The following is a 714,155-nucleotide window of genomic DNA, read 5'->3' as shown; positions in this document are numbered from 1 at the left end:
AAACGGAACCCTTTAATATATTATCACTTGTTCTTTTTCATTTATAATGTTTTCGTTTGGGTGTCTTCTTCATAATGTACCGAGAATCTACTTACACTTTTGTTACATAGCGTTTTACTTCCTCCCAATAATCCGTCTCCTTTTCAGGAACTTTTGCCCAATCTTTATCTGGATAATGTGCTTGTACATCCGAAAAACGATGATTGTCAATAAAGTGAGGATCTACTGTGCAACCTTTTAACGCGCTTATTGGGGAAAAGAAAAGGTAACCATCAAAAAGATCTTTTAAACAAAAATTCATATAACCCGATGAATAATAGCTAGCATCTTTCAGATCTCCAATACAGGTACCCAATAGATCGAATCCCATTGGAGTATGATCAAATTCAGCCATCAATTCTTCAATCTGCCCATTTGCTGGAGATTGGTCTTCAGCTAGACTTTCTTTATGTGAGAAGCGCTGATGTAACAGAATAGAAAAAACATCATGCGGATAACTTTGATAAATTAAGTTACCTAAGAAGCCATCATTGAAACGAATAAAGTTAGACGCTGTTTCATCATATTGAGGGTAGTGATACCTTGTAAATGCATGAACGGTTCCAGTTAGAATTACGATACGCTCGTTCTTTTTAATGATTTCATCTTCAATAATCTGAAAACGATATTTTTCTGTATTTCCCTTGTGAAAAACCTTCGAACAACTTTCTGGTGTGCGAACTCCGGAGAAATCTTTCCAATTGTACTTATAACTTAGATTAATGATTCGAAACTTCCGATCACCTTTTTCAAGCTTAGAGTTAAGCTCCCATGCAGCACGATACAAATCCCAATATTCTTTATATGGCCATTTCACGTTATAATTGAAAATCAGCCGTCTTGCTATTTCTTCATCAAATCTTTCACCCGTTATCAGTTCATCTAAAGCATCTTGGTCTTCACTTGCACCAAATTCCATTCCTAAATGATAAACGCCACAACGGTACAATTCAGGAATCATTTTATTAACAAAATCTAGATTCTGTTTCACCGCATGCCTTTCTGCTAATAGAACGATAGGATATTCCTTACATTTACAATTTAAGTACTTTTCTGGTGCTAACATGTTTTCTTTTAAATGATGAATCCATTCCGATTTCATTTGGACACCTCTAACTTTGATCCTTTTTTTCGTATACTATTCTCATCCACTTCTCATTATATCCTGACCTGTTGCTGGATACATCCGAATCTTGGCTAATCCTTCTTCAAGAAGGAGAAATGCTATTTTTATGGAATTTGAACAGGTGAGAAAATGAGGATATAAAGATTAAAGAGAACCTTTATGAATAAACTTAGCAATACCTCTTTCTCTTAGAGTTACTTTATAACTCTCTATAGTATTTGCAAAAGGAAAGCCGCCCCTTATTTCTTGAGTAGAGTGAATTGGAGGATGTAAAAAAATTTCTGTTTGGTGGGATTAATATATATACAACAATCTGGTGCGTTGATCCAGGAAGGATTAACGCCTTTATTATGGAACTTATTGAACATTGTGGAATAAGCAAGACAAAATGTTCGTTAAGTTCAGGAGGTTGAATAATATGCGAAAGGTCACAAGGTTTAGGACCGAATATATTACTATATTGTTAATGGTATTGATAATTATTGTTTTTTTTATATCACTATTTACTGGGCTAACATCAATTAAAGAAGCAATTACATATACTTTAATAATTGTACTACTTTCTTTTTTAACGGCAGATATCAGAAATGATACAAAAAAGAAGAAATCGTCAATTATGGCTTATAAGTATGTTTTGTTGATATTTCTATTCTCTTTTTTAACTTTATTCTAAACAGCCATTATTCCACTAACGAGAGCTATAATCTAAGATCGGCTGCCAAAATTGGTGGCTTTTTGTTTTTTGAAAACGTACAACAAAAATAGGTAATAAACGTTAAAATAGGAATGAACAATTTAAGGAGATTTAAAATGAAGAATGTACTTGGAGAAATAAGAGAGTAGCAACATTTTGTGCCACTCTATTTGTCAGTATCATTTTATTGATAGTTCCTTTTTTCGAGGGGAGACACTAGGTCCAAAATTATAGTTTCTTTTATTATATTTTTATATGCCGGTATGAATATCTTAATCTTTGGTAGTTATGTATCCTATTGTTTAGAGTTTTTGTTGAAAAGTGGGGGGGATTACACGAATCTCAGTTTATTGATGTATATACTACTTCATGGTTTTTTAATAGGGATAATTTTTAAAACAGTTTATCTTGCCATCATTGGTTTAATAAATAACGATAATGTTGGGGATAAAAGATATCGATAGTACAAAGTTGCTGAAAAAACAAGATATGTTAGATAAACAATTAGGACGTAAGATGATGTTTGGAAGAAGACAGGGGATATAATGTTGTTAGTTTTCATACTTCATATTTTGATAAGTTTCATGGTGTTATGAATAGCATTGATCCCAGCTCAAATAGTAGAATTTAAAAGAAGTACTCTAAATAATATGGTTGGGATAATTGGATTATCAGGCATTTTTTTAGTGGGTAGAGGGATTTTTATTGGGATTGGAGAGTCTTTACATACTTATATTTATATAACATTGATTTTACAATTTATTATTCTATGTTCATTCTATTTACTTTACCGTATTTTTAAAAATATGGGGTATTCAAGTTTAATAAATCTCAGCTCCATTTCCTTAGTCATAATTAGTTATTTAACTTATGTTTACTATATTATAGGGAGCTTTTTGTATTAATGGGTGCATTTGAAATAGATTCAAGAGAACAAAAAGGATTTCTGATTAGGTTATAAAATGTACATATCGTCAATGGGAGAGATTATGATGACTGAAACAATTGTACCAATGACATTTGATAGAATAGAACAATGTGTTGAATTATATATTAATGTTTTTAACAAAGAACCATGGAATGAGACCTGGACAGATCGAGATGCTAAAGAAAGACTAACGGATTTAATGCATACACCTAAATGTCTTGGCTATTTGTTATATGAAAACGATGCTTTAATAGGATTCATTGCCGGAAATAGTAAACAATCGTATGCAGGATTCACTTTTTATTTAGCTGAATTTTGTATTAGTAATCAGATCCAAGGCAAAGGTTACGGTTCGAAACTTCTTCTGTATTTAGAAGATGAATTAAAGAAAAGAGACATTTCAAGCCTTTATTTATTAACAGCTAATGGAGGACTTGCAGAAGCGTTTTATCTCAAAAATAACTACACCATAAATGAGAATAGAATCGTTATAAAAAAGGATTTATAATTTGTTTACGATATCTGTTTACTTCACAAACGGGTAAGGTTTTGTGGTTTTTTAATTCATTGGACAGGTGTTAAATTTACATGATCATACCCTACTATGTGCTGAATAAGCCTATTTTGGTAAGATTAAATTTCATATAAATTTGAATAAAGAGGAGTAAGAAAAGTGAAGAAAGCTAACCTTTGTTTTATAGGTGCGGGGTTCCATGCATCTACAAATATTTATCCATCTGCTATTGAAGCTGGAGCGGAAATTCAAGCCATTTCTACAAGAAATCTTAATCGTTCGAAAGATGCACTTCGACGCTTCGGAAGCAATGGAACACCGTATGATGATTATAAAGTTATGCTCAATTCTGAAGAGTGTGATGGCGTTGTAGTAGTTGCTCAACCTGAAGATCATTTCTCTTTAGTCATGGACTGTATTAGAGCGGGAAAAAATGTTTATGTAGATAAACCTCTTGGCATGAATGCTGATGAAGCTGAGGAAATCGCGAATGCTGCTGAGGAAGCAGGGGTCATATTAATGGTAGGATTTATGAAACGCTATGCGCCCTGTTATAAGAAGTTAAAAGAATTAATCAATAGTGCTACCCTTGGACAAGCTCGCTCTTTTCAAGCGAGATTTACTGTAGACAGCACCCCTTTTTGTAAAGACGATGAGCAGTTTATGAAGCTCGCTGCTATACATATAGTTGATCTAGTCCGCTTTTTGTTTGGTGAAGTTGTTCATATATCCGGTTTTAAAAACAGTAACAGTGAATTTATCTCTCAGAGTATTTCATTAAAATTTGAAAATGGAGTCGTGGGTAGCCTTTATTTTACAGGAATGACAGCTTGGTCAAGGGAAAGCGAAAATGTGACAGTAACATTCGATAACGGATTTGCGATTGCAGATGAAGTTCATACACTTACTGTACATAAATCTCAGACCTTTGACCAACTACCTTGGAAATCACTTGCAGAGAATGATACCGTATTTGCGCCTTCTGCATCTCCTATGTCTGGAGGTTACAGGGATCTTTATTTGCGTGGTTTTGTTGGAGAAATGTCTCATTTTATAGAGAGTTGTATAAATGATAGAGAAGCATGTTCGAGTGGACGTGATAATGTTCGTACGATGCTACTCTGTGATCATATCCTAGCTGAATTGGTTTAGGTTGAAAGAAAGTCAATGAGTCAGAAGAAAGGGTTGGAGGCTTTAAAGGTCCAACATTTATCATTTAAGATTTTAAGAATTTACTATTTGTTGAAAAGGTTAATAACAAAAACTCTAATGGGTGTGGTGTTTTTATGAGCCTATACTACGGAAGTTATCCTACATAATACTAACACTACTTATTCGACGTAATCAGCAAGTAAAATGTCGTTCTTTGCTAGTTACAGAGTGACATTGGATAGGTAATGTATAAACTGTACTGCTAGTCATATCCAATAATAGTGATTGTGTAAATAGTAACAGGGAGGACCTATATGTATGACGTCTCATTCTCGAATAAAAATCCCGGCAGGATTTTGGACAGGATTTAATCAATTGGGGATTGCCTCCCACGATGTGGTTAGAAAAGCACGGCTTCCGCTCACCATTATTACTGAACCAGATGTCACCACCGCCCAATATTTGGCGATCTGGCAAGCTTATTCCGATCTCATTGATGACAATGCAAAAGGAATTATCGAGCTTACGAGCGGTTTTGAAACAGCTCATTACCCACCTAGCGTTTTAGCTACTTACCACGCTCGTGACTACCGTGACGCTCTAAAGCGAATGGCCCGGTACAAACAACTTTGCCCCCCTGAAAGTTTACGTATCATCGAGGAAGGTGAGAACTGTACAATCGAACTGGATTGGTTGGATATCGATCAACCTGGTCCGCCCCTGCTGGTTGGGATTACGCTAGCATTTCTTCTGGAGCTAGGACGCCGTGGCACTGGTAAACCATTAACGCCGAGGTTCGTCGAATTTTCACACGCTATGGGCGATGTACAGGTACTTGAAGATTACTTTGGCTGCCGTATTCAGATCGGTGCAAATTATAACAGGTTGACATTATATAGAGGAGATCTGGATCGTCCGTTTGTTTCGTACAACGCGGAGTTACTGGAGATTCTCACTCCCATACTAGACCAATCGTTAAACGAGCAGCAACGCAGTCGCTCAATCACCGAGATGGTTAAGTGGATTACGAAACGGAGCTTAACAGGGGGGCGCCCTGACATTCAGACTGTCGCTAGCGAGTTGGGGATGAGCGATCGTACCTTACAGCGTAGGCTTACTGACGAAGGGACGAACTTCAAGCATCTTTTGACACAAGTGCGACATGAGCAGGCACGAGAGTACTTGGCAGACCCCTCCCTCGATATTAAAGAAGTGGCATTCCTGATTGGATATGAAGACCAGAACTCGTTCTACCGTGCCTTTCGCCTTTGGGAAGGCGATACTCCTTCAAATTGGCGTAATGAACATCTAGGTAAACACTCGTTAAATAGGCACTATCTTTAAGAATAATATTTTTCACACTAATTAAATACAGGGGAGAAATGAATTGTGGATATGAAATTACACAATAAAACAGCATTAGTTACCGGGTCGACGAAAGGGATAGGTAAAGCAATTGCCATTGAACTTGCTAGAGAAGGTGTTCATGTACTAATTAATGGACGAAACTATGAAGAAGTAGAACGAGTTGTAAATGAAATTAAATCAGATTTCCCAGCTACATCTCCTCAAAATGCTACAGCTGATTTAGTGGATATTCAACAGAGAGAAGTTTTGTTTGAAAAATATCCCAATATTGATATTTTGGTTAATAATATGGGGATTTATGAAATCATGCAATATGAGGATGTAGACGATGAAGTATGGGAAAAATATTTCCGCACTAATTTTCTTGTTGCAAATGGATTATCTAAATTTTATTTACCTAAAATGCTGAACAATGATTATGGCCGCATTATCTTCATTGCGAGTGAAGAAGCAATGATGCCTTCAGGACAAATGCCTCAGTATTGTACAACAAAATCAATGCTATTATCATTGTCAAAAAGCTTATCTAAATTAACAAAAGGAACAGAAGTAACAGTTAATACAATCATGCCAGGACCAACGCTCTCTGAAAATGTATATCAAATCATTGAAGGGATCTACCCAAATGAAGACATGAATTTTTCAGAAAAAGAGAGAGAATTTATGACTACAAACCTACCTCAATCTGAAATTCAGCGATTTATCAGACCTTCTGAAATAGGTAGATTAACTACATTTGTATGCAGTCCTTATGCATCCGCGTTTAAAGGAGCTCCCATACGTATGGATGGGGGAATGGTACCGACTATTTTTTAATTTCTATAACTAAAAGTAATTCTGTGAGTTTGCAGACACCTATATGTCTGCAAACTCTTCTTTATTGAGCTCTGTTAAAGGTATATTGGTAATCTTAAAAATGTAGAAATCACATTAAAAAAGAACACTAAATACAGAAAATATTCTTTTGTGATGAGCTATACTAGAGATTGGATCTATAGAATATGATTTATGAAGAAGTGGAGTTTTCTTATGCCTAAAATCGACAATATGCTAGCCGTTTTATGGATGCTTCGGTCAGGTGAAAAAGTCACTGCCAAACAAATCTCAGAGAAGTTAGAGCTCAATATTAGGACGGTGTATCGATACATTGATACCCTTTCAACAAGTGGTGTACCTATCATTTCAGATTCGGGACATAACGGTGGATACTCTCTATTGAACCAATTTATAGAGGCTCCTCTTTTCTTTGATATTGAAGAGCAGACGTCACTGTTTCACGCAGCTGTTTTTGCAGGTGAAGCGGGCTATTATGGAGGTGAAGCACTAAATAGAGCCGTATCTAAACTAGGTAGACACTCAAATCAAGAACAGGAAACAAAAAGAAACCAACATTTATCGAGTCTAGAAGTAATCAGCCACTTACCTTCGTTCTTTGCAGAATCTACGTTAAAGGAGTTGGAGACTTCAGTAGCTGATGAGTACTCTGTAAAGATTACCTACCAAAACAGTAAAGAGAACCAATCAAGTGATAGATTGATCGATCCATACAGAATCATCTATTGGAATAGGAAATGGTATGTGATTGGCTTTTGTCATCGTAGGAAGGAAGTCCGTAGTTTTAGAATAGATCGAATCGAAAGGCTCATTCAAACCGAAGACAAGTTTATTCGGCCAGAAGATTTTTCAGCTTCTGACTTTTTTATGAAAAGCCTACTGCCAACTCTTAAAGATAAAGATAAGAGCACCACTTTAGTTATTAATGGGAGTACAAATGCCTTGGGAGATATTGTCCAACATTGGTTTTTGGGACATTATTTACAGAGTCAATCATCAAATCAAGCAACATTTCTTCTGGAAAAAGATATTTTACATACATATGTTCCTCACATGCTTTTACCATACGGTACTTCGATTCAAGTGATTGAGCCTATAAGTCTTAAGAAAAGGATTATTGAGGTTCTGTCTGATCTAATAAACTTTCATCAAGTATGATAACTTCCCTGACGTTAACTGTCAGGGAAGTTATTTTATAATTGTCTATATTACATGTGATGAGGAAGTGTTATGGGATGGAAACAAGAAGAGTGTATCTGTATGTATTTAATACAATGTCAGACTGGGAGTATGGTTATTTAATTGCTGAGCTACATACAGGGAGGTACTTTAAAAAAGATACAGCACCTTTAAACGTAGTAACTGTAGGGGCTGATAAAGAAATGGTCACTACGATGGGTGGACTAAGTATACAACCAGATATATCTATAGAGGAGTGTAGCCTAAAGAGTAAAGATCTTTTAATTTTACCTGGGGGTAATACATGGGGAGAAGTTATTCATCAACCCATCATGGAAAAAACAGGCGACGCTTTAAAGCAGGGTACGATTGTTGCGGCAATTTGTGGTGCAACAGTGGCACTTGCGAATAGGGGTTACCTCGATACAAGAAAGCATACGAGTAATAACTTAGACTACTTGAAAATGGTCTGTCCAAATTATGAAGGAGAAAAATTATATGAGGAGGGACCAGCAGTTGCTGATGAGAATTTAGTTACGTCATCAGGAGTAGCTTCTCTTGAATTTGCGAGGGAAGTGATTAATAGATTAGATGTATTTACACCGAATACCTTACAATCGTGGTATAAGCTCAATAAGACTCAAAAGCCTGAATACTTTTTTCAGTTAATGAACTCAATGGAATAGTTAAGTTTGAAATATTACCGTAGGATAGGACTGCTTGAAAACGTAAAAGTGTATAACTTTTATAAAGAAATACGGTAAGACCTAGAGATACGTCTTATTTAGGAGTCATTGATAAGTCTTCAAAAGAGAATTTAAACAGATAATTTCCAATAAAGGATATCTTACCATTCCTTACGCATTAAGGCAGAAGTTGATCTGTAATACCTTTCAGATCATTATTGAACAGAAAGATGAAAGAATTATATTGGCTCCAAAATAAAAAGAAAGCCTCCATAAAAAAATCTCTGCAATCAAGTGCATTTCTTTAACTAAAGGAATGCGCTCTTTTTTATTGAAATAAGAGATTAAAGGTTTTTTAAAAAATTTAACATCTTGTCGATTATACAGATTGTTGATCGTCGTATGAGTGTATACAAAATTTTGAGTAATCGAGGAGAGAGGATCATGATATTTTTATGTATGGGCTATTACAACCCTGAAAAGATGGATGCACGTCCAAGGGCAGAGATTGAAGCCATTATGAGTGAATGTCAACCACACATTGAGAATTTTTATAATAGCGGTGAGGTTTTGCTTGATGCCGGTCTTGACACAGAGTCTAAAAGCTTGCGCCGTGTAGACGGCAAGATAATCGTAACAGATGGGCCATATACAGAAACTAAAGAAATGATAGGAAGTATTTTCATTTTTGAAGCAGAAAACATGGATGAAGCAATTCAACTTGCTTCTTTACATCCAACAACTCAAGTGAGCAAAGGTGAAAAGTTTGGCTGGCGCATAGAAATTCGTCCTGTGCATTATTTTAAAAACAATAAATGAATTGGGTAGAATTTTATATTCAATGAAGACACAATAATCTTTCGTAGTTGATTTGTTTTTCCAAATAATTATAAGGTTTCTTTTAGCAAACTAAGGTATAGTATATAAGATGAATTGAAGATATAAAAGTAGGTGAACAATGTGGGGAAATATCAATTGGATGACAAAGCTCAGGTAGCTGTGACAAAGTTTCATGAGAAACAGACGCCTGCCAGGTTTGATAAAAAGAAGCATCTTGAAAAACTACGCATGGAGTTTTTGAAAAAGAAGCAAAAACAAACAGATAAATAATAGGATGAAAACATAGGAAGTGATATACTTCCTATGTTTTTTATTTTATGTACTTTTTAGTAACTTCTGTAAAATCGTGAATTCTCTAAGAAGGGTAAACTTAATAACGCTATATCACTCTTTCTACTTTAATTATACTCCGAATGCTAAAAAAATTATAGACTACTCTTTCTTGCATTTTGCTTATATACTGTTCTAAACAAATCATAAAAAAGTTAGAGGTGTCTATGGATGAATGATAAAAAAGAAGTCTTAGATAAAGGTCCTTTCTTTCATGGAACAAAAGCAGAGCTGAAGATTGGAGACTTATTAGAACCGCTATACCAATCAAATTACCAAGACAAAAAATCTAACTATATTTATTTTACCGCTACATTAGATGCTGCTAAATGGGGAGCTGAATTAGCAAAATCTCAAGCGAAAGAGAGAATCTATATCGTAGAACCACTAGGTGAATTTGAAAATGACCCGAACGTGACCGATAAAAGATTTCCCGGTAACCCAACAAGATCCTACAGATCTAAATCGCCTTTAAGAATCATAGCTGAATTAAAATCATGGGAAAGACATTCAGAGCAAGAAATCAATCATATGCTTACACACTTGAAGACTTTAACTGAACAAGGTAAGAATGTTATATATGATTAACCACTTTTCAAACTTATTAACTAAATTCAATATGTAGACAAATCCCATTATAACTAAAATTGTAAAGCGGTTTGTTCTACGTTCTGGCATCCTCACTGATAAGGTGAGGATGTTTGTGTTCAAGGGTTTAATATTCATCAAATCCGTAGGAAAGAAATATTTTTTAAGAATTTAATGTTATAGAAGACGTTCGCAGTATAGCTGGTTTCAAGGATACGTTTTATTAAATTAATTTGTTAAATTTATGAAAAATTTGACTTTTTCTTATATCGTATGTAATATATAAATTGCATATGTAAACTATATTTAACATCCAACTGGGGTGAGAAATGAAGAATAACGTTAAAATAACTAGAATGAATGCTGCCATCACTCAGGAACAATTAGCGAAAAAAGTTGGTGTGACTAGACAAACGATCGGTCTTATAGAAAAGGGCGAGTTTAATCCCAGTCTTCAGTTGTGTATTGCAATAGCTAAAGAACTGCAGAAAACGTTGGATGAATTATTTTGGGAGGTTGATGCGAAATGAAATCTTGGATGTCTTTTTTACTACCGGATGATGAATACAAAGAAAGAAAGATGTTATATTTTTTCTCTGAGGGTGCAATCCTTCTTTTTCTTTCCCTATTTGTTATGCTTATCGGCAACAAGTCTTTCCATTTAGATGCACAAACAATCTTACTGGTAGCTATGGGTATCTTTCTTTTTTATGTGTCGGGGAGATATATCTTATCTGGCATTGAATACACAGATATTTCAACAGAGAGAGCCTACAAAAAAGAGTTAAAAGCTACAATCATGAAAACGGTTGGTTTTATTGCTATCTTTTTAACAATCTATCTATTATTTATTGGTGTACCTACGAGTCTGAACAAATGGCTAGAAATATCGGGGTTGTTAGTAAGTGTTAGTGTAGTAAAGTTTTTATCTACATATATATCATTAAAGCGATCTTATCAGAAGAATAAGGAACTACTATAAATTACTTTTGAATGATTACGATTTTTTAACCTTACGAGATCATGTTTTCGTAAGGTTTTTTTGTTGTGATCCTATTTACAAGCATAAAATTTCTAATTATTTCCTTCAGTTATTATAATTTGAGTTAGAGAGATAGAAGGGGGAAATATCGTGCATAACTATATTTGTAAGACGTGTGGGGTTCAAAATGAAGCAACATTACATGAACCATCGTCATGTTCCATCTGTAAGGAAGAAAGACAGTATGTGAGCTCAAAAGGGCAATCGTGGACAACATTAGAAGCGATGATGGAAAGCGGCAACTATAAAACAGAAGTTAGTGTTGAAGAAGAGAATCTGTATCGTGTTCAGACGAGCCCGAGCTTTGGAATCGGCCAGACGGCATACCTCGTAAAGGGCAAGGGGTATAACGTGTTATGGGATTGTGTGACTTACATAGATGAAGGTACGATTGAAGCGATTCAGCAGCTCGGTGGAATTGATGCGATAGCTTTATCACATCCTCATTATTATTCCACTCAAGTGGAATGGGCTGAAACCTTTAATGCTGCACTTTATATACACGAAGATGATAAGAAGTGGGTAACGAGGTCGAGTGAAAGAATCGTGTACTGGTCAGGTGACACACTCGAACTAAGTGAAGGAATCGTTCTTCAGAGAATTGGTGGTCATTTTAAGGGGGGCACCATCCTTGAATGGAAAGAAGGGAACCAGCAACAAGGTGTTCTTCTTTGTGGTGATATTGTACGTATTGTAGCGGACCGGGATTGGGTCAGTTTTATGTATAGTTATCCTAACTTTATTCCTTTACCAGGTGCTACGGTTGAGAGGATCGCTCAGCGGATGGAAGAACTAAACTTTAATCGTATCTATGATGCTTTTAACCGAGTGATCAAAGAAGATGCTGCAGAGTCCGTTCAACGATCAGCGAAAAGGTACGTTGATGCGCTGAATGGGGTGTTGTTCCAAACTTAATTTTTTACAATACCGTTCTCAGTAAGTTGAACGATGCCTGGCTAACAAAAAGATAGGTTTCCAAATTTGTTATAAATTGAATCAAATAATTCTACTAGGCAAGTCATCCGCTAGGAAAAAAGGTGGAAAATGTTAAAATGAATAGACTTTGGAAGCTCAGGCTGATAAAAATTTTGCTTTGAATGTAATTTTTTTGCATTAAATTATTCTTTATTTCTTTCAGTTTATTAATAAATTGGTTCAAAAACGTCTAACAGGTCGTTGTACAATTTGTTAGACGTTTAAGCTTACAATATTAGTGTTTTCGTTAGGTAGCGTAACATTTTATGGTTAGGGGACATTTTATGCCGAGTTTTGCCCAGGTCTCTGTGATCTCACGGTGAAAACATTAATTGGAATCCTTTTCTATAACCACATCACCATTTTCGTCTAATAATGGTGTAAGGGAAGTTCCCTGTGTAGACCAGGTATGCAGGTAATGGACATTTGTTGCTGTATCGACGAGTACTAAGATCATTCCGTACTGATAATGTTGCACGGATTTTTCAACAAACCTTTTTTCATTGTCATTTTTTTTTCCGAACATGATTATCACTCCCTGAATTAATTATCCGATACTCACCTGTCACGTGCGTTCAGTAAACTAGCAATAGCAGTCAAATTCGTTTAGACCGTTAATACTTCATATACCCACTGTTACCTTTTACAACTCCTAATTGTTCATAAATACTTTTTTCAGAACACCTCCATTAAATTGAGTTGTACCAACCTTACAATGGATTAATCATTAATTCAGTCATAACAAGCTCTAATGTACATATTTGGAGCTGAATTGTACTGATCTGAACTTAAATGTATGAATAACGATAACCAGCCAAACTTACCCGATTAGTCATCAGTCATGACTTTTCGAAAACTAACATACGTAAACAATGCTGCTCCGATTATCCATATAGCGATTATACATAATGGTAGCCAAAAGCTTTTTTGGTACAATTCGATTGCTTGCATGATGGGAAACGTATTAGTGACTCTAACTATCATACTGTCTTCCGCAAACTGAAATGTAGCAATCATTGGCGTGAAACCAAACAGGAACATGACTGGCATCAGATAACCGGATGTGGCAGCAAGCGATTTTGAAAATAGTCCAATACCGATACCTAACAAAAGAAAGAATAGGAACAACAAGATTAGTCCAATGATCGCCCTGAAGTTCAAAAACGGTTCAATGCCCACGATTATTAGTGAAACCATTAGGGAAATAACTGTGATGATCCCTGTAACAAGACTTTTCCCAATAATGATATCTAATAGCGAAGCAGGAGATTGTATCAAACCTCTCATTGTGTTCTTCTCATTTTCTTCGGCTATCATGCTCATCATGATGCCTGAAGTAACCATTGATAAAGTTGCCCCAATAATTACATATAGAAGTTTAATCGGAAGTTCTCCGTCAAAAGTTAGGGAGTAAATTAATGCGAGTAACGCATTACTTACTGGCAACATCAACAGCGCCATATTTTTTGGGAAATCTTTTATGTCTTTTTCAAAAATTGCAAGTATTCGTTGAACACTCATTATTCTAACTCCTTTCCAGTAACTTTTAGAAAGATCTGACCAAGTGTCGGATTATCCGTATGCATGGTTTTAACTTCTCCATTTGAGATCAGTTCCCTGATTTGCTCTGCCTTATCCGGTTGATTACTGATGACCAACCGATTGCCTTTAAAGGTTTCCACATGAAATGCGTGCGTGGAATATTTATAGCGGAGTGAATTCGGGCTGTCTAATTCCTGCAGTTCTCCATTATGCAAAAACGCAACCCGGTCACATAACTCAGTCGCTTCCTCCATATTATGAGTAGTCAAGAAAATGGTTGTACCTGCTTCATTCAGCTTTTGAAGTCCACGGTGAATATGTGCCATATTTCCAGGATCCAGAGCAGATGTTGGTTCATCTAGAAATACCAGTTTAGGATTGTGAATAAGCGCTTTGGCCAGCAGTACACGCTGCTTCATTCCTTTTGACAACATCGATACTGTTTTGGATCGTTCATCATGCAAATTAACTTCTCGCAGTACCACATCGATTTGCTTCAGTGGTGCACGATATAATTTACAAAATAATTTCAGATTATCATAGATCGTCAGTCGCTCATATAACGAGCTGTTATCTGATAATATTCCGATCTGGGATTTGAACTCTGACGTTCCGAAATTTGCTGAATCAATACCAAGTACTTTAACATCACCCACAGTTTGTTTCAGCTCTCCGGTTAATACCTTAACAGTCGTTGTTTTACCGGATCCACTTGGACCAAGAAATCCGAAAATCTCCCCCTGCTTCACATTAAAACTCACATTTTTAATGGCGGTATGTGCGCCAAAAATTTTCTGCATTCCTTTTACTTCAATGACATGTTCCAACTAAAACACTCCTTTCGACGATTTCCTTTATCGTAAAGGAGTGAATTACTGAATGCAGTCATATCAGGCTGAAATGTACGAAAAGGAGATTGAACTGTACTTATATCAAGTTAAAGTATCTTTAAAAAGACCTTCTAGTTAAGGTGAACTGTGTCTATTTGAGGATTAATTTTTCCTGGATATCTTGAATTTTAGAACGAGACAGGGGAATAGTTGACTGAACCTTATTGCTAATTCTGAGTGAATACGTGTTTTTTGACCATGTAATAATCTCACGTACCTTTTGCAGGTTTACTATGTAGGACCGGTGACAACGATAAAATCCAAAAACCTCTAACTTCTTGTCTACTTCAGCCAGTGTGTATTCCATCGCAAAAGATTCCTCATTAATAATAATCATTGTCTTTCCATCCTGACTTTCGATATAATCGATCTCTGTCGGATCAAATAGAATTATTTTATCTCCTACACGTGCAGAAATTTTGAATAGATTTGCAACAAATGGTTCTGTGGAACTTTCCATTTCAGGCTGTAATGTGGCCATTTCATCAACTTCAACTTCTTGCAACCCATTTTGTTGAAGCTTGTACACACTATCTCCAAGTAAAACTGCATGTTCCATGCTGGATACTAAAATAAGCACAGGTATCTGTAGATGCTTTATTTTTTGAAGCATATTAATAAACGTATTAACTGTTATAACATCAACACCGTGTATCGGCTCCAGGAATGCCATTTTCTTGTATCCGCTTATAAAATATTTAGCAAAGTATACTCGTCGAATTTCAGATTCGGAGCATTTGTCCAAAGCTTTCTTTGCACATGTATGCAGTTCAAACTCCACCAGAATTTGAGGTAATGGCATTTTACATTCGAACCATTTTTTAAAAAAAGCGATATTGTCTTCTACTGACAGGCGCATGTATAACCCCTCCTGTAGATCAAGAACGGGGATGCTAGTATTGCTGCGTAGGATTTTCACCAACTTAGCCTGCACATCAGCATCACTGTAAACTGATGTTGCCTGCGAATCGTTGACGGTAAGGGAAAATAAGGGAAGCGACTCGCCATTAATCACTTGTTCATCGATAGTAAAACATGCCATTTTTCTCATCCTTTCTTTTCCTTTTAATTACATTTTCGTAAGCTGGTTTAAACATTATGATTCCCTCATAACATTATCATTTAGAAGTTTGATAATATAGAAGGAATTAGCACATAGATTACATTTTTTAGCTTCATAGCAGTCATGATTGCCGCATCTCTTAATTCTACTCACTGAAAATTAAATACTCAATCTATTTCATAAGGAAAGCCTTTTCTTCATATTCACTTACCGACCTTTCTGAAAAAGACACAACTCCTTGTAATCCGAAACCTAGACGAATATATTTCTGCGTGTCAATTGGGTCAGATAAGACTGTTCTTCATGGTAAGGTATTGTTCAGTGAGGTGAATGACCTTTTTGGTCTCCACCTGAGTGATGAAGATGTAGATACGATTGGTGGATGAATTCTATTAGAAAACTTGGACATTGCAAAGGGAGACGAGGCATTCGTAGAAAATTACTGCTTTAAGGTCCTCGAACTTGAAGGCTATCATGGTAAATCACTAGAGGTCATTAAAATGCTCCTTGGACAAGATAGATAAACAAGATAGTGTTAGTTAAAAGGTTGTGGTTAAATAAACCACGGCCTTTTTTCGTTGTTGTGGGTAATTAATCAACATCTATTTCAACATACGGCAAATGAAGTTAGGCGTGCTTTATATGGATACATGGAAAATCCCATAAAAATATATAACTTAATGTACTAATGTTTCTTTCAGGTTTTTTTATAATAGAGATTTTCATTAAAATCAAAGTAATTTGATTAAAAATTAAAGTAATTTAAAACAAAGTATAAGTTTACTTTACTTTTTGTAAGAAATTAGTTTATAATTAAATAGAAGAGGTGATGTCATGAAGAAAGATTTTGGTGATTCCATTTCAAATAAGGTTTATGAATATCGTGTACTTGCCAGATTGTCGCAGCAAGAATTAGCAGAAAAAGTCGGGGTCTCCAAACAAACCATCTTTGTAATGGAAAAGGGAAATTATGTACCCACTCTGTTGTTAGCTTTTCGAATTGCTGAATTCTTTAAAGTGGATGTAAACGATATTTTTACTTATAAGAAAGGAATTGATGAAAATGGAAATTAAGTCGATTTCAGATATCCCTGGTGTAGCTTTTTATCCTTTGAAGTCATGGGCTGAACAGTCTACTGGCAATTGGAACATTCTCTTAGGAATTGGTTTTTTATTGTTAATGGTTAGTATGGTTTTAGCCTATGTGTTTTATAAGAAGATGGGGAATGAAGATGAACGGACAAAAAACATTTATCTGAAGAGCAGCTACTTTATGCTGTTGACAATCATTCTTTGTGACATCGTTTTTCCTACTGAGTATATGGCGAACATCTTCTTCTTATACAAATACGCACTAGCCATTCTAGCATGTGGCATTTATTTGGCCGTTCAATATAAAAGGGATTTTTCGTAAAATATGGTTGAAGCTCGCAACGAAATTCGTTGCGTTTTTTTATGTGGCTGAATTGTAACTAGCATAACTTGACTAGATTGTTGGAAAGGAAACTATCATTAAACGTCGTATTATTAAAATTACAGAGGCATGGGAATATGGAAGGCGCTTGTGAAGAAGTGGGATTTTATGCGGGAGGAGTAAATTCTGGTGAGAAAGACAGAGATACTTCCATGGACTGAAGAATGGAAGAACGCTTATTTAAAAGAAGAAAGTAAACTTAAAAGAATTTTTAAAGATGAGCTGATTGAAATTTATCATATAGGTAGTACATCATTACCTTTAGTTGGTTATGCAAAACCAATCATTGATATCTTAATCGTTGTAAAAGATATCGAGAAAGTTCATTTATACAATGAGGAAATGTTTTCTTTAGGATATGAACCAAGGAATGAACATGGAATAACAGGAAGAAGATATTTTACAAAAGGGAAACGTAAAAGATCCCATCACATTCATATTTTTCAACTTGGAAATGAAAACATTGAAACACATTTAACATTCAAAGATTACCTAAACAACAATCCAGAAGATGCAAAAAAATACGGAGATCTTAAAAAGGTGTTGGCAAAACAGTTCCCTGATGATACGCATAAATATCAAGAAGTTAAAGAAGTATTTGTTGATGAGTTAATTAAGAAAGCGGTTATCTGGAAAGAAAACTAAGATCCTTGTTCTTCCGCTATTGGGTGCATTTTTTTAAAAGTAGAAATGATCTTACTGCTTTTCATAATTAATCTAAAATAATAAAGGCGAGGAAGATACGATGAACCCCTTGTTATTAGATATTCCTTTACAATTAGAAACGGAAAGACTAATTCTTCGAGCACCACTTCAAACTGGAGATGGAGAGACTGTGCACCAAGCCATAAAAGATTTGTTTGATGAATTAAAAGCGTGGCTTTCACTCTTTCAAGAAATCCCTAGTGTTGAAGAAACCGAAATACTATTAAGAAATGCTCATATACAATTTTTAAAAAGAGAAGATTTTCGTTTTCTTATGTTTGATAAAGATGGAGGGAAGGACTTTATTGGAACAGCTAGCCTACACAGGATTGACTGGGATATTCCAAAATGTGAGATGGGCTACTGGATTCATACAAAACATAGCGGACATGGATATATGACCGAAGCTGTAAAGGAGTTAGTTAACTTTGGGTTAAATCACCTCGCATTTAAGAGGATTGAAATAAGATGTGAATCAAGAAACGTTAAAAGTCGCTCTATACCAGAAAAACTTGGTTTTACATTTGAAGGTACTTTAAGGAATGATGACCTATCGGCAGATGGCAGCATGCTGACAGACACTTGTATTTACTCTAAAACAAATGAACCCAGCTTGAGTTAAAGGTAATTAATTCAAGTCTTCAAGAAAAGGGTGCTTAAATGAAGCACTAAATAATAAATGTTAGGTTGAAAAACAAGGAGTATACTAATGAATGATTATATTGAACGTATTCAAGCAGTCTATCCTGAACTTTTAATTGAGGATGTTTATCCTAATGATATTGGTCAAAATAACGATGTTTTAATAATTAACAATTCTCTTGTATTCAGATTTCCCAAGTACGATAAAGGAATTGTAAGTTTAATAGAAGAAACGAAAATCTTAGAACTTATTAGGGGCACAATATCCATCCCAATTCCATGTCCAAAATATCAGTCATTTGACCTATTAGAACCTGGTAAAGTATTTACTGGTTATGAACGTATTGAAGGTGATCCTTTTTGGAATGAACATTTAGTTAGAGTTGATAATGTGGATTCAATAAAATTTGCAAAACAACTCGTAACATTTTTAATTGAAATTCATTCCATATCAAAACAGAAGTTGAATAGGGATCTAGAATTAAAAGATCGTAACCCTTATGAAGAAATGAAAGAACTCTTTAAAAATATACAGGACAAGCTCTTTCCGTTTATCAATGAAAAAGCTCAAAAGGATATCTTTTATTCATTTGAGAGTTTCCTTAATAATGAAGAACATTTAAAAACGACTCTTATACATGGAGATTTTGGAGCTTCGAATATCTTATGGAACCCCAAAAATTGTGAAATTTCAGGGGTCATAGACTTTGGTGGTACCCGTATTGGTGATCCTGCCTTTGATTTTGCAGGAATACTATCAAGTTATGGTGAGGATTTCTTTAACAAGTGTATAGACCTTTATCCAAATGGTTCAGAAATAGCTCAGCGTGTTACATTTTATAAGAGCACGTTTGCTTTACAAGAAGCGTTGCATGGTTTGATAAATAACGATAATCGTGCCTTCGAAAACGGAATAAAAGAATATCTCTAAGAATACGGTGGCTTAATGAACATAGTTTTTTAGCTTAGTCATTTTTTATTTAACATTAGGGTGCGATTCTAGAGAAGTAAAATGCACCATTATAATGCTGTAGTTAATAATTAATTTGAAAGGTGGGATTATGATAAATAATAGTTTCTGGTACCCTTTTAAACGATTGATAGAAAAAAAGTTTATCATAAGAGCCTCCTTCGTTTCGAAACAGAAAATATCTTATGAACTCTTCTATTCGTACAACACAGTTTAAAAGAGCAAAGAAAAATGCAAGATAAAAGTTATCCTGCATTTTTTAAAACGCTTATTTACTTCATCCTTTGGACGTAACCTTTGTTATTTTTTTACTTTAAGAATCTTTATTACTTCTTTAGTTGCTTCAGCAATAAGCTTGTCGTTATAATCAGCATCTTTTTGATCACGACTGGAAAGTACAGCAAGAACGATAGGGTCACTTTTTGGCGGCCAAATGATCGCAATGTCATTTCGCGTACCATATGATCCTGCCCCAGTCTTATCAGCTACTTCCCACCTTTTTGGCACTCCTGCTCGAATTAAGGCATCTCCAGTAGTATTTCTCTTCATCCAATCTATTAATAGTTCGCGTTTTTCTGTTGGGAGTATATCTCCCAGAGCATATGCTTGAAGACTAGTAGCAAGTGCTCTTGGTGTACTTGTATCGTGAATTTCACCGGGATTAACTTCATTTAAATCAGGTTCATAGCGTTTAGGGTAGGTAACATAATCACCAATTTCCTCCAGTGATCTTTTAAATCCAGTTGGTCCTCCCAGTTGTTTAAGAATAAGGTTTCCAGCAGTATTGTCACTGTATCGAAGAGAAGCATCCGAAAGCTCTTTAAGAGTCATCCCGGTATCAACATGCTTTTCGGTAATCGGACTATAAGTAACAAGATCCTCGCGTGTATAGGTAATTGTATGATTAAGGTCTTCTATTGATTTCTGTTGCAATAGTGCTCCTACAGCTAGAGCCTTATGAGTAGATGTATAAGCAAAACGTTCATCTGGATGATAGTTTACGGTTTGGTTGGTACCAGTATCCAAAGCATAGATTCCAAGTTTCGCATCAAATTTTTCCTCAAGCTTGGAAAAAACATGATGATTTGCAGTTCCTTGTTCATCGGGTCTTGTTACTTTGGCATCAACATGGCTGATTGAACCTACAAGAGTTGCACTAGAAAGAAATAGAACAGGGACAATTTTTCTAAAAGTGGATGAACGAAATATGTTGCTCAACGATTTCATAAAAATTCAACCTCTTTCTATTAATTATTTTCTTTCAAATAATAAATCTATGATAACTAATATATCAACAATGAACATAAATTGTAATCAAACTTAAGTATTGAAAACTAGAACAATAAGAATGTTCGAGTTTTATATGGTTACTCTACCAGGCGGTGCTGTAGAAACAGGAGAAACTTTAGAAAAAGCAGTTATCCGTAAAGAAAGGGGGAATCTTGTCTGAGAAAAGTCATTTTTATAATTATATGTATCTTAGTCCTTGTGGCATGTAATCAAGATAGTTGGAAAGAAAGTACCTTATTTGAGTCTGGTAGTTATACGATGATTGGTGAAAAAGATAAGATAGGTTTTATTTACGATGACTCAGAAGTCACTAGATTTTTCCCTAACAAAGAGCAGAAGTATATGTGGCATTTGTGGGAATCTGAAGACTTACCTGGTAAGCCGTTTAAAGTTATTGCCACATCACAAAAAACAGATGAAGAAGTGTCTCTTGTAGATTCAGTTGTAGGCGGATCAAACAATGGAGCTGATGCACATATCCCTTCGATGATGTCACTGCCTCATTCAGGGATGTGGAAGTTGAATGCGTACGTTGATGATAAATTGTTTGGTTCAGTTTATGTTAAAGTGCATAGTAATTAACGAATTATATTCCACTGCGGGTGCATTTCTTCAAGAAGGAGAAGTGCATTTTTTATTGAATGTTGTTAAACATATGTACAGAATCATTAAAGGAAATTGACTTCGTAGTTACAAACTTTTTAATCGTTTTAAACGGTTTAGGTAAAGAAAAATACTTTCTAATAATTCATTACTGTTAAAGGTTAGTAAGGGAAGGAATATTAAATATGAATAAATCCAAAAGCGTAACCTTTCTAGCAACACTGCTTCTTACTCCTTTTTTGTTAACAGGCTGTATTGGTGAAGATTACTATGAAAGTCCTCCAGAAGCATTTCTTCAGGTGGGCGATGAGCTATATAAACTTAAAGAAGGAAATCGAAAGTGGAACTTTACGGAAGGTGAATATGATAAAGAATACATAAGTTTAAAAGAACTTGCTGCAAAAGAAAAGCAAATTTCCGTTAACCCTGGAAGTAGCGGGTTTTTAATCATTGAACAAAATGAGATCGAAGGAATGAATCCATATTCGGGAGTAAGTATTGGTGTGGTAGCTCGAAAAGGTGAGGATCTCACAATGTTAAATGATGCTGACAAGACTTTCTTTTTCCCTAAAGAAAAGGGTAATTATGTTCTAGAAATAGACTTTGATTCTGATCAAGGTGATACAGAGTTCGTTGCTAATATTAAAGTAGAATAACTAGTGCACTCAGTGAAATTTGAGAGGTGAGAATAATGGTGAAAGCAGATAAGTAAGCCTCCTGAAACTTAAAAAAATATTTCAGGAGGCGAAATACATGACATTTCATGCAATCAATAAAGAGAATTGGGATAGAACTCCATATTTTGAACACTATTTACGTCAAAAATGCACCTTTAGCTTGACCGTAAATATTAACATTACAAGCTTACTTGAACAGATTCGGAAAAAAGGCATTACGTTTTATCCGACTTTCATTCACATGGTTAGTAAAGTTGTTAATTCTCATAAAGAATTCCGCACCTGTTTTAAGGATGGAACACTAGGTTATTGGGAAGAGATGCTGCCGAGCTATACAATCTTTCATAGTGATAACAAATCGTTCTCGAGCATTTGGACAGAGTATTCCGATCATTTTCATCGTTTTTACAAAAACTATAATGGTGATATAGAGCGATATTCTAGCATAAAGGGGCTATTCACGAAACAGAATGAACCACCAAATTCATTTCCGATATCCATGATTCCTTGGGTTAGCTTTACAGGATTCAACTTGAACATAAATGAGGGGAACAGTTATTTGTTACCGATTATAACAAGTGGAAAATATTTTAAACAGGATTCGACAATATTGCTTCCATTATCTTTACAAGTGCACCATGCGGTATGTGACGGATATCACGCTAGTATTTTCATAGAAGAGTTACAGCATTTAGCTGACGATTGCTATGAATGGCTTTAAATAGAACCAGGGTAAGAGCGTTACAGAGCTACAATGTATGATACGGAGTATTTGTATCGTAACTATAAAATCTAACAGATATCCATTTATTAAATAATTTCCAAGTGGATTAAATTATAGGGTTTGTTATAATGGTCTGCATATTCTACTAAAAGCGAGTGATTGATTTGAATTCTACAGAACGTGAATTATTACAACTCATTGAAAAAAATGGACGTCTTGAAACAGCAACAATCGCAAGGTTAATGGGAATTACAGATGATGAAACAAAACAAATACTAGACAAGCTTGAAAAAGAAAAAGTGATTCTAGGCTATTCGGCCATTATCGACTGGACGAAAGGTACCGAAGACGGTGCTGTAACAGCTATGATCGATGTAAAGGTCACACCAAAACGAGGTGTTGGCTTTGATAAAGTGGCGGAGCGCATTTACCGTTTTCCTGAAGTTAAAGCGGTATATCTCATGTCCGGCGTTTACGATTTGTCAGTATCGATCGAAGGGAAAACGATGGCGGAAGTTGGACGATTTGTTTCGGAAAAACTCTCGACTATCGATTCAGTCATTTCAACAACCACTCATTTCATTTTAAAAAAATACAAACATGACGGCCTTGTATTTAGTGATAATGATGAGGATAAACGAATTGTGGTGTCACCATGATCACTGAACCTACTTCAAAATATCTATCAAATACCGTGCAATCCATTCAGCCGTCTGGTATTCGTCGTTTCTTTGACCTTGCTTCTTCTATGGAAAACGTTATTTCCCTTGGTGTCGGTGAGCCGGATTTCGTTACACCATGGAATGTGATTGAAGCAAGTTATCACTCGTTAGAACAAGGCTATACGGCTTATACAGCTAACGCTGGGTTGTTTGAGCTCCGAAAAGAGATCTCTCGATATATGAAAAGACGTTTTGGTGTTATGTATAGTGCGGAAGAAGAAATAGTCGTTACTGTCGGTGCTTCACAGGCGATTGATATAGCATTGCGAGCGGTCCTTAACCCAGGAGAGGAAGTTATTGTTGTAGAACCAAGTTTTGTCTCCTACGCACCAACGGTTACACTCGCCGGTGGTGTTCCTGTGCCCGTAAATACCTACAGTGAAGATGATTTCAAGCTTCAGCCTGAACAAATCGAAGCGGCTATCACTGACAAAACGAAAGTACTTATGTTGTGCAGTCCGAATAATCCTACAGGCACTGTTTTATCTAAAAGTGATTTGGAGAGGATTGCGGAGGTAGTGGAGAAGCATGATTTGCTCGTTATTTCAGATGAAATATATGCTGAACTTACGTACGATGAACCGTATACGAGTTTTCCTGCAGTGAACAATATGCGTGACCGCACGATTTTGATTTCTGGATTTTCAAAAGCATTTGCTATGACGGGTTGGCGTTTGGGCTTTGCCTGCGGACCTAAAGCTATCTTGCAAGCTATGCTAAAAATCCACCAGTATACGATGATGTGCGCTCCTACAATGGCTCAGCATGCTGCCCTTGAAGCACTCGTTAACGGGCAGAGAGATGTAGTGAAAATGAAAGAAAGCTACCGGCAGCGCCGTAGTTTAGTCATTCATGCTCTAGAAGAGATGGGTTTATCATGCCATGTTCCAGGTGGTGCATTTTATGTATTTCCTTCCATTGAAAAGACAGGACTGTCATCGGAAGAGTTCGCCGAACAGCTTCTGTTGAAAGAACAGGTGGCAGTTGTACCAGGCAGTGTTTTTGGAGAGAGTGGAGAGGGGCATGTTCGCTGTTCCTATGCGACCTCTGTTCAAAAGCTTGAAGAGGCAATGCGCAGAATTGACCGGTTTTTACAAACGTTATAAGCATTTCTTTATCGAAGATGCATTCCTAGCACAAGGAATGCATCTTTTTTAACGAGGTTAACGTCATATTCTTAAACCCTTTAAGAAGGAAATCTACTTAACGATAGGGAAGTATTCGTAAGTTCAAAAAGGAGAGTGAGAGTATGAATTTGTTCAGAACTCAGTATGATTGGGTACGTTCAACGAGAGAGACTCTTTTTCAATATTGCGAGACATTAGATTCAGCTGATTATGAAAAGAAACTTGAAGGATTTAGTGGTGAATCTGTTCTCAGCCTACATGCCCACGTAGCAGGTTGTTATCAAGGATGGCTCGGTGATCGTGCTCTTGGAAAGTCACTTCCAGATATTACGCCCGAGTCCATACATAACGTTCAAGAGATGCGTGAGCTTTTCAGAAAAACAGATGAGTTGGTCTATGAATTTCTCGACAAATTTGAAGACAATTGGGATCACACAATAGAAGTGACGTTTAGAAATGGCAGTCAAGCAGACTTTACAGCATTGTGGTTATTTACGCACACGATGACTCATGAATTCCATCACAAAGGACAGATTGTAAAGATTGGCAGACAACTTGGATACGCCCCGCCAGATACAGATCTCGTTGAGCCTATGATAAAAAATCCGACAAATCATTAGGAGGGTTAGTAACTTGAGCAGAGCCGAATTCTTACTAAAAGTGTTAGATTCCACGTTTGACAAAGAGAGCTGGTACGCGCCGCTCAAACCAGCTATAGAAGGCTTAACGGCGAGGCAAGCGAGCTGGAGACCACCGGGCGAAGCAACGAAATCCATCTGGGAGAACGTCAATCATCTCATTTATTACAAAGAACGACTTGTTGCCACATTGGAAGGACAAGAATGGACGCGAATTGATGGAAACGATACCTTTTTTATCACCAAACAAACAGAAGACGATGATGACTGGTATCTTACCACCAATCGCGCAGAAAGCGTACACAATAAACTAAAAAGATTGCTAAGTGAGATGTGTTCTGAAGAATTAAAAGAGAATGAATTAGAAAGTGATCTAATCGATATCTTTTTACATGATGCTTATCATACCGGTCAGATCATGCAGCTGAGGAAAATGCAGGGATCATGGCCATCACATCGTTAAATCAGAAGAATATTCCTTGAAGTAGGCACATTTATTTAACTAATAAATGTGCTTATTTTTATTGAACACATTTTACTGAAATGATTGACACAAAGGCAGAATAAACATATTATGTAATTAGATAGTTAGACATTTATCTAAATATCTAATAATGGGAAATCATCCTGAGGTGACAAGATGTCTCTTAATGAAGCATTTAAAGCATTATCCGACCCAACCCGAAGACAGATCTTAACGCTGTTAAAAGAAGATGAACTAACCGCAGGAGAGATCGCTTCACATTTTGACATGCAAAAGCCAAGTGTATCTCATCACTTGAAAATCTTAAAGCATGCTTCGTTAATCGATGATGAGAGAAGAGGACAGCATATCTATTATTCTTTAAACACAACAGTGTTTCATGAATTAATGAGCTGGTATTTTACGTTTACAACGAAGGAGGAAAAATGATGAAAAAGTATGGATGGAGTTACCTTCTTATTGCACTTAGTATACTGATCGGTGTATTCGCATATCCTTACCTGCCTGATCAAATGCCGATGCATTGGAACATTCATGGTGAGGTGGATGGATATTGGGATAAGCAATATGCTGCATTCTTTCCACCACTGTTAATGATTGTTTTGATGGCGTTGTTTATCTTCATGCCAAGAATTGATCCGAAGAAAGAAAACTACAAGAAATTTTCTAGCAGTTATACGATTTTTATTACGATTATGAACGTGTTCTTCTTACTTCTCCAATCCATGACCATAAGCTATGGTTTAGGTGTTAATATAGACATCTCATTGGTTGTGAACTTAGGTATCGGGTTACTTTTTATCGTACTCGGAAATTATTTGCCACGAATCAAACACAACTACTTTATCGGAGTACGCACACCGTGGACGCTTGCGAACGAAAAGACATGGAGAAAGACGCACCAATTGAGCGGGAAGCTCTTTGTAGTTGCAGGAATTCTGCTTGTCGCTATCTCCTTTTTGCCAGGCATTTATAAATTTACGGGCATGCTCGTTGTGGTTCTATCAACGGTTCTCATCGCAACCATTGCATCTTATGTTTTTTTCAATCGGTATAAGAATGTAGATAACAACTAGAGTTAGATATTGAAGACATCTTCAAGTGAAGGTGTCTTTTTACATGCTCTTAACGCATTTAGGGGTACATGCATAGAATAAACACATATATGTTTGTTCTAAATTGAACGGTAAAGAGGAGAAGAACATGAACGAACCGAATCATAGCATGCATTGTACGTGCGCGTTATTGAAAACACTGAAAACGGGCACTTCAATTTCCATACTATTAAAAAACACATCCCTTCCCATCGTGATAAACTTTCAAAATTATGATGATCGAACAGGATGTGTTTCAGGAATTTTAAGAGATGGCAGAGTATTTGTCACTAACTGTGATTGTATCGCAGGCATATTTCTTAGCCCGGTTCCGCCACTAGCATGCCAAGTGTTAGCCTATGTTACAAATACAGGTGATAACACAGTATCTGTTATTGATACGGAAACAAATACAACGATTAATACGATATCAGTTGGAGAGTTACCATTACTTGTGGCGCTATCACCTAATGGAAGAAGAGCTTATGTAACTAACTTTACTAGCAATACCGTTTCAGTTATTGATACGCTAACTAATACAGTAATTAAAACTATAGATGTACCTGGAGGTCCCACCGGAGTTGCTGTGACTCCAGATGGAACGACGGTTTACGTCACAAATGCAAATGATGGAACACTTACTGCAATCAGTACAGTCACAAACTCTATAATTAACGTATTTCCCGTAGGAAATGCACCTAGTAATCCAGTTAATATAGCAATTTCTCCTGATAGTCTAACAGCATATGTGACTGATCAAACACAAGGAACACTATCTATTGTTGATCTTGTTACGACCACACAGACAGTTATTACAGTTGGTGCAATTCCTCCTGCTGGTGCTTTTGGGGTTGCAGTAACTCCTAATGGTGCAGAAGTTTATGTTACGAATAGTTTTGAGGGCTCTGTGTCCGCAGTTGATACAACGACACTAGCTGAAACGCTCATACCGGTAGGAATTGTACCAGGAACAAGTGCTCCTTTAGGAATAGCCATTACTTCAGATGGTAGCACTGCTTATGTCGTGAATTTAAGTGATCCATCAATTTCTATCATAGATACAATAACGAAAAGTGAAACGACGTTACTTACGAGTCCTGATTTAGATCTTCCAGCAAATATCGCGATTACTCCAGACGATAAATTTGCCTATATAACTAACAATAATTTTGGTAGTACTACAGTAGTTGTTCTTGATCTTACAACAAATACATTCGTTGGAGAGATCACTGTAGGTCTTGAGCCTTTTGGTATCGCGATCGGTACGGTTTGTCCAAATCAGCTATAATCTGTCACTATAGAACGCTAAAGCCTACAGCACAATCGCCACAGGCTTTTACATATTTAACGGACTTTGTAGTCGTGCTGGGGGCAGGTGGTAACCCACTGGAATCTGAAGCAAACTCGTTCTTTCGTGAGCCCCTAGTTGGAACAAGCCATCATACCAAGGAACATCAAACCCTAGAACAGGATGACCGTTCATGTTTCGTGCAGAGGCAGCGAGAAGTAATTTATGAGATAGGATACCCACTTCCATGTGCTGAATCCGATGCCCTCGATAACCGTACAGTTCCTGGTAGTGGTTGTTGCTGCCGCTAAAATTAAAAGAAAGAGGGATCTGCGCCATGTTCACAAAATCGGAAAGCAGTCCATTTTGTTGAGACATCCGATAATCTCCGTGTGAGATTTGCTTTATCTCATGAGTAGAATTACAGAATTCATACATACCGTTAGAAAGTCCAACTACACCATATGAAGTAAAGCGTAAGGAAACACGGGACGTTAAGAGTGAAAGATCTTGATCAATATCGTTTCGATAGTTACTCATTAAAGTAAGTTCATTTAAAAGGTGTGTTAGAGTTTCGAATTGTAGTGGTTTTAATACAAAATCTTGTCCTGGGGAATATCGATCTTTGCATGTTTTTGAGAACGAATAAGTTAAATCGTTGGTTTGCGGTACCTTTACAAGAGAAGAATCATTATTGATTGAACGCTTTTTATCATTAGTTAAAGCATGCAACATACATGCTTGATTCATTTTGAGCAGCATTGGATAAGGGCGAACAACCTTTGACTTCATGTAATGTTGATGATGTATGGGTTCAAGCTTTTCACATAGTTTTGCTGAGGTAATCTGAACGTCTTTTATATCCTCAAACCATTTCATTTCATTGTCTATGGAGAGAGGCAGAACAGCATACACACTTTCTTCATCCTCATGAACCCCAAGTAGATGGTTGATTGCCCCATCTAAAAATTGATAATAAACGCCAGTCTCGAAATCCTTACGTTTTCCGATTTCTAACATCTGGCCGAGCAAAAAGCCTGCATCGAGTCCTTGAAGACGGTATGAAAAGTTATGATATTTAAAGAAGTTCTTCCAAAAAAAAGTCGATACAAATACAGCTGCAAAACATTTCGACATATTGCAGCGATTTCCTAAAGCATGATCCAAATACTCATCAAAGTTGCCTTCACGCAAACAAATTAACGAATGATGTGCAGCATCGTAATGATAGATGCCAGTGGGTATTTCTTGGAGCTTCAGATACAGATAAACTTCACTCGGATAGAGTGCACCCCCAGAAGGAACGTAGCGTCGATATGTCATCCACGTTTCCACTGAATCGATGGAAAGAAACGACTCGCTCACTTGTGTGATTGCATAGGAATACCAAAGAAATTGACTTAGATCAGCTAGAGTTGGATGAGTACTAGGTGAGTGCGTGTCAGAAAAATTTCTGGTTAATTCAACTTCAGGCAGATCTGTTGTGTACAGTTTATAGGGAAGCGGGGCATCTTCCCAGTTCACTTCCCAATCGGGAGGCGTGATCTTTGCGGTCTCGTAATGAAGGTTGAATAAAAACTTATCGAGGTTCATGTGTACAATGCCCCTTTCTTTCTATCGTACAGTTTTAAGGAAACGGGTGAGGGTGTGGATTCAATTCGTTCGGTGATAACGGTTGTTTCACATATCCGAGCTTCATCGGTACCGTGAGCACGCGGTCCAACCCTTGTAATCGAATAAGATGATGTCCGAACGTCATCGGCAGCATGCCAGGTATGATAACTTTTACACAATGTAGGCCGTTTCGTTTTAATTCTGGTCCAGTTTGATCCACAATGAATACTTCAAGATTTAGTTTCTTAAAGATTTTCAGCACACTATTTAGGTCCTCTAAAAGATTGTCAGTTTGACGAACCGGTTTGAACTCTTCTTCAAAGTCTCGCACCTTCCGCTTATCTAGTAAAAAATATAATCTTTTCTCTGCTTCCTTTAAGCCGTACACCATCGAGTGATCTTCCATATGACGAACTAGACTAGAGTCTTTATACATCTTTTCGTATTTCTTACGGTCTTTCAGAAAGCTTTCTTCCATATTAAGAAGCATGCCAGAAAGCTCTTGAACAGCACCTTTGGCTGCTCTAAGTGGATCAAGATGGGCACCTGCTGCACAGAGCAAATTTAAGCCATCGTTCTTCGTATTCTTTGCCATCGCCCAAATGCTTGGAATTCCGTTTTCAGTAGTAGCATTAAATAATTGAACCTCAAACCCTGTCACATGGAGGATGCGCTGAACCATGAGCTGAAGCTCCCAGTCATCAATTGATTTCATGTCAAGACGCGGAATGGGCAGTTCACCGTACCACGTCATAAGAAACGCATCGCGTTCCACGATCTCGAAGATTCCATACAGAATGGCTTCTTCAAAACTTCCACCAACTGCACAGCCATTTGAAGTCTCATAAACGAAGCCTTCTCCTCCACCCATGCTGTAATAGGCGAACGTTTCAGGTACTAAGGCAGGGCGATTTTCAGATAAGGAATATCCCCACACCCAGTGGATCGGTCGATCTGGATCAAACGGTTGAAATGGAAAATGGTGCTGACTGTATTGTTCCTGTGCATGAGTTCCGATTGATAGGGGATTCATTGCTACATTTTTCACTTTGTTGTATGGTTCGTAAACGATTGTTCGTTTTCCTCGTGGCGCATAACCACAATACCTCTCGAGTCCTTCTAAAATACCCGCTTGTTCACTATGCACATACGAATGTGTCCTGCCGGCATTCAGTTCGTTACCAGAGAGCAAAGGCAGGTTTACAACAGTGTCGGCGAAAGGTGAGATCAAGTCATATCTTTTAAAGTTGAGAAGACCCGTACGATTATCTAAATAATCTCGACTTAATACGTTTTGAAGGTCATCTATCGAACGACAACGATAAACGTCTCGAGAGATTTTCGGACTAGATTGAAGAGAAACCTTAGCATGATCATCGGTATCAAGTAGTATGTCACCACATGTTTCACAATACGGATCTGGTAAAAAGAAATGCTTCGTAAGTTTGAACGTTTGTAGGTTCATCAAGTATACGTGTTCATGGGTGAGAGGAGTACCAACATGCATGAGACGCTCGACCTCATCACAAATGAGGGCTGCTGTCTGGTTGATTGCGAGATTAGTAGCCCAAACATCTCGCGGTAATTCTTCTTTTGAACATTGATAGTCTTTCATGTGAAAATGTTCTCTACGATCTTGACCGGTCATGAAAAATCGTAGATCCGCGCATTGTGAGCAGCCTGGTTGATCTGGCTGAACGAATGGACCAACATGTGCTTCACCAAAGAATACAAATCCTCGCAACCATGGAATATTGCTGTTTCGGAACAATTCTTCTGCTTTAACATGCTGAGCCGGATTCCAGCTATCATGAAGGACTAATGCTAGTTTTTCATTATTGATTTCAACATCTTCCACTGTCTTAAAACGAGAGATGTGATAGGTTTCATATAGTTGTTGGTAGACTTCGTTTGCTAGACTACCATTTCCGATCAAAATGATTTTTTGAGTCATGATTGAACCTCCGAAGAGAGTGTGATTCCAAACATGCCAGAAGTATTTTCGTTCAGAATGGGTTCTGCATGCAGCGTGTAAAACGTTGCGTTGCAGTTGTTGCTCTTTAACGTTTGTAGAGTTGATGCTAATGTTTCTGTTAGTGGTACTTCTTTTGTTTCTGAAAGGGTAATCGTTTGAAGTGCGGTGGTTGAAATGGTATCTGATGACTTTATGCATTTCTTGCTAGATGCTTTTTCTTTATTTTGCCGATCCATTAGAGCTCCTTGAAGTGCGTTTTGTAATGCACGGTTTTCATCTAGACCGATAGAGCCGAAACATTTACCATGCTGCTGAACCCATACCACTGGAAAACCATGAACTTTCTTTCCTAAAAAGAGCTTGATTTCATCACTAAGAGTTGATAGTGCTCCAATCAAAAACGTGGAGTATGAATCTTGAATGGATCTCGGATCAATTTCTGCAGAGACTTGCATTTTTTTATGAGACTTCATAAAAATTTCTTGTAGCTTGTTTTGCAGTGCTCTACACATTCCTTCTGCTGCAGACCGGCCGGTACCAACACTCATATTATGGGGAGAATGATGAAATAACTTCTTCACATACGTTTCAAGTCCAGATAAACCTGCTTCTAGTCGGGCATCTTCGTGTGTTCTGCCTGAGGCTGTGATGAGTTCTGGCTCACTTTCACCGTATGGGTCTGCCACTTTTACTCTGCACTGTGACAGTGGAAGCTGGGATAGATCTTCTTCTTCAAACAAGCGGAATAGTCCGGTTTCCCTTGATGTAATTTGATAAAACAACGAGTGCAGATCAAGTTCTCGGTTGGGTGAATCTTTTAAAAACAAGTGAGGGTCATCGATCTGATCAGCCTTCATTTTTTTGTTTATGAAAGGGTGAGGAGAAACCGGATGCCAGTTTCCTTCTAAGGTTTCCACGTTCAGTTGATAGATAGAGTTTTCAGAATTTTCCTGAACGCCGGTTATCTTTTTGAACAGCATAAAAACAGCAACGTTCGCAAGCAGGCTTGAAGCTGTTCGCGATGATATGGATTTGTTTCCCTCGCTGCGTTTTTTGTTTAAGCGTAAAGAAGCTGTTTTCCAGCATGCTGCAGAATCTGATAAGACAAAAGGACCAACAAAAGCTTGATTATTTTGTAATGTAATAGGTAGAAAAGATATCGATTGTTCCCTGCATATATTTTGAATCATAGAGAGTATGTCTGTGTTCACATCTCCGTTTGCATAAAGAACATAATCAACGTTTGCTAAATCTTCTTTACAGTTGTTTTCATTAAACGGTAAGAGTGTAATGGCCGATTGAGGTTCATTCTTTTTTGCAGCGTTTATTTGTTCTTGCAGTATTTTAGTTTCATTTTGGTTTACCGTACTGTGAAATATTGTGAAAGCAGGAAGTCCTGATTGTAAAAGTGAAGCTGTGAGAGAAGTGAGAAGTGGACCACAGCCTATTAGAGCGACTTTCGATTCACGATAGTTTTGAAAACGATGCGCGCCAGAGTGGCTAAGGTGATCAATAAATTCAATCTGTGAAGCATATTTTTCTAAAAGAGCAGGAGGTAGCTGATGTGGAAGGTCCTGACTTGTATCGCGAACAAAACCATTTTTGTATAACACTTCAGCGATCTTAAAGACTTGCTCTTTATATGGATCAGGCAGCCCGTCCGTAATTTCCTCCATGGACCGGTTACCATCTAACATAGGAATTAATTTTTGCAGCCATTGCTCAATCGTATTTCCGTCCATTTGTATAGAAGTCACGTTATTTCGGAGATAAACGCCGCCGTTATTTTGTGGATAGACGAACGTGTCTCGGTTGATTTTCAAACACATCGAGAGAGTGACGCCTGGCATAATACCCCTCCTAACCTAATGCTCATCATCTATACCTATGGATTCTGCTTGTCCGTTATGTCATATGATTAATAAGTAATTGAGTAACGTGAATATAAAACCAATTACCGTGAATAAATTGAATTACCGTGAATATATGTATGTGTGTCATTTTGAAAAATACATTTGTAGGAATTGTCCACTTGAGGTAGACGAAACCATGATTGTAACAGCGTGAAAAATTAAATAGAGGACTGATGCTCAAAAACTTGAGCAAAGCCCCCTGAAATTCTTCGAACAATGCATCTATCTGATTATCTGCCTCCGCAACGTCCGCCACATCCGCCACAGCGTCCACCGCAACCACCACAACGTCCTGCGCAGCCTCCGCAACCGCCACAGCCTCCACAACGACCAGCACAACCGCCGCACCCAGCGCATCCGACGCAACCTGCGCAACCTCCACAAAAGTTAAAACAGATTCCGATTACACAGCCTGGAACGATAAGACGAGGGTCTTGTGCTTGCTGTTCTTGGGGATGATGTGGCTGACCGCCACTAACTTGAAAGTCTCCAGTACTTAATCCATCCAAATTCCATTGGTGTTTATTGTCCAATACAAACACCTCCTTGTTTTTTGTCAGATCTAGAACGAGTAGAGAATCTCTGCTCAAATTCCTCATAATAAAATATGGATACAGTCTGTCCACCGTTACAGGATTGGGTGCTGGAAATAGAAACAGCCTGTGTTTTTGGGAAAACACAGGCTAGGAGTAAATTAAAATGATCATAAAGTGATGGGAAAAGATTTGCTTGAAGTCACTTTTTGCTTTTTGAAGAGAACAGTAAGTTGTAACTAGAAGAAAATGTGTAATTATGCTCCATTTTAGTGGCTTGTTCTTATCAACAATACATACCATGTAGGGTATTCAACCACTTTATTCAAGAAATTTATAGCGTGAATCCATAAATTTCGTCAATAATTCCACAAGTTTGAATAATAATTCCACAAGTTTCAATCGTTTATCGACGAGTTGCTAAATCTCGACAAATTTCGCATAAATTATACCCCTTAGCTAAAGCACTTAGTCACGCTATTCCCAACCCTTGCGATTGGAGAATGTTTCATAATCACAACCCGTTTCATATTCGAAGTCTTTACCTGTGCGAAGCTCATACGCTTCAGAAGCTAGATCTAGTAGGGGCTCACACGTATCGTTTTCAGGCATATGTATAGGGTTCTGTAATACCGATTCATAAAAGTCTCTTCCTTTGGTAATGACAGCGCATCGAAAATATAAAAATAAATCGACCGAAAAATGCTCATTTTCGTCCTTATAGGAATAAACTCCAATGTTTCGTGCGTGTTCTTCTGTATCTAATTGAAAGAGTTTATAAGACAAGGTTTCTTCAAACTGCTTAATATTCCGTACACCTAGTCCTGCTAACTTCTGAATGGCTTCTTCTGTATCCTCACCATCTACTAAAGAGATGATAAACCAAAACATCTCTTCACTCATCATTTTCTTAGGTGCTTGAACTTCAGCGAGTGATTCTCTCGCCATTCGTTCTTTATCTTCCTGCATCTCTTTTTCAAAGTTTTCTCGATCATGTTTCCAGCGCCATTCATAATAAGCTTCTATTCCCGTTTCTTTATCCCAAACGCCACTATAACCGGGAAAGCGACGTTCTTCTTTCATCTGAATATGACCAATAAAAATTAACTCTTTAGGTGGTTTACAATCAACAATCGATCCCGCCTTTTGTCCATCAAAGAAAAATCGATTTTGGACTAGTGTTTGTTTTAATTTTTCATCATCAATGGTAGGAAGTCTATCACTAATATAGGGAGTGGTTACGAGAGTTGTAGATCGATTTTGTCTATCAATAATTCTGATTGCTCCATAGCGGCCATCTGGTAACTTGACGGCATAAACATTGCCCACAGAAATCGGAAAATTTTTATTAGATTTAAACATACAAACCTCCAAATGAAACACATTTTATTGTTAAGCCTATTATATATCCATTTCTTCAACTTTGTGGGGGCCCAAAATTGTAAAATCTCTCAACAACCACTCTCACACAACATTTACACCAATCAAACACTATCTAAAAATAGCCTTGCTACTCTTAATCTTGTAACAAACAATCCAACATACATATTACGGAGGGGTAGCAAAATGAGTTCTAAACAAGTGAATCGTCGTGATTTTATTAAGATAGGTGGAGCGAGCACTTTGGCATTAACACTAGGGTCGCTCGGTGATACATCCAACTTATTCACTGAAAAAGCTCATGCAGATCGAAAGGAAGAAAAAGTGTTAAAGTTTCATTCCAATGGCACTTTCAAGGTCGTTCAGTTTAACGATACACAAGACGATGAGCGGATCGACCGTCGTACGATTGAGCTGATGGAAAAAGTGCTAGATGCTGAGAAGCCTGACTTTGTGGTATTGAACGGAGACGTAATTACGGGTGGATGTGACACAGAACTAGAAATGAAACAGGCGATGAACAATGTTGCTGGGCCGATGGAGAAGAGAGGCATTAAGTGGGCCATTACATTCGGAAATCATGATGAAGATTCTACCCCAAAAAGCGGTGTGGATGAGAGTAAGATGCTTGCATTCTACCAATCTTATAAACACAATGTGAACGATAAGGGAGCGAAACACATCACAGGAACTGGGAACATGAACCTTCTTGTTTGGGACACGAAAGGAAAGAAGCCCGCTTTTAATTTCTGGTTGATGGATAGTGGAAGATACGCACCAAAAGAGATTGCGGGTCAAAATTTTGAAGGTTATCCAACATGGGACTGGGTTCGTTTTGATCAAGTCAATTGGTACAATGAAACGTCTCAAAAGATCGAAAACCGTTTTGGATTTAAGGTGCCTTCTCTCATGTTCATACACATTCCGTTATGGGAGCACCGTTATATGTGGTATTCGAGTGTAGATGGCCGAACTGAAGCTGATCATACTCGAGCTAAAAACAAACATCAGATTACAGGTGAGAGAAACGAAGATGAGTGTCCGGGTCCGATCAACTCTGGATTATTCTCAGCGATGCAGCATCGTGGTGATGTAAGAGGAGTCTTTTGTGGACATGACCACATCAACACGTATGCCGGAAACTATTATGGCATTATGTTAGGTTATGGCGGAAGCGCAGGATTTGGAGCGTATGGACTTCCTGGGGTAGAGAAGAATCGCCTCCGTGGTGCGCGTGTCTTTAACTTGGATCTGAATCACGAAAACGTTCTTAAAGAGACACACATGGTGTTTGCAAAAAATTATGGAATTGACTTATCGCCAAACGACCAAAGCATGGAACCGGCTCCTTTACCAGGAGAAAAACAGCCTGCGATGCAATAGTGGAATAACACAAAGAGATAATTATATTTTACTATAATGCTTTTCGTGAGTGGAATTGCCGTAGAAAATCCAGACTATCCACCTATATCTAAGGTCTAGATTATGTTTAATTGATTTAAAGGTAATGCCTTTTTCTTAAGAGATGTTATAAAATTATAACGATTCAAAAAACTACATATTGGAGGATTTAAGCATGTTGAAGAAATCGATGTTGTGTTCGTTTATTTTTACTCTGGTGATGTCTTTTGTCGTCGTATCATCTGATGATAATCAAAAGGCATGGGCGCTACCGCCAGGAACGCCTACTAAATCTGCTGCACAATCTCAGTTGAACGCATTAGTGGTTAAGACAGAAGGTTCAATGACTGGCTATTCTCGCGATCTATTTCCACACTGGTCGAGTCAAGGTGGAGGATGTGATACACGTCAAGTTGTTCTTAAGCGTGATGCTGACTCTTTTAGCGGAGATTGTCCAGTAACATCCGGTAGCTGGTACAGCTATTATGATGGTGTAACGATTACGAATCCATCTGACCTTGATATTGATCATGTTGTACCCCTCGCTGAGGCTTGGCGTTCTGGTGCAAGTAGCTGGACAACAGACAAACGTGAGGATTTCGCGAACGATCTTACTGGTCCGCAACTTATTGCCGTGACGGCAAGTTCTAACCGATCAAAAGGTGACCAAGATCCATCAACATGGAAGCCAACTCGGACTGCAGCTGGTTGTGGATACGCAAAATGGTGGATTCAAACAAAGTACAACTGGGGCTTAAATCTTCAATCAGCAGAAAAAACACAACTACAAAGCATGCTTAACACTTGCACGTATTAATCAATTTAGAGTATAAACAATGTACTAACTTGTTTAATGGAAAGGAGCTGCTCCAATGGAAGAGAAATCAACAGTCTTTACGGCAACTCATGGCGTAATGACTACAGAGGTGGGTGTGATCAGCGGAGAGCTCGAGCTTAAGACAAGCTGCAATGAACAAGGTATTCTGAACCTCGCTATCACATACGCGGGGGCAGCAGAGTGGTATACACTACCTGGTGAAGAGTATCAATTGCATGATCCACGAGATCACGAGGTTATTCACCGTATGCTGGCTAAAGTGCTGGAACGTGCTTAGTAAGTTTAATCAATTGATTCGTAGAACCGTCTTTAAAATGAGGCGGTTCTTTTTTATTGATAATGGAAATGGTATATTAATAATTTAAAAGTTATTGAATGTAATTTACATAAACTTTACGACGAAGTTTTGGAATAGAAGGAGATATTACATGACGAGGGAAGGTCTAGAAAATCAACGAATATGGATTTATGGTATATCTTTACTAATAGGTGGCTTTACCGGTCTTACCTTTGAAAATTTCGGAGCTGGACTTCAATGGACAATCTCTCCACTAATCGCTATCCTCATGTACGGGATGTTCGCCCAAATTCCTTTTTTAAAGATAAGAGAAGCTGTTTCAAACGTCAGATTTATGATAGCTTTGCTAATCGGAAATTTCGTAATCGTACCTACCATAGTATGGGGTCTAATTTCCATTTTCCCACAGCCTGCACCAATCGTATTGGGGATTTGCTTAGTTCTTCTTACTCCGTGTATTGATTATGTCATCGTCTTTACTCAGCTAGGTAAAGGAAACGAAAAACTGATGCTAGCGGCAACACCTATTTTGTTTGTTGTCCAGATGGTGTTGCTTCCTCTTTATCTATGGTTATTTATCGGTAAAGAGGTGATGTCAATCGTTCAGATCGGACCATTTTTAGAAGCCTTTTTCTTATTGATCGTGGTGCCTTTATTATTAGCGGTTCTAACACAACTATGGGCGAGAAAACAGACTATTGGTGATAAAGCATTAAACCTGACAGCATGGTTACCCGTCCCGTTTATGGCTCTTGTCTTATTCGTCATAGTCGCTTCACAAATAGGAAAGGTCTACAATGATTTTAATAGTATCGTTCAAGTTATACCGATCTATCTATTCTTCTTAATCATCATGCCAATTGTTTCTCGCTTTATCGCACGCGTATTCACTTTTGATATAGGTGCAGGAAGAGCACTAATCTTCAGCATGGGAACAAGAAATTCTCTTGTCGTTCTTCCGTTAGCGCTTGCGTTACCAGAGTCTTGGAGAACATTAGCGGCAGCAGTTATTGTGACGCAAACGATTGTTGAGCTGATTGGAGAATTAATCTACATTAAAATAGTGCCAAAATGGATTTTAAGAGATCCTAAATAAAAGGTGCACAGAAAAAAGGCAGGGAGCGTATCCCTGCCTTTTCCATGGTTTCATCTTGCTAACAATTAGGGGTTAAGGTCTTGCTCTATATCTTTCGTGCGTTGAACGGTAAAAGTGTATGTATGTATAAAATTATTTTTCATGCATAGAAGTATGAGATTTCAGGCAGTTGTACAAGCGTTTAGGAGAGGAACGAATAAGATATATAAGGCATGTTATGTAAATAGAAAAGGTGATCTATAAAAATGAATAAAAAAACAATAAGTCCTTTTTTCTTTAATTCGTTTCCAAAAAGTGGAACACATCTTATGTTTCAAATATTAACAGGTATTCACTCAATAACATTTGATCAAAACCTGCATCTTTACGAAGGTGTTTCTGCACAATTGGCTGAACATCAGCGTGAGTTAGAGAAACTAAGCAATAATGAGTTTTTGTCAGGGCATATCTATTATTCCGGATCATGGGCAAGTCTTCTACAAGCTCTCAATATGAAACAGATTTTTCTATATCGAGACTTGCGAGATGTTGTGGTCTCTTATAATTATTATATTGAGAAGGTGAATGCTCCACTTCATCAATATTTCAAGAGTAAGCAGCTGTCCAAAAAAGAACGAATGCTATTTATCATAAGAGGAATTCCTGAATTGGGTCATCAAGATATTCACGATTGGTTTTCTGAATTTAAAGGATGGTTATCTGCACCTAACGTGCTTTCCATTAAGTTTGAAGATCTACTAAGGAGTGAAGGATCATTAGACGAATCGGTTCAGAAGATCGTTCAGTTTGTTACAGAAGAGGATAAAGAGAGCATCGATCATACCGTAATTAAACGTGCAAAAGAAAACATATCAACTCAAGACTCCGCTACGTTTAGAAAAGGAACGATTGGCAACTGGAAAGAGGAATTTGACGAAGAGATTACCCTTGCATTTAAGGAAAATGCTGGCCAATTACTCATTGAATTAGGATATGAATCAGATTTACTTTGGTAAGTAATTACCTCAATAACAAACCAAAATTATGCAACCAGTCAGCTAGTCTATATTTGCTTAGCTGCCTGGTTTTTTGTTTATGTATTGGTTATGTAGGGCAAAACCATTTCTTTATGTAGATTAATAGTAGCAAAGTGGCATGTTCTTGTGTTTCATTGTTCCATTCACGACTTTAAAAGGAGTATAGAAAGCTAAATCGAAAAAGTAAAGTGCCAAAGAATTAAAGTTCAAGAATTAAATTGATGTAGTTATCCTTGTTTAAATAATCATTTTACTATTTCATTTTTGTTGATAGGAGTGTGAAAAGTGAGTACAAACTTGATTATTAAAGATATTGTAGACCGTGTGAAGGATGTGCCAGGAGTGGAAGCGATTGTCCTTGGCGGATCTAGAGCGAAGGACACACATACTCAAGCTTCAGATATTGATATTGGAATCTATTATCGTTCGGCTGATTCGTTTGATATTAAAAAGCTAGATGAAATTGCTTCAGAAATCGATGACTTCCATAGAGAAGGTTTAGTTACTCCAATTGGCGAATGGGGACCTTGGATCAATGGTGGTGGTTGGTTAAAGGTGAATAATATGCCAGTGGATTTTTTATATCGGGATCTAAACAAAATTTCTACCGTTGTTGAAGATTGTATGGCTGGGAATATCTCAATAGATTATCAACCTGGGCATCCACACGGCTTTCAAAATTCTATTTACTTTGGAGAGATAGCCATTTGCAAACCTTTATGGGACCCCTATGAAAAAATAGAGAAGCTAAAGTCTTATACCGTTCCTTATCCCAAAGCGTTAAAGAAAGCGATCATTAATCAGTTTTTTTTGGGAAGCAAATTTCTCATTGGAAAATGCTAAGAAGGGGGTCGTTATTAATGACCTTTCGTATATCTCAGGTTGCTTTTTTCGATGTGCCTCTTGTCTAACTCAAGTGTTATTTGCTCTAAATGAAACGTTTCTTATAAATGAAAAAGGAGCTATCAAGTTAGCAAGTCGCTTTAGATATACTCCTGAGAATTTTGAAGTTCGCATTAATGATATTTTTGAATCAATTACTAATAAACAAGATAATTTGTATGGTGAAGTGGAAAAATTCAAGAAAGTTGTGCAAGAGGTAGAGACCTTGATTCAGCACAAATTAAAATAAAGTACCCTCCAACACCTAACTGAGTAGCTAGGTGTTCTTTCTTGCTCTAGATAAGAAAACTTTTAAAAATGAGAGTATTGCTTTCTGCAATGCTTTTTTTATTTGTAGTTCATTATGTAACAAATTTGTAAAATCCTATTTCTTTTTAGTTTGTATGAGAAAAGAAATAATGCTGAATAATATGTGCAGATTGATTTTCAGTTTTTCTAAAGTATATTATAAACTTTTGTGTTGAAACTAATGGTCGAGGTGAGGTTATGTTTAGAAAAAGAGAGATCAAGAAGTTACTTCAAGAAAAACCATTTGTTGAGTCACAAGAAACGAATACTTCATCAGATATACCACTCGATTCTGTAGAGTTTCTAAAAAAAATTCAACAAAAATTACATCATTCAGCAGATTTTAAAACGCTTAAAATTTCAAACCTCACCATTATTTATATCGATACTCAAGTAAATATAAAAGAACTTAATCAGAATATAATTGGACACTTAAAAAATGTACAGGTCTACACAGAAAAGAACGTAATAACGGAAATTGCAGTTTCAGAAATACAAAAGTCTTATAGTATGAAGAACGGAATGGTGTCGATACTCAAAGGTAGTGTGGGAATACATATTGATCAAACAAGCACATTATTGTTAATTAACATTCCTACAGATAATAATCGTTCTTTAAGTAAACCTGAAAATGAGTCACAGGTAGTAGGACCACAAATTGGATTTAACGAGTCATTAGCTACTAATATATCTCTAATCAGACGTTATATTACAACAACTGATCTTCGTAATGAACGATTTGTAATAGGCGCTAGGACGAATACGGAAGTGTCGTTACTTTATATAGATGGCCTTGCTTCACAGGCTATGGTCACAAGGATTAAGGAAAAAATAAAATCTATTGATGTGGATGGTTTATTAGACAGTGCGGTATTAAACCAGTTAATTAGTGATAATGCGTTATCCATCTTCCCTCAAATGTTATTAACTGAGAGACCAGACCGTATATGTGATGGATTACTTAATGGGAAGTTAGCTATTTTGGTAGAGGGAAGTACGATGGCAATTCTTTGTCCATTATCGTTTATAGAGTTTTTTGAAAGTAGAGAAGACTATAACGTAAGATGGCCAATCGCTAGTTTTATTAGGTTATTACGTATTATTGCAATGCTTTTATCCGTATTTTTTACAGCGCTATACGTTGCAGCTCTCTCCTTTCATTATGAAGTTATTCCACAAGCCCTTTTAGTACCATTAGGAGAATCCAGATCACGAGTACCATTTCCTCCATTATTTGAAGCGTTACTTCTGGAATTTATCATTGAACTATTACGTGAAGCAGGAGCCCGTTTACCCACGAAAGTTGGACAGACAATGGGTATCGTGGGAGGTATTGTTATTGGAACAGCAGCAGTCCAGGCTGGTTTTACGAGCAACATTTTGATTATTATCGTTGCCCTTAGTGCTTTGGCGTCTTTTACTACACCAAGTTATACGATGGGAAGCTTAATTCGAATTATTCGTTTTCCACTACTATTTCTTGCTGGTTTTTGGGGTTTTTATGGAATTATGTTTGGATTCTGTATTATTCTTATACATCTTTTAAGACTAACGACATTGGAAAGTCCGTACTTAGCACCGTTTTACCCGCCAAGATTCGCTGACTGGCTAGATAGTATTGTTCGTTTGCCTATCAAATTTACCTTTCGGCGGCCACAATTAGCAAGGCCACAAAACAGAAATAAGTATAACCCGGATAAAGTTAAATAGAAAGGAGTGCCTAGCATGGAAGTTATCCTTAAGATGAAGCCAAACCAATTGGTTAACGCGTTCCTAGTCTTCTTTATCATTCATACGACTCAGGTTGGTGTTGGCCTTCAAGGATTTCAACGTATCATCTATAGAGATGCCCAACAGGATGCTTGGATTTCCGTTCTTATTTCTGGGGTTGCGACGAGCCTTCTAGTCTTCATCATCATCAAGACCTTAGAGTTGTATGGTTCCACTGATCTTTATGGAATTCAACACGATGTATTTGGAATTCTGATCGGTAAAGTTTTGAACTGTTTTTACATTTTTTACTCACTTCTTAGCTTTTTTGTGGTCTTGCGAAACTATATTGAAGTTATTCAAGCATGGATTTTCCCAGAGCTTCCATTATGGTTTCTATCTATGTCCATGCTGATTCTCGTTACATATGGCATTAATTCTGGAGTTCGAAGCATAATCGGCATTTCCTTTTTTAGCGTTATTCTATCTCTATGGTTGTTGCTCTTTATTAGTTATCCGATAAAATTTGCGCGAATTGATCATTTGCTTCCAATGTTTGAAGCCGATCTTATCAGTTTGTTAAAAGGTGCATATAACATGACTTTTACAGTCCTAGGATTTGAGATCCTTTATATAATCTATCCGTATTTAAAAGAAAAGAAGAAGGTTATGAAATTTGCACAGCTAGGCATCTTATTTACCACGTTCATCTATACAGCGTTAATGATTGTAGCCATTACTTATTTTAACGGAGTTCAGTTAGAGAAAACAGTATGGGCAACTTTGTCATTGTTTAAAATTGTGCGACTGCCTTTCATTGAACGGTTCGAATATGTAGCGATTACATTTTGGATGCTCATTATCCTGCCTAATCTAATCTTCTATATGTGGTCTGCTTGTCGTGGAATGGAGAGGGTATTCAAAGTTTCAATTAAGAGAAGCGTTTGGCTATTTTCTCTAATCGTTATTATCTCCGTACAGCTAATTATAACAAGAACACAAGTCAACCATCTAAATGATCTCTTTGCGAAGTGTGCTTTTTTCGTTGTGGCTTGCTACCCATTTATTTTGTTTTCCTTTGCTTGGCTAAAAAAGAAGGTTTTCAATAAGGGGATAGGAACATGAAGCGTCTTAAAGTTTACATAATAATATTATGGATATTCATACTCCTTACTGGATGTGCGGATCGAAAAATTTTAGAAGACATTGGATTAATAACCACAGTAGGCTATGATTTTGTAGGGAATAACAAAATACGGTCGACCATGGTTGTATTACAAATCGATCCAGAAGCTGTAAGAAATATCGATGTTGTTTCAAGTGAAGGTTTGACAAGTAAAGGGGGAAGGTTGAACGCGAACCTGAAAACCTCGAAAGAGTTGCAATCTGGGCAGCTCCGTGTGGCTCTCTATAATGAAGAGATAGCAAAAAGAGGGATTAAACCATATGTTGACACACTTGCGAGAGACCCGTCCATCAGCGACCTTACCTACCTTGCCATCGTTGAAGGTTCAACAAAGGATTTATTGGAGCATGAATACCGCAATATTCCAGACGTTGGACAGCAGTTGTTTAATCAGATTGAACAGCTGACAGATAAAGAGCAGATATCGAATTCTACTCTTCAAGAAGTTCAGCAAAGTTATTATTCAGATGGAATTGATCCAATTTTGCCTATCTTAAAAAGAGATGGAGAGTTAATTCGCGTTACCGGAAATGCAGTCATGAGGAACGACAAGATCGTCGGAAAGCTTTCTCCTGATGATAGTTTTTATGTGAAACTAATACGAGATCAGTATCATGCTGGCAGTATTGAGCTTCCGTTTGAAATGAAGGATGAAAACGGAAAAGAACAAAAAGTTACAACTGTCATTGATATGATCGTGAGCTCAAGGGATCTCAGCCTAAAAGATAAAAATATTCCGCAATTTGCTCTGCAACTGAACATAAAAGCGCGGTTGCTCGAAATTCAAGGTGATGTCGATCTGACAATACCAAGAAACGTGAAACAACTTGAAAAAGCCTTAAACAATAAGATTAAGAATGAAGCAAAAAAAGTTATTACTTATTCTCAAGAACGCAACTCAGATATTTTTGGATTTGGCGAAGTTTATAGAAGTACCGTTCGTCATTCAGACTTATCAAAAGGGAAATGGCACGAAAAATACAAGAATATGACTTATACTATGAAGGTAGATTTTAGACTAGTTCGTACAGGTATTACTGAATAAATGTTCTATTGTATGGAAAGGGAAGATGTTCACCGAAATATGAGACACACCTTCATGTTCTGCTCATTAACACGATTATCTCTTAGATGTCATAATTTGAATAAAATCTTCTAAAAATGCTTGATAATTAAATGAGATGGCGATAAAATCTGTAGCTTCAGTAGTCTCTTCTGTAGACCTTGGTCTGAAATCAGCAATACTTACTCCTTTTGTATTATCAAAATTGATTGAAACGGAAGCTTCCCGGTTAACATACCTAACTAGTTGTGGGTTAACTAAGGCAAACAAAGTAAACACATCATGCAACGGACTACCGGAAAGGCTAGGGTCTAACTTTTTATAAGCATCGTTATAATAATCAAATATAGGTTTTATTAAGTGAGAGAAAGAATTGAACGGTTGAGAGGTAATCTGATCGATATTCTCAGGTTTAATAATCGCATAGTTCGTAACATTCAAAGGTGTGATATACACATTTCTTCCTTTGTCGAGGATCAAGTTGGCTGCGATCGCATCTCCATGAAAATTTGCCTCGGCTAATGAAGTTACGTTCCCTGGAACCAAAAAGGCACCGCCCATACAATAGATGCCACGTACTTTACGTAATTGTTCTTCTCCTCCTAACAAGAAAGCAATGGCCAATGAGGTAGACCTTCCAACATCCACAATGAAAATATTATGAGCATAGTTATTTATAATCTTGAAGATTTCGTCAAAATTTACGACTTCTCTTTGAACGGTGTCTGGTGGGCGTATCGGTCCAAGACCTTCTTCACCGTGGATTTCCGGATAAAAGATTGCGATCTCACCACTAAGCGGACTTCTTGCACCAGCGATGATTGGAATATCCTCTCTACCAGCTAGCTGTAGAAGATAAGCAACATTTTGTATGGCTTGTTGTTGTGGTACATTTCCATAGCTCGAAACGATTCCTACAACATTTACTTTAGGATTTAACAGTGCGTACATAATCGCAAGAGAATCATCGATTCCTGGATCACAGAACAGTAAAACGTTATACATACTACCGCCCCTTTAAAATAATTCAGAAAGTTAATTTTACGAAAAAAACATGCTACTTTGAAAGTATTCTGGAGCATGTTCCTAAATGACTAAAAGAATCATCTTCAACTAAATTGTTGCAGGTAATAGGGGATGTAGGTAGGAATATCGTTTTAGGTATCACTTATCACCGTTACAGCTACTAGAGCTTAAGTTCCTTGCGAAAATGAATGTCTGCCGCATTTGGAGTCGGTAATCCTTCCCAACGAAACAGTTCATCATAGCCATGTCGTTCATAGAAACCAGGTGCTTGAAATGTGAAGGAAGTAGTAAATACGTGTGTACAACCTCGTTCTAGAGCTTCTTGTTCAAAATCATGTAGCAATTTTGTGCCAAGACCGTCTTTTCTCACATCTTCACGGACCCATGTCATCGCGATACCAGCAGCTACGCCCCAAGTCCATCCACTCATACCGGCTGCAAGCTGACCACAATGATCGACAATTTGTACCGTCAACTCCCGAGCAGGAGAGATGCCAGCCGTAGCTGCAGCGTTCACTTTATCTAATTCATCAGAAAGTCGTTGATCTAACTCAGCATTACCTTCACCAACAATCGCCTTAAAATTATCATTCATTTGTTCTCTCAACTCCTGTAATTGATAGAAAATTCGAATTTTATGTACGTTTACAGTATATCAAAATCAAGAATTACTTGTTTCTATAGAAAATGAATTTTTAGTGAGGTGTTTCACAGGAGAGTGTAGCATACTAATGTCTATTTTATGTGACTTGTACCATTTCAGGTGGTCAGCTCAAATGCCTAGGTGGTTAAGATTTATTTGCCGGTGAAGTTTTGTACAACGTAGGTGATGGGGACAATTTTACAGGTGGTAACAACTCATTTATCGGCCAACGTGTAAGACTTATAAAAACACGTACCGTAAAAACTTCTATCTCAAAACAAAGCAAAACCCCCGAAACATAATGTCGGGGGTTCCATTCAGAAAGAGTAATTATACTTAGAAATTACTTCTTTTTGCTTTTTTTCTTACATTTTTTGTGTTTTTTATTGCAATCGCATTTAGTTGGAGAACCAGGATCGATTACTTCGTTGATTACTTTCTCCTCATACACGTCACGGCGAACATACTTAATGTGTTCACGTTTTACACGTATGATCGGATGAACGAAAGTAACTTCTTTCTCTGTATATGAATCCTCAATGATATAAACAGGATCACAACAGATTACTTTTTTCTTCTTTTTCTTACAATGCTTGTCTTTACCCAAGATAGCACCTCCTACATTTCATACTTTAGTAGATGCAGTTGGAGGGTAAAATGATCTAGACAAGTCACTATTTTACTCAAAATGTGTTAGAAATTTATTTAAACATCCCAAAAATCACTTAATTTCGCTGTGTCCTCTTTCTTTTTTACAATACTTAGTACAATTCTCATCGTAGTACCGTCTGGTTTATAAAGGGGGTCATTTAACAGTTTCTGCACTTGATAGGAAGGAAACTTACTAGCTTCTTGCAGCCATTGTAGATCTAGATTGTGTTTTAGTATCCACGTATTTAATTTTGTAGTCATCATTGTCTCTCCTATAGAGTCTTTATGTTTATAATAATATATCATTACTTTAATTAAACTTCTACATATTTTGTACATGTGTTAAACATCGAAGCATCAACTTCAAACTAAGAGGATTTATTTAAGCTAAGTTGAACGTAAATAAGGTAACTACCAAGCATGGGGGACACATGATGAAGAACATATATATTAAGCCTCTAACAATAATTAATCTACAAGCTTTATTTGATATTGAAAGTAGGAACAAGGAATTTTTTCAACAATACGCACCAGAGCGGGATTCAGATTTTTATTCGTTAAATGGGCAAGAAAGACGCTTAAAAGAAATTGAGGAACGAAGAGAAAGCGGTCTTGGGTACTCTTTTGGAATTTTTCTTCATGAAACTCATGAACTAATCGGACAGATTGGTCTGTTCAAGATTGAAAGAGGACCTGCGCAAAAAGGAATGGTAGGTTATTCTCTTGATAAGGTTCATAACGGTAAAGGTTATATGACAGAAGCTCTTCCGCTTATTATAGACTTTGCGTTTAAAGAGCTTAAACTTCATCGGCTAGAAGCAGAAGTGATGCCTCACAATATCGGCTCAATCAAATTATTAATGAAAAACGGATTTCATAAAGAAGGAGTTTCTAAGAAAAATGTGAAGATTAATGGCAGGTGGGAAGATCATCAGGTACTTGCCATTATTAATGATGAGGATATATAAATTTAATAGGTATGAATGCAGGCTGCAATCCTTAAGGCCTGCATTCATTAAACTTTTTTCTTAATGAGATGCTTGGGAATCGGTGCGTTTATCCAATTCCATTTCACCGTTCTCAGCCATCGCCAACTGATTTACATATGCGGCAAGTGCTAATTCATACCTTACTCGCTTACTTGCATCCACAAAATAAGCTTCCTTTACGAGACCAGAAAGTGAATATCGGTGTCCTTTATAATCTACATTTAATTCGGTAATTTGGTTGAACTTAAAACCCTCAACGGGTTCACCGTTCAAATCCTTTAAGAGGTAATCACTATATTTCTCGTTGCACGTTCTTGCGACTTCTTCCATCACTTTAAAAGCCTCGTCAGGGTTTTGTCTATAGTTTAGAATAAGACTTTCGTTCACACGGCGCATGCCACGGTTTCCGTTCTGAAGTTCATTGATACTTCCGTAGGAAACGGTATAGAGATAACCGTCGTATTGACGAATCTTCAGGTGACGCATGCTGATCTCTTCTATTTTCCCTTGTCTGTTGCCGTTGATGATGACATAATCGCCAAGGTTGATCTGTCTCTCAAACAGATAAGCAAGTCCCATAATATAATCACGGATAATATGCTGGAAGATCAATGCCAGGGCACCGGCTACAACGACCGAACCAGTAACAAGTCTAGTTAGATCATAGAAATGGCTTAGGACATAAATGAAGAAGAACACCAAACCGATGACTTTCAGAACTTGATCTGTAAAATGCATTAACGTTTCTTCACGGTTTTCATCTAGAAAACTCGTCTTGTCAAAGAAAAGCTGAACAGATTTTCGGATAAAATAAGCGGTTACTACAATTAAAACGGCTACAATTAAAATTTTCACAGGTAACTTGTTAAACAATTCTAAGTTAAACATTCTTTCAACTCCCACTCTTACACTATACCAATAGAATGCGGATAATAAGCAAAATTATTTTCCGTTGGTGAACGGATTTTAAAACTTAATGAGAGAAAGGTCAATCATTGAATAGTTGATATACAAAACTTCAAAAATATACTCACGCGTTAATTAGTAAAATTTGTTTACAAAATAGTTCAAACTAAAAACGATTTCAATAATAGAAACCGTTTTGTATTTCTATGTACTTTTTACGATCCTATATTAGCGATGTAGCTTTTACTATGCTGGTATTAAAACAAACTGTTCGGTTTCTTGTATCGCGATTAATTGATATGTATGGCTTTTTAATTCTTGTCTAATTTCAATCGGAATTGTAAGTCTTCCTTTGACTCCGATTATTGGAGTAAACCGTCTTGCATCCGTTTTATCAATGATAATTCTTCCGTCTTCAACATCTACGCCTACTTTTTCTCCAATTTGAAACTGAAACTCTTCTCGCCATACAACAGGGAGGTGAAAATATCCTTTCTTGTTGTCGTAAAATTTATTTAGTACAACTGACATCGTGTCACCCCTTAAATAAATTCCAAATTATGTATACTTATACTTATTTGTTTATTTTTATAAATGTTACCATAATATCTCTATAATGTTCAATATTAATTGATTTTGAAGAAAGTGTATTGGTAATTGAAAAGAGGAGCAATGTTGCTTCTAAAACGCAAAAAAGTGGATGATTGAAAATCCATCCACTTACATATATCAAGAATCTATTTTTGTGTAGCAGAGTACCGTTGTATAGGGGTAACAAGATTTCCTTGTATCGGTTCATAATCACCATGAAACCGAATTCGAATAGACTTACCGTTGTTATGATCGCGTGAGTTCATGACCTGGAAATGGATATGAGCCTCAGAAGAGTTTCCGGAATTTCCGCATAACCCTAGCAATTGACCTTGTTTGATAACTTGATCTTCCTCAACTACGATTGAATACTGTTTAAAATGAGCAATCAGGCTATACTCATCGTTTGCATGTTGAATGATCACATAGTTCCCCTCAGGTTTAGAAGCATTCGTTTTCTCTGGAATATTATCATCGATAGAGTTTACTACTTTTACAACTCTTCCTTCAAGTGGAGCAATTACTTCTTTATTAAACGCGTAAAAATTATCATTGGATGTTGATACGTCTTTAAAAGATTGTCCATCTTTAACAATGACGAGATCGTAAGCATAGCGCTGTTCTTCAACCTCATAGTGATAATTGATAAATTGGTTAGCACCTCCCCAAAAAACAAACCATTCTTCATTTATTGGCATCATGTAAGTGTTTTTAGTTAGTTCGTCGTCCGTTTCAGGGAAGGTGATAAATGGTGCAAGTAGAATACCATGGATGATATTTTCTTCATCAAAAACAACACTGATCGCTTTTTCTCTTTCGTTGTCTACCCATAAAAAGTGCCTTAGATGATTGGTAAGAAGTGTATTGTTTTCAAGAGTGTAGTGTTGGACATCTAAATTAAACGAAGACGATAAATCAATAAATTGTTCTAACGTAACCATTTCTTTGAAGCTCTTTAAAGTTTGTTCATAGATCTCTTGGAAATCGCCTTTTAAAAAGCTAGCCCCAAATGTTTCACCCGTAATGCTTGAAGGTGTATTCTTCATATTTGCTCCTCATCCTTTTCATAATATGTGGTCAATCCTTTACTTTCCGGTACAAAAAATCCACTTTAACTGTATGAATTTATTCTAACATTATATTCCATTTAATGTTAATTTAAAGTAAATGGATTATAAAGGGGATAAAGATCGTGGCAAATATTCATAAGGGTAGACATGTGGCAGTAGTGGAAGGAGACTTTGTCGTTTTTGTAATAGGGATGCGAGTGAATAAGTTGCTTTCATTTTCTAAGTGGATACCTGTATTTAAAGCAATGGGACCGATGATAAGAGAATTGTATCAAAACCCAGAGATCGGCTTCCTACATACAGAATTTCATTTTAGTTGGAGAAGAGTAACACTCATTCAATATTGGAGAAGCTTTGATCAACTCGAAGCTTATGCTCATGGTAAAATGCACTTAGTAGCATGAAAAGAATTCAACAAGAAAATTGGTAACGATCGCAGTGTTGGCATATTCCACGAAAGCTATAAAATTGTAAATCGAGGGGCTGAAGCCATCTATAACAATATGCCAAGCATTGGACTCGGAAAAGCTTATTCATTAGCTGCTGTAACTAAAGAGAGTCAATCTGCAAGAGAGAGAATGAACGTTTAGTGTTAGTCGATCTATCCTCCGTTGATAGATCTTTTTTAATTTCTCCACTCATTATGAAATAAATGCTGATTAACACTTGAAACTGACGTAACGTCATTTTGTATACTAATAGATAACGACTTACATAAAAAGGATGATGAGATGAAACGTGAAGATGTTGTTATCTATGGATGTGTCATTATCGGAGCTGGTGTTGGTTTAATTATAGATCAAGCGTTTGCTGGTGTTCTCATTGGTTTAGGAGCAGGTTACTTGCTGAACACTTTTATAAAATAACAATAGATCTTGAGAGGTGGGTTTATCAATTGCTGCACATTCATAAGGTAAGTGAGATGACAGGGGTCACCGTCAGAACTCTGCGGCACTACGATCAGATAGGATTATTACAATCAACATCCAAAACGGAAGGCGGACATCGTCTCTATAGCAAAGGTGATTTAAAGAAGTTACAACAGATTCAATTCATGAAAAAGATTGGATTTCGTTTGAACGAGATTAAGAACATGCTAAATTCGAGTGACTGGGATTGGTCAGATAGCCTAAGAAATCAACTTTCTTATATAAAACAAGAGCAAGAAAACTTAAACAAAATGGAGAGTGCGCTACGGGAATTAATACATGGTATGGCAATTGAAGATGAGAATAATGAGATTGCCATTCAAAAGGTTATGCAATTAGCCAATAACAATAAAGAACTTCAGCAGAAATATAGAAAATCATTGTTTAAAGAAAGAGAATTAAAGCTTTGGGAGAAGGTTCCAAACATGACTAGCGACAACGCAGATTCTTTAGAATGGATTGCTCTTATTGGGCAGTTAAAACGGTTTGTACATACAGACCCAAGTTCTCCTAAGGTTCAAAACATTATTAGAAGAATGGAAGAAAAGAGACTAGAAGCATTTGATGGTGAAAAGGAATTCATAGATAAATTATGGGAAATGAGGATGTCAGAAACAGAATCAGAAAAACTGGGGTTATATCCCATTGATCAAGATGTACTTCAATTCATGAACTCCGCTTATGAAATATTTATAACGAAAAAGGCTGAGGCTCATTCTGAATAGAGGAGGAATTTGGTGACTGTAGATCTACTTCTTTTAATTGGTGGATTAGCTGTATTAGATATGCTAAGTCCTGCGACAATAGGGGTTACGGTATATCTCCTATTAAACGAGAAAGAGAAACGAACATCCCGTATTTTCATCTACCTAGTAACCGTTGCTGGTTTTTATTTTATAGTCGGTGTTTCACTCATGTTAGGAATATCAACTTTGCTTGAGAGTGTCTCTAACATTTTTCAAAATCAAACCATAAGTTGGACTATCTTTCTCATTGGAGCCATTTTGTTTATTGCGAGTTTCTATGTTCCCCAAAAGAAAAATGCGGATCTGCCTACTCCAAAGTCTAAACGTTTGATTTCTTTCATAATCCTTGGGTTGTCAACTTCGCTTATTGAAGTAGGAACCGCTTTTCCTTACTTTGCAGCGATCAGTATTTTATCTACTACTAATCTTTCAAGTATGGAATGGGTTTCTATATTAGCTGGATACAATTTAATCATGGTTTTGCCACCGCTCTTGTTGTATTTCATTTATCTTTTGTTTGGTAGATGGATGGATAAACCTTTAAAAAATCTACGTGAAAGCCTGGTTAAGAATTCTGGTTCAGCTCTTTCATGGATCATGTGTATCGTTGGAATCATACTGATTTTTAATAGTTTAGATTATTTATAAGCAATGTAAAAAAATGATACTAGGGGAGTGTGTGCTACAAATGATAAAAGCTGCTATGTTTGATTTAGATGGTACACTATTAGATCGGGATGAGTCTGTGAAACTATTTATTGAAGAACAATACAACAGATTTCCGCAGCTAAAAGGTTATGTAACAAATGACATGTATGTTAAACGATTTATAGAATTAGATAACCGAGGATTTGTTTGGAAGGATAAAGTATATCAGCAAATTACTAATGAATTTTCATTACCTGAACCTTCTTGGGAAGATCTTCTTACTGATTACATAAATGAATTTAAGAACCACTGCCTTCCTTTTCCTCATCTTATTGAAATGTTAGAGGATTTAAAACGTAATAACTTCAAGCTAGGAATCATTTCAAACGGATTCGGACAGTTTCAGATTGATAATATAAATGCGTTAGGAATCAAAGAATATTTTGATGTGATATTAATTTCTGAATGGGAAGGGATAAAGAAACCAGATCCTCGAATTTTTAATGTAGCCTTAAAGCAACTACAAGTATCTCCTAATGAGGCTATTTTTGTAGGTGATCATCCTGAGAATGATGTAAAAGCTGCGCAAGATGTTGGGATGAAAGGGATTTGGAAGAGAGATGCTCATAGGGAAGATGTTGAAGCGGATTATATAGTGGATGGTCTGTTGGAGATTCCTTTAGTTATTCAGGAATGTAATAGATTAGGTAAATACCAGATTTCATCAGGAAAATAGAACTATAGATAGAAATATTAGCCCTTCGTATACTTAAGAAAAGGAGGAGTCATCACATGTCTGATAACTGGAATTTTTATATCGATGAATTGGATGGGAATCTTGCTTCATTTGTTGTTGATTTGGATGTAACTGAAGAAATTAATATTAAGAAATACAATTGGTTGTTTACAGTAAAACTTACTATTAAGTCCCCTACTGAGTTAGGGTTCCCTGAAGAATTAGAAGATGAATTACTAGGTGAGCTTGAATACGATTTGATGGAAAACTTGTATGATAAAGATATCATTCAAGTTGGACGATTAACTACGAATGGAACACGAGAATTCTTCTATTACGCTAAAAAAGAAAAACAAATCAAAATTATAGATAAACTGACATTCACTATTTTTGATAATAATAAATACGAAACGGAAATCTCAAGTATAGAAGAAGAGGAACCGTGGTCATTTTATTACGAATTCCTTTATCCAAATGAATTTCATCTTCAACAGATGAGTAACCGTGATTTAGTGGAATTGCTTGAGCAAGAAAATGACGATCTTGAACAACTCAGAGAGATTCAGCATTGGATTGAGTTTCGTACATTAAAAGATTTAAAAGCATTTGAACAAGACATTATTAAAGAAGGATTTAAAACGGAGGATTTCGAACAGGAAAAGAATGAAGAAGGAACATTTAACATCAAAATCTCTCGAGAAGACGGTGTAGATTACGACTTGATCGATTGTGTTACAAATCTGATTATTGAAATATCTCAGAAACATAATGGTGAATATGACGGGTGGGAATCTCCTGTTGTTCTTAAAAAGTAAGTTATTTTAATTGAGGAGCAATCTGATGACAGATTTAGTTAGCGGATACCAATGCACATGTTGTGGAAAATATCATGATGAACTTCCCTTAAATTATGGAATTAAAGCACCTGTATATTATGAAGAAGCTACAATAAAAGAGAGAAAAAAGCATTTTGAACTTACTAATGATTTTTGTGTAATGGACGGTGAACATTTCTTTATAAGAGGTTGTATTGAGATTCCCATTATTGGATCTACTGAACTCTTTGTATGGGGTGTATGGGTGTCACTTAGCAAAGAAAACTTTGAACTGACTTTAGAGCAATGGGATGACCCAAATAGTGAACAACTGGATCCGATGTTTGGGTGGTTATCTACACATCTTCCCATGTATCCTGAAACGGTAAATTTAAAAACAAATGTACATACCCGCTCACAAAATTTGCGACCTTTTATTGAGCTCGAGCCTACGGATCACCCATTATCGATTGAGCAAGTACAAGGAATTACAATGGATCGGGTTAAAGAAATTGCTCAATTTCTTTGCGAACTATGAAAGTAAGTCTATAGAGAAGTTTATGTAAGAGATCTGATAAATTTATTCATTGGATCTCTTTTTTTTATTGGGTCTCGTCGATTCATTACGTTCCTTATAAAAGGGATCATTCGTGGACTTACTACAAACTTCCATTATAATAATGCTAACAAGCTTCTTTCTTAGGAGGAACAATGATGAGCGCTAAAAAAATTCTGATTGTTGAAGATGAGAAAAAGATAGCAAGAATCATTCAACTTGAACTTGAACACGAAGGATATGAAACGGAGACAGCAACAACGGGCATGGAAGGATTAGAAAAGTTTAAATCTGGTAAGTGGGATCTTATCCTACTCGACGTGATGCTGCCTGAGCTAAGTGGTTTGGAGGTTCTTAGAAGAATCAGAGCAACTGGTAGTCATATTCCAATCATTTTATTAACGGCCAGAGATGCCCTGCCAGATAAAGTGAGTGGGCTGGATCTTGGCGCAAACGATTATGTGACTAAACCGTTCGAAATTGAAGAACTGTTAGCTAGAATCCGTGCATTTCTCCGCATGAATCAACACTACACAGAAGATCAAGAAAGCGAAATGTTTGAGCTAGGTGAACTGACCGTTGATTTGAAAACAAGGGAAGTTAAGCGAGATTCTTCCTTAGTAGAGTTAACACCAAGGGAGTTTGATCTTCTTGTTTTCTTGATGAGAAATAAAAACCAGGTATTAAACCGTGACCAGATCTTATCTAAGGTATGGGGTTATGATTATTATGGCGATACCAATGTTGTAGATGTTTACATACGTTATCTGCGAAAGAAGATTGATTCTACTTTTTCACACCCCTATATTCATACGATTCGTGGAGTAGGCTACACGATGAAGGAGTAACCCATGAACATAAAAAATCGGATAACCTTGTTTTCAACGGTATGGCTTTTAATCATTCTACTTATCACGAATAGTGGCATTTATCTTTTGTTTCAAAAGAATCTATATGATAATGCTTTAGAAGGTTCAGAGACAAGAATGGAGAGCTTAACAGAAGCGGTTAAAACGTCATCTGAGACAAAAATGAACATGACACAGCTTTTGCGTGCCTACCTTCCTGCAGATTCAATGATTCGTATTATTACTAGTGATAACCGTGTAGCTGCTACTTCATCAAGAATCACTGATGACGATAAGCTTCAGGAAATCAAACATACCTATAGATCGAATCAATACAGTGATGTTAAGAAGTTAGACGGAATGATATATACGGTTTCTCAACACCCGGTCATTTGGACGGACGGAGAGGTTGTTTCTTTACAGTTGATCGAAAAAGAAGCATCCATTCCAAACACAATGCAGATCTTAAGAATCGTTTTAATCCTAGCTACATTACTCATTTTAATCCCCTCTTACTTGGGAGGGCGATTCTTGAGCCGGTTGATCTTAGTACCGATCAGCAACTTAACGCGAACGATGGAAGAAAACCAGAAGCGTGGGACGTATAAACGGATCACGATCAATAAGAAATCGAATGATGAGCTGAATAAGATGGCAAGAACGTTTAACCATATGATGGATCTTCTTGAAAACAACTACAAAAAGCAAGAACAGTTCGTATCTGATGCTTCACATGAACTGAGAACGCCGCTTACTGTAATTGAAAGCTATGCGAAAATGCTGAAGCGCTGGGGAGGAAGTCGGCCAGAAATTTTAGAAGAAGCTGTAGAAGCGATTCACTCAGAATCCATTCGGATGAAAGAGTTAACCCAGCAGATGCTAATTCTTGCAAGGGATGAATCGCAAGTGGATCTGAAACTTGAACAAACCGATTTGGTTGAAATGGCTAAAAATGCAACTAAGAATATGAACAAGGCGTACGAACGTGAAATACATGTTCAATCCAACATAAATGAAATCCATATAGAGTGTGATTCATTAAAACTTAAGCAAGTTCTTATCATCCTTTTAGATAACGCCATTAAGTATAGCTCGAAGTCAATTGAAGTGGAGTTAACCAAACAAGGAAACTCTGTCAGTATCTCCGTAACAGACTATGGAATCGGCATTCCTAAAGAAAATCTCGAAAAAGTCTATGATCGATTCTTTCGAGTAGATCAAGCTAGGAGCCGTGATACAGGTGGAGCGGGGCTAGGACTGTCCATCGCAAAACAAATCGTTTCTGCTCACCAAGGGAAGCTTCATCTGGTGAGTGAAGAAGGAAAGGGAACAACGGTTACAATGGAGATTCCTGTGAAACAGAGTTAATTCTCATCATTTTCTCATCTAATTCTTATGGAGCTTTCATTCTTACATGAGAAAATCCATGTAAAGGGGGAATACGTATGAACAAAAAAACAGCAATGATTTCTGGAATAATAGTCGTTATTCTCCTTCTTGTCTTCGGAACAAGAGAGTGGGTGAACGGAAACCAAGGTAGTACATTAGAAAAAGAGAAAATGAATCAAATCGTAAGCGCGAAATATCCAGGAGAGATTCTATCTACAGAATTAGCGAATAGAGAAGATACACGGCAATACAAAACAGTGTTGAAAAGTGAACAAGGTGTATATGTGATCTGGTCTGATGCGGTTTCTGGAGAAATTCTCGACATGAATCGAACAGAACATGAAGAAACTTCAGGAAAACGTATAACAAAGGATGAAGCAGAAAAAATAGCTGCCAAACACGGTGAAGTGATGTCTGCTGAATTTAATGAAGAAAACAAAGTCTATCTTGTTTCTGTCCAGAATGAAGGGAAAACTTATCGTTTGGAAATTAACGGGAACAATGGGGACATCAAGAGTAAAAACGAGGTTGAATCTAGAGATGAACCGGCTGAGCCAAAAACAAAAATAACAGAAGAAGAAGCTAGCCAAATCGCCCTAAAAGAAGTAAAAGGGACCATCACAGATATTGAGTTAGATGATGAAGACGGTGTGATCGTTTATGAAGTTGAGATTGAAACGAAAACGAAAGAAGCACAAGTAATCATAAATGCGTTTTCGGGTGAGGTAAACTCTGTAACGATGGAAACAAAAGATAATGACTAAGAATGCTCTAATCTAGAGCGTTCTTATTTTTTTGAGAAAAACACCAGCTTTTCTCATCGTTTTCTAATCTTCTCTTCTCTTTGTTCTCATTTTACCTGTCTATTATAAGGTTATAGTTAAAAACAAGGAGGAAACAACAAATGAAAAAACTAACAAAAATTATTGCAGGTACAGTATTAGTCGGTGGTATTGGAGTAGGAACATATACTTATGTAGAAAACACACCTAGCGCGTTTGCTGCTAAGAATGTAATTTCAGAGAAACAAGCAAAAGACATCGCTTTAGAAAAAACAAAAGGCGGAACAATTGCAGAGATGGAACTTGATCGAGATGGTCTAAAAGACAAGTATGAGATTGAGGTTCATAACGGAGACAAGGAATACGATCTTGATATTGCGGCTGAAACCGGTAAGATCTCTAAAATTGAAGAAGGTATGAAAGATCAAGATGACAACGACGATGATGGTGATGACGATAACAATAGTGGGGATGACAATGTTAGCTCGGATCGCGATGATCAGATAGATCCTGCAAAAATTAAAATCACTTCTGAACAAGCGCAGTCCATTGCACTGAAGAAAGTATCAGGAACTATAAAAGAAATGAGTCTTGATGATGATTATGTTTACGAGTTTGAGATTCAAAAAGACGGTAAGGATGTAGATGTCAACGTAGATGCTGTAACAGGTGAAGCTGTCGTTGATGAGAATGATAACAATTAATCACTTTAATCACCAGAATAAACGAGGCTGCCTAATAAAGGCGCCTCGTTTTTGAGTATGTAAGAATTTTATCAACTGTTTTTCTGTTCATTTCGTTCTCTGTGTTTTCAAGTAGAATTCACCATTTAAAACGCAAATACCCATGAGTAAAAAACAAGATAAACCCTTTAAATATCTAACTTTGTTAAGTTTTAAATTCGCTTAAATAAGGTAAAAATCTAAAAAATAATATATAATCTTGTAAGTATAGAGTTGTTCCTAGTAGTGCAAGTATATTCTCGAAGAGTATCTTGCGACTAAAATGGTCATTCTATGGATATTACATATTATTTGTATGATTTGAAAGGAGATTCATGGATGGATTCAATTTGGTTAGAGTACGGCTGGGCATTATTGATATTAATTGGACTAGAAGGTTTGTTATCTGCTGACAATGCCCTTGTACTAGCGGTTATCGCAAAACATTTACCTGAGGATGAGAAGAAACGGGCGATTAGTTATGGGATTCTTATGGCGTTCGTTTTCAGATTTGGTGCACTTTTTGCCATTTCATTCATCGCGAACGTTTGGCAGATACAGGCGATCGGAGCAGCTTATCTTTTATACCTCGGATTAAAGCATGTAATACAAGCTAAATTCGGTAAAGAGAATGAGAAGATCCAAGAAGAAGTAGAAGAAGAAGCAAAAGGTAAAGGTTTCTGGCCAACAGTTGGTAAGATCGCTATCGCTGATTTGGCGTTTGCGATCGATTCAATTCTAGCAGCCGTTGCATTGGCACTAGGACTTCCAGATTCACCTCTTGGCGACTTCGGTGGTATGGATGGTGGACAATTCATAGTTGTTGTTCTCGGAGGAATTGCGGGTCTGGTCTTAATTAAGTATGCAGCAACTTGGTTTGTTCAGTTACTAGATCAACGACCAGCTTTAGAAACAACAGCTTATGCGATTGTTGCATGGGTAGGTGTAAAACTTGCGGTCATTACACTTGCTCATAATGATATTGGAGTATTAGATCACGATTTTCCACATAGTACGGTTTGGACGATTATCTTCTATGGTGTGTTAGTGGGTATTGCGGTAATCGGATGGTTTGCACCTGCTAAAAAGTCCGGTAACGTAACTGACTCTTCAAATTAATAAGGTTCAATGTGGTGTACCATTTCATATGTGTACACCATTTTTTTATCTAAATCAAACATATTTCAGTCAAAGTGCATTCATAGAAGGAATGCACTTTTTTATATGGAAAGTATAGTGTTGTAAAAAAAGAAATGGTATTTGATTTAGGGGTGTAGAGAAAATGAGTTTAATTGCAAGTAATGTGTTCTTAATTTTTTCTATCTTTTCAATAGTGATGTGTTTTTATTTTACCTTGTCCTATTTTTATTATTTGAAATTAAATGATCATCGCACCATCAAGCAAACAAAATTTGCAGCAGTTATATCCTTGGCGCTTGGTTTTGTTTTCCCAACCGTGATTTTATGGAGTTAAAAACAACCTAAAAATTGCAGGGAGATCAAATCAGCTGATGCTAGATGTTCAATACAATGATTAACCATCAGCTACTACTAAAGAAACGATGAATAATCGAAAAAACACACATTAAAGGAAGTGGAAACTTTGGAAGCAACTGAAATTTTAAAAGTGAATAAACAAAGGTGGGAGGTATCAGCCGAACGCTTTTTTGGTAGAACGGCACTTCCGGAATATGGACCTTTTGCTTTTAATGAAAAACAACTAAAGTTATTTGGCTTAATAAAAGGTAATAAGGTGTTGGATATAGGGTGTGGCAGTGGCCATTCACTGCAATATATGGGTAGAGAAGGTGCCAAAGAATTATGGGGACTAGATTTGTGTACGAAGCAGATTGAGACAGCTAGAAACCTTTTACACGATCAACAAGTAGAGGTTACATTGATAGAATCACCTATGGAGGAGAACCCGGGATTACCAAACAATTATTTCGATATGGTTTATTCAATCTATGCTTTGGGCTGGACAACAAATTTAAGTCTTACGTTCGCAAATATTTATAGTTATCTCAAACCAGGCGGCGTTTTAATTTTCAGCTGGGAACATCCTCTTCATGATCGGTTGAAATACGAAGAGGAACAGTCTACGTTCATATTTAACAAATCTTATGTGAATGAAGGCCCGGAATATAATGAAGGTTGGCAGAATTTAGCTGTCATTCATCATAGAAAATTAAGCACTTACATAAATGCTTTAATCGAAGCAGGTTTTATGATAGAAAAAGTAATAGATGATGTTTACTTACCTGAAGAGCCCTCGGAGAATCCGTCCAGATGGTATTCCACTCAAAAAGCAAACCTTGTTCCTGCAACATTTATAATAAAAGCGTCAAAAAAGTAAAAAGCATTTCAAAGGAGTTCACCAATGACTAGATGGAAACCTCATGAATTTACTACAGAGAATAGATTACATGTTGCAAATGAGATCTTTGAAACGCTATTAAGAAAGTATGGAGAACGTTTGATTTCTGTCGCGGTTGAAGGATCAACAGCTAAGGGAACCGATCGTCCCCAGTCTGACTTGGAGTTACGAGTGGTAGTAAAGGGCAAAGAAAGTGAATGGTACCCTTTCTTTTATAAAGGAATGTTCGTAGGTATTAGTTTTAATACGGTTGAGAAAATTCATTCTAAAGCCAGAAGCATAGACTATGAATGGTGCGTTAAAGGTGATGTATTGTTCACGTGTAAAATCATTTATGATCCGACAAATCTATATGATTCGCTAAAAAAATTAGCTGTGGAAACTGAGTTGCATACAAATTTCAATGTTTTAATGAAAGATGCTCTTGCGGATATGTATGAACATGTATATAAAGTCTTTACTTTAAAGGATACAGACATTATCATTGCAGCACACGAGGCACGCCAAATCGCCTATTGGGCAACCATGTTGGTTGGATTAAAAAATAATCACAAATTCTTATCGAGCAGATCCATGTACGAAGAATCATTTAAACTGCCTAGTTTGCCGAACCATTATGAAATGAACATTAAAGAAGTATTATCCTTACATACAGATGTACAAAAACTAAAAAGCTTTGTTGGTGACTTATGGAGCTCTACAGCTGAATGGGCAGAAATGCATGGTATCAGCCTTAAAGAGGATCGTTTATCATTCTTATAAATGACGGCTTTTTTAATATGTTTAACGCAAGATTCTTATAGATAAACGGAAATTTCAATGGAGATGAGACTGTGAAACCACGAGTTACGGTCATTACTTTAGGCGTTGAAAACTTAGAGAGATCGCTACAGTTTTATCGGGATGGTTTAGGGTTCTCGACTAAAGGAATTATAGGTAAAGAGTTTGAGCATGGAGCTGTTGCTTTCTTTGACTTGCAACAGGGATTAAAGCTTGCCATTTGGAACCGCAAAGATTTGGCACATGAGGCTAAGGTTTTAGGTGGAAAACCAAACCCTACTGAATTTACTCTCGGTCATAATGTTGGAAGTATAGCAGAGGTTGATAAGGTCATGGAAGCAGCGGAACGTGCAGGAGCCATCATAACAGATCCAGCTCACGAAACGTTTTGGGGTGGATATTCTGGTCACTTTCAAGATCCAGATGGACACTTGTGGGAAGTCTTTTGGAACCCTGATTGGGAAATTTTAGATTGAAAATTTAATGTTGAATGAAGGAATAAAATGAATGTGACATCTTGGAAAGGAGAACGCATATGACCAGTTTTGTAGATAGTCCCAACGGTATTTTTCCATCGGTCTGTTCTTTAGACTGTCCCGATCAGTGTGGGTTGCTCCTCCATAAAGAAAACGGAAAAATTGTAAAAGTGGAAGGTGATCCGGATCATCCGGTCACGAAGGGCTTTATTTGTAATAAAGTTCGAAATATGACTGAACGCCTATATGATGAAAAGCGTTTAGAATATCCAATGAAGCGTGTTGGAGCGAAAGGTGAAGGACATTTTGAACAAATCAGCTGGGATGAAGCGATTAACACCATCACTGCGAGATGGAAGAACTTGCTTCAAAAAGACGGTGCAGAGAGCATTCTACCTTATAGCTTTTATGGGAATATGGGTAATCTTGCTGCTGAAGGAATGGACCGTCGTTTTTTTCATAGACTAGGAGCTTCAGAGCTTGATCGAAGCATCTGTAACTCAGCAGGGGCAGCCGGTTACAAGTATACGATGGGCGGCAGCTATGGAATTGATCCTGAAGATACGATTCATTCCAAACTGTTCATTTTCTGGGGTATTAACGCTGTTAGTACGAATATGCATCAAGTATCACTTGCACAACAAGCACGTAAACAAAATGGAGCGAAGATTGTTGTCATTGACGTCCATAAAAACCAAACTGCTAAATTTGCAGACTGGTTCATCCCTATTTTACCAGGAACCGATACTGCTCTTGCATTAGGCTTGATGCATATTCTATTTGCTGAGAACATGGTGGATCATTCATTTTTGAAACAGTACACCGTTGGATCTGAAGAGCTCCGTGAACATGTTGAACAATATGACCCTATTACAGTTTCAAGCATCACGGGAATACCAGTAGAGGATATACTGAAGCTTGCTCGGATGTATGGCCAAACGTCTCCTGCGTTTCTACGGATTGGAAACGGTTCACAGCATCACGATAATGGCGGTATGTTTGTGAGAACGGTATCTTGTTTGCCGGCTTTAACAGGTCAATGGGCTGTTAAAGGTGGAGGGGCGATCAAAGGAAATTCGGCTTATCTCGCGTTCAACACTGATACCCTGCAACGGCCGGATCTGCAACCTAACAAAAACACGCGTGTAATAAACATGAATCTGCTTGGAGAAGCATTGCTTGCTTTAGATCCTCCCATCAAATCACTTTTTGTATATGGGACGAATCCTGCTGTGGTTGCACCTGCAGGGAATAAGGTTCGTAAAGGATTAGAACGAGAAGACCTATTTACGGTGGTACATGATTTGTTTTTAACAGAGACGGCATTGTATGCAGACATTGTATTACCAGCTACGTCTTCTTTTGAGAATACAGATTTTTACACGTCGTACTGGCACCATTACATTCAGCTTCAACAGCCTGTGATTGAAGCTTACGGAGAATCGAAGTCTAATGTAGAGGTGTTTCGATTACTTGCTAAAGGCATGGATTTTACTGAGAATGCATTTGATGATACAGAAGAAGAACTAATTGACCAAGCATTAGATTCAACAGAGAATCCCTATATTCATAGAATAAACTTTGACGTATTGGATAAAAAACAATATGTAAAGGCAGAGGTGGAATTTCCAACTAAGCTTCCAACACCGAGCGGAAAAATAGAACTGTATTCTGAGAAGATGAAACAGGACGGCTATCCAGCGCTGCCGACATATATCCCTTTGATTAATGATTCTGATCATCCTCTTCAATTTATTGCAGCACCGAACCATAATTTTTTAAACTCAACGTTTGCAAATCAAGACAAACATGTGCGACTTGAAAAAGAACCTGTAATTGTTATGAATCAGTTTGACGCTGATCTGGCAGGAGTAAAAGATGGCCAAAAGGTACGAGTGTGGAATGAGCAAGGAGAATGTGTACTAAAAGCGAGCGTTGGTGATAATGTTCTACGGGGTGTAGCTGTTACTCAAGGTCTTTGGGGAGCAGATGATGATACGAAGCATCTAGTCAATTCTCTCACCCCTGATCGCATAGCAGATATGGGTGGGGGAGCAACCTTTTTTTCAGGGAGAGTTAGCGTTAATAAACTCTGATAATAAGACTGTCTAAAATTAAGAAAGCTCTTCTTCACTAATGAAGAAGAGCTTTCGACTTTATTAAAGAGTGAATTTAATCATCACAATCTTCAATCTCTGTTTCTGATGAGATACCGGATGTGAAGGTAGTACTGAAGGAATCACCAGCTTGGTTTGTAGCAAGAATGTTCCACGTTGCTGTGCTGCCAGAACGAGTAAAACCGATGAACACGTCAAAGAGCCCTTGAATGGTAGACGATCCTGTAGCAATAGCTGTTCCTTCCAATGTCGCTCCTCTTTCACCGATACAAGAGAACCTAATTCTTCTACCTTGAGCCAAGTTAAAGGTAAATGTTGCGCCCGAGAATGAGATACTAAAGTTGTCAACCGTCGGATCACATCTCTCTCTTCTGCCATAACATTGATTCGCTGTAACATTTATGTTACCGGTAACAGTTGAAGGGACGCCCTGATTCACTACATTTGCAGTAGCTGGGGCACTAGATCCTCGTACACCAAGTCTGAACTTACATGGACAATTTGTTGCACGACAACTGAAATCAATGTCAATAGATGAGGAAACAGTTTGGCCGGCAACGATTGCTGTTCCGCTAACTACAGTTGACGTTAAGGCTGTACCTGGTGGAACGGTGATATTGGTTGTGAAATTACCGGAAGCGTTTGTAGTTGCGGAAGGTATAGTGGCGACTGCTTCAGGGAATTGAGTAAAGGTAACAGTTACACCTGATTGAGGTACTCCGCCACATAATAAAGTACCAGATAATACACCGGAACAATCAATCTCTGATGCAGATGATAATGTTAGGGCACAAGTATTCGCACATTGGCCAGAAACAGATATCGTTGTACTCAATGTTTGAGTACCTATTGTAGCTGAGGCTGTAATATTTGCAACTTGGGAAGGAGTATTAGGTGCGATATTTAACCCCGCTGCAACATCACCTTGTGAATCCGTAACGTCAGATGTTGGGTTGAGAGTAAAGTTTGGATTATCACTACTAAAGTCAACCGTTACACCTTCGACAGGTACTCCTCCACACGTTACCACTGCAAAGACATTACCCGTACAATCAATGCTTTCACCGGATGCTGTTAATTCGATTGAACATTGTGAGGAAGGACACATGACCATGCAGTTGTCTATAGCTGAAACAGTCTCGCCATTTATTACAGTTGTACCAATAATATTAGCGGGAGTTTCAGGTGTACCTTCTGGAATATTTACTTCTACAAGGATTCTACCAGATGAATCAGTTATTGCTGGATTTGGCGTATATGTTAAACCGGCAGCGATATCATCTGTAAAAGTAACTGGAGCTCCGGCTACTGGGATACCATTGCATGTTACAGTCCCGCTAATAAAACCAGTACAAACAATAACGGCTTCAGATTGAAGAGTTAAGTTCCCGCCTGTACTTGGTCTTAAATCAATTCCCGCAATACACTCACAATCAATTATTTGGGATCTTCCTAAAGGATCAATTCCTCTAACGCAATGATCGATAACATCTATAAAAGTTAGATTAAAAAGACCACCACGATCTGTGACAATAATAATGCTTCTTCCACTAGGAATCTCTTTTAAACACCCACATATGCAATGTCCCTTGTTTGTCATCAGAATTTTTCTCCTTTGAACTTTTTTTAGCATTTTAGTATATGAAAGGAAATTTTTCATGTATAGGTAAATATCTCAAAAATGTTGCCATCTGAAAAACTCTTTCTAAGTTGGGAAAAACAATAAGCGACACCTGTCTTTACAAGGCCTTTTCGACTACGATTTTCCCAAGTTCATAATCAAATATTATAGGTATAATTAACCATATAGGACTGATTTTTATAGTTCTTTTTTATTATGTAATTGTATTTTATAGAGAAAGGGTTGAAGAGTTTGAAGCACTTGATATTACCGAATAAGCTATTATCACAATGGCATCCTACAAAAAATCATGGAATTGAACCGTGCCAGACTAGTTTTGGCAGTTATGAATACATATGGTGGGTTTGTTCAAAAGGGCATGAATGGGGAGCGACTATTCGGGAGCGCTATAAGAAGAATTTGGAATGTTCGGATTGTGTAAGAGAAGAAAGAGCGTTAAAACGATCGTATCAGTTTGAAGAAGTTAAAAGTGAAACGTTAGCAGCCGCAGATCCTGAGCTATGTCAGCAGTGGCATCCGACTCTGAACAAAAATCTTACCACTGCGGATGTTGACAGCAAGGAAGATTGGCCACGGAGGTGGTGGATTTGCAAAAGAGGACATGAGTGGGAAGAAACCGTGATTGATCGAGTACATAATTCTAAAAGTGTATGTGTGTATTGTTCAGACAAAAAGGCGTATGAAAAGAACTGTTTGGCGACGATCCACCCCGAACTTGTAAAAGAATGGTCTAGAGTGAACAATGGGAAAAGTCCACATGATGTCGTGTATAACTCAAACGAGGAAGTGGCATGGGTATGCGAAAAAGGGCATGTTTGGCGAGAGAGAATTCGTAAAAGAATTAAAAATAAATCGCGATGTCCAGAGTGTGTGAAAATCGAGCAATCACTTTTCAATATGTTTCCTGAGATTGCAGCAGAGTGGCATCCAGATCGTAATGGTACAATGTTCGGGGTTCATAAAACACCTAAAGATGTTTCCGTTACGTCATACAACAATGTTTGGTGGCGATGTAGGAAATGTGGTGACGAATACACAGCAAGGGTGAAGGATCGTGTGAAGGGAGTCGGGTGTAATTCTTGTTCTTCATAGCTTGTAGACACTAGTAATCGTAACGACAATTTGATTGTCTGCTTAAGCAATGATAAGTAGAAAAGAGAAGCCTCTTGATTTAGAGGCTTCTCTTTTTGTTGAGTAACTATTTTCTTTTAGTTATTGTGGACACTTGGGTAAACCCCATCAATTTCGTCTTGTCTTTCTTTCTTCATCCATTGAAAGAATACATATCCTAACGCCACTCCATAGACCACTTCTTGAATAATCTTCATGAGCACTCCACCGAGATGCTGATCTTCTACTAAAGATAAAGGCATAATCATATCATAAAAATTTTCTGGCATGTGAGTTCCTGGCATTACGCATAATCCCATAACCTTTGCCCAAAATTCCGGATTAGAATATGTAGCATAAAGGGGATGTGACGAGAAAATAATGAGTGCGCATGCAGGTGTTAATAATAAGCCGCTTCCAAAGATATAACCGGTCTTTTGAAGATTTGAAAGACGGTTTGACTGCAGCATGATATACCATGTCATCAGTGAAGTTAAAAACAAGACAATATTGTAGAGATGATGTAAGTGGTAGTTAACCATCATAAAGTCGAACACTTGTGGTAGGTGATAGATTGAGAACAAAGCATTAAAAGCAATCAATGAAAATAAAGGGTCTTTACACAACCTTACAACTCTATTAGATCTTATAACGTTTGGTATGGCTTGGAAGAGCCATCTTGGCATTCCGTAAATGATAAGTGGAGGTGCAATGATAAAGCAGATAGCCATCTGAGTCATATGAACACTAAAGAAAATATGCCCTAAAAAATATAAAGGTCCACCAAATCCTAGATATGCTAATAATAGACCAATAAAAAAAACGATCTTTTTAACAGGGTGAACTTTAGTGCTGCCTGTAAAATCTTTCTTGTACGGACCTGTTGCGATTAAATACAACACATAGATCATCAAAAAGAAAAACAGTAGTTGCAAGTCCCATAAATTTCTTAGTTCAATATTACTCCGTATCAATTCCCACATGTTGGTCCTCCAGATTAGAACACTATTTCGTATAGTAAATTAAATCATACTTCATAAAACTAATCATCACTCAATGGAGGGATTTTGATAGAAAAAGATTCGATTACTCACCCATAATGGTGATGGCATTTATTAAAGAATGTGGCAACATGATAATAAGTGTAGAAAAGGTGAGTGAAAAAATGACGTATACCCAGATAAAATGGCTGATCTTATTATTACCGACTTTCTCGATTGGATTGTGGGAATACTTTAGGCATACATTCTTACTTCCCTATTTATCTATGGAGGTGGGGAATCTATTATCTCCAGTAATAGTCTTTGCCATTACTATCGTGTTTTTATTGAAACTTTTTGACAAGCTCGAACAGATCCAACAAGAACTTAATGAGGAAAAAGCAGAGTTATCTGCACTACAAGAAAGAACTAAAATATCAAAAGAGCTTCATGACGGAATCGCACAGTCCCTTTTTTTCTTATCGGTTAAATTAAACAAGCTTGGAAAGCAGGCAGATCTAGATAACAACGTTCACTTTATTAAAATGAAGAAAACCTTACATCATATCCATCAAGATGTGAGACAGGCAATTAATAATTTACGTTTTCCCCCCGTTGAAACGAATTTCAATTGGACAAATACCCTGCTCTCGCATATTAAAGAAATGGAAAGTGAACATAGTCTAAATGTTGATTTGAACTGGCATGTCAATGAATCTCTTTTATCTACAAAAGACAAAATTGAACTGTTTGCTTGTATAAAAGAAGCTCTAATGAATGTAGTGAAGCACGCTAGCACAAAACAAGTATGGATCGATGCGCAAGAGCTTGAGGACGGATGGTTTTGCCTCATCAAGAATAAGACAAATACAACTGATTTAGTAACGAATCCAAACGGCTATGGACTCCAAATTGTTGAGGATCGAGTACAAGCTATGAATAGTAGATTAGACATTACCATTGAAAATGGAGAATTGCGTATTCTAATTACGAAGGAGAATTAACTCATGGAAAAGCGCAACAGATTATTGCTAGTGGATGATCACCAGCATGCACGAGAAGGTATTCAAGATTTACTAGAAGACTACAGTGAATTTGAAATCATCGGACAAGCTAAAAACGGAGCAGAGGCAGTGGAGCTAGCGGGAACATTAAGCCCTGACTTAATCCTCATGGATATTAGGATGCCTGTTATGGATGGGTTGGAAGCAACAAAAATAATCAAATACAAATATCCTTCCATAAAAATAGTAATGATGACCGTTTCAGATGACATTACAGATCTTTTTGAAGCTGTAAAGCGAGGAGCACAAGGGTACCTTCTTAAAAACTTGAACTCCAGTGAATGGTACAGCTACTTACGAGCATTCGCAGTTGATGAGGCTCCTATGTCACAAAAAATGGCTTTTAAAATATTGAATGAATTCACACAAGAAAAAGTAGAAGAAGAAAAGACACCATTATCTGCACGTGAAAAAGAGATTTTGCAGTTAGTTGCACAAGGTAAATCAAATCGAATGATTGCTGAAAACCTTTCAATCTCAGAGCATACCGTAAAAAGTCATCTAAAGAACATCCTTGGTAAACTTCATCTGGATAATCGAGTTCAACTTACAAGCTACGCATTCAACAAAGGATGGATTGAAAGAAATTAACACATAGGAGAGAATAGTATGTTTCTTACCAATGAAGAAGCACTGGTTAGACTGAAAAAGACAGGGAATAAACTCACAATGGCGAGGGGGAATTTTCTAAACTTCTTACAGTCGAATCAAAAAGTTACAAAAGAAGAAGTTATGTCTTATTTTGCTAGAAAGTATTCTAACATTACCCCTATTACCATCCAAAATACACTTAGGGTATTTGAGGAAGCAAATATCATTACTTTGTATGAAGCAAATGAAAATACATTTATTCAGCTTAACGATAAGAATGATAATGAAGAAAGCAGAAAACCATTCTGCTTCTGTATGGTATGTGGCAAAAAGACTGAATTAGAGCCTATGATGATTAGAGATATTAAGAAAGCTCTTAATACAAATTATTTTCTTATTCAAAATAAATGTAAGAATTGCGGTAACGTAAATTAATGTTTTTGATGTAATAGTGAAATCTTACTATGTTCAGGCATACTCCAAATAAGAGTATGCTTTACATAGATAAATATTGTGAAATTGTGAACAATCTATTTCGATATTGTTAACTCTATAGGCAGTACAAATTTTGTATTATATACTTTGCCTGAAGAACTCGTACATTCATACACTATCATGTGAAATACTTCACAAACTATAAAGTTCATTATTAACAGCTATTTTAAACTGCTTAATACAGAAGATTACTGTAAAAGTAAAAGGAGGAAGTACTTTGTTTGATTATGATCCAGTTTTATATAGTAGGATTTTGACAGGTTTGACACTTGCTTTTCACACCATATTTTCTACGCTTGGTGTTGGAATACCACTCCTCATTGCTTTAGCAGAGTGGATAGGAATACGTCGTAAAGATGAGCATTACCATCTGTTGGCAAGAAGATGGGCTAGAGGATACATTATTACAGTTGCGGTAGGAGTTGTAACAGGTACAGCAATCGCTCTTCAATTAAGTCTATTATGGCCAAAATTTATGCAAGTAGCGGGACAAACGATTAGTCTTCCGTTGTTCTTGGAGACATTTGCGTTTTTCTTTGAAGCCATTTTTTTAGGTATTTACTTGTATACTTGGGATCGTTTTAAAAATAGGTTGTATCATCTCTTATTACTGATTCCTGTAGCGCTAGGAGCAACATTATCCGGTTTCTTTATCACAACTGTAAATGCATTTATGAATGCACCTCTTGGCTTCAAGCTAGAAAATGGTGTTTTGACGGGGATTAACCCAGTGTTAGCCATGTTTAATCCGGCAACTCCGACAAAGATGGCTCATGTGCTATCATCTGCTTATTTGACATCAGCTTGTGTAATAGCAGCCATAACCGCATTTATGATTTTAAAAGGGAAACAGCATGTCTACTACAAAAAAGCATTACACCTTTCTATGACTGTAGCATTTGTTTGTGCATTAAGCACAGCAGTTATAGGAGACTTGTCAGGAAAATATTTAGCTGAATATCAGCCGGAAAAACTGGCTGCGGCCGAGTGGCACTTTGAAACAACGAAGGAAGCTTCGCTCATTTTGGGTGGCATTTTAGATGAGAACAACGATGTGAAATATGCTCTTGAGATTCCTTATGCCTTAAGTATTCTCGCTCATGCAACACCAGATGCAGAAGTAATCGGACTTGAAGAGTATCCTAAAGAAGAATGGCCGCCTTTGATTGTTCATTACTTCTTTGATCTTATGGTAGGAATCGGTATGTTTCTTGCAATCATTTCTTTTATCTACGTTTTTATGAAGTGGAGAAAGAAGGCTAATGAGCTAAATAGACCACTTTTATGGTTCATAGTTAGTAGTGGACCTCTCGCGATGCTTGCGATCGAAGCTGGATGGTTCTTTACAGAAGAAGGAAGGCAGCCTTGGATATTAAGAGGCTATATGACTACAGCAGAGGGAGCTACTTCTTCAGGTTATGTAGATATTATGTTGTATTTGTTTATTGGATTATATTTGATTTTAGCCATTTCAGCAGTAACCGTTCTACGTAGAACCTTTAAAGCAAATCCGGCTGAACGTGAACTAGATAAACGGGGAATGGAATAGGAGGAGAGTATGATGAACTTTGAAATCCTTGGAATCACGGTTCTCTGGACATTCTTATATGGATATCTTATTGTTGCATCTATTGATTTTGGTGCTGGATTCTTTAATTATTATTCAACCGTTACGGGCCGTGCCCCTATCGTGAAAAAAGTGATTAATCGTTATCTATCACCTGTTTGGGAGGTCACTAACGTTTTTTTAATCTTCTTTTACGTGGGACTGATTGGGTTTTTCCCTTCACTTGCGTTCTATTATGGAACAGCCCTTTTAGTTCCTGGTAGCATTGCAATCATATTAATTTCGCTGAGGGGAGCATATTACGCTTTTCATCACTATGGACATCGTGAAAGCAGCTGGTATCAGTTTTTATATGGAGCAACTGGACTATTAATCCCTGCTTCTCTTTCCGTTGTACTCACCATTTCAGAAGGCGGATTTATTAATGCTGAGGCTAACAATGTTCGTTTGGAGTATGCAGACTTATTTTCAAGCTCTTATGCATGGTCTGTTGTATTTTTAGCAATTGTAAGTGTTCTGTATATATCAGCTTGCTTTTTAACCTACTATTCATACAAAGCAAACGACCATGGTGCATTTCAGCTTTTGAGAAAATATGCATTGTTTTGGAGCCTACCAACTATACTTGCTAGCTTGCTCGTATTTTTATCGATGAGGGTGCACAACCCTGACCATTTTTACAAAATGCTAGACTTGTCATGGTTGTTTGCTCTATCGTTCTTATTTTTCACAGGAGCTGTGTTTTTAATTTGGAAGAAGAAAAAACTGGGTAGTGCTTTCATTTTAGTCATGCTTCAATTTGCTGCAGCGTTCTATGGATATGGAGCCGCGCATTTGCCTTATGTGTTATACCCGTATGTAACAATCTATTCCGGGTTTACGAATGAAACAATGGCTATTGCGCTAACTATCGCGTTCATCGCTGGGTTGGTACTGTTAGTGCCTTCACTATATTTATTATTACGTCTATTTTTATTCAATAATGATTATGTGAAGGGTAAAAAATAGGAGGGTCATCTATGCATACATTCTTAATAATGGTTGCACCGGTTTTAATAATTGTCTTTACTCTAGCGGGTCTGTTTGTTTGGGGAGCATTCGGAAAGTCTCCTTACGAAAAATAGTCTCTAAACTTAATCGTTACAATCAAGCATCGTAAAGGAGTTAGCGATGAAACAAATTAGGAAAATGGCATTTGAACAGAAAAAGTGGATTAGGCGAATTTCTCTTTATGCAGTGTTAACTGGTTTGGCGATGGTTTTACAAGCCTATTATTTTGTAAATGTGGTGGAATCGGTATTTTTGAAAAGTGCCTCATTTACAGATGTTATTTCTGACTTGATAATCTTGCTCACAGTATCGTTCATACGAGTACTTGTTATGTATAGGGGTAGAAAATCAGGAATCTCTTTAGCATTGGATGTTAAGAACAAACTTAGATCTGACCTTTTGAAGAAACTATCCAATAACCCTATACAGACTTCACTTAGTGGACAGACAGGCAGAAAAGTTAATATGGTTCTGGACGCAGTCGATGAAATGACTCCGTATTTTAGTGTGTATATACCGCAGATGCTACAAACGATTATCATTCCTTTGATTATTTTGATTGCTGTGTTTTCTCAACATATGATATCAGGCTTTATTCTACTAATCACGGCTCCATTTATTCCATTGGCTATGGCGCTGACAGGAATGAAAACAAAACAAAAGTCAGAAGAACAACTTGAAAAGCTATCTATGTTTTCAGGACACTTTCTAGATGTACTTCAAGGACTAGTAACACTAAAGTTATATGGGCGTTCAAAAGTACAAAAATTAGAAATCGAAAAAAGCAGCATTGAAATTCGCGATGCTTCTATGAAGGTCCTTAAGATAGCCTTTCTTTCTGCTCTTTCACTGGAGTTCATTTCCATGCTAAGTATAGGGTTGATCGCGTTTGAATTAGGACTTCAAATAGTCGTTTTTAAATCAGTATTATTTTCAGCAGCTTTCTTCATCTTGATCCTTGTTCCTGATTTTTACTTATTACTAAAAGAATACGGAAGTGCTTTTCATGCTGGTAAGGGAAGCAGTGGAGCAGCAAAGGTGATTTTTAGTGAGCTTGAGAAAGAAGAACAAGGTGTCAAATGGGGGAAGCACCCTTTCCATGGTTCGTCTCTAAACATTTCTCTTGAAAATACTACATTTTCATATGCTGAAAGTTCTTTTTCACTGAAATCTATAAATATGGAAATACATTCGCATCAAAAAATAGCAATAGTTGGTCCGAATGGGTCTGGAAAAACAACACTTCTTCATATACTCGGCGGCCTGTTAGAAGCAGATGAAGGAAAGGTGTTGATTAATGGAAAGGAACGAAATCGTTATGATGAAAAAAGTTGGTTTGAACAGATAAGTTATATTTCTCAAAGTCCCTATATATTTTCAGGTACGATAGCTGAAAACATATCGATCGGCAGCAGTAAAAAAGTAGATATGGTAGAAATTAGAGCAGCTGCAGAGAGTACAGGGTTATCTTCAATGATTGAATCATTAGAATCTGGTTACAACACGATCATAGGTGAAGGTGGTCGAGGTCTATCAGGTGGAGAGAAACAAAGACTTGCTTTGGCAAGAGCGTTTGTGAAAAGACCAAAGTTCATTCTTTTTGATGAACCTACTACAGGTCTGGATCTGATGACAGAAAGTATCCTGCAGCAATCTATAAATGAGCTTGGAGAGAACGCCACCATCGTTACTGTAGCTCATAGATTAAACACAATAATAGATGCAGACCAAATTTATTTTATACAAAACGGAAAACTTATGGCGCGAGGTACACATGATGAATTAATCATGCAGAGCGACTCTTACCGAGAAATGATTACTATAAGTAGGAAGGAGGCAGTAACATGAAAGACTTAGCTCACATAATTCAAATAATGTGGAGAGAGAAGAAAGATATCTGGTTAACAATTCTTTTTGGTTTTTTGGCGGGAATGCTTGGTTTTTCTATGTTTGCTTCTAGTGGTTATTTAATTTCTAAAGCCGCTCTGCTTCCTCCGCTGTATACATTAACAGTTATGTTAGGACTCTTAAAGTTGATAAGTATTTCAAGAGCTTTAAGTAGGTATGTTGAACGTTTAGTTTCACACCGAGGAACATTTTCTATTTTAAAAGAAATAAGATCTTCCTTTTTTGAAAAAGTCGAGCGATCAATTCCTAGTATTTTGAATAAATACAAAAGTGGAGATCTTTTGGCAAGAATTGTCGGAGATGTAGAGAGCATGCAAAATTTCTTTCTTCGAGTGGTTTACCCACCTATTGTTTTTATTCTTGTTTTTTTGAGTGCCATATTCTTTATGTCGTTTTATTCAGGGTATATGTCACTTTCCCTCTTGATAGGGATGATCGTTTCAGGAATTATTGTTCCGGGATTTTTTGCTTGGACTCAAAAAAAGAAGGAATCTAATATAAGAAATACGAGAAATGAGTTTTCAACAGAGGTTACAGAATTTCTCTACGGATTTAGAGACTTGAAAATGTACGGTATAAATGAGGAGAAAGCAGCGAATCTACAGACTCTTTCAAGGGACTTAACGAACGAACAAGCTCATATCGACAACCGATCAAATTGGACTCAATCCATTAATTATGCTGTATCAGCATTGATAAGCTGCTGTGTATTAGCAACAGGTGCATATGAGGTAGCACAAGGTAATCTTGATGGGATTTATCTAGCAATGCTTGTAATGATTTCATTGAATGTATTTGAATATGCTGTACCTATGGCGGCATTTCCTGTCTATGCAGAAGAAAGTAGAAGGGCAGCTTCGCGTCTTCATGAAACTGTTAACAAGGAACCTGAGAAGGAAGTAAGCGATATTGAAATTAGCAATTTGTCACATTCTATTGAACTAAAAAATGTGAAGCTTTATTTTGAGCCTGTAATTCCTATCTTGGATAATATATCAATTTCGTTTGCAGCAGGTTCAAAAACAGCTATTGTAGGTCCTTCTGGTTCTGGAAAATCCACTTTGCTTATGCTGCTTATGAAATTGTACAGTCCTGATAAAGGAGAAATTACTGTAAACGGAAATCCCATTCAAGAAATAGAGAGCGAAAGCTTATGGCGAAATATGAGTATTGTTTTACAGGAGAACCATTTCTTTTTTGGAACAATTCGTGAAAATTTACTAATATCTAATGAAAATGCAACAGATAATGAAATGGAATCAGCTCTCCTTGATGTTGGGTTGCAATATAAGAATCTCAATGAAAGGATACAAGAAAAAGGAAGTAATCTATCAGGCGGTGAAAAGCAAAAACTTGCGATTGCTCGAGTGCTTTTGCGTTCTAGTGGGTTATGGCTTTTAGATGAACCTATGTCTTCTATAGACATGTTAGCCGAACAAAGTATATTAAATAAAATTTTTGAGAAGGCAAGAAATGATACGGTCATACTTATAAGTCATAAGTTAAAAAATCTTGAGCAAATGGATCAGATTATTGTAATGGATAGTGGTAGGATTGTTGAGGCGGGATCATTCGAGCAACTCTTGTCAAGAAAGGGCTATTTTTATCAATTAAGAGAAATAGAGAAAAATGTTATAGTGTAAGAATTGAATTGTAAGTTCTAACAAAGATATTTTAATACATGGATTGCAATATTTAAAAAATGGGCAACCTTTTCGAAAGATTTTTCAAGAAAAGGGTTTGTCCATTTTTCTTATTTAACATTTAAATATCACCCATTGGAGGGATGGCAATAAAAAATGTGTCGCTTATACTCGTAGTTGGGCTGAATAATACAAAAATTGTAACTTTATGCAGCTTGAAACAGCGGATTTTCCGTTATATGTAAACAAATTAGAAGGAGATTGCCATGAATAATAATACTTTTAATCCATTTCGAAGACTTCATTTTTATGCTGCATGGTTCATTACACCGCTATTAATAACATTAACTCTTTCAGGGACTGGCTTTCTTTTCTATCCTGAAGTTGAGAGTTATCTGTATGAAAAAGAATTTTTTGGAATGAGTGAAACAAAAGAAACTCAAAGCATGGACGAAGCCATCAAAGAAATTAGTGCAAAATACGAAGGATATTCCATCGGCAAGATTAGCATGATGGAAGAACCTTATAACAGCCGAGTGACCATAAGTAACGAGAATGGTGATTCACGAACGATATTCCTAGATGACAGCAATCAAATTGTTTCTTCACAAGATCCGAGTAATACATACTCTTACTTTATGAGAAACTTCCACAGTTCTCTTTTAACGGAAAGTACATTCATGCGTTATTTAGTGGAATTGACAGCTTGTTGGACAGTGTTTCTTATCATATCCGGAATATATATGACATTTAAAAAGAAATTACTTGCTAACAAAAACAAATCCAAATCATTAAAATTTCAAAAAGCACACGCGATTTTGGGAATTGCACTTGCAATTCCATTAATGGTAATTGTCATAACGGGTATTCCTTGGTCTGTATTTATGGGAAGCCAAATTGCCAAGTTCGGTCAAGAACACCCTGAGATTGGAAGAACTGAATTACGCTACACTCCTCCGCAATCGGATGTAGATGAGATTCCCTGGGCTACAAGAAGCCTGAATCAACCTGCTTCAGATGATAAAACAGAGGCTAACAATAATCTAAATAATCCTGGTCAGCAGAGTTTAGAATCTGTAATTGCTAAAGCTCAGGATGAAAAGATAAGCAGACCGTTTTCAATTGTATATCCTGCTGACGAGAAGGGCGTTTTTACGGTTTCAAAAGGAAGCAATACCGGTGTTCCAGGACTCGATGTAAGTCCATACGAGGAAACAACAGCTTATTTCGATCAATATTCAGGAAACGTAATTGCTAAAATAAACTTCGAAGATTACGGCATAATCGGTAAATGGTTTACATGGGGTATTCCACTTCATGAAGGACATCTATTTGGAATGCCTAATAAAATATTGAATTTAGTTGTCTGCATAGCGTTTCTTGGTGCAATTACGATGGGCTTTTTATCGTGGATGAGAAGAATGAAACAGGGCGAATCAAAGACACCTAGACGAGTTAATAAACAATGGTCTTTAGTTGCGATTCTAGCATTGCTAATACTGGGGATAATCATGCCTCTGTTTGGTATATCTATCTTGATCATATTTGTTATAGAAACTATCGTTTACTATTCTTCTAAAAATAAAAGAATTTCTAGTGAGTTATCAAAATAATAGAATTTATTTCTCGCTAAATCTGGTCAACCAGATTTAGTGAGAATATTAACTGTTTTTTAGAATAAATGAAAACGGTTTATTACTAATCGGCGGCCATTGATAGGATGTTAACATGTTTGATATTGCTGGCTCAATCTCGTTGTTATGTACACATATCAAAGCGTAACAATAAACTTTTTATATGAATGGAGGCTAAAAATGAAATTAAAGAGATGGCAACTTTTAAGTGTAATTTTTGCAATCTTGTTAATTTTCGCAGGATGTAGTCAAGAAAAAGCTGAAAATAAGCAGTCTGATAGAAGTCAACCAAAAACAAAAGAAGAATCAACAAAGACTATAAGCTTTCAAGATTCTACAGGAGAGAAAATAGTATTAAAGGAAACACCAAAAAGAGTTGTCTTACTTAATACACAACTATATGAAATCTTCAATGATTTGGGGGGAAAGCCAGTTGGCATTTCTACAGTACCAGAACTGAAAATACCTGAAAATGCTAAGGCAGCAAAGCAGCTTGGAATGATTAACGACATCAATCTTGAAGAAACGCTGAAATTAAAACCAGACTTGGTCATTGGACAATCTGTATTTCATGGAAAATTAAAAGAAGCGATGTACTCGTCAAATATTCCTCTTGCATTAACAGCAATTAACTCAGTAAATGATGTGAGAGAAAATGCAGAAATTCTTGGTAAGATCTTAGATAAAGAAAAAGCGACTGCAGAAAAGATAAAACAAATGGATCAAAGAATCCAGCGTGTTTTAGAAAAAGCACCAGATAAACAAGTTACCTACGCTGTCATTACAATGATGATGGATACCGTGTCCCTTCAGACTGACCGATCCATTGCACTTGATATAGCAAACTCATTTAAAATGAAGAACATCGCTGAAAGCTTAAAAGAGAAAGACTCAAAAGGAATGGGCAGTGTGCCATTCAGCATGGAAACTCTTGTGAATGAAGATCCAGATTATGTCTTTTTGATTGTTCATGGCTCCAAAGAGGAAGGACAACGCATGTTAAAAGATAACTTGGAATCCAATCAAGCATGGTCTTCTCTATCTGCAATTAAGAAGAATCAGTTTCGCTTTATTCCAGGTGAACTTTTTGTAAATAATCCTGGTCTATCTATGGAAAAATCATTCGAATATATGGGGAAAGCTGTATATCCTGAAGTCTATGGAAAACTTCCTGAGTAATCAATCGCTCGGATTAAATCGATAAACTCAATTAATGAAATAGTTATCATAAAGGAGATAAAAACATGAAGAATGGGATAAAACTTATAATCATCAGTTTAATCATGCTAGCAATGGTCAGTGGTTGTCAGAATGATACTCAGAAGGAAAGAGAGGGAAAGAAAGATAGCGCTGAGGTTAACCAATCAGCTGAGCCTTATCTTTCCTTTAAAGACTTTGATGGGGAACTCGTAACTTTAAAAGAAAAACCTAAAAACATAGTAATTTTGAAGGATGAGGTCCTTTATTCATTTTATCAAGTTGGGGGTAAAGCAGCTGGTATAACAAATGCATTTACTATAGATCCACCTGAGGAAGCTAAGGATGTTCCAAAAGTAGGATTCATGCACGAGGTTAATATCGAGAAGGTGTTTGCATTGAAACCCGATTTAGTTGTTGGTCAACGTTTTACACATGGTAATCTTAGAAAAACATTTAAAGAGGCTAACATTCCTTTTGCAAACCTTAACACGCAATCAATAGAGGACATTAGAAAAAACACACTACTTATGGGAAAAATCACGGGGAATGATAAAAAAGCTGAAAAACTTATCAATGAGATGGATTCAAAAATCAATCAAGTGATTGATCAGGTTCCAGATAAGAAGGAAAAGCCTACTTATGCAATCTTGACAGTTATGGGTGATGCCTCATTTATTGAACAGGGTCCGACAATATCGGTGGACATGGCTAACCAGTTGAAGCTACGAAATGTAACAGAATCATTAGATGGAGAAGTTATGGCAGGCTATATCCCGTTCAGTATGGAAGAGATGGTGAAGATTAATCCTGATTACCTGTTTGTGCTTTCTCATACAACGAATGAGGACGCAAAAAAGATGATAGATAACAATTATAAAAAGAATCCAGCATGGAATTCCCTTTCCGCTGTTTCAAATGACCAAATTTATTTTCTCCCAAGAGAAAAATTTGTCATGGCTCCTGGTGTCGATGTTGTGGATTCTTATAAATATTTGTCGGAATTGGTTTATTCAACCCAAACAAACTAATCTTGAAACTGGCTATTATTCTGCTTAAATACACCCACGTGGGAATGGAAGGGGCCAATTCAGAAGTTTATGGCAAACTTTCTGATTAAAACTATGAAGGTGAATAAGGGTATTAATAGAAAGATAGGATGGAAGCTTTCCGTCGTGGGACTTTTCTTTATCCTAGCAATAATCAGTGTAATGGTAAGTTTAGGATTCGGAGCGGTATCCGTAGATGCAAAGTCAATTTTGAGTATTTTATTTGGTTCTACTGATTCTCCATATTACACAATTATCTGGAATATAAGGCTTCCACGCACACTTGTAGCAGTGTTTGTTGGAATAAATTTAGCTCTTTCTGGTGCCTTATTGCAAGGGGTTATGCGTAATCCAATGGCTGATCCCCATATTATTGGAATCTCCTCTGGAGCTGGTTTATTTGGAATCACATTGTTACTAGTTTTTCCCGCGTTTTCCTATTTGTTGATTCCTGCTGCATTTATTGGAGCGATGATTTCGGCATTGCTCATCTATTTGCTTGCCTGGGACAAGGGAGTCTCTCCTATGAGGATTATTCTTGCTGGTGTTGCAGCCTCTGCATTTTTAAACTCCGGAGTATCGGCACTGTATACATTTTATAGTGATCGTATTCAAGGGGCTGTTTCTTTTATGATTGGAAACTTGTCGGCCAAAAGCTGGGGGCATGTAGAGATCATCGTTCCTTATAGTCTTATTGGATTAGTATTGGCTTTGCTTAGCGCTCAGCGGATGAACGTCTTACTACTTGGTGATGCTGAATCAAGATCGCTCGGACTAAACACTGAAGGCTATCGTTTGTGGTTTATTGCCATAAGTGCGCTGCTTGCTGCAAGTGCAGTAAGTATCGTTGGTCTACTAGGTTTTGTTGGACTAATTGTGCCCCATGCTGCAAGACTCCTCGTAGGAAATGATTATAGAATATTGCTTCCAGCCTCAGCTCTGCTAGGAGTGACCGTTCTGTGTTTATCTGACACAATCGGCCGTGTTGCCTTTGCGCCGATCGAACTTCCTGTTGGTATTATTATGGGGGTTATAGGTGCTCCATTTTTCTTATATTTGTTACGAAAGAAGAGAACGATATGACACTTGAAGCAAAGAATGTTCATATTGGATATCACGATAATGAGATTATTTCGGATTTAACGCTTCAATTTGAAGCAGGAAAGATCCATAGTATACTCGGACCGAATGGTTGTGGTAAAAGTACGCTGTTAAAAGCGCTTGGAAAGCAACTTCCAGCTTCTAGTGGAAAGATTTTATTTAAAAATAGTGAAATCAATCAGTGGAATAGGAAAGCTTTTGCAAGAGAGCTTGCTTTCTTAATGCAAGTTCATGAGAGTAACCCTGAAATTACGGTTAGACAATTAATTGAATATGGTCGTTTCCCTCATAAAAGGAAATTTGAACGGCTAAATCAAGAAGATCAGGCAATTGTTGATCAAGCCATTACACTTACTCATTTAGGGGAATTGTCTGAGAGAGCTGTAGATCGCTTGTCTGGAGGAGAACGTCAGAGAGCATGGATCGCAATGGCACTTGCTCAGCAGCCAACTGTTTTGCTGCTGGATGAACCTACGTCGTATCTCGATATCCACCACCAACTTGAGATCATTGAGCTAATTAAACAGTTAAATGTAGAACAGGGAATTACGATTATCTTAGTTCTGCATGATATTAATCAAGCGGCTATGGTTTCAGATCGAATGATTGTCCTTCAATCTGGACGTATTTATGATAGTGGTATCCCACAGAATGTCATCTCCAAGAAAATGCTGGGTGATGTCTTTAAAGTTGATGCGGAAATTAAAGTATCTGAAAAAGAACCGATTTCAATCTACAATTTTCAACTTCTAAAGACATGATAACTTTTTAAAAATGGAAACCGAGTGGTGATATTGTGCCTTCGGTTTTTTATTTTTTTATGAGCTTGCATAAATATCACCCATTTGAGTGATTACTTTACACTTAGTTTCAAATATACTCAAAAATGGTGATTTAGTTTATAACGTTTAATTTACACTTACTATACATTTGGATAATTGTTGAGATTCGCTAAGTTCACCTTTATTAATTTGGAGATTTTGAAACTTATTAATATTACATCTTGAAATACAGAATCGGAGGAAACATGAATAATATTCAGCGAGAAGAAACGTATGAAGTTAGTCAACCTACTCAGAATGAAGAACGATCAAGAACAAATTTTTACCGTACTATATGGAGATGGCATTTATATGCAGGGATTATTTTTGCTCCTTTTTTAATAATCCTTGCTATTACAGGGTCAGTTTATCTATTTAAGCCGCAGATTGAAAATATCATTTATCAGGAATATTATGAAGTAACACCAGAAGCTGATCGTATATCTGCGACAGATCAAATTGATTCTGTTAAAAATAAATTTCCTGACGCAACAGTTACACAATATCGACCAGGCGAATCAAAATCACGTTCTAGTGAAGTCAAGATTTCTACTGAAGAAACAACCTCAACCATTTTTGTTAATCCTTATACGGGGAAAATCATTGGGCAGTTATCAGATGATGATCGTATTATGAATAAGATTGAGGAGATACACGGGGAGTTAATGATTGGTACGACAGGTGACCGAATCGTAGAATTAGTAGCGTGTTGGGCGGTCGTCCTCATAGTTACTGGTTTATTCCTATGGTTCCCACGTAAGAATAAACAATTATCAGGAGTTCTGGTCCCTCGTCTTAGTCAAGGACGGAAGATACTTCGAAGGGACTTGCATGCAGTACCTGCTTTTTGGATTACTGCGGGTATGTTATTTCTAATTCTAACTGGTCTTCCTTGGTCAGGCTTTTGGGGTGCAAACTTTCAATCTATTGCTACAAATAATGGAGTGGGTTATCCACCATCTATTTGGGGTGGTGAAGCACCTGTATCTGCCGTTCAAACAAAAGATGTGGCCGAGGTTCCATGGGCAGCTGAAACTCTTGAAGTTCCGGAGTCCAAGGTGGAAGGTATTATTCCAGTATCAGTTGATGATATAGTCACAATTGCTGAACAGCAAGGAATGGATCCGTCTTTCTCAGTGAGTATCCCAAATGAGCCAACCGGAGTATACACGCTGTCAGCTTATCCAGCAAAAGCTGAAGACGAAGCAACGATTCATTTAGACCAATATTCCGGAGCAGTTTTAGCGGATTATCGATTTGAACATTACGGTATAGTTGGGAAAATTGTTGCACTTGGTATTACGTTACACAAAGGAACTCAGTTTGGTTTGATCAACCAATTCGTTAGTTTACTCATCTGTCTTGGAATCATGTTGGTTGCTGTAAGTGGATTTTATCTTTGGTTGAAGCGCAAACCTAAAAAAGGCACTGGCGCACCTAAAGGACCTAGCGCAAAAACAATGAAGTTATTTTTGTTTACCTTAATATTCTTGGGGATTCTCTTTCCTTTAGTCGGGCTATCCTTACTAGTCATTTGGTTGATTGATTGGTTAATTATTCAGAGGGTTTCATCAATAAGGAGGTTTCTAAATGCCTAACCAACCAATAAAAAAGAACATACATGTCTTAAGAGATTCATATTTCCTTATTGTGTTAGTTGTTGCATTTAGTAGTATCTTATCAGGGTGTTCGGTGAAATCTGATGCTGCGATTCAATACAAGCAAGAGAGACCACTGCTGGTTAAAATTGTTATTCCGAATGAATTCCAACCAAATCAGTCAGAGAAATTGGAAGCCATATTGACACAAGAGGGAAAAAGAGTCACTAACGCGGATTCTGTATACTTTGAAATTTTGAAAGCTGATGGTTCAATACATCATGACAAAAAATTGGCAACAGAAGAAGGTAATGGTGTGTATTCGTTAAGTGAAGGATTTGATCAGAATGGTCTTTATTATGTTAAGGTCCATGCAGAAAATGACAGCTCTACAGTAATTCCTAAAAAACAATTTGTTGTGGGTGAACTTTCTAAGCAAGATTTGGAAGTACTGAAGAAGAATAACGTAAAACTGAGTGAAGAAATGGAACACCATCACTAAGAATTATTAATACGAAAATGGGGACCGATGAATTCTATAAAATCATCGGTTCTTTTTTATGAGGCTATTTTCTAAGAGGATATTGTTTTTACCCTTTTTATTCTCTTCAACGGAAATATAATACTTTTGAAAGCAACATTATATAAAAGTTCCACTAAATATCACCCGTTAGAGTGATTACTTTGAAAATGCTTTCACATATACTCTAAGTTGGGTCTTACATAGAGGGAGACCAAGTAATTAAAAGAGGTGGAAGAATGAAAAAAGTTACTGCAATCCTTATTCTGGCAATGGCACTTACAGCGTTAACAGCATGTGGTTCTGGAGATTCTCATGAGGATCACAAAAACCATGAAAATCACGAACAGCACGAGAATAATTAGAAACCAGACGTTAATCAGGTGTGGGGTTAAGGGAGAAAGAACAAGAAATGATGAAGAAAACTTACTGGTTAATTACACTCTCAATTATGCTTTTGATGTCCTCGTTGACACCGGCAGCAGCGGAAGAATCCAAAAAAGTAGTTAAGATTGGTATAACAGGAGATGAGAGCACCTTAAATCCATATACCTATATTACGGGTTACCCTGGTCTTGACCTTGTTAACTTATTATATGATAACCTGTTTCAGCTGGATGAAGAAAATACGCCACAACCTTGGCTAGTAGATGAATATAAAGTTAGCCAAGATGGTTTAAATTATGAAATGAAACTTCACGATGATGTATTATGGCAAGATGGCAAGAAGCTTACTACGGATGATGTTGCATTTACTATTCAATACTTTCTAGATCATCCCAAATCAAGATTTACAAGCCCTTTAGAAGAAATAAAAAAAGTAGAAATCAAAGATGATAAAACGATCATCTTACGATTGTCGAAAGCAAATCCGAATTTTTTAATTCAACCACTGGCGGACCTGCCTATTTTACCAAAACATATTTGGAAAGATATTAAGAATCCTGATGAATCAAGTAATTCTTTAGGTAGCGGTCCTTATCAACTGAAAGAATATAAATCAGGTCAATATTATAAAATGGTGGCGCACCAAAAGTACTTTAAAGGTAAACCACAAATTGATGAGCTTATTTTCCCAATCATAGAAGATACAACTGCTTTGTACACTGCATTACAGGCAGGAGAAATCGACGCTGCATCTTCAAGTGTTTCTCCTGAATTAGTGAAGCAATTTGAAGGTGCTTCTAATCTGAAAATCATGAAAGGTGCAGGTTACAATACTTCACTCTTTCAAATGAATGCGGAAAAGTATCCGATGACAGAAAAAGAATTTAGACAAGCCATTGCATATGCTATTGATACTCAATATCTAGTAGATCATGTATTGTTGGGTTATGCAGAAAAGGGAAGTCCCGGATTTATTCACCCGTCATCACCTGCATATAATTCAAGTTTAACTTTTAAGCCTAGCAAAGAAAAAGCAAATCAAATATTAGATGATGCAGGTTTTATTGATAAGGACAAAGATGGTTATCGTGAAGACCCTAATGGAAAGAAACTACAACTAACTTCATTAGTGTACGCAGATAACCCAATCCGTATAAGAACAGCTGAAATTATTGCAGATTGGCTTAAAGAAGTTGGAATTAGAGTATCTGTAAAGGCAATGGATGCTACTACAGTAGATTCTCTTATGTGGCCAGAATTTGATGTGAGTAAGGGAAGAGACTATGACCTCGGATTATGGAGCTGGTCTAGTACGATGCAATTGTTCCCTGATCGATTGGTTGATCTGTTCCATTCTGATCCGGCAATTGGCACAGTAAACATTGGCGGCTACAAAAATAATAAATTTGACAGTATGGTTTCTGCATTAAAAGATGCAAAAACAGAAGAAGATAGATTGGCGAAAATTAAAGAAATGCAAGCATTTGTAAGTGATGAAATGCCGATTGTGCCTCTTTACTATCAAGAAATCGTTAATGCTTATAATCCTAAAGCTTATGACGGATACACATTCCAATTAGGAAAAGGCATCATACACAAAGGCTCTTTTATACCATTTGAAAATGGGGAAAAGTCTGCACAAACACAAGATGCGGATTCAGGAGATGTAAAGAATTCTGAGACAAATACGAATTCTAACAAGTCGCTAATCATTTTAGGTTTATTGGTTATAGTTGTTATAATTGGTGTTTTCTTCATTAAGAAGAAAGTAAATGGAAAAAAAGGTTAAGAAAACGGAATCCCGCAAAAGTCATTAATTTGCGGGATTTTTAGCGTGTAATACATTAAAAAGAGGTGAAACGGTGTTAAAGTTTCTAACTAGTAAAGTGGTTCAATACTTCCTTGTCATTATCCTTATGCTTACATTAAATTTCTTTTTGCCTAGGTGGATGCCAGGAAATCCCCTCATGTACTTAGCGGGAGAAGATGTAGGCTTTCTTACTACAAAAGAAAAAGAAGCCATACTAGATAAGCATGGCTTAAACGATCCCCTCATACAGCAATATGGAGTGTATATCGCAAATATATTTACAGGAGATTTCGGTTATTCGTATCAACAAAAACGTCCGATTACTGATTTACTAAAAGAGAGAATTCCTTGGACACTTTTGTTAACGGGTACAGGTTTGGTGGTTTCTACGATTCTTGGGGTGATCTTTGGAGTCATCTCTGCTTGGAAAAGAGGTACTAAGACAGACGTTAACCTTCTAATCTTTTTTATGTTTCTTAGTGCAATGCCCTCTTTCTGGATTGGAATGATGTTAGTTTCCGTATTTTCTGCTCAGCTAGGTTGGCTTCCTGTTTTTGGTGCTGCAAGCGCTTGGAATAATTTCACTGGAATTGAGAGAATTCTTGATATTGGACGCCATTTAATCTTGCCGCTAACAACATTAGTTTTGATATCAGTAACAAGTACCTTTATGACTATGCGATATTCGATGTTAAATGTACTAAATGAAGATTTTATTATGATCGCAAAAGCAAAGGGCGTTAAAGAAAAGGTCATCATGTATAAACATGCCATGAGAAATGCATTGCTTCCCGTAGTAACGGTGTTCATGCTGAATCTCGGCTTCTTACTTGGTGGAGCTACAGTCATCGAAACTGTATTTGCTTATCCAGGCGTCGGTAGATTGATGTTTGAATCTGTTCTAAACAGAGATTATCCGCTCATACAAGCCACTTTTCTATTAATTACGTTTAGTGTAGTTATCGCGAACTTTATTGCAGACTTAATGTATCCTTTTCTTGATCCGAAGGTAGGGAAAGCTAATGAATAATGGAAGAAATAAAAATTTGTTAAAAGTTATCAGTTCTAGCAATCTAGGTCTTATCGGACTTGGAATTTTAATACTTTTCCTGTTTATTACCCTGGCAACACCTTTCATTTCTCCATTTGATCCTAATGAACGAGTAGGTGCTCCATTTATGGAACCGAATTCACAGTTTTTGTTAGGAACAAATGATATCGGACAAGATATTTTGAGTGAGTTGATTTATGGTACTAGAATTTCTTTACTTATTGGAATTCTAGCTGCTTTCATATCGATTACAATCGGCTGTGTTATTGGGATTATGGCGGGCTATTTTGGTGGGAGAATAGACACGTTTTTTATGAGAATCGTGGACCTTATTCTAGTAATCCCATTTCTTCCTTTAATGATCCTTTTAGCTGCATTTATTGGTCCAAGTTTTTGGAATATCATTTTTGTAATTAGTTTATTGTCTTGGGCTAGTCCCGCTAGAATCATTCGCTCGCAAGTCATCAGTATTAATACTAAGGGTTATGTGGAAGCCGCCCGATCGATTGGTTTAAACCATACTACTATTCTAGTAAAACACATCTTTCCAGGAGTTATTACGATTGCTGTCTCACAGTTCGTCCTTGCTGCGAGTCATTCAATCTTGATCGAAGCATCTCTCAGTTTTCTTGGTTTAGGAGATCCCATTCAAAAAAGTTGGGGTACCATTCTGTATTACGCACAGGCTAGAGGTGCATTACTTACGGATGCTTGGATTTGGTGGATACTTCCACCAGGAATAGCGATAACCACATTAGTCATTGGTTTTGCATTTACCGGTTATTCAATAGAAGAAGCGATAAACCCTAGGTTAAGGAGGCGTAAATTAGTTGGAAAAGATATTGCAAGTAAATAATCTTACAACACATTATCATACAGATAAAGGAACTGTAAAAGCTGTAGAGGGAGTTAATTTCTCGGTTGGTAAAGGTGAACTCCTTGGATTAATCGGTGAATCAGGCTGTGGAAAGTCTACTGTTGCGAATTCATTATTAAGGTTGATTGAGCAACCAGGTGAAATCGTAAACGGAGAAGCTTTTCTAGATGGTAAAGAATTGCTAAAGGCTACTGATTCTGATCTTCAGAAAGTGAGATGGAAAGAGATCTCAGTCATACCTCAAAGTGCCATGAATGCACTAAATCCTGTATTTAAAGTAGGAGATCAGATAGCAGAAGCCATTCTCTTGCACGAGAACGTATCAAAAAAAGAAGCACTTCATAGAGCTAAGAAGTTACTGAACCTAGTTGGAATAGAAGAACAACGGTGGCAAAGTTATCCTCATGAATTTAGTGGAGGAATGAAGCAAAGGGTAGCAATTGCAATGGCATTATCGTGTAATCCAAAACTCGTAATATCCGATGAATCAACCACTGGATTAGATGTTTTGACACAAGCACAAATCATTGCTTTGTTAAAAAAGTTACAAAAACAGATGAATTTATCCGTATTAATCATTTCACATGATTTACCGATGGTCACTTCAATATGTGATCAAATTATTATTATGTATGCGGGTAAGATCGTTGAATGGTGTAGCAACCGCTCTCTACTGGAGAATGTTCTTCATCCATACACTCAGGGACTTATAAAGGCTACACCGTCTCTATTAAACGGTGATAAAGAAATTGAAACGGTTGCTGGAAACGTACCAAACTTAATTGAACCTCCAACAGGTTGTAGATTTCATCCCAGATGCGAATTTTCAATGGATAAGTGTAAAAGTCATGTTCCTCCATTAAGTGAAGTAAAACCTGGCCATTATACAGCTTGTTTCTTATATGACGGTGAAAAACATGAACAATGATGTTCTTATACAAGTAAAGAATCTCTCCAAAGTATTTACGAAGAAAGCGGGTATGTTTAACAGAAAATCTACTCGTATTTTGGCTGTAAATGATGTGAATCTTTCCATACACAAAGGAGAAGTACTAGGAATCATCGGTGAGAGTGGCAGCGGTAAAACAACAACAGCCAGAATGATCATGAAACTTATCAACTCTTCTCATGGTGAAATTCATTTTAATGGGTTTAACTTGGATGAGCTTAAGCCTAAACAAATGAGAAAGTTAAGAAGTCAGATGCAAATGGTTTTTCAAGATCCTTATGAAACGTTAAATCCATCCATGAGAATAGTTGATATCTTGGCTGAACCTATTACAGCACATGAGCCACATTTAGGGAAAAAGGAGCAATTACAAAGAATAAAAGAAACGGTAGAATCTATCGAGTTAGTACCAGCAGAAGATTACATCTATCGATATCCACATGAACTAAGTGGTGGCCAAAGACAACGAATTGCTATTGCAAGGGCAATTATCTTAAAGCCACAATTTATTGCGGCTGATGAGCCCACATCCATGCTAGATGTATCTGTTCGTGCAGGTATATTAAATGTTTTAAAAACTTTGAAGAAAAAAATGGGTCTTACTATGATTTATATCACACATGATCTAGCGACAGCTAGTTATATGTGTGATCGGATAGCAGTCATGTATCAAGGTGAAATTGTAGAGATCGGCCCAACTGATAAAATCATCAGAAATCCTTCGCACCCATATACGAAAGCTCTTGTATCTGTCGTGAGCAACCTTCTGCATTTTATTGAGAATAGGAGTGATTTTATTTATGATGGTGAAGTCAAACCGTCAGAAGTAACTGAGGGATGTGTATTTGTAAATCGCTGCCCCTACCGAATAGAAAAATGTTTCAAAAACACACCTTCCTTAAAGGCGAAAGAGGAGCAACATCATGTTTCTTGTCACTTGAGTGTTACAGATGACGAATAGGTACAGCGTTTTACTATCAAGGAATCTTCATATAAACTGATAAGTAATGAGACTCTGTAAATTTTATCAGTGATAAGGAGATATTACATGGAAATCTTTTCGCAATACTTAGCTGGAATTGATAACCCCGATCATAGACCCCGAATGGAGGAGGTTTTGGAGTGGATCGCTCAAAAATTTCCTACATTGGAACCGCAATTCAAGTGGAACACACCGATGTATACCGATCATGGCACATTTATCATCGGTATCTCAATGGCAAAGCAACACATGAGTATTGCTCCTGAAGAAATAGCTATGGTGCGGTTTGCCGAGAGTATCAAAAAGTCTGGTTATAGCTCAACTAAAGGCTTGTTTCGTATTCGCTGGAAAGATGAAGTGAATTATGAGCTGCTTGAGGATATAATAGCGTTTAATATACAGGACAAAGCAGAATACACGAAATTTTGGCGTGAGTAACGATCGAAAGCATGATGTCAGAGTCATGCTTTTTTTTATTTAAATAAATTGCTCTGGAGTTTAACTTTACCATTCGCAGACCAGAATACGTTTTTCAACTTACTACGTAATGATGATTATACTTGCTAGGTGCTACCCCCATCCATTTTTTAAACACCCTATTAAAATACGATTGATCACAGTACCCAAGATATTCAGCGATCTCACTGATTGTCATCTGTGTATTTTGTAGTAGATGTAAGGATGTGTTAATTCTTAATTGGTGTAAGTATTGTATGGGTGTACTTCCCACTACTTCCTTAAAGATCCCTGATACGTAGTTAGGGGTTACACCTGCAAGTGAACTCAAGTCATCAATGGTTACATTACTTCTAAAGTTGCGGAGAATATAATCTTGTATCTCGTTTGCAATCCGCTCTTTTGAAGGAGCCGTTCTTACTTCAGATGATTCTTGCGCGATTTGAGTGAGTAATTCTGACAATATACACCTTGCCATCCATTCAAAATAAGGTTTCTTCAACAGGATTTGTGTAAAAAGTGATGAAAATCTTTGTTCAAAATAAGGGGTGTTAAAAGTCTTATAACGATACATCTCATTCTTAGTTGTATAGTGCAAGATTTTCCGCAGATTTTCACTTTCCCATAAAAAAACCACTGTATATTTTTGGTGACTTTCATCGGCGTGGTTTTCCCATGCGCGATCTACACCAGATGGAATATACAGGATCTCACCTTTAACCAATTCCACACCGACCCCATCGATCCAATACATCACTTTACCTTGTGTAACATAAACAAGTGTTGCGCATCCACGGTCTTTTCCTATCCTCCAAGTAGGATTAACGTCATGATAAACGCCTTGAATTTCCATATATTCAACTCCAATTGAAAAATTAATGGTGAATTATACAAATGGAAAGGGTTTTGTTAATTCCATTAGTAGCCTCAATGTTGATATTATCAAAATAATCAGAAAATATCTATAATGAAGTGGGGTGAGCTGATTATATTTACACACGTTAATGACCTATTAACTGTTCAGGTGAATCTGAAAGGTAAGCAGTATAAGGTATTTTTCAAATTGAGTTTTGAATTATCCAAATTCCATTTTACAAGAATCTTGAATTAAACGGGAGGGCATTATGAAATATACAGTTGCTTCGTATTCATTTAATGGCTTATTTAATCAAGGGAAAATAGATCTTTTTGGGTATTTAGAAAGTGTCAAATATCGTTATCACCTGAACTCAGCTGATATTTGGAACATGATGTTAACAAGCTATGATGAGGATTATCTCAAGAAAATAAAAGAAGCGATGGATGAGAAGGAGTTAACCCTTGCTAATCTTTGCGTTGACTGTGCAGAGGTATGGGACCCAGATCCAAATGCTAAGGAAAAGTGGTATCAAAACGCACTTAAAAATCTGCGAGCTGCAGAAATATTAGGAGCACGTACCGTTAGAATCGATATGGGTGGAAGAGATTTGAAAATGACAGATGAACAATTTGAGTATACAGTGAACCGTTATCAAGAATATGCAAAAATAGCACAGAATTGCGGTTTTAAAGTAGGGCCTGAAAACCATTGGGGAGCATCAAGGGATCCTGAAAACATTAAAAAAGTTTATGAGGCAGTTGATCATCCTTCATTCGGTATTCTTCTGCACTTTGATAATTGGGATGTGGATAAAGAGAACGGTGATGTACTTTGTGCAAAATATGCCTTTCATACACATTTAGCAGCTTGGGTCATACCTGACTGTGAAGAAAAGATTAAGATTCTGCAAGATGTTGATTATCAAGGATATCTTGGCATCGAACATCACTCAGGAGAAAATGAATACAGTCAAGTGGAATGGCAATTAGCTACAGCACGTAATACGTGGAGAAACCTAATATCCGCCCAGCATAAGAAAGTAGGGGTATAAGGTTATGAAAAAAGTGCGAATCGGTATTATTGGTGTTGGCATGATTGGTAAAGTTCATCTAGAAAACTATGAAAAGATATCTGGTGCAGAAATCGTTGCCGCATGTGATATTGATGAAATTGAACTCAAACAAGTAGCGGAAAAGTTCAATATTCCTGACACGTACAGTGATTATAGAGAGCTGTTAGCACGTGAAGACCTGGATGCAGTTGATGTTTGTCTGCATAATAATTTACATGCTGGGATTACGATCGAAGCATTAAGAGCTGGTAAGCATGTATACTGTGAAAAACCAATTGCAGGCTCATACATGGATGGAAAGAAAATGATTGATACTGCAAAAGAATGCGGTAAACAACTGCATGTTCAACTAAGCTTTCTCTATGGGATCGAAACGAAAGCCGCAAAGATGTTAATAGATGAAGGAAAGCTTGGCAGACTGTATCATGCTCGTTCTACCGGATTTAGAAGACGAGGTAGACCGTTTGTTGACGGATATGGCACGAAAGAATTTAATCAAAAAGAGAAGGCATCAGGTGGAGCGTTGTTTGATATGGGTGTATATCGAATATCCCAATTGCTGTATTTAATGAATATGCCTTCTGTTAAAACGATTACAGGTAAAACGTATCAAGAAATGGATATGGATGAAAAACGTAAAATGATAAGTGGATTTGATGTTGAAGAGCTTGGTTTAGGATTTGTTCGGTTCGATGGGGGTCTAACACTTGATATTATCGAATCCTGGGCGATTCATTTAAATGGATTGGGAGGAAGCAGTTTAGTAGGGAATAAAGGTGGACTATCCCTTCACGGACAAGTAAACGGAATAAATACGCCATTAAGCTATCATACTACGATGAGTGACATGGATATGGATGCTACATTTGATTTAGGTGCGGCGAATTATCGATGGCATCAACTTCAAGAGAACCCGGATGCCTATGACTCCTCACAAGAACATTGGATTGCCGCGCTTCAAGGAAGAGTGGAACTGCTGCCGACCGCTGAGATTGCACTTCAAACAATGTTAATCAGTGAAGGAATCTACTTATCAGATTCATTAGAGCGAGAGGTGACGGCTGATGAGGTTATTAAAATGTCTAAATCGACAATGCTTCAAACTAAACCTAAAACTGAAAATGTAAGCGATTACAAAATAAATCAGGAGCAATTAAGTTAATCGTTTAAGCAGAATACTAGAATTGAGGTGTGTTCATGAAAGGTCTTAAATTAGCCATAAGTATTTTAATCATTACAATGTTGTTCGGATGTAACACATCGAGCGAAGGTGGAAAAAGTAATGATGCGGACGGCAAAAAGGTAACCATTTCTTATGCAAGTTGGGGATTAGGGACAGAAAAAGAACAAAATATAGAAAGACTCATGATCAAAGCGTTTGAAGAAAAATATTCAAACATCGAGATAAAATTAGTTGAGTCGATACCTAATGATAAATGGAATGATGGATTAGCAGCTGCGGCAAGTGCAAATGAAATGCCTGATGTATTCATGCTGTCCGAAATACCACCTGGTGTAGCAAATGACTGGTTATTAGATCTTTCTAAATTGTCAGCTGATGATGCTGATCTTGCAAAAGTCCCTGAGGCCGTAAGAAAGGCTGCAACATACGGCGACACTCTTTTCGCACTACCTGCAGGTCAGCAATTTTTAGGATATTACGTTAATAAAGATATGTTTAATGACGCTAATTTGGATGCGCCAGAAAGTGGTGCAAACATAAATGAGTTCGTTGATTCTGTAAAACGTATAACAAATATCAGTAAAGGCAAGGTTGGTATAAACAACCCAATGGCAATCCTTGACTGGTATCCTGCAGCAGTAAGTAAGACTCTTGGTTGGTATACCTACACAAAAGAAGGATATCATTTAGACAGCACTGAATTCAAAGAAGGTCAACAAATTGCAAAAGATATCGTTACGAACGAATATGCTTATGAATCATTAAAAGAGGAACAAAAAAGTAACTTCGATGGAAGTAATGCAGGAGAGGTTTGGGCATCAGGAAATATGGGTTTAATCTGGGATGGGACATGGGCATTGACTGCGTTTGAGGAAAACCTTGATTTTGATTATGATTTCATTGGAATTCCCGGCGGAAGAACCGTTGTCGCAAATGATTATATGGGAATATCAAAGAATACGAAACATCCAAAAGAAGCTTATTTATTTTCGAAATGGATGTCTTTTGGAAAAGAAGGATATCTGAAACGAATTGATATTGCTGCAGAAAAAGGGAAAGTACTAAATGGTGTGCCAGTCACAACAGATCAAGATGTGCTGGATGCATATTTTGAACTACAAGACCTTCCTGGCGTTCGTACAGCGTTTGATAATTTGGACAATGCTATAGTCGAACCCGTAAAAGCTGTACCTGGTTACGTTCAGTCACGTTGGGAAGCTCCAACAGGAGTTAGTATTTCAGAGCAACCAAACGCAAATATTCATAGTCTTCTTGAAGCATCGATTAAGGGTGAAATTAAGTTAGAAGATTATCTTTCACAGATTAATAACCTAGCAAATGCGAAGTATCAAAAAGCTAAGAAAGCGATTGAATAAGAAAAAATAATATTTTGCTGGTATGCATTTCCCGTAGCAGGGAAATGCATTTTTTTGTTGAAATAGTTTTGAGCATTGAGTTAATAAATTGTGAGTGACGGAAAGGTGGTTTATGTTATGGAAACAAGTAATAAAGTAACCATCACGGTGGAAACAACCGTGAACAAACCAGTTGCAGAAGTTTGGAAATATTGGACCGAGCCAAAGCATATTACAGGTTGGAGCTTTGCTTCTGACGAGTGGCACGCACCAAAAGCGGAAAACGATTTGAGAGATGGCGGAAGGTTTCTTACCAGAATGGAAGCAAAAGATGGCAGCTTTGGATTTGATTTTAGCGGGAAGTATGATGAAGTCAAAACAAATGAATATATTGCTTATACGCTAGATGATGGAAGAAAAGTTACGATTACTTTTGTCGGTTTAGAAAATGAAACGAGAGTCGTTGAAACATTTGAAGCCGAAGCGACGAATCCAGTTGAAATGCAAGAAGCTGGATGGCAAGCCTTCATGGATAATTTTAAAAGGTATAGTGAAGCTCAAAACTAATAGTGTTTTAAAAGAGAGTGCATTTCTTTAAATAGATTTGCGCTTTTTTGTTTGCCTATCTTTTGAATTATGGAACATTATGAGTCTTAAGAAAGTCTTAAGATTTTTGCTAACTAAATGTAAAGGATTGCTGTGTAGAATAAAGATAATTTCAAATATATGCCATGCTATAATGCAGAAGGGAGTGTGAAAAAATGAATAATTTTAACGTACTTGTTGTTGATGATGAAAAAGAAATACGCGATGCGATAGAGATCTATCTGAAAAATGAAGGAATCACAGTTGTTCAAGCTGGAGATGGCATTGAAGCAATAGAAAAATTAGACGAACATCCGATCCATCTAATTGTCATGGACATTATGATGCCAAAATTAGATGGTATCTCGACCACCTTTAAAATTAGAGAGCAAAAAAACATACCGATTATTATCTTAAGTGCAAAGAGTGAAGATACAGATAAAGTACTAGGACTGCAGATCGGTGCAGATGATTATGTGACAAAGCCGTTCAATCCTTTAGAGCTGATCGCTCGTGTTAAATCTCAGCTACGGCGTTACGTGACTCTTGGTACATATGAGGGAAAGACAAATCTAGTTAATCTGAACGGTTTGACACTTGATAAGGAAGCAAAGGAAGTCGCCATAAACGGGGACTCAGTAAAATTAACTCCGATTGAATACAAGATTGTGGAGTTGCTCATGTCTTACCCTGGAAGAGTTTTTTCCATTAATGACATATATGAGCGAGTTTGGAAAGAACCCAGTTACAATGCTGAAAACACAGTGGCTGTTCATATCCGAAAGATTAGAGAAAAGATTGAGATCGATCCGAAAAATCCTAGATATTTAAAGGTGGTATGGGGAATTGGATACAAAATGGAAAAATAGAAGCAAGTGGGTTGTTTGGATCATATTGTTGACTTTTGGGTTAAGTGGAATCGTTTCGATCTTAGAAAATGGTCATTGGTATTTTAAAAAGGATTATTTTCATACAGAAGAATTTAACTCACAATTTGAGGAATTTATCAATTATATAAGTATTTCTGAAACCAATTATCTATCTGAAGATGAGCTTAAGGACAATATAAAAGTTTCTAAAGAAGAGATTGAAGAACATCGCATGCGCTATGGAAGTCTATCAGAGCAAATAGCCGATATCAAAAGTCAGTATGAAGAGCAGATTGATGAAGCGAAGGCTGCTAAGAACGATGATGTTGTTAAGCTTTATGAAGAACAAAGAGATGCAAAAGTTAAAGATATCATGGAGAACTTCAAAAGTGACGATCATATCAAAGCTAAGATCGTGAAGGAAAAAGAAAAAGAAGTAGAGACACTTGTTAAAGAAAGACAAAGTTATATTTCTGATTATGATCCTAACCTTTTGGGTTTCAACTACTATTTGGTGGATATGAACTCAAAAGAGGTATTTACTAATCTTTCTTCAGCAGAAGGCCCTAAAGATCTTAAGAATAAAACAAATTTGTTCACTAGAGAGTATTCATCATCATCTGAAAACGGCAACTTACGTATTAGTAGCCCAGATACTTTCATAGAATATCATTACGAATATTTTCCTCAAAAGTCAAAAACACTTCAGGGCATAATTACTCTTCCTGGACAAGGAAGTTGGTTACAAAAACAAGTAGATGATTTTGAGAAGAGACAAACGGTGTTTTACATTATATCGATCTGCAGTATTGTGATTCTATTTCTTGTGTTTTTATGGGGCAGAAGACTTCATCCTCTACAGATGGTTACTTCATCAGAAAAAGTAAATATCTATCGTAAAATACCTATTGATATTCGGTTAGGTTTGTTATTGTTAAGTTTGTTTTTTGCAATCATGGCAATTGTTATGAACGCACAAAACTACGATAATTTGGTATTCTCATTCATGTATAGTGATGGTCTATTCGAATTTCTGGTCACAGCGCTTATGTTGAGTATCACTCTTATCCAAACGACTTGGATCTACCGTGATGTGAGAAACAAACAGTTATATCGAGATGCGTTTATCTCAAAGTCAGCCCAATGGTTTCACCGATTAGTTTCTGACGCTTTTTACAATAGAAGTGTTGCTATACAAATCATGCTGCTACTTATCGTTATTTTCTTGTCAGGTTTCGGTGCTGCAGTCGTATTCTTTCATCCCATGGCTTTCATCGTTTATTTCATTCTGTTTTTATTCTTTACTGTACCGGTATTAATCTACCTTTTTAAAAGAATCGGGTACTTTAACAGAATCATCCAGCACACGAATGAGCTTGCGGCAGGACAAATGGAACAAGATCTTCCTCACAAGGGAAAATCAGCATTAGCCATGTTAGCTGGAAACCTAAACTTACTCAAGCACGGTGTAAAAACTTCAAAACGAGCTGAAGCAAAAAGTGAGAGGCTCAAAACGGAGCTGATCACGAATGTCAGTCATGACCTGAGAACTCCTTTGACATCAATCATTACGTATACGGAACTCTTAAAGTCACAAGAGGTAACAAAAGAGGATCAAAATGCTTATTTAGAAATTATTGATCGCAAGTCGAAGCGTCTAAAAGTTTTGATTGATGATTTGTTCGAAGTATCTAAGATGGCAAGCGGGAATCTGGAACTTATTAAAGATAAAGTAGATATTGTCCAGTTGCTTCAACAAGCCATGGCTGAATACAGTGAAAACATTAAAAAATCGTCACTAACTTTTAGAGTAGCAACTCCTAATGGCCCGATTTTTGCTCATGTGGACGGACAAAAGATGTGGCGTGTGTTTGAGAATTTGATCGGCAACGCCTTAAAGTATTCTATGGACAATACAAGAGTATATATATCCGTTACAGAAGAAAATCAAAAGGTCGTCGTTTCATTCAAGAATGTCTCGAAGTACGAACTAGGCGGTAACTTTGAAGAATTATTTGAACGATTCAAACGCGGAGACACATCACGTCATACAGATGGCTCTGGCCTCGGTCTCGCCATCGCAAAATCCATCGTAGATCTTCATGAGGGCAGTATGGACATCGACGTTGATGGTGATCTGTTTAAAGTGACAATTGAACTGGACGCGGTGAAATGATGAAAATAAACAAGAAATTCTTACTTGGTATGACGATTGTGTTGTTTAGTATTTTTGGATTTGCGGATAACGCGGGTAGTCCTAAATTGAAAGAAACCGTTAAAGTTACTGAGATCCTGCAGACAAGTGAATAGGTTGTGTGGAGCACTTCTTCAAATGGGAGGAGTGCTTTTTAATATGTTTGTTCGCATAATGGTTTGAGGGTATTATAGAAGTGTGTTGTTGTCGGAATATGTCGACTCGCCGATATATGTTAAAACTCGCTGAATTATGGCTAAAACTCGCCGGAATATATCCGAAATTTCTAGAATTATTTCCAAAACTTCTTGAATTAAGTGTAAACATACCCCGTGTGGTATGGATTAAGAATGCGATATTCATTTCATTTTGGCCATAAACAGGGAAATTTCACTATGCAACTAGGAGTTGCGCCTCTATGCAACTAAAGTTATCTTTACTTTTTGACCATAAATTCACAATAATGAGTCTATACATACAAAAAGGTGGCTACTATCGATGGTTTTTGGTGAGAAATTGAAAAGCGTAAGGAAGGCGAGAGGCTGGTCTCAGGAAGAATTAGCAGAAAAGCTGTTTGTGAGCAGACAATCTGTTTCTAAATGGGAGAACGGACAAAATTATCCGAGCATTGAAGTTATCATTAAACTAAGTGATCTGTTTGAAGTAACGATTGATGAATTACTTAGAACGGACGAAGAACTAAAAGAGAAAGTGATAAAAGATAGTAAACAACTAGCTCATCCTAAATTAAAGTTTCTGTTTGATGTTGTGTTCTTACTCGGTGTTACCTTGTTAATCATTAAACTAGGATTTCTAGGGATTAATAAATTTACAAATGTAGATTTTTCATTGCCTGAAGGAAAATTTCTGTGGAACTTTGGACCTTTGCTATTCATGGTTGGTGGAGGAATTGGATCCGGAATCGTTAAAGAAAAATATAAAGTGGAATAAACATTAGAAAGTAGGGTTAGGAAAAATGAATACACAAACCCAATCTAATGCGGAAAAAAAGAGAGCAATCTCCTTGGATGTAGCAAGAGGATTCATGCTTTTATTGATCGTGTTGGCTCATGCTCCTTTATTTTTATATGAATCTGATCCAGGAGTCATGAGTCGTCCTGAAAGTTTGAGTGCTCTTGAGAGTATTTTTAATTCCGCAGGTGAGCTTCTTATTGATAATCGTGCACGGCCATTATTTGCAGTGTTGTTTGGTTATGGAATGGTCATGATGTACGAAAGTCAATTATCGAAAGGAAACTCGTCCAACATAGCAAGGAAGACGATTAACAGACGCTCATTATATTTAATCTTGTTTGGAGTCGTATTAGCAGTAGTTGTTGGTGGGCAAGATATTTTAATGGCTTATGGAATTGCGGGTCTACTCACTAGTAAACTACTTATGTATAATAACAAGGTCTTAGCAAAGGTTACTGTTTCTTTGACCATAGTCTTTATACTTTATATACCGGTCATTTGGGGCTTTTTCCTAAAGGAAATAGGTAGTTACGGATTTGGCAATGAATTTTCTTCAGATCAGTCATATAGTCAGTTGTTTTTGGAAACTATCTTCTATTTCCCGACTATTCCTGTTCTTATTCATTTCCTTTTCCCAATCCTTCCTTCTGTACTTATAGGGATTTGGATGGGAAGAAAACGATTTTTAACAGAGTCACATAAATACACAAGAGAATTAAAAATGATTGCTCTAGTGGGAATTTCAATATCGTTATTAGGTTCGATTCCATTAGTACTACTTGATGAAGTATGGGAACCAAGTTTATTTATAGCAGGAAACATTTACGGTTTTCAAATGATTACAGGTATTGCGGGTGGTTTTGGATATGCAGCGTTATTTGGGCTGTTTGGCTGCCAAATTAAAAAGCCGGGTCCCTTAACAAATTCACTCATTGCTCTAGGAAAACGCTCGCTTACATTTTACGTCTTGAATGAAACCTTATTAGTGCTCTTACTATCACCAGTCGCTTTTGGTTTAGGAGGAGAATTAAGCATCATTAGTGTGACAGGGGTTGCCTTTTTGATATGGTTAACGGGTATATACATGGCTTCTCTCTTGGAAAAATTTCAGTTGAATGGACCACTCGAAACCCTCATTCGCTATCTTGTCTACAGATAGTAACTAATATTACGAAGAATATCTCAAAAACAACGACGACTAGAATTCATCTAGTCGTCGTTGTTTATATATCTTATTGATCAATCTCAAACATATAACGATTCGTTTGCACACTTACTCCGAGTACGACCCCCATTAACATCATATTGGATAATAACGAACTCCCTCCATAACTTAAGAACGGGAGGGTGACTCCTGTTACCGGCAACAACCCTATATTCATTCCCACATTCTGAAAGATCTGGAACGAAAGAAGTCCAATTATCCCTGAACACATATATCCGCCAAAAGAATAGTTTGACTTCACACCTAATATCACAATTTTGTAGATTAATAAGAAAAACAGACTGACTACGATGGATGTCCCTAGAAAACCAGTGTCTTCGCCAATAATGGAAAAGATAAAGTCTGTATGTGCTTCGGGTACATACATGATCCCTTCCATCCATCCTTTACCTGAATACCAACCTGAACCGATCGCTGTAATGGCTTGTTTTGTTTGATAACCTTGGTCTGTGTATTCAAATGGATTTAACCAGCCGTTTATTCTACTTCGTTGGTGAGGAAGAAGTAAGACGAGCAGTTTCGTCTGAAAAAAGTCATTAAATTTAAAATAGATGACAATTAATGCTGTTAGGACGATAGATGGCAGTGAAATAACGGCCAAAATAATCTTCCAGCTAACACCTGATATGAAGATGATGGACAGAATGATGGATAGGTAGAGCATAATCATTCCGGAATCGGGCTGGATGGCGACAAATACAATCGGGGCAAGACTAGCTAGTCCCATTTTGTAAATGAGATACAGATCCGATTTAATCGTACGTTGAATATATTGATAATTATGTGATTCAACGATATTACTAAGAACTAAGATCAAAGCGATCTTCATAAATTCAGATGGCTGAAAAGAGCCAAGAAAAGGTAATTGATACCACGCTTTTGAGCCGTTGATCGGTTTTGCTATACTTTCCGGTGCGAAAATTAACATCACAATAAAAAATAATACGATGCCATAAAAATACCAAGACATTCTTTTAAGCTGCTCAAAATCTAAGCGCGCTATAGCTAGCATTAAAATGGTACTTAAGGTGTACCAGAAAATCTGTTTAGGAACAAAATTACCGTTATATTGACCAGACTGTTGGCCGCTATATATGAACATAAAGCTAATAATTGCTAGTAAGAAGAGTATAAATAGAATTCCATAATCCAATTTATCTATAAAAGTTTTACTTTTTGGAGTCTCCATGTACCGCACTTCTTCCTGTTTTCATTATTTTACCAAAAATAATGATACCACATTTTGGATGGGTTGATAAAAGATTAAGTCATTTCGATATGTTGACTTCAAAAAATAGTGTGATAAGATTACCTTACGACCGTTCGGAAGGTGATTAAACAATGACATATGATCAATTGAAACAAACAGCACTCATTCAGTTTGCCCAACTAGGGTATGAAGGTGCTTCTTTATCTGTAATCGCAAACGAAGTGGGAATAAAAAAACAATCGATCTACACTCACTTTAAGAGTAAGGATGATCTCTATCTACAAACGTTTCATGAAGCAACAGACTGCGAAATCGATTTTGTAAAACAATTTATTGAAGATCAGGAATCTCTTCAATTAAGAGAAGTATTGTCCAAATTTTTAACGGAGTATTTAGAGCGATTTGAGAAAAATAATAATATGAAATTTTTTATGCGTACGTCTTTTTATCCACCAGTGAAGCATGATGAAGTGATAAAAGCGGGAAGTAATAGGTTTGTTGATCGTTTGGAAAGTTTATTTACTGCACTTTTTGAGCAACATTCGGATGAGTTGAGACACGATGTTACTCCGGAAACTGCAGCTTTAGCATTTCTTACAATGTTAGACGGACTTCTTGTTGAATTAATCTATGGTATTCCAGAACGTCTGCAAAAAAGATCTAAACAATCGTGGTCCGTGTTCTGGTGGGGTATTAGTATTGAAAGTGGTGAATTGTAATGAATCGTGCTTGGGCTTATGTATTAATAGGTTCAGTGTTTGAAGTGTGTTGGGTAATCGGCTTAAAGCATTCGGATAATATCTTGACATGGACAGGAACCACTGTAGCCATCATCTTTTCCTTTGCTCTTCTTATATTGGCTACGAAACAACTGCCTGTTGGAACGGTATATGCCGTATTCACGGGATTAGGAGCAAGTGGAACTGTTTTGATGGAGATGCTTGTATTCGGTGAACCTTTTAAAATGTTAAAAATTATACTCATTCTTGTTCTACTTGCAGGAGTTATGGGACTTAAATTGGTAACTGGAAAACCAAAATCAGAAGGAGGGGTTCAATAATGGGCTGGATCTTTCTGGTGTTTGCAGGTCTATTTGAAGTAGTTGGTGTAACAGGCATGAACCTTGTTGCTAAGAAGAGAAACATCGTATCTTTTCTTGTTCTTGTTCTAGGGTTCAGCAGCAGTTTTCTTCTGTTGAGTCTGGCTATGCAATCTTTGCCTATGGGTACAGCGTATGCAATCTGGACAGGAATCGGTACAGTAGGTTCTGGACTCGTAGGAATCTTGTTTTATGGTGAATCAAAAAATGGATTAAGAATTCTTTTTATGGCAATGGTACTCAGTGCCGCAGTTGGACTTAAACTCATTAGCTAAGGAAGGATATCTATGTTCTTAAGTAGAATATAACTCGCTATACATTTTAAGTAGAAGAGGGATTACCTTGGGAATTCATGATACGTTTCGATTTGGTTCTCATGCTATGGTATTTAATGCAGAGAATAAGGTGCTTTTGTTAAAACGAACTTACGGTAACAAAGGTTGGAGTTTGCCTGGAGGTGCTGTCGACCCTGGTGAAACGATACATCAGGCATTGTTTCGTGAGTGTAGAGAAGAGCTTGGGATTAATGTAATCGATCCTGTTTTAACAGGTTTGTATTATCACCGTTCAATTAACACACATGCAGCAATATTCCGATGTATGATTTCAGAAGATGCTGAAATTATTCTAAGCTCAGAACACTCTGACTTTGAATGGGTTGATATAGCAGAATTGAGTGAGAGTCAGCAGATTCGAGCACAAGATGCTTTGGATTTTCAGGGACAAGTTTTTAGTAGAGCTTTTTAATCGATTGATTTATGTAAAAAGCGTGCATTTCTTCCTATGAGGAGAAGTGCTTTTTTTATTGTGATTTATAGATAGTCATACCTATAAAATATGTTTTAATCACAAGGATATGGCAAGAAGTTGTCGAAAATCATGTAAGACAGGTAAATCTAGGAAGTAGGGAACAGAATGTTAGAGTCTATCCAAAGCATGTGCTTACACGTGGTCTTTATCCTTTTTACCATCCTTATTTATCAAGTGTTTTTTAATGAAAGAGATGACGAACGAAAACGAATTACTTCGAAGTTCTTTCTGCTTATGCTGATCATTTTAGTTTTCACGATGAGTCAGCCAGTCGTTTATTCTGAAATCTATAAGTACGACTTTAAATCGGTTGCTATTATTTTGTCCTTCTTATACGGAGGAAAAAGGGTGGGGTTTTCGAGTCTTTTAGCACTTCTTATGGTGGGTTACTTCACTGATCAGAATCTAGCTATTTTGCTTGGAAACTACATGGTGCTCTGCTTATTGTTATTGCCCATTACAAAGCTTTTTCATCGCTACGGTATCAAAGGCAAGGTTACCGTAATTAGTTTATTCTATTCATTGATACCCATTACTAGAGGAATCTCACTACTTATAAACGGGGATGAGCAGGAACTCTTTTTCGAGTTGAGTTCTTCCCTTATCGTATTGGCAACGTTAATTGCAGTCGTGCACTTAATCGAGAATATGAAAGAACAGATGGAATTGAGACAAGAGCTTCTTCGAACGGAAAAAATGAATGTCGTCAGTCAGCTTGCTGCTTCAGTTGCTCACGAAATTAGAAACCCCATGACTTCCGTACGAGGGTTTATGCAACTCATGCAAAAAGAAGATTTAACGAAGGAACAGCAGATGTACATAAGTATCTCGATTGAAGAATTGGATCGGGCACAGGAAATTATCAATCAGTATTTGGCGTTGGCTAAACCTCAAACAGATCAATATGAAACCATCGATCTCACATTAACTATTCAACAATCAATTGATGTGATGCACTCTTATGCCATTTTGAACAGTATACATATTGCACAACACGTAGAATCCTCTCTTAAAATCGAAGGACTTAAATTGGAGATTCAACAAGTCTTGATCAACATCATCAAGAATGCTATTGAAGCAATTAAGTCGAAAGGCGAAATCAGGATATTAGCGTATAAAGATATAAACAATTTTGTTTGTATCGAAATTAAAGATAACGGCGTAGGCATGTCTAAAGAACAATTAAAAAAACTAGGCAGTCCGTATTACTCTACTAAAGAAAAAGGAACAGGACTTGGTTTAACTGTATGCCACCAAATTGTAAAACAGATGGGAGGAAAAATTACGATTCATAGCGAGTTGAAAAAAGGAACAACATTTACGATTAAACTACCATCTAAGTGATGTTGCGCAGTAAAAATTTTCAATGAATAGAAGAGGAGACAAAAGTTATTTTACAAAGAAAATTAGTAGCGGCTTCTTTGTCAGGTACGATTTATGCCATCATTTTAGGGTTCTCTATGCCTAATCCCTTTGGAGATGAATCATTCAATATTTCTGGCGCATTGCATATGATTTTCGGGTTAATCTTGCTTTGGTATAGTCTAATGGCCGCTGTCTTGTATTATATTACTGATAGGATATTAAGAAAAAGAAATAAAGAAATTAAATGGTATGATGCGTTAATAAGTCTATCCATACCTTTCCTTACATGGATCGGCACTATGGGAACGGTTTGGATTAAGGAATTGTGAATAAAGGGATAACGTTTACCCCACAGAGGTGTGCAGATGAAATTGAAAGTTGTAAAGTACAAGGAAACTGATACAGAGGAGATCATCAATCTGTTTTATGAAACTGTACATACCGTAAATGCCAAAGATTATTCTTCACTAGAGTTGTATGCTTGGGTATCCTTTGATGAATTACAATCTAAGGTGGAATCGTGGAAGGAATCATTGAGTCGAAACATAACTTTTGTAGCTAAGAATAAGGATAAAATTGTTGGCTTTTCCGATTTAACATATAGAGGACATTTAGATAGACTGTATGTTCATAAGCATTACCAACGGCAAGGGATAGCTACGACATTAGTTAATTTAATAGAATCTGAAGCAAGGAAATTAGATTTAGTGTGTTTGGATACTTATGCCAGTATTACTGCTAAACCTTTCTTTGAACACCGAGGCTACCAAGTAGTTTGTCCTCAAAGTGTAGTCCGCAAAGGTGTTTCCTTAATTAATTTTAAAATGACTAAAAATCTTAAGTGATTGAACTATTCTAGGTTTTGAATTAAGATGCTTTTCATTCCCATTTCGGCAACACAAAAAAACGATCAGAAAACCTCTGATCGTTTTTTTGTTAACAGCTTGTTTTATAATTTTTGAGAAAGAGAGAACGTTCTGCCATGCTCAGCTTGCTCAACTGAATTTGTGGATAGTCCAACAAATACAGCCGTAAGTGCTAGTGAAGTGATGATAATACCTGCAGCGAATTTTTTCATTTTAGTGCCTCCTTTTTTTGTAAAGCGCGTTTTGCTTCGTAAGACTCTTTAAAATAATAACTAGCTTTATTGTGGTTCTCTTTGTTGAAGAAGACCTGTGCAAGTTCTCCAGCATAATCTTCTACGAAACCAAAGAGTTCGTGTTGTTTAAAATAGTCATTTCCTTCTTTAACAGTTCGTTCAAGCTCGTTTATATCTGTTGCCTGATTTAAGGCGTTCAGAATTTTGAAGTGATGCAAATATTCTTCATTCGCGAGCTCGATTCCTTTATTGTAGAAAGGTATTGCTTTTTCTTCTTTATTCAATCGATAGAATTCTCGAGACAATAAGAAGTGTGTCTTATAAAAGGCTTCTTCTTCTTCAAATACCTCTAACAAATAACGTACTGCCAGTTCGGACATGTTTTGTTCAGCATACAGATAACCAATATTGTATTTGATCAGTGAAGTATATGACTGATCAATGCGTTTAGCGAGATCAAGTGCGCACAGAAAATGTTCTTCTGCTTTCCCGTATTGTTTCAAAGATAGAGAAGCAAGACCCAGAATATTTTCACAACCGGATTGAAGCAGTTCGAAATCTTCCGCTTCAGATAACGTTTTCAAAGCTTCGTTCGCATAATCCAGAGCAGTGAGTGGCTGACGAATGTGATAATACAGAACAGCAGCTTTATGATAAAAGTCTGCTCGCACGATTTCATCCGTCATGCTGCTTAATACATTTAATAAGTTAAATGCCCTGATAAAACGCAATTCTGCTACTTCATAATTTCCTTCAGCTGTTAATAGCATTCCGGTAATTAAGTTCATATAGTACCCAAAAATATCTGTTCGATTTAAATGAACATCATTTAGCGTATCTAAAATCGCGTGTGCAGAAGTTAGCTCTTTCTTCAGAATCAAGTAACGGCTGTTTAACAATTGATAATACAATTGTGTAGACGGGTCTTTGATCTGTGAGATCTCACTCTTAATCTCGTTATGTATACTCTCTGATTGTTGTATGTGATTTGTCCGAATAGCTGTATGCCACCGCTCGAGTGACTGTGTGATGGGCTCTCTAGTTCCGACGTTCATGGAAAACTCCTTTCTATAAGACTTGTAATTTAAATCTAACATAAAATGGAAAAATAAAACTTGGGAAAATTCCGTGCTAGAGGGTAGCATAAAGTGACATCTTTTTCATCAATTTTCCCAATAATCTGACACTATAGTGGATACCTTATTGTTTCGTTTAATGAAAACATGATTATGAGGGTGGAAGGACTATAATGGCTTTTATGGAATTAAAGTTCATAGAGTCTAAATAGTAACGATAGAAAAAGAGAGTAGCGAGGAGTTGGCAGCTTTGTTTTTAAAAAAATCATCTCAATCTGGAGAAATTCACAATGTTACTTATCTAAATGGACAGGTGCGTTTTCAAGGCGTCTCTCTGAATGTATATAGTTTTCTTGTTGATGGCGTATTAATTGATACTGGCGCGCAATCTTTACATCAATACTTCAAACCTTTTATTGATCAAGCTGATTTCGATCACGTATTCATAACGCACTTTCATGAAGATCATACAGGCTGTGCTAGTTATATTGAAAAAACGAAGAAAGTCCCAATCTATTTAGATGAAAAAACAATTGATTATTGCGGTAAACGAGCACATTACCCCATATATAGGCAGTTCTTTTGGGGAAGAAGAAAACCATTTCATGCGCAAATCATGCCAAGTGAATTTCAATCTAGGAATGCACGTTGGGATGTAATACCTACTCCTGGTCATGCAAAGGATCATCATGCATTTCTTAACCGTGAGACAGGGCAGCTTTTCACAGGTGACCTATATGTAATGGAAAAGACTAAAGTGGTTCTCGAAGAAGAAAGCATTCCTTCCATTATTCAATCATTGGAACGTGTTTTAACATATGATTTTCAGGAAGTGTTTTGTAATCATGCAGGTTATATTCAAGGCGGAAGAAGGGCACTACAACGAAAGCTCGACTACCTATTAGGTATACAGAATCAAGTATTAACATTACATCATAAAGGGGATAGCCCTGAAGAAATTCGTCAAAAACTGTTTCCTAGAAGATTCCCTATCATCAAATTTTCTCGCGGTGAGTGGGATTCTATCCACATTGTTCATTCCATCATGAATGAGAATCATGTCGTCAACTCATAATTATTTAAGAAAAAGAGGTTAACACCATGTCGACTAAACAAGAAATGAAATCAAACATCAGGATTGTCCGTGTTGAGGATGCAGAAGCTATTCTTCAGATTCAACGTGAAGTGATTTCTGAACAGAATTATTTTATTGCGGTATCAAAAGAATTTAATAAGGCGAAAGAAGATCATGAAGAATGGATACGAAGCATTCTTGAGCATGAACGTGAGACGATGCTTGTGGCAGAATATGAAAACAATGTGGTCGGATGGATCGTATTTAGGTCACAAGAAAGAATGAGAATGCACCACACTGGCTCTTTTGCCATCATGCTTCGTAAAGAATTTAGAAATAAAGGGATTGGCAAGCTAATGATTCACGAGCTATTATCTTGGGCCGAAAAACATCCGGTCATTGAAAAGGTTACGTTAGGGACGTTCTCTACCAATACTAGGGCAATAGAATTGTATAAAAAACTTGGATTCATAGAGGAAGGGCGAAAAGTAAGAGAGTTCAAGTTTAGTAACGACGAGTATGTGGATGATGTGTTGATGTATAAGTTAGTTAAATAATGTGATATGAATCCAATCTAAAACAATGAGAAGCTGATTCTTTGAATAGCTTCTTTTTTCGTGTGAAGCTACGCTATAGAAAAAAATGGTAATCATTGCAAGGTTTCTCCGCGTATATTAAATCGATGTTAATTTTTCGCCGGAGGTGTTGGGATGTCTTTTCCCACAAATAGTCAGTTTACAGCCATTACTGTAGGCGGTGTTCCTTATGCAGATGTGATACGTGATATTTCTCCTGCAGGAACAGATATCGTAGGGAATGCCAGTTTTCCTTCCTTTTACTTCGCTTATGATGAAATCAATGTGTACTTTAGAATGCGTGTACGAACAGATCCAAGAAATAGCGCCAAGACCGCTTTTGCAAACTTTGCATGGGGTGTTTTGTTAAATACGACCGGCGTAGCGGGGACTTATGACTGGCTGCTTGCAGTTAATGGTTTAAACAAAAGAGTGAATTTGGTTCAGAACACAACTAAACAAGTCAACTCTTGGAGTGATCCTGCAGAAGGGACGGATGGTAAAGGGAACCCAAACTATTCTCGGTCCATCATCAATTTTGACGTCGCACGGGTCGTTCAGGCTGACTCTACATTGGATAATACACAAAACTATTTTATCGATTTTCTAGTTCCAGCTTCTACATTTTTCTCATTGCTCGGTATTACTGCTCAAAGTTCTGTACGGATGGTCGCGTTTACTGCTTCAAATAACAACAACTACAATAAAGACTCTCTACGTGATTCAGAAGAGTTTCAATTTCAAAATGCATTTTCCAATCCAGTTACAATAAATTCGGGTAATGTCCGAGCTAACCTGCAGGTTTCAAAAGTACTGCTTTCAGGACCACAATCACCTCTAGCCGGTCAGGTTGGGGAGTGGACGGGAAGAATTACTTTATCGAATACAGGAAAAAGTGCTGCAAATATCCTCAATGTTACGGATATCGTTTCATTAGATGTGGTGTCACTCTTTTCAGTTCTTAGTGTTTCGCAAGGGACAACAGCATACAACTCTTCAACGAAAACACTTACGTGGTCCGTTGGTAATATCGCTCCTGGCGCTAGTGCGACTCTTCAGTTTGCACAGAACGGAATCTTTTATACAGCAGGAACGAAAGCACTTAATACAGTACGGGCAACAGGTATTGATAGCTTTACTGGAGGAGATCTTACCCCTGCTTCTGCTTCTATTTCCGTGAATGTTCAAGCAACAGGTGGAGCTGCAGGTACGTTATTGGATAGTTCAAACGCTCAGCCAGTAAATGCTGCAACTGTAAGACTTTTAATGGGTCAAACACCAGTGGCCGTTACGCAAACAGATCTATTCGGAAAGTATAGTCTTACGAATATAGCACCAGGTACTTATACGATTGAATTCTCAAAAGCAAATTACACGAGTTTGGAGCAATCGGTGGTTATTCAATCTGGCACGATAACGGTCATCAATCCTGTCCTCATAGCTATTCCAGGAATTCTTCAAGGAACGGTTACCTCAAACACAGGTTCTGCTGTTAGTGGAGCGACCGTCTTGTTATCAGATAACCTTGGTACAGTTATTGCAAGTGTAACAACTTCTCCAACAGGAGCTTATACATTTGGAGCTGTAATCCCAGGGCATTATACACTCACGGTCTCTGCTAATAATTTTCAGGCTGCAACAATTGGGCAAAATGTGCCATCTAATCAGACAACGACAGCAAACTTTGTACTGCAGCCGAATCCTGGAACGGTAAGTGGAACGATAACAGGAAGTGGAGGACCTATAGCTGGTGCAATAGTTGAAGCTCTTAGCGGTACAGGGATTGCCGTGGCAACCGCAACGACGGATGGGGCAGGACAGTACACAATAAATCGTCTTGCACCAGGTTCTTACAGATTACGCGTGAGTGCACCTGCTTTTCAAACATTTGTTGTCGGTTTCTCGGTGAGTGCCGGTCAAACTGTGGTAGTAGATGTGAATCTATTAGCAAATCCAGGTTCAATCATCGGAACAGTGATTGATGAAGATAGCGGTGTTCCACTTCCAGGTGCAAGTCTAAAAGTTGTAAACAGCTCTGGGATTACGGATGCCTCTGTAACAACTGATGTAAACGGACAATTCTCAGTCGATTCTCTAGCTCCCGGTACGTATGTAATCACCTTTTCTTCTGATGGTCATGGTACAAAAACGATCGGTACGTATGTTCAGTCTGATCAAACTACAACGGTAGATGTCACACTTAGAAGACTAGCAGGTGTTCTTACAGGTAATGTTTCTTCAGGTGGAAGTACAATTAGTGGTGCTTCAGTGGATGTCGTTCTCAATAACATCGTGGTAGCGAAGACCATTACTGACAGCAATGGAAATTATACGATAAGTGGGTTAGCACCAGATCGATATACCGTTATTGTTGGGGCAGACGGGTTTTCACCGGTTACGCTTGGTGCTGTTATTCAGGATAATGAAACAACAGCGATCAGCACAGAACTTCAGCCTATTTTTGGTTTACTTTCAGGAAGTGTACTGGATAATGAAGGAAACATTCTTCCAGGTGCAGTCATACTTGTGAAAAATGCAGATTCTGATGTGCTTATCTCTAGAGCTGTAACAGATACAAATGGAAATTATGTGATTGGTGAATTGCTCCCTGGAAGCTATGTTGTTACAGCAAATATTATTGATTATCAAACAAACTTAAGTGGAGCAATCATTACAGCTGGTGTGACTTCTGTTGTTAATTTCTCATTAATGCCAAACCCTTCTTCTATCTCGGGAACGGTTATTAATAGTGAGACTGGAGATCCTCTTGCAGGTGCTTCCGTAGAAGTACAGCTGCTTGATGCTAACGGTCTTATCATAAATACAACTTTTTCAGACAATGATGGTGTGTTCATTGTTGAAGATTTAATGCCGAGCACATATACAGTCATCGTTGCTGCAGAAAGTTTCCAAACTTCTTCTGCATCAGTTACGTTATCACCTGGAAACGTTTCTTCTATCACGATTAGCCTTGTTCCGTCTCCGGGGTTTGTTTCAGGCAGATTAATCGATTCTCTTTCAGGTCAGCCGGTTGTTGGTGCAACTATTAATATCAGCAACACACTAGGAGCATTTGTTGATTCAGCCTTAACGAGTGCGGATGGAACGTTCATTTCGCTTGGATTGCCTGGAGGAGTTTATTCTCTTACTGCAGTTGCAAAAGGATATGAAACCAGGATCATAGGTGTAGTTGTTCCCGCTGGATTAAATAAGTTTGTTAACTTTGAACTTCAACCTAATCCTGGGACCATTACAGGAACAGTAGCTCCAGCCGCTGACGGACTTGTGCTTCAGCTGTACACAATGGATAACCAGTTCGTAAACACAGTTGCAGCCACTCCGGAAGGAAACTTTTTGTTTCAGAGTTTGGCTCCTGGTAACTATATTGTAAAAGCTGTTGCACTAAATTATTCAGTTGGAAGTACGGGAGCCTTTGTTGTTTCTGGTCAAACAACGAACATCTCTTTATCGATCCAACCGAATCCTGGAACTGTTTCAGGTACGTTAATTTCTGATCTTGGTACGCCGATAGCTAACGGTACCGTTTCTCTTCTTGATGTAAATGAAACACCTATTGGAAATGGAACAACAGATGCTGATGGAAATTACACACTCAGCAATATTCCGGCAGGTTCTTATGCAGTCGTCATACGAGCAGGGGGCTATGCAAACGCGACTGGGAACGTTGCGGTTGCCCCAGGTCAGGACATCACAGCGCTGAATTTTGAGTTAGTGACGATCCGTGGTTCTATCTCTGGAACGGTTTCAGATTTAATATCAGGTGCACCAATTCCAGGTGCGGCCATACTTGTGCGTGATAGTCTTGGAATTTTGGTTCGCTTCTCAACAACTGATCAATTCGGCAACTTTTTGCTACGGAATTTTGTTCCAGGTTCCTATGCTGTTACTTCATCTGCACAAAACTACTCTACAGAAATTACAGGTGTGATCGTACAAAGTGATGAGACTGCGGGAGCTGATATTCAATTAACAAGTACTGTAGGAAGCATTTCAGGGCAAGTCACTGACGGAGATGGAAATCCGCTGTCTGGAGACAATATTCAATTAAAATTGTTTGGAGCTAACGGTGAATTGCTGCAAGCTTTAATTGCACACACTGATGGTTCGTTTCAAATTCCTGAACTGTCGATTGGCACATATTTTGTAAGTGCAGAATTTGACGGTTATTCTCCAAATATGACAGCTGTTATTGTCAACAGCAGTGCAGTAAGCAGTATTACAATACCGTTATCGCAAATTCTTACAACTCTAACAGGATCCATAGCAGATTCTGCAACTGGAAATCCGATCAGTGGTACTGCCGTTTCTGTTACTTTAACAAATAATACGGGCATGTTTGTGGCAAAGCAGTATCCAGGTATCGATGGCACATTCACGTTCGACTCGATTGCACCGGGAATTTATCTGTTAAATGTTAACGCAGTGAACTATGGAAATGAGATTATTACGGTTACTGTGCCTATCACTGGGTTTAACATTGCGGTTTCATTAACTCAAAACCCAGGAGCGGTTACAGGGTATGTCACAAATCAGTTAACGGGAGATCCATTATCCAATGCCATCATTATCGTTTCATCTTCAGGAAAGCCACTAGAACGAAAAGGAGTCTCGGATAGTTTCGGTCAATTTATATTTGCCAATCTGTCACCTGACACGTATCGTGCAATCGTTAGTGCTGATGGTTATTCGAGTCAGAGTGCAACATTTACCGTTTTACCTGATGAAACAACTTCCTTGAGCTTTATTTTAACTCCTGAACCTGGGACTGTTTCGGGAACTATCACAGACGCCGTAACAGGGATTCCGATTTCTCAAGTCATGGTTCAAGTCCGTTATTTATCACCAACTGGCCCAGTTATTGCGAATACTGTAACGGATCAGCAAGGCAATTATGTAACTCAAGGTGTGTATTCTGGCCCTTATACAATAGTTGCTTTTACTGACGACGGCTATGGATCATCGAGTGCTTCTGTTTTTGTACCTCCAAACGATACGAGAGTTGTTGATTTTGCACTTGAACCGTTCCCAGCTACAGTGGAAGGGACGATCACTTCCGATTCTGGTGACCCGTTAGTTAATGTTTCAGTAAGGCTTTTAGATGTTTACGGTTTTACTGTTCGAGTTGTTAATACCGACTCTAACGGATTTTATAGAATACTAGGTTTTACGGAAGGACAATATCTAGTTACGGCTATTATCCCTGATTACCAGAGACGGCAAGTTTCAATCAATGCCGGACCAGGCGAGACACTAACAGCTAATATAAGCTTAGTTCCAGAACCGGGTCAAATTTCAGGTGTGATCCTCGATGAACAAACTCTTGCTCCACTCGTTGGTGCACAAGTAGAAGTGTATGCACCAAGTGGTGTTACACCAATTGCAAGAAGAACGACAGGTGCAGCAGGAGACTTCTTAATAGAAGGCGTGGCTCCAAGATCATATACGTTAAACGCCTTTCAGCTAAACTATAGTATTCGCTCTACAGGTGTAATCGTAACTTCGAATGCTACAACTAATGTACAGATCGCTTTAGTGCCTGATCCAGCATCGATTTCAGGAACCATAACTGATGGTAATGGAATACCTTTATCGAATGCTAGTGTAAGAGTGGTTGATGAAAATGATAGTGAAATCGGAAACGGAATCACAGATTTTGAAGGAAACTATGTGATCGGAAACTTGCCAGAAGGGTCTTATACAGTAATTGCTGGAGTAGAAAATTATTCATCATCGACTGCCGGAGTTTCGTTGCAGCCGGGAGAGCAGCTGACGGGTCTAAATGTGATCTTAACCCCGGTAGGAGGATTGATCTTTGGGACAGTTGTAAGTGCAGAAACGGGAGAAGGATTACCAGGCATCCTCATTTCTATTCTTACACCGGAAGGAATTCCAATTATATCAACTAATTCAGACACTGCGGGTAGCTTTACATCCATCCTTCTGTCACCTGGAACGTATACTGTTATTGCAAGTTCACCTTATTATGTACAGGATCAACTCGGTGTTATTGTTCTACCGAATCAAACTTCTGCGGTATCTTTTGAATTGTCGGAAGTAGGAGGATCGATTGTTGGAACTGTTACTGATCAATCGGGAAATCCGATTTCAGATAGAACAATCTCTATTCGACTTCTCAATGATGGTGGTGTATTGCTGCAGACGCTGATCGCTCTCTCAGATGGGAGCTTTGCATTCCAGAACTTATCAGCAGGAACGTATCAAGTGAACGTAATAGCAGACGGATATCAAACAGCAACAGTAGGTGCAATCGTAGTGAACGGGGAAACAACAAATCTAATAGTCCCGGTTACAGAAGATCGTGGTGCTTTAGAGGGCGTTATTCAAGATGTTGTAACAGGTTTACCGATATCAGGAAGTTTCATTGAAGTATCTGATGTGAGTGGGATTCTTGTTGCAACAATTACAACAGACCAGAACGGATTTTTTAGACTAGGTAACCTTCAAACTGGTCCACTAAACATTCGTGCAATAGCAAGTGGCTATGGTGCAGCGTCCATTGGAGTCATAATCAATTCTTTGTCTCTATCAAATGTAACCCTTAACCTGCAGCCGGATCCTGGCATAATCATTGGAACGATAAAAAATCCCAGTGGAGCACCGCTTAGCAATACCACGGTTCAGATATTAGATCGAAAAAACACACCTATTTCAACGGTTATAACGAATGGAAATGGCTCTTACGAGGTTGATAATCTGGTTGAAGGCCAGTATACAGTGACTGCTAAAGGAAATGGAACGGGAACAGGAATTGGCAGTGGTGTTGTTTTACCCGACCAAGAAACTGTCGTGGACATTATCCTCATTCCAGAAGGTGGAGTCATCTCAGGTAACGTAAGAAATTCAACAACAGGTGATCCATTAATTGGAGCTTCTATTGAAATTAGGGCGATTTCACCATTCGGTCCTGTAATCAACACGGTTCTAACAGATAGTACTGGAAACTATAGCTCGGGATTGATAACAGCTGGAACTTACACTTTAACCATTACAAAAGAGAATTTTGGAACGGCAACAGGAACAGTTCTTATTGAAAATGGCTTAACAACATTCCAGAACTTTGCTCTTACACCAAGTCTCTCGAATGTTCGAGGCACGATTTCTGCAAGGATCATTCAAAATGAGAGTTTAACAACTACTATATCTGCTCAAGACGTTGTGATTCCACTTATCAATACGGTTATTAGATTAATTGATGAATCGGGTGCAGAACTAGCAGAAGTTCAAACAGATGATCAAGGAATGTATTTAATCGAGAACTTTTTATCAGGCATCTATTCGTTAGGAACTTCTAATCCGGATTATGAGACTAATACAGTTGGCTTTTCGGTGGATCCTGGTCAAACACAAATTGTTGATATTGAGCTCACTGCACTTCCAGGAATTCTAACTGGAACAATAATTGATCAAGAAACAGGTATATTGAACGCTGGAGCGATCGTTCAGTTGTTTTTTGGAACGAGTGTTCAGCCTGCTGGCAGAGCAGTGACAAATAATGCAGGTGTGTATGTGATTAACGGGCTTTCTCCAGGGCAATATACCGTATCGATGACAACACCAAACTATAATACGTTTTCAGCTGGAGCAACGATTCAAGCGAATGCAACTACAACAGTTGATGGCTTCTTATTGTCTAACCCAGGTGTACTAACAGGTATAGTTAATGGTCTGAGTGATGTAATAAGTGGCGCAAGTATTAAGGTTATCGATGTAAATGGAACAGTTATCGGCTCTGCTGTCTCAAATGATGATGGGACGTTCTTTATTGGAAATCTACCTGTTGGAACTTATGCCTTAACGATTGTGGCACTTGACTTCCAAAGTGAAACAGAAGGGATAACCATTACACCAGGGGAGACACTAAACGTTTCAATAAATCTGATCCCTGATCCTGGAGCTATAACAGGTATCGTTACTGATGAAAGCGGAATTATTTTACCAGGGGTTGTAATGAACATCCTGTTGAACAATATTATTATCGCATCTACCGTTACTGAACAGAATGGAAGCTTTACCTTTAGAAGTTTAAAGCCAAACTCTTACCAAGTGACTGCAAATCTCTCAGGGTACGCTGTATCTTCAGTTGGAGCAGTTGTGAGCAGTAACATAGTAACAACTACGAATCTATTTTTATCAAGTCTTTATGGCAGTATTTTTGGAACGGTTATAGATGAGGATGGAAATCTCATCACTCAACAAAGTATTAAAATTAATCTTTTTGATCTCAATAACAGTTTAATAACTACCGTTCTAGCACAGTCAAACGGAACCTATATTATTCCAGAAGTCACTGAAGGTAATTATTTTGTTACTGTTACAACTGAAGGTTATAATGCTGCTACTTTTGCTGTAACCGTTAACGGAGGAGAAGAGGTTTCTCTTGATCTCCAACTTATTGCTCTTGGAGGTACGCTTACAATTAGGGTCATTGATGCTGCGACTAACAATCCGATATCAGGAGTTAAAACGAACATTTTTAACGAAACAGGTATACCTATTACTTCGGGTATAACTGACCAAAACGGTGTATTTATTCAGCAGAACTTGGAAGAAGGCGCGATAGTTATTTCAACTGTTAAAGGGGGCTATGGAAGTCTTTCGCAAGGCGGAATTATTGTGAATGGTGCCACTACAGAGGTCAGTCTTGCTCTTACTTTGGAAACAGGTAATCTTATCGGAACGATCTCCGATTCGAATGGTGTTTCAATTGCTGGGGCAGTGGTGCAAATTCTGGATGCCACTCGAGCTGTTGTTACAACTGTTCTAACGCAGTCAGATGGTGCTTATAGAGTTTTGGACTTACTGCCTGGCATTTATACAATGATCGTGAATGCACGCGGTTTTGAACAGCGTTCACTAAGTGTTTTTATTGTAGCGAATGAGACTACGATTACGAATTTACCATTAGCTTTTGAACCGGGCAGTGTAGAAGGTTTCGTTACAAATGAAGGGTCAGGTTCTTTTATAGCTAGAGCTAGTGTTGAACTTCGTTTAATAAGCCCGTCAGGACCAGTCGTTGCCTCAACGCTTACTGACGAACAAGGTAGATATCGTTTTAGCCAAGTGAGAAACGGAAACTACACGATTATTTCTACTAAACAAGGATTTGGAAACGACTCTGCTGAAATTTCAGTTATCCCAGGAGACACGACTTTCGCAGATCTTCAATTGGCACCTGTTACTTCAAGTGTTAGAGGGACGGTTCGAAATGCTGGCGGTTCACAGCCTCTTGTTAATACCTTGCTTCGTTTAGCGGACAATAACGGTGTTGTGATTGCAGAGGTACAGACTAACAATGATGGAGATTATTTAATAGAAGGTCTTCTACCAGGTGATTTTAGCCTTGCTGCCATCAATGCAGATTATAGAAGCAGCGTACTGGATTTTACGGCTGTTCCCAATGTTCAAAGCGTTGTGAACTTTAATCTAGTTGCCGTTCCAAGTTTGTTTACCGGCTTTGTTACGGATGCAGATACAGGACTGCCGATTGTAGGGGCGATTGTAGAAACCTTTGATCAAGTAAGCGATCCAGTTGAAGCGAGTTTACTAAATGCTGAAGTTAATGCATTAGCAGTCAATGGACGTCCAGTAGCGGTAGCCTTAACAAACATCGACGGTTTTTACACGATTCCTGGATTGAATAATGGATCTTATACGCTACGAGCATCTGCATTAGGATATGGTACAGATAGCAGACTATCGGTACTGCCTGTTAATACAACTGTAGAGCAGAACTTTGCATTACCTGGTCAACGTCAAACTGCTTCAATAACGGGTACAGTCATCATTTTAGGAAATGGACCATTACCAAATGCTGAAATAAATGTATTTGATGAAAATGGTGCTCTTGCAGGAAGTGCGAGAACGGGTAATGATGGAACGTATTTCATTAGTAATCTTGGTTCAGGAAGATATGTAATAACAGTGGATGCCCAAGGGTTTCAGCAAGAAACACTCATTATTTCCCTTGCAGAGGGAGAGCGTTTAACAGGTGTTGACTTTGCTTTAAGTCCTGGAGCGGATGGAGATATTTCGGGTCAAGTATCTGAGCGTCGAACAGGTCTGCCAGTAAGTGGAGCAGTCATACAGTTGTTTGATCTAAGAGGGGTTTTGGTTAGGGAAGTAATCTCTAATGATGCAGGAGTATTTTCAATAACAGGCATTCCTTCTGGCTCTTATGAACTGCGTGTTGTTGCAAACGGGTTTGAACCGTTTTCGGTGGCTGTAAATGTGCGAGAAGGGGAAGAACTACTTATTCCAATTTCACTTATTTCAACTACTCCGGATCCGGTTCCTCCGTTTGGTGAAGCACAATTCTTAATTTTAATCGGAGGTAAACCGTTATCTTTAGACAGCTTAACATCACCAACACTATTTACTTTAGTGCGTATTGATTCAAACAATAATTGTGCTACATTTTCTTATGAGGCAGAGGTACAAGAAGGAACTATCAGAAGGTTTATCACTTTTGATCTTTCCTGTATTGATTTAATCCGATTTATCGATTGAGATAATATAAAGTAAGTTATCAACATGAAATTGTTTTAGGAGGGAACTTCCTTTTGTGGAGTTCCTTTTTTAAAAAGATAAAATAATAAATAGGATAACCACTTCAGTTAAAATAGATGAATTCATCAATCATGCAACCCCTATATTTAAATTAACAAAATATTGTGACAAAATTCGCTAAATATATAGATAGTTACATATTTAAATGGTAAAATATTACTATACAGTATAAATATTAGGGACATTTGTACTGTCTTTCATTTCCATGGGGATTAAAATATTGAGGAGGTATTGAATGAAGCGTAGAATTGTGCACGAGAAAGTGGAAAAGTATTTAATTACGAATAGGACCATTGCTATTCATCCATTTATTAATCAATGGGGAAGGGTATGCGCAGAAATTTATGAAGAAGATGCTGTCTTTCTTGTAGAGAAAAAGCCTTTTCGAATCATCAAAGATTCCTGTCCTTATTATGGAAGTACATACGATGGCAAGAAAGATGCAACACAGATCATATTAGGGAGGATGTGCTTCCCTCCGATCATGATTGACACGAAACTTGATATATTCTTCTTTCCCACGAAATCACCACGAAAAGACTCCTGCATCTGGCTCTCACAGCCACACATTGATGATATTGTATCCATTGACCGAAAAAAGGTTAGAGTCATTTTTTCAAACGGAATGGATCTACCTATTGAAAGTACCTCCACATCCCTAAAAGGGAAACTCCATCGAGCCGCTCATTACAGAAGTGTACTAATAACTCGAACGAACCGAAGTCTAGAAAAGGATAGTGAAAAAGGATTGAAAAACAGTGATTTACTCTTAACTTAGATCATTTTAAGCGTGAGCGCCTGATGAAGTAATTCAGGCGTTTTTGATATGCAAAAAAGTTAAAGTTACATATATTAGTATGTGATCTTCTGTTAAAAATTTTCCTGAAATCCTATATAAACTCTGATGGTTAGAGAGTTTGGGCACACTATTCATATAATTATCACTATTTATCGGCTTTCAAATAATTTATAATTATCATATAATAAAGATATTAAAGACTTGAATTTTAGCAATACTAGTTGATATGGTTTTCATGGAAACAGGAAAAGCAGTAACCAAGTTGTCTCTTCTTATACATGAGACGATGGCTTTTTTCTGTAAATTTTAGGTGAAAAGGTTGATAATGATGAGCAACAGAGAAACGAACACAGACGTCCTTTTAATTGGCGCTGGAATCATGAGTGCTACATTAGGAACGATCTTAAAAGAAATAGCTCCAGAAATGAAAATTAAAGTATTTGAGAAACTTGATAAAGCAGGAGAGGAAAGTTCAAACGAGTGGAACAATGCTGGAACTGGGCATGCTGCACTTTGTGAACTAAATTACACATCGGAAAAACCGGATGGATCTATCGATATATCGAAAGCTATTGAAATTAATGAACAGTTTCAAGTGTCAATGCAGTTTTGGTCCTACCTTGTTGATCAAAAGTTGATTCATAATCCAGAAGACTTCATCATGCCATTGCCACATATGAGTATGGTTCAAGGTGAAAACAACGTTCAGTTTTTAAAGAAACGTATGGAAGCGCTAACAGAGAATCCTCTTTTCCAAGGGATGGAATTCTCGGATTCTCCAGAGAAATTGATGGAATGGATTCCACTAATCATGGAAGGACGTTCGTTAAACGAAAGTATCGCTGCTACAAAGATCGATACAGGAACGGATGTTAATTTTGGTTCTCTTACTCGTATGTTATTTAGTCATCTTCAAAATAAGAATGTAGATGTTAAATACAAACATAGTGTAGAAAACCTGAAGCGTACGCCCGATGACTTATGGGAACTGAAGGTGAAAAATCATAACACAGGTTCAATTGAACGCCATACAGCGAAGTTTGTGTTTATAGGCGGTGGTGGTGGAAGCCTTCATTTGCTCCAAAAATCCGGTATTCCTGAAGGAAAACATATCGGTGGATTTCCGGTAAGTGGGATCTTTATGGTATGCAAGAATCCAGAATTGATTGAGCAGCAGCACGCGAAAGTATACGGAAAAGCTAAAGTCGGTGCTCCGCCGATGTCTGTTCCTCACCTTGATACAAGGTATATCGACAATAAAAAATCTTTGCTTTTCGGGCCGTTCGCGGGCTTTTCACCAAAATTTTTAAAAACAGGGTCGATGCTCGATTTAGTGACTTCAGTAAAACCTAATAACGTGTTGACTATGTTGGCAGCTGGTGCTAAAGAAATGTCATTAACCAAATACTTGATTCAACAAGTATTATTGTCAAAGGAACAGCGCATGGAAGAACTTAGAGAGTTCATCCCAACTGCTAAGAGTGAAGATTGGGATCTCGTCGTAGCAGGGCAACGTGTTCAGGTAATTAAAGATACTGAAACTGGTGGTAAGGGAACGCTTCAGTTCGGTACAGAAGTAATTACATCCGCTGATGGTTCGATCGCTGCATTACTCGGCGCATCACCAGGAGCTTCAACAGCTGTTCACGTTATGTTAGAGATATTAAACAAATGCTTCCCGCAAGAGATTGGTAAATGGGAACCAAAGATCAAAGAGATGATTCCTTCTTATGGTCAGCGATTAATGAACAATCCTGATTTGTTGAAGAAAGTTCATGCTTCTACAGCCCGTTCTCTTAAACTTGATACGAAAGAACCTACCTTAGCAGACTTTTCGCATATAGATGCTACAGTGTTACAAGAAAAGATTTAGGATTATTTATGTACTTGAAATCGGTTAATTTCCATTTCAAGTGCTTCCATTTTCCAAGTTTTTAAATAGTACTCCCAAAAGAGCCATTCATTTTTATAGGCTCTTTTTTTTCTGCCATTAGACGGCTGTTCATTTATATCTAATGAAGGATTTTTATACCTTATTATGGAATGTTTACTATGACTATACAAAGAGTAGGAGATCTAAAGATGAATACTGTTAAACACAATAGCAAAGCTTGGGACAAAAAAGTTGAAGATGGTGTGAGCTATACGAAGGCTGTATCTAAGGACATAATTGACAGAAGTAAGTTAGGAGATTGGCGTATTACCGTTACAACAGAAAAACCAGTTCCTAGACGGTGGTTTCCGGAATCGTTGACAGGACTAAAGGTTCTCTGTCTCGCTTCTGGAGGCGGACAACAAGGTCCCGTGTTAGCAGCGGCAGGTGCAGACGTTACTGTAATGGATATCTCAAAGAAACAGTTAGAAAATGATGAGATGGTAGCAAAAGCAAATAATTTGAGTCTGACGGCTATCCAAGGAGATATGTGTGATCTCTCCATGTTTAGCGAAGGGGAGTTTGACTTGATCGTTCATCCAGTGGCCAATGTATTTGTAGAGGATATTTCTCCTGTATGGAAAGAAGCATCACGTGTGTTAAAAGATAGAGGGATACTCATATCGGGGTTTACAAATCCATTGTTGTTTATTTTTGATGATGAAGAAGATCAAAAGGGAAATCTAGTCGTCAGTAACAGGATACCTTATTCAACGCTCGATTCTATGACTGAAAAAGAGAAGTCTGACTATCTTATGTCTGATGAAACGATAGAATTCGGGCATACCTTAGAGGATCAAATACAAGGACAGATTGATGCAGGTTTTGTGATTGCTGGATTATATGAAGATGACTTTGGTGGAAGAAGACCGATTGATACTTATATTAAAAGTTTCGTTGCAACACGTGCTGTAAAAATGAAGGTTGAATAAAGAAAAGAGGACTAGCTTAGAAGTAATATTACTAAGCTAGTTTTTCTTTGGAAAGGTAGTTCTTTGCTAAAAAATAAGCACTTATTGTAAACAACTGAGTAATTTTTTTATCTTCTATTAATCCTTCCATCTCATGAAAAGGGATCAGCTTAAGCGTTAAATCTTCATTTTCATCTAAGTTTTGAGAAGAAGACTGGAAAGCATCCAAGATTAGAAATGTTATAACCTTGTTGGTTTGGGTAGCAGGGTTCACCATGAATTCTCCGAGTACAATTGGTTTGTTATGGGAAGTAAAACCTGTTTCCTCTTGAACCTCTCTGATAATGCCTTCCTCAAAGGATTCACTTTGTTCGACTTTTCCAGCTGGAACTTCTAAAAAGAAGTCTTTACCTGGATGACGGTATTGTTCTACAAGTACGACTTGTTTATTTTTAGTTAGAACAAATGCATTTACCCAATTTGGATACTCATGAACATAATAGTTATCGATTTTCTGCCCGTTCGGCAGTTCACAACTGTCTTTTCTTAAATGACCAAACGGCGTTTTGTAGATATAATCTGATGTTATGGTTTTCCATTTTGCCAAGAATTTTGTCCCTCCTCATGGTTAGATAAATTACGAAAAATAAAATGAAACAACCGGATTGCGCTATTATAATCTCCCTGGTCTTATCCTCCTAATATGGTTGACTCCCACTCTTCTCGCAGAATTCCCATACGAATCGAGTCATAATATTCTCCGTTATAATACCGGCACTTTCTCATTCTGCCTTCCATTTTCATGCCAATCTTTTCGCCAACTTTAATCATTCGCTCATTTCCTGACCATGTTGTGTAGCCAACACGGACGAGTGGTAGCGAGTTAAACAGATGATTGATCCACAGAATAATAGCTCTTGTTCCATATCCACCGCTCCAATAGGTAGGATTGTAGATACCGATGCCCATCTCTAACCAGTGAGAGGGCTCGTGTTCCCAATAGTAACTCACTGTTCCGATCAACTCACCAGCCACTACAATTGCCCAGCGCTGATCGTGATTGACATAGTGATCTTTGTTCCACATAAATTCATCAAAAGGAATTTGCTTGTGATCAAAATATGGAGCGTCCCATTTTTTCCATTCAGGTGCTTTGTCTTTATATATCAGTTCCCAAAGTCTTGGAAGGTCTTCGTTAGTAATCGGTCGAATCTTTAAATCGTTATCTTGATATGACATTCAATTCCTCCGTATTTTTTGAACATTTACTTTTTATTTTATGATACCATTATTTGTAAAGGTAATCTTATATAATTTTGGGGGATTTATGAAATTAAAAATCATACATACGAACGATCTTCACAGTCATTTTGATAACTTTGCGAAAGCAGCAACGATGATTAATCAACATAAAGACGAAAACACTATACTAGTTGATGCAGGTGATTTTGCAGATTTTAAAAGTATTGAACTACAAGGAACAAGAGGAATGGCCGCGGTCGAGCTTCTAGATGCAGTTGGCTATGATGCTTTAACGATCGGCAACAATGAAATGTTTAATGGGGCAGAGACGTTAGAACATATGGCTGTTCAAAGTTCCGTTCCGTTTATCAGCAACAACCTATTTAGAAAAGACAAGACTTCGATTCCTGGTGTTCGTTCAAGTGTAATCCTTTCTAAAAATGGACTACGAATTTTCGTAACTGGCGCATCACCTGACTTAGGTGCTTTTAATAAAGGCTTAGGGTTTCATAGTGAAAACTATATTATCGCCATCGCAGAAGAGTTGGAGCGTAATCGAGGAAAATACGATCTGTGCATTCTTCTAAATCATGTCGGAACGGTAGCGGATATGGATCTAGCAAAAGAGATATCTGGCATTGATGTAATCGTGTCCTCACATGATCATGTTCTCTATCAAGAAGCGAAGGTTGTTAATGATACATTCATCGTAAGTGCTGGAAACTTTGGTGAACAGATTGGTGTATTAGAAATTGAAGTGAAGAAATCACATAAAATCCTTTTACAATCTGCCGTCTATAACACAAAAGATTCCAAGCCAGACGAAGAAATTGTAGCTATCCTTAAGAGAAGTAAAGAAACGGCGATCGAGATCTTAGGAAAACCACTATATACGATTAATGAACCGTTATGGCACGATGTGATCGGTGAGAATCCGATCACAAACCTTATCGCAGATGGATTAAAAGACATGCTGAATACTGACATAGGCTTGATAAACAGTGGCATTGTTAACACAGGAATCTTTTCTTATGTTTCTAATAAAAAATTGATTGAGATCTGTCCATCTCCCTTAAATCCAACTTCCTTCGAGATTCAAGGTAAATACATATTGGAAGCCATTCAACAATCACTTGATGTTCAACACTGCTTATTAGATGGAAGAGGTCCTGGCTTTAGAGGGAAGTATATAGGGGGACTGCATATTTCAGGTGCACAAGTGGTTTATGATGGATTGAAAGTGGTCGAAATGAGGATTGACGGTGAACCAATAGAGAAAGAAAGATGGTATTCCGTTGCATCTTCAGATTATCTTCAGCGTGGATCAGGCTATCCTTCACTAGCCCACAACCGAAATGAGTTCTACCGACCAGAAGAGATCAAAGAAGTGATTAAAATGTATGCCATCAAGCCCGAATTTGTAAATCGTGCTTATGATAAAAGGATTAAAGAACTACTTAAGATTAAGGGGTGATCAAGATGGAATGGTTAACTTTTTTAATGGCTGCAACAGCCTTCATTTTTGTGTTTCAAGAAGTAGAAAAGCGAAAGAAAATTGAAAAACGACTTCAGCAGTTGGAGGAACAACAAAAATAAGATCGATATTGAAGCGGGGTGGCTGCTATGGAAAGATGTGTGTATTTTAAAGATACCTTTTTCTCATCAGGCAGAACGGATATTTACAATGCAGAGCAACAGAAACGAGGAGTTCTCGATCTAAAAAGCGCATTTTCTTCAGGCGTGAGTATCGAGAATGAATCTGGAAGGGTCCTCGTTGAAGGTAGTTTTCCTTTCATGTCAGGAAAATGGATCGTGAAGCAATCTGATGGTAAGGAATTAGGCGTGGTAAAATCTGCATTTGCATTCTTCTCCAAACGTTATCGGTATATAACGAATGGCCATACATATGAAATTGAAGCTCCCGCTTTTTCAAAAGAATATACCATCTTTGATGAAAGTAAGTCGGAAATTGCTACATTTAATAAAGTAAATGGATTTTTCCAAGCTCCTGCTTATGAGCTGAAAAACAACTCAGATGCTTTATTAACAGAAGAGCTAATCGCTGTTGTCATGGGAGTCAACGCGATCGAGAAACGCAACCAATCTTCTGCAGGAGCAGGAGCTGGGAGTTAATATCGATTAATTAAGATAGCTTTTATTCAACTAAACTAATATGTTGAATAAAAGCTTTTAATTTTATATCGTAATGTCCATATGAAGTAGACATCACCATGAAATGTGCACACGATAAAAACACTTTGATAGTTGTCAATCATATATCCACGGTAATTGGAAATAATTTCACGGTAAACGCCAATATATTCACGGATAAACGCTATATATTCACGGATAAAATTTTTTAAACGATTTTCGACAAAAAAGCCATTTCCCCACTCAAGAAATGAACGATAAAATTAACAACGTTATTCTGTAATCCCTGCCTGAGTAATTTCCACCTTCATATTAACGTTAATCGGCATGTCAGGGTACTGTTCATCCCACCGTTTAAAATCAAATCCTCTTGTTCTGCTCCTCGCCAAATCGCCTAACCCGATCGTATCTACATTCAATTTTTGAAGTTTTTCTACAATCTTGTTGGTTCGCCTATCCATTGCTTTCTCGGTTGCTCTTTCTAGTTGTTCGATGAGTGACGGATCGCTTACAGGAATCTTCGGCGCTTCACTTACGCGTCCTTTTATTTTAACGAAAATGTCTACGGATGGAGATCGTTTCACGTCTTTAAAACGATATTCTACTTTAGATGACAAATTTTGAATCGTAAAGAATTGATCGTTTTTAAATTTCACTTCATAGATGCCTTTTTCAAAAGGTTCCATCAGCAGCTTTAAGAGAAAGGAATCTTCGAGCTTCAGTTGCCCGACCATTTTGTCGTCTTTTAAGAGGGCTGTACCTTTTACTCGTATTCGATCCCCCTGCATTTCCAAGAGTGGCAAGTTGGGATCCATCCCTTTTCCGTAATACGTATACAAAAAATCATGTAGATTTGACTTTGGTATGTTCGCGTTCATATTTTGATTTAGAAGCTGGAGCAAATACTTAGATGGCGTTTCACTAAGCGGATACTGCTCTTTTAACAATGTTTTCGTACTTCCTTTAACGACTGCCAAATATAGGTCTCGACCTAAGGAAGGATCACGCTGAAGTGTGTCAACTAGATCATATATGCCTTTTTCAGCTAATCGGTCATTATATAGAGCAATTTCTAAGCGACCGATCTCAAATGGTTTTGGAGATTCAGCTTGTTCTAGAGCTCTTGCCATCTTGCTCGTATTCGTGGTTGCTGTAAACACTTGAGAAATTGGAGGAACATCTTCTCCTCGTTGTGGAATGGCTACCATCCCGTTCAACTCTACTTGGTTATTCGTTTTATAATCATATCCAACTGCTGATACGAGTTGAACATCTTCTAGGATTTTTTTGCTTGGAAAGCAGCCAGTTAATAGCATTAATGTGAAGATAATGAGAAGCTTCTTTTTAGCCATTTTTTGTTTTCCTCACTTTTCCTGAAATCAGCTGGATCACAAATAAAAACGGTATATAAGCATAGAGAATATAAAAACCAACTTGAGAAACTTTCGTATTTAGTATGTCTACTTGTTGGCGATCAACGACTAAGATGCAACATATGAAAATAACGAAAAGCATTGTGCGCAGCGCACTTTTTTGTTTGATCTTATATAAACGGTGAATTCCGCGGCTTACAGACCACAAACCTATACAGATGTTAGGAAGAACGACGAAAAGCCAAAGAGCGATACCGGCATATTCGAATCGCTGGGCGAATGGGAGGTCTACAATTTTCCATAGTGTTAGTGTCGCCCAAATCGTATGTTGAAGTTGTTCTTGATTAAAATAGACAAAAGATACGAATACAGTAATGAGGTAAGTGAACATGGTAAATAGATTTCCTAAGTGAGCCCACTTTTGTGATTTTTCAGGTTGTTTTAAAAAAGGTAAATACAACAGTATGAGCTCGAATCCTAAATAATCAAGAGTAACTCCTTTAGTAGCAGCCATGAGGTCGCTAAATGAATGATCTAAAATAGGTAAAAGATTTGTATAGTGTGCATTTTTAAGTGCGTAATATTTTAATAAAAATAGAGGGAGGGTGATAAAAAAGCCTAATACAGATAGTCCTGCGACAACGCGGATTCCTCCAATAACATACGAATAAGCTAATCCTAAGAGGATGATGGCAATAACAGCCGTATTCAGCTCGGGAAACACCCAAATTTGAATTACTTCAATATAAGTCCTAAGTACGGTTAGAATCGTAGAACTAAAATAAATCAAGAGAAGAAAACTTAATGCGCCGCCAATCCATCTGCCGAACAAGTTTCTATGGACGCCAATGATATCAGCGTTCTCTTTTGAAAGAACACGATAGATCATCCAGATCAGCGCATTAAATGAAAGACCTCCGATGATTACAGAAATCCATGCATCATGTCCTGCTGATTTAGCGATATAACGCTCAAATCCTAGAATTCCCACTCCAATCTGCATGGTTGTAACCATATAAAAAGCCATATAAGGTGATATCTGCTTGTTTTCACTGATCTGAGACATACATACCCCTCATTTTTTAGTCCTCAATGTCATGCTTTGCTGTTGCCCGCTTTTTATTCATCCTTGCCTTATCCTGTGGTCTTAATAAAGATGGTCGGCTATTTTGCATACTGAACGGCAGTCGTACAAGAGCATCTTTTAGATCATTTGCACGAAGCGGATATAATGGTGCGATATAAGGTCTTCCTAGAGATGTTAGTTTCAGCAGATGAGAAACGATAAAAGCGAAACAGATACCAACACCTAGAACCCCTAAAAACTGGGCAAACAATAAAAAGGGAAAACGCAATAAACGAATCGTGTTACTCATCTGATAGACAGGTGTTGTAAAAGAAGCAAGAGCGGCTAAAGCAACAATGATTAACAAAACGTTACTTGTTAATCCTGCTTGTACCGCTGCCGTTCCGATAACGATACCTCCTACAATACCGATTGTTTGACCGACCTTAGAAGGCAGCCTGGCACCAGCTTCTCGAAGCAACTCGATGGAAAGTTCTAGTACGATAGCTTCCAGTATAGGTGGGAAAGGAATATCATTACGTGAAGCAACGAGTGTAGCTAGTAGATTTTCCGGAATCATTTCATAATGAAACGTTAATACTGCTACATACAGAGGCGTTGATAACACGGAAAACATGACAGCCATGAGTCGAATCAATCGAAAGGCAGAAGCGAGCGTCCAATTTAGAAAATAGTCTTCGAAAGCGGAGAAAAATTCCACGATGGTTGTTGGACCCGTTAACGCATGGGGAGATCCGTCAGCCATAATCGCCACTTTTCCTTCAGATAAAACACTCGCTACCCGGTCTGGCCGCTCTGTATCAATGAGCTGTGGAAAAGGAGAGTTCTCATTGTCGGAGATCATTTGATTGATATAAGAACTATCTACAATATGATCGTACTCGATATCATTGACTCGCTGAATCGCCGTGTTCACATTTTCTTCATCCGCGATTCCGTCGATATAAATGATGGCTACTCTCGTTTTTGAGAGTTTCCCAACCCGTACTTCCTTAACTGTGAATTCAGGAATAGGAAGTCGTTTACGAATAAGATTTAAATTTGTGTCTAATGATTCAACAAAAGCTTCCTTTGGACCTACAACGCTAAACTCAGTTTCAGGGATAGAAATCTGCCTGTTTTCGGTCGATAGACTTGGAACAAGCAATCCTTCCGGGTCCTCTTTATTCATTTGAATAAGAATAAACCCCTCTGTTACTTTGTTAGCGATGTCATGCACATCATTCGTTTTGACCATCCCATCTAACGGCAAATGCTTTTGTATGTCATCTAAGTTCTTTAATTGAATGTCTGTTATATAGGGTAATAAATCCCGATGAACAAATTCGGGATTTACAAGTGTTTTATAATAAGAGATATAAAATGTGCTGAGTGATGATTGCTTAACGGTAGAAAAGTCTGCTGAAGCTCTTAGCTTTTTCATGAGCTCTGGGAATGTCAATGTACCTTTTGTAGGATCTGTATTTGATTCTTGTTGTTTTTTCTTTTTCTTCTTAAAAAATATCATTGAAATCACCCGTTCGTTGTTACGTCATGAACTACTACATTTCTTTATCATCTCCTCGTCATTTAATAATATTCTGTTGGCAAACTTGATCATGGTTTGTTTTTTTATTGACAACAATTAGCAAGTAGCCTATGATTATCCTTAAATTAATAATGAAACTCTTATTAAGAGCAGGCGGAGGGAATTAGCCCAATGAAGCCCGGCAACCATCGGATGAACTATGTTTTGACCGAAACGGTGCTAAATCTAACAGCAGTTTTTTGCTGAGAGATGAGAGAACGAACGGATTTTATGTATGGAACCGTGTTCTCTAAGGGAACACGGTTTTTTTGCGTTTATCATACTGGTTAAGTGAATTTCAATAGAGAGAAAAGGAGTGGGTGATATGGTTATGTCGAATTGTATATGGTGGAAAGACAGAAAATTGGCTCACACCATTCATTTTCCTAATTGGAGTGGTGAAGGTGAAGAGAAGTTTCCGCTAATCATTATTTGTCACGGTTTTACGAGTACACGAATTGGTGTAGATCGTCTGTTTGTTAAAACGGCTCAAGAACTCGTTAAACTAGGGTTTGCTGTATTGAGATTTGACTATGCTGGCTGTGGTGAGAGTGAAGGGGAATATGGAGATAATGAGTTTGCTTGTTTTATCGATCAGACGAAGGAAATTATTTCTTTTGGTAGCAAACTACCTAACATTGATCAAAATGCAATAACGTTAATCGGTCATAGTTTAGGTGGTGCGGTAGCGATTTGCACTGTAGCTGATGATGATAGGATTGGGAATGTGATCACTTGGTCTGCAGTAGGGAATCCATTTGAAGATATTAAAGAAATAGTTGGTTATAACGGAGAGCACCCCGTGATTGATCATCTAGGGTATGCGATAACCGAAGAATTTTTACTTTCGCTTCAAGCTTATTCACCGTTAGAAGACATCAAACAGTTTCGTGGTAACGCACTGTTCATCCATGGCTCGGACGATCCAGTTATATCTTCAAGATATTGCTCTCACTATTTTGAAGAATCAAGAAAGAGGAAAATTGGTAGAAGCTCAATAGTACTAATAGAGGGTGCCAATCATACGTATTCTTCAATTGTCCATTTCGATAAATTAATTTCTTCTACTTCTGAATGGTTAGTAAAGAATGTTAAAGTTTCTGTTCAGAATAATTTGAAAAAAGTGTTTGACATTTTACAAAATTCCTGTGATAATACAAAGTAATTTGATAGGAATACTCTTATTAAGAGCAGGTGGAGGGAATTAGCCCTATGAAACCCGGCAACCATTCATGTTGAATAATAATCAATATGAAAACGGTGCTAAATCTAACAGTGGTCACACTGAGAGATGAGAGGATTATCGGAATCGTTTTCGAGAAGCCTTCTGTCTCTGTTATGAGAACAGGAGGTTTTTTTGTACCACCTCTTAAAGAGCATCTTTTATCAAAGAACTTATAGAAACTAAAGGATAGGGGATCAGATCATGAAAAGAATCATCCAAGTATTACTCGCAAGTTTCGCAGTATTTTTATTAGCGGCTTGTGGCTCATCAACAAGTGGTGGAGAGAAAACAGAAAAGCTAGTGATTGGAGCATCAAATGTACCACACGCAGAAATTTTAGAGGAAGCGAAGCCGCTTTTAGAGGATAAAGGCATTGAATTAGAAATCGTTAAATTCCAAGATTATATCTTACCGAATAAGTCTTTATATGAAAAAGAAATTGATGCGAACTATTTTCAGCACATTCCATATCTAACACAGCAAGTGAAAGATAATCCGAAGTATAAATTTGAAAATGCAGGAGCTGTTCACTTAGAGCCGATGGGCGTTTATTCGAAGAGACATAAGTCATTAAAAGACCTACCAGAAGGCGGGAAGGTTATCTTAAGTAATTCAATTGCTGAGCACGGGCGTATCTTGTCAATCTTTGAAGCAGAGGGACTGATCAAACTAAAAGAAGGAAAGGGCTACGAAGCGCAAATAAGCGATATTGTAGAAAATCCGAAAAACTTAGAGTTTGTGGCAGACATTGATCCAGGGCTGTTGACTAAAGCATACGAGAATGATGAAGGCGATGCGATTGTGATCAACACAAATTATGCAATCGATGCGGATTTGAACCCGAAGAAAGATTCCATCGCACTTGAAGGTTCAGATTCACCATTTGCGAATATTATCACAGTTCGTGAAGGCGACAAAGAGAAGAAATCTATCAAAACCTTGTTAGAAGTGCTTCATTCGAAAGAAATTACCGATTTTATTGATAAAGAGTACAAAGGTTCAGTGCTAGCTGTTAAAGAATAAGAATAAGGATGAATGAGCTGACTAGATGAGTGAAATCCACTCATCTAAGCAGCTTTTTTCATTTACAGATGTTTTAAGGCATCCGATGAACACCTTTTTTTGAATATTAAGTCTAAATAAGAAAAATTAAGTCTTACTCAGAAAAATTAAGTCGTTCTGATCATCAATTAAGTCAAACTAGACATGAATTAAGTCTAAACTCAAAAATAAAGGCCGTTCGACAATATCAGCATCTTTCATCACCAACAATTGGCGATATGATATGATGAAGACAGATGAATACAACATATAAATCAATGGAATAAGCGGGTGGAAAAAGAAATGGCAATAGATTTTTGGTCACCTGTCAAACTATCACTTGGCATAGCGGTGACAGCTTCACTGATTGTGATCCTAGCCGGCTTATTTTTCGGAAGGATCATGGCTCACCAGAAGTTTAAAGGGAAAACGTTAATCGAAACAATATTCCTACTTCCACTCGTACTACCCCCAACTGTGGTAGGTTTCTTGTTAATCGTTTTGTTCGGTCGAGATGGTCCCGGGGGACAGCTCGTAGAGTGGCTCTTTAATCAGCCGATCATGTTTACATGGTGGGCAGCCGTCATTGCGTCTGCAGTTGTGGCATTTCCACTCATGTACCAATCCGCAAAAGCGGGGTTTGAATCTATTGATGCAGACATCGAAAACGCAGCGCGAGTAGATGGAGCCAACGAGTGGGATGTATTGCGAAAAATCTCTGTTCCATTATCTGTTAGAGCTATCACATCAGGTGCTATTTTAAGTTTTGCTCGCGCATTAGGTGAGTTTGGTGCAACATTAATGTTTGCCGGAAACATACCTGGAAAAACACAGACGATATCCACTGCAATCTATATCGCGATCGAATCAGGAAATATGGATCTTGCATGGATGTGGGTAGGAAGTGTTATTGGTATTTCATTCTTAATGCTTGTTGCTGTAAATCGCATAAGAGCTTAGCAGAAAAAAGAATCTGTAATGATTGTATTTTGAAACTACAAACATGGGTATGGTAGGCGGTTCTGCATTAGTATTAAAACCAGTGAATAAAGAAAACACAGCTTCTCTAAAGAGGGCTGTGTTTTTTTAAGCTCTAATCCCATGTGAAATACTTATTCGTTTTTTTCTATACTTACCGCAAACTTACTATGAGAAAGGTATTTTAATCGAATGGATTTGCCTTTGAAATGATCTTTGTAAGACTTAGCCGTTATATTCAAATGTGCAACATTAACTTTTTTACTATCAATCATTATGGAAGAGACATAGTCAGGACCATTTTTCGAGCCATACGTTAAGGTTGAAGGAATTCCTTCTATCACGTTGAATTTTCTAGCTTCATAGTCACCAATGTCTTCGTAGAGTTGAAATACGGTGTGTGCAAAAGCAATCGCAGCTGCAATGGATCCAATGATTACAACCAGAATAAGTAGGCGTTCTATCCAGTTGTGTATTCTTGAATAACTGGCAACAAAGCCAATAAATAATGATAGTAGAGACATGGCTAAAAAAAGGAAAAGCTCAGTCAGAACAAGGTGATCTTGAAATACTGTCGAAGATAAAAATAAACTTATAGCAGAGAATAGCAGAATCACAAAAAGTAAGATGAGAGGAAATGTATTCGGAGTCTTAAAGCTTCGAGATCCTGTAATTCTTTTCTTTTTTCGATAACCCATAATGATCCTCTCCTTTATAAAATATATTCCTTAAAGCTAAACCACTATTCATGAGCGTGAAGAGTCACTTTATTGGTTCTTGAATAACATCATTTACCGACGGAACGGAGATTATTATATGAAATTAACTGGAGCCCAACAATCTGCAATAGATTATGTTGAGCGTTATGCTGCAAAACATAAGGACGATGCTCAAGCAACGATTCAACATTTATTAAGAATGTCTAACATAACCACTGATGTCTTTCATAAGGCAGTCCATATAGTAAAAGAGCATGCCCGAATTGCTCTTCACTTTCATCCGGATCGGCCAAACTCTTCAATGAATTGTATTGCCGAAGCGTTACATCAAGAAGGAATATACAAGAGTCAGTTTGAATCGTTGCTTTCAAACGGAAGTGTATCTGCCTATCCCGGAGGTTTGCGTGATCGGTGGGAAGAACAATTATTTGGAGGAGCTTACCAGATAAAAGGAACGACCCTTAATGAGCGAGCAAAATATGGTGCGTTAAACATTATGATGCATGCCGATGGGCCAGCGCCACGGTTTGGTTCGTGCTACTTCTTACTCAAGCCTGAAGTTTCAAAGCGAGCTACTTTTACATACCTTGATTCTCATCAAAATCCAAAAGAAAAAGGGACTATTAGAGAGTTCGATATGATACTTGCAGCATTATTTGAGGAAATCTTCACGAGAGATTATGCGCTCGGAGAATCAAATCTTATGATAGGTTCATTGGTCCAGCATCTTGTTCAAAAAATAAAATTACCGTTTGAAGACCCAGCTGAAAAACAAGTGTATCGAAATCTAAATCATTATATCGAAGCACAAGTTCACGGTGATCTTGTATTAAAAGAAGATGTGGAAATTCTTGTTGCAGACCCCTCATTTTTTGGAACGAAGGTCGGAGTTACGCTTACAAGTCTTTGTGCAAAATATGATATTAAGCTTTATTATCATTCTGGATTTCAATTGTCTGTAGATCAGGTTCCTTCAGATTTTAGAGGTTCTGAAATGCCGTCCTTAGCAAAAAGAATCGCTAAAAATCAGGTGATTGATGCATATCTTATAGGTGAAGCTGTAATGGATTTAACGAGAAATCCAGTGACATGGAGCGACAGAGGAACGCAGAAAGAAATAGTACAAGAGCTTAAACTTCTATGGCATGTGTTGGTGAAGTATGGAAAACCCTATAGGAAAAGAAGATCAGTTTGAATTGAATAACATCTTGCATTTACTATTTTTATCTGTTACTATCGTTTCAATGCTAACGATTATGAAAATTGATAAGGAGTGGATCATATCTATTCTTTTGATGAGTACGGTGAATTGTTGCCCGAAGAGAAGGACACCATCAATCAATTGACTAAAGCACCGATCGAATCACTCAATCTGCATTCTATTACAGTGGTTACAAATCTGTATCGAGCTGCTCAAGGATTGCGTAATAAGATGGAGCGAGAAGTATTAGCAAAGCATGGGTTATCTTGGACGTCATTTTCTATTCTGTATGATCTGTGGATATGGGAATCCGTTGAAACAAAAAAACTAGCATTATCCGCTGGAGTTTCAAAAGCAACCATAAGTAACATTACGAATACATTGGAAAGAAAAGAATTATGCTTTCGTAAGGTGGATAATCGCGATCGACGCATCACGTGTGTTGTTCTGACCGATAAAGGCAGAAAAGTGATGGAGGAACTGTATCCAAGGTTTCATGAAGGTGAGGTTGAAGTCGTTTCTTCCTTGTCCGTTGAAGAGCAGAAATTAATCTCAGGCTTGCTAAGAAGAGTTATTCGAGAGAACGACTTTTAAATTTAATAAAAAAATGCGATGACAGGAAACTCAGTAGCAATGATCTCCCTGTTTTAGAGAGCTGGTGGTTGGTGTGAATCAGTACAAAGATCATGTGAATTACATTTCCAAGAGCTTTCTTCGTCACTTATATTAGAAACAGACGAAGAACGGGAAAACCGTTATTTAACTTGAGTGGAAGAATATTTGTTCTTCAATTAGGGTGGTACCGCGTGTAAATTTAGACCACGTCCCTTGTGTTATAGGGATGTGGTCTTTTTATAATTTCTTGAGAATTAGGTTTTTACAATAATTAGAGGAGGAAATAAGGATGATTCCAGTTTTAGAACAACTAACAGAGCAACAGCAAAATGAAGTGAAGAGGCAAATGGCAATCTATAAGCAAGGCGTTCAGGATATAATCCCTACCGAAGAGTTAGAAACAAAAGTAGCAAAGTCCATTTTAGAGAATCGTCCACTGAAAATTAAACTTGGACTTGATCCTTCAGCACCAGATGTACATCTTGGTCACACAGTGGTGTTGAATAAGTTAAGACAGTTTCAACAAAACGGTCATGTCATTCAATTGATCATTGGAGATTTTACAGGCAAGATCGGTGACCCTACAGGAAAGTCTGTTGCGAGAAAACAATTGACAACAGAAGAAGTGGAGCACAACGCGAAAACATATTTCGAACAGTTTGGAAAAATCATAGATATGGAAAAAGTAGAGCTGCACTACAATTCTAAATGGCTTTCTAAGCTGAATTTTGAAGATGTAATAAACCTTGCTGGTAAAATTACAGTGGCAAGACTGTTGGAGCGGGATGATTTTGATGAGCGTATCTCAACAGGAAAGCCGATCTCACTGCACGAATTCTTCTACCCGCTCATGCAAGGTTACGACTCTGTTAGGTTAGACTGTGATATTGAATTAGGTGGAACGGATCAACACTTTAACATACTAATGGGAAGACACTACCAAGAGAAATTTGGAAAAGAAAAGCAGGTTGCTATGCTTATGCCCCTCTTAGAAGGTTTAGATGGCGTTGAAAAAATGTCTAAATCCAAGAGAAACTATATTGGTATTGATGAAGCTCCCAATGAAATGTACGGAAAGTCGATGTCCATTCCAGATACGCTGATGATCAAGTACTTAGAACTCATAACGGACTTAAACAAAAATGAGATTGATACAATAAAGTCAGATGTTGCGACTGGGAAGCTTCACCCTCGAGATGCAAAGATGCTTCTTGCACGAACTATTGTCCGCATGTACCATGGCCAAGAAGCAGCGGAAGAGTCAGAGAAGCATTTTATCTCCGTGTTTCAACAAGGCTCTCTACCATCTGATATTCCAGTCATCCAATGGAACGGTTCTTTAGAAATTTCAATCATAGACTTAATTGTTGAGTTGAAGATGCTTTCATCAAAAAGCGAAGCTCGTAGAATGATCCTCAACCGTGGTGTTAAAGTAGATAATGAGAAAGTGGAAGATGCAAGTTCTTGCCTCATCTTATCTGAGGGTATGGTCATTCAAGTTGGGAAGCGAAAGTTTGTCAAAATTACATTGAATAAATAAAGTAATAGATATTTTAACATGCTTTAAAAGAAAAAAGGCGGTTATCAAAAATGGGAATCACTTGGAAAGAAGTCACGTATTCAAATCAAGAAAATTTGAAAGAAGCACTTACTTTGTATCACAACTCTTTTCCGATTGAGGTTCGGGAACCAGAATCGGTTTTTCTTCAAAGTCTGAAGAATGCTGAAGCGAACCAGCCAAATCATTATCGTTTTCTAGTTGGATATTTGGAAGATGAGTTAATCAGTGTTGTTACAGCTCACTATTTAGCTGATGTAAATGCAGGTTTTATCGTGTATCTAGTAACAAATCCTCAAATAAGAAGTAAAGGGTTAGGAGCAAAATCTCTTCAAAAGATTGAAGAAGTTCTACAACAAGATAGTATTCATGCTGGAAATGAGTCATTAAAAGCAATCGTTCTTGAAACTGAGACGCGAGAGATGGTACACAGCGAAAAAGAAAAGGAAGACTGCGTAAAGCGAACGAACTTCTTTATGAAAAACGACTTTTATAAAGTGGAGGATTTTCTCTATTTTCAGCCACCTATACATGATGATGGCGTAGATGTACCTCTTCATCTATTCATGAAACAGCAAACAGAACAAGAAATATCGAAATCTGAAGTAAGACGAATAGTTAAAGCTATGTATGTTGAAAAGTATCATCATGGTAATGGTATTGCAAAAGAGGTTCTAAATCGTTCATATCGCAAGATGAATTTGGAAAAAAATAATTTGTTTTGTGATTAAAAAGTGAGGTGTCCTGGCATAAAAAGACTACTTACTATAATGGTTTGCGTTATGTTCTTATCTGCGTGTCAAAAAGAAGAAAACAGAAAGTATGTTCATTGGGGAGAAAAAACGGAAATTGACATAAAACGATTAACCGATAACGGAATTGATTTTAAAGTGAGAAACGAAAATCTTTACATTCCTGAAGATCAAATGAAAAAGGCTGTAGCTTGTTGTACTTGATTAAACAGTAATGACAGTTACAAGTATAAAACACAAGGCACTTCCGATTGGGAAGTTGCCTTGTGTTTTTTTGGTTAAGCTATAACATTTCGTTATCTAAATATATGATGGTATTTACTTCCTTGAACTATTTCTTCTGCTCCAAGTTTGGTCCATTCTTCAATTGAAAGATGTGAATGGTTTTCTAAGTAATTTTTTGTCATTTCATAACCTACCTTATAATTCGACCATTTGGGAATCTTTTTCACAGCATTCCCATCAAAATATTCATTATATAAATATGGATCTAATGAATTCGCATTTGTACTTAACTGGGTCAAAACATGATTAAAGTCTATCTCAGGTAAAGGCTCTGTCCAGGCTGTTCTATGATGAGGGTAGATGACAGTAGCAAAGTTATCTGCTTTACCTTCAAAGATAAATTTGTCTATTATAGTGAAGTTTATATCAGTTGTACTTTCTAAATTTATTGTATGATGATATTCGTGTGCAATTGTATACTTTAATGCATTCTCTAAAAAAGAAGGGTCAATTTGTATTAAAATCGCATTTCCGCTTAACGTCCATCCGGTTACACCTTGCATTTCCTGAATCGCTATAGTGTTTTCGGGATTAACCGGCATAATAAAAATCGTTTTGTTTGTTCCAGGGAGTTGTTCAGCAGATTTAATTAATGCTTCCTTAATATATGAGTTTATTACTTTTTGATTTTGAAGAAGCTTATTCGTATTATCTGCAAGTTTTTTTGAATCACTTGTTGGAGCGAAAAAATTAAAATAACTGCTTTTTATGTTTGCTTTGACTTTAGAAGCTTTATTTTGGAACGGAATAACAACGGTTTTGTTGTATTCTTTTTTGTTGTTCATTGAGGGAGTTTTCTCTACTAGACTCGTATAATCTAATACTTCCTCATAAAGGGGAATAATCTGAAAGGTTTGATGATCATGTGAAAAATCAAATAAAGTTTGCTCTGTTAGAGAATTTTTATTACTTTTGACTTGTAATGTCTTAGTCGAACAACTTATTAATAATAAAGAAATGAGAAGTAGAAAGATTGTTTGAAATACTGTTTTCATTTATTCAAAATCCCCCATAAATAAATTACCTCAATAATACCATAAATAGGGAATTTAAATAGATACATAACGACCGAATTTGGTCATTATAGAAAAGAATATTTCGTATTAAATGATAACCGTCGGCTCCATAACAGTCAAAGTACGATTCACCGTATTCATGTTCACATTTACACCTAGTGGGATCGCCGCTTTATAATAGCCGTGAGCACTTGTTAAATTGGTCATGAGTGGTTTGCCGAGTGGAACAAGAAATTCATCGATTACATTTTCAAATGTTACTCCATATGCAGGTTCACATTTTGTACATTCTCCTATGATGATTCCGATACAATCTTCAAATTTACCTGCGAGCTTTAAGTGGTTTAAGTATCTATAGACGGTGTTTACGGGCTCGTGAGTGTCTTCAAGAAATAATATTTTACCCTTTGTGTCAATTTCATAAGGTGTGCCTAAACAATCTACGAACGATGTTAGGTTTCCACCTACAATAACTCCTGTAACGTTGCCTGCAACTTTACTTACAAGCGGAATAGTTGATGGATTCATGATCTGCCATGGTGCAGTTGTTCGGGTGATGCTATTAAAGAATTGATTGAAATTATAAGAAGGAGTACCGGACCGGAAATCCAAGAGCATCAAGCTTTGAAACGTAACGAGATCCGATAGTTGATACAGCACATTTATGAGAATGGTTATATCACTGTAACCTGAGATGATCTTTGGATTGGTTCTGATAATATTGTAATCGAGATAGGGTAGAATGCCTGCTACTCCCACACCACCTCGCGTTGGAAGAATCATTTTCACCTGATTGTTCTGAAACATCTTCATCAAATCTGAAGCACGTTGCTGTGGGGTTCCTGACAAGAAACCATTCGTCGCGTATACATAGTCTCCTACAATGACCTGAAAACCCATATTTTTTAACATTATGATTCCTTGATTAATTATGTTCGCTTCGAGCGGGCTACCCAATGTTACAATTCCAATAGTATCGCCTTGCTTTAATTGCTGCGGTTTGATCGACATCCTAACAGCTCCTTTCGGAGAAACGAAATCCTATTCACTATTATATTGGGCATTAGCAAATCATATGAAAAAACGTCCAGAAAACACGTTCTGAACGTTTTGTTATATCGTCTATTTTTCTTTTGAATACGGTTTAGGCTGGTAAAAATAATTGGGTTTTACGATATCATTTTTGTAAGGTTTATGAAAAATGTGAGTTGTTGCAGGACTCATAGGTGGAATGAGCCACGCCCAGTTACCCGTTACATTTCTGCCACTCTCTGACTCTTTTTCTTCAAACTTTTTGAACTGTTGAGCTGCCGTATGATGGTCTACAATACTAACACCATCTTCTCGGAAGGAATGAAGCACTGCGATGTTTAACTCAACAAGCGCTTTATCTTTCCATAAAGAGATCGAACTTTTCGTATCTATGCCCATGCATGAAGCAATCTGTGGGAGCATATTGTAACGATCTTCATCAGCTAGATTTCTTGCACCGATCTCAGTCCCCATATACCATCCATTGAAAGGAGCTGCCGTGTAACGGAGCCCGCCAATCTCTAAAGCCATATCTGAAATGAGGGGAACACCGTACCATTTTAATTGAAGATCTTGAAACCATTCAAATTCAGGGTGACGTATCTCTACTTCTAGCGTTGAAGACTTTGGAAGTTCAAATAACTTAGGAACGTTATCATTTACTTGAATTACAATGGGCAAGATATCAAATTTTCCGTATATGGGTTCCCAACCGAGCTCTATGCACTTTTCAGTAAATTCAACAGATGATGGATCTCCAATAATTCCAGCTTCTGTCTGATACCCAGCATATCGAATCAATTGATGATTCCATATTCGCACATGTTGTTTCTTAGTTTGGGGAGGGAAAATGGTTATGGTTGGCCGAATTCGTCCATGGTTAGTCGCATAGTTCATGTGCTCTACGATTGCCATAAAGATTTCTTCTTCTGTTTCAACATGTCTTTGATCGAACGTGTTCATCTGGTCCCAAAACAATCTTCCGATACATCGATTGCTGTTTCTCCACGCTACTTTTGCGCCGTAATCAATTTCAAAAGCTAAGTGAGTGTATGTACCTATTAATTCAATTTCTTGTGCGATTTCTGAAATTCGATCATCAATCTCAATCTGCGTTCTATTTAATTCCTGATAACAGGAAGTGATAAATTCTGTTGCTTCTTGTAAAAGATTCATTTCCAAAATAAAGCCCCCAACAAAAATAAGTGTATTATTATAATAGCCTAGTTTTCGAAGAATTACCGCTTGTAAGTGTTACAAAAATAGAACATGCAGGAGGAGAGTTGATGGGAATGAGAGCACCTTACCAGGTTTTGGTTATTCCTTTTGTATTTAGAGAACTTGGTATTGAATATGCTATTTTAAAACGTTCAGATATGGATTACTGGCAAGCAATTGCTGGTGGAGGGGAAATGGGTGAAACCCCTGAACAGTCTGCCAGGAGAGAAGCCTTTGAAGAAACAGGTCTAGGTGAAGATTGCGGGTTAATCCATTTAGATTCAAAAACTTCTTTGCCAGTAGAACACGTAGTAGGTCACTTTCTTTGGGGTGAAGAAGTGTTCGTTATACCTGAGTATTCATTTGGTTTAGAAGTCTATGATCAGAAATTGAATCTATCGAAAGAGCACACTGCCTACAAATGGGTTAGCTATGAAGAAGCTGTCTCCGCTTTAAAGTGGGATAGCAACAAAACGGCGCTATGGGAACTACATACAAGATTAAACAAAATAAACAATTAAAAGGAAAATTATGTTAAACTATGAAGGTTGAAGGAGGTCATAAGAATGACTCATACAGGTTGTTTAATATGTGAACGGATTGAGATGATCAATAACAGAACAAATCCTTATTTTGTAGCAGAGCTAGAGACAGGTTTCGTCGTGATTGGAGATCATCAATATTTTAATGGGTATACGCTATTTCTTTCAAAACAACATAAGACAGAACTGCATTTTCTAGAGACAGATATGAAGAAGACATTCTTAAATGAGATGAGTTTAGTAGCTGAAGCGGTTTATAACGCGTTTAACGCTGAAAAATTAAACTATGAATTATTAGGAAATGGTGATTCACATCTTCACTGGCATTTGTTTCCTCGAAGAGAAAACGACTCACCTGTAAAAGGTCCTGTATGGTGGGTAGATAGAGAAGAGATGTTTGCAGATGAAATAAGACCGTCTCAAGATGAGTTGGAAGATATGAAGAACCGTTTGTATTCCGAACTTAGCAAATTGATTTCTGTGACAATTCGTTAAAGAAAGGACATGAATGCGATGAGTGATCATCCTAGAATTGAAACGAACCGCTTGATCTTAAGGAAGGTAATTCTGGATGATGCGAAGGATATGTTTTCTTATCTATCGGACTCTGAAGTTGTAAAACATATGGGCCTCGAACCTTACCAAACAGTCGAGGATGTACATGGAGAAATAGAATGGTATCAATCCATCTTAGAATCACATACAGGGATAAGGTGGGGAATCACGTTAAAAAGTTCAGATACAATCATTGGAAGCTGTGGATTTCTAAATAGGACAAAAAAGCATTTTCGAACAGAAGTTGGATTTGAACTGAATAGAGAATATTGTGGTAAGGGTATTGCACAAGAAGCGTTGCAAGCTGTTGTAATACATGGATTTCAACACATGGAACTGGAAAGGATTGAAGCACTGATTGAACCTGATAATTTTCCATCACAAAAACTAGTAGAGAATATAGGTTTTGTTAAAGAAGGATTGCTCAGACATTATGAATTTACGTGTGGCAAATTTGATGATCTTCTCATCTATTCATTGCTTAAAGAAGACGAAATCCGAACATTAAACAGATTATAATCAAAAATGTTAAGTTTTATGTTGAAAACGAAACGGATTATTGTTATATTATCAAAGTAACATACATAAAAACGAATTACTCGTATATGCTCGGTAATATGGTCTGAGTGTTTCTACCCGGTTCCCAATGAAAGAACTGGACTACGAGTTGAAGTAACAGGTTGAGTAGTTATACTTAGAAAAAAATAAGTATGTCAGCCATTGATTTAGCAAATTTTCTTTGCTTAATGATACTTTGACTCTGTCGGTCTAGAGGTAGAACATATCTACATTCTCTAGGCTATTTTTATTGCGTATTTACGTGTAATCCGTGACATCTGGAGGGTAATATACAATGAAGAAATACGGATTATTAGCAATCGCAGCAGTTTTATTTTTATCTGCATTAGCTGGGTTTAATTTTAACCAAACAGCATCCGGAAAAGGGAAAGTAAAACGTCCGATCATCATTCAAGGACCAATGCCGATTGAGGCTGAGAATTTTGCAAAGCGCTTAAAGAACGTTAAAGAAGAAACGTCTGGGAACTTTGTTTTCTATAAAGGAACACTGAATAACTATCCGGTAATTGTGGCCAAAACAGGTAAGGGTATGGAAAACACAGCAGCAGCTACTGCTATTGCAATCGAAAAATATAAACCTGTTGCTATCATCAATCAAGGTACATCTGGTGGACATGATCCAAGCTTAAACGTATTTGATATCGTATTAGGAAAAAGAACGGTAAATCTTGGGTCTTTAAAGACACCTCATAAAGAAGCGAATGAAGGGATACACCCTACATCATGGATTCCTATGGACTTGATGGCATCAGAAGGTAGTGCTGGGGAAGATCCAAATGCGGAAAAAGCACGTTTCTTTGAAGGTGATGCAAAGCTGTTAAAAGCTGCTCACGCAGTGAAAGATAAGTATACAAAAGGAAAAGTTGTAGAGGGTACGATCGGTTCTGCAGACGTTTGGAACAATGAAGTTGACCGTATCAACTGGTTCCACGAGAACTTTGGAACTTCTGTTGAAGAGATGGAAGGTGCATCAGCAGCACAAATTTCAAAAGCTTATGATGTCGCATTCCTCGGTATCCGTGTCCTTTCCAACAATAAAACCAACGGTGGCCAATACGATCCTACAACAGCAGCTGCTAATCAAGACTATGTTTATGAAGTTGTAAAAGAATATATCTCCATGAAAAAAGGTAAATAAGGATAAGGAAAACCCCGCTAAACATGCTTTAGCGGGGTTTATTTTTCTAAAATAGCCTTATTAAATTTTTTTAGGAGATGACCAAACTGTTTGCGTTCTTCCTCCGTCCAATCAACTGTAAGTACTTCAAAACGATCAAGCCGAGCTTTTTTATACTCATTAAAATCTTCAGTCCCTGATTTCGTTAACTGTAGAAAGTAAGCTCGACGATCCACATGATCTGGAACTTTGTACACATATCCTTTTTTCTCAAGTGAAGCAGCTTGTCTACTGACTGTAGAGGTATCCAGCTGCAAGTTATCAGCGAGCGTCTTCACTCCAAGAGGGCCATGAACAGACAATTGATGCAGAAGGAGATAGGCAGATCTGTCAAGATTACCGATTTTATTTTTGGATGTGATCGAAGTGACGCGCCTTACAAGCACGGCCATCTCAAGTTCGATCTTTTCAAGTATGGGATTCTTCATCGTATTTGCCACCTTTACATTCAAAACTCTACCAACATAATAACCGATTAGAACATGTTACAACAACAGGATGTGGGTTTGACAGCAAAGTAGTTGTATTATACAATCATATAGTTGTATTATACAATAAATTGTAGTCATAATAAAATTGAAAAGGAGATGTGAGAATGTCATCAAGCACACAAAGTGTTGGCGGCGCTAAGGTTTCAGGAGTTATGCTTGATAAACAAAGTTTATTTCATCAGCCTATCTCCGTATGGGCTGTTTTTTTCGCTTGTATAACAGCTTTCATGGGGATGGGATTGGTCAATCCTGTTTTACCTTCTATCGCTGAAAATCTTCAAGCATCACCAAGTGAAGTGACGTTACTTTATACGAGTTATAATGCAGTGATGGCTTTTGCCATGCTTATAACGAGTAGCGTGTCTTCAAGACTTGGCAATAAAGGAACTCTCTTGGCAGGGGTCTTCATTATTGCGACAGTATCCGCACTAGGGGGATTTGCTGATAACATATGGACACTAGTTGGTCTTCGTGCAGGTTGGGGATTAGGTAATGCTCTGTTTGTAGCAACTGCATTAGCTGCGATCGTATCCCTTTCGAGCAGCGGTACTGCTAAGGCTATTATTTTGTATGAAGCAGCGGTTGGTTTAGGAATCTCAATCGGACCTCTACTCGGAGGTACCTTAGGGAGTATTTCGTGGAGATCGCCTTTCATAGGAGTTTCGACTCTTATGATTCTTGCATTCATGATACTGTTGGTATTGATGCCTAAACCGAATGCGCAGTTAGCTGTGAAAAAGAAAAAAACACCGTTATCTGCTCCGTTTAAAGCGATGAAGCATCGTTCGCTCTTAGTACTCGGAATCGTTGCGGCACTTTATAACATTGGATTTTTCACGATCATGGCTTACGCACCATTTGTTCTAGGGTTACATCCGAAGGGACTAGGTTATGTGTTCTTAGGCTGGGGAACTTTGCTAGCGATCACATCCGTATTTATGGCACCAAAGCTAGAAAGAACATTTGGAACGGTAAAATCTATGGCAATCATGCTGTTCTTATTTGTAGCTGACCTTGTAATCATGGGATTATTCACTTCGACTCAATGGGTTATCATTTCAGCGATCGTTTTTGCTGGAGCAATATTGGGGAATACGAATACCTTAATTACAACAGCTGTTATGGAAGCAGCACCTGTTGAGCGATCGACAGCATCTGCAGCGTATAGCTTTTTGCGGTTTTTAGGAGCGGCGATCTCTCCTTACATGGCGGCAAAACTAGCAGAGATCTTCAATCCACATCTACCGTTTTATGTAGCTGCTGGTTTCGTGTTTTTATCAATCATTTTCATCGGTTGGAACTACAAACATCTAGCGCATGTAGATCGAATGGATACGGCGCATTAAAAAATAGTAGCGAAAAAGCCTGCTCCAATAGTTGGAGCAGGCTTTTATGATTGTGGTGGATAAACGAATCCAGGAGTTTAAGGAATTAATCCACGAGTTTTGATTCTGAATCCAAAAGTTTGTGCAATTTATCCACGAGTTTTGGTCCTAAATCCAAAAGTTTATGCAGTTTATCCTCGAGTCTACAATCCTCGACGCCGTTCGACTTTAATGGTCGTTCCCAAGCACTTACTGCTCAGTCAAAATAAGAGGACTAACAAATGAAAAAGGTACGGAGCAATTCCGAACCTTTTTTCTAATTTAATATAAAAATACCAACCAACGAGTAGACGATGACTGTTGAAAACAGGATCGTCATGTGTATTAGAGAATAGATAAAGAGCAGCTTTGCCCATTTCTCAGAATCCTTGTTTTTTTTGTAGCCATAGATGCTCAACACAAGCCAACCCACGTTCATAAGAAGAGCAACTAGCGTTAACCCTAAGCTTAACGGCAGGAACAAAAAGCTCGTTAAACTTAATAACACTAGATAGATGTTTGTTTGTGTATAGGTTCTTTTAACACCTTTTACAACAGGGAGCATCGGTATACGAGCTGCCTTATATTCATCGTGTCGGCGAATGGCGATGGCATAAAAGTGAGGCATCTGCCAGATGACCTGAATGATGAACAGTGCGGCAATCGCGGGGTGTGCAAGCGTCCCTGTCATTGCTGCCCAACCGATAAGGGGAGGCATCGCACCTGAAATACTGCCTACCTCAGTGTTATAAATCGTTCTTCGTTTCGTCCACATCGTATAAGGAACGACATAAAAGAAAAGACCTAAGAAACCTAGTAATGCCGCAAGCGGTGTGGTGAACGCAAGAGCGATAATCCCAAGCACAGCCATAATGCCAGCGAGTGTAATCGCAAATTTTGTATCGATCTCACCAGTAACCGTAGGTCTGCTCTTCGTTCTTTCCATGATTGCATCAATATCGCGGTCATATACATTATTTAACGTACCAGCTGCACCTATTACTAAAATGGTTCCGATCAATGCGAATACAACATCAAGTAACTTAGTGCCAGGATCGATATCGTACGTATATAATGCCAGCGTAAGTCCGGCAAACATAGGAACGAGGTTAGATTTAATGATTCCCGTTTTCACAGTTTGTGACAGAATCGCTGACCGTTTTTGTTTTTCTACTTTCATTGTTTTTTCCATACTATAAGACACCATCTTCACAATAATTCTCTCTCTATATTATCCATATAGTGTAACCTTAAATCCACTTCTATTAAAGCACTAAATGAATTCCCAGTTCAAATAATAGAACACCTTAAGAGACTTTACACAACGGTTTTGTGAACGTTCTGTGAGGTTTATGTGATAGAAATGTGATACAAACGCTTACGTAGCTTATAATCGCATCGTTTCATTACTTTGCTTTTTATTACCGATATATATAAAACGAAGTGAAATGAACATCAAAAGAATCGCGAGCATGCGTTCCCAAGTGAAGGGAACGGATAGTCCTCCAAAAAATCCAAAATGGTCGATAACCATACCCGCGGTAAGCTGTCCAATGACGGTTGCAATGTTAGTAGCGATGACACCAATGCGTGGTACAGCAACTACTGTTAAAAATAAGTAACCAACCCCGAACCATACGGCTGCAAGCTGCCACTTAGGCGCTTCAAAGACCTTTAAGATGTTACCTTCACCAAAGAAAAGAATAAGAATGGCTAATAGGAGTGCACCAGAGAAAAATGTTAAAAACGCAGCTTCATACGTACCGGATTTTCTGCTGAAAGCTCCATTTATTGATGATTGAGCACTAAGTAATATACCACCTATGACTGATCCTAGAAGAATTATTATGTTCATGTTGTTATCCCTTCCTTCCTAAAAAATGAGCAGCAGTGAGATGGTCATGAGCGATACTGCAATAAGTTTTTCTTTGTTAACGGAAGCCTTTGAACTCCCTAACCAGCCCTTGTGCTCGATGAGTATACTCATAGCGATCTGACCGATGATAACAGAAATCATAGCAATGCCTACACCAACAATCGGTATCGCTATGATTAAGATTGTTAGATAGATGGTACCCAGGGCACCACCAGAAAGTTCCCATTTAGGAGCTTGAAACGTATAGCTTAGAGAACCTTTACCTAAGAACAGAACGACGATTCCAAGTATAATGGCACCAACAAAAAAGTTGTAAAAGCTGCTTTCTAATTTTCCGATTGTTTTTCCAAGCTCGCCATATATCGCCCCTTCAACACTTAGCGAAACACCAGCAAGTAATGCTAAAAGATAAGTCCATATTTTCATAAACAAAACTCCTTCATATTTACATATTTAAAAATATCGATATAAAAGCAAAAAAAGAAGAACCTATAATTCTTCTTTTAGATAGGTGGCTAACTCTTGTATGTTTTTTTCATTTCTCCGATAGTACGTCCATTTGCCATGACGATCTGATTCCAGCAAACCAGCTTTCTGCATCATCGATAAATACTGGGATACAGTGGATTGCGATAGATTCGCTTTTTCCTGTATATCTCCCACACAGATACCGCCTTTCTCATTAATCGTTTTTGATAGATGAGCAGTGGGTTTATCAAAGTGTTGATGTGGATCTTTGAGCCATTTCAGAATATCGAGGCGAATGTCGTTGGAAAGCGCCTTAAATACATCGATTGGATTGTTCATGTTTTATACTCTAATCGGTTTTTCTCGATATGTCAATTTGTTAACACTCCTGAAAATTGGAAAAAAATGAAACATATCGGAAATATGAATCGTATTATTAAGTAGAAACCAAATAGGAGGGAAGTAAAGATGGAATCCATTTTATCCGTTCTTGTCCTCATAACGTTGATATTCTCCATTACATACGTCATACGGCAAAGGCGTTCACAAGGAATTAAAGGTCTGAGGACAGCATTAACATCAATCTGTTTTTTCTTAATCGCGATAGTTAATCTTTTAGCCTACTGGTTTGATTTCCTTGGGATATGGAGCTGGGGAATTTCGGTTGTTCTTTTACTGTTAGGTGCTTATTTTACTAAATATTTAAGGAGAATTGAGCAAGCTTAAAGTTACAAAAAAAGGAAAAGTAAAAAGCGGAATAATCTAACAGTAAAAAAGGGAGCAGAGTACAACTGTTCTCTTTTTCATGTTACGAGATTATTGGGATTTAAAGTCAGTTTTTTCGGGTATTGAAAGCAAATTCACATTCAGTAAAAATACAGCTAAAAAATGGAAAACATATTTTTTATCCAATCTTGGGAAGAAAAGAAAGGTGACCTAATTAATGAGAAAATATATGGGCATCGCATCTATACTAATCCTCTTAACCACCTTACTTATTTTACAATTCGTCATTGAGAACCTATTAAGTGAAATTGGTTTTATCATCCTTTTAGTCGGGGTACTTTTAGCATTTATAACAGCTTTCATTAGTACGAAAGGTTTCTGGCGTTCTACTGCATTCAGCGGTATCGGTTTGTTCTTAGTTATCTTTATTTTTGGAGTATTATCTTTCATCGGAGTCATATAAACCTTCTTTTATATCGTGTTATAAGATATAATCTTAATAAACGATGTAAAAAGAGGTGCTTATCTTGTTTAGTTCGTCAAAGTTAAATCAATATTGGACAGACATCTATTTCCATTTACATTATCCACATGGTGAGAAAATAACTCATCAAATGGTACGGATTCTACAATTGATTGATAAAAAAGAAAGGGTAGTTGTAAATGATGTAGCGACTCATCTCGATATCTCTCACAATACGGCGTCTGAGCATGTAAAGCGGATGATTCAGAAAAACTATATAGAAAAGAAACGTGATCAGGAGGATGAAAGAAAAGTCATTCTTCGGTTAACCGATTTTGGCACAAACGTACTTCATGAAAACACGAGTCTTGATGAAGAAAAGTTGAATCATATTTTTAGTAATATGGATGAAGTTGAAAAGGAGTTAATCTCAAAGGCATTCAAACTCCTAAGTGAGCGTGCAAAATCATGTATGTAGTTATGAAAATTTTAATTTCTGCAGGAGTTATAGCAGCTGTTACCGAAATTGCTAGAAGGTTTCCTAGTTTTGGTGGGGTGGTGGCTGCTCTTCCACTTGTCAGTTTGTTAAGCATCATTTGGCTTTATGTACAAGGAGAGCCAACCAAAACGTTAAGTAAATTCGCTCTTGGCGTTCTATGGGGATTTCCGGCGACTGCCGTTTTATTAGTGATTGTATATATTTCATTAAAGCACTCATTATCATTAATCACCTGTTTAGGTTTAGGTATAAGCGGTTGGTTTCTATGTATTTTGCTTCAAGAGGTAGCAATAAAATTAATAAAAACGATAATCTGAATACCAGACATTTAATTCTGTAAAGAGGTGAAAGTATGCAAAATACAAATCTCCCCACAAAATTAGGAAAACCCGCTGAAAGAGCTTTAGCCTCTGCAGGCATATCTTCAATCGAGCAACTTACAGATTGGAGGGAATCAGATCTTAAGAAATTACACGGAATAGGTCCGAAAGCGATGGGACAACTTCTTGCTGGACTGCATGAAAGAGGACTGTCTTTTAAGAAATAACACAGTGTTTTTTATACATATAAAGGAGAACGCTTACATGTTAGATCAGACTACACTTGTAAAAGCAACAATTAGCGATGCAGTACAGTTAACTGCCATTATGAAAAAAACGTTTGATGGCGAAGCAGAAAAATGGCTTTCGCATCTAGATACCATCGACTTCAATATACAGCCACCAGGATACACATCTGTTGAAATGACTAAATATATGATTAGAGAATTAGAATATTTCAAAGTAATGTACGATGGTTTTCTTGTTGGAGGAATCATAGCCACCATCTCAGGAAAGTCATACGGCAGGATTGATCGAATTTTTATTGATCCAGATTACCAAGGTAAAGGGATTGGTTCTTTAGTTATAAATTTAGTTGAAAAAGAATTTCCTTATGTAAGAGCTTGGGATCTTGAGACGTCGAGTAGACAGCTGAATAACCATTACTTTTATAAAAAGATGGGGTATGTTGTGACCTTTGAAGGTGAAGAAGAGTTTTGTTTTGTAAAACATATTAAGCAGCCGTTTCAACATGAGAGTATGATGAAAAATCAAACCTTATCTCATCATCAATATGAAAACTCTGATCTAAGTCATTCTGAATATTACCAAGTTACGATGGAACGTTGTTCGATAAGCAACAGTAACGTAAGTCAAATACATATGAGCAATTGCAATCTAAGTCGTTCAAAGTTTCAAAATATTAACTATAGAAATACAATGTTTGCCGATTTGAATTTATCTGATAGTGAATTCATTTACGTGACGTTAAGTGGTGCCCAATTCATAGATACAAATCTTGGGGACAAAGGGAATCCTCTTCTATTTAACAGGTGCGATCTTACTGGGTCCAAACTAGTAAATTGTGATCTTAAACATGTTGAAATTAAAAAAAGTGATATTACCGGTATGAAGATAGATAACATTCCTGTAGAAGATTTGCTTCACTTGTACTATCAATCTAGTAAACATTAAGAACTTCATGAAAAAAGAAAGGCGATGAAGAAATGATAAAGCAACTAAACGGTCAAGAAATTGAAATTAGAGGCAAAAAATTATATGTAGAACGTTACGGTACTGATGATAAACCAGCTATCCTTTATCTTCATGGAGGTCCTGGGGAAGGATGTCATGATTTTTCCTTTCATCAAGCTGAAAGATTAGGAAAGCATTTCAATCTAATTTTAATAGACCAAAGAGGAGTTTGTCGTTCTGAAAACATAGAAAAGAATGAATCCTTTGGCTTTCAAGATTTAATCGATGACTGTGAAGCTCTTCGAGAACTTTTACATATAAAAAAGTGGTCACTTATTGGTCATTCATTTGGTGGATTTTTAGCTCTAGCTTATGTTCGGCAACATCCTGAATCTATAGAAAATGTGATTTTCGAGGGACCAACTTTTGATTTTGAACTAACATCGAGAAGTCTTATCAGAAAGACTGCACATTTACTAAAAAAGTATGGCAAACACGAACTATACGAGAAAGGTTTGTTACTTGCTGAGGGGAATCATACCATTCGTGAATTAACAGAAGAATATATGAAGTTGAGTGATGAGTTAGGTGAGAACCGTATGGAGATCTATCGGCATAATCATAATAACCCAACGGATTATTATTCATTTTATTCTGAGGAAGAATGGGATAAATTCTATGACCGTTCAGAGCACCACTACAATTTGTTAAGAGAAGAAGGCAAGATCTTTGATTCTTTGTTAGATGACATAAAGTTTGTTGAAAATCCGATGTTGTTACTCGTTGGAAAATATGATGCTTGTACGTGTGATAAACATTTTGAGGTGTTCGAGCGAGATGCTATTAACGGAGAAATATTAATCTTTGAAGAAAGTGGTCACACTCCTCATTACGAGGATTCAGAAAAGTTTAAGCAAGTTGTCATAGATTATCTGCAATCTTAGGATTAGAAAGACCAGGTTTCGTAGCTGGTCTTTCTTTTAAATTTAACGGCCTTTTTAAAATACGTCTTTTAAGCTGTTTTGAAGAAGAGGTGTTTTTCATTCGTTTGTGTAACTAGAGAATAAACATTTAACATATAGAGGTGAAGAGATGAAACTCGTATTATTATTTGGCCCGCAAGCGGTTGGGAAGATGACTGTTGGGCATGAGTTAGAGAAAGTCACAAAATTAAAGCTTTTTCATAATCACATGACAATCGATCTTGTTACACCGTTTTTTGAATATGGTTCTGATGAGGGAAGAAGACTGGTGAAATTGTTTCGTTCAGAGATTTTTCAAACATATGCGAAGAGTGATCAGTATGGAATGATATTTACATATGTATGGGCGTTTAATTATAAGGAAGATTGGGAGTTTGTTGAAGGTGTGTGCCAGGTGTTTGAGAAGGAAGGAGCAGAGATCTATTTTGTCGAACTTGAATCTGATCTAGAGACAAGACTTAAGAGAAACACGACTTCTCATAGGTTAGACCATAAACCTTCTAAAAGAAATATTAAGTGGTCGGAAAATGATGTAAAGACATCGATGGAAAAGTACCGTTTGAACTCTGAAGAGGGAGAGTTAAAAAGAGAAAATTATCTGCGAATTAACAACGAAAATTTAAACCCTGATGAAGTAGCTGAACAAATAAAATATACATTTAACTTATAAAAAAAGGACCTAAGAGGTCCTTTTTTGCTGCTTATACGTGAAAATCTGGTGCTTTATCTGCCACTAGGTTTAATTGGATGCCGTGTTCCAAATACGCTTTTAGCCCACACAATACCATTGTATATCCTCCCATTGCATCAATGGCATGGTTTAGTACCTCATCACCATCACCGGTAAAACCAGCATTTGTGATTTTAACCATAGTTTCATTATTGTTGCGAGAAGTAAATGACCACTCCACTGTTGTTCCATTGGAAGATTCAATTAAAATGCGTTTATTTGTTTCTAATTCTTTAACTAAAATCTCGTCGGAAACTCCGTACATTTCCCATTCCCACAAGACTTTTTTTCCTTCTGATAGTCTTCCACTGCTTTTAGTGAACCAGAATTTTGTGGTGATATCAGGCTCTATAAAAGCTTCAAATACGAGGTTAGCTGGTTTCCTAATAAGCATTTCTGTAAGTACGACAGGATTCGTTTTAATAGATTTATTCATATATTCTCCTTTTCTTAATACGTTTCTGCATGGTTTTATTACATTTTATTATAGAAGAATTAGTCATTAGGAACAACGCTTCTATAGAGTTTTATTAACAATGATTCACATAAAGAAAAAATGTTACATGTATATCTTTTGTAATTAGTGTGGAAAAACAATCACGAATGTTATATAGTGTGTATATAGATATAAACACTATAACAGTTACAAAAAGGTGGATGATGTTTATGAACCGGTGGCAACAAGCATTTCGGCTATCAAAATTTGAATTAATACATTCAAAGAAAAGTATTTTATTTTTACTTTTTTTATTAGCGCCATATTCGTTTTTCTTGACGATGTCTATTGGTTCTTACTTAGAAGAACACTTTATGCTTTATGATATTTTCTTTTTACTTACTTTTGGTGTTGCAGCCATATGGGCTAAACCAAAGGAATATCAATACCAAAAACTTTCTGACAATATGTGGGCACAACCTTTTACAGTATTTCTTAACCAACTTCCTATTCCAAGAGAGATTGTGGTAAGAAGCCGATTTATTATTTATTTTATTTACTCACTTCCGTTCCATCTAGCAGTATTAGTGATCATGTATAGCTTTGCTCCTGAATTGCGACAAACGTTATTGCCTCTTGAGTTTATAGCATTTTCACTCATCTGGCTTAGCTTTGGCATTTGTTATGGAAGTGTATATCCGGCAAGTGATTCAGGAGATAAAGTCACGAACGTGAAGATGGCGTTTTACGCAGTTGTTTTATTGGGAAGCTTCTCGTTAATATTATTTGCTGTTCCTTATCTCTCGAGTTACGGATTAGTTGGACTCACCATTGTGCTTGCAAGCAAATGGCCCATTGTTTCATCTTTGATATCCGTCATCGCAGCTGGTGCAAGTGTTGCATTTTGGATGAGATATATGAAAAAACACATGAATAAATTGGATTATTTTCAGTAAAGAAGGGAGGAAGCATTTTAATGGAACTTCCTATTAAGCTTTCTAGAGATTCCAGGGTTCCCATCTACCACCAGATAGAAGGACAAATTAAAGCACTAATTGTTAGTGGTAAGTTACCAGCAGGTTCACCTCTTCCTTCCATTCGAGCACTTTCAAAAGATTTAGAGATCAGTGTCATTACTACGCGGCGTGCTTATCAAGATTTAGAGTACGGAGGCTTTATCAAAACAACGCAAGGAAAGGGAACTTTCGTTGCTGAAGTGGAGGTAAAAAAGATGGAGAAATTAGCTGTGTCATCTGTTTCTGAAGCGATTGAAAAAGGTGTAGAGACCGCTCTTCGACACAATTACTCAGTAGATGAAATTCGATCAGTGTTTGAAGAAGTGCTAGCAAGACTTAAAGATAACGATCGAGGTGGTAGTGAATGAAGCTTTGTACACAAATTGAAAGAGTAGAGAAAACAGTAGATGATTTCACAGTGGGTCCAATAGATTTAGATATTGAACTCGGTACGATTACGGCACTAATTGGTAACAACGGTGCAGGGAAAAGCACACTCATAAAAATGATGATGAACCTAGTGAAACCGGACAATGGCCTTCTGTTGCATTTTGGTACAAATATAAAGACCAGCGAACATTGGAAACAAGATGTTGCATATCAACCACAATCTGTTTTAGGTTGTGATTTGTTAACTGGAAATCATCTAAGAGATTTAATGGCACCTTGGTATAAAAACTGGGATCAAGAAATGTTTATGAATCTTGTAAGAACTTTTGAAATCGACCTTAATAAACGTTTTGGAAAAATGTCTAAAGGCATGCAGCAAAAACTTAACATTGTTTTAGCTCTCTCTAAGAACACAAAACTTTTAATTTTAGATGAACCCACTGCCAATATGGATATTCCTTCAAAACAAAAATTAATGAACATCCTTGTGAATTGGATGGAAAGAGATGAGAGAGCGATCGTTATTGCTACCCACCAAGTTGATGATATTAAGAAGTTAGCAGATTATATCGTGATCATGAACGAAGGCAAAGTGTTAGGTAAATACGAAAAAGAAGAATTAGTGTACCGATACAAGCGCTATTGGTTTGAAGATGGGTTAGGGATTGAAAAGATTCCTGGTGAGATCGACCGTTTGAACGATCGCTTACTCATTTCTAATAATGTAGATCAAACAGACACATTCCTGAAGAAAAATGAAATAAAAATTATGCAATCAGAGATTTTAGAAGTAGAAGAAATTATTACTTACATGCTAATGGGGAGGTAAGAGAAGATGAGTGAGCGCATATTGAAAGTAGAGCGATTAGGGAAATCGTTTAAAGATAAGAGAATTATTTCGGATATCTCTTTTGAAGTACATCGTGGTGAAATCATGGGGATTCTTGGGCCAAATGGTGCTGGGAAATCTACAACGATCCGGAACATTATGGGCATTATGTATCCAGACGAAGGATCTATTCATTTTCATGGGAGTTCTGAAATTCCTCGTCATAAGATAGGCTATTTGCCTGAGGAAAGAGGTTTATATAAAAACGTAAATGTGATGGATATCTTGCTTTATTTCGCCGAACTTAAAGACTATCCACAAAAAAAGGCGAAGAAACGTGCTCTGGAGTATTTAGAAAAATTCGGACTTGCTGGTAAAGAGAACACAAAGGTAGAAGAGCTTTCAAAAGGGATGGGGCAAAAAGTTCAATTGATCGCGGCGATTATTCACGAACCAGAACTGCTTATTTTAGATGAACCATTTTCAGGTCTTGATCCTGTAAGTCAAGAAGTATTTAAAGAAGAAATTAAAGAACTTGCAGCCAATGGCACAGCAATTCTCCTGTCATCTCATCAGATGAACATGGTCGAAGAATTATGTGATCGATTATTTATGATACATCGAGGCAAGAAAGTGATTTATGGTGAGATGGAAGATGTAAAGAGGGAATACGCAAACTTCAAATGTACGATCATTGGTGACAACCCTGAAGAATTGTTGCGTAATATCCCCTCTGTTCATCGCGTTGAAAGTAAAGAGGATCGAGCGATTCTTTACTTAGAGCAAGACGTTCACATCCCGACCTGGCTTAGAGAGCTGCCAGTAGAGTTGAATGTATATGAATTAATAATCGATCGTGTATCTCTTCATGAGATTTTTATTGATATCGCTTCTGATAAAAACATGATTGTGAAAGAAGGTGTGAAGTATGCGTAACAGCTGGAAAGTAGCTAAGTGGGAACTTAAGCGGAACATGAAAAATAAATCTTTTATTATTTCACTCCTCTTGACGCCGCTTTTATTTATCGTGTTCGCTAGTTTCCCTACACTCCTTGAAAAGCTGGAAGGAGAACCTGATTCAGAGAACGTTACAGTATATGTGAAGGATGAACTGAACCTTTTTGATGATATTGATTCATTGGTTAAGTCTCAAGATTTATCTTGGAAGATGGAAGAAGTGACAGGTGATTCAAAAAAGATACTCAAAGAGATAGAATCATCCGAAAACCAAGCTTATGTGGCATTGACAGATAATGCGGTAAAAACAGGAGAAGTGAAGGTTTTCACAAGTAATGAAATGCCTGACACCTTTTCAAGTGAAGTGCAGTTTCTACAAGAGCCACTGCGTCAGGTGAAATTTGATCAGCTTAACCTTTCTCCTGAAGTCGTTCAATCGATAACAAAAGGGATAGAGATCAAGTCAGAAGAAGCTTCAACACAAACTGATTCAGGCTCTCTAAATCCTTCAGATAAACAGAGTGCGGATGACAGCTCAATGGAACGCATCATCCCAGGAGCATTTGCTGGTATCGTCCTTTTTTCAATCGTTATGACAGGTATGATGATCTTCCAGAGTGCCTCTCAAGAAAAGAAGGAAAAAGTAGCTGAGATTGTGTTATCCTCCGTAACACCTGGAGACTTAATGCAAGGGAAAATCATCGGTTATTTCATATTAGGACTTGTTCAAGTAGGAACTTGGCTATTACTCGTTGTTCCGATTGCAGCATGGAGATATGAGCTACCAGTCATGGAATATCTCTTTGTACCGGAACTATTGCTCTTGCTAGCGATCTCTATAGCCGGTTACTTGATGTTTGCTGCTATTTTCGTTGGTATTGGTGCAACGGTTGAAGATATGACAGCTACAAGCAATTTTCAAGGAATCGTCATGATGCTGCCGTTTCTTCCGCTTATATTTCTCGGCCCTATTTTGGCAAACCCGAGCGGAATCATTGCTCAAGTTGCCACATATTTTCCACTTACATCTCCAAGCATCCTTATCCTTCGCCTTTCCTTATTGGATGAATGGCCGTGGGTTGAGATCATTATTGCATTAGTTATCTTATTAGCTAGTATTTGGCTGTTGATGAAATTAGCTGGAAAAGTGTTTAAGACAGGTATTTTACTTTATGGAAAAAATGCGACACCAAGTGAGATTTGGAAGTGGCTGCGCTACTAGACCGTTTATTGATGAAGACTCATTAAATTAATAAAAAATAAGAAAGGAGTTATGCCGATGACAAAATTATCTTATAGCGGTTTGAAGTATGGAGAAGCTGATGTTCAAATAAAAATAATGGTAGATATACAAAATGATTGGTGTGAAATTACACACACCAATCAAGTGTCACAAGTAATGAATAAAACAACAGGTGAATATATCCAAGTGAATCGAAATACTTTAAAGTGTGAGATTGTTTCCTAATTAAATCTATTAAACTTTGTGTGACTGGACATACCAGTCACATTTTTTTGAATTTTAAGTGTCTTGAGGTTGCATATTTAGTCTTTTAACTAAAAGAGCATTATTCTCGAAATGTATCATTTCTCTTCCCAGTTAAGAGGAGGCTTATTTAATTGTGGCTTGTATCCCAATTCTTTTGAGGCAGCCACAATGAACTCTTTTCTAAAGAAAAAGCTTCTGTGGTAAACAATCTTGTTATTTTCGACTTCTTGATATTGAATATCGTGTACAAGCTGACCTTGATCCGTTTCAGCCAATACCACAATGACATGTTTACCCCATAGCTCACATTCAATAGCATGATGTCCAGGTAAGCCGTATGAAAGTGACCCATTTATGATTTCCTCTTTGTTTACTTCTAGGAAACCTAATGATGCTTCGTAATGTGCTTGATCACTTATAAGAGATAGCACCCCTTTTAGATCACCATGATTAAATGCCTTCAAATAGGCTTGTATCGTCTTTGATTGTTGAGGTGTATTTTCAAGCTTCGGTTTATTCGAATGATCTCTATTGGTTTGTAATTTATATTTCATTCTTCTCACAGAAGCATAAACAGCGCCAGGCGTTGTTTTTACGATACTCGCAACTTCATCAGCTTGAAAGCGAAAGATCTCCAAAAGAAGAAACACTGCTGTTTGTCGTGGGGAAAAAAGGGCATCTAATTTTACTAGAGCTTCTTCTAACTCCAGATTGTCCGACAATTCTTCAAAAGCTTCATTATTTTCATGTAGTTCGCCAAGTGTTCTTTTTTCTTTTCGACACTGGTCGATCCAAGTGTTGGTTGCGATGCGAAATACATAGGATTTTAAGTTAGTAGGATGCCATCTTGTAAAAAGACCACCAAGTACTTTTAGTATCGTTTCTTGATACAAGTCTTCACCATCCCATGGCGAACCCGTAAGAAATCTGCAATAGTTCCATAGTGCATCACTGAAATCATGGATTTCTTCGTCTAGTTTTTGACGTAAATCATTGGACTGCGCGTGAAGAGTTTTCGTTAACTGAGACATGTTATTGCTCCCTTCTATTTACCGTTCACTATGTACAACGAATATTCTACTGGAAATTATACGCTTTTTACGAAATTTTTTAAAAAAGTTAGAAATGAAGTGTGTTATTGTTGAATTGGATAAAAGTTACAATTATATTATGTGAAGGAGTAAACTAGATGCAAAATGTAGTAACATCATTAAAGACTGTTGAATCCGATCAAGTAGGTATAATCATCTATTCAACGAAGCAGCAAGAAGTTGTATGTTCATTTAATCCTGACTTGATCGTTCCTTTAGCTTCAGCAGCAAAAGTAGTAATTGGATATTGCGTAACAAAATGGGTGGAGAGAGGCTTGTTTCATTGGAATGACTTAATTGAGGATTTTCAACTCGATAAAGAGGAGAACAGTGCCATATTATTTCCACATTTTCAAGGTATACTGTCTTTGTCTTTAGGTAATCTCGTTGAAGTGATGATCACATGTCACGATAGTAAAGCTGCTGATAGCATTGTGCAGTTTTGTGGAGGGTGGGAAAAGGTAAATACAGAGATAAATAGATCTTACAAACACATAAATATTTCTTCAAATCCTCGGGATGTTGAAAATAAAGGGAGAATTAGTGAAGTTCTTTCTGTATTAATAGCTATTTTTGAAGGGTATCACCGTCATCCGCATTTATGGTTACCTGTTATGAATGGTCTAGTTCGACCTCAAGATCACTTTGAAGGGATTCCAAACCATATGTTGAATCACATGAGCGGAGGTTTAGAGAATTTAGTGGTGGATATAGGAATTTTAGGAGAATTTCATCAATATCCGTTGCTCTATGTACTAGGAGTTAATGATATCCCGAATCGTTATTCAAACACTTTATCTGATGAAAGAATAGTAGAGTCTATGAAGTTGTTGTACCACGAATACACCAAACAAAGACAAGAACAGATGACATAAGGAGAGATGTGATGAGTTACAAACTTCCTGATACATTCATTAAACAGATTACAGGTGTTCATGGAGAAAAGGCTAGTGAATGGTTAAGACATTTTGAAGAAATGCTCGCTGACTGCGAAAAAATCTATAATCTTCACATCCAACAGACTTTCAATCTTTCATACAATTTCGTTGCTCCGGCTATAAGGAGTGATGGAAGTGAAGTGGTTTTAAAAATTGTGATCGATCAGAAAGAATTCGAAGCGGAATTACGCGCACTTCAACTTTTGTCTGGTGAAAGTACAGTTAAAGTGTTAGCGTTTGAGAAGGAACGAGGAATTATGATCCTTGAACGAATAAAGCCAGGACAAACATTAGCTGAAATAGAAGATGATGATCAGGCTACTATAATTGCTGCCAATGTGATGAAGAAGTTAATGATTCCTGCCCCAGTTGATTCTAATCTTCCGACGGTTATTGATCGTAAAAATAGTTTGAAACGAATCTATCAAAATTACAACAGTTATCTACCTGTTTCAAAAGCAACCATTGAAGAGGCTTTATTTATTACTGAAGGATTAAACACTTCTATAGAGAAGACATATTTACTTCATGGCGACCTTCACCACTACAATATACTAGCAAATGGAGATTCTTGGACTGTAATCGATCCAAAGGGTTTAGTCGGAGACCGTGAATATGAGGTTGTTCAATATTTGCTGAATAAATTACCTGAACAGCGAATGGAAGAGATAACAGAAAAACGAATTGAAATTTTTGTAGATGTACTGAATCTGAATAAAGAACGAGTTTTGTTAAGAGCCTATTCACATGCTGTGTTAGCTACTTGTTGGACAATTGAAGATGGTCAAATGCAGGACAGCTTTTTAAATACCATTCAGGTCTTCAAAAACTTAGTGAGTAAATACAAAAATAATAACGCACTTCTCTAGATTGAGAAGTGCGTTTTTGGTTTTAAACCACTCTGATGACAACGCTACCTTTCTTACGGCCAGTTTCAACATATTCATGAGCTTCTGAAATTTGGTGTAGTTCATAAAAACGATCGACGACGGGTTTCATTTGACCTGATTCAATTCGTTTTTTTAAGAATTCTAGGTCTTCTATACGCTCTTTTGCAATACCTTGCCCATCAACGGTTACGAATTTACCGTTAGCTGTTAATGCATTTTGACTCTTAGACGTTGATGTTTTTCCTACAGCGTCAAAAATGATATCGTATTTCTTATCCGATTTTGTAAAATCCTCTATAGTATAATCTATGACATGATCAGCTCCTAATGACTTAACGAGTTCTAGGTTGGTTGGACCGCATACAGCTGTTACTTCAGTATCAAAATACTTAGCAAGTTGGACAGCAGCAGTGCCCACAGCTCCAGAGGCTCCGTATATCAAAACATTCTGTCCGCTTTGGATCTTTCCTTTTCTTAAAAAATGTAGTGCTGAAGTTCCTCCAAAGGGAATGGCTGCTGCTTCTTCAAAAGTTACATTCTGTGGTTTATGTGTGACAACTCCATCTTCACGTAGACAGGTGTACTCTGCATGTGCGCCAAATCGCATTCCGGTCATGGCATACACGTCATCTCCTTTTTTAAACCGAGTAACACGTTGGCCGACTTCTTCTACAACTCCTGCTAATTCAACTCCTAAAATCGGTTTTCTCGGTTTTCGTATACCAAGGAATAAGCGCATCGGAAGCCAATATAATAGAGGACTATTAAAGCCACGAACTCTGACGTCCCCAGTTGTTACTGTAGTAGCATGGATTTTGATCAGTATCTCGTTTTCTTTAGGCGATGGTTTTGGAACTTGTTGTAGGCTAAGTACTTCTGGCGTACCATACTTCAGACATAATACAGCTTTCATAGTGAACCTCCTGTTAAATTCGTTTATTCATCTTATGTTGATGATTGAATTAAAAATGCTTTATAAGTTTGAAGGTATAAGAAGGAAAAATGAGTTTTTTAAGGAATGAAATATGAATCGCAGATTATAGACATAAACGGAGGACAGCTTATGAAGTCACTGAAACATTTTTTCTTTAAACGATCCAAAAACAATGTCGGAGAGCTTTGTGGACTTATTGTGATCTTAACGATTATTCAATTTGTGGATTTTGAACGTATTTGGGATGAGCCCCTTAACTTTTTCCTTTTCATTTTAGGAAGTGGGACCTTGTATCGAATACTTGACGAACTCTTTGAAAAGATCCTTGGAGATAAAAACATAGTTATAGGAAGCCGCTACACATTCGTTACAATTTTTATATTTGTATTCGTAGTGAATATGTTTGAAAATCCGCTATGAAATTAACACTTTTAGATAGTTTTTTCACGGCAATTGCTATTGTGTTCATTCAATATTTGTTTGAAGGAATGAAGTACAAAGGAACTCTATTGAAACTATTAATGATTGAAGTTATTATTTTTACGTTGATTCTATTTTATGGGAGTAAATTATTAACTTAGTGGGTGAAAAAACATGCCGGCATACGGAAAATATCTTCTTTATATCGTTGAACATAAATTGAATGTTTTTATAGAATGCTGGAAGTTAGGACTTTATGTTCAAGCGTTTACACATGATCTATCTAAGCTTCATCCAGCTGAGTTTTTTACCTATGCAAAGAAATTTTATTCAGATGAGAAGCCAAGTGAAGTGGAATGGCAATATGCTTGGCTTCATCATCAACATCACAATAAACATCATTGGAATTATTGGGTGGTTGATCCGCTTAAAAAAGAAGCGGTTCCGATTCCCCGAAAGTATGTACTCGAGATGATCTGTGATTACAAATCGTTCTCAAGAAGATGGGGAAGGAAACGATCAGGACCAACTATATCGGATCGTTTGATCGCCAATCTTCTAACGGATCGTGTAATTTTGCATCCGGACACAAGGAATGAATGTGCACAAATAATTGAAAAATTGGAACCCGAGAATGCTCAGAAATCAATCTGAGTATTTTTTATTCTCAGATCCTTTTTTCTTTTACTAATTTACTAATCCATTGTAGGCCGTAACCATAGTTTAGAAAAATCAACATATCCGAAATGCTTGATATTCACGTTCATCAATTCAGTTGAAAAAGGAATGTACCGTTTTTGATAATATAGTGGAATCATAATGGCTTCATCAATAAGTTCCTTTTCGACCGAAACATTCAGATTTGTCCATTCTTCAAATGGCGTATGAACATATTGAGAAATTCGTTTTTGCCATTTTTTATTTTTCCCTAGAATTAAAGGGAGTGGAGCAAACCCATTTGTTAAGAAAAAATAGAAAGATAGATCTTGATTCAACTCGAAAATTTCACCATGTATAAACATGTCTGTTTGGTCAGTTAGTTGTTTATTAAAAATAGCGTCTTCAAACGATACTTTTATAACTTTAACTGGGATGTCATATTGTGCAAACGTGTCAAGAAGCCATCTTGAAACTTCTTCTGTATGCTCCGCTACCCTAATAATGAGTGGCTCTGTAAATTCGGGCCTGACTGCTTTAGGTATCGAATAGGGTAGGCGATTTCCAATCATGCAGCTGTTGTCGTTTGGAATGGCTCTTGCCTCATACTCTGGTATTCTATGACGATTCATAGCGACAATGTGGTGGATGTATTGGCGTACTTCTGTTTTAGCTATTTGTGATCCTTTACGGTACGCATTCATGATAAGTACTCCAAATCCCGAATCACTCTCTACTTGAAAGGTTTCATGATGATCTGGTTCCATAGATGAGTGATAAACGATTGGAAAGTCTTTCGGAACTTTTACGAATTCAACCGCATCGAGTAATGGCCGCTCTTGAAAATGGTCTTTAAAAGCGACAAGCGTTGTTTTTTGGTCGGTGTCCACTTCGACTAAGAACCCTCCAGTTCCATATATTCTTCCTTTGCTTTCTTTGTATATACTCGAAGTCATTGTGCTTAACAATGGAAGAATATAGCTGCAGCCTCCAGGGTACAGAATATCGACCACGAGTGGCGCTTTAGAAACAATATCCTCTATCGGTGTCCATAACTCTCTGTTTTGCTCATGAAATCTTAGTTTCTCTAAACAGTTGATTACATCTGCTGCTGTTAGAACAGATCCGTCGTGAAAGCAGACGTCTTTTCTTAAATAAAGTCGTAGTTTCGTAGGTGAAACATCCCAGCTGTGAGCAAGTTCAGGTAGGATTTCCCCTTGATCGGTTAAAGATACGAGTCGGTTAAATACATTTGATACCATATTTGCGCTATGTGCATCTGCTGCATCTAAAGGGTGTAGAGTTCTAAACGGAAAGCGCTTTGGAACGACGAGTTTGTCTTTCGCTTTCTGTACGAAACCAAATTGGGTATGAAATTTGTTCATCAATCTTATCTTCGTATCCGTCGACCAATCATACATCAAATATTTACTACTGATTTCAACCGGTTCATGATCCAACTTGAGAAGAACTTCATCTTCAAAGTTTTCTTCGATATTCTTCAGCCATTGTAGTCGTGAAACATTTCCTCTTCCTCGACCTGAAGTAAAAGTTAACCATCCTTCATCGTTCCATTTCTTTAAATATCGGGTAGTTTGCTTTTGACTGATCTGAAGTACTTCAGCAATCTCTTCAGTTCGTATATGACCTGATGGAAAGTATCTCCATAGAATGAGAAGTTTGTTATCCATGTTCTCCTCCAGTTTAAAAGTAGACATGTTTTGTTTAATTGTCCATTTTTATCTTTAGTAGTCTAGTTTAATATTACAATACAGAGAAGGAGGGGACAACATGGGATGGAGAGAATACCCCCAAAATATTAAAGTACGGTTGATCACATCGTTCTTTAATCGTGCCGTTTCATCGGCCGTCATGCCATTTATGGCCTTATTCTTTGCTACTGAAAAGGGCAAAGTTTGGGCAGGAACATTTTTAATTTTAACGGTTGTCATCGGATTTGTTGTAAATTTAATCGGTGGCTACATATCCGATCGTTTTCCAAGAAAGAAAGTGTTGATGACGACTTCTTGCTTAAATGCAATCATGTTTTTACTCATGACCGTTAGCTTACTTCCGGATCAAAATTGGATTCTGCTCTTCGCGATCGCTTATATTGGATTCATCATTACGAGCAGCTTAGGCAGACCTGCCATGCATGCGATCATCATGGATTCGACAACACCTGAAAATAGGAAAGAAGTATACACGCTTGATTATTGGATGATTAACTTGTCGATGGCGATCGGAGCGGCTTTAGGTGGATTGCTGTATGTGAGTCATCAGATTGAACTTTTCGTGATGTTGACCGTTACGTCAATCAGCATCCCTATTGCTTATGGAATTTGGCTGCGTGATGAGTTCACTGGTTTTCTGGAAAAAACACACGAGAATGTGTTTCTGGACTTGTTTCAAAACTACAGAGTGGCTTTAAAAGATTCAGCATTTGTTAAAGTCGTGATTGGTGGAACATTTATCTTTTCTGCAGAATTTACACTAAATAGCTATATTGGTATCCGTTTGGCTGAAACATTCGACTCTTTTCATATTGGTAACTTTGAGATCACTGGGGTTCGCATGCTCAGTATGCTAAACATTCAAAATATGTTGATGGTTGTTTGTTTCACGTTCTTGATCAACCGAATTATGGATCGTTTTTCTAAGAAGAATGCCTTATTGATTGGGTTGTTGTTATATGGGATCGGTTACGTGACCGTTACGTCAGCGAACGCTTGGTATGTTCTCCTTCTATTTAATGTAATCGCTACAATGGGTGAGTTGATCTACTCTCCGATTAAAGAAGCGGAAAAAGCTAACATGATTCCTAGCGATAAGAGAGGATCTTACTCTGCCTTTGCGAATGTATCATTCAGTGGAGCGGATATGCTAGCTCGTTCGACGATCATCCTTGGCGCGTTTTTAGTACCGGTGATGATGAGTGTATATATGGGAGTCGTGATCATGATCGGTGCGTTCTTCATGTATTCTGGACTTTTTTTAAGAGAAAAGGTAACCGAAAAAGCTGTGAAAAAAGAGGTAATAGCTCAAGTTGTAAAATAAACATAGTTGAATACAGGAACTTAAACAAATAATGTCCACCACAATTGAACAAAATCAATCTATGTTTAATTCGTATGTATATCTATCATTTATTACGAGGTAATAACAAATAATTACGAGGTAAATTACAATAAATACGAGGTAATTCAAGTTAATTCCGTATATAAAATTATTTATCCGATTTTCGACACACTTTGACAAGCGCCTTGAGATTAAGAATAGAAAAAGAAGCTTGGAATTCATTCCAAGCTTCGATTTTTTATGAATTGGATTCTTTTACAGAAGCGATCTCGATCTTTTCTACAAACATGTTGAAAACGCTGCGTTTCTCTTCAAGCTTTTTCAGCTGTTGCTTCAACTCATTGTACTTTTCCTCAAAAGGCTCTTGATAAGTTTTCTTGATGTTCTTGATCATTTCTTCATTGATCGTTGATTGGATGACTTGTTTGGTGATTCCAAATTTATAAGAATAGAGTTGAAGTTCTGTTTTCACTTTTTCGTATTCTTCGTCTATTTCTTTCTTTTGTTGCTCAATCTCATCTTTCCATTCAAGCAGAGCATCCTTTACATACGGCTCCATGTTTTGCCTCCTTACAGTGTTCGTGCTTCTGTCATTTCTTTTTTATGTACTCTATACACTATTAAGAGAGAACCATTCATTTATGGGGGTATTTTCACTCGTTGACTAAATTTTTCCATCAACCTATTATTGATTTAACCATGTAAGTAAAGAGCAGAAAGTATTTGTTAAATGAGCAGAGTAGAAGAAGCGATTAAAAGCAGATTCAAATGTAACATGTGTCGCCATTCGGATTGCAGAACAAAAGAACTAGCCATGATTGGTTCGGATTTAAGTAAATTTCTCGACATTCAGCACAACCACATTTTATTCGTGTCATATGAAAATTGTGGATTTGTAGAGGTGTATGATCCTAATGTTCTTGAAGGAAAAAAAGGACAGTTGGGGTCTGTACTGGATCTTTTGTTCGGATAAAAACTCTAAAGAGGTGATATGCATGCCAGTTTTTGGATGGGTTTTTCTTTTAATCGTGCTGGGCGGAATCATAGTTGGTTCTCTTGTTCATAAGTATCGTTACCGTAACATGAATCTCATCTATACTGCGTTTGGTCAGGAAAACTATTTTAATGTTACTGCTAAGCTCAAAGCAGATGGTGTGCCATATAAGGTGAGGATACCGGGGCAGGCATTTGGTGATAGAGAACGGTCAATCATTGATAACACGCAATACGACATTTACGTCAAGAAAGCAGATGCACATCTAGCGGCGGATGCTCTTAGAAAATAAGGGGATGAAACGAAAGTGAAAACTTTAAATTATGTGAAAAGCCAAGAGGAACTGAGGCTTATGCTCGGAACTCCAAGTCTTAGAGGGCAGAATAAAGTTATTTCTAAGATTGATGAACATTGCAAAGACTTTATCGCTCATTCACCATTTGTTACCATTGCTACATCAGATCAAAAGGGGAATTGTGATAGTTCTCCAAGAGGAGATGAACCTGGATTTGTATATGTAATGGACGATCATCACCTTGTTATTCCAGATCGACCAGGGAATAAGCGAGTAGATTCAATGTTTAATATTCTTTCAAATCCGAAAGTAGGCTTACTTTTTCTAATACCAGGAATGGATGAGACGCTTCGGATCAACGGAGAAGCTTTTATTATTAAGGATGGAGAAATACTCGTAAATATGGCAGTGGGCGGAAAAGTTCCGAGTCTTGGAATTCTTGTAAAAGTAGAGCAATGCTATATGCACTGTGGGAAAGCGTTTAAACGATCCGGACTTTGGGAACCAGAACGTTGGGAAATCAAAGAATCTCGTTACTATTTAACGAGTCGTAAGCTTTAAACTGATGAAGTTTTTTATCCTCATTTAATGCCTGTACGATTAACGTATAATCTCTCATCGACTCTAGCATCTTTAGTGCATATACGAGATTCTTGCGCTTCAACTCTTTGTCTAATCTTATGTAACAATAAACAAATTCGAAAACAGGATCTTCGAAAGTAGCATACTTTACCGTTTTGTTTGAAAAAGCACGGTCCTCTTTTTCCATCTTCTCAGAGACTAAGCCTGTTTTGTCCAAAACTACTTTCCACAACGGAGATCTTACACTTAATAAATTCCTCGGAAGAATTGAAACATTGAATTCCAACGAGTTTTCTAGAATAACAATCAATAGATAAATATCTTTTGAAAACTGCTTCTCTTTGATGATAACGGGATTCAAACCTTTGTAAAATTGTTGAATATTATCTTTCGCTCTAATGACTTCATCCTCAGTGGACGAAGCTACCATTAAATCAATATCCGAGAATTCGTCTTTATAACCCGTTACACCTGAACCTAATTGAACAACACCTTCAACCATTGGTAGTACATTTAACATATCGATCGTACGCTGAAAATAAGAATCTCTCTCTGTTGGCGTATACATAAGACACCTCGCATTATTTATATCTTTTCATGTTAACATAATTTGTAAAATTCTATTATGTTTTTTATGCAATCACTATTTTCCTAAAGAGTATTGCGTCTATTTTAATCGTTGCTTTGCGTAGAAAGTGCCTATAACGGAAATAAACAACTTCCAAAAGAGTTTACGAAACCAGCCAAGTAAAAAACAATAGTTAACCGTCATCAAAATAACGGATAACTATTGCAATTGTTAATTTTTAAAAAAGTGGTGGGACACTCTGAGGATGGTTAAATACATTCTCAGGATCATATTTTGTTTTTACTCTTTGCAGCCTAGCAAAGTTAGTTGCCCAATATGCTTTTCCGAAGTTCTGAATGTTTTCATCTGGGACGTTTACATAAGAACCTATCGTATAAGGTTTTAACTGCTGACGCACAGATTCGACTGATGCAAGACTACTCGCTTCTTCAGATTTATCAACCCATGTTGCGTTCCATTCTGTGTAAAACAAAGGATCTCGCCAATAGAAGGCTGTTTTGTCTTTAGGTACGCTGCTTATCGCACCGCCCCAATTGGTAAAATAGAAATTAGATTCTGTTCCAGTTGCTTCTTCTAAAAACTGTTTCATTACCTTAATCGGTTCTTCTGGCCAAAGATTAGTCGCCCAAGAAGATGAGAATTTAAAGTTTTGATCAGCATAAGGTGGTTCAGGTGGGTCAAGGAAATCAATACAATCTGGGTAGAAGAGCGTTTCTATGACTACTTCTGAAGGTGTCCCAGCATTAAGTAAAGGTTGTATGATTTGAATCAATTCAGGTCTTGAACCTAAGAAAAGGCCGGTTACCTGACATAATCCATTTACTTTGCTATAGATCTCTATATAGCTGCCTAATCGTGAATCTACAAATGGCATTAAATTCTGCCATGCTTCAAATACGGTTTCGAGCTGTTCCCATGGCCAAATAATGTTAAAGACCGTTGCGGTTTCAGGTGCACGATGTACTTTAAACGTATACTCCGTGTTATACCCAAACGTACCACCACCGCCTCCTCTAGAAGCCCAAAACAAGTCTTCGTTGCAAGTTGGACTAGCTTTAAGAATCCGTCCTTTTGCATCAACGGTCTCTAGTGCAAGAAGATTATCAGATATTACACCAATTGTACGTGAGAGTAACCCGAATCCTCCACCGGTTGTTATACCACCGATTCCAACGGTCGGACTATCGCCAAACACCGCCATAAAACCTTCTTTAGCAAGACCTTTTACAAGAGGTCCGACTCGAATTCCAGGTTGAACAGTAGCAATTCCCTTTTTCTTATCTAAGTGCACTTTATTCATATCACCTGTGTCGATAACGATTCCACCCTTTACAACATTGAACTCTTTGTCTAGAGCATGTCGGCCACTTCTGACCCTTAAGGGAACATCGTTCTCTCGAGCCCATTTAATTGCATTACTGACGTCACATGCATTTTGTGCGAATACGAATACAAGAGGATATGTGTTGACATAAGGGTTCCAGTTTCGAACGGCTTCCTTATAGCCCGGGTCACCTTTAAAGATTATTCTTCCTGTTAACTCTGTAGATCCCATTAATTCCACTCCCGGCAAAGACATATTTGTAGTTATATAAATGTATGCAGGAAATGAATAGTCGGTTAAAATCTTTTATTAAACCGAGCTCAGTCAGAAACAGATATAAGGATTGTCCTAGAAAAAGTATAGATAGTAAGTTAAAAAAAGTGACGAATAAGGGAATGCTATAACTAGAATTAGAAATATGTTAAGGGTAGATTAAAGCAGTTCATTTGGTGAAAAAATATCTACATGATATCATTTTCAATTATAGTTTTAGAAAAGGAGGGGAACCGTGCAACGAATATATAACAAGCACCATTGGTTAGCGAAAATGGTAGCAGCTGACCCTGGATATGTGCGGTTGCAAAAAGCAGGAAGGGCGACTGCTAGTTTAATTCTTGCTGTATTCACGACCCTTCTTATCATGCGATACACCGGTCACTCTGGACGCATCACACCAGCTATTGTTTCCGGTATGCTAGGGCTGATGGGCATCATGGTCGTTATGGATGATACAAAACAAGAGATGCGAATAACCACGCTATGGCTCGGAGTTTCTGCTATGTTGGGCATTACGATTGGTTCTCTTGTCGCAAACAATGCGTATTACATAGATGCAGTTTTAGTGTTAAGTGTCTTTAGCAGTTTTTATTTCTCAAGATTTGGTACACGTTATTTTTCCTTGTTCATGATCTTCTTTATGACCGTTTATTTTTCCTCTGTTTTAAAGTTATCCAGTGACCAGTTGCCTTGGTTTTATGTTGGAATATGGTTCGGTGTAGCTTATGCCTTTATCCTTAATTTCTTCTTGTTTCAAGATACGGCGAAAAATTTAAAAAGAAGTATTCTTTCATTTCATATACAAAGCAATCTGACTCTTAACCTCCTGATCGAAGCGATGCAAGATAAAGAATCAAGCCTTAAACGTAAGGAAGAATTAGAGAAGAACGTTTCCAAGCTAAGAGATTATGCACTAATTGTTTCTGGTTATATCACCGAGCATGATGTAAAAAAAATATGGCCAGGTCTCTTACCAAGTCAACTTCGGCTTTACGTGTTTGATACGGGTATGTTGATTGAAACGTTAGTGGATTCGGTACGAGGATTGAAAAAGGCAGATGCTCTTCAAGTTGATGAGATTAAGCAACTTCTCATTGCTGTGACGGTTGCTGTTCGTGATGTCGAAGTACTCGCTCCACATGTGAAAGAGCAAAATATTCTTCCTGCTGAAAAATCGGTTCAGCAACTTCGCATGTTAATCATGAAACTTTTTGAACGAGAAGCGCCTCCACAAGGGTGGATCTATCTTATCCGCCGAATTGAATCGATCGCTAATCACGTGATAGAAGGTGCTGTAACGATACAGCAATCTCTCTATTCTCAATCGGAAGATAAAAAAGAAGAAGAGACCGTCGATAAAGTGGGCGAAGAAGATACGAAAACAGAGGACAAAGCGTTAAAGCCGTCTACTAAAAAAGCATATCAAGCACTCGTAGCAGCAATTCTATCTATTATTGTTGGTTTGATCATCTCACCTGCACAGCCCTATTGGGTTCTTCTTACAGCATTTGTCGTACTACTTGGGACTGAGTCCATCGGACGGATTTATACGAAAGGATATCAGCGTTCTTTAGGCACGATTATAGGGGCAGTTATCGGTTTTGTCCTTGCTAAACTTCTTTCCGGACAGACCGTTTTGGAAGTCATCTTTCTTTTTGTGGTTGTTTTTCTAGCCTTCTATTTAATGACGGTTTCGTACACATTGATGAGTGTGTTTATCACTATGTTGATCGCTTTTATGTACGATCTTTTATTAGGTGGCATTACGTTTTCACTGATTGGATCCAGAGTTCTTGATACGATTGCAGGGGCATCCATAGCGTTAGCTGTCTCTTATTTGATCTTTCCGAAGAAAACGAAAGTAAAAGTTGCTGAATCGATCAACGAATTCTTAGAAGAACTTGCTCCTTTTGTGACCGAGTACGTGAGAGGATTTAGAGAAGATGTAAATGTTAAGAATTTGTCCGAAAGTGCGTTTAAGCTGGATTTAAAACTTCAGGCGATCAGGGATGAAGCGCAATCCTTTCTCCAACGCCCAGGATCACCGATTTACGCTGATATGGTAAGTTGGATGACAAGGTTAGCTGCTATCAATTATTACGCAAAACATTTGGTCGCTTCTGCTTACAGAAAAGGATTTGATTATCCTGAAGAACTGCTCGAAGGTTTTATTCAAATCGAGACGAAAATAAAGAACAATATTGATTCATTATCTAATCTTGTAACAGAGAATGAAGGTGAATTTGTTCTTCAAACTTTAGAAGAAGAACGAGAGAAGTTCGAGCGACTTGCGCCTAGCCGTAAGCAATCTCAGCGTGATCTAATTCATCACCTCTATTATATATGGCGCATCAACCAATCCATTGTTGAGTTAGGAAATGAGTTGGGAGGAGTAATAGAGAACCATAATCGAAATAAGTAATGGATGAAAAACGAGATAAAGCTGACAACAAGCTTGCGTTGATTGATAATAAAACGTTTGAGTCAGGTTTGGTATAGGTAAGCTATAATGTGTTATTGAACCGAGCAGCAACTTTTAGAGTTGCTGCTTTTCATTATTCATGAGGGAATCTTGAAGGAATCACATAAAAGATAAAGAAGTTACTCTGAGCATAGATAGGAGGTAGAATATTAATGAAATCGTTGAAATCAACAGATATTCAAAGAGCATCTGGAGAAGATCTGCAAATGATTATGAGTCTATTAAAAGATTGTGCACAATGGTTGAAAGATAGAAATATTGATCAATGGAGATTTTTGCTCGGTGGTGGTGAAGATACAGAGATCAAACGTGCAATTCAGAGAAACCATACATACAAGGCTACATGGAATGAACAACTGGTTGCTACATTTACCTTATCACCAGAACAAACAGAGTGGGACGAGCATATATTCGGTAAAGATGAAGTCCATGCTTCTCTCTATATACACCGATTAGCTGTGCGTCCGTCTTTTATGAATAAGGGGATTGGTAAAGAAATTGTGAATTGGATTCAAGCGAATGTTGAACATGGTAGAGAGTATATAAAGTTAGATTGTGTTGCAAATAATATTAAATTAAACCAGTTTTATGTTGAAAATGGATTCGAATATGTAGGTGAGTTTGATAATCATAGTAAATATATGAAACCCCTTTTTAGGAGGAAAGATGAGAGAAACTTTTAATCAGTTTTACAAAGAATTTATTAAAAGTTGGAGTACCTTTTCTATCAAAGGTATAGAGGATGTAATTTCGTCAAAATACACAGCTCGGGAAATTAGAGGCAAGGATGTTTATGACTTTGGCTATGAAGAATCGATTGATGGATGGAATCATGCATTTAAGGAATTAAGTGAAAAGCAAGCAACGTGGATTCTAAAAGAAGACGTAATCATAACTTTAAAAGATGATGAAGTGATGGCAATTCTTTGGGCATCTCTAATTATTGATGATAAACCAATTGAAACGGCTAGTTTATTTTTCCAGACTTTTAGATGGGAAAATGATTGTTGGAAATTAGTCAGAAGTTACATAGAGGCAGGGATATCGATAGAAAAGATGCTGAGTTTAGAGATCACCTTAAAAGAAAGGTAAGATTCGGTTATGAACTTTTCAATAATAGCTGCTATGGACGAAAATAGAGTGATAGGCAAAGACAATGATTTACCTTGGAGGTTGCCAAAAGATTGGAAGTACGTACAAAAGATTACGATGGGAAAAACCATCGTTCTAGGTAGGAAAAACTTTGAATCTATTGGTAAAGCGTTGCCTGGAAGGAAGAACATTGTACTTACGAGAAAAAAAGATTTCTCACCTCAAGATTGTATCGTTGTCCATTCTATTGACAAGGTGTTGAAAACTTGTGACGGCGATGAAGAAGTCATAATTTTTGGTGGAGAGGAAATCTATAGGCAGTTTATGCCGATGGTAACTAAAATGTACCTTACAAAAATACACCATGCCTTTGAAGGAGATACTTTCTTTCCAGATTTCAACGAAAGAGATTGGAAAGAGGTTTCTAGAGTCAAAGGAATCCAGGACAAAGATAATCCTTACATCTATTATTTTCATCAATACATTAGGGAATTGTGAAAATTCAATTCATCACTAACAGCTTACATAAAATCAGAAAAAACAGACTTGACAGAAATTTCTAATCATCTTATCATTAGTAAAAGTTTTCCATCGTTTAAACGTGATGATTAGGAGTAGTAAGGATCTATTTGTTGTTTAGAGAGCTGCTGATTGGGTGCAATGCAGTCAACATATATCCTGAACTCGCCTAGGAGTGGACAGACTAAAATGAAGTCTGTACGGTTAACCTCCGTAATCAGGTTCTGAGGTTTGCATGGATTCTTTGCAAACAAAGAAGAGTGGTACCACGTTAGGAAAAGCCTATCGTCTCTTTATCGAGATGATAGGATTTTTTTGTATTAAGGGGGAGATAGCAATGAGTAAGGATTGTTTTATTTGCGACAAACATACAGGCACTATTGATACAGTTGGTGTAAAAATATTTGAAGATGATTATGTTTATGTGGGCCATATCGATAAAGGTGTTCACCCTTCTTACCTGGGGCATATCATGATCGATCTGAAACGTCACGCACCAGGTCTTGGTGATCTGACGGTTGAAGAAGCCAATGCATTCGGCCAGATCATGGCTCGAGTGAGCAAAGCAGTGAAAGAGACAGAAAATGCTGAGCACATTTATGCACTCGTATCAGGTAATTCTGTTGCACATCTTCATATGCACATCGTTCCACGATATCCAAATACACCAGAAGAGTACTGGGGACCGAATGAAGTCTATAGTTGGGCAGATGCTCCGTTTGGAATGAATGAAGATGTAGTAAAAGTTTGCGAACGAGTGAGAAATTATTTGGAGGAGAATAGTGATGAATAGTCCTAATATGAAGTGGGTTGGAAGCGATAAAACATTTATAGATGAATTAGATATAACAGAAGTACAAAACGTAACCTTGGGCAGGTTCGGAGGTAATTCTAAAGCAGGTTCATATAAAAATGAAGATGGATGCTTAGTGTGGGCGAACGAAGCAGAAAACTGGGAGTTTACAATGGTACTTGATGGTCATAAAACAGCACAAAGTGTTGAACTGGTTCTAAATCACTTTGAAAAGAATGAGAATGAAATTAAGTCTGTTCTCTCTGAATCTGCAAGTGCAGCTCTTAAAAAGCTAGATTATCTTATACTTAATATCTTTCAAGATCCTGATTTTATGGATTCTTGTCGAAAAACAACAGGTGAAACGGCATGTCTGATCGTTGTTCGAAAAGGAAAATATTTGTGGTGGTTCTCAATTGGCGATTGTATTCTTCATCTTTTCCATCCTGAGCTGATTGCACTAGGTGAAAGACAGCTTGTTCAGCGTAGTTTTTATGAGTGGGTCGGTGAAGTAAACACATTTGAACTTCCAGTACCTTGTTATAGCTCAGGTAAGAAAGAAATGAGAAAGGGACTTAACCATATTTTCATGACGACGGATGGGCTGACTGAATGTCCGGGTGTTGCATTTGAAGATGCTGGAGAGGTACAAAAAGTATTGAGCGATAACGGTTTGGAAGAAGGCGTTCGATTCCTATTAGATGAAATAAGAAGAAATAATGTAAGAGATAGCACGACCATCATTGCATGGTCTGTTGATATAGAGGAAACAGCTAGTTTGCCAAGTGATCTGTAAAGCTGTTTCCTCCTATTCTAGTGTTGGGATTATTATTTGATATCAATATAATGCTGAAGCACGCGTGGCGGGATATATTTTAGTGGGAGTGGGCGTAAGGAAACGATAATGGTGTGGGGCATGATTGAGTCTTTTTGAGCTTGTTTAAGGCAGTTGTACATGTTTTTGCCTCCAACAGAGTTGGCAGAATGTATGGTTATTCGGTTTGCAAATAACTTTTCATTAACCATCATTTGTACAAGCATCATGCCGTTTCTCGTTCTGCTTAGTAAATCATGATCCAATGATAAGTGTTCAATATCATGGTTCCTCAGAAGATCCAAACATTCATCTATTGTTTCAACGAAGACATATCCTTCAGGCGGGCTCCGATAATCATCCATAAAAACACTAATCTTTTTCATTTTCTTGCACTCCCTTCCTTAACGGAGGGTGACTAAGAAAAGTCAAAGGCCCTAAGTTATTTTAATATATTAATTATAACACATTATTCCAAAAAAAGTTTTGCATGGGGTATTATGAAATCTAAACTAATTCTTTACTACGTTACAATAAACGTTATTTAAATATTTATGCTTATGAAATATTAAAGTATTAAATTCTTCATCATTTTCTATTTTCCTTCAAGAAACGTCTATTTTTTATCAAAAATTAACAAATAAAATTTGAAATTATACAAATTTGTTGAAATGGCTCCATTAAGACTTGAACATTCTCTTTAAGTCTCTGTTTCATTACGAACAGATATTCGTTAAAATAGAAGAGAGGTGGTAAACATGTTTCGAAAAAAATCAATCCAGCAAGTTATGGACGTTTTACGAGAGCCAGAACTAGCTAAACAAATTGTTCAATGGAAAACTATCGAGCCACGAGAGGCGGTTTCAGTGCCACTTCCTAACTCTTTGCATCCAACTATTCAATCTGCTCTTTCTAAAAGAGGGATTTCTTCCTTATATATTCACCAATTATCTGCCTATGAAGCTGCTTTACGTGGTGAAAGCTTTGTAGCTGTTACACCTACCGCGTCTGGAAAAACGCTCTGCTATAACCTTCCTGTTTTACAGGAGGTCGCTAATAATCCCGAGGCAAGAGCTTTGTATCTTTTTCCAACAAAAGCTCTGGCACAAGATCAGAAGTCAGAGATGAACGAACTGATTGATGAGATGGGTTTGGATATAAAAAGTTATACGTATGATGGGGATACTCCAGCAAATATTCGACAAGTGGTCAGAAAAGCGGGAAACATTGTTATGACGAATCCCGATATGCTTCATGCTGCTGTTCTTCCTCATCACACAAAATGGGTATCGCTTTTTGAAAATCTGAAATATGTAGTGGTAGATGAGTTACATACATATCGAGGCGTTTTCGGAAGTCATGTCGCAAATGTGATACGTCGACTGAAAAGGATCTGTAACTTTTATGGCAGTGACCCCATTTTTATCTGCACATCTGCAACTATTGCGAATCCAAAAGAGTTGGCAGAGCAACTTACTGGAAACCCGATGACTCTGATCAACAACAACGGAGCACCAGCCGGTCGTAAGCATTTTCTCTTTTATAATCCGCCCGTTGTGAATAAACCGTTAAACGTAAGGCGAAGCGCCACACTTGAAGCTAGAAATCTTGCGAAGCTATTCTTAGAAAACCATATTCAAACGATCGTTTTCGCACGCAGTCGTGTACGAGTGGAAATTTTGCTTACTTACTTGCAAGAACTTGTAAAAAAAGAGTTTGGTACAAAGTCCATACAAGGTTATAGAGGGGGATATCTTCCTAAACAGCGACGCGCCATTGAAAAAGGACTTCGTAACGGAGACATCATGGGAGTCGTTTCAACAAATGCATTAGAACTAGGCGTAGATATAGGCCAGCTTCACGCTTGTATTTTGACAGGTTATCCGGGATCGATCGCTAGTGCGTGGCAACAGGCTGGACGTGCGGGGCGACGTCAGGATGAGAGCGTTGTGATCATGGTTGCTTCTTCCTCACCACTCGATCAATATGTGATACAGCATCCAGATTACTTTTTTGAACGATCACCAGAGTCTGCTCGTATGAATCCTGATAATCTCATTATTTTAGTGGATCATCTAAAATGCGCATCGTATGAACTTCCGTTTCAAGAGAATGAGAAATTTGGTGATCAAGAGATACAGGATGTTTTAGAATTTTTAGTTGATGAGCAAGTGCTCCATAAAAGAGGAAAGCATTTTTACTGGATGAATGATTCCTTTCCTGCTCATAACATTTCACTTCGCTCTGCATCACAGGAAAACGTTGTGATCATCGATCAAAGTAATGTCGCTGACGTGAAAGTGATTGGCGAGATGGATCGTTTTAGTTCGATGACACTTCTTCACGAAGAAGCGATCTACCTTCATCAAGGTACACAATATCAGGTTGAGAAGCTCGATTACGAAGAAAAGAAAGCCTTCGTTCGGGAAGTGGATGTTGATTACTTTACAGATGCAAACCTTGCTGTATCGCTAAATGTACTAGAAGTAGACAAAGAAACGACAGATGAGCAAAATGCAAAGGCCTACGGTGATGTTATGGTAGTCGCAAAGGCAACTATCTTTAAAAAGATTAAATTTGAAACACATGACAATATTGGGTCAGGACCGATTCATCTACCGGAAGAAGAGTTGCACACTTCTGCCACTTGGCTAACGTTTGAAAATAACGATTTAAGTGAAGAAAAACTCGAAGCGGGCCTCCTTGGAATCGCACACGTACTGCGGCATGTCGCTCCATTATTTGTTATGTGTGATGCAAATGATCTTCATGTTGTACCGCAAGTTAAAGCGGTACATAATCAACAACCTACAATCTTTATTTACGATCGATACCCAGGAGGAATTGGTCTGAGTGAAAAAGTGTATGGCTCTTGGGATACTGTTATTGATCAAGCGCTCTCTATGATACAACGTTGTCCTTGCGAAAGTGGCTGTCCGTCTTGCACGGGTACATTAGAAGAAGGAAATAACAGCAAGAATCTAGCTGTAAAGCTGATTTCTCAAATTAAAGGAGCGACAGAGCATGTCGATTCAAAATAAACTAAATCGGCTAAAAAAACATATGGTAAATCCGGTTTCAACGCCTCCTGTACAGAGCAAGCAACCACTTGAGGATTCATCAGGTAACAGGATTGATCATGCGGATTATTGGGAGAAATTTGGGGCGTCAGCTTATTTTTTCGAAGAGGATTATTGCATCATCCGAAAAGTAGAATATCCTCTTGACACAAAGTGGGGGCGTTATCGGTTTTCTGACGTTTTGGACGCTGTGTCGAAATGGCAGGATATTGATGCTGAGCACCCTTTACATGCAAGGGATTTAGAAGCCTCTGACCTTTTGTTCTTTGATACAGAAACAACTGGTTTAAGTGGTGGAGCTGGGAATACGATCTTTATGCTCGGTATGAGTCAGATCAAGGGAGATCACGTTTTAGTGCACCAGTTCTTCCTACCAGGACCAGGATCTGAAGTTGCTCTTTATCATTACTTCTTAAATCATGTGAAAGAACTGAGGAATCTAGTAACGTATAACGGAAAATCCTTTGATTGGCCACAAGTGAAAACGCGGCATACTTTAATTCGTGATTTTGTACCTTCATTGCCAGAGTTTGGTCACTTTGATCTTCTTCATGGCGCTAGGAGGCTTTGGAAAGATACGTTACCTGCGGTTAAGCTTTCTGTAGTGGAAAAAGAGATACTTGGCGTGAATCGGATTCATGATACACCTGGTTATCTTGCGCCCATGCTCTATTTTCAATATTGCAATGAAGGAGATCCTTCTCTCCTTGAAGGAGTTTTTCAGCACAACGAGTGGGATGTTCTTTCGCTCATCACGCTATATACTCATATGTCTGGGATTGTGACGGGTAATGGTTTTCGTACCGAAAAAGAAACGTATGAATCTGCGAGATGGTTTGAAGCTTTAAACGAACAAGAACAAGCGATGTCTCTTTATAACGAGGTTCTGGAAACGGGAAATTCACATACATCTCAATCAAAAAAATCATTAGCTGCTCTAAACAAAAAGTGTAATGAGATAGAAATCTCTGTCCAGTATTGGTTGGAATTGCTTGAAGAAGATCATTTAGATGAAGAACCAGCTGTTGAACTTTCTAAGCATTTTGAGCACATACAAAAAGATTACGATAAAGCTCTTCATTTTGCTGTTATGGCCTATTCAAGGTGGAAGGGCAAAAAAAGGTTAACAAAGAGGAAAGAAGAACAGGAAAAACAGCGTTTTTTGAAAAGAATCGAACGATTAGAACAACGCGTCATCCAATATTCGTAAAAATTCGTCAAATTTATGAATTCCTGCAAAATATCTCTTCTCAAACGGCATTGTTTTTTGTAGAATATAAGAGGACATGAAAATGTTCTTAAGAAAATAAATTCCCCCTTTTTTTATTCCCCGGGTAAGCGCAAAAAACGTCATAAAACCTTATATTTCTGCTAGGTTTTCGTCATATTTCCTGACGGTTCGATTGTTTTCGCAAAATAACCCGGAATAGGGATAGGGAAATATATATTTTAAGCTATGGAGAGATGGTACGTGAAGCAGTGGATTGTTGTTCTATTTTTTGTAATCGTCGGGTTAACAGTAATGATTGGCAATCAAATCAGTCACACAACACAAAACTTTTAATGAAGCCCCGGCTATAGACAGAGCCGGGTGTTTTTCATTAATAGGAGGTATTTTCACATGCTTCAAACACTGCTTGTCAGTGGCTACAAAGCTCATGAACTGGGGATTTTTAGTGACAAACATGAAGGGGTATACTATATAAAGAAAGCGATTGGACAAAAGTTAGTCTCGCTTCTTGATGAAGGACTTGAATGGGTGATCATCAGTGGGCAGCCTGGTGTTGAAATGTGGGCTGCAGAAGTGGTGTTTGATCTTCAAGCAGAATACCCCGATCTAAAACTTGCAGTTCTTACACCGTTCTTAGAGCAAGAAGCTCGTTGGAAAGAAAACGTTCAAGAAAAATATCATGAAATTTTAGCTGGTGCCGATTTTGTTGATTCGGTCAGCCGAAAGCCATACGAGTCGCCAGGGCAGCTTCGTGTTAAAAATCAATTTCTTGTGCAAAAAAGCGATGCCGTGTTGCTTTTATACGACGAAGAAAAAGACGGTTCGCCGAAGTATTATTTACAGGCAGCTAAACAAAAGCAGGAAATGGACAATTCGTACGAAATATTTTATATTACTCCTTATGACTTGGATGTTCTTGTACAAGAGGAACAATACAATCGTAATGAATAAATGAATCTAAAGTCGAAAAAAATTGACATTTAGGTCAGGTAGTGAAAAAATAATTTTAGAATCTTTGTGTGAGGTGATTCACATGAGTGAACAGCGTTTTCATTTAACGGCGAAAGAAATTTTGGAAAAAGACTTTAAACAAGGCTTTCGTGGCTATGATCAAGACGAAGTAGACAAATTCTTAGATCTTATTATTAAGGATTATGAAAATTTCCAAAAAGAGTATGATGCAGTTGTGCAAGAAAACAATCGACTGCGTAAAGAAGCTCAAAATACTACTGATCATCAGCAAACACGCAGAATGTCTTCAGTAACTTCAAGCACGACGAACTCCGATATTCTTCAGCGTTTGTCTAACTTGGAAAAACATGTTTTTGGCAGCAAATTGTACGATTGATTCCAGTTATTATCCATTTGTTTTTATCCATTCAGCATGCTATAATGAATCTTGCTTTTAAAACTTAAATCAATAGCGTTCGGGTAATCGCTGGATCAGATAATCTGGTTTAGAGGAAAGTCCATGCTCGCACGGATCTGAGATGACCGTAATGATCGTGCCTGGCCAAAAAATAAGCCAGGGTAGATTGGTTTGCTTGTATAAAGCTTACTGGACTAACGGCAGGGAACGCACCTAAGTCTTCGGATATGGTGTTAATACCTTGAAAGTGCCACAGTGACGTAGTCCCGATGGAAACAAAGGGAGTGGAACGAGGTAAACCCCACGAGCGAGAAACCCAAATTATGGTAGGGGAGTTTCCCATTTCGGAATTGAACGATTGGGAGAACAAGAAGCCAAGGCTTTTTGTAGATAGATGATTACCACCGGTGTACGAGGCTACCAGCCGTTTGTAGTACTAAGGAACAGAACATGGCTTACAGAACGTTATTGGTACCTAAATTAAAGCTGAATGAGGGCCCCGTTTACCGGGGCTTTTTCTATTTACATAAAAAAGTGTCCTCAAATAAGGGTATACTTATTACTATAGAAATCGATGAAGATTAAGGAGTTCATATTATGACACAATTAAGACTGCTGGCAACAGCAGCTATGGGATTAGAGGCTCTTGTAGCCAATGAAGTTCGCGCGCTAGGTTTTGAAAATGTGAAAGTTGAAAACGGGAAAGTTTATTTTGATGGTGATGAGAAAACTTTAGTAAAAGCTAACTTATGGTTAAGAACGGCAGATCGCGTAAAATTAGTGGTTGGTGAGTTTAAAGCAGAGACGTTTGATGAACTTTTTGAGCAAACGAAGGCACTTCCTTGGGCTGATTTTATTCCTGAAGACGGGGAGTTCCCAGTAATCGGCCGGTCCGTAAAATCAAAGCTATTTTCTGTATCCGACTGCCAAGCAATCGTAAAGAAAGCAGTAGTGGATAACTTGAAAACGGCGTATAATCGTAAAACATGGTTCCCTGAGGACGGAGCATTGTATCGAATCGAGGTGGCGATTCATAAGGATATCGCGACATTAACTCTTGATACGAGTGGTACAGGTCTACACAAGCGTGGATACCGTGAGTTGCATTCAGGTGCGCCGATTAAAGAAACGATGGCTGCAGCTCTTATTATGCTAACGAATTGGACGCCAGACAAGCCTTTCGCTGATCCATTTTGTGGTTCAGGCACATTGCCGATAGAAGCAGCGATGATCGGCCAAAACATCGCGCCTGGTTTAAATCGCGAGTTCGCTTCAGAAAAATGGAACTGGATTGATAAAAAGGTTTGGTATGAAGCAGTTGGTGAGGCTCAAGATGTTGCAAAATATGATCTACCTCTTGAGATTCAAGGGTCTGATATTGATCATAAGATGATCGAACTATCTAAGAATAATGCTAACGAAGCTGGATTCGATGATTTTATCACGTTTAAACAGATGCAAGTCCGCGATTTCACGACTAGAAAAGATTTTGGTTGTCTTGTGACGAACCCGCCTTACGGAGAGCGACTAGGTGAGAGAGAAGAAGTAGCACAAATGTATCGCGACCTAGGCATGGCGATGAAACCGTATGATACATGGAGTGTGTATGTGATTACTTCGAATGAAAAGTTTGAAGAATATTATGGCCGTTCAGCAACGAAGAAGCGTAAGCTGTACAACGGTGATTTGAAGACGGACTATTATCAATACTTTGGAAAACGTGCACCTAGACAGCACCAGAGTTGATGAGTGTGTTTTGAATACATGCATATATGGTATGGGGAGCCGCGAGTGTCGAAAATTGTAGACTCGCGGATAAAAGCTGAAAATTTGTGGATTGAGAAGCAAAACTCGTGGATTGAACTACAAAATTTGTGGATTCAAGGACAAAACTTTTGGATTCTACCGCCCAAACCAATAAGGAAGGCTGACTTTTTTGATCGAGTCAGCCTTTTTTATGTGAATCATACACCTTAATAGCAATAAAACTATAATAATTTCACGTACCGTACGCATTTAATAATTTTTATTAAAAAAAACATTAGGAAATAGCAATTTTAAACCGAAATTAAATAACACAATACATACTCACTACTACATTGATCATCACCAATTACAGAAACAAAGTTTAAAGACCTCTTATACACGTACATACTATGCCTAACCATAAAACGAAGGCAGGTTATATTATGTACACACAATTCAGCCATTTAGATAGCATTCAAAAGGCATTACAGAACATACAACCACACCTGGAAGATCATCATAAAGCCGAAATTCAAAGTGTCCTACATCAATCAATTGGTCACGCAAACAATATTGATCCTTCTTTTGCAACGTATGCAGAACTTTTTAAAGAAGATTTTTAGAAAAAAATAAAATCGACCAGCAGGACTTTTTTATTGCGTCACGAATTCATATAGCGGTATGTTTTTTATGAAACCGTGAAGGGATGGAATAGCAAATGACGCAAACAAAAGTAACTGTTGAAAAAGAATTCTTAGATTATGTGAAAAAAATGGTACACATCAATGAAGCCATCGGCCTCATGTATTGGGACCTTCGTACAGGCGCACCTAAAAAAGGGGTCGAGCAACGTTCTGAAGTAATCGGGACATTATCTTCGGATGTTTTTGCGATGTCTACTTCTGAAGAAATGAAGAGTTATATCGAAGAACTTTCTAAGTCTGATATACAAGACTCTCTTTCTGATGTTACGAAGAAGACGCTAGAGGAAGTAAAAAAAGATTACGAGCGTAATGCCAAGATTCCTCCTGCAGAATTTAAAGAGTATGTCATTTTACAATCAAAAGCAGAAACGGTCTGGGAAGAAGCGAAGAACGCTTCAGACTTCTCCTTATTCCAGCCATACTTAGAAAAACTTGTTGATTATAATAAGAAGTTCATCGGCTATTGGGGCTATGAAGGGAATAAATATAACACACTCTTAGATATGTATGAGCCTGGTGTTACAGTAGAAATCTTAGATGAGACGTTCTCTAAACTTCGTGATCGAATCGTACCTCTTCTTCAAAAAGTTACAGAAGCAGGACAGCCAGATACGAAGTTCTTATTCGAACATTTCCCGAAAGAAAAGCAAAAAGAATTCAGCATGCATGTTCTAAAAGACATGGGTTATGACTTTGATTCTGGTCGTTTGGATGAAACGGTTCACCCGTTCGCAATCGGATTAAACCCGGGAGACGTTCGAGTAACAACGAAGTATATGGAAAACGACTTCCGTACGGCTGTATTCGGAACCATTCATGAAGGTGGACACGCACTTTATGAGCAAAACATTTCAGATGAACTCGTTGGAACACCACTTGCTACTGGAACATCTATGGGCATTCACGAGTCTCAGTCTCTGTTCTGGGAGAACTTTGTCGGTCGTCACTTTGGATTCTGGAAAAATCAATACAACATGTTAAAGACGGTTTCGGGTGCACAGTTTAACGGAGTAGAGCTTGAAGATTTCTACCGCTCTATTAACGTTGTCGAGCCTTCGCTCATTCGTATCGAAGCTGATGAGATGACATATCCACTGCATGTTATCGTTCGTTATGAAATCGAAAAAGGCTTGTTTAACGACGAAATCGAAGTAAAAGACCTTCCGCGCATTTGGAATGAAAAGATGCAAGAATATATCGGTGTTACGCCTAAGAACGATGCGGAAGGAGTGCTTCAGGATGTACACTGGTCAGGCGGAAGCTTTGGTTACTTCCCGTCCTATGCTCTTGGATACATTTATGCAGCACAGCTGAAAAATGCGATGATAAACGACATTCCTGATTTCGATGCACTTATGGAGTCTGGAAACCTTCTTCCGATCAAAGAATGGTTAACGAAAAATGTGCATCAGTACGGAAAGATGAAGAAGCCGATTGAAATCTTAAAAGACGTAACAGGTGAGGGTCTAAACCCAGATCATCTGATCGCTTACTTCGAAAAGAAGTATAGTGATATTTACCGCTTAGAGAAATAATGAATTATAGCCGGCGGTTCTCGAAAACAAGATTCGAGATTGCCGGTTTTTTTCACTTAGTACGTTAGTATAAGTTCAACTAAGGCTTGAAAAGCTTGGCGTCTGCCAAGTTTTCTTTATGAAAAGGTTTCATTTCTACATAATTTGTCTAAAACTATATAAAAAGACACTAGGAGGACATAAAGATGGGAGCTGCAACGACACAAGATATCCAAAACCTGTTAAAATTAAGAAAACGCATTGCTGTAGTCGGTCTATCTGATCAACCCTTTCGCACATCTTATATGGTTTCAGAATATATGCAGAATGCCGGTTACGAGATTATCCCTGTAAATCCTAATGTCAGAGAGGTTTTAGGGCAAAAGGCGTTTGCGACGCTCGAAGAGATCGAGGGGCATGTAGATATTGTTAACGTGTTTAGACGCAGTGAATATTTGCCTGAAGTTGCACGTTCTGCTGCGAAAATAAAAGCTGGTTTCTTTTGGGCACAGCTCGGTCTTTATAGTGCAGAAGCAGAAGAGATTTTGCAAAGTGCGACGATTCCTTATATTATGGATAAGTGCATTAAAGTGGAACATGCTATGATACGGTAGTAATGAACCACCCGCAATCATACGGGTGGTTTTCCCATGCTTATCTTGTAAAGTCACTTTTTATTAGAAAAATATTCTTTTCGACACTAAAGGTTTTCAGTCGATATACCGAGAAATAAGAGGAGAATATACAGACAACAGTAGTATAGAAACAAACGTTCTGCTATTATAGTAGTACTGCAGCAACGTGAAAGGAGCAACACAACTTGGCTAGTAATAAGTCATTAATGGAGTATAACGATGATGCCATACAGGTGCTCGAAGGTTTAGAAGCCGTTCGAAAACGTCCAGGTATGTATATTGGAAGTACGGATGCTAGAGGATTGCATCACCTCGTATATGAAATTGTAGATAACGCCGTTGACGAAGCATTAGGCGGATTCGGTGATTACATACATGTGAAAATTCACAAGGATAATAGTGTGTCAGTATCAGATGATGGCCGCGGAATGCCAACGGGTATGCATAAGCTCGGAAAACCAACACCAGAAATCATCTTTACTGTTCTTCATGCTGGTGGAAAGTTTGGTCAAGGGGGATACAAAACATCTGGAGGATTGCATGGTGTAGGTGCTTCTGTTGTAAACGCACTATCTGAATGGTTGGAAGTAACCATCCATCGTGACGGAAAGACTTATCGCCAACGTTTTGAGAATGGCGGAAAACCTGTAACAACTCTTGAAGTGATCGGAAATACGCGTAAGTCTGGAACGACCGTACACTTTAAACCAGACCCGACCATGTTTTCTACGATCAACTATAACTATGAAACGTTAAGTGAACGTTTACGAGAAGCCGCATTCCTGTTAAAAGGGATCAAGATTGTACTTGAAGATGCACGTAACGGAGAAAGAGACGAATTTCAGTTCGATACAGGTCTTGAGGCATTCGTAAAATATTTGAACGAAGATAAAGACTCTCTTCATACTGTTGTGAGTTTTGAGGGCATACAAAATGAGATCGAAGTGGATTTTGCTTTTCAATATAACGATGGTTATGCAGAAAACGTATTATCGTTCGTAAATAACGTTCGAACAAAAGATGGCGGAACGCACGAATCGGGTGCGAAAACGGCTATTACTCGAAGCATTAATGAATACGCTCGAAAAACGAACATGTTAAAAGAAAAAGATAAAAACTTAGATGGATCTGATATCCGTGAAGGTTTAACAGCTGTTGTTTCCGTTCGTATTCCCGAAGAATTTTTGCAATTTGAAGGGCAAACGAAGAGTAAACTAGGAACAAGTGAAGCACGTTCTGCTGTGGATGCGGTTGTAGCGGTTAAGTTAGCGTATTTCCTTGAGGAAAATCCTGCAATTAGTGAAATGCTCATCCGTAAAAGTATTAAAGCCGCACAAGCACGTGAAGCAGCACGTAAAGCACGTGAGGATGCTCGAAACGGTAAAAAGAACAAACGTAAGGATTCGATGTTAAGCGGTAAATTAACTCCAGCTACATCAAAGAATCCTGAACGTAATGAACTTTATCTTGTCGAGGGTGATTCTGCAGGAGGTTCGGCAAAGCAAGGGCGAGACCGTAAATTCCAGGCGATCCTTCCACTACGAGGAAAAGTAATCAACACAGAAAAAGCAAAGCTTGCTGATATCTTCAAGAACGAAGAAATCAACACAATCATTCATGCGATTGGAGCTGGAGTGGGCTCTGATTTTACTTTAAAAGATGTGAACTACGATAAGATTGTAATCATGACTGATGCAGATACAGATGGTGCACACATTCAAGTTTTATTACTCACTTTTTTCTATCGATACATGAAGCCGCTTATTGAAGAAGGAAAAGTGTTCATCGCACTTCCTCCACTTTACAAAGTAAGCAAAGGGACTGGTAAGAAAGAAGTCATCGAGTACGCTTGGGATGAAGACGAGCTTAGAGAAGCACAGAAGAAGATCGGAAAAGGCTATATCATCCAACGCTATAAAGGTCTAGGTGAGATGAATGCTGACCAATTATGGGAAACTACGATGGATCCTGACACACGTACGTTGATCCGAGTAAGAATTGATGACGCTGCCCGTGCTGAAAAACGTGTATCTGTCCTAATGGGAGATAAAGTAGAACCGCGACGAAAGTGGATCGAAGAACACGTTGCGTTTGGCATAAACGAAGAAACGAACATACTAGATAACGAGAACTTGTCAGCATTCTGAGGAGGTTTAAAGATTGTCACTGCTTGAGAAATTTAGAGAGCTGCCGTTAGAAGACGTAATCGGCGACCGCTTCGGAAGATACAGTAAATACATCATTCAGGAGCGTGCATTACCTGATGCAAGAGACGGCCTGAAGCCCGTTCAGCGCCGTATTTTATATGCGATGTTCGCAGAAGGAAACACGAACGAAAAACCATACAGAAAATCAGCAAAAACGGTCGGAAACGTAATCGGTAACTATCACCCACATGGTGATTCTTCCGTTTATGAAGCAATGGTCCGTATGAGTCAAGACTGGAAAGTAAGAAATGTGCTTATTCAGATGCACGGTAATAACGGTAGTATCGATGGAGACCCTGCAGCTGCTATGCGTTATACAGAGGCGAGGCTATCAGCTATTGCTTCTGAGCTACTCCGTGATATTGATAAAGAGACGGTAGAATTTGCACCAAACTTTGATGATACAACCGAAGAACCGGTCGTATTACCAAGCCGTTATCCGAATCTATTAGTCAATGGATCAACAGGTATCTCTGCTGGATATGCGACAGATATTCCACCACATCACCTTGGTGAAGTAATCGATGCAGTTACGATGCAGATCGATAACCCGGATGTTTCTCTTGAGGAATTAATGACCGTGATTAAAGGGCCAGATTTCCCAACCGGCGGAATCGTTCAAGGTCTAGATGGCATTAAGAAGGCGTTTGAAACAGGAAAAGGTCGCTTTGTCATTCGTGCAAAAACGGAGATCGAGAGCTTAAAAGGCGGCCGTCAGCAGATCGTCATTACTGAAGTTCCTTTTGAAGTGAACAAAGCGAACCTTGTTAAGCGCATGGATGAGTTGCGTTTAGATAAAAAAGTAGATGGTATCGCTGAGATCCGGGATGAGACAGATCGAACGGGACTAAGAATCGTGATCGAGCTTCGTAAGGACGGTAATGCAGAAGGAATTCTAAACTATTTCTTTAAAAATACCGATCTTCAAGTCTCTTACAACTACAACATGGTAGCGATTCATAATAAGACACCGAAACTAATGGGTTTGAAGGCGATTCTTCATTCTTACATTCAGCACCAAAAAGAAGTTGTTACTCGAAGAACACGATATGACCTAAGAAAAGCGGAAGAACGTTCACATATTGTTGAAGGTTTAATTAAAGCTATTTCAATTTTAGACGAAGTAATTGAAACGATCCGTGCTTCTAAAGATAAACGAAATGCTAAAGACAACATTATTGATAAATTTCAGTTTACAGAACTACAAGCTGAAGCAATCGTTACGTTACAGCTTTATCGTTTGACGAATACCGATATTACGACGCTTCAATCTGAAGCTGAGGAATTAGCAAAAAAAATTACGTATCTTCGTTCCTTATTAGATAGCGAGAAGAAGCTGTTTAATGTTATAAAAAAAGAGATGGCTGAGGTCCAGAAGAAATACGCAGATCCACGCCGTACAATCATTGAAGCGGAAATTGAAGAGATCAAGATCGACATGGAAGTCATGATTCCGTCTGAAGATGTCATGGTGACTGTTACAGAAGACGGCTATGTAAAACGCTCTAGCGTTCGTTCATACAGTGCTTCTAACGGTGAACCGCCAGGCATGAAGGATACCGATTCACTTCTGATGGCTTCTCAGCTCAACACAACAGAAACGCTACTTATGTTTACAAACAAAGGAAACTACGTTTACCTGCCTGTGTACGAGATGCCTGAGATCCGCTGGAAAGACATGGGGCAGCACTTAGCAAGTCTTGTTGGCCTAGATAAAGATGAAAAACTGATCAAAGCATACCCGATTAAAGAGTTTGCAGAGAATCAATATCTCATCTTCTTTACGAAGCAGGGTATGGCGAAGAAAACAGAACTCAAGTCTTACAAAGCGACACGTTATAACCGTCCACTGATGGCCGTTAAGCTAAAAGCAGATGATGAAGTCGTGGACGTTTCGTTAACAAACGGAGTGCAAGATGTTTTCATTGCGACACACTTTGGACTAGGATTATGGTTTGCTGAAGATGAGATCTCAATCGTTGGACAAAGAGCGTCTGGCGTTAAAGGCATAAATTTAAAAGCTGGGGACCATGTGGTTAGTGGATTTGCACTACCAGAAGACCCTGAGAAGGCACAAGTTGTTATTGCTACACAGCGTGGTGCACTTAAAAAGATGAAGATTTCAGAATTTGAAAGAACATCGCGTGCTAAACGTGGTCTTGTGATGGTGAGGGAGTTAAAATCGAACCCTCATCGAATCGTGGGTATGAAGTTAATTACAGCAGATGGAGTACAGTTTGTACTAGAAACAAGCTCAGGTAAAGTTGAGACAATTTCTACATTGAATTACAAACCAGCTGATCGATATAACAATGGTTCGTTTGTTGTGGATACCGGAGAAACAGGGCCGATAACGAGAATCAAATCATTGGTTTCAACCGAACAATCAAAAGAGTAGCTCTTGCTGCTCTTTTCTTCTTTTTTGAATGTATTAATTCTTTGTAGTTCATGAAAGTAGTTGATTTCCGTTCCAGGATACTCGCTTTCCATGGGGCGTACGGTGAGCCTCCTGCCGCTTTGCGCCTTTAGGAGTCTCCACCTGACCGCTCGTCCCATAGGAGTCTCGCACCTTGCACTCCAATCAACTTATCAAAGAAGTCAAGAATTAAAAATCATGTAAATAAGAACCCTCTATAATTAGTAAATGAAGAAGATAAAACAGTAAGGGAAACGACACAACGAGAGAAATGAGAGATACATAACATGAAGAGCAACACACATTTACTTGGAGGCGTTGTTGCAGGGGCCCTTTATAAGGCTTTCACTGATCTGCCTCCAGAGACTCTGCAGCATGAACTGACTTTTTTTGGTGCGGCTGTTTTTGGCAGCTTGCTTCCAGATCTTTGTCATCCAGGATCATATTTAGGGAAGAAAACCGTTTTTTTATCAAAAACAATTTCTAAGACATTCGGGCATCGTACGATTACTCATAGCTGGATGATGATTTTAGTATTATTTTTGTTGCCACAATGGATAGATTGGCGTTATGAAGAAAGTTTAAGCATCGGCTTGGTAGTAGGAGTACTTTCGCATCTTATTCTAGATGCTGCGACATCTAGGGGGATTCAACTTCTTTATCCGCTACCTATTCGCTTTCGTTTTCCTTTCTACACGAAAACAGGCTCAAGAACAGAAACGAACATAGCGTCATTACTCGGATTATTAGCCGCTGTCTTGATGATTCATCTATATATTGTGTCCCTGTTTTAAAGCTAGAACTTAAAAAAGGGTTTAATTTACTTCCTCAATGGTAATACAACAATTGTATACAAAAAATGAGGAGTGGTTAAGTAATGGCTAAAATTGCAACAGTACTCGCAAATATGTTTGAAGATGTAGAATATACGGAACCGGCAAAAGCTTTTCGAGAAGCTGGCCATGAGGTAACCGTTATCGGCTCAGAAAAAGGGGCAACACTTGAAGGAAAACAAAAGGAAGCTCAAGTGACGACAAATGCCGCAATTTCAGAAGTGTCGCCTAATGATTATGATGCGCTTTTCATTCCCGGTGGATTTTCGCCTGATATTTTAAGAGGTGATGACGAATTCGTTCAGTTTACGAAACATTTTGCTGATGAAGGGAAGCCTGTATTTGCAATCTGTCATGGTCCGCAGCTCTTGATTTCTGCAGAGGTTCTAAACGGAAGAAGCATTACCGGATTTAAGTCCATTCATGTTGATCTAAAAAACGCTGGAGCAACAGTTAAGGATGAAGAGGTTGTCGTTTGTGGAGGTAATCTTGTAACGAGCCGCCAACCAGATGATATTCCTGCCTTTATTCGAGAGTCATTAAAAGCCCTGCAACAATAAGCTAATACAAAATGAACCGTCTAGAAATAGCTTCTAGACGGTTTTTCAATGTTGAAACTAAATCTAGCACACAGCGTACAATAGGTATGAACATATAGATAGGATGAAGAACGATGGAATCGAAAGAGTATTTATTAAAAGAACTTCAACAGATCGAGAAATGGGAAAAAGATCAAAAAGGGTTATGGTTCTGGGAGCGAATTACTCGCCTACCGTTTAAGCTGCTAGATAAAGTGACACCAAAATTCATTCAAAATAAGATTGGAACACTGCTTGATGAGATTGGTGGATACATACAAAACGGTGGTCAATATCTATCTAAAGAGCAATCGGTTTTTCAGTTCTTCGAAAAACAAACAGGTAGATCGATACATGAATTAGCCGACTTTAAAACCATACCCGTTGAAGAAATGAAGAACGTTTCCTTAGAGCTTGCAAACAAACGAAAAAGTGCTGCAACTCTACAAGGAGCCAGTACTGGAATTGGAGGTATCTTCACACTAGCGATTGATATACCTGCTATATTAGCAATCTCTTTAAAAACTTTACAAGAAATCGCGATCATACACGGATATGATCCAAATAATAAGGAAGAACGAGTCTATATCTTAAAATGCCTCCAATTTTCTACTTCTGATTATGTAGGCAAAGAAGCGATTCTTAATGAACTTGCTGCAATCAGTAAGGATGAAATGAAATCAAGAGAAGTCGTTTCTCAAATACAAGGATGGAGAGAGGTCACATTAACATTTACAGAGTCATTTGGTTGGAAAAAGCTGTTTCAGATGGTACCTATAGCAGGAATTATATTTGGAGCATTCGCCAATCGTTCAATGATCAGTGATCTTGCAGAAACAGGAACCATGCTTTACCAAAAGAGAAGGATTGTAGAAAGACTAAATTCTGCTTCTAACCCTATTATTGAATCGCAAAATTAGTAAAAGTGAAATATACGGAAAAGACATTTTTCTACTACGTTAGAAAAATGTCTTTTTTTGTAGTCTGGTCATCTAGTATACAAATCATAGAGAATCGTATTTCAGTTTAGAAGGACTAATGAACGTGTATGTTGAAGAGTACATGTAATCTCATAAGAAATATTTGTAAATAATTGAATCAAGAAGGTGACAAGGAAACGTGGAACATATTGATAAAAGAAATCGATTAGAAGAAAAACCTTTTAGTTATCGAGAAACAAAAGATCATAACGTATTTTTAGATTATTACGGAAAACAAGTGAAAATTCTTAAAGGAAAGGAAGCAGAAAAGTTTTTAAATAGAATCAAAGCAGCAGACAGCGAAATTGCAGAACAGCTGATTATGGCTAAAATAACCGGTAATTTCAAAAGGGGTAATGAACGTAAAGCATGAGATGACTTCAATTCCTTGAGATGCACAAATTCTATTAAACAATGATTTTTAAGTCATACTCATCAAAGTTCAGGAGTGAAGTAGATGAAAGGGTTCAATTACAAAGATTATGATGGATTAGGGCTTGCAGAGTTAGTTAGAAAAAAAGAAGTCCAGCCGATTGAACTGCTTGAAGAGTCCATCAAAAGGATTGATACTCTAAATCCGAAAATCAATGCTGTTATAAATACGATGTATGAAAAGGCACGGGTGATGGCTGACAATGAACAAAGTGGACCGTTTTCAGGTGTACCTACGCTGTTAAAAAATATTTCACAAGAGGTGGAAGGTGAACCGATTACTGCTGGCTCGAAAGCTTTCCTTTCTTACCGGGCAAAGATAGATTCTGAATATGTACGAAGATTAAGAAAAGCTGGCGTTGTATTGGTCGGCCAGACGAACGTTCCGGAGTTTGCGTTAGTCGCTTATACCGAACCCGTTCAATACGGTCCAACCCGGAATCCATGGAATCTGAAACATACGCCTGGCGGTTCAAGTGGAGGTTCAGCAGCAGCTGTCGCCTCTGGTATGGTTCCTTTTGCCGGTGCAAATGATGGAGGTGGTTCCATTCGAATTCCGGCATCTTATTGTGGTTTGTTTGGATTAAAACCAACAAGAGGAAGAACCCCCGTCGGTCCTAACTTAGGCCGTTCCTGGCAAGGAGCGTCAGCTGAACACGTCCTAACAATAACCGTTAGAGACAGTGCTGCCATGCTGGATCAATTGCATGGTCATGAGAAAGCAGGTGCCTTTTATACTCCAAAATATAAAGGCAGTTTCCTAGATGCTTCTAGTACTCCAATTGATGGGAAGTTAAGAATTGCTTTTTCTGTTACATCGCCGATCAAAACAGAAGTTCATCCTGAATGTCGAGATGCAGTGCTTAATTCTGCAAGAATATTAGAGTCTATGGGGCACGATGTGGAAGAAGTTGATGCTCCTGTTGATGGGCTTAAGTTAGCAAAAAGTTATTTAACAATGTACTTTGGTGAAACGGCGGCTACTTTAACGTCTCTAGAAAGTATTCTTGGCCGAAAAGTGACCTACCGAGATGTAGAACCTTCTACTTGGCTGCTTGGTTTGCTAGGAAAAGCAACTTCAGCAGAAGAATTTGTACTCAGTATTAGAGAATGGGATATTGCAGCTCTCCAGATGGAGACCTTTCATGAAACTTATGATTTTTACATAACGCCTACGACGGCTTTTCCCCCGGCTATGATTGGAGAACTTCAGCCGACCGCTTCTGAACAATTTCTTATTCGTACTGTTGGTAGAACCGGTCTTGGTGGGTTATTAAAAAAGGCAGGAATCGTCGATCAGATTGCTCGAAAAAATCTTGCTAGAACTCCTTTCACTCAGTTGGCGAATCTGACTGGACAACCGGCTATGTCCGTTCCGATGCATCTTACAGAAGATGGACTACCGATAGGAGTGCAGGTCATTGCGGCAAGAGGTCACGAGAATTTGTTGCTGCAATTAGCTGGAGAGCTTGAACAATCGGAACATTGGATAGATGTGCGTCAAAATCCTTTATTTTAAATCGTCTAGCACCTGCTAGGCGATTTTTTTATTAGCGAACAAAATTTACTATCATTCACATAAGTGGCAAGTTCATGTTCATACAATAAGAGGGGTTCTTCGCTATCTTTCATTCTTAATAAACTTTAGAAGGAGGTAACATGGTGAGAACGATTCAAAAGTCAATGAACATACTCGACTTATTAAGCGATCCTTCAAAGGAAGATCTCAAGACAGCGTTGATTTCTTTAAATATAGAGCTCGAGGATGTTCAAACAGAACTCAAAATTTCAGAGAGTAAACCGTATTATAGAAAGCTGTTATATCAGAACGAAGATGTAGAATTATTGGTAATGAATTGGTCACAATTAGAGTGTGCTCCGCATGATCACGGTTTTTCTCAAGGATGGATCAAAGTGCTAAGTGGTTCTTCCGAAAATACTGTTTATGAGATTAGTGAAAATGGGTTACCTTCTGAATTATTTACATCGACTCACACTAAAGACCAGATTTTCTACGCACCTAAAAGAGGAATCCATAAGATGAAGGCTGAAGAAAATAGCGCTCTTGTCACACTCCACCTCTATTCGCCACCTATTAGTGGTATGAAAGTATATGATCTTGAAAAATGTTCAGTGTGTATCGTCTCTGATGATTGCGGAGCATGGTGGCCAGATGAGCAGCGACAAAAGTTAAAAGAGATACAGTTGAATTCTTGAGTAACTGATACGAAGTCCAATTAAAGGAAAAGTTTAATTGGACTTTTTCTATTCACTCTTTACTTCTTTTTTCTAAGTCTTTAGCAGTATCGCTCAATTCCACCTCTTTTTCATCCTTTAACGTCCCAAACAATACATCGATAAAGGGAGTTGAAACGCCGTACCAATAGTTCTCGTTCTTATAATGATGCAAAGTATGTGTCTTCTTAATCCATCTGCCAAACCTGGTTTTCGGTTTCAGCGGCCTATGAGCCACATAATGTTTCCATTCATAGACGAAAAACATAAATAAAAGACCGATAGAAAAAGACAAGGTGTACTGAATTGCTTGTGTGAAGAAAAAAAAGAGGGTGGATAAAAGAAAGAGGCTAGGGATGCTATACCAAATTGGCAGGAATAACAACTTTAATTCATTTGGCTTTTTATGATGATCATAGTGTAATCTCTTTATTAATTTGAACAGAATTGTATTTTTAGGTGCTTTAATATGAAAGAAAAAACGATGCGTGAGATATTCGCTGAACATGTAAATCAAAATACCTAGTGGAAAGAAAAGTAGAACTGTTGTCGTAAGGTTCATCGTAAACAGAAAACTGGTTATTAAGAAGAAAATAATTATCATAACTACTATATCAAAATGCAAGAAAAAATCTCGATATATTCCTTTACTCTTCATTGTTCTTTCCTCCATTCATCTTTTTCTTCCAAAGATTTAGACTATCTTCCATCATGGATTGCGTTATTTTTTCAGTTCCTTCAATGTCACCGATTAATATTGATTCTAACAGGGTTACGTAATACTGTTTAGATAACGATCGAGAAGAGGAATCTTCGAAGTATTGGAGTGCCATTCTGTAATAAACATCTTTAAAGCTATTCAGGATTAGGCAATAGATCGGGTTAGGAGATAATTGAGCCATTTCTTGCTGCAGATGATAATCAAAAAGAGCATATGAAGCTGGTTCATCTTTCAATTCATCCAGAGATGAAAACAAAGATATTAGTTTTACTCGGTTATATTTAACCGCATCTTTTATATATGTTGGGGTTAAAGAAACCCTAAGTTCAAGCATATACACAATAAATTCATCAGGAATTTCGTCTTGCAGTTGAAGAATGGTAACGATCGTCATTAAGTTTCCTTGTTTCCAATATTCATTTACCGTGGCTGGCATTCCCTTGTGAAAAACGATCCAGCCATCCCGCTCTAATCGCTGCAAAGCCTCTCTAATTGTTGGTCTTCCTACATTGTAAATCGATGATAAATCTCTTTCAGAAGGGATTGATTCATGAATTTCTATTTTTCCTTGTAGAATAGATTGGATGATTTGTTGGCCAATCATTTCAGAAGAACGCTTCTTCATGGCAAGTTACACCTCATTCTTATGGTAATACCAATTATTGATGCTGGTATTACCAAATATATGAATGCAGTTGATTTTCATGACATTATTCAAAATCAATCATGATTCTAAAAACCACCTGTCCTTAGATGCAGGTGGTTTTTGTGTCTTGCGATGTACCTAAACTGTATAAAACAGAAGGCAGTTACAAAAGCTGAGAACATCAATGATTTAGAAGGAGGGAAAGAGATGAGCCAGCAATTTTTCAAAAGAAAACGTCACGATTCCTCTTCATCAACTGAAAATTATGACCATCTTCATGTATCCTCTGATCTAAAGACGAATGTAGCAGAGATCAAGAACATTCTGGGAGAGAGTATCGATGTAAAAATCGTAGAGTTTTTAGAGATGCCTATTCCTTTTGGCATTTGTTACATCGAAGGATTGATCAACAAACAACAACTTGAATTATCCATTATTGAGCCTATAAAACGCACACAACTAGCAAATAAAACGTTACAACCGAAAGAACTTATTCATCAAACAGAAGTTTCTGCAATGATAAGTCCATGTCCTCATTTCGATTTGATCATAACCCCTGTCTTAAAAGGCCAGGTCATTATTTTTGTAGATGGGATGACAGAGGCATACTCTATTCCCCTTGAAACGTGGGAGACACGCGGTGTAGAAGAACCTGAAGCACAAACAATGGTAAGAGGTCCACGTGAAGGATTTATTGAAACGCTTCAGACCAATACAACCTTGCTGAGACGCCGAATCTCAAACCCTACTTTACGCTTTAAGCCGTTTGAAGTAGGAAAAATAACGAAAACAACGATTTTAGTTTCCTATCTGGAAAGCCAGGTCGATCAAGAAGTCTTACAAGAAGTGATAAAAAGGGTATCGAATCTAAACACTGACAAAATATTCGAAAGTGGAATGCTTGAAGAATTAATCGATGAGAACGGATACTCTCCGTTTCCTACATTTCAATCTACAGAACGACCAGATGTAGCAGCTGCAGCACTATCTGAAGGTAACGTTGTAATCATGTTCGAGGGTACACCATTTGTCCTTATCACACCAACAACCTTTATATCTTTTTTCCAAGCGGCTGAAGATTATTACCATCACTTTGATCTTTCAAGCTTTATTCGTGTGATTCGGGTGATTTCTTTCATGATATCATTAGCACTTCCGGCGGCATATATTGCTGTCACCACCTTTCATCAAGAGTTGGTTCCCACTAATCTTCTAGTAAGTTTAGCCGCTCAAAGAGAAGGTGTACCGTTTCCAGCATTCGTTGAAGCACTTGTTATGGAAACAATCTTTGAAATCTTACGTGAAGCCGGTATTCGAATGCCCCGTCCAATTGGTTCTGCTGTTTCGATTGTAGGAGCGATTGTAATCGGTGAATCTGCTGTAGCCGCAGGACTTGTTTCCCCAGCTATCGTAATTGTCGTTTCATTGACAGCAATTTCAAGCTTCGTCTCACCTTATTATGGGTTTAGTGGTGCTGCACGTTTGCTAAGGTTCGTACTTATGATTTTAGCAGCAACAACAGGCATTTTTGGAATGATTTTTTTCATGATTGGTCTACTGATCCACCTATGTTCGCTAACGTCCATGGGAAAACCTTACTTCTCACCGTTAGCGCCGTTTCAATCGGGAAAACAAAAAGACAGCCTACTCCGTCTACCTTTATGGTGGACACAAACGAAACTGCATAGAAAATGGGTAAAAAAATCATGAGGAGATGGAATATAGTTGCTGTAATCATCTCATTCTCATTGATACTATCTGGATGTGCTGGTCGAGTAGAGCTTAACGAACTCCTAATTGTATCCTCTATTGGTGTGGACTATAAAAAGAATAAAACGATCGTTCATTTTCAAGTGGTGAATCCAGGAGGCACAGCAGGTGGGCAAGGTGGTGCACCATCAGGAGGATCTGGGGGATCGGTTTACACGTATACCGTTTCAGGTGAGACCCTTTATGATGCTGTTGAAAAAGGAAGAAACATTTTACCTCGAAAATTGCTTTTTTCACATATTACAAGTGTCATTATTGGTGAAAAATATGCAAGGACTGAAGGGTTAGCTCCATTATTTGATTTTATGGAGCGAAACCATGAAGTTCGGGATAATCTCATCATGTTTGTTGCAAAAAATTCGACTGCCAAAAATATTCTCTCTATTTATACGCCAATCTTTAAGAACCCTGGTGAATCATTAAAGAACAGAGTGCGCTTAGCTGCCACCTCTACTGGTATATCAGATGGAATTAAGGAGAAAGATGTCGTTCGTTGGCGATATGGTGAATTTAGGGATCCGGTCATTCAAGGCGTAGAAATTGTTCAGATAAATGATAGTCAAAGCGAAACATCCAATTTAGAAAATATAAATGCAAATGATAAAACTTATCGAATTACTGGACTGGCTGTCTTCAACAAAGAAAAAATGGTGACCTGGTTGAACAATGATCAAACGAGAGGTTGGTCTATTATCAATCAAAGAGTAAAGGATATCTTTATTTTGAGTCACAAATGTGATAGTCAAAAAGGTAACGTAGGATTTATGGTAAAAGACGTTGACTCGAAAACAAATGTACATTATACAAATGGAAAATTGAAATATGTAGTAAATGTAAAAGGGAAAGCCATTCTACAAGAAGTGACATGTGCAGTCGATGTTGGTGATCCAAGGACCCTTATTGAGATGGAAAAACGAGTAAATGAGGAGCTAGCACGTCATATAAAAAGCACGGTGAAAAAGGCACAGAAAGAAAAGACGGATGTTTTTGGATTAGGGAAGTTACTTTATAATAAGCATCCTGAAGTCTGGAAGAAATACAAAGAAAATTGGAAAGAAGAGTTTTCCGATGCGGAACTAGAAACAAATGTATCCATAAAACTTGAATCTGTAGGAGCGAGGGTGGAAACCATTCATGAGCAAAAATAAACCCTATCGTATTACACTTACGACTTTTTGGATCTTTTCAATGTTGAATGTGGCAGCATTCCTCTCCAATAGACACTGGCTTCCTTTTTCAAAATGGATCGATGCTATATATTCACCACTATATAAACTGATGTTTGGAGGATAAACATGAACCATACTATAAATCGATGGCAGCTTGTTTTAATCGTAATCAGTTTTATAATGGGTAGTTCCTTGCTAATGGCACCTAACTTAACCGCTTTTTTCTCTGCTCAGGATGCATGGATTTCTATGTTATTTGCGGTAATAATCGGTTTGACCCTAAACATTATTTGGATATTGATTCTTAAACGGTACCAGTTTCGCTCTATTTTTCGTATCACCGAAGTAGCTGGAGGTAAGGTAGTTGGCACGATATTAAATATTATCATCATCTTTTATGCTCTACATTTAGCTTCCTATGTGGTTAGAAACCTTAGTAACTTTATGATCTCAAATGTTATACCAGAGTCAAGTCCATGGACTTTTCAGATTATGATCGTTCTACTTGCAGCATATTCCTGCTTTTATGGATTAAATAACATTGGTCGTGTAAATGAGTTTTTAACTCCATTTATGATTCTCTTTTTCATTTGTTCGTTAGCCCTTACTACGAATCAATTCAGATTTTCACACTTGCAGCCTTTTTTCGAACAAGGGATGTTGAAAATTTCACAAGGTGCATATACGACGACTGGATTTCCATTCATCGAGATCATTCTTTTAGGAAGTGTTCTCACATATGTGAAAAACAAAGAAAAACTCTCTAAGAACTATCTGGGAGGAATCTTGTTTGGAGGATTAGCTCTTATCTTAACCGTATTTATTGCTGTAGGTGTTGAAGGAGCTTATATGGTTAAACGGCAAAGTTATCCTACTTATGAGTTGATGAGAGATATTTCAATCATCAATATTTTTGAGAGAGTAGAGGTCATCATTGGTGTTGTATGGATATTTGGAATTCTTGTTAAGATTGTCATTTGTCTATTTACAGCACTAAAGGGATTACAACATCTATCTAAGTTTCCGAACTATCATCCCTTTTTACTTCCAGCCGGATTATTAATATGGGCGTTGAGTAACCATATGCACACGAATACAATGGAATTTACAGATTTTGTAGGGAGAAATTGGTCATTATGGTGGTTTACTTTATATCTGATCTTACTTGTTGTGTTAGGTATAGGTATTTTGCGAAAGAAGGATAAGAATATGGATCAGGATGCAGATGATTCCACTCAATAGTATTTTCTATAATAGTGAGAGAGCGCAAGTAACGGCCAGATTTTATCATAACTATGGTAATGGATATAAAAAGCGCCAGGTAAGCCGGCTCCTGTTGGATAGCTGGCTTCTTTCTTTTTAGTTAGCAACCAATTAACAGCTTTTTTCATACTGAGATTAGGCTGGTCCGAGATAGCCGTTAATGTGTTAAGCGCCCAAGCTGTTTGAGAGTGTGTACTTTTGTTTAGGCTAACATACATTCTCTTCGTATCACTCTCACAAGACTCGCCCCAACCTCCATCTTCATTTTGAATTGATAACAACCAGTTTTTCGCTTTTTGAATTTCTTTATCATTTTTGTGCACGCCACAGGCGATTAAACCTGTAACGGCAGCCCATGTCCCATAAATATAACAAATTCCCCATCGTCCATACCATGAACCATCTAATTCTTGATTCGCTCGTAGCCAGTTCACACCTTTTGTTATTGAGAGATGATCTTGATTCATGCCGTGATAATTTCCTACGAACTCTAAAGTTCTGCCTGTAATATCTGGAGTGGATGGATCAACTAGAGCGTCTTTTGCGTGCTTTATGGGTAGGCTTCCGATTAGATAACGATTTGTATTCTTTTCAAAGGCTGCCCATCCGCCATCATCGTTCTGCATAGATAGAAGCCATCCAAGCCCTTTTTCATAGCTTAAATAATAAGAAGAGTGGGTACGACAGTATTGTGCAATGGTACGGAGTGACACTTGAGTATCATCTAGATCTGGGTGCTGCGTATTACCTATAGAAAAGCCCCAGCCTCCTGGGATTGCATCAGGATTATGAACAGACCAATCACCATATTTATTCTGCTGTTGTGTAAGTAGAAATCTTGCTCCTTTTAATACGTGGGCGTTTGTATGTGGAACACCCGCTTCAAGCAATGTATAAAGCATGAGAGACGTATCCCATGTAGTGGATGGTGAATTCTGCAGATGCAACGTATCATCTACCTCACAAAACATATTCATCAACCCGTTCAGAGCGTTTTGAATAACCGGTGATGATGTATCAAATCCTTCTGAAAGCAGACCGTACACCATGAAAATAGTGGTTAACCCATAACTAAGAAGTGTTCCATCAGGTTCGATATGGTTTTGAATGTATGAAAGTATATTTTCTTTCTTCGTCTTCATGTATGATTCTCTTATGTTCAACAAGGAGAACAGATTTATCCAATCTTCAATGTTGGAACCTTGATCTGATTTTCCTAATGATACTGATAGATCAGGTGTGTAGCTTGAAGTTAGTTTCTTTTTACCTTCAATCATTAACAGAACAGGAGCAAAGTGGGCTCTAGCATAGCTGCTGATATCATAACGGTTAATGGGAGAAGTAAGAGGCAGTGAAAAGAGAATGGCTGGATCGATTGGTAGCTCTGGCCAGTGATATAAACCGTTCATAGCTAAAAAGACTTTTGTTAAAAGGTCAGCATTTTTTAATCCACCATTATTTATAATGAATTGTTTGGCGTTTTGAAGTGATTCTTCAGTGTGTGGAGGGAGCTTTGAATACAAAAGAGCTGTATAGGCTTGGATCGTAGCTGACAAATTCGCCGGTCCCTCATCAGGATATATACGCCATAAGCCATCGTGAGACTGTTTGGAAAGGATTCGATCGGTTATCCTTTTAATAAGGTTTTCATTTTTGTAGTCTATGGTTCGTAATAAAATGAGCATATACGCATCTGTGATCACAGAATTCTCAAAACAAAAACGCCAAGTTCCATCCGTTTTTTGGAGGGAAAGAAGCTCATTACACCGTTTATAAATTTCAGATTCAATTTCATTAAAATTAAAATTCAAATTCCTCACCGCACTTTATCCATAGTGCTTACAGTGTATGTCGTATATAGGTTATCCTATGAACAGGTAAGTGCAATCACTGTTCTTTTTTGAATTATCACGATAAAATCTTTTTATGAATTGAGTTTTTGTTTTTAGGAGGAATTAGTTTGAATAATAAACAGCTTGCAACATTCGCAGGGGGTTGCTTTTGGTGTATGGTCAAACCGTTCGATGAGCTACCTGGCATTCATGGTATCGTATCTGGTTACACAGGTGGAGAACTTAACAACCCAACCTATGAACAGATTAAAACAGGTGAGACCGGGCATCGTGAAGCGGTTCAAATCACATTTGATCCGGAGGTTTTTCCGTATCAAAAATTGTTAGATCTGTATTGGCCGCAAATTGATCCAACGGATGATGAAGGACAGTTTATCGACCGAGGAACACAATATAGAACGGCGATCTTTTATCATACGGAAGAACAAAGAGAACTTGCCGAACAATCTTTAAAGAATTTAGAAGAAAGCGGAAAGTTTAAAAAGCCGATCGTAACAGAAATTTTACCAGCAAGCGTGTTTTATGAAGCTGAAGAATATCATCAAGATTTTTATAAGAAAAACCCAAAAGCATATAAAGAAGAGCGCGAAACTTCAGGCAGAGACACTTTCATTGAGCAGAATTGGAAATAAGAGGACTGTAATATTATTATGTAAACTTATAAAAGAGACTTTTTTGAAAGTCTCTTTTTTGAGATACACAAACAAGAACATTTGAGTAGATAATTATATTTTCTCAAGAAACCATATCAATGCTTGCTTAGCATCCTCAGGAGACATACCGATTGATACATTTTTCAATGCGGCTCGCAATAGGGAAGAAAGGAGTACCTCTATTCCTGGTATATCTTCATTCATTATTTCATTAAAGAGTACAGCAAAAAGATCTTGATTTAAGCTAACGTCAGGTTCGCTTAAAAGTGTACATACATTTAACTTAACAGCCGCGTTAAATCCGATAATCATAGAAGATTTAAGAGATGATAATGAATCTTCATGAACCTCAGCAGCAGCCTCCATTCTGCTTGTTATTCTTCGTTCTATTTCTTCCCGTACAACTTTATACAATTCTAACTTGTTACTAAAGTGATGATAAAGAGCTCCTGTTGTTACACCTGTGGTTTTGGCTAACTGTTGGACATTTACTTTTTCATATCCTTGAGTACCAAATGCTTTAATAGCTTCCTGTAATATTTTTTCTCTCGCTGATCCTGGAATTGGTATATTTGATTTCATGTGGTTATTTTACCATGTTGACAAGATAACGTAAATGAATTACGATTTACGTAAATCATTTATGTGTAAAAATATGGAATTGGAGGAATGTTTATATGAAACTAGTTTTTCATTCTCAACCAGTTAAAGATTTGAATAAAGCGGTCATTTTTTATAGGGATAAATTAGGCATGGACGAGGCATGGAGAGAAGGAGATCATACTGTATCGTTTAAGACAAACACTGAAACTCAGATTCTTTTAGAAGATGATGAATTCGAACGTGAATTTGGCCCTGGAAGTGTGTTCTTAGTAGATAGTGTGGATGAATACTTCAAAGAAAACCAAAACTCTCTTCGCTTTGTTAAAGAACCATGTGATATCCCGCCGGGACGATATGCTATTTTCACAGATGATTCAGGAAATCCGATTAGAATTATTGATATGTCAAAACGATAAAAACACGTTGTTAATTCAGGAAGTGTTTACTCAACATCCATAGGAGAATGTAGTTTATCGTCATGGATATCTATATACAGTTTATTGTTGCTAGTAAGTAGTGCATAAACTACACTTTCAATTGTAAGATTACGTTTCTTGAGTTCCGAGAACAGCCATTCTTTAGAGATGTTATTCTCTTTTAAGTTGTTCAGTAGAATCTCACCATCCATCATCAACTCGATGGGGAGCTTCACTTCTTCTTTAAAGATATGTAAGTCTTTACGGGTGACAGCAAGGTGCGCTTCTTTTTTCTTTACAGAGAGAAGTCCGTTATTCTCAACGAGTGCGTAGTCTACATCGTCTATGGAGAAAATATCTTTTTGCCTAAGTTGCTGATTTAAATAATCAAGGGTGTAACGCATTTTCCTCATATTATGCTCTAATATTTTTCCGTTCTCAATAACGACAGTAGGATCTCCTGCTACGTATTTGCGAGCTCTTTTACTCTTTAAGGAAAGAAATGCAGAAAGATAGATCAGAAGAACAAAGATGAAGAACACGAGAAAGATATAACGCGCTTTTACTTCTAAGGCAAATGCTAAGTTTGCAGTGACAGAACCAAGCGTGACGACAGCGATAAAATCAAAGATCGTCATTCTTGAAACGGTTTGTTTGCCTAAAATACGAGCAGCAAAAAATATAGAAAAAAAGGCAATGATAGATCGAATAATTACATCAACATAAGGATTCAAGTAGGTCACATCCCTGAAACAACAATTTAAATACTACCTTATCTTTTTATCCAACTTATTGTGATTTAAGTCGATTTAATTGTTAAGAGTTATAAAAAAACGCACAGAATCATTCCTGTGCGTTTTCTTGCTTACTTCTTGTTCTTTTTATACTGATTCAATACATGAACCATACCTTCTTCAATAAGTTCATTCGCTGGTTTATCAAGTTTTTTAGCTAATATCTTAATTTCAGTGTATAACGAATGGCTTAAAGTAGTATTCACATTTTTTCGATCGTGGTTCTTTGTTCTTATCTCGCTTGAATACATGTGCATACCTCCAACAGGAGACTTCTTAATCTTCTTGATTCAGTCTATCATAATTCAGAGGTGGTAAGACTATTTTCTTTGTCTAGCTGCATACGGATAGATTGGGTCTTTTAAGTGAAATTCATAGGTTTCACCATCAACGATACCCACAACTTTTTCGCTATCATATAAATTCAGCAAAAAATCCGCCATCTCTTTACTTGTATGAAATTTAGGAACTGTTCCTTCATACTGAAACTCGTCGAGATCCATGGAACGCTTTGCAAATTCTGTTTCCGTAGCAGCTGGAGCTAACACTTTTGCTTGCATGGCTTGTCCTTTACTCTTTAATTCTTGTGCGAGTCCTTCTGTAAAGGCACTCACATAAAATTTGGATGCACAATACGTTACGGCGTCTGCAACAATCGTGTAGCCTCCGCCAGAAGATATGTTGATAAGCTGTGTTCCTTCAACCTCAGCATAATCTCTAACAAAAAGAGAAGAAAGAACGGTTAATGCTTCAATATTTAAATGAATCATAGTTTCAATTTTATCTAAATTTTGCTCTCCAACTGAAGCGAAGTTCCCAAAGCCCGCATTGTTAATCCAAGTTTCAATCTCATAATCCTTAAGACTTTCGTAGAAATCATGTACTTTCGCGGTTATTGATAGATCAACTGTGTAAACAACAACGTCAAGATCTGGATACATAGACAATACGTTTGCTCTAAGTTGCTCTAATTCTTCTTTTCTCCGAGCTGCAATAATTAAATTCTTACCTCTAGCAGCAAATGCAAGTGCCGTTTCGTATCCAATTCCAGAGCTCGCTCCCGTAATTACTGTGTATTTCATTAAAATCACTCCTCAAATTTATTCATTTGATAATTCCTCTTGTGTTTTATTATACTGATTAGAGTAAACTCTAAGTCAAGAAACTAGATATCAGTTGGAGTGATAGACATGTATACCATTGGAGAAGTTGCTAAACTCCTTAACATTAGTACACATACTCTGCGATTTTATGAAAAAGAAAAGATTATTTCACCAGAGCGAACAGTTCGTGGTGATCGACGTTACTCTGAATACCATGTTCAATGGCTGCGTTTTGTTATCAAACTTAAAGAAACGAAAATGCCGCTTGCTCAGATTCAGGAATATGCTTCTTTATTTTTACAGGGTGATCAAACTACTCATAAGAGGTTGAACTTATTAAAAAATCACCAAGATCATGTTCAAAACCAGATAAAAGTATTAATGGAAATTGATAATATGTTGCGTAAAAAGATATCAGCATATGAAGAATATCTTCGTAAGCAAGATTTCAACTAAACATAAGGAGGTGCTACTTACATGACACAGAAACGGATTAGAGATTTCGGGGTGAAGATTGGTAAGATAGAAACCGGGGCTTTTAACTCAATTACAGATGTCGAAGGAGTTACAGTAGGGCATGTAACGCTAAGCGAAGGAGCTATGCAAACAGGGGTTACTAGCATCATTCCTCATGACGAAAATACATTTATGGACAAACTTATCGCTTCGAGTCATGTGATCAATGGATTCGGGAAAACGATGGGAACCATTCAGATGAAAGAACTAGGGGTGTTAGAAACTCCTATCATACTGACTAACACGTTGAGTATAGGAACCGCCGCAGATGCCTTAATTCAATATATGTTAGATAAGAATCCTGAGATTGGCCAGACAACAGGTACAGTAAACCCTATCGTTGGTGAATGTAATGACATGTTTTTGAATGATGTAAGAGCACAATTTGTAAAAAGAGATCATGTCGTAAAAGCTATAGAAAATGCCGGAAAGGAAGTAAAGGAAGGTAGTGTTGGAGCAGGAACGGGAATGCTTTGCTATTCCTTAAAAGGTGGAATCGGTACGTCTTCAAGATGTTTTTCAATCGACAATGAAACGTTTACGATTGGAGTACTTGTATTGTCAAACTTCGGCATATTAAGCGACCTGCTGATAAACGGTAGAGCTATCGGACAAGAATTAAAGGAAGCTTTACTAAAATCGTGGGAAGAAAAGGACAAAGGTTCTGTCATGATTATCGTAGCTACAGATCTACCCGTTTCTGAAAGACAACTGAACCGAATTATTAAGAGATCTGTGACAGGTTTGTCAAGAACGGGTTCGATTATTACGCACGGCAGCGGGGAAGTGGTGATTGGTTTTTCGACAGCAACTAAGATTCCTCATAATAAACCGAATCAGATTACTATGATTCCAACGATACATGAAGAAGATATGGATCTAGCATTTCGTGCTGTTGGAGAAGCTGTAGAAGAAGCAGTGTTAAACTCGCTAGTAACAGCTACACATGTCAAAGGCCGAGACGGGAATGAACGGCCAGCGTTCAAAGATCTTCTAGAAGAATTCGATATACAATTATCGGAATGATAGCTAAAGCTTACAACGCACAATACATAAAGAAATCCCTATCGAAGATCATTCGATAGGGATTTCTTACATTTGTTATACAAATAGATTTAATAGAAGGATGAAACCTAATCCAGCCACTGAGATAATGGTTTCTAATAAAGTCCATGTTGCAAACGTTTCTTTCATACTTAAGCCAAAATACTCTTTGAACATCCAGAAGCCTGCATCATTCACGTGTGATGCTATTAAACTACCAGCTCCTGTTGCAAGGACAACTAACGAAAGGTTAACATCGGTTTGACCTAATAATGGGATGACTAGACCCGCTGTTGTTAATGCAGCTACCGTTGCAGATCCTAACGAAATTCGAAGGATGGCTGCGATAATCCATGCTAGTAAAATCGGGGAGAACGTAGTGTCTTTGAACAATTCAGCTACATAATCGCCAACGCCACCGTTGATCAATACTTGTTTGAAGGCTCCGCCTCCACCGATGATTAATAGCATCATTCCGATATGAGTGATAGCTGTCGTACATGAATCCATAACTGTTTTAATCGGTATATTTCTAGCTAATCCCATCGTATAAACAGCTACGAGTAATGAGATCAGCATGGAAGTAGATGCGTCACCAACAAAGCGGATCACTTCAAATGTCTTTGAGTCTGCAATACCCATCGTGTTCTGAACAAGTGTGATTACAGTAGCGATAGACATTAAAATAACTGGAAGCATCGCTGTAAACACTGAGATACCAAATGAAGGTGTATCTTCTAATTTAAATACTTTCTGTTCACCTAGTGAAGCGATATTTCCTGTTTTGTTGAATGAGTCAGGAACAATCTTTTTTGCAATCTTTGTAAATACTGGTCCTGCAAGAATTACAGTAGGGATCGCAATAATAAAACCATAAAGCAATACTTCACCAATATTAGCACCAAATTCTCCTGCAATTACCGTTGGACCCGGGTGAGGAGGTAAGAATCCGTGTGTTACTGAAAGAGCTGCTACCATGGGAATACCTAGAAAAAGAATGGAAACGCGTAATTGTTTTGAAATGGCAAAAACGATCGGAATTAATAGAACAAGACCTACTTCAAAGAATAAAGCGATACCTATAATGAAAGAAGCAACAACAATCGCCCATTGAATTTTCTTTTCCCCGAATTTCTCAATGAGTGTGATAGCAATCCGCTGAGCACCGCCGGCATCAGCAATTAGTTTACCTAGCATGGCACCTAGACCGAAGATTAACGCCAGATGTCCGAGCGTTCCACCTAAACCTGCTTCAATCGATTTAACGATTTCCCCAAGTGGCATACCTAGTGCTAATGCAACACCGAATGATACGATGATTAAAGAAATGAATGTGTTTAATTTGAAATACATGATCAATAATAACAATGCTAAAATTCCACAAGCTACGATAAATAATGGCATGATAGATCCCCCTAATACTAATTTTCTCTAGTGATTAAACTTCTTTGATACGTTGCAATACGTGAATAATCTTCTTCAAGTTTTCTAGATAGACTGATAAAGATCGGTAACAATTCTCTATATTCTTTTACCGCTTCTTTATTTGGAGAGTGAGTATAAGTACTCCCGATCATTTTTGAAGCCGCTTCAAACGATTCAATTTTTCCTGTTGCATACAAGCCCAAAATACATGCACCTAAACAAGAACTTTCGTAAACCTCTGGCACCGCTACCTCTGTATCAAAAATGTCTGACATCATCTGACGCCATGTTTCTGATCGAGCAAAGCCTCCCGTTGCCTGTAATCGGCTCACAGGTTCATCCATACATTCAACCAAAGCCAAATAAACGGTATAAAGATTATAGAGGACGCCTTCAAGTGCCGCCCTGATCATATGCTCTTTTTTATGAGACAACGTAAGACCGAAGAAAGATCCTCGAACATCTGAATTCCAAAGTGGAGCGCGTTCACCAGCGAGATAAGGGTGAAACAATAAACCATCAGCTCCAGGTCGCACACGTTCTGCTATCTTAGTTAAAATTTCATAAGGATCTATTCCCAGACGCTTTGCTGTTTCAAGTTCTGAAGCTGCGAATTCATCCCGTATCCAGCGCAGGACAACACCGCCGTTGTTAACTGGCCCACCGATGACCCAGTGATTCTCTGTTAGTGCGTAGCAAAAAATTCTGCCTTTCTCATCAGTCTTTGGCTGATCAATGATTGTACGAATCGCACCACTCGTACCAATAGTTACGGCTATTTCGCCTTTACCAATCGCATCTACACCCAGGTTTGACAGCACGCCATCACTTGCTCCAATAATAAATGCTGTTTTCGGATCGATTCCGATCTGCTTGGCTATATCTTGATGACAATCATTGAAGATCGTTGTTGTAGGGACTAGGGTTGATAATTGATTACGATTAATTCCTGCAACACGTAAAGCTTCTTCATCCCAATCCAGCTTTTTCAGATTCATCATCCCCATCGCTGAGGCTAGAGAATGATCAACAACATATTCGTTAAATAGGCGCTGAAAGATGAATTCTTTAATCCCAATATACTTTTTGGCTCTAGCTGCAATATCAGGCTGATCATTTACAATCCAAGCGATTTTACTTAATGGACTCATCGGATGGATAGGAGTGCCTGTTCGTTTATAGATCTCATGTCCGTTACATTGTGTTTTTATTTTTCGTGCCAAAGCTTCACTGCGATTATCTGCCCAAGTGATGCAAGGTGTTAATGGCTGATCATTCTCATCCATTGCAATCACGCTGTGCATGGCACTGCTAAATGAAATGAACGAAATAGCGCTGGATGGAATAGAAGAACGTTTGATAACATTTGTAAGGGTTTGCAAAACCGTTCGGAAAATTTCTTCTGGATCTTGTACCGCTGTAGAAATATCAGGCGTGTGAAGCGGGTACCCAATGTTTTCTTGTGAAAGAATTTCACCGTTTTCATTAAACAACACTGCTTTAGTACTTGTAGTTCCGATGTCGACTCCTACCATATAGCTTTTTCTATGTTGTGAACCGTCGATATCCATCATTTATTTACTCCTTTTCTTGCTCCCGTGCTTTCGATAGCATTTGTTGTGACATCCATAAATCATCTACTTTTCCTTGAACATCATCAAAATTTTGATGCAGCGATTGAATCATAATTTCTCTATTTTTTGATGAAATCGCATCAATATAGAGTTCATGGTTTTTCATGATTCGAGAAAGGTCATCGTACTTTTCATTGAAATGCATGCGCATGGATAATAAGATGAAGCTTTCCATAACTGGTTTTGTATTGTTCCAGATCATCGTGATGTACGAATGGTTGATAGAACGAATAATTGTTTCATGAAACAAGACATCCTGAAGAGCGAACTCATCAGCATCTTTGTACTTAATTGCAATCTGCATCATCTCAAAAATTTTTGTAAGTTCTTTAACAACGTGCGCCGTGTCGTTTTTAACAAGTCGTTCAAACACGAACGTCTCAATAAGAAGCCGAACATCATAAATTTCTTCAATTTCTTTTTCAGTTAAGCCGACCACAACTGCACCCATACGCTCTAAACGAATTAAGTTTTCATTCGATAGAACCTTAAGTGCTTCTCGTATAGGAGAGCGGCTAACATTATATTCAGCAGCTAATTTATTTTCAGAAAGAGTGGTACCGCTTTCAATGAGTCCCGAGATAATCCGCATTCTCAGCTCACAAGCGACACGTTCCCCAGTAGAAGCTTTGGAAAGCCACTTTTCAGGATAAAGAAGTTCCATAGAATCGTTCAACTTAATAACCTCCTTTTGTAGAACGAGTATACTTGTATACAAGTAGTATTATAGTACAGTGATTATAAAATGCAAGCGCTTTTATTTAATGTTAAAAACAAATAGTGAGCAAGCGTCTAAACAAAGTGATCAGTAGGGAGGTCTAAATAAAAAAGAAAAGAACAATCTAATCATTAAAATTGTTCTCCTCATTCTTTATTCGATTAATAAGGGTACTTCTTCTTTCTTCATTTCAGTTTCATGGAACTCATTGTATCGTGGGTGCATTTTTAATAGTTCATCAACCGTTACAATTTCATAACCCATTTCCTTAAGCTTGGGAAGTATAATCTTTAATGCAGCAACCGTTTGACTGCGATTACCTCCAGAATCATGCAAAAGAATAATATCTCCGTTTTTTAAATTCGTTAGGATGTGTCTGGCTATCCTTTCAGATCCTGGATTTGTCCAATCGCGGGGATCTTGATGCCAAGACCATAGGATAACTTTGTATCCTTCTTTTTTTAAGACTTTTAAACTGTTCTCTGTAACTGTACCGCCTGGAGGTCGAAACAATTTTATGTAATCTGAATGATGAGCAGGATCGAGAAGGTGCTCGGTCTTTCTTGTTTCAACCACAACTTTATGCCTTGAAATGGTGTGGAAACTAGGGTGATTATACGTATGGTTGCCGATTTCATGTCCTTCTTTTAGCTCTCTTTTCACGATTTCTGGATACTTCTCAACCCGCTTTCCAATAAGAAAGAATGTTGCATGAACACCTTCCTTTTTAAGAACATCTAAGATCTGAGTGGTGTATACGGGGTCTGGGCCATCGTCAAATGTAATCGCAACTTGTTTCTTTTTTGAAGGAACTTCCCAGATTACATCTCCATATTTCTCTACTTCAAAACGATTTACTACACCTGCATTGACTTTTGGTCCGAAAAAAAGAATGTGACATAAAAACATGGAAACAATCATTTTTACAATGGTAGACATCATGAGCCCTCATTCTAAAATTTGTTACCAATAGTATTTGTAAGGAGAAACTGATTTATGACAAAGCTGTATCTGTATACAAGGTTGTTCTTAAAGCTGATTTCCGTTTAAGGTGCTCGCTAACAGGAGAAGAGTCTTGGCAACAAAAAAGCTGCTCAAAGGATTTCTTGAACAGCTTAATCGTTGTAATCTACAATCCACTTGGAGAAAGTGAGATCGCTTTTAATGCGTGATCTAAGTCATAGATTAGATCATCTACTGTTTCAATTCCGATCGAAAGACGGATTAGTTCTGGGCTTACGCCTGATTTTCTTTGTTCTTCTTCAGATAGTTGTTGATGAGTGGTGCTAGCTGGATGGATGATCAATGATTTTGAATCTCCCACGTTTGCCAGGTGAGAGAAGATGCTAACATTTTCGATCAACTTTTTACCTTCGTCTACACCGCCTTTAACCCCGAATGTTAAAATTGCACCCGCGCCTTTAGGGAGGTATTTTTGGGCAAGTTCATAGTAAGGGCTGCTTGGAAGCCCTGCGTAATTTACCCAATCGACCGATGGATGACTCTCTAGGAACTTCGCTACTTTCAATGTATTTTCAACATGACGTTCTATACGCAGAGCAAGTGTTTCCAATCCTTGAATAAATAGAAAGGAGTTGAACGGTGCGATAGACGAACCTAGATCTCGAAGCAGCTGAACACGTGCTTTTAGAATATAAGCAAGTGGACCAAATGCATCCGTATACACAATTCCTTTATAGCTTGGATCTGGCTCAGTCAAGCCTGGGAATTTCCCATTGCTCCAATCAAATTTTCCAGAATCGACGATAACTCCACCTACTGAAGTACCATGTCCTCCGATGAATTTTGTTGCAGAATGGACAACAATATCCGCTCCATGTTCGATCGGGCGACAAAGGTAAGGCGTAGCCAACGTATTATCTACAATAAGAGGAACTCCTGCGTCATGTGCGATGTCAGCAATCGCTTGAATATCGGCTACATCAATTTTTGGATTCCCGATGGTCTCAATGTATACGGCTTTTGTTTTTTCTGTAATAGCATCTTTAAACGATTGAAGATTATCAATTTCAGCAAATTGTGTATGGATGCCGAGCTTGGGGAGAGTGACAGAGAACAGGTTATACGTTCCACCATATAGAGAGGTAGAAGCGACGATTTCATCACCAGAGCCAGCGATATTGAATATAGCATTTGTAATGGCTGCCTGACCGGAAGCAAGAGCAAGAGCACCAACACCGCCTTCAAGTTTTGCGATGGTCTGTTCAAACGCATCTTGCGTTGGATTCATCAAACGCGTATATATGTTTCCGAACTCTTTGAGGGCAAATAAGTTCGCTGCGTGCTCTGTTGAATTGAACTGATAGGAAGTGGTCTGGTAGATCGGAACAGCACGAGCTCCTGTAGTCGGATCAACTTTTTGACCTTCATGTAAAGAAATCGTTTCAAACCCATACTGTCTTTTTGCATTTTGATCAGTCATTTTCAAATCTCTCCTCAACGTCATTTTTTTGTATCCAATCGCATTCAGTTTCAACTTATCCCAGAAAAAAAGACCTCTTCCAAAAGAAGAGGTCCCGATGATTTCACCCGATCGAAGTCTCATCTTTCAGAACATTAATTGTTCTGCTGAAATTAGCACCATGCGTTTCCGCTGGTTGCCGGGCATCATAGGGTCAGTCCCTCAGCCTCTCTGGATAAGAAGATTTGAATATTGAATTAAGATTTATAATACATAGGTCATTATCAATAGTCAACTGAATTTTTTAAAAATTTCGGATTTTTATTTTCCGGATTACTTTTAACTGCATAAATAACTCCAACTGCCCAAAAAGCAGCAAGAACAAAGTAGATTGGTAACAACATGTTATGTGAAACCCCTAGTGTATGAAGAAGGGTGCGGGTATTGGTGATAATAATCAATCCACCAACAAGTACTCCGAGTATGTGAGAGGGAATGAGTCGCACTAGCCATGCAGCAATAGGAGCCGCAATCACTCCTCCTAGCATCAATGCACCGACCCATAGCCATTCAACTTGTTCCCAGCCGAGTGCGATGAAGAATCCGACTGATGCAGATACTGCTACAGCAAATTCACTTGTATCTACAGAACCGATCACCTTCCTAGTTTTCATGTCTTGTTTTGCCATTAGGACTGGAGTGGTGACCGGGCCCCAGCCTCCTCCACCTGTAGCATCTAAGAAACCTGCTAATAATCCAAGTGGAATAAGTTGTTTCTTTGTAAAGGGTTTACCATTTGCTGTTGCTTTCTTTTCTCCAAGTTTAAACAAAAAACGATATAAGATATATATACCGAGGAGAATTAGAAATATTGAGATATACGGCTTTATTAAATCGCCAGGCAGATTACTTAAAAAACAAGCACCTACAAATGCGCCGATCGAACCCGGCAGAATTAAGCGAGTAACGACTTGGCGATCAACGTTTCCAAACTTAATATGAGAAGCGCCGGATGCCGCAGTGGTAACGACTTCAGCAAGATGTACGGACGCAGATGCAGCTGCAGGAGCAATTCCAGCTACTAACAGCAAAGATGTAGATGTAACTCCATAAGCCATACCGAGTGATCCATCAATTAACTGTGCAAAAAGACCAATTAGAGCTAATACAATCAACTTTTTCATACTTTTCCTCCTCAAAATAAAAAGGCCCTTAACAAGTGATGTTAAGAGCCTTCGGTTTTCCGATCAGCGATACGGATTAAATTTTAGTTAATACTATATGATTCAAAAACATAAAAAGTCAACTGTTTGTTTAAATTTTTTGTAAAAATAGAAAAATGAAAAAATAGGTCTTGATATCATTTTCAGATATGTTATGATTTTATAAAATTTAAACTCTTATCCAGAGTGGTGAAGGGAACTGGCCCGATGAAACCCGGCAACCTGCGATTGTAAGGTGCTAACTCCAGCAGAATGTATTTACATTTTGGAAGATAAGGTAATATGTTTACCTCCACTATCTTTCCGAAATGGGAAGGTTTTTTTGTTTTTTGGCTTTTGTTGCTCTTGAAAGTGGTTGATATCCGTTCCAGGATGCTCGCTTTCCGGGGGGCGTGCGGTGAGCCACCTCGACACTTTGTGTCCTTAGGTGTCTCACCTGTCCCGCTGATCCCCCAGGAGTCTCGCACCTTGCACTCCAATCAACTTTTCAATGAAGCCAAAACATAAATCAACAAAAAACAACAACTTTTTAAGAAGAGCCTTTGAAAAGATATGAATGTTAGAAAGGGAGGCAGTGGAGTGGCGAACGAAAATAGTGCAAACGATTTTCTTCCTCAGCTTCAACAAATGCTGAGCAGTATTAAATTTGGATCAATCACTTTAGTCGTTCAAGATGGAAAAGTGATTCAGCTTGAAAAGAACGAGAAGGTAAGAATTAAATAGTTCGCTGACTAGAAAACTAGAGGCGGTTTTAACGAATGGGCAAAGCCCTAAAAACGTTAAAGCCGCTTTTTTTATGGCGAAAAGGAGGTAGCAGATTGCTAACGTACGAAACATGGGACGAAAAAACCCGTGATTTTGATAGTGAAAACCCCACAAAAGGCGCGCTGCATGCTTTGAAGTGGGCTTATGAAACGTATGAAGATGATCTGGTTTATGCGTGTAGCTTCGGAATTGAAGGAAGCGTCTTAGTGGATCTTGTTCATCAAATAAAGCGTGATGCTCAAATTGTTTTCCTTGATACCCATCTGCATTTTCTAGAAACGTATAAAGTGATTGAAGAAGCGAAGAAAAGATATCCATCTCTTCGCATCAAATTGAAAACACCGGCTTTATCTCTTGAAGAACAGGCGAGTAAGCACGGTGAAGAGCTTTGGAAATTAAATCCTAATCAATGCTGCACGATTCGAAAAGTGATTCCTTTAGAAGAAGAACTAAACGGAGTAACAGCCTGGCTTTCAGGTCTACGCCGTGAACAGTCACCTACCCGCCAGAACACGCAATTTGTTAATCGGGATGGGCGATTTAAAAGCATCAAGATTTGTCCGCTCATTCATTGGACGTGGAAGGATATATGGCGGTATGCACATAAACATGACTTGCCGTATAACAAACTACACGACAATGGGTATCCAAGTATAGGCTGCGAGCCATGTACACAGGCAGCTGTTAACGCAGACGACCTTCGTGCCGGTCGATGGTCAGGTACAGAAAAACGAGAATGCGGGCTTCACGAGAATAAATAGAGAAATACTAGGAGGAGAGAGGCATTATGAGTACGATTCAACCACATGGAGGGCAATTAATCACTCGGTTCAAGCCTGAAACACCACATTACAACCTTAAAAAAGAAATTATTCTTGATGCAACTGCACTCAGCGATCTTGAATTGATTGCGATTGGAGCTTATAGTCCTTTAACAGGATTTTTAAACCAAAAAGATTATCAATCCGTTGTCCACGATATAAGGCTCAGCGATGGAACGGTTTGGAGCTTGCCCATCACGTTACCGGTAGATTCTGATACAGCATCAACACTTATAAGAGGTGAAGAAGTTCGTTTAACATACGATGGTGTAACCTACGGGATTCTTAAAGTAGGTGATGTTTATACTCCTGTTAAACAAATTGAAGCAGAGCGAGTTTATAAGACATCCGACCAAAATCATCCAGGAGTTAAGAAGCTGTTCGAACGACATTCTGTTTATGTAGGTGGCGAGATTACACTAGTTCGACGTATTAAGAAAAATTTGTTTCAAGAGTATCATCTCGATCCGAGTGAAACGAGAAAACGATTTAACGAATTAGGTTGGAGCACCATAGTAGGTTTTCAAACGAGAAATCCCGTTCACCGTGCTCATGAATATATTCAAAAAGCTGCACTTGAAATTGTAGACGGTCTTTTCTTAAACCCACTCGTTGGTGAAACAAAGTCTGATGATATACCAGCTGATGTTCGAATGGAAAGCTATCATGTTCTTCTAAAAAACTATTATCCTATTGACCGCGTGTTTCTTGCTGTATTTCCTGCAGCGATGCGATATGCAGGTCCTCGTGAAGCCATTTTTCATGCGATCGTCAGAAAAAATTACGGCTGCACACACTTTATCGTAGGTCGCGATCATGCTGGAGTAGGAAATTATTACGGAACGTATGAAGCACAAGAGATCTTTTCACAGTTTACAGAAGATGAGATCGGCATCCAAACGTTGTTTTTCGAACATAGCTTTTATTGCAATAAATGCGAAGGTATGGCTTCTTCGAAAACATGTCCACACCCAACGGAAGAACATGTCATCTTATCTGGAACTAAGGTAAGAGAGCTTCTTCGTAATGGAGAACTTCCACCTAGTACGTTCAGCCGAAAAGAAGTAGTAGAGGTATTAATAAATGGACTAAATCGAAATGATGCAAATCATAGAATAGGAGATTCAAATGAGCAAACCGCACAATATCATTTGGCACGATAGTTCAATTTCAAAAGAAGCTAGGCGAAAACAAAACAACCATTCAAGTTTTGTACTTTGGTTTACAGGTCTCTCAGGTTCTGGCAAATCAACTATCGCCAATGCGCTCGCAAAAGAACTTTACGAGAGAAACATTCGAAACTATGTATTGGATGGAGATAACATTCGTAATGGATTAAACCGCGATCTTTCATTCTCTGATGAAGATCGAAGTGAAAACATTCGACGCATTTCTGAAGTATCAAAGCTTTTTGTAGATAACGGAACAGTCGTACTTACAGCTTTTATCTCTCCCTTTATACAAGATCGGGAAATGGCGAAAAGAATCGTTTCAGAAGAGGAATTTATAGAAATTTTTGTTTCATGTCCGATTGAAGAATGTGAAAAAAGAGATCCAAAAGGTTTATATAGCAAAGCAAGAAAAGGTGAAATTCCTGACTTTACTGGAATTGATTCACCTTATGAAGAACCGATTTCACCAGATTTCACCATATATACTAACGAACAAAGCGTTTCTGAGATTGTAGAGAGCATCTTAAATCTTCTGGAAAAAAGGAAGCTGATTTAACTAAATAAAAAGGAGAATGAGAGAATGGCATATCAAAAGACGTGGGCAGAAAATCCGAAGATTAATAAGACCGAACAAAAAAAGCTCGTAAAAGACGGCTTAAAAATATTTGAAGATATTCCTTATTACGCAGAAAACGGCTTCTCCTCTATCCCGAAAGAAGAATGGGATAGTTTCAAGTGGGCAGGACTCTATCTGCAGCGTCCTAAAGAAGATGGCTATTTTATGATGAGAGTCAATGTTCCATCTGGCATTTTAAGTTATGAACAAGTAAAAGCATTGGCTCATATTTGCAAAGATTACGGAAGAGACGTATTCGATATCACGACACGACAGGCCATTCAATTTCACTGGCTGACGATTGAAGAGATTCCAGATATCTTTAATCGGTTAGAAGGAGTTGGGTTGTCGAGCGCGGGTGCATGCGGGGACATCACAAGAAACATCATGGGGAACCCAATCGCGGGCATCGATCCACACGAACTCTTCGATACCACTGAAATTGTAAAGGAAGTTTATGAGTTCTTTCAGCATAATGAAGATTTCTCTAATTTGCCGAGAAAATACAAAATGTCCATTAGTTCAAATGTAAACAATAGTGCTCATGCTGAGATCAACTGTGTGGCCTATACTCCAGCTTTTAAGGAAATTGAAGATAAAGAGATTCCTGGCTTTCACATAAAGATCGGCGGCGGTCTTTCATCTAGACCATTCTTAGCACAGCCCCTTGATGTGTTTATTGAACCGCATCAGGTAAAAGAAGTGTCGATCGCAATTACTACGATTTTCCGTGACTACGGTTATCGGGAAAAACGACACCTTGCACGTCTGAAATTCTTAATGGCCGATTGGGGACCAGATAAATTCAAAGAAAAGCTATTAGAATATACCGGACCGCTTCACTCTAAAGGAAGAGATGCTCTTAAAACTTGGAACGGTGGTTACTTCTATGGCGTTCATTCTCAAAAGCAAGACGGATTAAGTTATATCGGCTTTAACGTACCTGTTGGTCGACTTCATGCTGATGAAGTTTTAGAGCTTGCTGAAATTGCTAAGAAATACGGAAACGGTGAAATTCGAACGGTAAATTCTCAAAACTTAATTATTCCAAATGTGAAACACGAAAACGTCGACTTGCTTTTAAAAGAGAGCATTTTCAAACGTATTACTACTCAGCCTCTTTCATTTATAGGACATTCCGTCTCTTGTACAGGGATCGAGTACTGCAACTTAGCACTCGTTGAAACGAAAGAAAGGATGCGTAAAATCGCTGAGAACCTTGATCAAAAAATAACACTCGATGTTCCTGTTCGCATTCATATGGTTGGCTGCCCTAACTCATGCGGACAGCGTCAGATCGCAGATATTGGTCTTCAAGGTGTATTGTTAAAAACGAAAGAGAAAAAGATGGTTCAAGCCTTTGAGATTTATGTAGGAGGCACACTTGATGATGGCGGAAAGTTTAACGAAAAGCTTAAAGGAAAGTTTCATGCAGATTCACTTGACGAGGTACTTTTACGATTCCTTACTATATTTAAAGAAAAGAAACTTCCATCCGAAAGCTTTTTTGATTATATAGACCGTGTCGGGTTGGAACATCTTCAAATAGAACTGGACCGAATCGCAGAAGAGTTAGAAGAAAAAGTCTCATAAAAAGGGGGTCTTGCTATGTATTTATACCGTTTTGAAGTAATTTTGAAATCAGAGGTTATTCCTGTTGTGATAGCCGCTTCAACAGATGAACAGGCTTTTCAGTTGGTTGACATCGAGCTCGAAAAGTACTTTTTGAAACAGCCTGAAGTTGATGAGATCTCTCTTTATGAAAAGAAACGAATTCGTACGGGGAACGGCTTTGTGCTCTATGAACGTGAAACGATTTTAAATCCTTAAGGAGTGATGATGATGGGAAAAGTGTATCTTGTCGGAGCTGGTCCGGGAGATCCAGGGTTGATAACCGTAAAAGGTCTGCGTTGTATTCAGGAAGCGGATGTCATTTTATATGATCGATTAGTGAACAAAGAATTGCTCTCTTATGCAAAACCTGAATGCGATTTAATTTATTGCGGTAAACTGCCAAACTACCATTTCATGAAGCAAGAGACGATCAACAGTTTCTTAGTTAAACACGCTCAGAAAGGAAAAGTAGTAACTCGCCTAAAAGGTGGCGACCCCTTCGTGTTTGGAAGAGGAGGAGAAGAAGCAGAAACACTTGCCAAAAGCCGCATACCGTTTGAGGTCATTCCAGGGATAACATCAGGGATTGCAGCACCCGCTTATGCGGGTATTCCTGTTACGCATCGAAACATGGCTTCAAGCTATGCGGTCGTCACAGGTCATCGTAAAAAAGGCGAAGAAGATGAACTGAAATGGGAAAGTCTAGCGAACGGTATTGATACATTAGCAATCTATATGGGAGTGGGCAACCTAGGTTATATTTGTGAACAGTTAACAAAAAACGGAAAAAGTAAAGAAACACCGGTTGCTCTCGTTCAATGGGGTTCCTTAGAAAGTCAACGAACCGTTACAGGTACACTCGATACGATTGAGGATATTGTGGTTAGAGAACATATTGAAAATCCTAGTATGATCATTGTTGGTGAGGTCGTTCGTCTTCGCAGTGAACTGAAATGGTTTGAACAGCTGAACGATGAACGGAATAAGCTTGCTGACGTAAGAGAGGCTTTATAAGTGAAGGCATTGCTCTTTATCTGTCACGGTACAAGACTGGAAAAAGGACGTATGGAAGCAGAAGAATTTGTGAGACTGTGTATGGCACAAATTGATGTGCCCATTAAGGAGATTTGTTTTCTAGAGCTTAGTGAACCCTCTATCACTCAAGGTTTTGAAACCTGTATAGAAAAAAGAGCTACAAGCATCTCTGTCATTCCTGTGTTCTTATTAAGTGCGAACCATATAAAAATAGACATACCGAATGAGCTTCAGCAACTGCAGACTACTTATCCAGAAGTTGAAGTGAATTACGGACGTCCTTTCGGTGTACATCAAGCCATTTCACATTTGTTATGGGAGAAGATCATTAAAAGCGCGGTTACGTTAAGAAAAAATTCACATATCCTTCTAGTGGGCAGAGGTAGCACCGATCTAGATGTAAAGCGGGACCTAGAAGCAATAGCATCTAACGTTCAAGATCATTATGGAATTCCTAGTATTCAAGTTTGTTTTTTAACTGGTTCAGAACCAAGTTTTGAAGAAGCACTTTGGAGTAGCAGTGAATTATATGAGCAAGTTATCGTGGTGCCTTACCTTCTATTTTCAGGACTATTAATAAATGGAATAAAACATACGATAATTCGCTATCAGCAGCAAACCACACAAAACGTAACTCTTTGTGAGACGCTTGGCTACCATCCTATCCTTAAAGACGTTTTACTCACACGAATACATGAAACACTTGAAACAAAGAAGTATGCATGTTCTTAAAAAGAGAGGAATGCTATGTATCCTATTCACATAAATTTGTCTGGTAGAACGGTTGTAGTAGCTGGCGGTGGTCTAGTAGCACATCGTAAAATTAATGATCTATTGAATGAAGAGGCAAAAATTACAGTAATCAGCCCAGCAGCTCTTAATGAAATTCAAGAATTGCATGCTGAACGAAAGCTGACTTGGATCGAAAGAGAAGTGGAACGTGCTGATTTGGAAGAAGCGTTTCTAATCATTGCTGCAACCAATAGTAAAGAGATTAATTCTTGGATTGCAGAACAAACAAGTTCGAAACAGCTTGTGAATGTTGTTGACCAACCAGACCTGGGCAACTTTATTGTTCCTAGTGTCGTAAAGAGAGGGAAACTCATTTTATCAGTTTCTACTTCTGGAGCTAGTCCAAGTTTATCTAAATCGATAAAAAAAGAGCTTCAACAAAAATACAGTGAAGACTATGAAACGTATTTAAATTTTTTATTTCAATGCAGATCGATCATTAAGAAGGAATATCCGGAAAAAAATCGAAAAGACTTATTAACAAAGCTAACAGATCGGTCCTTTTTATATAACGAAGAAAAGCAACGCGCGTATAAACAGGAATTATTAAAGAAAATAGATCGCAATTTAGTAAACGAACCAATAAATGAATAAATCCTTATCAAGAGAGGTAGAGGGAGCGGCCCTATGAAACCTCAGCAACCAGCAGCTACTAGCTGAAAAGGTGCTAATTCCTGCAAGTTCGGTTTGTTGAACTTGTAAAGATAAGAAGACCCCGACGCTCAAAAAGTCTTCTTTAATAGAAGGCTTTTTATTTTTTATATAGGAGGCAGTCATGAGTTTAATCACAGACTTAAAACAAAACAAGATATTAATCGGTGATGGGGCGATGGGAACCCTTCTGTATTCGTACGGATCCGACTTTTGTTACGAAGAGTTAAATCTTTCTCAAGAAGAGCAGATCTATAATATCCATCGTGCTTATTTAGATGCAGGTGCTGATATCATTCAAACCAATACGTATGCAGCGAACTATTCAAAGCTCGAACGCTATGGGCTTCAAGATCACGTAAAAGAGATTAATAAAGCGGCTGTTCAGATCGCCAGAAAAGCTGCTCATAAAGAATATGTTGTAGGTACGATCGGTGGCATACGCGGTATAAAACCAAATAGCATTTCTCTTGATGAGATCAAGCGCAGTTTTCGCGAGCAGCTGTATTGTTTGTTGATGGAGAATGTAGATGGCATCCAATTAGAAACCTATTATGACCTAGAAGAACTAGAAACGGTTTTAAAGATTGCTAGAAAAGAAACATCACTTCCGATTATTGCTCAAGTGTCATTACAGGAGGTCGGCTTTATGCAGGACCGCACTCCCATTTCAGAAGCTTTGACCTCTTTAGAGAACATTGGTGCTGATGTTGTGGGATTAAACTGTCGTCTAGGGCCGTATCACATGCTGATGACGCTTGAGGAAGTTGCATTACCGGATCAGGCAATTCTTTCAGCGTTTCCTAATGCATCGCTTCCTTCTTATACAGATGGCCGTTTTAATTATGAGGGGGATGCTGACTATTTTAAAGAATGTGCCCATTTGTTCAGGCAGCAAGGAGTTCGTCTATTAGGAGGATGCTGTGGTACGACACCTGCTCATATACATGCCTTCTCTAGTGAACTAAAAAACTTAGCACCTGTAACAGAAAAAGAAGTGAAACAAAGAAAACGAAAGATTGTGATTCAATCAGCATCAAAATCTAACTATGTACCTCTAAGTGAAGAAGTAAAGAAAAGGCAATCCATAATTGTTGAATTAGATCCACCACGTAAATTAGATACGTCACGTTTTATGGAAGGAGCAAAGGCGTTAAAAAAAGCGGGAATCGACGCACTTACCCTCGCTGATAATTCACTTGCATCACCACGTGTTTGTAACGCTGCATTAGGGTCGATTGTCCAATCCCAACTTAATCTTCGCCCGCTCGTTCATATTACGTGTCGCGATAGAAATTTAATCGGTCTTCAGTCTCATTTAATGGGGCTTCACACGCAGGGCATTCATGAAATACTCGCTGTAACGGGAGATCCTGCAAGCGTCGGAGATTTCCCAGGTGCGTCTTCTGTATATGATGTCACGTCATTTGAACTGATCAAGCTCATCAAACAGTTTAATGAAGGATTATCTCTATCAGGAAAAGAGCTTGGAGAAAAAACATCTTTCACTGTAGGAGCTGCTTTTAACCCTAACATCCGATCCATCGATAAAGCCGTTGAGCGGTTAGAGAAGAAAATTGCATACGGTGCAGACTACTTTATCAGCCAGCCTGTATTTTCAGAGCAAAGACTTATTGAAACGTATGAGGCAACAAAACATATTGATAAACCGATCTATATTGGAATCATGCCTTTAACCTCTTCCCGCAACGCAGAGTTTCTTCATCATGAAGTTCCCGGCATCAAACTATCGAACGCTGTGCGTGACCGCATGGGTAAGTATACAGATGATCCAAAACAAGCGTGCGAAGAAGGCTTATCAATTGCGAAGTCGTTATTAGACACAGCTATGGAACTCTTTAACGGCATCTACTTGATCACACCATTTATGCGTTACGAACTAACCGTTGAATTAGCACGATATACACGAGCGAACTCTCCATCACTTTTATCCAGGAGGTCACAGAATGCCTAAGTCATCAATAGAAAAACAGCTAAAATCAAAGATTTTAATCATGGATGGCGCGATGGGAACGATGCTTCAAGAAGCCAATCTCACTCCAGAAGATTTTGGCGGTGAAGCGTATGACGGTTGTAATGAGTATTTAAATGTAACGGCACCCCATGTTATCGAATCCATTCATTATAAATATCTTGAGGCGGGCGCTGATATCATTGAAACGAATACATTCGGCGGCACGAATCTTGTACTGGATGAATACGAACTAGGATATAGAGCATATGAGATCAATAAGCTTGGAGCAGAAATTGCAAGAAAAGCAGCTGATGCTGTTTCAACAGAACACTGGCCACGTTTTGTTGCGGGCTCACTCGGACCAACGACAAAAACGCTCAGTGTTACGGGCGGAACGACGTTTGATTCGTTAAGAAATGCTTATGCTGAACAAGCACGAGGATTGATTGACGGAGGTGCAGATTTTCTTATCTTAGAGACAAGCCAAGATATGCTAAATGTAAAAGCTGGCTTTCTAGGAATTGAGCAAGCTATTGAACAAACGGGAAAAAGAATCCCGCTCATGGTTTCTGGAACGATCGAGCCAATGGGAACCACACTTGCGGGTCAGTCAATTGAGGCTTTTTATATATCGTTAAAACACATGAATCCTCTTGCCGTTGGGTTGAACTGCGCAACAGGACCTGAATTCATGCAGGATCACATTCGCTCTCTATCAAGTCTGTCTACATCAGCAGTGAGCTGTTATCCGAATGCAGGACTACCAGATGAAGAAGGAAATTATCATGAAACACCAGACTCATTGGCTACTAAACTATCTGGGTTTGCAGAAAAAGGATGGCTGAATGTGGTGGGTGGTTGCTGCGGTACGACACCTGCTCATATTAAAGCATTATCAAAAGCTATGAAGAACTATCAACCACGTGACTTGCAAGTAAACGAAACTCATATGGTTTCAGGAATCGAACCATTCATTTACGATGACCCAACGTTAAGACCGATCATGGTAGGAGAAAGAACAAATGTTATCGGTTCACGAAAATTCAAACGGTTGATTGCTGAAGGGAAGTTTGAAGAAGCGGCTGAAATTGCAAGGGCTCAAGTAAAAGGCGGTGCTCATGTACTCGACGTTTGTTTAGCTGACCCTGATCGAGATGAATTAAGTGATATGGAAGCGTTTATGAAAGAAGCAGTTAAGAAGGTTAAAATTCCCTTTGTGATTGATTCTACTGATGAAGATGTTATCGAGCTCGCTTTAAAGTATTCACAGGGTAAAGCCATCATCAATTCTATTAATTTAGAAGACGGTGAAGAACGTTTTGAAAAAGTGATCCCGCTTCTTCATAAATATGGAGCGGCAGTAGTGGTTGGAACGATAGATGAAACAGGTATGGGTGTATCTGCAGAACGAAAACTGGAAATCGCTAAGAGATCGTATGACCTTTTAGTGAATAACTATAACGTTTCACCTTCAGACATCATATTCGATCCACTCGTTTTTCCCGTTGGAACGGGTGATGAACAATACATCGGCTCAGCGAACGCAACGGTTGAAGGGATTCGCCTGATCAAGGAACACTTTCCACAATCCTTAACCATTTTAGGAGTCAGTAACGTATCATTTGGATTGCCACCGGTAGGTCGTGAAGTATTAAATGCAGTGTATCTCTACAATTGCACAGGAGCGGGACTCGATTATGCCATCGTGAATACCGAAAAGCTTGAACGTTTTGCTTCCATTGCACCGGAAGAAATTGAGATGGCAGAAAATCTATTATTTCGAACAACAGAAAAAGCATTATCTGCTTTTACAGACTTTTATAGAGGAAAGAAGAAAGAAACAAAATCCCAGCTGCCTGATATGAGTTTAGAAGAGCGACTACACTATTATATTTTAGAGGGTACGAAGGAAGGATTAATTCCAGACTTAGAGATCGCATTACAAAAGTATGCTACTCCATTAAGCATCATCAATGGACCATTAATGGATGGCATGAAAGAAGTGGGAAGACTATTCAATGAGAACCAGTTAATCGTTGCAGAAGTCCTGCAAAGTGCAGAAGTCATGAAAGCATCCGTTGCTTATCTCGAACCTTACATGGAAAGAAATGATGAATCTGCTTCAAAAGGAAAAGTGTTACTTGCTACAGTTAAGGGTGATGTTCATGACATCGGTAAAAACCTTGTAGACATCATTCTAAGCAACAATGGATTTAAGGTGGTAGACCTAGGGATCAAAGTAACGTCACAAACGTTAATTGAAGCGATTAAAAAAGAAAAACCAAATATTATCGGACTTTCAGGATTGCTCGTGAAATCTGCTCAACAGATGGTGTTAACGGCAAACGATATGAGAGAAGCGAAAATCTCAACACCCATTTTAGTTGGCGGTGCTGCATTATCAAGAAAGTTCACAGACACGAAGATATCGAAGGAATACGAAGGAATGGTTCTTTATGCAAAAGATGCGATGGAAGGTCTCTCGTTTGCCAATCAGATTCAAACACCAAAAGAGTTCGATCGACTGGCTGTGGAGTTTGCGGAGAGAAAAAAAACAATAGCTCTAAACTCTGAAATCAATGAAAGCTCTGCAGGGGTTGCAACTGCTGTTAGAGTCCGATCAAAGGTTTCAAGAACTGCTCCCGTTTTTGTTCCGAACGATACGGAAAGACACATTTTAAAAAACTACTCACTCTCACATATTCAGCCTTATATCAATCTACAGATGCTGCTCGGACATCATCTTGGCATAAAAGGTAAAATAACTAGGTTGCTTCAAGAAAAGGACGAGCGGACCCTTGAAATGAAATCATTGATTGATCTTCTGTTAAAAGAAGCGAAAGAAAAGAATTTGATTCAACCTTCAGCTCTATATCAATTCTTTCCAGCACAAAGTGATGGAGAAAAGATTCTGATCTATGATCCAATTGATCAAAGAACAGTCATAGAAACTTTTGAATTCCCAAGACAAAACAAAGAGCCTTATCTTTGCATTGCAGATTATTTACGGTCAAAAGAAAGCGGGAAAATGGACTATGTTGGATTCTTTTCAGTTACAGCAGGTACAGGTATTCGTGAACTTGCTGCAGAATATAAGAAAGAAGGACGATTTCTTGAGAGCCATGCACTTCAAGCATTAGCTTTAGAAACGGCAGAAGGGTTCGCCGAACTTGTTCACCAACAGATGCGAGATCGCTGGGGCTTTCCTGACTCGGTAGATTTTACAATGAGAGAACGATTTTCCGCTCGTTATCAGGGACAAAGGTTTTCATTCGGTTATCCGGCTTGTCCAGAGTTAGAAGATCAGCAAAAGTTATTTAAACTGATACAGCCAGAAGATATTGGTATTCAACTGACCGATGGGTGCATGATGGAGCCAGAAGCATCTGTTTCTGCGATTGTTTTTGCTCATCCTGAAGCAAGGTATTTTAATGTTTTAAGTTAGAATAAAGCACCTGATTGAAGTTTCAGGTGCTTTACATCGTCATAACTCGTCCAGTACGTATCTTTTCTGGAGAATGAGAGTAAATAACCGTAACTTGAAAAGCATCTCTAAGAGCATAAGCAAGCTGTAAACCAGAGGTACCGCTTCCGACAATACAAATCTGTTCCTTCAAGATTATCGCTCCTTAAATGTATTTTTTATTAACAAAACATTGAACTCGTAACGTCTTCAGTCTATTTTTGATTCTGAATTTTGTAAATGAGACTTTTTTAAAAAATTCATACAGGTATAAATTAAAAGAACGCGTGTTGAAGAAAGCGGGGAAGCGGGTATGATAAATCAAATCGAACAGTCATTATCTGAATTATTATCTTCTGGCAAAGGGATGTATGGTTGTTCTTTGTATGATCTTAAAACAAAAGAGAGTTTTGCTTTTCAAGAAAATGAATCCTTCTATGCTGCTAGTATTATAAAGGTTCCTATCATGGCTGCTGTTTTTGCACACGCATATGAAGGAAAGTGCCGTTTAAAGGATAAAATTCAAATTCATGAAGAAGACTTTGTACCTGGCGATGGTATTTTGAAGCATTTATCTGCAGGTATGGAATGGACAATTTATGATCTACTTGTGCTAATGGTTATTGAAAGTGATAATACTGCAACAAATGTCTTGATTGATTTAGTAGGTATAGAAAACATAGCATCACATATGACAGGATGGGGATTCAGAACGAGCCAACTGAATCACAAGCTGCAATTTTCACCCGACAGAAAACCTGGTGAATTCAACGTTATAACACCGAATGAAATAAATCAGTTTTTAATCCATTTAGCATCAGGTAGAGTTGTTTCCATGAATGCATGTGACAGGATGATCAAGATTCTTAAACAACAGAAGATGAATGATTTACTTCCGAGTTTACTTCCAAATGAAGAAGGTGCAATTGGAATGATTCCGAATTGGGAAGCAGCTCACAAGACAGGCTATGTTTCAGGGGTGGAACATAATGTAGGATTATTCTATTTTCCAGGTCATACATACGCAATTTCTATATTGAGTAAAAACGTTCCAAACCGAACTGAACCAAAGCGGATTATGGGGAAAATCGGACAACTACTATTTGAGGTTTCAAGATAAGAAAAAAGCTAATGGATGCTTGTAATCCATTAGCTTTTTCTATATTAACAGATTGAATCTGTAGATTTAGGATTCTTCAATCCGAATAAAGGTCTGATAAACAGTGCTAAAAAGGTGCCGAACATCGCCATTACAGCCCAGACCCAGCCATGAAGACTAAATGAGGCAATGCCACCAAAGTATGCCCCAATATTGCAACCGAAAGCTAATCTTGCACCATATCCCATTAATAGACCACCAACAATAGAAGCACCGGCTACTCCTGGCTTGATTTTTCCAGGCTTAAAAGTTCCTTGAAATGATGCCGAGATAAAAGCGCCTAGCATGATACCGAAATTAAGAACACTCGTAGAATCAGTGAGAACACTCTTAGTAAGAGCTTCGCCATTAGGTCCAGCAAAATAACCCCAGCTGGAAACATCCACGCCAGTTTCCATTAAGAATTTGCCACCCCATAGTGCAAATGCTGATGTAATACCCCAAGGATTTCCTCTGATCGTTAATACTAAAGCATTAAGTAAAGCAAGAACAATTGCAGCAGTAAACAACGGCCAAGATCCACGAAGAATCTTTTTCCAACCAACAGTAGTAGGAAGAGGCTTCATCATTGGAGGATTTTTCTTTTTAGATATTAATATTGTAATCCAATAGATCAATGCAAATAGTGCCATCTGAAGTATCCAAGCACCAAAGTATCCAAAACCAGTTGTTTCAGCAAGGGAAATCGGCTTGAATGAAGGTGTTTCTTCCATCCAGAATGTAAAATGATAAGCTCCCAATAATGAGCCTGCAATAAAGGAAAGTAGAGTCAAAACCATTGATGAAGAGCCACCGCCTAATGAATAAAGCGTACCAGATGCACAGCCATTTCCAAGCTGCATACCAATACCAAACAAAAAGGCACCAAAGATTACACTTACACCAACAGGTGAAACGTATCCTTTAGGATCTGTCCCAGTAAAACTAAAACCTGTGCTTAAAATGATTGCGAATAAAGTGGTTGCAACTGCAAGCATCAGCATATGTGCTTGAAGTCCTTGAACGTTGCCGACTGATACCAATCTACGAAATGCTGAAGTAAAGCCGAATCGTGCATATAGTAAAGCTCCACCAAGCGCTAACCCAATTATAAAAAGGCTACCTTGTGTCCAGTTCGCAACTTTAATTGTAAATAAAAGCAAAACCATTGCTGCAAGGACTCCAAAAATTACGTAAGTCCTTTGCATAGGCTGTAATTTCGCAACAACAGTGGTAGGTTGAAATGCTCGTTGTTTATTTGATGAAAGATAAGTCTCTTTTTGTTCCATAACTATAAAACCTCCAAATCCTATGAGTTATGTCGGATTTAAAGCATTATACTATGAATCCATAAATATGAAAAGTTATTTCGATTTATTCCACTATTGTCCATGTCGAAAAAGTGAGATCTTTCATTAAATAATATGAATAGGGATGAAGGGAGACTGCAAAATGGCTAAAAGAAGAAATAGATTTCATACAGATTGCTTTTCTTGCGATGACGATTTACAAAGAGCAGGATTGGGAGTTGTTTCCAGGTGAATCAGTTTCAATCGTCTTACGATCAATTACGCCGTTAATTTCTGCAGGGACGATTACAATCAATACAGCCTCATTGTTTATTTCACCGACACCAACCATTGAAGGGTTCAGAGAAGAGTCATCGAATTGTTGTATCGAATCAAGCATTCATCATTGTAAGAAAAGTAGTTTGTTTGGTGGTCAGAGAAATTCGCAGTATAGAAAAAGATAATAAAATTTTGCTGCGTCTTGAAGTGAATTTTAAGATGTGGCAAATTACATAGCTTAACATCTAAAAATTTTCGTTTTCATCTCACTATCTTAAGTAATCTTTGGTTTTGATACTTGTTTCATTATGTTTTACATAGTTACCGAGAATAGATATTACGTTAACTAGTTAAAAATAATTAACTTACTATTGATTATTTAAATGAACACTTTCCTCTTGTTATGTGTCTTTCAAAATACAAACACCAATCCAAAAGTTGCGATTGGTGTTTTCTTAACTAAATTTTCTTTTCATTACATACAGAATTGAATTTCAGTTGAAACTCTTCATCGGATTTTAGGATCTTTTTGTGAAAAACTTACCAATTGCAAATCTTTTGGCAAACAACCATCTGCTGCAAAAATACCTAATACATATGCCATAGATGACCATGTTTTGAAGTAATTTTCATTCACTGTATAACGACTCAACCAACTGCTGTGTGGTTGTCTTTCAACGTTATGTTGTTGCAGAACTCTATTGATATATCTTGCTGTCACATTTGCCTCTAAAGCGATCTCCGCTTTGATAACGTTCAATAATGGTAGTAATACTCATGGTGCACTTCTTTTTTCGCATACCAATCTACTTCTTTATTCACTTACTTTTATTAAAGCGAACACTTGTTCTCCAGTCGGGTTTTTGGCACTTTTGCACACAAAAAGACGCTATCTCAAATGATAGCGTCTAGAAATAAGCTTTATTTCATTAACTTTTTAATGATTTTCAAGCCGAGTTTTGCGTTCGGGTATCGAAAACTAAAGTCGAATTTGTTCGTTTGATTGAGCACACTTTTGTTATGAGAAAACGCCACGAAACTGGATTCACCATGATAACTTCCAATCCCGCTCTCTCCTACTCCACCAAACGGCAGATATGGTGTGGCGATGTGCATCAATGTATCGTTGATCGATCCACCACCAAATGAGATGTTACTCACTACTTTTTCTTCAGTATCTTTGTTAATCGTAAAAAGGTATAGTGCGAGTGGTTTTGGACGTTCTACAACAAATTCGATTACTTCTTCAATATTTTCGTATTCCATGACTGGAAAGATGGGTCCAAAGATTTCATCAGTCATAACAGGTGATGAAGTGTCAGATGGTGCTATTAAAGTTGGTTCAATCTTTTCACTGATTTCATCGTATCGACCACCGAAAAGTATTTCTCCTTCTGATAAGTAACCTTTTAAACGATTAAAATGACGATCATTTACGATCTTACCGAATTCTTCGTTTTGCAGTGGGTTTTCTCCGTAAAATTCTTTGATTACTTCTTTAAATGTCTCAATGAATGGTTGACGTATGTTTTTGTGTAGATAGATATAGTCTGGTGCTATACATGTTTGTCCAGCGTTCGTGAACTTACCGAACGCTATTCGCTTTGCAGCAAGCTTAAGGTCTGCTGTTTCATCTACAATACAAGGGCTCTTACCACCTAGTTCTAATGTGATAGGAATAAGTCTCTTACTTGCCGCTTCCATCACAATTTTACCTACAGGTACGCTGCCTGTGAAGAATATATAATCCAATGGTTGATCGAGCAAGATCTGATTGGTTTCAACTCCGCCTTCTACGACTGCAATAAAGTCAGGATGATAGTATTCTTTGATCAATTCATCCAATAGTTTTGACGTTTGTGGAGTAAGTTCGGATGGTTTTAAAATAGCCGTATTACCAGCTGCGATAGCACCGATTAATGGAGCAAGTTGCAGTTGGAATGGATAGTTCCAGGGTGCGATGATTAATGTTACGCCATAAGGTTCGGCGATGGTATACCCTTTTGAGCCAATATGGGTTTTTGCTGTTTTTACTTTTTTAGGTTCCATCCATTTTTTGAGATGTTTTTGAGTGTGACGAATCTCTTCTAATAAAAAGCCAATCTCCGTTGTATAGGCTTCTGCTTCAGATTTATTTAAATCTGTCTTTAATGCATGAAGAATCTTCGCTTCGTTGTTTCTAACAAGCTTTGAAAGGTTGTTTAAAGCTTTCATACGGAAATCATATGATCGAGTTACACCGCTTCGAAAGTAAGTTCTTTGAGCAAGTACAAGTTTATCAATTGATTCCTTTGTGCTATCTTTCATCGTGTTTGGCTGATTCAAGCTTTACGCCTCCTACAACATAAAATTAAGTGTTTAAACTTATGAACATGTATTAGTGAAATCACTATAATATGTTTATGATAGGTAGTCAATCATTTTGACTTTCTCATTTATTATAATGATACATTACTAAAATAACCTTTAAAAAAGAGAACTAAACAAAAAGACCCTCTCCATGTAAAAGAAAGGGTCTGCTTAATTTGTATTTAGTCTTGAGGAACGGCAGAAACTTGCCACTCTACACCATATTTATCTGTTACTTGGCCATACGATGGACTCCAGAATGTTTCTTGTAAAGGCATTGTCACTTTACCCTCTTTAGAGAGTTTCTCAAAAACTTGTTTGGATGAATCCACTGAATCGATTTGAATCGCGATGGTTACTTGATTTCCAATGTTATAAGGCATCCCTGGAAAATTATCAGAAAGCATCATAACAGTATCGCCTACTTTAAATTGAGCGTTCATTACGCGGTCCTTTGCTTCTTCTGGAAGTGGATGATTAGGATCCTCTGGCATCTCTCCGAATGTTTGAAGTGAGATAAGCTCTGCGTTAAAAGCGTCTACATAAAACTCTACTGCTTCTTTTCCGTTTCCATTTGTTACTACATAAGGATTCACTGCTACAATCATTTTTTAGCACCTCATCGTCTCATTTTTTCGACACAAGAACATTTGTTCGTTTTTATTGTATCAAACTTTATTTATCTTTGCTACAATTTTTATATTTCTACTAAAACTGATTTACACCTTCTTATCCATATAAAAAAGAGAACCATTTAGGCTCTCTTTACTCTTCTTTATTTTAAATCAATACTATAAATTCCAAATCCGTTTGCGTCTGTTTTGTTCGTGTATTGAATCTTGCCAGTCTCACTTGTATATTTTTGACCGTTCGGTGACGATAAGAACGTTACGTTAGCATTTCCGCCAATCGGAGCAATCGACCAATTATTGTCCGCAGTTGGTGTGATCTCTTTCATCTCTGTAATGTAATCCATTAAGATCTGACGGTTCTCATCAGCAGAGTCAACTATATATTCGCTGCCTTTTACACCTGGGAAGTTTCCGCCGCCACCCGCTCTGTAATTGTTAGTTACTACAATAAAATCTTGGCTAGGATCGACTGCTTTTCCATCGTACGATAGATTCACGATACGATTGCTATCAGCATTGATCACTGTTCCGTTTTTGTCATATTTAGGAGCTTTCGTTACATCTACTTGATAATGAACGCCGTCGATTACATCAAAGTTATAAACAGGGAAACCTGCATCTAAGAGTTCTTGTGCTTCTGTTTTGTTAGGATCGATCGTCTTAAATTTACCAGCGGACATTTCTAACCACTCTTTTACAACAGATCCTTTTACTTTAAGTGCTTTTAACGTGTTGTCATACAGGTAGAGGTCACCTGCACTGCGAATCGTTAGTGGTCCTTTTTGAATCTCAGTAAATTCACTAACGCCATTTCTTCCTGCTTTAAATGGTGCTCCAACGGAAAGAATAGGAAGATCTTTGTATTCTGGTTTGTTTAACGAGATGTATTTTTCTACGTACCATTTCTGAGCATTCGTTACGACTTGAACAGATGGGTCATCTTGAACGAGTGCAAAGAAGCTATGAATATCGTCTGTCGTTGAACCGATTGGTGTGTTTACGTACTTGATCGTTGCATCATGTACATTTTTTACAGTCTTCACCACTTTTTCGTCTGGTTTAACGGTAGCTGCACTTCTAACTGAAGACTGAGAAGAAACGACTTTCCATCTTCCACGATCTTGTTGAAGGGTTAAGTCGATCAGACCAAGTGATCCTCCGCCATATCCTGCTTGTACAGCTGGCACACCGTTAATCGTACCTTTCGCATTATCAATCCCAGGAAGAATATTGCCCTTAGCATCTTTAAACAACGCATCTAATGATTTCTCATCAGCTGCTGGGAATATTTTATGTGTATGTGAGAATGTGATGGCACTGATCCCTTTTACTTTGCTGAGGGAATAGATAACATCTTCTGTGTTCGCTTCACTTCCGTTAAAGCCAGAGTGAGCTTGTGCGATGATAATATCTGCACCTTTTTTCTTCATCTGCGGGATAAACTTTTCTGCACTTTCAATGATATTCTTCGTAATTACTTTCCCATCAAGGTGTGATTTATCCCATTCGTTGATCTGCGGTGGCACGAAACCAATATAACCAATTTTCAAAAGCTTCGGTCTGCCGTATTCATCTCTAACGAATTTCTTTACAATTTTGTATGGTGAGTATTTGTTTACATCATTTTTAGGATTATTATCATGATCATCCACGTACACGTTAGCGTTTACAAAAGGAAAGTTAGCATCATCGTACGTTTCTGCTAAAAAATCAAGTCCGTAATTGAACTCATGGTTTCCTAGTGTTGCCATATCATAATCCATAAGATTCATAGCTGCGATGGCCGGATGAACTTCCCCGTCTTTTAATGGAGCGATCTTTGCTTTATATGTGCCGAGTGGTGTACCTTGGATGAGGTCTCCATTATCGACTAACACACTGTTCTGACTGTACTTTAAATCTTCTCGAGCTGTCTTAACAAGTGTAGCTGTCTTTGCTAAACCAACGTTTTCAGATGCTGCATTTTTGTAATAATCGAAGTTAAGTAGGTTTGTATGAATATCTGTTGTTTCCATGATTCTGAGGTTAACTTTACTTTTGTGTTTTGCTGGCATTTTAGCGATGGCTTGGCCAGCTAAAGGTGAACTTAATAGACTGATAGCTAAAGTAAGTGAAGCTACTTTCTTAACATTTTTATTCACAACAATAACCCCTTTATTTCATATGATTGAGACTAACTGGTCAGATCAAGGAGGATCATCTGTTACTTCGAATATATGCCTCCTTTAGCTACGTGCCTTTAGAAGCATCTTCCACTTCAATCAACTGTGGATGAGGCGAAAAACAAAAGCTATTCAAAGCAACTTACATGAATTATCCGAAAATCCTAACATTTTGGTCCCAAGGAAGATTATAATCTTCCTTTTCTGATAATACTAGCTTGTTTTTTCAAGATTCTGTGCATTTCTACACAACGTGTATCTTTTCATCGTATAAATATAGTATAGTAATCTTGTATCATCCATTAACTTCCATTGAGTGAATTGAAAGGAATGAAGAAAATGGCAAAATCAAAAGCAAAGAAAATAAGAGAAAGAAGTGTTCGTGAAGGAAAACGAAATCCTATTCTGGAAAGAAGTGCTTTTGCACATCCCGAGATGTATAATTTGATGACATCGAAGAGAACAAAATCGAAAAAGGAAAAATTAGACCACATCAAACATAAGAAGCGGCTATCATCCACTGGTTTCAGTGAGGATCATAGCCGCTTCTTCGTTTATACCGCTTCCTTCTGGCTTTTTTGCACGTGAGAAACGATCACTTTTTTAGACTTGGTATTAAATAAAAGATTTAATGTAACAGCCATCAAACTCCCAGCTACGATTCCATTTTCTGTGAGAATCTGAATACTCTCAGGAAGACTTTTGAAAAGTTTAGGTTCAACCGTTACGCCTAATCCCATACCTACGGAACAAGCAATAATGAGAAGATTTTCTTGTTTGGCAAGGTTTACTTCACTGAGCATTTTAATACCTGAAGCAAACACCATCCCAAACATGGCAACCATCGCTCCGCCCATTACGGCTGTTGGAATTAATGTTGTAAGTGCAGCAACTTTTGGCATCAAACCAAGGAAGATTAACATACCTCCTGCAACATAGATTACCTGCTTTGCTTTAACGCCAGATAACTGAACAAGTCCGACGTTCTGTGAATATGTCGTATAAGGAAAGGCATTAAAGATTCCACCTAATATAATAGCAAGTCCTTCCCCTCTATATCCTTTTGTTAAGTCTTTCGGTGTTAAATCTCTATCACATATTTTACCTAAAGCCATAAACACCCCTGTAGACTCAATCAAACTTACGATTGCAACTAAAATCATTGTGATGATCGCACCGATTTCAAAGGTTGGAACTCCAAAATAAAAGGGTTTTGGCATATGAACCCATGAGGCGTCCATGACTGGTGTGAAATTCACTAAACCGAGAAATGATGAAGCAAGAGTTCCGGCAATTAGACCTAATAGAATAGATACGGATCGAATGAAACCTTTAGAAAAACGATATAAAAGGAGGATGAATGCTAAAACGCCAAAAGAAAGAATTAAGTTTTGTGGTGAGCCAAAGTTTTCGCTTCCCGCTCCACCCGCCATGTCTTTGATCGCGACTGGGATTAAAGTTATTCCAATTATCGTAACTACGGTTCCGGTAACGATTGGAGGAAACAGCTTAAGAATTTTTCCGAACGCTCCAGCAAAAATAACAACGAACAATCCTGCCGCAATAATAGAACCATAAATGGCACTCATCCCATACTGTCCACCAATCGCGATCATTGGCCCTACAGCTGTAAACGTACAGCCTAAAACAACAGGAAGACCTACTCCAAAGAAACGATTCTGCCAAACTTGTATAAGAGTAGCTAATCCACATGTTAGTAGATCGATGGCAACTAAATAAGCTAGTTGTTCAGGAGATAATTTTAAAGCACTTCCTACGATTAGTGGTACGATAACCGCTCCTGCATACATTGCTAGAACGTGTTGTATACCTAGAGAAACCACTTTACCCTTCTTCATGAAGACATCACCTCAGATTGGATGAACGTTATCCCATTTGTGTTCATTTCTTTAACTCTTGCGATCGATTCAACACGATATCCTTTTTCCTCAAGTTTTTGACGACCGACTTGAAACGATTTTTCGATTACGATCCCAAAACCGGCTATTGTAGCATCTGCTTGGTTAACAAGGTCTGCCAGACCAAGAGCTGCTTCACCGTGTGCTAAAAAGTCATCGATGATCAGCACGTTGTCACCTGGTTGGATAAATTTCTTTGCAACGGAAATCTCGTTCTGCTCTTGTTTTGTGAAAGAATAAACACTTGAAGTTAATAGTCCTTCTGTTAAGGTTAACGATTTCTTTTTACGAGCAAAAACAACAGGAACGGAAAGTTTTAATCCTGCGAAAACGGCAGGTGCTATACCGGACGATTCGATCGTTACTATTTTTGTTATTCCTTCACTGATAAATCGATCCGCTAATTCATTACCAATTTGAACCATGAGTTCAGGATCGATCTGATGATTCAAAAACGAGTCTACTTTTAAAACGGACGAGGATAAAACAATACCTTCATCACAAATTTTCTTTTCTAAAAAATTCATTTTCCCACCTCATACTTTTTTATTAAATACAAAAAACCGGAGAACTCCTTCTCTCTGATCGAGTGAAGCAATTCTCCGGTATAACAAAATCGGAACACATAAATAGCCCAATACATCTTGAAATACAAAATGCATGGAAAGTTTGCGTCACTCGTAGTCAAACCCTTAACGGGGGCTTGGTAGAAACTTGCAGGCCATATCCCTGCGATTATACGAGCTTTATGAAGTTAACTCACATTATACGATAAAGGTCTGAAAATGAAAACCTCTTTATGTGACTTTACTTTAATGAAGTGACTTATTTATAATCCGTACTTTGTTGGATGGTTTCGTAAACTCTTTTTCCGATTAACGCATAGCCCTTTTCGTTAGGATGAAGTTTGTCAGAGAAATAATCACGTTTATTTTTGTCGATAAAAAGGTCATCAGTGCGTATATAAGCAGTATTTTTATTTTTCTTCGTAACTTCTTTTGTGGATTGATTCCAATTTGATACGGCTTCGTTAACGACCGACATATCACTCCATTCAGCTTTAGGGTTATAGATACCTAATATATAAATGGTCTTCGGGTTCTCTTGATTTTGTACATTTTGAATGATTTGGTTCAAATTTTCTTTGTAGATTTCCTCGTTGGCTGCTAGCTCTTCTTTGTTAAATTTGGTCAATAAATCCGTACTTTTCAAAAAATCATTCGTACCTATATTTATAAAAATCACATCTGAGCTTTTAGCCGTGTTTGCTATCTCAGGATTACTCAGCCGCTTAAGTAGATCTGTGCTGGTATCATTTGGAACTCCAAAGTCATGTACAACGAGGTGTTTGTTTAAATCTTCTTCATACCGCTCTTCCACATCTCCTATATACCCATTATCCTTTGTATCACCTAATCCGTATGCGAGTGAATCTCCAAGAGCCGTTACTTCCATTTCTTTTGAGTTAAAGGAGTATACGCCAAAAGCAACGCCTAACACGACAATCATACACGCTGCTATAATCAATGATATTTTCTTCATGTTTCAACCTCCGACTTCTAGTTGTTTATTCTAAGTATGTATCAGGGGGGATTTCTTTAGACCCTTTGGCATTATTGGTATTCATACCTGTTTTGATTAACTTTTAAACAAAACAGGTACACACCTCTTGCAAAATGGACTAAAAAAAGACAACATAAATAGTTCATGTTGTCTAAGTAGATTATGTTAACTTTTGTGATATCAAATCTGCTACAAGAATATAGCGCTCAGGTGATGCACCAATAAAATTAAAAGGATAGCATGTTGAAACAGTTAATGTTGCTCTTGGTTTAGGAACAATTACTGTTCTGTCATCTTTGTCTACGATGCGCACATTGCGAATTTTATAGGTAAAGGTTCCCGCTGAGGTTTTCACAATCAGCGTATCCCCCTTTCCTACTTCACCAAGCTTTCGAAAAACCGTATCTCGGTGTCCAGATAGAACAGCATTGTCTTGTTCTCCTGGTAATACACTTTTCTCGAAATGACCTACACCTCTTTCTAATTCTTCTTCATCTGTTCCATGAAAAATAGGAAGTGTAGCATTTAATTTTGGTATGAGTAGGTTACCAATATTCTCACCTTTTTTCGGTCTTACCGAATAGAGTGTTTCCTCCTGATCAGAATGCTTTATGTGTATTTTGGATGGCTTTTCTGAACTCTTTCCGATCTGTGTCTGGCTTGTTTGAAAGAGCATGTATCCTTTAATAAATGTATAAGCGTTTGTAGTACTAAACCAAAAACCAAGCAATATTAAAACAAGTGAAAAAATAAGAAGTGTCGTTCGAATGCTACTTCTCGTTTTCATTAGATCCCTTTTACCCGAAATCTTCTAAATAAGAATATTCCTGCCGCTAAAATACCTAGACCCATTAAAGTATTCTCTAGATGGTTTGTTGCGGTTGTTGGAAGTTTTCCGCCTTTCACTGTTTTTACAGGTGGACTCGCTTTAGTCGGAGTTGCAGAGACAATCTTTTCAACTTTTTGAATATCTTTACCTGTTTCTTGAATCATTTCAGAGCCAAACATCTCAGCTGTGATTCGAATATCAGCTAATAACTCACCATTTAGATTATAAACTTCCATGATAAGATCATTTCCATTTGTCGTTTCCATCGTCATCAATGTATCCATCGACACAGGTTGTTTTTGTCCATCTACAACTAGATAGTATTTTGTTTCAAGTTGTAACAGCTGCTTCATCTCAGAAAAGATGGATAATAGTTCAGCAACTTGTTCAGAAGTAAGTTCATCAGCAGTTTCAAAATCATCAAATGCCATCATTCTTTCGGCAAGTACCATCATTTGATCAAGAAATTCTGGATCTTCCCAATTAAGAGTTTCCATATGAGTTAAAAGCTTCTCTATTTCTTCCTCTGTTAAACCAATCTCTGTAAATAGATCCTCGATATCATCACCCATATAGTCATCGCCATTTATATAGAAATCAACGGCTCCTTCAAGATCTTCAATGTATTCGTAATTTTCTCTTGCATCATCATTTTCTTTTAATAAAGCGTCCAGTTCCGCGAGAGAAGCTAAGTTGTAATCTCTTAATAATTGTTGAAGATTTTCATCATTAATAAGAGTTCCTTCCCAGTCATCTCCATTGATATAATAATCAACAGACCATTCTAGGTGTTCGATATATTCATAGTTGTCACGTGAATCATCGTTCTCTTTTAATAAAGCATCCAGTTCTTCAATGGATTTTAAATCGTAATCACTTAACAACTTTTGGAGATTAATGTCATCTATAGGTGTGCCGATCATAAAATCAACTTCCTCAAACAATTCCTCTTCAAAGATAATATAAGTTCCGTCAAGAACGTCTTGTCCTTCTTCTATATTTCCATATTCAACAAGAAGTTCATTGAGTCTATCACGACTGATGTCAAACTCTTTTAACACTGCTTGAACACCTTTTTCTGATAAGGGTGTACCAAGTTCATCGACAGAATCAAATTCTCTTAATGCCCACTCTTTACTGTCTAGATAAGCAACAAAATCCTTCGAGTTCCAACCAATCTCTTGTAAGAACGCTTTATACTCTTTGTCGTTTGCATTTATCGCGAACGCTGACAACGGCAAGATGCCGAGGCTAATCGTAATAGCCAATAAGAAAGTTACAACCTTTTTCATCCCTGACCCCCAGAAAACTAGTTTAGTATAATTTCTAGAAAATTATACTGCCAAAATCTGCTTTTGCATACAAGTTTTTTTAGAATTAGTTTTTGTAACCTTCAGGTGCTATGCATAATCTAAAAGACATAAAAACATAATGTTCGATATTTCTTCATTGTAAATACCGTCAACTTTGTTTACGATAAAAGTAACTTCTTTTTATTTAGTAAAAATTCTACGAGGTGAACAATGGGTAAACAAAAAAAGAATAAGGCTTATGTAAACAGCTCAAAGAACAAGAACAACTCTTCTCCTGTTTGGCTTTTTTGGACGATTGGTATTTTGACTCTAGGATTGATCATTTTTCTGTTCAGCGGTGTACTTGATAATAATGATACGTCTACAGCTGATATATCCTATGAAAACCAGCCTTACTTAGGTGAGAAAGATGCGACAGTTAACATTATTGAATTTGGAGATTACAAGTGTCCCGCATGTAAAAACTTTAATGAGTCATTTTTCCCGCTTATTGATAAAGAACTGATTCAAACAGGGAAAGTGAAATTTTATTTTTTAAACTATCCGTTTATTAATGTAGATTCTGAACGCTCAGCTATATTTGCGGAAACTGTTTATAAGGAATTAGGAAATGAAACGTTTTGGAAGTTTCATAAGACGCTATATGAAAAGCAACCTGACGATCAGAGTCTAGAACGACAGGACATTTTTACAGAGAAATTCTTAACAGAAACACTTGGTGAAGTGACTTCAGATGAAGATGTTAAGAAAGTTACTGAAACATGGGAGAACAAGGACAATGAAAAAGCGCTGAAAACAGATGAAGCACTAGTAAGTGAACTTGGTGTAACGAGTACGCCAACATTATTTGTTAATGGTAAAAAGTTTGAAGGTACCTCTTTAGAAGATTTAAAGGAAATGGTTGATGATGCTTCAAAGGAGAGTAAATAAAGGTGGGTAATAAACCTTTATTAATCGCTTGGCTTGCTTCGATCGTTTCCATGGTAGGAAGTCTGTTTTTTAGTGAAGTCATGAAGTTTGTGCCATGCAATTTTTGCTGGTATCAACGGATTTTGATGTATCCGTTAGTCATTCTTCTAGGTGTTGCCTTTTATCAACAAGATCATAAAGTCACACGTTATGCCCTGCCTTTATCCACTTTGGGCATCATCGTTTCAGGCTATCATTATGCGCTTCAAAAAATTCCTGCATTAAAAGCTTTTGAAGTGTGTACATCTGGTGTTCCATGTTCAGGTCAGTATATTAACTGGCTAGGATTCATCACGATTCCACTACTTGCGTTCGTTGGATTTACGATCATCACGATCTGTATGTTATGGATGAGAAAGCAATCGAATTAATCGGTTGCTTTTTCTTTTTGCTCTGACAATAAAAAAGAGCCAGTCCTGTAATAGAAACTGACCCTTTATTTATATAGAATTATTGTAAATCAACGTTATGATACACTTGCTGCACGTCTTCTAGATCTTCTAAAGCATCGATCAATTTCTCAAATTGACTTTGTGATTCTTCAGTGAGTTCCACATCGCTTTGTGCAAGCATCGTAAGTTCTGCTACTGAAAACTCTGTTATACCCACATTCTTAAATGCTTCTTGCACAGCATGAAACTGATCAGGTTCAGCATAAACAATAACAGATTCATCCTCTTCGATCACATCTCGAACATCTAGGTCTGCTTCCATCAACAGCTCCAATACATCATCTGCTGACTTTCCTTCTAGACCAATTACAGCGGTTGCATCGAACATGTATGATACTGCACCAGAAACACCCATGTTTCCATTATTTTTATTAAAAGCAGAACGCACTTCAGCTACTGTTCGATTGACATTATTCGTCAAAGTATCCACAATTATCATCGATCCGTTCGGACCAAAACCTTCATAACGAAGCTCGTCATAGTTCTCGTCTGAACCGCCTTTCGCTTTTTCAATCGCACGGTCGATGATGTTTTTAGGAACGCTATATGTTTTTGCTCGTTCTAAAACGACTTTTAAAGACTGATTGGATTCTGGATCAGGCTCTCCTTGTTTTGCAGCCACATAGATTTCACGACCGAACTTTGCATAAATACGGCTCGTATTTGCGTCTTTTGATGCTTTTTTCTCTTTAATATTATTCCATTTACGTCCCATATTGTTCACTCTCTTTCAACTTTAAATCTATGTAGAACATTATACATCAACTTAACTAATTTTTAGTAGTATAAGAATCAAAACAAAAGCAACCCGATAAACAGGTCGCTCTGAACTATAGTCCATATTTGTAGATTCTTTCTGGTCTGCCTACACCTCCATAAGTGATGTCCGCTTTTGCTTTTTGTTCTGACACGAGATACTCTAAGTAGCGTCTTGCCGTTGTTCGACTAACTCCGGTACGCTGTCCAAGGTCTTCTGCAGTAAAGCCTTTTTGATGGTGCATCAATATGGACAAGATCTTTTCAAGTGTAATAGGATCGATGCCTTTAGGGAGTAAGTATGGTTCCATCTCGACCTTCTCGCGTTTTAATAAAGAATCGATCATATTTTGATTGACTTCTTTATCTGCTGACAGTTGAGAGATAGATCGCTTATAATCGTTAAATTGTAATAAAGTATCTTTAAACCGCTGAAAGATGACGGGCTTTACTATGTAATCAAAAATCCCATCTTCAAGAGCAACCTTTAGCGTTTTCACCTCTGTTGCCGCTGTTACCATGATGACTTCGATCCCTCGAAATTCACTCCTAATCCATCTTAGTAGATCTAGTCCATTCATATCTGGAAAATAAATATCTAAGATTACTAAGTCAGGTCTTAAAATCGAAATCTGTTCTTTTGCCTCTTCCTCGTTTAATGCTATGCCACATACCGAAAAACCTTCTACTTTTTCAACAAATTTTTTGTTGATCTCGGCAATGCGAATGTCGTCTTCAACGATAAAAACTTCCCATGAACTCATGATGTCTTTCCTCTATTCTTTTGGGATTATTACAGTGAAAAGCGTTGTTCCCGCTTTTGTTCTCTCAAAAAAGATATGACCGTCTAATACTTCCACAGCTTGGTTGATTAGATATAAACCATACCCGCGATTCTGTCCTTTTGTAGAGAATCCCTTTTTATATAACATATTAGCGATATCTCCAGGAATTCCTTCTCCATTATCTTCAACTTCAATGATCAGCTGTTCTCCAAAATCAGAAAGATTGATTGTTACTATTGGGTCATATGTTCCTGACTCTATTACAGCTTCCATGCTATTATCTATTAGATTACCTATGATTGTAACTAGTAATTGTCTGTCGATTGAGTCTGGAATATCTTTTAGGTGACTTGAAGGATCAATCGAAAATTCTACTCTTAGCTCATTCGAACGATTGAACTTACCAATTAATAGACCACCTATATAAGGATCAGAAATATGCTTCATAATAAATTGTGTAAAATGATGATGAACATTTGATTCTTTTGTAATAATATCTTGTGCCTCCTGATAAGAACCTAGCTGAATAAGTCCGGATATTAAATACAGTTTATTTGAAAATTCGTGTGTTTGAGCTCTTAAGCCCTCACTATAGCTTTTCACTTGCGCAAGTTCTTCACTTAATCGATAAAGCTCATCTCTGTTTCTAAATGTCGCTACCGCCCCAATGACTTGATTATGATCATCTAGTATTGGAATACGATTCGCGATAACTTTCGTGTTTCCGAGTTTCATCTGTTCGTCAAATTCATTTCTTCCAGAAGCAATAACATCAAGTAATCTTGTATTCGGAATAGCTTTTAACACATTTTCACCCAATAACCTCTCACTTTCTGTTTGTAGCATCTGAAGTGCAGTGTGATTGGCAAGGGTTATTTCACCTTCTCGATTAACAGCAATGACCCCTTCTCTAATCGCTTCTAAGATTGCGCTTTTTTCTTTGTATAACAATCCGATCTCTTTTGGTTCTAATCCATGGGTGGCTCTTTTTACTCCTTTTGCAATCAGTACAGAACCGAGTGTTCCTAGCAACAAGGTAATCGTGCCTATAATGATTATTTTTATTTTATACGGCCAAATGTCCTCTTTGATCTGATCAGTTAGAAAACCTACTGATACCAATCCAATGATTTCGCCGTCATTATTTATAACGGGTGATTTCCCTCTTACAGCTGGACCAAGTGAGCCTGTTGCTTCAGTGATACTCGGTTCACCAGATAAAGCTTTTTGGTTGTCACCACCAACCATCTTCTTACCGATTCGTTCTTTAATGGGGTGTGAATAACGAACACCTTCTTTGTTTCCAACTACGATGTAATGAGCCCCTGTTTTCTTTCTGATTTTCTCTGCATAAGGCTGGATTGTTTCAGAGGGATCATCACTTTCAAACGCATCAATAACAAGTGGATTGTTACTTACTGCATAAGAAACACTTAGTGCCCTCTCCCCAATTTGACTCTTCATCGTGTCTTCAAACATATTCTGAAAGATAAGTGCTAAAATCGTGACCACAATAAAAATTAGGGAACAGCTGATGAGAATTAATTTTGTTTGCAGTTTCATAGTTTCCCTCCGTAAAAATAGAAAAGACTTTCTTAGAATAGAAAGTCTTCTCTACGTATCAAGTCTTATCCTTCAACGTTCACAACAACATTTTTTCCTTTTAATCGCAGAAAGAATGGAACGAGAATCCATAATACCGCGCAAACCAAGAAAAATGCAGAAATGGGTTGTTGAACAAATACCATAAAATCACCGTTTGATGTTGTTAATGCACGTCTCATATTGTTTTCAATCATTGGTCCTAGTACTAAGCCGAGTACAAGAGGAGCAATCGGATAGTCATTCTGTGCTAAGAGATATCCAGCAAGTCCAAAGCCGATCAATAAAAACAGATCGAACGTCGTTACTTGTACGGCGTAAACACCAAAGACAGAAATAGCAATAATAATAGGCAGCAAATATTTCGCAGGTGTTTCAATAATTTTCGCAAAAACCTTAACAAGCGGCATATTAAGGATGAGAAGCATCAAGTTTCCGATAAACATCGAAGCGATTAACCCCCATGCTACGTCCGGATGATCACTAAATAATAAAGGACCTGGCTGTACGTTATACATGATAAGAGCTCCCATAAGAATCGCTGTCGTTCCTGAACCAGGAATTCCGAGTGTTAATAATGGAATCATCGCTCCTCCAGAAGCTGCGTTATTGGCTGACTCAGGAGCCGCAACTCCAGCTATCGCACCTTTTCCAAACTTCTCAGGATTTTTACTTATCTTCTTCTCAGCGATATATGAAAAGAAAGAAGCAAGTGTTGCACCTGCACCTGGTAAGACACCAATAAAGAACCCTAAGAATGAGCCACGTGCTATCGGCCCGGCACTTTCTTTTAGATCTGCTCTAGAAGGGATAACTCTCCCAACTTTCGCCACCTTTTCAGCCTCTTCTTCATTATGCAGAACAGTCTTAAACACCTCACCCAATGCAAACAAACCAACAGCAACCGTTAAAAATTCAAGTCCTCCAAACAGAACAGGAATGTCATAAGTGAATCGAGCAACACCTGAGACCGCATCGATTCCGATTGTGGCGAGCAAAAGGCCGGTTACGGTCATCATCCATGCCTTCGTAATCGAACCTCCCGCCAAACCGCTAACTGCTGCTAGACCTAACAGCATTAGAGAAAAATATTCAGCTGGTCCGAATTTCAATGCCATCTCTGAAAGTGGTTCAGCTAATAACACCAACCCAATGATAGAAACGATTCCGGCAAAAAATGACCCGATCGCTGCGATTGATAGTGCGGCCCCAGCTCTTCCTTGTCTGGCCATTTGATAACCATCAAGTGTTGTAACGACAGATGAAGATTCGCCAGGTGTGTTTAATAGAATGGATGTAGTAGATCCACCGTACATGGCTCCATAATACACACCCGCTAAAAGGATAATTGAGCTTGTAGCTGCTGCAGAAGGATCCATTCCGCTCGTGAAAGTAGCGGTTACAGGAATTAATAGTGCAACACCACTCATGGGTCCAATACCAGGTAAAACGCCTACTGCGGTTCCAATTAAAACGCCGATAAAAGCAAAGAATATATTTTGCGGCTGAATGGCCGTCTGAAATCCTTGCATTAAAAAATCCATAACACCCATCATTAATCCTCCTAACTAAACCAAATTGGCATTCCAGGCAACGAGCCTTTCAAAACAACAACAAATAAATAATAAACAAAGAATGAGAATGCCAAAGCAATGACTCCATTTTTTATCCAACTTCCTCTTTCCATCGCTTGAAAGGAAACAAACAAAAATAAGAAAGTACTTAAGATATAACCAAGTGTTTCGATGAAACCTGCGTACAGAAGACTTGCGGTCAAGATAATGATAAATCTTTTTATCTGTAAGTTTTCTTTGTCCTTCTTTTCTTTCTGTATGTTTTTAAATGATTCAAGAAAGAGTTTAACGCTTAGTAAGATAAGAATAAGTCCTAAAAGAAAGGGAAAAACGTTAGGTCCGACTTCACTTCCATAAGCACTTTTCGAAATGTTGCGGCTTTCGATTAAAAAAGCTGTTCCAAGTAAAGCAAATAAGATGCTTGCATAACGATCAAATTTTCCTGTTTGCAAAGTACTTCCCTCCTTGTTTGAAAAAAGGAGAAGCACAAATACTTCTCCATGTCATAACTATTTATTCATTCCTAGTGATTTCAAAAGGTCTTCAACTTGTTTTTCTTGCTCTATTAAGAAGGTTTCAAATTCTTTACCATCTTTAAATTCCGCTTCCCAACCGTTCCGCTCTAGCTCGTCCTGCCACTCTTTACTTTCATTTAATTTCTTTAATGTTTTATCCCAATATGCCACTGCACTATCAGACATCTCTTTCGGTCCGAAGACACCTCTCCAAATCGTGAAGTCTGCATCGATTCCAGCTTCCTTAAAAGTTGGAACATCAGCAAGGTCACCTTTTAATCGTTCCGTTGAAGAAATACCAAGCACTTTTACTTTCCCAGCTTTTAAATATTCACCTACCGCAGAAGCATCAGTTGCAATATAATCTGCATTGCCTCCCAATAGGGCTGCAATTGCTTCACCACCGCCATCGTATGAAACATACTTGACTGTTTTTGGGTCAATGTCAGATTTGTAAGCCGGTAGAACAGCTACGAGATGGTCCATGGATCCTGGTGCCGATCCTCCAGCTGCTGTGACAGACTTTGGATCTTTTTTAACAGCGTCCATCAATTCTTTTAGATTGTTGTATTTCGAATCTTCTTTTACAACGATTGCTCCAAAGTCTTTTGTTAATTGGGCAAGTGGTGTAGTATCCTTAAAACCGTATGGACTATTACCTTCTTTTTTCAAGTTGTTGATCAAGATTGGCGGAGAGTTTACATAAAGCTTGTAATCATCTTTTTTATGTTGTGTCGCAAATTCTGCAAGATAAACAGCTCCACCTCCACCAGGTTTGTTTTCAACAGTCATCGTTTGATCAACGGTTTTCGTTTCACCTAGAATTTTGGTCAGTGAGCGCGCTGTTAGATCCCAACCACCTCCAGCACCCGACGGAGCAACAACTGTTATTGGTTTTTTCGGATAATCGGATTCTCCAGCATTTGACCCAGACGTACTACAAGCTGTAAGTGAAGATAAGATAACGCCTGCTATAAGCCATTTTTTCCATTTCTTTGTTTTCATCATGTTCACATCCCCTTCTTAATGTTAGCGCTTTCATTTACTTTTCATAATCCTAACATTCAGATTTTCAAATGGAAGTTTAACAGCATAAAATGCATTTTGTTCATATTGTTCACGCAAAAAAAAGACCACTAAAAGTATCTTAGTGATCCGTTCATCTATAAGGTATTAACGTCTAGAAGAATTAATATTTCTTCCGTAAAAAATCTCGTCCATTTCTGCATTTATCAACCCTGTGATGTGTTCTTGAGTTTCACTATCAATTTCATCCTTGGTATAACCGAAAAGATAGTTATTGAGTTCAAAATGCTTTAATTTGCACTTCGTATGAAAAATATTCTCCTGATAAATATTTGTATCGATCATTGTATACGCCTTTTTAATATCTGAAGAAAGATAGTTTTGTATTGAATTGATGTCATGATCAATAAACAGCTTGTGACCTTTTATATCTCGTGTAAATCCTCTAACTCGATAATCCATCGTAACAATATCCATATCAAATGAGTTAATCAAATGGTTAAGTGCTTTAAGCGGTGAGATTTCTCCACAAGTAGAAACATCTATGTCCGCTCTAAACGTACTGATTCCTTCTTCTGGATGAAACTCTGGATATGTATGAACCGTTAAGTGACTCTTATCAAGCTGCATCACCACAGACTCTGGCATGGCTGTGGAATTCTCATCAAATGTATCAGTTGGTACTTCAACAATGGGTCCTTCTGAGACAAGTACAGTGACACTGGCTCCTTGGGGTACATAATCTTGTTTCGCTATATTAAGCACATGAGCTCCGATCGTATCGGAGACAGTTTGCAAAATATTCGTAAGCCTTTCCGCGTTGTATTGCTCATCAATATACTCAAGGTAAGCTTCTCGCTCTTCTCTCGTTTTCGTATAACAAACATCATACAGATTAAAGCTAAGTGATTTAGTAAGATTATTGAATCCGTGTAATGTTATTCGTTGATCTGGTGAGATAGACATATGTTAGATTCCCCTTATATTTTTAGACATTCAATATTCATTACAGCAATGATGGAAATATATCTATAATACCCATTTAAATGATTTGAAAAACAGTATGAGGTTGAAAAAGCGTCAACAGTGCTGTGTGATGGTTTGTTTCTGGCCGTAAATTAAGCATGTAAGTGGTGAATCCAAAAGTTTTGACTCTCAATCCACGAGTTCAGGGTGTAAATCCAAAAGTTTCTTACATCAATCCACGAGTTTTTGCTGTTTATCCGCGAGTTTACAATCCTCGACGTTTATCGACACACACCTCTTTGCGATTCAGCTAAAATCCAACATGAAACATAAAAAAAACCTCAAAAGCTAAGGTAGCTTTTGAGGTTTTTTACATTTAGGCTTTCTCAACTTCAGCCACTGGAACAACTTTTTGTCGAATAAGTGGTAGCATCGTTAATATACCGATAGCAAAAAGAAGTGCTGCTCCTTCAAACATCAATACAAGTGAAAATGTTTCTTTTAGCCAACCGGTAATGGACATCGTAAGAACCATAGCACCCATAAATAGTGGATTTAATATTCCGTTCACACGACCTATAAATTTAGCCTCTGTATTCTGGAGAATTAGAGTATTAATACCAATGTGAACACATGGCATGAAAAGACCACTTATGAACTCGGCGGATAAGGTTAACCAAAAATGTTCGGAGAATCCCATAATCATAAATCCGATCGCACTTGCTCCCATTCCTAAAGCCAATAATAATTGTGGCTTTACTTTGCTCGCGATTCCGATGGTTAAACCTCCACCTAAGATCATTCCAGTACCGAATGCAGCCATGAGCCATTGAAGTTCCTCTTTTGGAAGACCAAGTTGTTCTGTAACTAAGAAAACGGTTAACGGCTGTGTCAAACCTAAAGCTAATCCGGCTACGGCGAAACACGCACCTAGTAAGGTTAAAGAGCGTCTGTTAAGGACATAGCTGAACCCCTCTTTCATCTCTAACCAGATCGATGGTTTTTCTTCCGTTTTTTCAACTTCTTCATCAGGAGGAAGTAATAGAAGAATAACGGCAGACAATACGAACGCGATTCCCATAATTGCTATCGCAGCTGTAATACCAAATTGCTGGTATACGTAAGTCCCAAGAATAGGTCCTAGAATCATAAATACAGCAAAAAGTGTTTGATACATCGACATCCCTAATTGGACCATTTCCTCAGGTACATGAATCTTAAATAACTTCATACCCGATGGCTGAGAAAATTGAGACAAGATCGATGAAACGAGCGTTGCAAAAAATATGACTTTCCAGCTTCCAAAAAGCAACGTTAATAATACGACAAAGATAGATACAGCGCTTAATAGATCACACCAAATCATCGTCTTTTTTGGTTTCCATCTATCAGCGAACGTTCCACCAATAAATGAAAACAAAAATATCGGAGCGAATTCTGCTACAGATATTAAAGATACAGCGATTGGATTTTCGTTCGTTTTCTCTATCACATACAATAAGATGGAATAGTTACGAACCCATATCCCAATCTGTAAGAAGAGTACTGAAAAAAGTATGGTACGAATGACTTTGTTTTGAAAAAGCATACCCATCGTAATCTTGGGTTTGTTTTGATCTTGTTCCACTTCATTAATCCCCCTTATTTGAAGAGATTTTATTTCCACTCTCCAAACCAATGTTTCCATTTATTTAAAATTATATCCTTTAATGGTGGAGAATCAATTCCTTTTTGTTTCTTGAACTCATTAAAACTAGCAAAAGCTATGAGCAGGATACCTGTTAGCAATAAGTATACCCACCAGGGCATGTTCCCCCAATATGGGCGAGTTTGGACCAAAACATTCAGAAGTAGTACGATCAATCCAGTAAAGAAATAACTTTTTTGCTTTGAGATAAATCCATAGATGATACTCCCAAATGATAATGTACCAAGTATGATCGCATCCATGACTTGATAGCTCTCTATCGCATCAATCATCAATGTTATCCCTATTACACCAAGCAAAACATATTGAATAAGGTTAGCTATTTGTTCCGATATGTCCCACATTTTCCTTGTAATTACATAACTTAATAAGATCCACGGCAATACAATAAGTTCAGTTTGAATAATCACTGGGACCTCAAATTGATCAAGAAATGAATAATATGAGAACAGGACAAGTAAACTGGAACCTGATTGAAGTATTCTCTTTCCGATCAGAACATCCAATAATCGATTTCCTTGAACATAGAAAAGGATAGCAAGTATGACCAGACCAAACGTTGTTACGAAATTTTCCGATCGCACCAATCCATTAAGTACAGAAATCATTCCAAAAACTGCAAAGAAGTCAATTTGAACATAATCAGATTGGCTGTATAGCTTTTTATAGAAATACATACCTGCCAGTGAAATGAGTATACCTGAGGTGAACCAAGCAATTGAGTACATTTCATTGGCTATTCGATTTATTAACAACCATTCCTCTAAATCTATCATGAAATAGATCAACAAGATTACTGATGCGTATTTCCAGTATTTCGCTAACGATTGATAGAACACTATAAACCCGACTAATACAGCTGCATGCATAATAAGAAACGCCTCATCAGTCCCTCTAATCGTTATATACTCTCCTAAGAAAATGACAGAAAAAGGTACAATGAAAGCTCTTAATCGCTTTCTCCATTTATTATTAACAACAAAGTAGAAACCAGCTAGAAGTATGCTGTAAACAACAGGACCTTCATGAGTGAGCCATGATCTAATAAAGTATTGGAAACCAATAGCTAAAAATATCAAGCAAGCGTAAAGATTATATCTGATCACATATTCCTTACGAGAACGAAACAGGTAAACTCCATACACTGTTGCAAGTAGTATGAACGGAGCTGCTGCAGTTGTTACGAGTAAAGCATAAAAACCTATGAGTAAAGTAATGAAGTGAGAAACAGCCTTCGTTGGATATTCACTGCTTGAGTCGATCTTCTGGAATACCTCGCTACTCATTAATAACAAATAGGAAATGATGATGAACGTATAAAGTGATTCCTCAGTACCTAATGAAACTCCAAGTAGTTCTGCAACATAACTTAGTGCAAAGAATAAGGCAATCTGAATACCAGAGAACCCGAGCGCCCAATTAAAATGTTTAGTGAAAAACCATAACACTACCATTAGAAATATGGACGATGAAATCTTTATCCACGTAAAATCACTTTCGACTAAGATGACCATAAAATTCACAGTCGTCATTATGGTTGTAATGGAAACAAATGAAGTTGCAAGCTGCTTCTGCTTTCTTTGCCAGAGATATACAATTAAAGTGACGACACTTCCAAGAAGTAAAGAGTATGATAATGTCGGTGATGGCAAGTACTTCATCCCAAGCAGGCAGAATGTAAAAAAAGTGAAAATGGGTACCAGCCAGGTGGCTACTATTTTTTCTTTTCCATTCTCGATTAAAAAATGACGAACAGTTAGTATCGTTAGAATGACGGAAATCATACTTCCTTGCCCATAGTGAGCCAGTTCCAATGATAATAGAAAGCTAATAAGTAATCCTCCACCACCGACAAAGAGGCTTGCTCTGTTCAGTGGTTTGAGATACTGTCCGATCGAATAAGATAATGCGCTTGAGATGCCGATTGCAAGCGTCCAATAATCTTCAAAGCGATCGCCCATCATATGATAAACTTCCATAAACGCACAGAATAGGTAGAACGGTGCCAAATATTTAAAGAATAAAAACGTAGAGTTATAGCTTAAGAATATAAAGTTACCAGCTAGAACAAGATACCCGAATAACAACCACATACTGCCTTCTCCTACAGACATTAACACGCCTTCAACGGTTATATATAGAAAAGCAAGTATAGAGATTGCACCATTTGCAAGCTGATAATATTTTTTTAATCCAGCATCTGAAAAATTAGCAACTACTACGAATATAATCGGTATAAGTACGATCAAAAACAAACGATATTCTACTAACAAAGAGTTTTGGATCAATTGATAAAGTCCGTACGTGATAAACCCGATAAAGAAAAGCTCATACTCTTTTCTTTGATTGACCATCCTCATCGACAAATATAATGCAGCGGTTAAGATAATATTGAAACTTTGATAAAGTTGATTCTCAAATAGAATTAAAATGAACAGCGTCGATAGTATCAAGTTCGCTTGTATAAACAAAGGCAAGATTTGAAGAAATATCGAACGGTTCACTTTTTTGAAATGATATAATAGTATAAATCCTACATTTCCTAATGCATAAACAAAATAAAATGCTTCTTTGGTTAAGCCAAACGATAGGATTAAACACGCATATCCAATGGCGATCGCAACATAAGTAAGCCAGCTGAATAGCTTGGATTTAAAATACTGCCCGAAATAGTAATAGATTGGAGTACAGACGACAGCCGCCATAACGCCTAAAATATATCTTCCCTCGCCATAAAAACTGAGCCAACTCCCAAACAATTCAAAGTAACCCGCTGAGAGTACGGTAATCGGAATAAACAGACCAAATAAAACAAAGAACGTAAACGCCGTTTTTCTAATCTGAAGTATTTTTTCCGAAAGTACGCCTAGGCCACCAAATAATAAGGCAATCCCTCCAACTAACATTGTTTTCGTAATCGAGCTAAAAACATCCCAGTTGCTTGTGGCTAGAGTAAGTCCTCCTAATAAAAGCAGAATCACTCCCGCTGCCATAATGGTTGTAATATTTCTTTCTCTTCTCTGTTCAGGTGTGATTACCACTTTCGGTTTTGTTGGTGGTGGAGTTATTGTTTTTATTGGCTGTGGATTTTGTTTAGGTTCATCATTCGTAACTTCTGCTGTATGTAAAGTCGATTCATTGATTTCTTTATTTCTAACATCTTCTCTATATCTGTAATAGCCATCAAGCACGTTTAAATAATCCTTCTTTTTTACATACCCCCCTTCTCTTAATTCGTTTAGATCTTTAATGAATCTGGACTGGTCCATCATACGGCCCCCTAATCTTCTCCTTTGTTGAATGTATGTAACAAAAAGAAAAGAGATAACATGTAGTTACCTCTTTCTTATCTTCAGTATCATCGTCATCATTTTACATTAATTACCTTTACCTGTCACTAACAACTATTAGTGAAAAAGTTCCCCTCACACCCTTTTCTTTCTCATCATATTCTGTATTACATCACGAAAGGGCTAAATACCCATTTCAACGGGGAGGAATACAAATGGGCGTTGAACTAACAGCGCTGCATTGGATTTATGTTGTGTTTATCGGTTTAATCATTGGTTTTATGGTTAAGAGACGCGATACTACATTAATAAGTATTCTCGGTATCTTCTTAATCTCTATTACTGCGACTAGTTCATTAACGGGTTCTGTTAGCAGTATTTTTAATAGTTTTATTTATGCGATCACCGAGCTTCTTCCTACTATACTTGTAATCTCAATTATCGTTGCCATGAGCAGAGTTCTGACCTCTACAGGCATCAATGATGTGATGATTTCTCCATTCTCGAGACTCATTAGAACACCCGGACTCGCTTATTGGACGATAGGTATTCTCATGATGATTATTTCTTGGTTTTTCTGGCCATCACCTGCAGTGGCGCTCATGGGTGCTGTGCTTCTTCCCGTTGCCATTCGAGTTGGTCTTCCTGCACTTGGCGTAGCTATGGCTATGAACCTGTTTGGCCATGGTATTGCTCTATCCGGAGATTTCATCATTCAGGCAGCACCTAAACTAACTGCTGATGCCGCAGGTTTGCCAGTAAGTGAAGTTATTCATGCGAGCTTCCCACTCGTGTTTGTTATGGGTCTTGTAACGACAGTAGCGGCTTTCTACTTTTTAAAGCGGGACTTGAAGTCTGGAAAGTTGAACGCAAATACAGGGCTTACTGCTAACCCAATAAAAAATTCAAATGAGCAGGAATTAAATTTGCTATCGAGTAAGCAAAAACAATTTTTTGCTCTCTTTATCCCTGTCATGTTTGCACTGGATGTAGCCGCGATGTCCATTTTTAATCTTCAAGGTGGAGATGCAACTGCACTTATTGGCGGAACCTCTGTATTAATTCTGCTTTTCATTACGATGGTCAGCCATAAGAACAAAGGATTAGAGAAAACAACTTCTTATATGATTGATGGTTTTCAGTTTGGATTTAAAGTATTTGGTCCAGTCATTCCGATCGCTGCCTTTTTTTATCTAGGTGATTCAGGGTTTGCTAAGATTATCGGTGATTTCCTTCCAAAGACATCTCACGGAATCGTTAACGATTTAGGTGTAGCACTTGCGTCAGTGGTCCCTTTAAGTAAAGAGGTAGGGGCAATAACACTAACTACTGTGGGGGCTATTACCGGCCTCGATGGCTCAGGATTTTCAGGAATCTCACTGGCAGGATCAGTCGCAAACATATTTGGTACCGCAATAGGAGCCGGAGCAGCAACATTAACAGCACTTGGTCAGATCTCGGCAATCTGGGTCGGCGGAGGTACACTCGTCCCTTGGGCATTAATTCCAGCTGCTGCAATCTGCGGAGTTGATCCATTTGAACTCGCTAGAAGAAACATCAAACCTGTTTTTATAGGATTAGTTGTAACTACCATCGTGGCGATCTTTTTGATTTGATACGTAGAAAAAGAGGAGTGGGCTGGTTGTCTCCTCCTCTTTTTGTTGCTTTTGGATGTTTATTTCTTTTCTTGTGTAACTTGGTTGAAGTGGAAATTAACTATCTTCAAAGAGTATCAATGAATACTTAATTATTTTTAAATGTCTCCTTTACAAATTCAATAAAACGAATCATGTCCTCTTGTGAACCAAATCCAGCTTGAGCAGATTTATCATTTCCGCCGCCCTTACCATTAAAAGAGCTAAGGCTTTCTTTAAAAAAACTACCGCAAGAAATATGAGTAGAGCCATCATGCATAAAGATGATACGATTTTCTAATGTGGAAGCAAGTAAGATCAATAATGGTTCCTCACTCGCTATTTTTACAGCAAGATCTTTTGTATCATTAAAGCTTTTATCTTCAAAAACATGTATGAGTAATCCTGCTTTTGCTTTTGAGATCAGTACTTTACTTAGAAAATGATTGTTCTCCTCTTTTAGTCGTCTGTTCTCCAATTCTAATTCCTTTTGATTGTTCTCCCATTTTTCAAGACGGTTCATCACTTCATCTCGACCCGTATTAAACTTGCCTGAGATCATCGTAAGCAGTTTTAACGCTTCATTGTAGTCTACTAGGGCACGCTGACCACATTTAAAATACAATCGGGTGGCACCTTTTTGTTTTTCGGCTTTCAAAAGTTTGATGATTCCAATCTCAGCGGTTGAACGAACATGAGTACCGCCACATGCATTATGCTCAATACCTTCAATTTGAACAATTCGAATGTTCTCTTTCACTTTCGGCATCTTTAATAGCGGCAATTGTTGAAGCTCTTTATCGGATACAAAGTATGTATGTACTGTTCTGTTTTTATAAATCTCCTGATTAACGGCTTTTTCAATGAAATCCATTTGATGTTGACTCAGTGTGTCTGTTTCAATATCAATCGTTGCGATTTCAGAACCTAAATGAAAACTAATGGTACGTGCTTGATATAAAGAGTAACAAACAGCAGATAATAGATGTTGTCCGGTATGATGCTGCATATGATCTAATCTTCTATCCCAGTCTAACTCACAGGTTACTGAGGAAGTTTCAGGCAGACTCCTCACCTTATGTATCACTTCTTCATTTTCGAGAAAAACATCGAGTACATCATTTCCGCCAATCGTACCTGTATCAAATGGCTGACCACCACCGGTTGGATAAAAAGCGGTACTTTCTAAGGTCACAAAAAATTCTCCGTTTTTCTCAAAAGTTGTTTTTACAGTTGTTTCCCAATTTGTTGTATATGGCGAAGAATAATATAATTTTTTAGTCATAACTGTTCATCCCTTCTTACTCATTATTCATAGTTTAACGAATTGAAGAGATGAATAAAACAAAAAGAAGAAAACCAAGATGGTTTCCTCCCTTAGAGATGGTAAAACATTTTAATATTTATTTGTAATCTGTATAAATGTGGATAGCATCTCGTAAAAATGCAGCGGTTCCTGGCTGTTCTTTATCATAATAGGCAGTGAAACGTTCGTCGTCCACATACATCTGCGCAAGATTCGCAAGTGCTTCTTTGCTATATTCGTGCCAGTACAACATCAACCACTCCTTATGAAGCTCAGCTGCTTCTTGCGCTGAATCACCAGCAGGGTCTCCTGTTTTAAATGCTTCCCCAAGTACCGTGTGAATTTTCTCTGCAAGTTGTGTAGCTTTGTCATGCTCACTTTGAGTCATATTCAATACTTTTTTATTTGATTGATCAACAACTTGATCTCCATATTTATCACGGATTTCTTTACCGAATTTTTGTTCGTTTTCTTCAACCATCTGTTTTTTAAATCCTTCAAATTTCTCTTTATCTTTCATCGTTATTCTCCCTTCGTTCGCAGCGATCGTCTGCTCTACATTCAAAATGAGACGGTCTAACTGTTCTCGTTTGTTCAGGAGTTTTTCACGGTGTTCACGTAGTGCTTCGGCTGGTGAGAAGCTTTGCGATGTGATGATTTCTTTAATTTGATGAAGCGGGAGGTCGAGCTCTTTGTAAAACAAAATCTGCTGTAATCGATCCACCTCTGCTTTACCATATATTCGATATCCTGACGAGTTTATTCTTGCCGGCTTAAGAATATCTATCTCATCATAATATCTTAATGTTCTGGTGCTTACTCCTGCTAGTTGGCCAAGCTTTTGTATGGTGTATTCCAATGTGATCACCTCCTGACACATTTAACTCTACACCTTTACGCCACGTGAAGGTCAATGGGCTTTTCATTTATTTTTTTATTTTAATAAGAATATCACCCTTACCCATAAAATGGTAAAATGAGATTGGAGGTAAATGCCATGAAAAAAAGTAGTACGTGGTCACTGGTCTTTCTAATTTTAGGACTTTTAATTATATTTAATGGAGATTTTATAGGTTATTCTGAATGGAAGGTTCTAGGGGGATTTTTCATTATCCTGCTTGGGGTTATGCTATGTTTTACAGCATTTTTTCTAAATGAAAATGGAAACACAAAATTCATAACCCTTGCTTTCTCTATACTTGTGATATTTATCATCACTTGGTATAGACCTTTTGAGATTATAAGATTAATTAGTTGGCTGAAAAACATCTCTTAATTTATAAACTTGTTTATACAATGGTGAAAAACGCATATTTTAATTAATATGCGTCATATTTTTTTATGACATGTTAAACCTTTTTTTCGTCCTAAAAGCTGCAATCGTTGCAATTACGATTGCTCCAGCCGTATCTGCCAGTAAATCCACCATCGTGTCAAAATTCCCTCCGCCTTGTAAGGTCATTCCAAAGAATTGATCCATGCTGAATTCGTAGATCTCCCAAACCACCCCACCAAATACAGAAAAAGACAGAACAAATAAAAACACAAGCCAATAAGAAATCTCTTTCCTAGCTTCTTGGTGCGTCATCCTCTCATAAAGGGCAATGGCTACAAAAGCCAATAATGCTCCACTTAAAAGGTGTAAGAAGGTATCCCACCACCCTAACCGATAGAAATCTAAGATAGATCCTAAATACTGCGATGCAAACAAAAAAGCAAAGTATGATATCATAATAGGCATATTGAATTTAATCTTAGTGAATAGAATTAAACATAATGGAATTAGTCCGCAGAATATACCACCGAATGCCACCTGATAACTGTGTGTCTCACCTTTTGAAAAATAATAAAAACATAGGTAAGCCATAAATATGGCATAGGCAGTACTTATAATAAGCAGAATTTTTCGTTTCAAACTATTGTCACCTCACGAAATCAATCTCTCAAACAGTAATTGACTAAAATAACCTACAACTTTTCTTGAAATATCATTGATAAACAGGTTTAACCTTTTTAATGCGATATATACTTTCGTTTCTCTCCAAATAAAAAAGACACAGAAATGTGCCTTAAGAAACCCTTTATTCATACTTATGCCTGTTACACTCACTCTATCTCTTTAATGAAAGCAATCAAACGATTCACTTCTTTAAAACCTACATTTTTATGAAAGTGATAACTCGTGTCATTGGACTGTTCAATATCAGAACCTATCTGACTGCAACCTTTTGTCTTTAACCAGCTTTCTCCTTTTTCTATTAAATTTTTTGATATGCCCTTCTTTCTATACTCTGGTTTTACATAAATGCCTTCAATAAACCCTGTTGGACTGTCTTTAGATCCTTCGACATAATCACTTCTAACGGAAATATGAATAAATGCAATGAGTTGAGCATGCATTAGATATACAATCACTTTATCCTTATCAGAATTTAGAAGTTGTTTGAATTCTTTTCTCAGATCAATGAATTCATTATCTGGCCATAATGCTAAAGCCAATTCAGTCAATGAATCAAGATCGTGTTCCTTTGCTTCTTTAATGTATTCCATATTCAACACTCCTGTTATATTTGTTAGACATTCTTATTTCGACAAATGCACATGTGAAATCCTTCATTTTTTATAAAGCCCTATAAGAATAGTAAGCAACTTCTTTTCTTTTTTTCTCATATTGCATTATAGTCAAAGATAATTATAGGGTTATTTTGGAAAAGAGGAGTTTATGGTGAAGTATGCTATTAATCTATTCTTTTTTTTTATAGAATAATTAATCTTCGCCATCCTGGTTCAAGTGCTGGATTTTCAATAAGTAGAGTAAGGATATCCATGGAGTGCCTTGTATTATTGATTGGTCTCATGATGGGTTGGCCACTTTTTATTTTCACATTTTTTTATACTTTCATTCAAAGTCCCATCTACCAAAGATTCTATTTGGTTTGTAAGAAGTGGATCGCAAAGTATAAGTATAGATTTGAAGAAAAAAAGAAGTTTGTTAGTTTACACAAGCAAACATAAGAAGAAGGTTTTGCAATGAAATATAAACGTTTACATCAACAAAAAAGCTATCAACTCTTAGTAACATTGACAATTGCCTTTATTGGGGGCCTCATATTCAATGTACTCAATTGGCCGATCCCTTGGCTTTTAGGAACTATGACTGCCGTATTAATTGTGAACCAACTAAGTTGGACCCAGTTATACTGGCCAGTTTTTTTAAGAAATACGGGTTTGATCATCGTAGGATATTCAATCGGTTTAACGTTTACAAAAGATACGTTAAAACTTATGATTACTCACTTGCCATCCATGGCATTCATGACGATCTTATTATTATTAATCTGTTCAGGGATGGCTTTTATAATATCTCGTACTACCTCGATCAATTTCCCGACTGCACTTACCAGTTCAATTCCTGGTGGTCTATCACAAATAATTACTTTTGCAGAAGAGACTAAGGGAATTGATATTACAACCGTTACGTTTTTTCAAGTGACACGTCTCATCGTTATCATATTCGCTGTGCCCTTTCTGATTTTCAGTCCCATTTTTTCCTTAGGAAGTTCTGCTACTATTCCTGATTTGATCTCGGAAGGAACCTCTTCTGCCTTTTTTCCACAGATTATTCTATTTGGACTATTTTCAGTTGGAATGGCACTGTTAGGAAAAAAAATAAAACTACCTACAGCTTTTCTGCTTGGTCCAATTCTAGGAATTGCTGCTTTAAATATAGTTGGTTTCAAAGGTCCTCCTCTTCCCGCTTCAATACTCGATGTTTCTCAATTTTTAATCGGAGGCTATATTGGATTATTATTGAAGCCTGAAAAGCTTAGAAAAAAAGCTAGTATGATTCCAATAGCCTTGATCAGCGGAATCATGTTGGTAAGTTTCGCACTTCTTCTAAGTTCTTTGCTGATGTATCAATTTAACTTTTCTTTCATCACTAGTTTCCTGAGTATGGCACCTGGTGGAGCTGATCAGATGGGGATTATCGGACATGAGCTGAAAGCGGATGTTACGATGATTACAGGTTATCAACTTTTCCGAATTCTTTTTATCTTTTTTGCAGTACCTCCTCTCTTAAAATGGGTATTGCGCGCTCAAATGCATCATATGATCTCAAAAAATGATTAATATTTCACTTTATTAAAGACTTAAACATCCCATAGATGAATGATGGGATGTTTGTTTTTTTTTTTTCGGGGATTATTAAGATTTTTTATTTTCTAATACGAATGACTTGTCCTTTGTTCGCTTGTAACATACTATTTGTTTCTACTTTTATCAATGACAACTGAGAGCCGCCTCCCGTGTATATGTATGAAAGCTCCGTTACTTTTGGATCAACTAAAAAAATGGCTTTAAATCCAAATGACGGAACTCCTCCTGCAGGAAATCCAGTATTAGCTAATATTTCATCCTCTGTTGCGAGACGAGGGCGTTCAATATTCAGAGCCTTTCCAACACGTGTGGTGCTCACCCGGTCTTCACCTTTCACAATGGCTAAGATGAGCTGTTCTTTATTATCTAAAAGACAAATGTTTTTTACGAAATCATGTTGGGAAACATTTAGTGCTCTCGCAGCATCCTGTACAGAATGACATGATTCCCTTAAAACCATATGAATGCCATCTATATTATTCTCGGTTATAAAACGATTAATAGTACTATGAAATTCCTCCACTTGTATCTCCCCTTTACTGACGTGGTAACGCTGAAATCACGGCACCGGCAGCCTGGATCCAACTTCCTGCAAATATTAAGGATTCACTATAGCTTTTATCTTCATTCGGATGGTCAAGTTCAAATTTCCCACCTAATGCCTGTAATGAGTTTCCAGCAACTTGAAGTAAATTTGAAATAATGGTTATCCCCTGATTCGAGGGTGAATCGCCTAGTTCATTGTCGAATTCAACACCTAGAACAATCCCTGCCCCAAATGCTTGAAGTAAGTTCCCTTTAATATTCAAGACTTGAGAAGTATCATCTTCTAACGGTAAGACCATACCTGCGATTACCGTCGTATTTCCAATGGCTTGGACTTCATTTCCGATTCTCTTGAGGGTAAACGGGATTTGTCCATCAGCAATTAAACCATTTCCAGTAGCTTGCAGAACATTTCCTATTAAATCAAGATCTTCCTGAAACTGATCACTAAAGACCGAAATCGGCGTGTTGGCAATCGCCGAAATGACTGTTCCAATTGCCTGTATAACACCGCCAATTTGTTGTTTTTGCTGATTATCCATTCGGCAACCGTCCATTTAATAAGATGTTTTTAATGTATTCGTGGACGAGAAGAAACGTTATTTTCGCTGAGGTGCTAAATTTAACTGCTTCCATATTTCAGCTAAATCATCACCAATGTCATTGATGACTTCATTCGTTTTAAAGTAATTATTGTGAGAGAGTGGTGTAGAACTGCTTATAATGCCGCCGCTATTTATTTCTTTCTCAACAGCAATTGCTCGATCATAAGAGTCATTGATCGTTTTCAGAGGATAACCGAACACGTCATCTTTATCGTACATATTTACCCATTTTCCTTGAATCTCAGGGTAATGATCCTTTAAATGTGGCGATGGAACTTGTATGGGCTTATCGAAATCTGCATATCTGAGACCCCATAACGCCAATGGACTTCCTAATGTATAAAAGCTTGTTAGAGTCTCACCTTTTTCTAAAGGAGTCTTTTCCATGTTTCGCAAGACATCTTCAGCTATTTCTTCAGAAATGAATTGTAGATCATAAAAATAATTACTCGAAATCACGGTACCTAAACTATGTGCAATGACAAAGAGTGGTGCATCTTCACCAGCCACTTCACTTAATTTTCGAAGTCCCCTAGCATATACCTCATGTACTTTAATATAGTTCGGATTGTGATCGGCTACAGGCTGGTAGGCAATGGCATCACCAAAAAAGTGGATGACAAACTGTCTTAACTGCTTAAAATCTAGATTGTCTTCTTTATTCAGTCTTTGCCACAAGTGTGATTCTCTTTCGTTAAAGACACTTCCCCAGTATATAGGTTGGATGATCAGTTCTTTTTCAGGAGTTGCATAAAAAGGTTTAATCTGTTGAGAGAATCTTTTGGAAAGCACTTCAATAAATAAATCCGAAAAATCCTCGTTTTGATTACCGATTCCATGAAGAATAGCCACTGCGATTTTTTTAGTCATGATGTATCACATCCTTATTTAAAATTGTTTTTACGCAACAAAAGAATACGTTTCTAACTTCATATCAATACTAATGTTAGATTGTGAGGGATAGATCATGAAAGTTAACAAAATCCATGTGGTTCTATTAATCATCGTTTTCTTCTTTTTCCTGTGGTCACTTATTAAACCTGCACATTATCCAATATGGATACTAGAAGTTGCTCCAACTGTTATAGCTATAATCTTCGTTTTCTTCCTTTATAAAAAGCTAAGGTTCAATTCTCTTACATATTGCATCATTGCTTTATTATCGATTTTGACATTCATAGGTGGACATTATACCTATGATGACGTTCCCTTTTTCGATTGGCTGCAGCAGCACTATGATTTGAACCGCAATCACTATGATCGCTTTGGCCACTTTATGAAAGGTTTGTTGGCGATTGTTATACGCGAGATTCTGCTTTTAAATACACCTTTGCGTTTAGGAAAATGGGTCCAATTTATTGCAATAAGTATTACGTTGGCAATAGCAGCACTCTATGAAATTGCTGAATGGCTCGCTGGCAAGATAGCAAAACGTGAAACAAAAGACTTTGTTGGTGCTCAAGGAGATATTTGGGATGCTCAATGGGACATGACACTTACGCTACTCGGTTCATTCCTCGCATTGCTATTGCTCACTTCATGGCATAACAAGTTGATTAAAAAAGAAAAAAGGTAATTTTATTGTTTCATTAGTATTAGATCAATTTGATGCAAACCCTTCTATTATTTTTCCTTCTTTCGTCATAAACAAAACTGAGGTGAGAAAATGCAAAAAGTAAGCTCGACCGTTTGTACATTTATTGCGGGATTTCTGTTGTTCTTTGCATGGTCTGGTTATTTAAAGGATGAATTTAATATAAGTGAGTATCGAGGTTTCATCGTTAAAAAGGAAAGAACGGATAAAGTAATTAGCATCGGAGATTCATTCGTAACAGAACCACATTACATGGTTTTTTTTGAGAATGGTAAGAAGCTTCGTGTATCTAACGCTATATATTTGAAGATTAAAGAAGGCAGACATACCGTGCTGATGAAACAAAATGATAACATCACCTTAATGAAATAAAGAGACTGAAGGAATATAGTTTCAGTCTCTCAATCAGATAAATATCTCACATCCGTATTTGGTAGGAATGGAAAATGGTTAGAAAAAAGATAGGCGACTCCTATCAGAACAAGAAAATAGCATAAGAATATTAGATCATTTCTTGAAAAACCGACCTCATAATAGAAGGTCCTCTTTCTGTTTGATTGAAATCGTTTTGCTTCCATTGATACGGCTATTCGATAAGCTCTGCGAATACTTTGTGATAATAAAGGAATCGCAAGCCTTTGCATTCTTTTTAGAAAATAATTCTTTTGTTCTAATCCTCTTACCCTTTGAGCATTCATAATGATCTGGTATTCCTCAATCATGATAGGAATCAATCGTATGGCCGCCATAAAACTATAAGCAAACTTGGGAGGCAGTTTAAGTTGTTGCATGAGAGAATAAAACAGCATAACTGGTTTGGTAGTTAAAGCAAATATCAATCCAAGTATCGCAAATGATAAAGCTCTAAATCCTAAATGAATGCCTCTTATCAAACTCTCCTCTGATATTTGAATATATGCCCATTTAAACAAGATCGTTTCTCCCTTTCCAAATAGAATCATGGAAGAAGAAGTTGAAAGAAAAACAAACAAAAAGGGCAGAGATAGTAAGAGTAATTGTTTATAAGAATATCCTGTACCGAATATAAACAATGTTAAGATCACGCAAGAAAAACCGACCATAAAGTTAAGATAATGAATGTTGATGGCTAATATGAACAGACCCAATATCGTTAGTAGTTTTAGAGATGGATTTATGCTGTGTAACCAAGTGTACTTCCCACTAAATAATGAATTCATGCAGAATCTCCCTCTGTACGTTACCACCTTTATTGAGTTGAAGATTAGTTACAATTCTACCGTTCTGTACCTCCCATAACCGTGTTGCAAAACGTTCGGTAATATGATGATCATGTGTGACCATGAGAATGATCGTTCCTTTTTGACGCTCTTGTTCGATCATTTCCAAAATCTTAAACGTGTTTAAAGAGTCCTGACCAAAAGTTGGTTCATCAAGAAGTAAAATATTTGGCTTTTGTAAAAAAGCAGTGGCCACACTTAGACGTCTCTTCTGACCAACAGATAATTGATAAGGATGTTGCTCCTTTTTGCTTGTCAACTCCAGAGAAGAGAGTATCTCTTTTACATCGGATTCAATTTCTTGGTCGTTTTTTAATCCATAGGTTATTTCATCGTGAACTGAATTTGTTAAAAATTGATATTCAGGGTTCTGAAATACGAGGTAAAGAAGTCCAGAGATGTCTTTCGTTTTTCGAATAGGTACATCATTGATAAAATAGTCTCCAGATGTTTTTATGAGCTGCATCAGAGCCAATAATATTGAACTCTTTCCTGCTCCGTTTTCACCCATTATAGTGACCCATTCTCCTGAATGGATCACTAAGTGATCTACCACGATCTTAACTTCTTTGTTTCGATATCCTTTGAAAATCTGTAACTTCATGGTGTTTGAAAGTTCTTTCTTGTTATTCATGATTGGTTCTCGTTTATAATCATCCCATGCACCAGGGTACCAAATTCCAAACTCTTTGATCTTTTCCTTATAATGAGTAAAGACCATTGAAGTGTTTCCATCAGCTAGAATTTCTCCATCTGGAGTAAATACAATGAGACGATCAGCAAAATCTAGGATTTTCTCAATTTTATGTTCAACAATGATCAACGTCTTATCTTTCCATATTCTTTTTACCGTTTCCCAAATTTGTTCTGTACCCTTTTCATCAATAAAAGCAGTTGGTTCATCTAAAAATATTACATCTGGTTTCAGTGCTAATACAGATGCAATCGCTAATCGTTGCTTCATTCCACCAGATAGATGTTGAATCGGTGTATGAATGTTCTCAAGCTCAAGACCAACCTCTTTTAATAAAGAACAAATCTTGCTAGACATCTCTTCTCGAGGCACTTCCAAGTTCTCAAGAACAAATGCTAATTCTTCATCAACATAAGGCATACAGAACTGAGTATCAGGATCTTGAAATACAAATCCCCATTGATCAGGGATTTGTATTTCATCACATTTCATAGGAATATCAATTGTTCGTGGTACGAGTCCAGACAGAACCTGCAACAATGTGGATTTGCCACATCCAGAGGTGCCAAGAAGAAGCACTTTTTCACCACGATTAATAGACAAACTCATATCTCTAAACAGCAATTTTGATTCGTCCGGAAACTTTAATCTCAGATTTCTCACAGAAGTTACGCTTGTCATCCAACCACCTCAGTTATTGATCTAACGCTTCATGATCCTTTTTTGACGAAGATCGTACTAAATTCGTCACACCTGTAGCCTCTAAAGCTTTTGCGATAGAAACGGCAAACAATCCTGTAAACAAGATAGAACCGATTATTCTAAATACGATAAATAATGTTAGATTCCATGTTGAAAGATCACCGATATATCCTTTGTAAAAGTCCATGATTAAAGATCCTGCACATGAACCTAGTGCAGCAAGTGAGATGACGAAAAGATCAAATCGTTTATAACGAAATGCGAATAGGATAAATTCTGCAAACAATCCTTGAATGAGTCCGTATAGTAACACTTCAAGTCCAAATTCAGATCCCATCAAAAATTCTCCTGAAGAAGCAGCAATTTCAGCCAATAAGGCAACTCCAGGCTTTCGAATGATTAGGAATGCAACGGTCGCCGCCATGAACCACATCCCATATATCAACTGATCGATGTGAAGGCCAAACGGTTTTACGGCATAATATAGAGGTCCCCAAATCTTATACAGTATGCCAAATGCGATAGAGATTACGATTGTTACAAGGATATCCGTTAACTTTAACCCCTTTTGCATACTACCCTTCACTCCCGATCGTCGACGTGGTCAGGCTGAATGGAATCGGCCATTTTTCCAATGTATAAGCCATCTCCCAGAAGGAATACTCATACTGACAACTGATCAAGAAATGTTGAATCATCTTATTTCTCTCTACATCGCTTGCTTTTTCAGCCAATTGATTCAGTCTATCAATCTGCTCTTGTACAAGTTCTGTGAACCATTCACCGCCATATGCAGCGATCCACTCTTGATAGATGGGTTCTTGTGGTGTCGCCCCTTTGAATGTTTCACCAATCTCTTGATAGATCCAATAACAAGGCAGAATGGCTGCGATAATTTCTCCCAAACTTCCAGACTCTGCAACTCGGTAAAGGTGAGATGTATAATGGTAAGCAGTGGGAGCAGGTTCAAAATCAGCTAGTTCTTCTTCTGTCACTCCAAGCTGTTTCATAAATGTCTCATGAAGTCCTAACTCCGCGTCATTTGTACCTTGTGCATGTGCTGCCATTCTAGAAGTCGTATACAAATCCTCAGCTCTTGCAGCCCCCATCGCTTGTATTCTTGCAAAATGAGATAAATAATACGAATCTTGTAATACATAGTACCTAAACCGTTCTAAAGAAAGGTCACCATCTGCAATTCCCTTCACAAATGGATGTTGAAGGTTCGCTTCCCAAATAGAAGCCGCTCTTTCTCGCAAGATATCAGTAAATGTGTTCATATGAATCCTCCTTGTTTTATCCAACAAAAAAACCACTCTCAGCTAAGAAAGTGGTTGTATATGGAGAATTCAAAACAGGAATAAAGACTCCGCAACACCACTTCCCTACGCTGGTATAATCCAGATCAGGTTCTAAGAGTCTCAAAGTCGCACTTTGATCTCAGCCTTATAAAAGGCACCCCTAGTGGTTCGTTTTTATATAGTTGGTTTCTGTCTTAAATGATAGCAGTCTCTTTTAGATTGTCAACTATTTTTAGAAACACGACCTTTGTATAACAAAGTAAAAGGGCAAAGCCGTAGTATGGCATTACCCTTTAAAATCTTCATTTATTTGCTCATCGCTTCTGTTAAAACAGGTACGATTTGTTTTTTACGAGAAACAACACCTTTAAGGATGGCTGTGTTGTTTTCTAATTTAACGTTATAAGCTTCTTCAACAGATTGTGATCTCTTACCAAGAGCTAACGCTGTCGAGTCATTTGTTAAAATATCTGTTACCACAAACATAAACAGGTCTAGACCTTTGTCTGCAATCACTTTCGTAATCGCTGATTCCAAGTCTTCTTGATGCTTTAATACATCGCTAGCATCAACCGTATTCACTTGAGCAACTTCAATTTTGTTTTCACCAATATTAAATTCTTTAGCATCAAGTGAAATCAATTCTTCAACAGATTTATCACTTAAGTCAGCACCTGCTTTTAGCATTTCTAGACCGTACTTTTCCGCATCTACACCAGCAATTTCAGCAAGCTCGCGTGCTGCGGCAACATCTTCTTCTGTACAAGTAGGTGATTTAAACAACAATGAGTCAGAAATAATGGCAGAAAGCATAAGTCCGGCAATGTTCTTCTCAACTTGAACGCCTTTCTCTTTGTACATCTTGTTTAAGATTGTAGCTGTACAGCCAACAGGTTCAGCACGATAGTATAAAGGATCGCTTGTTTCAAAATTCGCGATACGATGATGGTCAATAACTTCTAATACTCTTACTTTGTCAATGTCATTTGCACTTTGTTGACGTTCATTATGGTCAACTAAGATTACCGCGTTTGCTTCAGCAGAGACATGTTCAACTAAACGCGGAAGTTCAGCTTTAAAATAATCTAATGCATATTGTGTTTCACCATTGATCTCACCTAGGCGAATAGCTTCTACGTTTTGTCCTAATTTAGTTTTCAAGTCAGCGTAAACGAGAGCTGATGTAATCGTGTCAGTATCTGGATTTTTGTGTCCAAAAATAAGTACTTTTTCCATGCGTCTACTCCTTATAAATAAAAGAATTGTTTTAGCCTAAGCCCTATTTTATCATAGATAAAAAGCTTTTGGCTTTTGGAGTTTATTGTAGCATGGAAAAAAGTATTAAGGCAAAACCGTACTTCCCATCAACGATAGATCCACTTGACGTGCACAATCACGTCCTTCTTGGATCGCCCAAACGATTAAACTTTGACCACGTCTAGAATCACCTGCTGCAAATACTCCATCTACATTTGTTCTATAGTCACCATGTTTAGCATCTACTTTGTTATGTTTGACTTCAACACCAAATTCTTTTAAGACTGGCAGTTCTGTACCCTCAAAACCGATCGCGATGAAAACAAGATCAGCTGGCCAGATTTTTTCAGATCCAGGAATTTCTTCAAAAACCATATTTCCTGCATCATCTGATGTTCTTTTCATCTGAATCGTATGAAGTTCTTTTAATCGACCATTATGATCTGATACGATTTTTTTCGTTTGAACGGAGTACTCTCTTGGATCATGTCCGTATTGAGCAGTAGCTTCTTCATAGGCATAATCCATTGTGAAAATGTTAGGTTGCTCTGGCCACATGTTTGCATCACTGCGCACATCAGGAAGTTTAGGGTGCTTACCAAATTGAACTACACTCTTACACTTTTGTCGAAGAGCCGTTGCCACACAGTCAGCACCAGTATCGCCACCACCAATTACGATTACATTTTTACCTTCTGCATCAATAAGTGGTTCAGAAACTTCGATGTTCAACAGCCTCTTCGTTGCTTGTGTTAAATAGTTCATAGCAAAATGAACACCATGAGCTTCTCTTCCTTGAAGAGTTAAATCTCTTTGTTTCTGTGCACCTGTACATAGAATTATAGAATCATATTGATTCTTTAGTTCCTCAGAGGTAACATCTTTTCCCACCTCTGTGTTAAGAATAAAATCAATACCCTCTTGTCTTAATAATTTGATTCTTCTTTCCACAACATCTTTATCCAACTTCATGTTGGGAATTCCATACGTTAACAATCCGCCGGCTTTGTCTGCTCTCTCATAAACGGTAACAGAATGACCCGCTTGGTTCAGCTGGTCAGCAGCAGCAAGTCCAGCTGGTCCTGAACCAACAATAGCGACTTTTTTTCCTGTTCTTCTTTCTGGAATCCTAGGTTGGATCCAGCCGTTTTCAAACCCTTTATCAATAATTGCTTTTTCAATGTTCTTTATGGTTACAGCAGGTCCAGCTAATTCAACTGTACATGATCCTTCACAAGGAGCAGGACAAACCCGTCCTGTGAATTCAGGAAAATTGTTTGTTTTCATTAAACGGTCAAGCGCTTCTTTCCATTTTCCGCGATAAACCAGATCATTCCACTCAGGTATCAGATTGTTAATAGGGCAGCCTGCAGCAGCCCCATTAATCTCGATACCAATATGACAAAAAGGTGTACCACAATCCATGCATCTAGCGCCTTGCCTTTTCAACATATCTTCTGGTTGTTTTTTTGTATACTCTTTCCAATCTTTAAGACGTTGGAGAGGCTTTCTCTCTATCGTTTCTTCTCTCGGGTATTCCAAAAATCCGGTTGGTTTTCCCATTTAAAATCTCTCCTCTCATCTCAATTTATTTCAGGATTAATTTTGTCGGTCCAGGTCTGCCACTTGCTTTCGCTGCGCTTGAACCTGCTTCAAAAGCGTTCATAATCGCTTCATCTTCGGAATATCCAGCTATTTTCTCTTCTTCTATTTTCTTAATCATTTCTTTGTAATCATGTGGAATGATTTTCACAAAATGTGACTGTTCTACTTTCCAGTTTTGAAGGATTGCTGAAGCTTTTTTACTTTGAGTGTATGAAAAATGATTAATAATCATCTGCTTGACTGTTTCTGTTTCTTCAGAATCCATTAATCTCTCAAACTCAATACCTTCTTTGTTGCACAATTGTTTTAATAAAAGGGGCTGATGTGTGTAGATATAAGCGATACCTCCACTCATACCTGCTCCAAAATTCTTTCCAACATCTCCAAGGACAACTACTCGACCACCAGTCATATATTCACAGCCATGGTCTCCGATTCCTTCGACAACAATGTTAGCCCCACTGTTTCTAACTGCAAATCTTTCTCCAGCTAAGCCGTTAATGTAAGCTTCACCACTCGTTGCTCCATAAAAAGCAACATTTCCTAAGATGACATTATCATCAGCTAAATATTCAGCCATTTTAGGAGGTGCAACAATCAATTTGCCTCCTGATAAGCCTTTTCCGAAATAGTCATTACTGTCACCGTTCAGATAGAGAGTCATGCCTCGTGGCACGAATGCTCCAAAGCTTTGTCCAGCAGATCCGGTAAAGTTAAGCGTTACAGTATCTTCAGCAAGACCTTCTTCACCAAATCGTTTCGTTATTTCACTACCAGCAATCGTACCTGCTACACGATTCGTGTTCTTAATTGGAAGGTTGAATGAAACAGCCTTCTTCGTTTCTAAGGCAGACTGCAGTTTCGGTAATATCTCATTCATATCGAGTGATTGATCAATCTTATGATTTTGAAAAGTCTGTTTCGTACGAATACCGTCTGCTTGATAAAGAAGCTTTGATAAGTCGAGATGCTTCGCTTTCCAGTGATTTTTCGCACGATCTCCAACTGTTAAAACGTCAGTGCGCCCGACCATTTCTTCCATCGTACGGAAACCGAGTTCAGCCATGATCTCACGAATTTCTTCAGCCACGAATCTCATGTAATTGACAACATGATCAGGGTCACCCATATATTTTTTTCTTAATTCAGGATTCTGTGTAGCTACACCTACTGGACATGTATCAAGATGGCAAGCACGCATCATGATACAACCTAATACAACGAGTGGTGCTGTAGCAAAACCATATTCCTCAGCGCCTAACAATGCAGCAAGCACAACATCTTTACCTGTCATCAGCTTCCCGTCTGTCTCGAGGGTTACACGTTCTCGAAGTCCATTAAGCATCAACGTTTGATGTGTTTCAGCAAGTCCTAACTCCCAAGGAAGTCCAGTATGTTTGATACTTGTCTTCGGTGAAGCTCCAGTTCCACCGTCATAACCACTGATAACGATTACATCAGCTGCGCCTTTTGCAACACCGGCAGCTATCGTTCCAACACCGGATTTCGCCACAAGCTTAACACTAATTCTTGCTTCGCGATTAGCGTTCTTAAGGTCATGGATCAATTGGGCCATATCCTCGATCGAATAGATATCATGATGTGGCGGCGGGGAGATCAGACCTACTCCTGGCGTTGATCCACGAACATCTGCTACCCAAGGATAGACTTTATTGCCAGGCAACTGTCCACCTTCACCTGGTTTAGCTCCTTGTGCCATCTTGATCTGCAGTTCATCTGCATTTACAAGATAGTGGCTTTTTACACCAAATCTACCTGAAGCAACTTGTTTAATGCTGCTTCTTCGGTTATTGCCAAGTTCATCTGGAACAAAACGCGCTGGATCTTCTCCGCCTTCACCACTATTGCTTTTTCCGCCTAGACGGTTCATTGCTATAGCAAGAGACTCATGTGCTTCTTGACTGAGAGAACCGAAAGACATAGCACCAGTTTTGAAGCGCTTTACAATCTCTTCTACAGGTTCAACTTCATGGAGTGGTATAGATTTTGTTTCAGGAGCAAATGAGAATAAGTTTCTTAAGAAAGTTGTTCTCTCGTCATCTGCCAATTTTGAAAACGTCTTAAAAAGTGAATAATCATTCTTCCGACAAGCCCATTGAAGGGTATGAATCGTTTTTGGATTAAAAGCATGATGTTCACCAGTATTTCTCCATTGAAAGTCACTACCTGAATCTAAAGTGTCATCAATGGTCTCTTTAAATCCTTGTTGATGTCTAAGGGTAGCTTCTTTTTCAATCTCAGCTAATGTGATTCCATCGATTTGAGAAGCCGTAGCTGGAAAATATCGATCGATCACTTCTTTGCCGATTCCGACTGCTTCAAAAATTTGAGCGCCTCTATAGCTTTGAACGGTTGAAATACCCATTTTTGACATCACTTTAACGATGCCATCTGTTATTCCTTGTTTATAGGTTTTGACTGTCTCTGATAACGAAAGTTTAATATGTTCATCAAGAATCGCTTCTTCAAATGTTTTATAAGTTAAATATGGATAGATAGCATCTGCACCGTATCCAATGAGCGCTGCAAAATGATGAACTTCTCTAACTTCACCTGATTCAACCACCAAACTTACTTTGGTGCGCAATCCTTCTTTTACGAGATGATGATGTAGAGAACTAACAGCAAGTAAGACAGGAATCGGAATAGAAGATTCACTCATTTCTCTGTCTGACAAAACTAATAAAGTTGCTCCATCTTGTATCGCTTCTTCTGCACTTTTAAACAAGTTTATTAAACCGAGTTCCAAATCTTCCGAAAATAAAGTCTGTAGAACAGTTGTTTTGAATTCATAAATCATGTTGTCTGTAATTTGATTAAACTCATTCGTTGTTAACACAGGAGAATTCAATTGAATTCTTTTAGCATTCTGCGGTCCTGGATGTAAGAGATTTCCTTCAGCCCCAAGCAGCGTCATCGTTGAAGTAACAATCTTCTCACGAATAGCATCGATCGGCGGATTCGTAACTTGCGCAAAGAGCTGCTTGAAATAATTGAATAGTGATTGAGGATTATCGGACAGAACTGCTAAAGGTGTATCATTACCCATAGAACCGATCGGATCTTTTCCTTCAGTAATGACAGGAATTAAATATTTATGAATATCTTCATACGTATATCCAAAAGCTCTTTGCTTCCTTCTTACATTTTCTACTATGATCTCCGTCTCTTCGCTATCTTGATCTAGGTGATGAAGCCCATTTGTAAGCCATAGTTCGTATGGTTCCTTACTCGCCATTTCTGTTTTGATCTCATTGTCCGTGATGATACGTCCTTCTTCGAGATCAATCAAAAGCATTCTACCAGGACTTAGTCGCTCTTTATAAAGAACATTCTCTTCTTCAACATCAATAACTCCAACCTCAGAAGAGAAGATAATATAATCATCCTTCGTTACATAATACCTCGCTGGACGAAGACCATTTCGATCGAGTATCGCGCCAATTTGTTTACCGTCTGTAAACGAGATTGCTGTCGGTCCATCCCATGGCTCCATCAAACAACTATGATACTCATAAAAAGCTTTTCTCTCTTCTTCTAGATGAGGGTTCTCACTCCATGGTTCTGGGATAAGCATCATCGCCGTATGTGAAGGTTTTCTCCCAGCCAGTACAAAAAATTCAAAGGCTTGATCAAGGATCGAAGAATCACTGCCATCTGCATCAAGAATAGGAAGCAGTTTTTCGATATCTTCCCCAAATGCTTCTGAAACAAATTGTTTCTCTCGTGCCTTCATCCAGTTCATGTTGCCTTGTAGGGTGTTGATTTCTCCGTTATGGATAATGTATCGATTCGGATGAGCACGTTCCCACGTCGGAAACGTATTTGTGCTAAAACGGGAATGCACTAAAGCGAATGGAGACACAAAATCCGTATCTTGTAGATCGTAATAAAAGGCATCTACTTGTTCAGGTGTTAAAAGCCCCTTATAAACGATGGTTTGTGAAGATAAACTTGCAAAATACGTTTGAAGTCCTTCTTCTCTTGCCCAATGCTCTGCTTGTTTTCTTATCACAAATAATTTTCTTTCAAAAGCTAAATCTTCAGAATAAGTATCATTACAAGCGACAAAAACTTGTTTAATTAAAGGGCAAGTTTCTTGAGCCTTTTTTCCGATCGTTTCAACATTTACAGGTACTGTTCTCCAGCCTAAAAGTTTTTGGCCTTCTTGATTAATAAAATGGTTGATTTGATTTTCTAATTTCTGTTGTGCTGCTATATCGTTAGGGAAAAAGATCATCCCTACACCATACCGTCCTTTTTCAGGAAGATCAAAGTCAGTAACCTTTGTAAAAAAATCATGCGGTATCTTTGTCATTAAGCCGGCTCCATCTCCCGTTAAAGGATCACTTCCTTGTCCTCCACGGTGGTCAAGCTGGCATAGCATATGAAGTCCTTTTTCAACAATTTCATGGGTAGCATGCCCTTTTAAATTAGCATATAGACCAATTCCACAAGCGTCATGTTCGTTCTTCGGATTATATAAACCTTGTGGTTCTGGAAATTGACTAAAGGTCATTTTGAACTCCCCCTTAAGTTTTTCAACTTGAAATATTCGAAACTTTCTTTCATTTAGTTTAGGTTTTATAATTAATCGAAACAATATATAATTTAGATTAAAACGATCTCAAATTGAGAATGATTGGTTGTGACAAGGCATGGAAATCAGACAATTACAGTATTTTATTGAAGTTGCAGAACGAGAACATGTTTCGGAAGCAGCGATTGCTTTGCATGTTGCGCAATCTGCAGTAAGTCGACAGATCGCAAATTTAGAATCCGAATTAGGCGTAGAGTTGTTTGAAAGAGAAGGTCGAAATATTAAACTCTCTCCTGTTGGGAAGTTATTCTTAATTCATGCAAAAACTGCAATGAAAGCGATAGACCATGCAAAAAAACAAATTGATGAGTACTTAGATCCCGAAAGAGGGACGATTAAGATTGGATTCCCTACTAGTCTTGCAGGACACCTTCTGCCAACAGTCGTTTCAGCCTTTAAACGGGAACATCCCAATATCGCCTTCCATTTAAGGCAAGGGTCTTACAGATTTCTTACAGAAAGTGTTAAGAGCGGTGATATTGATCTCGCTTTTTTAGGACCAGTACCTACAAACGATCCTGATTTGGAAGGACATATTCTTTTTACAGAAAGAATATCAGCACTATTACCCGAACAGCACCTTTTAGCCGAAAAACGAAGTTTATTATTGAGCGATTTACGAAATGATGAATTTGTTCTATTTCCGGATGGGTATATTTTACGAGATGTAGTAGTTAATGCTTGCAAAGAATCAGGCTTCGTTCCTAAGATCGCATGTGAGGGTGAAGATCTAGATGCGATAAAAGGGCTAGTTACAGCTGGTATGGGTGTTACCCTTTTACCCGATAGTTCCTTTTATGAAACGAAACCACGTTATACAGTGAAGATACCGATTGACATACCAGATGTAAAACGCACGGTGGGAATCATTACGCCTCGCAGTCGTGAACTAGCTCCTGCTGAACAAGTGTTCTTTGAATTTGTGATTAAGTTCTTCTCTGTTTTAGAGCAATATCAATAGATTTATGCTATATCTAGAAGTTGAGAATTAGAGCTTAGTTTCTCTTAATAAATAAAAAAGTTATCACAAAAAGCTTGGCAAAAAAGTGCCAAGCTTTTTCTAAATCTTATTCTTTTAACATCAACTAGCTACATGAGATTGACTGTTTTCTTTTCTAATGTTTCGAATGTTGATGCGAATTAGCAGCGAGATGGCAAGCGCTACAACAAAGGCACCTGTAAAGATATACAGAGTCAAGGAATAACTGTTAGTAGATTCACGTATCCACGAAACAACTAAAGGACCTACTAGTCCTGCCGCTGCCCATGCGGTTAAAATATAGCCATGAATGGCCCCAAGCTGCTTCGTGCCAAACAGATCACCAATATATGCTGGTATGGAAGCAAAACCTCCACCATAACAGGTAAGGATTAAATATAGAAGTAACTGAAATAAAAAGGCATTCGTAACATTCGGTAAAAGAACGAACGCTACCGTTTGTATCAAGAAAAACGTGGTGTAAACGTTCGGGCGACCGATATAATCTGAAATCGACGCCCAACCAATTCTGCCAAAACCGTTAAACAACCCCATGATTCCAACCATCGTGGCTGCTGAGGCAGCACTTAGATTTGCAATATCTTGTGCCATTGGAGATGCTACAGAAATAATGGCGATACCACATGTAACATTTATGAATAACATTCCCCATAAAGCCCAAAAACGAATCGTCTTAACCGCTTCATTAGCAGTTAACTGCGCAAGATCTTTTGAGTTACTTTCTTCTTTCTTACTATTTTCGTTCATGCCTTGTGGCTGCCAATCTTTTGGAGGGGGTGTAAGATATAATGAAGAAAGAAACATGATTGTAAAATAAACAGCACCTAATAAGTAGAAGGTATTCGAAATTCCTATACCTGATATCAGCCTTGCGATAACAGGACTAGCAATAAGTGATGCAAAACCAAACCCCATAATCGCAAGACCTGTTGCTAATCCTCTCCGATCAGGAAACCATTTTACAAGTGAAGAGACAGGTGTAATATAGCCAATGCCAAGTCCTATCCCACCTAAGGCACCGTAAAAAAAGTAGAGCAGATAAATCGAATTTATTTGATCAGAAAAGCCTGAACCTAATAGACCGGCACCAAAACAAACTGAGGCTATGATACCAGATTTACGAGGTCCATGCCGTTCAACAAAATGCCCCATAAAAGCAGCTGATAATCCTAGAAACAAGATTGCGATACTAAATGTTAAAGAGATTTCACTTAGCCCCCAATTGTGTTTTTCTCGGAGTGGATTTGTGAATACACTCCATGAATAGACAGACCCGATCGATATGTGAATACCTACAGCAGCTGCAGCAATCAACCAACGGTTTTTTACTTTTTTAGCCATCCGTTCTACTCCTCTACACGTTTTATTCTAAGGTTTTCTCCTTGCTCTGATTCACTCGTTTTTCAGGTGTGTCTCCTGTTGTTTTTTCATAGTGTTCTGTTTCTTGGCCCATGCCTTTTAAGAACTGCATGAGAATGGTAACTGCTTTGTTGATCTCTGGATCTTTTAGGGAACGTACTAAATCGAAGTAGCTTGTTTTTTCATCCGTATCTTTGTATTCAGCCACTCGGGCAATCCCTGCATCAATTTTTAATAGGAAAGGTTCAAGCTGCTTTACATTGATCATACCTAAAGTTCCTAAGAGCAAGAGAAGATTCTTTAGTGTGTTTGTGTTCTCAGGCTTGTCCATCGCTTTCACAGCAATATCCATCACCTTATCACCTTGTCCGAACAAACCATTTAAAAGAGGGAGAATTCCTTTTTCGTTCATATGGTTCATGATCTCTAGTGTTTGCAGAATCGCGGTCTTGTTCTGAATAAGAGCATCTTCTACTTCTCGGAGGTCATTAGAACGTTTCTCTTCAGCTGTTATCGTTTGTTTTTGAACGTTTTTAATCGCTTTAGCCATGTTGGTTTCTCTCCTTTTTCACAGCATCGCCTGGGAAAATATAATCCTTTCTTGCCCATTTCTTCTCTAGGTTAACTCCTACTTGAGGTTGTGGGTTTCCATACCTGAAATTTGTTTTTGGCAACGGATTCACACCCTCTTCCATCAAGATCTCAAGTTTTGCACTTGTCTCTTTGTATGCGGGTGTATCTGTATCTTTATCTGAATAACTGCTCGTAAGTAGATTAATAGCCGCTTCTCCGCTATCGTTCATAGGAAGATATACTTCTTTACCTTTAACACGATCCGTTATTAAACAATGCACTTTTACATTTCCATACGGTGAAGATAATCTTACTAGTGTCCCATCCTTTATTCCTCGATCTTCAGCTAGTTCAGGTGAGATCTCAAGAAAAGTGTTAGGCGTCTTGGATGTAATGCCTTCTGACTGATATGTCATATTTCCCTCATGAAAATGTTCTAAAAGGCGTCCATTGTTAACATGAATATCATATTCTTCACCAAATTCTACTGGTTCTGTCCAATTTACTGGAAAAAGTCGCGCTTTCTTATCTTCAAACGGAAATCCATCTTTGAAAAGAATAGGTGTATCTGTTCCGTCCTCAGCCACTGGCCATTGAAGGCTTTTGTACCCTTCTAATCTTTCATAGGATACTCCGGCAAATAGCGGCGCTAGTTGAGCAGCTTCTTCCATAATGTCACTCGGATGTTTGTAATCCCATCCAGCTCCAAGTCGATTTGCAATATCACGGATTATCTCCCAATCTGGTTTAGAATCTCCAAGTGGCTCTAGCACCTGATACAATCGTTGTATTCTTCTCTCCGTGTTTGTAAAAGTACCTTCTTTTTCGAGACTTGGACTTGCTGGGAGAACAACGTCAGCAAACTGAGCAGTTCTTGTAAGAAATAAATCTTGAACCACAAAAAAATCTAGTTTCTCATAAGCAGCATGAACATGGTTTATGTTTGAGTCAACGATTCCCATGTCTTCTCCCTTTAAATACATCGCTTTTACATGGCCATCATGGATGCCTTGTACCATTTCATGATTATTAAGACCAGGATCTTCTGGAATCTTTACACCCCACGCATTCTCATACTTTTCTCTTACCTTGATGTCTGCCACTTTCTCATATGATGGAAAACGATCTGGCATGCTACCGAAGTCACTGGCTCCTTGAACATTGTTATGTCCCCGTAATGGATAAGAGCCTACACCTTCTCGTCCATAGTTTCCTGTTACTAAAAGTAAATTGGATATGGCGGTACTCGTATCACTTCCACCCGTATGTTGAGTAACTCCCATTGCCCAGAGAACACAAACACTTTTTGATTCTGAAATGGTTTTCGCTAACTGGATAAGGATATCTCCAGAAAGTCCTGTTACTCTTTCTGCATATTTTAATGTGAATTTTTCAAGGTTTTCTCTAAACTCATCTAATCCATTCACATGGTTTTGCAAAAAATCATGATCTGCTAATCCTTCATCCAAAATATACTTCGTAACGGCAGAGAGCCACACGAGATCCGAACCAGCCTTTGGCTGAATAAATAGGTCAGCACGCTCAGCTATCTCATGCTTCCGAAGGTCAGCAACGATTAGTTTTTTGCTGTGTAGTTTATGTGATCGCTTAACACGCGTCGCCAAGACGGGATGAGATTCTGATGTGTTCGAGCCGATCACGATAACAAGCTCTGACTTTTCAATATCCTTAATAGACCCCGAATCCCCACCATGACCTACAGTTCGAAATAGTCCCATAGTGGCAGGAGTCTGACAATAACGCGAACAGTTATCGATATTATTTGTTCCTATAACACTACGTGCCAACTTTTGCATCAAATAGGATTCTTCATTCGTACATTTAGATGAACTAATAAACGTTAATGCTTGCGCGCCATTCTTATCCTTAATCTCAGTAAATTTAGAAGCGATTAAGTTATACGCTTCGTCCCAAGTGGCTTCCCTAAACACATCACCTTCACGAATTAAAGGTTTGGTCAATCGTTCTTCACTGTTAACGAAATCCCAACCAAATTTTCCTTTAATACACGTGGATATCCCGTTTGCTGGTGCATCAATCTGTGGATCTACTTTTAATATTTCTCTTCCTTTTGTCCACACATCAAAACTGCATCCCACGCCGCAGTAAGTGCAAACAGTTTTTGTTTTCTTTATTCTTTGTTCTCTCATCGCAGCTTCCATATCGGAGATAGCCAGTATGGATCCATAACCCGTCTCAACGCCTTTTGTGATCTCAATCATCGGACGGAGTGTCTCTCGATTAATTCCCGTCATATAACCCGTTTCACCCTCCATGCCTTTTTCCATCATGGCATTACATGGGCAAACTGTAGAGCAGTGACCACATGATACACATGAAGATTCATTGATTGGTACATCTTTGTCCCAAATGACTCTTGGCCGCTCTCGTTCCCAATCTATTGTGAGTGTCTCTGTTACTTGTACATCTTGACAAGCTTCTACACATCGCCCGCACAATATGCATTGATCAGGATCGTACCTATAAAATGGGTTTGAGTTATCTACTTCATATGGCTTATGTTCAAAAGGAATGCTCTGGTGGTTGATCTTCATTTCTTTAACCGTGTTATGTACTTCACAACCGCCATTGTTATAATCACAAACTGTACAATATAACTCATGATTAAAAAGAATTCTATCCATTCCGATCACTTGAGCTTCTCTTACCTCATCAGAATTTGTATCAATGTCATCTCCGTTATTAACTGTCGTGGAACACGCTCTAACAAACTCACCATTCACTTTAACGATACATGTATCACAGGTTTCAATTGGTCCTAGGCTCGGATGATAACAAACATGAGGGATTTGATCTGGAGATCCATCTAGCAGATTTAATACGGTTTCTCCACTACTAGCACTTCTTTTTGTTCCGTTTATTTTAATCGTAAAATCTTTCAAATGACCATCACCCTTTCCTAAGATAAACATACAAAATATTCTGATATCTCAAACATCCGTTTCCCTAATCGTTATATCCTTAAACAAATGCTTTTTTTCATTCCTTGACAGATAAAGAGACACTCTTTATGAGTGCCTCCTTGTTTAGTCATCTAAATCAATCTCAATAAGATCATAAGAAGTAAAAATCCCTAATGGCTTTTCATTCTCACTTCCATTTAAAGTAATAATGATTGCCTCAAGCTTTTTCCCTTCCTTATGGATGCTTTCAAAAATCTCTTCAGCTTTAAATATACTAGAAGTTTTAGAAATAAAAGCAACCAGCTGTTTTTGCTCATTGTCTGCAATATCTGATATTCTTGCATTGTTTAGATCGATTACTTGATCGGCAAGCCGGTCAGTTAACCAATTCAATAAGTATGTAGCCGTTAAAAGCCAAAGGTACTCTCCTTTTTCATTATAAATAGGAAAACGTGAATACGATGTTTTTCTAATACAGCTTAAAACATCTTCAAGACGGTCACTTTCTTTAAAATGATGGACCTTTTTTGTTGCAATGTTCAGCGCTGTTTCAGGTTTCATAAAATAACCTGCTATTTTTTCGATTCTCTCTACGATCTCTAAATGAGGTTCAGCAATGTAAAAATCATGATCAACTTTTTCATGGACTATAGCATTTCTAAGCTTCGCGAACTGACCCAGCTCATTATAAAAAGATCTGATAAGAGAATGCTTTTTCATTCCTGTTTCCACCAGGTTTTTAAACCGATCATCTTTCGTATCTTTAACTTTGTCGATTAAACATTTGTGTATCTGGTTAAAGGCGATCTCAAAGCGTTCTGAAAGACTATTTTCTGTATTAGATTTTATATGAGTTACGTTCATAGATCGATCTCTCCTTCTATCTATCAATACCATTTTACTACCCAATTTTTTAACTACTTGAAACTAAAATTTCTAGTGAATATGTAAAGTTATGGAGAGTGCTCATGCTAACATTTTGTTAATCCTTTAAATAGTTTTGAGCAGAATAAAAACGAACCCAGAATGGATTCGTTTGTTAATATTATTCACTTTCAGGAAAACGAGGTAACGGGTCGTTAAACTCACCCCAATCTTCGTTATTCATTTCAGAGTCAGTTAATAAGCAATGATCTAACTGTTCTAACAGTTGTTCTTTGTTATAATCAATTCCTATAAACACTAGTTCAGTAATTCGATCACCATATTCTTCATCCCAGTTTGGATTATGACTCTTTTCTTCTTCTACTATTTCTTCTTGTTCTTCTTTCTTCAGTGCTGCCACCCATTGACCTGCTGGCTGGAAGATAATACTCGTACCTGCTTGACTTAACAAAATTGCCCAATCGTTTCGAGAGGCTACCCAAATAAATCCTTTTGCTCGAACAATTTCAGCTGGCCAATTCTCTAAAAAAGTAAAAAGTCTTGCTGGGTGAAAAGGTCTTTTCTTTCGGTATACAAAAGAAGAGATACCGTACTCATCTGTTTCTGGAATATGCTCTGTTTCAAGCTCTTTCATCCATCCTGCTGATTCACTTGCCTTCTCGAAATCAAAAAGACCTGTAGATAGAATGTCTTTCGGATCTATTTTACCGAATTCTGTTTCAATTAGTTTTGCTTGTGGTTGTAATTTTTTCAATACTCTTTTGAGTTCTTCTCGGTCCTCTTTCTCCAATAGATCACACTTATTTAAAACTAAAACATCACAAAATTCTATCTGATCAATTATCAGATCTACCACTTCTCTCGTATCGGTCTCATCTAATGCTGCTTGTCGATCCCATAAGCTTTCTCCGGATGCAAAATCGTTCCAGAATCGATTTCCATCAACTACTGTTACCATCGTATCTAACTTGCATAAAGAAGCAAGATCTACACCTGATTCTTCATCTAGATAAGTGAAAGTTTGTGCTACTGGAATCGGCTCACTTATACCAGTTGATTCTATGAGAATATAATCAATTTCACCGTTTTTTACGATTCTTTCTACTTCTATCAGTAGATCCTCTCTTAGGGTGCAGCAAATACAGCCATTTGTCATCTCTACGAGTTTTTCTTCTGTTCTAGATAACTGCGTCTCATTTTTTATCAATGCAGCATCAATATTGATCTCACTCATGTCATTAACGATAACAGCAACTTTTAATCCGTCTCTATTTGATAAGACATGGTTCATTAATGTAGTTTTACCTGCTCCTAAAAATCCACTCAACACGGTGACTGGAACTCGTTTTGTCAGTGTATGTAACATGTATTAAAAACTCCTTTTAAATCGTAATGATTACGATTAATATCGTAAATCAGGTTACAAAACAAGTCAAGGCTTAAATGCTTACGTTCTTATTTTTCTCATGTTTATGAATAAAAAAGCACACAAAAAAAAGACGTGTGTTCACTACGATACACGTCTTTTTCTTAAAAATCATTCCATTCAATTTTTCCGCATTTGTTTTCTGGATCAAGTTCAATAGCAAAATTATGCTTCTCATAAAAATGGATAAGCCGCTCTACATGTCCCCAATCTCTTTTTGCAATATCGCCTTTGATTGTTGGAATATTCTTATCTAATGCCGTCTCTTTCAAATAATGCATACAGATTGAGCCGTAACCTTTGTTAGCAGGTCCTTTAATATCACCAATATGCAGAGTGTTTTCATCTTCATAAACTGCATCAATTGAAAAGTCCCATCCATCATACCTTGATTCACAGTCATTAATCATAATTTTACATTGATCCAATTGTTCAGATTTATATACGATCACAAGGTTATCGTCCTTTGTTTGATCCACACCGATCACATCATAACTTTTAGCAATTTGCTTCATATCGTTCTGCATACGCAATAATTGTAACTCGAGTTCGTTGCGATCGAGTTTTGTTTCTTTGTCTTGTTCTTGTCCAAGCAATAGCATTTAATCTAATCTCTCCCCTACAACAAGCTGAAACACACAGTTTCTCATTGTACTAGAGGTGAATAGATATTTCAAATGTATTTTATTACCACTTAGGCTCGATTAAATAAAATTCTGTTTGCCTGCCTGTAAAAAATTGCATTTTTCCTTCTATAAAACAAACCGTCTCTTCTAGATAGATTGGAACAGCTTTGTTCCATTCAGGTATGAAATGTCTAATGTTAAATTCTAGTGCATAGCATGTGTTATTCTCAATCCTTAGCTCTCCCCGAACAGGAATATATTCTTGTTTATCATACAGTCCGATAATCGGTCCTGCTCCATGACAATGATAGCCGATCGGATGTGAATAAAGCATGGCGTCCATATGATTTAGTTTTGCTTTTTTTAGTACACTTAAAAAAACTTCATTACCCGTCATTCCTACTTTACTTTCTTCAAAGAAAAAATCTTCAAATTTGTTCGCCTCACTTAATGCGTTTATTAGCCCTGCAGGAGGTTCTTTTTCGTTATCTGTAAGAACATAAGCTAATTGTTGTGTATCTGTGCAAAGACCTAGATATTCAATGCCAAAGTCAAGATGTAGAATATCGCCTGGACGTATAACGTCTTCCAATCTGTCTGAAGATCCATCTTTTCTTTGAATATCTACAGTAGGATAGAAGGATGTTTTCAACCCTAAGTCTCTAACGTATTGTCTGATCCACCCAACTATTTCCTTTGTTGAGGTTACATGAGGTTTGATTAGTTCGTTCGTAAACGTTTGTTTCACAATTTCTTTTGTTATGCCTTCTAATGTTTTATACGAATTAAGTTCAGACTCTGTCCTTGTTTGAAACCAGTCAATTGCAATGGATTCAGATGACATCAGTTTTTCTTTATGTCGCTTCCCTAAGACTTTCACTAATTCCTCATAATTTGAGTTACTTAATCCATCACAAAAAGCATAATGCAATGAAGTATTAATTGCTATGGATTCAGGGTCGTATTTATCAACCAATCGTTTTAAACCGGTAAAAGAGTCTTCACTATCTCTCAGTGGGAAGCATGAGTAATAAGGTTCGAAGTTTTTGTTTGAAGAGATAACAAACCGTTTAATTTCGTCAGAATGGATATCCTTAACAAATGCTAGTATGGTTAGTCTTCTTGAACTATCGATCGCAGATGGAAAGAAAGTCTTCCCTAGTGGATCTTCCTTGTATTCTTTGCCGATTGTTACCCACATATCAACGTTATGCTTCTTCATTAAAAAAGGCAATAAATGCTCTAGCCTTTCAAAAAGCCACTGATCCATAATCTTTTCTTGTTCTGATAATGATAGAATTTGATTTGCATTTTGTTCTGTATGTAATGTCACATTAATCTCTCCTTGTTCTGCTATATGCTTATCTTTCTCTTTCAATGTTTAAAGTCCTTCGAGGTCTTGTTTCCTTTTTTTTGCATATGAATAAAAGGACAACGTGTACAAGGAGATGCACTCATCGTATGAATATATTTTTTAGAGGAGTATTGCTGCTTGCTGCTGCTGCATTAGTTGGTGAAAGTCTAGAATTCATTGTGAACATGGTGTTAGCAAGAGAACTAGGTGAATTAGGACTCGGGCATTATATGTCGATCTTTCCAACCGTCATCTTAATCATTATTGTAGCGAGTTTGGAATTACCGATCTCCATTTCAAAGTTCGTTGCAGAAAAAGAGGAGAAACAACACTATAGCATGTTGAAACATGCTACAAAGATGACGATATTGTTGACTGTAGCTATGATTGTGCTCGCTTTAGTGATCCTGCCTTTCATACCCGTATTCAATAGTTATCATCCTTTAGTTAGATGGCTTATGGTCATATTAATCCCTTTAATCTCCCTAACATCTATTGCTAGAGGGTTCTTTATGGGTAAACAACAGATGGGCAAACTGGCATTCTCAAACTTATTTCGAAAATTGGCTCAGCTCATCTTATTAACAGGCATCTATCAATTGTTCTCGTTTGATAATGAAACGGCAATCCTTATAGCCCTAGCAACTTTTGTAGGCAGTGAACTCATCGTTTTCGTCTATCTCTTCACGGCTTATTTAATTCAATACAAAAGAATGCAAAATCACAACAATGAACATCTTTCATCAAACGAAGTGACTAGGAGCCTTATGGCTGTAACCATTCCTACTACTGGCTTACGTCTGTTTCATGCTGTTACAAACGCCATACAGCCGTTTTTGATCAAATATTCACTGTCACTTGCAGGGTTTTCAGGAGTTGCCGCAACAGAAGAGTTTGGTTTATTGGCAGGAGTAGCAATATCAATTGGCTTCTTCCCAGCATTTATTGCTCACTCTCTTTTAGTTGTCTTAATACCCACAGTTTCAGAAGCTACGGCTAAAAAAGATGTAGAAAAATTAAAAAGCCTTCTTATTCGTGTAATGGGCATAACTGCATTATACGGTTTTCCAGCTGTTGCAATCTTCTTAATGTTTTCAGAAAAACTTACCTTAATGTTCTTTCATTCCCAATCCGCAGCTACGTATTTAGAATTGTTATGGCCAAGTTTTTTATTTACTTTTTTCCTAATACCTCTCCAAGCTTATTTGATCGGTCTAGGCTTAATTACAACAGCATTTGTTCAGTCGGTTTGGTCAACAACGTTAGCGTTTGTTCTTATGTACATGTTAGGGTCACAACCATCATTAGGGATGCATGGCATCATCATTGGTATGAATGCAGGTTCCGTGCTATTGATGCTTCTTCATTACTTCTCTGTATGTAAAGCGATCGGAATCAACACGTGGTTAAGTGCACGAAATAACTATCAAGATTAAAAAAGCGCTTAAGCGGGATATGTTTCTCGCTTAAGCGCTTTAGTCTTAACTACACACTTGTTGAAATGGTTTGTGCTAAATAAGCCTGAACACAGTACTGTGATTGTTCTTGTTTTTTGAAGATCCATTGTGAAGGTATTCGAGAACGAAGAAAATCGAGTTGTTCATCTGAGAGGTTCATGTCTATACCAGATTCATTCATTAAAAAGTCGTCGTTTTCTTCCAGTTTATATTTGGTCTGCAATAAGTTCAACAACCCCCTAATTGTTATAAATTTAAAGGTATAACCCGATGTAATCGCAGAAACAACAGTTTCCCGGTTTTGTTCTGCAAACTCAAAAAAGAAAGTCCAGCTTGATTCTTCTTTCCCAACATGCCGGAGTGCTTCGTAATCCTTAGTTTCAATCACTTCTAGTAGTCTTTCCCCCGAAACACCACCTGCTAATGCTGACTCCATCAACAAACCTACCGGCATCGATAACTTAACCATTCGTAACTCTCCCTCTAAAGTTCCTATTTCATTGCTGTTTCTCCATTTTTTCTAGTGACAGCTCTCCAAATTATAAAGATCAAAAGTAAAATAGCTAGTGAAAAACTCGTATAAGTGAGAACGTCTATCTCACCCTTATGTCTAACACCTATTCCGATATAAGCCCAAACAAAGACGAGCGGATAAATGATATCTTTGTTTTGAATCGTAAAAAAGATCGCCAATCCCGTACCAACAATAAGCATGATCACTGTCCAAGTAACAGATGAAAGTCCAAAACCATTCCAACCGCCATACTTTAACACGACCGCTGTATTTACGATTGTTGCCACACTGATCCATCCTAGATAGACCGAGAATGGAAGTCGAACGAACGAAGACTTGTTATCTTGATTTTGGATCTTCGTATAGATCATGATGAGTGACAATAAGAGACCGATCATCACAATCCAAGATAAACCTAGAAATTCATAATGCCAAACAAATATCCATGTACAATTTAAGATACAGTTCAAAACGAACCATAAGCCGATGCTTCTATACACGGTCTCATTTCTGTTCTTAGGCAGCACTTGAATGATCACCCAGATCGTTAATAGCAAATATATGAGTCCCCATATGGAAAATACATAACCTGCTGGAGTGATCAACACATTGTACTTTGCTGATAACTCTCCGGTTGTTCTTCCATTCAAAGGTAATGTATTGGCCAAATAATTAACAAAGATTACTGCGGCGAGTGCTGCGATATTCAGAAAAGCTCTAATTGTTGCTGACATGAAGGTTCCCTCCTTTGGATATATAGTTTCATATATACCCAAATTAGAGTGGAATTATGAGGAAAAGGCAATCTTAGTTAGATTACCTTACCATCCTTAACTGCTAAATGCTTGTGTCCCAATATCCGCTTCACGTTTAAACAACCTGCTGTATACGCCATTATCAGACTTCAGCAACTCATCATGAACTCCGTCCTCGATCATTACTCCGTTTTCTATGACAATAATTCGATTGGCAGCTAAGACGGTTGAAAGTCTATGGGAAATAATAATGAGCGTTTGTTTTGATTTTCTTTTATTGATCGCTTCGTTGACTTGTACTTCTGTGATGGGATCTAAGGCAGAGCTCGCTTCATCAAGAACTAAAATAGACGCATCTTTTACAAGAGCTCTTGCTAATGAAAGCCTTTGCTTCTGTCCTCCTGATAATAGACTCCCTCTTTCTCCAACTAGCGTGTTGAGTCCATCCGGAAGAGTAAGTAAGAATTCACCGAGACCGCTGTCTTCGAGTGCACTTATCAATTCATCATCAGTTGCTTCAGGATTGGCGATTCGTAAGTTATCAGCTAAAGAACCATTTCGAAGCTGTACATCTTGTGAAACGATCGCAACTTGTGAGCGAAACCACCCTGCATCAATTTTTGATACGTTTTTTCCGTCAATAAAGATGGCCCCACTCTCAGGCTCATACAATCGCAGTAATAGATCTACAACAGTCGATTTACCAGATCCGCTCGGCCCTACAAGTGCTACTGCTTCTCCGGGTTTTACGGAAAATGATAACCCTTTTAAAACTTTATCGTCTTTTTCAGGATAACCGAATGCTATATCCCTAAATTCAATTTCCCCTTCAATTTGTTGTGGAATGAATCCTTTTTCTGTTTCAGCACTTGATACTTCTTGGCTGAGTAAAAGTTCAGAGCGATCTAATGCAGGACCGGTCCTTCTTACTGAAAGCCAGTTTCTTAACATTCTCTGCATCTCATTAGCAGCAATTGCCACAAGACCTGCAGCAGTAAGCATCTGACCAGCTGTTAATTTATCGTTCCAGATTAAGTATGCGCTAAGACCATAAACGACTGCTAAGGCAAGTCCATTGTAGCTTCCGATTACCACTATGGATTGCATCCTTGCTTTTAATTCATGACGAGATTCTTTTATGAATGATTTTCTAATCTCAGCAACACTTGAAACCTCACCTTCGGAAACGCCTAAAACCCGTGAAAGATGGATACCGGTTACAGACTCACGAAGTCTCTCAAGATAACGAGAAGCTTCTTTTCTGGCATTCGCCGAAGATTGTCGTGTGCGTTGACCGACAGCGTTTGATGTTAAATAAAAGATAACACCTAACACAACACTCGTAATCATTAAATAAGGATGAATCCACAAAAGTACGATGCTGTATAAAATAACACCTTGTACAGATGCCATAAAGGTTGACCCTTCCCAAGCCAAGAAATTATGGAGTGTATCCGGATCATCAGAAACACGAGCCATCATCTCACCAGATTGGTTGTTTTGATAAAAGGAAAAAGGTAAGTTCTGAAGATGTTTAAACAGTCTTAACTTTTGCCAGTTCGTTACGGTCTTCGCGACCTGGTGACAAAAATACTCATCGATAACCATCAGGATTAAATCAGCAACTGCCGCAAAGATCAATAGCCACATCAATCCCCATAATAGTTGATTGGACTCACCTGGTAGAATTTTATCCACAAGCCAACCGAGTGCAAGCGTCGGAATTAGCGCGGAAAATACTTGAGATATAGCGATAACAAGCGCATCAGCAAATACCCATTTTTTATGTGGTTTTAAAAAGGCTAGAACGCGTCTGCCATCTCGATTCTTTTGTTTCAAATTCGTTTGGCTCATATCGCTCTCTCCTTTTCTAATTCACTGTATTGCGCCATATAAAGTTCGTAATATTGTCCTCGCTCTGCAAGAAGTTCATCATGAGTACCCGATTCTGCTACTACACCTTTGTCTAGGAGTACGATTCTATCTGCATCCCTAACGGTGATCAGCCGGTGTGCAATCGTAATTGTCGTTCTGCCTGGTATGAGTTCATCAAGAGCAGACTGAACGCGTTCTTCTGTTTCCCCATCGAGTGAAGAAGTTGCTTCATCAAAGATTAATAGAGCAGGATGACGAAGAATAGCTCTTGCAAGAGCAACGCGTTGTCTTTGTCCACCAGAAAGCTTAAGTCCACGCTCACCAACGATTGTTTCATAGCCTTCTGGTAAGGCTGCTACAAAATCTGTAAGTCCTGAAGCATCACATGCCGCATCTAAATCGGCTTGTGTTGCATCTTTTCTTCCATATAATAAGTTCATCCTTAATGTGTTGTTAAGAAGAAACGTTTCCTGAGAGACGACTCCTACTTGCTGACGAAAAGAATTTCTGTTGAACTCAAACAGGTTTTGTTGGTCGATTTCAATAGAACCTGCTTCGGGTTCATAAAGACCAAGCAGCAATTGAATAAGTGTTGATTTTCCACCGCCGCTCGTACCAACGATTCCAATATGTTGCCCAGCTTTCATATTCAGTGAAACGCCTTTTAACACATATTCTTCTTTACCTGGATAACGAAACCAAAGATTATCAACATCAATATCCCCACGAATCGGTTGCATGTTTGGTAGGTCATCTTCATGTTCTTTAGGTAAGTCAAAATATTCATAGATTCGTTGAAGAGCAGGGATAGCCTGCTGAATGATCAATGCGTTCTCAGCGAGTGAACGAATGGGAAAAAACATCGTAGGAATAAACCCTAAACAAGCAACAAGTGTTCCAACCGAAATGGTATTATTCCAGACCGCCATTCCTCCAACAAGCATTACTACTCCGGGTGTAGCAATATTGAATAGATTACCAAGACGCCAGTTTACTTTTCCGATCAAAGCAGCACGTATGGAATAATCCTTCCAATCTGTTAGCTTTTTATCTTGTGTATGTATTTCTCTTTCTTGTGTTTGAAAAGTACGAACTAGTCTTGTTGATTCGATGCTTTCTTGAAGGTGGTGATAAATATCTGCACGCATATCCCTCTGAACAGCACTCATTTTTCTCATAGTCGTTCCGAGTTTAAAGGATGGGTACAGATAGATAGCGAATACACAGAACATAACGATAGCTACTGGCCAGTAAAGAGCAAACACTGCAATAAAGGCCGCGACCGCACTCACTACTTGTTGTACGAATCGAGGTACGACCGTATTATTTAAGTTCTGTACAGCTTCTACGTCGTGAGTGAGACGATATAGCATATCTCCACGAGGTGTAGTCGTAAAGAATGACATCGGTGTTCTATGCAACCGTCCAAATGCACGCATCTGCATATCTGTGATAACATCTAAACCGATCTGAATTTGAATAAATTCTTGTAAGGATTCAAATATCACCTTAAATAAAAACGAGAAAAGAACCCCTGCGACTAACCAACCGATCATATCCGTCATCTCATTCGGCAGAATTTCATCAACAAGCTTTCCTGCTAGTATGGGTGGGATTACCGTAAAGGCGCCACCGATCAACGAACAGATAAAAGCAAGAAGAAGTCCCCTCCAATAAGGCTTAAAGTGCTTTAAAGTTTCTCTTAAAAGCTTCATATTCATTTCCCCCTATCGCTTTCAAGCACTTTATTTTATACTAAATTCATAAAATTTTCATTATTTTTACTTGTTATTTTTTTGAAAATATAAGAATAAATTCATTTACATTTATTTAGCACTATATTAAACATGTAGGTTTTTTATACAAATTTAGTGTTCAACCAAACTAAAAAATGACTTATTAAAAGCAAAACGCACTTTAATAAGTCATTCTTGTTCGTTTATTGTAGTTCTACACGTTTGAGAGGTTTTTTCGCTGGCCCTTCAACGACTGAACCATCGTATGAAAAACGCGAACCATGACAAGGACAATCCCATGTTCGATCACCGCTGTTCCACTCTGTCTCACAACCAAGATGTGTACAAGTCGTATCTACGATATGAAGTTCTCCGTTTTGATCTCGATAAGCCCCACATCTCTCTCCGTCAACCGTTACGGCACAACCTTCATTTTTATTTAAACTTCTTGGATGTTTTGACGGTTTGTCTAACTTCCCAGAAACAAAATGCTTAGCAACATCTGCGTTTTCCTTGATAAACTGTTTAATATCAGAGGGATCAGCTTGAAATCTTTGGGGCTTGTAGAGTTCAGCAAATGCATTCTCCCTACCCAAGATATGATCTCTAATGATTAAAGCAGCAAGTGTGCCTGTCGTCATTCCCCACTTTTTGTAACCTGTAGCCACAAGAATGTGATCATGCTTATGCGTAAGCTTTCCGATGAACGGTATTTTATCTAGTGTGATTAAATCCTGAGCAGACCAGCGATAAAGTACACTATCTAAGTTTAACGATTTTTTTGCTTCCTTTAATAAAGCCTCATAGTGCTGATGAGTCGGGATTCCTTGTCCAGTCTGATGACTTTCTCCACTAAGCAGTACGATCTTTTCTCCATCTTGTAAGATAGACCGATAGGAAAATGAGGTTTGATCTACTCCCATATACATCCCATTTGAAAATGTATCTTGTGTTTTTACAGCCAATACATATGAACGCTCTGCCATCATTCTTGTAAAATAAAAACCCAATCCATCAAAAAACGGAAAATGTGTACAACAAGCTACAAAGTCGGCAGTAATTTTGTGTCCGTTACTTGTTTGCACAACAGCTTTTTTGTGTTTCTCTTCTATAATATCTGTTGCTGTCGTGTTTTCGTACACCTCAACACCTAGCGACTCCATTTCTTGTAATAACGCTGCTAAATATTTTACAGGGTGAAAATGCGCTTGATTTCTCATAACAAGTGCTTTTTTATGCGGTATGTTAAATGGAATTTGTTCGACCAACTCACCATCGATCTCTAACTGTTGATAAGCATCAGCTTCTTTGTTAAGCTTTTTGATTCCTTCGTCTGTGTTGGCGTAAAGATAAGCATCATGTTTTTCTAAGTTACAATGAATATTGTTTTGTTTAACAAGATTCTCAATAAACTGTTTAGCTTGTTCATTTGATTCATAATACTGACGTGCTCTTTCTAACCCTATATGTGAAATAAGGTGATCATAGATAACATCATGTTGAGAAGTGATCTTTGCTGTTGTATGACCAGTTGTTCCATTAATTACTTTACCTGCCTCAATCAGTGTAACCTTTTTGCCTTCTTTCGCTAGAAGATAAGCTGTAGTAATACCGCTTATCCCCGCTCCTACAACCACTACTTCCGTTTGATTATCTTCATTCAATACAGAGTATGTAGGTAGATTTAATAGCTGCCTCCAAATCGGTTCTGGAAACTGCGGCATGTTATTTTCATAGTTACTCATAAGATCCCTCCTGTTTAGACACGTTTTCTCACCATTATTCCCCATACATTGAAAGAACAATCAGTAGAAAACGAATAAAAGAAGGCTCTTTTTAAAAGACTATTTTCGAATATCTTGAAGCTTTTGGAAGTAGTCGATTTCGTTCCAGGTTGCTCGCTTTCCACGGGGCAGGCGGTGAGGCACATTCGTACGTTTCACGTATAAGTGTCTCACCTGTCTAGTTGCAGTGGCTAGCCCCTCGAGGTCACGTCCCTTGAACGAAAACCAACACTATAAAACCAACAAAATATAACCAAAAAGAAACAGGCTATTTAAAATAACCTGTATATCAGTAGAATAGTTACATTCAAATGTCTAACCGCTTTTCAAGTGCATAATCAAAATTTCCACTATAACTCTCTAGGGTTCCCTCTTCTAACCAGATGGTACGTTCAAAGAGTTTGTTCATAAAGTATCGATCGTGTGAGACTGATAGAATCGTTCCATTAAACTCTTCTAGTGCTAGTTCTAAGGCTTCACGTGAATCAATATCTAAATGGTTTGTCGGTTCATCGAGTATTAAGAAATTAAATCCTTCATAAACAAGCTGTGCAAGTCTGAGTCGTGTTCGTTCTCCACCGCTAAGTTCATTTCCTTTTTTATAAACGGATGCGCCGTAAAACAAAAACTTTGCTAAGTGATGCCGAGCTTCTCCTTCTTCCATCGGTACTTTTTCTCTGAAGATATCAAGTACGGATTGAGTTGATTCAGCAATAAGGCCTTTTTGAGAAAGGTAACCGATTGAAACGGACGGTCCAAGCTTTATCGTGCCGCTGCAGTTTTCAAGAGTTTGCAAGGTCTCTAGCAGTGTTGTTTTTCCAGAACCGTTTTTACCAACGAGGGCTACTTTCTCACCATATCGTATCTGCAATTCGAGATTACTTAATATGGAGCGACCTTCGATTTCTTTACTAAGCCCTTTAATTACCGCTACATCTTGGCCACTTCTTTTGTTTACTGAAAATTCGAAAGCTGCTTTTTTACGTTCCAGTTTGGGGCGTTTCATACTCTGTATTCGATGAAGGGCTTTCTCCATGTTCCTCGCTCTTTTGAAGAATTTTTCATTTCCTGAACGTGCTCCCCAATCTCTTAGTTGTTTGATCGACTCTTTAATCTTTTTAACTTTCTTTTGCTGTTCTTCATATTTCTCAAATTCTAGAAGAAGGTTATTCTCTTTTTCTTTGAGAAAACCTGAGTAACTTTGATGATATAAGGTACATTCACCATCTTCTATATCAATCGTCTTTGATGTAACTCTATCTAAGAAGTAGCGATCATGACTGATAATAATAACGGAACCTTTATATTTTTGAAGATAATTTTCTAACCAATTCATTGTTTCGATGTCAAGATGATTGGTAGGTTCGTCTAAGAGTAAAAGCTCAGGCTCTTTTAATAACAAACAAGCTAGACCCACCTTCGTTTGTTCTCCTCCACTTAGTTGTTTAAAAAGGTGTTGAGAGAGTTGAGTTAGACCTAAACCAGCCAAAACGCCATTTATCTTCGACTCAATCGCATAACCACCAAGCTCTTCAAATTCTTCTTGCAGTCTGTAGAGCTTATTCAGATTTTTGTCTAATCGGTGTGTTTGATCTGGATCACTTAACAATGCATTAACATGTTGAATTTTAAGTTCGATCTCATTGATTTCTTGAAAGGCTGCAGAAACCACATCATATACCCTCATATTCTCCGTATGCTCAGGAAGTTGTTCTAAATATCCGATTTCTGCATCCTTCCTGATGGCTATAGAACCTGAGTCCGGATGGTCAATCCCGCTTAGCAGCTTAAACAGAGTCGTTTTTCCTGAACCATTTTGTCCGACTATACCTACTCGGTCTTGTTCGTGAATTTCAAAAGATATGTTTTTTAGTATCTCATTTCCGCCATACATTTTCTTAACTTTATGAACAGTGCATATAATCATTTCATTTTCTCCTTTTAATCCAATGCCACTGCCCTTTTTTGTATACAAAAAAACCATGAGCAACATACATGCCCATGGTTACTAACAATAAAAAAAGGATAGGGTAAGGTTACTTTGTGATGTACTTTAATGTTTTAACTGAAAATGGACAGACTCCGCCAATTTTAGAAAATACATAAGTAATTGCACGGAAAACAACCAACCAGTTAAACATTTGTACACCTTTAAGCATGCCTTACACCTCCTTTTAAAAATTTATTAAATATTCTAGTAATAGTATATGGTATTATTGCTTAATATGCAATTAGTAATAAAGTTGAGTAAAAAGAAAGGTTATTTGCTTTTTTTGTCGAAATAGTTTTAAATATTTATATTATTCTGAAAAGGGTGTGTCTTATGAAAGTAAAATCCAACTATCTAACTAAATCTAAAGTAACTTATGTAACAGAGAACATGTCAATCAGCGAAGCTCGATATACTATTATCCAATCAGGGTATCGCTGCATACCCGTTTTGGATGAATCAGAACAAAAATTTGTAGGTCTTCTTTTTAAAGAGACTACTTCTGATTATATTATTGATAATGTTGGATCAGTGAAAGACCATGTTAGTAGAATTGTAGAGGAGAAAGACGCTTTTATTCATGAGAATACAGCTTATTTCAAAGTGCTCTTCACAATTAGACGCTTACCTTTTATGGCTGTGGTCGATGATGATCATAACTTCTTAGGAATCATTACTCACTCAAAAGTAATGGATATACTAGAAGATTCTTATGGCATTAAGAAAGGTGGTTATTCTTTAACGGTTTCAACCACAGAAGGAAAAGGTTCGTTAAGAAAGCTATTTACAGCTATTCATGAAGAATACAATATCGAAGGTGTTTTTACCCAAGACGCGGGTAAGCAATTTCTTCGCAGAGTTGTTATCACTTTCAATGAAAGTGTATCGCGTGAAGAGATCGATGAACTTGTTCACCGAGTAGAAGCGAATGGATTCAAGGTGGCAGACATTGAAGATCTAAGAACATTTTCAAGTGTTCAATAATACAAAAAAAACGTTCCCTTTTCATGACTGGGAACGTTTTTTCTTTACTTTGTAAGATCATTCAGTTGTTCAAAGAATGAAGGATACGAAACAGCTATTGCTTCACTGTTTGCAAGCGTTGTTTCACCTTCTGCGATACAAGCGGCCACACTTAACATCATTCCGATTCTGTGATCACCGTAGCTTTGTACAGATGCTCCATGTAATGAAGACTTACCCTGGATGATCATACCATCTTCTGTTGCTTCAATATCTGCACCCATTTTCTTAAGCTCGTTCACTACGGTCTCAATTCGGTCTGTTTCTTTAACTCGAAGTTCATGTGCATCTTTTATAATCGTCGTTCCTTCCGCTTGTGTTGCGGCTAGAGCTATGATTGGAATTTCATCGATCAGTCGAGGAATAAGATCGCCTTCAATAATCGTTCCTTTTAAGGCAGAGCTTTTGATGACTAAATCTCCAAAAGGTTCTGAAGCTTCATCATTTTTATTTTGGTAGGCTATATCTGCCCCCATATTCTTCAGCACATCTAATATTCCAGTACGAGTTGGGTTTAACCCTACTTTTTTTAGTGTAATCTCACTGTTTGGAACGACCGCACCTGCCACTAAAAAGAAGGCAGCTGAAGAAATATCACCTGGTACTTCAATATGAGTTCCTTTTAACTTCTGGCCACCTGCGACCGAAACAGATAGATCATCCGTTTCGACTTCTACTCCAAACGCTTTTAGCATGCGTTCTGTATGGTCTCTCGATTTGAAGGGTTCTTTTACAGAAGTTGTTCCTTCTCCATCTAATCCTGCTAGAATAATAGCCGATTTTACTTGAGCACTAGCGATTGGAGAGGTGTAATGAATACCTCGTGTTTCGCCACCTTTAATGTGAAGTGGAACCTTGTTTCCTGAATCATTTCCATCAATCGTAGCTCCCATTTCTTTTAAAGGTTTGGTAACACGATTCATTGGTCTTTTTGCGATCGAATCATCACCTGTTAAGATCGATTCAAAAGGTGTGTTAGCAAGAATGCCTAGCATCAACCTAATCGTAGTACCCGAATTCCCTACGTACAAATCTTCTGAAGGTGGTGTTAATCCAGTAAGTCCTTTTCCTTCTACTGTTACTTTTTCACCTTCTTGTAGAATTGAAACGCCGAGTTTCTTGAAACAAGAAATAGTACTTAAGCAGTCTTCACCTGTTAAAAAACCATCAATTGTCGTCCGACCCTCTGCAATGGACCCAAACATGACTGCTCGATGTGAAATAGATTTGTCTCCAGGCACTTTAATAGATCCCTTTAGTCGTTGAATGGGTTGTAATTGTTTTGTCATAGAATAGTGCCTCCTTATAAAGTAATTTGAGTTAAATAATTCTCATTCTGTAGAATGTCTTGTGCTTGGTCTCGATCATTATCATCTTGGAAGCTCAATCGAAGTACTCCGTTGAGTCCTTCTCTTACTTCTAAAATACTCAAATTAATAATACTAATTTCTGATTGTGCCAGAAGTGCAGTAATGTGAGATAAAGCACCTACTTTATCGAGGATATCCACATATAGATCTGAAAATGGATGAATCGCACCTTTTGATCGAACAGGTAAGGAATCTCGGAATGATTTTGCACCTTCAAAGTAATCATAGAGTTCCGATTCATCTCCCTTTTCAACGAACTCAATCACCGTATCCATCTCATTTTTCCACTCAATTAATAGTTTAAGAAGATGTGACTTATTTTGACTGACAATATCACTCCACATTTTAGGAGAGCTTGAAGCAATACGCGTAATGTCTCGAAACCCTCCTGCTGCAAGTTGCTGAATCAACGGTTTTTCCTTCGCATGATTTTGCGCAATCCTCACAAGACTTGAGGCGACAAGATGCGGAAAGTGACTTATGATTCCAGTAAGAAAATCATGTTCATCTGGGTCAGTAACGAGAAATTTTGCTCTTGTCCCTTTTAACCATGTCTTTGCTTCATCGATATCTACTTCAGTAGTTACGGAGTTTGGTGTCAAAAAATAAAAGGCATTTTCCAACAGATGTCCCTTTGCACTTTCCACTCCTGTTTTGTGCGATCCAGCCATAGGGTGACCACCAATAAAACGAATGTCAGAAACGGCCATTTCCTCTGCTTTATTCATAATCGATTTTTTTGTGCTTCCAACATCCATAACTAACGCTTTAATTACAGGTGAAATGGTAGCTAGTTTCTCCATCACCTGCAACGTTGCTTCAACAGGTGTTGCAATTAAAATTAGATCTGCTATCTGGGCAATCCTAGTAAAGTCTGTAACAGCTTCGTCAATTACGCCTATCTCTGCTGCCTTTACACTGTTGTCAGCATAAACGTCGTACCCATAGATTGTTGCTTCGTGTTCTTGTTTGATAGAAAGAGCGATTGAACCACCAATCAATCCAACCCCTATTAGTAAGACGTTCTTCATGTATTCATACTCCTTTTTAAATCTCTCCTATAAAAGAAGATAATTTACGCTCTAATTCTTCTGAAGTAAAAGGTGATAAATAGGGCTTACCGAAACCGTTCAGCAGCACCATTTGAATCATGCCCTTTTCAGCTTTCTTATCTTTTTTCATACGATTGATGAATGCGGAAGAAGATAAATGCTTAGGAAATGACGGATAACCTAAAGATGTTAACCACAGTTTTAGTTCTTTTCCTACATTTTCTGTTCCCTCGTTTAGTGAAAGTGCAAATAGCATACCTAATGCAACTGCTTCACCATGAGTGATGCCTTTGTATTGAAGCTCTCCTTCTATAGCGTGGCCGAGTGTATGACCAAAGTTCAAATATGCACGAATTCCTTTTTCTTTCTCGTCTTGTGTGACGATCGCATTTTTTATTTCGATGCCTTTTATAAGAGCTTGCTGTAGACAGTCACCTTTTAGATCATCAATGGTTTTAACGTTTTCTCTTAACGAACGATATAGATTTTCATCAGCAATCAATGCGTGTTTTACGACCTCTGCAAAGCCAGATCTTTTTTCGTTAAGTGGTAAGGTAGTCAAGAAGTCTGTGGAATAGATTACCGCTTCAGGTTGATGAAAGACGCCGATCATGTTTTTACCTTCAGGGTGATTAATACCTGTTTTTCCACCTACTGCACTATCATGTGCGAGTATAGTAGTCGGAACTTGAATAAAGCGAATTCCTCGCATGTAGGTGCCAGCGACAAATCCAGCAAGGTCTCCGATCATTCCGCCTCCAAGCGCAATAACAACAGATGACCGGTCGAGCTCTTTAGTTAGAGCAAAACTTTGGCAAGCCACATAATTCTCAAAAGACTTTTGATCATCACCAGCCTGAATTTGTATCGTTTCATGAGTGTATGCATCACCGATCACTTTTTGTACGGTTTCTAAATAGAGAGCTCCAACGTTTTCATCTGTTATGATCAATAGGTTCTTAGGTGAAGGATTCAGATTTTCAAGAACTACTTTAAGCTGATTAATTACTTTTTCACCAATAAAAACCGGGTAGTTCTTTGAAGGTGTTGTTATGTGTATCGTGTTCATTTAAAACACCCTTGCACGTTCTTGGTGCTGCACGATGTTTTTCTTAATCACTTCCATGTTATCTTGTCCGAATTGATTGACTAGCGCACTTGCAAGCTCCCAAGCAACAACAGATTCTGCCACAACACTAGCAGCAGGGACTGCACAGCTGTCAGAGCGTTCAATGCTTGCGGCAAAGACTTCTTTTGTTTCAATATCCACACTGTTTAGCGGCTTGTATAGAGTAGGAATCGGCTTCATCACACCACGTACAACAACTGGCATTCCAGTCGTCATTCCTCCCTCGAAGCCCCCTGCGTTGTTTGTTCTTCTTGTATAGCCGCGTTCGATATCCCAAAGAATCTCATCATGCACTTCACTTCCAGGTTTTCGTGCTGCTTCAAATCCAATACCAATCTCAGCACCTTTAAATGCATTGATACTCATAATTGCTGCTGCTAATTTGGCATCGAGTTTATTATCGTAATGAGTATAGCTTCCTACGCCAACTGGCATACCTTCTACGATTACTTCTACAACCCCACCGATCGAGTCTCCGTTTTCTTTTGCCGTATCGATGGCTTCCATCATTGTTTTTTCAACATCTTTATCTAAACATCTAACTGGTGAAACCTCCGTTTTTTCACGAAGTTCTTCTAACGATTCATAAGTAGTGTCTTTTGCGATAACTCCACCTAGTTCTAATACATGTCCACCAACTTCAACACCAAGTTCTTTTAGAACCTTTTTCGCGACAGCACCTGCTGCAACTCTTACAGTTGTTTCTCGGGCTGAAGAACGTTCTAGCACGTTTCTCATATCTCGATGATTGTATTTGATAGCACCGTTTAGATCTGCATGACCTGGTCGAGGTCTAGAGATAACACGTTTCACTTCTGCGTTGTCGTCTTCGAGAGGTTCAGCACCCATGATCTTCGTCCAATGAGTAAAGTCTTTGTTTTCAACAATGAGTGTGATAGGCGAGCCGAGCGTTACTCCGTGACGTACACCACTTACGATCTGAACCTGATCTTTCTCAATCTGCATTCGACGTCCGCGCCCATGCCCTTTTTGACGTCTAGCTAGTTCTTCGTTAATGTCTTCTGCTACCAGAGGCAAACCTGCTGGTACACCTTCAATGATTGTTGTGAGTTGAGGGCCGTGTGACTCCCCTGCTGTTAAATATCTCATGTTCTATTCCTCCTGTTTGCCTGTTTATTTATAGAAAAATCTTTGCTGAAACGTTTATCTTTGAGTCAGCCTTAGTTGTACATAACATTTCCCTTTTTTACTTATTGCACTTGTAAAAATAGTTCTGATAGTACAAAAAAATCCCTGCTAATAAGCAGGGACGAATTATCATCGCGGTACCACCCTGACAGCAAAGAATATACCTCTGCCACCTTCATTTTGTTAACGGAAATTTTTCCGGCCTTTTTCAAAGCATGCTCAAGAATTGTAATTCGTGAAAGGCTATGTACTGATTTGCACCACCATCAGCTCTCTAATAACAGGGAACCATTTCACTACTGCTGTTCTTTCATTGCGATTTGTTTTATAAAGTTATAAACAGTTTTAGCACGTTGAAGCGCTGTTGTAAAGGAAATTCATTCATTTTTCTTAAAATTTACATTACCTTCATCTATATGTCAAAAAGCTTGTAAAACAGGCTGAAAAATAATTTTTATCTTTTTTTGTGTAAGTACTTGACATTCTTTTGAAATCCCTTTAAAGTTACAAACAATACTTTATGAGACACACGCTTTAAAGCGCGAAAGTGTCTATGTAACGATGTATATATATAAGCCTATGAGCGGCCGCGATATAGGAACTAATGACAGTAGTATAAATATGGGGAGGAACCACACATGTCAAACGAATTAGCAGACTTACGCAAACAGATGGATGATATTTCTTTAAAAATTTTAGAACTTTTAAATGAACGAGGTAATGTTGCACAACAAATTGGAAAGCTTAAGGAAATGCAAGGAGTTAAACGGTTTGATCCTGTAAGAGAAAGAGAGCTATTAGATCTGATTGCTTCTCATAACGATGGTCCGTTCGAAACATCAACGGTACAGCACATCTTCAAGCAAATCTTCAAAGCGAGCTTGGAGCTCCAAAAAGATGATAACCGAAAAGCATTACTCGTATCTCGTAAAAAGAAACCTGAAGATACGATCGTAAATGTAAAAGGTGAAAAGATTGGTGATGGTAATCCCCACTTCATCATGGGTCCTTGTGCGGTAGAAAGCTACGAACAAGTGAAGCAAGTAGCAGAAGTCATTGCAGAAAAAGGATTAACACTAATCCGAGGTGGCGCATTCAAACCGCGAACGTCTCCTTACGACTTCCAAGGTCTTGGACTTGAAGGATTAAAGATTCTTCGTAAAGCAGCAGATGAACATCAGCTTGCTGTTGTAAGTGAAATTCTAAATCCGAACGATATTGAGATGGCACTAGATTATGTTGATGTGATTCAGATCGGCGCACGTAACATGCAGAACTTTGATCTATTGAAAGCAGCTGGATCTGTGAACAAACCGGTATTGCTGAAGCGTGGGTTAGCTGCAACGATTGAGGAATTCATGTACGCAGCTGAGTACATCTTGGCACAAGGTAACTCACAAGTTATTCTATGTGAACGCGGTATTCGTACTTACGAGAGAGCAACTCGTAACACACTCGATATTTCAGCGGTACCTATTCTTAAAAAAGAAACGCATCTCCCGGTAGTTGTGGACGTAACACACTCAACGGGCCGAAAAGACCTTCTCCTCCCTGCTGCTAAAGCGGCAATGGCGATCGGAGCCGATGCAGTTATGGCTGAAGTACATCCTGACCCAGCAGTAGCGCTATCAGATTCAGCACAACAGATGAACATTCCAGAATTCCATGAATTCATGGATGCTCTATTAAACAAGGAAAAAAAGAAGATTCATTCTTAATAGATAAAATAAGCCTGGCTCAATGAGTCAGGCTTATTCTTTGGTCGCTTTATGGCTTAGCCTTCGAAATATTCTTTGTAGTATCCGCCTATTTTCCCTGTGTTATCTACTACAAAATAAAATTCCTCTGTTTCATTTTTTAGTTCATATGTTTTGCCGGCAGTTAAAGCACGGTTAACCATATATTTTTTTGCATCTGTATGTACGCATTTGATCTCGCGAATTGTTTCTCTGTTCGCCCACTCTAAATGAATCATGAAGTCTCTCTCCTTTAATAAATTCTTTTGTTAAATCATAATGTGCCCTGCTCTATCTGTCAAATTCATTTATTAGAGCTCCTTTCCTAGTATTTCACAGATTGTTTCGGTTAATATGATATGGAAGATAATTATTAGAATGGAGATCTATATATATGAAAGCATTAGTTTTTGACTCATTCGGTGGTCCGGAGGTTTTAGACTATCGTGAAATTAAGAATCCAGTTATTGGTGACCAAGACATTTTGGTAGAAATGAAAGCCATTGGCTTAAACTTCGCTGATGTTTATAGAAGAAAAGGCAATTATCATCTAGAAGGAAAGCCTCCTTACATTCTAGGTTATGAAGGAGCAGGAATCGTTAAAGAAGTTGGCAGTGCTGTTAATGGTGTTTCTGTTGGAGATCGTATCGCATTCGCAGATGTACCCGCTGCAAACGCGGAACTGGTCGTTGTCCCTAATGAAAAAGCAATACCCATTCCAGAAGGTGTTTCCTTTGAAGCAGCAGCCTCTCTTTTGTTACAAGGGTTGACTGCACACTATCTGACTAGAGACAGTTTTTCGATTAAACAAGGTCATGTTGCATTGGTTCATGCTTCCGCTGGCGGTGTTGGACAGCTATTGATCCAGATCATCAAGTTGCTTGGCGGAAAGGTTATTGGTCTAACATCTTCAGAAGAAAAACGTCAGGTCGCTTTTGAAGCAGGAGCGGATTCGGTATTCTTGTATAATGATAATTGGACAGAAAGCGTGTTGAGTGAAACATCTGGCAAAGGTGTAGACGTTGTTTACGAGTCAGTTGGTTCTACGATAATGGACAGTTTCGAAGTTACAAAGATTGGCGGAACCGTAGTATTCTTTGGTATGGCTGGCGGCGACCCTGTGTCCATTGATCCCCGCATGCTCATGGATACTTCTAAGACGTTGACCGGAGGCGACTTGTGGAACGTTCTAACCTCTCACGAAGAACGTGTAAAACGTTCAAACGAGCTGTTTGAATGGATTAAGGATGGAGATGTAAAAATTAATGAAACATCTTTCTCTTTACGTGACGGAGCAAAAGCTCATGAATATCTGGAGAGTAGAAAAAGTACAGGGAAGATTTTGTTGATACCTTAATAGAATATTGGTGTGTGATTTAGGTGGCTGCATGTTACAGCTACCTTTTTTTGCGAATTGCTTGCAAAATGCAAATTTCTAATCGCTGCGATGAATGAAATTTACAACTATTTTTAGTTGCATTTTGCAAGTGATATAAAAAGTTGGAATAGCAGGTTTTTATCCTTGCTTTTTATTAGATTGAAATAATTTTATTTCAGTAGAGATATTAAGGAATCGGAATCTGGTACGTTGCTGAATTAGTAGGTCCGCTCGGGGTAAGATTCATGGATTTTAGAAGATTTTTCATACATGTAGAAGAATCGATGTGTAAAAAACGTCTTAAGGTTTTGTTCTTAACTGGCTCATCAAAGATTATTGCGTAGTCTTGGATTGCTCTTATATGAGCATTTTTGGACTTTACATTGCACCTAGAACAAACCCAAGTACTTCTCTTTCGTTTCATAGGAACATGATTGCAGTCTGGACAAAAGACTCCGGTGATAATGTCCGTTTCTTTGATGTTATATGTTTTTAATACGTCTGGATTATGCTTTTCGTGTTGCTTTAATAGCTTTGAAGTAAGTTTTGAGAGGTCTTTCTTTGAGAGGATTTCTTGATGGATCGTTGAAAAGTCTTGAACTTTATTAGCTAGACCCTTAGCTCGAATAATATGAGCTGCTTTTTTGCCATAGTGGGGTGATAGCGTAATAAAAGATTTAGGATTTGTTAGAACAACGAGGGAATAAAGCGGGATTTTAGGCAACTGATTTCTTGTGAACCAGCTATCCAGATATGATTTTTGTTGTTGGACCTGGTTAACTGGATCAGGAAAAGTTTCATCTATGCCATTTTTCGTTCTTTTCATCTGATCGAAGTGATGATCAAAATATAGATCGCCTGAGAGATTTTTAACTTCGAGCAAAACACAAAACGAAGAATGAAGAATCAGACAGTCAATCTGAAAGTAGTACTTCTTTTCTTTATCTCTTGGAAGTCGCAAGTCATGAAAAATGAGGTATGAATTCTCATCTAAATCGTGCAAAAAATAATCTAATGCCACTTCACCTCTATAACCTGCTGAATATCTAGCATATTCAATTTGTAATTCACCGTGTTTCAGATGATTGTGTACTAATCTTTGTAAGATGGCGTCTAATTTTAATAGTTTCAGGGGCTTGGTACGTGGTTTTTTTATCAAGGTATCACCTCTAGCTATTTTAGTACATATGTCATTCGATAAAAATTAATAAAAAACCTTTATTTTCAGCAATGGTTTGATGAATAATTTTTTGTTCGGAATTTAGGTTGTGCACAATTAAGTCTAAAATGAAAAAATTAAGTCAAAAATGACGTTCATTAAGTCGTTTAGCCTACCAATTAAGCTGACACCAACCACAATTAAGCCGAAAATCAAAAATAAAGGCCATTCGACAAATCCAGCCACCTTCCAAAACACTCGCTAACCTCCCACACCGCACTAACAACCTAACGACCTATCGACCTATCCTATTCAAACCCACAAAAAAACACCCCCTGCAAGCAGGGGGCGTTCCATATCATCATTATAGTACTAAACATTAACCTTCTAAAAGAAGTGATTCTGGATCTTCAAGAAGTGATTTAATCGTTGTTAAGAAGCTTACCGCTTCTTTTCCATCTACAATACGGTGATCATAAGAAAGTGCGATGTACATCATCGGACGGTTTTCCATACGCTCTTTATCGATCGCTACTGGTCTCCATTGGATTGTATGCATTCCAAGGATACCAACTTGAGGTGCGTTCAAGATTGGTGTTGAAAGCATCGATCCGAAGATTCCGCCGTTCGTGATTGTAAATGATCCGCCTTGAAGATCCTCTAATGATAGCTTTTTAGAACGTGCCTTCTCAGCTAAGTTTCCGATTTCTTTTTCGATACCAGCGAAGCTTAGACGGTCAGCGTTTCGAACAACTGGTACAACTAGTCCTTCTTCTGCTCCAACTGCGATTCCGATATCGTAGAACTTCTTAAGAACCATTTCATCGCCTTGAATTTCAGCATTGATGGCAGGGAACTTTTTCAGTGCTCCGACAACAGCTTTCGTGAAGAATGACATGTATCCTAGTTTAACTCCGTTTTGCTCATAGAACTTGTCCTTACGACGAGCACGAACTTCGTTGATCGCCGTCATATCAACTTCATTAAACGTTGTAAGCATCGCTGCTGTTTGTTGAGCTTCAACTAAACGCTTAGCGATCGTTTGACGTCTGCGGGACATCTTCACACGCTCTACAGGTTTCTCAGGATTTACAGCTTCAACAGAAGCAGCTGGTTTAGAAGCTGATGCTGCTGGCTTAGATGCCGGAGAAGCTTTTTCCGTGCTTCCACCTTCAGCATGACGTTTTACATCTTCCGTGCGAACGCGTCCTAGAGGATCGCGAGCATTCACTTCAGAAAGATCGATGCCTTTCTCACGAGCAAGCTTGCGAGCTGCAGGAGATGCGATCGGGCGATCAGAAGCTTTCAGTTCTTCTTCAGCAGCGTCTTTTTCAACGACGGGCTCTTGTTTTTGTTGAGTTGGAGCTGCTTTTTCTTCCGTCTTTTCTTCTTCTGCAGGTTCTGCAGACTCAGAAGCTCCGCCTTCAACGATAGAAGCGATGATATCCCCAACGGCTACAGTGTCGCCTGGTTCAACTTTGATATTTTTTAAAACGCCATCTCGCTCAGCACTGATTTCAATGTTTACTTTATCAGTTTCGAGCTCTACTAGATCTTCACCTTTAACAACTGTGTCGCCTTCTTTTTTAAGCCATTGTGCTACTGTACCTTCTGAAATTGATTCGGCTAACTCCGGAACTTTAACGTCAAACATGTTCACGGCCTCCCTCTCGCGATTGAATGTCTAGTGCTAATGATGTTTGGATGATTTGTTCTTGTTCTTTTTTATAGATGTCTGGTTCCCCACCAGCCGTACTCGAACGTTCTTGACGTCCAATATAAGAAACGTGAGCTTTTGGTGCTACAGCACGAAGTTTTGGTTCGATGTATAACCACGATCCCATGTTTTTCGGCTCTTCTTGCACCCAGATCAAGTCTTCAACGTTTGGATACTCTTTTAATAGAGCATTCATCTCTTCTTCTGGGAACGGATAGATCTGTTCAACACGAACGATATGCATCTCCGTTCTTGCTACTTGATCTTGTTCAAGAGCTTTTTCAAGATCGATCGCAATCTTACCAGAGCAAAGTAAGATTTTCTTCACTTTTTCTTTTTCTTTGCCTAGACCAGGTTGTTGTAACAATGGCATAAAGTGGTCACTTTCAAAAGCTTCCGCCATGGATGCTACTTTCGTGTCACGCAGCAAGCTCTTAGGTGTCATAACGACTAACGGACGAACTTCATCCATTGATAGAAGCTTAGCTTGACGTCGTAACAAATGGAAGTACTGTGAAGCAGTACTTACGTTAGCAACTGTCCAGTTATTTTCTGCACCTAACTGTAAGAATCTTTCTAGACGTGCACTTGAATGCTCAGGTCCTTGACCTTCATATCCGTGAGGAAGAAGCATCACCATACCTGATTTTTGTCCCCACTTCGCACGTCCTGCTGATAAGAACTGATCGAACAGAACTTGAGCAACGTTCGCGAAATCTCCGTATTGTGCTTCCCAAATAACAAGCGTTTCAGGTGCAAATACATTATAACCGTACTCAAAACCAACAACTGATGATTCTGACAGTGGACTGTTATGAATCGCAAACGAAACATCGATGTCATCCATGGCATGCAATGGAGAAAACTTCTTTCCGCTCTCACTATCGTTTAATACAAGGTGTCTTTGCGCGAACGTACCACGCTCAGAGTCTTGCCCTGTAATACGAATCGGCGTTCCATCTTTAAGAATAGAAGCGAATGCTAATGATTCAGCCATACCCCAATCGATCTTTTCCCCTTGGAAAGACTTGCGTCTGCGTTCGAGGATTCGCTTGATCTTCGGATATACATTAAAGTCTTCTGGGAACTTCAGCATGTTTTCTGTAAGTTCTTGAAGATCACTAACTGAAATTGTGGTATCGATATCAGGAAGTGCTTTCGATAACGGATCAGGAAGTCTTGTGTCTTCCAATTTGAATTTTTCTTTGCGACCTTGAACTTTTTCATATTCAGTCTGATGCTTTGTTAATACATCATTTTCAATAGACTTTACTTCTTCATCAGATAGTACACCTTCGTTAACAAGCTGTTTTGCATAAACGTCACGAACGGTCGGATGACTGTTTACATGTTTATACAATCGAGGCTGTGTTGCAGATGGATCGTCCATTTCATTGTGACCGAATCGACGATATCCGATCAGATCGATCAGAACATCTTTTTGGAACTTTTTACGATATTCATAAGCAAGATGTACAGCTGCAATACATGCTTCTGGATCATCTGCATTAACGTGAATGATCGGGATCTCAAAACCTTTAGCAAGGTCACTCGCATATTTCGTTGAACGAGAATCACCGCTATCTGTTGTAAAACCTACTAAATTGTTTGCGATGATATGAAGTGTTCCACCCGTTTGATACCCTCTAAGGCGACTTAAGTTCAATGTTTCAGCAACGATTCCTTCGCCAGGAAATGCAGCATCACCATGAATAAGGATCGCAAATGCTTTAGAAGTATCTTGCACCGGATAACCTTTCTTGTCACGCGTTTCCTGAGCTGCTCTTGTATATCCTTCAACAACTGGATCAACATACTCTAAGTGACTTGGGTTATTAGCAAGTGAGATTTTAATTTTATGAGATTGATCTGTTTCAACTAATCGGCTTGCACCTAGATGGTACTTTACATCTCCCGTCCATCCAAAGTTAATTCCTCTAGAACCTTCAGAAGGAATTAGCTCCTTGTTTGGAGAATGATGAAATTCTGAGAAAATTAATTCATAAGGTTTGCCAAGAACGTGAGCAAGTACGTTCAGACGCCCACGGTGTGCCATTCCAATCAGAGCATGTTCTGCTCCGTCACGGCATCCTTCTTTAGCTGCTTCATCAAGCATCGGTACCAGCATATCAACGCCTTCGATAGAGAAACGCTTTTGCCCAACGAATGTTTTATGAAGGAATTTCTCAAATCCTTCAACTTCACTCAGGCGTGTTAAAAGGTTTTTCTTATCTTCAGCCGAAAATTTAGGATAATGTTGGCTAGTTTCAACCATGGTGTTTAACCATTGGCGCTCTTCAGTCTCATGTACATGACTGAATTCATAAGCGATTGTTTTCGTATACACTTCCTGAAGCATTTGGATGGCTTGATAGCCGTCTTTAACACTAGATGGCGCTTCTTTCCAAATAAAGGAAGGTGGTATCGCTTTCAAATCTTCTTTAGTTAAGTTAAATTCTTTCGGGTCAATATGGTGGTTGTCTTTCGGAAATTCCCCTACTGGGTATAAGTTAGCTGCTAAGTGACCGTAAGTGCGAATGTTTTCTGCTAATTTTAATGCAGCTGCTAATTTCTCGAAATCCAATCCATCAAAACTCTGTGCAGTACGTTGATTTGATACAGAGCCCTCAATAGGAGGCCCCCAAGCATCAAATTTCTCTTTGAATGAACTGTCAACAGATTCCGGATCCACACTATATTGATCATATAGTTCAAGGATGTAGGCCATATTTGGTCCACTTAGTCCCTGCCAAGGATTTTCTGATTTGGAACGTTGATGACTCATCTTTTGTTCCCTCCTGCTTCCCTTTGTAAGTATTGTGCTGTTGCTGTTAACAGGTGATTCATCATTTCTCGCCATTGAATTTTTCCCTATTTAAAGCGCTCTCAAACAATGAATGAAAAGAACCTTATCATTGATAAGGTTTCAACTGTAACAATGGTCATTGCCATTATACTATATTTTCGCAGAAAGTGAATTTTGTTTTTTACGATTTATGAGATAATTTGCCCATTTTGTTTTGCTGACCGTAAAAATAAGGAGCGCGATCCATATCAAGGTAAATGAAATGACATGAATCTGACTAAATGTTTCATGATACAAAAATACACCTAATACGAGCATGATAGTGGGAGCAATGTATTGTAGAAAACCGATCATCGTCATAGAGATCCGCTTTACACCTTGCGCAAAGCAAAGTAATGGTACTGCAGTCACAAGTCCAGCTCCCCATAAAAGTAGTGTCGTAGAAGTGCCTCCAGAAATAAATGACGCCTCCCCGTTCCATTGAAGATAGATCAAATAAATGAGAGCTAATGGAAAGACAAACATCGTCTCAAATGTTAAGCCCGTTAACGAGTCAAAACTCCCAAGTTTTTTTACAAGTCCATACAGGCCGAACGAAAGAGCTAGAGAAACAGCTACCCAAGGGAACTCTCCATGTTGCCACGTTAATAGAAAAACTCCACATGCGGCTAATACAAAGGATACGAGCTGCCAGCTGTTTAATTTTTCTTTCAATACAAGCATGCCCAGAATTACACTAACAAGTGGATTAATATAATAGCCTAAGCTAGCTTCAACAACATGGTCTGTATTGACGGCCCAAATATACATGACCCAATTCCCGCTTATTAATAGTGAAGCGGTAAATACAGATAGAAATTGTTTCTTATTACCAAAGAGCACTTTTACATCTCTTGTAAGAGCGTTTTTCTTATTTAATAAGAACATTACAGCGATCATTAAAAGAAAAGACCATAAGATGCGGTGTGCAAAAATCTCAACGGATCCTGCTGATTGAAGTGGTTTCCAATACAGTGGAAGGAATCCCCATATTAAATAAGAAAAAGCGGCATACCATATACCCTTCGTATGTTCATTTAAATTCATTGTCCGTTCCTCGATCCCATAATTTATATGAAGTTATAAGATTATATAACGGATTCTAGATGATTTGCTACTAAATAAACTTCGCAGCAAAATAACGGGTAACTTTACATTTTATTCGGTGTTTGAACGCCTAATAATCGTAATCCTTCTTTCAGGACGATTTGAACTGCTGCACATAACGCAAGTCGTTCCGGGGTTTCTTTAGTATTTAATATTTTCACATTTGCATAGTAGTGATTGAATTTATGAGATAACTTTAAAACATATTTTGAAATAACAGATGGTTCTTTTCTGCGAAATGCCTGTTCAACAACTTCAGGGAATTCATTTAATACAGATATGATCTCCCAGCTTTCTAATTCGATGGACAACTCTTTCGGAACACTTCCGTTAAAATTTCCTTTATTTAATATTGTCTGTATTCGAGCAGCTGTATACTGCACATACGGCCCTGTGTCGCCCTCAAATTTAAGCATCGTATCAAGCGAGAATTCCACATCGTTTCCTTTTTCATTTTTTAAATCATGAAAAATAACCGCGCCTACCCCTACTTGACGTGCGACATTCTGTAAATCTTGGAGTTCAGGATTTTTACTTCTAATATTTTGTTCTGCTAACTTTACTGCTTCTAAGATAACAGTTTCTAATAGTACAGTTCTTCCTTTTCGTGTACTCATCTTTTTACCATTCTGTAAAATAAGCCCGAAAGGAACATGATGCATGTGATCAGCCCAATCGTGTCCAAGCTTTTTCAATACGCGTTTCACTTGTTCAAAATGTAGAGATTGTTCGTGTCCGACAACATAAAATGCCTCGTCAAAGTCATAGGTTTTCTTTCTATAGATGGCAGCAGTAATGTCACGTGTAGCATACAGAGTGGCGCCGTCCGTTTTTTTGATCAAACACGGTGGTAGATCTTCACCTACTCTTACAACCTGGGCACCATCAGAGAGTTCTAACAAATTCTCTTCTTGCAGGGCTTTTACGGAAGCTTCCATCTTATCGTTAAAGAACGCTTCACCGTTATAAGAATCGAAATGGACATCCAATAATTTATAGATGTTCTGAAATGCGTCTAAGGATGCTTCTTTAAACCAAATCCATAATTCTTTTGCTTTGGGATCATTATCTTCTAATTTCTTAAACCACATTCTCCCTTCATCATTTAACGAAGGATCTTTTTCAGCTTCTTCATGAAAGCGAACGTAAAGTTTAGTCAGCTCTCCGATCGGATTATCTTTTACCTTATTTTCCAACCCCCATTTTAAGTACGCACAGATTAATTTACCAAATTGTGTACCCCAATCACCTATATAATTAATTTTAAATGTCGTGTACCCACATTTTTCACTGATCGCGGCTATTGAGGAACCAATTACTGTTGAACGCAAGTGTCCCATTGAGAAAGGCTTTGCAATATTAGGAGAAGAAAGATCGATAACGATTGTCTTTTGATTACCAAAACGATGATTTGCATAGTTATTTTTCTCCTTTAATATTTGAGTTAACAGCGATACAGCAGCTACTTTTTTATTTAAAAAAGCATTCACGTAGCCTCCAACAACTTCAATTTTCTCAAACGCATCTTGACTCGTTCCACCAGCTAACGTTGTTGCGATTTCATTTGGAGACTTCTTATAGATCTTAGCTAATTGAAAACAAGGAAATGCTAGATCACCTTGTTGGATTTGTTTAGGTTTTTCAATAGCGGAATCAATTTCTTCGAAAGATAGTTCACTACCAATTTTTTCTTTTAAATAAGCTGCAAATACTTTTTTACCGTTCATTCTTTAACCTCCCTAAAATAAAAAAATCCGCCTCTTCTAAATTAATAGAAGAGACGGAAATTAACCGCGGTACCACTCTCATTGCCTAAAGGCCACTTGACTTGTTAACGGGAAGTCCCGGTTTGCTCTACTTCGTTTTCAAGCAAACATTTCCAAAGTGCGCTTCGTCTGAAGGTTGTGCAAGGCTTACACCAATCCCTTGCTCGCTATATAACATCCTTACAGACTACTCTCTTTTTCATAAATGTTCTGACATATAGTTTTTCATATTATATGAAGGTAAAAGCAAAAAGTCAACTTATTCCTTTTTATCAAAATCCAAGTAATCTCTCATTCGTTTAATGTATCGTTTTAACCGAAATAACGTTTCCGTTCGTAAATACTTTGAGTTGAAGGCAGCTGTAACTGCTGGGACCGATACAAACACTCCATGCTCAGTTACTCTAACCGGGATTATACCTGTATAGATTGTTTCTCCACTGCTTCTATATAAAAGCTCTGTTGAAACCAGTACAATTTTTTCGTTGCTTTGCTCTCCTGGCAGAACAGATTGAACTTCAAAAAGAAATTGAACACTCATAGTTTCTCCTTCACGTATATTAGTTATGTTTTATGATATAATTCATTGTCTCGAATTGACAGTTTAACTACTAAAGGAAGTATGCAGATGATACAGACATATTCGTTAAGAAGTAAATATAAAAATTTCTTAATACTGGTGATCCCCGTATTGATCACTCAGTTAGGCTTATATGCCATGAATTTCTTAGATACGGTAATGAGCGGCCGTTCAGGTGCAGATCAACTAGCAGGTGTAGCTATCGGATCGAGTTTATGGGTTCCGATCTTCACTGGACTAAATGGTATCCTAATGGCATTAACACCTATTGTTTCACAGCTTGAAGGAGCTAAGAATACAAAAAATGTGCCCCGGTCCGTCATGCAAGCTGTTTACTTGTCGGTCGTAATTTCAGTCATCGTTGTTGCATTAGGATCAGTTGTGTTAGATCCCATTTTAGGTGCGATGTCTCTCGAAAAAGAAGTAGAAAATGTTGCAAGAGGCTATTTAATCGCATTATCGTTCGGCATCATGCCGCTGTTTTTATATGGTGCACTTCGATCTTTCATCGACGCTTTAGGTCAAACTAGAATTACGATGTTTATCACACTGATTGGATTACCCGTAAATGCTATCTTTAACTACTTATTCATATTCGGTAAAGGTGGTTTTCCCGAATTAGGTGGTGTAGGTGCTGGTGTGGCAACAGCAATAACGTATTGGGTAACTGCAATTATAACCGTTATGATCGTTGTTAACATGAACCCGTTCAGAAGATATAAACTGTTTCGAACGTTCTATAAACCTTCTTTAACTGCTTGGAAAGAACAGTTGAAGATCGGCGTTCCGATTGGTCTTGCCATCTTCTTTGAAGTAAGTATATTTGCTGCTGTTACACTTTTAATGAGTGATTTCAACACGATAACAATCGCTGCTCACCAAGCTGCACTAAACTTTGCTTCATTCTTATATATGCTGCCTTTGAGTATCTCTTTTGCGCTCACGATTGCAGTTGGTTATGAAGTAGGCGCGAAACGCTTTAAGGATGCCGCACAGTATAGCTATATAGGAATCGTTACGGCTGTTGGCTTTGCCCTAATTCTCTCTGGTCTCTTAATGGTGTTCGATGAACAAGTAGCGAGAATCTATTCAAAAGAACCAGAAGTCATTCAAATTACGACTTCGTTCTTATGGTATGCGGTGTTCTTTCAACTAGCTGACGCTATAGGCGCTCCGATTCAAGGTGCACTAAGAGGCTATAAAGATGTAAATGTCACCTTTATGCTTTCATTTATCTCATACTGGGTGCTCGGTCTACCGGTTGGATACTACCTAGCTAATTTTACGTCGCTTGGTGCATATGGGTATTGGATCGGATTGATATCTGGTCTTTCAGCTGGCGCTATCATTTTATTTGCTCGATTAAAATATATACAATCACATTCTTATTCCTCTTCTGAACAAAAATAAACCAGCTCAAGGCTGGTTTATTTTTGTTCGAACAGAGTGAGGTATTCTCCATATCCTTTTTCTTTAAGTTCGTTCTTAGGAATAAAACGAAGTGCTGCAGAATTGATGCAATATCTTAATCCACCTTGATCTCTTGGACCATCTGTGAATACATGTCCTAAGTGAGAATCTGCATCCTTACTTCTCACTTCCGTCCTGATCATACCGTGAGATAAATCTTCCTTTTCTTCGACAGTAGATGAACGAACAGGTTTTGTAAAACTAGGCCAGCCACAGCTGCTATCAAATTTGTCTAAAGAACTGAAAAGAGGCTCCCCAGAAACGATATCCACGTAGATCCCTTCTTCTGTATGGTTCCAAAATTCATTTTGAAAAGGAGGTTCTGTTGCATCTTTTTGTGTAACGTTATATTGCATAGGATTAAGGGTTTTTAGTATTTCTTCTTTTTGCCCACTATCTACCCAGTGTGATTTGATAAAGGCATCTCGCCCTGAGCCTTGGCGATAGCGTTTGTAATGAAAAGGATTCTTTTTATGATAATCCTGGTGATATTCTTCAGCAGAATAAAACGTATCAGCAGGTAAAATTAAAGTTGCGATCGGCTTGTCGAATCGACCGCTCTCTTCTAATTCCTTTTTTGATTTTTCAGCGACCGTTTTTTGTTCTTCATCATGATAAAAAATGGCAGTACGGTACGAATCTCCACGATCGTAAAATTGTCCGCCAGCATCAGTAGGATCAATTTGTTTCCAAAAAACTGAGACGATTTTTTCATACGAAATGATGGATGGATCAAATGTGATTTGAACGGCTTCAAAATGGCCGGTTGTTTCGCTGCAGACTTCCTTATAAGTTGGATTTTCTTTGTGACCACCTGTATAGCCTGATTCTACAGAAATGATGCCTGGCCACTCTTCAAATGGTGTGACCATACACCAAAAGCATCCTCCAGCAAAAGTAGCTTTTGCATAGTTACTCATGAGATCAATCTCCTTTTTTCATCTGTTTGTTTCATCATATAAGAATGCCCATAAAAAGCATAGAAAAAGGCTCTTACCCTTTTTTTACAATTGGACCTGATGTTACTGGTGGCTTGATCGGTGCAGGAGTTGAACGTCTATTTTGTTTTCGCGTATTTTGCAAGAAGTAATACAGCCCCGCTAACACGATAGCACCACCACTCCATTGGGAAAGAGTTAGTGATTCATCAAGTAATAGGTAAGCTAACAAAGTTGCCCCAACTGGTTCACCTAAGATTGCCATTGATATCGTAGCAGCTGTTACATATTTTAATAGCCAATTGAACAATACATGTCCAAATACAGTTGGTATGATGGCAAGCAGTACAAAGATCCCCCATTCTTTCTCTGGATACCCAGTCATCGGTATAGACAAAGTCAAATTATAGATTCCAAAAACAATGACAGCAACAAAAAATACAGAAAAACTATAAAGTGTAGCAGGAAATGTTCTTAGAAGCTTTTGACCGATCAGCATATGAGCTGCAACTACAATCGTTCCTAAAATAGATAAAACATCTCCTTGAATATGTTTTATTGAGATGCCAATATCTCCCCAACCAATCATAATAGCCCCAACGATCGCAACAACCATCCCAATGATTGCTGCCTTTGAAGTTCTTTCGCGAAACGCTATGTATGCTCCTATCATTACAAAAACAGGCTGTAAAGAAAGCAGTATCGTAGAGCTTGCAACGGTAGTTAATTTCAAAGATCCCATCCAAAACAAAAAATGAAGAGCTAGAAAGGTTCCTGATAAAAATAACAAAAAGCCTTCTTGCCAAGTCATTTTTTTCAAAAAACGAACTTGTTTCCAAACGAATGGAAACATCAAGATCAATGTAAATAATAATCGATACATTCCTTGAACAGAAACAGGTGCATCTGACCATTTAACAAAAATAGAAGAAAACGATATTGCGATGATCCCAATTATTAATGGAATAAATACAGGTATCTTTAGTGAATTATTATTCAAGTGGTCACCTTTCACTTTCTAGGCATATTTATGATATTATCTATAACTAATACTTTTATTTTTAAAAAAATATGTTACAGGAGGATATATATGAAAAAAAGATATATCATCTCCTTGTTTGCTTTGCTATTAGTCATAAGTGCAGCCGGGTGGTATTATTATCCGCAATATAAGATAAACCAGATCAAGAAAGAATCTGTGATCGATCAAAGTGATTCATCAGATTCGAAACAAATCACTTATCTTCAATATCTAAAGAATTCTCCAAAATCCACTTTGAATCACCTCGTGCTAGGCGATTCAGTAGCTGAAGGAAGAGGCTCTGAGCAAGGTGGTTTCGCTAACAAAGTGAATGACAACCTGCAGGACTTAACAGAAAAAACCTTTATTCTCGAAAATCAAGGTGTTTCTGGTTTTACGAGTAAAGGCTTACTGAATCAACTGAACATTCCAGCTGTTCAGCAATCTGTAGAGAAAGCAGACATCATTTCAATAAATATTGGCGGTAATGACCTCGTACAAATTGCAAAGAAACAAGGTCCACTAAAAGCTATACAAAGTTACGATGATGTTAAATCTGATTATAAGCAAAACTTAAATGATATTTTCGAAAACATCAGAAAACATAACCCTAACGCAATAATAGTGTTGAATGAACTGTATAACGTTGTTAATGCTGAACAAAAATATTACCCAGCGACGGAAAAACTATTGAATGATTGGAATTTAATCGCATACGAAACAGCACTTTCACACAAGCCAGCTTTGGTAGTTCCCGTTAGCGATGCTCTTCAAACAGACGATATGGATAAATGGTTGTACGATTCCATCCATCCAAATGAAGAAGGATACGATCGGATCGCTGCCAAAACCGTTACAACATTTCAAAATCAATCTTATAAAGAGGCTCGATAAGGTTCAGAAGAGCTGCACAATGCAGGCAGTTCTTCTACTACCCCATTCCAATGTATAATCTGTGGTAGAAAATAAAATGTAGTTGCTTCAGATAATTTTTGCAACACACCTTCCGGATCGTGCAAAACAACGATTTTCTTATTCCCTAAAGCAATACCCAGTTCAGTATGACACCCTTTCCCACCAGGTAAGATCACGATTGTTATATCAGCTTCCATGACTGCTTCATATTCTTTTATCCCTATTTCAGCCAGATCTTCTTTCGTCTCTGCTCTATCGTTAACAGTCCAATCATATGTAAGCTGCCAATGAAGTTTATTTTGCAGATCTTTACCTAACTTTTTTACACGTTCTATATTTTGAAATCCCGAAGCCACATAAAATTTCATTCACGCTCCTCCTTTGTTTCTTATGTAAAAATCATATTACAATCCAGTGGAAATGGATATAACGACTTGCATCTATTTGTGAACATGTTAACATAGTACTTTATAAATAAGTAAAATCATTGAAAGAGGGGTTGCATGTTAAAATACAGAAATATTACTTTTATTGGTGCAGGTTCAATGGCAGAAGCAATGATATCAGGATTGATCAACAAAGCCAAAATTTCTCCTGATCGAATCATAGCCGCGAACCACACGAATGAAAACAGAAGATTAGAACTAACGAACAGATATAACATTACGACAACTTCAGTTCAAGAACTCTCATTAACGAATACAGACGTGATTATTCTTGCGGTAAAACCAAAACAAGCGGAAGAAGTTCTTCAACAACTTCGACCCGCACTTCAAGATCACCATGTCATTTTATCCGTTCTTGCCGGAATTTCAACAACGTATATAGAGGAGATCCTAGACAGATCTTTACCTATCATTCGTGTCATGCCTAATACATCGAGTATGATTGGTGAATCCATTACAGGTATTAGTGCCGGTAAGTATGTAAAAAATGAAGATTTGGATTTAGCTCAAGAATTGTCGAAAGCTATTGGCAAGGTGAAAATTATATCTGAGAAACAGATGGATGTTTTCACTGGAATAGCCGGTAGTGGACCTGCGTATTTTTATTACTTGCTTGAACATATGGAAGATGTCGCTGTAGAAAACGGTCTTGATCGTGAACTAGCCCGTGATATTGCAGCTCAGACACTTTATGGAGCAAGTAAGATGGTTATGGAGTCCGATGACTCTCCAGCTGAACTAAGAAAGAAAGTGACCTCACCAAACGGCACGACTGCGGCAGGACTTGATGCACTTGCAGAAAATGGCGGTGGTGTTGCCATTGAAAAAGCCGTGGAACATGCTGCAAAACGTTCCAGATCACTTAGAAAAGAATTTGAAAAAGTTCCTGTTATGTAATTAAAATTCCGGAGAGGAGCTCTCATTATTGTGGCAGCTCCTCTTTTTTTAGTTTATTAACTGTTTTTATTTTTTTAAAATAGAATACGCTTACGGTACGTGAAATTTTAGTGAGTTTGAGTGCGGAACATTTTATCACTCAATTTCAGGAAAACCTAAATCAAACAGTGAAACGGCTATGACTTGATAGCCTTTTTTGTTTGGATGAATCGTATCAAAACAGACGAGCTCACTCTCTCTTCCCATAAAGACACTGTATAGATCTGCTACTTTCACATATGGCATCTTCTCATAGCTCTTGATCAAATCGTTAAACATGTTGACCCATTGCATGGCTTTACTCCATTTAAAGTACGGGTTATACAACGTGCATATTCTGATGATAAACGGCTCTGTTGAGTTTCTTTTTAATTTATAGATCTTCTTAAAAATTTTGTTTAGATTTTTTTTGCAATTTTCTAAAGCATGATCGATCAATTCTTCTTCTTTCGTAAACATATATTTAAAAGCCGCTTGAATAAGATCGTTACCACCAGCTGTGATTAATATGATTTTAGAATCCTTAATCGACCGTTTGATCTCTTTATCGCTTAAGGAATTTAATATTTCTTCGGAAGTTGTACCCGTTACTGCGAAGTTTTTTACTAAGATGTGCTTATCAAAAGTAGTTTGTGTGAAGTTTACAAATCTTCCAACATATCCTTTGCCGAACACCGGTGCTCCTACTCCAACAGTTAAGGAATCACCGATCGCCGTTAACAGCCATTCACATGAAGTATGTTCATCAGACATAAATCCCTTATCCTCCTTTTCAAAGCACACATTTCTATTATTAAAATATGATGTGTTTTAAATTTGGACAGGGCGTTTTCATCACTTCCACGAAAGGGTTATGTCCCTTTTTCATTCGTTGAATATACATATATAGAAACTATTATGAGGTGATTTTTTTTGAAAGAGAAATCTGTAAGAATGTTCCCATATGGCGGATACGACCCTTTTACTACACCAACTGCAAAGGGATATGCAAATAGCCAAACGGTACCCGGCAGACCGCCATACGCTCCAGCAGCTCCAGCTTCTATGCCACAGCAGCAATATTCACAAGGATTAACTCAACAGCCATTCATGCCATATATGATGCCAATGATGCCACCTGGTGCGATGCCACATCCAATGATGCAAGGTATGCCATTTAACCAACAGCAGAGTCAAGGCAATCAAAATTCAATGGGTATGATGCCGAACAATCAAGGATCTGGACTTAACTTCGGAAAAATGATGGGCGGAGCAAATCAAGTGATGGGGCTTGCACAGCAAATGGGTAACATCCTTTCCTTTTTTAAATAGAAGCCTTTATCAAAGGTTTCTATTTTTTTTGAGCATCTTATAATATCGATTAAAGAGAAATACAGACTCTATTTTGTGTAGACCAGACCAATACGTCATCCATGTGGAGGGAGAAGGTTTATTCACTAACTTCATCTTCTTTAATACATACTCTTCATCATCAAACCAATTCGAACCAAGATATGGTCCACTACAGTTGTGCTTCCATACATCTAGAAGAAATGGACTATATATTTTCGTGTTATTTTTCACTTTGAAAAAAGAGAGCTTTTCTTTAGGAAACTTATCCGGAGAAGGATAGATAGCAGTAAAACTTTTGTGATCATAATCACATCGCGATCCCGTATGAGGAATAGCATTCGCAAACCTGTGTATGTTCGTTGCAAACTGTGTTTGAAATAATGTGGAGTATAAATTTTGTCCCAACCGAATTCTTTCATCAAGGTTCTTAAAATGGTTCATGTTTCTTCCAATTGATTGTTTCAACGGCCATGTAGGAAACAATATTTGCGAAAGTTTCAGCCATTCTTGTAGACGATATGTGATAGAATTTAATAACTCTTTATATTCTTCTGTTTGAACAAGTGCTTTTTCAATATGACTTTGTTCATTAATAATCTGTGCGACAGGAAGTAAAAAGCCCTGATGTTCTTGGCGTATATAAATCTCCCAAACGCCTTCAATAAATGGAGAAATGTTGAAATGATGACTAAGATGAAACAGAGATATTCCTGTTCTTTTACTCTCTTCGTATAAAAGCAGTTGAGGATAAGCATCCTCAAAAATCATACTGTTTCCTTTTTCAAGCATGTCGTACAATTTTGTTAGAAATGTTTCTTCAAGAATGTGTGGTAAGAACTCTCCTTTAAGATCACTCATAAAATATCCAGCGTTTCTAGAAACCATATGAGCTAAAAATGACCATGAGATCTCAGGATGTTTATTATAGAACGTTAAATAAGCTGTGGTACGTGTGACATTATTTTTGTTATAGCGTTTCGTCTCTTCTCTGATTCTTCGAACTAACTCTTTGCTATTGCTTTGAAGATTTATCTTAACTTCTCCGTTTCTTCTTTTTATTCTTTTCCATTCATCTTGTAGCAACATCCTCTGCTCTTTACTGAGTTGCCAGATTACTTTTTCTCTATGAAAAAAGGGAAAGGCATTTATGAACATTTCGAACGGGATGAGTGTTAATTTTGTAAATAACCGTTTTGATGTCATCAGCTTAACACCCTCCTTTTCTTTCAATGTATGAAAAAAGTAAACGAAAAACACCCTTTCCGTTACAAGGGTGTTTGTTCATCGACTATTTTATTTAGTTGCTACACCACCAGATAATAAAAACTTCATGGCATCTTCAGGTTTTACATCAAGAACTTTGATCTTGTCTTTTGGTACTAAAAAAGTGAAACCTGCAATCTGAAACGTTTGAGGGATGTAAACAGCAACGTGATCTCTCAACTCATCACTTAAACTACTTACATCTTCAGTCGTAACAAAACCTACACTTTTTACATTCAGTTCCGGATATTCAATCAGCACTACTTTGGAAAAAGATCTTTTCTCTCCAAAAAGAGAGTGGATCGTATCTTTTATCACAGAATAAATCGTCTTAACAAAAGGTGTCTTCTCTAGCACGCGATCGATAAGACTAAATAACTTTCCTGATACATATTGAGTAGACATCCAACCCAAGACAGTAATCAGTAAAAGCGTCGTGATAAGTCCGATGCCTGGTATATAATCTTCTTTTAGAACATCTTTTAATAAGTTTCCAAGGATGCTGTCTAAAAATCCAAAAATCTTATATATCAGATAAACAGCTAACACGATCGGAAGGATAGTCAGCAGTCCATTTATAAAATACTTGAGTATTTTTTTCATATTTTCCCCTACAATTTAAGACTAGTTAACGACAGAAGTATTCTTTTTTATCTGTCTCTTAAAGTGGTCTTGCAGTTTAAGTGTTACAGGACCAATGTCGTATGTTTGATTCTCTGAGCCTACAAGTTTCGTCACTGGTGTTACTTCCATCGTTGTACTTGTAATGAAAACCTCGTCTGCGTTTAAAAGGTCATCTACAGAGAATGCTTCTTCTAGAACGGAGATGCCATTTTCTAGTGCTAATGTAATCACGATTTGTCGAGTGATACCATTTAAGATCAGATTTGTACTTGGATGTGTTTTCAATGTTCCATTTTTTACGATAAATACGTTGGATGAAGACCCTTCTGTTACTGTTCCATCTCTGTGCTGAATCGCTTCTTGACAGTCAAAATCTGCAGCTTTCCGTTTTGCCATCACATTGCCAAGTAGGTTTAAGCTTTTAATGTCACAGCGCAACCAACGGATATCTTCTGTTAGATACGTGCTGATTCCACTTGCTTGAGATTTCGCAATGTTTTCAAGTGAAACGGATTTTGCAAAACCTGTTACAACACTTTGCATATTTCTTTCATAAAGATGATTTCTGGGTGCGACTCCACGAGTCATCTGAATGTAGACCATTCCATTCTCAATGTTGTTCTTACTGATCAGTTCATCTGTAAGCTTTTTAAACGTAGAAACATCATAGGGCATTGCTAGTTCAAGTTTCTTTGCACTTTGTTCAAACCTCGCGAAATGCTCTTTAAACGCAAAAGGTTTTTTGTCATAAACAAATACCACTTCATAGATTCCATCTCCGAAAAGGTAGCCTCTGTCTTCGGGATCAACTGGTATCGATCCGTCTTTAATAATTTGATCATGATACAAAACGTATGAATTTTCCATGATTTTACCACCCCATCACTATAATATGTATACAGTTGAGCTTTCATCTACTTTAAATGAAAAAGTGGATGCCTTCAAGTATCACTTTGTCAGTATTCACCGTTGCTTTGAAGATCGTTGAATTTCAATACGGGTTGCTCGATTTCCAGGTTAAAACATCATACCAGCAATCAAACAAAAAACCGCTTTTATAAGCGGTTTCATTCTCATTATTGCTTTACTGTTTTAACAACTTTATGATCCTCTACTGTAACGATATATAGTTCCTTGTCCATTTCGATCAAGAAATCATTATCATACTGTTCTTTCAACTCTTCCTCAATTTTAAAAGGTTTCTTAAAATGCTCGTCGATAACATTTAATCGATCTTTTCTTTCGTTCTCGCGATTAATAGTATCATAAACAAAATATGCTAAAAATACGATACCTAATGAGATGATGATCTTAGCCGTTTTACTCAAAGTTATGTATCCCCTTCCCCTTTATTCCAAGAACAAGTATAACCTAAAAGCGGCAAAACAAAAACACCTGGTTTCCCAGGTGCTCTACTCTTACTTCCACCACGTATCGTGAACGGACGCAGGATGGTTTCTCTTATGCATCGTCTGGATGTATCTTTTTTCAATTTTTTCTTTAGATGACGAAGAAACTTCCTTTCCTTCCAGGTAGTCATCGATTTCTTCATATGTTACTCCGAGTGCTGTTTCATCAGGAATCAGCGGCTTGTCGTCTTCAAGATCAGCTGTAGGTACTTTTAAGTAGAGTCGCTCCTCTGCACCTAGTTCTTTTAACAGCTCTCTACCTTGTCTTTTATTTAATCCGTACAATGGAACGAGGTCGCATGCTCCGTCACCATGTTTTGTAAAGAAGCCCGTTATCGCTTCTGCTGCATGATCTGTACCGATGACCAAACATTGATAAGCGCCTGCAATATCATATTGAACTTTCATTCTTTCGCGTGCTTTCGTGTTCCCTTTTAGAAAGTTAGAAAGTTCTTTTTCAGTTGCCTTTGTAAAGGCACTCATTGAAGCATCAACAGCCGGTTTAATATCTACGGTTAAAGATACATCTGGCTCGATGAATTTTAGAGCACGCTGAGCATCTTCTTCATCTTTTTGTACGCCATATGGAAGTCTAACCGCTACAAAAGTATATGTTTCTCCCGTTTCACCCTTTAGTTCGTTCATAGCAATCTGAGCTAATTTACCAGCAAGACTTGAGTCTTGTCCACCACTGATGCCAAGAACATACCCTTTTGCACCAGATTTTTTTACATAGTCCTTTAAAAATTGAATTCTGGATTTAATCTCTTTCTTTACATCAATTTTTGGTTCCACTTTCAACTCTGAAATAATCTGTTTTTGAAGTTCCAATTCTATCGCCACCTTTTGGTCTATAATATCTTTTTTCCACTGTCTATCCACTTTTAATCAAGCTTATAGTCTTTTTCTAATGAAAATAAACAGTCCAAAGAGCGTTTTGCCCAAGGACTACCGTCCACTTCTAACTTGTCTATGTACTGATTTAAGGCATGTTTTAAAGATTCTTTGTAGGAGGGAAGTTCACCATCGTAGCTTTTGATCGTATGAACGGGCACCCATGTTTTCTCTCCATAACTTAACGCTCTTCTTTCTTGGAAAAATGGGACATCTGCTTGTTTAGGGTTATGAAGATCACCTTGCCAAGGGTGGTGTTTTACTGCCAAAACTTCAAATAACACCATCTGGTTACGCTCTTCTCCTGCTTTTCCTATATACTGCCCGGTTTTATAACTTGCGAGTACAAGGTTTTCATTATTCATCCCTTTTTGTCTCCTTCATCGCATTGATTTCATTAGACACTACAAAGGCAAGGTCTTCATTGCCGAATAACGATAAAACTTGTAGTACAGTATCATGAGGGATATGCTCTGCTTCTTCTATCGACACAGTTTGCTCTAGCATATGCATTACATACTCATTATTACTTTGATCTGGATACGCTTTAAGATAGACACCTTTAGGATCAAGCTTATTATTCACACACCATTGAGCGTAAATGATGATCATCATACCTTCATCTTTTTGATAATTACTTATCACTTGTTCAGAAACATCGTTTGCTTTATTATTCATCTCTATCACCTCTTTAATCACTCTTTTACGCTGTTTTTGCATTCCATTTTGAATAAAAAGTCATCTATATACCGTTAACTTTAAAACAGGAAAATAAAAAAAGCCAGTATTATCACTGGCTTTGTAGCTTAAACAGTTTGTTGTTCTTTTTGTTCTGTCTCATAACGGTTACGCGGGTGATCTAAACATTCTTTCGAACAAGAACGCTTATGCTTCACTTCACACTCCGTACAGCAAACATGTTGTTTATTACATTCTGGGTTTGCACAGTTCACGTAACGGTCTTCTGTCTTTCCGCAATAATAACATGTAGCGATCACTACATCTTCTTCTGTACGGTTAACGGGAACAGAGATTCGTTCATCAAACACATAAAGTTTGCCATCCCAAAGCTTTCCTTGAACTTCATCATCTTTACCGTACGTTACGATTCCGCCTTCAAGCTGTGATACATCTTGAAAACCTTCTTGAAGAAGAAAGCCTGAGAACTTTTCACAGCGGATTCCACCTGTACAGTACGTTAACACTTTTTTATCTTTAAACTCGCTAATATTTTCGCGTACCCATTTTGGAAAGTCTCTTGAAGCTTTTACATCTGGACGGATGGCACCACGAAAGTGTCCGATCTCATATTCATAGTCGTTACGACCATCAATTACGATTACATCTTCATCTTGGAGCGCTTCGTAAAATTCTTTTGGAGATAAACGTTTACCTGATAACTGGTTCGGGTCAACATCATCTTTAAAGCGCCACGTTACTAGTTCCTTCTTATGGCGAACAAACATCTTCTTAAATGTATGTTCTTCTACTTCATCTATTTTAAAAACAATATCTTCAAATCGCGGATCCGCTTTTAGATGATCCATATAGATTTGAGTCTGTTCATACGTTCCTGACACAGTTCCATTGATTCCCTCAGGAGCAACGATGATTCTTCCTAAAAGACCTAGATCTTTACAGAACTTTAAATGTTCGTCTTTATAGCTCTCTGGATCATCGATCGGAACATACTTGTAATACAATAGTACTCTCATTTTTTCTGACACAATTAATCACCAACCTGCAACGTTAGTTTATTTTTGCGACGCCAAATAAAAAACCACCGGTCCCAATAGCCTTCCCCGTGGTGAGTACCGGTCTAACCGATATTCGAGATATTTAATTGGAAGTGGCGCGCCCACCAGGATTCGAACCCAGAATACGAGAGCCGAAATCTCGTGTGATATCCATTTCACTATAGGCGCTAATTACGTCACGAATAATATCATAAGCTTTTTCAAAGAATAAAACAAGTATTTTTTACATGAATTAAATAAACAAACCTTAATTTACCAAATGAAGCAGATCCATTTTTTCTTCTACACTCTCATAAACAGTAATGACTGGTTCTTCTGGATGCCATTTGAATACACCTTTTTCTCCATTTAAAATAGCTGGGAAATGGAGTGTAGAAGAAAAAGCATCTTCAAACCATACACCATGAGACAAAATATTTGAGATAAACATTTCAGCTTCAAGTTCCATGAATTGAATTCTTTTTTCCCAAGCAGCTTTTTCTTCTGCATTCAACTGAGGTTCGACTTGCTGAAAAGATTCATACCACAAGTCAAACTCTCTTTGTAAGTTATGCAGAGAATCAAACTCTTTTGAGAGGACTGGAAGCAATTGGTTGGCTTCTTCTAATGTATAGCGCTTCATTACATCGGACTCCTTCATCTTCTTGTTCGTATTATATCAAATGATAAATACTTTGCACACAAAAATGACAAGAAGAAAACCTTTTGGGTCACCAAAAGGTTAAACGGTAAGACATATTTCTTTCTTAGGATTCTTTAAGTCTAAATAAAAATCTCTAACTGTTTCATCTTCAAGTAATTCTGGAAAATCTCTTCTGTACTCTGAGCTGATTAATATTTGCTCAACTAAATCCACAGATCCTCTTCTAAGCAGAAGCCTTAATGTCAACCATTTATCCCGTTTTGATTTTAGATGGAACTTTGTTATAAACAACATAATTCTATCATCGCTTGTGAACGTTTTTTCCTTTTCTTTTCGTAAATTAATTTGAGATACCGTTTTCATAGAGAACACCCTCCCTTTAATTTGCGAGCTCTTAATACCATTATTATTCAGTTTTTTCTGAATTATACTTGTCCATCCTAGAAAACTAGTTTTTTTTGGACGGGTATTAATAGAAAAGCTTGCATTTGCCTCATCAATCTTAATTTGATTAAATATGTTTATAAGCAATTAACTAGGAGCTGTGTTTAATGAAAAAACATCAAAATGAAATCACACTTGGTAATTTCCATTCTATACTGTCTGAATCCGAAACATGGAGGATCGGAGGTTTCCCTCTTCCAGATGGATCCTTCCATGAGTTTAGAGAGCCTGAGGCAGTCGTTATCGTTCGAAATGACGAACTGTATGTGAGAGTAAATCCTTTCACTAAATCCCACCCTTCTGTTCAGTTCTTAGATAATGCAAAACACATGTATTATTCAAATGAACCGATCAAAGTGCCACAAGACGGAACAGTCACCTTTCAGTGGAAGATGCGTTCACGTCCGATCGGAACGAATGCAAATGACCTGTATGATGGTTTTGTTTCTGTAAACTTATTAGATTTTACGACAGGAGCAGCACTTGATTTCTTTGCAGGTAACGATAAATATGCTAGCGTCTATGCCGTACTCCCATTTCCAGGTGTCTCCGTACCTGAGACAGATAAAACAAGATACTTTTGTATCTTTAAAGAAGAACAAGAATTTAATCAAAGAGAATGGAACGAATACCAAATCACATACAATCGTTCAGGCGATGAGGTTATATTCTCTGTGAACGGAAATATTGTTCGAACCGAAAAACACGTGCCGATCAAATTCAATGAGTTCACGGTAGCATTAGGACTGATGACCGAAAAAGACCTATCTTCTGAAGGAAGTACATCCCTTCATGGTCAAGGGATTATCGGTGAATGGTCACCTATGAAAGTATTGATAAGTGAATAATACAGAAATCGGCTAAATCCTTTAAAGGTCTGCATGATGCGGGCCTTTTTTTATTTATTCTATAAATACTTTGAAAATTCCTTTTTTTGCGACAGTTTTATATAATAAGTATTGAGTAATTAAGAGAGGAAGCGGCAAAATGTCACAAAATATTGTGTTGGATTTAAATGAGATCACACTTGAAAAGGTACAGCATTATTTTGAGAACGGTGACTTAACATCAGTTGAACTGGTCATGTTTTATCTTGATCGCATCTCTAACTACGATAAACAAGGACCTATGATCAACTCCGTATTAGAGATCAACCCTGATGTATTATTCATTGCGAAAAGTTTGGATTTTGAAAGACAGAACGGCAAAGTTCGAGGACCTCTACACGGTGTTCCTGTCATCATTAAAGATAACATCGACACTGCCGATCAGATGCATACGAGTGCAGGTTCTCTGGCTTTAGAGAACCATTATGCCAAAAGTGATGCTTTTGTCGTTAAGAAGTTGAGAAATGCTGGTGTAGTCATCATCGGAAAAGCAAATATGACGGAGTGGGCTAACTTCATGGCATATGATATGCCTAACGGTTTTAGTTCACGAGGAGGACAAGTACTTAATCCATATGGACCAGGAGTATTGGATGTGAGTGGATCTAGTTCAGGCTCAGCTGCTGCTGTCGCCAGTAATTTTGCTGCACTTAGCATAGGAACTGAAACTTCAGGCTCTATCCTATGTCCCGCTGGAAATAATAATATCGTTGGGATCAAACCAACTGTTGGTTTAGTCTCTCGATCAGGTATCATTCCGATTTCAATCAGTCAAGACACGGCTGGTCCCATGGCACGAAATGTTAAAGATGCTGCGATTCTCCTTGAAGCTATACAGGGAAATGATCCACTAGATGCTGCAACATTGTCCGCTCCACAGCATTGTAACTATATAGAAGGATTAGAACAAGCCACTTTAAAAGGCAAACGATTTGGTGTATCTTACGAATTTTGCATTAAGCATTTAAATCATACACAAAGGTCAGTCTTCGATGAAGCATTAAAGCTCATTGAGGATGAAGGTGGGGAAATTATTTATTTAGATCAGATCTCACCTTTAGAGAATAATGAATCAGATTATAAAGTGCTCTTACACGAGTTCAAGAGTGGTCTTAACCATTATTTACGTTCTGTTTCATCAGAGATTAAGATCTCCTCTTTATCTGATGTCATAGATTTTAATGTACAGAATAAGGAAAAGTGTTTAAAGCACAACCAAGAGCTGTTGTTAGATAGCAATATGACTGAAGGAACATTAACGAGTCCAGAATATCTTAAAGCGAGATTAAACGATCTTGAGATGACGCAAAATAGAGGAATAGATCTTGTTATTAAAAAACATAACTTAACGGCTCTCATCAGTCCAAATGACGTATGGTATGCTATTCCTGCCAAAGCAGGATATCCTTCCATTTCAGTTCCTTCTGGGTTTGATGATGATGGGTTACCACTTAGTGTTATCTTTACTGGAGAAGCATACTCCGAAAAAAAATTGATACATACAGCTTATGTCTTCGAACAGATTTCTCAAAAGAGAGTTCCTGTAGTATTTTAATAGACATGAATGATTTAATTCGCCAACATGTTTCTTTATAACTCTCTTTTCTAAATGATTGTCGTTTTTCCGTTGTCTATTGATTGGAATGGAGATCAACTACTTCCAAAAGCGACAAAACTTACATAAGATTGCCTTAACAAAACAAAGGATGAGCCTTCTTGAAGAGGCTCATCCTTCTATTTTCAGCTCTTTTTTCAGTTAAAACTATACGTTATATTACCCTACTACTGCTTTTAATGCAGAGATTGCATGATCGATATCTGCATCACTAACATCATAATGCGTTGTTAACCGGATCTGACCTTCACCGAACGATACGGCAAGAACTCCCTCTTGTTTTAGTCTTTCTAAAAACTCTTCATTTCTCTGTTTTGTTTTTTCAATATTGACGATTACTATATTGGTATCAGGTCTATTCACTAATGCTAGTCCGTTCATATCTTCAATGGCACCTGCTAACTTTCGTGCTTTATCATGATCTTCAGCTAATCGGTCGACCATTTTTGTTAATGAAATGATTCCACTAGCCGCTAAGAAACCAGCTTGTCTCATCCCCCCGCCTAGACGTTTTCTCCACTTACGGGCTTTATCGATAAATCTCCGTTCTCCTGCCAGAATAGAACCTACTGGTGACCCTAATCCTTTAGATAAGCAGAACTGAACGGAATCACAATATTGGGTAAAATCCTTCACATTCTTGTTCGTTGCAACGACAGAATTAAAAAGTCTCGCCCCATCGATGTGAACAGGAATACCTGCATCTCTAGCCACATCATAAATGCTCTTCATGTTATCTAACGAAACAACAGATCCACCTGAACGGTTATGGGTATTCTCGAGACAAATCAGCGATGTATCCGGAAAATGGATATCATCAGAACGAATCGCTTGTTTGACTAAAGCAGGATCCATCTCTCCTCGAACACCTGTTATTACTCTTGGCTGAACACCTGCTAATGCAGAGATAGCTGCTCCTTCATAAAAGAATATATGAGACTCTGATTCAACGATGATCTCATCTCCGGGTGAACATTGAGCAAGCACCGCCAATTGATTTCCTTGTGTTCCGCTTGTTACAAACAAAGCAGCTTCTTTTCCAGTGATCTCAGCGGCAAGCTTCTCAAGCTTATTGATTGTTGGATCCTCTCCATAAACATCATCACCAACTGTAGCCGTGTAGATAGCGTCTCTCATTTCTTTAGTAGGTTGTGTTAACGTGTCACTTCTAAGATCAATCATATTCCACCTCATCCGGTTTTTTCGTATCTTTTATCATTCAATCACACCATATAAAAAACTAGCATTTCGTTTAATCACAGAAAATCCCAAGTCGTTAAACTTCGTACTGCTTTTATTATCTTTCATCACGACTCGTTCGGACGCTACTCTTTTTGCTTCTTTAATGATTGTGTCGGTAAGCACTCCGTAATCCGCACTGCTCTTTAATCCCTGTATACCAGGAGATGAGATTGTGGATTCAAACATCGGATCAAAATAGACCACATCAAAACTGTTGTCGTGCTGTTTTTTTAGAAAATCATAATGATTTTCATGTACCACATCAATTCTTCTCATCGCATCATTCATTTCTTTAGAGTTGGACTCCCACACTTGAAGACCGCTCTTCACGACAAATGAAATGGCTCTACTGCTCTCCACTCCAACTACAGCCCCTCTTCTACCCGTTACCAAACTAGCAACGATCGCATCAGATGCTAGTCCCAACGTGCAATCTAAGATTTTCATTCCCTCTTTGAGCTGCGACGCTTCTATAAAAGCATCTTTCTCTCCTCGAAGAATCTGTTTAACGCGAAACATAGAAGAATTCGGATGAAAAAAGAACGGTGTGCTGTCGTCTTTTGGATGATACGAGATTTTGTCCACTCCGATCATAAGAACATGGTCATTATATTTCCTAATGATTGAAGAGATAGAGTGGCCATCTCTATCCACAAACATCCCGTCAATCGAGACGGCAACTTCTTGCGCTTTGTTTTTTAATCGTGTTGCATTTTTGCCAGCTGTCGTAATGATCATTGTTTTCACCTGTCTGTTTTATTATGTACGATACCTATTAATCCTCTGTCTCCTATAAACCTGCAAGTAGAATCACGTATCATTTGCATATCTCATGGAACAAACCTAAAATATGGGAAGATAGAAGTATGAGGAGGCTCCAATAATGAAAAAGGATTTATCGTTTCAAACCTTAGGAAATTTTACATACCGTTTTCGTAAGCTTATTATAACATTTTGGGTTCTAACTACCATTCTCTTAGGCTTTTATGCTGTTAAACTTCCTTCGATCTTAAGCGGCAGCGGGTTTGAAATGGATGGATCTTTCGCAAAAGTAGAAAATATTCTCCAGGATAAGTTTGATCAGCCAAAATCCTCCGTGATGCTTGTCTTCGATTCTAAAAAATATGCTCCTGAAGATCCTGAGTATAAGGCTTTTGTATTGAGCGCCATCAAGAAAATGGACGGCGTCCAAGACGTTGTTGCTATTCAAAGTCCTTATGATGTTCCTGACAAAACGATTAAAGAGAACGTTTCTTTTGCTTCTGTTCAGTTTGATAAAAGTTTCGGAGACCTTAAAACGTCTATTGATCAAATAAGAGATCGGTTGCCAGAAGACAAAGATATCTCTGTTTCTTTAACAGGTGGACCCGTGATTGCTGAAGATATGAATACTGCAAGCCAACATGATCTCGCTAGAGCAGAGGCGATCGGAATACCTGCGGCTCTAATCATTCTTCTCCTCGCTTTCGGCGGTTTAATCGCAGCAGGTTTACCAATCATTGTCGGTTTGATCTCGGTTGCAAGTTCACTTGGCCTTCTCTATTTTTATGGACAGACAACCAATGTGAGCATTTTTTTACTTAATGTTGTTCCAATGATCGGTCTTGCGTTAGGAATAGACTTTGCTCTTTTACTAGTCAACCGTTTTCGTGAAGAGCTTCATCGCGGTATCGAAAAGGCTACTATAATTTCTGTACAAACGGCTGGCCGTTCTATTGCCTTCTCAGGTTTATGTGTGTTCTTAGGGCTATCCGGCATGCTGTTGATCGATATTGATATCTTTAAAACCGTTGCGATCGGGGGCATGGTTGTTGTCGTCCTCTCGGTTCTAAATGCTATTACGTTCTTACCGGCCATGTTAGCAGTTCTAGGACAGCGAGTGAACGCTTTAAAATTATTTAAGACGAAAGAGAACAGTAAATCGGTTTGGCATACCTTTGCTGCTTTTGTTATGAAAAGACCTATCATCATGGCTGTAGTCGCCGCTCTTGCACTCGGTTTATCTGTTACACCCGTGAAAGACATGAAACTATCCATACCAGAAGCGGACGCACTGCCACCAGATTACGAATCAAGACTTGCGTTTGAGAAATTCGAAAAAACGTTCGGCGAAGATGAGTTATATCCCGTAACATTAGTAGCTGAATCTAAGAAATCATTTCTTACAGACGAAGGTTCACTCGTAGCTCTTGAAAAACTAACAAATGATCTTCAAAGTGAAAAAGAAGTAAATAAAACCGAATCTGTTTTTACTTACACAAATCAATTAAACGGGTCAGAGCTCTTTCAAGCCCTGCAGACCGATCAAGGTAAACAGCAGTTCTCCCCTGTTCTGAAACCTTTTATCAATGAAGATACTGCAGTTATTAAGGCTTATTTATCAGTTGATGTGACAGGTGATGATGCGAAACAGTTCGTTAAAAAATGGGAAAAAGAACATGAAGGTCTGTCCATAACAATCGGTGGAGTTACGAAGTTTAATCAGGAGATTTTTGATGAGATCATAGAAAAAGCGCCTTATGGGTTAGCTATTGTTCTTATTACGACACTCTTCATTCTCATGATCGCATTCCGATCCGTTTTTATTCCGATTAAAGCGATCTTTATGAACATGCTTAGCTTATCCGCTACATTCGGCATCCTTGTTTGGATCTTCCAAAGCGGTGTCATTATGGAACCTGTTGATATCGGACTGATGATTCCCGTCTTCACTTTTGGAATCGTTTTTGGACTCAGTATGGATTACGAAGTCTTCTTGATCTCTAGAATACAAGAAATCTATGAAGAGACAGGCGATAATGATCGTGCTACGTTACTCGGATTAACTTCCACATCTAAGATCATTACATCTGCTGCAGCAATCATGATCGTAATCACAGGATCATTTGCTTTTACAAATGTTATGCCTGTGAAACAGATTGGTATAGCGATTGCACTCGCCATATTTATTGATGCAACCATCGTGAGGATGGTCTTCGTTCCTTCGCTCATGAAACTGCTAGGAGACTGGAATTGGTGGATGCCATTCATAAAGAAAAAAGAGAAAAATAAAAGCGGCACCCTTTCTTAAGGGATGCCGTTTTTAAAAGTAATTGTGGGAAAACCGTACATTATATCCTATAATAAGATTAGCAAGTCTCATATTTAAGGGGTGTTCATATGTTTGAAATCATCATTATTCTTTTACTTTCTTATTTACTCGGCTCGATCCCCTTTGCACTCTTAGTTGGAAAAATAGGATACGGCATTGACATTAGAGAACATGGAAGCGGTAACTTAGGCGGTACGAACACATTTAGAACACTAGGAAAGAAAGCTGGATTTATTGTTTCTGCAGCAGATGTTTTAAAAGGAACACTGGCTGCGAGTCTACCGATATTGCTGGATGTTGACCTTCATCCTCTCATCGCAGGAGTACCTGCTGTAATCGGACATTGTTATCCTGTGTTCGCAAAATTCAAAGGCGGCAAAGCAGTTGCTACTTCTGGTGGCGTTTTATTATTCGCTCAACCGTTATTGTTTGTACTCGTCTTGTTCACTTTCTTTTTGACATTATACATAAGTAAATACGTTTCTCTGTCATCCATCATGGCTGGAGTTGGTTCTGTAATACTAAGTTTCTTCATAGCAGGTGATTGGCTGACTACGTATATCTTGATCGGTTTTACACTGTTCTTAGTCTATCGACATAGACAAAACATTGTACGGATCGCTAAGAAAACTGAGCCAAAAGTTAAATGGATCTAGGAATCGTTCTTTTTAAAAAGGACGGTTCTTTTTTATTCCATATTGATCTACATGGACAAGGTTTTCTTCATACCCTTTTCATATGGTTTTCTGATAAAAGTCGAAAAATAGGCTCTTCTCCTAAAAAAGTACAGGCGATTTCACTAAAAACTCCGCATTTGTCCGTGTCCGTTTAGGTGTTTCGGTCATATGGTGTAATGTGACGTTGACCTAGACTTAAATATTTGGAGGGACTGAAATGGAAAATAAAAAAATGAATATGCCTTATGGTGACAATATGAACATGAACATGAAGCCGGTAGCGAACATGCCGATTCATCATGGTGATTATCATGGCGGAGGCTATGGTGGCTATGGACACGGATGCGGCTTTTTAATTATTGTTGTTCTATTCATCCTGTTGATCATTATCGGTGCTACTGCGTTTCATTGTAAAGAAGAAGAAGAATACGAATGTGACGAATCTTCATCTTCATCTTCATCCTCATCTCATTAAGTCATCATATTTTAAAAAAAGAAAGAGAGAAGCAGATCAGCTTCTCTCTTTCTTATGTTCAAAAATCCATTTATACTAGACGTAGTGATTTAACAATGCTCATCATATGCTCCGAGAAGATTCTCAAGAATCTCTTCAGGTGCATGATTTTCAATGTTATGACGATGAATAAAATGAACGACTTTTCCATCCTTTAATACAGCCATCGACGGTGAAGATGGTGGGATCTCCCCAAAAAACTCTCTCATTTGAGCTGTCGCTTCTTTATCTTGGCCAGCGAAAACCGTTACAAATTGGTCAGGTTTTACCGTATGATTGATAGATGCAACAGCGACTGGACGAGCAAGACCAGCAGCACATCCACAAACAGAGTTGATAACAACTAGTGCTGTACCTTCTGTTTCTTGCATAAAATAATTCACTTCTTCTGGTGTTTTTAATTCTTCAAATCCAGCACGTGTTAGTTCGTCTCTCATCGGCTGAGCCATCTGTTTCATATATTCTTCATAAGCATTCATATTATATATTCCTCCTGAAAACGATTCATTTACATACAATGTTATTATAACGTAAACCGTCTATCTTTTTAAAATGTTTCTGCTTATCTCATGAATCTTCTTGTTCTCTAGAATTTTCACTGTTTCGTTATGAGCGTTGAAAGCTTCTTGTATCATTGCTCTGGCAACAGAGCTTGCTTCAATAGGTTCATATTTATTAGGATATATAAAGGGTAGAGCTTTATATAATTTTTCAGCAAATCTTTCTCCCAACCTAAACTCTTCCCGATCCCCTATTAATAAAGACGGTCTAACAATCGTCAAAGTTGGAATGCTCATTGAGATCAACTGAGATTCCATGCTACCTTTTACTCGATTGTAAAAAAACGTAGAGTTTGCATGAGCACCCATAGCTGAAATTACAGAAACATGCTGTATATTTAACGTATGAGCAAGTCTTCCAAGTTTAATTGGAATATGTAGGTCTACTTCTTCAAATGCTTTCTTAGATTTTACTTTATTCATCGTCGTTCCGATACAGATGAACATAACATCCGCTTCTGTTTGTTCTAGCTCGTAATCAGCTGCTGTAAAATCAAAAATAACTTCTTTTATCTTTTCATGCTTTATTTCAGATGACTTTCTAACAAGCAGAATAATCTCTTTACACATAGGATCAGTCAATAATTGCTTCACAACTTCTTTTCCTACTAATCCGCTTGAGCCTGCTATAATTACTGTTTTCTTATTCATGTCATACGGTCCTTTCTGCTGCTAATAAACTTATCTTACCATGAGCTGAGGTGTATATGGATGAACCATACTTATTTTATTACCGGTTACCCTGGATTTATAGCTTCAAAGCTTGTAGATGCTCTTCAAAAAAAGTACCCTTCTTCTACGTTCTATTTATTAATTCTAAAGCATGAACGTGAACTAGCTGAACGAAAATTAGCACCACAATTCGATAACGTTTTTCTGATAGAAGGAGATATAACAAAACAAGATCTCGGATTATCTTCTAACACGATCGTAGAACTTTATAAACGTATTACACATTCTGTACATCTTGCGGCTCTTTATGATCTGACCATTGCTTATGAACCTGCACATCTCTGCAATGTGATCGGTACAAAAAACGTCCTAACTTTTGTTAGTAAATGTCCTAACCTAAAGCGTTTTTGTTATTTCAGTACCGCTTACGTTTCTGGGGATGAAAAAGGATTGATCTTGGAGAATGACATAAGCATGCCTAATCGTTTTCGTAACTATTACGAACAGACAAAACACGAAGCTGAAGTGCTTGTTCGTGATATGATGGACCAACTACCGATTACAATCATCCGACCTGGTATTATTGTAGGTGATTCAAAAACAGGGGAAACTCTCAAGTTTGATGGTCCCTATTTTATGATGCAGTTTATAAAACGGCTAGCAATGTTCCCAATTCCCTATATAGGAAAAACATCTTCTAAGATCCACCTTGTTCCAGTGGATTTCATTATTGAGGCTTCTCTATTCCTCATGCACGATCGTGTAGGTGAATCCAAAACGTATCATGTGCTTAGTCCCGATTCACCCTCCATACAAAAAGCATATACTCTTTTATGCCAAGAGCTATCAGGAAAAAAGCCAAGCTGGACGTTAAACCGGAGAGTAGCTGAACGTTGCTTATCCATTTCTTACATTTCCAAGTGGCTTGGTGTTCCACTTGAAACCCTATCTTATTTTTCTCATGATGCTATATATGATACTTCACAACTCGTAAAAGACTTGGAAGGGTCAGGCATCGTTTGTCGGTCATTTGAAGAGTATGTAGGATCAATGGTTCACTATTATAAAAACAATGCTAAAGATAAAAATTTAATAAGATACTAAAAAGGGTGACGTGCTTCGTCACCCCTTTTCTTATACTGAACTATGATTCTTACTGACAACACTGGCACCAAGTGTATCTTTAAAGTGGGATAGTCCCCTTCGTGACCAGACGCGCTAAAACTTTAAAAGTGCGTCTTCGTGAACGACAAGCGAGAAAGCCTCTATTGTAAGCATCCACAGCAGTAAGTAGTGCACATATATTTGTACAAACTCCTGTCAAATGCAGCCCTTGTATCCCTTTTCTCTCCGTAATCTCCAAGTCGGTTTCAGCAAATGTGCTGTACCTCGTCTTATCTAACCATGAATCTGATTGCTTCGTCTTTTTGATTATCACCATATACTTTGTTCAATTCACCATAAGAGGAGGAAACAGTTTACTTTCAGGTTCATAACGATCGTTTCTTCATGTATATCATTTGAGAATACAACGTAATCTTCTTCCGGCAGAAACTGCTCTGTTAACACTATAACTCAACCTTAAATCTGCTGGCACGGTCTGCCACACGTTAATTTATCATCATTCTTTCACAACATCCTCTGATCAACCAAGTGTTTCAATTTCTACACTACGGATACCATCAATCTTTTTCACATCATCATAAAGATCTGTAGTGTACCTTTTTTCGTAGATGGAAGCTGCCATCTCCATTTTTTTGTAGTCATTCTCAAGGTCCTTAATTCGAACATTAACGATCTTCACTTTCAGTTCATTGATCTCTTTCATAACATCACTCATTATCGTATCTGGGTTGACGACTAATTTCAACTTGATGTCAATCTGCCTTAATGCTTTTGGACCGATCCATTTCATGATTAGAGGAATCAGTTCCACACTGATAAGAATTAAAAACGCACCTGCAGCAGCCTCTTTATAAAAACCAGCTCCTGCCGCAATTCCTAATCCAGATGCTCCCCATATCATAGCTGCAGTTGTTAGTCCTGAAATGACATCGTTGCTTCTTCTTAAAATAACACCGGCTCCAAGAAAACCAATCCCACTAACAATCTGAGCAGCTAAACGCATAGGATCCATAACTGTTTGGCCAGATAGAAGTGAAAATTGTCTAGCAGATTCTATGCTAACAATCGTGAGCAAACAACTGCTGATGGAGATTACAAGGCTCGTTTTAAGACCAACGGGTTTGTTCTTCAACTCCCTCTCTATACCGATAATCAACCCGAAGAATGCCGACATTCCAAGTTTTACTAAGACAAGACTCATGATGTTTACACCTCTCTCCTGTTTTTGCCCTCTTTTAATAATACGCAAATCATCCCATTAAATCCTTCTAACTTCAAGAACGATTCCCGTTGAATCATGACGTTGCTCCGTATATAATAGAAATTGATTTTATCAGAAAATAAAGATTATTCAGTAAAAGGAGGTATAGAGAACTAATTTCATTCATTTTAATATTTTAATAAGAGGAGGAAAAGCATTGTTACCAAAAAAACAGCAAAATTACGAACACTCAAGGTACAGTGAAATCGTTAAAACGAATCAGTTTCAGCAATTAATGGCTGAGAAAAAACGTTTCATCCTTCCAATGACCGTGTTTTTTTTACTGTTTTATTTCAGCCTTCCTATCCTAACTGCTTATACAAATGTACTGAATCAGAATGCGATCGGCGATATTACCTGGGCTTGGATCTTTGCTTTCGCTCAGTTTATCATGACGTGGGCTCTGTGTATGATTTATACAAAACGAGCCAAGCGCTTTGACGAACTCGCTGAAAAAGTTCTAGCTGATATGGACAAGGAGGCTTCCTCATGAATGGTACAGCATTTTCTTTGTTTCTAGGAATCGTTGCTCTTACTTTAGTCATAACCTATTTTGCTTCTAAAAAAACAAAAACAACGAGTGACTTCTACACAGCTGACGGTGGATTGACCGGGATGCAGAATGGTCTTGCAATCGCCGGAGATTATATGTCGGCCGCTTCATTCCTCGGTATTGCGGGCACGATCGCATTATCTGGGTTTGATGGCTTCTTTTATAGCATCGGTTTTCTTGTGGCATATCTGGTCGTGCTGTTCTTAGTAGCTGAGCCTCTCCGTAATCTAGGGAAGTATACGATGGCTGATATGATTGCTGCGAGGTTTAATGATAAAAAGGTTCGTGGTGTTGCGGCATTGAATACGATGGCGATCTCAACATTCTATATGGTCGCTCAATTAGTAGGTGCTGGTGCTCTTATCAAACTATTACTAGGTATTGAGTACATATATTCGGTACTTATCGTAGGAGTATTGATGACGGTTTATGTGGTATTCGGTGGTATGACAGCCACATCATGGGTACAAATCGTAAAAGCCATTCTATTGATGCTTGGTACGTTTATCATCTCTGTCATGGTGTTCGCAAAATTTGGTTTCAGCTTTACAGAAATGTTCAATCAAGTTAAAAACGCCACCCCACTAGGCGAATCGTTCTTGAACCCCGGTAATAAGTTCAAAGATCCGCTTGATACGATCTCTTTAAACTTAGCACTTGTCTTAGGAACTGCAGGTCTTCCTCATATACTTATCCGTTTCTTTACGGTAAAAGATGCTCCTACTGCTAGAAAATCGGTTGTTTACGCGACTTGGTTGATTGGCGCTTTTTACATCATGACAATCTTTTTAGGATTTGGTGCTGCAGCTTTTGTAGGACAAGATCAGATCGTAGCTGCAAATGCAGCTGGAAATATGGCAGCTCCACTGTTAGCCGAAGTACTTGGAGGAGAGTTTTTGTTTGCTTTTGTTTCTGCTGTTGCGTTCGCTACCATCCTAGCTGTCGTAGCTGGTTTGGTTTTGTCAGCAGCTTCTGCTTTTGCTCATGACTTTTATACACATATCATCAGAAAAGGTCATGCAACAGAAAAAGAACAGATGAAAGCCGCAAAATGGGCTTCAGTAGGGGTAGCGATCATCTCCATCATACTGGCATTGTTCGCACAAAAACTAAACGTCGCTTTCTTAGTCTCTCTCGCCTTTGCTGTAGCAGCTAGTGCGAACCTTCCTATCATTCTTTTAACGATTTTTTGGAAGCGCTTTAATACAGCAGGAGCCGTGACGGGAATGCTAGTAGGACTCATTAGTTCACTTGTTTTGGTTATGATCTCACCAAGTGTATGGTCTCCTGTAGAAGGAGCGGCAATTCTTACGGGGGAAGCCATCTTTCCACTTGCTAACCCAGGGATTGTTTCCATACCACTAGGGTTCTTAGGCGCTATCATCGGAACGTTGCTTACTAAACCATCAGACGTTGATAAGTTTAATGAAATTTTAGTAAAAGCAAATACAGGGTCCGGCCTTCGTAAAGGTGCTTGATGATAAAAGGCTGTTTTTGTATTCATTGTTGCTATTGAAAGTATTGATTTGCGTTTCAGATGCTCGCTTTCCGTGGGGCAGGAGTCTCGATCCTTCGACTACAATCAACAGTCTAAGAAGTAAATAAAAAGACTTAAAAGTACAATCTATTAGAGAACGCTTTATCAAAAAAACCGGCTATTAATCAGCCGGTTTTTTGATGGATTCAGATTGTTTTGGAACAAAGGGATAAAATAAGATCCCTGATGCCAGTAAAGCGATTCCGAACAAGAAGGTTTTGATATCTGCGGTACCAGCATAGATGACCCACAACGAATAAATGGCAGCTACTGCTGCAATGATCCCATCTGTTGTTCGATTTCTTCCTGATTTTTCATACGTCTCTCCTCTCATAACGAGCTTCAACTGATAAAGAGACGCGAACAAATATGGGACTAGAAAAGCTAATGTTGCTATAAAAATCATAAAATCAAAAGCGGATGCCATCGATTGAGAAATCACAGAAAACAAGAAAAGCTGTGTGCATAGGTTCGTGATCCAAAGAGAGAAAACGGGTGCGCCTTTTTTGTTTTCTTTCAAAAAGTTTGTTATAAACATTCGTTGCTGTGCTGCCTGAAAAGGGACTTCTGCAGAAAGTAAAACCCAACCTACAGTTGCTCCCAATAATGAGATCACTCCTAAGGCAGCCATGATCATACTTCCAGAAGGCCCGATAGCTGCCATTAACGAATCAACTAGAGGTTTTTGAGAGTTGATCAATTCCTCTTGCTGCAGTGTTCCCATAACTAGCAATGTAATACTTAGATATAAAGCAAGTGCTATTAAAAGTCCTAGGATTGTCGCTTTTTTTACATCGCTTTTCTTTTTAGCACGTGTTGCAAAAACAACTGCAGATTCTACTCCTACAAATGCCCATAATGTTGCGATTGCAGCATTATTTATCTGTGATAGAAAACCAGAAGTAACACCGCCTTCACTCTCGATCGGCTCATAAAAAGGGACGAGATTGCTGCTTTGGAACGCAAATAGACATGCTAGTATAAATAGTAAGAATCCTAAAACTTTAGCTAGAGTAGCTATAAAGTTTACCTTCCCTGCTCCCTCAATACCGTTAAGAATCAAAAAGTGAACGCTCCATAAAAGAATGGAACAGATAATAAAGGTAATGACTCCTCCTAGTTTCACAGATGTACCCATCACAGTAAATAAAATTGTTCCGTTCGTCATAACAGGGAAAAAGGTAGAAAGATAACTTGCAAACGTAGTGATGATCGCCACATTACCTGACCAATTAGCTACCCAATATCCCCAGCTTACAAAGTACCCGGCTAATAGTGATGATTGCGAATCTTGTTTGAACAAAGCTTTCGCATAGTTTTGTGGCCCTCCATTTAACTCTGGCTTTCTTAAACTCAAATTTCCGAATACAAGAGCTGTCATCAATACACCAAAACCTGTAATCACCCAGGCTGTTAATACACCAGATGGACTAGCTACTTCTGCTAATGATCGTGGCAACATGAAAATACCCGATCCTACCATATTTCCTACTACAAGCGCTGTTAAAACCCAAAAGCCCAGATTTCTTTTCAAAGTAATTCCACCTTCCTCTAGGCTTATTTTACCCAATGAAGGACATTGCAAATCCTGTTGTTATATGGATTAGAAAGGCTATATGAAAAGTAAGAATCGAAAATAAAAAAATTAGTGATAAAAAATATAAGCATATATATATAGAAAATACCTCTCAAAAAGAAAAAAAGCCTGATTATCAGGCCTTTTCCCTTAGATTTGAAGATATGTTTTTCCGTCTTCTTGAACGATTTTTTCTTCTTTCATAAGTTTACCAAGAGCTCGTTTGAATGCAGCTTTACTCATCTGAAAAGTCTCTTTGATCTCTTCTGGAGATGACTTATCTGTTAGAGGCATCTGTCCTTTGTTTTCTCTTAAATATTGATAGATGCGTTCAGAATCCTCACTATAGGCAATTTCTTTTCTAGCTCTCATCGATAAGTTCATTCTTCCATCTTCTCGAACGAACGCTACACGAGCTCCTAGCTTCTGACCAAGACGAGGCTTAACCTTTAACTCATCGTTATGAATGAATCCGATGTGCTGTGACTCAGTGAACAGAAGTACACCCGCTTCATTAATCTTATAAACATATCCTGAAGTTTGTTGATTAAACATTTCTTCTGTTGCCGCTTCTGCTTGTTCTACCATCTCTTCTTCTGTAGCTAAGTCAGCAAAGATTCGGCCTTTTTTATCTAATTTCATGCCTGAATATACACGGTCACCAAGATGCGGCCATTCATCCCATGATTCTGGAAGATCGTCTTTTGATAAGAGAATATCTTTCTTAATGCCGATATGAAGAAATACCCCTAACTTCCGATTCACACCTGCTACTTCTAGCCAAGCTAATGAATCGAGACGAACTTTTGGAATAGTTTCTGTCGCAGCAAGTCTGCCTTCGTGATCTTGATATAAAAAGACTTCTACCATATTTCCTTCTTCATGTTTGCTCTTTGCTTCAGATCGATGTAAAAGTACTTCTTTGCCATCTTCAAGATCTAAAACATACCCTAGATCAGAAATCCGAACAACTTTAAGTGTATACACTAAACCAGGTTTTTTTGTATCCATATTTTCATTCCTTTTTTTAAAAGATAGATAATAAAAAAGAAAAAACCTACATAGTAGGTTTTCGCCTTCTTGTTCTTAATTATTCATCCTTATTTTCTTTGGATGCTTCCAATTCCATCAGCTTTTTTACTAAAATATGCTGAGGCATATGCATCAACTGTTCAAGAGGCACGTTTAGCGCTTTTGCTAATTTCACCGCAGTATCAGCTGAAAGTTGTAATGGTTTCATATGCATCCCTCCTACAGAAGTATAGCAGTTTATAAGGATACTTTACACTATTTCTTAAAATAGTCCTACTGCTTTCCCGTCTTCTGATACATCCATGTTGTTTGCTGCAGGTACTTTTGGAAGTCCTGGCATCGTCATGACATCACCTGTAAGAGCAACGATGAACCCAGCTCCAATCGACGGTTTAAGTTCTCTAATCGTAATCGTAAAGTTTTCTGGACGACCGAGTTTTTTTGGATCATCTGAGAATGAATATTGAGTCTTAGCCATACATACAGGCAATTGATCCCATCCGAAATCAGTGTACTGCTTCATTTGCTTTACAGCTTTGGGTGAGAACTGTACTTCTCCTGCTCCGTACACTTTTTTACAGATCGTCTCTATTTTTTCCTGTAAAGAAACGTTCAGTTCATAAAGAGGTTTGTAGTTATTCGCTTCAGTTTCAATGGTTTCCAACACTCTATTCGCCAATGCCTCTCCACCTTGTCCGCCTTTAGCCCAAACATCAGCTTCTTCGGCAGCAACACCTTTTCTATTGCACCAATCTTTTATGAAAGCGACCTCTTCGTCCGTGTCCGTCACAAATTTGTTGATCGCAACAACAACAGGTACCCCAAATTCTTTCAATGTTTCTAAATGTTTCTCAAGGTTTGGCATCCCTTTTTGAAGAGCATCTAAGTCCGGGTTCTTCAAATATTCTTTTGCAAGACCTCCATGCATCTTAAGTGCTCTTACTGTAGCAACAATAACAACTGCACTTGGATGGATACCCGCATATCGCGCTTTAATATCTAAGAACTTCTCCGCTCCAAGGTCAGCACCGAATCCTGCTTCTGTTACGACCATCTCACCGAGTTTAGAAGCTAGCTTTGTCGCGATAACACTGTTACAGCCATGAGCAATGTTTGCAAAAGGGCCACCATGTACAAGTGCTGGCGTGTTTTCTAATGTTTGTACAATATTCGGGCGAATCGCATCTTTTAATAATAAGGTTAGTGCTCCATGAGCATTCAGATGTCCGGCGGTAACGGGTTGATTGTCGTAATCAAACGCCACTACCATCTTAGAAAGTCTCATTTTCAAGTCTTCGAGGTCATTTGCCAAACAGAAGATCGCCATCACTTCTGATGCAACCGTAATATCGAATCCATCCTCTCGTGGAACACCTTGAACGGGTCCGCCTAAGCCGATGACGATCTTTCTTAATGCTCGATCATTCATATCTAATGCACGCTTCCAAACGATTCGGCGCGGATCTATGTTCAATTCATTTCCTTGGTGTATATGGTTATCGATCAATGCTGCTAATGCGTTATTAGCAGTTGTTATGGCATGCAGGTCTCCTGTGAAGTGAAGATTAATATCTTCCATCGGCATCACTTGAGAGTATCCTCCACCTGCTGCACCACCTTTAATACCCATGCTAGGGCCAAGTGATGGTTCACGTAAAGCGATAATCGTTTTCTTTCCAACACGATTGAGTGCTTGTCCAAGCCCCACGGTTACCGTAGACTTGCCCTCTCCAGCTGGTGTTGGACTAATTGCTGTTACTAAGACGACTTTTCCATCTTCAACATTCTGAAGTTTTTGAAACAGATCTAATGATAGCTTTCCTTTGTATCTTCCATAAGGCTCCCAATCATCTTCTTCAATTCCTAGTTGTCCTACAATTTCTTCGATTCGAAGCATTTTCGCTGATTGGGCAATCTCGATATCACTTTTGAACGTAACCTTTTCTAGCATGTTGATTTAACCCTCCATCATATGTAATTGACTCCACTCTCTATTGTATATGAAACAAGTATGTGATGCGATTAGTTTTTCTATTACAACTTCTAATCATGTAGTTTACTTGCTAAGAGGTTATCGTATAATAAGAATGGAAAGAAATACTAAGTGTTAATTTTAAGGAGGCAGGTAAAATGGCAAAAATTGATGTACGTGGATTTGGTACATATGAGATTGAAAATGGCAAAAAACTTGTAAATGCACTTGAAGACAACGGAATTGATATTCTTCACCGCTGTGGAGGCAAAGCAAAATGTACAACATGCCGAGTGGAAGTATTGTCAGGAGATCTAGGACCGATCGGTGAGAATGAAGCTAATATTATCGCTACGAAGGGTCTATCTGGTAATGTAAGATTATCTTGCCAGATTTGTGTGAGTGAAGATGCATCGATCAATCCAGTTCTTACAGTAACATCAGAAGGATTAGACGCTGGGCCACGACCATCAGAAGAATGTTAGTCTAGATTCTAAGTAACTAAAAAAGGCCATTATTTTGGCCTTTTTTTAATACAGATTATTCACTTTGAAAGGACAACCTAAACTAAGAATGTTGATTGTGGATGTTTATTTTCTCTTCCTATGAAAACTTACTCACTTTTTGCCTTCCCACTCTTCAAAAAACTGCTCTAGAAAGTTTTCTAGAAAGGCATGCCGGTCATCTGCTAATTTTTTTGCATAAGGAGTATTCATCCCATGCTTTAATTTTAACAACTTTTCGTAGAAGTGATTAATAGCTGTACTTCTTTCATTCCGATACTGCTCTTTTGTCATCGTCTCTCGAACAGGAATCGCAGGGTCATACATTAATTGTCCTTTTGCTCCGGAATACGCAAATGTTCTTCCGATTCCGATCGCTCCAATCGCGTCTAAACGGTCGGCATCCTGGACGACCTTACCCTCAATTGATTCCATCTCTTTTCCACTGCCGCCTTTAAATGACATCGTAGAGATGATCGTCATAATATGCGTGATGTATGCTTTTTCCACGGAAATGGATTCTAACCATTGTTTCACTTCTTTTAGACCTTCTTCTTCAGTTTCAGCAATTTTTTCGTCAGCTATGTCGTGTAAAAGTGCAGCCATCACACAAACAAAATGGTCTGCACCTTCTTTTTCTGCAATGTTCAGAGCTAGATTTTTAACACGATAGATGTGATACCAATCATGACCACTGCTCTCATCTCTTAACTTATCTTTTACAAACGTCTCTGTTTGTTCAATCATTTTCTCTTTCATGCTTACCCCACTGTACAAGAATGTTTTCTTTCGTTGTTGGTTTGTAACCGGTCTAGTAGTTCATACGCTTTTTGCTTTGAGGTGATATTTTCGTTAACTAAAGACTCTAGTACTGCAATAAAGTAACTTCCGTCAAACGATAACTGTTTAATTAATGTGACTTCTAATGCTATTTTCACTTGAGGTTCACTTGCGTCCGTGTAATGTCTCCCGAAATCTACAAAATGAAGGTCTCCATAACTTAGACGAAACCCTTTTGAAGCTAATAATGCTATATAGTCGTCTAGAACGTTCTCATTCATGTCTACCTCAACCCCAAAATCAAAAGATTCTAGTAAATTGTACCAGTTATATTTAGGAATTATCAATGACTTCTTTCTTAGCTCTTATGATTTTTCCGTTCAATGCTTGTGTTACGAGATGATCTGCATCTTTGTTCTTGTTTCTAGCCACCCATTCATAAACAGGTTCGATCTGCAGTTTCTTCAATAGTGTTTCGATTTTATCTGCCCAGTTCTGGAGGTTCGTTTCATAACAAGGCCATTCCCCTTTGAGCTGCTCGATGACAACCTTCGAATCTCCTTGAATCCTAACTTCTTCATATTGGACGCCAAGTTCTTCAAGTTCTTTTACAGCAATCCACAATGCAGCATACTCCGATTCATTATTCGATTCAATATTGGTTAGACTTGCATTCTTTTTAATACGATAGGTTATACCGTTTTGAGAAAAATGAATAATAATGCCTTGACCACTAGTTCTCGTTTCCGACTTAAAACCTCCATCAAAATAAATAGAGGTATCTTTTGGTTCTTCTTTTTTGACTTGCGTTAATTTAGTCAGCTCTTTCTTCGTCCAAGTTACATCTTTTGTATCGATGAAGACCAATTCAAATACTCTTCCGGTCTTCTCCAAATCAGTTGCAGTAAAAAGGGCTTCAGTAAGCGGCATAGGGTCAGAAACAAATCGAACCTTAAAGGGGGATTTTGGATGTTTATACATATACTCGATTGAGAAGTTCATAGTAATCTCCTTTTTGTTTTTTATAAAGTCCTTTATAATACGAATATAATCATATAGAGGAGAGAAAGAATTGATAGAGATATACATTGATGGTGCAAGTGCAGGTGATCCCGGGCTTTCAGGAGCTGGCGTATATGTAAAAGTCGGAAACGGCACTACACATTCGTATCGTTTTCCAATCGGTACGATGAGTAACCATGAAGCAGAATATAGAGCTCTTATACATGGTTTAGAATTATGTATTGAACATAATTGGAGAATCGTATCGTTCCGAACAGACTCTCAAGCAGTTGAGAGCGCTGTGGATAAAAAATTTGCTAAAGATAAACGTTATACAAAACTTTTAGAAGAAGCTCTAGCGCTTTCAGAGCAATTGGATCTGTTTTTTATTAAGTGGATTCCTTCAAAGCAAAATAAGATCGCTGACGAACTTGCACGACAAGCCATTCAATTAAACAAGAGACCGTCAGATGTTTAGAAAGACTTGGTTTGCAGACTTCAATCTACTCCTTGTAGCTCTGATCTGGGGTTCGACTTTCGTTATCGTCCAGAAAGCGATTGCATTTTTAGAACCTTATTCATTTAACAGCGTGCGTTTTTCCATTGCCGCCATAACATTATTGCTAATTATCTTCTTGTTTAACCGTTCGTCACTCAGTCATTTTACAGACAGAAGTATATGGATCAGCGGTATCATACTTGGCTTTTGGCTATTTTTAGGGTACGGATTTCAGACCGTCGGATTGTTATATACCACGTCTTCAAAAGCTGGGTTCATAACAGGATTAAGTGTTGTCTTAGTGCCTTTGTTCAGCTATTTATTGTTAAAGAACAAACTGAATTGGCAAGTAGGGATCAGCTCTCTTTTAGCTGTAATCGGTTTATATTTATTAACGATCCACAACAGCCTCTCGTTGAACACTGGCGATGGTTATGTACTATTATGTGCTATTTCATTTGCTCTTCATATCGTGTTCACAGGAAAGTTTGCTTCATCATACAACGCTATATGTCTTACGATTATCCAACTTGTGACCGTTGCTGTATTTAGTTTTATAACTGCAATCATGATGGAAGATTGGCAGCAGATGTTCACGGCCCAGTTGGTTCAACAGCCGGAAGTAATCAGTGCTCTACTAATCACCTCATTCTTTGCAACTGCTCTAGCTTTTCTGGCTCAAACACACTTTCAATCGTTTACAACGCCTGCACGAGTGGCTTTAATCTTTGCTATGGAACCTGTTTTTGCGGCACTTACTTCTTATATCATGCTGAATGAACGACTGGGTTCAAAATCATTGTTAGGATGCGGGTTGATTTTGCTCGGCATGATTTTATCTGAAATAAGGTTCAATAAAAAGTTGATAAAACGCAAACAAAAAGAGTGGGATCTTACTTAACCCACTCTTATTTGAATCTCTAATTCTTCTAATGCGCTTCGAACACTCTGTTTATCTAAAGTATATCTGCATTCTTCTAAGTCTCTGTCGACTACTTCAGGAACATCTGTAAAAATCGTACATAAATCTTTGCTAAGAACAGCCATCTCGCGCCCTGCTTCAAGTTTCTTCAGATACCTCTTATATCTAGGATCTAGAGTCTCAAAATTTTCATAAATCGATTCAACAGCACCATATTGTTGTATGAGTGGAAGTGCCGCTTTATCACCAACTCCCGCTACACCAGGAATATTATCACTCTTATCACCTAATAAAGCTTTCACATCAATCCACTGTGCAGGTGTGATTCCATACTCTTCTTGGAAGTGATTCAGTGTATACTTCAGCTCATCTCTTTTTACTGTAATAAGTTGCGAAGTCTTCTCGCATAGAAGCTGTAAAAGATCGCGGTCGTTGCTGTAGATGATACATTCTCCGTCACGTTCGTTTCTCCATCGATACGCCAGTGTACCGATGATATCATCCGCTTCATATCTAGGAATCGTAAGCTGCGTGATTCCGATGTCATCAAAAAGTTGAACAAGTGTCTCAAATTGCTGGATAAGAGGCTCAGGCAACTCGTTTCTTGTCCCTTTGTAATCAGCAAACTTTTCTCTTCGGAGTGTCTCATCACGTTTAACATCCCAAGCCACTACAATGTGAGAAGGCTCATGATCTCGAACGAGCATAAGCAGTTTCTGAATAGTAACACGTATGGCATTCGTAAACTGCCCTTTTGAGTTTCGAGGAAGATCATGCATTTCTTTTCCATAAGCTGTTGCAAAATAACATCTGCTAAGCAGATTAAATCCATCAATTAACAGTAATACTTCTTTCTTTTCCATCTTCTTTTTATCCCCCGGTAGAAATATGTTATGAAAAAAGCGCATTTTACATGTGATGTAAAATACGCTTGTTGTCGTTTAAGTAAAATCCGCTCTGCCGTGACTTTATATGCCTTTGGAACCTGATCTCTCAGGTGGGTATCCGCAGCTGCCGTTACAGCCTTCCAAGTCGAATGCTAGGCTTGACTGTCTGACAGATCATATTGGATTCCCGTCATTAGCACATAGGTTAAAGACATGGAAAAGCCACGAACATCGCAGAATTTTATTATACTACCAGTTACTTAAGAAGTAAAATCATTTTGTTTTTTTGCCGTGATGCATCTTTTCCACTTCCATCTCAGCATAAGACGCAAATTCGGTTTGGTGTTCTGCACCATTTTCTTTCACGTTGTTATTACGCTGTGCATTAGCGTTGGCTTTTTTCTGTTTACCCATAATGTATCCCTCCTTTTTCTTACTATGGCTAAAGAAAATAAAAATATAACTTACATAATATTTCCTTGACTGGTTAACTTAAGACTAAAAAGGAGGGTTTCGTTAAATGGCAAATCCTTATTTATGTCCAAACTGCAAGACGAACAGAACGCGTTTTAACGTGATCGAACAAAATCCTGTAGCTGTTAAGCTAGATCCATCCACTGGTGATGTTGTTCAGCAATACGTTGATGGCGAGTTAGATATGTTTCATCTTCCGTATAAAGGTTCAGAACGATTGATTCAGTGTGGCGCATGTGGAATTGTTGGAGAAGAAGAGATGTATATCAAACGTGCTCAAAGTAATCCGAGAGCGTAGAAAAAAAGACTGCCGTTTAGCATTTCGGCAGTCTTTTTTCTACTGTTTATTAAGTCCAGGAAGTTTTAAAGGAACTTCTACCTTTTCTTTTAAAGGGTGAATTTTTGCTATTTTTGAAAGAGTAACGGTGAGGTCACCTTTCGGAAGTCCGTCATGAAAAAATAATAAGAACCCCGATTGCTCACTGTCGTAAGTTCCCATCACATCAAAATTTTGCAGTGTTTCTCCTGATGAATATTTGATCGTGACGAGGTTGTTCATAAAACGTTCTTCGTTTTGGATTCTATTCTCATTATAGTTGGGTTGAAAATAAAGGTATTCGTCGTGTCCTACATTCTCTACTTTGCTTTCTATAGAAAACCGAATTCCTTTTTCGTTATTGGAAACATCATTTTCAATTCCTCTGTAAACCACTTTAAAATCAGTGTCGTCAGCGATCACTTCATTTTTCTTAATATCTTTTTCAGGATTGCTGGCAAATTGTACTAGATCTTGTTTAGATACTGAAAATGCATACGATTTGTCCGTTCTATGAACGGAGTGAGTAAACGACAATCTTAAAGAATCTGAATCATTCATATTAAGAAGTTCATCTAGAGCTGAATACGTTTCCAGATAGTAATCTAAATCCTCATTTTCTGTGATATCTGTATGTAACGTGTAAAGACTCTGTCCATTTTCAATGGTTCCAAATAGCGAAACAAGATCCTGATCAACCTTTGAATCCAACTTGATTCTAGATCCCATTTGATAGACTTCAAATGCATCTAAATGAATCTTTTGGTCATTGAAAAGCTCTAGGGATTTATCAATCGTTTCGGTAGCCAGAACAGGCGGTACGTCAAAGACATTATGAGGCTTGATTTTAAAAGTTAAGTTATCAATTTTCGTCTTTCCTTTGTTCGAAGTGAATGTTGGGTTAAGCAGCTTAACCGTCTCACTGCTAAAGACCTCTTTCCACTCTTCATCCGTTTCAACTTTATCGTATTGGATATGTATCGTCATGGACCGGTACAATTTATGCTTGTACACAACACCACCGATCGCGCCTTCTCCTTCATAGATATCGATAGGAAAATGAAAAGTTTTTCCCTTCTTGGATGTAATCTCAACTTGATTAAACGATAATCGAGGAATATCACTCTCCTCTTTATCCCGTTCTACAAGGTCTACACTGTATAGTATGTACAGTTGTTGCCCGAAGCTATATGTTCTCTCAACCTGGAACTTCCGATGATTATTCGCTAACGGAATAGAGATCTGACTATTTTTTAATAAATTGAAATGATCGGCAAACTTAAGGTCACTAAATTTTGATTTCTCTGCATCCATTAGTTCTTCCCAGTCTTTCATCACAAGAAAATTTTCATCGTTAACTTGCCATGTTGGCTCTGCATTTTTTTCATATTGCGTGTATATAACAAATCCAATTAATAACAAAAGCCCAATGATGATCTTATTTCGCTTGGTGCTCAAAGTAACCTATCTCCTTTACCACATTCATCGGTATAATCAGTTCACGATCATGATGTTCTTATACTTAATGTCCACCGGATTTTTAAGAGGCTTTAAATAAGAGAGATTCGATATCGTGATCGTCAAGTCACTCTCAGGAATCATGATTGGTTTCATCTCACCATTTTCCATCTCTTCTTTGTTATAAAACGTGATATAGTAGGTAGCTTTATTTTTTTCTTCTGAACTATGCACTTCAAAGTTATTGATTCTCGTTTTCTTCTCATCTGAAATCGAGATAGTATTGTTTTTATACACCCGTTCATAATCGTCAGGTACTTCGGCGTCACTATAATAATGATCAGGAATAAGGCGCAGGTGATGTAAGTGCTGACTAGAATCAGCGAATATGCTCAACCTTATCCTTGGGCTCCCCTCAAACATGGTCATCCCTTCATAAACTATAATCGTATTACCGATCTTTATTATTTCTTGGTTTTTTAATTCCGGCTGATTTTTAGTCGCTAAAAACGTTTCAATATCTTTCTTTGGAATTGTCCATGAGAATGAACGAGGATCTTTATGTACAGAAGAAGTAAAAGTGACAGACCTTTCTTTTTTCTTGTTAACATCGCCTGTCATATCATAGATGGGAATGTAAAACCCGTTTTTATTAGTTCCTAAAATCCCATATGCCAAAGGTTGATCTTGTAATTGATTGTCTTTGCTAGAAAAGCCGATTAAACTTTCATCATTTGGGATTTCTACGCTTAGTCTTTGTTCATAAAGTAATGCATCTATTGATTTAATCTTTACTTTTTTGTTATCTTCATATGTAAACGTTTGATCGATCGGCTCACTTTTCAATACTTTTGTGTAAGGATCATCTGAGGGCAGCGTTAACGCAATATCCTCAATCGAGTCTACCCCATTGTTTTTAGAAGAAATCGTAAGATCCTGTAGCCGAACGACGTTAGCTTTTGATACGATCGACCAATCGTTCTCTGAAGAATCGAACATACTAGGCATCAGCATCATGGAACGGTATAAACGATGCTTATAAACGAACCCTTCGTCCCTTGTACCTGGCTGACCCATCTCTTCACCAGCCTTGAGGACGAGCTCCTTACCCTCTTTTGTTCGAAACTGCATGTTATTAACAGAGAGCCGTGGAATATTATACTCGTCCTTATCTCTCTCTTTTACATCCACACTGTATAACAGATACATACGACCATCCATATTCCAAATCTTTTCGATCTTTAATGTTCGATACGATTCTTTTAGCGTCACTGTCTTGTTTACCTTTTTAAGAAAACCGTATCTATCTATCATCTCTAATTCATCGAACTTAATATATTCTCTTTTCATTCCATCTTTGAATGAGTTTACGACCGAAAATTGTTCCTTATTTACTGTCCAAGTTGGTTCAGCACTTTTTTCGTACTGTGTATAAACAACAAATCCTCCGATTAAGACAGAACCAATCATCAATTTTTTTATGATTTGCAAATCGTACAGCCCCTTTTGTATCTATACCATCATATTAGCATAATTTTCCGAATTTTCATTCCGTTAATATCCATTAATTTGAAAAAAACCTTTGAAATAATAAAGTAACCTCGTCTGAAGAGACGAGGTTACAATCCGTATTTATGACGATACCATTTCACTTACCTTTGCGAGCTGTTTCTCAATCACGTTCAAACCTTTAAGAAGCTGTTCATCAGAGATTACAAGTGGAGAAAGAATACGGATAACGTTACTGTAAAGGCCAGCCCCCATAATGGCTACACCATTTTGGTTACAAAGTGCAATGATTTTTTTCGCACGATCTGGGTCGGGGGTTTTCGTCACTTTATCTTTGACGATTTCGAGCGCACACATGGCTCCTATACCTCTGACATCACCGATAAATTCGTATTGGTCTCTCCATTTTGAAAAGGTATTGGTGATCATTTCACCAATCTGATTTGCTCTTGTCAACAATCCTTCTTCTTCAATCATGGAGATGACCTCTAACGCAGCAACGCATCCTAATGGGCTTCCTCCATAGGTACCCCCGATCTCACCAGGAGCTGGTGCATCCATGATTTCCGCTCTGCCTGTTACAGCTGAGATCGGCAGGCCAGCCGCTATCGATTTTGACAAGGTCATGAGATCTGGGACAACATCAAAGTGTTCCATCGCAAACATTTTTCCTGTACGGCCAAATCCAGTCTGTATCTCATCGGCGATTAACAGGATATTGTATTTATCACAAATCTCGCGAAGACCTTTAACGAACGTTTTAGAAGGAATAACGAATCCTCCTTCACCTTGAACGGGTTCAAAGATGATCGCTGCAATTTCCTCAGGTGGAACCTCTCCTAAGAAAAAGTCTTCGAATTTCTTTAAGATCGCTTTATCGGTTTCTTCAACGTTACGGTCTTCTCGGTAATAATATGGGTAGGGCATCTTATATGTTTCTGGCGCAAAAGGTCCAAACTCAAACTTATATGGTTTTACTTTGCTTGTTAAAGACATGGCGAGCAACGTCCTGCCGTGAAATCCCCGTTCGAATGAGATGATGGCTTTTCTGCCCGTATATTTTCTTGCGATTTTAACCGCGTTTTCTACAGCTTCTGCACCACTGTTCAAAAAGAACGTTTTTTTATGATGGTCTCCTGGTGTGATTTCGTTTAGTTTTTCTGCTAGCTGAACGTAAGGTTCGTACATCATCACGTGAAAACATGGATGGATGTATTTTTCTATTTGGTTTTTTAGGGCTTCCACTACTCTAGGCGGACAATGACCGACGTTTAACGTTCCGATCGCTCCAGCAAAATCGATATATTCGTTACCATCAACATCAACCATCATACTTCCGCTAGCATGATCCACAAAATTTAAGACCGTATTAAAAGGACCCCTTGGGACGTTTAATTCTTTTCGTTTTAATAGCTCTTCTGATTTCTTCATCCATTCTCGCCTCCACACCAGTCATAGATTGTTAAAGCTATGATTTCAGCTGCTTCCATGATCTTTGAAATCTCAATATATTCGTTCGGATAATGGGCGACCGAAGTAACGCCTGGCCCGAACACGATCGCCGGAGTGTCGCCGACATGAGATAATAAGCCACCATCCGTTCCCCATGGGGACGCTTCGATAATGGGTTGATCTCCAACTACATCTTCATAATTCTTTGAGAGCATGTTTATGAGGGGATGATGAGTTTCTATCAATCCTGGCAGCCACTGTGCACCGAACCATTCAACAGAGATCTTATGCTCTTCTAGCCACGGATCAGAAAGATTGGATAGATAGCTCTGAAGTTCGTTTTTTACTTCTTCCAATGTTTCATTAGGAGCAACGCCAATCCTTCCTTCAACTTCAACTGTATCTGGAACGGATGATGGCCAGTTACCTCCTGAGATCTTCCCTACATTAATCGGGACGGGGATAGGAATATCCTTGTATAGAGGATCTGTTACTCTATCATTTCTGATGATTTCCAATTGTTTAATAGCATCTAATACGATTACCGCTTTTTCGATAGCACTAACTCCTTCATAACGAGTTCCGCCGTGTGCTGCTTTCCCTTTCACGGTTAACCGGAACCACATAGAACCTTGTTGAGCAGGAAAGATCTTCATATTAGTAGGTTCTGGAATAATAGCTGCGTCTGCTTTGTACCCGCGTAGTACCGCAGCAAGCGTACCTGCACCGCCACTCTCTTCTTCTATTACACTTTGAAAAAATAAATCGCCTTGTAATTGGATCCCGGTTTCTTTAAGTGCTTGAATAGCTAGTAAAAGAGAGAGGTTTCCACCTTTCATATCTGTTGAACCTCTGCCGTAAAGTTTGCCATCTATTATTTTCCCACTGTAAGGATGGTCGTTCCATTGGTTCAGATCACCTTCTGGGACGACATCAACATGACCGTTTAGAACAAGTGAACGCCCGTTTCCTTTTCCCCGCCAGATCCCAACAACGTTAGGACTTGTACTGAAATCTGTCCGGCTAGCACAAAAATTAGGATGGCTCGCTAATTCTTCACCGTCCGGATACCACATATCCACCTCGAGTCCAATTTCCTCAAGTTTTTTTGCGATCAATTTTTGTACACCCGTTTCATTTCCAGTCGTGCTCGCTTCTTGAACCGTCTTTTGTAAAAAATGAATCGCGTTTTCTTGTTCGTTCATCAACCAGTTTGAGAGTTTTTCTTTAACTAACATGTTTTACCTCCCTAACTTCTCATTGGAAAACAGAAATGTGTTCATCTACAACGATAGAAGCACCTGTTGTCTGGATAACATCCTCTAACGTATAAGGACTCATGATCTCACGAAGAACTAGCTTTCCATCTTCACAATGAAAAACTGCTTTCTCTGTGATGATCATGTCTGCGCCTTCCTTGACAGTAAGCGGAAGTGAACAGTTTCTCACAATCTTAGGATTTCCATACTTATCGGTGTGGTTCATTAAGATGATGACTTTCTTTGCTTTTTGGGCAAGATCGATCGCACCACCCATTCCAGGAACCCGCTTTCCTGGTACGATCCAATTGGCAATATCACCACGTTCACTTACTTCTAGAGCTCCTAGTATCGTCACATCAAGCAATCCTTTTCTAATGATTCCAAACGCAGTAGCGCTATCAAAATAAGAGGCACCTGGGTGAATGGAAACGGGATATCCCCCTGCATTGGATAAGTTACCATCCTCACTGCCTGCTTCTGGTGACCCACCCATACCTAAGATACCGTTCTCTGTGTGCAGCATGATATGTAGGTCATTTTCAATATAATCTGCAACGAGAGTGGGAATACCGATGCCAAGATTAACGATCATTCCATAACTTATTTCGAGGGCTGCCCTTCTTGCGATCCTGTGCCTTGTTTCAATTCCCAGACCCATTTCCAGTCCACTCCTTTACTCTGAATGATATAGTCAATAAAGACACCTGGCGTGACGATCTCTTCCGGGTCAAGGGAGCCTACCGGCACGATCTCTTCTACTTCTGCAATCGTTATCTGTCCGGCTGTAGCCACGAGTGGATTCGTATTTCTCGCACTCTTATCATAGATAAGGTTTCCATACCGATCGGCTTTTTTTGCATATACGATCGACACATCTGCAATTAAAGCGGGTTCGATCATATATTCTTTGTTGTTTACAATAACTTTCTCTTTATTCACTTCAACAACCGTTCCAAGACCAACATCGACCAATATTCCGCCAAGCCCCATACCACCAGCTCTTATTTTTTCAGCGAGAGTGCCCTGCGGAACAAATTGCACTTCTAATGAACCTTCTTGCATCTGTTTACCCGCTTCAGGATTTGAGCCTATATGAGAGGCGATTAATTTCTTCACCCTTTTTTCCGTAATCAGCTTACCGGGTCCGATCCAAGGAAAACCTGTATCGTTACTAATAAGAAAGATATCGTTAATATTCTTTTCCAATATCAGATTAACAAGTGTAGGAGGAGCACCTACTCCTCCAAAACCACCGACCATTAGTGACATGCCATTACGAAAATAGGCAGAAGCACTTTCAAGTGTAATTTGTTTATCTACACCTTTGGCCATTCACAACACCTCTTTCAACTGGTCGCTTCAGTAATATATAAACCTTCTGTAATAAGCTCTTTGGTCAGTTCTCCGATGGATTGATCTAGGATCTCCATGATATCTGTAATCTGTTCCTTCGTAACGTTCAATGGTGGGGAGATTAAAATAGAGTCTCCTGAAAACCCTGTTACTCCACCTACTGCCGGGTAAACGAGCAGTCCGTTGTCAAAACAGATGGATAATAGCCGGTCTGTAACTTTTGAAGTGATCTCAAAAGGTTCTCTTGTGATCGGATCCTTAACAAATTCAATGCCACATAATAAACCCTTGCCTCTTACATCACCGATTAACGGGTACTTCCACTGAAGACGTTGCAGATGATTAATCAGATATTGGCCCATAGCTTCTGCATTTTCCTGAAGTCTATTTCTTTCCATATAATCGATAACAGCAAGGCAAACCGCAGCTGATTGTGGATTTGCGCTAAACGTGTGTCCGCTCATAATAACTTTACTTCCCGATTCGATGACGTTCATAATACGGTCTGACACGATGGTTGCCGCCATCGGTGTATAGCCTGCACTCATGCCTTTTCCTATCGCAATAATGTCAGGAGTTACATTCCAATGATCCATCGCAAACATTTTCCCCGTACGTCCCATGCCTGTCATCACTTCATCAGCGATCATTAAAATATTATATTTGTCACAGATTTCTCTTATTTTTCCGAAGTACTCGTCTGGTGGAACGATCGCTCCTCCAGATGCACCGATGATCGGTTCTGCGATAAATGCAGCGATTTGATCTGGACCAATGGCTTGAATCGATGTTTCCAAATCATCTGCACATTTCACACCACAACTAGGATACGTCTCTTTTAGTGGACACTGATAACAATAAGGTGGATGCGCAGCAGGGAAATCTTCAAGCAATGATGTGAATCGTTGTCGTCTTAATTTGTGACCAGACATTGATAGTGCGCCGAGTGTGATTCCATGATAACTGGTCCATCTTGATATGATTTTTGTTTTCGTCATGTTTCCTTGTTCTTGAAAATACTGAATAGCAACCTTTAGTGCTGTCTCGGTTGCTTCTGATCCACTATTTACAAAGAACACTGAATTCAAATCTCCTGGTGCATAATGTGCGAGTTTTTCTGCTAGATGTTCTGCTGATTCACTCGTAAACTGCGAACGGTATACGAATGATACATGATTTGCTTGATTCCACATTGCTTCTGCAACTTCATGAACACCGTGACCGATATTACATGTGATTGCACCTGACGATCCATCAATATATTGCTTACCGTCTTTATCGTATAAATAGATTCCTTTGCCGTGACTAATTACAGGATAATCGCTTCCTAGAACCGGTTTGATGAGATGTGATTTTCTCATAAAAAAGGCTCCTTCCTCATGAAGGTTAAAAAGGAAATATCTTTATTTATAGCTATTTTCACTGTCTCTATCAAAAAGTTTAGCGAGCAGCCTGAAACGGAAAGCAACACTTCCAATAGCAACAAAGTTTGCGAAAACAACCATATAAAAAAGATATTTCCTTACTCTACTGATGTTACAACTTAAAATAATTTTTCTTTAAAAACCTCGGTATGCTCATTAATTCTGAATAGGAAATCTTTGAATCTATCTTCTTTGTATCTATTAACATGAGTTGATCTTCAATCTCATCTACAATATGATCCTCTTGATATTCCATACCACAAGAAGAACAGGATACAGAAGGGATTACAGTTATTTGAACGGCTCTTGAACCATCCGGCAGTTCCCAATACCCTGTTAATCCTGCCTGCTCTGCTTCTTCACTCTCACACCATAAGCACTTCATGTTATCCTCCTCTCTATGCATTTCTTTGTTCTTCAGTAGTAGCTGAAATTCCTTCGTCTTTTGTCTGTTCAAACTTATATTTTTTCTCTTTCAATTCATCACGTTTATCACGCTTATCTTTTAATGAACTATGCTCCGGATTCGTATCATAATTTTCTCTTCGTTCAAGGCGTTTTAATCCTTTAGGAACGAGGTTGAACGCTTCATCGCTCATGAGCGCCGAAACTCCAATCGCAGGTTTGATGTGATCTGTTCCCATCACTTCATTGAAATAAGCATCCGCTCTGCCAGCTTGATAGTTTTGAGGCTCAGGATAAGAGGTAATCACTCCTTCAAAGTTACGTAGCACTACTTTTTCTGGTGATTGAGAGATAAGATAGTTTGGCTGAACAGCTATTTTCCCTCCGCCTCCAGGAGCATCTACCACGAACGTCGGAACAGCATAACCAGACGTATGACCTCGCAAACCTTCAATAATCTCTAAACCTTTTGAAACAGGTGCACGGAAATGTCCGATACCTTCAGATAGATCACATTGATAGATATAGTATGGTCTGACTCTAATCTTAACGAGATCATGCATCAGCTTTTTCATGATAGGAACACTATCATTGATCCCTGCGAGAATAACAGATTGATTGCCTACAGGGACCCCAGCATTCGCGAGCATTTCACACGCTCTTTTAGACTCTTCCGTAATCTCGATAGAGGTGTTAAAATGCGTGTTTAACCAAACCGGGTGATACTTCTTTAAGATGTTGCATAAATTCTCTGTAATTCTTTGCGGAAAAACCACCGGAGCACGTGTGCCAATCCTAATGATCTCTAGATGAGGAATTTCTCTTAAGTTCTTTAATATATATTCTAAGATGTTGTCATTAATTAATAATCCGTCGCCGCCTGAGATCAAACAATCTCTAACTTGTGGATTATTTCTAATATAATTAATGGCTGCATCCAATTGTTTCTTTGGTACACCCATACCGATCTGCCCAGAAAAACGTCTTCTCGTACAATAACGGCAATACATGGAGCACTGATTCGTTACAAGAAAAAGAACACGGTCAGGATAGCGATGTGTAAGACCTGGAACAGGCGAATCTTCATCTTCGTGCAAAGGATCTTCCAAGTCGTATTTCGTCTTTAAGATTTCCTTACCGATCGGAACGGACTGCATACGAATCGGACATCTAGGGTCATCTTGGTCCATGAGCCATGCATAATAAGGTGTAATGTTTAAAGGTATTGTCATCGTGGAAATTTTGACGCCTTCTTCTTCTTCAGGCGTCAAGTTAATGATGCTCTTAAGATCTTTTAAATTTCTGATGGTGTTAGTAAGCTGCCACAGCCAATCATTCCATTGCTCTTCTGTGACATCTTTCCATAATTCAAATTCACTCCAATGTTTCTTCGGTTTGAATAATCCATTCACTACAGGCATTCTAATGACCTCCTTTATTTCTACACTATTGTTTCATGCAAGAAGCGTGCCAAGTTACAGAAATTTCAGAATATAACGATTAATACTATAGTTTATGCATACTCCTTTCAATGTGGGCCTTTAATTGAGAGGAATAAAACAAAAATGAACTGCCGAAAATTCGGCAGTTCATTTTTGTTTTATTTTATATTGCAGGGTTTGTCTCGGTACTCCTAGAATTTTTGCAGCTTGAAGAATATTGCCAGAAGTATGTTGGAGTGCCATCTCAATGATTTGTTTCTCATAATCTCCTAGCGCCTGTCTCAATGAAGGTATGGTTGTTAATTCTTGTCTTATTGCTACTTCAGGTTCATTATTGATCGTTACATGTTTCGGAAGTAATGAAGCCTCGATTAATGAATCATCTTCAGCAAAATTCATACAGTGCTCAATCGCATGTTTGAGTTCTCGAACATTACCTGGCCAGGAATAACGTTGTATGAGCTTTTCAGCTTCAGGTGTGAACCCTCTTACCTTTTTGCCGAACTTAAGATTAAAGTGGTTGATAAAATAATTCACTAAGTAAGCAATATCTCTTTTTCTATCCCTTAAAGGTGGGAGTTCAAAATAAACAACATTCAATCGATAATAAAGGTCCCTTCGCAGCTTTCCTTTATCCATACAAACGTCAGGTCGTTCGTTTAACGCAGAAATAATCCTAACATCGACGCTTCGAGAAACATGACTTCCTATTCGCTCTACTACTCCTTCTTGAACGACCCTCAAGAGCTTAGCTTGTAGTTCAACAGGCATCGAATTGAGTTCATCTAAGAATAAAGTGCCTCCATCTGCCAACTCAAACACTCCTGGCCGATCAATGGCACCTGTAAAGCTGCCTTTAGTCGTACCGAATAAGATCCCTTCAAGCAGTGGCCCCGGAATCGCAGCGCAGTTTTGAACGACAAAAGGATGGGAAGCACGTTGAGAAGAATTGTGTATTGCTTGAACAAACATCTCTTTACCTGTACCTGTTTCTCCAAATAACATGATCGGCGAGTTGGTTTGAGAAGCTTGGTTACATTGTAGTTTAACCTCTTTTAGCTCGGAATCGTTCGTGATGATATCAGAAAAATGATAAGCAGCAAAAGGTTGATCTTTATTTGTTTTTTTCTTAACTTTCATCTTTTTTTGCAGATCGATCAGCTGTTCAGAAAGCACTTTTATTTTCGATAGATCTTTCGCTACCTCTACAGCCCCGACCAGTTCTCCATTCAACCAAAGTGGCAGCGTAGAATTCACCGTATCGATCTGTTTACCTTTGCGATTCGTGTAGGATTGATGTTCATTATAGATGGGTTTACCTGTTTCTATTACTTTGAGAAGTGTGCTCGTTTCCTTTGTTAGAGATGGAAACGCATCAAGTACATGATGATGATGAACCTCATCTGTTGTTAATCCATCTAATGAAGCCGCTACTGAATTATAAAAAATAGTTATTCCATCTGCATCCACGACATGAATTCCTTCATCAATCGTCTTTAAAATAGCATTTAGAGTTTCTGCCGTTTCTAATGATTTAGATATCAAAGTGATCACCACCAAGAGTGCTTAATTTTTGTCACTTATGCCTAAAATTCGGCACTCATACTGATAAATCCTTTACCCAAATGTTCATATCCTCGTATTTATCAAAAATCTTACAGTTGTTCGCGAGCCTTCCTTTATATACATAGCTTTTTTGATGAAACACAGCATTCATTCCAAAAGATAGCGCTCTAGCGATCGAATAAGAACAATAGATGTTTCTTTGAAACAACTCTTTTTCAAGCTGATCGATCAAATGCTTCATAAGACCAAACTTTCGGTGCTCGGGTGTTGTTGCACAATCTGTTATCTCCGCGTTGTTATACGTTTCGTTCACATCTGCAGAAGCAGCACTGATGATTCTTTTTTCATGCTCAATTACACAAAAAAGAGTGCCTGATTCGATCATCTTCCTTACATACTCTGCATCGTTCATAGGTGTTGGATACACTTCAAACACTTCTCCATAAAGCTCTGCTAGGGACATTGCATCCTGAATGTCAGCCATCCTTAACAAATAGTTGCTCGGTAAAGGAAGATTTGTTGCCCCTTTTGGTATCTTTATGACATCACTTAAAATGCGATCTTCGTCCACCCAGTACTCACTGTTTCTTCTTTCTTTTTTTAAGTATTTGCACATTGCGAATGCTGATCCACCATTAAAGTAACCTTTAAACTCACCTTCATTCACATAGCCAAGCTCCTGCCAATAAGAGACATCATCTACTTTGGATTTTACAATGATTTTATGAAAATTATTCTTTTGCGATTCTTCTTCAAGCCATTCTGCAAATAGAGTTACGTTACCTCGATAATCATCTGCTCTTAACCGTTCGCTATAATAATCAAAACATATATCTGCGATAAAATGAGTCTCTTTGATTTTTCTGTTTTCGTAATATGTAGTCTTCATTGTTTCCCCTCCTATAACTTCCTGTTTCATAATTTCCATAGTATATGCTTAAATTCCTGCACAAAAAACCACCCTCTCTATAGGGTGGTTAAGATCAAAGGCTATTAAATTTAGGTTGTTTTCGTATATTTGATGCTTTGACAGGAGTTGATTTCCGTTCACAATTGCTCGCATCCCATAGGGCGTGCTGTGAGCCTCTTGCTGATTCATTCTTTTAGAAAAAACCATAAAATCAAATCACAAAGCTCTATGTGGAAGTCTCCAATTCAGTTTGAGTGACAACATTCTAAATATAACTAAAGAAACAAAGAGAATCATATATTCCACTGTGCTGTTCACTATGTTAAGGCCAACGACTAAACCGCCTAATAAGGCCCATACTGCATATATTTCTTCACGCAATACGACCGGCTTTCGACCAGCCAACACGTCACGAATCATTCCACCGCCAATACCTGTTAAGATTGCGGCAACGATAACCGCACTTATAGGATGATTCATGCTTGAAGCAGCGATCGCACCTTGAATCGCAAATGCTGAAAGGCCGATTGCATCAAAAAAGTGAAGGCTCCTCTTTGAAAATTGAATCATGCTCTCTGGCATAAAGAATACGATCCCCATAGAGGCAAGTGCAGATTTTAAAAGAAGCCCTTGCTCCCAAATCGAATCTACAGGGAGACCGATCAATACATTACGCAATATTCCTCCACCAAATGCCGTGACTAGCCCTAAAATAAATACGCCTAGAATATCATAATCTTCTTCCATTGCAACTAATGCACCTGAAATGGCAAATGCGATCGTTCCAATGATGTTTAATAAATCCCAAGTCAAACCCTTTCTTCCTCTCCAATCAATATGTTCCGTATTGAATCTTATAAGGTTCTCGGCCGACTGGCAAGCATTATTTTCTAAAACTTCTTAAAACATCTATCGTGCTGATCGGGACAGAACAGCTGCCAAGGTCTCCATGAAAAACTTCTCCGTTACGGAACCCATGAAAATCACTACCTGCTGTTTTTATTAAGGAGTGTTTATCTGCTAGATCTTCATAAAAGGCAACTTGCTTTCTCGTATGATCAGGGTGATTATACTCAAGTCCAACCAAGCCGTTCTCACTTAAGATTGGAATGAGTTCATCTGCTCCGTAAATGCCAGGATGAGCTAGTACAGGAACTCCCTTAGCTTTCTTGATCATTTGGATCGCTTCGATCGGAGAGATGCGGTCAGTTGAAGCGTAAGCAGGTTTTCCCTTTCCTAAATACTTTTCAAAAGCTTCAGGGAGAGATTTTACGATCCCTTTTTCCATTAGAATCTCTGCAATGTGTCCTCTTCCTACATTTCCTTTGCCATGTCTTTTCGCTTCTAACTCAGATTCCTTTACAGGGATTCCAAGGTTGTTTAAATTTTCAAGGATCATTCTATTTCTTTTATCTCTGACAGAAGTGAGCTTGCTTAATGCTTTTAAAAAGTCATCATCTTCATAGTCAATAAAATAGCCTAACATATGAATATCTTGACCTTCGTATAAAGTACTTATCTCAATACCTGGAATACAAGTAAAACCTTCATGCTTCTTGGCTTCTATCATCGCTTCATGAATTCCATTGACTGTATCATGATCTGTGATTGCTATCGCGCCAAGACCCTTTTCAACCGCTCGCCTAATATTTGAAGCAGGAGTAAAGGTCCCGTCAGATGCAGTGGTATGGGTATGTAAGTCGCTTTGTTTCATTTTCATCTCCTAAAAACATTATTTAATTATGGTACGTGAAATTTTATTTAGTGATTTCTTTTATTATTGGATTCTCATCATAGCTGATCCAATCACTCCAACTGCCAGCATATAAAGCTTTATTCGCGATTCCCGCTTCATCCATAGCCAGTATGTTGACGCAGGCCGTTACACCAGAACCACAATATACTACAACAGGTTTGCTTTCATTCATTCCACTATACTTCGCTTCTAGTTCTTGTCGGCTTTTCCACCATCCGGGCTTTTGTATATGACTTTCCCAAGGTATGTTTATGGCATTCGGTATATGCCCTGCCTTATGATCGATTGGCTCGATCTCTCCTTTAAATCGTTTTGGTTCTCGTGCATCTATGATAAGAGTATCTTTATTGTTCATTTCATGAATGACGTCATCTTTATTCCTTAACATTTCATCTCTTACTTTTGGTGTAAAATGTGCAGATTTTTCGACAGGCATTTTACTTGAGATGACATATCCTTTTTCTTTATAGTGTGTATAGCCGCCTTGCATGACATATACGTTACCGTGCCCTAAGTATTTCAAGATCCACCAAAGTCTTGCAGCCATGCTGCCGGATTGATCATCATAGGCGACGACAATTTTTTCTTCGTCAACTCCACAACGGCCAAAAAATTGTGATAGTATGTTTACGGAAGGTAATGGATGCCGGCCACCATGGGTTGATACGGTGCTTGAGAGATGTTGCTCAAGATCAGCATAAATGGCACCTTCGATGTGATCGTTCTTATACAGTTCATAACCCTTTAATGGTTCAGCTAGTGAGAATCTGCAATCAAAGATCACGATATCAGCACTGTTTACTTTTTGGTTCACCCATTCAGGACTTACGAAATTCGACATATTTGACCTCCTGTTTTATGAAGTAGTTCGTTATTTTAACTACATCTAGGGAAAGCTGTAACTATTAGAAAAAGATAGAAAGAAGTGACGTACAGATGATACATAGTATTCCTAACGCATCCATCGTTTTGTTCGGAGCGACTGGTGACCTTGCTCACAGAAAACTTTTCCCTGCTCTATATCAATTGTATCAAAAGGGACATATGAAAGAGAACTTTTCTGTTGTTGGTGTTTCAAGAAAAGAATTCTCTCACGAAGAGTTTCAAACTGAAGTTATATCTGCTATTCATGAACATGCACAAGGTGCAGATCAACAAATCGTAGAAAAGTTTGCATCTCATTTTTATTACCTAAAGATGGATGTATCGAGTGAAGCGAGCTATCATGAGCTCGAAGAACTATTGAACGTACTTGATAGAGATTATCAAACAAACGGAAATCGCCTGTACTATCTTGCGATGGCACCAAGGTTCTTCGGAACGATTCCTACTTTCTTAAAGTCAGAAGGAATCACGAACACTGAGGGCTGGCAACGAATCGTAATCGAAAAACCATTCGGTAATGACTTGCCTTCTGCGACAAAATTGAACGAAGAGATTCAACAAAGTTTTAATGAAAATGATATTTACCGTATCGACCACTATCTTGGAAAAGAGATGGTTCAAAACATACAAGTGATCCGTTTTGGAAATGCGATCTTTGAATCCATCTGGAACAACAAGTATATTGACTCTGTTCAGATTACATCGAGTGAAACATTAGGTGTTGAAGATCGAGCCGCTTATTATGAAAAATCGGGTGCTCTACTTGATATGGTTCAAAACCATATGCTACAGATGGTCATGATGGTTGCAATGGAACCACCAGGTGAACTGAAACCTGAACATATTCGGGACGAAAAAGTAAAAGTTCTTCGATCCCTCCGCTTCTTTAATGAAGAAGAAGTGAAGAAGAATGTGATCCGCGGACAATATTCTGAAGGAACGATGAATGGCAAACAAGTACCTCGTTATTTAAACGAAGATAATGTTGACCCTGAGTCTAAGACTGAAACATTTGTAGCAGCTAAGCTATTTATTGATAATTTCCGTTGGACAGGCGTCCCATTCTACATCAGAACAGGTAAGCGCATGGCTGTGAAATCTACTGAGATCGTCATTCAATTTAAACAAGGTCCGATGGCACTCTATCATGCCAACACAGAAAATTATCAGCCTAACTTATTAAGAATTCATGTTCAACCAGATGAAGGTGTTAGCCTTACACTTAATGCTAAACCAAAAGGTGATACTCCTGATCTCTTACCGATCGATATGACTTACAACAACAATAATACGGCAGAAATGAATTCACCTGAAGCATACGAGAAGCTTCTGCACGATTGTCTTCTAGGTAATTCCACTTATTTCACACGTTGGGACGAAGTTGCACTCAGCTGGGATTTTATTGACCGTATCACAAAATCTTGGGCTGAAGGAACAGGAGCTCCGATCACAAATTATCCATCAGGCAGCATGGGACCCATCGAAGCAGACGAACTTTTAAAAGCTGATGGGCATTCTTGGTGGGAACCTACAAAAGTTAGAGAGGAATGTTAGTACATGAAAATATTTGATGTTTCGTTACCGATTTTTGAAGGAATGCCAGTCTATAAAAACAAGCCTGAAAAACAACCAGAGTTCAACACAGCACAAAATGGTCATGTAACCGAAACACGTATTTCTATGGATGTTCATACAGGCACACATGTGGATGCTCCTCTGCACATGGTTCCTGGTGGAGATACGATTGAAACCCTTCCGATCGAAAAACTCGTTCGTAAAGCTAAAGTAATCGACCTTACAAGTTCCACAGGTTTCATTTCAGCTGAAGATCTGGCTGATAAAGATATTCAAAAAGATGATTTTGTCCTTTTTAAAACAAAAAATTCCTGGGACACAGAATTCAATTTTGAATTTATCTACGTTAACAGTGATGCGGCTAAAGTATTGGCTGAAATCGGTGTAGCAGGTGTTGGAATCGATGCTTTAGGTGTAGAGAGAGCACAAGAAAATCATCCAACTCATAAACAGCTTTTCCAAAACAACATCATTATTATAGAAGGACTTCAGTTAAAGGACGTTCCTGAAGGTGAATATTTAATGGTGGCTGCTCCTCTTAAAATAAGAGGGCTAGATGCATCACCTGCAAGAATCGTACTCATTGAACAATAATAAAAACAAGGGCTTGCATATATTTTCATGCAATGCCCTTGTTTTTTCACTGTCTTTTTCTATTCTAAAGCAGGTTTTAATGGTTGCGTTGGTTTAGGGTCTTTTTTCTCTTCGTCTCCCCCACCCTTTTTCTTTTCTGGCTTGATAGCAAAAAATGCAGCTATCGCACCAACCATACTCACACCTGCGGAAGTGTAGAAAACAATCTCATGTGACTGTTTCATCAAGATAGCATAGATGGGAGGTCCGAGCGCGACACCAACAAACCTCATCGAACTATAGATCGAGGTTATCGTCCCTCTTGCCTCTTTTTCAATTCCTTCTGTAATAAGGGCATCTAAACTCGGTAGAGCAGCACCAATCCCTATACCAGCCACAAATAGAGCACCTAAAAGAAAATAGACGTTCTCTGTAAACGTAATTAAAAAGACTGACCCGCCTAACAACGCCATAGAGATAAACGTACACCACTTCATGACGATTTTATTTTGTTTGATCTTCTTTCCTGCAATAAATGAGGCTATGGAAAGTGCTAATAACGGTACAGCGATTACTAATCCTTTCATAACACCCTTCACACCATATTTCTCTTCTAATATGGTCGATAGATAAAACAAGATACCAAACAGAACAAACATGATGATGCCACCGATTAAAAAAATGGCAAACAACCATCTTCCTTCGTTATGGAAAATTTTCTTTACATTTTTTAAATATTCTTTAAATGGTTGCTTTTCTTGATCCTTTTTAGGTACTTTAACTAAGAACAGAACTAACAAGATGGAAACAACACAAAATACAGGGATAAGCCAAAACGGTAAAAACCATACGATTGTTGCAAGAAATGCCCCTAGGATAGGACTTAATACTTTACCCACAGTATTGGATGTTTCGATCAACCCTAACCCTGAACTCACTTCTTCTTCATCCTTAAACATGTCTCCTACTAATGGCAGGACGACGGGTGCAGCTCCTGAAGAACCAACACCTTGAAAAAATCTTCCAATAAGTATAAAAGTAAACGCATGATCGGATTGCCATGCAGCCCAGCCACAGATCAAACCTCCGATTCCAGCAATAAAAAGACTAGGAATGATTACTTTTTTACGCCCAAAACGGTCAGACAGATATCCAGCGATCGGAATCAACAAGATGGCAACGATCGAATACACCGTAATGATTAAAGAAACTTGAAAAGAGCTGATGTTAAGTTCTTTTCCGATCTCAGGCAAAACGGGTATGAGCATAGAATTCCCCAAAGTCATAACAAGGGGAATGGATGCGAGTGCAAGTAAGTCCCACTTTTTCTTTGCTTCCATAATTTCCTCCAAAACCGTACTATTACATCTTTAGTATTGTAAAAAGTCATAAAACCATACAAGAAAATCCACCCATTGACTCTAGAAACCAAATAAAGCTACACTAATGGCAACGTTTCATTTGTTAATCGGTGCGAAATGTAGAAAGGAAGTTAATTTTTGTGGAACATTTATTAAACAGCAAAGCTAAAGACATTCAAATTTCAGGCATTCGAAAATTCTTTAATGAAGTGACTCAGTTCCCAAACGCAATCTCTTTAACTTTAGGACAACCTGACTTTCCAACTCCTATGCATGTTAAAGAAGCAGCCATCAGAGCGATACATAATAATCAAACGGTATATTCTCATAACGCAGGATATATAGAGCTAAGAGAAGCTGCCTCTTCTTTCTTACAAGAAAAATATTCTCTTACTTATGATCCTGCTTCAGAAATAATCGTCACAGCCGGGGCGAGTGAAGCAATCGACATAACCTTGCGAACCATCTTAAGTGAAGGTGATGATGTTCTTCTTCCTGCTCCCATCTATCCTGGTTATGAACCCGTAATTACCCTTTGCGGTGCGAACACTATCTATATAGATACAACACAAACAGGTTTTAAAGTGACGCCTGAACTAATTGAAAAACATATAACAAAAAAGACGAAAGCCATCATCATTCCCTCTCCTTCTAATCCGACAGGTATTGTTTTAGAGGATCATGATTTACAGGCTCTTGCTCACTACTTTTCTAATAAAGAAATCTTTGTAATATCTGATGAGATCTATAGCGAACTAAAATACGAAGGTGAACATCGATCGATCGCGAACTATGAAGGCATGCGGGAAAAAACATTTGTTATCAACGGACTTTCAAAGTCACACAGCATGACCGGTTGGAGAATCGGATTGCTTTTCGGACCAAGTAATCTCATGAAGCATGTTTTGAAAGTTCATCAGTATAATGTCACATGTGCTTCAACCATTTCTCAAGCGGCTGCGATTCGGGCATTAACGGAAGGCAAGAATGACGCGTTCGATATGCGTAACGCTTACAAAGAACGGTTAGATTATTGTTACGATCGACTTCACGAGATGGGGTTAACGTTCGAAAAACCAAATGGTGCATTTTATCTCTTTATTTCGATAAAAAAATATGGACTCTCCTCTTATGATTTTGCTTTAAAGCTTTTACAAGAACAAGAAGTGGCTGTAGTACCAGGTGATGCTTTTACAGTTATGGGAGAAGGTTATGTACGAATCTCCTATGCGGCTTCGCTAGAACAGTTAAAAAAAGGTATGGATGGCATAGAAAACTTTATAAATTCCCTTACGTAAACTGCCCTCAAACTGGGCAGTTTTTTCGAATAAGTTAACATAAACATATTACGGTTAATTTAAAGTTCCTGAATAAGAACTTAAATTAGAAAAAAACTAAAATTAATTTATTCAAAGGATGCGTTTTTGTGAAGTTAAAAGCTATATTAAGTCACTTATCTATACGATCTATCATTGAGGATGACCCAGAGATCACCGGCATTACATCCCACTCTAAGAAAGTTAAGCCCGGAAACTTGTTTTTTGCGATCTCAGGTGTTCAAGCTGATGGCCATCAGTACATACAAGAGGCGTTTGAGAATGGGGCAGCAGCTGTGATTGGTGAATATGATGAGAACATCGGTCCTGGTGTTTATATTTACGCTGAAGAAACGAAGCGCTTATTAAGTCTAGCCGCTTCCTACTTTTATGAAGAGCCCTATAAGAAACATAAGATGACGGGTATTACAGGAACGAACGGAAAAACAACAACATCCTTTTTATTACAGCATATCCTCCATGTTCACGGTATGACTTCCGCTCTTCTCGGTACGGTATATCATTATATCAATTCTGAAATTGTGAAAAGTTCACACACTACACCAGATCCTGTTACTCTGCAGAAGATGCTCTTAGAAAGTAATGATGATGTAGTTGTTATGGAAGTGAGTTCACATGGGATCGAACAGAATAGGATTGATGGGATTACGTATGATCAAGCGATCTTTCTCAATTTAACTCACGATCATCTTGATTATCATGGAACGATGGAATCATATTTCCTCTGTAAATCTAAATTATTTTCATATTTGAAGAATAGAGGAACGGCCATCATCTGCAGTGAAGGTGAATATGGCAAGCGGTTACGGGATGAACTGCGGTCAGAAAATGACTTGCAGATTTGGACCTATGGTAAACGAAAGTCTGATGATTTTTATATTGAAGACGTCGGAATAGATTCTTTTAACCTTGTGCATGAAACACTACAGGTAACCGTTTCGTTACCATTACCAGGTGAATATAACGCCCTTAACACGACTGCCGCGATCGCCGCTGCTTTAGATTATGGGATTCCTATAAAAAACTCTGTTGAATATTTAAAAAGCTTCGGTGGAATCCCTGGTCGCTTTGAAGAGATCACACTTCATAACGGGACAGAAGTGATCGTGGATTATGCGCATACTCCTGATGGAGTCTCTCAAGTGCTTGAAGCAGCGAGCAAAAAAGCGGGAGACAGACCCCTTTATCATGTATTTGGATTTAGAGGAAACAGAGATCTAACAAAACGGACTGATATGATTAAGATCTCTTTAGAGTACAGTACGAAGACTGTCTTAACGGTAGATGATTTGAACGGTATAGATCGTGATCAACTTCTTCTAGAAACAAAAGAAGCGATCCCTAGATCTTCTCAGCAACCTGTAATCATAGGAGATCGGACTGATGCAATATTCTTTGCTCTAAAAGAAGCTCCAGCAAACTCAGTAGTAATCATAACGGGTAAAGGACCTGAAAAGTATAAAGAAACATACAATCATCCTTCAACCTCTGATCTTGCTTCTGTAGAGCTGTATCAGACTTTAAACAAACCGACTTTCATATAAAAATAGCAATCTTTATAAAAGAACAGCATCCTCATCAATGAGGATGCTGTTCTTATTTTTTAAAAGTCTTTTTGAAATCTTAGTTGCATTTGGATGTAGTTGGTCTTCGTTCCAGGTGCTTGCTTTCCACGAAGCTATCGAGTACATGTTAAGATTATTCTTCGATTTGTTCAAACTTTGATAAAGATTGATTTAATTCTTGAATTCTTGCCTCTAGATCGCCAGGCTTTTTCAATTCTTCAAAGTAGGAAACTACCTGATTTACAATGTAAGTCTTTGCTTCTTTTTCTGTGTTGACTAACACATCTTCATAATGCTGGGTAAGCTTTTTATCAGCTTCTACCAACCAATTCTCCACTTCATGATCTATCTCATCCACAAGATGATTTTTTAGCTCATTCGAACCACTTTGTTCAAAGAACTGCTTCGGATTTTTAAAATATGATAACCATTTCTTAAGTTTCGTTTCATCCTTATTTTCAAAATCTAAGGAAAAGGATGGTGTTTTAAATTGATTTCCTGTTTCATCTCTCTCCTGTAAACTCACACCTTCTTGAGCTGCTTTAGAGATCAGATGCTCCATTTTATCTTTCATATCTTTTTGTATCCAATGATCTAATCGTAATGAACAGGCTTTAAATTCTTGGTGCAAATCGTGTGAGATCTTTGCGTGAAGTTCTCTTATACATTCAGCTAAAGCATTCTTAGAATTTTGAACCGCAGCCGGATGGATCGTCTCTTTATAAAAATCATGATAACGAATCAATACACGCTGTTTTATATAATAGAGAAGTTCTTTTTGTTCTTGCAGAAATTGTTTTTTCGATATACTAATGTAATCATTACTGAAATCAACTAACGTGTTCTCTCTCTTTTGAAGACTCTCTAAATACTCGTCTTCTTTCTCCATTCTTTGAACGGTTTCTTTGATCATATTTTCTATGACCGCACTTGCGTGCTTTACAGATGATCTTGCACTCTTGATCATTGCGTTTTCTAACTCATGTTCGATGTAATGAGTTAAGCTAGATGAAAATGCATAAAAACCACTTTCTGCACGCTTACTAGGAATCAGTTCATTTTTACTAGAAACCGGAAATAATCTTGGATTTCTGATACCAAATGTCAGAAGATTGCTCTTCACATGATGTACGACATCGTTCTTGTCTTCTTCCGTTTCAGCTAGATCGGCAGCATTGATCGCAAAGAACATCTTATCTGATGAAAAAGTATCTTTAATTCTTCCTAACTGGATCAAAAATTCGCGGTCTGCATATGAAAATGCATGGTTAAAGTACGTAAGATAAATGATGATGTCTGCATGCTTCATGTATTCAAACGCGACTTCAGTATGGCGAGAATGAATCGAGTTAGCTCCTGGTGTATCAACGAGCACAAGACCTTTTTCTGTTAACGGACAGCTGTAATAGATCGTGATTTTTTTAATGAAACAAGCTTTTGTTTCATCTGCAGCATATTCGCCAATCTCAGAAATTTCTTTATTTAGTACATTGCCTAGATGTTCTCTCGCCCATGCGTAGCCTGCTTTGTATGAAGCCAGTTCCTTGTCTGATGAATCCAATAAATCGTTCAATTCTTTATCTGTTATTTTTAAGACATTGTTAAGCTCTTGTTTTAGTTCTTTTTCACTCTTCATCTCAATCATGATCGAACCATGGTGGTGATCACGATCTGGACATCGTATCTCATTAATTGCAGCTGTCGTAGGGTTTGGTGAGGAAGGAAGAATACTTTCCCCGAATAAGGCGTTGGCAAACGATGATTTACCAGCTGAAAACGCACCAAAGAGAACCATCGTAAACGATCGTTTATATAGTCTCTTCTGCAGCTCTTCCATCTCTGACGCTAGGTGAGAAAGCCCTCTGATCGGCTTTAGTATAGAAGCGGCTATTGATAATTTTTCGGTTTCTTTCAAGAGAGAATCATTACTTGAATGTAACGTAATGTTATGTTCCTCTTCATATTGCTCCTTCAAGTTATCAATTGGTTCTTTTTCAAACTTTTTCTTAAACATCTCGATAGATAAAGGCTGATATTCAGCAAGAAACTTTCTTTCAAATTCATATACAGATCGATCACCTGGTAAATCAGCATACAGCATCTCATGAAGTTCATGTTTTTGCTCATCCCAATTCTCCGCGATCTCTTTATCCTGCTGCAGCGTTTTTATCTCATCCTCTAACCTATTCAACTCTTCTTTTAAGTTGGATAACTCACGGCCAACTTTTATATTTAAACATGCTTTTACAGAATTTATACAATTTGTAATCTGGTGACGTGCTAGTCTTTTCACTTCATTTGAAATGTTGTTGCAATAGTTTAAAAGACCTTGCCCTTGAGCTGAAAGACCTGGTGTAACGAATGAATGTAACAATTCTTTATTTACTTTAACAGGTTCCCAATCTGGGAGGTTATGGTCCACTTCTTTTTGAAGAGTGCTTACATAGTTTTGCGCATGCCAGTTAATATGAGCATCGATCGACTTTTGTAGTTTTTCTGATAAATCTTTTGTTCGATCGTTTCGTTCTTGTTCTGTTTTTTGTTTAGAGAAGAAAATCCCTACTTTAAATTCTTTTTTAGCAGATTCGATAAACAAGCCTGCGCTTTCTCTTGTCTCATAGGGCATTAATTGCGCAGATTCTAAAATGTTAACAAGTTGGTTCTTAACACTTTCCTCTTTTTCGATGATAACCTGTTCTTTCTGTGATAGTCGTTTTAAAAGATCTTCATGTTCTCCATAAAAAGAAGCTAGTCTCTGACTTACAACATCAATAGTTGCTATACCTTCTTCTGTTCTTTCTACATAGTCATGCACAAAATGCTGAAGCTGATTATTCACTTGTTTTAATAGAAGAGCATCTTTGTTTTGCTCGATTCTTTTGATATAAGCCATAAGAGCAGTTAGGTCATTATGGGCAACATTTTGTTTCTTAACACTTGTGAAAAAGATATGTTCTTTTGGTATTCCATGAGATTGAAAAGAGTCAAAAACGTTTTCTTTAAAAGCTGTAAACTTCAACTCTTCTTCACGATGCTTATCAATTTGGTTAACGATTAGGCGGACATCTTTTCCTCTCTGAATCAAAGATGAGATGAATTCTATATTCGTCTCAGAGAGTATATGGTTATAGTCCATTACATAAAAGATCAGATCAGCTAAATAGACAACGTTTTCAGTCGCTTTTTTATGGAGCGGATCTGTAGAATCGATTCCTGGTGTGTCGTAGTAAGCTATATTCTCTGTATCCTCTTCATTACCGCCGTAATAGATCTCGATCGCCTCAACTAGTTCGGCATCTTTACATAGTTCTTTTATTTCATTTACGTCATAAGGATGCTCAAAAGTAACCACTTCTTTACTTTTGAGCTGAACAACCGCTTTTTCCTCTCCCTTGACCATTTTGACGATGTTTGCACTTGTAGGAATTGGAGAGGATGGAAGAATTCCTGTTTGAGAAAGTGCATTGATCAAGCTTGATTTTCCTGCAGAAAAATGGCCGCAAAAAGCTATAGCAAACTCTTCCTTCGCTACTTTAAGGAATAGTTTGCTTAATTGTTCTTCTTCTTTTCGATTGTTCATTTTTTGGAATGCTTCATATAAACCGATCAATCTTTGTTTTTCTGTTATCAATAATTCTTTTTCAGTTGACTTCATCGTATCCACCTGTCTTCAATACTGTATCACTATCCACTTTACCATATATATGATAGCGATTTCACCATTGATTATCTATTCTCTTGGAATCCGATTGAGTTTATTTTGAAGTAGATCTAAAAAAATACGCCATGAAGTATTCATCTTCAAACTCACCTTCTATGATCACCTGATCTTTTTGTTTCCCTTCTATAATAAAACCGGCTTTCTCATAAACCTTTACTGCCTTCTCGTTTCCGGAGAAAACAGTAAGCCATATCTTATGTAGGTTATTTTTCTCACCCCACCTTAACGTATGAGCCAGCAGTTCTTTTCCTATTCCTAGACCTTGAGCCTCGGGATGAATCCAAGTTCTAAAGACACCGGTATGTCTTTTCATTTGAAGTTCACCTTTTAGTACTCTAGCTATCCCTACTACCTTTCCGTTTCGTTCGACCGCTGTGTACAAATTACCCTTACGCTTAACCTCAAGAATAAACTCAACCTCTTCTTCAACTGAATGAGGCTCCTCTTTTTGAAGATATCTACCTGCTTTTACGATTGCTTCTACGTGTCGAGTAATATCTGCTGCATCTTTTTCTTCTACGGGTCTTAAGGTGATCTCTTCACCATTTTTCGCTGTAAAGAAGAAGTTATCCCCATTCGGCATGATTTTTATTCCTCCAAGTGTTGTGTTGTGATTGTATTATTATGTCTTCTTTACAGGTTGTCATTCATCAGGAAAAATAATGATGAGTGAGTATAATGGTTGATTGATCAATCTCAGCAATACCAAACGAGAATTGTTTCTGCCTTCTTTTATCCGTTGGCGAACCGGGATTAAAAAGTATACTATCACCTTTTTCATCATGAAAAGGAATGTGGGAATGACCAAATATGATCAGATCAGCTCCATCTCTTTGACATTCCCTGTATGCACGTTCAGGTGTCGATCTTCCCTTTCCAAGATGACCATGAACCATCGCAACCTTCACATTCTCAATATCTACAAGTACTTTATCAGGAAGAGTACTACTCCAGCTATCCTGATCTACGTTACCTCTCACTGCATAGACAGGTGCATACGTTTTAAGTTCTTCGTATACAGATTTCGCCGTCCAGTCTCCAGCATGAAATATGTAATCGATATGCTTCCTTAATATATCTAGAATGGGTTCAGGAAACGCCGTTCCTTTTTTAGGCATGTGGGTATCAGAAATGATTAATATTTTTTTCAAATCCTATCATTCTCCCTTCATTATGAGCTGTTAGTTTGAAATCAGTGTTTTTTGCTGTGAAATAGAAACATTATATTTTTAATTTAATCATAGCTTTCGTCCAACACAAAAAAAAGCAAGGGAAAACTTCTCCCTTGCTTCCTAAAGTCTTATCTGTTTTTGAAATCTTCACGAACACGTTTTTGTGAACGATATGATTGATCACGGCTGCCGCTGCTACTGCGGTTTCCACCATCTCGAGAACCACTGCGCTCGCCTTTAGAGTATCCAGAACGGCGATTATCTCTTCCGCCTCCACCCTCTCTTTTAGGGCCTCCTCCAGAACGTCTACGATCAGAGAAACGATTATTAGGACGTCTCTTTTTAACTGATAGTGGCGGCTCATCTGTAAGATTGATCGGAGTCATATCAGGTTCTTTTGTAAGAAGCTTAAGCGCTGCAGCTAAAAGTGTAACAGAATCGTTCTCTTCTAGTAACTCAACTGCTGTTTGCTTATAACCGTTAAAGTTATCTTGCTCAACAACTTCCATCAGCTTTTCAAGCGTGATTTGCTGTTGTCCTTCCATTGCTTCTGAAACAGAAGGAATCGCACGTTTTACCATTTTACGCTTTGTGATTTTTTCGATCGTGTAAAGGTGATCGATTTCACGAGGCGTGATAAATGTTAATGCATAACCTGTTTTTCCTGCACGGCCAGTACGTCCAATACGGTGAACATAGCTTTCTGGATCTTGAGGAATATCGAAGTTATAAACGTGAGAAACACCAGAGATGTCAAGACCACGAGCAGCTACGTCAGTTGCAACAAGAACTTCAATCGTGTTGTTCTTAAACGCACGTAACACTTTGTCACGTTTTGCTTGCGGAAGGTCACCGTGAATCCCTTCAGCGGAATAACCGCGTTTGCTTAAAGCTTCAGACAATTCATCTACACGACGCTTCGTACGTCCGAAAACGATCGCAAGCTCTGGAGAGTGAATATCCATGAAACGGCATAGCGCATCAAACTTTTGACGTTCTTTTACTTCAACATATTCTTGCTCAATGTTTTTAACTGTCATTTCAGAAGCTTTTACTTTAATAAGCAAAACATCCTTCATGAATTTAGCAGCCAAGTTTTGAATCTGCTTAGGCATTGTTGCAGAGAAAAGCATCGTGTGACGTTCTGTAGGAACGTTTTCTAAGATCTTTTCAATATCTTCAACGAATCCCATGTTAAGCATTTCATCCGCTTCATCAAGCACAACTGTATGAACGCTATCAAGCTTCAATGTTTTTCTATTGATGTGGTCTTGCACACGTCCTGGTGTACCTACTACGATGTGTGGACCATTTTTTAATGCTTTAATTTGTCGAACAATGGATTGTCCACCATAAATCGGCAATGTTTTAATTCCTTTAAATTGACCGATTTTGTTGAGTTCTTCTGCTACTTGAACAGCTAACTCACGAGTTGGAGCTAATACGATTCCTTGAACGAATCGTGATCTAGTATCCATTTTTTCGATTAGCGGTATACCAAACGCAGCTGTCTTACCAGTCCCTGTTTGTGCCTGGCCAATAAGGTCAGTCCCCTTAAGTGCTGTTGGAATGGTATCACGCTGAATCGGTGTTGCTTCCTCAAATCCCATATTATTAATGGATTGAAGCAACTCAGGACTTAGTCCTAGTTCTTGAAATGTTGTCAATGTTCTATCTCCTTTTCTGTGACGAAAAAGGTTTTACGATAACCTCGTGGATCCGGCATGGTTTGTAATGTTAAGCTGCCGGCCAATTTGTTTTTTCAAAATACATCATGATTTGCACATAAAATAGCATTTCCTTATAACATATTGATGGGAAATGCTTAGCCATGTGAATATGCGTAAAAATTAAACGTTAATAGTTACAAGGCTATCCGTAATTCAAACTTGTTCCGTCCATATATATTCCGTTGTTAAACTTATCACGTAAACCTAATAAATGCAACTCTTTACATTTAGAAGTGATGTTTAAAGTTTATTCACCCCACTCTTTAAACATGTGATGTTTCACTTGGACGCTATTATTCTAACCAATGGGGTTTTAGATGAAACGTCTTTTCTTTTGTTAATAAAGAATAAATTTTAAAAAGCATCACACGCTAACAGTATTATCTCTTGTATGAAAGAAGGACCTCTCATGGATCAAAATTGGGTTTCTGTTATTCCGTTCTTAGTGGTAATCCCTATAGCTATCAAGACTAAACAAGTTCTCCCAGGTTTGATCGCTGGTCTTTTGACTGGCTCATACCTTCTCCACCCTACTCTTGTGGGTGGTCTAGAGAAGATGGTCCAATTTCTAGTCAAAGGGCTTGTAGACCCTAAAAACATAAAAATATTAGTGTTTTTGTATGCTTTTTCCGGACTCATTTCCATGATTAAACTTTCTGGTGGAATCAAAGGCTTTGTAGAAGAAGCTTCTAACAGGATTGAAACAAAAAAAGGGGCATTGTTGCTTACTTATGTGTCTACGATCGGCACTTTTGCTGCTCCAAGTTTTCGTTTCGTCACGATTGCTCCGATCATGAGAGCTCTTTTAAAAAAGGTAAAGATGTCTACCCAAGAGCTCGGCTTTGTCATTGAAACAACAGCAACTCCCATCATTGTGTTGATACCAATCGCTACCGCTTTTGTTGGATACATGACTTCTATTGTAGATATCTCTTTGAAAAACGAAAACATTAACGCAGATCCATACTCTCTTTTTATACAAAGCATCCCGTTTAATTTTTTCTCTTTTGTCATGATCATCGTAGGGGTATACCTCAGCTTCTTTCACCATTCAAAATCAACAGAAGAAACCGATCCTAAAGATGTTGGAGAAAGTGAAGAGGACGACTGGCATAGTTGTGATCCTGCCGTTAATAGAGAACTTCCGAACAAACCATTGAACTTACTAATTCCACTCATCTTAGTCGTCTTCCTTACTCTATTGTTAACATGGTGGGATGGTTACAAAAAAACGAAAGGTAGTTTTTTTGAGGCGTTCATTTCAGCAGATGTTATGGATGCGATGCTGATCGCTCTATTGTTTACAACCATATTCACGTTTCTTTTTCTACGATTTCAGAAAATGAAAACGGGTGATCTGTTGAATGGATTTATTTTCGGTGGCAACGAATTGATGAGTGTTATCGTGCTGTTAGCTGTTGTTTGGGGCTTATCGTCTGTTACTGAAGAACTTGGTTTCTCTGCTTTTGTAACACGATACGCAGGCTGGATCCCTGGATCAGTTATCGTCCCATTGCTGTTTATCTTCGGTTGTGCTGTCTCCTATTTTATCGGATCTGCCTGGGGTACGTGGGGAATATTAATGCCTCTAGGTGTATCAATGGCAGGAGTGGCAGATGTTTCTCTTCCTCTTGTGATTGGAGCGGTCTTTGCAAGTGGGACATTCGGAGCATTCGCTTCACCGTTAAGTGATGATACGAATACGATTGCCCGTATTTTAAACCTATCTGTTATCACCTATGCACGATATAAGTTAAAACCTGCACTAATTGCTGCTGGCATAACAGCGGTACTATACGGAGCAACTGTATTCTTCATTTGAACCTCCTGATTTAGGAGGTTCTTTTTTTTCCTTCTTCTCTTACTTTATTTATCACTTCTTGATAGCGATCTCGAGACCATGAATGATAAGAAGGGTGTGGTACACCTTCTATAATGGTTAACCTGTCTTTATTAGACAGTTTGTTGACGTATTTTTCTGCAAATCTTCCGCATGGAACGATGACCGTGTTTTCTCTAATCAGTGAGGTTAACCTACTTTCGAATTGGTTTAATAGCAATTGATCGAAATGAGCTCTCGCTTCGTCTTTATATACTTTTACCGAACTCGTTCTTACTGCTTCAGCAACTTTAATCTCATCTCTATATCTGTTAACAAAAGTATGATCGGGAAATGCAGCACCTTGCAAAGGAAACGGACAAACATTTACGATTCCAAATATTGTCTTCTTTTTTTCGTCTATGTACTGTTTTAACACCTTTCCCATCGGAGGACTATCTTCCACTGCAAATAATTCTTTTGCCATCGATCTGCCTGAGAGACCGGCCAAAGGTACTCCAAATTTGATTTCCTCTTTATGAGGCGATTCTAAAATAAATATCATATTCGTATGTTCAGAAATTAAATCTTGAACACGATATCGTTCTGATGCTTCTTCAAAAAATGAATGAATGTCCACCAAATCTGCCTCCTTCAATCGTAAATAATTGTGCTTTCTTTATTCGTATGCCACAATATCATCATTACTTTAAAGACATTCTTAAGGAGTGAATATACTTTGAAAATCATTATGAATGAAGATACTGCAAATTATGTGATCATTGACCTACAAGCATCATCGGACGATTCCATCCGTTTTTTCGTTCGCCTTGGAGGATGCAGCACGGTTCAAGACGGCTTTTCATTAGGACTTACAAAAGATACACCAAAACATCCTGCTGCTGAAATCGTTGTAGAAAATCATAAATTCTTCATCGAGCAAGAAGATGAATGGTTCTTTGACGGAAACGATCTAACGGTTTCCATTACGGATGGAGAAATTAAATACGATTTTAACGAGAACAAAAACTAGGCTATATGAACTTTTGAAGTTCCTGGATTCTTCCTTCTCTTTTCATGATCTCTACTTGCTTATCCCCGATAAGGTCAAAATGGGGGTAAGCATCTCGTTCATGAATCCACTCTTCCTTTAAACCGTAAGTTCTTCCCCACTCAGATAATCTTTTCCGATCGTTACAACCTACTTTTGTTACACTCTTTGCTGTTGGAAATCGTGAATCATACCAAAAATGGGTGAGGAATGCGATGTTACCCATCTCTACTTCATCTTTCCATCTTTTTAAGTCAGCACGTTTTATTCCGAAAGCCATTATTCTGCTGAGCTCATTTCTACGTAGGCTTCATGCCAATCAGGAAAATATTTTTTTATAGAGATCGGTCGAAAATTTTCTTTTTTTACACAAACATGAGTGGATTCGCCTATAACACATAACTCGTTTTGATCGTTAAAGATCTCATAATAATAAACAACCTTGATTCCCGAATATTCTTTTACAGCTGTTCTAATATGTGCTTTTTGTCCATATGTTAAGGGTTTTTTATAAGAAGCTTGAATGTCTGTTACGGGAGAAAGTATCCCTTCCCTTTCCATGTCTGCATATTTAAACCCTAAATGTTCAATGAGCTTTGTTCTACCGATCTCAAACCAAATCAAATAGTTCGCATGATACACGACACCCATCTGATCTGTCTCTGCATATCTAACATCAACGCTACTTTCAACAAATTTCATAAATCATCTGTTTCCCTTCGTGTTGTCTTTTCTTATCACTTTAGTAGAAAATGAAAAAAAAGACCAGCAATATGCCGGTCTTTCTCTTATTGAAGGTCGTTACCTTCTCTATAAGCCTTTTCTTCTTGAATCTCATTTTGAAACTGCTCTATGGATTCTTGTCTATGTTGATTCTTCTCTTTGATCTGCTCTTTTTGGCTTGCAGTCAGCTCTGTGTTAGCCGCAGTCTGATTAGCTTCAGAAATATTTTGTTCTGTGTTCTGAACCATTTGTTCTAATCGTTCAACGTTATTACTTCTATCGTCTCGGTTTGGTTTGTTCATGATGATTCTCCTTTGTAGAAAGTTCGTACCATCATAGTTTGTACTAATCACCAATAGGATTATTCTTTAATTTTTTTGTAATAAGATCGGACTCATGTTTTGAACGCTAAATTGACAAAGTTCAGACAGGTATTTCCAATATTCCACTACACTGTCATCTTCAAGATTTTTCATTGTAATCTCAAGCCATGCTAACTCTTCGGCGAGCCTGATCGATGAACCAATCCAATATTTTTTATTTTTCACTGTTATTTGAAATGGTTCTTCAAATCGAAACGGAAGATAGAATCCTTCCGTGTTCGGATGCAGGATAATATGCTGATAAACGGTTCCTTTTGTAAGCTTGGCATAGAACAAAAATACCCCATCATTTTTTGCAGCGGCTTTTTTTAACTTTTCTAGCGTTTCTACATTTCCTAGTTCCATCGTTGTAATTTCTTTATCCCAGTTCAACTCTTCACGAAAAGGAACAAGATGCCCTAATCGCTGCATTTCAATCTCTAACTGACGATATAAATAATCCTGATCATCTTTGTTATGTGATACAGGTAATGGTTTGACAGATGCCGTGATCAAACGTACCCCTCCTAATTCTTTCACTACATACACTTTTTCGACAAAATCTTTCGTATATGGGAGTCAAAAGAAAAAATTATGGAGAGGTAATTTTTAGAAAGTACTTTGTTATTTCCCTTTAGGTGGTACATAATCTGCATGATCGTGCGACTTATTAGCCATCTTTTTTCCATTATTACTGTTGCTCTCACGTGGCTGAGTGCCAATATGATTTGGTACGAAATCTTCTGGAAAACGTTTTGGATTACTCAAAGGTCCAACCTCCTTTCGTCTTCTTTATACTTTTCCATTAATCAAAATCAACTATTCATAAGTAAAGTGGCAATTATTTTTTTCAAAGTCTGATTATTTCGATTTTATCTTGGCTATATTGGTACTATCCCAATAAAGAGGTGCAGTGATGAGGAAAAATAGAAAAATGAATTTCAGAGAGCTCGTGAACGAGAACAAAAGACAATTGTTGAAAGATGAGTCCTATATTGAACAACTCGAGATCAAACTCGACGAAAAACATACGAAAAAAGCATAAAAAAATCCTTTGCCTAAAGATATTGGCAAAGGATTTTTTTATTAGTTTTGCGTTTGAGAAGAATGAGCAAGCTTGTTACGAAGCACCATTGGAAGGATACCACCATGACGGTAGTACTCAATTTCAACTTCGCTGTCAAAACGAGCTACAACTTCAAATGTTTTTTCAGTTCCATCTTCAAAAACTGCTTTAACTTGAACAAGATCACGCGGTTTAACCGTTTCATCAACAGAAACCGTGAAAGACTCTTTTCCTGTAAGTCCAAATGTCTCAGCACTCTCACCATCTTTGAATTGAAGAGGAAGTACACCCATCAACACAAGGTTTGAACGGTGGATACGTTCGAAGCTTTCAGCAAGTACAGTTTGAATTCCTAGTAAAGTAGTACCTTTTGCTGCCCAATCACGAGATGATCCCATTCCGTAATCTTTTCCTGCGATTACCATAAGACCCGTACCATTCTCTTTGTATTTCATCGCAGCATCATAAATGCTCATCACTTGGTTAGTCGGCCAGAAAGTTGTCCAGCCACCTTCAGTACCAGGAGCTACAGCATTACGAATACGGATATTCGCAAACGTACCACGCATCATTACTTCATGGTTACCACGACGAGAACCGTAAGAGTTAAAGTCACGTGGCTCAACACCATTTTGAATCAAGTATCTTCCTGCAGGAGTATCTTTTCCGATCGCACCAGCCGGAGAAATGTGGTCAGTCGTTACAGAATCTCCGAATTTAGCGATAAGCTTAAGATCTTTAAGCGGTTGGATCTCTTTAAGTTCTGCAGAAAGCTCTTCAAAGAACGGAGGGTTTTGAATGTATGTTGATGATGTATCAAAACCATATAATTGGTCAGCTGAAGTCTTTAGTTCGTTCCAGCGTTCGTTCTCATCAAATACACGCTCGTATTCCTTTTTGAACAATTCTGGAGTAACTGCTTTCTTCATCGCTTCATTGATCTCTTCTGATGAAGGCCAGATATCTTTAAAGTAAACTTCGTTGCCCTCTTTGTCTGTTCCAAAAGAATCAGATTGAAGGTTGAAATCTACAGTTCCAGCTAGTGCATAAGCTACTACTAATGGTGGAGAAGCTAAGTAGTTAGCTTTTACAAGCGGGTGGATACGTCCTTCAAAGTTTCTATTACCTGAAAGGACTGAAGTTACAGTAAGATCGTTCTTAGAGATCGCATTTTCAACTTCAAGCGCCAAAGGACCTGAGTTACCGATACATGTTGTACAGCCATAACCAACAAGATTGAACCCTAACTGATCCATATAGCTCATTAAGCCTGCTTCTTCTAAATAACGTGTAACAACTTTAGAACCTGGGGCTAATGATGTTTTTACATAGCCAGGAACTTTTAAGCCTTTTTCAATCGCTTTCTTAGCAACTAATCCAGCACCTAACATAACGTATGGATTAGAAGTGTTCGTACAGCTTGTGATCGCAGCGATCGCAACAGCACCAGTCTTCATCGTCGAAGTTTCGTTGTTCGGATGCTTAACAGTAACTTCTTTGTTGATCTCATCAGCTGTTAGTCCGAACCCTGCATTTCCTTGTGGAGCTACAAGCGCTTTATTAAAGCTTTCTTTCATCTGAGATAAAGGAATCAAATCTTGTGGGCGTTTTGGTCCTGACAAGTTTGGTTCGATTTCAGAAAGATTGATTTCGACTACGTCTGTAAATTCAGGATCAGCATCTCCTGCTGTGTAGAACAATCCGTTTGCTTTGCAATACGCTTCTACAAGCTGAATTTGATCTTCAGTTCTACCTGTCAGACGAAGATAGTTTAATGCTTCTTCGTCAACTGGGAAGAAACCACAAGTTGCTCCATATTCAGGAGCCATGTTTGAAACCGTTGCACGGTCTGCAAGCGGCATATCCGCAAGTCCTGGACCGAAGAACTCGACGAACTTCCCTACTACTTTCTTTTCACGCAATACTTGCGTTACTTTAAGTGCAAGGTCAGTTGCAGTCGTTCCGTTTGGAAGCGTTCCTGTTAATTTAACACCGATTACTTCTGGAACTGGGAAGTAAGAAGGCTGTCCTAACATGCCTGCTTCTGCTTCAATCCCACCGACACCCCATCCTAATACACCAAGACCGTTGATCATTGTTGTATGAGAATCAGTACCTACTAATGAATCAGGGAATGCGATTGTTTCACCTTCAGATTCGCTCGTAAGGACTACAGGCGCCAAGTACTCTAAGTTAACTTGGTGGACGATTCCTGTTGCAGGAGGTACAGCACGGTAGTTGTCAAACGCAGATTGAGCCCAGCTCAAGAGTTTGTAACGTTCTTCATTTCGAGCAAATTCAAGGTTCATGTTGAAAGCAAGTGAGTCTTCAGTACCTGCCTTATCAACTTGTACAGAGTGGTCAACTACAAGATCAACTGGAATTTCAGGGTTGATCTGAGAAGGGTCTCCACCCATATCCTTCATTGCTTTACGAAGAGAAGCTAAGTCAACAACAGCTGGTACTCCTGTAAAATCCTGAAGAATAACACGTGAAGGCTTAAAAGGAACATCGATATCTTTTAGTTCACTCGTGCCCCACTTTGCAAGATTTTCAACGTGTTCTTTGTTGATTACTTTTCCATCAAATTGTCTTAATACAGATTCCAATAATACTTTTACAGAGTAGGGTAATTTCGATACATTACCAATTCCCGCTTCTTCTAACGCTCCTAAACGGTAATAGCTATATTCCTTACCGTTCACATCAAAAGTAGAACGGGCATTAAATACATCATTTCTTTTCATGTTCCACTCTCTCCCTTCACTAACAATCATACACGATTATGAGAAAAATTGTCGAAAAAATGTGTTCAATTTCACAGTCAATCACACAGAATCTTTTTTTCCCTCTATTATCATACGTAAAACCCTTTCATAAGTAAAATAGTTAATGGTTATCAATCGACATAAGTTTTACTTATGGTGTGAATATCACCATCATTCTCTTGCTCGCATATAGTAATTTACGTAATACTTCTTTTTGTTTTCCGCTTAAAAACCACTCTTCAATAGATCGGAGGGAAACAGGATGGAATGGTTAAAAAAACTTGCTGCGTTACTCGTGTTGATCGGAGCATTAAACTGGGGAGCGATCGGACTTTTTGATACAAACTTTGTTACAGAAATTTTTGGAAGCGCTACCACGGTGACAAAAGTTTTATACAGTTTGATCGGACTTTCTGGCGTCTGGCTCTTGCTCAGTAAATATAAATCTTGAACGTAAAGAGGCACTCCTTATTTTGGAGTGCTTCTTCTTTTTGATATTGCACAAACTAAAGTTATCGGAGGTGACAAACAAATGGGAAGAAACAAAGCAAATCACTCGCGTCCTGGAATGAACGCAGCAAAAGCTCAAGGTAAAGGTGCTGGGTATGATACCGAATTCGGTAATGAATCGCTTTCCTTACCGAACGAAAAGCTAAGTGAAGCTGAGCGTCAAAACAATAAGAAAACGAAAAAACGACATTAAGGTTTTGGAAACTGGCTCTGAAGCTGTTGAAGCTCATTTAGAAAGCTTTCTAACTGTGGCTGTTGATGTTCTGAAGCCGTTTCAAGTGCGTTTTGTATTTGTTGACAAGCCTTTTCATTTTCTGTCATAAAATGAGCATAGAACACTCCATATTCACTGTTTGAAGCATCCAATGTTTTGGAGATATCCATCGCATTTTGATAACCTTGCTCAGCAGCTTGATATGCTTGTTGTTTGTTTTTATGATAGGGCATAATTACCATCCTTTGTTTTGGTTTACCTTTAACGTTCCAATTTTAGCTATAATTATTCAATAAATTGCTTTCTGTTGTTGATTAAGGTGTCCATACGAAAGACATCTTTGACAAGTTGGTTGGAGTGTAAGGTGTGAGACTCCTGGGGGATCAGTGGCTCACCGCCCGCCCCCCGGAAAGCGAGCACCTGAAGCGGAAATCAACTGCTTTCAAGGCGCCGGATAAAAAAAGGAGGCTTATTATGGGAGAGCATAATACGTTTAAAGATATTCGAAAGAACGCGCCAAAAGGGGAAAACCCTGGACAACCAGCTCCTATGAGTGGTTCTAAAAAAGTGAAGCAGCGTAATCATACAGGACAAAACTCTGGAGAAGGCAGATAATACAAAAAACATAAAGGACTGACAGATTCTCTGTCAGTCCCTTTTCTTAGTCGATTGAACGTATCGCATCTTCAAGTGTCAAAAGCTCTTCTTCTGAAATCGTTCTAAGATCTAATAGTACTTCTTCCTCTTTGATCCTCACGATAACAGGGGTTTGATAGTTCCGAAAAGCTCTTGCTAAGTAATCTGCACCTTTAGAGTGTTTAATACCAAGACAAAAAGTTGGCAACTTCACATCTGGCATCGTTCCTCCCCCAACTTGAGAGAAATCTTCCAGAATTCTGATTGTTAAAGAAGAATGATCTTCAACCTTTCTTTTTAGTCTCCATACTATCTCTCTGATCTCTTCAGGAGTTTTTAAAATATCTCTAACTGTAGGAATCGTTGAATATTCTTCGTTTAAATACGCCTGCAACGTTTCGTTTAAGGCTGCGATCGTAAATTTATCCACTCTTAAAACGCGAGCTAGTTGATGTTTCTTTAATATGCCGATGATTTCCTTTTTCCCTGCAATAATCCCAGCTTGTGGGCCTCCCAAAAGTTTATCTCCGCTAAAAGAAACAACATCTATACCTTTGTTGATAACAGAGGAAATTAAGGGTTCATCACCTATTCCAACGGACTGAAAAGGATAGAGTGCACCACTTCCCAGATCTTCATATACAATCAGTTCCGGGTGATTCTTTTTCAACTGCATCAACTCGCTAGAAGAAACTTCTTTTGTGAACCCAATCACCTTGAAATTACTTGTGTGAACCTTCATGATCATACCGGTTTTATCCGTTATCGCTCGTTCATAATCAAAAAAATGTGTTTTATTCGTAGTTCCAACTTCCCGCAGCTCCGCACCACTTTCTTCCATTATAGAAGAAACACGAAATGAGCCTCCGATCTCTACAAGTTCACCTCTTGAAACAATGACTTCTTTGTTTTTTGCTAGTCCTTTGAGAACTAAATAAACGGCTGCAGCATTATTGTTCACGACCATTGCTGCTTCTGATCCTGTCACTTGTTTAATTAGCTCCTCTGTTAGATCATGCCTAGAGCCTCGTTTCCCTTTCTCCAAGTTATATTCTAAATTCGAATACATTCTTGCTGTTTCACTCATCCGCGCTACGCTTTTTTCACTGAGTCTAGAGCGACCAAGATTTGTATGGATAACGATTCCGCTAGCATTGATCAGTGAACGGATCCGATCTGTAGGATGAGCTAATTTTGCCCTTGCTGAATTCAAAACAAGTATTCTGATATCAATTTTCAAGTCAATAGCATGGGGGTCTTTAAGAATATACTCTCGCCAATGATTGATCGCATCTTGAACAGCTCGTGTTATTTCCTTTTCTGGTTTGCCATTCACTTCAGAACTGATATCTTTCACTGCCTCATGCACGGCAGGAAGCTGCCTTAATAAATCTGATTTTGACAAAATGAAGCCTCCTTAAGGTATCAACGATCTCCTTAAGGAGGCTATCGTTGTTAAGCCTTTAATTTTTCTAAGTGTTGAATGATCAGGTCGTGATCCGGAAATTCTCCGGTCTCTTTTTTTGAATAAATCTTATCACCATCAACAATAACTTCAAAAACTCCGCCAGAACTTGGAATCAGTTCAAGCGATGAAACTTTAGATCGAAAATGATTGAACAGGTCTTCCGCGAGACTCGCGGCTTTTGGTGCAAAGTTTCACATCATGCAGAATTCAATAGATACTTTCATAATACATCCTCCTTTTTTAAGACTATTTTAGTATATCCTTAGGCAAATCACAAAAATAATGTTTATACTAACAAAAGGAGGTGTCGTTAAATTATGACAAGCGAAGATAAAGTAAAGCTCACTCACCTTTCCTCAAAAGGTGGTTGAGGCTGTAAAATTGGTCCAGAAGACCTGGCGCAAGTTTTGCGTCATCTACCAAAACGCGAATATGACCCTAACCTTTTAGTTGGTTTAGATACTTCAGACGATGCAGGTGTCTATAAGTTAACAGATGACCTTGCCATGATCCAGACTGTCGACTTTTTCACACCTATTGTAGATGATCCATATATGTTCGGACAAATCGCCGCTGCTAATTCACTAAGTGACGTTTATGCGATGGGGGGACACCCTACAACAGTAATGAATATTGTAGGCTTTCCGATCAACACACTTGGTCATGATGTGCTCGCCGAGATTCTAAAAGGAGCAGCTGACAAAGTGAAGGAATCAGGTGCGGTGCTTGTTGGAGGACACTCGATCGATGATTCTGAACCTAAGTTTGGTCTGTCCGTCACAGGACTCGTACATCCTTCTAAAGTATATAAAAATGTAGGAGCAAGACCAGGAGATGTTCTTGTATTAACAAAACCTATCGGTGTCGGTATTCAAACCACTGCTATTAAAAAAGACAAGCTTACTGACGATCAGCTTCAGTTAGTCAGCAAAACGATGGCCACATTGAATAAAACAGCAGCAGAATGCTTGGAAGGTCTATCTCCAAACGCTGTTACCGATGTAACAGGTTTCGGCCTTCTCGGTCATGCGACTGAGATGGCAAAAGGAACAGGAGATATTACCATCGAGATTGATTATCACAGTGTACCTCTTTTACCAGGTACCACAGAGCTTGCGCAAGAAGGAATCGTGCCTGGTGGTACTAAAGCAAATCATCGCTGGATAAAAGATGATGTTCTCTATGGCAATGAACTTTATGAGTGGCAGCAATGGATTTTATGTGATGCTGTGACTTCTGGCGGTTTACTCGTGAGTCTTTCTGAAGAAGAAGCTGCAGAATATCTTAAGAGACTTCACGATAAAGGTATAGGTGACGCAAGTATCGTCGGTCGTGTTCATGAGATCTCTGAAAAACCGATCAAAGCCAATTAAAAACAAAAAACTCCGACATCGGAGTTTTTTTGTTTTTTATAGATGGTTATAAATCTCCGCGTACACGGTTTCATCAAAATCTTTAGGTGCACCGTCAAAAACTAGCTTTCCGTTTTTTAGCGCAATAATTCTTGTGGCGAATTTTTTTGCAAGAACCACATCATGCACATTAATGATTGATACGAGATTTCGTTTTACATGTGTTTCTTTTAATAGTTGAAAAATCCTTTCAGCTGTTCCAGGATCTAAGCTTGCGACAGGTTCGTCTCCCAAAAACACTTTAGGGTTCTGCACGAGTGCTCGCGCGATCGCAACTCTTTGTTTTTGTCCACCGCTTAACTTCTCCACTCTTCTTGTTGGTTCAACCGTTAGCTCAACTTGTTCAATAGCTTCTAGAGCTTGCAATCGATCAGTGGGTTTAAACAAACCTAACAGATTTTCATAAGATTTTTTGTATCCGAAAAGACCTGTTAAGATGTTCTGAACCACACTCATCCTCGGTATTAAGTTAAAATGCTGAAAGATCATACCTGTTTTACGCCGGACTTCTAACGTTTCTTTGTGAGTCATCTCACTCAAGGTTTTATCTCCCCATTTCACATAACCCTCAGAAACAGGCTGGAGACCGTTAATACATCTTATAAACGTTGATTTACCTGCACCGCTTCTACCTAGTACACAAACGAACTCCCCTTTTTGGAAAGTAATATTTACATCTGTTAAAGCAGGTTCTTTAGCACCAGGATATGTGACAGATACATTCTCAAATTCAATCATGTTATCACCTAAATAACCTTTTCCCGAATTTTTCCGCCAATATAATCCACCAAGATCACCATGATCATGATGAGTAGAACGTCAACAGAGACTAGCTGATATTGAAACGTTTTAAAATGAATAAACAACTGTTGTCCGATTCCCCCACCACCAATAAGACCTAAGATGAGTGAAGTACGTATAGCTACTTCAAATCTGTAAAAGAATTGAGACAGTACATTCGGCCATATTTGTGGTAGCACTGCAAATAGATTTCCGATCCACTTACTTGCTCCAACCGCCGACATCGCTTCGATCGGACCCTTATCTGCCGCCTCGATCAGTTCTGAAATCAACTTACCTAATACCCCGATGTTATGCAAGACGATGGCGATAACAGCAGGAAATGGTCCTAGTCCGAGCGTTGTTAAAAGAATTAAGCCGAACACGAATTCAGGAACTGATCGTAAGAAGCTAAGTAAGAAACGTGTCATTGAATATACAAAACGATTTCTACTCGTGTTTCGAGCGGCGATAAAGCTTAACGGAAGTGCGATGATTAATCCGAATAAGCTCCCCAAAAATGCGATAGCGATCGTTAATAAACTTTCTTGAAACAGATATGGTAGACTCTCTGTGTTCATCGGAAACCATTTCGACAAAAAGTCACCCATATTCTGAAAGTCACTAAATTTTGAAAGATCAAACTCCGTTAACTTCATGCTACCTAACACGAGTATTGTTAAGCATAATATGATTAATAATTGGCTCCTCTTAAACCAAACCATGGTTCCCCTCTATTCTTGAATGGTACCCTCTTTAATAGCCGCTTTTCGGATACTTTCGTAATCCTTATTTGCGGCTTTCGTAAATCCAGTTGCGCCAAAAGCATCCAAAATTTCTTTATCTTTAATATCTAAAAAGATCTCTTGAAGTTTTTTCATCGTTTTCTCATCTGTACTTTTAGATACAGCCCAAGGATATTGGAACAATTTCTCTGACTTCCAGATCACTTTAAACTGATCTCCGTCGATCGTTCCTTCTTCGATTAATTTATCGTATATCGCGCTGTCGATCGCACCAACATCCACTTGTTTGTTTTGAACAGCAAGAGCGGTTGCATCATGAGAACCGGTAAACCTAACATTATTAAAATCACTATCAGATTCACTTCTATAGATGCCTTCATCTTTTAGTTTGATACTCGGAATCAAAGAGCCCGAAGTTGAGGATGGATCACCAAAAGCAAACTTTACGTTCTTAGCATCAGATACCATATCCTCAAGGTTTGAATATTTGCTGTCTTTATGGGTGATCAAATAAGAATAATAGAATGGTTCACCTTTGATCAATTGTGTTACGATCGCTTTAGCTCCACTTTCTTCATGAGCAACAACGTATGTAAGAGGTCCGAAATAAGCCATGTCGATCTTATCATAGTTCATCGCCTCAACAACACCGTTGTAATCCGGATAAGATGTGATCTTAACTTCTCTGTCCATCTTCTCACTAAGCACTTTCTGAAGTTTATCAAGTGCCCCCTTCATCTCACCTTCCGTTTGGGCTGGGATTACCCCAATCGTAAAGACCTCATCTTTATTCGATTTTGCATTCTTCTTATCATCGTTATTCGTTCCGCAAGCTGATAAGAGTAAGATCATAGTCAGCAGCAACAAACTAAGTTTTTTCATTATATTCTCTCCTTTTTTCTATTAATTTTTATATAGTTCCATGTATGAAGCTATTTCTTTTTTAATAGTGTGCTTCTCTTCTATGGTTTGAAACCCTCTATCACTAAGTTGTTTATAAAATTCTTGATCAGATATCACAATCTTTATAGATTGGTATAATTCTTCATGAGATTGAAACAGCAATCCGTTATTTCCGTGTTGTATGATGCTAGAGTTTCCAACGTTCTCCCTTGCGATTACAGGCTTCTTAAAACTCATCGCTTCTAATAATGCTGTCGACTGTCCTTCTGAGATCGATGTATTCAATACAACATCTCCCCATTCATAAAGCTTTTTCATCTGACCGAGCTCTACTTCTGGTAAATAATACAGCCAATCATACTTATTTTCTGCTTCTTTCATTTTTTTAAATTCTTCAGAATCTAAGTTGGGTCCTACTATTAAAAAGGTGAGATCAGGATAATCGCTAGACAATTTAATCATACTCCGCAATGCAAAAAGAACATCCTTAACTGGGCGAATTCCAGCTGGCAGTAACAGTTTAGGCTTTCCATCAGGCAAAGTGAACGGTTCATTCTTATTTTCAATAGAAGGTAAATAAATACTTTGAGGTATTACATGGATTGAATGATCACTTAGTCCATAGTCTTCGACGAGCAATTGTTTAGCTTTTTGAGTAAAAACTGTGATTGCTTTCGCTTCACGCAACAGAGGAAGATACCTTTTTTCGTCTTCTTCTAGCGAGTGGTTGAGATCTGTTCCTCCAGAAGTAACGATATAAGGTTTATCCAACGTAACATCATTTTTTTCAGCCCATTGAACGAATCTAGAAAAATGAAGGATGTGATAGATATCCGCTTTCTCCATCCATTCAAAAAGAGTAGGATTAACACCAATTTCTTCATATGGAAAAAAAGAAAACTCAACTTTCTCAGACAATCCATGTTCTAATCGTTTGGCCGTAGTAGAATTTCCACGATTTTGTTTATAATACGGAGTGAAAAAGACGACTCTCACTTATTGCACCCATTTCCTAACATTAGATTCTCGCATCGTATACCCTTTTGAATCCATACATTCCAATATCGGTATTAAGAACTTTCTTGATGTATGAAGAACCGCTTTAGCATCCTGCACGGAAAACGTTGAATCCGTATTGATTCGCAAATGTTCAACTGCTGAATCAAATGCCTTTCTACTCAACATCACTTCATCAAACAGCAATACCACTTCATTGGATTTAATCAAAAAATACTTAAACTCATGATAAAGTGGTTCTGGAAGTTGTTGAGCGTTATAGATGTTCTGTAGGTCATCCGGCTCGAGCTGTGCTTCTTCCAAGGTGGCAAGAACATTCGCCATCCTTTTCGCCCATTTTTCCGGATAATGCGGTTTGAAATGTGATAAATGAACAAAATAGTCTGTGATCGAAACGGTTGAATCTGTTATCCATTTTTCAAGAAGCGTGTTAACTATTTTCGGATTTACTTCATTTTGGAACGATTGAACAATTTCTGCCTTTGGAATACCTTGCCTTAAACTATACTCGCTATGGAAGTTTTGAAGTTTGTTCATGATGCTAGATTTTATATGCTTTACCTTAGAATCAGCAACCAAATAATTTTGCATTCGAGCAACAGAACCCTCACTTATTAGTTCATCCAACGTGTGTTGAAGAACTTCATCATCCATTCCACTCGAGCTCTTAAGTTCTCGTTCTGTCATCGATCCTACTTTATTAAGCAACTGTAGGACCCGCTCATTTGGAGTTCCTTCATGTTTACTCCTCAATCGTTCGATCGTCTCCGTTCCAAATCTATAAACAGATCCGTTCGGGTCGATAACCTCTCCTCCTCCGATCGTTTCCTCAGGAGTCGGCCGTCTTAAGATGAAACGATCACCTCGTTTTGTTACGACCTCTTGATCTAATCGAACTTGACAATATATTTGATCTTCATTGACATCTAACTCATTTCGGTCAAAAAGAACGAGTTTACCCATCACTTCCGACGTACCACTATAAAACTTCACGGAAGAGCGCTGTTTCAACTTCCCTTTCCACCCTTCACCCGTTGATAATACGAGATCGATAGTGTTCGTGGTCGAATAGACATTCGGTTCTACTAAAACATGCCCTCTTTTCCAATCCGCTTTAGAACCTCCTGAAAGATTTATCGCTGCTCTTTGACCGGCTCTAGCGGAATGAACTTCTTGTTTATGCACTTGAAGTTTTCGAATCTTCACTTTAACGTTCCCAGGCTGAACAAAAAGTTCATCACCTTCATGTACTTCACCTTCATAGACAGTACCTCTTATAACAGTCCCTTGCCCTTTCACGGTAAAGATATGATCGATCGGCATGCGAAAAGCGCCTTGTGAAGATCTAACAGGTGTGTCTTTTAAGAGGTTAATGATTTCACTCTTCAACTGGTCTATTCCAGCAGAAGAAACACTGTCTACAAAATGTATTGGAAAACGTTCAAACACCGATGAGTTTGTAAGTTCCAAAATGTCTTCTTCAACTAACAAACGCATCTCGTCATCAATCATATCTGACTTCGTAACAACGATGATTCCCTTTTCAATGCCTAAGAAGGAAAGAATTTCAAAGTGTTCTCTCGTTTGAGGCATCACTCCTTCATCTCCCGCGATTACAAGGAGAACAAGGTCAATTCCTGCTACACCAGCGATCATTTGACGGATGAGCTTTTCATGCCCTGGTACATCCACGATGGAAGTATGCAGATCCTTCGTTAACGAAAAAGGTGCAAACCCTGGTTCTATCGTTATCTTGCGAGCTTTTTCTTCTTTGAGCGTGTCTGTGTCGATGCCACTTAAAGCTTTAGTAAGCGTCGTTTTTCCATGATCGATGTGTCCTGCCATTCCGATCGTATAATATTTAATCGTCATATGTTTAACCACCTATATGTACATACTCTTCTACACTTTATGAAAAGGAGATGTAAAAAACAAGGATAACGCATTATTCATTGTTGAAATAGCGAAGTTTGCCTGAACACTATTATTTCCCAAGTCGCCATAAATGGATGTATATTTATTCACGCCTGTATACCCACAGGTTATCCACAGAACAAGTTATTCACACTTGTCCACAGGGCAAACTGTTATAGTGGAGAAAATAATCTGTTATAGTGGAAAGCTGTTATAGTTCGTTATCCTCTCTGTTACAGTCGTTCTTTTCCATCGTTCGACAAACCTACACTCCCCTATCGTATGTAATAATTCACAAGCCTTGTCCTAACGTGGTAAAATGCTGTATAATGCAATAGCGAGCTAGAAATTCTATTTGGGGCCAGATGCGTAGCTGGTGCTTGCCTGGGTCTTCAAAACCTTTTGGGAGGCGCGTGCCGTCTCCGGTGGGTTCGATTCCCACATGGTCCCGCCAAAAAATTTATACATACGAGGTGGACGCATTGTCTGGATGGTTCATCACTTTTATCGTGTTATGGTCCGTTTTTTTATTTACCATGTTTGCAATCGGCGGATATTTTATGTTTCGCAAATTCCTAAAACGCTTACCTAAAGAAGATGGAAAATCAATCTTAGATTGGCAAGAACATTACATCGACCAAACCATTCATCTATGGACTGATGATCAGAAGAAACTTTTAAACGAATTAGTAGCCCCGGTTCCTGAACTCTTTAGGGATGTAGCAAAAGAGAAGATCGCTGGCAAGATCGGTGAGTTAGCATTACAAGAAAAAGCAAGTTCAATGTCACAAGACTTAATCATTCGCGGCTATATCATCGCAACACCCAAAAGAGATCACAAATGGTTGATCAAGACACTAAAAAAGAAAAACATAGACATTAAACCTTATCATTCTTTACTCGCATAAAGAACCCCCTGAATCTAAAGATTCAGGGGGTTCTCTTCTCTATGTTATAATGCGATCTCATTTTTCTTTTTATTGAACAAAACGAGCATGGCAAGTCTCCACGGTAAGATCATCCCAAACGCAACGATGAAGAATAATGAACTTGTTTCAAAGATAGATATCGTAGAACCAATATACCATTTTAAAGCTAAGCGGATGGCAAACAATCCGATAATGATAAAAATAAAGGCTTTCGATCGAACCAAGTATACATGATCACCTTTAATTTCGAATTTACTTGTCATGATAAGAAATATCGAAAACATGATACCTACTAAGAAAGCCTCCCCTGCTTCAGTCCAGGTGATGTGAAAAGCAGGAATCACGAACTGAAGAAAGCCTGTGCTCATAGCCAACGGGGGAATGATGATCTTTTTTGTGGTAACCGGTTCTCTTGTTTCTTTCATTCGAAAATTAAAAATAATCACTGCCATAATAATGGCAAAGCATGTACTCGCAATAAAAAACACGGTTAGTTCCCTTCCCCTACTTCTTTCTCGATCTTATCTTCTGCAATTGAGAGGATAATGGTCATCGTAACTCCGATTACTGTCAAATATACACCTAAATCAAAAAGCATCGCTGTAGCAAGCTCTGTTTTCCCTAACAAAGGGAGTTGAAAATAGCCAAAACTGTGACTCAAAAACGGAACACCTAAAACAAAGGAACCTGCGCCGGTGAGAATGGCGATCAATAATCCAGCTGCGATCATGTACGTAAAGTTTATCGGCAATATTCTATGTACAGGTTGTAACCCGTAGGAAACATAGAGAAGAAGAAATGCTCCCGCTCCCATCAATCCTCCGATAAATCCTCCACCTGGAGCATTATGCCCTGAAAAAAGCATGTTAATTGAAAAAGCTAGAATAACAAAAACAATGATATTTGTTGTTGTTTTTAAGATAAGGTCATTCGATCGTGAATGCATGATGTATATCCCCTTTCCATATTACTCTTAAAAACCTTTGAATCCTCCAAACACACGGTTTGTTAGAAATGACGTTAATTGTGTCAGCCAATCAAAGTATAGCAGGATTCCCATAACGACCATAAGAGTCCCTCCTACCAACATAAACTGACGGTTTAACTTTTTTATTACCTTTAGTTTATCCAAAAAGAAGCTTAAAACAAAGAAAGGAACAGCAAATCCTAAAACATACGCGACCATATACGTCATAGATGCTGCCGGATTTGACACCCCAAGCGCAATAACGCCTGCTAGAATGGGACCCATACAAGGTGTCCATCCTGCTGCAAAACCAATACCGATCAACACGGAACCTAGATAACCAGTAGGACGAGATTGAAACCTTACCTTCTTATCCTTCATCAAAAATGTAGGAGTTATGAATCCCATCACGACAAGACCGAAAAAGATGATTACAATAGCTCCAATTTGCCTTAACAGTGTTTGATATTGTACGAATAGATCACCGATTATCGTAGTCGATAGACCAAGGAAAATAAATATGATCGAAAATCCTATTAAGAAAAATGTAGTATGTAGAAGCGCCGTTTTTCTTAGCATGGCGTTTTCTTCTTTAAGTTCCTGAACAGAGATCCCAGTTATGTAAGATAGAAAAGCAGGATACAATGGTAAACAGCAAGGTGAAATAAAGGAGAGCAAGCCAGCTCCAAAAGCAAGCAGAATATTAAGATCGGTCATTTTTTAGTAAGCCCCTTTTTTACAGTTCTCTCTCTATATTAAAGGGAATATCCATTTTGTTCAAACATAAAGAAAGACAGCTTAGAAAAAAGCTGTCAGAGATGTTTATGGTTTTTGTAAATACTCTTCGAGCGTGATGCCCTGCTCGTGAATTGCTTTGGCATGATCTACCCCAACATATCGGAGATGCCAAGGTTCATATTGATATCCAGTAATATCTTCTTTCCCTTTCAGATATCTGATGATGAATCCATACTTATGAGCATTATCTGCTAGCCATTTTCCTTCTTTTGTCTCGCCAAAGGCTTCTACAAGTTCAAAGTTCACTTCTTGTGATGTAACATCCATTGATAATCCAGTCTGATGCTCACTCTGTCCTGGCTTTGAGCTCGTTTTGTTCGCTACTTCTTCCCCTTTTTGCTCAGCATTAAAAGCGAAGATAGACACTTGGGTATCATAAGAGCGATACCCGGATTGTGCTAGCAACTCAAGACCGTCCTCTTCAGCTGCCTTAAACAATACTTCTAAAGAAAGAGCTGCCTCTTTTCTTAATTTTTTCTTAGGTAGATCCTCTTTAAAAGGAAACGGGACATTTGGTGTAACTAAATCTTTCGGTTCATAATTATCGGGTAGGTTTCTTTCCTTGTTCGCAACGATCAAAAGATCGTCTAGATTCTGTACAACCGCTTTCCCGTCACCAGATACCGTTACCGTTTCTTCTAACCAAGGCAGATCAGCTTCTGCTGATGGTTGTTCATCGTTATTTTCTGTTTTGTTTTCATCATTTGGTTTTGGCTTTGTTTGTTCATTTGAAATCTGTTTTTCGTTCTTTTCAGAATTTTCTTCATTAAAGGCAGCGTCCCATTTCTTTTCTGCCCAATCAACTGGCTTACATGCCGAAAGGACAAACATGCTGCCGATCAACATTGTTGGTAGAACATATTTCTTCAAAGCATTCTCATCCTTTTATTCAGTTTGTCTGTACGTGTATGCTATCTTATAATAGAATAATTTGCAAATAAGTCAATCACTTAAAACAGAAGTTCATATTTTCGAAAAATTAAAGTAAAAAATTTGTAGCTCTTGGAAGTAGTTGATTTCCGTTACAGGTGCTCGCTTTCCGCAGGGCAGGCGGTGAGCCACATTCTTGCGATTCACTTTTAAGTGTCTCATAATAGATACCACGCTCCTGCGCCTACAAGTTAAAGCTACCGTATTTAGCTTCCTCGTCGCATGCCTTGCGAGATGTATTTCAGGAGGTAGGCACGCACCTTCCACTCCAATCAACTATCAGATAAGACAAAGATTTGAAAGCAACAATCTTTTTTATAGAAAGTCACACAAATTAAAACAGCTCTTCTTCTTAGAAGAGCTGTCACATAATACATAAATCATTAAGTTTGTTAACCTACATCGTTCATAGAATCTTTTCCATGTTGCAATAGGAACATCTTATGATACAAACCTCGCTGTCTTAATAGTTCTTGGTGAGTCCCTCTTTCAACAATTTCCCCTTTATGCAACACAAGAATGAGTTCTGCGTCTTGTATCGTGGATAGTCTGTGTGCAATAGCAATTGTCGTTCTGCCGCTGCGCATTTTATGAAGCGCTTCTTGTATCTCTTCTTCGGTCTCTGTATCGATGTTTGCCGTCGCTTCGTCGAGTATCAAGATTTTAGGAGAGTAAGCCATCGTTCGCGCAAAAGAGATCAGTTGTCTTTGTCCACTTGAAAAGGTTGCCCCTCTTTCTCCTAACTCTGTTTGATAACCCTCAGGAAGTCTTTCGATAAACGATGATGCCTGAACAAATCTTGCTGCATTCATTACGTCTTCGTCCGTAATGGTTTTGTCGTATAATCTTACGTTTTGCATAATATCGCCAACAAATAAAAAGGGATCTTGCAAAACGAGTCCCATCTTGTTTCTTAACTCATTGTTTTCGTAGTTTGATAAAGGAATGTCATCGATCAAAATCTGACCTTTATTCACTTCATAAAAGCGCATGAGTAAATTGATGATTGAGCTCTTACCACTTCCGGTATGACCGACAAGAGCCACTGTTTGACCCGGCTCTGCAGTGAAAGAGATCCCTTTAAGAACTTCCTGCTCTCCATCATAAGAAAATGAAACATCTTTAAATTCAATCTTACCTCTTGAAATCGCCGGAACCGTATTCCCTTTCTTCACCGGTGCAAACTCTTCTTCATCCATGACTGTAAATACGCGTCCTGCTGATACGATAGCTTGCTGAAAAATAGAAAGGCGCATCATCATCATATTAACAGGTTCAAAAAAGCGATCCAGATAATTGATAAAAGCATAAATCACACCGATCTCAACAGGAGAATTAAATGATTTGATGCCAAAAAAGGAAAGAATCATCAACAATGCAAGCATATAAACAAGATCAACGGCAGGTCTAAGCAACAAACCGTTGTATTTTATATTTCTGAATTGTGCATCATTATGTTCTTGATTGATTTTTGCAAACTCTTTTCGAAGCCTCTTTTGCTGATTGAACGCTTGTACGATGGACATCCCTTGAAGAGATTCATTTAATTTTGCATTCAACTGGCTAAGTTTTTCTCTCATGTCATAAAACGACCTAGAACTATATTTACGATACAGCCACATGATCAAAACAATGAACGGCAAGATACACAAACAGAATAGTGCAAGTTTGACATTCAAATAGAACATGAATCCAAAGATACCAAATAAGAATACGATATTTTGAACAAACGTCGAGAGTACACTTACATAAAGATCTTTAACTGCTTCTGTGTCGTTCGTAATTCGTGAAACTAAGCTTCCTACTGGTGTTCGATCAAAGAATTTTAATCCTAATGAATGGACCTTTGTATACACTTGGATCCGCAGAGTTTGAATAATGTCAAGTGCTACAGATTGGAACAAAACAAATTGAACATAGTTTACAACCGCTGAGATTATGATTAATCCAATGTATCCTGTAGCGAGTATCACCAAAGCTCTTTGTTCAAAATTTCGAGGTGTGACAAAATCGTCGATGAACGTTTTAACGAGAATTGGACCCGTTAATTCAGCTGCTGTTGCGACTAATAACAAAAAGAAGGCGAATGCCAAACGTTTTTTGTGTGGTTTTGTATAAGACATAAGTCTTTTAAAAACAGTCCACTGCTTCATTTGCTGCAATTCATCGAGTGTAGGTTCTTGCTCGGCACTCATTTGATCACACCTCCCTGTGAAATCAGCGTTTCCAAAGCTTGTTTTTCATATGTTTCTTTGTACCATCCTTCTTCGTTCAACAAGCTGTGATGAGTACCTCGTTGTACGATTGTTCCATTTTCCAAAACGATGATTAGATCGCAATGCGCGATCGATGATAGTCGATGAGCAGTTATAATCGTCGTTTGATTTTGCCGTTTGTTCTTTAATTGCTGAAGGATGGATTCCTCTGTTTTAGCATCAACTGCTGAAAGGGAGTCGTCTAGAATTAACATTTCTGGATTTTTTATCAATGCCCTTGCAATTGAGATCCTTTGCTTTTGTCCTCCTGAAAGTGTGACTCCTCTCTCACCTACTACTGTTTCATATCCATATTTAAACTGAGAAATGTCTTTATGAATCGAGGCAAGCTCTGCCGCTTCTTTTATTTCTGAAAAAGGTGAATCGACTTTTGAAAAAGCAATATTTTCTGCAATGGTAGCTGAAAATAAAAAATGGTCCTGTGGTACATAACCGATCGAACTTCGTAACGCATTCAATTTGTATTCACAAATATCGTGATTATCTAAAATAATGTCGTCTGATCTTAATTGAAATTCACGCAGCAATAACTTGCATAGTGTTGTTTTACCGCTACCTGTCTTTCCGACGACCCCAAGAGTCTGACCTCGTTTTAAAGTAAAATGGATATCACTTAAAACAGAAGCACCTGTAGTGTAAAAAAATTGCTTTAATTGAAATGAAATATCACCTTTGGGACTGTTTTCGATTGAACCATTGTCTTCAATCTCTTCTTTTACAGCAAGAAGTGATTCAACACGATCATAAGAAGCTCTTCCTCGCTCTACAATATTAAACAACCAGCCAAATGCAAGCATCGGCCATATTAACAATCCGAGATAACTAGTAAATGAAACAAGTTCTCCTATTGTTAGTTCATTACGCGTTACAAGAATCGATCCATAACCGACCGCTAGAAAAAAGGAGAATCCAATGATCAGAGATATAGTAGGGTCGAACAAAGAATCAACACGAGCAACAGCCATATTTTTCCTAACTGCATCTTTCGAGAGATCCGAAAAGCTGTCAATATCATCTTTTTCTTGACCAAAAGCTTTAATTACCCTCGTACCAGAGATACTTTCTTGCACTTTATCGTTCAAAGTTGAGAATGCTTCTTGTGCACTATGAAACCTTTTGTGCAGCATCGTACCATATTTGTTTGTTGCCCACGCCATAATTGGTAAGGGCAGAAGACTGACAAGTGTTAATTTCCAACTGATCGTTGTTGCCATTGCGATTAATGTAAAACCACCCATCATCAATGAATCTACTAGCGTTAAAACGCCATCCCCAGCAGTCTGTTGAATAGCTTGAAGATCGTTCGTAGAATGAGCCATCAAGTCTCCTACACGTCTCTTTTGATAGAACTCTTGTGATTTTTTCGTAAAATGTTCGTACAGCCTATTTCTTAGTAACATCGCCAATTTAACAGCTGAACCGAAGATTAATATTCTCCAGATATACCGAAGAACATAGATACCTATCGCAATGCTGATTAAAACTGCAGCATATTTCCATAAGATCTCTTCGGTTATCGTACCTTCTTCAATATGATCGACAATGAGCCCGACCACTTTTGGAGGGACCAATAATCCCAGTGACACGAAGGCAAGCATTACGATTCCGCCTATATACCGCCACTTTTCTTGTTTAAAATACCACATCAACTGCAGAAAAACCCTCAACGCCCGTTCCCCCTTGTTTCTATATCAAAACAATTCTAGTTTACCAATATATGAAAATTCCGAAAAGGAAAAAGTTTCACAAAAATAGACCCCATTAAAAGGGCCTTTTTGAAATCATCTGTAACTGATTTAGATTTTTTAGGGCAAATACTGATCTAATACGTTCTTTACTTTTGTATAGACGCCTTGATAGGAATCACTATTCAGTTTGATGCACTCACTTTCATATTGCTGTTGTGCGTAATCATATTTAGGATCATAATAATTCTCAAGCAGCAGTGATACTACATTTTCATAATTTAACGTTTTCAGGTTTTCTTGAATGTCTAACATGATTGCTGTGGGAATTCTTTTTGACAGCTTATTGACCGCTTCAATAATCTCATCTTTATGCAGAAGCGGCTCGTACACATTACAAATATATTTAACCCTTAAATGAAAAGGTAGCTCCACATGAATTCGAACACCGCTGTATTTACCTTCTAACAGAAAATTGGGAACGACTACTCTCCCAATACGTTTACTCTCTGATTCAATAATAATCGCTGTAGATTTCTCCGACTTCTGAAGTTGTTCATAAAGTCTTGATTCAAACTTCTTCTGCGAAGAGGGGTGTTCTCCGATCTTTCCGAAAATCGAGCCTTTATGTCCTGCCATTTCTTCAAGGTTCAGTACTGGATATCCTTCTTCTTGCAGTTGTTTCAGTAGTTTCGTTTTCATCGTACCAGTATGACCTTCAAGTACGATGATCTTTCTTGGTTCAGCCTCCATCTCTCTAAAAAAAGCATCAATCTTCTTTCTATACGACCGTATGCCTCCATCGAGCTGTAGGGTCTTTATCCCCATCATGCTCATCGTTTGAGCGATACTCCTTGAACGAAATCCACCTCTTGCGCAATAGATAACAACCTGTTTTTCAGGATTTTCTTTACTTTGGGAATTTATCTGATTATATAAAGACGGAAGTTTGGGTGCAACAACTTGCAGTCCACGCTCCATCGCAGCTTCTTTACTTTCCTGTTTGTACAACGTCCCTATTTCTGCTCTTTCCTCATTTGAAAATATACTCACATTAAACGCACCAGGAATATGGTACTCTTCAAATTCTTTCGGAGATCTTACATCAAAAAGCAAATAATGATTTGCATCTATCTCATCTATGGAAATCGTCTCAACGTTGTTCATTGCCATCATCCTTTATTGATACATAACGCTATTTGTAAAGAGAACGAAAACAAGCACCCGATTATTCATCAGGGTGCTTGTCCAACTCTTACTTCATCTGCTTGTTCATAGCCTGCATCATTTGATTAATTTTCTTCTGTGAAGGCTTTTGCCCCATCTGCATCATCATCACACGCAACATATTTTCATTAATCGGTGGATTTTTTTGTAAATAACTCATCATATACTTGCGGGCAATAAAAAATCCGATCGCAACACCTGCAATCAGTGAGAGTGCACACACAAGGATTATCATACCAGTACCCATTGTTAAAACTTCCTCCTTCATGTTGTCTAGAACTAGTTTACTACAAGTTTACCTACACATACAAGATTGAAAGAGAATTAAGTGGCATAGACCATGTTCAATTTAAACGGTGAAAGCCATCCAAATTTTCTTTCACCATAGTCCATCGCAAGAAAGTAAGGTTCATATTGGCGAAGCGCCTCAAATATAATCGTTTCTGCTTCAAAGTTTCCGATACTGTAAAGGTGGATATATTGATCAGTGAGTTCTATTCTCACGATGCTATCTTTGCAAGATAAAGAGTATGTTTCTCCTTCTGAACGCCATTCCTGTGCACCACTTAAATGGTTCCAAAAGTGTTTTTCTAGTTGAGAAACAGATAATAGAGAGGTTATGTAACTGATCTGCTTTTGTAGGATGGTTTTAGATAAGCCATTTGAGCGCTGTTCTTCGAAAAACAACTGAAACAGCTTATTTTCCTTGCCATAATAGGAATGAGCAACTTCTTTTGTGATTAGATAGATATAAAATTCTCTCATGAACAAGCTCCTCTCCAATCATTTTCTAAAAGTATATACAATATACGTAAAGAAGCTTGTCTAAAAAGGTGTGCAGATTCTAACTACTTTTGTCGAATCAGTAAGAAAAGGAGGTTTCCTCTCGGAAACCTCCTTATTCATGCGAATTTTTTATTTATTTAACATGTCTTTAACACGTTTTACGATGTTCTCTGGAGTAAATCCGAATTCTTTTTGAATGACTTCTCCAGGAGAAGATGCACCAAACGTATCGATTGTTAGCGTATCTCCTTCAAGGCCAACATATTTATGCCAACCGAGTGAAGCTCCCATTTCAATCGCTAAACGCTTCGTAATATTCTTTGGAAGTACAGATTCTTTATAGTCGTTATCTTGCTTATCAAAACTTTCCCAAGATGGCATAGAAACGACTGAAGCTGAAATTCCTTCTTTTTGAAGTAGTTCTTGTGCAGCAACTGCAATACTAACTTCAGATCCTGCAGAAAGAAGCAATACATCTGCATCAGCTTCAGCTGGCGAAACAACATAAGCTCCTCGCTTAACACCTTCATAAGCATTCTCTTTTGTGTTCTTTAAGATCGGTAGGTCATGACGGCTTAATACCAATGCAGTCGGCTGGTTCTTGCTCTCAAGCGCTAATTTCCAAGCTGCGTTTGACTCATATCCATCAGCCGGACGAATCACGTTAAGATTTGGCATCGCACGAAGAGAAGCAAGTTGCTCAACTGGTTCATGAGTTGGACCATCTTCTCCTACCATTACACTGTCATGCGTTAATACATACGTTACAGGAAGCCCCATTAGAGCAGATAATCGAATAGCAGGTCTTACATAATCAGAGAACACAAAGAATGTTCCACCGAACACATTCAGTCCGCCATGCAGAGCCATTCCGTTCAGTGCTGCTCCCATAGCGAACTCACGAACACCAAACCAGATGTTACGTCCGCTGTAGTCGTTGCGACTGAAATTATTTTCGCCTTCAATAAGTGTTTTATTTGATCCTGCTAAGTCAGCAGATCCACCAAATAGTGATGGCACACTCTTAGCTAAAGCATTGATCGCCTTACCTGAAGATGAACGAGTAGCTATAGCTTTGTCGTAGTCAGGAAGGTCTTTGTCCCAATTCTCAGGAAGATTTCCTTTGATCGCTTCTTGAAGCTCGTTAGCTAATTCTGGATAAGCTTCTGCATAAGCATCGAATTGCTTGTTCCACTCTTCTTCTTTTGTTTGTCCTTCACTCTTCAGTTGTTCAAAGTGTGATTGTACTTCTTCAGGAACATGGAAATCTTGCTCAAACGTCCATTTGTACGCTTCTTTTGTTAGTAAGATCTCATCTTTACCTAGCGGCGCTCCATGAGAAGCAGATTTTCCTGATTTATTTGGTGAACCATGTCCGATCACAGTCTTCACTTCAATAAGAGTTGGCTTGTTAAGTTCTTCACGGGCTTCTGATAGTGCTTTTTCGATCTCATCAAGATCTGTTCCATCTTCCACATAAAGAACTTGCCAGCCATAAGCTTCAAATCTTTGTTTTACACTTTCAGAGAATGAGTGATGAAGGTCCCCATCCAAAGAAATATCATTTGAATCGTAAAGTACGATCATTCTACCAAGCGCAAGATGACCTGCAAGTGAAGCTGCTTCAGCAGAAACACCCTCCATAAGGTCTCCATCACCACAGATAGAATAAGTAAAGTGATCAATCACTTCATGTCCATCACGGTTATATTTTGCAGCTAAGTGACGCTCAGCCATAGCCATACCTACAGCCATCGCAATCCCTTGACCAAGCGGGCCAGTTGTTGCTTCAACACCAACCGTATGACCGAATTCTGGGTGACCTGGAGTCTTACTTCCCCATTGTCTGAAATTCTTCAGATCATCAATTGTTAAACCATATCCACTCAAATGTAGCAAGCTATATAACAACATCGATCCATGTCCTGCTGATAGTACAAAACGGTCACGGTTGAACCATTCAGGATTTGCAGGATTATGGTTCATGAATTTAGACCATAAGCTATATGCCATAGGCGCAGCACCCATCGGCATACCTGGATGCCCTGAGTTCGCTTTTTCTATGCTGTCGATAGAAAGTGTTCTTATTGTATTAATTGCTAATTCATCAATAGTTCGTGACAAAAAAATCATCCCTTCATATGTACTAAACAGTTTTGACTTTCATAATAAACGTTCAAATGCAATTAGACAAGACAAACACATTTTTAACTATAGTTATTTTACCATCTACTCATGAAAACATACAAAAACCGCCTGTTATCCTACAACTTTTTCGTTGTATTAGAACAGGCGGTTAAATTTTATTATGCGAGACCTGGTAAGTGACATGAAAAATGATCCGTATTTTCATCATAATCAAGTTTCATATTCTCAACGAACCATTTATCTTCGTTTCGAACAAAAAATCGAAGACCTTCAATCTCTTGAATGTAATCGTTCTCTTCAGGCACATCAGCGGTCACACCAAGGGAAAAACCTCCCGAGTCACCACTTCCTGCATATTTTACGAAAAGTCTTAAAGCCTCTGACGCTTCTAAAGCAATATCCTTATAAAGGTTCGCAGCTGCACTTGTAATTGAAAAAGTCAAAATATTCTCCCCTTTCAAAGTTGTTATATAACAGTATATACTAATGTGTATAGATTGCAACAGAAAAAAATGCCTATTTACAGTGAGTAAATAGGCATTTCTTATTAATGTTTGAGGTTATTTTTATTATCTTTACTTCGTTTTAATTTTTCAGGTGTTACATCATCCCCGTTCGGATCAACAAAGGTCATACCATGCAAATCTTGAACGAAGGATTTACGGAAAACTTGTAAATATTCTTCTCGTAGTTTTTTTTGTTCAGCTTTTTCTGCTGATGTTAAATCTGATTGTTTAGATTTTCTAGACAGTTCATTTATACGTTGCATCTTATCTTTAGATAACATAGTAAAAACTCCTTTTTAAAGCATTCTTCACTCTATCCTACAGCAGAATGAAAGGAATTTCTAGTTATCTGTATTTTCCACATGTTCTTTATATCTTCTATGTACGGTTGCTTTAGACACATCAAAGCCCAGCCCTCTAAGCGTTAAAGCAATGTCATGAAATGTAAGCTTCATGTTCTTTAATCGTACGATTTCAGAGATTGGCACTTCCTTTTTGTCTCTGCCACCACCAGTTTGATTTTTTAAATTCTTTTGAGGTTTATACCCTTCTTTAACAGCTTTTCTCATTCCACGCTTGATCTTCATATTATGAAGCTTTCGTTGGTATTCTTCTACAGTAGACACAATATCAAGCACCATTTCGTCCGCTTCTGTTAATGTGTATTCTCCGTTATTAGAGAGCGTATAAACTTTAATGTTGTATTTGATCAACTGATGAAGTAATGCCATCTTAGCTTTTCCTCTACCTAAACGAGTATCATCTTGCACAAGAAGGCACTGAAACTCTCCATCCCTTGCAAGATCTAATATATTTAACAACTCTTCTCGATCTAAAGAAAAACCACTTGCTTTTTCACGGTAACAATTCAAAACTTCAAATTTAAATTGTAGTGCTAACTTCTTTAGTTCCGCTTCTTGTCTTTCTAATGAAGTTATTTGTTCATCTTTATCTGTACTAACTCTGGAGTAAATGATTGCTTTCATTGTTTAAAACCCGCTTTTTTATTTATTGACTGGTATGATTACTTTCTGACCTGGAAAAACAGCTGCCGCATTTACACTGTTCTTCTTTTCGACCCATTTTATAAATTCCCAATTGGAATAATGGTGCTTGGCATTATACTCTTCAGAAAGACTCCACAGTGAGTCCCCCTCCTGTATGGTTACTTCGATATATTGAGCTTCTTGTGAGGCAAGATTTGATAACGTAAAAAATATACCACCTAACAACCCTAAAAATACAATAACATGCATTGTCCCTTGTTTCATTGTGATATCCCCTTTCAACAAACGTTTGTTCGCATCTCTTACATTCATAATAACTGGAACATTTGTTCGGTGTCAACTATTTTTTCGAACTTATGTTTGTATCTCTTAATTCTCCATGATATACTTTTTATAGATAAAAAATTCGGTGAGGTGCTAAAAAATGACTAAATTATCCAGACGACAATTGGATATATTGGCTTTCATAAAAGAGGAAGTATCACAAAAAGGGTATCCGCCTTCAGTTCGTGAAATTGGAGAGGCAGTTGGCCTTGCATCAAGCTCTACCGTTCACGGACATTTAGCAAGACTTGAAAAAAAGGGGCTTATAAGGCGAGATCCAACAAAGCCAAGAGCAATTGAAGTATTAGGTCTAGAAGACAACATCCCTTCTGTTCGTTCTGTTTCAATCCCTGTGATCGGTAAAGTTACGGCAGGTATTCCAATCAGTGCAGTTGAGAACGTAGAAGAATACTTCCCTCTACCTGAGCACGTTGTTGGGGACGAGAACGTATTCATGTTATCTGTTGTTGGTGATAGTATGATTGAAGCAGGAATTTTCAATAGGGACTTAGTTGTTGTAAAACAGCAGCCTACAGCAAATAATGGAGATATCATCGTAGCTATGACCGATGAAGATGAAGCGACTGTAAAAAGATTCTTCAAAGAAAGAAACCATATCCGCTTGCAACCTGAAAATTCATCGATGGAACCGATCATCTTACAGAGCTGTACGATTTTAGGTAAAGTAATCGGCGTATACCGAAGTATTCATTAATCTAATCCTTAATTCTGAATTTTCCTTAGAAGAAGTATCTAATTGACTAGATACTTCTTTTTTTCGTCCTATTACTTTACTAATTCATAGATTAATAATACTTTTAAAAGATCATTCATAGGCACTCCGGTACTCGACTAATGAAGGATTAGTTCTATTAATTGACTGAATATTAAGTCTTTTTATCCATTTACATATTATACCTAAATAGTTTAAATTGGCAATGTAACGAGGTTAACCAAAACTCCTTTGCTCTTCGTTTAACTTTAATCATTTTAATAACAATCGTATGAATTGATAGGAGGTGATCGAAGGGAGGACAAGTGTTATTATTTCAGAATAAAAAATTACGAATAATGGGAGTGAGAATAATGCGCAAAAAACTATATCTTTATATGATTTGTTTTGCTCTTGCCGCAGTAGTATTTTCACCTAAGACATATGCAGAAAAAGAGTATACGATTAAGTCATTTGACTACGTGAATGTGGACGGTAAAGCTGTCGAATCTAATGCTTTTAAGCTACTAGATGATCACATCAAAGTGACTATGGTACTTCCAAAACAGAATAAGAGCGGCGATTGGTTGGCATATGGATTCACAAACATGAAAGAATTAAATGCCTATATCGAAAAGGACAAGCTTAAACAACAAAAGAAAATCGATACGATGGGTACAGGTGCTTGTTGTACAGACTTTTATGAGAACAAGAACAAAGGTGGCGCCTACATTTATTGGAGAGACGGTTTTAAGAACCTCCCTTCAAGCTGGAATGATAGAATCTCATCACTAAGCACTGCATCACCTTCATCAAGCTACTCGACCACGCTCTGGCAGCATACTTCATCACAAGGCTATGGAAAAGGAGTCTTATTTAAGCACTCTGATTGGTATGGTAAGACTGCAAACATGGCATCTGACTGGAACAATATTGCATCCGCCATCGAGATCAAATGATTTTAAAACCCCTGACTTCTATGCTGTCAGGGGTTTTGTTTCTAAGTAGTATAAAGTTATTCGGTGTTCCCTTCCCATGCTTCCATACCACCTACCATATTGTTCACATTAAAACCGTAGCTTTGAAGAAGCTTATATGCCCGACTGCTTCTACCTCCAGAACGACAAACTAATACGTACTCTTTAGATTTGTCCAATTCATGTATACGAAACTCTAACAAACCTAGTGGGATATTCATGGTTGTTGGTATTTTTCCTTCTTTCACTTCAGATGTTTCACGAACATCAATCATATGAAGAGATTGCCCTTCTTTTAATTTTTTCTCAAGTTCTTTAGCCGTTAACTGTTTCACTCTCTATTCCTCCTATACATGTGACCGCAATATACCCTGATGGGGTATATTGTCAAGGTGTTCCTCTCTCCCAAATGTCAGAAGCCAATCTCATTAAACTCTTAATAATCGAGAAACTTTGTTATAAAATAGTACGATAAAGAATAGTCCTACCGCTGTGAGTAACAGTCCAAGAGACAATATCGTTAAAGATAACATTTTAAAAACTACACTCAATGCGACTACAATATAAAAGAGAGCAAGCATTTCTTTCACCCTATCTTCAGAAAACTTCTTCAAATTGAAGATACCAAATGGAGTACCAATAAGTGCTCCGACGATCAGTAGCAAACCGTGGCGATAATCCATTTCTGCTCCTCCATACACATAAGATCCGATTCCAGAGATCACAATAATCGAAGCTGCCGCAATACTTGTACCGATTGCTTTATTGAGTTCAATACCAACTTTCTTTGTAAGTAATGGTGTCATCACGAAACCACCACTAACCCCCATAAGTGATGATATGATTCCTGTAAACAAACCAATTAATGGAATCCAAGACTTTCCCCTCTCTTTTCTAACAGATTGTCTATTGGTTAAAAATTGAAGTGCGAACCAGCTCAAGATCAGAACATATACAGTTGAAATAACCGTTGATGCTCCATTTATTTTTTCGAGCCAATGTACGATTGGCACAGTTGAAACAGCCCCTATTACCCCGAATAATCCGAGTATACACGCCAAACGAACGTTTACATTTTTCATTTTTATGTGAGATAGTGTGCCAGTAACTGTTGAGCCCAATGTCAACATTAAAGAGAGTATAATGGCTCCGCTAGGTTCGTAACCAAGTACTAAAAGGACAGGAGTCAGTATAATACCCCCGCCAATCCCAAAAAAACCGGAGATAACACCGATTGCTGCTCCACCAATAATAAACAAAAGCCACTCCATTTCATAACACTTCCTTCCTCCTATCATTGTAACTCCAGTTTATTTATAATAAAAATGAATAAATATTATTGGAACCATTACGAATCTTAATGGAGGTTTCATTATGCAATTAGATTGGATCAGAAGTTTTGTGACACTTGCTCACCTAAAACATTTTACAAAAACAAGCGAATTCCTAAACCTATCTCAACCCACTATAAGCGTCCACATCAGAAAGCTAGAGGATTATTTAGGTTTGAAGCTTATTCAAAGGTCTGGAATGAATCAATCTTTTGAATTAACAAACGCTGGGGTACAAGTATTCGAACAAGGTAAGAAAATGTTAGAAATTTCAAGAACGATTGAATCAATAAAAGAAAAAAATGAAGAAATTCTACTCCGAATCGGAGCAACACATACCGTAAGCGACTTATTATTACCAGACTTCGTAAAGAAGATAAAGTTACTCTATCCATTTATCCGTCTAAAGCTCATGATTCATAATCACGAACAAATAGTCGAGGAATTACAAAAGAAGAAGATTGATATAGCTTTAGTTGAAGGAACAAGTGGATTAGATCCTTTTCAGGTAGAAGTAGTCAGCAGAGATGAGCTGCGCTTTTATGCACAGCATAAAATGTCTATTGAAAACTCTCCACTTATTCTTAGAGAGAAAGGATCTGGTACAAGGGAATATGCTGATCAACTTCTGCGTTCCGAAAGAATTGAACCGACGGAGATCATTGAAGCAAGCAGTCATTATTTGATTAAACAGTTAGCTGTTAGAGGACTTGGCATTGGATTTCTATCCTATTGGATGGTTAAGGATGAAGTATCAGAAGGAAAGCTTGTCCCACTCGATCCACATGTTGTTTATCGTCCCTTTTATGCGGTATATGCTGAAGAGTACGCCATAGGCACCATTTACTCAGAAGTATTGAAACTACTTCGGAAATTTTCTTAAGAACAAAAAAAACCCTGATAATGATATCAGGGGTAATCCTTTTAGTACATGCTCATATATTGTTCGCGTTCCCAAGGGTGAACTTGTGTACGGAACATATCCCACTCGATCTCTTTCGCTTCAATGAAGTGCTCTGTAGCATGTGCTCCTAGAGCTGTTGTTAGAACTTCGTTTTTGCTGAATAGAGTTAGGGCTTCTTTTAATGTTGCTGGAAGATCTTTGATTCCTTCTGCTTCGCGCTCTTCTTTATCCATCACATAGATGTTTCTATCGATTGGCTTTGGAGCGTTTAGCTTGTTCTTGATTCCATCAAGACCTGCTGCAAGCAACACTGCCATAGCAAGATAAGGGTTAGCCGTTGGGTCAACGCTTCTTACCTCAATACGAGTACTGATGCCGCGAGAAGCTGGAATACGAATAAGCGGGCTTCTGTTTTGCATAGACCATGCAACGTAACAAGGCGCTTCGTAACCAGGTACAAGACGCTTATAAGAGTTTACAGTCGGGTTCGTGATCGCTGTAAAATCTTGTGCATGCTTTAAGATACCTGCTAGGAAATGCATTGCTGTTTCGCTTAATCCTGTTTCAGATTTCGCATCATAGAACACGTTTTCTCCATCTTTGAATAGAGACATGTTTGCGTGCATACCTGATCCGTTCACACCGAACAATGGTTTAGCCATGAATGTTGCATGAAGACCATGTTTACGTGCGATCGTTTTTACAGCTAACTTAAACGTTTGAATGTTATCACATGTGCTTACTGCATCAGCATATTTAAAATCGATCTCATGCTGTCCAGGTGCTACTTCATGGTGAGAAGCTTCGATTTCAAAGCCCATATCTTCAAGTTCTAAAACGATATCTCTACGGCAGTTTTCACCAAGGTCAGTTGGAGCTAAGTCGAAATATCCACCTTTATCGTTTAGTTCTAGAGTCGGCTCACCCTTCTCGTCATTCTTGAATAAGAAGAATTCTGGTTCAGGTCCAATATTGAAATCAGAGAAACCTAGGTCTTCCATCTCTTTTAATACGCGCTTTAAGATTCCACGAGGATCTCCATCAAACGGATTTCCGTCAGGCATGAAAATGTCACAGATCAAACGTGCAACTTTGCCTTTTTCAGAAGTCCATGGGAAGATCATGAATGTATCTAAATCAGGATAAAGATTCATATCTGATTCTTCTATTCTAACGAATCCTTCAATAGAAGATCCATCAAACATCATCTTGTTCTCTAAAGCTTTTTCAAGTTGACCAATCGGAATCTCAACATTTTTGATAACACCCAATAAATCAGTAAATTGCAAACGGATAAATCTTACGTTTTCTTCTTTTACCATTCTTAAGATATCTTCTTTAGTGTACTTAGACAAATCTTTCTCCTCCTTTAAATATAAAGCGCCTGGTTATGGCGATTGTTCACATCGTAAGTATTATTAAATGATTTTAATGAAAAAACCTGGATAGTTCGCCTTGAATCAATGAGGTTTTTCCATGTCTGCCAGCATGAATCAATTCCCTTTTTAACCTGCGATGAAGCGCAGATTCGGAAATTTGTTGAACACCTTGCACATTCGGCTGGTTCTTAATTAATTCTGCTGCCTGTTCATTTAGCTCAAAGACTCGTTTGATACCGGCTAAATTCACACCTTGTTCAAGAAGTGCTTTGATCTCAAGAAGTTTATCGACATCATTAAATGAGAATAAACGACGGTTCCCTTCAGTTCGTGCAGGATGAATAAGATCATGCTCTTCGTAATAACGAATCTGACGAGCTGATAGTTCAGTCAGCTGCATGACGATGCTGATGGGGAACAAAGGTAAGTTCCTACGATTCATATCGTTCATATTGCCTACCTCCTTTCAACTTCTTTTTATATCTTATGTCACAAAAGCTCACATGTCAATCCTAATGTTAGAAAAATTAACATCAAAACAAAAAAGAGGCTTACCGCCTCTTTTTCTTGTTTCTTTTAAGGATAAGTTATCTACTAATAAGCCCTTGTGTTAAAAGTTCATCGACAGCTGATAATACGGCAATCTTAACATGTTCATACGTTAGCCCACCCTGCACAAACGCTATGTATGGCGGTCTGATCGGACCATCAGCTGTTAGCTCGATGCTTGCACCTTGAATAAAAGTACCCGCTGCCATGATTACATCGTCTTCATAACCAGGCATATAATCAGGGTATGGAATCGCATAAGAGTTGATCGGAGATGCCTTTTGAATAGCTTGACAGAATTTGATCATACGCTCTCGATCATTAAAGACTACAGATTGGATAAGATCTGTTCTCTTTGCATCATATGAAGGACGCGTTTCCATTCCTAATTCTTCTAAGAAAGCAGCTGTAAACACCGCTCCTTTCAATGCTTGTGCCGTTACATGAGGCGCAAGGAAGAACCCTTGATACATCTCTTGAAGACTGTAAAGTGACGCTCCTGCTTCACGGCCGATTCCAGGGGAAGTTAATCGGTAAGAGATCCTGTCGATCAAATTCTCTTTTCCAGCGATATAGCCACCTGTTTTAGCAAGACCACCGCCAGGATTTTTAATCAAAGAACCTGCAATTACATCGGCTCCTGCTTCGATCGGTTCTCTTTCTTCAACAAACTCTCCATAACAATTATCCACAAATACGATCACATCAGATTTGATTTCTTTTACGAAAGATATCATTTCTTCTATTTCATTCACTGTAAAAGATGGACGATCAGCATAACCTTTTGAGCGTTGAATTCCGATCACTTTCGTTTTTTCCGAAATTGCACGTTGGACTTCTGTAAAGTTAATCGCTCCTTCAGAAGTCAGATCTACATGTTGATACGAAATGTTGTAATCTTTTAAGGACCCTTCACCCGTTCCCCTGATCCCTACGATTTCTTCGAGCGTATCATAAGGTTTACCCGTGATATAGAGGAGTTCATCTCCAGGACGGAGCATTCCGAATAAAGACAGAGTGATCGCATGAGTACCAGAGATGATTTGTGGCCTAACGATTGCAGCCTCTGCTCCAAAAACATCCGCATATACCTTTTCGAGAGTATCACGACCCGTATCATCGTATCCATATCCTGTTGAAGGATGAAAATGGTGATCTCCTACTTGATTGTTTTGAAAGGCTCTCAACACCTTTAACTGATTAAATTCACTTTTCTCATCGATCAGTTTATGTTGTTCTGCAATTCGTTCTGTTACTTTTTCAGTAGTTTTTTTAAGTACGTCTTCATTTTGAAACTGTGAATACATGTTATTCTCCTTTGTTGCTGATGGACGGAATGGAAGAGGAAGATAACGCGTATCCCTTGCATTCATAGACCAATTCTTCTTTATTGAATTCTTGTGTGATAAGTATGGTTTCTCCACGAAGTTGTGATAGAAGCTTACCATCATGTGCTAAAACTTTAACTTCATAGTATGTCATCTGCTTCATCACTTCTTTTTCAATCGTTTCAAGTAATGAAGAAATATCCTTATTCTCTAATGCAGAAATAGAAATGGACGGATTCTCTGGAATGAAATCGTCTTTGAACTGGTCTTTTTTATTATAAACCGTGAGCATAGGTATATGAGATGCCTTCAGCTCGCTTAAAATACGTTTAACCGTTTGTTCATGTTGAATGCGATCCTCACTAGAACCGTCGATCACATGAATAAGAAGATTTGCTTCTGCCGCTTCTTCTAAGGTTGACCTGAAGGCCGCGATTAATGATGTTGGTAGATCTTGAATGAAGCCTACCGTATCTGTTAACAGCATCTGAAACCCGCTTTTTAGTTTTACTTTTCGAGTCAACGGATCTAACGTCGCAAATAATTGATCTTCTTCATAACTATCAGCTTCTGCTAATTTGTTAAAGATCGTCGACTTTCCTGCGTTCGTATAGCCAACAAGTGCTGCTTGAAAAGCGCCTTGATGTTTGCGGCGTTCTCTATATCTTTCTCTATGACTTACAACAGAATTGATCTGTGTTTTAAGCTCATGTATACGAAACCGAATATGACGTCTATCTTTTTCAAGTTTGGTCTCACCAGGACCACGTGTTCCGATTCCCCCACCTAACCTCGAAAGACTGGCGCCGATACCTGATAAACGGGGCAGTAAGTATTCAAGCTGAGCGAGTTCTACTTGAAGCTTCCCTTCTCTCGTCTTCGCTCTTTGCGCAAAGATATCCAATATCAGTTGTGTTCGATCAATGACTCTTGCGTTGAAATGCGATGATAAATTGCGAACTTGAGAAGGAGATAATTCACTGTTGAAAATAATGATATCTGCTTCAAGTTCTTCTTCAAGGGTGATAATTTCCTCTACTTTACCTTTACCAATAAAAGTAGCTGAATCATATCGGTCTCTTTTTTGTGTAACAACAGCGCACACAGTCCCTTGAGCTGTTTTTGTTAAAGATTTTAATTCTTCCATTGAATAAAAAAAACGCTCGTCGTTCTGCCGTGGAAGCTGACATCCGACGAGTATCGCTTTTTCATGAACTGAATCTTTGTTTTTGTTCAAATTTGCGATCCCTGCTTTCCATAGTCTCCTCTCATCATATCAAATCGAATCCCGTTCTTCTAGCACAAGGTCATCACTTTGAATCGTCATCAATGCTCTTCTGTCTTGATTCGTTTCGTTCAGTAGCCTTACTGATTGCCTTCTGACCGCTTTTTCAACCATATTACGAATGTATCTTCCATTTGAAAATGATCCGGGATTGCTGTTCTTTATCCGCTCGATATGACTTTTTAATTTCCATTCACAATCTCTTGTCAGCATGTATTCCCTTTCTGTGATCATTCTTTTAGCAATTTCCATTAATTCTTCGACCGAATAATCAGGAAACGATATAACAATTGGAAACCTAGAAGGTAAACCCGGATTGAGTTTTAAGAAACGATCCATTTCTTTAGGATAACCTGCCAAAATGAGTATGAAATCGTGTTGCTGGTCTTCCATAGCTTTTACGAGTGTATCAATGGCCTCTTTCCCAAAGTCTTTTTCTCCTCCGCGGCCTAAGGAATAGGCTTCATCTATGAACAATATCCCACCGCTTGCCTTCTTTAAGAGCTCTCGCGTTTTTTGAGCGGTATGCCCAATATATTCACCGACAAGATCAGCGCGCTCTGCTTCGATCAGATGACCTTTTGAGAGTACTTTCATCTCATGAAACAAAGTGCCTAATTTTCTAGCTACCGTTGTTTTTCCAGTACCTGGGTTTCCTTTGAATAACATATGAAGAGCTTGTTTCTCAGCTTTTAACCCTAATTCTTGACGACATTTATTAATATGAAGCCATGCATAGATCTCTTTAACATGAAATTTTAAATCATCCATTCCGACTAAACGGTTCAAATCTTTTTCCATCTTTATTAGCGGTTGGTGCTTTTCAATTGTCTTCTCTTTTTTTCCTGCTAGTGCAGCTCCATCATCAATCTTTGATTTTTCATTCGTTTGATTCAAAACGATATTGATCTGCCTTTGCTTTTTTATCGCAATAGGTTCATTCAAAAGGAACCACCTCACTTTGCCAGTCAAATCATTATACGCAACACTATATGTTTCCGTGACAGATGCCTATATTGTTTCTTGATCCACTGTTATCAATTTATGTTGTAGTCTTATGATCTACTACAAAGACAAGCCTTGTTTTTACAATGAATAAATACCAATGAATTTGTAAGCGTTTTCTATTTTCAGATGAATAAAAATACTCAAGTATGCAGTATTTCCGTGTTATGTTAAATAATGTGAAAAAAGTACGAATTGAATGGAAGAAGAAATCATGCATATAAAATTACAGAAAAGCTTGTATATCTTGATCGGGCTGTTTTTAACAGCGATCGGGATAAAATTACTAAACATACACACATTAACGTTCGGTGGAACAGCAGGAATCGCAACTTTGGTTTCATTTATGACGAATTGGACATGGGGCATCCTATTCCTTATTGTGAACCTACCTTTCTTTATTTTATCAATTAAAAAATTGGGATGGAATTTCTCACTTTTAACGTTTCTTTGCATCATCCTCATTTCAGCCATATCCGATCTCATGGATTATCTTGCTCTTCCGCTAATCTCCCCGATTGCTGCTGCGATCATTGCCGGAAGTTTGATAGGTATAGGCGTAAGTTTTGTATTGAATTCAGGAGCATCATTAGGTGGCATACATATTCTAGCTCTATATTTAGAGCAAAAATCTAATATAAATCGAGGAATCTCCTTGTTTGTTACAGATTTTATTATCGTGTCATCTGCTGTAGTCATGTTTGGTTTTAGAAACGCTCTGATATCCATCATTGCAATAACTATAGCTTCCTTCTTAACTGGAAAATTAAAAAGCACAGTTAAGCCATCATCAGAAGCTGTGTATCGAACAACTGATACAGAAACACTTCAAAATAGTTAAAAGCACTCTCCGCAATAGGAGAATGCTTTTTTTATTCCTCTAAACACCATTTGTTTACATAGTAATTATTATGTAAACAAATGTCTATTGTTGTCATTTTCTGCGCTTGCTTAGGAAATAAAAGCTTTTATTCGTAGAGATCATCCCGCGTGCGATTCTTCTCTTCATGCATTTCTTGCCTCTCGGTTGATTTCGACTGCCCTTTTAACGGTTTAATTTTCCCAATTAATATCCCTAGCTCATTATAGACTCCACTTTTTGAATCATGTTTACTATGTGACGCAGTGTTTCCAAGTTTCTTTATTTGCTCTATCTTATCAGGATCCGTAGTGATCGCTGCATTCCTTCCATGTGCATTCCCCTTAATTCCATTATAAACTTCTCTTCTTAGTTGATCGTTTTCTTTCCCCGGTGAAACAGGCTCATTCGGAACGATGCCAACTAGTGTGTAAATACCACTTACAATGACATACGCCTGATCTACTCCGTTTATTTTTTCCGCAAGCTGCACAAGATCCTTTGATTGATGAACTTCATCAGACTTTTCAACGACTAATGGTGAATCTATCTGTGTGTTTGGTTTTCTTTCTGATGAATCGTATTTCACTTGCTCTGTATCTAGAGTTTCATCTCCAGAACCGGTTTTGCCTGAACAAGCACTAAAAATGAAAACTGAAGATAGAACGAGCACTCCTAATTTCCGCATATTTAACCATCCTTTTTTCTATAGTTTCCTTTGGACATTGTAGAAATATGCAAAAAAAACACCCTTTGTTATAATGGTAAAAAGAGGTTATAGGAGGCAATTATGGAAGATTATCCACACTTACCCGAATATGCCGATTCATTTATTGTGCACTTACAGAAAAAAGATAGAACAAAGAGTACGATAAAGCGTTATTATTATGATCTTTTAGATTTTTTTGCATGGGTTCGAGTTATTAAGAAAACAGATGACTTAAGAGTGATACAAAGCCTAGATACGTTGACGCTAAAAGAATATTTTCTTTTTCTTTCAGAGCAGAGAGAATATCGAACTGCCACAAGCAAACGAGTTTTCACAGTTATAAAAAGTCTCTTTTTCTATCTGCATACAAATAGAAAAATTTCATCGAATCCATTTAATGAACTGGAGCAAACCCTTAAAGAAGACACTCAATTTACAGATGATGACTTTATTTCGGATGAGGAATACAAGACCCTTTTCCAAACTCTCTCTTCTTATGAGGGACTAACGGAGAAACAACAAAAATATAGGCACCTGTTGATCAAAAGAAATGAAGCCATCCTTTCACTTCTTTATCGGTATGGCATTACACTACAGGAAATCACGAATATTGAAATGAAACATGTTCATTTCACACAGCATGAATTAACAGTGATCAACAAAAAAGAAACAAGACTGATCGCTCTTGATGATGAGACACAACAATTATTATATGAATACAAGGAAAAGATTCCTGAAGTTATTCGGCCAAGGGTTTATTCTTCAGATCGTTTCTTTATCGCGTTTGATTACCAGAGAGGAACGTATCGATTTGATTATGGGAAGTATGAGCCAAAACCGTTAACTGTTATCGCTATACAGAAGATGCTGAGACAAGAGGTCCGTCGTTCTGGACTAAGAGAAGGGATCAGTTCTCAACACTTAAGAAGAACAGCCATTTTAAATCTTTTAAAAGAAGGAAAAGATGAAGAAGATGTTCAATTGTGGTTCGGATTAAAATCAAACCTTACTTTAAACCGCTATGAAGCTTACTTAGAAGCAGCTGAAGTAAAGCAATAAGACGAATATGTAGACATTAAAAACTCCCTATCGACCTCTTAAAGGTCAACAGGGAGTATTTTTTATTCATTTGTATTTGCAGAAGACAAATCGACATTTCGATGTGGGGTGAACGTTGAAATGGCATGCTTGTAAATGAGGTGCTGTTTTCCTTCTGCCTCTAGTACAACCGTAAAGTTGTCAAACCCCTTTACTAAACCTTTAAGCTGAAAACCATTCAGCAAATATACGGTCACATAAATGTTTTCGCGACGTAATTGGTTTAAGTAATGATCCTGTAAATTGATTGATTGCTTCATGTGAACAGATCCTCCTCTTTGGGCATTACCCTTATACATTCTCGGAAATTTCTAATTTCCCTTCAACAAAGTGCTGAATTTCTTGAAATTTTTTGTGAAAGGGATCTTCGTCCATACTAAACCATTCTACATCCATCTGGTTGCGAAACCATGTGAATTGTCTTTTTGCGTATCGCCTTGAGTCTCTTTTTAACAAGGTGATCGCTTCTTCTAAAGTACTTTCCCCTGAAAGATATGGAAAAAACTCTTTGTAGCCTATCGCTTTAGCTGCCAGACTATTCGTAATGTCTTGTTCAAAAAGCATCTTCGCTTCGTTAAGAACCCCTTGTTGAACCATAAGGTCCACTCGCTCGTTTATTCGTTTGTATAAGTGCTCTCTATCCATCGTCAATCCAACTAAAGCTAGCTGATAAAGCGATTCCTCATCACTCTTTTTCTTTCCTTGTTCAATAGAAGGAGCATTTCCTGTTGTATAGTAAATTTCAAGCGCTCTTATTACACGTTGTACATTGTTCGGATGAATTTCTTTAGCACGCTCCGGGTCGACTTCTAGTAGTTCAGCGTGCAATGCCTCTGGCCCTTCGATTTCTGCCTTTTTTTGAAGTTCATTTCGCATCTCGTTATTTCGGTTCGCATCAGAAAATTCATAGTGATGAGTAACAGCCCTTACGTACAACCCCGTACCACCAACAATAATCGGAATCTTACCTCTTCTATTTATATCTGATATTCGTTCTCTAGCTAACTTTTGGAACTCAGCAACTGAGAATGCTTCCTTAGGATCTTTAATATCAATAAGATAATGAGGGATCCCTTCTTTCTCTTCCTCCGTGATCTTTGCTGTACCTATGTCGAGACCTCTATAGATCTGCATAGAGTCCCCGCTAATGATCTCACCATCGATCGCCTTAGCAAGTTCGATACTGGTTCTTGTTTTCCCAACAGCCGTTGGGCCTACGATCACAACTAATTTATCTTTCATCATTAACTCCTACATCACTCTTTTGAACATCTTCTCAAGTTCATACGTTGATAGATGGATCGTTATTGGTCTGCCGTGTGGACAAGTATAAGGATCTCTTGAAGTTCGAAGAGATTCTAACAAAGCAAAAATTTCATCGTTCCTTAAATGATGGTTCGCTTTGATAGATCCTTTACATGACATCATGATCGCTGCATCTTCTCTTAATTTCTCGATATCGATTTTTTTATCATCGAGTACCTGCTGGATGATATCGAGTATGATCTCTTTTTCATATCCGTTCGGAAACCATTGTGGATGCTCTCTAACGATAAAAGTATTCTGTCCAAAGGTTTCTAAAAACAGACCCACTTCGCTGAGAGTCTCTAAGTGACTCTCTAGAAAGGCAGATTCACTCGCTGTAAATTCAAAGGTATATGGAACTGCTAACAGTTGAGTTTCTCGATCCACTTGCCCCACCTTTTTTCTGAAATACTCATATTTAATGCGTTCTTGGGCAGCATGCTGATCGAATAGATATAATCCCTTCTCATTTTGAGCAATGATATACGTACCATGCATCTGTCCGATCGGATACATAACGGGAATTTTATCAATTGACTCATCTTCAATATGTTCTTGCTCTAGGGATTCTGGTGCTTGATTCATTTCGGGATGAAATGATTCCACCGGAAGATCCTCATTCTCGATGACTGGATGCGATGCTTCTCTAATATGAGAAGGAACAGCATCAGATTCAATAATTGAACGGTTGGCACTTAGAGTCGTTTCTAAAATTGCAGTTACGTCGGTTTGAACTTCTTCCTTTTTCCTTTGATAATCAAAAGAAAATGAAGGCTGTTCTTCTCGATCATTCTGTCTTTGTTCTTTTTTCTTAAACTGAACATCAGGGATCAACTGCTGATTTCTGATCACTTTTCTGAGTTCGTTTTCAATAAGCTGAACCAGTTCAGTTTCTTTACTCAACCTTGCTTCATGTTTTGAAGGATGAACGTTGACATCAATAATTGTCGGATCCATCTTAACCGATAAGATAGCGATCGGAAAGCGACCGATCGGCAGGAACGTATGATAAGCATTCTGTACAGCTTTTGATAGTGCATAGTTCTTAATATATCTTCCGTTCATAAAGAAGGACATATACTGACGTGAAGCTCGGTTCATCTCTGGTTTTGCTATATATCCCCTTACTTCATAATCTAATGAAGAAAAAGAGACTGAGATCATGTTTTTAGCTGTTTGTATCCCATAAACAGATGCAATGATCTGCAGCAAATTTCCGTTACCAGATGTGTGAAGAAGTTCTTTTCCGTTATGCTTTAAACGAAAAGAAACATCTGGGTTAGCAAGAGCCAGTCTGTTCACTAGATCACTGATCGTGCCTAGTTCCGTCTGAATGGTCTTAACATGCTTCAATCTAGCTGGTGTGTTATAGAATAAGTTACGAACAGTAAAGTCTGTGCCTTTTCTGCTGTTCGTCTGCTGCTGTTTTATGATTTTACCATTCTCGATAAACAAGTAAGCACCTGGTCCGTCACCCGTTGATGATTTCAGTTCGACTTGAGAAACAGAGGAGATACTCGGTAATGCTTCTCCTCTAAACCCCATGGTACGAATGTGGATTAAATCTTGCTCACTTTTAATCTTACTCGTTGCATGGCGGTTAAAAGCGAGCACGCAATCCTCCGGCTCGATTCCGTCCCCGTTATCTAGTACACGAATGAGTGATAACCCACCTTCTTCAACTTCGATCTCTATTCTCGTCGCGTTCGCATCGATTGAATTTTCAACAAGCTCTTTAACGACAGAGGCTGGGCGTTCAACAACTTCACCAGCAGCGATTTTATTAGAAAGATGTTCATCTAGTTGTACAATTTTGCCCATTCGTCACGCCTCCTTTATCTTACTTTTTTTTGCAGTTTGTATAACGCGTTCATCGCATCAAGAGGAGTCATCTCTAATACGTTTAAATTCCTTAACTCTTTGATCAACTCTTGCTCTTTATTGTCTCTTCTATTCGTCGTATGCTTTTTTTCTACAAAAAGACTCAACTGACTTTCTTGAAGATCCTCTTCCCTGGTCACTGAAACTTCTTGAATGGGAAGCGCCTCTCGTTTTTCTTGATTTTCATAGGTTTGTAAAATTGTTTTTGCTCTAGAGATCACTGGTTCTGGTAGTTCAGCGAGTTCCGCCACTTGTATACCAAAACTTTTATCTGCTTGTCCATCAATGACTTTATGCAAAAATACGAGACTTCCATTCTCTTCAACTGCACTTACAAACACATTTTTTAAAGATTGAAGAGACTCTTCTAAGACAGTAAGTTCATGATAATGAGTAGAGAATAATGTTTTTGCAGCTATTTCTTCATGAATGAATTCAATGATTGATTGCGCTAATGCCATCCCATCATATGTGGAAGTCCCTCGTCCGATCTCATCTAAAAGGATCAAACTGTTCTCAGTTGCACTCGTCAGAGCAAAGTTCGTCTCGAGCATCTCGACCATAAACGTACTTTGCCCTCCTACTAGATCATCAGCAGCTCCAATCCGCGTAAAGATCTGATCAAACATTGGAAGCTCAGCACGATCTGCTGGAACAAAGCAGCCGATCTGCATCATGACCGCTGTAAGTGCCAACTGGCGCATATACGTACTCTTACCTGCCATGTTTGGACCCGTTATAAGGAGCATATTTCTATCATTATTTAGAACAATGTCGTTAGGTACGTATTCTTGGGCATCCATGACTTTTTCTACAACCGGATGTCTGCCGTTCACAATATTAACGATTCCATCCTCTGATACTATCGGTCTTATATAACGGTACTGCTCACTGATTGCAGCAAAAGATTGCATGACATCTAGTTCAGAAATGGCTGATGCAAGCTCTTGCAGCCCTGGAATGAATTGTTTTACATACTCTCTCACTTCCAAAAAGAGTGTATATTCTAATCCTGAGATCTTCTCTTCCGCTTCTAATATGATTCTTTCTTTCTCTTTCAGTTCTGGCGTAACATATCTTTCAGCGTTCGCGAGCGTCTGTTTTCGTTCATAACGATCTGGTACTTGTGAAAGGTTCGATTTTGTAACCTCAATGTAGTATCCAAAAATCTTATTAAAACCTATTTTTAAAGACTTAATGCCTGAAGCTGCCTTTTCTTGTTGCTCAAGAGAAGCGATCCAGGCTTTACCGTTACTGCTCGCATCTTTATATAGATCCAGCTGCTCATTGTAACCTGCTTTGATCAGACCACCTTCTTTAATTTGAATGGGTGCATCATCATGAATAGCAGAATCTAAATAGTCTCTGAGTGTTTTATGTTCATTCATCTTCGCATGAAGCTCGAGTGCGTATTTCCCTTCAATACTCTTGATCTTTTCTTTTAAGACCGGAACACTGAACAGAGATCTTTTCAATTGTACAAGATCTCTTGGACTAGCGTTTCCATAAGATATTTTGGCTATCAATCGTTCCATATCATAAACAGACTTCAATTGTTCTTTGATCTCTTCACGAATGAAGAATTCTCCGATTAAGTTTTCAACGAGCTGAAGCCGCTTCTCAATCGTTTCTTTTACGAACAACGGCTCTTCCACCCATTGTTTAAGCTTTCTAGCACCCATTGCTGTCATCGTGGCGTCTAACAGCCATAATAGTGAACCTTTTTTTCCTTTTGCTCGGATTGATTCTGTTAATTCTAAATTCCGTTTTGAAAAGGCATCAAGCTTCATTCTTTTATCGTTCTGCTGAAATTCAACAGCTTTTATATGGTGGAAAGATCGTTTTTGCGTATGAGATAGATAGTTGAACAACCGTCCTGAAGCACGTAATAAGATGGGATCAGAGATCGTCTGAACAAGTCGATTAAACTGACTATCTATAGAATTCTCTTCCTGGATAGAAACGGAAGCTTGTCCTGTCTGTGTAACTGTGTGCGTCCAAGCATCATACAATTCTTTGTTTCCAACAATCTCTTTTACACCGTGACTTAAAAGTAATTGAATGAACGATAACTGATTTCCGTCATATGTATATCCCTTCAACTCACCTGTTGAAAGATCACAAAGAACGTATCCATAAGAATCGTTTTCTTTTTCTATCGATACAAGAAAATTGTTCTCTCTATCTTGAAGAAGGTGGTCATCAATAACCGTTCCTGGCGTAATAATCTGGATGACTTCACGTTTCACTACCCCAACAGATAGTTTAGGATCTTCTACTTGTTCACAGATCGCTACTCTATGTCCGTTCTCAACTAATGTTTTTATATAACCTGCTGACGAATGATAAGGTATCCCACACATCGGAATTCGATCTTGAGAGCCTCCATCTCTGCTTGTTAGTGTAATTTCAAGGATTTGAGATGCTCGAACAGCATCTTCAAAAAACATTTCATAAAAATCTCCTAGACGGAAAAATAAAAAGGCATCCTGATGAGCTGCCTTAATTGATAAATATTGTTGTATCATTGGAGTATATTGAGCCATAATTTCACCTTTTTCATAACATTTCAATGTCGCTATTATAACATAATTCACAGCATCTATCGTTTTCTCTGCATGAAAAAAACGGGAAGCTCTCTCCCCGTTTTCTATTCTTCCAAATCACCTATTAAAAAGTTCGGATCCAGGTCTTCAAAATTCTCATCTTCTACATCATATTCCCAATCTCTTGTCTCTACATCATCAAAACCGTCCGGATTCACATATACACAAACTTTTGTTTCTCCGATAATTTCACAAACGAACTCTCTTTCTACTTGAACGATCACTTTATTTCCGTTCGGAGAGATCGTCGCTTCTAACGTATTGGGTTCTTGAAGTGCACGGCACGTAACTTCATATTGATTGCCTAACGCATTCTTATCTCTTACACTGAGATCCACTTTATCTACAAAATGAATGGTCTCTGTTACGACTTCCGTACGAGTATTATCATTGTATGAATACCACACGTTGATATCATAGCTTCCCTCTACATCTACTGCTTCACCATTCCGCTTCGGTTTATATGCATGGTTGATGATCCAGCATCCTAAAATGCTGCTCGGACGATGACTCGGTGCAATGGTATGCGTTGCTTGAGAAAATTTTCTCCCTTTGCCGCAGACCGCTTTTGTGATGATTTCTCTGTAAGTCAACTCTTGTTCTACGCGTCTTGACATACATGAATCCCTCCTCTACCAATCTCCATACAGTATATGCTGGGCGGATGCCTATTGTGTCTTCATTTATTTGAAACACAATTAGTCTAAGTATATGGGCGTTTGTTGTCCAATGTTCTCAAAATATTATATGTGGTGAACGGTACGTGAAATTATTTTTGCGTTTTTATTGCTTTTGCAAGTGGTTGATTATCCCTCTAGGATACTCTCTTAACGGGTATGTGAGTCTAAAACGCAATGCGGAATTTGTCGAGGTTTGTAGACTCGTGGATAAATGGGGAAAACTTTTGGATTGAGAGCCAAATCTCGTGGATAAACAGCAGAAACTTTTGGATTGCATACCAAAACTTCTGGATTGAAGGAACCTAATACCTCTATGGGTATGTGCGAAACATCCAATAAACTGGAATGAATCTCAAATAAAAACACGATGTCTACAAAAGACATCGTGTTTATGGTTAGTGACAACCGCAGCCGCCCGGAGAACAGCCTTCTTGAGAACCAGTAGTTCCTTTTAAAAGGTCCCCGCCAGTGGATTCAATGATCTCATCTGTTACTTTGTTCGAGATCGTATGTGAAACCATCTGTAAGATATCATTCACATCACTTTGAGATTGTTTGAACTCTTGTACGACTGGAATGCTATCAAGCTCTGCCATCAGTGCATCGATTTTTTCTTCTACTTCTCTTGATGCTTCATGCTTTTGATAATGTTGAAGATTGACAGCTTGTTTTTGAAGATTCTTAATCTGTCCCATCAATCTTGCTACATTTGAATTTGTATTGATCTGAGCTTCTGCTTTTTTGAAGAATTCTACTTCATCAGTCGTTGCGATCATTTTAGCCAGTTCTTTAGCTTTTCCCAAGATTTCTTCTTTCGTATATGTGCTCATTAGCCTACCACCTCTGATTTTTCTTCTACCCAATCGCCGCCAAGGTTCCATGTTTTAGCATCGGTAATCTGAACTTTGACGATTTCACCTATTAAGTGCTTAGGAGCTTTAAAGTTTACTACTTTGTTGGAACCTGTGTGACCTGTTAGTACATCAGGATTCTTTTTACTTTCTCCTTCAACCAGCACTTCTACGACTTTACCGATATATGCTTTGTTCTTTTCTAATGAGATATCATTCAGCATGGCGTTCAGTCTTTGCAGACGCTCTCGTTTCACTTCCATCGGAACATTGTCTTGCATCTTCGCAGCTGGAGTGCCTTCACGCGGGGAATAGATAAACGTGTAAGCAGCATCATACTGCACTTCTTTTACTAGAGATAAAGTCTCTTGGAATTGTTCTTCCGTCTCATTTGGAAACCCAACAATAATATCCGTAGTTAATGCTACATTCGGCATTGCAACTTTGATCTTGTTTACAAGCTCTATATAATGTTCACGTGTATATTTACGAGCCATTAATTTGAGTACATCGCTGTTTCCGTGTTGGACAGGCAGATGCACATGATCTACAATGTTACCGCCTTTAGCTAGTACTTCAATTAACCGATCATCAAAATCTCGTGGATGACTTGTTGTAAAACGCAGTCTTGGAATATCGATCTTACGGATCTCATCCATTAGATCGCCAAGACCATACTCTAGATCTTCAAAATCTTTGCCGTATGCATTCACGTTCTGACCGAGAAGGGTTACTTCTTTATATCCTTCTCTCGCAAGCTGTCTTACTTCTTCGATGATATCTTGAGGGTAACGGCTTCTTTCTTTTCCTCGCGTGTAAGGAACAATACAATATGTACAGAATTTGTCGCAGCCGTACATAATGTTGACCCAGCCTTTAACGTTTCCTTTACGCTTTCTTGGAAGGTTCTCGACGATATCCCCTTCTTTAGACCAAACTTCAACTACCATCTCTTTTGAGAATAATGCGTTCTCGATGATTTGAGGCAGACGATGAATGTTATGAGTACCAAAGATCATATCGACTTGAGGGTACGTGGAAAGAATACGGTTAACAACAGATTCTTCTTGTGACATGCAGCCACATACTCCAAGAAGTAGATTAGGGTTGTTCGCTTTCGTATGTTTTAAATGTCCCAGTTCACCGAACACTTTGTTCTCTGCATTTTCTCGAATGGCACATGTGTTAAGAAGGATCACATCGGCATCTTCAGTAGAATAAGTGATTTCATAACCCATTTCATTCAGAATTCCTGCCATAACCTCTGTATCATGCTCGTTCATCTGACAGCCATACGTACGAATATAGAACTTTTTACCAACACCAATATTTTTTAAATTTTCCGGAATAGAAAAATCTTTTAATATTTGTACTTGCTCTTTACCACGCTTTTTCGCGTCTTTTAAAGAAGGCGGTGCATACGTAGATTGAAAGTATTGTGAGTAGTCTCTTTCTTTTTCGTTCGTCTTCACTTTTTGATTGTCTTTCGTAATATCCAAGACATATTCACTCCTTATTGCCTTTACTGCTTGGTAATCCGTTCATCTTAAATCTAGTTTTTCATCCAACTGTAACATTATATCAAAAATTGGATTATAGTTAAACTTGTAATCGTTTTAGTTTACATAATAAAATTACGGTTATTAAAAGGTGCCTTTTGGTACGGTCAATAAAAAAAGTTGACCCCAAAAGCTTCCTGATGCGCCTTTAAAGTCAACTTTACACGTATTTAAATGATATTTAATTCTTTTCCTGCTTTTTCAAATGCATCTAATGCAGCTTGAAGCTCCTCTTTCGTGTGCTGAGCAGTCACGATCGTTCGAACACGAGCTTTTCCTTTTGCTACAGTTGGGAATGCGATCCCTTGAGCGAATACCCCGTATTTTAATAACGTATCAGATAGTTTATGCGCAAGCGCGTCATCACCTACAAGTACTGGTGTAATAGGTGTCTCACTAACTCCTGTATTAAACCCTAGTTCTTTTAATCCAGCTTTAAAGAACTTGGTATTCTCCCAAAGTCTTTCCATATGTTCTGGCTCTTCTTCTAAAACGTCGATCGCGGCTGAACTCGCTGCGATAACTGCAGGCGGATGCGATGTGCTGAACAAGAACGGACGACCTTTATGGATCAGGTAGTCTCTTAACGTTTGCGTGCTTGCAATATAACCACCAAGAACACCAATTGCTTTACTTAACGTTCCTACTTGAATATGAACGCGGCCGTTCAAGTTAAAATGGTCGATCGTACCGCGTCCATTTGTACCTAATACACCACTCGCATGTGCGTCGTCTACCATTACGAGGGCATCGTACTTCTCAGCGAGTTCTACGATTCCAGGAAGAGGTGCAATGTTTCCATCCATAGAGAAAACACCGTCAGTTACGACGATTCTTTTTCTAAATTCTTGAGTCTCTTTTAGCGCTGCTTCTAAATCTTCTAGATCAACGTGTTTGTAGATTCTTCTTTTCGCTTTTGTTAAACGAATACCATCAATGATCGAAGCATGGTTTAATTCATCTGAAATAACAACATCTTGATCTGTAAGAATGGCAGAAAGGATACCTTGATTCGTTGAAAAACCAGATTGGAAAACAAGGCACGCCTCTGTGTGCTTAAATTCTGCAAGTTTTTTTTCAAATTCTTCATGCATGGATAGCGTTCCGGCAATCGTACGCACCGAACCAGTACCCACTCCAAATTCTTCAACAGCTTTTAGAGCTGCTTCCTTCATCTTAGGATGACTCGTAAGACCTAAGTAGTTGTTGGAAGAGAGCTGGATCACTTCTTTTCCATTGATTACAACTTTTGATCCTTGCTCTGATTCTAGCGGTACGAGCTTTCTAAACGTACCTTCTTCTTTCATTTGGTCCAATTCTTCTTGCAGGTATTCAAAACCTTTCATCACGATGTTTTGCCCCTTTCAATTTTAAGGAATAAGAACTACTTTTCCACAGTTTCCTTTTATCATTAGATCAAAGCCTTCTTCAAACTTTTCAAGTGGAAGTGTATGAGTAATGATTGTTTCTGGATGCATGCTTCCTGACTGTAAAAGCCCTGAAACTTGTTGCCATGTTTCATACATTTTTCTTCCCGTAATTCCTTGAACAGTAACTCCTTTAAATACTACATCGTTCGTTAGGTCGATCTCAACAGGTTTAACGGGAAGACTTAGGATAGAGACACGACCGCCGTTCGTAATCATCTTGAACCCTTGATCGATCGCAACTGGATGACCGCTCATCTCACAAACAACATCAACACCATTTCCATCCGTTAAACTCATCACTGTTTCAACAGGATCGGTGGATTTAGGATTGATCACTTCTGTCGCACCTATCTTTTTAGCAAGATCTAAACGATAATCGTTAAGATCGATAGCGATTACCTGACTTGCACCTGCTGCTTTTGCAACGTTAACCGCCATCACACCGATCGGTCCGCATCCGATGACAGCCACCGTTTTACCAGCAACATCACCAGCTAACACAGTATGAACAGCATTTCCCATCGGCTCTTGAATCGATCCATGTTCAAACGGCATCTTAGGATCATTTTTCCAAATGTTCTCTGATGGCATTGCTACATATTCTGCAAAACACCCTTGAGTATCAACACCGATGATCTTCGTGTTCTTACAGATATGAAACTGTCCTTTTAGACATTGTGGACAAGAATGACAGACTATATGTGTTTCAGCTGAAACATGATCTCCAACAGAGACATTTGTAACAGCGCTTCCAACTTTTTCAACAACTCCTGAAAACTCATGACCAAATACATATGGTGTTTTCACACGACTCTGTGACCATTCATCCCATGTGTAAATATGGACATCTGTTCCACAGATTGAAGTCGCTTTAACTTTGATCAATACTTCACTTTCATTAATTTCAGGAATATCTACTGTTTCTAATCTAGCTCCATAACCCGCATGATGCTTAACTATTGCTTTCATTTTTCCTTGCACAGAAACACCCCTCACTGTAAACCTTAATAATCAATTCCATAAATAATTGTACATTGATTAAACAACAAGGTAAAGAGCAGTGTCCACCCTACACGGACATTAGCAGATGCCAAAAAAAATTTTAAAATTTTTTTCTTAAAAGCTTTTTTTTGTAAATATAGTGCATACCCATTAGCGTTCATTAAGCTCTTAGGACGTTCGCTTGTTTTTTAGGAAAGATTATAAAAAACCCTTCTCCAAATTTTAAGGAGAAGGGCTTTTTCTTACATGAATTCTGACATCAATTGATTGAACTTTTCTTCGGGTAAGTTCAGATCAACTTTTGCAAGTGCTTCTTTGCTGTATCCATGCGCAAGATCTTGATAAGAAGGTTTTACTTTATCTTGATAGATGATCCCTTTTACAAGACCTTTGTTTTCCATAAGTGTTTGCATAGCCATCATACGGTTTGAAGAATCATAGTCTTCGATCGTGCTTAAAGATACGAGATGCTCTTTAAACCAGTCGTATGTGTTCACTTTATTGTATGTCACACAAGGAGAGAAAACGTTGATCAATGAGAAGCCTTTATGGTTGATACCAGCTTCAATGATGGAAGTTAACTCTTTAAGGTCAGTTGAAAAACTTTGAGCGACAAACGTAGCTCCAGCCGTTAAAGCGAGTTCCATAACTCCGATCGCTGACTCTACAGATCCTTCTGGTGTACTCTTCGTTTTAAAACCAACATCAGATCGAGGTGATGTTTGTCCTTTTGTTAGACCATAGATCTGATTGTCCATAACAATATAAGTAATATCGATGTTTCGTCTGATCGCATGAACAGTATGACCCATTCCGATCGCGAACCCATCTCCATCACCACCTGAAGCGATAACAGTCAGATCACGGTTTGCCATCTTAACACCTTGCGCGATCGGCAATGAACGACCATGGATCCCATGGAACCCATAAGATTTGATATATCCTGAAATACGTCCTGAACAGCCGATTCCTGATACGACAGCAAGGTTATCTGGTTCTAAACCTACATTTGCAGCTGCTCTTTGAATAGCCGCCTGTACAGAGAAATCTCCACATCCTGGACACCAGTTCGGTTTGATGCTGTTACGAAAATCTTTAAATGTAGCCATATTAAACCAGCTCCTTGCATTTCATGACAACTTCTGATGGCAAGAAAGGATTCCCATCATATTTTAACAAGTTTTTAATCTTCTCATGCTGTCCAACATTCATTTTTAAAATGTTCGCCAGCTGTCCTGTCGCGTTGTTCTCGACTACGATTACGTTCTTCGCTTTGTCTATCATAGATCTCATCTCATCGGCAGGGAACGGATGGATCAAACGAATATGAGCATGATTGACTTTTAAGCCGTCTGCTTCTAAACGAGGGATCGCTTCTTCAATCACACCTCGTGTTGAATTGAATCCAACTAAAAGAATATCCGCTTCTTCATGAGGCGCTTGTTTAACAACTGGTACGTTAAAACGCAGATTCTGCAATTTACGCAGTCGTTTATCCATCTGCTTCTGACGATTTGCTGCCACTTCTGAAGGCTTTCCTGTCTCATCATGCTCAACACCCGTGACATGATGTATACCATTCTTCATACCTGGGATTACGCGAGGAGATATACCATCTTCAGTTACTTCATAACGCTTAAAGTACCCATCTTTATCGTCTGTATCTGGAAGCTCTTCTTTTGGATCAAGCTTACCGCGACGAATCTCAACACGGCTGTAATCTAATGGCTCAACCGATTGTTTCCCAAGAGAAAGTTGAAGGTCTGTAAGTAAGATAACAGGAATCTGATATTCTTCTGCAATATTCAATGCCTCAACAGCGTCATAGAATGCTTCTTCAACCGTACTTGGTGCCATAACCACTTTTGGAATCTCACCATGAGTACCATAGATCATCGCCATGAGATCAGATTGCTCTTGTTTTGTAGGCAGCCCCGTGGACGGACCTCCACGCTGTGTGTCTACAACTACTAAAGGAACTTCTGTCATCCCAGATAGACCTAATGCTTCCATCATTAAAGATAGACCTGGTCCTGCTGACGATGTAATCGTACGAACTCCTGCATAGTTCGCTCCGATCGCCATCGTACAAGCGGCAATCTCATCTTCTGTTTGAATGACAGTCCCGCCAAACTCAGGCAGTTTTTTAATCAGGTATTCCATGATCTCAGATGCCGGTGTGATCGGATAAGCGGACATGAACCGTACGCCTCCTGCAACGAATCCTAGAGCAATCGCATCGTTTCCGATCATGAACATTCTCTTCTTGCCATCAGCTTTATTTAATTGAAAACCATCGATCTGGCCACCAGATAATTCATTGAAACGATCAGCGCCTTTTTGGATAGCTTCCATATTCTTTTCTACTACTTTTGCTCCTTTACGAGCAAAAATCTCTTCTACAACTTCTAAATAGCTTTCTACAGGAAGACCTAAAACAGCGCTCGTCGCTCCGATCGCTACCATGTTTTTCATTAGAGATGTGCCAAGTTCACTTGCAATCTCTGTAAATGGTACAGCATATAATCTAACATTAAGGTCCTCAGGAACAGTAGGATTGAATTTTGAATCTCCAATCACAACTCCTCCATCGCGAAGCTCATGTACATTCACATCAATTGTTTCTTGATCGAATGCTATTAAAATATCAAGATCATCAGAGATCGAACGGGTTTCACTCGTGCTTACACGAATTTTATTGTTGGTATGACCGCCTTTAATTCTGGAAGAAAAGTGTCGATAGCTATACAGATAGTAGCCTTGGCGGTTGAGTGCCATCGCAAAAATTTCACCTGTACTATCAATTCCTTCACCTTGCTGTCCGCCAACTTTCCAAGAAAGTTGATCAATCATGTACTCCACCCTTTCAGTAACCCAAACGTTAATTTTTTCAATCAATAGTTTGATTTAGTATGGTTTCATGTTGTGTTGAACGCGCATTATCACGTTTACTTAAATTATGTACTAAACGTCTACAATTCTAGACTTAACTTCATAAAAATGCAAGTATTCGCCTAGTATAATTCAAACTATTACAAAAAAAGTAAATAAATGAAAACGCTTTAATTAAGATGCTTCTCTGTATAAATTCTAGATTTGTTTCCGCATTTCCTTCTACGATTCTCGGCATCCCTTACAAAATGAAAATAAGTCTACAAAACTAAAAACCTGCTTGCTCTATCGAACGAGCAAGCAGGTTTCACTTTAATTAGCGCGGTTCAACAATTAATTTAATGGCCGTTCTTTCTTCCCCATCGATTAAGATATCTGTAAATGCTGGAATACAAATGAGGTCAACTCCGCTCGGTGCTACGAACCCTCGTGCGATAGCTACTGCTTTAACAGCTTGGTTTAATGCACCTGCTCCGATTGCCTGAATTTCAGCGCCTCCACGTTCCCGGAGAACACCAGCAAGTGCACCAGCTACAGAGTTGGGGTTGGATTTTGCTGAAACTTTTAATATTTCCATTGTTTTGAACCTCCTTCAGGATAGATACCTGTTCTACTATATTCATTGATTAAGGCTTGTATTCCTGCCGAAACAAAATTGTGCTTACTCTCTCTATTTTGTTATTTTGTTAAAGCAGCTGCCCTATGAATAAACCCCGGTATTCTAGTACCCTTAACAAACTTCTTTCAAACCATAATGTGGTTTTTTCGGGAAAAAACTGCGATTCACTGTATACGTATACAGCTTTTTATGTGAGCGATTCTCGGTTTACTCCTGCTCAAATTCCACACCTTCTACTAGTTACGAAATTTCTTCATATAAAAAAGCGATGGGATTAATCTCCCACCGCTTTGTTTGTTTATTTTGCGTATTCAACTGCTCGAGTCTCACGAATGACTGTAACTTTAATGTGTCCTGGATAATCCAGTTCACTTTCAATCTTCTTCGTAATATCACGTGCTAGTCGGTATGATGCTACATCATCGATCAGATCCGGTTTAACCATGATACGTATCTCACGGCCTGCTTGTATCGCAAAAGATTTTTCAACACCATCAAATGATTCTGAAATTTCTTCTAACTTTTCAAGTCTGCGTATATACGTTTCAAGTGTTTCACGGCGTGCTCCTGGTCTTGCTGCAGAAAGTGCATCTGCTGCTGCAACTAGAGTAGCTATGATCGAAGTTGCTTCAGTGTCTCCGTGATGAGACGCAATGCTGTTGATGACTACTGGGTGTTCCTTGTACTTCGTAGCAAGTTCCACACCAATGTCAACGTGACTGCCTTCAACTTCATGATCGATCGCCTTACCAATGTCATGAAGCAAACCAGCTCGTCTTGCAAGATGAACGTCTTCTCCTACTTCAGCTGCCATTAATCCAGCTAAGTAAGCCACTTCAGTTGAATGTTTTAGTACGTTTTGACCGTAACTTGTACGATACTTCAAACGCCCAAGAATTTTAATCAAATCAGGATGAAGTCCGTGAACACCAACTTCGAACGTTGTCTGCTCTCCTACTTCGCGGATATACTCATCCACTTCTCGACGTGATTTTTCAACCATCTCTTCAATTCGTGCAGGGTGAATTCTTCCATCCTGTACAAGCTTGTCCAAAGCCATCCGTGCAATTTCACGGCGGATCGGATCAAATCCAGACAGAATAACGGCTTCTGGAGTATCATCAATAATCAAGTCAATTCCAGTTAACGTTTCTAACGTCCTAATGTTTCGCCCTTCACGTCCAATAATTCTTCCCTTCATTTCATCGTTAGGAAGGTTTACTACAGAAACTGTAGTTTCTGCTACGTGATCGGCTGCACAGCGTTGGATAGCTAGGGAAAGAATTTCTTTTGCTTTCTTGTCCGCTTCTTCTTTAGCACGGTTTTCCATCTCTTTTACCATCATCGCCAACTCATGTGTCATCTCGTTCTCAGTTTCCGTCATGATAATTTGGCGGGCTTCATCCCTGGTAATGCTGGAAATGCGCTCAAGCTCTCGCTGTTGTTCTTTCAGCAATTCCTCCACTTTGCTTTCAATCTCTTCAATTTGTCGCTGTTTTTTGGTGAGAGACTCCTCACGTCGCTCTAAAGATTCCTCTTTTTTGTCAAGAGTTTCACTTTTTCTGTCTAGGATCTCTTCTTTTTGAACCAATCGATGTTCTTGTTTTTGAAGCTCGTTTCGACGTTCGCGAATTTCGCGTTCAGCTTCGGTACGTAGCTTATGGATTTCATCTTTTGCTTCTAACAGCGCTTCTTTCTTGCTGGCGTCAGCATCGCGCTTTGCATCTTCAACAATTTGCGCAGCTGCTCGTTCTGCGCTTGAAATCTTCGCTTCAGCAATTGATTTCCTAACAAGATATCCGACAATAGCACCGACACCTAGTGAGACAAGCAAACTGGAGATGAATACTGCTAAACTTGGCATATTCCCACCTCCTCTTGCTTTCTGCTTTTCATACTGCATTTTTGGCGTCAATCGTCTTACATGTGCTGTGCACCATTCATGTCGTACAAATTCTATACATATCTTTTAATTTCATAAGAAATCAAAATATATCTTCATTTTATAGGTGTGCCAAAGGCTTGTCAAGAGAGTCAATCCTCTATAATAATTGGTTGACTTAAAAATAGCAAGGAGCATATTTTGCCTGCAATATTCGCTATTATTGCTGTGGTTATATTAATACACTCGAAAAGGAGTTCACCTCCATCTCCAACTTTTGCTCGTCGCTTGGCTATGAAAATATATCGTTTTAAGCAACCATTCTCTTAAAAATGATCCGTTTAAAGAAAAAAGACCGGTCACACTTGACCAGTCTTCACTCTTGACTATTCTGTTAACTCAAACTCTTCTTCTGCTGAAGGAGCTTCTACTTCAACTGTTGCTTTGCCTTCTAGCTGATAATAGTTGCGGATCTCTGCAACGATTGCTGATGCAATCTCAGGGTTTTCTTTAAGGAATTGCTTAGAGTTCTCACGTCCTTGACCTAAACGTTCGCCTTCGTAAGAATACCAAGCACCACTCTTTTGAACGATATCAATGTCCGAACCGATATCGAGAATCTCACCTTGATATGAAATTCCTTCTCCGTACATAATATCCACTTCAGCCGTTCTAAACGGAGGAGCAACTTTATTTTTTACAACTTTAATCTTTGTTTTATTACCAACAACATCCTGACCTTGTTTCAACTGTTCAGCACGACGTACTTCTAAACGAACGGATGAGTAGAATTTAAGCGCTCTTCCCCCTGGTGTCGTTTCAGGGTTTCCGAACATAACGCCAACTTTTTCACGAATTTGGTTGATAAATACTGCGATGGTTTTCGATTTATTAATGGCACCCGAAAGTTTACGAAGTGCTTGGGACATAAGACGAGCTTGAAGACCAACGTGAGAATCTCCCATTTCCCCTTCAATCTCAGCTTTAGGAACAAGGGCAGCAACGGAGTCAATAATTAAAATATCTACTGCTCCACTTCTTACAAGAGCTTCAGCGATCTCTAGTGCTTGTTCACCTGTATCAGGCTGAGACAACAAGAGCTCATCGATATTCACGCCTAGCTTTTGTGCATATTCAGGATCAAGCGCATGCTCTGCATCAATAAATGCAGCTTGTCCACCATTACGTTGAACTTCTGCGATGGCATGAAGGGCAACAGTTGTTTTACCTGATGATTCAGGACCGTAAACTTCGATAATTCTTCCGCGAGGATATCCACCGATTCCAAGTGCGATGTCCAAAGTGATCGATCCACTGGATACTGTTGAAATTCGCTGTTCGGTTTGTTCACCCAGTTTCATAATAGAACCTTTACCGAACTGCTTTTCAATTTGGCGTAGAGCCATATCTAAAGCTGCTTTTCTATCGCTCATTCAATTCACTCCTCAAATTCATTTTACATGTATTTTTGTTTCATTAATTCTGTTACTTGCTACTTCTCTATCATATCTCTTTTTAGTTCATTTGCCAATCTTTTTGCGAACATTTATTCGATTTTTTTATTGTCCTTCTTTGACCAATTGATTTAAATAGCGAAATCCATGCTTTACTGCTCTTTCACGAATCCCTTTTCTTGATCCTGCAAGTTTTAATGAATATGAATAGGTTTGATCCCCAATTGAAATTCCGATGAACACTGTTCCTGCAGGCTTGTCTTCTTGTCCATCAGGACCCGCAACACCAGTAAAGCTGATGCCGATGTCAGTCTTTGACTGCTTTCTAATCTCCTCTGCCATCCACTCTGCACATTCTGAGCTAACAACACCATGATCTGTGATCAAGTTATGAGGTACTTTAAGCATCGATTGTTTTAATGCGTTTGAATAAACAACGACTCCTCCCTGATAAACGGCAGAAGCACCAGGAAAATCAGTGATGATCTTGCTGAATTGCCCTCCAGTCAAGCTCTCTGCCGAAGCGATCGTCAGCTGATTATTTAGAAGAAGGTCGAAAGTTTGACTCTCTAGCGTTTCATCGTTATATCCATAAAAATAGGAACCTGTACGACTTAATACTTCTTGTTCTACTTCATCTAGCAGTCTCTTCGCCTCAGTTTCTGAAGGGTGAGCTGCAGTTAGCCGAATCGTAACTTCATGTTCAGATGCTAACGGCGCAATAGTAGGATTGCTTTGTTTTTCAATCAAATCTTGAAGCTTCGTTTCTAAGACCGATTCTCCAATACCAAAAAACTTTAATACCCGCGAATGAAACTTAGTCTGTACGTCCATCTTAGAATAAAGATAAGGAATAACATAGTTGTTAAACATCGGTCTCATCTCACTAGGTGGTCCAGGTAGGAGTATACACGTGTTGTTACCATGAGTAAACGCCATTCCCGGCGCCATACCGTTATCGTTTGGCAAGACGACAGATCCTTCTATTATGAGGGCTTGCTTCTTATTGTTGGGTGTCATCTCTCGATTGGTTTGAACAAAATAATTGGTTATATACTCTAACGCAGCTTCGTCATGAACCAATTCCTTCTGAAACAGTTTTGCGATTGTTTCTTTAGTAAGATCGTCTTTTGTTGGTCCTAGACCTCCAGTAAAGATGATCAGATCGGATCTTGTCCGAGCTGTTTGAATGACAGATGAGAGACGGTTTTGATTATCACCCGCTACTGAGTGATAAAAGACGTTCACTCCGATGTCAGCCAGTCCTTTTGAAATAAATTGAGCATTCGTGTTTGCGATCTGTCCTAATAAAAGTTCACTGCCAACTGCTATGATTTCTGCGTTCAACTCATACACGCTCCCTGATTGTATTCTCTGATATCACATCATTCAACTTTAACTATTCTAAGATTCTCTATCTTTTCTTCATGTTTTCTGCAATTTCTACTACAGCTAATAAAAAAACAGGAGTTATCTGCTCCTGTTTTTTCTTCATTCTGGATTACTTTGATTTTAATAGAATATGTTTGCTGTTCACGAAATACTCCCAGCCAGAATATAAGGTAATGAGTGTTGCTGCCCAAAGACTGATCGTTGCAAATGGTAATCCGATCCATGCAAATGGAAGATTATGAAGCAACAATGCGGAGATCGCAATAATTTGAATCCACATCTTCAGCTTGCCCATCTGTCCTGCTGCAATGACCTCGCCTTCTGCTGAAGCAACAGCACGGATGCCTGTAACAGCAAACTCTCGGCTAAGGATAACGATAACCATCCATGCAGGAGCAGCTCCAAGTTCAACTAATCCTACAAGTGCAGCCGAAACGAGTAGCTTGTCTGCTAATGGGTCCAAGAATTTCCCCAAATTCGTAACGAGATTATATTTTCGTGCATAATAGCCGTCAACCCAATCGGTGCTGGATGCAAAGATAAAGATCAGCGCAGCAACAAAATGAGTGACAGGCAATTCTTCACCAGCAATTTTCCAGACTCCCCAATCAAAATCGCCTAAAAGAACGATCATAAAGAGTGGAATTAAAAAAATTCTAGAAATGGTAATCTTATTAGGTAAGTTCAATGAAATTCCTCCAAAATACGGTCAAAATCAATTTTGTTATAACTATTGTTGAGCCTTACGAATCACGATTTTTTGATGAATGAGATCAGTAGCAGGGACAGGATATGTGAATGCTTCCCCATTGATCTTAATAGATGTTACATGAGACGCGCCAATATTTAGTGTTACCTCTTTTGCAGAAGATAGATCAAAAGTTTCTGTTTGACCCTTTTTCATCTGGTTATCGAAATAGCTTTTCTTCGTCTCATCTTGAATACCTACGTAACTAGGACCATTTGCGCTAAGCTCTACAACGAGTTTATCCGTATCTTTCAGATCATAAGTCGTTACTTTTCCAATCGTTTCAAGCTTTGTTAAGGTTTGTTGTTTCACTTCTTCTTTTGGAACTTCAGAATCTTTTTCTTCAGTAGAATCATCTTCTTTGTCTTTTTTTGTTTCTTCTTTTTTCTGTGGTTTGTTTTCATCTGCATCTAATAAAACACCTGGCGCATCATTCCCGCTTTTAGCTTGATCATTCCCATCAGGAAGAAGCTTCCAAACGACAAAGAGAACAACCACGATTAAGATTCCAATAAGTATGATTGGGATCAACCTCTTTAAAAGTGAATGGTCTTCTGATACTCCGGATCTCTCTCTTTTTGAACGGGGTTCGAACTCTGTTGTCGGTTCTTTTGCCGATTTTGGAATCTCATGAGAATATTCATCAAAGATGGTCTCATAATTCAAACCTACAGCTTCGCAATAATTTTTAATAAACGCTCGAGCATAAAACGATCCAGGAAGTACTTCATACTTTCCTTCTTCAATCGCTACTAGATATCGTTTTTGTATCTTTGTCGCTGTTTGAAGTTCTTCGAGTGACATTCCTTTTTCTTCACGTTTTTCTTTTAATAACTTACCGAGTTCTGTCAACCTTCCCACCTACTTACGTCATTCTAAATTTCCGAATCCTGTTTGATCTTGTTTCAGAGCTTCATATGTAATTTCTTCATCACGATGACTTTTTAGCTCGATAATGTAGTCAAAATCATCAAGTGTATATTCCGTTTGCTGAACAAAAAGATCAGGATGTTCCACAACTTTCGCTGCAGGAAGCCTCATGATCTCTCGTATGAGCTGCCAATGCTTATCATTCATATTACGTGCTGAGACTGCACCATCAATAATAAAAACGTGGTCAGAATCGTATTCATCATCCGCTAGCATGCTCCTAACGGTCTGACGCAATAACGTCGATGAAATAAAGACCCAACGTTTATTCGCACAAACACTGGATGCAACGATACTCTCAGTTTTCCCCACACGCGGCATGCCTCTAACGCCGATTAATTTATGTCCTTCAACTTTATATAATTCAGCTAAAAAGTCAACTAATATACCAAGTTCATCTCTAATAAAACGAAACGTTTTCTTATCGTCAGCGTCGCGTTCAATATATCTGCCGTGTCTTACAGCGAGACGATCGCGAAGCTTCGGTTTTCGAAACTTGGTTACTGTAATGTTATCCATTGAATCTAAGATCGATTGAAGCCGGTTAATCTTTTCTTCGTTATCAATGATCAGAAGCATTCCACGTCGCTCGTTATCAACACCGTTAATCGTGACGATGTTAATTCCAAGCATACCTAATAAGGAAGATATATCCCCTAGGAGACCCGGCCGGTTTTTATGTATCTCATACTCTAAATACCATTCTTGCTCTCCCATAATTCATCTCCTTATTCTTTCAAAATGAAACAAAATTCTACATCTATTCTTGTTTCTAATAATAAATGATTTCAATTTATTATGAAAGCAAAATAAAAGGATGTTAAGAAAAAATTCTTAACATCCTTCACCATTTAGCGGCTACCGTCGTTTTGAACTAGCTTTACCATCATGTTAGCGATGGCGTGTCTTTCGTTTTCATCAGCCACTTTCCAAAGATCGGCAAGAACTTTTTCTTCCTCGTTTTTTGGTTCAACGTGGTTCGCTAAGTATCCACCGATCTCCGTTGCTAAGTTCGAGATCGTATCGTGGTTCATACCTTCGTGTTCCGCGTGATTTAAACGCTCTGCCAAGAAATCTTTCCATTGACCAAAGTTGTCTAATACAGACATGCTGTCTCCTCCTTCAAGGTTGATACAGCATTAATATCTCTTAGTTTCACTCTTTTTATACATGTTTTTTTAAGTAAACCACGATCCGTTTATAGAAAGGATGTGACCCGAGATATAGTCTGCCTTTTCGCTCAATAAAAATTCAACAGCATGAGCAACTTCACGTGGTTCTCCAAAACGTCCTGCAGGTATGTCCTCAGTTAACATACGCTTCTCCTCGTCTGAAAACTGATCCATCATTGGCGTCGAGATCACCCCAGGAGAAACACCATTCACTTGAATGTGACTAGGAGCTAATTCTTTTGACAGTGCTTTAACAAACGTATTCAACCCGCCTTTTGCAGCAGAGTATACAGTTTCACACGCAGCACCTACTTCTCCCCAAACAGAAGAGATCATGACGATCTTTCCTGATTTTTTCTGAATCATGTTAGGAACAATGGCTTTTGTTAGTGAGATCGCACTTAAAAGGTGCAACTGCATCGTCTCTGTTATGGATTGTTCAGTAAAATCAGTGAGTAGACCAAATTGAGCAGAACCACAATTAAAAACGAACACATCGATGGGCTCTTGAATTTGATTCAACAATGCTTTTGGTCCTTCTGCTTTAGACAGGTCAGCAGACACGATAAAGACAGGTACTCCGTATTTATCCTTTAATTCTTTCTGCAGCTTTTCTGCTGCACTTAGATTGGTGTTGTAGTGAAGGTATAATCCACAACCATTTGATGCCAACATATGGCTGATCTCGCTCCCGATTGCTCCGGATGCTCCTGTGACAAGCGCATTTTTCAATGTTAATCCCTCATTGCTCTAAAAAAACACCCTACCTCAGCAGGATGTTTTTTTTCATTTATTATGACTTCTTTTTTTGAACTTGGCAAACGGTCATCGCTTCTTTTTTAAAGTGATTCTGTAAGACTTCTTCAACATCGGGAACTGTAAGTGATTCGAAAACTGGAATCACATCAAAAAGGTCCATTTCATTAAACGCATAGCGAGTGAACTGATTTGCAATAAACTCCGGTGAGTTCAATGATCTTAAAAAAGCACCGATCTTCTTTTTACGAGCACGATTAAATGAACCTTCATCGATCGACTGTTGTTTAAAGGCTTCAACCATCCCAGAGATTCTTTCAACAAATCCATCTGGAGACCGAGTATCTCCTCCGAGCATGCTGAATCCAAATCCATTCTCTTCTGTGTAATCAAAAGAGAACGTCTGGTCGATCAATCCTTCTTCATACAATGTTTCATAATTTGGCGAGCTTTTCCCGAACATCATTTCTAGAAGAAGGTTGACACTTAGTTCATGTTTCATCAACTCTTTTCCTTGGCGATTAGGAGTAGCTTCTTTATAACCCATATAGCATTTCGGCGTCTGCACCGTCATCTCGATGACTTTCTTTGATTTTGCGACCGTTTGTGGCTCCTCATCAAAAAATCTTTCGATGTGTTCTTTTTCCTTAAACGATTTTTGTGATTGATTGTCTTTAACGAAATTTAAAATTTCTTTAGCATCTATTGGCCCTACGATAAAAAGAATCATGTTGCTAGGGTGATAAAACGTCTCATAACATTCATAAAGATCATCTTTTGTAATCTTAGCGATGGATTTTTCTGTTCCAGCGATATCGATCTTGACCGGATGATGGTGATACATATTTTCAATCAGGCCAAAATAAACGCGCCAATCCGGGTTATCATCGTACATTCTGATCTCTTGACCGATGATTCCTTTTTCTTTCTCGACCGTCTTTTCTGTAAAATATGGTTCTTGTACGAAGTCGATCAAAGTGGTTAAGTTCTTCTTCACATCACCGGTTGTCGAAAACAGATAAGCGGTTCTGTTAAATGTCGTGAACGCGTTGGCAGATGCACCTTGTTTACTAAAATCTTGAAAAACATCTCCATGCTCTTTTTCAAAAAGTTTGTGCTCCAGAAAATGTGCGATTCCATCAGGAACTTTGACATTTTCATCTTTACCTAATGGTTTAAAGTGATTATCCACCGATCCATAATGAGTCGTAAACGTAGCGTATGTCTTGTTAAATCCTTTCTTTTCAAGAACATATACCTTTAACCCGTTCGGCAGTTCTTCATAGTGTAGCGTTTCATCTAATTGATCAAACGTTTTCATTCCCATTCGTGCCAGCTCCCTTCAAGAAGAAAATCGTATCAAGTGTTACTTTTTTTGCTACTGCAACCACATCGTCTTTTGTTACTCTCTTTATTCCTTCCATCCACTCTTCGATGGAGCGATCTGTCCCTGCAACAACATTATGATATAGTACTTCCGATAGACCGATCGGATGGTCGATCGTCTCTAACACTTGGTTGTTGATCATCGCTTTCGTCTGTTCAAATTCAGAGTCCGTGATATTACCCTTTTTCATTTCTTCATGTTGTTCTTTAATGATTTTTACAGCTTTTTCGTAATTGGCAGTCTCAATTCCGCTCATTACAAAAACAGCTCCTTTATGGCTCTCGAACCGAGAAGCTGCATAATAAGCCAAACTTTCTTTTTCACGAACGTTCATGAACAACTTGGAATGAGAAAAACCTCCGAAAATACCGTTAAACACTTGTAGAGCGAAATAATCATCATCTGCATAAGTGGTATACGTGCGATAACCCATGTGCAGTTTTCCTTGTTGCACATCCTGTTCTTCAAAGATTTCTTTAACTTCAGAGATTCTTTTTTCATCTCTAGCATTCACAGCTTTAGTCTCATCTTCTTTTCTATCTTTCGAAAAACGAAAATGCTTACTAACCTTCTCAACCATCTCATCTGTTGAAATATCACCGATCACATAAAGATCGATCTTATCGTTTCTAATCACTTCTTGATAATAATCATACAGCTCTTTTGATGTTATCGAATCCACTTCATCACCGTTTCCATACACATTTAACCGGTATGGCTCTGTGTCATACATCTCTTCTAACAGTCGTTTATTTGCATAACGCATCTTGTCATCATAGATCGATTCGATCTGTTGTTTCAGACTGCGTTTTTCTTTTTTTACAATTCCCTCTTTAAACACATCACCTTCTAAAGGTGGGGCTAGAAGAACTTGAGATAATAGATGGAAGGCTTTATCTAGAACAGGTTCTGAATTGGATAAAAATTTCTCGTTCGCTACCTCCATCCGAATACTGATCACTTGATTCTCACCTTTTTTAGAAAGATCAGCATTCAATGTAGCTCCATAAAGATCATCCAAAGCACTTCTCAGCTCTTTTGAAGAAGGAAAATCCTTCGTTCCGCTCTGTAAAACATAAGCAAGCAGAGCTCGCTTTGTTACATTCTTTTCGTTGATCGGTTCTTTTACCTGAAGTATGAACGATGTGGTCTTATACTTTTTTGTTTCGATCGTATGTACAGTCATGCCGTGGAGATTGGTTTTTTTATGATTAACAATTCCCATTGAATAAGTACCCCTTTCATTATGTCTACATCCTAGTTTACCCATTTTCGATACCTGACATGACATTCCTCCTTGTAAAACAAAAAAAGTCCACCGAATGGCGGACTTTTTTGTTACCTTTTTCCTTTTTCGTAAGGTGTACCAAGAGCTTTCGGCGCATCCGCACGTCCTACTAGTCCAGCTAAAGCTAATATCGTAAGAACGTATGGTGCGATCAGCAAGAATACTTTTGGAATATCTTGAAGACCTGGAATCTGTGCTCCAGAGATGCTGATCGCTTGTGCTAGTCCGAAGAATAAAGCAGCTCCTAAAGCTCCAAGTGGATGCCATTTACCAAAGATCATAGCAGCTAGAGCCATGAAGCCTTGTCCTGTGATCGTAGAGTGCGTGAAGTTACCTGAGATAGAAGCTACATAAACAGCTCCACCTAGACCAGCTAGAGCACCACTTAACAGAACTCCGACATAACGCATCTTTTTAACATTGATTCCCATCGTATCTGCAGCCATCGGGTGTTCACCTACTGAACGAAGGCGAAGACCAAATGGGGTTTTGTAAAGAACATACCACACGATTAAGGCTACAAATACCGCTAGATAAGAAGTCAGATAGGCATTTGAGAAAAATAGTTTACCGATTATCGGAATATCTGATAAGAACGGAATGTCACTTTTTGAGATACGTTCAGAAATAACAGGTGTTTGTCCTGCATTAAAGATTTTTTTCGTTAAGAAGATTGCGAGTCCCGCTGCCAAGAAGTTGATTGCAACTCCACTAACAACTTGGTCCGCTTTTAACGAGATACTTGCAACGGCATGAATGGATGCAAATAGTGCTCCTACGATCATAGCTACAACAAAACTGACCCATGGTGCTGCACCAGCTAATCCGAACTGTTCTCCGTAATAGATCGTTACGGCTCCTGTAAAAGCACCAAAAAGCATGAGACCTTCTAATCCGATATTTACAACTCCAGACCTTTCACTAAAAACGCCACCTAGAGCGGTAAAGATTAAAGGAGCAGCAGACACGATTGCAGCAGGTATGATTAGTGCTAGAATATCCATAAAACTCATCAGATCTTACCTCCTCTGTTCACACGGTTCATCAACCAATGAACAAGATAGCTGCACGCTACAAAGAAGATGATTAGAGCAATTACAACACCTACAAGTTCAGTTGGAACACCTGCAATAGCTTGCATGTTCAGGGCACCAATCTTTAGTCCGCCGAATAGTGCAGCACCTAAAATAACACCGATCGCACTGTTCGCACCTAAAAGTGCAACGGCGATCCCATCAAATCCTACACCGGTAAATCCAGCATTGATCGTCATGTATTGATACGTACCCAATCCTTCCATACTTCCTGCAATCCCTGCGAATGCTCCTGAAATCGCCATGGATAGAACGATGTTTTTCGACACGTTGATTCCAGCGTACTGAGATGCATGTTGATTGAAACCTACAGCACGTAGTTCATAACCTAATGTTGTTCTCCATAATAAGAACCACATGATTACTGCTGCAACGATTGCTACAATGATTCCAAAATGCAATGTCGAATATTCAGTAATACTTTGTAAAAACGGTGAAGCAAGAGAAGCAGATTCTTTTACGTTCTCCGTTCGCTCACCCGGAGCAAGCATAAAATTACGGATGATTTCATTTGTGCTATAAAGTGCGATATAGTTCATCATAATCGTTGTAATAACCTCATGAACTTTAAAGCGCGCTTTTAAAATACCAGGAACAGATCCCCATAATGCACCGGCAACACCTGCAGCAAGTACAGCTAGAGGAATATGAATGATCGCTGGGGCATCAACAAAAATCCCTACATAAACAGCAGCTAACCAACCGACTAAAAGCTGTCCTTCTACTCCGATATTAAATAATCCGGTTCTAAACGCAAATGCAACAGCAAGTCCTGACAAGATAAGAGGTGACATCTGCCTAATTGTTTCACCTATATAATATGATCCACCAAAAATACCTTGAAAAAGCGCTACATAAGCTTCAATCGGCTTATATCCGCTGATCAGCATGATGATGCCACCAATCAATAGACCTAGAAATACAGAAATAAGAGGCACTATAAATTTTATTTTTTTTGTATTATTCTGCATGAACGGTACCTCTCTTTCCTCCAGCCATCAGTAGACCCAGTTCTTGTTCTGTTGTTTCTTTCGGATTTACGATCGCAACGATCTTTCCTTCATACATCACTGCGATTCGGTCACTCACGTTGATGATCTCTTCCAACTCAAAAGAAACAAGCAGAACCGCTTTTCCATTATCCCTTTGTTCGATCAGCTTGGAATGAATGAATTCAATCGCCCCAACATCAAGACCGCGAGTTGGCTGAGCGGCGATCAAAAAGTCCGGATCACGGTCAACTTCTCTAGCGATAATCGCTTTTTGCTGATTTCCACCGGATAGTGCACGTGCTGGCGTATAAGCATCAGGTGTACGAACATCGTATTCTTCGATCAACTTTTTCGCTTTATCAAAAATCGGTTTAAAGTTTAAAATTCCAGACTTAGAATATGGCTTTTGATAATACGTTTGGAGTACCATGTTCTCTCCTACTGAAAAGTCCAATACAAGCCCATGTTTATGCCTATCTTGCGGAATATGACTCAGACCGTTCTCTGTAACATTTCGAGGAGACTTATTCGTAATCTCTTTATCACGCAGATGTATAGATCCTTCGTGAACTTTATGAAGACCTGTGATTGCTTCTAATAGTTCAGATTGTCCGTTTCCGTCAACGCCAGCGATTCCAACAATCTCCCCAGCATGAACAGTCAAGTTCAGTCCGTTAACCGCAGGCACTTTTCTGCTATCCTGAACGACAAGATCTTTAATCTTCAATACAGCCTCTTTAGGAACAGCATCATTTTTTTCAACTTTAAAGTTTACTTCACGACCAACCATCATCGCTGCTAAAGAATCAGGGTTAGAATCGCTAACGTCTACCGTACCAACGCCTCTCCCTCTTCTTATAACCGTACAGCGGTCACAAACTTCCATGATCTCTTTTAATTTATGAGTGATAAGGATGATAGACTTGCCTTCATTAACAAGCTTTTTCATGATCTGAATAAGTTCTACGATTTCTTGAGGAGTTAACACGGCAGTCGGCTCATCAAAAATGAGAATATCCGCTCCTCTATAAAGCGTTTTCAAAATTTCTACACGTTGCTGCATACCAACTGAGATATTTTCAATCTTTGCGTTAGGATCTACACGAAGTCCATATTGATCTGAAAGAGCTTGTACTTCTTTTGCAGCTGTTTGTAAATCTACTCTTCCGCCTTTAGTAGGTTCTTTTCCAAGAATGATATTTTCGGTAACAGTAAACTTATCAACGAGCATAAAGTGCTGATGAACCATCCCAATACCAAGCGAGTTGGCAATATTCGGATCATTGTTCACCACTTTATTTCCTTTTACGAAGATCTCCCCTTGTTCAGGTTCGTAAAGACCGAACAAAACATTCATTAACGTTGATTTTCCTGCACCATTCTCTCCTAGTAATGCATGGATCTCCCCTTTTTTTACTTGAAGCGTGATGTTATCATTCGCGACGATTCCAGGGAATTCTTTTCGGATGTTGCGCATATCGATTACATATTCCATATTCTTGCTCCCCCCTTATTGCATAAGGAAGGACTTGGCTTATGCCAAGTCCTGGCCAATTATTTAACTTGTTTCACTTGAATTATTTTAAGTTCTTCTTGAACTCTTCAAATTCAGCGTCTGTCTTAGGAACTTTCACTTCGCCAGCGATGATTTTCTTTTTGAAATCTTCTACAGATTGAAGTGATTTCTCTTCAACGTTCTCTTGAGTTGGAGCGATACCTACTCCATCTTCTTTAAGACCGAATTCTACGATTTTCCCACCTGGGAACTTACCGTTCATCGCTTGTTCAGAAACTTCGTAAACTGCTTGGTCTACACGTTTTACCATTGAAGTAAGTGTTACGTTCTCAGGCATACCTTCTTCGTGTTGGTCACGGTCAACTCCGATTACCCAAACATCTTCACCGTTTTTCTTACGGTTCTTCGCTTCAGTGAACACACCCATACCTGTTCCACCAGCAGCATGATAGATTACATCAGCACCTTGTTGATAGAACGTGTTCGCGATCTGTTGTCCTTTTTCAGCTTTGTTGAAGTCTTCTGCATATTGAACAAGAACTTCAGCTTTAGGGTTCGCTGTTAGAACTCCCGCTTTAAATCCATTTTCAAACTTCTTGATCAGTTCACTGTTAACACCACCAACGAATCCTACTTTGTTCGATTTAGATTGCATACCAGCAACTAGACCTACTAAGAACGAACCTTCATGTTCAGAGAAAGTAATATTCGCTACGTTATCACCTTTAACAACCATATCAACGATTGCAAGTTTTGCATCAGGCTGTTGTTTTGCTACTGTTTCTACATCAGTTCCCATCAAGAAACCGATTCCAAAAACTACATCGTATTTTTGACGAATAAGTGAGTTTAGGTTCGGCTTGTAATCACTTTGTGCAGTAGATTGCAAGTACTTGTATCCTTTGCTCTCTTCTAAACTATTATCTTTACCAAACTTTGTTAGACCTTCCCAAGCTGACTGGTTGAAAGACTTATCGTCTACACCGCCAGTGTCTGTTACCATCGCTACTTTAAAGTCTTTTTTCTCTCCTCCGCCAGAAGACTTCCCGTCATCAGAAGATCCACATCCGGCAAGAATCGTACCGGCAGTTAACATTGCAGTTACCATTAATCCTAATTTCTTTTTCAAGTCATTTTCCCCCTGTAAGTGTTTTCATTTTAATGACTAAAACCAATGCTGCAAAATAAAGTACCGATCACCCCCTAAAAAAGACTTTAACTATAAGCGCTTTCTTAAAACAGAGAACAAAAACTTATCAGATCTAAAATAGTTGCAAGAATAGAGTACAGGTTCATCAAATTGATCGTAATGCATTTGTTTTAAGATGAGGAGTGGAACGCGTTCATCGCTTTCCAATATTTCAGAAACTCTTTCGTGATATCCGATCGGTTCAATGTTTGTTACCGCATACATAACACGTCTACCCGTTTCTTTTTCCAACATCTCTAAGAATGATTCATAATCGTGCAATCCTTTTGCAGGGAAAAGGTGTGCTGGCATATGATCTATACAAAAAACGACTGGTTCACCATCTGCCGTACGGACACGCTCCATCATCATGAGTCCTTCAGGCAATGAATCGTTAAACTTGCTAAGCAGTTCTTCTGTAACGTCAGTCATCTGCGACTTTAGGAAAATAGTCCCAGCACGTTTGCCGCCTCTTTCTATCATATCGGTCACACTGTAAAGTTCTTCAATGCCAGATGAGAACAAAGCACGAGTTCTTACAAAAGTACCCACACCATGTTTTCGAATGAGTACGTTTTCATCTTCTAAAATACGAAGCGCCTCACGCAGTGTAGCTCTTGAGATTCCAAGCTGTTTTGATAGTTCAAACTCAGAAGGAAGTTTTTCTCCTTCTTTATAAATACCTTCTTCAATATCTTTTTTTAACTTTTCAATCACTTTTATATATAACAAGCGATGGTCAGCCTTTATTGACATTCCAAAACCACCTTAACTAAGTTGTTCGACGTATGACAAATTATTAGTAGAATCGACATTACTATACCATTTTTATTTCTATAAATAAATACTATTTTTACAAATTTTTAATAGGTATTCTTTGGATTTTACATAAATTGAATTAAATTCCAACAGAAAAGGAAAACGAGCCCGTATGAGCCCGTTTTCCTATGACCTATGAACTAGAAGCTTCTTTTTCGTCCGGCATAGCAGATATCAGCACTTCACGAGGTTTGGATCCTTCATAGGGTCCTACGATTCCTTTCGATTCCATCGAGTCGATTAATCTTGCCGCCCTTGAATAACCGATGCGAAATCTTCTTTGAAGCATAGAAACTGAAGCTGTCTGCATATCAACGACTAATCTTACAGCGTCACCAAACAGGTCATCCTCAGACTCCATGACCGCAGGTTCTGCTTCTTCAGTAGGAATCATCTCTGCTTGGTATTGAGCTCTTTGCTGTGTCACACAGTGATCTACGATCGCTTCTACTTCTTCATCTGATAGAAACGCCCCTTGAACGCGAACGGGTTTTGATGCTCCTGAAGGGAAGAACAACATATCTCCTCTCCCTAAAAGCTTCTCTGCCCCTCCCATATCAAGTATCGTTCTAGAGTCAGTTTGTGAAGAAACACTAAACGCAATTCGTGACGGAATGTTCGCTTTAATAACACCTGTTATTACATCAACAGACGGACGCTGTGTCGCAATAATTAAGTGAATCCCTGCTGCTCGAGCCATCTGAGCAAGACGAGTGATCGCATCCTCTACGTCACCTGAAGCAACCATCATCAAATCAGCTAGTTCATCAACTATAACTACGATATAAGGTAAAAAAGGCTGTTTTGCATCACCTTTAGCATTTTGTTTTCTTATCGATTCATTGTAACCTTCGATGTTTCGTGTACCGCTATGGGAAAATAGCTCATACCTACGCTCCATCTCAGAGACCACTCTTTTTAATGCTTGAGCTGCCTTCTTCGGTTCAGTGACGACTGGCGCCAAGAGATGTGGTATCCCGTTATACATATTTAATTCCACCATCTTTGGATCAATCATCATCATTTTCACTTCGTGTGGTTTAGCTCTCATTAGAATACTCGTAATAATGCCGTTTACACACACACTTTTACCGCTTCCGGTTGCTCCTGCCACAAGTAAGTGAGGCATCTTAGAAAGATCTGCGATGATCGGTTCACCTGAGATATCTCTTCCTAGACCGATAGCGAGTGGTGATTGTTGTCCAGAGAATTGTGGTGCCTCCAGCACTTCTCTTAATGTTACCATCGAGATCTCCTGATTGGGCACCTCGATTCCAACAGCTGATTTTCCTGGTATCGGTGCTTCGATCCGTATATCTTTAGCTGCTAATGCAAGAGCCAAGTCATCTGATAAATTTACAATCTTACTTACTTTAACACCTACATCTGGGTACACTTCATACTTTGTAACGGCCGGTCCCAGGTGAACTTTAAGAACTTTTGCTTTTACCCCAAAGCTTTCAAACGTTTTTTCAAGTTTCTTCGCGTTGCTCTTGCTTGCAGCATATTGCTTGTCTTTGTGCTGACCACTATTTTGAGGCGTTCTAAGATGTTTCATCGTCGGAAGCTGATAATGTTCGTTCTGGATTACTTCATCACCAAAATTAACAGGTAAAGGTGAAGGTGTCGGCTCATCTTCAGACCCTCTAGCATCCTTTACATCTTCTTTTTCTTCGTTCTCACCGTACACCTGAGGAGCAAATTTCAACTGAACGCCGCTCTCTGTTTGTTGAACCCTTTTTGTAAAATCTTCAATTACTGGATCTTCAGAGATGATGATCTCTTCTGTATCTTCTTCATCATCTACAGTTGCCGGCGTTAAATTTTTCTTTTCTTTTATTTTTTTTGTTCTTTCTTCAGCAAGTGACGTTTTCTTTTCTTGTATGTATTCTTTCATTTTAGAAGTTGCTGAACTGGATGTATCGACTAGTTTCTGAAGAAGAACGGATAACGATTTACCTGAGATCAACAAAAGGCTCCCTATTATTAAAAAGAAGATGACAAGCTTTGTTCCACCAGCTCCAAACAAAAAATAAAATAGAGCAAAACCGATAGCTCCTACAAGTCCCCCGCCAATATCGTTGGTTGAGGTTTTCCCTTGAAGCTGCATCCAATACAGATCCCAAGTGTTTCTTATAACAGAAGCGTCTTTCCATACCCCACCGTTCGTTAAATGTTCAAACAAGGTTAGGTGGCTCAATACTAGAAATGAGAAGAAGAGTATATATACACCTGTTAATTTTTTGGATACTAAGACCGGCCAGCTTCTTTTCCATATCAAATAAAAAGATAATAATATACAAGCAAGCAGAAGTATACCGTACCATTCTCCACTAAAGAATCGCAGTAGATGAACAAATGCAATTCCTACATTACCCATCTTAGCAAGTGCTAGAGATGATAATGCGAGGATGGTGAGCCCTGCGATCTCAAACGTCAGCTGCTCTTTCCATCTGCCTTTATTTTTAGCTTTCTTTTTTTTGTTTTTTGCCATTTTTTTCACCTCACTAGCATGCAATATTATGTATGTATGAACAAAAATAGAAAGAAAAGCAGCCCTGCAAATCAGAAGGCTACTTTAAGATAGTATAGCATAATTCTTAGATGACTTTTTTAAAAATTTCGCAGCACCATTCCAGGTTGACAGTCTTCTAGTAAAAAATGAGAAGGATCTGTGCTCATGATCTGAACGATTCTTTTCTCATCACCGATACGTTCTACGAGGACAGGGACATCATTATAAAGTATTACATTCTGCGCCGACGGTTCGTTTCCTTCTTCCGGAAACATCAATTCAAAAGGCTGCATCGTATACCAGATCATTGCGGCAACCCTTTATCCTCTTCTTTTTTGTTCGCTTCGATCAACTCATTCAACTTCTTGATCGCTTGACCCACTCCGCCTACTGCGTTTATGAGTCCATCACTCACCGCATCTGTTCCAATGACATTCGTACCGATATCTCGTGTCAGGTTCCCTTTAGAAAACATCAGTTCTTTAAATCGCTCTTCCGTGATATCTGAATGGCTCGTTACGAATGAGATCACACGGTCCTGCATCTTATCTAAATACTCAAACGTTTGCGGTACCCCAATGACCAGACCTGTTAATCGAACTGGATGGATCGTCATGGTAGCCGTTGGTGCGATGAACGAGTAATTAGCGCTTACCGCTATTGGAACTCCTATGGAATGTCCTCCTCCTAATACGAGGGATACACTAGGCTTTGAAAGAGAAGCGATCATCTCAGAAATAGCAAGGCCAGCTTCCACATCTCCACCAACTGTGTTCAAGATTACAAGTAGCCCTTCGATCTTATGATTCTGTTCAATGGCTACTAATTGCGGAATCAAATGTTCGTATTTGGTCGCTTTGTTGTTAGGAGGAAGCTGCATATGTCCTTCGATCTGACCTACAATCGTCAAACAATGTATGCTTGAGCCTTCCATTGTGGGAACGTTCGTCTGTCCTAGCGACTGTATCTTCTGAATAAGTCCTGAGCTTTCATCTTTCTTTGATGGTGCATCTGTTTGTGGTGCTTCTGTTTCTGGTGTCTGATCCATAATTCATACCCCTTCTAAGTTAGGTTCTTCTTAGTATGGGCGTAATTTCCATTCATATGAGAAAAAAATAAAAACCCGCTTTATCAGCGGGTTAAATTTCCATAATAATCGGCATGATCATTGGTCTTCTCTTTGTTTTTTCAAATAGATACTGACTTAATGTATCTCTGACGTTTGATTTCAGACTAGACCATTCTTTCATATTTTCGTTCATGCACTTTTCAAGTACATCACGAACTTTTGTATTTGCTTCGTGAAGAAGAGCTTCACTTTCACGAACATATACAAAGCCTCTTGAGATGATCTCAGGTCCTGAGATCAGCTTATGTGAATCTTTGCTGATCGTAACGACAACGACTAAGATTCCATCTTGTGATAAAAGTTTACGGTCACGAAGCACGATGTTTCCGATATCTCCTACACCGAGTCCATCTACTAATACGTTTCCTGAAGGCACTTTTCCGGTTTTTTGCGCGAATCCGTTAGCGAACTCCACCACTTCACCTTTATCAACGATAAAAATGTTGTCTTTTTCAACTCCAACTTCAATCGCTAATTTTTGATGCGCTTTTTGCATCTTATATTCACCGTGAACCGGCATAAAATATTTAGGTCTCATCATACTGAGCATGAACTTAAGCTCTTCAGCACTACCGTGTCCTGATACATGAACCTTCTTCTGACCAAAGATAACATCTGCTCCTGTACGCATCAGTTTATCAACCATCTTCGCGACAGAAGTTTCATTGCCAGGTATCGGGGTAGCGGCAATAACGACTGTATCTGAAGGTCGAAGTGCGATCTGTTTATGTGATTTTTGCGCCATTCTAGACAACGCCGCCATTGATTCGCCTTGGCTTCCTGTTGTTAAGATGACAACCTTTTCATCGCTGTAATCGTTTGCTTGATCGATCGTAACTAACAGATCTTTTTCAATCGTCAAATAACCTAGCTGTGATGCAATATCAACAACTTTTACCATACTTCTTCCGTTAACAGCTACTTTTCTGTTTGTTTTGGCAGCTGCGTTCATTACTTGCTGAACACGATGTACATTTGAAGCAAATGATGCAATGATGATTCTTCCCTTTGCCGCTTGGAATACATCAAGGATCTCTTGTCCAACTTGTGCTTCTGGACCTGTAGATCCTGGTCGTTCTGCATTCGTACTGTCTGAAAGCAGACACAGTACTCCTTCTTCAGCTAGGCTTGAAATCTTCCCAAATTCGGTATGCTGTCCATCGATCGGTGTATGATCGATCTTAAAATCACCAGTATTTGCAATAATTCCCTGTGACGTGTGAATTGCAATTCCTACTGCATCTGGAATACTGTGATTTACGTGGAAGAAGCTTACCTTCGCACTGTTGAATGAAAGCTTTTGGTTCGTTTCAATCATATTTAATTCTGTGGAACGCAAAAGTCCCGCTTCTTTTAATTTTGCTTCTACTAGTCCTAATGTCAAACGCGTTCCATAAACAGGTACAGGTACTTGTCTTAAGACATATGGAAGGCCACCGATATGGTCTTCATGGGCATGAGTTAAGAAGATTCCAGTCACACGCTCCAGGTTTTCCTTCAAGTAGGTCACATCTGGTATGACGATGTCGATTCCAAGCATTTCCTCTTGAGGGAACATAAGACCTGAGTCCATAACAAAAATTTCCTCACCTGTATCCACTACATACATGTTTTTGCCGATCTCACCGACTCCGCCCAAGGCAAAAACTTTAATTTTATCTCTATTTTGTTTTGACAATGTGTATATTCCTCCTATGTTGTATGTAAAAAATATTTCCCGATCACGTCACTTAAAAACATTATACTCTATGAGAGGAATACAAAACAAGACTGAGCAAAAGACAAATAAAAATAAGGTTATCGTTGTACGTAATAGTATTGACACTTTGGACTAAGTTTTTCTGTATTTAGACACTAGCTGGCAGTACGATTAATAATGAGTAGAATTAAGTCTCTGATTTGATGTTTCTTGATTGAATCAGGGCTTTTTTGTTTTACATGGTAGCCTTGCCGCTGTTTGATCTAGATTGAAACGTTCGTTTTGTTTGTGGAAATCGCAAAGTTAAATAATTTCACGGTAATATATTTTATTTTCACGGTAAATCAAAATATATTCACATATAGAGCCAATAATTTCACGGATAAAATTATTTAACCGATTTTCGACAAAATGCGGCAACATCAAAAAAGGGCAGCGCATATAAATCACATGCGAAGCCCTGTTTTACTGTTTTACAAGCTGTTTAATCTGTTTGAGAGTGCTTCTCTTTCAGATTGATTTAGAGGTAATAACGGCAATCTGACTCCACCAACATCAAGCCCTCTTAATTGTAGCGCTGTCTTTACAGGAGCGGGACTCGGTGCTTTAAAGAGCTCCTGCATAACCGGAAGCAACTTTCGGTGAATACGAGCAGCTTCTTTATTTTCGCCATTGCTAAACGCTTTAATCATCGTTTGCATCTCGTTACCGATCACATGTGAAGCTACTGAAACGATTCCCGCACTTCCTATTGCTAAAGAAGGAAGGGTTAGACCGTCGTCACCGCTGTAAACAACAAAGTCGTCCGGAGTATTCTCAATAACTTCACTCATTGTATCTAAATTTCCGCCTGCATCTTTTAATGCAACAATGTTCGGTACTTCAGCTAGTCGAAGCACGGTTTCAACCGAAAACGTAATTACTGATCTTCCCGGTATGTTATACGCCATGATTGGAAGGCTGATTGCACTTGCAATTGCTTTATAATGAGCGATGATACCCTCTTGACTTGGTTTATTATAATACGGTGCTACGATCATAATTGCATCCACACCGATTTCTTCAGCTTTTTTTGAAAGATCAATGGATGCTTTCGTATTGTTACTTCCTGTTCCTGCAACCACAGGTACTCTGCCATCGACTACTTTTACAACATGTTTAAAAAGCGCTATTTTTTCTTCTGTAGTCAAAGTCGCAGACTCTCCGGTAGTCCCAGCTACTACTAGACTATCCGTTCCATTGTTAAGCAGATGGTTAACCAGTTTCGTCATTCTGCCAAAATCGATGTTCCCTTTGCTGTCAAAAGGCGTTACCATCGCAGTGCTAATACTACCAAAATTCATTTACTTCACTCCTCAATACTCATTAAACTGCTGCTGTACAATTTCTTGTAAGTTCGCAGATATTCCTTCCTCATTCAAACGAAAAGCGGAATGAAGAGCATTTACCGATTCAATCAGATCTGCTTTCTTAACCAGCACCCAGATCGTCGTATGCGAATCAGCAGATTGTAAGATTTGTATGTTCCTGCTAGATAATGATTCTACGATAGCTGCTGTAACCCCTGGCGTTCCTGCGATGCCAGCTCCCACTGCTGATACTTTAGCACAATCACGGTTCACTTCAGGTTCATATCCAAGATCTTTTAATTTTGCTAAAGCCATATCCGTCTTGTCTTCCATGATCGTATATACGACACCTTTTGGACTGATGTTGATAAAGTCTACTGAAATTTGTTCTTGGGCCATGGCTTTGAACACTTTTGTATGAAGGTCATACTGACCATCGTTGGCATACACTTTAATTTGAGTAATGTTTGAAACATGTGCAATACCCGTGATGATCGATTCCTGAACGTCTTTACCAGCAGGTCCCTTTACGGCTGATGTAACAAGGGTTCCTGGAAGATCTGAATAGGTTGAACGAATTCTTAACGGGATCTTGGCTTGCATGGCGATCTCTACAGCACGTGGATGAATGACCTTTGCTCCTTGATAAGCCATGTTGCAAATTTCAGCATATGTTACGACGGATAGTGGTCTTGCATCTTTAACAAGTCTAGGGTCAGCAGTCATTACCCCTTCTACATCTGTAAAAATATCAATAAACTCAGCTTCTAAAGCAGCTCCTAATGCCGAAGCACTCGTGTCACTTCCACCTCTACCAAGTGTTGCGATATCTCCAGTTTTAGATTGGCCTTGAAAACCTGCAACAACTACTACTTGATGATGTTCAAGTTCTGACTTTATCCGATCTACTTTCATATCTATAATTCTAGCATTTGAGAAGTCATCATTGGTTCTAAAGCCTGCTTGTGGACCTGTTAAGGCTACAGATGAAAGACCTGTTGTATTTAGCATTCCAGAGAATACAACTGATGAAATGATTTCTCCGCAAGACAACAAGAGGTCTTGTTCCCTGTTAGAAATCTTATTTTTATCCCCTACAAGGCTTAATAAAGTATCAGTAGCGTAAGGATCACCGAAACGTCCCATTGCTGAAACGACACAAACCACTTTATAGCCTTCTTCTACAGCATTTTTAATATGACGGATCGCTTCAACACGTCCTGTGTCATCTTTTAAAGAAGTTCCCCCAAATTTTTGAACGATTATCTTCATGAATGCACCTTCTTTATAAAATTAAAGCAGATCTAATTTGATTAAGCTCTCTGCGATTTGAACGGAGTTATATGCAGCACCTTTAAGTAAGTTATCTGATACTACCCACATGTGATAGGCGTTATCACGGTCTAAGTCTTTACGTATTCTGCCAACAAAAACATCAGGCAGACCTGCAGCTATTGCAGGCATAGGGTAGATCTGTTCTTCAGGCTGATCCTGAAGCGTGATGCCTGGAGATGTTTTTAATAGTTCTCTTATTTCTTGAACGGTAGGGTTGCCATTCTCAAATTCTGCATACAAAGATTCTGAGTGTCCTGTCTCAACAGGTAATCGCACACACGTTGCTGCGATCTCTAGATTTTCTAAGTGCATAATCTTTTTTGTTTCGTTCATCATTTTCAACTCTTCAAATGTATAGCCGTTCTCTTCAAATTTATCAATTTGTGGAACCGCGTTGAAAGCGATCTGATAGTGCTTTTTGTCTGAAGCACAAGGCATGATGGAAGCCTCGAAAGATTCATCGTTTAGAATCGCTCTTGATTGTTCTTTTAATTCCTCAACTGCTTTTGCTCCTGCTCCTGAAACAGCTTGATAAGTAGAAACAATAACTTTTTTAAGGCCGAACTTTTCGTGAAGAGGCTGAAGAGCAACGACCATCTGTATGGTCGAACAGTTCGGATTTGCAATAATTCCATTATGTTTTAATAGATCTTGTTCGTTTACCTCTGGTACAACGAGTGGTACGTTCGGATCCATCCTGAATGCGCTCGTGTTGTCTACAACGATTGCTCCTCTTTTCACCGCTTCGTGTGCAAGAGCTTTTGAAACTGAACCTCCAGCAGAGAACAAAGCAAGATCTACACCTTCAAATGCTTCTGGTGTTGCTTCTTGAATCGTATGAGATTCTCCATTAAAGGAAATGACCTGTCCTGCTGAACGTTTACTTGCAAGAAGGGATAGTTTCTTTATTGGAAAATTTTTTTCACTTAACGTGTTTAACATCTGCTGGCCAACTGCGCCAGTTGCTCCTACTACAGCTACATGAAATGATTTTTGGCTCATACTTTATTAACTCCTTTATTGTTTAAGGTAAGCAATCTACAACAGAAGGAGAAACTCAAAGTTTTAGTTTCTCCTAGTTAATCCATATAATTTATCATATTTTATCATAAACTTTGAGGTTATGAACGGATTTTCTTCTGTTGTTTCAATCTATTACCCTAAATCTCTTACCCTAAGAACGGGCTGGAGCTGTTTCCCTTGTATGGCTAGCTCGATTGTTTCAATAAGGGTATCCATGTGAGCGACTAATGAATTTTGCTTTTTGACTGGATCATCTTGACTGAACGGAATAAAATAGATGTTCTTTGTCGCCATCAACCTCATGATATTTACACCGTTCAATCCAAGACCATCGTTTGTCGATATTCCGAGAACAACCGGTTTTTGGTTACGAAGTGTTGCTTTTGCTCCCATCAATACAGGAGAATCTGTCATAGCATTAGCAAACTTGCTTATCGAATTTCCGGTCAACGGAGCAATAACCATACAATCTAGTGGTGTTTTCGGTCCAAATGGTTCAGCCTTTACAATGGAATCCACTGGATCATTTCCTGTGATCTGTTTAATCTTTTCCACCCATTCTCCTTCTTCTCCAAAACGTGTAGACGTGTGCCCTACGGTATGTGTAAAGAATGGAGAAACATTCGCCCCGAGCTCTACTAGCTTTTGAATCTGTGGAAATACAGCATCATACGTACAATGAGATCCCGTTAAACCAAAACCGATATGTTTACCTTTAAAATCCATTATAATTACCCCTTCCGCTTAAATTCATTGATTAAGAGCTGCGAAAGTACGTTTGCAACGATCTTACCCGCTGTTTTAGGTGCAACAATTCCTGGCAGTCCAGGTGCAAGAAGTGCTTTAATCCCTCGTTTTTCTGCATACCTAAAGTCAGTGCCTCCAGGCTTTGAAGCCAGATCAACAACTAATGTATGTGAAGGAAACTTTGAGATTACATCAGCATTAACAATCTGTGTAGGAATCGTATTGATACAAACATCCGTTTCATAGACCTCATTTTTCAGATCATCTAAATGAAACGGAATCATTCCCATCTCTGAGATCCTAGCCATATGTTCAGATTTTCTCGCTCCGACTTTTACGCGTGCCCCTAATGCTTGGAAAGTTCTTGCAACGCTCATTCCTACACGTCCAAAGCCTAGAACAACCGTATTAGATTGATGGATGGTTATATCTGTGTGTTGGATGACCATCATGATCGTTCCTTCAACAGTAGGAATGCTGTTATAGATCGCAACATCATCTCTTTCAAACAACTTCGTTAGTTTTCTGTTGCTGTTTGTTGTAATACCATCTAAATAAGAATTGCTGATTCCTGAAAATACTTGGCAGTGGTCTTTCGTCTTTTTAAGATGATCTTCTGTTAGAATCATTTTTTTATTAGAGAAAATGGTATCGATCTCCCCTTGCAGTCCAGTTCCACTCACAGGCAGAATGATACTGTCTAACTTTGAGAAATCTACTTCATCTATATTCATTTTTGAAGCCCCAGTGAATCCGTGATCAAGTTGGTCATAACCGATAAGTGTAAGTATCGCATCCAGTTCTGTTAGTTTCCGAATAACCTCTAACTGTCTCGCATCGCCGCCAAAAACTGCGATATGCAAATCCGTTAACATTCTTTCTCCCCTTTCTCCGTTGTTCCATTTCTTGCAGGGGATTGCTATCCACGCTCAACATCATATGAACACCCCGCCTATCTGGTTACAGAAAGACTTTCTGTACAACGGTAAAACTGATATTTAAAGTCATCATTTCAATACGCTAAGTAACACGATCATAAGTTTTCAATCAACATCATTATATTCACGAGCAACTCCTATGTTTGGGGCATTTCAGGAAACGTTTAGCCCATTTTTAAAGAGGTTTTTTGAAAACGCAAAAAACCCGGATGAACTCCGGGTTTTTTAAGAATAACTGTATGCTATTGAAGTCCTTTTGGAAGTTCTCCATTTGGACTCACTAGAGATGCTGAACATCCTTCACTAAAGATAGACTGAACCAACGTGTCCACATCGTCTTTGGACACTTTATCGATCGATTCGACCATATCATCAAGGGTACGATGATAACCTAAGATGAGCTCATGTTTTCCATTGCGGCTCATTCTGCTGTTCGTGCTCTCAAGACTCAGCATCAAGTTTCCTTTTATCTGTTCTTTAGAGTTTTTCAGCTCTTTGTCAGTAATTCCGTTCTCTTTTAAATCATCAACTATATTTAAGACGGTATCATACAGCTCATCTAATTGATGTGGAGCTGTTCCTCCATAAATAGTAAAGATCCCATTATCCTGAAACGCTGAATGGTAAGAGAACACCGAATAAGCTAATCCCTTCTGCTCCCTTACTTCTTGAAACAAACGGCTAGACATGCTTGATCCAAAAATGTTATTGAGGATGATCAAACTGTAGCTGCGTTTATCTTTAAGAGAAAGTCCTGGAAAACCTAGACATAGATGTGCTTGTTCTGTTTCTTTCTTACGAGAAAGTTTCTCTGGATAGAAAACCGGCGTTTCAATTACTGGTTTAATAACTCCACTTGTTTTGTAGTCACCGAACCATTTTTCAACTTCCTTTATGAAAGATTCATCAACGTTTCCTGCGACAGAGATGACTACTTCTTCCGGAACGTAATGAGTATCCATATAATCTCGAAGTGTATTCCCTGTAAACGTGTTCAATGTTTCTTCCGTTCCTAATATAGGAAATCCAAGTTCGTGGTTTTGAAAGCTAGCACGGCTCAACATATCGTGAACAATATCATCTGGTGTATCTTCATACATTTTAATTTCTTCTAACACAACATTCTTTTCTTTTAATAACTCTCCTTCGTCAAAGGTTGAGTTAAAAAACATATCTGCGAGTACTTCAAGAGCATATGGTGAATGCGTATCAAGAACTTTTGCATAATAACATGTGTATTCTTTTGAAGTGAAAGCATTCACTTGTCCACCGATGCTATCAAAAGATTCTGCAATTTCTCGTGCTGTTCTTGTCTTTGTACCTTTGAAGAACATATGCTCCAGAAAATGCGAGATTCCGTTATTTTTTGTGTTTTCAAATCTGGAGCCTGTGCCGATCCATACACCGATCGCAACAGAGCGTACTGTTGGAATGTTTTCCAAAACAATTCGCACGCCGTTTGAGCATGTATATCTGTTAATCAAACTTGTTTCCCCCTAGCTGTCAGTTGTTCCACTAATCATAGGAACAATATACCATTATCATAACACGTACACAACTTTACTTGATTGTTTTAGGGACTAATCTCTTCTCATCCATCAAATCTGACACCGTTCCGATGCTGTATCCTTTTTCTTTTATTCCTTTAATTAATTTATCTAAACCAGCTGAAGATGATTCTGTTGGGTGCATTAGAATCATTGCACCAGGATGTACTTTGCTAAGAACTCTGCTTACCATTTCGTCAGGATTAGGTTTTCTCCAATCGATCGTATCAACCGTCCAAAGTATCGTTTTCATATCCATCTCTGAGGCGATCTGCACAACGTCGTTTCGAAAACTTCCACTTGGAGGCGCAAACCATTTTGGATGGATGTCTAGTGTTGCATGTATCACTTCGTTGGTCTGTTTGAGTTCCTCTGTAATCCGTGAATTGGTCATCTTTTTTAAATCCGGATGAGAGTAAGCGTGATTACCGATCTCATGTTTTTCTTCTGCAATCATTTTCGCGAGTGACGGGTTCTTTTTCACCCAAGACCCATCTAGAAAATACGTTGACTTCACATTATTCTTTTTCATCGTCTGAAGCATACCAGGCAGGTACTCATTACCCCATGCTACGTTCACTAACAGTGTAACCATAGGCTTCTCTGGATTACCTCTATAGATCGGAGATGCAGGAAGGTTTTCAAGATGAACACTTGGATTTATTTGCTTTATAACAAGTTTATTCTCATCAAATTTATTTGCTTTCTTCATCGCTTTAAAGGATGCTTCCATGTCAACAACAATGCCATTATAACCGGGAGTGGCTTTCCAGACTGGATCGATCTCTGCATTTTTAGGAGGACGATTTAGCTCCTTCGCTTTTTCTTTGATCTGCTGATAGATTGAATTAGACTCCATTTGTGAAACGGCTGTGCTCTGAGCCTTCAAACTTTCGATATAGGTGCTTGTAAATGGATTATGCAACGAAAACGCTATCGCAGTGATAACAAATACTACTAATGACCATTGAAGAATTTTATTTTTCACGTAAACTCCCTCCCTGTAATCAAGGTATGTATGTGTTGGACAGGTTAGAACGTTTATACGATTCTCGTAGGGAAGAGAGATTTAGTATGGATGAATTATCAAGTTTATATTCAAATCACATTGAAAAATAAACAAAAAAAAGACTGACCAACCGGATACAGAGGTATCCGTTTTGGTGCAGTCTTTTCACTTCCTATATTATACGTTTTGCTGCTGTTCGTTCTTTGCTTTTTCTTCTTTCAACACAACTTTGCGAGATAAGTTTACGCGACCTTGATTATCGATCTCCATAACTTTAACCATGATCTCGTCACCGAGCTTCACAACATCTTCAACTTTTCCTACACGTTCTTCAGCAAGTTCAGAGATATGAACGAGTCCATCTTTGCCGCTGAATAGTTCTACAAACGCACCAAACTTTTCAATACGTTTAACTTTACCCATGTAGTATTCTCCAACTTGAACTTCACGAACAATATCTTCAATGATCTTCTTCGCTTTTTTGTTCATAGATTCGTCAGTTGAAGCGATGAAGACTGTACCATCTTGCTCGATATCAATCTTAACACCCGTTTCTTCGATGATCTTATTGATGATTTTCCCGCTTGGCCCGATTACATCACGGATCTTATCTGGGTTGATCTTCATCGTTAAGATCTTAGGTGCATATTGAGAAAGTTGTGTACGAGATTCTGATAGTGTAGCGAGCATAGACTTCAGAATGATCATACGTCCTTCTTTTGCTTGAGTTAAAGCTTCTTGAAGAATTTCACGGTTGATACCTGAAATTTTAATATCCATTTGAAGAGCAGTGATACCGTTCGGAGTTCCTGCCACTTTAAAGTCCATATCTCCAAGATGATCTTCCATACCTTGAATATCTGTTAGAACCGTTACATCTTCACCGTCTGAGATCAGACCCATAGCGATACCAGCAACTGGAGCTTTGATCGGAACACCAGCATCCATCAATGCAAGCGTACTTGCACAAATACTTGCTTGCGATGTAGAACCATTTGACTCTAATACTTCTGAAACTAGACGGATCGTGTATGGGAACTCTTCTTCGTTCGGAATCACTTGCTCTAAAGCACGCTCACCTAGTGCACCATGTCCGATCTCACGTCTACCTGGTCCGCGCATAAATCCTGTCTCACCCACACTGAATGGAGGGAAGTTATATTGGTGCATGAATCGTTTTGATTCTTCTACACCTAGACCATCTAGAACTTGAACGTCGCCAAGAGCTCCTAACGTACAGATGCTGAGGGCTTGAGTTTGTCCACGTGTAAATAGACCCGAACCATGCGTTCTTGCTAAGATGCCGACTTTTGAAGAAAGTTGACGGATTTCATCTGTCTTCCTTCCATCCGGACGTACTTTCTCCTTAAGGATCAAGCGTCTCACTTCTTCTTTGATGAGTTTATGTAAAACCTCTTTAGCTTCGCTGGCTTTATCTTCATCTTCTTCGTAACGAGAAGCGACGTTTGCACTTACAGCGTCTAAAGCTTCTTGACGAGCATGCTTTTCAACAACTTTAACTGCTTCTTTCACATCGTTTCCAACAAATTCACGAACTTCTTGTTCCACATCTTTATCTAGCTCATGAAGAACGATCTCCATCTTTTCTTTACCGATTTCAGAAACAATCTCCTCTTGGAAAGCGATTAAGCGTTTGATCTCTTCGTGACCGAACATGATCGCTTCAAGCATAACTTCTTCAGAAACTTCTTCTGCACCAGCCTCAACCATGTTGATGGCATGTTTAGTACCTGCCACAATCAGTTGAATATCACTCTTTTCATTTTGTTCAACCGTTGGATTAATCACAAATTTGCCTTCGATTCGACCAACTGTTACTCCAGCGATCGGTCCTTCAAAAGGAATATCAGAAATAGACAACGCAAGTGATGACCCAATCATTGCAGCCATTTCTGAAGAACAGTTTTGATCCACACTCATTACTGTGCTGACAACTTGTACTTCGTTACGGAACCCATCTGCGAATAAAGGACGGATAGGGCGGTCGATCAAACGACTCGCTAATACCGCTTTTTCGCTTGGTCGTCCTTCACGTTTAATAAATCCACCTGGGATTTTACCTACTGCATATAAACGCTCTTCGTAGTTTACTGTCAGCGGAAAGAAGCTAAGATTTTTAGGCTGTTTTGATGCAACAGCTGTTGAAAGTACTGCAGTATCGCCATATCTGACCATTACAGCACCGTTCGCTTGTTTTGCTAATTCTCCAATTTCGAACGTAAGCGTTCTACCCGCCCAGTCCATTGTAAAAGTTCTTTTTTGTTGATCCATTTTACTTGGTACTCCTCTCAACACTTAGAAAAATCCTATCATATTATGGTTCTATTATATCCTAACGTAGTCCTTCCTAAAAAGAAAAACTCGAAAGAATTTACTCATACATACCAAGAATAACATGTTTAGTGCCGTTTATGGATGAATGCTTGCAATAAAAAAAGCGGGAAATATATCCCGCTTTGCTGGATTAACGACGTAATCCAAGTCTTCCGATCAATTCGCGGTAACGCGTGATGTCCTTGTTACGTAGGTACGTTAACAAGTTACGGCGCTTACCAACCATTTTCAATAGACCACGACGTGAGTGGTGATCTTTCTTGTGTGTACGCAAGTGATCATTCAACTCATTGATTTGTTCAGTAAGGATAGCGATTTGAACTTCTGGAGATCCAGTGTCCGTATCATGTACCTTATACTCGCTGATTAGTTCGTTCTTACGCTCTTGAGTAATAGCCATCCTTTTCACCTCCTTAATAATAGAAACACCAATTACCGAGCAAACGTCGGTGACTCGATTTGCCAAGCAATGGTTATATGCACATTAAAATGTACAGTTATTATCATAGACTTTTTATAGAATAAATGCAAGTTTTTTATTACAGGGACTGTATGATTTCAAATGTTCTGCTTTTATCAGCATGAAGCTGGGCAATAAGTTCGTCTATTCCGCTAAATTTCTTCTCATCACGAATTCTCTTCAACCAAGTGATTCGAACATCTTCCCCATATATCTCTTTGTTGAAATCGAAGATATGAACTTCGAGAGATGGTTTTTTTTGATCATCTTTAAATGTAGGTTTGTACCCTACGTTCGCCATCGCGAAATAACTCTTATTATCGATGATAACTTCTACTGCGTAAACTCCTACTTTTGGCAATGAATATTGATCGGTGTCTAAGTTCGCTGTTGGAAATCCTATCGTCCGACCACGTTTATCGCCATGTATCACTGTGCCGGTGAGTGTATACCTTCTACCAAGGTAAGGCTGAAGCTCATCGACTAGACCTTCTTTAAGATGGTTTCGAATCAATGTGGAGCTTATTTTTTGACCATCTTTTTCGATCTTTTCAATAACAGTCTGCCCAAATTGACCGTTAGATTCTTTCACTAAAGTTTCAACATTACCTTTTCCATACTTTCCATATGAAAAATCAAAACCGGTAACAACATGGACCACATTCAAACCAATCACATACTGATCAACAAACTCCTGCGTATCTAGACCCGCAAAAACATGATCAAATTTCACAAGATAAAATCTTTCTACACCCATCTCCTCTAGAATCTTCTTTTTTTCTTCAAGAGGTGTGATGTATGTCCAATTATGATCACTCTTGCCTAACACGACAGACGGGTGCGGGTGAAAGCTCATAACAGCAGGAACAGCGTTGTTCTTCTTAGCAAGTTCTACTGCGGTGTTGATCACACGTTGGTGTCCTACATGAATTCCGTCAAAATAACCTAGAGCCAAAAAAGTTGGTGGAAGGTCATCTTGTTGAAAATGATGCGGATGACTTATAACAATCGTTTCCAAAAAACTCACCTACTAACTTCTTTCATTAATCAATGGCTAACACTTTAACCGGTTTTATTAAACCTGGTTTTGAAGGATGAAGCTCATATATGGCTAGACATTTTCCTTCTTCATTATAAACACCAAACGGGCTTTGTACCAAATCTTTTGGTGCTTCAAGCACAGAACCATTTTTTATCTTGAACAACAGCTCTTCTGAAACTGTCCATTTAGGAAAGTGAGAAATTCCTTTTTCAAGTGGAAACAAGTAATCTTCTAATGGCGTCTCTCCGCTTTCAAGCTGCTCAAATGTTACGCAGTCTTCAATAGAAAAAGGTCCAGATGCTGTTCTGATCAAAGATGACATGTGTGCAGGGTATCCCAGTCTCTCACCGATCTCAACAGCAAGCGTCCTCACGTATGTACCTTTAGAACATCGTACTCTAAATGAAAATACAGGTTGATCTTTACTTAAAACGTCACCATCGTCAATTAATTCGAGTTCATGGATGGTCACATTTCGTTTCGGGCGTTCAACAGTGAGTCCTTGTCTCGCATATTCATAAAGTTTCTTTCCGTTTACTTTAACCGCTGAATACATCGGAGGAACCTGTTCAATCTCTCCTTGTAAAGCCTTTAAAATGTCTTTTATATCAGAAAATGAGATATCTTTTTCTACTTGTTTCTCTAGTACTTTTTCACCGTGAGCATCTTCTGTTTCTGTAGAGTATCCTAAAGTGACTTCACCTATATATTCCTTGCCATAGTCTGACATGTACTCTGCGACCTTCGTCGCTCTCCCTATACATATAGGAAGAACTCCTGTCACCTCAGGATCTAATGTACCTGTGTGACCCACTTTTTTCGTTGAAAAGATTCTTCGTATCTTTGCCACGCAATCATGTGATGTCATACCAGCAGGTTTTTTCAATGCCAAAATTCCTTGTCTTGCACTCATAAAAGCTTCTCCTTTGATCACATTATCTCTTTTTAATAAGCAAAAAATGGATAGACAAAATTAATTGCCTATCCATTTGCTATTATGGCTTCGGATGCTCTTCATTTTCTTCGTCTTCTTCATCCTCACGTTTGATATCAGACAAAAGACTTTCGATCTTGCTTCCATAATTTAGAGATTCATCAAATTTAAAAAAGATGTCTGGTGTTTTACGCATGCGGATGCGTTTTCCGATTTCTGTACGAATAAAACCTGTTGCTTTCGCTAAGCTTCGTAATGTTTGTTCCTTTTGATCGGCATCACCAAACACAGAAACATAAACAGTAGCCTGCTGTAAATCACCTGTTACATCTACCGCCGTAACGGTCACAAAACCTACGCGGGGGTCTTTGATTTTTCGGCCTATAATGTCACTAAGCTCTTTTTTCATCTGTTCCCCAATACGATTGGAACGGATTGTGCCCATTTTTACTACACCCCGTTTCTTGCCACTTGCGTTACAGCCACTCGATGTTTGAACGTGTAACTTCCAACTCAGTAATAGATGTAATAATCGCAAGTGCTCTTTGCAATTCTTTTTCTGCTATTATTTTGTCCGAAGAAACGGTAACCATACTTATCTCGGCGCGCTGCCACAAATCTTGATGATCTGTTTCGGATACAGCCACGTTTAATCGTTGACGCAGCCTGTTTACCGCTTTTTGAACAACTGAACGTTTATCTTTTAACGACTGTGCTTCATAGATGAAAAACTCAACCGTTAAGAACCCGATCATTTTACTTTAATTTCTTCCATGATATAAGCTTCAATGATGTCGCCCTCTTTAATATCATTGAACTTTTCTAACGTGATTCCACATTCGTATCCAGCAGATACTTCTTTAGCATCGTCTTTAAAACGTTTAAGTGCATCGATCTTACCTTCGTAAGATACTACGCCGTCACGAATCAAGCGAACTGTGGAATCTCTTGTAATCTTACCTTCCGTAACGTAACATCCAGCGATCGTACCCACTTTAGAAACTTTGAAAGTCGTACGAACTTCAACTTGCCCGATAACTTTTTCTTCGAATTCCGGATCAAGCATCCCTTTCATCGCTGATTCGATCTCTTCGATTACGTTGTAGATAATTCTATGCAGACGAACATCGACTTTTTCAGCGTCAGCCGTACGTTTCGCACCATTATCAGGACGAACGTTGAAACCAATCACGATTGCGTTTGAAGCAGAAGCAAGCATGATGTCATACTCGTTGATCGCTCCAACACCAGAGTGGATGATTTTAACTTTTACGCCTTCAACATCGATTTTTTGTAATGAACCTGCAAGTGCCTCAACAGAACCTTGAACATCACCTTTGATGATAACATTAATTTCTTTGATGTCACCTTCTTTAATTTGATTAAAGAGGTCATCAAGGTTTAGTTTAGAAGACTCTTTACGCTGTGCATCCTGCTGTTTTTTGAAGCGAGATTCACCAACTTGACGAGCTTTTTTCTCATCAGCGAAGACCATGAACTGATCTCCGGCTTGTGGAACATCATTCAATCCAGTAATTTCAACAGGTGTTGAAGGTCCTACCGTTTTAACTCTACGTCCAAGATCGTTCACCATCGCACGGACACGACCAAATGTGTGTCCAACAACGATTGGATCTCCAACGTTTAACGTACCTGATTGAACAAGAAGAGTTGCAACAGAACCACGGCCCTTATCAAGCTGTGCTTCAATCACAGTTCCAATTGCTGTACGGTTTGGATTTGCTTTTAATTCTTCAACTTCAGAAACAATGTTGATCATTTCAAGCAGATCGTCAATTCCGTCACCTTTAATCGCAGAAACGTTTACGAAGATCGTATCTCCACCCCAAGCTTCAGAAACAAGTCCGTGCTCAGTTAGTTCTTGCATAACACGATCTGGGTTAGCAGATTCTTTATCCATTTTGTTTACAGCAACGATGATTGGAACTTCTGCTGCTTTTGCGTGGTTGATCGCTTCTACTGTTTGAGGCATAACACCGTCATCAGCAGCTACAACAAGAATCGTGATATCCGTTACTTGAGCTCCACGAGCACGCATCGTTGTAAACGCAGCATGTCCAGGAGTATCTAGGAACGTAATTTGTTTTCCGTTGTTCGTAATTTGATATGCACCGATATGCTGTGTGATACCACCCGCTTCGCCTGCAGTCACCTTCGTGTTACGGATCGCATCAAGAAGCGTTGTTTTACCGTGGTCAACGTGACCCATGATCGTAACGACTGGCGGACGAACTTGAAGATCTTTTTCTTCATCTACGATTTCGTAGTTTTCGAATTCAGTCTCATCAACGATGATTTCTTCTTCTACTTCTACATCGTAGTCAGCTGCGATCAATTCAATCGCTTCTTTATCAAGCTCTTGATTGATCGTTGCCATGATTCCAAGACCCATTAACTTTTTAATAATCTCAGAAGTATCTTTGTTCAACTTTTTAGCAAGTTCACCAACTTGTAGTGAATCAGTAAACGTAATCTTACTTGGCGTTTCTAGTACTTTCTTTTGAGGAGCTTGTTGTTGCTGGTTTCCGCCGCCTCTGTTTTGCTTGTTGCGATTGTTGTTGTTCTTGTTGTTGTTTCTATTGTTGTTTTGGTTTCTGTTGTTGTTATTCTTGTTGTTTGAATTGCTGTTATTGCTCTTGTTTTGGTTGCTGTTAGTGCTTTTGTTCTGATTGCTGTTGCTAGTTTTGTTTTGATTGTTTTGGCTGTTAGTATTAGTGGACTTTGGTCCTTTAGCTTGTGACGAGTTATTGTTCTCTTTTTTTATTTTCATATTACTCTCTTTTTGAACTTCCTTTTTATTAGATTTGTTGTCATTACCAGGGTTGCTATTTTTCACATCTGATTTAGGGAGTTGATTTTGATTTGTTGATTTTGGTTGATCTTTGTTAGACTTTGGACGATATGCTTCATCCAATTTTTTAAGAGCTGCCTGATCAATCATAGACATATGATTCGCAACGTGGACATCCATCGTTTTAAGCTTTTCAATAATGTCTTTACTTTGAACATTTTTCTGTTTCGCATATTCATATACGCGGATTTTACTCATATGTTCACCCCCGAGTTAGTGATCAAGAAGTTCCTTTAATTTCTTAGAAAATCCTTGATCATTTACAGCAACTACAACTCGTTGCTCCTTACCGATAGCCCTGCCTAAAATATTGCGATCTTCTATCCAAGCAAGATCTATTTTATAGTAAAGGCACTTATCGGTAACTTTTTTCTTTGTATTATCAGAAGCATCTTTTGATAGCAGAACAATTTTAGCGTTTTGCTTTTGGATGCTTTTCACAACTAGTTCTTCGCCGGAAATGACTTTACCGGCTCGAGCTGCTATTCCAAGAAAGTTTGCCCAAGGAGTTGGTTTCAAGATGTATGACTTCCTTTTTCTAGCTGTTCAAATAGATCAGCTGGAATCTTTGTTTTGAGATGTGACTCAAGAACCTTTTTCTTTCTTGCTTGTTCGATACAAGCTGGTTCATGACAAAGGTAGGCTCCTCTTCCGGATTTTTTCCCCGTCGTGTCGACAGAGACTTCTCCTTCTGGTGAGCGGACAATACGTGTTAATTCTTTTTTAGCCTTCATCTCTTGACAGGCTACGCATTTTCTCATCGGAATTTTACGTGTTTTCATTGTCTCCACCTCGTCTTTTCTTACTCTTCATCCTCATCAGTATCTTCAAAAAAATCACTGCGAGCGTTTGATGGATCGTACACACCTGATTCTATTGCTTCTGTTTCACTTTTAATATCAATCTTCCAACCTGTTAACTTTGCAGCTAGACGCGCATTTTGGCCACGTTTACCGATCGCTAACGAAAGTTGATAGTCTGGAACGATAACCGTTGTCATCTTTTCCTCTTCATTCACTTGTACTTCTAGAACTTTAGCTGGGCTAAGTGAATTAGCTACATATACGACCGGATCTTCACTCCATCGAACGATATCGATCTTTTCACCGTTCAATTCGTTTACGATTGTTTGAACGCGTGCACCTTTTTGTCCAACACAAGAACCAACCGGATCCACTTCTGGATCAGCAGCATGAACGGCAATCTTTGAACGGTCACCCGCTTCACGAGCGATCGATTTAATCTCAACCGTACCATCATAGATCTCTGGCACTTCAAGCTCGAATAAGCGTTTTAAAAGACCTGGGTGAGTTCTTGATACTAGTATTTGAGGACCTTTTGTCGTCTTTTCAACTTTAGTAATGTACACTTTGATGCGGTCGTTCGTGGTATGAGATTCCCCAGGCATCTGTTCAGCAGCAGGAAGAAGAGCCTCCACTCTGCCTAGGCTTACATACATATAACGGTGGTCTTGTCGTTGAACGATTCCCGTGATGATATCTTCTTCACGATCAATAAATTCTGAGAAGATGATCCCGCGCTCTGCTTCACGTACGCGCTGTGTAACTACTTGTTTAGCTGTTTGAGCAGCAATACGACCAAAATCTTTTGGTGTAACTTCTTCTTCTACGATATCTTCTAATTCATAGCCAGGGTTGATCGCTTGAGCTTCTGCCACTGAGATCTCTTGACGATCGTCCTCAACTTCTTCAACCACATTTTTTCTTGAAAAAACACGGATACTTCCTGTGTCTCTGTTAAAATCAACACGAACATTTTGCGCTTGATGAAAATTGCGCTTGTACGCAGAAATAAGGGCTGCTTCAATCGCTTCAATAATTACTTCTTTACTAATCCCTTTTTCCTTTTCTAACAATGTAAGTGCATCCAAAAGCTCGGTACTCATTTTTCTTTCTTCTCCCCTCTTCATTAAAAAACAACCGCAAGACGGGCGTTGGCCACTTTAGCATAAGGTAACTCTACCTTTTTCACTTGCGTTTTCACTCTAATCTCCATGAACAGCGTTTCACCGTCAAAGTCTTTTAAAAGTCCTTCATATACTTTTTCGCCGTTTAATGGCTCATAAAGTTTAATGTTTACATTTTTGCCGATAGCATTTTTTACATCTTCAGGTTTCTTAAGCGGTCTTTCAACACCTGGAGAAGATACTTCTAAAAAGTAGGGCTGTTCGATCGGATCAAGTTCATCTAATTTTTCACTTAATTGTTCACTGACAGTCCCGCATTCCTCAATATCAATCCCATCCGTGGAATCGATATATACACGGAGAAACCAGTTTTTACCCTCTTTAACAAATTCAACGTCAACAAGTTCAAGTCCTAGTTTTTCAACGATTGGGGTTACAAGCTCTGTTGTGAGCTCTGTAATCTTCTGACTCATTGCTGCCCTCCTTCTTACTGAATGACCTCAAAACGTAACGAAAGAGTGGGGAGCCCCACTCTTTCGCCGACAGTTATTCATTCAACAGTATTTCCAAAAATACTATACCATAACCAATAAAATACTGCAACTTATCTAGCCTTCAGAAAGCCCTTGTTAAAAGAGCGAAAGCTGGTTTGCATCAGGCATTCCTTCTAAACATCCTTGGTCATCTAAGTACTCAATAATGGTCTTAGATAACTTCGCACGCTGCTGAAGATCTTCCTTAGAAAGAAATTCACCTTGTTCTCTTGCTTTTACAATGTTTAATGCTGCATTTGTACCTAAGCCTGCGATTGAATTGAAAGGTGGTATTAATGTATCCCCTTCTACTAGGAAGTCTGTTGCGCTCGATCGATACAGATCGATCTTTTGGAATGATAGCCCTCTTTCACACATCTCAAGTGCGAGTTCTAGAACCGTTTGCAAGTTCTTCTCTTTTGTAGAAGCATCAAGACCTTTAGCTGAGATCTCTTCAATTTTTGTCTTTAACGCTTTGGATCCTCTGATCATAGACTCCACATCAAAATCATCCGCTCTTACGGTGAAATATGCCGCATAGAACCAAATTGGGTAGCGAACTTTAAAATATGCGATACGAACGGCCATCAACACGTATGCTGCAGCATGGGCTTTAGGGAACATGTACTTGATCTTCAAGCATGAACCAATATACCAATCAGGTACATCGTTCTTCTTCATCTCTTCGATCCACTCATCCGGCAGACCTTTTCCTTTACGTACACTTTCCATGATCTTAAATGCTAGTGATGGCTCAAGGCCTTTATAGATCAGATAGACCATTATATCATCGCGACATCCAATAACATCTTTTAGCACACAGGTACCGTTTGCGATCAGTTCGTTGGCATTGTTCAGCCATACGTCTGTACCATGAGAGAGTCCTGAAATCTGTACAAGTTCAGAAAAAGTACTTGGTTTTGTTTCTTCAAGCATCTGTCTTACGAACTTTGTTCCGAACTCTGGAATTCCTAGAGTGCCCGTTTTACACATGATCTGTTCTTCTGATACACCTAATACTTCTGGGCCTGAGAAGATTTTCATTACTTCTGGATCTGATGCAGGAATGGTCTTCGGATCAATACCGCTTAAATCTTGAAGCATCCGGATAACAGTTGGATCATCGTGCCCTAGTATATCAAGTTTCAATAAGTTATCGTGAATCGAGTGAAAATCAAAATGAGTCGTCTTCCATTCTGAACCACTATCGTCAGCTGGGAACTGAACAGGGCAAAAATCATAAATATCCATATAATCTGGAACAACAATGATTCCACCCGGATGCTGACCTGTAGTTCTCTTTACTCCTGTACATCCAGATACGAGGCGATCCACTTCTGCAGATCGAATCGTTAAGTTATTGTCTCCTGCGTATCCTTTTACATAACCGTAAGCCGTTTTTTCAGCTACCGTACCAATCGTACCTGCACGATACACATAATCTTCACCAAACAATTCTTTCGTGTAATTATGCGCTCTAGGCTGATATTCACCAGAGAAGTTCAAGTCGATATCCGGTACCTTATCTCCTTTAAATCCAAGGAACGTTTCAAACGGTATATCTTGTCCATCTTTTATATAAAGCACTTCGCATGTTGGACATTCTTTATCTGGAAGGTCATAACCGGATCCTACGGAACCATCATTAAAGAAATGGGATTCTTTACATTTCGGACAAACATAATGTGGAGGCAGTGGGTTCACTTCAGTAATCTCAGTCATTGTCGCAACAAACGACGAACCGACCGATCCACGCGATCCTACAAGATATCCATCGATCAAGGATTTCTTCACAAGTTTATGTGAGATCAAGTAAATAACCGCAAATCCGTGTCCGATAATACTCTTTAATTCTTTTTCCAGTCTCTTTTCAACTAACTCAGGAAGGTTCTCTCCATAGATGCTTTTAGCTCTGTTATAACTCATCGAGCGTACTTCGTCATCTGCGCCCTCAATCTTCGGAGTATATAGATCATCAGGGATCGGTTTGATCTCCTGTATCATGTCAGCGACCTGTCTCGTATTTTCACAAACTACTTTTTGTGCTTTTTCCTCACCTAAGAAAGAGAACAAGTCTAACATCTCATCCGTTGTTCTAAAATGAACATCTGGAAGAGTTTGTCTGTTTAGAGGGTTCGCTCCACCTTGAGAAGAGATCAAGATCTTTCGATAGATCGCATCTTCAGGGTTTAAATAATGAACGTTTCCTGTTGCGACAACCGGTTTGTTCAATTTCTCTCCAAGCTGAACGATATTAGAAAGGATCTCTCTTAAGTTCATCTCATCTGCGACTAATTCTCTTTCGATAAGATGATAATAGTTACTTGGCGGCTGAACTTCTAAGTAATCATAAAACTCCGCGATCTTTTCAACTTCTTCGATCGGTTTTTGCATCATACCTTCAAACACTTCACCTTTATCACAAGCTGAACCGACGAGTATACCTTCTCGAAGTTTACTTAATCGTGATCTAGGGATACGTGGTGTTCGATAAAAATAAGATAGATGTGACTCAGAAACGAGCTTGTATAAATTCTTTAGACCTTCTTGGGTTGCAGCTAAGAGCGTACAATGAAACGGTCTTGATCGCTGAAATCCACCTTGCCCCATGTTATCGTTCAAACGGTCGTGATAGAAGATTTCTTTTTCAAACGTCTCTTTTAACAGTTTCCATAGCAGATAACCGGTTGCTTCTGCATCATAGATGGCTCGGTGATGCTGAGTAAGTTCGATATCGAACCTTTTACAAAGCGTGTTCAATCTATGATTCTTTAATTGCGGCAGCAGAAATCTTGCCAATTCAAGTGTATCAATAACAGGATTCTTCGCTTCGCCTATTCCTATCTTTCGTAAACCTTCGTTCAAGAACCCCATGTCAAAGCTCGCGTTATGAGCTACTAGGATATCATCACCCATAAACGCATGAAAATCACGAAGCACTTCTTCGATCTCAGGTGCGTTCTCGACCATATCATCTGTAATTCCAGTTAATTCAATCGTTGTTTGAGATAGAGATTCATGAGGATTCGCGAACCTTTCAAAACGATCAATGATCTCTCCACCACGTATCTTCACAGCAGCGAGTTCAATGATTTTATTATAAACGGCTGATAAACCTGTCGTCTCAACGTCAAAGACAATGTATGTTTCATCCGTTAATTTTCTCGGCGCCTCGTTATATGCGATCGGTACACCATCATCTACAAGATTTGCTTCAAGTCCATACAGGATTTTGATTCCGTTTTTCTTTCCTGCATTATAAGCTTCTGGAAAGGACTGAACACCAGCATGATCAGTTATCGCGATAGCTGGATGACCCCATTTTTTCGCTTGTCCCACTAAAGAGGAGACAGAGGATATCGCGTCCATCTGACTCATTGGTGTGTGAAGGTGAAGCTCAACACGTTTGTTGTCTTCTTCCGCTAAATCTTTTCTGAATTCAGGTTTGATCTCATTAATATCGTTAGCGATCATGACCAGATCTCTTACAAACGTATCATTTTGTATTCCGCCTCGAACTTTTAACCACATTCCCTTTTGAATACCTTGTAGGATAGGGATATCTTCTTTGTCTCGAGAGAAAATTTTAATGAGTAGAGAATCCGTGTAATCGGTAATTTTAAACGTTAAAAGCGTACGTCCGCTTCTAAGCTCTCTCGTTTCGGAATGAAAGACGTAACCTTGAATCGTTATGCGTCTTTCTTCATCTTGAATCGTTTGAATCGGAACAGGATCATCCTTGATCGAATATCCGATCATAATATCTGTTCTTGCTGCAGGACCTTCAGATCGATTGGCAGCTTTTTCTTTTTCAACTAAAGCTTCCATTACTTTATTCTGATCTTCTTGTTTTCTCTGTTCGATAAACTTTTGAAAATCTTCTTCAGAGTGTTTAATCTCTGTTTTTACCATTACAGAATGGAAGCCAAACTGACTGTACATCTCTTTGATAACAGGAGATAGCTTTCTCTGCACCAATGCTTCTTCCGCATCATTTCTTACGGTCAGACACAAAAAATTTCCTTCGGCAATAGGATCTTGTGTAGAAAGCATGCTTCCTAGACTCGGTGCCGCTGTCTCTACTAACTTTTCTTTGCACAACGGCCAAAAACCAAGAAGCTCTTCTGCTTGAAAACTCTCCTTCGTTTGAATAGAAAAAGACACTGTAGCAATATGTTGAAAAGTTTGGCGAAGGCTGGCACTAAACCAAGCATAGCTGTCCGGCGTTAATGGGCGCAGGAGGCCTATAATAAAATGCCAGCTTCTATTTGCTTTATCTATCGTAAGTTTTTCGATCGTTCCTTCCGAAAAACCGGCTTTCATTTCAAGGGGCATACCTAGTTGTTCTAAAAGAAGCGATAGCCTTTCTTGTCTGATCTGCTGATCATTTCCGCTCATACGAACCTCCTTTTAAAGGGGTTTAATTATGTTTTCACATGACTAACCTACGTATTTTTTATACGTGTCTTTATTTATTATACTATAGCTATAAATCTTTCAGCCTCGAATATCATCATAAAGATTAGATCCTAATTCGTAAAGTACAAAGAGAAAGGCACCTCTTGAATGAGAGGCACCTCCTCTATTAGTTTTATAGATTAACACAAACTTCGCATTATTTCTTAAGATTATTCCACTCTTTTTTAATAAAATCGCTAAGTTCAGAAACTGGCACTTCGAAAGATTCTCCGCTCTTACGAATCTTCACTTCAACGATTCCTTCTGAAGCACGCTTGCCAACCATAACACGAATTGGCAATCCGATAAGGTCGCTATCCGTAAATTTCACACCAGCACGTTCAGGGCGGTCATCATATAAGCAATCAAAACCATCGTTCTTGATCTGAATATACAATTCATCTGAAAGTGCTGCTTGTTCGGCATTCTTACTATTGACAGCAATTAAATGAACATCGAACGGAGTTAGTGATAACGGCCAGATTAATCCTTTTTCGTCATTGTTTTCTTCTGCTACTGCAGCTAATGTACGAGAAACACCTATCCCGTAACAACCCATTGACATAATCTGATTCTTGCCATTTTCGTCCAAGTAAGAGGCTTTCATTGGCTCACTGTATACTTTACCAAGTTTGAACACATGACCGACTTCAATTCCTTTTGCAAAAACGATTGTTCCTTTACCATCAGGTGACAGATCACCTTCCACAACAAAACGAAGATCAGCTGTTTCATTAAACTCAAAATCTCTATTTGGATTAACATTCGTATAATGGTAGCCTGTTTCATTTGCGCCACAAACTGCGTTAACCATATAAGGGACTGTTTGATCTGCGATGATTTTAACGTCTTTTGACAAGTTGACCGGTCCGATAGATCCGTGTTCCGCGTTCAACCATTTTTTTGTTTCTTCCGCTGAAGCTAATTCTACTTCTTTAGCAGAAAGCACATTCTTAAGCTTGATCTCATTAACCTCATGATCTCCTCGGACTAACACTAAAACAGGTTGTTCGTCAGCGATATAAAGCAAAGATTTCATAACTTTTGATGGTGTAACCTTTAATAGCTCTGAAACTTCCTGAATTGTTTTTGCTTGTTTTGTTTCTACTTTCTCAAGCTCCATAAGTGTTTCAGATGAACGCTCTTCACGTATTACAACAGGAGCCATCTCGATGTTCGCTGCAAAATCTGAATCCGTTGAATACGCGATCAAATCTTCACCGATTTCTGATAAGACCATGAACTCATGATTATCTTTACCACCGATTGCGCCTGAGTCTGCTAAAACCGCTCGGAAGTTTAGTCCGCAGCGACTAAAGATAGCGGAGTAGGCATCTTTCATCGCTTCATACGTAGCATCAAGACTTTCTTGTTTATCATGGAAAGAGTATGCGTCTTTCATAATGAACTCTCTTCCGCGCAGCAGTCCGAAACGAGGACGCTTTTCATCCCTGAACTTCGTTTGAATTTGATATAAGTTAAGAGGAAGCTTCTTATATGATTTCACTTCGTCTCGAACGATGCTTGTAATCACTTCTTCATGTGTAGCTCCAAGAGCAAAATCACGCTCGTGTCGGTCCTTTAGTCTCATAAGTTCAGGACCATAGCTATACCATCGGCCACTTTCTTGCCAAAGTTCAGCAAGCTGCAGTGCGGGCATCATCATCTCTTGTGAACCAGCACGATTCATTTCTTCTCGTACAATATTCTCTACTTTATGAAGAACCTTTTTCCCCAAAGGTAGAAATGAGTAAATGCCGGCAGCATTCTGACGTATAAAGCCAGCTCTTAATAAGAGCTGGTGACTTTTTACGTCTGCATCTGCAGGAACTTCTCTTAATGTTGGCATAAACAATTGACTTTGTCTCATTATCTCTACTCCTCAAATCATCCCTGATTAACCAAGAAAAATTTTCTGTATATCATTCCATGTTACAACAAGCATCAATAGCATCAAAAAGGCAAATCCGATAAAATGAACCATTCCTTCTTTTTGTGGATCGATCGGTTTTCCTCTCAATGCTTCAACACCTAAGAATAAAAGGCGTCCTCCGTCAAGTGCCGGTAAAGGCAACAAGTTAAAGATTCCTAAGTTTACACTTAGTATAGCTGCCCACTGAAGTAGCATATAAACACCAGCTTTAGCAGCTTGATCTGTATATTCATAGATTCCGAGCGGCCCCGAAAGTTGGTCGATTCCATGCTGACCAGTAATAAGCTGTCCGAGACCCGTAAATATAGCTGTTGTCATAAACCATGTTTGTTTAGCTCCATATTCTAATGAACCAACAAAAGAGGATTCAGTATATGGATGTGCTCCAATAAATCCTTCGTTCTTATCATCAGCACCTTTGCGAGAGCCAAGCGTAACAGGAACCACTTTCTCTTCACCATCACGGTTTATCGTAAACATTAACTTTTCGCCAGGATTTTCTTGAATCACGGAAACTAACTCTTTCCAGTCGTCCATCTTTTCGCCCTGAACCGCAATAATTTTATCCCCTTTTACTAAACCGGCTTTCTCAGCGCCTGCTCCTTCTTGAAGGGTACCAAGTCTTGATTCATTTGTCGGTATACCTTGCATGAGTGAGAATACAACCAAGATCACAAAAGCAAGTAGAAAGTTCATAGCTGGACCAGCAAAGATAGCAAGTGTTCTCTGCATGATCGTCTTTGATCCAAACTGTCGATTATAAGGTGCGATTTGCATCTCTTGGTGATCTGCTACAAATAATGCATCTTCTTTAACTTTGTAAGTCGAAGATCCAGAGTCTTCATTTTCAAAACCTGTCAAATACAATTCGCGTTCTAGATCAGCTTTTTCAATGGTGATCGTCTTTTGAACCGGATACTTATCACGGTGATTTACAACGATCTTCTCCACTTCTTCTGCTTGGTTGAAGATCAAACCAACTCTGTGACCTGCCTTAAGTTCAATACCTTCTGGATCTTCTCCAGCCATGCGCACGAACCCTCCAAGTGGTAAAAGACGGATCGTATAGACCGTCTCCCCTTTCTTGAAGGCAAACACTTTTGGGCCGAATCCAATTGCAAACTCACGACACAAGATGCCTGCACGTTTTGCTAGCAATAGATGTCCGAGTTCATGAAAGAAAATTAAAGCACCTAAAATGATGATAATGGCTATCACAGTGTTCATTCCCATTACCTGCCTTTACTAAGTAGTGACTCCACATATTGACGAGTCCTATTATCTGTTTCTTGTATTGTCTCAAGGTCTGGCGTACTGACATTAGACAACTCTTGCATAGCACGTTCAATCATCTCTTCAATCTCAAGAAACGAGATATGACCATTCAAGAATAGCTCAACCGCTTTTTCGTTCGCAGCATTTAAAACCGTCGGCATCAAGCCTCCTGCTTTTCCTGCTTGAAATGCCAGTTTTAAACACCTGAACCGGTCGTAGTCCATTTCTTGAAAATGTAACTTCCCAACTTCCCATAAGTTTAACCTTTTCCCGTTTATTAATTCAAGCCGATCGGGATATGTAAGAGCGTACTGTATCGGCACTCTCATATCTGGTTGTCCCAAATGAGCGATAATGCTTGTATCAACAAACTCTACCATAGAGTGTATGATACTTTCCTTATGTAAAATGACGTCTATTTTCGAATAATCAAAGGAAAATAACCAGTGAGCTTCAATTACTTCTAACCCTTTATTCATCATTGTTGCGGAATCAATCGTTATTTTCGCACCCATAGACCAGTTTGGATGATTTAAAGCTTCCTGCACTGTAACGTTTTTTAATTCTTCACGAGTTCGGTCTCTAAAACTTCCACCAGAAGCAGTCAATATCAACTTCTCTACACGGTTTGGGTCTTCACCGTTTAAACACTGATAGATCGCTGAATGTTCTGAATCGACCGGAAGAATAGGTACGTTGTGTTTTTTCGCTTTTTCCATAACAAGGTGACCTGCAGTCACAAGTGTTTCTTTATTAGCTAAAGCGATCGTTTTTTTTGCTTCGATTGCTTTTAATGTAGGAAGTAAGCCTACACTACCGATTACTGCGTTCACAACAACCGTTGAATCAGTAGAAACCGCGGCTTCAATCAATCCATCCATCCCTGAAACAACTTTTGTTGATGAATTCACCCTAGACCGAAGTACTTTTGCATCTTCTTCGTTTTGAACGGCACAAATTTCAGGCTGGAATTGCTGTATGATTTTTTCAGAAGCCTCAATATTCTTACCTACAGACATCGAACTTAATTTGAACTTTTGTGGATGAGAGGCGATCACATCTAAGGTCTGAATGCCGATCGAACCTGTTGCACCAAGTAAACTAACTGATTTCATACAATACCTCCTAGCGTTATCCTATCAAATGAAGCACGTGAAGCAACGGGAATATAAACAACGCACTGTCTAGTCTATCTAATATCCCACCATGACCAGGAAGTAAAGTACCAGAATCTTTTACATCGTAGATTCGTTTGAATGCCGATTCTGCCAAGTCACCAATCTGACCAAATATGCCTACGACAAGTGAGATAAGTAGAATATTAAATATCGACATATCAACGAAAGAAGTGAAATAGCTGATCACCCCTACAACGATACTAAAGAAGATTCCGCCAACTGCACCTTCTATCGTTTTGTTTGGGGAGATAACCGGCCAAAGTTTTCGCTTTCCAATCGATTTCCCAACAAAATATGCTCCAGAGTCAGTCGCCCAAATCATGAATAGTATCAAGAATAGTAGCTGGACACCGTCCTCTAATATTCTCGTTTCTAGTAGATAGAAAAAGCCAAATCCTACATAAATAGAACTAAATAGTACAAAAGAAATATGATTGTAATCTGTATTGTTCTTTTGTATGACCGTTACGACTAGCAGCAGAAGAACTGCAAGTATAATGGCATCAGTTTTAGTAAAGGGTTCTAATGAACTCATCCAATCTTCTGGCAATGCCACCAAGACTGCTAAAAGATAGCCGATTCCCCCGACGAAACTTCGCTCCATCCCTTTCATACGTAATAATTCAAACATGCCAATCCCAGTTAGCAATAGTATTAATAGTGAGAACGGCCAGCTTCCATAAAGGGTAATCCCTATAAATAAAACGGCTGCGATTACACCTGTTATTATCCGTTGTTTCATAAGTCCTCCTTAATTAAACACCGCCATACCGCCTGCCTCGCCCGGCAAATTGTGATACAGCTTCTCTTAAATGCTCCTCAGAAAAATCTGGCCATAACACTTCAGTAAACCAAAATTCAGAATACGCAAGCTGCCATAGCATAAAGTTACTTAATCGAACTTCACCGCTTGTACGAATCAATAAATCAGGGTCCTTTAGATCATGCGTCATTAAATGCTGCTCGATCATAGAATCATCAATATCTGAAGGCTCTAATCTTCCTTGTTTAACTTCAGAAGCCAATGCTTTTACTGCAGCTGTAATCTCATCACGACTGCCATAATTAAGAGCGAAGTTTAAGATTAACCCTGTATTGTTCTTCGTCTTGTTAATCGCCTCATCTACTGCTTTAACAGTATGAAGGGGCAATAACTCTTTTTTACCCATTATTCGCACTTGTACGTTCTCTTTAATCAAATCTGGCAGAAAAGTATTTAAAAATTCTCCAGGAAGCTTCATTAAAAAGTCGACTTCTTCACGTGGCCGTTTCCAATTTTCAGTTGAAAACGCATAAAGGGTCAGCACTTCAATCCCAATCTTATTCGCTTCTTTAACGATTTTCCGAACTGTTTTCATCCCTTCATGATGTCCGGCAATTCGTGGCATCGCTCGTTTCCTTGCCCACCGACCATTACCATCCATAATAATAGCTACATGTTTAGGGATGTTTTCTTCTTTAAATGTATGATTCTCTGGACTTTTTTTCTTAAAGAAAAGCTTGTCAAGCATGTATAAGCCTCCATCTTCTTAGACTTCATAGAATCAACCTCTATAAGAGATTTTCTCCTAATGCCTATCGCCACTTATCAATTTAAATCTAGCAAAATGGCGATATTGTCTAATAAAAAAGCCCCCTTTTATAGAGGGCTTTTTATATTTAATTGTACATGGAAAAGCTTTATACTTCCATGATTTCTTTTTCTTTAGCAGAACTTACAGAATCAGCTTCAGCTGTGTATTTATCAGTAAGCTTTTGAACATCATCGTTATAACGGCGTAGTTCATCTTCTGTAATCTCAGCTTCTTTTTCAAGTTTCTTCAAATCATCATTCGCATCGCGGCGAACGTTTCTTAAAGCTACTTTCGCTTCTTCAGCAAACTTCTTAACAAGTTTAACTAATTCTTTTCTACGCTCTTCTGTTAGAGCTGGAATCGCAATACGAATCACTTGCCCATCGTTAGAAGGTGTTAGACCAAGATCAGACTTTAGGATCGCCTTTTCGATATCTGCCATTGCAGATTTGTCGTAAGGCTGAATAACTAAAAGTCTAGCTTCTGGAGTGGTTACACCTGCTAATTGATTGATTGGTGTTTGAGTTCCGTAGTAATCAACTTGTACTCGGTCTAATAGAGAAGGATTTGCTCTACCTGCACGAAGTGTTGAATATTCGCGTCTTAGAGCTCCGATTGCTTTTTGCATCTTTTCTTCTGCTTGAGTTAAAACTTCTTTTGCCATTAGTTTCTCCCCCTTATAACGGTTCCAATTTTTTCTCCAGCAACTGCTCGTTTGATGTTTCCTTCTTCCATGATCGAGAAAACAACTAACGGGATGTCATTGTCCATACATAGTGACGAAGCTGTAGTATCCATTACAGCTAGTCCGTCTTTTAAAAGATCAAGATAAGATAATGTCGTATACTTCACTGCATTCTCATCCAACTTCGGATCTGCTGAATACACGCCATCCACGTTGTTCTTAGCCATCAAGATAACTTCTGCTTCAATTTCTGCTGCTCTTAGTGCTGCTGTCGTGTCGGTTGAGAAATACGGGTTACCCGTTCCTGCTGCAAATATGACAACGCGCTTTTTTTCAAGGTGACGAATGGCTTTTCTTCTGATATAAGGTTCTGCAACCTGACGCATTTCTATTGATGTTTGTACTCTTGTTTGAACCCCGATGTTTTCAAGACTGTCTTGAAGAGCTAATGAATTCATAACTGTAGCAAGCATGCCCATATAATCTGCTGAGGCACGGTCCATTCCCATCTCACTACCCGTCTTACCGCGCCATAGGTTTCCGCCGCCTACAACTACAGCAACTTCTACGTCGAGTTCAACGATTTCTTTTACTTGTTCAGCAATTGACTGAACGATTTTTGGATCGATTCCAGAAGTTTGTTCACCTGCTAATGCTTCTCCGCTTAGTTTCAAGACGACTCGTTTATATTTTGAAGTAGTCATTTGTCCCTCCATCACCTAAAAAAATGTATTTACTTTGGTGTTAAGGCTTTTCTGTAAAGCTATGTTGCTTATGAAAGTAGTTAATCTCCGTTTCAGGTGCTCGCTTTCCGCGGGGCGACCGGTGAGCCACTTGCCGCTTTGCGCCTTTAAGTGTCTCACCTGACCGCTCGTCCCGCAGGAGTCTCGCACCTTACACTTCAATCAACTAGTCAAAGATGTCTTTATCAAGCATAAGCAGCAATCTTTTTTGAAAACCATTAATAAACCAAGGTTATTTCTGTAAAAAAAGAGGAACACAACGTGCTCCCCTCTTTTTCAAACTGTGCTTACTTTTTAACTTGAGACATTACTTCTTCAGCGAAGTTGTCTTCACGCTTTTCAAGACCTTCTCCTACTTCAAAGCGAATGAAGGCTTTAACAGTAGCACCTTTGGAAGCTACATATTTACCTACTTTTTGGTCTGGATCTTTAATGAAAGATTGGTCGTTTAAGCAAATATCTTCGAAATATTTACCAAGACGTCCTTCTACCATTTTAGCTACGATGTTTTCAGGCTTTCCTTCGTTAAGTGCTTGTTCAGTTAACACTTTACGCTCACGTGATACTTCTTCTTCACTAACTTCGTCACGAGAGATGTATTTAGGGTTTACTGCTGCAACGTGCATAGAAACGTCTTTTGCAACTTCTTCTTCTGTAGTCCCTTCAACAACTGAAAGAACTCCAATACGACCACCCATGTGTAGGTATGCGCCGAATGCTGCATTGTCGTCTTTTTTCAAGATTTCGAAACGACGTAGTGTAAGTTTTTCACCGATTTTTGCAATTGCAGCGTTGATGTAGTCATTTACAGTAGTTCCGTTAAAGTCAGAAGCTAGTGCATCTTCAACAGAAGCAGGCTCTGTAGCCAACAAGTGGTTACCAAGTTCAGCGATTAAGTTTTTGAAGTTTTCGTTTTTTGCAACGAAATCTGTTTCAGAGTTCACTTCAAGGATTACTGCTTTGTTCCCTTCAACGATTACAGAAGTTAAACCTTCTGCAGCGATACGGTCAGCTTTCTTAGCAGCTTTCGCGATCCCTTTTTCACGAAGGTAATCAATTGCCGCCTCCATGTTACCATCTGTTTCAGTTAATGCTTTCTTACAATCCATCATACCTGCGCCAGTATTCTCACGCAATTCTTTAACCATTTGTGCTGTAATAGCCATGTTTTTTTGCCTCCTTATGGGATATGTAGTGCTAGTTGTGCTTTTACATAAAAAGGGTGATAAAGGGTCATCCCCTCTACCACCCTTGAGCATTCCATTTAATTAAGCAGTAGTTTCTTCTTCAGCTGCTTCTGCTACTTCTTCTCCGCCTTGGTTAGCTTCGATGATAGCATCTGCCATCTTACCAGTAAGAAGTTTAACTGCACGAATTGCATCATCGTTACCAGGGATAACGTGATCAACTTCGTCCGGATCACAGTTCGTATCAACGATAGCGATGATCGGGATGTTTAATTTACGAGCTTCCGCAATCGCAATGCGCTCTTTACGAGGGTCAACTACGAATAATGCGTCAGGAAGCTTGTTCATGTCTTTAATTCCGCCTAGGAACTTTTCAAGACGATCCATTTCCTTTTTAAGAAGAATAACTTCTTTCTTAGGAAGTACTTCAAAAGTACCGTCTTCTTGCATTTTTTCAAGATCTTTTAAGCGGTTGATACGCTTGCGGATTGTACCGAAGTTTGTTAATGTTCCACCTAACCAACGTTGGTTGATGTAGTACATGTCAGAACGTTCAGCTTCTTCCTTTACTGAATCTTGAGCTTGTTTCTTAGTTCCTACGAAAAGGATCTTTCCACCGTCAGCTGCGATGTTACGCATAACATTGTAGCACTCTTCAACTTTCTTTACTGTCTTTTGAAGATCGATGATGTAGATACCGTTTCTTTCTGTGAAAATGTAACGAGACATTTTCGGATTCCAACGGCGAGTCTGATGACCAAAGTGTACACCAGCTTCTAACAATTGTTTCATTGAAATTACTGCCATAATGGCACCTCCTAGGTTTGTTTACCTCCGTTTGTTTCACCTTTGAGCAATAACTGACTTAGTCAGCACCACATTACTCAAATCCGCAAACGTGTGTGATTAACACCGAGAAATAATATAACATGTTTCGTGCAATTTCTGCAAGTCTTTTTGCTTGTTATCGATAAAATTTTAAAAGTAACTCTACTTCGCCTTTACCTCTTTGCAGCATTTTTGCAATTTCTTCAGCATTATATCCTTCTTGAGCTAATGTTAATACTTCGTTCGTATCTTTAGATAAGTTATCATCTGGAGAAGTATTGTCAGTTTGGGTCTCTACAGATTGGATTGGAGAAGTCTCATTGACCACTGTCGAATGATATTTCTGCTGTTGCTCTTCTGTGAATTTTAAAATCATCTTATGCAAACGTTCATTTTCAAGCTTCATCTCTTCTGAGAACAGCTCCAGAAGTGCTTCTACCTCTTCACTTATTCTTGTGTCATTTGAGGCACTCTGCTGCTGCAGTTTTTTGCGCAAATTAAAAACAGAATAAAGACAGATTACATTTAATAAGAAACTTAGAAAAACTAAGGCGTACATCACATTCATCCTAACCTGTATAATCAATTTTCTTCCCTTTATAAGGATGACTCTGACTTCTAGAACTCGTCTTTTCTTGTTGTTGATTTGATTGAAACAAGCCTGCATCAGTCGCTTCTTTCTGATTGACCCGTTTCGATTCATTCTTGTCTTTCTTACGTATTTCTTCTGTGGTCTGCTGTTGTTGTAGAAGTCCTCTGTTCATTAGATCTAGACTTGCTTTTGACACATCAACTGTTCTTGGAATTGCAACTTGAAGCTCTATTAATTTCAGACTCACAGTATCCACATCCAATTCTTATAGGGAGTGAACAACAATTTCTTTCTCTTCTATAAATACTTTTGCAGCATTAAATGGAGATTGAATTTTTCGTTTGTATTTTCCAATACAGATCTCAACATTAGGGTGAAGCGTGCCTTTTATATTTATAGATGAGTTTGAAGAACTTTTACATCTTTGGATTTTCTTTTGTAGGTCAACGATCTCGTGTTTCGCTTGAGAGATTGTATTAATGATACGATTAATCGTTTGTCGTTCTGAATTTTTCTGAATCAACACAGTCTTTAAATGATTTAATTTCTCTAAATTTGTTTGCAGTTCAAGAATTTTTTGTTCGTATTTTACGATATCGTTCTCCATTTTAGCATTTGTTTTTATGTGTAATAGCGTTTTGGAGTACGTTTCACTGCCTATATCAATCGCTGATATTCCGTTCCCAGCAATACATGTACCACCCGATATATTCCCTTTTCCGCTTGTACATGTAACAGTCAATTCTGCCTCACAATGACTGTGTAGAATCGTTTGAGCTACCATTATATTTCCATTGGCGTAGACATTTCCTTGACTAATATACAGTGAAGTAAAGTCTCCTCCACAACGGATCGTTCCTTTACCTTGGCCTAACACACCACCACCGATAACAACGTTTCCGTCTGTAGTGATATCTGCTGCTTCTACGACTCCTTCGATCCTCACATCACCTTTTGCTGATATTTTAAATCCGGAAGGAACATCGCCCGTTATATGAACATTTCCAACAAAATCTATGTGACCAGTCTTTAAGGAAACATCTCCATCCACTCGATAAACGGGATAAATATTTACTCTGTTCTTTTGAAAGGTTACTTCCCCGCTTGCTGAAGCATAAACGTATTGCTCTGATTCGTTAAATACGGTGTTCATACCATTTTTCACTAGCAGATCATTTCCGTTTTTTGCAGATAGCACTTTTCCGAAAACACTTATTCCTGCGATGCCTTCTGTAGCATTTACTTTTCTTGCTAAGATCTCTCCGAACTCAGCTGTTGGAATTGTAAAAAGTCGTTTAAAATCCAGCTTCGCATTTTCGTTGATCGTAACAACTTTCTCATTTGAGATAGACGGTATAAGTCTTGCAGGTTCTCCGTCCTTCGGTTGTTTTCCTTTTGCGATTTCAGCCGGGAAAATAAATGTATCTAGATTCTCTGCTATCAAACTCAATACTTCATTTCGAATTCCATGTCGTATACCTTTTGATTCGATCCAAGCTAAAAGACTCGAAAATGTGACTTCTCCAGATGGGATTTCAACTTCTTTTTTTAATAAAAGAGCCTGCGTTTCATTATCTTCATATTTAATATGAAACCATTGATCCATATCCCTACCCCTTACATATATCGTTGTAGAACCTGTCGAATTCTAAAGAGTGCTTTTGAGTGTATTTGAGATATTCTGGATGTCGATAGACCAAGTACTTGACCGATTTCAGTCAATGTTAATTCTTCAAAGTAGAACAAACTCACTACAAGCTGCTCCTTTTCAGATAATTCCTTGATCACTAATGCAAGTTCGCCATGAAGTTCTTCTTGCAGCAAACTATTTTCAGGTGTAATCGCTTTTTTATCTTCAATTGTATAACTAACTTTTTCACGACTTTCTGTTTCTTTATTCTCTTCATCGATCGATAATACATTAGCAAGAAAACTTTCAGACATTACGGTTGTTACTTCATTTTCTGAGTATCCTAATTCATCAGCAACTTCTTTCGCGCTTACAGAACGCAGATTTTCTTGTTCTAACCTCTCAATGGTAGCTTCAACTTTTTTCGTTTTTTCTCTTAAACTTCTTGGCAGCCAATCTTCTCTTCTTAAGCCGTCCAAAATAGCACCACGAACTCGAAATGATGCGTATGTATCAAATTTCAGGTCTCTTTCAGGCTCAAACTTTTTTAGAGCATCGTATAACCCTAGCATACCGAGGGATCGGAGTTCATCTTTGTTAACACTTTTCGGCAAACCAACCGATATACGTTGTACATGATAATTGACAAGTGGTAAATATGCACGCATCAGTTCGTCACCTGCTTCTCGATCACGACTAGTGTTCCACTTTTCCCAGCAAGATTGTTCTTCTACTAAAGATGGCTCCGTCATGGTAATCCTCCTCGTTTTTTTTGTGAACTTCTAAATTACTTTCGTTCCTGCATTAACTGTTTTAATCGTTAGTAATGTGTTCTCTGGATTGAACTCAATGGTTCTGCCACTCGAGCCTCCTACATCACTTGCTAGTAAAGGAATTTTCAGAGCAGACAACTCTTCTTTGACACGTTCTACGTTTCTTGGGCCGATTCGCATCATTTCACTTCCGGATGAGAACTTAAACATTTGCGCGCCGCCAGCAATTTTTGCTTTTAGCGCTTTTCCGTTAGCACCACTCTTGATCAGCATGTCGTATAAACTCTTGATTGCTGTATCCGCATACTTTCCTTCATTCAATGTGGGAGTTTTTGATAAAGACGAATCCGGAAGCATGATATGCGCCATCCCTGCCGTTTTTTTTACTTGATCGAAAAGTATAACGCCCACACATGAACCAAGACCTGTTGTTCTAATTGTGTTTGGAGGGGAAACGACGTTTATATCAGCGATTCCAACTTTTATGATTTCACTCATCCAACGGAACTCCTAATGCTTCAAAAATTTTTGAGAAGGAAAGTGGATCAGGCAACAAGAAGAAGTGACCTTTTACCTCGTCTTGTCTTTCTATATCTGTAAAAGCAGTATCAATAACAATGGCATAATCGCTCACAGTGGAAATTTCGAAAAGTCCAAAACTCAAGATCGCCCCTGCCATATCAATACTTGTTGCAGGTACTGATGGCTGTAAATTCAACCCTGTGAAATCAGAGAACGATGTTAGATATGAGCCTGATAGAATGTTTCCCACTTCCTGAAGAGCAGATAATGAGATGTCAGATTCTTCTCCGTTTGTTAACTTCACTGTCTGGCCGATTAATAAGTCTTCTAAAAGCTGCTCAGCTTGCTCAACTGGAAGCATGAAGAACATACATCCAGGAGCATCGCCAACGATTCTCAAGAAAACAGATGCCACAACGTTCTCTGCTCCGCCAACCATCTCAGATATCTCTTCAAATGAGATCACGTTTACTGAAGGAACTTTCATATCAACAGCTTTGTTCAGCATCGTTGATAAGGCTGTGGCTGCATGTCCTGCTCCAATGTTTCCGATCTCTCGCAAGACATCCAGATGAATCGGCTGAATTTTTAAAAAATCCATCTCAAAGGATACTCTCCTTTGTAGGTTGAACATCCAACTTTTCTGGATTCAACACCTTCACAAGGTCGAGCAAGATCAATAGTCGCTTTTCAATCTTCGCAACCCCATGGATATACTCTGCATCTACACCACCTACTACTTCAGGAGGAGGCTCGATCGACTCTTTATCCAGATCGATTACATCGTTTGCTGCATCGACAATCAGTCCAGCTTCAATGGAACCTACTGAAACAATGATGATGCGAGTTGTATCCGTATGACTTACTTCTTCAATTTCGAATCGTGAACGCAGATCGATAATGGGAGTAACGACTCCTCTTAAGTTAATTACCCCTTTTACGAAAGAAACTGTTCTTGGAATTCTCGTAATCGGTTGCATTCTTTCAATCGATTTTACGTGCTGAACAGGAACTGCATATTCTTCATCTTTTAATTGAAATATGATCACTTTTTCTTCATTCATCATGATTAACCACCTTATTTTATGAGTGCATTGCAATCGAGAATTAATGCTACTTGTCCATCTCCTAGAATCGTTGCACCAGAGATAGCAAATACAGATGTCAAATACTGACCAAGTGATTTCAAGACAATTTCTTGCTGTCCAATAAACGAATCAACGACTAATGCTGCCATCTTGTCACCTTTTCTCACTACCACTACAGGAACGTGCTGACTGGCTTCAGTTGAACCAGGGACTTCAAAAATGTCCTTCATGTTTACAAGCGGTACGACTTTACCTCTAAAATCAATCACTTTCTGATTATGAGCTGAAAGAATATCTTCTTTCTTAATAATCGCCGTTTCAATAATAGATGATAGTGGAATCGCATATTTCTCACGACTAATTTCAACGAGCATAACTGACATGATTGATAAAGTAAGAGGAAGCTGTATGGAAAAAATCGTCCCAGAGCCTTCGGTTGAATCGACAGCGATAGAACCACCTAACGATTCAATCTTATTCTTCACAACATCTAATCCCACTCCACGGCCTGAAATGTCAGAAACAACATCGGCTGTAGAAAAGCCTGAAGCGAACAATAATTCAAAACACTGTTTATCGGTCAAATTTTCAGACATTTCTTTCGTGATGACCCCATTTTCAATCGCCTTACTCAATACCTTTTGCTTATTTATACCCGCTCCATCATCTTGAATCTCTATAAACACATGATTTCCGCTATGAAATGCTCTTAAATAGATGGTCCCAGTTTCATTTTTGCCTTTAGAAGAGCGTTCCCCTGGGTTTTCGATGCCATGGTCAATCGAGTTTCGAAGTAGATGAACAAGCGGATCACCGATCTCATCGATTACGGTTCGATCAAGCTCAGTCTCAGCACCTACGATCTCAAGGTTTACTTTTTTACCGAGATCTTTCGCTAATCCTCTTATCATCCTTGGAAAGCGATTGAAAACTTGTTCTACCGGTACCATTCTCATCGTCAGGATAATATTTTGAAGGTCTCCTGAAACACGAGACATTCGTTCAACCGTTTCATTGAGTTCCATGCTTTTTAATGATTTCGATATCTCTTCAAGCCGTCCTCGGTCAATAACGAGTTCCTCAAACAAGTTCATGAGCTGATCGAGCCTTTCAATATTGACACGAATCGTTTTTCCGCTGCTTCCTGAAATTGAAGTTTGTTGAGGTTCGCTTTTTTTATCTTCTAGTTTCACTTCTTGTTGCTCTAATTTATCATTCTTGTCGCTCTCAGTGTTTGACGAGATGTTGAGTTTATCTGCTTGAATGTCAACCACTTCTACTACATCTACCTCAGACACTTTTAAGATACGTTCCTGTACGTTTTCGGCGGACTCTTTCGTAAGGATGGAAAGAGTAAAATGAGTTCCGAATTGTTCTGTTTCTAGCATGTCTACTGCTGGCATCGTTTTTATGATCTCACCGATCTGTTCGATCACTTCGAAGACCATATATACTCTTGCAGCTTTTAAGATACAGTCGTCCCTTAATGAGATTGAAAGCTCGTAAGCGTTAAATCCTTGTTCTTTTGATTGAATGATAATCTGCTTTTCATATTGATCATAAGCATGTAACGACTCTGCTTCCTTTTTTGATTCGGCTTGAATCATCTTCGGAGCTTCTCCCTTTTCAAGGACCTCTAAATCTCTCACTGTCTTCGTCACATCACGTTTACCGCTTCCACCTTCTGAAATCTCCACTACCATCGCTTCTAAATGATCAAGCGACGCGAACAGAACATCTAGGACAGAAGATGAAACTTCTATTTTGTTATTTCGAATCGCATCAAGAACATTTTCCATACAGTGCGTAAGATTGGCCAGATCTTCATAACCCATCGTAGCTGACATTCCTTTTAACGTATGAGCAGAACGAAATATCTCATTTACAATTGAAAGCTCTCCTGGTCTTTTCTCTAGCAGCAGCACTTGTTGATTAATAGATTGTAAATGCTCTTTGCTTTCCTCAATGAATATGTCAAGATATTGTGTCATTTCCATCGTATAATTCCTCCTAATTTACAAATGGTTCTGAATAGCTAATCCAATTGACTCTAAATGAACAACTTCATCTACTTTTTTAGTGAGAACCGCAGCTTTTGGCATTCCATAAACGATGCAAGATTCTTCAGCTTCCGCAATAACTACGGTTGAACCAGCTTCTTTTAAGTCTACGATTCCATTTGTACCGTCGGAGCCCATTCCAGTCATGATGACAGCGACCTTTTGATAGTTTTTAAGCTTGCAGGCTGAACTGAAAAGCACATTAACCGCGGGTCGATGACCTCCTACTGGAGCATCACTATCTAACGAAACATATAACCGTCCCATTTTTTCGTATAGTCTTACATGAAAACCGCCGGGTGCGATATAAACATGACCTTTTTGTAGCCGTTCATGATGCTCAGCCTCTTTTACAAAGATGTCTGATAGTGAATTCAATCGATCTGCTAATGATTTCGTAAATCCTGCTGGCATATGTTGAACGACAACAACAGGTGCATCCAGGTCTATAGGTAGCTTAGTAATCACTTGTTGTAAAGCTCTTGGGCCGCCTGTAGATGTACCTATTAAGACTAGCTTCTCTCTATGATCAATTCTGTTTGATCTTTTAGGCACTTTGTTTTCAAATGTATAAGGCGACAGTGCTTTTTTTGTTACAATATTCGCTTTAGAGGAAGCGATCACTTTTTCTATCAAACTAGTCTTTACCTTATGTAAATCTAAGGATATTGCTCCTGATGGCTTAGCGATAAAATCAATAGCCCCTGCTTCCATAGCTAGAATTGTATTTTCTGCACCGACTTTTGTTGTGCTAGATAACATGATGATTGGAACAGGAAAACTCTTCATAATGGTTCTTGCTGCGTCGATCCCATTTAAAATGGGCATCTCAACATCCATCGTTATCACGTCTGGTTTTATTTTTAGTGTTTTTTCAACTGCTTCTTGTCCATTTCTTGCTGTATCGATCACCAAAATTCTAGGATCTTCGCTTAAGAACTCTTTGATCAGCTTCCTCATAAAGGCAGAATCATCCACAATTAGCACTCTGATCTGTTTCATGCAGCATCTACCTTTCTCTGAAAAATGACTTTAGCTTACCGATGAAAGACTTATAAGATACTTCTTGCTGTTTTACTGTACCAACATAGGTTTCCGCTAGCTGAAATACAGCTCTGGATGCTATTGATGAAGGTTTATGAATAGAAAAGGGAATCTGTTTTTTCACAGCATGTAATACATCCTGATCCATCGGTATCTTACCTAAACAGATCAGCTCTTTTTGCAGAAACTGTTTACAAACATGACTTAACTTTTCAACCGTTTCTTTTCCTTCTCTCACATTTTCATATCGATTGATGACCAAGTAAAAGGGCAGGTCCTTATCTTTCATATAAATGAATTTCATCATAGAATATGCATCTGTTAGTGAGGTGATTTCAGGTGTAGCTATCACCAATATCTCATGACTGGAAAGTACAAATTTTAAAGCTGTTTCTGTTGCACCTGCACCCATGTCTAAAAAAATATAGTCATAAAACCTCTCTAATTCTTCCAGTTGCTTCATAAAATGTACCAACATGTCATCCGTTATGCTTGTAAGCGAACCGAAATTCCTTCCTCCGGCTATCGTATGAAGTCCGTCTTTACCTTCTTCGATGATCTCCCATACGGATAATTGATTCTGCAGCATATCCATCATATGTTTGTCAGATCTTCTGCCTAGAATCAAATCTACATTTCCCATACCTATATCAAGATCTAGTACTAACACACGTTTTTTCATTTCAACCAATGAAAGAGCAAGATTCACCGTGACGTTCGTTTTACCCACTCCACCTTTACCACTGACTACAGAGATAACTCTTGCACTGTTTGATGAGGCAGAGACTAATTGTTTACGAAGACTTATCGCTTGATCAAGCATGAAGTAGCTTTTCCTTTACTAGAGCCTGAACAAGTTCATCCGCGTCAGCCTCAAACATGTCATCAGGTACGTTCTGGCCATTCGTAACATATCCGATCGGTACACTGTTTAAGATTGCAAGATTCAATAATGAGCCGTACGTCTTCGTTTCATCTTTCTTCGTAAATATCACCTTATGAACCGGCAGACTCTTAAACTGACTATAAATGGTCTCCATATCCCGGTATTTTGAAGTTAAAGAAAGAACTAGATAGTTTTTCATATCTTTATCAAAATGAATGATACGTTGCAATTCTTCGATGTAAAAACGATTTAAGAAGTTTCTGCCTGCCGAATCTACGAGGACTAGATCATAATCTTCAAACTTTTCCTTAGCCTTCTTAAAATCATCAGCAGTATAAGCGACTTCACATGGTATGTTTAATATATCAGCGTACGTTTTTAGTTGGTCGATAGCTGCAATACGATACGTATCAGTCGTAATAAACGCCACTTTTTTTCCGTCTTTTAAAACCGCTTTTGCTCCAATCTTTGCTATGGTGGTTGTTTTACCAACACCGGTAGGTCCGATTAAGTTTAAGAATTTTGTTTCATAATGAAAGCCGCCAAATTCGCTTTTAGCCATCCTTGCGCTTAAATAGCTGCTGATCCATGTATTCCAGTCATAGCTGTCTCGCTCCATTTCATCGAGACTTTCGTATTTATTTGATAAAGAAGGGATGAGTTCTTCGATTATCGTTAAGTCGACTTCTTGACTTAAAAGAAAAGTTTCCCATTCTTTAATGAATGGAGCTACATCTTCTGCAGATTTTGATTGTACGGTCAAAGAGTGAACCATCTTCTTCAGCTGACGAATTTCCTTTGTCAACTCCTCGTCCTGGAACACAGCTTGCTGTTCTTTCACATTATTCTTGTTAGTGTTCTTTGTTGGATGATAATCTACGTCTTGATCCAATCCAGCGAAAATTTCAACATTCTTCTTTGTGAAAAATCCGAAGAAGCCACCAACTTGAACCTCTCTTGTATTTAAAATGACTGCACCACTGCCCAGATCCGCTCTTACTAATTTCATAGCTTCTGGCAAGTTCTGCGCTGTATATTTCTTCACTTTCATCAGATGTTCACCACCCCTACACTTTTCACTTCGAGCTCAGGTTCCAATTCGTTGTATGATAAAACCGCGACATCAGGAAGATAACGTTCAATGAGTTGTCTTACATACATTCTTACAGCCGGTGAACATAAGAGAACAACAGATTGGTCAAAACTTCGCCCAGATTCAAGTTCAGTAGTAATGCTGTCAAAGATCACTTGAGAGTCTTGCGGATCTAAAGACAGATAATTCCCATGTTCGGTTTGCTGAACTGCATCAGCTATCTTCTTTTCCACCGAGCCGCCAAGTGTGATAACATGCAGAGGCTCATTTTCATTACTATAGCTTTTTGAGATCTGTCTGGATAAGCCTTGTCTTACATACTCTGTTAATAGATCTGTATCTTTTGTCATTTTTGCAAAATCAGCTAACGTTTCAAAAATTACCGCTAAGTTTCGAATTGAGATTCGTTCTCGTAAAAGTTTTGATAACACTTTTTGAACCTCTCCGATGGTAAGAGCATCTGGAGTTACCTCTTCCACGATCGCTGGATACGATTCTTTTAAGTGATCTACAAGTTGTTTCGTTTCTTGTCTGCCAATCAATTCGTGTGCGTGCTTCTTGATCACTTCTGTTAAATGCGTCGAGACGACTGACGGCGGATCTACGACTGTATATCCTGAGTATTCAGCTCGCTCTTTCATCTCTTCACCGATCCAAATAGCTGGTAGACCAAAAGCTGGTTCCATCGTTTCGATACCTTGCACCTCTTCATCGTCTATACCTGGGCTCATCGCTAAATAATGATCCAACAGCAGCTCACCTTTTGCGACTTGGCTGCCTTTTATTTTGATCCTGTATTCATTCGGCTGAAGCTGAATGTTGTCACGAATTCGAACGACCGGTACGATCATTCCAAGTTCTAATGCAAGCTGCCTTCTGATCATAACGATCCTATCCAACAGGTCACCGCCTTGCGAAGTGTCTGCTAATGGAATAAGACTGTAGCCGAATTCAAATTCGATCGGGTCGATCTGTAGAAGGTTCACAACAGATTCAGGGCTTTTCAGCTGTTCTGTCTGAATATCCTCTTCCACCACTTCTTCTTTTTCTTTTTGCTCACGTTCTGCTTTTAATAGAAGATAACCACCGATTGCTAAAATTCCTCCGATCGTAATCGTGAAAAAGTCATTGATCGGTGTGAACAAGCCAAGCATGATGATGGTGCCGCCAGCAACAAAAAGCATGATAGGATATGCAAGCAATTGTTTACTGATATCAAACCCTAAATTTCCTTCTGAGGCCGCACGAGTAACAATAATTCCTGTCGCTGTTGAAATGATCAGCGCAGGGATCTGAGATACTAATCCATCACCAACCGTCATTCTTGTAAACAATTCTGCACTCTCACCAAAACTTAGACCCATCTGAAGCATTCCGATGATGATTCCGAACAACATATTGATCAAAACGATGATTATACCTGCTATAGCATCACCTTTTACAAATTTACTCGCACCATCCATCGCTCCATAAAAATCTGCTTCGCGTTCAATCGTTTCACGTCTTTCTTTCGCTTCCCGATCTGAAATCATGCCAGCGTTTAAGTCTGCATCGATACTCATCTGCTTACCAGGCATCGCATCAAGTGTAAATCTTGCCGCTACTTCTGATACACGTTCAGATCCTTTCGTAATTACGATAAATTGAATGATGATTAGAATGAAAAATACAACGATACCAACAAGAATATTTCCACCAACTACAAATTCACCGAAAGTATGTACAACGTTTCCTGCATCTCCGGTTGAAAGGATACTCCTCGTTGTCGAAACGTTTAGCCCAAGTCTGAAAAGCGTCACTAACAATAACAATGACGGAAATATAGAAAATTGGAGAGGCTGTGTTGTATTCATGGCAATCAATATGATTAAAAGTGCCAGAGATATATTTGTTATGATTAAGAAGTCCAACATAAACGTTGGCATTGGTATGACGAGCATGGCGATAATGAGAATAACGCCTGCTAAAACACTCATGTCTCTAGCTTTCATCTGTTAACTCTCCTATTCATTCCTTACGCTTTTTTCTTTACACGGTATACAAAGGCTAAAATTTCAGCTACTGCTTTAAAAAGATCTTCAGGAATCACATGCCCGATCTCAACGCGGGCGTACAGCGTTCTTGCTAGAGGCTTGTTTTCTACAACCGCTACGTTATGCTCTTTTGCGATTTCTTTGATGCGTTGAGCGATAAGATCCACTCCCTTTGCCACAACAACGGGAGCATCCATGTTGTTATCGTCATACTTTAAGCAGATCGCATAGTGTGTAGGATTTGTGATGATCACATCTGCTTTAGGCACTTCTTGCATCATTCGCCTCATAGCCATCTGTCTTTGTTTTTCCTTGATCTTCCCTTTAATCTTTGGATCACCTTCAGATTTTTTGTATTCATCTTTGATATCTTGTTTCGACATCCTAATATTTTTTTCAAAATCGTATTTTTGGTACATATAGTCAAGAAACGCAAGAAAAAGTAAAACGAGTGAAGCTGCAAAACCCATCTTGACAGCAAGTCCTCCAAAGACAGGAAGTGAAGATTCAATACTCACTAGGCTCATTCTTAAATAGATATCACGTTCACTCCAAAGGATAAAAAATGTCACTCCACCGATAAGCAGAATTTTAAGTATTGATTTTGATAGCTCTACTAATGCACGCACCGAGTAGATCCTCTTAAATCCAGATAAAGGATTGATTCGTTCGAGTTTCATCTGAATCGCTTCTGTTGATAACAAAAACCCAACTTGCAAATAGTTTCCTAAGACTCCGGCTATCATAGCCGCAATCATTACGGGAGCTATGATGATCGCGACTTCAAGCGAAAGCTCCCAAAATAGTTTAGGAATACTCGATTCAGTTACGTTATAAAGAAGTTTCTTATCTAAACTATATGCGAAGAGATGAAGCAACCTCTGACCCATCCAGCTTCCCATAAAGGAAAGAAACATAACGGATGCAAACAGTACAAGTGCAGCGTTGATGTCAGCACTTTTGGCTACTTGACCTTTTTTCCTGCTCTCCTGCCTTTTTTTCGGTGTTGCTTTTTCTGTTTTTTCTCCTGAAAAGTATTGTAAAGTAATTGGATATCTCATCAACTTAAGCCGCTCCCAACAATTCCATTAAGTTAATCATGCTGTCACGCATCTGATCGACTAGCATCTGAACAGATACGAAGAATGCGGGCATTACTACTAAAAACAACACAAGAGCAATTAATATTTTCACTGGTAGGCCGATAACAAAAATGTTCATCTGAGGAACGGTTCTTGCTACGATCCCAAGTGCTAGATCTGCTAGAAACAACGTGCCTACGATCGGAATCGCCATCTGCAGAGCAACTAAGAACATACCTGAGAACACACTTATTACAAATCTCGTAATCCCGCCATCTCCAAAATTAGATATGGTTGAATCAAGCGGTAAAAATTGATAACTATAAAAGATTCCATCGAGTAACATGTGATGAGCATCGGTAGCTAACAAGAAAAGAATCGCAAACGTATACAGATATCTACCCATCAAAGGGGTCTGAATGCCTGTCTGCGGATCAAACACGTTCGCTATCGCAAAACCCATCTGAAGATCAATAAACCCACCAGCTACTTGAATCGCGTAGAAAACAATCGCTGCAATAAATCCGATGGATAGTCCTACCATCGCTTCTTTAATGATTAACAGAAAAAATGAACCATCTAACGGAATCGGTTTTGGGTCAATCGCGTACAACATGATCCACGATAAAAATAGGGATAATCCGATTTTATGCATAACAGGTAAATTTTTATTGGAAAACACAGGAATTGTTAAGAAAAATGCCGATACTCTAGTTAGGATTAATAAAAAAGCAGGGAAAGCAACTAAATCTACCATTTTATCATCCTATATAAGTGTGTAAATTTTGAAAGATATTTGATGTGAAACCTAATATTTGTGAAAGCATCCAAGGTCCGAAAAACACGAGTCCTACTAAAACGGCAACAATCTTTGGTATAAATGCGAGTGTTTGTTCCTGAATCTGTGTTGTTGCTTGAAAAATACTGACGATCAAACCTACAATCAGGGCTAATAGCATAAGCGGACCGCACAAAAGCAAGGTCATGTATACCCCTTTTTCAGCTAAAGAAATTACAAATTGAGAATCCATGTTTACACCTGCCTTAATAGCTTAATAGCAATGATTTAACGATGAGGTACCAGCCATCAACCAGTACGAATAATAAGATCTTAAATGGCAGTGATATCATCACGGGTGGCAGCATCATCATCCCCATAGCCATTAAAATAGACGCAACGACCATATCAATGATCAAAAAAGGTACAAAAATCATGAATCCAATCTGAAAAGCTGTTTTTAATTCACTAATCGCAAAGGCTGGAACAAGAGTCGTTAAAGGAATATCTTTAATACTTTCCGGTTTCTTAGCACCTGAATATTCCATAAACAGCATAAGATCTTTTTGTCGTGTATGCTTAGCCATAAACTCTTTGATGGGAAGACTCCCTTTATCAAAGGCTTCCTCCTGAGAAATCTCACCTTTTACTAACGGCTGAATCGCCTCTTTGTTTACTTCATGCATTACTGGCGCCATGATAAAAAAAGTTAAGAACAAAGCAATTCCAATCAGAACTTGGTTAGGTGGCATCTGCTGCGTTGCCAGTGAAGTTCTAACAAATGACAGAACGATAATGATCCTCGTAAAACAAGTCATAAGTATTAAAATACTTGGAGCAAGCGAAAGGACCGTTAAAAGCAGCAACAGCTGAATGGTAGTTTCCATGTTCGCTGGATCGCTATTATTTATAAAATCCAAGTCTAATCCAGGAATAAATTCATTCATGATGTTTCCCTTTCTCAAGTACTCTCTGAAGATCTTTTTGCTGATTCTTCTTATCTTGAACGATAGATTGAAGCATAGTCTTAAAAGATTGCGTTTGATCTTTAGTGTCTGCTGGTCTTGTTTCATTGGAAGTCTTACTTGACTCTTCGGTTCTACTTTTCAGCCATTTTTGTTTCAATTGGTTCGTCATCGTTGAAACGTTTTGGGATGGACGCTGATCGAGCATCATCTGAACTTCATCTTCATTGGTAATCTCTTTTAGAAGTGTTACCGAATCTCCAACACCTACTACCAAGACAGAATTACCTGTTTTGATGAGTTGCACAGAACGGTTCTGTCCGATTCCGATTCCTCCTAAAGACTGAAGATTTTTACCGTCTTGAAAACTAACAGATTTTCTTTGAATAAATCGTAAAACAAAAAATAAGATCGCTAGAACAATTCCAAGCATAAACACGAGCTTGACGAGCATCATAAATGTGCTTTCGCTCTTAGCATTCACAGGGCTAGTTTCTGCTGGTGCTTTTTCCTTCTCGCCCTTTTGATCTGAGTTATTTATGGTGTCGTAAACACTTTTCCCTGAACTGCTGCCTTCCGCTTGTACACTAATCGGTACAAGCGAGAGACAAACTGCTGCAAAAAAACTAATTAACCATCGATACATGAAACGCTTAGCCTAAAGTCTTCTTGATCGCTTCAATTACACGGTCAGCTGCAAAGGGCTTAACGATAAAGTCTTTTGCCCCAGCTTGGATCGCATCGATTACCATCGCTTGCTGTCCCATGGCTGAACACATGATAATTTTTGCATCAGGGTTTGTTTTTTTGATCTCTTTTAAAGCTGATATGCCGTCCATTTCAGGCATCGTAATATCCATCGTAACTAGATCTGGTTTTAACTCTTGAAATTTCTCGATCGCTTGTGCACCGTCAGCCGCTTCACCGACAACATCGAATCCATTCTTAACTAAGATATCCTTGATCATCATTCTCATAAATGCTGCATCATCAACAACTAAAATACGCTCTCCCATTTCACTTACCTCCGATAATTATTTCAATTTTTCTAAACGATCACGCTGGCTTAAAATCTCTGTTACACGGACTCCAAAATTTTCATCAATAACAACGACCTCGCCTTTTGCGATCATCTTATGGTTAACAAAGATATCCACTGGTTCACCAGCTAGTTTATCGAGCTCTACAATCGAACCTTGAGACATTTCCAAAATATCTTTGATTGTTTTCTTTGTTCTTCCTAGCTCCACTGTGACTTGAAGCGGAATGTCTAACAACATGTCTAGGTTTTTTGTATCTCTTTGATTCGTCTCATAATCTCCAAAGTCTGAAAAACTTGCCGGCTGAATGGAAACGTCTCTCATCTGCGATTGATAGACAGGCTGAGGCTCACTTCTTGGCTCACTATGAACACGTTCTTGATAATGTTCTACCGGTGGAGATGGTGGAGCCACTTCTTCATGAGGGACATAATCGGCAACCGGCTCATTTTCAACAACAGGTTCAGGGTTCATTAGCTTATGTACAAGGTCCTTTGAGAACTCAGCATCAATCAGCTGCATGATATTTGAATCGATCAGTTCACCCACTTTAAGTCTGAAAGAAACTTTTACTAAAATCTCTTCATCAGGAATCAAACTCGTGTTTGATTCAACATCCAGAAAATCAATCTTTGGTGGTGATATGTCTACCTTTTTATTAAAGATCGTAGACATCGATGTTGAAGCGGACCCCATCATCTGATTCATCGCTTCACCAACAGCACTTAATTGCAGTTCTCCAAAATCCGGAGAAGGATTAGTACCCTCACCACCAAGCATCAAATCTGCAATGATCTGTGCATCCGTCTTACGGATCACTAACAAGTTTGCTCCTTCGATGCCTTCTGTGTATGTAACTTGAACCGCAACATGCGGAATCGGAAACTCATCTTTTAACTCGGTGCGTTTTACGACTGTTACTTGTGGCGTCGTAATATCTACCTTTTGATTTAACAGGGTGGATAGTGCTGTTGCAGCACTTCCAAATGAGATGTTTCCGATCTCACCTAACGCATCTCGTTCAATCGATGATAGGTATTCTTCGGTTTCGGTCGCTCCGGACGAGGAAGGACTTCCACCATTCAGCAAAGCATCAATTTCGTCTTGTGAAAGCATATCTCCACTTACCATTGATCCTCATCCTCCTTAATGGTTTCGATAATTTGAACGGCTAGCTTTTTCTTCACTTTTCCGGGTTGACCGTAGAACTTAGGATTGTTTTCTACTTTAATCACGAGTGGTTGGTTGATTCGTTGATCTAATTCAATACAGTCACCGATAGATAAGTTCAGAAACTCTTCTATCGACATGTCTGAAGATCCTAGCTCAACCTTAAATGGCAAAAAGGCGTTCTTTATCTTTTGTTCAATAAATTCAGTTTCTCCCGGAATTCTTGTCTTCTTTTTATTCTGCATCCAATGATGAACAGATAGCTTTGGTATGATCGGCTCTATGACAACATGCGGAAGGCAAATATTAATCATTCCGCTCGTTTCGCCAATCGTCGTGTTTAACGAGATGACGACAACCGTTTCGTTCGGAGAAACCATCTGTAAAAATTGTGGATTTACTTCCAAATCGAGCATGAACGGCTCCAGTTCGATCACACTTGTCCAAGCCTCTTTAAAACTATCAAGTGTGTTTTCAAATAACTGATTCATGATTCGTGTCTCAATCTCAGTTAAATTCTCGATCTTATTCATCCCTGCCCCGCTGCCGCCCATCACTCTATCAAGCATGGCATATGCGATATTCGGATTTACTTCCATTAAGATGCGCCCTTCAAACGGATGTGCTTCAAACACATTCAATAAAGTCATCTTCGGAACAGAACGAATAAATTCCTCATATGGTAGCTGATCAACAGACGCTACCCCTATCTGGACGTACGTTCTAAGCTGTGCCGAAAAATAAGTCGTTAAGAGTCTTGCAAAGTTCTCATGCAATCTCGTTAAACTGCGGATCTGCTCTTTCGAAAAACGAAGGGCTCTTTTAAAATCGTAAACTTTAACCTTATTCTCTGACTCTTCCTTTTTAAGCTCTTCTGCATCCATCTCTCCTGTGGAAAGGGCGGAGAGAAGAGCATCTATTTCGTTTTGTGACAAAACATCAACCAAGAGTCTCACCTCTTTTCATGCCGTTTTTAGTGAATTATTGTATGATCTTTTGAGTTGTGTAGACTCTGACTACTTTCCCATCTTGCATAACCTTATTAATCTCTGTTTTCAACTTGTCCTCTAAAGAAATCAATCCTTGTTGCCCAGATAATTCTTCTGTTTTCTTGTTCGAGATCTCATAGATGATCAGGTTGTTCACTTGAAATAATCTTTTCTCAAGTTCGTGTTTAGCATCTTCATTATCCGCTTGAATCTTGAACTGAATCTTTACATAAGACTGATCTGCAAGATTGGTTGTCATTTCAATGGTTTCGACCATCAGCTTGTCCAGCTCTTCTGCTGTAGGTTCTGAAGCTTCGGTCTTAGGTGAGAACTGCTTAAACCCGTAATATCCTGCTGCACCGATTAAACCGATCGCTACAAGCATAGAGATCATGATCGTTACCGCTTTATTTTTTCCCAACTACAGACCCTCCTTTTTCTGACTTAGTGGCAGCAAATTAATATTTCTATAAAAAGTTGATATCAATTGAGCAACCTGTTCTTCACTTTCTTTAACAACATACTTTTTGCCTGTTGTTAAAGTGATCGTCGTATCGGGAAACGATTGGATCTGTTCAATATAGATCGCATTCAGCGTAAACGTATTCCCGTTTAACTGAGTTAAAGAAATCATGAGTTTCGGAGCTAAGCCTTTTCCTGCTCACCCCTGCCTCCCTTCACGTTAACGTTTTAAGTTCACAAGCTCCTGAAGGATCTCATCCGATGTTGTAATGATTCTTGTATTCGCTTGAAACCCACGCTGTGCAACAATCATCTCCGTGAACTCTTCAGATAAGTCTACGTTGGACATTTCAAGTGCACCAGCTACTAGTGTACCTGCTCCACCTGCTCCACCAGGAAACGAAGGTAATGGAACACCAGAATTGGTACTAGCACGATATTCGTTACTTCCAGCTTTTTCAAGACCCTCATTATTTGAAAATTTCGCAAGCTCAATTTGACCTGCTTTCGTTAATTCCCCATCTTTATCAATATAATTAACTGTTCCATCAGCACCCACACTAAAGCTCTTTGCATCAGTTGGTATTTTAATTGCAACACTTGTTGTTACAGGAGTTCCTACAGGACCGAGTAAATATTTACCGTCAGAGTTAACAATGTAACCTTCTTGATCTAAATAAAAGTTCCCAGCTCTCGAATAAGTTGTTTCTGAGAGGGTAATATTTGTTCCTTTAACACCTCCTGCTACTGCAATTGTTCCAGTACCTAATCTAAAAAATCCGTCACCTGAAATTCCTAAATCTAGTGGACGAGCAGTATTTTGCAAACTACCCTGAGTATGCACAGTATCAATTGTAGATAATTGTGATCCTAAGCCAACTTGTTTCGGGTTAACTCCACCTCTTGTTGCAGTCGCTTCACTCGCCCCAGCAATCTGCTGACTAACAAGATCTTTAAACGTTGTACGGCCTTTTTTAAATCCGTACGTATTAACGTTTGCGATGTTATTTCCGATTACATCTAACTTCACCTGAAAGTTTTTCATACCGCTGATTCCTGAATACATAGAACGTAACATTTGTTTTTATCTCCCTTACTTGGTTTATTAACTGCGTCTGTCAATCGGCAGTTTTGTGAGCCTCCTGTAAAGGTCCAGCTCGTTTATTCGTCTATGACGATGGCACCATTGATGTTTGTGAAGATCTGAGATGTACTTTCGCTTCGATCTAACGCTGTGATTACGGTTTGATTGGGAGCATTTACGACAAGAGTGACATTTTTCATGATCACTAACGAGTCTTTAATGCCTTTTTGACCAGCTTCGATCATCTTTTCGCTTATCTTGTTCCAGCTTGTTTCTGATATCGTAATATTTCTATCTTGCAATCTTTTTTGAGCGTGTTTACTAACGGTTAGTTGGTTTTCAAGCTCTTTATGAAGAACTGACTGAAAAGATTGATCTACTTTTTTCTGCTGTTGATGATTCGGGTAAAGGATCGGCTGGTACAATTGATGAGCGTGTATACGTTCGCTCATGTTATCCACTCCTTACTTTGCCTGATCAGATATTTTGATCACTTGGTAACTTGTGATCTTTGTTCCATCACTCATTTCCAACATGACAGATCCTTTTTCAAATAACACAGATTTAACTAGACCTTCTTTTTCCTCTATCTTTTTGTTACCTTCTTCATCTACTGTTTCGGTTTCGTACGTTACTTGTTTACCGATCATCTCGCTTTGCTGTAACAAGGAAGATTCTGTTTGAAACGATAAGAACTGCTGCATCGTTTGGTTCATGTTTGTCATCTGTTCTAGTGATGAAAAGCTTGCCATCTGTGCGATAAACTCTCGGTCTTGCATCGGACTTGTTGGGTCTTGGTTTTGAAGCTGTGTAATTAATATCTTTAAAAAATCATCTTTTCCCAAAATGTTTGAACCTGTTTGCTTTGTTTTTGCTTGATAATTAGAAAGCATCAGATCTTCAGAGATCTTGGTCATGACTCATCACACCTTTTCGTTTAATACCAATTGTGATAATTGTTCATCAAATGATAGATGTTCTGATATATCTTCCTCAGACATACTTTCATCTGTTTGCTGTTGATCTTCAAATTCTTGATTACTTTGATCACGGAAGTCAAAGGACTGTTCGTCTCCGTTTAGAAAGACATCAATCTTTTCAAAGTCTATATCTTGACTAGTGAAAGCTTGTTTCAATTGTGTGAGTTGACTATCTAGGGCATCCTTTGCACCTTGACTAGATGCGATGATCTTTGCAGTGATCTCACCATGTTTTTGGATAAGCTGAATCTCGATGTTACCGAGATGTTCAGGTGTTAAACGAATCTGCATCTTCGTAAATCCAGTTTCTGTAACGACCAGCTTTCCTCTTGAAATAATCTGTTGAACCTCACGAACAAATTGTTCTTTTTGTCCTTCTCCTCCTGTAGCAGGAACCTTCAACGTCCATTGTTCTATAGAAGAAAGTGGAGCTTGAAGGGTTTGCAGTTCCTTTGGAGCTGAAACATTTGGTTCGATCGATTTTGTCGGGACGAACCGTTGAAATGCATGATCTGCAAAGCTTTTTACCTTTTTCTCGGCTGATAAGGTTTCAAAGACTTTCATGAAAGCATTCTTATCATTACTTGTTGAATCACTCAAAAGCTTTTTTATCTCTCCAAAGATCTGCTCTGTTTGTTTTGGTATTGAATCTTTTTGGTCTAGCTTCACTCCCGGAAACCATCGTCCTATAATATCTGCCATTTGCTTTTGGTCTTTTTGAGATAATGGACCTGCCTCTTCGTTAAAAGCAACCTGCAATAAGATCGCTAGTTTCATCTCAGGAGTGGGGTTTACTGCAAGGTGTGAGAAATCGATCTCATTCTCAAGAAGGTTTTCAATAACTTCCTTCATTTCTGGTGGCAGTTCGTTTAATAATGATTGAACGGTCTCGTTATTCAGTAGGTCAGCATTCCAGTCAAGCCCCTCAATGCTTCCTAAGACACTTGCGATCATATCTCCTAAACCTTCAGGAAGCTGTTCACTCTCTGCGCCAGAAGATGCTAGCAATTGAGAAAAGAGAGAATCCATATTGTTTCCTTTTTCCGAAGAAACTGATATTTGTGATGTCTGTGCTCCTGAAACAGCTGGCTGCGAAATCATTATTTGCACGTTTTTACACCTCCTTTTATAGAGACTTGTTTGCCATGAGTACCGTAAGCTCTGCTGCACGTTTTGCATCAAGTTTGGCAAGAATCGCAGCTTGTGTTTCCGATTGTAAAAGCATTAAGATGCCCATGATTTGATTGTTGTTCATCTCTGACATTACGGCCGCAGCATCTTTTGCTGACATTGCTTCATATAATTTCTTTAATTGTTCATTCTCTTCTTCTTTCACACTAGTTTCTGCATCTTCTACTTGCTTTTCTAATAGTGCAATATTACTTTTTAAATCCGTGACTTCTTTTTCTTTCTTTTGCAGATCAGCAGATAGTATTTTGATGTAATCTTCTTGCTCATCGAACTTTGATTTCCACTGTTTCTCTTGTCCATTGTTTGTTACAGCTACTTCGGACTTTTCGCTAAAAATATTTTTAATTATAGGCATGTTTTTACTCGTGTTCTTTGCCTCTTCCCATACGTCCACTCCCATGAACGACAGAACGATACCGAATACAGTTAGTGCAAAAACGAAAGGTACGAAGACTACTAATAAAAACCAAACCATTCTGCTGGATTTTTCGTTCTGTTTCATCTGATCACCCGATTTTATGACTTCGCAAAACGCAAAACCGAAAATTCGTCGTTCTGCTTATTCTCATAAGAAGCAACTTCCACTTTATATGCGCTGAGTTGTCTTTCTTTTAGCTTTTCGTATTTTTTCACTTCAATCGTCTGCTGTAATAACCTTTGCTGGATAACTTGCATTCTTTCTCTTGCTCTTTGTAATAACGGCTGTAATTCTTTGATCTTGTTTGTCATGGATAAAAGAAAACGCTGTGTATTCTGAAGATCATTTACTATGATTCTCTGCTGAAAGGTATAATTCGATTGGTTCTCAATGTCTTCTTTCCTCTTAAGGAGGCTGTATATCTCTTCTGCGATGCTCTCGAACGCTTGTACAGCTTCGCCTAATTCTTGTTCAATCGATTCTTTCTCCTTTTGTTTAACAGACAAAACTTTTTCCATAGAAAAATGAAATGACATCAACGTTCATCCTTTCCAAATTCAATCAACAGCCGCTCAAGAGCTTGTTCATAACTAACATCTTCATCTACTTGCTGCTTCAAAAACGCTAGAATGTTAGGGTACATCTGAATCGCTTCATCCACTGATTTAGAGGATCCCCTCTTATATGCGCCAATGCTGATCAAGTCTTCTGCTTCGACGTATGAAGACAAAAGTTCTCGAAGTCGTTCAGCAGCTTGTCGATGCTCTTTTGGAACGATATCATTCATAACCCTGCTAATACTCTTTAGAATATTTACAGCAGGAAACTGCCCTTTGTTAGCTAAGTTTCGATCTAAGATAAAGTGTCCATCTAGAATTCCTCGAACAGTATCTGAGATCGGCTCGTTGAAATCATCTCCATCTACTAAAACCGTGTAAAATGCTGTAATCGTTCCATTCTTATTCGTTCCAGACCGTTCTAATAATTTTGGAAGAACTGCAAATACGCTTGGTGTGTATCCCTTTGTTGTTGGCGGCTCACCAACAGCTAAACCGATCTCACGTTGCGCCATAGCAACACGAGTTACTGAATCCATCATCAACATGACGTTCTTCCCTTGGTCTCGAAAATATTCTGCGATACTCGTTGCCGTCAATGCACCTTTTATCCGCATTAAAGCCGGTTGATCTGAAGTCGCAACGATTACAATGGACCGCTTTAAACCTTCTTCACCTAGATCTCGTTCAATAAAATCAAGAACTTCGCGTCCTCGTTCACCGATTAGAGCGATAACATTCAGGTCAGCAGTCGAATTACGTGCCACCATACCAAGCAACGTACTCTTACCCACTCCACTTCCGGCAAAAATACCTACCCGCTGGCCTTTCCCGACCGTCAACAAACTATCGATCGACCGAATACCTAGCTGAATGCTTTCATGAATTCTTGGTCTTTCCATCGGATTCGGCGGCTCGTTCTCTGAAGGATAGCGAAACAACCCGCGAGGCAGAGGAGAGCCATCTAAAGGAACACCCATACCATCAAGTACTTTTCCGATCAAAGAAGGTCCAACCTTTATTTCCAACGCTCGATGTGTTGCTTCTACCAAACTGCCAACTGCAATATTTTTCACATATGTAAATGGCATCAACAAAACATTCTCTTCCTGAAAGCCAACTACTTCTGCTTTAATTCTTTGCTTGTTGTTCCCAGTGTGTATATAACAGACATCACCGATTGACGTTTTAGGTCCTTTTGATTCGATCATTAGCCCAACTACCCTGATCACTTTTCCATATCTTTTATATGAATCTAGTGATTGAAGGGAGTCGATCATGTGTTCCACGTTCATTGATCTGACACCTCAAGTTGTTCTAGCAGTTTTTCTCTGATCTCTTTTAACTGAACGTCTAGTGTTGCGTCGATCTTTCCAAACGGAAACTCGATTACTGCACCATTCTCAGTTAAGTTCTCGTCTGTATAGATGAAAAGAGTCGCTGTCGATTGAAGCATGTTCTTTAGTTCCTCACGATAGTTTTGCGTAAGTTCGAACCATTGTGGTGGAACATAGAGCTTTATCTCTTCAAACTCTCGAGCTTCTTTTACAAGTTGCTTTACGATTGCAATCCATGTTTCAGGTGCTTCTTGTAGCTTTTTTCCTAAGATTTTCTCAGCAGCTGCCATAGCGAGGATAACTATCTGTGGCTCTGCTTCACTCAGGATGTTATGATAGTCGTTTCTTAACGTATCCATAAAGCTTTTGACTTCATTTAATTGCGAAGCCCAGCTTTCATGGCCTTGTTCTAAACCATTTTGAAAGCCAGCATCGTATCCTTCATTCTTCGCCTGTTCATAAGCACTTTCTAATTTCAACTTCCAAGCGGCCTCTTCTTCAGCTAAGCTTTTGATTTGCGCAGCCTTATATTCTTCTACTTCCTTTGTTATAGAAGCTGCTTCGCTCTTTGCTTCTTCTAGCAAGGTATACGCTTGATTTTTTAAACGGATGACCTTTGTCTCTTCATCCTCATCTTCTAAACTTGCATAGTTTCTCGTGTTAAATAATGAAAGTGCTTGAATACCGATCACTATTTCATTTTTTTCCGCTTTTTCTTTGTGATCGTGAAAAGATTTTATGACTTTAGACAATCACATCATCTCCTCCGCCTCGAGCGATAACGAGCTCTCCGGCTTCTTCAAGTCTTCTAATGGTTCCAACGATCCTAGACTGAGCTTCTTCTACATCACGAAGTCTAACAGGACCCATAAACTCCATTTCTTCCTTAAAGTTCTCGGCCATACGCTGTGACATGTTATTGAACATCACTTCTTTTACTTCCTCGCTTGATGCACGTAAAGCAAGAAGTAGATCTTCGTTTTGCACTTCACGTATAACTCTTTGAATTGCACGGTTATCAAGGGTAACGATATCTTCGAACACGAACATTCTTTTCTTGATCTCTTCCGCTAACTCCGGATCTTGGATTTCAAGCGCATCCAGAATCGTTCGTTCCGTGCTCCGGTCTACACCGTTCAACACTTCAACAACCGCTTCAACTCCACCAGCTTGTGTGAAATCTTGTGTAACAGTAGCAGATAACTTTCTTTCTAAAATCTGCTCCACTTCATTGATCACTTCAGGTGATGTTCGATCCATTAATGCAATTCTTTTAGCAATATCTGCTTGCATCTCTTGTGGAAGTTCAGAAAGTATCTGTCCAGCTTGAGAAGAATCCAAATATGATAAGATCAGAGCAATCGTTTGCGGGTGCTCGTTTTGAATAAAGTTTAATATTTGACCTGGATCTGCTTTTCGAGCAAAGTCAAATGGTCTTACTTGTAAAGTCGAAGTTAAACGATTGATGATCTGCATCGCTTCATCTTTACCTACCGCTTTCTCAAGTACCGTCTTCGCGTAGCCGATTCCACCTTGGGTAATATAATCTTGAGCAAGAGCTAGCTGATGAAATTGTGTGATAATATCATCTTTTAACGTTGAATCTACTTTTCTAACTTGTGAGATTTGAAGTGTTAATCTCTCAATCTCTTCTTCACTTAAATGTTTATATACTTGCGCAGCCACATCAGGTCCTAAAGAGATAACGAGGATTGCCGCTTTCTCTTTACCTGATAGTTCTTTCATGCCTTTTGCCATCGATCGTTACCTCCTTACTCTTCTGATAGCCATGTTCTTACTAGCTTAGCGAATTCTTCTGGCTTTTCTTTTGCCATTCTTTCTAATTGTTCCATACGAACTGTCCCCTCTGATCCTTTTTCTTGGTTTACATCAGGTACATAGTACGACTCTTGTGGTTCATCCATCTCAAACTCTTCAATCTTGCTTTCCGTCTCTCTTCTTCTTTTTCTAGTAAGCAAGAAGATTAATAGAAGGATAACGATTAACAAGATTCCACCAACAATATAGATCCATACTGGAATTCCAGTCTTAACGGCAGTTGCTTCTTGCTTACCGTTGAACGGCTGAGCAGATACAAAGATTTTTTCTTGAATATCATCTTCTGATAATGTTTCATTTATATCTTTTGAGATACTTGTTCTAACGATCGCACTCAAAATTTGTTCAATATCATCTAATCGTTCTTGTGGTAACGATTCTGGTTTGTTTGGAGTCGGTGGCTCTACCATGACTTGAATACCTAGATCTCTTATTTCGTAAGGACTTTCCACGATTTCTTTACGAATTTTGTTGACTTCGTTATTGATACGTTCTTCAACTTTTTCATAGTCACCGTTTGAGCCTGCAGCTGAACCTGGATAGGTAGGTACCTCTTGATCACCTGTTCCTCCAACTCCGCCTTCTCCTGCACCTTCTCCTGTAAACGTCTCTCTTATTCGTTCTACGCTTACTTCAATGCCTTTCATGTTCTCTTTGTCAACGGGTTCTACAATGTTTTCTTCACGTTTTTCCTCCGTAAAGTCAATATCTGTAGTAACAGTAGCAACCACTTTTCCTTGTCCCATGATCGTTGATAACATCTGTTGAACTCTTCGTTGTAAGTCTCTTTCAACATCTTGTTTAATCTTTCTCTGTTCCTCATATTTAGAAGCTGAAGAACTAGAGTTCACAGAATTTAAATCATAATAATTAAAGTATTGATCCGTAATGACGATATTTTCCATAGGTAGATTACTTACACTCTTTGAGACAAGGTGATAAAGAGCTTTTACTTGATCTTCATCTAATTTGGCTCCCGCTCCTAAAGATAGGACAACAGAAGCTGATGCCTTCTCTTCTTCCTGATTCACCCAAACACTGCTTTCAGGAAGTGTGATCATAACGCTCGCATCTTCAACCCCGTTTATGCTCTTTATTAAACTAGCAATCTCGGTCTGTGTCGCTTCTCTTTCTAGAACACCAAACTCTTTGTCTGTTATTCCAAATCCTGATTTCTCACCAAAATATGAAAAATCAATATTCCCGCTTTCAGGCAATCCTTCTGCAGCAAGCTGCACTTGAAGGTTGTTTACTTGTTCTTCAGGAACTAATATTGTTTTCCCGCCATCTTGTACTTCATTTGCCACACCTTTGCTATTTAAATTCTCTTGTATTTGACCAGCTTCCTGAGGGGAAAGATTTGAATACAAAGGAACAAGGTTGGGTGATGACATCATGATGGTTACAAAGATAAAAGCTGCGATAATTAGAAAAATTCCTCCGAGAATAAATCCCTTTTGTACATTGGAACGAGTTTTAAACCGCTCTGTAGTTTGCTTGATGATGTTTTTCCATTTTTCTTTCATTTTTTCCCCCGATAAACGCAATAAAAATTTTTAAAAGCTACCCCCAAAATCGAATGCTAATATCGAATAATATAACAGAGCCTATACCTGCATCCTCATAATTTCTTGGTAGGCCTCAACAACTTTATTACGAATCTCAAGAGTCGTTTGCATCGTTACACTTGCTTTTTCGGCAGTGATCATAACTTGGTGAAGATTATCCATGTTTCCGTTCATCAAACCTTGAGTAGCTTGATTAGATTGTGCTTGTGTTTCACTCAGCGTATCTAAAGCTCCCTTAAGATAGCTTTTAAAATCTTCTTGAGCTTCATATGGTGTCACTTTTGCAACTGATGATGTAGGGTTACTAATATTCTGAAGTGAACTCATTGAAATTTTGTCCATGTTTTAACACCCCTAACGGCCAATTTCTAATGCTTTTAAGTACATTCCTTTTGCTGCGTTTAATGCAGTAACATTTGCTTCATAAGATCGAGTAGCACTCATTAAGTCGACCATTTCTTTTAGTGGATCTACATTTGGAAGTCGAACAAATCCTTCTTCGTTAGCATCAGGATGTTCAGGTTGATAAACCGTTTTAAATGGAGTTTGATCATTGATTACTCCATTGACTTTAACGCCAGACATTTTTCCGTTATTCACTGCTTTATTAAACATGTTCTTAAAGCTAGATTCGCCTGAACCTAATACGACCATTTTGCGTCGATAAGGTTCCCACACACCATTCTTAAATTCTCCACGTGTCGAATCGACATTCGCCATATTAGAGGAAGCAACATCCATCCTAAGCCGTTGAGCGGTTAAGCCGGATGCCGATACATTCATTGCATCAAAAACTCCCATATTTATCTCCCACCTTTAACAACCATCTTAATCGAATTAAACTTTCCATTAATCCGCTGTACAAGTGTCTGATAATAAAGCTGATTCTTCGCTAATTCAGCCATCTCTTTATCTACATCTACATTATTTCCGTTATGATTCATCACAGTATTCGTTTTTTCTTTAACACTAAAAGAAGTTGATGATTCATTACCGAATGAAAAATGTCGCTGATCTGTTCGATGTGCTTGCAAGCTTTTTTTGAATTCCTGGCTAAAAACAGTTTCTTTTGCTTTATATCCAGGTGTGTCCACATTAGCCAAGTTATTTGAAATGGTCTTTTGTTTTAATGCAGATCCATCTAATGCCATTTCTAAGTTTTTCAAGACTGAGCCAGAGAACAAGTTCACCACTTCCCTCTTTTTTACTATAGAAGTTTCATATTATGTTAAATCTTACCTCACTATCATATTTTAAGGGATATATCCAAAAAGTGTCTATGTATTTTTTCCCAAACTGACTTTTTTCGATAGAAAGGACTATATTTCGACCGTGACTTTATACCCAAATTTAAAACTAGTAAGAAAATCCCTATATTTATACGGTTTTTGGTACCTCTTTACCATATTTGACCAACTCGACAATTATTTACAATTTAACACAATACCTTTACATGGATAATAAAAATGCATAAAGAATTTGTATGTTTTCTATAAAGATACTCACTTGTCTCACTGCTCTCTAAAAAGAACAACTAAAACAAAAAAATCCTACCTTTTACATGTATCTAGTAGACAGATCATTTTATTCAACAAAAAAACCAGCTCTGATTTTTCAGAACTGGTTTTTTATCATTCATTGTTATGAAGTTTTAAGCTTTTCGAGTTCAAGCAAGAATTTGTCGTTTAACACTTTGATATACGTACCTTTCATACCTAGAGAACGTGATTCAATTACACCAGCACTCTCTAATTTACGAAGTGCATTGACGATAACAGATCGTGTAATTCCCACTCTGTCTGCAATCTTACTTGCTACAAGCAATCCTTCGTTTCCTTCTAATTCTTCAAAAATGTGTTCGATCGCTTCAAGCTCACTGTATGATAGTGAACTGATCGCCATTTGAACAACTGCTTTGTTACGAGCTTCCTCTTCGATCTCTTCTGCTTTCTCACGAAGGATCTCCATTCCAACTACTGTAGCACCATACTCTGCTAGAACTAGATCATCTTCTTCGAACGCTGTAGAAAGTCTAGAAAGGATAAGAGTTCCTAGTCTTTCACCACCACCTACGATTGGAACAATCGTAGTTAATCCTGTAGAGAACAAATCTTTGTTTTCAACTGGAAACGCCGTATAATCGCTCTCTATATCAATATTCGAAAGTGATTCTGTAATGTTAAAAAGATTCTTCGTGTAATCTGTAGGGAATTGACGATCCTCGATCATCTTCTTCATACGCTCGTTCTCAATTTCTTGTTTAAGAGCGAGGCCTAACAGTTTACCGCGACGGCTGACTACGAAAATATTTGCTTCAATCACCGTACTTAGTGTTTCAGCCATCTCTTTAAAGTTTACTTGTTTACCACCTGTTTGTTGAAGCATCGAGTTGATACTTCTTGCTTTGTTCAATAAATTCATTGTATTTCTTCCTCCTACTGCATCCTATAATATATATTGGCTCAGATCCTTGTTCTTTGCGATGTTAGCCAGTTTTTCTTCTACATACTCGGGTGTAATGGTAATTTGATCTAAGCTGATATCAGGCGCTTCAAAAGATAGATCCTCTAATAAGCGTTCTAATATGGTATGAAGTCTTCGTGCACCGATATTATCGGTGTCTTGATTCACTTCATAAGCAATGCTTGCAATCTTAGCAATAGCATCGTCAGAAAATTCAACATTTATACCTTCCGTACTCAATAGAGCTTTATACTGTTTTATAATCGCATTATCAGGCTCTATTAATATACGTGTAAAATCCTCAACAGACAAGCTATTTAGTTCAACTCGGATCGGAAATCTTCCTTGTAGCTCTGGAATGAGATCAGATGGCTTAGAAATATGAAAAGCTCCAGCTGCAATAAACAGTATATGATCCGTCTTAATCGAACCATATTTCGTCATTACCGTAGAACCTTCAACGATCGGAAGGATGTCTCGCTGTACACCTTCACGGCTCACATCCGCAGAGTTTTGGTTCTTTCCTGCAATCTTATCGATCTCATCTATAAATATAATACCTGTTTGTTCGGTCTTGTAAACTGCTTCACTGGTAACATCGTCCATATCGATTAGCTTTGCCGCTTCATCTTGCGTCAATACTTTACGAGCTTCTCGAACAGTGAGTTTTCGTTTTTTCTTTTTCTTCGGCATAAGACCGCCGATCATGTCTTGCATGTTCATACCTACTTGTTCGAGACCTGAACCTTGGAACATGTCTAGCATCGAAGGATTCTGTTCTTCAACTTCTACCGAAACAAGATGATCCTCCATCTCACCGAGCGCCAACTTCTGCGCCATTTGATTTCGTCTCTGTCTAAGATCCGCAACATCGTCTTGCTGTGGTTTTTGCTCTTGTTCTCCATTACCGCCACCAAAGAACATCTCTAGCGGGTTTTTGAAGCTCGTTTCTGTTTTTTTACCAGGAACTAAAAGCTCTACCAGTCTCTTATTGGCATTTTGCTCAGCTTTGTCTTTTACATCATTCATCTTTAGCTCTTTTACGAGTCTTACTGAAGTTTCTACTAGGTCACGAACCATCGAATCAACATCACGTCCTACATAACCAACTTCAGTAAATTTAGTTGCTTCTAGTTTAATGAAAGGAGCTTGAGCTAGCTTTGCTAATCTTCTAGCAATCTCTGTCTTTCCTACACCCGTAGGTCCGATCATCAGTATATTTTTAGGTGAAACTTCATCACGCAGCTTGTCGTCGAGCAAACTTCTTCTATAACGATTTCGAAGCGCAACAGCGACAGCTTTCTTTGCATCATTTTGACCTATAATATACTGATCTAACTTTTCAACAATCTGCCTTGGAGTTAATTGACTGTTCATTGCAACCGCTCCTTTACTTTTTTTACAATTCTTCTAAAACAATCTCTGTGTTTGTGTAAACACAAATTTCGCCAGCAGTCTTTAAAGATGCAAGAGCGATTTCTTTTGCAGAGAGTTCAGGTGCATGATTCTTCAGTGCCCGACCAGCAGCCAGAGCGTAGTTGCCACCTGATCCAATCGCGAGAATCCCGTCATCCGGCTCAATTACTTCACCAGTACCTGAAATCAATAACATATGCTCTTCGTTCATTACGATAAGCAGAGCTTCAAGTTTTCTTAGAACTTGATCCGTTCTCCATTCTTTAGCCATCTCTACTGAAGCGCGCTGCAGATTTCCGCTATATTCTTCTAACTTGCTCTCAAACTTTTCATAAAGCGTAAATGCATCTGCAACCGATCCTGCAAATCCGGCAAGCACTTTTCCTCCAAACAGCTTTCTAACCTTCTTGGCTGTATGTTTCATTACAACTGCGTTGCCGAACGTAACCTGACCATCTCCAGTCATAGCGGATTTACCGTTATGCTGAATCGCAAATATTGTAGTAGCATGAAATGTTGACATTGAAAAATCCCTCCCTTTTTGTTTTTATGCTCGAGGATGCGCATTATTATAGATTTTTTTTAAATGACTTTTTGAAACGTGTGTATAAACTTGTGTAGAGGAAAGGTTTGAGTGCCCTAAAAGTTCCTGTACTGCTCTTAAATCTGCACCTTCATTCAGCATGTGCGTCGCAAACGTGTGCCGCAAAACATGCGGACTGATATGTATGGTAAGGGAAGATTCCTCAATTAGTTTATTTAATATAGTTCTTACGCCTCTCGCGGTTAAAGGTTCCCCTTTATAGTTTAAAAATAATGCATCCGACTTCTTTTCTGTTTTTTCAAGCAGCAGGTTGCGGCCGTTTTGTATATACTTTGCAAGAGATTCTCTTGCAAACGATCCGATCGGTACATATCTTTCTTTTTTTCCTTTTCCTTTAACAAGCGCTATCTCTACATTCAAATCAAGATCCTTCAGCTGCATCTTACACAATTCACTGACACGCATTCCAGTTCCGTACAGTATTTCGAGGATTGCTTGATTTCTCTGTCCCATGGGTGTTGTAACATCAGACACATTAAAAAGCCTCTCCAACTCTTTTTCATAAAGAAATTGAGGAAGCATTCTTGCTTTTTTAGGGAGTGATGCCATAGCGAAAGGGTTATGTTCTTCAACGATTTTTTCGCGGTTCAAAAAACGATAAAAACTTCTCATCGCCGATATCTTTCTTGCTACCGTATTTCGAGCATACTTCTTCTCATGAAGCGTCACTAAATATTGCCTGACTAAAACATAAGAAACAGCAGCGAATCCTTCGATTGCTTGCTGTTTCAAAAAAGAAGTAAAATCATTAATGTCTTTTTCATAGTGTTCAATCGTATAAGGTGAACAGTTCTTCTCGATCATTAAATAATTCAAGAAATCCACCACATGTTGGCGTTCTGATACCATTTCATACACCTCACAAAGCCCCTAAATCGTAACACAATTTAGGGGCTAAATCAATACATGTTCACAAATTTGTTATAAAATTCTGAATAGTTTCCAGTGCTCTTTCAGCTAGAGCTGTATTGCGTTCTTGTTTGTTTTTGATTCTCTTTTCAAGTGGTGGAAGAAGACCAAAGTTAGCATTCATCGGCTGAAAATTATCTGGGTTAGCCGTAGTAATATAATACGCCATGCTTCCAATCGCTGTTTCTTTCGGGAATACAGCCAGTTCTTCGCCTTTTATAAGCTTCGCTGCATTGATTCCTGCGATCAAACCTGAAGCCGCACTTTCAACGTACCCTTCTACTCCAGTCATCTGACCTGCAAAGAAAAGATCTTTTCTTGCTTTTAACTGATACGTCTCTTCTAAGAGGCGTGGCGAGTTCAGGAATGTATTCCTATGCATTACACCGTAACGTACTACCTCAGCATTCTCTAAGCCTGGAATCAGTCTTAGAAGCTCTTTTTGTGGTCCCCATTTTAGATGTGTTTGGAAACCTACGATATTATATAAAGTTCCTGCACTGTTATCTTGTCGTAATTGAACAACAGCATAAGGAATCTTTCCTGTTTTCGGATCCTCGAGGCCAACAGGCTTCATCGGTCCGAACAATAATGTTTTCTTTCCTCTTTTAGCCATTACTTCTACTGGCATACATCCTTCAAAAAAGATCTCTTTTTCAAATTCTTTTAAAGGGACTGTTTCTGAAGTGATCAATGCTTCATAAAAACGGTCAAACTCTTCTTCTGTCATCGGACAGTTTAAATAAGCTGCTTCGCCTTTGTCGTAACGAGACTTTAAGTACACCTTGTCCATGTCGATACTGTCTACTTCGATGATCGGAGCAGCTGCGTCGTAAAAATAGAGGTACTCTTCACCCGTTAACGAGTTTAGCGATTTTGATAAGTTATCAGAAGTTAAAGGTCCTGTCGCAATAATGGTCGGACCTTCTGGAATCTCTGTTACTTCTTCAGTGATTACTTCTACATTTGGATGGTTCTTAACCCGCTCTGTTACAAGGCTAGCAAATTCATGACGGTCAACCGCCAGAGCTCCACCAGCTGGAACAGCACAATCATCTGCTGATGAAATAATAACAGAATCTAATTTTCTCATCTCTTCTTTTAGTACACCAACAGCGTTTGTAAGTGTATTAGCACGAAGTGAGTTCGAACACACTAGTTCTGCAAACTTCTCTGTATGATGAGCCGGCGTTTGTCTAACCGGTCTCATCTCGTATAATTTTACTTGAATTCCTCGGCTAGCGATCTGCCAAGCTGCTTCACTGCCAGCAAGACCTGCCCCGATTACGTTTACATGTTGATTCATGAAGATAAACTCCTTACTTTGCTTCCTCTTCAGCATAATCGCAAGATACACATTGTACGACTTTGCCTTTTTTCGTTTTCTTTTCTACTAACATACTATTACACTTCGGACATGTTCTGGCAATAGGTTTGTCCCAAGAAACGAATTCACAATCTGGATAACGGTTACATCCATAGAACAGTCTTTTTTTCTTACTCTTCCGCTCTACGATTGTTCCTTCATGACAGGTCGGACACGTAACACCGATATCTTTCACGATTGGTTTCGTGTTTCGGCAATCTGGGAAGTTTGAACAAGCCATAAACTTTCCAAAGCGTCCCATCTTATAGACCATCTCATGTCCACATTTCTCACAGTCTTCACCGGCTGGCTCATCTTTAATCTCTACTTTTTGCATCTCTTCTTCTGCAATCTTAAGCTTCTTTTCAAAGCCTTTGTAGAAGTCATCGATGATTCTGATCCAGTTCTCTTTTCCGTCTTCTACTTCGTCAAGATCGCTTTCCATCTTAGCGGTAAATTCAACGTTGAATACTTCAGGAAAGAATTCCAATGTCATCTCTAAAACAAGACCACCTAGCTCTGTTGGAACAAACTTCTTTTCATCGAGAGCTACATATCCACGTTTTTGAATGGTATCAAGTGTTGGTGCATATGTTGACGGTCTGCCTATACCCAGTTCTTCCATCGTACGAACAAGCCTAGCTTCTGTATAACGTGGAGGAGGCTGCGTAAAATGCTGAGTTGGTTCAAGTTCTTTCTTTTCTACTTTCATGCCTTCTTGAACATCTGGAAGAATACGATCTTCTTCTTTTTTCCCATCATCGTTGCCTTCAACATAGACTTTCATGAATCCAGGAAACTTAACTTTAGATCCTGTCGCACGGAAGTAGATTCCATTGTTCTCTAGGTCCACTGTCATCGTATCAAGAACTGCTGATGCCATTTGGCTTGCTAAGAATCGCTCGAAGATTAATTTATATAATCTGAGTTGATCTCTTGAAAGATAAGTCTTCAAATCTCGTGGATGATACATAACAGAAGTAGGACGAATCGCTTCATGGGCATCTTGAGCGTTCTTACCAGATTTCTTTTCCACTCTTGATTTGTTGACGAACTGCTCTCCATATTCTTTCTCTATGAATTCAGCAGCTTCGGTTTTAGCTGTATCTGAAATACGTGTAGAGTCTGTACGCATATACGTGATCAGACCGACTGTACCTTCTTTTCCTAGATCAATTCCTTCATATAATTGTTGTGCGAGCATCATTGTCTTTTTAGCACGGAAGTTTAATTTTCTGGCCGCTTCCTGTTGTAGTGAAGAAGTGATAAAAGGTGGTGAAGGATTTCTGCGTCTTTCTTTCTTCTGAACAGAATCAATCTTAAATTGTTTGCCTTTTATCGTCTTTAGAATATCGTTTACTTCTTCTTCATTTGATAGATCTTTTTTCTTGCCGCCGACTCCATGAAACTGAGCTTCAAATTCCTCTCCAGAAGCACTGAAGGTTCCTTTAATCTTCCAATACTCTTCCGGTTGGAAAGCTTCTATTTCTTTCTCACGTTCAACGATCAATCGAACCGCCACCGTTTGTACACGGCCAGCGCTCAATCCTTTTTTTATTTTCTTCCATAATAATGGACTGACTTTGTATCCGACTAGTCTGTCTAGCACCCTTCTTGCTTGCTGCGCATCAACTAAGTCCATATTGATCTTTCTTGGTCGTTTAAAAGAGTCTTTTATCGCATTTTTTGTAATCTCATTAAACACAACTCTACATTCAGAATCTAAATCCATGTCCAAACTGTGAGCAAGATGCCATGCAATTGCTTCACCTTCGCGATCCGGGTCAGCTGCGAGAAAAATGCGTTTCGCTTTTTTCGCTGCAGTTTTCAAGTCTTTTAAAATTGGACCTTTACCACGAATCGTAATGTATTTCGGTTCATAGTTTGCTTCTACATCTACGCCAGTCTGGCTTCTGGGAAGATCACGAACATGTCCCATAGATGCTTTAACGTCATATTTGCTCCCTAGATACTTTTTTATTGTCTTTGCTTTTGCGGGAGACTCAACAATGACTAAATATTTTTCCATTTACAGTTTATCCCCCTTTAAGGGTTTAGTGAAATCTTCCCTATTATTAAATAATGTATCTGCATTTGTCAAACTGTTTCCTCATTTAAATGAAAACGGTTAGAAACTTTCATTTTGAATATCTTCTGCACTCATGACCAATTTTGCTCCATTTTGAATCAAAAAATTTGTCCCGTTCGCACACTCTTCTAAAATCGATCCTGGAATCGCAAACACATCTCTTCCTTGCTCGAGTGCTTGATCAGCTGTAATCAACGAACCACTCTTTGTTCTTGCTTCAGCAACAAGCGTTGCGCGGGTGAGACCGCTTATTATACGGTTACGCAACGGAAAATGCCAGCGTTTTGGTGAAACGTGTGGTGAAAACTCTGATAATACAATTCCTTGCTCACTTATTTTATGTGCGAGTTCTCTATTTTCATTCGGATAGACCTGTAATAACCCTGAGCCCAGAACAGCTGCAGTCAAAGAATTCTTTTGTATACTTAACTCATGAGCGAACGTGTCGATTCCTTTAGCCAATCCGCTGATCACGACCCATCTATCATCAATTAAAGGACTAAGAACCTTTCGTAACGCTTGTTTTCCATGGCTGCTAGGATTTCGAGTGCCGACCACACTAATCATTTTATCCCGATTTAGGACCGTCCAATCGCCTTGTCCATAAAGAACCCATGGCGGGTCATAAATATTCTTTAATAGCGGAGGGTAATTTCCATCGAATATCGTTACTGCTGAAATAGATCGTTTTACTAGATTCTTCATTATGTATGTACTATTATTTTGTTTCATGTGATGATAGAGACGCTTTGCCGTCAGTTCACTCAAACCATACGACATTTTCAACCTGCGAATGTCCATTGAAAAAACAGATTTTAGTTCAGGATCAGCAACAACTATTGATCTTAATTGATTCCAAGTGAGTCCTTCGCAATGATGAAGAAAAATTAAGCGTTCTTTATCCAAACTTCATTCCTCCTCATGAAACCATTCAATGTAAATAAAAAGCTCCCGATCTGGGAGCTTTTCACGTTGTAATCGTTATTACGCTTTTGCTTTGTTTGTTACACAGCGATCATATAGATCGTTTTCTTTTAAAGCTTCAACTAAAGTCTCACCCATAACAGATGGTGTTGCTGCAACTTTAATTCCACAAGCTTTCATCGTTTTGATTTTCTCATCTGCCGTACCTTTACCACCAGAGATGATCGCACCAGCGTGCCCCATACGTTTTCCTGGAGGTGCTGTTTGACCACCGATGAATCCTACTACAGGTTTAGTCATGTTCGCTTTTACCCATTCAGCAGCTTCTTCTTCTGCTGTTCCACCGATCTCACCGATCATGATTACAGCATATGTGTCCTCATCTTCGTTAAATGCCTTTAATACGTCGATAAAGTCTGTACCATTGACTGGGTCACCACCGATACCAACTGCAGTAGATTGACCGATTCCACGCTCTGTAAGCTGATGTACAGCTTCATAAGTTAATGTTCCAGAACGTGACACTACGCCAACATGGCCTTTTGTATGGATATAGCCAGGCATGATACCGATCTTACATTCTTCAGGAGTGATTACACCCGGGCAGTTCGGACCAACTAGACGTGTCTTCTTGCCTTCCATGTAACGCTTAACTTTTACCATATCCAATACTGGAATACCTTCAGTAATACAGATTGCTAGATCAAGTTCAGCGTCAACAGCTTCAATGATCGCTTCTGCAGCAAATGCAGGCGGAACATAGATGACAGAAGCGTTAGCTCCTGTTTCTTTAACTGCATCAACAACCGTGTTGAAAACAGGAAGACCTTCAACTTCCGTACCACCTTTTCCTGGTGTAACACCGCCTACAATTTTCGTACCATATTCAAGCATTTGTTTTGTATGAAAAAGACCAACAGAACCTGTAATACCTTGAACGATAACTTTTGTATCTTTATTAATAAAAATGCTCATGCATCAATCCATCCTTCCTACGATGTTTTCTCTATTACTTAACTAAAGCTACGATCTTTTCTGCACCATCAGCCATAGAATCTGCAGCTGTAATGTTTAGACCAGATTCTTTAAGAATCTTTTTACCAAGATCAACGTTAGTACCTTCTAAACGCACAACAAGAGGTAACTCAAGACCAACTTGTTTCGTTGCTTCAACAACGCCGTTCGCAATGATATCACATTTCATAATTCCACCGAAAATGTTAACAAAGATCCCTTTAACGTTTTGGTCAGAAAGAATGATCTTGAATGCTTCTGTTACCTTCTCAGTAGTCGCGCCGCCCCCAACGTCAAGGAAGTTAGCCGGGTCGCCGCCGTAATGTTTAATGATATCCATCGTTGCCATAGCAAGTCCAGCACCATTAACCATGCAGCCAATATTTCCATCAAGAGAAATATAGCTAAGATCGTATTTAGATGCTTCGATTTCTTTTGCATCTTCTTCTTCAAGATCTCTGTATTCTAAGATGTCTTTGTGACGGTATAAAGCATTAGAATCAAAGTTCATCTTTGCATCAAGTGCCATAACATTTCCGTCACCTGTTACAACTAATGGATTGATTTCTGCAATTGAACAGTCTTTTTCAACGAAAGCCGTATATAGACCAATCATGAATTTCACTGCTTTTCCTACTAATTCAGTAGGGATGTTGATGTTATAAGCAAGTCTTCTTGCTTGGAATGCTTGAAGGCCGATCGCTGGATCGATTACTTCTTTGAAGATTTTTTCAGGTGTCTTTTCAGCCACTTCTTCAATTTCAGTTCCGCCTTCTTCAGATCCCATCATAACAACACTAGATGTTGCACGATCTAATACAAGACCGATATAGTATTCTTTCTTAATATCACAGCCCTCTTCGATAAGTAAGCGCTTAACTTCTTTACCTTCTGGACCTGTTTGATGAGTTACAAGAACTTTTCCTAAAATTTCATTTGCGTATGTACGCACTTCATCGATATTTTTAGCGACTTTTACGCCACCTGCTTTACCGCGGCCACCTGCGTGGATCTGTGCTTTAACAACAGATACAGTGCTCCCCAGCTCATTAGCAGCTTCTACTGCTTCTTCAACGGTAAATGCTACTTTCCCGTTTGGAACAGCCACACCATATTTTCTAAGTATCTCTTTACCTTGGTATTCGTGGATATTCATTTACTCTCCATCCTCCTATCATGGTGAAAACTTAAAGTACCGTTATCATTGTATAAGACCTAGTCTATTATGTCTACTATTCTTCAGAAAATTGCAAGCGCATACACCTTTTTAGCCAAAATAAAAAACCAAAATCACTATAAAATGACTTTGGTTTCATCGCTTTTTCGTCCCCTTTAGGAACGAAAACACTTTCTCTTTTCATTTGTTTTTTTCGTTTTTCTGTTTCTTGATTATTTTTGGTGTTATCGCTTCAGATTCGGCTACTGAACGATACATCCCAAACTCTTCAGCCATCTCTTCTTTAAATTGGTTCACTAGTTGTTCGGATTGCTGTACGACTAATTTATTTTTAGGCATTAAAACACACTCCTTTAAAGATAGGAATGCCCCGTTTCAATGATATTTATGTAGTTTCCCCTGCTTCTTTATCTAATTTATAAATAAAAGCAAACAGTTCAGCTACCACTTCATACAATTCTTCAGGTATACTCTCGTCGATCTCTAGCTTCGATAATAAATGGACAAGAGACGGATCTTCCTGAATAGGAATATCATGATTTTCAGCTGATCTTAGTATACGCTCGGCTGTTTCGCCCTTACCCTTTGCGATAACGACAGGCGAGTTAGATTCAAGGGGACTATACTTTAACGCCACAGCTTCTTTTTTACTTTCACTCATATTCTCAGATCCAATCCTTTGTATGAAATAGAAGTTTCGGTATTTTTTATCTTCTTATTTTGAGAACTGAATGTAACGGATGTTAGTGTATAATTCATGTTCTTCATACTAATCTTTAACGTGTTCAATAACGGTTCTGAAAATTTTTCGATAGCTGGGTGCGAATTGTACACTTTTAATGAAACGATTCTGTTTTGAATATGCACATCTACAGCTACATCTTTTAGATGCTTCATCTCTAACCAAAAAAGCATCCTACAATGGTCTGGATCGATTCCTTTTCCATCTTGCTTTTTGCTTTCCCAGCGAACGGTCATCTCTTTCGGATTTTCCGATCCATTAAACGGAATATGAAGGATTAATTGCTGCATGTTCTCGTTACTTTGTATATTCTGTAACTGTTGACCTGTAAGTTTATTTAAGGCTTGTTCTGTTTTTTGCTGTATGTTCTCAGGCAGCTCTATGCGGTCAGCGTTCTGTTGCAGGTTCAGTAGTTGTGACTTTAGCGTTTCCGTTTGTTTTAATTGTATCGGGTCTAATAAAATGTTTTTTTCATGCAGTAGACCAGATTTAATCAACCACTTTTTTGCGGCTGTAATAAATTCTTCTGATGGGTTCAGATTTGTTTCTTTAGAAACCTTCATTACATCGCCTTTTAATTGTGTGGGTAGATTTTCTTGCACGTCATATATACTTGTTGTCTGAACCTTTAATGGATCTGGAAGTTTTCCATTCAACGGCATAACGATGTCTGCTGTGTTTTTTAAATCCATACTTCGTACTCTATCTTGAATGGCAGCCTGTTGCTTACTTGCCTCATTACCTTTAAATGCATAGAGTTCTTTTAATAGCTCAATGGTTTTCGAAACAGTTTTATCTTTATGAATAAAGGGCATGAGAGCCTCATAGAGCTGTTTGAATTCATTACTTGATCCTGTATGGCTTTTTAGACTGAAAGCAACTGCTTGAACGATCTCTTGCTTAGGAGGCAATTGAAGCTCCATCATACGCTGAACTACTGCTTTTTTTTCATGTAGTGGCAACTCGTTTGTGAATTTCATAACCTCGGAAACGGTTTTTATGTTCTCTTTTAATAGAGGTAACTTTTCTATGGTGGCAAATTCAACTGCTTTTTTGTTTATATCGGATGCTGGAAGGCTCCATCTCGATAAAATCTGCTCTGAAGTAGACTTAACTGGATCCGTATCTACCTTTTTCAAATAGATCGTATTGTTTTTCTCTGACACTTCAAATAGATAGTTATCTCCTTTGATTAATGGTGCTTCTAATTTGGCATGAAGTGTTGACCCATTATAAAGAACCTTCGCTGATTGATCAGGGAAGATTTCTAAAATCTTAGCAGTTATAAACTGATTAAGCTTTAACAACAATGGCTCATCCATTGTTCTCGCCGGAGTTAACGATTTACCATGAATTTGGTTGAATTGTAACAGGTTAATCACTTCCTGTAATTTTTATAAGTTCTCCTACCGGACTAAATGATTTACGATGAATCTCTGTTGGCCCATACTGCTGAAGGGCGTTTAAATGATCCTTCGTTCCATAACCCATATTTGATTGAAATCCATATTGGGGATATTTTTCATCTAGCATCTTCATATGGCGGTCTCTTGTAACTTTTGCAACGATTGATGCAGCCGCGATAGAAATACTCTTCTCATCCCCTTTGATGATTTTCAATTGATCGATCGCTAAAGGGACTTCCATAGCATCAATTAATAGCTGATCTGGAGTAACTTTTAGCGAGCACACAGCTTCTGTCATCGCTAACTTAGATGCTTGATATATGTTGATCGCGTCGATCTGATCAGGTTGCACGAAATGGACACAGTAAGAAATCGCATCCTTCAAAATGATCTCATAAAGGGCATCTCTTTTTTTCTCGGACAATTTTTTAGAATCATTGAGCCCTGGTAACATATACCCTAATGGTAAAATAACCGCAGCGGCCACGACGGGACCAGCTAACGGTCCACGGCCGACTTCATCTACACCCGCGATCAAAGTTTTACCCTGTCTTTGGCATTGCTCTTCGTAAGTATGCATTAATTTCAGTCTTGTTCTCTCAGCTTCTTCTCGCTCTAAGCGTTTCGAGAAAGTTTGGAATAATTTTTTTGCACCCACTCTTTCATCTTCAGAGAGGATGCTCAGTAGAGATACCAACTCAGTATCTTCACAAGCTTTTAATTTTAGTTCCCATTCTTTTATCGACAGTTTCATGTTTATCACGCTCTTTATGTATGTATTATCGGTTTAGATATAAGTTCTTTTTAGAAGGTGTTTCATATTAGATTGTTTATTCTTCATTGGCATCATTGACAAGTTGATAGGAGTGCAAGGTGCGAGACTCCTGGGGGATCAGTGTGCCTTCTGCATGAATAACATCTTGCAAGGTATGCGACGAGGAAGCCCACTTCAGTAGCATTGCTTGTAGACGCAGGAGCAAATATTTTTCCAAGAAAGCATAGGTGGCGCACGCCCCCCGGAAACCGAGCAACCTGAAATGGAAATCAACCACTTCCAAAAAAACAATTTTGTCTTTAGAAAAACTTTTAGAGAGCCTTTATAATTTTAAAAACAGGCACTTTCATCAGCGCCTGTTCGGTTAATACTATTTAATTTCAAACTCATTTGGTCGCTCATATGACAAGCGCCCTAGCTTTTCTGCACGAAGATCTCGTAGAACAATCTCAGCGGTCTTTTCAAGATCCACTTCTCCGCCACTCATCATACAGCCACGTTTCTTTCCGATTTCTTCGAAAAGAGGCAACGAATCATCTGGAATCTCAGACAACTTGTATCGTTCCACTAGACGCTCTTCATAGTGCTCTTTTAAATACTTGATCGCATACAACACTACTTCAGTAAAATCAAAGAGCGTTTCTTTAATAGCTCCTGTAACCGCTAATTTCAAACCAATTGTTTGGTCTTCAAATTTCGGCCACAATATTCCTGGGGTATCTAATAATTCTAATGTCTTACCCGCTTTGATCCATTGCTGTTTTTTTGTTACACCAGGCTTGTCACCTGTTACAGCAATGTTCTTACCCGCCATACGGTTGATGATCGTGGACTTACCAACGTTAGGTATGCCGACAATAAGTGCTCTAACCGCACGTGGTTTAACAATTCCCTTTGCTCTCATCTTATCGAACTTTTCTTTTACTAGCTCATGAGCAAGCGGTTCTATTTTTTTAATCCCTTTACCATCTTGCGAGTTAATAGCAAGAGAAGGAATTCCTTTTTCTGAAAAATAACTTTCCCACATCGATGTTACTTTTGGATCAGCCAGATCTGCTTTGTTCAAAAGAACAATTCGAGGTTTCTGTCCAAGAATTTCATCGATCATAGGATTTCTAGAAGCTAGAGGAATTCTAGCATCCACTAACTCAAATACGACATCGATCATTTTGAGTTTTTCAGTTATCTCCCGGCGCGCTTTGGCCATATGTCCAGGAAACCATTGAATGGTCATGTTATCTCACCCTACTTTACAAATCCAATATCCTTTAACGGCCAGAAACGGAAAGATGCTTTTCCTAAGATTGTATCATCATCCACAGTTCCAATATTTCGGCTGTCTTGAGAATTTCTTCGATTGTCACCTAATACAAATAGCTGACCTTGAGGAACCTTTTGCTTACCCGTTACTTCAAGTAACTTAAAATCATAAGTGAAGTTTCCATCTTTTGTTTTCTTTTTATACGCTTCTAAATATTCTTCTTTTACCTGTTTACCATTTACATATAGGGTGTCATCTTTATATTCGACCGTATCTCCAGGTAACCCGATTACTCTTTTTATGTAATCCTTTTCTTCGGTTGCATGGAAGACTACAATATCGAATCTTTTTGGATCGCCAATCACATAGGAAAACTTGTTAACGATCAGACGATCTCCGTTGTGCAGAGTTGGCATCATTGATTGTCCATCCACCACGACGGGTGCGAAGAGGAAAAATCTAATGATTCCTGCTAATAATAAGGCTGCCGCTAATGCTTTAATCCATTCCCACGTTTCGTTTTTTGTACGTGCCATTCTTAATCCTCACCATCTCTAGAAATTCCTTACTTATAATATGGAAAAAGGAGCTTGAATAAGTCAAGCTCCTTTCGAGAATTATTAGCGAATTTCTTTAATACGAGCTGCTTTACCGCGAAGTGCACGTAGGTAGTATAGCTTCGCACGACGAACTTTACCACGACGAACTACTTCAAGGTTCGCGATCTTCGGTGAATGTAATGGGAACGCACGCTCCACTCCTACACCGTAAGAAATTTTACGAACAGTAAACGTTTCAGAAATTCCTGATCCACGCTTCTTGATAACTACACCTTCAAAAAGCTGGATACGCTCACGAGTACCCTCGATTACTTTCACGTGTACACGAACAGTGTCACCTGAACGGAATTTTGGTAAATCTTTTAATTGATCTTTCGCTAGATCTGCAATAAGCTGTTGCATAGTTTATTGCCTCCCTTCCCATGGATGTTCTTGCTAAATGATAAAGCAGCGGAACACCGGATTAAACGGGCATAAGCCACAAATAATATAATACCATATAACTCAAACAGTGTTCAAGTTGTTTTATTATCTTTTATCTCATTAAGCCAAATTTCTTCTTCTTTTGTTAACTTGATTTTTTCAAGCAAGTCAGGTCTACGTTCATACGTCCTTCTTAAAGACTCTTTTTTGCGCCATGTTTCAATGTTCTTATGGTTTCCTGACATCAGAACATCAGGAACTCTCATACCTCGAAAATCTGCAGGTCTCGTATATTGAGGATGTTCTAACAAACCTGTGCTGAATGAGTCCTCTTGGTGTGAGGCTTCTTTTCCTAGAACATTAGGAAGCAATCTCCCAACAGCATCTATAACGACCATTGCACCAAGCTCTCCACCGGTTAACACATAGTCACCGATTGAAATCTCATCCGTTACAAGGTGTTTCCTAACACGTTCATCATAACCTTCATAATGACCGCACAAGAAAATAAGATGTTCTTCTTCAGCCAACTCTTCTGCTTTTCCTTGAGTAAACGTTTCACCTTGAGGACATAGAAGGATGATTCTAGGTTTTACAGTTGCCTCTTTCGTTAGATGATCAACCGCATCAAACAAAGGCTGTGGAGTAAGGACCATGCCTGCTCCTCCTCCGTATGGGTAGTCATCTACATTACGATGTTTGTTCGTTGAGAACTCACGGAAATCAATCACTCGAAGTTCTAGTGCATTCTTTTCCTGCGCCTTTTTTAAGATTGATTGACCAAAAACGCCAGAAAACATTTCTGGAAAAAGGCTTAAGACATCTATTTTCATTAGAATAATCCTTCTAATGGCTCAATAACAATCTTTGACTCTTTCACATCCACAGATTTAACAACAGAAGGAATGTAAGGGATAAGAATATCTGATCCAAATCCTTTTCTCTTCACTACCCATACATCGTTTGCTCCAGGAGACAATATTTCTTTTACTTTTCCTAGTTCTTCACCTTCAACAGTGAAAACTGAGCAACCGATGATATCATGATAGAAAAACTCTCCTTCATCTAACGAAACAGACTGTTCTTTAGGCACTTTAAGAAGATTGCCTTTAAAACGTTCTACATCATTTATGTTATGCAGGTTTTCAAACGTCAAAAGATCAAATTGCTTATGTTTTCTATGCGTTTCAATCTTTACAGGTATATGATCTGATCCCATATCTACATATAATGTGTTTCCGATCTTATAGCGTTCCTCAGGAAAGTCAGTTCTAGAGATCACTCTGACTTCTCCTCTAATTCCGTGTGTATTTACAATCTTACCTACGTTCAGCCATTCATTTTCCATATTGATACACTACCTCCGTACAAATTAATCAGTTACTTATAATCTAAATTTTAGCATAAAACTCGATATGTATACTTTTTATAGGCCATTTTCGCACTTTGTTGCCCTTGAAAGTAGTTGATTTCCGTTCCAGGTGCTCGCTTTCCGCGGGGCAGACGGTGAGCCACATTTGTTCGTTTCACTCTTAAGTGTCTCACCTGCCCGCCTGTCCCGCAGGAGTCTCGCACCTTCCACTCCAATCACCTATTCAAAGAAGACAATAAAAAAGAATTAAAAGCAACAGTCCTTTAGAAAATAGCCTTTTAATAAATCGTTACGAAACTTTGTTGAACATAACTTCTTGAATATCTAAAGTTATTTAAGTATTTTAATAAATAAAAAAGGAAGAGGTTTCCCTCATCCTTTTTAGACGATTTCGATTGAAATCCTTTTATTTTGATTCGTTCCAGCTGCATTCACAACCGTTCGAATCGCTTTAGCCACTCTTCCTTGCTTCCCAATAACTTTCCCCATATCTGTCTGGTTAACAGTTAATTGATAAACAAGTCGGTGTCCTTCTTGAACCTCTTTGACGCTAACTTCATCTGGGTGATCAACTAGAGCTTTCACAATTGATTCGATCAACTCTGTCATATCTGTTCCCCTTCGTCAAAATTATTTTTGGTTTTTCGCGTTATGGAATTTCTCCATAAGACCAGCTTTTGAGAATAGGTTACGAACTGTATCAGATGGTTTCGCACCGTTTGTCATCCACTCAAGAGCTTTTTCTTCGTTAATTTTAACTTCAGCTGGGTTAGCAACTGGGTTATAAGTTCCAATCTCTTCGATGAAACGTCCATCACGAGGAGAACGAGAATCTGCTACTACTACACGATAAAAAGGAGCTTTCTTAGCACCCATACGCTTTAAACGAATTTTTACTGCCATTATAACTTGCACCTCCGAAAATAGTTCACACAAAATAATATAATAGTATAAATTGACAGGTTTGTAAACCTGAAAATTCAGTTTACATAAAAGGGAATTTAAATCCACCTTTTTTCTTTTTGCCATTCATCATTCCGGACATTTGTTTCATCATTTTCTTCATGTCCTCGAATTGTTTGATGAGGCGATTTACTTCTTGCACCGTTCTACCGCTTCCTTTAGCGATGCGGCGCTTACGGCTGGCATTTATGATGTCAGGCTGTTCTCTTTCAGAAAGAGTCATCGAACGGATAATGGCTTCAACGTGACCGATCTGTTTTTCATCGATCTGAACGTTCTTGAGGCCTTTCATCTTGTTCGCACCTGGTAGCATGCCAAGTACTTCATCAAGCGGTCCAAGATTTCTCACTTGTCCCATTTGATCAAGAAAATCATCGAACGTGAACGACATATCACGCATCTTCTTCTGAAGGTCGCGCGCTTTCTCTTCATCTACTGAGGTTTGCGCCTTTTCGATAAGAGTAAGCATGTCACCCATTCCTAAAATTCTTGAAGCCATACGATCTGGATGGAAAGGCTCTAAAGCATCCATCTTTTCACCAAGACCTACAAATTTAATAGGAAGACCTGTAACAGCTTTAATTGAAAGTGCCGCACCACCACGTGTATCTCCATCAAGTTTGGTTAAGACAACACCAGTGATTCCTAACGCTTCGTTAAAGCTCTCTGCTACATTCACAGCATCTTGACCAGTCATTGCATCTACAACTAAGAAGATCTCATCAGGTTTTGAAATTTCTTTTACCTGCTTCAACTCATCCATCAGCGTTTCATCAATGTGTAAACGCCCCGCTGTATCAATAATGACATAATCGTGATGATCTTCTTTTGCTTTTGCGATAGCTGATTCAGCAATTTTGACAGGACTTACTTGATCTCCCATCTGAAACACAGGAAGATCCAATTGCTTTCCTACTGTTTCTAATTGCTTGATCGCAGCAGGACGGTAGATGTCAGCTGCGGCCAGTAGCGGTTTACGATTTTGCTTTTTGCGTAAATGATTTGCAAGCTTTCCTGTTGTTGTTGTTTTACCAGCACCTTGCAGACCAACCATCATAATAACAGTTGGTGGTCGGTTGGAAACGGCAATCTTGCTTTGTTCCCCACCCATGAGGGTTGTCAGTTCATCGTTAACAACTTTTACTACTTGCTGTCCTGGTGTCAGACTTTTTAATACTTCTTGACCAACAGCACGTTCAGATACTTTTTTCACAAAATCTTTTACTACTTTAAAGTTAACGTCCGCCTCAAGAAGAGCAAGGCGTACTTCCCTCATCATTTCCTTTACATCCGCTTCATTTACTTTCCCTTTTCCACGAATTTTTTGTAAAGTGTTCTGAAGACGGTCGGCTAAACCTTCAAATGCCATCTCACTGAACGCCTCCTATTCCATATTTTCAAGGCGATCGATAATTGCAATTACGTTATCAGGCTCAGAATTCAGAAGCTCTCTTAAAGATGACAGCAACTGATCACGTTCCTGAAACTTTGCAAAAAGCCCTAACTTTTCTTCATATTCTTCCAGCATCGCCTCTGTCCGTTTAATATTATCATAAACGGCCTGGCGGCTGACATTATATTGTTCAGCAATTTCACCGAGAGAATAATCGTCCAAATAGTACAAACCCATATAATTCTTCTGTTTAGGGGTTAATAATGCTTGGTAAAAATCAAATAGATAATTAATTCTCATTGTTTTATCTAGCATTTTTCCACAACCCTTGTTAAGTGAAATGCCTTTACGTGATTACTATACAACTCATGGTTTTAGATGTCAAGTTTTTTTCTTAACAGAGAAGATTTGATTTAGTACTAAAAGAGTTTTGAATCTATATTGACTAGATTTGGCTTTATATTGACTAAATCCAGCTTGTGCAACTTTTTTTATCTATAAAAAAGCCTTTTAGCTCTAAATAGAGCTAAAAGGCGGTAAATTTTATTCTTCTTCTTCTGTTCCTGCAAATAAACCATATACAAACTGATCAGCATCAAATTCCTGCAGATCATCAATCTTCTCACCAAGTCCCACAAACTTGACTGGAATATCTAGTTCGTGACGGATTGCTAAAACGATACCGCCTTTTGCTGTTCCATCAAGTTTAGTTAAAACTAAGCCCGTTACATCTGTTGATTGACCGAATGTTTTTGCCTGATTCATTGCATTCTGACCTGTTGTAGCATCAACTACAAGCAAAACTTCATGAGGAGCACCAGGAATCTCTCGTTCGATGACACGTTTCACTTTTGAGAGCTCGTTCATCAGATTCACTTTATTTTGCAGTCTACCAGCTGTATCACAAAGCAGTACATCCGCTTTCCGAGACTTAGCAGCCTGGATGCTGTCGTAAATAACAGCTGCAGGGTCTGCTCCTTCATGATGTTTGATAACATCAACGCCAGCACGTTCTCCCCATACTTCAAGCTGATCGATCGCACCTGCCCGGAAAGTATCTCCGGCCGCTAGAATCACTTTCTTACCATCTGTCTTCAACTGATGAGCAAGTTTCCCGATCGTTGTTGTTTTACCAACACCGTTTACTCCTACGAACAGAATTACTGTCATTCCATCAGTCTGTAAGTTCAGTTTATTATCGGTTTCTTCTTTTTGAAGCATTTCAGCTAATTTCTCAGTAATCGCTGATCGAAGCTCCATTGGATTTTGAATGTTTTTAGTTCGTGCAACATCTTTAAGTTGATCAATAATGTCAAGTACGGTATGAACCCCAACATCCGCTCCGATCAAGATCTCCTCTAATTCTTCAAAGAATTCTTCATCCACTTTTCTAAATCTCTTGAGTAGGTCGTTAACTTTAAATGAAAAAGAGTTCCTCGTTTTCTCTAGTCCACTCTTAAACTTTTCCGATGATTCCTCAGATTGCTGAGTTGAGAATTTTTCTTTTAATCGTTTCAAAAAACTCACTATCAATTTCCTCCCTATGATGTAACAAGTTCTTTTGTTTCTTCTAGTCTTACGGAAACAAGCTTCGAGACACCAGACTCCTGCATGGTGACTCCATAAAGTACATCCGCTTCTTCCATTGTACCTTTACGATGCGTAACAACGATAAATTGTGTCTCTTTACTAAATGCTCGTAAAAATTTAGCGAAACGATTTACGTTCGCATCATCAAGCGCTGCTTCAACTTCGTCTAAAATACAGAACGGAACAGGTCTGACTTTTAAAATTGCAAATAGTAAGGCAATAGCAGTTAAGGCTCGTTCTCCACCAGATAATAGGCCTAGTTGCTGCAACTTCTTGCCAGGTGGCTGCGCCATGATGTCTACACCCGTTAATAGCATATCATCTGGCTGAGTTAAAACGAGGTCAGCTCGACCACCACCAAACAACTCTTTAAAAATTACACCAAAATGGGAACGAATAGAAGTAAATGTCTCTTCAAAACGGTTCTTCATCTCTTCGTCCATTTCGGAGATCACGCCATAAAGTGTATCCTTTGCCTCTGTTAGGTCGTTTCTTTGTTCTGTAAGAAAATCAAAGCGCTGGCTAACTCTGTCGTATTCTTCGATCGCACCAATATTTACTGCCCCGAGCTCTTCGATCGCCATTTTGATCAGCTTTACTTTTCGTTTTGCGTCTTGTAGCGGTATCTCCAATCGATGCTTCAGCTTCGCACCTTCATATGAAAGTCCATATTCTTCTCTAAGATGAGTAAGTCTTGATTCTAGTTCAACATCGAGACGATTAATACTAACTTCTTCTGTTCTAAGTCCATCATGAAGTTGCTTATATTGCCTTTTTGCCTCTTTTAGTCCGATCTCCATACTTTCGATCGATCGGAAAGAATCCGTTCTTTCTTTTCTTCGTTCTGCAATTAATTTCAATGCATTGTTCTTTTCATGTCTTCTCTGTTGAATCTGCTCATCAAGAGAATCTTCACCAGAAGAGCTTGAGTTCATCTCTTCCTCAAGAAGCCAATAATCTTCTTCTGTTTCTTTGCTCTTAACTTCCACTTCGTGAAAATCTTCTTGAATTCTTAAGCACTTTTCACGCTGATTGGCAACCTGTTGTTCGAGTTCGGCTGTTTTAATCTTCAATAGTGTTAGTGCTTCTCTGAGTTCTTCTTTTGAGCTCTGATTATTCTTCTTTTTCTCTGTCAGATCAGCAATCGTCTTTTCAAGTTCTTTCCCAAACTTCAAAGCAAGATCGAGTTTCTTTTGAAGATCAGTGAGACGACTATCTGCAGCCGATCTTTCAGATTCATAGGAATTCTTTTCGCGATCATACAGCTGAAGTCTATCGTTTAAACTCTTCTCTTCCATTTCAACTTCTCGTAAAGAGGCTTTCAGCTCTTGTTCTTGTTCTCTTAAGAGCTCTCCTTCCGTTTGAAGGGATTCAAGTATTTCTTTCTTCTTGATTACTTTAGATCGTAATTCATTTACTTTTTCCTCTAGTTGAAGAGTTTGCTTCTCCATTGTCCCCACTTTATCCGTAAGAGAATCAATCTCTCTTTGTCTGCTCAGTAGAGAGTTGCTTTTTTGTTTCAGACTTCCTCCAGACATGGAACCTCCAGGAGACACGACATCTCCTTCAAGAGTAACGATCCGATAACGATAGCTCACTTGCTTTGCAATCTTGTTCGCACCAGCTAGATCTTTGGCAATGATAATATTTCCTAATAGATTGCCTACTATATTTTGATATTTAGCATCAAACGTAACAAGGTTTGCAGCAATCCCTACAAATGCTTCGATAGAGCTTGCCTGGTGAGCATCTGCACTAGAGATCTGTCGCGGTTTAATCACATTCAAAGGTAAGAAAGTGGCTCTTCCTGCTCTCGTTTGCTTCAAAAATTGAATGGCTTTCATGGCATTTTGTTCATGATCTACAACAATATGCTGCATAGAAGCGCCTAGAGCCGTTTCAATCGCCGTTTCAACTTCTGAAGGTACCGATAAAAGCTCAGCTACTGCGCCTTCAATACCAGAAAGCTTTGTATCTTTCGCTTTTAAAACCTCTTTAACTCCTTGCATGAAACCTGCGTATTCGTCTTGCATCGATTCAAGCATCTCTTTTTTAGATTTGAACTGCTGAATAAACTGATACGCTTGATACAATTTATCTTGAAGTGTTCTCGTTTCCTGATCCTCGATCGATATTTCTGATTTTAATGTTTGATATTCTTCTTGCTTTGTTTTCAATTGCGTTTCAGCTGCTTGATAAGCAGCTTCAGCGTTTCTTCTTGTTTCTTTTAATCTTTCTCTTTGGTCCAGGTATTTAGTATTCTCTTCATCTAAACGAGTGCTCTTTGAGCTCTGCTGTCTAGCCTGGTCCTCTAAATAACGCATCTCGTTCTTAATCGTTGTTTGTTCGTTCAAGCGCTCGAAATAATCACTTTTTAATTTTTCTAGTTCTGCTTCAACGTCCATCTCGAGAACAGACAATCGTCCTTCCTCGTCTTTCACTTGCTTTTTTATGCTTTTTAGTTGTTTTTCTTTATCTCGTAATGAGTCTTTTTCAACACTAAGTTGTTTTCCTAATCCTTCCTTTTTCGCCTTGTAAAGCTGAATTTGTTCTAAAAGCGCCGTTTTATTTTGATCGTAATTCTTTTTACGTTCTTTTAAAACTTCTTTCTTTCCTTCTAGCTTTTCCAACGTCTCACTCGCTAAAAGAAGGGCATTTTGCAGTTCGTCGATCGATTCATCCATCGCTTGCATATCAAGTCTTGCTCTTTCGATCTTGGTTTCGCCTTGTTTCACTTTTGCTGAAAGAATTGTTTCTTGCTGTTGTAGTTCTGCAACAAGTTCTTTCTGCTTTTCCCATCGAACGTGCAATTCTTCGATCTCTTGAACAAGTACAGCTGTTTCAACGACCTCAAGCTCTTCTTTCTTCTCAAGATAATCTCTTGCAATGGAAGCTTGGATTTTGAGAGGCTCTACTTGACCTTCTAATTCGTGTAGTATATCTTCTACACGATTCAGGTTTTCTTGGGTTTCAGTGAGTTTCGCCTCCGCTTTTTGCTTTCGGGTCTTGTACTTTAAAACACCTGCAGCTTCTTCAAAGATCTTTCTGCGCTCATCAGATTTGCTGCTTAATATTTCTTCTACCCGACCTTGTCCGATTATAGAGAATGCTTCTCGTCCAAGTCCAGAATCCATAAACAGCTCTACAATATCTTTTAAACGACACTGTTGTTTGTTGATTAAGTATTCACTGTCTCCTGAACGATACACTCTTCGCGTGATCGATATTTCATTGTAATCAAGCGGCAGATGCTGATCCTCGTTATCTAACGTAAGTGTAACTTCAGCCACATTTAATGGTTTACGGTTATCACTACCTGCGAAGATGATATCTTCCATCTTAGAGCCGCGCAAAGACTTCGCTGACTGTTCACCCAGCACCCACCGTACAGCATCTGAGATATTGCTTTTACCACTACCGTTAGGGCCAACAACCGCTGTAACCCCTTGTACAAATTCAACTTGTATCCGCTCTGCAAATGATTTAAATCCTGCTACATCAATTCGTTTGAGGAACATCATTAAATCCCCCTTTACTTCTCACATTATGCTTTCCCGTATCTATAATTTCGGGCGCTCTATTTTTAAATGGTGTATGTATTCTTTAACCTTTATATTTTATCATAGATTCACTCATCCATAGTCACAAAGATTACAGTGTGCTAAAATGAAATGTGTTTGGACTTAATATATGCATGTTAGTAAAATCTCACATGAAGATATGTGGATAAAAAAGGAGCCCACCATGGACTTGACGACTCAAAATCATGAGAACTTATCATTTATGATCGAAGGATTAAAAAAGAAGCTGCAACTCGTTAACAGCGGCCTCATCCAACCAGAAGACTATGAACTCTCAAAGTACGAAGACATTAAAGAACTTTATGATATGGTCATGAAGATGCCATCTTTCAGCATTCGGGACATGGAAGGCATCGTTGAAGAACTCGCTTCCCTTAAAACAAAGTAACAGAAACCCCCTCACACGGCTTATCGCCTAATGTTAAGGGGGTTTTTTGTTTAGCTCTTTTTAGAAACTCTCTCTATCGCTTCTTGTGCAGCATGCTGTTCAGCTTCTTTTTTGGATCTTCCATACCCGATTCCGAAACTCGCTTCATTCAATCTTACCTCAGACACAAACTCTCGATTATGTGCTGGTCCTTTTTCTTGAATGATACGATAGTCGATATGACCTAACCCTTCACGCTGAACGTATTCTTGTAACTGACTTTTAAAATCCATCACATGAGAAAAAGCACCTTCGTTTATTCGTGGTACCACATACTGATTTAAAAACTCTTTTACCTTTTCGAGTCCTTGATCTAGATATAGCGCTCCAATAAATGCTTCAAAAACATCTGCTAAAAGGGCTGGTCTTGATCTTCCTCCAGTATTTTCTTCACCTTTTCCCAATAAAACAAACTCACCAAAGTGTAAGTCGTTTGCAAAAAGAACTAATGATGGCTCACATACGATAGCTGCTCTAAGTTTCGTAAGCTCACCTTCACTCATATTTGCAAATTTGCTGTATAAATATTGAGATATGGTCAATTCAAGAACGGCATCACCTAGAAATTCAAGTCTTTCATTATCCTCAAACGTTCTTCCTCGATGCTCATTCACATATGATGAATGCGTAAATGCCTGAGCTAACAATTTTTCATTCTGAAACTTAATGTTTAAACGCTCTTGTATCGGGGCTACTTTTTGAATGCGCACCTTATCATCCATGCCCTTTTTGGAAGCAGATTTAAACCGATTTTTCACTGTTTTCTTTTGAGTTGAATGTTGTTTTGAACCTTTCATAAACTTCCTCCAAAAATCTCGTAAAAGGGCTATTTTGCTATTGATTTTTTTCCTGTTAAAAAGGGAAGAAAGCCCCGCTATTTTGCACGGGACTTTATCCGTCTTACACTTATTGTTTGCTGTTTATGTAATTTACAACGTCACCAACAGTTGCAATCTTCTCAGCATCTTCGTCAGAAATTTCTAGTTCGAACTCATCTTCAAGTTCCATTACTAGTTCAACTACATCAAGAGAGTCAGCACCTAGATCTTCTTTAAAGGAAGCTTCAGGCTTAACCTCAGATGCATCAACACCTAAACGGTCCACAACAATCTTTGAAACTCTATCTAAAACATCTGCCATTTTGTGTGTCACCTCCTTTCAATAGTATATTCTTTTTCCCATTAAAAAACTAGAGGGATTTATAGTCATTAAAGGTTCTTTTCTTATGATTTCAACTTTTGATTGATGTACTTCTAAAAACAGCCTCATTTAAAGTTTTATGTTTACTACATCACCATTCCGCCGTCGACATGGAGTGTTTGGCCAGTGATATATGAACTTGCATCACTCGCTAAGAAAGCTGCTGCCGATGCGATATCATCAGGCTGTCCAAAACGCGCAAGTGGAATGTTTCGAAGCATTTCAGACTTGATTCCTTCTTCTAGTTTACCCGTCATATCCGTCTCGATAAAACCTGGTGCAATCGCGTTAACCGTGATTCCTCTTGAAGATAGTTCTTTTGCAGCTGTTTTTGTTAGCCCGATCACGCCTGCTTTTGCAGCTACATAGTTAGCTTGGCCAGCATTACCAGATACACCAACGATAGAAGCAATATTTATGATGCGTCCTTTTCTTTGTTTCATCATCTGTCTTGTAACAGCTTTTGTAGTCAGGAATACACCTTTAAGATTTGTATTAATAACCGCATCCCAGTCTTCTTCTTTCATTCTCATCAATAGGTTATCTCTAGTAATTCCAGCATTATTTACGAGAACGTCAAGACTCCCAAACTCATCAACAACTGTTTTTACCATATTCGTCACATCTTCTGACGAGGAGATATCCGCTTTAATGGCAAAAGCAGTCCCTCCGTTTTCTTTTATCTCATTCACGACTTCATTAGCCTTAGCTTCACTACCAGAATAATTCACCGCTACTTTAGCACCGTTTCTTGCAAAATACAAAGCGATCGCTCGTCCAATTCCACGAGATGCACCTGTAACTAAAACTGATTTTTCATTAAGCATCGACAGACTCTCCTTTTAGTTTCTCAACGGCCATGTTAATCGTCTCCAGATCACTTACAGCGATTACGTTAGCTCTTCGATTTACCTTTTTAACTAATCCTGAGAGTACTTTTCCAGGTCCGATCTCTACAAACGTATCAACACCTAAATCCATTAACTCACGAACCGTCTCTTCCCAACGAACTGGTGAATACAGCTGTTCGATCAACTTTCCTTTAATTTCATCACTATCGGTAATAGCTTTCGCCGTTACGTTAGCGATTACAGGTGTTTTTGCTTCATTTATCACAATTTGATTTAAAATTTCGTTGTACTTCTCCGCAGCAGGTTTCATGAGGGAGGAATGAAACGGTCCACTCACCTGAAGTGGAATCACTTTTGCTCCTTCTTCTTTAGCAAGAGCACTAGCTTTTTCAACTCCGCCTACGGTTCCAGAAATAACGATCTGCCCGGGACAATTAAGATTTGCAACTTGCACGCTCTCTTCACCGTTAGAAACTTCTGTAGTTATCGCTTCTAATCGTTCTTGATCAAATCCAATCACAGCAGCCATCGTCCCTACACCTGCAGGAACAGCTTCTTCCATGAGCAACCCTCTATTTCTAACGGCGTAAACAGCATCTTCAAAAGAAAGGCTGCCCGCTGCAACAAGTGCAGAGTACTCACCAAGACTATGCCCAGCCACATAATCCGCTTGAATTCCACGCTCTTTTAACAGTTCAAGAACAGCTGTTGAAACCGTTAATAACGCCGGCTGTGTATTTTCTGTTCTTTTGAGGATATCTTCTGGTCCTTCAAAAATTATATCTGAAAGCTTTATAGAAAGTTTTTCATCAGCTTTGTCAAAAATAGCTTTTGCTGATGCCTCCTGAGATACTAGCTCTTTACCCATTCCTACTACTTGAGAGCCTTGTCCTGGAAAAAGAAAAGCGATTTTCCCCATTTCTTACTCCTCCTTGTTATCTTGGGATTGTACATGATTTTGAATCGTAGGTACTACGTTTTTCTCTATCATGCTTTTTGTTTGTCTGATTGCATTCAACATCGCATTGGCATTTGATGAACCATGTGCTTTGATCACAGGTGCTGCTAGTCCGAACAAACCAGCCCCACCATACTCTGTATAGTCAAGTTTATCTTTAATCCCTCTCAATTTAGGTTTTAATACCCCAGCTGCAAGTTTAGAAGTTAAACTTGATGTTAGCTGTTCTTTAATCATTGAAAACATGCTCATAGCAGTACCTTCAATAGATTTAAGAACGAGGTTTCCTGCAAAACCATCACATACTACTACGTCTGCGGCACCCATTAAGAGATCTCTCGCTTCAACATTACCTACAAAATTAATATCAGCTTCCTGTAAGAGTGGAAATGCAGCCTTAGTAAGAGCGTTTCCTTTTTCACTTTCTGTTCCAACGTTTAACAATCCTACACGCGGCTTTTCAACACCTCGAACTTCTCTCCAATACACAGAGCCCATCAATGCATATTGTAAAAGGTGTTCTGGCTTCGCATCCATATTGGCACCTACATCTAAAAACAAAAATCCGTCACCGTTCAAAGTTGGAAGTGTCGGAGCAAGTGCTGGACGATCAATACCTTTAATACGGCCAACATAAAACAAGCCACTAGCCATCAATGCACCCGTGTTACCCGCAGAAATATAGGCATCCGCTTTTCCTGATTTCACTTCATTCGCCGCGATTACCATCGAGGCATTCTTTTTACGGCGAACAGCTCGAACTGGCTCTTCTGATGTTTCAATCACTTCATCGGTATGAATGATCGTAAACGCGTGCTTTTCAGGCAAATGTTTCAAGATCTGATCCTGATCTCCAACTAATGTAATTGAAAGCTCTGGATATTGCTCTTTAGCTAGCATTGCACCTTTAACGATTTCTTCTGGTGCATTGTCGCCACCCATTGCATCTATTGCGATATTCATGCTGATTTAACTTCCTTCCTTTGGATCTTGTGCAGATCTATACATTGTAAATTCACCTTTGAAGACAGGCTCATTCTCTACATAACTGTTAACATCTACAATGGTTCTCTCCTGACTCGTCTCTATTACTTTGGCTTTTGCAACCACTCTCTCACCTACTCGAACAGGACGAGAAAACCGAATATTAGCTTTTGCAGTTAAAGCCAGTTCATCATTTATAATCGCCACCGCCAGAGAGTTCGCCTGAGCAAAAACGTGATGACCTCTTGCGATCTTATTACGAGAAAAAACATGTTCTTCTTTTATGTCTAATATTGAAATAGCTGATTCATCTAACTGAAGGTCAATGATTTCACCGATGACCTCTTCAAGCGGCAGTGCTTTTACATCATCCAGTTTTGTTTCAGCCACAGACTTTATTCTTTCCCTAAGCTCTGGAATAGAAAGTTCCAAACGGTCAAGCCTGATCGTCTGAACGCTGACACTGAATTTTTCTGCCAATTCTTCATCTGTTATAAAAGGGGTTAACTTAATCGTTTCCCTTAACAGCTCTTGTCTCTCTTTTTTTGATTTTTTCATAGTTTCTTCCTTCTTCCATACAAAGGTCTCATATATGAGAAAGATAGTGAGTGAAGATGCAGTGCGTAGAAAAGCAGGTAACGCTATTACAGCGTACCTGCCAATTTATCTTTCTGCTATTAAGAGCTGGTACTAATAGTAGTATATAGTATCAATTCTCTTCTTTCAAGATTAATCTAGTCTTTCTTTATCGAGCACACCTTGTCTTGTTAAAACTTCTCGGATCAATCGATATGTTTCATCTTTCCAAAACTCTTCTGATTGAACAAGTCTAGCCGCATCATTTCTAGCTGTTTCTAAAATTCGATAATCATGCACGAGGTCCGCTACTTTAAAGTTCGGAACACCACTTTGCTTATTTCCGAAAAAATCACCTGGCCCACGAAGCTCGAGGTCTTTTTCTGAAAGCTCGAACCCATTAGTCGTCTCTGTCATAATCCTCATCCGTTCTTGACCTTCTTCAGATTTCGGATCTGCGATAAGTACACAATAGGATTGTTCGCTGCCACGACCTACTCGTCCTCTTAACTGATGGAGTTGAGAAAGTCCGAATCTTTCAGCGTCATATATAACCATGATGGTAGCGTTCGGAACATTCACACCGACCTCTACAACCGTCGTAGACACCAGGATTTGGCAAACATTCGCTGCAAACTTTCTCATCACTTCATCTTTTTCAGTCGAATGCAGTCTTCCGTGCATCAGACCTACTTGATAATTATGAAAGTAAGCACTTAGCTGAGCATGAACGTCTATAGCATTCTGCACATCTATCTTTTCTGATTCTTCGATTAATGGACAGATAACATAAGCTTGTCTGCCGGACTCAATTTCTTTTTTTATAAAATCAAGAACACGATTTAGCATACCGTGTTTTGCCCAATGTGTGATGATCGGTTTTCTTCCTGCAGGCATTACATCGATCGTAGAAACATCCATGTCACCAAACGCCGATATTGCAAGTGTTCGAGGAATAGGAGTCGCCGTCATAAAGAGAACATCCGGACTCTCACCTTTTTCCCTTAGCACTCTTCTTTGGTTAACACCAAACCGGTGCTGCTCGTCTGTGATCACTAGACCGAGACTATGAAAGTTCACTTCTTCTTGGATGAGGGCGTGTGTACCAACCATAATCTGAATCTCGCCTTGCTGTAAAAGCGCTAATGTTTCCCTACGCATTTTCCCTTTAACAGAAGAAGTTAAAAGAGCTACCGTTATTCCGAACGGAGCAAAAAGCTCTTTTAACGATTGAAAATGCTGTTCGGCAAGGATCTCTGTAGGTACCATCAACGCCCCTTGCCTGTTAGCCGTAACCGCGGCATATAAAGCTACAGCTGCAACTACTGTTTTACCAGAGCCTACATCACCTTGAAGCAACCTGTTCATTCGGCTTGAACCTGATAGATCTCTTAATATTTCATCTACTACCCGCTGCTGCGCTTCCGTTAACTGAAACGGTAAAGAACGAACAAACGTGTCTATTTGGTTTCGATCAAACTGCAAAGCTGCTCCTTCAGATTGCTGTCTGTTCCATTTTCTAAAGATCTGCATCTTTAGTTGAAAATACAACAACTCTTCGTATGCCAGCCTTCTTCTTCCTGCTTTTAATGCTTTAAAATCTTCAGGAAAATGCATCATCTTAAGCGCTGATTCTCGATCTGGAAGTCGATATGATTCTCGAATCTCTTCTGGAAGAGGATCCACGATTCCACCAGAAAATTGACGAAATGCGGAATCTATAATCTTACGCATCGTTTTGCCATACAGTGAGCCCTTTACTGAATAGACCGGTTCAATTTTATGATCGTCACTGAATGTTCCAAAATGAACATCACTAACGGTTAACGTCATTTTATTTCGATCCCATTTACCTGTCACCGTAAGCGTCTGACCTAAAGCGATCTGATTCTTAAGGAATGGGCGATTAAAGATCGTAGCTGTAATTAAGTATTTACCGATCAGCATCCTAAAAGTTAAACGTGATTTTTTCTTCGGAAAATAACGCAGAGAAGGTTCAGAATGAACCTTCCCTTCGATCGTTGCTTTTTCATCATGTGCAATTTCCGCGAGATCTTTCTTTTGGTAATCTTCATACCGATAAGGCAGATATTCTAAAAGATCTTCCACAGATTGAATACCCATGCTAGCGAGCTCTTCAGCTTTCTTCTCTCCAATGCCATTTACTGTTGTTATGGATTGATTCAACATCTTTACTTCTCGTTTAGCGGGATGCCAAAGATTTTTGCTTCAAGCTCTCTTCCTGTTGGTGTAGCCGCTAAGCCTCCAAGTGCAGTTTCACGCAGTGCAGACGGCATTGAAAGACCAATCTTGTACATCGCATCGATCACTTCATCACACGGAATACGGCTAACGATCCCGGCAAGTGCCATATCAGCTGCTACGATAGCATTGCTTGCACCCATTGCGTTTCGTTTTACACAAGGAACTTCGACCAATCCCGCAACAGGATCACAAACGAGTCCTAGCATGTTCTTTAGTGCAATCGCCATCGCTTCTGCTGATTGCGAAGGAGACCCACCAGCAAGTTCGACGATCGCCGCTGCAGCCATTCCTGTAGCAGATCCTACCTCAGCTTGGCATCCACCAGCGGCTCCAGAAATAGAGGCGTTGTTTGCTACAACAAAACCAAACGCACCTGCAGCAAACAGGTACTCAATCATTTGTTCTCTGGTAGGATTTAATTTTTCTTTTAACGCAAACAGAGTGCCAGGAACGACACCTGCAGATCCTGCGGTAGGTGTAGCACAGATCGTACCCATCGCCGCGTTCACTTCATTCGTTGCCATCGCTTTGCTTACAGCATCAAGCATCAGTTCGCCAGATAGAGACTTTCCAGTTTTAATATAGTTCTGAAGAAGTTTTCCATCTCCGCCTGTTAGACCAGAATGAGATTTCACATCTTCAGTAATTCCGCGCAGGACAGCTTCTTCCATCACTCTTAAATTTCGATCCATGAATCCTAGAACTTCATCTCTCGAGCGTCCAGTAACATCCATTTCTTGCTGAATCATGATCTCTGAGATCTTACATTTTTTTGATTCCGCTAATTCTATTAATTCAGCTACATTACGAAACATACTTCTCACCTCTTAATCGTGTATCTTTACTACTTGTTGAACAATCGGGAGAGAATTTAGTTCGTTTATGATGATCTCATCTGCATTTTGATCGATCTCAATAACCATCAATGCTTCTTTCCCTTTTTCTTTTCTTGAAACTTCCATATGACCAATATTGATCTCATGTTTTGCTAATATGTTCGCCACTCCTGCTATCGCTCCATATTTATCATTATGAACGATTAATAGAGCGGGATGATTTCCAGATAATCGTAACGCAAAACCGTTCAGTTCTGTAATCTCAATTTTCCCGCCACCGATCGAAATTCCAACTACTTCAATTTTATCGTCGTTATCGCCAATAATAACACGAGCTGTGTTTGGATGGTCCGTTATAGCATCCTCAGCAGTCATCGTGACCTCGATACCTTCTTGTTCCGCTATTGTAAGCGCATCCACAATTCGAGTATCAAACGTGTCATAATCCAGGATTCCACCAACAATCGCTACATCCGTTCCGTGACCTCGATAGGTTTTAGCAAAAGAGCCATAGAATGAGATGGTTGCGTATTTGGGTTTCCTGCCAAAAAGGCTTCTCGCTACTCGTCCGATTCGTGCAGCGCCGGCTGTATGTGAACTAGAAGGTCCTATCATAATGGGACCGATAATATCAAATACACTTTTATATTTCATGACGTTCTCCTTCAAGTTGCGTTTTTTCCCAATAAAATAAGTATTCCCCCTTAACTTTATCACACTTTAAGTTTAAGAGAGAATACTTTTCATTTTTTACTCTACTGATAAGATGAATGAATAGATCGGCTGCTTACCGTTATGAATTTCAGCTTCCGCATCGGGATACTTTTCTTCAATAAATTCAGCAAGTTCCTGTGCCTCTTCCTCAGAGCTATCTTCACCATAGATGATCGTAACGATCTCTGAATCTTCATCGAGCATATTTGAGAGTAGTTCTTTCGTTACTTCTTGTTTGTCTGTCTTAGAAGTTAGAATTTTTCCTTCTGAGATTCCCATAAAGTCACCTTTAGCAATTTCAACACCATCGATAGATGTATCACGAACTGCATAAGTAACTTGGCCTGACTTAACAGAAGTAATGGCTTCGTTCATCTTCTTTTCGTTCTCTGCCATATCAGCAGAAGGATTGAAAGCTAATATAGAAGCGATACCTTGTGGCACTGTTTTTGTGCGGATGATCACAACTTCTTCATCAACAACACTTGCAGCTTGTTCAGATGCCATGATGATATTGCTGTTATTCGGAAGGATGAACACTTTCTCTGCGTTAACCTCAGAAATTGCTTTTACGATATCCTCAGTACTTGGGTTCATCGTTTGTCCACCTTGGATAACTGATGCACCCATTGATGAAAACATCTCTTCGATGCCTTCACCCATAGCAACCGTAACGATACCATATTCCTTTTTCTTCTCAGGAGTAGGAGTAGATTGTGAGTAGGAAGGAATCACTTCATTCTCGCTCTCTAGAATCGCTGAGTGCTGCTCACGCATGTTTTCGATCTTGATGTTGATCAAGCTTCCGTAACGATGCGCAAGTGTTAGCATATTACCAGGTTGCTCCGTATGGATGTGAACTTTTACAACGTCCTCATCAGCTACAACAAGCAAAGAATCACCATGTTGACTTAACTCATTACGGAAGTTGATCTCATCGAATGGATTGTTTTTGATCTTTTTTTCTTCGAACCTTACCATAAATTCTGTACAATATCCGAAATGGATATCTTCCGTCTTCATGTGCATCTGTGCTTTATGATGCTCGGCGTTAACAAGTTCACCCATCGAAGGAGCGTTAACAGATACTTTCGGCAGCTCTTTGCCTTCAAGTACAGCTAAAAACCCTTCATAAACAGTGACTAACCCTTGTCCACCAGAATCAACAACGCCAACTTCTTTTAGAACCGGAAGTAGATCAGGAGTACGGTTTAAGGAAGCTTTCGATTCTTTAACAAGCTCTTTCATAATGTATAGAATATCGTCTGATTTTTTAGCTTCTTTAACTGCTTTTTTTGCAGCGTCTTTAGCTACAGTTAAAATCGTACCTTCTACTGGTTTCATAACTGCTTTATAAGCAGTTTCTACACCTTTATCAAATGCATTGGCAAATTCAGCAGCGTTAATCGTCTCTTTTCCTTCGATTGATTTAGAGAATCCTCTAAACAACTGTGAAAGAATAACACCAGAGTTTCCGCGCGCTCCCATTAATAAGCCTTTAGCAAAAGCACTGGCAACAGCGCCAATTTGACTAGACGTGTTTTTTTCTACTTCTTTTGCACCAGAAGTAATCGTTAAGTTCATGTTCGTTCCTGTATCACCATCTGGTACAGGGAAAACATTAAGTGCGTCGACCATTGCTGCATTCCGTGTTAAGTTTGAAGCACCCTCGAGTACCATTTTTGAAAACTTTTTTCCATCTAATACTTTTAAAGACACAAAACTTCCTCCTAACTAAGGGGTTGTCACCCTGACACCCTGAACGTAGATATTGACTGAGTCAACCGCCAAACCAAGCATTTGATCCAGGGTATATTTCACTTTGTTCTGAACGTTATGAGCCACTTCAGAAATCTTTGTTCCATAACTAACGATGATGTACATGTCAATATGTACTTCATCCTCTTCTTGTCGAACAACGATCCCTCGGGAGAAATTTTCACGTCCTAAAAGTTCAGTTATTCCATCCTTTAATTGCTTCCTTGATGCCATGCCAACAATTCCGTAACAATCAATTGCTGCTCCACCGGCTATAGTGGCAATTACTTCATTAGAAATATCAATTTGACCATAGGTTGTTTTCATTTCAATGGACATGCTTATATCCCCCTTTAATTTGTTAAATGGCTAACAAATATTTTACTATACATCAGCCTATTTTGAAAGGACTACTACATTTCACACTATGTAAATAGTATTGTCAAGGAAATTTACTTGAAAACCTTTTACGAATATGTTGCATTGCTACTGAAGTCATGCTAATATTATTTAGTATTTAACATACGATTGAATTGATGCAAAGCTTTTTTGCTGTAAAGGAGGTTCACCTACATGGCTCGTAAATGTTTTATTACTGGAAAAGGACCTAAAACTGGTAACAAGCGTTCTCACGCAATGAACAAATCAAAGAAAAGCTGGGGAGCTAACGTCCAAAAGGTTCGTATTCTTGTGGACGGAAAGCCTAAACGCGTATACGTATCTGCTCGTGCCCTTAAATCTGGCAAAGTTGAACGTGTATAAATAAAAACAGCAGCAACCGCTGCTGTTTTTTTCTTTGTCCAAAAAGCGCTTTGATGACCAAAATAGATTCAAGTGGACAGTATTTTCTTTAAACTGGACAGTAAATCATCCAATCTTAAAATTATTCTCTTTTAAAAGACTCTTTCTAAATGATTGTTGCTTTTTGGGTATTTTCTTTTTCTCATCTTAGGCAAGTTGATTGGAGCGTAAGGTTGCCTGCCTGCAACATGAGGTGCTTCTCGCAAGGCATGCGACGAGGAAGTTCACTTCGTTAGCATAAACTTGTAGACGCAGGAGCAGAGAGACAAACTTGAAGCGGTCAGGTGGAGACTCCTAATGGCGCAAAGCGGCAGGAGGCTCACCGTTCGCCCCATGGAAAGCGTGCAACCTGGAGCGGAAATCAACTACTTTCACAGAAACCGACTATACACGAAACCAAATATTCAAAAAACAAACAAAAAAAGCGCACAAGCGCTTTTTTTGTTTGTTATCCTTTTTTGAAAGAACCTAAGACGGCACGTACGAAGCCTCCCAAGAATTTAGGAAGTTTAATGGTATAAAATTTCATCTTACCCCTCCTCCAGGCCCATAAAAAATGATAAGAGCTAAACAATAAATACTTTATTCCCCTTTTTATAAAAAGGTGCTTTGGGGCCTGTATTCCGTGATTTTTTAATCACGGCTCTTTACCATCAATATTATGCCGGAGTCAAAAGAATAAGTACCACTTTTATTTACAAGCTCATTGGAAACACATAACGATGAACCAGCCTGAAGTTTAGCTTGGTCTAACGGGTATTTAAATCCCTCTAAGGTGATACCTGTCACTTCTTCACTTTGAGCCAGAAATGAGATATATGAGTATCTGTGATCTTGCTCAATTTCATAACATCCAGGTAGATGAAGTGAGATCTCATTCCTTGTATCCTTAATCCTTACATCTGCAAGATTACTCCGACTTTTAAATAAAAGTTGGATGTTCATCAGTTCGTGATCTAACCTTCCACCAGTCGCACCGAATATGAGAATTTGTTCTGGATTCTGTTTCAACGCCCACTCTAATGCGATCTCCATGTCAGTGGAATCTTTTTCTGATCGGTATTGATTCACTTTTATCGAAGAGTTCATTATACTTCTTCTCTCATCATCAGAAACAGAATCAAAATCACCAAATGCATACTGTGGAAAGATATCATTTCTCAATAAAAAGAGGGTTCCTCTATCGACACCGATCCAAATATGATCCGTTGATAGATCATATGGCTTCAAATCAGGAATCAAATGCTCCGGACCTCCTGCAACTATGCTTATCTTCATGCTGCTTGATGGCGACCGTTATGAGCAGCGTGCAGTAGTTTAGGAGCTGTGTTTGTTAGTAGTATAACGACTAGAGCAGTAATCCCGAAAATAACGACCATGAACGATCCGTTGTATAAGAACGAATAGAGCCATATGTTCATCTCTTCTGCTAGATCACTAAAGAATATAACTCCTGATAATACATGTGAGATCGTTCTTAACAAGCAACCTACGAAAATTCCTGTAACCATCAAGAACGTTCTCTTGCTGGCACCTTGAGTGATAGACGGCGCAAATGCCCCCGCAACGCCCGCTAGAGCGAACGCTAACGGATAGTCTAAGATCATCTGTGCTGGATGAATAACGTAAGGGTTCACAAGAAGCTGAAGCAGTCCTACAGCTAAGCCTGTAAGCACCCCTGCCTTTAGCCCTCTTCTAAAAGCCATTAAAAAGATTGGAACCATCTCTAACGAAACAGAACCACCTTGTGGCCAAGGACCAGCAAATTTAATTAAGCCTAAAATCAATGATAAAGCTGACATGATAGCGATTTCTGTTAATAATGATATGTTGTTTGCTTTCATACATGATAACCCCCTATTTTCTATGCTAACAGAAAAACAAAAAAAGCAACCGGCATGTGAGCTCGGTTGCTTTTTAGATATACATTCAAAAAGTCATACGACTCCACATCCCTACGCAGGTATGATCCAGCTTCAGGTTCAAAGGGTCGGGAGAACACTCCCCTCTCAGCCCTTTAAAGGACTCCCCCTGTGGTTGCTTATTTAATTTTCTTTAATCAATTATACACCACGAATGGCTTTTATTGCATCCTTTAAATCTTTCTTCCCATAAATGGCAGAACCAGCAACTAATACATTCGCACCAGATTCCACACAAAGACGAGCTGTTTCTGGATTTACACCGCCATCAACTTCAATCTCAACGTTCAATCCTTGTGTTTGTACGAGATCGGACACCTCTTTGATCTTGGGCACTACGCTCTCTATGAATGCTTGTCCACCAAACCCAGGATTAACAGTCATTAACAACACAAGGTCAACATCTTGTATTATGTGTTTGATAGAATCGACTGGTGTTGCTGGATTAATCACCACACCCGCTTTTACACCTTGTTGTTTAATGAGTTGAACCGTTCGATGTAGATGAGGTGATGCTTCAACATGCACAGAAATAATATCTGCACCTGCTTTTGCAAATTCTTCAATGTATCGATCTGGATTTTCAATCATGAGATGTACATCTAACGGAAGTTTTGTAACAGGTCGGATCGCTTGAACAACCAGTGGTCCGATCGTGATGTTTGGTACGAAATGGCCATCCATCACATCAACATGAATATAATCCGCACCCGCTTCTTCTACAGCTTTTATATCATCGCCTAACCTTGAGAAGTCAGCCGACAGAATAGATGGAGCTATTTTAATCATCAGTACCTCCGTTTTTGATCTTTAATTTCTTGTAAAAAACTTACGTAATGGTCGTAGCGGAACTTTGGAACGACTCCGTCCTCTACCCCTTTTTTAACTGCACATTTCGGTTCAGACGTATGTGAGCACCCTCTAAATTTGCAATCGCCTCGAAGCTCGTCCATTTCTGGGAAGTACATCGATAAGTCTTCCGCTTCAATATTTAAGAAATCTAGCGAGCTAAACCCAGGCGTGTCAGCAACTAAGCCATTACCAAAGAGAATGAGTTCCACATGACGAGTCGTGTGCTTCCCTCGGCCTAAATGGCTTGAAATCTCATTTGTCTCAAGCATAAGCTCTGGATTGATCGCATTCAAAAGGGAAGATTTACCAACTCCAGACTGCCCTGCAAAAACGGTAACTTTATCTTTGAAAAGTGGATAGAACATTTCAAGACTATCATCTGTTTTTGTCGAAGTTGGAATGACTTCATAACCTAATGTTTTGTAAGCCTCTATATAATGGTTGATTTCCTCGATCTCTTCAGGTTTCTGTATAAGATCCATTTTTGAGATACAAATAACAGGTAAGATATCGTTCGCTTCAATATGAACAAGGAAGCGATCTAATAAAAGCGTGCTAAAATCCGGTTCAGTAGCTGAAAAAACTAGAATGGCTTGGTCTACGTTCGCGATAGGAGGACGAACTAGCTCGTTTTTGCGTTCCTTCACATCAAGAATGTATCCATCTGTAATGTTGCTTGACTCGTATTCTACCCAGTCCCCTACCAATGGATTTACTTTCTTTTTGCGAAAATTACCTCTTCCTCTGCATTGGAAAACTTCGGCCTTACCATTTTCCTTAACGTAATAAAAACCAGCGAGCGCTTTAACAATTCTTCCTTCAGGCATGCTTAATCACCATCGTCCCCTTCCTCATCATCATTATTATCATTACTCATTCTTGCGTTAGCACTTTTAGCATCATCATAATTTATCGTCTCAGATTCCTCTTCTTTTCCGTTGATATATACAACGTAAGAAGCAGAACCTCCCTCAGCGATCGTCAGAGGCAGCTGATATTTCTTTTTGTCTGTAATCTGTTCTTCAACAAAAACTTCATTTGAAGCGTTTTTATCGGAATATACAATTCTTACTGTAACTGGTTCTCTTCTGTCCTTCTTATCTAGCTTAACTTCGATATCCTTTGTCACTGTACGGTCTTCGGCGGGTGGTTCCTCTTCAGCAGGAGGCTCTTCTGATTCTTCTTGGCCATCAGAAAGAACGACAGAGATCGTTGCTCCTTTTTCTACTTGCGTAAAAGGAGATGGATTTTGCGAGATCACTCTTCCTTTTTCGACCGTATCAGAGAACTCTTTTGAAAATTCAACGGTAAGACCAGCATTCTCAGCAAACGTATTTACATCTTGTTCTGTCGCACCTATTAAGTTTTCAACTTGAACGGTTGGTGTTCCAGAACTAACTGTTAGTGTAACTTCAGTTTCTGCAGGTGTTACTTTTTCATCACGATCAGGACTTTGTTCGAGCACCGTACCTTCTGGCTCTGTGTCTGATTCTTCATAGTCGATATTGATCTGTGAGAAGCCATCTTCTTTCAAACGTTCTTTCGCATCTTCTATATTATAGCCTTCTACATCAGGCATATTTTCCTTTTCAGGTCCTTTTGATACGAATAACGTAACGATTGCTTGCTGTTTCACTTTTGTTCCTGGAGATGGATCCTGCCTTACTACAAGACCTTCTTCAATCTCGGGATCAAATACTTCCTGCCGTTTCACTTCAAGCCCTTCGGCTCTCAAGCTATCAAAAGCATCTACATATTCTTCTCCCGCTACATCTGGAACACTGACTTCTTCAACATAAAAGATAGAAGGCATCATCGTGAAAGCAGCTATTCCCGCACCGCCTAACAAAAGAAGTGATATAAGTAAAATAAGCCACCAGTTTCTTTTCTTCTTAGGTTTTTCGGGCTTTTTCTCTTTTTCTTTTTCTCTTTCTTCTTCTGCTTTCTTCACAGGTGTTTCGATTGGTGGCACGACTATAGGAGGAATGTACTTTGTTTTCTCATCTTCCTCGTTTTCTTCGTTCCACTTTTGCTCATACATACGATCTGGATCTAACGCTGAACTCATATCCCTCAACAGTTCATCAGCACTGTCATATCTTTTTAAAGGATTTTTCGCCAACGACTTTAAAACAATATTCTCCACACTCTGTGGGATTTCAGGATTCAATCTTCGTGGTTCGATCACATTTTCTTGGAGATGTTTTAACGCAACCGACACCGGCGAATCTCCAACGAACGGAACTCTCCCTGTAACCATTTCATAGAGTACTGCTCCGAAAGAATAGATATCAGATTTTGCGTTCGCGATACCGCCTCTTGCTTGTTCAGGCGAAAAGTAATGAACAGATCCAAGAATAGAGTTTGTATGCGTGATCGTTGCTGAAGTAATAGCGAGCGCAATTCCAAAGTCTGTTAACTTTGCTATACCGTTATCAGTAATTAATATATTATGCGGTTTAATATCGCGATGAATGATTCCATGATCATGAGCGACCGCCATACCTGAAACGATCTGCTTCATAATATGCAGAGATTCTTCTACCGAGATTTTGCCATGTTCTTTTATGTATTGCTTTAGTGTTTTTCCCTGCACATATTCCATCACGATAAAATAGATCTCTTCATCTTCTCCAACATCATAGATACTCACAATGTTCGGATGGTTAAGACTCGTTGCTGATTCAGCTTCTCTTTTAAATCGTCTGATGAAATCTTCGTCTTTATTAAACTCAGATCGTAGAACCTTTACTGCTACATCTCTATCTAATATTAAATCTTTTGCTCTATAAACGATGGCCATTCCGCCGTCACCGATAACTTCTAAAAGCTTGTAGCGGCCACTGACTCTTTTTCCTATCATGTTATTGCTTCCCCTTTTGTTTCTGTGTCAGAACTGTTCTGTATAAGGATAGCAGTAATGTTATCTTCTCCACCGGCATCTTTTGCCCAAGTGATCAATCGTTCTACCTTCTCGGTAACGGATTCCATTTGATTTTCAAACACTTCTTGAAGACGTTTAGAAGATACTTTATCTGATAGACCGTCCGAACAAAGCAAAAGATAGTCACCATTGTGCCAAGTGATCGTATTAAACTCAGCTTCTACGGTTTCATCAGTACCGACAGCTTTCATGATCATGTTTCTTCTTGGATGAATCTCTGCCTCATCCTCTGTAATTTGACCAGATTTCACTAGTTCTTGGACTAGAGAATGATCATCCGTTACTCTTTTCAGTTCCCCATTCGAATACAGATAACATCGGCTGTCACCGATATGTGCGACTGTAATTTCTTTATTCGTACCTAAAGCAGCCACAACCGTAGTTCCCATACCTCTAGTTTCAGGATTCTCCTGAGAAAAATCAAAGATATGTTTATTCGTATCTTTTAAAACGTTCTGGATCCATTCTTTCACGTTTTCCATGTTTTCTTCAAATTGAGACCATGCATCTTTCATCACTTTAAGGGCTTCTTGGCTAGCGATATCTCCTGCTTTATGTCCACCCATTCCATCTGCGATAACTGCAAGAAAGTGTTCACCCTTTGTGAACACTTCCCCGCTGTCTTCATTATGCTTCCTTACCATTCCAACGTCTGTTTGAAAGGCAATTTGCATCTTCCCGTCACCTCGTCTCTTCTTTACGTTCCTTCGCACGCAGCTGACCGCATGCAGCATCAATGTCATGTCCTTGTTCTCTTCTGATGGTGGCATTAATGCCTCTGGAGGTTAACGTCTCTAAGAACTTGAAAATTTGTGTTTTCGGTGTTCGGACATAGTCTCTTTCTGGTACATAGTTTACTGGAATAAGATTTACGTGACACTTAATATCTTTGATTAAGTCTGCTAGCTCGTTCGCATGTTCTACGGAATCGTTAACTTTACCGAACAAACCATACTCAAACGTCACACGGCGTCCCGTCTTTTTAATGTAATAACGAATAGAATCCATCAATTCGTTTAACGGATACATTCTGTTTACTGGCATCAATCGGCTTCTCGTCTCTGTGTTCGCCGCATGCAGGGAGATTGCAAAATTGATCTGCATGCCCTCATCCGCAAACTTGTAGATGTAAGGTACAACACCACTCGTGGAGATCGTAATATGGCGAGCTCCGATATTAAGGCCTTGATCGTGATTGATAATCTTCAAAAACGACATGAGCCCTTCATAGTTATCAAAAGGCTCACCGATACCCATAACAACTACTGAACTTACTCTTTCTTCTGTTTCATCTAGCGCGCGTTGAACTTGAAGCACTTGAGCTACGATCTCACCAGCTAGAAGATTACGTTTAAGTCCGCCTAGTGTGGAAGCACAGAACGTACAACCTAAGCGGCATCCTACTTGAGTTGTTACACAAATACTATTTCCATATTCATGTCTCATAAGAACCGTTTCGATCGAATAACCGTCTTGAAGCTCGAATAAAAACTTAATCGTGCCGTCCGAAGACTCCTGACGTACGACTTCTTTTAATGGTTTGATATAAAAGTCTTTCTCGAGCTTTTCACGAAGACCTAAAGGAAGGTTCGTCATTTCCTCAAAAGAAGACACACGTTTTTTATACAGCCATTCAAAGATCTGTTTTCCTCTGAACTTTGGTTCTCTTATATCAGTAAGCCACGCTTCTAACTCATGAAGTTCTAAAGAAAAGATAGAAGGTTTAATATTTGGTTTTGTTTGTTTCTCTGTTAAAGGTTTAAGCATGTTTCTCACCACCTGTTGTCTTTTTTCTGTATGCTGCTATATAGAATCCGTCACTATTAAAATAATGAGGCATGATCTGAATATCTGATCTACCATCTATTATATAGGATTTTATGTTATTCGGCATTTTTTCCGCAAATTGGGAATCCCACTCGAATTCTGGATGGTTTGATAAGAACCAATCTGCAACGTTATCGTTTTCTTCTTTATCAACTGTACACGTACTGTATACGAGTAGTCCGCCATCTTTGACCATATCTGAAGCAGCGTGCAAAATATCTCTTTGAATGTTGGTTAATCTTGTCACATCTTCTTCTGTTTTAGACCATTTCAGATCAGGCTTTTTACGAATAACTCCGAAACCGCTGCAAGGCGCATCTACGAGAACTCTATCAAATGTTCCTGTTTCAAACTGATCAGACACTTTTCGTGCATCTAACACGGATGCTTCAATATTTTCAAGTCCAAGACGTTCTGCTTGTCTTTTGATCAAGTCAATCTTATGAGAATGGAGGTCTAATGAAACTACCTTTCCTTCTCCTTGCATCAGTTCTGCCATATGTGTTGACTTCCCACCTGGCGCGGCGCAAGTATCAAGAATCGTTTCTCCAGAAACAGGATCAACAGCCCGTGCCACTAACATTGAACTTTCATCTTGGATCGTTACGAGACCTTGTTTATAAACATCAGTTGCTGGAAGATAGCCTTCTTTAACGATGATACCTTCAGGAGACAATTCTCCTTCTTCAGCGACAATTCCTTCTTCTAATAGAAGCTCCAAAACGTCTTTTCTATTGCTTTTCTTCGTGTTCACCCTTGCAGTCACAGGAGAAGCTAATAAGTTAGATTGTGCCATCTTCTCCGCATCTTCTTGTCCGAACTGATCTCTCCAGCGGTCAAACAACCATTGAGGCATACTGTAAGAAAGAGCTTCTTTTTCCGCACTTTCTAAAGCTTTCTTATCCATGGCTTCTGTTCCTTCTCGCTGAAGTTTACGTAAGATACCGTTTACGAGACCGGCAAGTCCTTGGTTTCCTCGTTCTTTCGTTATCTCTACAGCCTCATGAATGATCGCATGATCAGGAACTCTATCTAAATATAGCATCTGAAAAATAGATAGCCTCAGTAAAGAAAGAACCCAACGGTCTTTTTTCTTGATCGGTTTGTTCAACAATTGATCCAAATAAAAATCAATCGTGTTTTTTCTTTGTATCGTTCCGTACACGATGTTCGTCAAGAGTGCTTTATCTACACTCTTCATATTCGAGTTCTGCAATGTTTGATTCAGTTGTAAATTACTATAAGCCTGGTTCTGTTCTATTTTAAGTAAAACGTCCAGGGCAATCGCTCTAATGTTGTTATCCAACTCTACTCACCTAATCTCAAGCCTTTTGAAACGCTTGCTCCTTTAAGATAATCACTTGCTAACATTCTCTTTTTTCCAGAGGGCTGCAAATCTGTAATGATAATGCTTGTTTTGTTTCCTGTTGCGACCTGAAGACCTTTTTCGTGAACACCGATTACAGTCCCAGGCTCACCATCAGTACTTGTTTCTTTCTTTTCACCCCACCATACTTTAAGTGGCTGTCCGTTCAAATACGTATAAGCAACCGGCCATGGGTGTAGCCCACGAATGTGGTTATAAATTTCTTCACCTGACAATGTCCAATCTATCTTCTCTTGATCTCGCGTGATGTTCCATGCAAATGTAACTTCCTCAGCCACTTGTGGCACAGGGGTTAGTTTACCTTCAACAAGTTGAGGAATGGTTTCAGACAATAACTTTGCACCGGCTGCACTCAACTTATCGTGCATCGAACCAACGTGATCATTTTCTTCGATTTCAACTTCAACTTGGGTAAGTATATCACCTGCATCTAATTTTTCAACCATATACATGATCGTGATCCCGGTCTTGGCGTTTCCGTCCATGATACTTTTATGGATTGGAGCACCTCCACGATACTTCGGAAGCAATGATGCATGAACATTGATACATCCATGCTGAGGTGTTTCAAGAATCGCTTTTGGTAAAATCTGTCCATATGCTGCTGTGACGATTAAGTCTGGTTGAAGAGCGATGATGTCTTCATAGTCTTCTCGCAGTTTAATAGGCTGATACACAGAAATTCCATGTTTTAAAGCTTCCTCTTTAACTGGAGTCTGCTTGATCTCTTTTTTTCTGCCAACTGGCTTGTCAGGTTGTGTGACAACACCAACGACATCGTAGCCATCTTCAACGAGCTGACAAAGAACGGGTACGGAAAAATCAGGTGTTCCCATAAATAATACTTTCATGTTTATCCCTCCAGTTCTTCCGTCTCGTAATATTCGATTACTTTTGATGTGAACAAGATACCATGCAGATGATCGATTTCATGTTGGATGGCACGAGCAAGAAAATCACTTGCTTTTAATGTAAACTCTTTTCCGTTTACGTCGTAAGCTGTAACGGTAACTTCAAAAGGACGTTCAACTTCACCAAATAATCCCGGGAAACTTAAACAGCCTTCAGGCCCACTCTGGCTCCCAGAAGCTTTTTTTATAACCGGGTTGATCAGAACTAGCTGACCTGTGTCATCACCGATATCTACAACTGCGATCTGTTCTGCAATGCCAACCTGAGGTGCAGCGAGTCCAACTCCTTCTGCCTCATACATCGTCTCGAACATATCTTTAACTAACGTTTTTAAATTTTTATCAAATGTTTTAACTGGTTCACATTCTGTTTCTAACACTGGATGTGGATGTTCTACAATTTTAAGAATGGTCATTTTGTATCTCCTTAACTAGCTACATAAGTGTTTGGGCGTTTAAATCACCCGTTATCTGAAGATCTTTATTCTCTTTATCGTTTTGGAAATGAGCAATAATCTCTTCAAACCAGGTTCTTAGCTCCGGCTCATTTTTGTATTTTATCATGACCTGATAGCGATATCTATCCTTCACACGTGCAATGGGTGAAGTTACAGGTCCAAGAAGCAGACTATCCGGTGATAACCTCTTCGATAGGTAGGTTGCTGCTTTCTCGCTCGCTTCAACCACTTGCATGAGATCGAGATGACTGAACGTTAACAAACCTAAATAATAAAAGGGTGGATATTGATGAAGTTTTCGCGTTTGCATCTCTTGATTATAAAAGGAGTGAAAATCGTGCTTGGATGCTAATTGAATGCTGTAATGCTGAGTATCGTATCCTTGTACAATAACCTTTCCCTCTAGTTCGTGTCTGCCTGCACGGCCACTCACTTGTGTGAGAAGCTGGAAGGTTTTTTCTGAAGCTCTAAAGTCTGGCAGATGAAGCATCGTATCAGCAGCCAAAACACCTACCAATGTTACTTTAGGAAAATCCAGCCCTTTTGCGATCATCTGTGTACCGAGCAGGATATCAGCTTCACCGTTTTCAAATGCCGTTAAGAGCTTTTCGTGACTGCCTTTTTTTGAAGTCGTATCAACGTCCATACGAATCACACGTGCTTCAGGAAGAACTTTAGCAAGTTCTTCTTCAACTTTCTGTGTACCAGTTCCAAAAAAACGGATATGTTCGGAAGTACAACTCGGACAAACAGAAGGTGTACTCTCTTTATAACCGCAATAGTGGCATTTTAATTCACCAAAACGCTTATGGTAGGTTAAAGAAATGTCACAGTGAGGACATTGTGCTACATAGCCACAATCTCTGCAAAGAATAAAAGAAGCATAGCCTCTTCTGTTCAAGAATAATACCGACTGTTCTCCTTTTTGAAGTCCGTTCTTCAGCTTGTCCATCAGAGCAAGGGAAAACATAGAGCGGTTCCCGTTCTTCAGTTCCTCTCTCATATCTACTATGGTGACTTCTGGCATCGGATTAGCATGTACACGGTTAGCTAGCTCTGCTAATTGATACCTTCCTTTTTGCGCTCTTGCATATGTCTCAAGTGCCGGTGTCGCGCTTCCAAGGACGATTGGACACGAATGATAGTTTCCTCTCCATATCGCCACATCTCTTGCATGATAGCGCGGGTGATCTTCTTGTTTATAACTTGTTTCGTGCTCCTCATCTATAATGACGATTCCTAAGTTTTGGAACGGAGCGAAGATCGCGGAACGCGCTCCTACAACGACGGAAACTTCTTTTCTAAGAATCTTTCGCCATTCATCATATTTTTCTCCTATCGATAATCCACTATGAAGTACCGCAACTGCACTACCGAAACGACCTTTAAAGCGGTTTACCATCTGCGGGGTGAGCGAGATCTCAGGTACGAGTACGATAGCTTCTTTTCCTTTATCCAATACATTTTGGATGGACTGCAGATAGATCTCTGTTTTCCCGCTTCCTGTGACACCATGGAGAAGTACCGTTTCGTGTATATTGTTCTCGATAGAATGCAGAATCGGTTTGATCGCACTTTCTTGATTTTCTGTTAATGCAAGAGGCTGTGTTCGTTTCATCGTACGACCTTGGAACGGGTCACGATAGATCTCTTTTTCTTCTATAAGTAGAATACCTTTTTTAGATAGTGTTTGTGCTGTTGAGAGAGTAGCTCCTGTTTCCTTTAAAATTTCCTGCAACACGTACTCTCCATCTGGCCGATGTAAGAGTTCTAGAAGAATCGCCTTTTGTTTCTCAGCATTCTTATTTAAATTTCGAATCAGTTCTTCTGCTAAAGCCCGGTCTGTAACAGAAACGAATTTTTGCTTCTTTTTATTTGCTTTATTTTTCACTTTATAAACAACATCTAGAATTCCTTCTTTCGCCAAAGACTGCAAGAGTGGTAACAGATCAGGATTTGATTTTGTCACATCACTTACATGAATCTCGTTGTTGACTGAAAGAAGGGGACGTATCGAATCAGGAAGTTTATCAGATCTCATCACTTGAAATGACTTTTCATAAGTAGCTTTCATTGCAGCTGGCAACATGGCTTGATAAGCCGTAATGTAAAAACTAAGTGTATTCTCAGCCAGCCACCTTCCTAACTCGATCAGTTCGGACGTTAACACAGGCAATGGGTCCAGAATCTCCGTTATATTTTTCATTCCTTTTACCGTAGAAGTTGATTTTATCTCTAAGATAAAACCTTGAAGCTTTCTCGGCCCAAACGGAACGATAACACGCATCCCAGGTTCAGCCCAACCTTCCCAAACTGCTGGAATTTTATAGTCAAAAGTTTTGTTTACACTTCCTGAAGGAACATCAACTACGACTGCCGCGATCATCTTTTCATCAATTCCATAACTTCTACTAATATTTCATGTGCTGCATCTTCCTTTGACAGAATCGGCAGTACCTTCTTAGTTCCATCTTTTTTTATCATCATGATCTCGTTCGTGTCGCTCCCAAAACCTGATCCTTCTTTTGATACATCATTCCCTACAACCATATCTAGGTTTTTTCGAATCATCTTATCTTTTGCGTAGTTCTCAAGATTTTCTGTCTCTGCCGCAAATCCAACTAAAACTTGATGTTCTTTTTTCTCACCAAGAGACTGCAGGATATCAATCGTCTTTTTCATCTCAATCGTCCAAAGATCGTTTTTCTTCTTAAATTTCTTAGAATGAACCGTGACAGGTGTATAATCTGCTACCGCTGCACATTTAATAACAACATCTTGTTCATGAAAACGAGACATTGTTGCTTCAAACATATCTTTAGTGGAAATGATTTTTTCAATAGTAATGCCTTGAGGTTCTGGTAATGCGGTTGGTCCTGTAACAAGAGTCACATCTGCACCTAGTTTTTTTGCAACTGACGCAATCGCATATCCCATCTTGCCTGAAGAGTGGTTTGTAAAGTAACGAACAGGATCCAGTTCCTCTCTAGTTGGACCAGCTGTTACAAGTATTTTCTTCCCAGCAAAGGGCTTATCTCCATCCTTATTCTCATTAAAATAAGCATGAACAGATTCTATCAATTCTTCAGGTTCAGCAAGTCTTCCTTTACCGATCCATCCACATGCTAAAAGTCCTTCGTTCGGTTCTATGAAACGCCAACCGAATGAAGCTAACGTTTCCATGTTCTTCTTAACTGCAGGATGATTGAACATATTTACATTCATTGCAGGTGCGATCAGTACGTCTGCTTTTGTAGCGAGCAGTGTTGTTGTGAGCATGTCATCTGCAATTCCGTTAGCAAGTTTGCCGATAGAGTTTGCAGTCGCCGGTGCGATCAAAACAAGATCCGCCCAGTCTGCAAGGTCAATATGACTAACAACTGCAGGATTTTTTTCTTCAAACGTATCTGTATAAACTTCTTTTCTTGTCAGCGTTTGAAAGGTAAGTGGTGTGATGAACTTTTGTGCAGAATGAGTCAGGATCACTTTTACTTCGAATCCGTTTTGATATAATCTGCTTGCTACTGTTGCCGCCTTATATGCAGCTATTCCGCCTGAAACAGCAAGCAATATTCTCTTCTTTTCCATAATAAACCCCTTCCGCCGCTCTTGACTTATACATGCTAACTCTATTTTACAGCATTTATATGTATTAAAAAATCGATTGAAATCTATTCAGAACAAAAAAATAACAACCTTTAGTCAAGGTTGTATATTTTTTCGCTGTTCTATTAATCTTCTGGTGTTTCTCCGACTTTCATTAGTACACCGGATTGAATTTCTTCAAGTGCTTTACCGACAAACTTGTGTGATACAGGTTTTGCGATCTGCTGATTATCATATTGTTGAATTTCTCTAGCGCGCTTTGAGCTAAGAGTAACTAGTGAGTATTTTGAATCAATCTTTTCCATAAGAGAATCGATGGATGGATATAGCATTATTGGTCATCTCCTAAAATTTTTTCGTATTTTGGACGAACTCGATCCACGCGGCAATGCTCCGTGGTAATGATTGCTTTGATTCGATTGCAAGCAGCTTCGATCTCATCATTCACTACAGAATAATCATAATGTCTCATGAGTTCAATTTCTTCCTTGGCTACGGACATGCGGTTGTTGATCAAATCTTCTGTCTCTGTACCGCGTCCAACAATACGACTTCTTAATTCGTCCAGACTTGGCGGTGTTAAAAAGATGAAAACACCTTCTGGAAATATGTTTTTCACTTGAAGTGCACCTTGTACTTCGATCTCTAGAATAACATCTTTTCCTTCGTCAAGCGTACTATTCACATATTCAATCGGTGTCCCATAATAGTTGCCAACATATTCTGCCCATTCGAGCAGCTGTTTATTTTCAATCATATTAAGGAACTCTTCTTTTGTTTTAAAGAAGTATTCTACCCCATGCCGTTCGCCTTCACGCGGCTTTCTTGTCGTTGCTGAAACGGAATATTGAATGTCCAGCTTTTGTTCACGAAGCGCTTTACACACAGTTCCTTTTCCAACACCTGACGGACCGGAAAGAACAAACAGAATGCCTCTTTCTTTTTCCATAAAAACCTCCACAACCTAACTTTCTTCTGAGCCCTCATCAACCGACATCAGTCTGTGAGCTACTGTTTCAGGCTGAACAGCTGACAAGATAACATGATCACTGTCAGTCACAACAACCGCTCGCGTTCTGCGGCCATATGTAGCATCAATCAGCATGTTTTTCTCTCGTGCTACCGTGATTAATCGTTTTATCGGTGCAGATTCAGGACTGACTACCGCAATAATTCGGTGAGCAGCAACAATATTTCCGTACCCAATATTAATTAATTTCATCTCTAAACGCCCCTAACCTGCTACTATTCTAGCCAAATGGAATAACGGGTCATACGCTAATTGTACGATATTGTGAAAAACTGTACACATGTTCTTATATTTTAGCACATAAATCCTGAAATCTAAACTAATTTCCCTATTTTTAAGGAAATAGCGTAAAAAAGTTGCTAGCGAGATCTTCGACCATGTTCAGCTTTGAATTTTGGGCAGAGGTTTAGAATTGCTCATAAAAGTCTAGAACGTTCGTCAAGCGTGTTTCACAGTCGCTGGACGAGCGCACATACCTCTTGTCTTGCTAAAAATAATAGAAGCTGGTACCCAAACATACGGGAACCAGCTTTATTTGTTTATCTTGCCTCTTTTTTAAATAACTGAAAGCCTGCTAGAGCAAATGTTGGAATAGAAGCCATGCCAAGAACGAGCAGCCATTGTCTCATGGAGAGCGGCACCGTATGGAAAATATTTTGCAATGGCTCTACGTACATGACCACTAGCAATAACAGAATAGATGAAATAACAGCCAGGACTAGGTAACCATTCTGAAACGGATTTCTATGGAAAACAGAGCGCTCACTTCTGCAATCAAACACGTGGATCAACTGTGCCATAACAAGTGTTGCAAAAGCTACGGATTGCGCGACGATCAGTTGATCTGGATTTTCTTTTAAGGTAACCCAGAAAGCAAGTATTGTGGCCCCACCGATCAAGAATCCCCTTGAAACGATCTTCCATCCTAGCCCTCTGGAGAACACTCCTTCTTTCGCTTGCCTTGGTTTTCTTCTCATAACGTCTTCTTCTGCCTGGTCAACACCTAATGCCATTGCAGGCAAACCATCTGTCACTAAGTTCACCCAAAGAATCTGAATCGGAACTAATGGAAGGGGTAAACCCATGATCATCGCAAAAAGCATAACTAAGATCTCACCTACATTGGATGCTAGAAGATAACGAATAAACTTTCTAATATTTTCATAGATGTTTCTTCCTTCTTCAATCGCTGAACGAATCGTAGCAAAGTTGTCATCACCAAGCACAAGAGAGGAAGCTTCCTTCGCAACGTCTGTTCCTGTTATCCCCATCGCAATACCAATATTTGCTGACTTAATGGCTGGCGCGTCATTTACTCCGTCACCTGTCATCGCAACAACATGGCCTCTTCGCTGAAGAGACTTTACGATTTTCAACTTGTGCTCTGGAGAAACTCGCGCGTATACGTACACATCTTCTGAAACTTTGTCCAATTCATCGTCACTTAATTGAGCGAGCTCAGCACCTTCCATCACTCTTCCACCGTTAGGTAACATGTTTAGTTTTTTTGCGATACTTGCTGCAGTTACAACATGGTCTCCCGTAATCATTACGGTTTTGATACCAGCAGTCTGACAATCTCTGATACTTTCTTCAACTTCAGGACGAGGTGGATCCATCATTCCCTGTAATCCAATAAACGTTAGACTTCTTTCTGCAAAAGAAGCTTGTGAGTAGTGCTCTCCTTCTTTTAAAGGACGAATCGCAACTGCAATGGTCCGCAGTGCTTGACTGCCGAGTACATAGATGGCTTCTTTTATTCTTTCTTTATGTGCTTGTTTGATCAATTGTTTTTTATCATCCCACACAATATAATCACTTTTCTCGAGTAATACGTCTGGTGCTCCTTTTACTACTAGCATGTGATTTCCTTCAGTATCGCGTACAACAACACTCATCATTTTACGGGTAGAGTCAAAAGGAAACTCATGCTGAATCGTAAATTGTTCCCTTAATGATTCTTTCGTGATTCCCGCTTTGTAAGCACTGACTAATAACGCCGTTTCTGTTGGATCACCAACTTCTAACAAAGTGCCCTTCTTGCCTTCTTCTATCGTGGCATTGTTACAAAGTGCCGCATATGCCAAAACTTCTGTGAGCTTATCTTCTCTCTTATTGTTTTCTTGAATCCCGCCGCCTACGATTTCAAAACCGTCTTCATTAACACTCCACTGTCTGCCTTGAGACCAAACCCGTGTAACCGTCATCTTATTCTGAGTAAGTGTTCCCGTTTTATCAGAACAGATGACCGTTGCACAGCCTAATGTTTCAACAGACGGCAACTTTCTTACGATTGCTCGTTTTCGAATCATTTTTTGAACACCTAGCGCGAGTGCAATCGTAACGATCGCTGGAAGTCCTTCTGGAATGGCCGCAACAGCTAAAGACACACCTGCTAAAATCATGCTGTAGAGGTCATGTCCTTGCATAACACCTGCTAAAACTACTAAGACAGTTAAAAGCAACGCAAGGGCGATCAAAATTTTCCCAAGCTGTTCAAGTTTCATCTGAAGAGGTGTTGCAATGTTTTCAGCAGTTTGAATGAGATGTGCGATCTTGCCCATCTCCGTTTTCATGCCTGTCCCTACGACGATACCTTGTCCGGTTCCTCTTGTGACCATTGTGCCCATGAACGCCATGTTCTCCTGATCACCAAGGTTTAGGTCTTCAGCAGAAATCAGGTTGTTATGTTTTTGGGCAGGAACAGATTCTCCTGTGAGTGCTGATTCCTCGATCTGCAATCCTGATGTTTTTAAAAGTCTAATATCTGCTCCTACTCGATCGCCACTTTTAACTTTTATAACATCACCCGTTACGACGTCTTTCGCAGCAATAGAAACCCACTTACCTTCTCTTAAAACCTGGGCACTGGGAGCAGATAATTCTTTTAGTGACGCTAAGGATTTCTCTGCTTTTCTCTCTTGGATAAACCCAAGAACTCCGTTCATCACTACGATTAAAATGATTGCGATCGCGTCTAGATATTCTCCTAAGAAACCGGATAACAAAGTAGCCGCTAAGAGGACAAGGACCATAAAGTCTTTAAATTGTGCAAGGAACATTAAAATGGCAGACTGCTTCTTTCCTTCTTCAAGTTGGTTCGGTCCATCTAACTTTAACCTTCGTTCTTGCTCGCTTTTTGAGAGCCCACTCTCCATCCTGCTGTTAAGAATGGATTCAATTTCGTCTTGCGGCAGCTGGTACCAATTCATAGCTTCCACCTCTGATAAGATTAGTTAATAGCATTTATATGCAGGCATGTCCGCAAAAATGCTATACTATGAATCAGAAATAAGAGGTGAACATAACATGAGCTTTGATGGAATAATGACACGTGCCATAACAACTGAACTACAAAACACACTTACTTCAGGACGAATATCTAAGGTTTATCAGCCACATAAAACAGATCTTGTTTTTACAATCCGTGCAAATGGAAAAAATCATAAACTGTTATTATCTGCAAATCCTTCTTTCGCAAGAGTACATCTCACTGAACATACGTATGAGAATCCAGATACTCCTCCAATGTTCTGTATGCTTCTCAGAAAGCATTTAGAAGGTGCTTTTATTGAAAAAATAGAACAGCTTGATTTGGAGAGAATTATAACGATTACCGTGAAGAATAGAGATGAAATCGGCGACGAAACGACCAAAGTACTTTATATCGAAATCATGGGAAGACACAGCAACATCATTTTAGTCGACGAAAAATCAAAGAAGATCGTTGACAGCATCAAGCACATTCCTAGCTTTCAGAATCGCCATCGTACTATCCTTCCAGGTTTTGAGTACATCATGCCTCCAGCACAAGAAAAAACAGATCCTTTTACAGTAACCAATGCAGATGAATTTGTTTCTAAGATTTCTTGGAACGAAGGTAAATTGGATAAACAACTTGTAACCAGATTCAGCTTGTTCTCTCCCTTGATCGCAAAAGAAATCGTGCATAGATCCGGACTATCGGTTAAAAACGAAGTTGCGGACGCCTTTTTTAGTGTGATGAAGCAGTTATCAAATCAAGAATATGAACCTCAAATGATCACAAACCACAAGAAAGAGTATTTTTCAGTTCTGCCACTACATCATGTTTCAGGGGAAAGTCGATCCTTTGATACGGTTAGCCAGATGCTCGATCGTTATTTTTACGGAAAAGCCGATCGTGACCGCATTAAACAACAAGCAAACGATCTTGAAAAATATCTTTCGAACGAATACGAAAAGATTAAGAAAAAAATAGGAAAACTAGAAAAAGAACTTCAACAAACGCATAATGCCGAGGAGTATCAACGAAAAGGCGAGCTTCTCACCGCTTATATGTATTTGGCGAAAAAGGGAGATAAAGAAGTTGAGGTAGAGGATTACTTCACTGAGGATCAGCCACTGGTGAAAATTACACTCGATCCTCTTAAGTCACCTGCAGATAACGCCCAAAGCTACTTTAAAAAATATGGGAAACTAAAAAAGTCGGTTTCTATTATTAAAGATCAGATAGAGAAAGCTAAAAATGAATTGCTGTATTTTGAGCGTCTGATCGTCCAGATGGATTCAGCATCCATGAAGGATGTTGAAGAAATCAGAGAAGAACTCGGTGAAGGCGGTTATTTAAAACATAGACAAAGTAAGAACAAGAAAAAACAAAACAAGACGCCTCAGCCTGAAAAATTCACATCTACGGACGGAACAGAAATTTTAGTCGGTAAGAACAATAAACAGAACGACTATCTAACCTTTAAGTTATCGAGAGCAAATGAGACATGGCTTCATACGAAGGATATTCCAGGTTCTCATGTTTTGATACGCTCGTCTAGCCCAAGTGAAACAGCTATTAAAGAAGCAGCTGTTTTGGCAGGATTTTTCAGCAAAGCAAAAAATTCGAGTTCGGTTCCTGTTGACTTTACGTTAGTAAAACATGTGAAGAAGCCTAACGGCGCAAAGCCTGGATTTGTTATTTATGACAATCAGCAGACGCTTTTCGTGACACCTGATGAAGATCTTGTTTTTCGGTTAAAGAAGTAAGCAATCTTGTAATGCTTTGTAGAATTAGAAGGTATTGATCTACGCTACAGGATGCTCGCTTTGTGAGGGGCGTGCGTTGAGCCACCTAGCATATTTCAGAATAAAAGATTGGACAGATTAATTGCTGAATTGGACAGATTAAATTCAAGATTGGACAGATTGTGGCCCCAATCGGACAGATTATATAAGCAATTGGACAGATTCTTATTTTTGAAGGTCATTTAAGGTGCTTAAATCATACGTTCTCTCTCTTGTTGCCCTTGTATAGGGCAATTTCAAAGATACTAAAGGCTTGGATGCTTACCTTAAGCACCAATTAAAAAACGCAGAGCAGCTTGAATTTAGCTGTTCTGCGCTTTTTTTGCTTTGCTGATAATCGCAAGGCCACCTAATACTTCTTGATGTTGCACATCTGTAAAATGCAGGTTGTGTAGTAATTCTGTCATTTCATCTGTTGAATAGCGATGTCTTCTCGTACTTACGTTAGACCATTTTAAGAGTGCTGTTCGTTCGAACCCAGAGATATCGTTTTCCTTTGCGAAAGAAGCAGCGTTTTCTTGACTCATTTTTCCACTCGGGTTCAACATGACGATTTGACCATCATCTTTTAGAACGCGATGAACCTCACTGATACCTTTAGCTGGATCTGGCAATAAAAACATCACACAAGTGGATAAAGCTAGATCAAACGAATGATCTGAAAACGGAAGATTCTCTGCATCAGCAACAATAAACTCACTTTTACCACTTAATTCATGATAAAAGAACTGCTGAATGCTAGCCTTGACCATCTCTGAAGACAAATCAACACCGACAAGTCTATTCGCTTCCTCAGCTCCACGCAACAGCAATCTCCCCGTTCCGCATCCCACATCGAGAACATCTTTTTCACTCCATGACCCTGTTACTTCTTTTAAACGATCATGAACTTTCTTCAGCCAAGTCGTCCTTGCCATGCTGTCAAAAAAGGAAACAAGCTCATCAAATTCTTCACCGTTCATTTTTCTCAAAATGTATTCTCCTTTAAGAAAACTATTTGGAAAAAGAGGCAGCTCCCCAATGTTCTGGGTCTTGTTGCCATTCTTTTAATAAAGAAAGCCCTTGGTCACTTATCTTTCCGCTTTCTTGTGCTTCCTCTATTAATGTACTAAAGTTTGTTACGGTTTGAAAAGGAATATCCAACTCACCCAGTGCTATGTCTGCTTTTTTCAGACCATAACTAAAGATGGCTACAACACCGAGCACTTCAATCCCTGCTTCTCGAAGAGCTAGTACGGATTGAATAGAGCTTTTGCCAGTTGAGATAAGATCTTCAACCACTACTGCCTTTTTACTTTTATTCGTTAATCCTTCGATCTGATTCGTTTTTCCATGAGCCTTCGCACTAGATCTTACGTAACACATAGGTAATTCCATCTGATCAGCTACGAACGCTGCATGAGGAATACCTGCTGTTGCTGTTCCGGCGATAAGATCAGCTTCTGGGTAATGCTTCTCTATTAACGCGGAAAGCTCTCCAGCTACTTGTTTACGAATCTCAGGATATGCAATAATCAACCGGTTATCACAATAAATGGGAGACTTCATCCCAGAGGACCACGTGTATGGATGTTCAGGTGACAGAGTTACGGCTTCAATGTTAAGCAAATGTTGGGAAGTTGTTGTTTTCATGACTATCTCTCCATTCATGTAGTATTTGAGAATACGTTGCAACAGGTGTTTCTGATTGAGTGATACTTCTGCCGATCACCATATAATCCGAGCCTTTTAACGCAGCTTCTCTTGGTGTGGCAACTCGAGCTTGATCATGTGTATCAGACCCGCTCGGACGAATGCCTGGAGTAACAGTCAAAAAGTTCTTTCCACAAACATCCTTGATCTTCATAGCTTCTTGCACGGAGCAAACGACACCATCTAATCCTGCCTTTTTAGCAAGTTCTGCATAATGAGCTACACACTCTTTCATATCAACATTCTTGATTAAGAGCTCTTCGTTTAATACTTTTTCTGTTGTACTTGTAAGCTGTGTAACGGCAATTAATTTTGTATGATGAGCACCAGCTGCTAGTAGACCTTCTTTAGCAGCTCTCATCATATGAGTTCCACCTGCTGCATGAACATTCACCATGTCAATGTTCAGTCCACCGAGGACCTTCATGGCTTTATGAACAGTTGTTGGTATGTCATGTAGTTTTAAATCCAAGAAGATGCGAAAGTTTTTTTCTTTTAACCATTTAATAAAAGGAGGTCCTTCCGCATAAAAAAGCTCCATACCTACCTTTACATAAGGAGATTGTCCTTCAAAGCTTGATAAAAAGGATTTGGCTTGATCGGCATTCTTAAAATCTAACGCGATGATAACGGGGTTTTCCATTGCTTTGTACTCCTTCCTGTCATCTCACTAATATTTTCTACGCCAATCTCATCTAGCAGCTTTGGAAGTTGCTCTATGATCTCAGGACAAACGTATGGATTCACAAAGTTTGCTGTACCGACTGCAACAGCAGATGCACCAGCAGACATCATCTCAAGAACATCTTCAGCTGTGCTTACTCCACCCATACCGATAATCGGTAGTGATATCTTTTGGCTTACTTCATAGATCATCCGGATAGCTACAGGTTTTATTGCGGGTCCTGAAAGTCCACCCGTCTTATTTGCCAATATCGGATTACCCGTTCTCCAATCTAATTTCATTCCAACTAGTGTATTGATCATCGAAAGACCATCAGCGCCCGCTTCTTCAACTGCCTGTGCCATCTCTACGATGTTTGAGACATTGGGCGAGAGCTTCACATATACTGGTTTTTTTGATACGGCTTTCACTTTTCTTGTCAGATCTGCCGCAGATTTGTAGTGAGTACCAAACTGGATTCCGCCTTCTTTCACGTTCGGACACGATATATTTAGCTCTACAGCAGACACTTGAGGCGAGGATGAGATCTGCCTTGTCACTTCGATATACTCTTCTTCAGTAGATCCTGCAATATTAGCTAGTATCGGTATGTTATAAGGCTCCAAAGCCGGAACTTCATTTTCTAAAATTTTCAATACACCTGGGTTTTGAAGGCCGATAGCGTTTAACATTCCGCTTTCTGTTTCAGCTACTCGAGGGGTAGGATTGCCGAAACGTCCCTCTAGAGTAGCTGCTTTAATCGTAATACCACCTAGTACACTTAGGTCATACCACTTAGCATATTCTTTTCCGAATCCAAAACAGCCTGATGCAGGAAGAATAGGGTTTTTCATATTTAATCCTGGCAATGAAACATGCAGCCTACTCATAATACAACCTCCCCCATCTTAAATACCGGTCCATCACTGCAGATCTTTACATATCCTGATTCTCTCGTTTCGGTTGGACATACACAGGCAAAACAAGCGCCAATCCCACAACCCATTCGTTCTTCTAATGAAAGATATCCCCGTAGACCAACCGCTCTCTCTTCTACTGCTTTTAGCATGATCGCCGGTCCAACAGAATAGATGACAGGTTCATTTTCAACAACGTTCATCATCGCGTCTGTCACAAAGCCTTTTATTCCAAGAGATCCATCAACAGTAGTCACGATGGTTTCTCCGATTTCTTTGAACTTTTCGATGTAAAAGCTGTCTTCAATCGATTGATAACCTAGAATAAATGTTACTTCTATTCCTTTTTTCTTAAGATGCTTACCAAGGTAGTATAGAGGTGGTACACCAATCCCTCCCCCGATGAGCAGTGCATGTTTGTTTTTATCCATTTCAGCAAGTTCAAACCCGTTACCAAGCGGACCTAATACATCTACAACTTCACCTTCATGTTTGTGACTGAGCTGTTTCGTACCTTCACCTTGTGCTCTGTACAAAAGTGTTACTTCTTTTCTCTCTAAATCTACATCGCAGATCGAAAGTGGGCGGCGCAATAGTTTTGAAGATTGATTTCCTACAGAGACATGGAGAAACTGACCAGGTGTAGTCATGCTGCCTACACCAGGGCCAGTCAATTTCATCTCAAATATATTTCTAGCGATCTCTATATTTGATGTAATGTTCAACAAGTGCTTCTTCATACGAGCACCTTGTCTTTTTTTGTGAATGCTGAAAGTGCATGTGCTGAGAACGAGATGGACTCAAGTACTTCTAATAGAGCGACTGAAGTATCTAAGTTTGTCAAACATACGACTCCGTTCTCTGCGCATTCTCTTCGAATGCGGAATCCATCTCTCGCAGGTATCTTCCCTTTTGTTAACGTGTTAACGACAAACTGTGCTTCGTCTTTACGAATAACATCTAGAAGATTTCTCCCTTCTGATCCGATCTTGCCAACGACATTGACTGGGATTCCTTCTTGTTCAATAATGCTCGCTGTTCCTTCCGTTGCCATGATCGTGTAACCGATCTCGTAAAATCTCTTTACCATCTCAAGTGCTTCTTCTTTGTCTTTATCTGCTACTGTAAAGAGTACAGTTCCGTGCGTTGGAATTTTCATACCCGATGCGATCAAGCCTTTGTATAGTGCTTTTTGAAGATTCTTATCTCTTCCCATTACTTCTCCAGTTGATTTCATCTCAGGCCCTAAATACGTATCCACACGACGCAGTTTTGCGAACGAGAACACAGGAACCTTAACCGAGACTTCATCTGTTTCCTTCTGATAACCTGTTTCATAGCCTTGACTAACTAGATTCTCACCTAGTATGACTTTTGTAGCGACGTTAGCCATCGGTACACCTGTTATCTTACTTAAAAATGGCACTGTACGGCTTGAGCGTGGATTCACTTCAAGTACATACACTTCATTCTTATGCCAAACGAACTGGATGTTCAAAAGTCCGATGATCTTTAAACCTTTTGCGATTGAAATCGTTCTGTCAATAATCTTCTGCTTGATCTCTTCAGGCAAAGTTTGCGGAGGATAGACTGCGATAGAATCTCCAGAGTGAACACCTGCACGCTCTATATGCTCCATCATCCCTGGGATGAAAACATCTTTCCCGTCTGAGATCGCGTCTACTTCGATCTCTTTTCCTTCAAGATATCGATCGACTAATACTGGATGTTCAGGATTTACTCTAGCAGCGTTCTCCATATACTGAAGAAGCTCACTTTCTTGGTACACGATCTCCATTGCTCTTCCGCCAAGCACGTATGAAGGACGAACGAGTACAGGATATCCGATTGAGTTCGCGATAGCCACGGCATCCTTAACAGAGAACGCTGTTTTTCCAGCTGGCTGCGGAATTTCAAGCTGTTTCATCACTTGTTCAAAGCGCTCTCTGTCCTCAGCTAGGTCCATGCTATCTAGGGATGTCCCGAGGATCTTAATCCCTCTTCTCTCAAGCTCTTCTGAGAGATTGATCGCTGTTTGTCCACCGAATTGAACGATAACGCCTTCAGGCTTTTCATGATCGATCACATGCATTACATCTTCTACTGTTAACGGTTCAAAATAAAGTTTATCTGACATGCTAAAGTCCGTAGAGACCGTTTCTGGATTATTATTGATGATGATTGCTTCATACCCTGCTTCTTGAATCGCCCACACCGTATGCACGGTCGCATAATCAAACTCAATGCCTTGTCCGATTCTGATCGGACCAGATCCAAGAACGACCACACTCTTTTTGTCTGTAATGATTGATTCATCTTCTTCTGCGTAAGTTCCATAATAATAAGGTGTAGCGGATTCAAACTCTGCTGCACACGTGTCAACCATTTTGAAGACTGGCTTGATTCTCTCGTTCAATCTGAACTGATATAGTTCATACTCGTCCATTTCCCAAGCTTCTGCAATCCAGCGATCGCTAAATCCTTTTTCTTTTGCTTTCTTTAAGATGACTTCATCTTTCTTACGCTCTTTTACTCGTTTCTCTAAAAGGATGATTCCATGGAGCTTTTCTAAGAAGAAATAATCAATCTTTGTCCATTCATGTATCTGTTCTACTGTAATTCCCATTCTTAGTGCTTCAGCGATGTAGAACAACCTTTCATCATCTGCTCTCAAGATTTTTTCTTGTACTTCAGATTCAGTTAGGTTTTTCTCTTTCACATCAAGGTGGAAAGCTGAAATTTCAAGAGATCGTACCGCTTTTAAAAGAGACTCTTCAAAGTTGCGTCCGATCGCCATAACCTCTCCGGTCGCTTTCATCTGTGTTCCAAGCTTACGGTTCGCTCCTTCAAACTTATCAAACGGCCATCTTGGAATCTTCGAAACGATATAATCAAGTGCCGGCTCAAAACATGCATAAGTGGTTCCCGTCACTGGATTTTTTATTTCATCTAGCGTGTATCCTACTGCAATCTTTGCTGCTAATTTGGCGATCGGATATCCTGTCGCTTTAGAAGCTAAAGCAGATGAGCGGCTTACACGCGGATTTACTTCGATCACATAATATTGAGAGCTCTCAGGATCTAGAGCAAGCTGTACATTACAGCCTCCTTCGATTTTTAGAGCTCTTATAATTCTTAAAGATGCGTTTCGTAACAGTTGATAGTCTCTGTCAGTAAGTGTTTGGCTAGGTGCTACTACGATTGAGTCACCGGTATGAATTCCTACCGGGTCGATATTTTCCATGTTACACACAACGATTGCCGTGTCATTCTTATCACGCATCACTTCATATTCGACTTCTTTGAATCCTGCGATACTCTTTTCGATCAATACTTGACCTACAGGACTCGCATGCAACCCAGATGGCGTAATCTCTAAGAACTCTTCTTCATTTGTTACGATTCCGCCTCCCGTTCCACCAAGTGTAAACGCTGGGCGAATGATTACCGGAAAACCGTTCTCATTAACGAATGCTCTAGCTTCTTCCATGTTATGAACGATTGCACTCTCAGGAACTGGCTCGTTCAACTCTCTCATAAGTTCTCTGAACAAATCTCGGTCTTCCGCTTGCTGAATGGAAGGAAGTTTTGTTCCTAACAGTTCCACGTTGTATTCCTCGAGGACACCTGAGTTGAAAAGTTCAACGGCGAGATTCAAACCCGTCTGGCCACCTAACGTAGCAAGCAGTCCATCAGGGCGTTCTTGACGTATGATGCGCGATACAAATTCAAGAGTTAATGGTTCGATGTAAACTTTATCCGCCATATTAGGGTCAGTCATGATTGTTGCAGGATTTGAGTTTACTAAAACAACTTCGTATCCTTCTTCTTTTAAAGCTTGGCAAGCTTGTGTACCAGCGTAATCAAATTCTGCAGCTTGTCCAATAACGATTGGTCCTGAACCAATCACTAAAATTTTTCGGATGTCATGTCGTTTAGGCATATTGCATCAAACCTTCTTTCTTCGTTGTTTTAATCATGTTCATGAAATCATCAAAGATCGGATTCGAATCTTGTGGTCCTGGTGATGCTTCTGGATGATACTGAATAGAAAACGCAGGCTTCACTTTATGTTTTAACCCTTCAACTGTTCCATCGTTTACCGCTATATGTGTTAGAACGAGCTCTGAGTTCTGTAGAGACGCTTCAGTTACTGCATAACCATGGTTTTGTGAAGTGAGCGCAATTTTACCAGTCTCAAGATCTTTTACCGGATGGTTAGAACCTCGGTGTCCGAACTTCAGCTTTTCGGTATCAGCACCGGTTGCAAGAGCTAATAGCTGATGCCCTAAACAGATTCCTAAGATTGGAATATTATGATTTAAAAGCTCTTGAATCATCGTTATTCCTGAGTGCACATCTTTTGGATCTCCAGGTCCGTTGCTCAAAAGTACACCATCAGGCTGAAGGCGGATAATATCAGCTGCAGATGTGTTATGTGGAACAACGATCACATCACATAATCGTCTAGAAAGCTCCCTTAACATTCCGCTTTTCACTCCAAAATCTACGACCACTACTCGATAACCGCTGTTCGGTAAGTGATATGGTGTTTTTGTTGATACTTTTGTCACTTGATTGGTAATTCGTTCTTCTGCATTCAAGTTCTTTATCACTTCTTCAGCATTTTCAATAGAGTTTGTCATTCTACCTTTTAGCGTTCCGTGCTGTCGAATTTTTCTTGTGAGTTTGCGTGTATCAATTCCATATAAACCTGGAATATCTTTTGCTGTCAGCCAGCTGCTTAAAGACTGCATACCTTCATGATGATTGGGAAACTCAGCATGTTCATTCACAATGATCCCGCTCGTTGCAGGACGGATCGATTCATAATCTGACCGGTTGATTCCGTAGTTCCCCACTAGTGGATACGTAAAGCAGATAATTTGATCACAGTATGAAGGATCAGTCATTACTTCTTGATATCCTGTCATACTTGTTGTGAATACTACCTCACCACTTGATTCACGTTGTGAACCAAAAGCCAATCCGGTAAAAATCGTTCCATCCTCTAAAATTAAGTAGCGTTTCATACTAAGCTCTCCTCTCGTTGATAAACAAGTTTCCCACTAAAAATGGTTGCAACCGGCCACCCTTTACAGCTCCAACCGTCAAACGGTGTGTTTTTCCCTTTAGATACAAAATCGTTAGCGTTGATTGTTTCTTCTTTTTCTAGATCGATGATTGTAAGATCTGCAAGTGAACCTTCTTCAAGTCTGCCATATGACAGATTAAAGCTTTCAGAAGGCTTTTTCGTCATCTTGTCTACAAGTTCTTGCAGTGTGAATCGTTTCTTTTTCACAACAAGCTCTGTATAAAGAAGAGGAAAAGCTGTTTCCAATCCTACGATTCCAAAAGGTGCAAGTTCAACATTCTGTGCTTTCTCTTCTTCACTATGTGGAGCATGGTCTGTTGCGATAAAGTCGAGCGTGCCATCTTTAAGTCCCTCTATTAATGCCTCTCGATCAGCCTCACTTCTTAAAGGTGGGTTCATCTTATAGTTTGTATCGTTTGCCTTAATGTCTTTATCGCTTAAAATCAAATGATGAGGCGTGACTTCTGCAGTAACTTTAATTCCTGCTCGTTTCGCATCTCTAATGACTCGGACTGATTCTTTCGTACTCACGTGACAAACGTGATATCTTGCATCTGCCGCTTCAGCGAGTAATACATCACGTGCGATGTGCACAGATTCACTAACGGATGGAATTCCAGGCAGACTTTCTTTTTTCGTAAACTCACCTTCGTGGAAAGCGCCTCCTTTAGGAAGGAGCGTATTGTCTTCACAATGTGCTACGATAACAGCACCATGGCGTTTTGCCTCCTTCATCGCGCTAAGCATCATTCCAGCTGACTGCACTCCTACACCATCATCCGTAAAAGCGAATGCGCCACCCGCGAGAAGAGTTTCAAAGTCTGTAAGTTCACTCCCGATCTGTCTCGTTGTGATTGATGCGTAAGGAAGTACTCTGCAGCTTGCCGTGTCTTTGATCTTACTCTGTACAAGCTCTAATGTTTCTCTGCTATCTGGTACTGGTCGCGTGTTTGGCATCGCAGCAAGAGTTGTATATCCACCTTTCACTGCAGCTTTCGTACCTGTTGCAATGGTCTCTTTATGTTCTCCACCAGGCTCTCTTAAGTGAACATGTAGATCTACAAATCCTGGTGTTATTAATTTTCCTTCTACATCAAGTACTTCATGATTCTCAATCGCTATATCTTTTTCTACCTTTTGAATTTCGTTATTTACAATTAAGATATCTCTGTGGATAAGATTGTTGTTTCCGTCAAGGATCTTAGCGTTTTTTAATAAGTAGCTCATCGTTAATAGCCTCCTGATTCGTATTCAATGCCCATCTCAATACCGCCATTCGAATAAAAACACCATTCTGTACTTGCTTAAATATTCTTGAGCGTTCACACTCAACAAGTTCATCTGCGATTTCAACGCCTCGATTTACAGGAGCTGGGTGCATGATAATGCTGTGTGCTTTCATCCTTTTTTCTCTTTCAACCGTTAAACCATATTGCTGATGATAATCTTCTTTCGCGAGATTCATGGAAGTGCTATGTCTTTCGTGTTGAATTCTGAGCATCATAAGTACATCAGCTAGTTCGACTGCCTCATCAATTGGGATGAAGTCTTCTTTCCATTCGTCTACAAACCATTCTTCAGGTCCTGAAAATAATACTCTAGCTCCCATCTTCCGCAAGACTTCAGCGTTTGACCGAGCCACACGGCTATGTAGGATGTCACCTACGATGACAACTGTTAATCCCTGCAGTACAATAAATTCTTGTTGTATCGTTACTAGATCTAACAAAGATTGAGTCGGATGATTGCCACAGCCATCACCAGCATTGATGATCGGAACATTTATTTTTTCAGCTAAGCCGTCGAAATAGCGATCTTCAGGATGCCTGATAACAAATGCTTCCACGCCTATTTCCTCTAGCGTTCGTAACGTATCGTAAAGCGTCTCTCCTTTTTGCACGGAGGAGCCGTTCACTTCCACGTTTAAAGGTTTCATGCCAAGTCTGTATTCTGCAGCTTCAAAGCTGAACCTTGTTCTTGTACTTGGCTCAAAAAATAAATTCGCGATCAACTTTTGCTTGAAGATCTCATCTTGCTTTCCGCTTTTAAACGCTTCTGCTTTTCTCATTATGAATTGAATGTCTTCAATCGATAACTCATTCATTGTTAGTAAATGGTTCATCCTAATCTCTCCTTTTGACATAAAAATAGCACCCTGAAAAAGTTTTCAGGGTGCTCTTAACAGAAGAAGAAAATGGTTCCTCTCTTGTCGTCACCCTTTTAAGTCTCTCGTACTTATTTAAAAGGCGTTTTATGCAGCTGTGTCGTTATCGTTTGTTTTGAACATTTTGTTAATCAGATCTTTGTCATTCTCTCGTCCAGGGAGCACTTGGTTTAAAACGATACCGATAAGAGTTGCTAATGCCATCCCGGCAATTTCAAAGTTTGCATTAATCTTTAATGCTGCTCCACCAATACCTGTTACTAAAATAACGGATGAGATGATCAAGTTTCTTTTGTTTCCAAAATCGATATTGTTGTCTACTAACATTCGTAAACCTGATGAAGCGATGATTCCGAATAATAGGATTGAAACTCCTCCCATAACAGCAGTTGGGATCGTACTGATCAGTGCTGTTACTTTTCCAGAGAATCCGAACAGAATCGCTGTTACTGCTGCTCCTCCGATCACGAAGACCGAGTATACGCGAGTGATCGCTAACACCCCTATATTTTCACCATACGTTGTTACCGGAGGTCCTCCGATTAAAGAGCCGATGATAACCCCCATACCATCGCCTAAGATCGAGCGATGAAGTCCTGGCTTTTCAATAAAGTTTCGTCCGACTACTTTTGAAAGCACGAGCTGATGTCCGATATGTTCTGCGATCGTTACCGCGGCAACCGGCATCATGATCATTGCGATGCTCCAAGTAAAGTCAGGTGTATAGTTTACAAAAGGTACGAAGAAATCCGGTGCCTGTATCCATTTTGCTTCTGCTACTTTCGTAAAATCTACGATTCCTCTGAAGTATGCAAAGGTAAAGCCAGCAATGATTCCAATCAGAATCGGGATGATTCCTAAAATTCCTCTAAAGAATATCGAGCAAACGATTGTTACTGCGAGAGTAAATAAAGCTACCGTAAAGTGCATCAAGCTATATTTTTCTGTTGCCGGATCGTTCATCGCCATACCTACTGCTACGTTTGCTAATCCTAAACCGATCACGATGATAACCGGACCGACTACTACAGGTGGCAACACTCTCATCAGCCACTTAAAACCGAACCCTTTGATCAAAAGAGCTACCACTCCGTAAACCAAACCCGCTAAAAAGCTTCCTAGCATGGCTGCTTCTGGTCCTCCAAAAGCTTTTACCGTTAAAATCGGTGTGATAAAAGCAAAACTTGATCCGAGATAAGCAGGAATTTGTCCTCTTGTTACTAAGAGATAAGCTAACGTTGCAAGTCCACTTGATACGAGGGCTACACCTGGATGAAGACCTACTAAGAATGGTACTAGCACTGTTGCGCCGAACATCGCGAACAAGTGCTGCAAGCTTAACGTTAACCACTGAACGGGTGATGGTTTATCATGTACATCTAAAATCGCTTTTGTTTGGTTTTCCATAACTATTGACCTCCTGTTTCGTAACACTTATTTTTGCAAAGGTGTATGGGTTACACTTGCAATAAAAAAACCTCTTCTGCATTTTGCAAAAGAGGCCGCGGAGGCACAAGTGTACACGAGTCGTGTCACTTGATTGATACCTCCCTTGCCAGCCTCTCTGGACTGAATTTAAAGGGACTTATTTAGTTGTTGAAATAGATACTTCATCAAATCCATCTACTTCTATTAAAGACGCGGAGATAATTTCTTCACTCGATGTTGGAACATTCTTTCCAACATAATCTGCTCGAATCGGAAGCTCTCTATGTCCTCTGTCAATGAGGACCGCAAGCTGTATATTAGAAGCTCGTCCTAGATCCATGATGGCATCCATTCCCGCTCTTACAGTTCTACCAGTATAAAGAACATCATCTACTAAGATTATCTTTTTGTCTGTCACTTCAACCGGAATATCCGTTCCTTTTACTTCGGGTTCAGAATTGTCCGTTTTGATCTTAAGATCATCTCGGTACAATGTGATATCAATGACACCTACTGAAACAGCATTTCCTTCGATCTGTTCGATGCGTTCAGCAAGACGCTTTGCAAGAAATTCACCACGGGTCTTTATGCCAGCTAATACGATGTCTTTAACTCCCTTATTACGCTCGATAATCTCATGCGCGATTCGAGTAAGTGCTCTTCTGATTGCTTGGTCATCCATTAATACTGTCTTTGACATAACAAACCCTCCTTTAAATCTTGTTGCCTTTAACCGTTAATTCCAAAAAAAAATCCTCCCGTCACATGACGAGAGGATAGAGAAATTCTGTACAAAAATTCTCATGAATAACGTTTCCTTCTCAGCCTCACGGGACTAAAGTTAAAGGACTATTTAAGTTACATTTATTATGACAAACCCTTAAACGTTTGTCAACTTCTTTTCTCTAATAGATCTAATAGTTCAACCATATCAGCAGGTATTTCACGCTCAAACTCCATATATTCACCTGTTGTTGGGTGATCAAATCCTAGAGTTTGTGCATGAAGCGCTTGACCTTCAATTTGCAAAGTCTTTGAGGGACCGTACTTTGGATCTCCTGCTAATGGGAATCCAATATATTTCATATGAACTCGAATCTGGTGCGTACGTCCTGTTTCTAACTGACACTCTACAAATGTGTAATTTGTAAAACGTTTAATCACGTTAAAGTGTGTAACAGCATCTCTGCTGTTTTCATCTGTTACCGTCATTTTTTGACGATCACTTTTATCTCTTCCGATCGGTGCATCGATCGTACCTTGGTCATGCGGCATCACTCCATGAACGATCGCTTTATAAACACGTGTTGTTGTTTTTGCTTTAAGCTGATCAACAAGTGATTCATGAGCCTTATCGTTCTTTGCGACCATCAATAGACCAGATGTATCTTTATCTATCCGGTGCACGATACCAGGACGAAGTACACCATTGATTCCAGATAGGTCTTTACAATGTGCCATAAGTCCGTTGACTAGTGTTCCACTGTAATGGCCAGGTGCAGGGTGTACGACCATCCCACGAGGCTTATTTACAACAAGCACATCAGAATCTTCATACACGATATCCAGATTCAACTCTTCTGGAACAACATCTAGTACTTCTGGTTCTGGGATTTCAATCTCGATCACATCACCAGCGGCACATTTATAATTAGACTTTACGGGTTTTCCTTCTAACAATACGATCTTATCTTTGATCCAGTTTTGAATCTGTGAACGTGACCAATCATCCTGTACATCAGACAAAACTTTATCAATACGGTTTCCTGCTTGTTCAGGAGTTACCGTATATTCAAATTTGTTCATTTTCTGGCTCCTTCTTTTTGCTTTCCATAAAACTTTGAATAAAAATCAAACCAACACCTACTACGAGTGCTGAGTCAGCCACATTAAAAATCGGGAAGTCATAGCTGCCGATGTAAACATTCAGAAAATCAACAACTTCTCCGCGAAGCAAACGATCGATAAAATTACCAATAGCTCCCCCTAATACGAGAGCAAGCGCCGTTTTAAGGAGTGTATCATGTGCGTGTTTTTGTAGGTAATAAACTACTGCACCCACAACAATAACGGTAATAATGATAAAAAAGTATCGCTGATCTTGGAGGATACCAAAAGCTGCTCCCCTGTTTCGGTGAGAGGTTATGTAGAATACTTGATCAATAACAGGAATAGATTGCCCTAATTCCATATTCTTTACGATTAGCCACTTTGTCACTTGGTCGATTACCAAGATGAACAAAGCTACAAGATAATAAAACAATAGAACTCCTCCGATACAGAAATTAATGTCTTTATGAATTGTAGCACAGCCATCGGACGTTCTACAATTTAATTTGTGTCTAACATCAATGAAGTACACCATAACAAACAAAAATCCCGCAAAATGCGGGATTTTTTAAATTCATACTTTCTAAACAGTGGAATGCTGTTAGTTTATTCACTTCTCTGACAAGTTGATTGGAGTGGAAGATGCGAGACTCCTGCGGGACAGGTAGGCAAGTGAGACACTTATACGTGAAACGTACGAATGTGGCTCACCGCCTGCCCCGCGGAAAGCGAGCATCTGAAACGGAAATCAACCACTTTCAAAGAACAACAATGAATACGAAAACAATTAAGCGTAGTGCTTTTCAACGATTTCTGCGCAGCTTGCACAAAGGGTTGGATGGCTCTCGTTCTTCCCAACATCTTCAGAAACAACCCAGCAGCGTTCACATGTTTCACCTTCTGCAGAGCTAACTGAAACAGCAACATGCTCATATACCCCTGCAGATTCAGGAGCTTCTGATTTCACTCCCCCTACTTCAGCTTTAGAAACAATAAAGAGTTTGTTTAAATCTTCTACTGATTCTAACCATGGTTTCAAAGCTTCGGTCGGATAAAGAGTGATTGAAGCCGTTAGTGATTTACCAATTGTCTTTTGGCTTCTTGCTTCTTCAAGTGCTTTTAATACTTCATCACGAACATCCATGAATACATCCCAGTCTTTTTCAAGCTTTTCTGTACCTTGGTAGTTCTGCACTTCTGGCATTGTAGTTAATTGAACACTTACTTCATCAACACCTGGAATGTATTCCCATACTTCATCAGCCGTGTGAGAAAGAACAGGAGCAGATAGCTTAGTAAGTGCCATTAATGATTGATAAAGCACAGTTTGAATGCTGCGGCGTTTATGATCGTCCTCTGCTTGGATGTATAGAGTATCTTTTGCCATATCTAAATAGAATGAACTTAACTCGATCGTACAGAAGTTATGAATCGTATTATATACCGTGATAAATTGATAGTCCTCGTAAGCTTTTTTAACTTTAGCTACTACTTTATCAAGTTTTACCATCATGTATTTTTCTAAATCTGGCATATCTTCAAACTTCACAGAGTGCTTATTCGGATCAAAACCATGCAGGTTACCTAACAAGAAACGAAGTGTATTTCTGATTTTACGGTATACTTCAGCAACTTGTTTTAAAATATCGTCTGATACACGTACGTCTGATTGATAATCGACAGAAGATACCCATAAACGGATGATATCTGCACCTAGCTGCTTCATCACCTTGATCGGATCTAGTGTATTACCAATTGACTTACTCATCTTACGTCCTTCTCCATCGAGAACGAAACCATGGCTTAAGACTGCTTTGTAAGGAGATTTACCAGTGATTGCAACAGATGTAGAAAGTGAAGAATTAAACCATCCACGATATTGGTCAGATCCCTCAAGGTAAAGATCAGCAGGTCTTACTAAATTTTCTCTCTCTTCAAGAACACCCCAGTGAGATGTACCTGAATCAAACCAAACGTCCATGATATCCGTCTCTTTTGAGAAACGGCCATTCGGGCTATGAGGTGAAGTAAATCCTTCCGGAAGGAGATCTTTTGCTTCTCTTTCAAACCAAATGTTTGATCCATGCTCTCTAAACAATTCTACTACGTGACTAATCGTTTCTTCTGTAAGGATTGCTTCACCATCCTCACCGTAAAAGACTGGAATTGGAACACCCCAAGCTCTTTGACGAGAAATACACCAGTCTTCACGATCTTTGATCATGTTGTGTAAACGTGTTTCGCCCCAATTCGGAACCCAATTTACTTCTTCAATCGCAGAAAGCATATCTTCGCGGATTCCTTTGATCGAAGCAAACCATTGAGCAGTTGCACGGAAGATTACCGGTTTTTTCGTTCTCCAATCATGTGGATAAGAGTGTGTGATGAATGAAAGCTTTAGAAGAGCACCTTTTTCTTGTAATTGTTCAGTAATCGGCTTATTCGCTTCATCATAGAACATACCTTCAAATCCAGGTGCTTCTTTCGTCATAACACCTCTGTCATCAACTGGACACAATACTTCTAGACCGTATTTTTTACCAACTAAAAAGTCATCTTCACCATGACCAGGAGCTGTATGAACACACCCAGTACCTGCATCCGTTGTTACATGTTCGCCCAGCATGACTAATGAATCACGGTCATATAAAGGATGACTAGCTACTGCATGCTCAATGTCAGCACCTTTAAAGCGTTTCACTACTTCGGCTTGGTCCCACTCAAATTCTTTCGTTAGTGATTCTAATAATGCTTCAGCAACAACATACTTACCATTTTCAGTTTGAACGGAAACATAATCTAATTCTGGATGAACTGAGATTCCTAAGTTTGCTGGAATCGTCCATGGCGTCGTAGTCCAGATTACAAGTTTCTCATCTGCATCAAGAACACCTTTTCCATCTTTCACATCAAACGCTACATAGATAGAAGCTGATCTTTTATCTTGGTACTCAATCTCTGCTTCTGCTAATGCAGATTCAGATGAAGGAGACCAATATACTGGTTTTAGACCTTTGTAGATTAAATCTCTTTTGGCCATTTCACCAAATACTTCGATCTGTCGAGCTTCGTACCCTTTATCTAACGTGATATATGGGTTTTCCCAATCACCACGAACACCTAGACGTTTAAACTGCTCACGCTGATGATCGACTTGTTTAAGCGCATACTCTTCACAAAGCTTACGGAACTCTGCAACAGTTAGTTCTTTGCGTTTTACTTTACCGCTTTTCGTTAGTGCAGTTTCAATCGGCAGCCCGTGAGTATCCCAACCGGGAACATAAGGAGCATAGTGTCCTGTCATTGATTTAAAGCGCACGATGATATCTTTTAGAATTTTATTCTCTGCGTGCCCGATGTGGATATCACCGTTTGCATATGGTGGTCCGTCATGCAGAATAAACGGAGGTAAATCCTTTGTATTTTCTAACACCATTTTGTAGATGTCTAGTTCTTTCCATTTGTCTTGAACAACAGGTTCTCTTTGAGGCAGATTTCCTCGCATCGGAAACTCTGTTTTCGGCATTAATAACGTGTCTTTATAATTCATCATCTTTCCTCCTTCATTACGATAAAACGTGACAGATGACCAAAAGTACCGTGTTAAAACAAAAAAACCTTCTCGCCCCTACTGCATGCTAACAGTAGGGACGAGAAGGTTATCCCGCGGTACCACCCTAATAGGTTCATGACATAACACGAAACCCACTTAGTCATCCGTAGCGTGGATGAAGCGCCTGAACTTACTGCTTTTTTTCAGTCCAGGAACTCAGGGGTGATTTTCAAATACATCTCTATACTAGGCTCGCACCATTTCCTAGATCGCTTGAATAGATAAAAGTAATTTACTGTCCCCGTCTTCGTCACATATTAATCTTAGAAAAGTATATGCGATTTTTCAAAGTAATGTCAAGCTTACGACTTTACTTCTTGAAGTTCATAGCCTTCAAGATTATCAGGTGCATTCAAAGAATCCCAGTCGTCATTCTTTAACATTTCAAGTTGAGCTTCAATCAACATTTTGAAACGTGTTCGGTAAACAGAAGACTGTTTCTTTAATTCATCGATTTCCATTGAGATCTTTCGAGATTTAGATAGAGACTCGTTAATGATTCTATCGGCATTTTTTTCTGCTTCTTTTACAATTAAGCGAGCTTCTTTCGTTGCTGTGCGCTTAACTTCTTCGCCAGTTTCCTGAGCAATCAGAATCGACTTATTTAGAGTTTCCTCAATGTTTTTAAAATATGAGATCTTTTCTTCAAGGTTCTCTACCGTTTCCTCTAGTTCTTTCTTTTCTCGGATCACTGTTTCATAATCTTTGATGACTTGGTCTAAAAAGTCATTCACTTCATCTTCACTATAACCTCTGAAACCTCTTGTGAATTCCTTGTTATGAATATCCAGTGGTGTTAAAGGCACAACGGCCACCTCCATAGATGCATTATTTTTTACCTAATTTCGACAAATTTTCTGTCATTCCTTCTATTTAAGGAAATTATTTTAATAGTCCGTAACGAATACGCCACTTTTCTTTCTTTGTTGTTCCCTCAATCGCGATGAGCTTACTCCTGCCGAATCCTCTAACTGAGAGCTCATCACCTTCCATCATTTCAGTTGAAACATGGTCGACGATCTTATGATTTAATTTAACCCGTCCTTGTTGAATCAAGGGAGATGCTTTTGCGCGAGATAGGTTGTACACTTCGGCGACAATAACATCTAGTCTTAGAGAGGACACAGTCCCGCTCTTTTCGTTATATTCAGTCTTTACTTCTGTCAATTCGTTTTCTTGGATCGTATGTAACTTAATACCTGTCTTTCCGACTTTCGTTAAGTTTAACTCGATAAAACCAGCGATCTCTGTCGCACATATGAACTGAACACGATCTCCTGAAATTAAAATATCACCATACTTCCCCCGTTTAACGCCGATGTTCATCAAAGCCCCTAAAACATCTCTATGTTCGATGGTGGAGAATTTAGCGGGATATTGAATGTCGTAGCAGACTAATTGAAAATCATCGTTTTGAACTTCAAAGTAATCAGGATAGATCAATGCTCTTTTCCGTTCAGAAAAAGAAGAGCCTCCCCATAAAGAGAGGCGAACTTCTGTATCGTTTCCAACGATTGTTTTTACGATTTCTTGTTCTCGTGGATCAAGAAAGTCAGTCAGCCTTGGACTATACCTTTCCAACACCTCAGACTTCCAGTTTAAAACACGATCCACAAATTCATGCTCTTCTGGTCTGTAATGCTGATAGATGCTCATAATAAGACCTATATCGAACGAGCAATCATATCTGCAATCGCAGCTACTCCAAAACGAGCAAAGTGCAGTGCCATTAGAGCTACGATCGGCGAAAGGTCAATCATGCCAAGAGGTGGAATAATCTTTCGGAAAGGAGCTAGATACGGTTCAACGAGTCTTGCGATCACTTGACCGATGGATGACTCACGAGCGTTAGGAAACCAAGATAATAGTATGTACCCGATAATCATGTAATAGTAGATTTGAATAAGAGTTAGTACTACGTCTTCAACTGCATAGATCATATTCAATAATTTTCACCTGCCTGATTTAATCTTCTTCCATCATTTCTGAAATCGTTCCAGAAACGTCAACATTTTCAGGAGTACATAAAAATGTATTCGGTCCTAACTTTTGAATGTCACCACCGATTGCATAAACAGTCCCTGATAAAAAGTCTACGATTCTTTTTGCTTGATCATGCGGAATTCTTTGCAAATTCATAACAACAGCTCGTCGATTTTTTAATTGATCTGCGATATCTTGTGCTTCCGCATATACACGAGGTTCTACGAGTACAACCTTTACTTGTTGTTGAATACTTTGAAGACTGACTACGTTCGGTTTACCTTTTTTCGTATGAGAAGGTGTGATTTCTTCTTCTTCAGGCATTGCTTCTTCCTCATAATCATCTTCATACTCATAATCATCTTCTAGATCAAAAAAGCGCTTGAATTTTGTTTTGATTCCCATCTGTTCCACCTCCTAGAATTCTTTTCCTACTAAACTCGTCCCTATTCTAATAAATGTTGCACCTTCTTCAACAGCAATCGAAAAATCGTTAGACATTCCCATAGATAGCTCTGTACAAGGAGCATGAACCAATTTTAGGTTCTGTATCTCCAATTGAAGTTGCTTTAATGTTGAGAACACGTTTCTGATTAAGGTTTCATCCTCAGTAAAAGGTGCCATAGTCATAAGCCCGACAACCTGAATACGATCGTAGTCTTTTAATTTATCGACAAAAGCCACTACATCTTTTACTGGTAAACCATGTTTGGAATCTTCTTCGGCTACATTAACTTGTACAAAGCAAGAAACGGTTCTGTCTGCTCGTTTTTGAATCTCACTCGCCAAACTCAAACGGTCTAATGAATGAATATAGTCCACGTGCTCGATAACATCTTTTACTTTTCTTGTTTGTAAAGTTCCGATAAAGTGCCATTTAACAGGTAGATCTTTCAGAAATTCTTTTTTGGATAACAATCCTTCTATCCTGTTTTCACCAATATGTTCAATACCTGCTAAAACAGCGTCTTTTGTTGTTTCATTACTCACATATTTCGTCACTGCGATTAAATTAACGCCCTTTGAAGACCTGTTTTTTTTCTGGCATGCTCTTTGAATTTCATTAAAGATATGTTCTTTGTTTTCTTTGATACCCAATTCTTGATTAATCCCCTTTCCTGCCTATATAACTCATCATTCTTCCCGTCTTGCCCTTGTCTTTACGATGCGAAAAGAACACATCATTTTGACAGCTCGTACATTGATCTGAAACGATAATATTTTCAGGCAGTACTCCAGCTCTTAAGAGAAGGATTTCATTCAGTTTCTTCAAGTTTAATTGATAGTTCCCAGCTGCATTTTTTTTATAAACAGTGTCTACAGTATCTCCATCTAAAGCTACTTTTACTTCATTTATTACTCTATCATCTACCTCATAACAGCAATTCCCTATTGAAGGACCAATCGCGGCTAAAATTGACTTCACATCAACACTCTCTTTTTCCTGCCAAATGTTGATCATGGCTGGTCCAATTTTTGCAACCGTCCCTTTCCATCCTGCATGAGCAAGTCCGATTAAATTATCATTCGGCGCATAAAAATAGAGAGGAACACAGTCCGCATAAAGAGACGTTAAAAGAATATTTTCATCTGATGTATATAATCCATCTGTATCAGGTATTGCTGTATCAAAATCTAGGGAACCTGATCCTCTGTCTTCTTTAGATACCTTTACAATATTTTCAGCATGAACTTGTTTAGATCCTATCCAATTTTCAACAGGAAACCCGATGTCTTCTGAAAATAATTTGCGGTTTTTTCGGACCTTATCTGGATCATCATTTACATGAAAACCCATGTTCATAGAATGAAAGGCCATTGTACTATTCCCGCCTTCGCGCGTTGTGAAACCCGAAAAAAGTTTAGAATTCAACTTTTGCCAACTCTGTATTGCAAGATGCTTTCCAGATCGTTCAAATGTGTTCATATGTATGTATTCCTCCTGGAAAGTTTTATCTTTATTTTACCACATTTTTAGATAAGAAAGAAAAAAGAACCGTTTATTTCAATTGATCAAACGGTTCTTTAACATATTCATTTAATTCACTTGCTTCCATATGTCTTACAAGAATAACATCTGCGCCGATCTTAACTATATTTCTCCAAGGTATCACGATGTCATTTTCTCTTGCAAAAAAACCAAGCATTTTTCCTGCACCAGGGATGATGATCGCATCTATCTTTCCAGTATTTAAATTGATTTCAAGATCAGCTATGTGACCGAGCTTTTTCCCATTTGCTACGTTAACAACATCTTTCACTTGAAAATCTGATATTTTATTCATCTGCAATCCCCGCCTCTCTTACAACAGTATATGAAGGACAAAGCTGTTTCATGTTTTTTGTACAAAAATAAAAAACCCGTAAAAAACGGGTTTTAACTGCTTTGGATATTTTTATTCATTTGAGAGATGGCTGCTTTTTCAAGCCTGGACACTTGTGCCTGTGATATACCGATCTCATCCGCTACTTCCATTTGCGTTTTCCCTTGAAAGAAACGCATCGTTAAGATCATTTTCTCTCGATCGTTCAAACGGCGCATTCCTTCTTTTAATGCAATTTCTTCAATCCACTGCATGTCCTTTGCTTTATCATCGCTGATTTGATCCATAACAAAGATCGGGTCGCCACCATCATTGTAGATGGGTTCGAATAATGACACTGGATCTTGGATGGCATCAAGTGCAAAGACCACTTCTTCTTTCGGTACATCTAAAGCTTCTGCAATCTGTTGTGCTGTTGGCTCCCGAGATAGTTTGTTCATAAGCTGATCTCGAACTTGCAGTGCTTTGTATGCGATATCCCTTAAGCTTCTAGAAACTCGTATCGGGTTATTGTCTCGAAGATACCGGCGAATCTCACCAATGATCATCGGAACTGCATAGGTAGAAAACTTAACATTCTGACCTAGATCAAAATTGTCTATGGACTTCATCAGCCCTATACAACCTACTTGAAATAAATCATCTACATGTTCTCCGCGGTTGTTGAATCTTTGAATGACACTCAGAACAAGTCTGAGGTTTCCGTTAACCAAAGTTTCGCGTGCATCAGGATCACCTTTATGCATCTTATCAAAAAGAATTCGCATCTCTGGATTTTTTAAAACAGGAAGCTTTGATGTGTCAACTCCGCAAATCTCAACTTTATTTCTTGTCAAGTCTTTTCCCTCCTGCCGGGAGCTAATTTCAAATTAAGTATCACCGAACGGAGGGAAATTTATGCAATTGTCATTTTGGAAAAAAAGCTAGTATTGAATCAAAACCTATATAAAATATGTGCTAAACCATTTTATTAAATTCTTTTTGAAGTCTCTTTATTATTCTTTTTTCTAACCTTGAAATATAAGACTGAGATATACCGAGCATATCTGCTACGTCCTTTTGTGTTTTTTCTTCACCGCCTGAAAGACCGAAGCGAAGTTCCATGATCTGTTTTTCACGATCGTTTAATGTAAACAGTGCTTTCAATAAAAGTTTTCGATCTACATTTGCCTCAATTCTCCGCGTGATAATGTCGTCTTCAGTACCGAGAACATCTGAGAGCAAAAGTTCATTCCCATCCCAATCCACATTTAACGGTTCATCAAACGATACTTCTGAACGCGTTTTGTTGTTACGACGTAAATACATTAAGATTTCGTTCTCAATACACCTTGAAGCATAGGTGGCGAGCTTGATCTTTTTTTCTGGATTGAACGTATTCACTGCTTTAATCAAGCCGATCGTTCCAATACTGATTAAATCTTCAATGTTAATCCCTGTATTCTCAAACTTTCGTGCAATGTATACGACTAAACGGAGGTTTCTTTCGATCAAAAGAGATTTTGCAGCCTGGTCACCAGATGGAAGCTTTTCAAGCAGAACCGCTTCTTCTTCTTTACTAAGTGGAGGCGGTAAGGCTTCGTTTCCTCCGATATAATAGATCTCATCTGACTTGAGCCCCAACTTAAATAATAACTTATACCAATACATTGTCATCTTAAGACGCCACTTATTGAACATGTTAACTCCCCTTTCACATTATCTTCTTTTAAGTACTTTCACGTATCGCTGTTGTTAGGACGCTTGTACATGTTGCAGATACATCTTAGGATGAACGATTGCATCAAACTGACCTTCGCTAGATAATACCGTCCAGCTCAAGCCTATGAGACACTGCGGAGATGCTACCGATACTCCATCCTTATCAATTTCAACGGTATCTGGTTTGATACAAGCTAAAAACTGCTGATGTCCAACTGCACGGTACGGTACGATTCGAAGTCTGTTCAGCCAAGGATGCTCATTGTCATCTGTATTCATGGCAAGCACGTCTTTGGCAGCAGTTCGAATGGTTTCCGGAAAAGAATCACCATGTTTGTTCATATCAAGGATCATGACAGGCATTTTAGAAATGGGATCGTATAATTTATTACCGGTATCAATAAGTCCATTTGCAGATATCAAGATCTGGTCTATTTTGATAGTAACTTTGATAAGACTGTTGGAATCCATTTTTTCCACAGAAATATCATCTACTCTTTTCTTTGAAAAGTACCAAAGAAGAGGAACGCCTGCTACTACAAATAGCCAGCTGACAGGGTCTCCCATGCCTGAACTTTTTGTCGTGATAACACCATTCATAATCACAGCATCACTTTGCATAAAATAGTGAAGACCGAAAATACCTCCACCCGTTACAAAAGAAACAAAATAAAACATAGCGATATTTTTCATGACAAACTTGAAACGCTTAAAGCCAAACGCCACAATCATAATAAAAATCGATAAGATAAATTTCATGATTGGCTGTGAAAATAACATTAGTTCTGGAAAGATTACTAAAAACACATAACTTGAAGCTAATAACGAAGCGAATAGGATTCTCTTTTTCGATGCATTGCGCTTGAGCACATACGCTGTCAGAGAGATTAAAACATAATCAATGCAGAAATTAAGAAACCAAATGACATCCAAATATAGGGTCATTGGTTTTCTCCTTTCTTAAATTTGAAATCAGTATAACGTATAGGTTGTTTGAAAGTCTGTCAGTTTATGAGAGAAGTAAAGTTCTTATTTTCTCTATTTTTGTCAAAATAACTTATATGTTAGGTATACGCTTTTCGGACAAGAATATGACAAAATCTAAAACATTTTACGTTAGCTTTGTAGTTTTTTGAAGTGGTTGATTTCCGTTTCAGGTGCTCGCTTTCCGCGGGGCAGACGGTGAGCCACATTCGTACGTTTCACGTATAAGTGTCTCACCTGCCCGCCTGTCCTAGCCGAGAGTCTCCCACCTTCCACTCCAATTAACTATTCAATGAAGCATTTTATAAATCTCTCTGTAGCATCATTCTACTTGTCAATATGCCTGTTGTAGAAAAAGACAAGGGATATAATTTTTTGAAAGGCTGTTTTCCATAGAGTTATTGCTTTAATGTTTTAATCTATTTTTATTCTCTTCCTTTGCATGTTGATTGGAGCGTATGGTTGCCGACTCCTACGGGAAGAGCGGTCAGTACGAAATGTGGAAGTGGCTCGTTCAGCCCCGACCAGCAAAAGTTGAATGGACTAGGAAGGCGCACTTTGCCTTCTTGTCCATTCAACTTTTGACCTCGAGAGGCTAGCCACTGTAACCAGACAGGTGGAGACTCCTAATGGCGCAAAGCGGCAGTCCGAAAAGTGGAAGTGACTCGTTCAGCCCCGACAAGCAAAAGGGAAATGTGCGAGGACGGCGCACTTTGCCTTCTTGACCGTTTACCTTTTGACCTCGAGGGGCTAGTCACTGCAACTAGACAGGAGGCTCACCGCACGCCCCGTGGAAAGCGAGCAACCTGGAGCGGAGATCAACTACTAACAAAACAAAAAAGCATGCTCTCTAAAATAGAGAACATGCTTTCATTTTTGTATTTATCTTCTTCTGTTTCGGCTGCGGTTACGCAAGAATGTTGGAATATCAAGCGTATCTGAATCAGCGTTCGTATAAGAAGTATTTCTTGATTCTTGGCTCTCTTCACGAGTTTGCCCTTGTTGTGACTGGCTTTGTGGTTGAGATTGACTTTGAGAAGAATGAGACTGATTAGAAGTAGGAGCTTGTTGCATTCTAGGACGCTCAGCTCTCTGTTGGTTATTAACCATCTTCTCCGTTTCATCAAATCCAGTCGCAATAACCGTAACGAGGATCTCATCTTTCAGTTCCTCGTTAATCACGGAACCAAAGATCATGTTTACTTCAGGATCTGAAGCAGATGAAACAATATCTGCTGCTTCGTTCACTTCATAAAGACTCAAGTTAGCTCCACCAGTAATGTTCATCAATACACCTTTTGCTCCATCGATAGATGTTTCAAGAAGTGGAGATGAAATTGCTTTTTTCGCAGCTTCAGCCGCACGGTTCTCACCAGTACCTACACCAATACCCATGAGTGCAGATCCGCGTTCAGTCATGATTGTTTTTACATCGGCAAAGTCAAGGTTGATCAGTCCTGGTACAGCGATCAAATCTGAAATACCTTGTACACCTTGGCGAAGAACATTATCCGCTTCACGGAAAGCTTCTAACATCGGAGTATTTTTATCAACGATTTCTAGTAATCGATCATTCGGGATTACAATTAATGTGTCAACTTTTTCTTTTAATACAGAGATGCCACCAACCGCTTGCGTAGAACGCTTACGACCTTCAAAAGTGAACGGTCTTGTGACAACACCAACTGTAAGAGCGCCAAGATCTTTAGCGATCTCTGCAACTACAGGTGCCGCACCAGTACCTGTACCGCCACCCATTCCAGCTGTTACGAATACCATATCAGCACCACTAAGTGCTTCTTCGATCTGTTCACGGCTTTCTTCAGCTGCTTTTTTACCGATATCAGGATTTGCACCTGCTCCAAGTCCTCTTGTTAATTTCGTTCCGATCTGCATTTTCACAGGTGCTTTAGAAAGATTCAAGGCTTGTGCATCTGTATTTACACAGATGAATTCTACACCTTGTACACCGTGTTCGATCATACGGTTAACAGCGTTACTTCCTCCGCCACCAACACCAATAACTTTAATTGTCGCCAATTGATCCATATTCATATCAAACTCTAACATGAGCGTTCCTCCTAATGACTAGTTCCTTAGTGTTATTCGAAAAATAAACCAAACCAGTCTTTGACTTTTGATTTCATGCCACCGGATTGTTTTTCTTGGCCCGATTTTTGGCTGGATTGTTGTTTCTTTTTAGGTAAAGGTTCTCCAGCGTTATCAGCTAACGCAGTGGCAACTTCTTTTCCTTGAACTTTAATATTTTTGTGAGTGAATTGGATTAATCCAACACCAGCTGTAAACTTCGGTTCTCTAACCCCGATATAATCCGGCAATGAAACGCGTACGTTCTGCTGGAAGATATCTTGAGCGAGTTCTAGTACTCCTGGAATTGCAGCAACTCCGCCTGTGATAACAAAACCGCCAGGAAGTTCGGAATATCCACGCTGATGCAATTCATCATCAATCATCTCAAATATTTCAGCCATACGAGCTTCAATGATTAATGAGAGCTCGTATTGCGAGATTTCTTGTTCTTGTGAAGAACCAATTTGCGATACTGTAAATGTCTCATCTTTTGACGCATAATCCACGAAAGAGTGACCATGCTTCAGCTTAATCTTTTCTGCATCTTCAGCAGAAGTTCTTAATCCAATGGATATATCTTTTGTGATAAAGTCTCCACCAATCGGAAGGACTGAAGTTAACTGCATGGTACCTTGGTCGAATACAGATAGTGTAGTAGACCCCCCACCAATATCAATTAGTGCTACACCAAGCTCCATCTCATCACGTGAAAGTGCAATCGATGATGTTGCCAATGGCTCTAAACAAATGTCCGCCACTGTTAGTCCAGCTCGTTCTACGCATCGTAATAAATTATGTAAGATCGTTTTGGAACCCGTAATCACTGTTCCTTCCATCTCAAGGCGAACACCTAACATGCCTCGGGGATCAATAATCTCATCTGTACCGTCAACAATAAATTGTCTAGGAATCACATCTATAATTTCGCGTTCTGGAGGCACTGACATAACCTGAGCTGCCTCTATTACTCTAGCGATGTCCTCATCACCGATTTCTCGGTCTTCTCTTGATACCGCAACTACACCGTGGCATGGCTGAAGTTGAATATGGTTCCCTTTTACACCTACGATTACTGCATTTATAGGAATACCTAACATTCTTTCAGCTTGCTCTACGGCTTTTCTTATGGAACGAACAGTTTCGTCAATATCTACAATGGAACCTTTTCTGATTCCAGCTGATTTTGCATGGCCAACACCAATAACATTAAAGGACTCACTAGTCATTTCTCCAATGATCACTTTAATATTGGATGTACCGATGTCTAAACTTACATAAATTTCATTGCTGTTCATTCTGTGGCACCTCCTTACCTTTCATCCAATAAATCTTCTAAATTTTTAAAAATCCCTTGATTTGCGCTTAATTATGGAATAAATTCCACAAACAACGGGTTATCCCTCTTTTTTTTTACCGTTTTTTCAAATTTTTTAGGCCTTTTTGCGTGAATCTGACCATTTAGAAATAATTAAGCGCCTAATAACCGCAATATTATTAAACAGCCTAACACCAAATGCAAAAATTGCAGCTAAGTACAAGTCAATACCAAGGTGAACCCCTAAGTACGCGAGCCCTGCAGCCAATAAAATATTAAAGAAAAAACCTGTAATGAACACTTTATCTTCAAAACTGCCTTGAAGATGTGCACGTATACCACCGAATAAGGTATCAAGTGCAGCTAAGACAGCGATTGATAAATAGTTTGCATATTCTGGAGGGACCCGGATATCAGACATGAAACCTAATAGTAGACCTAATAACAGTCCAAGTACCGGCAACCACATCTTACGTTTCCTCCTTTGCCGGTTTCATAAACTTCACCTTCATATCTTTATCGAAAGCTGGCAAAATAACTTTAGCTGTTTGTTTAGATTCTACAAGAAAATTTTCACGGATAAACTCCTCAACAGCTGGTGAAGCAATGATCTTCTGATGAAGTTTTTCATAGTCTTTTGCCAAAACTCTGATTTCAATTGGAAAAGAAGAAACAGGCTCATTGTTTATGTAAATGTTTCCATTCACTTCCCGGATCGGGGTCTTAGATACGACACGCTGTCCATCTATACTAATCTCTTTTGCATCGTATCGATTTAATTCGTTTACAAGTCTTCTAAGCATATCAGGATCTATTTTAGGAACAGGTTGATCTACTCCAATTAGCTCTTCATTAAAAGGTTCGATCGTTATTACGATTCCTTGTCCGCTAACCGTCGTTAATCCTGCCTGTTTTTTTAAATCCCATAGCGCTTTTTCCATTGCTTGGATTTTTTCGTCTTTCCCTTCACCTTTGTATTGGTTCAGGAGTTCACTATAGCGTTCAAATTCCTCATTAAGCTCCTGCTGACGCTGTTTTTCTTTTTCCAAATCAGCTCTTAACTCCCATAAATCTCTAGTATCCCGAACAACAGGATTGTTTGTGGTCTCAAATTGGATCGCCAGCATTCCGCCAAGTATGAGGGCAATTGTTGCGAACATGAATTGTCTTTCTTTCAACTAACTCATCCCTCTTCCGTAATAAATGGCTCCATCTCGATCGCGCTTTCTTGCTCCACCCTTACTTCTACTCCGTCATTGACAATTTTATCGACGATATACAGATTCAAAGATTTCTCTAGGGTTGTTGATTTTCCTATTGCTGTTATAACAAAAGGTGCAGGATATTGGTTACCATCCACAGAAACGACCGGACCGATACAAGCGATATACGTATCATGAGAGATCCTCTGACCGTTTATCGCAATTGCTTCTGCACCTGAGACGTGAAGTTCGTCAATGACACTTCTTATATGTTCTTCATGGACGATATAATCGTTAGGGTTCTCCCCTTCCGGTATATAGGAGGAATCTTGCAGAGTAACTTCTACCCCCTCCCCTTTCACCTTTACGTTTCCTACTACCATTCTGAGCTCTTTTAAATCTTCTACTAGTTTAGAAGATATCTCCTCTTGATCAGCCAGCTTATTCTCTTTCTTCTCAACATTTTGCTGCAGATTTTGAAGACCGCCTGCTAATTCTCTATTCGTTTTTTGAAGATTTAAAATTTGGCTTCTCAATGAATCTTCTTTTTTCCATTCATTGTTCTCTACAACATTTTGCTTTTCAATCTGTGCTCTCTGATAGGAGAAAGATAATATGAACCCGGTAACGAGAAGGATTAAAGATAGGAAAAGATGCGTCCCTTTAATTTTGCTCATTACTTTCCTCCACTTGGTTGTATCGTTCAAAACGTGTGCTGATTCCTAAATAGAACGTACCTTTTTCATCAGGCTTTAGCTCACTCACTAAAGACGGATAAGCAGTCAGCCTTTCTGAAAACTTAGAGATCGTTGTCACTACTTTGTTTCCATCCGTCATAAACAATGTGAGTTGACTTGAATTGTTGGATGAAGGTGTATGTGTGATCTCGGATATACGGTGAATGATTCCTTCAGGTAGCTTTTGCAGTTCCTGAGCCATCATCTCTAATTGTTCAGGGTCACTCCAGCTTACAATTACTGGTGCATTTACAGGTCTCTCATTTTTCTTAAGAGGATCTAACATCTTCCCGTTTTGAAGCATCGGATAGTATATGTTTTCTTTCCTGAAATACCCAACCCGCTGAAATTCACTCACTTTAATTATAACTTGATTAAAAAATTTCTTTTGGATTGAAACTGAGCTCACCTCTGAAATACCTTCGAGCCGCTTCATAATTTCTTCTTCAGATACATTCAAATACTTTGTCTTTGTAGTAATTTCACTTTTTTCAAGAATCTCATTGTCGGTTACAAAATAGTTGCCTGAGACGGTAATTTTCTTCACATGACTAAGATCAGATTGAAAATAAACGACGACCAACAATAACAGGAAGAAAAAGGACAAGTAATAAATAAGACGACGATTTGCTTTTTGTTTGCGATGTTCTTTCAGCTTCGGAATTCGGTCCTCAATCTTGACAACCTTTACCTTGTCCATCCTCTTCCTCCGTTTTATAAGTTAGTACAAGAAACATTAACGGTTGACAGAAATAAAAGAACTTGGCAGATAGACGCCAAGTCTTCAAAAAGGTACTGATAACAGTCCAACTGTCAGAAGATAACGAAATGTAAAATCCGTTTTGAAACGTCAAAAGTTAATTTTTTCTTGTTCTTTGTATTATAGCACGGATATGCCGCAATTCAGCACTATTTATCCAATTTTTTGTTAATCATTTCTACCAATGATCTCAACTTCCGTATGAAGCTCAACACCATGCTTTTCTTTGATCGTTTTTTGTATATAGCTGATCAGATCCAGCACGTCTTTTGCTTTTGCATCTCCAGTATTCACAATAAAATTAGCATGCATCTCAGAAACTTGTGCACCGCCTACTTGTGTTCCTTTAAGCCCCGATGTCTCTATGAGATGTCCTGCATAATTTGGCAGCGGATTACGGAACACACTTCCACAGCATGGATAGTTCCATGGCTGAGTGTTTCTGCGATAATCTTTATTTTTCTTAAGCTCTGCCATGATGGTCTCTTTATCACCTTTATCCAATACGAGTATGACTTCTACACAGATTCCACCTGTTTCTTGAAGGACAGAAGTACGATATGAGAAGTGCAATTCTTCGTTAGAAAGCCATTTAAGCTCACCGTCAGGCAATAAAATCAAAGCTTTCTCAACGATCTTTGACATATCAGATCCATGCGCACCCGCATTCATGAACACAGCTCCACCAACTGACCCTGGAATACCAGCAGCAAATTCAAGGCCCGTATATGCTTCACGTGACATTACAGTCGCAAGCGGAATAAGCGAATATCCTCCGCCAACTCTAATCGTGTTATCATTTTTTTCAAGGTGGTTGATCCCCTCCCCTACCTTGATGACAACCCCTTCGATTCCTCCGTCTGCAACAAGAAGGTTAGACCCTCTACCGATTGCACGTATCGGTGCGTTTGCTTCTTTTATATAACTTAATGCTTTTTTTAGACATTCAATATTTTTTGGTTCATAAAAAAGATCAGCTGGCCCACCAATTTTTAATGTGGTGTGATTTTTTAATGGCTCATTTACTAGGACAGTACCTAGATCTTCACTTTTTAATTTCTCAGCTAATTGGCTATACATCATTAAAAACCCCCTACGTTCATACGCATCGTTCTATTTATATGCTATGCGTTAATCTTTTCCATGTTTTCAATGTCCTTAAACATCGACAAAGTAGTATTCGTCAGAACTAACGATTTTGTTTCTTACTTTTTATTTTCCTTAAAAATTTTAAAATGCTTTCGTTATGATTTATTAGTTGCTTCTTTGATTAATTGACAAAGGGTTGTAGTACTACTGCTAGTTTAACACAACCTATATAATTGATTTTTTCTTCCTAGCAAGCTGATTGTAGTGGAAGGTTGCCGACTCCTACGGGACGAGCGGTCAGGTGGAGACTCCTAATGGCGCAAAGCGGCAGGAGGCTCACCGTTCGCCCCGTGGAAAGCGTGCAACCTGGAGCGGAAATCAGCAACTAACATAAGCAAAATGATATACGAAAACAAGCTATCAAAAAATGACTCTAGAAAAAGAAGTTACCCTGCCATAATTGACAGGGTAACGTCTTTAAATCGCTATGTTTAGAATAAGAGAATTTCCTTTGAAACTCAAGTTTTAATACCTTGAATAACGGCTAATATTTAGGATTACTCCGATTGATGCGAGCATGAGTGTTAATGAGGATCCTCCATAACTTAAAAACGGCAACGTAATTCCAGTTACGGGCATCAAACCTGTAACTACTCCAATATTAATCATCACCTGTATAGCGACCATCCCAATAATCCCAATAGCTAAAAAGCTACCGAATAAATCAGGAGCACCTAAAGCGATTCTGATTCCACGCCATAAGAGAAGGCTAAACAGGATCAATACAAAAACAGCGCCGATAAAACCAAGTTCCTCTGAGAGGATCGCAAATATAAAATCCGTTTGAGGTTCTGGGAGATAACCAAATTTTTGTCTACTCTGACCTAAGCCTAACCCAAGTAATCCACCAGGTCCGAGCGAATAGAGAGACTGGATTATCTGAAATCCGCTTCCTAAAGGATCGCTCCAAGGATCGAGAAAAGACGTAATCCTCTTAATTCGATATGGAGCAGAAATAATTAATCCCGCAAGTCCGATAAGACCGATTAAAGCCATACCTACAAAATGAGAGATACGCGCACCTGCAACAAAGACCATCACGATGCTTGTTCCTACCATCACGGCCCCTGTTCCTAAATCGGGCTGAAGCATGATCATTCCAAAAGCGATCATCACTAATCCAAGAGTAGGCACTAAACCTTTTTTTAGAGAAGTGATCTTTTTTTGATGCTCCGATAGATACTTAGCTAGAAATGTAATCATGGCTAGTTTCATAAATTCAGACGGCTGTATGGAAAAAGCACCTACACCAATCCAGCTTCTAGCACCACCACGAACCATTCCAATACCTGGGACAAGAACTGCGATCAATAATACAAAACAAATAATCAGAAGAATCTTAGACCAGACTCTCCACGTCATGTAATTGATGTTCATGATAAAAAACATCGCTGCAATACCTACACCGGCAAATAACAATTGTCGCTTTGCAAAAAAGAACGCATCATCAAACTTATATAGTCCTAAATCTGCACTAGCGCTATAAACCATTATTATACCGATCGATAACAACATAAGCGTAACTACAATCATTATGATATCAGGGGTTGATTTCGTTGCAGGCAAAGGGAAACACCTCAACTCTTCTTATTTGTACAAACCTTATTTAAGTTTATGCACAGAGTTGATAAACATGTCCCCTCTTTGTTCGAATGTCTTATATTGATCCCAGCTTGCACAAGCAGGAGACAATAATATAACATCCTCTTCAGCAGATAAACTGTACGCAAGGGGAACAGCATCTTCCACATTATCAGCACGTTTTATCGTTTCTATTCCTGCCTGTTTTGCTGTTTCAGCTAGTTTGTCAGCTGTTTGACCAAAAGTAACGATTGCTTTTACATTTTTTAGTGACGGTAGCAGATCATCAAAAGAATTACCACGATCAAGTCCACCTGCTAGTAAGATTACAGGTTGTTCAAATGCAGACAACGCTGCATTCGTCGCTAATATATTGGTGGCTTTAGAGTCGTTGTAAAAACGTCTGCCGTTAAACTCACCCACATACTGCAAACGGTGTTTAACCCCAGGAAACGTAGTTAGAACCTGATGAATTTGTTTTAAAGTTGCCCCCGCTAATAACGATGCAGCTACAGCTGCCATAATGTTTGAGAGATTGTGATTACCTGGTAACACGATTTCACTCAACATAATAACTTTTCGCTCTTGAAAATAAAGCGCACCTTCTTCAACATAAACGCCGCTCTCAATTTTTTTCGACACAGAAAAAGGAATATGTTGAGCCTTGGAATCTTTCATTAAACGTGTGACACGTTCATCATCTGCGTTATAGATCACATAATCAGAGGAATCTTGATTCTCAGTGATCTTAGATTTTGCTTTTCCATATTCATCAAGAGAACCGTGGTAATCTAAATGTGCTTCGAATAAGTTCAGAAAAACAGAGATCTGTGGTTTAAATCGCTCTGTTCCCATCAACTGAAAGCTAGAAAGTTCCGCTACTAATATATCGTTCTCAGTAGACTCCGCAGCAACTTCGGAGAATACAGTGCCTATATTCCCGGCTACGATTGGTGTCTTATCACTGTTTTTCAACATATCACCAATAAGGGTAGTGGTTGTTGTCTTTCCGTTTGATCCTGTAATCGCAATAATCGATGCGTCTGAGATCATACCTGCTATTTCCACTTCTGTATAAACAGGAATGTTTCGTTTTACCGCTTCTTTAATCAAAGGATTTTGATAAGGAATTCCTGGATTCTTAACAATGAAATCTAACTGGTCGTCTAATAATGCCAACGGATGATCTCCGCAAACTACTTTAATCCCCAGTTTCTCAAGTTTTTCTGCTTCCACATTTCCTTCTCTAGGACTCTTGTCGTTCACCGTTAATTTGGCCCCAAACGAATGAAGCAGTTTTGCACCAGCAAAACCGCTCTTGGCTAATCCTACGATTAATATCTTTTTGTTTTTAAAAAATGTAGTGTCTTTCATTTATACCCACACCTCTAAATAAATTCCTAATGCTGCAAATACCAATCCTACAAGCCAAAATGTAACAACGATACGCCATTCACTCCAGCCGGATAGTTCGTAATGATGATGAAGCGGACTCATTTTAAAGACACGCTTACGAGTTAGTTTAAATGAGGCTACTTGAATCATTACAGAAAGCGTTTCGATTACAAACACACCACCAATAATAACAAGTAAGATCTCAAGCTTCGTTAGTATCGCTACGGCACTAATCGCGCCTCCTAGCGCGAGTGAGCCTGTGTCTCCCATAAATACTTTTGCAGGGTGTGCATTAAAAACTAAAAAGCCAAGTACCGCACCAACCACAGCCACACAGAAAATGGCAGCTTCAAATTGAAGAATGGTAGAAGATAACACGGCAAATGCACCAAAAGCTATAGCAGCTGTTCCTGCCAATAATCCATCTAATCCGTCCGTAAGGTTTACTGCATTAGAAGCTCCGATTAACATGAATACCACCAACACAGGATAAAACCATCCTAAATCAAATGAAAAATCTGTTCCGGGAACTGAAATTTCAGTCGAGAAATCAATGGCTCTTAAACCAAAGAAGAAAAGAGCTGCAATAATCAATTGACCTACTAACTTCTGTTTCGATGTTAAACCGAGATTTCGTTTCTTAACAACTTTAATAAAATCATCTAAAAATCCAATAAGTCCGTATCCTAAAGTGACAAGGATAAGTAAATGGGTTTCTGCCGTAACTGCAAAAAACTTCGCAGTCATCGCATATGTTGCAATAACAAGGGCTAAGACGATTACGATCCCGCCCATAGTAGGTGTACCTTGCTTTTTTTGGTGAGATTTTGGACCTTCATCACGTATGCTCTGCCCAAATTTTAATCTTCTTAAAAACGGGATAAAAAAGGGTGAACTTAATACCGCGATTAAGAAGGATGCAACTAATGTAAATAATAAGACTTGCTCAATCATTTTTTCGACTCCTGTTCTTTCTCTACAAATTTCGAGACAAGGGTTTCTAATACCATCCCTCTTGATGCTTTAAAAAGAATAGCAGTGTCTTTTGATAATAAACTAGCTATTGGTTCTTCCGCTTCTTCTTTTGTTAGACATTGAATAACCTCAAGGTCTTTACGTTTTTGTTTTTTTAGTTCATCTGCAATCCAAGCACCTTTTTGCCCCACACATATCACATGAGAGATCGTATCATCCACATGCTTAGCCATGTTTCGATGCATCTCTTCCTCATTTGAGCCTAATTCATACATATCTCCAAGAACAGCGACTTTTTGAGAATAATCCTTCAGGTCAGCAAGTGTCTCTAGAGCAGCAATCATACTAGTTGGACTAGCATTATAGGCATCATTGATAAGTAGTGTATCCTTCTTGCCGCTTTTCATTTCAAGACGCATGGATGTAACTTTAAGGCTCTCAAGTCCTTCTAATATTTTATTTTCTTCTATATTCAAGTAATGCCCTACAGCTATGGCATATGCAGCATTTTTTATGTTATGACGTCCTAGCATTGGTATCCGATACACAGTTGTACCTTCTTCTAAAGTAAACGTTACGCCATGTACATCTGTCTTAAGGTTAGATAACTTCAGTGTATTTGAATCACCGAAACCGACTTGTAACACGTTCTCACCTTTGACATGTGAAAGAAGCGGTTCATCTCCATCAATGATAAACAGCCCGCCTTGTTTTAATCCATCTGCAATCTCATGTTTTGCTTTAGCGATTCCTTCACGACTACCAAGTTGTTCAAGATGGCTTTCACCGATATTCGTGATAACAGCAACATCTGGTTCTGCGATCTTACTTAAAAGAGAGATCTCTCCATAATCACTCATACCCATTTCCAGGATTAGTACTTCAGTATTTTCTTCCATCGCAAGAATGGTTAGAGGCATTCCAATATGATTGTTGTAATTACCTTGTGTTTTAAATGTCTTAAAGTTTGCTGACGAAACACTTTCTATCATATCTTTTGTCGTTGTTTTTCCGTTACTGCCTGTTACAGCTACAACGACAGGGTTGATTTTCTTCAAGTAATATTTTGATATTTCCTGTAAAAACTTCACAGTGTCTGTTGTGTATAGAATCGGAAAATCTTCTGGCAATCCTTCAGGAAGATCTTTTCCTTCCTGCCAGATCGTAGCTGTGCATCCTTGTTGAATCGCATTCAGCAAAAAATCATGTCCATCAAAGCGCTCGCCGGCTATCGGTAGATATAGAGCATTCTCGCTTTTAAGTCTTGTATCTTTTGAAACACCTTCTAATATAAGGTTCTCATACTTTCCACTCGCCCGATCTGCTAATGAGACCAGTTCTTTAAAATCTAATTTCATTTTTTCACCGCCTTAATTGCTTCCCTTGCTACGACTCTATCATCAAACTCTAATATGTCTTTACCAATGATCTGATATGTTTCGTGACCTTTACCGGCTATAAGTATAACATCGTTTGCACTAGCATGTTCAACAGCATGTTCTATTGCTTTTTTTCGATCAGGGATGGTCACATAATTCCCACCATCCACACCCTCTTCCATATCTTTTAAGATTTGAAGAGGATCTTCTGTTCTCGGATTATCACTTGTGAAGATAGCATGATCAGCTAAGTTTGCTGCAATTCCTGCCATAAGTGGGCGCTTCGTCTTATCACGGTCACCGCCACACCCAACGATCGCTGTTATTTTCCCTGTAGCAAATTCTTTAATGGTTCGTAACACATTTTCTAAACTGTCAGGTGTATGTGCGTAATCAACGATCACAGTAAAATCTTGACCTGCTAGTACGGGTTCAAATCTGCCTGAAACTCCAGATACTTCTTTTAAACTTGTAAGAATTTGATCCAAATCTAATCCAGACAACAAACACGCCGTTGTTGCTGCAAGCACATTATAGACGGAGAACTTTCCGATAAGCTTCAATGTAACTTCTCTTGTACCAATAGGTGTATGGAGAGTAAACGTAGTGCCTTGTGATCCAATCATAATATTGGTTGCTCGAACGTCACTGTCGTTGTCGATCCCATAAGAAACAACCTGTGCGGAAGTAACTCTCTCAAACATTCTTGAAGCTGGATCATCATTATTAAGTACAGCTACTTTACGATCTGTTCTGCTATAAGTGTTGCCCATTTGTGAAAATAGAAGACTCTTTGCAAACTGGTATTCTTCCATATTTTTATGGTAGTCCAAATGATCTTGTGTCAGATTTGTAAAAACAGCAATATCAAAGTCACATCCCCAAACTCTTCCTTGAACAAGAGCATGCGAAGAGACCTCCATAACAGCTGCTTCTACTTTTTCTTTGGTCATCTGATAAAAAGCATTCTGCAAAAATAATGAATCAGGTGTAGTATTTGCTACTTTAAAGCTTTGATCTTTTATTTTCATTTCAATCGTACCGATCATTCCAGTGCTTTTCCCAGCATCTCGTAAAACTTTTTCAATGAGATGTGAAGTTGTCGTCTTACCATTCGTACCAGTTATTCCAATCAAATGAAGTTTTTGAGAAGGGTGTCCATAAAAAGCATCCGCTAAAACCGATAGTGCTTTTTTTGTGTTTTTCACTTTTATAACAGGAATGTTAACATCGATATCTTTCTCTGCTAATATAGCAGCAGCTCCGTTATTTGCCACTGTTTGGGCAAAATCATGGCCATCAAACAAAAGTCCTTCCATACAAACAAAAAGGCAGCCTTTCCCAGCTTTCCTGGAATCCATTTCAATGGAGGTAATTTCAGGATTGGCTTGGATATCCATTTCATAGTTCACTAAATATGTAAGCAGTTCTTTTAATTCCATTAATCCTGATCTCTCCTCTAATCATCGTTAAGCCTATATTATAAAAAAAAGTGTTGTTATCGCATATGCTGTTGCTCATAGAAAGGGTCTCTTTACCGTGTTATCTTCTTTGGCTTTAAATGAGTACGCTAAAAGTATCATCTTTCTATAAAAGAGCTGTTTATATGCATCTTTAAAGAAAATAAGCCAAGGCAAGATTCCGCGCTTGGCTATGTGTACATTCTTTATTTTAATCTTCCACTTCTTTTTTGTCACCCAAAAATAAACGTATCGTCTTGCCAGCTTCTAGCTTTACGCCAGCTTTAGGAGCTTGCTGTACGATATAATTCCCTTTTCCGGAAGTTTCTATCTTGAGATTATACAACAAATTTGTTAACTCTTTTGTTTGTTTACCTACTAAATCTGGAACGACTACCTCAGGAGCATCGAGCCATGTCTTTTCTTTTTCGATCTGATCTTTTTGCTTTTTGACACCCATGGCAGAAAGACTGTCTTCAATAATATTTCCTACGATTGGTGCTGCCACAATTCCACCAAATTGAAGGGTTTCTTTTGGATTATCTATAGCCACATAAACAACGATCTCTGGATTATTGGCAGGAGCCATGCCGATAAAAGAGACAATATGGTTGTTTTTTAAATAGACACCGCCTTCAGCCTTCTGAGCAGTCCCAGTTTTTCCTCCGACACGATAACCATCTACGAATGCATTCTTCCCAGTCCCTTGAGCTACAACACTTTCAAGTGCTCGCCTTACTTCTTTAGACGTTTCTTCAGAGATCACTTTTCTTTTGAGTTTTGGAGTCTGCTTACTAACTACTTTTCCAGTGATAGGGTCAACTAATTCTTTAGCTATATATGGTTCGTACAAATAGCCTCCGTTTACGGCCGCAGACACAGCTGCTACTTGCTGAATCGGAGTCACAGAAACACCTTGTCCGAACGCGGTTGTTGCAAGTTCAAGTGGACCAACACGATCTAAAGAGAATAAGATTCCTTTTCCTTCACCCGCCAAATCAACACCTGTCTTTTCTCCAAACCCAAAATCTTTTATATACTCAAAAAGTTTATCCTTTCCTAAACGTTGACCAAGGATAACGAAACCGGGGTTGCAAGAGTTTTGTACACCTTCTAAAAAGGTCTGACTGCCATGCCCTCCTGCTTTCCAGCATTTAAGCTTCCTCCCTGCAACTTCAATAGAGCCAGGGTCGTGAAAATGATCTTTATCTAGATCAACTTTACCTTCTTCAAGAGCAGCAGCAAGCGTAATGATCTTGAAGGTAGATCCTGGTTCATATTGAGCCCACACTGGCAGATTCCGATTGTATACTTCTGGTGATACACGCTTGTACTCTTCTGGATCAAAATCTGGCCGAGAGCTCATGCCAAGAATTTCTCCTGTATTCGGATTCATCGCAATGGCGATTGCGCCATCAGGATCATAGGTGGCTTGTGCGATATCGAGCTCTCTTTCAATTATCGTTTGAACACGTGAATCTGTTGTTAACCTAAGGTCGTATCCATCTTTTGGTTTTTCATACTTGTCCGATAATGAAGGCATTCTGCGTCCTCGTGCATCTGAAAAGAAGGATATATGACCTTTTTCACCATTGAGTTGTTCGTCATAATAAAGTTCTAGACCCGTAAGCCCTTGACTGTCGATCCCAGCAAAACCTAATACATGAGATAGGTAAGATCCGTATGGATAATGCCTTTTGCTGTCTTCTGCAACAAAAACACCTGGCAGATTTAACGCTTCAACTTCTTTTGCTTTCGTATTGCTGATTTTTCTTCCTCCATTATCAATCCTAACGATGGAAGCTTTCTTAGTGAGTCGTTGATACACTTCTGTTTTTGATATATTTAACAGTGCTGCTAACTTTTCAGCTGTTTCATTTGGTTCTTTGATCTGTCTTGGAACGACAAAGACGGTAGGAGCACTAATATTTGTCGCGAGTACCACATCATTACGGTCTAAGATCTTTCCTCTTTTTGGTTCAAAGGGAATATCTCTGCTCCAAGAATCAAGCGCTTGATCTGTCAACATATCTCCAAGCACAAATTGAACGTAGCCTAGTCTTACAGAAATGACAAAAAAGAAAGCTATTCCAAAAACAAGAACAAAAATTAAGCGCCTGCGTACAGTTACATTCGAAACTCGCACACACAATACCTCCCTTGTATGTCTCGTTTCAAATATATGCTTGTACACAAGCGCCTAGAACATTTAGTCTGTTACCGGTAACTCTTCTTGAGCGTCTTCATTCGTAGATTCGGTTTCTTCAACGTTCTCTTGTTCATCGGAATCCGTCTCTCTTCCTGTTACTTTTGGTGGTTCTAATTGAACAACAAAGAAATCTCCTTCTTTGACGGGGTTACCAGGTTTGATGCTTTGTTTAACTGCAAAACCACTTCCTGTTATTGTTTCTTTCAACCCAAGAAGTTTACTAATCCTTAAAATATCCATGTAAGACCAGTCTTTTACATCAGGCATCTTGGCATCACCAGATGTTCTCAAGATGACTCTTTCACCTTTCATCACATAAGCCCCTTCATAAGGTTCCTGGTTTGTTATATCGTTACCTGAACCGATGACGGAAACTTGCATGCCTAGTTTTTCTAAGTCACTTTTTGCTTTCTCAGCAGACTGACCTGTGTAATCCGGTAATTCTTTACCATAAGATTTCTTTACTTTGGTAGACTTATCGTTGACTTTGGCTTGGGGCTGAATGTTTAAATATTGCAGCCCACTTTTCATAACACTTGTAAAAATATTCGCAACAGGTGTAGAACCCATCTCAGGGAACTCAACCTTTGGTCGCTCAACAGCCACATAAACTAGTAGTTTAGGGTCATCTTTAGGTGCCATACCTAAGAAAGAAAATACGTTTTCTCCCCAACCAGAGATATACTTACCGTCTTTTCCTACGATCTGTGCTGTTCCTGTTTTTCCAGCTACACTATAACCGTCGATCATATAAGGCTTACCCGTTCCATCTGTTACTACTGTTTCTAAAATATCTCTTACTTGTTTTGATGTTTCTTCAGAGATCGGCTTACCTGCAACTTTCGGTTCATTTGATAGCACCGTCTTCTTCGTTTCCGGGTCCATGATCTTGTCGATTACGTATGGTCTCATCATCTTACCGCCATTCGCAATCGCTGTTGCAGCTTGAATCTGTTGAATCGGCGTAATCGTTGTTCCTTGCCCGAAAGCTGTTGTAACTTTCTCTATCTCATAGTTATAAAGAACTGATCCGCTCTTCTCATTCGGCAAATCAATATTCGTCTTTTGATCAAGACCAAATTTCGAGAGATAACTTCTATATTTCTCATAACCTAGCTTTTCACGTACAAGTTTAGAGAAGGCTACGTTAGAAGAGTTTTGAACCCCTTCGTTATAAGTAATGGGTCCCCATCCTCTTTTATTATGATCATAGATCGGTCTTCCGATGTTCGGAAGCTTATACGAACCAGATTGGAACACCTCGTTACCGTTATACTTACCTTCTTCAATAGCAGCTGCCAAAGTAAAGATCTTCATCGTTGATCCTGGTTCAAAAGGATAAGAAACAGCAAAGTTCGTATAGTTTGTAATATCCTTTTTGTTCGGATTAAAACTAGGTGAATTACTCATTGCGAGAATTCTTCCTGTTTTCGGATCAGCAACAATTGCGGTGATCTTTTCTGGTTTATATTTCTTAGCAGCTTCTTGCACCGCTTCATCTAAATAAAGTTGAATCTTCTCATCTAGCGTTAAATAAACATCCTGTCCGTGCTTTGGTGGCGTGATCGATTCTTTATTTGCTGGAATTGCTCGGCTGAATGCATCACCGACAAAGGAGATCTTGCCATCTTTTTCTTGTAAGTACTTATCTAACGACTTTTCAAGTCCCATAAGACCAGTCTGTACACCTTCTTCACCGTTTCCAGTGTACCCTAAAACATGAGCAGCGAAGCTTTGATTAGGATAATATCGTCTTGATTCTCTTATAAAATCCACACCAGGAATCTTCATCTTTTCGATCTGTTCTTTTTTACGATAAGAAACTTTTCTTCCAGAAGGAACTTCTACTTGGAACCTGCCTTCTTTACTCAAAAGTTCTTCTAGGTCATCCTTATCAGAATCTAGTACTTTTGATAGTTTTTCAGCAGCTTCTTCAGGATCTTTTATATGGTTTGGATACTTTTTATCAAGAATGGCAATTACGCTGTACGACGGAATATCTTGCGCAATCACTTCACCGTTCCGATCAAACATCGTTCCACGCTTCGCATCTAAAACATCGCTCTTCAACCATTTTCTTTTCCCGTATTCGATTAAGTCTACTCCTTCTGCAGATTGAGAAGAAGCCACGAGAAAGAATTTACTCGTTAATACAAAAAAGAGCAAGGTAAACACAACCATCAGAATACCCGCTCCAACGTTTTTTCTTTTTAATTTCATAACAACACCTGCTTTTTAGTCCTGAACCACTTTTACGTTTTTATCGTCAAAGATGAACCCTTGTTTTTTTGCCAACTTCATGATGCGTTCTGGATTACTTAATTCTGTAACTTGAAGGTGATAATCTTCAACGATCTTCGTTTCTGCAGTTAGGTCCTTTTGAATACTCTCAACTTCAGCAGTTGCCTGATAAACAGACGCGTATAGAGAAATGAGCCAAATCAATCCGGCAATTAAGACAACCCCCATAGCTCCCCACAATACGACTTCACCTTTTGTAAATATTTTTCGGGATGGCTGCTGTACCGGCTTTGGGTTTCTTTCTGGCTGTAACTGTACTTGTTGTTTTTGAACTTGATAGGCTAAATTGCTCACTTTAGCTCTCCTCTCTATTTTTGTTTTTCAGCGACCCTCAATTTCGCTGAGCGTGATCTTCTGTTTTCTTCAAGCTCGTTTTCTGTTGGTACGATTGGTTTTCTTGTGATGAGTTTTAATTCTGGTTTGTATTCTTCTGGTATAACCGGCAGTCCTGGAGGGAGTTCCGGACCTGTACTTGCTTTTTTTAGTATATTTTTACACGCGCGATCTTCTAAAGAATGAAATGTGATAACTGCAATCCTGCCACCGACATCTAATAGTTCAATGGAATCTTGCAGTGCATCTTCAAAAGCGTTCAATTCATCATTTACAGCGATTCGAATGGCTTGAAATGTTCGTTTTGCAGGATGACCGCCTGTTCTTCTTGCAGGAGCAGGTATAGCATCCTTTATTATTTCGACAAGTTCTCCAGTTGTTTGAATCTCTTTTTTCTCACGAGCCGCTTCAATCTTTCTAGCGATCTGTTTAGCGAATTTTTCTTCGCCATATCTTGAGATAATCTTCATCAATTCATTGAACGTCCATTCATTCACAACTTCTTTTGCTGTAAGGTCACTTGATTGATCCATTCGCATATCAAGTTCAGCGTCATGTTGGTAGCTAAACCCTCTATCCGCTTCATCTAGTTGCGGAGATGAGACACCTAAGTCGAACAGGATACCATCCACTTTATGTATACCGCGTTTAGAAAGCTCTTCTTTAATATGACGGAAATTGCTGCGAATAATCGTATACTTTCCTTCATGTTCCTTTAGTACCTGACGGGCGTTTTCAATTGCTATGTCATCTTGATCAAATGCATATAGGTGGCCAGTTTCTAACTGAGACAGTATTAGCGCACTATGGCCTGCCCCTCCTAGCGTACAATCAACATAAATTCCATCTGGTCTTACGTGTAAAGCATCTACTGATTCTTGTTTTAAAACGGTTATATGGTCAAACATGGAAAATTCCTCTCTGCTATAAACTTAAGGGTTATAAATCAAAGTCCATTAGACTTTCTGCAATTTCTCCAAATGAGTCTTCTGACTTTGAGAAGTATTCTTCCCAAATTGATTTACTCCAAATTTCAATTCTATTCGACACACCTATCACTACGCAATCCTTTTCTAGTTTTGCATAGTCTCTGAGCGGAGAAGCAATGTTTACTCTTCCCTGTTTATCTAACTGACATTCAGCAGCTCCAGAAAAGAAAAAACGAGTAAATGCACGTGCATCCTTTTTAGTAAATGGCAAACTCTTCAGCTTTTCTTCGATGACTTTCCACTCATTTAAAGGATATCCGAATACACATTGATCCAACCCGCGAGTTAAGATAAACTCTGTGCCTAGTTCTTCACGAAATTTGGAGGGGATGATCATACGTCCTTTTTCGTCGATGCTGTGTTGATACTCTCCCATGAACATATGATCACCCCACTTTCTCCCCTAAATCTACCACAACGCTCCACTTTTCACCACTACAAGTATTATTCGTGCACAAAAAAAAAAATCCTGCTGTAGCACAGGATTTTTTCTGAAATATTTTAACGTTTTTATAAGTAAACAATCTTATGTTTTCCGTTGAATTGATAAGGGTATTGTACAAGTTTGTTCACAAGTTCAGGACCTTCTTCATTTACAAATTGATAGATGTTCCAAATCCTTTCTTGCAAGATCACAGTAGGTTTTAATTGGAGCATGATCTCATCAAATTCAGCAAGAGGTTCTTTTACTTTTTTTCGAACGCGCTGTTCTAATTTATTCTCCATATAGTCGATCTCTGATAGGATTCTTTTCATATTTTGATCAGCGACGGGTAGAAGCTTTGAATCTATATCTTCTGCTAACTTTATCAACTTTTCATAAGAAGAAGTGAACTCTGCTTTTACGGATTGAACAGTCTCAAAAGTCTCGATGGGCCTGTTTAAAGCAAACCACTCGCGTTTATAACCATCCGTTCCATTCTCTAAAACTTGTTGCACCGTTAATTTCTTCGATTGGACCAATTCGTTTACTTGGTCGGTCACGAGAGTAAAAGATAGCCTTGGTGTCAATATCGGCATCAGTCTATTGAATTGGCTGAAAACCTTTCCAAGGACAGCCCAGTATGCAATCTCACCAGGGCCAGCAACAAACGATAACACAGGCAAAAGAAACTCTTGCATCAACGGACGTGTCACAACATTATTGCTGAATTTTTCCGGGTGTTTAATCGCTTCTTCAAGAAGTTCTGATTCAGAGATCTTGAAGTCTTTCTCTTTAGAGGAAAAACCATTTTCATCACGATACAATAAAATCCGCTCTTGATTCTTCGTGTAAAATAAATGAGCATTGTTTTCTTGCACTTCTATTGGAGCTGAAAATCCACTTCTGCAAAGTTCTTCCGTTCGATCATTAAAAGCATGATCAATCTCACTATTATGAACGATCATCTCTTTTAACATCGTCGATTGTAGTTTTTTAAACGAAGGATCTCCAGAGTCCAATACTATCAACCCTTCTTCAGAAAACCATTTGGAAAGAAGTTTTGCAAAAAATGTAACGATAGAATCTGATTCGTTCAAGATACGCTCAGTCTCTACGAGTAAATCACTTGTGTAAGCTGTTTCACCAAAAGAATGAAATACTTCCTTCAACCATGGCTGAACTTCATCTCTATTCCATTCCCAAAGAGAGGCTGAAGATTTCACGCTGCTTGCTGACTTTAAGGATATCTTTTTTGCAGTATTATTCTTAGGAACCATAATATGATTGATTTCATCCATATCATGATCTTCACCTGCTATCCAAAAAATTGGAACAACAGGAACATTTAATTCTTTTTGAGCTTCTTTAGCTAGTTGAATGGTACTGATGCACTTATAGATGACTAAAAGCGGTCCAGTAAGAAGTCCTGCTTGTTGTCCACCAACGACAGCTAAACTTTCATCTGCATTCAGCTTTTGTATATTTTTAATCGTTTTGGCTGAGGACCCTATTCTTTGATTATAAGAAGTCAGATAATCCGTAAGACCCTTTCTAGGAAACGAATAACGCTTCAATTCCTGTTGTCTCTTTGCCCATTCATGTTTATCATAAGGTGATTTATAATCAAAAAAACGGACAACATCCTTATCTCCGTTGGAGTACCCTTCTAAAAAAGGCGATGTATGAAGCTGCAGTTCCTCCAGTCTCATTTATGAACTTCCTTTCTACGTATCAATTACATCCTTAACGAGTATAGCAAAGAACGAATAGAGAACATAAAAAATATGCTCTAAATGTCCAAAATACGTGAAATGACTCCATATGTCATCAATGAAAAGTAACCGATTGACAAAACAAGGAACTGTAATCGCCAATTTAACCTAAGTATCTTTCTGATAGACAGATCTAATTCATTTTTCCAAATCACATATGTAAAAAGTAAACAGCCTGATAAAAATAACAATAAAAGAATCCAATAATAAGATTGTCCCCAGATTTCAACAGTCATTCTTTCGATAGCAAAAAATAAAAAAAACGTTGTACAATCAACACCCGCCTTAAAGGCTTTTCTTCTTTTCTTCGTGAGCTTTAACATACTTTTATTGACAAGAAAAAAAACAATATAAGGCACAGTTATTAATGTAGCAATAATCGCACCTACAACACTAGCCAATCATTCATCCTCTCCAATCCAATGCACTGATTGCTTCATAAGCAAACCTAGAATAAGGAGTTTGAATCTTCAATTCGATCCCTCGCTTAATAATCTCACCTGTAATACTCTCAATTTCAGTTTGCTTACCGCTCTCTACGCTTTTTAACATAGAGGATCGGTTTAATGAAGTATTTCTGCATAGGACTAACAATTCCTTCCATAACACTTCGCGCTGTTCTATCATATTTAGTACAGAAGTCGTTTCTTCAAAAAGTTCTTTCATCATGGAGTGTGCGTATGAATTCGTCAAAAGTTCTCCATTCGTTATTCTTAATAAAGCTGTAAGCGGATTGATACATGCATTCATAATAAGTTTTTCATAAACCATCTGTTGCCACTCTTCTTCTATTACGATCGGAAAACGAGTTGAATGTAGAAAATCGCGCCAAGTCTGGTCAGAGCCCCCACTATAAGAAGAGAGTTTAATCTTACCTTCTCCGAGATGATGTACTGTTGCATAACCTTTCTTAACCGCGCCGTGTTCAACAACTCCAATGCTTATTTGTTTTTTAGGCAACCTTTCTAGAAAAGAGAGATGACTGATTCCATTTTGTAAAAAGAGGAAGGAAACCTCACTAAATTTTGTCAATCCTATCAACTCGTTCATCGCTGTTTGTTTAACTGCGATCATACAGTATGACTCTTCAGCATTATATTCAGCAAAAGGCTTCGCATCGACCTTTATTGTTGTCTCTGAACCTTTCAAATTTCTGTATGTAAGTCCCGACTTACTTAGTTCCTCTGCTTGAGCTACGCTTTTTGTATAAATGACAGGTTCATTCCCATTTTGTTTTAAAAAATAAGAAACTAATAACCCTATTGCCCCGCCGCCAATGACGCTTATTTTCATTCTAAGGCTCACCTCTTTAATGTATAACTCGATAGTATCATATTCTTAAGCATACTAAAAAAACCTCCCAAGTTAGGGAGGTTCATGCATCAAACAGGATAAACAGGATGCTTTCGCTCACTGAATACCATTTCTTTGTTTTCGTAAAATGCAAAACGGTTTGTAAGTTCATCTCTTAAAGCTGAAGGTGAAACAATATCATCTATAATCATTTCAGAAGCAAGCTTATAAATATCAATATGCTCTTTATATTCTTGCTGTTTTTGCTGAACAAATTGGATACGTTCTTTCACGTCTTCAATCTCATTAATCTTGTTAGAATATACAGCGTTCACTGCCGCTTCCGGACCCATAACCGCGATTTGAGCCGTAGGCAACGCAAGGCAACAATCTGGTTCAAAGGCAGGACCAGCCATCGCATATAGACCAGCACCATAAGCTTTTCGGACGATCACTGAAATCTTTGGTACAGTAACATCACTCATCGCCGCGATTAACTTTGCTCCGTGACGTATAATTCCAGCTCTCTCTACTTTTGTTCCTATCATAAAGCCAGGAACGTCTGATAAGAAAAGAAGAGGAATTGAGAATGCATCACAAAGTGTGATAAAACGTGCCGCTTTATCCGCAGAATCAACAAACAGTACACCGCCTTTTACTTTCGGTTGATTTGCGATAATCCCTACTGGTTTTCCATCAATACGTCCAAAACCAGTCACGATCTCTTGCGCGAATAGCTTTTTCATCTCAAAAAAACTACCTTCATCAATGAGTCCATCAATAAACTCATACATATCAAACGGGACATTTTGATTTTCTGGTACGATCGCTTCTAACTCTCTTCCCGCTTTAGGAGCAATAGCATCCACAACTGGAGCTTTTAATTTATAGTTACTCGGGAAATAGGATAGATATCTTTTCGCTTCTTCAATTGCATTTGTTTCATCCGCTGCCAAAACGTCACCGCATCCACTAACAGAGCAATGCATTCTTGCTCCGCCCATTTCTTCAAGCGTCACTTTTTCACCGATTACTTTTTCAGCCATTCGTGGACTTCCTAAATACATGGATGCATTTTGATCGACCATGATCACGATATCACAAAAAGCTGGGATGTATGCTCCACCTGCCGCTGATGGCCCAAAAAGAATACAAACTTGCGGAATCATTCCAGACATTTTTACTTGATTGTAAAAGATCTTCCCCGCTCCGCGGCGGTTCGGAAACATATCGATCTGATCCGTGATTCTAGCACCTGCTGAATCGACAAGATAAAGCATCGGAACTTTCAGCTTTTGAGCGGTCTCTTGTATGCGAATAATCTTTTCAACTGTTCTAGCTCCCCAAGATCCAGCTTTTACAGTCGAATCATTGGCCATAACACATACTGTTTTCCCCCCAAGTTTTCCTATCGCAGTTACAACTCCATCTGCCGGTAGGTCTCCTGCTTGATTGTTTGCAAATTTAGCATCCTCTACACTGTATTCACCATTGTCAAAAAGCAGTCTTAGTCGGTCGCGGACGAACATCTTGTTTTGAGAACGGTTCTTCTCATGATATTTCTGTGCACCACCAGCTTCAATCTGGTCGATCTTATCTTTTAATACGTTTTCTAATTTTGCTACCATGATATACCTCCTTCAAGAGAGTGAGCGCTCGTTCAGATTGTTTGCATGCTAATTTTATTTAAGTGTAACGAGTACATCGCCCTCATTCACAAAGTCTCCAGATGCAAACTTAATGTTATCTACCGTTCCTGCATCAACAGCGTCAACGGGTATTTCCATTTTCATAGATTCTAAAATAATTACTGTTTGTCCTGCTGTAACCTCATCACCTTCACTAACCAATACTTGCCAAACTGTGCCTGCCATAGATGCTGTAATTTCTTTCATTTCTCTCTCTCCTTTGTTTAATTAAGGTTTTGAAACTTTTCTTTTACTTAAGTAACTAGTGGTATAGTCACCTTTTATAAAATCCTCTTCTTTCAAGATCATTTTAAAAAGAGGTGTATTCGTTTTTAGTCCGGTTATCTCTAACGCATCAAAGAATTCAACCGCATTCTTCATACATCCTTCTCGGTTGGAATCGCTTACAATTATCTTCGCGATCATAGGATCATAAAAAGGTGTAACTGCATTTCCACTTTCATAACCGAAATCAATCCTTACATTCTCAGATTTCGGCCATATTAGTCTTTCAATCTTGCCTGGTGATGGGAAGAAGGTGATCGGGTCTTCCGCATAAAGTCTAAACTCTATCGCATGACCTTTACTCATAATCTCTTCTTGAGTCAATGGCAGCTTCTCACCTCTTGCTACTTGTATCTGCCATCTTACAAGGTCTAGTCCTGTGATACTCTCTGTAACAGGATGTTCAACTTGAAGTCTCGTGTTCATCTCTAGAAAATAGAAATCTCCGTTTTCGCTTACGACAAATTCAACTGTTCCCGCATTCACATAGTTTACCGCTTCAGCTGCTTTAACTGCCGAATCTGTAATTTTAGAACGAAGGCTTTCTGTTAAAAATGGTGACGGTGATTCTTCTACAACTTTTTGATTTCTTCGCTGAACACTGCAATCCCGCTCAAAGAGATGTACGATATTCCCATGAGTATCACCCATGATTTGAACTTCAATATGCCTGGCATTCTCGATACATTTTTCAATAAACATTCTGCCAGATCCAAAATAGTTTTTAGCGCGTTGCTGGGATGAAACAAAATGTTTGCGAAGGTCATCACTGTTATCGCATTTTACCATTCCGATTCCCCCGCCACCGCTGCTTGCTTTAAGCATTACAGGGTATCCGATCTGTTCAGCAAGTTTTACACCTTCTTCAACATCTTCGATAGGCTCGATCGTTCCAGGTACGATCGGAACACCCGCTTGCTGCATTGTTTTTCTTGCCATGATCTTATCACCCATCCACTCGATGGTTTGAGGTGATGGACCTATAAAAGCTATTCCAGCTTTCTCTATCTTTTTGGCAAAGTCATCATTCTCTGATAAAAGTCCATAACCTGGATGGATAGCGTCTACCTTATGTTTGAGAGCGACTTCTAGGATCACTTCACTCTGCAGATAGGATTTCGCTACCGGAGGTTCACCAATATGTACCGCTTCATCAGCAGCTTTTACAAAAGGGAGGTCTTTGTCTGCTTCAGAATATACAGCAACCGTTTGAATGTCCATTTCCTTACACGTTTTAATAATCCGCAGTGCGATTTCACCACGATTAGCGATTAATATTTTTTTCATGTTCATCCTCCTTCCTGATGTCAACATTACCTTTTTCGACATAAAAAACCAAAAATCCTTTTTGAAAGCGTAAACTAAACGAATATTTTATTTTTAAAGAATTTTTTGCATAATTAGTATATACTATATCTATAGAGAAAAGTACAGAAAGACTGGGGGAGATCATATGTTAAAGTATGAAGTAAAGAAATTATTAGTTAACTATAAAACGCTTGAAGAATTTAAGCAGTTCAAGGAATACGGCGTACAAGAATTGTCAATGCTCGAGGATCTTCAGGAAAATATGATTGAAAACGACAGTGAGTCTCCATTCTACGGAATTTATTATGGTGATAAACTAGTAGCACGCATGAGCTTATATCAGATCGAATCTGCTTATGATCAATATTTTGATCCTCCACAAGATTATTTGGAACTTTGGAAACTTGAAGTATTGCCTCACCATCAAACAAAAGGACTAGGAAAAGCTTTAGTAGAATTCGCAAAAACGTTCCAACTCCCGATCAAAACAAACGGCAGACAACAATCTGGCGGGTTTTGGGAGAAGATGGGCTTTGAAGCTGTAACATACAATCAAGATCGTGATCGCGGTCAGAATCCTTACGTTTGGTATCCAACAGGGGTCAGTGAACAGCGCCTTGCATAATCAAAATAAAAAAGATGGCATCTGCCATCTTTTTTTTAGTTTCGGACTGGTATTTCTACTAGCTTCCTCGCCCTGTCCATAATCTGCAAAACATCTTTATAATCACGGTACACCATCTCATACTCTTTATTCACTTTGCTAAGTTTACTTTTCAGTGTTCCGTTTTCCTTCTTCAGGTTTTGAAGCTTCAACAGTAACGCTTTATTTTCAGCTTCTAAGTTCTTTGAAACTGGTTTTTCAGCTTGAAGTTGCTGTAAAAAATGTATGATGTCATTTAAAGAGAGAGGCGTATCGCTTTTCGCGCTGTTTGAAGGGGTATCATGAAGTACCTCATTATGATTCTCAATGATTGAAGCAAACTGTTTAACTTTTCTTTTATTTCGCTCTTTACGTACTTTCTTAGCTTCAGTTATGGCTTTATCATATTGTTTACGAATGAGTGAGTTCCACCTAAATCCACATGCTGCTGGTGTTCTCGTTAATTTCTCTCCTACCTCTTCAAAGGCAACCAGCTGTGTACTACCTTCTCTAATGTGCCGAAGTGTTACCTCAGCAAGAATAGCATCTTCATCTTTTGTCCAGGCATCCTGGCGCAAGTTTGTCATTTAGATCCCCCCATTTTAGTGGTTTGTAATATAAATATGCTAGTGCTAGATAAGATAGACTTTATATTCTACTAAAATGGGGAAAACTTATTTTTTTAAGAATGCCTCTACTCTTTTATGGTGTTCATCTGACGCCCATAACTTTGCACATCGTTCGATCTCATTTTGTACGCTCTGCTTCATCTTCCCCTTATCGAACCTTTCAAGCTGAAGTGCTTTATAAGACTCGATGACGCCAACAGGTTGAGATGTAAACCTACTTACATAGCGTTCAGTTTCTTTCAAGCTGTTTCCTTTAATGACGTATTGGATGAATCCGTAATCCATACCTTGCTTAGCTGTAACTGGAGTAGCACTGTACAAAAGATCCATCGCTCTCGTAAGGTTTATTCTTTCTAGGAGGTAAGTTCCTCCACCCCAACCCGTTGTAATGCCTAAACGACCTTGGATAAAGCCTACTTTTGCTTCTGCCCGAGCAAGTCTGATATCGCACGCTGATGCTATCTCACATCCTCCACCAACTGCTGATCCATTTAGAAGAGCTACAGTAGGTTTTGGAAAAAAGAAAAGATCATGAAGAACGTTTCCCATTTTTGATAACATACCGTACGCCTGCTCTTCAGTCTTTAATGAATGAAAAGCACTGAGGTCTCCTCCAGAACAAAACGCTTTTGTACCTGCTCCCGTTATAATTAGAACTTTTATATCATCATCCTTTTTTGCCACATCTAAAAGAGTAGATAAATTCTTCATCACATCGTAATTAATAGCATTACGTACAGATGGGCGGTTTAACGTTATCCACCCTATTCCATTCTTTTTTTCCCATAAAACAGGTTGCTCGTTCACTATATACACCTCCGATACAAAAGAAAACGCTTTATTTATGTATATGAAAAAACAGGAAGCCTATAGCTTCCTGTTTCTCATTACTTGCTTACTACTTCTTTTCCTTTGTAAGATCCACACTCACGGCAAACGCGGTGAGATAACTTGTATTCTCCGCACTGTGGACACTTTACCATACCAGGCATGGAAAGCTTGTAGTGTGTACGACGCTTCGCTTGGCGAGTTTGAGAAGTTCTGCGAAAAGGTACTGCCATTTGTATCCACCTCCTTAAAGGTTCTAGAAAGAATCATTATAACCTATTCTTTCACTTTTTGTCTTCGTCAAAAAATTTAGCCAGACCTTCCAAACGCGGATCAATCCGGTTTTTCATGTCTTCATCCGTAACCCTCTGCCATCCTTTTCCTTCTTTAGGAGCGGGACTGTCTGTCACATCAGCAGCCGTAATTTTCAACGGTTTTTCAAGCAAAATATGCTCTTCGATGACAGGGAGAAGGTCAACGTAATGTCCTTCGACTTTGTGAAGGCTCTCTTCATCTTCGTATTCCGTATAATTCGGATCGAAAATAAAAATTTCCGTCGTTTTTACCGAGAATGGAAATTCCACATCTACCAAAGTGTTGGCACATGGCAACACCATTTTTCCTTTTATGTTTAAGTAAAAAGTGGCTTTTTGCTGAGTTACATCTGCATGTCCTTCTACGTGAACAGGATCAACGCTTCTGATCTCCGGGTCTTTTTCCATCACTCCGCTCGCATCAACATTTTGTTCAAACGTTAACGGTTTACGGTAAAAATTTTTAATTTCTTGTAGTGACCATTTCATGTCTTTATCACCTCAAGGCAACAGTAGTAATTATATCGGTCATCAAATAAAATGTCAATATTTTATCTTTACACTGATACTTTTGATTCTAAACTCTTTTTAGTACAATGTAAACAAGTATAATCGAACGTTTAAAAGGAAGTGGAACAGTTGAAAGCATCTGGAGTTGTTGTAGAATATAATCCGTTTCACAATGGACATTATTATCATTTACAAGAAACGAAAAAAGCTACAGGCGCTGATTGTATAATCGCCGTGATGAGCGGTAATTTCCTTCAACGTGGAGAACCTGCTCTTTTGTCAAAATGGAAAAGAACCAAGATGGCGCTATTAGGTGGAGCAGATATTGTCATTGAACTTCCTTATTCATTCGCAACTAGCCATGCGCCGCGTTTTGCATTCGGTAGCATTTTTTTGCTGCAATCTCTTGGTGCAGATTCCTTTTGCTTTGGAAGTGAATCTGGAGATGCTGAACTTTTCAACCAGACTCATGAATCGGTAAACGCTCAACAGGAAGCCTACCAAGAACTTGTTCGGTCATTTATGAACAAAGGTCTATCATATCCATCAGCTGCTTCACGAGCATACGAATCACTTGATATTCCACTGGCTCTCGATCTCAGTAAACCGAATAATATTTTAGGGTTTGAGTATGTAAGAGCTAGCCGTGAGTTAGGTTCTCATATCCGACCTTTTACGATAAAGAGGAAAAATGCTGATTACCATGATGTAATGCTAGGCAAAGGTAATATTGCTAGTGCAACAGCTATCAGAGAAGCTATTTTCACAAGAGAACCTGATCAAGCAGCAACTTATATGCCCCGTCACACACTTGAGTTATTAGCTGAAGAACAAAGTGAAAAAGGTACACTTATGAATTGGGAGCGATTCTATCCTCTTCTTCGTTATCAACTATTATCTACAAGTCCCAGTGAAATAAACCGTTATTATGAAGTTGAAGAGGGTTTAGAATACAGGATGATCGAAGCGATGAAGAGATCTGACTCCTTCGAGACTTTCATGAATCATTTAAAGACAAAACGTTATACATGGACAAGATTGCAGCGCGCTTGTTTACACGTTTTAAATAAGGTCCAAAAAGACGAGATGTTTGCCATTCTAGACTCACCACCCTCATACATTCGCGTGTTAGGGATGACAAGTAAAGGCAGAGATTATTTAAGTACTGTTAAAAAATCTATAGACCTTCCTCTTGTCACTACTGTCTCTAAGCATGATTTTGCCGGATTGAGGATGGAAGCGAGAACTTCTTTAGTTTATGCCCAAGGTGCTGCTCGGAATATTTTACGAGCTGAGAAAGAAGAATTTAATACTCCGCCAGTTATGGTGAGATGATTAAGACTTAAAGTTTGGTCTGTTTTGAAATGGCGCTCTTATTCTTGATATGGCGCTCGTCTTGAGCGTAATTAACATCCGCTCCAGACGAGCTATAAAAGGATGCAGAAAAGCCACTTCTGGCTTCTGCATCCTTTTTCTTTACAATTTTTTCAAATAGTCGAGTGCATCGTTCAGTGTCTTAACTGGAACGATCTTCATTTTAGACCCTATATCTTTTTGAGCCTTCACGGCATCATTGTAGTTATTTCCATCAACAGGGGCAAAGAAAATCTCAGCACCTGCTTCATCAGCTGCAACAATCTTTTGTTGTATACCTCCGATCGGCCCTACATTCTTTTGAAGGTCCATCGTTCCGGTTCCTGCAATTTTCTTCCCGTGTGTAAGATCATCTGGTGTTAACTGATCCATAATTTCTAACGTGAACATCAACCCAGCTGAAGGTCCTCCGATCTGTGATGTATCAATCTTCACTTTCGGATCTGTTACGATGGATACATCTGCTACAGGAGAAGTGATGCCAAGACCCGCTTTCGGTCCTTGATCTTGAATATATTTCTTTGGAAAATCTTCAATGTTTAAATTCACATTCAATTTTTTATCGCCGCGTAGAATCGTTAAGTCAACCGCATCTCCTGCTTTTTTAGGAGCGAGCGTATCGAGTAGTTTCTTTGTTTCCATAACTGGATTACGGTCAACAGCAATAATCTTATCTCCAACTTTTAACTTTTCTTCTGCCGGCATTCCAGACATGATCCCTGTTACATAAACACCATGGTATTCGATGTCTACTTTCTTTCCTGCCTCCTGATAAGCAACAATGGTGGCCGCATGCTGTGAATCTTCCATCATCTGCAGTTGTCTTTGATTGTATTCTTCATCCGTCTCATCTTCTCCTCTGATCTGATCAGCAGGGATGACTTCACGATAATCACTCATCTTTGCCCATATGTATTGCGGAATGTTTGCTGTACCTACCGACACTGTTGTTAGCATGAACACTCCCTTATCGTCGTCTCCTCCCTCTACGCTAATGATGGGATCTAACACTCTGGCATCCCCTGGAGAGGTAATGTAGTAAGGGAGTGGATAGAATGCTATAAAAGCAAACACAAGTAAAAAAAGAATAATGAATTTATTTTTTGAGAAAAAATTTGTTCGTTTCGTTGTTTTTTCAGTGGTCATGCATAGACTCCTTCCAGTTGTCGATCTTTTCTAAAATTTTTGGTATCTGTTTTCTTCCTGCTTCTTCTCCTATAGCAATTATATCATTTACATCCTTAAATGCTGTAGAACTGAACTGCTCAACCATTGGACGAATCATAATATCAGCGGAAATTTCGTGCCAGCGCACCATTTCACGCTGCATGATATCGATACTTTGAATAATAACATCAAAAATAGAAGAAACCTGAAGTTCTGCTTTAAAATGCGAAATATCAACTGCGATTACAAGGTCTGCTCCCATCTCTCGTGCCACAGAAACAGGTACGCGGTCAATAACTCCACCGTCCACCAATAGTTTTCCATCTATTTTTTCAGGCACTAATATGCCTGGGATCGAGATGCTTGCACGAACGGCATCTGCAATAGGTCCCGTTCTAAAAACCACTTTTTCTCCTAGTAGTAGATCAGTTGCCACGATTGCTAAAGGAATATTCGTTTGTTCAATTTGTTTTTGTTTTGTGAGAAGCCTTACGAGTTCTTTGATTTTCTTCCCTGTGATAAATCCCATCTTAGGGACCGTGTAATCCATATAATATTTACGTTTAAAGAGCGTTGCCATCCGGTAAAGGTTTTCATCGCTATGACCCATACTCACCATCGCACCGACCAAAGCTCCCATGCTGCTTCCAGCTATCATATCTATAGGTATTCCTGCATCTCTTATTGCTTTAACAACACCTAGATGAGCAAACCCTCTAGCACCGCCAGATCCTAGAGCAAGTCCGATTTTTGGTTCTTTCATGCTTTGCTCCTCCTTTAGAAGCACCGTCTTTTTTTAACATATGGTCTAAAGAGTAAGGCTATACGTATAAATAAGGATGAGGACAAGTAAGTATAGTGGAATTACGTGAGAGGAGCGCTCCCCTTTATGAACAAAGCTTATTTCAAAACACTTGTATTGTCAGCATCGGCTATTATCATAGCAATATCAATAATCATATACCCAAAAGAAACATATATGGCGTCCGTAAACGGTTTGAAAATGTGGTGGGACGTTGTTTTCCCATCTTTAATGCCATTTTTTATATTATCAGAAGTATTGATGGGGTTTGGCGTCGTACATCTTATAGGTGTATTGTTTGAACCTCTTATGAGACCGCTTTTCCGTGTCCCGGGTGCTGGGGGATTCGTTTGGGCGATGGGCATTTCTTCAGGATTCCCTGCCGGTGCAAAGCTGACGGCACGATTATGGCACCAAAAACAGATCACGACACTAGAAGCAGAGCGACTCGTGTCTTTTACGAATTGTTCGAACCCTTTATTCATGTTCAGCGCGATTGCAGTAGGCTTTTTTCATAACGCAGCTCTTGGAATTGTTCTCGCTGTAAGCCACTATGTGGGCAACATTTTCGTTGGACTCATCATGAGGTTCCATGGCTGGAAAAAAGAACCAGTTAATAAGGAAGTACGTTATAGAGGAAAAGGTCTTACCAATGCGTTTAAACATATGCATGAAGCTAGATTAGCAGACAATCGTCCCATCGGACAGCTTCTTGGAGATGCTGTTCAGCAATCTACAAAGACACTGCTTATGATTGGTGGGTTCATTATTCTCTTCTCCGTACTTAGTAAGATGATGGATCTTCTTCATGTGGCTCAACTTCTCTCAAACTTTATCAATTATTTATTTATTATGCTTTCCCTATCCGAACAATTAAGTCTTCCTCTGATTAAAGGAATCTTTGAGATTACGTTAGGAAGCAATTTAACGAGTCTCGCACAATCACCCATTTTACAGCAAGCCGTCATCGTAAGTTTTATATTAGCTTTTAGTGGTTTTTCCGTTCAAGCACAAGTCGCTAGTATACTTGCTGATACAGATATCAAGTTCAAGCCTTTCTTTTTTGCAAGAATACTTCATGGATTCTTATCTGCGATCATTTGTCTATTAGTATTCCCTTATTTGTATCACGTTAAAAGCACTACTGCTCCTGCATTTGCATTTCTTACAGAAAAAACCGTGCACATAAGTGAATTTGGCATGCTGGCCCTAATGCACAGCCATTATGTCACACTTGGATTCTTGATGATTTCAATCTTGTTGTGGAATAGAAGTCTTATGAAAAAAAACAGCCTCCGTACTTAACGGGGGCTGTTGTATTTTTCTTTTAAAGCTTCTTCCACAACTTCCGGAACAAGATCTGAAACATTCGCATGATACTTTGCTGCTTCCTTAACGATGCTTGAGCTCAGGAAGGAATATTGATTGTTTGTCATCATAAAGAATGTTTCGACTTCGTCATCTAATTTCTTGTTGATCGAAGCAATTTTCATCTCGTATTCAAAATCTGATACTGCACGTAATCCTCTAAGTATCACATTTGCTCCGATATTCTTTACGTAATCGATCAGAAGACCGTTAAAAGAGTCTACTTTCACATTAGGAAACTGCTTCGTAACTTCCTTTAAAAGGACGATTCTCTCATCAACTGTGAACAAAGGGTCTTTGCTTTGATTATTGGCTACCACTACAATTACTTCATCAAATACTGTTGCTCCACGTTTAATAATGTCCAGATGACCACGAGTTACGGGGTCAAAGCTACCAGGACAGACTGCAGTTGCTGGCATTTTTTTCACCTCATACTTTATGTTAATCGTGTTTATAGATTGTTATTGTAGTTGTTTTTCCGTATGTTTCCTGTCTGACCTGATAAAAGCTTCCGATCTCCTCAGGTAGTGTTACATCCGTACCATGTTCAGTCACAATACTTCCTTCTGGAGAGAGTAGTTCCAGCTTGTCGATCTCCTCCATATCCTTTAATAACATCTGTCTCGCATAAGGAGGATCAAGAAAAATCATATCGAATTGCATCTCTCTTTTATGAAGCGCTTTCAATGCTCTTTTTGCATCATTTCGAAAGACTTCTGTTTTGTCTTCGTAGTTGCATTGTTTGATATTCTCTTTAATCGTATGTATGGCTTTTTGATCTTTATCAATGAAAATGAAGTGCTCCATGCCCCGGCTTAAAGCTTCAAGACCTAAGCCACCGCTTCCACCATATAAGTCGAGACCTGTACCTCCCTCAAAAAAAGGACCGATCATGTTAAAGATAGATTCTTTAATCTTATCAGTTGTCGGCCTTGTGTTCGTACCTGGTACAGCTTTAAGTGGTCTTCCTTTACATTCTCCAGCTATTACTCTCACGTTCTTCACTCAATTCTTTATCCGTTTTCCCTTTCTAATCCTATCACAAGTATTCCTGTATTCAAACATCAAATCTTTTTCTTATAAGTATAAGTCAAATTAAATGCGGTCATACTATTTGTAACAACATCAACGAACGATGTTGTTGCCAACCGCGGAGAAGACTTACTCCCCATAAGTTCTTCATCCGGTTTCTCCTCTCCCATCGCCTTTAAACAGAAGTGATTTTGTTTTAAAGGCAACCTGCAGTTTTTGCTGCAGGTTTTTTTTCATGCTTAAAAGTCCTTTAAGCTCATAGATGATTATGCTACATTGTTTTATAGAAAGGGGATTGAATGATGATTCAACGATTTATTGAGCTTGGAGAAGGGTATTCTGATCTTTATGAACTACTTGAGATCATGGAAACGAACAAAGACCGTATCTCACAGTTATTATGTTTAAAAGTTAAGAAAGAAGATAAAATGTATGCTTCTCTTGTTGCTGTCCTGCACCCAGCTTCAGAGGGAAAGTTTCAGCCACTATACATTTGCCGAGAGGGAGTACCTTATCCTTCTAAACGAATTGATCTATTCGAGGCAAAGGCCGCACAGTTAAATAAAGAAGTGGTTACATTTGATGTAAAGCCATCAACAGATTTTGCTGAAACAGAATTATTTTTTCACTATCTAACAGGGATTCTTCGTTTAAATTATCTAATTCCGCCTTTGTTATAAAATAATTTTTTTGCCAAATAGGTGAAGACTTATAAATTTTTTTGAGGGCTTATAAAAAAATTTGAAGACTTATAAAATTTCTTCAAGACTTATAAAATTTCTTCAAGACTTATAAATTCTTTTGAAGACTTATAAATGGAATTACTGACAAAAAAAACAGGCAGCTATTATTATTAGCGGCCTGTCTCTTAAATCCCCATCTTATAATCATACTCTTTCGCTTTATCAACAATTTTACTTTCATATTCTGTCTTGATCTCTTGTTTATGAGACCTTTTTACTTCTTTTACAAAATGCAAAGATTCAAGCTTTGCTGCAATCTCATCTATTTTGTTTCCATCACAGTACAAAACAGCATATTTCAATCTTCGAGAAACATAATGCACATTACCATAACGTCTTAACTGTTTTGAAAACTTTAATGAATGGAGAAAAACAGATAGCCCACGACGATTACCTATCATAATTAAAGCCCCTTTTATATACTGTATTGATCAAATAAATGAATAATCCCTGTTAGGAAGTGATGTAGATTGGACTTAAACAACGTTTGGGAACATTTTTTGAATCGAATTAAACAAGACCCTTCAATCATTCATGTTGAAAAAAAAATGATGGCCGGTATCCCTTTCATATATGTAACGGTTTCTTCGCAGTTTTCAATCGATCACTCAACTGATTCTGTAAAAAAACATGCCGTAAAAGCTATGAAAGGGAAACGGCTAACATTAAACCTTACATTTGTAAGATCAGAAGAAAATCTTCATGTATACCGGATGCGTTTTTTAGTACCGCAAGAAAAAATGTTCTGCTGCGGAAACTTATGTTTTGACTGCATTCGGTTTAGAGACTAAGTTTAAGCACAGCCACAGGATCCGCCTGAACCACATCCACCACTGCAAGAGCTCTCATCGAAGAACGGATTGCCTGTAGGAACTTTAATCTGTTGAGATACACTGTAAGCAATGATTTTGCTGCATTCCATCAATAAATTTTCAAGTTCTTTTTCTGCTTTCTTAAATTGAGCTATATTTTCATGAAAATCAAGCTCCCGTTTAAGAGTACGAACTTGTGTTGAAACGGTATGAAAATCAGGATGATATTTACCAAATCGCTGTACTTCTTCATACTGTTCTTTCATTTTTGTGAAACGAGCAATCATTTTCTGAGCTTCAACATCTTGCTCTAGGTTATATTTTGACTCTCTATATGCTAATGCAACACTGGAATCAGCAACCATCTCTGCTAATGCTAATGATTCTTCCAGCAATACACTTTGGTCTAAACTCATACGTCACACCTCCCTTTAGGTATGAGGTTTCTAATCTATTATAGCGGATATTGAATAGACTTAAAAGCATAGCAGACTTCTTACAAAAAATAAAACTCTTCATAAATTGAAGAGTTATCGAACTTGAACGACTATATTTTTCTTTAATCCGTAATCAGATCCATCTTTCTTCTTCAGCTGCAGAGTAATCTTGTGCTTACCAGGATTCATATTCTTTAAGATGAACATGGATTGATTAGCATTCATCTTCCACTTATTGTTTACAAAAACAGCAATGTATCCATCCTTATTTCCTGGTGTCTTCGTAAGACCACCTTGGAAGGAAAACCTTGAAATAATATTCTCAAAATAGATCCGCTGCTTTTTCACATGATAATTGACTGCCCAGTCTTTATCCATGATTGGATATGAAGCAGATACCTCTACAGCTTTTGGTTTGGACTCAGAAGTTCCTTCGTGGAATTTGGTAATCGTAAATAGTGTGAGCACGATAATCACTAATAGACCACCTGCATAAATCCGTCTATTTCTTATTTTCATAAAAAAACCACTCCTTATAGAAGTAGTTTTTTCCTTATTGATTCTTATTATCCCTCAAAAACTCTTAACCGTTGTTTAGAGAGTCTGGCATTGGCTGAAAATCATTCGGCATAGGAGCATCGCTTCCTTTTACTTCATCACCCATTACAGAGATCAATTCCATTAATAAGCCAAAGTTTTGTACCTGTTGATGAAAACGATCCACTCTTTGCCCGAAGGTACGCCCGTAAAACACTTTCGCACCCTCTTCCAGCTCAGACACTGAAAAAGGGTTTCTACTCAGCTTTCTATACCACTCTGGTTTTTCTCTTATATAATATTTCAAGTCAGGTCTTGTATTTAAGTATTCGAGAATTTCTCTTCGCACACCGCACACATCCTTTTAATCCCTATATGAAGGATAATCATTCATTCTATTTTCCGGCTGTTGGTTCGGTCTGTCAGACTGATTGTTAAATTGCTGTAATAGTTCTTGAACCGCATCCATCAGACTACCAAATTGGGATAAATATTTTTGTACATCCGTTATTTGCAGTTTACTTAAACCAGCAACAATATCTCCAACTGTAAGTTCTGTTCTTGTCTTCTCAGACTTAGAGCGATCTTCTTGTTTTTTATCTTTATCCTTATCTTTTGCATACTGATTCCAGCTTTCATGTTCTTCTCCCAAAACAATCCAATCCTGATAAACTTCTTTCCAAGGCCTCTTATTCTTCTTCACTTCCTTAATTAAATCAGGATGTTTATGAACGAACTCCTTGAAACTTTCTATATCAGTCTTTACCACAGAATCCACCCCCAGCCATCCACTGACGAATGATGTTTACTACATGATACATAAGTGCCCATAAATTGGTGCGCCCATTTTTTATTATTCATGCAAAGTTAATTCTGTTTACTTTATTCTCATCCGCCCAAAAAGGTACAATAAAAATAAAAAAAGATTGAGGGAGAGACTATTGAACATTAAGGACGAGTGGAACGAGTATTTCGAAACCAGTACTGAACTAGAGCAACAAGTCATGAAACGTTTCTTAAACAGTTTGAAAACGAAAAGAGAAAAGCAGCATAAGACACACATTGCTTCTTTATTAGATTTTAAAACAACTAGAATCAATGATCATACGTTAGAGATGGAGATGCCCAATTCTCCCTTACTCGACAATGCAATCGGAATCTTACATGGCGGCTTAACCGCAACACTTTTAGATACAGCAATGGGCACGATGGCCAGCCTTGTTCCAGGTAACAAAAGAGGTGCTGTGACTGTCGAATTAAAAGTAGACTTTTTAACACCTGGCGTTGGAGAGTTGTTCATTTGCCGTGCTGAAGTCGTACATAATGGCAGACAATTGGTCCGTATGGATGGAAAAGTACGTAACGAAAAAGGTACTTTAATCGCTTCTGCATCAGGTACATTCTTTAAACTTGCCGAATAACAGAAAATTCCTCTAAAATACCTTCTCAAAAAAAAAAGAGCTGAACCTTTTGAGGTTCAGCTTTACTATCTCTGTTTACTTCATAGGTACTAAGAAATTCTGTGTGTAATACTTATTATCTACACCCACTCCTAAATGAGTGTACTCATTGTTTAAAAGTGTGTTCCTATGCCCTTCACTGTTCATCCAGCCTTCTACAGCTGCTATACCATCCGTATAGTTTGCAGCTATATTCTCTCCCGCTTGCAGAAACTTTACTTGCTTTTGCTGCAGCCTATCTGAAAGCGTTCGTCCATCCTTACTCTCATGAGAGAAATATTGCTGATCTAACATATCTTTTGAATGCAAAAACGCTACTTCCGAAGTTTTCTCATCCCACTGCAACGGATTTTTGTCGTATTTAAGACGGATAATATTCGTTAACTCAAAAACTTGCTGTTCTTCAGATTGATCTACCTTTTTTTGTTCATCATCGCTTAACTGCCCAAGCGGGGGAAGATCTCCTCGATAAACGATCGAGTATGGCCTTTGTTTTAACAAGACATCCGAAGTAGTATATCTAACACTGGATAGCTGATTCGTAAACTTATCAAAATAAAGCTGTACCCAAATGTTATCTTTCAATTTAATCAGTGGACGCAGCATAACTTCTTGCTCAGACAGTTCAAATCTAAAGAAATCTTCTCCGTCGTTAATAGTGATGTCACTCTCAATCGGAAACTTTTGGATGATCGTGTTTGAATTCTCTCCAATCGTAAATGGTGATGTATTCACATCAGATCCAATGACAAACAACGTAACTACTTTTCCGTTTTCTACACCTGCTTGCAGATATCCTTTTGGACTCTTGTTTCCATATATGTACCAATCATAACCATAGCTAGATGGATCTATCCTTTCAGGTTCTCCCCATTGCTCTTTAAATTCAGATATATCTTTACCAACCCAGTTAGAAACAGCATCATCAGGAATCTTTAATGTTTCTTCTATGTACTCTACTTTTGTATCAGGCTTTTCTTTCTCGACTGTGAATTCTGGTAGTACATCATAAAAAAATAAGCCAATCAAAATAAAAACGGATAGGAAAAAAGTAACCAATCCTCGCATAATGGTTCCCCCTATATCTTTCTTCTCTTCTTAGTTTAGCATAGAGGGTATGTGTTTGGATGAAACCTTTCAAAAATAAAACAGCTCCCCTATAAAAGGAACTGTTTTATATAATCAACATCAATTATTGAATCTGATCTCTTTGCTCAGAAACTTGTGAAAGGGTATGTCCTGCAGCGGAGTCACTCTCTTTAGCTAGGGAAAGATCTCCTAACGAGATAATCCCTACAAGTTTATTGTTCTCTACGATTGGAAGTATTCTTACTTGTTTGTCTGCCATAAGTTCCGCTGCTTCTTCAACTGTCATATCTGCAGAGCCTGTAAACAGATTATCGCTCATAACATCGGATACCTTTGTAGACCCTGGACGTTTCTCAGCAACTCCCCGGACGACAATATCTCGATCCGTGATTACACCGATAATTTGATCATTCTCACAAACAGGAATAACACCTACATTATCCTGCTTCATTTTTACGGCTACTTCGTAAACATTGTCTTGTGGTGTTACATAATCTACATTCCTCGTCATGATGTCACTTACCTTTTTCACAAACATTACCTCCTCGTTATTTTAAATCTATACTTCTTTATGCTTTACGAAAGAAAAACAAATATGCGCACTTTTGACAATGATTGCATCTTTAGCGCTTTCATAATATCATTAAGAAGTGATTATTATTTTTTATTGAATTCCTAGGAGGTTTCACAATGAAATTTGAAGAAAGCGGCTTAAACGGGAAGGTTGTTGAGTTTTCACTTTTAGAGCATGTGATGGATAACCATGGCATGATCCGTGCTGGCCAATGGGATTATGAACGTATTACATATGATTACAAATTTGAAGATATGACGAATGGTGACGTTTACTACTTCCGTTTCCCTTGTCATGTTATTGAAGCAGAAACAGAAACACCACATGCTAAAGTTGAACTTGGAACACCTTATGTAGGGAAACATTACTACCCGCATGGTGTAGAATACGACGAAGTATTCCCAAAACACGTAGTTAATCAATGCAACAAATTGATCGAAGCACTGCATAGTGAGTTACATGTTTAAAAAAACCCCTCTTGCATGAGGGGTTTTTTTTATTCAGCAGCTCTTTCTGGAGATTGAGAGGAGTACCCTTCAAATAGCCTGCCACCATATGGAGCGAGCACTTCATCAACAAATCCAATGACTTTTGATTTGGAGCGATTGAAATAATATTCATCAAATACAGAAGCGAATTGTTCAGCAAAAGGTTCGCTATACTCTTTTAAAGCCCGAAGAATCCACTTTCCTTCCCCGATCCAATGTCCATTAACACGTAAAACAAATTCATGTGTACGATCAGCAAGTTTTGAAACGATAAATAAATCCTCTAAGACGTTTGTAGAACCTTCTAGATCGTTTAATAGATCGGTTAAGAAATAACGTGCTTGCTCGATCTCAATCGTCTTCCACGGAGTTGGCCCTGCTTTTAATAACTGTAAAGCTTCATTCTTAATCCGTGACGCATGCCCTGAGTCACGAAGAATGATGCCTTCAGCACACATTTGTGGAAGTGAGGGTCTGGCTCTGTCGATATTTTGTTTGAAAAAGCGTTTGTAAGTAAACATGTTGTGAACAAAAACCTCAATCGGCCAGTCATACTCGGTAAGTGATTCACGATATGACTCACTGATAGAACTATCTATGATGATGATATCTAAATCAGAGCTTTCTGTTTCTTCTCCCCTAACGACACTGCCAGCCAGATAGGCTACATCACAGTTTGGATAATGAGACTCTATAAATTTTTTAGCGGCTTGTCTGGCACTGATTCTCATGATTTTTCTTTCCTTTCTACTCGGCTTTACTATATATTTCGACACCAACGAGCAATTTCTTTTTTTTGTTGTGATTTTGTACGTCTTTTTTAGATATATTTCATAACATTCGCTTTTCCAGCGCCGTGAGGAGATTATATGCATCTGAAATCATGTTGTTTGCAAGTATAAACTTAGGTTTAGACAAAAAAAATAACCCGCAAAAATGCCGGTTACTTTAATTCAGGTTTCAATTGATTATTTTGTCGTTTAATTAGCTCCAAGTCCGCCTTATCACGCAGTCGTTCTTTTTTCACCCATCTCGTAAAGATTAATCCGAGTACAAAGGCATAAATCACTTCTTGGAAGATCTTCATTGTAACTCCACCTACATGCTGATCTTCTTTCGGCGTCATCGTTTCAAACAATTGTGGCACATTTCTATAAGTTTCATAAAGCTGAAAATCTGCAAACATGATCAACGCACAAGCTGGAGTCATTAGTACACCATTAGCAAACACGTATCCGATCTTTTTAATGTCTGACAACGTATCAAGCTCTCTAACCGGACAAAGAACCGGCCACCACATCGTATAAGCCGTTATTAATAATAAAGCATGATACCCATAATGAATAACAGGGTTTGAAACGGCTGCATCAAACACTAAAGGAATATGATACAAAGAAAATACTGCGTTAAAGATAAGCAATGCTAGCAACGGTTTAGTAAGGAAATGAAAAATCCGAGTAAGGATTGTTTTCTTACTTAACCAACTTTTCCATCTCACCTCAGGAATCCCAAGTATCATAAGAGGTGCGATCATTAAATAAAGAACAGCCATCTGTACCATGTGAACACTGAATAAATAATTATGTCCTAAAACCTGAACAGGCGTACCTTTTATAATGATCATCAACAAAAGTGAAGCGATCATTGAAGTCTGCTGCCATTTCGTCGCAAGCTTCTTACCCTGTTTATCTTTCGCAACAAACCGAAAGTAAACGAACGCAAGAATGATGGCTAAAACATATATCGAAGGCGGAAAAAGCTCGTACCAGTTATAATCACTTAAACTAGTATGATGAACATGATGATTATGATGCATGTCTGTCATCTCCTTTATAAAAGTACCCATAAATACTATATCAATCATAGTTGGTACTTGTACGGAATAATAGTGACAATTCTTAATATTGTAACAAATAAAAAGGGCTGCATACGAGATGCAGCCCTTCCTTGATTACGATGTCCAAATAAGTCCCATTAAGGAAGCTACTGTAATAGCTGCAACCAATATACCACTTGCCATACCCCAGATTGGGAAGTCATGTCCTTTGTGGCTTAAGTGCATCCAAACATATAGCTGGAAGAAAACTTGAACAACTGCCAGTGTTAGGATAAACAAAACAGCAAATGAATCACTAATCTTGTCACTCCAGATCGCAAAGAATGCAACGATTGTTAAAAGAATCATCATGACAAAAGAAACGTTATGATGCTTACGCTCCTCTTTCAAGGCAAGCTTACGCTGAATCTCTTCGTGACGATGAACGGTAGTTTCAGGGTTTTGTGTGTGATTAGCCATGAGTTTAGCCTACCTTTCCCATTAGATAAACAACGGTAAAAATGAATACCCATACAACATCGACAAAGTGCCAATATAGAGCAAACAAATAATATTTTGGAGCATTAGATAATGTAATCCCTCTGTTCCAGTTTCTTGCTAACAATGTTGTGATCCAAAGAATTCCAAACAATACGTGTGCTCCGTGGAAACCTACTAACGTATAGAAAGCTGAACCAAACGCAGAGCTTGTAAACGTATGTCCTTCGTGAACATAATGTATGAACTCATAAATCTCTAGACCTAAGAATCCAAGACCTAATAATAATGTTACGAGGAACCAGCCTTGCAATGAACGTACTTTGTTCTGCTTTAAAGAAAGTACTGCGTACACACTCGTAAGTGAACTAGTTAGTAGCAGCATTGTAGCTAGAAATACTAATGGCAGTGAAAATAGTTCTGCCCCAGAAGGGCCGTCTAAATGCATATTTCTAAGACCAAGATATGTTCCAAAAAGCGTTGCAAATAATACCGTTTCTCCACCAAGGAATAACCAGAATCCTAAAAATTTGTTCTTACCTTCAAGGGTAGCTTTTTCAGGATGAGCAGGGAAATTCGCATCTGTTAAACGTTCTCCAGCATTCATTAAGCTCTACCCCCTTTAATGTCTGCTTCAACTTCTTCTTTATGAATATGATACCCGTGATCATCAATAATAGAACGTAAGAACATGGTGATCAATACAAGCCCTAGACCTGCTCCTGCTACGTACCAGTTCGAGTAGATAAAACCAAAACCAGAAATGAACATTCCTAAAGATAAAATAAACGGCAGGATCGATCCATTCGGCATATGAATTTCTCCTACAGGTTCTGCAGGTGTCATTTCTCCATTACCAGCTGTCTTCTCAACATACAATGCATCTAGACCACGTACTAGTGGTGTTTGAGCGAAATTGTATTCTGGTGTTGGAACTGGCATAGCCCATTCTAGTGTACGGCCATCCCATGGATCTTTTGTTGTTGCATATTTAGATGATGCAGAAATGATGATGTTGATTAAAAGTACAATGGTACCTGCACCCATAAGAATCGCACCGATCGTACTTACAAAGTTTGCTCCATCAAGATCTTGTCCAGACATATATGTATAAACACGTCTAGGCATACCCATTAGTCCTAACCAGTGCTGAGGGAAGAACGTTAAATGGAAACCGATAAAGAACAACCAGAAATTCCACTTACCAAGTGTTTCATTCAATACGCGGTTAAACATTCTAGGGTACCAATAGTATAACCCTGAGAACAATCCTAAAATCAAACCACCAACGATTACATAATGGAAGTGAGCTACTACGAAATAACTGTCATGATATTGGTAGTCAGCAGCAGGTACAGAAAGCATTACCCCAGTAACTCCACCCATTACGAAAGTTGGAACAAATCCAACTGCGAAAAGCATAGCTGTAGAGAAACGAATCTGTCCGCCCCACATCGTGAAGATCCAGTTAAAGATCTTAACACCAGTTGGAATCGCGATTGCCATAGTTGCTACAGCAAAGATTGAGTTTGCTACAGGTCCTAAACCAACAGTGAACATGTGGTGAACCCAAACCATGAATCCTAAGAATCCGATAAGCACTGTTGCAAATACCATTGCGCTATAACCAAACAAGCGCTTATTTGAGAATGTAGAAATAACTTCAGAGATAATACCGAATGCTGGAAGAATTAAGATATATACTTCCGGGTGACCAAAAATCCAGAAAATGTGTTCCCAGATCAAAATGTTACCACCCATATCTGGATTAAAGAAATTAGCATCAAATACACGTTCGAACATCAGTAAGAAGAAGCCTACTGTAAGTGCAGGGAATGCGAAAAGAATAAGCCCAGAAGTAACAAATGAAGCCCATGTGAACAATGGCATACGCATAAATGTCATACCAGGTGCACGCATGTTGATAATCGTTACAAGGAAGTTAATTCCTCCTGCAAGAGTACCAGCTCCGGCAATTTGAAGACCAAGTACATAAAAGTCAACACCTGTATCTTCTGCTACAGTTGATAGCGGAGCATATGCTGTCCATCCAGCTTCAGGAGCTCCGCCTAAGAACCAACTTAAGTTCAATAGCACTCCTCCGAAGAAGAATAGCCAGAACCCGACTGCGTTTACATAAGGAAACGCTACGTCACGAGCTCCTAACTGTAAAGGAACGATCGCATTCATGAAACCAAAGATAATCGGCATGGCTGCCAAGAAGATCATCGTTGTTCCATGCATCGTTAATAATTGATTATAAAGTTCACCAGTGAAAATCTTGCTGTCTGGTTCCATAAGTTGAATACGCATTAAAACTGCTTCAAGTCCTCCGATTAAGAAGAAGAAGCCACCAGCCAAAAGATACAGAATACCGATCTTTTTATGGTCAACGGTAGTGAGCCAATCCATTAACCCACTTCTCTTTTTGTGACTTTCGTGAGTTGCCACGGTGTAACCTCCTTTTTTGCAATGCTTAAGACTATTTCAATTTAAGACCTAACAAGTAATCCGAAACGGCATCAATTTCCTCGTCAGAAAGATTTACTTTAGGCATGTTGTTGCCTGGTTTAACTTCTTGAGGGTCCTTGATCCACTTTTTCAGATTTTCTTTATCATGTTCTAAGATACCTGCTACACGGTCTTTATCCCCAAAACCAGTTAAGCTAGGTCCTGTGTTCCCGCCGTTTTGTCCAACAGCGTGACAAGATAAACAGTTCTTTTCAAAGACTTGTTGTCCATCAGCATTAGCAGAAGATTTGTCGTCAGCCGCTTTATAGCCCGCAACCCAGTTCTTGTAGTCTTCTTTAGAAACAACTCTTACTTTAAAGTCCATCAAAGCATGGGATGCACCACAAAGTTCAGCACACTTCCCTTTGTACACTACGTCTGTCTGACTTCCCGTATCAAACCACATATAGTTCTTGTTTTTATCACCAGGGTTTGTATCTGTCTTACCAGCTAGTGAAGGAATCCAGAATGAGTGAATAACATCAGCAGAAGATAATTCAACGTGTACTTTCGTATCTGCCGGAAGAACCAATTCCTGAGAAGTGATCAATTCTTCTTTCGGATACTCAAACTCCCACCAATATTGGTGTCCAGTAACCTTTATGCTTAACTCGTTCTTTGAAGCTGGTTTTGCATCTGCAGAGAATTCAAACGTTCTCATAACAGTTGGTACAGCTAAGATAATAAGCAAAAGAATTGGAATAACTGTCCATAATAGTTCAAGCATGTGGTTACCTTCCACTTGCTTAGGTGTAGAATTGTCACCTTTTTTCTTTCTAAACTTCAATAATACGAATGCATAAAGAACGAAAACTACCACCAGAACCAGAATCATAATACTAATAGAGATCAGCATCAGCTGGAACTGTTTGTCAGCAACTTCACCTTGCGGAATCAAAGTTGATAGAGTCGGATCTCCGCACCCCATCAAAAGAAGAGCCAACATGGCAAATAAGGAAAGAAAACGCCCTTTTTGTAGCCATTTTTTCATCACTACATATACCCCACTTTCTCGTTGTAGTCTGTTTTGACTGAATGTTCTATCTATTCAATTCAAATAAATATGTTATTTGAATGGAAATAGCAAAAGTAGATCTTACGAAAAATTTAAACTTTTTTCTTTATATAACGGGTTCACTCTTAAGAGTGATTACAAACGATCAGCCTTCATCTATACTTTTTTTATGAAAGCCCTTTTATGTAAAGGCGATTATAGGAACAGCACGATCGCGCTGTTCCAGTATAAAATCTATATGTTCACTAAGATCATCGCAACAAACATAATGGTCATATAATTCAACGAATAAACGAACATCATACGAGCCCATTTCATGTCATCCTTTGTCTTTAAGCCTGATAATGCTAGAATCAGCCAACCTGTTCCTAACACAGCAGCCAAGATCAAGTAGACGATACCAAATTCGAACAGGTAAAGAGACACAGGAAGTAATGCAGCTACATACCAGATCATCTGACGCTTCGTTAATGCGAAGCCAGATACAACAGGAAGCATCGGAATTCCCGCTTTTCGATAATCTTCACATCTTTTCATCGCAAGCGCCAAAAAATGTGGCGGTTGCCATAAAAACATGATTAAGAATAAAATCCATGCCACCCAATGAAGGTTAGCATCTACAGCTGCCCAACCGATTAAAGGCGGTACTGCCCCAGATATTCCCCCAACAACGGTATTAATAGAATGAGTTCGTTTCAGCCACATCGTGTAAACGACAACATATACGAAAAGTCCGATCAACCCCATTACCGCTGCCGTTAAGGTAGTCATCGCAAGCATAACTGTTCCGATTGCGGAAAGACTAATACCTACCCAAAGTACTTGATTCGCACTGATCCTGCCCGTAACTGTCGGGCGCTCAATGGTACGCTCCATCAGCTGGTCTATATCTCTATCAATATAGTTATTCAAGCAACAGCCACCAGCGATAACTAGTGCCGCACCCAGAATACAAAGAACTAAAGCACCAATCTTGTCAGAGAACAAATGATTGTTATATTTTAAAGCTAGAAAGAATCCAGCAAATGTTGTAATCAAGTTACTCATAACGATCCCGAGCTTCGCGATGGTCAAAAAATCTTTCCAGGTGCCTGTAGGGTTCGCTTCAGATAGAGGTCCGGGTTCCATTACTTTGTTAGCGACTTCATATGCAGTTGGAGTTTTGCTCAACAGATACACCTCCTTTTAGAGTAAAATGTTCCAAATCTTGCTTTTGCTGTTATTTAAGCCCTCATTCATTCTATATGGGCTTGACTCTAAAATCAACGGTAAAAAAATGTCTTCATCTGTTCACAATATGTAAAGTAGAACGTTTTACCTATATGATAGGATAGTGATATATAAAGAAAATGTCCTCTAACATTATAAAACAAATATAGTGCTTTGTATACTTCGACTAATATAGACAGTATCTTATATTATTTGTACGATGTGGGTGTCTGTAATACTTGTTGAAAATATTACAAATTTGTGAACGGTTATAGGACAAAAAAAGCAGGTGATTGATTTGAAAAGATTTTATCAAATTTATTCTATTATTACTTCACTAGGTATGTTGCTCGTATTACTGATGGGAGCTGTTGTAACAAAAACTGGCTCAGGTGACGGATGCGGTAACTCATGGCCTCTCTGTTATGGAGAAATCTTACCTACTGCACCAAAACTTGAAACCATTATTGAAGTAAGTCATCGGTTTGTATCAGCATGGCTTGGGCTGCTCGTTATCATACTCGCGATTTGGGCTTGGAGACGAGAACCACATAGAAAAGAAATAAAGATATTAGCTGGATCAGCTGTATTCTTTATTATCCTTCAAGGACTTTTAGGAGCCGCTGCAGTAATTTGGAGTCAATCTTCAGCCGTTCTTGCATCTCATTTCGGCTTTTCACTAGTTTCGTTCGCGAGCGTTCTCTTGATAGCGATTCTTTCTTTTGAAGATCCTGATCGTCCATTTATTGCAAAAGTATCACCCGCATTTAAAAAGAACATCTATTGGTTATTCGCTTATCTGTATGCTGTTGTATACACGGGTGCGCTCGTAAGGCATACAGGTTCGAGCATGGGCTGTGGTCCGGAGTTCCCTTTATGTAACGGAACCATATTCGCAACGATAGGATCTCAAGCAAGCATTCATCTGTTGCACCGAATTGCAGCTATCGTCCTGTTTATTTGGATCGTATATGCTTGGTATCATGCTCGAAAATACTATAGCGATCAAAAAGTAGTAACAAAAGGATTTCATTTCGCTCTACTTTTCGTCATTCTCCAAGGTGTATCTGGAGCATTGATCGTATATACCAATTTAAATCTGTTCGTGGCTCTTGGTCACGGATTGATCATATCCTTCCTATTTGGAACCTTAAGTTACTTAGCATTGATCGTATATCGAAAATAAATAAAAAACCAAGGTGCACGTTTTGCACCTTGGTTTTTTTATTTTTACTTAATCAATTCTATCAACAGATCCCCAGCAGCGATTCCTTCTCCGTTTTGAACAGAGATCTCTTTAACGGTTCCATCGAATGGAGCTTGAACGGTTGTTTCCATCTTCATGGCTTCAGTTATCATCAGATGATCACCTTTTTTAACCTTTTCTCCTTGTTCAACTAGAACCTTTATCACCGTTCCTGGCATACTTGCACCAATTTGAGCTGGGTTTGAAGGATCTACTTTTTGTTTTGCAGATACGGTTACTTTTGCACTTTCATCGATGACTACGATCTCACGCGATTGACCGTTAAGTTCAAAGTAAAGTACTCTAGATCCATCATTCTGTGCTTCACCGATTGAAACGAGCTTCACGATTAAAGTCTTACCTTGTTCAATTTCGACTTCAATCTCTTCCCCTAGCTTCATTCCATAAAAGAATGTTGGCGTATCAAGAACTGAGATATCACCGAATTGTGAATACATCTTTTCACGATCTAAGAATACTTTTGGATATAGCGCATACGCCAAAACATCAAAACTTGTTACTTGGCGATTGATCTTATGGAATAACGTTTCCTTAATGTCATTAAAATCAGCAGCTTCTAAAAGCTCCCCTGGCCGCTCTGACAAAGGTTCTCTTCCTTTTAAGATGATACGCTGCAACTCTTTAGGAAAACCTTCGTACGGCTGCCCCAGGTACCCTTGAAAGAATTCTACAACAGAGTCAGGAAAATCTAATGAATCTCCTCGATCATAAACATCATCTTCCGTTAAGTTGTTCTGAACCATATATAGAGCCATGTCACCTACAACTTTTGAAGATGGTGTAACTTTAACCACATCGCCAAACATATCATTCACTCTACGATACATCTGTTTGACTTCATCCCAGCGGTCTCCAAGACCGACTGCCTTTGCTTGCTGCTGAAGATTACTAAACTGCCCGCCTGGCATCTCATGCTCATAAACTTCCGGATCTGGTGCAGCCGAATTGCTTTCGAACCCTGAGTAATATTTTCTGATATCTTCCCAATAAGAAGATAGATCTTTAACATGATCAATGTTTAAATCTGGCTGTCTTTCGTTCCCTGCTAACGCGTAGTAGAGTGAATTTGCACTAGGCTGAGATGTCTGACCCGCCATAGAACTTACAGCAACGTCTACGATATCAACACCTGCTTCAGCCGCTTTTGCGTAAGTATAGATTCCGTTACCACTCGTGTCATGCGTATGAAGATGGATCGGGATTTCGACCGCTTGCTTCAGCGCTGATACTAAGTCATAAGCAGCTTGAGGTTTTAATAGTCCTGCCATATCTTTAATAGCTAGTATATGTGCTCCTTCCGCTTCAAGTTCTTTCGCGAGATTCACATAATATTTCAGATCATATTTCGTACGGTTCGGGTCTAAAATATCTCCTGTATAGCAGATGGCTGCTTCGGCAATTTTTCCTGTCTCACGAACAGCTCTGATTGCCACTTTCATTCCTTCCACCCAGTTTAGGCTATCAAAGATTCGGAACACATCGATTCCTGCCATTGCTGACTTTTTAACGAACTCTTCAACGACATTATCTGGATAGTTTTTGTAACCTACTGCGTTTGAAGCTCTAAGTAACATTTGAAACAACACGTTCGGAGCTTTTTCTCTCAGCTTAATCAAGCGGTCCCATGGATCTTCATTAAGGAAACGATAAGAAACATCAAACGTTGCTCCTCCCCACATTTCAAGTGAGAACATTTCTGGCCATAATCTTGCGGTCGGTTCAGCAATGTGCAAAAGGTCATTCGTACGAACGCGAGTTGCTAGCAATGATTGGTGACCATCTCGGAAGGTTGTATCCGTAAGTAAGAGTTTCTTTTGATCCTTTATCCAGCGAGACACAGCTTCTGGCCCCTCAGCGTCTAACAATTGCTTCGTTCCATTCGGAATCGGTTCTGAGTGCTTTATTTTTGGAATACGAGGTTTAGCAAAATTAGGTTTCTCCTGCTTAGCAAGTCCCGGGAAACCATTAATTGTTGTTGCACCAATATAGGAAAGCATCTTCGTTCCTCTATCTTTACGCTTAGGAAAGACGAAGAGTTCACTGCTTGTATCAATGAAAGAAGTATCATAATCACCTGATAAAAACTTCTGGTGTGTTACAACGTTCTCAAGGAAAGCAATATTTGTTTTAATCCCACGAATACGAAACTCTTTTAAGTTTCTTAACATTTTAGATGCTGCTTGCTCATAAGATAAAGCCCACGTAGACACTTTAACGAGTAAAGAATCATAGAAAGGAGTGATAATCGCACCTTGGAATCCATTACCAGCATCCAATCGAACTCCAAAACCTCCACCTGAACGATACGCCATGATCTTACCAGTGTCAGGCATGAACTGATTAGAAGGATCTTCTGTCGTTACTCGCGATTGGATCGCATAGCCATGACAATAAATATCTTCTTGCTTTGGAATTCCAATCTCTTTTCCATGCAACGGGTATCCTTCTGCGATAAGGATTTGCGATTGGACAATATCGATTCCAGTGACCATCTCAGTAATCGTGTGCTCCACCTGAACGCGCGGATTTACTTCTATGAAATAAAATTTGCCGTCTGGCGTTACTAGATACTCAACGGTACCTGCATTGATATACCCTACATGCTCCATCAACGATACAGCTGATTTACAGATATCATGACGAAGCTCATCAGATAGCGAGACGCTTGGTGCAACTTCGACTACTTTTTGGTGCCTTCTTTGTACAGAACAGTCACGCTCATATAAATGCACTAAGTTCCCTTCATGATCTCCGAGTATTTGTACTTCAATATGTTTTGGGTTTTCTACAAATTTTTCAACATATACTTCATCTTTACCAAACGCGGCTTTTGCTTCTGATTTAGCACGATCGTAACTTTCTGCAAGGGAGTTTTCACTTCTGACGATACGCATTCCGCGTCCACCGCCACCCATAGATGCCTTGATGATGATTGGAAAACCATTACTTAGAGCAAAGTCTCTCACTTCTGAAAGACTGTTAACAGGTCCATCACTACCTGGAATTACTGGAATGTTAGCATCAATAGCAGCTTGTCTAGCTTTAACCTTATCCCCGAATACATCAAGATGTTTTTCGTTCGGTCCTATAAAAATGATGCCTTCTTCACTACAGCGTTCTGCAAATTCCTTGTTCTCTGATAAAAAACCATATCCAGGATGAACTGCGTCGATACCATTTGCTTTTGCAATTTCGATAATACCTTCAATATCCAGATAAGCATCGATCGGTTTCTTTCCTTCGCCTACTAGATAAGCCTCATCCGCTTTATAACGATGATAAGATCCCGTATCTTCTTTCGAATAAATAGCTACTGTTCGTATATCTAGTTCGGTACAAGCTCTGAAAATCCGAATTGCAATTTCCCCACGATTTGCTACTAAGACTTTGCTGATTTTTCTACTCATACAAGTTCCTCTCCTTTTACCGTTACATGATAGCTTTTATCTTTCTGTTTACTTCGGGCTTTTTATCTGGGACTTTCTTGTTCAGATTTACTTTTGCAGAAATATTTATAAGAATCCCCATCGATGTTAGAAACAAAAGAAGGGATGAGCCCCCATACGAAATAAATGGTAACGGAACACCAGTAATCGGCAATAACCCTACTGCTGCACCTAGATTGACCACTGTTTGAATACCTATCATTCCAGCGATACCAAAAGCTAATAAGCTTGAATATGTATCATTACTTTGCATACCTATATAAAATCCTTTTAAAACGATATACCCTAACAAGGCGATGATCAAAAATACTCCAATAAAACCTAGTTCTTCGGCGATGATGGCAATTATAAAATCTGTATGTGGTTCTGGGAGGAATCCATATTTCTGAATACTCTCACCTAGACCTGATCCTGTCATTCCACCCGCAGCGATAGAAATATATCCATTAACGAGCTGATAACCGTCGCCCGCAGGATTTTTGAAGGGTGCATAAGCTGCATCGAAACGAGAAAGTTGTTCTGGGGTTAAACGAAGGAATATACCTAACCCTACGATACCCGCTAAAGCTGCCATTGAAAAAATATGTTTAAACTTTATACCTGAACAGAACAGAATAACTCCAGCAACACCTGAAACGATAATGCCTGTCCCTAAATCTGGCTGTCTCAATATCAATAGAAACATGATGGCGAAAATCGTTAGTGGAGGGATGACTCCTTTTTTGAAATCTTGCATCTTCCCTTGTTTCTTTGAATAGATTGCCGCTAAGTAGATAGCTAGTGTTAGCTTAATAAATTCAGCAGGCTGAATACCGATCGGACCTATGTATAGCCAACTTTTTGCATTGTTCACTTCTCGTCCGAACAATAAGACAAATATCAATATGAGAATTGAAAAGACGACGATAGGCATCATTAACTTTTTGTAGATTTGTATATTGAACCTCATGGTAAAATACATGAGTCCTATCCCAACTAGCAGAAAGACAAGTTGTCTCGAAAAGAAAAAGCTACTGCTGTAATCGTATTTATTGATCGTTACCCCTATACTCGCGCTGTAGATCATGACTAATCCAGCACTGCACAATAATAGTACGGCTACTATCAAAGAATAGTCATAGGGTCTTACTGCTTTTTTCACGTTGTTCACCTTTCTCCTCTCTTCTGAAGTCTTGAAACTGCATCTTTATAATTATTAGATATTGTATCACATAAACCTTTTTTATTTATGATACAACACTACAGCTTCAGCTTCTTATACTATTTCGAAGGTTTTATCTTGTTTTTGAATAGGCTTTAACCTACAGAATAGTTGCTTTTCATTTTCATAGTCATCTTTGAACAGTTGTGTGGAGTGGAAGGTGGGTGACTACCACATTAGAAACTTCTTGTAAGCCCTCAGACAAAGAAACTTACTGCGAACACATCATGATGAAGACATAGTAGCAAGAGTGACTTCCTTAAGACGACAGGACCAAAAGCCCAAAAGCAATAAAATTTACGAAAACAGCCTATTATTAAAATACAAACTTAGTTATATATATAAAAAAATCCAGTCCAATTTACATTCTCGGACTGGGTGTCGATCATTTTTTCATTGAGGCATCGTGCAAAGCAGTTAACTGCTTTTCAAGTGATTCTAATAATTTCTTACCTGCTTCTTCTTCGACCAGGTTTAAACGGACTGCAAAATCTATTTCACGGGATAAACCAAACATTTGCGTATCCAATACTTCCTCATAGAGGGGACATTGTGGCATTGTTAAGTTTTCCATTTGAACTTCAATTAGTTTCAGGATTTTGTCTGCATCTGCTTTTAATAGTTCAAATGCCCTTTCCCGATGTCCAGTTGCCATCTCAGCTGACAATGATCATCCCTCCGTTCGACACGATTTCTACCTTTAAATATAAAGGTTTGCATAAAAAAAATCAACATATTACAGTATTCTTATAATCGTGCTATGCTTTTTATAGCGTTTTCAAATTCAAGGAGGTTTATATGGAGTTCATCGTTGCATTAAACGGAAAAGTAAACTATCCCCTTACATTAGATCCAGGAGTATGGATTTTTGATGATAGAAAAGAGGATTTACACACATTGTTCGATTTAGATAAATCGAAGGAAAACGAGCAAGAAAAATACTTAAAAGAAGTGTCTGCACATTGGGACCGCGAATTACAAGAGGGTGCCGTTCCCCCTTCAGAGCAAGAGCAAAAGAAAAAAAGTTCAAAAACCACTTTAAAAGAAACATTATTATCAAGTTCATTTGCAATTTCTCTATCCTATTTTATCTATAATGCACAACCGCTCCCTGACGCAGAAAAAGTTAGGCTTGAGTCAGGGGACGGTAGCGTTGAGATCACACTTGAGGAAGCACAAAACGGATACTTTGCTTTTTCTAACAGTGGAAAACCGCTAAAAGAAGACGGCCCTGTACATTTTTATTTTGGTGATGGTCGCAACAAAGAAAATCCGATCAAACACATTTCAGCAGTAACGATTCTTTAATTGAAAATGTAGACAGCTCATAATTGGGCTGTCTTTTTTAATGACCATACAACTTTATAATAGATCTGCAGCAATCTGAGCTAGCGATGAACGTTCTCCTTTTTCTAAGCGAACATGCCCACTCAATGCTTGATCTTTAAATTTCTCTACTACATACGTTAATCCGTTAGTAAATTCATCTAAATACGGATGATCGATCTGTTGAGGATCTCCTAAGAGAACGATCTTACTGCCTTCTCCGACACGTGTTAAAATGGTCTTTACTTCATGCTTCGTTAAATTTTGCGCTTCATCTATGATGATAAATTGGTCCGGCAAACTTCTTCCTCGAATATAAGTCAGTGCTTCAACATGAATTGAACCGATACCAGCTAAAATCTTTTCCAGTTCACCTGATTTTTTTGTATTAAATAAATATTCTAAGTTGTCATAGACAGGTTGCATCCACGGTTTTAATTTTTCTTCTTTTTCCCCTGGCAGATAGCCGATATCTTTTCCGACCGGAACGATCGGTCGAGCAATAAAGAGCTTGATATAATCTTTCAAATCCTCTGTTTGAAGAAGTGCTGCAGCGAGCGTTATCAGTGTTTTTCCAGTTCCAGCTTTACCGATCAGAGTTACGAGTGGCAAATCTTTTCTGAGAAGTAACTCAAACGCCATCTTTTGCTGAACATTTCTTGCTCGAATTCCCCATATTTGTTCTGAATCATATCGAAGCGGCTTTAACGTCTTACCGAATTCATCAACTTTTCCAAGAGCAGAAACCGAAGATCTGAACACATCCTTTAAGATTACAAATTGGTGAGGATGAAATGAGTGACCTGTCAACTCGATCAGTTGAAGTTCATTTTTTTCATAAAATTTATTCAACAGATCACCTTGTACATAAATTTCTTTATAGCCTGTGTACGTTTGATCATTCTTGTCTATAACGCGATCGCTCAGAAAATCTTCAGCTTCTATTCCAAGTGCGTCAGCTTTTACTCGGACGAGCACATCTTTTGAAACAAGTATAACTTTTATTCCGCTTTTCTTCTCTTCTTCTTCTTGTTTTAGGTTTAAGGTAACTGCCAGTATTCGGTTATCGTTTGTTTGTTCAACAAAGGTTTCCTGAAGCCTTTTAAAGGATTTATGGTTGAGTTCTACTCGAAGGGTACCTCCATTTTCTAGAGGAACTCCTTTATGAAGCTGTCCTTTTTGTCTGACTCTATCGATCAAACGAGAAACCTCACGTGCATTTCTTCCAATTTCGTCCATATAACGTTTCTTTGAATCCACTTCTTCTAACACGACTGCAGGAATGATCACTTCACTATCTCCAAAGGATTGTATGGAGTATGGATCCTGCAACAGCACGTTCGTATCTAGGACGTATCGTTTATTCAACATTCAGCCTCCTGACTTAATGTGTTCTAGTCATTGTTCATTTAGCGTCTTTATGGACTGCCTATTAAAAATGTATGTACAAAGGAATAAAGTTAGAAGAATGTACAAAAAATAAGGAAAATGAACTGGAAGGATGAATGTCATTGAAAATATTTCGTATCGTAGCCGTTCTTAGTGCTATATTCGTACTTTTTGGCTGCATGAACAATAATAATGATAACGCTCAAAATGACCAAAACACTCCGAGGCTTACTAAAGTCAACCAAACTGCAAATAGTAAGAAGCCTCACCAGCCAAAAGGATCTCAAGAAATATCGAGACACCTTGTAGGTCTCGCAACAGGTATTCCAGGCGTTGAAGATGCAACTGCAGTAGTATTAGGCCCATATGCAGTAGTAGGGATAGATGTAGATCGCAAGCTTGATAATTCAAAGGTTGGTTCTATAAAGTATTCAGTAGCAGAATCTCTAAAAAACGATCCAAATGGAAAGAATGCACTCGTTACAGCTGATCCTGATACGGTAGAAAGACTTCGTCAGATGGGTAAACAAATCCGGCAAGGTCATCCAATCGGCGGAATTATGAAGGAGCTTGCAGGGATCGTTGGACGTCTGATGCCACAAGTACCTCACAGTATACAAACGAAAAAGCCATCTCCAACAGAAACAAACGATAGTCAATTATCAGAAAGAGAACAACAAGAGCTTAAAAACCAACAACAAAAACAAGAAAAATCAGATAAAAATCAGCCTCAACGATTGAATGAAACGTGATTTTTTGAGATATGTAAAAAAGACTCATAGCGCCTTAGCTCATGAGTCTTTTTTACACTTGTTAAACACAGATGTTTTGTCGAAAATCGGATAAAAAATTTTATACTCGTAATTAATCAGAATTACCTCGTAATTAAGACTGCTTTCTACGGATAAAATACAAATTACCTCGTAAAAAACGATATGTGTTCGCTAAAGAAAGACACTCGGTTAATTTTGTTCACCCCAGGGTTACGTACATTGCTTTTTATCAAAAACGATCCGTTACATTACTCTCTACTCGCATCCCAAGCATCGTTCGTTTAATTTTCCAATTTCTTTATGGTATACTATTTGAAAGAGGTGAAATACGATGCGTGTAAAATGCGTATTATGTGATACGATCGAAGTAATTGAAAATGAATGCTCACTTGCAAAAAAATTAAGAAACCGTCCCATACACACGTTTATGTGCGAATCTTGCAGAGAACGCATAACGCGAAAAACCGCTCAGCGTGAAGCTACAGGTAATTTCACATTATATCGAAGTCCGGATACAAACAATGATTGGTAATAACATAAGAATTATTTCATGGATTTTATTTGGTTCCCTTGCCGGCATTCTGCTGGCTTGTTTTTTTTACGTTCCAGAAGTGTTATTTGGATTGAATCTTTACACATTCTTATTAAATATTGATTTCCTGCCTCTTCCTGATTCCGTTATCTATAATGAACCTTTTCAATTTGTTCTTCATATTATCATAGCGATCATTTTGATTGCATTCGTAGATCTGTTCTGCAGAATTTATTATCATCCCTATCAGATTTCGTTAATCATAAATGTGATCATGTCTTTTACATTTTTTCCTCTGTACCACCTAGCTGTTGAAAAGCCATTCTCAGCCCCACTAACCTTACCTTTTATCATTTGGCTGCTCGGCCATATACTCTTCGCGATAATCATAGCTTATTTTGTTACACTCCTAAACAAAAAAAGGAGTACTGATTAATCAGTACTCCTCGTTAAATCTTGGTTCACTTTGAATTCCTTCATATAAAGCATCGATACTATCGATAAAAAACTTTTCGGAGTTTTCAATGCCGTTAACTTCATACAAAACGACATAAAACGGACCTGAAGTCGATACAGTAGAGATGTTTACATGATGATCCTCTGTGAGAATCTCAGTAAAAAACTCAAAAGTCTCCTTAGCTGCTTGGTCTCGGGGTCTCTCTTCATGTACTTTCTTAATGCTCAACCAATTGGATAGAGCGTCAACAAGTTGCATAATGAACCCCCTATCAGCTTTTTTCTTTCTTGCTCTGATGAAGCCGGACTTTATAGATGATCAAGATGAGTGCGGCTACCATCAAACCTTCAGCAACAGGCAAACCGATGCCGAAAAATGCTAGTGGCAGACATCCGATAATCAAAAACAAATAGATGACTATCGCTTTTAGCGGCGGCAGTTTTTTTGCAAAACCTAACTTAAAAACAATGATACTTAACACTGTTATGATGAGATATAACAGCAGAAAAGCTCTGACAGGGTCGTTTTCAATTCCTAGCAGCAATGCCATGGAGGATGAATCTTCCCCTGTCGCTTTCATGATTTCTTGTTCCTCCACGATTCCCACTCCCGATCGTTTTGTTAAGAAATACGTTTAGCCTTGAGCAAGTTTCTTTTTCTTTTCTACTCTTTCACGCTCGTTCTTATCAAGTACTTTTTTACGAAGACGAATGCTTTCAGGTGTTACTTCACAATACTCGTCATCGTTCAAGTATTCTAACGCTTCTTCTAATGACATGATACGAGGCTTCTTCATGCTAACCGTTTGGTCTTTGTTCGCAGAACGCATATTTGTCATCTGCTTCACTTTTACGATGTTAACCGTAATATCATTCTCACGAGTGTGTTCCCCCACGATCATACCCGTGTATACTTCTGTTCCTGGCTCAATAAAGATCGTACCACGGTCTTCAACACCCATGATTCCGTATTGAGATGCTTTTCCGTTTTCCATTGAAACCAGTACACCTTGACGACGTCCACCAACGTTTCCAGCAACCATAGGCTGATAGCTGTCGAACGTGTGGTTTAGGATTCCGTATCCGCGTGTTTGTGTTAAGAATTCAGTCGTATAACCGATTAAACCACGAGCAGGTACCATGAACTCAAGACGCACTTGACCAGAACCGTTGTTCACCATGTTCTTCATTTCACCTTTACGGTCTCCTAAAGATTCCATGATCGCACCTGTGTACTCTTCAGGAATGTCAATTTGAACATGTTCAACTGGCTCACATTTAACGCCATCAATTTCACGAACGATTACTTCTGGCTTTGATACTTGAAGTTCAAATCCTTCACGGCGAAGGTTTTCAATCAAGATTGAAAGGTGAAGTTCACCACGACCAGAAACTGTCCAAACATCTGGAGAATCCGTGTTTTCAACACGAAGACTTACATCAGTTTCAAGCTCAGACATTAAGCGCTCTTCAATTTTACGGCTTGTTACATATTTTCCTTCACGACCAGCGAACGGTGAGTTGTTAACTAAGAAAGTCATCTTCAATGTTGGCTCATCGATACGAAGAACAGGAAGTGCTTCTTCTTGACCTTCAGGACAAACTGTTTCCCCAACGTTGATCTCTTCCATTCCAGATACAGCGATTAAGTCTCCAGCTTTTGCTTCATTGATCTCAATACGTTTCAAACCTAAGAAACCAAACAGCTTTGTAACACGGAACTTTTTAACTGATCCATCAAGCTTCATTAATGAAACGGCTTGACCAACTTTAATCGTTCCACGGAATACACGACCAATACCGATACGTCCAAGGTAGTCGTTGTAATCAAGCATCGTAACTTGGAACTGAAGTGGCTCAGCGCTGTTATCTTCTGGAGCAGGAATCGTGTCAATAATTGTATCAAGAAGAGCTGTCATATTTTCATCTTGCTTGCTAGGATCCATTGAAGCTGTTCCTTTAAGCGCAGATGCATAAACAACAGGGAATTCTAATTGATCTTCTTCAGCACCTAGTTCAATGAATAGATCGATTACTTCGTCTACTACTTCTTCTGGGCGTGCAAAGTCACGGTCAATTTTGTTTACAACTACGATTGGCGTTAACTTTTGCTCTAGCGCTTTTTTCAAAACAAAACGCGTTTGCGGCATACAACCTTCATATGCATCTACAACAAGTAGAACACCATCAACCATTTTCATGATACGTTCTACTTCACCACCGAAATCGGCATGTCCTGGAGTGTCCATGATGTTAATGCGTTTCTCGTTATAATTAATCGCTGTATTTTTAGCTAGAATTGTAATTCCACGCTCACGTTCTAAAGCATTGGAATCCATAGCACGTTCATTAACTTGTTCATTGTCACGGAAAGTTCCTGACTGATGTAGCAATTTGTCCACCAATGTCGTTTTACCATGGTCAACGTGGGCAATAATTGCTATATTGCGTAAATCATCTCTTCTATTCAAGTGTATTCTCTCCTTATATCCTATCTCTTTTTCTTATCATTTTTTGTTCAACTTGACTATTATATCACAAATTTACAGAAAGGCTTTTTCTTTTTATGTAAATTCGGTACACTTATACAGTATAGACAAGTTTTTGGCTTGGAGGTCATCATGAATATCATTTTCTTTTTTATAGCTCTACTAACGGCATTTGCAATATGTGGCATTGGAATAGCTATTGGTGAAAAAAGCTGGTTGATCTTTCTTATATCGACCGTTTCTGTATTTTTTCTTATGGGATACGGGTTTACTCTTAAAAAGAAGCAAAGAGAACGTTCCTAATCGGACGTTCTCTTTTTTGCGTTGCGCTTTATAATAAGTGGTCTAATATTTCTTTATGCAACCCTGGCTTTGCAGCGAGAATACTGTTTTGTTCAAGAAGCTGTACAGGTTCTCCATCCGTTCTACTTACAATCCCACCTACTTCATTTAAAAGGATTAAACCTGCTGCGAAATCCCACGGGGAAAGTCGAAGTGTCATATAGGCATCGAGTCTTCCTGATGCAACATAAGCAAGTTCAATTGCAGCAGAGCCGTATGATCGAGTCCCTCTAGATTTTCTGATGATCTGTTGGACATGCTCGTGATTGATTCGTCTGTTCGGACCCGCCCACGTTGCATTAACACCAACAACAGATTCTGATAAAGTGACTTCCTCTAATTTCGGTAATTTCTTATCGTTTAAATAAGCACCTTCACCATCTTTAGCAAAATAAAGGTTACTTCCCTCCACATCATATATCAATCCTAGTTTTCCGATTCCATCTTCATAAACTCCAATTGAAATCGCAAAATTAGCTTGTTGATGGATAAAATTTGTTGTGCCATCGATCGGGTCAATAATCCAAATAACACCATTGGAATTCCCTTTTATCTCATCTCCAAAGCCTTCTTCCCCAAGTACTTTATGGTCTGGGAAGGTTTGTTGTATCTTATTAATAAAAAATTTCTCAATACTCTTATCCATATCCGTGACTAGATCTGCGATATGAGATTTATATGTAATCGTTAATGTGCTCTGAAAAGAATCTTTTAAGAGCTGTGCGGCTTCAAGTGTCCATGTCTTCATGTGTTTCTCTATGGTTATCATTTCTTCGTTCGTCATGTTTTCACTCCTTACCTTTACTATAGTATAAGGCAATTTCATTCTCTTCACAAAAAAACGAACCATCCGTTCATGATGGATTCGTTTTTGTTATCCGCTATCAGCTTGGATCATGCTTCTAATCTCACGAGCTCCAGCCTTAATCGTTCGAGCTTACGCTTCGATTCGTTGATCTGTTTTTGATCTTTCGCTTTTAAAGCATCAAACAAAGTAGCTAGTTCATAATCAATCTCAAGTTTTAATACTGGAATTCTTCTTTCTGCATCCGTTCTTTTTAAAGTGTTCATTACTTGTTTCATTTCACGGGCACATCCTTTCTTTTCGTTTTCTTCTTTTCTTCATTTTATGAAGCAACCATGTATATGGAAACGGCACTTTGCGGAATCTAATGCAAACATTTTTTTATAAAGCTTTTCGTATGGTAAAATTCTTTGTAGCACTTGATCATCAGGAGGATTTTTCAAATGACATTTAACGGATTTAATGATTCAGACTTCAATGTTTTCCAAACGCAAGGTCTTGATGAGCGTATGGAGCAAATCATCAGCCAGATTCGGCCAAAACTTGAGTCCTTAGGTAATAAATATGCAGAAGAACTTACTGTTCTTACTGGAGAAGAAATGTTCTTTCATGTAGCAAAACATGCAAGAAGGACTGTAAATCCTCCAAAGGATACTTGGGTAGCCTTTGCACCTAACAAAAGAGGATATAAAATGTTGCCACATTTTCAAATAGGACTTTGGGAAACACATGTATTTCTGTGGTTCGCGCTCATTTACGAAGCACCAATAAAGGATGCTTATGGCCAATTGATCCTTAAGAACCTAAACAAGATTAAGAAGAACATACCTAACGATTTCGTATGGTCTGATGATCATATGAAGCCGGATAGTTTTCCACATCGTGAGGTTAAAAAGGAACGACTAGAAGAAATGGCAAGCCGTCTTAGCACTGTGAAAAAAGCTGAATTGCTTTGTGGCGTTCGCATTGAAAGAGACAAAGCGTCAAACATGAGTGAGAATGACTGGTACGAACGAATTGATGAAACGTTTAAGACGCTTTTACCCCTATACGAATTAAAGAAAAAACTGTAATGAAAAAAAGTGGCAGGAAGCAGAGAATACGCTGCTTCTTACCACTAGTATATTGCCGTACAACAGAAATGTATGGGTAAGTATCATCATTGTTAGAAAAGTGTTAGAATAGGTTGTTTAATCTTTGTTTAATGGCTTCAGCTTCCGTATTCATCCTATTGAATAATTCTTCTACTGAAGGTATATCTTTAATCCTTCCGATAATTTGTCCAGCCCACCCAAAGCCTTCTCCACTTTTTCCTTCATAAATAAATTTTTGATTGGCCGCACCACTAATGTAATCCTTTATTTGATCATACGTTCCACCCATACCTTCTTCTTTTAAAATGTTGAGTGTGAAATCTGTTCTGAGCGTTCTGCCGGGGGCCCCTAGCGTTCTTTTAATAACCACCGTATCTAGTTCTGAACTTTCAACTACAAGTTTTTTATATGATGAATGTGCATGAACACATTCTTTTGTAGCTATAAATCTTGTACCCATCTCAACACCTTCCGCTCCTAGAGCCAGCGCTGCCATCAGTCCTTTTCCATCCCCGATTCCTCCAGAGGCGATTACTGGGATCGAAACATTTTCAACTACTCCAGGAATTAACACAATTGTACCCGTGTCATCCTTTCCGATATGGCCACCGCCTTCTTGACCTACCGCCATTACAGCATCCGCGCCTAATTGTTCTGCTTTTATAGCTTGTCTGACACTTGATACAAGGACTAATGTTTGAATACCTGTATCTCTTAGTCGCTCTAATACTGGTGCTGGATTGCCTCCCGTTACACTGATTACCTTTACACCTTCTTCAATTGCAGTCTCAAGCATGTCTTCATATGGCCTACCATGCTGTCCGATTGCAAAATTAACTCCAAAAGGGTTTGAGGTTAATTTTTTTGTCTTCTGAATTTCAGACTTTAATGACTTTGAATCTGCTAATGACATAGCTGTAATCTGACCTAAACCACCCGCGTTAGAAACGGCTGAAGCAAGTTCAGAATATGCCAGATATGCGAGCCCTCCTTGAATAATTGGAAACTTAATTTGTAATAGTTCTGTTAGTCTAGTGTTCAACTCATTTCCTCCTTGAAAATTAAATCATTTACTTACATCTTCATGCATTTTCTGTTATACTTCTTTTGTTTTATAAAAAGATAAAATTTATTATCAGTTAACGATAGATGAGGTGTAGAATACATTGTCTCAACACGAAACTCCTTTATTTACTGGTTTGCGTGAACATGCAAACAAGAACCCATTACAGTTTCACATTCCTGGTCACAAAAAAGGGCAAGGAATGGATGAAGAATTTAAAGATTTTATTGGACCGAACGCATTATCAATCGACCTTATTAACATTACACCACTAGATGACCTGCATCATCCAAAAGGAATGATTAAAAAAGCACAAGCACTTGCTGCACAAGCATTTGGTGCGGATCACACTTTCTTTTCTGTACAAGGAACAAGCGGTGCCATCATGACGATGATCATGTCTGTTGTGTCACCAGGAGATAAGATTCTTGTACCACGAAACGTTCATAAATCGATTATGACAGCAATCGTATTCTCAGGCGCAACTCCAATCTTTATCCACCCTGAGATCGATCCTGAACTAGGGATCTCACACGGAATAACACCAGACAGTGTAGAAAAGGCTTTAAATCAGCATCCAGACACAAAAGCTGTGCTTGTTATCAACCCAACTTATTTTGGTTTCGCTGCTGACTTAAAAGGAATCGTCGATATTGCTCATCGATTTGACGTACCTGTACTTGTAGATGAAGCACACGGTGTTTTGATCCACTTTCATGATCACATGCCACTATCTGCCATGCAAGCTGGAGCAGACATGGCAGCAACGAGCGTTCATAAACTGGGCGGGTCATTGACAGGAAGCTCCATTTTAAACGTGAGGGAAGGTCTTGTTTCACCTGAACGCGTGCAAACCATTCTAAGTATGATGACTACGACATCTACATCCTATATCCTTCTTGCCTCTTTGGATGCGGCTCGTCGCCGTCTTGCCACTGAAGGGTATACACTAATTGAAAAAACAATTCGACTTGCTAATGAAACGAGAGCAAAGATCAATGATATCCCTAACCTATACTGTGTAGGTGAAGAAAAGCTTGGCACATCTGCAACTTTTGATTATGATCCATCAAAGCTTTTAATATCAGTAAAAGACTTAGGCATTACAGGATATGACGCGGAAACTTGGCTTCGTCAAAACTTTAATATTGAAGTGGAATTATCTGATCTCTACAACATCCTTTGTTTGATTACAACGGCAGATCATGAAAAAGATACAATGGTACTCGTTCAAGCGTTATCTCAACTTTCTGATGAGTTAAGCCATTCAAAGAATGAGGAGATCAAATCAATACCTGTACACGTTCCAGATATTCCTGTGCTTGCATTATCACCACGTGATGCATTTTACGCAAATACAGAGAGTGTTCCGTTTGAAGAATCTGCCGGCAGGATTATAGCAGAGTTCGTAATGGTCTATCCCCCTGGAATACCGATTTTCATTCCTGGTGAAATCATCACAAAAGAAAACTTAGATTATATTAAAGAAAACCTTGAAGCCGGTCTACCCGTTCAAGGTCCAGAAAATGCAGATTTAAAGTACTTGAAGGTTATTCAAGAACAAGTTGCCATACGCTGATTTTCTCAAAAAAAAGAAGACCTTAAGAGGTCTTCTTTTTTTCTTACTTATCTAAGTTCGTTTGCTCGTGGCAATGCGGGCATGTGTTTGAATATAATGTGGTCACTTTTTCCTCTTCAAAATGTTCAATTGTTGTTTCACACGTTTGGCAAATGATTACTCCCATCCGTTCCATCTCCCTTCACATTTTGAAAGCGCTTACGTTTGTAATCTTATATTATTATGTCACATTAACTTTGTCAACACATTTAGTATAACACATTAAAAAAATATGCTATTTAATCATATTGCTCAATGGTATGGATATTAGGAACAGCCTCTTCAAAAAATAGTGCTAGATCTTCCGCTTCTTTAAGGGTTTTAATATGAAAAACCTGTTTGATGTATTCCAAATTCCGCATATCGTTCGAGTCCAATAAAGCCGATCTTCCCGTTTGCATACATACTACTAATGGTTTACCGAAGAACATATTCGTATAAACAATACCAAAATCATACCTGACAGTATCTGTAGTAAAACCTACAAACCTGACATTAACGGATTCACTCTCGTCATACAATTTCTCAAACCATTCCATATTACCCCTCCTCGTATGATTGCCTCTTTCATCGATCGGGTCGTCTATTACTGGAATTAAATAAGTTATACTAATAAGAGTGTCATTGAATGTAAGAGTAATTCCCTAATTTCAGAAGATTCAAACTCGATTTGTCAAAATCTTCTTAAAATATGATATACTATTAGTATGTTTGGATGACGTTAAAAATTACAAATTGGAGTGGATTACATGTCTCAAAGCGCCTATGTAAAACTTGTTCCCGCATCTGAAAAACAAGTGATCACAATAGATGAACTGAAAGACCTTCTGCTGTATTATCGTTCCATCACGACTAAAACAGGTGAACAATTATCATGGGGCTATGAAGATGCAGCGTTTCCGTATACGATCGAGGAAAAAGCAGAAGCTGACGGGCGATGGTTTTATTTAAAAGGTTTAGATCAAAGGAAAAATAAATATATTTTAGTTGGTATCGGAACAGAAAAAGAAAGTGACTCAGATCTTGAAAAACATTACATACAATTTACCCTAACCGATATTTCAACTCACGGTGACAAAGGTAAGGCCAATGAGTTCTGTAAGTTTATCGCTTCAAAACTAAAAGGCGAACTTCACCTTTTTAATGGCAGAGTAATGTATTATTACCCCAAAAAATAAGGAAAGTATAGGTGATTTTCTATAGGAAGCCCAATCATATGATTGGACTTCCTATTTTATTTTTACTACAATGTAAACTTTCGGGCCCTTAGGGAAAAATAAAATGGATACATATCATGAAAGGATGTGAAGAAATGAAAAAACAACCAAATACTGTTTTTATCGTTTCACTAATAATTTCTGTCGTTTTTGTTATCATAGGAAGTTTATTTCCTACCGAATTCCAAGCTAAGGCTACCGTCATTCAAAATTTCTTACAAGAGAAATTCGGCTGGTTCTATCTACTTTCTGCTACAAGCTTTTTGATTTTTGTACTTTATCTAGCTTTTAGTAAGTACGGAAAAATTAAACTTGGAGAACCAGATGATAAACCTGAATACTCTACTATCACGTGGTTTGCTATGCTGTTTAGTGCTGGTATGGGTATAGGGCTTGTCTTTTGGGGTGTAGCTGAGCCAATCAGCCATTTTTATACTCCACCATCAGGCGAAGGAGGAAATGCCGCCTCTGCTCAAGCTGCGCTTCGATATAGCTTCTTTCATTGGGGATTGCACCCTTGGGGAATATACACGTTAATCGGGTTGTCACTTGCTTATTTTAAATTTAGAAAAGGTGCACCTGGATTAATCAGTGCAATCTTTACTCCTTTATTAGGTGACAAAGTTCATGGACCAATTGGTAAAACGATTGATATAATCGCCGTATTTGCAACGATTTTTGGAGTAGCAACTTCGTTAGGTCTTGGAGCTGTCCAAATAAGCGGTGGAGTATCTTATTTAACGAACATTGCAAATAACTTTACGACACAATTGATCATCATCGGCATTGTGACTGTCTTATTTACACTTTCTGCTCAAACAGGATTAAACAAAGGGATTAAATACTTAAGTAACCTGAACATTTTTATAGCTGTTCTGTTAATGGCGTTCTTGCTTTTTGCGTCATCAACAAACTTCATCATGGATGTTTTCGTACAATCTCTTGGGAACTACCTGCAATACCTTCCAAGCATGAGTTTAAAACTAAGTCCTTTCAGACCTAGTGAAGCAGGCTGGATTCAAGGTTGGACAGTCTTTTATTGGGCTTGGTGGATCGCATGGGCACCATTCGTTGGTACATTTATCGCTCGTGTTTCAAAAGGTAGAACAATTCGTGAATTTATCATGGGTGTATTGCTTGTCCCGACTGTTTTTGGTGCACTTTGGTTTTCTATTTTCGGCGGAGCAGCCTTGCATCTAGAAATTTTTAATAATGTCGGTCTAAACAAGATCATTGCGGACAAAGGTACAGAGGTCGCTCTTTTCGCACTCTTTGAACATCTTCCGTTCGGAACGATCATGTCCTTATTAGCCATTTTCTTAATCAGTACGTTCTTCATTACATCTGCTGATTCTGCTACGTTCGTTCTAGGTATGCAAACAAGTGACGGTCGATTGAATCCTACTTCTATGACTAAATTCATTTGGGGTATCGTTATCGCAGCAGCTTCATCGATACTATTGTACACCGGCGGATTAGAAGGATTGCAAACTGCATCGATTATAGCAGCTTTCCCGTTTGCATTCGTACTGATCTTTATGATGATCTCTCTTAAAAAGGCACTTTCTGAAGAGACAAAATTAAAATAAGCTGTTTTATGATATTCAATGTTGCTCTGAAAGTATAATTTAAGCTCACACTAACTCGCTATCCATGCGGCCTAAGGTGAGCTTCCTGGTGCTTTCTGCCATAGGAGTCTCTAGCCACATTGCGCTATATTCAGCATGCTTAGGAAGCATCTATGAGCTATCCAATCATCATTTTACCGGTAACATAAATAAGAGTTAACGATATCGTCATGTTTAAAGCTACTGATTTGTTTATGTTTAAACGCTGTGCTACCAGAAAATTAAAATACCCAAACATCAACATTAATATTGTTTCAAAAAAATTATGGTCATGATGTGAGAGAAACAGTACGATTGAATAACCGCACCACATTACAATCTGAATGAAAGTGCATAATAAAACTCTCATCGCTTCCTCCATTTTAACGATATGAATTATTTTGATAGGGCTTAATCAAATTAGAAAAAACCACTGTCTACATTTATCTGTTTAGACAAGTGCTTCTAAATAAAGATTATGATGCGTTTACTTATATATGATTGAACAGAAAAAAACCCCTTGTGAGCTGTAAAAACAGTCACAAGGGGTTTTCACTTATTTATTTTACAATGTGTACAGGAAGTCCAATCGCAACTTCAGCTGCTTCCATAGAAATTTCTCCGAAAGTCGGATGAGCGTGAATAGTCATAGCGATGTCTTCAGCAGTCATACCTGCTTCGATTGCTAATCCTAATTCTGCGATCATGTCAGATGCATTTCCACCAGCAATTTGAGCTCCTAGTACAAGTCCATCTTCTTTACGAGTGATTAGTTTCATGAAACCATCTGTCTCGTTCATAGATAGAGCACGACCATTTGCTGCAAACGGGAATTTAGAAGCTTTCACTTCATATCCTGCTTCTTTTGCTGATTTTTCATCATAACCAACAGAAGCTAGTTCTGGGTCTGTGAATACTACAGCCGGAATCGCTAAGTAATCAATTTCTGCCGCATGTCCTGAAATCACTTCCGCTGCTACTTTACCTTCATAAGAAGCCTTATGAGCAAGAGCTGGACCTTCTACGACATCACCGATTGCATAGATGCCGTTAACACTTGTTTGAGCTTTCTTATTGATTTTGATAAGACCGCGTTCAGTCATTTCAACACCAACTTGCTCAAGACCTAGTTCTTCAGTGTTTGGACGACGTCCAACAGTAACAAGAACATAGTCAGCTTCAAATGTCTTAGATTCACCTTTGATCTCAGCAGTTACAGTAACTCCGTCTTTTGTTTCTTCAACGCCTTTTGCCATTGCTTCAGTAAATACTTCCACATTGCCTTTTTTCTTTAAGCGTTTAGAAACGACTTGACTCATTTGCTTTTCGAAACCTGGAAGGATTTGTTTTCCACCTTCAAGGATTGTTACTTCAGTACCGAAGTTAGCATAAGCTGTTCCAAGCTCCATACCGATATAACCACCACCGATAACAACCATCTTCTTAGGAATTTCTTTAAGAGCAAGAGCTCCTGTAGAAGAGATAATACGGTCACTCCATTTGAATCCTGGGATTTCAATAGGACGTGAACCCGTAGCGATGATCGCATTTTTAAACGTATAGGTTTGAGAGTTCTTCTCATCCATAATACGTACAGTGTTTTCATTTACGAAATAAGCTTCACCACGAATGATCTCAACTTTATTTCCTTTTAAAAGTCCTTCAACCCCGCCAGTAAGCTTCTTAACGATGCCTGCTTTCCAGTCTTGAACTTTGCTGAAATCAACTGTTACGTTATCAACAGTAATCCCCATATCTTCAGAGTGATTAGCATGTTCTACACGGTGACCTGCATTAATTAAAGCTTTTGATGGAATACAACCAACGTTCAAACAAACGCCGCCCATTTCTGCCTTTTCCGCAATAGCCACTTTTTGTCCTAACTGTGCTGCACGAATTGCTGCAACATATCCCCCAGGACCTGAACCTATGACAAGTGTGTCTAACTCAATTGGAAAATCTCCTACTACCATCGAATTACGCCTCCATTACTAATAGTTGTGGATCGTTCAATAAACGCTTAATGTGATTCAATGCATTTTGAGCTGTTGCACCATCGATCAGACGGTGGTCAAAGCTAAGAGATAAAGCTAAAACAGGAGCTACTACTACTTCTCCGTCTTTAACAACTGCTTTTTCAGCAATACGGCCGATACCTAAGATCGCTACTTCTGGGTGGTTGATTACTGGAGTGAACCATTGACCGCCTGCAGAACCGATATTTGTAATCGTACAAGATCCGCCCTTCATCTCTTCACCAGAAAGCTTACCATCACGTGCTTTAGTAGCTAGTTCATTGATTTCAGAAGAGATTTTGAAGATGGATTTACGATCAGCATCTTTAACAACTGGTACCATTAGTCCGTTATCTGTATCTGCCGCAATACCGATGTTGTAATAGTGCTTGTATACGATTTCTTCGTTCGCATCGTCGATAGATGCATTAAGCACAGGGTATTCACGCAATGCAGAAGTTAATGCTTTTACCACGTATGGAAGATAAGTAAGCTTAATGCCTTTATCTGCAGCAACTTGCTTAAATTTCTTACGGTGTGCAACAAGATCAGTAACGTCCACTTCATCCATTAGTGTAACATGCGGAGCTGTATGTTTGGAGTTAACCATCGCTTTTGAGATCGCTTTTCTAATACCTTTGATCTTTTCACGAGTTTCCATTTCTCCAGCAGGAATTGCTTTAGGCGCTTCTTTCTTCGCTTCAGCTTTTGGAGCTGCTTCGGTTTCAGTAGCTTGTGGTGCTGCTTCAGCTGCTCCGCCGCCGCTTACGAATTTGTCGATGTCTTCTTTAAGTACACGTCCGTTATCTCCAGAACCTTGTACTTTACGAATATCAACTTCTTTTTCACGCGCATATTTACGAACAGAAGGCATTGCGATTACACGCTTAGATTCGTCTGCTGGTTCTTCTTTAGCTGTATCTTCAGTTTTATCTGTTTTAGATTCTGATTTGTCAGCTTCTTTAGCTTGATCAGCAGTTACGTTCTTTTCTTCTTCAGCTTTAGGTTGTTCTGGAGCTTCCTCGCCACCACCATGAGCATCAGCAGGAATTTCACCTTCTGCTTCAATTGTTACTAGAACATCACCAACAACAGATACTGTTCCTTCGTCTACTTTTAGTTCAAGAATTTTACCGTCTACAGGTGATGGAATTTCAACTACAGCTTTATCGTTTTGTACTTCAAGCAGGATATCGTCTTCTTTAACTTCATCCCCTGCTTTTACAAACCACTTTACGATCTCACCTTCGTGAATTCCTTCTCCAATATCGGGAAGCTTAAATTCAAATGCCACGATTAACGCCTCCTAGTTAATAACAATCTTTTTTCGTCACTGATGTGAAAGAGCTGAAAGAAACAGTCTAGTACAGACGTCTCTTTCAGCTAACCTTCATTTTTTTTTTAGAAATTGTAGACTTTCTTTGCTTTGTCTACAATATCACGATGATCTGGAATCCAAACATCTTCTGCAGAAGCATATGGGAACACTGTGTCTGGTGCAGTAACACGCAGTACAGGTGCTTCTAAGTGAAGGATTGCACGGTCGTTGATTTCAGCTACAACGAACGCTCCAATACCAGCTTGTTTTTGTGCTTCTTGTACAACAATCGCTCGACCTGTTTTTTCAACAGACGCCATGATCGTTTCGATATCAAGCGGGCTGATTGTACGAAGGTCGATCACTTCAGCAGAGATGCCTTCTTTTTCTAATTCTTCAGCAGCTTTTAGTGATGCGTGAACCATAGCACCGTAAGTAATAATAGAAACATCCTTACCTTCACGTTTCACATCTGCTTTTCCAAGTTCGATCGTGTATTCTTCCTCAGGCACTTCGCCACGGAAAGAACGGTATAGTTTCATATGCTCTAGATAAACTACTGGGTCATTATCACGAATTGCAGAGATTAATAGACCTTTTGCGTCATAAGGAGTTGAAGGAATAACAACTTTGATACCAGGAGTTTGGTACATTAAACCTTCAAGGCTGTCTGCATGAAGCTCAGGTGTTTTAACGCCTCCACCAAATGGTGAACGGATCGTTACTGGAGAAGTGTAAACCCCGCCTGAACGGTATCTCATACGACCCATTTGTGCAGCAACTGAATCAAATACTTCAAATACGAAACCGAAGAACTGAATCTCCATTACTGGACGGAAACCTGTAAGCCCTAGACCTATTGCAAGTCCCCCAATTCCAGACTCAGCTAGCGGAGTATCAAAAACGCGATCTTCTCCAAATTCTTTTTGAAGTCCTTCAGTAGCACGGAATACTCCACCGTTTTGGCCTACGTCTTCACCGAAAACAAGAACTTGTTCATTGCTTTTTAATTCATTGCGCATAGCGTCTGTAATTGCTTGAATCATAGTCATTTGAGCCATATTATTTCGACTCCTTTGCTGTGTATTCTTCTAACTGCTCACGAAGGTTGAACGGAAGGTCTTCAAACATGAAGCCGATAAGGTCAGTGACCTTTTGCTTAGGCGCTCCGTCTGCTTTCTTGATCGCAGCTTTAATATCTTCTTTTGCTTCTTCTACAACTTTGTTTTCTTGCTCTTCAGACCAAAGGTTCTTCTTTTCCAAGAACTTACGGAAACGAACAAGTGGATCTTTCTTTTCCCATTCGTTATCAAGATCTTTTGTACGGTAACGAGTAGGATCATCTCCTGCCATCGTATGTGGTCCGTAACGATAAGTAAGAGTTTCAATTAATGTAGGACCTTCACCAGAAATGGCACGTTCACGAGCTTGTTGAGTCGCTGCATAAACTGCAAGAACATCCATTCCATCAACTTGAATTCCTTCAATACCAGCTGCAACTGCTTTTTGAGCGATCGTTTTTGCTGCAGATTGCTTTTCAACTGGAACAGAGATTGCAAAACGGTTGTTTTGAACAACGAAGATCGTGTTAGCACGGTATGCTCCTGCAAAGTTTAAACCTTCGTAGAAGTCACCTTGTGATGCTCCACCGTCACCAGTGTAAGTGATACATACGTTCTTTTTACCTTGTTTCTTAAGTCCGAAACCAACACCAGCAGCTTGAATAATTTGAGCTCCGATGATGATTTGAGGCATCAATACGTTTACACCTTCAGGAATCTGTCCACCTTGGAAGTGTCCGCGAGACCATAAGAATGCTTGTGTTAATGGGAAGCCGTGGAAAACCATTTGAGGGATATCACGGTATCCTGGAAGAATCCAGTCTTCTTTATCTAAAGCATAGTGAGTTCCAAGCATGGAAGCTTCTTGTCCTGCTACTGGAGCATAGAATCCAAGACGCCCTTGTCTGTTTAGAGAGATAGCACGCTGATCCCAAATTCGTGTGTAAACCATGCGGCGCATTAGTTCTTGCAGATCTTCATCAGACAAATTCGGCATTGCCGATTCGTTAACAACTTCTCCATCTTCAGAAAGAATCTGGAACGTTTCAAATTGATCTTGAACTGCATCAATTGTTTTCGTCATGAAAAGTCACCTCTTCCTTTCTTTTACCCTGTCAATTTTCCCTAATCTTAAAAACATGCACATATTTAATAGGTTGCCCAAAGTGAAACATTTTTAAGACAGGTTTATATTTTTAAAAGGCTTTTAGGTATGCCTTTGTATACCCACTGAAGTTTTCCCTTGTATCAAAGAGCTAAACCATCTTGCGGCATCCTAACTGTATTACTAATTTACATATCTAGAGTAACACAACAATCCTTTTCACGTAAATTAGTTTACACCACTGCTCATACACAGTCAATCTATAGGTTGCATATAGTTGCCACATCTTTTTTACTTTGTTCATATGACGTTTACAACTCTCATCCCCGTAACTGTTTCATTATAATTTTACTGCTGTATCAGTCATTGTATGCTTTTATAGATACGCTTACAGTCGAAGGGTAAAATAGAAGATGAAGCAAAATATTTTATTCCCGTTCTTTTTTATTAAAAATCCTCTATGTTATGATAAGGGGAAACTAAATTAACTTAAAAGTATATCGGCACGGAGGTTTTGCTTGTGTTAACAATGAAAGATGTTATAAGAGAAGGTCACCCAACACTTAGAGAAAAAGCAGTCGAAGTACCTTTTCCTTTTTCAGATGAAGATATTAAAACAGCTAATCAACTCCTGGAATTTGTAAAGAACAGCCAAGATCCGGAACTTGCGGCAAAATACAATTTAAGACCAGGTATTGGGATTGCTGCACCTCAAATCGGAATCTCAAAACGAATTTTTGCTTTTCATGTATCTGATGAAAACGGAAATCTATACAGTTATGCACTGTTGAATCCGAAAATTATTAGTCATTCGGTTCAAATGACTTATTTAGATGGAGGAGAAGGATGCTTGTCTGTAGACAGAGATGTGCCTGGACTTGTACCTCGATATGCCAAGGTTACTGTAAAAGGGTTCACACCTGACGGCTCAGAAGTTAGCTTGAAGTTAAAAGGGCTTCCTGGCATTTGCTTTCAACATGAACTTGACCATTTAGACGGTATCATGTTCTATGATCGAATCAATGAAAAACAACCATTTGAACCTCCTGCAAATTCTGTTGTTATCAGATAACGATTAACTAAAAAAACTCACTAAGTCGAAAGATCGACTTAGTGAGCTTTTTGTTTTTACGCATAAATTGCTACCTGAATTAGTTACTACATTTTATTAAGCTACATCACGATCATCATCAACGAGCATTACATCTTCATCGCTTGTTTTACTTCGAATGAATAAGATAGATACAAATACAGTCGTTATTGTAGCAATCGTGTAGGATATTCCATTCGACAGCCCAAGACCTATTGGAGCATTACAAATGTAAGTAACAGTCACCATCGTCATAAAAATTGCAGGCAGCGTAGCGATCCAATGATTTTTTTTCGATCTTTTCAAATACATAGCTCCTACCCAAAGAGCTAGCATTGCCGTTGATTGGTTCGCCCAAGAAAAATAACGCCATAATAATGTAAAATCAATCTTAGTTAATAGAAAAGAAATAACAAACATTGGTATAGCAATCCAAAGCCTCGAAGATAATTTCTTTTGACCAATGTTAAAGTAATCAGCTAGTATCATTCTAGCACTTCGGAAAGAGGTATCTCCCGAAGTAATCGGTAAAATGATGACACCGATTACCGCAAGCGTCCCTCCGATTGCTCCTAGCATCGTTACTGACACTTCACTGACAACTGCGGCTGGTCCACCTTCTGCAATAATTCCAGATAACGATTTTCCATCAAATAAACTCATTGCAGCCGCTGCCCAGATCATCGCGATTACAGCTTCTGCAATCATCATGCCATAAAAAATTTTTCTACCTTCTTTTTCATTTTTAGTCGTGCGAGAAATAATAGGAGATTGGGTAGCATGAAATCCTGAAAGTGCTCCGCAAGAAATCGTCAAGAATAAGAGCGGAAATATAGGAACATTATCTGGATGCATATTTTCAAATGAGAGTTCAGGGATCGGTGCCCCTGTAACTACTAGACCCCCACCTATTCCAATAGCACTTATAACAAGCAATGCACCAAAGATTGGATAGACACGACCTATTATCTTATCGATCGGTAAGAGTGTAGCTAGAATATAATAAACAAAGATCAAACCAATGATGAGACTTATGCTTAACCAGTCTCCAGTAAGATCATGAATCAATGCTGCTGGAGCACTAACAAAAACAGTCCCTACTAACAACAAGAGTAAAAGAGTAAAGCCATTTACAACATGTCTCATCGCATTCCCTAAAAATTTACCAGCTAGTTGTGGTAAATGTGCCCCTCTATTACGAATGGATATCATGCCAGTCAAATAATCATGAACAGCTCCAGCAAATATGGCACCAAGTACAATCCAAAGAAATGCAACCGGACCGTATAGCGCACCCATAATGGGACCAAAAATAGGACCCACCCCGGCAATGTTCAATAACTGGATCAGAGAATTCGTTTTTGTACCCATCGGGACGTAATCGATACCATCTTCTTGCGCATATGCAGGAGTCTTTCTTTTCTGTTTTACTCCAAACACTTTTTCAACGTACTTTCCATACGTAAAATAACCTACGACCAATAACACGATTGAAACTAAGAATGTAATCAACCAGATTCCTCCTCACGTTGTATACGCTTACATTCTACACGAAATAAAAAAAACACTCAATTTTCAATTGAATGCTTTTAGGCTGTTCTGTCATGTTGAAGGTGTAAAGGTTTCTTTTTCTTTCCCCTCTTGTCTGTTAAATAGACTCCGGTAAAAATAAGCAGCAAGCCCCAAAATGCACTGAGATGAATTTTTTCATCTAATAATACGCTTCCCCATATAACCGCTGAAACTGGGACTAAATAGGTAACAAGAGTAGCAAACTCTGCCGAACCTGCAGATATCATATAATAATAAAGCAAGTATGCAATACCTGAACCAAAGACTCCAAGACCGACGATAGATAATAAAGAATAGTAATTTAAGGAGTCTTCAGGTAAATGCCATCCATCCGTGAATAACATCATCATGGCACTTAAAAGCATACCTGCAAAAAGTGTAGAAGAGGCCGTGATCCAAACCGTCGTTTCTTGAAGATGTTTTTTTGCGTACTGTGAACTGTATCCATAACAACACGTAGCTATTAACATTAAAACAATCCCTAAACCTAGCTGACTCTTTGTCAATCCAGGAGCATCAACATCCATTAGCAATAGAATACCAACAAAACCGACTATTACACCAATCCATTGTTTCCACCGCAATGTAATGGAAAAAAAGAATACGCCCATTATTGACGTCCAAATCGGTGTAGTAGCATTTAATATAGCGGTGTACCCGCTATCTAGGAAGGTTTCGCTCCAAGCAATAAGCCCCCAAGGAAGACCAGCGTTCAAGAAACCTACGAAAAGTAACTTCTTCAAGGGAAGTGTTTTCCAGTTCACTGTCTGCCTGCTTAACATGAACAACGGAACGATCGTCATTATTCCTAACAAACAGCGAATAAATACAATTTGCCAAGGATCGAATACACCGAGCAGGACTTTTATAAATAAGAAAGACATTCCCCATATTAAACTTAAAACAAAAAGCGCTGAATATAACTTCATTTGTTCACCCCTTTCATATAAACACCGCAAATGAAGAATTGTAACAATTTCCCTCTAGCAATATCGATTCAAATACACATACTAGTAATAAAAATTGGCATGGAGGGCAATAAATGAAGATGAGAACGCGCTTATTAAAAAGACTTAGGAAATGGGTAAGACAACAAAATAATAACGGGAAATTAATTCTTAACTAGGTTAAGTTTCTCTCTTAACTAAAGTAATTATAAAGGATAATACCTATAGCTTAACAGTTATTATTTTTATATTTTTGTGGTTTTCCAATGAAGCATTATGAAAAAACATGAAAAACATGTCACTTTCCTTTATAATAGGACGAAGAAACTCAAAAACTACAGACCGGTAAGGAGACATGAAATATGATTTATAAAGTATTTTTTCAAACTAGCTTAACAGAGGTTCCTGTTCGTGAACACACTCAAACAGTATATGTAGAAGCAGAAACGATCAACGACGTACGTAAAAAACTCGCTGACCGCAAATACAACATTGAATACATACAAGAAATTAACGGTAAATTTCTTGAGTATGAAAAAGACACGAATTCATTGGAATTGGAGAATGTATAATTTATGAAATTTGTAAAAAATCATCAAGCCGCTGTTTTCGCACTTGGCGGTCTAGGAGAAATCGGTAAAAATACGTATGCCGTTCAGTTTCAAGATGAGATCATCCTTATTGATGCAGGAATTAAATTTCCAGAAGATGAACTCCTAGGAATTGATTACGTAATACCAGATTACACGTATCTTGTTAAGAACGAAGAAAAGATCAAAGGGCTATTTATCACACATGGACACGAAGATCATATTGGCGGTATTCCTTATCTTTTAAGACAAGTGAACATCCCTATCTATGGTGGTAAACTCGCGCTTGCTCTGATCAAGAACAAACTAGAAGAACACGGTTTGCTTCGTCGTGCACAATTACATGAAATCACTGAGGACGATGTGATTAAATTCCGTAAAACATCTGTAAGTTTCTTCAGAACGACTCACAGTATTCCAGATTCATATGGATTGGTAGTGAAAACACCACCTGGTAACATCGTTCATACAGGTGACTTTAAGTTTGATTTCACGCCTGTTGGTGAACCTGCTAACTTAACAAAAATGGCTGAAATCGGAAAAGAAGGTGTACTCTGCTTACTTTCTGATTCAACAAACAGTGAAGTTCCTGGGTTCACTCTTTCTGAGAGACGTGTCGGAGAAAGCATACAAGACATCTTCAGAAAAATGGAAGGCCGAGTGATCTTCGCTACCTTCGCTTCGAACATTCATAGATTGCAGCAAGTCGTTGAAGCTTCTGTTGCAAACAATAGAAAAATTGCTGTGTTTGGACGTAGTATGGATTCTGCGATAACTGTTGGACAAGAGCTTGGATTTATTAAAGCGCCTAAGAATACGTTTGTTGATGCAAATCAAATCAATCGTTTGCCTGATAATCAAGTTACGATTCTATGTACAGGAAGCCAAGGTGAACCAATGGCTGCTCTCTCAAGAATTGCTAACGGAACTCATAGACAGATACAAATCATTCCTGGAGACACGGTTGTCTTCTCATCCTCACCTATCCCAGGAAATGCTCTTAGTGTCAGTAAAACGATCAACCAGTTGTTCCGTGCAGGTGCAGAAGTGATTCATGGGTCATTAAACGATATCCATACTTCCGGTCATGGCGGACAACAAGAACAAAAGCTTATGTTACGTCTTATGAAGCCTAAATTCTTTATGCCGATTCATGGTGAATATAGAATGCTTAAGATGCACACGAAGCTTGCTTCTGATTGTGATGTTCCATCTCAGAATTCATTTGTAATGGATAATGGCGAAGTTTTAGCTCTTTCACAAAATGAGGCTATGGTGGCTGGTAAGATCCCTTCAGGTTCCGTCTATGTAGATGGAAGTGGAATTGGTGATATCGGGAACATCGTACTTCGAGACCGAAAAATTCTCTCAGAAGAAGGTCTTGTAGTCGTTGTCGTAAGCATGGACATGAAAGAGTTTAAAATAGAAGCAGGACCTGATATCATTTCACGAGGTTTTGTTTATATGCGTGAGTCTGGAGACTTGATTCACGATGCTCAAAGTCTTCTTAGCAAACATTTAGAAACGATCATGAACGAAAAAAGAACCACACAGTGGTCTGAGATCAAGAATGAAATCACAGATACGTTGGCTCCTTTCTTATATGAAAAAACAAAAAGACGTCCAATGATTCTACCTATCATCATGGAAATTTAGTTTCATAATAAAAACCGTTCCCTATTCAAGGGTAACGGTTTTTTTATTCTTCATTAGCCATTTGTTTTTCTAAGCGGTTGATGTCCTTATCTCCACCGATTACAATCAATACATCTCCTTGGTGAATGCTCTGATCAGCTTGTGGAGAAACGAAGATGTCTTTTCCTCTTTTAACAGCTACAACGTTACAGCCATACTTTGCCCGAATGTCTAACTGTATCAAAGATTTATTGTTCATCTTCTTACTTGCTACTAATTCAACGATGCTATGTTCGTCGGATAGCTCTAAATAATCAAGAACGTTGTTTGATACGATTTGATGAGCAATTCTAACACCCATGTCTCGCTCAGGGTGAATAATTTTATCTGCTCCGATCTTTCTTAACACCTTTTCATGGTAATCATTTTGAGCTTTAACCGTAATCTTTTCTACACCCATCTCTTTTAAAATGAGTGTTGTAAGAATGGACGACTGAAGATTGTCACCAATCGCGACCACTACATGCTGAAAATTCCGTATCCCAAGACTTTTCAATACTCCTTCATCTGTAGAATCTGCAATTACAGCGTGCGTCACAACGTTTGAAAACTCATTCACTCGATCTTCATCAATATCAATCGCAAGAACTTCCATTCCTTGATCGGCTAATGCTTTACACATACTACCGCCAAAACGACCTAGTCCGATTACAGCATATTGCTTTTTCACAGTCCCTCACTCCAATCTTTCGCGGTATAGCCTTATTTTACCACATTATTTACAAATCAATATCTAACTAATACCTCTTATGTAAAAAATACAGAATATGTTCACGTTTTCATTATTAATTATAAAAATAACCCAAGAACAACGTCTTGGGTTATGAAATATACACGATTTGACGATTAAAGAGTCTTTTGACCAGGCTTCCAGTTTGCTGGGCAAAGTCCACCTGTTTGAAGTGCTTGAAGTACACGTAACGTTTCATCAACATCACGGCCAATGTTGTTATGGTTAACAACAGAGTACATTAATTCACCCTCTGGAGAAATGATGAATAAACCGCGAAGAGCAATACCTTCTTCTTCGATTAGAACACCATAATCACGAGCTACAGTGTGGTTTGTATCAGCTGCTAGAGAATATTTCAACTCACCAAGACCGTTCATGTCACGTGGTGTGTTGATCCAAGCTTTGTGAGTGTGGATTGTATCAGTAGAAACACCAATTACATCAGCATCTAAATCTTCGAACTCGTCAAAACGGTCGCTAAGTGATGTAATTTCTGTAGGACAAACGAAAGTGAAGTCCATTGGATAGAAGAAAAGAACAGTCCACTTGTCATTCTTCATGTTTTCTTCTAAGCTAACTTTTCCAAATTCTTTGTTTGGTAATACTGCATCCATTTCAAATCTAGGTGCTTGTTTTGCTACCATACGTTCTGCCATAGGTGAAAATCCCTCCAAAAAAACTGTTTTATTTACATGGGTAATTATAGTACAGTCCTTATTTTTAGTCAATGTTAAATAATAATTAATTTAAATAAGGAAAGGTATTCCCACGACTTAATTTCTCCTTAATCATAGCAACTTAAACTATAAATGTGAAATTATCCGCTCATTTCAGATGCTTTTCATTCTCAATAAAGAGTTTACATTGAGGATTCCACGGGAACGCTTTATCCTATAGGAGGGATAAATATGCCGTATGATTCGCTTAAAGATCTACCTGAGGGAGTAAGAGATCATCTCCCCCACCACGGTCAGGAAATCTATAAAGAGGCTTTTAATTCTGCACTCCAAGAGTATAAAGAAGAAGAAACCGCACACAAGGTAGCATGGAGCGCAGTAAAACACAAATACGAAAAAACAAAAAATGGACAATGGAAAAGCAAAGACTCCTGAAACATCGTTCAGGAGTCTTTATTTGTATCAGTATTTTTATCTTCTAATATTTTTTCAATTCCGATTTTTTTTATCTGTCTGCCATCCAGCTCCAAAATCGTAAAGCGATAACTTTCATAATTAAACGAGTGATGAGTTTCTAAATCAACTGATCTTGTTAGAACCCAACCTCCAATTGTATCGATTTCACTATTATCAATATCCAATGCGAATAGTTCATTGATTTGTGAAATGAGCACTTTTCCATCCACTACCGTTTGATTTTGATCAACTTGTTGAATCTCTGGTTCTTCATCAATATCAAATTCATCTCTAATTTCCCCGACGATCTCTTCCAATATATCTTCAACCGTTACAATTCCTGCAGTCCCACCATACTCGTCTACGAGCACCGCCATATGAGTCTGATCTTTTTGCATTTTGACCAAGAGCTTTTGGATCGGTATTGATTCATGGACCGTAATGATAGGGCGAATATAATCATTTAAATCAAAATTTTCTTTGCTGAAATTTTCATTGAAAAATTCCTTAATGTTTACAATACCAACGATATGATCCTTATCATCATGGCCAACAGGATATCTCGTGAACTTTTCTTCACGCATGATCGCCATGTTCTGTTCACAACTATTCTCTAAGAATAAACAGACCATTTCAGTTCGCGGTATCATAATCTCTTTCGCTACACGGTCATCAAATTCAAAAATTCTGTTCACATACCGGTATTCGGATTGATTGATCTCTCCACCTTGTAAACTTTCTGAAAGGATAAGACGTAACTCTTCTTCCGTATGTACGACCTCATGTTCACTAGCTGGACTTATACCGAAAACTCGTGTTAAAAGATTCGCTGAACCATTTAGTAAGAAGATAAAAGGGTACATGACCTTATAAAATAGGATAATTGGTTTTGCTGTAGCCAACGAGACCATTTCAGCTTTTTGAATTGCGACTGTTTTAGGAGCTAATTCGCCCAATACCACGTGCAAGAAGGTAATTAAAAAGAAAGCGATTGAAAATGAGAGCGTATGCGTTAGTCCTTCATTCAATCCTGCATTTTCAAACAATGGTCGTAAAAAGATCTCAACAGTCGGCTCACCCAACCAACCTAGTCCTAGTGCTGTAATGGTTATCCCTAACTGACAAGCTGACAAATAGCCATCAAGATTGCCGATTACTTTTTGTGCAGCGATCGCTTTACTATTACCTTCGGAAGCTAAATGGTCTATTCGCGTCCTACGTACTTTCACAATGGCAAATTCAGTAACTACAAAAAATGCGGTTAAGACGATAAGTAAAATAATCATGATTACATTAAAGATTGGCATATGGACCTCCCCATCTGCTGCTAAACAACATATTTTTTTATGATTGGTCAATTAATTCCCTGTTAAAACGTGCGTTAAACAGAAATAAAGGGGCAGCATGGCTGTCCCCAGGAGTGTTATGATTGTAATCTGCTCTCAACAGCCTGACATACTTCATCTGCTGACATACCATGAGCATTCAATACAGATCCTTGAGTTTCTGCATTTTGAATGCCCATAATGTTCTGATCCTGTCCGGAAATTACACAGCAATCACAGCCGTTAGCGTCTTGCTCTTGTCGAAGTTCTACAACATCATGTCCCTTTGATCGCAATGCATCTGAGACGTTTGATAATGATTGTTCTACACCAATTCTAGCCATATTCCCACCTCCTTACCTTTCTTAATGTTTCCAACTCATAATGGGAATATGTAATGCAGAAATGAAGTGTTTCTGTTGAGACACGCATGTAGATATATGGCGTAAAGTGTCGACTCGCGGATAAATCATAAAAACTTTTGGATTGAGTCCCGAAACTTGTGGATTGCGTATTAAAACTTTTGGATTGACGGTTAATATTTCTGGATTGGAGAGAAAAATTCGTGAATTGAGTGTGATAAGGAGACTGAAATTAGGGAAATGAGCAAGAAAAAACGGCCGATTGGCCGTTTCCCTACATTCTATTCCCTTTAAAGTGGAAATATTGAACTAATAGATCTACCGCATGCTGAATGGCTTCTGCTTGCGGTTTTAACTTTGAATGATGAAGACCATATTGGGTATCAACCCCTAGCCAGAACATGAAACCAGGGATTTTTTCTAAAAAATATCCATAGTCTTCCCCGGTCATAGCTTCTTTACATTCAATAACATTCACAGTTTCTTGCTGTTTTGCAAATTCCATGAATTCTCTAGTTAGAATAGGTTCATTATCAACTTGACGATAGTTTGAACCGTAATCTATTGCAGTCTCACATTCAAAACTGCCTGAAATACCTTTAACGAGTGCTTCAATTCTCTTTTTAACCTTATCCATCGCTTCTGGAGATAACGTTCGAATAGTGCCTTCGAGTCTTGCTTTTTCTGCAATGATATTTTGCTTCGTTCCACCAGTGATCTTACCGATCGTTACAACAGCTGAATCCAGTGGATCAATATTACGTGAGATGATCGACTGCAACTGTGTAACAAGATGGCTTGCTGCGACTACCATGTCATTACTTAAATGCGGATAAGCAGCATGGCCGCCTTTTCCGATCAGATCAACAAAAAGTTCAGAAGTATTAGCAAATAACAAACCTTCTTTTACAGCAATCGTGCCGACCGGATATTCCGGAGCAATGTGAAGCGCTGTAATCATGTCAGGTTTTAGCTGCTTAAACAGCTCACTCTCTCGCATTGGGAGAGCTCCCCCTGGTCCTTCTTCAGCAGGCTGAAAGATAAATAACAGATGATCATCTATTGGGTTCTCCGCAAAATGAGCCAATAACCCTAACGCGATCGTCATATGAAGATCATGACCGCAAGCATGCATCATTCCTTCGTGAAGAGAGGAAAATTCATAGCCTGTTTCTTCGACAATAGGTAATCCATCCATATCTGTTCGATAAGCTATCGTTTTAGATGGATTTCTTCCGATTACTTTTACAAATATGCCTGTTTCCCACGTATGAATTTCTAAATGGTCCTGAGGAAAAGTGAAGATGAGATCAAGGATATATCTCTGCGTTTTAAACTCTAAAAATCCTGGCTCCGGTATACGGTGCAAGTCTTTTCTTATCTCAAGCAATGATTTCATCTTCTCTCATCTCCTACACTAAAAATTAGTCGTTTAACTGACGTAGCTCTTGTCTGATTTCTGTTTTTGATTTTGTTTTTTCGTCGATCTTTTTTAATACGCGAGCTGGAGTTCCACCAACCACTGTGTATGGTTCTACGTCTTCGATCACAATGGCACCTGCAGCTACAACTGCGCCCTTACCTACCGTAACGCCTTCAAGAACAACTACGTTCGCTCCAATGACTACATCGTCTTCTACAACTACTGGTTTTGCTGAAGGTGGTTCGATTACACCTGCAAGAACAGTTCCTGCACCGATGTGGCAGTTCTTTCCTACAGTAGCTCGTCCACCAAGTACTACGTTCATGTCGATCATCGTTCCTTCACCGATTACTGCTCCGATGTTAATGGAAGCACCCATCATGATTACAGCATTGTCACCGATCTCGACTTGGTCACGAATGATGGCACCTGGTTCAATACGAGCTTTAATGTTTTTCATATCTAACAATGGAATCGCCGAATTACGACGATCATTTTCGATCACGAAGTCTTCAATGTTGCTTTCATTTGCTTTTAACGCAGCTTCAATATCTTTCCACTCGCCGAATAAAACAGCCGTGTTGCCTGAAGGGAACACTTTCGTATCTTGTCCGAATTCGATATTTTCAAGATTTCCTTTTACGTAAACTTTTACGGGTGTAGATTTTGTTGCATTTTGGATAAATGAGATAATTTCGTTTGCATCCATCATTTTCATGTTTGGTAGTTCCTCCTTAAAAGTCATTCTGTATTGTATTAAACCACTAAATATAGAAAGATTCAAACGTTATTCATTGGTTAGTTTTCGAATCAAATCCATAAACACATTCACTTGTTTTAGCTCCGATCCCGTACCGTGATGAATGAGCCAAGTATCTCGTTTAATGGCATTACCCTTTTTATCTGTTAATGGAATCTTAAATATATCATCCTCTGGTCGAAGACTGATCGATGGGAGAATCGCATAACCAATTCCATTTAGCGCCATCTGCTTACACGTTTCAATCTGGTCAACAACAATCGTCTTTTGCGGTGTAGTTTTAAAATGAGTGTGCCACCAATCTTGTATTTCTTGATAATAAGTTGAATGGCTCTTGAATTGAATAAATGGTTTAGTCGTATCAGAAAGCTCGTCAATGGATGAAATCGTCGTATCTACTAAGTATAAATGATCTGACAAAATATGCTCTTTACTGCCTCTCCACTCTGGATTTCCTCTTACAATGCCAAGATGGATCTTATCTTCATAAAGGTGTTTAATGATTTCAGAACTCCAACCCGTAATAAGTGATATATTTACATGAGGGTATAGATTTACATACTCCTTTAACACATGGGGCAACCAATATTGACCTATGATTGAGGCAACCGCAAGCTTTAATGTGCCGTGAACATGCTCTGAAAGAGATTGAAGTTCTTCTTTTACAAGTTCTTCTTTTTGAAGAACTTCCGTTACAAAAGCAAGAATCTTTTCTCCAGAGGGCGTTAAATTCAATCCTTTTTGAGAACGAATAAAAATGATGGTTCCCCAATTATTTTCAATCGTTTGAAGTCGCTGACTAAGAGCTGGTTGAGATACATAAAGCCGCTCAGATGCTTTTCTCATGTTTAATTCTTCAGCAAGAACTTTTAAAATACGAAATTCAGATAACTGCATCATTTCTCCTTCTTTTACTATGATAAGTTTTACTTATTGAAAAATATCTATTTTATGTAATTTATTTTAAGTATACCTTAACATAGGATAGATATGTAAAGGGAAAATGAAGGGATGTGAAAACACTGTATATCCTAATATTCGTTGGGTTTGTAGCGACTTTTATCGGCACTCTTTCTGGAAGTGGCGGCATGATCAATTTTCCTATCATGTTATTGTTAGGTGTTCCAGTCCACTCTGCGATTGCAGCGAATAAATTTGCCAATATGTTCAGTTCTTTTTCAAGCTTTTTTGTTCTCTTACGAAAAAATGATACAAAGCTTTCCCCTTACATCATTTCTGGTGTTATCAGTCTACTAGGGGGAATTGCAGGTGGCTTGACTGCTTCATTAATCTCTAGAGAGAATTTAACCATCATCGCACTTTTCTTACTCACGTGTGCACTCTTCTTAACTTTTCTAAAAACAAATAGAGAAAAAGATCCTAATGATGAGATCAAACAGCTCCCTCCGAGTAAGTATCCTTACCTTTTTGGCATCGGGGCATATGACGGCTTATTCGGTCCAGGTCAAGGTACCTTGCAGATGCAGCTTTTTATGCGAAACGGCTTTTCCTATATTCGCACCGTCTCATTTACACGATTCAATACGTTCTTAAGCTGTACAGGGGCTGTATTCACTTATTTATGGGCAGGACATTATATGTGGAGTGTGGCTATACCGCTTACGATTGGAAGTATATGCGGTGCTCAAGCTGCGGTAAAACTTGCACCTCATTTAAAAACAAAACAAGTTACAATCCTTATGAGGACTGTAACTGTTCTGCTAATTATTCAATTAATTATTCAATGGAGGTAATAAACCATGAAAATAACAGGTATCCATCATGTCCAAATATGTATTCCACGAGAAAAGGAAGATGAAGCACGAGCTTTTTATAAAGGAATCCTGCAACTTGAAGAAATTCCAAAACCAGATGCTCTTCGAAAAAATGGTGGGATGTGGTTCCAATTCGGTCATCAACAACTACACATTGGAGTGGAAGATCAGGTTTACAAAGGTAAACATCACCCGGCCATTTTAGTCGATGACCTCACAAGTTTCAAAGATCATTTGGCTCTTCATCAAGTACCGATACAACAAGAACTGCCGTTTCCTGGATTTTCACGCTTTACGATACGAGATCCCTTCGGAAATCGGATAGAATTCATTCAGCCCTCTTCACTTTAATTAATTATCTTTGTTCTTTCCGTCCTCTGGTTCAACGTGAACTTGTATACTCTCGACATTATAAGCTTCTTTAATCGTGTCTTCTATCTTTTCTGTGATCTCGTGACTTTCCACTACATTAAGGGAGGGATCAACTTTAATCGTTACATCGATAATAGCTCGGTTACCGTGTTTACGAGCTTTCAGGTCTCCCACGTTCTCTACACCTTCAACATCTAAAATCTTGTGTTCCATTTCCTTGCCTTCTTCATAATCAAAGCCATCTGAAAGGTTATGGGAGGTTTCAGTGAAAATCTCCCAACCTGTCTTAATGATGATCAGACCAACAAGAACTGCTGCTGCTGGATCTAGCCACGGTAAGCCGATCTGTGCGCCAAGAATTCCGACTGCTGCTCCAATACTGACAAATGCGTCTGAACGGTTATCAAGAGCGGCTGCTTTCAGCCCTTGGCTGTCTGTTTCTTTTGCAACTTTTATATTATACAAATAAACGATAATCATCACTGCTGCACCAAACAGGGCGATCAAGGCTGCCGTCAGCGAAGGCTCCGTCTCCACTCCGTTAAACATCTTTTTAATAGAAGATATCAATACTTCTATACCGATAACTACCATAATGAAGGAAGCAACCATTGACGCAATCGTTTCTGCACGCAAGTGTCCATAAGGATGATCTTCATCTGCTGGCTTCCTTGAAATTTTCAAACCTATTAATACTGCGATAGAGGCGATTATGTCAGTAGCATTGTTTAATCCGTCAGCAACTAATGCATCGGAATTATAGAAAATACCTGACACCAGTTTAACTATTGATAGAAAGATATATGCTCCTAAACTAAGATAAACACCGCGTTCCACTCTTTTTTGCTGATCAGATTGCATTCTCTATTCTCCTTCGTTAAATAATACCTTTTACATCATAAAGAATGGATTGGGGGTGGGTCTAGAGCAATCTTTTTCCCTATAGGAAACATTAATGTTCATAGATCATTTTTCTAGTCATCCCACCATCGATCGTAATATTTTCCCCGGTAATAAAATTATTGTCAGACTGCGCTAAAAATAAGCATGCCCTTGAAATATCAGCTGGCATACCCACTCTTTTTGAGAGATGCTGATCATGATCAACTTCACGCAGTTTCTTATAATCTCCTGTATGTATCCAGCCAGGACTAATAGAATTCACGGTAATAAAATCTTCAGAGAACGATGCAGCCAAGGCGTGAGTTAAAGCAACAATTCCGCCTTTAGTTGCCGCATATGCTTCGGAATGGGGCTCAGACATTGCTGCACGAGTGGAGGCCATATTGATGATAGAACCTCCTCCAGACTGAGACATGTACTTAGCAGCTTCTCTAGAAAAAAGAAAAACACTTCGCAAGTTTGTGTTTAAAATGTTATCCCATTCATCTACTGTTAATTCATATGGCGATTTCCATTTTGAAATACCAGCGTTGTTGATCACACAGTTCAGACCACCTAATCTATCATGTGTTTCTGATACCGCTTTTATAATTTCCTCTGGATTTTTTACATCGCATGTAATAAAGATGCTATCTGTTTGAATTTGACGGACTTCAGAAAATGTATGTTCAAGCTCATTTTTATTGTAATCAATTAGCGAGACCTTCCATCCTGCTTTAGCAAAATCAAGTGCTATCTGTTTTCCAATCCCCTCAGCAGCTCCTGTAATCAATACTGTACCTTTAGTCTTAACCATAATTAGTTCCTCCTAATTTAATAATCAATATATAATATTCTTTCCCCTCTTTCTGTTATTTTCATCAAAGACTTACACAAAAAAAGAGTATAAAAACATGTGTTTTTACACTCTCTCTATTCACATCCTTATTATTTTGCTGCAAAAAGATTATACTCTATTTCAGGCACTCTTCTAGCAATTTCCCTTCCTATTGGAAAACATGCGGTAGCTGCTGGAGAAGGAGCATTACACACATTGATACTCCGTTTGCTCTGTTCTATAAAAAAATCATCAACTAATGAGCCATTGGATCGCAAAGCTTGTGCTCTAACACCTGATGGTGAAGGAATAATATCACTTTCTTGAATGTCAGGTACAAGCTCTTGTAGACTTTTCACAAATGCTTTCTTACTAAATGATCGCCAAATTTCAACCGTACCTTCTTTCCAATACTTACGTGCCATCTTCCAAAAACCTGAATACAGCATGATTTCCGCTGCATCTTTAAAGTTAATATCACGTTTTAAATAGCCTTCCCTTTTTAATCCTAATACTGCATTCGGACCAGCCTCAACACCACCGTTTATCATTCTTGTAAAATGCACGCCTAAAAAAGGAAACTCTGGATTCGGAACAGGATATATTAAGTTTTTAACTAAATATTGTTTTTCTGGCTTTAGTTCGAAGTACTCTCCTCTAAAAGGAATTATTTTTAGATCTGGTGTTAAACCCGTCATTTTAGCGAGCCGATCACTGTGTAGACCTCCACAATTCACAACATATCTAGCAGTGAATTCTCTTTGATTTGTGATAATGTCTACATGCTCCGATTTTTCAACAATGCTCTTTACTTCAGTATTTAAAAGCAGTTCAACTCCATGCTTTTCTAAAGTTGAAACAAGAGCTAAACATACCTGCTTGTAGTCAACAATGCCCGCTGAGGGTACCTTAACTGCCTGTATCCCTTGAACATATGGCTCTTCTTCTTTTATTTGATCTGGTCCAATCATTGATAGTTCAAGCTCGTTTGCAATACCTCTTTGATACAAATTTTTTATATGAGGTAATTCATCTTGTTTTGTTGCCACTATAATTTTGCCGCATTGTTCATAGTTCACATTATGCTTCTGACAAAAGTCTATCAATTCTGTATTTCCTTCTTTTGCAAATTTCGCTTTTAAACTGCCTGGCTTATAGTAAATGCCTGAATGAATGACACCGCTGTTATTTCCTGTCTGATGTTTGGACCATGAATCTTCTTTTTCTAATACAATAAGACGAGCGTGTGGAAATCGCTTGCTCAATGAGTACGCAGTCGATAATCCAACAATTCCTCCCCCGATAATTACGATATCTGTCATTTTCCCCTCCGGATATGTTCGTATGTGTTACACTCTAGCAAAATAGCCTCTTTGTCTTAGTAATTCACGATGAAGCTCAGGATTTCTCTCAAATGCAGCTCTGCCATGCAGCCAGAATGTATTGTTCACCATAACAAGGTCTCCTACTGGGAGAGGGAGATCGATAGTGTTCTTGCTGTTCTCCATTGACTCAGATAGATTTTTCAAGTAAACAGCTTGCTGCATCGTTGTTGGATGAGCAAATTGATCAATAAAACAGATACATGGTTTGCCATTATGTTCAAAAAATGTTTCATTATAAACATTCTGTACAACATTTTTACTAGCTGGCGCCTTGTATTCAATACGACAAGAAGCTAAGGGGTGTTTGGAAAAGTGGTCTAACTCTTCCCAATCATCTAAATGTAATAACCGAGACTCTCCACCTTTCGCATTTTCTTCAGCAAACTTCATCATTAGGAGCCAATCCGTTGGTTCATCTACGAACGTTCCATCTGTATGAAGAGTAAAACGTCGATATGCTTGCCTTAAGTAGGAATCACTTTCGTCTGTATCTTTAACTGTAAATCTAGCGTAGTAGGTTCCTGACATCGCATCAAAGTTTACCCCCCCGATCAAGTGAGATAAAGCAGTTGAAAATTTAATATACTCATCATAATTTTGAGTTAACCCTTGCATTCCGACTGTAAAACCACCTGTATTCCGATCGTGTAATATGGAACGAACGGTATCAGAAAACGAACTACCTAAGTGCCTTTCCAATGATTGCGATAATACGAGTCTCATATAAGGAACGTACTCTAATTGTTGTGCATTCACTAGTTGATTTTCAGTCAAAAATGCTAATAATGAATCTTTTTCAATGACTAGATGATATAGTCGTTGATGATTCGGATGACTATTCACCTTAAAAGTACCGTATGTTCCTACAAATGTTTTCTCATTTTCTTTAGTTACGCTCATTTTTCTTCCTCCTTTTTTTTCCACAAAAATAGCCAGTTGTACCATTTCATTAGGAAATGATAAAACTGGCTTGTAGTCTACTTTTGGCTTTTGGTAAAAGTCCGATAGACTTAACAGTTATTATTGATTATAAGTTGCATACTAACTATTACTAGCCGTGGTAGGGGACACCAACCTACGGGTAATATTTATATCATTTTAAATCAGTTTTTATCTTGTGTCAATAAATAAATTGAATAATCAGAAATTCAACAAGTCCATCAGACCTCTGTTTTTGCTCTTATTGCACTATATTGTTTATAGGCATCTTTTACCGCCGTTATTAATGCCGTTTTTGCCTTTCCGTGATAATTTCTTTCGATCGTATTCACAATGGGATCACACCCATCCATGAGACTAAACCCTTTTAATAAACTACTAAAAAAATTTTGAGCATGTTGCGTTGATAAAGTACATGAAGCATTTAGAATCACCCAGTATTGATGATCCGTTTCAATAGTAACTGTTAATGTTTGATGAATTTCACTCGCCGACATACCTTGAGGAAGCTTCGCATGACCTGCAATCATTCTAGTTCGTTCCAACATCACCACCTCCTAGATTTGAAGTGTTATCTTTCATCCTCATGCAACTATTCCTACACATGAATCAACTTAAAAGTCCCTGTTCCTTTTGAAACAACATTTCCGTACTCATCTTTAATTACCCCATCCACAAAAGCGGTCTTATGACCTTTAGAAATAATATGAGCCTCTGCATATATGTAGCCTGTTTTGACTGGTGCTGTAAAATGAACGGTTAAACTCATCGTCACACACCTCGTCTTTGTAACAGAGCGAAGATGCATACTTTGAACGAAGTCAATGATGGAGGCATATACACCCCCATGAAGGGTACCATTCGTATTCAACAATTCATTCTTTATTTTTAATTTTATCCTCACATTTTCTTCTTCAAAAGATACGATCTCTATACCTAAGTGGTGAAGGTATGGACAATGCGCAAATTCTTTGTGAATTTCATCGATTGTTAATGGCATATCGTTTGTCCCTTCTTTCGTTTCTATCTAGACATGAATTCAGGAGCTCTTTTCTCAAGAAAAGCCCTTGTTCCTTCCTTTTTATCTTCGGTTGAAAATAAAACAGCTTGAGCCAGCTTTTCTATTAATAATCCAGCTTTCATATCAGAATCATAACCGGCATGAATGGCTAATTTAGCAAACTTAACTGCCAGCGGTCCTTTAGATATGATTTGATGTGCCGTTCTCTCTACGGATTCTTTCAATTGTCTAGCTGGTGCAACTTCTGACACGAGGCCAATTCTTTCCGCTTCATCTGCCGATATTATTTTTCCAGTCAGTATAAGTTCCATCGCTTTTCCTTTTCCGATTAAACGCGCTAATCGTTGTGTTCCCCCTGCACTTGGAATAATACCTAAATTCAATTCAGGAAGACCAAGTTTGGCATCTTGAGAAGCTATTCTAATATCACATGCCATTGCAAGCTCGCATCCTCCGCCTAAAGCATATCCATTTATCATAGCAATAGTCGGCTTCTCAAAACCTTCAATATAATCATACGTTTCTTGCATTCCATCTGGATTGAAAACATCTAAAGGCTCACGGTCTTTCAACTGACTAATATCTGCTCCTGCTGCAAATGATTTGTCTCCTTTCCCTGTAAATACTATACAGTAAATTTGATCATCGCTCTTTAACTCATCCAATGCTTTCTTTATCTCTAAGAGTGTTTCTTTACTCAGCGCATTTCGCTGTTCAGGTAAGTTTATAATTAGATAGGCGAGCTGATTAGATTTTTCAACAATAATATTTTGAAAGGTTTGCATGATTACTTCACCTCGTTTGTATTTTCTAATAAAATCGCTATCCCTTGTCCACCACCGATACATGCCGTAACAATCGCACGTTTGGCACGTGTCTTATTCATATGATAGACCGCTTTCGTTATTAAAATCCCTCCTGTCGCTGCAATTGGATGGCCATGCGCGATAGCACCACCGTTAACATTTAATTTTTCTTTTGGAATCTCCAACTCACGGTTACATGCTAGGACTTGGGATGCAAATGCTTCGTTCAATTCCACAAAATCTATATCCTTGATCGACAATTGGTTTCGTTTTAGTAGTTTTCTAACTGCAGGAACCGGACCCATACCCATCATATTTGGATCTACTCCTGCAACTTGTGAATCTACAACTGCAGCAAGTACTGTTAAATGGCGCTTCTGGGCTTCATCATGAGACATCATCACTAATGCAGACGCACCGTCATTCACACCTGATGCATTTCCAGCTGTAACCGTTCCACCCTCTTTAAATACAGGGGAAAGAGGGGATAAACTTTCTATAGTTGTTGAATGGCGAGGATGTTCATCTTGTTTAAAAACATATGTTTCTTTCTTACCTCTTATCTCAATAGGTACGATTTGCTTATCAAACAATCCCTCTTCCATAGCCCTTGCCATACGTCTTTGACTTTCAGCTGCATATTCGTCTTGTTCTTCTCTTGTAATCTTATATTTTTCAGCAACATTTTCAGCTGTGATGCCCATTGGTGGGTCGCCAATGTCGTCAGGAGAGAGTTTTCTCTTAATAAATTGTGGAGGATTTCGGTCATACGTTCTAGTTGCTGGTGATAATAGATAGGGAGAACGGGACATGCTTTCTACTCCTCCAGTTAAATACACACTTCCTCTTCCAGCCTTGATAAGATCTGCTGCAAGAGCAACTGCATTAATGCCTGTACCACATTGACGGTCAATCGTCATACCAGGTACTTCAAATGGTATTCCAGCTTGTAATAACGTCATTCGTGCTGGATTTCCTCCTCCACTTAAACAATTCCCAAAAATTACATCATTGATCTCGTGATGCTGAATTTCTGCTCTTCTCACAGCCTCTCTCATTACTTCTGCTCCGAACATATAATAAGGAAGTGTCGCCAAAGCCCCTCCTTGTTTGCCGATTGCGGTTCTAACAGCTGACACAATAACAGGTGTAGTCATTTTAGTATTTACGCTCCCCTCCTGCCGGAATGATTTTGAAAGTAGCCGAACCTGAAGCACAATGATTTCCATTCTCATCAAATATGTCTCCTACTCCACTTCCAATATTTCCGGTTATATTAATAGAACGTCCTTTGCATGTAAGTTGCTCTACATACCTGTTTTCATATACTTGAACATGCATGTTAATCGTTATCGTAAAGCAATTTTTCATTTCTGTAATCGAAGTCCCAAGTGCTATATCAAGCAGGGTATAATAGATTCCATTTGATAACACTCCTGACTCATTACAATGCTCTTCTTTCATATTGAGTGATATGATGACATTCTTATTCTCATTTGGTTCCATCTTTATTCCTAGATGATTAAAGAATGCTGAATGTGAATTATAATTTCTTTCGTTTATCATGATTTCATTCTCCCGTAACCATTTTTAAGAACTGAAGAAGAACATGGTGCTTCACGCCCGTTAGACTGATGGGAGAGATAAATACTATAAAACTACTTCTACTTTTCTTCCTTTTTCATCGTATTCATAAAATCCTTTACCTGTCTTTTTACCTAATTCTCCTTTTCTTACTTTTTCAGCTACAACTTTTGAAGGCTTTTCGTTTTCATCTCCACTTTCCTCAAACCTCTGCATTCGAACATAATAATTAACGTCTAAACCTGTTAAATCCATTAAAGCAAACGGACCGATTGGATGATTAAGCGCTTTTTTGCAAACTAAGTCAATTTCGTCATGTGTTGCATAACCATTCTCATATAGAAAAAGTGCTTCATCCATTAGTTTTCCTAAGATACGGTTCGCAATAAATCCTGAAATTTCTTTTTTTAGCAATACAGGGGCTTTATTAATGCTTCGAACAAAATCCATACATCTTTCAGAAGTTTGATTCGACGTATGTGGTCCTTTTACTACTTCAACAAGTTCCATAACAAGTGCAGGGTTGAAAAAATGAATATTACATACATTCTCTGGTCGACTTACAGCTTCTGCAATTTTTGAGCTTACAATCGTTGAACTATTTGTTGCCAGTATCGTCTGTTCTGAAACTATTTTTTCTACGTTTTGAAACAATTCTTTCTTCGCGTCTAACTTTTCAATGATTGCTTCTATAACAAGATCCGCTTCTGATAACTCATCTAAAGAACTAGTAAAGGTAATGAGATTAAACGCCTGCTTCACCTCGTTTGATGTTAACTTCCCTTTTGTGACTCTTTTTTCCATCTGCTTCTTTAATTGCTCTTTTCCTTTAACAAGACTTTCTTCACGAATATCTTGCAGTACGACAGGATACCCAGCTAGTGCACATACCATTGCAATCTGTGATCCCATCGCACCTGAACCTACGACTGCTACTCTTTGAATAGACATATTATTCATTCACTCTCACTCCTTTTTCCATCTCTTCTTTAACTAATAGTCTTTTTAATAACTTGCCTACTCCATTCCTAGGGAGACTTTCTCTCACTTCAATACTCTTTGGCACTTTATATGGAGTAAGATTGGAGTAACAATGACTTTTCAGTGCATCGGTGTCTATAGTTCGTCCTTCTTTAGGGACAACATACGCTTTTACGAACTCATCATGTATTTCATCTGGAATGCCTACTACAGCTGCTTCCTTCACATCTTCATGATCATATAAAACGCTTTCAATTTCTTGCGGATAAATATTAAATCCACCAAAAATAATCATTTCTTTTTTTCTTCCGACGATATAAAAGTACCCATCATGATCCATCGTTGCTAAATCACCCGTGCGGAGCCAACCATTCACAAGCGCATGTTTCGTTTCGGATTCATTGTTCCAATACCCTTTCATAACTTGAGGACCTCTGATCAACAGCTCACCTACGTAGTTTGGTTCGAGAAGGTTATGCTCATTATCCGTTATACAGCAATCGGTTTCTGGAACTGGAATACCGATGCTTCCTACCTTCCGTTTTCCATTGATCGGAGTTCGATGGGTGGTAGGAGATGTTTCAGACATTCCGAATCCTTCTAGAATTGTCGCGCCAGAAACCTCTTCAAATCTTCTAATTACTTCTACAGGAAGAGGAGCTGATCCTGAAGAACATATTTTCAAGCTGTTTAATCCAAACCGCTCTGCATTTGGGTAATTAGCGATTGAAATATACATTTTAGGAACACCTGGAAAAACAGTAGGTCTGTATTTTTTTATCGCCTGCATCATTTTATCGATATCAAACTTGTCCAATAATAACAGGTTAGCTCCTAAGAAAATGCCCACATTCATTGCACTCGTCATCGCATAAACATGATAAAGCGGTGTTACGGTTAAGACCGTTTCTTTACCTGGAATATATTTTTGTCTATACATCGTAAAACTCTGATACGCATTCGTTGTTAAATTATGATGAGTTAACATGGCACCTTTTATTTTACCTGTCGTCCCACCTGTGTATTGAATGACAGCTATATCATCTTTAGCCTTGATCTCGACTGGGCAGTATAATGGTGAACCTTGTTCAATGAGCTCGTCCAAGGTAAGAAAGTAATCTGTTTTTTGTTTTTTTACCTGGGATGTCATAACGTATTTAAAAGGGTAGAATTCTTCAATCTCATAGATGGTTTGCAATGACCGATTATCTGCAACAATATAAGAAACTTTTGCATCGTCCAAAATTTGCAGAAATTCTCTTGGTGTATAAGAAGGGTTAATTTGAACAATGATTAACCCTAACGACATGGCCGCATAGTAAGAAACGATATAATCAGGGTGATTGCCTAACATCAAACCGATACGTTCACCTTTTTCAAAACCTCGGTCTCTCCAACTGTTTGCTAATCGATCTGTCTTGTTCTTTAATTCCGAATACGTGATAACTTGATCATTAAAGGTTATAGCGGGTTGGTCTCCATATTTGTTTTCTGAGTCTGCTAAAAATGAGTAGAGTGATACTTCTGGAAACACTATTGCTTCGTTCACATCTCGGTAGTATTTGTCCCATGGACGGTTCTGGATCTCGTTCATTCGTATTCCCTCCCAACAAAATTACGAGATTCATATCAGACTAATTGACCTTCTTTTCTAACACTTCCATCTGACCCTGTGATCTTTCCTTGTACGTGGAATCAGGTTTAACAAATAGTAGAAACAGCAGTGCAAAAGTCAATACGAGAAAAGCCATAAACAGCACAGAATAGTTATATCCGGTAATCTTACTAGAATCGGAGATCGCAATAATATATCCAGTAATGATTGGCGCGATTATACCTGCAAGATTGCCAGATGAAGTGAGGATACTGGTCATTAAACCTCCTCGTTCTGGCATCTCGTTGATCATAATGGTTGGACCAATTGGTAAAATTGCATAAGTTAACCCCTTAGACAAACACATGGCTATAATTACCCATACCGGATTTTGATAAAAGGTAATAGAAGCCATTAATAACGCTCCAATCACCATAGAGATTCCTACAACATAAACTCTGGAAATCCGCCAATTCTCATTTTTCTTGTATAGATGATCAGAAATAAAAGACACTCCGATATAGATAAACGTGGACACTATACCGATAATCATCACGGCTAAACCCATTTGCTTAGATGTCATTTCCACAACTTCCACTAAGTAGATCGGCAGCCAAACCGCGATCCAAACTACCAGGAAATATGTTGAAAAGTAAGCGAGTGTTGTAAATAATGCAGAAGGAGATAGCAGTAATCTGCCAAAATCTCTTAGATTGATTTTTTCTAGTTTCTCCTTTCGCTTCTTCTCCTTTTCTTCAAATACTTTCAATGGATTTTCTTTCGTAAAAAAATGAAAAGCAACCGCCCAAACGATACTTGCAGCACCTAAACAAGCAAAAGCAGGTTTCCATCCCAACGTGCTAATCAATGCCACAAGAATAGGGGCAACCACCATGGCACCTACTGTTGCACCTGATACGACTACTGAATTAGCAAGACCTCGCAGTTTAGGAGGAAACCACTTATTCGCATGACTATATGCCACTGGGCTGAATGGTCCCTCAAATGCTCCAAGTAGGATACGATAAGCAATTAATAACGGTAAGGCAGTGATCGCTAACACTCCAAATTGCAGAACTGCCCATGTTAACATCAGTAATCCTAATACTTTCTTAGCTCCTATTCTGTCAGCCCAGGCTGCTCCAAATATACCTGTTACCGGATACAACCAGTAATAGCTGCTCCCAACAAGACCCCATTCCGTATAGGAAAGATTAAAGTCCTCCATAATTGGAGCTGCAGCAAGTCCAATAATAGACTTGTCTGCAAAATTAATGATCATTCCAAAGAATAATAAAACGAGGACGATCCAACGCATATAATCCCTCATTTCTGTAATTTAGATAAGGATTTTAATTTTCTTCAAGAATTCTTCTCGAGATAATTAACCGTTGAATCTCATTGGTCCCTTCATAAATCTTTGTGATCCTTGCATCTCTGTAGAACCGCTCAACAGGATAATCGGAAACGTAACCCATTCCGCCATGAATTTGAACAGCTTTATCGGCCACTCTATTGAACACATCACTTGCAAATAATTTAGCCATAGAAGCTTCTTTAATCACTTTCTTTCCTTCATCGACCATTTGCGCTGCTTTCAACGTTAACAAGCGAGCGGCTTCCGTTTCGGTTGCCATATCTGCTAACATCCATTGAATAGCTTGATTATCAGCAATCGGTTTTCCAAACTGTTTCCGTTCCTTTGCATAAGATGCAGAGAGCTCGATCAGTTTGTCACATGAACCTACTGCTCTTGCAGCTAATCCTATTCGTCCCTCTCCCAATATCTTTAAAGCAGACATATAGCCCATACCAACTTCACCAATCACGTTCTCTTCAGGTACTTCACAATCTTCAAATATGAGTTGCGCTGTATAAGATCCACGTAAACCCATTTTTTTATCTTTTTTCCCTATACTAAATCCAGGTGAATTCCTCTCAATCAAAAAGGCAGTTATTCCGCCTTTAGCCCCTTTTTCTTTATCTGTTAAAGCAAAGACTGTGAAAAAATCGGCGATCGGAGCATTGGTAATAAAGTGTTTCGTTCCATTCAAGATCCATTTATCACCATTTTTCACAGCTCGAGTTGATAAGTTCGTCGCATCAGATCCAGCACCAGGTTCAGATAGAGCAAACGCAGCGATCCTATCACCTGTCGCCATCGCTGGTAAGTATTTCTGCTTGAGCTCTTCCGAAGCAAGTTTTACAAGTCCCGTACTTCCGATGCCGGTATGAGCACCTATTAAACTCACAAATCCATTGTGAGTGCGTCCAAGCTGTTCCAGCACCGTTGCTTTTCCAACTGTATTTAAACCGATTCCGCCATATTCCTCTGGGATACTCATCCCGAATAAACCAAGTTCTTTTGCTTGTTCTACCAAATGTTGCGGTATCTTATCATCCTCTTCAATTTGTTGAGCATAAGGCTCTACCTCGTTTTCAACAAAGTTTTTCACCATTTGTTTCATCTGTTCAATTTCTGGGGCTAATGTCGTAATCATTTTCTTCCTCCTTTTGAATACAAAAATTATGAAAAAGTTCTTAGTTAACAGATATGCAATTTCCATGCCAACTCTAGAGAATGTTCATTTTTCTGCAAATCAGATACATGATTTCTCTATAAAGTGCTGATTTCCGTATCACATGATCGCTATCCGCGTGTTGTCCGGCGAACCCCCGCAGAAGTTTCGGGAATCTTTCCCGCACTAATCTCTCAATAACATGAATAACAATATGAGTAAAAAGAGCGGAATTCATAAATGAATCAAAATCGTAACAAATTGGATATTCCTTCTATGATTTAAAAAAGAATCAATGATTCAAAAATGAATCATTGATAACTATTAAAAGCAAAAAGCCCCTTCCAAAAAGAAGTGGCTCGATTTACTCATTTAAACGGATATTATATTTTTTTAGTTTTCTTACGATTGTTGGCTGACTTGTATCAAGAGCTTTAGCAAGTTCATAGGTGGTTGTGTATTTGATTGCTGCTTGACTTAAATATTTTCTTTCTGCATGTTCAACAACTTCTTTTAATGTTTGAATTTCTGTTTCATTCATTGAAGCTTTACTTGACTGATATTCCTCTGGTAAATGTCTCAGTCCCAATAAATCCTCACTGTTAAGAAGGACAAGCTGCTCTAATACATTTGAAAGCTCTCTTATATTACCCGGAAAAGAATACTTGTAAAAAAAAGTATTGAGCTCTGAATCTATTACTTTTGCTGTGTTGTACTTTTGGTTGATTTGTTCCAAAAATAATGAAATTAAACTAGGGATCTCCTTCCTTCTTTCACGAAGGGCTGGTATGAATAAAGGAACAACATTTAGTCGATAAAATAAATCCTCTCTAAATGTCCCCAGTTGCACCATCTCTTTTAAGTTACGGTTCGTAGCAGCAATAATACGTACATCCACTTTCTTAGTTACTGTTCCGCCAACACGTTGAATCTCTTTTTCTTGAATAACTTTTAACAGTTTCACCTGAAGGTTCGACGGCATCTCTCCAACTTCATCTAAAAATAATACGCCTTTATCAGCTAATTCAAACAAACCTGGTTTTCCCTGTTTGTTTGCACCTGTAAAGGCTCCCGGTGCATACCCAAACAATTCAGATTCTAATAGATCAGGAGGAATAGCACCACAATTTACTTTAACAAACGTGCCACTTCTTTTTCTCTCGCTTTTATTATAGATGTACTTTGCCAGTACATCCTTACCTACCCCAGTTTCTCCTAAAATAAGTACAGTTGCCGATACATCCGCAATTCGACTCGCTGTATCGTAGATAAGTTTCATCTGATCCGCCTCAACAACTGTTTTTCCACCAAATAAAGATGCGCTCCCTTTTAAGCGTTCTATTTCTTTTTGGTAACTTTCGTTTAACTTATTCGCCTGACTAAGTGCTTTTTGTAAACTGTTTAATTCAGATAGATCACGTATATTGGTAACGACACTTTCAACTTCACCGTTTTCATTAAAAACAGGATTTCCTGTAAGTAGAGTTTCGCGTCCAGAATAGCTTAATTGAATGTGTGTGACACTTTTCTTCTTTTGGATGACTTTATCTGTGATCGAGTTTTCAAGAATTCCTCTTTTCACTAGATCATCCACTTTTTTATTTATGTAATATTCCTTTGGTATTCCTGTTATTCGTTCAATGGCAGAGTTTGTCCGTAACGTAATTCCGTCTTTATCTGTTATATAAATGCCATCGTATGAACTTTCAATGATAGCATCAAGGTGAAGATTCAATCTCTGAAGTTCTTTCACTTCTTCAGACTTCTTTTCCAATTCAGCAGAAACGATTCCTACGTAAACAAACCTATTACCTGATATTTTATCTTTAATAAAAATAAAGTTCTTATCCTTCAAACGAGCTTGAATTAAATTGCCTCCTGATGTTGGTTTCCACTCATCGAATACTGTTTCAATTGATTCATTTATAACAGTGTTGTTTATTTCTTCTTTCAATCGATCATTCATTATTAAGATTACATTGTTTAGAGTTGCTTCTATATAGAAAAAAGAAATCGTGTCCTTCTCCAATATTGCTGGCATGTATGTCCCTCCTTAGAAGTCGTCTGGTAAACTCTTTAAAAGTAAACTAATGGTTTTTCTATTAGCCGATTGTTTAATCATACTATTTTTTATTCATTATAGTTAGAAAAGTTTAATTATTCAAAAATCTATAACGTGTGGAATGTACTAGTTGAAATAATGAAAGCTGCCGACCGTGTCGACAGCTTCACTATTACTTCTTTCTCCAAGGACCACATGGACCACATGGAGGAGGGCATGGCGGGGGACAAGGTGCCATGATGGGTTGGACCGTTCCACAAAGGTTTTGCTGCGTTGCTTGGTTTACGACGTTCGTGTTCTGAGGGAAATAATGTACATATTTATAGTTCATCTGGTTGACTTGAGTCGTTTGAGTTGGATGAACCATCGGAACATATACATCTTGCTGGTTATATTGAACTTGTTGGTTCGTAGGGCTAAACTGTGCAGGCATAACTTGTGGAGGATAATATTGAGATGGTGATACTGCTGGGTATCCACATCCACCCATCTGGGGCATCTGTTGCATAGCTCCCATCGTAGGCGCCATCTGACCCATTGCTCCCATCGTAGGTCCCATTGCACCCATATTAGGAACCATTCCCTTTTTGGCAAAAATGCCAGGGCGTTTAAATAAAGCCAAAAAAATGTTCTCCTTTCAAAAACCTTATATCCTATTTCTCTATATTTTATGTAGGACGACTTAAAAAGTTCGTCCATTTATCAATAAGTATTAAAAGGATTTTGTAGAAATTAATCGAACTGTACTTGAAATACATACTATTCAAATATCATTTATGAGGAGAGGAAGAAATAATTTGAGACTTTTAATTTCATTTTCAAACAGATTGATGCAAAGGTATATGCCCGATCCTTTTCTGTTGGTCATCTTACTGACATTCTTCGTATGTGGTTTAGCACTATTTGCGACAGATAGCACTCCTGTGCAAATCGTTAATTATTGGGGTACAGGTTTTTGGAGTTTATTAACATTTTCCATGCAGATGGTGTTAATATTAGTGACCGGCCACGTTATGGCAAGCTCCCCGCTATTTAAGAAACTATTAGGTTCTTTAGCAAAAATCCCAAAAACACCTGGGCAAGCTATCATACTCGTAACGTTAGTCGCGCTCGTCGCATGCTGGATCAATTGGGGGTTCGGACTTATAATAGGTGCTCTATTCGCAAAAGAAATTGCGATGAAAGTAAAAGGTGTCGACTACCGGCTATTAATCGCAAGTGCTTATAGTGGTTTTATCATATGGTGTGGAGGTCTATCAGGATCGGTTGTCTTAACAATCGCTACACCGGGACACTTTACCGAAAACATTATGGGAGTTGTTCCGACTAGTGAGACAATCTTTTCATCGTTCAACTTAATTATCCTAGCTGGCTTATTCATAATGGTACCGCTCATTAACAGATTAATGGTTCCTCCGGGTGAAAAAGCGTTTGTAATCGATCCCGCTTTGTTAGAGGACAAGCAATCACATGAGGCAGCAAGTAAAGAAGAAACCCTTCAAACACCTGCTGATCGACTTGAAAATAGTCAGTTATTATCTATTCTCATAGGGCTATTAGGAATCTCATACCTAGTCTATTATTTCACGAAAAATGGATTTAGCTTAAATCTAGACATCGTAAACTTTTTATTCCTTTTTATCGGTATCATCTTACATAAAACACCGCTGTTATTTTTGAAAGCGGTTACGGATGCTGTGAAAAATGCGAGCGGAATTATTATTCAGTTTCCTTTTTATGCAGGACTAATGGGAATCGTAACTTCATCGGGACTTGTGGCGGTCCTATCCAATATGCTTATTTCCTTTTCAAACGAACATACTTTTCATTTATTTACTTTATGGAGTGCTGGCCTCGTTAACTTTTTTGTTCCGTCTGGCGGTGGACAATGGGCGGTTCAAGGACCTGTTATGTTAGAAGCAGCACAAAACTTAGGCGTTTCGTTATCAAGAACGGCTATGGCTGTAGCTTGGGGTGATGCATGGACAAACATGATCCAACCATTCTATGCGCTTCCTGCTTTAGCTATTGCTGGATTAAAAGCAAAAGACATTATGGGATACGGTCTTGTTATGATGATCATTACAGGGGTCTTTATCTCTAGCGTGTTTTTGTTGCTATAACACATTAAAATCCAACAAAGAAAGCTCAAAAAAACCTCCTTATCGCTAAGGAGGTTTGCTTATTATGTATGGTGACTCGAGAGGGGTTCGAACCCCCGACCTCTACCCTGTCAAGGTAGCGCTCTCCCAGCTGAGCTATCGAATCAATGCCTTTGTCTAACAAAAATTATTATATATGCTTTTTACGAGTTTTGACAACACTTTTCTTCTGATTCTGCAAAAAAACCAATGATGTCTTCAGCTTTTCTTATGTATACACCGGGAGAGTATCCCGGCTGAATCAACGATTAGTTGAACGTACCTGCAGCAAGATCTCCGTCTTGTACACAAGTTACAGCTATGATGTCTTTACAGTTAACTAGTAGATTACGAGTAGCTGTTCCCGTTGCCGTCGTTACTTCATAAGAAAGCACAACACAGCACTTTGTGTGTTCCCAACGTACAAATCTGAACAACGTAGGATCTGTTGTTCCATTCAAGCTTAACGGTCCAATTCCTTTTAAGACGATTACAAGGAAGCTGTTTAAGTTTTGGCTACAAAAATCAATGTCGTCGGATAGATCACGAAAGAAATCACATACACAGCTATCACAACCGCGTGTGTTATTATGCTTTGTACATTTCTCTTTTCCGTGGAATAAAGAGTCACCCATCGTTACTGACCTCCCATCCATTTAAGAAATAAATCAATCTGTATACCAGATACTAAATAGCATATTAATTTATTTCGAAAATGATAGGATACATGCCTATTAATCGATAAATATGTGTTTACCTATGTTAAACGCAAGATAGAACACTACACACTTTCTTACTTTATTAATAGATTATAGTATGGAATCTTTATAATGAGCATCGTCTTGCTATAAAAGTTTGTTCCGGCAAGGAGGTGAATCATATGGCGATCATCCAAAGCCGTACTCTAAGAAGTAGAATTATTCCTTTAGCAAGTGAGAATCTAGTGAATGTATTCATTACAGGTAATAATGCAACACCTTTTTCTAGTGTTTCAATCCGTGAAGTTGGTGGTAACTTTCTCCGTGTATTCAATGCAGCTAATAGTATTAATGCTTTAATCAACTTGTTTGAAGTGGGAAGCATTGATAACGCTGCTGGAGCTGGAATAACTCCTGAAGTGAATAGCACAGACTTTAGAGACCGTATTATTGAATTTGCTAGAGTTTTCACCGTTGATATTTATGTTCCTGGTTTGCTAGCCCCATTCCTTACTAATGTAACCATTCGAGAAGTCGGTTCAGATTATATAAGAGTAACTAGCGCGACTGTTGACCGATATGTTTTATTCACTTCTATAGCAGCAGTGGATCAAAACTTGATTTTAGTTACAACCAATACCCCGAATGTAACAAGTCGTACTATTCGTTCAGTCTTGATTACATTAGCTAATGGAGATGTTATAGTAGATTTAATCGTAGCTGGTAGAGTGTTCAATGGCGTACAAATTGAAGAAGTACAATCAGATTACGCACGTATTAATAACGCAGCACAAACAAAATTTCCACTCTTAGATATCGTATCTATTGATGTCTTGTAATTAATAAAAATAAAGAAACACGCCGAAATTATGGCGTGTTTTTTGTGTAATACTTATCCTATCTTCTCTTCCTCATCACGTATTTTAATCTCTTCTACATCAAGACGCTCCTGCTTATCTCGGAGTCTGTGTGCGAGTCGGCTTGAAGCATTAGCAGCAATGCTTGCAACAAGGTCATCCAAGAATGTATGCACTTTCCCATTTGCTATCTTCGTATCTAATTTTTGAATAATACCCATTTTAAATTTGTCTAGGTGACCAAAGGTTGTAACAGCTATGGATCCATATCCGAAAACGGCACCAAGAGCGATGGTTTCATCTACTCCAAACAATCCCTCATCTTGTTCAACAATACTTTGAAGTGGTTCAGATAACTTTCTTTGTTCCGCAAGTATATCAAGTTCTACTCCGACTAGAATAGCATGCTGAATCTCGCGCTTCATGAGAACAGCATCGACGCTTTCTATACACTCTTCTTTCGTTAAGCCAGGTGAAAATGGGATCTGCATTTCATATACGATCTCAGCGATTTCAGGAATTGTGACGCCTCTTTCATTCAACAGCCTTCTAGCCGCTGCTTCAACTTCTCGACTGTGCACTCTATTATTCAACAGACTTCACCTCTTCTTAATGTTCGATCTCTTATGGCAAAACGATTTGATTCTTTCATTATATCATTATGTGATACAATAAAACGAGTTGAATGAAAACGCTTATAATTTAAAGATCAGTCAGCACAGGAGGTACTTTTTATGGCCATACTTAAAGGTTCTATTACAGATGATAAAATATACAGCAACTACTTGGATGAGGAGATTGACTTGCTCATCTACCTGCCTTCTAAGTTTACTCCACTCGTTAAATACCCTATTCTAATCGCACAAGATGGCAGAGACTACTTTCAGTTAGGAAAGCTGGCGAAAACCGCCGATCGACTAATGGAAGAAGAAAATTTACAGAGCTGTATCATTGTTGGTGTAAATCATAAAGGAATTGAAGATCGAAAAGCAAAATATGACCCCACAGGAGAGAAGCACGAAAATTACATTCGATTCATGGCATTTGAACTTACCTCTTATCTTAATGAGAAGTTTAACACGCTCCAACTTGGTGCAGGCATGGGCTTAATCGGAGATTCTCTAGGTGGTTACATAGCATTTAAGCTGAGTATTCTGTATCCGAATACGTTCGGGAAAGTGATTGTACAATCTCCTTATGTTCCTGAGAGCCTTATTGATACCGTTGAATCCATAGAACATATGCAAACGTTGACCATCTATCACTCTATAGGTGATGAAGAAGAACAGTTTACGAATCCTGAAGGAATTACCAAAGATTTCTTAACTCCAAACAGACAGCTGAGTAAGCTTTTGAACAATTTAGCTCTCGATTATGAATACACTGAGTTTCAAGGAAATCATCTCTGGGTAAATTGGCAGAAAGACTTAATTCCCGCTTTAAGGTTTCTTTACAGCGACCTGTAACTGTGGGAAATAAAAAGAATATTTGGTATACTAGTTTAAAATATGAGGGAGGAAGAAATATGAAATACGGCATTGCAATTTTTCCATCAAAAAATCTACAAGATAAAGTGAATTCCTACCGAAAGCGTTATGATCCGCATTATGCCCTTATCGCACCTCATATCACACTTAAGGAGCCTTATGAAGCAACCGAGGAAGAAATTCAAGAACATATCTCTTATATTTCTTCTGTTGCAAAGAACATAGACCCGTTTTCAATCATGATTAATAAAGTAGGATCTTTCCATCCTGTTAATAATGTTATCTTTTTAAAGGTGAATGAAGCTGAAGAGATAAAATCGCTGCATGAGCAGTTATATTCCGGTCCACTTGAACACCAGCAGCCATACAACTTTGTACCGCACTTAACACTCGGACAAAAGCTGTCGGATGAAGAGCATTCAGACGTTTTAGAACGTTTGCGTATGATTGATATTGAGCATGAAGAACGTATTGATCGTTTTCAACTGCTCTATCAACTTGATAATGGCTCATGGACAGTCTATGAAACATTTCGACTTGGAAAAGGAGTTTAATTAGATTGATTAAGACGTATACAACGAGCGAACAAGGATTTCAAGATGCATTAGCTGTAAGAAAAGATGTTTTTGTTCGCGAGCAGCAGATTGATGAAAAAGAAGAAATCGACAACAACGAAGATGTCTCCCTGCATTTCGTTCTTTACGACGGAGATAAACCAATAGGTGCAGCAAGGCTTCGTGAAGTGAACGGAGAGGGAAAAGTAGAACGAGTCTGTATATTATCTTCACATCGTAAAAAAGGATTAGGTGAAGAACTGATGAATGCTATGGAAACAGCAGCCATCGAACGTTCTTTACCGAGCCTTATATTATATGCACA

At 38.5% G+C, this 714,155-nt stretch carries 711 protein-coding genes, 3 tRNA genes, 2 other RNA genes, 5 pseudogenes, 9 riboswitches and 5 other annotated features (1 of these 735 running past the window's edge); of the genes and pseudogenes, 257 read left to right on the top strand and 464 right to left on the bottom strand.

What is annotated here, in order from left to right:
• Window positions 1-91: 91 nt before the first annotated feature.
• Entirely contained in the window at window positions 92-1,141 is a 1,050-nt protein-coding gene (locus IHV09_RS08430) for a hypothetical protein (RefSeq protein WP_197264102.1), read from the bottom strand.
• 1,710 nt (window positions 1,142-2,851) lie between these two features.
• On the opposite strand from IHV09_RS08430, the gene IHV09_RS08425 reads away from it, so the two are divergent.
• From IHV09_RS08425 to IHV09_RS08370, 12 genes are all read left to right on the top strand, one after another.
• Window positions 2,852-3,295 (top strand): GNAT family N-acetyltransferase, encoded by a 444-nt coding sequence (locus IHV09_RS08425; RefSeq protein ID WP_197131141.1) that lies wholly within the window; start codon window positions 2,852-2,854, stop codon window positions 3,293-3,295.
• 165 nt (window positions 3,296-3,460) lie between these two features.
• Window positions 3,461-4,453, top strand: coding sequence for a Gfo/Idh/MocA family protein (locus IHV09_RS08420; protein WP_197264101.1), 993 nt, complete (start codon window positions 3,461-3,463; stop codon window positions 4,451-4,453).
• 318 nt (window positions 4,454-4,771) lie between these two features.
• Entirely contained in the window at window positions 4,772-5,797 is a 1,026-nt protein-coding gene (locus tag IHV09_RS08415) for an AraC family transcriptional regulator (RefSeq protein ID WP_197264100.1), read from the top strand.
• Window positions 5,798-5,842: 45 nt separating this feature from the next.
• Window positions 5,843-6,637: an SDR family NAD(P)-dependent oxidoreductase gene (locus tag IHV09_RS08410; RefSeq protein ID WP_197191700.1), complete on the top strand. Its 795-nt coding sequence runs from the start codon at window positions 5,843-5,845 to the stop codon at window positions 6,635-6,637.
• Window positions 6,638-6,850: 213 nt separating this feature from the next.
• Window positions 6,851-7,813: a helix-turn-helix transcriptional regulator gene (locus IHV09_RS08405; RefSeq protein ID WP_197264099.1), complete on the top strand. Its 963-nt coding sequence runs from the start codon at window positions 6,851-6,853 to the stop codon at window positions 7,811-7,813.
• 77 nt (window positions 7,814-7,890) lie between these two features.
• Window positions 7,891-8,520, top strand: a complete 630-nt coding sequence (locus tag IHV09_RS08400) for a type 1 glutamine amidotransferase family protein (RefSeq protein WP_197191702.1) — start codon at window positions 7,891-7,893, stop codon at window positions 8,518-8,520.
• A gap of 444 nt (window positions 8,521-8,964) precedes the next feature.
• On the top strand, window positions 8,965-9,339 hold the full coding sequence (locus tag IHV09_RS08395) for a YciI family protein (RefSeq protein ID WP_197264098.1): 375 nt from the start codon (window positions 8,965-8,967) through the stop codon (window positions 9,337-9,339).
• A 141-nt stretch (window positions 9,340-9,480) separates the two neighbouring features.
• Entirely contained in the window at window positions 9,481-9,630 is a 150-nt protein-coding gene (locus tag IHV09_RS08390; RefSeq protein ID WP_186320498.1) for a hypothetical protein, read from the top strand.
• Between the two features lie 231 nt (window positions 9,631-9,861).
• Entirely contained in the window at window positions 9,862-10,278 is a 417-nt protein-coding gene (gene arr / locus IHV09_RS08385; RefSeq protein WP_197191704.1) for an NAD(+)--rifampin ADP-ribosyltransferase, read from the top strand.
• Window positions 10,279-10,607: 329 nt separating this feature from the next.
• Window positions 10,608-10,808, top strand: coding sequence for a helix-turn-helix transcriptional regulator (locus tag IHV09_RS08380; protein WP_197130146.1), 201 nt, complete (start codon window positions 10,608-10,610; stop codon window positions 10,806-10,808).
• On the top strand, window positions 10,805-11,260 hold the full coding sequence (locus IHV09_RS08375) for a DUF3278 domain-containing protein (RefSeq protein WP_197264097.1): 456 nt from the start codon (window positions 10,805-10,807) through the stop codon (window positions 11,258-11,260). Before IHV09_RS08380 ends, IHV09_RS08375 begins: the two co-directional genes overlap by 4 nt.
• Window positions 11,261-11,410: 150 nt before the next feature.
• Window positions 11,411-12,235 (top strand): MBL fold metallo-hydrolase, encoded by an 825-nt coding sequence (locus IHV09_RS08370; protein WP_197264096.1) that lies wholly within the window; start codon window positions 11,411-11,413, stop codon window positions 12,233-12,235.
• A gap of 388 nt (window positions 12,236-12,623) precedes the next feature.
• Here IHV09_RS08370 and IHV09_RS08365 read toward each other — a convergent pair whose 3' ends face one another.
• The 4 genes from IHV09_RS08365 to IHV09_RS08350 all read right to left on the bottom strand — a co-directional run bounded on the left by IHV09_RS08365 (window position 12,624) and on the right by IHV09_RS08350 (window position 15,778).
• On the bottom strand, window positions 12,624-12,821 hold the full coding sequence (locus tag IHV09_RS08365; protein WP_197264095.1) for a DUF6440 family protein: 198 nt from the start codon (window positions 12,819-12,821) through the stop codon (window positions 12,624-12,626).
• Window positions 12,822-13,123: 302 nt separating this feature from the next.
• Window positions 13,124-13,816 carry an ABC transporter permease gene (locus IHV09_RS08360; RefSeq protein WP_197191708.1) on the bottom strand — a complete coding sequence of 231 codons (693 nt, stop codon included), beginning with the start codon at window positions 13,814-13,816 and terminating at the stop codon, window positions 13,124-13,126.
• A complete protein-coding gene (locus tag IHV09_RS08355) occupies window positions 13,816-14,664 on the bottom strand; it encodes an ABC transporter ATP-binding protein (protein WP_197191709.1) in 849 nt (282 codons plus the stop codon). The genes IHV09_RS08360 and IHV09_RS08355 overlap by 1 nt, the downstream gene beginning before the upstream one ends.
• A 154-nt stretch (window positions 14,665-14,818) precedes the next feature.
• Window positions 14,819-15,778, bottom strand: a complete 960-nt coding sequence (locus IHV09_RS08350; protein ID WP_231618153.1) for a response regulator transcription factor — start codon at window positions 15,776-15,778, stop codon at window positions 14,819-14,821.
• Between the two features lie 846 nt (window positions 15,779-16,624).
• Between IHV09_RS08350 and IHV09_RS08340 the strand changes: the two genes are divergently transcribed.
• The 5 genes from IHV09_RS08340 to IHV09_RS08320 all read left to right on the top strand — a co-directional run bounded on the left by IHV09_RS08340 (window position 16,625) and on the right by IHV09_RS08320 (window position 19,542).
• On the top strand, window positions 16,625-16,864 hold the full coding sequence (locus tag IHV09_RS08340) for a helix-turn-helix transcriptional regulator (RefSeq protein WP_197130128.1): 240 nt from the start codon (window positions 16,625-16,627) through the stop codon (window positions 16,862-16,864).
• The gene (locus IHV09_RS08335; RefSeq protein WP_197264094.1) at window positions 16,854-17,204 is read left to right on the top strand and encodes a DUF2178 domain-containing protein; all 351 of its coding nucleotides are present in this window, start codon (window positions 16,854-16,856) and stop codon (window positions 17,202-17,204) included. The genes IHV09_RS08340 and IHV09_RS08335 overlap by 11 nt, the downstream gene beginning before the upstream one ends.
• A gap of 189 nt (window positions 17,205-17,393) precedes the next feature.
• Window positions 17,394-17,909, top strand: a complete 516-nt coding sequence (locus tag IHV09_RS08330; RefSeq protein ID WP_197264093.1) for a GrpB family protein — start codon at window positions 17,394-17,396, stop codon at window positions 17,907-17,909.
• Window positions 17,910-18,009: 100 nt separating this feature from the next.
• Complete coding sequence (locus IHV09_RS08325) at window positions 18,010-18,591, top strand: GNAT family N-acetyltransferase (RefSeq protein WP_197264092.1); 582 nt, start codon at window positions 18,010-18,012, stop codon at window positions 18,589-18,591.
• An 87-nt stretch (window positions 18,592-18,678) separates the two neighbouring features.
• Window positions 18,679-19,542, top strand: coding sequence for a phosphotransferase family protein (locus IHV09_RS08320; protein WP_197264091.1), 864 nt, complete (start codon window positions 18,679-18,681; stop codon window positions 19,540-19,542).
• Window positions 19,543-19,881: 339 nt separating this feature from the next.
• On the opposite strand, the gene bla is transcribed toward IHV09_RS08320, so the two are convergent.
• On the bottom strand, window positions 19,882-20,808 hold the full coding sequence (gene bla, locus IHV09_RS08315) for a class A beta-lactamase (RefSeq protein ID WP_197130117.1): 927 nt from the start codon (window positions 20,806-20,808) through the stop codon (window positions 19,882-19,884).
• A gap of 261 nt (window positions 20,809-21,069) precedes the next feature.
• On the opposite strand from bla, the gene IHV09_RS08310 reads away from it, so the two are divergent.
• The 11 genes and pseudogenes from IHV09_RS08310 (at window position 21,070) to IHV09_RS08265 (ending at window position 28,228) form a co-directional block, all read left to right on the top strand.
• The gene (locus tag IHV09_RS08310) at window positions 21,070-21,453 is read left to right on the top strand and encodes a DUF4871 domain-containing protein (protein WP_370568948.1); all 384 of its coding nucleotides are present in this window, start codon (window positions 21,070-21,072) and stop codon (window positions 21,451-21,453) included.
• Between the two features lie 206 nt (window positions 21,454-21,659).
• Window positions 21,660-22,130 (top strand): hypothetical protein, encoded by a 471-nt coding sequence (locus tag IHV09_RS08305; RefSeq protein WP_197264090.1) that lies wholly within the window; start codon window positions 21,660-21,662, stop codon window positions 22,128-22,130.
• A gap of 97 nt (window positions 22,131-22,227) precedes the next feature.
• Entirely contained in the window at window positions 22,228-22,872 is a 645-nt protein-coding gene (gene catA / locus IHV09_RS08300) for a type A chloramphenicol O-acetyltransferase (RefSeq protein ID WP_197264089.1), read from the top strand.
• 167 nt (window positions 22,873-23,039) lie between these two features.
• On the top strand, window positions 23,040-23,534 hold the full coding sequence (locus IHV09_RS08295; protein ID WP_197264088.1) for an Lrp/AsnC family transcriptional regulator: 495 nt from the start codon (window positions 23,040-23,042) through the stop codon (window positions 23,532-23,534).
• Complete coding sequence (locus IHV09_RS08290; protein WP_197264087.1) at window positions 23,531-24,703, top strand: aminotransferase; 1,173 nt, start codon at window positions 23,531-23,533, stop codon at window positions 24,701-24,703. The genes IHV09_RS08295 and IHV09_RS08290 overlap by 4 nt, the downstream gene beginning before the upstream one ends.
• Before the next feature lie 143 nt (window positions 24,704-24,846).
• Window positions 24,847-25,344, top strand: coding sequence for a DinB family protein (locus tag IHV09_RS08285; RefSeq protein WP_197264086.1), 498 nt, complete (start codon window positions 24,847-24,849; stop codon window positions 25,342-25,344).
• A gap of 13 nt (window positions 25,345-25,357) precedes the next feature.
• Window positions 25,358-25,634, top strand: a pseudogene (locus IHV09_RS22800) (DinB family protein); the annotation flags it as partial.
• Window positions 25,635-25,723: 89 nt separating this feature from the next.
• Window positions 25,724-25,825 (top strand): annotated as a pseudogene (locus IHV09_RS22795) (DinB family protein); the annotation flags it as partial.
• Between the two features lie 177 nt (window positions 25,826-26,002).
• On the top strand, window positions 26,003-26,275 hold the full coding sequence (locus IHV09_RS08275; protein ID WP_066394788.1) for an autorepressor SdpR family transcription factor: 273 nt from the start codon (window positions 26,003-26,005) through the stop codon (window positions 26,273-26,275).
• Window positions 26,275-26,922: an SdpI family protein gene (locus tag IHV09_RS08270; RefSeq protein ID WP_197264084.1), complete on the top strand. Its 648-nt coding sequence runs from the start codon at window positions 26,275-26,277 to the stop codon at window positions 26,920-26,922. Before IHV09_RS08275 ends, IHV09_RS08270 begins: the two co-directional genes overlap by 1 nt.
• Before the next feature lie 127 nt (window positions 26,923-27,049).
• Complete coding sequence (locus IHV09_RS08265; protein WP_197264083.1) at window positions 27,050-28,228, top strand: hypothetical protein; 1,179 nt, start codon at window positions 27,050-27,052, stop codon at window positions 28,226-28,228.
• Between the two features lie 48 nt (window positions 28,229-28,276).
• Here the strand turns inward: IHV09_RS08265 and IHV09_RS08260 are convergent, their stop codons facing one another.
• From IHV09_RS08260 to IHV09_RS08240, 5 genes are all read right to left on the bottom strand, one after another.
• Complete coding sequence (locus IHV09_RS08260; protein WP_197264082.1) at window positions 28,277-29,821, bottom strand: SagB family peptide dehydrogenase; 1,545 nt, start codon at window positions 29,819-29,821, stop codon at window positions 28,277-28,279.
• A gap of 34 nt (window positions 29,822-29,855) precedes the next feature.
• Entirely contained in the window at window positions 29,856-31,796 is a 1,941-nt protein-coding gene (locus tag IHV09_RS08255) for a TOMM precursor leader peptide-binding protein (RefSeq protein ID WP_197264081.1), read from the bottom strand.
• Window positions 31,793-33,667, bottom strand: coding sequence for a bacteriocin maturation protein (locus tag IHV09_RS08250; RefSeq protein WP_197264080.1), 1,875 nt, complete (start codon window positions 33,665-33,667; stop codon window positions 31,793-31,795). Before IHV09_RS08250 ends, IHV09_RS08255 begins: the two co-directional genes overlap by 4 nt.
• A 293-nt stretch (window positions 33,668-33,960) precedes the next feature.
• On the bottom strand, window positions 33,961-34,263 hold the full coding sequence (locus IHV09_RS08245) for a hypothetical protein (protein WP_197194129.1): 303 nt from the start codon (window positions 34,261-34,263) through the stop codon (window positions 33,961-33,963).
• 477 nt (window positions 34,264-34,740) lie between these two features.
• Entirely contained in the window at window positions 34,741-35,625 is an 885-nt protein-coding gene (locus tag IHV09_RS08240) for a DUF4240 domain-containing protein (protein ID WP_197264079.1), read from the bottom strand.
• Window positions 35,626-35,829: 204 nt separating this feature from the next.
• On the opposite strand from IHV09_RS08240, the gene IHV09_RS08235 reads away from it, so the two are divergent.
• The 10 genes from IHV09_RS08235 (at window position 35,830) to IHV09_RS08195 (ending at window position 45,424) form a co-directional block, all read left to right on the top strand.
• The gene (locus tag IHV09_RS08235; RefSeq protein ID WP_197264078.1) at window positions 35,830-37,026 is read left to right on the top strand and encodes a metallophosphoesterase; all 1,197 of its coding nucleotides are present in this window, start codon (window positions 35,830-35,832) and stop codon (window positions 37,024-37,026) included.
• Window positions 37,027-37,219: 193 nt separating this feature from the next.
• Window positions 37,220-37,861, top strand: coding sequence for an HNH endonuclease family protein (locus IHV09_RS08230; RefSeq protein WP_197130073.1), 642 nt, complete (start codon window positions 37,220-37,222; stop codon window positions 37,859-37,861).
• A 55-nt stretch (window positions 37,862-37,916) separates the two neighbouring features.
• Window positions 37,917-38,159, top strand: a complete 243-nt coding sequence (locus tag IHV09_RS08225) for a hypothetical protein (protein ID WP_197130069.1) — start codon at window positions 37,917-37,919, stop codon at window positions 38,157-38,159.
• A gap of 151 nt (window positions 38,160-38,310) precedes the next feature.
• Window positions 38,311-39,276: an arsenic resistance protein gene (locus IHV09_RS08220; protein WP_197264077.1), complete on the top strand. Its 966-nt coding sequence runs from the start codon at window positions 38,311-38,313 to the stop codon at window positions 39,274-39,276.
• A gap of 245 nt (window positions 39,277-39,521) precedes the next feature.
• A complete protein-coding gene (locus IHV09_RS08215) occupies window positions 39,522-40,271 on the top strand; it encodes a sulfotransferase domain-containing protein (protein ID WP_197264076.1) in 750 nt (249 codons plus the stop codon).
• Window positions 40,272-40,577: 306 nt separating this feature from the next.
• Window positions 40,578-41,135, top strand: a complete 558-nt coding sequence (locus IHV09_RS22380; protein WP_370568947.1) for a nucleotidyltransferase domain-containing protein — start codon at window positions 40,578-40,580, stop codon at window positions 41,133-41,135.
• Window positions 41,122-41,424 carry a hypothetical protein gene (locus tag IHV09_RS22375; protein ID WP_231618152.1) on the top strand — a complete coding sequence of 101 codons (303 nt, stop codon included), beginning with the start codon at window positions 41,122-41,124 and terminating at the stop codon, window positions 41,422-41,424. Before IHV09_RS22380 ends, IHV09_RS22375 begins: the two co-directional genes overlap by 14 nt.
• Before the next feature lie 257 nt (window positions 41,425-41,681).
• The gene (locus IHV09_RS08205) at window positions 41,682-43,193 is read left to right on the top strand and encodes a spore germination protein (RefSeq protein WP_197264075.1); all 1,512 of its coding nucleotides are present in this window, start codon (window positions 41,682-41,684) and stop codon (window positions 43,191-43,193) included.
• Window positions 43,194-43,208: 15 nt separating this feature from the next.
• Window positions 43,209-44,318, top strand: coding sequence for a GerAB/ArcD/ProY family transporter (locus tag IHV09_RS08200; RefSeq protein ID WP_197264074.1), 1,110 nt, complete (start codon window positions 43,209-43,211; stop codon window positions 44,316-44,318).
• The gene (locus tag IHV09_RS08195; RefSeq protein WP_197264073.1) at window positions 44,315-45,424 is read left to right on the top strand and encodes a Ger(x)C family spore germination protein; all 1,110 of its coding nucleotides are present in this window, start codon (window positions 44,315-44,317) and stop codon (window positions 45,422-45,424) included. The genes IHV09_RS08200 and IHV09_RS08195 overlap by 4 nt, the downstream gene beginning before the upstream one ends.
• A gap of 75 nt (window positions 45,425-45,499) precedes the next feature.
• Here the strand turns inward: IHV09_RS08195 and IHV09_RS08190 are convergent, their stop codons facing one another.
• From IHV09_RS08190 to IHV09_RS08175, 4 genes are all read right to left on the bottom strand, one after another.
• A complete protein-coding gene (locus tag IHV09_RS08190) occupies window positions 45,500-46,447 on the bottom strand; it encodes a nucleoside hydrolase (RefSeq protein ID WP_197264072.1) in 948 nt (315 codons plus the stop codon).
• Window positions 46,448-46,628: 181 nt separating this feature from the next.
• Window positions 46,629-47,063 (bottom strand): GNAT family N-acetyltransferase, encoded by a 435-nt coding sequence (locus IHV09_RS08185; protein ID WP_197264071.1) that lies wholly within the window; start codon window positions 47,061-47,063, stop codon window positions 46,629-46,631.
• A gap of 391 nt (window positions 47,064-47,454) precedes the next feature.
• On the bottom strand, window positions 47,455-47,718 hold the full coding sequence (locus tag IHV09_RS08180) for a hypothetical protein (RefSeq protein ID WP_197128120.1): 264 nt from the start codon (window positions 47,716-47,718) through the stop codon (window positions 47,455-47,457).
• 98 nt (window positions 47,719-47,816) lie between these two features.
• Window positions 47,817-48,023: a hypothetical protein gene (locus tag IHV09_RS08175; RefSeq protein ID WP_197128119.1), complete on the bottom strand. Its 207-nt coding sequence runs from the start codon at window positions 48,021-48,023 to the stop codon at window positions 47,817-47,819.
• 173 nt (window positions 48,024-48,196) lie between these two features.
• Between IHV09_RS08175 and IHV09_RS08170 the strand changes: the two genes are divergently transcribed.
• On the top strand, window positions 48,197-48,730 hold the full coding sequence (locus IHV09_RS08170) for a GNAT family N-acetyltransferase (RefSeq protein ID WP_370568945.1): 534 nt from the start codon (window positions 48,197-48,199) through the stop codon (window positions 48,728-48,730).
• Window positions 48,731-48,790: 60 nt separating this feature from the next.
• Here IHV09_RS08170 and IHV09_RS08165 read toward each other — a convergent pair whose 3' ends face one another.
• From IHV09_RS08165 to IHV09_RS08155, 3 genes are all read right to left on the bottom strand, one after another.
• On the bottom strand, window positions 48,791-49,639 hold the full coding sequence (locus IHV09_RS08165; RefSeq protein WP_197191733.1) for a mechanosensitive ion channel family protein: 849 nt from the start codon (window positions 49,637-49,639) through the stop codon (window positions 48,791-48,793).
• A 264-nt stretch (window positions 49,640-49,903) separates the two neighbouring features.
• Entirely contained in the window at window positions 49,904-50,188 is a 285-nt protein-coding gene (locus IHV09_RS08160) for an AbrB/MazE/SpoVT family DNA-binding domain-containing protein (protein ID WP_197191734.1), read from the bottom strand.
• A gap of 206 nt (window positions 50,189-50,394) precedes the next feature.
• Window positions 50,395-51,294: a M23 family metallopeptidase gene (locus IHV09_RS08155; protein ID WP_197264070.1), complete on the bottom strand. Its 900-nt coding sequence runs from the start codon at window positions 51,292-51,294 to the stop codon at window positions 50,395-50,397.
• A gap of 143 nt (window positions 51,295-51,437) precedes the next feature.
• Between IHV09_RS08155 and IHV09_RS08150 the strand changes: the two are divergent.
• From IHV09_RS08150 to IHV09_RS08080, 16 genes and pseudogenes are all read left to right on the top strand, one after another.
• Window positions 51,438-51,908 (top strand): annotated as a pseudogene (locus IHV09_RS08150) (DUF4188 domain-containing protein).
• A gap of 141 nt (window positions 51,909-52,049) precedes the next feature.
• Window positions 52,050-52,184 carry a hypothetical protein gene (locus IHV09_RS22645; RefSeq protein WP_255520076.1) on the top strand — a complete coding sequence of 45 codons (135 nt, stop codon included), beginning with the start codon at window positions 52,050-52,052 and terminating at the stop codon, window positions 52,182-52,184.
• 29 nt (window positions 52,185-52,213) lie between these two features.
• Entirely contained in the window at window positions 52,214-52,972 is a 759-nt protein-coding gene (locus IHV09_RS08145; RefSeq protein ID WP_197264069.1) for a MerR family transcriptional regulator, read from the top strand.
• Window positions 52,973-52,981: 9 nt separating this feature from the next.
• Entirely contained in the window at window positions 52,982-53,641 is a 660-nt protein-coding gene (locus IHV09_RS08140) for a GAP family protein (protein WP_231618151.1), read from the top strand.
• Window positions 53,642-53,681: 40 nt separating this feature from the next.
• A complete protein-coding gene (locus tag IHV09_RS08135; protein ID WP_197264067.1) occupies window positions 53,682-54,377 on the top strand; it encodes an HAD family hydrolase in 696 nt (231 codons plus the stop codon).
• Between the two features lie 56 nt (window positions 54,378-54,433).
• Complete coding sequence (locus IHV09_RS08130; RefSeq protein WP_197191739.1) at window positions 54,434-55,192, top strand: DUF695 domain-containing protein; 759 nt, start codon at window positions 54,434-54,436, stop codon at window positions 55,190-55,192.
• A gap of 25 nt (window positions 55,193-55,217) precedes the next feature.
• The gene (locus IHV09_RS08125; protein WP_197191740.1) at window positions 55,218-55,730 is read left to right on the top strand and encodes a DUF2199 domain-containing protein; all 513 of its coding nucleotides are present in this window, start codon (window positions 55,218-55,220) and stop codon (window positions 55,728-55,730) included.
• A gap of 176 nt (window positions 55,731-55,906) precedes the next feature.
• Window positions 55,907-56,596 (top strand): response regulator transcription factor, encoded by a 690-nt coding sequence (locus tag IHV09_RS08120; RefSeq protein ID WP_197191741.1) that lies wholly within the window; start codon window positions 55,907-55,909, stop codon window positions 56,594-56,596.
• Between the two features lie 3 nt (window positions 56,597-56,599).
• On the top strand, window positions 56,600-57,964 hold the full coding sequence (locus IHV09_RS08115) for a sensor histidine kinase (RefSeq protein WP_197191742.1): 1,365 nt from the start codon (window positions 56,600-56,602) through the stop codon (window positions 57,962-57,964).
• Between the two features lie 77 nt (window positions 57,965-58,041).
• Complete coding sequence (locus IHV09_RS08110) at window positions 58,042-58,749, top strand: PepSY domain-containing protein (protein ID WP_197191743.1); 708 nt, start codon at window positions 58,042-58,044, stop codon at window positions 58,747-58,749.
• 140 nt (window positions 58,750-58,889) lie between these two features.
• Entirely contained in the window at window positions 58,890-59,471 is a 582-nt protein-coding gene (locus IHV09_RS08105; protein ID WP_197191744.1) for a PepSY domain-containing protein, read from the top strand.
• 357 nt (window positions 59,472-59,828) lie between these two features.
• On the top strand, window positions 59,829-60,608 hold the full coding sequence (locus tag IHV09_RS08100; protein WP_197264066.1) for a TerC family protein: 780 nt from the start codon (window positions 59,829-59,831) through the stop codon (window positions 60,606-60,608).
• A 484-nt stretch (window positions 60,609-61,092) separates the two neighbouring features.
• A complete protein-coding gene (locus IHV09_RS08095) occupies window positions 61,093-61,845 on the top strand; it encodes a class I SAM-dependent methyltransferase (protein WP_197264065.1) in 753 nt (250 codons plus the stop codon).
• 24 nt (window positions 61,846-61,869) lie between these two features.
• On the top strand, window positions 61,870-62,628 hold the full coding sequence (locus tag IHV09_RS08090; protein ID WP_197264064.1) for a kanamycin nucleotidyltransferase C-terminal domain-containing protein: 759 nt from the start codon (window positions 61,870-61,872) through the stop codon (window positions 62,626-62,628).
• Between the two features lie 71 nt (window positions 62,629-62,699).
• A complete protein-coding gene (locus IHV09_RS08085; protein ID WP_197264063.1) occupies window positions 62,700-63,122 on the top strand; it encodes a VOC family protein in 423 nt (140 codons plus the stop codon).
• Between the two features lie 59 nt (window positions 63,123-63,181).
• The gene (locus IHV09_RS08080; RefSeq protein WP_197264062.1) at window positions 63,182-65,218 is read left to right on the top strand and encodes a molybdopterin-dependent oxidoreductase; all 2,037 of its coding nucleotides are present in this window, start codon (window positions 63,182-63,184) and stop codon (window positions 65,216-65,218) included.
• A 76-nt stretch (window positions 65,219-65,294) separates the two neighbouring features.
• On the opposite strand, the gene IHV09_RS08075 is transcribed toward IHV09_RS08080, so the two are convergent.
• The gene (locus IHV09_RS08075) at window positions 65,295-66,839 is read right to left on the bottom strand and encodes a hypothetical protein (RefSeq protein WP_197264061.1); all 1,545 of its coding nucleotides are present in this window, start codon (window positions 66,837-66,839) and stop codon (window positions 65,295-65,297) included.
• 273 nt (window positions 66,840-67,112) lie between these two features.
• On the opposite strand from IHV09_RS08075, the gene IHV09_RS08070 reads away from it, so the two are divergent.
• Window positions 67,113-67,973, top strand: a complete 861-nt coding sequence (locus IHV09_RS08070) for a zinc-ribbon domain-containing protein (protein WP_197264060.1) — start codon at window positions 67,113-67,115, stop codon at window positions 67,971-67,973.
• A 116-nt stretch (window positions 67,974-68,089) separates the two neighbouring features.
• On the opposite strand, the gene ctaG is transcribed toward IHV09_RS08070, so the two are convergent.
• Entirely contained in the window at window positions 68,090-68,974 is an 885-nt protein-coding gene (gene ctaG, locus IHV09_RS08065; protein ID WP_197264059.1) for a cytochrome c oxidase assembly factor CtaG, read from the bottom strand.
• Window positions 68,975-69,156: 182 nt separating this feature from the next.
• On the opposite strand from ctaG, the gene IHV09_RS08060 reads away from it, so the two are divergent.
• The 22 genes from IHV09_RS08060 (at window position 69,157) to IHV09_RS07965 (ending at window position 91,703) form a co-directional block, all read left to right on the top strand.
• Complete coding sequence (locus tag IHV09_RS08060; RefSeq protein WP_197264058.1) at window positions 69,157-69,975, top strand: sensor histidine kinase; 819 nt, start codon at window positions 69,157-69,159, stop codon at window positions 69,973-69,975.
• 3 nt (window positions 69,976-69,978) lie between these two features.
• Window positions 69,979-70,626: a response regulator gene (locus IHV09_RS08055; RefSeq protein WP_197264057.1), complete on the top strand. Its 648-nt coding sequence runs from the start codon at window positions 69,979-69,981 to the stop codon at window positions 70,624-70,626.
• A gap of 18 nt (window positions 70,627-70,644) precedes the next feature.
• Window positions 70,645-71,061, top strand: coding sequence for a transcriptional repressor (locus IHV09_RS08050; RefSeq protein WP_197191754.1), 417 nt, complete (start codon window positions 70,645-70,647; stop codon window positions 71,059-71,061).
• A 277-nt stretch (window positions 71,062-71,338) separates the two neighbouring features.
• Complete coding sequence (locus IHV09_RS08045) at window positions 71,339-72,670, top strand: cytochrome ubiquinol oxidase subunit I (RefSeq protein WP_197264056.1); 1,332 nt, start codon at window positions 71,339-71,341, stop codon at window positions 72,668-72,670.
• A 12-nt stretch (window positions 72,671-72,682) separates the two neighbouring features.
• Window positions 72,683-73,696 carry a cytochrome d ubiquinol oxidase subunit II gene (locus IHV09_RS08040; RefSeq protein ID WP_197191827.1) on the top strand — a complete coding sequence of 338 codons (1,014 nt, stop codon included), beginning with the start codon at window positions 72,683-72,685 and terminating at the stop codon, window positions 73,694-73,696.
• Between the two features lie 11 nt (window positions 73,697-73,707).
• Window positions 73,708-73,812, top strand: coding sequence for a cytochrome bd oxidase small subunit CydS (gene cydS, locus IHV09_RS22865; RefSeq protein ID WP_425590179.1), 105 nt, complete (start codon window positions 73,708-73,710; stop codon window positions 73,810-73,812).
• 46 nt (window positions 73,813-73,858) lie between these two features.
• A complete protein-coding gene (gene cydD, locus IHV09_RS08035; RefSeq protein WP_197191756.1) occupies window positions 73,859-75,586 on the top strand; it encodes a thiol reductant ABC exporter subunit CydD in 1,728 nt (575 codons plus the stop codon).
• Window positions 75,583-77,289 carry a thiol reductant ABC exporter subunit CydC gene (gene cydC / locus IHV09_RS08030; RefSeq protein ID WP_197191757.1) on the top strand — a complete coding sequence of 569 codons (1,707 nt, stop codon included), beginning with the start codon at window positions 75,583-75,585 and terminating at the stop codon, window positions 77,287-77,289. Before cydD ends, cydC begins: the two co-directional genes overlap by 4 nt.
• Before the next feature lie 266 nt (window positions 77,290-77,555).
• On the top strand, window positions 77,556-78,902 hold the full coding sequence (locus IHV09_RS08025) for a PepSY-associated TM helix domain-containing protein (RefSeq protein WP_197264055.1): 1,347 nt from the start codon (window positions 77,556-77,558) through the stop codon (window positions 78,900-78,902).
• A gap of 201 nt (window positions 78,903-79,103) precedes the next feature.
• Window positions 79,104-80,102 (top strand): ABC transporter substrate-binding protein, encoded by a 999-nt coding sequence (locus IHV09_RS08020; RefSeq protein ID WP_197191759.1) that lies wholly within the window; start codon window positions 79,104-79,106, stop codon window positions 80,100-80,102.
• 65 nt (window positions 80,103-80,167) lie between these two features.
• Window positions 80,168-81,151: an ABC transporter substrate-binding protein gene (locus tag IHV09_RS08015; RefSeq protein WP_197191760.1), complete on the top strand. Its 984-nt coding sequence runs from the start codon at window positions 80,168-80,170 to the stop codon at window positions 81,149-81,151.
• A 144-nt stretch (window positions 81,152-81,295) separates the two neighbouring features.
• Window positions 81,296-82,252 carry a FecCD family ABC transporter permease gene (locus tag IHV09_RS08010; RefSeq protein WP_370568943.1) on the top strand — a complete coding sequence of 319 codons (957 nt, stop codon included), beginning with the start codon at window positions 81,296-81,298 and terminating at the stop codon, window positions 82,250-82,252.
• A complete protein-coding gene (locus IHV09_RS08005) occupies window positions 82,249-83,031 on the top strand; it encodes an ABC transporter ATP-binding protein (RefSeq protein ID WP_197264054.1) in 783 nt (260 codons plus the stop codon). The genes IHV09_RS08010 and IHV09_RS08005 overlap by 4 nt, the downstream gene beginning before the upstream one ends.
• Before the next feature lie 266 nt (window positions 83,032-83,297).
• Entirely contained in the window at window positions 83,298-84,689 is a 1,392-nt protein-coding gene (locus IHV09_RS08000; RefSeq protein ID WP_197191762.1) for a PepSY-associated TM helix domain-containing protein, read from the top strand.
• Window positions 84,682-85,191, top strand: coding sequence for a FixH family protein (locus tag IHV09_RS07995; RefSeq protein ID WP_197191763.1), 510 nt, complete (start codon window positions 84,682-84,684; stop codon window positions 85,189-85,191). The genes IHV09_RS08000 and IHV09_RS07995 overlap by 8 nt, the downstream gene beginning before the upstream one ends.
• Window positions 85,192-85,448: 257 nt before the next feature.
• A complete protein-coding gene (locus tag IHV09_RS22640) occupies window positions 85,449-85,574 on the top strand; it encodes a hypothetical protein (RefSeq protein WP_255520075.1) in 126 nt (41 codons plus the stop codon).
• Window positions 85,575-85,621: 47 nt separating this feature from the next.
• Window positions 85,622-87,385, top strand: a complete 1,764-nt coding sequence (locus tag IHV09_RS07990; protein WP_231618150.1) for an ABC transporter substrate-binding protein — start codon at window positions 85,622-85,624, stop codon at window positions 87,383-87,385.
• Between the two features lie 73 nt (window positions 87,386-87,458).
• Window positions 87,459-88,436 (top strand): ABC transporter permease, encoded by a 978-nt coding sequence (locus IHV09_RS07985; RefSeq protein WP_197191764.1) that lies wholly within the window; start codon window positions 87,459-87,461, stop codon window positions 88,434-88,436.
• A complete protein-coding gene (locus IHV09_RS07980) occupies window positions 88,429-89,313 on the top strand; it encodes an ABC transporter permease (RefSeq protein ID WP_197191765.1) in 885 nt (294 codons plus the stop codon). The genes IHV09_RS07985 and IHV09_RS07980 overlap by 8 nt, the downstream gene beginning before the upstream one ends.
• Window positions 89,288-90,262 (top strand): ABC transporter ATP-binding protein, encoded by a 975-nt coding sequence (locus IHV09_RS07975; RefSeq protein ID WP_197191766.1) that lies wholly within the window; start codon window positions 89,288-89,290, stop codon window positions 90,260-90,262. Before IHV09_RS07980 ends, IHV09_RS07975 begins: the two co-directional genes overlap by 26 nt.
• Complete coding sequence (locus IHV09_RS07970) at window positions 90,252-91,244, top strand: ABC transporter ATP-binding protein (RefSeq protein ID WP_197191830.1); 993 nt, start codon at window positions 90,252-90,254, stop codon at window positions 91,242-91,244. Before IHV09_RS07975 ends, IHV09_RS07970 begins: the two co-directional genes overlap by 11 nt.
• An 87-nt stretch (window positions 91,245-91,331) precedes the next feature.
• Entirely contained in the window at window positions 91,332-91,703 is a 372-nt protein-coding gene (locus IHV09_RS07965) for an iron chaperone (RefSeq protein WP_197191767.1), read from the top strand.
• A gap of 94 nt (window positions 91,704-91,797) precedes the next feature.
• On the opposite strand, the gene IHV09_RS07960 is transcribed toward IHV09_RS07965, so the two are convergent.
• Window positions 91,798-92,574, bottom strand: coding sequence for a helix-turn-helix domain-containing protein (locus IHV09_RS07960; protein ID WP_197264053.1), 777 nt, complete (start codon window positions 92,572-92,574; stop codon window positions 91,798-91,800).
• A gap of 271 nt (window positions 92,575-92,845) precedes the next feature.
• Between IHV09_RS07960 and IHV09_RS07955 the strand changes: the two genes are divergently transcribed.
• From IHV09_RS07955 to IHV09_RS07915, 9 genes are all read left to right on the top strand, one after another.
• Window positions 92,846-93,631 (top strand): sugar phosphate isomerase/epimerase family protein, encoded by a 786-nt coding sequence (locus IHV09_RS07955; protein WP_197128099.1) that lies wholly within the window; start codon window positions 92,846-92,848, stop codon window positions 93,629-93,631.
• Window positions 93,632-93,635: 4 nt separating this feature from the next.
• On the top strand, window positions 93,636-94,814 hold the full coding sequence (locus IHV09_RS07950) for a Gfo/Idh/MocA family protein (protein ID WP_197264052.1): 1,179 nt from the start codon (window positions 93,636-93,638) through the stop codon (window positions 94,812-94,814).
• Between the two features lie 35 nt (window positions 94,815-94,849).
• Complete coding sequence (locus tag IHV09_RS07945; protein ID WP_197264051.1) at window positions 94,850-96,211, top strand: ABC transporter substrate-binding protein; 1,362 nt, start codon at window positions 94,850-94,852, stop codon at window positions 96,209-96,211.
• Window positions 96,212-96,328: 117 nt separating this feature from the next.
• Window positions 96,329-96,757 carry an SRPBCC family protein gene (locus IHV09_RS07940; RefSeq protein WP_197264050.1) on the top strand — a complete coding sequence of 143 codons (429 nt, stop codon included), beginning with the start codon at window positions 96,329-96,331 and terminating at the stop codon, window positions 96,755-96,757.
• A 194-nt stretch (window positions 96,758-96,951) separates the two neighbouring features.
• Window positions 96,952-97,644 (top strand): response regulator transcription factor, encoded by a 693-nt coding sequence (locus IHV09_RS07935; RefSeq protein ID WP_197191774.1) that lies wholly within the window; start codon window positions 96,952-96,954, stop codon window positions 97,642-97,644.
• Window positions 97,622-99,820: a histidine kinase dimerization/phospho-acceptor domain-containing protein gene (locus IHV09_RS07930; protein WP_197264049.1), complete on the top strand. Its 2,199-nt coding sequence runs from the start codon at window positions 97,622-97,624 to the stop codon at window positions 99,818-99,820. The genes IHV09_RS07935 and IHV09_RS07930 overlap by 23 nt, the downstream gene beginning before the upstream one ends.
• Complete coding sequence (locus IHV09_RS07925) at window positions 99,817-99,954, top strand: hypothetical protein (RefSeq protein WP_197191776.1); 138 nt, start codon at window positions 99,817-99,819, stop codon at window positions 99,952-99,954. Before IHV09_RS07930 ends, IHV09_RS07925 begins: the two co-directional genes overlap by 4 nt.
• A 382-nt stretch (window positions 99,955-100,336) precedes the next feature.
• Window positions 100,337-100,789, top strand: coding sequence for a helix-turn-helix domain-containing protein (locus tag IHV09_RS07920; RefSeq protein WP_197264048.1), 453 nt, complete (start codon window positions 100,337-100,339; stop codon window positions 100,787-100,789).
• Between the two features lie 25 nt (window positions 100,790-100,814).
• The gene (locus tag IHV09_RS07915; protein WP_197264047.1) at window positions 100,815-101,972 is read left to right on the top strand and encodes a DUF418 domain-containing protein; all 1,158 of its coding nucleotides are present in this window, start codon (window positions 100,815-100,817) and stop codon (window positions 101,970-101,972) included.
• A 73-nt stretch (window positions 101,973-102,045) separates the two neighbouring features.
• Here the strand turns inward: IHV09_RS07915 and IHV09_RS07910 are convergent, their stop codons facing one another.
• On the bottom strand, window positions 102,046-103,227 hold the full coding sequence (locus IHV09_RS07910) for an FtsW/RodA/SpoVE family cell cycle protein (RefSeq protein ID WP_197264046.1): 1,182 nt from the start codon (window positions 103,225-103,227) through the stop codon (window positions 102,046-102,048).
• A gap of 152 nt (window positions 103,228-103,379) precedes the next feature.
• Between IHV09_RS07910 and IHV09_RS07905 the strand changes: the two genes are divergently transcribed.
• The 7 genes from IHV09_RS07905 to IHV09_RS07875 all read left to right on the top strand — a co-directional run bounded on the left by IHV09_RS07905 (window position 103,380) and on the right by IHV09_RS07875 (window position 107,367).
• Window positions 103,380-103,967, top strand: coding sequence for a TetR/AcrR family transcriptional regulator (locus IHV09_RS07905; protein ID WP_197264045.1), 588 nt, complete (start codon window positions 103,380-103,382; stop codon window positions 103,965-103,967).
• A complete protein-coding gene (locus IHV09_RS07900) occupies window positions 103,967-104,308 on the top strand; it encodes a DMT family transporter (RefSeq protein ID WP_197191781.1) in 342 nt (113 codons plus the stop codon). The genes IHV09_RS07905 and IHV09_RS07900 overlap by 1 nt, the downstream gene beginning before the upstream one ends.
• Window positions 104,308-104,622 carry a DMT family transporter gene (locus IHV09_RS07895; RefSeq protein WP_231618149.1) on the top strand — a complete coding sequence of 105 codons (315 nt, stop codon included), beginning with the start codon at window positions 104,308-104,310 and terminating at the stop codon, window positions 104,620-104,622. Before IHV09_RS07900 ends, IHV09_RS07895 begins: the two co-directional genes overlap by 1 nt.
• A gap of 67 nt (window positions 104,623-104,689) precedes the next feature.
• On the top strand, window positions 104,690-105,094 hold the full coding sequence (locus IHV09_RS07890; RefSeq protein ID WP_197264044.1) for an NUDIX hydrolase: 405 nt from the start codon (window positions 104,690-104,692) through the stop codon (window positions 105,092-105,094).
• 168 nt (window positions 105,095-105,262) lie between these two features.
• The gene (locus IHV09_RS07885) at window positions 105,263-106,501 is read left to right on the top strand and encodes an ATP-binding protein (protein ID WP_197128086.1); all 1,239 of its coding nucleotides are present in this window, start codon (window positions 105,263-105,265) and stop codon (window positions 106,499-106,501) included.
• 77 nt (window positions 106,502-106,578) lie between these two features.
• Complete coding sequence (locus tag IHV09_RS07880; RefSeq protein WP_231618148.1) at window positions 106,579-106,851, top strand: hypothetical protein; 273 nt, start codon at window positions 106,579-106,581, stop codon at window positions 106,849-106,851.
• A 42-nt stretch (window positions 106,852-106,893) separates the two neighbouring features.
• A complete protein-coding gene (locus IHV09_RS07875) occupies window positions 106,894-107,367 on the top strand; it encodes a GNAT family N-acetyltransferase (protein WP_197264163.1) in 474 nt (157 codons plus the stop codon).
• Window positions 107,368-107,471: 104 nt separating this feature from the next.
• On the opposite strand, the gene IHV09_RS22630 is transcribed toward IHV09_RS07875, so the two are convergent.
• The gene (locus IHV09_RS22630) at window positions 107,472-107,600 is read right to left on the bottom strand and encodes a hypothetical protein (RefSeq protein WP_255520074.1); all 129 of its coding nucleotides are present in this window, start codon (window positions 107,598-107,600) and stop codon (window positions 107,472-107,474) included.
• Window positions 107,597-108,676 carry a hypothetical protein gene (locus IHV09_RS07870; protein ID WP_197191783.1) on the bottom strand — a complete coding sequence of 360 codons (1,080 nt, stop codon included), beginning with the start codon at window positions 108,674-108,676 and terminating at the stop codon, window positions 107,597-107,599. The genes IHV09_RS22630 and IHV09_RS07870 overlap by 4 nt, the downstream gene beginning before the upstream one ends.
• A gap of 271 nt (window positions 108,677-108,947) precedes the next feature.
• On the opposite strand from IHV09_RS07870, the gene IHV09_RS07865 reads away from it, so the two are divergent.
• From IHV09_RS07865 to IHV09_RS07840, 6 genes are all read left to right on the top strand, one after another.
• The gene (locus IHV09_RS07865) at window positions 108,948-109,772 is read left to right on the top strand and encodes an MBL fold metallo-hydrolase (RefSeq protein ID WP_197264043.1); all 825 of its coding nucleotides are present in this window, start codon (window positions 108,948-108,950) and stop codon (window positions 109,770-109,772) included.
• Window positions 109,773-109,798: 26 nt separating this feature from the next.
• Window positions 109,799-110,329, top strand: a complete 531-nt coding sequence (locus tag IHV09_RS07860) for a GNAT family N-acetyltransferase (protein ID WP_197264042.1) — start codon at window positions 109,799-109,801, stop codon at window positions 110,327-110,329.
• Window positions 110,330-110,482: 153 nt separating this feature from the next.
• Entirely contained in the window at window positions 110,483-120,895 is a 10,413-nt protein-coding gene (locus IHV09_RS07855) for a carboxypeptidase regulatory-like domain-containing protein (RefSeq protein WP_197264041.1), read from the top strand.
• Window positions 120,896-121,190: 295 nt separating this feature from the next.
• Window positions 121,191-121,733 (top strand): competence protein ComK, encoded by a 543-nt coding sequence (locus IHV09_RS07850; RefSeq protein WP_197128080.1) that lies wholly within the window; start codon window positions 121,191-121,193, stop codon window positions 121,731-121,733.
• A 349-nt stretch (window positions 121,734-122,082) separates the two neighbouring features.
• On the top strand, window positions 122,083-123,627 hold the full coding sequence (locus IHV09_RS07845; protein ID WP_197264162.1) for a malate:quinone oxidoreductase: 1,545 nt from the start codon (window positions 122,083-122,085) through the stop codon (window positions 123,625-123,627).
• Window positions 123,628-123,836: 209 nt separating this feature from the next.
• The gene (locus IHV09_RS07840; RefSeq protein ID WP_197128079.1) at window positions 123,837-124,619 is read left to right on the top strand and encodes a class I SAM-dependent methyltransferase; all 783 of its coding nucleotides are present in this window, start codon (window positions 123,837-123,839) and stop codon (window positions 124,617-124,619) included.
• Window positions 124,620-124,650: 31 nt separating this feature from the next.
• Here the strand turns inward: IHV09_RS07840 and IHV09_RS07835 are convergent, their stop codons facing one another.
• Together IHV09_RS07835 and IHV09_RS07830 are read right to left on the bottom strand one after the other, a co-directional pair.
• A complete protein-coding gene (locus tag IHV09_RS07835; protein ID WP_197264040.1) occupies window positions 124,651-125,205 on the bottom strand; it encodes an NUDIX hydrolase in 555 nt (184 codons plus the stop codon).
• A gap of 83 nt (window positions 125,206-125,288) precedes the next feature.
• Window positions 125,289-125,837 carry a GNAT family N-acetyltransferase gene (locus tag IHV09_RS07830; RefSeq protein WP_197264039.1) on the bottom strand — a complete coding sequence of 183 codons (549 nt, stop codon included), beginning with the start codon at window positions 125,835-125,837 and terminating at the stop codon, window positions 125,289-125,291.
• Between the two features lie 88 nt (window positions 125,838-125,925).
• On the opposite strand from IHV09_RS07830, the gene IHV09_RS07825 reads away from it, so the two are divergent.
• On the top strand, window positions 125,926-127,314 hold the full coding sequence (locus IHV09_RS07825) for a bifunctional metallophosphatase/5'-nucleotidase (protein WP_197264038.1): 1,389 nt from the start codon (window positions 125,926-125,928) through the stop codon (window positions 127,312-127,314).
• 149 nt (window positions 127,315-127,463) lie between these two features.
• On the top strand, window positions 127,464-127,973 hold the full coding sequence (locus IHV09_RS07820) for a hypothetical protein (RefSeq protein WP_197264037.1): 510 nt from the start codon (window positions 127,464-127,466) through the stop codon (window positions 127,971-127,973).
• 290 nt (window positions 127,974-128,263) lie between these two features.
• Here IHV09_RS07820 and IHV09_RS07815 read toward each other — a convergent pair whose 3' ends face one another.
• From IHV09_RS07815 to IHV09_RS07805, 3 genes are read right to left on the bottom strand one after another with little or no spacing between them, the layout of a single operon-like run.
• Window positions 128,264-129,343: a Ger(x)C family spore germination protein gene (locus IHV09_RS07815; RefSeq protein WP_197264036.1), complete on the bottom strand. Its 1,080-nt coding sequence runs from the start codon at window positions 129,341-129,343 to the stop codon at window positions 128,264-128,266.
• A complete protein-coding gene (locus tag IHV09_RS07810; RefSeq protein WP_197264035.1) occupies window positions 129,336-130,430 on the bottom strand; it encodes a GerAB/ArcD/ProY family transporter in 1,095 nt (364 codons plus the stop codon). Before IHV09_RS07810 ends, IHV09_RS07815 begins: the two co-directional genes overlap by 8 nt.
• 16 nt (window positions 130,431-130,446) lie before the next feature.
• Window positions 130,447-131,958 (bottom strand): spore germination protein, encoded by a 1,512-nt coding sequence (locus tag IHV09_RS07805; RefSeq protein ID WP_197190926.1) that lies wholly within the window; start codon window positions 131,956-131,958, stop codon window positions 130,447-130,449.
• 158 nt (window positions 131,959-132,116) lie between these two features.
• Window positions 132,117-132,235, top strand: a riboswitch (SAM riboswitch).
• A 108-nt stretch (window positions 132,236-132,343) separates the two neighbouring features.
• Between IHV09_RS07805 and IHV09_RS07800 the strand changes: the two genes are divergently transcribed.
• The 3 genes from IHV09_RS07800 to modB all read left to right on the top strand — a co-directional run bounded on the left by IHV09_RS07800 (window position 132,344) and on the right by modB (window position 135,244).
• Window positions 132,344-133,183 (top strand): alpha/beta hydrolase, encoded by an 840-nt coding sequence (locus IHV09_RS07800; RefSeq protein WP_197264034.1) that lies wholly within the window; start codon window positions 132,344-132,346, stop codon window positions 133,181-133,183.
• A 13-nt stretch (window positions 133,184-133,196) separates the two neighbouring features.
• Window positions 133,197-133,316, top strand: a riboswitch (SAM riboswitch).
• Window positions 133,317-133,444: 128 nt separating this feature from the next.
• Window positions 133,445-134,266 carry a MetQ/NlpA family ABC transporter substrate-binding protein gene (locus tag IHV09_RS07795; RefSeq protein WP_197264033.1) on the top strand — a complete coding sequence of 274 codons (822 nt, stop codon included), beginning with the start codon at window positions 133,445-133,447 and terminating at the stop codon, window positions 134,264-134,266.
• Window positions 134,267-134,587: 321 nt separating this feature from the next.
• Window positions 134,588-135,244: a molybdate ABC transporter permease subunit gene (gene modB, locus IHV09_RS07790; RefSeq protein WP_197264032.1), complete on the top strand. Its 657-nt coding sequence runs from the start codon at window positions 134,588-134,590 to the stop codon at window positions 135,242-135,244.
• 152 nt (window positions 135,245-135,396) lie between these two features.
• Here the strand turns inward: modB and IHV09_RS07785 are convergent, their stop codons facing one another.
• A complete protein-coding gene (locus IHV09_RS07785; protein ID WP_197264031.1) occupies window positions 135,397-135,960 on the bottom strand; it encodes a hypothetical protein in 564 nt (187 codons plus the stop codon).
• A gap of 118 nt (window positions 135,961-136,078) precedes the next feature.
• Between IHV09_RS07785 and IHV09_RS07780 the strand changes: the two genes are divergently transcribed.
• The 4 genes from IHV09_RS07780 to IHV09_RS07765 all read left to right on the top strand — a co-directional run bounded on the left by IHV09_RS07780 (window position 136,079) and on the right by IHV09_RS07765 (window position 140,086).
• Window positions 136,079-137,176 carry a DUF3626 domain-containing protein gene (locus IHV09_RS07780; protein ID WP_197264030.1) on the top strand — a complete coding sequence of 366 codons (1,098 nt, stop codon included), beginning with the start codon at window positions 136,079-136,081 and terminating at the stop codon, window positions 137,174-137,176.
• 87 nt (window positions 137,177-137,263) lie between these two features.
• Window positions 137,264-137,776 carry a MarR family transcriptional regulator gene (locus IHV09_RS07775; protein WP_370568667.1) on the top strand — a complete coding sequence of 171 codons (513 nt, stop codon included), beginning with the start codon at window positions 137,264-137,266 and terminating at the stop codon, window positions 137,774-137,776.
• A gap of 9 nt (window positions 137,777-137,785) precedes the next feature.
• Window positions 137,786-138,014: a binding site (T-box leader), on the top strand.
• 72 nt (window positions 138,015-138,086) lie between these two features.
• Complete coding sequence (gene tyrS, locus IHV09_RS07770) at window positions 138,087-139,337, top strand: tyrosine--tRNA ligase (RefSeq protein WP_197264029.1); 1,251 nt, start codon at window positions 138,087-138,089, stop codon at window positions 139,335-139,337.
• Between the two features lie 50 nt (window positions 139,338-139,387).
• Window positions 139,388-140,086 (top strand): GNAT family N-acetyltransferase, encoded by a 699-nt coding sequence (locus IHV09_RS07765; RefSeq protein WP_197264028.1) that lies wholly within the window; start codon window positions 139,388-139,390, stop codon window positions 140,084-140,086.
• Window positions 140,087-140,403: 317 nt separating this feature from the next.
• Here the strand turns inward: IHV09_RS07765 and IHV09_RS07760 are convergent, their stop codons facing one another.
• From IHV09_RS07760 to IHV09_RS07750, 3 genes are all read right to left on the bottom strand, one after another.
• Complete coding sequence (locus IHV09_RS07760) at window positions 140,404-141,387, bottom strand: DUF2268 domain-containing protein (protein ID WP_197264027.1); 984 nt, start codon at window positions 141,385-141,387, stop codon at window positions 140,404-140,406.
• A 108-nt stretch (window positions 141,388-141,495) separates the two neighbouring features.
• The gene (locus tag IHV09_RS07755) at window positions 141,496-142,419 is read right to left on the bottom strand and encodes a S66 peptidase family protein (protein ID WP_197264026.1); all 924 of its coding nucleotides are present in this window, start codon (window positions 142,417-142,419) and stop codon (window positions 141,496-141,498) included.
• Window positions 142,420-142,530: 111 nt separating this feature from the next.
• A complete protein-coding gene (locus IHV09_RS07750; RefSeq protein WP_197264161.1) occupies window positions 142,531-143,616 on the bottom strand; it encodes a nitric oxide synthase oxygenase in 1,086 nt (361 codons plus the stop codon).
• 116 nt (window positions 143,617-143,732) lie between these two features.
• Here IHV09_RS07750 and IHV09_RS07745 point away from each other — a divergent pair, with 116 nt between their 5' ends.
• From IHV09_RS07745 to IHV09_RS07730, 4 genes are all read left to right on the top strand, one after another.
• Window positions 143,733-144,179 carry an NUDIX hydrolase gene (locus IHV09_RS07745; protein ID WP_197264160.1) on the top strand — a complete coding sequence of 149 codons (447 nt, stop codon included), beginning with the start codon at window positions 143,733-143,735 and terminating at the stop codon, window positions 144,177-144,179.
• Window positions 144,180-144,224: 45 nt separating this feature from the next.
• Entirely contained in the window at window positions 144,225-144,695 is a 471-nt protein-coding gene (locus IHV09_RS07740; protein ID WP_197264025.1) for an HIT family protein, read from the top strand.
• A gap of 18 nt (window positions 144,696-144,713) precedes the next feature.
• Window positions 144,714-145,274: a GNAT family N-acetyltransferase gene (locus IHV09_RS07735; protein ID WP_197264024.1), complete on the top strand. Its 561-nt coding sequence runs from the start codon at window positions 144,714-144,716 to the stop codon at window positions 145,272-145,274.
• 60 nt (window positions 145,275-145,334) lie between these two features.
• Window positions 145,335-145,438, top strand: a riboswitch (purine riboswitch).
• A 170-nt stretch (window positions 145,439-145,608) separates the two neighbouring features.
• Window positions 145,609-146,472 carry a 5'-methylthioadenosine/S-adenosylhomocysteine nucleosidase gene (locus IHV09_RS07730; RefSeq protein ID WP_197264023.1) on the top strand — a complete coding sequence of 288 codons (864 nt, stop codon included), beginning with the start codon at window positions 145,609-145,611 and terminating at the stop codon, window positions 146,470-146,472.
• 38 nt (window positions 146,473-146,510) lie between these two features.
• On the opposite strand, the gene IHV09_RS07725 is transcribed toward IHV09_RS07730, so the two are convergent.
• Window positions 146,511-146,939: a MarR family winged helix-turn-helix transcriptional regulator gene (locus IHV09_RS07725; RefSeq protein ID WP_197264022.1), complete on the bottom strand. Its 429-nt coding sequence runs from the start codon at window positions 146,937-146,939 to the stop codon at window positions 146,511-146,513.
• Between the two features lie 167 nt (window positions 146,940-147,106).
• On the opposite strand from IHV09_RS07725, the gene IHV09_RS07720 reads away from it, so the two are divergent.
• On the top strand, window positions 147,107-148,348 hold the full coding sequence (locus IHV09_RS07720) for an MFS transporter (RefSeq protein ID WP_197264021.1): 1,242 nt from the start codon (window positions 147,107-147,109) through the stop codon (window positions 148,346-148,348).
• 295 nt (window positions 148,349-148,643) lie between these two features.
• Here the strand turns inward: IHV09_RS07720 and cyoE (IHV09_RS07715) are convergent, their stop codons facing one another.
• The 4 genes from cyoE (IHV09_RS07715) to IHV09_RS07700 form a co-directional block, all read right to left on the bottom strand.
• Window positions 148,644-149,558, bottom strand: a complete 915-nt coding sequence (gene cyoE / locus IHV09_RS07715) for a heme o synthase (RefSeq protein ID WP_197128058.1) — start codon at window positions 149,556-149,558, stop codon at window positions 148,644-148,646.
• A 195-nt stretch (window positions 149,559-149,753) separates the two neighbouring features.
• Complete coding sequence (locus IHV09_RS07710) at window positions 149,754-150,221, bottom strand: DMT family transporter (protein ID WP_197128057.1); 468 nt, start codon at window positions 150,219-150,221, stop codon at window positions 149,754-149,756.
• A gap of 18 nt (window positions 150,222-150,239) precedes the next feature.
• Window positions 150,240-150,668 (bottom strand): DMT family transporter, encoded by a 429-nt coding sequence (locus IHV09_RS07705; RefSeq protein WP_197128056.1) that lies wholly within the window; start codon window positions 150,666-150,668, stop codon window positions 150,240-150,242.
• 63 nt (window positions 150,669-150,731) lie between these two features.
• A complete protein-coding gene (locus IHV09_RS07700; protein WP_197128055.1) occupies window positions 150,732-151,049 on the bottom strand; it encodes an ArsR/SmtB family transcription factor in 318 nt (105 codons plus the stop codon).
• A gap of 129 nt (window positions 151,050-151,178) precedes the next feature.
• Between IHV09_RS07700 and IHV09_RS07695 the strand changes: the two genes are divergently transcribed.
• The 8 genes from IHV09_RS07695 (at window position 151,179) to IHV09_RS07660 (ending at window position 155,565) form a co-directional block, all read left to right on the top strand.
• Window positions 151,179-151,436 (top strand): hypothetical protein, encoded by a 258-nt coding sequence (locus IHV09_RS07695; protein ID WP_197264020.1) that lies wholly within the window; start codon window positions 151,179-151,181, stop codon window positions 151,434-151,436.
• Between the two features lie 217 nt (window positions 151,437-151,653).
• Window positions 151,654-151,899, top strand: a complete 246-nt coding sequence (locus IHV09_RS07690) for a hypothetical protein (RefSeq protein ID WP_197264019.1) — start codon at window positions 151,654-151,656, stop codon at window positions 151,897-151,899.
• 61 nt (window positions 151,900-151,960) lie between these two features.
• On the top strand, window positions 151,961-152,377 hold the full coding sequence (locus tag IHV09_RS07685) for a MarR family winged helix-turn-helix transcriptional regulator (protein ID WP_370568955.1): 417 nt from the start codon (window positions 151,961-151,963) through the stop codon (window positions 152,375-152,377).
• Window positions 152,368-152,715 carry a DUF3147 family protein gene (locus IHV09_RS07680; RefSeq protein ID WP_197190946.1) on the top strand — a complete coding sequence of 116 codons (348 nt, stop codon included), beginning with the start codon at window positions 152,368-152,370 and terminating at the stop codon, window positions 152,713-152,715. The genes IHV09_RS07685 and IHV09_RS07680 overlap by 10 nt, the downstream gene beginning before the upstream one ends.
• A gap of 35 nt (window positions 152,716-152,750) precedes the next feature.
• Window positions 152,751-152,945: a DNA-binding protein gene (locus tag IHV09_RS07675; protein WP_197190947.1), complete on the top strand. Its 195-nt coding sequence runs from the start codon at window positions 152,751-152,753 to the stop codon at window positions 152,943-152,945.
• Window positions 152,946-152,982: 37 nt separating this feature from the next.
• Window positions 152,983-153,912 carry a GNAT family N-acetyltransferase gene (locus IHV09_RS07670; RefSeq protein ID WP_197264018.1) on the top strand — a complete coding sequence of 310 codons (930 nt, stop codon included), beginning with the start codon at window positions 152,983-152,985 and terminating at the stop codon, window positions 153,910-153,912.
• A 32-nt stretch (window positions 153,913-153,944) separates the two neighbouring features.
• Complete coding sequence (locus IHV09_RS07665; RefSeq protein WP_197264017.1) at window positions 153,945-154,856, top strand: alpha/beta fold hydrolase; 912 nt, start codon at window positions 153,945-153,947, stop codon at window positions 154,854-154,856.
• Window positions 154,857-155,004: 148 nt separating this feature from the next.
• Entirely contained in the window at window positions 155,005-155,565 is a 561-nt protein-coding gene (locus tag IHV09_RS07660; RefSeq protein ID WP_197194215.1) for an AAA family ATPase, read from the top strand.
• A 31-nt stretch (window positions 155,566-155,596) separates the two neighbouring features.
• On the opposite strand, the gene IHV09_RS07655 is transcribed toward IHV09_RS07660, so the two are convergent.
• Window positions 155,597-156,061 (bottom strand): SRPBCC family protein, encoded by a 465-nt coding sequence (locus IHV09_RS07655; RefSeq protein ID WP_197264016.1) that lies wholly within the window; start codon window positions 156,059-156,061, stop codon window positions 155,597-155,599.
• 230 nt (window positions 156,062-156,291) lie between these two features.
• Between IHV09_RS07655 and IHV09_RS07650 the strand changes: the two genes are divergently transcribed.
• From IHV09_RS07650 to IHV09_RS07625, 6 genes are read left to right on the top strand one after another with little or no spacing between them, the layout of a single operon-like run.
• Window positions 156,292-157,017, top strand: a complete 726-nt coding sequence (locus IHV09_RS07650) for a hypothetical protein (protein WP_197264015.1) — start codon at window positions 156,292-156,294, stop codon at window positions 157,015-157,017.
• A gap of 20 nt (window positions 157,018-157,037) precedes the next feature.
• Window positions 157,038-157,445 carry a GntR family transcriptional regulator gene (locus IHV09_RS07645; RefSeq protein WP_066394544.1) on the top strand — a complete coding sequence of 136 codons (408 nt, stop codon included), beginning with the start codon at window positions 157,038-157,040 and terminating at the stop codon, window positions 157,443-157,445.
• Window positions 157,442-158,296, top strand: coding sequence for an ATP-binding cassette domain-containing protein (locus IHV09_RS07640; protein WP_197264014.1), 855 nt, complete (start codon window positions 157,442-157,444; stop codon window positions 158,294-158,296). The genes IHV09_RS07645 and IHV09_RS07640 overlap by 4 nt, the downstream gene beginning before the upstream one ends.
• A 6-nt stretch (window positions 158,297-158,302) precedes the next feature.
• Window positions 158,303-159,232, top strand: coding sequence for an ABC transporter ATP-binding protein (locus IHV09_RS07635; protein ID WP_197128037.1), 930 nt, complete (start codon window positions 158,303-158,305; stop codon window positions 159,230-159,232).
• The gene (locus IHV09_RS07630; RefSeq protein WP_197264013.1) at window positions 159,225-160,475 is read left to right on the top strand and encodes an ABC transporter permease; all 1,251 of its coding nucleotides are present in this window, start codon (window positions 159,225-159,227) and stop codon (window positions 160,473-160,475) included. The genes IHV09_RS07635 and IHV09_RS07630 overlap by 8 nt, the downstream gene beginning before the upstream one ends.
• Before the next feature lie 57 nt (window positions 160,476-160,532).
• A complete protein-coding gene (locus IHV09_RS07625) occupies window positions 160,533-160,721 on the top strand; it encodes a hypothetical protein (protein ID WP_197264012.1) in 189 nt (62 codons plus the stop codon).
• A 116-nt stretch (window positions 160,722-160,837) separates the two neighbouring features.
• Here the strand turns inward: IHV09_RS07625 and IHV09_RS07620 are convergent, their stop codons facing one another.
• A complete protein-coding gene (locus tag IHV09_RS07620; protein WP_197264011.1) occupies window positions 160,838-161,773 on the bottom strand; it encodes an RNA polymerase sigma factor in 936 nt (311 codons plus the stop codon).
• Between the two features lie 158 nt (window positions 161,774-161,931).
• Between IHV09_RS07620 and IHV09_RS07615 the strand changes: the two genes are divergently transcribed.
• Both IHV09_RS07615 and IHV09_RS07610 read left to right on the top strand, forming a co-directional pair.
• Complete coding sequence (locus IHV09_RS07615) at window positions 161,932-162,708, top strand: serine hydrolase (RefSeq protein ID WP_197264010.1); 777 nt, start codon at window positions 161,932-161,934, stop codon at window positions 162,706-162,708.
• A gap of 11 nt (window positions 162,709-162,719) precedes the next feature.
• A complete protein-coding gene (locus IHV09_RS07610) occupies window positions 162,720-163,640 on the top strand; it encodes an aminoglycoside phosphotransferase family protein (protein ID WP_197264009.1) in 921 nt (306 codons plus the stop codon).
• Between the two features lie 22 nt (window positions 163,641-163,662).
• Here IHV09_RS07610 and IHV09_RS07605 read toward each other — a convergent pair whose 3' ends face one another.
• Complete coding sequence (locus tag IHV09_RS07605; protein ID WP_197264008.1) at window positions 163,663-164,574, bottom strand: NAD(P)-dependent alcohol dehydrogenase; 912 nt, start codon at window positions 164,572-164,574, stop codon at window positions 163,663-163,665.
• A gap of 150 nt (window positions 164,575-164,724) precedes the next feature.
• On the opposite strand from IHV09_RS07605, the gene IHV09_RS07600 reads away from it, so the two are divergent.
• Window positions 164,725-165,015 (top strand): hypothetical protein, encoded by a 291-nt coding sequence (locus IHV09_RS07600; protein WP_197190960.1) that lies wholly within the window; start codon window positions 164,725-164,727, stop codon window positions 165,013-165,015.
• Between the two features lie 174 nt (window positions 165,016-165,189).
• Window positions 165,190-165,669, top strand: coding sequence for a DUF5662 family protein (locus IHV09_RS07595; protein ID WP_197128029.1), 480 nt, complete (start codon window positions 165,190-165,192; stop codon window positions 165,667-165,669).
• 41 nt (window positions 165,670-165,710) lie between these two features.
• Here IHV09_RS07595 and IHV09_RS07590 read toward each other — a convergent pair whose 3' ends face one another.
• A complete protein-coding gene (locus tag IHV09_RS07590; protein WP_197264007.1) occupies window positions 165,711-167,363 on the bottom strand; it encodes an ABC transporter substrate-binding protein in 1,653 nt (550 codons plus the stop codon).
• Between the two features lie 100 nt (window positions 167,364-167,463).
• Between IHV09_RS07590 and IHV09_RS07585 the strand changes: the two genes are divergently transcribed.
• Window positions 167,464-168,729, top strand: a complete 1,266-nt coding sequence (locus IHV09_RS07585) for an MDR family MFS transporter (protein ID WP_197264006.1) — start codon at window positions 167,464-167,466, stop codon at window positions 168,727-168,729.
• Between the two features lie 259 nt (window positions 168,730-168,988).
• On the opposite strand, the gene IHV09_RS07580 is transcribed toward IHV09_RS07585, so the two are convergent.
• On the bottom strand, window positions 168,989-169,309 hold the full coding sequence (locus IHV09_RS07580) for a hypothetical protein (RefSeq protein WP_066394515.1): 321 nt from the start codon (window positions 169,307-169,309) through the stop codon (window positions 168,989-168,991).
• A 171-nt stretch (window positions 169,310-169,480) separates the two neighbouring features.
• On the opposite strand from IHV09_RS07580, the gene IHV09_RS07575 reads away from it, so the two are divergent.
• From IHV09_RS07575 to IHV09_RS07565, 3 genes are read left to right on the top strand one after another with little or no spacing between them, the layout of a single operon-like run.
• Window positions 169,481-169,723, top strand: a complete 243-nt coding sequence (locus IHV09_RS07575; RefSeq protein WP_197264005.1) for a zinc ribbon domain-containing protein — start codon at window positions 169,481-169,483, stop codon at window positions 169,721-169,723.
• Window positions 169,724-169,745: 22 nt separating this feature from the next.
• Window positions 169,746-170,036: a hypothetical protein gene (locus IHV09_RS07570; RefSeq protein WP_231618146.1), complete on the top strand. Its 291-nt coding sequence runs from the start codon at window positions 169,746-169,748 to the stop codon at window positions 170,034-170,036.
• A 15-nt stretch (window positions 170,037-170,051) separates the two neighbouring features.
• Window positions 170,052-170,600 carry an MSMEG_1061 family FMN-dependent PPOX-type flavoprotein gene (locus tag IHV09_RS07565; RefSeq protein ID WP_370568941.1) on the top strand — a complete coding sequence of 183 codons (549 nt, stop codon included), beginning with the start codon at window positions 170,052-170,054 and terminating at the stop codon, window positions 170,598-170,600.
• Here IHV09_RS07565 and IHV09_RS07560 read toward each other — a convergent pair.
• On the bottom strand, window positions 170,560-171,189 hold the full coding sequence (locus IHV09_RS07560; protein WP_197264004.1) for an aminoglycoside 6-adenylyltransferase: 630 nt from the start codon (window positions 171,187-171,189) through the stop codon (window positions 170,560-170,562). The genes IHV09_RS07565 and IHV09_RS07560 overlap by 41 nt on opposite strands.
• Window positions 171,190-171,427: 238 nt before the next feature.
• The gene (locus tag IHV09_RS07555; protein ID WP_197264003.1) at window positions 171,428-172,765 is read right to left on the bottom strand and encodes an FAD-binding oxidoreductase; all 1,338 of its coding nucleotides are present in this window, start codon (window positions 172,763-172,765) and stop codon (window positions 171,428-171,430) included.
• Between the two features lie 277 nt (window positions 172,766-173,042).
• Between IHV09_RS07555 and IHV09_RS07550 the strand changes: the two genes are divergently transcribed.
• The 6 genes from IHV09_RS07550 to IHV09_RS07525 all read left to right on the top strand — a co-directional run bounded on the left by IHV09_RS07550 (window position 173,043) and on the right by IHV09_RS07525 (window position 178,492).
• Entirely contained in the window at window positions 173,043-175,232 is a 2,190-nt protein-coding gene (locus IHV09_RS07550; RefSeq protein WP_370568940.1) for an FUSC family protein, read from the top strand.
• A gap of 212 nt (window positions 175,233-175,444) precedes the next feature.
• Complete coding sequence (locus IHV09_RS07545; RefSeq protein WP_197264002.1) at window positions 175,445-175,975, top strand: GNAT family N-acetyltransferase; 531 nt, start codon at window positions 175,445-175,447, stop codon at window positions 175,973-175,975.
• On the top strand, window positions 175,959-176,384 hold the full coding sequence (locus tag IHV09_RS07540; RefSeq protein ID WP_197264001.1) for a flavoprotein: 426 nt from the start codon (window positions 175,959-175,961) through the stop codon (window positions 176,382-176,384). Before IHV09_RS07545 ends, IHV09_RS07540 begins: the two co-directional genes overlap by 17 nt.
• Window positions 176,385-176,393: 9 nt before the next feature.
• Entirely contained in the window at window positions 176,394-176,882 is a 489-nt protein-coding gene (locus IHV09_RS07535) for a dihydrofolate reductase (RefSeq protein ID WP_197264000.1), read from the top strand.
• A gap of 97 nt (window positions 176,883-176,979) precedes the next feature.
• Window positions 176,980-177,199: a binding site (T-box leader), on the top strand.
• Between the two features lie 41 nt (window positions 177,200-177,240).
• Window positions 177,241-177,696, top strand: a complete 456-nt coding sequence (locus IHV09_RS07530) for an HIT family protein (protein WP_197263999.1) — start codon at window positions 177,241-177,243, stop codon at window positions 177,694-177,696.
• On the top strand, window positions 177,689-178,492 hold the full coding sequence (locus IHV09_RS07525) for a protein phosphatase 2C domain-containing protein (RefSeq protein ID WP_197263998.1): 804 nt from the start codon (window positions 177,689-177,691) through the stop codon (window positions 178,490-178,492). The genes IHV09_RS07530 and IHV09_RS07525 overlap by 8 nt, the downstream gene beginning before the upstream one ends.
• A 32-nt stretch (window positions 178,493-178,524) precedes the next feature.
• On the opposite strand, the gene IHV09_RS07520 is transcribed toward IHV09_RS07525, so the two are convergent.
• The gene (locus IHV09_RS07520; protein ID WP_197128015.1) at window positions 178,525-178,896 is read right to left on the bottom strand and encodes a cyclic-phosphate processing receiver domain-containing protein; all 372 of its coding nucleotides are present in this window, start codon (window positions 178,894-178,896) and stop codon (window positions 178,525-178,527) included.
• Between the two features lie 372 nt (window positions 178,897-179,268).
• On the opposite strand from IHV09_RS07520, the gene IHV09_RS07515 reads away from it, so the two are divergent.
• The 17 genes from IHV09_RS07515 (at window position 179,269) to IHV09_RS07435 (ending at window position 198,452) form a co-directional block, all read left to right on the top strand.
• Complete coding sequence (locus IHV09_RS07515) at window positions 179,269-181,551, top strand: DEAD/DEAH box helicase (RefSeq protein WP_197263997.1); 2,283 nt, start codon at window positions 179,269-179,271, stop codon at window positions 181,549-181,551.
• Window positions 181,535-182,800, top strand: coding sequence for a ribonuclease H-like domain-containing protein (locus tag IHV09_RS07510; RefSeq protein ID WP_197263996.1), 1,266 nt, complete (start codon window positions 181,535-181,537; stop codon window positions 182,798-182,800). Before IHV09_RS07515 ends, IHV09_RS07510 begins: the two co-directional genes overlap by 17 nt.
• A gap of 411 nt (window positions 182,801-183,211) precedes the next feature.
• Window positions 183,212-183,772: a DUF1273 domain-containing protein gene (locus IHV09_RS07505; RefSeq protein ID WP_197128012.1), complete on the top strand. Its 561-nt coding sequence runs from the start codon at window positions 183,212-183,214 to the stop codon at window positions 183,770-183,772.
• Window positions 183,773-183,854: 82 nt separating this feature from the next.
• Window positions 183,855-184,169: a cell division regulator GpsB gene (gene gpsB, locus IHV09_RS07500; RefSeq protein WP_197128011.1), complete on the top strand. Its 315-nt coding sequence runs from the start codon at window positions 183,855-183,857 to the stop codon at window positions 184,167-184,169.
• Window positions 184,170-184,244: 75 nt separating this feature from the next.
• An RNA gene (rnpB, locus tag IHV09_RS07495) (RNase P RNA component class B) lies at window positions 184,245-184,653 on the top strand.
• Between the two features lie 134 nt (window positions 184,654-184,787).
• Entirely contained in the window at window positions 184,788-185,936 is a 1,149-nt protein-coding gene (locus IHV09_RS07490) for a THUMP domain-containing class I SAM-dependent RNA methyltransferase (protein ID WP_197263995.1), read from the top strand.
• Window positions 185,937-186,379: 443 nt separating this feature from the next.
• The gene (locus IHV09_RS07485) at window positions 186,380-186,559 is read left to right on the top strand and encodes a hypothetical protein (protein ID WP_197128009.1); all 180 of its coding nucleotides are present in this window, start codon (window positions 186,380-186,382) and stop codon (window positions 186,557-186,559) included.
• A 95-nt stretch (window positions 186,560-186,654) separates the two neighbouring features.
• Window positions 186,655-188,175 (top strand): carboxypeptidase M32, encoded by a 1,521-nt coding sequence (locus IHV09_RS07480; RefSeq protein ID WP_197128008.1) that lies wholly within the window; start codon window positions 186,655-186,657, stop codon window positions 188,173-188,175.
• A 185-nt stretch (window positions 188,176-188,360) separates the two neighbouring features.
• Window positions 188,361-188,768, top strand: a complete 408-nt coding sequence (locus tag IHV09_RS07475) for a CoA-binding protein (protein ID WP_197128007.1) — start codon at window positions 188,361-188,363, stop codon at window positions 188,766-188,768.
• 227 nt (window positions 188,769-188,995) lie between these two features.
• Window positions 188,996-190,936, top strand: coding sequence for a DNA topoisomerase IV subunit B (gene parE / locus IHV09_RS07470; RefSeq protein WP_197264157.1), 1,941 nt, complete (start codon window positions 188,996-188,998; stop codon window positions 190,934-190,936).
• Between the two features lie 13 nt (window positions 190,937-190,949).
• Entirely contained in the window at window positions 190,950-193,394 is a 2,445-nt protein-coding gene (gene parC / locus IHV09_RS07465; protein WP_197263994.1) for a DNA topoisomerase IV subunit A, read from the top strand.
• Window positions 193,395-193,699: 305 nt separating this feature from the next.
• Window positions 193,700-194,206 carry a metal-dependent hydrolase gene (locus IHV09_RS07460; RefSeq protein ID WP_197263993.1) on the top strand — a complete coding sequence of 169 codons (507 nt, stop codon included), beginning with the start codon at window positions 193,700-193,702 and terminating at the stop codon, window positions 194,204-194,206.
• A gap of 83 nt (window positions 194,207-194,289) precedes the next feature.
• Complete coding sequence (locus IHV09_RS07455) at window positions 194,290-194,805, top strand: type 1 glutamine amidotransferase domain-containing protein (protein ID WP_197128004.1); 516 nt, start codon at window positions 194,290-194,292, stop codon at window positions 194,803-194,805.
• A 113-nt stretch (window positions 194,806-194,918) separates the two neighbouring features.
• On the top strand, window positions 194,919-195,743 hold the full coding sequence (locus IHV09_RS07450) for an EcsC family protein (protein WP_197263992.1): 825 nt from the start codon (window positions 194,919-194,921) through the stop codon (window positions 195,741-195,743).
• 199 nt (window positions 195,744-195,942) lie between these two features.
• A complete protein-coding gene (locus IHV09_RS07445; protein ID WP_197263991.1) occupies window positions 195,943-196,176 on the top strand; it encodes a hypothetical protein in 234 nt (77 codons plus the stop codon).
• Window positions 196,177-196,260: 84 nt separating this feature from the next.
• The gene (locus tag IHV09_RS07440) at window positions 196,261-197,754 is read left to right on the top strand and encodes an amidase (RefSeq protein ID WP_197263990.1); all 1,494 of its coding nucleotides are present in this window, start codon (window positions 196,261-196,263) and stop codon (window positions 197,752-197,754) included.
• 140 nt (window positions 197,755-197,894) lie between these two features.
• Complete coding sequence (locus tag IHV09_RS07435) at window positions 197,895-198,452, top strand: cysteine dioxygenase (protein WP_197128000.1); 558 nt, start codon at window positions 197,895-197,897, stop codon at window positions 198,450-198,452.
• Window positions 198,453-198,504: 52 nt separating this feature from the next.
• Here IHV09_RS07435 and IHV09_RS07430 read toward each other — a convergent pair whose 3' ends face one another.
• The gene (locus IHV09_RS07430; RefSeq protein ID WP_231618145.1) at window positions 198,505-199,128 is read right to left on the bottom strand and encodes a sterol desaturase family protein; all 624 of its coding nucleotides are present in this window, start codon (window positions 199,126-199,128) and stop codon (window positions 198,505-198,507) included.
• On the bottom strand, window positions 199,118-199,816 hold the full coding sequence (locus IHV09_RS07425) for a GntR family transcriptional regulator (RefSeq protein ID WP_197263989.1): 699 nt from the start codon (window positions 199,814-199,816) through the stop codon (window positions 199,118-199,120). The genes IHV09_RS07430 and IHV09_RS07425 overlap by 11 nt, the downstream gene beginning before the upstream one ends.
• Window positions 199,817-200,044: 228 nt before the next feature.
• On the opposite strand from IHV09_RS07425, the gene IHV09_RS07420 reads away from it, so the two are divergent.
• The 4 genes from IHV09_RS07420 to IHV09_RS07405 are packed head-to-tail and all read left to right on the top strand — an operon-like array spanning window position 200,045 to window position 204,018.
• Window positions 200,045-201,547 carry a spore germination protein gene (locus tag IHV09_RS07420; protein WP_197190985.1) on the top strand — a complete coding sequence of 501 codons (1,503 nt, stop codon included), beginning with the start codon at window positions 200,045-200,047 and terminating at the stop codon, window positions 201,545-201,547.
• The gene (locus IHV09_RS07415; protein WP_197263988.1) at window positions 201,544-202,755 is read left to right on the top strand and encodes a Ger(x)C family spore germination protein; all 1,212 of its coding nucleotides are present in this window, start codon (window positions 201,544-201,546) and stop codon (window positions 202,753-202,755) included. The genes IHV09_RS07420 and IHV09_RS07415 overlap by 4 nt, the downstream gene beginning before the upstream one ends.
• Window positions 202,742-202,900, top strand: coding sequence for a hypothetical protein (locus IHV09_RS07410; RefSeq protein ID WP_197263987.1), 159 nt, complete (start codon window positions 202,742-202,744; stop codon window positions 202,898-202,900). Before IHV09_RS07415 ends, IHV09_RS07410 begins: the two co-directional genes overlap by 14 nt.
• A 2-nt stretch (window positions 202,901-202,902) precedes the next feature.
• Window positions 202,903-204,018, top strand: a complete 1,116-nt coding sequence (locus IHV09_RS07405) for a GerAB/ArcD/ProY family transporter (RefSeq protein WP_197263986.1) — start codon at window positions 202,903-202,905, stop codon at window positions 204,016-204,018.
• Here IHV09_RS07405 and IHV09_RS07400 read toward each other — a convergent pair.
• Entirely contained in the window at window positions 204,012-205,850 is a 1,839-nt protein-coding gene (locus IHV09_RS07400) for a terpene cyclase/mutase family protein (protein ID WP_197263985.1), read from the bottom strand. The two genes, IHV09_RS07405 and IHV09_RS07400, sit on opposite strands and share 7 nt — an antisense overlap.
• A gap of 149 nt (window positions 205,851-205,999) precedes the next feature.
• On the opposite strand from IHV09_RS07400, the gene msrA (IHV09_RS07395) reads away from it, so the two are divergent.
• The gene (gene msrA, locus IHV09_RS07395; RefSeq protein ID WP_197190989.1) at window positions 206,000-206,524 is read left to right on the top strand and encodes a peptide-methionine (S)-S-oxide reductase MsrA; all 525 of its coding nucleotides are present in this window, start codon (window positions 206,000-206,002) and stop codon (window positions 206,522-206,524) included.
• A gap of 93 nt (window positions 206,525-206,617) precedes the next feature.
• Here the strand turns inward: msrA (IHV09_RS07395) and IHV09_RS07390 are convergent, their stop codons facing one another.
• Window positions 206,618-207,127 carry a TetR/AcrR family transcriptional regulator gene (locus IHV09_RS07390; protein WP_197190990.1) on the bottom strand — a complete coding sequence of 170 codons (510 nt, stop codon included), beginning with the start codon at window positions 207,125-207,127 and terminating at the stop codon, window positions 206,618-206,620.
• Between the two features lie 95 nt (window positions 207,128-207,222).
• On the opposite strand from IHV09_RS07390, the gene IHV09_RS07385 reads away from it, so the two are divergent.
• On the top strand, window positions 207,223-207,564 hold the full coding sequence (locus IHV09_RS07385; RefSeq protein ID WP_197190991.1) for a VOC family protein: 342 nt from the start codon (window positions 207,223-207,225) through the stop codon (window positions 207,562-207,564).
• A 26-nt stretch (window positions 207,565-207,590) separates the two neighbouring features.
• On the opposite strand, the gene IHV09_RS07380 is transcribed toward IHV09_RS07385, so the two are convergent.
• From IHV09_RS07380 to IHV09_RS07370, 3 genes are all read right to left on the bottom strand, one after another.
• Entirely contained in the window at window positions 207,591-208,298 is a 708-nt protein-coding gene (locus IHV09_RS07380; protein WP_197190992.1) for a DUF421 domain-containing protein, read from the bottom strand.
• Between the two features lie 131 nt (window positions 208,299-208,429).
• Window positions 208,430-208,609 carry a hypothetical protein gene (locus IHV09_RS07375; protein ID WP_197190993.1) on the bottom strand — a complete coding sequence of 60 codons (180 nt, stop codon included), beginning with the start codon at window positions 208,607-208,609 and terminating at the stop codon, window positions 208,430-208,432.
• A gap of 69 nt (window positions 208,610-208,678) precedes the next feature.
• Window positions 208,679-209,440, bottom strand: a complete 762-nt coding sequence (locus IHV09_RS07370; protein WP_197190994.1) for an SDR family NAD(P)-dependent oxidoreductase — start codon at window positions 209,438-209,440, stop codon at window positions 208,679-208,681.
• A gap of 108 nt (window positions 209,441-209,548) precedes the next feature.
• Here IHV09_RS07370 and IHV09_RS07365 point away from each other — a divergent pair, with 108 nt between their 5' ends.
• Both IHV09_RS07365 and IHV09_RS07360 read left to right on the top strand, forming a co-directional pair.
• Window positions 209,549-209,917, top strand: a complete 369-nt coding sequence (locus IHV09_RS07365; RefSeq protein WP_197190995.1) for a MerR family transcriptional regulator — start codon at window positions 209,549-209,551, stop codon at window positions 209,915-209,917.
• A gap of 21 nt (window positions 209,918-209,938) precedes the next feature.
• The gene (locus IHV09_RS07360) at window positions 209,939-211,003 is read left to right on the top strand and encodes a P1 family peptidase (RefSeq protein ID WP_197263984.1); all 1,065 of its coding nucleotides are present in this window, start codon (window positions 209,939-209,941) and stop codon (window positions 211,001-211,003) included.
• Window positions 211,004-211,078: 75 nt separating this feature from the next.
• On the opposite strand, the gene IHV09_RS07355 is transcribed toward IHV09_RS07360, so the two are convergent.
• The 6 genes from IHV09_RS07355 to IHV09_RS07330 all read right to left on the bottom strand — a co-directional run bounded on the left by IHV09_RS07355 (window position 211,079) and on the right by IHV09_RS07330 (window position 218,404).
• The gene (locus IHV09_RS07355; RefSeq protein ID WP_197263983.1) at window positions 211,079-212,425 is read right to left on the bottom strand and encodes a GntP family permease; all 1,347 of its coding nucleotides are present in this window, start codon (window positions 212,423-212,425) and stop codon (window positions 211,079-211,081) included.
• A gap of 17 nt (window positions 212,426-212,442) precedes the next feature.
• Window positions 212,443-213,981, bottom strand: a complete 1,539-nt coding sequence (gene gntK, locus IHV09_RS07350; protein ID WP_197191332.1) for a gluconokinase — start codon at window positions 213,979-213,981, stop codon at window positions 212,443-212,445.
• Window positions 213,982-214,024: 43 nt separating this feature from the next.
• Window positions 214,025-214,756 carry a GntR family transcriptional regulator gene (locus IHV09_RS07345; protein ID WP_197190998.1) on the bottom strand — a complete coding sequence of 244 codons (732 nt, stop codon included), beginning with the start codon at window positions 214,754-214,756 and terminating at the stop codon, window positions 214,025-214,027.
• 195 nt (window positions 214,757-214,951) lie between these two features.
• Complete coding sequence (locus IHV09_RS07340; RefSeq protein WP_197127984.1) at window positions 214,952-215,740, bottom strand: polysaccharide deacetylase family protein; 789 nt, start codon at window positions 215,738-215,740, stop codon at window positions 214,952-214,954.
• Window positions 215,741-215,927: 187 nt separating this feature from the next.
• A complete protein-coding gene (locus IHV09_RS07335; protein ID WP_197263982.1) occupies window positions 215,928-217,241 on the bottom strand; it encodes a homocysteine synthase in 1,314 nt (437 codons plus the stop codon).
• A gap of 116 nt (window positions 217,242-217,357) precedes the next feature.
• A riboswitch (SAM riboswitch) is annotated at window positions 217,358-217,462 on the bottom strand.
• Between the two features lie 42 nt (window positions 217,463-217,504).
• On the bottom strand, window positions 217,505-218,404 hold the full coding sequence (locus IHV09_RS07330; protein WP_197263981.1) for a sulfite exporter TauE/SafE family protein: 900 nt from the start codon (window positions 218,402-218,404) through the stop codon (window positions 217,505-217,507).
• Between the two features lie 213 nt (window positions 218,405-218,617).
• A riboswitch (SAM riboswitch) is annotated at window positions 218,618-218,722 on the top strand.
• A 300-nt stretch (window positions 218,723-219,022) separates the two neighbouring features.
• Here IHV09_RS07330 and IHV09_RS22370 point away from each other — a divergent pair.
• The 11 genes from IHV09_RS22370 (at window position 219,023) to metH (ending at window position 231,329) form a co-directional block, all read left to right on the top strand.
• A complete protein-coding gene (locus tag IHV09_RS22370; protein WP_286166257.1) occupies window positions 219,023-219,166 on the top strand; it encodes a YezD family protein in 144 nt (47 codons plus the stop codon).
• A 95-nt stretch (window positions 219,167-219,261) separates the two neighbouring features.
• Window positions 219,262-219,969, top strand: coding sequence for a phosphoadenylyl-sulfate reductase (locus tag IHV09_RS07320; protein WP_197263980.1), 708 nt, complete (start codon window positions 219,262-219,264; stop codon window positions 219,967-219,969).
• Window positions 219,970-219,995: 26 nt separating this feature from the next.
• Window positions 219,996-221,192 carry a sulfate adenylyltransferase gene (gene sat / locus IHV09_RS07315; RefSeq protein ID WP_197263979.1) on the top strand — a complete coding sequence of 399 codons (1,197 nt, stop codon included), beginning with the start codon at window positions 219,996-219,998 and terminating at the stop codon, window positions 221,190-221,192.
• Complete coding sequence (gene cysC, locus IHV09_RS07310) at window positions 221,158-221,757, top strand: adenylyl-sulfate kinase (protein WP_197263978.1); 600 nt, start codon at window positions 221,158-221,160, stop codon at window positions 221,755-221,757. Before sat ends, cysC begins: the two co-directional genes overlap by 35 nt.
• A 24-nt stretch (window positions 221,758-221,781) precedes the next feature.
• Window positions 221,782-223,410 (top strand): nitrite/sulfite reductase, encoded by a 1,629-nt coding sequence (locus tag IHV09_RS07305; protein WP_197263977.1) that lies wholly within the window; start codon window positions 221,782-221,784, stop codon window positions 223,408-223,410.
• Window positions 223,411-223,425: 15 nt separating this feature from the next.
• On the top strand, window positions 223,426-223,647 hold the full coding sequence (locus IHV09_RS07300) for a DUF3906 family protein (RefSeq protein WP_066394287.1): 222 nt from the start codon (window positions 223,426-223,428) through the stop codon (window positions 223,645-223,647).
• A gap of 12 nt (window positions 223,648-223,659) precedes the next feature.
• On the top strand, window positions 223,660-224,445 hold the full coding sequence (cobA, locus tag IHV09_RS07295) for a uroporphyrinogen-III C-methyltransferase (RefSeq protein ID WP_197263976.1): 786 nt from the start codon (window positions 223,660-223,662) through the stop codon (window positions 224,443-224,445).
• Window positions 224,446-225,198 (top strand): sirohydrochlorin chelatase, encoded by a 753-nt coding sequence (locus tag IHV09_RS07290; RefSeq protein ID WP_197263975.1) that lies wholly within the window; start codon window positions 224,446-224,448, stop codon window positions 225,196-225,198. It abuts the gene before it with no gap.
• Between the two features lie 15 nt (window positions 225,199-225,213).
• Entirely contained in the window at window positions 225,214-225,852 is a 639-nt protein-coding gene (locus tag IHV09_RS07285) for an NAD(P)-binding protein (protein ID WP_197263974.1), read from the top strand.
• Window position 225,853: 1 nt separating this feature from the next.
• A riboswitch (SAM riboswitch) is annotated at window positions 225,854-225,969 on the top strand.
• 64 nt (window positions 225,970-226,033) lie between these two features.
• Complete coding sequence (locus tag IHV09_RS07280) at window positions 226,034-227,884, top strand: bifunctional homocysteine S-methyltransferase/methylenetetrahydrofolate reductase (RefSeq protein ID WP_197263973.1); 1,851 nt, start codon at window positions 226,034-226,036, stop codon at window positions 227,882-227,884.
• Window positions 227,877-231,329, top strand: coding sequence for a methionine synthase (gene metH / locus IHV09_RS07275; protein ID WP_197263972.1), 3,453 nt, complete (start codon window positions 227,877-227,879; stop codon window positions 231,327-231,329). Before IHV09_RS07280 ends, metH begins: the two co-directional genes overlap by 8 nt.
• 31 nt (window positions 231,330-231,360) lie before the next feature.
• Here the strand turns inward: metH and IHV09_RS07270 are convergent, their stop codons facing one another.
• A complete protein-coding gene (locus IHV09_RS07270; protein WP_197263971.1) occupies window positions 231,361-231,501 on the bottom strand; it encodes a hypothetical protein in 141 nt (46 codons plus the stop codon).
• Between the two features lie 159 nt (window positions 231,502-231,660).
• On the opposite strand from IHV09_RS07270, the gene IHV09_RS07265 reads away from it, so the two are divergent.
• A complete protein-coding gene (locus IHV09_RS07265) occupies window positions 231,661-232,467 on the top strand; it encodes a serine hydrolase (RefSeq protein WP_197263970.1) in 807 nt (268 codons plus the stop codon).
• Between the two features lie 44 nt (window positions 232,468-232,511).
• Here IHV09_RS07265 and IHV09_RS07260 read toward each other — a convergent pair whose 3' ends face one another.
• Window positions 232,512-233,774, bottom strand: a complete 1,263-nt coding sequence (locus IHV09_RS07260) for a YeeE/YedE family protein (RefSeq protein ID WP_197263969.1) — start codon at window positions 233,772-233,774, stop codon at window positions 232,512-232,514.
• Window positions 233,775-233,983: 209 nt separating this feature from the next.
• Here IHV09_RS07260 and IHV09_RS07255 point away from each other — a divergent pair, with 209 nt between their 5' ends.
• Window positions 233,984-234,238 (top strand): hypothetical protein, encoded by a 255-nt coding sequence (locus IHV09_RS07255; protein WP_197263968.1) that lies wholly within the window; start codon window positions 233,984-233,986, stop codon window positions 234,236-234,238.
• Window positions 234,239-234,561: 323 nt separating this feature from the next.
• Here IHV09_RS07255 and IHV09_RS07250 read toward each other — a convergent pair whose 3' ends face one another.
• The 9 genes from IHV09_RS07250 to IHV09_RS07210 form a co-directional block, all read right to left on the bottom strand.
• The gene (locus IHV09_RS07250) at window positions 234,562-234,774 is read right to left on the bottom strand and encodes a hypothetical protein (RefSeq protein WP_197263967.1); all 213 of its coding nucleotides are present in this window, start codon (window positions 234,772-234,774) and stop codon (window positions 234,562-234,564) included.
• Between the two features lie 200 nt (window positions 234,775-234,974).
• Window positions 234,975-236,360, bottom strand: a complete 1,386-nt coding sequence (locus IHV09_RS07245; RefSeq protein ID WP_197264156.1) for an aldehyde dehydrogenase — start codon at window positions 236,358-236,360, stop codon at window positions 234,975-234,977.
• Between the two features lie 224 nt (window positions 236,361-236,584).
• Window positions 236,585-237,010, bottom strand: a complete 426-nt coding sequence (locus IHV09_RS07240) for a VOC family protein (RefSeq protein WP_197127968.1) — start codon at window positions 237,008-237,010, stop codon at window positions 236,585-236,587.
• A 167-nt stretch (window positions 237,011-237,177) separates the two neighbouring features.
• Entirely contained in the window at window positions 237,178-239,175 is a 1,998-nt protein-coding gene (locus tag IHV09_RS07235; protein WP_370568939.1) for a bifunctional 2',3'-cyclic-nucleotide 2'-phosphodiesterase/3'-nucleotidase, read from the bottom strand.
• Between the two features lie 575 nt (window positions 239,176-239,750).
• The gene (locus IHV09_RS07230) at window positions 239,751-241,055 is read right to left on the bottom strand and encodes a nucleobase:cation symporter-2 family protein (RefSeq protein WP_197263966.1); all 1,305 of its coding nucleotides are present in this window, start codon (window positions 241,053-241,055) and stop codon (window positions 239,751-239,753) included.
• Complete coding sequence (locus tag IHV09_RS07225) at window positions 241,052-241,642, bottom strand: xanthine phosphoribosyltransferase (protein ID WP_197127966.1); 591 nt, start codon at window positions 241,640-241,642, stop codon at window positions 241,052-241,054. The genes IHV09_RS07230 and IHV09_RS07225 overlap by 4 nt, the downstream gene beginning before the upstream one ends.
• A 134-nt stretch (window positions 241,643-241,776) precedes the next feature.
• Window positions 241,777-241,878, bottom strand: a riboswitch (purine riboswitch).
• A gap of 62 nt (window positions 241,879-241,940) precedes the next feature.
• Window positions 241,941-242,657 (bottom strand): GDSL-type esterase/lipase family protein, encoded by a 717-nt coding sequence (locus IHV09_RS07220; RefSeq protein ID WP_197263965.1) that lies wholly within the window; start codon window positions 242,655-242,657, stop codon window positions 241,941-241,943.
• Between the two features lie 181 nt (window positions 242,658-242,838).
• On the bottom strand, window positions 242,839-243,465 hold the full coding sequence (locus IHV09_RS07215; protein WP_197127964.1) for a class D sortase: 627 nt from the start codon (window positions 243,463-243,465) through the stop codon (window positions 242,839-242,841).
• Entirely contained in the window at window positions 243,465-244,799 is a 1,335-nt protein-coding gene (locus tag IHV09_RS07210) for a processed acidic surface protein (protein WP_197263964.1), read from the bottom strand. Before IHV09_RS07210 ends, IHV09_RS07215 begins: the two co-directional genes overlap by 1 nt.
• Before the next feature lie 231 nt (window positions 244,800-245,030).
• Here IHV09_RS07210 and IHV09_RS07205 point away from each other — a divergent pair, with 231 nt between their 5' ends.
• Window positions 245,031-245,750 (top strand): DsbA family protein, encoded by a 720-nt coding sequence (locus IHV09_RS07205; RefSeq protein ID WP_197263963.1) that lies wholly within the window; start codon window positions 245,031-245,033, stop codon window positions 245,748-245,750.
• 2 nt (window positions 245,751-245,752) lie between these two features.
• Window positions 245,753-246,160, top strand: coding sequence for a disulfide oxidoreductase (locus IHV09_RS07200; protein ID WP_197263962.1), 408 nt, complete (start codon window positions 245,753-245,755; stop codon window positions 246,158-246,160).
• A 79-nt stretch (window positions 246,161-246,239) separates the two neighbouring features.
• Here the strand turns inward: IHV09_RS07200 and IHV09_RS07195 are convergent, their stop codons facing one another.
• From IHV09_RS07195 to IHV09_RS07155, 9 genes are all read right to left on the bottom strand, one after another.
• Entirely contained in the window at window positions 246,240-246,956 is a 717-nt protein-coding gene (locus IHV09_RS07195; protein WP_197263961.1) for a YebC/PmpR family DNA-binding transcriptional regulator, read from the bottom strand.
• 115 nt (window positions 246,957-247,071) lie between these two features.
• Window positions 247,072-247,761 carry a response regulator gene (locus IHV09_RS07190; protein WP_197191024.1) on the bottom strand — a complete coding sequence of 230 codons (690 nt, stop codon included), beginning with the start codon at window positions 247,759-247,761 and terminating at the stop codon, window positions 247,072-247,074.
• Between the two features lie 12 nt (window positions 247,762-247,773).
• Window positions 247,774-249,345, bottom strand: a complete 1,572-nt coding sequence (locus tag IHV09_RS07185) for an ATP-binding protein (RefSeq protein WP_197263960.1) — start codon at window positions 249,343-249,345, stop codon at window positions 247,774-247,776.
• Window positions 249,346-249,410: 65 nt separating this feature from the next.
• The gene (locus IHV09_RS07180) at window positions 249,411-250,937 is read right to left on the bottom strand and encodes a tripartite tricarboxylate transporter permease (protein WP_197263959.1); all 1,527 of its coding nucleotides are present in this window, start codon (window positions 250,935-250,937) and stop codon (window positions 249,411-249,413) included.
• A gap of 11 nt (window positions 250,938-250,948) precedes the next feature.
• Window positions 250,949-251,410, bottom strand: a complete 462-nt coding sequence (locus IHV09_RS07175) for a tripartite tricarboxylate transporter TctB family protein (RefSeq protein WP_197263958.1) — start codon at window positions 251,408-251,410, stop codon at window positions 250,949-250,951.
• A 57-nt stretch (window positions 251,411-251,467) separates the two neighbouring features.
• Window positions 251,468-252,478 (bottom strand): Bug family tripartite tricarboxylate transporter substrate binding protein, encoded by a 1,011-nt coding sequence (locus IHV09_RS07170; RefSeq protein ID WP_197264154.1) that lies wholly within the window; start codon window positions 252,476-252,478, stop codon window positions 251,468-251,470.
• Window positions 252,479-252,646: 168 nt separating this feature from the next.
• Window positions 252,647-253,465 (bottom strand): adenosylmethionine decarboxylase, encoded by an 819-nt coding sequence (gene speD, locus IHV09_RS07165; RefSeq protein ID WP_197263957.1) that lies wholly within the window; start codon window positions 253,463-253,465, stop codon window positions 252,647-252,649.
• A gap of 376 nt (window positions 253,466-253,841) precedes the next feature.
• Window positions 253,842-255,059 carry an MFS transporter gene (locus IHV09_RS07160; protein WP_197128238.1) on the bottom strand — a complete coding sequence of 406 codons (1,218 nt, stop codon included), beginning with the start codon at window positions 255,057-255,059 and terminating at the stop codon, window positions 253,842-253,844.
• Window positions 255,060-255,121: 62 nt separating this feature from the next.
• On the bottom strand, window positions 255,122-258,442 hold the full coding sequence (locus IHV09_RS07155) for a hypothetical protein (RefSeq protein ID WP_197263956.1): 3,321 nt from the start codon (window positions 258,440-258,442) through the stop codon (window positions 255,122-255,124).
• A 236-nt stretch (window positions 258,443-258,678) separates the two neighbouring features.
• On the opposite strand from IHV09_RS07155, the gene IHV09_RS07150 reads away from it, so the two are divergent.
• Window positions 258,679-260,079, top strand: a complete 1,401-nt coding sequence (locus IHV09_RS07150; protein WP_197263955.1) for a hypothetical protein — start codon at window positions 258,679-258,681, stop codon at window positions 260,077-260,079.
• Window positions 260,080-260,206: 127 nt separating this feature from the next.
• On the opposite strand, the gene IHV09_RS07145 is transcribed toward IHV09_RS07150, so the two are convergent.
• On the bottom strand, window positions 260,207-261,382 hold the full coding sequence (locus tag IHV09_RS07145) for an alanyl-tRNA editing protein (protein ID WP_197263954.1): 1,176 nt from the start codon (window positions 261,380-261,382) through the stop codon (window positions 260,207-260,209).
• A 118-nt stretch (window positions 261,383-261,500) separates the two neighbouring features.
• Window positions 261,501-262,262, bottom strand: a complete 762-nt coding sequence (locus tag IHV09_RS07140; protein WP_197263953.1) for a MerR family transcriptional regulator — start codon at window positions 262,260-262,262, stop codon at window positions 261,501-261,503.
• 138 nt (window positions 262,263-262,400) lie between these two features.
• On the opposite strand from IHV09_RS07140, the gene IHV09_RS07135 reads away from it, so the two are divergent.
• Window positions 262,401-262,679, top strand: a complete 279-nt coding sequence (locus IHV09_RS07135) for a hypothetical protein (RefSeq protein WP_197263952.1) — start codon at window positions 262,401-262,403, stop codon at window positions 262,677-262,679.
• Window positions 262,680-262,742: 63 nt separating this feature from the next.
• On the opposite strand, the gene IHV09_RS07130 is transcribed toward IHV09_RS07135, so the two are convergent.
• Together IHV09_RS07130 and aac(6') are read right to left on the bottom strand one after the other, a co-directional pair.
• The gene (locus IHV09_RS07130; RefSeq protein ID WP_197127937.1) at window positions 262,743-263,318 is read right to left on the bottom strand and encodes a hypothetical protein; all 576 of its coding nucleotides are present in this window, start codon (window positions 263,316-263,318) and stop codon (window positions 262,743-262,745) included.
• Window positions 263,319-263,509: 191 nt separating this feature from the next.
• Window positions 263,510-263,953, bottom strand: coding sequence for an aminoglycoside 6'-N-acetyltransferase (gene aac(6'), locus IHV09_RS07125; protein ID WP_197263951.1), 444 nt, complete (start codon window positions 263,951-263,953; stop codon window positions 263,510-263,512).
• Between the two features lie 480 nt (window positions 263,954-264,433).
• Between aac(6') and IHV09_RS07120 the strand changes: the two genes are divergently transcribed.
• Window positions 264,434-265,534, top strand: a complete 1,101-nt coding sequence (locus IHV09_RS07120) for an AbrB family transcriptional regulator (RefSeq protein ID WP_197263950.1) — start codon at window positions 264,434-264,436, stop codon at window positions 265,532-265,534.
• Window positions 265,535-265,619: 85 nt separating this feature from the next.
• On the opposite strand, the gene IHV09_RS07115 is transcribed toward IHV09_RS07120, so the two are convergent.
• The 3 genes from IHV09_RS07115 to IHV09_RS07105 are packed head-to-tail and all read right to left on the bottom strand — an operon-like array spanning window position 265,620 to window position 267,582.
• The gene (locus tag IHV09_RS07115) at window positions 265,620-266,084 is read right to left on the bottom strand and encodes an aminoacyl-tRNA deacylase (protein ID WP_370568938.1); all 465 of its coding nucleotides are present in this window, start codon (window positions 266,082-266,084) and stop codon (window positions 265,620-265,622) included.
• A gap of 13 nt (window positions 266,085-266,097) precedes the next feature.
• Window positions 266,098-266,664 (bottom strand): DUF6944 family repetitive protein, encoded by a 567-nt coding sequence (locus IHV09_RS07110; protein WP_197191034.1) that lies wholly within the window; start codon window positions 266,662-266,664, stop codon window positions 266,098-266,100.
• A 42-nt stretch (window positions 266,665-266,706) separates the two neighbouring features.
• The gene (locus tag IHV09_RS07105) at window positions 266,707-267,582 is read right to left on the bottom strand and encodes a chemotaxis protein (RefSeq protein WP_197263949.1); all 876 of its coding nucleotides are present in this window, start codon (window positions 267,580-267,582) and stop codon (window positions 266,707-266,709) included.
• A 97-nt stretch (window positions 267,583-267,679) separates the two neighbouring features.
• Here IHV09_RS07105 and IHV09_RS07100 point away from each other — a divergent pair, with 97 nt between their 5' ends.
• Together IHV09_RS07100 and IHV09_RS07095 are read left to right on the top strand one after the other, a co-directional pair.
• Window positions 267,680-268,288, top strand: a complete 609-nt coding sequence (locus IHV09_RS07100; RefSeq protein ID WP_197263948.1) for a DUF2238 domain-containing protein — start codon at window positions 267,680-267,682, stop codon at window positions 268,286-268,288.
• Window positions 268,289-268,378: 90 nt separating this feature from the next.
• Window positions 268,379-268,678 (top strand): hypothetical protein, encoded by a 300-nt coding sequence (locus IHV09_RS07095; RefSeq protein ID WP_197127931.1) that lies wholly within the window; start codon window positions 268,379-268,381, stop codon window positions 268,676-268,678.
• 29 nt (window positions 268,679-268,707) lie between these two features.
• Here IHV09_RS07095 and IHV09_RS07090 read toward each other — a convergent pair whose 3' ends face one another.
• From IHV09_RS07090 to gltB, 7 genes are all read right to left on the bottom strand, one after another.
• Window positions 268,708-269,505, bottom strand: coding sequence for an energy-coupling factor transporter transmembrane component T family protein (locus tag IHV09_RS07090; RefSeq protein ID WP_197263947.1), 798 nt, complete (start codon window positions 269,503-269,505; stop codon window positions 268,708-268,710).
• Window positions 269,489-270,940: an ABC transporter ATP-binding protein gene (locus tag IHV09_RS07085; RefSeq protein WP_197263946.1), complete on the bottom strand. Its 1,452-nt coding sequence runs from the start codon at window positions 270,938-270,940 to the stop codon at window positions 269,489-269,491. The genes IHV09_RS07090 and IHV09_RS07085 overlap by 17 nt, the downstream gene beginning before the upstream one ends.
• A 13-nt stretch (window positions 270,941-270,953) precedes the next feature.
• Complete coding sequence (locus tag IHV09_RS07080) at window positions 270,954-271,535, bottom strand: ECF transporter S component (RefSeq protein ID WP_197127928.1); 582 nt, start codon at window positions 271,533-271,535, stop codon at window positions 270,954-270,956.
• A gap of 1 nt (window position 271,536) precedes the next feature.
• Window positions 271,537-272,241 (bottom strand): thiaminase II, encoded by a 705-nt coding sequence (gene tenA / locus IHV09_RS07075; protein ID WP_197263945.1) that lies wholly within the window; start codon window positions 272,239-272,241, stop codon window positions 271,537-271,539.
• Window positions 272,242-272,326: 85 nt separating this feature from the next.
• Window positions 272,327-272,434, bottom strand: a riboswitch (TPP riboswitch).
• A 134-nt stretch (window positions 272,435-272,568) separates the two neighbouring features.
• Window positions 272,569-273,498: a manganese-dependent inorganic pyrophosphatase gene (locus tag IHV09_RS07070; protein WP_197191037.1), complete on the bottom strand. Its 930-nt coding sequence runs from the start codon at window positions 273,496-273,498 to the stop codon at window positions 272,569-272,571.
• Window positions 273,499-273,603: 105 nt separating this feature from the next.
• Complete coding sequence (locus tag IHV09_RS07065; RefSeq protein WP_197263944.1) at window positions 273,604-275,082, bottom strand: glutamate synthase subunit beta; 1,479 nt, start codon at window positions 275,080-275,082, stop codon at window positions 273,604-273,606.
• Between the two features lie 25 nt (window positions 275,083-275,107).
• Window positions 275,108-279,664 carry a glutamate synthase large subunit gene (gltB, locus tag IHV09_RS07060; protein ID WP_197263943.1) on the bottom strand — a complete coding sequence of 1,519 codons (4,557 nt, stop codon included), beginning with the start codon at window positions 279,662-279,664 and terminating at the stop codon, window positions 275,108-275,110.
• 139 nt (window positions 279,665-279,803) lie between these two features.
• On the opposite strand from gltB, the gene IHV09_RS07055 reads away from it, so the two are divergent.
• On the top strand, window positions 279,804-280,706 hold the full coding sequence (locus tag IHV09_RS07055) for a LysR family transcriptional regulator (RefSeq protein WP_197127924.1): 903 nt from the start codon (window positions 279,804-279,806) through the stop codon (window positions 280,704-280,706).
• A 120-nt stretch (window positions 280,707-280,826) separates the two neighbouring features.
• Here IHV09_RS07055 and IHV09_RS07050 read toward each other — a convergent pair whose 3' ends face one another.
• The 7 genes from IHV09_RS07050 to IHV09_RS22790 all read right to left on the bottom strand — a co-directional run bounded on the left by IHV09_RS07050 (window position 280,827) and on the right by IHV09_RS22790 (window position 289,892).
• Window positions 280,827-282,086, bottom strand: coding sequence for an L-lactate MFS transporter (locus tag IHV09_RS07050; protein WP_197263942.1), 1,260 nt, complete (start codon window positions 282,084-282,086; stop codon window positions 280,827-280,829).
• Between the two features lie 22 nt (window positions 282,087-282,108).
• Window positions 282,109-282,654 (bottom strand): DUF1641 domain-containing protein, encoded by a 546-nt coding sequence (locus IHV09_RS07045; protein WP_197263941.1) that lies wholly within the window; start codon window positions 282,652-282,654, stop codon window positions 282,109-282,111.
• Window positions 282,647-285,631 (bottom strand): formate dehydrogenase subunit alpha, encoded by a 2,985-nt coding sequence (fdhF, locus tag IHV09_RS07040; RefSeq protein ID WP_197263940.1) that lies wholly within the window; start codon window positions 285,629-285,631, stop codon window positions 282,647-282,649. Before fdhF ends, IHV09_RS07045 begins: the two co-directional genes overlap by 8 nt.
• Window positions 285,632-285,745: 114 nt before the next feature.
• Entirely contained in the window at window positions 285,746-286,486 is a 741-nt protein-coding gene (locus IHV09_RS07035) for a CBS domain-containing protein (RefSeq protein ID WP_197127920.1), read from the bottom strand.
• A 181-nt stretch (window positions 286,487-286,667) separates the two neighbouring features.
• The gene (locus tag IHV09_RS07030) at window positions 286,668-287,873 is read right to left on the bottom strand and encodes a GTP-binding protein (protein WP_197263939.1); all 1,206 of its coding nucleotides are present in this window, start codon (window positions 287,871-287,873) and stop codon (window positions 286,668-286,670) included.
• Window positions 287,874-288,037: 164 nt separating this feature from the next.
• Complete coding sequence (locus IHV09_RS07025; protein WP_197263938.1) at window positions 288,038-288,535, bottom strand: hypothetical protein; 498 nt, start codon at window positions 288,533-288,535, stop codon at window positions 288,038-288,040.
• A gap of 85 nt (window positions 288,536-288,620) precedes the next feature.
• On the bottom strand, window positions 288,621-289,892 hold the full coding sequence (locus IHV09_RS22790) for a M24 family metallopeptidase (RefSeq protein ID WP_197263937.1): 1,272 nt from the start codon (window positions 289,890-289,892) through the stop codon (window positions 288,621-288,623).
• Window positions 289,893-290,020: 128 nt separating this feature from the next.
• Between IHV09_RS22790 and IHV09_RS07015 the strand changes: the two genes are divergently transcribed.
• Complete coding sequence (locus IHV09_RS07015) at window positions 290,021-291,349, top strand: oligosaccharide flippase family protein (RefSeq protein ID WP_197263936.1); 1,329 nt, start codon at window positions 290,021-290,023, stop codon at window positions 291,347-291,349.
• A 49-nt stretch (window positions 291,350-291,398) separates the two neighbouring features.
• Here IHV09_RS07015 and IHV09_RS07010 read toward each other — a convergent pair whose 3' ends face one another.
• The 7 genes from IHV09_RS07010 to IHV09_RS22625 all read right to left on the bottom strand — a co-directional run bounded on the left by IHV09_RS07010 (window position 291,399) and on the right by IHV09_RS22625 (window position 300,193).
• Complete coding sequence (locus tag IHV09_RS07010; protein ID WP_197263935.1) at window positions 291,399-291,839, bottom strand: hypothetical protein; 441 nt, start codon at window positions 291,837-291,839, stop codon at window positions 291,399-291,401.
• Between the two features lie 23 nt (window positions 291,840-291,862).
• Entirely contained in the window at window positions 291,863-292,618 is a 756-nt protein-coding gene (locus tag IHV09_RS07005; protein WP_197263934.1) for a TspO/MBR family protein, read from the bottom strand.
• 96 nt (window positions 292,619-292,714) lie between these two features.
• Complete coding sequence (locus IHV09_RS07000; protein WP_197263933.1) at window positions 292,715-294,493, bottom strand: ABC transporter ATP-binding protein; 1,779 nt, start codon at window positions 294,491-294,493, stop codon at window positions 292,715-292,717.
• On the bottom strand, window positions 294,490-296,229 hold the full coding sequence (locus tag IHV09_RS06995; protein ID WP_197263932.1) for an ABC transporter ATP-binding protein: 1,740 nt from the start codon (window positions 296,227-296,229) through the stop codon (window positions 294,490-294,492). Before IHV09_RS06995 ends, IHV09_RS07000 begins: the two co-directional genes overlap by 4 nt.
• 224 nt (window positions 296,230-296,453) lie before the next feature.
• Window positions 296,454-297,995, bottom strand: coding sequence for an FAD-dependent oxidoreductase (locus IHV09_RS06990; protein ID WP_197263931.1), 1,542 nt, complete (start codon window positions 297,993-297,995; stop codon window positions 296,454-296,456).
• A 346-nt stretch (window positions 297,996-298,341) separates the two neighbouring features.
• Window positions 298,342-299,961, bottom strand: coding sequence for a ribosomal protection-like ABC-F family protein (gene abc-f, locus IHV09_RS06985; protein WP_197263930.1), 1,620 nt, complete (start codon window positions 299,959-299,961; stop codon window positions 298,342-298,344).
• A 109-nt stretch (window positions 299,962-300,070) separates the two neighbouring features.
• Window positions 300,071-300,193, bottom strand: a complete 123-nt coding sequence (locus IHV09_RS22625; protein WP_255520073.1) for a hypothetical protein — start codon at window positions 300,191-300,193, stop codon at window positions 300,071-300,073.
• A 164-nt stretch (window positions 300,194-300,357) separates the two neighbouring features.
• On the opposite strand from IHV09_RS22625, the gene cbpA reads away from it, so the two are divergent.
• Window positions 300,358-301,008 (top strand): cyclic di-AMP binding protein CbpA, encoded by a 651-nt coding sequence (gene cbpA, locus IHV09_RS06980; protein ID WP_066394129.1) that lies wholly within the window; start codon window positions 300,358-300,360, stop codon window positions 301,006-301,008.
• Window positions 301,009-301,052: 44 nt separating this feature from the next.
• Here the strand turns inward: cbpA and aroA are convergent, their stop codons facing one another.
• The 4 genes from aroA to aroC are packed head-to-tail and all read right to left on the bottom strand — an operon-like array spanning window position 301,053 to window position 305,708.
• Window positions 301,053-302,336: a 3-phosphoshikimate 1-carboxyvinyltransferase gene (aroA, locus tag IHV09_RS06975; RefSeq protein WP_197127909.1), complete on the bottom strand. Its 1,284-nt coding sequence runs from the start codon at window positions 302,334-302,336 to the stop codon at window positions 301,053-301,055.
• A 14-nt stretch (window positions 302,337-302,350) separates the two neighbouring features.
• A complete protein-coding gene (locus tag IHV09_RS06970; RefSeq protein WP_197263929.1) occupies window positions 302,351-303,448 on the bottom strand; it encodes a prephenate dehydrogenase in 1,098 nt (365 codons plus the stop codon).
• Window positions 303,449-303,464: 16 nt separating this feature from the next.
• Window positions 303,465-304,538, bottom strand: coding sequence for a 3-dehydroquinate synthase (aroB, locus tag IHV09_RS06965; protein WP_197263928.1), 1,074 nt, complete (start codon window positions 304,536-304,538; stop codon window positions 303,465-303,467).
• Window positions 304,539-305,708, bottom strand: a complete 1,170-nt coding sequence (gene aroC / locus IHV09_RS06960) for a chorismate synthase (RefSeq protein ID WP_197263927.1) — start codon at window positions 305,706-305,708, stop codon at window positions 304,539-304,541.
• A 153-nt stretch (window positions 305,709-305,861) separates the two neighbouring features.
• Window positions 305,862-306,070, bottom strand: a binding site (T-box leader).
• 315 nt (window positions 306,071-306,385) lie between these two features.
• Between aroC and IHV09_RS06955 the strand changes: the two genes are divergently transcribed.
• Window positions 306,386-307,465, top strand: coding sequence for a bifunctional 3-deoxy-7-phosphoheptulonate synthase/chorismate mutase (locus tag IHV09_RS06955; RefSeq protein WP_197127905.1), 1,080 nt, complete (start codon window positions 306,386-306,388; stop codon window positions 307,463-307,465).
• Window positions 307,466-307,521: 56 nt separating this feature from the next.
• On the opposite strand, the gene IHV09_RS06950 is transcribed toward IHV09_RS06955, so the two are convergent.
• Window positions 307,522-307,722: a DUF6501 family protein gene (locus IHV09_RS06950; protein ID WP_144700434.1), complete on the bottom strand. Its 201-nt coding sequence runs from the start codon at window positions 307,720-307,722 to the stop codon at window positions 307,522-307,524.
• Between the two features lie 155 nt (window positions 307,723-307,877).
• Between IHV09_RS06950 and IHV09_RS06945 the strand changes: the two genes are divergently transcribed.
• Window positions 307,878-308,840, top strand: coding sequence for a quinone oxidoreductase family protein (locus tag IHV09_RS06945; protein WP_197263926.1), 963 nt, complete (start codon window positions 307,878-307,880; stop codon window positions 308,838-308,840).
• A gap of 208 nt (window positions 308,841-309,048) precedes the next feature.
• Here IHV09_RS06945 and IHV09_RS06940 read toward each other — a convergent pair whose 3' ends face one another.
• From IHV09_RS06940 to IHV09_RS06915, 6 genes are all read right to left on the bottom strand, one after another.
• Window positions 309,049-310,020, bottom strand: a complete 972-nt coding sequence (locus tag IHV09_RS06940) for a nuclease-related domain-containing protein (RefSeq protein WP_197263925.1) — start codon at window positions 310,018-310,020, stop codon at window positions 309,049-309,051.
• A gap of 379 nt (window positions 310,021-310,399) precedes the next feature.
• A complete protein-coding gene (odhB, locus tag IHV09_RS06935) occupies window positions 310,400-311,674 on the bottom strand; it encodes a 2-oxoglutarate dehydrogenase complex dihydrolipoyllysine-residue succinyltransferase (RefSeq protein ID WP_197263924.1) in 1,275 nt (424 codons plus the stop codon).
• On the bottom strand, window positions 311,667-314,522 hold the full coding sequence (locus IHV09_RS06930; protein WP_197263923.1) for a 2-oxoglutarate dehydrogenase E1 component: 2,856 nt from the start codon (window positions 314,520-314,522) through the stop codon (window positions 311,667-311,669). The genes odhB and IHV09_RS06930 overlap by 8 nt, the downstream gene beginning before the upstream one ends.
• Before the next feature lie 171 nt (window positions 314,523-314,693).
• Complete coding sequence (gene rarD / locus IHV09_RS06925; protein ID WP_197263922.1) at window positions 314,694-315,629, bottom strand: EamA family transporter RarD; 936 nt, start codon at window positions 315,627-315,629, stop codon at window positions 314,694-314,696.
• Window positions 315,630-315,733: 104 nt separating this feature from the next.
• Window positions 315,734-317,416 carry an arginine--tRNA ligase gene (gene argS / locus IHV09_RS06920; RefSeq protein ID WP_197263921.1) on the bottom strand — a complete coding sequence of 561 codons (1,683 nt, stop codon included), beginning with the start codon at window positions 317,414-317,416 and terminating at the stop codon, window positions 315,734-315,736.
• Window positions 317,417-317,462: 46 nt separating this feature from the next.
• Window positions 317,463-317,667, bottom strand: a binding site (T-box leader).
• 47 nt (window positions 317,668-317,714) lie between these two features.
• Window positions 317,715-317,996, bottom strand: a complete 282-nt coding sequence (locus tag IHV09_RS06915; protein ID WP_197263920.1) for a hypothetical protein — start codon at window positions 317,994-317,996, stop codon at window positions 317,715-317,717.
• Between the two features lie 87 nt (window positions 317,997-318,083).
• On the opposite strand from IHV09_RS06915, the gene IHV09_RS06910 reads away from it, so the two are divergent.
• The gene (locus tag IHV09_RS06910; protein ID WP_197263919.1) at window positions 318,084-319,445 is read left to right on the top strand and encodes an MATE family efflux transporter; all 1,362 of its coding nucleotides are present in this window, start codon (window positions 318,084-318,086) and stop codon (window positions 319,443-319,445) included.
• Between the two features lie 17 nt (window positions 319,446-319,462).
• Here the strand turns inward: IHV09_RS06910 and msrA (IHV09_RS06905) are convergent, their stop codons facing one another.
• Both msrA (IHV09_RS06905) and IHV09_RS06900 read right to left on the bottom strand, forming a co-directional pair.
• Entirely contained in the window at window positions 319,463-320,425 is a 963-nt protein-coding gene (msrA, locus tag IHV09_RS06905) for a peptide-methionine (S)-S-oxide reductase MsrA (protein ID WP_197127896.1), read from the bottom strand.
• 73 nt (window positions 320,426-320,498) lie between these two features.
• A complete protein-coding gene (locus IHV09_RS06900; protein WP_197263918.1) occupies window positions 320,499-321,443 on the bottom strand; it encodes a DMT family transporter in 945 nt (314 codons plus the stop codon).
• Between the two features lie 90 nt (window positions 321,444-321,533).
• On the opposite strand from IHV09_RS06900, the gene IHV09_RS06895 reads away from it, so the two are divergent.
• Complete coding sequence (locus IHV09_RS06895) at window positions 321,534-322,358, top strand: GDSL-type esterase/lipase family protein (protein ID WP_197263917.1); 825 nt, start codon at window positions 321,534-321,536, stop codon at window positions 322,356-322,358.
• Here IHV09_RS06895 and IHV09_RS06890 read toward each other — a convergent pair.
• Entirely contained in the window at window positions 322,340-322,747 is a 408-nt protein-coding gene (locus tag IHV09_RS06890) for a group-specific protein (protein WP_197263916.1), read from the bottom strand. The two genes, IHV09_RS06895 and IHV09_RS06890, sit on opposite strands and share 19 nt — an antisense overlap.
• 135 nt (window positions 322,748-322,882) lie before the next feature.
• Between IHV09_RS06890 and proC the strand changes: the two genes are divergently transcribed.
• The gene (gene proC / locus IHV09_RS06885) at window positions 322,883-323,722 is read left to right on the top strand and encodes a pyrroline-5-carboxylate reductase (protein WP_197127892.1); all 840 of its coding nucleotides are present in this window, start codon (window positions 322,883-322,885) and stop codon (window positions 323,720-323,722) included.
• 135 nt (window positions 323,723-323,857) lie between these two features.
• Here the strand turns inward: proC and IHV09_RS06880 are convergent, their stop codons facing one another.
• On the bottom strand, window positions 323,858-324,514 hold the full coding sequence (locus IHV09_RS06880; RefSeq protein WP_197263915.1) for a GDSL-type esterase/lipase family protein: 657 nt from the start codon (window positions 324,512-324,514) through the stop codon (window positions 323,858-323,860).
• Window positions 324,515-324,673: 159 nt separating this feature from the next.
• Between IHV09_RS06880 and IHV09_RS06875 the strand changes: the two genes are divergently transcribed.
• A complete protein-coding gene (locus IHV09_RS06875) occupies window positions 324,674-325,072 on the top strand; it encodes a hypothetical protein (protein WP_197194339.1) in 399 nt (132 codons plus the stop codon).
• Between the two features lie 9 nt (window positions 325,073-325,081).
• On the opposite strand, the gene IHV09_RS06870 is transcribed toward IHV09_RS06875, so the two are convergent.
• The 11 genes from IHV09_RS06870 to IHV09_RS06820 form a co-directional block, all read right to left on the bottom strand.
• Window positions 325,082-326,296, bottom strand: coding sequence for a DUF2515 family protein (locus IHV09_RS06870; RefSeq protein WP_197263914.1), 1,215 nt, complete (start codon window positions 326,294-326,296; stop codon window positions 325,082-325,084).
• A 90-nt stretch (window positions 326,297-326,386) separates the two neighbouring features.
• Window positions 326,387-326,959 carry a DUF502 domain-containing protein gene (locus tag IHV09_RS06865; protein WP_197127888.1) on the bottom strand — a complete coding sequence of 191 codons (573 nt, stop codon included), beginning with the start codon at window positions 326,957-326,959 and terminating at the stop codon, window positions 326,387-326,389.
• Between the two features lie 21 nt (window positions 326,960-326,980).
• The gene (dat, locus tag IHV09_RS06860; protein ID WP_197194341.1) at window positions 326,981-327,847 is read right to left on the bottom strand and encodes a D-amino-acid transaminase; all 867 of its coding nucleotides are present in this window, start codon (window positions 327,845-327,847) and stop codon (window positions 326,981-326,983) included.
• A 209-nt stretch (window positions 327,848-328,056) separates the two neighbouring features.
• A complete protein-coding gene (locus IHV09_RS06855) occupies window positions 328,057-328,308 on the bottom strand; it encodes a hypothetical protein (protein WP_137789510.1) in 252 nt (83 codons plus the stop codon).
• A gap of 90 nt (window positions 328,309-328,398) precedes the next feature.
• Window positions 328,399-329,220, bottom strand: a complete 822-nt coding sequence (gene nadE, locus IHV09_RS06850; RefSeq protein WP_197263913.1) for an ammonia-dependent NAD(+) synthetase — start codon at window positions 329,218-329,220, stop codon at window positions 328,399-328,401.
• 53 nt (window positions 329,221-329,273) lie between these two features.
• Window positions 329,274-329,648: a kinase-associated lipoprotein B gene (locus tag IHV09_RS06845; RefSeq protein ID WP_197127885.1), complete on the bottom strand. Its 375-nt coding sequence runs from the start codon at window positions 329,646-329,648 to the stop codon at window positions 329,274-329,276.
• Complete coding sequence (locus tag IHV09_RS06840; RefSeq protein WP_197127884.1) at window positions 329,641-329,961, bottom strand: hypothetical protein; 321 nt, start codon at window positions 329,959-329,961, stop codon at window positions 329,641-329,643. The genes IHV09_RS06845 and IHV09_RS06840 overlap by 8 nt, the downstream gene beginning before the upstream one ends.
• Before the next feature lie 128 nt (window positions 329,962-330,089).
• Window positions 330,090-330,998, bottom strand: coding sequence for a rhodanese-related sulfurtransferase (locus IHV09_RS06835; RefSeq protein WP_197264152.1), 909 nt, complete (start codon window positions 330,996-330,998; stop codon window positions 330,090-330,092).
• A gap of 135 nt (window positions 330,999-331,133) precedes the next feature.
• Window positions 331,134-331,208 (bottom strand) — tRNA-Arg (locus tag IHV09_RS06830).
• A gap of 79 nt (window positions 331,209-331,287) precedes the next feature.
• Complete coding sequence (locus IHV09_RS06825) at window positions 331,288-331,662, bottom strand: DUF2203 domain-containing protein (RefSeq protein WP_197263912.1); 375 nt, start codon at window positions 331,660-331,662, stop codon at window positions 331,288-331,290.
• A gap of 99 nt (window positions 331,663-331,761) precedes the next feature.
• Window positions 331,762-332,046, bottom strand: coding sequence for a hypothetical protein (locus tag IHV09_RS06820; protein ID WP_197127882.1), 285 nt, complete (start codon window positions 332,044-332,046; stop codon window positions 331,762-331,764).
• Window positions 332,047-332,234: 188 nt separating this feature from the next.
• Here IHV09_RS06820 and IHV09_RS06815 point away from each other — a divergent pair, with 188 nt between their 5' ends.
• Both IHV09_RS06815 and IHV09_RS06810 read left to right on the top strand, forming a co-directional pair.
• Complete coding sequence (locus IHV09_RS06815) at window positions 332,235-332,975, top strand: DUF6081 family protein (protein WP_197127881.1); 741 nt, start codon at window positions 332,235-332,237, stop codon at window positions 332,973-332,975.
• A gap of 139 nt (window positions 332,976-333,114) precedes the next feature.
• Window positions 333,115-334,569: an amidase family protein gene (locus IHV09_RS06810; protein WP_197263911.1), complete on the top strand. Its 1,455-nt coding sequence runs from the start codon at window positions 333,115-333,117 to the stop codon at window positions 334,567-334,569.
• Between the two features lie 219 nt (window positions 334,570-334,788).
• Here IHV09_RS06810 and ltaE read toward each other — a convergent pair whose 3' ends face one another.
• Together ltaE and IHV09_RS06800 are read right to left on the bottom strand one after the other, a co-directional pair.
• Window positions 334,789-335,811: a low-specificity L-threonine aldolase gene (gene ltaE, locus IHV09_RS06805; protein WP_197263910.1), complete on the bottom strand. Its 1,023-nt coding sequence runs from the start codon at window positions 335,809-335,811 to the stop codon at window positions 334,789-334,791.
• Window positions 335,812-335,844: 33 nt separating this feature from the next.
• Window positions 335,845-336,609, bottom strand: coding sequence for a class I SAM-dependent methyltransferase (locus IHV09_RS06800; RefSeq protein ID WP_197263909.1), 765 nt, complete (start codon window positions 336,607-336,609; stop codon window positions 335,845-335,847).
• A gap of 145 nt (window positions 336,610-336,754) precedes the next feature.
• Between IHV09_RS06800 and IHV09_RS06795 the strand changes: the two genes are divergently transcribed.
• From IHV09_RS06795 to IHV09_RS06785, 3 genes and pseudogenes are all read left to right on the top strand, one after another.
• Entirely contained in the window at window positions 336,755-338,941 is a 2,187-nt protein-coding gene (locus IHV09_RS06795) for an MMPL family transporter (RefSeq protein ID WP_197263908.1), read from the top strand.
• 89 nt (window positions 338,942-339,030) lie between these two features.
• Window positions 339,031-339,618 carry a glycerol-3-phosphate 1-O-acyltransferase PlsY gene (gene plsY / locus IHV09_RS06790; RefSeq protein ID WP_197127876.1) on the top strand — a complete coding sequence of 196 codons (588 nt, stop codon included), beginning with the start codon at window positions 339,031-339,033 and terminating at the stop codon, window positions 339,616-339,618.
• Window positions 339,619-339,925: 307 nt separating this feature from the next.
• Window positions 339,926-340,039, top strand: a pseudogene (locus IHV09_RS06785) (YjcZ family sporulation protein); the annotation flags it as partial.
• 164 nt (window positions 340,040-340,203) lie between these two features.
• Here the strand turns inward: IHV09_RS06785 and IHV09_RS06780 are convergent.
• Together IHV09_RS06780 and IHV09_RS06775 are read right to left on the bottom strand one after the other, a co-directional pair.
• Window positions 340,204-340,632 carry a BrxA/BrxB family bacilliredoxin gene (locus tag IHV09_RS06780; RefSeq protein WP_197127875.1) on the bottom strand — a complete coding sequence of 143 codons (429 nt, stop codon included), beginning with the start codon at window positions 340,630-340,632 and terminating at the stop codon, window positions 340,204-340,206.
• 60 nt (window positions 340,633-340,692) lie between these two features.
• On the bottom strand, window positions 340,693-341,364 hold the full coding sequence (locus tag IHV09_RS06775) for an NAD(P)H-binding protein (RefSeq protein WP_197263907.1): 672 nt from the start codon (window positions 341,362-341,364) through the stop codon (window positions 340,693-340,695).
• Window positions 341,365-341,424: 60 nt separating this feature from the next.
• Here IHV09_RS06775 and IHV09_RS06770 point away from each other — a divergent pair, with 60 nt between their 5' ends.
• Entirely contained in the window at window positions 341,425-342,489 is a 1,065-nt protein-coding gene (locus tag IHV09_RS06770) for an SDR family oxidoreductase (RefSeq protein WP_197263906.1), read from the top strand.
• A 79-nt stretch (window positions 342,490-342,568) separates the two neighbouring features.
• Here the strand turns inward: IHV09_RS06770 and IHV09_RS06765 are convergent, their stop codons facing one another.
• Complete coding sequence (locus tag IHV09_RS06765; protein ID WP_231618142.1) at window positions 342,569-342,826, bottom strand: isochorismatase family protein; 258 nt, start codon at window positions 342,824-342,826, stop codon at window positions 342,569-342,571.
• Window positions 342,827-343,030: 204 nt separating this feature from the next.
• On the bottom strand, window positions 343,031-343,711 hold the full coding sequence (locus IHV09_RS06760; protein ID WP_197127872.1) for an MgtC/SapB family protein: 681 nt from the start codon (window positions 343,709-343,711) through the stop codon (window positions 343,031-343,033).
• A 217-nt stretch (window positions 343,712-343,928) separates the two neighbouring features.
• Here IHV09_RS06760 and IHV09_RS06755 point away from each other — a divergent pair, with 217 nt between their 5' ends.
• Window positions 343,929-344,264 (top strand): DUF485 domain-containing protein, encoded by a 336-nt coding sequence (locus IHV09_RS06755; RefSeq protein ID WP_197263905.1) that lies wholly within the window; start codon window positions 343,929-343,931, stop codon window positions 344,262-344,264.
• Window positions 344,261-345,802 carry a solute symporter family protein gene (locus IHV09_RS06750; RefSeq protein WP_197127870.1) on the top strand — a complete coding sequence of 514 codons (1,542 nt, stop codon included), beginning with the start codon at window positions 344,261-344,263 and terminating at the stop codon, window positions 345,800-345,802. The genes IHV09_RS06755 and IHV09_RS06750 overlap by 4 nt, the downstream gene beginning before the upstream one ends.
• A 180-nt stretch (window positions 345,803-345,982) precedes the next feature.
• Here the strand turns inward: IHV09_RS06750 and IHV09_RS06745 are convergent, their stop codons facing one another.
• The 4 genes from IHV09_RS06745 to IHV09_RS06730 all read right to left on the bottom strand — a co-directional run bounded on the left by IHV09_RS06745 (window position 345,983) and on the right by IHV09_RS06730 (window position 350,420).
• Window positions 345,983-347,401, bottom strand: a complete 1,419-nt coding sequence (locus tag IHV09_RS06745; protein ID WP_197264151.1) for an amino acid permease — start codon at window positions 347,399-347,401, stop codon at window positions 345,983-345,985.
• 186 nt (window positions 347,402-347,587) lie between these two features.
• Window positions 347,588-348,448 (bottom strand): CvfB family protein, encoded by an 861-nt coding sequence (locus IHV09_RS06740; protein WP_197127869.1) that lies wholly within the window; start codon window positions 348,446-348,448, stop codon window positions 347,588-347,590.
• 79 nt (window positions 348,449-348,527) lie between these two features.
• Complete coding sequence (locus tag IHV09_RS06735; RefSeq protein WP_082861366.1) at window positions 348,528-348,677, bottom strand: YycC family protein; 150 nt, start codon at window positions 348,675-348,677, stop codon at window positions 348,528-348,530.
• A gap of 54 nt (window positions 348,678-348,731) precedes the next feature.
• A complete protein-coding gene (locus IHV09_RS06730) occupies window positions 348,732-350,420 on the bottom strand; it encodes a formate--tetrahydrofolate ligase (RefSeq protein WP_197127868.1) in 1,689 nt (562 codons plus the stop codon).
• A 179-nt stretch (window positions 350,421-350,599) separates the two neighbouring features.
• Here IHV09_RS06730 and IHV09_RS06725 point away from each other — a divergent pair, with 179 nt between their 5' ends.
• Entirely contained in the window at window positions 350,600-350,926 is a 327-nt protein-coding gene (locus IHV09_RS06725) for a 2Fe-2S iron-sulfur cluster-binding protein (protein ID WP_197263904.1), read from the top strand.
• Between the two features lie 132 nt (window positions 350,927-351,058).
• Here IHV09_RS06725 and IHV09_RS06720 read toward each other — a convergent pair whose 3' ends face one another.
• The 3 genes from IHV09_RS06720 to IHV09_RS06710 are packed head-to-tail and all read right to left on the bottom strand — an operon-like array spanning window position 351,059 to window position 352,726.
• Complete coding sequence (locus IHV09_RS06720) at window positions 351,059-351,703, bottom strand: HD domain-containing protein (RefSeq protein ID WP_197263903.1); 645 nt, start codon at window positions 351,701-351,703, stop codon at window positions 351,059-351,061.
• Between the two features lie 2 nt (window positions 351,704-351,705).
• Window positions 351,706-352,005: a DUF6123 family protein gene (locus IHV09_RS06715; protein WP_197263902.1), complete on the bottom strand. Its 300-nt coding sequence runs from the start codon at window positions 352,003-352,005 to the stop codon at window positions 351,706-351,708.
• Window positions 352,006-352,057: 52 nt separating this feature from the next.
• Window positions 352,058-352,726 carry a reverse transcriptase-like protein gene (locus tag IHV09_RS06710; protein ID WP_197263901.1) on the bottom strand — a complete coding sequence of 223 codons (669 nt, stop codon included), beginning with the start codon at window positions 352,724-352,726 and terminating at the stop codon, window positions 352,058-352,060.
• A gap of 70 nt (window positions 352,727-352,796) precedes the next feature.
• Between IHV09_RS06710 and IHV09_RS06705 the strand changes: the two genes are divergently transcribed.
• Together IHV09_RS06705 and IHV09_RS06700 are read left to right on the top strand one after the other, a co-directional pair.
• Window positions 352,797-353,204 (top strand): reverse transcriptase-like protein, encoded by a 408-nt coding sequence (locus IHV09_RS06705; RefSeq protein ID WP_197127864.1) that lies wholly within the window; start codon window positions 352,797-352,799, stop codon window positions 353,202-353,204.
• Window positions 353,197-354,126 carry a DMT family transporter gene (locus IHV09_RS06700; RefSeq protein ID WP_197263900.1) on the top strand — a complete coding sequence of 310 codons (930 nt, stop codon included), beginning with the start codon at window positions 353,197-353,199 and terminating at the stop codon, window positions 354,124-354,126. Before IHV09_RS06705 ends, IHV09_RS06700 begins: the two co-directional genes overlap by 8 nt.
• Here the strand turns inward: IHV09_RS06700 and IHV09_RS06695 are convergent.
• The 3 genes from IHV09_RS06695 to IHV09_RS06685 form a co-directional block, all read right to left on the bottom strand.
• Window positions 354,123-355,010, bottom strand: a complete 888-nt coding sequence (locus tag IHV09_RS06695; RefSeq protein ID WP_197263899.1) for a 5'-3' exonuclease — start codon at window positions 355,008-355,010, stop codon at window positions 354,123-354,125. The genes IHV09_RS06700 and IHV09_RS06695 overlap by 4 nt on opposite strands.
• An 82-nt stretch (window positions 355,011-355,092) precedes the next feature.
• Window positions 355,093-355,277, bottom strand: a non-coding RNA gene (ssrS, locus tag IHV09_RS06690) — 6S RNA.
• A gap of 30 nt (window positions 355,278-355,307) precedes the next feature.
• Entirely contained in the window at window positions 355,308-355,448 is a 141-nt protein-coding gene (locus IHV09_RS06685) for a hypothetical protein (protein ID WP_197127861.1), read from the bottom strand.
• A 106-nt stretch (window positions 355,449-355,554) separates the two neighbouring features.
• On the opposite strand from IHV09_RS06685, the gene IHV09_RS06680 reads away from it, so the two are divergent.
• The gene (locus IHV09_RS06680; protein ID WP_197191082.1) at window positions 355,555-355,806 is read left to right on the top strand and encodes a DNA alkylation repair protein; all 252 of its coding nucleotides are present in this window, start codon (window positions 355,555-355,557) and stop codon (window positions 355,804-355,806) included.
• A gap of 39 nt (window positions 355,807-355,845) precedes the next feature.
• On the opposite strand, the gene IHV09_RS06675 is transcribed toward IHV09_RS06680, so the two are convergent.
• From IHV09_RS06675 to IHV09_RS06610, 14 genes are all read right to left on the bottom strand, one after another.
• A complete protein-coding gene (locus IHV09_RS06675) occupies window positions 355,846-357,282 on the bottom strand; it encodes a hypothetical protein (RefSeq protein WP_197263898.1) in 1,437 nt (478 codons plus the stop codon).
• Window positions 357,283-357,318: 36 nt separating this feature from the next.
• Window positions 357,319-358,773: a hypothetical protein gene (locus IHV09_RS06670; RefSeq protein WP_197263897.1), complete on the bottom strand. Its 1,455-nt coding sequence runs from the start codon at window positions 358,771-358,773 to the stop codon at window positions 357,319-357,321.
• Window positions 358,774-358,914: 141 nt separating this feature from the next.
• Complete coding sequence (gabT, locus tag IHV09_RS06665) at window positions 358,915-360,222, bottom strand: 4-aminobutyrate--2-oxoglutarate transaminase (protein ID WP_197127858.1); 1,308 nt, start codon at window positions 360,220-360,222, stop codon at window positions 358,915-358,917.
• Complete coding sequence (locus tag IHV09_RS06660; protein ID WP_197263896.1) at window positions 360,219-361,481, bottom strand: peptidase; 1,263 nt, start codon at window positions 361,479-361,481, stop codon at window positions 360,219-360,221. The genes gabT and IHV09_RS06660 overlap by 4 nt, the downstream gene beginning before the upstream one ends.
• A 19-nt stretch (window positions 361,482-361,500) precedes the next feature.
• The gene (locus IHV09_RS06655; RefSeq protein ID WP_197127856.1) at window positions 361,501-362,163 is read right to left on the bottom strand and encodes a 3-oxoacid CoA-transferase subunit B; all 663 of its coding nucleotides are present in this window, start codon (window positions 362,161-362,163) and stop codon (window positions 361,501-361,503) included.
• On the bottom strand, window positions 362,106-362,837 hold the full coding sequence (locus IHV09_RS06650; RefSeq protein WP_197263895.1) for a CoA transferase subunit A: 732 nt from the start codon (window positions 362,835-362,837) through the stop codon (window positions 362,106-362,108). Before IHV09_RS06650 ends, IHV09_RS06655 begins: the two co-directional genes overlap by 58 nt.
• Window positions 362,838-362,851: 14 nt before the next feature.
• Complete coding sequence (locus IHV09_RS06645) at window positions 362,852-364,219, bottom strand: aspartate aminotransferase family protein (protein WP_197263894.1); 1,368 nt, start codon at window positions 364,217-364,219, stop codon at window positions 362,852-362,854.
• Between the two features lie 175 nt (window positions 364,220-364,394).
• On the bottom strand, window positions 364,395-364,667 hold the full coding sequence (locus IHV09_RS06640; RefSeq protein WP_197127853.1) for a YokU family protein: 273 nt from the start codon (window positions 364,665-364,667) through the stop codon (window positions 364,395-364,397).
• Between the two features lie 13 nt (window positions 364,668-364,680).
• Window positions 364,681-366,108 carry a lysine 2,3-aminomutase gene (ablA, locus tag IHV09_RS06635; RefSeq protein WP_197127852.1) on the bottom strand — a complete coding sequence of 476 codons (1,428 nt, stop codon included), beginning with the start codon at window positions 366,106-366,108 and terminating at the stop codon, window positions 364,681-364,683.
• Between the two features lie 168 nt (window positions 366,109-366,276).
• Complete coding sequence (locus tag IHV09_RS06630; protein ID WP_370568934.1) at window positions 366,277-367,683, bottom strand: sigma-54 interaction domain-containing protein; 1,407 nt, start codon at window positions 367,681-367,683, stop codon at window positions 366,277-366,279.
• A 46-nt stretch (window positions 367,684-367,729) separates the two neighbouring features.
• Window positions 367,730-368,584: a putative beta-lysine N-acetyltransferase gene (ablB, locus tag IHV09_RS06625; RefSeq protein ID WP_197263893.1), complete on the bottom strand. Its 855-nt coding sequence runs from the start codon at window positions 368,582-368,584 to the stop codon at window positions 367,730-367,732.
• A gap of 237 nt (window positions 368,585-368,821) precedes the next feature.
• Window positions 368,822-369,418 carry a trimeric intracellular cation channel family protein gene (locus IHV09_RS06620; protein WP_197128232.1) on the bottom strand — a complete coding sequence of 199 codons (597 nt, stop codon included), beginning with the start codon at window positions 369,416-369,418 and terminating at the stop codon, window positions 368,822-368,824.
• Window positions 369,419-369,488: 70 nt separating this feature from the next.
• Complete coding sequence (locus IHV09_RS06615) at window positions 369,489-370,319, bottom strand: PHP domain-containing protein (RefSeq protein WP_197263892.1); 831 nt, start codon at window positions 370,317-370,319, stop codon at window positions 369,489-369,491.
• 43 nt (window positions 370,320-370,362) lie between these two features.
• Complete coding sequence (locus tag IHV09_RS06610; protein ID WP_197263891.1) at window positions 370,363-371,202, bottom strand: sulfurtransferase; 840 nt, start codon at window positions 371,200-371,202, stop codon at window positions 370,363-370,365.
• Between the two features lie 95 nt (window positions 371,203-371,297).
• Here IHV09_RS06610 and zwf point away from each other — a divergent pair, with 95 nt between their 5' ends.
• A complete protein-coding gene (zwf, locus tag IHV09_RS06605) occupies window positions 371,298-372,800 on the top strand; it encodes a glucose-6-phosphate dehydrogenase (RefSeq protein ID WP_197191091.1) in 1,503 nt (500 codons plus the stop codon).
• A 3-nt stretch (window positions 372,801-372,803) separates the two neighbouring features.
• On the top strand, window positions 372,804-373,415 hold the full coding sequence (locus IHV09_RS06600) for a cyclase family protein (protein WP_197127848.1): 612 nt from the start codon (window positions 372,804-372,806) through the stop codon (window positions 373,413-373,415).
• A gap of 59 nt (window positions 373,416-373,474) precedes the next feature.
• On the opposite strand, the gene IHV09_RS06595 is transcribed toward IHV09_RS06600, so the two are convergent.
• Window positions 373,475-374,734 (bottom strand): MFS transporter, encoded by a 1,260-nt coding sequence (locus tag IHV09_RS06595; RefSeq protein ID WP_197263890.1) that lies wholly within the window; start codon window positions 374,732-374,734, stop codon window positions 373,475-373,477.
• 161 nt (window positions 374,735-374,895) lie between these two features.
• Between IHV09_RS06595 and IHV09_RS06590 the strand changes: the two genes are divergently transcribed.
• Both IHV09_RS06590 and IHV09_RS06585 read left to right on the top strand, forming a co-directional pair.
• Window positions 374,896-376,053 carry an aminotransferase A gene (locus IHV09_RS06590; RefSeq protein WP_197263889.1) on the top strand — a complete coding sequence of 386 codons (1,158 nt, stop codon included), beginning with the start codon at window positions 374,896-374,898 and terminating at the stop codon, window positions 376,051-376,053.
• A gap of 128 nt (window positions 376,054-376,181) precedes the next feature.
• Window positions 376,182-377,636 carry a UDP-N-acetylmuramoyl-L-alanyl-D-glutamate--2,6-diaminopimelate ligase gene (locus IHV09_RS06585; RefSeq protein ID WP_197263888.1) on the top strand — a complete coding sequence of 485 codons (1,455 nt, stop codon included), beginning with the start codon at window positions 376,182-376,184 and terminating at the stop codon, window positions 377,634-377,636.
• Between the two features lie 154 nt (window positions 377,637-377,790).
• On the opposite strand, the gene IHV09_RS06580 is transcribed toward IHV09_RS06585, so the two are convergent.
• The 4 genes from IHV09_RS06580 to IHV09_RS06565 form a co-directional block, all read right to left on the bottom strand.
• On the bottom strand, window positions 377,791-381,312 hold the full coding sequence (locus IHV09_RS06580; RefSeq protein WP_197263887.1) for a dynamin family protein: 3,522 nt from the start codon (window positions 381,310-381,312) through the stop codon (window positions 377,791-377,793).
• Between the two features lie 100 nt (window positions 381,313-381,412).
• On the bottom strand, window positions 381,413-381,961 hold the full coding sequence (locus IHV09_RS06575) for a GNAT family N-acetyltransferase (protein WP_197263886.1): 549 nt from the start codon (window positions 381,959-381,961) through the stop codon (window positions 381,413-381,415).
• 67 nt (window positions 381,962-382,028) lie between these two features.
• Window positions 382,029-382,529 carry a metallophosphoesterase family protein gene (locus IHV09_RS06570; protein WP_197263885.1) on the bottom strand — a complete coding sequence of 167 codons (501 nt, stop codon included), beginning with the start codon at window positions 382,527-382,529 and terminating at the stop codon, window positions 382,029-382,031.
• Between the two features lie 149 nt (window positions 382,530-382,678).
• Window positions 382,679-384,217 carry a DEAD/DEAH box helicase gene (locus tag IHV09_RS06565; RefSeq protein ID WP_197194374.1) on the bottom strand — a complete coding sequence of 513 codons (1,539 nt, stop codon included), beginning with the start codon at window positions 384,215-384,217 and terminating at the stop codon, window positions 382,679-382,681.
• Window positions 384,218-384,689: 472 nt separating this feature from the next.
• Here IHV09_RS06565 and IHV09_RS06560 point away from each other — a divergent pair, with 472 nt between their 5' ends.
• Window positions 384,690-386,102, top strand: a complete 1,413-nt coding sequence (locus IHV09_RS06560) for a Na+/H+ antiporter NhaC family protein (RefSeq protein WP_197191097.1) — start codon at window positions 384,690-384,692, stop codon at window positions 386,100-386,102.
• Window positions 386,103-386,112: 10 nt separating this feature from the next.
• On the opposite strand, the gene IHV09_RS06555 is transcribed toward IHV09_RS06560, so the two are convergent.
• The gene (locus tag IHV09_RS06555; RefSeq protein WP_197263884.1) at window positions 386,113-386,739 is read right to left on the bottom strand and encodes a uracil-DNA glycosylase family protein; all 627 of its coding nucleotides are present in this window, start codon (window positions 386,737-386,739) and stop codon (window positions 386,113-386,115) included.
• Window positions 386,740-386,838: 99 nt separating this feature from the next.
• Between IHV09_RS06555 and IHV09_RS06550 the strand changes: the two genes are divergently transcribed.
• On the top strand, window positions 386,839-387,132 hold the full coding sequence (locus IHV09_RS06550; RefSeq protein WP_370568933.1) for a HesB/YadR/YfhF family protein: 294 nt from the start codon (window positions 386,839-386,841) through the stop codon (window positions 387,130-387,132).
• A 1-nt stretch (window position 387,133) separates the two neighbouring features.
• Here the strand turns inward: IHV09_RS06550 and IHV09_RS06545 are convergent, their stop codons facing one another.
• The 5 genes from IHV09_RS06545 to IHV09_RS06525 form a co-directional block, all read right to left on the bottom strand.
• The gene (locus tag IHV09_RS06545) at window positions 387,134-387,430 is read right to left on the bottom strand and encodes a hypothetical protein (protein WP_137789564.1); all 297 of its coding nucleotides are present in this window, start codon (window positions 387,428-387,430) and stop codon (window positions 387,134-387,136) included.
• On the bottom strand, window positions 387,430-387,852 hold the full coding sequence (locus IHV09_RS06540) for an acyl-CoA thioesterase (protein ID WP_197127838.1): 423 nt from the start codon (window positions 387,850-387,852) through the stop codon (window positions 387,430-387,432). The genes IHV09_RS06545 and IHV09_RS06540 overlap by 1 nt, the downstream gene beginning before the upstream one ends.
• 86 nt (window positions 387,853-387,938) lie before the next feature.
• Window positions 387,939-388,175 carry a small acid-soluble spore protein Tlp gene (tlp, locus tag IHV09_RS06535; RefSeq protein ID WP_066393949.1) on the bottom strand — a complete coding sequence of 79 codons (237 nt, stop codon included), beginning with the start codon at window positions 388,173-388,175 and terminating at the stop codon, window positions 387,939-387,941.
• A gap of 66 nt (window positions 388,176-388,241) precedes the next feature.
• Complete coding sequence (locus tag IHV09_RS06530; RefSeq protein WP_197263883.1) at window positions 388,242-388,751, bottom strand: hypothetical protein; 510 nt, start codon at window positions 388,749-388,751, stop codon at window positions 388,242-388,244.
• Window positions 388,752-388,859: 108 nt separating this feature from the next.
• Complete coding sequence (locus IHV09_RS06525) at window positions 388,860-389,003, bottom strand: acid-soluble spore protein N (protein ID WP_066241162.1); 144 nt, start codon at window positions 389,001-389,003, stop codon at window positions 388,860-388,862.
• Between the two features lie 148 nt (window positions 389,004-389,151).
• Here IHV09_RS06525 and IHV09_RS06520 point away from each other — a divergent pair, with 148 nt between their 5' ends.
• Complete coding sequence (locus tag IHV09_RS06520) at window positions 389,152-389,280, top strand: FbpB family small basic protein (RefSeq protein ID WP_197127837.1); 129 nt, start codon at window positions 389,152-389,154, stop codon at window positions 389,278-389,280.
• Between the two features lie 41 nt (window positions 389,281-389,321).
• Here the strand turns inward: IHV09_RS06520 and acnA are convergent, their stop codons facing one another.
• Complete coding sequence (acnA, locus tag IHV09_RS06515; RefSeq protein ID WP_197191100.1) at window positions 389,322-392,048, bottom strand: aconitate hydratase AcnA; 2,727 nt, start codon at window positions 392,046-392,048, stop codon at window positions 389,322-389,324.
• A gap of 283 nt (window positions 392,049-392,331) precedes the next feature.
• On the opposite strand from acnA, the gene IHV09_RS06510 reads away from it, so the two are divergent.
• Window positions 392,332-392,520, top strand: coding sequence for a DUF378 domain-containing protein (locus IHV09_RS06510; protein WP_197127835.1), 189 nt, complete (start codon window positions 392,332-392,334; stop codon window positions 392,518-392,520).
• 81 nt (window positions 392,521-392,601) lie between these two features.
• On the top strand, window positions 392,602-392,772 hold the full coding sequence (gene sspO / locus IHV09_RS06505) for a small acid-soluble spore protein O (RefSeq protein ID WP_137789569.1): 171 nt from the start codon (window positions 392,602-392,604) through the stop codon (window positions 392,770-392,772).
• Here sspO and IHV09_RS06500 read toward each other — a convergent pair.
• Window positions 392,769-393,026 carry a hypothetical protein gene (locus tag IHV09_RS06500; protein ID WP_197263882.1) on the bottom strand — a complete coding sequence of 86 codons (258 nt, stop codon included), beginning with the start codon at window positions 393,024-393,026 and terminating at the stop codon, window positions 392,769-392,771. The genes sspO and IHV09_RS06500 overlap by 4 nt on opposite strands.
• Window positions 393,027-393,267: 241 nt before the next feature.
• On the opposite strand from IHV09_RS06500, the gene IHV09_RS06495 reads away from it, so the two are divergent.
• The gene (locus tag IHV09_RS06495; RefSeq protein ID WP_137789571.1) at window positions 393,268-393,408 is read left to right on the top strand and encodes a small acid-soluble spore protein P; all 141 of its coding nucleotides are present in this window, start codon (window positions 393,268-393,270) and stop codon (window positions 393,406-393,408) included.
• 46 nt (window positions 393,409-393,454) lie between these two features.
• Here the strand turns inward: IHV09_RS06495 and selA are convergent, their stop codons facing one another.
• Both selA and IHV09_RS22620 read right to left on the bottom strand, forming a co-directional pair.
• Entirely contained in the window at window positions 393,455-394,834 is a 1,380-nt protein-coding gene (gene selA, locus IHV09_RS06490; RefSeq protein WP_231618140.1) for an L-seryl-tRNA(Sec) selenium transferase, read from the bottom strand.
• A 50-nt stretch (window positions 394,835-394,884) separates the two neighbouring features.
• On the bottom strand, window positions 394,885-395,121 hold the full coding sequence (locus tag IHV09_RS22620) for an Rdx family protein (protein WP_305069352.1): 237 nt from the start codon (window positions 395,119-395,121) through the stop codon (window positions 394,885-394,887).
• A gap of 93 nt (window positions 395,122-395,214) precedes the next feature.
• Between IHV09_RS22620 and selD the strand changes: the two genes are divergently transcribed.
• Window positions 395,215-396,270: a selenide, water dikinase SelD gene (selD, locus tag IHV09_RS06480; RefSeq protein WP_197263881.1), complete on the top strand. Its 1,056-nt coding sequence runs from the start codon at window positions 395,215-395,217 to the stop codon at window positions 396,268-396,270.
• 36 nt (window positions 396,271-396,306) lie between these two features.
• On the opposite strand, the gene phnC is transcribed toward selD, so the two are convergent.
• From phnC to selB, 5 genes are read right to left on the bottom strand one after another with little or no spacing between them, the layout of a single operon-like run.
• Window positions 396,307-397,047 carry a phosphonate ABC transporter ATP-binding protein gene (gene phnC, locus IHV09_RS06475; protein ID WP_197191102.1) on the bottom strand — a complete coding sequence of 247 codons (741 nt, stop codon included), beginning with the start codon at window positions 397,045-397,047 and terminating at the stop codon, window positions 396,307-396,309.
• An 8-nt stretch (window positions 397,048-397,055) separates the two neighbouring features.
• Window positions 397,056-397,814, bottom strand: a complete 759-nt coding sequence (phnE, locus tag IHV09_RS06470) for a phosphonate ABC transporter, permease protein PhnE (protein ID WP_197127831.1) — start codon at window positions 397,812-397,814, stop codon at window positions 397,056-397,058.
• Between the two features lie 9 nt (window positions 397,815-397,823).
• Window positions 397,824-398,717 carry a phosphate/phosphite/phosphonate ABC transporter substrate-binding protein gene (gene phnD / locus IHV09_RS06465; RefSeq protein ID WP_197263880.1) on the bottom strand — a complete coding sequence of 298 codons (894 nt, stop codon included), beginning with the start codon at window positions 398,715-398,717 and terminating at the stop codon, window positions 397,824-397,826.
• A gap of 21 nt (window positions 398,718-398,738) precedes the next feature.
• Window positions 398,739-399,734, bottom strand: a complete 996-nt coding sequence (locus tag IHV09_RS06460; protein WP_197263879.1) for a glycosyltransferase — start codon at window positions 399,732-399,734, stop codon at window positions 398,739-398,741.
• Complete coding sequence (gene selB / locus IHV09_RS06455) at window positions 399,735-401,627, bottom strand: selenocysteine-specific translation elongation factor (RefSeq protein WP_197263878.1); 1,893 nt, start codon at window positions 401,625-401,627, stop codon at window positions 399,735-399,737.
• A gap of 399 nt (window positions 401,628-402,026) precedes the next feature.
• Here selB and IHV09_RS06450 point away from each other — a divergent pair.
• A tRNA-Sec gene (locus IHV09_RS06450) sits at window positions 402,027-402,123 on the top strand.
• A gap of 28 nt (window positions 402,124-402,151) precedes the next feature.
• Window positions 402,152-402,577, top strand: coding sequence for a DUF2621 domain-containing protein (locus IHV09_RS06445; protein ID WP_255520071.1), 426 nt, complete (start codon window positions 402,152-402,154; stop codon window positions 402,575-402,577).
• 44 nt (window positions 402,578-402,621) lie between these two features.
• On the opposite strand, the gene IHV09_RS06440 is transcribed toward IHV09_RS06445, so the two are convergent.
• From IHV09_RS06440 to yneA, 14 genes are all read right to left on the bottom strand, one after another.
• Entirely contained in the window at window positions 402,622-403,086 is a 465-nt protein-coding gene (locus IHV09_RS06440) for a CcdC family protein (RefSeq protein ID WP_197127828.1), read from the bottom strand.
• A gap of 2 nt (window positions 403,087-403,088) precedes the next feature.
• Window positions 403,089-403,547 (bottom strand): Na(+)/H(+) antiporter subunit B, encoded by a 459-nt coding sequence (locus tag IHV09_RS06435; RefSeq protein WP_260858765.1) that lies wholly within the window; start codon window positions 403,545-403,547, stop codon window positions 403,089-403,091.
• A gap of 24 nt (window positions 403,548-403,571) precedes the next feature.
• Complete coding sequence (locus IHV09_RS06430; protein ID WP_197263877.1) at window positions 403,572-404,282, bottom strand: cytochrome c biogenesis CcdA family protein; 711 nt, start codon at window positions 404,280-404,282, stop codon at window positions 403,572-403,574.
• A gap of 105 nt (window positions 404,283-404,387) precedes the next feature.
• Window positions 404,388-405,233, bottom strand: coding sequence for a M15 family metallopeptidase (locus tag IHV09_RS06425; protein WP_231618139.1), 846 nt, complete (start codon window positions 405,231-405,233; stop codon window positions 404,388-404,390).
• A 452-nt stretch (window positions 405,234-405,685) separates the two neighbouring features.
• On the bottom strand, window positions 405,686-407,488 hold the full coding sequence (locus IHV09_RS06420) for an ABC transporter ATP-binding protein (RefSeq protein ID WP_370568932.1): 1,803 nt from the start codon (window positions 407,486-407,488) through the stop codon (window positions 405,686-405,688).
• Window positions 407,485-409,236: an ABC transporter transmembrane domain-containing protein gene (locus IHV09_RS06415; protein ID WP_197263876.1), complete on the bottom strand. Its 1,752-nt coding sequence runs from the start codon at window positions 409,234-409,236 to the stop codon at window positions 407,485-407,487. The genes IHV09_RS06420 and IHV09_RS06415 overlap by 4 nt, the downstream gene beginning before the upstream one ends.
• A gap of 138 nt (window positions 409,237-409,374) precedes the next feature.
• The gene (gene mnmH, locus IHV09_RS06410; protein ID WP_197263875.1) at window positions 409,375-410,421 is read right to left on the bottom strand and encodes a tRNA 2-selenouridine(34) synthase MnmH; all 1,047 of its coding nucleotides are present in this window, start codon (window positions 410,419-410,421) and stop codon (window positions 409,375-409,377) included.
• Between the two features lie 88 nt (window positions 410,422-410,509).
• Window positions 410,510-410,728, bottom strand: coding sequence for a YneF family protein (locus IHV09_RS06405; RefSeq protein ID WP_066241071.1), 219 nt, complete (start codon window positions 410,726-410,728; stop codon window positions 410,510-410,512).
• 77 nt (window positions 410,729-410,805) lie between these two features.
• Complete coding sequence (sirA, locus tag IHV09_RS06400) at window positions 410,806-411,246, bottom strand: sporulation inhibitor of replication protein SirA (RefSeq protein ID WP_197127802.1); 441 nt, start codon at window positions 411,244-411,246, stop codon at window positions 410,806-410,808.
• A 150-nt stretch (window positions 411,247-411,396) separates the two neighbouring features.
• A complete protein-coding gene (gene tkt, locus IHV09_RS06395) occupies window positions 411,397-413,400 on the bottom strand; it encodes a transketolase (RefSeq protein ID WP_370568931.1) in 2,004 nt (667 codons plus the stop codon).
• 173 nt (window positions 413,401-413,573) lie between these two features.
• Window positions 413,574-413,858: a HesB/YadR/YfhF family protein gene (locus tag IHV09_RS06390; RefSeq protein ID WP_197127800.1), complete on the bottom strand. Its 285-nt coding sequence runs from the start codon at window positions 413,856-413,858 to the stop codon at window positions 413,574-413,576.
• Window positions 413,859-413,962: 104 nt separating this feature from the next.
• A complete protein-coding gene (locus IHV09_RS06385; protein WP_197127799.1) occupies window positions 413,963-414,202 on the bottom strand; it encodes a DUF896 domain-containing protein in 240 nt (79 codons plus the stop codon).
• 60 nt (window positions 414,203-414,262) lie between these two features.
• Window positions 414,263-414,907 (bottom strand): YneB family resolvase-like protein, encoded by a 645-nt coding sequence (locus IHV09_RS06380; RefSeq protein WP_197263873.1) that lies wholly within the window; start codon window positions 414,905-414,907, stop codon window positions 414,263-414,265.
• Window positions 414,908-414,925: 18 nt separating this feature from the next.
• Window positions 414,926-415,192, bottom strand: a complete 267-nt coding sequence (gene yneA / locus IHV09_RS06375; protein WP_066393884.1) for a cell division suppressor protein YneA — start codon at window positions 415,190-415,192, stop codon at window positions 414,926-414,928.
• A gap of 160 nt (window positions 415,193-415,352) precedes the next feature.
• Between yneA and lexA the strand changes: the two genes are divergently transcribed.
• Window positions 415,353-415,967 carry a transcriptional repressor LexA gene (gene lexA / locus IHV09_RS06370; protein ID WP_197263872.1) on the top strand — a complete coding sequence of 205 codons (615 nt, stop codon included), beginning with the start codon at window positions 415,353-415,355 and terminating at the stop codon, window positions 415,965-415,967.
• Between the two features lie 446 nt (window positions 415,968-416,413).
• Window positions 416,414-416,923, top strand: a pseudogene (locus IHV09_RS06365) (hypothetical protein); the annotation flags it as partial.
• A 56-nt stretch (window positions 416,924-416,979) separates the two neighbouring features.
• On the opposite strand, the gene IHV09_RS06360 reads toward IHV09_RS06365, so the two are convergent.
• The gene (locus IHV09_RS06360; protein WP_197263871.1) at window positions 416,980-417,276 is read right to left on the bottom strand and encodes a rhodanese-like domain-containing protein; all 297 of its coding nucleotides are present in this window, start codon (window positions 417,274-417,276) and stop codon (window positions 416,980-416,982) included.
• 93 nt (window positions 417,277-417,369) lie between these two features.
• Window positions 417,370-418,212: a sulfite exporter TauE/SafE family protein gene (locus IHV09_RS06355; protein WP_197263870.1), complete on the bottom strand. Its 843-nt coding sequence runs from the start codon at window positions 418,210-418,212 to the stop codon at window positions 417,370-417,372.
• 103 nt (window positions 418,213-418,315) lie between these two features.
• Here IHV09_RS06355 and IHV09_RS06350 point away from each other — a divergent pair, with 103 nt between their 5' ends.
• Window positions 418,316-419,155, top strand: a complete 840-nt coding sequence (locus IHV09_RS06350; RefSeq protein ID WP_197263869.1) for a LysR family transcriptional regulator — start codon at window positions 418,316-418,318, stop codon at window positions 419,153-419,155.
• A gap of 41 nt (window positions 419,156-419,196) precedes the next feature.
• Here the strand turns inward: IHV09_RS06350 and glnA are convergent, their stop codons facing one another.
• The 5 genes from glnA to spoVK all read right to left on the bottom strand — a co-directional run bounded on the left by glnA (window position 419,197) and on the right by spoVK (window position 424,662).
• Window positions 419,197-420,531 (bottom strand): type I glutamate--ammonia ligase, encoded by a 1,335-nt coding sequence (gene glnA, locus IHV09_RS06345; RefSeq protein ID WP_191753558.1) that lies wholly within the window; start codon window positions 420,529-420,531, stop codon window positions 419,197-419,199.
• 73 nt (window positions 420,532-420,604) lie between these two features.
• Complete coding sequence (locus IHV09_RS06340; protein ID WP_066393870.1) at window positions 420,605-421,006, bottom strand: MerR family transcriptional regulator; 402 nt, start codon at window positions 421,004-421,006, stop codon at window positions 420,605-420,607.
• Between the two features lie 136 nt (window positions 421,007-421,142).
• Window positions 421,143-422,411, bottom strand: a complete 1,269-nt coding sequence (locus IHV09_RS06335; RefSeq protein ID WP_197127791.1) for an aminotransferase class I/II-fold pyridoxal phosphate-dependent enzyme — start codon at window positions 422,409-422,411, stop codon at window positions 421,143-421,145.
• Between the two features lies 1 nt (window position 422,412).
• Window positions 422,413-423,669, bottom strand: a complete 1,257-nt coding sequence (gene hflX / locus IHV09_RS06330) for a GTPase HflX (protein ID WP_197191112.1) — start codon at window positions 423,667-423,669, stop codon at window positions 422,413-422,415.
• Between the two features lie 39 nt (window positions 423,670-423,708).
• Window positions 423,709-424,662 carry a stage V sporulation protein K gene (gene spoVK, locus IHV09_RS06325; RefSeq protein ID WP_197127789.1) on the bottom strand — a complete coding sequence of 318 codons (954 nt, stop codon included), beginning with the start codon at window positions 424,660-424,662 and terminating at the stop codon, window positions 423,709-423,711.
• A 274-nt stretch (window positions 424,663-424,936) separates the two neighbouring features.
• Between spoVK and IHV09_RS06320 the strand changes: the two genes are divergently transcribed.
• On the top strand, window positions 424,937-425,563 hold the full coding sequence (locus IHV09_RS06320) for a YitT family protein (RefSeq protein ID WP_197263868.1): 627 nt from the start codon (window positions 424,937-424,939) through the stop codon (window positions 425,561-425,563).
• A gap of 127 nt (window positions 425,564-425,690) precedes the next feature.
• Here the strand turns inward: IHV09_RS06320 and IHV09_RS06315 are convergent, their stop codons facing one another.
• Window positions 425,691-426,269 carry a YhcN/YlaJ family sporulation lipoprotein gene (locus IHV09_RS06315; RefSeq protein WP_197127787.1) on the bottom strand — a complete coding sequence of 193 codons (579 nt, stop codon included), beginning with the start codon at window positions 426,267-426,269 and terminating at the stop codon, window positions 425,691-425,693.
• A gap of 102 nt (window positions 426,270-426,371) precedes the next feature.
• Between IHV09_RS06315 and IHV09_RS06310 the strand changes: the two genes are divergently transcribed.
• Complete coding sequence (locus IHV09_RS06310) at window positions 426,372-427,349, top strand: tyrosine-type recombinase/integrase (RefSeq protein ID WP_197127786.1); 978 nt, start codon at window positions 426,372-426,374, stop codon at window positions 427,347-427,349.
• A gap of 62 nt (window positions 427,350-427,411) precedes the next feature.
• On the opposite strand, the gene hfq is transcribed toward IHV09_RS06310, so the two are convergent.
• The 119 genes from hfq to smc all read right to left on the bottom strand — a co-directional run bounded on the left by hfq (window position 427,412) and on the right by smc (window position 549,253).
• The gene (hfq, locus tag IHV09_RS06305) at window positions 427,412-427,648 is read right to left on the bottom strand and encodes an RNA chaperone Hfq (protein WP_066393852.1); all 237 of its coding nucleotides are present in this window, start codon (window positions 427,646-427,648) and stop codon (window positions 427,412-427,414) included.
• A 31-nt stretch (window positions 427,649-427,679) separates the two neighbouring features.
• On the bottom strand, window positions 427,680-428,630 hold the full coding sequence (gene miaA / locus IHV09_RS06300; RefSeq protein WP_305069413.1) for a tRNA (adenosine(37)-N6)-dimethylallyltransferase MiaA: 951 nt from the start codon (window positions 428,628-428,630) through the stop codon (window positions 427,680-427,682).
• Between the two features lie 9 nt (window positions 428,631-428,639).
• Complete coding sequence (gene mutL / locus IHV09_RS06295) at window positions 428,640-430,514, bottom strand: DNA mismatch repair endonuclease MutL (RefSeq protein WP_197263867.1); 1,875 nt, start codon at window positions 430,512-430,514, stop codon at window positions 428,640-428,642.
• 14 nt (window positions 430,515-430,528) lie between these two features.
• Window positions 430,529-433,120 (bottom strand): DNA mismatch repair protein MutS, encoded by a 2,592-nt coding sequence (gene mutS, locus IHV09_RS06290; RefSeq protein ID WP_197263866.1) that lies wholly within the window; start codon window positions 433,118-433,120, stop codon window positions 430,529-430,531.
• A 104-nt stretch (window positions 433,121-433,224) separates the two neighbouring features.
• The gene (cotE, locus tag IHV09_RS06285; protein WP_144700658.1) at window positions 433,225-433,797 is read right to left on the bottom strand and encodes an outer spore coat protein CotE; all 573 of its coding nucleotides are present in this window, start codon (window positions 433,795-433,797) and stop codon (window positions 433,225-433,227) included.
• A 458-nt stretch (window positions 433,798-434,255) separates the two neighbouring features.
• Window positions 434,256-434,690 (bottom strand): RicAFT regulatory complex protein RicA family protein, encoded by a 435-nt coding sequence (locus IHV09_RS06280; protein WP_197127782.1) that lies wholly within the window; start codon window positions 434,688-434,690, stop codon window positions 434,256-434,258.
• Window positions 434,690-436,210, bottom strand: coding sequence for a tRNA (N6-isopentenyl adenosine(37)-C2)-methylthiotransferase MiaB (gene miaB / locus IHV09_RS06275; protein ID WP_197263865.1), 1,521 nt, complete (start codon window positions 436,208-436,210; stop codon window positions 434,690-434,692). The genes IHV09_RS06280 and miaB overlap by 1 nt, the downstream gene beginning before the upstream one ends.
• 230 nt (window positions 436,211-436,440) lie before the next feature.
• Window positions 436,441-437,616 carry a glycine C-acetyltransferase gene (locus IHV09_RS06270; protein WP_197264146.1) on the bottom strand — a complete coding sequence of 392 codons (1,176 nt, stop codon included), beginning with the start codon at window positions 437,614-437,616 and terminating at the stop codon, window positions 436,441-436,443.
• Window positions 437,617-437,640: 24 nt separating this feature from the next.
• Window positions 437,641-438,681, bottom strand: a complete 1,041-nt coding sequence (gene tdh, locus IHV09_RS06265) for an L-threonine 3-dehydrogenase (protein ID WP_370568930.1) — start codon at window positions 438,679-438,681, stop codon at window positions 437,641-437,643.
• Window positions 438,682-438,944: 263 nt separating this feature from the next.
• On the bottom strand, window positions 438,945-439,811 hold the full coding sequence (locus IHV09_RS06260; RefSeq protein ID WP_137789604.1) for a 2-oxoacid:ferredoxin oxidoreductase subunit beta: 867 nt from the start codon (window positions 439,809-439,811) through the stop codon (window positions 438,945-438,947).
• 1 nt (window position 439,812) lies between these two features.
• A complete protein-coding gene (locus IHV09_RS06255) occupies window positions 439,813-441,555 on the bottom strand; it encodes a 2-oxoacid:acceptor oxidoreductase subunit alpha (RefSeq protein WP_197127779.1) in 1,743 nt (580 codons plus the stop codon).
• 355 nt (window positions 441,556-441,910) lie between these two features.
• Window positions 441,911-442,171 carry a stage V sporulation protein SpoVS gene (gene spoVS / locus IHV09_RS06250; protein WP_010193268.1) on the bottom strand — a complete coding sequence of 87 codons (261 nt, stop codon included), beginning with the start codon at window positions 442,169-442,171 and terminating at the stop codon, window positions 441,911-441,913.
• Between the two features lie 340 nt (window positions 442,172-442,511).
• Window positions 442,512-444,077: a ribonuclease Y gene (rny, locus tag IHV09_RS06245; protein ID WP_197127778.1), complete on the bottom strand. Its 1,566-nt coding sequence runs from the start codon at window positions 444,075-444,077 to the stop codon at window positions 442,512-442,514.
• A 404-nt stretch (window positions 444,078-444,481) separates the two neighbouring features.
• Window positions 444,482-445,528, bottom strand: a complete 1,047-nt coding sequence (gene recA / locus IHV09_RS06240) for a recombinase RecA (RefSeq protein ID WP_197263864.1) — start codon at window positions 445,526-445,528, stop codon at window positions 444,482-444,484.
• A gap of 126 nt (window positions 445,529-445,654) precedes the next feature.
• Complete coding sequence (locus IHV09_RS06235; RefSeq protein ID WP_197263863.1) at window positions 445,655-446,896, bottom strand: competence/damage-inducible protein A; 1,242 nt, start codon at window positions 446,894-446,896, stop codon at window positions 445,655-445,657.
• 154 nt (window positions 446,897-447,050) lie between these two features.
• On the bottom strand, window positions 447,051-447,629 hold the full coding sequence (gene pgsA / locus IHV09_RS06230; protein WP_066393829.1) for a CDP-diacylglycerol--glycerol-3-phosphate 3-phosphatidyltransferase: 579 nt from the start codon (window positions 447,627-447,629) through the stop codon (window positions 447,051-447,053).
• Window positions 447,630-447,671: 42 nt separating this feature from the next.
• The gene (locus tag IHV09_RS06225) at window positions 447,672-448,541 is read right to left on the bottom strand and encodes a helix-turn-helix domain-containing protein (protein WP_197263862.1); all 870 of its coding nucleotides are present in this window, start codon (window positions 448,539-448,541) and stop codon (window positions 447,672-447,674) included.
• 18 nt (window positions 448,542-448,559) lie between these two features.
• A complete protein-coding gene (locus IHV09_RS06220) occupies window positions 448,560-449,336 on the bottom strand; it encodes a DUF3388 domain-containing protein (RefSeq protein ID WP_066393823.1) in 777 nt (258 codons plus the stop codon).
• Between the two features lie 134 nt (window positions 449,337-449,470).
• Window positions 449,471-449,728 (bottom strand): DUF3243 domain-containing protein, encoded by a 258-nt coding sequence (locus tag IHV09_RS06215; RefSeq protein WP_066393818.1) that lies wholly within the window; start codon window positions 449,726-449,728, stop codon window positions 449,471-449,473.
• Window positions 449,729-449,797: 69 nt separating this feature from the next.
• Entirely contained in the window at window positions 449,798-450,523 is a 726-nt protein-coding gene (gene ymfI / locus IHV09_RS06210) for an elongation factor P 5-aminopentanone reductase (protein ID WP_197263861.1), read from the bottom strand.
• Window positions 450,524-450,584: 61 nt separating this feature from the next.
• On the bottom strand, window positions 450,585-451,874 hold the full coding sequence (gene yfmH / locus IHV09_RS06205; protein ID WP_197127774.1) for an EF-P 5-aminopentanol modification-associated protein YfmH: 1,290 nt from the start codon (window positions 451,872-451,874) through the stop codon (window positions 450,585-450,587).
• Window positions 451,855-453,159, bottom strand: coding sequence for an EF-P 5-aminopentanol modification-associated protein YfmF (yfmF, locus tag IHV09_RS06200; RefSeq protein ID WP_197191123.1), 1,305 nt, complete (start codon window positions 453,157-453,159; stop codon window positions 451,855-451,857). The genes yfmH and yfmF overlap by 20 nt, the downstream gene beginning before the upstream one ends.
• A 113-nt stretch (window positions 453,160-453,272) precedes the next feature.
• The gene (locus IHV09_RS06195; protein WP_197191124.1) at window positions 453,273-454,235 is read right to left on the bottom strand and encodes an ABC transporter permease; all 963 of its coding nucleotides are present in this window, start codon (window positions 454,233-454,235) and stop codon (window positions 453,273-453,275) included.
• On the bottom strand, window positions 454,235-455,287 hold the full coding sequence (locus tag IHV09_RS06190; RefSeq protein WP_197191125.1) for an ABC transporter permease: 1,053 nt from the start codon (window positions 455,285-455,287) through the stop codon (window positions 454,235-454,237). Before IHV09_RS06190 ends, IHV09_RS06195 begins: the two co-directional genes overlap by 1 nt.
• On the bottom strand, window positions 455,277-456,803 hold the full coding sequence (locus IHV09_RS06185; protein ID WP_197191126.1) for an ABC transporter ATP-binding protein: 1,527 nt from the start codon (window positions 456,801-456,803) through the stop codon (window positions 455,277-455,279). Before IHV09_RS06185 ends, IHV09_RS06190 begins: the two co-directional genes overlap by 11 nt.
• Window positions 456,804-456,885: 82 nt before the next feature.
• Window positions 456,886-457,953, bottom strand: a complete 1,068-nt coding sequence (locus IHV09_RS06180) for a BMP family lipoprotein (RefSeq protein ID WP_305069354.1) — start codon at window positions 457,951-457,953, stop codon at window positions 456,886-456,888.
• Window positions 457,954-458,043: 90 nt separating this feature from the next.
• Complete coding sequence (locus tag IHV09_RS06175; RefSeq protein ID WP_197127769.1) at window positions 458,044-458,769, bottom strand: GntR family transcriptional regulator; 726 nt, start codon at window positions 458,767-458,769, stop codon at window positions 458,044-458,046.
• 196 nt (window positions 458,770-458,965) lie between these two features.
• The gene (locus IHV09_RS06170) at window positions 458,966-461,326 is read right to left on the bottom strand and encodes a DNA translocase FtsK (protein ID WP_197263860.1); all 2,361 of its coding nucleotides are present in this window, start codon (window positions 461,324-461,326) and stop codon (window positions 458,966-458,968) included.
• Between the two features lie 119 nt (window positions 461,327-461,445).
• Window positions 461,446-461,655, bottom strand: a complete 210-nt coding sequence (locus IHV09_RS06165; protein ID WP_197191128.1) for a YlzJ-like family protein — start codon at window positions 461,653-461,655, stop codon at window positions 461,446-461,448.
• A complete protein-coding gene (locus tag IHV09_RS06160) occupies window positions 461,652-462,395 on the bottom strand; it encodes a ClpP family protease (RefSeq protein ID WP_197127766.1) in 744 nt (247 codons plus the stop codon). The genes IHV09_RS06165 and IHV09_RS06160 overlap by 4 nt, the downstream gene beginning before the upstream one ends.
• A 91-nt stretch (window positions 462,396-462,486) precedes the next feature.
• The gene (locus IHV09_RS06155) at window positions 462,487-464,154 is read right to left on the bottom strand and encodes a ribonuclease J (RefSeq protein ID WP_197127765.1); all 1,668 of its coding nucleotides are present in this window, start codon (window positions 464,152-464,154) and stop codon (window positions 462,487-462,489) included.
• A 494-nt stretch (window positions 464,155-464,648) separates the two neighbouring features.
• Window positions 464,649-465,518, bottom strand: a complete 870-nt coding sequence (dapA, locus tag IHV09_RS06150; RefSeq protein ID WP_197263859.1) for a 4-hydroxy-tetrahydrodipicolinate synthase — start codon at window positions 465,516-465,518, stop codon at window positions 464,649-464,651.
• 12 nt (window positions 465,519-465,530) lie between these two features.
• A complete protein-coding gene (gene dapG, locus IHV09_RS06145) occupies window positions 465,531-466,796 on the bottom strand; it encodes an aspartate kinase (protein ID WP_197127763.1) in 1,266 nt (421 codons plus the stop codon).
• A gap of 21 nt (window positions 466,797-466,817) precedes the next feature.
• Window positions 466,818-467,861: an aspartate-semialdehyde dehydrogenase gene (gene asd, locus IHV09_RS06140; protein WP_197127762.1), complete on the bottom strand. Its 1,044-nt coding sequence runs from the start codon at window positions 467,859-467,861 to the stop codon at window positions 466,818-466,820.
• A gap of 153 nt (window positions 467,862-468,014) precedes the next feature.
• Window positions 468,015-468,608 (bottom strand): dipicolinate synthase subunit B, encoded by a 594-nt coding sequence (gene dpaB / locus IHV09_RS06135; RefSeq protein ID WP_197127761.1) that lies wholly within the window; start codon window positions 468,606-468,608, stop codon window positions 468,015-468,017.
• 5 nt (window positions 468,609-468,613) lie between these two features.
• On the bottom strand, window positions 468,614-469,504 hold the full coding sequence (gene dpaA, locus IHV09_RS06130; RefSeq protein ID WP_197127760.1) for a dipicolinic acid synthetase subunit A: 891 nt from the start codon (window positions 469,502-469,504) through the stop codon (window positions 468,614-468,616).
• 305 nt (window positions 469,505-469,809) lie between these two features.
• Window positions 469,810-471,051, bottom strand: a complete 1,242-nt coding sequence (locus tag IHV09_RS06125) for a M16 family metallopeptidase (protein ID WP_197127759.1) — start codon at window positions 471,049-471,051, stop codon at window positions 469,810-469,812.
• 76 nt (window positions 471,052-471,127) lie between these two features.
• Window positions 471,128-472,102: a polysaccharide deacetylase family protein gene (locus IHV09_RS06120; RefSeq protein WP_197191130.1), complete on the bottom strand. Its 975-nt coding sequence runs from the start codon at window positions 472,100-472,102 to the stop codon at window positions 471,128-471,130.
• 198 nt (window positions 472,103-472,300) lie between these two features.
• The gene (pnp, locus tag IHV09_RS06115) at window positions 472,301-474,415 is read right to left on the bottom strand and encodes a polyribonucleotide nucleotidyltransferase (protein WP_197127757.1); all 2,115 of its coding nucleotides are present in this window, start codon (window positions 474,413-474,415) and stop codon (window positions 472,301-472,303) included.
• 193 nt (window positions 474,416-474,608) lie between these two features.
• Window positions 474,609-474,878, bottom strand: a complete 270-nt coding sequence (gene rpsO, locus IHV09_RS06110; protein ID WP_066240919.1) for a 30S ribosomal protein S15 — start codon at window positions 474,876-474,878, stop codon at window positions 474,609-474,611.
• 139 nt (window positions 474,879-475,017) lie between these two features.
• Complete coding sequence (gene ribF, locus IHV09_RS06105; protein ID WP_197127756.1) at window positions 475,018-475,956, bottom strand: riboflavin biosynthesis protein RibF; 939 nt, start codon at window positions 475,954-475,956, stop codon at window positions 475,018-475,020.
• A 25-nt stretch (window positions 475,957-475,981) separates the two neighbouring features.
• Entirely contained in the window at window positions 475,982-476,893 is a 912-nt protein-coding gene (gene truB, locus IHV09_RS06100; RefSeq protein WP_197263858.1) for a tRNA pseudouridine(55) synthase TruB, read from the bottom strand.
• 82 nt (window positions 476,894-476,975) lie between these two features.
• Complete coding sequence (gene rbfA / locus IHV09_RS06095) at window positions 476,976-477,359, bottom strand: 30S ribosome-binding factor RbfA (protein ID WP_066393771.1); 384 nt, start codon at window positions 477,357-477,359, stop codon at window positions 476,976-476,978.
• A gap of 31 nt (window positions 477,360-477,390) precedes the next feature.
• Entirely contained in the window at window positions 477,391-477,669 is a 279-nt protein-coding gene (locus IHV09_RS06090) for a DUF503 domain-containing protein (protein ID WP_144700710.1), read from the bottom strand.
• Window positions 477,666-479,984, bottom strand: a complete 2,319-nt coding sequence (gene infB / locus IHV09_RS06085; RefSeq protein ID WP_197263857.1) for a translation initiation factor IF-2 — start codon at window positions 479,982-479,984, stop codon at window positions 477,666-477,668. Before infB ends, IHV09_RS06090 begins: the two co-directional genes overlap by 4 nt.
• A 15-nt stretch (window positions 479,985-479,999) precedes the next feature.
• Complete coding sequence (locus IHV09_RS06080; RefSeq protein ID WP_197127752.1) at window positions 480,000-480,305, bottom strand: YlxQ family RNA-binding protein; 306 nt, start codon at window positions 480,303-480,305, stop codon at window positions 480,000-480,002.
• A complete protein-coding gene (gene rnpM, locus IHV09_RS06075; RefSeq protein ID WP_197263856.1) occupies window positions 480,302-480,568 on the bottom strand; it encodes an RNase P modulator RnpM in 267 nt (88 codons plus the stop codon). Before rnpM ends, IHV09_RS06080 begins: the two co-directional genes overlap by 4 nt.
• Window positions 480,569-480,588: 20 nt before the next feature.
• Complete coding sequence (nusA, locus tag IHV09_RS06070; RefSeq protein WP_066393741.1) at window positions 480,589-481,692, bottom strand: transcription termination factor NusA; 1,104 nt, start codon at window positions 481,690-481,692, stop codon at window positions 480,589-480,591.
• A gap of 23 nt (window positions 481,693-481,715) precedes the next feature.
• Window positions 481,716-482,186 (bottom strand): ribosome maturation factor RimP, encoded by a 471-nt coding sequence (gene rimP, locus IHV09_RS06065; RefSeq protein ID WP_197127750.1) that lies wholly within the window; start codon window positions 482,184-482,186, stop codon window positions 481,716-481,718.
• Window positions 482,187-482,342: 156 nt separating this feature from the next.
• On the bottom strand, window positions 482,343-486,644 hold the full coding sequence (locus IHV09_RS06060; protein ID WP_197263855.1) for a PolC-type DNA polymerase III: 4,302 nt from the start codon (window positions 486,642-486,644) through the stop codon (window positions 482,343-482,345).
• Window positions 486,645-486,861: 217 nt separating this feature from the next.
• On the bottom strand, window positions 486,862-488,574 hold the full coding sequence (locus IHV09_RS06055; RefSeq protein WP_197191137.1) for a proline--tRNA ligase: 1,713 nt from the start codon (window positions 488,572-488,574) through the stop codon (window positions 486,862-486,864).
• 27 nt (window positions 488,575-488,601) lie between these two features.
• On the bottom strand, window positions 488,602-489,864 hold the full coding sequence (gene rseP, locus IHV09_RS06050) for an RIP metalloprotease RseP (protein ID WP_197127747.1): 1,263 nt from the start codon (window positions 489,862-489,864) through the stop codon (window positions 488,602-488,604).
• Window positions 489,865-489,869: 5 nt separating this feature from the next.
• Window positions 489,870-491,027: a 1-deoxy-D-xylulose-5-phosphate reductoisomerase gene (gene dxr / locus IHV09_RS06045; protein WP_197263854.1), complete on the bottom strand. Its 1,158-nt coding sequence runs from the start codon at window positions 491,025-491,027 to the stop codon at window positions 489,870-489,872.
• A 16-nt stretch (window positions 491,028-491,043) separates the two neighbouring features.
• Complete coding sequence (locus IHV09_RS06040; RefSeq protein WP_197263853.1) at window positions 491,044-491,832, bottom strand: phosphatidate cytidylyltransferase; 789 nt, start codon at window positions 491,830-491,832, stop codon at window positions 491,044-491,046.
• A 13-nt stretch (window positions 491,833-491,845) separates the two neighbouring features.
• Window positions 491,846-492,601: an isoprenyl transferase gene (locus IHV09_RS06035; RefSeq protein WP_197127744.1), complete on the bottom strand. Its 756-nt coding sequence runs from the start codon at window positions 492,599-492,601 to the stop codon at window positions 491,846-491,848.
• Window positions 492,602-492,770: 169 nt separating this feature from the next.
• A complete protein-coding gene (frr, locus tag IHV09_RS06030) occupies window positions 492,771-493,328 on the bottom strand; it encodes a ribosome recycling factor (RefSeq protein WP_137789640.1) in 558 nt (185 codons plus the stop codon).
• The gene (gene pyrH, locus IHV09_RS06025) at window positions 493,328-494,053 is read right to left on the bottom strand and encodes a UMP kinase (RefSeq protein ID WP_066393724.1); all 726 of its coding nucleotides are present in this window, start codon (window positions 494,051-494,053) and stop codon (window positions 493,328-493,330) included. Before pyrH ends, frr begins: the two co-directional genes overlap by 1 nt.
• 326 nt (window positions 494,054-494,379) lie before the next feature.
• Window positions 494,380-495,258 carry a translation elongation factor Ts gene (gene tsf / locus IHV09_RS06020; RefSeq protein ID WP_197263852.1) on the bottom strand — a complete coding sequence of 293 codons (879 nt, stop codon included), beginning with the start codon at window positions 495,256-495,258 and terminating at the stop codon, window positions 494,380-494,382.
• A gap of 102 nt (window positions 495,259-495,360) precedes the next feature.
• Window positions 495,361-496,086: a 30S ribosomal protein S2 gene (gene rpsB, locus IHV09_RS06015; RefSeq protein ID WP_137789641.1), complete on the bottom strand. Its 726-nt coding sequence runs from the start codon at window positions 496,084-496,086 to the stop codon at window positions 495,361-495,363.
• A 157-nt stretch (window positions 496,087-496,243) separates the two neighbouring features.
• Window positions 496,244-496,666 (bottom strand): DUF6115 domain-containing protein, encoded by a 423-nt coding sequence (locus IHV09_RS06010; RefSeq protein ID WP_197263851.1) that lies wholly within the window; start codon window positions 496,664-496,666, stop codon window positions 496,244-496,246.
• A 10-nt stretch (window positions 496,667-496,676) separates the two neighbouring features.
• Window positions 496,677-496,946, bottom strand: a complete 270-nt coding sequence (locus IHV09_RS06005) for a hypothetical protein (RefSeq protein ID WP_197263850.1) — start codon at window positions 496,944-496,946, stop codon at window positions 496,677-496,679.
• An 18-nt stretch (window positions 496,947-496,964) separates the two neighbouring features.
• Window positions 496,965-498,305, bottom strand: coding sequence for a DUF342 domain-containing protein (locus IHV09_RS06000; protein ID WP_197263849.1), 1,341 nt, complete (start codon window positions 498,303-498,305; stop codon window positions 496,965-496,967).
• An 11-nt stretch (window positions 498,306-498,316) separates the two neighbouring features.
• On the bottom strand, window positions 498,317-499,081 hold the full coding sequence (locus IHV09_RS05995; protein WP_197263848.1) for a FliA/WhiG family RNA polymerase sigma factor: 765 nt from the start codon (window positions 499,079-499,081) through the stop codon (window positions 498,317-498,319).
• A gap of 30 nt (window positions 499,082-499,111) precedes the next feature.
• Window positions 499,112-499,600 (bottom strand): chemotaxis protein CheD, encoded by a 489-nt coding sequence (locus tag IHV09_RS05990; RefSeq protein ID WP_197263847.1) that lies wholly within the window; start codon window positions 499,598-499,600, stop codon window positions 499,112-499,114.
• Entirely contained in the window at window positions 499,593-500,225 is a 633-nt protein-coding gene (locus tag IHV09_RS05985; RefSeq protein WP_197127737.1) for a chemotaxis protein CheC, read from the bottom strand. Before IHV09_RS05985 ends, IHV09_RS05990 begins: the two co-directional genes overlap by 8 nt.
• A 1-nt stretch (window position 500,226) precedes the next feature.
• A complete protein-coding gene (locus IHV09_RS05980) occupies window positions 500,227-500,691 on the bottom strand; it encodes a chemotaxis protein CheW (protein WP_231618138.1) in 465 nt (154 codons plus the stop codon).
• Between the two features lie 11 nt (window positions 500,692-500,702).
• Entirely contained in the window at window positions 500,703-502,709 is a 2,007-nt protein-coding gene (locus tag IHV09_RS05975) for a chemotaxis protein CheA (RefSeq protein WP_197263846.1), read from the bottom strand.
• Between the two features lie 18 nt (window positions 502,710-502,727).
• Window positions 502,728-503,774: a protein-glutamate methylesterase/protein-glutamine glutaminase gene (locus IHV09_RS05970; RefSeq protein WP_197263845.1), complete on the bottom strand. Its 1,047-nt coding sequence runs from the start codon at window positions 503,772-503,774 to the stop codon at window positions 502,728-502,730.
• 7 nt (window positions 503,775-503,781) lie between these two features.
• Window positions 503,782-504,639, bottom strand: a complete 858-nt coding sequence (locus IHV09_RS05965; RefSeq protein WP_197263844.1) for a MinD/ParA family protein — start codon at window positions 504,637-504,639, stop codon at window positions 503,782-503,784.
• Window positions 504,632-505,753: a flagellar biosynthesis protein FlhF gene (gene flhF, locus IHV09_RS05960; RefSeq protein WP_197263843.1), complete on the bottom strand. Its 1,122-nt coding sequence runs from the start codon at window positions 505,751-505,753 to the stop codon at window positions 504,632-504,634. Before flhF ends, IHV09_RS05965 begins: the two co-directional genes overlap by 8 nt.
• Window positions 505,753-507,786: a flagellar biosynthesis protein FlhA gene (flhA, locus tag IHV09_RS05955; protein WP_197263842.1), complete on the bottom strand. Its 2,034-nt coding sequence runs from the start codon at window positions 507,784-507,786 to the stop codon at window positions 505,753-505,755. The genes flhF and flhA overlap by 1 nt, the downstream gene beginning before the upstream one ends.
• A 23-nt stretch (window positions 507,787-507,809) precedes the next feature.
• Window positions 507,810-508,889 carry a flagellar biosynthesis protein FlhB gene (gene flhB, locus IHV09_RS05950; protein ID WP_197128219.1) on the bottom strand — a complete coding sequence of 360 codons (1,080 nt, stop codon included), beginning with the start codon at window positions 508,887-508,889 and terminating at the stop codon, window positions 507,810-507,812.
• A gap of 4 nt (window positions 508,890-508,893) precedes the next feature.
• Complete coding sequence (gene fliR, locus IHV09_RS05945; RefSeq protein ID WP_197127731.1) at window positions 508,894-509,667, bottom strand: flagellar biosynthetic protein FliR; 774 nt, start codon at window positions 509,665-509,667, stop codon at window positions 508,894-508,896.
• Window positions 509,668-509,671: 4 nt separating this feature from the next.
• The gene (gene fliQ / locus IHV09_RS05940) at window positions 509,672-509,941 is read right to left on the bottom strand and encodes a flagellar biosynthesis protein FliQ (protein ID WP_066393686.1); all 270 of its coding nucleotides are present in this window, start codon (window positions 509,939-509,941) and stop codon (window positions 509,672-509,674) included.
• 13 nt (window positions 509,942-509,954) lie between these two features.
• Window positions 509,955-510,635 (bottom strand): flagellar type III secretion system pore protein FliP, encoded by a 681-nt coding sequence (fliP, locus tag IHV09_RS05935; RefSeq protein ID WP_197263841.1) that lies wholly within the window; start codon window positions 510,633-510,635, stop codon window positions 509,955-509,957.
• Window positions 510,628-511,299 carry a flagellar biosynthetic protein FliO gene (locus tag IHV09_RS05930; RefSeq protein ID WP_197263840.1) on the bottom strand — a complete coding sequence of 224 codons (672 nt, stop codon included), beginning with the start codon at window positions 511,297-511,299 and terminating at the stop codon, window positions 510,628-510,630. The genes fliP and IHV09_RS05930 overlap by 8 nt, the downstream gene beginning before the upstream one ends.
• A gap of 7 nt (window positions 511,300-511,306) precedes the next feature.
• Window positions 511,307-511,669: a response regulator gene (locus tag IHV09_RS05925; RefSeq protein WP_197127729.1), complete on the bottom strand. Its 363-nt coding sequence runs from the start codon at window positions 511,667-511,669 to the stop codon at window positions 511,307-511,309.
• Between the two features lie 18 nt (window positions 511,670-511,687).
• On the bottom strand, window positions 511,688-512,824 hold the full coding sequence (gene fliY, locus IHV09_RS05920) for a flagellar motor switch phosphatase FliY (protein ID WP_197263839.1): 1,137 nt from the start codon (window positions 512,822-512,824) through the stop codon (window positions 511,688-511,690).
• Entirely contained in the window at window positions 512,818-513,810 is a 993-nt protein-coding gene (fliM, locus tag IHV09_RS05915; protein WP_137789658.1) for a flagellar motor switch protein FliM, read from the bottom strand. The genes fliY and fliM overlap by 7 nt, the downstream gene beginning before the upstream one ends.
• 34 nt (window positions 513,811-513,844) lie before the next feature.
• A complete protein-coding gene (fliL, locus tag IHV09_RS05910) occupies window positions 513,845-514,273 on the bottom strand; it encodes a flagellar basal body-associated protein FliL (RefSeq protein WP_197263838.1) in 429 nt (142 codons plus the stop codon).
• Entirely contained in the window at window positions 514,274-514,486 is a 213-nt protein-coding gene (locus IHV09_RS05905) for a flagellar FlbD family protein (RefSeq protein ID WP_197127726.1), read from the bottom strand.
• A gap of 48 nt (window positions 514,487-514,534) precedes the next feature.
• Complete coding sequence (gene flgG / locus IHV09_RS05900; RefSeq protein WP_197263837.1) at window positions 514,535-515,392, bottom strand: flagellar basal body rod protein FlgG; 858 nt, start codon at window positions 515,390-515,392, stop codon at window positions 514,535-514,537.
• Window positions 515,393-515,475: 83 nt separating this feature from the next.
• Complete coding sequence (locus IHV09_RS05895; protein ID WP_197263836.1) at window positions 515,476-515,850, bottom strand: TIGR02530 family flagellar biosynthesis protein; 375 nt, start codon at window positions 515,848-515,850, stop codon at window positions 515,476-515,478.
• Window positions 515,851-515,862: 12 nt separating this feature from the next.
• On the bottom strand, window positions 515,863-516,315 hold the full coding sequence (gene flgD / locus IHV09_RS05890) for a flagellar hook assembly protein FlgD (RefSeq protein WP_197127723.1): 453 nt from the start codon (window positions 516,313-516,315) through the stop codon (window positions 515,863-515,865).
• Between the two features lie 6 nt (window positions 516,316-516,321).
• Window positions 516,322-517,479, bottom strand: a complete 1,158-nt coding sequence (locus IHV09_RS05885; protein ID WP_231618210.1) for a flagellar hook-length control protein FliK — start codon at window positions 517,477-517,479, stop codon at window positions 516,322-516,324.
• A gap of 25 nt (window positions 517,480-517,504) precedes the next feature.
• Window positions 517,505-518,071 carry a MotE family protein gene (locus IHV09_RS05880; protein WP_197263834.1) on the bottom strand — a complete coding sequence of 189 codons (567 nt, stop codon included), beginning with the start codon at window positions 518,069-518,071 and terminating at the stop codon, window positions 517,505-517,507.
• 14 nt (window positions 518,072-518,085) lie between these two features.
• Window positions 518,086-518,523 carry a flagellar export protein FliJ gene (gene fliJ, locus IHV09_RS05875; protein WP_197127720.1) on the bottom strand — a complete coding sequence of 146 codons (438 nt, stop codon included), beginning with the start codon at window positions 518,521-518,523 and terminating at the stop codon, window positions 518,086-518,088.
• Window positions 518,523-519,839 carry a flagellar protein export ATPase FliI gene (gene fliI / locus IHV09_RS05870; protein ID WP_197127719.1) on the bottom strand — a complete coding sequence of 439 codons (1,317 nt, stop codon included), beginning with the start codon at window positions 519,837-519,839 and terminating at the stop codon, window positions 518,523-518,525. Before fliI ends, fliJ begins: the two co-directional genes overlap by 1 nt.
• A complete protein-coding gene (gene fliH, locus IHV09_RS05865; RefSeq protein WP_197263833.1) occupies window positions 519,836-520,633 on the bottom strand; it encodes a flagellar assembly protein FliH in 798 nt (265 codons plus the stop codon). The genes fliI and fliH overlap by 4 nt, the downstream gene beginning before the upstream one ends.
• Entirely contained in the window at window positions 520,626-521,639 is a 1,014-nt protein-coding gene (fliG, locus tag IHV09_RS05860; protein WP_197127717.1) for a flagellar motor switch protein FliG, read from the bottom strand. Before fliG ends, fliH begins: the two co-directional genes overlap by 8 nt.
• A 14-nt stretch (window positions 521,640-521,653) precedes the next feature.
• The gene (fliF, locus tag IHV09_RS05855; RefSeq protein WP_197263832.1) at window positions 521,654-523,246 is read right to left on the bottom strand and encodes a flagellar basal-body MS-ring/collar protein FliF; all 1,593 of its coding nucleotides are present in this window, start codon (window positions 523,244-523,246) and stop codon (window positions 521,654-521,656) included.
• 81 nt (window positions 523,247-523,327) lie between these two features.
• Window positions 523,328-523,630, bottom strand: coding sequence for a flagellar hook-basal body complex protein FliE (gene fliE / locus IHV09_RS05850; RefSeq protein WP_231618137.1), 303 nt, complete (start codon window positions 523,628-523,630; stop codon window positions 523,328-523,330).
• 12 nt (window positions 523,631-523,642) lie between these two features.
• On the bottom strand, window positions 523,643-524,089 hold the full coding sequence (gene flgC, locus IHV09_RS05845) for a flagellar basal body rod protein FlgC (protein WP_197191161.1): 447 nt from the start codon (window positions 524,087-524,089) through the stop codon (window positions 523,643-523,645).
• A gap of 2 nt (window positions 524,090-524,091) precedes the next feature.
• On the bottom strand, window positions 524,092-524,478 hold the full coding sequence (gene flgB / locus IHV09_RS05840; protein ID WP_197191162.1) for a flagellar basal body rod protein FlgB: 387 nt from the start codon (window positions 524,476-524,478) through the stop codon (window positions 524,092-524,094).
• 451 nt (window positions 524,479-524,929) lie between these two features.
• Window positions 524,930-525,709: a GTP-sensing pleiotropic transcriptional regulator CodY gene (gene codY / locus IHV09_RS05835; RefSeq protein WP_197127713.1), complete on the bottom strand. Its 780-nt coding sequence runs from the start codon at window positions 525,707-525,709 to the stop codon at window positions 524,930-524,932.
• A gap of 24 nt (window positions 525,710-525,733) precedes the next feature.
• A complete protein-coding gene (hslU, locus tag IHV09_RS05830; protein ID WP_197127712.1) occupies window positions 525,734-527,128 on the bottom strand; it encodes an HslU--HslV peptidase ATPase subunit in 1,395 nt (464 codons plus the stop codon).
• Window positions 527,129-527,150: 22 nt separating this feature from the next.
• A complete protein-coding gene (gene hslV / locus IHV09_RS05825) occupies window positions 527,151-527,690 on the bottom strand; it encodes an ATP-dependent protease subunit HslV (protein WP_137789675.1) in 540 nt (179 codons plus the stop codon).
• Between the two features lie 24 nt (window positions 527,691-527,714).
• The gene (xerC, locus tag IHV09_RS05820) at window positions 527,715-528,620 is read right to left on the bottom strand and encodes a tyrosine recombinase XerC (protein WP_197264144.1); all 906 of its coding nucleotides are present in this window, start codon (window positions 528,618-528,620) and stop codon (window positions 527,715-527,717) included.
• Between the two features lie 61 nt (window positions 528,621-528,681).
• Window positions 528,682-529,986 carry an FADH(2)-oxidizing methylenetetrahydrofolate--tRNA-(uracil(54)-C(5))-methyltransferase TrmFO gene (gene trmFO, locus IHV09_RS05815; RefSeq protein WP_197127710.1) on the bottom strand — a complete coding sequence of 435 codons (1,305 nt, stop codon included), beginning with the start codon at window positions 529,984-529,986 and terminating at the stop codon, window positions 528,682-528,684.
• Between the two features lie 13 nt (window positions 529,987-529,999).
• Window positions 530,000-532,075 carry a type I DNA topoisomerase gene (gene topA, locus IHV09_RS05810; protein ID WP_197194445.1) on the bottom strand — a complete coding sequence of 692 codons (2,076 nt, stop codon included), beginning with the start codon at window positions 532,073-532,075 and terminating at the stop codon, window positions 530,000-530,002.
• 99 nt (window positions 532,076-532,174) lie between these two features.
• Window positions 532,175-533,041 (bottom strand): DNA-processing protein DprA, encoded by an 867-nt coding sequence (dprA, locus tag IHV09_RS05805; protein WP_197191163.1) that lies wholly within the window; start codon window positions 533,039-533,041, stop codon window positions 532,175-532,177.
• A 78-nt stretch (window positions 533,042-533,119) separates the two neighbouring features.
• The gene (sucD, locus tag IHV09_RS05800) at window positions 533,120-534,034 is read right to left on the bottom strand and encodes a succinate--CoA ligase subunit alpha (RefSeq protein ID WP_153238551.1); all 915 of its coding nucleotides are present in this window, start codon (window positions 534,032-534,034) and stop codon (window positions 533,120-533,122) included.
• 34 nt (window positions 534,035-534,068) lie between these two features.
• A complete protein-coding gene (gene sucC, locus IHV09_RS05795) occupies window positions 534,069-535,229 on the bottom strand; it encodes an ADP-forming succinate--CoA ligase subunit beta (protein ID WP_137789680.1) in 1,161 nt (386 codons plus the stop codon).
• Between the two features lie 201 nt (window positions 535,230-535,430).
• A complete protein-coding gene (locus IHV09_RS05790; RefSeq protein WP_197263831.1) occupies window positions 535,431-535,589 on the bottom strand; it encodes a small, acid-soluble spore protein, alpha/beta type in 159 nt (52 codons plus the stop codon).
• A gap of 46 nt (window positions 535,590-535,635) precedes the next feature.
• The gene (locus tag IHV09_RS05785) at window positions 535,636-535,911 is read right to left on the bottom strand and encodes an EscU/YscU/HrcU family type III secretion system export apparatus switch protein (RefSeq protein WP_197127706.1); all 276 of its coding nucleotides are present in this window, start codon (window positions 535,909-535,911) and stop codon (window positions 535,636-535,638) included.
• Window positions 535,908-537,299 (bottom strand): hypothetical protein, encoded by a 1,392-nt coding sequence (locus IHV09_RS05780; protein WP_197263830.1) that lies wholly within the window; start codon window positions 537,297-537,299, stop codon window positions 535,908-535,910. The genes IHV09_RS05785 and IHV09_RS05780 overlap by 4 nt, the downstream gene beginning before the upstream one ends.
• Before the next feature lie 67 nt (window positions 537,300-537,366).
• Window positions 537,367-538,152: a ribonuclease HII gene (locus IHV09_RS05775; RefSeq protein WP_197263829.1), complete on the bottom strand. Its 786-nt coding sequence runs from the start codon at window positions 538,150-538,152 to the stop codon at window positions 537,367-537,369.
• A 391-nt stretch (window positions 538,153-538,543) separates the two neighbouring features.
• Window positions 538,544-539,407 (bottom strand): ribosome biogenesis GTPase YlqF, encoded by an 864-nt coding sequence (gene ylqF / locus IHV09_RS05770; protein ID WP_197191167.1) that lies wholly within the window; start codon window positions 539,405-539,407, stop codon window positions 538,544-538,546.
• Window positions 539,408-539,418: 11 nt separating this feature from the next.
• Complete coding sequence (lepB, locus tag IHV09_RS05765; RefSeq protein ID WP_144700811.1) at window positions 539,419-539,970, bottom strand: signal peptidase I; 552 nt, start codon at window positions 539,968-539,970, stop codon at window positions 539,419-539,421.
• An 84-nt stretch (window positions 539,971-540,054) separates the two neighbouring features.
• A complete protein-coding gene (gene rplS / locus IHV09_RS05760) occupies window positions 540,055-540,396 on the bottom strand; it encodes a 50S ribosomal protein L19 (RefSeq protein ID WP_066393605.1) in 342 nt (113 codons plus the stop codon).
• Window positions 540,397-540,509: 113 nt separating this feature from the next.
• Window positions 540,510-541,250: a tRNA (guanosine(37)-N1)-methyltransferase TrmD gene (gene trmD, locus IHV09_RS05755; protein WP_197194450.1), complete on the bottom strand. Its 741-nt coding sequence runs from the start codon at window positions 541,248-541,250 to the stop codon at window positions 540,510-540,512.
• Window positions 541,250-541,765, bottom strand: a complete 516-nt coding sequence (gene rimM, locus IHV09_RS05750) for a ribosome maturation factor RimM (protein WP_197127701.1) — start codon at window positions 541,763-541,765, stop codon at window positions 541,250-541,252. The genes trmD and rimM overlap by 1 nt, the downstream gene beginning before the upstream one ends.
• Window positions 541,766-541,815: 50 nt before the next feature.
• Entirely contained in the window at window positions 541,816-541,947 is a 132-nt protein-coding gene (locus IHV09_RS22615; RefSeq protein ID WP_255520069.1) for a hypothetical protein, read from the bottom strand.
• A 223-nt stretch (window positions 541,948-542,170) separates the two neighbouring features.
• Window positions 542,171-542,398: a KH domain-containing protein gene (locus IHV09_RS05745; protein ID WP_066393598.1), complete on the bottom strand. Its 228-nt coding sequence runs from the start codon at window positions 542,396-542,398 to the stop codon at window positions 542,171-542,173.
• A gap of 21 nt (window positions 542,399-542,419) precedes the next feature.
• Complete coding sequence (gene rpsP / locus IHV09_RS05740) at window positions 542,420-542,692, bottom strand: 30S ribosomal protein S16 (protein ID WP_066393596.1); 273 nt, start codon at window positions 542,690-542,692, stop codon at window positions 542,420-542,422.
• 82 nt (window positions 542,693-542,774) lie between these two features.
• The gene (ffh, locus tag IHV09_RS05735; protein ID WP_197191169.1) at window positions 542,775-544,121 is read right to left on the bottom strand and encodes a signal recognition particle protein; all 1,347 of its coding nucleotides are present in this window, start codon (window positions 544,119-544,121) and stop codon (window positions 542,775-542,777) included.
• Window positions 544,122-544,136: 15 nt separating this feature from the next.
• Entirely contained in the window at window positions 544,137-544,460 is a 324-nt protein-coding gene (locus IHV09_RS05730; RefSeq protein WP_066393591.1) for a putative DNA-binding protein, read from the bottom strand.
• Window positions 544,461-544,688: 228 nt separating this feature from the next.
• The gene (gene ftsY, locus IHV09_RS05725; protein WP_197263828.1) at window positions 544,689-545,672 is read right to left on the bottom strand and encodes a signal recognition particle-docking protein FtsY; all 984 of its coding nucleotides are present in this window, start codon (window positions 545,670-545,672) and stop codon (window positions 544,689-544,691) included.
• 14 nt (window positions 545,673-545,686) lie between these two features.
• Window positions 545,687-549,253 carry a chromosome segregation protein SMC gene (gene smc / locus IHV09_RS05720; protein WP_197263827.1) on the bottom strand — a complete coding sequence of 1,189 codons (3,567 nt, stop codon included), beginning with the start codon at window positions 549,251-549,253 and terminating at the stop codon, window positions 545,687-545,689.
• Between the two features lie 226 nt (window positions 549,254-549,479).
• On the opposite strand from smc, the gene IHV09_RS05715 reads away from it, so the two are divergent.
• Entirely contained in the window at window positions 549,480-549,704 is a 225-nt protein-coding gene (locus tag IHV09_RS05715; RefSeq protein WP_144700821.1) for a DUF1128 domain-containing protein, read from the top strand.
• Between the two features lie 50 nt (window positions 549,705-549,754).
• Here the strand turns inward: IHV09_RS05715 and rnc are convergent, their stop codons facing one another.
• The 11 genes from rnc to IHV09_RS05660 form a co-directional block, all read right to left on the bottom strand.
• Window positions 549,755-550,465, bottom strand: a complete 711-nt coding sequence (gene rnc, locus IHV09_RS05710) for a ribonuclease III (protein WP_231607268.1) — start codon at window positions 550,463-550,465, stop codon at window positions 549,755-549,757.
• Between the two features lie 184 nt (window positions 550,466-550,649).
• Window positions 550,650-550,883, bottom strand: coding sequence for an acyl carrier protein (gene acpP, locus IHV09_RS05705; protein WP_066240701.1), 234 nt, complete (start codon window positions 550,881-550,883; stop codon window positions 550,650-550,652).
• Between the two features lie 146 nt (window positions 550,884-551,029).
• Window positions 551,030-551,770 (bottom strand): 3-oxoacyl-[acyl-carrier-protein] reductase, encoded by a 741-nt coding sequence (gene fabG, locus IHV09_RS05700; protein WP_197263826.1) that lies wholly within the window; start codon window positions 551,768-551,770, stop codon window positions 551,030-551,032.
• The gene (gene fabD / locus IHV09_RS05695) at window positions 551,763-552,713 is read right to left on the bottom strand and encodes an ACP S-malonyltransferase (RefSeq protein ID WP_197263825.1); all 951 of its coding nucleotides are present in this window, start codon (window positions 552,711-552,713) and stop codon (window positions 551,763-551,765) included. The genes fabG and fabD overlap by 8 nt, the downstream gene beginning before the upstream one ends.
• A 3-nt stretch (window positions 552,714-552,716) precedes the next feature.
• Window positions 552,717-553,715, bottom strand: a complete 999-nt coding sequence (plsX, locus tag IHV09_RS05690; protein WP_197194454.1) for a phosphate acyltransferase PlsX — start codon at window positions 553,713-553,715, stop codon at window positions 552,717-552,719.
• A gap of 6 nt (window positions 553,716-553,721) precedes the next feature.
• The gene (gene fapR, locus IHV09_RS05685; protein ID WP_197127695.1) at window positions 553,722-554,294 is read right to left on the bottom strand and encodes a transcription factor FapR; all 573 of its coding nucleotides are present in this window, start codon (window positions 554,292-554,294) and stop codon (window positions 553,722-553,724) included.
• Between the two features lie 171 nt (window positions 554,295-554,465).
• Complete coding sequence (gene recG, locus IHV09_RS05680; protein ID WP_197263824.1) at window positions 554,466-556,502, bottom strand: ATP-dependent DNA helicase RecG; 2,037 nt, start codon at window positions 556,500-556,502, stop codon at window positions 554,466-554,468.
• A gap of 2 nt (window positions 556,503-556,504) precedes the next feature.
• Window positions 556,505-557,392: an L-serine ammonia-lyase, iron-sulfur-dependent, subunit alpha gene (gene sdaAA / locus IHV09_RS05675; RefSeq protein ID WP_197263823.1), complete on the bottom strand. Its 888-nt coding sequence runs from the start codon at window positions 557,390-557,392 to the stop codon at window positions 556,505-556,507.
• Window positions 557,393-557,404: 12 nt separating this feature from the next.
• The gene (gene sdaAB / locus IHV09_RS05670; protein WP_197263822.1) at window positions 557,405-558,067 is read right to left on the bottom strand and encodes an L-serine ammonia-lyase, iron-sulfur-dependent subunit beta; all 663 of its coding nucleotides are present in this window, start codon (window positions 558,065-558,067) and stop codon (window positions 557,405-557,407) included.
• Between the two features lie 96 nt (window positions 558,068-558,163).
• The gene (locus tag IHV09_RS05665) at window positions 558,164-559,846 is read right to left on the bottom strand and encodes a DAK2 domain-containing protein (protein ID WP_197127691.1); all 1,683 of its coding nucleotides are present in this window, start codon (window positions 559,844-559,846) and stop codon (window positions 558,164-558,166) included.
• Between the two features lie 15 nt (window positions 559,847-559,861).
• Entirely contained in the window at window positions 559,862-560,224 is a 363-nt protein-coding gene (locus tag IHV09_RS05660; protein ID WP_066240675.1) for an Asp23/Gls24 family envelope stress response protein, read from the bottom strand.
• 234 nt (window positions 560,225-560,458) lie between these two features.
• On the opposite strand from IHV09_RS05660, the gene rpmB reads away from it, so the two are divergent.
• A complete protein-coding gene (gene rpmB / locus IHV09_RS05655; protein ID WP_066240673.1) occupies window positions 560,459-560,647 on the top strand; it encodes a 50S ribosomal protein L28 in 189 nt (62 codons plus the stop codon).
• 487 nt (window positions 560,648-561,134) lie between these two features.
• On the opposite strand, the gene spoVM is transcribed toward rpmB, so the two are convergent.
• The 17 genes from spoVM to IHV09_RS05570 all read right to left on the bottom strand — a co-directional run bounded on the left by spoVM (window position 561,135) and on the right by IHV09_RS05570 (window position 578,835).
• Window positions 561,135-561,215, bottom strand: coding sequence for a stage V sporulation protein SpoVM (gene spoVM, locus IHV09_RS05650; protein ID WP_007202502.1), 81 nt, complete (start codon window positions 561,213-561,215; stop codon window positions 561,135-561,137).
• Between the two features lie 104 nt (window positions 561,216-561,319).
• Window positions 561,320-561,964 (bottom strand): thiamine diphosphokinase, encoded by a 645-nt coding sequence (locus IHV09_RS05645; RefSeq protein WP_197263821.1) that lies wholly within the window; start codon window positions 561,962-561,964, stop codon window positions 561,320-561,322.
• The gene (thiT, locus tag IHV09_RS05640; RefSeq protein WP_197263820.1) at window positions 561,961-562,530 is read right to left on the bottom strand and encodes an energy-coupled thiamine transporter ThiT; all 570 of its coding nucleotides are present in this window, start codon (window positions 562,528-562,530) and stop codon (window positions 561,961-561,963) included. The genes IHV09_RS05645 and thiT overlap by 4 nt, the downstream gene beginning before the upstream one ends.
• Window positions 562,531-562,621: 91 nt before the next feature.
• A riboswitch (TPP riboswitch) is annotated at window positions 562,622-562,728 on the bottom strand.
• Window positions 562,729-562,749: 21 nt separating this feature from the next.
• Window positions 562,750-563,397 carry a ribulose-phosphate 3-epimerase gene (gene rpe / locus IHV09_RS05635; RefSeq protein WP_197263819.1) on the bottom strand — a complete coding sequence of 216 codons (648 nt, stop codon included), beginning with the start codon at window positions 563,395-563,397 and terminating at the stop codon, window positions 562,750-562,752.
• Window positions 563,397-564,287, bottom strand: a complete 891-nt coding sequence (gene rsgA, locus IHV09_RS05630) for a ribosome small subunit-dependent GTPase A (protein WP_197127687.1) — start codon at window positions 564,285-564,287, stop codon at window positions 563,397-563,399. The genes rpe and rsgA overlap by 1 nt, the downstream gene beginning before the upstream one ends.
• Before the next feature lie 2 nt (window positions 564,288-564,289).
• The gene (gene pknB / locus IHV09_RS05625; RefSeq protein WP_197263818.1) at window positions 564,290-566,323 is read right to left on the bottom strand and encodes a Stk1 family PASTA domain-containing Ser/Thr kinase; all 2,034 of its coding nucleotides are present in this window, start codon (window positions 566,321-566,323) and stop codon (window positions 564,290-564,292) included.
• Complete coding sequence (locus tag IHV09_RS05620; protein WP_197263817.1) at window positions 566,320-567,078, bottom strand: Stp1/IreP family PP2C-type Ser/Thr phosphatase; 759 nt, start codon at window positions 567,076-567,078, stop codon at window positions 566,320-566,322. Before IHV09_RS05620 ends, pknB begins: the two co-directional genes overlap by 4 nt.
• Window positions 567,079-567,085: 7 nt before the next feature.
• Window positions 567,086-568,171, bottom strand: a complete 1,086-nt coding sequence (gene rlmN / locus IHV09_RS05615) for a 23S rRNA (adenine(2503)-C(2))-methyltransferase RlmN (protein WP_197127684.1) — start codon at window positions 568,169-568,171, stop codon at window positions 567,086-567,088.
• A complete protein-coding gene (rsmB, locus tag IHV09_RS05610) occupies window positions 568,164-569,537 on the bottom strand; it encodes a 16S rRNA (cytosine(967)-C(5))-methyltransferase RsmB (protein ID WP_197263816.1) in 1,374 nt (457 codons plus the stop codon). Before rsmB ends, rlmN begins: the two co-directional genes overlap by 8 nt.
• Window positions 569,538-569,539: 2 nt before the next feature.
• Complete coding sequence (gene fmt / locus IHV09_RS05605; RefSeq protein ID WP_197263815.1) at window positions 569,540-570,469, bottom strand: methionyl-tRNA formyltransferase; 930 nt, start codon at window positions 570,467-570,469, stop codon at window positions 569,540-569,542.
• A gap of 2 nt (window positions 570,470-570,471) precedes the next feature.
• Window positions 570,472-570,945: a peptide deformylase gene (def, locus tag IHV09_RS05600; protein WP_197263814.1), complete on the bottom strand. Its 474-nt coding sequence runs from the start codon at window positions 570,943-570,945 to the stop codon at window positions 570,472-570,474.
• 19 nt (window positions 570,946-570,964) lie between these two features.
• A complete protein-coding gene (gene priA / locus IHV09_RS05595) occupies window positions 570,965-573,373 on the bottom strand; it encodes a primosomal protein N' (protein ID WP_197263813.1) in 2,409 nt (802 codons plus the stop codon).
• Window positions 573,370-574,578 carry a bifunctional phosphopantothenoylcysteine decarboxylase/phosphopantothenate--cysteine ligase CoaBC gene (coaBC, locus tag IHV09_RS05590; protein WP_197264143.1) on the bottom strand — a complete coding sequence of 403 codons (1,209 nt, stop codon included), beginning with the start codon at window positions 574,576-574,578 and terminating at the stop codon, window positions 573,370-573,372. The genes priA and coaBC overlap by 4 nt, the downstream gene beginning before the upstream one ends.
• A 140-nt stretch (window positions 574,579-574,718) precedes the next feature.
• Window positions 574,719-574,925, bottom strand: a complete 207-nt coding sequence (gene rpoZ / locus IHV09_RS05585) for a DNA-directed RNA polymerase subunit omega (protein ID WP_197127679.1) — start codon at window positions 574,923-574,925, stop codon at window positions 574,719-574,721.
• On the bottom strand, window positions 574,925-575,542 hold the full coding sequence (gene gmk, locus IHV09_RS05580; RefSeq protein WP_197127678.1) for a guanylate kinase: 618 nt from the start codon (window positions 575,540-575,542) through the stop codon (window positions 574,925-574,927). Before gmk ends, rpoZ begins: the two co-directional genes overlap by 1 nt.
• 15 nt (window positions 575,543-575,557) lie before the next feature.
• On the bottom strand, window positions 575,558-575,815 hold the full coding sequence (gene remA / locus IHV09_RS05575; RefSeq protein WP_066240628.1) for an extracellular matrix/biofilm regulator RemA: 258 nt from the start codon (window positions 575,813-575,815) through the stop codon (window positions 575,558-575,560).
• 347 nt (window positions 575,816-576,162) lie between these two features.
• Window positions 576,163-578,835: a calcium-translocating P-type ATPase, SERCA-type gene (locus tag IHV09_RS05570; protein ID WP_197263812.1), complete on the bottom strand. Its 2,673-nt coding sequence runs from the start codon at window positions 578,833-578,835 to the stop codon at window positions 576,163-576,165.
• A gap of 97 nt (window positions 578,836-578,932) precedes the next feature.
• Here IHV09_RS05570 and IHV09_RS05565 point away from each other — a divergent pair, with 97 nt between their 5' ends.
• Entirely contained in the window at window positions 578,933-580,642 is a 1,710-nt protein-coding gene (locus IHV09_RS05565; protein ID WP_197263811.1) for an Rqc2 family fibronectin-binding protein, read from the top strand.
• Between the two features lie 341 nt (window positions 580,643-580,983).
• Here the strand turns inward: IHV09_RS05565 and IHV09_RS05560 are convergent, their stop codons facing one another.
• From IHV09_RS05560 to IHV09_RS05330, 47 genes are all read right to left on the bottom strand, one after another.
• Window positions 580,984-581,643 (bottom strand): class I SAM-dependent methyltransferase, encoded by a 660-nt coding sequence (locus IHV09_RS05560; RefSeq protein WP_231618206.1) that lies wholly within the window; start codon window positions 581,641-581,643, stop codon window positions 580,984-580,986.
• Between the two features lie 31 nt (window positions 581,644-581,674).
• Complete coding sequence (gene pyrE, locus IHV09_RS05555) at window positions 581,675-582,313, bottom strand: orotate phosphoribosyltransferase (protein ID WP_197263809.1); 639 nt, start codon at window positions 582,311-582,313, stop codon at window positions 581,675-581,677.
• A complete protein-coding gene (gene pyrF, locus IHV09_RS05550; RefSeq protein WP_197263808.1) occupies window positions 582,282-583,016 on the bottom strand; it encodes an orotidine-5'-phosphate decarboxylase in 735 nt (244 codons plus the stop codon). Before pyrF ends, pyrE begins: the two co-directional genes overlap by 32 nt.
• Window positions 582,989-583,927 carry a dihydroorotate dehydrogenase gene (locus tag IHV09_RS05545; RefSeq protein WP_197127672.1) on the bottom strand — a complete coding sequence of 313 codons (939 nt, stop codon included), beginning with the start codon at window positions 583,925-583,927 and terminating at the stop codon, window positions 582,989-582,991. The genes pyrF and IHV09_RS05545 overlap by 28 nt, the downstream gene beginning before the upstream one ends.
• The gene (locus IHV09_RS05540; RefSeq protein WP_197127671.1) at window positions 583,924-584,694 is read right to left on the bottom strand and encodes a dihydroorotate dehydrogenase electron transfer subunit; all 771 of its coding nucleotides are present in this window, start codon (window positions 584,692-584,694) and stop codon (window positions 583,924-583,926) included. Before IHV09_RS05540 ends, IHV09_RS05545 begins: the two co-directional genes overlap by 4 nt.
• The gene (gene carB, locus IHV09_RS05535; protein ID WP_197263807.1) at window positions 584,691-587,897 is read right to left on the bottom strand and encodes a carbamoyl-phosphate synthase large subunit; all 3,207 of its coding nucleotides are present in this window, start codon (window positions 587,895-587,897) and stop codon (window positions 584,691-584,693) included. Before carB ends, IHV09_RS05540 begins: the two co-directional genes overlap by 4 nt.
• Complete coding sequence (locus IHV09_RS05530; RefSeq protein WP_197191190.1) at window positions 587,890-588,987, bottom strand: carbamoyl phosphate synthase small subunit; 1,098 nt, start codon at window positions 588,985-588,987, stop codon at window positions 587,890-587,892. The genes carB and IHV09_RS05530 overlap by 8 nt, the downstream gene beginning before the upstream one ends.
• Entirely contained in the window at window positions 588,984-590,276 is a 1,293-nt protein-coding gene (locus IHV09_RS05525; protein WP_197263806.1) for a dihydroorotase, read from the bottom strand. The genes IHV09_RS05530 and IHV09_RS05525 overlap by 4 nt, the downstream gene beginning before the upstream one ends.
• The gene (locus tag IHV09_RS05520) at window positions 590,251-591,171 is read right to left on the bottom strand and encodes an aspartate carbamoyltransferase catalytic subunit (RefSeq protein WP_197263805.1); all 921 of its coding nucleotides are present in this window, start codon (window positions 591,169-591,171) and stop codon (window positions 590,251-590,253) included. Before IHV09_RS05520 ends, IHV09_RS05525 begins: the two co-directional genes overlap by 26 nt.
• Window positions 591,172-591,300: 129 nt before the next feature.
• Window positions 591,301-592,620 (bottom strand): solute carrier family 23 protein, encoded by a 1,320-nt coding sequence (locus IHV09_RS05515; RefSeq protein WP_197127666.1) that lies wholly within the window; start codon window positions 592,618-592,620, stop codon window positions 591,301-591,303.
• Window positions 592,621-592,798: 178 nt separating this feature from the next.
• Window positions 592,799-593,341 carry a bifunctional pyr operon transcriptional regulator/uracil phosphoribosyltransferase PyrR gene (pyrR, locus tag IHV09_RS05510; RefSeq protein ID WP_197127665.1) on the bottom strand — a complete coding sequence of 181 codons (543 nt, stop codon included), beginning with the start codon at window positions 593,339-593,341 and terminating at the stop codon, window positions 592,799-592,801.
• A gap of 191 nt (window positions 593,342-593,532) precedes the next feature.
• A complete protein-coding gene (locus tag IHV09_RS05505) occupies window positions 593,533-594,447 on the bottom strand; it encodes an RluA family pseudouridine synthase (RefSeq protein ID WP_197191193.1) in 915 nt (304 codons plus the stop codon).
• Complete coding sequence (gene lspA, locus IHV09_RS05500; RefSeq protein ID WP_197191194.1) at window positions 594,434-594,904, bottom strand: signal peptidase II; 471 nt, start codon at window positions 594,902-594,904, stop codon at window positions 594,434-594,436. Before lspA ends, IHV09_RS05505 begins: the two co-directional genes overlap by 14 nt.
• A gap of 354 nt (window positions 594,905-595,258) precedes the next feature.
• Window positions 595,259-598,021, bottom strand: coding sequence for an isoleucine--tRNA ligase (gene ileS, locus IHV09_RS05495; RefSeq protein ID WP_197263804.1), 2,763 nt, complete (start codon window positions 598,019-598,021; stop codon window positions 595,259-595,261).
• A gap of 93 nt (window positions 598,022-598,114) precedes the next feature.
• Window positions 598,115-598,341 (bottom strand) — a binding site (T-box leader).
• Window positions 598,342-598,386: 45 nt separating this feature from the next.
• A complete protein-coding gene (locus IHV09_RS05490; RefSeq protein WP_197127662.1) occupies window positions 598,387-598,890 on the bottom strand; it encodes a DivIVA domain-containing protein in 504 nt (167 codons plus the stop codon).
• A gap of 76 nt (window positions 598,891-598,966) precedes the next feature.
• On the bottom strand, window positions 598,967-599,740 hold the full coding sequence (locus IHV09_RS05485) for an RNA-binding protein (protein ID WP_197263803.1): 774 nt from the start codon (window positions 599,738-599,740) through the stop codon (window positions 598,967-598,969).
• An 8-nt stretch (window positions 599,741-599,748) separates the two neighbouring features.
• Entirely contained in the window at window positions 599,749-600,024 is a 276-nt protein-coding gene (locus IHV09_RS05480) for a YggT family protein (protein WP_231618205.1), read from the bottom strand.
• A 25-nt stretch (window positions 600,025-600,049) separates the two neighbouring features.
• On the bottom strand, window positions 600,050-600,472 hold the full coding sequence (locus IHV09_RS05475) for a cell division protein SepF (RefSeq protein WP_144700902.1): 423 nt from the start codon (window positions 600,470-600,472) through the stop codon (window positions 600,050-600,052).
• A gap of 12 nt (window positions 600,473-600,484) precedes the next feature.
• The gene (locus IHV09_RS05470) at window positions 600,485-601,165 is read right to left on the bottom strand and encodes a YggS family pyridoxal phosphate-dependent enzyme (protein WP_197263802.1); all 681 of its coding nucleotides are present in this window, start codon (window positions 601,163-601,165) and stop codon (window positions 600,485-600,487) included.
• Between the two features lie 7 nt (window positions 601,166-601,172).
• The gene (gene pgeF, locus IHV09_RS05465) at window positions 601,173-601,994 is read right to left on the bottom strand and encodes a peptidoglycan editing factor PgeF (protein WP_197263801.1); all 822 of its coding nucleotides are present in this window, start codon (window positions 601,992-601,994) and stop codon (window positions 601,173-601,175) included.
• Window positions 601,995-602,067: 73 nt separating this feature from the next.
• Window positions 602,068-602,352 (bottom strand): YlmC/YmxH family sporulation protein, encoded by a 285-nt coding sequence (locus IHV09_RS05460; protein ID WP_066289211.1) that lies wholly within the window; start codon window positions 602,350-602,352, stop codon window positions 602,068-602,070.
• Between the two features lie 92 nt (window positions 602,353-602,444).
• A complete protein-coding gene (gene sigG / locus IHV09_RS05455; protein WP_066240567.1) occupies window positions 602,445-603,227 on the bottom strand; it encodes an RNA polymerase sporulation sigma factor SigG in 783 nt (260 codons plus the stop codon).
• Between the two features lie 121 nt (window positions 603,228-603,348).
• The gene (gene sigE, locus IHV09_RS05450) at window positions 603,349-604,071 is read right to left on the bottom strand and encodes an RNA polymerase sporulation sigma factor SigE (protein ID WP_137789730.1); all 723 of its coding nucleotides are present in this window, start codon (window positions 604,069-604,071) and stop codon (window positions 603,349-603,351) included.
• 54 nt (window positions 604,072-604,125) lie between these two features.
• The gene (gene spoIIGA / locus IHV09_RS05445; RefSeq protein WP_197127658.1) at window positions 604,126-605,037 is read right to left on the bottom strand and encodes a sigma-E processing peptidase SpoIIGA; all 912 of its coding nucleotides are present in this window, start codon (window positions 605,035-605,037) and stop codon (window positions 604,126-604,128) included.
• Window positions 605,038-605,958: 921 nt separating this feature from the next.
• Window positions 605,959-607,146: a cell division protein FtsZ gene (gene ftsZ, locus IHV09_RS05440; protein WP_197127657.1), complete on the bottom strand. Its 1,188-nt coding sequence runs from the start codon at window positions 607,144-607,146 to the stop codon at window positions 605,959-605,961.
• 32 nt (window positions 607,147-607,178) lie between these two features.
• The gene (gene ftsA, locus IHV09_RS05435) at window positions 607,179-608,462 is read right to left on the bottom strand and encodes a cell division protein FtsA (protein ID WP_197127656.1); all 1,284 of its coding nucleotides are present in this window, start codon (window positions 608,460-608,462) and stop codon (window positions 607,179-607,181) included.
• A 135-nt stretch (window positions 608,463-608,597) separates the two neighbouring features.
• On the bottom strand, window positions 608,598-608,951 hold the full coding sequence (locus IHV09_RS05430; RefSeq protein ID WP_066393455.1) for a small basic family protein: 354 nt from the start codon (window positions 608,949-608,951) through the stop codon (window positions 608,598-608,600).
• 1 nt (window position 608,952) lies between these two features.
• Window positions 608,953-609,660, bottom strand: a complete 708-nt coding sequence (locus tag IHV09_RS05425; RefSeq protein ID WP_197263800.1) for a DUF881 domain-containing protein — start codon at window positions 609,658-609,660, stop codon at window positions 608,953-608,955.
• A gap of 5 nt (window positions 609,661-609,665) precedes the next feature.
• The gene (locus tag IHV09_RS05420) at window positions 609,666-610,361 is read right to left on the bottom strand and encodes a DUF881 domain-containing protein (RefSeq protein ID WP_197127654.1); all 696 of its coding nucleotides are present in this window, start codon (window positions 610,359-610,361) and stop codon (window positions 609,666-609,668) included.
• Window positions 610,348-611,121: a cell division protein FtsQ/DivIB gene (locus IHV09_RS05415; protein WP_197127653.1), complete on the bottom strand. Its 774-nt coding sequence runs from the start codon at window positions 611,119-611,121 to the stop codon at window positions 610,348-610,350. The genes IHV09_RS05420 and IHV09_RS05415 overlap by 14 nt, the downstream gene beginning before the upstream one ends.
• Before the next feature lie 228 nt (window positions 611,122-611,349).
• Window positions 611,350-612,264, bottom strand: coding sequence for a UDP-N-acetylmuramate dehydrogenase (gene murB / locus IHV09_RS05410; RefSeq protein ID WP_231618134.1), 915 nt, complete (start codon window positions 612,262-612,264; stop codon window positions 611,350-611,352).
• Between the two features lie 531 nt (window positions 612,265-612,795).
• A complete protein-coding gene (spoVE, locus tag IHV09_RS05405; RefSeq protein WP_144700917.1) occupies window positions 612,796-613,896 on the bottom strand; it encodes a stage V sporulation protein E in 1,101 nt (366 codons plus the stop codon).
• Between the two features lie 36 nt (window positions 613,897-613,932).
• Window positions 613,933-615,285 (bottom strand): UDP-N-acetylmuramoyl-L-alanine--D-glutamate ligase, encoded by a 1,353-nt coding sequence (gene murD / locus IHV09_RS05400; protein ID WP_197263799.1) that lies wholly within the window; start codon window positions 615,283-615,285, stop codon window positions 613,933-613,935.
• Window positions 615,286-616,260: a phospho-N-acetylmuramoyl-pentapeptide-transferase gene (gene mraY / locus IHV09_RS05395; RefSeq protein WP_197127651.1), complete on the bottom strand. Its 975-nt coding sequence runs from the start codon at window positions 616,258-616,260 to the stop codon at window positions 615,286-615,288.
• Complete coding sequence (locus IHV09_RS05390; protein WP_197127650.1) at window positions 616,257-617,639, bottom strand: UDP-N-acetylmuramoyl-tripeptide--D-alanyl-D-alanine ligase; 1,383 nt, start codon at window positions 617,637-617,639, stop codon at window positions 616,257-616,259. Before IHV09_RS05390 ends, mraY begins: the two co-directional genes overlap by 4 nt.
• Window positions 617,636-619,102 carry a UDP-N-acetylmuramoyl-L-alanyl-D-glutamate--2,6-diaminopimelate ligase gene (locus tag IHV09_RS05385; protein WP_197127649.1) on the bottom strand — a complete coding sequence of 489 codons (1,467 nt, stop codon included), beginning with the start codon at window positions 619,100-619,102 and terminating at the stop codon, window positions 617,636-617,638. Before IHV09_RS05385 ends, IHV09_RS05390 begins: the two co-directional genes overlap by 4 nt.
• A gap of 229 nt (window positions 619,103-619,331) precedes the next feature.
• On the bottom strand, window positions 619,332-621,266 hold the full coding sequence (locus IHV09_RS05380; RefSeq protein ID WP_197127648.1) for a stage V sporulation protein D: 1,935 nt from the start codon (window positions 621,264-621,266) through the stop codon (window positions 619,332-619,334).
• A gap of 63 nt (window positions 621,267-621,329) precedes the next feature.
• Entirely contained in the window at window positions 621,330-623,549 is a 2,220-nt protein-coding gene (locus IHV09_RS05375; protein ID WP_197263798.1) for a penicillin-binding protein, read from the bottom strand.
• Window positions 623,550-623,564: 15 nt separating this feature from the next.
• Window positions 623,565-623,924, bottom strand: a complete 360-nt coding sequence (ftsL, locus tag IHV09_RS05370) for a cell division protein FtsL (RefSeq protein WP_197127646.1) — start codon at window positions 623,922-623,924, stop codon at window positions 623,565-623,567.
• A gap of 14 nt (window positions 623,925-623,938) precedes the next feature.
• Complete coding sequence (rsmH, locus tag IHV09_RS05365; protein ID WP_197127645.1) at window positions 623,939-624,871, bottom strand: 16S rRNA (cytosine(1402)-N(4))-methyltransferase RsmH; 933 nt, start codon at window positions 624,869-624,871, stop codon at window positions 623,939-623,941.
• 31 nt (window positions 624,872-624,902) lie between these two features.
• A complete protein-coding gene (gene mraZ / locus IHV09_RS05360; protein ID WP_066393436.1) occupies window positions 624,903-625,334 on the bottom strand; it encodes a division/cell wall cluster transcriptional repressor MraZ in 432 nt (143 codons plus the stop codon).
• Window positions 625,335-625,462: 128 nt separating this feature from the next.
• Window positions 625,463-627,085, bottom strand: a complete 1,623-nt coding sequence (gene bshC / locus IHV09_RS05355; RefSeq protein ID WP_197263797.1) for a bacillithiol biosynthesis cysteine-adding enzyme BshC — start codon at window positions 627,083-627,085, stop codon at window positions 625,463-625,465.
• Window positions 627,086-627,165: 80 nt separating this feature from the next.
• Complete coding sequence (locus IHV09_RS05350) at window positions 627,166-627,549, bottom strand: DUF3397 domain-containing protein (RefSeq protein ID WP_197127643.1); 384 nt, start codon at window positions 627,547-627,549, stop codon at window positions 627,166-627,168.
• A 4-nt stretch (window positions 627,550-627,553) separates the two neighbouring features.
• Window positions 627,554-628,441 carry a ketopantoate reductase family protein gene (locus tag IHV09_RS05345; RefSeq protein WP_197191204.1) on the bottom strand — a complete coding sequence of 296 codons (888 nt, stop codon included), beginning with the start codon at window positions 628,439-628,441 and terminating at the stop codon, window positions 627,554-627,556.
• 89 nt (window positions 628,442-628,530) lie between these two features.
• The gene (locus tag IHV09_RS05340) at window positions 628,531-630,069 is read right to left on the bottom strand and encodes an acyl-CoA carboxylase subunit beta (protein ID WP_197191205.1); all 1,539 of its coding nucleotides are present in this window, start codon (window positions 630,067-630,069) and stop codon (window positions 628,531-628,533) included.
• 54 nt (window positions 630,070-630,123) lie between these two features.
• A complete protein-coding gene (locus IHV09_RS05335) occupies window positions 630,124-630,336 on the bottom strand; it encodes an acetyl-CoA carboxylase biotin carboxyl carrier protein subunit (protein WP_197127640.1) in 213 nt (70 codons plus the stop codon).
• A 21-nt stretch (window positions 630,337-630,357) separates the two neighbouring features.
• Window positions 630,358-631,701: an acetyl-CoA carboxylase biotin carboxylase subunit gene (locus tag IHV09_RS05330; protein ID WP_197263796.1), complete on the bottom strand. Its 1,344-nt coding sequence runs from the start codon at window positions 631,699-631,701 to the stop codon at window positions 630,358-630,360.
• Window positions 631,702-631,867: 166 nt separating this feature from the next.
• On the opposite strand from IHV09_RS05330, the gene IHV09_RS05325 reads away from it, so the two are divergent.
• Window positions 631,868-632,347 carry an N-acetyltransferase gene (locus IHV09_RS05325; protein ID WP_197127638.1) on the top strand — a complete coding sequence of 160 codons (480 nt, stop codon included), beginning with the start codon at window positions 631,868-631,870 and terminating at the stop codon, window positions 632,345-632,347.
• A 35-nt stretch (window positions 632,348-632,382) separates the two neighbouring features.
• Here the strand turns inward: IHV09_RS05325 and IHV09_RS05320 are convergent, their stop codons facing one another.
• From IHV09_RS05320 to IHV09_RS05305, 4 genes are all read right to left on the bottom strand, one after another.
• Window positions 632,383-632,952, bottom strand: a complete 570-nt coding sequence (locus IHV09_RS05320; RefSeq protein WP_197127637.1) for an RsfA family transcriptional regulator — start codon at window positions 632,950-632,952, stop codon at window positions 632,383-632,385.
• A gap of 87 nt (window positions 632,953-633,039) precedes the next feature.
• The gene (locus IHV09_RS05315) at window positions 633,040-633,801 is read right to left on the bottom strand and encodes an enoyl-CoA hydratase/isomerase family protein (RefSeq protein WP_197263795.1); all 762 of its coding nucleotides are present in this window, start codon (window positions 633,799-633,801) and stop codon (window positions 633,040-633,042) included.
• 80 nt (window positions 633,802-633,881) lie between these two features.
• Entirely contained in the window at window positions 633,882-634,055 is a 174-nt protein-coding gene (gene rpmF, locus IHV09_RS05310; RefSeq protein ID WP_066240492.1) for a 50S ribosomal protein L32, read from the bottom strand.
• Between the two features lie 51 nt (window positions 634,056-634,106).
• Window positions 634,107-634,625 (bottom strand): YceD family protein, encoded by a 519-nt coding sequence (locus tag IHV09_RS05305; protein ID WP_137789755.1) that lies wholly within the window; start codon window positions 634,623-634,625, stop codon window positions 634,107-634,109.
• Between the two features lie 150 nt (window positions 634,626-634,775).
• On the opposite strand from IHV09_RS05305, the gene IHV09_RS05300 reads away from it, so the two are divergent.
• Window positions 634,776-635,981: a nucleotidyltransferase gene (locus tag IHV09_RS05300; protein WP_197263794.1), complete on the top strand. Its 1,206-nt coding sequence runs from the start codon at window positions 634,776-634,778 to the stop codon at window positions 635,979-635,981.
• Between the two features lie 141 nt (window positions 635,982-636,122).
• Here IHV09_RS05300 and IHV09_RS05295 read toward each other — a convergent pair whose 3' ends face one another.
• Both IHV09_RS05295 and IHV09_RS05290 read right to left on the bottom strand, forming a co-directional pair.
• Entirely contained in the window at window positions 636,123-637,166 is a 1,044-nt protein-coding gene (locus IHV09_RS05295) for a SepM family pheromone-processing serine protease (protein ID WP_197263793.1), read from the bottom strand.
• Window positions 637,156-637,950, bottom strand: coding sequence for a patatin-like phospholipase family protein (locus IHV09_RS05290; protein ID WP_197127633.1), 795 nt, complete (start codon window positions 637,948-637,950; stop codon window positions 637,156-637,158). The genes IHV09_RS05295 and IHV09_RS05290 overlap by 11 nt, the downstream gene beginning before the upstream one ends.
• Window positions 637,951-638,076: 126 nt before the next feature.
• Here IHV09_RS05290 and ylbJ point away from each other — a divergent pair, with 126 nt between their 5' ends.
• Window positions 638,077-639,294, top strand: a complete 1,218-nt coding sequence (ylbJ, locus tag IHV09_RS05285; RefSeq protein WP_197263792.1) for a sporulation integral membrane protein YlbJ — start codon at window positions 638,077-638,079, stop codon at window positions 639,292-639,294.
• Here the strand turns inward: ylbJ and coaD are convergent.
• The gene (gene coaD / locus IHV09_RS05280) at window positions 639,291-639,779 is read right to left on the bottom strand and encodes a pantetheine-phosphate adenylyltransferase (protein WP_197127631.1); all 489 of its coding nucleotides are present in this window, start codon (window positions 639,777-639,779) and stop codon (window positions 639,291-639,293) included. The genes ylbJ and coaD overlap by 4 nt on opposite strands.
• Window positions 639,780-639,801: 22 nt before the next feature.
• A complete protein-coding gene (gene rsmD, locus IHV09_RS05275; protein ID WP_197264142.1) occupies window positions 639,802-640,356 on the bottom strand; it encodes a 16S rRNA (guanine(966)-N(2))-methyltransferase RsmD in 555 nt (184 codons plus the stop codon).
• Between the two features lie 338 nt (window positions 640,357-640,694).
• On the opposite strand from rsmD, the gene IHV09_RS05270 reads away from it, so the two are divergent.
• The gene (locus IHV09_RS05270; RefSeq protein WP_197128211.1) at window positions 640,695-641,072 is read left to right on the top strand and encodes a DUF7147 family protein; all 378 of its coding nucleotides are present in this window, start codon (window positions 640,695-640,697) and stop codon (window positions 641,070-641,072) included.
• 188 nt (window positions 641,073-641,260) lie between these two features.
• Here IHV09_RS05270 and IHV09_RS05265 read toward each other — a convergent pair whose 3' ends face one another.
• Window positions 641,261-641,536 (bottom strand): YlbG family protein, encoded by a 276-nt coding sequence (locus IHV09_RS05265; protein WP_066245799.1) that lies wholly within the window; start codon window positions 641,534-641,536, stop codon window positions 641,261-641,263.
• 69 nt (window positions 641,537-641,605) lie between these two features.
• Between IHV09_RS05265 and IHV09_RS05260 the strand changes: the two genes are divergently transcribed.
• Window positions 641,606-641,926 carry a hypothetical protein gene (locus tag IHV09_RS05260; RefSeq protein ID WP_197263791.1) on the top strand — a complete coding sequence of 107 codons (321 nt, stop codon included), beginning with the start codon at window positions 641,606-641,608 and terminating at the stop codon, window positions 641,924-641,926.
• Between the two features lie 2 nt (window positions 641,927-641,928).
• On the opposite strand, the gene IHV09_RS05255 is transcribed toward IHV09_RS05260, so the two are convergent.
• The 4 genes from IHV09_RS05255 to ylbD form a co-directional block, all read right to left on the bottom strand.
• Window positions 641,929-642,363, bottom strand: a complete 435-nt coding sequence (locus IHV09_RS05255; RefSeq protein ID WP_197263790.1) for a YlbF family regulator — start codon at window positions 642,361-642,363, stop codon at window positions 641,929-641,931.
• A 114-nt stretch (window positions 642,364-642,477) separates the two neighbouring features.
• Window positions 642,478-642,903 (bottom strand): hypothetical protein, encoded by a 426-nt coding sequence (locus IHV09_RS05250; protein WP_197127628.1) that lies wholly within the window; start codon window positions 642,901-642,903, stop codon window positions 642,478-642,480.
• Between the two features lie 64 nt (window positions 642,904-642,967).
• Window positions 642,968-643,270: a YlbE-like family protein gene (locus IHV09_RS05245; protein ID WP_197191212.1), complete on the bottom strand. Its 303-nt coding sequence runs from the start codon at window positions 643,268-643,270 to the stop codon at window positions 642,968-642,970.
• A 15-nt stretch (window positions 643,271-643,285) separates the two neighbouring features.
• Window positions 643,286-643,690, bottom strand: a complete 405-nt coding sequence (ylbD, locus tag IHV09_RS05240) for a YlbD family protein (RefSeq protein ID WP_197127626.1) — start codon at window positions 643,688-643,690, stop codon at window positions 643,286-643,288.
• A 172-nt stretch (window positions 643,691-643,862) separates the two neighbouring features.
• On the opposite strand from ylbD, the gene IHV09_RS05235 reads away from it, so the two are divergent.
• Window positions 643,863-644,342: a PaaI family thioesterase gene (locus IHV09_RS05235; RefSeq protein ID WP_197191213.1), complete on the top strand. Its 480-nt coding sequence runs from the start codon at window positions 643,863-643,865 to the stop codon at window positions 644,340-644,342.
• 75 nt (window positions 644,343-644,417) lie between these two features.
• On the opposite strand, the gene IHV09_RS05230 is transcribed toward IHV09_RS05235, so the two are convergent.
• Together IHV09_RS05230 and IHV09_RS05225 are read right to left on the bottom strand one after the other, a co-directional pair.
• Complete coding sequence (locus tag IHV09_RS05230) at window positions 644,418-645,449, bottom strand: CAP domain-containing protein (RefSeq protein WP_197127624.1); 1,032 nt, start codon at window positions 645,447-645,449, stop codon at window positions 644,418-644,420.
• A gap of 124 nt (window positions 645,450-645,573) precedes the next feature.
• On the bottom strand, window positions 645,574-646,002 hold the full coding sequence (locus IHV09_RS05225) for a CBS domain-containing protein (protein WP_197263789.1): 429 nt from the start codon (window positions 646,000-646,002) through the stop codon (window positions 645,574-645,576).
• Between the two features lie 158 nt (window positions 646,003-646,160).
• Between IHV09_RS05225 and IHV09_RS05220 the strand changes: the two genes are divergently transcribed.
• Window positions 646,161-646,511 (top strand): YugN family protein, encoded by a 351-nt coding sequence (locus tag IHV09_RS05220; protein WP_197127622.1) that lies wholly within the window; start codon window positions 646,161-646,163, stop codon window positions 646,509-646,511.
• Window positions 646,512-646,540: 29 nt separating this feature from the next.
• On the opposite strand, the gene IHV09_RS05215 is transcribed toward IHV09_RS05220, so the two are convergent.
• The 7 genes from IHV09_RS05215 to cyoE (IHV09_RS05185) form a co-directional block, all read right to left on the bottom strand.
• A complete protein-coding gene (locus IHV09_RS05215; protein WP_197191352.1) occupies window positions 646,541-647,257 on the bottom strand; it encodes a nucleotidyltransferase domain-containing protein in 717 nt (238 codons plus the stop codon).
• A gap of 218 nt (window positions 647,258-647,475) precedes the next feature.
• Window positions 647,476-648,348 (bottom strand): cytochrome c oxidase assembly protein, encoded by an 873-nt coding sequence (locus tag IHV09_RS05210; RefSeq protein ID WP_197127621.1) that lies wholly within the window; start codon window positions 648,346-648,348, stop codon window positions 647,476-647,478.
• Between the two features lie 135 nt (window positions 648,349-648,483).
• Window positions 648,484-648,828: a cytochrome C oxidase subunit IV family protein gene (locus IHV09_RS05205; RefSeq protein ID WP_066393364.1), complete on the bottom strand. Its 345-nt coding sequence runs from the start codon at window positions 648,826-648,828 to the stop codon at window positions 648,484-648,486.
• Window positions 648,829-648,832: 4 nt separating this feature from the next.
• Window positions 648,833-649,453, bottom strand: coding sequence for a cytochrome c oxidase subunit 3 (locus IHV09_RS05200; protein ID WP_144700988.1), 621 nt, complete (start codon window positions 649,451-649,453; stop codon window positions 648,833-648,835).
• Entirely contained in the window at window positions 649,453-651,297 is a 1,845-nt protein-coding gene (gene ctaD / locus IHV09_RS05195; RefSeq protein WP_332873631.1) for a cytochrome c oxidase subunit I, read from the bottom strand. The genes IHV09_RS05200 and ctaD overlap by 1 nt, the downstream gene beginning before the upstream one ends.
• 31 nt (window positions 651,298-651,328) lie before the next feature.
• Window positions 651,329-652,348: a cytochrome c oxidase subunit II gene (gene coxB, locus IHV09_RS05190; RefSeq protein WP_137789773.1), complete on the bottom strand. Its 1,020-nt coding sequence runs from the start codon at window positions 652,346-652,348 to the stop codon at window positions 651,329-651,331.
• Between the two features lie 258 nt (window positions 652,349-652,606).
• Window positions 652,607-653,500, bottom strand: a complete 894-nt coding sequence (gene cyoE, locus IHV09_RS05185) for a heme o synthase (RefSeq protein WP_197191353.1) — start codon at window positions 653,498-653,500, stop codon at window positions 652,607-652,609.
• A 379-nt stretch (window positions 653,501-653,879) separates the two neighbouring features.
• On the opposite strand from cyoE (IHV09_RS05185), the gene IHV09_RS05180 reads away from it, so the two are divergent.
• Window positions 653,880-654,767 carry a COX15/CtaA family protein gene (locus IHV09_RS05180; protein WP_231618131.1) on the top strand — a complete coding sequence of 296 codons (888 nt, stop codon included), beginning with the start codon at window positions 653,880-653,882 and terminating at the stop codon, window positions 654,765-654,767.
• Between the two features lie 44 nt (window positions 654,768-654,811).
• Here IHV09_RS05180 and pyc read toward each other — a convergent pair whose 3' ends face one another.
• The 3 genes from pyc to IHV09_RS05165 form a co-directional block, all read right to left on the bottom strand.
• The gene (pyc, locus tag IHV09_RS05175) at window positions 654,812-658,255 is read right to left on the bottom strand and encodes a pyruvate carboxylase (protein ID WP_197191215.1); all 3,444 of its coding nucleotides are present in this window, start codon (window positions 658,253-658,255) and stop codon (window positions 654,812-654,814) included.
• 22 nt (window positions 658,256-658,277) lie between these two features.
• Window positions 658,278-659,435 carry a putative lipid II flippase FtsW gene (gene ftsW / locus IHV09_RS05170; protein WP_198769815.1) on the bottom strand — a complete coding sequence of 386 codons (1,158 nt, stop codon included), beginning with the start codon at window positions 659,433-659,435 and terminating at the stop codon, window positions 658,278-658,280.
• Between the two features lie 445 nt (window positions 659,436-659,880).
• The gene (locus IHV09_RS05165) at window positions 659,881-660,150 is read right to left on the bottom strand and encodes a YlaN family protein (protein WP_370568668.1); all 270 of its coding nucleotides are present in this window, start codon (window positions 660,148-660,150) and stop codon (window positions 659,881-659,883) included.
• A 143-nt stretch (window positions 660,151-660,293) separates the two neighbouring features.
• Here IHV09_RS05165 and IHV09_RS05160 point away from each other — a divergent pair, with 143 nt between their 5' ends.
• Complete coding sequence (locus IHV09_RS05160; RefSeq protein ID WP_197127617.1) at window positions 660,294-660,803, top strand: peptidyl-prolyl cis-trans isomerase; 510 nt, start codon at window positions 660,294-660,296, stop codon at window positions 660,801-660,803.
• A gap of 54 nt (window positions 660,804-660,857) precedes the next feature.
• Here IHV09_RS05160 and IHV09_RS05155 read toward each other — a convergent pair whose 3' ends face one another.
• On the bottom strand, window positions 660,858-662,192 hold the full coding sequence (locus tag IHV09_RS05155; RefSeq protein ID WP_197127616.1) for a PhoH family protein: 1,335 nt from the start codon (window positions 662,190-662,192) through the stop codon (window positions 660,858-660,860).
• Window positions 662,193-662,332: 140 nt separating this feature from the next.
• Here IHV09_RS05155 and IHV09_RS05150 point away from each other — a divergent pair, with 140 nt between their 5' ends.
• The 3 genes from IHV09_RS05150 to IHV09_RS05140 all read left to right on the top strand — a co-directional run bounded on the left by IHV09_RS05150 (window position 662,333) and on the right by IHV09_RS05140 (window position 663,951).
• Window positions 662,333-662,962 (top strand): YhcN/YlaJ family sporulation lipoprotein, encoded by a 630-nt coding sequence (locus IHV09_RS05150; RefSeq protein ID WP_231618130.1) that lies wholly within the window; start codon window positions 662,333-662,335, stop codon window positions 662,960-662,962.
• Window positions 662,963-663,314: 352 nt separating this feature from the next.
• Complete coding sequence (locus tag IHV09_RS05145; RefSeq protein WP_197127614.1) at window positions 663,315-663,515, top strand: YlaI family protein; 201 nt, start codon at window positions 663,315-663,317, stop codon at window positions 663,513-663,515.
• A complete protein-coding gene (locus IHV09_RS05140) occupies window positions 663,505-663,951 on the top strand; it encodes a hypothetical protein (protein ID WP_197263788.1) in 447 nt (148 codons plus the stop codon). Before IHV09_RS05145 ends, IHV09_RS05140 begins: the two co-directional genes overlap by 11 nt.
• Here the strand turns inward: IHV09_RS05140 and IHV09_RS05135 are convergent, their stop codons facing one another.
• The 3 genes from IHV09_RS05135 to typA all read right to left on the bottom strand — a co-directional run bounded on the left by IHV09_RS05135 (window position 663,952) and on the right by typA (window position 666,442).
• Window positions 663,952-664,230 carry a hypothetical protein gene (locus IHV09_RS05135; protein ID WP_197127612.1) on the bottom strand — a complete coding sequence of 93 codons (279 nt, stop codon included), beginning with the start codon at window positions 664,228-664,230 and terminating at the stop codon, window positions 663,952-663,954. It abuts the gene before it with no gap.
• Between the two features lie 13 nt (window positions 664,231-664,243).
• Window positions 664,244-664,522 carry a YlaH-like family protein gene (locus tag IHV09_RS05130; RefSeq protein ID WP_231618199.1) on the bottom strand — a complete coding sequence of 93 codons (279 nt, stop codon included), beginning with the start codon at window positions 664,520-664,522 and terminating at the stop codon, window positions 664,244-664,246.
• Between the two features lie 84 nt (window positions 664,523-664,606).
• Window positions 664,607-666,442 (bottom strand): translational GTPase TypA, encoded by a 1,836-nt coding sequence (gene typA, locus IHV09_RS05125; RefSeq protein ID WP_197263787.1) that lies wholly within the window; start codon window positions 666,440-666,442, stop codon window positions 664,607-664,609.
• 150 nt (window positions 666,443-666,592) lie between these two features.
• Between typA and IHV09_RS05120 the strand changes: the two genes are divergently transcribed.
• Window positions 666,593-666,763 carry a DUF5325 family protein gene (locus tag IHV09_RS05120; protein WP_231618129.1) on the top strand — a complete coding sequence of 57 codons (171 nt, stop codon included), beginning with the start codon at window positions 666,593-666,595 and terminating at the stop codon, window positions 666,761-666,763.
• A 28-nt stretch (window positions 666,764-666,791) separates the two neighbouring features.
• On the opposite strand, the gene IHV09_RS05115 is transcribed toward IHV09_RS05120, so the two are convergent.
• Both IHV09_RS05115 and IHV09_RS05110 read right to left on the bottom strand, forming a co-directional pair.
• Window positions 666,792-667,586, bottom strand: a complete 795-nt coding sequence (locus tag IHV09_RS05115) for an inositol monophosphatase family protein (protein WP_197127611.1) — start codon at window positions 667,584-667,586, stop codon at window positions 666,792-666,794.
• A gap of 110 nt (window positions 667,587-667,696) precedes the next feature.
• Complete coding sequence (locus IHV09_RS05110; RefSeq protein WP_066393326.1) at window positions 667,697-667,885, bottom strand: hypothetical protein; 189 nt, start codon at window positions 667,883-667,885, stop codon at window positions 667,697-667,699.
• Window positions 667,886-668,050: 165 nt separating this feature from the next.
• Between IHV09_RS05110 and IHV09_RS05105 the strand changes: the two genes are divergently transcribed.
• A complete protein-coding gene (locus IHV09_RS05105; RefSeq protein ID WP_197263786.1) occupies window positions 668,051-668,680 on the top strand; it encodes a YktB family protein in 630 nt (209 codons plus the stop codon).
• 103 nt (window positions 668,681-668,783) lie between these two features.
• On the opposite strand, the gene IHV09_RS05100 is transcribed toward IHV09_RS05105, so the two are convergent.
• Window positions 668,784-669,743 (bottom strand): NAD(P)H-dependent flavin oxidoreductase, encoded by a 960-nt coding sequence (locus IHV09_RS05100; protein ID WP_197263785.1) that lies wholly within the window; start codon window positions 669,741-669,743, stop codon window positions 668,784-668,786.
• 124 nt (window positions 669,744-669,867) lie between these two features.
• On the opposite strand from IHV09_RS05100, the gene IHV09_RS05095 reads away from it, so the two are divergent.
• A complete protein-coding gene (locus tag IHV09_RS05095) occupies window positions 669,868-671,343 on the top strand; it encodes an aminotransferase class I/II-fold pyridoxal phosphate-dependent enzyme (RefSeq protein WP_191755264.1) in 1,476 nt (491 codons plus the stop codon).
• A gap of 43 nt (window positions 671,344-671,386) precedes the next feature.
• On the opposite strand, the gene IHV09_RS05090 is transcribed toward IHV09_RS05095, so the two are convergent.
• Both IHV09_RS05090 and IHV09_RS05085 read right to left on the bottom strand, forming a co-directional pair.
• Window positions 671,387-671,509: a GapA-binding peptide SR1P gene (locus IHV09_RS05090; RefSeq protein ID WP_082861350.1), complete on the bottom strand. Its 123-nt coding sequence runs from the start codon at window positions 671,507-671,509 to the stop codon at window positions 671,387-671,389.
• A 112-nt stretch (window positions 671,510-671,621) separates the two neighbouring features.
• A complete protein-coding gene (locus IHV09_RS05085) occupies window positions 671,622-671,921 on the bottom strand; it encodes a DUF3055 domain-containing protein (RefSeq protein WP_197127608.1) in 300 nt (99 codons plus the stop codon).
• 210 nt (window positions 671,922-672,131) lie between these two features.
• On the opposite strand from IHV09_RS05085, the gene IHV09_RS05080 reads away from it, so the two are divergent.
• Window positions 672,132-672,560, top strand: coding sequence for a DUF1885 family protein (locus tag IHV09_RS05080; RefSeq protein WP_197127607.1), 429 nt, complete (start codon window positions 672,132-672,134; stop codon window positions 672,558-672,560).
• Window positions 672,561-672,694: 134 nt separating this feature from the next.
• On the top strand, window positions 672,695-674,188 hold the full coding sequence (locus IHV09_RS05075) for a glycine betaine uptake BCCT transporter (RefSeq protein ID WP_197263784.1): 1,494 nt from the start codon (window positions 672,695-672,697) through the stop codon (window positions 674,186-674,188).
• 578 nt (window positions 674,189-674,766) lie between these two features.
• Here IHV09_RS05075 and lpdA read toward each other — a convergent pair.
• The 4 genes from lpdA to pdhA all read right to left on the bottom strand — a co-directional run bounded on the left by lpdA (window position 674,767) and on the right by pdhA (window position 679,684).
• Entirely contained in the window at window positions 674,767-676,179 is a 1,413-nt protein-coding gene (gene lpdA / locus IHV09_RS05070; RefSeq protein WP_197127605.1) for a dihydrolipoyl dehydrogenase, read from the bottom strand.
• A 4-nt stretch (window positions 676,180-676,183) separates the two neighbouring features.
• Window positions 676,184-677,515, bottom strand: coding sequence for a dihydrolipoamide acetyltransferase family protein (locus IHV09_RS05065; protein WP_197263783.1), 1,332 nt, complete (start codon window positions 677,513-677,515; stop codon window positions 676,184-676,186).
• Between the two features lie 107 nt (window positions 677,516-677,622).
• On the bottom strand, window positions 677,623-678,600 hold the full coding sequence (locus IHV09_RS05060; RefSeq protein WP_144701024.1) for an alpha-ketoacid dehydrogenase subunit beta: 978 nt from the start codon (window positions 678,598-678,600) through the stop codon (window positions 677,623-677,625).
• A 1-nt stretch (window position 678,601) separates the two neighbouring features.
• Window positions 678,602-679,684, bottom strand: a complete 1,083-nt coding sequence (pdhA, locus tag IHV09_RS05055) for a pyruvate dehydrogenase (acetyl-transferring) E1 component subunit alpha (protein ID WP_197127603.1) — start codon at window positions 679,682-679,684, stop codon at window positions 678,602-678,604.
• A gap of 541 nt (window positions 679,685-680,225) precedes the next feature.
• Here pdhA and def (IHV09_RS05050) point away from each other — a divergent pair.
• Window positions 680,226-680,777 (top strand): peptide deformylase, encoded by a 552-nt coding sequence (def, locus tag IHV09_RS05050; protein WP_197191221.1) that lies wholly within the window; start codon window positions 680,226-680,228, stop codon window positions 680,775-680,777.
• A 96-nt stretch (window positions 680,778-680,873) separates the two neighbouring features.
• On the opposite strand, the gene IHV09_RS05045 is transcribed toward def (IHV09_RS05050), so the two are convergent.
• Window positions 680,874-682,307, bottom strand: a complete 1,434-nt coding sequence (locus tag IHV09_RS05045; protein WP_197191222.1) for a carbon starvation CstA family protein — start codon at window positions 682,305-682,307, stop codon at window positions 680,874-680,876.
• A gap of 77 nt (window positions 682,308-682,384) precedes the next feature.
• Window positions 682,385-683,296: a DMT family transporter gene (locus IHV09_RS05040; RefSeq protein WP_197263782.1), complete on the bottom strand. Its 912-nt coding sequence runs from the start codon at window positions 683,294-683,296 to the stop codon at window positions 682,385-682,387.
• A gap of 380 nt (window positions 683,297-683,676) precedes the next feature.
• On the opposite strand from IHV09_RS05040, the gene IHV09_RS05035 reads away from it, so the two are divergent.
• Together IHV09_RS05035 and rnjA are read left to right on the top strand one after the other, a co-directional pair.
• Complete coding sequence (locus tag IHV09_RS05035; RefSeq protein ID WP_197127599.1) at window positions 683,677-683,886, top strand: DNA-dependent RNA polymerase subunit epsilon; 210 nt, start codon at window positions 683,677-683,679, stop codon at window positions 683,884-683,886.
• Window positions 683,887-683,889: 3 nt separating this feature from the next.
• Window positions 683,890-685,560: a ribonuclease J1 gene (gene rnjA, locus IHV09_RS05030; protein WP_197127598.1), complete on the top strand. Its 1,671-nt coding sequence runs from the start codon at window positions 683,890-683,892 to the stop codon at window positions 685,558-685,560.
• Window positions 685,561-685,603: 43 nt separating this feature from the next.
• Here rnjA and IHV09_RS05025 read toward each other — a convergent pair whose 3' ends face one another.
• Together IHV09_RS05025 and IHV09_RS05020 are read right to left on the bottom strand one after the other, a co-directional pair.
• Window positions 685,604-686,269, bottom strand: a complete 666-nt coding sequence (locus IHV09_RS05025; RefSeq protein WP_197263781.1) for a potassium channel family protein — start codon at window positions 686,267-686,269, stop codon at window positions 685,604-685,606.
• 176 nt (window positions 686,270-686,445) lie between these two features.
• Window positions 686,446-686,988: a peroxiredoxin gene (locus tag IHV09_RS05020; RefSeq protein ID WP_066393264.1), complete on the bottom strand. Its 543-nt coding sequence runs from the start codon at window positions 686,986-686,988 to the stop codon at window positions 686,446-686,448.
• A gap of 252 nt (window positions 686,989-687,240) precedes the next feature.
• On the opposite strand from IHV09_RS05020, the gene IHV09_RS05015 reads away from it, so the two are divergent.
• Window positions 687,241-687,444, top strand: a complete 204-nt coding sequence (locus tag IHV09_RS05015) for a ChaB family protein (protein WP_197191225.1) — start codon at window positions 687,241-687,243, stop codon at window positions 687,442-687,444.
• Window positions 687,445-687,452: 8 nt separating this feature from the next.
• Here the strand turns inward: IHV09_RS05015 and IHV09_RS05010 are convergent, their stop codons facing one another.
• From IHV09_RS05010 to IHV09_RS04990, 5 genes are all read right to left on the bottom strand, one after another.
• Window positions 687,453-688,772, bottom strand: coding sequence for a hemolysin family protein (locus tag IHV09_RS05010; protein ID WP_197127595.1), 1,320 nt, complete (start codon window positions 688,770-688,772; stop codon window positions 687,453-687,455).
• A 116-nt stretch (window positions 688,773-688,888) separates the two neighbouring features.
• Window positions 688,889-689,134, bottom strand: a complete 246-nt coding sequence (locus IHV09_RS05005; RefSeq protein ID WP_197127594.1) for a YkuS family protein — start codon at window positions 689,132-689,134, stop codon at window positions 688,889-688,891.
• 292 nt (window positions 689,135-689,426) lie between these two features.
• On the bottom strand, window positions 689,427-690,551 hold the full coding sequence (locus tag IHV09_RS05000; protein ID WP_197263780.1) for an N-acetyldiaminopimelate deacetylase: 1,125 nt from the start codon (window positions 690,549-690,551) through the stop codon (window positions 689,427-689,429).
• A gap of 25 nt (window positions 690,552-690,576) precedes the next feature.
• Entirely contained in the window at window positions 690,577-691,293 is a 717-nt protein-coding gene (gene dapD / locus IHV09_RS04995) for a 2,3,4,5-tetrahydropyridine-2,6-dicarboxylate N-acetyltransferase (protein WP_197127592.1), read from the bottom strand.
• Window positions 691,294-691,362: 69 nt separating this feature from the next.
• Window positions 691,363-692,232, bottom strand: coding sequence for a LysR family transcriptional regulator (locus IHV09_RS04990; RefSeq protein WP_197264140.1), 870 nt, complete (start codon window positions 692,230-692,232; stop codon window positions 691,363-691,365).
• Between the two features lie 116 nt (window positions 692,233-692,348).
• Between IHV09_RS04990 and IHV09_RS04985 the strand changes: the two genes are divergently transcribed.
• Window positions 692,349-693,089: a sulfite exporter TauE/SafE family protein gene (locus IHV09_RS04985; RefSeq protein WP_197263779.1), complete on the top strand. Its 741-nt coding sequence runs from the start codon at window positions 692,349-692,351 to the stop codon at window positions 693,087-693,089.
• Window positions 693,090-693,095: 6 nt separating this feature from the next.
• Complete coding sequence (locus tag IHV09_RS04980; RefSeq protein ID WP_197263778.1) at window positions 693,096-693,461, top strand: VOC family protein; 366 nt, start codon at window positions 693,096-693,098, stop codon at window positions 693,459-693,461.
• Here IHV09_RS04980 and IHV09_RS04975 read toward each other — a convergent pair whose 3' ends face one another.
• From IHV09_RS04975 to IHV09_RS04905, 15 genes are all read right to left on the bottom strand, one after another.
• Window positions 693,462-694,343, bottom strand: a complete 882-nt coding sequence (locus IHV09_RS04975) for a cation diffusion facilitator family transporter (RefSeq protein WP_197263777.1) — start codon at window positions 694,341-694,343, stop codon at window positions 693,462-693,464.
• A gap of 91 nt (window positions 694,344-694,434) precedes the next feature.
• Window positions 694,435-695,181, bottom strand: coding sequence for an SDR family NAD(P)-dependent oxidoreductase (locus IHV09_RS04970; RefSeq protein ID WP_197263776.1), 747 nt, complete (start codon window positions 695,179-695,181; stop codon window positions 694,435-694,437).
• A gap of 131 nt (window positions 695,182-695,312) precedes the next feature.
• A complete protein-coding gene (gene lhgO, locus IHV09_RS04965) occupies window positions 695,313-696,524 on the bottom strand; it encodes an L-2-hydroxyglutarate oxidase (protein ID WP_197263775.1) in 1,212 nt (403 codons plus the stop codon).
• Window positions 696,525-696,551: 27 nt separating this feature from the next.
• Window positions 696,552-697,487, bottom strand: a complete 936-nt coding sequence (gene glaH / locus IHV09_RS04960; protein WP_197263774.1) for a glutarate dioxygenase GlaH — start codon at window positions 697,485-697,487, stop codon at window positions 696,552-696,554.
• A gap of 260 nt (window positions 697,488-697,747) precedes the next feature.
• Entirely contained in the window at window positions 697,748-698,071 is a 324-nt protein-coding gene (locus IHV09_RS04955) for a DUF3870 domain-containing protein (protein WP_370568929.1), read from the bottom strand.
• A gap of 53 nt (window positions 698,072-698,124) precedes the next feature.
• Window positions 698,125-698,526: a PaaI family thioesterase gene (locus IHV09_RS04950; protein ID WP_197127584.1), complete on the bottom strand. Its 402-nt coding sequence runs from the start codon at window positions 698,524-698,526 to the stop codon at window positions 698,125-698,127.
• A gap of 23 nt (window positions 698,527-698,549) precedes the next feature.
• Entirely contained in the window at window positions 698,550-699,332 is a 783-nt protein-coding gene (locus tag IHV09_RS04945; RefSeq protein ID WP_197263773.1) for an enoyl-CoA hydratase/isomerase family protein, read from the bottom strand.
• 2 nt (window positions 699,333-699,334) lie between these two features.
• Complete coding sequence (locus tag IHV09_RS04940; protein ID WP_197263772.1) at window positions 699,335-700,510, bottom strand: thiolase family protein; 1,176 nt, start codon at window positions 700,508-700,510, stop codon at window positions 699,335-699,337.
• 1 nt (window position 700,511) lies between these two features.
• Window positions 700,512-700,919 (bottom strand): PaaI family thioesterase, encoded by a 408-nt coding sequence (locus IHV09_RS04935; RefSeq protein WP_197263771.1) that lies wholly within the window; start codon window positions 700,917-700,919, stop codon window positions 700,512-700,514.
• Between the two features lie 84 nt (window positions 700,920-701,003).
• Entirely contained in the window at window positions 701,004-701,897 is an 894-nt protein-coding gene (locus IHV09_RS04930; protein ID WP_197263770.1) for a 3-hydroxyacyl-CoA dehydrogenase family protein, read from the bottom strand.
• On the bottom strand, window positions 701,890-703,512 hold the full coding sequence (locus tag IHV09_RS04925; RefSeq protein WP_197263769.1) for a long-chain-fatty-acid--CoA ligase: 1,623 nt from the start codon (window positions 703,510-703,512) through the stop codon (window positions 701,890-701,892). The genes IHV09_RS04930 and IHV09_RS04925 overlap by 8 nt, the downstream gene beginning before the upstream one ends.
• Window positions 703,513-703,552: 40 nt before the next feature.
• The gene (locus tag IHV09_RS04920) at window positions 703,553-704,830 is read right to left on the bottom strand and encodes an MFS transporter (protein WP_197127578.1); all 1,278 of its coding nucleotides are present in this window, start codon (window positions 704,828-704,830) and stop codon (window positions 703,553-703,555) included.
• A 34-nt stretch (window positions 704,831-704,864) separates the two neighbouring features.
• Window positions 704,865-706,013 (bottom strand): acyl-CoA dehydrogenase family protein, encoded by a 1,149-nt coding sequence (locus IHV09_RS04915; protein ID WP_197191236.1) that lies wholly within the window; start codon window positions 706,011-706,013, stop codon window positions 704,865-704,867.
• 382 nt (window positions 706,014-706,395) lie between these two features.
• A complete protein-coding gene (locus IHV09_RS04910; protein ID WP_197263768.1) occupies window positions 706,396-708,072 on the bottom strand; it encodes a sigma-54 interaction domain-containing protein in 1,677 nt (558 codons plus the stop codon).
• A 193-nt stretch (window positions 708,073-708,265) separates the two neighbouring features.
• Window positions 708,266-708,715 (bottom strand): CotD family spore coat protein, encoded by a 450-nt coding sequence (locus tag IHV09_RS04905; protein WP_231618128.1) that lies wholly within the window; start codon window positions 708,713-708,715, stop codon window positions 708,266-708,268.
• Window positions 708,716-708,890: 175 nt separating this feature from the next.
• On the opposite strand from IHV09_RS04905, the gene IHV09_RS04900 reads away from it, so the two are divergent.
• Entirely contained in the window at window positions 708,891-710,216 is a 1,326-nt protein-coding gene (locus tag IHV09_RS04900) for a short-chain fatty acid transporter (RefSeq protein WP_197263767.1), read from the top strand.
• A 69-nt stretch (window positions 710,217-710,285) separates the two neighbouring features.
• On the opposite strand, the gene IHV09_RS04895 is transcribed toward IHV09_RS04900, so the two are convergent.
• A tRNA-Val gene (locus IHV09_RS04895) sits at window positions 710,286-710,361 on the bottom strand.
• Window positions 710,362-710,503: 142 nt separating this feature from the next.
• On the bottom strand, window positions 710,504-710,869 hold the full coding sequence (locus IHV09_RS04890) for a hypothetical protein (RefSeq protein ID WP_197263766.1): 366 nt from the start codon (window positions 710,867-710,869) through the stop codon (window positions 710,504-710,506).
• 245 nt (window positions 710,870-711,114) lie between these two features.
• Between IHV09_RS04890 and IHV09_RS04885 the strand changes: the two genes are divergently transcribed.
• Entirely contained in the window at window positions 711,115-711,771 is a 657-nt protein-coding gene (locus tag IHV09_RS04885) for a hypothetical protein (protein ID WP_197263765.1), read from the top strand.
• Window positions 711,772-711,824: 53 nt separating this feature from the next.
• Here IHV09_RS04885 and IHV09_RS04880 read toward each other — a convergent pair whose 3' ends face one another.
• The gene (locus IHV09_RS04880) at window positions 711,825-712,382 is read right to left on the bottom strand and encodes a phosphatidylglycerophosphatase A family protein (RefSeq protein ID WP_197127572.1); all 558 of its coding nucleotides are present in this window, start codon (window positions 712,380-712,382) and stop codon (window positions 711,825-711,827) included.
• Window positions 712,383-712,523: 141 nt separating this feature from the next.
• Between IHV09_RS04880 and IHV09_RS04875 the strand changes: the two genes are divergently transcribed.
• The 3 genes in view from IHV09_RS04875 to IHV09_RS04865 are tightly spaced (at most 59 nt apart) and all read left to right on the top strand, a layout consistent with a single transcriptional unit that may run on beyond the window.
• On the top strand, window positions 712,524-713,255 hold the full coding sequence (locus IHV09_RS04875; protein WP_197263764.1) for an alpha/beta hydrolase: 732 nt from the start codon (window positions 712,524-712,526) through the stop codon (window positions 713,253-713,255).
• A gap of 59 nt (window positions 713,256-713,314) precedes the next feature.
• Window positions 713,315-713,830 carry a YjcG family protein gene (locus tag IHV09_RS04870; RefSeq protein WP_197127570.1) on the top strand — a complete coding sequence of 172 codons (516 nt, stop codon included), beginning with the start codon at window positions 713,315-713,317 and terminating at the stop codon, window positions 713,828-713,830.
• Between the two features lie 5 nt (window positions 713,831-713,835).
• On the top strand, window positions 713,836-714,155 hold the 5' portion of the coding sequence (locus tag IHV09_RS04865) for a GNAT family N-acetyltransferase (protein WP_197191241.1). Its footprint extends 115 nt past the window's final position; 320 of the gene's 435 nt are visible here — the first part of the coding sequence; it begins with the start codon at window positions 713,836-713,838; the stop codon falls past the right edge of the window.

The organism is Fictibacillus sp. 23RED33, from assembly GCF_015903925.1.
In the GTDB taxonomy this organism is placed as follows: domain Bacteria; phylum Bacillota; class Bacilli; order Bacillales; family Fictibacillaceae; genus Fictibacillus; species Fictibacillus phosphorivorans.
This window is presented reverse-complemented; position numbering and strand designations above follow the sequence as displayed.

Coding starts and splice junctions, on each gene's coding strand:
- IHV09_RS07840 (WP_197128079.1), top strand. CDS start 123,837: ATGAATACTGTTAAACACAATAGCAAAGCTTGGGACAAAAAAGTTGAA.
- dpaB (WP_197127761.1), bottom strand. CDS start 468,608: ATGGATTTTAAAGGTAAACATATCGGTTTTGGTTTAACGGGATCTCAT.
- IHV09_RS06945 (WP_197263926.1), top strand. CDS start 307,878: ATGAAAGCATTAGTTTTTGACTCATTCGGTGGTCCGGAGGTTTTAGAC.
- IHV09_RS07645 (WP_066394544.1), top strand. CDS start 157,038: ATGGAACTTCCTATTAAGCTTTCTAGAGATTCCAGGGTTCCCATCTAC.
- IHV09_RS05015 (WP_197191225.1), top strand. CDS start 687,241: ATGCCGTATGATTCGCTTAAAGATCTACCTGAGGGAGTAAGAGATCAT.
- IHV09_RS06695 (WP_197263899.1), bottom strand. CDS start 355,010: ATGGAAAAGAAAGAAGTATTACTGTTAATTGATGGATTTAATCTGCTT.
- IHV09_RS06600 (WP_197127848.1), top strand. CDS start 372,804: ATGAAAATATTTGATGTTTCGTTACCGATTTTTGAAGGAATGCCAGTC.
- parE (WP_197264157.1), top strand. CDS start 188,996: ATGGAGTATAACGATGATGCCATACAGGTGCTCGAAGGTTTAGAAGCC.
- IHV09_RS08430 (WP_197264102.1), bottom strand. CDS start 1,141: ATGAAATCGGAATGGATTCATCATTTAAAAGAAAACATGTTAGCACCA.
- IHV09_RS05115 (WP_197127611.1), bottom strand. CDS start 667,586: ATGACGAACGAAGAAATGATAACCATAGAGAAACACATGAAGACATGG.
- IHV09_RS07690 (WP_197264019.1), top strand. CDS start 151,654: ATGAGAAAATATATGGGCATCGCATCTATACTAATCCTCTTAACCACC.
- IHV09_RS07660 (WP_197194215.1), top strand. CDS start 155,005: ATGAAACTCGTATTATTATTTGGCCCGCAAGCGGTTGGGAAGATGACT.
- fabG (WP_197263826.1), bottom strand. CDS start 551,770: ATGCTTAATGAAAAATCAGTTTTAGTTACAGGTGCATCTCGTGGAATT.
- pknB (WP_197263818.1), bottom strand. CDS start 566,323: ATGATAGGAAAAAGAGTCAGTGGCCGCTACAAGCTTTTAGAAGTTATC.
- IHV09_RS07540 (WP_197264001.1), top strand. CDS start 175,959: ATGAGAGAAACTTTTAATCAGTTTTACAAAGAATTTATTAAAAGTTGG.
- IHV09_RS05975 (WP_197263846.1), bottom strand. CDS start 502,709: ATGGAAATGACACAATATCTTGACATATTCATTGAGGAAAGCAAAGAG.
- acpP (WP_066240701.1), bottom strand. CDS start 550,883: ATGGCAGATGTTTTAGATAGAGTTTCAAAGATTGTTGTGGACCGTTTA.
- IHV09_RS07635 (WP_197128037.1), top strand. CDS start 158,303: ATGAGTGAGCGCATATTGAAAGTAGAGCGATTAGGGAAATCGTTTAAA.
- IHV09_RS07010 (WP_197263935.1), bottom strand. CDS start 291,839: ATGGTTAAGTTATCGATGCCGGTAGGTTTGTTGATGGAGTCAGCATTA.
- IHV09_RS05475 (WP_144700902.1), bottom strand. CDS start 600,472: ATGGGAATCAAAACAAAATTCAAGCGCTTTTTTGATCTAGAAGATGAT.
- IHV09_RS07655 (WP_197264016.1), bottom strand. CDS start 156,061: ATGAATAAATCTATTAAAACGAATCCTGTCGTACTTACAGAAATGCTT.
- fliY (WP_197263839.1), bottom strand. CDS start 512,824: ATGGTAAGTGGAGATATGCTTTCACAAGACGAAATTGATGCTTTGCTG.
- zwf (WP_197191091.1), top strand. CDS start 371,298: ATGATACATAGTATTCCTAACGCATCCATCGTTTTGTTCGGAGCGACT.
- IHV09_RS07155 (WP_197263956.1), bottom strand. CDS start 258,442: ATGGACCAGTCCAGATTCATTAAAGATCTAAACGAATTAAGAGAAGGG.
- codY (WP_197127713.1), bottom strand. CDS start 525,709: ATGAATTTATTGAACAAAGCAAGAAGTATCAACTCGATGCTTCAACAA.
- IHV09_RS07405 (WP_197263986.1), top strand. CDS start 202,903: ATGAACCATACTATAAATCGATGGCAGCTTGTTTTAATCGTAATCAGT.
- IHV09_RS07025 (WP_197263938.1), bottom strand. CDS start 288,535: ATGCTATTGCTTGGACAAGAACAAGACAAAGAAACAAAACTCGATCGC.
- IHV09_RS06610 (WP_197263891.1), bottom strand. CDS start 371,202: ATGTCGAATTTCGTAAGTCCTGAATGGGTGAACCAAAAAGTAAACAGT.
- IHV09_RS06055 (WP_197191137.1), bottom strand. CDS start 488,574: ATGAGACAAAGTCAATTGTTTATGCCAACATTAAGAGAAGTTCCTGCA.
- IHV09_RS06310 (WP_197127786.1), top strand. CDS start 426,372: ATGGAAGATTATCCACACTTACCCGAATATGCCGATTCATTTATTGTG.
- IHV09_RS06910 (WP_197263919.1), top strand. CDS start 318,084: ATGATACAGACATATTCGTTAAGAAGTAAATATAAAAATTTCTTAATA.
- modB (WP_197264032.1), top strand. CDS start 134,588: ATGGCAATAGATTTTTGGTCACCTGTCAAACTATCACTTGGCATAGCG.
- IHV09_RS07285 (WP_197263974.1), top strand. CDS start 225,214: ATGTATCCTATTCACATAAATTTGTCTGGTAGAACGGTTGTAGTAGCT.
- IHV09_RS05040 (WP_197263782.1), bottom strand. CDS start 683,296: ATGAAGTTATATTCAGCGCTTTTTGTTTTAAGTTTAATATGGGGAATG.
- smc (WP_197263827.1), bottom strand. CDS start 549,253: ATGTTCCTCAAACGAATTGATGTAGCAGGATTTAAATCATTTGCAGAG.
- dapD (WP_197127592.1), bottom strand. CDS start 691,293: ATGAAAATGATGGATGCAAACGAAATTATCTCATTTATCCAAAATGCA.
- IHV09_RS05135 (WP_197127612.1), bottom strand. CDS start 664,230: ATGCAACTTGTTGACGCTCTATCCAATTGGTTGAGCATTAAGAAAGTA.
- IHV09_RS07950 (WP_197264052.1), top strand. CDS start 93,636: ATGAAAAAAGTGCGAATCGGTATTATTGGTGTTGGCATGATTGGTAAA.
- IHV09_RS05385 (WP_197127649.1), bottom strand. CDS start 619,102: ATGGAATTAAAAGAACTGCTTACATATTTAGTGAACTATGAAATGGAT.
- IHV09_RS07990 (WP_231618150.1), top strand. CDS start 85,622: ATGATGAAGAAAACTTACTGGTTAATTACACTCTCAATTATGCTTTTG.
- IHV09_RS06865 (WP_197127888.1), bottom strand. CDS start 326,959: ATGAAAAAAATACTCAAGTATTTTATAAATGGACTGCTGACTATCCTT.
- plsX (WP_197194454.1), bottom strand. CDS start 553,715: ATGAATATCGCAATAGATGCAATGGGTGGCGACAATGCACCAGAAGAA.
- rsmH (WP_197127645.1), bottom strand. CDS start 624,871: ATGTTTGACCATATAACCGTTTTAAAACAAGAATCAGTAGATGCTTTA.
- lexA (WP_197263872.1), top strand. CDS start 415,353: ATGACTAAATTATCCAGACGACAATTGGATATATTGGCTTTCATAAAA.
- IHV09_RS05075 (WP_197263784.1), top strand. CDS start 672,695: ATGAAAAAACAACCAAATACTGTTTTTATCGTTTCACTAATAATTTCT.
- dapA (WP_197263859.1), bottom strand. CDS start 465,518: ATGAATTTTGGTAGTATTAGCACTGCGATGGTAACGCCTTTTGACAGC.
- IHV09_RS05295 (WP_197263793.1), bottom strand. CDS start 637,166: ATGACCACTGAAAAAACAACGAAACGAACAAATTTTTTCTCAAAAAAT.
- IHV09_RS06795 (WP_197263908.1), top strand. CDS start 336,755: ATGAAAAAGGATTTATCGTTTCAAACCTTAGGAAATTTTACATACCGT.
- IHV09_RS05120 (WP_231618129.1), top strand. CDS start 666,593: ATGAATATCATTTTCTTTTTTATAGCTCTACTAACGGCATTTGCAATA.
- nusA (WP_066393741.1), bottom strand. CDS start 481,692: ATGAGTACCGAGCTTTTGGATGCACTTACATTGTTAGAAAAGGAAAAA.
- pyrH (WP_066393724.1), bottom strand. CDS start 494,053: ATGACTACTTCAAAATATAAACGAGTCGTCTTGAAACTAAGCGGAGAA.
- acnA (WP_197191100.1), bottom strand. CDS start 392,048: ATGAAAAGAAATGATGTATTTAATGCCCGTTCTACTTTTGATGTGAAC.
- IHV09_RS08020 (WP_197191759.1), top strand. CDS start 79,104: ATGAAATTAAAGAGATGGCAACTTTTAAGTGTAATTTTTGCAATCTTG.
- IHV09_RS06870 (WP_197263914.1), bottom strand. CDS start 326,296: ATGACATCAAAACGGTTATTTACAAAATTAACACTCATCCCGTTCGAA.
- IHV09_RS08250 (WP_197264080.1), bottom strand. CDS start 33,667: ATGCCAGGCGTCACTCTCTCGATGTGTTTGAAAATCAACCGAGACACG.
- IHV09_RS06385 (WP_197127799.1), bottom strand. CDS start 414,202: ATGTTATCTAAAGATAAGATGCAACGTATAAATGAACTGTCTAGAAAA.
- IHV09_RS06315 (WP_197127787.1), bottom strand. CDS start 426,269: ATGCGGAAATTAGGAGTGCTCGTTCTATCTTCAGTTTTCATTTTTAGT.
- rpsO (WP_066240919.1), bottom strand. CDS start 474,878: ATGGCTATTACTCAAGAGCGTAAGAACGAACTAATCAGCGAGTATAAG.
- IHV09_RS07885 (WP_197128086.1), top strand. CDS start 105,263: ATGTTAGAGTCTATCCAAAGCATGTGCTTACACGTGGTCTTTATCCTT.
- asd (WP_197127762.1), bottom strand. CDS start 467,861: ATGAGCCAAAAATCATTTCATGTAGCTGTAGTAGGAGCAACTGGCGCA.
- frr (WP_137789640.1), bottom strand. CDS start 493,328: ATGGCAAAAGAAGTTTTAACTCAAGCAGAAGAAAAGATGCAAAAAGCA.
- IHV09_RS06750 (WP_197127870.1), top strand. CDS start 344,261: ATGAATGGTACAGCATTTTCTTTGTTTCTAGGAATCGTTGCTCTTACT.
- IHV09_RS05480 (WP_231618205.1), bottom strand. CDS start 600,024: ATGATCTATGCAGTTGAAGACGTAGTACTAACTCTTATTCAAATCTAC.
- tlp (WP_066393949.1), bottom strand. CDS start 388,175: ATGAACAAACCAAACCGAGACGATAGAAGTAATAACGTTGAACGATTA.
- IHV09_RS06510 (WP_197127835.1), top strand. CDS start 392,332: ATGGAATGGTTAAAAAAACTTGCTGCGTTACTCGTGTTGATCGGAGCA.
- sspO (WP_137789569.1), top strand. CDS start 392,602: ATGGGAAGAAACAAAGCAAATCACTCGCGTCCTGGAATGAACGCAGCA.
- IHV09_RS07000 (WP_197263933.1), bottom strand. CDS start 294,493: ATGAGCCAAACGAATTTGAAACAAAAGAATCGAGATGGCAGACGCGTT.
- IHV09_RS07510 (WP_197263996.1), top strand. CDS start 181,535: ATGTCGATTCAAAATAAACTAAATCGGCTAAAAAAACATATGGTAAAT.
- IHV09_RS07555 (WP_197264003.1), bottom strand. CDS start 172,765: ATGGGATCTACAGAGTTAACAGGAAGAATAATCTTTAAAGGTGACCCG.
- IHV09_RS05145 (WP_197127614.1), top strand. CDS start 663,315: ATGCGTGTAAAATGCGTATTATGTGATACGATCGAAGTAATTGAAAAT.
- IHV09_RS06740 (WP_197127869.1), bottom strand. CDS start 348,448: ATGGATACAAAAAAACCTGGTTTAGTGTATACACTTAAAGTTGTTCGG.
- flgC (WP_197191161.1), bottom strand. CDS start 524,089: ATGGGAGTTTTTGATGCAATGAATGTATCGGCATCCGGCTTAACCGCT.
- IHV09_RS05485 (WP_197263803.1), bottom strand. CDS start 599,740: ATGAGCATCTATCAGCATTACAGACCAGAAGAGCATGAATTTGTGGAT.
- IHV09_RS06990 (WP_197263931.1), bottom strand. CDS start 297,995: ATGAGTAACTATGAAAATAACATGCCGCAGTTTCCAGAACCGATTTGG.
- mraZ (WP_066393436.1), bottom strand. CDS start 625,334: ATGTTCATGGGAGAGTATCAACACAGCATCGACGAAAAAGGACGTATG.
- IHV09_RS07860 (WP_197264042.1), top strand. CDS start 109,799: ATGTCGACTAAACAAGAAATGAAATCAAACATCAGGATTGTCCGTGTT.
- IHV09_RS08160 (WP_197191734.1), bottom strand. CDS start 50,188: ATGTCAGTTGTACTAAATAAATTTTACGACAACAAGAAAGGATATTTT.
- IHV09_RS04975 (WP_197263777.1), bottom strand. CDS start 694,343: ATGCAATCTGATCAGCAAAAAAGAGTGGAACGCGGTGTTTATCTTAGT.
- argS (WP_197263921.1), bottom strand. CDS start 317,416: ATGAACGGTAAAAAAGTATTTGCAGCTTATTTAAAAGAAAAAATTGGT.
- IHV09_RS07600 (WP_197190960.1), top strand. CDS start 164,725: ATGAAGTCACTGAAACATTTTTTCTTTAAACGATCCAAAAACAATGTC.
- IHV09_RS04890 (WP_197263766.1), bottom strand. CDS start 710,869: ATGGGTGACTCTTTATTCCACGGAAAAGAGAAATGTACAAAGCATAAT.
- IHV09_RS07035 (WP_197127920.1), bottom strand. CDS start 286,486: ATGAACGTAACTCATATAAAATCTAATACAGAAAATAGTCTTTCAGAA.
- IHV09_RS06640 (WP_197127853.1), bottom strand. CDS start 364,667: ATGAAGTGCTTATGGTGTGAGAGTGAAGAAGCAGAGCAGGCAGGATTA.
- IHV09_RS08050 (WP_197191754.1), top strand. CDS start 70,645: ATGTTTCTTACCAATGAAGAAGCACTGGTTAGACTGAAAAAGACAGGG.
- IHV09_RS07845 (WP_197264162.1), top strand. CDS start 122,083: ATGAGCAACAGAGAAACGAACACAGACGTCCTTTTAATTGGCGCTGGA.
- IHV09_RS08400 (WP_197191702.1), top strand. CDS start 7,891: ATGGAAACAAGAAGAGTGTATCTGTATGTATTTAATACAATGTCAGAC.
- cydD (WP_197191756.1), top strand. CDS start 73,859: ATGAAACAAATTAGGAAAATGGCATTTGAACAGAAAAAGTGGATTAGG.
- IHV09_RS07255 (WP_197263968.1), top strand. CDS start 233,984: ATGACGATTTACAAAGAGCAGGATTGGGAGTTGTTTCCAGGTGAATCA.
- IHV09_RS06685 (WP_197127861.1), bottom strand. CDS start 355,448: ATGGGTAAACAGAAAAAAGCCAACGCTAATGCACAGCGTAATAACAAC.
- IHV09_RS07695 (WP_197264020.1), top strand. CDS start 151,179: ATGGAATCCATTTTATCCGTTCTTGTCCTCATAACGTTGATATTCTCC.
- IHV09_RS07515 (WP_197263997.1), top strand. CDS start 179,269: ATGTTTCGAAAAAAATCAATCCAGCAAGTTATGGACGTTTTACGAGAG.
- IHV09_RS07160 (WP_197128238.1), bottom strand. CDS start 255,059: ATGGGTATGCTTTTTCAAAACAAAGTCATTCGTACCATACTTTTTTCA.
- IHV09_RS05130 (WP_231618199.1), bottom strand. CDS start 664,522: ATGGCATTGCTGCTAGGAATTGAAAACGACCCTGTCAGAGCTTTTCTG.
- IHV09_RS07120 (WP_197263950.1), top strand. CDS start 264,434: ATGAAATATAAACGTTTACATCAACAAAAAAGCTATCAACTCTTAGTA.
- miaA (WP_305069413.1), bottom strand. CDS start 428,630: ATGAAAGATAAATTAGTTGTGATCGTAGGCCCAACGGCTGTTGGGAAA.
- mutL (WP_197263867.1), bottom strand. CDS start 430,514: ATGGGCAAAATTGTACAACTAGATGAACATCTTTCTAATAAAATCGCT.
- IHV09_RS07505 (WP_197128012.1), top strand. CDS start 183,212: ATGCTTCAAACACTGCTTGTCAGTGGCTACAAAGCTCATGAACTGGGG.
- IHV09_RS07710 (WP_197128057.1), bottom strand. CDS start 150,221: ATGAACATAATAATTCTTCTAGGATCAGTCATAGGTGGTATATTACTT.
- IHV09_RS07050 (WP_197263942.1), bottom strand. CDS start 282,086: ATGGCTAAAAAAGTAAAAAACCGTTGGTTGATTGCTGCAGCTGCTGTA.
- rpsP (WP_066393596.1), bottom strand. CDS start 542,692: ATGGCAGTAAAAATTCGTTTAAAGCGTATGGGTGCTAAGAAAGCTCCT.
- dpaA (WP_197127760.1), bottom strand. CDS start 469,504: ATGTTAACGGATTTGCATATCGCAGTTTTTGGCGGCGATGCGAGACAG.
- IHV09_RS05305 (WP_137789755.1), bottom strand. CDS start 634,625: ATGAAATGGTCACTACAAGAAATTAAAAATTTTTACCGTAAACCGTTA.
- IHV09_RS07620 (WP_197264011.1), bottom strand. CDS start 161,773: ATGTCTCAGTTAACGAAAACTCTTCACGCGCAGTCCAATGATTTACGT.
- IHV09_RS05415 (WP_197127653.1), bottom strand. CDS start 611,121: ATGGACAAGGTAAAGGTTGTCAAGATTGAGGACCGAATTCCGAAGCTG.
- IHV09_RS05925 (WP_197127729.1), bottom strand. CDS start 511,669: ATGGGAGAGCGTATTTTAGTTGTTGATGATGCAGCATTTATGAGAATG.
- pyrR (WP_197127665.1), bottom strand. CDS start 593,341: ATGTCAAAGACAGTATTAATGGATGACCAAGCAATCAGAAGAGCACTT.
- rpmF (WP_066240492.1), bottom strand. CDS start 634,055: ATGGCAGTACCTTTTCGCAGAACTTCTCAAACTCGCCAAGCGAAGCGT.
- trmD (WP_197194450.1), bottom strand. CDS start 541,250: ATGAAAATAGATGTCTTAAGCCTTTTTCCAGAAATGTTTTCTGGCGTT.
- fliP (WP_197263841.1), bottom strand. CDS start 510,635: ATGAATGAATTTATTCCTGGATTAGACTTGGATTTTATAAATAATAGC.
- IHV09_RS07630 (WP_197264013.1), top strand. CDS start 159,225: ATGCGTAACAGCTGGAAAGTAGCTAAGTGGGAACTTAAGCGGAACATG.
- IHV09_RS07815 (WP_197264036.1), bottom strand. CDS start 129,343: ATGGCTAAAAAGAAGCTTCTCATTATCTTCACATTAATGCTATTAACT.
- IHV09_RS06715 (WP_197263902.1), bottom strand. CDS start 352,005: ATGAATGAGAACGTTCTAGACGACTATATAGCATTATTAGCTTCAAAA.
- IHV09_RS07185 (WP_197263960.1), bottom strand. CDS start 249,345: ATGAAACTGCAAACAAAATTAATTCTCATCAGCTGTTCCCTAATTTTT.
- IHV09_RS08215 (WP_197264076.1), top strand. CDS start 39,522: ATGAATAAAAAAACAATAAGTCCTTTTTTCTTTAATTCGTTTCCAAAA.
- IHV09_RS06380 (WP_197263873.1), bottom strand. CDS start 414,907: ATGAAAGCAATCATTTACTCCAGAGTTAGTACAGATAAAGATGAACAA.
- IHV09_RS08340 (WP_197130128.1), top strand. CDS start 16,625: ATGAAGAAAGATTTTGGTGATTCCATTTCAAATAAGGTTTATGAATAT.
- IHV09_RS05085 (WP_197127608.1), bottom strand. CDS start 671,921: ATGGAATGGTTTGAGAAATTGTATGACGAGAGTGAATCCGTTAATGTC.
- IHV09_RS05660 (WP_066240675.1), bottom strand. CDS start 560,224: ATGTCCATTGAAATGAAAACAACCTATGGTCAAATTGATATTTCTAAT.
- IHV09_RS05645 (WP_197263821.1), bottom strand. CDS start 561,964: ATGAAGATAAGCATAGTTGCAGGAGGTCCGGAGCATTTGATTCCTGAT.
- IHV09_RS07215 (WP_197127964.1), bottom strand. CDS start 243,465: ATGAAAACGAGAAGTAGCATTCGAACGACACTTCTTATTTTTTCACTT.
- pyrE (WP_197263809.1), bottom strand. CDS start 582,313: ATGAAAACAACAACTTCCCAACATTTGCTTAACATTGAAGCCGTAACT.
- recG (WP_197263824.1), bottom strand. CDS start 556,502: ATGTTGAATCAATCCATAACAACAGTAAATGGCATTGGAGAGAAGAAA.
- IHV09_RS06650 (WP_197263895.1), bottom strand. CDS start 362,837: ATGGCCAAAGGTGTAGATAAACAAATTACACTTGAAAGTGCTTCTGCC.
- IHV09_RS06890 (WP_197263916.1), bottom strand. CDS start 322,747: ATGAAATTTTATGTGGCTTCGGGATTTCAAAATATAGAACGTGTAAAA.
- IHV09_RS06660 (WP_197263896.1), bottom strand. CDS start 361,481: ATGTTAGTTAAAGAAAAACTCTCAAACTGGTTGATGAACGAACAAGAA.
- infB (WP_197263857.1), bottom strand. CDS start 479,984: ATGAGTAAAATCCGCGTATATGAATATGCGAAACAGAAAAATGTTCAA.
- IHV09_RS06560 (WP_197191097.1), top strand. CDS start 384,690: ATGGATCAAAATTGGGTTTCTGTTATTCCGTTCTTAGTGGTAATCCCT.
- IHV09_RS07960 (WP_197264053.1), bottom strand. CDS start 92,574: ATGGAAATTCAAGGCGTTTATCATGACGTTAATCCTACTTGGAGGATA.
- IHV09_RS08025 (WP_197264055.1), top strand. CDS start 77,556: ATGAATAATAATACTTTTAATCCATTTCGAAGACTTCATTTTTATGCT.
- metH (WP_197263972.1), top strand. CDS start 227,877: ATGCCTAAGTCATCAATAGAAAAACAGCTAAAATCAAAGATTTTAATC.
- IHV09_RS06775 (WP_197263907.1), bottom strand. CDS start 341,364: ATGAATAAGAAAACAGTAATTATAGCAGGCTCAAGCGGATTAGTAGGA.
- IHV09_RS08375 (WP_197264097.1), top strand. CDS start 10,805: ATGAAATCTTGGATGTCTTTTTTACTACCGGATGATGAATACAAAGAA.
- IHV09_RS08265 (WP_197264083.1), top strand. CDS start 27,050: ATGAACGAACCGAATCATAGCATGCATTGTACGTGCGCGTTATTGAAA.
- IHV09_RS07535 (WP_197264000.1), top strand. CDS start 176,394: ATGAACTTTTCAATAATAGCTGCTATGGACGAAAATAGAGTGATAGGC.
- IHV09_RS07730 (WP_197264023.1), top strand. CDS start 145,609: ATGAAGAAATACGGATTATTAGCAATCGCAGCAGTTTTATTTTTATCT.
- IHV09_RS07245 (WP_197264156.1), bottom strand. CDS start 236,360: ATGAAAGATAGCACAAAGGAATCAATTGATAAACTTGTACTTGCTCAA.
- IHV09_RS06220 (WP_066393823.1), bottom strand. CDS start 449,336: ATGGGAGAGCAAGAATGGTATTTAGAGTATGAGATACATAAAAACCGG.
- IHV09_RS07670 (WP_197264018.1), top strand. CDS start 152,983: ATGTTAGATCAGACTACACTTGTAAAAGCAACAATTAGCGATGCAGTA.
- IHV09_RS07545 (WP_197264002.1), top strand. CDS start 175,445: ATGAAATCGTTGAAATCAACAGATATTCAAAGAGCATCTGGAGAAGAT.
- IHV09_RS08015 (WP_197191760.1), top strand. CDS start 80,168: ATGAAGAATGGGATAAAACTTATAATCATCAGTTTAATCATGCTAGCA.
- IHV09_RS06835 (WP_197264152.1), bottom strand. CDS start 330,998: ATGAGAGTACTATTGTATTACAAGTATGTTCCGATCGATGATCCAGAG.
- rpoZ (WP_197127679.1), bottom strand. CDS start 574,925: ATGCTATATCCATCCATCGATTCTCTTATGGAAAAGATTGATTCAAAA.
- sat (WP_197263979.1), top strand. CDS start 219,996: ATGAGTACGATTCAACCACATGGAGGGCAATTAATCACTCGGTTCAAG.
- IHV09_RS07090 (WP_197263947.1), bottom strand. CDS start 269,505: ATGAATTCATTATTTAGTGGGAAGTACACTTGGTTACACAGCATAAAT.
- IHV09_RS05090 (WP_082861350.1), bottom strand. CDS start 671,509: ATGGGAGTAATCATTTGCCAAACGTGTGAAACAACAATTGAACATTTT.
- IHV09_RS05390 (WP_197127650.1), bottom strand. CDS start 617,639: ATGAAATTAGATTTTAAAGAACTGGTCTCATTAGCAGATCGGGCGAGT.
- IHV09_RS06580 (WP_197263887.1), bottom strand. CDS start 381,312: ATGAAGTCAACTGAAAAAGAATTATTGATAACAGAAAAACAAAGATTG.
- IHV09_RS05140 (WP_197263788.1), top strand. CDS start 663,505: ATGATTGGTAATAACATAAGAATTATTTCATGGATTTTATTTGGTTCC.
- IHV09_RS07940 (WP_197264050.1), top strand. CDS start 96,329: ATGGAAACAAGTAATAAAGTAACCATCACGGTGGAAACAACCGTGAAC.
- pyc (WP_197191215.1), bottom strand. CDS start 658,255: ATGAGTAGAAAAATCAGCAAAGTCTTAGTAGCAAATCGTGGGGAAATT.
- IHV09_RS06160 (WP_197127766.1), bottom strand. CDS start 462,395: ATGGATCAGACACCAGAAACAGAAGCACCACAAACAGATGCACCATCA.
- IHV09_RS07335 (WP_197263982.1), bottom strand. CDS start 217,241: ATGACTGATCAAAATGCAAAAAGACAGTATGGGTTTGAAACGATTTCT.
- IHV09_RS07100 (WP_197263948.1), top strand. CDS start 267,680: ATGAAAGTTAACAAAATCCATGTGGTTCTATTAATCATCGTTTTCTTC.
- def (WP_197263814.1), bottom strand. CDS start 570,945: ATGACCATTCTTAAAATTGTAGAACATCCACATCCAGTGTTAGAAACA.
- IHV09_RS06780 (WP_197127875.1), bottom strand. CDS start 340,632: ATGAATGCTTATGAAGAATATATGAAACAGATGGCTCAGCCGATGAGA.
- IHV09_RS08060 (WP_197264058.1), top strand. CDS start 69,157: ATGACGTATACCCAGATAAAATGGCTGATCTTATTATTACCGACTTTC.
- rplS (WP_066393605.1), bottom strand. CDS start 540,396: ATGCAACAGCTTATTGCAGATCTAGCGAAAGATCAATTAAAAGATTTA.
- IHV09_RS05265 (WP_066245799.1), bottom strand. CDS start 641,536: ATGATAGGTAATCGTCGTGGGCTATCTGTTTTTCTCCATTCATTAAAG.
- rpe (WP_197263819.1), bottom strand. CDS start 563,397: ATGATTAAAATAGCTCCATCTATTCTGTCGGCTGACTTCTCAAGGTTA.
- glaH (WP_197263774.1), bottom strand. CDS start 697,487: ATGAGCGTAACTAAAGAAAATGAGAAAACATTTGTAGGAACATACGGT.
- carB (WP_197263807.1), bottom strand. CDS start 587,897: ATGCCTAAACGACATGACATCCGAAAAATTTTAGTGATTGGTTCAGGA.
- flhA (WP_197263842.1), bottom strand. CDS start 507,786: ATGAAAGCTAGAGACATGAGTGTTTTAGCAGGCGTTATTCTCATTATC.
- IHV09_RS07330 (WP_197263981.1), bottom strand. CDS start 218,404: ATGAAAAAGTTGATTGTATTAGCTCTAATTGGTCTTTTTGCACAGTTA.
- sigE (WP_137789730.1), bottom strand. CDS start 604,071: ATGTTCAATAAGTGGCGTCTTAAGATGACAATGTATTGGTATAAGTTA.
- fliR (WP_197127731.1), bottom strand. CDS start 509,667: ATGGTAGATTTAGTTGCTTTCCCTGCTTTTTTATTAATCCTAACTAGA.
- IHV09_RS07525 (WP_197263998.1), top strand. CDS start 177,689: ATGAATAGTCCTAATATGAAGTGGGTTGGAAGCGATAAAACATTTATA.
- IHV09_RS05250 (WP_197127628.1), bottom strand. CDS start 642,903: ATGAAAATAAGAAATAGACGGATTTATGCAGGTGGTCTATTAGTGATT.
- ylbJ (WP_197263792.1), top strand. CDS start 638,077: ATGAACAAAGCTTATTTCAAAACACTTGTATTGTCAGCATCGGCTATT.
- IHV09_RS05775 (WP_197263829.1), bottom strand. CDS start 538,152: ATGAAACTGTCGATAAAAGAATGGGAACTAAAATTAAAAGCTTGTGAA.
- IHV09_RS07610 (WP_197264009.1), top strand. CDS start 162,720: ATGAGTTACAAACTTCCTGATACATTCATTAAACAGATTACAGGTGTT.
- IHV09_RS08185 (WP_197264071.1), bottom strand. CDS start 47,063: ATGAATGATAATTTTAAGGCGATTGTTGGTGAAGGTAATGCTGAGTTA.
- IHV09_RS05570 (WP_197263812.1), bottom strand. CDS start 578,835: ATGAATTGGTACCAGCTGCCGCAAGACGAAATTGAATCCATTCTTAAC.
- IHV09_RS07150 (WP_197263955.1), top strand. CDS start 258,679: ATGGGCGTTGAACTAACAGCGCTGCATTGGATTTATGTTGTGTTTATC.
- IHV09_RS08230 (WP_197130073.1), top strand. CDS start 37,220: ATGTTGAAGAAATCGATGTTGTGTTCGTTTATTTTTACTCTGGTGATG.
- IHV09_RS07480 (WP_197128008.1), top strand. CDS start 186,655: ATGACGCAAACAAAAGTAACTGTTGAAAAAGAATTCTTAGATTATGTG.
- dxr (WP_197263854.1), bottom strand. CDS start 491,027: ATGAAATCAGTTAGTTTACTTGGTGCAACAGGTTCGATCGGCATTCAG.
- rnjA (WP_197127598.1), top strand. CDS start 683,890: ATGAAATTTGTAAAAAATCATCAAGCCGCTGTTTTCGCACTTGGCGGT.
- IHV09_RS04930 (WP_197263770.1), bottom strand. CDS start 701,897: ATGAATAATATGTCTATTCAAAGAGTAGCAGTCGTAGGTTCAGGTGCG.
- mutS (WP_197263866.1), bottom strand. CDS start 433,120: ATGGCTCAATATACTCCAATGATACAACAATATTTATCAATTAAGGCA.
- IHV09_RS07455 (WP_197128004.1), top strand. CDS start 194,290: ATGGCTAAAATTGCAACAGTACTCGCAAATATGTTTGAAGATGTAGAA.
- IHV09_RS06995 (WP_197263932.1), bottom strand. CDS start 296,229: ATGAAGCTTTTAAGAGAAACTTTAAAGCACTTTAAGCCTTATTGGAGG.
- rlmN (WP_197127684.1), bottom strand. CDS start 568,171: ATGCTTAAACCTTTAACAGAGAAACAAACAAAACCAAATATTAAACCT.
- IHV09_RS04910 (WP_197263768.1), bottom strand. CDS start 708,072: ATGCCAGCAATATTGGAGAAGGACACGATTTCTTTTTTCTATATAGAA.
- IHV09_RS08405 (WP_197264099.1), top strand. CDS start 6,851: ATGCCTAAAATCGACAATATGCTAGCCGTTTTATGGATGCTTCGGTCA.
- priA (WP_197263813.1), bottom strand. CDS start 573,373: ATGATCGCGGCAGTCGTAGTTGATGTTCCTTCAGGAAGTGTAAACAAA.
- fliQ (WP_066393686.1), bottom strand. CDS start 509,941: ATGGATTCTCAATTTGTAATTTCTTTAGCTGAAAAAGGGGTATACATG.
- IHV09_RS07070 (WP_197191037.1), bottom strand. CDS start 273,498: ATGGAAAAAGTACTTATTTTTGGACACAAAAATCCAGATACTGACACG.
- IHV09_RS06930 (WP_197263923.1), bottom strand. CDS start 314,522: ATGAGTCATCAACGTTCCAAATCAGAAAATCCTTGGCAGGGACTAAGT.
- fabD (WP_197263825.1), bottom strand. CDS start 552,713: ATGGGGAAAATCGCTTTTCTTTTTCCAGGACAAGGCTCTCAAGTAGTA.
- IHV09_RS08090 (WP_197264064.1), top strand. CDS start 61,870: ATGACTAGATGGAAACCTCATGAATTTACTACAGAGAATAGATTACAT.
- IHV09_RS06340 (WP_066393870.1), bottom strand. CDS start 421,006: ATGAACGATATGAATCGTAGGAACTTACCTTTGTTCCCCATCAGCATC.
- IHV09_RS04980 (WP_197263778.1), top strand. CDS start 693,096: ATGAAAATAACAGGTATCCATCATGTCCAAATATGTATTCCACGAGAA.
- IHV09_RS05565 (WP_197263811.1), top strand. CDS start 578,933: ATGAGCTTTGATGGAATAATGACACGTGCCATAACAACTGAACTACAA.
- IHV09_RS07755 (WP_197264026.1), bottom strand. CDS start 142,419: ATGTCGATCAAACCGCAGCAATTAAAGCAAGGCGATACTATTGGAATT.
- ftsZ (WP_197127657.1), bottom strand. CDS start 607,146: ATGTTAGAGTTTGATATGAATATGGATCAATTGGCGACAATTAAAGTT.
- IHV09_RS07800 (WP_197264034.1), top strand. CDS start 132,344: ATGGTTATGTCGAATTGTATATGGTGGAAAGACAGAAAATTGGCTCAC.
- IHV09_RS04940 (WP_197263772.1), bottom strand. CDS start 700,510: ATGACTACACCTGTTATTGTGTCAGCTGTTAGAACCGCAATCGGCAAA.
- IHV09_RS06335 (WP_197127791.1), bottom strand. CDS start 422,411: ATGTATTCACAGTTTCAAAATGAAGACGTACTTAAAAAAACTACTGAA.
- IHV09_RS07425 (WP_197263989.1), bottom strand. CDS start 199,816: ATGAAGAAGCGTTCTTCTGAAATGATTGGCCAACAAATCATCCAATCT.
- IHV09_RS08155 (WP_197264070.1), bottom strand. CDS start 51,294: ATGAAGAATACACCTTCAAGCATTACGGGTGAAACATTTGGGGCTAGC.
- rarD (WP_197263922.1), bottom strand. CDS start 315,629: ATGAATTTAAATGAACATACGAAGGGTATATGGTATGCCGCTTTTTCT.
- IHV09_RS06895 (WP_197263917.1), top strand. CDS start 321,534: ATGAAAAAAAGATATATCATCTCCTTGTTTGCTTTGCTATTAGTCATA.
- IHV09_RS05525 (WP_197263806.1), bottom strand. CDS start 590,276: ATGAGCTACTTATTAAAAAACGCTAAGATCCTTGACGGAAACAACAAT.
- IHV09_RS08305 (WP_197264090.1), top strand. CDS start 21,660: ATGAATAAATCCAAAAGCGTAACCTTTCTAGCAACACTGCTTCTTACT.
- IHV09_RS06615 (WP_197263892.1), bottom strand. CDS start 370,319: ATGAAACAAAGCGACTTACATACCCATACCACTGCATCTGACGGGACC.
- IHV09_RS07705 (WP_197128056.1), bottom strand. CDS start 150,668: ATGAAAATATGGACTTATCTTTTAGCATTACTTGCTGGTGTTTCGCTA.
- IHV09_RS07145 (WP_197263954.1), bottom strand. CDS start 261,382: ATGACTAAAAAATTATATTATTCTTCGCCATATACAACAAATTGGGAA.
- IHV09_RS08255 (WP_197264081.1), bottom strand. CDS start 31,796: ATGACTCAAAAAATCATTTTGATCGGAAATGGTAGTCTAGCAAACGAA.
- hslU (WP_197127712.1), bottom strand. CDS start 527,128: ATGAACAGTCAATTAACTCCAAGGCAGATTGTTGAAAAGTTAGATCAG.
- tkt (WP_370568931.1), bottom strand. CDS start 413,400: ATGATTTTTTTGTCACGAACTATTGATGAATTAGCAATTAATACAATA.
- IHV09_RS08360 (WP_197191708.1), bottom strand. CDS start 13,816: ATGAGTGTTCAACGAATACTTGCAATTTTTGAAAAAGACATAAAAGAT.
- truB (WP_197263858.1), bottom strand. CDS start 476,893: ATGAGTGCAAGACAAGGAATTTTGGCATTGAAAAAACCTGCTGGTATG.
- selB (WP_197263878.1), bottom strand. CDS start 401,627: ATGACGATTAAATATTATACGATCGGAATGGCAGGACACATCGATCAT.
- IHV09_RS08175 (WP_197128119.1), bottom strand. CDS start 48,023: ATGACTACAAAATTAAATACGTGGATACTAAAACACAATCTAGATCTA.
- mnmH (WP_197263875.1), bottom strand. CDS start 410,421: ATGAACAACGTTGAGACGATTTCCATAGATGAGATAGATGCAAATCAT.
- IHV09_RS22645 (WP_255520076.1), top strand. CDS start 52,050: ATGAAACGTGAAGATGTTGTTATCTATGGATGTGTCATTATCGGAGCT.
- rbfA (WP_066393771.1), bottom strand. CDS start 477,359: ATGGGCACAATCCGTTCCAATCGTATTGGGGAACAGATGAAAAAAGAG.
- IHV09_RS07935 (WP_197191774.1), top strand. CDS start 96,952: ATGAATAATTTTAACGTACTTGTTGTTGATGATGAAAAAGAAATACGC.
- IHV09_RS07460 (WP_197263993.1), top strand. CDS start 193,700: ATGAAGAGCAACACACATTTACTTGGAGGCGTTGTTGCAGGGGCCCTT.
- IHV09_RS05220 (WP_197127622.1), top strand. CDS start 646,161: ATGAAATTTGAAGAAAGCGGCTTAAACGGGAAGGTTGTTGAGTTTTCA.
- IHV09_RS07490 (WP_197263995.1), top strand. CDS start 184,788: ATGACACAATTAAGACTGCTGGCAACAGCAGCTATGGGATTAGAGGCT.
- IHV09_RS07945 (WP_197264051.1), top strand. CDS start 94,850: ATGAAAGGTCTTAAATTAGCCATAAGTATTTTAATCATTACAATGTTG.
- IHV09_RS05990 (WP_197263847.1), bottom strand. CDS start 499,600: ATGAGTGAAATCATAAAAGTTGGAATCGCTGATATAAACGTCGTTTCC.
- IHV09_RS07625 (WP_197264012.1), top strand. CDS start 160,533: ATGACAAAATTATCTTATAGCGGTTTGAAGTATGGAGAAGCTGATGTT.
- IHV09_RS07595 (WP_197128029.1), top strand. CDS start 165,190: ATGCCGGCATACGGAAAATATCTTCTTTATATCGTTGAACATAAATTG.
- IHV09_RS05905 (WP_197127726.1), bottom strand. CDS start 514,486: ATGATTTCTTTAACTCAGTTAAACGGGAATACGTTTACGCTGAATGCG.
- IHV09_RS07905 (WP_197264045.1), top strand. CDS start 103,380: ATGACATATGATCAATTGAAACAAACAGCACTCATTCAGTTTGCCCAA.
- IHV09_RS05790 (WP_197263831.1), bottom strand. CDS start 535,589: ATGCCTAAAAATAAATTAGTCGTACAGCAATCCGAACAACTAGTGAAC.
- fliI (WP_197127719.1), bottom strand. CDS start 519,839: ATGAACGTGGAACACATGATCGACTCCCTTCAATCACTAGATTCATAT.
- IHV09_RS05000 (WP_197263780.1), bottom strand. CDS start 690,551: ATGAAATCATTGCTTGAGATAAGAAAAGACTTGCACCGTATACCGGAG.
- IHV09_RS07970 (WP_197191830.1), top strand. CDS start 90,252: ATGAACAATGATGTTCTTATACAAGTAAAGAATCTCTCCAAAGTATTT.
- IHV09_RS05160 (WP_197127617.1), top strand. CDS start 660,294: ATGGAGTTCATCGTTGCATTAAACGGAAAAGTAAACTATCCCCTTACA.
- IHV09_RS06730 (WP_197127868.1), bottom strand. CDS start 350,420: ATGCTAGAAAAGGTTACGTTCAAAAGTGATATCGAGATTGCCCAATCA.
- ctaG (WP_197264059.1), bottom strand. CDS start 68,974: ATGTGGGAATTGATACGGAGTAATATTGAACTAAGAAATTTATGGGAC.
- IHV09_RS07910 (WP_197264046.1), bottom strand. CDS start 103,227: ATGGAGACTCCAAAAAGTAAAACTTTTATAGATAAATTGGATTATGGA.
- IHV09_RS04990 (WP_197264140.1), bottom strand. CDS start 692,232: ATGCAGTTATCTGAATTTCGTATTTTAAAAGTTCTTGCTGAAGAATTA.
- murB (WP_231618134.1), bottom strand. CDS start 612,264: ATGATGTATAGCCAATTAGCTGAGAAATTAAAAAGTGAAGATCTAGGT.
- IHV09_RS08260 (WP_197264082.1), bottom strand. CDS start 29,821: ATGAACCTCGATAAGTTTTTATTCAACCTTCATTACGAGACCGCAAAG.
- IHV09_RS07430 (WP_231618145.1), bottom strand. CDS start 199,128: ATGAAGAGTAAAGGAATATATCGAGATTTTTTCTTGCATTTTGATATA.
- rpmB (WP_066240673.1), top strand. CDS start 560,459: ATGGCTCGTAAATGTTTTATTACTGGAAAAGGACCTAAAACTGGTAAC.
- IHV09_RS07650 (WP_197264015.1), top strand. CDS start 156,292: ATGAACCGGTGGCAACAAGCATTTCGGCTATCAAAATTTGAATTAATA.
- yfmH (WP_197127774.1), bottom strand. CDS start 451,874: ATGGGAATGAAAACGTTTGATCAATTAGATGAAACGCTACACTATGAA.
- IHV09_RS07825 (WP_197264038.1), top strand. CDS start 125,926: ATGAAATTAAAAATCATACATACGAACGATCTTCACAGTCATTTTGAT.
- rsgA (WP_197127687.1), bottom strand. CDS start 564,287: ATGCCTGAAGGAAGAATTGTTAAAGCGCTCGCTGGTTTTTATTACGTT.
- IHV09_RS05965 (WP_197263844.1), bottom strand. CDS start 504,639: ATGCTTGATCAAGCGATAAGTCTTCGTAAACAATTAGTCTCTGCCTCA.
- IHV09_RS08395 (WP_197264098.1), top strand. CDS start 8,965: ATGATATTTTTATGTATGGGCTATTACAACCCTGAAAAGATGGATGCA.
- IHV09_RS06040 (WP_197263853.1), bottom strand. CDS start 491,832: ATGAAACAACGGATAATAACAGGTGTAATCGCAGCCGTTTTATTTATA.
- IHV09_RS06270 (WP_197264146.1), bottom strand. CDS start 437,616: ATGAAAGGTTTTGAATACCTGCAAGAAGAATTGGACCAAATGAAAGAA.
- IHV09_RS06520 (WP_197127837.1), top strand. CDS start 389,152: ATGAGGAAAAATAGAAAAATGAATTTCAGAGAGCTCGTGAACGAGAAC.
- mraY (WP_197127651.1), bottom strand. CDS start 616,260: ATGATTGAGCAAGTCTTATTATTTACATTAGTTGCATCCTTCTTAATC.
- IHV09_RS07605 (WP_197264008.1), bottom strand. CDS start 164,574: ATGAAAGCTGTATTATGTCTGAAGTATGGTACGCCAGAAGTACTTAGC.
- IHV09_RS07135 (WP_197263952.1), top strand. CDS start 262,401: ATGAAAAAAAGTAGTACGTGGTCACTGGTCTTTCTAATTTTAGGACTT.
- IHV09_RS06280 (WP_197127782.1), bottom strand. CDS start 434,690: ATGAGCACATATACGAAAGAAGAAATCTTGGGAAAAGCTAAAGAACTG.
- trmFO (WP_197127710.1), bottom strand. CDS start 529,986: ATGAATCAACATGTAAACGTAATCGGGGCAGGTCTTGCTGGCAGTGAA.
- IHV09_RS08325 (WP_197264092.1), top strand. CDS start 18,010: ATGAACCCCTTGTTATTAGATATTCCTTTACAATTAGAAACGGAAAGA.
- IHV09_RS05290 (WP_197127633.1), bottom strand. CDS start 637,950: ATGAAAGAACCAAAAATCGGACTTGCTCTAGGATCTGGCGGTGCTAGA.
- IHV09_RS08270 (WP_197264084.1), top strand. CDS start 26,275: ATGAAAAAGTATGGATGGAGTTACCTTCTTATTGCACTTAGTATACTG.
- IHV09_RS05505 (WP_197191193.1), bottom strand. CDS start 594,447: ATGAACAAATTTGAATATACGGTAACTCCTGAACAAGCAGGAAACCGT.
- IHV09_RS05080 (WP_197127607.1), top strand. CDS start 672,132: ATGTCTCAAAGCGCCTATGTAAAACTTGTTCCCGCATCTGAAAAACAA.
- IHV09_RS06495 (WP_137789571.1), top strand. CDS start 393,268: ATGGGAGAGCATAATACGTTTAAAGATATTCGAAAGAACGCGCCAAAA.
- IHV09_RS05515 (WP_197127666.1), bottom strand. CDS start 592,620: ATGGAAAACCAAACAAAAGCGATTTTAGATGTACATGATAAACCATCA.
- IHV09_RS07450 (WP_197263992.1), top strand. CDS start 194,919: ATGGAATCGAAAGAGTATTTATTAAAAGAACTTCAACAGATCGAGAAA.
- IHV09_RS06955 (WP_197127905.1), top strand. CDS start 306,386: ATGTCAAACGAATTAGCAGACTTACGCAAACAGATGGATGATATTTCT.
- gpsB (WP_197128011.1), top strand. CDS start 183,855: ATGAGTGAACAGCGTTTTCATTTAACGGCGAAAGAAATTTTGGAAAAA.
- rny (WP_197127778.1), bottom strand. CDS start 444,077: ATGCCAAGTTTAGCAGTATTCATCTCCAGTTTGCTTGTCTCACTAGGT.
- IHV09_RS07780 (WP_197264030.1), top strand. CDS start 136,079: ATGAAATTAACTGGAGCCCAACAATCTGCAATAGATTATGTTGAGCGT.
- speD (WP_197263957.1), bottom strand. CDS start 253,465: ATGTCTATCTCACCAGATCAACGAATAACATTACACGGATTCAATAAT.
- tyrS (WP_197264029.1), top strand. CDS start 138,087: ATGATTCCAGTTTTAGAACAACTAACAGAGCAACAGCAAAATGAAGTG.
- IHV09_RS07915 (WP_197264047.1), top strand. CDS start 100,815: ATGAATACACAAACCCAATCTAATGCGGAAAAAAAGAGAGCAATCTCC.
- IHV09_RS08335 (WP_197264094.1), top strand. CDS start 16,854: ATGGAAATTAAGTCGATTTCAGATATCCCTGGTGTAGCTTTTTATCCT.
- aroC (WP_197263927.1), bottom strand. CDS start 305,708: ATGAGATATTTAACAGCAGGGGAGTCACACGGCCCTCAACTCACAACA.
- aroB (WP_197263928.1), bottom strand. CDS start 304,538: ATGAACACGATACACATAACAACACCTTCAAAGAACTACCCGGTTTTT.
- IHV09_RS05325 (WP_197127638.1), top strand. CDS start 631,868: ATGTTAAAGTATGAAGTAAAGAAATTATTAGTTAACTATAAAACGCTT.
- IHV09_RS06575 (WP_197263886.1), bottom strand. CDS start 381,961: ATGCCGAATGGGGATAACTTCTTCTTTACAGCGAAAAATGGTGAAGAG.
- IHV09_RS07520 (WP_197128015.1), bottom strand. CDS start 178,896: ATGAAAAAGATTAGTGTTTTTATGGATGATTATCGGAGCCCGCCTGAA.
- IHV09_RS07190 (WP_197191024.1), bottom strand. CDS start 247,761: ATGAGTTCATGGGAAGTTTTTATCGTTGAAGACGACATTCGCATTGCC.
- fliF (WP_197263832.1), bottom strand. CDS start 523,246: ATGAAAGAAAAATGGAAAAACATCATCAAGCAAACTACAGAGCGGTTT.
- tenA (WP_197263945.1), bottom strand. CDS start 272,241: ATGAACACATTTACTGATATCTTGCGAGAAAGAGCGGCTTCTATTTGG.
- IHV09_RS06770 (WP_197263906.1), top strand. CDS start 341,425: ATGAACCATACTTATTTTATTACCGGTTACCCTGGATTTATAGCTTCA.
- IHV09_RS05430 (WP_066393455.1), bottom strand. CDS start 608,951: ATGTGGTTGCCGGTACTTGGACTGTTATTAGGTCTACTATTAGGTTTC.
- IHV09_RS06255 (WP_197127779.1), bottom strand. CDS start 441,555: ATGATTGATCAACTTTCTTGGAAAGTTGGCGGACAGCAAGGTGAAGGA.
- IHV09_RS04875 (WP_197263764.1), top strand. CDS start 712,524: ATGGCCATACTTAAAGGTTCTATTACAGATGATAAAATATACAGCAAC.
- IHV09_RS07765 (WP_197264028.1), top strand. CDS start 139,388: ATGGGAATCACTTGGAAAGAAGTCACGTATTCAAATCAAGAAAATTTG.
- IHV09_RS08040 (WP_197191827.1), top strand. CDS start 72,683: ATGAACTTTGAAATCCTTGGAATCACGGTTCTCTGGACATTCTTATAT.
- IHV09_RS07925 (WP_197191776.1), top strand. CDS start 99,817: ATGATGAAAATAAACAAGAAATTCTTACTTGGTATGACGATTGTGTTG.
- IHV09_RS07750 (WP_197264161.1), bottom strand. CDS start 143,616: ATGAATCTTTTACAAGAAGCAACAGAATTTATCACTTCCTGTTATCAG.
- cydS (WP_425590179.1), top strand. CDS start 73,708: ATGCATACATTCTTAATAATGGTTGCACCGGTTTTAATAATTGTCTTT.
- IHV09_RS22640 (WP_255520075.1), top strand. CDS start 85,449: ATGAAAAAAGTTACTGCAATCCTTATTCTGGCAATGGCACTTACAGCG.
- coxB (WP_137789773.1), bottom strand. CDS start 652,348: ATGAAAAAATGGCTACAAAAAGGGCGTTTTCTTTCCTTATTTGCCATG.
- coaD (WP_197127631.1), bottom strand. CDS start 639,779: ATGCCAGCAACTGCAGTCTGTCCTGGTAGCTTTGACCCCGTAACTCGT.
- IHV09_RS08125 (WP_197191740.1), top strand. CDS start 55,218: ATGACAGATTTAGTTAGCGGATACCAATGCACATGTTGTGGAAAATAT.
- IHV09_RS05930 (WP_197263840.1), bottom strand. CDS start 511,299: ATGTATCGATGGTTAATTAGTTTTTTTGCAGCAGTTTGTCTCTCGCTT.
- IHV09_RS05340 (WP_197191205.1), bottom strand. CDS start 630,069: ATGGTAGCAAAATTAGAAAACGTATTAAAAGATAAGATCGACCAGATT.
- IHV09_RS06420 (WP_370568932.1), bottom strand. CDS start 407,488: ATGAGTGCCGAGCAAGAACCTACACTCGATGAATTGCAGCAAATGAAG.
- IHV09_RS06700 (WP_197263900.1), top strand. CDS start 353,197: ATGTTTAGAAAGACTTGGTTTGCAGACTTCAATCTACTCCTTGTAGCT.
- IHV09_RS05110 (WP_066393326.1), bottom strand. CDS start 667,885: ATGAAACAAGTAATGAACACTTTAAAAAGAACGGATGCAGAAAGAAGA.
- IHV09_RS05375 (WP_197263798.1), bottom strand. CDS start 623,549: ATGAAATTAAAAAGAAAAAACGTTGGAGCGGGTATTCTGATGGTTGTG.
- IHV09_RS06185 (WP_197191126.1), bottom strand. CDS start 456,803: ATGGAATATGTAATCGATATGCGCAACATCCGAAAAGAATTCCCTGGA.
- IHV09_RS08225 (WP_197130069.1), top strand. CDS start 37,917: ATGGAAGAGAAATCAACAGTCTTTACGGCAACTCATGGCGTAATGACT.
- IHV09_RS06845 (WP_197127885.1), bottom strand. CDS start 329,648: ATGAATAATGAAAACCTTGTACTCGCAAGTTATAAAACCGGGCAGTAT.
- IHV09_RS07590 (WP_197264007.1), bottom strand. CDS start 167,363: ATGGATAACAAACTTCTCATTCTATGGAGATACTTTCCATCAGGTCAT.
- IHV09_RS05520 (WP_197263805.1), bottom strand. CDS start 591,171: ATGAACCATTTACTAACAATGAATGAGTTATCGATTGAAGACATTCAA.
- IHV09_RS07665 (WP_197264017.1), top strand. CDS start 153,945: ATGATAAAGCAACTAAACGGTCAAGAAATTGAAATTAGAGGCAAAAAA.
- IHV09_RS06500 (WP_197263882.1), bottom strand. CDS start 393,026: ATGCCCTATCATAAAAACAAACAACAAGCATATCAAGCTGCTGAGCAA.
- recA (WP_197263864.1), bottom strand. CDS start 445,528: ATGAGCGATAGAAAAGCAGCTTTAGATATGGCTCTACGCCAAATTGAA.
- IHV09_RS06090 (WP_144700710.1), bottom strand. CDS start 477,669: ATGATCGGGTTCTTAACGGTTGAGTTTTTCATCTATGAAGCACAGTCG.
- rnpM (WP_197263856.1), bottom strand. CDS start 480,568: ATGAAAACACGTAAAATTCCGATGAGAAAATGCGTAGCCTGTCAAGAG.
- IHV09_RS05885 (WP_231618210.1), bottom strand. CDS start 517,479: ATGATTTCGCAGCCAGCTGTTTCAGGAGCACAGACATCACAAATATCA.
- spoIIGA (WP_197127658.1), bottom strand. CDS start 605,037: ATGACCCTATATTTGGATGTCATTTGGTTTCTTAATTTCTGCATTGAT.
- xerC (WP_197264144.1), bottom strand. CDS start 528,620: ATGGTATCAGAACGCCAACATGTGGTGGATTTCTTGAATTATTTAATG.
- IHV09_RS07220 (WP_197263965.1), bottom strand. CDS start 242,657: ATGAAGAAAATATCATTGATTATAGCAGCGTGTATGATTGTCGTGTTA.
- IHV09_RS07615 (WP_197264010.1), top strand. CDS start 161,932: ATGCAAAATGTAGTAACATCATTAAAGACTGTTGAATCCGATCAAGTA.
- IHV09_RS07740 (WP_197264025.1), top strand. CDS start 144,225: ATGACTCATACAGGTTGTTTAATATGTGAACGGATTGAGATGATCAAT.
- flhF (WP_197263843.1), bottom strand. CDS start 505,753: ATGAAAGTGAAGAAATATACAGCGCAGAACTTGCCAGAAGCTATGAAA.
- proC (WP_197127892.1), top strand. CDS start 322,883: ATGTTAAAATACAGAAATATTACTTTTATTGGTGCAGGTTCAATGGCA.
- cyoE (WP_197191353.1), bottom strand. CDS start 653,500: ATGGAACCCGGACCTCTATCTGAAGCGAACCCTACAGGCACCTGGAAA.
- IHV09_RS05335 (WP_197127640.1), bottom strand. CDS start 630,336: ATGAAAGAAATTACAGCATCTATGGCAGGCACAGTTTGGCAAGTATTG.
- IHV09_RS06970 (WP_197263929.1), bottom strand. CDS start 303,448: ATGAAGAACGTCTTACTAATAGGGGTTGGATTGATTGGTGGTTCAATC.
- IHV09_RS06810 (WP_197263911.1), top strand. CDS start 333,115: ATGTCACAAAATATTGTGTTGGATTTAAATGAGATCACACTTGAAAAG.
- catA (WP_197264089.1), top strand. CDS start 22,228: ATGACATTTCATGCAATCAATAAAGAGAATTGGGATAGAACTCCATAT.
- IHV09_RS22625 (WP_255520073.1), bottom strand. CDS start 300,193: ATGCTTAAAGGTGTACAAATGTTTAACTGGTTGGTTGTTTTCCGTGCA.
- IHV09_RS06430 (WP_197263877.1), bottom strand. CDS start 404,282: ATGACCGATCTTAATATTCTGCTTGCTTTTGGAGCTGGCTTGCTCTCC.
- cbpA (WP_066394129.1), top strand. CDS start 300,358: ATGAAAGTAAAATCCAACTATCTAACTAAATCTAAAGTAACTTATGTA.
- rimP (WP_197127750.1), bottom strand. CDS start 482,186: ATGAGTCAGAAGATTACAGAGCTCACAACAGAGCTTGTAACCCCAATC.
- IHV09_RS05330 (WP_197263796.1), bottom strand. CDS start 631,701: ATGAAAAAAATATTAATCGCTAATCGTGGTGAAATCGCACTGCGGATT.
- IHV09_RS07210 (WP_197263964.1), bottom strand. CDS start 244,799: ATGAAAAAGGTTGTAACTTTCTTATTGGCTATTACGATTAGCCTCGGC.
- IHV09_RS07300 (WP_066394287.1), top strand. CDS start 223,426: ATGTATTTATACCGTTTTGAAGTAATTTTGAAATCAGAGGTTATTCCT.
- IHV09_RS07240 (WP_197127968.1), bottom strand. CDS start 237,010: ATGATTGTAGCAGTGAATCCTTATGTAGTAACAAATGGAAACGGAAAA.
- IHV09_RS07725 (WP_197264022.1), bottom strand. CDS start 146,939: ATGAAGAATCCCATACTTGAAAAGATCGAACTTGAGATGGCCGTGCTT.
- IHV09_RS04935 (WP_197263771.1), bottom strand. CDS start 700,919: ATGATAAACGAAAGAAATTATAATTCACATTCAGCATTCTTTAATCAT.
- IHV09_RS07340 (WP_197127984.1), bottom strand. CDS start 215,740: ATGATGTCTACCATTGTAAAAATGATTGTTTCCATGTTTTTATGTCAC.
- flgG (WP_197263837.1), bottom strand. CDS start 515,392: ATGTTACGTTCTATGTATTCAGGAATCAGCGGTATGAAAAACTTTCAG.
- IHV09_RS04920 (WP_197127578.1), bottom strand. CDS start 704,830: ATGCGTTGGATCGTCCTCGTTTTATTATTCTTTGGAATGATCATTAAT.
- IHV09_RS05785 (WP_197127706.1), bottom strand. CDS start 535,911: ATGAGTGAAAGTAAAAAAGAAGCTGTGGCGTTAAAGTATAGTCCCCTT.
- IHV09_RS05620 (WP_197263817.1), bottom strand. CDS start 567,078: ATGCAAATTGCCTTTCAAACAGACGTTGGAATGGTAAGGAAGCATAAT.
- fmt (WP_197263815.1), bottom strand. CDS start 570,469: ATGAAAGTATTATTTATGGGAACACCTGATTTTTCCGTACCCGTTCTT.
- IHV09_RS08115 (WP_197191742.1), top strand. CDS start 56,600: ATGAACATAAAAAATCGGATAACCTTGTTTTCAACGGTATGGCTTTTA.
- IHV09_RS05880 (WP_197263834.1), bottom strand. CDS start 518,071: ATGAAACAGAACGAAAAATCCAGCAGAATGGTTTGGTTTTTATTAGTA.
- IHV09_RS08100 (WP_197264066.1), top strand. CDS start 59,829: ATGGATTCAATTTGGTTAGAGTACGGCTGGGCATTATTGATATTAATT.
- thiT (WP_197263820.1), bottom strand. CDS start 562,530: ATGAAAGCAAACAACATATCATTATTAACAGAAATCGCTATCATGTCA.
- phnC (WP_197191102.1), bottom strand. CDS start 397,047: ATGATTGAATTTGAGAATGTATCTGTCACATATCCTGGTGCTAAAGAA.
- IHV09_RS07980 (WP_197191765.1), top strand. CDS start 88,429: ATGAATAATGGAAGAAATAAAAATTTGTTAAAAGTTATCAGTTCTAGC.
- IHV09_RS07895 (WP_231618149.1), top strand. CDS start 104,308: ATGGGCTGGATCTTTCTGGTGTTTGCAGGTCTATTTGAAGTAGTTGGT.
- fapR (WP_197127695.1), bottom strand. CDS start 554,294: ATGAAAAAATCAAAAAAAGAGAGACAAGAGCTGTTAAGGGAAACGATT.
- IHV09_RS07995 (WP_197191763.1), top strand. CDS start 84,682: ATGCCTAACCAACCAATAAAAAAGAACATACATGTCTTAAGAGATTCA.
- IHV09_RS06815 (WP_197127881.1), top strand. CDS start 332,235: ATGAAAAAACATCAAAATGAAATCACACTTGGTAATTTCCATTCTATA.
- abc-f (WP_197263930.1), bottom strand. CDS start 299,961: ATGATTATATGCACTGTTCATAAAGTTAAGAAAATGTATGGCGGAAAT.
- cyoE (WP_197128058.1), bottom strand. CDS start 149,558: ATGGAAAAAACAATGAAAGTAGAAAAACAAAAACGGTCAGCGATTCTG.
- ltaE (WP_197263910.1), bottom strand. CDS start 335,811: ATGATTGATCTTAGAAGTGACACGTTAACACAACCTACTAAAGAAATG.
- dat (WP_197194341.1), bottom strand. CDS start 327,847: ATGGAAAATTCATACGTTTTGTATCATGATCAAATTATTAAAGACGGA.
- IHV09_RS08170 (WP_370568945.1), top strand. CDS start 48,197: ATGAAGAACATATATATTAAGCCTCTAACAATAATTAATCTACAAGCT.
- IHV09_RS06060 (WP_197263855.1), bottom strand. CDS start 486,644: ATGAGCGGAAATGATCAGCAGATCAGACAAGAAAGGCTATCGCTTCTT.
- IHV09_RS05730 (WP_066393591.1), bottom strand. CDS start 544,460: ATGCTAGATAAAACAATGAGAATTAATTATCTATTTGATTTTTACCAA.
- IHV09_RS06595 (WP_197263890.1), bottom strand. CDS start 374,734: ATGGAAGCAAAGAAAAAGTGGGACTTACTTGCACTCGCATCCATTCCC.
- IHV09_RS08200 (WP_197264074.1), top strand. CDS start 43,209: ATGGAAGTTATCCTTAAGATGAAGCCAAACCAATTGGTTAACGCGTTC.
- IHV09_RS07955 (WP_197128099.1), top strand. CDS start 92,846: ATGAAATATACAGTTGCTTCGTATTCATTTAATGGCTTATTTAATCAA.
- IHV09_RS07015 (WP_197263936.1), top strand. CDS start 290,021: ATGAATATATTTTTTAGAGGAGTATTGCTGCTTGCTGCTGCTGCATTA.
- flhB (WP_197128219.1), bottom strand. CDS start 508,889: ATGAGATATCCAATTACTTTACAATACTTTTCAGGAGAAAAAACAGAA.
- cotE (WP_144700658.1), bottom strand. CDS start 433,797: ATGTCAAGACGCGTAGAACAAGAGTTGACTTACAGAGAAATCATCACA.
- IHV09_RS07110 (WP_197191034.1), bottom strand. CDS start 266,664: ATGGACGGTTGCCGAATGGATAATCAGCAAAAACAACAAATTGGCGGT.
- fliE (WP_231618137.1), bottom strand. CDS start 523,630: ATGGACAAAATTTCAATGAGTTCACTTCAGAATATTAGTAACCCTACA.
- IHV09_RS06645 (WP_197263894.1), bottom strand. CDS start 364,219: ATGAGAAAATCACATCTCATCAAACCGGTTCTAGGAAGCGATTATCCT.
- aroA (WP_197127909.1), bottom strand. CDS start 302,336: ATGACAAAACAATTACAACCCATTCAACGACTAAAGGGATCTATTAAA.
- pyrF (WP_197263808.1), bottom strand. CDS start 583,016: ATGGAAAACCCCGTTATCATCGCGTTAGATTTTAAGAATGCCGATCAA.
- IHV09_RS06215 (WP_066393818.1), bottom strand. CDS start 449,728: ATGTCTGTATTAGACAACTTTGGTCAATGGAAAGATTTCTTGGCAGAG.
- IHV09_RS06825 (WP_197263912.1), bottom strand. CDS start 331,662: ATGAAGCGCTATACATTAGAAGAAGCCAACCAATTGCTTCCAGTCCTC.
- IHV09_RS06000 (WP_197263849.1), bottom strand. CDS start 498,305: ATGGATCAATGGTTTCATATTAAATATGAAGATAATGAAACGCAGGCT.
- rnc (WP_231607268.1), bottom strand. CDS start 550,465: ATGGATGATAAGGTGCGCATTCAAAAAGTAGCCCCGATACAAGAGCGT.
- IHV09_RS08195 (WP_197264073.1), top strand. CDS start 44,315: ATGAAGCGTCTTAAAGTTTACATAATAATATTATGGATATTCATACTC.
- IHV09_RS08275 (WP_066394788.1), top strand. CDS start 26,003: ATGTCTCTTAATGAAGCATTTAAAGCATTATCCGACCCAACCCGAAGA.
- IHV09_RS07475 (WP_197128007.1), top strand. CDS start 188,361: ATGGGAGCTGCAACGACACAAGATATCCAAAACCTGTTAAAATTAAGA.
- hfq (WP_066393852.1), bottom strand. CDS start 427,648: ATGAAGCAATCAATCAATTTACAGGATCATTACTTAAACCAATTACGT.
- plsY (WP_197127876.1), top strand. CDS start 339,031: ATGTTTGAAATCATCATTATTCTTTTACTTTCTTATTTACTCGGCTCG.
- spoVS (WP_010193268.1), bottom strand. CDS start 442,171: ATGGAAATATTAAAAGTTTCAGCAAAATCCAACCCCAACTCTGTAGCT.
- IHV09_RS05320 (WP_197127637.1), bottom strand. CDS start 632,952: ATGACAAACTTGCGCCAGGATGCCTGGACAAAAGATGAAGATGCTATT.
- IHV09_RS06655 (WP_197127856.1), bottom strand. CDS start 362,163: ATGGGTCTGGGAATTGAAACAAGGCACAGGATCGCAAGAAGGGCAGCC.
- IHV09_RS07900 (WP_197191781.1), top strand. CDS start 103,967: ATGAATCGTGCTTGGGCTTATGTATTAATAGGTTCAGTGTTTGAAGTG.
- IHV09_RS07085 (WP_197263946.1), bottom strand. CDS start 270,940: ATGACAAGCGTAACTTCTGTGAGAAATCTGAGATTAAAGTTTCCGGAC.
- IHV09_RS05155 (WP_197127616.1), bottom strand. CDS start 662,192: ATGTTGAATAAACGATACGTCCTAGATACGAACGTGCTGTTGCAGGAT.
- IHV09_RS08130 (WP_197191739.1), top strand. CDS start 54,434: ATGTCTGATAACTGGAATTTTTATATCGATGAATTGGATGGGAATCTT.
- IHV09_RS08075 (WP_197264061.1), bottom strand. CDS start 66,839: ATGACAAACAAGGGACATTGCATATGTGGGTGTTTAAAAGAGATTCCT.
- IHV09_RS08350 (WP_231618153.1), bottom strand. CDS start 15,778: ATGAGAAAAATGGCATGTTTTACTATCGATGAACAAGTGATTAATGGC.
- gmk (WP_197127678.1), bottom strand. CDS start 575,542: ATGGAAAAAGAAAGAGGCATTCTGTTTGTTCTTTCCGGTCCGTCAGGT.
- IHV09_RS08365 (WP_197264095.1), bottom strand. CDS start 12,821: ATGTTCGGAAAAAAAAATGACAATGAAAAAAGGTTTGTTGAAAAATCC.
- IHV09_RS08415 (WP_197264100.1), top strand. CDS start 4,772: ATGACGTCTCATTCTCGAATAAAAATCCCGGCAGGATTTTGGACAGGA.
- remA (WP_066240628.1), bottom strand. CDS start 575,815: ATGAAATTAATTAATATTGGGTACGGAAATATTGTTGCTGCTCACCGA.
- IHV09_RS08000 (WP_197191762.1), top strand. CDS start 83,298: ATGAATAATATTCAGCGAGAAGAAACGTATGAAGTTAGTCAACCTACT.
- sucD (WP_153238551.1), bottom strand. CDS start 534,034: ATGAGCATTTTTATTAATAAAGATACAAAAGTTATCGTTCAAGGTATT.
- hslV (WP_137789675.1), bottom strand. CDS start 527,690: ATGTCAACATTTCATGCTACTACAATATTTGCGATTCAGCATAACGGT.
- IHV09_RS07760 (WP_197264027.1), bottom strand. CDS start 141,387: ATGAAAACAGTATTTCAAACAATCTTTCTACTTCTCATTTCTTTATTA.
- ablB (WP_197263893.1), bottom strand. CDS start 368,584: ATGAAGACTACATATTACGAAAACAGAAAAATCAAAGAGACTCATTTT.
- IHV09_RS05020 (WP_066393264.1), bottom strand. CDS start 686,988: ATGGCAGAACGTATGGTAGCAAAACAAGCACCTAGATTTGAAATGGAT.
- IHV09_RS06320 (WP_197263868.1), top strand. CDS start 424,937: ATGCATATAAAATTACAGAAAAGCTTGTATATCTTGATCGGGCTGTTT.
- IHV09_RS07435 (WP_197128000.1), top strand. CDS start 197,895: ATGGTGAGAACGATTCAAAAGTCAATGAACATACTCGACTTATTAAGC.
- IHV09_RS05985 (WP_197127737.1), bottom strand. CDS start 500,225: ATGGATTTTTTAAAAATTCAGCCGATTCATCTGGATGTCTTGCGAGAG.
- IHV09_RS07410 (WP_197263987.1), top strand. CDS start 202,742: ATGAGCAAAAATAAACCCTATCGTATTACACTTACGACTTTTTGGATC.
- IHV09_RS05255 (WP_197263790.1), bottom strand. CDS start 642,363: ATGAGTTTAGACCAAAGTGTATTGCTGGAAGAATCATTAGCATTAGCA.
- IHV09_RS07530 (WP_197263999.1), top strand. CDS start 177,241: ATGAGTAAGGATTGTTTTATTTGCGACAAACATACAGGCACTATTGAT.
- IHV09_RS07105 (WP_197263949.1), bottom strand. CDS start 267,582: ATGACTAAAAAAATCGCAGTGGCTATTCTTCATGGAATCGGTAATCAA.
- IHV09_RS08235 (WP_197264078.1), top strand. CDS start 35,830: ATGAGTTCTAAACAAGTGAATCGTCGTGATTTTATTAAGATAGGTGGA.
- IHV09_RS07820 (WP_197264037.1), top strand. CDS start 127,464: ATGGAAAGATGTGTGTATTTTAAAGATACCTTTTTCTCATCAGGCAGA.
- IHV09_RS04945 (WP_197263773.1), bottom strand. CDS start 699,332: ATGCAAACCTTTCAAAATATTATTGTTGAAAAATCTAATCAGCTCGCC.
- IHV09_RS06950 (WP_144700434.1), bottom strand. CDS start 307,722: ATGATTCATTTAGAGTGGGCGAACAGAGAAACAATTCGCGAGATCAAA.
- IHV09_RS06545 (WP_137789564.1), bottom strand. CDS start 387,430: ATGGCTTTCGGAATAAAACGTGCTGACTTAAAAAGATGGAAAGATGAA.
- IHV09_RS07415 (WP_197263988.1), top strand. CDS start 201,544: ATGAGGAGATGGAATATAGTTGCTGTAATCATCTCATTCTCATTGATA.
- sdaAB (WP_197263822.1), bottom strand. CDS start 558,067: ATGAAATATAAAAGTGTATTTGATATTATCGGTCCCATTATGATAGGA.
- IHV09_RS07360 (WP_197263984.1), top strand. CDS start 209,939: ATGACACAGAAACGGATTAGAGATTTCGGGGTGAAGATTGGTAAGATA.
- IHV09_RS08165 (WP_197191733.1), bottom strand. CDS start 49,639: ATGTTTAACTTAGAATTGTTTAACAAGTTACCTGTGAAAATTTTAATT.
- IHV09_RS06350 (WP_197263869.1), top strand. CDS start 418,316: ATGCAATTAGATTGGATCAGAAGTTTTGTGACACTTGCTCACCTAAAA.
- IHV09_RS07030 (WP_197263939.1), bottom strand. CDS start 287,873: ATGTTACATACACTGACAAAACGAGTTCCAGTCACCGTGTTGAGTGGA.
- IHV09_RS07370 (WP_197190994.1), bottom strand. CDS start 209,440: ATGAAATACACAGTAATTACGGGAGCGAGCTCTGGAATTGGATACGAA.
- IHV09_RS06880 (WP_197263915.1), bottom strand. CDS start 324,514: ATGTCTGATGAACATACTTCATGTGAATGGCTGTTAACGGCGATCGGT.
- IHV09_RS06820 (WP_197127882.1), bottom strand. CDS start 332,046: ATGAAAACGGTATCTCAAATTAATTTACGAAAAGAAAAGGAAAAAACG.
- lhgO (WP_197263775.1), bottom strand. CDS start 696,524: ATGACAGATATCGTAATTATCGGGGGAGGAATTGTTGGATTATCGACT.
- IHV09_RS07680 (WP_197190946.1), top strand. CDS start 152,368: ATGTATGTAGTTATGAAAATTTTAATTTCTGCAGGAGTTATAGCAGCT.
- bla (WP_197130117.1), bottom strand. CDS start 20,808: ATGAAATCGTTGAGCAACATATTTCGTTCATCCACTTTTAGAAAAATT.
- fliG (WP_197127717.1), bottom strand. CDS start 521,639: ATGGCAAAAGGCATGAAAGAACTATCAGGTAAAGAGAAAGCGGCAATC.
- rimM (WP_197127701.1), bottom strand. CDS start 541,765: ATGGAAAATGAATGGCTGAACGTAGGTAAGATTGTAAATACACACGGA.
- IHV09_RS06170 (WP_197263860.1), bottom strand. CDS start 461,326: ATGGCAAAAAACAAAAAAAAGAAAGCTAAAAATAAAGGCAGATGGAAA.
- IHV09_RS06800 (WP_197263909.1), bottom strand. CDS start 336,609: ATGATCATTACGACAGCTGGCAAAAATGCAACACGATTAAAAAACAAA.
- IHV09_RS07225 (WP_197127966.1), bottom strand. CDS start 241,642: ATGAATTTTTTAGAAAAGAAAATTTGTGATGAAGGTATTGTTTTATCC.
- IHV09_RS06680 (WP_197191082.1), top strand. CDS start 355,555: ATGGCAAATCCTTATTTATGTCCAAACTGCAAGACGAACAGAACGCGT.
- IHV09_RS06010 (WP_197263851.1), bottom strand. CDS start 496,666: ATGTACGCCTTAGTTTTTCTAAGTTTCTTATTAAATGTAATCTGTCTT.
- IHV09_RS07805 (WP_197190926.1), bottom strand. CDS start 131,958: ATGATATTTTTTAAGAAGAAAAAGAAAAAACAACAAGAATCAAATACA.
- bshC (WP_197263797.1), bottom strand. CDS start 627,085: ATGAGACTGGAGGAACTGCAGCTTCATACATCGCCTTTTTTAGAAGGG.
- IHV09_RS06540 (WP_197127838.1), bottom strand. CDS start 387,852: ATGAAATTTGTTGAAAGTAGCGTTGATGTTAGATATGCAGAGACAGAT.
- IHV09_RS07205 (WP_197263963.1), top strand. CDS start 245,031: ATGGGTAAACAAAAAAAGAATAAGGCTTATGTAAACAGCTCAAAGAAC.
- odhB (WP_197263924.1), bottom strand. CDS start 311,674: ATGTTTGACGTTAAAGTTCCGGAGTTAGCCGAATCAATTTCAGAAGGT.
- IHV09_RS06710 (WP_197263901.1), bottom strand. CDS start 352,726: ATGAACTTCTCAATCGAGTATATGTATAAACATCCAAAATCCCCCTTT.
- tsf (WP_197263852.1), bottom strand. CDS start 495,258: ATGGCTATTACAGCACAAATGGTTAAAGAATTGCGTGAGAATACTGGC.
- IHV09_RS07365 (WP_197190995.1), top strand. CDS start 209,549: ATGTATACCATTGGAGAAGTTGCTAAACTCCTTAACATTAGTACACAT.
- IHV09_RS05200 (WP_144700988.1), bottom strand. CDS start 649,453: ATGAATGCTGGAGAACGTTTAACAGATGCGAATTTCCCTGCTCATCCT.
- IHV09_RS05715 (WP_144700821.1), top strand. CDS start 549,480: ATGGACTTGACGACTCAAAATCATGAGAACTTATCATTTATGATCGAA.
- cobA (WP_197263976.1), top strand. CDS start 223,660: ATGGGAAAAGTGTATCTTGTCGGAGCTGGTCCGGGAGATCCAGGGTTG.
- IHV09_RS07850 (WP_197128080.1), top strand. CDS start 121,191: ATGAAGCGTAGAATTGTGCACGAGAAAGTGGAAAAGTATTTAATTACG.
- IHV09_RS05540 (WP_197127671.1), bottom strand. CDS start 584,694: ATGAAGAAGCACTTGTTGAACATTACATCAAATATAGAGATCGCTAGA.
- IHV09_RS04925 (WP_197263769.1), bottom strand. CDS start 703,512: ATGAACGAGATCCAGAACCGTCCATGGGACAAATACTACCGAGATGTG.
- IHV09_RS08080 (WP_197264062.1), top strand. CDS start 63,182: ATGACCAGTTTTGTAGATAGTCCCAACGGTATTTTTCCATCGGTCTGT.
- IHV09_RS07675 (WP_197190947.1), top strand. CDS start 152,751: ATGCAAAATACAAATCTCCCCACAAAATTAGGAAAACCCGCTGAAAGA.
- IHV09_RS07170 (WP_197264154.1), bottom strand. CDS start 252,478: ATGAAAACAAAGAAATGGAAAAAATGGCTTATAGCAGGCGTTATCTTA.
- IHV09_RS05530 (WP_197191190.1), bottom strand. CDS start 588,987: ATGAAACGCTACTTAATTTTAGAGGATGGAACGATTTTTACCGGATTG.
- IHV09_RS06765 (WP_231618142.1), bottom strand. CDS start 342,826: ATGGTGATAATCAAAAAGACGAAGCAATCAGATTCATGGTTAGATAAG.
- IHV09_RS08005 (WP_197264054.1), top strand. CDS start 82,249: ATGACACTTGAAGCAAAGAATGTTCATATTGGATATCACGATAATGAG.
- IHV09_RS08220 (WP_197264077.1), top strand. CDS start 38,311: ATGACGAGGGAAGGTCTAGAAAATCAACGAATATGGATTTATGGTATA.
- IHV09_RS07735 (WP_197264024.1), top strand. CDS start 144,714: ATGAGTGATCATCCTAGAATTGAAACGAACCGCTTGATCTTAAGGAAG.
- IHV09_RS08285 (WP_197264086.1), top strand. CDS start 24,847: ATGAATTTGTTCAGAACTCAGTATGATTGGGTACGTTCAACGAGAGAG.
- IHV09_RS07485 (WP_197128009.1), top strand. CDS start 186,380: ATGTACACACAATTCAGCCATTTAGATAGCATTCAAAAGGCATTACAG.
- IHV09_RS06405 (WP_066241071.1), bottom strand. CDS start 410,728: ATGGGTACTGGTATGATAATCCTTGTGTGTGCACTCTCACTGATTGCA.
- yneA (WP_066393884.1), bottom strand. CDS start 415,192: ATGAAACAAGGGACAATGCATGTTATTGTATTTTTAGGGTTGTTAGGT.
- IHV09_RS06915 (WP_197263920.1), bottom strand. CDS start 317,996: ATGAGTGTTCAATTTCTTTTTGAAGTTCAATCTGTTCTGCCAGGAGAG.
- IHV09_RS05210 (WP_197127621.1), bottom strand. CDS start 648,348: ATGCATCATAATCATCATGTTCATCATACTAGTTTAAGTGATTATAAC.
- IHV09_RS05995 (WP_197263848.1), bottom strand. CDS start 499,081: ATGACGGAGCCATCTTTAGTAGAAGAACAATCTTGCTGGGAAAAGTGG.
- fdhF (WP_197263940.1), bottom strand. CDS start 285,631: ATGTTTATCTTAGGAAAGGGTGATGGTCATTTGAAAGATTTTACGATT.
- IHV09_RS04950 (WP_197127584.1), bottom strand. CDS start 698,526: ATGCCATTAACAATCGATGAAATTCACAAAGAATTTGCGCATTGTCCA.
- IHV09_RS05165 (WP_370568668.1), bottom strand. CDS start 660,150: ATGGCAACTGGACATCGGGAAAGGGCATTTGAACTATTAAAAGCAGAT.
- IHV09_RS05035 (WP_197127599.1), top strand. CDS start 683,677: ATGATTTATAAAGTATTTTTTCAAACTAGCTTAACAGAGGTTCCTGTT.
- gntK (WP_197191332.1), bottom strand. CDS start 213,981: ATGGTAGGAGTCGACATCGGAACTACAAGTACTAAAGCAGTGTTGTTT.
- sucC (WP_137789680.1), bottom strand. CDS start 535,229: ATGAATATCCACGAATACCAAGGTAAAGAGATACTTAGAAAATATGGT.
- murD (WP_197263799.1), bottom strand. CDS start 615,285: ATGAAAGACACTACATTTTTTAAAAACAAAAAGATATTAATCGTAGGA.
- IHV09_RS07965 (WP_197191767.1), top strand. CDS start 91,332: ATGGAAATCTTTTCGCAATACTTAGCTGGAATTGATAACCCCGATCAT.
- IHV09_RS05105 (WP_197263786.1), top strand. CDS start 668,051: ATGACATTTAACGGATTTAATGATTCAGACTTCAATGTTTTCCAAACG.
- IHV09_RS07585 (WP_197264006.1), top strand. CDS start 167,464: ATGGGATGGAGAGAATACCCCCAAAATATTAAAGTACGGTTGATCACA.
- flgD (WP_197127723.1), bottom strand. CDS start 516,315: ATGACCAAGATCTCTGAAGATCTGATGCTTTCTAATTATCAAGCAAAA.
- IHV09_RS07180 (WP_197263959.1), bottom strand. CDS start 250,937: ATGGGTGTTATGGATTTTTTAATGCAAGGATTTCAGACGGCCATTCAG.
- lpdA (WP_197127605.1), bottom strand. CDS start 676,179: ATGGTAGTAGGAGATTTTCCAATTGAGTTAGACACACTTGTCATAGGT.
- IHV09_RS08290 (WP_197264087.1), top strand. CDS start 23,531: ATGATCACTGAACCTACTTCAAAATATCTATCAAATACCGTGCAATCC.
- IHV09_RS07580 (WP_066394515.1), bottom strand. CDS start 169,309: ATGGAGCCGTATGTAAAGGATGCTCTGCTTGAATGGAAAGATGAGATT.
- IHV09_RS07700 (WP_197128055.1), bottom strand. CDS start 151,049: ATGAACAATCCAATCGATGTATTTAAGGCGCTTTCCAACGACATTCGC.
- spoVM (WP_007202502.1), bottom strand. CDS start 561,215: ATGAAATTTTATACCATTAAACTTCCTAAATTCTTGGGAGGCTTCGTA.
- IHV09_RS08190 (WP_197264072.1), bottom strand. CDS start 46,447: ATGTATAACGTTTTACTGTTCTGTGATCCAGGAATCGATGATTCTCTT.
- IHV09_RS05980 (WP_231618138.1), bottom strand. CDS start 500,691: ATGATGAATGAAGAAAAAGTGATCATATTTCAATTAAAAGATGAAGAA.
- IHV09_RS06260 (WP_137789604.1), bottom strand. CDS start 439,811: ATGGCTACATTTAAAGATTTTCGTAACAGCATCAAACCGAACTGGTGT.
- IHV09_RS07230 (WP_197263966.1), bottom strand. CDS start 241,055: ATGAAGAAGGGTAAAGTGGTTTCTCTAGGTATACAACACGTTCTAGCA.
- IHV09_RS08320 (WP_197264091.1), top strand. CDS start 18,679: ATGAATGATTATATTGAACGTATTCAAGCAGTCTATCCTGAACTTTTA.
- IHV09_RS05230 (WP_197127624.1), bottom strand. CDS start 645,449: ATGCGAGGATTGGTTACTTTTTTCCTATCCGTTTTTATTTTGATTGGC.
- IHV09_RS06165 (WP_197191128.1), bottom strand. CDS start 461,655: ATGATCTGGTATACGATGCAGCCTTTTGAATTGATGTTTCCGGAAGAA.
- IHV09_RS06175 (WP_197127769.1), bottom strand. CDS start 458,769: ATGTCAATAAAGGCTGACCATCGCTTGTTATATATAAAAGTGATTGAA.
- IHV09_RS05970 (WP_197263845.1), bottom strand. CDS start 503,774: ATGAAACAGATCAGAGTGCTAATTGTGGATGATTCTGCCTTTATGAGG.
- pdhA (WP_197127603.1), bottom strand. CDS start 679,684: ATGACGAAAACAATTGATGCAGTTCAAGATCAATTTGAAACGTTCCAG.
- IHV09_RS07795 (WP_197264033.1), top strand. CDS start 133,445: ATGAAAAGAATCATCCAAGTATTACTCGCAAGTTTCGCAGTATTTTTA.
- gltB (WP_197263943.1), bottom strand. CDS start 279,664: ATGACCTTTAGTCAATTTCCAGAACCACAAGGTTTATATAATCCGAAG.
- IHV09_RS07745 (WP_197264160.1), top strand. CDS start 143,733: ATGAGAGCACCTTACCAGGTTTTGGTTATTCCTTTTGTATTTAGAGAA.
- msrA (WP_197127896.1), bottom strand. CDS start 320,425: ATGAGTAACTATGCAAAAGCTACTTTTGCTGGAGGATGCTTTTGGTGT.
- IHV09_RS05895 (WP_197263836.1), bottom strand. CDS start 515,850: ATGAGCGAACGTATACACGCTCATCAATTGTACCAGCCGATCCTTTAC.
- ylqF (WP_197191167.1), bottom strand. CDS start 539,407: ATGACCATTCAATGGTTTCCTGGACATATGGCCAAAGCGCGCCGGGAG.
- IHV09_RS07830 (WP_197264039.1), bottom strand. CDS start 125,837: ATGTCATATCAAGATAACGATTTAAAGATTCGACCGATTACTAACGAA.
- IHV09_RS07055 (WP_197127924.1), top strand. CDS start 279,804: ATGGAAATCAGACAATTACAGTATTTTATTGAAGTTGCAGAACGAGAA.
- IHV09_RS07305 (WP_197263977.1), top strand. CDS start 221,782: ATGGCATATCAAAAGACGTGGGCAGAAAATCCGAAGATTAATAAGACC.
- phnE (WP_197127831.1), bottom strand. CDS start 397,814: ATGGTTTGGTTTAAGAGGAGCCAATTATTAATCATATTATGCTTAACA.
- IHV09_RS07195 (WP_197263961.1), bottom strand. CDS start 246,956: ATGGGACGTAAATGGAATAATATTAAAGAGAAAAAAGCATCAAAAGAC.
- IHV09_RS05545 (WP_197127672.1), bottom strand. CDS start 583,927: ATGAGTAGGCTGCATGTTTCATTGCCAGGATTAAATATGAAAAACCCT.
- IHV09_RS06725 (WP_197263904.1), top strand. CDS start 350,600: ATGGCAAAAATTGATGTACGTGGATTTGGTACATATGAGATTGAAAAT.
- IHV09_RS07810 (WP_197264035.1), bottom strand. CDS start 130,430: ATGTCTCAGATCAGTGAAAACAAGCAGATATCACCTTATATGGCTTTT.
- IHV09_RS05460 (WP_066289211.1), bottom strand. CDS start 602,352: ATGAATAAAATATCAGATTTTCAAGTGAAAGATGTTGTTAACGTAGCA.
- rpsB (WP_137789641.1), bottom strand. CDS start 496,086: ATGGCAGTAATTTCAATGAAACAATTGTTAGAAGCTGGTGTACACTTT.
- IHV09_RS06760 (WP_197127872.1), bottom strand. CDS start 343,711: ATGAGTCTTGTCTTAGTAAAACTTGGAATGTCGGCATTCTTCGGGTTG.
- IHV09_RS22630 (WP_255520074.1), bottom strand. CDS start 107,600: ATGAAAAAATTCGCTGCAGGTATTATCATCACTTCACTAGCACTTACG.
- IHV09_RS06195 (WP_197191124.1), bottom strand. CDS start 454,235: ATGAGTTTTATGGATATTCTAGCACTAATCATACCTGCTGCAATCGTG.
- IHV09_RS05560 (WP_231618206.1), bottom strand. CDS start 581,643: ATGAACGGTGAAGAATTTGATGAGCTTGTTTCCTTTTTTGACAGCATG.
- rseP (WP_197127747.1), bottom strand. CDS start 489,864: ATGAACACTGTGATAGCCATTATCATCATTTTAGGTGCTTTAATTTTC.
- IHV09_RS06355 (WP_197263870.1), bottom strand. CDS start 418,212: ATGGAGTGGCTTTTGTTTATTATTGGTGGAGCAGCAATCGGTGTTATC.
- ablA (WP_197127852.1), bottom strand. CDS start 366,108: ATGCCTGTAGTGAATGGATTATTCAAACCGAAGAAACATTGGAGTGAA.
- IHV09_RS07720 (WP_197264021.1), top strand. CDS start 147,107: ATGTCATCAAGCACACAAAGTGTTGGCGGCGCTAAGGTTTCAGGAGTT.
- cydC (WP_197191757.1), top strand. CDS start 75,583: ATGAAAGACTTAGCTCACATAATTCAAATAATGTGGAGAGAGAAGAAA.
- IHV09_RS07570 (WP_231618146.1), top strand. CDS start 169,746: ATGCCAGTTTTTGGATGGGTTTTTCTTTTAATCGTGCTGGGCGGAATC.
- IHV09_RS07005 (WP_197263934.1), bottom strand. CDS start 292,618: ATGTCAGCAACAATTAGAGCTTTTCTGAATATCGCAGCACTCGCCGCA.
- IHV09_RS07440 (WP_197263990.1), top strand. CDS start 196,261: ATGAAAGGGTTCAATTACAAAGATTATGATGGATTAGGGCTTGCAGAG.
- pgeF (WP_197263801.1), bottom strand. CDS start 601,994: ATGAACACATTTGAACGATCTGGAAAGCATCTTGCAATACAGAGTTGG.
- arr (WP_197191704.1), top strand. CDS start 9,862: ATGAATGATAAAAAAGAAGTCTTAGATAAAGGTCCTTTCTTTCATGGA.
- IHV09_RS07355 (WP_197263983.1), bottom strand. CDS start 212,425: ATGCCATTATTTATCGTAGCTTGTGGAATTTTAGCATTGTTATTATTG.
- IHV09_RS05420 (WP_197127654.1), bottom strand. CDS start 610,361: ATGAGCAAAATTAAAGGGACGCATCTTTTCCTATCTTTAATCCTTCTC.
- IHV09_RS06720 (WP_197263903.1), bottom strand. CDS start 351,703: ATGAAAGAGAAAATGATTGAACAAACAGAGACGTTTGTAAAAGATAAG.
- IHV09_RS07385 (WP_197190991.1), top strand. CDS start 207,223: ATGAAACTAGTTTTTCATTCTCAACCAGTTAAAGATTTGAATAAAGCG.
- IHV09_RS04870 (WP_197127570.1), top strand. CDS start 713,315: ATGAAATACGGCATTGCAATTTTTCCATCAAAAAATCTACAAGATAAA.
- IHV09_RS05205 (WP_066393364.1), bottom strand. CDS start 648,828: ATGGCTAATCACACACAAAACCCTGAAACTACCGTTCATCGTCACGAA.
- IHV09_RS07280 (WP_197263973.1), top strand. CDS start 226,034: ATGAGTTTAATCACAGACTTAAAACAAAACAAGATATTAATCGGTGAT.
- dapG (WP_197127763.1), bottom strand. CDS start 466,796: ATGAAGATAATCGTTCAAAAATTTGGGGGAACTTCTTTAAAAGATGAC.
- IHV09_RS06035 (WP_197127744.1), bottom strand. CDS start 492,601: ATGCTTGACAAGCTTTTCTTTAAGAAAAAAAGTCCAGAGAATCATACA.
- IHV09_RS05060 (WP_144701024.1), bottom strand. CDS start 678,600: ATGGCTCAAATGACTATGATTCAAGCAATTACAGACGCTATGCGCAAT.
- IHV09_RS08055 (WP_197264057.1), top strand. CDS start 69,979: ATGGAAAAGCGCAACAGATTATTGCTAGTGGATGATCACCAGCATGCA.
- IHV09_RS07045 (WP_197263941.1), bottom strand. CDS start 282,654: ATGGCTAAAGCGATTAAAAACGTTCAAAAACAAACGATAACAGCTGAA.
- IHV09_RS05005 (WP_197127594.1), bottom strand. CDS start 689,134: ATGGCTAGAATTGGTGTAGAACAATCATTATCAAACGTCTCAGATGCA.
- IHV09_RS08135 (WP_197264067.1), top strand. CDS start 53,682: ATGATAAAAGCTGCTATGTTTGATTTAGATGGTACACTATTAGATCGG.
- IHV09_RS06190 (WP_197191125.1), bottom strand. CDS start 455,287: ATGCAGAATAATACAAAAAAAATAAAATTTATAGTGCCTCTTATTTCT.
- IHV09_RS04885 (WP_197263765.1), top strand. CDS start 711,115: ATGGCGATCATCCAAAGCCGTACTCTAAGAAGTAGAATTATTCCTTTA.
- ftsA (WP_197127656.1), bottom strand. CDS start 608,462: ATGAACAGCAATGAAATTTATGTAAGTTTAGACATCGGTACATCCAAT.
- IHV09_RS07390 (WP_197190990.1), bottom strand. CDS start 207,127: ATGAAATCAAATATACCAATTCCAGGATCAGCGAGAGAAAAAATATTA.
- IHV09_RS08105 (WP_197191744.1), top strand. CDS start 58,890: ATGAAAAAACTAACAAAAATTATTGCAGGTACAGTATTAGTCGGTGGT.
- IHV09_RS07920 (WP_197264048.1), top strand. CDS start 100,337: ATGGTTTTTGGTGAGAAATTGAAAAGCGTAAGGAAGGCGAGAGGCTGG.
- IHV09_RS05745 (WP_066393598.1), bottom strand. CDS start 542,398: ATGACAGAGTTGATCGAATCAATTGTGAAAGCTCTAGTTGATCACCCA.
- IHV09_RS04915 (WP_197191236.1), bottom strand. CDS start 706,013: ATGATTACGACATTAGCCCCAGAAATTGAACAGATGAAACAAATGGTG.
- IHV09_RS04970 (WP_197263776.1), bottom strand. CDS start 695,181: ATGGTTAAGACTAAAGGTACAGTATTGATTACAGGAGCTGCTGAGGGG.
- IHV09_RS07575 (WP_197264005.1), top strand. CDS start 169,481: ATGAGCAGAGTAGAAGAAGCGATTAAAAGCAGATTCAAATGTAACATG.
- IHV09_RS08120 (WP_197191741.1), top strand. CDS start 55,907: ATGAGCGCTAAAAAAATTCTGATTGTTGAAGATGAGAAAAAGATAGCA.
- IHV09_RS07065 (WP_197263944.1), bottom strand. CDS start 275,082: ATGGGAAAACCAACCGGATTTTTGGAATACCCGAGAGAAGAAACGATA.
- yfmF (WP_197191123.1), bottom strand. CDS start 453,159: ATGGGAATTGTTAATCATAAAAAAACCAATCTCCACGGCATGACTGTA.
- IHV09_RS07640 (WP_197264014.1), top strand. CDS start 157,442: ATGAAGCTTTGTACACAAATTGAAAGAGTAGAGAAAACAGTAGATGAT.
- ffh (WP_197191169.1), bottom strand. CDS start 544,121: ATGGCATTTGAAGGTTTAGCCGACCGTCTTCAGAACACTTTACAAAAA.
- pnp (WP_197127757.1), bottom strand. CDS start 474,415: ATGGATCAACAAAAAAGAACTTTTACAATGGACTGGGCGGGTAGAACG.
- IHV09_RS07375 (WP_197190993.1), bottom strand. CDS start 208,609: ATGTATTCAAGCGAGATAAGAACAAAGAACCACGATCGAAAAAATGTG.
- IHV09_RS07080 (WP_197127928.1), bottom strand. CDS start 271,535: ATGCAAAAGGGGTTAAAGTTAACGGATATCCTTGTAACAATCGTAATC.
- IHV09_RS08240 (WP_197264079.1), bottom strand. CDS start 35,625: ATGTTTAAATCTAATAAAAATTTTCCGATTTCTGTGGGCAATGTTTAT.
- IHV09_RS08380 (WP_197130146.1), top strand. CDS start 10,608: ATGAAGAATAACGTTAAAATAACTAGAATGAATGCTGCCATCACTCAG.
- fliJ (WP_197127720.1), bottom strand. CDS start 518,523: ATGTCATTTCATTTTTCTATGGAAAAAGTTTTGTCTGTTAAACAAAAG.
- sirA (WP_197127802.1), bottom strand. CDS start 411,246: ATGAGAGAATTTTATATCTATCTAATCACAAAAGAAGTTGCTCATTCC.
- IHV09_RS07785 (WP_197264031.1), bottom strand. CDS start 135,960: ATGGGTTATCGAAAAAAGAAAAGAATTACAGGATCTCGAAGCTTTAAG.
- IHV09_RS07260 (WP_197263969.1), bottom strand. CDS start 233,774: ATGGAACAAAAAGAGACTTATCTTTCATCAAATAAACAACGAGCATTT.
- IHV09_RS06735 (WP_082861366.1), bottom strand. CDS start 348,677: ATGAAACCATTACAACTTTCAGCTGATACTGCGGTGAAATTAGCAAAA.
- IHV09_RS08110 (WP_197191743.1), top strand. CDS start 58,042: ATGAACAAAAAAACAGCAATGATTTCTGGAATAATAGTCGTTATTCTC.
- IHV09_RS06840 (WP_197127884.1), bottom strand. CDS start 329,961: ATGAATAATAAAGCAAACGATGTTTCTGAACAAGTGATAAGTAATTAT.
- phnD (WP_197263880.1), bottom strand. CDS start 398,717: ATGAAAAAACTTAGTTTGTTGCTGCTGACTATGATCTTACTCTTATCA.
- IHV09_RS07870 (WP_197191783.1), bottom strand. CDS start 108,676: ATGAACGTCGGAACTAGAGAGCCCATCACACAGTCACTCGAGCGGTGG.
- sdaAA (WP_197263823.1), bottom strand. CDS start 557,392: ATGTTTCGTAATGTAGCTGAATTAATAGAATTAGCGGAATCAAAAAAA.
- IHV09_RS07095 (WP_197127931.1), top strand. CDS start 268,379: ATGCAAAAAGTAAGCTCGACCGTTTGTACATTTATTGCGGGATTTCTG.
- ileS (WP_197263804.1), bottom strand. CDS start 598,021: ATGAATTATAAAGACACGTTATTAATGCCGAAAACAGAGTTTCCGATG.
- topA (WP_197194445.1), bottom strand. CDS start 532,075: ATGGAAAAATATTTAGTCATTGTTGAGTCTCCCGCAAAAGCAAAGACA.
- IHV09_RS08205 (WP_197264075.1), top strand. CDS start 41,682: ATGTTTAGAAAAAGAGAGATCAAGAAGTTACTTCAAGAAAAACCATTT.
- cysC (WP_197263978.1), top strand. CDS start 221,158: ATGAGCAAACCGCACAATATCATTTGGCACGATAGTTCAATTTCAAAA.
- IHV09_RS07560 (WP_197264004.1), bottom strand. CDS start 171,189: ATGTATACGCCAACAGAGAGAGATTCTTATTTTCAGCGTACGATCGAT.
- IHV09_RS07420 (WP_197190985.1), top strand. CDS start 200,045: ATGAGCCAGCAATTTTTCAAAAGAAAACGTCACGATTCCTCTTCATCA.
- IHV09_RS07855 (WP_197264041.1), top strand. CDS start 110,483: ATGTCTTTTCCCACAAATAGTCAGTTTACAGCCATTACTGTAGGCGGT.
- gabT (WP_197127858.1), bottom strand. CDS start 360,222: ATGAAGAAATCAGAAGAGCTATTAAAACGAAAAGAATTAAACGTCCCA.
- IHV09_RS05010 (WP_197127595.1), bottom strand. CDS start 688,772: ATGCCAATCTTTAATGTAATCATGATTATTTTACTTATCGTCTTAACC.
- IHV09_RS05345 (WP_197191204.1), bottom strand. CDS start 628,441: ATGAAAATAAGCGTCATTGGCGGCGGGGCAATAGGGTTATTAGTTTCT.
- IHV09_RS05270 (WP_197128211.1), top strand. CDS start 640,695: ATGATTCAACGATTTATTGAGCTTGGAGAAGGGTATTCTGATCTTTAT.
- IHV09_RS08425 (WP_197131141.1), top strand. CDS start 2,852: ATGACTGAAACAATTGTACCAATGACATTTGATAGAATAGAACAATGT.
- lepB (WP_144700811.1), bottom strand. CDS start 539,970: ATGGCACGTACAAAAAACGAAACGTGGGAATGGATTAAAGCATTAGCG.
- IHV09_RS07265 (WP_197263970.1), top strand. CDS start 231,661: ATGATAAATCAAATCGAACAGTCATTATCTGAATTATTATCTTCTGGC.